The 922746-nt window shown below is 59.4% G+C and carries 814 protein-coding genes, 13 tRNA genes, 3 rRNA genes, 1 other RNA gene, 27 pseudogenes and 1 riboswitch (2 of these 859 only partly in view); of the genes and pseudogenes, 375 read left to right on the forward strand and 483 right to left on the reverse strand.

Annotated features, from left to right (window positions below; all coding sequences use genetic code 11):
- A protein-coding gene (gene sstT / locus ACA066_RS19525; RefSeq protein ID WP_497696251.1) for a serine/threonine transporter SstT crosses the window boundary here: on the forward strand, nucleotides 1-1143 show its 3' portion. Its footprint begins 90 nt before the window's first position; the window shows 1143 of its 1233 coding nt (coding positions 91-1233); the start codon falls outside the window, past its left edge; the stop codon is at nucleotides 1141-1143.
- 961 nt (nucleotides 1144-2104) lie between these two features.
- On the opposite strand, the gene ACA066_RS19530 is transcribed toward sstT, so the two are convergent.
- From ACA066_RS19530 to ACA066_RS19550, 5 genes are read right to left on the reverse strand one after another with little or no spacing between them, the layout of a single operon-like run.
- Nucleotides 2105-2614: a DUF1993 domain-containing protein gene (locus tag ACA066_RS19530; protein ID WP_497696252.1), complete on the reverse strand. Its 510-nt coding sequence runs from the start codon at nucleotides 2612-2614 to the stop codon at nucleotides 2105-2107.
- 40 nt (nucleotides 2615-2654) lie between these two features.
- Nucleotides 2655-4175, reverse strand: coding sequence for an ArnT family glycosyltransferase (locus tag ACA066_RS19535; RefSeq protein ID WP_497696253.1), 1521 nt, complete (start codon nucleotides 4173-4175; stop codon nucleotides 2655-2657).
- A gap of 3 nt (nucleotides 4176-4178) precedes the next feature.
- Nucleotides 4179-4457, reverse strand: coding sequence for a lipid-A-disaccharide synthase N-terminal domain-containing protein (locus ACA066_RS19540; protein ID WP_192419887.1), 279 nt, complete (start codon nucleotides 4455-4457; stop codon nucleotides 4179-4181).
- Nucleotides 4454-5194, reverse strand: coding sequence for a glycosyltransferase family 2 protein (locus ACA066_RS19545; protein ID WP_497696254.1), 741 nt, complete (start codon nucleotides 5192-5194; stop codon nucleotides 4454-4456). The genes ACA066_RS19540 and ACA066_RS19545 overlap by 4 nt, the downstream gene beginning before the upstream one ends.
- Nucleotides 5195-5240: 46 nt before the next feature.
- Nucleotides 5241-6218 carry an NAD-dependent epimerase gene (locus ACA066_RS19550; RefSeq protein ID WP_497696255.1) on the reverse strand — a complete coding sequence of 326 codons (978 nt, stop codon included), beginning with the start codon at nucleotides 6216-6218 and terminating at the stop codon, nucleotides 5241-5243.
- 311 nt (nucleotides 6219-6529) lie between these two features.
- Between ACA066_RS19550 and ACA066_RS19555 the strand changes: the two genes are divergently transcribed.
- Complete coding sequence (locus ACA066_RS19555; protein ID WP_497696256.1) at nucleotides 6530-7177, forward strand: YceH family protein; 648 nt, start codon at nucleotides 6530-6532, stop codon at nucleotides 7175-7177.
- A 116-nt stretch (nucleotides 7178-7293) separates the two neighbouring features.
- On the opposite strand, the gene ACA066_RS19560 is transcribed toward ACA066_RS19555, so the two are convergent.
- A complete protein-coding gene (locus tag ACA066_RS19560) occupies nucleotides 7294-7812 on the reverse strand; it encodes a cupin domain-containing protein (protein WP_497696257.1) in 519 nt (172 codons plus the stop codon).
- 210 nt (nucleotides 7813-8022) lie between these two features.
- Nucleotides 8023-8841, reverse strand: coding sequence for a shikimate 5-dehydrogenase (locus ACA066_RS19565; RefSeq protein ID WP_497696258.1), 819 nt, complete (start codon nucleotides 8839-8841; stop codon nucleotides 8023-8025).
- 246 nt (nucleotides 8842-9087) lie between these two features.
- Here ACA066_RS19565 and ACA066_RS19570 point away from each other — a divergent pair, with 246 nt between their 5' ends.
- From ACA066_RS19570 to ACA066_RS19580, 3 genes are all read left to right on the forward strand, one after another.
- Nucleotides 9088-9459 (forward strand): hypothetical protein, encoded by a 372-nt coding sequence (locus ACA066_RS19570; protein WP_497696259.1) that lies wholly within the window; start codon nucleotides 9088-9090, stop codon nucleotides 9457-9459.
- Nucleotides 9460-9692: 233 nt separating this feature from the next.
- Nucleotides 9693-9887 (forward strand): hypothetical protein, encoded by a 195-nt coding sequence (locus ACA066_RS19575; RefSeq protein WP_084319749.1) that lies wholly within the window; start codon nucleotides 9693-9695, stop codon nucleotides 9885-9887.
- Between the two features lie 112 nt (nucleotides 9888-9999).
- Complete coding sequence (locus tag ACA066_RS19580) at nucleotides 10000-10182, forward strand: hypothetical protein (protein ID WP_497696260.1); 183 nt, start codon at nucleotides 10000-10002, stop codon at nucleotides 10180-10182.
- Here ACA066_RS19580 and ACA066_RS19585 read toward each other — a convergent pair.
- A complete protein-coding gene (locus ACA066_RS19585; protein WP_497696261.1) occupies nucleotides 10179-11240 on the reverse strand; it encodes an AI-2E family transporter in 1062 nt (353 codons plus the stop codon). The two genes, ACA066_RS19580 and ACA066_RS19585, sit on opposite strands and share 4 nt — an antisense overlap.
- Nucleotides 11241-11403: 163 nt before the next feature.
- Between ACA066_RS19585 and trhP the strand changes: the two genes are divergently transcribed.
- A complete protein-coding gene (gene trhP, locus ACA066_RS19590) occupies nucleotides 11404-12729 on the forward strand; it encodes a prephenate-dependent tRNA uridine(34) hydroxylase TrhP (RefSeq protein WP_497696262.1) in 1326 nt (441 codons plus the stop codon).
- Between the two features lie 177 nt (nucleotides 12730-12906).
- Here trhP and ACA066_RS19595 read toward each other — a convergent pair.
- Nucleotides 12907-13272 (reverse strand): annotated as a pseudogene (locus ACA066_RS19595) (LysR substrate-binding domain-containing protein); the annotation flags it as partial.
- Between ACA066_RS19595 and ACA066_RS19600 the strand changes: the two are divergent.
- Nucleotides 13272-13619 (forward strand): annotated as a pseudogene (locus ACA066_RS19600) (EamA family transporter); the annotation flags it as partial. The pseudogenes ACA066_RS19595 and ACA066_RS19600 overlap by 1 nt on opposite strands.
- Nucleotides 13620-14068: 449 nt before the next feature.
- Here ACA066_RS19600 and ACA066_RS19605 read toward each other — a convergent pair.
- A pseudogene (locus ACA066_RS19605) lies at nucleotides 14069-14460 on the reverse strand (FadR/GntR family transcriptional regulator); the annotation flags it as partial.
- Between ACA066_RS19605 and ACA066_RS19610 the strand changes: the two are divergent.
- Both ACA066_RS19610 and gudD read left to right on the forward strand, forming a co-directional pair.
- The gene (locus ACA066_RS19610; protein ID WP_497699920.1) at nucleotides 14404-15660 is read left to right on the forward strand and encodes an MFS transporter; all 1257 of its coding nucleotides are present in this window, start codon (nucleotides 14404-14406) and stop codon (nucleotides 15658-15660) included. The pseudogene ACA066_RS19605 and the gene ACA066_RS19610 overlap by 57 nt on opposite strands.
- 24 nt (nucleotides 15661-15684) lie before the next feature.
- Entirely contained in the window at nucleotides 15685-17028 is a 1344-nt protein-coding gene (gene gudD, locus ACA066_RS19615; protein ID WP_497696263.1) for a glucarate dehydratase, read from the forward strand.
- A 133-nt stretch (nucleotides 17029-17161) separates the two neighbouring features.
- Here gudD and ACA066_RS19620 read toward each other — a convergent pair whose 3' ends face one another.
- Nucleotides 17162-18040: a LysR family transcriptional regulator gene (locus tag ACA066_RS19620; protein WP_497696264.1), complete on the reverse strand. Its 879-nt coding sequence runs from the start codon at nucleotides 18038-18040 to the stop codon at nucleotides 17162-17164.
- 159 nt (nucleotides 18041-18199) lie between these two features.
- Between ACA066_RS19620 and ampC the strand changes: the two genes are divergently transcribed.
- On the forward strand, nucleotides 18200-19366 hold the full coding sequence (gene ampC, locus ACA066_RS19625; RefSeq protein WP_497696265.1) for a class C beta-lactamase: 1167 nt from the start codon (nucleotides 18200-18202) through the stop codon (nucleotides 19364-19366).
- Nucleotides 19367-19483: 117 nt separating this feature from the next.
- Here ampC and ACA066_RS19630 read toward each other — a convergent pair whose 3' ends face one another.
- Nucleotides 19484-19846, reverse strand: a complete 363-nt coding sequence (locus tag ACA066_RS19630) for a DUF6124 family protein (protein WP_497696266.1) — start codon at nucleotides 19844-19846, stop codon at nucleotides 19484-19486.
- 574 nt (nucleotides 19847-20420) lie between these two features.
- A complete protein-coding gene (locus tag ACA066_RS19635; RefSeq protein WP_497696267.1) occupies nucleotides 20421-20960 on the reverse strand; it encodes a DUF4174 domain-containing protein in 540 nt (179 codons plus the stop codon).
- Between the two features lie 181 nt (nucleotides 20961-21141).
- On the opposite strand from ACA066_RS19635, the gene ACA066_RS19640 reads away from it, so the two are divergent.
- Nucleotides 21142-21510 carry a VOC family protein gene (locus ACA066_RS19640; RefSeq protein ID WP_497696268.1) on the forward strand — a complete coding sequence of 123 codons (369 nt, stop codon included), beginning with the start codon at nucleotides 21142-21144 and terminating at the stop codon, nucleotides 21508-21510.
- Between the two features lie 19 nt (nucleotides 21511-21529).
- Here ACA066_RS19640 and ACA066_RS19645 read toward each other — a convergent pair whose 3' ends face one another.
- Together ACA066_RS19645 and ACA066_RS19650 are read right to left on the reverse strand one after the other, a co-directional pair.
- Complete coding sequence (locus tag ACA066_RS19645) at nucleotides 21530-22315, reverse strand: sulfite exporter TauE/SafE family protein (RefSeq protein WP_497696269.1); 786 nt, start codon at nucleotides 22313-22315, stop codon at nucleotides 21530-21532.
- A 235-nt stretch (nucleotides 22316-22550) separates the two neighbouring features.
- Complete coding sequence (locus ACA066_RS19650) at nucleotides 22551-23300, reverse strand: hypothetical protein (protein WP_497696270.1); 750 nt, start codon at nucleotides 23298-23300, stop codon at nucleotides 22551-22553.
- Between the two features lie 223 nt (nucleotides 23301-23523).
- On the opposite strand from ACA066_RS19650, the gene ACA066_RS19655 reads away from it, so the two are divergent.
- The gene (locus tag ACA066_RS19655; RefSeq protein ID WP_497696271.1) at nucleotides 23524-24345 is read left to right on the forward strand and encodes an aldo/keto reductase; all 822 of its coding nucleotides are present in this window, start codon (nucleotides 23524-23526) and stop codon (nucleotides 24343-24345) included.
- A 29-nt stretch (nucleotides 24346-24374) separates the two neighbouring features.
- On the forward strand, nucleotides 24375-24845 hold the full coding sequence (locus ACA066_RS19660; RefSeq protein ID WP_497696272.1) for a DUF1810 domain-containing protein: 471 nt from the start codon (nucleotides 24375-24377) through the stop codon (nucleotides 24843-24845).
- Here the strand turns inward: ACA066_RS19660 and ACA066_RS19665 are convergent.
- Complete coding sequence (locus ACA066_RS19665; RefSeq protein ID WP_497696273.1) at nucleotides 24810-27170, reverse strand: DNA polymerase II; 2361 nt, start codon at nucleotides 27168-27170, stop codon at nucleotides 24810-24812. The two genes, ACA066_RS19660 and ACA066_RS19665, sit on opposite strands and share 36 nt — an antisense overlap.
- Before the next feature lie 243 nt (nucleotides 27171-27413).
- Between ACA066_RS19665 and ACA066_RS19670 the strand changes: the two genes are divergently transcribed.
- Nucleotides 27414-27854, forward strand: coding sequence for a CBS domain-containing protein (locus ACA066_RS19670; RefSeq protein WP_034149924.1), 441 nt, complete (start codon nucleotides 27414-27416; stop codon nucleotides 27852-27854).
- A 115-nt stretch (nucleotides 27855-27969) separates the two neighbouring features.
- Here ACA066_RS19670 and ACA066_RS19675 read toward each other — a convergent pair whose 3' ends face one another.
- Complete coding sequence (locus ACA066_RS19675; RefSeq protein ID WP_497696274.1) at nucleotides 27970-28593, reverse strand: glutathione S-transferase N-terminal domain-containing protein; 624 nt, start codon at nucleotides 28591-28593, stop codon at nucleotides 27970-27972.
- 157 nt (nucleotides 28594-28750) lie between these two features.
- Between ACA066_RS19675 and ACA066_RS19680 the strand changes: the two genes are divergently transcribed.
- The 4 genes and pseudogenes from ACA066_RS19680 to ACA066_RS19695 form a co-directional block, all read left to right on the forward strand.
- A complete protein-coding gene (locus tag ACA066_RS19680) occupies nucleotides 28751-29272 on the forward strand; it encodes a DUF3455 domain-containing protein (protein ID WP_497696275.1) in 522 nt (173 codons plus the stop codon).
- A gap of 169 nt (nucleotides 29273-29441) precedes the next feature.
- Nucleotides 29442-29963 (forward strand): sigma-70 family RNA polymerase sigma factor, encoded by a 522-nt coding sequence (locus ACA066_RS19685; protein ID WP_497696276.1) that lies wholly within the window; start codon nucleotides 29442-29444, stop codon nucleotides 29961-29963.
- Nucleotides 29960-30679: an anti-sigma factor gene (locus tag ACA066_RS19690; protein WP_497696277.1), complete on the forward strand. Its 720-nt coding sequence runs from the start codon at nucleotides 29960-29962 to the stop codon at nucleotides 30677-30679. The genes ACA066_RS19685 and ACA066_RS19690 overlap by 4 nt, the downstream gene beginning before the upstream one ends.
- A 149-nt stretch (nucleotides 30680-30828) precedes the next feature.
- Nucleotides 30829-31065, forward strand: a pseudogene (locus ACA066_RS19695) (phage infection protein); the annotation flags it as partial.
- Between the two features lie 254 nt (nucleotides 31066-31319).
- Here the strand turns inward: ACA066_RS19695 and ACA066_RS19700 are convergent.
- Nucleotides 31320-32414 (reverse strand): DUF1615 domain-containing protein, encoded by a 1095-nt coding sequence (locus ACA066_RS19700; RefSeq protein WP_497696278.1) that lies wholly within the window; start codon nucleotides 32412-32414, stop codon nucleotides 31320-31322.
- A 211-nt stretch (nucleotides 32415-32625) separates the two neighbouring features.
- On the opposite strand from ACA066_RS19700, the gene ACA066_RS19705 reads away from it, so the two are divergent.
- Nucleotides 32626-34161 (forward strand): FAD-dependent oxidoreductase, encoded by a 1536-nt coding sequence (locus tag ACA066_RS19705; protein ID WP_497696279.1) that lies wholly within the window; start codon nucleotides 32626-32628, stop codon nucleotides 34159-34161.
- Between the two features lie 120 nt (nucleotides 34162-34281).
- Here ACA066_RS19705 and hemB read toward each other — a convergent pair whose 3' ends face one another.
- The 3 genes from hemB to ACA066_RS19720 form a co-directional block, all read right to left on the reverse strand.
- Nucleotides 34282-35256 (reverse strand): porphobilinogen synthase, encoded by a 975-nt coding sequence (hemB, locus tag ACA066_RS19710; RefSeq protein WP_497696280.1) that lies wholly within the window; start codon nucleotides 35254-35256, stop codon nucleotides 34282-34284.
- Nucleotides 35257-35500: 244 nt separating this feature from the next.
- Nucleotides 35501-36343 (reverse strand): PhzF family phenazine biosynthesis protein, encoded by an 843-nt coding sequence (locus ACA066_RS19715; RefSeq protein ID WP_497696281.1) that lies wholly within the window; start codon nucleotides 36341-36343, stop codon nucleotides 35501-35503.
- A 33-nt stretch (nucleotides 36344-36376) separates the two neighbouring features.
- Nucleotides 36377-37075, reverse strand: coding sequence for a glutathione S-transferase family protein (locus ACA066_RS19720; RefSeq protein ID WP_497696282.1), 699 nt, complete (start codon nucleotides 37073-37075; stop codon nucleotides 36377-36379).
- Between the two features lie 366 nt (nucleotides 37076-37441).
- On the opposite strand from ACA066_RS19720, the gene ACA066_RS19725 reads away from it, so the two are divergent.
- Nucleotides 37442-38116 (forward strand): histidine phosphatase family protein, encoded by a 675-nt coding sequence (locus tag ACA066_RS19725; protein WP_497696283.1) that lies wholly within the window; start codon nucleotides 37442-37444, stop codon nucleotides 38114-38116.
- 156 nt (nucleotides 38117-38272) lie between these two features.
- Here ACA066_RS19725 and mnmH read toward each other — a convergent pair whose 3' ends face one another.
- The 5 genes from mnmH to ACA066_RS19750 form a co-directional block, all read right to left on the reverse strand.
- Nucleotides 38273-39370: a tRNA 2-selenouridine(34) synthase MnmH gene (gene mnmH / locus ACA066_RS19730; RefSeq protein WP_497696284.1), complete on the reverse strand. Its 1098-nt coding sequence runs from the start codon at nucleotides 39368-39370 to the stop codon at nucleotides 38273-38275.
- Nucleotides 39370-40404 (reverse strand): selenide, water dikinase SelD, encoded by a 1035-nt coding sequence (gene selD, locus ACA066_RS19735; RefSeq protein ID WP_497696285.1) that lies wholly within the window; start codon nucleotides 40402-40404, stop codon nucleotides 39370-39372. The genes mnmH and selD overlap by 1 nt, the downstream gene beginning before the upstream one ends.
- A gap of 172 nt (nucleotides 40405-40576) precedes the next feature.
- On the reverse strand, nucleotides 40577-41533 hold the full coding sequence (locus ACA066_RS19740) for a quinone oxidoreductase family protein (protein ID WP_497696286.1): 957 nt from the start codon (nucleotides 41531-41533) through the stop codon (nucleotides 40577-40579).
- A gap of 30 nt (nucleotides 41534-41563) precedes the next feature.
- On the reverse strand, nucleotides 41564-41737 hold the full coding sequence (locus ACA066_RS19745) for a DUF1427 family protein (RefSeq protein ID WP_008035179.1): 174 nt from the start codon (nucleotides 41735-41737) through the stop codon (nucleotides 41564-41566).
- Between the two features lie 197 nt (nucleotides 41738-41934).
- Nucleotides 41935-42705: an AraC family transcriptional regulator gene (locus tag ACA066_RS19750; protein ID WP_497696287.1), complete on the reverse strand. Its 771-nt coding sequence runs from the start codon at nucleotides 42703-42705 to the stop codon at nucleotides 41935-41937.
- A gap of 145 nt (nucleotides 42706-42850) precedes the next feature.
- On the opposite strand from ACA066_RS19750, the gene ACA066_RS19755 reads away from it, so the two are divergent.
- Nucleotides 42851-43078, forward strand: a complete 228-nt coding sequence (locus tag ACA066_RS19755) for a DUF6555 family protein (RefSeq protein ID WP_059405408.1) — start codon at nucleotides 42851-42853, stop codon at nucleotides 43076-43078.
- A gap of 211 nt (nucleotides 43079-43289) precedes the next feature.
- Here ACA066_RS19755 and ACA066_RS19760 read toward each other — a convergent pair whose 3' ends face one another.
- The 3 genes from ACA066_RS19760 to ACA066_RS19770 form a co-directional block, all read right to left on the reverse strand.
- On the reverse strand, nucleotides 43290-43454 hold the full coding sequence (locus tag ACA066_RS19760) for a metallothionein (protein WP_084323222.1): 165 nt from the start codon (nucleotides 43452-43454) through the stop codon (nucleotides 43290-43292).
- 72 nt (nucleotides 43455-43526) lie between these two features.
- The gene (locus ACA066_RS19765) at nucleotides 43527-43982 is read right to left on the reverse strand and encodes a DMT family transporter (protein ID WP_497696288.1); all 456 of its coding nucleotides are present in this window, start codon (nucleotides 43980-43982) and stop codon (nucleotides 43527-43529) included.
- Nucleotides 43982-44467: a DMT family transporter gene (locus tag ACA066_RS19770; protein WP_497696289.1), complete on the reverse strand. Its 486-nt coding sequence runs from the start codon at nucleotides 44465-44467 to the stop codon at nucleotides 43982-43984. The genes ACA066_RS19765 and ACA066_RS19770 overlap by 1 nt, the downstream gene beginning before the upstream one ends.
- Nucleotides 44468-44698: 231 nt before the next feature.
- Between ACA066_RS19770 and ACA066_RS19775 the strand changes: the two genes are divergently transcribed.
- Nucleotides 44699-45634: a LysR family transcriptional regulator gene (locus ACA066_RS19775; protein WP_497696290.1), complete on the forward strand. Its 936-nt coding sequence runs from the start codon at nucleotides 44699-44701 to the stop codon at nucleotides 45632-45634.
- A 159-nt stretch (nucleotides 45635-45793) separates the two neighbouring features.
- On the opposite strand, the gene ctpM is transcribed toward ACA066_RS19775, so the two are convergent.
- Together ctpM and ACA066_RS19785 are read right to left on the reverse strand one after the other, a co-directional pair.
- Nucleotides 45794-47476, reverse strand: a complete 1683-nt coding sequence (gene ctpM / locus ACA066_RS19780; protein ID WP_497696291.1) for a methyl-accepting chemotaxis protein CtpM — start codon at nucleotides 47474-47476, stop codon at nucleotides 45794-45796.
- A 142-nt stretch (nucleotides 47477-47618) separates the two neighbouring features.
- A complete protein-coding gene (locus ACA066_RS19785; RefSeq protein WP_497699921.1) occupies nucleotides 47619-48935 on the reverse strand; it encodes a Na+/H+ antiporter family protein in 1317 nt (438 codons plus the stop codon).
- A gap of 1535 nt (nucleotides 48936-50470) precedes the next feature.
- Here ACA066_RS19785 and ACA066_RS19790 point away from each other — a divergent pair.
- Nucleotides 50471-50617, forward strand: a pseudogene (locus ACA066_RS19790) (HAMP domain-containing protein); the annotation flags it as partial.
- Between the two features lie 102 nt (nucleotides 50618-50719).
- Nucleotides 50720-51475, forward strand: coding sequence for a methyl-accepting chemotaxis protein (locus tag ACA066_RS19795; protein ID WP_497699922.1), 756 nt, complete (start codon nucleotides 50720-50722; stop codon nucleotides 51473-51475).
- A gap of 165 nt (nucleotides 51476-51640) precedes the next feature.
- On the opposite strand, the gene ACA066_RS19800 is transcribed toward ACA066_RS19795, so the two are convergent.
- From ACA066_RS19800 to ACA066_RS19815, 4 genes are read right to left on the reverse strand one after another with little or no spacing between them, the layout of a single operon-like run.
- On the reverse strand, nucleotides 51641-52954 hold the full coding sequence (locus ACA066_RS19800) for a sensor histidine kinase (RefSeq protein WP_497696292.1): 1314 nt from the start codon (nucleotides 52952-52954) through the stop codon (nucleotides 51641-51643).
- A complete protein-coding gene (locus tag ACA066_RS19805; RefSeq protein WP_017339720.1) occupies nucleotides 52951-53619 on the reverse strand; it encodes a response regulator transcription factor in 669 nt (222 codons plus the stop codon). Before ACA066_RS19805 ends, ACA066_RS19800 begins: the two co-directional genes overlap by 4 nt.
- A gap of 3 nt (nucleotides 53620-53622) precedes the next feature.
- Nucleotides 53623-53928 (reverse strand): PepSY domain-containing protein, encoded by a 306-nt coding sequence (locus ACA066_RS19810; protein WP_414883232.1) that lies wholly within the window; start codon nucleotides 53926-53928, stop codon nucleotides 53623-53625.
- A complete protein-coding gene (locus ACA066_RS19815) occupies nucleotides 53928-54236 on the reverse strand; it encodes a PepSY domain-containing protein (RefSeq protein ID WP_150634248.1) in 309 nt (102 codons plus the stop codon). Before ACA066_RS19815 ends, ACA066_RS19810 begins: the two co-directional genes overlap by 1 nt.
- 280 nt (nucleotides 54237-54516) lie before the next feature.
- Here ACA066_RS19815 and ACA066_RS19820 point away from each other — a divergent pair, with 280 nt between their 5' ends.
- From ACA066_RS19820 to codA, 4 genes are all read left to right on the forward strand, one after another.
- Nucleotides 54517-55596: a patatin-like phospholipase family protein gene (locus tag ACA066_RS19820; protein ID WP_497696293.1), complete on the forward strand. Its 1080-nt coding sequence runs from the start codon at nucleotides 54517-54519 to the stop codon at nucleotides 55594-55596.
- Nucleotides 55597-55670: 74 nt separating this feature from the next.
- Nucleotides 55671-56027, forward strand: a complete 357-nt coding sequence (gene queD / locus ACA066_RS19825; protein ID WP_008056290.1) for a 6-carboxytetrahydropterin synthase QueD — start codon at nucleotides 55671-55673, stop codon at nucleotides 56025-56027.
- Between the two features lie 314 nt (nucleotides 56028-56341).
- Entirely contained in the window at nucleotides 56342-57166 is an 825-nt protein-coding gene (locus tag ACA066_RS19830; RefSeq protein ID WP_497696294.1) for an alpha/beta fold hydrolase, read from the forward strand.
- A 289-nt stretch (nucleotides 57167-57455) separates the two neighbouring features.
- Complete coding sequence (codA, locus tag ACA066_RS19835) at nucleotides 57456-58703, forward strand: cytosine deaminase (protein ID WP_497696295.1); 1248 nt, start codon at nucleotides 57456-57458, stop codon at nucleotides 58701-58703.
- 104 nt (nucleotides 58704-58807) lie between these two features.
- Here codA and ACA066_RS19840 read toward each other — a convergent pair whose 3' ends face one another.
- Complete coding sequence (locus ACA066_RS19840; RefSeq protein ID WP_497696296.1) at nucleotides 58808-59800, reverse strand: diaminopimelate epimerase; 993 nt, start codon at nucleotides 59798-59800, stop codon at nucleotides 58808-58810.
- Between the two features lie 165 nt (nucleotides 59801-59965).
- On the opposite strand from ACA066_RS19840, the gene ACA066_RS19845 reads away from it, so the two are divergent.
- Nucleotides 59966-61117, forward strand: a complete 1152-nt coding sequence (locus ACA066_RS19845) for an MFS transporter (RefSeq protein WP_214377432.1) — start codon at nucleotides 59966-59968, stop codon at nucleotides 61115-61117.
- Nucleotides 61118-61278: 161 nt separating this feature from the next.
- On the opposite strand, the gene ACA066_RS19850 is transcribed toward ACA066_RS19845, so the two are convergent.
- From ACA066_RS19850 to ACA066_RS19870, 5 genes are all read right to left on the reverse strand, one after another.
- Nucleotides 61279-63717 carry a TonB-dependent siderophore receptor gene (locus ACA066_RS19850; RefSeq protein WP_497696297.1) on the reverse strand — a complete coding sequence of 813 codons (2439 nt, stop codon included), beginning with the start codon at nucleotides 63715-63717 and terminating at the stop codon, nucleotides 61279-61281.
- A gap of 97 nt (nucleotides 63718-63814) precedes the next feature.
- The gene (locus ACA066_RS19855) at nucleotides 63815-64798 is read right to left on the reverse strand and encodes a FecR family protein (protein ID WP_497696298.1); all 984 of its coding nucleotides are present in this window, start codon (nucleotides 64796-64798) and stop codon (nucleotides 63815-63817) included.
- A gap of 40 nt (nucleotides 64799-64838) precedes the next feature.
- Nucleotides 64839-65339 carry a sigma-70 family RNA polymerase sigma factor gene (locus ACA066_RS19860; RefSeq protein ID WP_497696299.1) on the reverse strand — a complete coding sequence of 167 codons (501 nt, stop codon included), beginning with the start codon at nucleotides 65337-65339 and terminating at the stop codon, nucleotides 64839-64841.
- Nucleotides 65340-65423: 84 nt separating this feature from the next.
- Complete coding sequence (locus tag ACA066_RS19865; protein WP_462009555.1) at nucleotides 65424-65678, reverse strand: hypothetical protein; 255 nt, start codon at nucleotides 65676-65678, stop codon at nucleotides 65424-65426.
- A gap of 33 nt (nucleotides 65679-65711) precedes the next feature.
- A complete protein-coding gene (locus ACA066_RS19870; protein WP_497696300.1) occupies nucleotides 65712-66098 on the reverse strand; it encodes a DUF6124 family protein in 387 nt (128 codons plus the stop codon).
- Between the two features lie 450 nt (nucleotides 66099-66548).
- On the opposite strand from ACA066_RS19870, the gene ACA066_RS19875 reads away from it, so the two are divergent.
- From ACA066_RS19875 to ACA066_RS19890, 4 genes are all read left to right on the forward strand, one after another.
- The gene (locus ACA066_RS19875) at nucleotides 66549-67148 is read left to right on the forward strand and encodes a helix-turn-helix transcriptional regulator (protein ID WP_497696301.1); all 600 of its coding nucleotides are present in this window, start codon (nucleotides 66549-66551) and stop codon (nucleotides 67146-67148) included.
- Complete coding sequence (locus tag ACA066_RS19880; protein ID WP_497696302.1) at nucleotides 67138-68016, forward strand: queuosine precursor transporter; 879 nt, start codon at nucleotides 67138-67140, stop codon at nucleotides 68014-68016. The genes ACA066_RS19875 and ACA066_RS19880 overlap by 11 nt, the downstream gene beginning before the upstream one ends.
- A gap of 284 nt (nucleotides 68017-68300) precedes the next feature.
- The gene (locus ACA066_RS19885) at nucleotides 68301-69284 is read left to right on the forward strand and encodes a hypothetical protein (RefSeq protein WP_497696303.1); all 984 of its coding nucleotides are present in this window, start codon (nucleotides 68301-68303) and stop codon (nucleotides 69282-69284) included.
- A gap of 235 nt (nucleotides 69285-69519) precedes the next feature.
- Nucleotides 69520-70287, forward strand: a complete 768-nt coding sequence (locus ACA066_RS19890) for a sulfite exporter TauE/SafE family protein (RefSeq protein ID WP_497696304.1) — start codon at nucleotides 69520-69522, stop codon at nucleotides 70285-70287.
- 99 nt (nucleotides 70288-70386) lie between these two features.
- On the opposite strand, the pseudogene ACA066_RS19895 reads toward ACA066_RS19890, so the two are convergent.
- A pseudogene (locus ACA066_RS19895) lies at nucleotides 70387-70638 on the reverse strand (7-cyano-7-deazaguanine synthase); the annotation flags it as partial.
- A gap of 457 nt (nucleotides 70639-71095) precedes the next feature.
- Between ACA066_RS19895 and ACA066_RS19900 the strand changes: the two are divergent.
- A complete protein-coding gene (locus tag ACA066_RS19900; protein ID WP_497696305.1) occupies nucleotides 71096-72217 on the forward strand; it encodes an HlyD family secretion protein in 1122 nt (373 codons plus the stop codon).
- A complete protein-coding gene (locus ACA066_RS19905) occupies nucleotides 72214-73806 on the forward strand; it encodes a DHA2 family efflux MFS transporter permease subunit (protein ID WP_497696306.1) in 1593 nt (530 codons plus the stop codon). The genes ACA066_RS19900 and ACA066_RS19905 overlap by 4 nt, the downstream gene beginning before the upstream one ends.
- 953 nt (nucleotides 73807-74759) lie before the next feature.
- Here ACA066_RS19905 and ACA066_RS19910 read toward each other — a convergent pair.
- Nucleotides 74760-75206, reverse strand: a complete 447-nt coding sequence (locus tag ACA066_RS19910; RefSeq protein WP_497696307.1) for a carboxymuconolactone decarboxylase family protein — start codon at nucleotides 75204-75206, stop codon at nucleotides 74760-74762.
- Nucleotides 75207-75504: 298 nt separating this feature from the next.
- Between ACA066_RS19910 and ACA066_RS19915 the strand changes: the two are divergent.
- Nucleotides 75505-75924 (forward strand): annotated as a pseudogene (locus ACA066_RS19915) (TonB-dependent receptor domain-containing protein); the annotation flags it as partial.
- Between the two features lie 214 nt (nucleotides 75925-76138).
- Nucleotides 76139-76579: a hypothetical protein gene (locus ACA066_RS19920; RefSeq protein ID WP_497696308.1), complete on the forward strand. Its 441-nt coding sequence runs from the start codon at nucleotides 76139-76141 to the stop codon at nucleotides 76577-76579.
- A 20-nt stretch (nucleotides 76580-76599) separates the two neighbouring features.
- Here the strand turns inward: ACA066_RS19920 and ACA066_RS19925 are convergent, their stop codons facing one another.
- The 3 genes from ACA066_RS19925 to ACA066_RS19935 all read right to left on the reverse strand — a co-directional run bounded on the left by ACA066_RS19925 (nucleotide 76600) and on the right by ACA066_RS19935 (nucleotide 79792).
- Nucleotides 76600-78042, reverse strand: a complete 1443-nt coding sequence (locus ACA066_RS19925) for a mechanosensitive ion channel domain-containing protein (protein WP_497696309.1) — start codon at nucleotides 78040-78042, stop codon at nucleotides 76600-76602.
- A 130-nt stretch (nucleotides 78043-78172) separates the two neighbouring features.
- On the reverse strand, nucleotides 78173-78799 hold the full coding sequence (gene ycaC, locus ACA066_RS19930; protein ID WP_008011497.1) for an isochorismate family cysteine hydrolase YcaC: 627 nt from the start codon (nucleotides 78797-78799) through the stop codon (nucleotides 78173-78175).
- Nucleotides 78800-78925: 126 nt separating this feature from the next.
- Nucleotides 78926-79792, reverse strand: a complete 867-nt coding sequence (locus tag ACA066_RS19935) for a pirin family protein (protein ID WP_497696310.1) — start codon at nucleotides 79790-79792, stop codon at nucleotides 78926-78928.
- Between the two features lie 103 nt (nucleotides 79793-79895).
- On the opposite strand from ACA066_RS19935, the gene ACA066_RS19940 reads away from it, so the two are divergent.
- The 3 genes from ACA066_RS19940 (at nucleotide 79896) to dkgB (ending at nucleotide 82477) form a co-directional block, all read left to right on the forward strand.
- Nucleotides 79896-80804 carry a LysR substrate-binding domain-containing protein gene (locus tag ACA066_RS19940; RefSeq protein ID WP_497696311.1) on the forward strand — a complete coding sequence of 303 codons (909 nt, stop codon included), beginning with the start codon at nucleotides 79896-79898 and terminating at the stop codon, nucleotides 80802-80804.
- 96 nt (nucleotides 80805-80900) lie between these two features.
- The gene (locus ACA066_RS19945) at nucleotides 80901-81440 is read left to right on the forward strand and encodes a PaaI family thioesterase (RefSeq protein WP_497696312.1); all 540 of its coding nucleotides are present in this window, start codon (nucleotides 80901-80903) and stop codon (nucleotides 81438-81440) included.
- Nucleotides 81441-81673: 233 nt separating this feature from the next.
- Nucleotides 81674-82477: a 2,5-didehydrogluconate reductase DkgB gene (gene dkgB / locus ACA066_RS19950; protein ID WP_497696313.1), complete on the forward strand. Its 804-nt coding sequence runs from the start codon at nucleotides 81674-81676 to the stop codon at nucleotides 82475-82477.
- Between the two features lie 3 nt (nucleotides 82478-82480).
- Here dkgB and ACA066_RS19955 read toward each other — a convergent pair whose 3' ends face one another.
- The 7 genes from ACA066_RS19955 to ACA066_RS19985 form a co-directional block, all read right to left on the reverse strand.
- A complete protein-coding gene (locus ACA066_RS19955) occupies nucleotides 82481-85717 on the reverse strand; it encodes a transporter substrate-binding domain-containing protein (RefSeq protein WP_497696314.1) in 3237 nt (1078 codons plus the stop codon).
- Nucleotides 85718-86353 carry a response regulator gene (locus tag ACA066_RS19960; protein ID WP_497696315.1) on the reverse strand — a complete coding sequence of 212 codons (636 nt, stop codon included), beginning with the start codon at nucleotides 86351-86353 and terminating at the stop codon, nucleotides 85718-85720.
- A gap of 108 nt (nucleotides 86354-86461) precedes the next feature.
- Complete coding sequence (locus ACA066_RS19965; protein ID WP_497696316.1) at nucleotides 86462-86875, reverse strand: response regulator; 414 nt, start codon at nucleotides 86873-86875, stop codon at nucleotides 86462-86464.
- A 123-nt stretch (nucleotides 86876-86998) separates the two neighbouring features.
- Nucleotides 86999-87715, reverse strand: coding sequence for an MgtC/SapB family protein (locus tag ACA066_RS19970; protein WP_497696317.1), 717 nt, complete (start codon nucleotides 87713-87715; stop codon nucleotides 86999-87001).
- 135 nt (nucleotides 87716-87850) lie between these two features.
- A complete protein-coding gene (gene mgtA, locus ACA066_RS19975; protein ID WP_497696318.1) occupies nucleotides 87851-90553 on the reverse strand; it encodes a magnesium-translocating P-type ATPase in 2703 nt (900 codons plus the stop codon).
- A gap of 520 nt (nucleotides 90554-91073) precedes the next feature.
- Nucleotides 91074-92411 carry a lysine N(6)-hydroxylase/L-ornithine N(5)-oxygenase family protein gene (locus ACA066_RS19980; protein ID WP_497696319.1) on the reverse strand — a complete coding sequence of 446 codons (1338 nt, stop codon included), beginning with the start codon at nucleotides 92409-92411 and terminating at the stop codon, nucleotides 91074-91076.
- A gap of 130 nt (nucleotides 92412-92541) precedes the next feature.
- A complete protein-coding gene (locus ACA066_RS19985) occupies nucleotides 92542-93021 on the reverse strand; it encodes a sigma-70 family RNA polymerase sigma factor (RefSeq protein ID WP_497696320.1) in 480 nt (159 codons plus the stop codon).
- A gap of 426 nt (nucleotides 93022-93447) precedes the next feature.
- On the opposite strand from ACA066_RS19985, the gene ACA066_RS19990 reads away from it, so the two are divergent.
- Genes ACA066_RS19990 through ACA066_RS20000 form a run of 3 tightly spaced genes read left to right on the forward strand, consistent with a single transcriptional unit; the run spans nucleotide 93448 to nucleotide 97996 of the window.
- Nucleotides 93448-94620 (forward strand): efflux RND transporter periplasmic adaptor subunit, encoded by a 1173-nt coding sequence (locus ACA066_RS19990; protein WP_497696321.1) that lies wholly within the window; start codon nucleotides 93448-93450, stop codon nucleotides 94618-94620.
- A complete protein-coding gene (locus ACA066_RS19995; protein ID WP_497696322.1) occupies nucleotides 94621-96594 on the forward strand; it encodes a MacB family efflux pump subunit in 1974 nt (657 codons plus the stop codon).
- Nucleotides 96595-96601: 7 nt separating this feature from the next.
- Entirely contained in the window at nucleotides 96602-97996 is a 1395-nt protein-coding gene (locus ACA066_RS20000) for an efflux transporter outer membrane subunit (protein WP_497696323.1), read from the forward strand.
- 120 nt (nucleotides 97997-98116) lie between these two features.
- On the opposite strand, the gene pvdP is transcribed toward ACA066_RS20000, so the two are convergent.
- Complete coding sequence (pvdP, locus tag ACA066_RS20005; RefSeq protein ID WP_497696324.1) at nucleotides 98117-99745, reverse strand: pyoverdine maturation tyrosinase PvdP; 1629 nt, start codon at nucleotides 99743-99745, stop codon at nucleotides 98117-98119.
- Between the two features lie 280 nt (nucleotides 99746-100025).
- Here pvdP and pvdM point away from each other — a divergent pair, with 280 nt between their 5' ends.
- The 6 genes from pvdM (at nucleotide 100026) to ACA066_RS20035 (ending at nucleotide 109171) form a co-directional block, all read left to right on the forward strand.
- Complete coding sequence (pvdM, locus tag ACA066_RS20010; RefSeq protein WP_497696325.1) at nucleotides 100026-101375, forward strand: pyoverdine-tailoring dipeptidase-like protein PvdM; 1350 nt, start codon at nucleotides 100026-100028, stop codon at nucleotides 101373-101375.
- A gap of 28 nt (nucleotides 101376-101403) precedes the next feature.
- Entirely contained in the window at nucleotides 101404-102684 is a 1281-nt protein-coding gene (pvdN, locus tag ACA066_RS20015; RefSeq protein ID WP_497696326.1) for a pyoverdine-tailoring periplasmic protein PvdN, read from the forward strand.
- Nucleotides 102685-102713: 29 nt separating this feature from the next.
- Complete coding sequence (gene pvdO / locus ACA066_RS20020) at nucleotides 102714-103736, forward strand: dihydropyoverdine dehydrogenase (RefSeq protein ID WP_497696327.1); 1023 nt, start codon at nucleotides 102714-102716, stop codon at nucleotides 103734-103736.
- Between the two features lie 127 nt (nucleotides 103737-103863).
- Nucleotides 103864-105513 carry a cyclic peptide export ABC transporter gene (locus ACA066_RS20025; protein ID WP_497696328.1) on the forward strand — a complete coding sequence of 550 codons (1650 nt, stop codon included), beginning with the start codon at nucleotides 103864-103866 and terminating at the stop codon, nucleotides 105511-105513.
- 124 nt (nucleotides 105514-105637) lie between these two features.
- The gene (locus ACA066_RS20030; RefSeq protein ID WP_497696329.1) at nucleotides 105638-108052 is read left to right on the forward strand and encodes a TonB-dependent siderophore receptor; all 2415 of its coding nucleotides are present in this window, start codon (nucleotides 105638-105640) and stop codon (nucleotides 108050-108052) included.
- Nucleotides 108053-108400: 348 nt separating this feature from the next.
- Nucleotides 108401-109171 carry a hypothetical protein gene (locus tag ACA066_RS20035; RefSeq protein ID WP_497696330.1) on the forward strand — a complete coding sequence of 257 codons (771 nt, stop codon included), beginning with the start codon at nucleotides 108401-108403 and terminating at the stop codon, nucleotides 109169-109171.
- 41 nt (nucleotides 109172-109212) lie between these two features.
- On the opposite strand, the gene relB is transcribed toward ACA066_RS20035, so the two are convergent.
- The gene (gene relB / locus ACA066_RS20040; protein ID WP_497699923.1) at nucleotides 109213-109431 is read right to left on the reverse strand and encodes a type II toxin-antitoxin system RelB family antitoxin; all 219 of its coding nucleotides are present in this window, start codon (nucleotides 109429-109431) and stop codon (nucleotides 109213-109215) included.
- Between the two features lie 518 nt (nucleotides 109432-109949).
- Between relB and ACA066_RS20045 the strand changes: the two genes are divergently transcribed.
- Nucleotides 109950-110315, forward strand: a complete 366-nt coding sequence (locus tag ACA066_RS20045) for a DUF6124 family protein (protein WP_497696331.1) — start codon at nucleotides 109950-109952, stop codon at nucleotides 110313-110315.
- 36 nt (nucleotides 110316-110351) lie between these two features.
- Here ACA066_RS20045 and ACA066_RS20050 read toward each other — a convergent pair whose 3' ends face one another.
- From ACA066_RS20050 to ACA066_RS20080, 7 genes are all read right to left on the reverse strand, one after another.
- Nucleotides 110352-111317 (reverse strand): alpha/beta hydrolase, encoded by a 966-nt coding sequence (locus ACA066_RS20050; protein WP_497696332.1) that lies wholly within the window; start codon nucleotides 111315-111317, stop codon nucleotides 110352-110354.
- Nucleotides 111318-111592: 275 nt separating this feature from the next.
- The gene (locus tag ACA066_RS20055; RefSeq protein ID WP_497696333.1) at nucleotides 111593-123391 is read right to left on the reverse strand and encodes an amino acid adenylation domain-containing protein; all 11799 of its coding nucleotides are present in this window, start codon (nucleotides 123389-123391) and stop codon (nucleotides 111593-111595) included.
- Entirely contained in the window at nucleotides 123388-126486 is a 3099-nt protein-coding gene (locus ACA066_RS20060; RefSeq protein WP_497696334.1) for a non-ribosomal peptide synthetase, read from the reverse strand. The genes ACA066_RS20055 and ACA066_RS20060 overlap by 4 nt, the downstream gene beginning before the upstream one ends.
- Nucleotides 126487-126497: 11 nt before the next feature.
- Complete coding sequence (locus ACA066_RS20065) at nucleotides 126498-127556, reverse strand: TauD/TfdA family dioxygenase (protein WP_497696335.1); 1059 nt, start codon at nucleotides 127554-127556, stop codon at nucleotides 126498-126500.
- Nucleotides 127557-127610: 54 nt separating this feature from the next.
- The gene (locus ACA066_RS20070; protein WP_497696336.1) at nucleotides 127611-136859 is read right to left on the reverse strand and encodes an amino acid adenylation domain-containing protein; all 9249 of its coding nucleotides are present in this window, start codon (nucleotides 136857-136859) and stop codon (nucleotides 127611-127613) included.
- A gap of 231 nt (nucleotides 136860-137090) precedes the next feature.
- Entirely contained in the window at nucleotides 137091-137825 is a 735-nt protein-coding gene (locus ACA066_RS20075; RefSeq protein ID WP_497696337.1) for a thioesterase II family protein, read from the reverse strand.
- Nucleotides 137826-137996: 171 nt separating this feature from the next.
- Nucleotides 137997-139169, reverse strand: a complete 1173-nt coding sequence (locus tag ACA066_RS20080) for an MFS transporter (protein ID WP_497696338.1) — start codon at nucleotides 139167-139169, stop codon at nucleotides 137997-137999.
- A gap of 249 nt (nucleotides 139170-139418) precedes the next feature.
- On the opposite strand from ACA066_RS20080, the pseudogene ACA066_RS20085 reads away from it, so the two are divergent.
- The 4 genes and pseudogenes from ACA066_RS20085 to ACA066_RS20100 all read left to right on the forward strand — a co-directional run.
- A pseudogene (locus ACA066_RS20085) lies at nucleotides 139419-139568 on the forward strand (SDR family oxidoreductase); the annotation flags it as partial.
- Nucleotides 139561-141387: a glycoside hydrolase family 15 protein gene (locus ACA066_RS20090; protein ID WP_497696339.1), complete on the forward strand. Its 1827-nt coding sequence runs from the start codon at nucleotides 139561-139563 to the stop codon at nucleotides 141385-141387. The pseudogene ACA066_RS20085 and the gene ACA066_RS20090, both read left to right, overlap by 8 nt.
- A 325-nt stretch (nucleotides 141388-141712) precedes the next feature.
- Nucleotides 141713-142102 carry a hypothetical protein gene (locus ACA066_RS20095; RefSeq protein WP_497696340.1) on the forward strand — a complete coding sequence of 130 codons (390 nt, stop codon included), beginning with the start codon at nucleotides 141713-141715 and terminating at the stop codon, nucleotides 142100-142102.
- Nucleotides 142103-142114: 12 nt separating this feature from the next.
- On the forward strand, nucleotides 142115-142747 hold the full coding sequence (locus ACA066_RS20100; RefSeq protein ID WP_497696341.1) for a BRCT domain-containing protein: 633 nt from the start codon (nucleotides 142115-142117) through the stop codon (nucleotides 142745-142747).
- Nucleotides 142748-142759: 12 nt separating this feature from the next.
- On the opposite strand, the gene ACA066_RS20105 is transcribed toward ACA066_RS20100, so the two are convergent.
- Nucleotides 142760-143749 (reverse strand): GlxA family transcriptional regulator, encoded by a 990-nt coding sequence (locus ACA066_RS20105; protein WP_497696342.1) that lies wholly within the window; start codon nucleotides 143747-143749, stop codon nucleotides 142760-142762.
- Nucleotides 143750-143839: 90 nt separating this feature from the next.
- Between ACA066_RS20105 and inhA the strand changes: the two genes are divergently transcribed.
- Nucleotides 143840-144535: an isonitrile hydratase gene (inhA, locus tag ACA066_RS20110; protein ID WP_497696343.1), complete on the forward strand. Its 696-nt coding sequence runs from the start codon at nucleotides 143840-143842 to the stop codon at nucleotides 144533-144535.
- 677 nt (nucleotides 144536-145212) lie between these two features.
- Here inhA and ACA066_RS20115 read toward each other — a convergent pair.
- Nucleotides 145213-145701, reverse strand: a complete 489-nt coding sequence (locus ACA066_RS20115) for an SRPBCC family protein (protein WP_497696344.1) — start codon at nucleotides 145699-145701, stop codon at nucleotides 145213-145215.
- Nucleotides 145702-145968: 267 nt separating this feature from the next.
- Here ACA066_RS20115 and ACA066_RS20120 point away from each other — a divergent pair, with 267 nt between their 5' ends.
- Nucleotides 145969-146370: a lysozyme inhibitor LprI family protein gene (locus tag ACA066_RS20120; protein ID WP_497696345.1), complete on the forward strand. Its 402-nt coding sequence runs from the start codon at nucleotides 145969-145971 to the stop codon at nucleotides 146368-146370.
- A gap of 137 nt (nucleotides 146371-146507) precedes the next feature.
- On the opposite strand, the gene ACA066_RS20125 is transcribed toward ACA066_RS20120, so the two are convergent.
- From ACA066_RS20125 to ACA066_RS20135, 3 genes and pseudogenes are all read right to left on the reverse strand, one after another.
- Nucleotides 146508-147533: a histone deacetylase family protein gene (locus ACA066_RS20125; RefSeq protein WP_497696346.1), complete on the reverse strand. Its 1026-nt coding sequence runs from the start codon at nucleotides 147531-147533 to the stop codon at nucleotides 146508-146510.
- A 185-nt stretch (nucleotides 147534-147718) separates the two neighbouring features.
- A pseudogene (locus ACA066_RS20130) lies at nucleotides 147719-147925 on the reverse strand (M20/M25/M40 family metallo-hydrolase); the annotation flags it as partial.
- A gap of 131 nt (nucleotides 147926-148056) precedes the next feature.
- Nucleotides 148057-148164: pseudogene (locus tag ACA066_RS20135) on the reverse strand (2-hydroxyacid dehydrogenase); the annotation flags it as partial.
- Here ACA066_RS20135 and ACA066_RS20140 point away from each other — a divergent pair.
- On the forward strand, nucleotides 148150-149109 hold the full coding sequence (locus tag ACA066_RS20140) for a LysR family transcriptional regulator (protein ID WP_497696347.1): 960 nt from the start codon (nucleotides 148150-148152) through the stop codon (nucleotides 149107-149109). The pseudogene ACA066_RS20135 and the gene ACA066_RS20140 overlap by 15 nt on opposite strands.
- A gap of 12 nt (nucleotides 149110-149121) precedes the next feature.
- Here ACA066_RS20140 and mrdA read toward each other — a convergent pair whose 3' ends face one another.
- Nucleotides 149122-151014 (reverse strand): penicillin-binding protein 2, encoded by a 1893-nt coding sequence (gene mrdA / locus ACA066_RS20145; protein ID WP_497696348.1) that lies wholly within the window; start codon nucleotides 151012-151014, stop codon nucleotides 149122-149124.
- A 274-nt stretch (nucleotides 151015-151288) separates the two neighbouring features.
- On the opposite strand from mrdA, the gene ACA066_RS20150 reads away from it, so the two are divergent.
- Entirely contained in the window at nucleotides 151289-152212 is a 924-nt protein-coding gene (locus tag ACA066_RS20150; protein WP_497699924.1) for a TIGR03571 family LLM class oxidoreductase, read from the forward strand.
- Nucleotides 152213-152322: 110 nt separating this feature from the next.
- Here the strand turns inward: ACA066_RS20150 and rrf are convergent.
- The 5 genes from rrf to ACA066_RS20175 all read right to left on the reverse strand — a co-directional run bounded on the left by rrf (nucleotide 152323) and on the right by ACA066_RS20175 (nucleotide 157518).
- A 5S ribosomal RNA gene (rrf, locus tag ACA066_RS20155) occupies nucleotides 152323-152438 on the reverse strand.
- 152 nt (nucleotides 152439-152590) lie between these two features.
- A 23S ribosomal RNA gene (locus ACA066_RS20160) occupies nucleotides 152591-155482 on the reverse strand.
- Nucleotides 155483-155718: 236 nt separating this feature from the next.
- Nucleotides 155719-155794: transfer RNA gene (locus ACA066_RS20165), tRNA-Ala, on the reverse strand.
- 28 nt (nucleotides 155795-155822) lie between these two features.
- Nucleotides 155823-155899: transfer RNA gene (locus ACA066_RS20170), tRNA-Ile, on the reverse strand.
- 82 nt (nucleotides 155900-155981) lie between these two features.
- A 16S ribosomal RNA gene (locus ACA066_RS20175) occupies nucleotides 155982-157518 on the reverse strand.
- Together the 16S, 23S and 5S rRNA genes with 2 tRNA genes alongside form the textbook arrangement of a ribosomal RNA operon.
- 670 nt (nucleotides 157519-158188) lie before the next feature.
- Between ACA066_RS20175 and rhtA the strand changes: the two genes are divergently transcribed.
- Both rhtA and ACA066_RS20185 read left to right on the forward strand, forming a co-directional pair.
- Complete coding sequence (gene rhtA / locus ACA066_RS20180) at nucleotides 158189-159076, forward strand: threonine/homoserine exporter RhtA (protein ID WP_497696349.1); 888 nt, start codon at nucleotides 158189-158191, stop codon at nucleotides 159074-159076.
- Nucleotides 159077-159246: 170 nt separating this feature from the next.
- Entirely contained in the window at nucleotides 159247-159528 is a 282-nt protein-coding gene (locus tag ACA066_RS20185; protein WP_084323506.1) for a hypothetical protein, read from the forward strand.
- Between the two features lie 15 nt (nucleotides 159529-159543).
- Here ACA066_RS20185 and ACA066_RS20190 read toward each other — a convergent pair whose 3' ends face one another.
- A complete protein-coding gene (locus ACA066_RS20190) occupies nucleotides 159544-160104 on the reverse strand; it encodes a TetR/AcrR family transcriptional regulator (protein WP_497696350.1) in 561 nt (186 codons plus the stop codon).
- Between the two features lie 93 nt (nucleotides 160105-160197).
- Between ACA066_RS20190 and ACA066_RS20195 the strand changes: the two genes are divergently transcribed.
- The gene (locus ACA066_RS20195; protein WP_497696351.1) at nucleotides 160198-160926 is read left to right on the forward strand and encodes an SDR family oxidoreductase; all 729 of its coding nucleotides are present in this window, start codon (nucleotides 160198-160200) and stop codon (nucleotides 160924-160926) included.
- 36 nt (nucleotides 160927-160962) lie between these two features.
- The gene (locus ACA066_RS20200; protein WP_497696352.1) at nucleotides 160963-161553 is read left to right on the forward strand and encodes a 2-hydroxychromene-2-carboxylate isomerase; all 591 of its coding nucleotides are present in this window, start codon (nucleotides 160963-160965) and stop codon (nucleotides 161551-161553) included.
- Here ACA066_RS20200 and ACA066_RS20205 read toward each other — a convergent pair.
- On the reverse strand, nucleotides 161550-162548 hold the full coding sequence (locus ACA066_RS20205) for a zinc-dependent alcohol dehydrogenase family protein (RefSeq protein ID WP_497696353.1): 999 nt from the start codon (nucleotides 162546-162548) through the stop codon (nucleotides 161550-161552). The genes ACA066_RS20200 and ACA066_RS20205 overlap by 4 nt on opposite strands.
- Before the next feature lie 104 nt (nucleotides 162549-162652).
- Between ACA066_RS20205 and ACA066_RS20210 the strand changes: the two genes are divergently transcribed.
- Nucleotides 162653-163573 carry a LysR family transcriptional regulator gene (locus ACA066_RS20210; protein ID WP_497696354.1) on the forward strand — a complete coding sequence of 307 codons (921 nt, stop codon included), beginning with the start codon at nucleotides 162653-162655 and terminating at the stop codon, nucleotides 163571-163573.
- Here ACA066_RS20210 and ACA066_RS20215 read toward each other — a convergent pair.
- The 4 genes from ACA066_RS20215 to ACA066_RS20230 form a co-directional block, all read right to left on the reverse strand.
- Nucleotides 163566-165374: an aminopeptidase P family protein gene (locus ACA066_RS20215; protein ID WP_497696355.1), complete on the reverse strand. Its 1809-nt coding sequence runs from the start codon at nucleotides 165372-165374 to the stop codon at nucleotides 163566-163568. The genes ACA066_RS20210 and ACA066_RS20215 overlap by 8 nt on opposite strands.
- 64 nt (nucleotides 165375-165438) lie before the next feature.
- Nucleotides 165439-166596: a cysteine desulfurase family protein gene (locus ACA066_RS20220; protein WP_497696356.1), complete on the reverse strand. Its 1158-nt coding sequence runs from the start codon at nucleotides 166594-166596 to the stop codon at nucleotides 165439-165441.
- Between the two features lie 161 nt (nucleotides 166597-166757).
- Nucleotides 166758-167372, reverse strand: a complete 615-nt coding sequence (locus tag ACA066_RS20225) for a LysE family translocator (RefSeq protein WP_084323522.1) — start codon at nucleotides 167370-167372, stop codon at nucleotides 166758-166760.
- Between the two features lie 98 nt (nucleotides 167373-167470).
- On the reverse strand, nucleotides 167471-167740 hold the full coding sequence (locus ACA066_RS20230) for a hypothetical protein (protein WP_497696357.1): 270 nt from the start codon (nucleotides 167738-167740) through the stop codon (nucleotides 167471-167473).
- A gap of 482 nt (nucleotides 167741-168222) precedes the next feature.
- Between ACA066_RS20230 and msuE the strand changes: the two genes are divergently transcribed.
- The 4 genes from msuE (at nucleotide 168223) to ACA066_RS20250 (ending at nucleotide 172393) form a co-directional block, all read left to right on the forward strand.
- On the forward strand, nucleotides 168223-168786 hold the full coding sequence (gene msuE / locus ACA066_RS20235; protein ID WP_084323526.1) for an FMN reductase: 564 nt from the start codon (nucleotides 168223-168225) through the stop codon (nucleotides 168784-168786).
- Nucleotides 168787-168796: 10 nt separating this feature from the next.
- Nucleotides 168797-169942, forward strand: coding sequence for an FMNH2-dependent alkanesulfonate monooxygenase (gene ssuD / locus ACA066_RS20240; protein ID WP_497696358.1), 1146 nt, complete (start codon nucleotides 168797-168799; stop codon nucleotides 169940-169942).
- A gap of 138 nt (nucleotides 169943-170080) precedes the next feature.
- Nucleotides 170081-171268 carry an acyl-CoA dehydrogenase family protein gene (locus ACA066_RS20245; protein ID WP_497696359.1) on the forward strand — a complete coding sequence of 396 codons (1188 nt, stop codon included), beginning with the start codon at nucleotides 170081-170083 and terminating at the stop codon, nucleotides 171266-171268.
- 21 nt (nucleotides 171269-171289) lie between these two features.
- Nucleotides 171290-172393, forward strand: coding sequence for a sigma-54 interaction domain-containing protein (locus ACA066_RS20250; RefSeq protein ID WP_084323532.1), 1104 nt, complete (start codon nucleotides 171290-171292; stop codon nucleotides 172391-172393).
- Here the strand turns inward: ACA066_RS20250 and ACA066_RS20255 are convergent.
- Nucleotides 172390-172755, reverse strand: a complete 366-nt coding sequence (locus ACA066_RS20255; protein WP_497696360.1) for an antibiotic biosynthesis monooxygenase — start codon at nucleotides 172753-172755, stop codon at nucleotides 172390-172392. The two genes, ACA066_RS20250 and ACA066_RS20255, sit on opposite strands and share 4 nt — an antisense overlap.
- A gap of 95 nt (nucleotides 172756-172850) precedes the next feature.
- Between ACA066_RS20255 and soxR the strand changes: the two genes are divergently transcribed.
- Nucleotides 172851-173318 (forward strand): redox-sensitive transcriptional activator SoxR, encoded by a 468-nt coding sequence (gene soxR, locus ACA066_RS20260; RefSeq protein ID WP_497696361.1) that lies wholly within the window; start codon nucleotides 172851-172853, stop codon nucleotides 173316-173318.
- A gap of 98 nt (nucleotides 173319-173416) precedes the next feature.
- Here the strand turns inward: soxR and ACA066_RS20265 are convergent, their stop codons facing one another.
- From ACA066_RS20265 to ACA066_RS20275, 3 genes are all read right to left on the reverse strand, one after another.
- Nucleotides 173417-174187, reverse strand: coding sequence for a MetQ/NlpA family ABC transporter substrate-binding protein (locus tag ACA066_RS20265; protein ID WP_497696362.1), 771 nt, complete (start codon nucleotides 174185-174187; stop codon nucleotides 173417-173419).
- 75 nt (nucleotides 174188-174262) lie between these two features.
- On the reverse strand, nucleotides 174263-174928 hold the full coding sequence (locus ACA066_RS20270; RefSeq protein ID WP_497696363.1) for a methionine ABC transporter permease: 666 nt from the start codon (nucleotides 174926-174928) through the stop codon (nucleotides 174263-174265).
- A gap of 2 nt (nucleotides 174929-174930) precedes the next feature.
- Complete coding sequence (locus ACA066_RS20275) at nucleotides 174931-176145, reverse strand: SfnB family sulfur acquisition oxidoreductase (RefSeq protein WP_497696364.1); 1215 nt, start codon at nucleotides 176143-176145, stop codon at nucleotides 174931-174933.
- 267 nt (nucleotides 176146-176412) lie between these two features.
- Here ACA066_RS20275 and ACA066_RS20280 point away from each other — a divergent pair, with 267 nt between their 5' ends.
- The 10 genes from ACA066_RS20280 (at nucleotide 176413) to ACA066_RS20325 (ending at nucleotide 184534) form a co-directional block, all read left to right on the forward strand.
- Nucleotides 176413-176871, forward strand: a complete 459-nt coding sequence (locus ACA066_RS20280) for a VOC family protein (protein ID WP_497696365.1) — start codon at nucleotides 176413-176415, stop codon at nucleotides 176869-176871.
- 212 nt (nucleotides 176872-177083) lie between these two features.
- On the forward strand, nucleotides 177084-177959 hold the full coding sequence (locus ACA066_RS20285) for an alpha/beta fold hydrolase (RefSeq protein ID WP_497696366.1): 876 nt from the start codon (nucleotides 177084-177086) through the stop codon (nucleotides 177957-177959).
- A gap of 329 nt (nucleotides 177960-178288) precedes the next feature.
- Nucleotides 178289-179491, forward strand: a complete 1203-nt coding sequence (locus ACA066_RS20290) for a PepSY-associated TM helix domain-containing protein (RefSeq protein WP_497696367.1) — start codon at nucleotides 178289-178291, stop codon at nucleotides 179489-179491.
- Entirely contained in the window at nucleotides 179488-180030 is a 543-nt protein-coding gene (locus ACA066_RS20295; protein ID WP_497696368.1) for a PA2404 family protein, read from the forward strand. Before ACA066_RS20290 ends, ACA066_RS20295 begins: the two co-directional genes overlap by 4 nt.
- Nucleotides 180027-180356 (forward strand): hypothetical protein, encoded by a 330-nt coding sequence (locus ACA066_RS20300; RefSeq protein ID WP_497696369.1) that lies wholly within the window; start codon nucleotides 180027-180029, stop codon nucleotides 180354-180356. Before ACA066_RS20295 ends, ACA066_RS20300 begins: the two co-directional genes overlap by 4 nt.
- Entirely contained in the window at nucleotides 180353-180925 is a 573-nt protein-coding gene (locus ACA066_RS20305; RefSeq protein ID WP_497696370.1) for a DUF6162 family protein, read from the forward strand. The genes ACA066_RS20300 and ACA066_RS20305 overlap by 4 nt, the downstream gene beginning before the upstream one ends.
- A gap of 35 nt (nucleotides 180926-180960) precedes the next feature.
- Nucleotides 180961-181887 carry a metal ABC transporter substrate-binding protein gene (locus tag ACA066_RS20310; protein WP_497696371.1) on the forward strand — a complete coding sequence of 309 codons (927 nt, stop codon included), beginning with the start codon at nucleotides 180961-180963 and terminating at the stop codon, nucleotides 181885-181887.
- Nucleotides 181884-182732, forward strand: a complete 849-nt coding sequence (locus ACA066_RS20315) for a metal ABC transporter ATP-binding protein (RefSeq protein WP_497696372.1) — start codon at nucleotides 181884-181886, stop codon at nucleotides 182730-182732. The genes ACA066_RS20310 and ACA066_RS20315 overlap by 4 nt, the downstream gene beginning before the upstream one ends.
- Nucleotides 182732-183631 carry a metal ABC transporter permease gene (locus ACA066_RS20320; protein ID WP_497696373.1) on the forward strand — a complete coding sequence of 300 codons (900 nt, stop codon included), beginning with the start codon at nucleotides 182732-182734 and terminating at the stop codon, nucleotides 183629-183631. Before ACA066_RS20315 ends, ACA066_RS20320 begins: the two co-directional genes overlap by 1 nt.
- Nucleotides 183632-184534, forward strand: coding sequence for a metal ABC transporter substrate-binding protein (locus tag ACA066_RS20325; protein ID WP_497696374.1), 903 nt, complete (start codon nucleotides 183632-183634; stop codon nucleotides 184532-184534).
- Nucleotides 184535-185460: 926 nt separating this feature from the next.
- On the opposite strand, the gene ACA066_RS20330 is transcribed toward ACA066_RS20325, so the two are convergent.
- The 5 genes from ACA066_RS20330 to ACA066_RS20350 all read right to left on the reverse strand — a co-directional run bounded on the left by ACA066_RS20330 (nucleotide 185461) and on the right by ACA066_RS20350 (nucleotide 189967).
- Nucleotides 185461-185688: an MbtH family protein gene (locus ACA066_RS20330; RefSeq protein ID WP_008033724.1), complete on the reverse strand. Its 228-nt coding sequence runs from the start codon at nucleotides 185686-185688 to the stop codon at nucleotides 185461-185463.
- Nucleotides 185689-185769: 81 nt separating this feature from the next.
- Nucleotides 185770-187182 (reverse strand): aspartate aminotransferase family protein, encoded by a 1413-nt coding sequence (locus ACA066_RS20335; RefSeq protein WP_497696375.1) that lies wholly within the window; start codon nucleotides 187180-187182, stop codon nucleotides 185770-185772.
- Nucleotides 187183-187258: 76 nt separating this feature from the next.
- Nucleotides 187259-187744: a GNAT family N-acetyltransferase gene (locus tag ACA066_RS20340; RefSeq protein WP_497696376.1), complete on the reverse strand. Its 486-nt coding sequence runs from the start codon at nucleotides 187742-187744 to the stop codon at nucleotides 187259-187261.
- 217 nt (nucleotides 187745-187961) lie between these two features.
- Nucleotides 187962-189287 (reverse strand): ATP-binding protein, encoded by a 1326-nt coding sequence (locus ACA066_RS20345; protein ID WP_497696377.1) that lies wholly within the window; start codon nucleotides 189285-189287, stop codon nucleotides 187962-187964.
- Nucleotides 189284-189967 carry a response regulator gene (locus tag ACA066_RS20350; RefSeq protein ID WP_497696378.1) on the reverse strand — a complete coding sequence of 228 codons (684 nt, stop codon included), beginning with the start codon at nucleotides 189965-189967 and terminating at the stop codon, nucleotides 189284-189286. The genes ACA066_RS20345 and ACA066_RS20350 overlap by 4 nt, the downstream gene beginning before the upstream one ends.
- A gap of 153 nt (nucleotides 189968-190120) precedes the next feature.
- On the opposite strand from ACA066_RS20350, the gene dsbD reads away from it, so the two are divergent.
- From dsbD to dsbG, 3 genes are read left to right on the forward strand one after another with little or no spacing between them, the layout of a single operon-like run.
- Nucleotides 190121-191857: a protein-disulfide reductase DsbD gene (gene dsbD, locus ACA066_RS20355; protein ID WP_497696379.1), complete on the forward strand. Its 1737-nt coding sequence runs from the start codon at nucleotides 190121-190123 to the stop codon at nucleotides 191855-191857.
- On the forward strand, nucleotides 191857-192723 hold the full coding sequence (locus ACA066_RS20360; protein ID WP_497696380.1) for a prolipoprotein diacylglyceryl transferase family protein: 867 nt from the start codon (nucleotides 191857-191859) through the stop codon (nucleotides 192721-192723). The genes dsbD and ACA066_RS20360 overlap by 1 nt, the downstream gene beginning before the upstream one ends.
- The gene (gene dsbG, locus ACA066_RS20365) at nucleotides 192699-193469 is read left to right on the forward strand and encodes a thiol:disulfide interchange protein DsbG (protein ID WP_497696381.1); all 771 of its coding nucleotides are present in this window, start codon (nucleotides 192699-192701) and stop codon (nucleotides 193467-193469) included. The genes ACA066_RS20360 and dsbG overlap by 25 nt, the downstream gene beginning before the upstream one ends.
- A gap of 120 nt (nucleotides 193470-193589) precedes the next feature.
- Here dsbG and ACA066_RS20370 read toward each other — a convergent pair whose 3' ends face one another.
- Nucleotides 193590-194402: an alpha/beta fold hydrolase gene (locus ACA066_RS20370; RefSeq protein ID WP_497696382.1), complete on the reverse strand. Its 813-nt coding sequence runs from the start codon at nucleotides 194400-194402 to the stop codon at nucleotides 193590-193592.
- A gap of 181 nt (nucleotides 194403-194583) precedes the next feature.
- Nucleotides 194584-207582: a non-ribosomal peptide synthetase gene (locus ACA066_RS20375; protein WP_497696383.1), complete on the reverse strand. Its 12999-nt coding sequence runs from the start codon at nucleotides 207580-207582 to the stop codon at nucleotides 194584-194586.
- 392 nt (nucleotides 207583-207974) lie between these two features.
- On the opposite strand from ACA066_RS20375, the gene ACA066_RS20380 reads away from it, so the two are divergent.
- Complete coding sequence (locus tag ACA066_RS20380) at nucleotides 207975-208523, forward strand: RNA polymerase factor sigma-70 (RefSeq protein WP_497696384.1); 549 nt, start codon at nucleotides 207975-207977, stop codon at nucleotides 208521-208523.
- Between the two features lie 136 nt (nucleotides 208524-208659).
- Here the strand turns inward: ACA066_RS20380 and ACA066_RS20385 are convergent, their stop codons facing one another.
- The 3 genes from ACA066_RS20385 to ACA066_RS20395 all read right to left on the reverse strand — a co-directional run bounded on the left by ACA066_RS20385 (nucleotide 208660) and on the right by ACA066_RS20395 (nucleotide 211279).
- Complete coding sequence (locus tag ACA066_RS20385) at nucleotides 208660-209664, reverse strand: GNAT family N-acetyltransferase (RefSeq protein ID WP_497696385.1); 1005 nt, start codon at nucleotides 209662-209664, stop codon at nucleotides 208660-208662.
- 100 nt (nucleotides 209665-209764) lie between these two features.
- Nucleotides 209765-210559 (reverse strand): substrate-binding periplasmic protein, encoded by a 795-nt coding sequence (locus ACA066_RS20390; protein ID WP_497696386.1) that lies wholly within the window; start codon nucleotides 210557-210559, stop codon nucleotides 209765-209767.
- 93 nt (nucleotides 210560-210652) lie between these two features.
- Nucleotides 210653-211279, reverse strand: a complete 627-nt coding sequence (locus ACA066_RS20395) for a TetR/AcrR family transcriptional regulator (protein WP_497696387.1) — start codon at nucleotides 211277-211279, stop codon at nucleotides 210653-210655.
- 175 nt (nucleotides 211280-211454) lie between these two features.
- Here ACA066_RS20395 and ACA066_RS20400 point away from each other — a divergent pair, with 175 nt between their 5' ends.
- From ACA066_RS20400 to ppnP, 8 genes are all read left to right on the forward strand, one after another.
- Complete coding sequence (locus tag ACA066_RS20400) at nucleotides 211455-213245, forward strand: acyclic terpene utilization AtuA family protein (RefSeq protein ID WP_497696388.1); 1791 nt, start codon at nucleotides 211455-211457, stop codon at nucleotides 213243-213245.
- A 12-nt stretch (nucleotides 213246-213257) separates the two neighbouring features.
- Nucleotides 213258-214142 carry an SDR family oxidoreductase gene (locus tag ACA066_RS20405; RefSeq protein ID WP_497696389.1) on the forward strand — a complete coding sequence of 295 codons (885 nt, stop codon included), beginning with the start codon at nucleotides 213258-213260 and terminating at the stop codon, nucleotides 214140-214142.
- 3 nt (nucleotides 214143-214145) lie between these two features.
- The gene (atuC, locus tag ACA066_RS20410; protein ID WP_497696390.1) at nucleotides 214146-215762 is read left to right on the forward strand and encodes a geranyl-CoA carboxylase subunit beta; all 1617 of its coding nucleotides are present in this window, start codon (nucleotides 214146-214148) and stop codon (nucleotides 215760-215762) included.
- A gap of 24 nt (nucleotides 215763-215786) precedes the next feature.
- Nucleotides 215787-216944 (forward strand): citronellyl-CoA dehydrogenase, encoded by a 1158-nt coding sequence (atuD, locus tag ACA066_RS20415; protein ID WP_497696391.1) that lies wholly within the window; start codon nucleotides 215787-215789, stop codon nucleotides 216942-216944.
- On the forward strand, nucleotides 216941-217738 hold the full coding sequence (locus ACA066_RS20420) for an enoyl-CoA hydratase/isomerase family protein (RefSeq protein WP_497696392.1): 798 nt from the start codon (nucleotides 216941-216943) through the stop codon (nucleotides 217736-217738). The genes atuD and ACA066_RS20420 overlap by 4 nt, the downstream gene beginning before the upstream one ends.
- A gap of 119 nt (nucleotides 217739-217857) precedes the next feature.
- Entirely contained in the window at nucleotides 217858-219819 is a 1962-nt protein-coding gene (locus tag ACA066_RS20425; RefSeq protein WP_497696393.1) for an acetyl/propionyl/methylcrotonyl-CoA carboxylase subunit alpha, read from the forward strand.
- Between the two features lie 71 nt (nucleotides 219820-219890).
- Nucleotides 219891-220433, forward strand: coding sequence for a 3'-5' exonuclease (locus ACA066_RS20430; RefSeq protein ID WP_497696394.1), 543 nt, complete (start codon nucleotides 219891-219893; stop codon nucleotides 220431-220433).
- Between the two features lie 69 nt (nucleotides 220434-220502).
- A complete protein-coding gene (gene ppnP, locus ACA066_RS20435) occupies nucleotides 220503-220787 on the forward strand; it encodes a pyrimidine/purine nucleoside phosphorylase (protein ID WP_017339983.1) in 285 nt (94 codons plus the stop codon).
- A gap of 70 nt (nucleotides 220788-220857) precedes the next feature.
- On the opposite strand, the gene ACA066_RS20440 is transcribed toward ppnP, so the two are convergent.
- Together ACA066_RS20440 and ACA066_RS20445 are read right to left on the reverse strand one after the other, a co-directional pair.
- On the reverse strand, nucleotides 220858-221664 hold the full coding sequence (locus tag ACA066_RS20440) for an MOSC domain-containing protein (protein ID WP_497696395.1): 807 nt from the start codon (nucleotides 221662-221664) through the stop codon (nucleotides 220858-220860).
- Nucleotides 221665-221874: 210 nt separating this feature from the next.
- The gene (locus tag ACA066_RS20445) at nucleotides 221875-222810 is read right to left on the reverse strand and encodes a chemotaxis protein CheV (RefSeq protein WP_084321141.1); all 936 of its coding nucleotides are present in this window, start codon (nucleotides 222808-222810) and stop codon (nucleotides 221875-221877) included.
- A 462-nt stretch (nucleotides 222811-223272) separates the two neighbouring features.
- Here ACA066_RS20445 and ACA066_RS20450 point away from each other — a divergent pair, with 462 nt between their 5' ends.
- From ACA066_RS20450 to ACA066_RS20460, 3 genes are all read left to right on the forward strand, one after another.
- The gene (locus tag ACA066_RS20450) at nucleotides 223273-223740 is read left to right on the forward strand and encodes a hypothetical protein (protein ID WP_497696396.1); all 468 of its coding nucleotides are present in this window, start codon (nucleotides 223273-223275) and stop codon (nucleotides 223738-223740) included.
- A 340-nt stretch (nucleotides 223741-224080) separates the two neighbouring features.
- Nucleotides 224081-224974 (forward strand): sensor histidine kinase, encoded by an 894-nt coding sequence (locus ACA066_RS20455; protein ID WP_497699925.1) that lies wholly within the window; start codon nucleotides 224081-224083, stop codon nucleotides 224972-224974.
- Nucleotides 224971-225630 (forward strand): response regulator, encoded by a 660-nt coding sequence (locus ACA066_RS20460; protein ID WP_084321138.1) that lies wholly within the window; start codon nucleotides 224971-224973, stop codon nucleotides 225628-225630. Before ACA066_RS20455 ends, ACA066_RS20460 begins: the two co-directional genes overlap by 4 nt.
- On the opposite strand, the gene yegS is transcribed toward ACA066_RS20460, so the two are convergent.
- Nucleotides 225614-226531 (reverse strand): lipid kinase YegS, encoded by a 918-nt coding sequence (yegS, locus tag ACA066_RS20465; protein ID WP_497699926.1) that lies wholly within the window; start codon nucleotides 226529-226531, stop codon nucleotides 225614-225616. The genes ACA066_RS20460 and yegS overlap by 17 nt on opposite strands.
- Before the next feature lie 226 nt (nucleotides 226532-226757).
- Between yegS and ACA066_RS20470 the strand changes: the two genes are divergently transcribed.
- The gene (locus tag ACA066_RS20470) at nucleotides 226758-227063 is read left to right on the forward strand and encodes a hypothetical protein (RefSeq protein ID WP_497699927.1); all 306 of its coding nucleotides are present in this window, start codon (nucleotides 226758-226760) and stop codon (nucleotides 227061-227063) included.
- A 66-nt stretch (nucleotides 227064-227129) separates the two neighbouring features.
- Here ACA066_RS20470 and ACA066_RS20475 read toward each other — a convergent pair whose 3' ends face one another.
- Nucleotides 227130-228317, reverse strand: a complete 1188-nt coding sequence (locus ACA066_RS20475; protein WP_497699928.1) for a molybdopterin molybdotransferase MoeA — start codon at nucleotides 228315-228317, stop codon at nucleotides 227130-227132.
- Nucleotides 228318-228339: 22 nt separating this feature from the next.
- On the reverse strand, nucleotides 228340-228879 hold the full coding sequence (gene moaB, locus ACA066_RS20480) for a molybdenum cofactor biosynthesis protein B (protein ID WP_084321134.1): 540 nt from the start codon (nucleotides 228877-228879) through the stop codon (nucleotides 228340-228342).
- An 81-nt stretch (nucleotides 228880-228960) separates the two neighbouring features.
- Between moaB and mobA the strand changes: the two genes are divergently transcribed.
- A complete protein-coding gene (mobA, locus tag ACA066_RS20485) occupies nucleotides 228961-229563 on the forward strand; it encodes a molybdenum cofactor guanylyltransferase MobA (RefSeq protein WP_497696397.1) in 603 nt (200 codons plus the stop codon).
- A gap of 78 nt (nucleotides 229564-229641) precedes the next feature.
- The gene (locus ACA066_RS20490; RefSeq protein ID WP_497696398.1) at nucleotides 229642-229863 is read left to right on the forward strand and encodes a YgdI/YgdR family lipoprotein; all 222 of its coding nucleotides are present in this window, start codon (nucleotides 229642-229644) and stop codon (nucleotides 229861-229863) included.
- A 69-nt stretch (nucleotides 229864-229932) separates the two neighbouring features.
- Here ACA066_RS20490 and ACA066_RS20495 read toward each other — a convergent pair whose 3' ends face one another.
- The 3 genes from ACA066_RS20495 to ACA066_RS20505 form a co-directional block, all read right to left on the reverse strand.
- Nucleotides 229933-230823: a pseudouridine synthase gene (locus tag ACA066_RS20495; protein WP_497696399.1), complete on the reverse strand. Its 891-nt coding sequence runs from the start codon at nucleotides 230821-230823 to the stop codon at nucleotides 229933-229935.
- A gap of 71 nt (nucleotides 230824-230894) precedes the next feature.
- Complete coding sequence (locus tag ACA066_RS20500; RefSeq protein WP_017339996.1) at nucleotides 230895-231215, reverse strand: transcriptional regulator; 321 nt, start codon at nucleotides 231213-231215, stop codon at nucleotides 230895-230897.
- A gap of 164 nt (nucleotides 231216-231379) precedes the next feature.
- A complete protein-coding gene (locus ACA066_RS20505; protein ID WP_214377565.1) occupies nucleotides 231380-231616 on the reverse strand; it encodes a glutaredoxin family protein in 237 nt (78 codons plus the stop codon).
- 209 nt (nucleotides 231617-231825) lie between these two features.
- Here ACA066_RS20505 and ACA066_RS20510 point away from each other — a divergent pair, with 209 nt between their 5' ends.
- On the forward strand, nucleotides 231826-233538 hold the full coding sequence (locus tag ACA066_RS20510; protein ID WP_497696400.1) for a cation:proton antiporter: 1713 nt from the start codon (nucleotides 231826-231828) through the stop codon (nucleotides 233536-233538).
- 1 nt (nucleotide 233539) lies between these two features.
- Here ACA066_RS20510 and ACA066_RS20515 read toward each other — a convergent pair whose 3' ends face one another.
- Nucleotides 233540-234748 (reverse strand): ammonium transporter, encoded by a 1209-nt coding sequence (locus tag ACA066_RS20515; RefSeq protein WP_497696401.1) that lies wholly within the window; start codon nucleotides 234746-234748, stop codon nucleotides 233540-233542.
- 305 nt (nucleotides 234749-235053) lie between these two features.
- Here ACA066_RS20515 and ACA066_RS20520 point away from each other — a divergent pair, with 305 nt between their 5' ends.
- The 6 genes and pseudogenes from ACA066_RS20520 to ACA066_RS20545 form a co-directional block, all read left to right on the forward strand.
- On the forward strand, nucleotides 235054-235368 hold the full coding sequence (locus ACA066_RS20520; protein WP_017340000.1) for an ElaB/YgaM/YqjD family protein: 315 nt from the start codon (nucleotides 235054-235056) through the stop codon (nucleotides 235366-235368).
- Between the two features lie 2 nt (nucleotides 235369-235370).
- On the forward strand, nucleotides 235371-235760 hold the full coding sequence (locus ACA066_RS20525) for a phage holin family protein (RefSeq protein WP_214377568.1): 390 nt from the start codon (nucleotides 235371-235373) through the stop codon (nucleotides 235758-235760).
- Nucleotides 235757-236098: a hypothetical protein gene (locus ACA066_RS20530; protein WP_497696402.1), complete on the forward strand. Its 342-nt coding sequence runs from the start codon at nucleotides 235757-235759 to the stop codon at nucleotides 236096-236098. The genes ACA066_RS20525 and ACA066_RS20530 overlap by 4 nt, the downstream gene beginning before the upstream one ends.
- A 124-nt stretch (nucleotides 236099-236222) precedes the next feature.
- Nucleotides 236223-237386: an EAL domain-containing protein gene (locus ACA066_RS20535; RefSeq protein ID WP_497696403.1), complete on the forward strand. Its 1164-nt coding sequence runs from the start codon at nucleotides 236223-236225 to the stop codon at nucleotides 237384-237386.
- A gap of 168 nt (nucleotides 237387-237554) precedes the next feature.
- Entirely contained in the window at nucleotides 237555-238883 is a 1329-nt protein-coding gene (locus ACA066_RS20540) for a deoxyguanosinetriphosphate triphosphohydrolase (RefSeq protein ID WP_497696404.1), read from the forward strand.
- 117 nt (nucleotides 238884-239000) lie between these two features.
- Nucleotides 239001-239099 (forward strand): annotated as a pseudogene (locus tag ACA066_RS20545) (response regulator); the annotation flags it as partial.
- A 461-nt stretch (nucleotides 239100-239560) separates the two neighbouring features.
- On the opposite strand, the gene ACA066_RS20550 reads toward ACA066_RS20545, so the two are convergent.
- Nucleotides 239561-240172 (reverse strand): peptidase associated/transthyretin-like domain-containing protein, encoded by a 612-nt coding sequence (locus ACA066_RS20550; RefSeq protein ID WP_497696405.1) that lies wholly within the window; start codon nucleotides 240170-240172, stop codon nucleotides 239561-239563.
- Nucleotides 240173-240204: 32 nt separating this feature from the next.
- On the reverse strand, nucleotides 240205-241161 hold the full coding sequence (locus tag ACA066_RS20555) for a hypothetical protein (protein ID WP_497696406.1): 957 nt from the start codon (nucleotides 241159-241161) through the stop codon (nucleotides 240205-240207).
- Between the two features lie 287 nt (nucleotides 241162-241448).
- On the opposite strand from ACA066_RS20555, the gene ACA066_RS20560 reads away from it, so the two are divergent.
- The 4 genes and pseudogenes from ACA066_RS20560 to ACA066_RS20575 all read left to right on the forward strand — a co-directional run bounded on the left by ACA066_RS20560 (nucleotide 241449) and on the right by ACA066_RS20575 (nucleotide 244670).
- A complete protein-coding gene (locus ACA066_RS20560) occupies nucleotides 241449-241658 on the forward strand; it encodes a hypothetical protein (RefSeq protein ID WP_497696407.1) in 210 nt (69 codons plus the stop codon).
- Between the two features lie 1191 nt (nucleotides 241659-242849).
- A pseudogene (locus tag ACA066_RS20565) lies at nucleotides 242850-243608 on the forward strand (MCP four helix bundle domain-containing protein); the annotation flags it as partial.
- Nucleotides 243609-243737: 129 nt separating this feature from the next.
- Complete coding sequence (locus tag ACA066_RS20570; protein ID WP_497699929.1) at nucleotides 243738-244466, forward strand: methyl-accepting chemotaxis protein; 729 nt, start codon at nucleotides 243738-243740, stop codon at nucleotides 244464-244466.
- A 45-nt stretch (nucleotides 244467-244511) separates the two neighbouring features.
- Nucleotides 244512-244670: a PA2433 domain-containing protein gene (locus ACA066_RS20575; RefSeq protein WP_497699930.1), complete on the forward strand. Its 159-nt coding sequence runs from the start codon at nucleotides 244512-244514 to the stop codon at nucleotides 244668-244670.
- A gap of 906 nt (nucleotides 244671-245576) precedes the next feature.
- Here the strand turns inward: ACA066_RS20575 and ACA066_RS20580 are convergent.
- The 19 genes from ACA066_RS20580 to ACA066_RS20670 form a co-directional block, all read right to left on the reverse strand.
- Entirely contained in the window at nucleotides 245577-246713 is a 1137-nt protein-coding gene (locus tag ACA066_RS20580) for an ABC transporter substrate-binding protein (RefSeq protein ID WP_497696408.1), read from the reverse strand.
- A gap of 65 nt (nucleotides 246714-246778) precedes the next feature.
- Entirely contained in the window at nucleotides 246779-247543 is a 765-nt protein-coding gene (locus ACA066_RS20585; protein WP_497696409.1) for an ABC transporter ATP-binding protein, read from the reverse strand.
- Complete coding sequence (locus ACA066_RS20590; RefSeq protein ID WP_497696410.1) at nucleotides 247540-249306, reverse strand: branched-chain amino acid ABC transporter ATP-binding protein/permease; 1767 nt, start codon at nucleotides 249304-249306, stop codon at nucleotides 247540-247542. Before ACA066_RS20590 ends, ACA066_RS20585 begins: the two co-directional genes overlap by 4 nt.
- Entirely contained in the window at nucleotides 249306-250343 is a 1038-nt protein-coding gene (locus ACA066_RS20595) for a branched-chain amino acid ABC transporter permease (RefSeq protein WP_497696411.1), read from the reverse strand. Before ACA066_RS20595 ends, ACA066_RS20590 begins: the two co-directional genes overlap by 1 nt.
- A gap of 149 nt (nucleotides 250344-250492) precedes the next feature.
- The gene (locus ACA066_RS20600) at nucleotides 250493-251281 is read right to left on the reverse strand and encodes a sensor histidine kinase (RefSeq protein ID WP_497696412.1); all 789 of its coding nucleotides are present in this window, start codon (nucleotides 251279-251281) and stop codon (nucleotides 250493-250495) included.
- Between the two features lie 91 nt (nucleotides 251282-251372).
- On the reverse strand, nucleotides 251373-252656 hold the full coding sequence (locus ACA066_RS20605; RefSeq protein WP_497696413.1) for an OprD family porin: 1284 nt from the start codon (nucleotides 252654-252656) through the stop codon (nucleotides 251373-251375).
- Between the two features lie 142 nt (nucleotides 252657-252798).
- Nucleotides 252799-253803 (reverse strand): CDP-6-deoxy-delta-3,4-glucoseen reductase, encoded by a 1005-nt coding sequence (locus ACA066_RS20610; RefSeq protein ID WP_497696414.1) that lies wholly within the window; start codon nucleotides 253801-253803, stop codon nucleotides 252799-252801.
- Nucleotides 253804-253834: 31 nt separating this feature from the next.
- A complete protein-coding gene (gene dmpG / locus ACA066_RS20615; RefSeq protein WP_497696415.1) occupies nucleotides 253835-254863 on the reverse strand; it encodes a 4-hydroxy-2-oxovalerate aldolase in 1029 nt (342 codons plus the stop codon).
- A 10-nt stretch (nucleotides 254864-254873) separates the two neighbouring features.
- Entirely contained in the window at nucleotides 254874-255815 is a 942-nt protein-coding gene (locus ACA066_RS20620; RefSeq protein WP_497696416.1) for an acetaldehyde dehydrogenase (acetylating), read from the reverse strand.
- Entirely contained in the window at nucleotides 255812-257671 is a 1860-nt protein-coding gene (locus ACA066_RS20625) for a feruloyl-CoA synthase (RefSeq protein ID WP_497696417.1), read from the reverse strand. Before ACA066_RS20625 ends, ACA066_RS20620 begins: the two co-directional genes overlap by 4 nt.
- Before the next feature lie 124 nt (nucleotides 257672-257795).
- On the reverse strand, nucleotides 257796-258578 hold the full coding sequence (locus ACA066_RS20630) for a 2-keto-4-pentenoate hydratase (protein ID WP_497696418.1): 783 nt from the start codon (nucleotides 258576-258578) through the stop codon (nucleotides 257796-257798).
- A gap of 32 nt (nucleotides 258579-258610) precedes the next feature.
- Complete coding sequence (locus ACA066_RS20635) at nucleotides 258611-259588, reverse strand: NAD(P)H-dependent flavin oxidoreductase (RefSeq protein WP_497696419.1); 978 nt, start codon at nucleotides 259586-259588, stop codon at nucleotides 258611-258613.
- 41 nt (nucleotides 259589-259629) lie between these two features.
- Nucleotides 259630-260442: a 3-(cis-5,6-dihydroxycyclohexa-1,3-dien-1-yl)propanoate dehydrogenase gene (gene hcaB / locus ACA066_RS20640; protein WP_497696420.1), complete on the reverse strand. Its 813-nt coding sequence runs from the start codon at nucleotides 260440-260442 to the stop codon at nucleotides 259630-259632.
- Between the two features lie 10 nt (nucleotides 260443-260452).
- Nucleotides 260453-260983 (reverse strand): 3-phenylpropionate/cinnamic acid dioxygenase subunit beta, encoded by a 531-nt coding sequence (locus ACA066_RS20645; protein WP_497696421.1) that lies wholly within the window; start codon nucleotides 260981-260983, stop codon nucleotides 260453-260455.
- A gap of 11 nt (nucleotides 260984-260994) precedes the next feature.
- Entirely contained in the window at nucleotides 260995-262266 is a 1272-nt protein-coding gene (locus tag ACA066_RS20650; protein WP_497696422.1) for an aromatic ring-hydroxylating oxygenase subunit alpha, read from the reverse strand.
- 131 nt (nucleotides 262267-262397) lie between these two features.
- Nucleotides 262398-262739, reverse strand: coding sequence for a non-heme iron oxygenase ferredoxin subunit (locus ACA066_RS20655; RefSeq protein ID WP_497696423.1), 342 nt, complete (start codon nucleotides 262737-262739; stop codon nucleotides 262398-262400).
- A complete protein-coding gene (locus tag ACA066_RS20660; protein ID WP_497696424.1) occupies nucleotides 262736-263590 on the reverse strand; it encodes a DODA-type extradiol aromatic ring-opening family dioxygenase in 855 nt (284 codons plus the stop codon). Before ACA066_RS20660 ends, ACA066_RS20655 begins: the two co-directional genes overlap by 4 nt.
- A gap of 4 nt (nucleotides 263591-263594) precedes the next feature.
- On the reverse strand, nucleotides 263595-263891 hold the full coding sequence (locus tag ACA066_RS20665; protein WP_128607770.1) for an extradiol ring-cleavage dioxygenase: 297 nt from the start codon (nucleotides 263889-263891) through the stop codon (nucleotides 263595-263597).
- 6 nt (nucleotides 263892-263897) lie between these two features.
- A complete protein-coding gene (locus ACA066_RS20670; protein ID WP_497441006.1) occupies nucleotides 263898-264713 on the reverse strand; it encodes an alpha/beta fold hydrolase in 816 nt (271 codons plus the stop codon).
- 331 nt (nucleotides 264714-265044) lie between these two features.
- Between ACA066_RS20670 and ACA066_RS20675 the strand changes: the two genes are divergently transcribed.
- Together ACA066_RS20675 and ACA066_RS20680 are read left to right on the forward strand one after the other, a co-directional pair.
- The gene (locus ACA066_RS20675) at nucleotides 265045-265620 is read left to right on the forward strand and encodes a TetR/AcrR family transcriptional regulator (protein ID WP_497696425.1); all 576 of its coding nucleotides are present in this window, start codon (nucleotides 265045-265047) and stop codon (nucleotides 265618-265620) included.
- Between the two features lie 177 nt (nucleotides 265621-265797).
- Complete coding sequence (locus ACA066_RS20680; RefSeq protein WP_497696426.1) at nucleotides 265798-267303, forward strand: GGDEF domain-containing protein; 1506 nt, start codon at nucleotides 265798-265800, stop codon at nucleotides 267301-267303.
- Nucleotides 267304-267993: 690 nt separating this feature from the next.
- Here ACA066_RS20680 and ACA066_RS20685 read toward each other — a convergent pair.
- The 15 genes and pseudogenes from ACA066_RS20685 to ACA066_RS20755 all read right to left on the reverse strand — a co-directional run.
- Nucleotides 267994-268377: pseudogene (locus tag ACA066_RS20685) on the reverse strand (transposase); the annotation flags it as partial.
- Between the two features lie 272 nt (nucleotides 268378-268649).
- Entirely contained in the window at nucleotides 268650-269909 is a 1260-nt protein-coding gene (locus ACA066_RS20690; RefSeq protein ID WP_497696427.1) for an EAL domain-containing response regulator, read from the reverse strand.
- Nucleotides 269910-269926: 17 nt separating this feature from the next.
- Complete coding sequence (locus ACA066_RS20695) at nucleotides 269927-270994, reverse strand: protein-glutamate methylesterase/protein-glutamine glutaminase (RefSeq protein WP_497696428.1); 1068 nt, start codon at nucleotides 270992-270994, stop codon at nucleotides 269927-269929.
- On the reverse strand, nucleotides 270991-271488 hold the full coding sequence (locus tag ACA066_RS20700) for a chemotaxis protein CheD (protein ID WP_497696429.1): 498 nt from the start codon (nucleotides 271486-271488) through the stop codon (nucleotides 270991-270993). Before ACA066_RS20700 ends, ACA066_RS20695 begins: the two co-directional genes overlap by 4 nt.
- Entirely contained in the window at nucleotides 271485-272321 is an 837-nt protein-coding gene (locus ACA066_RS20705; RefSeq protein ID WP_497696430.1) for a CheR family methyltransferase, read from the reverse strand. The genes ACA066_RS20700 and ACA066_RS20705 overlap by 4 nt, the downstream gene beginning before the upstream one ends.
- A gap of 10 nt (nucleotides 272322-272331) precedes the next feature.
- Nucleotides 272332-272862: a chemotaxis protein CheW gene (locus tag ACA066_RS20710; RefSeq protein WP_497696431.1), complete on the reverse strand. Its 531-nt coding sequence runs from the start codon at nucleotides 272860-272862 to the stop codon at nucleotides 272332-272334.
- 12 nt (nucleotides 272863-272874) lie between these two features.
- Entirely contained in the window at nucleotides 272875-274503 is a 1629-nt protein-coding gene (locus ACA066_RS20715) for a methyl-accepting chemotaxis protein (protein WP_497696432.1), read from the reverse strand.
- Between the two features lie 29 nt (nucleotides 274504-274532).
- On the reverse strand, nucleotides 274533-276737 hold the full coding sequence (locus ACA066_RS20720) for a chemotaxis protein CheA (protein ID WP_497696433.1): 2205 nt from the start codon (nucleotides 276735-276737) through the stop codon (nucleotides 274533-274535).
- Entirely contained in the window at nucleotides 276734-277072 is a 339-nt protein-coding gene (locus ACA066_RS20725) for an STAS domain-containing protein (protein ID WP_497696434.1), read from the reverse strand. Before ACA066_RS20725 ends, ACA066_RS20720 begins: the two co-directional genes overlap by 4 nt.
- Before the next feature lie 12 nt (nucleotides 277073-277084).
- The gene (locus tag ACA066_RS20730) at nucleotides 277085-277453 is read right to left on the reverse strand and encodes a response regulator (protein ID WP_497696435.1); all 369 of its coding nucleotides are present in this window, start codon (nucleotides 277451-277453) and stop codon (nucleotides 277085-277087) included.
- Between the two features lie 32 nt (nucleotides 277454-277485).
- Nucleotides 277486-278613: a methyl-accepting chemotaxis protein gene (locus ACA066_RS20735; protein WP_497696436.1), complete on the reverse strand. Its 1128-nt coding sequence runs from the start codon at nucleotides 278611-278613 to the stop codon at nucleotides 277486-277488.
- A gap of 201 nt (nucleotides 278614-278814) precedes the next feature.
- Nucleotides 278815-279456 (reverse strand): response regulator, encoded by a 642-nt coding sequence (locus ACA066_RS20740; RefSeq protein WP_497696437.1) that lies wholly within the window; start codon nucleotides 279454-279456, stop codon nucleotides 278815-278817.
- Nucleotides 279353-282130 carry a sensor histidine kinase gene (locus tag ACA066_RS20745; RefSeq protein ID WP_497696438.1) on the reverse strand — a complete coding sequence of 926 codons (2778 nt, stop codon included), beginning with the start codon at nucleotides 282128-282130 and terminating at the stop codon, nucleotides 279353-279355. Before ACA066_RS20745 ends, ACA066_RS20740 begins: the two co-directional genes overlap by 104 nt.
- Nucleotides 282131-282526: 396 nt before the next feature.
- Entirely contained in the window at nucleotides 282527-282781 is a 255-nt protein-coding gene (locus ACA066_RS20750; protein ID WP_497696439.1) for a hypothetical protein, read from the reverse strand.
- A 331-nt stretch (nucleotides 282782-283112) separates the two neighbouring features.
- Nucleotides 283113-284012 carry a DUF8462 domain-containing protein gene (locus tag ACA066_RS20755; RefSeq protein ID WP_497696440.1) on the reverse strand — a complete coding sequence of 300 codons (900 nt, stop codon included), beginning with the start codon at nucleotides 284010-284012 and terminating at the stop codon, nucleotides 283113-283115.
- A gap of 666 nt (nucleotides 284013-284678) precedes the next feature.
- Here ACA066_RS20755 and ACA066_RS20760 point away from each other — a divergent pair.
- From ACA066_RS20760 to ACA066_RS20775, 4 genes and pseudogenes are all read left to right on the forward strand, one after another.
- Nucleotides 284679-284987 (forward strand): annotated as a pseudogene (locus ACA066_RS20760) (response regulator); the annotation flags it as partial.
- A gap of 245 nt (nucleotides 284988-285232) precedes the next feature.
- Nucleotides 285233-285859 carry a response regulator gene (locus ACA066_RS20765; RefSeq protein ID WP_462009452.1) on the forward strand — a complete coding sequence of 209 codons (627 nt, stop codon included), beginning with the start codon at nucleotides 285233-285235 and terminating at the stop codon, nucleotides 285857-285859.
- An 8-nt stretch (nucleotides 285860-285867) separates the two neighbouring features.
- On the forward strand, nucleotides 285868-289173 hold the full coding sequence (locus tag ACA066_RS20770) for a transporter substrate-binding domain-containing protein (RefSeq protein WP_497696441.1): 3306 nt from the start codon (nucleotides 285868-285870) through the stop codon (nucleotides 289171-289173).
- Between the two features lie 49 nt (nucleotides 289174-289222).
- Nucleotides 289223-292165 (forward strand): HD domain-containing phosphohydrolase, encoded by a 2943-nt coding sequence (locus ACA066_RS20775; protein WP_497696442.1) that lies wholly within the window; start codon nucleotides 289223-289225, stop codon nucleotides 292163-292165.
- Here ACA066_RS20775 and ACA066_RS20780 read toward each other — a convergent pair whose 3' ends face one another.
- Both ACA066_RS20780 and ACA066_RS20785 read right to left on the reverse strand, forming a co-directional pair.
- Nucleotides 292166-292648 (reverse strand): GAF domain-containing protein, encoded by a 483-nt coding sequence (locus ACA066_RS20780; RefSeq protein ID WP_497696443.1) that lies wholly within the window; start codon nucleotides 292646-292648, stop codon nucleotides 292166-292168.
- Complete coding sequence (locus ACA066_RS20785; protein WP_497696444.1) at nucleotides 292645-293535, reverse strand: ATP-binding protein; 891 nt, start codon at nucleotides 293533-293535, stop codon at nucleotides 292645-292647. The genes ACA066_RS20780 and ACA066_RS20785 overlap by 4 nt, the downstream gene beginning before the upstream one ends.
- A gap of 168 nt (nucleotides 293536-293703) precedes the next feature.
- Here ACA066_RS20785 and ACA066_RS20790 point away from each other — a divergent pair, with 168 nt between their 5' ends.
- Entirely contained in the window at nucleotides 293704-296025 is a 2322-nt protein-coding gene (locus ACA066_RS20790) for a hybrid sensor histidine kinase/response regulator (protein ID WP_497696445.1), read from the forward strand.
- Here the strand turns inward: ACA066_RS20790 and ACA066_RS20795 are convergent.
- From ACA066_RS20795 to msrB, 3 genes are all read right to left on the reverse strand, one after another.
- Entirely contained in the window at nucleotides 296009-296470 is a 462-nt protein-coding gene (locus ACA066_RS20795) for a MarR family winged helix-turn-helix transcriptional regulator (protein ID WP_497696446.1), read from the reverse strand. The two genes, ACA066_RS20790 and ACA066_RS20795, sit on opposite strands and share 17 nt — an antisense overlap.
- Nucleotides 296467-296952, reverse strand: a complete 486-nt coding sequence (locus ACA066_RS20800; protein WP_145314951.1) for a glutathione peroxidase — start codon at nucleotides 296950-296952, stop codon at nucleotides 296467-296469. The genes ACA066_RS20795 and ACA066_RS20800 overlap by 4 nt, the downstream gene beginning before the upstream one ends.
- A gap of 162 nt (nucleotides 296953-297114) precedes the next feature.
- Nucleotides 297115-297510 carry a peptide-methionine (R)-S-oxide reductase MsrB gene (msrB, locus tag ACA066_RS20805; RefSeq protein WP_497696447.1) on the reverse strand — a complete coding sequence of 132 codons (396 nt, stop codon included), beginning with the start codon at nucleotides 297508-297510 and terminating at the stop codon, nucleotides 297115-297117.
- Between the two features lie 225 nt (nucleotides 297511-297735).
- Here msrB and ACA066_RS20810 point away from each other — a divergent pair, with 225 nt between their 5' ends.
- Together ACA066_RS20810 and htpX are read left to right on the forward strand one after the other, a co-directional pair.
- A complete protein-coding gene (locus ACA066_RS20810; RefSeq protein ID WP_497699931.1) occupies nucleotides 297736-298947 on the forward strand; it encodes a pyridoxal phosphate-dependent aminotransferase in 1212 nt (403 codons plus the stop codon).
- A gap of 318 nt (nucleotides 298948-299265) precedes the next feature.
- Nucleotides 299266-300153 (forward strand): protease HtpX, encoded by an 888-nt coding sequence (gene htpX / locus ACA066_RS20815; RefSeq protein ID WP_084321112.1) that lies wholly within the window; start codon nucleotides 299266-299268, stop codon nucleotides 300151-300153.
- A 112-nt stretch (nucleotides 300154-300265) separates the two neighbouring features.
- Here the strand turns inward: htpX and ACA066_RS20820 are convergent, their stop codons facing one another.
- On the reverse strand, nucleotides 300266-300922 hold the full coding sequence (locus ACA066_RS20820; protein WP_497696448.1) for a thiopurine S-methyltransferase: 657 nt from the start codon (nucleotides 300920-300922) through the stop codon (nucleotides 300266-300268).
- 103 nt (nucleotides 300923-301025) lie between these two features.
- On the opposite strand from ACA066_RS20820, the gene ACA066_RS20825 reads away from it, so the two are divergent.
- Entirely contained in the window at nucleotides 301026-301793 is a 768-nt protein-coding gene (locus ACA066_RS20825; RefSeq protein WP_497696449.1) for a DODA-type extradiol aromatic ring-opening family dioxygenase, read from the forward strand.
- 22 nt (nucleotides 301794-301815) lie between these two features.
- On the opposite strand, the gene ACA066_RS20830 is transcribed toward ACA066_RS20825, so the two are convergent.
- The gene (locus ACA066_RS20830; protein ID WP_461953803.1) at nucleotides 301816-302529 is read right to left on the reverse strand and encodes a UTRA domain-containing protein; all 714 of its coding nucleotides are present in this window, start codon (nucleotides 302527-302529) and stop codon (nucleotides 301816-301818) included.
- Between the two features lie 350 nt (nucleotides 302530-302879).
- Between ACA066_RS20830 and ACA066_RS20835 the strand changes: the two genes are divergently transcribed.
- The 6 genes from ACA066_RS20835 to ACA066_RS20860 all read left to right on the forward strand — a co-directional run bounded on the left by ACA066_RS20835 (nucleotide 302880) and on the right by ACA066_RS20860 (nucleotide 308261).
- The gene (locus tag ACA066_RS20835) at nucleotides 302880-303944 is read left to right on the forward strand and encodes an ABC transporter substrate-binding protein (protein ID WP_497696450.1); all 1065 of its coding nucleotides are present in this window, start codon (nucleotides 302880-302882) and stop codon (nucleotides 303942-303944) included.
- A gap of 128 nt (nucleotides 303945-304072) precedes the next feature.
- A complete protein-coding gene (locus ACA066_RS20840; protein WP_497696451.1) occupies nucleotides 304073-304879 on the forward strand; it encodes an alkaline phosphatase family protein in 807 nt (268 codons plus the stop codon).
- 5 nt (nucleotides 304880-304884) lie between these two features.
- Nucleotides 304885-305721 (forward strand): ABC transporter permease, encoded by an 837-nt coding sequence (locus tag ACA066_RS20845; protein ID WP_497699932.1) that lies wholly within the window; start codon nucleotides 304885-304887, stop codon nucleotides 305719-305721.
- On the forward strand, nucleotides 305708-306508 hold the full coding sequence (locus ACA066_RS20850) for an ABC transporter permease (protein ID WP_497696452.1): 801 nt from the start codon (nucleotides 305708-305710) through the stop codon (nucleotides 306506-306508). The genes ACA066_RS20845 and ACA066_RS20850 overlap by 14 nt, the downstream gene beginning before the upstream one ends.
- Nucleotides 306505-307494 (forward strand): ABC transporter ATP-binding protein, encoded by a 990-nt coding sequence (locus ACA066_RS20855; protein WP_497696453.1) that lies wholly within the window; start codon nucleotides 306505-306507, stop codon nucleotides 307492-307494. The genes ACA066_RS20850 and ACA066_RS20855 overlap by 4 nt, the downstream gene beginning before the upstream one ends.
- A gap of 113 nt (nucleotides 307495-307607) precedes the next feature.
- Entirely contained in the window at nucleotides 307608-308261 is a 654-nt protein-coding gene (locus ACA066_RS20860; RefSeq protein ID WP_497696454.1) for an HAD family hydrolase, read from the forward strand.
- 114 nt (nucleotides 308262-308375) lie between these two features.
- On the opposite strand, the gene ACA066_RS20865 is transcribed toward ACA066_RS20860, so the two are convergent.
- Nucleotides 308376-309338, reverse strand: coding sequence for a zinc-binding dehydrogenase (locus tag ACA066_RS20865; protein WP_497696455.1), 963 nt, complete (start codon nucleotides 309336-309338; stop codon nucleotides 308376-308378).
- Nucleotides 309339-309476: 138 nt separating this feature from the next.
- On the opposite strand from ACA066_RS20865, the gene ACA066_RS20870 reads away from it, so the two are divergent.
- Complete coding sequence (locus tag ACA066_RS20870) at nucleotides 309477-311558, forward strand: carboxy terminal-processing peptidase (protein ID WP_497696456.1); 2082 nt, start codon at nucleotides 309477-309479, stop codon at nucleotides 311556-311558.
- Between the two features lie 145 nt (nucleotides 311559-311703).
- The gene (locus ACA066_RS20875; protein WP_497696457.1) at nucleotides 311704-313494 is read left to right on the forward strand and encodes a bifunctional diguanylate cyclase/phosphodiesterase; all 1791 of its coding nucleotides are present in this window, start codon (nucleotides 311704-311706) and stop codon (nucleotides 313492-313494) included.
- A 136-nt stretch (nucleotides 313495-313630) separates the two neighbouring features.
- Here ACA066_RS20875 and ACA066_RS20880 read toward each other — a convergent pair whose 3' ends face one another.
- From ACA066_RS20880 to bamJ, 5 genes are all read right to left on the reverse strand, one after another.
- Nucleotides 313631-314035, reverse strand: coding sequence for an SEL1-like repeat protein (locus ACA066_RS20880; RefSeq protein ID WP_497696458.1), 405 nt, complete (start codon nucleotides 314033-314035; stop codon nucleotides 313631-313633).
- The gene (locus tag ACA066_RS20885) at nucleotides 314036-314407 is read right to left on the reverse strand and encodes a hypothetical protein (protein ID WP_007898892.1); all 372 of its coding nucleotides are present in this window, start codon (nucleotides 314405-314407) and stop codon (nucleotides 314036-314038) included. It lies immediately after the preceding gene.
- The gene (locus ACA066_RS20890) at nucleotides 314404-314745 is read right to left on the reverse strand and encodes a helix-turn-helix domain-containing protein (RefSeq protein ID WP_461953791.1); all 342 of its coding nucleotides are present in this window, start codon (nucleotides 314743-314745) and stop codon (nucleotides 314404-314406) included. Before ACA066_RS20890 ends, ACA066_RS20885 begins: the two co-directional genes overlap by 4 nt.
- Before the next feature lie 113 nt (nucleotides 314746-314858).
- Nucleotides 314859-315314, reverse strand: a complete 456-nt coding sequence (locus ACA066_RS20895; RefSeq protein WP_497696459.1) for a YkvA family protein — start codon at nucleotides 315312-315314, stop codon at nucleotides 314859-314861.
- A 292-nt stretch (nucleotides 315315-315606) separates the two neighbouring features.
- Complete coding sequence (gene bamJ / locus ACA066_RS20900) at nucleotides 315607-316323, reverse strand: BamJ family beta-barrel-assembly machinery protein (RefSeq protein ID WP_497696460.1); 717 nt, start codon at nucleotides 316321-316323, stop codon at nucleotides 315607-315609.
- Nucleotides 316324-316592: 269 nt separating this feature from the next.
- Here bamJ and ACA066_RS20905 point away from each other — a divergent pair, with 269 nt between their 5' ends.
- Together ACA066_RS20905 and ACA066_RS20910 are read left to right on the forward strand one after the other, a co-directional pair.
- A complete protein-coding gene (locus tag ACA066_RS20905; protein WP_497696461.1) occupies nucleotides 316593-318401 on the forward strand; it encodes a di-heme-cytochrome C peroxidase in 1809 nt (602 codons plus the stop codon).
- Nucleotides 318402-318430: 29 nt separating this feature from the next.
- A complete protein-coding gene (locus ACA066_RS20910) occupies nucleotides 318431-319567 on the forward strand; it encodes a catalase family protein (RefSeq protein WP_497699933.1) in 1137 nt (378 codons plus the stop codon).
- 218 nt (nucleotides 319568-319785) lie between these two features.
- Here the strand turns inward: ACA066_RS20910 and ACA066_RS20915 are convergent.
- The 4 genes from ACA066_RS20915 to ACA066_RS20930 all read right to left on the reverse strand — a co-directional run bounded on the left by ACA066_RS20915 (nucleotide 319786) and on the right by ACA066_RS20930 (nucleotide 320317).
- Nucleotides 319786-319862, reverse strand: a tRNA-Asp gene (locus ACA066_RS20915).
- A 19-nt stretch (nucleotides 319863-319881) separates the two neighbouring features.
- Nucleotides 319882-319957: transfer RNA gene (locus ACA066_RS20920), tRNA-Val, on the reverse strand.
- Between the two features lie 188 nt (nucleotides 319958-320145).
- Nucleotides 320146-320222: transfer RNA gene (locus ACA066_RS20925), tRNA-Asp, on the reverse strand.
- Between the two features lie 19 nt (nucleotides 320223-320241).
- Nucleotides 320242-320317, reverse strand: a tRNA-Val gene (locus ACA066_RS20930).
- Nucleotides 320318-320477: 160 nt separating this feature from the next.
- Between ACA066_RS20930 and rdgC the strand changes: the two genes are divergently transcribed.
- The 3 genes and pseudogenes from rdgC to sugE all read left to right on the forward strand — a co-directional run bounded on the left by rdgC (nucleotide 320478) and on the right by sugE (nucleotide 322280).
- Entirely contained in the window at nucleotides 320478-321398 is a 921-nt protein-coding gene (gene rdgC / locus ACA066_RS20935) for a recombination-associated protein RdgC (RefSeq protein WP_497696462.1), read from the forward strand.
- 84 nt (nucleotides 321399-321482) lie between these two features.
- Nucleotides 321483-321833, forward strand: a pseudogene (locus ACA066_RS20940) (bile acid:sodium symporter family protein); the annotation flags it as partial.
- Nucleotides 321834-321965: 132 nt separating this feature from the next.
- On the forward strand, nucleotides 321966-322280 hold the full coding sequence (sugE, locus tag ACA066_RS20945) for a quaternary ammonium compound efflux SMR transporter SugE (protein ID WP_497696463.1): 315 nt from the start codon (nucleotides 321966-321968) through the stop codon (nucleotides 322278-322280).
- A gap of 80 nt (nucleotides 322281-322360) precedes the next feature.
- On the opposite strand, the gene ACA066_RS20950 is transcribed toward sugE, so the two are convergent.
- The gene (locus ACA066_RS20950) at nucleotides 322361-323122 is read right to left on the reverse strand and encodes an iron-containing redox enzyme family protein (protein ID WP_497696464.1); all 762 of its coding nucleotides are present in this window, start codon (nucleotides 323120-323122) and stop codon (nucleotides 322361-322363) included.
- A 78-nt stretch (nucleotides 323123-323200) separates the two neighbouring features.
- Nucleotides 323201-325660, reverse strand: a complete 2460-nt coding sequence (locus ACA066_RS20955; RefSeq protein WP_497696465.1) for an EAL domain-containing protein — start codon at nucleotides 325658-325660, stop codon at nucleotides 323201-323203.
- A gap of 219 nt (nucleotides 325661-325879) precedes the next feature.
- Between ACA066_RS20955 and ACA066_RS20960 the strand changes: the two genes are divergently transcribed.
- A complete protein-coding gene (locus tag ACA066_RS20960) occupies nucleotides 325880-330052 on the forward strand; it encodes a hypothetical protein (protein WP_497696466.1) in 4173 nt (1390 codons plus the stop codon).
- Nucleotide 330053: 1 nt separating this feature from the next.
- Here ACA066_RS20960 and ACA066_RS20965 read toward each other — a convergent pair whose 3' ends face one another.
- The 5 genes from ACA066_RS20965 to ACA066_RS20985 all read right to left on the reverse strand — a co-directional run bounded on the left by ACA066_RS20965 (nucleotide 330054) and on the right by ACA066_RS20985 (nucleotide 334465).
- Nucleotides 330054-331871, reverse strand: a complete 1818-nt coding sequence (locus ACA066_RS20965) for an ABC transporter ATP-binding protein (protein WP_497696467.1) — start codon at nucleotides 331869-331871, stop codon at nucleotides 330054-330056.
- Entirely contained in the window at nucleotides 331864-332502 is a 639-nt protein-coding gene (locus ACA066_RS20970; protein WP_214377598.1) for a DsbA family protein, read from the reverse strand. Before ACA066_RS20970 ends, ACA066_RS20965 begins: the two co-directional genes overlap by 8 nt.
- A 3-nt stretch (nucleotides 332503-332505) precedes the next feature.
- Nucleotides 332506-333447: an oxygen-dependent tRNA uridine(34) hydroxylase TrhO gene (trhO, locus tag ACA066_RS20975; protein ID WP_497696468.1), complete on the reverse strand. Its 942-nt coding sequence runs from the start codon at nucleotides 333445-333447 to the stop codon at nucleotides 332506-332508.
- Between the two features lie 163 nt (nucleotides 333448-333610).
- A complete protein-coding gene (locus ACA066_RS20980; protein ID WP_497696469.1) occupies nucleotides 333611-333922 on the reverse strand; it encodes a BolA family protein in 312 nt (103 codons plus the stop codon).
- A gap of 12 nt (nucleotides 333923-333934) precedes the next feature.
- Nucleotides 333935-334465, reverse strand: a complete 531-nt coding sequence (locus tag ACA066_RS20985; RefSeq protein WP_219095362.1) for a DUF2059 domain-containing protein — start codon at nucleotides 334463-334465, stop codon at nucleotides 333935-333937.
- Between the two features lie 192 nt (nucleotides 334466-334657).
- On the opposite strand from ACA066_RS20985, the gene ACA066_RS20990 reads away from it, so the two are divergent.
- The gene (locus tag ACA066_RS20990; RefSeq protein WP_497699934.1) at nucleotides 334658-336052 is read left to right on the forward strand and encodes a class II fumarate hydratase; all 1395 of its coding nucleotides are present in this window, start codon (nucleotides 334658-334660) and stop codon (nucleotides 336050-336052) included.
- A gap of 127 nt (nucleotides 336053-336179) precedes the next feature.
- Here the strand turns inward: ACA066_RS20990 and ACA066_RS20995 are convergent, their stop codons facing one another.
- A complete protein-coding gene (locus ACA066_RS20995; RefSeq protein WP_497696470.1) occupies nucleotides 336180-337139 on the reverse strand; it encodes a DMT family transporter in 960 nt (319 codons plus the stop codon).
- Between the two features lie 201 nt (nucleotides 337140-337340).
- On the opposite strand from ACA066_RS20995, the gene ACA066_RS21000 reads away from it, so the two are divergent.
- Nucleotides 337341-337535: a DUF6316 family protein gene (locus ACA066_RS21000; RefSeq protein ID WP_497696471.1), complete on the forward strand. Its 195-nt coding sequence runs from the start codon at nucleotides 337341-337343 to the stop codon at nucleotides 337533-337535.
- Nucleotides 337536-337602: 67 nt separating this feature from the next.
- Here the strand turns inward: ACA066_RS21000 and ACA066_RS21005 are convergent, their stop codons facing one another.
- The gene (locus ACA066_RS21005; protein WP_497696472.1) at nucleotides 337603-338787 is read right to left on the reverse strand and encodes a thiolase family protein; all 1185 of its coding nucleotides are present in this window, start codon (nucleotides 338785-338787) and stop codon (nucleotides 337603-337605) included.
- A 101-nt stretch (nucleotides 338788-338888) separates the two neighbouring features.
- Nucleotides 338889-340412, reverse strand: coding sequence for a polyphosphate:AMP phosphotransferase (gene pap / locus ACA066_RS21010; protein WP_497696473.1), 1524 nt, complete (start codon nucleotides 340410-340412; stop codon nucleotides 338889-338891).
- A gap of 240 nt (nucleotides 340413-340652) precedes the next feature.
- Between pap and mnmC the strand changes: the two genes are divergently transcribed.
- The 5 genes from mnmC to ACA066_RS21035 all read left to right on the forward strand — a co-directional run bounded on the left by mnmC (nucleotide 340653) and on the right by ACA066_RS21035 (nucleotide 348148).
- The gene (gene mnmC / locus ACA066_RS21015) at nucleotides 340653-342632 is read left to right on the forward strand and encodes a bifunctional tRNA (5-methylaminomethyl-2-thiouridine)(34)-methyltransferase MnmC2/FAD-dependent 5-carboxymethylaminomethyl-2-thiouridine(34) oxidoreductase MnmC1 (protein ID WP_497696474.1); all 1980 of its coding nucleotides are present in this window, start codon (nucleotides 340653-340655) and stop codon (nucleotides 342630-342632) included.
- Nucleotides 342633-342808: 176 nt separating this feature from the next.
- Entirely contained in the window at nucleotides 342809-344581 is a 1773-nt protein-coding gene (locus ACA066_RS21020; protein WP_497696475.1) for an N-acetylglutaminylglutamine amidotransferase, read from the forward strand.
- A 3-nt stretch (nucleotides 344582-344584) separates the two neighbouring features.
- A complete protein-coding gene (gene ngg / locus ACA066_RS21025; RefSeq protein ID WP_497696476.1) occupies nucleotides 344585-346333 on the forward strand; it encodes an N-acetylglutaminylglutamine synthetase in 1749 nt (582 codons plus the stop codon).
- Between the two features lie 186 nt (nucleotides 346334-346519).
- Complete coding sequence (locus tag ACA066_RS21030; protein WP_497696477.1) at nucleotides 346520-347710, forward strand: osmoprotectant NAGGN system M42 family peptidase; 1191 nt, start codon at nucleotides 346520-346522, stop codon at nucleotides 347708-347710.
- A gap of 210 nt (nucleotides 347711-347920) precedes the next feature.
- Nucleotides 347921-348148, forward strand: coding sequence for a YheU family protein (locus ACA066_RS21035; protein ID WP_003199186.1), 228 nt, complete (start codon nucleotides 347921-347923; stop codon nucleotides 348146-348148).
- Nucleotides 348149-348153: 5 nt separating this feature from the next.
- Here the strand turns inward: ACA066_RS21035 and csrA are convergent, their stop codons facing one another.
- The 3 genes from csrA to ACA066_RS21050 all read right to left on the reverse strand — a co-directional run bounded on the left by csrA (nucleotide 348154) and on the right by ACA066_RS21050 (nucleotide 349698).
- Complete coding sequence (gene csrA / locus ACA066_RS21040) at nucleotides 348154-348339, reverse strand: carbon storage regulator CsrA (protein ID WP_214377609.1); 186 nt, start codon at nucleotides 348337-348339, stop codon at nucleotides 348154-348156.
- A 145-nt stretch (nucleotides 348340-348484) separates the two neighbouring features.
- The gene (locus ACA066_RS21045; RefSeq protein WP_084323730.1) at nucleotides 348485-348817 is read right to left on the reverse strand and encodes a YnfA family protein; all 333 of its coding nucleotides are present in this window, start codon (nucleotides 348815-348817) and stop codon (nucleotides 348485-348487) included.
- 65 nt (nucleotides 348818-348882) lie between these two features.
- Nucleotides 348883-349698: an SDR family oxidoreductase gene (locus ACA066_RS21050; RefSeq protein ID WP_497696478.1), complete on the reverse strand. Its 816-nt coding sequence runs from the start codon at nucleotides 349696-349698 to the stop codon at nucleotides 348883-348885.
- Between the two features lie 280 nt (nucleotides 349699-349978).
- Here ACA066_RS21050 and ACA066_RS21055 point away from each other — a divergent pair, with 280 nt between their 5' ends.
- A complete protein-coding gene (locus ACA066_RS21055) occupies nucleotides 349979-350137 on the forward strand; it encodes a DUF3309 family protein (RefSeq protein WP_174602692.1) in 159 nt (52 codons plus the stop codon).
- Between the two features lie 58 nt (nucleotides 350138-350195).
- Here ACA066_RS21055 and ACA066_RS21060 read toward each other — a convergent pair whose 3' ends face one another.
- From ACA066_RS21060 to ACA066_RS21105, 10 genes are all read right to left on the reverse strand, one after another.
- The gene (locus ACA066_RS21060) at nucleotides 350196-352289 is read right to left on the reverse strand and encodes an LTA synthase family protein (protein ID WP_497696479.1); all 2094 of its coding nucleotides are present in this window, start codon (nucleotides 352287-352289) and stop codon (nucleotides 350196-350198) included.
- A 1055-nt stretch (nucleotides 352290-353344) separates the two neighbouring features.
- Nucleotides 353345-353950: an START domain-containing protein gene (locus ACA066_RS21065; protein WP_497696480.1), complete on the reverse strand. Its 606-nt coding sequence runs from the start codon at nucleotides 353948-353950 to the stop codon at nucleotides 353345-353347.
- 41 nt (nucleotides 353951-353991) lie between these two features.
- Entirely contained in the window at nucleotides 353992-354246 is a 255-nt protein-coding gene (locus tag ACA066_RS21070; RefSeq protein WP_017340073.1) for a YkgJ family cysteine cluster protein, read from the reverse strand.
- 165 nt (nucleotides 354247-354411) lie between these two features.
- A complete protein-coding gene (locus tag ACA066_RS21075) occupies nucleotides 354412-354885 on the reverse strand; it encodes a translation initiation factor 2 (RefSeq protein ID WP_497696481.1) in 474 nt (157 codons plus the stop codon).
- 98 nt (nucleotides 354886-354983) lie between these two features.
- The gene (locus ACA066_RS21080) at nucleotides 354984-356423 is read right to left on the reverse strand and encodes an aminotransferase-like domain-containing protein (RefSeq protein WP_017340075.1); all 1440 of its coding nucleotides are present in this window, start codon (nucleotides 356421-356423) and stop codon (nucleotides 354984-354986) included.
- Nucleotides 356424-356664: 241 nt separating this feature from the next.
- Complete coding sequence (locus tag ACA066_RS21085; protein ID WP_497696482.1) at nucleotides 356665-357477, reverse strand: OmpA family protein; 813 nt, start codon at nucleotides 357475-357477, stop codon at nucleotides 356665-356667.
- Nucleotides 357474-357830 carry a DUF4398 domain-containing protein gene (locus tag ACA066_RS21090; protein ID WP_084323007.1) on the reverse strand — a complete coding sequence of 119 codons (357 nt, stop codon included), beginning with the start codon at nucleotides 357828-357830 and terminating at the stop codon, nucleotides 357474-357476. The genes ACA066_RS21085 and ACA066_RS21090 overlap by 4 nt, the downstream gene beginning before the upstream one ends.
- Nucleotides 357831-357839: 9 nt before the next feature.
- Complete coding sequence (locus ACA066_RS21095; protein ID WP_497696483.1) at nucleotides 357840-358667, reverse strand: substrate-binding periplasmic protein; 828 nt, start codon at nucleotides 358665-358667, stop codon at nucleotides 357840-357842.
- Nucleotides 358668-358859: 192 nt separating this feature from the next.
- Nucleotides 358860-359789 (reverse strand): electron transfer flavoprotein subunit alpha/FixB family protein, encoded by a 930-nt coding sequence (locus ACA066_RS21100; RefSeq protein WP_497696484.1) that lies wholly within the window; start codon nucleotides 359787-359789, stop codon nucleotides 358860-358862.
- Between the two features lie 2 nt (nucleotides 359790-359791).
- Nucleotides 359792-360541, reverse strand: coding sequence for an electron transfer flavoprotein subunit beta/FixA family protein (locus ACA066_RS21105; protein WP_017340080.1), 750 nt, complete (start codon nucleotides 360539-360541; stop codon nucleotides 359792-359794).
- Nucleotides 360542-361088: 547 nt separating this feature from the next.
- On the opposite strand from ACA066_RS21105, the gene ACA066_RS21110 reads away from it, so the two are divergent.
- The gene (locus ACA066_RS21110; protein WP_497696485.1) at nucleotides 361089-362753 is read left to right on the forward strand and encodes an electron transfer flavoprotein-ubiquinone oxidoreductase; all 1665 of its coding nucleotides are present in this window, start codon (nucleotides 361089-361091) and stop codon (nucleotides 362751-362753) included.
- Nucleotides 362754-362938: 185 nt separating this feature from the next.
- Here the strand turns inward: ACA066_RS21110 and ACA066_RS21115 are convergent, their stop codons facing one another.
- On the reverse strand, nucleotides 362939-363829 hold the full coding sequence (locus ACA066_RS21115) for an AraC family transcriptional regulator (protein ID WP_497696486.1): 891 nt from the start codon (nucleotides 363827-363829) through the stop codon (nucleotides 362939-362941).
- Between the two features lie 190 nt (nucleotides 363830-364019).
- Between ACA066_RS21115 and ACA066_RS21120 the strand changes: the two genes are divergently transcribed.
- On the forward strand, nucleotides 364020-365072 hold the full coding sequence (locus ACA066_RS21120) for an NAD(P)-dependent alcohol dehydrogenase (protein ID WP_497696487.1): 1053 nt from the start codon (nucleotides 364020-364022) through the stop codon (nucleotides 365070-365072).
- Here the strand turns inward: ACA066_RS21120 and ACA066_RS21125 are convergent, their stop codons facing one another.
- The 6 genes from ACA066_RS21125 to ACA066_RS21150 all read right to left on the reverse strand — a co-directional run bounded on the left by ACA066_RS21125 (nucleotide 365073) and on the right by ACA066_RS21150 (nucleotide 370945).
- Nucleotides 365073-365876 (reverse strand): IclR family transcriptional regulator, encoded by an 804-nt coding sequence (locus ACA066_RS21125; protein ID WP_497696488.1) that lies wholly within the window; start codon nucleotides 365874-365876, stop codon nucleotides 365073-365075. It lies immediately after the preceding gene.
- Between the two features lie 60 nt (nucleotides 365877-365936).
- A complete protein-coding gene (locus ACA066_RS21130; protein ID WP_497696489.1) occupies nucleotides 365937-367247 on the reverse strand; it encodes an MFS transporter in 1311 nt (436 codons plus the stop codon).
- A 196-nt stretch (nucleotides 367248-367443) separates the two neighbouring features.
- Nucleotides 367444-368592 (reverse strand): galactonate dehydratase, encoded by a 1149-nt coding sequence (dgoD, locus tag ACA066_RS21135; protein WP_007903915.1) that lies wholly within the window; start codon nucleotides 368590-368592, stop codon nucleotides 367444-367446.
- A 47-nt stretch (nucleotides 368593-368639) separates the two neighbouring features.
- On the reverse strand, nucleotides 368640-369260 hold the full coding sequence (locus ACA066_RS21140) for a 2-dehydro-3-deoxy-6-phosphogalactonate aldolase (RefSeq protein WP_497696490.1): 621 nt from the start codon (nucleotides 369258-369260) through the stop codon (nucleotides 368640-368642).
- Nucleotides 369261-369279: 19 nt separating this feature from the next.
- Nucleotides 369280-370272 carry a 2-dehydro-3-deoxygalactonokinase gene (locus ACA066_RS21145; protein ID WP_497696491.1) on the reverse strand — a complete coding sequence of 331 codons (993 nt, stop codon included), beginning with the start codon at nucleotides 370270-370272 and terminating at the stop codon, nucleotides 369280-369282.
- A gap of 190 nt (nucleotides 370273-370462) precedes the next feature.
- The gene (locus ACA066_RS21150) at nucleotides 370463-370945 is read right to left on the reverse strand and encodes a GNAT family N-acetyltransferase (protein WP_497696492.1); all 483 of its coding nucleotides are present in this window, start codon (nucleotides 370943-370945) and stop codon (nucleotides 370463-370465) included.
- A gap of 325 nt (nucleotides 370946-371270) precedes the next feature.
- Between ACA066_RS21150 and ACA066_RS21155 the strand changes: the two genes are divergently transcribed.
- The 3 genes from ACA066_RS21155 to ACA066_RS21165 all read left to right on the forward strand — a co-directional run bounded on the left by ACA066_RS21155 (nucleotide 371271) and on the right by ACA066_RS21165 (nucleotide 373197).
- A complete protein-coding gene (locus ACA066_RS21155; protein WP_497696493.1) occupies nucleotides 371271-372473 on the forward strand; it encodes an MFS transporter in 1203 nt (400 codons plus the stop codon).
- Nucleotides 372474-372557: 84 nt separating this feature from the next.
- Complete coding sequence (locus tag ACA066_RS21160) at nucleotides 372558-372896, forward strand: hypothetical protein (RefSeq protein ID WP_497696494.1); 339 nt, start codon at nucleotides 372558-372560, stop codon at nucleotides 372894-372896.
- A gap of 46 nt (nucleotides 372897-372942) precedes the next feature.
- Nucleotides 372943-373197: a hypothetical protein gene (locus ACA066_RS21165; protein ID WP_497398531.1), complete on the forward strand. Its 255-nt coding sequence runs from the start codon at nucleotides 372943-372945 to the stop codon at nucleotides 373195-373197.
- Nucleotides 373198-373303: 106 nt separating this feature from the next.
- Here the strand turns inward: ACA066_RS21165 and ACA066_RS21170 are convergent, their stop codons facing one another.
- The 27 genes from ACA066_RS21170 to ACA066_RS21300 form a co-directional block, all read right to left on the reverse strand.
- Complete coding sequence (locus ACA066_RS21170) at nucleotides 373304-374242, reverse strand: PfkB family carbohydrate kinase (protein ID WP_497696495.1); 939 nt, start codon at nucleotides 374240-374242, stop codon at nucleotides 373304-373306.
- Nucleotides 374243-374385: 143 nt separating this feature from the next.
- The gene (locus ACA066_RS21175) at nucleotides 374386-375852 is read right to left on the reverse strand and encodes a purine-cytosine permease family protein (protein WP_497696496.1); all 1467 of its coding nucleotides are present in this window, start codon (nucleotides 375850-375852) and stop codon (nucleotides 374386-374388) included.
- A gap of 222 nt (nucleotides 375853-376074) precedes the next feature.
- Nucleotides 376075-377073, reverse strand: coding sequence for an ADP-ribosylglycohydrolase family protein (locus ACA066_RS21180; protein ID WP_497696497.1), 999 nt, complete (start codon nucleotides 377071-377073; stop codon nucleotides 376075-376077).
- Complete coding sequence (locus ACA066_RS21185) at nucleotides 377070-377783, reverse strand: GntR family transcriptional regulator (RefSeq protein WP_497696498.1); 714 nt, start codon at nucleotides 377781-377783, stop codon at nucleotides 377070-377072. The genes ACA066_RS21180 and ACA066_RS21185 overlap by 4 nt, the downstream gene beginning before the upstream one ends.
- 222 nt (nucleotides 377784-378005) lie before the next feature.
- The gene (gene araH, locus ACA066_RS21190) at nucleotides 378006-378974 is read right to left on the reverse strand and encodes an L-arabinose ABC transporter permease AraH (RefSeq protein ID WP_150636025.1); all 969 of its coding nucleotides are present in this window, start codon (nucleotides 378972-378974) and stop codon (nucleotides 378006-378008) included.
- A gap of 12 nt (nucleotides 378975-378986) precedes the next feature.
- Nucleotides 378987-380531 carry an L-arabinose ABC transporter ATP-binding protein AraG gene (gene araG / locus ACA066_RS21195; protein ID WP_497696499.1) on the reverse strand — a complete coding sequence of 515 codons (1545 nt, stop codon included), beginning with the start codon at nucleotides 380529-380531 and terminating at the stop codon, nucleotides 378987-378989.
- A gap of 64 nt (nucleotides 380532-380595) precedes the next feature.
- Nucleotides 380596-381600, reverse strand: a complete 1005-nt coding sequence (locus ACA066_RS21200) for a substrate-binding domain-containing protein (protein ID WP_497696500.1) — start codon at nucleotides 381598-381600, stop codon at nucleotides 380596-380598.
- A 115-nt stretch (nucleotides 381601-381715) separates the two neighbouring features.
- The gene (locus tag ACA066_RS21205; RefSeq protein ID WP_497696501.1) at nucleotides 381716-382534 is read right to left on the reverse strand and encodes an SDR family oxidoreductase; all 819 of its coding nucleotides are present in this window, start codon (nucleotides 382532-382534) and stop codon (nucleotides 381716-381718) included.
- Nucleotides 382535-382732: 198 nt separating this feature from the next.
- Nucleotides 382733-383608 (reverse strand): SMP-30/gluconolactonase/LRE family protein, encoded by an 876-nt coding sequence (locus ACA066_RS21210; RefSeq protein ID WP_497696502.1) that lies wholly within the window; start codon nucleotides 383606-383608, stop codon nucleotides 382733-382735.
- A gap of 141 nt (nucleotides 383609-383749) precedes the next feature.
- On the reverse strand, nucleotides 383750-384466 hold the full coding sequence (locus ACA066_RS21215; RefSeq protein ID WP_497696503.1) for a FadR/GntR family transcriptional regulator: 717 nt from the start codon (nucleotides 384464-384466) through the stop codon (nucleotides 383750-383752).
- Nucleotides 384467-384674: 208 nt separating this feature from the next.
- Entirely contained in the window at nucleotides 384675-385235 is a 561-nt protein-coding gene (locus ACA066_RS21220; protein ID WP_497696504.1) for a DUF1285 domain-containing protein, read from the reverse strand.
- A 16-nt stretch (nucleotides 385236-385251) separates the two neighbouring features.
- Nucleotides 385252-385860, reverse strand: coding sequence for a DUF4823 domain-containing protein (locus ACA066_RS21225; RefSeq protein WP_214377640.1), 609 nt, complete (start codon nucleotides 385858-385860; stop codon nucleotides 385252-385254).
- Between the two features lie 124 nt (nucleotides 385861-385984).
- Nucleotides 385985-386953, reverse strand: a complete 969-nt coding sequence (locus ACA066_RS21230) for a GTP 3',8-cyclase MoaA (RefSeq protein WP_150631722.1) — start codon at nucleotides 386951-386953, stop codon at nucleotides 385985-385987.
- 138 nt (nucleotides 386954-387091) lie between these two features.
- Nucleotides 387092-387736 carry a TetR/AcrR family transcriptional regulator gene (locus ACA066_RS21235; protein ID WP_497696505.1) on the reverse strand — a complete coding sequence of 215 codons (645 nt, stop codon included), beginning with the start codon at nucleotides 387734-387736 and terminating at the stop codon, nucleotides 387092-387094.
- 397 nt (nucleotides 387737-388133) lie between these two features.
- The gene (locus tag ACA066_RS21240) at nucleotides 388134-388925 is read right to left on the reverse strand and encodes a TatD family hydrolase (protein ID WP_145314913.1); all 792 of its coding nucleotides are present in this window, start codon (nucleotides 388923-388925) and stop codon (nucleotides 388134-388136) included.
- Between the two features lie 14 nt (nucleotides 388926-388939).
- A complete protein-coding gene (locus ACA066_RS21245) occupies nucleotides 388940-389296 on the reverse strand; it encodes a PilZ domain-containing protein (RefSeq protein ID WP_497696506.1) in 357 nt (118 codons plus the stop codon).
- Between the two features lie 42 nt (nucleotides 389297-389338).
- Nucleotides 389339-390325 (reverse strand): DNA polymerase III subunit delta', encoded by a 987-nt coding sequence (locus ACA066_RS21250; RefSeq protein WP_497696507.1) that lies wholly within the window; start codon nucleotides 390323-390325, stop codon nucleotides 389339-389341.
- The gene (gene tmk / locus ACA066_RS21255) at nucleotides 390318-390950 is read right to left on the reverse strand and encodes a dTMP kinase (RefSeq protein WP_497696508.1); all 633 of its coding nucleotides are present in this window, start codon (nucleotides 390948-390950) and stop codon (nucleotides 390318-390320) included. The genes ACA066_RS21250 and tmk overlap by 8 nt, the downstream gene beginning before the upstream one ends.
- A gap of 19 nt (nucleotides 390951-390969) precedes the next feature.
- Entirely contained in the window at nucleotides 390970-392250 is a 1281-nt protein-coding gene (gene mltG / locus ACA066_RS21260; protein ID WP_497696509.1) for an endolytic transglycosylase MltG, read from the reverse strand.
- Nucleotides 392251-392253: 3 nt separating this feature from the next.
- Nucleotides 392254-393069, reverse strand: coding sequence for an aminodeoxychorismate lyase (pabC, locus tag ACA066_RS21265; protein ID WP_497696510.1), 816 nt, complete (start codon nucleotides 393067-393069; stop codon nucleotides 392254-392256).
- Nucleotides 393069-394313 (reverse strand): beta-ketoacyl-ACP synthase II, encoded by a 1245-nt coding sequence (gene fabF, locus ACA066_RS21270; protein ID WP_497696511.1) that lies wholly within the window; start codon nucleotides 394311-394313, stop codon nucleotides 393069-393071. Before fabF ends, pabC begins: the two co-directional genes overlap by 1 nt.
- Before the next feature lie 108 nt (nucleotides 394314-394421).
- A complete protein-coding gene (acpP, locus tag ACA066_RS21275) occupies nucleotides 394422-394658 on the reverse strand; it encodes an acyl carrier protein (RefSeq protein WP_003175607.1) in 237 nt (78 codons plus the stop codon).
- Between the two features lie 191 nt (nucleotides 394659-394849).
- Complete coding sequence (fabG, locus tag ACA066_RS21280) at nucleotides 394850-395593, reverse strand: 3-oxoacyl-ACP reductase FabG (protein ID WP_150717479.1); 744 nt, start codon at nucleotides 395591-395593, stop codon at nucleotides 394850-394852.
- Nucleotides 395594-395609: 16 nt separating this feature from the next.
- Complete coding sequence (gene fabD, locus ACA066_RS21285) at nucleotides 395610-396548, reverse strand: ACP S-malonyltransferase (protein ID WP_497696512.1); 939 nt, start codon at nucleotides 396546-396548, stop codon at nucleotides 395610-395612.
- 126 nt (nucleotides 396549-396674) lie between these two features.
- Complete coding sequence (plsX, locus tag ACA066_RS21290; RefSeq protein ID WP_497696513.1) at nucleotides 396675-397685, reverse strand: phosphate acyltransferase PlsX; 1011 nt, start codon at nucleotides 397683-397685, stop codon at nucleotides 396675-396677.
- A 4-nt stretch (nucleotides 397686-397689) separates the two neighbouring features.
- On the reverse strand, nucleotides 397690-397872 hold the full coding sequence (gene rpmF / locus ACA066_RS21295) for a 50S ribosomal protein L32 (protein ID WP_003179396.1): 183 nt from the start codon (nucleotides 397870-397872) through the stop codon (nucleotides 397690-397692).
- Nucleotides 397873-397885: 13 nt separating this feature from the next.
- On the reverse strand, nucleotides 397886-398413 hold the full coding sequence (locus ACA066_RS21300; protein ID WP_462009364.1) for a YceD family protein: 528 nt from the start codon (nucleotides 398411-398413) through the stop codon (nucleotides 397886-397888).
- A 105-nt stretch (nucleotides 398414-398518) separates the two neighbouring features.
- Between ACA066_RS21300 and ACA066_RS21305 the strand changes: the two genes are divergently transcribed.
- Nucleotides 398519-399097, forward strand: a complete 579-nt coding sequence (locus tag ACA066_RS21305) for a Maf family protein (RefSeq protein ID WP_497696514.1) — start codon at nucleotides 398519-398521, stop codon at nucleotides 399095-399097.
- 215 nt (nucleotides 399098-399312) lie between these two features.
- On the opposite strand, the gene sppA is transcribed toward ACA066_RS21305, so the two are convergent.
- The 3 genes from sppA to rluC are packed head-to-tail and all read right to left on the reverse strand — an operon-like array spanning nucleotide 399313 to nucleotide 401938.
- Complete coding sequence (sppA, locus tag ACA066_RS21310; RefSeq protein WP_497696515.1) at nucleotides 399313-400302, reverse strand: signal peptide peptidase SppA; 990 nt, start codon at nucleotides 400300-400302, stop codon at nucleotides 399313-399315.
- Between the two features lie 24 nt (nucleotides 400303-400326).
- Nucleotides 400327-400989, reverse strand: coding sequence for an HAD-IA family hydrolase (locus ACA066_RS21315; RefSeq protein ID WP_497696516.1), 663 nt, complete (start codon nucleotides 400987-400989; stop codon nucleotides 400327-400329).
- Nucleotides 400976-401938, reverse strand: coding sequence for a 23S rRNA pseudouridine(955/2504/2580) synthase RluC (rluC, locus tag ACA066_RS21320; RefSeq protein WP_497398566.1), 963 nt, complete (start codon nucleotides 401936-401938; stop codon nucleotides 400976-400978). The genes ACA066_RS21315 and rluC overlap by 14 nt, the downstream gene beginning before the upstream one ends.
- Before the next feature lie 701 nt (nucleotides 401939-402639).
- Between rluC and rne the strand changes: the two genes are divergently transcribed.
- Nucleotides 402640-405888 carry a ribonuclease E gene (rne, locus tag ACA066_RS21325; RefSeq protein ID WP_497696517.1) on the forward strand — a complete coding sequence of 1083 codons (3249 nt, stop codon included), beginning with the start codon at nucleotides 402640-402642 and terminating at the stop codon, nucleotides 405886-405888.
- 189 nt (nucleotides 405889-406077) lie between these two features.
- Here rne and ACA066_RS21330 read toward each other — a convergent pair whose 3' ends face one another.
- From ACA066_RS21330 to ACA066_RS21385, 12 genes are all read right to left on the reverse strand, one after another.
- Nucleotides 406078-406668 (reverse strand): nucleotidyltransferase family protein, encoded by a 591-nt coding sequence (locus ACA066_RS21330; protein ID WP_497696518.1) that lies wholly within the window; start codon nucleotides 406666-406668, stop codon nucleotides 406078-406080.
- On the reverse strand, nucleotides 406665-407648 hold the full coding sequence (locus ACA066_RS21335; RefSeq protein ID WP_497696519.1) for an XdhC family protein: 984 nt from the start codon (nucleotides 407646-407648) through the stop codon (nucleotides 406665-406667). The genes ACA066_RS21330 and ACA066_RS21335 overlap by 4 nt, the downstream gene beginning before the upstream one ends.
- The gene (locus tag ACA066_RS21340) at nucleotides 407648-409969 is read right to left on the reverse strand and encodes a xanthine dehydrogenase family protein molybdopterin-binding subunit (protein WP_497696520.1); all 2322 of its coding nucleotides are present in this window, start codon (nucleotides 409967-409969) and stop codon (nucleotides 407648-407650) included. Before ACA066_RS21340 ends, ACA066_RS21335 begins: the two co-directional genes overlap by 1 nt.
- Complete coding sequence (locus ACA066_RS21345) at nucleotides 409966-410436, reverse strand: (2Fe-2S)-binding protein (RefSeq protein WP_497696521.1); 471 nt, start codon at nucleotides 410434-410436, stop codon at nucleotides 409966-409968. Before ACA066_RS21345 ends, ACA066_RS21340 begins: the two co-directional genes overlap by 4 nt.
- Nucleotides 410437-410684: 248 nt before the next feature.
- Complete coding sequence (gene murB, locus ACA066_RS21350; protein ID WP_497696522.1) at nucleotides 410685-411704, reverse strand: UDP-N-acetylmuramate dehydrogenase; 1020 nt, start codon at nucleotides 411702-411704, stop codon at nucleotides 410685-410687.
- Complete coding sequence (locus ACA066_RS21355) at nucleotides 411701-412165, reverse strand: low molecular weight protein-tyrosine-phosphatase (RefSeq protein ID WP_497696523.1); 465 nt, start codon at nucleotides 412163-412165, stop codon at nucleotides 411701-411703. Before ACA066_RS21355 ends, murB begins: the two co-directional genes overlap by 4 nt.
- Nucleotides 412165-412929 carry a 3-deoxy-manno-octulosonate cytidylyltransferase gene (gene kdsB, locus ACA066_RS21360; protein WP_497696524.1) on the reverse strand — a complete coding sequence of 255 codons (765 nt, stop codon included), beginning with the start codon at nucleotides 412927-412929 and terminating at the stop codon, nucleotides 412165-412167. Before kdsB ends, ACA066_RS21355 begins: the two co-directional genes overlap by 1 nt.
- Nucleotides 412926-413111, reverse strand: coding sequence for a Trm112 family protein (locus ACA066_RS21365; protein ID WP_007945752.1), 186 nt, complete (start codon nucleotides 413109-413111; stop codon nucleotides 412926-412928). The genes kdsB and ACA066_RS21365 overlap by 4 nt, the downstream gene beginning before the upstream one ends.
- Before the next feature lie 24 nt (nucleotides 413112-413135).
- Nucleotides 413136-414146 (reverse strand): tetraacyldisaccharide 4'-kinase, encoded by a 1011-nt coding sequence (gene lpxK, locus ACA066_RS21370; RefSeq protein WP_497696525.1) that lies wholly within the window; start codon nucleotides 414144-414146, stop codon nucleotides 413136-413138.
- Nucleotides 414146-414577 (reverse strand): flagellar polar localization protein PocB, encoded by a 432-nt coding sequence (gene pocB, locus ACA066_RS21375; protein ID WP_214377856.1) that lies wholly within the window; start codon nucleotides 414575-414577, stop codon nucleotides 414146-414148. The genes lpxK and pocB overlap by 1 nt, the downstream gene beginning before the upstream one ends.
- Nucleotides 414574-415212 (reverse strand): flagellar polar localization protein PocA, encoded by a 639-nt coding sequence (pocA, locus tag ACA066_RS21380; RefSeq protein WP_497696526.1) that lies wholly within the window; start codon nucleotides 415210-415212, stop codon nucleotides 414574-414576. Before pocA ends, pocB begins: the two co-directional genes overlap by 4 nt.
- A gap of 98 nt (nucleotides 415213-415310) precedes the next feature.
- Nucleotides 415311-417533, reverse strand: a complete 2223-nt coding sequence (locus ACA066_RS21385) for a DNA internalization-related competence protein ComEC/Rec2 (protein WP_497696527.1) — start codon at nucleotides 417531-417533, stop codon at nucleotides 415311-415313.
- A 135-nt stretch (nucleotides 417534-417668) separates the two neighbouring features.
- Between ACA066_RS21385 and ACA066_RS21390 the strand changes: the two genes are divergently transcribed.
- Nucleotides 417669-418187: a DUF2062 domain-containing protein gene (locus ACA066_RS21390; protein ID WP_214377862.1), complete on the forward strand. Its 519-nt coding sequence runs from the start codon at nucleotides 417669-417671 to the stop codon at nucleotides 418185-418187.
- 815 nt (nucleotides 418188-419002) lie between these two features.
- On the opposite strand, the gene ACA066_RS21395 is transcribed toward ACA066_RS21390, so the two are convergent.
- From ACA066_RS21395 to ACA066_RS21410, 4 genes are all read right to left on the reverse strand, one after another.
- Entirely contained in the window at nucleotides 419003-419782 is a 780-nt protein-coding gene (locus ACA066_RS21395; protein WP_008152390.1) for an ABC transporter permease, read from the reverse strand.
- A complete protein-coding gene (locus tag ACA066_RS21400; protein WP_497696528.1) occupies nucleotides 419779-420711 on the reverse strand; it encodes an ABC transporter ATP-binding protein in 933 nt (310 codons plus the stop codon). Before ACA066_RS21400 ends, ACA066_RS21395 begins: the two co-directional genes overlap by 4 nt.
- 133 nt (nucleotides 420712-420844) lie before the next feature.
- The gene (locus ACA066_RS21405; RefSeq protein WP_497696529.1) at nucleotides 420845-421468 is read right to left on the reverse strand and encodes a glutathione S-transferase family protein; all 624 of its coding nucleotides are present in this window, start codon (nucleotides 421466-421468) and stop codon (nucleotides 420845-420847) included.
- Nucleotides 421469-421511: 43 nt separating this feature from the next.
- Nucleotides 421512-422171 carry a transglutaminase-like domain-containing protein gene (locus tag ACA066_RS21410; RefSeq protein ID WP_497696530.1) on the reverse strand — a complete coding sequence of 220 codons (660 nt, stop codon included), beginning with the start codon at nucleotides 422169-422171 and terminating at the stop codon, nucleotides 421512-421514.
- Nucleotides 422172-422415: 244 nt separating this feature from the next.
- On the opposite strand from ACA066_RS21410, the gene ACA066_RS21415 reads away from it, so the two are divergent.
- Nucleotides 422416-424863: an acyl-CoA dehydrogenase gene (locus tag ACA066_RS21415; RefSeq protein ID WP_497696531.1), complete on the forward strand. Its 2448-nt coding sequence runs from the start codon at nucleotides 422416-422418 to the stop codon at nucleotides 424861-424863.
- A 74-nt stretch (nucleotides 424864-424937) separates the two neighbouring features.
- Complete coding sequence (locus ACA066_RS21420; protein ID WP_027924016.1) at nucleotides 424938-425345, forward strand: PA2817 family protein; 408 nt, start codon at nucleotides 424938-424940, stop codon at nucleotides 425343-425345.
- Nucleotides 425346-425472: 127 nt separating this feature from the next.
- On the opposite strand, the gene ACA066_RS21425 is transcribed toward ACA066_RS21420, so the two are convergent.
- A complete protein-coding gene (locus ACA066_RS21425; RefSeq protein WP_497696532.1) occupies nucleotides 425473-426471 on the reverse strand; it encodes a LysR family transcriptional regulator in 999 nt (332 codons plus the stop codon).
- Between the two features lie 91 nt (nucleotides 426472-426562).
- Here ACA066_RS21425 and ACA066_RS21430 point away from each other — a divergent pair, with 91 nt between their 5' ends.
- The 3 genes from ACA066_RS21430 (at nucleotide 426563) to ACA066_RS21440 (ending at nucleotide 428694) form a co-directional block, all read left to right on the forward strand.
- A complete protein-coding gene (locus tag ACA066_RS21430; RefSeq protein WP_497696533.1) occupies nucleotides 426563-427189 on the forward strand; it encodes an alanyl-tRNA editing protein in 627 nt (208 codons plus the stop codon).
- 91 nt (nucleotides 427190-427280) lie between these two features.
- Nucleotides 427281-428051, forward strand: coding sequence for a 2OG-Fe(II) oxygenase (locus ACA066_RS21435; protein ID WP_497696534.1), 771 nt, complete (start codon nucleotides 427281-427283; stop codon nucleotides 428049-428051).
- A 1-nt stretch (nucleotide 428052) separates the two neighbouring features.
- Nucleotides 428053-428694, forward strand: a complete 642-nt coding sequence (locus tag ACA066_RS21440; protein WP_497696535.1) for a LysE family translocator — start codon at nucleotides 428053-428055, stop codon at nucleotides 428692-428694.
- Between the two features lie 114 nt (nucleotides 428695-428808).
- Here ACA066_RS21440 and ACA066_RS21445 read toward each other — a convergent pair.
- From ACA066_RS21445 to ACA066_RS21460, 4 genes are all read right to left on the reverse strand, one after another.
- Nucleotides 428809-428884, reverse strand: a tRNA-Gly gene (locus ACA066_RS21445).
- A gap of 3 nt (nucleotides 428885-428887) precedes the next feature.
- Nucleotides 428888-428963 (reverse strand) — tRNA-Glu (locus tag ACA066_RS21450).
- A 104-nt stretch (nucleotides 428964-429067) separates the two neighbouring features.
- Nucleotides 429068-429143: transfer RNA gene (locus tag ACA066_RS21455), tRNA-Gly, on the reverse strand.
- A 4-nt stretch (nucleotides 429144-429147) separates the two neighbouring features.
- Nucleotides 429148-429223, reverse strand: a tRNA-Glu gene (locus ACA066_RS21460).
- A gap of 393 nt (nucleotides 429224-429616) precedes the next feature.
- On the opposite strand from ACA066_RS21460, the gene ACA066_RS21465 reads away from it, so the two are divergent.
- Complete coding sequence (locus ACA066_RS21465) at nucleotides 429617-430375, forward strand: hypothetical protein (RefSeq protein WP_497696536.1); 759 nt, start codon at nucleotides 429617-429619, stop codon at nucleotides 430373-430375.
- Between the two features lie 458 nt (nucleotides 430376-430833).
- Here the strand turns inward: ACA066_RS21465 and ACA066_RS21470 are convergent, their stop codons facing one another.
- From ACA066_RS21470 to cysK, 3 genes are all read right to left on the reverse strand, one after another.
- Nucleotides 430834-432141: an IS4 family transposase gene (locus ACA066_RS21470; protein ID WP_497699935.1), complete on the reverse strand. Its 1308-nt coding sequence runs from the start codon at nucleotides 432139-432141 to the stop codon at nucleotides 430834-430836.
- A gap of 674 nt (nucleotides 432142-432815) precedes the next feature.
- Entirely contained in the window at nucleotides 432816-433754 is a 939-nt protein-coding gene (locus ACA066_RS21475; protein ID WP_497696537.1) for an aspartyl/asparaginyl beta-hydroxylase domain-containing protein, read from the reverse strand.
- A gap of 208 nt (nucleotides 433755-433962) precedes the next feature.
- Complete coding sequence (cysK, locus tag ACA066_RS21480; RefSeq protein WP_497696538.1) at nucleotides 433963-434937, reverse strand: cysteine synthase A; 975 nt, start codon at nucleotides 434935-434937, stop codon at nucleotides 433963-433965.
- Between the two features lie 127 nt (nucleotides 434938-435064).
- On the opposite strand from cysK, the gene ACA066_RS21485 reads away from it, so the two are divergent.
- Complete coding sequence (locus ACA066_RS21485; RefSeq protein WP_497696539.1) at nucleotides 435065-436141, forward strand: AsmA family protein; 1077 nt, start codon at nucleotides 435065-435067, stop codon at nucleotides 436139-436141.
- On the opposite strand, the gene ACA066_RS21490 is transcribed toward ACA066_RS21485, so the two are convergent.
- From ACA066_RS21490 to ACA066_RS21500, 3 genes and pseudogenes are all read right to left on the reverse strand, one after another.
- Complete coding sequence (locus ACA066_RS21490) at nucleotides 436138-436641, reverse strand: DUF2442 domain-containing protein (protein ID WP_497696540.1); 504 nt, start codon at nucleotides 436639-436641, stop codon at nucleotides 436138-436140. The genes ACA066_RS21485 and ACA066_RS21490 overlap by 4 nt on opposite strands.
- Nucleotides 436629-436708, reverse strand: a pseudogene (locus ACA066_RS21495) (DUF4160 domain-containing protein); the annotation flags it as partial. The gene ACA066_RS21490 and the pseudogene ACA066_RS21495, both read right to left, overlap by 13 nt.
- Before the next feature lie 123 nt (nucleotides 436709-436831).
- Nucleotides 436832-436936: pseudogene (locus ACA066_RS21500) on the reverse strand (DUF4160 domain-containing protein); the annotation flags it as partial.
- 165 nt (nucleotides 436937-437101) lie between these two features.
- Here ACA066_RS21500 and ACA066_RS21505 point away from each other — a divergent pair.
- Both ACA066_RS21505 and ACA066_RS21510 read left to right on the forward strand, forming a co-directional pair.
- A complete protein-coding gene (locus ACA066_RS21505; protein WP_497696541.1) occupies nucleotides 437102-437947 on the forward strand; it encodes an AAA family ATPase in 846 nt (281 codons plus the stop codon).
- A 12-nt stretch (nucleotides 437948-437959) separates the two neighbouring features.
- The gene (locus ACA066_RS21510) at nucleotides 437960-439138 is read left to right on the forward strand and encodes a vWA domain-containing protein (protein WP_497696542.1); all 1179 of its coding nucleotides are present in this window, start codon (nucleotides 437960-437962) and stop codon (nucleotides 439136-439138) included.
- 160 nt (nucleotides 439139-439298) lie between these two features.
- On the opposite strand, the gene ACA066_RS21515 is transcribed toward ACA066_RS21510, so the two are convergent.
- From ACA066_RS21515 to ACA066_RS21530, 4 genes are all read right to left on the reverse strand, one after another.
- Nucleotides 439299-440216 carry a 5-oxoprolinase subunit C family protein gene (locus ACA066_RS21515; RefSeq protein ID WP_497696543.1) on the reverse strand — a complete coding sequence of 306 codons (918 nt, stop codon included), beginning with the start codon at nucleotides 440214-440216 and terminating at the stop codon, nucleotides 439299-439301.
- A complete protein-coding gene (locus ACA066_RS21520; protein ID WP_497696544.1) occupies nucleotides 440213-440917 on the reverse strand; it encodes a 5-oxoprolinase subunit B family protein in 705 nt (234 codons plus the stop codon). Before ACA066_RS21520 ends, ACA066_RS21515 begins: the two co-directional genes overlap by 4 nt.
- On the reverse strand, nucleotides 440914-441666 hold the full coding sequence (locus ACA066_RS21525) for a 5-oxoprolinase subunit PxpA (protein WP_497696545.1): 753 nt from the start codon (nucleotides 441664-441666) through the stop codon (nucleotides 440914-440916). Before ACA066_RS21525 ends, ACA066_RS21520 begins: the two co-directional genes overlap by 4 nt.
- 62 nt (nucleotides 441667-441728) lie before the next feature.
- Nucleotides 441729-443015: an MFS transporter gene (locus ACA066_RS21530; protein WP_497696546.1), complete on the reverse strand. Its 1287-nt coding sequence runs from the start codon at nucleotides 443013-443015 to the stop codon at nucleotides 441729-441731.
- Between the two features lie 147 nt (nucleotides 443016-443162).
- Between ACA066_RS21530 and ACA066_RS21535 the strand changes: the two genes are divergently transcribed.
- Nucleotides 443163-444077, forward strand: coding sequence for a LysR family transcriptional regulator (locus tag ACA066_RS21535; protein ID WP_497696547.1), 915 nt, complete (start codon nucleotides 443163-443165; stop codon nucleotides 444075-444077).
- A gap of 157 nt (nucleotides 444078-444234) precedes the next feature.
- Here ACA066_RS21535 and ACA066_RS21540 read toward each other — a convergent pair whose 3' ends face one another.
- Genes ACA066_RS21540 through ACA066_RS21550 form a run of 3 tightly spaced genes read right to left on the reverse strand, consistent with a single transcriptional unit; the run spans nucleotide 444235 to nucleotide 446093 of the window.
- Nucleotides 444235-444777, reverse strand: a complete 543-nt coding sequence (locus tag ACA066_RS21540; RefSeq protein ID WP_497696548.1) for a DUF2937 family protein — start codon at nucleotides 444775-444777, stop codon at nucleotides 444235-444237.
- 11 nt (nucleotides 444778-444788) lie between these two features.
- Complete coding sequence (locus ACA066_RS21545; RefSeq protein WP_214381327.1) at nucleotides 444789-445565, reverse strand: class II glutamine amidotransferase; 777 nt, start codon at nucleotides 445563-445565, stop codon at nucleotides 444789-444791.
- Between the two features lie 30 nt (nucleotides 445566-445595).
- Nucleotides 445596-446093 carry an MFS transporter gene (locus ACA066_RS21550; RefSeq protein WP_497696549.1) on the reverse strand — a complete coding sequence of 166 codons (498 nt, stop codon included), beginning with the start codon at nucleotides 446091-446093 and terminating at the stop codon, nucleotides 445596-445598.
- A gap of 225 nt (nucleotides 446094-446318) precedes the next feature.
- Here ACA066_RS21550 and ACA066_RS21555 point away from each other — a divergent pair, with 225 nt between their 5' ends.
- On the forward strand, nucleotides 446319-448373 hold the full coding sequence (locus ACA066_RS21555) for a S9 family peptidase (RefSeq protein ID WP_497696550.1): 2055 nt from the start codon (nucleotides 446319-446321) through the stop codon (nucleotides 448371-448373).
- Nucleotides 448374-448589: 216 nt separating this feature from the next.
- Entirely contained in the window at nucleotides 448590-449063 is a 474-nt protein-coding gene (locus tag ACA066_RS21560; RefSeq protein WP_497696551.1) for a cyclic nucleotide-binding domain-containing protein, read from the forward strand.
- Here the strand turns inward: ACA066_RS21560 and ACA066_RS21565 are convergent.
- The gene (locus tag ACA066_RS21565; RefSeq protein ID WP_497696552.1) at nucleotides 449060-449350 is read right to left on the reverse strand and encodes a hypothetical protein; all 291 of its coding nucleotides are present in this window, start codon (nucleotides 449348-449350) and stop codon (nucleotides 449060-449062) included. The genes ACA066_RS21560 and ACA066_RS21565 overlap by 4 nt on opposite strands.
- 92 nt (nucleotides 449351-449442) lie before the next feature.
- On the opposite strand from ACA066_RS21565, the gene ACA066_RS21570 reads away from it, so the two are divergent.
- The 4 genes from ACA066_RS21570 to ACA066_RS21585 all read left to right on the forward strand — a co-directional run bounded on the left by ACA066_RS21570 (nucleotide 449443) and on the right by ACA066_RS21585 (nucleotide 451703).
- Nucleotides 449443-450129, forward strand: a complete 687-nt coding sequence (locus tag ACA066_RS21570; protein ID WP_497696553.1) for a spermidine synthase — start codon at nucleotides 449443-449445, stop codon at nucleotides 450127-450129.
- Between the two features lie 48 nt (nucleotides 450130-450177).
- A complete protein-coding gene (locus tag ACA066_RS21575; RefSeq protein WP_017336997.1) occupies nucleotides 450178-450549 on the forward strand; it encodes a YajD family HNH nuclease in 372 nt (123 codons plus the stop codon).
- 213 nt (nucleotides 450550-450762) lie between these two features.
- Nucleotides 450763-451233, forward strand: coding sequence for an RNA methyltransferase (locus ACA066_RS21580; RefSeq protein ID WP_017336996.1), 471 nt, complete (start codon nucleotides 450763-450765; stop codon nucleotides 451231-451233).
- 92 nt (nucleotides 451234-451325) lie between these two features.
- Nucleotides 451326-451703 carry a YgaP family membrane protein gene (locus tag ACA066_RS21585; protein ID WP_497696554.1) on the forward strand — a complete coding sequence of 126 codons (378 nt, stop codon included), beginning with the start codon at nucleotides 451326-451328 and terminating at the stop codon, nucleotides 451701-451703.
- Between the two features lie 112 nt (nucleotides 451704-451815).
- On the opposite strand, the gene ACA066_RS21590 is transcribed toward ACA066_RS21585, so the two are convergent.
- Nucleotides 451816-453045 carry a hypothetical protein gene (locus ACA066_RS21590; RefSeq protein WP_497696555.1) on the reverse strand — a complete coding sequence of 410 codons (1230 nt, stop codon included), beginning with the start codon at nucleotides 453043-453045 and terminating at the stop codon, nucleotides 451816-451818.
- 18 nt (nucleotides 453046-453063) lie between these two features.
- A complete protein-coding gene (locus tag ACA066_RS21595) occupies nucleotides 453064-453513 on the reverse strand; it encodes a YcgN family cysteine cluster protein (protein WP_192302264.1) in 450 nt (149 codons plus the stop codon).
- A gap of 281 nt (nucleotides 453514-453794) precedes the next feature.
- Between ACA066_RS21595 and ACA066_RS21600 the strand changes: the two genes are divergently transcribed.
- Nucleotides 453795-454388: a nitroreductase family protein gene (locus ACA066_RS21600; protein WP_497696556.1), complete on the forward strand. Its 594-nt coding sequence runs from the start codon at nucleotides 453795-453797 to the stop codon at nucleotides 454386-454388.
- Between the two features lie 124 nt (nucleotides 454389-454512).
- Here ACA066_RS21600 and ACA066_RS21605 read toward each other — a convergent pair whose 3' ends face one another.
- The 6 genes from ACA066_RS21605 to ACA066_RS21630 all read right to left on the reverse strand — a co-directional run bounded on the left by ACA066_RS21605 (nucleotide 454513) and on the right by ACA066_RS21630 (nucleotide 461049).
- The gene (locus ACA066_RS21605; RefSeq protein WP_497696557.1) at nucleotides 454513-455445 is read right to left on the reverse strand and encodes a D-2-hydroxyacid dehydrogenase; all 933 of its coding nucleotides are present in this window, start codon (nucleotides 455443-455445) and stop codon (nucleotides 454513-454515) included.
- 120 nt (nucleotides 455446-455565) lie between these two features.
- A complete protein-coding gene (locus tag ACA066_RS21610) occupies nucleotides 455566-455859 on the reverse strand; it encodes a YcgL domain-containing protein (RefSeq protein WP_007898694.1) in 294 nt (97 codons plus the stop codon).
- A complete protein-coding gene (rnd, locus tag ACA066_RS21615) occupies nucleotides 455856-456989 on the reverse strand; it encodes a ribonuclease D (RefSeq protein ID WP_008034962.1) in 1134 nt (377 codons plus the stop codon). Before rnd ends, ACA066_RS21610 begins: the two co-directional genes overlap by 4 nt.
- 123 nt (nucleotides 456990-457112) lie before the next feature.
- Entirely contained in the window at nucleotides 457113-457775 is a 663-nt protein-coding gene (locus ACA066_RS21620) for a class I SAM-dependent methyltransferase (protein ID WP_497696558.1), read from the reverse strand.
- 73 nt (nucleotides 457776-457848) lie between these two features.
- Nucleotides 457849-459498, reverse strand: a complete 1650-nt coding sequence (locus ACA066_RS21625) for a phosphoethanolamine transferase (protein ID WP_497696559.1) — start codon at nucleotides 459496-459498, stop codon at nucleotides 457849-457851.
- Between the two features lie 168 nt (nucleotides 459499-459666).
- Nucleotides 459667-461049, reverse strand: a complete 1383-nt coding sequence (locus tag ACA066_RS21630) for a glutamine synthetase family protein (RefSeq protein WP_497696560.1) — start codon at nucleotides 461047-461049, stop codon at nucleotides 459667-459669.
- 517 nt (nucleotides 461050-461566) lie between these two features.
- Between ACA066_RS21630 and ACA066_RS21635 the strand changes: the two genes are divergently transcribed.
- The 3 genes from ACA066_RS21635 to ACA066_RS21645 all read left to right on the forward strand — a co-directional run bounded on the left by ACA066_RS21635 (nucleotide 461567) and on the right by ACA066_RS21645 (nucleotide 464751).
- Nucleotides 461567-462751: a cyanate transporter gene (locus ACA066_RS21635; protein ID WP_497696561.1), complete on the forward strand. Its 1185-nt coding sequence runs from the start codon at nucleotides 461567-461569 to the stop codon at nucleotides 462749-462751.
- Between the two features lie 15 nt (nucleotides 462752-462766).
- A complete protein-coding gene (locus ACA066_RS21640; protein WP_497696562.1) occupies nucleotides 462767-463684 on the forward strand; it encodes a DMT family transporter in 918 nt (305 codons plus the stop codon).
- 131 nt (nucleotides 463685-463815) lie between these two features.
- A complete protein-coding gene (locus ACA066_RS21645; RefSeq protein WP_497696563.1) occupies nucleotides 463816-464751 on the forward strand; it encodes a LysR family transcriptional regulator in 936 nt (311 codons plus the stop codon).
- Nucleotides 464752-464754: 3 nt separating this feature from the next.
- On the opposite strand, the gene ACA066_RS21650 is transcribed toward ACA066_RS21645, so the two are convergent.
- The 5 genes and pseudogenes from ACA066_RS21650 to ACA066_RS21670 all read right to left on the reverse strand — a co-directional run bounded on the left by ACA066_RS21650 (nucleotide 464755) and on the right by ACA066_RS21670 (nucleotide 467843).
- Nucleotides 464755-465120 (reverse strand): 5-carboxymethyl-2-hydroxymuconate Delta-isomerase, encoded by a 366-nt coding sequence (locus ACA066_RS21650; protein WP_497696564.1) that lies wholly within the window; start codon nucleotides 465118-465120, stop codon nucleotides 464755-464757.
- A 57-nt stretch (nucleotides 465121-465177) separates the two neighbouring features.
- Complete coding sequence (locus tag ACA066_RS21655) at nucleotides 465178-466104, reverse strand: LysR family transcriptional regulator (protein WP_497696565.1); 927 nt, start codon at nucleotides 466102-466104, stop codon at nucleotides 465178-465180.
- A gap of 147 nt (nucleotides 466105-466251) precedes the next feature.
- The gene (locus tag ACA066_RS21660) at nucleotides 466252-466443 is read right to left on the reverse strand and encodes a YegP family protein (protein ID WP_497696566.1); all 192 of its coding nucleotides are present in this window, start codon (nucleotides 466441-466443) and stop codon (nucleotides 466252-466254) included.
- A gap of 280 nt (nucleotides 466444-466723) precedes the next feature.
- Nucleotides 466724-467185 (reverse strand): annotated as a pseudogene (locus tag ACA066_RS21665) (extracellular solute-binding protein); the annotation flags it as partial.
- 34 nt (nucleotides 467186-467219) lie between these two features.
- Complete coding sequence (locus tag ACA066_RS21670; protein ID WP_497696567.1) at nucleotides 467220-467843, reverse strand: recombinase family protein; 624 nt, start codon at nucleotides 467841-467843, stop codon at nucleotides 467220-467222.
- Nucleotides 467844-468427: 584 nt separating this feature from the next.
- On the opposite strand from ACA066_RS21670, the gene ACA066_RS21675 reads away from it, so the two are divergent.
- Complete coding sequence (locus tag ACA066_RS21675) at nucleotides 468428-468775, forward strand: hypothetical protein (protein WP_497696568.1); 348 nt, start codon at nucleotides 468428-468430, stop codon at nucleotides 468773-468775.
- A 139-nt stretch (nucleotides 468776-468914) separates the two neighbouring features.
- Here the strand turns inward: ACA066_RS21675 and ACA066_RS21680 are convergent.
- From ACA066_RS21680 to dapA, 7 genes and pseudogenes are all read right to left on the reverse strand, one after another.
- Nucleotides 468915-469217 (reverse strand): annotated as a pseudogene (locus ACA066_RS21680) (cell envelope integrity TolA family protein); the annotation flags it as partial.
- Between the two features lie 1040 nt (nucleotides 469218-470257).
- Nucleotides 470258-470980, reverse strand: a complete 723-nt coding sequence (locus tag ACA066_RS21685) for a hypothetical protein (RefSeq protein ID WP_497696569.1) — start codon at nucleotides 470978-470980, stop codon at nucleotides 470258-470260.
- Between the two features lie 792 nt (nucleotides 470981-471772).
- Nucleotides 471773-471862 (reverse strand) — tRNA-Ser (locus tag ACA066_RS21690).
- Between the two features lie 83 nt (nucleotides 471863-471945).
- Nucleotides 471946-472659, reverse strand: a complete 714-nt coding sequence (purC, locus tag ACA066_RS21695) for a phosphoribosylaminoimidazolesuccinocarboxamide synthase (protein ID WP_497696570.1) — start codon at nucleotides 472657-472659, stop codon at nucleotides 471946-471948.
- A 28-nt stretch (nucleotides 472660-472687) separates the two neighbouring features.
- Nucleotides 472688-473446: an MBL fold metallo-hydrolase gene (locus ACA066_RS21700; RefSeq protein WP_008034928.1), complete on the reverse strand. Its 759-nt coding sequence runs from the start codon at nucleotides 473444-473446 to the stop codon at nucleotides 472688-472690.
- A 4-nt stretch (nucleotides 473447-473450) separates the two neighbouring features.
- Nucleotides 473451-474566: an NlpB/DapX family lipoprotein gene (gene bamC / locus ACA066_RS21705; RefSeq protein WP_497696571.1), complete on the reverse strand. Its 1116-nt coding sequence runs from the start codon at nucleotides 474564-474566 to the stop codon at nucleotides 473451-473453.
- 17 nt (nucleotides 474567-474583) lie between these two features.
- Complete coding sequence (gene dapA, locus ACA066_RS21710; RefSeq protein WP_497696572.1) at nucleotides 474584-475462, reverse strand: 4-hydroxy-tetrahydrodipicolinate synthase; 879 nt, start codon at nucleotides 475460-475462, stop codon at nucleotides 474584-474586.
- A 328-nt stretch (nucleotides 475463-475790) separates the two neighbouring features.
- Between dapA and ACA066_RS21715 the strand changes: the two genes are divergently transcribed.
- Complete coding sequence (locus tag ACA066_RS21715) at nucleotides 475791-476351, forward strand: glycine cleavage system transcriptional repressor (protein WP_008034925.1); 561 nt, start codon at nucleotides 475791-475793, stop codon at nucleotides 476349-476351.
- Nucleotides 476352-476361: 10 nt separating this feature from the next.
- Nucleotides 476362-476835 carry a peroxiredoxin gene (locus tag ACA066_RS21720; protein WP_497696573.1) on the forward strand — a complete coding sequence of 158 codons (474 nt, stop codon included), beginning with the start codon at nucleotides 476362-476364 and terminating at the stop codon, nucleotides 476833-476835.
- Nucleotides 476836-476940: 105 nt separating this feature from the next.
- Here the strand turns inward: ACA066_RS21720 and ACA066_RS21725 are convergent, their stop codons facing one another.
- Complete coding sequence (locus tag ACA066_RS21725) at nucleotides 476941-478011, reverse strand: AI-2E family transporter (RefSeq protein WP_017336972.1); 1071 nt, start codon at nucleotides 478009-478011, stop codon at nucleotides 476941-476943.
- Between the two features lie 32 nt (nucleotides 478012-478043).
- Complete coding sequence (locus ACA066_RS21730) at nucleotides 478044-478283, reverse strand: sulfurtransferase TusA family protein (protein ID WP_028621876.1); 240 nt, start codon at nucleotides 478281-478283, stop codon at nucleotides 478044-478046.
- Nucleotides 478284-478382: 99 nt separating this feature from the next.
- Here ACA066_RS21730 and ACA066_RS21735 point away from each other — a divergent pair, with 99 nt between their 5' ends.
- Entirely contained in the window at nucleotides 478383-479816 is a 1434-nt protein-coding gene (locus ACA066_RS21735; RefSeq protein WP_497696574.1) for a M48 family metalloprotease, read from the forward strand.
- 63 nt (nucleotides 479817-479879) lie between these two features.
- On the opposite strand, the gene ACA066_RS21740 is transcribed toward ACA066_RS21735, so the two are convergent.
- From ACA066_RS21740 to rpoE, 4 genes are all read right to left on the reverse strand, one after another.
- Nucleotides 479880-481304 carry a DegQ family serine endoprotease gene (locus tag ACA066_RS21740; protein ID WP_497696575.1) on the reverse strand — a complete coding sequence of 475 codons (1425 nt, stop codon included), beginning with the start codon at nucleotides 481302-481304 and terminating at the stop codon, nucleotides 479880-479882.
- A 181-nt stretch (nucleotides 481305-481485) separates the two neighbouring features.
- Complete coding sequence (locus ACA066_RS21745) at nucleotides 481486-482442, reverse strand: MucB/RseB C-terminal domain-containing protein (protein ID WP_497696576.1); 957 nt, start codon at nucleotides 482440-482442, stop codon at nucleotides 481486-481488.
- 8 nt (nucleotides 482443-482450) lie between these two features.
- Nucleotides 482451-483038, reverse strand: a complete 588-nt coding sequence (locus tag ACA066_RS21750) for a sigma-E factor negative regulatory protein (RefSeq protein WP_084322660.1) — start codon at nucleotides 483036-483038, stop codon at nucleotides 482451-482453.
- A gap of 30 nt (nucleotides 483039-483068) precedes the next feature.
- Nucleotides 483069-483650, reverse strand: coding sequence for an RNA polymerase sigma factor RpoE/AlgU (rpoE, locus tag ACA066_RS21755; RefSeq protein WP_003172477.1), 582 nt, complete (start codon nucleotides 483648-483650; stop codon nucleotides 483069-483071).
- Nucleotides 483651-484207: 557 nt separating this feature from the next.
- On the opposite strand from rpoE, the gene nadB reads away from it, so the two are divergent.
- A complete protein-coding gene (gene nadB, locus ACA066_RS21760; protein WP_497696577.1) occupies nucleotides 484208-485824 on the forward strand; it encodes an L-aspartate oxidase in 1617 nt (538 codons plus the stop codon).
- On the opposite strand, the gene ACA066_RS21765 is transcribed toward nadB, so the two are convergent.
- Entirely contained in the window at nucleotides 485793-486245 is a 453-nt protein-coding gene (locus ACA066_RS21765) for a protein YgfX (protein WP_497696578.1), read from the reverse strand. The two genes, nadB and ACA066_RS21765, sit on opposite strands and share 32 nt — an antisense overlap.
- Nucleotides 486229-486483, reverse strand: coding sequence for an FAD assembly factor SdhE (locus ACA066_RS21770; protein ID WP_007944081.1), 255 nt, complete (start codon nucleotides 486481-486483; stop codon nucleotides 486229-486231). The genes ACA066_RS21765 and ACA066_RS21770 overlap by 17 nt, the downstream gene beginning before the upstream one ends.
- 150 nt (nucleotides 486484-486633) lie before the next feature.
- Between ACA066_RS21770 and ygfZ the strand changes: the two genes are divergently transcribed.
- Nucleotides 486634-487575 carry a CAF17-like 4Fe-4S cluster assembly/insertion protein YgfZ gene (ygfZ, locus tag ACA066_RS21775; protein ID WP_497696579.1) on the forward strand — a complete coding sequence of 314 codons (942 nt, stop codon included), beginning with the start codon at nucleotides 486634-486636 and terminating at the stop codon, nucleotides 487573-487575.
- Between the two features lie 34 nt (nucleotides 487576-487609).
- Nucleotides 487610-488431: an HDOD domain-containing protein gene (locus ACA066_RS21780; protein ID WP_497696580.1), complete on the forward strand. Its 822-nt coding sequence runs from the start codon at nucleotides 487610-487612 to the stop codon at nucleotides 488429-488431.
- Between the two features lie 125 nt (nucleotides 488432-488556).
- Here the strand turns inward: ACA066_RS21780 and ACA066_RS21785 are convergent, their stop codons facing one another.
- The gene (locus ACA066_RS21785; protein WP_497696581.1) at nucleotides 488557-489942 is read right to left on the reverse strand and encodes a sensor histidine kinase; all 1386 of its coding nucleotides are present in this window, start codon (nucleotides 489940-489942) and stop codon (nucleotides 488557-488559) included.
- Nucleotides 489935-490606 (reverse strand): response regulator, encoded by a 672-nt coding sequence (locus ACA066_RS21790; protein ID WP_084322654.1) that lies wholly within the window; start codon nucleotides 490604-490606, stop codon nucleotides 489935-489937. The genes ACA066_RS21785 and ACA066_RS21790 overlap by 8 nt, the downstream gene beginning before the upstream one ends.
- A 390-nt stretch (nucleotides 490607-490996) precedes the next feature.
- Here ACA066_RS21790 and ACA066_RS21795 point away from each other — a divergent pair, with 390 nt between their 5' ends.
- Genes ACA066_RS21795 through ACA066_RS21810 form a run of 4 tightly spaced genes read left to right on the forward strand, consistent with a single transcriptional unit; the run spans nucleotide 490997 to nucleotide 495041 of the window.
- A complete protein-coding gene (locus ACA066_RS21795) occupies nucleotides 490997-491974 on the forward strand; it encodes a Bug family tripartite tricarboxylate transporter substrate binding protein (RefSeq protein WP_497696582.1) in 978 nt (325 codons plus the stop codon).
- A gap of 59 nt (nucleotides 491975-492033) precedes the next feature.
- Nucleotides 492034-492492 (forward strand): tripartite tricarboxylate transporter TctB family protein, encoded by a 459-nt coding sequence (locus ACA066_RS21800; protein WP_497696583.1) that lies wholly within the window; start codon nucleotides 492034-492036, stop codon nucleotides 492490-492492.
- A gap of 1 nt (nucleotide 492493) precedes the next feature.
- Entirely contained in the window at nucleotides 492494-494008 is a 1515-nt protein-coding gene (locus ACA066_RS21805; RefSeq protein WP_497696584.1) for a tripartite tricarboxylate transporter permease, read from the forward strand.
- The gene (locus tag ACA066_RS21810; RefSeq protein ID WP_497696585.1) at nucleotides 494001-495041 is read left to right on the forward strand and encodes an AbrB family transcriptional regulator; all 1041 of its coding nucleotides are present in this window, start codon (nucleotides 494001-494003) and stop codon (nucleotides 495039-495041) included. The genes ACA066_RS21805 and ACA066_RS21810 overlap by 8 nt, the downstream gene beginning before the upstream one ends.
- 160 nt (nucleotides 495042-495201) lie before the next feature.
- On the opposite strand, the gene ung is transcribed toward ACA066_RS21810, so the two are convergent.
- Nucleotides 495202-495894: a uracil-DNA glycosylase gene (ung, locus tag ACA066_RS21815; RefSeq protein ID WP_090453656.1), complete on the reverse strand. Its 693-nt coding sequence runs from the start codon at nucleotides 495892-495894 to the stop codon at nucleotides 495202-495204.
- 132 nt (nucleotides 495895-496026) lie between these two features.
- Here ung and dspII point away from each other — a divergent pair, with 132 nt between their 5' ends.
- On the forward strand, nucleotides 496027-497139 hold the full coding sequence (gene dspII, locus ACA066_RS21820; RefSeq protein ID WP_497696586.1) for an enoyl-CoA hydratase/isomerase DspII: 1113 nt from the start codon (nucleotides 496027-496029) through the stop codon (nucleotides 497137-497139).
- Nucleotides 497140-497252: 113 nt separating this feature from the next.
- Here the strand turns inward: dspII and ACA066_RS21825 are convergent, their stop codons facing one another.
- The 3 genes from ACA066_RS21825 to ACA066_RS21835 all read right to left on the reverse strand — a co-directional run bounded on the left by ACA066_RS21825 (nucleotide 497253) and on the right by ACA066_RS21835 (nucleotide 500225).
- The gene (locus ACA066_RS21825; protein WP_497696587.1) at nucleotides 497253-498890 is read right to left on the reverse strand and encodes a hypothetical protein; all 1638 of its coding nucleotides are present in this window, start codon (nucleotides 498888-498890) and stop codon (nucleotides 497253-497255) included.
- A gap of 466 nt (nucleotides 498891-499356) precedes the next feature.
- Nucleotides 499357-499815: a hypothetical protein gene (locus tag ACA066_RS21830; protein ID WP_497696588.1), complete on the reverse strand. Its 459-nt coding sequence runs from the start codon at nucleotides 499813-499815 to the stop codon at nucleotides 499357-499359.
- A gap of 167 nt (nucleotides 499816-499982) precedes the next feature.
- Nucleotides 499983-500225: a hypothetical protein gene (locus ACA066_RS21835; protein ID WP_497696589.1), complete on the reverse strand. Its 243-nt coding sequence runs from the start codon at nucleotides 500223-500225 to the stop codon at nucleotides 499983-499985.
- A 278-nt stretch (nucleotides 500226-500503) separates the two neighbouring features.
- Nucleotides 500504-500604, forward strand: a riboswitch (guanidine-I (ykkC/yxkD leader).
- Between the two features lie 64 nt (nucleotides 500605-500668).
- On the opposite strand from ACA066_RS21835, the gene ACA066_RS21840 reads away from it, so the two are divergent.
- The 13 genes from ACA066_RS21840 to ACA066_RS21900 all read left to right on the forward strand — a co-directional run bounded on the left by ACA066_RS21840 (nucleotide 500669) and on the right by ACA066_RS21900 (nucleotide 515067).
- A complete protein-coding gene (locus tag ACA066_RS21840) occupies nucleotides 500669-501736 on the forward strand; it encodes a putative urea ABC transporter substrate-binding protein (protein WP_497696590.1) in 1068 nt (355 codons plus the stop codon).
- A gap of 15 nt (nucleotides 501737-501751) precedes the next feature.
- Entirely contained in the window at nucleotides 501752-502567 is an 816-nt protein-coding gene (locus ACA066_RS21845) for an ABC transporter permease (protein ID WP_497696591.1), read from the forward strand.
- Entirely contained in the window at nucleotides 502564-503352 is a 789-nt protein-coding gene (locus ACA066_RS21850; RefSeq protein WP_497696592.1) for an ABC transporter ATP-binding protein, read from the forward strand. The genes ACA066_RS21845 and ACA066_RS21850 overlap by 4 nt, the downstream gene beginning before the upstream one ends.
- 12 nt (nucleotides 503353-503364) lie before the next feature.
- Nucleotides 503365-504090 (forward strand): urea amidolyase associated protein UAAP1, encoded by a 726-nt coding sequence (locus ACA066_RS21855; protein WP_497696593.1) that lies wholly within the window; start codon nucleotides 503365-503367, stop codon nucleotides 504088-504090.
- An 11-nt stretch (nucleotides 504091-504101) separates the two neighbouring features.
- Complete coding sequence (locus ACA066_RS21860) at nucleotides 504102-504743, forward strand: urea amidolyase associated protein UAAP2 (protein WP_497696594.1); 642 nt, start codon at nucleotides 504102-504104, stop codon at nucleotides 504741-504743.
- 306 nt (nucleotides 504744-505049) lie between these two features.
- Nucleotides 505050-508697 carry an urea carboxylase gene (gene uca / locus ACA066_RS21865; RefSeq protein WP_497696595.1) on the forward strand — a complete coding sequence of 1216 codons (3648 nt, stop codon included), beginning with the start codon at nucleotides 505050-505052 and terminating at the stop codon, nucleotides 508695-508697.
- A gap of 25 nt (nucleotides 508698-508722) precedes the next feature.
- Nucleotides 508723-510495 carry an allophanate hydrolase gene (gene atzF / locus ACA066_RS21870; protein ID WP_497696596.1) on the forward strand — a complete coding sequence of 591 codons (1773 nt, stop codon included), beginning with the start codon at nucleotides 508723-508725 and terminating at the stop codon, nucleotides 510493-510495.
- 207 nt (nucleotides 510496-510702) lie between these two features.
- Nucleotides 510703-512193, forward strand: coding sequence for a sensor domain-containing diguanylate cyclase (locus tag ACA066_RS21875; RefSeq protein ID WP_497696597.1), 1491 nt, complete (start codon nucleotides 510703-510705; stop codon nucleotides 512191-512193).
- Nucleotides 512194-512199: 6 nt separating this feature from the next.
- A complete protein-coding gene (locus ACA066_RS21880; protein WP_497696598.1) occupies nucleotides 512200-512394 on the forward strand; it encodes a cysteine-rich CWC family protein in 195 nt (64 codons plus the stop codon).
- Between the two features lie 57 nt (nucleotides 512395-512451).
- Entirely contained in the window at nucleotides 512452-513144 is a 693-nt protein-coding gene (locus ACA066_RS21885) for a pseudouridine synthase (protein WP_497696599.1), read from the forward strand.
- 314 nt (nucleotides 513145-513458) lie between these two features.
- Nucleotides 513459-514343 (forward strand): alpha/beta fold hydrolase, encoded by an 885-nt coding sequence (locus ACA066_RS21890; RefSeq protein ID WP_497696600.1) that lies wholly within the window; start codon nucleotides 513459-513461, stop codon nucleotides 514341-514343.
- A gap of 180 nt (nucleotides 514344-514523) precedes the next feature.
- Nucleotides 514524-514597 (forward strand) — tRNA-Gly (locus ACA066_RS21895).
- 89 nt (nucleotides 514598-514686) lie between these two features.
- Complete coding sequence (locus ACA066_RS21900; protein ID WP_497696601.1) at nucleotides 514687-515067, forward strand: hypothetical protein; 381 nt, start codon at nucleotides 514687-514689, stop codon at nucleotides 515065-515067.
- Here the strand turns inward: ACA066_RS21900 and ACA066_RS21905 are convergent.
- Complete coding sequence (locus ACA066_RS21905) at nucleotides 515054-515680, reverse strand: recombinase family protein (RefSeq protein ID WP_497696602.1); 627 nt, start codon at nucleotides 515678-515680, stop codon at nucleotides 515054-515056. The two genes, ACA066_RS21900 and ACA066_RS21905, sit on opposite strands and share 14 nt — an antisense overlap.
- A 474-nt stretch (nucleotides 515681-516154) precedes the next feature.
- On the opposite strand from ACA066_RS21905, the gene ACA066_RS21910 reads away from it, so the two are divergent.
- The 4 genes from ACA066_RS21910 to ACA066_RS21925 are packed head-to-tail and all read left to right on the forward strand — an operon-like array spanning nucleotide 516155 to nucleotide 521370.
- Complete coding sequence (locus ACA066_RS21910) at nucleotides 516155-517738, forward strand: OmpA family protein (RefSeq protein ID WP_497696603.1); 1584 nt, start codon at nucleotides 516155-516157, stop codon at nucleotides 517736-517738.
- An 18-nt stretch (nucleotides 517739-517756) separates the two neighbouring features.
- Nucleotides 517757-519454, forward strand: a complete 1698-nt coding sequence (locus ACA066_RS21915) for a hypothetical protein (RefSeq protein ID WP_497696604.1) — start codon at nucleotides 517757-517759, stop codon at nucleotides 519452-519454.
- 2 nt (nucleotides 519455-519456) lie between these two features.
- On the forward strand, nucleotides 519457-520287 hold the full coding sequence (locus ACA066_RS21920; protein WP_497696605.1) for a hypothetical protein: 831 nt from the start codon (nucleotides 519457-519459) through the stop codon (nucleotides 520285-520287).
- 57 nt (nucleotides 520288-520344) lie between these two features.
- Nucleotides 520345-521370 carry a hypothetical protein gene (locus ACA066_RS21925; protein ID WP_497696606.1) on the forward strand — a complete coding sequence of 342 codons (1026 nt, stop codon included), beginning with the start codon at nucleotides 520345-520347 and terminating at the stop codon, nucleotides 521368-521370.
- Between the two features lie 254 nt (nucleotides 521371-521624).
- Here ACA066_RS21925 and ACA066_RS21930 read toward each other — a convergent pair whose 3' ends face one another.
- Both ACA066_RS21930 and ACA066_RS21935 read right to left on the reverse strand, forming a co-directional pair.
- Nucleotides 521625-522056, reverse strand: coding sequence for a hypothetical protein (locus ACA066_RS21930; RefSeq protein ID WP_497696607.1), 432 nt, complete (start codon nucleotides 522054-522056; stop codon nucleotides 521625-521627).
- A 450-nt stretch (nucleotides 522057-522506) separates the two neighbouring features.
- Nucleotides 522507-522782 carry a hypothetical protein gene (locus tag ACA066_RS21935; RefSeq protein WP_497696608.1) on the reverse strand — a complete coding sequence of 92 codons (276 nt, stop codon included), beginning with the start codon at nucleotides 522780-522782 and terminating at the stop codon, nucleotides 522507-522509.
- A gap of 255 nt (nucleotides 522783-523037) precedes the next feature.
- Here ACA066_RS21935 and ACA066_RS21940 point away from each other — a divergent pair, with 255 nt between their 5' ends.
- From ACA066_RS21940 to ACA066_RS21980, 9 genes and pseudogenes are all read left to right on the forward strand, one after another.
- The gene (locus ACA066_RS21940; protein ID WP_497696609.1) at nucleotides 523038-523802 is read left to right on the forward strand and encodes a DUF3037 domain-containing protein; all 765 of its coding nucleotides are present in this window, start codon (nucleotides 523038-523040) and stop codon (nucleotides 523800-523802) included.
- 790 nt (nucleotides 523803-524592) lie between these two features.
- Nucleotides 524593-526137 (forward strand): Fic family protein, encoded by a 1545-nt coding sequence (locus ACA066_RS21945; RefSeq protein WP_497696610.1) that lies wholly within the window; start codon nucleotides 524593-524595, stop codon nucleotides 526135-526137.
- A gap of 254 nt (nucleotides 526138-526391) precedes the next feature.
- On the forward strand, nucleotides 526392-526571 hold the full coding sequence (locus tag ACA066_RS21950; RefSeq protein ID WP_497696611.1) for a type II toxin-antitoxin system HicA family toxin: 180 nt from the start codon (nucleotides 526392-526394) through the stop codon (nucleotides 526569-526571).
- 37 nt (nucleotides 526572-526608) lie between these two features.
- Nucleotides 526609-527016 carry a type II toxin-antitoxin system HicB family antitoxin gene (locus ACA066_RS21955; protein WP_031318476.1) on the forward strand — a complete coding sequence of 136 codons (408 nt, stop codon included), beginning with the start codon at nucleotides 526609-526611 and terminating at the stop codon, nucleotides 527014-527016.
- 232 nt (nucleotides 527017-527248) lie between these two features.
- Nucleotides 527249-527425: pseudogene (locus ACA066_RS21960) on the forward strand (short-chain dehydrogenase); the annotation flags it as partial.
- Between the two features lie 93 nt (nucleotides 527426-527518).
- Complete coding sequence (locus ACA066_RS21965) at nucleotides 527519-527830, forward strand: hypothetical protein (protein ID WP_497696612.1); 312 nt, start codon at nucleotides 527519-527521, stop codon at nucleotides 527828-527830.
- A gap of 428 nt (nucleotides 527831-528258) precedes the next feature.
- Entirely contained in the window at nucleotides 528259-528561 is a 303-nt protein-coding gene (locus ACA066_RS21970) for a type II toxin-antitoxin system HigB family toxin (protein WP_497696613.1), read from the forward strand.
- Nucleotides 528561-528920, forward strand: coding sequence for a helix-turn-helix domain-containing protein (locus tag ACA066_RS21975; protein ID WP_497696614.1), 360 nt, complete (start codon nucleotides 528561-528563; stop codon nucleotides 528918-528920). The genes ACA066_RS21970 and ACA066_RS21975 overlap by 1 nt, the downstream gene beginning before the upstream one ends.
- 527 nt (nucleotides 528921-529447) lie before the next feature.
- Nucleotides 529448-529714, forward strand: a complete 267-nt coding sequence (locus tag ACA066_RS21980; RefSeq protein ID WP_497696615.1) for a short-chain dehydrogenase — start codon at nucleotides 529448-529450, stop codon at nucleotides 529712-529714.
- A gap of 290 nt (nucleotides 529715-530004) precedes the next feature.
- Here the strand turns inward: ACA066_RS21980 and tam are convergent, their stop codons facing one another.
- Together tam and ACA066_RS21990 are read right to left on the reverse strand one after the other, a co-directional pair.
- Nucleotides 530005-530775, reverse strand: coding sequence for a trans-aconitate 2-methyltransferase (gene tam / locus ACA066_RS21985; protein ID WP_497696616.1), 771 nt, complete (start codon nucleotides 530773-530775; stop codon nucleotides 530005-530007).
- Nucleotides 530776-530943: 168 nt separating this feature from the next.
- Nucleotides 530944-532029 (reverse strand): type I restriction endonuclease, encoded by a 1086-nt coding sequence (locus ACA066_RS21990; protein WP_497696617.1) that lies wholly within the window; start codon nucleotides 532027-532029, stop codon nucleotides 530944-530946.
- A gap of 235 nt (nucleotides 532030-532264) precedes the next feature.
- Here ACA066_RS21990 and ACA066_RS21995 point away from each other — a divergent pair, with 235 nt between their 5' ends.
- On the forward strand, nucleotides 532265-532675 hold the full coding sequence (locus ACA066_RS21995; protein WP_497696618.1) for a low affinity iron permease family protein: 411 nt from the start codon (nucleotides 532265-532267) through the stop codon (nucleotides 532673-532675).
- 68 nt (nucleotides 532676-532743) lie between these two features.
- Here ACA066_RS21995 and ACA066_RS22000 read toward each other — a convergent pair whose 3' ends face one another.
- The 5 genes and pseudogenes from ACA066_RS22000 to fos form a co-directional block, all read right to left on the reverse strand.
- The gene (locus ACA066_RS22000) at nucleotides 532744-533247 is read right to left on the reverse strand and encodes a DUF4142 domain-containing protein (protein ID WP_497696619.1); all 504 of its coding nucleotides are present in this window, start codon (nucleotides 533245-533247) and stop codon (nucleotides 532744-532746) included.
- 73 nt (nucleotides 533248-533320) lie between these two features.
- The gene (locus ACA066_RS22005) at nucleotides 533321-533479 is read right to left on the reverse strand and encodes a stress protein (RefSeq protein WP_407012089.1); all 159 of its coding nucleotides are present in this window, start codon (nucleotides 533477-533479) and stop codon (nucleotides 533321-533323) included.
- A 116-nt stretch (nucleotides 533480-533595) separates the two neighbouring features.
- Nucleotides 533596-534945 carry a sensor domain-containing protein gene (locus ACA066_RS22010; protein ID WP_497696620.1) on the reverse strand — a complete coding sequence of 450 codons (1350 nt, stop codon included), beginning with the start codon at nucleotides 534943-534945 and terminating at the stop codon, nucleotides 533596-533598.
- Between the two features lie 88 nt (nucleotides 534946-535033).
- A complete protein-coding gene (locus ACA066_RS22015; RefSeq protein ID WP_497696621.1) occupies nucleotides 535034-535672 on the reverse strand; it encodes a LysE family translocator in 639 nt (212 codons plus the stop codon).
- A gap of 18 nt (nucleotides 535673-535690) precedes the next feature.
- Nucleotides 535691-536154 (reverse strand): annotated as a pseudogene (fos, locus tag ACA066_RS22020) (fosfomycin resistance glutathione transferase).
- Between the two features lie 183 nt (nucleotides 536155-536337).
- Here fos and ACA066_RS22025 point away from each other — a divergent pair.
- Nucleotides 536338-537565 (forward strand): annotated as a pseudogene (locus ACA066_RS22025) (aminotransferase class I/II-fold pyridoxal phosphate-dependent enzyme).
- Between the two features lie 18 nt (nucleotides 537566-537583).
- Nucleotides 537584-538750, forward strand: a complete 1167-nt coding sequence (locus tag ACA066_RS22030) for an MFS transporter (protein WP_497696622.1) — start codon at nucleotides 537584-537586, stop codon at nucleotides 538748-538750.
- Here ACA066_RS22030 and yiaY read toward each other — a convergent pair.
- Entirely contained in the window at nucleotides 538747-539895 is a 1149-nt protein-coding gene (gene yiaY / locus ACA066_RS22035) for an L-threonine dehydrogenase (protein ID WP_497696623.1), read from the reverse strand. The two genes, ACA066_RS22030 and yiaY, sit on opposite strands and share 4 nt — an antisense overlap.
- Before the next feature lie 158 nt (nucleotides 539896-540053).
- Here yiaY and ACA066_RS22040 point away from each other — a divergent pair, with 158 nt between their 5' ends.
- On the forward strand, nucleotides 540054-541073 hold the full coding sequence (locus ACA066_RS22040; RefSeq protein ID WP_497696624.1) for a DUF4917 family protein: 1020 nt from the start codon (nucleotides 540054-540056) through the stop codon (nucleotides 541071-541073).
- A gap of 150 nt (nucleotides 541074-541223) precedes the next feature.
- Here ACA066_RS22040 and ACA066_RS22045 read toward each other — a convergent pair whose 3' ends face one another.
- Nucleotides 541224-541766 (reverse strand): helix-turn-helix domain-containing protein, encoded by a 543-nt coding sequence (locus ACA066_RS22045; RefSeq protein ID WP_497696625.1) that lies wholly within the window; start codon nucleotides 541764-541766, stop codon nucleotides 541224-541226.
- 109 nt (nucleotides 541767-541875) lie between these two features.
- Here ACA066_RS22045 and ACA066_RS22050 point away from each other — a divergent pair, with 109 nt between their 5' ends.
- Both ACA066_RS22050 and ACA066_RS22055 read left to right on the forward strand, forming a co-directional pair.
- Nucleotides 541876-542658, forward strand: a complete 783-nt coding sequence (locus ACA066_RS22050; RefSeq protein ID WP_497696626.1) for an aldolase — start codon at nucleotides 541876-541878, stop codon at nucleotides 542656-542658.
- A 29-nt stretch (nucleotides 542659-542687) separates the two neighbouring features.
- Nucleotides 542688-543575 carry a dihydrodipicolinate synthase family protein gene (locus ACA066_RS22055; protein ID WP_497696627.1) on the forward strand — a complete coding sequence of 296 codons (888 nt, stop codon included), beginning with the start codon at nucleotides 542688-542690 and terminating at the stop codon, nucleotides 543573-543575.
- A gap of 143 nt (nucleotides 543576-543718) precedes the next feature.
- On the opposite strand, the gene ACA066_RS22060 is transcribed toward ACA066_RS22055, so the two are convergent.
- The 3 genes from ACA066_RS22060 to ACA066_RS22070 all read right to left on the reverse strand — a co-directional run bounded on the left by ACA066_RS22060 (nucleotide 543719) and on the right by ACA066_RS22070 (nucleotide 545086).
- Nucleotides 543719-544063, reverse strand: a complete 345-nt coding sequence (locus ACA066_RS22060; protein ID WP_497696628.1) for a YegP family protein — start codon at nucleotides 544061-544063, stop codon at nucleotides 543719-543721.
- A gap of 121 nt (nucleotides 544064-544184) precedes the next feature.
- Nucleotides 544185-544490 (reverse strand): ribbon-helix-helix domain-containing protein, encoded by a 306-nt coding sequence (locus tag ACA066_RS22065; protein WP_137804664.1) that lies wholly within the window; start codon nucleotides 544488-544490, stop codon nucleotides 544185-544187.
- A 14-nt stretch (nucleotides 544491-544504) separates the two neighbouring features.
- The gene (locus ACA066_RS22070; protein ID WP_497696629.1) at nucleotides 544505-545086 is read right to left on the reverse strand and encodes a DJ-1/PfpI family protein; all 582 of its coding nucleotides are present in this window, start codon (nucleotides 545084-545086) and stop codon (nucleotides 544505-544507) included.
- A 289-nt stretch (nucleotides 545087-545375) separates the two neighbouring features.
- On the opposite strand from ACA066_RS22070, the gene ACA066_RS22075 reads away from it, so the two are divergent.
- Nucleotides 545376-546266: a DMT family transporter gene (locus ACA066_RS22075; RefSeq protein ID WP_497696630.1), complete on the forward strand. Its 891-nt coding sequence runs from the start codon at nucleotides 545376-545378 to the stop codon at nucleotides 546264-546266.
- Between the two features lie 153 nt (nucleotides 546267-546419).
- On the opposite strand, the gene ACA066_RS22080 is transcribed toward ACA066_RS22075, so the two are convergent.
- From ACA066_RS22080 to ACA066_RS22095, 4 genes are all read right to left on the reverse strand, one after another.
- Nucleotides 546420-547634: a class I SAM-dependent methyltransferase gene (locus ACA066_RS22080; protein ID WP_497696631.1), complete on the reverse strand. Its 1215-nt coding sequence runs from the start codon at nucleotides 547632-547634 to the stop codon at nucleotides 546420-546422.
- Nucleotides 547635-547841: 207 nt separating this feature from the next.
- Nucleotides 547842-548459, reverse strand: a complete 618-nt coding sequence (locus tag ACA066_RS22085) for a TPM domain-containing protein (protein ID WP_497696632.1) — start codon at nucleotides 548457-548459, stop codon at nucleotides 547842-547844.
- Nucleotides 548460-548502: 43 nt separating this feature from the next.
- On the reverse strand, nucleotides 548503-549258 hold the full coding sequence (locus ACA066_RS22090; protein WP_447890074.1) for a TPM domain-containing protein: 756 nt from the start codon (nucleotides 549256-549258) through the stop codon (nucleotides 548503-548505).
- 34 nt (nucleotides 549259-549292) lie between these two features.
- On the reverse strand, nucleotides 549293-549901 hold the full coding sequence (locus tag ACA066_RS22095; RefSeq protein WP_497696633.1) for a LemA family protein: 609 nt from the start codon (nucleotides 549899-549901) through the stop codon (nucleotides 549293-549295).
- 238 nt (nucleotides 549902-550139) lie between these two features.
- Between ACA066_RS22095 and bglX the strand changes: the two genes are divergently transcribed.
- Nucleotides 550140-552431, forward strand: a complete 2292-nt coding sequence (gene bglX / locus ACA066_RS22100; protein ID WP_497696634.1) for a beta-glucosidase BglX — start codon at nucleotides 550140-550142, stop codon at nucleotides 552429-552431.
- 206 nt (nucleotides 552432-552637) lie between these two features.
- Here bglX and ACA066_RS22105 read toward each other — a convergent pair whose 3' ends face one another.
- From ACA066_RS22105 to ACA066_RS22125, 5 genes are all read right to left on the reverse strand, one after another.
- A complete protein-coding gene (locus ACA066_RS22105; protein ID WP_497696635.1) occupies nucleotides 552638-553795 on the reverse strand; it encodes a phospholipase D-like domain-containing protein in 1158 nt (385 codons plus the stop codon).
- A 1-nt stretch (nucleotide 553796) separates the two neighbouring features.
- Nucleotides 553797-554387 (reverse strand): YceI family protein, encoded by a 591-nt coding sequence (locus ACA066_RS22110; protein WP_497696636.1) that lies wholly within the window; start codon nucleotides 554385-554387, stop codon nucleotides 553797-553799.
- A 235-nt stretch (nucleotides 554388-554622) separates the two neighbouring features.
- The gene (locus ACA066_RS22115; protein WP_497696637.1) at nucleotides 554623-554952 is read right to left on the reverse strand and encodes an amidase; all 330 of its coding nucleotides are present in this window, start codon (nucleotides 554950-554952) and stop codon (nucleotides 554623-554625) included.
- Complete coding sequence (locus tag ACA066_RS22120) at nucleotides 554949-556043, reverse strand: serine hydrolase domain-containing protein (protein ID WP_497696638.1); 1095 nt, start codon at nucleotides 556041-556043, stop codon at nucleotides 554949-554951. Before ACA066_RS22120 ends, ACA066_RS22115 begins: the two co-directional genes overlap by 4 nt.
- A gap of 110 nt (nucleotides 556044-556153) precedes the next feature.
- Nucleotides 556154-557200, reverse strand: a complete 1047-nt coding sequence (locus ACA066_RS22125; RefSeq protein ID WP_497696639.1) for an MBL fold metallo-hydrolase — start codon at nucleotides 557198-557200, stop codon at nucleotides 556154-556156.
- 212 nt (nucleotides 557201-557412) lie between these two features.
- Between ACA066_RS22125 and ACA066_RS22130 the strand changes: the two genes are divergently transcribed.
- From ACA066_RS22130 to ACA066_RS22140, 3 genes are all read left to right on the forward strand, one after another.
- Nucleotides 557413-558021: a TetR/AcrR family transcriptional regulator gene (locus ACA066_RS22130; protein WP_497696640.1), complete on the forward strand. Its 609-nt coding sequence runs from the start codon at nucleotides 557413-557415 to the stop codon at nucleotides 558019-558021.
- 158 nt (nucleotides 558022-558179) lie between these two features.
- The gene (locus ACA066_RS22135; RefSeq protein WP_497699936.1) at nucleotides 558180-559256 is read left to right on the forward strand and encodes a diguanylate cyclase; all 1077 of its coding nucleotides are present in this window, start codon (nucleotides 558180-558182) and stop codon (nucleotides 559254-559256) included.
- Between the two features lie 71 nt (nucleotides 559257-559327).
- Nucleotides 559328-559846 carry a DUF1003 domain-containing protein gene (locus ACA066_RS22140; RefSeq protein WP_497696641.1) on the forward strand — a complete coding sequence of 173 codons (519 nt, stop codon included), beginning with the start codon at nucleotides 559328-559330 and terminating at the stop codon, nucleotides 559844-559846.
- Between the two features lie 6 nt (nucleotides 559847-559852).
- Here the strand turns inward: ACA066_RS22140 and ACA066_RS22145 are convergent, their stop codons facing one another.
- On the reverse strand, nucleotides 559853-560794 hold the full coding sequence (locus tag ACA066_RS22145; RefSeq protein WP_497696642.1) for a LysR family transcriptional regulator: 942 nt from the start codon (nucleotides 560792-560794) through the stop codon (nucleotides 559853-559855).
- A gap of 15 nt (nucleotides 560795-560809) precedes the next feature.
- Between ACA066_RS22145 and ACA066_RS22150 the strand changes: the two genes are divergently transcribed.
- Nucleotides 560810-561517 carry a CTP synthase C-terminal region-related (seleno)protein gene (locus ACA066_RS22150; protein ID WP_497696643.1) on the forward strand — a complete coding sequence of 236 codons (708 nt, stop codon included), beginning with the start codon at nucleotides 560810-560812 and terminating at the stop codon, nucleotides 561515-561517.
- The gene (locus ACA066_RS22155; protein ID WP_497696644.1) at nucleotides 561514-561837 is read left to right on the forward strand and encodes an antibiotic biosynthesis monooxygenase family protein; all 324 of its coding nucleotides are present in this window, start codon (nucleotides 561514-561516) and stop codon (nucleotides 561835-561837) included. The genes ACA066_RS22150 and ACA066_RS22155 overlap by 4 nt, the downstream gene beginning before the upstream one ends.
- Nucleotides 561838-561960: 123 nt before the next feature.
- Here ACA066_RS22155 and ACA066_RS22160 read toward each other — a convergent pair whose 3' ends face one another.
- Nucleotides 561961-562287: a DUF2025 family protein gene (locus tag ACA066_RS22160; protein ID WP_497696645.1), complete on the reverse strand. Its 327-nt coding sequence runs from the start codon at nucleotides 562285-562287 to the stop codon at nucleotides 561961-561963.
- A 221-nt stretch (nucleotides 562288-562508) separates the two neighbouring features.
- Here ACA066_RS22160 and ACA066_RS22165 point away from each other — a divergent pair, with 221 nt between their 5' ends.
- Nucleotides 562509-563636, forward strand: a complete 1128-nt coding sequence (locus ACA066_RS22165) for a glycerophosphodiester phosphodiesterase (protein ID WP_497696646.1) — start codon at nucleotides 562509-562511, stop codon at nucleotides 563634-563636.
- A 238-nt stretch (nucleotides 563637-563874) separates the two neighbouring features.
- Nucleotides 563875-564183: a PepSY domain-containing protein gene (locus ACA066_RS22170; RefSeq protein ID WP_314531824.1), complete on the forward strand. Its 309-nt coding sequence runs from the start codon at nucleotides 563875-563877 to the stop codon at nucleotides 564181-564183.
- Nucleotides 564184-564247: 64 nt separating this feature from the next.
- On the opposite strand, the gene ACA066_RS22175 is transcribed toward ACA066_RS22170, so the two are convergent.
- Nucleotides 564248-565873 (reverse strand): methyl-accepting chemotaxis protein, encoded by a 1626-nt coding sequence (locus tag ACA066_RS22175; protein ID WP_497696647.1) that lies wholly within the window; start codon nucleotides 565871-565873, stop codon nucleotides 564248-564250.
- A gap of 367 nt (nucleotides 565874-566240) precedes the next feature.
- Between ACA066_RS22175 and ACA066_RS22180 the strand changes: the two genes are divergently transcribed.
- Nucleotides 566241-567263: a transporter gene (locus ACA066_RS22180; RefSeq protein ID WP_497696648.1), complete on the forward strand. Its 1023-nt coding sequence runs from the start codon at nucleotides 566241-566243 to the stop codon at nucleotides 567261-567263.
- Between the two features lie 406 nt (nucleotides 567264-567669).
- On the opposite strand, the gene ACA066_RS22185 is transcribed toward ACA066_RS22180, so the two are convergent.
- Nucleotides 567670-568566, reverse strand: coding sequence for a LysR family transcriptional regulator (locus ACA066_RS22185; RefSeq protein ID WP_497696649.1), 897 nt, complete (start codon nucleotides 568564-568566; stop codon nucleotides 567670-567672).
- Nucleotides 568567-568687: 121 nt separating this feature from the next.
- Between ACA066_RS22185 and ACA066_RS22190 the strand changes: the two genes are divergently transcribed.
- Nucleotides 568688-569446: an SDR family NAD(P)-dependent oxidoreductase gene (locus tag ACA066_RS22190; protein WP_497696650.1), complete on the forward strand. Its 759-nt coding sequence runs from the start codon at nucleotides 568688-568690 to the stop codon at nucleotides 569444-569446.
- Between the two features lie 43 nt (nucleotides 569447-569489).
- Here the strand turns inward: ACA066_RS22190 and ACA066_RS22195 are convergent, their stop codons facing one another.
- The gene (locus ACA066_RS22195) at nucleotides 569490-569927 is read right to left on the reverse strand and encodes a multidrug/biocide efflux PACE transporter (RefSeq protein ID WP_497696651.1); all 438 of its coding nucleotides are present in this window, start codon (nucleotides 569925-569927) and stop codon (nucleotides 569490-569492) included.
- Nucleotides 569928-570016: 89 nt separating this feature from the next.
- Here ACA066_RS22195 and ACA066_RS22200 point away from each other — a divergent pair, with 89 nt between their 5' ends.
- Nucleotides 570017-570871: a LysR family transcriptional regulator gene (locus ACA066_RS22200; RefSeq protein WP_497696652.1), complete on the forward strand. Its 855-nt coding sequence runs from the start codon at nucleotides 570017-570019 to the stop codon at nucleotides 570869-570871.
- 101 nt (nucleotides 570872-570972) lie between these two features.
- On the opposite strand, the gene ACA066_RS22205 is transcribed toward ACA066_RS22200, so the two are convergent.
- The 3 genes from ACA066_RS22205 to ACA066_RS22215 all read right to left on the reverse strand — a co-directional run bounded on the left by ACA066_RS22205 (nucleotide 570973) and on the right by ACA066_RS22215 (nucleotide 573102).
- Nucleotides 570973-572208 carry an RNA polymerase sigma factor gene (locus tag ACA066_RS22205; RefSeq protein ID WP_497696653.1) on the reverse strand — a complete coding sequence of 412 codons (1236 nt, stop codon included), beginning with the start codon at nucleotides 572206-572208 and terminating at the stop codon, nucleotides 570973-570975.
- A gap of 57 nt (nucleotides 572209-572265) precedes the next feature.
- Nucleotides 572266-572610: a YciI family protein gene (locus ACA066_RS22210; protein WP_497696654.1), complete on the reverse strand. Its 345-nt coding sequence runs from the start codon at nucleotides 572608-572610 to the stop codon at nucleotides 572266-572268.
- A gap of 66 nt (nucleotides 572611-572676) precedes the next feature.
- Nucleotides 572677-573102, reverse strand: coding sequence for a YybH family protein (locus ACA066_RS22215; RefSeq protein WP_497696655.1), 426 nt, complete (start codon nucleotides 573100-573102; stop codon nucleotides 572677-572679).
- A 141-nt stretch (nucleotides 573103-573243) separates the two neighbouring features.
- On the opposite strand from ACA066_RS22215, the gene ACA066_RS22220 reads away from it, so the two are divergent.
- Nucleotides 573244-573729, forward strand: coding sequence for a GNAT family N-acetyltransferase (locus ACA066_RS22220; RefSeq protein ID WP_497696656.1), 486 nt, complete (start codon nucleotides 573244-573246; stop codon nucleotides 573727-573729).
- A gap of 238 nt (nucleotides 573730-573967) precedes the next feature.
- Here the strand turns inward: ACA066_RS22220 and ACA066_RS22225 are convergent, their stop codons facing one another.
- From ACA066_RS22225 to ACA066_RS22275, 11 genes are all read right to left on the reverse strand, one after another.
- Nucleotides 573968-574309: a type II toxin-antitoxin system RelE/ParE family toxin gene (locus tag ACA066_RS22225; RefSeq protein WP_497696657.1), complete on the reverse strand. Its 342-nt coding sequence runs from the start codon at nucleotides 574307-574309 to the stop codon at nucleotides 573968-573970.
- Nucleotides 574302-574568: a type II toxin-antitoxin system Phd/YefM family antitoxin gene (locus ACA066_RS22230; RefSeq protein WP_497699937.1), complete on the reverse strand. Its 267-nt coding sequence runs from the start codon at nucleotides 574566-574568 to the stop codon at nucleotides 574302-574304. Before ACA066_RS22230 ends, ACA066_RS22225 begins: the two co-directional genes overlap by 8 nt.
- Before the next feature lie 99 nt (nucleotides 574569-574667).
- The gene (locus ACA066_RS22235) at nucleotides 574668-575165 is read right to left on the reverse strand and encodes a GNAT family N-acetyltransferase (protein WP_497696658.1); all 498 of its coding nucleotides are present in this window, start codon (nucleotides 575163-575165) and stop codon (nucleotides 574668-574670) included.
- A 138-nt stretch (nucleotides 575166-575303) separates the two neighbouring features.
- A complete protein-coding gene (locus tag ACA066_RS22240; protein WP_497696659.1) occupies nucleotides 575304-575996 on the reverse strand; it encodes a response regulator in 693 nt (230 codons plus the stop codon).
- Complete coding sequence (locus tag ACA066_RS22245; RefSeq protein WP_497696660.1) at nucleotides 575993-578686, reverse strand: DUF4118 domain-containing protein; 2694 nt, start codon at nucleotides 578684-578686, stop codon at nucleotides 575993-575995. Before ACA066_RS22245 ends, ACA066_RS22240 begins: the two co-directional genes overlap by 4 nt.
- A gap of 54 nt (nucleotides 578687-578740) precedes the next feature.
- The gene (gene kdpB, locus ACA066_RS22250; RefSeq protein ID WP_497696661.1) at nucleotides 578741-580810 is read right to left on the reverse strand and encodes a potassium-transporting ATPase subunit KdpB; all 2070 of its coding nucleotides are present in this window, start codon (nucleotides 580808-580810) and stop codon (nucleotides 578741-578743) included.
- A complete protein-coding gene (gene kdpC, locus ACA066_RS22255; protein ID WP_497696662.1) occupies nucleotides 580807-581502 on the reverse strand; it encodes a K(+)-transporting ATPase subunit C in 696 nt (231 codons plus the stop codon). The genes kdpB and kdpC overlap by 4 nt, the downstream gene beginning before the upstream one ends.
- A gap of 10 nt (nucleotides 581503-581512) precedes the next feature.
- Nucleotides 581513-583219, reverse strand: a complete 1707-nt coding sequence (kdpA, locus tag ACA066_RS22260; RefSeq protein WP_497696663.1) for a potassium-transporting ATPase subunit KdpA — start codon at nucleotides 583217-583219, stop codon at nucleotides 581513-581515.
- Nucleotides 583220-583386: 167 nt separating this feature from the next.
- Nucleotides 583387-583485: a K(+)-transporting ATPase subunit F gene (kdpF, locus tag ACA066_RS22265; RefSeq protein WP_095130908.1), complete on the reverse strand. Its 99-nt coding sequence runs from the start codon at nucleotides 583483-583485 to the stop codon at nucleotides 583387-583389.
- Between the two features lie 261 nt (nucleotides 583486-583746).
- Complete coding sequence (locus tag ACA066_RS22270) at nucleotides 583747-584232, reverse strand: GyrI-like domain-containing protein (RefSeq protein ID WP_497696664.1); 486 nt, start codon at nucleotides 584230-584232, stop codon at nucleotides 583747-583749.
- A gap of 67 nt (nucleotides 584233-584299) precedes the next feature.
- Nucleotides 584300-584962 carry a LysE family translocator gene (locus tag ACA066_RS22275; RefSeq protein WP_497696665.1) on the reverse strand — a complete coding sequence of 221 codons (663 nt, stop codon included), beginning with the start codon at nucleotides 584960-584962 and terminating at the stop codon, nucleotides 584300-584302.
- Between the two features lie 139 nt (nucleotides 584963-585101).
- Between ACA066_RS22275 and alaC the strand changes: the two genes are divergently transcribed.
- Nucleotides 585102-586319 (forward strand): alanine transaminase, encoded by a 1218-nt coding sequence (gene alaC, locus ACA066_RS22280; protein WP_497696666.1) that lies wholly within the window; start codon nucleotides 585102-585104, stop codon nucleotides 586317-586319.
- Between the two features lie 119 nt (nucleotides 586320-586438).
- On the opposite strand, the gene ACA066_RS22285 is transcribed toward alaC, so the two are convergent.
- Together ACA066_RS22285 and ACA066_RS22290 are read right to left on the reverse strand one after the other, a co-directional pair.
- Nucleotides 586439-587791 carry a GntP family permease gene (locus ACA066_RS22285; protein WP_008038555.1) on the reverse strand — a complete coding sequence of 451 codons (1353 nt, stop codon included), beginning with the start codon at nucleotides 587789-587791 and terminating at the stop codon, nucleotides 586439-586441.
- A gap of 81 nt (nucleotides 587792-587872) precedes the next feature.
- On the reverse strand, nucleotides 587873-588406 hold the full coding sequence (locus ACA066_RS22290) for a gluconokinase (RefSeq protein ID WP_214378089.1): 534 nt from the start codon (nucleotides 588404-588406) through the stop codon (nucleotides 587873-587875).
- On the opposite strand from ACA066_RS22290, the gene ACA066_RS22295 reads away from it, so the two are divergent.
- From ACA066_RS22295 to ACA066_RS22310, 4 genes are all read left to right on the forward strand, one after another.
- Nucleotides 588398-588625 (forward strand): hypothetical protein, encoded by a 228-nt coding sequence (locus ACA066_RS22295; protein ID WP_139273093.1) that lies wholly within the window; start codon nucleotides 588398-588400, stop codon nucleotides 588623-588625. The genes ACA066_RS22290 and ACA066_RS22295 overlap by 9 nt on opposite strands.
- Nucleotides 588622-589653 (forward strand): HTH-type transcriptional regulator GntR, encoded by a 1032-nt coding sequence (gene gntR / locus ACA066_RS22300; protein WP_497398892.1) that lies wholly within the window; start codon nucleotides 588622-588624, stop codon nucleotides 589651-589653. The genes ACA066_RS22295 and gntR overlap by 4 nt, the downstream gene beginning before the upstream one ends.
- A 70-nt stretch (nucleotides 589654-589723) precedes the next feature.
- Nucleotides 589724-590356, forward strand: coding sequence for a glutathione S-transferase family protein (locus tag ACA066_RS22305; protein ID WP_497696667.1), 633 nt, complete (start codon nucleotides 589724-589726; stop codon nucleotides 590354-590356).
- Between the two features lie 178 nt (nucleotides 590357-590534).
- Nucleotides 590535-591086, forward strand: a complete 552-nt coding sequence (locus ACA066_RS22310) for a hypothetical protein (RefSeq protein ID WP_497699938.1) — start codon at nucleotides 590535-590537, stop codon at nucleotides 591084-591086.
- Nucleotides 591087-591185: 99 nt separating this feature from the next.
- On the opposite strand, the gene ACA066_RS22315 is transcribed toward ACA066_RS22310, so the two are convergent.
- The 3 genes from ACA066_RS22315 to ACA066_RS22325 all read right to left on the reverse strand — a co-directional run bounded on the left by ACA066_RS22315 (nucleotide 591186) and on the right by ACA066_RS22325 (nucleotide 593428).
- Nucleotides 591186-591815 (reverse strand): methyl-accepting chemotaxis protein, encoded by a 630-nt coding sequence (locus ACA066_RS22315; RefSeq protein WP_497696668.1) that lies wholly within the window; start codon nucleotides 591813-591815, stop codon nucleotides 591186-591188.
- Nucleotides 591784-592437: a peptidase inhibitor family I36 protein gene (locus ACA066_RS22320; protein ID WP_497696669.1), complete on the reverse strand. Its 654-nt coding sequence runs from the start codon at nucleotides 592435-592437 to the stop codon at nucleotides 591784-591786. The genes ACA066_RS22315 and ACA066_RS22320 overlap by 32 nt, the downstream gene beginning before the upstream one ends.
- A gap of 118 nt (nucleotides 592438-592555) precedes the next feature.
- Entirely contained in the window at nucleotides 592556-593428 is an 873-nt protein-coding gene (locus ACA066_RS22325) for a LysR family transcriptional regulator (RefSeq protein WP_497696670.1), read from the reverse strand.
- Nucleotides 593429-593527: 99 nt separating this feature from the next.
- Here ACA066_RS22325 and gstA point away from each other — a divergent pair, with 99 nt between their 5' ends.
- Nucleotides 593528-594130: a glutathione transferase GstA gene (gene gstA, locus ACA066_RS22330; protein ID WP_497696671.1), complete on the forward strand. Its 603-nt coding sequence runs from the start codon at nucleotides 593528-593530 to the stop codon at nucleotides 594128-594130.
- A gap of 117 nt (nucleotides 594131-594247) precedes the next feature.
- Here the strand turns inward: gstA and ACA066_RS22335 are convergent, their stop codons facing one another.
- The 4 genes from ACA066_RS22335 to ACA066_RS22350 all read right to left on the reverse strand — a co-directional run bounded on the left by ACA066_RS22335 (nucleotide 594248) and on the right by ACA066_RS22350 (nucleotide 597904).
- Entirely contained in the window at nucleotides 594248-595261 is a 1014-nt protein-coding gene (locus ACA066_RS22335) for an ABC transporter substrate-binding protein (RefSeq protein ID WP_497696672.1), read from the reverse strand.
- Nucleotides 595258-595791, reverse strand: coding sequence for a sigma-70 family RNA polymerase sigma factor (locus tag ACA066_RS22340; protein ID WP_497696673.1), 534 nt, complete (start codon nucleotides 595789-595791; stop codon nucleotides 595258-595260). Before ACA066_RS22340 ends, ACA066_RS22335 begins: the two co-directional genes overlap by 4 nt.
- A gap of 243 nt (nucleotides 595792-596034) precedes the next feature.
- A complete protein-coding gene (locus tag ACA066_RS22345; RefSeq protein WP_497696674.1) occupies nucleotides 596035-596826 on the reverse strand; it encodes a phosphate/phosphite/phosphonate ABC transporter substrate-binding protein in 792 nt (263 codons plus the stop codon).
- Nucleotides 596827-596962: 136 nt separating this feature from the next.
- Entirely contained in the window at nucleotides 596963-597904 is a 942-nt protein-coding gene (locus tag ACA066_RS22350; protein ID WP_497696675.1) for a fatty acid desaturase, read from the reverse strand.
- A gap of 327 nt (nucleotides 597905-598231) precedes the next feature.
- Here ACA066_RS22350 and ACA066_RS22355 point away from each other — a divergent pair, with 327 nt between their 5' ends.
- Entirely contained in the window at nucleotides 598232-598648 is a 417-nt protein-coding gene (locus ACA066_RS22355) for a GNAT family N-acetyltransferase (RefSeq protein ID WP_497696676.1), read from the forward strand.
- 118 nt (nucleotides 598649-598766) lie between these two features.
- On the opposite strand, the gene def is transcribed toward ACA066_RS22355, so the two are convergent.
- The 3 genes from def to ACA066_RS22370 form a co-directional block, all read right to left on the reverse strand.
- A complete protein-coding gene (def, locus tag ACA066_RS22360; RefSeq protein WP_214378113.1) occupies nucleotides 598767-599306 on the reverse strand; it encodes a peptide deformylase in 540 nt (179 codons plus the stop codon).
- Nucleotides 599303-600259, reverse strand: coding sequence for a YihY/virulence factor BrkB family protein (locus tag ACA066_RS22365; RefSeq protein ID WP_497696677.1), 957 nt, complete (start codon nucleotides 600257-600259; stop codon nucleotides 599303-599305). Before ACA066_RS22365 ends, def begins: the two co-directional genes overlap by 4 nt.
- 171 nt (nucleotides 600260-600430) lie before the next feature.
- Nucleotides 600431-600622 carry a CsbD family protein gene (locus ACA066_RS22370; protein WP_497696678.1) on the reverse strand — a complete coding sequence of 64 codons (192 nt, stop codon included), beginning with the start codon at nucleotides 600620-600622 and terminating at the stop codon, nucleotides 600431-600433.
- Between the two features lie 200 nt (nucleotides 600623-600822).
- On the opposite strand from ACA066_RS22370, the gene ACA066_RS22375 reads away from it, so the two are divergent.
- Nucleotides 600823-601200, forward strand: a complete 378-nt coding sequence (locus tag ACA066_RS22375; RefSeq protein WP_007990351.1) for a hypothetical protein — start codon at nucleotides 600823-600825, stop codon at nucleotides 601198-601200.
- A 202-nt stretch (nucleotides 601201-601402) separates the two neighbouring features.
- On the opposite strand, the gene fadD1 is transcribed toward ACA066_RS22375, so the two are convergent.
- Nucleotides 601403-603103 carry a long-chain-fatty-acid--CoA ligase FadD1 gene (fadD1, locus tag ACA066_RS22380; RefSeq protein ID WP_497696679.1) on the reverse strand — a complete coding sequence of 567 codons (1701 nt, stop codon included), beginning with the start codon at nucleotides 603101-603103 and terminating at the stop codon, nucleotides 601403-601405.
- 395 nt (nucleotides 603104-603498) lie between these two features.
- A complete protein-coding gene (gene fadD2 / locus ACA066_RS22385) occupies nucleotides 603499-605187 on the reverse strand; it encodes a long-chain-fatty-acid--CoA ligase FadD2 (protein ID WP_497696680.1) in 1689 nt (562 codons plus the stop codon).
- 227 nt (nucleotides 605188-605414) lie between these two features.
- Between fadD2 and ACA066_RS22390 the strand changes: the two genes are divergently transcribed.
- On the forward strand, nucleotides 605415-606359 hold the full coding sequence (locus ACA066_RS22390) for an alpha/beta hydrolase (protein ID WP_497696681.1): 945 nt from the start codon (nucleotides 605415-605417) through the stop codon (nucleotides 606357-606359).
- A 40-nt stretch (nucleotides 606360-606399) separates the two neighbouring features.
- The gene (locus tag ACA066_RS22395) at nucleotides 606400-606870 is read left to right on the forward strand and encodes a MaoC family dehydratase (protein ID WP_046049496.1); all 471 of its coding nucleotides are present in this window, start codon (nucleotides 606400-606402) and stop codon (nucleotides 606868-606870) included.
- 152 nt (nucleotides 606871-607022) lie between these two features.
- On the opposite strand, the gene ACA066_RS22400 is transcribed toward ACA066_RS22395, so the two are convergent.
- The 4 genes from ACA066_RS22400 to ACA066_RS22415 all read right to left on the reverse strand — a co-directional run bounded on the left by ACA066_RS22400 (nucleotide 607023) and on the right by ACA066_RS22415 (nucleotide 610709).
- Nucleotides 607023-607880 carry an efflux RND transporter periplasmic adaptor subunit gene (locus tag ACA066_RS22400; protein ID WP_497696682.1) on the reverse strand — a complete coding sequence of 286 codons (858 nt, stop codon included), beginning with the start codon at nucleotides 607878-607880 and terminating at the stop codon, nucleotides 607023-607025.
- Nucleotides 607881-607890: 10 nt separating this feature from the next.
- The gene (locus ACA066_RS22405) at nucleotides 607891-608097 is read right to left on the reverse strand and encodes a DUF1656 domain-containing protein (RefSeq protein ID WP_497696683.1); all 207 of its coding nucleotides are present in this window, start codon (nucleotides 608095-608097) and stop codon (nucleotides 607891-607893) included.
- Nucleotides 608084-610072, reverse strand: coding sequence for an FUSC family protein (locus ACA066_RS22410; protein ID WP_497696684.1), 1989 nt, complete (start codon nucleotides 610070-610072; stop codon nucleotides 608084-608086). Before ACA066_RS22410 ends, ACA066_RS22405 begins: the two co-directional genes overlap by 14 nt.
- A gap of 169 nt (nucleotides 610073-610241) precedes the next feature.
- The gene (locus tag ACA066_RS22415; RefSeq protein WP_497696685.1) at nucleotides 610242-610709 is read right to left on the reverse strand and encodes a ferritin-like domain-containing protein; all 468 of its coding nucleotides are present in this window, start codon (nucleotides 610707-610709) and stop codon (nucleotides 610242-610244) included.
- A 203-nt stretch (nucleotides 610710-610912) separates the two neighbouring features.
- Here ACA066_RS22415 and ACA066_RS22420 point away from each other — a divergent pair, with 203 nt between their 5' ends.
- Both ACA066_RS22420 and ACA066_RS22425 read left to right on the forward strand, forming a co-directional pair.
- On the forward strand, nucleotides 610913-611149 hold the full coding sequence (locus ACA066_RS22420; RefSeq protein WP_003213031.1) for a DUF3820 family protein: 237 nt from the start codon (nucleotides 610913-610915) through the stop codon (nucleotides 611147-611149).
- A 9-nt stretch (nucleotides 611150-611158) separates the two neighbouring features.
- Nucleotides 611159-612340 (forward strand): aminotransferase class V-fold PLP-dependent enzyme, encoded by a 1182-nt coding sequence (locus tag ACA066_RS22425; protein ID WP_497696686.1) that lies wholly within the window; start codon nucleotides 611159-611161, stop codon nucleotides 612338-612340.
- A gap of 2 nt (nucleotides 612341-612342) precedes the next feature.
- Here the strand turns inward: ACA066_RS22425 and ACA066_RS22430 are convergent, their stop codons facing one another.
- The 4 genes from ACA066_RS22430 to zwf all read right to left on the reverse strand — a co-directional run bounded on the left by ACA066_RS22430 (nucleotide 612343) and on the right by zwf (nucleotide 616198).
- Nucleotides 612343-613068, reverse strand: a complete 726-nt coding sequence (locus ACA066_RS22430) for an intradiol ring-cleavage dioxygenase (RefSeq protein ID WP_497696687.1) — start codon at nucleotides 613066-613068, stop codon at nucleotides 612343-612345.
- A gap of 277 nt (nucleotides 613069-613345) precedes the next feature.
- Complete coding sequence (locus tag ACA066_RS22435; RefSeq protein ID WP_017340425.1) at nucleotides 613346-614011, reverse strand: bifunctional 4-hydroxy-2-oxoglutarate aldolase/2-dehydro-3-deoxy-phosphogluconate aldolase; 666 nt, start codon at nucleotides 614009-614011, stop codon at nucleotides 613346-613348.
- A 17-nt stretch (nucleotides 614012-614028) separates the two neighbouring features.
- The gene (gene pgl, locus ACA066_RS22440) at nucleotides 614029-614742 is read right to left on the reverse strand and encodes a 6-phosphogluconolactonase (protein WP_497696688.1); all 714 of its coding nucleotides are present in this window, start codon (nucleotides 614740-614742) and stop codon (nucleotides 614029-614031) included.
- Nucleotides 614729-616198 (reverse strand): glucose-6-phosphate dehydrogenase, encoded by a 1470-nt coding sequence (gene zwf, locus ACA066_RS22445; RefSeq protein WP_017340427.1) that lies wholly within the window; start codon nucleotides 616196-616198, stop codon nucleotides 614729-614731. Before zwf ends, pgl begins: the two co-directional genes overlap by 14 nt.
- A gap of 226 nt (nucleotides 616199-616424) precedes the next feature.
- Here zwf and ACA066_RS22450 point away from each other — a divergent pair, with 226 nt between their 5' ends.
- Entirely contained in the window at nucleotides 616425-617285 is an 861-nt protein-coding gene (locus tag ACA066_RS22450) for a MurR/RpiR family transcriptional regulator (RefSeq protein ID WP_175649041.1), read from the forward strand.
- 130 nt (nucleotides 617286-617415) lie between these two features.
- On the opposite strand, the gene ACA066_RS22455 is transcribed toward ACA066_RS22450, so the two are convergent.
- The 11 genes from ACA066_RS22455 to edd form a co-directional block, all read right to left on the reverse strand.
- Nucleotides 617416-618270, reverse strand: coding sequence for a D-hexose-6-phosphate mutarotase (locus ACA066_RS22455; RefSeq protein WP_497696689.1), 855 nt, complete (start codon nucleotides 618268-618270; stop codon nucleotides 617416-617418).
- 297 nt (nucleotides 618271-618567) lie between these two features.
- The gene (locus ACA066_RS22460; protein WP_497696690.1) at nucleotides 618568-619914 is read right to left on the reverse strand and encodes a carbohydrate porin; all 1347 of its coding nucleotides are present in this window, start codon (nucleotides 619912-619914) and stop codon (nucleotides 618568-618570) included.
- Between the two features lie 205 nt (nucleotides 619915-620119).
- A complete protein-coding gene (locus tag ACA066_RS22465; RefSeq protein WP_497696691.1) occupies nucleotides 620120-621280 on the reverse strand; it encodes an ABC transporter ATP-binding protein in 1161 nt (386 codons plus the stop codon).
- Between the two features lie 4 nt (nucleotides 621281-621284).
- The gene (locus ACA066_RS22470; RefSeq protein WP_214378147.1) at nucleotides 621285-622130 is read right to left on the reverse strand and encodes a carbohydrate ABC transporter permease; all 846 of its coding nucleotides are present in this window, start codon (nucleotides 622128-622130) and stop codon (nucleotides 621285-621287) included.
- Nucleotides 622123-623031 carry a carbohydrate ABC transporter permease gene (locus tag ACA066_RS22475; RefSeq protein WP_007902369.1) on the reverse strand — a complete coding sequence of 303 codons (909 nt, stop codon included), beginning with the start codon at nucleotides 623029-623031 and terminating at the stop codon, nucleotides 622123-622125. The genes ACA066_RS22470 and ACA066_RS22475 overlap by 8 nt, the downstream gene beginning before the upstream one ends.
- 157 nt (nucleotides 623032-623188) lie before the next feature.
- Nucleotides 623189-624496 (reverse strand): ABC transporter substrate-binding protein, encoded by a 1308-nt coding sequence (locus ACA066_RS22480; RefSeq protein ID WP_497696692.1) that lies wholly within the window; start codon nucleotides 624494-624496, stop codon nucleotides 623189-623191.
- Between the two features lie 117 nt (nucleotides 624497-624613).
- Nucleotides 624614-625873 carry a D-mannose isomerase gene (locus ACA066_RS22485; RefSeq protein ID WP_497696693.1) on the reverse strand — a complete coding sequence of 420 codons (1260 nt, stop codon included), beginning with the start codon at nucleotides 625871-625873 and terminating at the stop codon, nucleotides 624614-624616.
- A 265-nt stretch (nucleotides 625874-626138) separates the two neighbouring features.
- Nucleotides 626139-627608, reverse strand: a complete 1470-nt coding sequence (locus ACA066_RS22490) for an ATP-binding protein (RefSeq protein WP_497696694.1) — start codon at nucleotides 627606-627608, stop codon at nucleotides 626139-626141.
- Complete coding sequence (locus ACA066_RS22495; RefSeq protein ID WP_123409256.1) at nucleotides 627598-628329, reverse strand: response regulator; 732 nt, start codon at nucleotides 628327-628329, stop codon at nucleotides 627598-627600. The genes ACA066_RS22490 and ACA066_RS22495 overlap by 11 nt, the downstream gene beginning before the upstream one ends.
- 174 nt (nucleotides 628330-628503) lie before the next feature.
- Nucleotides 628504-629454: a glucokinase gene (locus ACA066_RS22500; RefSeq protein WP_497696695.1), complete on the reverse strand. Its 951-nt coding sequence runs from the start codon at nucleotides 629452-629454 to the stop codon at nucleotides 628504-628506.
- Complete coding sequence (gene edd, locus ACA066_RS22505; protein WP_497696696.1) at nucleotides 629451-631277, reverse strand: phosphogluconate dehydratase; 1827 nt, start codon at nucleotides 631275-631277, stop codon at nucleotides 629451-629453. Before edd ends, ACA066_RS22500 begins: the two co-directional genes overlap by 4 nt.
- A 220-nt stretch (nucleotides 631278-631497) precedes the next feature.
- Here edd and gap point away from each other — a divergent pair, with 220 nt between their 5' ends.
- From gap to ACA066_RS22540, 7 genes and pseudogenes are all read left to right on the forward strand, one after another.
- Nucleotides 631498-632499: a type I glyceraldehyde-3-phosphate dehydrogenase gene (gene gap / locus ACA066_RS22510; protein WP_497696697.1), complete on the forward strand. Its 1002-nt coding sequence runs from the start codon at nucleotides 631498-631500 to the stop codon at nucleotides 632497-632499.
- Between the two features lie 135 nt (nucleotides 632500-632634).
- Nucleotides 632635-633099, forward strand: a complete 465-nt coding sequence (locus ACA066_RS22515) for a methylglyoxal synthase (protein WP_145315761.1) — start codon at nucleotides 632635-632637, stop codon at nucleotides 633097-633099.
- A 105-nt stretch (nucleotides 633100-633204) separates the two neighbouring features.
- A pseudogene (locus ACA066_RS22520) lies at nucleotides 633205-633438 on the forward strand (biliverdin-producing heme oxygenase); the annotation flags it as partial.
- Nucleotides 633439-633555: 117 nt separating this feature from the next.
- Complete coding sequence (locus ACA066_RS22525; protein WP_497696698.1) at nucleotides 633556-633948, forward strand: YbaN family protein; 393 nt, start codon at nucleotides 633556-633558, stop codon at nucleotides 633946-633948.
- Between the two features lie 475 nt (nucleotides 633949-634423).
- Nucleotides 634424-635431, forward strand: a pseudogene (locus ACA066_RS22530) (methyl-accepting chemotaxis protein); the annotation flags it as partial.
- 102 nt (nucleotides 635432-635533) lie between these two features.
- Nucleotides 635534-636289: a methyl-accepting chemotaxis protein gene (locus ACA066_RS22535; protein WP_497699939.1), complete on the forward strand. Its 756-nt coding sequence runs from the start codon at nucleotides 635534-635536 to the stop codon at nucleotides 636287-636289.
- Between the two features lie 174 nt (nucleotides 636290-636463).
- Nucleotides 636464-637795 (forward strand): CoA transferase, encoded by a 1332-nt coding sequence (locus tag ACA066_RS22540; RefSeq protein WP_497696699.1) that lies wholly within the window; start codon nucleotides 636464-636466, stop codon nucleotides 637793-637795.
- A gap of 179 nt (nucleotides 637796-637974) precedes the next feature.
- On the opposite strand, the gene ACA066_RS22545 is transcribed toward ACA066_RS22540, so the two are convergent.
- Entirely contained in the window at nucleotides 637975-638838 is an 864-nt protein-coding gene (locus ACA066_RS22545) for a DNA-3-methyladenine glycosylase family protein (RefSeq protein ID WP_497696700.1), read from the reverse strand.
- Nucleotides 638835-640262, reverse strand: a complete 1428-nt coding sequence (gene arcD / locus ACA066_RS22550; protein ID WP_497696701.1) for an arginine-ornithine antiporter — start codon at nucleotides 640260-640262, stop codon at nucleotides 638835-638837. The genes ACA066_RS22545 and arcD (ACA066_RS22550) overlap by 4 nt, the downstream gene beginning before the upstream one ends.
- Before the next feature lie 524 nt (nucleotides 640263-640786).
- Between arcD (ACA066_RS22550) and arcD (ACA066_RS22555) the strand changes: the two genes are divergently transcribed.
- From arcD (ACA066_RS22555) to ACA066_RS22610, 12 genes are all read left to right on the forward strand, one after another.
- The gene (arcD, locus tag ACA066_RS22555; RefSeq protein WP_497696702.1) at nucleotides 640787-642214 is read left to right on the forward strand and encodes an arginine-ornithine antiporter; all 1428 of its coding nucleotides are present in this window, start codon (nucleotides 640787-640789) and stop codon (nucleotides 642212-642214) included.
- Between the two features lie 35 nt (nucleotides 642215-642249).
- Entirely contained in the window at nucleotides 642250-643506 is a 1257-nt protein-coding gene (arcA, locus tag ACA066_RS22560; protein WP_497696703.1) for an arginine deiminase, read from the forward strand.
- A 70-nt stretch (nucleotides 643507-643576) separates the two neighbouring features.
- Nucleotides 643577-644587 carry an ornithine carbamoyltransferase gene (locus ACA066_RS22565; protein WP_497696704.1) on the forward strand — a complete coding sequence of 337 codons (1011 nt, stop codon included), beginning with the start codon at nucleotides 643577-643579 and terminating at the stop codon, nucleotides 644585-644587.
- A gap of 194 nt (nucleotides 644588-644781) precedes the next feature.
- Nucleotides 644782-645711 (forward strand): carbamate kinase, encoded by a 930-nt coding sequence (gene arcC, locus ACA066_RS22570; RefSeq protein WP_497696705.1) that lies wholly within the window; start codon nucleotides 644782-644784, stop codon nucleotides 645709-645711.
- A gap of 12 nt (nucleotides 645712-645723) precedes the next feature.
- Complete coding sequence (locus tag ACA066_RS22575; RefSeq protein ID WP_497696706.1) at nucleotides 645724-646086, forward strand: DUF5064 family protein; 363 nt, start codon at nucleotides 645724-645726, stop codon at nucleotides 646084-646086.
- Nucleotides 646087-646308: 222 nt separating this feature from the next.
- Nucleotides 646309-647817 (forward strand): transcriptional regulator GcsR, encoded by a 1509-nt coding sequence (gene gcsR, locus ACA066_RS22580; RefSeq protein ID WP_497696707.1) that lies wholly within the window; start codon nucleotides 646309-646311, stop codon nucleotides 647815-647817.
- A gap of 441 nt (nucleotides 647818-648258) precedes the next feature.
- Entirely contained in the window at nucleotides 648259-648642 is a 384-nt protein-coding gene (gene gcvH / locus ACA066_RS22585) for a glycine cleavage system protein GcvH (protein WP_084318989.1), read from the forward strand.
- An 11-nt stretch (nucleotides 648643-648653) separates the two neighbouring features.
- Entirely contained in the window at nucleotides 648654-651506 is a 2853-nt protein-coding gene (gene gcvP / locus ACA066_RS22590) for an aminomethyl-transferring glycine dehydrogenase (RefSeq protein WP_497696708.1), read from the forward strand.
- Between the two features lie 180 nt (nucleotides 651507-651686).
- A complete protein-coding gene (locus ACA066_RS22595) occupies nucleotides 651687-653063 on the forward strand; it encodes an L-serine ammonia-lyase (RefSeq protein ID WP_084318985.1) in 1377 nt (458 codons plus the stop codon).
- 41 nt (nucleotides 653064-653104) lie between these two features.
- The gene (gcvT, locus tag ACA066_RS22600; RefSeq protein WP_497696709.1) at nucleotides 653105-654229 is read left to right on the forward strand and encodes a glycine cleavage system aminomethyltransferase GcvT; all 1125 of its coding nucleotides are present in this window, start codon (nucleotides 653105-653107) and stop codon (nucleotides 654227-654229) included.
- Nucleotides 654230-654633: 404 nt separating this feature from the next.
- Nucleotides 654634-654846, forward strand: a complete 213-nt coding sequence (locus tag ACA066_RS22605) for a cold-shock protein (RefSeq protein ID WP_007977299.1) — start codon at nucleotides 654634-654636, stop codon at nucleotides 654844-654846.
- A gap of 97 nt (nucleotides 654847-654943) precedes the next feature.
- A complete protein-coding gene (locus tag ACA066_RS22610; RefSeq protein ID WP_084318981.1) occupies nucleotides 654944-655432 on the forward strand; it encodes an RDD family protein in 489 nt (162 codons plus the stop codon).
- Nucleotides 655433-655566: 134 nt separating this feature from the next.
- Here the strand turns inward: ACA066_RS22610 and nadA are convergent, their stop codons facing one another.
- The 19 genes from nadA to ACA066_RS22705 all read right to left on the reverse strand — a co-directional run bounded on the left by nadA (nucleotide 655567) and on the right by ACA066_RS22705 (nucleotide 670709).
- Nucleotides 655567-656625 carry a quinolinate synthase NadA gene (gene nadA, locus ACA066_RS22615; protein WP_497696710.1) on the reverse strand — a complete coding sequence of 353 codons (1059 nt, stop codon included), beginning with the start codon at nucleotides 656623-656625 and terminating at the stop codon, nucleotides 655567-655569.
- 273 nt (nucleotides 656626-656898) lie between these two features.
- Nucleotides 656899-656974: transfer RNA gene (locus tag ACA066_RS22620), tRNA-Lys, on the reverse strand.
- 63 nt (nucleotides 656975-657037) lie between these two features.
- A complete protein-coding gene (gene queC, locus ACA066_RS22625; RefSeq protein ID WP_497696711.1) occupies nucleotides 657038-657730 on the reverse strand; it encodes a 7-cyano-7-deazaguanine synthase QueC in 693 nt (230 codons plus the stop codon).
- A gap of 1 nt (nucleotide 657731) precedes the next feature.
- Nucleotides 657732-658379: a 7-carboxy-7-deazaguanine synthase QueE gene (queE, locus tag ACA066_RS22630; protein ID WP_084318975.1), complete on the reverse strand. Its 648-nt coding sequence runs from the start codon at nucleotides 658377-658379 to the stop codon at nucleotides 657732-657734.
- 166 nt (nucleotides 658380-658545) lie between these two features.
- Nucleotides 658546-659397 (reverse strand): tol-pal system protein YbgF, encoded by an 852-nt coding sequence (ybgF, locus tag ACA066_RS22635; protein ID WP_497696712.1) that lies wholly within the window; start codon nucleotides 659395-659397, stop codon nucleotides 658546-658548.
- A gap of 6 nt (nucleotides 659398-659403) precedes the next feature.
- Nucleotides 659404-659901, reverse strand: a complete 498-nt coding sequence (pal, locus tag ACA066_RS22640; protein WP_003178634.1) for a peptidoglycan-associated lipoprotein Pal — start codon at nucleotides 659899-659901, stop codon at nucleotides 659404-659406.
- Between the two features lie 52 nt (nucleotides 659902-659953).
- Nucleotides 659954-661255: a Tol-Pal system beta propeller repeat protein TolB gene (tolB, locus tag ACA066_RS22645; protein ID WP_497696713.1), complete on the reverse strand. Its 1302-nt coding sequence runs from the start codon at nucleotides 661253-661255 to the stop codon at nucleotides 659954-659956.
- Nucleotides 661252-662331 (reverse strand): cell envelope integrity protein TolA, encoded by a 1080-nt coding sequence (tolA, locus tag ACA066_RS22650; RefSeq protein WP_497696714.1) that lies wholly within the window; start codon nucleotides 662329-662331, stop codon nucleotides 661252-661254. The genes tolB and tolA overlap by 4 nt, the downstream gene beginning before the upstream one ends.
- Nucleotides 662331-662783 carry a protein TolR gene (gene tolR, locus ACA066_RS22655; protein WP_161807482.1) on the reverse strand — a complete coding sequence of 151 codons (453 nt, stop codon included), beginning with the start codon at nucleotides 662781-662783 and terminating at the stop codon, nucleotides 662331-662333. Before tolR ends, tolA begins: the two co-directional genes overlap by 1 nt.
- A 23-nt stretch (nucleotides 662784-662806) precedes the next feature.
- Nucleotides 662807-663502, reverse strand: coding sequence for a protein TolQ (tolQ, locus tag ACA066_RS22660; protein WP_017340467.1), 696 nt, complete (start codon nucleotides 663500-663502; stop codon nucleotides 662807-662809).
- Nucleotides 663492-663959 (reverse strand): tol-pal system-associated acyl-CoA thioesterase, encoded by a 468-nt coding sequence (gene ybgC / locus ACA066_RS22665; protein ID WP_008027788.1) that lies wholly within the window; start codon nucleotides 663957-663959, stop codon nucleotides 663492-663494. The genes tolQ and ybgC overlap by 11 nt, the downstream gene beginning before the upstream one ends.
- A 127-nt stretch (nucleotides 663960-664086) precedes the next feature.
- Nucleotides 664087-665148 (reverse strand): Holliday junction branch migration DNA helicase RuvB, encoded by a 1062-nt coding sequence (ruvB, locus tag ACA066_RS22670; protein ID WP_008027785.1) that lies wholly within the window; start codon nucleotides 665146-665148, stop codon nucleotides 664087-664089.
- Nucleotides 665149-665766: a Holliday junction branch migration protein RuvA gene (ruvA, locus tag ACA066_RS22675; RefSeq protein ID WP_017340470.1), complete on the reverse strand. Its 618-nt coding sequence runs from the start codon at nucleotides 665764-665766 to the stop codon at nucleotides 665149-665151.
- A gap of 115 nt (nucleotides 665767-665881) precedes the next feature.
- Complete coding sequence (gene ruvC / locus ACA066_RS22680; RefSeq protein ID WP_497696715.1) at nucleotides 665882-666406, reverse strand: crossover junction endodeoxyribonuclease RuvC; 525 nt, start codon at nucleotides 666404-666406, stop codon at nucleotides 665882-665884.
- A gap of 135 nt (nucleotides 666407-666541) precedes the next feature.
- The gene (locus ACA066_RS22685; protein WP_461991469.1) at nucleotides 666542-667288 is read right to left on the reverse strand and encodes a YebC/PmpR family DNA-binding transcriptional regulator; all 747 of its coding nucleotides are present in this window, start codon (nucleotides 667286-667288) and stop codon (nucleotides 666542-666544) included.
- Between the two features lie 120 nt (nucleotides 667289-667408).
- Complete coding sequence (gene aspS / locus ACA066_RS22690) at nucleotides 667409-669184, reverse strand: aspartate--tRNA ligase (RefSeq protein ID WP_214378233.1); 1776 nt, start codon at nucleotides 669182-669184, stop codon at nucleotides 667409-667411.
- A gap of 100 nt (nucleotides 669185-669284) precedes the next feature.
- A complete protein-coding gene (locus tag ACA066_RS22695) occupies nucleotides 669285-669506 on the reverse strand; it encodes an FmdB family zinc ribbon protein (protein WP_010457489.1) in 222 nt (73 codons plus the stop codon).
- Nucleotides 669507-669643: 137 nt separating this feature from the next.
- The gene (locus tag ACA066_RS22700; RefSeq protein WP_497696716.1) at nucleotides 669644-669982 is read right to left on the reverse strand and encodes a ribbon-helix-helix domain-containing protein; all 339 of its coding nucleotides are present in this window, start codon (nucleotides 669980-669982) and stop codon (nucleotides 669644-669646) included.
- Nucleotides 669983-670238: 256 nt separating this feature from the next.
- Nucleotides 670239-670709: a Dps family protein gene (locus ACA066_RS22705; protein ID WP_084318959.1), complete on the reverse strand. Its 471-nt coding sequence runs from the start codon at nucleotides 670707-670709 to the stop codon at nucleotides 670239-670241.
- Between the two features lie 310 nt (nucleotides 670710-671019).
- On the opposite strand from ACA066_RS22705, the gene ACA066_RS22710 reads away from it, so the two are divergent.
- A complete protein-coding gene (locus ACA066_RS22710) occupies nucleotides 671020-671622 on the forward strand; it encodes a cold-shock protein (RefSeq protein ID WP_017340476.1) in 603 nt (200 codons plus the stop codon).
- 84 nt (nucleotides 671623-671706) lie between these two features.
- On the opposite strand, the gene ACA066_RS22715 is transcribed toward ACA066_RS22710, so the two are convergent.
- Nucleotides 671707-671913: a SlyX family protein gene (locus ACA066_RS22715; protein WP_008029236.1), complete on the reverse strand. Its 207-nt coding sequence runs from the start codon at nucleotides 671911-671913 to the stop codon at nucleotides 671707-671709.
- Between the two features lie 3 nt (nucleotides 671914-671916).
- A complete protein-coding gene (locus ACA066_RS22720) occupies nucleotides 671917-672342 on the reverse strand; it encodes an HIT domain-containing protein (protein ID WP_497696717.1) in 426 nt (141 codons plus the stop codon).
- 904 nt (nucleotides 672343-673246) lie between these two features.
- Here ACA066_RS22720 and ACA066_RS22725 point away from each other — a divergent pair.
- Nucleotides 673247-674608, forward strand: coding sequence for an OprD family porin (locus ACA066_RS22725; protein ID WP_497696718.1), 1362 nt, complete (start codon nucleotides 673247-673249; stop codon nucleotides 674606-674608).
- A 130-nt stretch (nucleotides 674609-674738) separates the two neighbouring features.
- Here ACA066_RS22725 and ACA066_RS22730 read toward each other — a convergent pair whose 3' ends face one another.
- A complete protein-coding gene (locus ACA066_RS22730; RefSeq protein ID WP_497696719.1) occupies nucleotides 674739-675581 on the reverse strand; it encodes a mechanosensitive ion channel family protein in 843 nt (280 codons plus the stop codon).
- A 205-nt stretch (nucleotides 675582-675786) separates the two neighbouring features.
- Nucleotides 675787-676272 carry a YajQ family cyclic di-GMP-binding protein gene (locus ACA066_RS22735; protein ID WP_007906601.1) on the reverse strand — a complete coding sequence of 162 codons (486 nt, stop codon included), beginning with the start codon at nucleotides 676270-676272 and terminating at the stop codon, nucleotides 675787-675789.
- Between the two features lie 140 nt (nucleotides 676273-676412).
- Here ACA066_RS22735 and ACA066_RS22740 point away from each other — a divergent pair, with 140 nt between their 5' ends.
- From ACA066_RS22740 to ACA066_RS22750, 3 genes are read left to right on the forward strand one after another with little or no spacing between them, the layout of a single operon-like run.
- Nucleotides 676413-677330: a putative 2-dehydropantoate 2-reductase gene (locus ACA066_RS22740; RefSeq protein ID WP_497696720.1), complete on the forward strand. Its 918-nt coding sequence runs from the start codon at nucleotides 676413-676415 to the stop codon at nucleotides 677328-677330.
- A gap of 45 nt (nucleotides 677331-677375) precedes the next feature.
- Nucleotides 677376-679412 (forward strand): sensor histidine kinase, encoded by a 2037-nt coding sequence (locus ACA066_RS22745; RefSeq protein WP_497696721.1) that lies wholly within the window; start codon nucleotides 677376-677378, stop codon nucleotides 679410-679412.
- Between the two features lie 2 nt (nucleotides 679413-679414).
- The gene (locus tag ACA066_RS22750; protein WP_497696722.1) at nucleotides 679415-679996 is read left to right on the forward strand and encodes a cob(I)yrinic acid a,c-diamide adenosyltransferase; all 582 of its coding nucleotides are present in this window, start codon (nucleotides 679415-679417) and stop codon (nucleotides 679994-679996) included.
- A 126-nt stretch (nucleotides 679997-680122) separates the two neighbouring features.
- On the opposite strand, the gene ACA066_RS22755 is transcribed toward ACA066_RS22750, so the two are convergent.
- The 4 genes from ACA066_RS22755 to secA form a co-directional block, all read right to left on the reverse strand.
- Nucleotides 680123-681073: a Nudix family hydrolase gene (locus ACA066_RS22755; protein ID WP_497696723.1), complete on the reverse strand. Its 951-nt coding sequence runs from the start codon at nucleotides 681071-681073 to the stop codon at nucleotides 680123-680125.
- Nucleotides 681070-681702, reverse strand: a complete 633-nt coding sequence (locus ACA066_RS22760) for a glutathione S-transferase family protein (RefSeq protein WP_497699940.1) — start codon at nucleotides 681700-681702, stop codon at nucleotides 681070-681072. Before ACA066_RS22760 ends, ACA066_RS22755 begins: the two co-directional genes overlap by 4 nt.
- Nucleotides 681703-681836: 134 nt before the next feature.
- On the reverse strand, nucleotides 681837-683054 hold the full coding sequence (gene argJ / locus ACA066_RS22765) for a bifunctional glutamate N-acetyltransferase/amino-acid acetyltransferase ArgJ (protein ID WP_497696724.1): 1218 nt from the start codon (nucleotides 683052-683054) through the stop codon (nucleotides 681837-681839).
- Nucleotides 683055-683175: 121 nt separating this feature from the next.
- Nucleotides 683176-685911 carry a preprotein translocase subunit SecA gene (gene secA, locus ACA066_RS22770; protein ID WP_497696725.1) on the reverse strand — a complete coding sequence of 912 codons (2736 nt, stop codon included), beginning with the start codon at nucleotides 685909-685911 and terminating at the stop codon, nucleotides 683176-683178.
- Nucleotides 685912-686218: 307 nt separating this feature from the next.
- On the opposite strand from secA, the gene ACA066_RS22775 reads away from it, so the two are divergent.
- The gene (locus tag ACA066_RS22775; protein ID WP_497696726.1) at nucleotides 686219-686674 is read left to right on the forward strand and encodes a DUF721 domain-containing protein; all 456 of its coding nucleotides are present in this window, start codon (nucleotides 686219-686221) and stop codon (nucleotides 686672-686674) included.
- 120 nt (nucleotides 686675-686794) lie between these two features.
- On the opposite strand, the gene ACA066_RS22780 is transcribed toward ACA066_RS22775, so the two are convergent.
- Nucleotides 686795-688282: a helicase HerA-like domain-containing protein gene (locus tag ACA066_RS22780; RefSeq protein ID WP_497696727.1), complete on the reverse strand. Its 1488-nt coding sequence runs from the start codon at nucleotides 688280-688282 to the stop codon at nucleotides 686795-686797.
- A 174-nt stretch (nucleotides 688283-688456) separates the two neighbouring features.
- Here ACA066_RS22780 and ACA066_RS22785 point away from each other — a divergent pair.
- From ACA066_RS22785 to gpgF, 5 genes and pseudogenes are all read left to right on the forward strand, one after another.
- Nucleotides 688457-689488 (forward strand): annotated as a pseudogene (locus ACA066_RS22785) (HAMP domain-containing protein); the annotation flags it as partial.
- A 93-nt stretch (nucleotides 689489-689581) separates the two neighbouring features.
- Entirely contained in the window at nucleotides 689582-690346 is a 765-nt protein-coding gene (locus ACA066_RS22790; RefSeq protein WP_430955024.1) for a methyl-accepting chemotaxis protein, read from the forward strand.
- A gap of 189 nt (nucleotides 690347-690535) precedes the next feature.
- Nucleotides 690536-691657, forward strand: a complete 1122-nt coding sequence (gpgS, locus tag ACA066_RS22795; RefSeq protein WP_497696728.1) for an N-acetylglucosaminyl phosphatidylglycerol synthase — start codon at nucleotides 690536-690538, stop codon at nucleotides 691655-691657.
- Entirely contained in the window at nucleotides 691650-692426 is a 777-nt protein-coding gene (gene gpgD / locus ACA066_RS22800; protein ID WP_497696729.1) for an N-acetylglucosaminyl phosphatidylglycerol deacetylase, read from the forward strand. Before gpgS ends, gpgD begins: the two co-directional genes overlap by 8 nt.
- A complete protein-coding gene (gpgF, locus tag ACA066_RS22805) occupies nucleotides 692423-693418 on the forward strand; it encodes a glucosaminyl phosphatidylglycerol flippase (RefSeq protein WP_497696730.1) in 996 nt (331 codons plus the stop codon). Before gpgD ends, gpgF begins: the two co-directional genes overlap by 4 nt.
- Before the next feature lie 692 nt (nucleotides 693419-694110).
- On the opposite strand, the gene ACA066_RS22810 is transcribed toward gpgF, so the two are convergent.
- Nucleotides 694111-694293, reverse strand: coding sequence for a hypothetical protein (locus ACA066_RS22810; protein WP_497699941.1), 183 nt, complete (start codon nucleotides 694291-694293; stop codon nucleotides 694111-694113).
- A gap of 85 nt (nucleotides 694294-694378) precedes the next feature.
- Complete coding sequence (gene purU, locus ACA066_RS22815; protein ID WP_017340494.1) at nucleotides 694379-695227, reverse strand: formyltetrahydrofolate deformylase; 849 nt, start codon at nucleotides 695225-695227, stop codon at nucleotides 694379-694381.
- A 339-nt stretch (nucleotides 695228-695566) separates the two neighbouring features.
- Between purU and mvaT the strand changes: the two genes are divergently transcribed.
- The gene (gene mvaT / locus ACA066_RS22820) at nucleotides 695567-695944 is read left to right on the forward strand and encodes a histone-like nucleoid-structuring protein MvaT (RefSeq protein WP_007933316.1); all 378 of its coding nucleotides are present in this window, start codon (nucleotides 695567-695569) and stop codon (nucleotides 695942-695944) included.
- Nucleotides 695945-696031: 87 nt separating this feature from the next.
- Here the strand turns inward: mvaT and sbcB are convergent, their stop codons facing one another.
- Nucleotides 696032-697462: an exodeoxyribonuclease I gene (sbcB, locus tag ACA066_RS22825; protein WP_497696731.1), complete on the reverse strand. Its 1431-nt coding sequence runs from the start codon at nucleotides 697460-697462 to the stop codon at nucleotides 696032-696034.
- A gap of 184 nt (nucleotides 697463-697646) precedes the next feature.
- Here sbcB and ACA066_RS22830 point away from each other — a divergent pair, with 184 nt between their 5' ends.
- From ACA066_RS22830 to ACA066_RS22855, 6 genes are read left to right on the forward strand one after another with little or no spacing between them, the layout of a single operon-like run.
- Nucleotides 697647-698372: an RDD family protein gene (locus ACA066_RS22830; protein WP_497696732.1), complete on the forward strand. Its 726-nt coding sequence runs from the start codon at nucleotides 697647-697649 to the stop codon at nucleotides 698370-698372.
- On the forward strand, nucleotides 698369-699346 hold the full coding sequence (locus ACA066_RS22835; protein ID WP_497696733.1) for a stage II sporulation protein M: 978 nt from the start codon (nucleotides 698369-698371) through the stop codon (nucleotides 699344-699346). The genes ACA066_RS22830 and ACA066_RS22835 overlap by 4 nt, the downstream gene beginning before the upstream one ends.
- On the forward strand, nucleotides 699333-700877 hold the full coding sequence (locus ACA066_RS22840; protein WP_497696734.1) for a DUF4129 domain-containing protein: 1545 nt from the start codon (nucleotides 699333-699335) through the stop codon (nucleotides 700875-700877). The genes ACA066_RS22835 and ACA066_RS22840 overlap by 14 nt, the downstream gene beginning before the upstream one ends.
- Nucleotides 700874-702037 (forward strand): DUF4350 domain-containing protein, encoded by a 1164-nt coding sequence (locus tag ACA066_RS22845; protein ID WP_497696735.1) that lies wholly within the window; start codon nucleotides 700874-700876, stop codon nucleotides 702035-702037. The genes ACA066_RS22840 and ACA066_RS22845 overlap by 4 nt, the downstream gene beginning before the upstream one ends.
- Nucleotides 702037-703038: an AAA family ATPase gene (locus ACA066_RS22850; protein ID WP_497699942.1), complete on the forward strand. Its 1002-nt coding sequence runs from the start codon at nucleotides 702037-702039 to the stop codon at nucleotides 703036-703038. The genes ACA066_RS22845 and ACA066_RS22850 overlap by 1 nt, the downstream gene beginning before the upstream one ends.
- On the forward strand, nucleotides 703035-704366 hold the full coding sequence (locus tag ACA066_RS22855; RefSeq protein WP_497696736.1) for a DUF58 domain-containing protein: 1332 nt from the start codon (nucleotides 703035-703037) through the stop codon (nucleotides 704364-704366). Before ACA066_RS22850 ends, ACA066_RS22855 begins: the two co-directional genes overlap by 4 nt.
- 34 nt (nucleotides 704367-704400) lie before the next feature.
- On the opposite strand, the gene ACA066_RS22860 is transcribed toward ACA066_RS22855, so the two are convergent.
- Both ACA066_RS22860 and ACA066_RS22865 read right to left on the reverse strand, forming a co-directional pair.
- Nucleotides 704401-704760 (reverse strand): PilZ domain-containing protein, encoded by a 360-nt coding sequence (locus tag ACA066_RS22860; RefSeq protein ID WP_497696737.1) that lies wholly within the window; start codon nucleotides 704758-704760, stop codon nucleotides 704401-704403.
- Between the two features lie 245 nt (nucleotides 704761-705005).
- Nucleotides 705006-705383 (reverse strand): tetratricopeptide repeat protein, encoded by a 378-nt coding sequence (locus ACA066_RS22865; RefSeq protein ID WP_497696738.1) that lies wholly within the window; start codon nucleotides 705381-705383, stop codon nucleotides 705006-705008.
- Nucleotides 705384-705540: 157 nt separating this feature from the next.
- On the opposite strand from ACA066_RS22865, the gene pyk reads away from it, so the two are divergent.
- Both pyk and ACA066_RS22875 read left to right on the forward strand, forming a co-directional pair.
- Nucleotides 705541-706992 (forward strand): pyruvate kinase, encoded by a 1452-nt coding sequence (gene pyk / locus ACA066_RS22870; RefSeq protein WP_017340507.1) that lies wholly within the window; start codon nucleotides 705541-705543, stop codon nucleotides 706990-706992.
- A 245-nt stretch (nucleotides 706993-707237) separates the two neighbouring features.
- Entirely contained in the window at nucleotides 707238-708545 is a 1308-nt protein-coding gene (locus ACA066_RS22875) for an NHL repeat-containing protein (protein WP_497696739.1), read from the forward strand.
- Nucleotides 708546-708601: 56 nt separating this feature from the next.
- Here the strand turns inward: ACA066_RS22875 and ACA066_RS22880 are convergent, their stop codons facing one another.
- The 3 genes from ACA066_RS22880 to ACA066_RS22890 all read right to left on the reverse strand — a co-directional run bounded on the left by ACA066_RS22880 (nucleotide 708602) and on the right by ACA066_RS22890 (nucleotide 711514).
- On the reverse strand, nucleotides 708602-709348 hold the full coding sequence (locus tag ACA066_RS22880) for an enoyl-CoA hydratase-related protein (protein WP_497696740.1): 747 nt from the start codon (nucleotides 709346-709348) through the stop codon (nucleotides 708602-708604).
- Nucleotides 709349-709479: 131 nt separating this feature from the next.
- A complete protein-coding gene (locus ACA066_RS22885) occupies nucleotides 709480-710415 on the reverse strand; it encodes an iron-sulfur-binding ferredoxin reductase (protein WP_497696741.1) in 936 nt (311 codons plus the stop codon).
- Nucleotides 710408-711514 carry a GGDEF domain-containing protein gene (locus ACA066_RS22890; RefSeq protein WP_497696742.1) on the reverse strand — a complete coding sequence of 369 codons (1107 nt, stop codon included), beginning with the start codon at nucleotides 711512-711514 and terminating at the stop codon, nucleotides 710408-710410. The genes ACA066_RS22885 and ACA066_RS22890 overlap by 8 nt, the downstream gene beginning before the upstream one ends.
- A 549-nt stretch (nucleotides 711515-712063) precedes the next feature.
- On the opposite strand from ACA066_RS22890, the gene ACA066_RS22895 reads away from it, so the two are divergent.
- The 5 genes from ACA066_RS22895 (at nucleotide 712064) to ACA066_RS22915 (ending at nucleotide 719371) form a co-directional block, all read left to right on the forward strand.
- Nucleotides 712064-713587, forward strand: coding sequence for a fumarate hydratase (locus ACA066_RS22895; protein ID WP_438662558.1), 1524 nt, complete (start codon nucleotides 712064-712066; stop codon nucleotides 713585-713587).
- Nucleotides 713588-713815: 228 nt separating this feature from the next.
- Nucleotides 713816-715582 (forward strand): sensor histidine kinase, encoded by a 1767-nt coding sequence (locus ACA066_RS22900; RefSeq protein ID WP_497696743.1) that lies wholly within the window; start codon nucleotides 713816-713818, stop codon nucleotides 715580-715582.
- Nucleotides 715576-716901 (forward strand): sigma-54-dependent transcriptional regulator, encoded by a 1326-nt coding sequence (locus tag ACA066_RS22905; RefSeq protein ID WP_497696744.1) that lies wholly within the window; start codon nucleotides 715576-715578, stop codon nucleotides 716899-716901. Before ACA066_RS22900 ends, ACA066_RS22905 begins: the two co-directional genes overlap by 7 nt.
- A gap of 311 nt (nucleotides 716902-717212) precedes the next feature.
- Complete coding sequence (locus tag ACA066_RS22910) at nucleotides 717213-718532, forward strand: MFS transporter (RefSeq protein ID WP_497696745.1); 1320 nt, start codon at nucleotides 717213-717215, stop codon at nucleotides 718530-718532.
- Between the two features lie 209 nt (nucleotides 718533-718741).
- The gene (locus ACA066_RS22915; protein ID WP_497696746.1) at nucleotides 718742-719371 is read left to right on the forward strand and encodes a flavin reductase family protein; all 630 of its coding nucleotides are present in this window, start codon (nucleotides 718742-718744) and stop codon (nucleotides 719369-719371) included.
- On the opposite strand, the gene ACA066_RS22920 is transcribed toward ACA066_RS22915, so the two are convergent.
- Both ACA066_RS22920 and ACA066_RS22925 read right to left on the reverse strand, forming a co-directional pair.
- A complete protein-coding gene (locus ACA066_RS22920; protein WP_497696747.1) occupies nucleotides 719372-719602 on the reverse strand; it encodes a hypothetical protein in 231 nt (76 codons plus the stop codon).
- A gap of 41 nt (nucleotides 719603-719643) precedes the next feature.
- Nucleotides 719644-719997 carry an antibiotic biosynthesis monooxygenase family protein gene (locus ACA066_RS22925; protein ID WP_497696748.1) on the reverse strand — a complete coding sequence of 118 codons (354 nt, stop codon included), beginning with the start codon at nucleotides 719995-719997 and terminating at the stop codon, nucleotides 719644-719646.
- Nucleotides 719998-720331: 334 nt separating this feature from the next.
- Between ACA066_RS22925 and ACA066_RS22930 the strand changes: the two genes are divergently transcribed.
- The gene (locus ACA066_RS22930; protein ID WP_497696749.1) at nucleotides 720332-721261 is read left to right on the forward strand and encodes an AraC family transcriptional regulator; all 930 of its coding nucleotides are present in this window, start codon (nucleotides 720332-720334) and stop codon (nucleotides 721259-721261) included.
- 132 nt (nucleotides 721262-721393) lie between these two features.
- On the opposite strand, the gene ACA066_RS22935 is transcribed toward ACA066_RS22930, so the two are convergent.
- The 6 genes from ACA066_RS22935 to ACA066_RS22960 form a co-directional block, all read right to left on the reverse strand.
- The gene (locus tag ACA066_RS22935; protein ID WP_497696750.1) at nucleotides 721394-722449 is read right to left on the reverse strand and encodes an ABC transporter ATP-binding protein; all 1056 of its coding nucleotides are present in this window, start codon (nucleotides 722447-722449) and stop codon (nucleotides 721394-721396) included.
- 18 nt (nucleotides 722450-722467) lie between these two features.
- Nucleotides 722468-723316, reverse strand: a complete 849-nt coding sequence (locus ACA066_RS22940; protein ID WP_084318872.1) for an ABC transporter permease — start codon at nucleotides 723314-723316, stop codon at nucleotides 722468-722470.
- A complete protein-coding gene (locus ACA066_RS22945; protein WP_497696751.1) occupies nucleotides 723313-724221 on the reverse strand; it encodes an ABC transporter permease in 909 nt (302 codons plus the stop codon). The genes ACA066_RS22940 and ACA066_RS22945 overlap by 4 nt, the downstream gene beginning before the upstream one ends.
- A gap of 282 nt (nucleotides 724222-724503) precedes the next feature.
- Complete coding sequence (locus tag ACA066_RS22950; RefSeq protein WP_497696752.1) at nucleotides 724504-725607, reverse strand: extracellular solute-binding protein; 1104 nt, start codon at nucleotides 725605-725607, stop codon at nucleotides 724504-724506.
- A gap of 216 nt (nucleotides 725608-725823) precedes the next feature.
- Nucleotides 725824-727272 (reverse strand): aldehyde dehydrogenase family protein, encoded by a 1449-nt coding sequence (locus tag ACA066_RS22955; RefSeq protein WP_497696753.1) that lies wholly within the window; start codon nucleotides 727270-727272, stop codon nucleotides 725824-725826.
- Complete coding sequence (locus ACA066_RS22960; RefSeq protein ID WP_497696754.1) at nucleotides 727269-728906, reverse strand: 5-guanidino-2-oxopentanoate decarboxylase; 1638 nt, start codon at nucleotides 728904-728906, stop codon at nucleotides 727269-727271. Before ACA066_RS22960 ends, ACA066_RS22955 begins: the two co-directional genes overlap by 4 nt.
- Nucleotides 728907-729066: 160 nt before the next feature.
- On the opposite strand from ACA066_RS22960, the gene ACA066_RS22965 reads away from it, so the two are divergent.
- Nucleotides 729067-729948, forward strand: coding sequence for a LysR substrate-binding domain-containing protein (locus tag ACA066_RS22965; RefSeq protein ID WP_497696755.1), 882 nt, complete (start codon nucleotides 729067-729069; stop codon nucleotides 729946-729948).
- A 100-nt stretch (nucleotides 729949-730048) separates the two neighbouring features.
- Here the strand turns inward: ACA066_RS22965 and ACA066_RS22970 are convergent, their stop codons facing one another.
- Entirely contained in the window at nucleotides 730049-730663 is a 615-nt protein-coding gene (locus ACA066_RS22970) for an NAD(P)-dependent oxidoreductase (RefSeq protein ID WP_497696756.1), read from the reverse strand.
- A 214-nt stretch (nucleotides 730664-730877) separates the two neighbouring features.
- The gene (locus ACA066_RS22975) at nucleotides 730878-731756 is read right to left on the reverse strand and encodes an MBL fold metallo-hydrolase (protein WP_497696757.1); all 879 of its coding nucleotides are present in this window, start codon (nucleotides 731754-731756) and stop codon (nucleotides 730878-730880) included.
- A gap of 209 nt (nucleotides 731757-731965) precedes the next feature.
- Here ACA066_RS22975 and ACA066_RS22980 point away from each other — a divergent pair, with 209 nt between their 5' ends.
- Both ACA066_RS22980 and ACA066_RS22985 read left to right on the forward strand, forming a co-directional pair.
- Nucleotides 731966-732871 carry a LysR family transcriptional regulator gene (locus ACA066_RS22980; RefSeq protein ID WP_497696758.1) on the forward strand — a complete coding sequence of 302 codons (906 nt, stop codon included), beginning with the start codon at nucleotides 731966-731968 and terminating at the stop codon, nucleotides 732869-732871.
- A 243-nt stretch (nucleotides 732872-733114) separates the two neighbouring features.
- Nucleotides 733115-733291 (forward strand): hypothetical protein, encoded by a 177-nt coding sequence (locus ACA066_RS22985; protein WP_017340530.1) that lies wholly within the window; start codon nucleotides 733115-733117, stop codon nucleotides 733289-733291.
- Between the two features lie 9 nt (nucleotides 733292-733300).
- On the opposite strand, the gene ACA066_RS22990 is transcribed toward ACA066_RS22985, so the two are convergent.
- Nucleotides 733301-734197: a helix-turn-helix domain-containing protein gene (locus ACA066_RS22990; RefSeq protein ID WP_497696759.1), complete on the reverse strand. Its 897-nt coding sequence runs from the start codon at nucleotides 734195-734197 to the stop codon at nucleotides 733301-733303.
- Between the two features lie 189 nt (nucleotides 734198-734386).
- On the opposite strand from ACA066_RS22990, the gene pobA reads away from it, so the two are divergent.
- Together pobA and ACA066_RS23000 are read left to right on the forward strand one after the other, a co-directional pair.
- The gene (gene pobA, locus ACA066_RS22995) at nucleotides 734387-735571 is read left to right on the forward strand and encodes a 4-hydroxybenzoate 3-monooxygenase (RefSeq protein ID WP_497699943.1); all 1185 of its coding nucleotides are present in this window, start codon (nucleotides 734387-734389) and stop codon (nucleotides 735569-735571) included.
- Nucleotides 735572-735650: 79 nt separating this feature from the next.
- On the forward strand, nucleotides 735651-737168 hold the full coding sequence (locus tag ACA066_RS23000) for an MDR family MFS transporter (RefSeq protein WP_497696760.1): 1518 nt from the start codon (nucleotides 735651-735653) through the stop codon (nucleotides 737166-737168).
- A 121-nt stretch (nucleotides 737169-737289) separates the two neighbouring features.
- Here ACA066_RS23000 and ACA066_RS23005 read toward each other — a convergent pair whose 3' ends face one another.
- The 4 genes from ACA066_RS23005 to ACA066_RS23020 form a co-directional block, all read right to left on the reverse strand.
- Nucleotides 737290-738138 carry a cache domain-containing protein gene (locus ACA066_RS23005; protein WP_497696761.1) on the reverse strand — a complete coding sequence of 283 codons (849 nt, stop codon included), beginning with the start codon at nucleotides 738136-738138 and terminating at the stop codon, nucleotides 737290-737292.
- A 279-nt stretch (nucleotides 738139-738417) separates the two neighbouring features.
- Nucleotides 738418-739293: an ATPase gene (locus ACA066_RS23010; RefSeq protein ID WP_497696762.1), complete on the reverse strand. Its 876-nt coding sequence runs from the start codon at nucleotides 739291-739293 to the stop codon at nucleotides 738418-738420.
- Nucleotides 739294-739409: 116 nt separating this feature from the next.
- A complete protein-coding gene (locus ACA066_RS23015; RefSeq protein ID WP_497696763.1) occupies nucleotides 739410-740402 on the reverse strand; it encodes an NAD-dependent epimerase/dehydratase family protein in 993 nt (330 codons plus the stop codon).
- Between the two features lie 94 nt (nucleotides 740403-740496).
- Nucleotides 740497-741396 (reverse strand): LysR family transcriptional regulator ArgP, encoded by a 900-nt coding sequence (locus ACA066_RS23020; protein WP_497696764.1) that lies wholly within the window; start codon nucleotides 741394-741396, stop codon nucleotides 740497-740499.
- A gap of 96 nt (nucleotides 741397-741492) precedes the next feature.
- Between ACA066_RS23020 and ACA066_RS23025 the strand changes: the two genes are divergently transcribed.
- The 10 genes from ACA066_RS23025 (at nucleotide 741493) to ACA066_RS23070 (ending at nucleotide 756357) form a co-directional block, all read left to right on the forward strand.
- Nucleotides 741493-741894, forward strand: a complete 402-nt coding sequence (locus ACA066_RS23025) for an ACT domain-containing protein (protein WP_497696765.1) — start codon at nucleotides 741493-741495, stop codon at nucleotides 741892-741894.
- Between the two features lie 6 nt (nucleotides 741895-741900).
- A complete protein-coding gene (locus ACA066_RS23030) occupies nucleotides 741901-742503 on the forward strand; it encodes a LysE/ArgO family amino acid transporter (RefSeq protein ID WP_497696766.1) in 603 nt (200 codons plus the stop codon).
- 177 nt (nucleotides 742504-742680) lie between these two features.
- Nucleotides 742681-743277 carry a superoxide dismutase gene (locus ACA066_RS23035; RefSeq protein ID WP_149419098.1) on the forward strand — a complete coding sequence of 199 codons (597 nt, stop codon included), beginning with the start codon at nucleotides 742681-742683 and terminating at the stop codon, nucleotides 743275-743277.
- A gap of 1087 nt (nucleotides 743278-744364) precedes the next feature.
- Complete coding sequence (locus ACA066_RS23040) at nucleotides 744365-746416, forward strand: putative bifunctional diguanylate cyclase/phosphodiesterase (RefSeq protein ID WP_497696767.1); 2052 nt, start codon at nucleotides 744365-744367, stop codon at nucleotides 746414-746416.
- Between the two features lie 231 nt (nucleotides 746417-746647).
- Nucleotides 746648-747991, forward strand: coding sequence for an imelysin family protein (locus ACA066_RS23045; protein WP_497696768.1), 1344 nt, complete (start codon nucleotides 746648-746650; stop codon nucleotides 747989-747991).
- Nucleotides 747992-748318: 327 nt separating this feature from the next.
- Nucleotides 748319-749746 carry a di-heme oxidoreductase family protein gene (locus ACA066_RS23050; RefSeq protein ID WP_497696769.1) on the forward strand — a complete coding sequence of 476 codons (1428 nt, stop codon included), beginning with the start codon at nucleotides 748319-748321 and terminating at the stop codon, nucleotides 749744-749746.
- 27 nt (nucleotides 749747-749773) lie between these two features.
- Entirely contained in the window at nucleotides 749774-750838 is a 1065-nt protein-coding gene (locus ACA066_RS23055) for an imelysin family protein (RefSeq protein WP_497696770.1), read from the forward strand.
- Between the two features lie 14 nt (nucleotides 750839-750852).
- Nucleotides 750853-751950: a DUF1513 domain-containing protein gene (locus ACA066_RS23060; RefSeq protein WP_497696771.1), complete on the forward strand. Its 1098-nt coding sequence runs from the start codon at nucleotides 750853-750855 to the stop codon at nucleotides 751948-751950.
- Nucleotides 751951-752156: 206 nt separating this feature from the next.
- Nucleotides 752157-753305, forward strand: a complete 1149-nt coding sequence (locus ACA066_RS23065; protein ID WP_497696772.1) for an efflux RND transporter periplasmic adaptor subunit — start codon at nucleotides 752157-752159, stop codon at nucleotides 753303-753305.
- Nucleotides 753306-753318: 13 nt separating this feature from the next.
- On the forward strand, nucleotides 753319-756357 hold the full coding sequence (locus ACA066_RS23070; RefSeq protein ID WP_497696773.1) for a multidrug efflux RND transporter permease subunit: 3039 nt from the start codon (nucleotides 753319-753321) through the stop codon (nucleotides 756355-756357).
- A gap of 172 nt (nucleotides 756358-756529) precedes the next feature.
- On the opposite strand, the gene ACA066_RS23075 is transcribed toward ACA066_RS23070, so the two are convergent.
- The 5 genes from ACA066_RS23075 to colR all read right to left on the reverse strand — a co-directional run bounded on the left by ACA066_RS23075 (nucleotide 756530) and on the right by colR (nucleotide 760251).
- On the reverse strand, nucleotides 756530-756757 hold the full coding sequence (locus ACA066_RS23075; RefSeq protein ID WP_253431340.1) for a hypothetical protein: 228 nt from the start codon (nucleotides 756755-756757) through the stop codon (nucleotides 756530-756532).
- A 2-nt stretch (nucleotides 756758-756759) separates the two neighbouring features.
- On the reverse strand, nucleotides 756760-757473 hold the full coding sequence (locus ACA066_RS23080) for a lipopolysaccharide kinase InaA family protein (RefSeq protein ID WP_497696774.1): 714 nt from the start codon (nucleotides 757471-757473) through the stop codon (nucleotides 756760-756762).
- 3 nt (nucleotides 757474-757476) lie between these two features.
- Entirely contained in the window at nucleotides 757477-758145 is a 669-nt protein-coding gene (locus tag ACA066_RS23085; protein ID WP_497696775.1) for a class I SAM-dependent methyltransferase, read from the reverse strand.
- 152 nt (nucleotides 758146-758297) lie between these two features.
- Nucleotides 758298-759578, reverse strand: a complete 1281-nt coding sequence (locus ACA066_RS23090; RefSeq protein ID WP_497696776.1) for a sensor histidine kinase — start codon at nucleotides 759576-759578, stop codon at nucleotides 758298-758300.
- Nucleotides 759568-760251: a two-component system response regulator ColR gene (colR, locus tag ACA066_RS23095; RefSeq protein WP_008032118.1), complete on the reverse strand. Its 684-nt coding sequence runs from the start codon at nucleotides 760249-760251 to the stop codon at nucleotides 759568-759570. The genes ACA066_RS23090 and colR overlap by 11 nt, the downstream gene beginning before the upstream one ends.
- Before the next feature lie 219 nt (nucleotides 760252-760470).
- Between colR and ACA066_RS23100 the strand changes: the two genes are divergently transcribed.
- Nucleotides 760471-761214: a phosphatase PAP2 family protein gene (locus ACA066_RS23100; RefSeq protein ID WP_497696777.1), complete on the forward strand. Its 744-nt coding sequence runs from the start codon at nucleotides 760471-760473 to the stop codon at nucleotides 761212-761214.
- A 191-nt stretch (nucleotides 761215-761405) separates the two neighbouring features.
- Here the strand turns inward: ACA066_RS23100 and groL are convergent, their stop codons facing one another.
- From groL to ACA066_RS23120, 4 genes are all read right to left on the reverse strand, one after another.
- Nucleotides 761406-763049 (reverse strand): chaperonin GroEL, encoded by a 1644-nt coding sequence (groL, locus tag ACA066_RS23105; protein WP_008032122.1) that lies wholly within the window; start codon nucleotides 763047-763049, stop codon nucleotides 761406-761408.
- 49 nt (nucleotides 763050-763098) lie between these two features.
- Nucleotides 763099-763392: a co-chaperone GroES gene (locus tag ACA066_RS23110; RefSeq protein ID WP_008155545.1), complete on the reverse strand. Its 294-nt coding sequence runs from the start codon at nucleotides 763390-763392 to the stop codon at nucleotides 763099-763101.
- Nucleotides 763393-763639: 247 nt separating this feature from the next.
- Nucleotides 763640-764116 carry an FxsA family protein gene (locus tag ACA066_RS23115; RefSeq protein ID WP_497696778.1) on the reverse strand — a complete coding sequence of 159 codons (477 nt, stop codon included), beginning with the start codon at nucleotides 764114-764116 and terminating at the stop codon, nucleotides 763640-763642.
- Nucleotides 764117-764182: 66 nt separating this feature from the next.
- Entirely contained in the window at nucleotides 764183-764914 is a 732-nt protein-coding gene (locus ACA066_RS23120) for a HugZ family pyridoxamine 5'-phosphate oxidase (RefSeq protein ID WP_497696779.1), read from the reverse strand.
- 156 nt (nucleotides 764915-765070) lie between these two features.
- Between ACA066_RS23120 and ACA066_RS23125 the strand changes: the two genes are divergently transcribed.
- Nucleotides 765071-765829 (forward strand): SDR family oxidoreductase, encoded by a 759-nt coding sequence (locus ACA066_RS23125; protein WP_497696780.1) that lies wholly within the window; start codon nucleotides 765071-765073, stop codon nucleotides 765827-765829.
- A gap of 127 nt (nucleotides 765830-765956) precedes the next feature.
- Here ACA066_RS23125 and apbC read toward each other — a convergent pair whose 3' ends face one another.
- Nucleotides 765957-767051 (reverse strand): iron-sulfur cluster carrier protein ApbC, encoded by a 1095-nt coding sequence (apbC, locus tag ACA066_RS23130; protein WP_497696781.1) that lies wholly within the window; start codon nucleotides 767049-767051, stop codon nucleotides 765957-765959.
- 318 nt (nucleotides 767052-767369) lie between these two features.
- Here apbC and metG point away from each other — a divergent pair, with 318 nt between their 5' ends.
- The 8 genes from metG (at nucleotide 767370) to ACA066_RS23170 (ending at nucleotide 774381) form a co-directional block, all read left to right on the forward strand.
- On the forward strand, nucleotides 767370-769421 hold the full coding sequence (gene metG / locus ACA066_RS23135) for a methionine--tRNA ligase (protein ID WP_497696782.1): 2052 nt from the start codon (nucleotides 767370-767372) through the stop codon (nucleotides 769419-769421).
- Between the two features lie 142 nt (nucleotides 769422-769563).
- Entirely contained in the window at nucleotides 769564-770133 is a 570-nt protein-coding gene (locus ACA066_RS23140; protein WP_497696783.1) for an electron transport complex protein RnfA, read from the forward strand.
- Complete coding sequence (gene rsxB / locus ACA066_RS23145) at nucleotides 770130-771344, forward strand: electron transport complex subunit RsxB (protein WP_497696784.1); 1215 nt, start codon at nucleotides 770130-770132, stop codon at nucleotides 771342-771344. Before ACA066_RS23140 ends, rsxB begins: the two co-directional genes overlap by 4 nt.
- Entirely contained in the window at nucleotides 771331-772320 is a 990-nt protein-coding gene (locus ACA066_RS23150) for an RnfABCDGE type electron transport complex subunit D (RefSeq protein ID WP_497696785.1), read from the forward strand. The genes rsxB and ACA066_RS23150 overlap by 14 nt, the downstream gene beginning before the upstream one ends.
- On the forward strand, nucleotides 772317-772928 hold the full coding sequence (locus ACA066_RS23155) for an RnfABCDGE type electron transport complex subunit G (RefSeq protein WP_497696786.1): 612 nt from the start codon (nucleotides 772317-772319) through the stop codon (nucleotides 772926-772928). Before ACA066_RS23150 ends, ACA066_RS23155 begins: the two co-directional genes overlap by 4 nt.
- Complete coding sequence (locus ACA066_RS23160) at nucleotides 772921-773430, forward strand: Rnf-Nqr domain containing protein (RefSeq protein WP_497696787.1); 510 nt, start codon at nucleotides 772921-772923, stop codon at nucleotides 773428-773430. Before ACA066_RS23155 ends, ACA066_RS23160 begins: the two co-directional genes overlap by 8 nt.
- Before the next feature lie 25 nt (nucleotides 773431-773455).
- Nucleotides 773456-774094 carry an endonuclease III gene (nth, locus tag ACA066_RS23165; protein ID WP_008032146.1) on the forward strand — a complete coding sequence of 213 codons (639 nt, stop codon included), beginning with the start codon at nucleotides 773456-773458 and terminating at the stop codon, nucleotides 774092-774094.
- 107 nt (nucleotides 774095-774201) lie between these two features.
- Nucleotides 774202-774381 carry a PA3496 family putative envelope integrity protein gene (locus tag ACA066_RS23170; RefSeq protein WP_084322711.1) on the forward strand — a complete coding sequence of 60 codons (180 nt, stop codon included), beginning with the start codon at nucleotides 774202-774204 and terminating at the stop codon, nucleotides 774379-774381.
- Between the two features lie 89 nt (nucleotides 774382-774470).
- On the opposite strand, the gene ACA066_RS23175 is transcribed toward ACA066_RS23170, so the two are convergent.
- Nucleotides 774471-775097 (reverse strand): response regulator transcription factor, encoded by a 627-nt coding sequence (locus ACA066_RS23175; RefSeq protein WP_084322710.1) that lies wholly within the window; start codon nucleotides 775095-775097, stop codon nucleotides 774471-774473.
- Nucleotides 775098-775576: 479 nt separating this feature from the next.
- Here ACA066_RS23175 and ACA066_RS23180 point away from each other — a divergent pair, with 479 nt between their 5' ends.
- A complete protein-coding gene (locus tag ACA066_RS23180; protein ID WP_497696788.1) occupies nucleotides 775577-776185 on the forward strand; it encodes a hypothetical protein in 609 nt (202 codons plus the stop codon).
- A 170-nt stretch (nucleotides 776186-776355) separates the two neighbouring features.
- Here the strand turns inward: ACA066_RS23180 and ACA066_RS23185 are convergent, their stop codons facing one another.
- Together ACA066_RS23185 and ACA066_RS23190 are read right to left on the reverse strand one after the other, a co-directional pair.
- Nucleotides 776356-777573 (reverse strand): argininosuccinate synthase, encoded by a 1218-nt coding sequence (locus tag ACA066_RS23185; protein WP_008009296.1) that lies wholly within the window; start codon nucleotides 777571-777573, stop codon nucleotides 776356-776358.
- 129 nt (nucleotides 777574-777702) lie between these two features.
- Nucleotides 777703-778611 (reverse strand): flagellar protein MotY, encoded by a 909-nt coding sequence (locus tag ACA066_RS23190; RefSeq protein ID WP_497696789.1) that lies wholly within the window; start codon nucleotides 778609-778611, stop codon nucleotides 777703-777705.
- Between the two features lie 159 nt (nucleotides 778612-778770).
- Between ACA066_RS23190 and pyrC the strand changes: the two genes are divergently transcribed.
- Nucleotides 778771-779817 (forward strand): dihydroorotase, encoded by a 1047-nt coding sequence (gene pyrC, locus ACA066_RS23195; protein ID WP_084322707.1) that lies wholly within the window; start codon nucleotides 778771-778773, stop codon nucleotides 779815-779817.
- A complete protein-coding gene (gene rnt / locus ACA066_RS23200) occupies nucleotides 779814-780491 on the forward strand; it encodes a ribonuclease T (RefSeq protein WP_497696790.1) in 678 nt (225 codons plus the stop codon). The genes pyrC and rnt overlap by 4 nt, the downstream gene beginning before the upstream one ends.
- A 172-nt stretch (nucleotides 780492-780663) precedes the next feature.
- Here rnt and ACA066_RS23205 read toward each other — a convergent pair whose 3' ends face one another.
- On the reverse strand, nucleotides 780664-781266 hold the full coding sequence (locus ACA066_RS23205) for a peroxiredoxin (protein ID WP_017340570.1): 603 nt from the start codon (nucleotides 781264-781266) through the stop codon (nucleotides 780664-780666).
- A 314-nt stretch (nucleotides 781267-781580) separates the two neighbouring features.
- On the opposite strand from ACA066_RS23205, the gene ACA066_RS23210 reads away from it, so the two are divergent.
- Nucleotides 781581-781799, forward strand: coding sequence for a bacterioferritin-associated ferredoxin (locus ACA066_RS23210; RefSeq protein ID WP_008032160.1), 219 nt, complete (start codon nucleotides 781581-781583; stop codon nucleotides 781797-781799).
- 129 nt (nucleotides 781800-781928) lie between these two features.
- On the opposite strand, the pseudogene ACA066_RS23215 reads toward ACA066_RS23210, so the two are convergent.
- Nucleotides 781929-782105, reverse strand: a pseudogene (locus ACA066_RS23215) (helix-turn-helix transcriptional regulator); the annotation flags it as partial.
- 534 nt (nucleotides 782106-782639) lie between these two features.
- On the opposite strand from ACA066_RS23215, the gene ACA066_RS23220 reads away from it, so the two are divergent.
- From ACA066_RS23220 to bfr, 4 genes are all read left to right on the forward strand, one after another.
- The gene (locus ACA066_RS23220; RefSeq protein WP_497696791.1) at nucleotides 782640-783035 is read left to right on the forward strand and encodes an EamA family transporter; all 396 of its coding nucleotides are present in this window, start codon (nucleotides 782640-782642) and stop codon (nucleotides 783033-783035) included.
- Between the two features lie 4 nt (nucleotides 783036-783039).
- Nucleotides 783040-784497 (forward strand): UbiA family prenyltransferase, encoded by a 1458-nt coding sequence (locus tag ACA066_RS23225; protein WP_497696792.1) that lies wholly within the window; start codon nucleotides 783040-783042, stop codon nucleotides 784495-784497.
- Nucleotides 784491-785723, forward strand: a complete 1233-nt coding sequence (locus ACA066_RS23230) for an ArnT family glycosyltransferase (RefSeq protein ID WP_497696793.1) — start codon at nucleotides 784491-784493, stop codon at nucleotides 785721-785723. The genes ACA066_RS23225 and ACA066_RS23230 overlap by 7 nt, the downstream gene beginning before the upstream one ends.
- A 513-nt stretch (nucleotides 785724-786236) precedes the next feature.
- Nucleotides 786237-786710 carry a bacterioferritin gene (gene bfr / locus ACA066_RS23235; RefSeq protein ID WP_017340571.1) on the forward strand — a complete coding sequence of 158 codons (474 nt, stop codon included), beginning with the start codon at nucleotides 786237-786239 and terminating at the stop codon, nucleotides 786708-786710.
- Between the two features lie 178 nt (nucleotides 786711-786888).
- Here the strand turns inward: bfr and grxD are convergent, their stop codons facing one another.
- The 3 genes from grxD to plzR all read right to left on the reverse strand — a co-directional run bounded on the left by grxD (nucleotide 786889) and on the right by plzR (nucleotide 789858).
- Nucleotides 786889-787230 (reverse strand): Grx4 family monothiol glutaredoxin, encoded by a 342-nt coding sequence (gene grxD / locus ACA066_RS23240; protein ID WP_016773402.1) that lies wholly within the window; start codon nucleotides 787228-787230, stop codon nucleotides 786889-786891.
- 97 nt (nucleotides 787231-787327) lie between these two features.
- Entirely contained in the window at nucleotides 787328-789433 is a 2106-nt protein-coding gene (locus tag ACA066_RS23245; protein WP_497696794.1) for a molybdopterin oxidoreductase family protein, read from the reverse strand.
- Between the two features lie 134 nt (nucleotides 789434-789567).
- Entirely contained in the window at nucleotides 789568-789858 is a 291-nt protein-coding gene (gene plzR, locus ACA066_RS23250) for a PlzR type 4 pili assembly inhibitor (RefSeq protein WP_497696795.1), read from the reverse strand.
- Between the two features lie 405 nt (nucleotides 789859-790263).
- On the opposite strand from plzR, the gene argF reads away from it, so the two are divergent.
- Both argF and ACA066_RS23260 read left to right on the forward strand, forming a co-directional pair.
- A complete protein-coding gene (gene argF, locus ACA066_RS23255) occupies nucleotides 790264-791184 on the forward strand; it encodes an ornithine carbamoyltransferase (RefSeq protein ID WP_497696796.1) in 921 nt (306 codons plus the stop codon).
- Nucleotides 791181-792290, forward strand: coding sequence for an ABC transporter ATP-binding protein (locus ACA066_RS23260; protein WP_497696797.1), 1110 nt, complete (start codon nucleotides 791181-791183; stop codon nucleotides 792288-792290). The genes argF and ACA066_RS23260 overlap by 4 nt, the downstream gene beginning before the upstream one ends.
- A gap of 111 nt (nucleotides 792291-792401) precedes the next feature.
- Here the strand turns inward: ACA066_RS23260 and ACA066_RS23265 are convergent, their stop codons facing one another.
- Complete coding sequence (locus ACA066_RS23265) at nucleotides 792402-793184, reverse strand: PhzF family phenazine biosynthesis protein (protein ID WP_497696798.1); 783 nt, start codon at nucleotides 793182-793184, stop codon at nucleotides 792402-792404.
- 15 nt (nucleotides 793185-793199) lie between these two features.
- Complete coding sequence (ybaK, locus tag ACA066_RS23270) at nucleotides 793200-793670, reverse strand: Cys-tRNA(Pro) deacylase (protein ID WP_007971306.1); 471 nt, start codon at nucleotides 793668-793670, stop codon at nucleotides 793200-793202.
- 369 nt (nucleotides 793671-794039) lie between these two features.
- Between ybaK and ACA066_RS23275 the strand changes: the two genes are divergently transcribed.
- From ACA066_RS23275 to aauR, 10 genes are all read left to right on the forward strand, one after another.
- A complete protein-coding gene (locus ACA066_RS23275; RefSeq protein WP_497696799.1) occupies nucleotides 794040-794891 on the forward strand; it encodes an MIP/aquaporin family protein in 852 nt (283 codons plus the stop codon).
- Nucleotides 794892-794966: 75 nt separating this feature from the next.
- The gene (glpK, locus tag ACA066_RS23280) at nucleotides 794967-796472 is read left to right on the forward strand and encodes a glycerol kinase GlpK (RefSeq protein WP_214378404.1); all 1506 of its coding nucleotides are present in this window, start codon (nucleotides 794967-794969) and stop codon (nucleotides 796470-796472) included.
- A 95-nt stretch (nucleotides 796473-796567) separates the two neighbouring features.
- A complete protein-coding gene (locus tag ACA066_RS23285) occupies nucleotides 796568-797323 on the forward strand; it encodes a DeoR/GlpR family transcriptional regulator (protein WP_007916700.1) in 756 nt (251 codons plus the stop codon).
- Between the two features lie 275 nt (nucleotides 797324-797598).
- Entirely contained in the window at nucleotides 797599-799137 is a 1539-nt protein-coding gene (gene glpD, locus ACA066_RS23290) for a glycerol-3-phosphate dehydrogenase (RefSeq protein WP_497696800.1), read from the forward strand.
- A gap of 438 nt (nucleotides 799138-799575) precedes the next feature.
- A complete protein-coding gene (locus ACA066_RS23295) occupies nucleotides 799576-800490 on the forward strand; it encodes a glutamate/aspartate ABC transporter substrate-binding protein (RefSeq protein ID WP_497696801.1) in 915 nt (304 codons plus the stop codon).
- A 191-nt stretch (nucleotides 800491-800681) separates the two neighbouring features.
- The gene (locus ACA066_RS23300) at nucleotides 800682-801428 is read left to right on the forward strand and encodes an amino acid ABC transporter permease (protein WP_497696802.1); all 747 of its coding nucleotides are present in this window, start codon (nucleotides 800682-800684) and stop codon (nucleotides 801426-801428) included.
- On the forward strand, nucleotides 801428-802099 hold the full coding sequence (locus tag ACA066_RS23305) for an amino acid ABC transporter permease (RefSeq protein ID WP_214384920.1): 672 nt from the start codon (nucleotides 801428-801430) through the stop codon (nucleotides 802097-802099). The genes ACA066_RS23300 and ACA066_RS23305 overlap by 1 nt, the downstream gene beginning before the upstream one ends.
- Complete coding sequence (locus tag ACA066_RS23310; protein ID WP_497696803.1) at nucleotides 802096-802830, forward strand: amino acid ABC transporter ATP-binding protein; 735 nt, start codon at nucleotides 802096-802098, stop codon at nucleotides 802828-802830. The genes ACA066_RS23305 and ACA066_RS23310 overlap by 4 nt, the downstream gene beginning before the upstream one ends.
- Nucleotides 802831-803048: 218 nt before the next feature.
- Nucleotides 803049-804950 carry a two-component sensor histidine kinase AauS gene (aauS, locus tag ACA066_RS23315; RefSeq protein WP_497696804.1) on the forward strand — a complete coding sequence of 634 codons (1902 nt, stop codon included), beginning with the start codon at nucleotides 803049-803051 and terminating at the stop codon, nucleotides 804948-804950.
- Complete coding sequence (aauR, locus tag ACA066_RS23320) at nucleotides 804947-806275, forward strand: two-component response regulator AauR (RefSeq protein WP_301308728.1); 1329 nt, start codon at nucleotides 804947-804949, stop codon at nucleotides 806273-806275. Before aauS ends, aauR begins: the two co-directional genes overlap by 4 nt.
- A gap of 176 nt (nucleotides 806276-806451) precedes the next feature.
- On the opposite strand, the gene ACA066_RS23325 is transcribed toward aauR, so the two are convergent.
- The 5 genes from ACA066_RS23325 to metE form a co-directional block, all read right to left on the reverse strand.
- Nucleotides 806452-807357, reverse strand: coding sequence for a hypothetical protein (locus tag ACA066_RS23325; protein ID WP_497696805.1), 906 nt, complete (start codon nucleotides 807355-807357; stop codon nucleotides 806452-806454).
- The gene (locus ACA066_RS23330) at nucleotides 807354-808049 is read right to left on the reverse strand and encodes a hypothetical protein (protein WP_497696806.1); all 696 of its coding nucleotides are present in this window, start codon (nucleotides 808047-808049) and stop codon (nucleotides 807354-807356) included. The genes ACA066_RS23325 and ACA066_RS23330 overlap by 4 nt, the downstream gene beginning before the upstream one ends.
- A gap of 100 nt (nucleotides 808050-808149) precedes the next feature.
- A complete protein-coding gene (locus ACA066_RS23335; protein WP_497696807.1) occupies nucleotides 808150-808815 on the reverse strand; it encodes a DsbA family oxidoreductase in 666 nt (221 codons plus the stop codon).
- A 349-nt stretch (nucleotides 808816-809164) separates the two neighbouring features.
- Entirely contained in the window at nucleotides 809165-810199 is a 1035-nt protein-coding gene (locus ACA066_RS23340) for an alpha/beta fold hydrolase (protein ID WP_497696808.1), read from the reverse strand.
- Nucleotides 810200-810428: 229 nt separating this feature from the next.
- On the reverse strand, nucleotides 810429-812741 hold the full coding sequence (gene metE / locus ACA066_RS23345) for a 5-methyltetrahydropteroyltriglutamate--homocysteine S-methyltransferase (RefSeq protein ID WP_497696809.1): 2313 nt from the start codon (nucleotides 812739-812741) through the stop codon (nucleotides 810429-810431).
- A gap of 107 nt (nucleotides 812742-812848) precedes the next feature.
- Here metE and metR point away from each other — a divergent pair, with 107 nt between their 5' ends.
- A complete protein-coding gene (gene metR / locus ACA066_RS23350) occupies nucleotides 812849-813766 on the forward strand; it encodes a transcriptional regulator MetR (RefSeq protein WP_084323017.1) in 918 nt (305 codons plus the stop codon).
- A 143-nt stretch (nucleotides 813767-813909) separates the two neighbouring features.
- On the opposite strand, the gene ACA066_RS23355 is transcribed toward metR, so the two are convergent.
- The 4 genes from ACA066_RS23355 to nosR form a co-directional block, all read right to left on the reverse strand.
- Nucleotides 813910-814425, reverse strand: a complete 516-nt coding sequence (locus ACA066_RS23355) for a GNAT family N-acetyltransferase (protein ID WP_497699944.1) — start codon at nucleotides 814423-814425, stop codon at nucleotides 813910-813912.
- Nucleotides 814426-814427: 2 nt separating this feature from the next.
- Nucleotides 814428-815066, reverse strand: coding sequence for a LysE family translocator (locus ACA066_RS23360; protein ID WP_497696810.1), 639 nt, complete (start codon nucleotides 815064-815066; stop codon nucleotides 814428-814430).
- A 24-nt stretch (nucleotides 815067-815090) separates the two neighbouring features.
- The gene (locus tag ACA066_RS23365; protein ID WP_497696811.1) at nucleotides 815091-815525 is read right to left on the reverse strand and encodes an NUDIX hydrolase; all 435 of its coding nucleotides are present in this window, start codon (nucleotides 815523-815525) and stop codon (nucleotides 815091-815093) included.
- A gap of 201 nt (nucleotides 815526-815726) precedes the next feature.
- Nucleotides 815727-817106 carry a response regulator c-di-GMP phosphodiesterase, NosR family gene (gene nosR, locus ACA066_RS23370; RefSeq protein WP_497696812.1) on the reverse strand — a complete coding sequence of 460 codons (1380 nt, stop codon included), beginning with the start codon at nucleotides 817104-817106 and terminating at the stop codon, nucleotides 815727-815729.
- A gap of 258 nt (nucleotides 817107-817364) precedes the next feature.
- Between nosR and ACA066_RS23375 the strand changes: the two genes are divergently transcribed.
- Genes ACA066_RS23375 through ACA066_RS23395 form a run of 5 tightly spaced genes read left to right on the forward strand, consistent with a single transcriptional unit; the run spans nucleotide 817365 to nucleotide 825715 of the window.
- Nucleotides 817365-819629 carry an EAL domain-containing protein gene (locus tag ACA066_RS23375; protein WP_497696813.1) on the forward strand — a complete coding sequence of 755 codons (2265 nt, stop codon included), beginning with the start codon at nucleotides 817365-817367 and terminating at the stop codon, nucleotides 819627-819629.
- A complete protein-coding gene (locus ACA066_RS23380) occupies nucleotides 819626-821500 on the forward strand; it encodes a putative bifunctional diguanylate cyclase/phosphodiesterase (protein WP_497696814.1) in 1875 nt (624 codons plus the stop codon). Before ACA066_RS23375 ends, ACA066_RS23380 begins: the two co-directional genes overlap by 4 nt.
- Before the next feature lie 44 nt (nucleotides 821501-821544).
- Nucleotides 821545-822504 carry a cytochrome-c peroxidase gene (locus ACA066_RS23385; protein WP_497696815.1) on the forward strand — a complete coding sequence of 320 codons (960 nt, stop codon included), beginning with the start codon at nucleotides 821545-821547 and terminating at the stop codon, nucleotides 822502-822504.
- Nucleotides 822501-824312 carry a DAHL domain-containing sensor histidine kinase gene (locus ACA066_RS23390; protein WP_497696816.1) on the forward strand — a complete coding sequence of 604 codons (1812 nt, stop codon included), beginning with the start codon at nucleotides 822501-822503 and terminating at the stop codon, nucleotides 824310-824312. Before ACA066_RS23385 ends, ACA066_RS23390 begins: the two co-directional genes overlap by 4 nt.
- Nucleotides 824309-825715, forward strand: coding sequence for an ATP-binding protein (locus tag ACA066_RS23395; RefSeq protein ID WP_497696817.1), 1407 nt, complete (start codon nucleotides 824309-824311; stop codon nucleotides 825713-825715). The genes ACA066_RS23390 and ACA066_RS23395 overlap by 4 nt, the downstream gene beginning before the upstream one ends.
- 174 nt (nucleotides 825716-825889) lie before the next feature.
- Here the strand turns inward: ACA066_RS23395 and ACA066_RS23400 are convergent, their stop codons facing one another.
- Both ACA066_RS23400 and ACA066_RS23405 read right to left on the reverse strand, forming a co-directional pair.
- Entirely contained in the window at nucleotides 825890-827215 is a 1326-nt protein-coding gene (locus tag ACA066_RS23400) for an APC family permease (protein ID WP_497696818.1), read from the reverse strand.
- Between the two features lie 224 nt (nucleotides 827216-827439).
- Nucleotides 827440-828261 carry a carbon-nitrogen hydrolase family protein gene (locus ACA066_RS23405; RefSeq protein WP_497696819.1) on the reverse strand — a complete coding sequence of 274 codons (822 nt, stop codon included), beginning with the start codon at nucleotides 828259-828261 and terminating at the stop codon, nucleotides 827440-827442.
- Between the two features lie 126 nt (nucleotides 828262-828387).
- Here ACA066_RS23405 and ACA066_RS23410 point away from each other — a divergent pair, with 126 nt between their 5' ends.
- Both ACA066_RS23410 and ACA066_RS23415 read left to right on the forward strand, forming a co-directional pair.
- A complete protein-coding gene (locus ACA066_RS23410; RefSeq protein WP_497696820.1) occupies nucleotides 828388-829188 on the forward strand; it encodes a helix-turn-helix transcriptional regulator in 801 nt (266 codons plus the stop codon).
- A gap of 149 nt (nucleotides 829189-829337) precedes the next feature.
- Nucleotides 829338-830957 (forward strand): FMN-binding glutamate synthase family protein, encoded by a 1620-nt coding sequence (locus tag ACA066_RS23415; RefSeq protein ID WP_497696821.1) that lies wholly within the window; start codon nucleotides 829338-829340, stop codon nucleotides 830955-830957.
- 16 nt (nucleotides 830958-830973) lie between these two features.
- On the opposite strand, the gene ACA066_RS23420 is transcribed toward ACA066_RS23415, so the two are convergent.
- Nucleotides 830974-832482, reverse strand: a complete 1509-nt coding sequence (locus tag ACA066_RS23420) for a glucosyltransferase domain-containing protein (protein ID WP_497696822.1) — start codon at nucleotides 832480-832482, stop codon at nucleotides 830974-830976.
- Nucleotide 832483: 1 nt separating this feature from the next.
- Nucleotides 832484-833425: a glycosyltransferase family 2 protein gene (locus tag ACA066_RS23425; RefSeq protein WP_497696823.1), complete on the reverse strand. Its 942-nt coding sequence runs from the start codon at nucleotides 833423-833425 to the stop codon at nucleotides 832484-832486.
- A 248-nt stretch (nucleotides 833426-833673) separates the two neighbouring features.
- Here ACA066_RS23425 and ACA066_RS23430 point away from each other — a divergent pair, with 248 nt between their 5' ends.
- On the forward strand, nucleotides 833674-834798 hold the full coding sequence (locus ACA066_RS23430; RefSeq protein ID WP_497696824.1) for an OpgC family protein: 1125 nt from the start codon (nucleotides 833674-833676) through the stop codon (nucleotides 834796-834798).
- Between the two features lie 143 nt (nucleotides 834799-834941).
- On the opposite strand, the gene ACA066_RS23435 is transcribed toward ACA066_RS23430, so the two are convergent.
- Nucleotides 834942-836363, reverse strand: a complete 1422-nt coding sequence (locus tag ACA066_RS23435) for an amino acid permease (RefSeq protein WP_497696825.1) — start codon at nucleotides 836361-836363, stop codon at nucleotides 834942-834944.
- Nucleotides 836364-836981: 618 nt separating this feature from the next.
- Between ACA066_RS23435 and ACA066_RS23440 the strand changes: the two genes are divergently transcribed.
- Together ACA066_RS23440 and ACA066_RS23445 are read left to right on the forward strand one after the other, a co-directional pair.
- Nucleotides 836982-837440, forward strand: coding sequence for an REP-associated tyrosine transposase (locus ACA066_RS23440; RefSeq protein WP_497696826.1), 459 nt, complete (start codon nucleotides 836982-836984; stop codon nucleotides 837438-837440).
- A 252-nt stretch (nucleotides 837441-837692) separates the two neighbouring features.
- On the forward strand, nucleotides 837693-840809 hold the full coding sequence (locus tag ACA066_RS23445) for a transglycosylase domain-containing protein (protein WP_497696827.1): 3117 nt from the start codon (nucleotides 837693-837695) through the stop codon (nucleotides 840807-840809).
- A 201-nt stretch (nucleotides 840810-841010) separates the two neighbouring features.
- On the opposite strand, the gene ACA066_RS23450 is transcribed toward ACA066_RS23445, so the two are convergent.
- The 6 genes from ACA066_RS23450 to ACA066_RS23475 all read right to left on the reverse strand — a co-directional run bounded on the left by ACA066_RS23450 (nucleotide 841011) and on the right by ACA066_RS23475 (nucleotide 848006).
- Nucleotides 841011-842264, reverse strand: coding sequence for a hypothetical protein (locus tag ACA066_RS23450; RefSeq protein WP_497696828.1), 1254 nt, complete (start codon nucleotides 842262-842264; stop codon nucleotides 841011-841013).
- A gap of 54 nt (nucleotides 842265-842318) precedes the next feature.
- Nucleotides 842319-842819 carry a CS1 type fimbrial major subunit gene (locus tag ACA066_RS23455; protein WP_497696829.1) on the reverse strand — a complete coding sequence of 167 codons (501 nt, stop codon included), beginning with the start codon at nucleotides 842817-842819 and terminating at the stop codon, nucleotides 842319-842321.
- 4 nt (nucleotides 842820-842823) lie between these two features.
- Complete coding sequence (locus tag ACA066_RS23460) at nucleotides 842824-843564, reverse strand: molecular chaperone (protein WP_497696830.1); 741 nt, start codon at nucleotides 843562-843564, stop codon at nucleotides 842824-842826.
- Nucleotides 843565-843607: 43 nt separating this feature from the next.
- Nucleotides 843608-844876 (reverse strand): hypothetical protein, encoded by a 1269-nt coding sequence (locus tag ACA066_RS23465; protein WP_497696831.1) that lies wholly within the window; start codon nucleotides 844874-844876, stop codon nucleotides 843608-843610.
- Nucleotides 844876-847398 (reverse strand): TcfC E-set like domain-containing protein, encoded by a 2523-nt coding sequence (locus ACA066_RS23470; RefSeq protein ID WP_497696832.1) that lies wholly within the window; start codon nucleotides 847396-847398, stop codon nucleotides 844876-844878. The genes ACA066_RS23465 and ACA066_RS23470 overlap by 1 nt, the downstream gene beginning before the upstream one ends.
- Before the next feature lie 110 nt (nucleotides 847399-847508).
- On the reverse strand, nucleotides 847509-848006 hold the full coding sequence (locus tag ACA066_RS23475) for a CS1 type fimbrial major subunit (RefSeq protein ID WP_497696833.1): 498 nt from the start codon (nucleotides 848004-848006) through the stop codon (nucleotides 847509-847511).
- Between the two features lie 488 nt (nucleotides 848007-848494).
- Between ACA066_RS23475 and ACA066_RS23480 the strand changes: the two genes are divergently transcribed.
- Nucleotides 848495-849070 carry a PadR family transcriptional regulator gene (locus ACA066_RS23480; protein WP_497696834.1) on the forward strand — a complete coding sequence of 192 codons (576 nt, stop codon included), beginning with the start codon at nucleotides 848495-848497 and terminating at the stop codon, nucleotides 849068-849070.
- Nucleotides 849067-849849, forward strand: a complete 783-nt coding sequence (locus tag ACA066_RS23485) for a siderophore-interacting protein (RefSeq protein ID WP_497696835.1) — start codon at nucleotides 849067-849069, stop codon at nucleotides 849847-849849. Before ACA066_RS23480 ends, ACA066_RS23485 begins: the two co-directional genes overlap by 4 nt.
- A 177-nt stretch (nucleotides 849850-850026) precedes the next feature.
- Here ACA066_RS23485 and ACA066_RS23490 read toward each other — a convergent pair whose 3' ends face one another.
- Together ACA066_RS23490 and ACA066_RS23495 are read right to left on the reverse strand one after the other, a co-directional pair.
- The gene (locus ACA066_RS23490; RefSeq protein WP_497696836.1) at nucleotides 850027-850680 is read right to left on the reverse strand and encodes a Pr6Pr family membrane protein; all 654 of its coding nucleotides are present in this window, start codon (nucleotides 850678-850680) and stop codon (nucleotides 850027-850029) included.
- Between the two features lie 2 nt (nucleotides 850681-850682).
- Nucleotides 850683-850913, reverse strand: coding sequence for a VF530 family protein (locus ACA066_RS23495; RefSeq protein WP_007903672.1), 231 nt, complete (start codon nucleotides 850911-850913; stop codon nucleotides 850683-850685).
- Between the two features lie 389 nt (nucleotides 850914-851302).
- On the opposite strand from ACA066_RS23495, the gene ACA066_RS23500 reads away from it, so the two are divergent.
- Entirely contained in the window at nucleotides 851303-852685 is a 1383-nt protein-coding gene (locus tag ACA066_RS23500) for a carbohydrate porin (protein WP_497696837.1), read from the forward strand.
- Nucleotides 852686-852885: 200 nt separating this feature from the next.
- Complete coding sequence (locus ACA066_RS23505; RefSeq protein WP_497696838.1) at nucleotides 852886-855294, forward strand: glucose/quinate/shikimate family membrane-bound PQQ-dependent dehydrogenase; 2409 nt, start codon at nucleotides 852886-852888, stop codon at nucleotides 855292-855294.
- 247 nt (nucleotides 855295-855541) lie between these two features.
- Here ACA066_RS23505 and ACA066_RS23510 read toward each other — a convergent pair whose 3' ends face one another.
- Nucleotides 855542-855853 (reverse strand): NGG1p interacting factor NIF3, encoded by a 312-nt coding sequence (locus ACA066_RS23510; RefSeq protein WP_497696839.1) that lies wholly within the window; start codon nucleotides 855851-855853, stop codon nucleotides 855542-855544.
- Between the two features lie 5 nt (nucleotides 855854-855858).
- Nucleotides 855859-859755, reverse strand: a complete 3897-nt coding sequence (gene purL / locus ACA066_RS23515; protein WP_497696840.1) for a phosphoribosylformylglycinamidine synthase — start codon at nucleotides 859753-859755, stop codon at nucleotides 855859-855861.
- A gap of 274 nt (nucleotides 859756-860029) precedes the next feature.
- On the opposite strand from purL, the gene mltF reads away from it, so the two are divergent.
- Nucleotides 860030-861490 carry a membrane-bound lytic murein transglycosylase MltF gene (gene mltF, locus ACA066_RS23520; protein ID WP_497696841.1) on the forward strand — a complete coding sequence of 487 codons (1461 nt, stop codon included), beginning with the start codon at nucleotides 860030-860032 and terminating at the stop codon, nucleotides 861488-861490.
- A gap of 127 nt (nucleotides 861491-861617) precedes the next feature.
- Here mltF and pdxJ read toward each other — a convergent pair whose 3' ends face one another.
- The 8 genes from pdxJ to lptF all read right to left on the reverse strand — a co-directional run bounded on the left by pdxJ (nucleotide 861618) and on the right by lptF (nucleotide 870032).
- Entirely contained in the window at nucleotides 861618-862364 is a 747-nt protein-coding gene (gene pdxJ / locus ACA066_RS23525) for a pyridoxine 5'-phosphate synthase (RefSeq protein ID WP_008151581.1), read from the reverse strand.
- A gap of 49 nt (nucleotides 862365-862413) precedes the next feature.
- Nucleotides 862414-863097 carry a DNA repair protein RecO gene (recO, locus tag ACA066_RS23530; RefSeq protein WP_497696842.1) on the reverse strand — a complete coding sequence of 228 codons (684 nt, stop codon included), beginning with the start codon at nucleotides 863095-863097 and terminating at the stop codon, nucleotides 862414-862416.
- A gap of 162 nt (nucleotides 863098-863259) precedes the next feature.
- On the reverse strand, nucleotides 863260-864162 hold the full coding sequence (gene era, locus ACA066_RS23535; protein WP_008026691.1) for a GTPase Era: 903 nt from the start codon (nucleotides 864160-864162) through the stop codon (nucleotides 863260-863262).
- A complete protein-coding gene (gene rnc / locus ACA066_RS23540; protein ID WP_032828632.1) occupies nucleotides 864155-864844 on the reverse strand; it encodes a ribonuclease III in 690 nt (229 codons plus the stop codon). Before rnc ends, era begins: the two co-directional genes overlap by 8 nt.
- A 184-nt stretch (nucleotides 864845-865028) precedes the next feature.
- Nucleotides 865029-865883: a signal peptidase I gene (lepB, locus tag ACA066_RS23545; RefSeq protein ID WP_497696843.1), complete on the reverse strand. Its 855-nt coding sequence runs from the start codon at nucleotides 865881-865883 to the stop codon at nucleotides 865029-865031.
- Nucleotides 865884-865888: 5 nt separating this feature from the next.
- The gene (gene lepA, locus ACA066_RS23550) at nucleotides 865889-867688 is read right to left on the reverse strand and encodes a translation elongation factor 4 (protein ID WP_497696844.1); all 1800 of its coding nucleotides are present in this window, start codon (nucleotides 867686-867688) and stop codon (nucleotides 865889-865891) included.
- A gap of 171 nt (nucleotides 867689-867859) precedes the next feature.
- The gene (gene lptG, locus ACA066_RS23555; RefSeq protein WP_497696845.1) at nucleotides 867860-868921 is read right to left on the reverse strand and encodes an LPS export ABC transporter permease LptG; all 1062 of its coding nucleotides are present in this window, start codon (nucleotides 868919-868921) and stop codon (nucleotides 867860-867862) included.
- Entirely contained in the window at nucleotides 868914-870032 is a 1119-nt protein-coding gene (gene lptF, locus ACA066_RS23560; protein ID WP_497696846.1) for an LPS export ABC transporter permease LptF, read from the reverse strand. The genes lptG and lptF overlap by 8 nt, the downstream gene beginning before the upstream one ends.
- Nucleotides 870033-870486: 454 nt before the next feature.
- Between lptF and ACA066_RS23565 the strand changes: the two genes are divergently transcribed.
- The 6 genes from ACA066_RS23565 (at nucleotide 870487) to rlmF (ending at nucleotide 878603) form a co-directional block, all read left to right on the forward strand.
- Nucleotides 870487-871977, forward strand: a complete 1491-nt coding sequence (locus tag ACA066_RS23565) for a leucyl aminopeptidase (RefSeq protein WP_497696847.1) — start codon at nucleotides 870487-870489, stop codon at nucleotides 871975-871977.
- A 148-nt stretch (nucleotides 871978-872125) separates the two neighbouring features.
- The gene (locus ACA066_RS23570) at nucleotides 872126-872554 is read left to right on the forward strand and encodes a DNA polymerase III subunit chi (RefSeq protein ID WP_497696848.1); all 429 of its coding nucleotides are present in this window, start codon (nucleotides 872126-872128) and stop codon (nucleotides 872552-872554) included.
- A gap of 8 nt (nucleotides 872555-872562) precedes the next feature.
- Nucleotides 872563-872952 carry a DNA polymerase III subunit chi gene (locus ACA066_RS23575; protein ID WP_497696849.1) on the forward strand — a complete coding sequence of 130 codons (390 nt, stop codon included), beginning with the start codon at nucleotides 872563-872565 and terminating at the stop codon, nucleotides 872950-872952.
- A 462-nt stretch (nucleotides 872953-873414) separates the two neighbouring features.
- Nucleotides 873415-873820, forward strand: a transfer-messenger RNA (tmRNA) gene (gene ssrA, locus ACA066_RS23580).
- A gap of 498 nt (nucleotides 873821-874318) precedes the next feature.
- Nucleotides 874319-877165, forward strand: a complete 2847-nt coding sequence (locus ACA066_RS23585; protein ID WP_497696850.1) for a valine--tRNA ligase — start codon at nucleotides 874319-874321, stop codon at nucleotides 877163-877165.
- A gap of 415 nt (nucleotides 877166-877580) precedes the next feature.
- Nucleotides 877581-878603 (forward strand): 23S rRNA (adenine(1618)-N(6))-methyltransferase RlmF, encoded by a 1023-nt coding sequence (gene rlmF / locus ACA066_RS23590; RefSeq protein ID WP_497696851.1) that lies wholly within the window; start codon nucleotides 877581-877583, stop codon nucleotides 878601-878603.
- Between the two features lie 213 nt (nucleotides 878604-878816).
- On the opposite strand, the gene ACA066_RS23595 is transcribed toward rlmF, so the two are convergent.
- Complete coding sequence (locus ACA066_RS23595; protein ID WP_007905514.1) at nucleotides 878817-879098, reverse strand: HU family DNA-binding protein; 282 nt, start codon at nucleotides 879096-879098, stop codon at nucleotides 878817-878819.
- Between the two features lie 394 nt (nucleotides 879099-879492).
- Between ACA066_RS23595 and yejK the strand changes: the two genes are divergently transcribed.
- Together yejK and ACA066_RS23605 are read left to right on the forward strand one after the other, a co-directional pair.
- Complete coding sequence (yejK, locus tag ACA066_RS23600) at nucleotides 879493-880497, forward strand: nucleoid-associated protein YejK (RefSeq protein WP_497696852.1); 1005 nt, start codon at nucleotides 879493-879495, stop codon at nucleotides 880495-880497.
- Nucleotides 880497-880847, forward strand: a complete 351-nt coding sequence (locus tag ACA066_RS23605) for a glutaredoxin family protein (RefSeq protein WP_497696853.1) — start codon at nucleotides 880497-880499, stop codon at nucleotides 880845-880847. The genes yejK and ACA066_RS23605 overlap by 1 nt, the downstream gene beginning before the upstream one ends.
- Nucleotides 880848-880999: 152 nt before the next feature.
- On the opposite strand, the gene ACA066_RS23610 is transcribed toward ACA066_RS23605, so the two are convergent.
- From ACA066_RS23610 to ACA066_RS23625, 4 genes are all read right to left on the reverse strand, one after another.
- On the reverse strand, nucleotides 881000-881935 hold the full coding sequence (locus ACA066_RS23610; protein ID WP_497696854.1) for a glutathione S-transferase family protein: 936 nt from the start codon (nucleotides 881933-881935) through the stop codon (nucleotides 881000-881002).
- Between the two features lie 88 nt (nucleotides 881936-882023).
- Nucleotides 882024-882344 (reverse strand): GIY-YIG nuclease family protein, encoded by a 321-nt coding sequence (locus tag ACA066_RS23615; RefSeq protein ID WP_497696855.1) that lies wholly within the window; start codon nucleotides 882342-882344, stop codon nucleotides 882024-882026.
- A 39-nt stretch (nucleotides 882345-882383) separates the two neighbouring features.
- On the reverse strand, nucleotides 882384-882854 hold the full coding sequence (locus ACA066_RS23620; protein WP_497696856.1) for a nuclear transport factor 2 family protein: 471 nt from the start codon (nucleotides 882852-882854) through the stop codon (nucleotides 882384-882386).
- Nucleotides 882855-882973: 119 nt separating this feature from the next.
- Nucleotides 882974-883591 carry a response regulator gene (locus ACA066_RS23625; protein ID WP_497696857.1) on the reverse strand — a complete coding sequence of 206 codons (618 nt, stop codon included), beginning with the start codon at nucleotides 883589-883591 and terminating at the stop codon, nucleotides 882974-882976.
- Between the two features lie 352 nt (nucleotides 883592-883943).
- Here ACA066_RS23625 and ACA066_RS23630 point away from each other — a divergent pair, with 352 nt between their 5' ends.
- From ACA066_RS23630 to ACA066_RS23655, 6 genes are all read left to right on the forward strand, one after another.
- A complete protein-coding gene (locus ACA066_RS23630) occupies nucleotides 883944-884573 on the forward strand; it encodes a DUF1120 domain-containing protein (RefSeq protein ID WP_497696858.1) in 630 nt (209 codons plus the stop codon).
- 214 nt (nucleotides 884574-884787) lie between these two features.
- The gene (locus ACA066_RS23635; protein ID WP_497696859.1) at nucleotides 884788-885501 is read left to right on the forward strand and encodes a fimbria/pilus chaperone family protein; all 714 of its coding nucleotides are present in this window, start codon (nucleotides 884788-884790) and stop codon (nucleotides 885499-885501) included.
- 136 nt (nucleotides 885502-885637) lie between these two features.
- A complete protein-coding gene (locus ACA066_RS23640; RefSeq protein WP_497696860.1) occupies nucleotides 885638-888103 on the forward strand; it encodes a fimbria/pilus outer membrane usher protein in 2466 nt (821 codons plus the stop codon).
- Between the two features lie 10 nt (nucleotides 888104-888113).
- Nucleotides 888114-889250 (forward strand): DUF1120 domain-containing protein, encoded by a 1137-nt coding sequence (locus ACA066_RS23645; RefSeq protein ID WP_497696861.1) that lies wholly within the window; start codon nucleotides 888114-888116, stop codon nucleotides 889248-889250.
- Between the two features lie 85 nt (nucleotides 889251-889335).
- Entirely contained in the window at nucleotides 889336-889956 is a 621-nt protein-coding gene (locus ACA066_RS23650) for a DUF1120 domain-containing protein (RefSeq protein WP_497696862.1), read from the forward strand.
- Nucleotides 889957-890374: 418 nt separating this feature from the next.
- A complete protein-coding gene (locus ACA066_RS23655) occupies nucleotides 890375-891025 on the forward strand; it encodes a DUF1120 domain-containing protein (RefSeq protein WP_497696863.1) in 651 nt (216 codons plus the stop codon).
- Nucleotides 891026-891031: 6 nt separating this feature from the next.
- On the opposite strand, the gene ACA066_RS23660 is transcribed toward ACA066_RS23655, so the two are convergent.
- Both ACA066_RS23660 and ACA066_RS23665 read right to left on the reverse strand, forming a co-directional pair.
- A complete protein-coding gene (locus tag ACA066_RS23660; protein WP_497696864.1) occupies nucleotides 891032-892339 on the reverse strand; it encodes a CynX/NimT family MFS transporter in 1308 nt (435 codons plus the stop codon).
- Entirely contained in the window at nucleotides 892329-892988 is a 660-nt protein-coding gene (locus ACA066_RS23665; RefSeq protein WP_497696865.1) for a FadR/GntR family transcriptional regulator, read from the reverse strand. Before ACA066_RS23665 ends, ACA066_RS23660 begins: the two co-directional genes overlap by 11 nt.
- 167 nt (nucleotides 892989-893155) lie before the next feature.
- Between ACA066_RS23665 and ACA066_RS23670 the strand changes: the two genes are divergently transcribed.
- Entirely contained in the window at nucleotides 893156-893467 is a 312-nt protein-coding gene (locus ACA066_RS23670; RefSeq protein WP_497696866.1) for a type II toxin-antitoxin system MqsR family toxin, read from the forward strand.
- Nucleotides 893464-893952, forward strand: a complete 489-nt coding sequence (locus ACA066_RS23675) for a type II toxin-antitoxin system MqsA family antitoxin (RefSeq protein ID WP_497696867.1) — start codon at nucleotides 893464-893466, stop codon at nucleotides 893950-893952. Before ACA066_RS23670 ends, ACA066_RS23675 begins: the two co-directional genes overlap by 4 nt.
- A gap of 65 nt (nucleotides 893953-894017) precedes the next feature.
- On the opposite strand, the gene ACA066_RS23680 is transcribed toward ACA066_RS23675, so the two are convergent.
- The 4 genes from ACA066_RS23680 to ACA066_RS23695 form a co-directional block, all read right to left on the reverse strand.
- Complete coding sequence (locus tag ACA066_RS23680) at nucleotides 894018-894782, reverse strand: amino acid ABC transporter ATP-binding protein (RefSeq protein ID WP_008147575.1); 765 nt, start codon at nucleotides 894780-894782, stop codon at nucleotides 894018-894020.
- 10 nt (nucleotides 894783-894792) lie between these two features.
- A complete protein-coding gene (locus tag ACA066_RS23685; protein WP_497696868.1) occupies nucleotides 894793-895890 on the reverse strand; it encodes an amino acid ABC transporter permease in 1098 nt (365 codons plus the stop codon).
- A 10-nt stretch (nucleotides 895891-895900) separates the two neighbouring features.
- A complete protein-coding gene (locus ACA066_RS23690; RefSeq protein WP_403101369.1) occupies nucleotides 895901-897082 on the reverse strand; it encodes an amino acid ABC transporter permease in 1182 nt (393 codons plus the stop codon).
- 65 nt (nucleotides 897083-897147) lie between these two features.
- Nucleotides 897148-898176, reverse strand: coding sequence for an amino acid ABC transporter substrate-binding protein (locus ACA066_RS23695; RefSeq protein WP_462008972.1), 1029 nt, complete (start codon nucleotides 898174-898176; stop codon nucleotides 897148-897150).
- 468 nt (nucleotides 898177-898644) lie between these two features.
- Between ACA066_RS23695 and ACA066_RS23700 the strand changes: the two genes are divergently transcribed.
- From ACA066_RS23700 to ACA066_RS23720, 5 genes are all read left to right on the forward strand, one after another.
- Complete coding sequence (locus ACA066_RS23700; RefSeq protein ID WP_497696869.1) at nucleotides 898645-899301, forward strand: alpha/beta hydrolase; 657 nt, start codon at nucleotides 898645-898647, stop codon at nucleotides 899299-899301.
- A gap of 91 nt (nucleotides 899302-899392) precedes the next feature.
- Nucleotides 899393-900880, forward strand: coding sequence for an ATP-dependent RNA helicase RhlB (gene rhlB, locus ACA066_RS23705; RefSeq protein WP_497696870.1), 1488 nt, complete (start codon nucleotides 899393-899395; stop codon nucleotides 900878-900880).
- A gap of 239 nt (nucleotides 900881-901119) precedes the next feature.
- Nucleotides 901120-902067 (forward strand): ornithine cyclodeaminase family protein, encoded by a 948-nt coding sequence (locus ACA066_RS23710; RefSeq protein ID WP_497696871.1) that lies wholly within the window; start codon nucleotides 901120-901122, stop codon nucleotides 902065-902067.
- 144 nt (nucleotides 902068-902211) lie between these two features.
- Nucleotides 902212-903339 carry an NAD(P)/FAD-dependent oxidoreductase gene (locus ACA066_RS23715; protein WP_497696872.1) on the forward strand — a complete coding sequence of 376 codons (1128 nt, stop codon included), beginning with the start codon at nucleotides 902212-902214 and terminating at the stop codon, nucleotides 903337-903339.
- Between the two features lie 90 nt (nucleotides 903340-903429).
- Nucleotides 903430-904056, forward strand: a complete 627-nt coding sequence (locus ACA066_RS23720; RefSeq protein ID WP_008026625.1) for a helix-turn-helix transcriptional regulator — start codon at nucleotides 903430-903432, stop codon at nucleotides 904054-904056.
- A gap of 118 nt (nucleotides 904057-904174) precedes the next feature.
- Here the strand turns inward: ACA066_RS23720 and hmpA are convergent, their stop codons facing one another.
- Entirely contained in the window at nucleotides 904175-905356 is a 1182-nt protein-coding gene (gene hmpA / locus ACA066_RS23725; RefSeq protein ID WP_497696873.1) for an NO-inducible flavohemoprotein, read from the reverse strand.
- Between the two features lie 156 nt (nucleotides 905357-905512).
- On the opposite strand from hmpA, the gene norR reads away from it, so the two are divergent.
- The 5 genes from norR to ACA066_RS23750 all read left to right on the forward strand — a co-directional run bounded on the left by norR (nucleotide 905513) and on the right by ACA066_RS23750 (nucleotide 909973).
- A complete protein-coding gene (norR, locus tag ACA066_RS23730; protein ID WP_497696874.1) occupies nucleotides 905513-907063 on the forward strand; it encodes a nitric oxide reductase transcriptional regulator NorR in 1551 nt (516 codons plus the stop codon).
- A gap of 264 nt (nucleotides 907064-907327) precedes the next feature.
- A complete protein-coding gene (locus ACA066_RS23735) occupies nucleotides 907328-908230 on the forward strand; it encodes a chemotaxis protein CheV (RefSeq protein WP_145316602.1) in 903 nt (300 codons plus the stop codon).
- A gap of 26 nt (nucleotides 908231-908256) precedes the next feature.
- Nucleotides 908257-908715 carry a GNAT family N-acetyltransferase gene (locus tag ACA066_RS23740; RefSeq protein WP_497699945.1) on the forward strand — a complete coding sequence of 153 codons (459 nt, stop codon included), beginning with the start codon at nucleotides 908257-908259 and terminating at the stop codon, nucleotides 908713-908715.
- A 98-nt stretch (nucleotides 908716-908813) separates the two neighbouring features.
- Nucleotides 908814-909140, forward strand: a complete 327-nt coding sequence (locus ACA066_RS23745) for a hypothetical protein (protein ID WP_497696875.1) — start codon at nucleotides 908814-908816, stop codon at nucleotides 909138-909140.
- 83 nt (nucleotides 909141-909223) lie between these two features.
- Nucleotides 909224-909973 carry a YkgJ family cysteine cluster protein gene (locus tag ACA066_RS23750; protein WP_497696876.1) on the forward strand — a complete coding sequence of 250 codons (750 nt, stop codon included), beginning with the start codon at nucleotides 909224-909226 and terminating at the stop codon, nucleotides 909971-909973.
- Here ACA066_RS23750 and ACA066_RS23755 read toward each other — a convergent pair.
- The 5 genes and pseudogenes from ACA066_RS23755 to ACA066_RS23775 form a co-directional block, all read right to left on the reverse strand.
- Complete coding sequence (locus tag ACA066_RS23755) at nucleotides 909970-911016, reverse strand: methyl-accepting chemotaxis protein (protein WP_497699946.1); 1047 nt, start codon at nucleotides 911014-911016, stop codon at nucleotides 909970-909972. The two genes, ACA066_RS23750 and ACA066_RS23755, sit on opposite strands and share 4 nt — an antisense overlap.
- A gap of 255 nt (nucleotides 911017-911271) precedes the next feature.
- A pseudogene (locus ACA066_RS23760) lies at nucleotides 911272-911553 on the reverse strand (PAS domain-containing protein); the annotation flags it as partial.
- Between the two features lie 153 nt (nucleotides 911554-911706).
- On the reverse strand, nucleotides 911707-911964 hold the full coding sequence (locus tag ACA066_RS23765) for a hypothetical protein (RefSeq protein ID WP_150633444.1): 258 nt from the start codon (nucleotides 911962-911964) through the stop codon (nucleotides 911707-911709).
- Nucleotides 911965-912255: 291 nt separating this feature from the next.
- Entirely contained in the window at nucleotides 912256-912441 is a 186-nt protein-coding gene (locus ACA066_RS23770) for a hypothetical protein (RefSeq protein ID WP_497699981.1), read from the reverse strand.
- Nucleotides 912404-913033 carry a nucleotidyltransferase domain-containing protein gene (locus ACA066_RS23775; protein ID WP_497696877.1) on the reverse strand — a complete coding sequence of 210 codons (630 nt, stop codon included), beginning with the start codon at nucleotides 913031-913033 and terminating at the stop codon, nucleotides 912404-912406. Before ACA066_RS23775 ends, ACA066_RS23770 begins: the two co-directional genes overlap by 38 nt.
- Before the next feature lie 191 nt (nucleotides 913034-913224).
- Here ACA066_RS23775 and ACA066_RS23780 point away from each other — a divergent pair, with 191 nt between their 5' ends.
- The 6 genes from ACA066_RS23780 (at nucleotide 913225) to ACA066_RS23805 (ending at nucleotide 921869) form a co-directional block, all read left to right on the forward strand.
- Entirely contained in the window at nucleotides 913225-914385 is a 1161-nt protein-coding gene (locus ACA066_RS23780) for an efflux RND transporter periplasmic adaptor subunit (RefSeq protein ID WP_497696878.1), read from the forward strand.
- Complete coding sequence (locus ACA066_RS23785; protein ID WP_497696879.1) at nucleotides 914382-917483, forward strand: multidrug efflux RND transporter permease subunit; 3102 nt, start codon at nucleotides 914382-914384, stop codon at nucleotides 917481-917483. The genes ACA066_RS23780 and ACA066_RS23785 overlap by 4 nt, the downstream gene beginning before the upstream one ends.
- Before the next feature lie 9 nt (nucleotides 917484-917492).
- Complete coding sequence (locus ACA066_RS23790; protein WP_007916978.1) at nucleotides 917493-918170, forward strand: heavy metal response regulator transcription factor; 678 nt, start codon at nucleotides 917493-917495, stop codon at nucleotides 918168-918170.
- On the forward strand, nucleotides 918160-919524 hold the full coding sequence (locus ACA066_RS23795) for a heavy metal sensor histidine kinase (protein ID WP_497696880.1): 1365 nt from the start codon (nucleotides 918160-918162) through the stop codon (nucleotides 919522-919524). The genes ACA066_RS23790 and ACA066_RS23795 overlap by 11 nt, the downstream gene beginning before the upstream one ends.
- Before the next feature lie 314 nt (nucleotides 919525-919838).
- A complete protein-coding gene (locus tag ACA066_RS23800; protein ID WP_497699947.1) occupies nucleotides 919839-920063 on the forward strand; it encodes a hypothetical protein in 225 nt (74 codons plus the stop codon).
- 303 nt (nucleotides 920064-920366) lie between these two features.
- Nucleotides 920367-921869: a diguanylate cyclase gene (locus ACA066_RS23805; protein WP_497696881.1), complete on the forward strand. Its 1503-nt coding sequence runs from the start codon at nucleotides 920367-920369 to the stop codon at nucleotides 921867-921869.
- Between the two features lie 179 nt (nucleotides 921870-922048).
- On the opposite strand, the gene lpxC is transcribed toward ACA066_RS23805, so the two are convergent.
- Nucleotides 922049-922746: the 3' portion of a UDP-3-O-acyl-N-acetylglucosamine deacetylase gene (gene lpxC, locus ACA066_RS23810; RefSeq protein WP_017340679.1), read on the reverse strand. It continues 214 nt past the right edge of the window; only the last 698 of its 912 coding nucleotides appear in the window; its start codon lies off the right edge, out of view — the gene reads right to left on this strand; it ends in the stop codon at nucleotides 922049-922051.

Raw genomic sequence — 922746 nt, forward strand, 5'->3', positions numbered from 1 at the left:
TTGGCGCTGGTTGCGCCGGACGTGGCGAAGTCCACTGCGTTCATTGGCAAAGTGTTCGTCTCGGCGCTGAAAGCCGTCGCGCCGATTCTGGTGTTCGTGCTGGTCATGGCGTCGATCGCCAACCACAAGCACGGCCAGGAAACCCACATCCGGCCGATTCTGTTTCTGTACCTGCTGGGCACGTTTGCCGCGGCCGTGGTCGCAGTCGTGGCCAGCATGATGTTCCCGTCGAGCCTGGTGCTATCTACCCACGACGTCGCGGTGACGGCGCCGGGCGGTATCAGTGAAGTGCTGCAAAGTCTGCTGCTGAGCGTGGTGGATAACCCGGTCAGCGCGCTGATGAATGCCAACTTCATCGGCATTCTGGCGTGGGCCATTGGCATGGGCGTTGCCATTCGCCATGCCGGTGACACCACCCGTGAAGTACTTGGCGATTTGTCCAACGGCGTGACGCTGATTGTGCGTCTGGTGATTCGTTTTGCGCCGCTGGGGATTTTCGGCCTGGTGGCGTCGACCCTCGCCACCTCCGGTTTCGGTGCCTTGATCGGCTACGCGCATCTGCTGGCGGTGTTGCTGGGCTGCATGCTGTTTGTGGCGCTGGTTATGAACCCGGTGATCGTGTTCTGGAAGCTGCGTCGCAATCCGTATCCACTGGTGATCATGTGCTTGCGTGAAAGCGGCATCACGGCGTTCTTTACCCGCAGCTCGGCGGCGAACATTCCGGTCAATCTGGAGTTGAGCAAGCGTCTGGGTCTGCATGAAGACACTTACTCGGTTTCCATTCCGTTGGGCGCCACCATCAACATGGCGGGCGCGGCGATCACCATCACCGTGCTGACACTGGCGGCCGTGCATACGCTGGGTATCGCCGTGGACATTCCGACTGCCATTCTGTTGAGCGTCGTTGCGGCGATCTGTGCCTGCGGTGCTTCGGGCGTGGCGGGTGGTTCGTTGTTGCTGATTCCTCTGGCGTGCAGCCTGTTTGGCATTCCGAGTGAGATCGCCATGCAGGTGGTGGCGGTCGGGTTCATCATCGGGGTGTTGCAGGATTCGGCGGAGACTGCGTTGAATTCTTCTACTGATGTGTTGTTTACGGCGGCGGCTTGTTTGGGTGAGGACGAGAAGGTTCGGCGTTTGGCGTGACACGCTGTTTGGTCGTTGTTTGGGTTTGGTTTGGGGGCATATCCGTTGCTGCGGTAACGGCCGCTATTGGTTCCGCTCTTACAGCGGGTTACTTGGAAAAGCGCCAAGTAACCAAGCGCTTTTGCCCCTTTCGTTCGGTGGCTCGCTTAGGCTCGCCATGCCCTCCTTCCGGTCCTGCTCCGTGGGCCCGCCGCCATCGGCCATCCATGGCCGGGGGCGGCTAACCCGGCATCCATGCCGGGTTGCCCACTGCGCAGAACCGGAACGAAGCCTCTCGAGGGGGCGACTACCGCCACAGCACCGCGAGGCGGCCTGCGGGCCGACCTGGCTCTTCATGTGTATGCATTTCCCCTGTGGGAGCTAGCCTGCTAGCGATGGACGTTAACGATAACGCGTGCGGTCTGAATGAACGCGCTGTCTGGACGTCCATCGCTAGCAGGCTAGCTCCCACAAGTATGAGTTCGCTCTAGTTGTTGATCTGGCTTTTGCTTTTGCTTTGGCTTTTGATCTGGCTTTTGATCTTGATCTGCCCCGTCGGGAGGCCGAGCGCAGGTTCTGCGCAGTGGGCAACCCGGCATGGATGCCGGGTTAGCCGCCCCGGCCATGGATGGCCGATGGCGGCGGGCCCACGGAGCAGGACCGGAGCGAGGGCATGGCGAGCATTAGCGAGCCACCGTACGTCAGGGGCGCAGGCGCTTGGTTACTTGGCGCTCTTCCAAGTGACCCGCCGTAAGGGTGGAACCAATAGCGGCCGTTACCGCAGGAATGGATATGTACACCATCAAAACCTTCATTGCTCAACACATAGCCATCGCGGGCAAGCCCGCCCACAGGGTTCCGGGCGCATCCGCGAGAACAGGTTGGCTGTCAGGCCGCCATCGCGAATAACCTCACTCCCACAAGGCCAATAAAAAGCCCGCCAAGGCGCAAACCTTGGCGGGCTTTTTTGTACCCGGGTGGTTTAGAACGCGCCCATGTAATCGCGCTTGCCCACTTCCACGCCGTTGTGACGCAGCAGCGCATAAGCGGTAGTGACGTGGAAGAAGAACTGCGGCAAGCCGTAGCTCAGCAGGTAAGCCTGGCCGCTGAAGCGCTTCTCTTTCGGCGTGCCTGGACGGGTGATGATCTCGATGCCTTCCTTGCCGTTGATCTGCTCAGGCTTGATCTCGCCGATGTAAGCCAGAACCTTGGTCAGCAGCGCTTGCAGCTCGGCGAAGGTGGTTTCAGTGTCGTCGTACTTCGGCACTTCGATCTCGGCCAGACGCGAAGATACACCCTTGGCGAAATCCACGGCGATCTGCACCTGACGCACCAGCGGGAACATGTCCGGGTACAGACGGGCTTGCAGGAAAGCGTTCGGATCGATGTTCTTCGCGGTGGCGTGGGCTTCGGCCTTGTTCAGAACGTCGCTCAGGGCAGTGAGCAATTGTTTGAAAACCGGAACGGAAGCGTCATACAGGGAAATGGTCATGGCAGTCTCGTGTGGTGACAGGTGTGAAACGTGGGGTCGATTATAGCGATGCACGGTCCCAGGTGAAGCGATAGATATGGGCGGGCGGGCCAGGATGGCAATTGCCGTTATCGGCGTCGGCACCGACGATCGACCACTGCGCCCGGGAGGTTTCGCCCAACTCGCGGGCGGCCTGAGGATTGAAACACTGGCCGAGCTGTTCATCCGGCACCAACGCGTACGCCTGCGGATGTTCGCGCAGCCACTGCGCCGCCTGCTCGACCGTTGAACCGGTCATTCCGAAATGCACGATCGGTTGCCTTGCGAACAACCAATGGCCCTCGCGCCAGTTGACCAACACCAGGTCCGCGCCCTGGGTCATGGCCGCCGCCTGCGCCATCAACGCTTCGTGGGGATTGGCACCGTCCTTGACCGGCTCGATGAAACCGCGGGCGAACCACAGCGCAAACCAGGCCACGGCCACCCCCTGAAAGATCCGCCAGCCGAGCAGACGCCGACGGAACCAGCGCTTGAACAGCCACGGCATCAGCGGCGCGGCGACCAGCACCAGACCCGGCAATGCCGGATAGATGTACAACTTGCGCTTACCGCTGCTCAGACAGAAGAAAAGCACGACCAGCACCACCCAACCCAGCAGCACCAGCACTCGACCGTCGCGCTTGCGCAGTTGTCTGCGCCAGGCGGGAATCAGCCACGGCAACGCGAGCACCAGCGGCAACCAATATTGCGGAATCACGTTGACGAAGAAATACCAGAATGGCTCGCGATGATCCCACGCTGCGGCATAGCGCCCCGCCGTCTGGCGCAGCAGGATTTCCCGCGCATAGGCGATTTCGTCAGCGCCGCCATTGAGCGCGATGGACAGCGCCAAGGGCAACAACCAGATGCCAACGGCGCCCAGCACCACCACAAAACCCATACACCATTTGCGCGCCTCGCCCGGCATCGCCACCACGCCCGGCCAGCCTTTGCGCACCGCGTAGGCATACGGAATCAGCATCAACGCCGGCACGAAGCCAACCCCTTTGGTGATCACGCCAATCCCCATGGCGGCGCAACCGACGTAAAACCAACGCCAGGCAGGCCCGAGCAGCAGATGACGGGCCAGGCCGTACAGGCCCAGCGAGGTGAACAGAATCAGAAAACTGTCGATCTGGCCGGTCCGCAGAATGCTGTAGGTCTGATAGGTCGCCAGGTACAACAGTGCCGCCGTTCGACCGGCTCGCCGGTTCCACAGTTTGCGGCCCAAGTCGTAGAGCATGGCCGTGACCGAAGTGGCAGACAGCAGCCCCGGAATGTAAAGGGCAATGGCGGGCATCCCGGTGATCCAGGTGAAAAACGCCACGGTCCACATGAAAATCGGCGGTTTATCGCCGTAAATCTCCGCCGCACGGTGGGGAATCAGCCACGAACCGTTGTGCAACATCTCCAGCGCCACGCCGAGGAATCGTTCCTCGTCCACGTTCTGCGGTTGGCGCAGCCCGAGTCCGGCGCCGACCAACAACAAAGCAAGCAGCATCAGCCCCAGGCATTCGATGCCGGGGGAAAGGGTTCGGCGCATGGGTCAGTCCTTCAAGGTTTTGCTGCGGGCAATCAATTGCAGGTTGCGCAAGTAAACGATGGAGCCGAACGCCTGCCCGGCGATGAACACCGGGTCCTGTCGGTAAATCGCATAGGCGAACAACAGCGCGCTGCCGATGATGCTCAGGTACCAGAAACTCACCGGAATCACGCTGCGCTTTTTGTATTCGCTGTACAGCCACTGCAGGACAAAGCGGCCGGTAAAGGCGATCTGGCCACTGAAACCGACCACCAGCCACAGGGTTTCGCGGGACAGGTTCATCCTTCGATCTCCTGCGCATGAGTGTTCAAACGCGTGCGCCGGATCAGCCACCAGACACCGATCAGGTCGAGAATGCCGACCAGCGCACGGTCAATGTTGCCGTATTTGGAAACCCCGGCCGTACGGGATCGGTGGTTGACCGGATGGGTGATCATGCGGCCGTTGTGGCGCTGGATCAGCGCAGGAATGAAGCGGTGCATGTGGTCAAAGTACGGCAAGCGCAGAAACGCCGCGCGCTGGATCAGTTTCAGCCCGCAACCGGTGTCCGGCGTCTGATCCTTGAGCATGCGGCGGCGTATACCGTTGGCAAACCGCGAGGCCCAGCGCTTGCTCGCGGTGTCGCGGCGGTTGACCCGATGCCCGGCCACCAATTGCAGGTCGGCGCCTGCGCGTTCACTGCGCACTAGCGCCAGCATGCCGGGGATGTCCGCGGGGTCGTTTTGACCGTCACCATCGAGGGTGGCCAGCCATTGGCCCCGGGCGGCAAGCGCGGCATGGTAGAGCGAAGTGCTCTGCCCCAGCGAACGCTCATGCCGCAGGATGCGCAAGGTGCTCAGGCCGCTGTGCCGGGTGTTTCGCAATGCCTGCAAGGTGGCGTCAGTGCTGCCATCGTCGACAACGATAACTTCGTACGCTTCATCCGCCAGTGCGATGTGGATTTCTTCCAGCAGCGAGGTGAGATTGCTCGCTTCGTTCTTGGCCGGAATCAGCACGGATACAAATAGGTCTTGGCTCATAGAGGCCCCTGTTTCCCTGGATTTTTTATGATCGAGGGCCAACGTTTCAAATCTGATAAAAGTGGCGATACCACTTCACGAATTGCGCAACGCCGGCCTCGACCGTCACTTGCGGACGAAAATCGACCCATTGCGCCAATGCCGACACGTCCGCCCAGGTCTTGAGTACTTCGCCCGCCTGCATCGGCAGCAAATTGCGTTGGGCTTGCCGGTCCAGCGCCGACTCCAGGCAATCGACGAAATCCAGCAGCGCCATCGGCGTGCCGCGCCCGATATTGAAAATCCGGTTGACGCCCTCGCCTGCGTCCTCCGGCAATGGCGGACGTGGACGCAGACGTACGATGCTTTCGACGATGTCGTCGATGTAGGTGAAATCCCGCGACATCAGGCCCTGGTTGTAGAGGTCGATCGGTATGTCGGTGAGGATCGCTTCGGTGAATTTGAACAGCGCCATGTCGGGGCGGCCCCAAGGTCCATACACGGTAAAAAACCGCAGGCCGCTGGCCTTGATTCCATACAGATGGCAGTAGCTGTGGGCCATCAGCTCATTGGCGCGTTTGGTCGCGGCGTACAGCGAAACCGGATGATCCACGGCATCTTCGACGCAGAACGGCATTTTGCTGTTGGTGCCGTACACCGAGCTGCTCGAGGCATAGATCAGATGCTCGGGGCGATGGTGTCGGCAGGCCTCCAGCACATTCAGAAACCCCGTCAGGTTCGATTGCGCATACACGTCCGGGTTGTCCAGCGAGTAGCGAACGCCGGCCTGGGCGGCCAGGTGGATAACCTCGGTGAAGCGGTGTTCCTTGAACAACGCAAGCAGAGCAGGCTTGTCGACGATATCCAGCGTCTGGAAATGAAAGCCCGACAAGGCACGCAGCTCCTTGAGCCGGGCGTGTTTGAGTTCCACGCTGTAGTAGTCGTTGAGATTATCGATGCCGACCACTTCAAGACCTTGCTCACACAGGCGCTTGACCGTGTGAAAACCGATGAAACCGGCGGCGCCGGTGACCAGCACGGTCATGGCAGGTGCGCGCCGATCAGCGCATTATTGCGGGTCGTTCCCAACGTCAGCGTCATGCCTTGCTCCAGGTTGCAGTCATTAAGGCCAGTGACCTCGTCGATACGCTCTGACGCCGCGCCTGTCAGGTGCGGCCGTCATTTCGCGGCCCTGCATACGGTGCCCGCCGGAATGTAAAAATAGCGTTATGGATTGATGTAGCTTTTATGACCATTACCGGGGTGGCGCGACGAATTCAGTTGCCATTGGCGCACGCCAATCTAAAGTGCATGCCAGCAGGAGAAGAATATGAACCGGGGTAAGGACGCAGCATCATGAACACTGAGCAAGAAACGACCTTCGACGAGCCGCGCCTCAACAGCACGGAAATCCGCATTCTCGGTTCGTTGATCGAGAAACAGGCCACCAGCCCGGAAACCTATCCGCTGACCCTCAACGCCCTGGTGATTGCCTGCAACCAGAAAACCAGCCGCGAACCGGTGATGAACCTCACCCAGGGCCAGGTCGGCCAGAGCCTGCGCGCCCTCGAAGGTCGCGGATTTACCAAACTGGTGATGGGCAGCCGCGCCGACCGCTGGGAGCACAAGGTCGACAAGGCCCTGGAGCTGGTGCCGGCGCAGGTGATCCTGACGGGGCTGCTGTTTCTGCGAGGTCCGCAGACGGTCAACGAACTGCTGACCCGCAGCGGCCGCATGCATGAGTTCGAAGATGCCGAACAGGTCGTGCATCAACTTGAACGGTTGATTGCTCGCGGTCTCGCGTTGCTGATTCCCCGTCAGGCCGGGCAGCGTGAGGACCGCTATATGCATGCGCTGGGTGATCCGGCGGATATCGAAGCGATCCTCGCGGCGCGGCAGAATCCGGTGGAGCGTGGTGCCGGCAGCGGCGTTTCCGTGGAGCGGATCGAAGAGCTGGAGGCGCGAATCGCCGCGCTGGAAGAGAGACTGGCACGCCTCGAATAACCCCACGCGATCTCTGTAGGAGCGAGGCTTGCCCGCGAAGGCGATTCAACACCCAACGTTATCGCCGAATTGGAAATCGCCTTCGCGGGCAAGCCTTGCTCCTACAAGGGATCGAATTACTCACCATCCCAATAATCCACCCCGTCGGCCTGTCTGGCGATGGCGACAAACCCAGAAGCATTGCCCTCGGCATCGACCTTGAAATCGTCCATCACCGCGTATTTGCCGGAATCCGGGTACTCGCAAATTTCCGGCGATTGCTGGGTGCTGACCGCCAGGTAGCGCAGCTCACGGGTGCTGGTGTTGATGATTTGGTGCGCCGCTTCCGGACCGCCCGGCGGGCAGGCGATCACGTCACCCGCACGGATGGGAAAACGCTCGGCCCCGAGACGGATCTCCCCTTCCCCGGCCACCACGTAAAACATTTCCTCATTGACCCGATGGCTGTGAAACGGACTGCCACGCATCCCCGGTTCCAGCACATACAAGCGATAGCCAAGCTTTTGCGCACCCAGTTGCTGACCGACGCGGGCAATCCGCTGCTGATAGCGGCCAGCCGTTTCACCGGTCGGCGCCAGGGCTTCGGGCAGCGGTTCGAGTTCGACCTGATTGAGGTTGAGGATGGCGGGATGCATGGGAAACCTCGGGGCACGGTTTTATGGGGTAGCAAGTCTTTGCTTGCTGGCGAGCAGTATAGGCCCGGGTGCTCATTTATCCGGGAGACCGAGTCGCGCCCGCCGCGAGCAGGCTCGCTCCCACAAAGTTCTCGTGTGCGACGTCGATCCAATGTGGGAGCGAGCCTGCTCGCGAAGGGCCGGCACAGCCAACAAATAATGGAAGGAAGATCAGCTCCGGGCAAATTCCACCGCTTTCTGGAACTGCTCCTCCGTCGGACGCACCCCGGTGTAAAGCACAAACTGCTCCAGCGCCTGGATCGCGATCACTTCCAGCCCAGTGATCACTCGCTTGACTTCAACACGACCGCGCACGATCAGCGGCGTTTCCGAGGGGACCGCCACCACATCGAAGACAGTCTCGGCAGCAGCAATGACTTCGGCGTCAAAGGCCAGTTGATCGGCCTCAGGCCCGCCAGTCATGCCGATCGGCGTCACGTTGATCAGCATCTGCGGGCGCCAGGTGCCCAACTCGGCTTGCCATTCATAGCCCAGAGATTGCGCCAGGGCACGCCCGGCGCGTTCGTTACGGGCGACGATCAGGCCGTTTTTGTAACCACCGTCGCGCAATGCACTGGCCACAGCCTTGGCCATGCCGCCGCTGCCGCGCAGGGCAAAGGTCGATTCCTTGGGCACCTGATGGGTTTCCAGCAACTGAGCGATGGCGATGTAATCGGTGTTGTAAGCCTTGAGGTGACCGTCGGTGTTGACGATGGTGTTGATCGATTGAATGGCGGCGGCGGACGCGTCCAGCTCATCGACCAGCGCAATGCACGCTTCCTTGAACGGCATCGATACGCCACAACCGCGAATGCCCAGGGCGCGAATACCCGCGACGGCACCGGTCAGGTCCTGGCTGCGAAAGGCCTTGTAGTAGAAATTCAGCCCCAACTGTTCGTACAGATGATTGTGAAATCGCAGGCCAAAGTTCCCCGGGCGCCCCGACAGGGACATGCACAGCTGAGTGTCTTTGTTGGGGTTCATCTGCATGAAGAATCTCCTTCGGTAGCACTTTCAGATGGACGGGATTAGCCATTCCATCGAGATCTGATCGATCATATCGGCGTGCCTGCTGGTGGCAGCGCACGTGGGTAAGGAAGCCGGTACAGACCTTACACAAAATTTACCCAACGGCTGTGCTGATTTTCAAAAAAACGCTGTCTTAGAAGTATCCCCGCGACAATCCTTGGGTCTATCGCAGACGCAAGCGCCGGGTTGAAGAACCGAGGAATGATCATGATCCGTAAAATCCCCACAGTTGCCTTGCTGATCGGTGCTCTCGCTATCGCAGGGCAGGCAGAGGCTGGCGGCGGCGGTCACGGTTGGCAAGGTCCAGCGGTATTTGGCGCGATCGTTGGCTCGGCCATCGTCGGTTCGGCCATCATCAACAGCAACCGGCCCGTTTATGTCCAGCAACAACCGGTTTACTACCAGCCGCAACCGGTGTATGTGCAGCAACCGCCACCGGTTTACTACCAGCCGGCACCGGTCTACGTGCAACAACCGGTCTATTACGCCCCGCCACCGGTCTACTACGGTCCGCCCCGTGGCTATTACGGCCCGCCACGCGGTTACTACGGCCATCCCCATGGTTACGGCCGCTGGTAACAGGCTCAAAGGCCCCGCTTTATAGCGGGGCTTTTTTCTGCCCGTTCGTCGGTGAAGGTCTGAAAAAATCTCGCCAAGGTCGCTATCGGGACAGTCCCGCCGGTTCAAGCGGGCAAGATTGACTCAAGCGCCCTTCCCCCGCACCGGGGGAAACGGTCATGTTTATGTCATGTCAGGTCCGCAAGCTTGGATCTGTCCGCCAACAACAGGTTGATAACAACAAGGACGACCTCATGCCCACGCAAAACCCGCACCGCGATATCAGCTTGTGCACCTCCAGCAAGGTGTACAACGCCCTGACCGAACTCAAGCACCTGGAAGGCCATCGCAGCGCCAAGTTTCTTTCGCTGCTGGCCGAAAACCTGGTGCGCAAAGGCCTGCTCAACGAGCACGAAGTGGTCCACATGCTGGACCTGGTGGTCGACTGACAGACAGACGGTCGTTTGGGGCCGCTGGCGTCAATGACGACTATTGAAAGCGTTGATTTCTCGTTCAAGCACCGGGTCCGTAAGGTAGCTCCATAGATTGATGGAGGTACTTATGTCCCAGGTTCAGATCATGTCCGTTATTGGCAGCGCCGTTCCCGCACCGCTTAGAGAGCTGGGATTGCTCGCCTGTTGGTATCTGATGCAGGACGGCGAACCGATCAGCGGTCCGCTCATATCGCTTAACGCCGCCAAGGCATTGTCGCAACGCCTCGGCACCGGTCGAATCAGCGCTTAAGGCAACTGCACCCGCGGTTGGGTTTCGATGAAAATGGCCCAGCTCGACATGAACAGCGCCGCGATCAATGGCCCGATGACAAAGCCGTTGAGCCCGAAAATCGCCAGGCCGCCGAGGGTCGAGATGAGGATCAGGTAGTCCGGCATCTTCGTGTCCTTGCCCACCAGCATGGGTCGCAGCACATTGTCCACCAGGCCAATCACGAATATGCCGAACAACGTCAACACCACGCCCTGCCAGATCGCCCCGCTGAACAGGAAAAATGCCGCCGCCGGCGCCCACACAATCCCCGCGCCCACCGCTGGCAACAGCGACAAAACCGCCATCAGCACCGCCCAGAGTAACGCGCTCGGGATGTCCAGAAACCAGAAAACCAAACCACCCAACGCACCTTGCGTGATGGCCACCAGCAGGTTGCCCTTCACCGTGGCGCGCACCACTCGATTGAACTTGAGCTGCAAACGGCGTTTCTGGTGTTCCTCCAGCGGCACGGCGGCGCGTACCTTGCGCGCCAGTTCTGCACCGTCGCGCAAAAAGAAGAACAGCAGGTAGAGCATGATGAAAAATCCGATCACAAAATCAAAAGTGCCCTGCCCGAAACTGAACGCCTGCGTGGTAATAAACTCATTGCCCGACATCGCACTCTTGATGATTTTCTCGCGCAACCCCTCCAGCTCCCCAACCCCGGCCCGATCGAGCATCTGCTGAAAGTACGTCGGCAGGCTGTGCTTGAAATTCGTCACATACCCTGCGATGTCCAGTTCGCCGCTTTGGATGCTCTTGTACAGTGTGGCGCCCTCTTGAACGAGCAGGATACTGAGGATGATCACCGGCAGAATGGCGATGAACAGACAGATGCACAGTGTGAGCAGCGACGTCAGGTTGCGTGGCCAGCCAAACTTGAGTTGCAGACGACGCTGCAACGGCGCGAAGAGAATGCCGAGGATCACTGCCCAGAACACCGCGCCGTAGAACGGCAGCAGTATCCAGATGAACGCAGCGGTCACCAGCCCAAGCAGAATCACCAGCGATTTGTTTTTTACCGTCTCTTCGTTCATGTCCGATCCATGTCAGTCCGCAGGGACGCAATGTCGCGTCCTGATGCTTAGTCCGCCACAGTTCGCGCGAGTGCCATCCGCTTGTTCATCAAGCATAGATCCAGATCAATGAATCCGGCGGCCAAGCCGATTACCCTCGCGGGCTTTTGCGATCGACACGCCCATGAACCTCGCCACGCCTGAACTGCTCGCCCCCGCCGGCACCCTGAAAAACATGCGTTACGCCTTCGCCTACGGTGCCGATGCGGTATACGCCGGCCAGCCGCGCTACAGCCTGCGGGTGCGCAACAACGAATTCGATCACGCCAACCTCGCGCTGGGCATTCGCGAAGCCCAGGCCCAAGGCAAGCGCTTCTACGTGGTGGTAAACATCGCCCCGCACAACGCCAAGCTCAAAACCTTTCTCAAGGATCTGCAACCGGTGATCGCCATGGCGCCGGACGCGCTGATCATGTCCGACCCCGGCCTGATCATGCTGGTGCGCCGGCACTTCCCGCAGATGCCGATTCACCTGTCGGTGCAGGCCAACACGGTCAACTGGGCGAGCGTCGAGTTCTGGCAGCAACAAGGCTTGAGCCGGATCATCCTTTCACGTGAACTGTCCCTGGAAGAAATCGCCGAAATCCGCCAGCAAGTGCCCGCCATGGAGCTGGAAGTGTTCGTCCACGGCGCGCTGTGCATGGCCTATTCCGGCCGCTGCCTGTTGTCGGGTTACATGAACAGGCGCGATGCCAATCAGGGCAGCTGCACCAACGCCTGTCGCTGGAAGTACTCCGCGCAAGAAGCCACGGAAAATCAGCTCGGCGAGATCGTGCAGACCTTCCAGCCCGAACCGACCCTTGGCATTGGCGCCCCGACCGATCAGGTGTTCCTGTTGCAGGAAGCCAATCGACCGGACGAACTGATGCCGGCGTTCGAGGACGAACACGGTACTTACATCATGAACGCCAAGGACCTGCGCGCCGTGCAGCATGTCGAGCGTCTGACGCAGATGGGCGTGCACTCGCTGAAAATCGAAGGCCGGACCAAATCCCATTTCTATTGCGCGCGGACCACTCAGGTGTATCGCCGGGCGATCGACGATGCAGTGGCCGGTCGCGCGTTTGATCGCAGCCTGATGACGGATCTGGAATCCCTCGCCCAACGCGGTTACACCGAAGGCTTTCTGCGTCGGCATGTGCATGACGAATACCAGAACTATCAGAACGGCAGTTCGGTGTCGGAGCGGCAGCAGTTTGTCGGCGAGTTGACCGGCGAGCGGCGTGACCGCTTGGCGGAGGTCAAGGTGAAGAACCGTTTCGGCCTGGGCGATCACATGGAACTGATGACGCCCAAGGGCAATTTCCACTTTGATCTGCATCAGTTGCAGAACGTCAAAGGCCAGCCCATCGACGTGGCGCCGGGAGACGGGCACACGGTGTATCTGCCGATTCCGGATGCGGTGGATTTACGGTTCGGGTTGTTGATGCGGGATGTGGGTATGAAGTAGCCCGGTAGACCAGATAAAAAACTGTGGCGAGGGAGCTTGCTCCCGCTCGAGCGCGAAGCGATCGCAAATGGGTGATCACTGTTCAACCTGAAGAAACGCATGCTCAGGTTTTGGGGCGCTTCGCTCCCCAGCGGGAGCAAGCTCCCTCGCCACAAAGTCCAGTATCCATGAAGTCGTCTAAGCAAACTCCTCCCGCAACATCGCCACAAACGCCTCACGAGCCGGGTGCACCCCGGCGTTTTCGTGCCAGTAAAACAGGTTGTCGATGGCGGTCAGCTCGGGGAATTCGTACCCCGCGCAACCGGCGCCCTTGGCGTACTGATCGAACACACCTTTGGGCACCAGCGCCACGCCCGCCCCCGCGCTGACGCAACCCACAATCGCGCCATAACTGGCCAGGCTGACAATCGGCAGCGCCTGCCCCTGGCGCAATAACCAGTGCTCCAGCGCCGCGCGGTATGGGCAGCCTTGTGGCCACATGAACACGGTTTTGTCCTGCAAATCGGCGATATCACGCACCGGTCCCAGGGACGTGGAGGCGATTGATTCTGTTGGCGGCGGTGTCGTGGAGTTTCTACTTCGCGTTGCACAAACATCACTCCGGGCGTTACGACGGACTGACGCTGGTTTGCTACACGGTGTGGTCGGGGACGGCGTTGTTGCTGGTGTATCTGCCGGGGTTGGCCGCAAAAATTGTCAGCGCACCGATGCATGCACAACTGGCGGTGGTGGCGTTGGGCGTGTTTCCGAGTGCGCTCGCTTATCTGGCCTGGGCATTTGTGTTGGCTCACGTTGATTTGAGCCGGGCGACGATGACGCTGTATCTGGTGCCGCCGACGGCGATGGCGATTGCCTCGTTTGCGCTGGGGGAGCGGCGGCCGGTGGTGATTCGGGCGGCGGTTGTTTGATCGTTGAAAGGGTGGTGATGCATCTGGCGTCATAGTCGGAACGCCGCCCGGAGCCGGCTCGCTCCCACACTGACCTCATGAACACTGAAAATTCCTTGTAGGAGTGAGCCTGCTCGCGAAGAACGATGCCCCGGTCAACCTGCCCTGCACAAAAAACCCGGCACTCTGGCCGGGTTCTGTTTAGCGCCTGTCATCGGACAGCGGCGTGGGCTCATCCGGCGGAGGCACGTCCTCCTCCGCGGCGGGATCCATCCAGTCCTCAGGTCGATCAGGCTCTGTGCCGGCCGGGTCCCGGGTCGGGTCCATACCAGGTGGAGCATCGTGATCCATTGAGTTAGCCATGACGCACCTCATTAATGAGGTCCAGCAAATCTGGGCCGTATTCGTTGGAAACAGGTGCAGGAATCGCGTGCTATCGAGTAGACAGACGGTTAATCGCGATCCGCGAGAAACCGGTCCCGGCTGTTGGTCAGGTGCAGCCACATGGCCGCCCGCGCCGCATCCGCATCCTGACGTTTGATGGCGTTGAGAATCGCCTCATGCTCAAGGTTGGCAAGCTGCCCCAGCTTGCTCAAATCCGCCGCGCCGCGCTCGGCGGCATTGACCTCGTCCGTGGAGTCATGGCGCTGCCCAAGTGCTGCATGATTTCGGTAAAGCAGACATTGCCGGTGGCTTCAGCAATCAGCAGGTGAAAACGCTTGTCGGCTTCGACGCAGCTGTCGTTGTTGGCGAGCAGGCTTTGATAGTCGTCCAGAGCTTCGCGCATCTGCGCCAGTTGTTGATCCGTGCGACGAGTCGCTGCCAGCGCAGCGGCCTGGGTTTCGCCATCATGTTCATCGTCAACTACATCGACCGCGTGAACATCGGCCTCGGTGCCGGTCTGTTCTTCATCGGTTACGCGCTGTTCGAAGTCCCCTCCAACATCCTCCTGCAAAAAGTCGGCGCGCGAATCTGGCTGACCCGCATCATGCTGACCTGGGGCCTGGTAGCCGCGAGCATGGCCTTCATCCAGAACGAAACCCACTTCTACATCCTGCGATTCCTGCTGGGCGTGGCCGAAGCCGGGTTCTTCCCGGGGGTGATTTATTACTTCACTCGCTGGTTGCCGGGGGTGGAACGCGGCAAGACCATTGCAATTTTCCTCAGTGGTTCGGCCATTGCCTCACTGATCTCCGGCCCGTTGTCCGGGTTGCTCCTGCAGATCAGCGGTTTTGGCCTGCACGGCTGGCAATGGATGTATTTCATCGAAGGCATGTTCTCCGTCGGCCTGTGCGTATTCGTCTGGTTCTGGCTGGACTCCAAACCCCATGACGCCAAATGGCTCAGCCGCGAAGAACAGGACGCACTGGTCAAAGCCATCGACGACGAACAACTGGCCCGCGAAGCCGCGACGCCGATCAAACCGTCCCTGGGCAAGCTGCTCAAGGATCGCCAGATCATCCTGTTCGGCCTGATCTATTTCTTCATTCAACTGACCATCTACGCCGCGACCTTCTGGCTGCCGAGCATCATCAAGAAGATGGGCGACCTCAGCGATATTCAGGTCGGGCTGTTCAACTCGATCCCGTGGCTGCTGTCGATCGTCGGCATGTACGCCTTCGCGTCTCTGTCGGCGAAATGGAAACACCAGCAAGCCTGGGTCGCCACTGCCCTGCTGATCGCGGCGGCCGGGATGTTCATGTCCACCACCGGCGGGCCGGTCTTTGCCTTCGTTGCGATCTGCTTCGCGGCGCTGGGTTTCAAATCCGCTTCGTCACTGTTCTGGCCGATTCCCCAGGCGTACCTCGATGCACGGATCGCCGCAGGCGTCATCGCGCTGATCAATTCGGTGGGCAACCTCGGCGGCTTCGTTGCACCGACTACGTTCGGCCTGCTGGAAGAACACACCGGCTCGAATCAGGGCGGGCTGTATGGCCTGGCCGCGACCTCGATCATTGCCGCGATCATCGTCTTCGCCGCCCGTAATACCCCGAAAACAGCACCGGCCGTTGCGCTGGGCAAACCAACGCCAGAACACGCCTGAGCTCCGGTCTACAAGGATAAGAATATGAACGCACAAGACACCGCAAAAGCCCCGATCATCACCAGCATGCAGGTGGTTCCGGTGGCCGGTCACGACGGCATGTTGCTCAACCTGAGCGGCGCACACGGTCCGTTTTTCACCCGCAACATCGTGATCCTGAAGGACAACGCCGGCCACACTGGCGTCGGCGAAGTGCCCGGCGGCGAGCGTATTCGCCAGACGCTGGAAGATGCGCGCAGCCTGGTGGTCGGCAGCCCGATCGGCACGTACCAGAAGATCCTCAATCAGGTGCGCCAGACCTTCGCTGACCGCGATGCCGGCGGCCGCGGTTTGCAGACGTTCGACCTGCGCATCACCATCCATGCCGTCACCGGCCTGGAAGCGGCGTTGCTCGACTTGCTCGGTCAGCATCTGGACGTGCCGGTCGCCGCCCTGCTCGGCGAAGGCCAGCAGCGCGATGAAGTGAAGATGCTCGGTTATCTGTTTTATGTCGGTGATCGTCACCAGACTGACCTGGCCTATCGCAGCGAACCGGACGCCGATAACGACTGGTTCCGCGTACGTCACGAGAAAGCCATGACCGCCGACGCCGTGGTGCGCCTGGCGGAGGCCGCCCACGCCCAATACGGCTTCAAGGATTTCAAACTCAAGGGCGGCGTGCTCAGTGGCGACGAAGAAATCGAAGCGGTCACCGCGCTGGCCGAGCGCTTCCCTGATGCGCGCATCACCCTCGATCCGAATGGCGCCTGGTCGCTGAAAGAAGCGATTCGTTTGTGCCGGGATCAGCATCATGTTCTGGCCTACGCCGAGGACCCGTGCGGTGCGGAAAACGGTTATTCGGGCCGGGAAGTCATGGCTGAGTTCCGCCGCGCCACGGGCCTGAAAACCGCGACCAACATGATCGCCACCGACTGGCGGGAAATGGGCCACGCGATCCAGTTGCAATCAGTCGATATTCCGCTGGCCGACCCGCATTTCTGGACCCTGCAGGGCTCGGTTCGCGTGGCGCAGATGTGCCACGAATGGGGCCTGACCTGGGGCTCGCATTCCAACAACCACTTCGACATTTCCCTGGCGATGTTCACCCACGTCGCGGCTGCCGCACCGGGCGAAATCACGGCCATCGACACCCACTGGATCTGGCAGGACGGCCAGCGCCTGACCAAAGCCCCGCTGCAAATCGTCGACGGTTGCGTGCAGGTCCCGAAGAAGCCGGGACTGGGCGTCGAGCTGGATATGGATCAACTGGCCAAGGCCCATGAGCTGTACAAAGGCATGGGGCTGGGCGCGCGGGACGACAGCGTGGCGATGCAGTTTCTGATTCCGGGGTGGAAGTTTGATAACAAGCGGCCGTGTCTGGTGCGCTAACAATTAGATGAACGCCGCAAATCCCTGTAGGAGCAGAGCTTGCTCGCGAAGGCGGCGGCAAATCTTGCATCAACGTGACTGAGAGACCGCTTTCGCGAGCAAGCTCTGCTCCTACAGGGGTACGTGGAGTTCATCAATCCACCTGCGCCGCATTCAGCAACCACCCCTTGAACGCCGCCATCGCCGATGTCTCGGCACGCGACTGCAAGCGGGTCAGCCAGTAGCTGCCAGTGGTGATGCCGATGGCGAACGGTTGCTCGATGGCACCCGTTGCCAGTTGTCGGGCGAACATCAGCGGTGGTGCCAATGCCACGCCCATTCCTTGCAGCGCCGCCTCCATCATCGCCAGCGAGGAATCGAAGACGATGCTTCGGCGCGGCGCGGTATGGGCAGGAAAGCCGGTGGCCTGAAACCATTCGGGCCACTCATCCGTGCGATAGGAACGCAGCAGCGTTTGCTGCAACAGATCGTCCGGCGTGCGCAGTTGCCGGGCAATCTCCGGTACGCACAGCACCGACAATGGCGCCTCGATCAAGCGCACCGCTTCAATCCCGTGCCACGCACCCGCCCCAAAGCGAATCGCGTAATCCAGCCCTTCAGCCGCCACGTCCACCCGATTGTTGTGGGTCGACAGGCGCAAATCTATGAACGGATGTTTCGCCTGGAAGTCGGCCAATCGCGGCAACAACCAGCCCACCGCAAACGTTCCCACCGCGCCCACGGTCAGCACTTCACGAAAATGCCCGCCCTCGAAACGCTCGAGGGTTTCGGCGATGCGGTCGAAGGACTCTCGCAGCACCGGCAGCAAGGTTTCCCCTTCACTGGTCAGCATCAAGCCGCGGGGCAAGCGTTTGAACAGCGTGACGTTGAGCTGGGCTTCCAGGCTTTTGACCTGATGGCTCACCGCAGCCTGCGTGACGCACAACTCTACCGCTGCCCGTGTGAAACTCAGGTGGCGTGCAGAAGCCTCGAAGGCGCGCAGTGCGTTAAGCGGTAATTGCGGGCGGATCATGCCAACTCCCAAGTTTTTCTAATGGCTCATCCGAAATAACGTCGTTTGTCGATGGCCGGCAAAGTGACTAGATTTGGCACGCTCATCGGCGGACCGATGTGCAAACCGCTCGGAGTGTAGCGGGTTTAATCCTCAAATCTTATGGACAGCAGCTCAATCATGCATAACTCAAAACTCGGCAAGGTCTTATCCTGCAGCGCTTTCGGACTGCTCCTTGGTGCAGGTTACTGCGTTGCCGGAAGTCAGACTGACGCGCAGATCGAAGCGGTGGTGAATGCCGCGGTTGTCCCGATCATGCAGCAACAGAACATTCCCGGCATGGCCGTCGCGATCACGGTGGATGGCAAGCCGCATTACTTTAACTACGGCGTAGCCTCGAAGAAAACCGGAACCGCTGTCACCGAAGACACCCTGTTCGAGATCGGCTCGGTGAGCAAAACCTATACCGCCACCCTCGCCGCCTACGCCCAGGCCAGCGGCAAACTGTCCCTGTCCGACACGGCCAGCCACATCCTGCCGACGTTGCGGGGCAGTGCATTCGATCACGTCAGCGTGCTGCAACTGGGCACCTACACTGCCGGTGGCCTGCCGCTGCAATTCCCGAGCGATGCCGATGCGCCGGACAAGATGCTCGGCTATTTCAAACAGTGGAAACCGGTCTACGCCGCTGGCAGCCATCGGCAATATTCGAACCCGAGCCTGGGGCTGTTCGGTTATCTCGCGGCCCACAGCATGGGCCAGCCGTTTGATGCACTGATGGAAAAAACCTTGCTGCCGAAGCTCGGGCTGCAGCACACCTTCCTGAAGGTGCCGCCTGCCCAAATGGCGCTTTACGCTCAGGGTTACAGCAAGGATGACAAGCCTGTAAGGGTTGAACCGGGGGCACTGGATTCGCAGGCGTATGGCGTGAAAACCAGCGCCTCGGATCTGCTTCGCTACGTCGAAGCGAACATGAAGCCGTCGGGCCTTGAGGCGCCGATGCAGCAAGCCATCGCCACGACGCATACCGGCTATTACAAGGTTGGCGAGATGACCCAGGGCTTGGGTTGGGAGTTTTACAGCTACCCGATCAGCCTCGACAAACTGCTCGCCGGCAACTCATCACAGATGGCGATGGAGGCACATAAAGTCCAATGGCTGAACCCGCCGCAGGCTCAACCGGACAATGCGCTGCTCAACAAAACCGGTTCAACCGGTGGCTTCGGTGCTTACGTGGCGTATGTGCCGTCGAAGGATATCGGCATCGTGATCCTGGCCAACAAAAACTATCCGAACCCCGAGCGGGTCAAAATCGCCCACTCGATTCTGAGCGCGTTGGCTCCCTAACCGAAAACAACCCGATTGATGTGAACAAAAATGGGTGACCTCTTGAGGTCGCCCATTTTCGTTTGCGCGTCGGTATTGAACCCACGAATTCGAGCGTGTTTTAACTGCTGTTGCCGGCTACTCAATGGGGTCGAGTTGGTCCAGTGCGCGGTTCACTTTTATTTCCGCCAGCATGATGATTTCAGCAACGCCCAGCAGGGAGTTGCGACTAGTGCCCGTCTCCCGGTCTGCGACATCCATGATGATGACGCTGGCGGATGCCAGCGACTCGCTCGCAGAGCCAAGCAGGGTTTGCACATCAACTTCAGGGTTGACGATGTACATCGAGCAGGGCGTGCGCGGGATGGCTTTGATGTCGGCGCAGGAGAAGTGAGCGCCATCGACGTCACGGTCGGTGGCGGCGTCGGGCTTATCTTTATGGGGGCTTTGGTGCGGAGATTCGTTGTCCGCATTCGGGGGGTTAGGAGTTACTTTCGGCATAAACAACATTCCCTATTGGTGCCTACCCCTTCGCTGCTAAACGAAAAGGGTGGCAGCTGCACGCAGGTTAGCAGACCGGGGAACGTTGCAAAGCCGGCGCACCCGAAGGTGCCCTACGTACAGCCACCATCAAACCGCAGGCATAAAAACACCTGTTCGATGGATGCACGTGCAACGATAGCCGCAGGCTGCTAAACCCGACCACTGATGAGCAGTGGCCGGTCAACGATAAAACCCGTGGTCAGGCTGCACAAGCCGGCGGAGTCTGGCGTAACTGTAGGCAACGGCGCAAGGTCGTGTGGCTTACAAGAAGTAAAACCAAACGCGGTTAAACAGGTGTGGCAAGCCAGTAATACGTCTGACATAGGAGACTTCTGAAAGAGCCTTTCCAGCGTAAATTGCGGAAACGTCTGACGTTGTTTTCCGGTTTGGCGGCGGTGACGCAAAACCTGTGGGAGCGAGCCTGCTCGCGAAAGCGGTCTGTCAGTCGACATTGATATCGACTGACAGGTCCTCTTCGCGAGCAGGCTCGCTCCCACAGGGAAGTCGTAACGCCTAAAGAATTCTTTACAACTCAGTCATCCGGCATTTCCGGTGGCTTGGCGGGCTTCGCCGGTTTGGTCCCTTTCGCACCCTTGGCCGGTTCGGCTTCAGTGACCGGCGGCGGCGTGGGCACCGTGGCTTCTTTCTCGGTGGGCGGTAATTGGTCGACGGCACTGAAAATCGTCTTGAGATCAACCGCATCCGATTGCTCGAGTTTCTTTTCGCCGTCCTTGCCGACCAGAATCACCTTGGTCTTCGCGCCGGCCCCCAACTTGAGCGAACGGATCAGCGCCGCTGTGTCTTGTGGCCCCAGGTCTTTGCCTTCGCGCTGGCCCATCAAATTGAGCACGGTGTACAGGACCATGTTCCGGTCGGTGAATTCTTTGCGATTGGCCGGCTCATCCAGCGACTTTTTCAGGCTGACCCACGCAGGATCGACCGTGCTTGGAGCGATGACAATCAACGGCCGGGACCTGCCCTTGTCCATGTCCAGCGGTGAGTCGCCATCGGCGGCGAGCAAGGGGCCGGCAATCGCCAGCAGGGTTGTCAGGGTCAATGACCTGATGAGCATGCGCATCTCCTTTTGATATCCACGCTCTAATGATTGCGCATCGCGGCGTTCGTTCCGGGTGACGCACCGCAATTGTCTCTCGCCTTGACCCAAGCTTAGGTCAGGGCGGTCATTGCGCAACAGGCTGGACTAATCTCATAGCTCATACAGAAACCACCTGATCCGCCGTGAGGATTTCTCGATGAGCGCTCAGCTGAACCACACCATCGTCTGGTGTCGCGACAAGCAGACATCGGCCAACTACCTGGCAGACCTCCTCGGCCTGCCCGCCCCCGAGCCCTTCGGGCCGATGCTGATTGTCAGGTTCGACAACGGCGTGTCGCTGGATTACTACGACAATGACCCGCCGATAGCCTCCCAGCACTATGCGTTCCTGATCGGCGACGACGATTTCGATGCGGCCTTCGCGCGCCTGCAAGCCAGGAAGCAACCGTGGTGGGCTGATCCGGGCAAGCAGCGTCCCGAAGAGATCAATGACTATGGGGGTGGAAAGCGTGTGTATTTCGATGACCCGGACGGGCATCTGCTGGAGATTTTCACCCGTGAATGACTGACGCCAGAGGCAAACATCAGAACGCCAGTTTGTAGCCGATCAGCACCAGCATCGTGGCCAGGCAAGGACGCAATACTTCATCGGAGATACGGCCCGTCAGGTGACTGCCCAGGTAAATGCCCGGCAGCGAACCGATCAGCAAAAAGCCCAGCACATGCCAATCCATATTGCCCATGCTGGCATGGCCAAGACCGGCGACCAGGGTCAGCGGCACGGCGTGGGCGATTTCCGTGCCGACCAGACGGCGGGTCGGCAGCAGCGGATAGAGGATGAACAACGCCACGGTGCCCAGGGCGCCTGCACCAATGGAGGTCAGGGCCACCATGGTGCCGAGGATCAGGCCGGTGATCACGGTCAGCACATTCAAGCGCTGGCCGCTTGGGTTGTACTCGCCGCCCGCTCGTTTGTGGGCAAAGTCGAGCAAGCGTTTCTTGAAGAAAATCGCCAGTGCCGTGGCAAACAGCACAAAACCCAGCGCCTGTTTGATGATGGCGTTCATCGCGTCGGGGGAGGTTTGCAAACTGCTCAGGAACCACAGCGTCAGCGCCACCGCCGGCACACTGCCGAGGGTGAGCCAACCGGTAATCGCCCAGTCAATGTTCTTGTTCTTGCGATGCACCAGCACACCACTGGATTTGGTGATGGCGGCGTACAAAAGGTCCGTGCCCACCGCGGTGGCCGGATTGATCCCGAACCACAGCAGGATCGGCGTCATCAATGAGCCGCCGCCTACGCCGGTCATGCCGACGATGAAACCCACCACCAAACCTGCAACCACCAACCCGAAGTTAACGAAATCCATTAACACGCCCACTGAAAACGCATAAAAAATCTGGCCCGCAGCATAGCGATTTTTCTTATAACCACTTATATCGATAGGGTCTATCGTTATTCCCTAACACGCACTTTGTGGGAGCAAGCCTTTGTGGCGAGGGAGCTTGCTCCCGCTTGAGTGCGCAGCACTCACAAAAGGGGCCGCTACGCAGCCCAGCGGGAGCAAGCTCCCTCGCCACAAAGGTTCGCTCCAAAATTAGGGATCACTGCACAGGCAGGAAATTGAGGAACAGCAGACTCTGCGCGTAATTCAGGCCGATCCGTCGGTAGCGCTCGTCCAGCATCTGGGTCAGCAGGTCCAGGCGCGCGACGATCTTGCCGAACTCCACGGCGAAACTCAGGTTGCTGCCCTCCTCCGAGATCTCGTTGGAGAACAGCAAGGGTTCGCCGTTTTTGTTCTGCCGCTGGCTGAGGATCCAGGTGGCTTTCTCGATGTTACGCGCGGCGTTGTTGACGAAGGTCGGGTTGATCGCATCGGTCATGTAGAACTCGAGCCGGTTGCCGTGAGCGGTGACCAGCATGCTGCCGATGGCATAGATGAAGGCACCGACCCGGTCGCCGAGGAACTCCGGACTCATGGCGTAGCTCAGCGCCGCCAGATCCTTCTTGCCCCCCAGGGTCGGCAGCGGTTGTTGCTGTTCGATGGCCATGCGCACCTGTTTACCGGCGGTGCGGACGTCGAGGAAACCGGATTTACTCAGCTCCTGCGGGTTGCGCAGGTAGAGCTTGCTCATCAGCAGGTAGAGGCTGTCGAGGTTGTCGCGCATTGCCAGGGTGGCCATGCGGTCGACGCTGGTCTGGAGGAATTCCTGGGGCTGGCCTTCGCGAAACTGGCTGACGATTTCCCGGCCTTGCTGCTGGCTGCAACCGGTCGTGAACAGCATCGACAGGACGGCGAGCAGCAGGCAGTGGCGGCGGAGGTGCACAGCGGTGAGGGGTAAAACTCGGGCCATGGGGGCTTGGACTTGGGCATGGGCCGGCAGTGGGGATCGCCGCAGGCTGGCCAAGGATAGAGCCGTGGATTGCGAAAAAGTGCAGTGCCGGCAGTCCGTAAGTGCTGGCAAGGTGGTGTTTCAGGTGAATCGCGCTCGCAGGCAGCGGCTACAGATGGACGGAACCCATGGGCTATTCTGCTGCCAACCGAAGTATCGACTGAATGACATTAAGGAGGTTTTCATGCGGACCCTCGAACTGGCCGGCGTCAACGTACCGGTCATTGGCCAGGGCACCTGGCGCATGGGTGAAGATCACGCTCGACACGCTGAAGAAGTCGCCGCGCTGCGCCTGGGCATCGAGCTGGGCATGACCCTGATCGATACCGCGGAGATGTATGCCGAAGGTGGCGCCGAAGACGTGGTGGGCGAAGCGATCGCCGGCCTGCGCGACAAGGTGTTTCTCGTCAGCAAGGTCTATCCGCATAACGCCGGCCGCAAAGGCATACCCCAGGCCTGCGAGCGCAGCCTGCGCCGCTTGAACACCGACTACATCGACTTGTACCTGTTGCACTGGCGGGGCCAGTATCCGCTTGAAGAAACCGTCGACGCCTTCGAACGCTTGCGCGAAGACGGCAAGATCGGCCGTTGGGGCGTGTCCAATTTCGATGTGGATGACCTGCAGGAACTGGCCTCGCCGGCATGCGCCACCAATCAAGTGCTCTACAACCTGGAAGAACGCGGCATAGAATTTGATTTACTGCCGTGGAGCCAACAGCATCGGCAGCCATTGATGGCGTACTGTCCCATTGGCCAGGGCGGGACGTTGCTGGCCCACCCGACACTCAACCAGGTGGCCGCCCGTCACGGCGTGACACCGGCGCAGGTAGCGCTGGCATGGATTCTGCGACAGGATGGTGTAATCGCCATTCCCAAAGCGGTTCGGCCTGAACACGTGCATCTGAATGCGCAAGCCGCCCAATTACGGCTTGATGCCGGGGATCTGGAGGCGCTGGACCAAGCGTTTCGCGCGCCACAACGCAAACAGCGACTGGCCATGGTCTGAGCCATCGCGGTTTTGTCAGAGGGCTTCTCATGAGAAGCACCGATCAGCTCGACGCCTTCAACCTGCAGCGCTTTATCCAGGCGCAGGAGCCGGTGTTTGAGCGAGTGAAAAACGAACTCGGCACAGGACGAAAGCGCAGTCACTGGATGTGGTTCATCTTTCCGCAATTCATCGGCCTGGGCGGCAGCGAAATGTCGCAACGATATGCCATTCACTCGAGCGAAGAGGCCTCAGCCTATCTGGAACATGCATTGCTGGGGTCCCGACTGCGAACTTGCGCACAATTGGTGCTGAACATCCCGCAGCGCTCCATCGCGGAGATTTTTGGCCATCCGGACGACCTTAAATTCCATTCGTCGATGACCCTGTTCGCCCAGATCGCCCCGGATGACAGCCCGTTTCAACAAGCGCTGGACCAGTACTTCCACGGAATCCCGGACGCGTGGACATTAACGCTGCTGGACTCAAAACAGGCCCAGCTGCCCCCCAATCAGGGTTGAGAAATCGTCGTCCACGAACGGCAGGATCGCATCGGCCACCGGCTGCAGCTGCCGGGTGACGTAATGGTCGTAATCGATGGGCGCACTGCGGATCTCCAGCGGCTCGGGCCCGGCGACGGTGATCACGTAGCTGATCCAGCCGCCGTTCTGGTATTGCCGCGGCCGACCCTGCTGATCGTTGTAGTCGTCGGCGATCCGCGCCGCGCGAACATGCGGGGGTACGTTGCGCTCGTAGTCATCCAGGGTGCGGCGCAGGCGCTTGCGGTAGATCAGGCGATCGTCGAACTCGCCCGCCAGGGTTTTGCGCACGTACTCGCGCACATAATCCTGATACGGCTGGCGATGGAAGATCCGCGTGTACAGCTCTTGCTGGAATTGCCGGGCCAGCAGCGACCAGTCGGTGCGCACGGTTTCCAGCCCCTTGTAGACCATCTCGTCAGAGCCGTCGTCACGTGTGACCAGCCCGGCATAACGCTTCTTGCTGCCCTCTTCGGCGCCACGAATGGTCGGCATCAGAAACCGTTTGTAGTGGGTTTCGAACTGCAACTCCAGCGCGCTTTCCAGCCCGTATTCCTGCTGGACATGCTCGCGCCACCATTGATTGACGTGGTCCACCAGCGCGCGGCCGATCTGCGCCGCTTCCTGCTGACCGTGGGCGCGGCGCAGCCAGACGAATGTCGAGTCGGTGTCGCCGTAGATCACCGTGTGCCCCTGGGCTTCAATCAGTTGCCGGGTGCGCAACATGATTTCGTGCCCACGCAACGTGATCGACGAGGCCAGACGCGTATCGAAGAAGCGGCAGCCGCTGGAACCGAGCACGCCGTAGAAGGCGTTCATGATGATCTTCAGCGCCTGGGACAGCGGCGCATTGTGTTCGCGCTTGGCGGTTTCGCGGCCCTCGGCGACCCGAGCGACGATGGCCGGCAGGCAATGCCGGGTTCTGGAAAAACGCGCACCGCGAAAACCCGGCACGGACTCGCTGTCGTCAGGATGGCGCAAGCCTTCGATCAACCCGACCGGGTCGATGAGGAAGGTGCGAATGATCGACGGATAGAGGCTTTTGTAGTCGAGCACCAGCACCGATTCGTACAGACCCGGCTGCGAGTCCATGACAAATCCGCCGGGGCTGGCCTGCGCCGGCTTGGTCCCAAGGTTGGGCGCGACGAAACCCTGCCGATGCATCAATGGCATGTACAGGTGCGTGAACGCCGCTACCGAACCACCGCTGCGATCCGCCGGTAATCCGGTGACGCTGGCCCGCTCGAGCAGGAACGTGAGCAATTGGGTTTTGGCGAAAATCCGTGTGACCAGTTCGCAGTCCTTGAGGTTGTAGGTGGCCAGGGCCGGTTTGTCCTCGGCGAACATGCGGTTGATTTCGTCCATGCGCTGATACGGCGTACTGATCGCCTTGCCTTCGCCGAGCAGGGTTTGCGCGACGTTTTCCAGGCTGAACGAGGGAAAACTCCAGGTCGCCGAGCGCAGGGATTCAATGCCATCGATGATCAATCGCCCGGCGGCCGAGGCGAAGTAATGGTTGCGGCTGCCGTGTTCGCGCCACTGCATTTCTTCGCCGCCCCGCCCCAGTTTCAGCGGCACCGCCAGCCGTCGTGCGTGTTCGTGCAGCACGCGCAAATCGAACTGCACGACGTTCCAGCCGATGATCGCGTCCGGATCGTGGCGGGCGAACCATTCGTTGAGTTTTTTCAGCAGCAGGGTTCGGGAATCGCAGTATTCGAGCTGGAAATCCACCTCGCTGTCGACGCCATTCGGCGGGCCGAGCATGTAGACCTGGCGCTCGCCGCAGCCCTCCAGGGCAATGGAATACAGATCGCCTTGCGCGGTGGTTTCGATGTCCAGGGACACCAGCCTGAGCGTTGGCCGATAGTCGGGATCGGGTTTCATCTGCGCGTCGAGCAGCAGGCCTTCGGGATTCGGTGTGCCACCGAAGATCACCGGCGCCGTGATGAAGCGCTCCATCATGTAGCGTTCCGGTGGGCGCACGTCGGCTTCGAACGTCTCGACACCGGCCTTGCGCAGCGCGGTTTCCAGACGCATCAGTTGCCCGTGTTGCTGGCAATACAGGCCTAGCACCGGGCGATGCTCGAAATCCTGCAGAGCCAAGGGTTTGAGCTCGACGTTTTTTTCGCCGTGCAACACCGCCTCGGCCTGCTCGCGCTGTTCAGCCGGGATGAACGCCACCGACGGTTGATGCGGCAGGCGGATACGCCGGGGACCGGTCTCGGTCGCCAGCCAGAACTCGACTTCCGTACCGGCCGGGGTATCGCGCCAATGCCGGGTCAGGACGAAGCCCCGCTGTAAATCCACCACTGCAACCTCAAATCCGATTCAGGTGGCAATTCTACGCGTCATCGCAGGCGATAGCGCTCGTGATGTAGAGCCCCCCTGTGGGAGCCGGCTCGCTCCCACAGTGTTGCGCGCGTTTTGTGAGTTATTTGAAGAAAAACCGCTGAATGACGTTTTTTGCGCGTTATCTGCCGCTTTCTGCCTTGCCCTCAGCGCTTGCGTCTACGATTCTTCAAGAACAACGACAACACCCGAGAAGCCATCATGAAAACCGTCGCCCAACTGCTCAAGTTGAAAGATCAGAAAAATCAGGAAGTGCATCAGATCAAGCCCGATCACATGGTGCTGGAAGCACTGATGAAGATGGCCGAGAAGAACGTCGGTGCCTTGCTGGTGGTAGAGAATGAAGAAGTGCTGGGCATCATCAGTGAACGGGACTACGCGCGCAAACTGGTGCTGCACGGCCGTTCTTCGGTGGGCACGCCGGTGCGCGACATCATGGTGTCCCCGGTGATCACCGTGGACACCCATCAAACCGTCGATACGTGCCTGGGCATCATGTCCGACAGACGCCTGCGCCACCTGCCGGTGGTGGAGAACGGCAAGCTGATCGGGTTGTTGTCGATCGGCGACCTGGTCAAGGAAGCCATCGCTGAACAGGCTGAACTGATTCGTCAGTTGGAGCAGTACATTCGCGGCGAGTAATGCGAGCCCCTGTAGGAGCGAGCTTGCTCGCGATGGCGGTGGGTCAGTCAACACAAATGTTGGATGACCTGGCCTCATCGCGGGCAAGCCTCGCTCCTACAGGGGAATGCGGTGTTCAGGATGGCCAATGTCGCGCAAAGACCGGTGCCAGAGTCGGGTGCCGGTCGATTCGCTCCAGCCAGGCGAAAAAACCGGGGCGGGCGCTGCGCAAATGTTCCCGGCTGCCCGCCCAGCGCGTGATCACCGCCGCCAGCACATCCAGCGCGCCGGGCGGCTCATCGCCCAGATACAACTCGCCCGAGAACTGATCGGCGAACACCTCCCAACTCCAGTGCAGTCGTTCGCGAGCGCCGGCCATGAGGTTGTCTCTGGAGGGCTTGTCCGCCACGGCCAGCCAGCGCTCGGGATAGTCGATGATGCCGATCGCCGCATAACAATTGCTGACGATATACGCCATGCCACGGATGGCCTGATCGCGCTCGGCGGCGTCTTGCGGCAGCAGTTTCGACTTGGGAAACGTGAGCCCGAGATGGATCAGGATCGCCGCACTTTCGGTGAGAATGCTGCCGTCGGGCAGTTGCAAGGTCGGGATCTGCTTCAGCGGGTTGAGTTTCTCCAGGGCGTGGGCGGCCTCCGGCGTCGCCTCGACGTCGATGAAACGGTACGCAATTTCGCACAGTTCGAGCGCGGCTTCTATTGCGGCTGCGCCGGAGTTCTTGTGTCCGTAGAGCTGGTACATAAACACCTCCATTGCGATGCTCTCTTTTTAGCAGCTGACGCTGACGATGCTGGAAAATTTCTTTTTTTACCGCTGCATCCAAAGCGCTTTCCGACGGGTAGTACCTGTAGCAGCACCGTTGCTGCGCAGCGAACTACTCATTTTCGGAGAGATATTCATGAACGCCAGACAACTGATCTGCCTTGCCGGTGTGTTTGCCGCCATCCCGGCGGCGTTTGCCCAAACCAGTCTGCCGGACAGCATCAAGGTTCCGGACGGGCACAAGGTCGCCATGGAAACGACCGGGGTCGGCGAGATTACCTATGAGTGCCGCGACAAGGTCAACGCGGCCGGCCAGACCGAGTGGTTTTTTGTCGGACCCAAAGCGGTGCTCAATGATCGCAGTGGCAAACAGGTCGGCACTTACTTCGGCCCGCCGGCCACCTGGCAGGCGAAGGATGGCTCTAAGGTGACCGGCACCCAACTGGCCGTCGCACCGTCAAGTCCGGGCAACCTTCCCTATCAACTGGTCAAGGCCAATCCGGCCGAGGGCAAAGGCGCGATGAGCGGTGTGAGCTACATCCAGCGCGTGGCCCTCAAGGGTGGGGTCGCCCCCAGCGCCGAGTGCACGGCGGCCAACAAGGGCAAGCAGGAAGTGGTGAAGTATCAGGCGGACTATATTTTCTGGGCGGCCAGCTAAACCTCGGGCCCGACGCACTCCCTGTAGGAGCCGGCTTGCTGGCGATGGTGTGTCAGTCGACCTTGGGGTGGCTGACACACCATCGCCAGCAAGCCGGTTCCTACAGGGATCTGGATTGTTTGCTAGATTGCATGCGGTATGCCCCACATAACGGCTGAGATCTGTGTCCTTGCCCGAACCCATTTTCGACTACGAAGCCCATTTGGCCGCCTGCGCGCGCGGTGAGCGTCAGGCGCTGCGGGATTTGTACGTGCAGGAAAGTCCGCGGCTGCTCGGCGTCGCCAGTCGTCTGGTGCGTGACACCGCGCTGGCCGAAGACATCGTCCACGATGCGTTCCTCAAGATCTGGGCCGGCGCCGCCCGTTTCGATCCGGCGCGGGGTTCGGCCCGGGGCTGGATATTCAGCGTGACCCGACATCTGGCACTCAACTTCATCCGCGACAACCACCGCGAGATTCAGGGCGATATCGACGTGCACAATGACGCTGAAACCTTTGATGCCCAGGCCCACTCCTCACGCATCCATCTGTGCCTGGAGCAATTGGAACCGGCGCGGCGCACGTGCATCCTGCACGCCTACGTCGACGGTTACTCCCACGCTGAAATCTCTCACAAACTCGGCACCCCGCTGGGCACCGTCAAAGCCTGGATCAAAAGGAGCCTGACGGCATTACGGGAGTGCATGGGATGAGCAACCGACCTGCGGATGAAACCCCGGATCAACTCGACGAACTGGCCAGCGAGTATGTGCTCGGCACACTGTCGTCAGAGCGGCGCATCGAGGTTCAACAATGCCTGCACGACGATGCCGAACTGCGCACAGCGGTTGATACCTGGGAGCGTCGCTTGTTGGGCCTGACTGAGCTCGCCGAGCCCCGAACGCCATCGTCCCATCTGTGGCAACGCATCGAGCGCAGTGTCAACGCGTCGAGCCAGCAACCGGCGACGCCAGTGGTCGAGCAGCCATCGTGGTGGAACTTGCTACCCCTGTGGCGCGGGCTCGCCGGTGCAGGACTGGCGGCCACGTTGCTGCTCGGTGCGCTGATGCTGACGCAGACGACGGGCAAACCGACCTATCTGGTGGTGCTGGTCGCGCCTCAAGACAAGGCACCGGGCTGGGTGATTCAGGCCAGCAATCCCAGAGAAATCCAGTTGATCCCGCTGGGCGTCGCGCAGGTTCCGGCGGACAAGGCGCTGGAATTCTGGACCAAGGCCGAAGGCTGGCAGGGGCCGGTGTCGCTGGGGTTGGTAAAACCGGGGCAAACGCTGTCGATTCCGCTGGACAAACTGCCACCGCTGGAGCCTGACCAGCTATTCGAGCTGACCCTGGAGAACCCCAACGGCTCGCCGATCGGCAAGCCCACCGGGCCGATTCAGTTCATCGGTCGAGCGGTGAAGGTGTTCTGATCCCGACCGCCGATCACATCCACGCAAGGTCAGTCACCCGATTCATCATTGCCGTCGATGTTCACCATCACGTCAATGAAGTTCTCATAAAAATTCCGGGGCGTAACATTGCATCCATACCAACCAATAACACCCCGGAGCACACCCTCATGAAACGCCAACTCTTCCTCAGCATCGCTTTCTCGGTTTTTGCAGTTAACGCGTTTGCCGCTTCCTCTGCTCACCCGGTTGTCGCTGAAGGCGGCTCGGATCGTCTTATTGAAAGTCGTGTGGCTGAAGGTGGTTCCGATCGCTTGATCGAAAATCGCGTTGCCGAAGGTGGTTCGGATCGTCTGATCGAGAATCGCGTTGCCGAAGGTGGTTCCGATCGCCTGATCGAAAGCCGTGCAGTGTGAATCAATGGCTTTACCGCAGGACTCGACAAAAAACCCGGCCCAATCAGCCTAATGCCGGTCAGTTAAGCAGATTTGTAGGAGCGAGCTTGCTCGCGATGGACTTCAAGGCGACGCGTTTATCCAGAAAATACGCGTTATCGTTAACGTCCATCGCGAGCAAGCTCGCTCCTACAGGGGGCAGCTTTCGCCTAACTGATCGGCACTAGCCCATTCAGCCGGGTTTTTTTATGGGTTGTCGAGACCGGTCACTTCCCCGCTCGCGCCATGCAGCGCTGATAACGTTCACCAACCCGCTTGGCAAACCACGCCGTCGTGAGTTTGCGGGTGATTTTCGGACTCTGCAGCACGATCCCCGGTAGAACCGCACGCGGCAAAGAGCGGCCTTCAGCCTGTTCGGCCAGCTCAAAGACCCGTTGATACAACCGGGTGTCCTCGAACTCGAGGCTCTTGCCCTTCTCCAGGTGATCCCTGATGGTCGGATTGCGCATGCCCAAGCGCTTGCCGAGGGTACGCACGGCCAGCTCCGTGGCGCCGGGCATGATCGAGTCGTAGCGCACCAGATCGCCGTCCAGCGCCAGCGCAATACCCGAAGCACGGCTCACAGCGTTCTGAAACGCGGCATTGCGGCTCGCGTACCAACCGGCATTGAAATCGGCGAAACGGTACAGCGGCTGTTTGTAGCTCACCGGATAACCCAGCAAATGGGCGATGCCGAAATACATGCCGCCGCGACGACTGAACACTTCATGCCGAATCGTGCCGTCCACCGGATACGGATAATTGCGCGCCTGCTGTTCGGCGAAGTCGATACTGACCTGCATCGGGCCGCCGGTGTGCACCGGGTTGAAGCCGCCGAACAGCGTCCGCCCCATGGGCACCATACCGATGAAATTGTCGAAGATCGCGCTGAGCTCTTTTTCGCTGCGCGCAGCATTCAGCCGGTCGCTATAGCTTTTGCCATTGCTCGAACGCACCTGCAGCGCACCGCTCACCAGCAGAGCGGGAATGTGAACTTTGGCAGCACGCCGGTCGATTTCATCCCGGGCGATCTTGCCCAGGCCCGGCACCGGCGGGTCCACCTGAAAGGTCGACTCCTGCTCGGTGACCGCCAGTACGGAACACAGGTTTTGCGTAGATGGATAAATATTCTGCGCAGCAAAAGCCGCATAAATGTCCGTGGCCCAACCTTGGCGATCCACCGTTTTGGCCGGCAGCAGGCGCACGATCTCGGCCTTGACCTCCGCGGGTGGGCGAGGCGCAGTTTCCTGCGTGCGCGGAGTTGCGCAACCGGCCAGCACCAACAGTGCCGCGACACTCATGATCAATCGATTGGCTTGCATGGTGCTCCATCAAATCCGTTGAATCGGGTTAACCATACGATCAATGTCATGGCGCAGGCTATGACTCTAACGGCACGCCCCTGTTCCCGACATCGTGCGTAGCCGCTGCCGGACTTGCGAGGCTGCGGGGCTTTTTCCCGTCGGGCGGTCCGGCTGCCAGCCCTCTTTGTCTGGACCATACTGGGGTCGACGCATCGAAGAGGACAGGCGCATGAACCGTAGCGACGTACTGATCATCGGTGCCGGCCCCACCGGGCTGGTGCTCGCACTGTGGCTGAGCAAACTGGGGATCCGCGTGCGGATTCTCGACAAGACCTCGGCACCCGGCACCACTTCACGGGCGCTGGCGGTGCAGGCGCGGACGCTGGAGTTGTATCACCAGCTCGACCTCAGCGACGCCGTGATAAAGGGCGGTCATCGCGTGGCAGCGGCCAACTTCTGGGTCAAGGGCGAACCGGTGGCACGCTTGCCATTGAGCCGGGTTGGCGAGGGATTGACGCCTTATGCATTCCTCGAAATATTTCCTCAGGACGAGCACGAGCGGTTGCTGATCGAACGCCTGGAAGCCTTTGGCATACGTGTCGAACGCAACACCGAGCTGGAGAGTTTCGAGGAAACCGGCGACGGCATTACCGCACGTCTGCGCTTACCCGACGGTCAGCAGGAAACCTGTCAGGCCTGTTACCTCGCTGGATGCGACGGCGCCCGCTCGAGGGTGCGCAAAACCCTCGACACCGAATTTCCCGGCGGCACCTACCAGCAGATTTTCTACGTGGCCGACGTGCAGGCCAGCGGGCCGACGTTCAATGGCGAACTGCACGTGGATCTCGATGAGGCGGACTTTCTCGCGGTGTTTCCATTGGCCGGCGAAGGCCGCGCGCGGCTGATCGGAACGGTGCGCGACGAACGCGCCGAGCACGCGGAAACCCTGCAGTTTGAAGACGTCAGCAGCCGGGCCATCGAGCATCTGAAGGTGCAGATCGAACAGGTGAACTGGTTCTCGACCTACCGCGTGCATCATCGGGTGGCTGATCACTTTCGCAGCGGCCGCGCATTTCTATTAGGCGACGCGGCCCACGTCCACAGCCCCGCGGGCGGCCAGGGCATGAACACCGGGATTGGCGATGCCATCAACCTCGCGTGGAAACTCGCCGCCGTGTTGAGCGGCGGTGCCGCGCCGCATTTGCTCGACACCTATGAAACCGAACGCATCGCGTTTGCCCGCAAACTGGTCGCCACCACCGACCGAGTGTTCAGCTTCGTCACCGCCGAAGGCCGCGTTGCCGATTTGTTGCGCACCCGTCTGGCGCCGTTCCTGCTGCCGAAAATGGCCTCGTTCGAGACCTCCCGCGAATTCCTGTTCCGCACGGTGTCGCAGATCACCCTCAATTATCGCGGGATGCCATTGAGCACCGGCGTTGCCGGACACGTGCATGGCGGTGACCGACTGCCCTGGGCGCACGACGGTGAAGGGGATAATTTCGGGCCGCTGAAGCGCCTGAGCTGGCAGGTGCATGTGTACGGCGACACCAGCGACGAAATGATCGCCTGGTGCCACGAACATCACTTGCCGTTGCATGTGTTTGACTGGCGACCGGCGTTTGAAGCGGCGGGCCTGGGGCGCAACGGGTTTTATCTGTTGCGGCCGGATACCTATGTGGCGATTGCCGAGACGTGCTCGGACCCGAAAGTGATCGAGCGGTATTTTCGGGATCGCGGGATTCGGCCGTTTTTTGGTGCTCACTGAAAACACAGTTCAAATGTGGGCGAGCCTGCTCGCGATAGCAGTAGGTCAGACGACACTAGAGTTGACTGGACCACCGCTATCGCGAGCAGGCTCGCTCCCACAGGGGTTTTGTGTGTGTTTTTAGATCCCGGCCAGGGCCAGGTCCATCGCAAAGTAGGTAAAGATCAAATCCGCCCCCGCCCGCTTGATCGCCCCAAGGCTCTCGCGTACCACGCGGTCTTCATCGATCGCCCCCGCCTGTGCGCCGAACTTGATCATCGCGTACTCGCCGCTCACCTGATACGCCGACAGCGGCAGGCGCGAGACTTCGCGGATGTCGCGGATGATGTCCAGGTACGCGCCGGCCGGTTTGACCATCAGCGCGTCGGCGCCTTCCTGTTCGTCCATCAGCGACTCACGCACCGCTTCGCGGCGGTTCATCGGGTTCATCTGATAGCTTTTGCGGTCGCCCTTGAGCGCGCTGCCGCCGGCTTCACGGAACGGGCCGTAGAGCGCCGAGGCGAATTTGGTCGAGTAGGCCATGATCGCGGTCTGGGTGAAGCCGGCGTCATCCAGCGCCCGGCGAATCGCCTGGACCTGCCCGTCCATGGCCGCCGACGGCGCAATCACATCGGCACCGGCACGGGCCGCCGCGACGGCTTGCTTACCGAGGTTGATCAGGGTCTGGTCGTTGTCGACTTCGTGGTTGTGCAGCACGCCGCAGTGACCGTGATTGGTGTACTCACAGAAGCAGGTGTCGGACATCACGATCATGTCCGGCACTGCGTCCTTGGCGATGCGCGACATGCGCGAGACCAGGCCATTGTCGTTCCAGGTGTCGCTGCCGCTGCTGTCCAGGTGATGCGACACGCCGAAGGTCATCACCGACTTGATCCCGGCCCGGGCATAACGCTCGATCTCGCCGGCCAGTTTCGATTCCGGAATTCGCATCACGCCGGGCATGCTCTTGATCGGCACGAAGTCGTCGATTTCTTCCTCGACGAAAATCGGCAGCACCAGGTCGTTCAGGGTGAACTCGGTTTCCTGGAACAGGCTGCGCAGGCTCGCATTGCGGCGCAGACGGCGTGGACGTGCTTCGGGGAACTGGCTGGACATGGGGGTTCCTGAAATCGGAGGACGAGACGAAAGTCGTAAGGGGTCGAAAGCTTATGCCCTGTGAGCTGTCAGTTACAAACCGTGGAAGAGGAAAAACCCTTGCCTGTTTGGCAACAATTCCCGCATCCACCACAAAACACTGTGGGAGCGAGACCGGCTTGCCGGCGATGGCGGTGGGTCAGTCAACATAGATGCTGGATGATCCGGCCTCATCGCCGGCAAGCCGGTCTCGCTCCCACAGGTTTTACAGCGTCAGGGTTCCGGAGATACAGGTCACGACGGAACCACCAATCCAGATCTCATCGTCGATTTTCTCGACCTGAATACGCCCGGCGCGGCCCATCGTCAGGCCCTGGCTGACCACGTAGGACGCCGGCGCCAGCCCCTCGCCGAGCAACCACTGGGCGATCCCGGCATTCAGGCTGCCGGTGGCGGGGTCTTCCGGCATGCCGTCGCCGGAGATGAATGCGCGCACTTCGAACTGTGCATCATCGCCGTCGCGCTCCGGATGCCACGGCGCGATCACGCCGACCGCGAGACCGAGCATGTGCGCGTGATCCGGTTGCAGGTCCAGCACCTGCTGGCGATCCTCGACCATCACCGCCAGCCAGCCCGCGCCGTTATCAACCCACTGCGCCCGCACAATGGCGCCCGGTTCCAGCCTGAGCCCGCGCCGGACGCGCTCCATCACATCAGCCTCAACCGGCCCGGTCTTGAGCAGTGGCGGTGCGAGAAAAGCCAGCTCCGCCCCTTGTCGGCGCACCCGCACCAGGCCGACGCCGCACTCCTGAATGATCTCCTCGCCCTTGGGCACGCCACCGGCTTCGAGCCAGGCATGACAAGTGCCCAGCGTCGGGTGACCGGCGAACGGCAACTCGTTCAGGGTGGTGAAAATCCGGACCCGGTAATCGGCCCGGGGATCCTGCGGCTCAATGATGAACGTGGTTTCACTGAGGTTGGTCCACGTGGCGAATGCCGCCATGCGCTCATCGCTGAGCTTGTCCGCGCCGAACACCACGGCCAACGGATTGCCCTTGAGCGCGACGCGGCTGAAGACATCTACTTGTTTGAAATCGAATGAATGCATGGCCTGCCCTGGTCCTGATGAAATCGAAACATCCTATTTGGGAATTTCCAGCCCGCGCATCACCGCCGGCCGTGCGAGGAAGCGCTCCAGCACCCGCGTTACGTTCGGGAAATCCTTGATGCCCACCAGATCGCCCGCCTCATAGAAACCGATCAGGTTGCGCACCCACGGGAATGTCGCGATGTCGGCGATGGTGTAGCGCTCGCCCATGATCCAGTGGCGTCCTTGCAGGCGTCCATCGAGCACTTTCAACAGCCGTCGGCTTTCCTCGACGTAGCGTTCCCGGGGCCGTTTGTCTTCGTAATCCTTGCCGCCGAATTTGTTGAAAAAACCGACCTGGCCAAACATGGGTCCGATACCCCCCATCTGGAACATCAGCCACTGGATCGTCTCGTAACGTGCCGCCGATTCCTGGGCCAGCAATTGCCCGCTCTTGTCCGCGAGGTAGATCAGAATCGCCCCGGACTCGAACAGCGGCAGCGGCTTGTCGTCAGGACCGTGGGGGTCGAGGATGGCCGGGATCTTGTTGTTGGGGTTCAGCGAGAGAAACTCGGGAGACAGCTGGTCGTTGGTATCGAAGCCCACACGATGCGGTTCGTAGGGCAGCCCGATCTCTTCGAGCATGATCGACACCTTGACGCCGTTGGGGGTCGGCAAGGAGTAGAGCTGAATCCACTCGGGGTATTGGGCCGGCCATTTCCGGGTGATGGGGAACGCAGACAGATCGGTCATGAGAAGGATCCACGAAGAGATTGAGAGAGACGATCATAGTGTGAGCAGCCGAAGGGTGCGATGTCTGGCGTATCGATATTGATGATTAGCAAGATCAATGCATTGCAGCCTTCTGCGGGGCCGCCCCGTGTATCGTGTCCATAAATCCGCAACATCCCGCCGGTAACCTTTGCTTCAACCCGTTCAGGGTTATCGGTGGATTGCTGCGCACTCCGCCGGAATCGAACGAACGGGCTTCAGTGGACTCTGAGTGTTGCCCTTTCGGAAACGGACCGGTTCAACGACATGGAAAACACCCGACGCTGGGAGCGCGGGGTGTAAAGGTTTGTCAGCCTTAACCGAATGCGCTGAAGATTCCCTAATGCCATGATGAACCTTCTGAAATTCGTCCAACGCTTCAAGCATCGCGCGTATGTCGTGCTGCCTTCCCTGTTGGCGGCCAGTGCGCTCTTCCTGTCACTGGAATCCAGCGAAAGCCGCGCCCAACCGGTTGACGGCACCCAGACTCTGGTTTTCCTCCGTCACGCCGAGAAACCTGCCGGCGGCCTGGGCCAGCTCAATTGCCAGGGCCTGAACCGCGCTATCGATCTGGCGACCTTGCTCCCGGAAAAATTCGGCAAGGCCAATTACGTGTTTGCGGCCAACCCGACGCGCAATGTCGAGGAAGGCGAACTGGACAATTCCTACAGTTACATTCGTCCTCTGATGACCATCAGCCCCAGCGCGATCAAGCTCGGTTTGCCGGTGAACATCAACTTCTCGGCCAACGACACCAGCGACCTGGCCGCTGAGCTGCTCCACGACAAGTATCACAACGCGGTGATCTACACCGCCTGGTCCCACGGCTACCTGCCCGAACTGATCAACAAGGTCGCCGGCGAAGCCGTCGGCAAGAAACAGAAGATCACTGAAGACTGGGAGTCCAGCGACTACGACTCGCTGTTCGTGCTGACCCTGACGTGGCACAACGGCAAGGCCAGTCTGCAGAGCCACAGTTACAAGCAAGGGCTGGATAACGGTCAGCAAACCTGCCCGACTTGAGGGGTGATGGTTCAAATCTTGTAGCGGCTGTCAGGGCCTCTTCGCGGGCAAGCCTTGCTCCTACAGGTATTGCGTCGTTCGCCAGTTTTGTGAGCGACGCGAAACCTGTAGGAGCTGGGCTTGCCCGCGAAGGGGCCGGCAAAAACACCATCACCCTCACAGACTGCCCCGCTCCCGTAGATACTCGATAACCGCCCCCCGCTCCCCGGCAAACTCGATCCGCGCCCCCTTCTTCTCCCGCTGAAACGCATACATCGGGTCGTAATACTCACGCAGTAACCCTTCGATCCAGCCCCGGTGCAAATCCACCGCCCCGCTGCGCGCCTGCTCCGCCAGCGCATCCTCCATCAGGATCAACATCCGCCGGTGCCGTTCACCGCCCAGACGCTTCTGAACGTTGTTCAAGCTCTCCAGCAGACGCTCGGAAAACAATGCAAAACCTTCGTCGCCATGCACGCCGATGAACTCGGCAGACAAGTCCACCACGTAATCACGCAGGATGCGTTCAACCCGTCCTTCAAGGCTGTCTTCGAGCCAGACCATCGGAAATTGCTGCATGCCTTGATACAGCGGCAACGGCAGCGCGCAACTGCCGATCGCGCGGCTTTCGTCTTCCAGCACAAACTGCTCGATACCGCGACTGCGCTTCTTCAGCACGTCCACGGCCAGGCGGTTTTCAAAATCGATGTTGGACGGCTGGCCCGTGGCGCGCTTGCCGAAACTGGAGCCGCGATGGTTGGCGTGGCCTTCAAGGTCCAGGCCATTGCGCAGTTGCGTGAGCACTTCGGTCTTGCCGGTGCCGGTCATGCCGCCCAGCAGGACAAAATCACATTGAGCCATCGCCTGATCCATCGTCCCCAACAGGAAGCCACGCATGGCCTTGTAGCCGCCACCGACCCGCGGACAATCGATACCGGCCTCGCTCTTGAGCCATTGCTGGACGATCTGCGAACGCAAGCCACCGCGAAAACAATACAAAAGCCCCTCGGGATGATCCCGGGCAAAATCGGCCCAGGCTTGAATACGCCCAGCCTTGATCTCGCCAGACACCAACTGATGCCCCAACGTAATGGCCGCCTGCTGACCGTGTTGCTTGTAGCAGGTGCCGACCCGTTGCCGCTCGCTGTCGTTCATCAGCGGCAGACTGATCACACCGGGGAAGGAACCTTTGATGAATTCGACCGGCGCGCGGACATCCATCATCGGCCGGTCATTGAGGAAAATGTCGCGGTAATCGGTGAAGTCGCTGGCCATCAGAACACCTCGACCGCGTTCGTCTGTCGCTCGACCAGTTCACCGATCGGCGCAAGGGTCAGGCCCAGTTCGGCAGCGACGCTGAGGAATTGTTCGTTGCCTTCGGGGGTGACCGCCACCAGCAGACCACCACTGGTTTGCGGATCGCAGAGCACGCGTTTGTGCATCTCCTGCAGTCGCCCGAGTTTGCTCGCGTAGCTGTCGAAATTGCGCAGCGTCCCGCCCGGCACGCAACCCTGGTCGAGGTAATACTCGACGCCCGGCAGACGCGGCACGCGGTCGTATTCGATGCGCGCCGTCACGTGGCTGCCATCGGCCATTTCCACCAGGTGCCCGAGCAGGCCAAAACCGGTGACATCGGTCATCGCGGTGATGCCGTCGAGCTTGCCGAAACGGCTGCCGGGTTTGTTCAGGGTACACATCCAGTCGCGGGCCAGGCCGATGTCGGCGTGGCGTAACTTGCCCTTCTTCTCGGCAGTGGTGAGGATGCCGATGCCCAAGGGTTTGGTGAGGTAGAGCAGGCAACCGGCGGTGGCCGTGTCATTGCGCTTCATGTGGCGCTTTTCCACCAGCCCCGTGACGGCCAGGCCGAAGATCGGCTCCGGCGCATCGATGGAGTGCCCGCCCGCCAACGGGATCCCGGCTTCATCGCACACCGAACGCCCGCCGCGAATCACTTCCCGGGCAATCTCCGGCGCCAGCACATTCACCGGCCAGCCGAGGATTGCGATGGCCATCAACGGATCGCCGCCCATGGCGTAGATGTCGCTGATGGCATTGGTGGCGGCGATGCGGCCGAAATCGAACGGGTCGTCGACGATGGGCATAAAGAAATCGGTGGTCGAGACCACGCCGCGTTCTTCATCGATGGCATACACCGCCGCGTCATCGCGCGAGGCATTGCCGACCCAGAGTCTAGGGTCAAGGTTCTGCGCCCCGCTGCCGGCCAGAATCACTTCCAGCACCTGAGGGGAAATCTTGCAGCCACAGCCTGCGCCGTGGCTGTACTGGGTCAGACGGATCGGCTCGCTCATGGGGGGCATCTCGTGAAGTCGGTGCGGATGAGTCTACAGCAAGGTCATTTTGAGGGGCTTTAACGAACAACATAAAACCCTGTGGGAGCTAGCCTGCTAGCGATGGTGTATCAGCTACATTGATGTCGACTGACACCCCATCGCTAGCAGGCTAGCTCCCACAGGAACTGAGTTAAGGCAGCAAGATTACCTTGTCGCCACTGCCCTGATTCACTTCGGCATAGCGCTCCAGCCCTTCGGCCAACGGCGATTCAAACAACCCTTGCGGCAACGGCAACAGGTCCTGATCGAAGAACCGGCCGAACTGATCGAGCATCGCCGCGCACGCCTGCACCCCGTACAGCAGCGAGTTGATCCCCACCACCGATCCGCCCTTGCGATACAACGCCAGGGCCGGCAATTGCACCAGTCCATCCACCGGCGCGGCGATGATCGCGATGCGGCCGAACGGTGCCAACGCGGCGACCGAAGCCGGCAGCCAGAACCCGGTGGTGTCGAAAATCACGTCAGCGCCGCCGGCATAGACTGCATTCACCTGTGCGCCCAGCTCTTCGGGTTTATCCAGTTGCAGCGTCTGATAGCCCTGATCCTGCAAGTCCTTCACCTGCTCCGGCCGCCGCGCCGCCGCCAGCACCTGAGCGCCACGAACCTTGGCCAGCGCCAGCGCCGCACTGCCGACCGCGCCGCCGCCGATCACCAGCAACCGCGTCTGCGCCGTCACCAGGCTGCGCTCCAGTGCATCCCACGCCGTGGTGTAAGGCACGCCGAGGCTGGCGGCCTGCGCGAAGCTCAAGTGAGTCGGCTTGAGTGCCACGCCGTTGGCCGGCAGTTTGACGAATTGCGCATGGGAGCCGTCGGCGAAAAAGCCCAGTTCCCGGCCGGTGCCCCAGACCTCCTGCCCGATCAATGCCTGCGGACCTTCAACCACGATGCCTGCGAAATCACGACCAGGAATCCGCGGCAACGTGGTGTAGGGAAACCGCCCCAGCACGTTCTTCACATCGCTGGGATTGAGGCCGGCGGCCTTGATCTGCACCAGCACTTCATCGGCGCCGGGAACGGGGGTCGGCACCTCTACATAGCGCAGGGCCGAGAGGTCGCCGGTTTTATCGAACTGCAATGCTTTCATGGGAATGTCCATCGAACAGAGGGAAGAGATTCAGGAGATCCAGCCAGTGACCAGTTGTCGGCCCATCGGCCACAATTTTTCACCGGCGAGCATGCCCAGCAGGCCCACCAGCGCGATGGCCGGGGGTGCGGGGGAACGAAAATCCAGTGCGCCGTAGAGCAAACCGACGCCCAGACCGATGACCAGCGAGATGAGGTAGCTCATGGCAAGACTCCGTGGGCAATTGAGGTATGCCCAAAGTCTAATGGCCGGCAACGGCGAGCATCGGCCAAGTGCTTCTGAATTTCGGCCAAAACACCTAATACCCTGTAGGAGCGAGCTTGCTCGCGATGGGCTATGGAACGCCGCGTTCACCCAGGAACACGCGTTATCGTTAACGTCCATCGCGAGCAAGCTCACTCCTACAGGGTCGTGCAGAACTGCGACGGCGCGACACCCAGCTCCCGACGGAACATGTCGCTGAAGCTGCTCGGCGAATAGCCAAGCTCCCGGGCAATCGTGCTGACGGCCACGCCCTGAATCAACTCGGCCGCCGCCGTCGCCAGTTGCACTTGCCGTCGCCACTCAGCGAAGCCCATGCCCAGGCCGTCCTTGAACAGCCGCGCCAGAGTACGCACGCTGGCCCCGGCGTTTTCGGCGTGTTGTTCGAAGGAAATGTCCAGCGACGGCGCAGCCATGACCGCCTGACACAGGTTCATCAGGCGCCGGTCGGAATCGTCCGGCAAGGGGATTTTCAGCAGCGAGCGCCGGGCACGTTTGAGTTCCAGCAGCGCCAGCCCCACCAGCGCTTCGTAATACTCCGGCGCGCCGTCGTCACCCTGCTCCACCAGGCCGATTATCAACTCACGCAGCAACCCGCCCACTTCGATCACCTGAACCGTGGCGTCCAGCGTCGCTGCCAACAAGGGCCGCAGGTAGATGTTGCGCATCTGCAGGTCCGAAACCACACGGATTCCGTGGGGTACGCCCGGCGGCAGCCACACCGCCCGTTGCGGCGGCACCACCAGCGCTTCGTGAGGCGTTTCGACCCACATCACCCCGCTCATCGCATACAACAACTGGCCCCACACATGCTCGTGAGGCTCGATATACAACCCGCGCGGGTAGGTGCGCGCCAGCGGTTGCACGGGCACATCGGTGTCACTCAGGTCGGGGGGCGCGGCAAGGGCCATGGGCAGCAATCATTGGGGTTTTCGGAGAATGCATGGTAACCAGCCGCACGCCTTGTCGCCACTGGCGGCCGCCGTCTGACAATCCGACTGAATTTTCCGCAGCCCCGACGATCTTTCTATTACCACAGGGAGGAATACGGGCTTTATGAACAACGCAAAACTTTTCGTCATTGAATACACCCTTCATGGCGCCCCCAAGTCTTTCATTATCCGCCTGGACAAGATGGATAATGCGGAGGCCTGGCATTGGGCGAGCTGCGACGCCGGCGTGGGTCGGATCCCGCGCTTTGGCCGGGAAAAGGTGCAGAAGACGAGTAAGCCGATGGCGGAGAAATTCGGTGTGGAAAACGTCACGTGGCGGCCGGCGAACTGACTGAGGGGAGAAAGATTCAGCAGGGATAGCTGTGCGTCTGTATCTGTATCTGTATCTGTATCTGTATCTGTATCTGTATCTGTATCTGTATCTGTATCTGTATCTGTATCTGTAGGAGCGAGCTTGCTCGCGATGGCCCCACGGGCGGCGCGTTTAACCAGAAAACACGCGTTATCGTTAACGTCCATCGCGAGCAAGCTCGCTCCTACAGTCAGCCATGGGCGCACTTGCACCCTTTGCTTGCGCATTCTTCACCGTGTTCGTGGTGCTTGGCGCACGCTTCGCAACAGTAGTGTTTGCCGTGGCGGGCGATCGGATGCTGGCCCAGTTTGCACGAGCATTTCGGGCAGTCGCATTTACTTTCACTGTCGATCATAAGTCTGACTCCATGGGTGGTGGTCGTCCGGTCTCGCGAATACGATCCGTATCACCAGTGTAGGAGCTGGCGTCAGGCCTGCCGCGTACTGCTGCGATACATGAACACCAACGCCAACCCGAGCAACACCATCGCCAATACCCGGCTGCCCGACAGCTCGATCGCCGGGTTGGCCAGCCAGCCGAAGTTATCGATCAGCATCCCCATGCCCAGTTGCCCGACGATCACCGCTACCGTCGCGACCGCCGTGCCGACCCGCGGCACCGCACCCACCATGACCATCATGTACACCACGCCGAACAACGCACCGCTGAGTTGCCATTTCGGCACCTCCAGCAGGCTCACGGCATGGGCCGGTTCGAAAAACAGGATCAGCAACCCGGTGCTCACCGCGCCCACCACGAACGTCAGCAAACTGCTGCGCAGCACGCCAACCGTTTCGCCCAGACGTCCGTTGATCGCCGCCTGCACACTCAACACCGCACCGGCGGCCACGACTACTGCCAACAAAATAATCAGATTCATCATCAACCCCGAGCAATCAGAACAAGTGCCGCGACAATCAGCAGCAAGGCCAGCCAACGTTCACCGTTGACCTTTTTGCGGGTGGCGCCGAACCAGCCGAAGTGGTCGATCAGCACGCTTTTGCCGACCTGCCCGGACAGGATCGCGATCATCGTCATCGCAATGCCGATGTGCGGTGTGGCCAGGGTCAGCACCACCACGTACATCGGCCCGAGAAAACCGCCGATCAACTGCCAGCGCGGCAACGCGTTCAAGGCCGGCCCCTGTTGCGGGCCGCTGAACAACAGCAGCAGGAACAGAATCGCCGAGCCAACGCCGAAGATGCTCAGCGTCGCCCACAAGTGCCCGACCTGGACGCCGAGGGGGCCGAGCAGACCGGCCTCTACGGAAAGGCCCATGCCGGCGAGGATGACCAGCGGCAAGAGCAGCAGCCGCAGTCCAGGCTTGGTCGCCGACGTTACAGCGACGTCGATTGAAGAAGATTGCATAAGGAAAACCTACCCGTTATCAAATGAAAAACACGCCCCCCTGTAGGAGCAAAGCTTGCTCGCGAAGGCGTCGGGTCAGACGCCGAAGATGTCGAATGGCACGACGCCTTCGCGAGCAAGCTTCGCTCCTACAGGGGACGGTGATGGCGCGCATTATCGGTTGGTGCTGCTTTGCGATAAACGGGATCATACTGACAACACTTTTGCGCAACTCGCACAGCAGGAATCGTCATGCACGGCCTCAACGAATTGGGATTCAAGGCGCTTCGGCTGTTTGTCGCGGTGCTCGATCACGGCAGCTTTTCCGAAGTCGCCCGCCGCGAAGGCCTGGCGCCCTCCTCGATTTCCCGGCAGATCCAGTTGATGGAACAGGCCCTCAGCCAGCAATTGCTCTACCGCCACACCCGCGCCGTCTCGCCCACCGAAGCCGGACGAATGCTCGGCCACCATGCGCGATTGGTGCTGGTGCAACTGGAAGAAGCCGAGCAAGCCTTGCAGGAACAACAAAGCGAACCCAGCGGACTGGTGCGGATCAACGCCCCCGTGGTGTTCGGGCAGCGGCACCTGACGCCGTGGCTCGGGCGGTTGTGTGAGCGTTATCCGAAACTGCAACTGGACATCCAACAGACCGACAGCTACATCGACCCGCTGCAGGAAGGCGCCGACCTGTTGTTCCGCATCGGCCCGCTGCACGATTCGAGCATGCAGGCGCGCATTCTGGCGCCCCATCGCTTTCAGGTCGCGGCGAGCCCGGCCTACCTCAAACGCCATGGCACCCCGCAACATCCCCAAGACCTGGCGGCGCATCAATGCCTGGCCTACAAAGGTGTGACCGGTCAGCAGCGCTGGTTTTTCCGCCAGGGTCAGCAGGACTGGACGCCCTGGTCGGTGAAAGGCCCGATTACCGGCAACCACGCCGACACGCTCACCCAGGCCGCTGAACAAGGTCTGGGGCTGGTGATGTTTCCGTCATGGCTGATTGGTGAAGCGGTGCGCAACGGCACGCTGGTGCCGGTGTTGGGGGACTATCAGGTGTCCAACAGCCTTGAGCCGCAACAGATCGCCGTGCTCTGGCCCGGCAGCCGACGGTTGTCGGTGAAGGTGCGGACGGTGATTGATTTCTTTGTTGAATGCTTTGGGCCGGTGCCGTATTGGGACAGGCCGTAGCGACCAAGTCGAACACGGACTGTGGCGAGGGGGCTTGCCCCCGTTGGGCTGCGCAGCGGCCCCAAAATCTTGCGAGCGCTGCGCACTCGAACGGGGCGATGCGGCGTTCCGACAAGCCCCCTCGCCACACAAGCCCCCTCGCCACAAAGGCATCATCAATCAGATACGGAACTGTCCGACCAGACTGCCCAAACGCTGACCAAGATCCGCCAGGCTGCGGGACGTCTGGGCGCCGAGTTGGGTTTCGCCGGCCACGTTGTCCACGGCCACCGCGATCTGATGCACGCTGCGGTTGATCTCTTCGGCCACGGCGGTCTGCTCTTCGGCGGCGCTGGCGATCTGCGCGTTCATCGAGTTGATGGTGCCGATCAGTTGGGCCATGGTGTCGAGGGACGCGCCCGCTTCGTTCGCCTGTGCGGACGTGCCGTCGCCGGCCTCGCTGGAACGGCGCATCGCTTCCACCGCCGATTGAGTACCGGCCTGCAAGCGATCAATCATGCCCTGGATTTCCTGGGTGCTGATTTGCGTGCGGCTGGCTAGTGCGCGGACTTCGTCGGCCACCACCGCAAAACCGCGACCGGCTTCACCGGCACGGGCCGCTTCGATCGCGGCGTTGAGCGCCAACAGGTTGGTCTGATCGGCAATCGAACGGATCACCCCGAGCACACTGACAATCGACGACACGTCCTTTTGCAGGCTGTCGAGGGACACGCCGCTGCTGCGAATATCGTCCACCAACGCATGAATCTTCACGATGCTGCCGGCCACCACACGCTTGGCGGCCTGGCCTTCTTCGTCGGTTTGCTGAGCGGCGACGGCGGCGTTTTGCGCACTTTTGGCCACTTCCTGCGCGGCTGCCGACATCTGGTTGATCGCCGTGGCGACCTGATCGGTCTCGTGACGCTGACGCTCCATCGCCTGATCAGAGCGGTGGGCCTGATCGGACACCTGATTCACCAGCCCGGTCAGTTGCGAGGTCATTTCAGTGATCTGGCGCACCAGGCCGTGGATCTTGTCGACAAAACGGTTGAACGAACCGGCGAGCTGGCCGAGCTCGTCCTGGCTGGTGATGGTCAGGCGCCGCGTCAGATCGCCCTCGCCCGCCGCGATGTCATCAAGGTTGGATTTCATCAGGTTCAGCGGACGCAGGATGGTGTTGGCCAACAGCATTCCGGCGGCGGCGATCACCAACAGCACCACCACGGCGATGCCGATGATGCTCAGTAACACACCTTCCATGCGCTCCTGAACCTTGGCCTCGACCACCGCCACCTGCGCTTCGATACCGTCGAGGTTGACCGAGGTGCCGACGGCCATGTCCCACTTCGGCAGGTATTCGGTGTAACCGAGTTTCGGCACCAGCACCTTGGTATTGCCGGGCAATGGCGAGCTGTATTGCAGGTAATGAGTGCCGTCCTTGGCGACTTTCACCAGATCGCGGTTGACGTAGACGCCGTTCGGATCACGGTTGTCCTTGAAACTTTGGCCCACGCCTTCAGGGCTGTTGGCCTTGAACAGGCGCACGGTGTTGGAGTCGTAGCCGAAGAAGTAGCCATCCTTGCCGTAGCTGATGCTCGACAGCAATTTGATCACCTGGGCCCGCGCCGCGTCGTCACCCGGGGCGGCAGCGTCGTAGAGCGGTTTGATCGTAGTCATCGCCACGGCCACGTAGCTTTGCAGAGTGGCCTTGGCATCGCTGAGCAGGCGCTGGCGCGTCTCCTCGACTTCCTTGTGGGCCTGTTCCTGCAGAACGAACAACGTGGTCAAACTGATGACCAGCGCAAAGAGCAACACCGGGAGGATGGCAAGGGACAGGACTTTAGCCTTCAGGCTCATGCGCATGACGGTTCACTCTTTTTATTTTATTGGCGTGGTTAAAGGCTTTAACGGCACGCCAACAAAAAACTGTAGGAGCACGGCTTGCCGGCGATGGCGATCTCAGGTACGCCATCGCCGGCAAGCCGTGCTCCTACAGGTTTGCAGATCAGAGGACCATCGCGGCCACCCAGCCAAACGCCAGCAGCGGCAGGTTGTAATGCAGGAAGGTCGGCACCACGGTGTCCCAGATGTGGTGATGCTGGCCGTCGATGTTCAGACCGGAGGTCGGGCCCAGTGTCGAGTCCGAAGCCGGCGAACCGGCATCGCCCAAGGCACCGGCGGTGCCAACGATGCACACAATCGCGATCGGGCTGAAACCCAGCTGCACGCACAGCGGCACAAAAATCGCCGCCAGAATCGGCACGGTGGAAAACGACGAACCGATGCCCATGGTCACCAGCAGACCGACCAGCAACATCAACAGCGCGCCGATGCCTTTGCTGTGACCGATCCACGACGCAGACGCTTCAACCAGCGTCTGCACCTGGCCGGTGGCTTTCATCACTTCGGCAAACCCCGAGGCGGCGATCATGATGAAGCCGATCATCGCCATCATCTTCATGCCTTCGGTGAACAGGTCGTCGGTGTCGCGCCACTTGACGATGCCCGACACCGAGAAGATCAAGAAGCCTGCCAGTGCACCGATAATCATCGAATCCAGCAGCAGCTGAATGATGAACGCCGCCGCAATGGCCACACCCGCGACCATCAGGCTCAACGGGTTGTACTGCACCGCGACCTGCTCGACCTGCTCGATCTTTTCCAGGTCGTAGACGCGTTTCTTGCGATAACTGATAAACGCTGCTGCCAGCCCCACAACCATGCCCAGCGCCGGAATGCCCATGGCATGGGTAACGTTGATGCCGCTGATGTCCACGCCGCTGCGGGCCACGTTCGCCAGCAGGATTTCATTGAGGAAGATGTTGCCGAAGCCCACCGGCAGGAACATGTACGGCGTGATCAGGCCGAAGGTCATGACACAGGCGATCAAGCGGCGATCCAGCTGCAGTTTGGTCAGCACATACAACAGTGGCGGCACCAGCAACGGAATAAACGCGATATGTATCGGCAGAATGTTCTGTGAAGCGATGGCCACCACCCACAGCAAACCGATCAACAGCCACTTGACCGAACCACCACCGTTGGCGTGCTGGCGATCGACCATGGCCAGGGCCTTGTCCGCCAGCGCATGGGCCAGGCCGGACTTGGCAATCGCCACCGCGAAGGCACCGAGCAAGGCATAAGACAACGCCACCGTCGCCCCGCCGCCGAGGCCGCTGTTGAACGCTTTCAGGGTGGCGTCGATGCCCAGGCCACCGGTCAGGCCGCCCACCAGCGCGCCGATAATCAGCGCGATCACAACGTGCACGCGGGACAGGCTGAGCACCAGCATGACGCCGACCGCGGCAATTACAGCATTAATCATCGTTACCTCAAGGCAAGCGAAATGAGCCCGGCCGGCAGTCTGCGAAGAGACGCCAGCGGGATAAGGAATGGGTTTTATTAGAGGGCGCGCACTGTGCCGCAGAGTGGGTCCGGTGTCAAAGCGCATGAGCCTAGCGGATGTGTAACGGGTTGTGATGAACCTTGTGGCGAGGGGGCTTGCCCCCGTTCGGCTGCGAAGCAGTCGCAAAACCTGACTATGTGGTGCGACTGACAGAATGCAGGGGGTCGCTTCGCAACCCAACGGGGGCAAGCCCCCTCGCCACAGGTAAACACTCTCGCCACAAAAGCTTTGGTGTACCGCATAAAGAAAGCCGAATCACAGCCGTTACAGTGCAAAGTCTCAGATATTTATCGAATAAGGACGTCTCCATGTCGCTCAGACAACTTTCCATTCAATGGAAAATCACTCTGCTGGCCGGGCTTTGCCTGGCGGGTATCGTGACCTTGCTGGTAGGTCTTTCGCTGTATCGCATGGAGCACAGCTCCGAGCTGGTGAAAGCCTCGAGCATGGAGATGCTCACCGAAGCCGCCCAGGCCCGGATCGAGTCCCAGGGCGAAAACCAGGCGCTGGGGATTCGCCAGCAGTTCATGGATGCCTATCAATATGGCCACGGCTTTTCACGTCAGGTGTTGTTCCTGCGTGAGCAGGCCGAAAAGCGCTTTCTCGATGCCTTCGACCTGCGCGAAGACCTGACCCGTCAGGTCAAGTTGGCGCTGCAAGCCAACCCTGAACTGCTCGGCCTGTCCCTGGTGTTCGAGCCCAATGGGCTGGACGGCAAGGACGAACTGTTCGCTGGACAGGCGGAACTGGGCAGTAACGACAAGGGCCGTTTCGCGCTGTACTGGTCGCAGCCGACGCCCGGCAAGGTGACGTCGATGGCGCTGCCCGAAACGGACATGGCCGACACCAGCACAGGTCCCAGCGGCGAGCCCGCCAACGCCTGGTTCACGTGCCCGCGCACCTCGCTCAAACCTTGTGTGATCGAACCCTACTTCTATGTGATCGACGGGCAGAACGTGCTGATGACCAGCATCGTGTTCCCGCTGATGGTCAACGGCAAAGTCATCGCTTCGCTGTCGGTGGACATCAACCTCAACAGCCTGCAAGCGGTCAGCCAGGGCGCGAGCAAAAAGCTTTATGACGGCCAGACCAACGTCAGCATTATCAGCCCGGTCGGTTTGCTCGCCGGCTACAGCCCGGACGCCAGCAAACTCAGCCAGCGCCTGGATGCCGTAGACAAAACCAGCGGCGCCGAACTGATCCGCCTGCTCGCCACCAGCAGCAAAACCGCAAGCCTGCACAGCAACCGGCAGTTGAAAGTGCTGTCGCCGTTCCAGCCGATCCCCGGTGGCAAGTCGTGGGGCGTGTTGCTCGACGTGCCGGAAAAAGTCCTGATCGGCCCGGCCGAAGCGCTGAAGAAACAACTCGACGACAGCAACACCGCCGGCACTTTGGTCGAACTCGGCCTCGGTGTGCTGGCGGCGTTGATCGGCCTGTTGCTGGTGTGGCTGATGGCACGCAGCGTGACCAAACCGATCCTCGGCGTGGCGCACATGCTCGAAGACATCGCCAGCGGTGAAGGCGACCTGACCCGGCGCCTGGCTTACGACAAAAAGGATGAACTGGGCCAGTTGGCTGGCTGGTTCAACCGTTTCCTCGACAAACTGCAACCGATCATCGCCGAAGTGAAACGCTCGGTGCAGGACGCCCGCAGCACGGCGGATCAGTCCTCCGCCATCGCCACGCAAACCAGCGCCGGCATGGAGCAGCAGTACCGCCAGGTCGATCAGGTTGCCACCGCCTCCCACGAAATGAGTGCCACCGCCCAGGACGTTGCCCGCAGCGCCGCGCAAGCGGCACAGGCTGCCAAGGATGCGGATCAGGCCACTCGCCGCGGATTGACGGTGATCGACCAGACCACCAACAGCATCGACAACCTCGCCGCCGACATGAGCGCGGCCATGGTGCAGGTCGAAGGGTTGGCAGCAAACAGCGAGAAGATCGGTTCGGTGCTGGAAGTGATTCGCGCCATCGCCGAACAGACCAACCTGCTGGCCCTCAACGCCGCCATCGAAGCCGCCCGTGCCGGTGAAGCCGGCCGTGGTTTTGCCGTGGTGGCCGACGAGGTGCGCAACCTGGCGCGGCGTACCCAGGAGTCGGTTGAAGAAACCCGTCTGGTGATCGAGCAGCTGCAGAGCGGCACCCAGGATGTGGTGGGGTCGATGAACAACAGCCATCGTCAGGCCCAAGGCAGCGTCGAGCAGGTCAGCCAGGCGGTCACGGCGTTGCGGCAGATTGGCGACGCGGTGACGGTGATCAGCGACATGAACTTGCAGATTGCGTCGGCGGCGGAAGAACAAAGCGCCGTGGCGGAAGAGATCAACAACAACGTGGCGACGATTCGGGACGTGACCGAGTCGTTGTCGGGGCAGGCGAATGAGTCGGCGCGGGTGAGTCAGTCACTCAATAGCCTGGCGAATCAGCAGCAGAGTTTGATGGATCAATTCCGGGTTTAACGCCAATCCAATGTGGGAGCGAGCCTGTGTGGCGAGGGAGCTTGCTCCCGCTGGGTCGCGAAGCGGCTCTAAAAGTTTTGCGACTGCTTCGCAGCCGAGCGGGAGCAAGCTCCCTCGCCACACAAGCCCGCTCCCACAGGGTTATTGGTTGGCTTCGGATCGGTGTCAGCGTTTGGGGAGTTCTATTACCACCTTCAACCCGCCCCACTCGCTCTCCTGCAACCGCAACACCCCGCCCCACGTGTCAACGATGTCGCGCACGATCCCCAGCCCCAACCCATGCCCATCCGTCTGTTCATCCAGGCGCGTCCCCCGGCTGAACACCTGATCGCGCTGGTCCTCGGGAATCCCCGGCCCATCATCTTCCACGCTTAACTGAAATCCTTCAGCCGTCTCGACCACGCTCAACCGCGCCTCGGCATCCGCCCATTTGCAGGCGTTGTCCAGCAGGTTGCCCAGCAGTTCCAGCAAGTCTTCGCGATCCCACGGCAACTGCAAGCCGGCCGGTGCGCGATAGCTCAGTTCAAGGTGTTCGCCGTGGATCATGTTCAACGTGGCGAGCAATCCCGGCAGTTCCGCATCGCAATCAAACAACGCCCCCGGCAGCGCATCGCCGGACAGCCGGGCGCGATTGAGTTCGCGATTGAGTCGCTGCTGAACCTGTTCCAGCTGTGCCTTGAGGATCTTGCGCAGCTCGGGATGGGCATCGAGTTTTTCGCTGGACGCCAGGCTCAATAACACCGCCAGCGGGGTTTTCAAGGCATGCCCGAGGTTGCCCAGCGCGTTGCGCGAACGCTTGAGGCTATCTTCGGTGTGCGCCAGCAAATGGTTGATCTGCGCCACCAGCGGTTCAAGCTCCACCGGCGCCTGATCATCCAGTTGCGAACGCTGCCCCTGCTGCAACTGGGCAATCTGCTCGCGGGCCCTTTCCAGTGGGCGCAAGGCGCGGCGTACGGTGATCCGCTGCAACAGCAGAATCAGCAACAGCCCCGCCAACCCCAGGCCCAGACCCACTTGCTGCATGCGCTTGAAACTGTCGCGCACCGGTGTGTAGTCCTGGGCGACGCTGATGGAAATCGACTGGCCCAAACGGCGATAGTCCGAACGCAAGACCAGCAATTGCTGGCCTTCCGGCCCAAGTTGCAGGTTGCTGTGCAGGCCGGGATGGTCGAGGCGCGGCAATTCCTGATCCCACAACGAACGCGAGCGCCAATGGCTGTCGGCAAAATCGATGCGGAAGTAATGCCCGGAAAACGGGCGCTGATAGGCCGGCGACAGGTGCCGCTCATCCAGTTGCAAGCCCTGGGGTCCACGCACCAGCGCCACCAGCAAGTCTTCGCTGTCATTGCGCAGTCCCGCCTCGAGGTAGCGCTGCAAACCCACTTCGAACAGCCACAGACTGGTTTGCGCCAGCACCAGGCCGACGATCACCATCACGCTGATCAGCCCCAGGCTCAAGCGGCGCTGGATCGACCTCACTGCGCTTGACCGCCAAACAGATAACCCTGACCGCGACGGGTTTCGATCACGCTGCGCCCGAGCTTGCGTCGCAGGTGATTGACGTGGACTTCCAGCACGTTGGAATCGCGCTCGGTTTCACCGTCGTAGAGATGTTCGGCAAGGTGGCTTTTGGAGAGGATCTGCTCGGGGTGCAACATGAAATAACGCAGCAGGCGGAATTCTGCGGCGGTGAGCTGGATGTCGGCGCCGTCGCGGGTCACGCACTGGCGGCCTTCGTCCAGGTGTAATCCCGCCGACTGCAGCGTCGGCTGATTGACCTTGCCGTGGGAGCGGCGCAAGAGCGCCTGGATGCGCAAGTGGAGTTCTTCAGGATGGAAAGGTTTGGTCAGGTAATCATCGGCGCCAGCCTTGAGGCCTTCGATCCGTTCGGCCCAGGAGCCGCGCGCCGTCAGGATCAGCACCGGCGTGGCCAGCCCGCCCGCGCGCCATTGCGCCAGTACGTCGAGCCCCGGCAAACCCGGCAAACCCAGGTCGAGGATGATCAGGTCATAGGGTTCGCTGCTGCCCTGATACACCGCGTCACGGCCATCGGCCAGCCAGTCCACGGCGTAACCCTGGCGGTTGAGGCCGGCGATCAGTTCGTCGGCCAGGGGCACGTGGTCTTCCACCAGCAGCAATCGCATCGGTCAATCTTCCTTGTCTTTCAGTAACTGGCCAGTGATGGCGTCGACGTCCAGCTCACGCACCACGCCCTCGGTGGTCAGCAACTCGACTTCATAAATGTAGACGTCGTGTTTCTCTTCGAGCTCGGCTTCCAGCAGTTTCGACCCGGGATAGCGGTCCATTGCCTGCTTCAACAACTGCTCGAGCGGCATGATCACGCCCCGCTGACGCAGGCGCAGGGCTTCGTCCTGATCCAGGTCGCGGGCCATGACCACCGAGCAAAACGCCAGAAGCACCAGCGCCATGCGTGAAAATGAACACACCTTCATTACGTATCCTGATGATCCTTGAGAACCTGCCCGCTGACAGCGTCCAATTCCAGGTCCCACTCAATGCCTTGTGGGTCGCGCAGCTCCACCTGATAGATGTACTTGCCGTACTCTTCTTCCAGCTCGGTTTCGGTGACTGTCGAGCCCGGGTGTTTGGCCAATGCCGTGGCGTTGAGCTTCTCGAAAGACACAATGGTACCAGCGTCGCGCAGACGCAGGGCTTCGTCGGGGCCCAGGTCACGGGCGTGGGCGAGGCTGGCGGTCATGGCGATGATGGAGGCGGTGAACAGGGCAGTCAGGGTTTTCATGGGGTGTCTCCGTATTTTTTTATGTGTTGCGTACGGGGGGCACCTTAGCGATTCGAACTTAATTGAAACTGAATTGCCATCATCAAGGATGGCATCACGCTATCGCCGACATACGCAAAACCTGTAGGAGCACGGCTTGCCGGCGAAGGCGTCCTTGAAATCGCCTTCGCCGGCAAGCCGTGCTCCTACAAAGTCGTGGTGCGGCATCGAGTGCGAGGTATTGCCGCCCCCTGCAGCCACACTGTCTATAATCCCCCGCTTGCCAGACATCGAGACCGGTATGACCGCCATCCACATCAAATTCCCCTCCCTGACCCTCAAGGCCGGCCCTCGAGCCTTCGCGCGCATTCGTGAAAACGGTTTGAACGCCGCCGATGTCGGCACGCTACCCGGCGCCGCCGGCGGGCCAAAGGCGTTGGGAATTCAAGGTCTGGACCTGGCGCTGTTCGGCGAATGGCTGCCTGCCGCGCCGCGTGAACGGTCGCTGATCGGCGCATCGGTCGGCTCCTGGCGCTTTGCCAGTGCTTGTCTACCGGATGCAGCCGAAGGCCTGCGCCGTCTCGGTCACCTGTACACCGAGCAGAATTTCGCCAAGGGCGTGACCATGGCGCAGATCAGCCAAAGCTCCCAGCGCATGCTCAATGACCTGCTCGACGGCCGCGACGCCTCGATTCTGAGCAACGCCAATTACCGACTGAACATCATGGTGGTCAAAAGCCACGGCCTGCTCGCGGACGATCATCGCGGTCGCCTCGGGCTGGGCCTGTCGTCGGTGATTGCCGATAACCTGCGCGGTCGCGCGCGGCTGTCGCGGCATTTCGAGCGGCTGATCATCCACGACCCGCGCCTGGCGCCACCGGTTCATGCGCTGAACGACTTCCCGTCACGCTTCGTCGCGCTGAATGCCGGCAACCTGCGTCAGGCCTTGCTCGCCTCGGGTTCGATCCCGATGGTGATGGAAGGCGTGCGCGACCTGCCGGGCGCCGGCGCCGGAACGTTCCGCGATGGCGGTCTGCTGGACTATCACCTCGACTTGCCCTACAGCGGCAACGACATCGTGCTGTATCCGCACTTCACCGACCGGGTGATCCCCGGCTGGTTCGACAAAACCCTGCCGTGGCGCCGCGCCTGCCCTGCTCGATTGCAAGATGTCCTTTTGCTGGCACCGTCGAAGGAATACCTGGCGCGCCTGCCCTACGGCAAACTGCCGGACCGTAACGACTTCAAGCGCTTCATGGGCGATGCGCCGAGCCGGCAGAAATACTGGCGTGCGACGATGGATGAAAGTCGCAGGCTGGGCGATGAATTTCTCGAACTGGCCGCCAACGGTCGCCTTGGCGAGCGCTTGCTGACCCTTTAGTCAGGACAAACTGTTAAACTCGCCGCCTGCCCACATCGCCGCGGCGATCGCCACCTGACAGAGCTGAAAAAACTGTGGAAATCTTCAAAGAGTTTACCTTCGAATCCGCCCACCGCCTGCCCCACGTCCCGGACGGCCACAAGTGCGGCCGCCTGCACGGTCACTCGTTCAAAGTGGCGATTCATTTGAGTGGCGATCTTGATCCGCATACCGGCTGGATTCGTGACTTCTCGGAGATCAAGGCGATCTTCAAACCGTTGTATGAGCGGTTGGATCATAACTATTTGAATGATATTCCGGGGTTGGAGAATCCGACCAGTGAAGTGTTGGCCAAATTCATCTGGGCCGAACTCAAGCCATTGCTGCCGGAACTCAGCGCGATCCGTATTCACGAGACGTGCACCAGCGGTTGCATCTATCGCGGCGAGTAAACCAGACAACACAAATTCCTTGTGGGAGTGAGCCTGCTTGCTCCCACAAAGAACCTGCGTTTCGTCAGTGATGTAAAAAACAGCCTTCATCGGCTAATGCCGGTCAGTTAAGCAGATTTGTAGGAGCGAGCTTGCTCGCGATGGACTTCAAGGCGACGCGTTTATCCAGAAAATACGCGTTATCGTTAACGTCCATCGCGAGCAAGCTCGCTCCTACAGGGGGCAGCTTTCGCCTACCTGATCGGCATTAGCCTTCATCGGCTGTTTTTTTATGCCTATGCTTTTTGGCTTGCACCCGCCAAGAGGACGCACCCATGACTGACTGGCCGCTGGCTCAGACCTTTCGCTTCAACGGGCACTCCGTTCGCTACGCCGTACGGGGCGATGGCCCGCCACTGGTGTTTGTCCATGGCACGCCCTTCTCTTCCTATGTGTGGCACCGGATTGCGCCGCACTTCATCACGTCGCACCGGGTGCACTACTTCGACTTGCTGGGCTATGGGCTGTCCGAAAAGATCGAGGGCGATGTGTCCCTTGGCGTACAGAACGAGCTGTTGGCGCAACTGCTGGAACATTGGGGCCTGGAGTGTCCCGATGTGGTGGCCCACGATTTCGGCGGCGCCACGGTGCTGCGCACGCATCTGCTGAACGGTAAGAATTACCGCAGCCTGACACTGATCGACCCGGTGGCGCTGACGCCCTGGGGTTCGCCGTTTGTGCAGCATGTGCGCCAGCATGAGGCGGCGTTCAGCGGGCTGCCTGATTACATTCAGCAGGCGATCGTGCCGGCCTATATTCGCGGGGCGATCAAGCGGGAAATCCCCGACGAGGAACTCGCCCATTACGTCCAGCCGTGGCTGGGCGATCCGGGGCAAGCGGGGTTTTACCGGCAGATCGCGCAAATGGATGAGCGCTATACCCGCGAAGTTGAAGGGTTGTACCCGACGGTTCGTTGCCCGGTGCAGATTCTCTGGGGTGAAGATGACCAGTGGATTCCCATCGAGCGTGGCCGCGCACTACAGCAGATGATTCCGGGGGCGCAGTTTCACCCAATCCCCAATGCCGGGCATCTGGTTCAGGAAGATGCACCGGAGTCCATCATTGCGGCGCTGCTTCGGTTCCTGCCTGAATCCCCCTGAAAACACTCGATTCCTTGTAGGAGCCAGCTTGCTGGCGATGGCGGTGTGTCATTCGGCACACATGTTGCCTGTCATACCGCTATCGCCAGCAAGCCGGCTCCTACAAAGGATTGTGTTTCTTCAGCCGTTCCGCCGATCAATGGCGGGCTTTTTCTATCGCTGCCGTGGTCAATATTCACGTCCGGCGATGCTCGATTGCCGCGGCCGCGCTAACGTAGGGTACTGACGGGCGTATTCGGCGCACCTAGCGCCAACGCACTACTACAAGATCTTCTAAAGGATTCGCCTGATGCACATCATCAACGCCCGCCTGCGCAACCAAGAAGGCCTGCATGAATTGCACCTGGAAAACGGCCTGATCAGCAACATTGCCCGTCAGACCGAAGCGCCGACCCTGGGCCCCGATGATCTGGACGCCGGCGGCAACCTGGTGGTGCCGCCCTTCGTCGAACCGCACATCCACCTCGACGCCACGCTGACTGCCGGCGAACCGCGCTGGAACATGAGTGGCACGCTGTTCGAAGGCATCGAATGCTGGGGCGAGCGCAAGGTAACGATCACCGAAGAGGACACCAAGACCCGGGCAAAGAAAACCATCCAGACCCTGGCAGCCCACGGCATCCAGCATGTGCGCACCCACGTCGATGTCACCGACCCGCAGCTCACCGCGCTGAAGGCGATGCTCGAAGTGCGCGAGGAAAGCCGGCACTTGATCGACATGCAAATCGTCGCGTTCCCGCAGGAAGGCATCGAGTCATACCGCAACGGTCGCGAGCTGATGGAAGAAGCGATCCGCATGGGCGCGGACGTGGTCGGGGGGATTCCGCATTTCGAATACACCCGCGATCAGGGCGTGAGCTCGGTGAAATTCCTCATGGACCTGGCCGAACGCACCGGTTGCCTGGTGGACGTGCATTGCGATGAAACCGACGACCCCCATTCGCGCTTCCTCGAAGTGCTGGCAGAGGAAGCCCGCAGCCGCGACATGGGTTCGCGGGTCACGGCCAGCCACACCACGGCCATGGGTTCTTACGACAACGCTTACTGCGCCAAACTGTTTCGCCTGCTCGGGCATTCGGGGATCAGTTTTGTCTCCTGCCCGACCGAAAGCATTCACCTGCAAGGGCGCTTCGACAACTTCCCGAAACGCCGCGGCGTGACACGGGTGAATGAGTTGCTCGAGGCAGGCATGAACGTCTGTTTCGGCCAGGATTCGATCGTCGACCCGTGGTATCCGCTGGGCAACGGCAACATTTTACGGGTGCTCGAAGCGGGTCTGCACATTTGTCACATGCTGGGGTATCGCAACCTGCAAAGCGCGCTGGACCTGGTGACCGACAACAGCGCCAGGGCCATGGCGTTGGGTGAGGGTTATGGGCTTGAGCGCGGACGGCCGGCGAATTTGCTGATTTTGTCGGCGGACAGCGATTACGAGGTGATCCGCAGTCAGGGGTTGCCGCTGTATTCGGTGCGCGGTGGGAAGGTGTTGATGAAGCGGCAGATGCCGGTGGTGGAGTTTTTTGGCGATCAGGGCTGAATGTTGCGTCGACAGAGCTGACGCCTTCGCGGGCTAGCCTCGCTCCTACGGGTTCTGCGCTGACCTTGTAGGAGCGAGGCTTGCCCGCGAAGGCAATCTCGAATTCAACCCATCAACCGCGCCGTACCAAAAAGGCTGACCCGACTCAATTCACCCTGCTCTTCCTCCAGCAAAACCGGCGCTGTACCACCAGGCATCACCACGTTTACCTCACCCGCCGCCACCCAACCCACCCGCCACGCCGCACACGCCACCGCGCTGGCACTGGTGCCGGACGACGCGGTCGGGCCTTCTCCACGTTCAAACACTCGAGCGACAACTCGCCCTTCTGACTCGCGCATCGCCCATTGCAAATTGATACCCACCGGACACGGCCGCCCTGCTCCGATCGGCACGGCGTAGGCAATTTGCGTCAAGCCTTCGGACAATCTCGCTTCGCGCATCTGCTCATTGGCCGGCAAGGCTTCGGCATCGTTCACAAGCGTCACGCAGTGCGGATTGCCGACCCGCACGAACTGGCTGCGGGACCAGGCCGGTTCCAGTGCCGACAGCGGTTGTACATGGCTGAGTTCGCGACCGTTCATTGTCACCCCTTCAACCCCGTGAGCGCTGACCGCCTCCGGCCCGAACGCCGGTTTGCCCAGATCCAGCCAGAAACCCTGCACGCCCTCGATCTGCGCGGCGCTCACCGACGTTTCGCCCGGTGAAGGCGTATCGGCCTTGTCGTGATGAACCCTGAGCACACACGCCTCGTTATCCGGAAAAAGCCCCTGATCACTGAGCGCCCGGGAAAAAATCGTCAGCCCGTTGCCACTGCGCTCAGCCAAAGTCCCGTCGGTGTTGACGATCAACAGATCGAACGGCGGCGCTGATTGAAACGGCCCCACCAGCAGTCCATCGCAGCGATGATCCTTGCTGCCGGCCGGTTGCGTGCCCGGCGCCCAGGCGCAGAACGCCTCGATGGCCGACATGGCCCACGCCGCGCGGGTTTGCGCCGCCAGACCGGCCTGTTCCGGTAAATCGATCCCTTCGCGACGCACCGCGTCAGGCGCCACTACCGCATAGATATTGCCTCGAGCATCGTAGAACGGCGTCATGGCGCCTCCCGCATAACCTTCGCAGGCGTGCAACATATCGCGAAACCGCGACTGGCTGTGCAAGGATGTCACCCTGCCGGAACGCGAAACCGTCCGGACGCTGATCGAACCTCACCGGTGCGTCACTGTCCCTTGGGGACGCGACGTTTTTTGCCAAGGATCGATATGACCAACCTCAACACCCAGACCACCTTCGTGCCTGGACGCCTGGAACAGATGTCCACGCGCGTGGCTTTTTTCATCGCAGGGTTCGGGATTGCCGCGTGGGCGCCGCTGGTGCCTTACGCCAAGGCGCGGGCCGGGCTGGATGAAGGAACCCTCGGTTTGCTGTTGTTGTGCCTGGGGGTGGGCTCGATTCTGGCGATGCCGATGGCCGGGATTCTGGCCACGCGTTTCGGCTGCCGGCGGGTGGCGGTCGGCGGAACCTTGTTGATCTGTGCGGCGCTGCCGCTGTTGGCGACGGTGTCGTCGATTCCGGCGCTGATAGCCGCGTTGTTCATGTTCGGCGCGGGCCTGGGCACGGTGGATTCGACGGTGAACCTGCAAGCGGTGATCGTCGAACGGGCCAGCGGCAAGACCATGATGTCGGGTTTCCACGGGCTGTTCAGCCTTGGCGGAATTGTCGGTGCAGCGGGCGTCAGCGCCTTGCTCGGCTTTGGGGTTTCGCCGCTGGGGGCGATGCTGGTGGTCGTCGTGCTGCTGCTGATCGCGCTGTGCAAAGCCGCGCCGCACTTGTTGCCGTATGGCAGTGAAAGTTCGGGGCCGGCGTTTGCCGTTCCCCACGGCATCGTGCTGTTCATTGGCGGAATGTGCTTCATCGTGTTCCTCGCCGAAGGTGCGGCGCTCGACTGGAGTGCGGTATTCCTGGCGCAGGAGCGCGGGATCGACACGGCGTATGCAGGTTTGGGCTACGCCGCGTTTGCCTTGACCATGACCGTGGGCCGGTTGACTGGAGACGCGATTGTCCACCGCCTCGGGGCAACACGAGTGGTCGTGTTCGGTGGGCTGACGGCCGCCGGGGGGCTGTTTCTGGCGACATTCGCACCGAGCTGGGAGCTGGCGCTGGTGGGTTATGCGCTGCTGGGGGCTGGTTGTTCGAACATCGTACCGGTGCTGTACACCGCCGTGGGCAAACAGACGGTGATGCCGGAAAGCGTTGCCGTACCGGCCATTACGACGCTGGGTTATGCGGGGATTCTGGCAGGGCCTGCGGTGATAGGGTTCATCGCCCACGGCAGCAGTTTGAGTTTTGCTTTTGGATTGATGGCGGTGTTGCTGGTGGCCGTGGCCATTGGCGGGAAAGTGTTGAAAGTCTGAAAAGCATCGCGATTAATTGTGGCGAGGGAGCTTGCTCCCGCGGGGCCGGTCCGCGTTCGGGCGAAGCGGCCCCAAAAAATGGGACTGCTGCGCAGTCCAGCGGGAGCAAGCTCCCTCGCCACAGGTTAATCATCGCTCGTTCTATTTCTTACCTCAGGGCGTTAGAACCCGACACTGGCCTGCACAAAGAACGTGCGTGGCGCGCCGACGTACATGCCCGAGTTGTTGTCGCTGGAGCGGGTGAAGTACTGCTTGTCGAAGATGTTTTTCACCCCGGCACCGACTTTCAGGTTCGACAGTTGCGCGCCGAAGTCATAACCGCCTCGCACGTTCCAGGTGACGTAACCCGGAATGTCGCCGTACTGGCCGTCGGCGGTGCCTTCGGTGATGTAGTTGTTGGAGAAGCTGCCATCGGCATTGACCGCAACGCCCGGTGAGCGCTGTTTGGACTGGGCAAACGCATCGAGGTTGTAGGTCCAGCGGTCGATGTCGTAACGCAGGCCGGCGGTCGCCACCTGACGCGAGTAGAACGGCAGGTCGCGGCCCTTGAAGCCGGGAATCTCGCCTTCATAAACGGCGCGCGTATAGGTGATCCCCGCGTTGGCTGTCAGGCCGTCGAGCCGTGGGTCCAGTGCCGCCATGTCGTAGTGAACCGAAGCCTCGATGCCCTGGTGCGTGGTTGCGCCAAGGTTGGTCCAGCCCGCGTCGTTACTGATGTACTGCAACTCTTTATCGAAGTCGATGTAGAACAGCGTCACTTCGCCGCCCCACACGTCATCGTTGTAACGCGTGCCGACCTCATAGGTCTTGGCCTTCTCCGGCTCCAGGCCATTGGCGGGTTCGTCACCCGCGCCACCCTGGCCGAGCTGGAAATACTGCAGGCTGCCGAACGAGGTTTCGTAGTTGGCGAACAGCTTCCAGGCATCGGAGATGTGATACATCACGCTCAAGGCCGGCAGCGGCTCGTTGCTTTCGATGCTGCGGTTCTTTTCCAGCACGCGCTTGCCGGCGGTATCGAGCACGGGGCGATCGTGCCAGTCGGTGCTGATGTGTTCGAAACGGATGCCGGGCGTGATGGTCCAGTTGCCGACGTCGATTTTGTTATCGATGTACACCGAGTTGGCTTCAGTGCCGCCGGTGCGGTCCTGATAGGCATGGCCGTCCGAGGCCTTGGTCGCGACCGGCTCGTTGTTGACCAGTGCCAGACGGCTGGCCTCTTCGTGCATGGCTTCCTTGAGGTAGCGATAACCGACGCTGACTTCCTGGGTGGTCGAGCCGACGTCGAACACATGGGACACCCGCGGTTCGATGCCGAGGGTGTAGTAAGTGCGCGGGAACGAGCCGAGGGTCTTCTGATCGCGGGCGGCGATGTTGCTGCCACGGAAGCTGTCGGAGTAGTAGGTCAGCACTTCGGCCTGGGTGCGGTCATCGATCTGCCGCGCCCACTTGAAGGAAATGTCCTTGCGACGTCCGCTGAAGTTGTCGTTGTTGCGGTCGGACTGAAACGGATTGGCGTCGTATTGCGCCTGGGTCAGGCCACCGGGCATGTCGGCGCTGGCGTCGTAGTAATGCAGGTTGAGGCTGAAATCGTCGACATCGGTCGGTGCCCAATGGGTCTTGAGAATCACGTCGTCGATGTCGTTGCCATTGTTGCGCTCACGGTAACCGTTGCCGTTCACGCCCGAGTACAACAGCGCCACGCCGATGCCGTTGTCCGCCGTGCCGCCGGCAAACGCGGTATCGATGTGTTTCCAGCCACCGTGCTGGGAGGTTTCCAGGGTGGTGCCGATTTCGGCGGAGGCTTTTTCCGGGATGGCGCGGGTCACGAAGTTGATCACACCGCCGACGTTCTGCGGCCCGTAACGCACAGAGCCGGCACCGCGAACCACATCGATGCTGTCGAGGTTGCCCGAGGAGATCGGCGCCATCGACAGCTGTGGCTGGCCGTACGGCGCGAACGCGGCTGGCACGCCGTCGATCAGCACGGTGGAGCGTGGCGACAGGCGCGACGTCAGGCCACGTACGCCGACGTTCAGGGAAATGTCGCTGCCGCCGGTGCCGTTGGCTTCCTGCACTTGCACGCCGGGCACACGTTTGAGCACGTCGCCGACGTTCATCGCACCCTGCTCGACCATGGCTTCGCGGCGAATCACCGTACGCGCGCCGGGGTGGTTTTGCACCACGGCGGCATCGGCGTCACCGAGCCAGTCGCCGACCACTTTGATGTCGGTCACGCCCAGTTCCAGCGGGCCGTTTGCAGCCGAAGTCGGTGCAGGCATCAACGTGACCGAACCTTCGTCGATCTGGTATTGCAGACCGCTGCCTTGCAGCAGTTGGCGCAGCGCGTCTTCTGGCGAGAGGTTGCCGTCCACCGCCGGGGCTTGCTTGCCGGCCACCAGCTCAGGGCTGAAGAACACCTGAAGCGAGGTTTGCTGGCCCAGTTCACTCAGCGCCTGACCCAAGGGTTGCGCCGGGATGTGGATCGCGTCGGCAGCAAAGGCCTGAGGCAGCGCAACGTTGACCGCCAGCGCAAGGGCCAGCGGCAACCAAGGGCGTCTGTTGTTTCTAGCAGCGTTGTTTTTAGCGGTGGATTTTTTCACGTCGAACGTAGTCCTGTGGATCGCAAGAGTGTGCGCTTGTTAATGCAAACCAGTTGCAGTTGGACAGGAAGACGATCAACTCGAAAAAAACCTGAATCTATTTTGAAATTATTTCCTGACTGCCGTCATCGAGGGTGCGCACGGCCACCGGCAGGATGTTCGGCAAGGCCTTGAGCAGCGCGTCGGTGTTATCGGACTTGAACACGCTGGTCAGGCGCAAATTGCCGACCTTGTCGTTGCCGACGGTGAGGGGTTTCTCCCGATAGCGCGACACTTCCTCGGCCACTTCGGCCAGGCTGGCGTTGTTGAACACCAGTTTGCCGCTGCGCCAGGCGGTCAGTTCCGCCGGGTTGACGGCATATGCCGCCGCGACTGTGCCTTGGGCATCGACGCGGGTACCGAGGCCGGCGGTGAGGCTGATGAATTCGTTGTCGGTCGCACCGCGCCCCTGAACCTTGACCGTGCCCTGCTCCACCACGACCCGGGTTTCGCCGACGCTGCGACGCACATCGAAGCGGGTGCCGGTGACCGTGACCTTGCCGCTGCCCGCCTGGACCACGAACGGTCGATCACTGTCGTGCGCGACGCTGAACATCGCCTCGCCCTCCGTCAGCTCAATACCTCGATGGCCTTTTTCATAGCGCACCTGAAGGCGGCTGCGGCTGTTCAGATCAATCACCGAACCGTCCGGCAACGCCACTTGGCGACGTTCGCCCAGCGCCGTCGAAAACTCGGCGGTGTAAGGCGTGGGTTGATTCAAGCCGCTGAACAACCCCAGGCCGAGCGCCACGGCCAATACACTGGCGGCCACCGCATAACGCAGCAACGGACGGCGTTTGCTGCGGATCGGCGGGGTTTCACACAAGGCTTGCAGACGCGCGGCGGGCACAAGATCCGCCGCCGACCACAAGCCCTGAAGCAATTGAAATTCGTCACGATGCTGAGGGTGCTCATTCAGCCACAGCTCGAAGCGTCGATGTTCTTCGACGTCGACGGCCGGTTCCTGCAAACGCACAAACCACCGCGCCGCCTCATCGCGAACCGTTGTTTGCCCGCACGCGCAATCACGAGTATCCATCATGGAAGTTCCTGTTTGGCTGGGGGTGAGAAGGCGCGGCCGATCATGGTTGCAAACCGTCGAGGCGGTCGCGCAGATGCCGCAGGGTGCGGATCATATACTTTTCCACCATGTTCTTGGACAGTCCCAGGCGTTCGGCGATTTCGGCCTGGGTCAGGCCTTCGATCTTCTGCCAGACGAACACATTGCGACAATTGACCGGCAGCTCGGTGAGCGCCCGTTCGATGGAATCAGCCAACTGGATCGCCTGCATGAAATGCTCCGGGTCGCCGGACGACGACACACTGTGATCGATCGCCTCCGACTCCATGGCGCCCCGTCGATCCTCACGCCGATAACCATCCACCGCGATGTTGCGCGCGGTCTGGTGCAAATACGCCCGGGGTTGCGCCACTGCCGCCGAATCGGACTCAAGCACCCGCACGAAGGTGTCGTGGGCCAGATCCTCGGCCTGCTGACGATTTCTCAGGCGACGGGTCCAGGTGCCAACCAACTCTTCGTAATGCTCGAAAAAGCCTTGTCTGCGGGGCAGCTTGGGGGTCATTGCGGTGTGCTGTGAAGACGGGGCGTGAATAGTAATGCTTCCTATTAACTGGAAGCAATGGGGCGCCGAAAGGCGCCCGTTTTTCTACGCTGAAACCTGCCCCTGCAATCGTCGCCCCACAACATCCAGCAGATCACAGCCATCGCGCAGTGAAGTCACCAACACTCGCGCCAGCTCACTGTGGACACCTTCGCCGCACGCAAAACTTTCCAGCAGTTGCGTTGCGGTACGAATGCGGTAGGCCGCGGTTTCATGCAACACGTCCAGTGGCGCTTCAGTATCGATCAGTAATGACGGGACGCTGCAGTCGATGCCGGTAACAGGCATGTATCGATCCATGACGAAAAACCTCCAGTGGGAAAAGGCACACGATTATTCAGCGGTGGCAGTTGGACGACCTTCAGACGATCCCCGGGGCGGCTCCAGGTTATCCAGCGCTCGATTGACCAACAGCTCGCCAATTGCGGACAGTTGCTGGATGGTCAATATGATTTGGCGACGCGGCCCCTCGAGTTCCCGAGCGAGATCGGTGGCCATGACGCTCAGGGAAGCAAGCGTTTCCGAGGCGTGGCAGAGCATGGCTCCCGTATCGGCATCCGGTACTACGGTGAAGAAATGGCTGGCTGATTCGGGACGTTTGTGATTGCGCAGGGGCACGCTGACGAGTTGTTCGGAGACTTTAGAGGGCTTAGGTGAATGGACGGTGTCGCGGGCCGGAAGGCCTGACTGTTCGGTTGCAATTGGGGTGGCTTTTTTCATGTTGGAGCTCCTTTCAAGATTGAGAAAGCGTCAATCTCTTGCCAACCAAAATTGGTTGACGGTTATACATGGCGGACCGGTAGATTTATTACCAGAAAATTCCATTTTATTAATCAAACAAATTTACATCTGTGTAATTAAATGATTCGTAACCGGCCGATCATTTTTAAATTCAAACAGTTCCAGACCTTAATCGCCAATACTCCATCACCCCAACAAACTTCTGGCACTTCCTAATTACTGTAAGACAATTCGTCAGACTTGGTAGGTAGCTTCTTACATACAGTGACAGCGCCAAATTACACAATGAAAAACCATTTCATCGTTGCGCGACCCGCTTGAAAAAATTCATTTTTTGTTCGGGTGACAGGTGTGTAGGATGTTGCACTCAAAGAGAGTCATCCCCGTACGCATGACCTATTGCAACAACAAGCAAATGGCAGATATTGAATGCACAAGAAAGACAGAACAGAAAAATTAAAAAACAACATCAAGTACCTGATAAAAAGCCGGGGAGAGACTCGGCTTTCCTTGTGCAACTCCAGCGGCTTGACCCGAACAACTATCTACAACATCCTGGAAGGAAAGGTTGTCCATGTACAACAATCAACCATTCGAAAGATATCGGATTTTTTTGGCGTGTCTTATCAGGAGATAGAAACGGTAGACTTTGAAGAAAAAGAAACAATAGAGAGTAGCCTCTCCCCACTCGGAAACATGAATCCGGCAGCGGTGCCAATTATTAGAGAGAGTATGCTGCTTCAGAGCTTGGACAAAAGAATTGGTGAGTTGGCTATCACGCATCCGCTGACCTATTACTTCGGCACGGCCTGTAATTTGATAGGTGTGCTTCTCGAGAATGAAATCAGTGAAATGAACGAGGCGGGGGATATTTTGATAGTCAAAAGGGGTTTATCAAATGGCAGCGCAGACAAGTTAGGGTACGACAAAGTAACGAATAGACTAACCATAGCCAGCGGCAATTACTTTAACTCGGACACCACTTGTATTATTGGAGATATTTTAGAGGAAAGGTTTAATGGAAAATAGGAATGGACTCGAAAACAGCAAATACAAATTACTGGGATTTGAAAAAAGCAAAAACCTTGTCGTCATCATGGTTATCTCTACAGGAAAAATCGTAAAAGTAAAGCTAGGCGAAATATTGAGAAGCGAAATAATAGACAACCTAAACAAGGTAGAAATCAAGGACATTTATCGAAAATATTATTCTGGTGGTACTGCATTAACCACCTACGAAATGAATGATCGCCACGAAAGGTCGTGGATGACGTACGTTGCCCTCAACCTACTGCTTTTCGCACTTTACATCTTCACAAATGTTGCTGCGACGAAACTTGTATACATAGAATTATTTGACATAGTTGTGACTCCTGGCGTTTTTCTATACCCACTGACGTTTTTAGTAGTCGACATACTAAATGAATCTTACGGCCTTAGACTCGCAAGACGAGCCATACTGTTCGCTTTCGCAAGCAATGCGTTTATCATCATCTTACTAAGTGGAACTAGCTATCTTCCCGGCTTAGCCGGTTGGAAACTCGACGAACCCTACAGCGAGGTGATTACGCATGTGTCATCTGTGTTAATAGCCTCCTGTATATCTTTCCTTTCCTCTGAATACGTCAACTCTTATCTTTTGTGCAGGATAAAAGAACTAACAAATTCCAGATTTCTATTTTTACGAGTTTTCTGCAGTACTTTTTTTGCAGTGATAATAGATAGCTTTCTATTTTGTTTTATTGCGTTTTATGGAACCATGCAAAATAGCGACATACTCCATATCGTCTATGTTCAAATAGCTATAAAAATGTGCTTCGCAGTTTTCAACGTTTTGCCTGCCTACGGAGCAAGATCACTATTTAAAAAATATATAACTGGAGGCCAGCCTATATAAAGACTGCAGGAGGTAGTGTGATGTTCTCTAAATAACTTTTCTGTGGTCTTGGCTACACTTCCTCTGTCATTCAGCGCTCGGGGGAACGCAAGTGAACGCCCAAGAGATTGTCCTCAGCCCAGAAGTACAAGCCGAACTGAGCCGCCGAGTACGCTCGGCCACCATCAGCCAGCGCTACGGCCGTCGTGCGCTCGTTTGACCGGTTTCTCACTCCCCACGATCACCGCTTCATGCATGAAGTTTCAATTCCAGACCGATAAGCCCACAAGGATAAAGACAAAATCATGAGATCAGCATCACTGCAAAGCCGCTTCGAAAAAATTGCAACAAACAAATCTATGCAAGAGTTTGGCAAAATGTTCATTGAGGCATTACCCAGACATCTTGGAAATTTAAAGATACCAGGCCGGACTATAGTCGAGAGTCTCAGAAGAGAACCTCTGTTCGCGCAGGTCGAGCAAACAGCCGAAATTCAGAACGCAATGCATGAGGTGCTCGTCCACCCAATTACTCAAGAGGCTCAAACCCACGCCGAAAATGCGTTCAACGCATTCCTAGGAAAAAATGAGACCGATGCCGGTGTTTTGAAATTTTTCAATGGTTGGAATGAAACCCATAAAACAACTAGCTTGGTCTCCGCCAAAATCATTATGCGTTTATCAGCGGATGCTCTATCCATATCCATCGAAAACAGAGCCGGCTATAATAATGTTATGGCACATATGCATGAGGTCTCGAAAGACGACTTTGGCCTCGGACATAAAGACCATGATGGCATGTACGGCTATATGACGGCAGCCTTTGGCGCGCAAGGCTGGGTGAATAGTCAGTATGAGGTTTATGAGTGTGAAGAGTTTTCGGCATTCCTGTACGACACTGGCGTTGCGAAACATAAGTCACCTATGGACTCTATTGAGCATAAACAATCCATCATGGATGCTATGATGGTTTCCGTCGCTTCAGAGCTTTGGAACGGACGTGAATATAATTTCATCGCTCAACACATTGAAGAAAAGCTTCTTTCTTTCAATCCATTATTGAGTAGCAACGTTCAAAACCTGCGAAATGCAAAAGGTTATATATTTGGCCACGCTGGCGAGGTGGAAAACAAGCATGGATTACACGCTTTAGCTGCAGCACAAACTTATGGTCGAACGGTAGACCTAAAATTTGATATTGATCGCCTCAAAGAAATAATGCTTGATTACAACAAGCGTGTCGGAAAGGCGTTCAGCTCTTTGCATGTGGCATTGACCTCGACAAGCTAATACATCGCGGACGCTCACTTTGACTCCTCTTATACCCGAATTTTCCAATGCCTCATCATATGGCATCAATCAGGCTATTTGCTAGCTGGCAAATTAAAGGCAGGGAACCATGAGATACTCCGATCAATCTATTTCAACTGCACTGTAGGTTGATCGGAACGCCTAAGCAGTATAATACTTATTGATCTAATGTAATAATTCTTAGCAATTAACGAAAATGGCGACTGGATATTTAATGGACTTCGAGCACGTATTAATCGCGTTAGGTTTTTTTGCTTTTTGCGGCGGCTTGATTGACGCAGCAGTTGGCGGAGGTGGATTGGTACAGGTACCAGCACTTATACACAGCTTACCAGGTTATAGTCTTTCTACAGTTCTCGGAACAAATAAACTAGCTGTTTTAGCGGGCAATCTCTCGTCCATCTCTACTTATTTGAAAAGAATTAGAATTGTATGGAAGCTTATGCTTCCAACTATGATTTCAGCATTTATATTTGCATTCCTTGGTGCTCTATCAGTTTCTCTCATTCCAAAAAAATTTATGGAATATGTTGTTTTTATTATCTTGATTGCAATGGCGATTTATACCTTTATCAAAAAAGACTTAGGCCGATTCAGCTCTGACATCCAATGCGGCAGGAAAGAAATCCTGCTTGGAATTTTCTTCGGAGGTTTAATCGGCTTTTATGATGGAGTCTTCGGTCCGGGCAGCGGCAGCCTCCTTCTTTTTATTTTTGTGAAATACTTCGGATTCGATTTTCTGAATGCTTCAGCTTCAGCAAAACTTGTTAATTTGGGAACATTTAGCGCCGCACTGATGTTTTTCATCCCTTCCGGTAACATTTTATGGACTGTAGGTGGAGTCGTTGGCCTATGTAATATTGCAGGCTCTCTCACTGGGGTATTTCTAGCTCTGCGTTATGGAAGCGGTTTTATTCGAATATTTTTTCTGATTTTACTTCTGTTCCTCATCGGAAGGATGGGAGTGTCCATATTCCTTTAACCTTCATTCATCTTATTCCGCAGCGTTCCCTCCCTGCCTCCATCAATGGGACAGCTACAGGCCAACACATTCCAAGGTTGCTCTCCGCCCCTTCGCAAAGCTTGGATATTTCACCTGACGGTTCAGGAACTCACTAATGGCCAGCTCATTCAGCAATGAAGTGTCCAATACTTTGTGCACCTTCACGCCAAGCCGTTTTGAAAGCTGTTGCGCCACTTCAATTTCTGCACGTTGGCGCTGGCCATAATCAAACGTGATGCAATGATTTTCATCGTACATCGGCAACGCATGGATCAAGCAGGTGGTCGAGTCCTGTCCGCCGCTGAAAACGATAACGGCCTTTCTAGTCATGGTTCGTTCTTCCTTGGGAGTGTCCCGGCAGGGTGCCGGAGGCCATTGACCCTATCGGGAAGCTCAAACTCTGGCTGTGGGACGCTTCCGAAATCACCGTCTCCCATTTCCGTTTGTGTCATTTCTTTACTGGAAGAACGTGGCGAACACCCTGTGATGCAGCCCTTGATCTTTTCCTCTGCAGTCGCAGTAATCATTACCCCGATAAATCTCTGTCGTCTCTGAGTCCGCCTTCGCGAGCAAGCCCGCTCCCACAGTGACTGCATTCCTTCAGAAGGAACGCAGTCACTGTGGGAGCGGGCTTGCTCGCGAAGGCGCCAGATCAATCACCCCATCTTTGCCTGATTCACATCGACCGAACCACCTGACGACCGGCAACAAAAATAAATTGCCACCAAATATGACATGCGTCATATTACGCGCGTAATTAAATGCCGTTTCCTACAGGTAATCCTCCATGACCAGCATGTCCTCCGTTGAGCCCGACCTGGCTGTCCCGGTAACCACTCCAAAGCCTCCCCTGCTCAAACGCCTGCTCCTGTCGACACTGGGCATCGCTGCACTGGTGCTGGCCGGTGTGTACGCCGCGCACTGGTGGACCGCCGGCCGTTTCATTGAAGAAACCGACGATGCCTACATCGGTGGCGACGTGACGGTGATCGGGCCGAAGGTCGCGGGTTACATCGAAGAAGTGCTGGTCACCGACAACCAGAAAGTGAAAGCCGGTGATGTGCTGATCCGCCTCGACTCCCGCGACTACCGCGCCAACCTGGCCAAGGCCGAAGGTGCGGTCGCCGCAGAAGAAGCCTTGCTGGCCAATCTCGATGCCACGGAACAACTGCAACAGGCGGTGATCGGTCAGGCCCGTGCCGGGATCGATGCCGCCGGCGCCGAAACCGCCCGCTCGCGGGATGACAACGCGCGCTACAAAAAACTGGTGAGCAGCAATGCCGTCTCGGTGGAAAGCGCCCAGCGCGCGGACGCCACCTTCAAGACGGCCCAAGCGCTCAGTTCGAAAGCCCAGGCCGAACTGCTGGCCGCGCAACGCCAGTTGAACGTGATCGAAACCCAGAAACAGCAGGCTCGGGCCGCGCTGATGCAGGCCCGCGCCGAGCGTGATCTGGCGCAACTGAACGTCGGTTACACCGAACTTCGCGCGCCCATCGATGGCGTGATCGGCAATCGCCGGGCGCGGGTCGGCGCGTATGCGCAGGCCGGTTCGCAACAGTTGTCGGTGGTGCCGGCGAGCGGGCTGTGGGTCGATGCCAACTTCAAGGAAGACCAACTGGCGCACATGACACCGGGCCAACGCGTGGTCATTCATGCCGACGTGCTCTCGGGTCAGGCATTCCACGGTCATCTGGACAGTCTCGCACCAGCCAGTGGGTCGCAATTCAGTGTGTTGCCACCGGAAAACGCCACCGGCAACTTCACCAAGATCGTGCAACGGGTGCCGGTGCGGATCGTGCTCGATCCGGCCGATGGCGTGCTCGGTCATCTGCGTCCGGGCCTTTCAGTGACCGCTGAAGTGGATACGCGCAAGGAGCCAGAAACCCCAGTCGTGGCCCGCGCACCATGAGCCGCGCCCTCGCCGCCCCTGCGCAACCGTTCAACGCCGCCAGCATGGCAACGGCGACCAAGGTCTTCGCCTTCGCCACCATGTGCATCGGCATGTTCATTGCGCTGCTGGATATCCAGATCGTCTCCGCGTCATTGCGCGATATCGGCGGCGGGCTGTCGGCAGGCACTGACGAAACGGCGTGGGTGCAGACCAGTTACCTGATCGCCGAAATCATCGTGATTCCGCTGTCCGGCTGGCTCTCCCGAGTGTTCTCGACACGATGGCTGTTCTGCGCTTCCGCGGTGGGTTTCACCCTGGCCAGCCTGCTTTGCGGCGCGGCCTGGAACATTCAGAGCATGATCGCCTTCCGCGCATTGCAAGGGTTTCTCGGCGGCTCGATGATCCCGCTGGTGTTCACCACTGCTTTCATTTTCTTTTCTGGTAAGCAACGGGTAATCGCTGCCGCAACTATCGGCGCGGTCGCTTCGCTGGCACCCACCCTGGGCCCGGTGATCGGTGGCTGGATCACCGATATATCCTCCTGGCACTGGCTGTTCTACATCAATCTGGTGCCGGGGATTTTCGTTGCCGTGGCGGTGCCGATGCTGGTGAAGATCGACCAGCCTGAACTCTCGCTGCTCAAGGGCGCCGACTATATAAGCATGGTGTTTCTGGCGCTGTTTCTCGGCTGCCTGGAATACACCCTCGAAGAAGGCCCGCGCTGGAACTGGTTCAGTGACAGCACGATTCTGACCACTGCGTGGATCAGTGGCCTGGCTGGCCTGGCATTCATCGGCCGAACCCTGCACGTGGCCAACCCGATCGTCGATTTGCGCGCCCTCAAAGACCGCAACTTCGCCCTCGGCTGCTTCTTCTCATTCGTCACCGGGATCGGTCTGTTCGCCACGATTTACCTGACGCCGCTGTTTCTCGGCCGGGTGCGAGGCTACGGCGCGCTGGACATTGGTCTGGCGGTTTTTTCCACCGGGGTGTTCCAGATCATGGCGATTCCGCTGTACGCCTTTCTGGCCAACCGCATCGATCTGCGCTGGATCATGATGACCGGCCTCGGGCTGTTCGCGTTGTCGATGTGGGATTTCAGCCCGATCACCCATGACTGGGGCGGCAAGGAATTGATGCTGCCACAAGCGCTGCGCGGTATTGCCCAGCAACTGGCGGTGCCACCCGCCGTGACGTTGACCCTTGGCGGACTGGCGCCCGCCCGACTCAAACATGCTTCGGGATTGTTCAATCTGATGCGTAACCTCGGCGGCGCCATTGGCATCGCCGCGTGCGCAACGATCCTCAATGACCGGACCAACCTGCACTTCACCCGCTTGGCGGAAAACCTCAACAGCACCAACGAGGCCTTGAATCAGTGGCTGTCCCAGGTCGGCACCAACTTCGCCGCCCTCGGCCAGAGCGGTGACAGCGGCGTCACCGCCAGCCTGCATCAGTTATGGCTGCTGACTTACCGCGAAGCGCAGACGCAGACCTACGGCGACGCGTTTCTGATGATCATGGTCTGCTTCATCATCGCCACGGCGATGGTGCCCTTGATGCGCAAGGTGCAACCACCGGCCGCGCCGAGCGCGGATGGTCATTGAGCGGATTTAGATATAAATCATCAATTAACAATCGGCCATTCGAGTGTATTTTAGTAAACAGATTGGCCCACTAAAGTCAGAACACCATAAATTTAAACAAACAAATCACGCACAGCTACCACGAACAAACTGCTGACAAATATATTGATAGCGACGACAGGCATTAACAGTACTGCCTTAGCCGGCTTGGACAGTTTCAACTCAAGTAGTTTGTCCGCAAAATAAAACACCAGCAGAGTCAGCCCCCACACCGAGATCGTTAATAAGAAAGTAGATAGAAAATCCGACATAGGACCTCTTTTCAGGGGCAAAATAGCTTTGACTTTAGTCGACCCGACTCCACCGTTCCACGCCCAGTGGAGTTCGCGGATCTCAAATAAAAACGATTGATCCGATAGTTATGCCGCACCACTATCTGGACCGCTAGATCGCATCATATAGCCACCGCCAAGGCCTCCGTAGAAAGCACCCATTGCCGTGCCTGCTGCTTGAGCGGTCGTTGCCGGGGTGAAAAATCCGAGTATTCCGCCTGCGACGCCTGCGCCCGCAGCTCCAGTCCAGGTGGCTGTCTGCCCAGCTCCGGCTTGCGTTCCAATATACCCGGCGACTCCAACGACTGCGCCTGCCACTGCACCGGTAGGACCAACAGCGCCGCTGATTGCCTGGATTTCCATTTTAGTTAAATCACGCATTAGAATTGTCCTTTATGAAATGATTTTTTCTAAACACTTACCAACCTTGCTTCAATATATAGCGAAGCAGTTTAAGCTAATTAAGCTTCCATTTATAAAGTCACTAAAATCAGATCATTCCTACGCAACCCAGGTCAGATAATCCTACGCACACATCCTACTTTAAGCGTAACCGATGATTGGCCTACGCTTTAATATCGCCACGGCGATGGTGCCCTTGATGCGCAAGGTACAACCACCGGCCGCGCCGTCAGCAGATGCTCACTGATCGGCCTGAGGCATTTTGCGGAAACCTACCGCCAGGCGATTCCAGCTATTGATGGTGGAAATCGCCACAGTCAGGTCGACCAGTTCCTTGGGGGTGAACTGGGCAGCGGCCAGTTCGTAGTCTTCGTCCGGAGCGTGGGTCAGGCTCAGTTGGGTCAGGGATTCGGTCCAGAGCAGCGCAGCGCGTTCGCGATCGGTGAAGAACGGTGCCTCGCGCCAGGCTGTCACGGCAAACAGGCGACGCGGGGTTTCCCCGCCCTTGATGGCATCGGCAGTGTGCATGTCGATGCAGAAGGCGCAGCCGTTGATTTGCGACGCACGCAGCTTCACCAGTTCGATCAGGTTTTTTTCCAGTGGCAGCTTCGAGACGGCGGTTTCCAGCGCGATCATGGCTTTCAGGGCATCAGGGGAAGCGGTGTAGAAATCGGTACGAGGTGTCATGAGGACTCCAGTAGCAAGTGGGGGTGGAGCTAAGTTAATCCCGCAGGCCCGCTGCTTAAATAGCCAATATTCCAGAAGTCGAGGAGGCCACTGATAACCCCTTGTAGGAGCCGGCTTGCTGGCGATGCGGGCAACTCGGAGCAAATTGATGACCGAGGTGATGCTATCGCCAGCAAGCCGGCTCCTACAGGGTGCGAAAAATAGTCTGTCAGGCTGATTGCCAGCACTCGGTCCGCGCCACTAGAATGCGATCAATTCTTAATTGCAATCAGGCCTGGACGCCCGAAACGATCGAAGGCTAGCCAAGGGCCCGACGCCGCCGACCAGCGCGATCAACCGCGACGAAACCTTCGCCCCGGTGCGCAGCAAGCAAATCGAAGCCGGCGTGCGTCTGGACATGGACACTTATGGCGCGAGCCTGGGCGTGTACCGCATCGAACAGCCGTCAAGCTATACGCAGAGCGGGATCTTCCGGGTCGATGGCCAACAGCAGAACAAAGGCGTGGAGCTGAACATCTACGGCGAACCCCTCGATGGCCTGCGCCTGCTGAGCGGCGCGACACTGATGAAAATCGAGATCGAAGGCAGCACCAACGGCGTCAACGACGGCAACCGCGCCGTCGGCATGCCACGCTTTCAACTCAACGTGGGTGCAGATTGGGACGTGCCGGGTATTGAAGGCGCAGCGCTCAGTGCGCGGATGTTGCGCACGAGTGGCATTTGCCCTGATGAAAAATCAGAGCGAATACCAGTCAGCCTGAGAATTCTGGGTTGCCGGCCAACATAGAATCTCCCACTGTTGAATCGTGGCTACACACGCTGATCATGATGCGACCTGTCAACTCTGACAGTAGGCGGTTAACTCTTATTAAGGCTTACTTGAGTGGCAATGAGGGCTTAAACAAATCGACTCAATTACAAGGAGCAGGACGATGACCGAACGCACTGTGGAACTCATCGACAGGACCGATTTTGAAGATCTCAAATGGAACAACTGGAAAAAAACCGCGGCAAACCAGCCTGGCGAGATCATTAGCAGAAACGGTAACTACTGCGCGTCGTTCGCCCTTTCAGACATTCTGGACACGACCCTGACCAAGTCCTGGACATTGAAACCCGACACGTATTACCAGCTTCAATTCTCATTACAAACACCAAATGAAAATAACCATTACTCAGTCACATGGAACGATCGCGATTTGGAAGAGAGAACACTCATTCCCGCCAGCACCACCTGGAAAACCGTAGGCGTGCCCTTCAGAACAAGTCCTGTCGGATTTCCACCCGAAGACACAATTGAACTGAAGATCGAGCGGGGAACGGCTGATAATTTAGTGTTGCTTGATAACCTGGAACTTTACGACCTTACCTGATGCAACACCCATCAAGCCCTTTACGCCCGACTGCGCAACCACTGCAAAAAACCCTTCTTCTCCACCACCTTCGGCGCTTCCTGGGTCAACGTCTGCGCCTTGTGCAAGCGGAAATCCAGCAGCGCCTTCATCGCTTCACCAATGTCATGCCGCGCATCCAGACACGGTTTGAGGTAGTCCTTCTCGATCCGGTACAAACTGCAGACTGTCTTGGCGGTGAAGTCCGCCGGCAGCGCCGTGTCCGACAGGATCCCGCCCTCGCCGATCACCTCGCCCGGCCCCATGCGTCCGGACTCGAACTTGACCCCGGCGCGGCTCAGCGCCACCGACACCACACCGGATTCGATGATGAACAAATGATCGCTGACCTCCCCCGCCGGCAGGATCACCTCCCCGGGCCGGAAGGTTTGCAAAGTCATGTGCTGGCTGAAGGTTTCTTTCTCTTCCTGGCGCAGGGTCGAGAAGATGGCCGAGCTTTCCAGCAGCGCCCGCGGGCGTGACAGACCGGCCGGCGCATTCGATTCGACGCTGGACAACAGGCTCACGCCCGACGCCTGCAAGTGCCGGAACGCCAGGTCGAACAACAGATTGCGCACCATGCGTTTCTGATCCATCGAGACCACGAAGCCGCTGATTTCGTATTCCACGCCCGTGGCGCTCGATCCTTTGAGGGCGACGCACGGCGCCGGTTTTGCCAGCAGATAACGGCACCCCTCCATCGCCCGTTCCAGCGCATCGATCACCGTTTGCGGGCGCGCATGCGGGCTCAGCTGCAAGCTGATCGACACACCGAAAATGTCACTCGGTCGGCTGAAGTTGATGATCTTGGCTTTCGCCGCCAGCGAGTTGGGAATCACCGCCATGCTGCCCTGGGCGGTTTGCAGGCGCGTGGCGCGCCAGTCGATATCGGTGACCCGGCCTTCGGTGCCGTCGATGGAGATCCAGTCATCCAGTTGGTAGGGCTTGGTGGTGTTGAGGACGATCCCGGAGAACACGTCGCTGAGGGTGCTTTGCAACGCCAGGCCGACGATGATCGCCAATGCACCGGAGGTGGCCAGCACGCCTTTGACCGGCAGGTCGAGCACATAGGCCAGCGCTGCGATGATCGCGATCAGGAAAATCACCGCGCCGAGCAAATCCTGGAGCAAGCGCCCGGTATGCCCGACCCGCTGCATCATCACCGCGCCAATCAACACCGTCAGGGTTCGCGCACCGAACAGCCACCAACCGATCTGCAAACCGGTCGCCGCCAGGTGCAGCGGTACATTGTCGGCCCAGGGCGCGGGCTCCAGCGGATTCAAACCCTCGTTGAACAACAGCATGCTGAACAGCGCGAAAATCACCAGCCGCACCACCAGTTTCCAGTTGCTGCCGCCGGCACTGATCAGACGCCACAACCCCAGGTCGATCAGGATCAGGATCAGGGCGCAGATCAATGGATGATTGGTGAGCAGTGACAGCATCTGGCAACTCCAGCCATGTACGGATATGTAGGAGCGAGCTCGCTCGCGAAGGTGGGTCAGCCGACATCAATGTAGCTGATACACCATCGCGAGCAAGCTCGCTCCTACAAGGGCTCCATACTGCCTGTACTTATTTGCTGTTGGTCAGCGTGTTGTAGCTGGTCATCAGGTTGCGGTAGTCCGGGATGTGGTTGGAGAACAGGGTCGCCAGGCCTTCCACGTCGTTGCGCCAGTCGCGGTGCAGTTCACAGGCCAGGCCGAACCAGGTCATCAGTTGCGCGCCGGAGGACGACATGCGGTCCCAGGCCGATTGGCGGGTCAGCTCGTTGAACGTGCCGGAAGCATCGGTCACCACGAACACCTCAAAGCCTTCCGCCAGGGCCGACAGCGCCGGGAATGCCACGCACACCTCCGTCACCACGCCGGCGATGATCAGTTGCTTCTTGCCGGTGGCCTTGATCGCCTTCACGAAATCTTCGTTGTCCCAGGCATTGATCTGGCCAGGACGGGCAATGTACGGCGCGTCCGGGAACAGCGCTTTGAGTTCAGGCACCAGCGGACCGTTAGGGCCGGTTTCGAAACTGGTGGTGAGGATGGTCGGCAACTTGAAGTACTTGGCCAGGTCAGCCAGGGCCAGCACGTTGTTCTTGAAACGGTCCGGATCGATGTCCCGCACCAGAGACAGCAGGCCCGCCTGATGATCCACCAACAGAACGGCGGCGTTATCCTTGTCGAGACGTTTGTAAGAAGTAGTCATGGGGTAATCCTCGCTTTTAATCGATGCCGAACAGTTCGGCGAACAGGTGTTTTGATTGATCGTTCAGACGCGGCCAGACAAGCGTAGTCAGTCAAGCCTGGCGCGGTGTAACCGTATATCCGTGTTTCAACCGTGCATCTGGCCGAACCGGCCGGACTGGAAGTCAGCAAAAGCCTGGTGAATTTCTTGCTCGCTGTTCATCACAAACGGGCCATGGCCAACGATCGGTTCGTCGATCGGCTCGCCGCTGAGCAGCAACACCACTGCATCGTTATTGGCTTCCAGGCTGATCTGGTTGCCATTGCGTTCGAACAACGCCAACTGCCCTTCGCGCACCAGCTCCAGGCCGTTGACCTGAACCGTGCCGCGCAGCACGACCAACGCGGTGTTGCGGCCTTCATGCAGATCGAGGGTCAGCAACTTGCCGCCGTTGAGGCGCAGGTCCCAGACGTCGACCGGGGTGAATGTCCGCGCAGGGCCGGTGTGGCCGTCGAACTCGCCAGCGATCAGGCGCAGGCTGCCGGCCTTGTCCTTGAGCGGGATGCTCGGGATGTCGCCGTCGAGAATCGTCTGGTAACCGGCATCGGCCATTTTGTCCCTGGCGGGCAGGTTGACCCACAGCTGCACCATTTCCAGGGTGCCGCCGGTTTTGGCGAAGCCTTCGGAGTGGAATTCTTCGTGGAGAATTCCCGAGGCGGCGGTCATCCATTGCACATCGCCCGGGCCGATCTTGCCGCCGCTGCCGGTGGAGTCGCGGTGCTCCAGTTCGCCCTTGTAAACGATAGTCACGGTTTCGAAACCGCGGTGCGGATGCTGCCCAACGCCACGGCGTTCGGTGGTCGGGGTGAATTCAGCGGGACCGGCGTGATCCAGTAGCAAAAACGGGCTGATGTGTTTGCCCAGGTTGTCGTAGGAAAACAGCGTACGAACCGGGAAACCGTCGCCGACCCAATGGGTCCGTGGGCTGGTGTAGATGCCGATGATGTTTTTCATGCTGCCTCCAAACTGTGGTTTGACGCGATGAACAAAGCTTAAAACCGAACCCTTTGGTGCGCTAGACTGCAAAAATCAGCCTTAGCGTTCTATATGGAGAACGATGGTGGAAGACCTCAACACCCTCTACTACTTCACCCAAGTGGTGGAACATCAGGGTTTCGCCGCGGCCGGACGGGCGCTGGAGATGCCCAAATCGAAGCTCAGCCGGCGCATCGCCGAACTCGAAGAGCGCCTCGGCGTGCGCCTGTTGCATCGCACCAGCCGGCATTGTTCGCTGACGGAAATCGGCCAGGCCTATTACCAGCGCTGCCTGGCCATGCGCGTCGAGGCGGAAAGCGCCGCCGAACTGATCGAACGCAACCGTTCCGAGCCCCAGGGCCTGGTGCGCATCAGTTGCCCGACCGCGCTGCTCAATTCCTGGGTCGGACCAATGCTGACCCGCTACATGCTCAAATACCCGTTGGTGGAGTTGTTCATCGAGAGCACCAACCGCCGGGTCGACCTGATCCACGAGGGTTTCGACATTGCCCTGCGCGTACGTTTTCCGCCGCTGGAAAACACCGACATGGTGATGAAGGTGCTGGGCAACAGCACCCAATGCCTGGTGGGTAGCCCGGCGTTTGCCGAGCGCTTGTCGACGCCCGCCTCCCCGGCCGATCTCAGCGGTTTGCCCAGCGTGCACTGGGGCGCGGCACAGCGTGAATACCAGTGGGAGTTGTTCGGCGCGGACGGCGCCAGTGCGCTGATTCGGCACGCGCCGCGCATGGTCACCGATGACCTGCTGGCCTTGCGTCACGCGGTGCTCGCGGGCATTGGTGTCGCGCACCTGCCCAGCGTGGTGGTGCGCGATGACATCGCCGCCGGACACCTGGTGGAACTGGTGCCGGGTTGGGCGCCCAAGTGCGGAATTGTCCACGCGATCTTTCCGTCGCGCCGTGGATTGCTGCCGTCGGTGCGGGCGTTGATCGACTTTCTGGGGGAGGAATTCAGTCACAGCGATATTGCGTGAAGGACTCGACACACGGGGCTGGCGGAGTTTTTATTTCGAACATAATATAAGCGCAGATTACAACCATAATATCCGCACTCATCCGAGGACATGATCATGCAAAGCCCCAACCGAGAAGCCACCCTCGCCCGATGGATTGCACAGGAAGACGCCATGCGCGCACGTCTGGCCGGCCCCGGCAGTCTGTCGATGGCCGAGGTCAGCGCGCTGTCGCCCAGCGAATTCTTCGACGGCATCGGCAACGGTGAACTGCCCTCGCCGCCCATTGGCACGCTGATGGATTTCATCCCCATCGAATGGTCGGCCGGGCTGTTCATCTTTCAGGGCACACCGGATTCGCGGCATTACAACCCCCTGGGCAGCGTGCACGGCGGCTATGCGGCGACCTTGCTGGATTCATGCATGGGTTGCGCCATTCACACGCAGCTGAAAAAGGGCCAGGGGTATACGACGCTGGATCTGCGCATCAGCTATGTTCGTGCGTTGACCGGCGCCAGTGGGCCGGTGCGGGCCGAGGGCAAGATTGTCCATCTGGGACGCTCGACGGCGCTGGCCGAGGGGCGGATTTATGATGTGGATGGGCGGTTGTATGCGACGGGGTCGACGACTTGCATGATTCTTGAGGCTCGGGGGTAAAGATCCGAAACCGAGTCGCGGCCATCGCGAGCAGGCTCGCTCCCACAAGGACAGTGTGAACCCTGTGGGAGCGAGCCTGCTCGCGATGGGGCCAGAATAAACACCAGTAAACCCCCAGACTGCCCACGATTCATGACTTGCGGTAAACATTGCTTTGCCCCACCAGCGGTTTTTCTCAAGGATGCGGGCGCGGATACTCGTGCCCATTCCCACTGCAAACCCTGGAGTCATAGATGTCTATTCCCGCATTCGGTCTTGGTACGTTTCGCTTGCAGGGCCAGGTGGTCATCGATTCGGTGAGCACCGGCCTTGAGCTGGGCTATCGGGTCATCGATACCGCGCAGATCTACGAGAACGAAGCCGAGGTCGGCGAGGCCATCGCGGCCAGCGGCATCGCCCGTGAAGAGCTGTTCATCACCAGCAAGATCTGGGTCGCCAACTTTGCCAAGGATCGCTTGATCGACAGCCTCAAGGAGAGCCTGAAAAAACTGCAAACCGACTACCTGGACCTGACCCTGATTCACTGGCCATCGCCGGAAGACCAGGTGCCGGTCGAAGAATTCATGGGCGCCCTGCTCGAAGCCAAACAGCTCGGCCTGACCCGCCAGATCGGCGTTTCCAACTTCACCGTCGATCTGATGAAACAGACGATTGCCGCCATCGGTGCCGAGCACATTGCTACCAACCAGATCGAACTCCACCCGTACCTGCAAAACCGCAAGGTCGTCGAGTTCGCGCAGAGCCAGGGCATCCAGATCACTTCCTACATGACCCTGGCGTATGGCGAAGTATTGAAAGACCCGGTCATCCAGCAGATCGCCGATCGCCTGCAAGCAACGCCTGCGCAAGTGACGCTGGCCTGGGCGATGCAATCGGGTTACGCAGTGATTCCTTCATCCACCAAACGCGCCAACCTGCAAAGCAATCTGAAAGCCTGCGCCCTGACCCTGAGCGATGCCGACATGGCGCTGATCGCCGGTCTTGATCGCGGCCAGCGCCTGACCAGCCCCAAAGGCATCGCGCCGCACTGGGATTGAACGTCAACCCTGCGCCAGGCGTTGGTCCAGCCGCGTCATGGCCTGCTGCAACTGGTCGACCGCGACGTCGATCTGCGCAGCATGGCCCTCCCTGCAGGCACGCTCCAGTGCTTCGCAACATTCGATCAGGCTGACCGCCCGAATCATCAACGCCCCGCCCTTGATACGGTGCGCGAGCGCGCGAAGCACCTGCTGCTCGCCGCTCGCATGCGCCTCGAGCAGTTCATCCCGATCCGTGCGATTGGTCATGACCACGTCGCGTAGCAATTGCGTGATCAATTCATGGTCGCCGCCGACGTATTGCAGCAGGCCGCTCAGATCGATCTCGGCGTTTGAAGATGCTTCGGTGGGCGATACCTGCCCGCCCGTAAATTTCGAGGACAGCCAGGCACTCAGATCCGGCAGACCGATCGGTTTGAACAGGCAGTCGTCCATGCCCGCCTCCATGCAACGGGCCTTCTCATCGGGCTGCGCATTGGCGGTCAACCCCAGAATCAGTGTTGGCGGCAATCCCTGCCCCCGCTCTTCATCGCGTATAGCCCCCGTCAGTTCATAACCGTTGAGCACCGGCATGTTGCAATCGGTCATGACCACATCGAATTGAAATTCGCGCCACCTCTCGAATCCTTGCCGACCCTCCTCGGCGACCATCACGCTGTGACCCAGATAGCCCAACTGCCGGGACATCAACTGGCGGTTGGCCGGGTAGTCGTCGACCACCAGAATCGTCAGGGGTCGGGTCGGCGCCTGTTCCTCGCTTTCAGGTAACTCACTGGGCGATAACGATTGCAACTCGGGCAGCTCAAGGCTGACGTCGATCCGCGTCCCGCGCCCGAGAACGCTGTCGAGTTGTAATCGGCCGCCCATCATTTCGCACAGGGTACGGCTGATCACCAACCCCAACCCCGAACCCTGCCGGCCTGAATGCGGATTGTTACCGGCCTGCACGAACGAACTGAACAGGCGCTTCTGATCGAGTGCGCTGATGCCGATGCCGGTGTCTGCAATGCGCACGCTGACCGCCAGATGCCCCGCCACTCCAGGTTCGACCCGCAGTGTCAGGCTCACTTCGCCTTCACGGGTAAACTTGATTGCGTTGCTCAGCAAATTGGACAGCACCTGCTTGAAACGCGTGGGGTCGATCAACACGTCGCAATGGCTGCTGTCGTCCAGTACGACGCGCCATTCCAGATTTTTCTGCCGCGCCAACCCCTCGAACACCCGGCACACCGATTCGACCAGCGTGTGCAGATGGGCCCGTTCCGGTGTCAGGGACAAATGCCCGGACTCGATGCGGGCGATGTCCAGAATATCGCCAATCAACGCCAGCAATTGTTTCCCGGCACTGGACGCCACTTCAATGGCGGAACGGTCAGTGACGCCTTCATCCGCCTGTTTCAGCGCCAGCTCGAGCATGCCCAGCAACGCATTCATCGGCGTGCGTATTTCATGGCTCATGGTGGCCAGAAACGTGGTTTTCGCACGGTTGGCATCGTCCGCGGCGTCCTTGGCCTCCTGCAACTGACTGAGCAATTGCTGACGCAGACGAATCTGCCGACGCTGCCAGGCGATCCAGGCCAGCGCCAGCAACAACAAGGCGCCGGCGGCGGCAAAGGCCTGGAGAATGTCCTGACGATGGCCCAGCCAGAAGCTTGGCTCGACCATCAGGTCATTGCGCCAGTAGCCCGTCATTTCATCGATTTCTTCGGGTGGAATGCTGAGCAGCGCCTTGTCCAGAATCGAATGCAGCACCACCGCCTCGCGACCGGTCGCCAGGGTGCTGCGGGCCGGGTCGGTGCCGACGGTGCTGGTTACTTGCAGCTGGTCCCGATACTGCCGGGAAATCATGACCCTGGCACCGATCAGCGAGTTGATGCCGCCGTCCGCGTTGCCCTGGGCAACCATTTCCATCGCTTGCGCCGTCAAGGGCGCATTGACCAGTTTAATCTGCGGAAAGTGCTGACGAATGAACTCACCGGCACTGTTGCCCTGGGTGACGGCCAGTGTTTTACCGGCCATTTCATCCAGTGTTCGGGGACTGTCCGGCGCGATACGCGTCACCAGCACATTGGGACTGGTCAAAAACGGCCGGGTGAAGCGCAATTCGGTTTCACGTTCGACGCTGGGGCTGATCCCGGCGACCAGATCGACCTGTCCGGTCCTGATCCATTCCAGCATTTCAGCCACTGACCGGGTCGGTTGAATGTCGAACTTCAAGCCGGTGCGCAAGCTGATTTTCGCCAGCACATCAATGCTGATGCCCCGGTACTTGCCCTCACTGTCGATGAAGGAAATCGGCATGAGGTTTTCGTTGATCGCCACTCGCAGGCGCGGATGATCGTCGAGCCAGCGTTGCTCAAGCACGCTGAAGAGCGGGGCCTGAGTACCTGCGATGGAGGCCCCGCTGCCGCCCCATCGGCGCAGGATGTTCATCCGTTCATTGGTCGGGATCGCCGCCAGCGCCCGGTTGACGATGCGTTGCAGCTGATGATTGTCGCTGCTCATGGCGAACGCGAAACGCCCGGACTCCAGAAGCGCAAAATCGGCCAGTTGAACATTGTTGAGGTAGTTTTTGCTGATCAGGTAGTTGGCGCTGATGGCATCGCTGAGGACAGCGTCCACCTGACGGAACGCTACGGCCCCCACCGCCTCAAGCGTCGAGGGATACAGCTGGACATTCGCCTTGGGATAAAACGCCCGCACATGCTGCTCGGGCAAATAGTGGTAGAGCATCGCCAGTCGTTTACCGGCCAGATCGGGGTCAAGCGGCGCAGTCGAATCCGTGCGGGTCAGCACGACGGGTTGATCGTCCGCATAGGCAGCGGACATCCGCAACTGTGGATCCTCGACCTCGTAACGATTGGCTGTTCCCAGCAAATCAGCCTTGCCTTCCTTGATCGCCCGCACCGCCTCGTCCCGCGATGCATAGCGGTGAACATCGATCTCCACGTGCAACAGCTGCTTGAGCAGCCCGGCAAAATCAGCCGTCAATCCTTCGTAATCCGTGCCGGTGGTGGTGATGTCGAAGGGCGGGTAGTCCGGCGCCGAGATGGCCAGCACCAACCGGCCCTTTTGCCGCAGCAACCGCGAATCGGCATCCGACAATTTGACGTCGTAGCCGTCGACGGTGGAGCGTCCCAGCAATGTCAGGGCTTGCGGTTGTGCGTAGACGCTGGATATCCATAGACAGCCCAGCAGCGCCAGGAGTAGCAGGCAACGCGAACGCCGGAAAGTCTTCATTCAGATCAATTCATGGCGTTTGGCGAAATGACTCAGGTGTACATTGGATTCAACGTTGAGTTTTTCTTTCAGCCGGGTCTTGTAGGTGCTGGTGGTCTTGGGGCTCAGGTTCATGAGCTCGGCGATTTCCTTGTTGCCCAATCCCTTGGCCAGGTACAGCAAGATGGTCAGTTCGCGGTCGGAAAGCTTGTCGATCATCTCCTTCTCGCTGCGTTGCATTGTGCTCAGCGCCACCGAACTCGACGACAGCTTGGCGAAATAGGTGTAACCGGCCATCACTGCATGCACTGCCTCGTGCAAATGCTGCAAATCGTTGGATTTGGAAACATACGCCACAGCGCCGGCACGCATGCAGCGGTCTTGATAAAACCGGGGGTCCTGGCCGGTGAAAACCAGTACTCGGCATCGCTCATCACTGGCCTGGATGCGAGCCAGTACTTCCAATCCGCCGAGACGGGGCATCATCAGATCCAGCACCACCAGATCAGGTTGATGCTTGCAGATCGCCGAAAAGACCTCGTTGCCGCTGGATACCTCGTGAATCGGATCAAACCCTTCCTGTTTAAGCAGGATTTTGACGGCTGCGCAAACCACCGGATGGTCGTCCGCAACCACCGCTGATCTCGCTGGCTTCATGGCAACTCCTGTGCAAAGGCACGACAATTGAGCAATCAATACCCATGGGCCAGGCCCGGGTAGTACGTAGGGCTGCGCGAAGACTCTTGCATGGATATCCGCGCCAGACTACCTGACAGAAATGACAGTACCGACGAACGGTAATCGAGGATCAACCGTTGCCATCAACCGCTGGATGCACGCCAGATCAGGCAGCGCGGCGAGGCTCACCTGAACCTTCTGCTGCCCGCACGCAGGGATCGACGGCAACTTCAGCTGCTCGCCGCCATAGATCAATGCGTGGTGAACCTGTGGGTTTTCGAGGAAGAAACCAGGCAGGTCGAACGCCTCACCCGCCAGCGAGGCATTGATGACCACCAGATCAAAAGGCTCGCTCCCGTACTCGACCAGCGTCAGCAATTCCGCAAGGTCTTGCACCGGCGCCACGCGGTAGTAATCGAGCCGGTTGAACAGGCGCTCGATTCTCATCCGCTGGAAATGCTGCTCGTCGGCAATCAGGATTCGTAACGCTTTGTTAGGCAACCGGGGCCCCCAGAAGGGTTTCAGATTCGTGAGGCCGCAAGGCTACGGAAGACCCGCCGAGCTTTCTGTAGGACTATTCCTAAAAACCAGGGCGTCCCGTCCGTTGTCAGAGGGGAATCAACGCTACTCCGTCGTACTCGGACTCCAGAACGCCTGTACCACCAGCGTCGACGTCGAAATCCGCGCCACCAGTGCATCCAGTTCATCCCCGTCCACCGACGTCGTCGCGAGCGTCGCTTCCACCTCGATTTCCTCGGTGCCGAATGCGTGCACGTCCACATCGCTCGCCGGGTAATTGCTGCGCTCGAGTTCCGCCTCAAGCAGCGCCAGTACTGCTTTCTGTTGCGCGCGTCGGGCTATCACGTAAACGATGTTTGTGACTTCAGCCGAAATCACATCCAGCGGCTGACGGTTGATGTTATTGACGATCGGCCGCAGCAAGGTATTGGCCGCCAGCACGAACAGCGTACCGAGCAAGGCTTCGAGGACCAGGTCGGCACCGGCGCAAGCACCGACCGCCGCCGAGGCCCACAAGGTGGCGGCGGTGTTGAGGCCCCGTACGTTGCCCTCCTCGCGCATGATCACCCCGGCACCGAGAAAGCCGATGCCGGAGACCACGTAGGCGACCACCCGCACCGCCCCTTCGGCGCCGCCGAGGCGGTTGGCCATGTCGACGAAAATCGCCGCGCCCACCGCCACCAGCACATTGGTGCGCAGGCCGGCGGTGCGTTGACGGTATTGGCGTTCGAAGCCGATCAGGCCACCGAGGATGAAGGCCGCACTGAGGCTGACCAGGGTGTCGACCAGCGAGGTCAGGTTGATGTTGTTGAGTGCTTGCATGAGTGATTTCCTGAATCTTCAGCCTTAGTACGATTTCCTGTGAGCAAGGCTTGCCCGCGAAGGGGGCGCCTCGTTTCCAAAGCAAACCGCGTCATCGTTCTTCGCGGGCAACCCTTGCTCCTACAATTGGCAGCATTACTGCCAGCCAAACCGGCGGATATAGAACCCCTTCACCGCCTGGGTCAGCGCCATGTACGCCAGCAGAATCACCGGCAGGAACACGAAGTACAGCGACGGCAGCGCCTGCAATTTGAAGTAGTGCGCGAGCGGCCCCATCGGCAGGAAAATCCCCACGGCCATGATGATCCCGGTCATCACCATCAGCGGCATGGCCGCACGGCTTTGCAGGAACGGGATCTTCGGCGTGCGGATCATGTGCACGATCAACGTCTGGGTCAGCAGCCCGACCACGAACCAGCCGGACTGGAACAGGGTCTGGTGGTCCGGTGTGTTGGCGTCGAACACGTACCACATCAACGCAAACGTGCTGATGTCGAAGATCGAACTGATCGGCCCGAAAAACAGCATGAAACGTCCGACATCCGCCGGTTGCCAGCGCTGGGGTTGCTTGAGCATTTCTTCATCGACGTTATCGAACGGGATGGCGATCTGAGAAATGTCGTAGAGCAGGTTCTGCACCAGCAGGTGCATCGGCAGCATCGGCAGGAACGGGATGAACGCGCTGGCCACCAGCACCGAGAACACGTTGCCGAAGTTCGAGCTCGCGGTCATTTTGATGTACTTGAGCATGTTGGCGAAGGTGCGGCGCCCTTCCAGCACGCCCTCCTCCAGCACCATAAGGCTTTTCTCCAGCAGGATGATGTCGGCCGCTTCCTTGGCGATGTCCACGGCGCTGTCCACCGAAATTCCGATGTCGGCGGTACGCAGGGCCGGGGCGTCATTGATGCCGTCGCCCATGAACCCGACCACATGGCCGTTGCCTTTGAGCAGACGGACGATGCGTTCCTTATGCGTTGGCGTCAGTTTGGCGAAGACGTTAGTGGTCTCCACCGCCACGGCCAGTTCGGCGTCCGTCATGCGCTCGATGTCGTTGCCCATCAGCAGGCCTTGCTGCTCCAGACCGACTTCGCGGCAGATCTTCGCGGTCACCAGTTCGTTGTCGCCGGTCAGCACCTTTACCGCCACGCCGTGAGCGGCCAATGCTTTCAGGGCCGGCGCGGTGCTTTCCTTCGGAGGGTCGAGAAACGCCACGTAACCGATCAGCGTCAGCGCCTGCTCATCCGCCAGGCTGTAGGTGTCGCGCCCCTCGATCATTGGCCGCGCGGCGACCGCCACCACCCGCAGTCCTTCGGCGTTGAATGCCGCGTTGACCTGACGAATCCGCGCCAACAGGTCATCGGTCAGTGCTTCATCGACCACGCCGTGCCGCACCCGTGTGCACACCGCCAGCACCTCTTCCACCGCGCCTTTGCAGATCAGCAGGTGCGAGTGATCGCGCTCGGCGACCACCACCGACATGCGCCGACGGGTAAAGTCGAACGGGATCTCGTCGACCTTGCGAAACGCCGTGCCGACCTTCAATTCACGATGGACCTCGACGTGCTCGAGCACCGCCACGTCCAGCAGATTTTTCAGGCCGGTCTGGTAGTAGCTGTTGAGGTAGGCCATTTCCAGCACGTCATCGGAATCGTTGCCCCAGACATCGACGTTGCGCGCCAGAAAAATTTTGTCCTGGGTCAGGGTGCCGGTCTTGTCAGTGCACAACACATCCATGGCGCCGAAGTTCTGGATCGCGTCGAGGCGTTTGACGATAACTTTTTTGCGCGACAGGAATACCGCGCCTTTGGCCAGGGTCGAGGTGACAATCATCGGCAGCATTTCCGGGGTCAGGCCCACGGCAATCGACAGCGCGAACAGCAGCGCTTCGGTCCAGTCGCCTTTGGTGAAACCGTTGATGAACAGCACCAGTGGCGCCATGACGAACATGAAGCGGATCAGCAGCCAGCTGACTTTGTTGACCCCGGTCTGGAACGATGTCGGCGCACGGTCGGTGGCACCGACTCGCTGGGCCAGTGCACCGAAATAGGTGCTGTTGCCGGTGGTCAGAATCACCGCGATCGCGGTGCCGGACACCACGTTGGTGCCCATGAACAGGATGTTGTCGAGGTCCAGCGGGTTGCTCGTGTCGCTGTCCTGCTGGCGAGGGAATTTTTCCACCGGCATCGATTCGCCGGTCATGGCCGCCTGACTGACGAACAGGTCCTTGGCGTTGAGCACGCGGCAATCGGCGGGAATCATGTCGCCGGCCGAGAGCACGATCAGATCGCCCGGCACCAGCAGTTTGATCGGTACTTCGGTGCGCATTGCATCCCGACGCATCACCGTGGCCGTGTTGCTGACCATCGCCTTGAGCGCGTCGGCCGCCTGGTTGGATTTGGTTTCCTGCCAGAAGCGCAGCAAAGTCGAGAGCACCACCATCGAGAAAATCACGATGGCGGCTTTCATGTCCTCGGTCAGCCAGGAGATGACCGCGAGCAACGTCAGCAGCAGGTTGAACGGATTTTTGTAGCAATGCCACAGGTGAGTCCACCACGGCAGCGGTTGCTCGTGCTCGACTTCGTTGAGGCCGAATTGCACGCGCAGTGCATCGGCTTCGGCTTCGCTCAGGCCGTCGGTGTGGCTGTTAAGGTTGTCCAGCAGTTGGCCGGTGTCGCTGTTGGCAGCGCTCACCAGGGTTTGCGCCAGGGTCGGCGGCACCTCGCGGCTAACCGTGGTGTCGGTGAAGTTTTCCAGCAGCGCCAGGCGACGGAAGTGTCGAGCGATGTGGCGGGTGCGCAGGAATCCGGCGAAGAATTCTTTGAGCAGGGTCAGGTTCATGGCAGTTCCCCCAGGGTCAGCCGGGAAACCTTCCAGCAGGCGTGTCGGTGCGCCGCGATGACGACAACAAGTCGAACATCACGCACGGTTCAGCGTCGATGAGAGGACGTCGGGACACGGACCAGGACTGGCCGCGATCGGGATGCCGCTGCTCGCTATTGGGCGAGACAACGGCACAAAAAGTGGCGCGTTATCTTGCCGGGAAGTTGCCGGTTATTGGAACCGGCCGACTACTGTCACTCGAACAAGTACCCACTGTGGGTCTCCGCTATTGATGAAAACGCGCGCAGCTTACGCCCCGATTTGTGGAGAGTAAACGAAGGATTGGCAAGTCGTTGGGGAATTGCGGGGTTCTTCAGGGAGGGTTCAGGATTAAGGATTTGTGGCGCTAATGAGGGCCCCATCGCGAGCAGGCTCGCTCCCACAGTGGATCTTCAGTGAACACAAATTTTGTGTAAGACAAAGATCAAATGTGGGAGCGAGCCTGCTCGCGATAGCGGTTTTACAGACGCCGAAAATATTAGCTGGCTGTCGCTAGCAGCAAGTCCACCACCGAACGACCATGCCCCCGGCTTTTGCCATGCTCATACAACGACCCGGCAATCTCATCCGCGCGAATCGGCAGGATCGACAGCAGGGTATCGCTCAGCCCGTGGCTCGCCTGACAGAAGCCCTGCATGTAGATGCCGGCCTTGCAGCGCTCGTCGGTGATCAGTTTGTAGTTGCGATCGACTTCGAAATCACCCTGGTACTCCTCCAGCGGCGCCAGCAGTTTGCGGTGCATCTGACGTTCATACCCGGTGGCCAGAACCACAGCGTCGTAAAGACGGACCGTGACTTCGCCGGTCGCGTTGTTGCGCACGGCCAGTTCGATGCCGCGCTCGGTGGCGGTGGCTTTTGAGAGGGTGGTCAGGGTGCGGAAGGCATGACGGGCAATGCCCGAGACTTTCTGGCGATAGAAGATGCCGTAGATGCGTTCGATCAGGTCAATGTCCACCACCGAATAGTTGGTGTTGTGGTACTCGTTGACCAGGCGCTCACGCTCGCTGCTCGCCTGCTGGAACACCAGGTCGGTGAATTCCGGCGAGAACACTTCGTTGACGAACGGGCTGTCGTCCGCCGGTTTCAGCGCTGAGCCGCGCAGGATCATGTCCACCTGCACCGACGGGAAGCTGTCGTTCAAATCGATGAAGGCTTCCGCCGCGCTCTGCCCGCCGCCGATGATCGCGATGCTCATCGGCTGGTTGTTCACGCACGGTTGCTTGGCCATCTGCGCCAGGTACTGCGAGTGATGGAACACCCGACCGTCATCCTTCAGCGCCTTGAACGCTTCGGGAATACGCGGCGTGCCACCGGCGCTCACCACCACCGAACGGGCGGTGCGCACGTGTTGCTGACCTTGTGTATCGCGCGAGATCACACGCAGCGCTTCGACCTGTTGGTTGTGCAGCACCGGCTCGATGGTCAGCACTTCTTCGCCATAACGGCTCTGTTCGGCAAACTGCCCGGCAACCCAGCACAGGTAGTCGTTGTACTCCATGCGGCACGGATAGAAGGTGCCGAGGTTGATGAAGTCCACCAGACGGCCGTGGTGCTTGAGGTAGTTGACGAAGGAATACGGGCTGGTCGGATTGCGCAGGGTCACCAGGTCCTTGAGGAAGGAGATCTGCAATTCGCTCTGGGTCACCAGAGTGTTGCCGTGCCAGCGATAGTCCGCCTGCTTGTCGAGAAACAGAACATCCAGCTCGCCCTGACTCGGCCCGCGCTCTTGCAGAGCGATGGCCAGCGCCAGGTTCGAAGGGCCGAAACCGACGCCGATCAGGTCGTGAACGATGGGCGATGCAATTGCCTGTGTCATTTCCAGTGTCCTCTGGATGAACCCCTCAACAAGGGGAGGAAGCCTAAGTGACCTGGCTATTCTTGGGAGCACAGCAGGTCGTCTGTTGAGTAGGAACGAGGACAATGAAATAAAATTTAACAACAAACGCTCAGTGGGCGTCCCATTGCCGCATCCGCACCCGGCAATGCTTCATTGCATTGACGATGTGCTTTTCCACCAACGCGCGGGAAATGCCGAGGTGTTCGGCGATTGCCGGGTGCGACAGGCCATCGATCTTGCGCAGCAGGAAACTCTCTCGGCACAGCCGTGGCAGTTCCGCCAACGCACGCTGGAGCATCTCCAGGCGCTGGCCATGATCGAGGCAGGTGTGAGGGGACGGGGTGAAGTAGCGCTCTTCGTTGTCGAGCACCTCCAGCGACTCGACCTGACGCAAGGCATTGCGCCGATGGTCGTCGATCACCAGATTGAGCGCAATGCGATACAGGAATGCCCGGGGCTGCTCGATCGGCGTGTCGCTGGAACGTTCCAGAACCCGCACATAAGCGTCATGCACCACATCTTCGGCCACCTGACGGTTGCCCAGCTTGGCGTTCAGGAAACACACCAGCTCGCGATAGTAGTTTTCCAACCATGACTCCCGGCCGCACGGGTGCGGTTTCTATCCTTGAGCCACCGCAACGACCGCCGAAATGGGCAGTGGCACGATAGTGGCAGTTCGAGTGTGTAATTTATAGTAATTCTCATATAGATTTAAAGTGTTGCTTCATCTTGCCCGACAAATAGTGTTGAACATGTAGGAGCGAGCTTGCTCGCGAAGGACTTGAGAGCACCGCGATTATTCAGGAAGAAACGCGTTTTCGTTAACGTCCTTCGCGAGCAAGCTCGCTCCTACAGTGTGTTTGTGTCGGCTTGTGTCGAGGGCTAAATTCCCCGCCGCTCTTCTCGTATAAAGGACAGCTCCCCGTCTCTGTCGGCTTCCCGACAGCGTTCAACTGTTGCCATATTTCGTGCGCAGGCTGAGCGACGGGCCGATATCCATTGGCCGGAACCCTGCATGAAACGTCCCCGACACACCCGACGCGCCCTGCTTGTAGCACTGTGTCTGATCCCCGTTATCGCCGTGGCTGCCTGGCAGGTCATCCCGCCCGGCCGAGACAAATTCGCCACTGTGCAAGTCAGCCGCGGCGACATCGAAAGCAGCGTCACGGCCCTCGGCACCCTGCAACCTCGACGCTACGTGGACGTCGGTGCGCAGGCGTCCGGGCAGATCCAGAAGATCCACGTGGAAGTCGGTGATGTGATCAAGGAAGGCCAGTTGCTGGTGGAAATCGATCCGTCCACGCAACAGGCCAAACTCGACGCCGGGCGTTTCTCGATTGAAAACCTCAAGGCGCAACTCGAGGAACAACGGGCGCAACACGAACTGGCCCGGCAAAAGTTCCAGCGCCAGCAGAACCTCAAGGCCGGCGGGGCCACGCGCGAAGAAGACGTGCAAACCGCCCAGGCTGAACTGCGCGCCACTCAGGCGCGCATCGATATGTTCCAGGCGCAGATCCGCCAGGCCCAGGCCAGCTTGCGCAGTGATCAGGCCGAGCTCGGCTACACGCGCATTTACGCACCGATGTCCGGCACCGTGGTCGCACTCGATGCCCGTGAAGGCCAGACCCTCAACGCGCAACAGCAAACGCCGCTGATTCTGCGCATCGCCAAGTTGTCGCCGATGACTGTCTGGGCCGAGGTCTCGGAAGCCGACATCGGTCACGTCAAACCCGGCATGACCGCCTGGTTCACCACACTCAGCGGCGGCAAGCGTCGCTGGAGCAGCACCGTGCGGCAGATTCTGCCGGTGCCGCCCAAGCCTTTGGATCAGACCAGCCAGGGCGGCGGCAGCCCGGCCAGTTCGAGCAAAAGCGGCAGCGCCCGCGTGGTGCTGTACACCGTGCTGCTTGATGTCGACAACGCCGACAACGCGCTGATGGCGGAAATGACCACCCAGGTGTTCTTCGTTTCCAACCAGGCGAAAGACGTGCTCACCGCCCCCATCGCTGCGCTGCAAGGCGGCACGCAACCGCACATCCAGACCGCTCAGGTCGTCGCCAGGAACGGCCGCGTCGAGCAACGTGACGTGCGCACCGGCATCAGCGATCGCCTGCGGGTGCAGATTCTCGACGGCTTGCAGGAAGGCGATCACCTGTTGATCGGCCCGGTCGACGGGAGTGGCGGCTGAATGCTGACGCCCCTGATCGACCTGCAGGACATCCGCAAATCCTACGGCGGCGGCGATTCACCGCAGGTTCACGTGTTGCGCGGCATCGACCTGTCGATCCATGCCGGCGAATTCGTAGCGATTGTCGGCGCGTCCGGTTCCGGCAAGTCGACGCTGATGAACATCCTCGGTTGCCTCGACCGCCCGACCTCGGGCGAATACCGCTTCGCCGGGGAAAACGTCGACGCACTCGACAGCGACGAACTGGCCTGGCTGCGTCGCGAAGCCTTTGGCTTTGTGTTCCAGGGCTACCACCTGATCCCGTCCGGCTCGGCCCAGGAAAACGTCGAAATGCCGGCGATCTACGCAGGCTTGCCGGCCGCCGAACGCCACGCCCGCGCCGCCGCCCTGCTCGACCGCCTGGGCCTGGCCTCGCGCACCGGCAACCGCCCGCATCAACTCTCCGGTGGCCAACAGCAACGCGTCTCCATCGCCCGTGCCTTGATGAACGGCGGGCACATCATCCTCGCCGATGAACCCACCGGCGCCCTCGACAGCCACAGTGGCGCCGAGGTCATGACGCTGCTTGATGAACTGGCGAGCCAAGGCCACGTGGTCATCCTCATCACCCACGACCGCGAAGTCGCGGCCCGGGCCAAACGCATCATCGAAATCCGCGACGGGCTGATCATCAGCGACAGCGCGCACGACAACCCCGACGTGCAAACCTCGGCCAACCCCGGCGCACTGCAAGCTGTCGATCTGCGCAAGCGCCTGAGCGAAGGCGCTGGAGCCACCGGCGCCTGGAAAGGCGAACTGGTGGACGCGGTGCACGCCGCGTGGCGGGTGATGTGGATCAACAAGTTTCGCACCGCCCTGACGCTACTCGGAATCATCATCGGCGTCGCGTCGGTGGTGGTGATGCTGGCCGTAGGTGAAGGCAGTAAGCGTCAGGTGATGGCGCAAATGGGCGCGTTCGGCTCGAACATCATTTACCTCAGCGGCTCGTCCCCGAACCCGCGAACGCCGCTGGGCATTATCACCCTCGATGACGTCGCGGCGGTGGGCAGCCTGCCGCAGGTAACGCGCATCATGCCGGTCAACGGCGAGGAAGCCGGGGTGCGTTTCGGCAACCTCGACCACTTGAGCTACGTCGGCGGCAACGACACCCACTTCCCGGCGATCTTCAATTGGCCGGTGGTGGAAGGCAGCTATTTCACCCAGGAAGATGAACGCAACGCAGCGGCTGTCGCGGTGATCGGCCACAAGGTGCGGACCAAATTGCTCAAGGACGTGGCCAACCCGATCGGCCAATACATCCTGATCGAAAACGTACCGTTCCAGGTGGTCGGCGTGCTCGCGGAAAAAGGCGCCAGCTCCGGCGACACCGACAGCGACGACCGCATCGCCATCCCGTATTCCGCCGCCAGCGTCCGGCTGTTCGGCACTCACAATCCCGAGTACGTGGCCATCGCGGCAGCTGATGCACGCAAGGTCAAAGAAACAGAAATGGCCATCGAGCAGCTGATGTTGCGTCTGCACGACGGCAAGAAGGATTTCGAGCTGACCAACAACGCGGCGATGATCCAGGCCGAAGCACGCACGCAAAATACCCTGTCGCTGATGCTCGGTTCGATCGCCGCGATTTCGCTGTTGGTGGGCGGGATTGGCGTGATGAACATCATGCTCATGACCGTGCGCGAACGCACCCGCGAGATCGGCATCCGCATGGCCACCGGTGCCCGACAGCGCGACATCCTGCGGCAGTTCCTCACCGAAGCAGTGATGCTTTCGGTGGTCGGCGGCCTCGCCGGCATTGCCCTGGCGCTGATCGTCGGTGGCGTACTGATCCTCAGCGAAGTCGCGGTCGCGTTCTCTTTGATAGCGGTACTCGGCGCCTTCGGCTGCGCCCTGGTCACCGGTGTTGTCTTCGGCTTCATGCCGGCTCGCAAAGCTGCCCGGCTCGACCCGGTCACAGCCCTTACCAGTGAATGATCGATCTATGAAAGCGCCACTCAGCCTGTTGACCCTCTGCGTACTGCTCAGCGCGTGCGCCAGCCCGGATCCGCACCCGGAAAGTGGCCTGCAGCCGCCGCCCGTCTGGCAGTCGGCGCACAGTGAAAACGCCGTGTTGAGCAACGCCCAGTGGTGGACGCACTTTGGCAGCCCGCAGCTGGATCAACTGATTGAACAGGCCCGCGTCGGCAGCTATGACCTGGCGGCGGCACTGGCACGGGTTCGTCAGGCCCGGGCGACGACCGTGATTGCTGGCGGTTCGCTGTTGCCGGAAGTGAAAGCCGCCGCAAACGCCAATCGCCAGAAGCTGATGCGCGGCAACGGCTACAGCCAACTGGACGCCGACGACAGCAACAAGGCAGTGGATTACTTCGACGCCAGCCTCAGCGCCAGTTATGAAATCGATTTCTGGGGCGGCCAGCGCGCCTCCCGCGACAGTGCGCAATTCGGCCTGCGGGCCAGTGAGTTCGATCGCGACACGGTGGAATTGACGCTGCTCAGCGCGGTCGCCAGCACCTATGCACAAGCCCTGTCGCTGCAAGAACAGCACCGTATCGCGCAGCTCAATCTGGCGAATGCGCAAAAGGTTTTGAACCTGGTACAAACCCGCTTCGACGCAGGCTCGGCCACCGCCCTGGAGCTGGCTCAGCAAAAGAGCCTGGTGGCCGCGCAACAACGGCAGCTGCCGCTGGTGCAGCAACAAGCCGAAGAAGCGCGAATCAGCCTCGCCGCCCTCCTCGGCCGCCCCGTTCAAGCAATGAAGCTCGACGATCAGCGCTTCGATCAGCTCAGCTGGCCGGTCATCGGCGCGGGCGTGCCCAGCGACTTGCTCAACCGGCGCCCGGACATCGCTCGCGCCGAAGCGCAGTTAGCGGCGGCACGGGCCGACGTGACCGTGGCCCGGGCGAAAATGCTGCCCACGGTGACATTGAGCGCCCAGATCGGTTCTGGCGCCGACACCTTTAACGACGTACTGCGCAGCCCGTTCTACAACCTCACCGCCGGATTGGTCGCGCCTATTTTCAACAACGGACGCCTGAGCGCCGAACGCGACAAAGCTACGGCCCGCCAGGAAGAACTGCTGGAAACCTACCGTGGCGCGATCATCAACGGCTTTGCCGACGTGGAAAAAGCCCTGACCGGTATTCGCGGACTGGACGCTCAGCGGCAGTGGCAGAGTGAAGAATTGAATCAGGCGCAAACAGCGTTCGATATTGCGCAAAGCCGCTATCAGGCCGGGGCCGAGGATTTGCTGACGGTGCTGGAAACCCAACGCACGCTGTATGCCGCGCAGGATCTGAATGTGCAACTGCGGTTGTCGAGGTTGCAGGCGAGTATTGCGCTGTACAAGGCGCTTGGGGGTGGGTGGCAGGTTCTTTAGATTCGCGGTGCGAGTGAGTCCATCGCGAGCAGGCTCGCTCCCACATTGGATGTGTGAACAACATAAATCCCCTGTGGGAGCTGGCCTGCCAGCGATTGAACGGTAACGCGGTAAGCCTGATTAACTGGTAATCGGCTTAGCCTTCAAATTCCGCGCATACCAAGGCCGTTGCGGCACCTTGCGAAACAGATCCGCCAGTTTCTTCTCGTCTTCGCCAAAGGTAATCCGCAGCGCCAGCTTCATGGTTTCCGGGTCCATTTCCACCGACTTGCCCGCCTGCAACCCCGGCGTGACGTTGCAGCCATGGGTGCTCGGGCCGAGCCATGGGTCGTCGATCTCGACCCAGCGACCGGGCGCAAACCACTGCACGCCTTTGACCTCCAGCCGACTCACTTCCCCCGGATGAAAGCGTTCGTGTGCACGGAACCAGTCTTCGAGACGGTCGTCGATCCAGCCGTGAAAATGCCAGAACACCGGGTTCACATGGGAGGAAAACGGGTCGCCAAGGAAGTCGTTTTCCGCCGCGAACCAACGGGCGGAAAAGTCTGCGGTGTCCCGCGCGAACGGCACGGGCTGACCATTGGACGGGTCACGGGGCACCGATGCCCAGCGCATGTGCAGCCAGTCATGCAGGCCGAGTTCGACCTCGGAACCGAACTGCCCCAGGGTCATTTTCGACAAGTAACGCGGGTCACGGTAGCGCGATTCCCAGACCTGAAAATTGCTGTGGTAAGTCTCGGCGGTCTTGAGATCCGCGACCCACTGCGAGTATTCGTCATCGTCTTCGGCGCGCCAGGCCGGCGGCAGTGCGGTGCCGTCGTGGTTGTCGAAGTAACGGGCAAAACCCTGGCGATCACGCACCAGCTCTGGTTGCGGTAACGGAAATTGCTGCCAGGACGGCAAATCCTGCAGGGAACGTGCGGTGCCGAGCATATGCCGGTGCATGAAGAAAAAGTCGATGCCCGAGCCGTTGCGGTCCTTGCGCGGCCCGCGCGCATCGCGCTCCTTGTCCCGAAGCCCCGGCTGCCAGCCGATACCGCGCAAGGCATTGCGTTTGTCTTCGGACAAGGTGTGCCATTTGTCTCGCGAAGCGTGCCAGAGCTGATGGAACAGGCGGTGCTCGGGCGAAATCAGCCACGCCAGCAACGCCGGGCCCAGGCCCGTGCGCTCGCGCGCTTCAGGGAACACTTGTTTGACCGCGACGAAACGGTTGTTCTGAGCGGTCAAGGCCAGCGGACGATCCAGACGCAGCACGCGACCACTCAAGGTGCCGCTGCCGGCATTGCCGAACGCGGCCCAGACTTCGTCCAGTTTGAAGGTGAATTCGTAGTCCGGCGTCCCGGCCGGGGATCGGGTATCAATCAGGCGCCAGCTCAACTCGGTGGTGTTCGTGCCGGCCAGATCGCCGAGGACGCGATAGCGCGGTGTCGGTTCGCCGCGCAGCGCATCAAAGGTATCGAGAAAGCCATTGAGCCCACGACCCTTGTGGCCGATGTCGAGCAACACCTGCAGCCCCTCGCGAGGCAAACCGTCGAGCCCGGCGTCACGGCCTTCGAAACGAATGTTCCAGACACCCTGCAGCGAGTTGGCCAACCGCTGCCCGGTCACATCCGCGACGTCGAATGACGCTTCGCCGGGGGTAATCGTCGGGTCCGGTTTTGTCAGTTCGCGATGCCCGTAATACGCCACAGGCACGGCGGCGCCAGTCAGTGCCAGACCCGCCAGGAACCATCGTCGAGAAATCGTCATTGCCCTACCTGTGTCAGCCATGGAGCAGGCTTTATCCAAGCTAGAACGTTTGTTGCCCCCACAAATTTAAGAGCTTTCTGTAGGAGCGAGCTTGCTCGCGATGGGCTCAAAGGCGCCGCGTTCATCCAGAAAACTCGCGTAATCGTTTACGTCCATCGCGAGCAAGCTCGCTCCTACAGTGGATCGCCATCACTAAATTTCTCACCCGGCCACTCGTTCTTCCCAGATAGCAAAGGCCCCCGCGCCTGCACCCTCGACGGCGAACCTGACTGAGATGGCAATGACAAAACCTCGTTCGAAAAAGGCTCTTTTCATTGGCCTGCCCCTGGCGCTGGCCATCGCCGGCGCCGCAGGGTTTGCGGCCTGGGATTACTGGTTCAACGACAACCCCGGCTACCCGGTCGCGGTGATGAAACAGGCGGATGAACTGCAAGAGCGCATCCTCTCGTTCGACAGCCACATCACCGTGCCGATGGATTTCGGCACCGCCGAAAACGAGGCCGACAAAGACGGCAGCGGCCAGTTCGACCTGGTCAAGGCCGCGCGCGGTCGCCTGTCCGGCGCGGCGCTGACCATTTTCGGCTGGCCCGAAATCTGGAACGGCGACAACGCCCCGCACCGCCCGACCGCAGGGTTCATAGACGAAGCCCGTCACGAGCAGGAAACCCGCTACAAAATCATCAGCACCCTGGTGCGCGACTTCCCAAATCAGGTCGCCATTGCCTACACCCCGGACGACTTCCGGCGCCTGCACGGCGAGGGCAAGTTCGCCGTGTTCATCAGCATGCTCAACGCCTACCCGCTGGGTAACGACGTCAACGCCCTGGATAAGTGGGCCGCCCGGGGGATGCGCATGTTCGGCTTCAGTTACGTGGGCAACAACGCCTGGGCCGATTCGTCCCGGCCGCTGCCGTTTTTCAATGATTCCCGTGACGCCCTGGGCGGCTTGTCGGAGCTGGGCAAGCAAGCGGTGCATCGCCTGAACGACCTCGGCGTGATCATCGACGTGTCGCAAATGTCGACCAAGGCCCTGGAACAAGTCAGCCAGTTGAGCCGTGCGCCGATGGTCGCCTCGCACTCGGCACCACGGGCGCTGGTGGACATCCCGCGCAACCTCAGCGACCAGGAAATGCAACTGATCAAGAACAGCGGCGGCGTGGTGCAGATCGTCGGTTTCCCGACCTACATCAAGCCCCTGAGCCAGGCCACTCAAGACAAACTCAACGCCCTGCGCGCCCGTTTCGACCTGCAACCGCTGCAAGGCCTGGAGATGGCGCTGATGCCGGGTGACCCGGTGATCACCGTGTGGTCGGAACAGCGTTTCGGCGAATACGCCAGTCAGCTCTACGGCATCATCGATGAAGAACCGAAAGCCACCCTCAAGGATTACGGCGACGCCATCGACTATGCGGTGAAAAAAATCGGCATCGATCACGTCGGCATCAGCTCCGACTTCAACGACGGTGGCGGCCTGAACGGCTGGAAAGACGTCAGCGAGGCCCGCAACGTGACCGCCGAGCTGATCAGTCGCGGCTACAGCGAAGCTGACATTGCCAAGCTCTGGGGCGGCAATTTCCTGCGGGTCTGGGACCAGGTGCAGAAGTCCTCCCGGCCTGTCGTCAAACACTGATCGTCACTTTGCCAAGCGAACCGAATCCATGACCAACCGTCGTACCTTCCTCAAACAGGCTGGCGTTATCGCGGCCGGCATCCCCCTGAGTTCCGCGGTCAACCTGCCTGCGCTGGCCGCCATGCCGGCGCCGCTGCCCAAAGACAAATGGGCGCAGTTTCGCCAGCTGTTCAACCAGGACCCCGATTACCTGCACTTCGCCAATTTTCTGGTGACCTCGCACCCACGGCCCGTGCGCGAAGCCATCGAGATGCACCGCGCCAACCTCGATCGCAACCCTGGTCTGGCCATGGATTGGCATCGCGGCGAAACCGAACGCCGCGAAGAAGATGTCCGCGTGTGGGCCGGCCGTTACCTGAAAGCCAAGCCCTCGCAGATCGCCCTGACCGGCAGCACCACCGAAGGCCTGGCAATGATTTACGCCGGCATCCATGTGCGTCCGGATCAGGAAATCCTCACCAGCGAACATGAGCACTACGCCGCCAACAGCGTGTTTGAATTCCGCACGCAAAAGGACGGCACCCAGGTTCGCAAAATCAAATTGTTCGAAGACCCGTACAAGGTTTCGACCGATGAAATACTGGCCTCGATTGCCCGCAACATTCGCCCGGAAACCCGTGTGCTAGGCATGACCTGGGTGCACTCAGGCAGCGGCGTGAAATTGCCGATCGGCGAGATCGGCAAACTGGTCGCCGAGAAAAACCGCGACCGTGAGGAAAACGATCGCATCCTTTATGTGGTCGATGGCGTCCACGGTTTCGGCGTGGAAAACCTCGATTTCCCGGACATGCATTGCGACTACTTCATTGCCGGCACGCACAAATGGATGTTCGGCCCACGGGGCACCGGGATCATCTGCGCGCGCTCCGACGAGATGAAGGACATCACGCCGACCATTCCGACGTTCTCTGAAGCGACCACGTTTTCGACCGTGATGACCTACGGCGGCTATCACTCGTTTGAACACCGCTGGGCGCTGACCGAAGCGTTCAAATTGCATCTGGACCTGGGCAAGGCCGAGGTTCAGGCGCGCATTCACGAGATCAACAGTTACCTGAAAAAGCGCTTGCAGGAACATCCGTCGGTGGAGCTCGTCACGCCGCTGTCGCCCGAGTATTCCGCCGGTTTCACCTTCTTCCGCATCAAGAACCGGGACTGCGAGGAAGTCGCCAATTTCCTGATGGACCAGCGCGTGGTCTGCGATGCCGTCGACCGCGATGTCGGCCCGATCATTCGTCTGTCCCCGGGCCTGCTCAACACCGAGGCGCACATCGATCGCGTCATGGCGCTGTTGGCCAGCAAGCTCTGACACACCGATTCCCTTTAGCGAGAATGCTCATGAAAAACATCCTGCACCGATTCAATGCTGCTCAGTCCTGGGCATTGCTGAACCTGTGGCGAGGGAGCTTGCTCCCGCTGGGCGGCGCAGAAGACCCTGTTCTTCAGGCGAAGAGCGGGGGTCGCTTCGCGCCCCAACGGGAGCGAGCTCCCTCGCCACAGGTTTATGTTTACGCAGTATTGGCACTGCTGGCGTTGTTGCCTGCCGTTGCCCAGGCCTCCACCGCGCCGCTGCCGGGCAAGGTGTTCAAGGATTGCCGCAACTGCCCGGAAATGGTGGTGCTGCCCGCCGGCACCTTCACCATGGGCACGCCGGAAGGTGAAGTCGGTCGCGAGCCCGATGAAGGCCCGATGCACGAAGTGACGTTCGCCAAGCCGTTCGCCATGAGCCGGTACCAGATCACCGCCGGTGAATGGGAGCAATACCTGAAGGAAACCGAGATCACCATTCCCGATGGCGACACGCGCCCCGGTCGCGAGTGCATCAACAGCAAACCGCGTTATCCACAGGGCCCGCGTCAGCCGGCGGTGTGCATGAACTTTGCCGAGGTCAGCGCGTATGTCGCGTGGCTGTCGATCAAGACCGGCCAGCACTACCACATCGTCAGCGAGGCCCAGCGCGAATACGCCGCCCGTGCCGGTTCAACGGGGCCGTTCCCGTTCCCGTTCGATGAAGGCACCGAATACAGCATCGCCACCCACGCCAATACTTACGGGCCAACCGACGGCTACAGCTACACCTCCCCCGCCGGCAGCTTCCCACCCAACGCCTTCGGCATGTACGACATGCACGGCAACGTCTACGAGTGGATCGCCGACTGCGAGCACACCGATTACGTCGGCGCCCCCACCGATGGCGGCGCCTGGGTCGAACCCAACTGCGAAGCCCTGCAGATTCGCGGCAACGACTGGGGCGAAGCGCCTGTGTTCTCGCGTTCCGGCAACCGCAACAACATCTACCCGCAAACCCGTGGCGACTGGATCGGTTTCCGTGTGGTGCGCGATCTGCCGTCCAAAGGCTGAGTCCCCTCCCCTGCGGCCGCCACCAGTCGGCGGCCGTCTAAATTAAACGCCTGACCACACGTTCTACTGGGTATGTCTCACGACCCAAGGAACTCTTTTCCTCATGCAGCCCCTCACGCCTCCCCTCATGACCCAGCCTACGCGCGGTGCAATTCATGAATTGTTCACCCTCCTGAAACCGTTCCGGCTGGTGGTCAGCCTGTCGATCATTCTGGGCATGGTGGGCGGTCTGAGCGTGACGGTGCTGCTGGCCACGATCAACAATGCCCTGCATTCGGAAAGTGGCCTGACCCAAGGCGTGGTTGCGCTGTTCGGCGGTCTTTGTCTGTTGGCCCTGGCGAGTTCGATCTGCTCGGACATCGGCACCAACTATGTCGGCCAGCACATCATTGCCAAGCTACGCAAAGAGCTGGGGGAAAAGGTCCTTTCGGCCCCCATCGAACAGATCGAACGCTATCGCAGCCACCGCTTGATCCCGGTGCTGACCCATGACGTCGACACCATCAGCGACTTCGCATTCGCCTTCGCGCCGCTGGCCATTTCCCTGACCGTGACCCTCGGCTGCATGGGCTATCTGGCCCTGTTGTCGTGGCCGATGTTCCTGATGATGGTGCTGGCGATCGCCATCGGCACCGGCATCCAGTTCTACGCCCAGGGTAAAGGCATCAAAGGCTTCATGGCCGCCCGCGACGCCGAAGACGAATTGCAAAAGCACTACAACGCCATTGCCGGCGGCGCCAAGGAACTGCGCATTCACCGTCCGCGTCGCCAGCGCATGTTCACTTCGGGTATCCAGGGCACTGCCGACTTCATCTGCAACACCCAGGTGCGTTCGATCAATACCTTCGTGATCGCCAAGACGCTGGGGTCGATGCTGTTCTTCGTGGTCATCGGCCTGGCGCTGGCCCTGCAATCGTTCTGGCCGAGCGCCGACAAGTCGGTGATGAGCGGCTTCGTCCTGGTGCTGCTGTACATGAAAGGCCCCATCGAGCATCTGGTTGGCACCTTGCCGGTGGTCAGCCGGGCGCGGATTGCCTTCCGCCGCATCGCCGAACTGTCGAGCCAGTTCTCCTCTCCCGAACCGCATCTTTTGCTCAACGACACCGGCAAAAAACCGGCCGTGGTCAAAAGCCTGCAACTGGACAACGTCAGCTATGCCTTCCCCGCTGCACCGGGCAGCGAAGCGTTCCGTCTGGGGCCGGTGAACCTGACCATCGAACAGGGCGACATCATTTTCATCGTCGGCGAAAACGGCTGCGGCAAGACCACGCTGATCAAATTGTTGCTGGGCCTTTATGCGCCGCAACAGGGTGCAATCCTGCTCAACGGCGACAGCATCGATGCGCAGAACCGTGACGACTATCGCCAATTGTTCACCACTATTTTTGCCGACTACTACCTGTTCGATGACGTGGTGCAGGGCGATCAGCACATTCCAGAAGACGCCAACACATACCTGCAACGCCTGGAAATCGCGCACAAGGTCAGCGTCAAGGACGGCAGTTTCACCACCACCGACCTGTCCACCGGCCAGCGCAAGCGCCTGGCGCTGGTCAATGCCTGGCTGGAAGAACGGCCGGTGCTGGTGTTCGACGAATGGGCGGCCGACCAGGACCCGACCTTCCGCCGGATCTTCTACACCGAGCTGCTTCCGGACCTCAAGCGCCTGGGCAAAACCATCATCGTCATCTCCCACGACGATCGCTATTTCGACATGGCCGATCAGCTGGTGCGCATGGAATCGGGCCGCGTGGTGACGGAGCGAGCGACCGCCTGAAAACGGCAACACCCGTCATTCGACGATTTTTTCGGGGTTTGTTTTCCGGTTTCGTCGAAGTGACGCGTCTAATAATAATTATCATTAACTAAAAAAACTGCACACCTTAGGAGCGATTTGAGCAATGCAAAGCCCTACCCTGTCCCGCGCGCCGTTGGCCCTGGCCATCGCGCCGCAAAAGAAATTCCGAACAGTCGTACCGGGTGCGTTGCTGACCCTGTTGCTGCTGGGCACGTCTGAAGTCCAGGCAGCGCCGGTGAACGTCAACGTTCCTTCGCAGTCGCTGGCCAGCGCGCTGCAGCAACTGGGTCAACAGACCGACCTGCAGATTCTGTACAGCCAGGACATGGTCAACGGTCTCAAGTCCACGGCGGTTTCCGGCAATCTGGAACCAGAACAGGCACTGAACACGTTGCTGCTGGGGAGCGGCATTACGTTTCAACTGACTGGCAACACCGTATCGCTGGTTCCAATAGCGGGAAACTCCAGTGCGCTGCAACTGGGCGCGACCGCGATCTCCGGCGTGGCGCCGGGGCCGACTACCGAAGGCACGCATTCCTACACCTCCGATGAAGTCAGCATCGGCAAGGGCAACATCAAGCTCAAGGACATTCCGCAGTCGGTGTCCGTCGTCACGCGCCAGCGTATGGACGACCAGAACATGAACAGCCTGCAAGACGCGATGCGCCAGGTCACTGGCGTCACCATCAAGACATACAACTCCGGTTCCAGCCTGAACGACGTCTACATGCGCGGCTTCCTCGTCGACCAGGTGCAGGTTGACGGCGTGTCGCAACCGACCGGCCAGGGCGACATGGGCACCAGCTTCGACCTCGCCATGTACGACCGCGTCGAAGTGCTGCGTGGCCCGTCGGGCCTGTATCAAGGCGCTGGCGAACCCGGCGGCACCATCAACGTAGTCCGCAAGCGCGCCCTGAACAAATTCGCCCTCGGCGGCGAACTGGGCGCAGGTTCCTATGACCACTACCGCTCGATGGTGGACGTCACCGGCCCGTTGAACGATCAGGGCACCGTGCGCGGTCGCTTCATCACCGCTTACGAGAACAACAAATCCTTCGTCGACTCCGCCCAGAACGAACGCCCGATGGTGTACGGTCGCCTGGAATTCGACCTCGACCCGTCCACCACCCTGTCGGTCGGCGGTGCTTACCAGCAGAACCACTCCACACCGGCGTTCGGCTTGCCGGCCTTTGCCGACGGCAAATTGCTGGACGTGCCGCGCTCGACGTTTGTCGATGCCAAGTGGAACACCCTGAACGAGAAAGTCTGGGAATCCTTCGCTGAAGTCGATCACGCGCTGGACAATGGTGGTCAGTTCAAGACCACCGTGACTTACCGGGATGCAGAAACGCCACAGCGAAACTTCACCTGGGCCGACGGTGCGGTCGAGCCCAATGGCGACAGCTGGGCGGTGGCGTATGACTACTACACTCACATCAAGACCATCGGCGTCGACAGCTTCGTCACCACGCCGTTCGAGTTCGCTGATCGCCAACACGAGTTCACCGTCGGTGCCGAGTACCAGCACCTGGACAAAGATTTCGAATACGGTGGCGGCGAGTACTTCCCGATCAACGTCTACAACCCGGGCAGTATCGATGTTCCCAAGAACGACTATGAGCGTGTCAACGGCAATAGCTCAAAGTCCGACCAGTACGGCCTCTATACCCGCGCCAAGTTCAACGTCACCGACTGGCTCGACGTGATCGGCGGCAGCCGCGTGACCTGGTACGAAAGCGACGCCAAGAACTTCAACGCCTTCTTCAACAATTTCGGCGAAGCCCACACCAGCATCAACCGCAAGGTCGTGCCCTACGGCGCCATCATCGCCAAGCTGACCCCGGAACTGTCGGCCTACGCCAGCTACACCGGCGTGTTCAAGCCACAAAGCGAAGCCGGCGCTGACAACTCGCCCATCGGACCGCGCAAAGGCAAGCAGTATGAAGTCGGCCTCAAGCGTGAGTTCTACGACGGTCGCCTGAACGCCAGCATCGCGATGTTCCGCATCTACGACGAAAACCGTGCCGAATACAACTCCGACACCAATAGCTACGAAGCCCAGGGCAAGGCACGCAGCCAGGGCTGGGAAACCGAGCTGAGCGGTAACCTGACCGACAACTGGAGCATCGTCACCGGCTATGCCTTCACCAGCACCAAATTGGTGAAAGCCGCCGACGACACCGAAGGCAGCACCTTCAGCACCATCACGCCTAAACACAACTTCAACCTGTGGACCAAATACGACTTCACCGACGGCCCGCTCAAAGACTTCAGCGTCGGCGGCGGCGTGCGCGTGGTCAGCAAGACCTGGTACCAGCGTGAAGTGCGCTTCGAACAAAGCGGCTATGGCATCGCCACGGCGCAGGTGGGCTACAAGTTCAACGAGAACCTGTCGGCGACACTGACTGGCAACAATCTGTTTGATAAAAAGTACTACGATCGCGTGGATGCTTCGTGGGGGACTAACTTCTATGGGGATCCGCGCAATTTGACGTTGACGTTGCGGGCTCAGTACTGAGTTTCGGAATCGTCAGAAAGATACACACCACCGGGCCGCTTGCGGCCCGGTTTGGTTTTTGGGGTGGTGGTTTAGAGCGAGTAATTGGTTTTTGCTTGCGCTTGTTCCTTGAACGGCTTGGCGGGCGAAGTGTTGAGGTACGCTTTTCTTCGCTTTGCTGACAAGACAGGCGAAAAAATTACTTACCAGAGCTATTGATATGTCACTCTCATTGGCCTCTGGTACAACTTCAACCAACCTAATCCACTTTCTGGATTTGCGTTATGTGCCCATTGAAAAAGGATAGGGACTCTGGATAACTGATGAGTTGATGACAACAGCAGTTTGCTGGGAGATGGGAGATGGGAGATGGGAACAAACGTGTCGGTGAGTTTTGCGCGTACTGCTAGAGACTTTTTCTTTTTTTGTCCCGATCCTCAATGCCTTGCCGAAGTGAGACCAGCGAAGAAAGACAACGTCTTCTTCAAGGCCCCGGACTCCCATGTATCGGGCTGTGTAAACGAAAAGAAAAAAACATCGGCATCCTCAATCCCCGTCGTGCCCAAGCCAAGACATTCACCTTCATCACCGCAGATAATTCCAAGCCATTTGGGTGCGATCGTGAAAGCTAACAAGGTTCCAAAACCAACCCTAGCGCAAATGCATTCACTTGCCCTGCAGGTCCAGGCCGCCCCTGCGTTGCATCCAGGGACTTTGAGGGAAGTCGTTGATGCTTGGTGGTCAATGAGTAAATCAGATCGTCGGCAACACCCACTTCACATTGCGGCCCGGAAGCTGACTTACTTCGACGCATTTAGTGAGTTTGGCGTCGAAAACAAGGACATTGCATCGTTAGGGTGTGAGCGCACCATTACTTTTGGCAAAGCCTCAGTCACGCAATACAAAGACACCTTTACTGTCACTACCTGGCGCAAGTTCAATACGGACGGCAAGCCCGCACCGATTAAGGTCAGAGTAAAGCCTGGTGATCCAGATTTTGCACATCTGGCGCCGAGTCAACACGTTACGCTGTTTCTGCACGGCACCCCGCCCGCCTCCGACAGTCAACAAACATACTTCGGAATACTCACTTCCGGTGCTTACGATGGATTTGTTATCAAGCATGACGCTGCAACATAAAACACGCGAATCTCGCGATTCAAACTGGCATCAGCCCTGCATCACCAGGTGACCTGTTCGAACGCAGGCCAAATAGCGTCGCGCCTGTTGCGTTTTGATTCGATAAGGGCTCGCATGTCAGCCATCACCTGATCATGCGGAACATTCGGGCTCAGATCATCGAGCGAAGCTTGCACCTTGGCACGGAACCAACGGTTATAGTTGACGGCCTGCTCTTTGGTTTCGAACGCTGAAACGATGGGGGAAAGTTCGGCGCTAATAGTCACCTCCGGTGAGACGAAGTACACCTCTACCCGCGAATAGGGGAGCCAAGCTACACGCCGAACTTCCGAGCGCCAAGCCTAAAAACATGTCGGAAATTTCCCCGATATTTACGCGATTTACCTCGGGTGTAGGAACCGTGCAGCCGCTTATTAATGCTGTTCGGCATAGCTTGTTTAAGCGGCCTACAGGTTACTTCGTGAAAGCTACATCACCTTGCGTCGTTGCCTACAGGTACGCCAGAATCCGCCGGCTTGTGCGCCTTGAGCATGGTCTCTATCGTTTCTCCGCCACTGTATATCAGTGGTCGGGTTTGGTAGCCCGTTTCGCTTAGGCGCATAGAGTCACCCATGCAGTCGCTTTCTCAGGGCTCTGATTTATGGTGGCCATGCGCAGGGCTCCTTCGGGAGCGCCGGGGTCCTAATGCGACCGGTCTACCAACCCGCGTATGGCCGCCACCCTTCGTTTGGTAGCGAGGGTGATGGCTCCTTTACTTTTCGCGTTAGGAGTTCCATCTATGCCCAAGGTCACACCCAACCCGCCGCAAACCGATCCGGCCTCCCCCAAAGAAAACCCCGATACACCCACCGCCCCCACTCCTGATTTCCAACCCTCAATCGCCGACATCAAAGCCACCCCACGCACAATGAGCACGATGTTTATCGTCAATCCGGAATTCGATATCGAAACCCTGCTGGGTTATGCGTGTGAATCGCTGGCCTCGGCCGAGGTGATGGCCAATGATCTGGCTGATCATTTACAGGGGGCCTCACGCAATTCTCTGCTGGGTATTTCGCAGGTGATCATGCTGGCGGAGTTGGTGGTGAATCGGGCATTGGACCATCTGGATCCGATAGTGGACGCGCATAGTCCGGTGACATGATCGTTCCCACCAGAACGTGGGAACGATCCCCGTCCATCAACTCAAACTTTCGGTAATCAGCCCCGCCAGTTGCTCCAGCATACCCGGCACTTCCTGAACCATCTCCCCCATCCGCGCGAAGTCGTGGGTCATGCCCGCTTTCACGTCCAGCACCACAGGCTGCCCCGCCGCAAGCAATTTTTCAGCCCAGGCCAGGCCTTCGTCCAGTAGCGGGTCGTATTCGGCCAGCCACAACACCGTCGGCGTCAGGCCTTGCAAGGTTTCGGCGAACAGCGGGGAAAAGCGCCAGTCACGGCGATCATCGGCACTGCGTTGGTACTGCTGGTAGAACCATTCCAGCGTGGTCGCTTCCAGCAGATAGCCTTCGGCGAAACGAGCGAGGGACGGTCGTTTTTCCACGGCGTCGATCACCGGGTACAACAACACTTGCACCCGTGGCGTCAGCGGCCAGGCTTGCGGATTCTGCGCGACGGCGATCGACAACGAGGCCACCAGGCTGCCGCCGACGCTGTCGCCGGCCAATGCGATGCGCGTGGCGTCCAGGCCCAGAGCACCGGCGCCCGTGGTCGCGAGCCACTGCGTCACATCTTCAGCATCCTCGTAAGCGGTAGGGAAACGGTGTTCCGGGGCCAGTCGATAATCCGCCGACAGCACCGCAAAACCACCCGCCAGCGCCAGTCTCCGGCACAGGGTGTCATGGGAATCGAGGCTGCCGACCACGTAACCGCCGCCATGGAAGTACAGCAGCACCGGGCGCTCCTGAGTGCCCAGCGACGGGCGAGCGTAGAGGCGCGCATTAAGCAAGTGGCCGTCGCGGGCCGGAATGCCGACCGCGGTCACGGTCAGCGCGCCCATCGGTGCAGCATCGAGCAACTGCGAGGTTTGTTCGAACTGCTGGCGCGCTTCAGTCGGGCTTAGCTCGTGCATGGGCAGGCTTTTGCCGGTGAGGCGGCCGAACTCGGCCAGCTCTAGAAAACCTTCGATGTCCGGGTGCAGTGCCATGGGCGGTCGTCTCCAAAAAATAAAAAGCTCGACCTATAAACGAACCGTGAGGGCCGTTCATTAGGGCTAATGCTGTTCACTTAAGACCGCTATTGAGTCGTACATACCTTGTGGCGAGGGAGCTTGCTCCCGCTGGGCTGCGTAGCGGCCCCAAAAATCTGACAACCATTGCCGATTTTTGTGAGTGCTACGCACTCAAGCGGGAGCAAGCTCCCTCGCCACAGGTTTCTCTGATTCAAGACTTAAGGGCGAGCTTGTTTGGGTGCGATAAAAGCTTAGTCCTGCGCCACCACCTCTCGACCGAGTGCCGTCACCACGGCGCTCAGGCATTCATCCCGTTGCAGGATATCGAAGTGGCTGGCGGTGACGGTTTGCACTTTGCGCAGCCGCGGTTGTTGACGCTCCAGCGTCGCGCGCTCGGCCGTCGGATTGCCATCGGCCCACCAGCAACACAGTTCGGCGTGCGGCAGCGGCAAGGTCTCGACCTGCCGTGACAACGCCTTCAAGCGTGTGCTGACCATGAACGTCTGAGCCAACTCATCGGCACCGAGCAACGCATAGCCGCTGGCCTGTTCGCCTTCAGTGTCGATCACTGTGCGAATGATCCGCGCGACAGCGTCCTGATCGCCCGAAGTTTCGACACTCAACGCCTGGGCAACGACATCGCTGTCCATGCTCAACGTTGCACCGAGGAACTCGCGCAGGTCCGCGCGCCACTCATCAACACTGGCGACGGCATTGGCCTGGGTCGGCACAAAACTGTCCACCAGACCGACGAACGCCACACGCTGGCCCTGCTGTTCAAGCAAGTCGCCGACCATCAACGCCAGCGCCCCGCCCAACGACCAACCCAACAAATGGTACGGGCCTTGTGGTTGCTTGCGACGGATCGCCTCGACGTAGTCAGCGGCCATTTGTTGCAGCGAAGTGTCGTTCCACTGACGGTCCAGCAGCATGCGGCATTGCACGCCATACACCGTGCGCTGACCTTCCAGTCGACGGGCCAAAGGCTCGTAGTCGAACACCGTGCCGAACCCGGCGTGCAGGCAGAACAGCGCCGGTTGATCGTCCACTGGCTGGTTCAACAGCAACAGCGGTTCAGGGCTCTGTTTGACCGGTTGTTCATCGACACCGGACAACCCGGCAATGGTCGGTTTGGCCATCATGTCGCGCAGTTTCAGCTGGAAGTCCGGCTCATTCAGCGCCCGCACCTTCGAGATCACCTTGAGGGTGCGCAGCGAGTCGCCGCCCAACTCAAAGAAATTGTCGGTGATGCCGACTTTGTCGACGCCCAGCACTTGCTGCCAGATCTCGGCCAGTGCCCATTCCAGCGGCGTGCGCGGGGCCACGTAGTCGCGGCCTTCGAAGGTCGGGTCCGGCAAGGCCTTGCGGTCGAGTTTGCCATTGGGTGTCAGCGGGAAACGCGGCAGCACCACGATCTGCGTCGGCACCATGTAATCCGGCAGGCTTTCTCGCAAGGCCGCCTGGCAACGCAGGCCCAGACCGTCGTCTTCGGCCGCGACCACATAGCCCACCAGTTGCGGACCCTGGCCGCTGTCACGTACCACCACCAGCGCGTCATTGACCCCGACTTGCTCACGCAGACGGGCTTCGATTTCACCTAGCTCGATGCGGAAGCCGCGCACTTTGACCTGATGGTCGATACGTCCCACGTAATCGAACACGCCATCCTCGCGGCGGCGCACCAGGTCACCGGTGCGGTACAAACGACCACCGTCGCGGCTGAACGGGTCGGCGACGAAACGCTCGGCGGTTTGCCACGGGTGACGGTGGTAACCACGCGCCACGCCACGACCACCGATGTACAACTCGCCGACCATGCCCACCGGCAATGGATTGAGGTCCATGTCCAGCACATGCAGGCTGCGAGTGCCGACGCGACGGCCAATCGGCGCGTACATCGCCTCGCAGTGGCCCTCGGCAGCGATTTTCCACAGCAGCGGCGTGACGACGGTTTCCGTCGGGCCGTAACCGTTCACCAGGTATTGCGGCTTGAGCGTGTGCTTGACCCGCTCGAACGTGGCGTCCGGCACCGCATCGCCACCGAAACAGTAGATGCGCACCGGTGGTGGATCACCGCCCTGCAACTCGGCGTGTTCCGCCAGTTGCAGCAAGTACGCCGGCGGGAAGCAGGCGACCGTGATGCGCTGACGGTGCAACACCGCCAGGGTCTGCTCGGCGGTCCACAAGGTGTTGTCGCGCACCACCAGGGTCGAGCCGCTGATCAGCGCGGTGATCCAGCGTTCATGAGCACCGTCGAAGGCGAACGACATGAAATGCAGTTCGCGATTGCCCGGGTCCATTTCGTACAGCTCGGCAATCGCCTGCAGGTGCATGCTCAACGGCCCGTGGGCCACGGCGACGCTTTTCGGCTTGCCGGTCGAGCCCGAGGTGTAAATCAGGTAGGCCAGTTGCTCGGCGTGTACTGCGCGTTGCGGCGCCACGACTTCAACGTCGAGGTTCAAGCGATCCACCGCGACCATCGGCGTGCCTGGATTGAGTTGCGCCGTGTCACGCAAGCGCTCCTGGGTCAGCAGCAAACGCATGTCGCTGTCGGCCATCATGTAGCGCAGACGCTCCTGCGGATATTGCGGGTCCAGCGGCACGTAAGCGGCGCCGCATTTCATCACCGCCAACAGCGAAACCACCAGTTCCAGCGAGCGCTCCATGAACACGCCGATCACGTCTTCGGCCTGCACACCCTGCTCCAGCAAATGGACCGCCAAGGCATCGGAACGACGATCCAGCTCGGCATAACTCAAGCGCTCAGCGTCACGATCGGCGTAGCTGAGCACCAACGCGGTGTGCTCCGGTTGCAAGCGCGCCCGCTCGCGGATCAGTTCGTGCACCGGCCGTTCGTGATCGTCGGCTAGCGTCGGCAGTTCGCCGTCGAGTTGCCGGCCTTCGTCCAGGGTCAGCAAGCCCAACTCGCCCACCGCGCACTCGGCGTTGTCGCACAGACGCTGCATCAGGCTTTCCATGTGGCTGCGCAAAACTTCCACGGTGGCCAGGTCGAACTGATCGCGCTGGTGCATGTACTCGATGCGCAGCCCTTCATCGAGGCTGACCATCAAGTCCATGGCGAAGCTGGTCAGGCCGAAGTCGGAGACGTCTTCAAAGCGCAGCGAATCGCCGTTCCACTCACGCAACGTGCGGTCCACCGGCTGGTTTTCGAAGACGATGATGCTGTCGAACAGCGACTGCCCGCCCTGCCCGGCCCAGCGTTGAATATCGCTGAGTGGGGTTTGCTGGAAGTCGCGGATGTCGAGGTTGTAGGCCTGAATCTCGCGCAGCCAGTCACCGACGCTTGCTTCGGTCGGCACGCTGTTGACTACCGGCAGGGTGTTGATGAACAGCCCCAACATGTTCTCCGAACCGTTGAGGGTTTCCGGCCGGCCCGACACCGTGGCGCCGAACGTGACCGTGCGCTGACCGGTGTAGCGCTGCAACAGCAGCAGCCACGCGGCTTGCACCAGGGTGTTGAGCGTCACTTGCTGTTGCTGGGCAAACGCCTGCAAACGTGCAGTTTGCTGAGCATTCAGGTGCGTATAGATCGCGTGATAACCCGCTTGCGGCGCCTTCACCGACAACGCGCGGGCCAGGTGCGTGGCGCCTTCGAGGGTCTTGAGTTTGTCTTTCCAGAACGCTTCGCAGGCCTCGGCCACCTGCTGGCCGAGCCAGTCGATGTAGTCGCGATACGCGGCCACCGGTTCCTGCGCGTCACCACTGTAATGACGCAGCACTTCACCGATCAGGCGCGACACACTCCAGCCGTCCATGAGGATGTGGTGGTAAGTCCAGATCAGGCGATAGCGGTCGTCTTCCAGGCGTACCAGCAGCAGGCGCAACAACGGCGCGCAGTTCAATGAGAAGCCACGCTCGCGTTCATCGCTGGCCAACTGACGTACGCGCTCGGGTTGGTTATCCAGACCGCGCCAGTCCAGCTCGGTCAGCAGCGTCGGCGCATTGCGCAGCACCACTTGCAGCGGCTCCTTGTCGCCCTCCCACAGGAACGCGGTGCGCAGAATCGCGTGGCGCTGCGCGGCGTCGGCCCAGGCCTCGCGGAAACGCGGACCGTCAACGCCACGCACACCCACTTCGATCTGGTTGACGTAAAGGCCCGAGTCGCCGTCCTGCACCGAGTGGAACAGCATGCCCTGCTGCATGGGCGACAGTGGATAAACGTCGTCCACCTCGTCCGCCGTCAATTCCAGCGCCTGATACTGCGCTTCGCTCAGTTCGATTTTCAGCGCCGGCGCTGTAATCACCGGCGCCGCTTCCACGGCTTCCACAGCCTGGGCGACAGTCGCCAGTTCAGCGATGGTCGGGTGACTGAACACGTGTTTCGGTGAAATGCTCAGGCCGGCCTTGCGCGCCCGGCTGACCGCCTGGATCGACACGATGGAGTCGCCGCCCAGTTCGAAGAAGTTGTCCTGAATGCCGACCTGCACTTCGAACAACGCCTGCCACACGTCTTGCAGCGTCGCCTCCACGGCATTGCGCGGCGCGATGTATTCGCGCACCTGCTGATCAGGTTGCGGCAAGGCGCGGCGATCAAGCTTGCCGTTTGGCGTGACCGGCAATTGCTCAAGTACCAGCAGATGACTCGGCTGCATGTGCTCGGGCAGCGCGTTGCGCAGGTGCTGTTTGAGCTCGTCGAGTGCCAACGACTGGCCGACTACGTACGCCACCAGTTGTTTGGATTTACCGACATCCAGCGCAATCACCACGGCTTCGCGCACCTGCGGATGTTCGAGCAGGCAGGCTTCGATTTCGCCCAGCTCGATGCGCAAGCCACGGATCTTCACTTGATGGTCGATGCGGCCGACGTATTCGATCACGCCGTCCTCGCGGTAGCGCGCCAGGTCGCCGGTGCGGTACAGGCGCTCGCCCTGTACGCCGAACGGGCTGGCGACGAAACGCTCAGCCGTCAGGTCCGGACGACGGTGGTAACCCCGCGCCAGGCCGACGCCGCCCAGGTACAGTTCACCGACGCAACCCGCCACTTGCGGTTGCAGGCTGTCGTCGAGGATGTAGGTCACCAGGTTGGCGATCGGGTAACCAATCGGCACGCTGATCGAGCCGTCATCAACGCAGGTCCAGTGGGTCACGTCGATGGCGGCTTCGGTCGGCCCGTACAGGTTGTACAAACCAACGTCGGGCAGCACGCGGAACAGGCTGTTCTGCAAATCCGCCGACAGCGCTTCACCGCTGCACATGATCTGCCGCAGGCTGGCGCAACGCTCGAAGCCTTCGCCCTGAACAAACGCCTGCAACATCGACGGCACGAAATGCAGGGTGCTGACCTGATACTGCTCGATCAAACGCACCAATTGCGCCGGGTCGCGATGGGCGCCCGGTTCGGCGACCGCAAGGCGTGCACCGACCACCAGCGGCCAGAAGAACTCCCACACCGACACGTCAAAACTGAACGGCGTTTTTTGCAGCACGGTGTCGCGACCGTCCAGCGGGTACGCGCCCTGCATCCACTCGATGCGGTTGTACAACGCATCGTGACGGTTGGCCGCGCCCTTGGGTTTACCCGTAGAACCGGAGGTGTAAATCATGTAGGCCAGCGATTGCAGCTCGACTACGCACGGCAGGTTTTCGTCGCTCAAACCTTCGACCAGTCGAGCGCTGTCGTCCAGGCAGATCGCCGTGGTGCCGGGCGGAATCGGCAATTGCGCCAGCAGATGACGCTGGGTCAGCAGCACATGCACGCCGCTGTCCTCGAACATGTGCTCCAGGCGCTCGCGCGGGTAATCCGGGTCCAGCGGCACATAGGCGCCGCCGGCCTTCATGATCGCGAGCAAACCGATGACCAGTTCCAGCGAACGCTCGGCGGCAATGCCGACCAGCACTTCGGCGCCGACGCCCTGGGCGCGCAGGTAGTGCGCCAGTCGGTTGGCCTGTTGGTTGAGTTCGCAATACGTCAGGGTGTGACCGGCAAACACCAACGCCGGAGCGTCCGGAGTTTTCAGCACCTGGGCTTCAAAGCACTGATTGACCGGGCGCACGTCGGGCCAGGTCACGGTGGTGTCGTTGAAGCCTTGCACTTGCTGCTCGCTCTGCGCGGCGTCGAGCAGGCTCAGGCGGCCCAGGGCTTGTTGCGGCTCACGGACCATGGCCTCGAGCAACGCCACCAGACGATTGCTCAGGCCGTCGATGGCCTCGGCGGTAAACAGCGCCGTGTCGTAATTGAAGCGCAGGTCCAGGCACTCGCCCAGCTCCGCGGCGATGGACAACGGGAAACTGGTCTGATCGTGATTGCTGATACCGGAAAACTTCAGCGCGCTCGGATTACCGCCCTCCAGCGCCTCGGCGACCGGGTAGTTTTCGAACACCAGCAGCGTGTCGAACAGCGACTCGCCGGAATGCCCGGCCCAGCGCTGCACATCCGCCAGCGGCGTGTATTCGACATCGCGCAATTTGAGGTTGAGCGCCTGCACCTCGTCCACCCATTGGTTGACCGTGCGCTCGGGGTGCGGCGTGGCGATCACCGGCAAGGTGTTGATGAACAGGCCGACTTGCTGCTCGATCCCCTGCAACTCGCTCGGACGCCCCGACACCGTGGCGCCGAATGCCACCGTGCGCTGGCCGGTGTAGCGCTGCAACAGCAACAGCCACGCCGCTTGCAGCAAGGTGTTCGGCGTAACGCGGGCCTGACGGGCAAACCCGCTCAGGCGCTCGGTGGCCGCCCGGTCCAGGCTCAGGTGAACGGTGCGATGACCGCCGCCCTGCCCTGCGACTGGTCCCGGCATCGCGCCGGCCAAACGTGTCGGCTCGTTGAACGCTTGCAATTGCTCCAGCCAGAAAGCCTCGCACGCGGCACGATCACGCCCGCCGAGCCACGTCATGTAATCGCGATAACGACCGCCACCCGCCACCGGCATCACACCGGAGTAGCGCTGCAGCACTTCGCCGAACAACTGCGAGGTGCTCCAGCCGTCCAGCAGAATGTGGTGGTTGGTGAAGATCAGGTGATGCGCGTCGTTCGCGGTCTGCACCAGGGTCAGGCGCAGCAACGGCGCGGCCGTCAGGTCGAAACCGCGCAGGCGGTCGTCTTCGGCCAGACGTTCCAGAGCCATTGCCTGATCCGCTTCATTGCGCCAGTCGAGCACGGTCAACGGAACTGTGGCGTGGGCCATAATCATTTGCAGCGGCCGCGAGCCATGGCTCTCACTGAAGAACGCTGCGCGCAACACTTCATGGTTTTCCAGCGTCTGTTGCCAGGCGCTGCGGAACGCTTCGACCTCGATGCCCTGCACGTCCACACGCATTTGCGGAATGTAAGCGCCGGCATCCGGGGCGAACAGACTGTGGAACAGCATGCCTTCCTGCATCGGCGACAGCGGGAAGATGTTTTCGATTTCACGCGCCGCCAGCGGCAGTGCATCGAGCTGCGCCTGATCGACACTGACCAGCGGCACATCACTCGGCGTCAAACCGCCGGCACCGCTGAGGCAGTGCCCGATCAGCTGTTGCAGCTCGGTGGCATAGGCCTCGGCCAGACGCTGCACGGTGTGCTCGGCAAACACGTCGCGGCTGAAGGTCCAGCTCAGGCGCAGTTGCCCGGCGTAGACCTGACCGTTAATGCTCAGGCCACGATCCAGCGATGCCGAAGCACCTTGTTCGGCGCCACCGCTTTCACGGGCCGGACGCCACGGCGCCTGCTCGTCGAAGCTGGCATCGAACTGGCCCATGTAGTTGAACGTGATTTGCGGCTGCGGCAAATCCTCGAGACCGGCCTGCGCCAGATACCGCAGGATGCCGAAGCCAATGCCTTTGTCCGGCACCGCGCGCAGTTGCTCCTTGACCGCCTTGATGCTTCCCGCCAGATCGCTGGCCGGGGTCAATTTGACCGGGAAGATCGAGGTGAACCAGCCCACGGTGCGGGTCAGGTCGATGTCGTCGAACAGGTCTTCGCGGCCATGACCTTCCAGTTTGACCAGCGTCGAAGGCTGGCCGGTCCAGTCGCCCAGCACCCGCGCCAACGCCGTCAGCAACAGGTCATTGACCTGCGTGCGGTAAGCCGCCGGAGCGTCTTGCAGCAGTTGACGGGTGAAGGTGCTGTCGAGCACGGTTTCCACGCTCACGGCATGTTCGCTGGCCAGACTGCCTTGCGGATTGTCGGCGGGCAGGTCTACCAGCACGTCGTGGTACTGGCGCTGCCAGTAAGCGGCCTGACTCGCCAGTTCAGGACTTTGCGCATGCAGCTGAAAACGCGCCGCCCAGGCTTGATAGGCGCTGGATTTGGCCGGCAGACGCAGGGGTTGAGCCTGACGCGCCTGGTCGTAGGCCATTTGCAGATCTTCGAGCAACAGCCGCCAGGACACGCCGTCCACCGCCAAATGATGCACCACCAGCAGCAAGCGCTGACCGGCCGCGCCCATGTCCACCAGCAAGGCGCGCAGCAGCGGGCCGTCGTGCAAATTCAGGCTGGCTTGTGCGGCGTTGCAGTGCTCAAGCAATTCGTCGGCATTCGCGGCCTGACGCAGCCACAACAGTTCGGCGCTGTTCCAGTGCTCGGCCTGAGCCTGCTGCCACACGCCATCCACCTGACGCAATCGCAGGCGCAACGCGTCGTGATGTTCCAGCAGCGCGGCCAGTGCCTGTTGCAGGCAGGCGCTGTCGAGCGGCTCGCGAAGTTCCAGCAGTACCGACTGGTTCCAGTGGTCCCGGGCCTCGATGGCCTGCTCGAAAAACCAGTGCTGGATCGGTGTCAGCAGCACGTCGCCGCGCACCGGCCCTTGGTCGATGACCAGACCGGCGCTGCGCTGGGCGACCTTCGCCAGACTCTGCACGGTCTGGTGTTGGAACAGGTGACGCGGGGTGATGCGAATCCCGACCTGACGCGCACGGCTGACCACCTGAATCGAGATGATCGAGTCGCCGCCCAGTTCAAAGAAGTTGTCGTCGATCCCCACGCGCTCAAGCTTGAGCACGTCTTGCCAGATCGCCGCCAACGCGGCTTGCATCTCGTCCGCAGGCGCCGTGTAAACCTGCTGCGCCAGGGCGGCATCAGGCTTGGGCAACGCGTTGCGATCAAGCTTGCCGTTGCTGGTCAACGGCCAGTGATCGAGCTTGAGCAAATGCGCCGGCACCATGTAATCCGGCAGGCCGGCCTGAAGGTGTTCACGCAACGACTGGCGCAAATCGGCGATGTCCTGCGAGACGGTGAACCAGGCGACCAACTGTTGGCTGCCATTGATCTCGGGCGCCAGCACCAGCGCTTGTTCAATGGCCGGGTGACTTTGCAGGCGGTCCTGAATTTCCCCCAGCTCGATGCGAAAACCACGAATTTTCACTTGATGGTCGATGCGCCCGGCGTATTCGATGCTGCCGTCGGCGCAGTAGCGCGCGAGGTCGCCGGTGCGATAGAGGCGCGCACCCGTTTCGCGAGCGAACAGGTCCGGGACAAACCGCGTGGCGGTCAGATCGGGGCGCTGGTGATAACCACGCGCCAGCCCGGCGCCGCCCACGTACAGCTCACCGACGCAACCCTTGGCCACAGGGTTCAGACGCGGGTCAAGTACGTACCAACGCAGGTCGGCAATCGGCTCGCCCAACGGCGAACTGTTGGCACCGTCGAGGTCGGCGCGGGACAACGGCCGGTACGTCACGTGCACGGTGGTTTCGGTGATGCCATACATGTTGATTAGCAATGGCTGTTGGTCGTCGAACGCGTTGTACCAGGGACGCAGGCTCGCGACGTCCAGCGCCTCGCCGCCAAACACCACATAACGCAAGGCCATGCCCTGGGCATTGGCGCAGGCAAACGGCATCAGCTGGCGGAACGCCGACGGTGTCTGGTTGAGCACCGTGACCTGTTCATCGCACAGCAGGCGAGCGAACTCTTCCGGGGAACGGCTGATGGCGTGCGGCACCACCACCAGCTTGCCGCCGTAGAACAGCGCGCCAAAGATTTCCCACACGGAGAAGTCGAAGGCGTAGGAATGGAACAGGCTCCAGACATCGTCCGCGTTGAAACCGAACCAGTGTTCGGTGGCGCTGAACAGGCGGGTCAGGTTGCTGTGGGGCAGCAGCGTGCCTTTGGGCTTGCCGGTGGAACCGGAGGTGTAGATGACGTACGCGAGGTTTTCCGGGCAGGTCAGGTTCGGCAGATTTTCGGCAGACGCTTCGTTGAGCCAGTCACTGGCGTGGTCGAGGCAAATCACCTCGATGCCTTTGGACAACGGCAGTCGCGGCAACAACGCGGAGTCGGTCAGCAACAGGCGCGTGCCGCTGTCGGCCAGCATGTAGGCCAGACGGTCCTGCGGGTATTCCGGGTCCAGTGGCACATAAGCGCCGCCGGCCTTGAGGATCGCCAGCACGCTGACGATCATCTCCAGCGACCGCTCCAGCGCGACCCCCACCAACACGTCCGGGCCGACGCCGCGTTCGCGCAGACGATGGGCGATGCGGTTGGCCTGTTGGTTCAATTGCGCGTAGCTGAGGGTGGCACCGTCGCAGGTCACCGCGATGTTGTGCGGGTGCGCGGCAGCCTGGGCTTCGATCAGTTGATGCGCGCACAGCAAGTTCGTGGCCTGCGAAGCGGCGCTGCGGTTCCAGTCCAGCAACGTGGCTTGCTGCTCGGTTGCGGCGAGCATGCGCAGGTCCGCCAACGCGACCGAGCTGTCGGCGCAGATCGCCTGCAACAGATTCAGCCAATGCTGCCCCAGACGCTCGATGGTCGTGGCGTCGAACAATTCGGTGGCGTACACGAACGAAGCGTGGATGCCGTCGTCGCTCTCCACGGTGTCGAGCATCAGGTCGAACTTGGTGGTCTTTTCATCCCAGATCAGCGGCTCGACGCTCAGGCCCGGCAAGTCCCAGCGCTGTTTGCCACCGGTATCGCGCTGGTGGTTGAACATCACCTGGAACAGCGGCGTGTGGCTCAGGCTGCGTTCGACATCCAGCCCATCGACCAATTGCTCAAAGGGCAAATCCTGATGCGCCTGCGCGCCCAGTGCCGCGGCTTTGACCTCGGCCAGCAATTGCAGAAATGGCTGATCGGCATGGGGCTGGGTACGCAGCACCTGAGTGTTGACGAAAAAGCCCAGCAGGTTTTCCACGTCCTGACGGGTACGGTTGGCAATCGGCACGCCGACGCGAATGTCCCGTTCGCCGCTGTAGCGATGCAACAGGGTTTGCAACGAGGCCATCAGCACCATGAACAACGTGCAGCCTTCACGACGGGCAAGATCCTTCAGGCTGATCGCCAGCTCGGCCGGCACGTTCAGCTCGACGCTGGCGCCCTGCTGGCTCGGGATCGCCGGGCGACGACGGTCGGCAGGCAGGTGCAGCGGCGGGTGCTCGCGACCCAGTTGTTCACGCCAGTACCCAAGCTGACGCTCGGCCTCGCCGGCTTCCAGCCACAGGCGCTGCCAGCGGGCGAAATCGGCGTACTGAATGCCCAGCTCCGGCAGTTGTGGCGGTTGTCCGGCGCTCAGTTGCGCATAGAGCTGCGTGAATTCCTGCAACAGAATCGGCAGCGAACCGCCGTCAGTGACGATGTGGTGGAACGTCAGCACCAACACATGCTGCTGCGCGTCGAGACGGATCAACCGACAGCGCATCAGCGGGCCATTCTGCAAGTCGAACGGCTGCTCGGCGTTCAGGCCAACCTGACGCTGCAGCTCGGCTTCGTTAGCGACTTCAGCCTCGACCAGCGGCGCGTCCATCTGCGGGTGAATTTTTTGCAGCACCTGCTGCTCGTCGAAGACGAAGGTGGTGCGCAACACTTCGTGGCGTTGCACCAGTGCGGCGAGGGTTTGCGCCAGCGCTGCGCGGTTCAGCTCACCACTGAGGCGAAAGGCACCGGTCAGGTTGTACGCGGTCGCCTGCGGCTGCATCTGCCACAGAAACCACAAACGCTGCTGCGCGTACGACGCCGGCAACGTGTCGACCGCCGGGTCCCTGGGCGGGATCGGCAGCAGCTCAAGGGTCAGTCCCTGGGCGTGCATCTTTTCTTGCAAGGCACGCCGCGCGTCCAGGCTCAAGCCGCAGAAACGCTGGGCCAGGGTCATCATTCTGTCCGGTGCAGCACTCATCGCGTGTGTTCCTCATCCACTTCGTCGAACAACGCTTCCAGCGCGTCTACATCGTTTTCTTTGTGTTCACTGTGCTGACGGAACTGCTCGATTTCCGCCGCCAGACGCTCCAGCGTGTCGCCTTCGAAGAACAGCTTCAGCGGGATCGCCAGGTTCAGTTCTTCCTGAATCCGTGCGCGAATCCGCGTCGCCAGCAACGAGTGGCCGCCCAGCTCGAAGAAACTGTCGTGCACGCCGACACGCTCCACGTGCAGCGCTTCGGCCCAGATCGCCGCCAGGACTTTTTCCAGGTCGGTGCGCGGGGCGACGAAGGCACTGCGGCGGACGTCGAGGTCGAGCAAGGCCTGGCGGTTGAGTTTGCCGTTGGGCATCAGCGGGAAGCGTTCCAGCACCTGCAAGCGCGCCGGCTGCATGTGCTCGGGCAGCGCTTCGCCGAGGTGACTGCGCAATTCGTTGAGGCGGATGTCGGCGGTGTCGGCCGGCGAAATCACGAAGCCCAGCAGTTGCGGACCGGTCGGCGTTTCACGGGCGATGACCGCGGCGTCTTCGATGCCGGGTGCGCTGCGCATGGCGGATTCGATCTCGCCCAGCTCGATGCGGAAACCGCGGATTTTCACTTGATGATCGACCCGACCGAGGTATTCCAGCACACCATCGGCGCGATAGCGTGCAAGGTCACCTGTGCGGTACAGGCGTTGACCTGCCTGTTTTGCAAACAGATCGGGGATGAAGCGTTCGGCGGTCAGCGTGGCGCGTTTGAGATAGCCTCGGGCAACGCCGGCGCCGCCGACATACAGCTCACCTTCGACGCCCACGGCCACCGGCATCAGGTCCGGGCCGAGCACGTGAATGCGCATGCCCGGAATCGGCTGGCCAATCGGGATGGTGTCGTCATCCTGAGCGAGCGGCAGTTCCCATGCCGAACACCAGACCGTGCCTTCGGTCGGGCCGTATTCGTTGACCAGCGCCACCTGCGGCAAGGCCTCGCGATGTCGCGCGACCAGGGCGTTGCTGCACGCTTCGCCGGCAACGATCACGCACGCCAGGGCATGGCTGTCGAGGTGCTCCAGAATCTGCGCGTGGTAAGACGGCAAGGTCAGGTAGTGGGAAACCTCTTCACGTTGGATCAGCGCCGCCAGCAGCGCTGGGTCCTTGTAGCTGTCTTCGTCCGGCAGGCACAGGGTCGCGCCCTGCCCCAACGCCCAGAAAACCCCGGCCACCGAGCTATCGAACGAGAACGACGAGAGCATCAGGAACGCGCGCAACGGCTGACGATAGAACGCGCTACGTGCGAGGGTCGAGGCCACCGCGTTGGCGTGACTGATCATCACGCCCTTGGGTTTGCCGGTGGAACCGGAGGTGTAAATGACGTAGGCCAAATTAGCGCTGTCGCCCAGCGGCACCGGCTGCTCTTGTGACGCGGACCAGACTTCGGCCTCTGGCATCAGCGAAATCACCCGCTCGCTGTGCAACGCTTCCGGCAACGGCTGGCAGGCCAATACTTGGCGCGCAGCGGCGTCCTGCAACATGAACGCCAGACGATCAATCGGGTAGTTGGGATCGAGCGGCAGGTAACCGGCACCGGCCTTGAGCGTGCCGAGCAGCGCGATGACGATTTCCAGCGAGCGCTGACCGTAAACCGCAACGATTTCATCCGGTGCCACACCCTGCGCGCGCAAGGCATTGGCCACCTGGTTAGAGCGTGCGTCCAGTTCGGCATAGCTCAGGCGTTGGCCATTCACGCTGACGGCGATGCGTTGTGGATGCAGGCGTGCCTGTTCGGTGAACAGGTCTTGCAGGTAGCGATGCGGCAGTGCCTGCTCGGCGGCCAGCGGGTTGAAGTCTTCGATCAAACGGGTCAGTTGCACCGCGTTGACCTGAGTGGCCTGGCCCAAGGTCAGCTCAGGCGAAGTCAGCAACTGGCGGCTGAACTCGACAAACTGTTCCAGCCAGGCCGCCAGCATCGACTCGGGCACCGCGCCGGCCAGGCACGACAGCTGCAAGTGTTCGCCCTGAACACGCAGGCGCAGGACTTCCGGGTTGGCGTCGTCCACTTCGATGTTCGCCTCGGTGTCGGCCTGAAACACCAGGCAATAACGCATCGGCGTCGCGACTTCGGCGCTCAGTTCGAACTCGTTGAGGCAGTCGAGCCAGGACAGCGATTGCTCGACACTGGCAGCAAACGAGTCCAGCGCTTGCGCCAGGGTCTCGTTGCTGCGGTTGTCGAAAGCCACCGGCAAGCGACGGGCGAAACGCCCGAGGGTCGCTTCGGTCTGCTCGTTGCGCCCAGTCACTTCCCAGCCCATCAGCAACTTTTCCTGATTGCCGATGCGCGCCACGAACGCGCTCCACAGCAACAACACCACCCGCTGCGCTTCGACACCCTGAGCGGTGGCAACGCGTTGCACATCGGCCAGCCATGCCGCGTCGGCGAGCGTGGCCTGATGTCGAGCCAGGGTCACCTCAACGGCCTTTTCGAAGGGCAGACGATGGGCCAGCGCGAACTGCTGTTGCAGGTTGCGCCAGAACGCGGCGCCTTGATGGCCGATGTCTTCTTCGCGCAGTTCTTCCTGCCACGCGGTGTAATCCAGGTACTGCAAATCTTCCTGATTGTCGGCCAGCGTTTCGCCGCGCAACAGGCTCGCCAGCTCCGCCGACAGCACCCGCAGCGACACTTCATCGAGGCTGCTGGCCGGCGCCAGCAGCGTGACGAAATGCTGACCGTCTGCGGTTTGCACGGGCGTCACCACCAACACCCGCGCCGGATCGGCAGACAGGGTTTCACGACTTCGGCTCAGGGCCTCAGCCAGCGAAGACACGCTGCCCAAAAACGTCACCGGCAACTCGTCACACAGACTTTGCACAGGCCACTTCATGCCCGGAAAACGGCGATAGACCGTGCGCAGGGTTTCATGGCGCTGGCCCAGCTCATCCAGTGCAAGGAGCAATGTCTGCGCCTCCACAGCCTGGGCGACCGGCACGGTCAGGGCGGCGAACAAGGTCTGTCCGCTCAGCTCCTGAGCACGCAAATAGAAGGCTTGCTGAGCCGAAGTCTGGAAAACGTCTACCGAAGGTTCGAGGGCGGTGGTGTTCATGTCGAGTGTCCTTATTCCTGATCCAGGTCGGCGCTTTTCTGCGCGATGGCCATGGCCGTGAGGATTTTTCTGTAGCCAGTGAATTCGTTGCGCGCATGCACACTGAGGATGTTGTCCAGCAGGACCACGTCGCCCTTCTCCCAGGCGAACTCGACCATCACGTCGCGATAGATGCCTTGCAGGTGGCGGATGACGTCGTCGGGAATGGCCGTGCCGTCACCGAAGAAGGTGTTCTGCGGCAGGTCCAGCGGGCCGAACTCACGCAGCAGGTTGTCGCGGATGCTGTCCGGCAGGGTCAGCGCGTTGAAGAAGGTGCCGTGGTTGAACCAGATGCGCTCGCCGGTCAGCGGATGGCGCACGATCGCCGGGCCGTTTTGCCGGGTACGCAGACGATTGCCCGACTTCCACTCGGCCTGAATGCCGATCTTGGCGCAGTAGGCTTCGACTTCGCCGCGGTCTTCGCTCTGGAACACGGTCTGCCATGGCAGCCCCATGCCGTCGCCGTAGTTGCGCACGTACATGATGCGTTTACGCTGAAACTCCTCGCGCACGGCCGGGTCGATCCGCGCGAGGATTTCGCGGGTGTCGCCAAACGGGGTTTCACCGCCGGTGGCCGATGGCGTGTCGCAGTAGAAGTACAGGTGACGCGGGAACACCGGCGAATAGGAATGCTCGTTGTGCGGGAAGATCTTCTCCGCTGCCGGGTAGTCGGTGGAGCTGTAGATCTTGAACTGGCCGGTGATCTGCGTCCGTGGCGAAGCGCGGAACAGGTACTCCAGGGCACCGTCGGAAATCGCCGCCACGCAGCGGTTGAACTCGGCGATGTCGGCCACTTGAAATCCACGGAACAGAATCACTGCGTGCTCAAGCAGCTTGCTTTCGATCAGTGCGCGATTCTCCGTCGCCCACTCCACCAGGCTCACGCCGGGCACCGCCGGGCGGCACACCAAGGGTGTGCTGACGCCGTCGAACATCGGCGCAAAACTCACCAGCCGGGTCGGGTCGGTGGACAGGCTCTTGCGCGCACCGCGGCCGATTTTGGGAATGGACTTGGTGGTTGAAACAGTCATAAACCCCTCCAGAAAATGATGACGGCGGCGCCCGGTTGGCGCCGCCGCAATGAATCAGTCCGCCGCGGTTTGCGCTGCCGGCGTGCCACGAATCGCCGAGCGGCGCTTGATCGCCATGCGCCCGCCCAGCAACGCCTTGCGTTGTTCGTTCAGGCGCGCATCGGCGCGGCGCTGCACATCCGTGGCCAGGTCCAGCAATTGGCTGACCGTCAGCTCGTCGGCGCGCAACAACGCTTGCAGTACCGCCTCGATTTGTTCGAACAGGCTTTCCAGCGTGCTCGGCAAGTACTGCCCGGCGGGTGTTTCGAAACTCAGGTGAATGTGTTCAGCCTCGTTGTAGAACGCGGCGACCATGCCGATCTCGGCGGCTTGCCGGCCCGACGGGAAGTCCTCGACCAGCAAGCCATCCATGGACGGCAAACGACCGACGCCTTCCTGATAGATCAACTTGATGTCGAACAACGGCGAACGCCCGGCCCGGCGCGGCAGACGCAACGCTTCCACCAGTCGCTCGAACGGCAGGTCCTGATGGTCCGAAGCCTCCAGAACCGCGCGGCGACAGGCTTGCAGCAGTTGCCCGGCAGCCTCGTCAGCGTCCACATCCACTTGCAGCACTAATTGGTTAACGAAGAAGCCGACCATTTGTTCAAGCTCAACTTGATTTCGGTTGGCGATATCGGTGCCGATACGCACGCGACTGACCTCGGTGCGCTGGCGCAACACCAGGGTGAAGCCGGCCAATAGCACCATGAACAGCGAAAATCCACGCTGTTGGGCGAAGTCGCGCAACTGCTGACTCAAGGTCGCATTCAAGGTGAAATGCTGGCTGGCGCCTTCCTGCGACTGACGCTGATCGCCATCGCTCGGCAGCTCCAATACCGTTTGCGGCTGGCCAAGGCGCGTGACCCAGTAATCGAGCTGACGTTGCAGCTCGCAACCCTGATCCAGCCATTGGCGCTGCCACTTGGCGAAGTCGGCGTAGTGCACGACCTGTTCCGGCAACTGCGCGACGCCACCCTGGTTGAGGGTCGGATACAACGTCACGAACTCATTGATCAGAATCCGGAACGACCAGTCATCCGCAGCGATGTGGTGCACCGTCAGCAGCAACACGTGCTCCTGATCCGCGACCTGCAACACCCGCACCCGCAGCAACGGCCCATTGCGCAAATCGAATGGTCGGGCAACTTCCTCACGGGCCAGTTGCGCGGCTTCGACGTCCGGCGCCGGCAAATGCCGCAGGTCGCTGGTGACGAAGTTCAACGGCAGTTCGGCGTGTACTCGCTGCCAGGCCTGGCCGTCTTCATCAACGAACGTGGTGCGCAACACGGCGTGGCGTTGCACCAAAGTCTCGAAGGTCTGCTGCAGTGCAGAGAGGTTCAGATCCCCGCGCAACCGCAAGGCACCGGGCATGTTGTACATCGAGCTGTCCGGCTCCAGGTTCCACAGGAACCACAACCGCTGCTGGGCAAAGGACAATGGCTGGCGTTCGCCGGAGTGATCCGCCACCAAAGCCGGGCGTTCGCAGATGTTGGCGTCGTGCCGCAGGCCTTGCACCTGAGCGGCGAAATCCTCCAGGCGCGGGTGTTCGAACAAGCTGCGCAAACTCACCGACAGGCCCAGACGCTGACGAATCTGCGAGACGATCTGCGTGGCCAGCAGCGAATGACCGCCCAACTCGAAGAAGCTGTTTTCGCGATCGACACGGGCAACGTGCAACACCTGCCGCCAGATCTGCGCCAGTTCAATCTCCAGTTCACCTTGCGGCGCGGTGCCGGCCACGGCTTCCCAGACCTCTGGCGCTGGCAGCGCCGCGCGGTCGAGTTTGCCGTTGCGGTTGAGCGGTAGTGCACTCATCACCACCAGTTGCGCCGGGAGCATGTAGTCCGGCAGGCGCTCGCCCAAGGCCTGGCGCACGGTTTCGGTGAGTTGACGCGAGTCGGCGTTCGACAGCGTCGGCACGACATAGCCGATCAGTTGCTTGCCACCGACGCCTTCGTGCACCAGCACTGCGGCTTCGCTGATCATCGGCAAGCCCTGCAGGTGCGCTTCCAGTTCACCGAGTTCGACGCGGAAACCGCGAATTTTCACCTGGTGATCGATGCGTCCCAGGTATTCCAACGCACCGTCTTCGCGATACCGCGCCAGGTCGCCGCTGCGGTACAAGCGTGCGCCCGGTGTGGTGGAAAACGGATCGGCAATAAAGCGTTCGGCGCTCAGCCCCGGACGCTGGTGATAGTGCTGGGCAATGCCGGCGTCACCGCCGATGCACAACTCGCCCACGCAGCCGGTTGGCAGCAGATGGCCCTCGGCGTCCAGCACGTACAACGCCCGGCCGGGCAAGGCGCGACCAATCGGCACGCCGAGCAGGTTTTGAGTGTCGGCCAAGGTGCACAGGTGAGTGCTGGAGACCACGGTGGCCTCGGTCGGCCCATAGGTGTTGAGCAGGCGTACGTCGCCGAGACCGGCGGCATGCCAGAGTTTCAGGCCTTCCAGCGACATGGCTTCGCCGCCGACGTGGACCTGACGCAGCCGACCTTTGTCACGCTGAGGCTGCGCGGCCCATTCCTGGGCCAGCAAGTACCAATAGGCCGCCGGCAAGTCCGCCAGGGTCACGCCCTGTTCGATGATCTGCCGGTACAAGGTGTCGGTGTCCCACAGCTCATCGCCGCGCAAAACCAGCGCCGCACCCACGCATAGCGGCGGGTAGCACTGCTCGACAAAGCCGTCGAAGCTGAACGTGGCGAATTGCAGGACACGATCTTCGGCACTGAGCTGCGAATAGTCCGCCGCAATCACGCAAAACTCGCGCAGCGCGGCGTGGGCCAGGCACACGCCTTTCGGCCGGCCGGTGGAGCCGGAGGTGTAAATCAGATACGCGAGGTCTTCGGCACAGGCGAGGTTGACCGGGTTGGCCGTGGAATATCCGGCCAGCGACGCCGTCAGCGCCAGACGCGGCAAGCCTTCGGGCAACGCAACATCGGTCAGCAGTTCCGGTTGCGCCAGCAGCAGATCCATCCCGCTGTCTTCGATCATGTAGGCCAGGCGTTCGGCCGGGTAGTCCGGGTCCAGCGGCACATAACCGGCACCGGACTTGAGGATGGCCATGAGGCTGACGATCATCTGCGCATTGCGCCGCACCGACAGGCCGACCCGCTGCCCCGGCGCCACACCGTGCTCGCGCAGGCGATGGGCAAGCTGGTTGGCCTGGGCGTTGAGCTGTGCATAAGTCAGGTGTTCGTCGCCGACGATCACGGCCAACGCATCGGGCGTGCGTACGGCCTGTTGCTCGAAACGTTGATGCGCCAGCAACGGACTGTCCAGCAGAGGCGCGGCGGGACGCGAACCCAGCAATACCTGCGCTTTTTGCTTCGCGTCCAAGAGGCTGACGGCACCCAGAACCTGTTGCGGCTGCGCGACGAATCGCTCCAGCACATGCAACAAGTTCGCGCCCAGCCGCTCGATCTGCGCGGCGCTGAACAAGGCCTGATCGAAACTGAATTCCAGACGCAGACTGGCGCCGACTTCGATGCCGAGGGTCAACGGGTAACTGGTGATTTCGTGATTGCGCAGCGCGCCGAACGTCAAGCCCGCCGGTGCACCTTGCTTCAGCGCTTCGGCCACCGGGAAGTTTTCAAACACCAGCAAGCTGTCGAACAGCGCGTTGCCCTGCTGCCCCGCCCAGCCCTGGATGTCGTAGAGCGGCACATGCTCGAACTCACGCAGGCTCAGGTTCAGGGCTTGCAGCTCATTGAGCCATTGGCTGACCGGTTGCGCCGAGTGCGGCGTAGCAATGATCGGCAAGGTGTTGATGAACAGTCCCAACTGTTGCTCGATACCCGGCAACGGTGCGGAGCGTCCGGCAATTGTCGCGCCGAACGCCACGCACGATTGACCGGTGTAGCGCTGCAACAGCAGACCCCACGCGCCCTGCAACAAGGTGTTGAGGGTGATTTTCTGCTGCCGGGCAAAATCGGCCAGGCGCTGCATGGCGGCGCTTTCGAGCGTCAAGTGATGCTCGCCCATGCCGCGCCCCTCCACCGGCGTCGGCAAGGCTTGCGCCAGCAGCGTCGGCGTTTCGAGGGCGGCCAGCGCCTGTTTCCAGAACTGTTCGCCCGCCGCCAGTGGCTGCTGCTGAATCCAGCCCAGGTAGTCGCGGTATTGCCCCAGGGGTTTGGCCAGTGTCTGCCCGGCGTAATGCTGAATCACTTCGCCGAGCAACTGCGCGTTGCTCCAGCCGTCCATGAGGATGTGATGACTGGTGTAGATCAGGTGCCAGGCGTCGCTGCTTTGGCGCACCAGCATCAGGCGGAACAGCGGCGCGGCGCTCAGTTCGAAACCACGGCTGCGCTCTTCGCCGGCCAGCGCATCGAGGTCGATGTCGGCGGCCTCGATCACCTGCAATTGCAGATCGATCTGGCGATGAATTACCTGATGCGCAGATTCCAGCCCCAACCAATGGAAGCTGCTGCGCAGAATGTCGTGACGGTTGATCGCTGCTTGCCACGCCCGGCCGAATGCCGCCAGTTCCAGCCCCTGAATATCAAGACGCAGTTGATTGATGTAGGCCTCGGCCTGCGGCTCATACAAGGTGTGGAACAGCATGCCCTGCTGCATCGGCGTCAGCGGATAAATGTCCTCGATGGCCGGTGCCGCGACAGGCAACGCGTCCAGCTGCCCCTGATTGATCCGTGCCAGCGGGAAGTCCGACGGCGTGACCTGACCCGCCGGCGTGGCGCAGCAGTGTTCGATCAGTGCGGTGAGTTCTTCGGTGTAGGCGTCGGCCAGTTGCTGAACGGTGCTGTCGGCGAACATGTCGCGACTGAAACCCCATTGCAGAGAGAGTTGACCGCCATAGACCTGGCTTTCCAGCGTCAGCCAGTTGGCCAGCGGCGCATCGTCACCCTGGGCCTGACCGCCACTTTCCGCTGCCGGTACAAACAGCGCGTCGTCATCAAACTGACGGTCGAACTGGCCGAGGTAGTTGAAGGTGATGCGCGGTGCCGGCAACCCTTGCAAGGACTCACGCTGGGTCGGCTCGCCGAGGTAGCGCAGCAAGCCATAACCCAGACCTTTATCGGGGATGGCACGCAGTTGTTCCTTGATCGCCTTGATCGCGTTCGCCGTGTCGGCCTGAGGTCGCAGGCGCACCGGGAACAGGCTGGTGAACCAGCCCACGGTGCGCGTCAGGTCGAGGTCGTCGAACAGGTCTTCACGACCATGACCTTCGAGCTGGATCAGCGTCGAGTGATGCCCGGTCCCACGGCAAATCACCCGCGCCAGCGCCGTCAGCAGCAGGTCGTTGACCTGAGTGCGATAGGCCGCCGGGGCCGTTTGCAGCAGCTGCCGCGTCAACCCGGCGTCGAACTTCGATTCGATCTTGTGGCCGTGGCGATGCTGCAGGCTGCCCAGTGGGTTTTCACACGGCAGGTCGCGGGCATCGGCGTGTTGTGCCTGCCAAAACGGCAGTTGCTCATTCAGCGTGCGGGCATGTTCTTGCAGATGACTGGCCCAGCGTTGGTAGGCGCTGGTTTTGTCGGGCAACGTCGCGGCGCCGCCACTCGCCAATTGCGCATAAGCCTGCTGGAGGTCTTCGAGCAGCACCCGCCAGGACACGCCGTCCACCGCCAAATGGTGGACCGCCAGCAACAGGCGTTGCGTGCCATCGTCGAGGCTGACCAGCAACGCGCGCAGCAACGGCCCGTCGGCCAGATCAAGGCTGCGTTGCGCTTCGTCGCACAGGGCCGACAACGCCTCGGTCGACGCCACGTGCCGCTGCCACAACCCCGCCGTTTCGACCGGCGATCCGTGGCGCTGCTGCCAGCCATCCACACCCTGGGTGAAACGCAGACGCAAGGCATCGTGATGGTTGATCACCGCGACCAGCGCGGCTTCAAGTGCTTCAGGGTTCAGCGTCTCGCGCGGCGTCAGCAGCAAGGACTGGTTCCAGTGTTGCGACTGCGCGATGGCTTGTTCGAAAAAGTAGTGTTGCGCCGGGGTCAGCACCACCTCGCCGCTGACCGGCCCTTGGTCGATGGCACTGCGGTTGTCGAACGCCGCCACCAGCGCCAGGCTGCGCACCGTCTGGTACTGGAACAGGTCACGCGGGCTGAGGCGGATGCCGGCCTGACGGGCGCGGCTGACCACTTGAATGGAGATGATCGAGTCGCCGCCCAGCTCGAAGAAGTTGTCTTCGAGGCCCACGCGCTCCAGACCCAACACGTCCTGCCAGATCTGCGCCAGCGCCGTCTGCATGGCATCTTGCGGCGCGACGAACGCTTGTTGCGGCGCCGCGTCGGGTTGCGGCAGGGCCTTGCGGTCCAGTTTGCCGTTGGCGGTCACCGGCAAGGCATCCAGTGGCATCAGGTAGGTCGGCACCATGTATTCCGGCAAGCTACTCAGCAGCCAGGCCTTGAGGGTTTCTGGCCACTGCGCCTCGGCGTTATCCAGCACCAGGTAACCCACCAGATGCTTGCCGCCCTGCACCAGGACCACCGCCTCGCGCACCAGCGGATGCTGCATCAGGCGGGTTTCGATTTCCCCCAGCTCGATACGCAGGCCGCGCAGTTTCACTTGATGGTCGAGACGGCCGAGGTATTCGATCACCCCGTCGGCGCGCTGACGCACCCGGTCGCCGGTGCGGTACAAACGCGCGCCGTCATGGAACGGGCACGGCACAAACCGTTCCGCCGTCAGCCCCGGACGGCGGTGATAACTGCGCGCCAGACCGGCGCCGCCCAGGTACAACTCCCCCGCCACGCCCGCCGGAACCGGCAGCAACTGCGCGTCCAGCACATGGGTGCGCAAGTTGGCAATCGGCCGGCCGATGGGCACGCTGTCGGCGCCTTCATCGACGCAGGTCCAGTGGGTCACGTCGATGGCCGCTTCAGTCGGCCCGTACAAGTTGTACAACCCGGCGCCCGGCAGCTTGGCGAACACTTGAAGTTGGGCATCCAGCGGCAAGGCTTCACCGCTGCAGGCGATGCGTTTGAGGCTGGTGCAGGCTTCAACGCCCGGCTCGTGGATAAACGCCTGAAGCATCGACGGCACAAAGTGCAAGGTGCTGATGCCAAACTCGCCGATGAGGCGAATCAACCGCGCCGGTTCGCGATGCGCGCCCGGCGGCGCCACCACCAGACGGGCGCCGGTCATCAGCGGCCAGAAGAATTCCCAGACCGAGACGTCGAAACTGAACGGGGTTTTCTGCAACACCGAGTCGCTGCCATCCAGCCCATACGCCTGCTGCATCCAGCACAAACGGTTGACCAGCGCCGCATGGCTGTTGCCGGCGCCCTTGGGTTTGCCGGTGGAACCGGAGGTGTAAATCACGTAGGCCAGGTTCAGCGGATTCACCAACACCTGCGGGCAGGTTTCGCTGTAAGCGTCCAGCCAGTCCTCGTCCTGATCCAGCGCGATGACCTTGATGCCCCCGGTCGGCAGCGTGCCAACCAGGGCGCTCTGGGTCAGCAACACACCAATCGCACTGTCTTCGATCATGTAGGCCAGGCGCTCCGCCGGATACTCCGGATCGAGCGGCACATAAGCGCCGCCGGCCTTGAGAATCGCCAACAGGCCAATGACCATTTCCAGCGAACGCTCGACGGCGATCCCCACCAGCACATCGGGGCCGACACCCTGTTCGCGCAGGTAATGAGCCAATTGACTGGTGCGCGCATTGAGCTGTGCATAAGTCAGCTGGCGGTCGCCAAACACCAGCGCCGGCGCTTCGGGTGTGCGCAAGGCCTGGGCGTGGATCAGCTGATGAATGCATTGCTCGACAGGATAAATTTCGGCGGTGCGGTTCCAGTCGTGCACCAGCACCTGCTGCTCATCCGCCGCCAACATCGGCAGCTCGCCGACCCGCCGATTCGAATCGACCACCATCGCCTGCAACAGGCGCGTCCAGTGTTGCGCCATGCGCGCGATGGTCGGCGCATCGAACAGGTCGCTGGCGTAGGTCAGTGCGGCGTGCAGCTTGCCGCCCTTTTCGGAGGTGTCGAGGGTCAGGTCGAACTGCGTGGTGCGCCCTTCCCACTCGATCGCACCCAGCACCAGGCCGGAGGCGGTGCTGATGCTGGACATGTCCGCGACCTGCGGCTGGTGGTTGTACATCACCTGGAACAGCGGCGTGTGGCTGAGGCTGCGTTCCAGTTTCAGCGCTTCGACCAGACGCTCGAACGGCAGGTCCTGATGAGCCTGAGCACCGAGGGCGGTTTCCTTGATAGCGCTCAGCAAATCTTCGACGCGGGTGTGGCCATCAAGCCTGGTGCGCAGCACTTGGGTGTTGACGAAGAAGCCGATCAGGCCTTCGATTTCCGCACGGTTGCGGTTGGCAATCGGCACGCCGACACGGATGTCGGTTTGCCCGGTGTAGCGATGCAGCAGCGCATTGAACGCACCGAGCAACAGCATGAACAGGGTGATGTTGTGTTTCTGCGCGGTGGCGCGCAGTTGCTCGGCGAGTTGCGGGTCGACGGCAAATTCGTAGCGGGTGCCGCGATAGCTCGGCATCGCCGGGCGCGAGTGGTCGGTGGGCAACTCCAGCACCGGGTGTTCATCGCCGAGTTGCGCTTGCCAGTAATCCAGTTGACGCGCCTGTTCACCCGCCTCCAGCCAGCGGCGTTGCCACAACCCGTAGTCGCTGTACTGGATCGGCAATGGTGCAAGTTGCGGTTGTGCACCGGCCTCGAAGGCGTCGTAGCAGCGGATGAATTCATCGATCAGCACGTTCATCGACCAACCATCGGAAACGATGTGGTGCAGGGTCAGCAGCAGGACGTGTTCCTGTTCGGCGAGCTTGAGCAACGTCACGCGCAGCAACGGGCCGACAGATAAATCGAAGGGCAGTACCGATTGTTGCTCGGCCGCTTGGGCGACAGCCTGTTCGCGCTCAGTGGCCGGCAATGCGCTGAAATCCACCTGCTCGATGACCAGCGGCGCGCTGGCCGGCACTTGCCGCAAGGTGTCATCGGCCTGACGCTGGAACACCGTGCGCAGGGTTTCGTGACGTTCCACGAGGCTGGCAAAGACCTGCTCCAGCGCAGGCAGGTTCAACTGCCCGGTCAGACGCACCGCGCCCGGCAGGTTGTAGGCGCCACTTTGCGCGTCCAGTTGCCACAGAAACCACATGCGTTGCTGGGCGTACGACAACGCTTGACGATCCTCTGCCTCGACGCCGGCAGGAATCGGGAACCGGGCGAAATCAATGCCTTCCTTTTGCAAGGCCGCAAGGAACATCTGGCGCTTTTCCAGGGGCAACCCGATAAACCGGCGAGCAAGTTTCAAGGAGTCTTCAGCATTCATTTCTAAGCATCCGGATCAGTGGCGGGAAGCACAAAGGCACGTCGTCCCTATAAAACGAATGCAGACCGGAAAAATTAGCGAATGAGAACAACTATCAGAGGGGTGGTAAAACGGGGCTACACCTCGAACCTGTAGGAGCCGAGCTTGCTCGCGATGACGGATTGACATTCAACATTGATGTCGACAGGTACACCGCCATCGCGAGCAAGCTCGGCTCCTACAGGGACTGGGTCAGGCAGTGGCGGCCATGGCGTGCCGGCGATGGTGAACATCGAGCTGGTCCTTGATCACCTTCAACACCTTGGCTTCGTGCTCATTGATGAAGAAGTGACCGCCGGCCAGCATGTCCACGGAGAAGCTGCCGTGGGTTTCCTTGCTCCAGCCGATCAACTGTTCGGTGGTCGCGCGATCAGCCTTGCCGCCGAGCACGTGCACCGGGCATTTCAGCAGCGGACGCTGGATCGGCTCGAAACGGCCGCACAGCAGGAAGTCTGCGCGCAGGATCGGCAGCGTCAGGCTCATCAGCTCTTCATTGGCCAGCACTTCTTCGCTGGTGCCATTGAGGGTGCGCAGTTGCTCGATCAGCTCGGCATCGGTTTTCGGATCGGCAAAACCCTGGTCGTAATCAGCCCGCATCGTCGGCGCGGCCGTGCCTGAAGCGAACAGCGCCACCGGCTCCGGGCAACCCAGCGAGCGAAAGGCATGGGCCATTTCGCAGGCCAGCAAAGCGCCGAGACTGTGGCCGAACAGCGCGTACGGCGCCTTGAGCGTGGCTTTCTGTTCCTGCGCGAGTTGCAGCGCCAGGCGCCGCATGTCGGTGTGCAATGGCTCGCCGAACCGCGCGCCGCGCCCCGGCAGTTCCACCGGCTGCAGCTTGAGCCACTCCGGCAGTTTGCGCCGCCAGCGGCTGTAGACCATGGCGCTCGCGCCTGAATAGGGCAGGCACAGCAATGTCAGCTGGGTCACCGGGCTTACCTCGAAAAGTTGTCTGTAAAGAGAACGGATGAGCGCCCAAGGGAATTAGTCGACGGTGATGACGCCTTCGCGGGCAAGCCTCGCTCCTACAGAACGCACTGAAGCCTGTAGGAGCGAGGCTTGCCCGCGAAGAAAACGCCGCGAAAGGCACTGAAAAAATGCTTATTTGAGATGGCGATAGCTTTGGATTGCGGAACCAAGCACCACCGCCCCCGCCGCTATCGCCACCCAGAACCCGCTGCGCGCCCCGAACGCATCCACCAGCCAACCCGAACCGGCCGCGCCAATCGCCACGCCAATGCTCAACCCGGTGACCAGCCAGGTCAGGCCTTCGGTGAGTTTGGCCGGCGGCACGATGCGCTCCACCAGGGCCATCGCCACAATCAGTGTCGGCGCAAAAAACAGCCCGGCGACGAATACCGCCAGCGACAACCCGAGAATGTTGCTCGCCAGCAGCAACGGCAACGTAGTCACCGCCGTCGCCACCCCGCCGTACAGAAACAGTCGCGGCAACGGCACTTTCGAACGCAACGCCCCGAACGCCAGCCCGGCCAGACATGAGCCGATCGCGTATACCGACAGCACAATGCTCGCCGCCGCCGGTTGGCCCTGCTGCTGCGCAAACGCCACGCTGACCACATCCACCACGCCGACAATGGTGCCCAAGGCGACCATCAGCAGCACCAGCAACTGAATTTCGCCGGAACGAATGATCGAGCCCTGATGGTGTTCTTCATGGGGATGAATCGCCGGTTCCGTGTCCCGTTGCAGGACAAACGCCGTGACGCCAATCGCCAGCATCAGCAACGCCGCCAGCGGCCCGGCCTCGGGGAACGCCACCACACACAAGCCCACCGACAGCGGCGGCCCGACAATAAAACAGACTTCGTCGAGTACCGATTCCAGGGCATACGCAGTTTGCAATTGTGGTTGGCCGCGATAGACCTCGGTCCAGCGCGCCCGCACCATCGCCGACATGCTCGGCATGCAACCGGCCAGCGCGGCGAACACGAACAGCGTCCATTGCGGCGCCTGCAAGCGCGTGCACAGCAACACCAGCAACAACGCCCCGCCGCCGATCAACGCCGACACCGGCAAGATCCGGCGCTGCCCGAAACGATCCACCAGCCGCGAAACCTGCGGCGCGCAAAATGCCGTGGCCAAAGCAAATGTCGCCGCCACCGCGCCGGCCAGTCCGTAACCACCTTGCAGCTGGGAGAGCATGGTGATCAGGCCGATGCCGGTCATGGAAATCGGCATGCGCGCAATCATCCCGGCCAGCACAAAGGCTCGGCTGCCCGGGGCTTTGAACAGTTCGCGATAGGGGTTGGCCATGGTTCGGCTCTCGATAAGGGCCTGCAAGTTGCCATAAGGCTGGTTGTGGGGAAAGCGGCTAATTGTTGGTTGAATGTGAAGGCCCTTTCGCGAGCAGGCTCGCTCCCACAATGGACCTGCTGTGGACACGCTATTTGTAATCACCAGAGCTCAAATGTGGGAGCGAGACCGGCTTGCCGGCGAAGAGGCCTTTACAGTCACCACACCCTCCGCACAAATGAACTCTCGGCAGTCCAAACCAGTCAGCTGATTAGTACGGCGATCAACCGCGACGCCACCGAGGACATCGCCAACGCCGTGGTCTTTCTCGCCTCCGATGCCTCCGACTACATCGTCGGCACCACCCTGTTCATCGACGGCGGCATGAGCCTCTATCCGGAGTTTCGCGGCAATGGCTGATCATCATCCCGAACGACAAAGCGCCATCGACGCCCACGGCATCATTGGCGACATGCGCAGCGCGGCACTGGTCAACGACAAGGGCAGCGTGGATTTTTTCTGCTGGCCGGAATTCGACAGCCCGTCGATCTTCTGCTCGCTGCTGGACACACCCGAGGCCGGCATTTTCCAACTCTCCCCAGACCTGCCCGACGCCCGCCGCGAGCAGATCTACCTGCCCGACACCAACGTCCTGCAAACCCGCTGGCTCAGCGACAGCGCGGTGGTCGAGGTCACCGACCTGCTGCCGATCGGCGACAGCGAAGATAATCTGCCGGTGCTGATGCGCCGGGTTCGGGTGGTCAGCGGCCAGGCGACGTTTCACATGCGCTGCGCAGTACGGCACGACTATGCACGCGCCAAAACCCGTGCGCGACTGGACGAAAAGGACGTGGCATTCGAGGCAGACGATCAGCCGTCCATGCGCCTGTCTTCGGATCAGGTGTTGCGTGTCGAGGGTGACGCGGCGGTGGCCGAATTCACTCTGGAACAGGGCCAGGGTGCGCAATTCCTGCTGGGCGGCTTCGACGATCCCCGCTTCAAGGAAGGGGCCGCAGACTTGTGCATGGAGCGCACGTTGAAGTTCTGGCGGGACTGGACCGGCCAGTCCAACTACGGGGGGCGCTGGCGGGAAATGGTCAACCGTTCGGCCCTCGCGCTGAAGCTGCTGACCTCACGCAAACACGGCGCGATTCTCGCCGCCGCCACGTTCGGCCTGCCGGAAACGCCGGGCGGTGAACGCAACTGGGATTATCGCTACACCTGGATCCGCGACGCCTCGTTCACCGTCTATGCCTTCATGCGCCTGGGGTTTGTCCAGGAAGCCAACGATTACATGCGCTGGCTGCGCGGGCGGGTCAGCGACTGCCACGGCAAACCGATGAAACTCAACATTCTCTACGCCATCGATGGTCGCCAGGAACTGCCGGAAACCGAACTCTCGCACCTATCCGGCCATGGCGGCGCCACGCCGGTGCGCATCGGTAATGGTGCGTACGATCAGGTCCAGCTCGACATCTTTGGCGAGTTGATGGATGCAGTGTATCTGGTCAACAAGTACGGCGACGCCATCTCCCATGAAGGTTGGAAACACGCGGTGGAAGTGGTCGATCAGGTCTGCGAAACCTGGCAGCAAAAAGACGTCGGCATCTGGGAAATGCGTGGCGAGCAGCATCATTTCCTGCACTCTCGATTGATGTGCTGGGTGGCGCTGGACCGGGCGATCCGCCTCGCCTCCAAACGCTCCCTGCCCGCCCCGTTTGCCCGTTGGGACCAGACCCGTCAGGCGATCTACGCCGACATCTGGGAAAATTTCTGGAACGAAGAACGCGGGCATTTCATCCAGCACATCGGCGGTACTGCGCTGGATGGTTCGATGTTGCTGATGCCGCTGGTGCGCTTCGTCAGCGCCAAGGATCCGCGCTGGCTATCGACACTCGAAGCCATCGAGAAAAACCTGGTGCGCGACGGCATGGTTTACCGCTATCGCAACGAAGACAGCCAGATCGACGGCCTCACCGGCACCGAAGGCGCCTTCGCCGCGTGTTCGTTCTGGTATGTCGAATGTCTGGCCCGGGCCGGTCAGGTAGAAAAGGCGCATCTGGAGTTTGAACAACTGCTGCGGTACGCCAATCCGCTGGGGTTGTATGCCGAAGAGTTCGACAGCCATGCGCGGCATCTGGGCAACACACCGCAAGCGTTGACGCACCTGGCGCTGATCAGCGCGGCAAGTTTTCTGGATCGGAAATTGAGTGGGGAGAAGAATTACTGGCAGCCGTGAGACCGCGTCGTCCCCTTCGCGGGCAAGCCCTGCTCCTACAGGATTTGTGTCGAATTCAGTAACTATGAACGACACCAAATCTGTAGGAGCAAGGCTTGCCCGCGAAGAGGCCATCATCCACAACACAAGGCTCGAGAAATAACAGAAAAAAAGTTCGCCGCACCAAAGCGCCTACAACCACTAAACAAAACCCGAAAACCATCGCGCAGAAAATCATTCCCCCCTCCGGAAATCGTTTGTTGCCACCCGTTACATCCCCACCTACCATCGACCGTCAACGGGCACAGCGGAGCTGTCCAACAAAACCCGAATTCAAGGAACCCGAATGACCCAGCGCATCCACCGCAGCATCGACACCCCACTCCGCACAGGCCTGAACCGCGATGAACTGTGGGAAGGCCCCGACAAAGGCCTGATCAAATGCTGGGAAATCGGCCGCCAACGCGCCGCCCGCTTCCCCGAACTCGCCCAACAATGCCGCGCCGGCGAACTGCCGGTGCTGGGCTGGAAAGGTGGCGTCAGCCGTAGCCTGAAAAAACTCGAAAAGTACGGATCGCTCAAATACCTTGCTCAATGGCAGGGTTTGCGTGGGGAAGACCTGGAGGTTGATTTGGGCGAAGAACGGGCGTTGACCTGCTCGCGGACCAGGATGGTGGTGACGTTTACGCCGGATCGGGCGAAGTATTTTAATCAGGTAATGGAAACGGAAGCTTAAGGAGAAGGAAAGATGGTGGACCTGCATCAGGAGTTTCAGAACAGCGCTTTTTTCCATAAAGAACGGATAGACCGTCGCTCCGCCGATGCACTGGTGGGCATTGCCGCCGGGCTCGCCGCCGACGGCAAGATCAACCAGCAGGAAGCCGAGTTTCTCAAGGTCTGGATCGAATCCCATCTGACGCATCTCGGTGATCCGGTGGTAAACATCCTCTACCAACGCCTCGCCAGCATGCTGAGCGATGCCGTGCTGGATGCTGAGGAATCCATCGAGCTTCTGGAAATGCTGCACCAATTTACAGGCCTTTCGGTAGGTTCCGGGCAAACCTCAACTGCCCCCACGAGCCTTCCTCTTGATCATCCGGCCCCGCCATTAAACTGGACCGAACGAGTCTTCCTGTTTACTGGAGTCATGGCCTACGGACCTCGCAAGGAGTGTGAATCGCTGATTGTCGAGCGCGGCGGTTTGATTGGCGGCTCGGTTAGCAAGAAAGTTCACTATCTGGTAGTGGGCAGCATTGGTAACGATCAGTGGCTGCATAGCAGTTATGGAACCAAGATCAAAAGAGCCGTCGAACTTAGAGATAGCGGCGTGCCGATCGCCATTGTCAGTGAGGATCACTGGCAAAAGGTGATGTTCGGTTAACACCTTCGTTCTTCATATGAAGTGCATGACCGAGTCTGCCTCAGAACTCACCGAAAACCGCTCGCGATAGGCTTGCGGTGTCACGCCCATGGCGCGCAGAAAACTGCGGCGCAACGTCTCTTCGCTGCCGAACCCGCACTGTACCGCAACCCGTTTGATCGGCACGCCGGTGTCGCTGAGCAGGCGTCGCGCTGTTTCGACCCGAATCAGTTCGATGGCCCGCGCAGGTGTCTGGCCGGTGTCGGCGCGGTAGTGGCGGACGAAGCTGCGTTCACTCATGCCCGCCTGTAGCGCCAGGGTGGGAATACCCAGATCCATGGTGAGGTGTTCGCTGATCCAGGCATGAAGGTCATCGAATCGGCTACCTTCCTTTTGCAATGACAGGGTCACGCTGAACTGCGACTGACCGCCCGGTCGTTTGAGAAAAACCACCAACTGCTGCGCCACTTCCAGCGCCATGTTGCGCCCCAAGTCTTCTTCGACCATGGCCAGCGCGAGGTCGATGCCGGCAGTGACCCCGGCCGAGGTCCACACCGGGCCGTCATTGATGAAAATCGGATTGGGCTCGACCTGCAGCCGTGGGTGCCGCTGTGCCAACTGCTCGCAACGAGTCCAGTGCGTGACCACCCGTCGCCCATCGAGCCAGCCGCTGGCCGCCAGTAAAAACGCCCCGGTGCACACCGATGACACCCGCCGGCATCCCGCCCCATGCTCACGCACCCATGCCACCAGTGCCGCATCCTCCGCCGCCGCGTAAACGCCCCAGCCGCCGGCAATGATCAAGGTGTCGCTGCCTTGCACGGGCAACGGTTCGGCCAACAACGCCAGCCCCGCCGACGACATCACCACCCCGCCGCCGCAAGCGATCACCGTCGGCGCGTAAGGCGGCGGCAAACCCTTCTGGCGGGCAATGTCGTTGGCCGAGGCGAACACTTGCAAGGGCCCGGTGACGTCGAGCAGTTGCACATTGGCGAACGCGAGCACATGAATGGTCTTGGGCATGCTTGGCGTAATTCGTGGGGTAATTGGCGTATGCGCCAAATCCTACGAGCCTAGAGTGAAGCCGTCCACCCACTTCACGAGAAAAACACCATGACGTTGCAGATCGGTTTTCTGTTGTTCCCGCAGGTTCAGCAACTGGACCTGACCGGCCCTTACGACGTGCTGGCCTCGCTGCCAGACGTGAAGGTGCATCTGGTCTGGAAGGACCTGATGCCAGTCACCGCCAGCACCGGCCTGGTGCTGAAGCCCACCGTCACCTTCGACGATTGCCCGGCGCTGGATGTGATCTGCATTCCCGGCGGCAGCGGTGTCGGGCCGTTGATGGAAGATGAAGAAACGTTGGCGTTCATCAAGGCTCAGGCGGCCCATGCGCGGTATGTCACTTCGGTTTGCACGGGAGCGCTGGTGCTGGGCGCTGCGGGCCTGCTCAAGGGTAAACACGCGACCACTCACTGGGCGTATCACGAATTGCTCGCGCCATTGGGTGCGATTCCGGTGAAGGATCGGGTGGTGCGCGATGGCAATCTGTTGACCGGTGGCGGGATCACCGCGGGCATCGATTTTGCCCTGACCCTGGCCGCCGAATTGTTCGATAAGGACACGGCACAGCTGGTGCAGTTGCAGCTGGAATATGCTCCCGCGCCGCCGTTTGCTTCGGGCTGTCCCGAGACCGCGCCGATCAGTGTGCTGGAGGAAGCGCGGAAACGGGCTGCCGGGTCGTTGAAATTGCGCTCGGAAATCACCGAGCGTGTTGCGGCGAAGCTCGATCAGGTAGCAGTACGCTGATCCATTCCTCGGTGCAGCCAGTGTCCGGCTGCACCGAGGACTTTCCATCGCCCACAAAAAAACCCGCCTAAGCGGGTTTCTCAAGACCATTGCGACATCCTGTCAGCAGCCATCCAGGCCTATGGTCGATCATCCGTGATCCTGAGTGCATCCTGCGACTCAGTTGATAGATCCAGATTAACTACATTGTTGAAGCGTAAACAGACGACATACCCGCGCTCTGGTGTAAGCCATTGACGATCAAAGACCCAAATCTGCACGCCGACATGATGGAGGGAGCCTGCTCGCGAAGCAGGCACCGCGGTGTATCAGCAGGACCGTGTCATCGGTCCTCGCGAGCAGGCTCGCTCCCACATAGAAAATGGTCAGCTTTTCAGCAGACGAAAAAAAACCCGCCGAAGCGGGTTTTTCCCAAGACCATGTCGACTCCCTGTCGATAGCGTTCCTTGCTGATGGCCGATCATCCTTGATCCCGAAGCACTTCCTGTGCTCCGGTTGATGAGGCTAGATTACGCATCGGATCCAATCTGCAACAGGCGACATAGTAACCATCGCGTGTAGGACATTCGCTATACCACCCCTTCCGAAAACCCTTAGACGCGTCAGGTGTCTCGCCTCGAGGCCGCGAGTTTCGGGGCCTGCAGTCGCCTTTCAACCTGGGTTCGAACTTGCGGCCACTACTCGCCTTGCTGCAGGCGAGCCTTGGTGTTGATCTTCAGAAACTCTTCGATATTGCTCATCTGCTCATCCCAGCCCCGGCTGTCCATGCGGAACGCCTTGAGCCGCCGCGTCTGGGGAATGTGATCGAAACCGGACTCGACGACTGTCAGCAAAGTACCTTCCTCCAAGTCTTGAAGTTCGAACTTCACCAGCGTGGTGGGCTCCTGGGAGTAATCGACTTCCGGCTCTACGGCATACGGGTGCCAGCGAAACGAAAATACCCGCTCCGGCTCGACTCGCTCCACCAGGACGTTCCACAGCAAATGCTCATAACCCGGGTAAGTAATCTGCCCCTGAGTCCATTCGCCGGCGACAAAACGCTTGCCTTCCAGTGCCACGCCAAACCACTGCCCGAACGCTTCGGCGTTGGCCAGCACACGCCAGACCTGCGAGCGCGGCGCTTTAAGCAGGATCTTCCTTTCGATGCGATCTGATGCTGGGTTCATAAGTCACCTCCTGTACTGAACAGTAGGCCTGTAAGACCACAAGACCAACCTTAAAGTTGTATCAATCGGGCTGCTCAATCAACCCTGCCTGAAATATTCGGCCGCACATCCGCGCCAAAGTTCGCGGGTTGAGAACGAGAGACGTTGTACAGGCGCGAGGACATCCAAGCGTGCGCAGGTCACTTGCTCAAGGCTTCCAGAGCCACCGCAAGCGAATGAGGCTTCGCTACACTGCACCTCACTTTTCCAGTCACAGCGAGAATCCCCATGCACCCACGCTTGCTCCTGGCGCTGACGCCGTTGTTGTTCACCACCGTTGCCCATGCCGTCGATTGCGACAACGCCACCGACCAGGCCACGATGAATCAATGTGCGGCGCAGCAGAACAAGGCGGCGGACAAGGAGTTAAATGCGCTTTACCAACAGATCACCGCGCGTTTGAAGGGCAGTCCCGACAGCAAGAAGCTGTTGATTGGCGCGCAGCGGGCGTGGATCGGGTTTCGGGATGCCGAGTGCAAGTTCTCCGCGTCCGGGGTAGAGGGCGGGAGTGTTTATCCGTTGATTTACAGCAATTGCATCACGGATCTGACCAAGGCGCGGGTTGAGGCTTTCAAAATTTACTTGAAGTGTCAGGAGGGGGATTTGAGCTGCCCAGTGCCTGAGGTTTGATGCTTCGGTGTCTGTGAGGGCCTCATCGCGAGCAAGCCCGCCCACAGGTTCAGCGTCGTTCACAAATGTGCGGTTCCACTCGAACACTGTAGGAGCGAGGCTTGCCCGCGAAGGCGATCGAACAGGCGCCATCCAACTCAGAGCTTCCACACCTCGGGCCCCACAAAAAACGCCCGCGCATTATCCTCAAGACTCTCCAGGTGATACCCCCCTTCCTGCACAATCAGACACGGCAACCCAAGGCTGCGAATCCGCTCACCCAGCCGCTTGAACCCTTCGCGCGTCACCGCCACTTTGCTCTGTGGGTCCAGCTCGAAAATATCGAAACCCAACGACAGCACCAGCACCTCGGCATCAAAGTCTTTGACCGCTGCCAATGCCACTTCCAATTGACCAAGAAAATCCGCCTCGCTCGAACCATGCGCCATCGGCAAGTTGAGGTTGAACCCCTCACCCGCCCCGACACCGCGCTCATCCCCAAACCCGGCAACCCCAGGATAGAAGTTGGTCGGATCGCCATGCACCGAGACATACAGCACATCGTCGCGGTCGTAGAAAATCTCCTGAATCCCTTGTCCGTGGTGCATGTCGGTATCGAGCACCGCGACTCGATCAAACCCGCCGCGCAGCACCTGCGCCGCCACCGCCGCGTTGTTCACATAACAGAAACCACCCGCCGCTTGCGCTCGAGCGTGATGCCCCGGTGGACGGCACAAGGCGTAAGCCGCCGGCTCGCCATCGAGCAACGCCTGTGCCCCGGCCACTGCGCTTTGCGCCGACCAATACGCCGAACGCCAGGTCTGTTCGCCCACCGGGCAACTGCCGTCTGCGAGATACCGGGCAGCCTGAGCCAGAATCCCGCGCAGGGCGTTGGGCTCGCGGACGAAGATGTTCGACATCACTTCGTCGCCCCAATCTTCAGGGATTTCCTTCCAGCGCTGATGCGCTTCCTGCAGAAACGCCAGGTAAGGCGCACCGTGCGCCGCCAGTAGCGGATCAAGTCCGGCATCGGCCGGTTGCTCGACGTTGAAACCCAATGAGTGAGACGCCTGCACCAGTCGCTGCGCGCGCTCCGGCACTTCCTGCGGCGTACGCATCTGCCCACGGGAGTAGTAACTGCGTGGATGATGGAGCAATTGTTCGGGATGGAAAAAACTGCGCATGGGTTAATACCTGTCAGTTAACTTGGATCTTGAATCAGGACGAATTCCCTGTGGCGAGCGAGCTTGCTCGCGCTTGAGTGCGCGCACTCACATCAACTGCGAGGCCTGCCAGAGTCTTGGGACTCTACGCAGCCCAGCGCGAGCAAGCTCGCTCGCCACAGGTTTTGTGTTCGCAACACTGTTCCTTAATTGACAATGCCCGCGCGGGACAACACGGCGTTAAGCAACACATCGGTGCCTTGCCGCACATCTTCAGGCAACACATCTTCCGCTTCGTTATGACTCAAACCGCCAACACACGGAATAAATACCATAGCGGTCGGACAGAACCGCGCCAGATGAATCGCGTCATGCCCGGCGCCGCTGACAATCGATTGTTGAGCGTAGCCCAGCACGATAGATCGCTCATCACTGACTCCAGGACGTGAACTCGTTTATTTAATTGTTTTGACTGGCAGTAAATCGGTTGAGAGTGCGGGATTGTTGTTATGTATCGCCCAAATGAATGGGCGAGTTTGCGTGTTCAATAACCCAATAATCGGTCGGCGCTGTTCAATAACGGTTCATCGGCATTCAAGCGGCGAAAGTTCTCCGCCAATTGCTCGGCAATACAGTCGTGGGAGGCTGCCGAAACCCTTGGGTGGGCCGACGTTTTCTCAACGATCGCCTCGACTGGAACCTGTTGCGCACCTACCTGGTGATCGGCCAGGAAGGCAGCATGAGCCGCGCTGCAGCGCGGCTGCACATAACGCAGTCGGCGGTCAGCCAGGCGCTTAAACGGCTGGAAGAACAACTGGAATGTGTGTTGATTGCCCGCAGCGGGCGACGGTTCGATCTGACGGAAACCGGGGAAGAAGTCCTGCGCATTGCGGCGGATATCTACGGCGATATTTCGCGACTGGGCACGGTAGTGGAGAGTCGCCACGACGACGTGGTGGGCAAGATTCGCATCCTCACCGTCAGTGGCGTGCAGGCGCGACATTACGATGACTTCCTCGCTGACTTCCATGAAACCCACCCGAAAATCGAGCTGGAAGTCGAAGTGATGGGCAGCTCGAACATCATCAGTTCGTTACTGCAAAAGACCGCGACCATTGGCGTCGGGCTGTGTCGTTTACCGCAGCCGCGGCTGGAGCAGCGGATACTGTTTCGCGAGCGCTATGCGTACTTTTGTGGCCAGCGTCATCGACTTTTCGGACAAGAAAACCTGACGCTGGAACAGCTCGCGACGGAGAACTTCGTAAGCTTTACCAGCGACCAGCTCGGCGGCAACCTTTCGCCGCTGACACTGTTCCGCGACGAGCAAGGCTTTACCGGCAAGATCGTCGCCTCATCGACGAGTTTCGAAGAGATTTACCGCTTGATTTGCGCAGGCTACGGGATTGGCTGCTTGCCAACGCACCTTGTGCGAAGGGATGTCGAGCAAGGTTTGCTCTGGCGTTTGCCGCCGGAAGACGGGGTGGTGGATTTCGATATCCAACTGCTGTGGAATCGCGAGCAGAAGATGAGCCAAGCTGAAACCGTATTTCTCGAAAGCTTCCAGCACATGCTCAGCATTCGTGAGCCTGTGCTGTGAAGCCTTGATCATTTAAACGTGAGGATCGCCCGGCGCTTTACTCGGCGTGGCGTATTGCGGCTTCAGATGACCGTCCTGATCGAGTAACCAGGCGTCCATGATCTGTCGCACCACAGGGCCGGCAACGCGACCGCCGGCCTCGCCGTTCTCGATCATCACCGAAATCACAATCTTCGGATGCTCGGCCGGAGCGAAGCCGACAAACAAGGCGTTGTCGCGGTTACGCTCCAGGGTTTTCGCCCGGTTGTAGCGCTCGCCCTGTTTGATCGCGACCACTTGCGCCGTACCACTCTTGCCGGCGATCCGGTACTGAGCGCCCTGCGCCGCCGCTCGGGCAATCCCGCGTGCGTCGTGCATCACCATTTGCATGCCGTGGTTGACCTGCTCCCAGTCACGCGGGTCCTTCAACAGGATGTTTGGCATCGGATGCTCATCCACCGGCGCAACACCGTCCACGGTCTTGGCCAGGTGCGGTCGGTTCCACACACCTTTGTTGGCGATCAGCGCAGTGGCTTGAGCCAGCTGCAGCGGCGTGACCTGCATGTAACCCTGGCCGATGCCGAGGATCACAGTCTCGCCGGGGAACCATGCCTGACGGCGCGTGGCACGCTTCCAGGCCTGGGACGGCATCAGGCCGGCAGACTCTTCGAACATGTCCAGCGAGACCTTCTCACCGAGGCCGAACATCGCCATGTAGTCGTGCAGGCGATCGATACCGAGCTTGTGCGCCAGATCGTAGAAGTAGGTGTCGTTGGAGCGCATGATCGCCGCGTCCATGTCCACCCAGCCGTCGCCGCTGTGGTTCCAGTTACGGTATTTGTGATCAAAGTCGGGAAGTTGGTAGTAACCGGGGTCGAAGACGCGGGTCTGCGGGGTAACCACGCCGGCGTCGAGACCGGCGATGGCCACTTCTGGCTTGATAGTCGAGCCCGGAGCGTAGAGGCCGCGCAGCACACGGTTGAACAGCGGCCGGTCGATGGAATCGTGCAGTGCTGCATATTCCTTGAAGCTGATCCCGGTCACGAACAGGTTCGGGTCGAAGCTTGGCTTGCTGACCATGGCCAGGACTTCGCCGGTCGATGGATCGAGCGCGACCACTGAACCACGACGATCACCCAAGGCTTCTTCAGCGGCCTCCTGAAGTTTGACGTCGAGGCTCAGGACGATGTTTTTGCCGGGGATCGGATCGGTGTGTTTGAGCACCCGCAGAACGCGGCCCTGAGCGTTGGTTTCGACTTCTTCGTAACCGACCTGGCCGTGCAACTCTGACTCGTAGAACTTTTCAATCCCGGTCTTGCCGATGGATTGGGTGCCACGGTACTCGACCGTATCCAGGGCTTTGGATTCTTTCTCGTTGATGCGACCGACGTAGCCGATCGAATGCGCGAAGTGTGCGCCCATCGGGTAGTGACGAACGAATTGTGGCTCGACATCGATTCCGGGCAGACGGAATTCATTGACGGCGAGTACGGCGATTTGCTCTTCGCTGAGTTCATAGAACAGGGTGACGGGCACGAATGGATGATGCGCCTGCTTCATCGCCTTGTCGAACAGCGTCCGGTCCTCAGCGGGCAGGTGCAGAAGGTTGACCACCTCGTCCAGCTCGTCTTTGACGTCGGAGGCGCGTTCGCGGGTGATGGTCAGGTTGAAGCTGGGCCGGTTGTCCGCGAGAACCACACCGTTGCGGTCGTAGATCAATCCGCGCGTGGGGGTGATCGGCAATACGTGGACGCGATTGTTTTCGGAGATGGTCGAGTGATAGTCAAACTCGACCACTTGCAGCACGTACATGCGCACCACCAGTGCGCAGGTGATGCCGACGACGAACAGGGCGCAAGCCATCAGTCTTTTGTTGACCAGGCGTGTCTCTTTTTCGTGATCTTTGATCGGTATTGGTTCGGGCATTTCTGTAGCTGCTCTTTGACAAAAATGGGGCGCCGATCCGTAGGCTTGAAATCAGTCCGTTAAAAAACGAGCTGCACCATACCAAAAACCGTGCCGTCTCTTTAGTGCGATTTCCTCTAATGGTTGTCCTTGAGGGCCAAAACGACGGTTGGCTCTTTGTGTGGACTCGTGCGTTTTGCTCAAGATTGATATTCCCATTCGTGCATTTTTCTTGCCGATAGGTCTGTGGATACTGAGTGCATGTCATTCCATTTTGTTGTCTGGGAGTCTTTTCATGCATTCACGATTTAAACGATTACTGGGCTCCAACGGGTTTTCCATTGGCCTGGAGCTGCCACTGGATAACGATTGGTCCAGTGATGGTCAGCGGCGGCGGATTGCTGAGGAACGGCCTTTCGGTGTTCCGGATCTGAAGCAACATGCGGCGATGGTGCGGCTGGCGGACAAGGCTGGGGTCCGCGCGCTGTGGGTCCGCGATGTACCGGTTTACGATCCGAATTTCGGCGATGCCGCACAGGTGTTCGAAACCTTTTCCTACCTTGGATACCTGGCCGGAATCACCGACAACATCATGCTGGGTACGGCGGCGGTTGTACTGCCATTGCGTCAGCCTTGGCTCACCCTGAAGGCCGCAAACAGTGTTGATGAGTTGAGTGACGGACGCTTGCTGCTCGGCGTGGCCAGTGGCGACCGACCGATGGAATATCCGTTGTTCGGAGTGGATTACGATCAGCGCGGAGAGATCTTCCGCGATACGGTGGAATTGCTGCGCGACCAGGGGGTAGGCCGTTTGCCTGAAGGTGCGCAATTGCTTCCGCAGCGGGACCAAGCAGTGCCATTGTTGGTGGCAGGTCTTGGTCAGCAGTCACCCGCCTGGATTGGCGAACATATGGATGGCTGGCTCGCCTACCCCGGCACGCCGGATGAACATCGTCGTCGGGTGGGACTTTGGAGGGAAGTGGGTGGGGATAAGCCTTACATCAGCTTCGTCCACCTGGATCTGGCGGCCAATCCTCATGCTCCGATTCGACGTGTACGGTTCGGCGGTATTTGCGGGCGGTTGGCGTTGATTGATGAACTTCAGGCATTGCGTGACGCCGGTGTGCAGCATGTTGGCCTGCATGTGCGTCGTAGCGAACGCCCGGTTGCCGACGTTATTGAAGAGATCGCTGAATACGTTCTGCCGAAGTTTCACTAACCATGTCGCTGAGTTCAGGGGCAGCTGATGAGGCTGCCCATTTTCGTCACTTTCCTGCGGGCAAAACAAAACCCCTACCTGCATACGCAGATAGGGGTTTCGGAATTTAATCTTGACGATGACCTACTCTCACATGGGGAAACCCCACACTACCATCGGCGATGCATCGTTTCACTGCTGAGTTCGGGATGGGATCAGGTGGTTCCAATGCTCTATGGTCGTCAAGAAATTCGGGAGCCAGGTCGTTTACCTTTCGGTTCACGCTCCAGCGAATGGGTATGCGATAGTTTGTGCGTTGCTCTCGAACTTTCGGTTCGTCTCGTCTTCACACACCGCAATCTGATGCTCTTTCGAGTAGTCAAATTGCTTGGGTGTTATATGGTCAAGCCTCACGGGCAATTAGTATTGGTTAGCTCAACGCCTCACAGCGCTTACACACCCAACCTATCAACGTCGTAGTCTTCGACGGCCCTTCAGGGGACTCAAGGTCCCAGTGAGATCTCATCTTGAGGCTAGTTTCCCGCTTAGATGCTTTCAGCGGTTATCTATTCCGAACATAGCTACCCGGCAATGCCACTGGCGTGACAACCGGAACACCAGAGGTTCGTCCACTCCGGTCCTCTCGTACTAGGAGCAGCCCCTCTCAAATCTCAAACGTCCACGGCAGATAGGGACCGAACTGTCTCACGACGTTCTAAACCCAGCTCGCGTACCACTTTAAATGGCGAACAGCCATACCCTTGGGACCGGCTTCAGCCCCAGGATGTGATGAGCCGACATCGAGGTGCCAAACACCGCCGTCGATATGAACTCTTGGGCGGTATCAGCCTGTTATCCCCGGAGTACCTTTTATCCGTTGAGCGATGGCCCTTCCATACAGAACCACCGGATCACTAAGACCTACTTTCGTACCTGCTCGACGTGTCTGTCTCGCAGTCAAGCGCGCTTTTGCCTTTATACTCTACGACCGATTTCCGACCGGTCTGAGCGCACCTTCGTACTCCTCCGTTACTCTTTAGGAGGAGACCGCCCCAGTCAAACTACCCACCATACACTGTCCTCGATCCGGATAACGGACCTGAGTTAGAACCTCAAAGTTGCCAGGGTGGTATTTCAAGGTTGGCTCCACGCGAACTGGCGTCCACGCTTCAAAGCCTCCCACCTATCCTACACAAGCAAATTCAAAGTCCAGTGCAAAGCTATAGTAAAGGTTCACGGGGTCTTTCCGTCTAGCCGCGGATACACTGCATCTTCACAGCGATTTCAATTTCACTGAGTCTCGGGTGGAGACAGCGCCGCCATCGTTACGCCATTCGTGCAGGTCGGAACTTACCCGACAAGGAATTTCGCTACCTTAGGACCGTTATAGTTACGGCCGCCGTTTACCGGGGCTTCGATCAAGAGCTTCGCGTTAGCTAACCCCATCAATTAACCTTCCGGCACCGGGCAGGCGTCACACCCTATACGTCCACTTTCGTGTTTGCAGAGTGCTGTGTTTTTAATAAACAGTCGCAGCGGCCTGGTATCTTCGACCGGCATGGGCTTACGGAGCAAGTCCTTCACCCTCACCGGCGCACCTTCTCCCGAAGTTACGGTGCCATTTTGCCTAGTTCCTTCACCCGAGTTCTCTCAAGCGCCTTGGTATTCTCTACCCAACCACCTGTGTCGGTTTGGGGTACGGTTCCTGGTTACCTGAAGCTTAGAAGCTTTTCTTGGAAGCATGGCATCAACCACTTCGTGTTCTAAAAGAACACTCGTCATCAGCTCTCGGCCTTAAGATCCCGGATTTACCTAAGATCTCAGCCTACCACCTTAAACTTGGACAACCAACGCCAAGCTGGCCTAGCCTTCTCCGTCCCTCCATCGCAATAACCAGAAGTACAGGAATATTAACCTGTTTTCCATCGACTACGCTTTTCAGCCTCGCCTTAGGGACCGACTAACCCTGCGTCGATTAACGTTGCGCAGGAAACCTTGGTCTTTCGGCGTGGGTGTTTTTCACACCCATTGTCGTTACTCATGTCAGCATTCGCACTTCTGATACCTCCAGCAAGCTTCTCAACTCACCTTCACAGGCTTACAGAACGCTCCTCTACCGCATCACCTAAGTGATACCCGTAGCTTCGGTGTATGGTTTGAGCCCCGTTACATCTTCCGCGCAGGCCGACTCGACTAGTGAGCTATTACGCTTTCTTTAAAGGGTGGCTGCTTCTAAGCCAACCTCCTAGCTGTCTAAGCCTTCCCACATCGTTTCCCACTTAACCATAACTTTGGGACCTTAGCTGACGGTCTGGGTTGTTTCCCTTTTCACGACGGACGTTAGCACCCGCCGTGTGTCTCCCATGCTCGGCACTTGTAGGTATTCGGAGTTTGCATCGGTTTGGTAAGTCGGGATGACCCCCTAGCCGAAACAGTGCTCTACCCCCTACAGTGATACATGAGGCGCTACCTAAATAGCTTTCGAGGAGAACCAGCTATCTCCGAGCTTGATTAGCCTTTCACTCCGATCCACAGGTCATCCGCTAACTTTTCAACGGTAGTCGGTTCGGTCCTCCAGTTAGTGTTACCCAACCTTCAACCTGCCCATGGATAGATCGCCCGGTTTCGGGTCTATTCCCAGCGACTAGACGCCCTATTAAGACTCGCTTTCGCTACGCCTCCCCTATTCGGTTAAGCTCGCCACTGAAAATAAGTCGCTGACCCATTATACAAAAGGTACGCAGTCACCCAACAAAGTGGGCTCCCACTGCTTGTACGCATACGGTTTCAGGATCTATTTCACTCCCCTCTCCGGGGTTCTTTTCGCCTTTCCCTCACGGTACTAGTTCACTATCGGTCAGTCAGTAGTATTTAGCCTTGGAGGATGGTCCCCCCATATTCAGACAAAGTTTCTCGTGCTCCGTCCTACTCGATTTCATGACCAAGAGATTTTCGCGTACAGGGCTATCACCCACTATGGCCGCACTTTCCAGAGCGTTCCGCTAATCTCAAAGCCACTTAAGGGCTAGTCCCCGTTCGCTCGCCACTACTAAGGGAATCTCGGTTGATTTCTTTTCCTCAGGGTACTTAGATGTTTCAGTTCCCCTGGTTCGCTTCTTAAGCCTATGTATTCAGCTTAAGATACCTAACTTATGTTAGGTGGGTTCCCCCATTCAGACATCTCCGGATCACAGTCTGTTTGCCGACTCCCCGAAGCTTTTCGCAGGCTACCACGTCTTTCATCGCCTCTGACTGCCAAGGCATCCACCGTATGCGCTTCTTCACTTGACCATATAACCCCAAGCAATCTGGTTATACTGTGAAGACGACATTCGCCGAAAATTCGCGATTAAACTCACAAATTTTACCTTAGCCTGATCCGCTACCAGTGAAAGTAACGTCCAGTCTATCTTTCTATCACATACCCAAATTTTTAAAGAACGATCTAGCCAAAGACTAGAAATCAACATTCACCACCATCACGATGGAATGCTCATTTCTAAGCTTTATACAATCAGAAGCAGTAGTGGTGGAGCCAAACGGGATCGAACCGTTGACCTCCTGCGTGCAAGGCAGGCGCTCTCCCAGCTGAGCTATGGCCCCGTATTGCTACAGGATCCCACACAAAAATTGGTGGGTCTGGGCAGATTCGAACTGCCGACCTCACCCTTATCAGGGGTGCGCTCTAACCAACTGAGCTACAGACCCAATTTCGGGCTGCTTCTTATCGTCTTCTTCAATGAATCAAGCAATTCGTGTGGGAACTTATGGAGCAGCTGATGTCGTCGATTAAGGAGGTGATCCAGCCGCAGGTTCCCCTACGGCTACCTTGTTACGACTTCACCCCAGTCATGAATCACACCGTGGTAACCGTCCTCCCGAAGGTTAGACTAGCTACTTCTGGTGCAACCCACTCCCATGGTGTGACGGGCGGTGTGTACAAGGCCCGGGAACGTATTCACCGCGACATTCTGATTCGCGATTACTAGCGATTCCGACTTCACGCAGTCGAGTTGCAGACTGCGATCCGGACTACGATCGGTTTTATGGGATTAGCTCCACCTCGCGGCTTGGCAACCCTCTGTACCGACCATTGTAGCACGTGTGTAGCCCAGGCCGTAAGGGCCATGATGACTTGACGTCATCCCCACCTTCCTCCGGTTTGTCACCGGCAGTCTCCTTAGAGTGCCCACCATTACGTGCTGGTAACTAAGGACAAGGGTTGCGCTCGTTACGGGACTTAACCCAACATCTCACGACACGAGCTGACGACAGCCATGCAGCACCTGTCTCAATGTTCCCGAAGGCACCAATCCATCTCTGGAAAGTTCATTGGATGTCAAGGCCTGGTAAGGTTCTTCGCGTTGCTTCGAATTAAACCACATGCTCCACCGCTTGTGCGGGCCCCCGTCAATTCATTTGAGTTTTAACCTTGCGGCCGTACTCCCCAGGCGGTCAACTTAATGCGTTAGCTGCGCCACTAAGAGCTCAAGGCTCCCAACGGCTAGTTGACATCGTTTACGGCGTGGACTACCAGGGTATCTAATCCTGTTTGCTCCCCACGCTTTCGCACCTCAGTGTCAGTATCAGTCCAGGTGGTCGCCTTCGCCACTGGTGTTCCTTCCTATATCTACGCATTTCACCGCTACACAGGAAATTCCACCACCCTCTACCATACTCTAGCTTGTCAGTTTTGAATGCAGTTCCCAGGTTGAGCCCGGGGATTTCACATCCAACTTAACAAACCACCTACGCGCGCTTTACGCCCAGTAATTCCGATTAACGCTTGCACCCTCTGTATTACCGCGGCTGCTGGCACAGAGTTAGCCGGTGCTTATTCTGTCGGTAACGTCAAAACAGCAAAGTATTAATTTACTGCCCTTCCTCCCAACTTAAAGTGCTTTACAATCCGAAGACCTTCTTCACACACGCGGCATGGCTGGATCAGGCTTTCGCCCATTGTCCAATATTCCCCACTGCTGCCTCCCGTAGGAGTCTGGACCGTGTCTCAGTTCCAGTGTGACTGATCATCCTCTCAGACCAGTTACGGATCGTCGCCTTGGTGAGCCATTACCTCACCAACTAGCTAATCCGACCTAGGCTCATCTGATAGCGCAAGGCCCGAAGGTCCCCTGCTTTCTCCCGTAGGACGTATGCGGTATTAGCGTCCGTTTCCGAGCGTTATCCCCCACTACCAGGCAGATTCCTAGGCATTACTCACCCGTCCGCCGCTCTCAAGAGAAGCAAGCTTCTCTCTACCGCTCGACTTGCATGTGTTAGGCCTGCCGCCAGCGTTCAATCTGAGCCATGATCAAACTCTTCAGTTCAAACATCTTTGGGTTTTTAAGAAACCCTAAACTTGGCTCAGCAATCGTTGGTTACATCTTTGATTTCTCGCGGAGTAACTTGTGATGCTGATAATCTTGTTGACTATCAGTCTGACTCCACAAGCACCCACACGAATTGCTTGATTCAGTTGTTAAAGAGCGGTTGGTTAAGAGCTTTCGTCTCAACCGAGGCGCGCATTCTACAGCGTCCTCTGTATCTGTCAAGCGGTTATTTTCAGAAGTTTTCAAAGTTTCCTTTGCAACTTCAACCACTTGCGCTTCCGATCTCTCGTTAGCGGGAGGCGAATTCTACAGCGTTGTTCGCTGCTGTCAACACCTCTTTTTCTCCGCTTTCGACCGAGAAGATCGAATCGTCAATCAAGCGAAAACACACTGCCTGACCAACTCCTTCGGGGCTTCGATGAACTGAAGTAACTCGCTGCCGAAAACCGCGTAACTCTTTGTTTACCAAGGAGTTTTCCGTTTCGACTGCGCCGGAAGTGGGGCGAATTATAGACTTCCAGAATCTGCCGTCAACCCCTGATTTGGCTTTTCTATCACGATGTTCAAAATCACCGCTTATATATAGACGCGGCCGCCTTGAATGCGCAGTATATTGCCCAATACACGAAACAACTCTTTCGCTCCCTGCCTTGGACGATGCCACGCAATGAATGACCAGCCTCGCAGCCTTGCCTCGACCCTGTTCTCGGTGGGCCTGCTATTAATAGCCATGGCGTCGATCCAGTCCGGAGCTTCCCTGGCCAAAAGCATGTTCCCTGTTATCGGCGCTCAAGGAACGACTACCCTGCGATTGATCTTCGCGAGCCTGATCATGATCGTGCTCCTGCGCCCGTGGCGGGCGAAGCTCACCACAAAATCCCTGCGTACCGTCATCGTCTACGGAATGGCGCTGGGCGGCATGAACTTCCTCTTTTATATGTCCTTGCGCACCGTTCCTCTGGGCATCGCGGTAGCGCTGGAGTTCACCGGCCCCTTGGCGGTCGCCATCTATGCCTCGCGCCGCGCGATCGACTTTTTGTGGATCGCCCTGGCCGCCGTCGGATTGCTGCTGTTAATACCGACTGGAGCAACAAGTGCCAGTCTTGATCTGCTGGGCGCGGGCTACGCCTTGGGCGCTGGCGCCTGCTGGGCGTTATATATCCTTTTCGGCCAGAAGGCCGGCGCCGATAACGGCGTGCAGACTGCCGCACTCGGAGTGATGATCGCCGCGCTGTTCGTTGCACCTATCGGCATTGTTCATGCCGGCGCCGCGCTGCTGACGCCATCGTTGATCCCTGTGGCCATCGGCGTTGCCATCCTTTCCACTGCCCTGCCCTATACGCTGGAGATGGTCGCTCTTACCCGAATGCCGGCCCGCACGTTCGGTACGCTGATGAGTATTGAACCTGCGTTCGGCGCACTGTCAGGTTTGCTGTTCCTCCATGAATTCCTCTCACTGTCACAGTGGATGGCTATTCTGTGCATCATTCTGGCTTCCGTCGGCGCCACCATGACCATGGGAAGCGCCGCCAAGCCCGCCGTCGCGGCGGATTGATACAGGATTTGACGAAGCTCTGGTATTTACCGCGCATTTAGGCCATGTTTAGGCCCGCAATCCAATGTCAGACATGGACTTTTCAAGATAGGGATATCAGAGACGCTTCGAACGAAAGCGAGTGCAGCCAGACCCGGGCACAAAGATCCGGGGACGCTTTAAGGACAGCAATGAAACGAATTTTGATACTGATCGCCGTACTTGCAGTTGCGGGCTGCGCGGCGACATCGGAAACCCATACCAAACGTGGCAAGAAAGGGTTGCATGTCAACTGTTCCGGACTTTCGTCATCCTGGGACAAGTGCTACACCAGCGCCGCCAATTCGTGCGCGCCGAAGGGATACAAAGTCATCGCCAAGTCTGGGGATGGCGTGGAAGAACCGGGCGATTATCCGTTTGGTCTCAATCCCGCCGGCTATACAAGCCGTAGCATGATCGTGATCTGCAAATAGATTGATGCCGTCGCTTCAGGTTCGCGGGCCTACGATCTGACGGCCAATCTCATCGTAACTGGACTTCAACACCGTGCGCTGGATCTCTGGGGTAGCCAGCATCCGCGCTACAACCAACGCACCGATGCATTGCGACAGAATGGCCCATGCCAGGCTGTCACTCTCCAGAATCCGCGCCCAACTCTCCTGAAGCTGACAAATCCATTTCTCAGCCTGCTGGCGAATCAACAAGTCTGAACGGGCAATTTCCGCGCCCAATGCCGGCAACGCACAACCGGATTCCGGATGTTCGACATGGGACATGCTCAGGTAGTGCTTAAGGCAGCGTTCGAGCCTTTCACGGTCCTGCTCCGCCCCGAGACGTTCCAGACTTTGGCACAGCTCTCGCTCGACGATTGAAGCGAACAGTTCATCCTTCGACGAAAAATGGCTGTAGAACGCTCCGCCACTCAAGCCAATTGCCTTCATCAAGGCATCGACACCGACCGTAGAGAAACCGGACTTCTTCGCCGACACCGCACTGCTTTCCAGCAGCTTCTCCCTGGTTTCCAGTTTGTGACTGGCCGAGTAACGCATTGCCTTTCCCTCAGGATTGATCGTCTTGACGCCTGCCCAATCGTAGCATAACGTTCGTTTAGCTAACGATCGTTTACCAAAGGGATCTACTCCATGAATAACAAGAAGGTCGTACTGGTTGTCGGCGCAGGTGATGCCACGGGCGGCGCTATCGCCAAACGTTTTGCGCAAGAAGGTTTCGTCGCGTGCGTTACCCGGCGCAGCGCAGACAAACTCCAGCCGTTGGTGGACGCCATTAACGCTGTTGGCGGTGAAGCTCATGGCTTTGCCTGCGACGCGCGCAAGGAAGAGGACGTGATTGCGCTGATCGAGCAGATTGAAAGCCAGATCGGCCCCATCGAAGCGTTTGTGTTCAATATCGGCGCCAACGTGCCGTGCAGTATTCTCGAAGAAACCGCTCGTAAATATTTCAAGATCTGGGAAATGGCCTGCTTCTCAGGCTTTCTCAATGCCCGCGAAGTGGCCAAGCGCATGGCCACGCGCCAACGGGGCACGATCCTGTTTACCGGTGCCACCGCCGGCCTGCGTGGCGCTTCAGGTTTCGCGGCGTTCGCTGGCGCCAAGCATGGCATTCGTGCGCTGGCCCAGAGCATGGCCCGTGAACTGGGGCCGATGAATATTCACGTTGCTCACGTCGTCGTCGATGGCGCCATCGATACCGATTTCATTCGCGATACTTTCCCCGAGAAGTATGCGACCAAGGATCAGGACGGCATCCTCAATCCCGAGCACATAGCCGAGAATTATTGGTACCTGCACAGCCAGCCTCGCGACGCCTGGACCTTCGAGCTGGACCTGCGCCCCTGGAACGAACGCTGGTAAGCCCTCCCCTACAACAATAATCAGAGAGCATCGACCATGAGCAAAACCGTGGAGTTCTACTTCGACCTTGGCAGCCCCGCCACCTACCTGGCTTACACCCAACTGCCGAAAATCTGCGCGCAGACCGACAGTCAGCTGATCTACATACCGATCCTGCTGGGCGGCATCTTCAAGGCCACCGGCAATGCTTCACCAGCGACCATTCCGGCCAAGGGCGTCTATATGTTTCAGGACCTTGATCGTTACGCCAGACGCTATGGAGTGCCGCTGAAGTTCAATCCGAACTTCCCCATCAATACACTCATGCTGATGCGCGCGGTCACCGGCATGCAACTGCGCCATCCGGAACGCTTCCAGGCCTTTATCGACTGCCTGTTCCATGCGATTTGGGTTGAGGGTCGCAACCTCGATGACCTGGCGACCGTCGCCACCGTGCTGACGCAGAACGGCTTTGATCCCACAGAAGTGCTGGCTCTGACGGCTGATGAAGACGTCAAAGCCGCGCTCAAGAACAACACCGAGAAAGCCGTGCAACGCGGCGTGTTCGGCGCACCCAGCATGTTTGTCGATAACCAGCTGTACTTCGGCCAGGATCGACTGGACTTCGTCCTTGAAGCCCTGGCTTAAATCTCTATGACCAACCGCCCCTGAGCCGCTCCCGAAACGAGCAGCTCATGAGCGGCCCCGGCAGTTTCCAGTGTGAACGTCCGAGGATCCATCAAGGGCATCAGCTTGCCCGCCTCTATCAACCGCGCCGTCTCGCGAAGAATCTCCCCGTGATGCTCACGCCCAACACCGGTGAGCAACGGCAACAACGTGAACACGCCCGAATACGTTGCCCCGCGAAACGAAAGCGGCGCCAGACTATGCTGCCCCCAACCGAGGCAACTCAACACATGGCCGTGATACACCCGCACCGCCTTGAAGGAAGCATCCAGCGTTTCACCGCCCACCGTGTCATAGACGATATCGAAGCCCTCTCCATCCGTGTGCTGCGCTACATAGTCCTCAACCGAAGACTGACGGTAATCGATAAACGTCGCACCGAAACCTTCGATGATTGCCCGCTGCCCTACAGAACCTGTCGCAAATACCTGGGCACCGAAGGCACGGGCAAGTTGTACCGCAACATGACCTACACCACCCGCCCCGCCGTGAATCAGCACCTTCTGGCCCGCCCGCACCCGTGCCCGATCCACCAACCCTTCCCACGCGGTGATGAGCACCAGCGGCAACCCCGCCGCCTCACGCATGTTCAAATTGCCTGGCTTGCGCGCCAGCAACCGGGCATCGACCGCTGCGTATTCCGCCAAAGAGCCCTGCGCACCGCCAATTCCGGTTGCCATGGCATAAACCTCATCGCCCGGCAGCCATCCGGTTACGCCCTCCCCCACAACTTCAACGATTCCCGCCAGATCAATGCCCACTGTCGCCGGCAACGGCTGACGCGCATGGGCCGCCTGGCCGGCACGAATTTTCCCGTCCAGTGGATTTACCCCGCCGGCCTTGATCCGGACCAGCACCTGCCCCGCTTCGGGCACTGGCCGTTGAATGGAAGCCAAGCGTAGCGGCGCATTAGCCGAGTCGACAATCAGAGCGCGCATTTCAATCAAGTCAGTCATTTCGCATATTCCCGTCAGAGGTGCCTGTGGGATAAATCTTCCTCCCGCTCACTCATACCGATAAGACGCTATATAGCTATAGTGACCATGCCCATTCGGCATCAATGAGAAACCCCGTGGACAAACTCAATGCAATGGCGATCTTCGTCCGGGTCGTCGAACGCGGCAGTTTTTCTGCCGTTGCCCGAGAAATGCGGACCAGCCAGCCAACCATCAGCAAAGTCTTGAAAGCGCTGGAAACCGAACTGGGTGGAAAATTGATCGCCCGCAGTACCCGTCAGCTTTCCCTGACCGATGAAGGGCAGCGCTACTACGACGAATGTCGACAAATCCTCGCGGCCGTCGATGCGGCGGAGCACAGCTTCCAGTCCGGCAGGGAGCGCATCGCCGGTCACCTGCGCATCGGTTCCTCGGTGAGTTTCGGGCGTTTGCAAATTGCCCCGCGCCTGGCGGAATTCCTGAAACGCCATCCCGGCATCGACATTGACCTGCAACTGAGTGATCAAAACCAGGACCTGGTCCGCGAAGGGCTGGACGTCACGTTCAGAATCGGCGAGCTGGCCGACAGCGGCCTGATCGCCCGCCATATCGGCACCACTTATCGAGTGACCGTCGCAGCGCCGGACTACCTCAATCAACACGGCCAACCGCGATCACCGGAGGAACTGAGCAGGCACAACTGCTTGCAGTTCAACCTGCTGAACAGTCAGAACCTGTGGGTTTATGAGAAAGATGCCCAGCGCCACGAAGTGCGGATCAAGGGCAACGCACAAAGCAACAACTCGGAGGCGATCCGCTGGATGGTGCTGGGCGGACTGGGGATTGCGCTGTCGCCGGTATGGCTGTTCAGCAAAGACCTGAAGGCGGGGCGAGTGAGGGCGATTCTGCCGGACTACATTGCGCAGTCGCTGCCGATCCATGCCGTGTCCCCGGCGAATCGTCGCCAATCCGCCAGGGTCAAAGCCTTTGTCGACTACATGAGCCAGGCGCTGCAATCAGCGCCTGAACTCAGGCCGATCAGATAGCGGCCGTTCGAGTGTTCAACCACTCCAGCGCTGCGCCGTCGAGCAACGGGCTCAAACGTTCGCGCACGTCGGCGTGATACGCGTTGAACCATTGTTTTTCGTCCGACGTCAGCAGCGACGGCTCGAGGCAGCGGGTGTCGATCGGGCACAGGGTCAGGGTTTCGAATTTCAGGAACTCACCGAATTCGCTCTTGCCCGCTTCGCGGTTCAACACCAGGTTCTCGATCCGTACGCCCCAGCGGCCCGGACGGTAAGTGCCCGGTTCGATGGAGGTGATCATGCCCGGCTGCATCGCGGTTTGCGGTGCCGCAGCGGCTTGATAGGCAATGACTTGCGGGCCTTCGTGAACGTTGAGGAAGTAACCGACGCCATGACCGGTGCCATGACCGTAATCGACGCTTTCAGCCCAGATCGGCGCACGAGCGATGGAATCCAGCAACGGCGACAAAATACCCCGAGGGAATTGCGCACGGGACAAAGCAATCACACCTTTCAACACTCGGGTGCAATCGCGCTTCTGCTCATCCGTCGGCGTACCGACCGGCACCATCCGCGTGATGTCGGTGGTGCCGCCCAGGTATTGGCCGCCGGAGTCGATCAGCAACAGACCGTCGCCTTCGATCACCGCGTGTTCTTCTTCGGTGGCGTGGTAATGCGGCATCGCACCATTGGCGTTGAACGCGGCAATGGTGTTGAAACTCAGCGACACATAGTCCGGACGGCGGGTACGCGCCGCGGTCAGGTGTTCGTCGATGGTCAGTTCGGTGATGCGCTCGCGGCCCCACGCCGACTCCAGCCAGGCGAAGAATTCGCACAGCGCCGCGCCATCCTGCTCCATGGCCTTGCGAATATGCTCGGCATCGGCCAGGCTTTTTTGCGATTTGGCCAGTGTCGTCGGGTTCAAGCCTTCGACCAGTTTTACGCCGCTGTCCAGGTTGTCCAGCAAGCCAGCCGTGACACGCGCCGGATCGACCTGCAGGCTCGCGCCGCTCGGCACCGCGCGCAGGGCATCGGCCACTTCGCTGTAGTCGCGCAGGGTTACGCCATCCTGTTCGAGGATCGCGCGCAGCTCGGCGCTGACTTTGCTGAGGGAAACGAACAGGGTGGCCTGTTGCTGGCTGATCAGAGCGAAAGAGACGAACACCGGGTTGAACGACACATCGCCGCCGCGCAGGTTGAACAGCCAGGCGATGTCGTCAAGGGTGGCGATGAAATGCCAATCGGCACCCCGTTCTTTCAACACCTCGCGCAGGTTGGCGAGTTTTTCGCCACGGCTGACCGTCGCCTGAGGCGGCAAGTGCTGATAGATCGGCTCGTTCGGCAGCGTTGGGCGATCGCTCCAGACTGTGCTCAGCAGATCGATGTCGGTACGCAGACGGGCGCCGCGCTCTTCGAGTTTGCCACCCAGCGTACGCGCCGAGGCCACGGCCATCACCGCACCGTCTACCGCGACGACGCCGCCTTCAGGGGTTTGCTCGGCCAACCAGTCCAGCGGCCCGGGCTGACCCGGTTGCAGCTTGACCAGCTCGATGCCACTGCCCTTGAGTTCCTTGGTCGCTTGCTCCCAATAACGGCTGTCTGCCCAGACGCCGGCGAAATCCGGCGTCACGATCAGCGTGCCGACCGAGCCGTGGAAACCCGACAACCATTGCCGCCCTTGCCAGTAACCGGGCAGGTATTCCGACAGGTGCGGGTCGGCCGACGGCACCAGCAGGGCATGAATGCCCTCCCGGCTCATCAGCTCGCGGGTGTGCGCCAGGCGCTCGGGCACCGATCCATTGATCGAAGGCTGCGTACTCATCATGTCTCCTGCTAATCACTTCATCATTACTGTTGAGTGCCGATCTCGGTCGGCGCTAAAGGCGCTACTGCCAGAATGCCGGAGCACTGGCGCAGGCCGCTTTGATCAGGTGCACCGCCTGGTCGATATCCTGCTCGGTGGTAAACCGGCCCAGGCTCAAGCGAATGGTGCGACTCGCCGAACGGGCGTCATGCCCCAGGGCAAGCAGCACGTGGGATGGCGCATTGCTAGCGGAGTTGCAGGCCGAGGTCGCGGAAAAGGCGATCGAGGTGCTCAATGCCACCGAGTTGAACTCGCCTTCGTTGAAGGTCAGGCTCAGGGTATGGGGAATGCGCTGGGTGAGGCTGCCGTTGAGGCGAACGCCAGGAATGCTCAGCAGTTGCTCGAGCAAGCGTTCACGCAGACGCGCGATCCTGGTTTTCTCTTCATCGAACAGTTGCGCCGCCAACGCGAAGGCCACGCCCATGGCGGCAATCTGATGAGTCGCCAACGTACCGGAACGCAAACCGCCCTCGTGGCCGCCGCCGTGAATCTGCGCCTGCAAACGCTGCTGCGCGCGAGGCCCGACATATAACGCGCCGATGCCTTTGGGGCCGTAGATCTTGTGCGCCGAAAACGACATCAGGTCCACCGGCAACCGCGTCAGGTCGATCGACACTTTCCCCGTGCCCTGAGCGGCATCGACATGGAACAGCGCGTCGCGGGCACGCACTACCTCGCCGATGGCGGCGATGTCATTGACCGTACCCAACTCGTTGTTGACCAGCATCAGCGACACCAGAAAGGTGTCCTCGCGCATCGCCTCGCTCACGGCTTGCGCGGTAATCAGACCTTCCTCGTCCGGCACCAGATACGTCACTGCAACACCCGCGTCCTGCAATTGCTTCGCAGTGTCGAGAATCGCCTTGTGTTCGATCTGGCTGGTGATGACATGGCCACCGGATATTCCCCGGGCCTGGGCCACGCCCTTGAGGGCAAGGTTGTTTGATTCGGTGGCGCCGGAGGTCCAGACGATCTGGTCTGCTTTCGCGCCGACCAGTTCGGCCACCTGCTGCCGTGCCTGCTCGACCGTTTGCCGGGCCTGCTGGCCGAACGCATGGGAGCTGGACGCCGGGTTGCCGAAGTTGCCGGAGAAACCCAGGCATTCGACCATGACCCGGATGACCCGCTCATCCACCGGCGTGGTGGCGGCGTAATCAAAATACAACGGACGTTTATTCATAAAAGACTCGCAGAGCTTGTTCCGGGATCAGGTGCTGGGAACCAGTCAACCAGCAATACCTGATCGGATGCGTAATAGAAGTACGACTTCATTGAAAAGTGCGTAGGAACGCTCCTGAAGTCGAGCTTAACAGGCATCGGGCAACCGGATGAAGCAATGCGTCAGCTAAAGCTTTCGAGTAACAACGGATACAGCGAAACCACCAGCAGCGCGGCCATGCCCCAGTTGAACAGGCGCAACCAGCGACGGTCCTTGAGCACATTGCGCAACAGCGTGCCGCACGCCGCCCAGACACCGACGCTCGGCAGGTTGATCAGGGCGAAGACTGCCGCAATCACGACCACATTGGTGAAATAGCCCTGCATCGGCGTGTAGGTGCTGATCGCACCGATGGCCATGATCCACGCCTTGGGATTGACCCACTGGAACGCCGCCGCGCCGAGGTAGCTGATCGGTTTGCTCTCCCCCTGTTCACCGTCGGATACCGGCCCGGAATGCGCGATTTTCCACGCCAGGTACAGCAAATACGCCGCGCCGACATAACGCAGCACGGTGTAGAGCAACGGATAGGTTTGAAACACAGCGCCCAGGCCGAAACCGACTGCCACGACGAGCACAAAGAAGCCGCAGGTAATGCCAAGCATATGGGGGATCGTGCGGTTAAAGCCGAAGTTCACGCCCGATGCCAGCAACATGGTGTTGTTCGGGCCGGGAGTGATCGAGGTGACGAGGGCAAACAGGGCGAAGCCCAGCAGCAGATCGAGCGAGAGCGTCATCGGTGGCAGTCCATCAGGGTCAGTCAGGTATTGACCCTATCGCACACCCCGGGGGAAACCCATGGACAGTTGGGTGAAACTTCGAGCAGTACAGTCGCTCAGCTTGGACGGCCGTGAAGCTGGACAGCACGCTCGGCGTTCATCTCGCCCTGTTTGTCGAAACTGAAGGATTTCTGCGGTTCGCCGAGCAATTCGGCTTTTTTCGCGTGGTATTCGTCGAAGGACAAGCCACGACGATTCAATGCCTCCATCGCCAGTTCCCTGCTTTCTTCAGCGGTGTAAGGCCGCAGTTCCGGAGAAACATGGCTGGCACATCCGGCGAGAACGGAAACCGCGAGCAGCAAGAAAGTGGTGAGTAGGGTTTTCATGATGTGGCGTCCTGGCATCTGGGTTCGGGGCAATGAATACAGGCTACCCGCGCCTCTCGATGGGCAGAAATCAACGCTTTCGATAGTGGGTATTGAGGTTGGATCACTACACCCTTGCAGGAGCCGGCTTGCTAGCGACGACGGCCGTAAGAACACCGTATTACTCAAGGGCCCCTTCGCCAGCAAGCCGGCTCCTACAAGATCGTGCATATTTCCTAATGATCTATAAATATCATTCAATGATCTTTTGAGGAATAACAAAGAGCCTTTATAACAACCCCATCGCCTTTCACAACTGTTGCCCACGCAACTGTTTGCCAGGCAACAGCCATTCAACAAACAGTGCTGAAAATCAAACGGCGCACCGTCAACCCTGCGCCGCAAGCCCCGGAAAACATGGGGCCGATGGATTGGTACAGCTCTTGCTCAAGCCCTGTGACTACTCACTGCTCGCTGAGCAACTGTTTAAAAAGGAACTGATCATGTCGCGTCCATTGAAAGTCGTTGCCCTGTCCGGCGGTACCTGGCGGCCGTCCCGTACCTTAGTGCTGACCCAGGCGCTGTTGGCCGAACTGGCCGGGCAATTGCCGATCGAGAGCAAGCTGATCGAACTGGGCGACATTGCCCGTCCACTGGGCGCTGCACTCTCGCGCCAGGAACTGAGCGCAGACATCGAAGCCGAGCTGCAAGCCATCGAGAATGCCGATTTGCTGATCGTCGCCGCGCCGGTCTATCGCGGTTCCTATCCGGGCCTGCTCAAACACCTCTTCGACCTGATCGATCTGAACGCGCTGATCGATACGCCGGTGCTGCTTGCCGCCACCGGCGGCAGCGAACGGCATGCGCTGGTCCTCGATCATCAGCTGCGGCCTCTATTCAGTTTCTTCCAGGCGCTGACCCTGCCGATCGGCGTCTACGCCACCGAAGCCGATTTCGCCAATTACCAAATAACCAGTGAGCCCTTGAAGGCCCGCATTCGTCTTGCTGCAGAACGCGCTGCGCCGTTGTTCGGCGTGCACCCCAAAAATCTGCTGAAAATCGCTTAAGGATCTCTTCATGGATGTTTTCTGGTTTCTGCCTACCCACGGCGACGGCCATTATCTGGGCACCACTCAGGGCGCCCGTCCGGTGACCCTCAATTATCTGAAACAAGTGGCACAGGCCGCCGACAGCCTCGGCTACCACGGCGTGCTGATTCCCACCGGACGCTCCTGCGAGGATTCGTGGGTGATCGCTTCGGCGCTGGTGCCGTTGACCGAACGCCTGCGCTACCTGGTGGCGATTCGTCCGGGCATCATCTCGCCGACGGTCTCGGCGCGCATGGCGGCCACGCTGGACCGGCTGTCCAACGGCCGTTTGCTGATCAACGTGGTGACCGGCGGCGACCCGGACGAAAACCGTGGCGACGGCATTTTCCTCGATCACAGCGAACGCTACGAAGTCACCGACGAATTCCTGAAGATCTGGCGCCGGGTGCTGCAAGGCGAAGCGGTGGATTTCGAAGGTAAACACCTGCAAGTGCAAAACGCCAAAGCCCTTTATCCGCCGGTGCAGAAACCCTATCCGCCGCTGTACTTCGGTGGTTCTTCCGAAGCCGCCCATGAACTGGCCGCCGAACAGGTCGATGTCTACCTGACCTGGGGTGAACCGCCGGCCGCCGTGGCGGAAAAACTCGCCGATGTGCGCGAGCGCGCGGCACGTAACGGGCGCACGGTGAAGTTCGGGATTCGCCTCCACGTGATCGTGCGCGAGACCGCGGAAGAGGCCTGGAAAGCTGCTGACAAACTGATCGAACACATCAGCGACGAGACCATCGCCGCCGCGCAGAAGTCGTTCTCGCGTTTCGATTCCGAAGGCCAGCGGCGTATGGCGGCGTTGCATGACGGACGTCGCGACAACCTGGAGATTTCCCCCAACCTCTGGGCCGGTGTCGGCCTGGTGCGCGGTGGTGCAGGGACGGCGCTGGTGGGTGATCCGCAGCAAGTGGCGGCGCGAATCAAGGAATACGCGGACTTGGGGATCGAAAGTTTCATCTTCTCCGGCTACCCGCACCTTGAAGAGGCGTATCGCTTTGCCGAGCTGGTGTTCCCGTTGTTGCCTGAACCGTATGCCAGCCTGGCCGGACGCGGTGTCACCAACCTCACCGGGCCGTTTGGCGAAATGATCGCCAATGACGTGCTGCCCGCCAAAGCCACTGCCTGACACACATACTCTTGTAGGAGCAAAGCTTGCTCGCGATGCAGTCACCGCGGTTTGTTCAGATGGACCGCGTCATCGTTCATCGCGGGCAAGCCTTGCTCCTACAGGGGATCGGTGTTGAATTCACAGAGGAACCCCCGCGTGACTGCCAAGCCGCAAAGCGCCCTGTTATCCCCCCTGCAAACCGCCCGCCAGTTGGCCGCCGAGTTTGCGTTGACCGCTGTCGAGCGCGACGAGCGCGGTGGTACGCCGAAAGCCGAGCGTGACGCGTTGCGCCATAGCGGCCTGCTCGCCTTGAGCATACCGGTCCAGTACGGCGGCCTCGGCGCCAGTTGGAGTGAAACCCTCACCATCGTGCGCGAGCTCGCCAAGGTCGACAGCTCGATTGCCCACGTCTTCGGTTTTCATCACCTGATGCTCGCCACCGTGCGCCTGTTCGCCCGAGCCGAGCAGTGGCAGCCGTGGTTCGAACAAACGGCACGCAAGAACTGGTTCTGGGGCAATGCCCTAAACCCGCTGGACACCCGCACCGTGGTGAAAAAACTCAGTGGCTGGCGCGAGTTTTCCGGCAAGAAAAGTTTCTGCTCCGGCGCCAGCGATTCGGAAATGCTGATCGCCTCGGCGGTGGACGAAAGTGCCGGCGGCAAGCTGTTGATCGCCGCCATTCCCAGTGGCCGTAGCGGCATCACGCTGCACAACGACTGGAACAACATGGGCCAGCGCCAGACCGACAGTGGCAGCGCCACGTTCGAACGGGTGCGGGTCGAAGAATCGGAACTGCTGCTAGATCCTGGCCCGCTGAGCACACCGTTCGCCTGCCTGCGACCCTTGATCGCGCAGCTCACCTTCACGCACATGTTCCTCGGCATTGCCGAAGGCGCCTTCGAAGAGGCGCGGCAATACACCCTCACCGAAACCCGTCCATGGCACAAATCCAGCGCTCAGGATGTGCGTCAGGACCCCTACGTGCTCGGCCATTACGGCGAATTCTGGGTGGCGCTTGAAGGCGTTCGCCTGCTGGTGGAACGCGCGGCCGATCTGCTCGACAAGGCCTGGGCGAAAGGCCCGAACCTCAGCGCCGAAGAACGCGGACATCTGGCCACGGCCATCGCCACGGCCAAGGTCGCCGCCACCCGCAACGGCCTCGAACTCTGTAGCCGGCTGTTCGAAGTGACCGGCGCGCGTTCGACTCACGCCTCCCTGCGGCTGGACCGCCACTGGCGCAACCTGCGCACGCAAACTCTGCACGACCCGGTGGATTACAAACTTCATGAACTGGGCGATTGGGCACTGAACCAGTCCCTGCCGATTCCGACTTTCTATTCATAGCCCTCTCATGGAGCCTGCCCCATGCAACTGCTGACTTTACCGCCCTCGCCCGCCCTGGCGACCTCCATCCGCGCCACGGCCCAGGTGTTCGAAGACCCGAAATCCCAGGCCCTGCTCGCCCACATCCAACAAGTCGCGCCCAGCGAAGCCAGCGTGTTGATCATTGGCGAAACAGGCACTGGCAAGGAGTTGGTGGCGCGACATATCCACAACCTCAGCGCCCGGCGAAACCGACCGTTCGTGGCGGTGAACTGCGGTGCATTCTCCGAATCCCTGGTCGAGGCCGAGTTGTTCGGCCACGAAAAAGGCGCGTTCACCGGGGCCTTGAGCGCCAAGGCGGGCTGGTTCGAAGAGGCCGATGGCGGGACGTTGTTCCTCGATGAAATCGGCGATCTGCCGATGGCGATTCAGGTCAAGTTGCTGCGGGTGTTGCAGGAGCGCGAAGTGGTGCGACTGGGTTCGCGCAAGAGCATTCCGATCAACGTGCGCGTGCTGGCGGCGACCAACGTGCAACTGGAAAAAGCCATCAACGCCGGGCATTTTCGCGAGGATCTGTATTACCGCCTCGACGTGGTCAGCCTGGAACTGAGCCCGTTGCGTGATCGCCCCGACGACATCCTGCCGTTGACCCGACACTTCGTCGAAGCCTACAGCCAGCGCCTGGGCTACGGCACTGTCACCATCAGCAAAGAGGCCGAACTGAAACTGCGCAGCTACAGTTGGCCGGGCAACATTCGCGAACTGGAAAACGTCATTCACCACACCCTGCTGATCTGCCGTAACGGCGTGATCGAACGCGATGACTTGCGCCTGTCGAACATGCGCATCGAGCGTCAGGACGATCACCACGCGGGCGTCGACGACTCACCGGAAGCCTTGCTTGACCGGGCGTTTCAGAAGCTGTTCGAGGAACAGGCTGGCGCGCTGCACGAGAAGGTCGAAGACGCCCTGTTGCGCGCGGCCTACCGCTTCAGTCATTACAACCAGGTGCACACCGCTGCCCTGCTGGGCTTGAGCCGCAACGTGACGCGCACGCGACTGATCAAGATCGGCGAACTAGCGGTGAACAAGCGTCGGCCCACGGAAAACGTGCAGGGCGAGCGTCTGATGCAATTGTCGATCTAGCTCACCAGATTGCAGTGCAGCGCGTTGTCGTGGCTGCGCTCCAGGCTGTGCAACACCTGGAACGAGCCGAACGTCACGGTTTTCGCCTGATGGGCGCGGATCAGCTGCCAGAAATCCTGCTCGCCGCTTTCAAAGCTCTGAAACGCGGCTTCCCCCGCCTCGCGAGATTGCCATTGCAGGTAATTGAGCACCCGCCGGCCATCGTCGCTGGCCTGGATACTGGCACTCAGAAATCCGCTGTAGCCTTGGGCCAGACGTTCGGTCTGCTTCGATAACGCCGTCACCAATGCAGGTTGCTGATGGGGTTCGATCTCGAATTCGATCAACTGGGTGAAGCTGCGATTTTTCTCTGGCGCTTGCATGAAAAGTCCCCACTGACGTGTAAGACGGATCTTGCGATCCGAAGGCCTGCAGGGTAAAACCTCGAGTTAACTAGAGGTCAAGAGGCATTTTTCAAATGATTACCTCGGAAAACCTGCACAAGGAACTCACCGTCGGCCAATTGGCCGCCCGCAGCGGCGTGGCGGTCACGGCGCTGCATTTTTATGAAGCCAAGGGGCTGATCAAAAGCAATCGCAATCAGGGCAACCAGCGGCGTTATCCACGGGAAGTGTTGCGGCGGGTGGCGCTGATCAAGGTGGCGCAGCGCCTGGGGATTCCGTTGGCGGAGATTGGTGAGGCGCTGAAAACACTGCCGGATAACCGCGCACCGACGGCGGCGGACTGGAAGGTGTTGTCGGCGCAGTGGAGTCGGGAACTGGATGAGCGGATCAATCAGCTGACCTTGCTGCGGGACAAGCTCAACGGCTGTATCGGCTGTGGGTGTTTGTCGATGGAGGCGTGTCCGTTGCGCAATTTTGGGGATGTGCTTGGGGAGCAAGGGCCGGGGGCGCAGCTTCTTGAATCAGGGGCAGATCCGAAATAGCGGCACGGCCATCGCGAGCAGGCTCGCTCCCACATTGAAATGCATTCCCCTGTGGGAGCGAGCCTGCTCGCGATGGCGTCCTGTCAATCAACGAAAATTTAGAACCCCGGCGCAATCTGCCCTTTGTAGCGGGTCAGGATGAACTGCCGAACTTCATCGGAATTCAACGCCTTGGCCAGTTTCTGCAAACCCGGGTCATTGATGTTGTCCGGCCGGGCCACCAGAAACTCGATGTACAGGCTCTTGCCCTTCTCGACGATCAACGCGCTGTTGGTGTCGATCCCCGCTTCCAGGGCGTAGTTGGCGAAGACAAACGCCAGGTCCACCTGGCTCACCGAACGCGCCAGTAACGCACCTTCGAGTTCACGGATTTTCAGGTGTTTCGGGTTTTCGACGATGTCCCGCTGAGTGGCCAGTGTATTGCTTGGGTCCTTGAGCTTGATCAGCCCGGCTTCGTGCAACAGCACCAGCGCGCGGCCGGTGTTCACCGGATCATTGGGGATGGACACGGTGGCGCCATCCTTCAGCTCGGAAATGTTTTTGATCCTGGTCGAATAGGCCCCGAACGGTTCGATGTGCACGCCGACCACCGGCACCAGATCAGTGTGGCGGGTTTTGTTGTAGTCATCGAGAAACGGCCGGTACTGGTAGTAATTTGCGTCGAGATTCTTCAGCGCAAGCTGCTGGTTGGGCTGGATGAAGTCGGTGAAGACCTTGATGTCCAAATCCACGCCTTCCTTGGCCAGGGTTGGTTTGACGAACTCGAGGATCTCCGCGTGCGGCACCGGCGTGGCACCGACGGTGAGTTTTTCGTTGGCGTGAACGCTCAACGACACAAGGGCAGCCAGAATGGCCAGGGTCTTTTTCATGTTGTGCTCCTAGGCAGATTGAGTGGCCGTCGTGGGGTGGACGTGGGGCCTGAGTGTTTTTCTTGAATCGAATATTTATCGTCGGCTGTAACGCGCCACCAACCGGTCGCCGGTCATTTGCAGGACCTGGACCAGAATCAGCAGAAGCACCACGGTGACCACCATCACGTCGGTCTGAAAACGCTGGTAGCCGTAGCGGATCGCCAGGTCGCCCAGACCGCCGCCGCCGATAACCCCGGCCATCGCCGTGTAATCCACCAGCACGATTGCGGTGACGGTGACCGCCGCCAGCAACCCACCGCGAGCCTCCGGCAACAAGGTGTGACGGATGATCTGCCAGGTGGTGCCACCCATGGCCTGGGTCGCTTCGACGACGCCGCGATCGACTTCGCGCAAAGCGGTTTCCACCAGCCGCGCGAAGAACGGCGTGCAACCGACCACCAGCGGCGGAATGGTGCCCGGCACGCCGAGCGAGGTGCCGACCAGCAGCGTGGTCAGCGGAATCAACACAATCAGCAAAATGATGAATGGCAGCGAACGCAGCATGTTCACGATGACCGACAGCACCCGATAAACGCCGATGGCTTCGTGCAACTGGCGCTTGCCGGTGAGGAACAGCACCACACCCAACGGCAACCCCAGCAGCACGGTAAAACCGAGGGCGGCACCGAGCATGCTCAACGTATCGAGGCAGGCCTGGCCGATGTCGGCCCAGTAAATGTTTTTGAACAATTCGGCCATGATCAGGACCAGTCGTGGCGCGGCGGTTTGACGCCGTTGAGCAACCAGTTGCCGACCACGTGGTACTTCCAGCGCACCGGGTCATGCAGGGTGTGCACCCGTGCGTTACGCCAGTGCCGATCGAAGTTGTGCTTCTTCAGGGTCGAACGGGTGCCGCCGAGTTCGAACAGTTTGTTGCTGGCTTCGATGGCGATTTCGGTGGTCAGCACTTTGGCCTTCGCGACGGCGAGGGACGCTCGGGCGACGTTGTCTTCATCGGGTGCCGAACGCGCCGCATCCAATACCCAACCGGCGCGCTCCAGCAAGGCTTCGGCGGCTTCCAGGCGAATCTCCAGACCGCCAACCTGAATGATGGTCAGCGGATCTTCACTGGCCTTCTCCACGCCGGCATCGATCCATGGCCGAGCGAACTGCTGAACGAAGGCGATGGTGTCGCGCAGGGCTGCTCGGGCGATGCCAGCGTCGATGGCGGCGGTGGTCAATTGCGCGAACGGGCCGGCCAGGGTCGGGCTCTCATAGGATCGCCAGGTCGGGAACACGTTGAACGCCGGGACGTGCAGATCCTCGGCCAGCACAGTTCCGCTGGACGTGGTGCGCTGACCGATGCTGTCCCAGTCGTCGACGATCACCAGCCCTGGGGTGCCGCGTTCGACGAAGGACAACTGGCCCTTCTGCTCTTCATCCAGCGCCAGCACCGCCAGCCAGTGGGCGTAGAGCGAGCCGGTGCAGTAACCCTTGCGGCCGTTGATCACATGGCCGTCGCCATAGCGGCGGATAGTCGCCTGAATGTCCTGCACGTTCTTGCCGCCGGTTTCCGACAAGGCATTGGCAAACCGATGCCCTTGCAACGCCAGACCGAAGAAGTGCGCCTGCTGCTCGGGCGTGCCTTGCAGGCGGATATCTTCCAGCAGGCAATAGTGGTTTTGCGGGATCTGCCCCAGGGACGGGTCGGCCGCCGAGATGATCGCGATGACCTGCGCCAGCACCGCGTACGACACCTGCGCGCCGCCGAATTCCTTCGGCACGCTGATGCCCCACAAGCCACTGTTGGAATACAGGTCGGCGATCTCGGCAGGCACCCGGCGCGTGCGGTCGCGCTCGGCGTCCTGCTCCAGCAAAACCGCGGCGACGCGCTCGGCCACGCGCAAGGCTTCGGCTTCGTCGGCGATCCGATGGGCGGCCGGCGGGTTGATCGGATAAACGGCAGATTCAGGCATATATGTCTCTCGGCACCAGTGTTTACCGGAGGACATTGCAGCTTCTGTGCCTGACCGTCCGAGCCCGTGCTTTCGGGCAGTTCAGCGGTAATTTCGGGGTTTGAACAGACGCAACCCGAGCATTCTGTTGCTTCACTGTTGAAGGCTGAACAGTGGCGCTGCTGCTCGTCGGGCACTCGGTTGCCGGAAAGGGGGTGACCTATAGTTATCCGACCGGAAATCGGCGAAGGAACACCTTTCACTCAGACAAGAACAGGGAGACCGATCATGAGCGTCAAACCCATTCCAGAGGGTTATCACAGCATCACCCCGTATCTGGGCATCCAGAAAGCGGCGGAAGCCATCGAGTTCTACAAGAAAGCTTTCGGTGCCACTGAAGTCATGCGCCTGTCCATGCCCGACGGCGGCATCGGTCATGCCGAACTGCGCATCGGCGATTGCCCGATCATGCTCGGTACGCCGTGCGACCAGGGGCCGTTGAGCAATCCGGACACGTCACCGTCCGTGGGTTTGCATCTGTATGTGAACGATGTGGACAAGTCTTACAAACAGGCGATCGCGGCCGGCGGCACGGTGGTGTCCGAGGTCAAGGATCAGTTTTATGGTGACCGTTCGGGGACCTTGAAGGATCCCTATGGGCATTTATGGTTTCTGGCCACGCGCAAGGAGGATCTGACCCAGGAGCAGATTGAGCAGCGGGCTAAGGAGATGTTCAGCCAAGGTTGAGTTTTGTGGTGAATGTTCAGGCCCCATCGCGAGCAGGCTCGCTCCCACATTGGAATGCATTCACCTGTGGGAGCGAGCCTGCTCGCGATGGGGCCATCAGCAACACCACACATTCCTCGAACACACTTCATGAACAAGCCCACCACGCTTTGCGCCTTGCCCTCACCGCGCAACACTTTCAGGATGCTGGCAACTACAACAAGGAGACCTCCATGTTCGCCGGATTCCTGAAAGACCAGCTCCACGTAAACGGTGTCGACATTGCCTACCGCATCGGCGGCAGCGGCCCGGGCTTGCTGTTGCTGCACGGACACCCGCAGACCCACGTCATCTGGCACAAAGTCGCCGAACAACTGGCCGAGCACTTCACCGTGATCGCCGCCGACCTGCGCGGTTATGGCGACAGTGCCAAACCGCCGGCCAACGATCACCATACAAATTACTCCAAACGCGAGATGGCCAAGGATGCCGTGGCGCTGATGAACGCCATGGGCTTCGAGCGGTTCTCGGTGCTGGCCCACGACCGGGGCGCTCGCGTAGCCCATCGCCTGGCGCTGGATCATCCGGATGCCGTGCAACGCATGGTGCTGCTTGACATCGCTCCCACGCTGTCGATGTACGCGCAAACCAATGAAGCCTTTGCCCGCGCCTACTGGCACTGGTTCTTCCTGATCCGCCCGGCGCCGTTGCCGGAAACCCTGATCGAAGCTGACCCCGAAGCCTACTTGCGCAGCGTGATGGGCAGTCGCAGCGCCGGACTCAAACCCTTCACCACCGAAGCCTTTGGCGAATACCTGCGTTGCCTGAAACTACCGGGCACTGCGCGCGGGATCTGCGAGGATTACCGCGCCAGTGCCAGCATCGACCTGGAGCATGACCGCGCCGACATCGACGCCGGCCATCATCTGAACCTGCCGTTGCTGGTGTTGTGGGGCGCCGAAGGCACGGTCGGGCGCTGTTTCGAACCGCTCAAGGAATGGCAACTCGTCGCCACCGATGTGCGCGGCAAAGCGCTGCCCGCAGGACATTACATCGCCGAAGAAGCCCCCGAATTGCTGCTCGCCGAAGCGCTGGCTTTCCTGCGCTGACACCCGCAGCGCGCTCACTGAAATCTGTGCCTGATGAAGATCAACTGTGGGAGCGAGCCTGCTCGCGAAGGACGTCAACGATAACGCGTGCGGTCTGAATGAACGGGTTGTCCGGACGTTTTTCGCGAGCAGGCTCGCTCCCACAGGGTTTTGCATTTATAGAAACAGGAAACAATTACTTTCATATCCCGGTTCGGGATTTCTGATTCTCATTCGTCTTATATAGATGCAGTCGGTTCGCGTAGGCAAAAGCCACGACCGTACTTTTCATGGACCCCACGCTGGGAAGCCCGCAGCCAAGGCCCTCTCATCAATACAAGACCTTGATCATGTCAAAGAAATCCCGTTCAAAACTCTGGTTTCTGGTCCATAGCTGGCTGGCGCTGCCCATCTGGTTTTTTGTGCTGATCGTCTGTGTGACCGGCACGTTGGCGGTGATCAGCCAGGAAATCGTCTGGCTGGCCAACCCGCAGATGCGCGCCAGCCAACCCGCAGACGATGCGCCGCTGCTGAGCTACGACCAGATCATCGCGGCGATCAAGCAAGTTGAGCCGCAGATCCTGGTCGAGAGCATCAGTCGGCCCGACGAATCACATTTCGCCCTGGACGTGGAAGTCACTTACCCCGACGGCCGTTCGGTAGTGGTGTACGTCAACCCGTACAGCGGCGTGATCCAGGGCACGGCCCCGCAATTCAACTTCAGGGCGTTCACCCGCGCCTTGCATGGCTGGTGGCTGGTGCCGTTCACCAATGGCTACAGCTGGGGCTGGTATCTGGTGTCGTTTCTCAGCCTGCCGCTGCTGGCTTCGCTGATTACCGGGCTGGTGGTCTACAAGCGCTTCTGGAAAGGTTTCCTGCGACCAACCCTGCGTATTCGGCACGGCGCGCGGATTTTCTGGGGCGACTTTCACCGCCTCAGCGGCATCTGGTCGATCTGGTTCATCGCAGTGATTTCCGTGACCAGCACCTGGTTCCTGGTCGAAGCGTTCATGTTCGATAACCAGATCACGATTTCCACCGCCCCGGTGGCGCCCGTGGTTCCGCGAGAAAGCGTGCCCCTCACCGCCGATGGCTCGCCGGCACCGATGATCAGCCTGGAAACCGCGATCCGCGAAGCGAAGGAACGCATTCCTGGCCTCGAAGACAGCTTCGTCAGCCTGCCCGCCAATGCCTACAGTTACCTCTCGGTGGGCGGCCGCAGTTGGTATCCGCTGATGTTCCAGACCGCCGAGATCAACCCGTACACCGGCGATGTGGCCGTCACCCGCCTGCTCTCGGACCGCTCAGGCCTGGAGCTGGTGACCGAATCGATGCGTCCGCTGCACACCGGTGATTTCGGCGGGATCTGGATCAAGCTGATCTGGTTCTTCTTCGGCCTGCTCCTGAGCATGATGGTCCTCAGCGGCCTGCTGATCTGGACCAAGCGCACCGCCCTGGCCACCGCTAATGCCCTCAAGCGCAGCAACAAACGTCCGCGCACTGCCGATGCCGCTCAAGCCACCAGCCGCGACACCACGGAGGTCAGCCAATGAGCCTGTTCGCCGCCGAAAAACCGGGTTCAAAACTGAGCCGCTTCTGGCACAAATGGCGCTTCCACATCAACGTGCTGCTGTTGCTGGTGCCGCTGGGCTTCATGCCCAAATACTTTGCCGATGCCGCGCTGTTTCGCGGGGACACCGGCCTGGGTGAGCGGGAAATCGGGGAAGTTCAAGTCGGGCCGTGGAGCCTGCGCCTGGCGGAATTCCGCAACGAAGCACCGCGCCTCGACGGCCCGGCCGGCTACATGAAGAGCTTTAATGCGGCGTTGTGCGACAGCTGCCGCGAGCAGGTCAAGGCGACGTACCTGCGCATTGGCAAACCCCGCAGCCTGCGCGCCGCCGGGGTAATTTTCTTTGGCACGCCTTACCGCATGGGCGCCATGCTGCCGATTCCGGAAAAGACCAAGGCCGACGCCGAGCTGTGGATCACCATGGAAGGCTGGGACGGCGCGATGCATCAAGCGTCCATCCCGCTGAGCCAGGCATCCCCCGCCACCCTTGAGTGGCTGAACAAACAAGGAGGCAAACCATGAGCAACGCCTTTCGTCCTCTCCACGCTGTTTTGCTGGTGCTCTGCGCCGGCTTCAGCGCCAGCGCCCTGGCCCACAACCCGATGTGCGAGTGCAAGGCCATCGACGCCGAGCAGATTCAGTGCACCGGCGGTTTCTCCGACGGCAGCGGCGCACCGGGCGTGACCCTCGATGTGATCGGCTACGACGAAACTATCCTGGTGCCGGGCAAGCTCGGTGCCGATTCCAAATTGACCTTCAAGAAGCCCAGCGCCGAGTTCTACGTGCTGTTCGACGCCGGTCCCGGCCACGTCGTCGAGATCGACCAAGCGGACATCGAAGCCCCATGAGTACGCCCACTACGCACGTCGTCCGCCCGGCCGGTGCCGGCCATGAAACCCTCTATGTGCTGCTGTTGTGCCTGATGATCCTGGCGGTCGCCGGCTCGGTGGTCGCCTGGCGCCATGAGTCCCAGGAAACCAGCAACGTCAGCAGCCATCAACTGGATGCGCGCCGCGACCTGAGCGCTTCCGAGCAAGGCATCTACGCCGACCTGCGGGTGACGCTGGACGAGATTCACCTGCTGCGTCAGGAACAGCAAACCCTGCCGACACCTGCAACCCTCGCCGACGAGGGTTTTGCGCCGTTTGCCCAGGACGCCAGTTCCGTCAGCCGTGGCGCTCATGCCTGGCAATTGCTCGACGCCAAGGGTTACTTCGGCCAGAGCCAGACGCCCGCCGTGGCCGGTTCGTTTCTGATGCGCCTGACCGCTGAGGATGACGCGCCGGACATCTGGCTCAACCGTGCCGCCGACCTCAAGGCCCCGACCGACCTCACTGACGCTGCGCTGGAAAGCGCTGGCTGGCAGCAGATCGTCGCGCAATTCGATGCCGGCGTGACCCGCCAGCACCGGCACTGAACCCTCGCTTCCACCCGAGAGAAGACCGCTTTCCCATGCCTATTTCATCTCAACGCTCTTTCTTGCGCCTGCTGCTGGTCGGGCTGCTCGCCTGCCTGCTGACACCCCAGGCCAGTGCCGACGAAGCCAAGCGTCTGCGCATCGGCATCACCCTGCACCCTTATTACAGCTACGTGGCCAACATCGTCGGCGACAAGGCTGAAGTGGTGCCGCTGATTCCGGCCGGTTTCAACCCCCATGCCTACGAGCCCCGCGCCGAAGACATCAAGCGCATCAGCGGACTGGACGTGATCGTGCTCAACGGCGTCGGTCATGACGACTTCGCCGACCGCATGATCGCTGCCAGCGAAACGCCGAACGTGCCGGTGATCGAAGCCAACGAAAATGTGCCGTTATTGGCCGCCACCGGCACGGCCGCGCGCGGAGCCGGCAAAGTGGTGAACCCGCACACCTTCCTGTCGATCAGCGCCTCGATCGCTCAGGTCAACAACATCGCCCGGGAACTCGGCAAGCTCGACCCGGCCAACGCCAAGACCTACACCCAGAACGCTCGCGCCTACGGCAAGCGTCTGCGGCAGATGCGCGCCGACGCCCTGGCGAAACTGACCCAGGCGCCGAATGCCGAGTTGCGGGTGGCCACGGTTCACGCGGCCTACGACTACCTGCTGCGCGAATTCGGCCTCGAAGTCACCGCTGTGGTCGAACCGGCGCACGGCATCGAGCCGAGCCCGAGCCAGTTGAAAAAGACCATCGATCAACTGCGCGAACTGGATGTGAAAGTGATCTTCTCGGAGATGGATTTCCCGTCCACCTACGTCGACACCATCCAGCGTGAATCCGGGGTAAAGCTGTACCCGCTTTCGCACATTTCCTATGGCGAATACACCGCCGACAAATACGAAAAGGAAATGACCGGCAACCTCAACACCGTGGTCCGGGCGATTCAGGAGTCTGGCGCATGACTGCTAAAGAAACCATCGGTTCGACCAACCCCGAATCCCCTGTGGGAGCGAGCCTGCTCGCGAAGGCGTCCAGTCAGCCGACATCATCGTTAAATGACACACCGCAATCGCGAGCAGGCTCGCTCCCACAGGTTTCGGGACCGACGCTGGATTTTGCGGAGGTCAGCCTGACGCTGGGTCGCACGACGATCCTCGACAAGGTGACCTTCCAGGTTCAGCCCGGCAGCGTGCATGCGCTGGTCGGTCCCAACGGTGGCGGCAAGAGTTCCTTGATCAAGACCCTGCTCGGGCAGATGCCGCATCAGGGTCGCCTGAGCCTGCAATGGCCGGGCGAACCCGGCACCATCGGCTATGTGCCGCAAGCGCTGGAATTCGATCGCGGATTGCCAATGACCGTCGACGATTTCATGGCCGCGATGTGTCAGCGGCGCCCGGCGTTTCTCGGGTTGAGCAAGCATTACGCGGTGGCGATTGGTGAAGCGCTGGAGCGGGTTGGCATGCAGGACAAACGCAAGCGGCGCATGGGCGCGCTGTCCGGTGGTGAGCGTCAGCGCGTGTTGCTGGCGCAGGGGCTGATTCCGGCGCCGCAGTTGCTGGTGCTCGACGAGCCGATGTCGGCCCTCGATGAGGCAGGCATTCAAGTGTTTGAGCGGTTGCTCGGCGACTGGCGCAAGAGCGGGATTACCGTGCTGTGGATCGAGCACGATCTGGAAGCGGTCGGGCGTCTGGCGGATCGCGTCACCGGGCTCAATCGCCGGGTGTTGTTCGATACCACACCGAAGCAGGCACTGACGCCCGAAAGATTGTTGACGCTGTTTTCAACCCATCCACGGAGCGCTGCCTGATGAGTTACGAAGCCTTTCGCTTGATGGTTCAAGACTGGGCATCTTCAGGTTATCTGCCTGAAGCACTGGCCTATGGATTCGTGGTCAACGCCCTGCTCGCCGGTTTGCTGATCGGCCCGGTGCTGGGCGGTTTGGGCACGCTGGTGGTGGTCAAGCGCTTTGCGTTTTTCTCCGAAGCCGTGGGTCATGCCGCATTGACCGGCGTCGCCATCGGCATTCTGCTCGGCGAGCCCTACACCGGGCCGTATGGCAGCCTGTTCGGTTACTGCCTGTTGTTCGGCATTTTGCTCAACTACCTGCGCAACCGCACGGGACTGGCGCCGGATACGTTGATCGGTGTGTTCCTGTCGGTGTCGTTGGCGCTCGGCGCGAGTCTGCTGCTGATTCTGGCGGGCAAGATCAACGTGCACATTCTGGAAAACGTGCTGTTCGGCTCAGTGCTGACGGTCAACGGCAATGATTTGCTGGTGTTGGCCATTGTCGGTTCGCTGGTCATGGCGCTGGCGTTGCCACTGTACAACCGCATCATGCTCGCCAGTTTCAACCCGCAACTGGCGGCGGTGCGCGGCGTCGCGGTGAAGACCCTGGATTACCTGTTCGTGATTCTGGTGACGCTGATCACCGTGGCGGCGGTGAAAGTCATCGGTGCGATTCTGGTCGGTGCCCTGTTGGTCATTCCGGCAGCAGCGGCGCGCTTGCTCAGCCAGTCGCTCAAGGGTTTCTTCTGGTGCTCGGTGCTGATCGCCACGGTCAGCACGCTGTGCGGGATCCTCGCACCGATTGTATTCGACCTGCCTATCCCGTCCGGCGCCGCGATCATTCTGGTGGCCGGTATCGCCTTCGCCCTCGCCGCCATTGCGCGCGGCGTCGTCCCAAGTCTGAAAGGGAACCTCGGATAAATGTCATTTTCTCTGCGTCAACTGAGCCTGGCCGTCGCCCTCTGCGGTCTGGTCAACACCTCCTTCGCGGCGGACAGCGCCAAACCGCTGCATGTGCTGGCGTCCCTGCCGATCACTTACGGTCTGGGCGAAGTGCTGCTCAAGGGCACTAACGTCAATCTTGAACGTGCGGCGCCGGCGAATCTGCCTGGCAGCCGTCAGACGGCTTACTTCACCGGACGCGGCGCGCCGGCGCTGGCCAAACTGGCGACGGCCGCCGATGCGGTGATTGGTCTGCGCTCGCTGTGGGCGGATGATCCGCTGTACCCGATCTCCCGGCGCAGCAACATTCGTATTATCGAAGTCGACGCCGCGCGCCCGGTGGACGGCGCCCTGCCCGGTATCGCCGTGCAGCCGGGCAACAAGGTCGATGGCTTGAACAGTCAGCCGTGGTTTTCCAGCAACAACATGGGGCGCATGGCGGATGTGATGGCAGCGGATCTGGTGCGTCTGGCGCCGGAGGCCAAGCCGAAAATCGAGGCCAACCTGGCAGCGCTCAAGCAGCGCTTGCTCAAGTTCAGCGCCGACAGCGAAGCGCGGCTGGCCAGTGCCGACAACCTTAGCGTGATGAGTCTGAGCGATCACTTTGGCTATCTGATTGGCGGCCTCAACCTGGAGCTGATTGGCCTCGATGCGCGGCCGGATGCCGACTGGACGCCTGAAGCGCTGAAGCAATTGGGTGCGACGCTGAAGGACAATGATGTGGCGGTGGTGTTGCATCATCGGCAGCCTTCGGAGGCGGTGAAAGCGGTGATTAATGAGGCCGGTAGCCGGTTGGTGGTGTTGAGTGTGGATGCGGAGGATCCGGTGGGTGAGCTGGAGGGGAATGTGGATTTGGTGATTAAGGGGTTGAGTGGGGCGTAGCTGGGCATTTTCTTTCGGGTGTACATATCCGTTGCTGCGGTAACGGCGGCTTATGGTTCCGCCCTTACGGCGGGTCACTTGGAAAAGCCCCAAGTAACCAAGGGCTTTTGCCCCTTTCGTTCGGTGGCTCGCTTAGGCTCGCCATGCCCTCGCTCCGGTCCTGCTCCGTGGGCCCGCCGCCATCGGCCATCCATGGCCGGGGGCGGCTAACCCGGCATCCATGCCGGGTTGCCCACTATGCAGAACCTCCACTCGGCCTCTCGAGGGGGCGACTACCGCCACAGCACCGCGAGGCGGCCTGCGGGCCGACCTGGCTCTTCGTGTGTATGCATTTCCCCTGTGGGAGCTAGCCTGCTAGCGATGTACGTTAACGATAACGCGTGCGGTCTGAATGAACGCGGTGTCTAGACGTCCATCGCTAGCAGGCTAGCTCCCACAGTGGATTTTGGTGGCGGGCATGACATGGGTGTTCACCGCCGATGACCTTGACGCACATCAGGTCGGCTATCAGGGCGCCTCGCTTTGGCTTTTGATCTGGCTTTGGCTTTTGATCTGGCTTTTGATCTTGATCTGCCCCGTCGGAAGGCCGAGCGCAGGTTCTGCGCAGTGGCTACCGCGGCAAGGATGCCGCGGTAGCCGCCCCCGGCCATGGATGGCCGATGGCGGCGGGCCCACGGAGCAGGACCGGAGCGAGGACATGGCGAGCCTAGGCGAGCCACCGTACGTCAGGGGCGCAGGCGCTTGGTTACTTGGCGCTTTTCCAAGTAACCCGCCGTAAGGGCGGTGACGAATGGCAGGGTGAAGACAGTTGCTCCCACAGGGATCAATGTGTACTCACGAAACACACCTCCAGGCAACACAACGTCCAGAGCAAAAAAAGCCCGCTGACCTTACCGGTCCAACGGGCTTCTCTTTGCGCGAAAACCTTAGTGAGCCACAGCCGCCTGCTCTTCCATCTTCTTGCGCAAGCTCAACGGACGCATGTCCGTCCAGGTTTCTTCGATGTAAGCCAGGCATTCCTTTTTCAGCCCGCTCTTGCCCACGGTGCGCCAGCCTTCCGGCACGGCTTTGTAGTCGGGCCAGATCGAGTACTGCTCTTCGTGGTTGACCACGACCTGAAAGAGGATGTCCTCGCGGTCGAATACTGACGTCATGGTGTCTCTCCATCGCTGTTAGGTGGGCTGCACTGCGTGCGCAGCCGTTATGTAGAAAGAACGTTCCGGAGCCCGGAAAATTTAAAGGCTGGCGGTGGCAGCAGCCATGGCCCGGCCGAAAATCTCCGCGACCCGATCGACTTCCGCGGCGGTGATCACCAGTGGCGGCAGGAAACGCACCACGCCGCCATGACGGCCGCCCAGCTCAAGAATCAGCCCACGCTTGAGGCATTCACGCTGCACCAGCGGCGCCAGACGAGCAAAAATCGGCGGATGACCCTGACCATCCGGCGCGCCCGTCGGGTCAACCAGCTCGACACCCAGCATCAGGCCGCGACCGCGAATATCACCCAGTTGCGGGAAGTCCCGCTGCAGGATGCGCAGGTGCTCGCTCAAGCGTTCACCCATTGCAGCAGCGTGCTCGCACACCTTGTGCTCGACCAGATAACGCATCACCGCCGAGCCCGCGGCCATCGCCATTTGATTGCCACGGAACGTTCCGGCGTGGGCACCCGGCAGCCAGGTGTCGAGCCAGTCGCGATACACCACCACCGCCAGCGGCAGGCTGCCGCCGATGGCTTTGGACATCACCACCACGTCCGGAATGATCCCGGCGTGCTCGAAGGCAAACATCTTGCCGGTGCGGGCAAAACCGCTCTGAATTTCGTCGACGATCAACGCCACGCCCGCCTTCTCGGTGATGCGCCGCACGCCGCACAACCAGTCAAGGTCAGCCGGGATCACCCCACCCTCGCCCTGGACGACTTCCACAATCACGGCGGCTGGCAGTTGCACGCCGGCCTCGGGATCGTTCAGCAAATTATCGAGATAGTTGAGGTTGACCTGCACGCCCTGAGCGCCGCCGAGGCCGAACGGGCAACGGTAATCGTAGGGATACGGCATGAACTGCACGCCACTGCTGAGCAACGCGCCCAAGGGTTTTTTCGGCCCCAGGCTGCCCATCAGGCTCAACGCGCCCTGGCTCATGCCGTGATAACCGCCCTGGAACGACAGCACGGTGCTGCGTCCGGTGGCGGTGCGCACCAGTTTCAACGCGGCTTCCACGGCGTCGGTGCCGGTCGGGCCGCAGAACTGGATCTTTGCTTCAGCGGCGAGCGCCGGCGGCAGCAGACCGAACAGGTTCTGGACGAACTGGTCCTTGACCGGCGTGGTCAGGTCGAGGGTGTGCAGAGGCAGTTCATCGGTCAGCACTTGCTGGATCGCTTCGATCACCACCGGATGGTTATGCCCCAGGGCCAATGTCCCGGCGCCGGCCAGGCAGTCAATGAAACTGCGGCCTTCAACGTCTTCGACATAAATGCCCTTGGCACGTTTCAGGGCCAGGGGAATGCGTCGCGGGTAGCTGCGGGCATTCGATTCCTGCTGACTCTGGCGTGCCAGCAATGGCGATTCGTTGAACTGATACAGCGTCTCGGCCGGCGCCGGAGTGATCCGGGCCGACTGATCTTCCATAAGGCTGGTAGCGACTGACATCTCTCGACCCCTCAATAAGGTTTTCCTGTTCTGGAAACGCATCAGCGCGCCGAGGATTTAGACCCTTGATCAGCTTTTATGAAGGTGGCGTCAGTGCCTTGTGCATGGGGATGGCGTGGAGTCCGGCGACGGTGAAGGTTTGGGCGCAGGGCTGATAACCCAGATGACGGTAAAAGGCTTCGCTGGTTCGAGTGCTGTTGAGTCGGGCCTGCGCCAAACCGCGTTCAATCAGCCAGCTTTCAAGGTCGTGGACCAGCGCCAGCCCGGCACCGCGTCGAAACCATTCCGGCTGCACATAACAGAACGCAACCTTGCCGCTGATCGCCGCCATCGCAGCGCCCACCGGTTTGTCCTGCAACAGGGCGATGTTCAGGCACAACCGTGGGTCGGTCAGCCACGATTGAATGTGTTCAGTGGTTTTGCTGTGAGTCCAGGTGGCGACGGTTCGCGGGTCGTTGCGATGGTCGAGCGCACAGCCGACGCGGATCGAACGCTCGACGATCCGGCTGATGATGCCGGCGTCGGCGGGGGTTGCCTTGCAGATATGCAGGGGTGCATCCATGGCGCTGTGACCTCAATCCATTGAGAAAAAGCTGTCGGGGACGATAGCGCCGCAGGTGCCAGGAATGCCAATGGAGAGAGGTTACATTTGATGTGCAACACCGATCTCCTGTAGGAGCCGAGCTTGCTCGCGATGGCGCCCGTACAGTCAACATCAACGTTGAATATCAGGCCGCCATCGCGAGCAAGCTCGGCTCCTACTGGATGTATGTAGTTGGTCAGACCGGCTGCAACGGCATGCTCAATTCAACCCGCAAGCCATCCGGCCGGCTGTCGAAATGCAGCGTGCAGCCACAACGCTGAACGATCGCCTGGACAATCGCCAGCCCCAGACCGCAGCCGGTGCTCTGGCCGTTGCGCCAGAAGCGTTGGGTCAGGTGTTGCAGATCGTCTTCGGCAATGCCCGGGCCATGGTCGCGCACCACGAACTGCACGCGGCTGCCGGTGGTTACCAGGCTCAGTTCCACCGGACCGTCGTTCGGGGTATGGCGCAGGGCGTTATCCAGCAGATTGCGCAGCGCGGCAATCGACAGCACGGCGGGCATTTGCACCGGGGCATGGGAGAGTACCGGCGGCAACTTGAATTTGATCCGCTGACGATCACCACTGGCCGCATCCTGAATCGCCAGTTTCGCCACTTGCTCGGCGCTGCATTGCACACCATCGTCGAACGACAGGCTGCCCTCGACCCGAGCCAGCAGCAACAGTTGCTCAAGGGTCCGGTGCAGGCGGTCGGCGCCCTCCTCGGCCCGCGCCAGGGATTGATCCCGCGCCGCGCCGTCGGTCATGCGCGCCACTTGCAGGTGGGTCTTGATCGCCGTCAGCGGGCTGCGCAATTCATGGGCCGCGTCACCGGTCAGGCGGCGTTCGCGCTCGATGGTCTTGCCGATGCGCTGAAACAACTGGTTCTGGGTGTCCAGCAACGGTTGCAATTCGCTGGGCAGCGGCTGGATCTGCAAAGGTTCCAGCGAGTCGGCGCTGCGTCGCATCAAGGCATCGCGCATGCGGTTCAGCGGCGCCAGTCCCTGGCCGATCCCCAGCCAGAGCAGGCACAGGCAACCGAGCAATGCCACGCCGACCGGCACCGAGGCGGCCAGCAGGATCGACATGTTCAGCGCTTCACGCTCGATCTGCCGGTCAGCGGTGGTGATGCGCAGATCGCCACGGGCCAGGGTGAAGCTGCGCCACGGCGCGCCGTCGATCATCTGGTCGTGGAAGCCCATTTTCTCGGCTTCCAGGGTTTGTTGCGGATCGGTGTGACTGCGGGCGAGGATTTCCCCGCGCAGGGAGCTGACCTGACACGCCATGCCACCCGGAATGTTCAGTTGTTCGGCGCTGAAATGGGTGCCCTCGCCCTTGGTCGGCAAGGCCGGCAATTGCTCCATCAGGCCGGCGACCATGCGCGCCGACGCCACCAGCCGCTGGTCGAGGGAAAACATCATCTGGTTGCGCAGGTCGCTGAGCATCCAGGCTGCCGCCAGGGCCCAGATCAGCGCAAATGCAGCGCCGAGCGTCAGGCTCAGGCGCAAACGCAGGCTCATCACTTTTTCAATTCCTCTGCACCATCGGCCGGCCCCAGGCGATAGCCCAGGCCGCGCACGGTCTCAACAATGCCGTTACCCAGTTTACGCCGCAGGTGATGGATATGGACGTTGAGAGCGTTGCTTTCCAGCTCGTCGTTGAACCCGTAGACGCTGTCCTTCAACTGCTCGGTGGACAGCACCCGGCCTCGGTTGTGCAGCAAGGCGTGCAACAGCGATTGTTCGCGACGGGAAAGGTCCACCGGTTGTCCGGCGAGCGTGGTTTCGCGGCTGCTCGGGTCATAGGTCAGGGCGCCGTGCTCGATCAGGTTGACGCTGCGACCCGCGACCCGCCGCAACAACGTGTGCAGGCGTGCGGCGAGTTCACGCAGGTCGAACGGTTTGAGCAGGTAATCATCGGCACCCGCTTGCAGCCCGTCGACGCGATCGGTGACCGAATCCCGCGCGGTGAGAATCAGCACCGGGATTTCCAGACCGTTGTGGCGCAACTGCTGCAACAGCTTCAGACCGTCCTCGTCGGGCAGACCGAGGTCGAGCACCATCACGTCGAACTCGGCGACCTTGAGCATGGCGCGGGCCGCCGAAGCTGTAGCCACGTGCTCGACCGTCAGGCCTTGAGCGGTGAGACCGGCGACAATGCCGCTGGCGATCAGCTCGTCGTCTTCGCAAACCAGTACGTGCATGGTCAACCCTGTTGAAAAAAGCTGATTAGGCCGGTGGCCGATTAAGCGGACATTATGCCGCAAGCGCCACGTCCACAAGGTTATCGCGGTTAATCATCGGTTAATCGCCGCCTCCCATTGTGCACCTCACTTGCAAAGGGATAAGGCTTACCCATGCGTCGTCTGTTTTTGTTTTTTGTGCTTTTGATCTCGGGTGTGGCCCAGGCAGGGACCAATCCGTTCGAAACCAAACCTGAATTCCTGCCGGTGGAAAAGGCGTTTGTCTTCACCTCCGAGCGCCTCGAATCAGGTGAAACCCAGCTCTATTGGCAGATCACCGACGGTTACTACCTTTATCAGAAGCGCCTGAAATTCGATGGGTTGCCGGCCGAGCTGCATCCTGTGTTACCCGAAGGCGAGTCTCACAGTGATGAATTCTTCGGCGAACAGCCGGTTTATCGTCAGGGCCTGGAACTGAAGATTCCGGCCGGTGCGACGGGCACGATCAAGGTCGGCTTCCAGGGCTGTGCCGATGCCGGTTTGTGTTATCCACCGCAAACCCAGGTGGTGGATCTGGGCGGCAGCGCTGCCACTTCCGCGACGACCGAAGCCCCGGATCAAGCCCTGGCCAGCAGCCTGCAACAACGGGCGCTGGGCTGGAGTCTGCTGGTGTTCTTCGGTCTGGGCCTGCTGCTGGCCTTCACCCCTTGCTCGCTGCCGATGCTGCCGATTCTCGCTGGTTTGATCGTGGGCAGCGGCGCCACGCCCAAACGCGGGTTTGCGCTAGCCACCAGCTATGTCGTGAGCATGGCGCTGGTGTATGCGGCAATGGGCGTCCTCGCCGCGCTGCTTGGGGCGAATTTGCAGGCGCTGCTGCAAAACCCATGGTTGCTGGGCAGTTTCGCGGCAGTGTTTGTACTGCTGGCGCTGCCGATGTTCGGTTTCTTTGAACTGCAGCTGCCGGTGGCGGTGCGTGATCGACTGGAAAACGTGTCGCGCAATCAACGTGGCGGGAGTCTGATCGGCGCGGGTGTGCTGGGCGCGCTGTCCGGTCTGTTGGTCGGTCCGTGCATGACGGCGCCGCTGGCGGGCGCCCTGCTCTACATCGCGCAAAGCGGCAACGCGCTGCACGGCGGGTTGATTCTGTTCGCCATGGGCATCGGCATTGGTGTGCCGCTGCTGTTGCTGGTGACGGTCGGCAATCGCTTCCTGCCCAAACCCGGCGCCTGGATGAACCTGCTCAAAGGCGTGTTCGGCTTCCTGTTCCTCGCCACCGCGTTGCTGATGCTGCGGCCGGTGCTGGATGAATCGTTGTGGGTCGGTCTATGCGGTGCGCTGTTGCTGATTGCCGCCTACAGCGCCTGGAAACAGTCCGAAGGCTTCGGACGCGTCGTGCATCTGTTCGGTGCCAGCTCATTGCTGCTCGGCGTGTGGGGCAGTCTGTTGATGATCGGTGCGGCGGGCGGCAGTGATGACCTGTTGAAACCGCTGCAGGTCTATAGCACTGCCAATGCGAGCAATGTCGCCCGCCCGGTCGGCCACGACGCCTTCACCACGATCAAGGACCCGGCCGCGCTGCAACGGGAACTCGACGCGGCGCGGGCTCAGGGCCAATGGGTGCTGCTGGACTACTACGCCGACTGGTGCGTGTCGTGCAAGGTCATGGAAAAACAAGTGTTCGGCAAAGCCAAAGTGCTCGAAGCCCTCAGCGATGTGCGCTTGCTACGGCTGGACGTGACCGCCGACAATGCCGCCAGCCGCGAACTGCTCGGCCGTTATAAAGTGCCGGGGCCGCCGAGTTTTCTGTGGATCGGCGCCGACGGCATCGAGCGTCGCAGCCAGCGCATCACCGGCGAGGTCGATGCCGACACCTTCCTGCAACGCTGGACCATCACCCGAGACGCCCGTTAATGCTGACTTTTACCCTCGGCACGTTTGCCATCGCGCTTAACCACCTGCTGCTGATCAGTGCCTTGGCGCTGGCGACGTTTGTCGGTTGGCGGGCGGCCAAACGCGGTGGCGAGAATCCCGAGTCGGCGCTGTTCAGCCTGTTCCTGATCGGCATGCTGGCCGCCCGGATCAGCTTCGTGGCGCTCTACTGGACGCACTATCGCAATGATCCGTGGCAAGTCATCGACTTGCGAGACGGCGGTTTCCTCGCGTTGCCCGGCGTGATCGTGCTGTTGCTCGCCGCGTTATATCGCGGCTGGCGTCGCCCTGGCTTGCGCCGTCCGTTGGGCTTCGGCGTGGCCAGCGGCCTGGCGTTCTGGGTGCTGGCCACCTTCTCGCTGACGATTTACGAACAAGGCACGCGCCTGCCGGACATTGCCCTGCGTAATGCCGCCGGTGAAACCGTGCAACTGGCGGACTACAAGGGCGGGCCGCTGGTGATCAATCTCTGGGCCACCTGGTGCCCGCCGTGCCGCCGGGAAATGCCGGTCCTGGAAAACGCCCAGCAACACCGCCCGGACCTGACTTTCCTGTTCGTCAATCAGGCCGAAAGCATGCAAAGCGTCAGCACCTTCCTGGAAACCCAGGGCCTGAGCCTGTCCAACGTGCTGTTCGATGGCAGTGGCCGGTTGGGCCAGGCCGTCGGCTCGATGGCGTTGCCGACTACGCTGTTCTATAGCCCCGACGGTCGTCTGTTGGGCAGCCATCTGGGCGAGCTGTCGGAAGCCAGCCTGGCTCGCGCCCTGGAAAACTTCGACACCCCGAATCCTGCCGTACCGGCCACCTCTTCAAGGAAATTGCCATGCCCCGCCTCCGCCACCTGCTGACGCTGACCCTGGGCGCCGCCCTGCTGCACCTGCCGTCGGTACAGGCTGCTGAAGAACTGCCCGAAGCGATCAAGAAGATCGAAGCCAAGGGCGCCAAAATCGTTGGCCAGTTCGACGCTCCGGACGGCCTGCGCGGTTATGCCGCGCAGTACCAGAACCGCGGCATGGCCCTGTACCTGACGCCGGATGGCAAACATGTGTTGCTGGGCAGTTTGTACGACGCCGAGGGCAACGACCTGAGCAGCGCGCCCTTGCAGAAGCTGGTTTACGCGCCGATGGCCAAGGAAATCTGGGGCAAGATGGAAGCCAGCAACTGGATCGGTGACGGCAACAAGGACGCACCGCGCGTGGTGTACCTGTTCAGCGATCCGAACTGCCCTTACTGCAACATGTTCTGGGAACAGGCGCGGCCGTGGGTGAAGGCCGGCAAGGTGCAATTGCGTCACATCATGGTCGGCATCATTCGTGAGGACAGTCCGGGCAAATCCGCGGCGCTGCTGGCGGCCAAGGATCCGCAGAAAGCCCTGCAAGACCACGAAGGTGCCGGCAAGGCCAGTTCGCTCAAGGCCCTGAAAGACATACCGCCGGCGATAGAGGCGAAACTGGCGGCGAACATGCAGTTGATGGAAGACCTGGAGTTGCAGGCGACACCGGCGATTTTCTACATGGACGACAAGGGTGAGTTGCAACAGCAGCAAGGTGCGCCTTCGCCGGACAAGCTGGTGAAGATTCTCGGGCCGAAGTGAATTCACCGGCCTCTTCGCGGGCAAGCCTTGCTCCTACAGGATTTATGTCGATCACAATATTTGCAATCGACATAAACCCGTAGGAGCAAGGCTTGACCGCGATGGCGTCAGTACAATCGACTAATTTCTCTCAGCCAGAAACTTCAGCAAAGCCTCAGTCACAAACCGCGGATTCTCCAGATTGGAGATATGCCCCGCCTCCGGCACCAGCACACACCGGCAACCGATCAACTCGGCCATCTCCCGCGCCTCCGACGGCGGCCGCGGCTTGTCCTGATCGCCACACATCACCAGCGTGGTCTCAGCATCCAACTCGCCCAGACGCGGCAACAGATCATCCCGCCCAAACGTAATCCGGCCCATCGGCACGATGCTTTGACGCAGGCGCTCCGGCGGCAGCGCGGCCAGTTTCGTGCGGAAATCCTGATACAGCGCCGACTGCAGATCGATGCCCGGACGGAAGAAGATCGGCACGACGATGTCGAGCAGTTGCGGCGCAATCACCCCGCTGTCTTCGATCTGTTTGAACAGCGAGAAATAGTACTGGCGGGTCGGTTCCGGCTCGACACCGACGTAGGTGTCCATCAGCACCAGCCCATTCATTCGCTGCGGCGCCGACAAGGCCAGACGCACGCCCCACATGCCGCCAACCGACAGACCGACCAGCGTGACCCGGTCGATGTCCAGATGATCGAGCAACGCCAGTGCCTGACGTGAAATGTCATCCAGCGAATGCGTGCCTTCGGGTAGAGGGCCTGATTCACCATGGCCCCACAGGTCCAGGGCGATGACCCGGTATTGCTGCGACAGCGCGGCGATCTGCGGCGCCCACATGGTTTGGTCCCAGAGGTAGCTGCCGGCGAGCAGCACTGCCGGGCCGGTGCCTTGATCGATGTAGTGAAGGGGTTGTCCGTCAGTCGTAACGAGGGGCATTGACTGTTTCCTTTGTGAAAACTGGAGCAGGGAGACTGTGCTGCAGTGGTTCCACAGTCAACCTTGTGGTGCTTTAAGAGGCCCCATCGCCAGCAGGCTGGCTCCCACATTTGTCCTGCGAACACAGTTCAAATGTGGGAGCCAGCCTGCTGGCGAATAGGCCCTTACAGACGCTGGAGAATCAAAGTCCCTCCAACTCCGCCATCAGATCATTCAACCGATCCACCTTCTCCTCGGTAATATCGCTCGCCGCCAACCCGTCGATGTACTCGGCCAACTCCTCCACCGTGCTGCACTCGAACATCGCCCGCAGCGGCACATCCCGTTGCAGCGATTTCTGCACCCGCGAGGCAATCTGCGTCGCCAGCAGCGAATGCCCGCCCAACTCAAAGAAGTTGTCGCGCACACCGACCTTCTCGACCTTCAACACCTCGGCCCAGATATCCGCCAACGTCTGCTCAAGCTCATTGCGCGGCGCCTGGTAATCCTGGCTCTGCAACTGGCCGATTTCCAGCGCCGGCAACGCCTTGCGATCCAGTTTGCCGTTGGCGTTGAGCGGCATCCGCTCCAGCCACAACCAGTGCAGCGGCACCATGTATTCCGGCAGCTCGGCGCGCAGGCGTTGCTTGATGCGCTCCAGGCGCTCGGTCGGATTCAGTGCCGAATCGGCTGCGACCAGATAACCAACCAAGTGTTTGCCGTTCACGCCTTCCTGCACACCGACCGCCGCTTCGCGGACCTCGGGTTGCTCGTGCAGACGCGCTTCGATTTCACCCAGTTCGATGCGGTAACCGCGAATCTTCACCTGATGGTCAATCCGCCCGACATATTCCAGCACGCCGTCACTGCGCCGACGGGCCAGATCGCCGGTGCGATACAGACGATCCCCCGGCTCGCCAAACGGGTTTGGCACAAACACCTGCGCCGTGCGCAGCGGATCGCTGACATAACCACGCCCGACACCGGTGCCGGCCACGCACAACTCGCCCACCGCACCCAACGGCACCAGGTCCAGCGCGCCGTCGAGCAGGAACAAACGGTTGTTGTCGGTCGGCGCACCAATCGGCAAATAACTGCCGCGGGTCGAGGCCATGTCGACGCGGAAGAACGCCACGTCGTCCGAGCATTCCGCCGGACCGTAAGCATTCACCAGCCCGATGTCCGGGTAGCGCAGCAACCATTGGTGCGCCAGTTCCGGCGGCATCGCTTCACCCGTCGGCAGCATCCAGCACAGGCCGTCGAGGCTCATGCGTTCCTGGGCGAGCATGCCCTGAATCAGCGAAGGCACGCTTTCCAGCACCGTAATGCCCTGGGCCGACACATGCGCCAGCAAACCCTGCGGGTCGTGGGCGATGGTGTTCGGCACGATGTCCACCCGCGCGCCAAACAACGGCGCGGCGAGGAACTGCCAGACCGAGATGTCGAAGCTTTGCGAAGCGGTCTGGGCGATCACATCGGCGTCGCTGAGGTTCAGGTACGGGACCTTGCTCAACTGGTTATTGAGCATGCCGCGCTGTTCGACCATCACACCTTTGGGCAGTCCGGTCGAACCCGAGGTGTAGATCACGTAGGCGAGGTTATCCGGGCCGCTGTAGATGCCCGGATTCACCACCGACACACTGCTCGCCTGCACCTCTTCCCACACCAGCAACCGTGGCCGATTGGCGCAACCGAATTCCTCCAGCAGCGACACCGCCTGTTCGCGACAGGCCTGCGTGCACACCAGCAACGGCGTACGGCTCAGGTCGATGATCCGGCTCAGACGCTGAATCGGCAGCCCCGGGTCCAGCGGCAGATAACCCGCGCCGGCCTTGAAGCTACCGATGATCATCCCGAGCAAGTCGAGGTTACGTTCGGCCAGCAACGCCACCGGTTGATCCAGCCCGACACCCGCCGCGATCAACGCATGGCCGAGACGGTTGCTGCGCTGGTTCAGCTCCACGTAACTGTGTTGCTGATCGAGGCAACTGGCGGCGATCCGTTGTGGGTGCAGCGCGACCTGCGCTTCGAACAACGCAACGTAGCTCTGCTCCAGCGGGTAGTCGTGTTCGCTCTGGTTGCAGCCATGAATCAGGAAGTCCTGCTCCTCGCCGCCGAGCAATGGCAAGTCAGCCATGTCGCCATGGAAACCTTCGACCAGCGCCAGCAACAAACGCTTGAACTCACCCAGCATGCGTTCGACGGTCGACTCGTCGAAATAACGCTGGTCGTAAGACAGGTGCAAGCCCAGGTCATCGCCCGGATAACACACTGCCGTCAGTGGGAAGTTGGTGTGGGTGCGGCCCGAATCCGAGGTCGCGTTGAGGCTCTGCGCACGGTCCAGCACCGAGACTTCCACCGGGGCGTTTTCAAACACGAACAGGCTGTCGAACAGCGGCTGGCCTTTCGGCAATTCGCTGTTTTCCTGAATGCTCACCAGCGGCAGGTATTCGTACTCGCGCAGTTGCATATTGCTGTCGAGCAAACCGCTCAGCCACTGGCGAACGCTGCAACGCTGGTCGTCCTCGGGCATTTTCACCCGCAGCGCGATGCTGTTGATGAACAGCCCGACGGTGCGTTGCATTTCCGGCATTTCCACCGGACGCCCGGCCACCGTGACGCCGAACAGCACGTCGCGATCGCCGCTCAAACGCCGTAGCACCAGGGCCCACGCCGCTTGGGCGAAGGTGTTGATGGTCAGCTGATGGGCCTGCGCCAATTCACGCAGTTGTGCGCCGTCGCGGGCATCGAGACGGGTGTAGCGGTCGCCGACGATCATGCCGCCGCTGTCGCCGGCATGTTCACGCAGGAACGGTCGGTCACTCGGGATCGGCGTGGTGCGCTCGAAGCCTTGCAGGTTGGTTTTCCACCACTGCCGCGCTTCTGCCAGGCTCTGGCGTTGCAGCCAGCCGATGTAGTCGCGATAACGTGGCGGCACGGTCAATCGGGCCTCGCGACCGTCACCCAGCGCGGTGTAGATTTCAAAGAAATCCGCCATCAACAGCGACCGGCACCAGGCATCGATGAGGATGTGGTGGTTGCTCATCATGAACCAGTAACGCGCTTCGCCAACCTTGATCAGACGCAGGTGGAACGGTGCCTGGTTGAGCAGATCGAACCCGACTTCGCGTTCGCTTTTCAGCAGTGCCTGCAGTTTCGGTTCCTGCTCGGCGTCAGCAATCGCCGTCCAGTCCAGATACTCGATCGGCGTGCTGCCCGGCTTGTGGATAACTTGCAGCATGTCTTCGCCGACGTTCCAGCAGAACGACGCACGCAAGGCTTCGTGACGGGCGATCACCGCTTGCCAGGCTTCGGCGAAACGTTGCGGGTCGAGCGCGCTGTTGATGCGATAACGATCCTGCATGTAGTAGAGGCCGGTGCCCGGTTCCAGCAAGGTGTGCAGCAACATGCCTTCCTGCATCGGGGTCAGCGGGTAGACGTCTTCGATGGCGGCGGCCGGAATCGGCAGTGCGTCGAGTTGCGGCTGGGTCAGCTTCGCCAGCGGGAAGTCCGACGGCGTCAGGCCGCCCGCCTCGTCACGCAGGCAATGCTCGATCAGGCTCTGCAATTCGCCGAGGTAGGCGTCCGCCAGTTCGCGGATGGTTTGCACGTCGTGACGTTCGGCGCTGAAGGTCCAGCGCAGTACCAGTTCACCGCCGTAGACCTGACTGTCAACGCTCAGCTCGTTGGGCAGCGGCGCACGCGGATCGTGGGCGGCGCCAACGGCTTCATCCAGCGGACGGAACAACGCGTCCGCGCCGAAGCTCTGGTCGAACTGGCCGAGGTAGTTGAAGGTGATCGGTGCCACCGGCAACGCGGCCATGGCTTCACGGCACGGCTCATCGGCGAGGTAACGTAGCACGCCATAACCCAGCCCTTTGTGCGGCACGCCGCGCAGTTGTTCCTTGATCGCCTTGATCGATGCGCCCTGGCCGGCGGCCTCTTCGATGTTCAGCGGCGTCAGGCGCAACGGATAAGCGCTGGTGAACCAGCCGACGGTGCGGGTCAGGTCGATCTCGTCGAACAGCGTCTCGCGACCGTGGCCTTCGAGTTGGATCAACGCCGACTCATGACCGCTCCAGCGGCACAGCACGCGGGCCAGTGCCGTCAGCAACAGGTCGTTGACCTGGGTGCGATAGGCGCTCGGTGCCTGTTGCAACAGTTGCCGGGTGTACTCGGCATCGAGGCGCACGCTGACGGTTTCGGCGTGACGATTCTGCCGGCCGCCCTCAGGCCGGTCACACGGCAATTCGGCGCTCGGCCCGGCCAGCTGTGACTGCCACCAGCTCAGCTCTTCACGCAGGGATTCGCTGCCGGCATACGCCTGCAAGCGTGCGGCCCAGTCCTTGAAGGCGCTGGTTTTCGCCTGCAATTTGACCGACTGTTCAGCCGCCAGTTGGCGATACACCGTTTGCAGATCGTCGAGCAATACGCGCCAGGAAACGCCGTCCACCACCAAGTGATGGATCGCGAAGAACAGCCGTTGCTGGCCTTCAGGACCATCGACCAGCAGCGCACGCATCAACGGCCCTTGTTCGAGGTCGAGGCTGCGCTGGGCATCGGCGAACAGTGCGGCGCATTTATCCATCGCCGACACCCGCACTTGCCACAACACCGGCGCGCCTCCCACCTTCTGGTGCGCCGCCGTCCATTCGCCCGCCGCTTCAGTGAAACGCAGGCGCAAGGCGTCGTGCTGTTCGATCACCGCCAGCAGCGCTTGCTCCAGACGATGAGGTTCCAGTGCAACGGTCGGTTCCAGCAACAACGCCTGGTTCCAGTGCTGACGCTCGGGAATGTCGGTGTCGAAGAACCAGTGCTGGATCGGCGTCAGACGCGATTCGCCGGTGAGCAAGCCTTGTTCGGCCGTGACCTGTTCGGTGCGGCTCGCCACAGCGGCGAGTGTCTGTACGGTCTGGTGCTGGAACAGGTCTCGCGGGCTGAAGTGAATGCCCTTCTGCCGCGCACGGCTGACCACCTGGATCGACAGGATCGAATCGCCGCCCAGTTCGAAGAAGTTGTCGTTGAGACCGACCTGCGCAACGTTCAGCACTTCGCACCAGATCTGCGCCAACGTCAGTTCCAGCGCGTTGCTCGGCGCCACATAGTCCTGACGATTCAGCTCAGGGTCCGGTGCCGGCAACGCACGACGGTCGAGTTTGCCGTTGGCCGTCAGCGGCATGCTGGCCAGCAGGATCAGGTGCGTGGGCACCATGTAATCCGGCAGTTGCGATTTCAGGTGAGCCTTCAGGGCTTCGCGCAATTCGGTTTGTTGTGCTTCGTCCCGCTCGGCAACCTCAGTCACCAGATAGCCCACAAGCTGTTTGCCGCTCGGTGCGTCCAGTGCCAAAACCACGGCTTCACGGATCGATTCATGTTCCAGAAGACGGGTTTCAATCTCGCCCAGCTCAATACGGAAACCGCGAATTTTCACTTGATGGTCGATGCGCCCGAGGTATTCCACCAGACCGTCGGCTCGCTGACGCACCAGGTCGCCGGTGCGATAAATACGCCCGCCATAGGCCACGAACGGGTTGGCCACGAACCGCTCCGCCGTGATGCCCGGACGGTCGTGATAACCCTGCGCCAGACCGGCGCCGCCCACATATAACTCACCCGTCGCACCTTGCGGCACCAACGCCAGATCGGCGTCGAGAATGTACGCCACGCGAGCACCAATGACGCTGCCGATCGGCACGCTGCTCAATCCCTCTTCAAGTTGCTCGGGCGCGAGACTGGCCAATGGCATGACCACGGTTTCCGTCGGGCCGTAGGCGTTGAAGAACAGGCTCGGTTTGAACCCCGAGCGAATCCGCTGTAAATGTTCGCCCGTCAGCGCTTCACCACCGGTGATGCACATGCGCACCGGCAGGGTTTCGCCTTGAGTCGCTAGCCATTGCGCCAGCTGGCTGCCATAGCTCGGGGTGAAACCGAGGATGTTGATGTTGTGGCGGCGGATCAGCCCGCAGATTTCTTCCGCGTCCCACTGCCCCTGAGCGCGCAAGACTACTTGGGCTCCGCTCAATAACGGCACCAGCAAACGCTCGGTCGCGGCGTCGAAGTTGATCGAATAGAAGTGCAGCTCGCAGTCGTCCGGGCGCATGCCAAAGCGCTCGATCACCGCGCGGCAGTGCATGGCGATTTCACCGTGGGACACCACGACACCTTTCGGCTTGCCAGTGGAGCCCGAGGTGTAAATCAGGTACGCCAGATGCTGCGGCAGGCTGATGAACGGCAGCTCGGTGGCCGGGTAATTAGCCAGTTCGGCGGCATCATCTTCCAGGCACCAGCGACCTACGTTTGCCGGCAGATCACCGAGGGCTTTGAACATCGCCGCATCGCTGAGCAGCAAACCGACGCCGCTGTCTTCGATCATGTAATGCAGGCGATCAAGCGGGTATTCCGGATCGAGCGGCACGTAGGCGCCGCCCGCCTTGAGGATCGCCAGCAGGCCGATGACCATTTCCAGCGACCGTTCAAGCGCCAGACCGACGCGAACCTGCGGCCCGACACCCCGCTCGCGAAGCATCCAGGCCAGGCGATTGGCGCGGCTGTCGAGTTCGGCGTAACTCAGGGTTTCACCGGCGAACGTCAGCGCTGGCGCATCCTTGCGCGCCAGGGCCTGCTCGCTGAACAGGTGATGGATGCACTGATCCAGTCGATGTTCGCCCGGTTCGACGCCGAGGCTGTCCAGCAGGTTTCGTTGCTCAGTGGCTTCGAGCAACGGCAGTTCACTAAGTCGCTGTTGCGGATCGGCCAGCAGCGCTTCCAGCAGATTGCGCCAGTGCCCCGCCATGCGTGCAATGCGCGGCTCGTCGAACAAATCAGTGCTGTAAGTCAGGCAGCAACCGAGACGATGATCGAGGTCGGTGACTTCCAGATTGAGGTCGAACTTGGTCGCGCGCGCGTCGTTGGCCAGGTACTCGACGGTCATGCCAGCGAGCGTGCGGCTTTGCTGGAATTCCCAGCGCTGCACGTTGCACATCACCTGGAACAACGGGTTGTACGCAGCGCTGCGCGGTGGCTGCAAGGCCTCCACCAGATGATCGAACGGCAGGTCCTGATGGGACTGACCTTCGATCACGGTGTGACGCACCTGCTCGAACAATTCAGCGACCGACATCTGCCCGTCGAGCTGGCAACGCAGCACCTGGGTGTTGAGGAATGCACCGATCAACCCTTCGCTTTCCGGGCGAATACGGTTAGCCACCGGTGCGCCGATGCGCAGGTCGGTCTGGCCGCTGTAGCGGTAAAGCAGCACGGCCAGCGCGGCGGTCATGGTCATGAACAGGGTCAGACCGTTTTGCGCGTTGAAGGCGCGAACCCGTGCGGCGAGGTCGTCGCTCAGGACGAAACGGAACAGCTCGCCCTGATGGCTTTGCACCGGCGGACGCGGGCGGTCGGCGGGCAATTCCAGCAGCGGATGTTCGCGGCCCAGTTGCGTAGTCCAGTAGTCGAGCTGACGCTGACGCTCGCCGGATTCCAGCCACTGACGCTGCCAGACGCTGTAATCCAGATATTGCACCGGCAGCGGCGCCAGTGGCGATTCGCGGTCATCGACGAACGCCTCGTAGAGCGCGCCGAGTTCCCGGGCGAAAATGTCCATCGCCCAGCCTTCGGTGACGATGTGGTGCAGAGTCAGCACCAGGTAATGTTCCTGCTCGGCGGTCTTGACCAGACAGGCGCGCAACAGTGGTCCGGTTTCCAGATCAAAGGGTTTATGCGCCTCGTCGTCGGCCAGTTGCTGGACCGCCCATTCCCGGCCGTCGGCATCCAGCGCCGAGAAATCTTTCCAGTCCATGCGCATCCCGGTTTCCGGGTGAACCCGTTGCTGCGCCACGCCGTCGACGCTCGGGAACGTGGTGCGCAAGGTTTCGTGACGTATGATCAGCGCTTGCAACGCCGTCTCGAAGCGCCCGACATCCAGCACCCCACGCAGCCGTGCCATGCCGCCGACGTTGTAGGCCGGGCTGTCCGGCTCCATCTGCCAGAGGAACCACATGCGCTGCTGGGAATAGGACAGCGGCACCGGTTGGCTGCGGTCGACTTTCTCGATCGGTGGTTGCTGGTTGGTATTGCCGCTGGCCTGGATCTGTTGAACCTGCTCGGCGAACGCCCCCAGTTCACTGTTTTCGAACAAGGCCCGTAGCGGCAACTCGACGTCGCAAGCCTGACGGGTGCGGGAGATGATTTGCGTGGCCAGCAGCGAGTGACCGCCGAGGGCGAAGAAGTCGTCGCGCAGGCCGATCTGCTTCAAGCCCAGCACTTCACGCCAGATCGCGGCAATCTGCTGCTCAAGTTCAGTGACCGGCTCAACGTGTTCGCGCACTTGCCACTGGGGTTCCGGCAAGGCGCGACGGTCGAGTTTGCCGCTGGGGCTGAGGGGCATTTCTTCCAGGCGCATCAGTTGCGCCGGGACCATGTATTCCGGTAGCTCGGCCGCCAGTGCGGTTTTCAGGCGTGCGGTTTGCGCGTCTTCGGTTTCGTTGTTTTCAGTGGCGGTGTAGTAACCGATCAGTTGACCGCCGGCCGCCGTTTCGCGCACCAGCACCACCGCTTGAGCGACGCCGTTCTGAGCCAGCAGACGCGCTTCGATTTCTTCCGGTTCGACGCGGAAGCCGCGCAGTTTGACCTGCTGATCGAGACGGCCGAGGTATTCGATCACGCCCTCGGCGGTCCAGCGTGCACGGTCGCCCGTGCGGTACAAACGTGCACCCTGCTCGCTCAATGGATCGACGACAAAGCGTTCGGCGGTCAGACCCGGACGGCCCAGATAACCACGGGCCAGACCGAGGCCGCTGATGCACAGTTCACCCGGCAGACCGGCCGGCACCGGGTTTAGATCGTTGTCGAGCACCCGGCAGATAACGTTGCCCAACGGACGGCCAATCGGCGAGCGCTCGCCATCGGCCGCGCTGCACTGCCAATGAGTAACGTTGATCGCCGTTTCGGTCGGGCCATAGCGGTTGTGCAGTTGCACGGCCGGCAGTTGCTCCAGCACGCGGTTGCGCAGCTCCGCCGGCAAGGCTTCGCCGCCGGAGAATACGCGGCGCAGGCTGGTGCATTCGGCGGTGAGCGGTTCGTCGATGAACAACGAAAGCAGTAGCGGCACAAAGTGCAGCGTGGTCACGCCGTATTGCTGAACAAGTTGCGCAATACGATGCGGATCGCGATGTTCACCAGGGCCGGCAATCAGCAAGCGTGCACCGGTGATCAGCGGCCAGAAGCATTCCCACACCGAGACGTCGAAACTGATCGGCGCTTTTTGCATCAGCACATCGGTGTCGTTCAGGCGATAGGAGTTCTGCATCCATTGCAGGCGCTCGGCGAGGGCCGCGTGGGTGTTGCCGACGCCCTTCGGTTGGCCGGTGGAGCCGGAGGTGTAAATCACGTAAGCGAGGTTGTCGCCGTGCAGATGCAGACCCGGCGCCTGGCTCGGCCAGTTCTCTAGGTGCAGCGTATCCATGGCGATCACGCTGACGCCGTCTGTGGCCGGCAGTCGGTCGAGCAATCGGGTTTGGGTCAGCAGCAATTCCACGCCGCTGTCGCTGAGCATGTACGCCAGGCGCTCGGCCGGGTAATCCGGGTCCAGCGGCACGTAGGCACCGCCGGCCTTGAGGATCGCCAGCAAGCCGATCAGCAACTGCGGTGAACGCTCGGCAGCGATGGCCACGCAAACGTCCGGGCCGACGCCTTTGTCGCGCAGGTAATGGGCGAGGCGGTTGGCCTGGGTGTGCAGTTCGGCGAAATCCAGGCTACCGCCGTCCCACATCAGCGCGATGCGTTCCGGGGTCAGGCGGGCCTGTTCGTTGAGCAGTTCCGGCAGCCATTGGCTGGCTGGCGTGCACGGTGCGGCGCTCCAGTTTTCCTGCTGATCGTGCTCGCTCGGCGTCAGCAGTTGCAGGTTGCCGACGGCCGTTTTCGGTTGCTCGCAGACAGCGCGCAGCAGATTGCTGAAATGCTCGGCCAGTCGCTCGATGGTGGTGGCGTCGAACAGTTCGCTGGCGTAGTCGAAGGACAGGCTCAGGCGACCGTTACGGTCTTCTTCGCTGTGCAGTTGCAAGTCGAACTTGGCTTCGCGGCTGTGCCACGGCAGTTCTTCGGCGAGCAGGCCGGGCAAGCGACGCAGTGCGCTCAGGTCCCGTTGTTGATGGTTGAACATGACCTGGAACAAGCCCTGTTCGCGGCCCTGCGGGAAGGCTTCCAGCAGTTGTTCGAACGGCAGGTCCTGATGCGCTTGTGCGCCCAACGCGTTTTGGCGGGTTTGCGCCAGCAATTCAACAAACGGCAACCGCGAATCCACCTCGGCGCGCAGCACCTGGGTGTTAATGAAGAAGCCGATCAGACCCTGGGTTTCCAGGCGTGGACGGTTGGCGTTCGGCACGCCGATGCGAATGTCGGTTTGGCCACTGTAGCGGTGCAGCAGGCTCTGGAACGCCGTGAGCAACAGCATGAATGAAGTGGCGTCGTGGGCCTGTGCAGTCTGGCGAATGGCATCGCTGAGGGTCGCGCCCAACCGGACGGTGTGGCGTGCGGCGCTGTGCAGCTGTTGCGCCGAACGTGGGTGATCGATGGCCAGGCTCAGTGTCGGATGCTCATCGCCCAACTGCGCTTTCCAGTAGGCCAATTGCCGTTCGCCCTCGCCTTGCGCCAGCCATTGACGCTGCCAGCTGCCGTAGTCGGCGTACTGGGTCGGCAATGGTGCGAGCGTTGCCGTTTGCCCTTGGGACGCAGCGGCGTACAGGCGCGAGAACTCGTCGATCAGCACGTTCAACGACCAGCCGTCAGCGATGATGTGGTGCAGCGTCACCAGCAACTGGTGATCCTCATCATCGAGGCGCACCAGGGTCACCCACAGCAGCGGGCCTTTTTCCAGGTCGAACTGGGTGTGCGCTTCGTCCTCGCGGATTTGCTGCGCGCGGGCTTCGCGCTCGGCAACGGGCAAATCGCTGATGTCGATCCGTTGCAGGTTGAATTCGCTGGCGGCATCGACCTCTTGCAGCGCCACGCCGTCACGCTGGAAAAAGCGTGTGCGCAGGGATTCGTGGCGCTCGATCAGTTGCTGAAAGCTGGCGCGCAAGGCGTCTTCGTCCAGTTCGCCACGCAGGCGCAAGGCGCCAGGAATGTTGTAGGCGCTGCTGTGCGGGTCGAGCTGCCAGGTGATCCACAGACGATTTTGCGCCAGGGATTGTGGCAATGCTTCGCTGCGCGACAGCGTGCTGATCGCGCCTTGGGCCAAGCCGCCGTCCTGTTGTTGCTGGGCGACCGCGACGGTAAATGCGCCGAGGGTCGGTGCTTCGAACAGCAGGCGCAGGTTCAGCTCCAGACCGAGCTCTTCGCGCAAGCGCGCAACCACTTGAGTGGCGGCGATGGAGTTGCCGCCGAGCAGGAAGAAGTGGTCATCGGCGTTGACCTGTTTGACCTGCAACTGCTCGGACCAGATCTGGCCGATCAGGGTTTGCAGCTCGGACCCCGACTCGGTTTTCGCTTCGTTTTCAGGGGGCGCCGACGGGAACACCGCGTAGCTGTCGAGGCTGCCATCCGCCAGGCGATTGCGGCACGCCGAGCGTTGCAGTTTGCCACTGGAGGTCTTGGGTAATGCGCCCGGATTGAGCAACACCACCACGCTCGGCGCTTCCTGATACGCCTCGGCCACGGCCTGGCGAATGGCTTTGATCAGCGCTTCGGGCTGCAGGATTTTCTGCACGCTGCGGCTGATTTCCGCAGCGATGCCAATACCTTCCTGACCGTCGATGTTCACCGCGAACGCGGCGACGCGACCTTTGCGCACCACTTCCACTTCGCGCTCGATGGTCTGCTCGAGGTCTTGCGGGTACAGGTTATGACCGCGAACGATCAGCATGTCTTTCAGGCGCCCGGTGATGAACAGCTCACCGTCGCGCATGAAACCCAGGTCACCGGTGCGCAGCCAGGTTTTTCCGGCGTGTTGGACGAAGGTCTTGGCGCTGGCCTCGGGGTTGCGCCAATAGCCGTGGGCGATGCTCGGCCCGGTGGCCCAGACTTCGCCGACCGCGTTGTCGGCCAGTTCGTTGAGCGCCAATGGGTCGACAATCAGCACCGCGTGATTTGGCTGGCTGATGCCGCAACTCATGATCGCGCTGCCCTCGCCCGGTTCGGCGCGGTTTTTTGCCAGCGCCTGATCATCCACGCGCAGGTTGCCGATGCCTTTGCCACGGGCTGTGCCGGCGACGAACAACGTGGCCTCGGCCAAGCCGTAAGACGCCATGAAACTGTCCGGGGTGAAACCGCAGCTCGCGAACTTCTCGGCGAAACGGTCCAGAGTGTCGAGACGAATCGGTTCGGAACCGGAATACGCCACGCGCCAGCCGCTCAGGTCGAGGCGTTCCAGCGCCGATTCGCTGACCCGCTCGCTGCACAGTCGATAGGCAAAGTCCGGCCCGCCGCTGATGGTGCCGCCGTATTCGCTGATCGCTTCCAGCCAGCGCTTCGGCCGGCCGAGGAAGTACGCCGGTGACATCAACACGCACGGCACGCCACTGAAAATCGGTTGCAACAGACCGCCGATCAAACCCATGTCGTGGTACAGCGGCAGCCAACTGACGATCACGTCATCCGGGTTCAGGTCGATGCCGAAACCGTGGCGAATCAGCAACTCGTTAGCGACCAGGTTGCCGTGGCTGACTTGCACACCTTTAGGCAGCGCCGTGGAGCCGGAGGTGTATTGCAGGAAAGCGATGTGATCGCCTTCGAGGTTCGGCTCGACCCACTTAGCGGCCAGTGCACCGTCGAGGGTGTCGACGCACAGCAGCGGCGGCGCGCCTTCGATTTGCAGCAAGGCGTCGCGCAGGCCGGCGCTGGTCAATAGCAGACGCGGTTCAGCGTCGCTGATGATCGACAGCAGGCGCTCCTGATGATGACGCTTGGCCGACTCCGGCGGATAAGCCGGCACCGCAATCACGCCCGCATACAAGCAACCAAAAAACGCCGCGACGTAATCCGGACCGCTGGGAAACAACAGCACCGCGCGATCGCCGAAATCCGTCTCGGCCTGCAACGCACCGGCAATGGTGCGCGCCCGTTGATCCAGCTCGCGATAACTGAGCACCACTGCCTGATCCGGGGTTTCGGCGAGAAAACGCAAGGCCACCCGATCCGGCGTCAGGGCCGCGCGGCGCTGAAGGGCTTGGACCAGTGTGCCAGGTATTTCGAACGCGTCGGTCATGAGGTTTCCTGCCTGAATTCGGCTGTAGGAGCGAGCTTGCTCGCGAAAAAAAGGAGAACGCCGCGGAGTGTCAGGCGCCCATCGCCATCGTTGACGACCATCGCGAGCGATCGAGCGTCGACCGGCTGCTCCTACAGGGTTATGAGGATTGCGCTGTTCCATTCACCAATGAGAACGGATGACGTCTAGAAATAATTAGTCGGCAGGCTTGATCGTCAACGGGGGCGCGGCTGCGTCAGCGTGTCGCAGTTCTCACTGCGCGCCTTCGAAGAGCATTACTTCTCTTTCTCAATTGACAATCATTATCATTCAGAATAATTTGTCGCTCGATGTGTAGGACGGCTCCGACTCTCTTGTCGTCCCACGACCCTATTTGCAGCAAGGTGATTTCCATGACGGAACAAGTATCCACAAGCAGGTGCGATTCACCGCTACTTCAGGCATTCGTCGACAATCGACTGATTCTGGTCAAGATTGCTGCCCGTATAACCGGCTGCCGGTCACGTGCCGAAGATGTGGTTCAGGATGCGTTCTTCCGCCTGCAATCGGCGCCGCAGATCACATCCTCGATCAAGGCTCAGCTCAGTTACCTGTTCCAGATCGTGCGCAACCTGGCGATCGATCACTACCGCAAACAGGCGCTGGAACAGAAGTATTCGGGGCCTGAAGAGGAAGGGCTGAACGTGGTGATTCAAGGCGCTTCGCCGGAAACCTCGCACATCAATTTCTCGACCCTGGAAAACATCGCCGACGCGTTGACGGAGCTGCCGGGCCGCACCCGCTACGCCTTCGAGATGTACCGCCTGCACGGTGTGCCGCAAAAGGACATCGCCAAGGAGCTCGGCGTTTCGCCGACCCTGGTGAACTTCATGATTCGCGATGCATTGGTGCATTGCCGCAAGGTGTCGGGCAGTCGCGCGGATACGTTTGCCCGTCGTTAAAAGCTTCGCGGGCAAGTCGGATCGCCGCCCGCTCGCTCCTACAAGGTTTGCGCTGAACCTGTAGGAGCGAGCGGGCGGCGATCCGACTTGCCCGCGAAGACTGACTCAAGACCGAAAACGATCTGAGTCCCAAGCATCACGCCAACACACACCGCTCAAAAAACCGCTCCCGCCCCAACACCATCAACGCCGCGTGTTTATGCGGGAAGTCGAACTCTTTCTCGCAGTGAAAACGCTGACCCTGCATATACCCGATCATCTTCGCGTTATCGGCGCGCGGCTCGGCGACCACCCGCTGGGTGCGTGGATCGTCGAGAAACAGGTAATGCGTCAACGCCGATAACCAGCTCGCCACCTTGTGCGGACCGCGATGATTTTCTTCGCCGACCAGCATGTGAATGCCACGGTCGTAATCGCCTGCCTCGTAGAACGGCGCGATGCGGTCTTCCTTGGCCCAGTAGGCTTCGAAATAGGCAAACGGTTGATCATCAAAACAGCCGATCAGCGTCACGGTGTGCGGATCGGCTTCGAGTTTGCCCAGGTATTCGCGATGCTGTTCGAGGCTGCCCTCTTCCTGCCAGAAACTCGCCACCCGCGCACTGTTCTGCCAGCGGTTGAAGCGCACAAGGTCGAGGTCGATATCCACTGTTCGCAGGGAAATCCACGCGCCCAGTCGCGCATCAAAGCGCCGATAGACCTCACCGCGTGGTTTCACCGGGCGCAACGGGTGACGTTTGCCACCGCTGATCACCATTTGCTGCGGGTAGCTGCTGGTCAGCGACGTCCCCAGCCAGGGCTGCGGCAATTGCCAGAACAGCGTGCGCTCGCAGCGATATTGGCCGGCGAATTCGGTCGGGATCAGCAATCCACTGAGCAAGGCTTCGGCGGGGACTTCATCAAAGTGCCAGGTCAGGCGTTGGCAAGCCGGGTCACGGGCAAACAACCAATAACAGGCGGCCCACAATGCCTGAGTGTCGAGGCGTGCTTCGACCCGCACCTGCAACTCGGGCTCGCACGTCAGGCGAAGGGTAATCAGCGGGTGCGCGTCCAGGCTCAGATTCAGCCGGTTATCGCTTTCTTCAGCGACAAGACGACGCCCTGTCGGCAAGGCCAAGGCAGTCAGGTCATTCAGATTGGACATGGGTCGGGCTCACGGTAATCGTCGACAGTTCAACGATGTGACGTCAGCCAGCGCGGAAAATTTAAGCGACGCAGGCAAACACGCGACCTTTGGCGCGTGTTCAACTTCTCGGAACCGGCACCACCGCGATCTTGTACGGATCGAAGATCTTCAGCATCTGGCCGTTGTCACGCAATCCTTGCAGCAACTTGCCAAAGGCCTCGCCGCTGATTGGCGCAGAAGGACGAAGAATGGCGTAGTGGTGATAGACCTGATCGATGCGCTGGGACACCAGCAACTGATCAGCGACCTTCTCGTTGCGCAGCAGGTAATCGCTCAGGTAAGAGCGCGTCACCAGGGCAATGTCGGCGCGCCCGCGCAGCACCATCAACAGGTTGCTGTCGTGGGAATAGGTCAGTGTGGCGTTGTAGTTTTGGGCGAGGACTTTCGGGTCGGCATTGAAGTTGGCGAACTCGTAGTGATAACCGCTGAACAGCGCCAGACGCTTGCCGGCGAGGTCGAAAAAGTAGTTCTGCTGACGATTGGGTATTCGTTGCGCGACAAAAATCTCGGCGTCCTCCAGCCCCATGTCGACGCTGGTGTGGGGAATCTCCTCCCAGCCCCAGTTCGGGTTCTCGAAAATCGCCATGTCCACCCGGCCCTGCTTGAAGTCACCGAAGCGTCGCGGAATGGAAGTCGGCACCAGCTCGAACTTATAGTCGCTTTGTAACGCATTGAGCGCTTCGACCAACTGTGGCAACAGACCGGTGTCGGCGCCGGATTCCGGGCGCACGGTATAAGGCGGGAAATGCGCGGCACCGACCCGCACCAGCTGTGCAGCCGGGGATGGCAATACCCACAACGCCGCAAGTGCCGCCAGCAAAAGCCGCGAGGCCGTCCGAATTGGCGAAGACATCAAAACTTCCCACTCCCCAAAAAGATACGCATCAATCCATTCAAGCTAGGCGGTTTCGGCCACTTCGCCAGTTTCCTGCTGCCCTGCGCAAAATTATTGTTTTTCTTCCAGCACCAGAATCAACGCCTCATCGGCCAATTGATCGAGGTTAATGCTGCCATCCGCACGATACCAGGTCGTGGTCCAGGACAGCGCACCGGTCAGAAAACGGCGGGTGATGAACACATCCCCGCGGATGTATCCCGCGTCCTTGGCCTCCCCCAGCACCTGCAGCCAGAGGTCCTCATAGATGTCGCGCAGCGCCAGGACTTTCGCCTGGCCGTCTTCGGACAGCGAACGCCATTCATACACCAGCACCGCCATGGCCTCGCCGCTGCCGCCCATGATCGACTGCAATTCGCAGCGAATCAGCGCCAGCACCCGCTCGCGCACGTTGTCGGCGTCAGCGATCGCGGCACGCATCAACGCGGTGTTGTAGCGAATGGTTTCCTCCATCACTGCCCGCAGGATCTCGTCCTTGCTTTTGAAGTGATGAAAAATACTCCCCGACTGAATGCCCACGGCACCGGCCAGATCGCGCACCGTGGTGCGTTCAAAGCCTTTATTGCGGAACAGGTGAGCCGCGACTTGCAGCAGTTTGCCACGGGCGCTGTCCGGGTCGGTCAACTGGCCGCTGTCAACCAGTTCGCGCATGACCCTCAGGGCTTTTTGCTCGTCCACCCGTTCTCTCCTACAGTCGTATTCACCGCTAAAACAGCGGGGTTGCGCGGGCAATTTAAGCTGACAATGGCAACCAAGCAAGCGCTCGGGTCGAAGATATTTCAGCCGTTTACAAACCAAGCGCTTGCTTGGTAGTCTCGTTGTACTTCTGTTGGAGGTAGCTATGGAGAGCGTTGTGCCTAAAACCATTCGCATCGGTTGCGCCAGTGCCTTCTGGGGCGACACCTCGACCGCCGCCGCGCAACTGGTGGAAGGCGGGCGCCTGGACTATCTGGTGTTCGATTATCTGGCCGAGATCACGATGTCGATCATGGCCGGTGCGCGGATGAAAGATCCACAGGCCGGCTACGCCAGTGACTTCATCGAAGTCCTCAGCCCTCTGCTGGGGCCACTCGCCGAACAGAAAATCCGCGTCATCAGCAACGCCGGTGGCGTCAATCCACACGCCTGCGCCGCTGCGCTGCAAGCGGCCTGCGACAAGGCTGGCGTGCCGCTGAAGATCGCGGTGCTGCTGGGTGATGACCTGCAACCGCAGTTCAAACAGCTGAGCAGCCGCGGCCTCCATGAAATGTTCAGCGGCGCACCCTTGCCGCCGATGTGCGTTTCCACCAACGCCTACCTCGGCGCGCCGGGCATTGTCGAAGCCTTGCGTCTGGGCGCAGACATCGTCATCACCGGGCGCGTGGTCGACAGCGCCGTGGTCAGCGCTGCGCTGGTGCATGAATTCGACTGGTCCTGGCACGACTACGACAAACTCGCTCAAGCCGCCCTCGCCGGGCACATTATCGAATGCGGCGCCCAGTGCACCGGCGGCAACTTCACCGACTGGCGCGACGTACCCGACTACGAACACATCGGTTTCCCCATCGTCGAAGTCAGTGCCGACAGTCAGTTTATCGTCAGCAAACCCGAAGGCTCCGGCGGCCTGGTTACGCCCCTCACCGTCGGCGAACAAATGCTCTATGAAATCGGCAACCCGCAGGCTTATCTCTTGCCCGACGTGGTTTGCGATTTCTCTCAGGTCAAACTTCAGCAGCAAGGCAGGAATGCGGTTCAGGTGCATGGCGCCAGAGGTTTGCCGCCGACCGATCAGTACAAAGTCAGCGCGACGTATCCGGATGGTTTCCGCTGCACCGCCAGTTGCCTGATCGCCGGGATCGATGCCGTGGACAAGGCGCGGCGAGTCAGCAAAGCGATCATCAACAAGACCTCCGAAATCTTCAGTCAGCGCGGCTGGGCACCCTACAGCGAAGTGAACATCGAACTCCTGGGTAGCGAAGCGACTTACGGCCCCCATGGCCAGCGACAGGACAGCCGCGAAGTGGTGATCAAACTCGCCGTGCGCCACCCGAGCAAACAGGCCTTGATCGTGTTCTCCCGGGAAATCGCCCAGGCCGCCACCGGCATGGCGCCGGGGCTGACCGGGATCGTTGGCGGGCGGCCGACGGTGTATCCGCTGATCCGGCTGTTTTCGTTCCTCATCGACAAAACTGCCTGCACGCTGGACATTGATCTCAACGGTCAGCGTCACCCGTGCGCCCTGCCCGCCCTCGACGCGCTCGCCACCGCGGACCTGCCGGTGCCGTTCGAACCACCGAAACCCACCGGTCGCGCCGATGCCAGCGTGGCGCTGATCAAACTCGCGGTTGCACGCTCGGGTGACAAGGGCAATCACAGCAACATCGGCGTCATGGCGCGCGAGCCGGAGTACCTGCCGTGGATCGCCGAAGCCTTGACCCCGGCAGTGATCGTCGACTGGATGAGCCACGTGCTCGACCCGATTCACGGGCGCGTCGAGCGCTGGTATCTGCCCGCGACCCACAGCCTTAATTTTCTGCTGGAGAACGCCCTGGGCGGGGGCGGCGTGGCCAGCCTGCGGATCGATCCGCAAGGCAAAGCCTTCGCCCAACAACTGCTGGACATCCAGATCCCGGTGCCTCAGCGCATCGCCGACCAGGTCAACTAGAGGACTGCCGCCGTGGCCTACAACTCGATTTTCAAAGCTGATCTGTTTGCCGGCCAAAACATCATCGTCACCGGTGGCGGCAGCGGCATCGGCCGCTGCACCGCCCATGAACTGGCGGCGCTCGGTGCCCATGTGCTGTTGATCGGGCGCACTGCCGACAAACTGAAATCCGTGACCGCCGAAATTGTCGAGGATGGCGGCAAGGCCGATTGGCAGACCTGCGATATTCGCGACGAAGAAGCAGTCAAGCATCTGGTCAGCGAACTGATCCGCAAGCACGGGCCGATCCACGGACTGGTCAACAATGCCGGGGGCCAATTCCCGTCGGCGCTGGCCTCGATCAATCAGAAGGGATTCGAAACCGTGATGCGCACCAATCTGGTGGGCGGTTTCCTGATGGCCCGCGAAGTGTTCAATCAATCCATGAGCCAACACGGCGGCGCCATCGTCAACATGCTCGCCGACATGTGGGGCGGCATGCCCGGCATGGGCCACTCGGGCGCGGCGCGCTCGGGCATGGACAACCTGACCAAGACCGCTGCGTTCGAATGGGGTTACGCCGGTGTGCGGGTCAACGCGGTGGCGCCGGGCTGGATCGCCTCCAGCGGCATGGACACTTACGAAGGCGCGTTCAAAGCGGTGATTCCGACCCTGCGCGAACACGTGCCGCTGAAACGCATCGGCACCGAATCGGAAGTCAGTGCGGCGATCGTTTTCCTGCTCAGCCCGGCTGCGGCGTTTGTCAGCGGCAGCACCTTGCGCATCGACGGTGCCGCCAGCCTTGGCGGTCGGGCATGGCCGATCCACAAGGCGACGAACAGTGAGTCGTACAACGGTTTCCACCGCGCCTACTTACCAGAAGTGCTCAGACCCGACGTGCTCAAGGACAAGGAATAAGTCATGCCGGTCATTGAGTCGCAAGTCGACCCGTTCAGCGAACAGTTCGCCCAGAACCGTGCAGCGATGCTGGCCGGTATCGAGCAGGTCCGTCAGCTCGAACAGAACCTGCTGAACAAAGCGGCCGAAGCCAAACCGAAGTTCGACAAGCGCGGGCAATTGCTGCCTCGTGAACGCCTCAACCTGTTGCTCGACCCCGGTGCTCCGTTCCTCGAGCTGGCAAGCCTGGCCGGTTACAAATTGCATGACGACAAGGACGGCAGCTCGGCGGGCGGCGGCTTGATCGCCGGGATCGGCTACGTATCCGGCGTTCGTGCATTGGTGGTAGCGAACAACAGCGCGATCAAGGGAGGAACCATCTCCCCCAGCGGCTTGAAGAAATCCCTGCGCCTGCAACAGATCGCCATGGAAAACAAACTGCCGGTGATCACCCTCGCTGAAAGCGGTGGCGCCAACCTTAATTACGCAGCGGAGATTTTCGTCGAAGGCGCGCGCAGCTTTGCCAATCAGGCGCGGATGTCGGCCATGGGGTTGCCACAGATCACTGTGGTCCACGGCTCGGCCACGGCAGGCGGCGCGTATCAGCCGGGGCTGTCGGACTACGTGGTGGTGGTGCGTGGCAAAGCCAAGCTGTTTCTCGCAGGCCCGCCCCTGCTCAAGGCCGCCACCGGCGAAGTCGCCACCGATGAAGAACTGGGCGGCGCCGAGATGCATGCGCAAACCGCTGGCACCGCTGAATATCTGGCCGAAAACGATGCCGATGGCGTGCGTCAGGTGCGGGAGATTGTCAGCCTGTTGTCGTGGAATGATCAGTTGCAGTGGGTCCCCGAACGTCACCATCAAGAACCGCTCTACCCCATCGACGAACTGCTCGGGCTGATCCCGGATGACCCGAAAAAACCTTATGACGTGCGCGAAATCATCGCGCGAATCGCCGACGGTTCGAACTTCCTCGAGTTCAAGGGTGAGTTCGATCAACAGACCGTCTGTGGTCATCTGCAGATTCAGGGGCGCGCCTGCGGGTTCATCGGAAACAACGGCCCAATCACGCCCAAAGGCGCGAGCAAGGCTGCGCAGTTCATTCAGCTGTGCGATCAGAGCCGGACGCCGCTGCTGTTCTTCCACAACACCACCGGATTCATGGTCGGCACCGAGTCAGAGCAACAAGGCGTAATCAAGCACGGAGCCAAAATGATTCAGGCGGTAGCCAACGCCCGGGTGCCGAAACTGACGATCGTTGTCGGTGGCTCCTATGGCGCCGGCAACTATGCGATGTGCGGCCGCGGCCTCGACCCGCGCTTCATCTTCGCCTGGCCCAACAGCCGGACGGCGGTGATGGGCGGTGCTCAGGCCGGCAAGGTCCTGCGGATCGTCACTGAGGCCAAACAGCTCAAGGACGGTCTGGTGCCTGACCCGAAAATGCTCGACATGCTGGAACAGGTCACCGCGCAGAAACTCGACAGCCAGTCCACCGCGCTGTATGGCAGTGCCAATCTATGGGACGACGGGTTGATTGATCCCCGGGATACCCGGACGTTGCTCGGTTATTTGCTGGACATCTGTCATGAGGCCGACATGCGGCCGCTGCAAACCAACAGTTTTGGCGTGGCCCGGTTCTGAACCGGCCAGAGGAGAACAATAAAAATGATCTTCACCCAGGAACACGAAGCACTGCGCCGCACCGTTCGCCAATTCGTCGAGCACGAGATCAACCCGCACGTCGAGGAGTGGGAAAAGGCCGGGCGTTTTCCGATCCACGACATCTTTCGCAAGGCGGGTGAGCTCGGCTTGCTGGGGATTTCCAAACCGGAAAAATTCGGTGGCATGGGGCTCGACTACAGCTATTCGATCGTCGCCGCCGAAGAGTTCGGCACCATTCATTGCGGCGGGATCCCGATGTCCATCGGCGTGCAAACCGACATGTGCACGCCGGCGCTGGCACGCTTCGGCTCCGATGAACTGCGTGAAGAATTCCTGCGGCCGGCGATTACCGGCGAACAGGTCGGTTGCATCGGCGTGTCGGAAGTCGGTGCCGGTTCTGACGTGGCCGGCTTGAAAACCACCGCCCGCAAGGACGGCGACGACTACCTGATCAATGGCAGCAAGATGTGGATCACCAACTCGCCGAGCGCCGATTTCATCTGCCTGCTGGCCAACACTTCGGACGACAAGCCGCACATCAACAAGTCGCTGATCATGGTGCCGATGAACACCCCCGGCATCAGCCTCAGTTCGCACCTCGACAAGCTCGGCATGCGCAGTTCGGAAACGGCCCAGGTGTTTTTCGACAACGTGCGCGTGCCGCAACGCAACCGCATCGGTCATGAAGGCGCGGGGTTCATGATGCAGATGCTGCAATTCCAGGAGGAGCGCCTGTTTGGTGCCGCGAACATGATCAAGGGCCTGGAATACTGCATCGACAGCACCATCGAGTACTGCAAGGAACGCAAAACCTTCGGCAATGCACTGATCGACAATCAGGTCATTCACTTCCGCCTCGCCGAGTTGCAAACCGAAGTCGAATGCCTGCGGGCACTGGTCTATCAGGCCACCGAGCAATACATCAAAGGTCAGGACGTTACGCGTCTGGCGTCGATGGCCAAACTCAAGGCCGGGCGACTGGGCCGCGAAGTCAGCGACAGCTGCCTGCAATACTGGGGCGGCATGGGCTTCATGTGGGACAACCCGGTGGCCCGCGCCTACCGCGACGTGCGGCTGGTGTCGATTGGCGGCGGCGCCGACGAAATCATGCTGGGGATCATCTGCAAACTCATGGGCATCCTGCCGGGGAAAAGGAAATGAGCACCCTCCCGGTTTGCCAGACACTCCTGCTCGAGCCGCATAACGGCGTGCTGCACATCACCCTCAACCGCCCGGAAAGTCGCAATGCCATGAGCTTGCAGATGGTCGCCGAGTTGCGTTCGGTGCTGTCGGCAGTGCGCGATGACCGTGAGATTCGGGCCCTGGTGATCGGCGGTGCCGGCGGACATTTCTGCGCCGGTGGCGACATCAAGGACATGGCCAACGCCCGTGCTCAAGGCCCCTCGGCCTACCGCGATTTGAATCGGGCGTTTGGCGCGCTGTTGCAGGAGGTGCAACACGCGCCGCAAGTGGTGATCACGGTGCTACAAGGCGCGGTGCTCGGCGGTGGCTTGGGGCTGGCGTGCGTCAGCGATGTCGCCCTGGCGGATCACCAGGCGCAATTCGGTTTGCCGGAAACCAGCCTCGGCTTGCTGCCCGCGCAGATCGCGCCGTTCGTGGTTCAGCGTATCGGTTTGACCCAGGCTCGGCGGTTGGCTCTGACTGCAGCGCGATTTGATGGCACCCACGCCCGGCGCATGGGGCTGGTGCATTTTGTCGAGCATGATGCGCAAGCGCTGGCCGAGCGTCTCGATGAAGTCCTGGCCCATGTGCTGTGCTGCGCGCCGGGGGCGAATGCGACGACCAAAAAGCTGTTGCTGGCGAGTGCCGGACAGCCTTCGGATGCGCTGCTGGATGAAGCGGCTGATTGGTTCAGCGAAGCGGTGACCGGGGCCGAAGGGGTCGAAGGGACCATGGCTTTCGTGCAGAAGCGTAAACCGGGGTGGGCGCCTTAAAAGCTTCGCGGGCAAGCCATGCTCCTACAGGTCCTTTGTCGTTCACAAAATCCTGTAGGAGCATGGCTTGCCCGCGAAGAGGCCCTCAACTTCACCGAACAACTTGAGCGAAGACCCTCATGCCCGCCCTAAAAAAAATCCTGATCGCCAACCGCGGTGAAATCGCCTGCCGCATCCAGCGAACGGCCCAGGCCCTGGGCTATCGCACCGTCGCCGTGTTCAGCGACGCGGATGCAGACGCGCTGCACGTACAGATCGCCGACGAAGCCATCAACATCGGCCCGGCCCCGGTGCAGCAATCCTATCTGAACATCCCGGCCATTCTCAATGCCGCCCACCGCACCGGCGCCGACGCGATCCACCCCGGCTACGGCTTCCTCTCGGAAAACGCCGGGTTCGCCCACGCCTGCCGAGACGCCGGCATGACCTTTATCGGCCCCAGCCCCGAAGCCATCGAACTGATGGGCAGCAAGCGCCTGTCGAAACTCGCCATGCTCGACGCCGGTGTGCCGTGTATCAAAGGCTATCAGGGCGCCGAGCAGGATGAGGCAACGCTGAGCCGCGAAGCCGAACGCATCGGTTTTCCGCTGATGATCAAGGCCAGTGCCGGCGGTGGCGGGCGGGGCATGCGTCTGGTGCACGAGGCCAGTGAGTTGCTGGCGCAGATCCGTACCGCGCGCTCCGAAGCACTGCATGGGTTTGGCAGTGATGAGCTGATCCTCGAGCAAGCGTTGATCGACCCGCGTCACGTCGAGGTTCAACTGTTCGGCGACCAACAGGGCAACCTGATCTACCTCGGCGAACGCGACTGTTCGATTCAGCGCCGCCACCAGAAAGTCATCGAGGAAGCGCCCTGCCCGGTCATGACCGCCGAACTGCGTCAGGCCATGGGCGAAGCAGCGCTAAAGGCCGGTCGCGCGGTGAACTACGTCGGCGCTGGCACCGTGGAGTTTCTGCTGGATGCGCGCGGACAGTTTTACTTTCTGGAAATGAATACCCGGTTGCAGGTGGAGCATCCGGTAACAGAACTGATCACTGGCCTCGATCTGGTGGCCTGGCAACTGCACGTCGCCGAAGGGCTGCCGTTGCCGTTGCGCCAGGATCAAGTGCAACTCACCGGCCATGCCATGGAAGTGCGTTTGTACGCCGAAGACCCGACCCAAACGTTTCTGCCACAAACCGGGCGGATCGCCGCCTGGGAACCGGCGTCGCAGGGCGGCGTACGGATCGATCATGGCCTGATCGAGGGGCAGCAGGTCAGCCCGTTCTACGACCCGTTGCTGGGCAAGATCATTGCCCACGGCGCCACCCGTGAGGAAGCCCGGCGCAAGTTGCTGCGGGCGGTGCAGGACAGCGTGCTGCTCGGTCTCGCCAGTAATCAGCGCCTGATTGCCAGCCTGCTGGAACATTCGCAATTCATCAGTGGCGAGTTCAGCACCGGGTTTATCCCGACGTATTTTGCCGACCATCCCTGCCTGCATCCTTATGTACCCGGCGCCGAAGAACTGGCGATTGCTGCTGCGCTGTTCTATCAGGCTTCAGCCCAGGCTCATCCCGCCGTGCTGGCCGGTTGGCGCAATAACGCCAGTGTGCCGCTGCACTATCGCATCGGCCTGGAGGATCAGGATTGGCCGGTGCAATTGAACGCGGTGCCCGGCGAACCTTACCGGATTCAAGTCGCCGGGCAAGCCTTCGACCTGAGCGTCATCCAGTGCGACGGGCGCTGGGCCACCCTGGAAATCGATGGCATCCGCCGGCGTCATGCCTACCGTCTCGAAGCCGGGCAACTCTGGTTCTTCACCCGTCCCGGAAGTCTGCGGCTGATGGATTGCACACAGGCGCTGGTCAGCAGCGAGGCCAGCGCCAGCTCCGGCACACTCAAGGCGCCGATGGACGGCGCCATCGTCGATGTGCTGGTCACTGAAGGCAGCCCGGTCAGCAAAGGCCAGCTGCTGGTGGTGCTGGAAGCCATGAAAATGGAACATCCGCTGAAATCAGGCATCGACGGCGTGCTCAAACGCTTGCAGGTCAGGGTCGGCGACCAGGTGAAAAATCGTCAGATTTTGTTGGAGGTCGAGTAAGCAGCTAGGCGGATCCGCCGGGTTTGGCTACGCTCAAGCCCTATCAGGACGCGGATACCAGGAACCCTGCAATGCCTCACTGGCTGGTCATTGATCTGGAAGCCACCACCGATGAAGGGGGTTGGCCGGTTACGGAAATGGAAATCATCGAAATCGGTGCCACGCTGGTGGACCGACAGGGTCGGGAGCTGGATCATTTCCAGCGTTTCGTGCGCCCGTTGCGCCGGCCCCTGCTCACGCCGTTTTGCCGCGAGCTGACCCGCATCACCCAGGCCAGTATCGACAGCGCACAGCCGCTGACCGAGGTCTGGCCAGCCTTCGAGCGCTGGCTCGGCCAACATCATTCACGGCTGGAAGGCTGGGCGAGTTGGGGCGATTACGATCGCAAGCAACTGCTGCAGGAATGGCAGAAGCTGCAACTCGACAGCGAACTGAGCCGCGTGCCGCACATGAACCTCAAACAGCGCTTTGCCAAGGCCCGACGCCTGGAACGCCCGCTGGGGCTAAACGGCGCGCTGCAACTGGCGGGCATGCAGTTCACCGGCCAGCAGCACCGGGCGCTGGAGGATGCGCGCAATACAGCGCGTCTGTTACCGCTGATTCTGCCCCTCTAGAGAGGTGACGCCGCCAAAGGCCTTGTGCATACTGGCCGGCCCTTTTTAACCCTTTTCGAGGAATCGCCCATGTTTAAAGTCAACGAGTACTTCGACGGCACCGTCAAGTCGATCGCCTTTGGCACCGCTGAGGGTCCGGCGACCATCGGCGTCATGGCTCCGGGCGAGTACGAATTCGGCACCAGCCAGCGTGAAATCATGCACGTGGTGACCGGCGCCCTGACCGTCAAACTGCCGGACAGCACCGACTGGGAAACCTTCGAAGCCGGCAGCCAGTTCAACGTGCCAGCCAACAGCAAGTTCCAGCTGAAAGTGGCCGTCGACACCGCTTACCTGTGCGAATACCGCGGCTAAACCCCCGGGTTTTCACAGCGAAAAAAAATGCCCGTGTCCAAGGACACGGGCATTTTTCATTCAGTGTCGTTTATTCCAGCACCGTGACCGGCATGCCGACTTCGAGTTGGCCATTGCCATCGTTGACCAGATTCTGGCCAAACATGGCGCCCTCTTCCTGAGCACGGTATTTCTGCAAGGTTGCGAGCGGCTCACGATCATCGCTGCGCAATCCGGTTTGCGGGTCGATGGTGGTCAGAATGCAGCGTGAACACGGCTTGACCACGCGGAACTCGACATCACCGATGCGGATACGCTTCCAGCCATCCTCGGCGTACGCCTCACTGCCCTCGATGACCAGATTCGGTCGAAAGCGCAGCATTTCCAGCGACCGGCCGACTTTCTGCGACAAGTCCTCCAAAGAGGCCTGCCCGATCAGCAACAACGGGAAGCCATCGGCGAAGGCCACCTGGTCGTCGTCCTTGCCGTAGCCCGCCTGAGTAGTCCGCGCGCGATCAAGAGGGATTTGCACCAGTCGAGTCGGTTTGCCGATGAATTCGCTGACCCAGGCGCCCGCCTCATCACCGGCATCGGGCACACGCAAACTGTCTTTGAAAATGGTGACGCCGCGCAGTTCCGCGTCGCTGGCCGGCAAGGCAATATCGATCGCCGAACGCCCGGGGGCACTGAGTGTCAGTCCACCTTCTGCATTCCATAACGCCGACAACTGGCTCATCTGTCCGACGACACGCTGGGTCAGGAAGCGCCCGCTGGCCTCGTCCACCAGCATCCAGCGTCGATCCCCGTCCAGCCCCAGCTTGTCGAGGCTGACCTGTTGCAGGGACTCTGCCTTGCAGGATTTCAACGGAAAACGATAAAGCGCGCTCAGACGCAGCATGGCCAGCTCCCTGGTGGGCAAAAAATGCCACCCTATATGAGCTTTCTCATTGAATCAAAGGCTGAAAATCGATCTTTGAATACCTTGTGGGAGCGAGCTTGCTCGCGAAGGTGGTTGCACATTCAACATTTATGTCGACTGTCACACCGCCTTCGCCGGCAAGCCGGTCTAGCTCCCACAGTTTGACCGTGGGTAGCCTTTACATCGTTATCAGGCAGGCACTTCGTCGAGCATCAGGCGCTGGCGCACCACGTCGACCAGTTTGTCCGGCTGGAATTTGGAGAGGAAGTTGTCGCAGCCGACCTTCTTCACCATCGAGTCGTTGAAGCTGCCGGACAGCGACGTGTGCAGCACGACGTAAAGTCCACGCAGACGCGGATCGTTACGGATCTCGGTGGTCAGGCGATAGCCGTCCATTTCCGGCATTTCTGCGTCGGTGAAGACCATCAGCAGTTTGTCGGTCATGTTCACGCCGGTATCGGCCCAGCCCTTGAGCATGTTCAGCGCTTTCAAGCCGTCGCTGGCGATGTGCATCTTCACGCCCAACTGGCCGAGGGTGTCGCGCAATTGCGAGAGCGCCACGTTGGAGTCGTCCACCAGCAGCACTTCGCGACCACGGGCGCGTTCCAGGACCGGATCGTCGAGCTTGTCGCGGGACACCTTGGCGTTGTACGGGACGATTTCGGCGAGGACTTTCTCGACGTCAATGATTTCCACCAGTTGATCATCGACCTTGCTGATGGCAGTCAGGTAATGCTGGCGGCCGGCGCTGGTCGGTGGCGGCAGAATGGCTTCCCAGTTCATGTTGACGATGCGGTCCACGCCGCCAACGAGGAACGCCTGCACCGAGCGGTTGTACTCGGTGACGATGATCGTACTGGTCGGGCTTGGCACCAGCGGACGCATGCCAATGGCCTGAGACAGGTCAATCACCGGAAGCGTCTGGCCACGCAGGTTGACTACGCCGCAGACAAACGGATGGCGCTGGGGCATCAGGGTCAGCTTCGGTAGCTGCAACACTTCCTGCACCTTGAAAACGTTGATCGCGAACAATTGCCGCCCAGCCAGCCGGAACATGAGAATTTCCAGGCGATTCTCACCCACCAGTTGCGTGCGTTGGTCTACCGTGTCGAGAATGCCGGCCATCAATGACTCCTGAGCTTGTTCTGATGAATTCACTAAAGAAGGTTATCGGCTGTTTTTGCCGGACCTTGACCCCCATACAAAATGCCATGCCCAAGCATTGATGTCACATTAACATCATGTTTTACTGGCCACCTCAATTCATCTGCCTCAATCCCTGCGGCGCGACAACGGCTCGCACGTTAGGTTCCCCTGTGTAAGGGATTCCCCTAGTAACAATCAGGCCCAACCTGATATTCGCAATATCCAATAGCCATTAATGTGACGCCATTCTCATTGCATGAACGGAGTCAGGCTTTTGTGTGCGATCGCAGGTCAGTGGCCATCCACCCTCTCGAATTCTCCCGCCTGCATCTGCGCCGGCCGGAGCGCGATCTCACAACGGCACTGCAACGCCGGGTCCCTGATGGTCCTGGCCGACACACACGACATTCCCTCATTTGACATGACGTTGTGGAGATAAGCATGCCGAACCGTAAAGAGTGGGCCCAGCGGCTGCCAGTGTTTCTGGTTGAAGCTGAAACGCTCCTGGCCAAATCCGAGGAATGCCTGAGTCATTTGCAACTGATCAGCAATGACAAGGATGCCATCGACTGCATGATGAGCACCCTCCTCAAACTGGCCAGCAAGGCTGACGCCCTGGCTTTGGTCGCGGTTTCGGAGTTTTCGCTGCACATTCATGGCCTGCTCAATCATGCCCAGAATCATGTAGACCTGCATGATCAGGCGCTGAGCGCGCTGAAAGACTGTTTCACATTGATGGCGTGGCAGCTCGAACTGATCGATCAGAAAACCGGCCAGCTCAGCCTGGATGACAGCGAACAGACATCGCTGATCGAGGCCTTTGCCTTTCAGGTCGGACAAAGCCAGTTTCAGCCACCTGCTCATTCAAAACCGTTCAGGCTCGTTTCTTTTTCGGAACGCCAGGCTTAATTCTCCCGATAACTACGCGATCACTCGTATTCTTATTGTCATGCGGCCACTCTGTAACTTGCGCACGCTCATGTCGCAATTGAATACTTCATATCTGTCAACGACAGCTCATTACAAATAACCCTTCCCTGCCGGCATACTTTTTCCATTGTGGAACTAACGTCCGGACCCTTTATTTCCTGACTGTACGGACATATATACAAACGCGACCAACGGTATCTTAAGTGGTATTATGCCGACCATTAGTTGACGTCAATTAATGGCAGAGTGACTCAGACAGAGACCCGTCAGTCAACATGACCGGTCTGCCCGCAGCGAACATCCATTGGCTCCATCCGCTATGTACGCCAGCCTCAAGTCAATCACCACGTGGCCACCCTCCCGAGAAAACGCGCGCCGGTTCACGCTGTTGCTGTGTACCTGCTCGGCGCTCGGCAGTCTGGCGATCTATAGCCTGTCCACACGCCTGCCACTCAGTCTGCTGCTGCTCAATATTGCGGCACTGGCTTGCGTCCTGGTGCAGCACTGCCTCTCGCGCAAGTCTATAAAGTTCGAACCACAAGAGCTGGCCGACCGATTATTGAAGGTTCAGGAAAACGAACGTCACCGGCTCAGTCGGGAATTGCATGACGATATCGGCCAGTTACTGACCGCGGCAAAACTTCAAAGTGAATGGCTCAAACGCCGAATGCCCGAAGAGCTGCAAGATCAATGCTCGACGCTCTGCGACACGCTGGAAGAAACCCTGACCAAAGTTCGTGATGTATCGGCCATTCTCAATCCCAGGCAGCTGACCAGCCTTGGGCTGGAAGCCAGTCTGCGTGCGCATTTGCTCAAGACACTGGCTAATACGCAGGTGCACTGGAGCCTGGAGTGCCGCTCACGATTGACCGGCATACCGGAAGAAATGGCTGTCGCCGCCTTTCGAATCACCCAGGAAGCGGTGACCAATATATTGCGCCATGCCGAAGCGAAAAATCTGTTGGTTCGCCTGCAACGCCAGCCTCAAGGCCTGACGCTGTTGATCAGCGATGACGGCCTGGGTTTCGCGCCGGCGACAGATCCCGGCCGTGAGGGACAACGTGGAATGGCCGGGATGTCTGAACGGATCGACCAGTTGGGCGGCACCCTGCGCGTGACCAGCGAGCCGGGCAAAGGTACTCAAATCGAAGCTCTCTTCCCGTGGGCGCCACGTGCGCTGGAACGGGCCAGTACGAATAAGGTTATGCATTGACTTGTAACTTACTTTTGGTGGATGACCACTCGCTGATCAGAGCTGGCGTGCGCGCTCTGGTGCTGGATATTCCCGGCTACGCGGTAATCGGCGAGGCCAATGACGGCTCGCAGCTGCTCGAGATGGTCGAGCGACTGTCCCCGGACATCGTGCTGCTGGATATTTCCATGAAGGAAACCGGAGGCCTTGAAGCCTTGCAGCGACTCAAGCGAGTACGCCCGCAAAGCAAAGTGTTGATCCTGTCGATGCACACCGATCCGGCGCTCATCATGCAGGCACTGGAATCCGGTGCCCACGGCTACCTGCTCAAGGACACAACGGCCACCGAACTCGAACATGCGCTGGATGCCCTGCGCAACAACGAGCGCTACCTCAGCCCGGCCATTGCCCATACCGTCATCAACCAGGCGCTGACCCGAAACCAGAAGCACCAGCCGGAACCCGCCGACTCGCACAACCTGACGGCGCGCCAGCTGGAAATCCTGCGACTGATCGTTCGCGGAAAATCCACCCGGGAAATCGCTAACGGCCTGGGCCTGAGCATCAAGACGGTTGAAACCCATCGCTCGCAGATCATGAAGCGCTTGCAGATCTACGATGTGGCGGGCCTGGTCCTATTCGCCGTGCGTGAGCAAATCATCAGCCTGGACGATTGATCGCTGCAGGAACACTCAGCAGTGGCGAATGCTCGGGCAAATGCACCCGCAGTGCCGCCGGGCGCGCCGAAAATCGCAGGCTTTCGCCTTCCAGCGGTTCGCCATCAAGGTTGATGTAGAGGCCCTCCGAGACCTTGATCTCGACCCATGGCAAGCGAGCGCGCACAAACATATTGTCTATACCGAAACCATCGGTAAGCAAACTTTTCAACGTACCAACCACTTCCTGCGGTGCAGGCAGAATGCTGATATCCAGCAGACCGTCGTCTGCCAGTGCGTGCGGGCACAGCACATGACCACCGCCCGCCTGGCGGCCATTGCCGATGCCCAATGCCAGCAACTCGCCACTCCACTGAAAATCCGGGCCATGCAGCTCACCATAGGCCGCATGCAATTCACTGAAGCGTGATAAACCGGTGAACAGATAAGCCGCGCCGCCCAGCACTTTTTTCAAGTCTTCCGAGGTGTTCGCCGTGACCTGGCTACCGAAGCCGCCCGTGGCCATGTTCAGGAACACCTGTCCGCCGACCTCGCCCAAATCGATGGCATGCGGTTCAGCGTCCAGAAGTTTCAAGGCTTGAGCGGGTTCCAGAGGCACGCCAGCGGCGCGGGCGAAATCGTTGGCGGTTCCCAATGGCATCAGCACCAGACTGGCCTGCGTCGAATGCATTGCCATGGCCTCGGCAATATCGCGCAACGTCCCGTCACCACCGCCGGCGATGAGCTTCGTGTAGCCTGCCGCCAGCGCTTCGTCTACCAACCGCTGTGCGTCGCCGGCCTCCCAGGTCAGTCGGACAGCCAATTCCCACCCTTGTGCGCGCCGTTCTTCGACGGCTGCCCGGACGTCCTCGTTGAGCGCCTGCTTGCCGTGCAGAATCAACAGTGCCTTGCGTTCGCCCATTGTGGTCGCTCCCATGATTGAATTCCGTATGGGAAATGTGACCTCTCTGAGCCCCATAAAAGTCGCAAAAAAATGAATTATTTCAAGTCGAACCGTATTGAGGTCCTACAAGGCGGGATTTTTTCTTACAAAACGCGAGGAATCGGCTCAATTGACCCTCAACTCTGATTGGTACAAGTTGGCGGTACGGTTTATCCGTCATCAGCAGGAACTACAGGGACGTATCATGCAAAGCCATGACATCAGGTTGCCGGTTACTCCGGTCACACCGCTCGCAGAAAGGCGGGCCAGCTATCAAGCCGAATTCAAATGCGCAAAACCCACTGGAGAAGTTGAAATGGAACCTCGTGTCGTTGAACTGGAAACACATCTCGAATACATCCGCAGAGACATGGAAGAAGTCCGGGGTGACGTCAGGTCCATCAAACACAGGCTCGCCTACTCGGCCGGCGGAACCGCCGTGGTTCTCGGGCTTCTGGGGTGGATCGCCAACAGCCGTTTCGACCAGTTGGTAGCACTTCTCGCTCGATAAGAGGACGCCATGAACGCAAAACCCGGTTCGATGAACCGGGTTTGTGTGACAGGTGTGCGGCAGGGATCAGCCCAGGACTTCGCTCAGCGGGATGAAGCCTACGCTGTCTCCTTCCACCAAGGTGCGATCTTCCCGCACTTCGACCAGACCATCGGCCCACGCAGCGCTGCGCAGCACACCCGAACTCTGATTCTTGTAAATGATTGCCCGGCCGTTCTCCAGACGTCCTCGCAAATACTCGCGTCGATTGCCTGCCTTGGGCCAGACAAATCCTGCAGGCACCTGCACCTTCAAGGGTTCAACGTCTTTTACACCCTGACGGCGCAAGAGATAGGGCCTCGCCAACAAGGCAAAGGTCACCAGGGTCGACGCCGGGTTACCGGGTAGCCCGATTACCGGAACCCCACGAAAATGCCCGAACGTCAGCGGCTTGCCCGGTTTGATCGCGAGTTTCCACAACGTGAGCTCGCCCTCTTCCCGCAGGGCAATGCCCAGAAAATCGGCTTCACCTACCGATACGCCACCGGTCGACAGTATCAAGTCGACATCCTTCAACTCGCCGAGGCGAGCACGAGTCGTCTCAAGGTTATCCGGAAGAATACCGGCGTCGATCACTTCACAACCCAAACGCTGCAACCAGCTGCAGAGCAACACTCGGTTGCTGTTGTAGATCTGGCCCGGACCCAGCGCCTGACCCGGTTCAACCAGTTCATCGCCGGTGGAGAGTACCGCAACGCGCACCTTGCGAATCACATCCAGCTCGGCGCATCCCAGTGATGCAGCGAGCCCCTGCTCGATCGGGCCAAGGCGTGTGCCCGCAATCAGAATCAACTCACCGACGGTGGTTTCCTGGCCTTGGGGACGGATGTTTTGTCCTGACGTGAGGACCTCGAGGAAACGTACTCGCTCATCCGCCAGGACCTCGGCGTTTTCCTGCATCTCGACGCAGTCGGCACCCGCAGGAACAGGCGCACCGGTGAAGATTCGCGCGCAGGTGCCGGGCTTCAAAGGCCCCGGAGCGTTACCTGCAAAAATCTTCTGGCTGACGGACAACGGCTCTCCCGTCCAGTCGGCCATGCGCAAGGCGTATCCGTCCATCGCACTGTTGGGCCATGGTGGCAAATCAAGTGTCGAGACCAGGTCAGCGGCCAACACACGACCTTGAACCTGCGCCAACGGCAGGCGTTCACGCTCTGCAATCGGCGTGGCTTCGGCCATTTCCAGCAAGCGCGCCAGTGCCACCTCGACGGCCATCAGGCTGCCTGTCTTGCCTGGCTTACCCGCGGGATTCACAGGGTGCCGCCTGTTTCAGATGAGCAACGAAATTGCACGGGCGGTGCCGGGAATCCAGTTGTTCGGCAAGAATGCCATCCCAGCCGGTGCGCACGGCGTTGGTCGAGCCCGGCAAGCAGCACACCAGCGTGCCGTTGGCGAGGCCGGCCAGGGCACGGGATTGAACAGTGGAGGTGCCAATATCCGCCACCGAAATCTGGCGGAACAGCTCACCAAAGCCGTCGACCTGCTTGTCCAGCAGGCAGCTCACCGCTTCGGGGGTGCTGTCGCGCCCCGTGAAGCCGGTGCCGCCGGTGATCAACACCACCTGCACGACATCGTCGGCAATCCAGTTGGCAACTTGCGCGCGGATTTTGTAGAGGTCATCTTTTAGCAGAACCCGGAAGGCCAGGTTATGGCCGGCTGCACTCAAGCGATCAACAAAGAGCTGGCCTGACGTGTCGGTTTCCAGGGTACGGGTATCGCTGACCGTGAGCACCGCGATGTTGAGCGGCGCGAAAGGTACATCAGCCTTGGCTTTCATAGGCTCGTCCAGTTGTAGGAGAAACAGCCCGGTGTTATATCACAGCGCCCCCTTTTTTTACCGCCTCCATGGAGACCTGCCATGACCTTGAATACACAGTTGTCACCCTGCTCCATTCTGCTCCTGGCAGGTGGTCGCGGCCAACGTATGGGCGGTCAGGACAAAGGGTTGATCGAGTGGCAGGGCGAGCCACTGATTGCACATCTTCATCGCAAAACCCGTCCGCTGAGCGATGACCTGATCATCTCCTGCAACAGGAACCCGGAACAGTACGCGCCCTACGCCGACCGGCTGGTCCATGACGACGAAGGTGACTTTCCGGGGCCCTTGGCCGGTATTCGTGCAGGCCTGAAGGCCGCTCGCCATGAGTATCTGATGGTTTTGCCGTGCGATGTACCACGCATCGATGCCGCGCTGCTCCACAGCATGCGCGAAGCTGCCAGCCAGCACCCGGACAAACCCATGATGTTGCGTCATGGGGAGCACTGGGAACCGTTGCTCTGCATCATCCCCGTAGCCCTGAGCGAAGCGTTCGAAAAGGCCTGGCAGGAAGGCGAACGCAGCCCGGGCCGCCTCATGCGCAAACTGGGCGCGATTGCCCTGCAATGCCCTGACAACGATCCTCGCCTGGCCAACCTTAATACCCCGGAGTTGCTGAGCGCTCACATCAACGTGTCCGATTGACACTAGCTACGGAACTTGCACGCGTTGTATACGTCTCACGCTCAGTAACCAAAAGAATTCCTATTCGGAGACACACTCATGACACAACGGACCCTCGCCACTTTCATGCTCGCATTGGGCCTCGCGACCCTTGCCGGTTGCGCATCGCCTACTGTGATCACCTTGAATGACGGTCGCGAAATCCAGGCCGTCGACGCGCCAAAATACGATGAAGATTCGGGTTTTTACGAGTTCGAACAACTGGACGGCAAGCAAACCCGCGTGAACAAGGATCAGGTTCGTACCGTTAAAGAGTTGTAACCCTTTCGGCGATACCGGATACAGAAAAGCCCGCATTACGCGGGCTTTTTCATGACTCAAAAACGGCCATCACCATTCCAGGGTGATGGTGCTTTCAAAGTCTCTTTGCTCACCGGTAACCGGGTCCACAAACCGCAGCCCCTGTGCCAGAAGCTTCAACGGGTTGGCATAGTCGTCTTCGACATCCTTGAGCACGTGCGGATAGAACGGGTCATTGCAGATGCTGGCGCCCAGGGCCGTCATGTGTACCCGCAGCTGATGCTTCTTGCCCGTCACCGGGTAAAGCCCGTAGCGCCAGAGATCACCATTCTTCTCCCTGACTTCGACAGCCGTCTCGGTATTGCTGACGCCCGGTCCTTCCTGCATGCGGAAGAAAGGCTCGCCATCGATGAGCCGACTCTTGTGGATCAGGGGAAAGGCTCGTTCAGGTAATGCCCTGGCAATGGCCTCGTAGCGTTTTTCGATCTGTCGCGTGGGAAACAACGACTGGTAGGCGGAACGGCTCTGAGGGTTGGCTGAAAACAGCACCAGCCCCGCCGTATGCCGGTCAATGCGATGCAAAGGCACGAGATGTGGGTTATCGAGGCGGCGGATCAACCTTCGTAGCAGCGTCTGCTCTACGTATTCGCCCGCCGGTGTCACTGGCAGAAAATGCGGTTTGTCGGCCACCACCAGATGTTCATCCGCATACAGAATCGACTCGATCACAGGGATCGGCTTTTCGTCCGGTACTTCCCGAAAATAGTGAATCCGCAAACCTTCCTTGTAAGCAAGATCAAGGGCGATTGGCACGCCATCCCCGTCAAGGACGCGGCCACGAGCAATTCTGTCCAGCCATTGTTCACGACCGATGGCGCTGAAGTGTTCACACAGGCAATCGAGTACGGTCTGCCACGGCCCAGGCGGCAAGTAGAGTGTGCTGGCCTGGTTGTGTGCAGCAGAAAAAGATGAAGTGGGCATACGAACGCTCTGACTCTCAATACAGGGCGGCATTATCCAGCAGTGGCCGGAACGAACCTAGAAGAGAATCCTCAGGCCGGAATTGACTGCGAGCGCGCCGCCGCTTCGGTGAACTCCTTGAGCCAGCGCAATACATCGACCGCTTCCCAGCGCCCCGGATCATAAAGTGCGTACAACAACCCCTGATAGCCCACGACATCCAGCTGCCGGTGATAACCCGCCCGCTGGAAAAGTGCCTCGATTTCGGCGAAACAGGTATTGAAGTGCAGCTTGTTGAACGGAGTTTTCCCTTCCGTGACCAGACCATCCAGTTGCAACTCGAGGACGGCTTCACGCACCACGTCCACCGACATCCGGTTCACGCTGTTCTTCAATTGTTCGACATTGACCAAGATTCTTCCCTCTGACTTCCGGGATCACCTGCCCAATCCCCTACAGGGCAAACATGACAGGCAATCCGAGAAACTGTATGAACATACAGTAACCGAATAACCTGAATTCCGCCAATGACCGAAACGAAGACCGCGACGGATGGGGCTCGGAAAGTGTGTCGAGGTCAGCGCAGGAACGCCACGACCTGCTCGGAATCGAAGGGCCAGGCAAGTTCGGCGCCGTTATCGAGACGTCGCAGTACCGGAATGCGCAAACTGTAAGCTTCGAACCATGATTCGTCCTCAGCAATATCCACCAGCTCGACCATCAGACCGTGCTCGACAAATTCCATCAGCATGGCTTCGGCCACTTCACAAAGATGGCACCCAAGGGTGCCGAAAAGCTGACATTCAGGAGGCATGAGCACAGGACCCGGCAAAGTAGGCGTACATTCTAGGCCCGCGATCAGAAGCAGTCGAGCCACTGCCCCACCCGGCCGGAGAAGGTGGAATTCAAAGGATTTCGGCAAATTCCTGACTCAAATCAGTCGGACTGAACGTCAATTAGGCGACCCTCGCGTCTTTTTTTGCCTCTACGCTAGAGTAGCCAGCGCTTGTCATCGGAGTTTTCGTGTTCGCCAACCTGCTAATCATTCTCGCCTCCTCCCTGGTGGTGATTGCACTGTTCCAGCGCCTGCGCCTGCCACCGGTGCTGGGTTACCTGTGCGTGGGGCTGATGATCGGCCCCACGGCGTTCAACTGGATCAATGAAAGTGAAGAGTTGCCCGACCTCGCCGAGCTCGGGGTGGTGTTCCTGCTGTTCTCCCTCGGGCTCGAATTTTCCCTGTCGAAAATGCTCGCATTGCGCAAAGTGGTGTTCAGGCTCGGCAGCCAGCAAGTGCTGGTCACCACGATATTGCTGGGGAGTTTGCTGATGCTGTTCGGTATGTCGGCGACGCCTGCGCTGCTGCTCGGAGCCGGTCTGTCGTTATCTTCCACGGCCATTGTCAGCAAAGAACTGGGCAGTCTTGGCGAGATTTTCAGCAGCCACGGCCAGAATGCCATCGCCGTATTGCTGTTCCAGGACATCGTGGCGGTGTTGCTGTTGACCCTGGTGCCGGTGTTCGCCGGCAACAGCGATCAGGCCTGGTACTGGGCGTTACCGGTGACGCTCGGCAAGACCGTTGTGCTCTTCGTCGGTCTGCTGATGGCCAGTCGCTGGTTGCTGCCACGGTTGTTCCATGAAGTGGCGGCCGCCCGTTCCGCAGAACTGTTTGTACTGTTGGCACTGGTGATTGTTTTACTGACGGCCTGGCTCACTCACCTGCTCGGACTCTCCCCTGCCCTGGGTGCCTTTCTCGCCGGCATGTTGCTGGGAGAAAGCCACTACCGCCATCAGATCGAAGCCGACATCCGCCCGTTCCGCGACATTCTGCTCGGGGTGTTCTTCGTCAGCATTGGCATGCTCATCGATTTGCAGTTGTTCCTCAGCCACGGCTTGCTGATCCTCGGTCTGACCCTCGGGTTGCTGCTGATCAAGGGTTGCGTGGTCGCGCTGCTTGTCAAATGGCGCGGCAGTGATGTTGAGACTGCCTGGCGCAGCGGTCTGGCACTGGCCCAGGGCGGCGAGTTCTGCTTCGCGTTGATGGCCCTGATGCAACAGAACAAAATGATGCCCACCGACCTCGGCGGGCTGCTGCTGGCCGCGACCTTCTGCTCGATGCTGCTGACGCCGCTGTTGCTGCGTGCGGCGCCCCGCATCGCGACACGTCTGCACCGCAAGCCCAACGAAGAAGCCAAACTTGAGGAAATCAGCGCGCTTAACGCCGATTTGCACAGCCATGTGGTGATCTGTGGCTACGGTCGCGTCGGTCAGTCGATCGGGCGAGCGCTGCGCAATGCGCTGCAGCCCTATATCGCGCTGGACACCGATCCGGTGCGTGTCCAGGAAGCCGCCGTGGGTGAAACCTGTGTGCACTATGGCGACTCACGACGCGGTGAACTGCTGCTGGCGGTAGGACTGGCGCGCGCCAGGCTGCTGGTGGTTGCCGTGGACCAGGCCGATATCGCGTTACTGATTCTCAAGGAGGCGCGCCGATTAAACTCGACCGTTCCAATCCTGGTACGCACTCGGGACGATAGCCAACTGGCCGAGTTGAAAGCAGCCGGCGCCAGCGAAGTCGTGCCCGAATTGCTGGAGTCGAGCCTGATGCTCGCCTCCCACGCGTTGATCATGCTGGGTTTACCCGCGCATCAGGTCCAAGAGCGGGCCGACCAGATACGGCATGACCGCTATCGCCTGCTGCACGGCTTTTATCCCGGCGCCAACGATGAAGAGAACTGACTCAATCCTGGCTCACGGCGCCGATCTTGTGCACCGACAGGTCTGCGCCGTAATACTCTTCTTCCTGGCTCAGGCGCAGGCCATGAAGCGCCTTGATCACGCCATACACCGCGAAGCCACCGGCCAGCGCCACGACCACGCCCAGCGTGGTGCCGATCAACTGGCTGATCAGGCTCACGCCGCCCAGACCACCCAAAGCAGTTTGGCCGAAGATGCCGCAAGCGACTCCGCCCCAGACACCGCACAGACCGTGTAATGGCCAGACACCCAAGACGTCATCGATGTGCCATTTGCCTTGGGCAGCAGTAAAACACCAGACAAACAGCGCCCCGGCGATGGCGCCTGTCGCCAGCGCTCCTACCGGGTGCATCAGATCGGAACCGGCGCAGATTGCCACCAGCCCGGCCAGCGGGCCGTTATGCAGAAAGCCCGGGTCATTGCGCCCAACGATCAACGCCGCCACGGTGCCACCGACCATAGCCATCAGCGAGTTTACCGCCACCAGCCCGCTGACCCCTTGCAAGGTTTGCGCGCTCATCACGTTGAAACCGAACCAGCCAACGATCAGGATCCACGACCCCAACGCCAGAAACGGAATGCTCGAGGGTGCAAACGCCACCAGTCTTCCGTCGCGATAGCGACCTTGTCTTGGCCCGAGCAACAACACCGCCGCCAGCGCCAGCCAGCCGCCCATGGCGTGAACCACCACCGAGCCTGCGAAATCATGGAAACCGGCGCCAAAGCGCTCCAGCAACCAGGCTTGCAGGCCAAAGTTACCGTTCCAGATCATGCCCTCGAAAAACGGATAGATGAACGCCACGATCAGCGCCGTCGCACACAACTGTGGTACGAACCGCGCGCGCTCGGCGATGCCGCCGGAAATGATCGCGGGTATCGCTGCCGCGAACGTCAGCAGAAAGAAAAACTTCACCAGGCCATAACCATGATCGGCATTGATCACCGCCGCCGGCTGCAGGAAGGTCACTCCATAGGAAATCCAATAGCCTATAAAGAAGTAGGCCAGGGTCGAAATGGCGAAGTCGCTGAGGATCTTCGACAACGCGTTGACTTGGTTCTTTTGTCGAACCGTACCGACTTCGAGAAAGGCAAAACCGGCATGCATGGCCAAAACCATGACAGCACCAATCAAGATGAACAACGTGTTGGAGCTATGGACCAGACTGTCCACAGCGCTTTGCAGATTTTCCATGGTGTTGGCAGACCTGAAGGCGAAAAAAGCACCAAAGCAGTTCGCGCAGACAATTCGCGCACCAAGTTGCAACCTTTCAGGATCTACACATTGATCCTGATGTGCCGCTTTGGCGCACAAGGCGGCAACCTTTGCGCGGGTTTTCATTATTTGAGATAAGGTTTTACTCGATTCCTGCCCGGAAACAGCGCAGTCACGCGGGCCGGCGCACCACGACTTAGCAAAAGTTGTACCAATGATTTGCACTGAACCTTCACGCAAGGCTCATACTCGAACGCAACAGAAGCCACTTACGGAGATCACCAATGGCCAGCATCAAGGCAAAGACTGCTCAAGAAATCCTGATGAACGACTTTCAGACACTGGTCAGCGACACTGAACGGTTGCTGGAACACACCGCAACACTGGCTGGCGATCAGGCTGACGAGTTGCGCGAGCAAATCCACGACAGTCTGCTGCGTGCACGCGAAACCTTGAAACTGACTGAAGACTCCCTGCGCGAACGCAGTAAAGCCGCCGTTACCGCCACCGAAGACTATGTACAGGCCAACCCATGGCAATCGGTCGGGATCGCGGCCGGTGTGGGCTTCCTGATTGGTCTGCTGGCAACCCGGCGCTGATTATGGCGATCGGCGAATCCGGCTCGTCCGCGACGGGCCCAAGCTCTTCACCGCGGCGCCTGGGTGCCGCATTCCTTGGATTGCTGCACAGCCATGTCGAACTGTTCGGCATCGAATTGCAGGAACAAAAAGCCCGCACCGTCAGCCTGTTGCTGTTCGCAGGCCTGGCACTGGTGTTTGCCTTGCTGTTGCTGGTGGGGTTGTCGACGCTGGTGTTGATCCTGTTTTGGGACACTTATCGCCTGCCTGCCATCATCGGGCTCTGCGTGTTCTACACCCTTGCCTGCATCTTCTGCGGTATGCGTCTGAGGGCGGCGATCTTTGATGAGTCCTCGCCCTTCCACGGCACCCTGGAAGAATTGGCCAATGATCGGGAGCGCCTGCTGCCATGAACCTGCCTGAACTGCCTCACAACAGCTCGCGCACGGAAATGCGCAAGGCGCTGATTCGCCTGCGCATGGAAATGCATCGCCAGGAAATTCGCCACGAATCCGCGCAACTGCTGCAACCCTTGCAGCGGGTACGCGGGATGACGCAAAACCTGCATGACGGCTTCGGCATCAAGCATGCCCCGCTCTGGGGCATGGCGGCCGTGACCCTGCTGGGCTTTTTGACCGGCAAGGGCACCAGGAATGGCGGCGTGAGCAGCCTGACACGACTGGTTCGTCTGGGCACCACATTAGGGCCGCTGATCAAGCTGATCATGCAAGGCAATTCGCCCAAACACTGAAGCCCCTATCTGGCTGCATTCTTGCAACATCACCGGGATGAGCCTCTTTATCGAGAGGTTCAGACCTGCGTGCCTACCCGACCATCGGGTGTCATCCAAAAACAAGACCTACTAAGGAGGCCTCGTGATCGACGGGCAACCGCTTGCCTGCTTTCAACCGTTCATCGATACCGCCACCGGCCGTATCGCCGGCGTCGAGGCATTGGGTCGACTGCGTCAGGCCGACGGTCAACTGGCCTCCGTGGGACCGCTGTTTGCCGACCCGCGCACCCCGGCCATCGCCCTCCGCCGCCTGGATCGCCAGATCCGTGATAACGCCCTGAGCCGTTTGCACGAAGCGCCCGCCGACTGGTTCCTCAGCCTGAACATGTCGCCTCGCTGGATCAGTCGCTTGCGCGCGGACCAGGCGCTGCCCAGCCTCAAGCAATTGAATCGGCATGGCGTCGCCCCACAGCGAATCGTTTTCGAAATCACCGAACTGGACGGCGACATCCAGCGCCTGGCAGACGTGGTTGCGCGATATCGGCAAGCCGGTGCGCGGATCGCCATCGATGATTTCGGTGCCGGTTACTCACAACTCGATCGTGTGCTCGCTCTGCAACCGGACATCCTCAAGCTGGATATGCGGCTGTTCCAGGCCGCTGCGTTGGGCGGGCCCAGCAGTGACGTGGTCAAGGCCCTTGCGCAAATGGCGGAAAAAACCGGTTGCTGGATCATTGCAGAAGGAGTGGAAACCGAAGCGCAACTGAATTTTGCCCTGGAGTGTGGTTCGCGCTACGTGCAGGGTTTCCTGTTCGCCCGCGCGCAAGCCGACTTCTTTGCCACCGACGCTTTTGTCGAGCGCTTCGCCCAACTGCGTCAGCGCTATGTCCAACAGAAACTGGCTGAACGCGGCCGACTGATGATCATGCGTCAGCAACTCAGCGAGCTGATGGCGATCCTGCAAACGTGGGCCCAGGCATGCGCGCCGCTCAGTGCCTTGCCACAGCTGGACGCCTTTCCCTGGCTGTTGCGCTTCTATCAATGCGATCGTCACGGCACGCAACTGACGCCGAACCTTGAATGGCGCAACAATGGCTGGGAAGCCGACGATCGCTACCTGGGACACAACTGGTCATGGCGTCCGTACTTCTATCATTTGTTGGCAGAGGGTTGGGATGAGCGCCGGCTGACGCTTTCCAACACTTACCGTGACGCCACCAGCAACCAGTACTGCCTCACTGCCGGACAGTTTTTCAACAACGGCGAGCGACTGCTGCTCATCGATATCGACGCCGCCGGGCTGTAGGAGCCGAGCTTGCTCGCGATGAGGCCAGTTCACTCGATACTGCAGCGCCTGACGCGCCGTCATCGCGAGCAAGCTCAGCTCCTACAGGTGTATGCGTGTTTTTCCCTTGCAGGCCATGGCGCGAACCCGGAAGCTTAAGGCTCAGTCACCTGACGGAGAGAACCAGCCTTGGATTGGCAAACCCTGCTCACCCGCGAACGCCTCGGAAAGCCTCTGCACAGCCCGGAAGAACTCGGCCGCAGCCCTTTCCACAAAGACCACGACCGCATCATTTTCTCGGGCGCGTTTCGCCGCCTCGGGCGCAAGACCCAAGTCCATCCCGTCACGAGCAACGATCATATCCACACGCGCCTGACCCACTCACTGGAAGTCAGTTGCGTCGGCCGTTCGCTGGGTATGCGCGTCGGCGAAACCATCCGCAGCGCGCTGCCCGACTGGTGCGAACCCAGCGACCTGGGCATGGTGGTGCAATCGGCTTGCCTGGCCCACGACATTGGCAATCCACCCTTCGGTCACTCTGGTGAAGACGCTATCCGTCACTGGTTCCAGCAAGCCGCCGGCCGTGGATGGCTGGAGGCAATGAGCGAAGTCGAACGTAATGACTTCCTCAACTTCGAAGGCAATGCCCAGGGCTTCCGGGTGCTCACCCAGCTGGAATATCACCAGTTTGATGGCGGCACCCGGCTGACCTACGCCACGCTGGGTACCTACCTGAAATACCCATGGACGGCCAAGCACGCCGACTCACTGGGTTACAAGAAACACAAGTTCGGTTGTTATCAGAGCGAACTCCCGCTGCTGGAGCAGATCGCTCATAAACTCGGCCTGCCGCAACTTGAAGAACAACGCTGGGCACGCCATCCGCTGGTGTATTTGATGGAGGCCGCCGATGACATCTGCTATGCGCTGATCGACCTCGAAGATGGCCTGGAAATGGAGTTGCTGGAGTACGCCGAAGTCGAGTCCCTGTTGCTGGACCTGGTGGGCGACGATTTGCCGGAGACCTATCGTCAGCTCGGCCCGCGGGATTCACGTCGGCGCAAACTGGCCATCCTGCGGGGCAAAGCCATCGAGCATCTGACCAACGCCGCAGCCCGCGCCTTTGTCGAGCAACAGGACTCGTTACTGGCCGGCACGCTGCCTGGCGATCTGGTGGAACACATGCACGGTCCCGCCAAACGCTGCGTATTGAATGCCAAAGACATGGCGCGCAAAAAGATCTTCCAGGACAAGCGCAAGACCCTGCACGAGATCGGCGCCTATACCACGCTGGAAATCCTGCTCAACGCGTTCTGCGGCGCCGCGCTGGAACAGCACAACGGTCGGACGCCGTCCTTCAAGAGCCGTCGCATCCTTGATCTGTTGGGCAACAACGCGCCCGACCCTCACGGCCCGCTACACACTTCGTTCCTGCGCATGATTGATTTCATCGCCGGCATGACCGACAGCTATGCCAGCGAAATGGCGCTGGAGATGACTGGCCGTTCGAGCCACTGAAAGCCCAAGTGCGTTCAGCATTCGCCGAATTCCCCTACACCTCACACCGAGCAAACTGATCGATTGCTCGCCATTCTCGCGAAATAATGACAGGCCCCTCTGTATGAGAGTTAAAGCGTGAGTAATCCCAGGTTCGAAGACGAATTGCGCATCCTGCTGGTGGAAGATCATCCCTTTCAACTAAGGGCGACTCAGTACTTGCTTGAAAGTTACGGCGTCAAGCTTCAATAAAAATTGAACCAAAGTCATCTTCGATGGTGATTAGAAATTAAAATCAAATTATTAGATTTTAAACCAGCGAACATGTCTCCTGAGGCTTCGGTAAAGCTACGCGGGGACGACGACTTTGCAGGGTAAAAGGCAGGCCCCTTAATTAGGAGTCTTCAGTATCGGCGGTATGGCACGTTGAAAGGCAGCAATCGGGCCAGGAGCAGACGGTCGCAGCGTCTAGAAAGTCGTCAGAGGGGAGGAGTATTAGTGACTTAGACGAGATTGATATGGCCTAGGCGGCCAAGAGTACAGAAAACAAATCTGTCCCCTTTAGATCCGTTTTTGAGGGTAGAGGGAAAGGTGACAAAGAGCGGCTATGACGGCGTCGCCTCAGGCCAGCCCAGCATCGCCGGCCCGGTGAGGACGAGTGCACCAAATCCGCCCCAAGTCTACAAGCGGTCACCGACTTAATCGTTGTCAGTTTTGTAGCTGTATTGATTGGTGACTTCTTTAGTGTGATAGAAAGTGGTGACATTGTTTTCGATCAGATTTGCCTTGAACGTGGCATTGCATTCGGTCTGGTCATATCGTCGCCACGCTGGATGATTCACCGGGCCCACTTCACAGCGGCATGAGAACTCCCTTACGCCACGGATCTGAGCGTTCACTCGCTCTTCCAAATCGCTGCATGAGTAGTTTGGGTCAGCCGGCATCTGCCACCAATACGCTGTAGCTTTTTTCCAGGCTGCTAGGTATGCAACATTCGCAGCCTCCTTAGCCGCTGCCCGCTCGGCCACGCCGAACTCTACGTCCACGCGTTTGCTGGTACCTGCGACTATTCGTAAGGTTTTTTCGAACACACGCTTTTGCCCGTCGACCACCCGCACTTCGACCGTTCCAGAGCGCACTTGTACATCCAGTGAGCATTCGCCCTTGAATTTGCCGTTGATGAAAACTTCGGCGTTTTCGCCTTCCTCGTCGCAACTGATACGCAAAGTTGACATGTCATTCGCAGCCAAGGCGTTGCTCATACTGAAGAGGCACGCCCAGCTAAACAGCACGCTAATGATGTTTTTCATACTGATTTATTTCCTGAAAATACTGTGAGGGTTTAGCCAGGAATGCCCGACCAGAAACGGCGTATATCCCGGTTCCAGGTAGCATGGCCAGTGTCGCCCGGCTTCAGTTGTTTGCCGCAGCGATAAAGCCAGCCGGAGACGCTGCCACGTTTTTTTACCCGAGTGCTAGTCAATGTAATGCTAGTAGGCACCAACAAAGATGGCTTGGGACATCCGACCCCCGAAATCTGACCGGCCTGATCTTTCTCAGCGAGAGTGGTTTCGTCACCTGGGCCGTCACACAACCACCCGCCTCGTTTAGTCTGCCAGCAAAACGCCAGGGCTTCGTGTTGTGTTGATACCTCAGTCGTCTTAACTGGTTTGACAGACTTTGCGGCGGGTGGCGATGCTGGTGGTGATGAAACTGCAACTGGCTGCACCACCTGAGGTTTCGCCTGGTCATACACCACCGGTTTACGTACCGGCTCTGCGCGCTCAGCCCCTGGGGCGCGGCGTTGCTTTTCGGCCAAGCGTTCCCGCGCATACTGTTTTTCTGCAAGTTGGTTGGCTAGTTGCTGGTTCATTTGCGCGCCAGCGCTGCGGATTGCATCGGCGGCGCTAGGCTGGTTGGCCGCTTGGCTGGCGTCATCATCAATGCGAGCCTGGCGTACGGCTTGACGACGCTGTTCTTGCGCACGGATAACTGCTCGCTCGTTCGCAGCCTGTTGTTCACCATTATCTGTCGAGCTCGGCATTCCGGCGTTGCGAAGCTGCTCGACCAATGCCTTATCGCTACTGCTGCCGGCACGGCGCTTTGCAAGTGTCAGTTGCTCTTCAACACAAGTCGCGTCCTGTACCGTGATGCATTCCCGTGCTCTGGCGATTGCCTCGTTGAACTCGGCTTTATCGAGGTTATCTAGGTCAGAGGCGACGACCGCTTGAGACACCTGGAAAGTAATGAGCAGTAGCAGCAACAAAACGCTGCAATCAGATAGGCGCGCAAACACCATTGATGGTCGTCCTAGATCAATATTTGATCAGTATTTGATGAAAATGGTTTAGGTACACCCTATGTGCATTAGTGGCAACACACCTCTAGATCATAGCATTTGAGACAACGATGTGCGGTGTTTTGAGTTCGAGACCAAGGCTAAAATCAATGATGCCACAAAGGAGCGGCGGCAACTCTAGTGATTGCCTATGTAGGTTTTCGACAGAGCCCCTCAATCGCTCCAACTTCCATCTAAGTGGCAGGTCAATTCGGCTGCTATGCTGAACTCTTCATGGAGGAAACCCGATGCCGAACTCAGACCTGCTCCCTTCCCTGCTATTCAAGATCAACGAAAACCAGCTCGCCCTTGAGGCCGCCATCATGGAGCTCACAAACTGGGTCGAGCAGCGTGGTTCAGCGGCGGTTGCCGCTAACATCCGGGGCGCCCTGGTTGCGATTGATCGTAACGAGGAGTTCATCAAGATGACGCTAGCGGTACTGATGACGCCTGAATGATCGCAATTGGCCTGAAGCTTTAAAAATTCATCGCTAAAAGCCAAGACACATTACATAAATTCAGCCTTTGGAGTTGACATGATTAAATTTACGATGGCAACTGGCATCCTAACCATTTCTGTAGGATTACTCCTTGCTCTTCCTTCACTTGATGCTAATGCAGCAGAACGATGGAAACTTGTTAGTTATAACCATAAAGGAGATCCAAAACGAAACGTTGAATCTAGCTATCCCTCAGAGCAAGAATGCAGGGCTGCGAGAGCGCACTATAACGCCACCCATGGAGATCGCTTCTCTACTTGTGATAGGGCCTAAATGGGTACGATTGTGGCTCTTCGGGAGTGATTCAACCGGATATTTTTGCGGCGTGCAGGTGTTGGACTGACTCATGGCTACTTCAGGCGTTCCCTAAGGCAGGGGAGAGTCATTGGTAGCCTTGGACCCTTTACTTCATTCGCCGCCGTTTATCTCCGGCTTCCCAAGCTGATAACGAGGGTTCGATTCCCTTCACCCGCTCCACTATTTCCAAGGCCTCCAGCCTTCCTCGCTTCAACAAGGTGTCTGTTAAGGTGTCTGTTTCTGGTTTCTCAGATTCAGAACGGATAGAAACAGAAACCTACAATTCGAAGATGCACAGCCTTTCGGACCATTTCCGCACCGTGCCGCCCTATCCCCGCTCACAATCGATCAAGCCCGATAGCTCTACTCATCATCCGTCTTGTGCTGTAGTCGTTCACTGCGCTCACTGGAACCGGCTGAAGCGGGCATTTAATCAACGCAAAAGGCTGGCCGTACGCGGGGAAAATTTAGTCTTCTCGCCCTGTGTAAGTAGATTTACGTGTAGGAGACAGGAAAATACTTGCATACGGAAAATGCATATCTATGTATGGTTTTTACCTAGCTAAAGCTCTTTACAATGCTTGGATGCACAGCTTTTTTTGGTGGTTTTGAACTTTCTGTCGCATTTAGCAGTTGATCTTAGCGCGACGCCGACTTGGTCTCCTGGCCTGATTTCATAACGCGACCGTGCTGTGTATAGATACGTACGGCTCACAGTGAAACTCCTGCACTCCATAACTACGATGCGCAATCGTTAGCTTAGCCTCTTTAGTAGATACGCTCTAACCCCGAAACAAAAAAATTGCTTGCCAGCGCCCTTGATTGGCAAGTTTATAAAGCAGGAGTACATAAATGCTACAGGTAACTATTCGAACTCGGCTTCTTGTTCTCGTAGGCACTATGCTGCTTGGTTGCATAGTGATCGGTGTTGTGGGAGAGAGTGCCCTGCTCCGCAGCATCGCTGGCCTCAATACGGTTTATCTGGACAGGGTCGTTCCCCTGCGTGATCTGAAAGTCATCGCCGACCTGTACGCGGTGAAGATTGTCGATAGCAGTCACAAGGCACGAAGCGGTCAGCTTACCTTTTCCCAAGCTGAGCTTGACGTGAAAGAGGCGGATCGCGAAATCGACAGGCTTTGGTCAGCTTACCAAAAGACCAACATGATCGAGGTAGAGCAACAATCAGTAGAGGAACTCTCAACGTTCGTTGAAGCGGCTCAAGCTCCTATTGAACGCTTAAAAGATATGCTGGGTAAGAGCGACAAGGCTGCACTTGATCATTTTGTTGAAAATAAATTGTATCCAATGATTGATCCTCTTTCGGACAGATTCAGTAAACTGATCAATATTCAATTGGAAGAATCGAAGCGCGTCTATGACGAAGCCATCGAATTGTACGAATTCACCACGATCATGTTCGTGATATTGCTACTGGGTGTTCTGATTTGCGGTAGTCTTTTTGCCACACTGCTGATACGTAGTATTACTCGGCCTTTGGCGACGCTCAAAGACGCGGCTGCCCGAGTGGCGTCAGGTGATCTTAGTCAAAAGATTCTCGTGCATGGCAAGGATGAGGTCACTGAAGTACAGCAATCGGTGCAGACGATGCAAGCCACATTGCGCAATACGCTGCAAGATATCCAAGGTTCTGCGACTCAGTTGGCATCCGCCGCCGAGGAGCTTCAGGCTGTCACCGAAGGTACAGCGCAGGGCATCCATCAACAAAATGAAGAGATGCAGATGGCGGCGACGGCCGTGACCGAAATGTCAGCGGCGGCAGATGAAGTCGCTAACAGTGCCAGCCGCGCTTCCGACGCCTCGCGTGTGGCGATGGAGTTGACCGATGGCGGGCGCAAGCAGGTCGTGCTCACTCGTGAAACCATTGATCAGCTCAGCAACAAGCTCAACTTCACCACCGGCACGGTGGTCCGATTGGCTGAGGAAGCATCGAATATCGGTCGTGTGTTAGACGTGATTCGTGCTATTGCGGAACAGACCAACTTACTTGCCCTCAATGCGGCCATCGAAGCGGCACGAGCCGGTGAGGCGGGCCGTGGCTTCGCGGTAGTTGCAGATGAGGTTCGCAATCTGGCCCAGCGAACACAAACCTCCACCCAAGAAATTGAAAAAATGATTTCCGCGATCCAAAGCGTCACCCAAGAGGGTGTGCGCGATATGCAGCACAGTGGAGAGTACGCAGCACGCAGCCAGGCATTGGCCAGTGAAGCTGACGAGGCATTGACACTGATAGCCGAACGGATCACTGAAATCAGCGGGATGAATCTGGTCATTGCCAGCGCGGCCGAAGAACAGGCTCAAGTGGCACGTGAGGTCGATCGCAATTTGATCGCCATCCGTGACATTTCCGATCAGAGCAATGATGGCGCACAGCAGACTTCGGTAGCCAGTGGTGAGGTGGCACGGTTGGCCACAGGCCTGAACAACTTGACAAGCCGATTTCGGATGTAGTCAGTCACTAACTGACAAGACTCGGTTTTCGCGAGCCTGTGCGCCATTAATCTTCACAAACTGGGTGGCCATAAGACCACCGCCAGTACTCTGGGACAACCACTTTTTGACCAAAATCACATTGCGAAATTTGAAGCAGGAAAAGCACAGGCTGCGGGCGACACACGAAATGCATCAGTCTCACCAAGTAAGGTGCTGTTGTGAACTCGCGGAAAGGCAAATAGACCAAAGCTGGGCCAACCATTTAATTGGCCCAATCTCTTTCGCGGTTAGGGCAGGCGGAGGACTTAATTTTTTTACGAAATTTTAGGGGCAGATTCTTAAGACCGACGCACGTCACCTGCACGACGGTTTTTGGCGATCTTTACGACTTGCAGTGACCACAATTGCGATGGTTTCGAATAACGGCCAATCGGTACCAAAGGGCAGTCATACCGAGTTTTACAGGTAAATCAATACCAGCCCTTTTCTTTACTGTGTAGAAGATTTTACCTATAGATATACGGTATTTCGCGACACTGCCTTGCCCTATCTAGCCAATCAGTATTTCTACGGTCTTTTCTGTCCCGTAGTTTCTTAAGCGTACAGCCTCCAATGCATGTTCAAACGAGCGCCCACTTTATGCGGCAATCTTCACGTCTCGCGTCTTCACCCAACATCATATCGATGTGAGGTTGACCGCCGAATGAATCAAACTGCACAGAACTTTCAAACTTTGCTCGCATTGCGTATTGCGCTCTTGGACGACGCTATTGCCGCGTTCCATAAATGCCGACCATGCCTGAACGAGAGGAGATGTCGATTATTGAACCTTATCTTAGATGTCGCATTGCGCAAAAGGCGTATTTACAGAAAAAGAAGCCGACGACACATTGGCTCGATGTGTAAATTAAATGTTCCACACATTCGGAGAGCTGAATGCCTGTTTCGGCCAACACTGCCGAGCACTCGGTACGAGTCGGTGCACCGCGGTAACAACAGACTGATGCCGTAAGCTTTCGATCAAAAGCAACAACGCCGTTTTTCGGTGTCCAGACACAACGCCCGATGGGATGCATCGAGCGTTGTGATAGGCAGATGCATGCCTATTTCAGGGCTAGACGATTCTGTTTATTGAGGACCATTAAGCAGAACCCATTGCTGGTTTTGCACGCTGACAAGCGCACGGGCGCGTTGGTCGTGCCCGAAATGGTCAGTTGGGCTTAAGTTGTAAACCCCATGGGTACCAACGACGTTGTCGGTTTTTTCCAGCTGGTCACGCAAGATTTGACGGAATTCGGGGCTTCCGGGCTGGGCGGCTTGCAGTACGCCAGGTATTGCGGCTTCCACCAGGCGCATGGCGTCATACAAATAGGCTCCAAAAGGAGAAAGGCTATTGGCACCAAACTGTGCCTCATAGCTTTGCGCGTATTGGCTCGCGATTGCCTTTGAGGGATGGTTGTCGGGTAGCTTGTCCCACACCACTACCGGTCCGACGGGCAGGATGGCCCCGTCGAGGGCTTTGCCGCCGATCCGCAGAAAGGCGCCATTGGCCGCGCCATGAGTGTGGTAAATCGCGCCCTTGTAGCCGAGCCTGCGCAGTTCGGTATGGGGTAGCGCAGCGGGAGCTCCGGCAGCACCAATCAGCACTGCGTCAGGGCGTGCGCCGATCACTTTCAATGCCTGGCCACTGACAGAGGAATCGGTGCGGCTGAAGCGCTCATCGCGCACCAGCGTGATGCCGGCTGCGGGAGCCAATTCGCCGAGTGCCTTGAGCCAGTCCTCACCCCAGACGTCGTTGAAACCGATGTAACCCAGTGTTTTGACGCCGTTGTGCTGCATGTGCTCGATGAGCGCCTTGGCCATCAGGGTATTGGTTTGAGCGATAGTGAAGATCCAATGATTCTCGTTGTTTTGCGGGACGTAAGGAGCAAGGGCGATCTGCGCCGTACCGCTTTCCTTGGCGACTTGGGCGACCGCCGAAGAGGTTGGCACCGTGGTGGAGCCGATCAGCAGGTCAACAGCATTTTCGCTCACCAGTTTGCGAGCGTTCTTGGTGGCCGCGGTACTGTCGCTAGCGTCGTCAAGGACAATGTAATTAACGGTTTGCCCAGCGATCTGTTTGGGCAGTAGTTGCACGGTATTACGTTCTGGAATGCCCAGAGAGGCTCCAGGTCCGGTTGTCGAAAGGATGATGCCGATAGAGATGTCGGCATGAGCTGATGTTGTCATCACTGCAGCAAAAAACAAGGCGATGTGGCGTTTCATGGAAGCTCCAGGTGGTTTTGTTGTTCTAGGTGCGGGGGAACTCTGATCAGCAGGTTTTTACTTTCTCAGGCATCTACTGCCTCAGTTTTTGGGGGGCCGAATGTAGTGGGTTTACGGCCCAGGTAGGTCTCAATGACTTTTGGATTCTGCGCCAGGTCTTCAGCTCGACCTTCCAGAACCAATTCGCCTAGCTCCATGACATACCCGTAGTCCGAAATCTTGAGCGCAGCTCTTGCGTTTTGCTCCACCAAGAGAATCGAAACGCCGCTGCGTCGCAGGTTCTCGATAATCGAGAACGTCTCGTTGATCACCCTCGGAGCAAGACCCAGGCTGGGTTCGTCGAGCATCAGCAATCGGGGTTTGCCCATCAATGCGCGTCCAATGGCAAGCATCTGCCGCTCGCCGCCGGAGAGGGTGCAGGCTGCCTGCTGGCGACGCTCATACAGTCGCGCAAACAAACCGAACACCTCATCCAGGCCCTGGTCGTGATCCCGCAGACCGCGACGGTGGCGACTGAATGCGCCCAGCCGAAGGTTGTCCTCCACGCTCATCGGGCCGAACAGTTCGCGGCTTTCCGGCACCAGCGCCATGCCCATGCCAACACGTTGCGCAACGCCCTTGTGGGCCAACAGCGGTTGGCCCAAGTAGCGCACTTCTCCGGAAGCGGGCAGCAAACCCATGAGAGCTGCCATCAAGGTGGTTTTACCCGCCCCATTCGGACCGATCAGGCTGACGATCTGGCCTTCCTCGACATGCAGGTCGAGCTTGCGCACGGCTTCGACCTTGCCATGACTGACCGATAGGTTACGTACTTGCAATAGATGGCTCATTCCACCCCTCCGAGATAAGCGGCCAGCACCGCCGGGTTGTCCTGTATTTCTTCGGGGGTCCCGGCAGCAAGACGCTGGCCGAACTCCATCACAACGACGTGGTCAGCCAGGCGCATGACGAAGTCCATGTCATGCTCCACCAACAGCACGCCCAGGCCTTCGCTGCGCAATTGTTCGAGCAGACCGGCCAACGCTTGTTTTTCGCCATATCGCAAACCCGCCGCGGGTTCGTCGAGGAGCAACAGCAAGGGATCACTGCACAGCGCACGAGCGATCTCGACAATGCGCTGCTGTCCCAGAGCGAGGCTGCCGGCAGGCGTATGGACGAATTGACCGAGTCCGACGCGTTCGATTTGTCGCGCGGCTTCGGCGAGAATTCGTTTTTCTTCCTCGCGCTCTGCGTGCAGCAATGAACGCAAGAGTCCTGCGCTTGCCCGGCTATGGGCGCCAAGAGCGACATTCTCCAGAACACTCATTTCCGGCAGCAGCCGCACGTGTTGGAAGGTGCGGCTCACGCCCAGCCTGGCGATTTTGCGTGGTGGGAGGCCGTCGATGCGCTGGCCCAGAAACAGGATCTGTCCAGCAGTGGGAGGTAATACCCCGGACAACAGGTTGAACAATGTGGACTTGCCCGCGCCGTTCGGGCCGATCAGCGCTGTGATTTCGCCTGATTTGACCGATAGGCTCATATCATTATTTGCGACAAGCCCGCCGAAACGCTTCACCAGGCCTTCGGCTATCAGCAGCGGGGCGCCGTTCGTGGGTGGCTGGCGCCGAGGCAATGCAGTTGCATCGGCGAGGGGCAGGATGGAAGCGCGAAGTGTCGGCAGGCGATTGCGCAAAAGTGGAATCAGACCTTCCCGGGCATACTGCAGTACAAGAATCACCAGCAGACCGAAGAAAATCATTTCGAAGTTGTCGGCATGCCCGAACAACATCGGCAACACGTCTTGCAGCACCTGCTTGATCAAAGTCACCAGCGCCGCACCAACCAGCGCGCCCCATAGGCTCGCAGTGCCACCCAGGACGATCATGAACAGGTATTCGATACCCATGTTCACCGAGAAAGGTGTCGGGTTGACCACTCGTTGCATGTGCGCATATAGCCAGCCGGAAAGCGATGCGAGCAAGGCTGCCAGTACGAATGCGATCAATTTGCTGCGTGCCGTGTTCACACCCATGGCCTCAGCCATGCCGCCGGCTTCCTTGAGACTGCGGATCGCGCGACCCTGGCGACTGTGCAAGAGATTGTCGAGCAGCCAGATGCTGGCAATCAACAAGACTGCGATCAGTAGGCTGAAATCTGCCGCGCTGTCGATCCGCCAGCCAAACAACGTGATGGTTGGCAGGTCCTGAATGCCGCCAAAACCTCCCAGCCCCGGCAGATTGCCAAACAGGTAATAGATCGCCAATCCCCAAGCCAGGGTGCCGATGGGCAAGTAGTGACCCGCCAGGCGCAAGGTCAGTAGGCCGAGTACCAGGGCAACGACAAGGGTCATACTCAAGCCGGCCAGAAGCCCTAGCCAGGGTGATAACCCCAGCGTGGTACTGAGTACCGCAGTGGCATAAGCCCCGATGCCGACGAATGCTGCCTGGCCGAACGACGTCAGGCCACAGACCCCCGTCAATAACACCAGGCCCAACGCAACCAGACTGTACAAGCCGATGTAGTTAAACAGGCTGACGTAAAAGGACGGCAATATCTGAGGGGTGATACAGGCCGCCAAGAGCAGAAAAAGCAGCGGTATGAGACGACGGGCCATTAGTGTTGCTCCTCAATGTTGGGGTGTTTCAGCGAGAGCCAGAGCAACACGGGTATGACCAGTGTAAAAACGATGACCTCCTTGTAAGCCGATGCCCCGAAGGTCGCGAAACTTTCCAGCAGGCCTACCAGGAAGGCACCTGCCGCGGCCAATGGATAGCTGATCAGACCGCCCATGATTGCGGCAACGAAGCCCTTGAGGCTGATGAGGAAACCGGAGTCGTAATACAAAGTTGTCAGTGGACCGATGAGGATTCCGGAAATGGCCCCGATGAATGCTGCCAGCGCAAAAGCGCTCTTGCCGGCGAGTTGAGTGGGTATGCCCACCAGTTGCGCGCCAGTGCGGTTGAATGCAGTGGCTCGCAAGGCTTTGCCATACAAACTGCGGCCAAAGAAAACGTAAAGCAGGCCGATCAATAGCAATGCACAACCAACCACCAGCAGACTTTGCAGGCTGATCGACAGTTCACCGAGCATCAGACCGGCATCACTGTAAGCCTCGGTTCTCACGCCCTCAGCACCGAACATCCACAAGGCTGCCCCGATCAGCACGATGTGCACAGCGACCGAAATGATCAGCAGCAGTAACACCGAACTTTGAGCTACGCGCTGATAAACCAGCCGGTATAGCAGCGGTCCCAACGGTGTAACGATTGCCAGTGCAAAAATGATCTTTACCAGACCTGGAAGGCTTTGCAGGTCAAAGGTCTTGAGCATTACAAGCAATGCAAATGGCAGTGTCAGGTAGCTGAGCGCGATTCGTGGCAATTGCCATGGCTGGCGGTGTTTCAATGCGATTGCACTGTCGAGCAGGCATGCCGCGATTGAGCAGCCGATCAACAACCACAACGTGCCGGGTAAAAGGCCGGACTGGAGAGTGGCTAGCGTCAGGGCGCTGAAGGTAACGAACTCGCCCTGGAAAACCAGGATCGTGCGGGTCACCGAAAACACCAGAACCAGCGCCAGAGCCACCAACGCATAGATGGCGCCTGTGGTCAGCCCGTCCTGGGTGAGAAATGCCAAAATCGAAAAGTCCATGAGTGATCCTCAGTGGAATGCGAGCAGGACGGAGGTGGCTTCGAAGCGCGGAGCGCTGTAGGTGCAATAACCACATGAATGGCCAGGGAGAAGCGCCGATTTCATTCGATTTCGATGTGTCGGAACGGTGCATACACGCTGCTGCATGATCAGTAATCCAATGTTGTTGTTTTTGTTGTGGTAGTGGGAGCGCAGGCGTCAATTGCTTCAGCCTCTCCACCTCGCTTGTCCATGTTGGAATCAGGAATAACCACCGTTATTCGCGTACCTCTACCCAAGCCTGAGTCCAGCGTGAACTCTCCGGCTAAAAGCCGGGCCCTTTCGGCCATGTTCATCAAGCCCATACCCTTGCCGCTCTGCATCACGCCGGCCGTATCGAAACCGCTTCCGTTATCGTCGATCGTCAGGTGAATTCCGTCATTGCGCCGCCTGAGTCTTACTTCGACCAGGCTGGCACTGCCGTGCTTGAGCACGTTGTTCAAGGCCTCCTGGAATATTCGGAACAGCGTGACTTCAACGCAGACATCCGGACGCGGTTCCAACGCGGCACACTCCAACCGGACGCGCAGGCCCTCGGGCATATCAGACGGAATTCTCTCGACCATTCGCTGCATGGCTTCAATCAGGCCCACGCCGTCCAGATGCGCCGGTCGCAAAATGTTCGACAGATCTCGCACCTTGCCCAGCGCCTCGTCGACTACCCGAATCAACGCGGCCTGTCGCTGCTCCTGATCCCCGACAAGATGACGCAGGGCCGAGTTGGCGCTGATCTTGATCAGGGTTAACAATTGCCCCACATCGTCATGCAGTTCACGTGCGAGATGACACCGCTCGCGCTCCTGCAGTTCGATCATCCGCCTGAGCATTTGCGCACAGGCTTTGGGCTGGTCGAGGTCATGGCACAGCCCCTGCGACTCGACAGCATCAACAATAAACATCCGGGCAACCTCACACTCTAAATAGGCACTACCGAGGGACGGCAGTGAGGAACAGGCGCTGATGGCGCCTGCCCGGCCAGTCGCTGCTCGACTACCAAATTGCCAGGGTGTAATCAATGTTCACCCGTGTCTCGTTGTCATCGCGGAAGGTCGCCGCCGGGGCGAAATCGTTGCGATACCAGGCATGACGCAGACGTACGCTGACCCCTTTGAATGTGCCCGACTGCACGACATAGGACAGTTCGACATCTTTTTCGCTTTCACTGAGGTCGTCTCCACCCAAAGCTGTTGGCAGCTGGATATTGCTGCCATTGAGGTAGCGCACCATGCCTTTGAGACCCGGCACTGCGAGGCCCGCAAAGTCATAGTCGTAGCGCACTTGCCAACTACGTTCTTTCGGGTTGATGAACTCGGAGCTGAGCGAGCCCTCGGACACCACCAGGGGTTCAGTCCCTGTCAGATATGGCATCGCGGTGTCGCCATTGAGCTGCATATAGCCAGCGCCCAGGCTGTGGGCGCCCACCGTATAAGTGAACATCGCCCCCAGATTTCGGTTGTCGACATGCCCGGCCTTGGCTGCACCGTCTTCCCCGGTGATGAAGTAGCGGACATCCGTCTTCAACTTTCCAGGACCGATAGGTTGTATCTGCTCGAAGCCGAAGTAGTCCTTGCGATACATTTCGTCCAGCACGGCATGGTAGTACTTCAGTGTCAGGCTATCGGACCATTTGTAATCACCCCCCAGAAAGACAAACTTGTCCGATTCGGCCTTGGGGTTGAAACGGCCATTGGGCGATGCGACGGTCATTTTTTGGTAACTGGTGGAATCGCGCAGGTTGATGCGGTCCAAAAAGCCGACACTCAACGACAGCTTGTCCAGATCCTGCGAGCGCAAATAGGCACCACGAAAGGTCTGCGGCAACAAGCGTGTGGGGCTGGCGAAGGCGATAGGCAGGAATGTACTGATGGTCCCGGCTTGCAGTTCCGTCTTCGAGATTTTCATTTTGCCGGTCAGGCCAAGCTCCGAATAATCGTCGCGCGGCTCTCGGCTGGGCACGTCGTACGGCAGCAAACCTGTGCCCGTACGGTCCGGCGATGAATCGAGCTTGACGCCCAACAGCCCCACGGCATCCATACCGAAACCCACAGATCCCGGGGTGAAGCCCGAACTGTATTTGAGAATAAAGCCCTGGGCCCACTCGCGGGCTGCCGATTGCGCGGAAGTGCCTTTGTAGTCGCGATCGAAGTAGTAATTGCGCATCGTCAGACTGGCTTTACTGTCTTCGACAAAACCAGCGGCCCTTACTTGCCCAGCAAGAACGGAGAGAACAAAACAAACAGCGATACTCGAGGGAACGCGAATTTGAGCTTTCATGGTTTTCTCTATTTTTATTAGTATTGAACGGGGCTTTACTGCAGGCGTGTCCCTGCCGCCGAACCTGTTGAGCGACCACGCAGGCGTGCCCAATCAAGTTCGGGTGTTTCTCGTTCTAATCCGTTAGTTAACGTTGTTGCGTTTATACAAATGCATCAGCGTAGAAATTGGATTCGAGCAACTCTCGCTGCCCAATAAAGTCGCGACGGGCTGAATCCACAACGATCGGTGCACCACAGGCATACACCTCGAAGCGCTTCAACGAAGCAAAGTCGGACAGGACCTGTTGGTGGACAAATCCGCAAGCGCCTTGCCACTTACAGGCATCGTTCGGCTCCGAGAGCACCGGGATGTAGTTCAACCAGGGTGACTCGGCCTGCCACTCGAGCAACTGCTCGTGATGGTAGAGATCCTTGCGCTGCCGGCCACCCCAATAGAGATAAACCGGACGCGTGTTATTACCCTGTTCACGCAGTTGCTCAAGCAACGCCTTGATCGGCGCAAAACCGGTACCACTGGCGAGAAAGATCATCGGTTGATCGTTCTCACGCAGATAAAAAGAACCATAAGGCCCTTCTAGACGAAGCAGTTCGCGCGGTTTCAATGCATTGAATACATGCCCGCTAAAACTGCCCCCTGGCATATGACGGATATGCCACTCAAGTTGATTATCCACTGTCGAGCGCGTCGCCATCGAATAACTGCGACGGCTGCCGTCCTTGAGCAATACTTGCGCATATTGGCCGGGGTAATAATTGAACGTGACCGTAGGCGGCAACATCAGTCGCACGACCATGACATCGTCGGCGACCTTTTCGATGCTGGCCACGCGGGCGGCCGTCTGCTGAATGGAAATGCCGCGCAGTTCGGTGACTTCCGGAGCATCGATGACCAGGTCCGAGGTCGCTTTGGCACAACAGAACAAAGCGAGTCCGGCAGCACGTTCCTCTTCGCTTAGTACCTCCAGCGGGCTATTGGCATGATCGACACTGCCTCTCACCACCCTGCCCTTGCAACTGCCACACGTCCCTTCACGGCAGCTGTGCTTTAGCATCAGCCCGTCCGCCAACGCTCCATCCAGGATAGTCTTGCTCGCATCCAGATCGAATTGTTGCCCAGCTGGTTGAATATCTACGTGATAGGTCATGGCATTTGCTCATTCACTGTGTGATGAAAAATTAACGGCGCTGGGCCGTCAGCAAGTCGAGGGCGACGTCGACGATCATGTCTTCCTGACCGCCCACCATCCGGCGCTTGCCCAACTCAACGAGGATGTCGAGGGTCTTCAGGCCGTACTTCGCGGCGGCGATTTCAGCGTGGCGCAGGAAGCTCGAATAGACGCCGGCATAACCCAGCGCTAGGGTCTCGCGGTCGACCCGTACCGGACGGTCTTGCAACGGACGCACGATGTCGTCGGCCGCATCCATTAGCGTGTAAAGGTCGGTGCCGTGGTTCCAGCCCAGGCGCTCGGCGGCGGCGATGAACACTTCCAGCGGCGCGTTACCGGCCCCGGCTCCCATGCCGGCGAGGCTGGCGTCGATGCGGTCGCAACCTTCTTCGACAGCGGTGATCGAGTTGGCCACCCCAAGCGACAGGTTGTGGTGCGCATGCATGCCGGTTTCGGTTTCCGGTTTGAGCACCGCCTTGAAGGCACGGAAGCGGTCACGGATGTCCTGCATGTTCATCGCGCCGCCGGAGTCGGCCATGTACACGCAGGTGGCTCCGTAGCTTTCCATCAGCTTGGCCTGCGCGGCCAACTGCTCGGCCGGAATCATGTGGCTCATCATTAGGAAGCCGACGGTGTCCATGCCCAGTTCACGGGCGTACTCGATGTGCTGCTTCGAGACGTCCGCTTCGGTGCAGTGAGTGGCGATGCGCACCACTCGCGCTCCTACGTTGTACGCGGCTTTCAGGTCGTGCACCGTCCCGATACCTGGCAACAACAAGGTGGTGATTTTAGCGTGGCTGATGACGTCAGCGGCCGCTTCGATCCACTCAAGGTCGGTGTGAGCGGCGAAGCCGTAGTTGAAGCTCGACCCTTGCAGACCGTCACCGTGGGCGACTTCGATCGAGTCGACCTTGGCCTTGTCCAGGGCGCGGGCAATGTCCTGTACGTTCTGCAGCGAATACTGGTGACGCACCGCGTGGCTGCCGTCGCGCAGGGTCACGTCGGAGATGTAGAGTTTTTTGCCGGGGTTAAAAGTCATGTCGGTTTCCTCAGGCGTTCAGCATCGACTGCGCCATGCGCTCGGCGGTGGCCAAGGCAGCGGAGGTCATGATGTCGAGATTACCGGCGTAGGCCGGCAGATAATGGGCGGCGCCTTCAACCTCGAGGAACACCGAAGTCTTCAGCCCGGAGAACGTGCCCAGGCCCGGGATGTGGAGCGGAGCGTCTTCAGGAATGACGTCGAACTGCACGTGTTGTTTCAGGCGATAACCTGGCACATAAGCCTGTACAGCTACGGCCATCTCGAGAATGGACGCCTCGACCTCAGCCTGATCGGCTGCCTCGGACAACACAAACACCGTGTCGCGCATCATCAGCGGTGGCTCGGCCGGGTTCATCACGATGATCGCCTTGCCCTTGGCCGCGCCACCAATCACTTCGATGGCTTTGGAGGTGGTTTCGGTGAACTCGTCGATGTTGGCGCGGGTGCCGGGGCCGGCAGATTTGCTGGCAATCGAGGCGACGATTTCCGCGTAGTGCACCTTCGCCACACGCGACACCGCCGCGACTATCGGGATGGTTGCCTGGCCACCGCAAGTCACCATATTGACGTTGAGCTGAGCGATGTTCTGCTCCAGGTTGACCACCGGCACGCAGTACGGGCCGATGGCGGCAGGCGTCAGGTCAATCAGGCGGATGCCGGGTTTGATCGAGCGCAGGAACGCGTCGTTCTTCACATGGGCGCCAGCACTGGTGGCATCGAACACAAAGTCGATGTCCTTGAACATGTCCAGGCGGGTCAGGCCTTCAACGCCTTCATGGGTCACGGCCACGCCCATGCGTTGAGCGCGGGCCAGACCATCAGAGGCCGGGTCGATGCCGACCATGACCGCCATTTCCAGGTGCGATGCGTTACGCAGGATCTTGATCATCAGGTCGGTGCCGATGTTGCCGGAACCGATGATGGCGACTTTCAGTTTTCTGGAACTCATTTACTTTCTCCATACGCTTCGTCGAGAAGAATCACGGTCGGGTCCGGCGTCTCGGCATACAGACGCTTGACCGCATCAGCACGCAGTCCAAGTGCAGCACGTTGGTTGATGTAACCCTTGTCAGTAATTTCCCCATCATCGAGGCTCGGCGGCGAGTCGAGGATGACCATGCGCACGGCATGCTGCGAGGACGCAGGAAACTGCCGGGCCAGTGCTTGGATACCCGCACTAAGGGCCTGGCGAATGGCAGGTATTAGCGCCAGTTGTTCAGCGCTCATGCGCTTGCCGGCGGCTCCGGCCAAGGCGCGTAACGCCGGCGTCGGATAGATCAATGCGCCAATCACGTCTCGATCATGTCCGCAAATCACGGCGTCAGAAGCGTAAGGCGCCAAGACACTCACCAGCCGTGGGCGCAACGTGCCAACGGAAACCCATGTGCCCGTGGTCAACTTGAAGTCTTCGGTGACCCGCCCATCAAACACGATGCCTTTCTCCGGGCACTCGGGATCGAGCAGTCGACCGGCATCGCCAATCTGATAGAAGCCCTGTTCATCGAACGCCTCAAGGCTGCCTTTCGGGTCGTTGAGATACTGCTGAAACACTGAGGGTCCGCGTACACGCATTTCCAGCTTGTCGCCGCTGGGCACGAACTTGATCTCTACGCCCGGTACTGGCAGGCCGATGTTGCCTGGTTTGTCCAAACGGTAATGAACATTGGTGAGCACTGGAGAGGTCTCGGTCGCGCCCCATTCGCTGGTAAAGAACAGAGGCTTGTCCCGCACCTTTTCCGCACAGGCCATCAACCTGTCCCAGGTGTTCTGTGGCAAAGCCGCAGCAGCATAGAACAGCATGTCCAGGCGACCGAAAAGTGCTTGCGCCAACTCCTCGTCGCGCTCCAGATAAGGCAGTAGCGCTTCATAGCCACGAGGGACGTTGAAGAACACCGTTGGCTGGACGGATTTGATATTTTCCACGGTCCGCTCGATGCGCCCGGTCACCGGTAATCCATCATCGATATAGAGCGTGCCGCCGTTGCGCAGCACCATGTTGAAGTTGTGGTTCGCGGCGAAGGTATGACTCCACGGCAGCCAATCCACCACGACCATTTCACTGCCTTCGAGGAAGCGCCAGCATTGGGCGATCGATTGCTGGTTGGCGCACAGCATGCGATGGGTATTGATCACCACTTTGGGCGTGCCAGTGGAGCCGGAAGTCAGCATATAGCGGGCGGTGACATCGCCATCGAGGCGCAGAAAGGTCTCCATCACCTGCGCACTTTCGACCCGGTAAAGCAAAGGCAGTGGCAGCGCGCCAGGAACGGCCTGGGCGTTGCGCGCAACGACGACGGGACAGTCCGGTTGAATCAATTCGATGGTGCGGTGATAGGTGTCACCATCGTTGATGAAGATCAACGCCGGTTGCAGCTGCGCCACGATAGACTTGAGCTTGCTGCAGCCGCTCTGTGTATTGCGCGAATACGCGACCGAAACGGTAGCCACCGCAATACCGACATGCATGGCGGCTAGCGTAATCAATGCCTGATCGATGTCGTTTTCCGACAGCACCAGCACCGGTCGACCGGGCTCCGCGTCGAGTTCCAGCAAACCTTGAGCCAGAGCACCGACGCGTTGGCGAACCTCGCTGTAGTTCACGCTGAACCAGACGCCATTTCGACGCTCGGCCAAGTAAGGGCGCAGTGGAGCCTCGCGCGCCCATTGCTCCAGCCACTCGCCGATACAACGGGCATAGGGTTGCAGTTGTTCAGCGGATCGCAATATGAAACTGCCCGCCTCACCTGGCTCGACAATTACTCGAGCAGGTGCCAACTTGGCAGGATCGTCGAAAAAGTCGTACACGGCACGCCCTCACGAGATCAACAGACAGGTCTGCTGTCTCATCATCATTATTTTTGTTGTTACGGGTGCGGGTTCAACAAGCCGGACCCCTGTCGCATGACCCCAAACGGTCAGCGCATCACACTCATACGAATCGACAGCTCACTTCACCCAGCCGGGTCAGTTTCAGGCGCAGGCTGTCACCGGTGCTCACGGGTACCATGGGGCCCAAGGCACCGGATAACAGCACGTCGCCTGCGCGCAGTGGCCGGCCAAATTCGGCCATGGTCCGCGCCAGCCACAAGCAGGCGTCCAACGGGTTGCCGAGACAGGCTGCGCCCACACCGATCGACGCCTGAGCACCATTTTTTTCCAGTAGCATGCCTTCCAGCGCAAGGTCCAGATTGGCCAGGCGCACAGGGCTCTTGCCCAGGACGTAGAGCCCCGAAGAAGCATTGTCGGCCACCGTATCGACCAGGGTGATTTTCCAGTTCTCGATCGCCGAATCGACGATTTCCAGCGCCGGCACCAGGTACTCCACCGCGCTCATCAGCTCGCCCAGTGTGGCGTCCGGATTGGGCAAGTCACGTCCTAACACGAAAGCAATCTCACCCTCGGCTTTTGGCTGAATCAGGCGGGAGCTATCGATGGCCTCGCCATCGCCGTATTCCATATCGGCAAACAACATGCCGAAGTCTGGCTGATCGACGCCCAGCTGCTCTTGCACGGCCAGCGAGGTCAAGCCGATTTTACGCCCGCTGAGACGGCGCCCAGCGGCCAGCGCGGCCAGTGTATTGAGTTCCTGTACGGCATAAGCGTCAGCCAAAGTGGAAATCTGGAAGCGCTCGGAGATACGACCGCACGGGGTTCGCGTCATGCGCGCTTGCGCAAGAACCGAAGCGGCAGCCTGGATGGAATCGTAGTTCATGGAGTAGCTCCTCAACAATTGGTAGTCACCGCTCAATGCGAGCGTTGCTGACTGGTCAGGTAACCCTGATGCAACTCATCGACCAGCTCGGCGACGCTGTAGCTGCGCTTGATCTGCCCTACGCCCTGACCCGCTGACCACACGTGTTTCCACGCTTTGTTGGCGGAGGCAATGTCACCGGAAAAATCGATACGCGTGTTGTTCTCGGCGTCTGGGTCAATACCGGCCTTTTCCAGGGAAGGTTTCATCCAGGTCGCGAGTACGCCACTGACCGCTTTGGTGGTAGCCACGTCATCCATAGAGCAGTCCACCAGCATGTCCCGGTAGGCGTTTTCGACCAGGCTCTCGTGGGCCGCGACCAAACGAGTACCCACCAGGGCAAAATCGCAGCCCAGAACTTGCGCCGCATGGATGTCGCGCCCATTCGAAACAGCTCCGGCCAGACCGAGCGGCCCGTCCCAGAACTCGCGGATTTCCGCGACGAAGGCAAAGGGGTTGTAGCTGCCGGTATGGCCGCCGGCACCATTACAGACCAACACTAGGCCATCGACACCCGCATCGACTGCCTTGCGTGCCAAGGCCGGGGTGATGACGTCAGCGATCACTACACCGCCATAACCATGGACCGTTTCCAGCACACGCTTGGGGCTACCCAGGGCCGTGGACACGATCGGCGGTTGGTAGCGTTTGATCAGTTCCAACTCGGCTTCGAACCGATCGTAGGTGCTGTGCACGATCATGTTCAGCATCCAGGGTGCCCAAACCTGGCCTTGTGTTTTCGCGGCTTCCCGCTCGACAACGATCTGAGTCAGCCACAGATCAAGTTGCTCTACGGTACGCGCATTGGGTGCCGGCATGCTGCCGATAATACCTGCCTGACAACAGGCATTGAGCAGCTGCGGACCGGAAACCAGGAACATCGGAGCGGCCAGCACCGGCATCGGTAAACCAGCGAACAGGTCCAGCAGCTTCTGTTGGGGTGCACTCAAGGAACGGCTGTAGACACTCATGGGTCTTTTCTCTTGTTATGGGTACAACTACAAGGCTGACTTCAGGCCTTTCTGTGACTGGCCGCGCCCGGGCTGCGAACTTCCCAGCCACCATCGCTGTGGATGATGTTGGCGGTGGTCAACCCGGAGTTTTCACGGGAGGCCAACAGCACATAGTGGCCCGTGTGATCCTCCGGTTCCGCGATGCGCTGAAGCGGCACCGCCTGCGCAGCACCTTGCTCGAAACCCGGGATCTGGTTGAGCGGAACACTTCGCGAATTAAGCCCATCGAGACTCTTCATGGGCGTATTGGTCGCCCCTGGCGCCACACCGTTGACGCGAATGTCCGGTGCCAATTCGTAGGCCAGCTGACGGATCATGCCGACCAGAGCATGTTTGGCGGTGACGTAAAGAATGCCTCCACCGCCGGCATAGAAAGCACTGTTGGAGAGGGTGAAGATCATGCTGCCGCGACTGGCGCGCAAGGCATCAGTACTGCATCGTGCGCCCAGCATGTAGCCTTGGACATTGATGGCGAACAAGCGCTGAAATGCACTTTCAAAATCTTCAGGGGCAATGCGGTCCAGGCGAGTGAAGTAATCAAACACCGCCGCGTTGCCGACAAACGTGTCGAGCTTGCCGAACGCATTCAGAGTGGCCGCCACCGCGCGTTGATTGTCTTCATATTTCGAGACATCGCCCTGCACCGTGATGATGGCGTCGCCCAGTTCGCTGCGCAGTGCGCTCAGCTGTTCGTCGTCACGCGCCATGACGCACACCCGTGCGCCTTCGTTCACATAACGCCGAACGATGGCGCTACCGATGCCGCCCGTGCCGCCAGTGACCAATGCTGCTTGTCCTTCGAGCCAACCCATGTGCGTGTCCTCAGAGGAAAGTGTTGATGTTCTTGCACAACAACATCGCGTTTGGAATCAGGATCTTGCGCTTCAGCAACTTCAGTCCATCGGCTTCGCGGCGCAGCACATCCTCACGACGCCCGACCAATTGATGGGACTCGTCCAGACCACGGCTGCGGATGTTCATGAAGCAAGAGAACGCAATGAACTCGCCTTCCTGTTCACCGGCAAACACCTCGATATTGCTGATCAGGTGAACGTTGCGTGTCGGCGGATTTTCAGCCCAGGCAGACGGCTGCTTGAACCGCGCCACCCGACGCTGCAAATCGCGCATGCCGTCGTCGAAGAAGGCCATGTGTTCCAGCCTGTAGGGGCCAGACTTGTCTTCACGTCGGCGGTTCTCGATACCGGGCATCCAATAGTGGATTGTCTCGCTGAGCGACTGCAGCCACTCATCCCAGCACTCGTTGTCGAGCAGGCGGGCCTCACGCAACAAGAAGGCCTCGACGGCGCGTGTGTCTACGAATGCAACGGGTTGTTCCATTGGCAAAGCATTCATCTTCGGTCCCCTCAACGCATCTTGCCGTTACGATCTGGTACGTCCGCCCAGGTGGGCGATTGCAACAGGTCTTTCCAGCGCTGGTAAAACGCACGGGAGTTGCATTCGTTGAGTTGCCCCTTGAACACATTGCCAGGCAGTTCGCTGTTTTCGATGCGTGTGTTCATGCCAAGGCCGACGTACAAATCCTGGTAGCGCGTAACCATGCCGCGGCTGGTCTTGGTGCAGTATTCCCAGTTCTCGCCATCGTCCATTTCGAACACGCCGGTCGGGGAGAAGGTCATCATCGCGCCACGACGCCATTTATCTTTGATCTCCTGCGGTGCATTTTTGTTGACGATGACCCAGGTAAACAGCTCGATCTTGTGGGGCCCACGCGGTTGCCAGATGCGAACCGTGTTCTGCCCCGGCAAGAAAGAAAAGTTGGGAAACACAGTGAACGATGAAATTGAACCGATCAGCTTGGAGCGGAATTCACCTAGCCGCTCCGCCACTTTCGGGCGCAGTACGTGCAAGTATTTGTTGATGTCTTTCTCGCCCAGGGTGGCGGCATTGCCCACCACATCTGTGGCGAACTCGTAGCCGTGGCCATTCCAGTTCACTGAATACGATTCGGGAAGGTCGCCGACATTGGCCACTGGCCCGCCGAGCATGGCCTTGGCCGCGGAATCATGAGTCCAGCCGCCGTGGAGGATGTCGCCGACGAAGTTTTCAGCCGCGACTTTCCAGTTGCATTCGATGGTGGAACGGATGCATCCACCCAGAAATTCACTACCACCTTCGTCCATGTCGAGCATGACATCCAGGTACCAGGTCATCGGCCCCAGGTACTCTTCAAGTGTCGGTGCATCCTCGGCAAAAGTGGCAAACACCAGGCCCTTGTAAGTCGCAACACGCGCTTCGCGCAGTCCATGCTTGGACTTATCGAAGTTGCTTTCCTCATAGCATTTGGATTCGTGCATACCCAGCAACCGGCCGCCATCGGCGCCGAATGACCAGCCGTGGTAGTTGCAGATAAAGCCACGCGCATTGCCCGCCTCGGCGAAACAGATCTTGTTGCCGCGGTGTGGGCAGGCATTGAGGAACACCTTGAGTGATGCGTCCTTTTGACGTACCACCAGAACCTCGTCCTCGCCCATGCTGGTGGCGAGATAGTCACCCGACTTCGGCAACTGCGATTCGTGGGCGACGAACAGCCAGCAACGCGCGAAAATCTTCTCGAGTTCTTGTTCGTAGATGGCCTGGTCCCAGAACACCTTGCCGGACAAGCGGCCTTCCTCCATGTCGCACACCCGGTCAAGGTTGGGCAGGCTGGGTGTAGGCTCAATGGTTCTGAGTGGTATGTGTTTGCAGTTATCCATTGTTCTGGACTCACAAGGAATACGGGTGGAAAGACAGGCCTTCGTGCCGGGCGTCAGGCGTCGGCGAGTGCGGCATCGCTGGCATGTTCGAGGTCGGCGAAAACCTCTTTGTCGGTAACGATGATCCGGTACGTGCGAAGGTGCTTTTCACAGGGGAACGTCACTGCTTCGCCCGTCCGGATGTCAAACTGCCCCCAATGCACCGGGCAGGTGATCAGGTGGTCTTCCAGATCGCCTTCTGCCAGAGAGGCCGTGGCGTGTGTGCACATGTCCGAGGTGGCGTAGAACGTGCCGCCTAGGTTGTACACACAGATAGCTTCGGCAGCGCCATGGCTGACCTTTTTCAACTCGCCCGGCGACAGTTCATCGCGCTGACACAGCAATACACGGCTCATGACCTTTCCTCCGCGGAAAACAATTGCAAGAAACCCAATCCGGTAACCCAGGCAGGCACGGCTTCATAGGCAATGACTTCACCGGTCGGATGGGGGACGGCAGCCATGGCACAGGCGAAATTGCGGATTTCCATGGCGCCATTGCCGGCGCGACGCAAAATCTCTTCATCGGTATAGGCGCACAGCGCTTGCAGATCGCCTTTGACGCCGTGGGCAAGAATTTCCCGGTCGAAGTCTTCGGCAACCCGGCCCATTTCCGCCGTCCCTACCCAGTGACTGATGCCGCCGCTACCGATAATGACGACGCGCTCGTCAGCATCGAACGACTCCACCGCCGCACGGATCTGACGACCCAGGTCGGCAGCTCGCTTAAGTGAAATGTAAGGATCCACGCCACAGGCCAGGTACGCAGGAATGGTCGGCAACTCTCGACCGAGAATGTGCTCGGCCGGCTTGACCGTCAGTTGATGTGGAATCGAGAACGAGTGATCCACGGTGAAGCTGCGCGCCACTGTCCAGTCGATGCCCTGCCCTTCGCCGTGCGAGACGATATGACCGGCCAGTTGCTCCTGGTTGCGCACCACACCTCGTTCCAGCCCCGGCAACCGATCCAGTGGACCATCGACATCACCGGTACCGATGACATAGCGCGGCAGGCACTGGGTGCCGAACAGGATGTAATGATCGCAGCCCACGATGATCACCGAGGTCGGCGCCAACTGCGCCAGGCGCCGAGCACATTCCTCGTATGCATCCCAGATGGCATCGGCCTGGGCCTGCGGCGGGGCGTTGGGGGCGACGAACATGACCGGATCATGCGGCATCCAGAAACCACCTACTATCTTGCCCATCGGATCACCCCTTGAGTGCGGCGGAGAAAGCCGCGCGTTGTTCGTCGGTTGCACCCAGGCGCTGCTTGTACAGCGACATGCTTCGCTGAGGTGCCAACTCCTGCCAGAAGCCCATGGTCAGCATCGGATTGACCCCGACCGCTTGCAGAGCGGCGACATCGAAGCCCACGACCATTTCAACTTCTTCTTCACTCAATGCGAAACGCCCGAGAAAGCCTTTGGGGTCTTCGCGAAAACGCTCTTTGGAGGCGCGATCAACCGAGAGTTGCCACAGCGCTCGCTCCAGTAGATTTCGGCTCATGTCGGATCACTCGCTCAGGAAGTCGCGAACCAGCGCCACGAAACGACGCGGTTGCTCGCTTTGCACCCAGTGGCCGCAACGGCCGAACAGATGCAAATCGGCATTCGGTACGCTATTGGCGATCAGCATTCCGCAGGAGGGCGGCACCACGCGATCTTCACGGCCATGCACGACCAGGGTCGGCGCGATGATCTTGGCCAATGCCGCGGCAGGGAAACCCTTGACCAGCGTTTCGCCCTCGGCGGCTGGCTTGGGAATGAGCTTGCGCAAGGCTTCCTGGGAACCGGCGCGGGCACTGGCTTCGTAACGCGCCTTGACCAGCTCGGGTGTGATCAAGGCCTCGTCGTATGGGAACAGCGCCATCAGTCGCTGCATGTTTTCCAGGGATGGTTCGTACTCCCATGCACCGCGTAGCCCCGGCGTCTGCACGAATTCACCGGCAGGCGTTCCCAACAGGACCAGCTTGTCGACCCGCTCCGGGGCGAACACCGCCAGGCCAATGGCGACCGCGCCGCCAAAGGAATTGCCGACGAAAGAGGCCTTGGCAATATCCAGCGCATCCATGATGCCGACCAGGTGGTTGACCCACAATTTGATGTCGTACTTGGCCTCTTCCTGGAACTCGGTGAAACCGAAACCGGCAATGTCCGGCACGATGACCCGCCATTTGTCAGAGAAGGCCGACATGCTCCGGGACCAGTTGGTCCAGCCCGAAACGCCAGGACCGGAGCCATGGAGCAGAAACAGAGCATCGCCCTGACCTGCTTCGTGATAGTTGGTCTTGTGTCCTGCTGCCAGCAGGGTTTTTCCAATACCGTCCATAAGGCCTCCGGTTGTTTTTATTTATTAAGATACAGATGTGTATCTGTATGCTAGAGAGGAAAACCGGACACGTCAACACGCAAAATACAGACATGTATGTCAGTACCGGACGTAGAATCAGGCACTAGAGCGGAAAAATGATTTTCCTGATAGGATACATGTCTGTATCTTTATGATGAACGGTCAGCCGGGTATAAAAAAGAGCTGTTCAATACACCTGTGAATTGCGGCTGCCTGGGCAGCCGCCAAGGCGTTAAAATGTTTTTCCTTGCCCGAGGCGCCTTACCCGCCCCCGGCACTCATCCAGTTGGTTGGACAAGGCCCTAGCACAATGTCAACACGCACCAGTCTCACTCGAGAAGATTGGATTCATGCCGCACAGCATGTCCTGGTTACCAGCGGCGTAGACGCCGTTCGGGTCGACACTTTGGCCAAGGAGTTGAAGATCACCCGTGGCAGCTTTTACTACCACTTCAAAAGCCGTGGTGAATTACTCGAAGGCATTCTGGGCAACTGGCGCTCCCGTGCGACCGAGGATGTCATCCTACAACTGCGTACCGCACACACTTCACCGCTCCAGCAATTGCAACGCCTGCTGGAGCTGCCCTCCCATGGCCAGACCGCTCGCGAAGCCGCCGCCATTGAATTGGGGATACGCGCCTGGGCACGCCGGGACGATAAAGCCCGACAAGCCATCGACGAAGTCGACCGCTATCGCCTGAACTATATCGAGGGTCTGTTGATACAAGCTGAAGTGACGCAGAGCGAAGCCAGCGATCGCGCTTATCTGATCTATGCCTATCAAATCAGCTTGTCATTGCTGCACAGCGAAGACACTGCGCAGGATCGCAAGGATCGCAGCGCTCGCATGGCAAACATTCTGATTCCCGAACCCCTGCCTGTGTGACCTGCGGATCGGTATTTGTCCAGGAGGCACTTCCGATTTTCCTTATATACCGCTCAGAAAGGTGGCGGGATAATGCAGGCTCGCCCGGTGCTGCGGCTCTTTACCTCTGCATGGACTGCGAGGCCGTAGCGCTGGGCGAACTCATTACCAATTGACCTCTACGGTGGACCATCGTTGATGGGTGAGACTAAAAGACTACTCAAACACCCAGGGTCACGCTGGCTCGATACGTGCTCTCAACTTGTCATCGCCGTTGTAGTCCTGGTGGGTGCCGCCGTACTGCTGGGATGGATCTTCGATGTCGAACGACTGAAGTGCCTTGTTACTGGCAGGGTTTCGATGAAGGCCAACACCGCCCTCGTTCTGGTTGCCTCAGGCATAGCCCTTTGGGCTGGAGCATCTGCCTCAGTGTCTAAAGCTCGACAGCGGCTCAGGCAAATCCTCGCTAGCCTGGTGACGTTGATTGGTATCCTGACGCTTGCTGAATACGTCTTCAAGGTTGACTTCGAAATCGACCATTTGTTTTTCCTTGACAGTACGACCGCTGCGCTGACGGTGCATCCAGGACGAATGGCGCCGACAACGGCGCTGTGTGTCATCTTCTGTGGTGTGAGCCTCTTTGTGCTCGGTATCCACCAGCGACTTGCACAAAACTGTGCATACCTCACCTTACTCATCACCCTGACCGCCTTGGTCGGGTATGCCTTCAACGTTAGCTCGCTTTACGCCGCTGGCGCTTACACAGCGATGGCGATCCATACAGCCATGGCGTTCATGCTACTGAGCATCGGCATCCTGGCGGCAGAACCGACAAGTGGTTTTGTCAGTGTTTTGATTAGCGATACAGCGGGCGGACTCGTCTCCAGAAGCATGCTCGCAACCATCCCTTTTTTGGTGTTCTCAATTGGTAGCGCACTGATTGTCGGAGAGAACCGAAACTATTTCGACAGCCGATATACCCTGGCGCTCATGGCGATCGCGAGCATTGTGGTCGTGGTATTGGTAATCGCAGCAGTCTCGACCCGCCTGCACCACATTGACTTGTCTCGCGAGAGAGCAAGAACCGAGCTTGCCGATATCAAGATGGCACTTGAACGCAGGGTTACCGATCGGACGCAAGAGCTTGAGACAGTGAACGCTAGTCTGGTGACCGAGATCGCCGAGCGACAAAGGGTGGAAGAGGAAATGAGGCAACTTTCGCTGACCGACGAACTGACCGGCTTACACAACCGCCGCAGTTTTTTCCTCCTGGCGAATCAGCAGCTGAGAACGGCACGCCGCTCAAAAGCCACCAGTCTCCTGTTCTTCGCCGATGTCGACGGGTTGAAACAAACGAACGATACCTATGGACATGAAGCGGGTGACCTCGTCATTGCCGCTACCGCACAGGTCCTCAGGGAGTGCTTCAGGAACACGGATATCGTCGCTCGCATCGGTGGCGACGAGTTTGTCATCCTGGCGGTGGACAGCGGTGAATCGCCGGATGTCATCAACGCGCGCATGCAGACACTCATCAATGAGCTCAACACAAGTGGCCGATGTCGCTACCCGCTCTCTCTGAGCACGGGTGTTGTCAGTTGCCAATCTCATGAATTGATTTCACTAGAGAAATTGTTGGCGAGTGCCGATGCGATGATGTATAGCAATAAACAAAGTCGTCGCCGTATAACTTCTTCGTTATGACTGCGCAATTCAGAGCAATTTCAACAGACGACACAAAAGCCCACCGAATACAACGCCACCACTACAAACAACTTAAAAGTTTCAGGAATCAGCTTTCAATCTCCAAGATTTACTTGCAGAGCCTCTAGGCAAAACTCCGGGTCCTCACTCTAAATCGCTGATAAGTGTAATGGGAGTGCTTCCATTAGATTAAACTCTGAATAATGGCAACGCCTGCAACGCTTGCACTGCCTGTAACCCGCCTAGCCCATCACATCGCAAAAAATCTTCAAACGCTTAGGCGCGCGGTCAATCGCGCGCAGTAAAGACAGACTCACAAAAACACGCTCAGTGTTGCGGCTCAAGGATGGGTGTTGTCCATATGAGCAATCCCGAAAATCGCCATGACCAAATTGCTCAACAAGAATTTTCGGGAAACGCCGCATGACCGTATATGGACTCCTCCTCGTTGCAAGCCTCCTTTGCTTTGGCACCCGTGCCGACTGCACACGTATATTCGGCCTCTAAAAACGGCATCGTTTCGATGCAGGGCCATGATGGGCTATTCGCGCGCCGGCTCCCGATCGCTTTGCCGTGCTTTTCGCACTTGGACATTCGAGGGTTTTGCCGACGCCGGTTTGCCATCGTTCAGGTTGCTTCGCAATCGTGGTTAAGAGTTGTTTCTCTCGTAGAACACGTCGGGTAAATAGATCAGGCCGCTGCCTGATTCAGTTGGTAATCAGTGCCGTGACGCAGTATCGCCCAAAGCCATGCGTGCAGTTTTGTTGGCCAGCGCATTAGCGGCCACATTGGGATGCGATCGCTCGGCTAAGCGAACGTCCCACTGGCTGAGTCGATCCTCTTTGGATTTGGCTGTGCGTAGCGCCGAGCGTGCGCGATGCACCATCAATGTTCGCAGATACGCATCACCGCGCTTGCAGGCGAGCAGTCGATCCTTACCACCAGAACTGTGTTGCCTCAGTGTCAGCCCAGCGAGGCGGCAAACTGTCGGCCATTGGCAAACTGACGGGCATCACCGAGAGCGACGACGAGCAAGGTGGCGATTGGGCCGACACCGCGCAGCTGTTGAAGGCGAACGGCGGACGGCTCGTTTGTCATGGTGCGCCAACTGGAAAGTGCTGCACGGGCAACACACAAGGTCGAAGTCTGGCTACATAGTCGGGCCCGGCGCCTGATTCGTGAGCAAACGGGACGGGCGATTTGCATGAGCGCTGTTATTTTGGCGAAGCGCCGGCCGGCTCGAGGGCTGGCGACTTATTAGTTAAAGTTCAAATTATTAGTTCTGAGACTTACTCCCACAGGGTACCGGGATCACCCCGAACTATGCCGGCGAGGCGATCCTAAGGTCAAACATGGCCGAACATGCGCCGAAAGAAACCTTCTGGCTTCAACAGTTTCTGCAGTCGCTGTTCATTGGCGCTCCACCACAACAACAAGGCCTCGCCGGGCATCGGCTTGGCGATGAAGTAGCCTTGAACCTCGTCACACCCCAGCTCACGCAAGAGTACCCAGTCCTTGTGGGTTTCCACTCCTTCGGCAACCACCTTGAGCCGTAGCCGACGCGCAATATCAAGCGCACTTTCCAGCAGAATGCGCAGGTGCACGTTGTCGCTCGCGCCATTGACGAAAGCGCGGTCCACCTTCAACTCGGAGCACGGCACCCGCGACAACTGCAGCATGCAGGAAAAGCCGGTGCCGTAATCATCCACCGACAACCCGAAGCCTTTGAGACGCAAACGCGCCAACGTGCCCTGGGTAGTTGCCAGATCTGTCATCAGCGCGCTTTCGGTGATCTCCAGCATCAAATAGTGCGGAGCGATTCCGCAGGCCGCCACCCGTTCGATGATGGCGTCGGCCAGTTTCGAATCGGCCAGAGAACGCGCCGACAGGTTGATCGATACGCTGATCGGCAATCCCGCAGCGTGCCATTGCTGGCATTGGCGCAGCGCCAAGTCGAGCATCAGCATGGTGATGGCCGACATATGATCGGTGCGCTCGACCAGGTCGAGGAAATGCCCGGGCAGCAGCAAACCGTGCATTGGGTGCTGCCAGCGGATCAAGGCTTCGACACCGCTCAGGCACCCATCATGCAGGGAAATCTTCGGCTGGAAATACGCACAAAACTGCTGTTCGCGCACCGCCTCGATGACCTCTTGCTCGGTCAATTCCGGTCCCTGCTCCGCCAGCGCCTGAAACGCATCACGCTGTTGCGCTGAGGCGAAACGACCGAGGCTGGAAGCCAGCTGGCTCAGCGTCACCGGTTTCTGCAACACCCCCAGCAGTTTGACGCCCAGGCTTTTGCCCATACTTTCCACCACCGTTAACAGCACACTTTCGCGCGCGCTGGCGACTATCACGGCCGGGTCCATGCCCAGTCGAACCAGTTCATGCAGCACCTGCACGCCATCCATGCCCGGCATTTCCAGATCGAGTATCACCACTTCTATCAGCGGATGCTGCTGCAACAGGGAGATGGCCTGATAACCATCTTCCGCCTGGTAAATGTCTGTCGCGCCCAGCCGCACACACAGGTCCACGGCAAATTCGCGCTGCAACCGACTGTCGTCAACGACAAGGATGCGCTTTGGCGTAATGCTCGACTGCATACTTCAATCCCCTTCTGTCACCGCCAACCCATCAATAGCCCAGGAATGGCGTCGAGTGCGATGACCTGCTCGACCCCGCCCAGCTTCATGGCTTCTTTGGGCATACCGAACACCACGCAACTATCCTCGTCCTGCGCATAGGTGCGGGCGTTCATGTCGAACATTTCTTTAAGGCCTCGAGCCCCGTCGTCGCCCATGCCGGTCATGATCACCCCAAGTACATTGGCGCCGCCCTGCAATGCAGCGGAGCGGAACAGCACATCCACCGAAGGTCGATGCCGACTGACCAGCGGGCCGTCCTTGACCTCGACGTAATACTGCGCGCCGCTGCGCTTGATCAGCATGTGCCGTCCGCCGGGAGCAATAAGGGCCAGCCCGGGCAACAGCCGGTCTCCGTCGCAGGCTTCACGTACTTCAATGGTACAGAGTGTGTTCAGGCGCTCGGCGAAGCTGCGGGTAAAACGTTCTGGCATGTGCTGGACAATCGCGATCCCCGGACACGTGACGCCCAGCTCTCGCAGTACGACCTCCAGCGCCTGCGTGCCCCCGGTGGACGTCCCGAGCACGGCAATCTTTTGCGTCGTGCGCAAGGTCTGAAGCGTGGTGGGTGTCGGCACCATGCTATCGGCCGTCAGCTTCGCCGGAGACGGATTACCGCTGTCCGCGATGGGCTGGCACCGACGTGGGCGCGCCTGCGCAGCCGTGCGAATCGCCGTCACCAGTTCATGGGCGCTTTGCTGCAGGAAATCACGCAGGCCCATGGTCGGCTTGGCCATGACTTCTACCGCACCAGCCGCCAGCGCCTGGAGCGTGACATCGGCGCCCTTTTCGGTCAGCGTCGAGCAGATAACCACCGGCGTCGGGCGAGTCAGCATGATCTGCCGCAGGAAGGTAATGCCGTCCATGCGCGGCATCTCCACGTCCAGCAAAATCACGTCCGGCCAGTTGCTTTGCATTTTCTGCAAGGCCAGCAGCGGGTCCATGGCGGTGCCGATGACTTCGATATCCTTGTGCCCGGACAACAACTCTTGCATCACCTGACGCATGACAGCCGAGTCATCGACGATCATTACTTTAATGGTCATAACGCCTTTCTCCCCCAACTGACGGGTAAGGACAACGGTGCCCCGTGCCGCACCCAGACGTCGCCATTGGAGAGGTCGAATCTCAGGTAGCGATGACCCTGCCCGCCCAGATCACAACTGACGACCCTGACCCCTTCGGCACGCAGGCACTCCTCGGCAAAATGAATGTTCCGTCGGCCCACGCCATGGTGGCCGTTGGTACCGACCAGGGCCTGCGCGCCACCGAACAGCTTGGCTTCGCAGTCACGGATATCCAGGCCGTTGGCCCACGTCTGCCCCTTCAACCACAGAATGGCCTCTTCACCATAACGCCCATCCAGGGATTGCAACGTGTCGCGCAGCCGGGTGGGCAGCATGAAATGGCACAACCCGCCAAGCCTCTGTTCGGGGTGCCAGAGCGTAATCGTGACGCAAGAACCCAGCACGGTTTCAACCTGGCAATTACCGCCACCGAAGAACCACCCGCCGGGTTTAATGAACAGTTTTTCGCTCATGCGCAGACCTTGCGATACACCGAGGGTGTGATCAGTTCCAATGGCAAGCGTGTGTCATGCAGCGACTCAGAATGGCCAACCATCAGCCAGCCGCCGGGTTTCAAGCGGTCGACCACGTTGCGCAGCACCAGCAGCTTGGTCGGTGGGTCGAAATAAATCAGGACATTGCGCAGCAGAATCACGTCAAATAAACCCAGGTTGTTGTCTGGCTGGGTGAGATTGCCCGGCAGGAATTCGACCCGCGCACGCAGCGCCGACTCGACCATGAAATACCCCGCGTATCGGCCATTGCCGCGCAGGCAATAGCGCTTGAGATAGTGCGTGGGAATACGCTCACCGCGACTCATCGGGTACAGCCCGCGCTGAGCATTGATCAGCACCTGGCGGCTGATATCGGAGGCGATGATCGACCAAGGTTTGGGCGAGCGAAAGCTGTCCAGAACCATCGCCAGGGTGTACGCCTCCTCCCCCGTCGAGCTGGCAGCGCTCCACACCCGCAGCTCCGGACTGGTTTGGAGACCGGGAATCACTTTGCTTTGCAGCAGTTCGAAATGCTTGGGCTCACGAAAGAAATAGGTTTCATGGGTGGTAATCAGGTCGATGGCCGTTTCCCGCTCCTCGTCGCCGCCTTTCGAGACCAGCAAGTTGTAGTAATCGCGGTAACTGCCCAGGCCCAATACGGTCAATCGTTTCGACAGCCGTCCGCACAGCAACGGCTTTTTCACGGAGGTCAACTGGAGGCCAATCTGCTCATGGAAAAACCGCTGAAACAGACCGAATTCCTGATCGCTGATGGTCGAAATCAACGCTGTGCCCGCATTGTCGGCTGCCATGCGAATATCCTTATTTGTCGACTGAGGCCATACCGACCAATTCGCAGATTTCGTCTATCGACAAGACCTGGCGGATATCGAGCACGATCACGAACTGTTCGTTCTGGCTGAGGATGCCGGCAATGAAATCCGAGCGGATACGCGCGCCAAAGGTTGGACGCGTTTCCACCTGGTTGGCCTCCACAGCCAGCACTTCATTGACCGCATCGACAATGATGCCGAGCATCTGCGATTCGTCTTCCTGCACCACTTCGACAATCACAATGCAGGTGCGCCGGCCGATCGCGGTTCGCTCTCGACCGAAACGGACCGACAGATCAACCACCGGAACCACCGCTCCGCGCAGGTTGATCACCCCGCGCAGGAAGGCCGGCATCATCGGGATCTCGGTCAAACCACCGAACTCGATGATTTCGCGAATATGCTCGATCGGCAGCGCATACAGCTCTTCACGCAGTGTCAGGGTCAGGAACTGCTGAGTCAGCAGCGCATCTTGCAGAGCCGGCGTGCGGCTCTGACTTTGCAGATTTAGCGATGGCATGGCGACAGCCTCTTAGAATCGAGTGAACGCTGCTTCATCGACCACCTCTTCCTGCGACGGACGTCGCATCGGAATCACTTCCGTGCGCTGTGGCCGGCGCGGCGCGGCGAGGGTTTTCTTGGCGTTTTTTAAGTTTTCGTCGCCGATGCGGAAGAATTGAATCATCTCCTGCAACTGCACCGCCTGGGTGCTCATCTCTTCCGAGGTGGACGAGAGCTCTTCAGAGGCCGACGCGTTGACCTGAGTGGTCTGTGCCAGTTGGCCGACCGCCAAGTTGATTTGCTCAAGCCCGGTGTTTTGCTCGCGGGACGCCGAGGTGATTTCCTGCACCAGATCGGCGGTCTTGCGGATCGATGGCACCATCTGATCGAGCAACTGCCCTGCCCGCTCGGCCAGGGTCACACTGTCACTGGCCACCCCACCGATTTCCTGAGCAGCGACCTGGCTGCGTTCGGCCAGTTTGCGCACTTCAGCGGCCACCACCGCAAAGCCCTTGCCGTGATCGCCGGCACGCGCCGCTTCAATCGCCGCGTTGAGCGCCAGCAGGTTGGTCTGATAGGCGATGTCATCGATGATGCTGATCTTTTGCGCTATCTGGCGCATCGCATGGACCATCTGACCGACTGCTTCGCCGCCTTCGACCGCGTCCTTGGCCGATTGGCTGGCCATGCTGTCGGTGACCTTGGCGTTTTCGGTGTTCTGCGCCACGGTGGCGGAGATTTCCTCGACCGACGCGCTGGTTTCCTCGACGTTGGCAGCTTGTTCGGAAGCGTTCTGACTCAGCGCTTCGGAAGACGCGGCCACCTGTTCCGAGGCGGACGCCAGAGAGTCTGCTGTCATGCGCACATCGCTCATGATGCTGCGCAGACGAATCACCATCAATTGCAGGCTGTAGAGCATGCTCGACTTGTCGCCATCACGCAGTTGCACGTCGACTGTCAGGTCACCGCCCGCAACCCGTTGCAACGCATCCATGGCAACGGTGGGCTCGCCACCGACCTGACGCACGATCATGCGGGTAATAAACAAGCCAAGTGCCAAGGCCAGCAAGAAGCCGCCGATCATCAAAGCAATCATGAAGTTGTTGATGCCGGCAACGATCCCATCGGCTTCCTTGTTCACCACTTCAGCCGTTGCACTGTTGACTTCAACCAGCCCGGCGACGGTTTTGAGCACAGCGTCGAACGCCGGTTTGGTTTCACCGCGCAGGCGTTTGGTCGCGTCTTCGAGCTGATCGACCAGCAACAAATCATTCACGCCTTTCGCCGAAGCTACGTAGACCGGCATCTGCTGGTCGTATTGTTCAATCAGGCGTTTTTCCGCATCGACTAGCGTCGTCTGCCGATACGCGGCAAACAATTCCTCGATCTTGCGCAGCGAAACGGCATTCTCGGTTTGCAGAAGCGCGGTAGTAGCCGGATCGTTCATGGCCACAGAGACGTAGGCACGACGGTTGTGTTGAACCAGTTCGATCTCAAGTTTGTTCAGATCGCGAATCGGCACCAGTCGATCGACGTACATACTGGTCATCAGATCGTTGACCTTGCTGATGTTTACAACCGCGACCGCACCAATGATCAGCGAGACCATGGCAACCACCAGGAATGTGGAAATCAGCTTTACACCCAATTTCAGATTCATGAACCACTGCATATTCTTTCTCCGACGACTTAAATTGAATTCATCAAACTGCGATTGACGTCAGGTGCAACTTCCACAGGGCGCTCAGGTGTACCGGCTGACAACGCACTGGCACGCTGGAGCAGATTCGCCACATCAAGGATCAGGGCGACGCGGCCATCACCGAGAATGGTCGAACCGCTCAAGCCGCGACTTTTCTGAAACAGCATACCCAGCGGCTTAATCACCGCTTGAAACTCACCCACTAGTTGATCCACCACCAGACCCGCACGGTGCGCTCCGTGCTGCAGGACCACCAGGCTTTCACGGCCGGGTGGAGCGCCCGCGATACTGAACAGTTCGCGCAGGCGCAGGAACGGCAAGGGCTCGCCGCGCAGATTGATTAAATGATGCCTTCCTTCCTGCGGGGGCAGGTCGACGCACTCGATCACCTGATCCAGCGGCAGCACGAAATGCTCGTCTCCGACCATCACCTGGAAACCGTCGATAATCGCCAGCGTCAGCGGCAGGCGGATGCGCACCGTGGTGCCTCGTCCGAACTCGCTGAGCACTTCGACTTCGCCACGCAACAGTTCGATGTTGCGCCTCACCACGTCCATACCGACGCCACGCCCGGACAGGTTGGTGACATGTTCGGCCGTAGAAAAGCCCGGTTCGAAGATCAAGCGAAAAACTTCGGCGTCACTGAGCGCCTGCTCCGGCTGTACCAGGCCACGCTGCAAAGCCTTGGTCAGAATGCGCTCGCGATCCAAGCCACGGCCGTCGTCGCTGACTTCTATGACGATGCTGCCGGACTCATGGTATGCGTTCAGGCGCAGCGAACCGCTTTCCACCTTGCCCGTCTTCAAACGCTCTTCGGCGGTTTCGATGCCGTGGTCCATGGCGTTGCGCACAATGTGCATCAATGGGTCGGCGAGCCTTTCAACCATCGATTTGTCGAGCTCGGTATCGGCGCCGGTCACCAGCAACTGAATGTCCTTGCCGAGCTCTTTGGAGATGTCACGCACCACACGCGGAAAACGCTGGAACACTTCGCCGATTGCTACCATGCGCAAGCTCAGCGACGCATCGCGGATACTCTCCACCAGCACCGACATTGCCTGGGCCGCCTCCTCCATCATGTCCATGTCACGCCTGAGGGCATGCAGGTTGGTAGCAGCGCCGGCAATCACCAGTTCACCCACCAGGTTGATCAACTGGTCAAGCTTGCCGACCTCGACCTTGATGAACACCTGCTCGTGAGTGCGTTTGTCTTCGACCTGTTTTTGCTTGCCGAGCGCAGCGGCCATGACCGGTTGCGGCACCAGATGATCGTCCAGGAGCAGCGAGCCCAGCGGTGTTGCCGGTGGCGCCTCACCACGCTGGCGCGCCAACACACGATCCAGCTCGGCCTGAGTGAGCGCCCCACTTTGCAAGAGTATTTCGCCCAGACGCTGTGGTGATTCGGGGAGTTCCTTGATCAGCCGCAGGTATTCTTCGACGCGGCTGTTGGGTGGCAGGATGTGCAGATGGCAATCATCGCGCACAAACTCGAAAACGTCCTCGATCGCCTGGTTGGTGGCGGTCGAATCGAACTCCAGTTCAAACCCCAGATAACAGCTTTCCGCATCGAAATGCTGAGCCGATGGGAGTTGGTCAGTGACGGTGTGCAGATGAACGATGCGTCCGAGTTTTGCCAGATAACGCAGGAAGGACAACGGGTCCATGCCATTGCGCAGAACCTCCGCGGACAAGCGCAGGGAGATGTGCCAGAGGTTGCTGCCCACCGACTCGCCGTGGGCATCCTCCAACGCTGTTTCGCGCAGCGGCAGGGACTCGGTCTCCGGCTCGGATTCGCAGTACGTACGGTCAAGGTATTCCTGCAACTGCACCAGCAGGTGCGCGCGCAGAACCGCATTTGGCTCTTGTGCTTCGCTGCCCTCCTCTACGGCCGTGAGCATGCTGCCGATATAGTCGCCACAGGTCAGCAGCAGCGACAGCATGGCGCCTTCGACAAACAGCTCGCCCGTGCGGACCTGGTCAAGCAGGCTCTCCGCCACGTGGGTGAAACTGACCAGCGACTCCAGCCCGAACAGTCCGGCAGAGCCTTTGATGGTGTGGGCCGCGCGGAAAATCGCATTGATCCGCTCCTCCGTGAAGCCTTCGTCCTCAATCGCCAGCAAGGCCTCTTCCATGGCGGCAAGCAACTCACGTCCTTCTTGCACCAGAGCACCGCGGGCACTGTCCAGATTCATTGGAAAGCCTCCGCTTCAGTGGATGTGGCCAACGATGAATCACCCAGCTCGCCGACCAGATTGAGCAGTTCGAGCACTTCCCAGACGACGGCCGAGTGCTGAACGAAATTGACGGATTTGTTCTGGCGTGCTGCCTCGATCTTGAGCACCAGCAGCAGCTGAACGCCGGCAGTGTCGAAATCCTCGACGCCTTCCAGGTCGATATCCAGCTGCGGACGTGACTCCAGCGCTTGCAAGAGTTCCTGTCGCACCACGGCGGCGCTGTAAATATTCAGTTCGCCGACCAGACTGAGGCAGTGTTGTTCAGCGCGTTGGAACTGACGGATAGTCGCCATGGCAGTCGCCCCTCAAGGCAGGATGAGTTTGGACACAGCGTCCAGCAGGACGGGTGGCTGGAACGGCTTGACCACCCAGGCCCGCACGCCCGCGGCTTTACCCTCGTTCTTTTTGGCCTCGCCTGACTCAGTGGTGAGCATGATCACCGGCGTGAACTTGTAGGCAGGCAATTGCTTCGCCGCTTTGACAAAGGTGATGCCGTCCATGACCGGCATGTTCACGTCGGAGACGATCAGATTGATCTTTCGTCCGTCCAGTTTGCTCAGTGCATCCCGCCCGTCGAACGCCTCCACCACGCTGTAACCGGCATTCCTGAGCGCGATACCGACCACCTGGCGAAAGCTGCTGGAGTCATCGACGATCAACACTGTCTTTGCCATAAAGTTGTCCCTTGTTTTTATCTTTTCGAGAATTAGAAAAAGGTCACTGATGACTGTTCGACCGGTGCCTGCGTATCGCCGCCATGGATGCGGGTCTGTTCCAGCGTGGTGTAACTGGCCTCAAGCACTTGCAGCCAGGCCCGGGCGTCCAGCGGCGCGACGTCGTACAGACGCTCCAGCAGGCGGCGCATGTCCTGGGTGATGTGGGATGTGATCTGGCTGACGCGATCCTGAAATTGCAGGTCGACGAGCACTTCATTGACGGTGTGCTCAACCTCACGGCTGGAGCTCTGCAGCAAGGTGATGCGCTGTTCCAGTTGCGCAATGCCCTGGGCCAGCTCACCCAGCACCAGATTCACGATGCCCTCGGCTTCGCGGATCTTGTCCCGCTCGGTCTTGGCCACCTGGCCGGCATGTTCGATAAGTTCGTGCATGGAACCGCCCATGACACGGACCTTTTCCGTGATGCGCGCACCGGTGGCACCGGACAGGGTCGAGAGTTTGCGCACCTCATCGGCGACCACTGAAAAGCCGCGCCCGGATTCACCCGCGCGGGCGGCTTCGATGGCAGCGTTGAGGGCCAGGAGATTGGTTTGCGAAGCGATTTTGGCGACATCTTCGGCCATGTCGAACAGCTCATCGACGAAGTTGCCCAACTGGTGGATTTCCGTCAGAAAGTGCTCGCGCTCTGCCTGAGTGGCGTCCAGGGCTGTGACGGCTTTCGGCAATTCGACTTGCGCGCTTCGAATCACTTCGAAGACACCGTCGCGGCCATTATCGTCAGCGCTCAGGGCGATGGTCTGGCCCACTTGCTGGCTCATGGCGACGAACTTGCCTGTCAACCCGCCGGCAGCATTTTCAGTCTGCGCCCGTGCGAGCTCGACCTGTTTTTCCCATAGCGGCAAGACGCTCGACAGCAGTTTGCGCAGGGCCTTAAGGGCGACCGAATCGTCATGTTCAAGGGGGATTTCGGCACTTTCAATGCGTACAGCAGGCACTTGTCGCCAACACCACCACAAGCAGACACCCTGTATCAGCGCGGCGCCAACCGCCTTCCACCATGTGTCTGCCAATGCGATGCACAGCAGAACCGTCAGGAGCCATCCTGCAATCAAAACCCAAGGATTACCCACCTGACTACGTGTTGGGTTCAGCGCCATCGGACCACCCCATCGTTTTTGTTGTTTACGGGGTTTCTACTGCCAACTTTGCGACGTTCGCCGACCGCACAATGCTAGCAGAAGGCCACGCCTCTTGGGTAAAGTCTAGAGGGGCGGGTCGCAGGCGACTACGAGCCAATTACCGGGGGACGACTAGGTAGAATAACCTATACGATTTTGTGCACCCGGGCCGGGTGCTTCTTATTTATCCAGATCGAGAATGCCTTGGCGGATGGCATACACCACCAGACCGGCCAGGTCGCGAATGTTCAGGCGCACCATCAGTTGCGCACGATGCGCATCTACCGTTTTGACGCTGAGGTTGAGCTGATAGGCAATCTCCTTGTTGGTCTTGCCATTGACCAGCCAGTAGAGCACCTCACGTTGACGGGTTGTCAGGGTAACTTCTTCCGGCTCGGAACTCGTGGAATTCATCGCCTCAATGACGCGGCCGGAGATTTTCGGGCTCAAATAGCGATGCCCGCTCAATACCGCCTGAATAGCCATTCGCAGTTCGACCTCGGCGGCATCTTTGAGCAGATAGGCTGATGCGCCCTCCTGCATGGCCTTGAGCACAAAGTCGCGGGTATCGTGCATCGACAGCAGAATCACCGGCAGCGTGGGCCATCGAATGCGCAGTCTTTTCAGCGCATCCAGACCCGATAAGCGCTCCATGGTGATGTCCATCAGCAGCACGTCCGGCTGATGCAGTTGCAGCAGCCTTTCGACGTCGTCGCCGTCACAGCCTTCGGCAACCACCGAATAGCCCCAATCCTCCAGCAAGACCCGAATGCCTGCGCGCACCAGATTGTGGTCGTCCACCAGGACAATCCGAACATTCATGCCTCATTACCTCTATCATTATTATGGGTATCCGGAATGATGACTTCGATCCGCGTTCCTTGCCCGGTATAGACCTCAGCACAAACTCGCCGCCGAGCAATTTGGTCCGCTCGGCCATGCTCATCAGGCCCATGCCACTGCCATCGGACAACGCTGCGCCGTAGTCAAAGCCGCAGCCGTTGTCAGCGATTTCCAGGTGAATGTTGTCATCGATGCGCACCAGCCGGATCTCGACCGAGCGCGCCGCCGCGTGCTTGAGCACGTTGTTAAGCGCCTCCTGGAAAATCCGGAACAGTGTGATCTCGACACAGGCGGCCGAGCGCGGCTGCAACTCAACACAATCGAGGCGGCACCTGGCGCTTTCCGGTAAATCAGGCAGGTAGTTGTCGATCTGCCAACGCATGGCCGCCACCAACCCCAAGCTGTCCAGCTGCACCGGGCGCAACATCCGCGAGAGATCGCGAACCTTGCTCAAGGCCTCGTCGGCAATGCGCACCAACACCGACTGACGGTGCTCCATCTCGCCCTCCAGATGGCGCTGAATCCCGGACGCACTGATCTTGATACACGTTAGCAACTGGCCGATATCGTCGTGCAGCTCACGTGCGAGATGGCGGCGTTCACTTTCCTGTACCTCAATGATTTGACCGGACAGACGCTGAAGCCGTCCATTGGCGGTTTCCAGATCACCCTGCAATCGCCGGTGTTCGCTGACATCGCGCAACATCACCTGAATGCAGGTCCGGTCGTCCATCAGCAAGCGCCGGGCAGCCATTTCGACTTCAATCGGCGAGCCGTCCAGCCGTCGGTAATGCCGCGACGAAAAGGCCGGTACATGATCGCGAATCAAGACCCGCTCAAGATCATCCATGACCAGTGCATGGAAACAGGGGGCAACCAGAGTAAAGATGTTCACGCCGATGAACTGCTCAACCGACGCTGCCGCAAACAGCCTGGTCGCCGCCACGTTGGCAAAAATCACCCGGTAGTCGCGGAAGATCAGCAAACCTTCCGGCAGCAACTCCACCAGTTCGCGATAATGCCGCTCACCTTCACTCAGGCGTTGCTCCACCCGTTTCTGCTCGGTGATGTCGAGCAAGGCGCCCAGCAGCAGCGGTTTTTCGCCCTGGGGACGCAGTTCGCCGCAGAGCAAGACGTTGCGTAACTGGCCATCGAGCCGGCGAATTTGAACCTCGATGTCCAGTCGCTCGCCCTGAAGTGCCCGGTCAAACGCCTGTTTGGCCTGGCGGCGCTCGTCCATGACGACGCTGTCGAAAAAGTTCGCATAGGTGCATCCACGGGAGTTCGCTGGAAAACCGAATATTCGCGCGCACTCATCCGTCCACATGGCCTGCTCGGCGCCGACCTCCAAGGACCACACACCTAATCCGGCGATCAGTTGCGCCTCGAGCAACTTCTGCTGCGACACTTCTAGGGCATTTTCGGTTTGCTGACGGGCCGAAATATCGTGCAGACAAGCCAGGACATAAACCTTTTTACCAAGCTGAATGGGCGACAGATGCACCTCACAGAGAAACGCACCTTCGTTGTCCAGACGCCTGAATTTGAGAGTCGTGCACAACTCTGCTCCACCGGCGGCGCAAAACAGCAACTGGGCAATGGTCGGCGCCTCGTTACTCAATTGCTCGGGATAACAGAGGTCGACAAACTTGTAGGTGCGTAGACATTCAGCAGCGTCAACACCGAACAATCTGGCGGCTCGTTCATTGGCCTCTTGAACCCCCGACTCGCTCAGCAACAGCACGCCATCGTGGATCGATTGGAACAACAGACGATAGCGCTGCTCACTGCGACCGATACGCCGCCAAGCCGAAGCCAGGCCTACCGACGCCGCGAGGATCACCATACCTGTCAGGAACAGGGCGATCAGCGTGAAATGCTTTTGCTCGTTCCACAGCGCCAGGTACTCCTGCGACCATCGGGCGACGACCACTTGCAATGGGTAATTCGGCACTGCATTGCGCACCAGCAGGACGTCCCCTCCCCGGCCTTCGGCCAGCCATTGCACGCCCACCTCCCCTGGCACCCGTGATTGCGGCGGCAATCGGCCTTGCTCTCGATAGATGTTGCCGCGCAGATCCAGCAACACCAGTGAGACATCGAATTTGTAGCCAAGGCTGGAGAAGTAGTCACGCTGACTGGTCAGTGGCACGAGCGCGCCAACCGTCAGCCATTTGCCGTTGGCACACTTATATCGGCGAAACACCGGCAACCAGAGCTTGCCGCCCTGTTCCAGACTGGCCTCGAACCAGACCTCACGGCCGACATCCTGTGGCGGCTGGCGATCAATACCCTGGAACGCCGCCTCGGGTAGCGACCAGTGCCGGTCTTCGGCGCCGACAAACAGCGGTCCGTTCAACGGGCCCGAATCGACAAACCGTGACAGCTCGTCGTTGATCTGGGCATCTGTCATCGGCCATTGCAGACCGAGCAAATGATTGGCCAGCGCATCCATGGCAAACCGGCGCTGCTCCAGCACATTACTGGCATACCCGGCAATCGACGCCGCCAGCACCTGCGTACGAAAACTCACCGCACGCTGGCGATCCTGATAATCGCGCCACAAGGTAAAGATGCCCAGGCCGATTATCAGGATCAGCAGCGCCGCGCAGCAGCTCCAGATCAACAGGTACGGGCGCAAGTCCGGACTCATACGGGGTTTCGGGCGCGATACTCGCATAACAATCAGGGGCTCAGCTTCGACAAGGGGAATGAGGATGTAGTAACTGACGCCCTGCACCAGACAACCTGACAATCGGCCCGCACCCGATCTCAGCCGGACCATCAGAAATGGCGGTTTTTCAAAGTCGGAGATTACCTATGGAAATTCGGGCGCACACGTTACTACGGATTTTGAAGGGGGTATGTTCAGGCCGACGTACGTTGCTCGAGTGGCGTTTTTGCCCCATCTGATACCGGTTTCAGTGATTAATACCTCGAAACCAATCGAAACCAATGGTGATTCGATTAACCATCCCTCTCACCATCATACTGAATCTTGCAAGCAATCCAGCACGAGTCATTTCCTCGGGGTTCTAGAAGGTATTACCTATAGACAGTGGCACTGCCCTCGAACTTTCAAGCCAGGGCCAGCCACTTCAATCTCTGCCGACCGCCTGAATACCAACAACTTCCCGGTCGCACGCTGCACCACCTTGTCATTCTGATGTGGCGAAAGCTTGTCGCGAAAATACATCCACTTCGTGCCGTTCAGATCGTTGGCACCGCTATAAAACTTGTGCAGGGTTGAATGACCACGCGAGACGATCACTCGGTTCGCGTATTGGTAGTAGTTGAAAAACATTGATCGCACGATCTTCACCTTGCGTACCGATGGCCTAAACGGCCACTGGTTACCCTTACATCCACTGCCGCTAGACTTAACGCAGGGCAGCTACAGGAGGCATTTGACCTCCCCCCGCTAACCAGTAAGCGAATCCATCGGCTGCACAGCCTTAGCGAAGTTACTGGTTCGTGCATGACGAGTTGACAGCGACCTGCCCCATCGCCAACAAGCGCGCACGGCGATGGCTGAGGCTGCTCCGCTGAGTTGAGGGGAGAGGTCGTCTCACGGATGTCCCACGTTGATCCGATTTCAAGCACCTTCGGAAATAACGCCAGTAGTCGATTCCATGCTAGTCGTCGTTCGGCATGATGCGCTTCATGAACTCGTCAAAAAACGGCACCGTGAATGCGGTGTCCCCATGATTGGGACTCCAGATCATCCCTTTAGCGATCAGGCTATTTCTGAGCGGCGCGACGGCTTGGACTCGACGGCCTTGACGATCGGCAATCTCGCCCGAGCGGTGCGGCCCCGGGCCAAGCTCAGCCATTGCTCGCAGATATTGCTTTTCCATCGGAGTAAGACAGTCAAAGCGCGCCCGAAAAAAGTGCTCATCGAGTGTCTTGGTAGATGCAGTCAAAGCCCGCTCCACGTCGGCCAGCTTAATCGAGTTGGCTACGACTACGTCCCAAGCGTGGCTGGCCAACGCCTGAAGAAAAAACGAAGTGCCTCGTGTCTTCTCGACAATCAGATCGACCGCCTCCGCGTCGAAGGCCCCCCCCTCTGCAGCCGGCTGTACAATAGCCTGGGCAGCATCCATCTGAGACAGTGGGCCTATGGCCGGATAGTCAAACAGCCGCTCGGCGTACGCCTTGGCGTTGCCCACTCGAGTCCGAAGCTGGGGCAGGCCAGCCCCCATCACGATTATTGGCAGACGGGATTGCGCGCAGCGATGCAAGACTACGATCAAGCCGGAGAACTGGGCAGCTTCGATACAGTGAAACTCATCGACAAACAGCACCACCGCGGAGCCGGCCTGCTTAGCCGCCAAACCGGCGTTTTCCAGCAGTGTGGTGAAACCGCCCTCCAGGTGGCCGTGGTCAGCCAAGCCCGCCGCTTCTGTGTCAAAATCCAGGTCAATCAGCCTGTCGTTGAATGGGCCCTCCAGCGCCTTGGTGAAAACCGCTAGTGCGCTTAATGCATGTCGGGCGGTGTCATTCGCTGCCTCGATTTGACTGAGGTGCAGCAGCACCAGTCGAACTGGGGCGCAGTAAGGCAGGCAGTGACCTCTGTTCAGGGTCTTCAATACAGAGGGTATGCACGCCCTCGCCTTCTGCATCGAGGCGCATTTGCTCGAGCAGTACGGTTTTACCGACGCAGTGCAGGCCTACCATCAGCACGCTTTTGGCCGACCGGCCCACCCGCAGTCGTGCAATGGCAACCCGTACCCGCTCACGCAAGGCCTCACGCCCCGCCAGTACCGGGGGTGGTAGCCCTGCGTTTGGCATGTAGGGATTGTTAATGGGGTTCATAAGCAGACCAAAGTTAGTGAAATATGCTGACAACATAAACTAACTAACATCTTTATAAATTCGTCATTTCCGAACATCAAACGCGCAGGCAGGCCCTATAAAACCCCTCCGGCCACGGCTTGAGTTTATTCCGGGCAGGCATCAGAAATCGGTGGATCTGACGCCAAGGTTACGGGCAAGGTTACAGGGGTAACCATGGTGCCCGCTCTACCTGGTGACAGGTACGAAAGGCGCCCGTACGAGCGGCGGTACGACGCCAAACCGCGCCTTTGAGGCTCGTACTGATCGAGCGCGCCAAGCATTCCGCGCACGGCTCAGGGAAGCTGCGCACCATCCTGTGCAAGAACCTGCGCAAATCGGTCTGCAACTACTACGCTATGGCGTAAGGGTTCACCCAACTGACGACCTCCGACAGTGCCCAAGATGCCTTGCAGCAAATGCTGGCGGCGGTGCAACCATTTGACATTCTGTTGTGCGATCAATGTCTACCCGATCTTCCCGGGCTGGATCTGGTCAAATTCGCCAGTCATCGAGGGATGATCAGACAGGCAATACTACTAAGCAGCCTGACGTGTACAGAACTTGAAGGACTTGAAAAAACCGCGAACGCACACGGACTGCCCCTACTTGGTTACTTGATAAAACCATTGAAACAATTCGAATTCAGAAAATTATTGAGCTCAATCCAATTATAGAAAAATAAATTTCGACACACTCCACCCAAGCACTTCTTGAAACTTACGAAATAACACTTTGAAATATCGACTGACCACCAACAACTCTACCCGTCCTCATGCAAAACCTAGTTGATTCGTAGCCCTATTCCTTTTCGTTTGTAGGACTATTCCTATATTGCTGCTTGAGGTCCGTCGGTTCATGCGTCCCATCAACTATCTGAGCTAAGGTGCGCGCTTTATTTGAGCTCGTATGGGATTTGATTATGAACTCCGTTTTTATTGTCGACGATCACCCTGTCATCCGCCTTGCCGTCCGAATGTTACTGGAGCATGAAGGTTACAAAGTTGTCGGCGAATCCGACAATGGGGTCGACGCCATGCAGATGGTGCGTGAATGCATGCCTGACCTGGTCATTCTCGATATCAGCATTCCAAAACTGGATGGCCTTGAAGTTCTCGCGCGCTTCAACGCAATGAGTACACCGCTGAAAACACTGGTATTGACTGCGCAGTGCCCGACACTGTTCGGTATTCGCTGCATGCAATCCGGCGCGTCAGGTTATGTCTGCAAACAGGAAGACCTGAGTGAACTGGTCAGCGCCATAAAAGCGGTATTGTCAGGTTACAACTACTTCCCCAGTCAGGCCTTGAATCCTGTCCGTGGAGATGACGTGCGTTGCGCCGAGCTGGAACTGTTCAAGTCGGTCAACGACAGGGAATTGATGGTATTGCAACTTTTTGCACAAGGCCGTACCAACAAGGAAATTGCCAAAGGCATGTTTCTAAGCAACAAGACTGTCAGCACCTATAAAAAACGACTTATGCAGAAACTCAAAGCCAAATCCCTGGTTGAACTCATCGAAATGGCAAAACGCAACGCATTAGTGTGAGACACAGGATGCCCCGTCGCATAAAGGATTATCTGATTCTCGTGGCTGCAGGTTTATGCCTGAGCACTTCAGTGCCTGCTTCGCAGACTGCCAGCGAACACTTCACCCTGCTCAGTCGCTCGACGATCAGGCAGCTGGATGTCCAACTGGATCCATCGCAACGACAATGGATAACGAGTAAGCGCGAACTGATCCTGGGCACGTCGGCCCCGGACTATCCTCCTTTCGACATGACCGTCAGCAGCAGGGACTACGAAGGCTTCACCGCCGATTACGCAGGCATCCTCGGCAAGACCCTGGGTTTGCCGGTCAAGGTCCAGCGCTTTGCGTCCCGCGGGGCTGCCATCAAGGCACTGGAAAAAGGCGAGGTCGATCTGCTCGGCACGGCCAATGGATTTGAAGCTCACAATGCCGATATCGTGCTTTCTACGCCCTACGCCGTGGACCAGCCGGTTCTGGTGACCCGGGAGGGAGAAACCCGATCCCTGACCGATGGCCTCGCCGGCTTGCGGCTGAGCATGGTGTATCACTACTTGCCACTGGAAGAAGTCAGGGTCCTGTACCCCAAAGCGATCATTACGTCCTATCCGTCCTACCAGAATGCGATCAATGCGGTGGCCTTCGATCAGGCCGACGTCTTCCTGGGCGACACCATCTCGACCCATTACATGATCAACAAGGGTTACCTGAACAACATCCGCATGGCCAACTTCGGCAAACACGAAGCCCACGGTTTCAGCTTTGCCGTGCACAGGCACAACCCGGAATTGCTCGGGATCATCAATGCCATGCTCATGGCCATCCCCGCCAGCGAACGACAGAACATCGCCGAGCGCTGGAGCGCCGGCAGCGACATTCTGCTCACCGACCAGAAGCTACAACTCACCGCCCCCGAGGAACAGTGGCTGGCGCAACATCCGGTCGTGCGCGTGGTGGTCAATGAGGCCCTTGCGCCGCTGTCGTTTTTCGACAGCAATGGCAATTTTCGCGGTGTCACCGCAGACCTGCTCGAACTGATCAGATTGCGTACCGGCCTGCGCTTCGACATACGGCGCAGCCGAAACGATGACGAGATGATCGAACAGATCAAGGACAATAAAGCCGACGTGATCGCCGCCCTGCTCCCCAGCGCCGAACGTGATACAGCGCTGAACTTCACCCGTCCCTATCTGCAAAACTCCTTTGTCCTTCTGACTCGCAAAGCCGCCGACAGCCCGGCAAACCTTGAGCAGTTGGCGGGCAAGCGCCTGACCATCGCCCAGGGCAACCCACTGGTGGACTACCTGCGCCGCGAGTTCCCGCGGATCAGGTTGATTGAAACACCGGACACGTTCAGCGCGGTGGAGTTGCTCGCCGAAGGCAAGGCAGAAGGTGCGGTGAATTCACTGGTAATCGCCAACTACTTCATTTCATCACGGCTTTTCGAGCACACACTTCAGATCCGGACCACCATCGGCACCCGGCAGGCTGCATTTTCCCTGGCGACCGGGCGAGAGTCCAAAGAGTTGAACGCCATCCTCAACAAGGCACTCCTGAGCATCGCACCGGAAGAACTGGGCATCATCAACAGCCGCTGGCGTGGCTATTCGGCGTCCTCGCAAAGCACCTGGCGCAATTACCAGCGATTGTTCTATCAGATCGTGATCGGGGCTGGCGTGCTGCTACTGCTTTCCGCTGCCTGGAATGCCTACATGCGTCGCCAGATCAAACAGCGTCACGCGGCCGAGCGCGCGCTGAACAATCAATTGATCGAGCGGCGCCAACTGTTCGAGGAGCTGCGCTGCGCGAAGGAGCGCGCCGATGAAGCCAACCGCGCCAAAAGCACGTTTCTGGCAACCATGAGCCATGAGATCCGCACGCCGATGAATGCGGTCATCGGCATGCTCGAACTGACGCTGAAGCGCATCGAGAGCAACCATCCAGACCGTCCGGCCATTGACGTGGCCTACAGTTCGGCCAAGGACCTGCTGGAACTGATCGGCGACATTCTCGACATTGCCCGGATCGAATCCGGGCGTCTGAGCCTGAGCCCGGAACGGGTGAATCCGAGTGAAATCGTGGGGTCGGTCGTGCGGATCTTCGAAGGCCTGGCTCGTCAGAAAAACCTTGAACTGATGCTGGAACTCAACCCGGCCAATCCGGCGATCGATGTCCTGCTGGACCCGATGCGTTTCAAACAGGTGTTGTCGAACCTCGTCAGCAACGCCATCAAATTCACGGAACACGGCCAGGTCAGGATCACCGTCGAATTGCTTTCGACGGCTGAACCCGAGCAAGTCCGGATGCTGTTGCAGGTTGAGGACAGCGGCATCGGGATCAGCGAACAGGATCAACGACGACTGTTCGAACCCTTCGCCCAAGCCAATGGCACCGGGCAGTCAGGCAGAGGCGGCGCCGGCCTGGGTCTGGTGATCAGCCGAAGTCTGTGCGAAATGATGGGCGGCAACCTGCAATTGGGCAGCCAGCCGGGAGTCGGCACGCAGGTCCAAGTTTCGCTGCTTCTGCCCACCCTGCCAGTCGAGCAGGTGCCGCAAACCACCGAAACACCGATCCACACGTCCACGGTACCCTTGAACGTGCTGGTGATTGACGATCACCCGGCCAATCGCTTGCTGATGTGTCAACAACTGGAGTTTCTTGGGCATAGATTCAGCGTTGCCGAGGATGGCGAGGCAGGCTTCGAAGCGTGGAAAACAGGGCTGTTCGATCTGGTGATCGTCGACTGCAACATGCCCGTCATGAATGGATACGAACTCGCTCGCGCTATCCGCGACCATGAACAGCAATCCGAACGTTCCCCCTGCACCGTTCTGGGCTTTACCGCCAACGCACAACCGGAAGAACGACAGCGCTGCAAACAGGCCGGGATGGACGACTGCCTGTTCAAGCCGCTGACGCTGACCGCCTTGAGTCAATGGGTTGCAGGCATCGTGCCGACCGACCGCCGTCCCGCCTTCAGCCTGAAAGGGCTGCACTTGTTGACGGGGGGCAACCCGGCATTGGACTTGCGATTGTTGACCGAGCTGCTCACCAGCAACCGCCTGGACCGACAAGCTCTGCAGGCGTTATCCCGGTCAAACGACCCGCAGTTGTTTCTCGATATCGCCCACAAAATCAAGGGCGCAGCCCGGATTGTCCAGGCCACCCGTTTGATCGATAGCTGCGAAGCGCTCGAACAGGCCTGCGATCAAGTTTTTCATCATGACGAAGTGGCCGAATGCAGGATGGCCGTAGAACGCGCAATGCTCGAGCTGGAGCAGGCATTGCAGCAACAAATTGGTCAAAACGACAAAAGCAGAATGATGGAGCCTTAACTATGCTTGGTCGCTGAGCAGTGTGTTAAACCTCATGGAGTGACCCGCAATGCCCAGCCCACTGCGCCCGGATCAACGGCGGTTTCCGCTGCACGTGCATATCAGTGTGATGTTTACCCTGCTGTTGCTCCTGACCGGCGTGGTGCTGGGCATTTTCAACTATCGGCAAACCACGCAGATCATTCTTTCCAGTAGTGAAAAGCTCTTCGAGCGCATCGAGCAGGACGTCCGGCTGGACCTGCACGCCACCTATGAGCCCATCCACCATCTGCTGAGCCTGCTGGTATACAACCCGGCGGCGCAGGCTACGAACCTGGAACAACGGCTGGCGCTGCTCGGCCCTTTCAGTCAGTCGCTCAAGGACAACCCTGATCTGGCCTCGCTGTACCTGGGCTACGACAACGGTGATTTCTTCATGGTTCGCCCCTTGCGAACCGCCGCCCTGAAAACCCTGCTCAACGCCCCGAGCAATGCGGTGTATCAAGTGTGGAGCATCGAGCGAAACGACGGCCCGGCGCATTCCCAGTCTCTGTTTTTCGATCAGGACCTGAACCCGATCAGCCGTCAGGACAATCCCGACGACACCTACGATCCGCGAACACGTGCCTGGTTTTCCAATGCACGCCGCGACAGCGATCAGATCACCACCGAACCCTACCTCTTTTTCTCCACCCACAACGTCGGCACCACCCTGGCCCGCCGCAGCGGTGCTCACGCAATCCTGGGCGCCGACCTGACGCTGGCGGAACTGTCCGCGACCCTGGCCAAACATGTCGTCACCCCCAGTACCGAAATCGTGCTGTTCGATGCCGAAGGCAATGCCGTCGCTTACCCCGACAGCAGCAAGCTGTTCGTCGACGACCAGACCGCCCGCCTGAGCAAGGCCGCCGACCTGAGCCCCGGCCTTGGCGCATTACTGAACAATCCGCCAACAGGCAATCGGCTGAAAGCCGCCGGCCGCCAATGGATCGTTGCCCGCAGCCGCATGCAGGAGGGTGGTCCCCAGGGATTGCAACTGGCGCTGCTGGTGCCGGAAGACGAATTGCTCGCCGATGCCTATCGCATGCGCTGGCAAGGCGCGTTGATCACGTTGGCCACGTTGCTGTTGTGCCTGCCGCTGGGCTGGCTGACCTCGAGAATTCTGGTCAAGCCCCTGCGCGCACTGGTGCAGGAAGCCGATGCCATTCGCAGTTTCAATTTCAAATTCCCGGTCTCCCGTCGCTCGCCGGTGCTCGAAGTCGACCAACTGAGTGTGTCGATGACCCGCATGAAAGATACCCTGGCAAGTTTTTTCCAGATCACCGACAGCCTGAGCGCCGAGACCCGGTTTGCGCCCTTGCTGGAACGGGTATTGTTCGAAACCGTGAAAATCGGCCAGGCCCAGGCCGGTCTGATCTACCTGCGGGAAAATGACGGTGATCGCATGGAGCCTCACGGCCTGGTCATCGACGACATCTCACAGGCATTGCCAGCGTTCGACATTCGCGGCCACGAGCCCGGCGGCCCACAAAGCCCGGAATGGCTACTGCAGCTGTCGAAGGCCGACAATGTGGTCATCAATCTCGGTTTCGAACAGGCGGGAGATTTGCAGAAAGTGTTGCTGGCGATGGAGTGTCCGCGGGTGCATCTGATCGGTATCCGCCTGCACAATCGTCATAACGAAACCGTGGGCCTGCTGATCCTGTTGCTGGAGGACAGCGGGGACCAGAGCGATCTCGAGAAACTTCGTCCGGACCGCATTGCGTTCCTTCAGGCCGTGTCCGGTGCGGCCGCCGTGAGTATCGAAAGTCAACGCCTGCAAGCCAAACAGAAACAGTTGCTGGACGCCTTCATTCAACTGCTGGCCGGCGCTATTGATGCCAAAAGTCCCTATACCGGCGGTCACTGCCAGCGCGTGCCGGCGCTGACCTTGATGCTCGCCCAGGCTGCCGCAGCCAGTCAGGACCCCGCCTTCAGCGGTTATCAACCCACTGAAGACGAGTGGGAGGCGCTGCACATCGCTGCGTGGCTGCATGACTGCGGCAAGGTCACGACGCCGGAATACGTCGTCGATAAAGCCACGAAGCTGGAAACCCTGAACGACCGCATTCACGAAATCCGCACCCGCTTCGAAGTGCTCAAGCGCGATGCCTGGATCAGCTACTGGCAGGCCATTGCCCTGGGCGGTAACGAGCAGCACCTGGCGGAACTGCGCAATGCCACGCTGGCGGGGCTCGACGATGATTTTGCGTTTGTTGCCCGTTGCAATCTGGGCGGCGAGGCGATGGCCGATGCCGATCTGCAACGCCTGCGCAGCCTGGCTCAACGAACCTGGACCCGAACCCTGGATGACCGATTGGGCGTTTCCTGGGAAGAGAACCGGCGCCAGGCGCGAACACCGGCGCCGACGCTGCCGGTCAACGAGCCGTTGCTGGCGGACAAATCCGAGCACCTGTTCGAACGCGCCGAGGGTGAACTGATTCCGGAAGACAATCCGTGGGGCTTCAAACTCGACGTGCCACGCTACAAGTACAACCGGGGCGAACTCTACAACCTGAGCATTGCCCGGGGCACTTTGACTCGCGAGGAGCGTTACATCATCAACCACCACATGGTGCAGACGATCCTGATGCTCAGCCACCTGCCCTTCCCCGGCCACCTCAACAACGTCGCGGAAATCGCCGGCGGCCACCACGAAAAAATGGACGGCACCGGTTATCCCAAACAGTTGAAGCGCGAAGAAATGAGCCTGCCGGCGCGGATGATGGCGATTGCCGATATTTTCGAAGCGCTGACCGCCGCTGATCGCCCCTACAAGAAAGCCAAATCCTTGAGCGAGGCGCTGGGCATCATGGCCACCATGTGCCGGGATGCCCACATCGACCCCGAATTGTTCGGGCTGTTCATCAACGCCGAAATCTACCGGCAGTACGCCGATCGATTCCTCGATCCACAGCAGATCGACGCGGTGGATCCGTCAGGCCTGCTGGCCAAGGCAGGCCTCAGGGCATGATCAGCAATCGGTCAGGCGCAGGAAAATGGCCACCAGTTTTTCAATGCCGGCTTGATCGTCAGCGGTAAACCGCGCGAGCTTCGGGCTGTCGAGGTCCAGCACGCCGATCAGGCGGCCGTCCTTGACCAGCGGCACGACCAGCTCGCTGTTCGACGCACTGTCGCAGGCAATATGTCCGGGGAAAGCGTGCACGTCTTCGACCAACTGCGTCTGCAACGTCGCCGCCGCCGTGCCGCATACGCCGCGACCGAAGGGGATTCGCACGCAGGCGATTTGCCCCTGGAACGGGCCGAGCACCAGTTCTTCACTACGATTGAGGTAGAAACCGGCCCAGTTCAGGTCATCGAGCTGGTTGTACAGAAACGCTGAAAACTGCGCGGCATTGGCGATGAAGTCCCGCTCGTCCGCCAGCAAGGATTCCAGCTGTGCGTGCAGCATGCCGTAGCCTTCGAGGCCCTGGCCGCTTTGTTGTAAATCGATCATGCCTTGTGCTCCAACAGCTTGAGCCCGACCCAATAGCGGGCAAATTGATAGGCGCAACGTCCGTTGCGATTGCCCCGTCCGGTGGCCCAGCGCACCGCGAGGATGTCCAGTTCTTCGTCACGCTGCCATGTCAGACCGGCCTTGTCGGCCAGTTGACCGATCCAGTGCTCGACCACATTGAGGAAGTGTTCCTGAGTAAACGGATAGAACGACAGCCACAGGCCAAAACGGTCCGAGAGCGCGATCTTGTCTTCCACGGCCTCGCTGGGATGCAGTTCGCCGTCGACCCGTTTCCAGTTTTCATTGTCGCTTTCCTTTTCCGGCACCAGATGGCGACGGTTGGAAGTGGCGTACAGCAAAACGTTGTCCGGTGCCTGTTCGAGGGAACCGTCGAGCACACTCTTGAGCACGCGATAATCACCCTCGCCCGATTCGAACGACAGGTCATCGCAGAACAGCACGAAGCGTTGGGGCAACCTGGCGATCTGTTCGACCACCCGCGGCAAGTCCGCCAGGTGATCACGCTCGATTTCGATCAGCCGCAGACCGGCCTTGGCATGTTCGGCCAGCAAGGCTCGCACCAGCGACGATTTACCAGTGCCACGCGAGCCCCAGAGCAACGCGTGGTTGGCCGGCATGCCGTCGATGAACTGTTGGGTATTGCGCCCCAGTTGCTCCAGTTGCCGATCGACACCGATCAGGTCGGACAGGCGCATGTCGAGGCTGACTTCCAGCGGCAACAGAAAACCGCTGCGTCCCTCGCGCTGCCAGCGTGCAGCCAGGCATTGCGTCCAGTCGATGGATTGCCGAGGTGCGGGCAGCAACGGTTCGATACGGGCCAGAACGGCATCGGCGCGTTCAAGAAAAGCATTCAATCGGGAATCCACGTCTTCTCCTCGGGCACGTTCACAGTAATGATGGCGCTGCAGCGACGAAACACGGCGTTCGGTGCCCGGGTCATCCCTTGTTGCACAAGGGCTCGCGAGAACATCGGTATCCATGCATGATCGACTATGCTTGAGCAGCGAAGGGAAACGGAAGTGGTTCGACACCCCATGGATATCAAGTTCACCAACCGGCTGTCCTACAAACAAGCCCGGCTTACCGTGCTGGTCGGTTTCATTCTGGGCACGCTGCTAAGCCTGCTGCAAATAGGCATCGATTATGCCAGCGAAGACGCCTCCATCAACCGGGAAATACTGTCTTTACTGGAAATCAGCCATAACCCCGCCTCACGCATTGCCTACAACATCGACGCCGAACTCGCCCAGGAACTGACCCTGGGCCTGCTGCGCTCACCGGCGATCATCGGCGCGCAACTGACCGACAACAACGGCACTGTGCTGGCCAGTGTCAAGCGGCCTGGCGTGCAGAGCGGCTATCGGGTGATCAGTGACTTCCTGTTCGGAGCCGACCGCGCGTTCGAAGACCGTCTGTATCTGGATCACTTGCCGAGCGAATCCCTCGGCACACTGCGTCTGGACGTTGATACCTATTCATTCGGCAACCGGTTCCTGCGCCGGGCCGAAATCACCCTGCTCAACGGGTTCGCCCGCAGCCTGCTTCTGACCGGCATCCTGCTGGCGTTGTTCTACGTGATGCTGACCAAACCGCTGGTGCGAGTCATCCGCGAACTCAGCAGCCGCGATCCGCGCAGCGTCGAACCCACTTGGCTGGAGTACCCGGCGGGCCATGAAAACGATGAGATCGGTGTGCTCGTCAAAGTTGCGAACCAGCAGTTTGAAAACATCGCCACCGAAATCCAGCAGCGACGCAACGCCGAAAACCGTCTGACCGACTACCTCAGTCAACTGGAAAACATCGTGTCGGCGCGCACCGCAGAGCTCAAGGCAATCAACAGCCGGCTCAGCCAGTCCAATCAGGAACTGGAAGTCGCGCGCAGCACGGCCCTGGATATGGCCGAGGCGCGCTCGGCATTCCTCGCCAACATGAGCCACGAGATCCGCACGCCTCTCAATGGCTTGCTGGGGATGATCGCGCTGTCCCTCGACGGCCCGCTCAATGCCGAGCAACAGCAACAGCTGTCCATCGCCCATGACTCGGGCAAAGTGCTGGTGGAATTGCTCAACGATATTCTCGACCTGTCGAAATTCGATGCCGGCCAACTCGAACTCGAACACATTCCGTTCGACCTCGGCTCACTGATCGAGGACACCGCCAACCTGCTGTCGCAGAACGCGGCGCCCAGCGTCGAGTTGACGTGCCTGATCGATCCGGCATTTCCGGCACTGGTGCTCGGCGACCCGACTCGCGTGCGGCAGATCGTCAGCAACCTCTTGTCCAACGCGCTCAAGTTCACCCGATTCGGTCGGGTCGATGTGCGCCTGTCGACGTTCGAAGACGGCGTCAGAATCGAAGTCTGCGACACCGGCATCGGTATCGCCCAGGACGCCCAGGTCAAGATCTTCCAGCCTTTTACCCAGGCCGGCGCCGGCATTACCCGACAATTCGGCGGTACCGGGCTGGGGCTGGCGCTGACCTACAACCTCTGCGAAGCCATGCAGGGGCGCCTCACCATCAGCTCGGAAGCGGGTTTCGGCAGCCAGTTCTGCGCCGATCTGCCACTGCCCTGCCACACCCGCGCCCTGCCACCGGCGACGTTGCGCGGCAAGGTCATCGCGATTACCGCCGCCAGCAGCGGCCTGGCTGAACTGTTAAAAAGCCTGTTGCCGGGTTGGGGCCTCGATTACCAGCAGCGTTCGATCGATGACTCAATGATCGGTCTGAAGCCCGACATGGTGATCACCGACTGCCCGGAATGCCTGTTTGGCCTGCGCCCCAACTGTACCGCGCCAATTTTGCTGGTGACCGCCTACGGCAGTTTCATGCCCAGCGAACAAGCCAGCGCCCTGGCGCCTCTGCAACAACAGGCGCGCCCGCTGGCGCGCAATGCGCTGTACCAGACACTGCGGCGAATCCTGCAGCCGGAAATCAACATCCTCAACGATGCACGCCTGGAAGCCCTCTCACCTCAGCGACGCGGTCGGGTGCTGCTGGTGGAGGACAATCCGGTGAATCAGTTGGTGGCCAAGGGCATGCTCGGAAAACTCGGCTGCGAGGTGATTGTCGCGGCTCACGGCGGTGAAGCGCTGGATCAACTGGAACACAGTGAATTCGATCTGGTGCTGATGGACTGCAACATGCCGGTGATGGACGGCTACGAAGCCAGTCGGCAAATCCGTCGCAGCGGGCGTTGGCCACAGTTGCCCATCGTCGCCCTGACCGCCAACGCCATGTCCGAAGAGCGTGAACGCTGCCGTGCGGCGGGCATGAGCGATTACCTGGCCAAACCGTTCCGGCGGGAAGAACTGGCCGCGCTGCTGGATTTATGGATGCCGACTACGACAGTGATCTGATCTGCCCCAACAGGTGATCGAGGCCATCGCGCAAGTCATTGAGCCGGTCCAGATCGACACCGCTGTCACACAGCAGACGGGCCTTGAGCGGCCCGACCTGATCACGCAACGCCTTGCCGGTCGGCGACAGGCTCAGGTGCACCTCGCGCTCATCCCGCGCCGAACGTTGGCGTTGAACCAGTTGCAACTGCTCAAGTCGCTTGAGCAGCGGCGTCAACGTGCCGGAGTCCAGCGCCAAACGCTCGCCCAGAGCCTTGACCGTAGGCTGATCCGGCGCTGCCTCCTGCCATTCCCACAACACCAGCATCGCCAGGTATTGCGGATAGGTCAGACCGAGCTGATCAAGCATCGGCTTGTAGGCACGGATCACCGCCCGCGAGGCGGCGTACAGCTTGAAGCAGAGCTGGCTGTCGAGCTTCAGGGAATCGATGGACAAGGTGTTCATTTGAGCAGGGCTTCAATCTCGCGGCTCAGGTCCTGCGGCTTGGTCGCCGGAGCGAAACGCTTGACCAGCTGGCCGTCCTTGCCGATCAGGAACTTGGTGAAGTTCCACTTGATGCCCTGGGAACCCAGCACACCCGGCGCACGTTTTTTCAACTGCACGAACAGTGGATGGGCGCCGGTGCCGTTAACGTCGATCTTTTTGAACAACGGAAAGCTGACACCGTAGTTCAGCTCGCAGAACTCGGAAATCGCCCCTTCGTTACCCGGCTCCTGTTTGCCGAACTGGTTGCAGGGAAAACCGAGGACCACCAGGCCCTGGTCCTTGTAGGTCTGCCACAGTTCCTCGAGGCCTTTGTATTGCGGAGTAAAGCCGCATTTGCTCGCGGTGTTGACCACCAGCACGGCTTTGCCGGCGAAGTCAGCCAGAGTCTTTTGCTCGCCCTTGATGGTGGTGCACGGGATGCTCAGCAGGTTGTCGCTCATGATGTGCGCTCTATGTGGAGGGATATGAGGTAAAAATAGCGAGCAATTGAATTGCGTGCAATTTAAATTGTCGGACGCCGGTCCTCTGTAGGAGCACGGCTTGCCGGCGATAGCGATTTCAAGGACGCCATCGCCGGCAAGCCGTGCTCCTACAGGGCTCGGTTATTCGCGCGGCACCAGGTCCAGGCACACCGAGTTGATGCAATACCGCAGGCCTGTCGGCGGCGGACCGTCCGGGAACACGTGCCCCAGGTGCGCATCGCATTTGGCGCAGACCACTTCGGTGCGGATCATGCCGTGGCTGACGTCACGGATCTCGACCATGGCGCTGTCGCCGATCGGTGCATAGAAGCTCGGCCAGCCGCAGCCGGAATCAAATTTGGTTTTGGAGTCGAAAAGCGGCTCGTTGCAGCAGATGCAGTGGTAAACGCCGTCGACCTTGCTGTCATTGTATTTGCCGGAGAACGGGCGTTCGGTGCCCTTGAGGCGGCAAACGTTGTACTGCTCCGGATCGAGCATCGCCCGCCATTCTTCCAGGGTTTTTTCCAACTTTTCCATCATCACACCTCGGCAGCTGAAAAAGCCCGATCTGTACCTTTTCCACGGATCGGGCGGCACGTATGATTGCGCCTCGTCAAACGCCAGTCTGGCAGCCAGACCACGCGCATTCAAACGGATTTATGGGTGCGGCCTCTCAAGGCGTCAGCCTGTGTGAATACGCAGGATTCCCAGTACGGTCGTTCAAACGCCGCCTGGATCGTTCATTTTCGGGAACACATCGCCATGCAGGTCAGCAAATCGAACAAGCTCGCCAACGTCTGCTACGACATTCGCGGCCCAGTGCTCAAGCACGCCAAACGCCTGGAAGAGGAAGGCCATCGCATCCTCAAGCTGAACATCGGCAACCCGGCGCCTTTTGGTTTCGAAGCGCCGGACGAAATCCTCCAGGACGTGATCCGCAACCTGCCGACGGCCCAGGGCTACAGCGACTCCAAGGGCCTGTTCAGCGCGCGTAAAGCCGTGATGCAGTACTACCAGCAGAAGCAGGTAGAAGGCGTCGGCATTGAAGACATCTACCTGGGCAACGGCGTTTCCGAGCTGATCGTGATGTCGATGCAGGCCCTGCTCAACAACGGCGACGAAGTGCTGGTGCCGGCTCCCGACTATCCGCTGTGGACCGCCGCAGTGAGCCTGTCCGGCGGCAAACCGGTGCATTACCTGTGCGACGAGCAGGCCAACTGGTGGCCGGACCTGGCTGACATCAAGGCCAAGATCACCCCGAACACCAAGGCGCTGGTGATCATCAACCCGAACAACCCGACCGGCGCGGTGTATTCCAAGGAAGTCCTGCTGGGCATGCTGGAGCTGGCCCGTCAGCACAATCTGGTGGTGTTCTCCGATGAGATCTACGACAAGATTCTGTACGACGATGCCGTGCACATCTGCACCGCCTCGCTGGCGCCGGACCTGCTGTGCCTGACCTTCAACGGCCTGTCCAAGTCCTATCGCGTCGCCGGTTTCCGTTCCGGCTGGATTGCCATCTCCGGGCCGAAACACCACGCGCAAAGCTACATCGAAGGCATCGACATGCTGGCGAACATGCGCCTGTGTGCCAACGTGCCGAGCCAGCATGCGATCCAGACCGCCCTCGGCGGCTACCAGAGCATCAATGACCTGGTGCTGCCGCAAGGGCGCCTGCTTGAACAGCGCAACCGTACCTGGGAACTGCTCAACGACATTCCCGGCGTGAGCTGCGTCAAGCCGATGGGCGCACTGTATGCGTTCCCGCGCATTGACCCGAAAGTCTGCCCGATCCACAACGACGAGAAATTCGTGCTCGACCTGCTGCTGTCGGAAAAGCTGCTCGTGGTGCAAGGCACCGCCTTCAACTGGCCATGGCCGGACCACTTCCGCGTCGTGACCCTGCCGCGCGTCGATGACCTGGACATGGCCATCGGACGGATTGGCAACTTCCTCAAATCCTATCGCCAGTAATCGGTCTGGCCGCGTGCGACTTTTTTACGAAAGTCGCACGCGGATCAATTCAGCAACATATCTTTATCCCTCGCCGGGCATCCCCGCTTCAATTGTCCACCGACTCCCTGTTTCGTGACCGCGTCCAACACTGACGGGGCTTTCGATGCGAATCGGCTGACAATCGCTTCCCATATCCACGTCGGAAATGCCCTGCAAGCGGCTAGACTCTTGCTGTAGGACACAGTTTGAAATAGTCACCCGGTTGAATAGCCCGGTGCAGCACCTTATATACCCCGCAGTACGCTACATCTTTAGCAAAAGGAGATTTCTACAACCATGATGCGCATCCTGCTGTTTTTGGCCACTAACCTGGCGGTCGTGCTGATTGCCAGCATCACCCTGAGCCTTTTCGGCTTCAACGGGTTCATGGCGGCCAATGGGGTTGACCTCAACCTCAATCAGCTGCTGATTTTCTGTGCGGTCTTTGGTTTCGCCGGTTCCCTGTTCTCGCTGTTCATCTCCAAGTGGATGGCGAAGATGAGCACCAGCACCCAGATCATCACCCAGCCACGTACACGTCATGAGCAATGGCTGCTGCAAACGGTCGAGCAACTGTCCCGCGAAGCCGGGATCAAGATGCCGGAAGTCGGGATTTTCCCGGCCTACGAGGCGAACGCCTTCGCCACCGGCTGGAACAAGAACGACGCACTGGTCGCTGTCAGCCAGGGCCTGCTCGAACGATTCTCGCCGGATGAAGTGAAAGCCGTTCTGGCCCACGAAATCGGCCACGTGGCCAACGGTGACATGGTCACCCTGGCGCTGATCCAGGGCGTGGTGAACACCTTCGTCATGTTCTTTGCACGGATCATCGGCAACTTTGTCGACAAGGTGATCTTCAAGAATGAGGAAGGCCAGGGCATCGCCTACTACGTGGCGACCATCTTCGCCGAACTCGTCCTGGGCATTCTGGCTAGCGCCATCGTCATGTGGTTCTCGCGTAAACGCGAATTCCGTGCGGATGAAGCCGGTGCACGCCTGGCGGGCACCAACGCGATGATCGGCGCCCTGCAACGCCTGCGCGCGGAACAAGGCCTGCCGGTGCACATGCCGGACACCCTGAATGCGTTCGGTATCAACGGTGGCATCAAACAAGGGTTCGCCCGCATGTTCATGAGCCACCCGCCGCTGGAAGAGCGCATCGACGCGTTGCGCCGTCGGGGCTGATCAGACTCGGCACCAAAGGAAAAGGCCCGCAGTGATGCGGGCCTTTTTTTGTCTGCTTGATTAATGCGGTGTTTATCAGGGCTTCTTCGCGGGCAAGTACAATCAACACAACTTACCGGCTGGAAACCCGATAAACCCGCTCCTCAAGCCGCGTCACGCCGCTCTCGATAAACTTCCAGCTCTCCCCCAGAACATCCTGGTCTTCCAGAATCTTCAGTGACCACACCGCGCCGAACAACCGTTGCACCTCGTCATCGAGCACGGCAAACGGCGGTCCGTCCTTTTGCGTCTGGTCGTAATCCAGCGTAATCAAAAGCCCCAAAGAGTCTTTAGGCAGAATCCGGTTCAGATGAGCCGCGTATTGCTCTCGCATCTTCGGTGGCAAGGCAATCAACGCAGCGCGGTCGTACAGAGCGCTGCAGTCGGCAACATCCCCGGCCGTCAAGGCGAAGAAATCCCCACACCAGATCTCGATCGAACCCGCCCGATATACCGTGAAAGGCCCTTGATCGCTGACGTCCGGGTCAAATTGGTGCTCGTGGAAAAAGTCTTCCACTGCTTTTTCCGACAACTCGACACCCAACACTTCGTGACCGCATTTCGCCAGCCATAGCAAGTCCAGGCTTTTCCCGCATAACGGCACCAGTACGCGCGCCCCGTCCTCCAGGCCCAACTGAGGCCAGTACCGTTGCAGATATGGATTCACTTCCGGCAGATGAAAGCCGATCTGATTCGACGTCCACCGCTTGTGCCAAAACTCCGGCTGCATAAATATCTCCGAAAATTCGATCAAAACACCCTAAAACTTATATTAGATTTAGATCAATGATCTGACTGAAGATGACGCCATCTTAACTCTCAGGAGCTCATTCATGTTGCCCAGCCTGTATATATCCCATGGCTCACCAATGCTGGCCCTGGAACCCGGCGCCAGCGGGCCGGCCCTCGCGCGCCTGGCTGGTGAATTGCCAAAACCCAGGGCCATCGTGATTGTTTCCGCACACTGGGAAAGCAATGAGCTGCTGGTCAGCGGCAATCCGCAACCTGAAACCTGGCATGACTTCGGTGGCTTCCCCAAGGCATTGTTCGAGGTGCAATACCCGGCGCCCGGCGATCCACAGTTGGCCGCAGAGGTTGTCGAGTTGCTGAAGCGCAGTGACTTGCCCGCACGCATCGACACCAAACGGCCCTTCGACCATGGCGTATGGGTGCCTTTGTCGTTGATGTATCCGCAGGCGGATATCCCGGTGGTGCAAGTCTCGCTGCCTACACGCGGCGGCCCTGCCCTGCAGACCCGCGTCGGGCACGCACTGGGCAGCCTGCGCGAACAGGGCGTTCTGTTGATCGGTTCCGGCAGCATCACCCACAACCTGCGCGAACTGGACTGGCATGCCGGCCCGGAAAGCGTTGAACCGTGGGCCAGGGTATTCCGCGACTGGATGATCGAGAAACTTCAGGCCAACGACGAAGCCGCGTTGCACGATTACCGTCAGTTGGCACCGAACGCCGTGCGTAACCATCCAAGTGATGAACACTTGCTGCCGTTGTACTTTGCCCGCGGTGCCGGAGGCACATTCAGCGTGAGCCACCAGGGATTCACCATGGGCGCCCTGGGCATGGACATTTACCGCTTCGGATAATGAAAGAACCCGGACCTGCGGCTCAGACCACATCAACGCCGACATGAATCGCATCGTGCCGCCAGAACTCCAGGTCACAATCGATCAGCCGCTCATGCTGGTCGTAATTGACCCGGGCGATGCGCAATCCCGGGCTCCCGACCGACACCCGTAACGCCGCAGCGGCATCCACCGACAGCGCCGTCGGCACAATCTCGAAACGCACCCGCCCGTAATGCAAGTCGTAGTGCCGCGCGTACAACTCGGTAATCGACTGATTCAAATCAAACTCCAGAATCCCCGGAAAATACTGCGGATTGAGGTAGTGCTCCACGTACAGCACCAGCCGCTCATCAATTCGCCGCGCGCGGCAAACCTGAATCACGCTCGACAACGCCGGCAACTGCAGCCAGGCACAGACCGCTGCGGACGCCGGTTGCAACCGCGCCGAAATCACTTCGGTGGACGGCACCCGCCCCTGAGCGCTGACCATCGCGTGAAAGTGACTGCGCTGCATCAGGTTGTAAGCCAGGCGCGGCGGCGACACGAACCAGCCGCGACGCTCCTCGCGATAAATCTGCCCTTGGGCCTCCAACTGCAACAACGCTTCGCGCACGGTAATTCGTGTGGTGCCGAACAACTCACTGAGCTTGCGCTCCGCCGGTAACTTGCTGCCGGGCGCCAGCAGCCCGTGATCGAGCTGTTCCTGAAGAACCTGCCCGATGGCTGTCACCGCTTTGGTTGTCTCGATGCGCATTAACTTTTACCTATCTGGACTAGACCAGCACTGTTTCAGGGCGAAACCGTTATTTGAAACGGCTTCGTCAACTCTCAGCTAGCCTAGGCACTGCACATGACTGACAGATGACAAAGGCGCTGAACGGTTCGGCCAGACGCCTGCAATTTCACAGCCAAGTCCTTTCATATCAGCTCTTTAACCATGGTCTACGCTTATCCGGAGGCCTGAGCGCTATTGTGCAAAAAATAGAGGAGGACCGCTGGTCGACATCAAAATGTCATCAGAGGCGCCTAGATTGGCTCAGGTATTGCTGACCTAGACCAACACCACCGCAATCGCAGCGTTGAAAACGCCCAAAGGAGCTTCGGATGAAAAAGCTTTTCCTGGCATCACTGTTAGGCTCGACCATTGCCATGTGCACTGCCGCCATGGCGGCTGATGATTTGAAAACCCTGGAAGCCGCGGCGAAAGCGGAAGGTGAGGTCAACAGTGTCGGCATGCCCGACAACTGGGCCAACTGGAAAGGCACCTGGGACGACCTGGCCAAGAACTACGGCCTGAAACATATCGACACCGACATGAGCTCGGCTCAGGAAATCGCCAAGTTCGCCGCTGAAAAAGACAACGCCACCGCCGACATCGGCGACGTAGGTGCAGCGTTCGGTCCGATTTCGGTCAAGCAAGGCGTAGTTCAACCTTACAAACCAAGTACCTGGGCTCAAATTCCGGACTGGGCAAAGGATAAAGACGGTAACTGGGCGCTGGCCTACACCGGCACCATCGCCTTCATCATCAACAACAAGCTGCTGCATGGTTCGGATGCCCCGACCAAATGGGCTGATCTGAAGACCGGTAAATACAAGGTTTCCATCGGTGACGTCAGCACCGCCGCACAAGCGGCCAACGGTGTCCTGGCGGCAGCCCTTGCCAACGGTGGCGATGAGAAGAACCTTCAGCCGGCACTGTTGCTGTTCGCCGACATCGCCAAGCAAGGCCGCCTGTCCATGGCCAACCCGACGATTGCCACCATGGAAAAGGGTGAAATCGAAGTCGGTGTGGTCTGGGACTTCAACGGCCTGAGCTACAAGGCCAAGATGGCGAATCCGGATGACTACACCGTGCTGATTCCATCCGACGGCTCGGTGATTTCCGGTTACACCACCATCATCAACAAATACGCCAAGCACCCGAACGCCGCCAAACTGGCCCGCGAATACATCTTCAGCGACGCCGGCCAGATCAATCTGGCGCGCGGCAACGCTCGTCCGATCCGTGCCGAACACCTGACATTGCCAGCCGATGTTCAGGCTCAGTTGCTGCCGAACGAGCAGTACAAAAAAGTGACTCCGATCAAGGACGCGGACGCGTGGGAGAAGACCTCCAAGGCCCTTCCTCAGAAGTGGAACGAAGAAGTCATCGTCGAGATGAAATAAAGCTGTAGGAGCCGGCTTGCTGGCGATCGCATCACTGCGGTGCTCAGACAGACCGCGGCGTATGGATCGCCAGCAAGCCGGTTCCTACAAATTTTATCGATCCACCTGTTTCGCGGAGTTCCGCCCCTATGAAGCACAACGTCATCCTTGTCGTGCTCGACGGCCTCAATTACGAGGTTGCGCGCCACGCCATGGGGCACCTGCAGGCTTACGTTGGCGCAGGACGCGCGGCGCTCTACAAACTGGAGTGCGAACTGCCGGCCCTGTCCCGCCCGCTGTATGAATGCATCCTGACCGGCGTCACGCCGATCGACAGTGGCATTGTCCACAACAACGTCTCGCGCCTGTCCAACCAGCGCAGCATCTATCACTACGCTACTGACGCCGGACTGAAAACCGCCGCTGCGGCCTATCACTGGGTCAGCGAGCTGTATAACCGTTCGCCGTTCGTGCCCGCTCGGGACCGTCACACCGACAACCCCGAATTGCCGATTCAGCACGGACATTTCTACTGGAGCGACCATTACCCGGATTCGCACCTGTTCGCCGACGCGGAAAACCTGCGCCTGCGCCATGCGCCGAACTTCCTGCTGGTGCACCCCATGAATATCGACGACGCCGGGCACAAGCACGGCCTCGACACCCCGCAATACCGCAACAGCGCCCGTTCGGCGGACATCATCCTCGCCGACTACCTGCAAGGCTGGCTCGACGCCGGTTACCAGGTGCTGGTGACCGCCGACCACGGCATGAACAACGACCGCTCCCACAACGGCCTGCTGCCAGAGGAGCGCGAAGTTCCATTGTTCGTGCTCGGCAACGCCTTCAGTTTCAACGCCAGCGCCGCACCAAAACAAACCGAGATCTGCGGCACCGTCTGCGAACTGCTGGGCGTGGCCCACGACAAACCTGTGTGCCGGGAGCTGCTCAAGTGAACGCCATGACTCGCGGAAAATGGCTGGCGGCCCTATGCCTGGTGCCCTTCACCCTGTTCTTTATCGTCTTCGAAATCGCGCCACTCGTCTGGGTGATGATCAACAGCCTGCAATCGGAGGAGTTCGGCTGGGGCCTGGCCAACTTCACCAAGATTTTCAATTCGAAGTTCTATCTGCAGGCGATCCAGTACAGCCTCGAGATCAGTTTCTGGTCCAGTGTGTTCGGGATCATCATCGCCGTACTCGGCGCCTACTCCCTGCGCCGGGTCGACTCGAAGCTGCGCAACTTCGTCAACGCCTTCGCCAACATGACCAGCAACTTCTCCGGCGTGCCCCTGGCTTTCGCGTTCATCATCCTGCTGGGTTTCAACGGCAGCATCACCATCATGCTCAAGCAGGCCGGGATCATTGAGGACTTCAACCTGTACTCGAAAACCGGGCTGATCATTCTCTACACCTACTTCCAGATCCCCCTCGGCGTGCTGCTGCTCTACCCGGCCTTCGACGCCCTGCGCGAAGACTGGCGTGAGTCCGCCGAACTGCTCGGCGCCAACGGCTGGCAGTTCTGGCGGCACATTGGTTTGCCGGTGCTGACGCCTGCGCTGCTCGGCACGTTCGTGATCCTGCTGGCCAACGCCCTCGGCGCCTACGCCACGGTGTACGCCCTGACCACCGGCAACTTCAACGTGCTGACGATCCGCATTGCGGCGATGGTCTCCGGCGACATTTCCCTGGACCCGAACCTGGCCAGTGCCCTGGCCGTGGTGCTGGTGGCGTTGATGACCCTCGTGACCGTCGTGCATCAGCTGCTGTTGAAGAGGAGCTACCATGTCTCGCGCTGAATTGGGCCCCGTCGGTGTGTATCACCGCGTTGTGGTGTACCTGCTGTTTGCCATTCTGTTGCTGCCGCTGGTCGGCACCTTTATCTACTCGATTTCCAGCAGTTGGTCGGCAACCATTCTGCCCAGCGGTTTCAGCATCAAATGGTACGTGCAGCTGTGGAGCGATCCGCGTTTCTTGAGTGCTTTCGGCCAATCGCTGCTGGTCTGCGTCGGCTCGCTGATCCTGGCGGTGGTGCTGGTTCTGCCACTGCTGTTCGTGGTGCATTACCACTTCCCGAAACTCGACGCGTGGATGAACATCCTGATCCTGCTGCCCTTCGCGGTGCCGCCGGTGGTGTCGTCGGTGGGGTTGTTGCAGCTCTACGGGTCGGGGCCGTTGGCGATGGTCGGCACGCCCTGGATTCTGATCGGCTGCTATTTCACTGTGGCGCTGCCATTCATGTACCGGGCAATCACCAACAACCTGCAAGCCATCAACCTGCACGACCTGATGGACGCCGCTCAACTGCTCGGTGCCAGCACCTGGCAAGCAGCATTTCTGGTCGTGTTGCCGAACCTGCGCAAGGGTTTGATGGTGGCGTTGCTGCTGTCGTTCTCGTTCCTGTTCGGTGAGTTCGTGTTCGCCAATATCCTTGTCGGCACCCGCTACGAAACCCTGCAGGTCTACCTCAACAACATGCGTAACAGCAGCGGCCACTTCACCAGTGCGGTAGTGATTTCCTACTTCTTCTTTGTGCTGGTTCTGACCTGGGCGGCCAATATCTTGAACAAGGACAAAAGCGAATGAGCTATGTCAGCGTCCAACACCTGCAGAAAAACTATGCAGGCACCACCGTATTCAGCGACATCAACTGCGAAATCCGGAAGGGTGAATTCGTCACCCTCCTCGGCCCGTCCGGTTGCGGTAAATCCACGCTTCTGCGCTGCATCGCCGGGCTGACCTCGGTAGATGGCGGCAAGATTTTGCTGGATGGCGTCGATATCGTGCCGTTAAGTCCGCAAAAGCGCGGCATCGGCATGGTGTTCCAGAGTTATGCGCTGTTCCCCAACATGACCGTGGAGCAGAACGTCGCCTTCGGTTTGCGCATGCAGAAGGTCAACAGCGACGACAGCCAGAAGCGCGTCGCCGAAGTGTTGCAACTGGTGGAACTCAACGATTTCGCTGCGCGCTATCCGCATCAATTGTCCGGCGGTCAATGTCAGCGTGTCGCCCTCGCCCGCTCATTGGTGACTCGTCCACGTCTGTTGTTGCTGGACGAACCGCTGTCGGCCCTCGATGCGCGGATTCGCAAGCACTTGCGCGAACAGATCCGTCAGATCCAGCGCGAACTCGGCCTGACCACGATCTTCGTCACACACGATCAGGAAGAAGCACTGACCATGTCTGACCGGATTTTCCTGATGAATCAGGGAAAGATCGTACAGAGCGGCGACGCCGAAACCCTGTACACCGCGCCCGTGGATGTTTTTGCCGCCGGCTTCATCGGCAACTACAACCTGCTGGATGCCGACAGCGCCACGAAACTGCTGCAACGACCGATCACCCATCGCATCGCGATTCGCCCGGAAGCCATCGAACTGAGCCTGAATGGCGAACTCGATGCACAAGTGCGCAGCCACAGCCTGCTGGGTAACGTGATCCGCTACCGGGTCGAGGCCCGGGGCGTGGAACTGGTGGTGGATGTGCTCAACCGCTCGGCGGCCGATTTGCATCCCGATGGTCAGCGTCTGGCGCTTTCCATCGATCCGACGGCCCTGTGTGAGGTGGCTTGAAAGCAGCTCTAAGCTGCAAGCTGCAAGCTGCAAGTTGTAAACTGCTGAGCACCTCAACCCACTTCTTGAAGCTTGAAGCTCGAAGCTTGAAGCTGTTCTCGGAGAGAACCCCAATGTCCCTGGCAATTTTTGATCTGGACGAAACCCTGATCCACGGCGACTGCGCCACCCTCTGGAGCGAGCAAATGGGCCGCTTGGGCTGGGTCGATCCCGAGTCGTTCATGCGGCAGAACAACGAATTGATGGACGCTTACAGCCACGGCAAGCTGCGCATGGAGGATTACATGACCTTCAGCCTCGAGCCGATGATCGGACGCACGCCGGAAGAGGTCGACCATCTGGTGGGGCCGTGGGTGGAAGACTTCATCGAACCGATCATCTTCAGCGACGCCACCAAAGCCATCGCCGCGCACCGCAAGGCGGGTGACCGGATTCTGGTGATTTCGGCGTCGGGTACGCACCTGGTCAGGCCGATTGCCGATCGTTTGGGCATCGACGAGATTCTGGGCATCGAGCTGGAAGTGCTGCATGGGGTTTACAGCGGCCACACCGTTGGCACGCTGACCTACCGCGAAGGCAAGATCACGCGCTTGCTGGAATGGCTGGATGCGGAAGAGGAAAACCTGGAAGGCGCGAGTTTCTACTCGGATTCACGCAACGATTTACCGCTGTTGCTGAAGGTAGATTTCCCACACGTGGTGAACCCTGATCCGGTATTGCTCGAACACGCCGAAAAAGCCGGCTGGCCGATCCACATCTGGAAATAACGCAAATCCCTGTAGGAGCGAGCTTGCTCGCGATGGACGTTAACGATAACGCGGCAAACCTGACACACCACGGCGTTCTCAGGTTCATCGCGAGCAAGCTCGCTCCTACAAAGGTCAGGTCAGGCTTTCGTCAATCACCAGCACCAACTTTCCCGCCACCTTATTGGTCGCCAACTCGGCAAACGCCGCTTCCGCATCCTTGATCGGAAAAGTCTTCGCCAACTGCGGACTCAACCGCCCTTCGGCAAACAGCGGCCAGACATGCTGGCTCAAATCAGTGAACAAATCCGCCTTGAACTGATCGTCACGACTACGCAAAGTCGAACCCAGCAGTTGCACACGCTTGGCCAGCACCTGCGCCAGATCCAGCTTCGCTTCACGGCCGCCCATCAGGCCGATCAGCACCCAACGGCCATCTCGGGCCAGCAGTTTCAGGTTCAGTGCGGCGTAGTTGCCGCCGACCGGGTCGAGAATCACATCGAACGGCCCCAAGTCGCTCAGACTTTCAAGATCGTCGGTGCGCACCACGCCACCCTGAGCACCCAGCGCTTCGCAGTAAGCCAGCCGCTCTGCAGAACCGACGCTGACCCAGCACGGGTTGCCGAATGCCTTGCACAGCTGAATGGCAGCTGAACCGATTCCACTTGCTCCGGCGTGCAAAAGAACTTTCTCACCCGGTTGGAGCGCAGCCAACTGAAACAAATTCAGCCAGACGGTCGCATAGACTTCGGGTAGCGCTGCCGCCTCGGTCAAGGACATTCCTTCTGGCACCGCCAGCACATGCCGTCCGTCGACAACCACCTCTTCGGCCATCCCACCCCCGGCCAGCAAGGCGCAGACCCGATCACCGACCTGCCACGACGAGCCCGGGCCGACCTCGCTGATCACCCCGGAACACTCTAGACCCAGTACCTGACTGGCCCCCGGCGGTGGCGGATAAAGTCCCGCCTTCTGTAACAAATCGGCGCGATTGAGGCCCGCTGCCGCCACCCGAATGCGAACTTGCCCTACATCACATGTAGGACTGGGCTCTTCAAGCCACTCCACTTGACCTTCCACGCCTTGCAATGCTTTCACAGTGCCTCCATAGTGAGTCTGGACTGAGCCCGAAGTTGTATCGCCGGGCTTTTTGCATTATGCGACCGGCCCTTGTGGAACCGGCGACTTCAAAGACGGCCTAATATGCGTTATCAATTGTCCCCGCGTCGAATCAGCATGAAGCATTTGTTCCCCAGCACCGCCCTCGCCCTATTTATTGGTATCGGCCTGATGCCGATGTCGAGCAATACGTTCGCAGCCAATAGTTGGGACAAGCTTCAGCCTGATCGTGACGAAGTGATCGCCAGCCTGAATGTCGTCGAGTTACTCAAGCGCCACCACTACAGCAAGCCGCCGCTCGATGACGCGCGCTCCGTGATCATTTATGACAGCTACCTCAAGCTGCTGGATCCGTCGCGCAGCTACTTCATGTCCAGCGACATTGCCGAATTCGACAAGTGGAAAACCCAGTTCGACGACTTCCTCAAAAGCGGCGACCTCAACGCCGGTTTCACCATCTACAAGCGCTACCTGGACCGCGTAAAAGCGCGTCTGGACTTTGCCCTTGCGGAGCTGAACAAGGGCGTCGACAAGATCGACTTCACCGCCAAGGAAACCTTGCTGATCGACCGCAAGGACGCCCCTTGGCTCAAGTCCACCGCAGAGCTCGACGACCTGTGGCGCAAACGCGTCAAGGACGAAGTGCTGCGGATGAAAATTGCCGGCAAGGATTCCAAGCAGATTCAGGAAACCCTGACCAAGCGTTACAAGAATCAGCTTGCGCGTCTGGACCAGACCCGTCCGGAAGACATCTTCCAGGCCTACATCAACACCTTCGCCATGTCCTACGACCCGCACACCAATTATCTGTCGCCGGATAACGCGGAGAACTTCGACATCAACATGAGCCTGTCCCTCGAGGGCATCGGCGCCGTGTTGCAGAGCGACAACGATCAGGTGAAAGTCGTGCGTCTGGTGCCTGCCGGCCCGGCCGACAAAACCAAGCAGGTCGCACCGGCCGACAAGATTATCGGCGTTGCGCAGGGCAACAAAGAGATGGTCGACGTGGTTGGCTGGCGCCTGGACGAAGTGGTCAAGCTGATCCGTGGCCCGAAAGGCACCGTGGTGCGCCTGGAAGTCATCCCGGCCAGCAATGCGCCAAACGACCAGACCACCAAGATCGTGCCGATCACCCGCGAAGCGGTGAAGCTTGAAGACCAGGCGGTGAAGAAGTCGGTCCTCAACCTGAAACAGGACGGCAAGGACTACAAGCTCGGCGTCATCGAGATCCCGGCCTTCTACCTGGACTTCAAGGCCTTCCGTGCCGGCGATCCTGACTACAAGAGCACCACGCGCGACGTCAAGAAACTGCTGACCGAGCTGCAGAAGGACAAAGTCGACGGTGTGGTTATCGACCTTCGCAACAACGGCGGCGGCTCCCTGCAGGAAGCCACCGAGCTGACCAGCCTGTTCATCGACAAAGGTCCGACTGTTCTCGTGCGTAACGCCGATGGCCGGGTCGATGTGCTGGAAGATGAAAACCCGGGCGCGTTCTACAAAGGCCCGATGGCGTTGCTGGTCAACCGCTTGTCCGCCTCGGCTTCGGAGATTTTTGCCGGCGCCATGCAGGACTACCATCGCGCGTTGATCATTGGCGGCCAGACCTTCGGCAAAGGCACCGTGCAGACCATTCAGCCGCTGAACCATGGCGAACTGAAACTGACCCTGGCCAAGTTCTATCGGGTTTCCGGTCAGAGCACGCAGCATCAAGGCGTTCTGCCGGACATCGATTACCCGTCGATCATCGACACCAAGGAGATCGGCGAAAGCGCCCTGCCGGAAGCCATGCCGTGGGACACCATCCGCGCGGCGATCAAACCGGCGACCGACCCGTTCAAACCGTACATCACCCAGCTCAAATCCGAGCATGACGTGCGCACGGGCAAGGACGCGGAGTTCGTGTTCATCCGCGACAAACTGGCCCTGGCGCAAAAACTGATGGCGGAAAAAACCGTCAGCCTCAATGAAGCCGATCGTCGTGCACAACACGCCGATATCGAAGCCAAGCAGCTTGCCATGGAAAATATCCGTCGCAAGGCCAAAGGCGAAGAACCGCTCAAAGAGCTGAAGAAAGAAGACGAAGACGCCCTCGCGGCCGAGCCGGACAAGACCAAACCAGAAGACGATGCCTACCTGAGCGAGACCGGTCGGATTCTGTTGGACTACCTGAAACTCAACACCGCGGTCGCCAAGCACTGAGTTGTGACAAGCAAGATGATGGCAATTTAATTCTGACGCCCCGTAGCGTCATCAAACAGTCATCATTCTGTCGTGAAATAAAGGACTGGGAGCCTCTTTTTATCCAAGAGCGCTCCCAGTCCTTTTTTTATCGCCAGAGATCGCCATGACCACTACCGAACAGCTGAGTGCGTTGAGTTCAATACTGACTCAAAGCGGTTTGCACAGCCTGTTCCAGCCAATCATTTCGCTCTCTGAACGCCGAATTATCGGCTACGAAGCCCTCAGTCGCGGCCCCTCCAACAGCCCGCTGCACTCGCCCATCGCCTTGTTCGCCGTCGCCCGCCAGGCCGGCCGCTTGAACGAGCTGGAAATTGCCTGTCGTGAGAGTGCTTGCCGACGCTTCAATGAACAGCAACTGCCAGGCAAACTCTTTCTCAACGTGTCACCGGAATCCCTGCTGGAAGCGGCCCACCAACCGGGTCGAACCCTGCAACTGCTGCAGGATTTCGGCATACCGCCCAGTCAGGTGGTCATCGAACTCACCGAACAGACCCCGACCGACGATTTCCAGCTGCTGCAAAACGCGCTGCATCACTATCGGGCGATGGGTTTTTCCATTGCACTGGATGATTTGGGAGCGGGTTATTCGAGCTTGCGCCTGTGGTCCGAGCTGCGACCTGACTATGTGAAGATCGACCGGCACTTCATCGACGGCATTCATCAGGATGCCCTCAAACGTGAATTTGTCGGATCAATCATGCAAATCGCCAAAGCCTCGCGGGCGCAAGTGATTGCTGAAGGTATCGAACTGCCGGAGGAGCTTGCGGTGTTGACCGATATGGGCGTCGATCTGGTCCAGGGCTATTTGCTCTGTCGACCCCAGGAACATCCGCCGAGGGATGCTCGAAGCCTGATGCCCAAGCAGGACAGCTCCGCTGTGGCGCTGAACGACGAAGGCAGCGACCTCAGCGCCCTCTTGAACGATCAGCCAGCGGTCGCGCGGGATACGCCGACAGCGACGGTACTGGAAGCCTTCCGCCGCCAGGCCAACCTGAACTCGCTGGCGGTGCTCGACGACTACGGCCATCCCTGTGGCATCGTTCACAGGCATTCGCTCTCGGACGCCCTGCTCAAACCTTTTGCCACCGACTTGTTCGCCCGCAAGCCCATCAGCCGTTTGATGAACGATGACTTTCTCGCCGTCGAGATGAGCCAGTCGCTGCAACAGGTCAGCCGCCTGATCACCAGCCGCGCCCGACAACGCATTGAAGAAGACTTCATCATTACCCTGAACGGCGGGTATCTGGGGCTGGGTCGGGTGATCGACGTACTGAAGCTGATTACCGAACTGAAGATCCAGCAGGCCCGCTACGCCAACCCGCTGACCCTTCTGCCGGGCAACGTACCGATCCAGCAATGCCTGACGCGCCTGCTGCAACAGCAACGGGAGTCGGTGATCTGCTACGTGGACATCGACAGTTTCAAACCCTTCAACGACATCTACGGCTACGGCCGCGGGGACGAAGTCCTGCTGTGCCTGGCGCAATGCCTGAATGATCGCGTCGACCCTTCCCGCGACTTTGTCGGCCATATCGGCGGCGACGATTTCCTGCTGGTGCTCGGGCCGGAAGACTGGCGCAAACGTTTGAACCAGTTGCTCGACGATTTCCAGAGCCAGTGCCGGCGCTTCTACCGCAGCGAACACCTGGAGGCCGGCTGCTTCATCGCCCCGAACCGCCAGGGTGTGCGGCAGGAATTTCCGCTGCTGTCACTGTCGATCGGCGTGGTGCATTTACATCCACAGGCCTGTGGACAACTCGATGCGAGCCAGTTGGCGGAAATGGCGTCGCAGGCCAAGCATCACGCGAAGAATGTGCCGGGGTATAGCGTGCATGTGATTGATAGCCTGGCGGTGCCGGGGCGAAAGGATGAATTGCTGATGGGGCAGCGGTGATTGGCCTGACGTCTTCGCGGGCAAACCTCGCTCCTACAGGTTTTGTTTTTTCGCAACATTTCCATACGACACCAGACCTGTAGGAGCGAGGCTTGCCCGCGAAGGCGTCAGACCGGCCGACACAGATCAAAGAGGTTCACCCTGAACCGCGAGACGCCAACTCTTTGAGTTTGACCTCAGCCAACGGATGCCCGGCCTTGGCAGCGATAGTCCAGAACCTGGCGGCCTCATCCGGATCCGGCGCCTTGCTCGCCGTCCCGGCCAGGCAGATCACGCCCACCTGATACGCCGCCTTGCCATCACCCGCCAACGCCGCCAGACGCAGCAATCGGACACCTTCCTCACGAGCCCCCAGGCCAACGCCGCGAAAGGCCAGAATGTGGCCATAGAAGCTTTGAGCGCCGACGTCACCCAAGTTGGCCATGCGTGCGAACTGGCCTTCGAGCCAGCTCCAGCCACGGGGCTGGTGCACGAACCATGACCAATGAAACAACCGGCGGGCCAACCAGTAACCGGCCCGCGCCTTGAGTCGCAAAAACACTCAGGCCTCGGCCGATTCGGGGTATTCGTACTCGAAAACCCGCACCACTTCCGAAGCATGCCAGGACGCGGCAGCGACACCATCGGACGGCCCTGAGAAACGCCCCAGACGCTCGACGCATTCAAAAAACCCGGTGCGCGGCAGGCGACTGGCGCCCTGGCTGATCACCAGCGAACTGCGCAAGGGTTGTTCGGCCCTGGCGTCCAGCGCGGCCAGATGTTCAAGGGCTGCAGTCAAGGTTTGCATGGCCGGCGTCGGGAGTTGCAGACGCTCCAGCAACGCGCGATAAGTCAGCAGATGTCGCTGGCGGCGTGCCTGATCCAGTTCGCCCAGCAACCCGTCCCAATGTTGACGACTGATGCGTACGCTCACGATTCATCCCTCCACCCTGGCACCGTCAATTCCCAGGCCAGACTGCGGCGAATCGCAGCGTCGGGTTGACGCTCGCCACTTTCGATCAAGGCCAGATAAGACGGGCTTATGCCTACCGTGCGGGCGAGCGCCTCGATGGCGATGCCCTTCCCTTCGCGCAAACTGCGTAGTTGATCCAGACCCGGAAGAATCTGGTCGGGTGTTGCCGCGTGACGCACTGTTGCCTCGCGCGGCGGTTGCTCATTGATGCCTGCTGCTTTCAGTAGAGCCTGATACTGAGCCCACGGCAGAACCGCATACTCGGGCTCGCCTTCGCGTGTGATTATCTGAATATCCATGACTTCCCCGTAGGACAACGACACTTAGCGAGTCGGCGCTTTTTCCTAGAAGTGTAATCCTAACAGCGGCCAAGGTCGCGGGGCCATGAATATAGGGATGATCCTGAATCGGCTCAGTTTTTTTTCGGCCCCTGAAGCTGAAGTTGCTCCAGGGTATCGGGCAGTCGCTCGACCACCGCGAGCTTCTCCGGCACCTGCCGTTTGCGCCAGGCGCGAAACGCATTGAGTTCGTCATCGAGGACTTTCATCAGCCAGGCGAGCACGGCGATGTCATCGAGCATGCCGAACACTGGAATGAAATCCGGAATCGCATCCACCGGACTCAGGAAGTACATCAGGCCCGCCACCACCGAGATCAGCGCTTTCGGACTGATGGCGCGGTACTCGCCACGCCAGTACGCCAGGCACAAAGCCTGCAACAGGCGCAGGTCGTCTTTGAGCTTGCCCAATCGGTTGCCTTGGCTCGCGCCTTTGCTGGCCACCGCGAACAACAGCGCTGGCAATCGTCCACGGGCGAGCAGGCGTCCGGCCAAAGGCAGGAAATGAGCGAAATTCCAGGGTGCTTTCATTATTCCTCCCACTGAAATGTTATCCACACAAATTGTGGATAACCTTGTGAACAGACCTGCATTTCACGGCTGAAAGCCCCGTTTCATAAGGGCTTTGCTCAGATCGGGCGTTTTTTACTCACATAAAAAAACCCAAGATTTCATTGACTTGGCGCTCTGCCGCGGTTAGCGCAGGCGCCTCAATGGCTATGACTCCAGCCTACTGCATCCGTTCGCTTTGTTTACCCTCACCAACCGCCAGATGCAACAACGCCCCGCATAAGCGAGGCGTTGTTGTCAGAACGGACGCTGATTACTTCGCGGCGTCGTCTTGCTTGGATGGATCCTTGATCGCCAGCAGCTCGAGGTCGAATACCAGCACCGAGTTGGCTGGAATCGCCGGGCTTGGGCTTTGGGCGCCGTAAGCCAGTTCGCTAGGGATGTACAGTTTGTACTTCTCGCCAACGTGCATCAGTTGCAGGCCTTCGACCCAACCCGGGATCACACCGCTGACCGGCAGATCGATCGGGCTGCCGCGCTCGACGGAGCTGTCGAAGACGGTGCCGTTGGTCAGGGTTCCGGTGTAGTGAACAGTGACTACGTCAGTCGGCTTTGGCTGTTCGCCGTCGGCTTTCTTGACCACTTCAAATTGCAGGCCCGAAGCAGTGGTGGTGACACCGGCTTTCTTGGCGTTGTCTTCGAGGAACTTCTTGCCGGCGGCTGCCGACTCTTCGCTCATTTTGGCCATGCGTTCTTCAGCACGCTTTTGCAGCGCGGCGAAGGCTTCGACCAGTTCTTCGTCCTTCAGCTTCTGTTCTTTCTTGCCGACGGCATCTTCGATGCCCTGGGCTACGGCTTTGGAGTCCAGGTCATCCATGCCTTCCTGAGCCAGGCTCTTGCCCATGTTCAGGCCAATCCCGTAGGAAGCTTTTTGCGCCGGGGTTTTCAGCTCTACGCTGGTCTGCGAGTCACAACCCGCGAGTACCAGGCTAACCAGGGCCACCGCCGCCGCCAACCGATGCTGTTTCATGCTATTTCCTTGTTCATGCGCCTAAAGGGCAATCGAATAAAGTCGCGAGCTTATCAGGCGGCCACGACCAATGGCTACCGGCATGAGAGCAGGAAACTTCTGATAAGTTCAGGTGTTTTAACGCATTTCCGGAATCGGATGATGAAGCTTCTGTCATCTTCGCCTCACAGACACAACTGACCTGTCCGATAATACTTGGCGTAATGGCCACTTGCCGCACGCCTGCAGCTGAGGCATAAGAGAGCGACAAATCGACAAGGATGTTTATCTTGCGCCTCTTTTATCGCTTGCTGGTTCTGATCGTTGCGTTGCTGGGCGTGTGCCTGGCCGTGATTCTGTATTACGTCGCCAACCCGAAACTGCCGACCTGGACGCCTGCGCAGCAGGTGCATTATCTGGAGCAGTGGAGCGCGACTGACCGCCAGACCTACTACTTCACGCCCCAGGGCACTCAAGTCAAAGGCTTGCGCTACGACTGGTTCAACGCGCTCGAACTGCCTTTTTCGCAACAGCGGTTTGCCGCTCCGGAATACCTCGCACGCTTCGGTTTTCTAGTCGATCCCGGGCAGAAAGCCACGCCGAACAACCCCGGCAACCTGCCCGTGGGCTTTGCCCGTCATCAAAACCCCGGCAACCCGGACCAGTTTCTGGACATCACCTGTGCCGCCTGCCACACCGGCGAATTGCGCTTCAACGGCCAGGCCATCCGCATCGATGGCGGTTCGGCGCAGCATGTCTTGCCGTCCAGCGTTCCTACACTGCGCGGTGGCAGTTTCGGACAGGCATTGGTCGCCAGTCTCGCTTCGACTTACTACAACCCATGGAAATTCGAACGTTTCGCTCGCAACGTGCTGGGCCAGGACTACGACGCCCGGCATCAACAACTGCGTAAAGACTTCAAGACCTCTCTCGACACCTTCCTGAAAGTGGCCTGGAACGACACTCACCGCGGGCTCTACCCGACAGAGGAAGGCCCTGGCCGTACCGACGCGTTCGGGCGCATTGCCAACGCCAGTTTCGGTGATGCGATTTCCCCGGCCAACTACCGCGTGGCCAACGCTCCTGTCGACTATCCACAACTGTGGGACATGTGGACCTTCAATTGGGTGCAGTGGAACGGCTCGGCACAGCAGCCGATGGCTCGCAATATCGGTGAGGCCCTGGGGGTAGGCGCCACGCTGAACTTCTTCGACAGCAACGGGCAGCCACTCAAGGGCGACAATCGCTATCCGTCCAGCGTCCGGGTGCGCGATTTACACCAGATCGAGGAAACCCTGCAGCGACTCAAACCGCCGGCCTGGCCGGAAGACCTGCTGGGTGCCATCGACAAACCGCTGGCAACCAAGGGGCATGCGCTGTTTGCGGAAAACTGCGCCGGTTGCCACGTTCCGCGGGCTGCTCAGGAAGGCGAACGCTGGGTACAGCATTTGCAAATGCTGCCCGTCGATGTCATCGGCACCGATCCGACTGCCGCGAACAACATCGCCAACCACCGTTTCGATCTGACCGCCCTGCAATGGGACCCGGCGGAGCTTGCGCAGATGGACGTGAGGTTGCACCCAGAACCCAAGGAACCGCTGGACTTGAGCCAACTATCGGTGGCCAAGGGCCTGGCCTACGTCACTGCGTTCGTAGAGAACCGCGCTTACCGTGAGGCCAAGGTCACAGCAGCGGAGAAGCCGCGGCTCGACGGCTTCGGCCTGCCGATCGGCGTTCGAGAAAAAGCGGCCTACAAGGCCCGTCCTCTGGCGGGCGTGTGGGCAACGGCGCCGTTTCTGCACAACGGTTCGGTGCCGAGCATTTATCAACTGCTCTCGCCTCAGGATGAACGCGCGACCACCTTCTACAAAGGCACGTTCGACTACGACCCGCGACACCTGGGCTATCGCACCGAAGCCTTCACCAACGGATTCCTGTTCGATACGCGCATGACCGGCAACCACAACAGCGGCCATGAATTCCGCGCCGGTGAGCGCGGCAATGGGGTCATCGGCCGGTTGTTGCAACCCGAGGAGCGCTGGGCGCTGCTGGAGTACCTGAAAGTGCTGGGCGGCCCGATAGAGACGCAACTGCCATGATCATGACCACCTTCAAGAAGGATTTGCCGATGCTTGCCCGGTTCTGGTTGTGGCTGGGTCGCCTGTTCGGCAAAACCCTGCTGACTCTGCTGTGCATCGGCTTGCTCGGCTGGGCGCTGGTCACTGCATGGTATGCCTGGCAGCACCGCGGCCCGGTTTCGACACTGGAGCAGATCCCGGATGGCGAAGCAGCCATGACCCGGGATGTGATTCAGACCGCCGTGCGCATTGTCGATCAACACCGTGAAAGCACCCGCTACCTGCGCGACGCCCATGCCAAGGCCCATGGCTGCGTGAAGGCCGAGGTGCAGGTGTTGCCGGAACTGGCGCAGGATCTGCGCCGCGGTGTCTTCAGCGAACCGGGCAAGCGCTGGCAGGCGACCATGCGCCTGTCCAACGGCAACGCTTATCCGCAATTCGACAGCATTCGGGATGCCCGGGGCATGGCGATCAAATTGTTGGATGTGCCGGGCAAGCCGCTGCTCGGCGACCGCCAAGGGCAACACGAGCAGGACTTTGTGATGTTCAGCCATCCGAACTTCTTTGTCAGCGATGTCGCCGAGTACCGTCAGAATGTCGCGGCTCAGGCTGACGGAAAAAAGGTCATGGCGTTTTTTCCTGGCTGGGATCCGCGTACCTGGCAGGTCCGTCATTTGTTCATCGCCCTGGCGACGCTGTCCCCGCCACCGGAAAGCCCGACACGTACCACCTATTTTTCGGTATCGCCGTATAAATTCGGTGAGGCCAATGCCAAGTTCCGGGTGATGCCGGATTCGGACAACTGCCCGGCCTACACCTTGCCCAAGCAGAACCACGATCTGCCGAACTTCCTGCGTAACGCCCTGACTCAACAGTTATCCACGGATCGGGTGCCGGCGTGTTTTGTCCTGCAGATCCAGCGCCAGGATGCGAACAGGTTCATGCCGATCGAAGACACCAGCATCGAGTGGCGCGAGCAGGATGCGCCGTTCGAAACCGTAGCCCGGATCACCCTGCCCCCTCAGGACTTCGACACCCCGGCGCAGAATCTGCAATGCGACAACCTGTCGTTCAACCCGTGGTTCGGTCTGGAGGCTCATCGCCCGATTGGCGGTATCAACCGGTTGCGCAAAGCCGTGTACGAAGCGGTCAGTGACTACCGGCACAGTCGAAACGCCGACCTGTAGGAGCAGCCGGTCGACGCTCGATTGCTCGCGATGGACGTTAACGATAACGCGTGCTGTCTGGATCAACGCGTTGCCTGAGCGTTTTTCGTCGGAACGCCGCCCGGAGCAAGCTCGCTCCTTGGTTTCGCGCATTGGCCAAACCCCAGACAGCAAAAAGCCCGCATAAAGCGGGCTTTTTCCGTGGTGACCTGGCGTTCAGCGTTCCAGGTGACCGAATATGGCGCAGCGGACGGGACTCGAACCCGCGACCCCCGGCGTGACAGGCCGGTATTCTAACCGACTGAACTACCGCTGCGCGTAGCGTTGAAAGTAAGTGGTGGGTGATGACGGGATCGAACCGCCGACATTCTGCTTGTAAGGCAGACGCTCTCCCAGCTGAGCTAATCACCCTTTACCTTCGTTGCGGGGCGCATTGTGCCACAGATTTTCATAACATGTTGATTTAATTGAAAAATATTTCAAATAAATCTGAAAACCGGTGAAACGATGCATCCAGCAGGAACTTCAGGCAGAAAAAAACCCGCGTTAGCGGGCTTTTCCGTGGCGACCTGGCGTTCAGCGTTCCAGGTAACCGAATATGGCGCAGCGGACGGGACTCGAACCCGCGACCCCCGGCGTGACAGGCCGGTATTCTAACCGACTGAACTACCGCTGCGCGTAACACTTGAAGCGAATGGTGGGTGATGACGGGATCGAACCGCCGACATTCTGCTTGTAAGGCAGACGCTCTCCCAGCTGAGCTAATCACCCTTCACTTTCGGTGTGGCGCGCATTCTACGGAGCGACCTCACCTCTGGCAAGCACTTTTTTAAATAATTTTTTCAGGCCTTCCAAAGGCTTAGAGAAGGGTTGGCCTATGGCGCCACGAAGAGAATAATGCCCCACTTTGTATAAAGGAGAGACTCGCCCCATGTGGTTCAAAAACCTGCTTATCTATCGCCTGACCCAAGATCTGCCTTTTGATGCCGAGGCGCTGGAAGCTGCACTGGCCACCAAATTGGCGCGTTCATGTGCAAGTCAGGAGTTGACCACCTACGGTTTCGTCGCGCCATTCGGCAAGGGCGAAGATGCACCGCTGGTGCACGTCAGCGGCGACTTCCTGCTGATCTCCGCGCGCAAAGAAGAACGCATCCTGCCGGGCAGCGTCGTGCGTGACGCTGTGAAGGAAAAGGTCGAAGAGATCGAAGCCGAACAAATGCGCAAGGTCTACAAAAAGGAACGCGACCAGATCAAGGATGAAATCATCCAGGCCTTCCTGCCTCGCGCCTTTATCCGTCGCTCGTCGACCTTCGCAGCGATCGCGCCGAAACAAGGCCTGATCCTGGTCAACTCGGCCAGCCCGAAACGCGCCGAAGACCTGCTCTCTACTCTGCGTGAAGTGATCGGCACGCTGCCGGTGCGTCCACTGACCGTGAAAATGTCCCCGACCGCCACCATGACTGAATGGGTCACTACCCAGAAAGCCGCGGACGATTTCTTCGTGCTGGACGAATGCGAACTGCGTGACACCCACGAAGACGGCGGCATCGTGCGCTGCAAGCGTCAGGACCTGACCAGCGAAGAAATCCAGTTGCACTTGAGCACTGGCAAAGTGGTCACTCAGCTGTCGCTGGCGTGGCAAGACAAACTGTCTTTCGTCCTCGACGACAAGATGGTGGTCAAGCGCCTGAAGTTCGAAGACCTGCTGCAGGATCAGGCGGAACAGGACGGTGGCGAAGAGGCCCTGGGCCAGCTGGATGCCAGTTTCACCCTGATGATGCTGACCTTCGGTGACTTCCTCCCGGCGCTGGTTGAAGCGTTGGGCGGTGAAGAGATGCCGCAAGGTATCTAAAGACAAACTGTTACCCTTGTGGGAGCGACCCCGCTCGCGATGGCGGACTGTCAGACGGTGAGCCCCTCTTCGCGAGCAGGCTCGCTCGTCACCGCTGTCGTCGCTGCCAGCCAGGCGAAAATCACCGAGTCCGGCCTGCTGATCATGGCCGTGGTGATGCTGCACAACAGCTTCGGTTACCTGCTGGGTTACTTCACCGGGCGCCTGTTCAAATTGCCACTGGCCCAGCGTAAATCCCTGGCGCTGGAGGTCGGCATTCAGAACTCCGGTTTGGGCGCTGCGCTGGCCAGTGCACACTTCTCGCCACTGGCGGCGGTGCCGAGCGCTTTGTTCAGCGTATGGCACAACATTTCCGGGGCCTTGCTCTCGACGTATTTCCGCCGGATGAGCGAGAAAGAAGATCGGCAAACAGCGGCGCAACAGGCCACTGACTGATCCGCGAACTTGTTCCACGAACTTGATCCCCGGTTTAATGATGGGCACTATACTGCGCAACGCGAGGACGACCTCGCGGCTCGATCGAGTCATTAATCTGGGGACGACCCCGTCAATTGATGGAGGTCTCTCATGTCCTGGGTCATTCTGTTTTTCGCCGGCCTGTTCGAAGTGGGCTGGGCTGTTGGCCTGAAATACACCGATGGTTTCAGCCGCCCTCTTCCCACCGCACTGACCGTCGTCGCCATGGCCATCAGCCTTGGCCTGCTCGGCCTTGCCATGAAGGAACTGCCGCTGGGCACCGCCTATGCGATCTGGACCGGCGTGGGTGCAGTCGGCACGGTCATCGCAGGGATCATTCTGTTTGGTGAGTCCATGGCGCTGTTCAGGCTCGCCAGTGTGGCATTGATCATTGCCGGGTTGATTGGACTGAAAGTCAGCACCTAGTCATTGCCGGTCCATACAAAATGCCCGCTCCCCTGGCGATGCCGGGGGAGCGGGCTTTTTCACTGGCATGAAAAAATGGATCAGCTTTCAGCCAGCGCCATGCGCTCACGCACGAGCGGAGCCTTCTCCACATGTTCAAGCTGCATGCAGCGTTCCAGGAACAGGAACATGTAGTCGTAGCTTTTGCACACCGCCTGACGCAGTTCGGCCTGCAAGGACTTGCTCGGGTTCAATCCTGCCAGCGTGCAGATGATTTCCAGCGCTTCCCATGGATGGGCATCGTCGTACTGGGCATGCATCTTCAGCCACTTCATGGCCCGCTTGCGATCTTCTTCGGGGAACGCGGCCGCGTAGACACCACTGGAGCAGACCAGCGCCGACCACTCACCTGTCGCGCCTTCAATGGCGTAGTTGGTGGCAGCAATGGCAACGATCAGCGAATCCGCCGAACTGGTGTGCCAGCACCAGTGACTCAAGGCATGAAGTTCAGGAGCCACCTGTTGCGCCTGCAGATCTTCCAGGCTGACACCGTGGGCGCGGCTCCAGTGCACCCAGTAATCGGCGTGGTTCAATTCCACCCGGATGTTGCGCATCAACCAGCGGCGCGCCATGTCCTCGCCCGGATGGCGGGCAAAACGGGTCTTGGTCAGGTTCTGGGCCATATACAACGCGAACTGTTCGACCACGGGCCAACCACCAATCAGGTAGTGACGCATGGTTTTGGCGCTGAGTTTGTTGTCTCGCATGCGCCTGTACAGTTCGTGTTCGACAACCCGGCGTTTACTCTCGCTGCAATCCTGGATCAGTTGCTGAGCCCAGGCGGGGTAACTTGCAGCTTCCATGAGGGGTCCGGTTCTGTTGAATGTGTCGATCACTGTCGGGTTCCTTTTGATTGTGATTGTAAGGATCAGCAAGAGATTTCAACGGAACGTGCCAGGCGCCTTGAATAACAACGGCTGTGGCCTGGCAGGACGACTTTGCAAACTATCGCAGGTAAACAGATGCGGGCGTTCAATCACATACCCTTGAGCGTAATCCACCCCGATCTCAAGCAATGCCTGCTCGATCTGGGGTGTTTCAACAAACTCGGCAATCGTACGCTTACCCATGACATGCCCGATGTGATTGATCACTTCGACCATGGCGCGGTTAATCGGGTCGTCCAGCATATCCTTTACGAAACTCCCGTCGATCTTCAGGAAGTCTACAGGCAAATGTTTCAAGTAGGCGAATGAGGACATACCGGCGCAAAAGTCGTCCAACGAAAAGTGACAACCTAAGCCTTTGAGTTCATTAATAAATCTAATTGCACTTCCAAGATTGGAAATAGCGCTGGTTTCAGTAATTTCAAAACAAATCATTTCAGGCGGTATGGAATAAGTAATGAACTGTTGACGCAGGAAGTCCAGGAACGCCTCATCTCCGATAGTTGTGCCTGACAGATTAATCGCACACATCGCCAACGGCCCTTTATGTTTCTCCGCTATACATTGGGCAATGATCTTGAATACATTCTGCACAACCCAACGATCAAGCGAAGTCATCAGGCCATAACGTTCCGCCGCCGGAATAAAGCTGTCGGGCAATATCATGCGCCCGGCTTCGTCATGCAGGCGCAACAGGATTTCGATATGCCCGCCACCCTGTTCGACATGACCAAGGGCCGCAATTTCCTGGGCATAAAGACAGAAACGGTCCTCCTCCAGCGCCATGTGCAGGCGCTGCACCCAAGCCATCTCACCAAAGCGCAGGGACAGTTCCGAGTCGTCGGCGTGATAGACCTGAACCCGGTTGCGGCCCTTTTCCTTGGCCATGTAACACGCCATGTCGGCGGCGCGCAGCGATGTTTCGAGGGTGGTGGGCTGCTGAGTGACATGCACCAGCCCGATACTCACGGTGGTCACGAACGGCCGGCCCTTCCAGACGAAGTGCAGGTTCTGCACGGTCTGGCGCAGGCCTTCGGCGATTTTCTCTGCCGCTTCCGGCGAACAGTTCTCCAGCAGAATGCCAAACTCGTCGCCACCCAGTCGGGCCAGGGTATCGCCTTCGCGCAAGCCCGATTGCAACAGCGCACAGATATGCCGCAGCAATTCGTCTCCCGCCGCGTGGCCGCAGGTATCGTTGACCAGCTTGAACTGATCCAGATCGAGAAACATCAGCGCATGACGCCCCGCCTGCCGCGTCAGGTTATGCAGCACCTGTTCCAGCCGATACTCGAATTCGCGGCGGTTGGCGAGGCCGGTCAAGGCATCATGGGTCGCCTGCCAGGACAAATTGGCAATGTACTGCCGCTCCTGGGTCATGTCGTGCAAGACCAGCACGGTGCCGCTGATCTTGCCGGCATTACGGATCGGCGCACCGACCAGCGTGACCGACACCGTGCTGCCATCCAGGCGTTGAATCAGCTTGGAGTGTTCGCTGCCGCCGCTGAGCTGTCCGCTCAGGATGTGCTCGATCAGCGTAAAGCCGTCGGCCTGAGCGTTTTCGTCCAGCAGATTGAACAGCGCTGCCAAGGGCAAACCTGTGGCCTGTTCGGCTTTCCAGTGCGTCAACGCCTCGGCGGCCGGGTTCATGTAGGCAATTGCGCCGTCGACATTGGTGGTGATCACGCCATCGCCAATCGATTGCAGGGTGATCTGCGCGCGTTCTTTTTCCAGCTGCAGCGCGTCGGCGAACGCATGGCGCTGTTTGAGCAATTTGTGCGTGCGCATCAGGGCCAGGATGATCAAACCCAGGGCCGTGGCGAGGTTGGTCACCAGCAACAGCCGCAGGATCATCCGCGAGCCTTCGCCCAAGGCATCGCTGAAGGCCTTCGCCGCCGGTGTCACACTTTCGTTGATGACGAATATCTGATCCTTCCAGCGCTTGATATCGGCATCGGTGGCCTGGCCGGTGGTGATGCGCTGATGCATCTCCCGCGCAATGTCATCGAGTTGCACCAGATAAGCGTCGCCCACCCTCCAGAGGTCAATGGCTTTCTCGTGGTAACTGAAGTGCCGGAAATTCAGGTACAGCCAGATCACACTATTGATGTCATCCGGGTGGTTGCCGCCCTTGAGGATCGCCACCCGCGCGGCTTCGATATTCGGCGGCTGATGATCCAGCGCCACACGCAACTCATGGTCCCCCTGAGGCACGGCAATCGCGTTCTGGTATTTGTTGAATATCGTCTCGTCGTGACTGTCGGCGTAGAGATTAAGGTAATAGATGGCGTCTTTCTGGCCCTTGGACCAGAGACTTTCACCGGCAACATAGCCGCGCACTGCCGACAGAACATACAGGCTGACACCGCCCAGCAGCGCCTGAAATAGCACGACGGCGATAAATGGCCAGACGATGCCCAACAACCGTGGCGTTCCGAAAGTCCGCGCTTGATTCATGAGGTCCCTTGTTTTAGCACTGCCAGATCATCATCCAACGTGATCGCTACAGCTAGACTAGGGTGCGTTGTCGATCCCGGCAAGCAGAGGATCGGCCTCAATGCCGTACACGTACGCCCCCATATAGATATATACCGCCAAAGCCGGTTTGGAGATCTGTTTACTGGGCACTTCGGGCTCCCCCTATCCGTTGCGGGAACCCTTTCAAAGGAGTGCAACATGACAGAGACGTCTTTACCTTCACCTGATCAACGCCCCCTGTCACCGGCGGACGAAGAATTTCGCGCCAGACAGGCTCTGGGGCTGGACGACGGCCCGAGTATCGAAGACTTGGGCCTGCGCCCCACTGCCAAGGATCGAAGAGGGTTCAAGGCTATTCAGCGCGCGGACCCCGACCTCGCGCAACACATGACCATCGACACTTACACAGCAAAACGCATCAATATTCAAATCACCGACATCGTGAAGGCTTTCCTGAACGGCAAGCGTTCGTTAATCGGTCATCTCGGCGCCTCTGTACTGGCTTCCGCCTCCATGGATCAACTGCGCGCGACGCCATCCGTACTTCTCCAGCGAATGCTGAACACGGTCGAAGCAAATGAGCTGGGCGACAGGCTGCTCAGGGCGCTCAAGTGGTATGGCGCAGGTCCTGGCGAACAAACTTCGGCGTCCGTGCGCCATCAACTGGTTTGCAAAGCCATATGCCTTTACTTGCACGCCCCGTCGGCAGATGAGCCGCAGGAAGTCGCCGGATTCCGCTGGCAAGACACGGCTCACTGGGGCAAAAGCTACCAGACCCTGCGCAGCGATTTTGAACAGCACTTGCTGCGCACCAAACGGGTCACTGATGCAAAAGAGGCGGCCCTTCTCGCGCGGGTGTTCGAGACCCGCCTCTCAAAGGACTTCGCTGTGCGCGATATCCCGTCCGACCTTCCTTACAAAAGTTCGGTGGTGTGGGTGAACTTCATGCACGGCGTACTGCTGGCAGATGAACTCGGCCTTGATCGATTGCAAGCGCTGTCCTTTCAACAACTTGTCGACTTGCCCCTGACCCGGAGCGCTGACGCCTCGCCCGAACAACTTGAACAGATTGCGCAATTGAGGATGGGTCCGGCACTGGAATGGGCGGTCTGCTGCGGCATCGTTCAATGGCGAAGAAAATCCGATTACGACGAGGACGATATGAAACAGGCGATGGCGGTTCTGGAAAGTCACAGCGAGAGCCTGAACAACGCCGTTATGACACTGGATTTGCCGCCCCCTGAAAGACTGAAGATGGCCAAACGGGTAAAGGATGATCTGTTTGGCGATGCAATGTTCGAATCAGACGGGCGCAAGTTGCTGCGCGATGACCCACCGAGCGGCGGATCCAGAGACACTCCCTCATTGAAGCTGCCAGGCTATGCATTCCTGGATGTCTATGCCGACGGCCAATTCGATGACAAGAGAAAATGGTTTGTAACCCAGTCCGACGGGAAAACACGAACCCGTCACTGGATCAAGATCGACGACAAGCGAACCCTGCGTCATGAGGATAAATTTCGCAAGGATCATGAGGGGATCGAAAGGCGTGTGACTACCAGATACGAAGGCAAGACGTTGCCTGATATCAGCACGCAGTTTGAAACAGACTTCACAAATTACCTCTCGAAAATCAGGCCGGCCTATCAGACCCTGATCACCAGCCTACTGACCTCACTGCCACTGGCCGACCGCCAAGCCCTTGAAGGGGGTGACGTCCGCTTGCTGAGCCTGCACCTGGAAGAAAAACTCATCAAGGTCAGGGGAGACATCCGGCCAAGAAAAGGTTTCGTACTACAGGTGACCCACAATCATGAAATCACCTATTACGAACTGATCCCGAGTGCTGGCGTCATTCGTTGCCGACCCCACCTGAGAGTTTCAACAGTCAACGGGGTTCGCACCTTGTTTCCGTTGCACGCTTCGATCCCCGGACAAACATATACGGCTGAAATCAGCACTACGCTGCTTCTCGATTGGGACGCTCACTTAAATGGCACACAGCCTGCTGACAGGGCGTACTGCATAGCGATCCTCGGCGTGGTAGGTGACATGCCCGCAGCTGTATCGCCAATCGCAGCCAGCCCTGGCGAAACAACAGCGCTGGCATCCTCCCGTTTGAATGAAGTGGCCCACTACATTGCAACGAATTTCCTGTTCGTCGATGAACAGCAGTTGCGTACCCAGGCCCGCGGCGTGACGGCATTCGACACCATCAGGGCCAGAAGCGAACAACGGGTCAATACGGCCATAGAAGTAGCCAAAGGGTTTGTGCCCTTCTGGGGCAGCATTGAGGATATTTTGTCGGGCAAAATTGACCGGATACTCATGGGCGTGGCCGGACTCGTGATAGACCTGGCTTCATTCCTCACCCCTGTCGGGAAATTCATTTCGGGTTCGGTGCGGTTGCTCAGGGCCGGCGCCAAAGCCTCGCAAATGACCGTCAAAGCAAGTCTGCCTTCCTTTTCAACGTTGACCCGAAAACTCCTGACCGCCACGCTGAGTAACCTCAATCCGCTGGACGGGGTACCGACACTACTCAAGTCAATGGGAAGCGGTGCGTGGAAAGGACTGCACACGGCGGGACGCGTTGGTGTTAGCGGGTTCAAGAAACTCACAGGACACGCCGACAGCTACCGACTGGTGCACAACCTGCCCCAGACAACCGATCCGGGGCGCTGGAAGCCGCTGACAAACAATGATCGACTGACAACGGTCAACGGTGTCGATGATGTACTTGTGCGCACTACCAGCCCGTCGGACCTGACCCGATTCCACCCCGTCGACCCGGTGACGTCCTTGCCCTATGGCCCCCGCCTGCACAATCACAGCGACAACCTCATACAGGGCCGATCAACCTTTAAAACGTTATCTCCTACCGAATCCCATGTCCTGGTAGAGCTCCCGAAAGACGTCCATGTCCGTGAAGTACTTGAGGTCGATGGTCGAACCACACTTTTCGTTGATGACATTCCCTATCGTCTGGACGGCAACCAACTGCGCCGTGCCGACTTGATTGATGATCAGGCGATGTTCAGATCCTTGCCTTGCCGGGTACGACGTATGCCGGGTGCCGAGGTATGCACGACCAAATTCGTCACCCGTGATCCGGCACCGACGCCGGCCGTTGGCAGTTTCGACGAAAGCAAAGGCTGGGCGCCGTGGTTCGGAGACAGTATCTATACGCCGGTCACTGCGGACCGGGAGATGTTGCTTAAAACCCTGAAGAAAAAAAATCGGCTCCCGGGTACGGTAGAGTTCCAAAAAGGGATTTATGGCAGGATCAAGGTGAGTATTCCCTACGGGACTCAGAATCAATTTGATACCTTCGAAGCCGGTGCCATCATCATCCCGGCGATAGACGATTCGAAGCGCTATGTGTTCACCCGACTGGATGCAGGAAATTTTTACGTCGCCGAACTGGCACAAGGTCAAAGCCTAAGAGACCCGCTGAATTTCAAGAAAGCTTCCACATTACCGGAAGATCTCAAAGCAGAATTGTTGACGGTCTACACCGGATCGTTGAATGCCAACAATATGGCAAGGATTCACGGTACGGAAGCGGTGGAACGTGCGTTGAAAACAATGGACGAAATTGCCATTCCGATTGGCGGCCACATGAACCCGCCCGATACGCTGAAGCTGCTCAAGGTCGATACCAGTCCAGGCGAAGCGGTGCTGTTCGATCACTCGACCCGAATGATTGTCACCCAGCTGCCGAAAGGTGCGACAAGCTGGTCGCGCAGCAAGGTCGCACCAGAAGCCTTCCGTCAAAGAACAGTGGAAATTTTCGATGCATTGTTCCTTGAGCCGAGCATCGTGCTGAAGGAGGCCGACAGCGCATTGAGGATCGACAGCACGATGAAAAAGCTTCACAACCTTATCCCTCGTCACGAGCGCCCGTTCAATGTTAGAAACATCGCCTATGCCGAAGTAGTCACCGCCACCGGGAAGCGGGAGGTCTATGTAAGTGTTTCGGGAGCGCAGGGGGCGACCGGACATCTGCCTTTGTTCAGACATAATCTGGGCGCAGATCAAGTCAAGGTAGGCGAAACGAACTACTTCAATGTTGATATGAACGAAGTTTTTCCCAGCACATCACTCCGCTTGTCTGATGAAGGCAAACTACTCGCTGTGCCAGCGACAATAAAAGATATTGATAGCTATCGTCCGGCACTGACTCTCAAGCCCACGTCACTGGACAGCGAAAGCAAGTTGGTCAGCGTGATTCGCGAAAAATACCCCGATCCCGGATCGATCGAAACGGTTAACGTCGCCACCACCATGCCACCCTGCGAATCCTGTTCGGTCGTTATCAAGGAATTCGGTTTCGACGGCGGTGAAAATGCGCTGAACGTCCTGTGGCACTGATCTAATGTTGCTGCAAATGCCCATACAGCTTGGCGTACAAACCACCATCAGCAATCAACTGCTGATGGTCGCCATCCTCTGCAATCTGCCCGCCATCGAACACCAGCACCCGGTCGGCCTGCTTCACCGCAGACAAGCGGTGCGCAATGATCAGCGTGGTGCGGTGGCTCAGGAACCGCGCCAACGCCTGGTGCAGGTTGTATTCGGTGGCGGCATCCAGCGCTGAGGTGGCTTCGTCGAGGATCACCACCTTCGGTTCGGCCAGCACCATCCGTGCAATCGCCAGGCGTTGGCGCTGACCACCGGACAGGCGCACGCCGGAACGCCCGACAATACTGTCCAGGCCGTTGGGCAGGTCTCGAACGGTCTGGTGCAGCTGCGCAATTTCCAGCGCTTGCCAGCAGGCTTCATCGCTGCGCTCGCGGCCCATGGTCAGGTTGGCGCGGATGGTGTCGTTGAACAGCGCCGGATGTTGCAGGACCACGGCGACATTTTCGCGAACCGTTTCCAGACCGATTTCCTGCTGGGTCGAACCACCGAAGCGGATCGTCCCGGCGAGTGGCGTGTACAGGCCCAGCAGCAACTGCACCAAGGTACTTTTTCCGCCACCGCTGGCGCCGACAATCGCGACTTTTTCACCGGGAGCGATGGACAGGTTCATCTGGTTCAGCACCAGCTCGTCGCCGTAACCGAAACTCAATCCCTGGACTTCGATACCGACGGTTTCGCGACCGTTGAACGGGTCGACCCCGACCGGGTATTCCGGCTCATCGGCACGGGCCAACAGTTCGTTGATCCGCGACAGCGCGCCACCCGCCGCGTAGTAGGCGTATTGCAGATTCAGCAGCTGTTCCACCGGACCGATCATGAACCACAGGTAGCTGAACACCGCGAGCATCTGGCCGATGGACAGGTCGGAGAACAACACCGTGAGCATGGCGGCGGCGCGGAAAATATCGATGCCGAACTGGAACAGCAAACCGCTGGCACGGTTAGAGGCATCGGTTTTCCACTGGGAGTTCACCGCGTAATCGCGCACCTCCCGCGCACGCTGGCCGAGGCGCCCGAGGAAAAAGCCCTGACGGTTGCCGGCGCGCACTTCCTGGATGGAATCGAGGGTTTCGGTTAACGCTTGAGTGAAGCGCGAGGTGCTGTCGTTCTCGAGTTTCTTCAGGTGTTTGACCCGCTTGCCCAGCAGCACCGTGGCGTAGATCACCAACGGGTTGAACAGCATGATCAGCAACGCCAGCTTCCAGTGCATCCAGATCAGAATGCTCGCCGTACCGACCAGCGTCAGCATGGCTACGAGGAAACGGCTGAGGGTTTCGCCGACGAATTTGTCCACGGTATCCAGGTCAGTGACTAGGTGCGTGGTCACCGTGCCGCTGCCCAGGCTTTCGTATTCGCCCAGCGAGATGCGCTTGAGCCGTTCGATCAGCCGTATGCGGATGCGGTAGACGATGTCTTTCGCCAACGCCGCGAACAACCGCGCCTGCACCACGTTGAACAGCAAGGCGCCACAGCGCAGCAACAAGGTCACCAGCAGCATCAGGCCGATGTAGCCCGCCGCTTTCTGCCAACCTTCGGGCAGCGCGTGGTTCATGATTTTCAGTGCAGAGTCGCCATGCCCCAGCAGCACTTCGTCCACCAGCAACGGCAAGAGCAAGGGAATCGGCACGCTGCACAACGTTGCCAGCACGGCCACGCCGTTGGCGATCCACAGGGCTTTCTTGTGATGCAAGGCCAGGCGACGGATTTCCGCCCAGCTCAGACGGTCGACACGTGTAGCGGTTGCGGTGTCGTCAGGCTGGTCATGCACAGGCAGCGCGCTCCAGCCAGCGGCCGAGCAGCGGTGACAGGACGCTCAGAGGCTGATAGCCATTGGTCAACAACGCCAATTGACCATCACGCTCAGCCAGTAAGGTGGGGAAACCGGCGATGCCGAGGTCCTGCACCCAAGTGAAATCGGCCGCTGTCGCGGCATGTTGATCGGCGCGGTCGAACGCGGCCGCGAACTCGATGCGCGGCAAACCGGCCTGCTCCGCCAACTCCACCAGCACACTGGCGTGGGTGACATCGCGGCCTTCTGCGTAAAACGCATGCTGGATCAGACCGAGCAGTTTCCACGCGCAATCCGGTGCCAGGCTGCGCGCCGTCACCAACGCCCGACAGGCGGGCTCGGTGTCGTACACAAAGCCTTCGGGCAATGCGCCTTCGGTCTTGAACGGCTGGCCCGTGGCCTCGGTGACCGCTTGCCAATGTTCAAGAATGTAGCGCCGGGTGGTCGGCTCCAGCGCCGAACCACTGCCGGTGCGCAAGCCGCCCACCACCAGATGCACGTCCACACCCGCCGCCTGCGCCTGTTCGACCAGCGCATTGGCCACCGGTGCAAAGCCCCAGCACCAGGAACACATCGGGTCCATCACATAGAGCAGGCGGCGAGCAGACATGGTTCAAGCCTCGGAGGGGGTTTGCTTGTAGTTGTAGCCGATCGGGTGAGGCATGTTGCGCGCCTTGGCCAGTTCGATCTGCTTTTGCCGATCGATGGCGCTGCGACGGGTCTTCTCGCTCAGCTTATCCCAGCAATGCGGGCAACTGATGCCAGCCACATAGTGCTCGGACGCGCGGTCTTCGACGCTCACCGGCGTACGACAGGCGTGACACTGATCGTAGTCGCCTTCGCTCAGGTCATGGCGCACGGTCACGCGGTTGTCGAAGACGAAGCAGTCGCCCTGCCACTTGGTTTCTTCCTTCGGCACCTCTTCGAGGTACTTCAGAATGCCACCCTTGAGGTGATAGACCTCGTCGAAACCCTGGCTGAGCATGTAGCTCGAGGCCTTTTCGCAACGAATGCCGCCGGTGCAGAACATCGCGACTTTCTTGTGCACGGCCGGGTCGAAATTGGCTTTGATGTAGTCGGGGAATTCGCGAAAACTGGTAGTTTTCGGGTCGATGGCGCCTTCGAAGGTGCCGATCGAAACCTCGTAGTCGTTGCGCGTGTCGATCAACAGCACTTCCGGATCGCTGATCAGCGCGTTCCAGTTCTCTGGATCAACGTAGGTGCCGACCTTTTTGTTCGGGTCCACGCCTTCGACACCGAGGGTGACGATTTCTTTCTTCAGTTTGACTTTGGTGCGATAGAACGGCTGCTCGTCGCAGTACGACTCTTTGTGGTCGATGTCGTCCATGCGCGGGTCGTTCTTGAGCCAGGCCATCAGCCCGTCGATGCCTTCGCGGCTGCCGGAGACGGTGCCGTTGATGCCTTCTTCGGCGATCAGCAGCGTGCCTTTGATGCCGTTGTCGACCATCGCCTGCAGCAGGGGCTCGCGCAGGTCGACGTAGTTTTCCAGAGTGACGAACTTATACAGTGCCGCCACGACAATCTGTTGTGTCATGGGTGATTCTCCAGGTGGCTACCCTCGTAAGGGGTGAACCGGATGCGAAAAAAAACGCGCCGGGTAAGCGGCGCGTTGCGGATTGTAGCAAAGGAGCAGCGGTTAGCGGCAAGCTTCAAGCGGCAAGCCAGAAGCGCGATGCCTTGAACTTGCAGCTTGCAGCTTAAAGCTGTTGTTGCTGCTTCTCTCCGCCGGCGCAGGTCGGTGAAGCCGGGGCCGCGTCGATCTGTGCCCACTCTTCAGGCGTGTAGGTATGCAGCGCCAACGCATGGAACTCGCCCATCAGCTCGCCGAGCGTGCCGTAGACTTTCTGGTGACGCTTGACGCGATTGAGCCCTTCGAACTGCTGGCTGACCACCACGGCCTTGTAATGGGTTTGCAACCCACGACTGTGCATATGGCTTTCATCCAGCACTTGCAGGTGCTCGGGCTGTAACAGGCCCAGCGTCGATTCGATGCGTTGTTGCATGGTCATACCCGGCTCCGCTTAAGGCTTTTTCTTGGCAGCAGGAGCAGCAGCGCCGGCTTTAGGATCCAGCTCGTTGGTCATGTCAGCCAGCAGTTTGTTGACCACAGGCACCGCGCTTTCCAGCTTGGCTTGGGTCATCTGGGCCGATTGCTGAGTCAGCTGCGGCATTTTTTCCAGGACTTTCTTGCCCAGTGGCGACTGGTAGAACGCCACCAGGTCCTTGAGCTCGGATTCGCTGAAGTTGGTGGTGTAGAGCTTGACCATGTCCGGCTTCAGCTTGTTCCAGCCAATGGCTTGGTCCAGAGCGGCGTTAGCTTTGGCCTGATAGGTTTCCAGCAGCGCCTTTTTCGATTCAGGGGCTTTGGTCTGTTCAAAGCGCTGAGCGAACATTTGCTGCACTTGCATGTACACCGGAGTGCCCAATTTGTCAGCGTGCGCCAGGGTCAGGAAAGCCTCGGCACTGGCGTTGTGGCTGGCGGTATCGGCAAAAACAGGGCCGCTGGCGCAAACCAGTGCAACCGCGGTACAGATGGCACGAAGACGAGTCATCGAGTTTCCTTTTCTAGCAGGCGAGGTCAAACCCCAAGGGCGTCCATTCTGCGCCTAAAAAACTGTGTCACTCAACCCCAAGCCTTGTCGGGCCTGATTTAGAGGGGTTGAATGGTCAAAATGCAGACCGATGGAACCACGGCCGGCGGTCACGGCCTAAACTGCGCTATCAGACTGACAGGAGTGTGCATGATGAGCCGTATCGAGACCGACAGCCTTGGCGAGGTGGAAGTGCCGGATGAGGCCTACTGGGGTGCTCAGACGCAACGCTCGCTGATTAACTTCGCCATCGGCAACGAACGTATGCCGCTGGCGGTGCTACACGGGCTGGCGTTGATCAAGAAGGCCGCGGCGCGGGTCAATGATCGCAATGGCGACCTGCCGGCCGACATCGCCCGGCTGATCGAACAGGCCGCCGACGAAGTGCTCGACGGCAACCATGACGACCAGTTCCCGCTGGTGGTCTGGCAGACCGGCAGCGGCACCCAGAGCAACATGAACGTCAACGAAGTGATCGCCGGGCGCGCCAACGAACTGGCCGGCAACCCGCGCGGCGGCAAGTCGCCGGTGCACCCCAACGATCACGTCAACCGCTCGCAGAGCTCCAACGACTGCTTCCCCACCGCGATGCACATCGCCGCCGCGCAGGCGGTGCAGCAACATTTGCTGCCAGCGATCAGCGAACTGTCCGGCGGGTTGGCGGAGTTGTCCGCGCGCCATATGAAACTGGTCAAAACCGGTCGGACGCACATGATGGACGCCACGCCGATCACCTTCGGCCAGGAACTCTCGGCGTTCATCGCACAACTGGACTACGCCGAACGGGCGATCCGCAGCGCCCTGCCCGCCGTGTGTGAACTGGCCCAGGGCGGCACCGCGGTCGGCACCGGGCTGAACTCACCACACGGTTTTGGCGAAGCGATCGCCTCCGAGCTGGCCGCGCTCTCCGGTCTGCCGTTTGTCACCGCACCCAACAAGTTCGCCGCACTGGCGGGCCACGAGCCGCTGACCACGTTGTCCGGCGCGCTGAAAACCCTGGCCGTGACCCTGATGAAAATCGCCAACGACCTGCGTCTGCTGGGTTCCGGGCCGCGTGCCGGTTTTGCCGAAGTTAAATTGCCGGCCAACGAACCCGGCAGCTCGATCATGCCCGGCAAGGTCAACCCGACCCAGTGCGAAGCGCTGTCGATGCTGGCGTGTCAGGTGCTGGGCAACGACGTGGCAATCGGTTTCGCCGCCAGTCAGGGGCACTTGCAGCTGAACGTGTTCAAACCGGTGATCATCCACAACCTGCTGCAATCGATCCGTTTGCTGGGCGATGGATGCAGCAATTTCCAGCAGCATTGCATCGCCGGACTGGAGCCGGATGCCGAGAAAATGGCTGAACACCTGGAGCGTGGTTTGATGCTGGTGACGGCGCTGAACCCGCATATCGGGTATGACAAATCGGCGGAGATTGCCAAGAAAGCGTACGCCGAAGGGCTGACGTTGCGCGAGGCGGCGTTGCAGTTGGGATATCTGACGGATGAACAGTTTGATGCGTGGGTAAGGCCGGAGAATATGCTTGAGGCTGGGGCCAAGAGCTGAGTTTTACGGTGACTGTTAGTCAGTCTTCGCGGGCAAGCCTTGCTCCTACAGGTTTTGTGTCGGTCACAGACATCGTGAACGACTCAATACCTGTAGCAGGCTTGCCCGCGATGAACGATAACGCGGTCTAACCTGCCGCCATCCGCACCTTCCGGGCCTTGAGCCCCGCAATCAACGACGGCCCCAACGCCACCAGCGCCGACCCCAGCACCACCAGCACCGCCCCGCCATACCCCAGACCATTGATCGTCTCGGCATGCACATACTCCGGCCACAACCAGGCCGCTATGGCGACGGCCGCAAACGTCACCAACGGCGTGATCGCCAGCGTCGCACTCACCCGCGAGGCTTCCCAGTGCGCCAGCGCTTCGGCAAACGCGCCATACGCAATCAGCGTGTTCATGCAGCACGCCAGCAATAGCCAGCCCTGCAGCGGAGTCAGTTGCAGCGCTTCCAGCGGATGCACCCACGGCGTCAGCAACAGCCCGCAGAACAGATAGATCACCATCATCACCTGCAACGAATTCCACACCGTCAGCAATTGCTTCTGCCCAAGGGCGTAAAAGGTCCAGACCGTGGACGCCAACAACACCAGCAGCACACCCGCCGTGTAGTCAGTCAGCGAGGTGAGCAACTCGGCCAGGCGCTGATTGAAAAACAGCCCGAAGCCAATCAGCAGCACCAGCAGGCCAATGCCCTGCCCCACGCTGAAACGTTCCTTGAACACAAACAGGCTGGCGATCAGCAACATGATCGGGCCCATCTGCACCACCAACTGCGCCGTGCCGGGGCTGAGCAGATTCAGGCCCATCAAATACAACACGTAGTTGCCCACCAGGCCGAGCACCGCCATCAGCACCAGCCAGCCACCGCGCGGCCCGAGCACTTTGCGGCTCGGCAGGCGTCTGGTGGCTGCCAGGTAAATGAACAGGCAGCCGCCGGACATCATCAGCCGAAACCAGGTCACCGTGACCGGGTCCATCACCAGCAGCACTTGCTTGAGTTTGATCGGCAGGATTCCCCACAACAACGCGGTCAACAAGGCCAGGAACAGGCCGTAAACCCAGCGACCGGATGAAATGTGCATGCGTACCCCGAGGCCAGATGGCAAGAATCGTCATTCTAGGCGCAGCAGCGCCTGGCACACAGGGACAGTTGGCAAGCGGACGCAAATGAAACTGTGCGGGTCGCAGCAATAAATTGGCGATATGCCGTCGATCGGTTGGTCAGGCGCTGTAAGCGGTTCATGCATAAGCTCATTGGATCTACCCACCTTCAGGAGACCGCCATGTATGGCATGCGCGCCCAGGACAACGCCCCCGCCACGCACTTTCGCAGTGACCGGATGTGTCGGGTAAACGGGGAGTTGTATTTCAGTACCCGGGAAAACACGTTGGAGGGGCCGTTTGAAAACCCGGAGGCGGCTGCGCGGGAGATCGAGGCTTATGTTGCGCGGATGCAGCTTTTGGGCACCAGTCGTTAGACCGAGGCGCTGCCATCGCCGGCTTGCCGGCGATGGCGATGTAACAATCACCATAAACGCTTAAGGCTTAACGCACCGCTTCAAACAACCCGGTCGCTCCCATCCCGCCCCCAACGCACATGGTCACAACGCCGTAACGCAAATTCCGCCGCTGCAATTCCCGCACAAGATGCCCGACCTGACGCGACCCGGTCATGCCGAACGGGTGACCGATGGAAATCGAGCCGCCATTGACGTTGTACTTCTCGTTATCGATCCCCAGCCGGTTGCGGCTGTACAGGCATTGCGAAGCGAACGCTTCGTTGAGCTCCCACAGGTCAATGTCGGCAACCTGCAAACCCTTGGCCTTGAGCAACTTCGGCACCGAGAACACCGGGCCGATGCCCATTTCGTCCGGTTCGCAACCTGCCACGGTGAAACCGCGAAAGAACGCCTTCGGCTTCAACCCCAGTTCCAGCGCTTTTTCCAGGCTCATCACCAGCGTCATCGACGCGCCATCGGACAGCTGCGACGAGTTGCCAGCCGTGACCGAACCGTCTTCGGCAAACACCGGTTTCAATCCCGCCAGACTCTCCAGCGTAGTGTCCGGACGATTGCAGTCGTCGCGATCGACGACACCGTCAAGGATCTGCACCTGACCGGTGGCCTTGTCTTCAACGCGATACTTCACCGCCATCGGCACGATTTCATCGTCGAACAGCCCGGTGACCTGCGCCTGAGCTGTACGTTGCTGACTTTGCAAGGCGTACAGGTCCTGTTCTTCACGGCTGACATTGTAACGATGGGCGACGATTTCAGCGGTCTGGCCCATGGGGAAGTAGATGCCCGGCACCTGCTCTTTCAACAGCGGGTTGATCAGGTTGTCGGTGTTGACGCTTTTCATGGTCAAGCTGATGGACTCGACGCCACCGGCGACGATGATGTCGCTGCAACCCGAAGCGATCTGGTTGGCGGCGATGGCAATCGCCTGCAAGCCCGACGAGCAGAACCGGTTGAGGGTCATGCCGGCGGTGCCGGTGCCCAGGCGTGACAGCACCGCCACGTTGCGACCGATGTTGTAGCCTTGGGCGCCTTCGTTGGACCCGGCGCCGACGATGCAATCCTCGACGCTGGCCGGGTCGATGCCCGAGCGTGTCAGCAGTGCATTGACGCAGTGAGCCGCCATGTCGTCCGGACGGGTCTGGTTGAACTTGCCGCGAAAGGACTTGGCCAGGCCGGTCCGCACGCTGTCGACGATCACCACTTCACGCATGGCATACCTCATTGTTGTTATGGGTTGAGAGTGGATCGAGCATAAGTCCACCCGTTACCGGTCGCGACAATCATTCACCCCGCGTATGCGTAGCCATCGGCTCACACCTTGAGTTTTTTCAGCTTCTTCTCGTGCTTGTCGGACTTTTCGAACGCCTCTTCCAGCGCCTGGTTGAGCGTGCGCAAGACCTTGACCCGAGCCCAGCGCTTGTCGTTGGCTTCCACCAGTGTCCAGGGCGAAATTTCGGTACTGGTGCGGTCAACCATGTCGCCGACTGCGGCTCGGTAGGCATCCCACTTTTCCCGATTGCGCCAGTCGTCTTCGGTGATCTTGAAGCGTTTGAAGGGGATCTGTTCGCGCTCTTCGAAGCGCTCCATTTGCGTTTCTTTGTCGATGGCCAGCCAGAACTTGACCACGATCACCCCGGCATCGGCGATCTGCTCTTCGAAGTCGTTGATTTCACTGTAGGCGCGTAGCCAATCCGCCGGGCTGCAAAAGCCTTCGATACGCTCCACCAGCACCCGGCCATACCAGGAGCGGTCAAACACGGTGAACTTTCCTCGCGCCGGAATATGTCGCCAGAACCGCCACATATACGGGTGCGCCCGCTCCTCCTCGGTGGGTGCAGCAATCGGCACGATGCTGTACTGGCGCGGGTCAAGCGCTGCCGCAACCCGCCGGATCGCCCCGCCCTTGCCTGCCGCGTCGTTGCCTTCGTATACCGCGATCAAGGCGTGGCGGCGCATGCGTTTATCGCGCATCAACCCCGAGAACCGTGCTTGCTCGGTGATCAGTTGCTCTTCGTAATCGTCCTTGTCCAGATGCAGGGTCAGGTCGAGGCTGTCGAGCAGGTTGACCTGATCGACGCTGCTGCCCAAGGGCGCGGCGCTGACTTTAACCGGGTGAATCTTCGATCGTTTCAAGGCGCCTTGCAGGCCTTCGAGCAGAATCTTGCCGACCGCCAGGCTCCGATAGCGCGGGTCCAACCCGGCGATCACATGCCAGGGTGCGTAGTCGCGGCTGGTGCGGCGCAAAATGCGTTCGCCGTATTTCACGAACTTGTCGTAAGTCTGCGATTGCTGCCAGTCCAGCGGGCTGATGCGCCAGCTGTGCAGCGGGTCGTCGGCCAGCGCCTTGAGGCGCGCCTTCATTTGTTTCTTGGAGAGGTGGAACCAGAACTTGAAGATCAGCGCGCCTTCGTCGCACAACATTTTCTCCAGGCGCTCGGCCGCATTGATGCCCTGATCGAGCCGCGGGTCCTTGAACACGCCATGCACCCTGGCCTGCAACATCTGGCTGTACCAGTTACCGAAAAAAATCCCCATGCGCCCCTTGGCCGGGAGCATCCGCCAGTAACGCCAGGCCGGTGGCCGCGCCAGTTCTTCGTCGGTCTGCTGATCGAAGGTGCGGACCTCGATCAGCCGCGGGTCCATCCATTCGTTGAGCAACTTCACCGTCTCGCCCTTGCCGGCGCCTTCAATGCCGTTGATCAAAATGATCACCGGAAAACGCTTTTGCTGCTGAAGTTCGAACTGCGCCTCGAGCAGTGCCTCACGCAGCGCCGGCACTTCGGCCTCATAGGTTTCTTTGTCGATGACGTGACCGATTTCAGCAGATTCGAACATGGAGGGCTCCCTTTCCAGATTGAGGCAAGACTAGCGGATTGGGCAGCTGGACGACGGGGAAATTCCTCGTGATGTTGCACCGTTCTTTGTAGGAGCATGGCTTGCCAGCGAAGGCGTACTTGAGGACGCCTTCGCTGGCAAGCCATGCTCCTACGAAAAGCGGTTCGAGTCCGCACCATCATCACCGCCCGATTATCGGCGATCGGCTAGAATGGCCGCCTTGCCGTTGCCGAGCCTGCCATGAAACCTGTATTGCCCCACGCCCAGCTCGACTGGGACGACCAAGGCCTCCCGCGTTCGCGGGTGTTCGATGATGTGTATTTTTCCGACCTGTCCGGGCTGGATGAAACCCGTTACGTCTTCCTCGAACAGAACGCACTGCGTGAACGATTTGCGGCGTTGCCGGTGGGCGGGAAGCTGGTGATTGGCGAGACCGGTTTTGGTACCGGGCTGAATTTTCTGTGCGCCTGGCAGTTGTTCGAACAACACGCGGTGGCCGGTGCGCGTTTGCACTTTATCAGTGTCGAAAAGTACCCGTTGAGTGCGCCTGATCTGCAACGGGCGCTGGCGTTATGGCCAGAGCTCAAGCGGTTTGCCGATCAGTTGCTCGCGCAGTACGTGGCGATCCATCAAGGCTTCCAGCGGCTGGTACTGGATAACGGTCGCGTGACGTTGACCCTGTTGATCGGCGATGCGCTGGAACAGTTGCCGCAACTGGACGCACAGATCGATGCCTGGTTTCTCGACGGTTTCGCCCCGGCGAAAAACCCCGATATGTGGACCGCCGAATTGTTTGCTGAACTTGCCCGGCTTGCGGCACCCGGCTCGACCATCAGCACCTTCACCAGCACCGGTTGGGTGCGCCGCTTGCTGAACGCGGCGGGCTTCAAGATGAAGCGCACGCCAGGCATCGGCCACAAATGGGAAATCCTGCGCGGCACGTTCCTCGGCTGGCCTGAAGAAGTCCTGGCGCCCGCTGCGTCCAAACCATGGTTTACACGTCCGACGCCGCTGACCGGCGAACGTCGGGCACTGGTGATCGGTGCCGGCCTGGCCGGCTGCGCGACGGCCGCCAGCCTCGCGGCGCGGGGTTGGCAAGTCAGTTTGCTGGAGCGTCACGATGCGCTGGCGCAGGAAGCCTCGGGCAATCCTCAGGGCGTGCTTTACCTCAAGCTATCGGCCCATGGCACGGCGTTGTCGCAACTGATTGTCAGTGGATTCGGTTACACCCGCCGCTTGCTGGAGCAGTTGCAACGAGGCGTCGACTGGGACGGATGCGGCGTGCTGCAACTGGCCTTCAACGCCAAGGAGGCCGAGCGTCAGGCGCAGCTGGCGCAGGCGTTTCCCGAAGACTTGCTGTACACACTCGATAGAGAACAGGCAGAGGCGCGTGCGGGTATCGGCCTGCAATGGGGCGGGTTGTATTACCCCGAAGGCGGATGGGTGCATCCGCCGGCCTTGTGCCAATGGCAAGCGAAGCACCCCAATATCCGGATTCTGACGCATCACGATGTACTCGAGCTGCGTCGAACGGAAGGACACTGGCAAGCCTGGGATGGCGACACGTTGCTGGCCGATGCGCCGGTGGTGGTATTGGCCGGCGCCGCCGAGATCAAGCGTTTCCCTTACAGCAGCGAGTTGCCGCTCAAGCGCATTCGCGGGCAGATCACCCGCCTGCCCCAGACGCCTGAGAGCCAAAGCCTGAGCACCGTGGTCTGCGCCGAAGGTTATGTCGCCCCGGCACGATTGGGTGAACATACGCTGGGCGCCAGTTTCGATTTCAACAACGACGACCTGACACCGACCGCCGCCGAGCATGCCGGTAATCTGCAGATGCTCGAAGAAATCTCCGCAGACCTGCTCACCCGGCTCGGCGCGGACACATTACAGCCCCAAGCTCTCGAGGGTCGTGCAGCGTTTCGCTGCACCAGCCCGGATTACCTGCCGATTGTCGGGCCGCTGGCCGATGCTCAGGCGTTCGCCGACGCCTACAGCGCCCTGAGCAAGGATGCCCGGCAAATCCCGGACATCCCTTGCCCCTGGCTGGATGGCTTGTACGTCAACAGCGGCCACGGTTCGCGCGGCCTGATCACCGCACCGTTATCAGGCGAATTGCTTGCTGCGTGGCTGGATAACGAACCGCTGCCATTGCCCAGAGCCGTGGCCGAGGCGTGTCATCCGAATCGCTTTGCCTTGCGGCGTTTGATTCGCGGCAAATGAGGCACTTGGTTGCCAGGTTTGCGACGTTTTGTACCCAAAGCCTTTGGGCGCACCCAGCCCCCTTATTACTTATCGATCTAAAACTCCCACGATCCCACCGGGTCAGTTTCTGAGTACCCGCCGTTTCGGCGCGGTATCGATTGACCCTCCCCAACGGAAAAACCGGTAAGGACTTTATGTGTGGATTAGCTGGCGAGTTACGCTTTGATCATCAACCTGCGGACCTTGCAGCCGTTGAACGAATCACCCATCACCTGGCACCTCGCGGACCTGACGCGTGGGGCTTTTTCAGCCAGGGGCCGATTGCCCTTGGCCATCGTCGCCTGAAAATCATGGACCTGTCGGACGGCTCGGCGCAGCCGATGGTCGACAATCAATTGGGCCATTCCCTGGCCTTCAACGGCGCGATCTATAACTTCCCGGAGCTGCGTGCCGAATTGGAAAACCTCGGTTACGCCTTCTATTCCGGCGGCGACACCGAAGTGCTGCTCAAGGGTTATCACGCCTGGGGCGAGGCGCTGCTGCCGAAACTCAACGGCATGTTCGCCTTTGCCATTTGGGAGCGCGACGCCAAGCGCCTGTTCATCGCCCGCGACCGTCTCGGCGTGAAGCCGCTGTACCTGTCGCGCACCGGCCAGCGCCTGCGCTTTGCTTCTGCTCTGCCGGCGCTGCTCAAGGGCGGTGACATCAACCCGATCCTCGATCCGGTGGCGCTCAATCACTATTTGAACTTCCACGCGGTGGTCCCGGCGCCCCGCACCCTGCTGGCCGGCATTGAAAAACTGCCTCCCGCGACCTGGATGCGCATCGAAGCCGACGGCAGCACCGAGCAGAAAACCTGGTGGACCCTGCCCTACGGCCCCCACGCGGACGAGATGAACCTGACACTCGAAGACTGGCGCGATCGCGTACTCGACAGCACCCGCGATGCCGTGGCGATCCGTCAACGGGCGGCGGTGGATGTCGGCGTGCTGCTGTCGGGCGGTGTCGACTCGAGCATGCTGGTCGGTCTGTTGCGTGAAGTCGGCGTGGAAAACCTGTCGACCTTCTCCATCGGTTTCCAGGATGCCGGCGGCGAGCGTGGCGACGAGTTTCAGTATTCGGACCTGATTGCCAAGCATTACGGCACTCAGCACCACCAACTGCGCATCGATGAAAAAGAGATCATCGAGCAACTGCCGGCGGCGTTCCGAGCGATGAGTGAGCCGATGGTCAGTCATGACTGCATCGCTTTCTATCTGTTGTCCCGCGAAGTGGCCAAGCATTGCAAAGTGGTGCAGAGCGGCCAGGGTGCGGACGAGTTGTTTGCCGGTTATCACTGGTATCCGCAGGTCGATGGCGCGGCCGATCCCTACGCGGCTTATCGCGATGCGTTCTTCGACCGCAGCTACGAGGACTACGCCGCCACTGTTCAGCCGAAATGGCTGACCGCAAATGATGCTGCCGGCGACTTCGTGAAGGAACATTTCGCACAACCCGGCGCCGATGCGGCGGTAGACAAAGCCTTGCGTCTGGACAGCACCGTGATGCTGGTGGACGACCCGGTCAAACGCGTCGACAACATGACCATGGCCTGGGGCCTGGAAGCGCGTACACCGTTTCTCGACTATCGCCTGGTGGAGTTGTCGGCGCGGGTGCCGGGTAAATTCAAACTGCCGGACGGCGGCAAGCAAGTGTTGAAAGAGGCGGCGCGGCTGGTGATTCCGAGCGAAGTCATCGACCGCAAGAAAGGTTACTTCCCGGTGCCGGGTCTCAAGCATTTGCAAGGCGATACGTTGAACTGGGTACGCGAACTGCTGCTGGATCCGAGTCAGGATCGCGGCCTGTTCAACCCGGCGATGCTCGACCGTCTGCTGACCGATCCACAAGGCCAGTTGACCCCGTTGCGCGGCTCCAAGCTGTGGCAATTGGCGGCCCTGAACCTGTGGCTCAGCGAACAAGGAATCTGACCGATGAAACCTCACGCCACGGCGTATAGCCAGCGCCTGTTGCGCGGTCAGGCGCCCTCTTACGAACGCTTGCAGGCGCGTCTGGCCGAAGACGGCAGCGAATTGGGCGTCGCACCGATTGCCGTGCATTGCGGTTGGGGCCGGCTGCTGATCGGCCACACGTTCCCCGATCCGGCAAGCCTCGCCCAGGAGTTACTCAACGAGCAGCCGGGTGAGCGCGACATTGCCCTGTACGTCGCCGCGCCCCAGCAAGTGTTGGGGCTGGAGCCCGCACAGTTGTTTCTTGATCCGTCTGACACCTTGCGGTTGTGGTTCAGCGATTACCGGCAGGCGACCCGCGTGTTCCGCGGTTTTCGCATTCGTCGCGCACAAAGCGATGCGGACTGGCAGGCGATCAATCAGCTGTATCAGGCGCGTGGCATGTTGCCGATCGACGCGAATCTGCTGACCCCTCGTCATCTGGGCGGCCCGGTGTATTGGCTGGCCGAAGACGAGGACAGCGGCGCGATCATCGGCAGCGTCATGGGCCTCAATCACCACAAGGCGTTCAACGATCCGGAAAACGGCAGCAGCCTCTGGTGCCTGGCCGTCGACCCGCACTGTTCGCGTCCCGGTGTCGGTGAAGTGCTGGTGCGGCATTTGATCGAGCACTTCATGAGCCGTGGGCTGAGTTACCTCGATCTGTCAGTGCTGCATGACAACCGCCAGGCGAAAAGTCTTTACTCCAAACTCGGTTTTCGCAACCTGTCGACCTTTGCGATCAAGCGCAAGAACGGGATCAATCAGCCGTTGTTTCTGGGCCCAGGCCCGGAAGCCGAGTTCAATCCGTATGCGCGAATCATCGTTGATGAAGCCCATCGGCGCGGCATCGAAGTACAGGTCGATGATGCCGAAGCGGGCCTGTTCACCTTGATCCATGGCAGTCGGCGGGTCCGTTGCCGTGAGTCACTAAGCGACCTGACCAGTGCCATCAGCATGACGTTGTGCCAGGACAAGAGCCTGACCCACAAGGTCCTGAAAAATGCCGGCCTGAACCTGCCCGCGCAACAGCGCGCGGGGAATGCCGATGACAATCTGGCATTTCTCGACGAGCACGAACGGGTGGTGGTCAAACCGCTGGATGGCGAACAGGCCCAAGGGGTGGCGGTGGATTTGCGGACGATTGAAGAGGTACAGCAAGCCATCGAATCCGCCCGCCGCTTCGACACTCGTGTGTTGCTGGAAAGTTTCCACGAAGGCCTCGACCTGCGGATTCTGGTCATCGGTTTTGAAGTGGTCGCCGCTGCGATTCGCCGGCCGGCGGAAGTGGTGGGTGATGGGCAGCATTCCATCGGCGCGCTGATCGAAGCCCAGAGTCGGCGACGGCAGGCCGCCACCAGCGGCGAAAGCAAAATCCCGCTGGACTCTGAAACCCAGCGAACCTTGCAGGCGGCCGGGTACGACTACAGCAGCATTCTGCCGGCGGGCGAGCATCTGTTCGTACGGCGTACGGCGAATCTGCATACCGGCGGTGTGCTTGAAGATGTCACGGCGATCCTGCATCCGACCCTGGTGGATGCCGCCGTGCGCGCGGCGCGGGCGCTGGATATTCCGATGGTCGGGCTGGACCTGATGGTGCCGGCGGCGGATCAACCGGAGTATGTGTTTATCGAAGCCAATGAGCGCGCCGGGTTGGCCAACCATGAGCCGCAGCCGACGGCCGAGCGGTTTGTGGATTTGTTGTTTGCGCATAGTCAGACGGCAGTCTCTTAGTGATGTAGTGCCTGTGAGGCCGTCTTCGCGGGCAAGCCTTGCTCCTACAGGTTTTGCGTCGCCAGAAATATCGCGCACGACGCTATCCCTGTAGGAGCGAGGCTTGCCCGCGATGGCGGCCTCATAGGCGCCAAAAAACTCTTCCTCATCGAAACCATCGATGCGCTTACCTCATCAGGAGTTTCAATGACCAGTAAAATCCCCGAACCAGACCTGAGCTACCTGCAAAAAGTCCTGCTGGAAATGCTCGCCATTCCCAGCCCCACCGGGTTCACCGATACCATCGTGCGCTACGTCGCCGAGCGGCTTGAAGAATTGGGCATTCCTTTCGAGATGACCCGCCGCGGCACGATCCGCGCCACGCTCAAGGGCAAGAAAAACAGCCCGGACCGCGCCGTTTCCGCTCACCTCGACACCATCGGCGCCGCCGTTCGCGCCGTCAAAGACAATGGCCGCCTGACGCTGGCGCCGGTCGGGTGCTGGTCCAGCCGTTTCGCCGAAGGCAGCCGCGTCAGCCTGTTTACCGACAACGGCGTCATCCGGGGCAGCGTATTGCCGTTGATGGCGTCCGGGCATGCGTTCAATACCGCCGTGGATGAGATGCCGATCAGTTGGGATCACATCGAACTGCGCCTGGACGCCTATTGCGCCACCCGCGCCGATTGCGATTCTCTGGGGATCAGCGTCGGCGATTTCGTGGCCTTCGATCCCTTACCGGAGTTCACCGAAAGCGGCCACATCAGCGCCCGACACCTCGACGACAAGGCCGGCGTTGCTGCATTGTTGGCGGCGTTGAAAGCCATCGTCGACAGCGGCGAAGAACTGATGATCGACTGCCATCCGCTGTTCACCATCACCGAGGAAACCGGCAGCGGCGCGGCGGCGGCGTTACCTTGGGACGTCAGCGAATTCGTCGGCATCGACATCGCGCCGGTCGCGCCCGGCCAGCATTCCAGCGAACACGCGGTCAGCGTGGCAATGCAGGATTCCGGCGGGCCTTATGACTATCACTTGTCCCGGCACTTGCTGCGGCTGGCCAGCGACAACGAGTTGCCGGTGCGCCGCGACCTGTTCCGCTATTACTTCAGCGACGCGCATTCGGCGGTCACCGCCGGCCATGACATCCGCACCGCCCTGCTCGCCTTCGGTTGCGACGCAACTCACGGCTACGAACGCACGCACATCGACAGCCTCGCCGCCCTTAGCCGCCTGCTCGGCGTCTACATTCTCAGCCCGCCGGTATTCGCCAGCGATGCACAGCCTGCCAAGGGTTCGCTGGACCGGTTCAGTCATCAGATCGAACATGACACGCAGATGGAAAGCGATACGCGGGTGCCGTCGGTGGATAGCCTGGTGGGGCAGCGGTCCGAGAGCTGATCCTGGATTTTCGTCGTCTGACCTGACTCCTTCGCGGGCAAGCCTTGCTCCTACAGGTTTTGCGTCGATCCAGAATATTGTGATCAACAAGAAACCTGTAGGAGCAAGGCTTGCCCGCGAAGACGTCAGATCAGGCAACCCATGAGCCCAAGGCTAGCCGCAACCCTCCATTCGCCGTAGCATCGCGCCCATTGTTTAGCCGAGGTGCCTATGCTGATTCCCCACGACCAACTTGAAGTCGACACCCTGACACGCCTGATCGAAGATTTCGTGACCCGTGACGGCACCGACAACGGCGATGACACGCCGCTGGAAACCCGCGTATTGCGGGTTCGCCAGGCGTTGACCAAGGGCCAGGCGCTGATTGTCTTCGATCCGGAAAGCGAGCAGTGCCAGTTGATGCTCAAACACGACGTGCCCAAGCACCTGTTTGACTGACGCCTTCAACGTGCCTTGGTTTTCGCCAGTTTGACCTGGATGCGCTCGTAGACCTCTGCCCGGTGCACGTTGACGTTCTGCGGCGCCTCGACGCCGAAGCGCACGCTGTTTCCATTGACGGCCAGAATGCGCACGGAAATGGTGTCACCGATGGAGATCATTTCACCCACAACGCGGCTGAGTACAAGCATGGCATTCGTCCTTCAGGGTTATCGAACCCTGAAGATGCCCGGTGCGCGGCGGACCTTCAATGCAGCGGGAGCAAATCAGTCCCGCCCTACAGTTCCAACCGAACGCCTCCTTAGGAAACGTCCGACAAACCCTGGGAACGAAGCGTCAGGAAGCGGAAAAACGCGGGCCGAACAGGATAACGCTCGCACCGATCACACACAGCGCCACGCCGATCCAGTCCGAACCCAGCGGACGAATCCGTTCGACCACCGCCAGCCAGCCAATCGACGCAATGATGTAGATGCCACCGTAGGCGGCATAGGCGCGTCCGGCGTAGGTCGCCTCGACACGGGTCAGCAGCAGCGCGAACAACGTCAGGCTGAGCAACGCCGGCACGACCCACCAGACGCTTTTACCCTGGCGCAACCACATCCAGAAGGCAAAGCAGCCAGCGATTTCAAGCAGCGCGGCGAGGAAAAACCACAGGTAATTGAGCATACAAAGCGTCTCGCAAGGATGACCGATGGCCGCCACCCTAACGACGACGTTGTCGACGGGCAAGTTCAGCCTGCGGTCTGTTTGGCCTTGGCGCGCATTTTATCGGCCATGACGGCCATCTCATCGTAGAGCAGTTGCGGATTCTTCTGCTTCAGCGCCCACGCCATGCGCCCCTGTTCGTGGGGCAGGATCATGAATTCGCCGGCGGCCACGTGCTGATAGATGTAGTCGGCGATGTCGGTCGCGGTGATCGGCGAGCTTTCCAGCAATTTGCCGACCTGGGCTTTCATTGCCGGCGTCGGGCCGCGGAAGGAATTCAGCAGGTTGGTCTGGAAGAACGAAGGGCACACCACGTGCACGCCAATTTCCTGCTGCGCCAGTTCGATCAGCAGGCTTTCGGACAACGCCACCACGCCGGCCTTGGCCACGTTGTAGTTGCTCATGGCCGGGCCTTGCATCAACGCAGCCATCGACGCGATATTGATGATCTTGCCTTTGCTTTTTTCCAGCAGCGGCAGGAACGCCTTGCAGCCTTTGACCACGCCCATCAGGTTGATCGCGATCTGCCAGTCCCAGTCCTCAAGGGACAGTTCGCTGAAGAACCCGCCCGAGGCAACGCCGGCGTTGTTGACGATGACATCGATGCCGCCGAGTTTCACTTCACAAGCCTGGGCGAAAGCGGTGAGCTGACTGTAATCACGCACATCGCAGCGCTGGATAAAACCGTCGCCGCCAGCTTCGCGAACCAGCTTCAGGGTTTCCTGCAGACCGGGCTCGCTGACATCCGACAAGGCCAGTTGCCAGCCTTCCCGCGCCCAGCGCAGCGCGATTTCGCGACCCAGGCCCGAGCCCGCGCCAGTGATCATCATGCGATTTTGCATAGCAAACAGCCTTGTTGTTCCGGGGAAGATGCGTCGAGTGTAACGAAGGACATCGCCCAACCCACGCTCCATCAGATTGCTGAATGGCCTGAGCAAACCGCGCTCGCGTACGGATCAACTTCTCCCCTCAAAAAAGAAATAAACCTATCTTCGAAAAACATTAAAAAAACTTGGAATTTTCTGTCACTCGCGACAGTCGGATTTTGTAAGCAGCTCGGGTTTATTGCATTCCAGCTGACAATTAAACGCCAGGTAACTCCAGAACACTTCCAACAAGGAAATAGACATGGGCACAATCCTAATCATTATTCTGATCCTCCTGCTGGTAGGTGGCCTGCCGGTCTTCCCTCACTCCAGAAGTTGGGGTTATGGTCCGTCGGGTATCATCGGCGTGGTGTTGGTGGTGCTGTTGATCCTGCTGTTACTCGGCAAGATATAAAGCATTAGCAAAAAAAGAGGCCCTTGAAAAAGAGCCTCTTTTTTATTGCGCCGAAAACTCAGTCCGGCTTGCCGTCAACCACACCGGCGGTGTTGTCGATCAGGCTTTTGGTCGCCGTCTGGATGAACGACTCGAGTTTCTGTTTAAGGGCCGCTTCGTCAGCCGACGCCGGGATCACTTGACCTTTCGGATTGGCGCCCAGTTCGTATTGATACAGCTTCGCCGGCATATCTTTGGGCAATACCAACACGCGGTCTGCGGTCAGCAACGCGACGGTCTGATCGCTACCCGACGGTTTGATCACGCCGAAACCCTTGTCGCCTTCCGGCAGGTTCAGCAAGTCACGACCCCAGCACTGGTGGACCACGTCGCCACCGATACGGCCCATGATGGTCGGCACGATGTCGATCTGGGTGCCTACGGTGTGGTCGACCTGGCCGAATTTGTCCTGGACGCCCGGTCCGATCAGCAGCATCGGTACGTTGAAACGGCCCAGGTCCATTTCAGTGATCTGCTGTTCGTTGCCGAAGCCGTGGTCGCCGACGACCACGAACAGGGTTTCCTTGAAGTACGGCTCCTTGCGCGCCTTCTCGAAGAACTGACCCAGCGCCCAGTCGGCGTAACGCATGGCGGTCAAGTGTTCGTTGAGGCTGCCACGGTCGGTCACGCGCTCGACCGGCAACGGTGTCGGCAATGCGTATGGCGTGTGGTTGGACAAGGTCTGCAGCAAGGCATAGAACGGTTTTTTGTCCTTGCCGTCGCGGGCCTTCAACTCTTCCAGACCCCGGTTGAACATGTCCTGGTCGGACACGCCCCAGGTCGGGTCGGAGAACACCGGGTTCACGAAGTCGTTACGCCCGATGAAGTTGGTCATGCCCTGGTTGCTGAAGAAGCCCGACTGATTGTCCCAGGCGAAGTCGCCGTTGTAGACATACACGTCGTCGTAGTCACGGGCGCTGAGCAGTTGCGGCAGGCCAGACAGTTTGTGGCTGCCTTCCGGCGTCTGCATCAGGTATTCGAAACCCGGCAGGTTCGGGAAGCAGGCCATGGTGGCGAACATACCCTGGTGGGTGTGCGTGCCGTTGGAGAAGAAGCGGTCGAACAACAGGCCTTCTTTCGACAGTTTGTCGAGGTACGGCGTGATGTTGCCCGGCGCACCCAGGGCGCCGACCGAATGACCGGCCATGCTTTCCATCAGGATGACGACAACGTTCTTGATCGGCAGTGTCTTGTCAGCCGGCGGCGTGTAGTCGCGACGTACCGCTGCGATATCGGCATCCACCAGTTTGTCGTTCGGCATTACCAGCATGTCGCGCACGATTTGCTGCGCTTGCGGCTGCGGCAGCGTGGCCTTCCAGATGTTGTCGCGTTCTTCGGACATCCGGCTCTTGGCCGCCGCGATCAGCGACAAAGTGCCGTTGAGGCCCAACTGGTTGGCGAAGTTCGAGTCAGTGGTGTAGACGTCACCCCAGCGCAGCGGCGGCCCTTGGCGCAAGGTGCCGCGAGCCGCGACCACGCAGACCAGCAAACACACCACAAACACTGCGATGCGCGAATACCACGGGGCGATCTGGCGAGTGCCGATGCTGCCGCCGCTGAACGGACCGCGAGGACGGGTTGCACGGTCGGCGCCCTTGAACGCCAGGGTCAGGATCAAGGTGCCCACGGCCCAGGCCAGCAGGTAGCGAACCACCGGGAAACCGTACCAGAGCATGCTCATCACGGTTTTCGGGTCTTCCTTCACATACTGGAAGACCAGGCCGTTGAGGCGCTGGTGGAATTCGCGGTAGAAGTCCATCTCCATCAGGCCGAGGAACAGCGCGATGCTCGACGCGATGGTCAGCCAGAATCGGAAGAACCCGCGGGCGGCCATGGCCCGGGCGCTGAACAGGGCCAACAACAGCGGAATGCTGAGGTAGACGACCAGGCGCAGGTCGAAGCGCAGGCCGTTGGCGAACGCTTCAAAAAAGGTCGAGGCCGGGGTGTCGAGGATCATCTCGCGGTTGTAGACCAGCAGCGCCACGCGCAGCAGGCTGAACATGACCATCATGACCAAGGCACACAGCAGCGTGTAGGCCAGATGCGATTTGACGGTCGGTTGCAGCAGGCGACTAGAAGCTCGCTGCTGACTCAGGGCGTCCGGGATTGCCATGTCGTTTTAGGACCCATTGGAAGTTGAAGTTTCAAAAATACAGCTGCGCCCTGCCCTCTGTCGGCCAGTTCTCGGCCCCGGGGTTTGCGCGGTGCGCAAATGTTGCACGATCAATCGCGGCATTGCCATTGATTACTGACCTGCACGGCTGGTGCGGGCGAATTGTCTTGGAGGCTTTGTGAAAATTTTGTGCAACGCATATTCGGAAACATAAAAAAGCTCAGCGATTTGCTGGGTCTTTGGGATGGTGGCGCTTTCGACTGGGGGCATATCCATTTTTTTGGTGATGGCTGATTATGGTTCCGCCCTTACGGCGGGTTACTTGGAAGAGCGCCAAGTAACCAAGCGCTTTTGCCCCTTTCGTTCGGTGCCTCGCCTAGGCTCGGCATGCCCTCCTTCCGGTCCTGCTCCGTGGGCCCGCCGCCATCGGTCATCCATGGCCGGGGGCGGCTAACCCGGCATCCATGCCGGGTTGCCCACTGCGCAGAACCGGAACGAAGCCTCTCGAGGGGGCGACTACCGCAACAGCACCGCGAGGCGGCCTGCGGGCCGACCTGGCTCTTCGGATGTATGCATTCCCCCTGTGGGAGCTAGCCTGCTAGCGATGGACGTCAACGATTACGCGTGCTGTCTGAATGAACGCGGTGTCTGGACGTCCATCGCTAGCAGGCTAGCTCCCACAGGGGATTTTTGGCGGGCATGATATGGGTGTTCACCACCGATGGCCTTGACGGAAAACAGGCCGGCTACCAGGCCGCCTCGCGGTGCTTTTGATTTTGATCTTGATCTGCCCCGTCGGAAGGCCGAGCGCAGGTTCTGCGCAGTGGGCAACCCGGCAGGGATGCCGGGTTAGCCGCCCCCGGCCATGGATGGCCGATGGCGGCGGGCCCACGGAGCAGGACCGGAGCGAGGGAACCCTGAGCCTAAGCGAAGGGCCGTACGTCAGGGGCGAAAGCGCTTGGTTACTTGGCGCTCTTCCAAGTGACCCGCCGTAAGGGCGGAACCAATAGTCGCCGTTACTGCAGCAATGGATATGCACACCACCCCCAAAGCAATTACTTCTCAGCCCGCTCCTTCAACGCCTTCAAAGTATTAAACGGCGCATCAACCACGAACTTGTTGGCCACCATCGACGGAATGCTCCCACCCGGCTCAGTGTGAACCTGATAAGTCACTTCGACCTGGTCACCCTTGGGCACCAACTTCCAGAACCCCTCAACCTTGGTAACCCGCACGAAACCTTTCTCTTCGGGAATGTACTTCGGCACCCCTTCGAGCTTGCGCGTCAGGCTGCCATCCGCGCCTTCGGTGGTCGTGATATGCAGCACCGAATCACGCGCAGTCACCGGCCATGGAGTATTGAACTGGGTGTAGGTCCAGCTCTGGTCGCCTTCGTGCTTGAGCAGCTTCTGCATTTTGCACTCGTGAATCCAGGTGCAGGCGCCTGCCACGTCTTCCTGGAGTGCGCGCAGTTTGGCCATGGTGGTTTTCATCAGGGTAACGCCCTGATAAGCCTTGTAGTCAGAACCGGTCACTTCGCTCAAGGACACCTTGATGCCGTCTTCATTCTTGGCCACCTTCCAGTCTTCGGCCTGTGCGGCGGAAGTCGCCAACACAACCGTCAAACCACACAGCACAGCCATACGATGCAGCGAACTCATAGTCTTACTCCTTGTTTTTGAAGTTCCGTTCGTAGAACACATCACGCAGCCGTCATTTGCTCCCACCAGCCCAGCAATCTGATCGCTTCGTCACTGCTGCTTCCGCAGACTTCGACGTCGGCTTCGAACGCCGAACACACAGCAGGACGTTCTGGTTGGCCGAAAATACTGCACAGGTTTTCGACAGAGAGTTGTACGCAACGTTCTCCGGCGGCTTTGCCATTGGGCATGCCGGGAATCGGCGAACTGATGGAAGGGGCAATGCAACAGGCGCCACAGCCTTCACGGCATTTCATGACGACGAGCTCCTCGCGAAGGGCGATGTGTTAAAGGACGGGGCACAGAATAACCGCTAAAACAGTTGTTTTAAATTACCGAAGGCCGGGTTTTTACGCTCAAACGAACGTGACTGACCAGTCTCCGACAAAGCGTCTAGCAAACGGGTCACAGAGGGGAAGGAATTATCGCTTGAACTCGAATTCCAGCGCGGCGCCTTCAACATCACGGCGTTCTTCGTTACGCAGTTGCAACTTCATTTCGTTGCTGATCAGTCGCCCGTTGAGCTGAAAGGGAGAGCTACCGGCCTTGTCACCGAACATTTGCGGCAACACGGCGTCGTGCCGGGGCAACGGGACTGTACCGATCGGTTTTAACTCTTCGGCCATCTCCTCGGGCAGACTCAAATCCAGGTCAACCGGAGGCAGTTGGGTTTTCACGACCTCGCTGGCAGCTTTGGACTTGGACGCAATGGGCGGACGTTTCTTCACCTTGGCCACTTTCTTTTTGGCCGGTGCGTCTTTCTTGACCGGTGCTGTTTTTTTCGAGGACGTGCTATCGGCGGGTTTTTCCGGAACGGAAGCCGCCATGATGCTTTCCGCTTGGAAGGTCATCAACAGGCAGATCGACAGCCAGACGGCGGAAAAAATCGGTTTCATGGACCCAACGCAGCTAACGAAACTATCGGCAGAGGGCCATATGCTCGCTTGTTGGACGCGACATGACAAGCTCGGGCGGGATTTACCCGCCCGCCCCGTCAAATGCCGCCGGCCATCTCCTGGCAAAGTTGCGTGGCGAGCATGCCCAGGGTCATCAGGGCACGCTCGGCTTCACGGTTCCAGGGCGTTCCGCAGTTAAGCCGGATGCAGTGATTGAACTGCTCGGTGTTACTGAAAATCAGCCCCGGCGCAATGCTGATGCCTTGTTGCAGCGCACGCACGTGCAATTCTTGCGTGTTGACCCGGCCTGGCAGACTCACCCACAGAATGAAACCGCCGGTCGGACGGGTCATCTGCGTGCCTTCCGGGAAATACTGCTGCACCGCGAGCTGGAAAGCGCTGAGGTTCTTGCGGTATTCCTGACGGATGTAGCGCAGATGCCGGTCGTAACCGCCATTTTCCAGATACGCCGCAATGCCCATCTGCGTGACGCTGCAGGCGGAATGCGTGCTGAAGGTCTGCAGGCGCTGGATTTCCTGCTGGTACTTGCCCGCGATCATCCAGCCGATCCGCACGCCCGGTGACAGGGTCTTGGAGAAGCTTGAGCAATAGATCACCCGATCCAGCCGGTCGTAGGCCTTGAGCGACTTGGTGCGGCCCTGCTCGAACATCAGTTCGCCGTAGATATCGTCTTCGACCACCTGGATATCGAAATCCGAGGCCAGACGCAGCAGTTGTTTCTGCCGCTCTTCGGGCATGGTGCCGCCAAGCGGATTGCTCAGGCGCGTGGTCAGCACCAGCGCCTTGATCGACCATTGATTGGCCGCCAGTTGCAGGGCTTCAAGGCTCATGCCTGTGGCCGGATCGCTAGGGATCTCGATGACTTTGAGGCCCAGCAGGTCGGCCAGTTGCAACAAACCGTAATAGGTCGGCGATTCGGCGGCGATCAAGTCGCCCGGCCGGGTCAGCACGCGCAGGGACATCTGCAAGGCATCGACACAGCCGTGAGTGATCACCACTTCGGACGGATCGACCACTACGCCGGCGTCGCGCATGCGAATGGCCACCTGGCGGCGCAGCGGCTCGAAACCGGGGCTGAACATGTAGCTAAAAGCGCGCGGACTATGGAAACGGGTGACCTTGGCCAATTGCTGATGCAGCGCCCGCACCGGCAGGTAATCGACGCTCGGCACCGCCGCGCCCAAAGGGAACACACCCTCGCGGCGGGATTCGACCAACACCTGTTGAATGATGCTGCTGCGGGTGACCAGGCCGGGACGCTCGACCCGGGCGATGTCCGGGGTCGGCGCAGTCAGGGCCGGTGTCTGGTGCACGTAGTAACCCGACTGCGGCCGGGCGCGGATCAGCCCCTGATCTTCGAGATTGGCGTAGGCCTGCAACACCGTGGCATGGCTGACGTTGAGCTGCGAGCTCATCTTGCGCACCGAAGGCACGCGCTCCCCCGGTTGATAGACACCACGACGGATGTCTTCGGCCAGTTGCTGAGCAATACGTTGGTAGAGCAAGAGATTGGTCATGACGCAGCACTCGATTTCACGGGCATTTTATTCTTGTGTGAAACAATACCGGAACAGTTTAGAAGTGTACGGGGACAGTTGCCACAATAGTCGACGGTACAGTGCAGTGTCAGCAAAAACTGTACTGTTTTGTGTGGTGGTTAGCAGGCGTAAAAAAACCCGGCGCTGACGGGCAGGCCGGGTTTGTAGGAGCCAGCAAGCCGGCTCCTACGGAGTGCGTGGTTTCACCAGGAGGCGCCCATTAGCGGGCGGCGCCCATCTGGCCTTTTTCGTCGGAGAACACAATTTCCACCCGCCGGTTCTGCGCGCGGCCCCGTTCTGAGGCGTTCACGTCCACCGGGTATTCGTCGCCATACCCTTCGACCTGGATGCGTTTATCGTCGATGCCCAGGTCCATCAGCACATCGGCCACCGATTGCGCACGGTCACGGGACAGCTTGAGGTTTTCCTGCTTGCCGCCGGTACTGTCGGCGTAGCCTTCGATGCGTACGACGCGCTTGGGGTTGAGCTGCAGGAACTGCACGATTTTCAACACCACGCGGTTCGCCGAGTTTTTCAACTCCGCTTCGCCAGTATCGAACAGCACGTCGCCCAAGGTCATCACCAGGCCACGGTCGGTCTGGGTGGTGGCGAGCGCGACAATCTGTTCTTCGAGCCACTTGCCCTGCTGCTGCACGCTGAGCAACTTGGACTCGCGCAAGGCCAGTTGCAGGCGTTGACGCTCCAGTTCGAGCTTCGCCGCGCGCTCTTCATTGAGCACCTGATTGGTGTGTTCCCGGGAGATTTCGCTGTAGCGCCGGCTCAGGTAGGCGTAATGGACCACGTCCGAACCGCTGCCCCAGTAACTGGACAGGCGATCGGCGCGGGCCAGGGACTCACCGGCGCGAATCACGTCTTTCGGCGCGATACGCAGCACGTTGGAATCTTCCTTGACCTTCTGGAAGTCGGCACTGGCGTCTTGCAACGCGGTTTCGCTGTGCTGACCGGCGCAGCCATACAGGCTGACGCAACCTGCGAGGATCACTCCGCCGATGGCGCTGGACTTGAGGCTCATTGGGCATCTCCCACTTGCTTGCGCAGACGGGTGATGCGGGTATTGAGCACGTTCAACTGCTCCTCGCTTTTAAGGGTCAGGACCTTCGCTTCGGCCAGGCGCGCATCCAGCTCGGCCTGTTCGGCCCGCATCCGCGCATGCTTGTAGGACTGGTCCGCCATATCGCCCTGGGCACGGCTGAACTTGTCTTCGGCCAGTTTCAGTTCCGGCACCTCGTCGGCGGTGGCGCCCACGGCTTTGGCTTGTATCAGTGCCTGATCGGTCAGGCGTATTTGTTCATTCGGCGCCGGATCGGCTGCACAACCCGCCAGAGCCAGAACGGCCAGGGCAGCGAAAAGAGGTCGAATACTCACTAAAAATCCCTACTGTTTTGGGGTACTGGCGGGTTGTTGCTGTTGCTGCGCTTTCCAACGCTCAACGTTGCGTTGCAGCACGGCTTCCGTCAGTCCGGACGCGGGCAATTCTGTCATCTTTTTGGCCAGCTGTCCGCGCAACCACGGATCGTTGCAGGCGGAGTTATGGGAAACCGCGAGGAACAGGCCGGGTTTGTCGACCGGTTGTGGACGCGCCACCAGATCATTGGCCATGCTCAGTGCCTGCGCGGTCGCCATGCCTGAATAACGTCCCGCGAGAACAAATTCCACCTCGCCCAACAGCAGTTTCTGAAGGGCCTGGGTCAGGTTTGATGTACGCACGAGGGTCAATTGCTGCTCGGCGAACGTACCAAATGCCGGGGTTATTCGAGACTTTTCCGACAACGCGCCGGGGTGACCGTGGAGATCTTGTGCTTCGTTGTAGACCAGAGGCGAATCTTTTCGGGTCCAGACCAGGTAATCGTTTTCCAGCAACGGCGGATGGATGTAATCCAGGGTTTCCAGTTCGCTGACCGTCAGCGGTGCATCCGCCAGCATGTCCATGCGCCCGCTGCGCACTTCATCGAGGGCCTTGGAGCGTTTACCGGCGTACAGCAACTCGACCTTGATGCCCAATTCCCCTGCCACTTGCTGCAACAAATCGGCACTGGCGCCGATCAGATGCTTAGGATTTTGCGGGTCTTGCCACAGGTACGGCGGCGCATCCGGGCTGCCGGTGACCACCAGGCGTTCGCACTTGCCCGCGGCAACAGACAGTGTCGGCAACACCGTCAGGCCCAGCAGCAATGACCAACCGAACACTCGGCGCAAATCCATGGGAATACACTCCACTCAAAATCGGTATTTACCTGTAGGAGCGAGCTTGCTCGCGATGATCTCCAATGCGCCGCGTTTATCCAGAACTCGCGCGTCATCGTTAACGTCCATCGCGAGCAAGCTCGCTCCTACAGAAGAACAAAAAAAAAGCCCGACCAAAAGGTCGGGCTCTTTATAGGTCAAGCCGCTGGATTAGACCAGCTTCTCGAACTCAGGGATGGCTTCGAACAGGTCCGCCACCAGGCCGTAATCGGCCACCTGGAAGATCGGCGCTTCTTCGTCCTTGTTGATCGCAACGATCACCTTGGAGTCTTTCATGCCGGCCAGGTGCTGGATCGCGCCGGAGATACCGACCGCGATGTACAGCTGTGGAGCAACGATCTTGCCGGTCTGACCGACCTGCATGTCGTTGGGTACGAAACCTGCGTCGACCGCGGCGCGGGAAGCACCGACGGCAGCGCCCAGCTTGTCGGCCAGGGCGTACAGGTGTTTGAAGTTGTCGCCGTTCTGCATGCCGCGACCGCCGGAAACGACGATTTTGGCAGCGGTCAGTTCCGGACGATCGGACTTGGCCAGTTCTTCGCCAACGAAGCTCGACGTGCCAGCGTTGTGCGCAGCGGCAACGGCTTCAACCGATGCCGAACCACCTTCCGCAGCAACCGGGTCGAAACCGGTGGCACGTACGGTGATCACTTTGACCGCAGCGTTCGACTGAACGGTAGCGATGGCGTTACCGGCGTAGATCGGGCGCTTGAAGGTGTCAGCGCTTTCGACCGAGATGATCTCGGAGATCTGGTCAACGTCCAGCTGAGCGGCAACGCGCGGCAGGATGTTTTTGCCGTTGGAAGTCGCGGCAGCCAGGATGTGGCTGTAGCCAGCGCCCAATTCGGCTACCAGCGGCGCGACGTTTTCCGGCAGTTGGTGAGCATAGGCGGCGTTGTCGGCCACCAGCACTTTCGCCACGCCAGCGATTTTCGCAGCGGCTTCAGCCACGGCGCCAGCGCCCTGACCTGCAACCAGGACGTGGATGTCGCCGCCGATTTTGGCAGCAGCGGCCACGGTGTTCAGCGTGGCTGGGGCCAGCACTTTGTTGTCGTGTTCAGCGATTACCAAGATAGTCATGATTAGATTACCTTCGCTTCGTTTTTCAGTTTCTCGACCAGTTCAGCCACCGACTTGACCTTGATACCCGCGCTGCGTGCAGCTGGCGCTTCGACTTTCACGGTCTTGTTGGTGGAGGCGGTGGAAACGCCCAAAGCGTCCGGAGTCAGCACTTCGAGAGGCTTCTTCTTGGCTTTCATGATGTTTGGCAGGGACGCATAACGCGGCTCGTTCAAACGCAGGTCGGTGGTGACGATGGCCGGCAGTTTCAGGGAAACCGTCTGCGCGCCACCGTCGATTTCGCGGGTCACGGCAACGCTGTCGCCGGACACTTCAACTTTCGAAGCGAAGGTGCCCTGACCGTAACCGCTCAATGCAGCGAGCATCTGGCCAGTCTGGTTGTTGTCGCTGTCGATGGCTTGTTTGCCAAGGATCACCAGCTGAGGCTGTTCCTTGTCGACAACCGCTTTCAACAGTTTGGCAACGGCCAGGGAAGTCAGATCTTCAGCGGATTCGACGAGGATGGCGCGGTCGGCACCCAGAGCCAGCGCGGTGCGCAGTTGCTCTTGAGCGGTGGACGGGCCGACGGAAACGACGACGATTTCAGTCGCAACACCTTTCTCTTTCAGGCGTACGGCTTCTTCCACGGCGATTTCGCAGAATGGGTTCATCGACATCTTCACGTTAGCGAGGTCGACGCCGGAATTGTCCGCCTTGACGCGAACCTTGACGTTGTAATCCACAACGCGTTTGACAGCTACAAGAACCTTCATGGATTCCTCGTTACTCTCCGGTGAAAAGAAAGTCGCCTAGGCGAACCTGGCGGTTGATGCTCATCGGGCGCAAGGGCACCTCTAAAAACGCCGGCATACGTATCAAGTGACCATCGCTTATGAAGTTGATGACCGTTCGTCAGTGGTAACCAACAAGTCATTCAATATCGTGGCGTGTAAACTGCGCGCCAACACTGCGCCGCGCATCACCTTGTACTGCCATCGCCCTGTCTTTAGAGGTGCTCTTGAAACCAACAGTCAGCCTACGGCGAGCGCAAAACCGACCGTATCTTGACCGGAACGCCTATTCCGGTCAATACGGCAAAATAGCCGTTCATAAGCCGCGTGACTTTGATTTCTCTGGCTTTGAGCCAATTCAAACAAACGTTTGTATTGGACGCTAGGAGTGGTGTAGATATAATGCGCCACCCAGAGAGAAAGGTGGTTCATCGATTGTCCTCTTCCCCGCTTGCGCAGGGATTCATGGATGCGACACCAAACCTCCAATTAGAAAAAAAACTGTTGAGCCTTGAGTAGGAGATAACCTGTGGAACGCGAATACATGGAATTCGACGTGGTCATCGTCGGTGCCGGCCCCGCTGGTCTTTCCGCCGCCTGCCGCTTGAAGCAGAAGGCTGCTGAAGCCGGTAAGGAAATCAGCGTCTGCGTGGTCGAAAAAGGCTCCGAAGTCGGTGCTCACATCCTGTCCGGTGCCGTGTTCGAACCACGCGCCCTGAACGAATTGTTCCCGGACTGGAAAGAACTCGGCGCCCCGCTGAACACGCCGGTGACTCGCGACGACATCTTCGTTCTCAAGAACGCCGACAGCGCGCAGAAAATTCCTGACCTCTTTGTGCCCAAGACCATGCACAACGAAGGCAACTACATCATCTCCCTGGGCAACCTGTGCCGCTGGCTGGCTCAGCAGGCCGAAAACCTGGGTGTGGAAATCTACCCGGGCTTCGCCGCCCAGGAAGCACTGTTCGACGAGAACGGCGTGGTTCGCGGGATCATCACCGGTGACCTCGGCGTTGACCGCGAAGGCCACCCGAAAGAAGGCCTGTACACCCCGGGCATGGAACTGCGTGGCAAATACACGCTGTTCGCCGAAGGCTGCCGTGGCCACATCGGCAAGCAGCTGATCAAGCGCTTCAACCTCGACAGCGAAGCCGACGCCCAGCACTACGGCATCGGCCTGAAAGAAATCTGGGAAATCGACCCGGCCAAGCATCAGCCAGGCCTGGTGGTGCACACCGCCGGCTGGCCGCTGGACATCATGGGCACCGAGAACACCGGCGGCTCCTTCCTCTATCACCTGGAAAACAACCAGGTGGTGGTCGGTCTGATCGTCGACCTTTCCTACAGCAACACCTACCTGTCGCCGTTCGACGAGTTCCAGCGCCTCAAGCATCACCCGGTGCTCAAGCAGTACCTGGAAGGCGGCAAACGCATCAGCTACGGCGCCCGCGCCATCTGCAAAGGCGGCCTGAACTCGTTGCCGAAAATGGTCTTCAAGGGCGGCGCGCTGATCGGTTGCGACCTTGGCACCCTGAACTTCGCCAAGATCAAAGGCAGCCACACCGCGATGAAGTCCGGCATGCTCGCCGCTGAATCCGTGGCCGAGGCGCTGTTCGCCGAAAAAGACAGCACCGAAGAGCTGACCACTTACGTCGACGCATTCAAGAAGAGCTGGCTCTACGACGAACTGTTCGCCAGCCGCAACTTCGGCCCGGCGATCCACAAGTTCGGCGCTATCGTCGGCGGCGGTTTCAACTGGCTGGACCAGAACATCTTCGGCGGCAAACTGCCGTTCACCTTGCACGACACCAAGCCGGATTACGCTTGCCTGAAGCTCGCAGCCGACTGCAAGAAGATCGACTACCCGAAACCGGACGGCAAGATCAGTTTCGACAAGCTCAGCTCGGTGTTCATCTCCGGTACCAACCATGAAGAAGAGCAGCCTTGCCACCTGAAGCTGACCGATCCAAGCATCCCTATCGCCAAGAACCTGCCGATGTACGATGAACCTGCCCAGCGCTACTGCCCGGCCGGCGTGTACGAAGTGGTGACAAACGAAGACGGCGAGAAGCGCTTCCAGATCAACGCCCAGAACTGCGTTCACTGCAAGACCTGCGACATCAAGGACCCTGCACAGAACATCACCTGGGTGGCGCCGGAAGGTGCTGGCGGCCCGACTTACCCGAACATGTAAGTTGAATCGCTGAACAACAAGGCTCCCTTGATGGGGGCCTTTTTGTTGCCTGAGATTGATGCAACACCACCGCCACCTGTAGGAGCCGAGCTTGCTCGCGAAGGCGGCGTGTCATCCAGCATTGATCTCGCCTGACACACCGCCTTCACGAGCAAGCTCGGCTCCTACAAGGGATTCGCGGTGCCTTAGGCGGCGCGTTCGTCTCCGGGGCTGCGCTCAAAGTACCGCTTGTACTCGCGACTGAACTGCGACGTGCTCTGATACCCGACCCGATGCGCCACCTGCGCCACGCCCAACCCTTCCGCCACCAGCAACGTCTGCGCCTTGAGCAACCGAAAGCGCTTCAGATACTGCACCGGCGACAACAACGTGCTGCGCTTGAAATGCTCATGAAAGGTCGACGGACTCATGTTCGCGCAACTGGCCAGCGTCTCGACGTTCAACGGCTCGGTGTAGTGCGCATGCAAATGACTGATCGCCGCCGCGACACGGGCAAACTGCCCCTGCTGTTCCACCAACGCACGCAACACATCGGACTGCGGCCCACGCAAGGCGACGAACAGCAACTCGCGCACGCGTGACGGCCCCATGATCCGGGCGTCCAGCGAATCGTGCAGGCAACGCAACAGTCGCTCCACGCAACCGCGCATGCCGTCGTCGAGCACCACCGAGGTCATCGACTCCGGCGTCTGCGCCGTAATGTGCCGATTCGGCGCAAGTCCCATGGCCAGCACCAGCTCCCCCAGCAATACCCGGTCGATGGCCACCGAAATCCCGAGCAGCGGCGCATTTGGCAAGGCAAAGGTTTCGCACTCGAATGGCACCGGCAACGCTTGAATCAGGTAATGCCCGGCGCCGTATTCAAGGGTCCGCGGCCCCAAATACGCCAGCTTGCTGCCCTGGGCGATGATCATCAGGCTCGGCTCGTAAATATGCGGGCCACGGGCGACATCGCAACTCGCCCGCAGAACTTGCACGCCAGGCAATGCGGTTTGGCTGAAACCGTCGCGGGTCGCCAGTGGTTCAATCAGCGAAACCAGCGTGGTATTGGCATCCAGATGACGGGTCAACAACATGAGAGATCTTCACAAAAAAGTCGCGGAAAAAGGGATGAAAGCATCATCGCAGGTCTGATCGTCCATTTGACCAAACTAACGCCGATACCGGAGGAATAGGCATGACACCCGGAGGAATCACCATGGCCGGTGACCGGCGCGGCGCCCAGAATGCGCCACCTCACCTGTCACTGCTTTTGCGAGGTTCACCATGTACACCGCCATCGGATACGCCGCCCAGTCGGCCACCACTCCCCTCGCCCCCATGAAATTCGAGCGCCGCAGCCCTCGGGCCGACGACGTGGCGATCGAGATTCTCTACTGCGGCGTTTGCCATTCCGACATCCACCAGGCACGCAACGAGTGGGGCATTGCCGTTTATCCGCTGATGCCCGGCCACGAGATAGTAGGCAAAGTGACCGCCGTCGGTGCGAATGTTACCCAGCATAAAGTCGGCGATCTGGTCGGCGTCGGTTGCATGGTCGATTCCTGCCGCAGCTGCGAAGCTTGCCAGGCCAACCTCGAGCAATATTGTCTCGAAGGTCCGACCATGACTTATGCCACACCCGACCGCGTGGATGGCAGCAACACCATGGGCGGTTACTCCGACAGCATCGTGGTCAGTGAACACTTCGTCGTGCGCATCCCGGAAAAACTCGACCTCGCCAGCGCTGCGCCGATCCTCTGCGCCGGCATCACCACCTACTCGCCGCTCAAGCACTACGGCGTGAAGGCGGGCGACAAGGTCGGGATTCTCGGCATGGGCGGCCTCGGCCACATGGGCATCAAGTTTGCCAAGGCGATGGGTGCGGAAGTGACGCTGTTCACCCGCTCGGCGAGCAAGGCTGAAGAAGGACGTCGTCAGGGCGCGGACCATGTGATTGTGTCCACCGATGCCGAGCAGATGAAGGCAGCAGCGGGCCATTTCGACTTCCTGCTGGACACCATTCCGGTGCAGCACGACCTCAATCCCTACCTCGATACGCTGCGTTTCGACGGCGTGCACATTCTGGTGGGTTTGATTGAACCGATTGATCCACCGGTCCACGCGGCCAAATTGGTACTGGGCCGCCGTGTACTCGCCGGCTCGCTGATCGGCGGCATCGCCGAAACCCAGGAAGTGCTGGATTTCTGCGCCGAGCACAACATCACCTGCGACATCGAAATGCTCGACATTCGCCAGATCAACGAGGCTTACGCCCGCATGATCGCCGGTGACGTGAAGTACCGTTTCGTCATCGACATGGCGACGCTGAAAGTCTGATCAGACCTTAGCGCCAAGCTCTGCCGAGAGCCGGGCTGTGACCCCTTTGATCAGGGGAATCAGCTCGGCCATTTTTTCCAGCGGCATGTACGGTACGGTGCTCGCGATGCTGATGCCGGCAACGATGCGTTTGCTGGCATCCCGGATCGGCGCCGCCACACAGCGGATCGACGGCTCGTTGTCTTCCAGATCGAAGGCGTAACCGCCCGCTACATAGTCAATCATGCGCTGCTGAAACTGCTCCCAGGATTGCTCCGGGTGCTGCGGCCAGAACTGATTTTTCCCACCCGCCGGCAAGCTGACTTCGTACAGTCGTTGCCATTCTTCCTGCGTGTCATCCAGCATCAGCGCCTTGCCGATCCCAGTCCGCGCCAACGGCATGCGGTGGCCGACCCGCGAGCGCATTTCCGGACCATTGCGCCCCGGATTCTTGTGCAGATACAGCACCTCGTCGCCCTCGCGAATCGCCAGGTGGATGGTGTCGCCGGTCAACGCCGACAACTCGTCCAGATACGGCCCGGCCAGGGTCACCAGCGGCAGTTCCTCGCGCGCCTGAAAACCCAGCTCGATCAGCTTCGGCCCCAACAGATACCCGACTTGCGGCACCACGCGCAGATAACGCTCGTCCACCAGGCAACTGGCCAGACGATGGGTGGTACTGCGTGTGGTGCCGATCAGCCGGGCGATTTCCTTGAGATCGCGGGCGCCACTGGCCACGGCCTGAACCACACCCAGACCGCGAAGCAGTGTCTGGGTGCCGGTCGGCGCGGCGTCCTTGGCGATTTTTGGGGCGTCTTCCTGCATATCCAGCCTTTACCGTTGAGCGAGGGAACGGGCGGCATTATGGTCGCCCGACGGCTACGACTACAACTTGATACGCTCGACCTTCCCGACCAGCAGAATGTAGGAAAGCGCACCAATCAGCGCCAGAACCGAGATGTAGGTAATTGCCGGGGCAAACGAATCACCGCTGGCGAGGAAACCGATGACGATTGGCGTGGTGATCGCCGACAGGTTGCCGATGAAATTGAATACCCCACCGGTCAGCCCCAACAACCGTGCCGGCGCCAACGTGGAAACCAGTGACCAGGTGATCGAGGCGAGCCCGTTACCGAAAAAGGCCAGCGCGAGGAAAGCAATCACCAGCGGCGTCGACTCGACGAAGTTGGCGCCGATGATCGAGGTGGAAATCAGCAAGCCGCCAATGATCGGCAGCTTGCGGGCGAAACCCACCGTGTAACCGCGGCGGATCAGGAAGTCGGAGAAGAACCCGGAGCAGAGCACACCGACGAAGGCGGCGAGAAACGGCAGCGATGCCAGCAGGCCCGACTTGATGAAGTCCATGCCGCGATATTTCACCAGGTAGGTCGGAAACCACGTCAGGAAAAACCACAGCGTCGAGTTGAGGCAGAACTGGCCGAGGTAGATGCCCCAGAGTTTGCGTTTGGTCAGGACGATGCCGAGGTCGGTCCAGCTGAACTTCGCCTTGACCTTTGCTTGCTCAGCCTGGATATCCACCAGCCCACCGCCTTCGCGGATCAGGTCGATTTCGGCGTCATTGGCGCCTTTGAAATCCCGTGGTTCGCGATACACCGCGTACCAGATTACCGCCCAGAGAATGCCCACCGCACCGGTGCTGACAAACACCATGTGCCAGCCAAATTCATGCTGCAACCAGGCAAGTACCGGCGTCAGGAACGCCAGACCAACGAACTGGCCGGAGGTGTAGAAACCAATGGCCGTGGCGCGTTCGCGCTCCGGAAACCAAGTGGTCACTACACGGCTGTTGATCGGATACGCCGGTGCTTCCAGGGCACCGACCGCCATGCGCAAGACGAACAGCGCGATGAAACTGGCGGCGAAGCCGAGCATCACCGTGGCGATTGACCACAGCAACAACGCGACGCTGTAGAGAATGCGCGGCGGCACTCGGTCCACCAGCCAGCCGCCGGGGATTTGCATGGCGGCATAGGTCCAGCCGAATGCGGAAAAGATCAGCCCGACATGAATCGGGTCGATCCCCAGTTCACTGGTCAGCGCCGGGGCGGCAATGGAAAGGTTGCTGCGATCCAGGTAGTTGATCACCACGGTGATGAACAGCAGCACCATGATGAAAAAACGCTTGCGACTGGGCGTCACCAACGACGCCTGTCCGGTGAGGGTTTGCGGTTGCATGGGGATTGCCTCTTCTTATGTTTATTGAGGTCGATGTAAAACTGGAATGATGCAGATCTCCCTGTCCATGGAGATCAAACTGTGGGAGTCAGCCTGCTGGCGATCGCGGTGGGTCAGTCACCATAAATGCTGGATGTGCCGACCAAATCGCCAGCAGGCTGGCTCCCACAGGGATTTGCGGTGGGTCAGGGAGAACTCACCACTCGGCAAAACTGCCATCGGCATGGCGCCAGATCGGGTTGCGCCAGCGATGCCCGACCGCCGCGCGTTCGATCACGTACTCCTCGTTGATCTCGATGCCCAGGCCCGGGCCATTTGGAATCTTCACGAAGCCTTTGTCGTAATCGAACACCCGCGGATCCTTGACGTAATCCAGCAGGTCATTGCTCTCGTTATAGTGAATGCCCAGGCTCTGCTCCTGGATGAACGCGTTGTAGCAAACCGCGTCCAGTTGCAGGCACGCCGCCAAGGCAATCGGGCCCAGCGGGCAATGCAACGCCAGCGCGACGTCGTAGGCTTCGGCCATGTTGGCGATCTTGCGGGTTTCGGTGATGCCGCCAGCGTGAGAAGCATCGGGCTGGATGATGTCGACGTAACCTTCACTGAGCACGCGCTTGAAATCCCAGCGCGAGAACAGGCGCTCACCAAGGGCAATCGGCGTGCTGGTCAACGGTGCCAGTTCTTTCAGCGCTTCGTAGTTTTCGCTGAGCACCGGTTCTTCGATGAACATCAGTTTGTACGGATCGAGCTCCTTCATCAGCACCTTGGCCATGGGCTTGTGCACCCGGCCATGGAAGTCCACACCAATGCCGACATTCGGCCCGACCGCGTCACGCACGGCAGCGACGTTGGCCAGGGCCAGGTCGACTTTCTCGAAGGAGTCGAGGAATTGCAGCTCTTCGGTGCCGTTCATTTTCACCGCAGTGAAACCACGGCTGACCGCTTCTTTCGCCGCCCGCGCGGTGTCCGCCGGCCGGTCGCCGCCAATCCACGAATACACGCGAATCTTGTCGCGCACCTGACCACCCAGCAGATCGCTGACCGACACACCCAAAGCCTTGCCCTTGATGTCCCACAATGCCTGATCGATACCGGCCAGGGCACTCATATGGATCGCGCCGCCCCGGTAGAAGCCGCCGCGGTAAAGCACGGTCCAGATGTCTTCGATGTTGCGTGGGTCTTTGCCGATCAGGTAGTCGGACAATTCTTCAACGGCGGCCGCCACAGTGTGGGCGCGGCCTTCGACCACGGGCTCGCCCCAACCGGTCACGCCCTCGTCGGTTTCGACCTTGAGGAAGCACCAGCGCGGCGGAACGATGAAGGTGGTCAGTTTGGTGATTTTCATCTCTTCTCTCTCTTGTTAGATGCAGCGCGCTCGGCGCCAGAAAAGTCTTAGCGCAGAGCGTTCCATGCAGCGACATACGCCTTGGCGTTCACTGCCACTTCTTGCGCCGTCATACCGGGTTTGAACAACCCGGACCCGAGGCCGAAGCCTTTGACGCCGGCGTCGATAAACACCTGCATGTTGTCCGGTGTGATCCCGCCCACCGGCGCCAGAATGGTTCCGGCCGGCAACACCGCGAGCCAGGCCTTGACGACGGCCGGGCCCATTTGCTCGGCCGGGAACATCTTCAGCACGTCCGCACCTTCGGCCAATGCGGCGAAGGCTTCGGTCGGTGTCGCAACACCCGGCGACAGGAACAGCCCCGCCGCTTTCGCTGCGCGCAGCACTTTGGGATCGCTGTGGGGCATGACGATCACCTGCCCGCCTGCGGCTTTCACCTGCTCGACCTGCTCCAGCGTCAGCACCGTGCCGGCACCGATCAGGCAATCGGTAGGCAGGGTACTGCGCAGGATGCGGATGCTTTCGTACGGCTCGGGGGAATTGAGCGGCACTTCGATGACGCGAAATCCGGCTGCGTAAAGGACTTCTCCAATAGCCGCCGCTTCCTGCGGGCGCAGACCACGCAGGATCGCGATCAGGCCGTTTTGCGCCAGGGCTTGCTTGAGCATGTCAGACCTCCAGTCAGGTTTAACGGGATGGATGTGGGGTGACGAGTCCGGCAGCGAGCGCCAACTGCCACAACCCGCGTTCGGTGGCGTGTTCGGCCAGCGTCACGCGAGCAAAACCGCAGGCGTCGAGGGCCCGGCTGTAGCGGGTACAAAGTTGGGAATTACCGATGAGGATGATCGACGGCAGATGAACGCTGTTGCGCCGACGCCGCTGAACAGTGGCCAGCGCCGACAACTCATGGCCGATCAGCAGGCCGGACAAATAGTCCGGTTGCGCGCTGCCGCTCAGCTCACCGGTCAGCCCGAGGCTGCGGGCACTGAACAACGTCGACAACGGACCGATCTCGCCATCCGTCGACAACGCTACTTGCACACCACGGTCAAACGCGTCGCCATCAAAGGATGCGCCGCGTTGCTGAGTGCGCCCCAGAATGCTGTATTCGCTGAGCACGGCGAAGACTTCGCCGGTCATGAAGGTATCGAAATGCACGATGCAGCCGTCGGCCACTTCCACCCATTTCGAATGACTGCCCGGCAGGCCGATCAACAGATCACCGCCCGCCCCGGCCGGCAGATTTTGCAGCACGCCGAGGACCTGGGTTTCTTCGCCGCGCATCACGTTCGGCAGATGCGAACGCTGAATCACGCCCGGCACGATGTGCACATCAACACCGCGAAGACTGCGAATGGTTTGTAGGGAAGTTCCGAGATTGGCGACGTTCGCCGGTGTATCGCGGTAGGCCGCTTCGCGCCAACCCTGAGCGCTGCCGACCATGCCACAGGCAATCACTGGCAAGTCGGGTTGCGCGTCCAGCCAGTCGCCACAGGCGTCGTCGAAGGCCAGTTCAAAACCACCGGTGCATTCCTGGCCATTAATGATTCGCGGCGTCCGGGGCAGCTGCATGATCCCCGATGACAGCGAACGCTGTTCGAGCACCTGGCCACCCGCGGCGAGTTTGTAAGCACGTAATGAGGTTGTCCCCCAATCGAGCGCGATCAATTGCGCCAGCATCGCTTCACCTGTTTTGTTTATTGGCAGTGAGTGAGCTGGACTATAAACCCGGACGCGGAAAAATCTCAATATATAAATATCACTCCCATATATTGGGATAAAACCAAAAAAAGATCGCAGCCTTCGGCAGCTCCTACATTGGGTGGCGTACACCTGTAGGAGCTGCCGAAGGCTGCGATCTTTTAAGGATTCAATCGCCCTCGGCAAAATCCCTTAACACCGCACCATCCATCCGATACCGCACCCACTCTTCCTGGGGTTGCGCGCCCAATGATTTGTAAAAGTCGATAGCCGGTTTGTTCCAGTCCAGCACGCTCCACTCGAATCGTCCGCAATCATTGGCGCAGGCGATTTTCGCCAAGTGGCGCAGCAAGGTTTTCCCCGCGCCGCCGCCGCGCTGTTCGGGGGTGATATAGAGGTCTTCGAGGTACAGGCAGTTACTGCCGAGCCAGGTGGAGTAGCTGAAGAAAAACACTGCAAAGCCAATCGGCAAACCGTCCCGCAGGCAGATCAGGCCGTGGGCGGTGGCGCCTTCGCTGAACAGGCTGCGCTCGATGTCGGCAACGCTGGCGATGACTTCGTGGCGGGCACGTTCGTAATCGGCCAGTTCAGTGATGAACCCGAGGATTTGCGGTGCATCGCTGGGGGTCGCCGGGCGGATTTCGATCGTCATGGACGTGCCTTCGTCAAAAGTGGAAAACGCCATACTAAGTCGACTCGCAGTCTGTGGCGAGGGAGCTTGCTCCCGCTGGGTTGCGCAGCAACCCCAAAACAAGCGACGCGACGCGCTCTTTCAGGCAAACAGAGTCGATCTGTTGCAAGGGCTGCTGCGCAGCCCAGCGGGAGCAAGCTCCCTCGCCACAAAAGCTACAGGGCGATCATGTATAGGCATTACTCCGGCCACCACTAACCCTGGAATCGATAACCTCGGACCTAACATCCGCGCCTCGCATGATAGATAGATGACACTCACCGTTATCGGGTCAAGGAACCGCGTCATGTCCATCGCACCGCCTCAAGTCTCCAGCAAGCTGTTCGGCCTGTTTTGTCTCGCCAGCTATTTGCTGTCGCTGTCCTACGGCTCGACGTTTTTGCTCTCGTTGTTGATCGGTTCCCGTGGCGGCAACGAACACGATGCCGGCAGCGTGATTTCGGCGGCGATGCTCAGCACGTTTGCAGCGGTGATTGTCTCCGGGCACTTGTCTGATCTACTGGGAGCGGCGCGTTCGATTGCGCGGTTCGGCGTGCTGCTGGTAGCGGCCAGCCTGGGCTTCGCGCTGACGCCGGGCTTCGGCCCTCTGCTGCTGATTTTCGGGTTGCTCCTGGGGTTGGGCTGGGGCGTTTTCTACACGCTCGGGCCGATCATCGTCGCGAGTCTGGTGACGCCCGCTCAGCGCGCCAAATACTTTGCGCTGCTGTCGGGCAGCATGATGACCGGGATCGGCAGCGGCCCGTTGCTGGGCCGCGCGGCCAGTGCGCTCGGCTATCCGGTGACGGCGGCGTTTTACCTCGCAGCGCTCGCCAGTCTGATCGGCGTTGTGCTGTTCTGGCGTCTGGATGCGCAACTGAAAAAGGCGCCCTCGCCCACCGCCTCGGTCGCACGCATTTCCTGGCGTGCAACGGTTCAGGTGCTGTCGTCCAGAGCAGTCTTCCCGATTCTCATGGTCGGCCTCGGCGGATGCGTGTTCGGCGGCCTGTCGAGTTTTCAAACCAGTTACGCGGCGTCTCGCTCGCTGGATTACTCGCTGTTCTTTTTCGGCTTCATGGGCGCGGCGATCAGCAGCCGGATGTTGATTGCCGGGTTTGTGGTCAAGCGCGATCCGTTCCGCGCATCCTGCCTGTTGTCGGGGCTGATGACGGGCTCGATCGTGATGTTCGGTTTCGTGGTCGACAGCGGCTTCAGCTACGTGCTGGCCGCGATGATGCTGGGCGTCGGTTACGGGCTGACGTATTCGGTGATCAACGGCCTGGCCGCGAACGAAGCGCCGAGCGGCACCACTGCGCAATCGTTGCTGTTGTTCAGCCTGTCGTACTTCATCGGCGTGTTCGGTTTTCCGTTGCTGGCCGGGAAGATCATCGTTGAACACGGGATGACCACACTGTTGCTCACCGTTCTCTGCGTCGCGCTGCTGAACTGGCTGATCACCGTGGGCCGCTTGCTCTGGCGCCGCTTCAGGGTCAAGACGCTGCAGCAGGCCTGAACCGTTCGTCGTTCATCAGGCACCAAACCAAATCGGGGGCGGACCAATATCTGGTAAGGACTCTAATTAAATGGAGACGACACCATGATCATGTCCCGACTGACCGCCCTCGTTCTCGCTACCCTGCTGTCCTCTGCTGCCTTCGCCGCGAACACCACCTCCGGTACCGGCCCGACCGACCCGGTCGAAAAACCCAAATCCCCCGCCATTCAAAGCGCACCCGGCATCAACACCAATGGCACCGGCGTCGACAGCAGCCTGCCTCCGTCCACGGGCACCGACCCGCGGATCCAGGGAAACGACGCGGGCCGTCAAGGTGGAATGAACATGCCCGACACCCAGACACCCGATAACGCCGGCCCCGGCATCGGCTCGAAAACCACCACCGGTGGCTCGGGTTCCGAGGGCGGCGCCAGCCAATAAATCGCCCACGCGAGCTGTACCTGTCCACATCCATGAAGAGGTAACCATGAACGTCGATAAAAACCTTGAGAAAGAAGTCCTGACCCGTCTGCTGCACGCCCATCCGAGTGGGCTGGGCAAGGAGGTCCTGGACAACTACCGGGGGGAGAAAGTCGTGGCCAGCACCCTCGCCACGCTGCAGGATCGCGGGTTGATCCAGCATGGTCATGTGACCTGCAACGAGGCCGGTGAGCACTCGCTGAACTTGCCGATCAAACTCAGCGCGGCCGGGGTTGAGGCGGCGCGCAAGCTGGATATTTAAACGGCTGAAGACCCCTTCGCGGGCAAGCCTCGCTCCTACAGGGGACAGCATGATTCCTGTAGGAGCGAGCGATGCGGCGATCCGACTTGCCCGCGAAGACGTCAGATCAGTCGCCGAAAGTGTTGCGGATCAACGCATCCACTTCAGCCACCCCCGGCGAAGTCGCCGGCCCCCACCGAGTCACCGCCAACGCTGCAGCCGCATTCGCCCGCCGCGCCGCCTCACCCGCCGACAGCCCCTGCGCCAATCCGGCCACAAACACGCCGGAGTGAGCATCTCCGGCGCCATTGCTGTCCACCGCCTCAACCTCGAAGCCCGGCACATGCTGACGCTCGCCACGCTGACTGATCCAGCACCCCTGCGGCCCATCGCGAACCACCATCAACACATCGGCGGGCAGATGATCGGTCAACCGATCCAGCGCCTCGGCGATGTCCGACGCCCCGGTAAACCGCAGTGCCTCGACGCTGTTGCTGGTCCATAGATCGATGCGCGGCAACAAGGCCCGCATCAACGGCGCATCCGGTGACTCCACCAACGGGCCCGGATCGAACACCACGTTAATCCCGGCCGGCAACGCCAGCACCCAATCCACCAGCGCCTGAGCCTTGCCGACATGCAGCAGGCTGTAGCCGCTGACGTAGACATAATCGCCCGCCTCGGCCGGCACGCTCGCCAGGTCCTCGGCAGTCACTTCGCCTTCGGCACCAATGTAGGAAACGAAACTACGCTCAGCCGAGGCGTCCGTGATCGCCACGCACAATCCGGTATCCCGTTCGGCGCTGTGGGCAATGCCGATGCGAATGCCTTCAGCCTTCATCGCCTCCCGCGCCAGATCACCAAAACGACCGGTGCCATGACGGCCGAGGTAAACCACCGGCAAGCCATTACGCTGGGCTGCGGCCATCACATTGAAGCCGCCGCCCGCTTCGAAACTGGCGGACTGCGCCAGTACGTCGCCGCCGGACCGCGGCAGTTTATCCACGGCCATGACCAGGTCGATGATGACTTGGCCGGTGTGCAACAGCTTGGTGCCCTGTCTCACAAATCGTTCCTCTTTTGGCGAGTGATTGTTGTCGTCAGGCAAGGCGCCACGACGAGTCATAGCTCGCTATGGCGAGGAGGGGCAACGCAGCATGGCGGCAACAAACACCGTCAAAAAGGAACAGTATTTGTGAGACAGGGCGCCTATGCATGAGCATTCTCGAGCGATGCGGCGCGGCGATCCTTGGCGCCACCGAGTACAAAGTAAATCCCGCCAGCGACCAGGAACGTCACGATCCAGCCGAGGCCGTTATGACCCAGCCACGAGTCGGAGAGGAATCCGCGGAACCAGACGGTTTGTTCGGTGGTGCCGATGGTGGTGAAGCTGAACCCCAGCACAATCGCCAGCGCCCACGCACCGAAGGCGCGCCACTCGACGCCGCCGCGATACCAGTAGGCGCTGCTCGGGCTGACGTCCAGCAGGTCTTTGGGGCTGTAGTAATGACGGTGAATCAGATCGACGACGAAGATCCCGACCCACGCCGTGATCGGCACTGCCAGCAAGGAAATGAAGGTAATGAATGGGCCGTAAAAACTGTCGGCGATCAGCATGAAGTAAATCGAACCGACGAAGATCGCAACGATGTCGACCACCACGGCGTAGACGCGCTTGACCTTGAGGCCCAGGGTCAACGTGGTCAAACCGGCGGAATACACCGACAGGTTGTTCGACAGCAGCAAGCCGCCGAAGGCGGTGATCAGGTACGGCACGGCCATCCAGGTCGGCAGCATGTCGCGGATCGCGATGATCGGGTCAGTGGCCGACGCCAGGTCGTTGTTGCCCACCGACAGCAGGCCGCCGAGGGTGATCAGCAACACCAGCGGAATACCCGCACCGAATGCAGCCGAGGCCACCAGACGCGCAGCCTTGACGCTGCGGTGCTGGTAACGCGACATGTCGGCACCGGCATTCGCCCAACCGATCCCGGTGCCGGCGGCCATGGTGCCGACGCCGATGATCATCGCGCTCAACGGCGCAGGTGTGGCGTTGAACACGGCGCTCCAGTCGATGGTGGCGCAAAGGAAACCGCCGACCAGAATGTTCAACGCGCCGAACACATAGGTCGCCCACTTCTGAATCACCAGCAACGTCGCGTGACCGAGGCCGGACACCGACAAGGTCAGCAGCACGAAAATCGCGATGAAGATCAGGGTCAACACCGGCGCACTTTTGGCCTCCACCGGTGAACCGAACAGGATCGAACACAGCGACAACAACACGAACGCGGCGGTGGTGGTGTTGACGGTTTCCCAACCCAGCCGCGACATCAGCGAAACCAGTGTCGGGCCGATATTGCCGCGCACCCCGAAGATCGCCCGCGACAGCGTCAGGCTCGGTGCGCGACCACGGCGACCGGCGATGGAGATGATCCCGACCACCGCGAAGGAACCGGCAGCGCCGAGGATCGCGACGATGATCGCCTGCCAGATCGCCAACCCGCGAAACGCCACCAGCGTGGCGCCCAGCGGCAGGCCGAGAATGGAAATGTTGGCGGCGAACCAGACCCAGAACAGTTGCAGCGGATGACCGTTGCACTCCGCTTCCGGCACCGGTTCGATGCCACGGGTTTCCAGTTGCCCGGCGCTTTGCCCGGCGTTCGATGAACTCATGTGAAATGCTCCTGTTGCCTTTGTTGTGGTTATGGGCAATGACGGAAGACGAAAACAACAGCCCGGCTGTCCTGGCCAAGTCAGTGCGATCCATTGCGGGTTAAAAATTCAAGTAAGCGGCGCGGCCATCGCCGGCAAGCCGGTCTCGCTCCCACGGTGATCTGCGGCGTTCACAAATCCTGTGGGAGCGAGACCGGCTTGCCGGCGATGGCGTCAGCCCAGTCAACGCAAAGCCAACAGCCCTTGCACCAATGGCTCCAGCTCCAACGAGTTAACGGCTTTGACCTGGTCGATCATTGCAACAGGCCAGCTCTCAAGCCCCAGACAGGCCCCAAGCATGGCCCCGAGAATCGCCGCGATGGTGTCAGTGTCACCGCCTAAACCTGCGGCCATGCAAACCGCTTCGAAGGCATTCATCTCACCGATGGCCACTTGTTGCGCCAGGGCAAACGAAACCACCACCGACTCCTGTGACGCCACTGAAGTGCCGATCACGTCGTACATCAAGTCCGCCAGCAACGCCTTGTCACTGTCGACGCTGATCGTCCGCGCCCAACTGATGCGCGAGGCAATCCGTCCGCCCGCGACCCAGTGGCCGTGGCTTTCCGCTTGCAGAGCGATCTGCTGGCCGAGGTTCAACGCTTCGCCCAGGTCCATGCCGTTGATGCCCGCCGACACCACCGCCGCCACCGCCGCTGCGCTGGAAATGCCCAGCGTGGTGTTGTGAGTGACCTGGCAGGCCTGCACCACGGCGTTGATGAAACGCTCGGGATCGCTGACATCCGCCGAAATCCCGACCGGCGTGATACGCATCGCCGCGCCGTTGGTGGTGCCATAACGCCCCGCTTCTTCCGGCGACTGGCCGGCGAGAATCATCTCGATCGCACGTTTGGTCGACGGACCGAGCAAATCCTGCGAGTCCTTGGCCTGCATCGCGGCTTCCCATTCGATCAGCCGCTGGGCCAGCACCGAAGGTTCGATCTTGCCATCGCCGTCGATCAACAACTGACCGACCAGAATCGCCTGTTCGGTGTCGTCGGTGATCGAGCCTTTGGGCATGTTGGCCGCGATGGGTTGATCCGGGCCAGCGTCTTGCAGATCGGTGATTTCACCAAAGCGCGCCTTGATTTCAGCGCGGCTCAGGGATTGGGTCGGCATGCCCAGCGCATCGCCCAGGGCCAGTCCGTAAAACGCGCCCAGGGCACGATTGAGCGCGGTCATTGCTGGTTTCCAAATTGCAGGTGCAGGCGAAAGTGCACGGGATCGAGCAGGCTTTCGACTTGTTCCATGAAGCGGTTTTGCCGGTCGTACGTGGTGCGCAAGGCTTTGAGGAATACCGTGCCGACCGGGCGGCCGAGCAGCTCGGCGTCTTCGGCGTTCAAGGGTTCGGCGCCGATCCATTGATCGCCGCGCTCGCCGATGTAGCCGTAGGCGGCCAGGGTAATGGTCAGTGAATTATCGATCAGGCCGACACGCGGCAGGCTTTCCAGGTCTCCGGTGGCGGGCATCAATGAGCGTTCGAGGGAAACCAGCTTGCCGTCGGTGGAACGGCGGCGCCGGTCGAGGGTGATGAACTGGTCGGTGCCGAAACGCGACAGCAGGTCAGGCCGAGTCACCGCCTCCAGCCGCAGCACTTCGGTATTGATCAGCGACCCGCTGTCGGCCAGGGCCTGCGCCCAACCGCTGCGCTGATCGAGCACCACACCGTCGAAAGTGACGATGGAACCGACACCGCTTTGCGTCGCGATGTAGTTGCGCCGTTTCAATTCGGCCAGGGCTTCACGCAGCGTACCGCGGCTGACTTTGAATTCTTGAGCCAACTGATGCTCGCCCGGCAGCAGAAAGCCGTCCTCCATGAGGCCGCTTTCGATGCGCCGGATGAGTTCGTCGACCACCCGTTGTTTCTTGTCAAATCGTACCTGTCTAATCATGTACAACGTGATAACCGAAACGCGTTGTAACGAGCAAGAAATATTTAGTGAAAGTGACGGAAAGGTGAATCAGATACATCGCTTTCGCGGGCTCGGATCGCCGCACCGCTCGCTCAGGTTACGTGTCAGTCGCATAATCCGTGCACGACACATGACCTGTAGGAGCGAGCGGTGCGGCGATCCGACTTGCCCGCGAAGGGGTCAGCACAAACAGCAAAAATCTCAGCGTTGCTTGAGGCGGTCGATGACCACGGCCAGCAACAGGATCGAACCGCGAATCACATACTGATAAAACGTATCGATGTTCTTCAGGTTCATCGCATTCTCGATAATCGCCAGAATCAACACCCCGGCAATCACATGCCGGATCATGCCGATCCCGCCGCTCAGCGACACCCCGCCCAGCACGCAAGCCGAGATCACCGTCAGTTCAAAACCCTGGCCGATCATCGGCTGTCCCGAGGTCATCCGCGAAGCCAGGATCACCCCGGCCAACGCCCCGATCACGCCATGCACGGCGAAGATGATGATCTTGGTCCGGTCAACGTTGACCCCGGCCAACAGCGCCGCTTCCTGGTTGCCACCGATGGCCATGGTGTTGCGCCCGTAGGTGGTGTAATTCAGCAGCCAGCCGAAAAACAGGAAGCAGACGATGGTGATCAGAATCGGCACCGGCACGCCAAACAACTGGCCGTTACCGAAGACGAAGAACGACTCTTGCGACACGCCCACCGCTTTGCCATTGGCAAAGATGTAAGCCAGACCACGAACGATCTGCATGGTCGCCAGCGTGGTGATCAACGCATTGACCCGCAGCTTGGCAATCACAATCCCGTTGATCAGCCCGACAATCAGCCCCATGAACAGCGCCGCAGCGACACCGAGGAACACACTGTCGGTGTCCCGCATCACCACCGCCGCCACCACACCGGCACAGGCAATCACCGACCCCACCGACAAGTCGAAATGCCCCGACGCCAGGCAATACAACATGGTGCACGCCGCTATCCCGGTGGTCGAAATCGCCAGCCCCAGACCGCGCATGTTCAGCGGCGAAAGGAAGTTGTCGATCAGCAAGGTGCAGAGCACAAAGATCCCGACCGCCGCGAGCAGCATCACCCAGTCATCGAGAAAGCGCCGCAGGTCCAGAGGTTTGCGCTGGGTGGGCAGAGCGTTGTTTTGGGTTGTCATCATCGTCACCTCTCAGTTCGCCACGCCGTCAGCGCGTTGGCGCGGCAAAGCCAGTTGCAGCAGGTTGGATTCGTTGGCCTCGTCACGGGACAGTTCGCCGCGCATCGCCCCTTCGCAGAGCACCAGGATGCGGTCGGAAATGCCCATGACTTCCATCAGGTCGCTGGACACCACGATCACCGCGATGCCGCTTTCAGCGAGGTTATGGATGATCTGGTAGATCTCGGCTTTGGCGCCGATGTCGATGCCGCGAGTCGGTTCATCGAGCAGCAGGACTTTCATCGGCATCGACAGCCAGCGTCCGAGAATCGCCTTCTGCTGATTGCCGCCGGACAGGTACATGATTTTCTGCGCCGCGTTGGGTGTCTTCACTTTCAGCGCCTTGATCTGCTTGTCGGCGTTACCCTTCTCCCACAGGCCGCGCAACAGGCAACCGAAGGTGGAGTGGGCGCCGCGTGCGCTGATGTTGATGTTCTCGGCGACGCTGGAGAGCGGCATGATGCCCTCCTTCTTGCGGTCTTCGGGGCACAGCAGAATCCCCGCCGCAATCGCATCCCGGGGGGAGCGCAGTTTCAGTTCATGCCCGCGCAATTCCAGGCGCCCGGCGGTGTTGCGCTCAAGGCCGCTGAGCATGCGGAACAGCTCGGTACGACCGGCACCGACCAGACCGAACAACCCCAGAATCTCGCCTTTGTGCGCGTCGAAACTCACCGGCTCACGCAAGCCCGGCCCGAGCAGACCGTCGACCCTTAACGCCACTGCACCGCGCTTGCGCGGGCGGTAATCGTAGATGTCCTGAATGTCGCGACCGACCATGCACGTGACCAACTGATCGTGGGTCAACTCGCTCATGTCCTCGAAGGTGCGCACGTAACGGCCGTCCTTGAACACCGTCACCGCGTTGCAGATGCGGAATACTTCTTCCATGCGGTGGGAGACGTAGAGCACCACTTTGCCCTCGTCGCGCAGGCGTCCGATGATCGTCATCAAGCGATCGATCTCCCGTGCCGAGAGGCTGCTGGTCGGCTCGTCGAATGCGATCACATGCGCGCCACGGGACAACGCCTTGGCGATTTCCACCAATTGCCGTTGCCCCAGGGACAGGCGCCCGACTTTCTCCTGCGGATCGATTTCATCGGCCAAGCCCTTGAGGCAGGCCAGCGCTTGTTGTCGCAATGCGCCGCGATTGATCAGGCCGAAACTGGCGGGTAGATGACCGAGGAACAGGTTTTCCGCCACGGTCATTTCCGGGACCAGGTGCAACTCCTGATGGATCACCGCCACCTTGTTGCCGATGCTGTCGGCGGTGGATTTGAAGACCATCGTTCGCTCGCCGATCTGCAGGTCGCCACTGCTCGGCGTGTAGGCGCCACCGAGGATTTTCAGCAACGTCGATTTGCCGGCACCGTTCTCCCCCATCAAGGCGTGAACCTGGCCCGGATGGGCGACGAAGCTGATGCCGTCCAGCGCCTTCACCCCGGGAAAGGTCTTGCCGATCCCGGTGAAGCGCAGGCTGCCGCCAACGCTGTCGTGTTGTGTCTGTACTTGCGCGCGCATAAGCCACCTCATCAACAGATCAGGCAGCCCCGTCGCCAGGGCCGCCGATGAAATCAACCGCGCCTCAGTTCCAGAGGCCGATCTTTTCCAGTTCCTGCTTGAAGTTGTCGCGCGTGATCAGGGTCACGTCGTCCATGGCGGTGTATTTCGCCGGTTCTTTGCCGGTGGTGACCCACTCGTACATCATGCTGGCGGTGTTGTAGCCCTCGATGTGCGGGCTCGGCAACATCGAGCCGAAGAAGCCGCTGTTGGGTTTTTTCAGTTCGCCGATGGCGTCGGTGCCGTTGATGCCGATGCCGATCACGTTGGCCGCGGCAAAACCGGCGCTTTCGGTGGCGCGCACGCCGCCCAGCACGGTGTTGTCGTTCATGCCGCCGATGATCAGGTTTTTCGCTGCACTCGGCAGCTTCACCAGCGCCGAGTTGGTGGCGTCCATGCTGCCCGGCACGTCGAGGGTTTTCAGTGCCGAGAACAGGATGTGGTCTTTCGGCATGCCGGCGTCTTCCAGCGCTTTGACCGAACCGTCGGTGCGCTTCTTGCCGGTGTCGAGTTCGTTGTAGGTGTTGATGACCGCGTAGGTGTCTTTCCAGTCCCAGCCGCGTTTTTTCGCTTCGGTCGCCATCGCCGCACCCTGCTTCTGGCCGACTTCAAATGCCGCCATGCCGAGGTACGGAACGTCTTCCATGAACTTGCCGCCGGCATCGACAAAGCGGTCATCCACGGCAATCACTTTCAAACCGTTGAGCTTGGCTTTGGCCATGATCGCCGGGCCGAGGGACACGTCCGGCGGGCAGATTACGAAACCCTTGGCGCCGTTGGCGGCCAGGCTGTCGATGGCGGAAAGGGTCTTCTCGCCGTCCGGTACGGCGATCTTGATGACTGTGAAGCCTTTCTCTTTGCCGGCCTTTTCGGCGAAGGCCCATTCGGTCTGGAACCAGGGCTCTTCCGCCTGCTTGACCAGAAAACCGATCTTCACTTCCTCGGCCGCCAGCAGCGTACTGCTCAGGCTGACCGCGGTGACCGCCAAAGCGGCACAGCACAGGGAACGGATCCCACGACGACGATTCATAAGCTGACTCCTTATTATTTTTTTTGAGCGTTATTTTGAAAGTCGGTGCAGCAAATAGTCATATCGTATGATGATTGGATTTCAGGCGGAGTTCCGCGCCTGAAATGCGTTTTGCTTAGTCGTGATACATCACCGAGCGACCACCATCGATGGTGATGCACGATGCGTTGATGAACGGCGCTTCGTCGCTGGCCAGGAAAACGGCAGTCATCGCCACTTCAATCGGCTGACCGATGCGCCGCGATGGATGCAGATCGAAAGCCCGCTGGCGTTCAGCGTGCGGGTCGGCAAAACCGTTCCAGTAATCGACGCTCAGTTGGGTTTCGATGTAGCCCGGTGCGATGGCTTTGACGCGAATACCCTTGGGCGCATATTCGATGCCCAGCGCACGGGTCAGGCCCAGTAGACCGTGCTTGGCCACCGGGTACGGGAAACAGCCCGGAATGATGTGAGTGGAATGGGTCGAGGCGATGTTGATGATGCTGCCGATACCCTGCTCGATCATTTGCGGCAGCACCGCTTTACAGCCGAACCAGGCGCCATCGAGGTCAATGGCGAAGCAACGGCGCCAATCTTCTTCGGTCATTTCCAGCGGATCGCGGAACACGTTGACCCCGGCGCAGTTGACCAGCACGTCGATGCGGCCGTGACGTTCCATCGCCAGATTGGCCATAGCGTCGAGATCCTGCTGCCGGGACACGTCAGCCGTGATCGCATGAACGTTGAAGCCTTGATCACGCCACCGCGCCGCGACTTTTTCGACTTTCTCGCCCTGGATATCACTGATGATCAATTTGGCCTGTTGATGGGCGAAGGCCGCGACGATCGCCTCGCCGATTCCCTGGGCGGCGCCGGTCAGCAGCACGACCTTATCTTTCAGGCGCTTGCCCTTGGGGGGTTCGGGCAGTGGCGGCAAGGACAGACGTTCAGCCATGAATTAGAACCCCCTTTTCCAGGCACGACAAAAACCGGGCATCTGTCGATGTCCGGCCAAAAAGCTTTTTGGAAAATCGCTGCATCACTTCACCTGTTTTGTTTTTTTAAGTGTGAGTGCGTGTAACTGATGGAGCCGACTATAAACCCGACTGTCAAATAATCTCAATATATAATTTTACATCCCATATTTTGGGATTTATCCGGCGAATCTCGTACAGGGTTTTCCGGGCACATCGACCTGAAGGGACAACACCGCCCCGTCGAGCGGATGGTTGAGCGGGCTCGCGGCGCTGGTGATGTAGAGGGTTTTCAGGTCTTTTCCGCCGAACACGCAACTGGTGGGGCGGCTGACCGGCAGTTCGATTACGCGATCAACCTGACCGTGGGGCGTCAGTCTGAGCAGGCAACTGCCGTTCCAGCGTGCGTTCCAGAGATAGCCCTCGGCATCCATTGCCGAGCCATCGGGGCCGCTACGTTCATGGGGGCCGAACCAGACTTGCGCGGGCTCGAGGCCGCCGTCGGTGCGGATGAAATGCTGGTAGAGCGTGCCATCCAGGCTGTCGGCGAAATAAAGCGTGGTGGCGTCGTCACTCCACAGCAACGTGTTGGGAATGCCCAATCCGCGCAGCAGCGGCGTGACCCGGGCATCGCGGTCGATACGAAACAAGCCGCCGGAACGCCGCTCGATGGGCAGGTCTTCAGCGTTTTCGCCGATGTTGTTCTGCATGGTGCCGAGCCAGAGCCGGCCCTGGGCATCGCAACGGGCTTCGTTGGCGCGATTGCCGGGTTGCGGGTCGGCGACGCAGAACAAGGTCAATCGTGGCTCAAGTCCCGGTGAATCGAGATCGAGCCGGTACACGCCGCTACTCAACGTCACCAGCGCATCGCCGCTTTCGCAGGGAATGAAGGCTGACACGTGCTCCGGCATCTGCCAGATCTGCACGTTGGCGCCGATCAGGCGCAGCGCTTGTTTGCCGGCGATATCCACCCAGTACAGCGCCTGCATCGGCGCATCCCAGAACGGGCCTTCGCCCAAGTACGCACGGTGCTGGGTAACTGCGGTCCACTCCATGAAAAAACCTCCTGTATTGATTTTTTGTGTAGGAGCGAGCTTGCTCGCGATGGACGTCAACGATAACGCGCGCCTGCTGCATAAACGCGTTGCCTTGAAGTTTTTCGCGAGCAAGCTCGCTCCTACAAAGGTTCTTTACTGTCAGCCGGCTTTTTTGTCGGCCATGACTTGTGGGTAGAACCGCTTGATGGCCAGGTCGGCGTTGTCGATGAGCGTCATGCAGGCCCACACACCGCGCGCGGCATCCCGGGCGGCGATGGCGTCAGCCATGTCTTTGTGAATCGGTAATGTGCGGCGCAGCTCGTCAGGGTCAGCAGCGGAGACTTCGAAAGACACCGCCAGCAACGCGCCGAGGGCCGGGACCATTTGTTCGATGAATTGATTGTGGCTGGCCGCCAGAATGCACTCGTGGAAAAACTGGTCGGCGCGGTTGTAATCGATGCCGCTGTCTACCGCTCGCTCCAGCGCGTTATAGGCCTGAAGCACCGAGTGCACCTGCTCGACGGTCGCTCGCTCGCAGGCCCAGCGCACGGCCATCGGCTCGATGGTGCGACGCAGGTCGAGCAGGTCGTCGACGAAATTTTCCGGTAAACCGCTGCGGGAAAGCCAGCCAACGACTTGCGGATCAAAGAGGTTCCAGCGCCGCACCGGCAACACACGCGTGCCAACCTTGGGCCCGACTTCGAGCATGCCTTTGGCGACCAGGGTTTTGATGGCTTCGCGGATGACGGTGCGACTGACGCCGAGTTGCTCGCCCAGATCGGCTTCAACCTTGAGGGTTTCTCCCGGTTTTACCTGGCCCGCGGCAATCCAGCAACCCAGCCAATCGACCGTCGATGCGTGAAAACTGCTGGACATGGGCACCTCGAGGCAGGGACGGCACAAAGCCGTTCGCGATGGTTGCCCACGCTAATCATCATATGATTGGGTGTCAATTTGATTTTCAGGAATGTTGCAGAGATCAAATGTGGGAGCGAGCCTGCTCGCGGTGGCGGCGTAACTGGCAACATTGATATTGAATGTTATGCCCCCATCGCGAGCAGGCTCGCTCCCACAGGGTTATGTGTTAAGGCTCGAGTCCGATGGGGAAGAACTTGCCGCCGCTCCATACGCCCAGCCAGCGCTGCCCATCGATCTCGCGGGTCACCGCCAGCTCCACCAATTGGTAAAACACATTGCGGTGAATCAGCGCTTCGAGATTGGTGCGCACATGCACGTAAGGCGCAGGCTCTTGTGTCACCGGATCAATCACCACGCGGATCGCATGTTCGGCACCCGCCTCGGCGGTTTCATCGACGTTGGTGGTGAAGCGCAGGACCTGGGCTTCACCCTCGCCTTCGACATCCACAGCAATCGCCACAAACGGTGCATCGTCGACGGTGATGCCGACTTTCTCGACAGGGGTGATGAGGAAATAATCATCGCCGTCGCGGCGAATGATGGTGGAGAACAGTTTGACCATCGGCTTGCGCCCGATCGGCGTGCCCAGGTAATACCAGGTGCCGTCGCGGGCGATGCGCATGTCGATGTCGCCGCAGAAGTCGGGGTTCCACAAGTGGACCGGTGGCAAGCCTTTGGTCTTGGGGATCTGCCCCAATAGGTCGTTGGCTTTTTGCGGGCCACTCATGGCGTTCTCCTTGGAATTACTGGTCGCTGAGCCCCAGCAGGCTACGCGCATACTGTTCCAGCGGCGGGCCCATCAGGTCTTCTGGCTTTTTGTCGTGGAACGTCAGTAAACCGCCACGACTCTTGATGCGTGCAGTATCGATCAAATACTGGGTGCTGGTCTCGATCAACATGATCTGAATCACGCCGGTGTCGATACCGAGGCGATCCACGGCTTCCTGATCAAGCCATTCGTCCGAGTTGCCGATGCGGTCATCAGACTTGGCGAAACGGGTATAAAGCAGGTAATGCGCACCGGCCGCACGGGCTTCGCCCATGGCCTGGTCGAGGCCTTCCGGCGCACGCGCACGGCGGACCATCGGGAAGTATTCGATAAAGCCATCGAAGGCGACTTCGGCGATCACGTTAGGTCGCGGATATACCGCGCTGCCCGGCGGTGCAAAGGCGCCTTGGGCGATATAGACGAACGAGTCCGGCTGAATGCGCAGGTTGTTCACCCGGCGGCTATCGCTGTGGTCGAGCAGACCTGCGTCGCTCATGTGGTAGCGAGTCCCTTCAGCCAGATCGCTGACATTCATGCAGCCACCAAGTGCCAAAACGGCCAGCAGCAAAACCAGGCTACGCATCCTACCCTCCAGAGGCCGGTGACGGAAAACCGGCGAATGGCCATGGGATGCAGCTTCCGCGCCAGCTCATGTTCATCGTCGCCCTGCAGATAGCTTTCGCGGGCAAGCCCGCGAAGAGGCCCGATCAGCCGCCGATAATCTTCATGACAGTCGCACCACCAGAGAACGCCACTTCCTGCTTGTCACCCAAGGCCTTCACCAACAGTCTCTGCAAGGCCGGCAACGCCTGATGGCGAGGTTTGTCCAGCAGATCACCGACATAGTGCCGGTTGCTCGACGACAGGCAGCCATGCAACCAGCCCGTCGACGACAAGCGCAGTCGCGAACAGGTGCGGCAGAACGGAACGCTTTCGTTGGCGATCACACCGAAGTAGCCCTGACCTGGAATTTCATAGCGCACCGCCGTCGCGTCGACGGGAGCATCGGCCTGGAGATATTCATAGCGATCGCCGATCAGGCTCAGCAACTGCTGAAGGCTGACGAACTGTTGCAGAAAAGCATTGTTGTCACTGGCCAGGTGACCCATGCGCATCAGCTCGATGAAGCGCAGCTCATAACCACGCTCCAGGCAGTAATCGAGCAGCGGCATCACCTGATCGAGGTTCTGCCCACGCAACGGCACCATGTTGACCTTGATCTTCATGCCGGCGGCACTGGCCTGGTCCATGCCGTCGAGTACCGTTGCCAGATCACCGCCACGGGCAATGCTGCGGAATGCACCGGCATCCAGGGTATCGAGGGAAACGTTGATGCGCCGGATGCCAGCGTCGACCAGCAGGGGCAGTTTTTTCGCCAGCAGTTGACCATTGGTGGTCAGGCTGATGTCTTGCAGGCCCATCTGCCCAACCGCAGTCATGAAGGCTTCGAGTTTGGGACTGACCAGCGGCTCACCGCCGGTGATGCGCAGTCGCTCGATCCCCGCCGCTTCGATCAAGTAGGCAACGCCGCGTGCCATGGCTTCGGCTGACAGCTCATCCTGCGCAGCGACCAGCCGCTTGCCGTTGGGCACGCAGTAGGTACACGCGTAATTGCAGGCTGAGGTCAGGCTGATTCGCAGATTGCGGAAACGCCTGCCTTGACGGTCAACGATCATGGTCACTCCGGCACAAGGAAATCGGACGGCGTAAAACTTGACTTACAAATCAAGTTTTAGCAAGTCCCATGCCTGAGTATATTCCTGAGGTACTGCGCCATGTAGCGAAATAATGGCGCAATAAGGCTACTGAATGGCTCAGTTGCTCGGGGTGTCGGCGTCGGTGTCGCGCTTGCGCTTGTTTCCCATGCGCACGCCGATGTCCATCAGGAACTGGAAGAAACCTTCCTGATCTTCCAGCACATTGCTCCAGAACGGCGAGTGATACAGCGCCACGGCACCGTGCACCAGCGCCCAGGACGCGCAGTAATGGAAGTAAGGCGGCACGTCTTCGAGCTTGCCTTCGCTGATTCGCCCCTTGATCAGCAGGGTCAGGCGTTCGAAGTTCGAGGCGCGGATCTTGTGCAGCTCCTCGATCATCTCCGGCACCTGGTTGCCCTTGACCACCTTTTCTTCGAGGCGATCGAACAAGCGGTAGCGTTGCGGATCGCGCATGCGGAATTCGAAGTAGGCCCGGGACAGGGCTTCCTTGTCCTTGTCGACGTCTGCCGAATGCAACAGCTCGTTCAAATCGCGCTCGTAATCGAGCATCAGGCGCAGATAGATCTCCGCTTTCGATTTGAAGTGCTTGTAAATCGTGCCTTTGCCGATACCGACGGCATCAGCAATCATCTCGACGGTGACACTGTCTTCACCTTGGTCGAGGAACAGCTTGAGCGCGGTATCGAGAATTTCTTGCTCACGGCGACGAAATTCACGGACCTTACGAGGTTCTTTATGCATAAGAAAAGGTCTGTCGGGGTCAAAATTCGAAGCCGCGTATTATGCCTAACTTGCGGCAAAATGCACGGATCATCCATCCATATCTGTGTTTCTTGATGAATTCTGGCAGCGCCGCCATTTAATGAGAACGCTTCCGAAGCGCACGTATTCCAAAATTGTTTAAAAACCTCGACCGGTAAACTGGACTCGGCGCAATACTGATCAATACTTCAACTGTCGGCGGGGCATCTCCCCCAAGTGCCGCGTCGATATTGGTACCAACGGACCGCGTACCATTGTTTTACTCCTAATGGTCTTAACCCGGATTCACCCCCCAGAACCCGGGTTTTTTTTGCCTGCGATTCAGGGGCCAAAGCCCCGTAGGAGCTGCCGAAGGCTGCGATCTTTTGTCCCTACGTTACGCCGACGTCCTGACGTGCGCCAACGGAAACAGCCGCTTGAAATTCTCAGTGGTCTGCTCGGCAAACCGCTCATAGGACTCACCGCGCAACATCGCCAGAAACTCTGCCACTTCCCGCACATACTGCGGCAGGTTCGGCTTGCCGCGATAGGGGATCGGCGCCAGGTACGGCGAGTCGGTTTCCACCAGCAAGCGGTCAGCGGGCACTTTGCTGGCCACGTCACGCAGTGCGTCGGCATTGCGGAAAGTGACGATGCCGGACAAGGAGATGTAATAACCCATGTCCAGTGCCGCTTTGGCCATGTCCCAATCTTCAGTGAAGCAGTGCAGGACGCCGGCCTGGGGCAGCGCGGCTTCGCGCAACAGGTTCAAGGTGTCGGCCCGGGCGCCACGGGTGTGAATGATCACTGGCTTGCCGGTTTGCTGCGCGGCTTGCAGGTGCAGGCGAAACGACTCCTGCTGCAACTCCGCAGCTTCAGGTTCGTAGTGATAATCCAGGCCGGTTTCACCGATCGCAACCACACGCGGGTGGTTGAGCTCCTGCAACAGCCAGTCCAGCGCTGGGGCAGCGCCCGGCTGCACGTCCAGCGGGTGCACGCCGACGGAACAGTCGACATCGTCGTAACGTTCGGCCAGGGCTTTGACATCGGCCGCGTTGTCGACGCTGACACCGATACACAGAAAGTGCCCTACCCCGCGCTGCCGGGCCGCATCGAGTGCGGCATCCAGAGAGCCGTCGTGGGCGGCGAGGTCGAGGCGATCAAGGTGGCAATGGGAATCTACGAGCATAAAAGGGCTGCAACTTACATCGTATGGGTGGGACGGTCGGACTTCAGGGCTCCGGCCAGATGGGTTTCGATTCGACTGCGGGCGGTGTCGTCGCCGTCATTGAACTGCACGCCGACGCCGGCGGCGCGGTTGCCTTGTGCGCCTTTGGGCGTGATCCAGGCGACCTTGCCGGCTACCGGAATCTTCTCCGGCTCGTCCATCAGGTTCAACAGCATGAATACCTCATCGCCCAACTTGTAGCTTTTGTTGGTCGGGATAAACAGGCCACCATTCTTGATGAATGACATATAGGCCGCGTATAGCACGGACTTGTCCTTGATGGTCAGGGACAAAATGCCGTTGCGCGGCCCCGGATTGACGGCTTCATTCATGCTGACCTCCACTGCTGATGTTCAGAGGATAGGCCTAGTCGGTCACTTCTGGGTAGGCAATGACGCCCATTGCACCAGCAACGCTTCCAGCAACAGCACCCGATTGAGGTTGGCCTTGCTCATGACTTTCTGGCGCTGGGCGAGGATCCAGTCCTGAATGTTCAGGACTTTGTCCTGAGCGGATTTCTGCGCCAGGTATTGAATCACCTTGCGCATATCGGCCAGTCCGAGCCCTTCTTCATCCTGCGTCAGCTGATAACGCAGGATCAGGCTCGACCAATCGCAGAACCAGTCGAACAGCAACAACAGCGGAATCGCGTTCCAGCCTTCGGCCAGTTGCGTCGGCGATTGCTGTTGCTTGAGCAACTTCTTCACACCGTCGACCACCAGCGCCCGCTGCTCGCGAACGCCCTGGGCCTGCAAGTTGACGGCGGCCAGCGGCGAACCGGCGGCGAGGGTCAGCAACTCGATGCGCTCTTCTTCGGAACAGTCCGGCAGCGCCTTCGCCAGCCACGCCAGGCTCATGGCCTCGCTCGGCAGCGGGCATGCCTGCTGCACGCAACGGCTCTTGATGGTCGGCAACAGACGGCTGGTCTGGTGGCTGACCAGCAACAAAACCGTATCGCCGGACGGCTCTTCAAGGCTTTTGAGCAAGGCGTTGGCCGCGTTGATGTTCATCGACTCGACCGGCTCGATCAGCACCACTTTACGGCCGCCCATCTGCGAGGTCTGCACCACGAAGCTGACCAGATCACGCACCTGATCGACCTTGATCGCCTTGTCGGCTTCTTCCGGTTCCAGGATGTAGTTGTCGGGATGGCTACCGGCCTTCAGCAACAGGCAGGATTTGCATTCACCGCAGGCGTCCTGGGCTGTCGGGCGCTGGCACAGCAAGCTGGCCATCAAGCGTTCGGCCAACGCGCGTTTACCGATCCCGGCCGGACCATGCAGCAGATAGGCGTGAGCATGTTGCTTGCGACCCGCCAGCTGCTGCCAGAGGTTGTCCTGCCACGGATAGGCTTCAGCCACGGGTCAGCTCCAGCAAACGTGGGAGCAAGGCGTCCAGCGAGTGCTGAACCTGCGCCAGCGGCTGGGCGGCATCGACCAACACATAACGCGCCGGATCGGCTTCAGCACGCTTGAGGAACGCACTGCGCACCGCATCGAAAAACGTCCGACCTTCCAGCTCGAAGCGATCCAGGCGACCGCGAGCACTGGCGCGTGCCAGACCCACTTCCACAGGAAGATCGAAAATCAGTGTCAGGTCCGGGCGCAGATCGCCCTGGACAAACGTTTCCAGCGTCGCGATGCGCTCCAGCGACAAGCCGCGACCGCCGCCCTGATAGGCATAGGTCGAATCGGTAAAGCGATCACACAACACCACCGCACCACGGGCCAGCGCCGGGCGGATCACGCCAGCCAGGTGCTGGGCGCGCGCGGCAAACACCAGCAACAACTCGGTGTCCGGGTCCATGGCTTCATCGACCGGCGCCAACAGCACCTCGCGAATTTTCTCGGCCAAAGGCGTGCCGCCCGGCTCGCGGGTCAGCACCACCTCGATACCGGCGGCGCGCAGGCGCTCGGCCAGGTATTCACGGTTGGTGCTCTTGCCAGCGCCTTCGGGGCCTTCCAGGGTAATAAACAAGCCAGTCACAGGCAGTCCTTAGTCAGAATCATTGCGGGCTTTGTGGCGCGGTTGCGTCTGGTTCGGGCACAGGCGCAGCAGCGGGCTCTTGGGCAGGTTCTTGAGCCGGTTCTTGGGTTGCCTCTTGAGCCGGTTCTTGAGCCGCTTCTTGGGTTGCCTCTTGAGCCGGTGGCTGAACCGACTCTTCTGGCGTCACCGGTGGCAAAGCCTCAGGGGCCGGGTCGGGCGAAGCCGTGGGGATCGGCGCCTGTTGATCTGTCGCCTCTGGTGCGGTGACCGGCGCCGGGCTGGAGCGATAATCGGCGCGGCGCTTGAGCTGGAATTCGCGCACCGCGTTGTTATGGGCGTCCAGATCATCGGAGAACACATGGCTGCCATCGCCGCGTGCGACAAAATACAGGCTGTTGCCAGCCACCGGATTCAAGGCAGCGTGGATCGCCTCGCGGCCGACCATCGCAATCGGCGTCGGCGGCAGGCCGGCGATCACGTAGGTATTGTAAGGGGTCGGTTCCTTGAGATGCGCGCGGGTCAACTTGCCGTTGTAACGATCACCCAGGCCGTAGATCACGGTCGGATCCGTCTGCAACAGCATGCCCATTTCCATGCGCCGCACGAACACGCCGGCGATCTGCCCACGCTCCTGCGGTACGCCGGTTTCCTTTTCCACCAGCGAGGCCATGATCAGCGCTTGATAAGGTTCGGTATACGGCACGTCCGCCGCGCGCTGCCCCCACTCCTTGGCGAGGACTTCGTCGAGGCGGTCGTAAGCTTTTTTCAGCAGCTCGACATCCGTCATGCCTCGCACGAAACGGTAAGTGTCCGGGAAGAATCGCCCTTCCGGAAAAATACCGGTGTGACCGAGCTTGTCCATCACTTCGCTGTCGCTCAAGCCGTTCAACGTCTGCTCGAGCTTTTCATCCTTGGCCAGTGCCGCACGGACCTGATGGAAATTCCAGCCTTCGACCAGCGTCAGGCTGTACTGAACCATTTCCCCGCGCTTCCACAGGTCGATCAGGCTTTCAACGGTCATGCCGGGCTGCATGCGGTACTCACCTTTGTGCAGCGGTTGCCCAGCCAGATTGAAGCGCCAATACACGCGCAACCAGAAAGCGTCCTTGATGACGCCATTGGCTTCGAGTCGATAGAAAGTGCGGGTGGGTGTCGTGCCTTTGGGCACGTCCAGCAGTTCTTCCTGGGTAATGTTCAGCGGCTGTTCCAGCGCCGAATGGATTTTCCAGGCCGAAGCGCCCAGACATAGCCCTGCCAGAACCAGGCCGGTTTCCAGCAACAGCAAGAATTTACGTCTCACGTATCAAGCATCCAGTAGCGCGCGGGCAATGGTTTGGAGTTTACGGGTGAGCGGCCCAACCGACCAGCTCAGTGCTGCATAGGCGCGCACCGGCCAAACGCCATACACGCTATTGCAGACAAAGACTTCGTCAGCCCATTGCAGCTGTTCGAGAGTGATGTCGGTGATTTGCGTGGGTATCCCCAGCGACTCGGCTTGAAACAATAATTCGGCACGCATCACGCCGGCGACACCGCAGCGTTTGAGATCGGCGGTGATCAACACGCCATCGCGGACCAGGAACAGATTACTGAACACGCCTTCGATCACGCGACCGGCCAGATCAAGCATCAAGCCTTCGGCATGCTCGGTGTCTTGCCATTCGGAGCGGGCGATGACTTGCTCCAGACGGTTCAGATGTTTGAGCCCGGCGAGCAAGGGTTGTCTGGCCAATCGTGTGGTGCAGGGAAAGAGGCGAACGCCCTGCTCTCCATGAACCGCAGGATAAGCAGCAGGAGGATTGCCTTGCAGAATACGTCGGGCCTGGGCCGCAGGATCAGGGGCGTAACCGCGCAAGCTGTCGCCGCGAGTGAGGATGAGTTTAAGCACACCCTCACCCAGAGCTGCGGCGTAGGCCTGCAGTTCGCTGCGGATCAGCGCGTGATCGGCCGAGATCGCCAGGCGCGAACAGCCATCGGCCAGACGCGACAAATGCCGGTCCAGCAACAGCGGCTGGCCGCCGCGCACGGCGATGGTTTCGAATAGACCATCACCGTAGGCCAGGCCGCGATCCTTCAGCGACAGAGCGCCAGCCGGCTGACCGTCGACCCAGCTGTCCATCAGCCAGCGAACCGGCGGAACACCAGCGAGCCGTTGGTACCGCCAAAACCGAAGGAGTTGGACAGCACCACGTCGATATTCATGTTGCGCGCAGTGTGCGGCACGAAATCGAGGTCGCAGCCTTCGTCCGGTTCATCGAGGTTGATGGTCGGCGGCGCCACCTGGCTGTTGATCGCCAGCACACTGAAGATCGCTTCGACCGCGCCTGCCGCACCCAGCAGGTGACCGGTCATGGACTTGGTCGAACTGACGGCCAGCTTGTAGGCGTGATCGCCGAACACCGACTTGATCGCACAGGCTTCGGCGAGGTCGCCAGCCGAAGTCGAGGTGCCGTGAGCGTTGATGTACTGGACTTGATCGCTATTGATCTTCGCGTCGCGCAAGGCGTTGGTAATGCAACGCGCAGCGCCGGCACCGTCCGCTGGCGGCGAAGTCATGTGGTAAGCGTCGCCACTGGTGCCGAAGCCGATCAGCTCGGCGTAGATGGTCGCGCCGCGAGCCTTCGCGTGCTCCAGCTCTTCAAGCACCAGCGCACCGGCACCGTCGGACAGGACGAAGCCATCACGGCCCTTGTCCCACGGACGGCTGGCGCGGGTCGGCTCGTCGTTGCGGGTCGACAGTGCGCGGGAGGCACCGAAGCCGCCCATGCCCAGACCGCAGGCGGCCATCTCGGCGCCGCCGGCAATCATCACGTCGGCTTCGTCGTACATGATGTTGCGAGCCGCCATGCCGATGCAGTGCGTACCAGTGGTACACGCGGTGGCGATGGCGTAGTTAGGTCCCTGTGCACCCAAATGGATCGACAGGAAACCGGAAATCATATTGATGATCGAGCCAGGCACGAAAAACGGAGAGATCCGTCGTGGGCCGGAATCATGCAGCGTGCGGCTGGTTTCTTCGATATTGGTCAGACCGCCAATACCCGAACCCATAGCCACGCCGATGCGTTCACGGTTGGCGTCGGTAACTTCAAGCCCTGCGTTACGCACAGCCTGGAAACCGGCGGCCAGACCGTACTGAATGAACAGGTCGAGCTTGCGAGCTTCCTTGACCGACAGGTATTCCTCGACATTGAAGCCCTTTACCGAGCCGCCAAAACGGGTGGAATAGGCAGAAAGGTCGGTGTGTTCGATCAGACCAATGCCACTGCGGCCAGCCAGAATGCCCTGCCAACTGCTCGGCACATCCGTGCCCAGTGGCGACAACATACCCATACCGGTGACTACGACGCGTCTACGCGACACAGCACTCTCCTTTTTCAAATGACGACTTTGCATCAGGCCTAAAGAAAAAACCGCACGCCATGATGGCAGTGCGGTTTTTCCATGACAGCAAGCAACGATTACAAACTATTACGCCTGGTGGCTAGTAACGTAGTCGATTGCAGCTTGTACAGTAGTGATCTTCTCAGCTTCTTCGTCAGGGATTTCGGTCTCGAATTCCTCTTCCAGAGCCATCACCAGCTCAACGGTGTCAAGGGAGTCGGCACCCAGGTCTTCAACGAAGGAAGCAGTGTTGACCACTTCTTCTTCTTTAACGCCCAGTTGCTCGGCAACGATTTTCTTGACGCGCTCTTCGATGGTGCTCATACCTTGTTTTCACTCCTAATGGACAAATTCAGGCAGCTGGCCAGTGGGTAAGTGTATAGAAAGACTTTTCAGTTTTTCAACTGAAAGCTTCACTCCTCAAACCCTGCAGCCCTCTGCCTATAAATAGATTGCAGCTTTATAACGGATTTTAGACAGCTCGTATGACATTTTTTTGAAGCAATCCGTCACATTTAACTCATGTACATCCCGCCGTTCACCGGGATTGTAGCCCCAGTAACGTAAGCCGCACCGTCGGACGCAAGAAAAGCGACCACAGACGCGATCTCTTGAGCTTGCCCCAGACGGCCCAGCGGAATTTGCGACTGCAAGGCTTCACGCTGTGCCTCGGGCAGTTCGCGGGTCATATCGGTGTCGATGAACCCAGGGGCCACCGAGTTTACCGTAATCGAACGCGAACCGACTTCACGCGCCAGGGCACGACTGAAACCTTCCAGGCCTGCCTTGGCGGCAGCGTAGTTTACTTGGCCTGCGTTGCCCATGGCACCCACTACCGAGCCAATACTGATAATTCGTCCCCAACGGGCTTTGGTCATGCCGCGCAAAACGCCCTTGGACAGGCGGAACAGACTGTTCAGGTTGGTATCGACGACGTCATGCCATTCGTCATCTTTCATGCGCATCATCAGGTTATCGCGGGTGATACCGGCATTGTTGACCAGGATCGCCGGCGCACCGAACTGCTCCTGGATGCTCGCCAGCACCGCCGCAACGGATTCGTCGCTGGTGACATTGAGTTCCAGGCCCGTGCCTTGAATACCGTTTTCCTTCAGGGTTGCGGCGATGCGTTCGGCACCCGAAGCGGATGTCGCAGTGCCCACAACGATGGCACCCTGACGACCCAGTTCCAGGGCGATGGCCTGGCCGATACCGCGGCTCGCACCGGTGACCAGTGCAACTTTACCTTGCAGACTCATGCAAGCTTCTCCTGATTCAGGCCAGCGCTGCGCGGGCGGCAGCGAAGGCGTCTGGGGTATTGAGGTTGGATGTCGACACGCCTTCGGCGCAGCGTTTGTTCAAGCCGGCCAGCACTTTGCCAGGACCGCATTCGACCAGTTGGGTCGCGCCCTTGGCAGCCAATGCCTGGACCGATTCGACCCAGCGCACAGGCTTGTAGAGCTGTTCAAGCAGATCGCGCTTGAGGGTTTCGAGATCGGCCGGCACGTTCGCGCTGACGTTTTGTACCACAGGAATCTGTGGTTCTTGCCAGTTGATCGCAGCGATCGACTCCGCAAAACGTTCGGCCGCTGGACGCATCAGCTCGCAGTGGGAGGGCACGCTGACCGGCAACGGCATGGCGCGCTTGGCACCACGCGCCTTGCAGCCTTCGATGGCGCGTTCGACCGCAGCCTTGGCGCCGGCGATGACCACCTGGCCTGGCGAATTGAAATTCACCGCGCTGACCACTTCGCCTTGCGCCGCTTCGGCACAGGCTACCAGTACGTCAGCGTCGTCCAGGCCGAGGATGGCAGCCATGCCGCCCTGCCCGGCTGGAACGGCTTCCTGCATCAACTGACCACGACGCTCAACCAGTTTGACGGCGTCGCCCAGACTCAGGCTGCCCGCAGCGACCAAGGCGCTGTATTCGCCCAGGCTGTGACCGGCAACGTAAGCCGGACGCGCGCCGCCTTCAGCCAGCCACAGACGCCACAAGGCGATCGAGGCGGTCAGAATGGCCGGCTGGGTTTTATCGGTTTGATTGAGTTGTTCTTCCGGCCCCTGCTGGGTCAGTGCCCACAGGTCGTAACCCAGAGCATCGGAAGCTTCTTTGAATGTTTCAAGGACAACCGGATGTTGCGCGCCCAACTCGGCCAGCATGCCGAGGGACTGCGAACCCTGTCCCGGAAAGACGAATGCGAGGGAAGCAGACATGTAACAAGCCCCTAATGATCTTGTCGTCGGAGAATTGACGTCCCGCCTGGGAGACGCAAGAAACTGACAGTTTGGATGGCCAATTGAACTGAGCGGTCACATTTAAGCATTGTCCGACGAAAATGCCTAAAGCAACAAATCCTCGAGTCGACCGTGAATCCGTTCCGGCAGGTTTTCCTGAATCTCGATCAGGGCTCGGGAGATAGCACTCTGAAAACCCTGAACCCCTGCAGAACCGTGACTTTTCACCACAATTCCCTGCAAACCCAGGAAGCTTGCACCGTTATGCCGCGCGGGCGCCAGGTCCGCTTGCAGGCGCTTCATCAGTGGCAGCGCCATTGCACCGATTACTTTTGATGCAAAGTTTTTTTTGAACAGGGCTTCGATGCGACCCGAGATCATGGTCGCCAACCCTTCGCTGGACTTGAGCAGGATATTGCCGACAAAGCCGTCGCACACCACCACATCCGCCTCGCCCCGGTACAAGCCGTCACCTTCGACAAAACCGATGTAGTTGATGCCGCGAGCACTTTGCAACAAAGTCGCAGCCAGCTTGACCTGCTGATTGCCCTTGATGTCTTCGGTGCCGATGTTAAGTAACGCAACACGCGGCCGAACGATACCGAGGGTTTCTGCAGCGACCGAGCCCATCACCGCAAACTGCAGCAGATGCTCGGCACTGCAATCGACGTTGGCGCCCAGATCGAGCAACTGGCAATAGCCCTTCTGCGTCGGAATCGCCGCGACCATGGCCGGCCGATCAATGCCCGGCAAGGTCTTGAGCACAAACCGCGACAAAGCCATCAGCGCGCCGGTATTGCCGGCGCTGACGCAGGCCTGAACCTTGCCGTCACGCAGCAACTCGAGCGCCACACGCATTGACGAATCGGGCTTGCCGCGCAAGGCCTGGGCAGGCTTTTCGTCCATGGTAATGACTTCGGATGCCGGTGCAATCGACAGGCGCGAGCGATCCACAGCCGATTGGCCAGCGATCAATTCTTCAAGAAGGGAGGGTTGACCGACAAGGGTCAGGTGCAGCGAGGGCGTAGCATTCAGACAAGCAAGGCTGGCCTGAACAATGCTGCGGGGACCGAAGTCCCCGCCCATTGCGTCAATCGCGATGACTTGAGCGGACAAGTGATTACTCGTCAGCGCCCTTGTCGATCACTTTACGGCCACGGTATACGCCTTCTGGCGATACGTGGTGACGCAGGTGAACTTCACCGGTGGTTTTTTCTACAGACAGGGTGCTAGCCTCGAGAGCGTCGTGCGAACGACGCATGTCACGGGCAGAGCGGGATTTTTTGTTCTGCTGAACAGCCATAATTGATTAACTCCTAAACGTTTGGGTCACGCTTTAACTGCGCCAATACACTGAACGGGTTGGACCGCGTTACCTCGTCCTCGCTCGGTTCGGCCTCTTCGAGACCCCCCGGCTGCTGGCATTCTTCCGGATGATGAGCAGGCACAATGGGCAAGGCGAGCAGAAGCTCCTCCTCGATCAGTGACTGCAGATCCAATGGATCTTCGCCCAGTTCCAGCACGTCATAACCTTTCGGCAACGACTGGGTATTCGCACCCTCCTTCACCACAGCATAACTGCATTCGCTGTGGATCGGCAGGGTGACCAGCTCAAGACAACGCTGGCAAACCATTTTGACTTCGGTGTCGATAAAGCTGTGGATTACCACAGACTTACGTTCATCTCGTTCAAAAACGAATTTAGCCTGCACCGTACCGACAGTGTCGGAAAGCGGGTCGCAGAGTCTCTCCAAATTGGCCAGCAGCAGTTCACCTTGAAGGGTGGTGCCACGGTCAGCCAATTTGCGCGGGTCAACGTGAGGTGGAATCGGGTCATTCAACATAGGCGCAGCATTATAGGGATGCACCCGGCCATGTCAAAGGAAATTCAGCCCTGTCCGTCACCTGGAAGCCTCGCTAGAATTCGCGCCTGTCTTCTGGAGATGCGCATGCTGCCTTTATTACTCGCTTCAAGCTCGGTGTATCGCCGGGAATTGCTGGCCCGCTTGCAGCTGCCATTCACTTGCAGCTCGCCGGATATCGATGAAAGCCATCGACCGGGAGAGCCCGCCATCGAGCTGGTAAAGCGCCTCGCCAAAGAAAAGGCCCAGGCCCTTGCCGGCAGCCATTCCGCTCATCTGATTATCGGCTCCGATCAGGTAGCAGTACTCGGCGACAGGATAATCGGCAAGCCCCACACCTTCGAAAAGGCCCGTGAACAGTTGCAGGCTTCGAGCGGCGCCAGCGTGACCTTCCTGACCGGCCTCGCCCTGCTCAATAGCCAGACCGGACACTGCCAGGTCGACTGCGTGCCATTCACCGTACACATGCGCACACTCGACACCGCACGCATCGAACGCTACCTGCGCGCCGAACAGCCCTACGATTGCGCTGGCAGCTTCAAGGCCGAAGGTTTGGGGGTGAGCCTGTTTCAAAGCACCGAAGGCCCTGACGCCACCAGCCTGATCGGGCTGCCGCTGATTCGCCTGATCGATATGCTGCTGAATGAAGGCGTGCAAATCCCCTGAACACAAAAAACCGGCCACGAAGGCTAATGCCGGTCAGTTAGGCAGATTTGTAGGAGCGAGCTTGCTCGCGATGGACTTCAAGGCGACGCGTTTATCCAGAAAATACGCGTTATCGTTAACGTCCATCGCGAGCAAGCTCGCTCCTACAGGGGCAGCTTTCGCCTAACTGATCGGCATTAGCCACGAAGGCCGGTTTTTTTTATGCAGGCAGAAGATCAGCGCAGCGACGGACCGTGAAAGCCCATCCACATCGCCAACTGTTCAGCCACGCTAGCGCCAAGTTTCTTCGAGAAGCGATCGAACGGCGACTCCTGAACGGTGAAGTCCACGAGCTCCTTCTCGCCAATCACGTCACGCGCCACCGAACTGGCATTACCCAGACCATCGATCAGCCCCAGAGGCAGCGCCTGCTCACCGGACCAGACCAACCCGGAGAATAGCTCCGGATGCTCCTTGTCCTTGAGGCGATCGCCACGCCCCTTCTTGACGCTGCTGATGAACTGCTGGTGCGTCGTATCGAGCACGCCCTGCCAGAACCGAGTCTCCTCAGGCTTTTGCGGCTGGAACGGATCAAGGAACGACTTGTGCTCGCCAGACGTGTAGGTCCGACGCTCGACTCCCAGTTTCTCCATGGTGCCGACGAAGCCATAACCCGCTGCCGTCACGCCAATGGAGCCCACCAGACTCGCCTTGTCGGCGTAGATCTGATCCGCCGCACTGGCAATGTAATAAGCGCCGGAAGCTCCCAGATCGGAGATTACCGCGTAAACCTTGGTGTCCGGGTGCAAGCCACGCAACCGGCGGATCTCGTCATAAACGTAACCCGACTGCACCGGACTGCCACCTGGACTATTGATGCGCAGAATGACGCCCTTGACCTTTTCATCTTCGAAGGCTGCACGCAGGCTGCCGACGATGTTGTCAGCGCTGGCGGGCTCCTTGTCGGCGATCATGCCCGTCACCTCGATCAGCGCGGTGTAATTGGCGCTGCGGGTGGCGGCTTTTTCCATGTCCATCAGCGGCGTGAACAGGACCAGCGCGCCAAACAGATACACAAAGGTCAGCAGCTTGAAGAAAATCCCCCAGCGCCGCGACCGGCGCTGCTCCTGCACGCTGGCCAGCAGGGTCTTCTCCAGCAGCTTCCAGCTCTTCTCGTCACCGCTCTCTGCGCTCGCCTTGGCGGGTGCTTTCCATTCGTCGGTCATGGCATCTACCCCAGCAAAAATCTATTAGGCCCGCTGATTCAGCCAGGCATGCAATTCTGAAAAACGATCGATGGCCAGCGCCGGCTCGAACAGCTTCAGCGCGTCGATCGATTGCGCGCCGTAGCTGACCGCCACCGAATCCATGCCGGCGTTCCGCGCCATCTGCAGGTCGAAGGACGAATCGCCGACCATCAACGCTTGCTCCGGACGAACCTCGCAATGGGCGAGGATCTGCTCAAGCATCAGCGGATGGGGCTTGCTGGCTGTTTCATCGGCCGCGCGGGTGATGTCGAAATAATCGTCCCAACCGTGCGCCTGCAGCACGCGATCCAGCCCACGACGCGCCTTGCCGGTCGCAACCGCCAAGTGATATCCCTCGGCGCGAAACGCCTCCATCGACTCGACCACCCCTTCAAACAACGGCGAAGGCACGGCTTCCGAGGCGATGTAGTGGTCGGCATAGTGCTGACGGAAAGCCACCAGTTCGTTGTCGCCGATTTCCGGATACAACGTACGAATGGCCTCCGGAAGGCCCAGACCGATGATGCCTTTGACAGCAAAATCATCGCGCAACTGGAAGCCGGAGCGTTCGGACGCGACGTGCATCGCCTCGACAATCCGACCAATGGAGTCGGCGAGAGTGCCGTCCCAATCGAAAATCAACAGCTTGTAATCAGAGGGGTGCACTCAGGCGCTCCACGGTTTTGGCCCACATTTCGTCAACGGGCGCCTGCAACTTCAGCTCGCCACCGTCCGGCAGCGGCACGGTCAGCATGTAGGCGTGCAGGAACAGGCGCTTGCCGCCCAGATCGCGGATTTCCTTGCTGAAATCGTCGTCGCCGTACTTGGTGTCGCCGGCAATGCAGTGCCCGGCGTGCAAAGTGTGGACGCGGATCTGGTGAGTCCGGCCGGTGATCGGCTTGGCTTCGATTAGGGTGGCAAAGTCGCCGAATCGACGCAGGACCTTGAACACGGTCACAGACTCCTTGCCCTCCTCCTCGTCGACCTCGACCATGCGCTCGCCGGAGCGCAGATTGCTCTTGCCGAGCGACGCACGAACTTGCTTGATCGAGGCCGCCCAGTTACCGCGGACCAGCGCCATATAGCGCTTATCGACGCCATCGCCGCGCAATGCCGTGTGCAAGTGACGCAGCATGCTGCGCTTCTTGGCGATCATCAACAGGCCGGAGGTGTCACGATCAAGGCGGTGAACCAGTTCGAGCTCCTTGCAATCGGGACGCAACTGACGAAAGGCTTCGATCACGCCGTAAGTCAAGCCGCTGCCACCGTGAACCGCGATGCCGCAAGGCTTGTTGATCACGATCAGCGCCTTGTCCTCAAAGACAATCGAGGCTTCGAGGCGTTGCAGCAGGCCCTGGGCCAGTGGCACCGGTTCGTCGCGCTCCGGCACGCGAACCGGCGGCACGCGCACGATATCGCCCGCCTGCAGCTTGTATTCGGGCTTGATCCGACCTTTGTTCACCCGCACTTCGCCCTTGCGCAAAATGCGGTAAATCAAGGTCTTGGGCACGCCTTTGAGCCGAGCGAGAAGGAAGTTATCAATACGTTGGCCGGCATATTCCGGCGAAACCTCAAGCAGTTGTACGCCTGGGGTCGAGGGGGCAGTAGTCGTCATGCCGCGGATGATATCAATTTTTTATGGAATTGAAGCACTTAATCATTACTGCTATAGTCGCGAACGCCGCCAAAAGCGGCCTGGACAGCGGACCAACGGTCAAAAACCGGCCCTGACCAATGCAATTCACCAGGATGCGAGGCCGTCCTACGGGGCTTTCGCTACGTAACGGTGGAGTTTGCAGGTGTAACGAGCGCAGGTGACATAAGGCCTGAATCACGCCGCAAAGCAGAGTTTTCACTCGCTTCGCGAGCCAATATTCACGGCCAGTTCACAAAGTGCAGTCAGCTGCGAATGACCCCGAGCGAACGCTTCGGAAACACCGCCTAAATTAGCCATGATGCGTGACCTCCCCTTTCGGAGCTCACGGTAAATGCCAACCCGCTGCGGATTCTGCGCGCGGCAGCACCCGAATTATCAGGGATACGTGTAGGGTGGAGATGCACAACCGCTGGACTGTGTAGCAATAGGCTTTATCAAGACGCTTCATCTCGTCCACAGCCGCTGGTTGATTCCTCCTCCTGACTGAGTGCTTAAGTAGCCACAGCAAGCAGGACGCGTACGTCGCGACGAAGGCCCACATTGGCCGGACTTCGCTGGACACGGGAATGGCCAACCACTCCCGACGCACCTGACACCGACCGTGAGAAGTCGTGTGTGCCGAACGCCGTTTCCGGCAGCCCGGAAACCGACGGTACTACATGAAAAGAATGCTGATTAACGCAACTCAACCCGAAGAGTTGCGTGTTGCACTGGTAGATGGCCAACGCCTCTACGACCTGGACATCGAATCCGGTGCACGCGAGCAGAAGAAGGCCAACATCTATAAAGGCCGGATTACTCGCATCGAACCAAGCCTTGAGGCTGCCTTTGTCGATTTCGGCTCCGAGCGCCACGGCTTCCTGCCCCTCAAAGAAATCTCCCGCGAATACTTCAAGAAAGCTCCTGAAGGCCGCGTCAACATCAAGGACGTCCTGAGCGAAGGCCAGGAAGTCATCGTTCAGGTCGAAAAAGAAGAACGTGGCAACAAGGGCGCCGCCCTGACCACCTTCATCAGCCTGGCCGGTCGTTACCTGGTACTGATGCCGAACAACCCGCGTGCCGGCGGTATCTCCCGTCGCATCGAAGGTGAAGAGCGCAACGAACTGCGTGAAGCCCTGAACGGTCTGGTTGCCCCGGCCGACATGGGTCTGATCGTGCGCACTGCCGGCCTTGGCCGCAGCAGCGAAGAAATGCAGTGGGACCTCGATTACCTGCTGCAACTCTGGACCGCCATCAAAGAAGCCTCGCTGGATCGTTCCGCGCCATTCCTGATCTACCAGGAAAGCAACGTGATCATCCGCGCCATCCGTGATTACCTGCGCCAGGACATCGGCGAAGTGCTGATCGACAGCGTTGAAGCCCAGGACGAAGCCCTGACGTTCATCCGCCAGGTGATGCCGCAGTACGCCAGCAAGATCAAGCTGTACGAAGACAGCGTTCCGCTGTTCAACCGTTTCCAGATCGAAAGCCAGATCGAGACCGCTTTCCAGCGCGTCGTTGAACTGCCTTCCGGCGGCTCCATCGTTATCGATCCGACCGAAGCCCTGGTGTCCATCGACATCAACTCGGCGCGCGCCACCAAAGGCAGCGACATCGAAGAAACCGCCCTGCAGACCAACCTTGAAGCCGCCGAAGAAATCGCCCGTCAGTTGCGCCTGCGCGACATCGGCGGCCTGATCGTCATCGACTTCATCGACATGACCCCTGCCAAGAACCAGCGCGCCGTGGAAGAGAAAGTCCGCGAATGCCTGGAAGCCGACCGCGCTCGCGTGCAAGTCGGTCGCATCTCGCGCTTCGGCCTGCTGGAAATGTCCCGTCAACGCCTGCGTCCATCCCTGGGTGAAAGCAGCGGCATCGTTTGCCCGCGTTGCAACGGCACCGGCATCATCCGCGACGTTGAATCGCTGTCGCTGGCGATCCTGCGCCTGATCGAAGAAGAAGCCCTGAAAGACCGCACCGCCGAAGTTCGCGCACAAGTGCCGATTCCGGTTGCAGCCTTCCTGCTCAACGAAAAACGCAACTCGATCACCAAGATCGAACTGCGCACCCGTGCCCGCATCGTCATTCTGCCGAACGATCACCTCGAAACGCCGCACTTCGAAGTTCAGCGTCTGCGTGATGACAGCCCGGAGGCCAGCATCAACCAGTCCAGCTACGAAATCGCTGCTGCCGCTGCCGAAGTCGAAGAAGTCCAGCCAGCCGCTGCGACCCGCACCCTGGTTCGCCAGGAAGCCGCGGTCAAGACCGCTCCGGCCCGCGCCAACGCTCCGGTTCCGACCGAAGTCGTCGCCGCGCCGGTTGCTGCACCGGCCGTCGTGCCAGAGCCAAGCCTGTTCAAAGGCCTGGTGAAGTCGCTGGTCGGTCTGTTTGCAACCAAGGAAGAGCCTGCTGCTCCGGTTGCGGTTGAAAAACCGGCGACCACCGAGCGTCCGGCCCGCAACGAAGAGCGTCGCAACGGTCGCCAGCAGAGCCGCAACCGTAACGGTCGCCGCGATGAAGAGCGCAAGCCCCGCGAGGAACGTGCACCGCGTGAAGAACGCGCACCACGTGAGCCACGCGAAGCCCGCGAAGAAACCCCGGCAGTCGCTCGCGAAGAACGCGCTCCTCGTGAAGAACGCGCTCCTCGTGAAGAACGCGCACCACGCGCCCCTCGTGAAGAACGTGCACCGCGCGCGCCTCGCGAAGATCGCAAGCCACGTGGCGAGCGTGAAGAACGGGTTCGTGAACTGCGTGAGCCTCTGGATGCCACCGCTCCGGCTGCTGCTGCGACCGCTGAAGAGCGTCCAGCCCGTCAGCCACGCGAAGAGCGTGCTCCACGTCCACCGCGTGAAGAGCGTCAACCACGTGCAGAGCAAGCCGCTGCCGCTGTTGCCGAAGAAGAACTGACCGGCAACGAAGAGCAACTGCAGGAAGACGGTCAGGAAGGCGCCGAAGGCGATCGTCCACGCCGCCGCTCCCGTGGCCAGCGTCGTCGCAGCAACCGTCGCGAGCGTCAACGCGATGCCAACGGCAATGTGATCGAAGGTTCGGAAGAATCGGAATCCGCCGAAGGTAGCGAAGCGGGCGAAAGTCGCGAAGCGCCAAGCGCTGCCGATCTGGCCGCCGGCCTGGCTGTAACCGCAGCCGTTGCCAGCAGCGTGATCAGCGCTCCGGCCGAAGCACAAGCCAACGAGCAAGCCGAACGCGCCACTGCTGCCACACTGGAAACTGCTCCAGAAGCGCCAGTCGTTGAAGCAACCACGCCCGCAGAAGTGACTGCCGCTCCGGAAATCGAAGTGGCACCCGCTCAAGAAGCACAGCCTCAGGTTGAAGCTGCCGCTGAACCGGCCTTCGTTGCTGAAGCGCCTGCCGAGGTTGCAGAGCCGGTTGCTGAAACCGTCGCTGAAACCGTAACCGAAACCGTTCGTGAAGTTCGCGAAGAGCAAACCGCGTTCAACTGGGTTGCCGAGCCAGCTGTTGCCGAAACGCCAACTCCAGCGCCAGTCGCTGAGAGCGAGACGACTGAAGCCATGGTTTCCGAGCCAGTAGTGGCTGCTGCCGAACCCGCTCCAGTGGTTGAAGCGCCGGTTGTCGCTGAAGTGGCTGCACCCGCCGTTGAAGCTGCTCCTGTCAGCGCCCTGACGCCAAGTGGCCGCGCGCCGAACGACCCGCGTGAAGTGCGTCGTCGCAAGCGTGAAGAAGAGCGCCTGCAGAAGGAAGCCGAACTGGCTGCCGCTGCTGCTCCGGTCGCTGTCGAAGTGGCACCGGTTGTGGCTGAAGTCGTCGAGGCTGCTCCTGCCCCGGCTGCTGAAGTCACTGCCGAGCCAGCTGGATCCGTGATCGAAGAAGCACCGCGCTCCGTTCAGGAAGCGGTAGAGCAACACGAGCAAGCCCTGGAAAAAGAGCACGAGCCTAAACCCCTCGTCTGATTCCATCGGCCACTAAAAAGCCCCGCCTGGTGATCCAGGCGGGGCTTTTTTTATGTCGACTTTTAAACAGGTAGACCGCGTTATCGTTCTTCGCGGGCAAGCCTTGCTCCTACAAGTTTGGGGTCGTTTACATAACAGTCGTACGACACGAATCCTGTAGGAGCGAGGCTTGCCCGCGAAGGCGATCTATCAGGCAAAGACCAACGCAGCAGGCACATCCACATCCCACAACACCCCGGGATCGTCCACCGCGACCTCGACCACCCTTGCCGACGCAAACAACGGCTTGGCTCCACGATCCCCGGACAACACCATCAACCCCGGTCCAAACGAACGACCAAAACCCACCGGATGTCCGTATTCGCCATTGATCACCGGAACACTGATCCCGTCATCAGCAATCCCCGCCGCCACTTGCTCAATACTGGAAGGCAAAATAAACGGCATATCCCCCAACACAATCAACCAGCCACCGAGCTGCGAGCACGCCGCCACCCCGGCCGCAATACTGTCGCCCATCCCGGTCGATTCGATCAGCACAACCTCGAAACCATACGCCTGGGCCATACGAGCCACTTGCGGGCGATCTTCGGTCGTCACCAGCACGCGCTTCGCCAGAGTACTCGGCAAACTCACCAGCACCTGCTCGATCACCGAACGAACGGCGCCATCGCGTCCCGTACAGTCCGCCAACAACTTATCCTTATCGGCCCCCGCCACTTGCCGAAACCGGTTGCCCTGCCCCGCCGCCAACACGATGACGCCGATTGGCTCACTCATACCTCCTCCCGCAACGGCTTCTTCTGTTTCAGCTCGACACCGTTCTTGATCGCCACGATTTCGGCCAGCAGCGACAAGGCGATTTCCGCCGGGGAATGGCTGCCGATGTGCAGGCCGATCGGCCCGTGCAAGCGCTCGATCGCCTCTTGTGACAAGCCTAGCTGAGCCAGGTTATCCCGGCGCTTCAGGCTGTTGACCCGCGAGCCCAGCGCGCCGACATAAAAGGCCCGGGAGTCGAGGGCCGTGAGCAACGCCATGTCATCCAGGCGCGGATCGTGGGTCAGCGCGACGATGGCCGTGCGTTCGTCGGTCTGGATGTTCATCACCGCTTCGTCCGGCATGCCAGGGACAAAGCGACCGTGCTGTTCTTCCCAGCCGTAGACGAATTCGGTGCGTGGGTCGCAGATCAGCACTTCGAAATCCAGCAGCCGCGCCATCTCGGCGACATACCGGGACAGTTGCCCCGCACCGATCAGCAACAACCGCCAGCGCGGACCGTAGATCGCACGCAACGTGTGACCGTCGAAACTCAGCACATCGCTCTTGTTCGCCGGCTGCAACACCACCTCGCCGGTCGCAATATCCAGCGAGCGCGCGACGATTTCATGGCCTTCGCAACGTGCCAGCAATTCGGCGACCCAGGCCGGGTCACCGACGCGCTCCTCGGTCAGACGCAAGGTGCCGCCGCACGGCAAACCAAAGCGTGCGGCCTCCTCGCGGGTAACGCCGTAGGTGATCAACTGCACCGGCGGCCCGTCAGCCGGAATTCGGCCATCGTGCAGTCGGGCAATCAAGTCATCTTCGACACAACCGCCGGACACCGAACCGATCACTACACCATCTTCACGCAAGGCCAGCATGGCGCCAGGTGCCCGGGGCGCGGTGCCCCAGGTCTGGACCACGCTGTACAACACCACCCGCTGACCGGCGCGGCGCCATTCCAGCACGCTGCGCAGGACGTTCAGATCGACACTGTCCATCAAGCCTCAGCCTTCTGCCAACCCTGCAACTGAAAGCGAACCGGCAGGTTGCGGATACGTTTGCCGGTGGCGGCAAAGATGGCATTGCACAGCGCTGGCGCTATCGGCGGCACGCCCGGTTCACCGACACCGCCCAGCGGCACGTTGCCCGCTGGAGACACCAGATGCACGGCGACTTCCTTCGGCGCCAGGGACATGCGCGCCACTTCGTACATGTGGAAGTTGTCCTGCTGGACCTTGCCGTCCTTGAAGCTGATTTCCCCCAGCACCGCGTTGCCCAGGCCCATCACGCATGCGCCTTCGAACTGCGAGCGAATCCGCTCCGGGTTGATCTGCGGGCCGCAATCCACTGCAATATCAGCCTTGTGCACGATCAATGTGCCATCGTCTTTGACTTCGACCTCGATCACCGCCGCCACATAGGTGACGAAGCTGTAGTGCACCGCCAGCCCCAGGCCTCGGCCCTTGGGCAACTCACGTCCCCAACCCGCCGCTTTGGCAGCGGTTTCCAGCACCGTGCGCATCCGTCCGGTGTCGATCGGATAGCGTTCGGGCGACTCGCCGTAGTTCCACTCTTCACTCAAGGTGCGCGGATCGATCTGACGATCCGGGCCGAGCAACTTGATCTGGTACTTCAGCGGATCTTCGCCGGCCTTGTGCGCCAGCTCATCGACAAAGCTCTGAATCGCAAAGCCGTGGGGGATGTTCGACACCGAGCGATACCAGCCGACCCGCGTATGAATCGCCGCTTCCGGGTTCTCCAGGCGCACGTTGGGAATCGCGTAAGCCATGTTGGTGAAACCCATGCCCAACTCAAAGGCCGCCTCGTGGTTTTTGCCCGGCGCAAACAACGCGGAAATACTCGGTGCCACGGTGCGGTGCAGCCAGCCGGATGGCAGGCCGTCCTGGTTCAAACCGGCCTTCAGGTATTCAGCCGACACGGTGTGGAAATAGGAGCAATGGATGTCGTCTTCACGGGACCACTGCACGCGCACCGCCTTGCCGGGGAATTCCTTGGCAAGGATCGCCGCTTCGATGATGAAGTCCGGCTTGGACTTACGACCGAAACCGCCGCCGAGCAGGGTGACGTTAAAGGTGACCTTATCGAGCGGAATGCCCAGGCGTTCGCGGATCCGTTCACGGGTGACTTGCGGCGCCTGGCTCGGGCCCCAGGCTTCGCACACACCATCCTTGAAACGGGCGACGGCGACCATCGGTTCCATCGGTGCTTGCGTAAGGTGCGGCAGATAGTAGGAGGCTTCGAGGGTGCTGTTGGCGCTGCTCATGGCCTCGTCAATATTGCCGGTATTGCGCACGACTTTACCGGGTTTGAGCGACGCGGTTTCAATTTCCTTACGGTAGGCGATCGAGTCGTAACTGGCGTTGGGGCCTTCGTCCCATTCGATTTTCAGCGCGTCGCGGCCCTTGATTGCCGCCCAGGTGTTGCTGGCTACCACGGCCACGCCGCCCAACGGCTGGAATTCCGAGGGCAGCGGACGGCCTTCGATCCGGATGACTTTGATCACCCCCGGGACTTTCAGCGCAGCGCTGTCATCCACGGATTTGACCTTGCCGCCATAGACCGCCGGGCGCGCGATGGTGGCGTAAAGCATGCCGTCGAAATGCACGTCGGCGCCGTAGATTGCGCGACCGTTGACGATGTCTGTACCGTCGATGGCTTTGGTGCCTTCCTTGCCGATGTAACGGAACTCCGAAGGCTCCTTGAGCCGCACACTGTCGCGCGCCGGCACCGCCAACGCACCGGCAGCTGCGGCCAGCGCGCCGTAGCCCAGCTCACGCCCGCTCGGTTTATGGATGACTTTGTGCAGTTGCGCATGGCATTCGCCGACCGGGACTTTCCACTGCTCGGCGGCGGCTTGTTCGAGCATGGTCCGCGCGGCAGCGCCGCAACGGCGCATCGGTTCGTACCAGTGGCGCATGCTGCGCGAACCATCAGTGTCCTGGTTGCCGAAACGCACTTCGTCACCCGGCGCCTGTTGTACTTTGACGTGAGTCCAGTCGGCTTCCAGTTCATCGGCGACCACCATGGTCAGGCTGGTACGTATGCCCTGCCCCATCTCCGAACGGTTACACACCACGGTCACGGTGCCATCGGCAGCGATGCTGATGTAGACCTTTGGATCGTCGATCCAGCCGTTGGGCATGCCGTCGGCACCGAATTTCTTCGGCTTGTCCTCGGCCAACGCATCCTGCCAGCCCCAACTCGCGGCCAACACCAACGCACCCGTGGCGCCGACGCCTTTGAGGAACCCCCGACGACTCAGATTGCTCAGGGCGAAATCATTCGGTAACTGGCTCATGCCTTGGCCTCCTTCAGGTGCGTGGATGCCTGGCGGATGGCGGTCTTGATACGGTTGTAAGTGCCGCAACGGCAGATATTGCCGACCATTGCCTCTTCGATCTGTTCGTCGCTCGGGTTCGGGTTGGTCTTGAGCAGTGCAGTGGCGGACATGATTTGCCCGCCCTGGCAGTAACCGCACTGGGCGACGGCAGTGTCGAGCCAGGCTTGCTGAACGATTTGCCCGACCGGATCGGCATGCAGGTTGTCGATGGTGGTGACGTTCTGGCCGATCACCGAACCGATCGGCGTGATGCAGCTGCGCGCTGGCGAGCCTTCGATATGAATGGTGCAGGCGCCGCACAGGCCCATGCCGCAGCCGAATTTAGTGCCGTTGTAACCGGCCACGTCGCGGATGGCCCAGAGCAGCGGCATGTCCTCGGTGACATCAAGTTGATGGTCTTGACCATTGAGCTTCAGGGTAATCATGGGCACGCCCGCATATGTCTGGAGGTTATGGGGTCGAGCAATCTGCCGCCTGGGAATGAACGGTTGGCATCACGCAGATCGACTCAGGCTAATGAGGCTCTCTTATGCGAACGGGGACGTCTGCATTGGGCCTTTGGTGAAGCAAATGCTTGCATCGTTAGGTAGCTAAGTTAACCCAGCATTAACAAAAAAAACCCTGCACAGTTGAAGCTGTGCAGGGCTTTGAGATCAGTCTTGAAAGCGTTGCTTCAATACCGATTGGGCTCCATTTCCAGGTCGACGTGAAAACGTTCGGAAATGTCTTTTTGAATGCGCTGCGCCAGGTTCAACAACTGCAGGCCAGTCGCGGCCCCGTAGTTGACCAGCACCAGCGCCTGCAATTTATGCACGCCAGCGTCGGCCTCGCGGAAACCTTTCCACCCTGCCCGCTCGATCAGCCAGCCCGCGGCCAGTTTCATCTGCCCATCGGGTTGCGCGTAAGCCACCAGGTCCGGGTACTCGCCTTTGAGCTGAGCGACAAGCGCGGCCGACACCAACGGATTCTTGAAGAAGCTGCCGGCATTACCGAGCACCGCCGGGTCCGGTAGTTTTTCGTTGCGGATGCTGCAAATCGCCTGGCTGACGTCGGTGGCGGTCGGGTGATCGATGCCTTGCTCGGTCAGGCGCTGACGCACCGGGCCGTACTCCAGATGCAGGTGCGCGGCGCGGTCCAGGGCAAACCGAACCCGCAGGATCAACCAGCGCCCCGGCTCCTGTTTGAACAGACTGTCGCGGTAAGCGAAGTTGCACTCGGCCAGCGTGAAGTCCCGCAGTTCGCCGGTCTGGCGATCCAGAGCGGTCAGGCCGGCAAACACGTCCTTGATCTCCACGCCGTAGGCACCAATGTTCTGCATCGGTGCCGCGCCGACGGTGCCGGGGATCAGGCTGAGGTTTTCCAGCCCCGACAACCCCTTTGCCAGCGTGTGTTGCACGAACGGATGCCAAGGCTCGCCGGCTTCGGCTTCGATCACGACCTTGTTGCCGTCGTCGCTCAGGATACGAATCCCGCGTGTCGCCATGCGTAGCACCAGCGACTGGATATCAGCGGTCAGCAGCAGATTGCTGCCACCGCCAATCACCAGCAGCGGCACGTCATGCTCCGCCGCATAGGCCAGCGCCTCACGCACGTCGGCATCGCTGTGAGCCTCGGCAAACAAACGCGCCTGAACGTCCACGCCAAAGGTATTGAACGGCTTGAGCGAAACCCGGGGTTGAACCTGCAAACTCATAACCGGCCCTTCAATTCGATCACCAGCAGGTCGGTCGCGCGCTCGATCAGATCCAGCACGTGCTCGAAGCCTTGATCACCGTCGTGGTACGGGTCCGGCACTTCATCGACGTCCGACTGGTAGCGACGCAGGAACAGGTCCAGCTCAGCCTTGCCCTTGGCGGGTTGCAGGGCCTCGAGGTTGCGCAGGTTGCTGTGGTCCATCACCAGGATCAGGTCGTAGGTGGCGAAATCGGCGCGGGTCACTTGCTGGGCGCGCTGGGTGGACAGGTCGTAACCGCGCAGCCTGGCCGCAGCCTGGCTGCGTTTGTCCGGCGCCCTGCCGACGTGCCAGTCACCAGTGCCGGCGGAGGCGACTTCGATTTGATCGGCCAGCCCCGCTTCACGCAGTTTGTGTCGCAACACGCCTTCGGCCGTGGGTGAACGGCAGATGTTGCCCAGGCAGACGAACAAAACCCGCATCAGGCCTCCAGCAGGCGACGAACGCGCTCGAGGTCTTCGACGGTGTCGACGCCGGTGGGCGGTGCGATCAGCGCGTCGGCGACATGAATTCGCACGCCGTGCCACAGGGCACGCAGCTGTTCCAGGGATTCGGTGTTTTCCAGCCAGCATGGGCCCCAGCTGACGAAGTCATGCAGGAAACCGGCGCGGTAGGCATAGATGCCGATGTGGCGGCGGTACGGCACGCCTTCCGGCAGCGCATCGCGATTTTTCGCGAACGCGTCCCGGGCCCACGGCAACGTCGCGCGACTGAACGTCAGCGCCAGGCCGTTGAGGTCGCTGACGACCTTGACCACGTTGGGGTTGAACAGGGTTTCAACGTCTTCGATCGGCTCGGCCAATGTGGCCATGCGCGCTTCGGTGTGGGCGGCCAGGTTGGCAGCAACCTGATCGATCACGCTCGGCGGGATTAGCGGTTCGTCACCCTGAACGTTAACCACGATGGCGTCAGGCGCCAAGCCGAGTTTTGCGGCGACTTCAGCCAGGCGATCAGTGCCGGAGTTGTGATCTTCGCGGGTCAGCACCACTTCGGCGCCAAACGCGTTGCACGCCTCGACAATGCGCACATCGTCGGTGGCAACCACCACGCGCTCGGCGCTGCTTTTGCTCGCCTGTTCCCAGACGAGCTGGATCATCGGTTTGCCGGCGATCAGCAACAGCGGTTTACCCGGCAAGCGGGTGGAGGCATAACGCGATGGAATGACAACAGTGAAGGCTGTGGTCATTTATCCAGACGCTCGTCAGTGGTCAGGGTGCGGGCTTCGGTTTCGAGCATCACCGGGATGCCATCGCGAATCGGGTACGCCAGGCCGGCGCCCTTGCTGATCAGCTCGGTTTTGTCGGCGCTGAGCTTGAGCGGGCCTTTGCAGACCGGGCAAGCGAGGATATCGAGCAATTTGGTGTCCATGAGCATTCCCTGAAGAAAAACGGTTTAAGGCAAAAGACGAGCCGGCAACAGGCGCATCAGCTGCGTATCGAACCAGGCCACGAAAGCCGGCGATGGCGCAGCATCGACCGCCAGGTACCACCAATCGGCGGCGGCGAAGGCGCGGCACTTCACCGCGTCCTTTTCGGTCATCACCAACGGCAATGACGGTGTGAAATTCAAGGCCTGCACGCTGTACTCAGCGTGGTCGGCAAATGCATGCGGGACTGGCTGCCAGTGTAGCGTTTCGAGGGTCGTGAAGAAACGCTGCGGATTGCCGATCCCGGCCACGGCGTGCAGCGCCTGACCGGCGGGGAAGTGATCGAGGGGGCGCCGTTCACCGCTGTGCAGATTGACCAGTTCGGTGGGTTGCAGCTGGAAGGCAAAACCGCTGTCGCGATCCTCGGCGGCGCCGTTGTACAGCACCGCGTCGACGCTTTGCAGGCGCTCGACCGGCTCGCGCAACGGTCCGGCAGGCAGGCAACGCTGGTTGCCCAGGCCACGGGCGGCGTCGATCAATACCAGTTCAAGGTCCCGCGCCAATCGGTAATGCTGCATGCCGTCGTCGGACAGAATCAGGTCCAGCGGCTCGCTCGCCAGCAGCGCTTTGACGGCGCTGCTGCGGTCGGGGTCGATCATCAACGGAACGCCAGTGCGCTGGACGATCAACAGCGGTTCATCGCCCGCCTCATCGGCGATTTGCTCGGCCTCGACGCGCCACGGCAGGTGTGGCGGTCTGGCGCCATAGCCGCGGCTGACCACGCCGACCCGCAAACCGCTGCGCTGGCAATGCTGGATCATCCACAGAATCAGCGGTGTCTTGCCCGTACCGCCCACGGTGATGTTGCCGACGACGATCAGCGGCACCGGCGGCTGATAAATCTCGCCCTCACCCGCCAGAAAGCGTTTGCGCTTGTTCATGACCACGCGGCGATACAGCCACTCCAGTGGCTGCAACAGCTTCAGGGCCGGATGACCGTCGTACCACGCGGCGAGCAAGCGATCGGACATGGCCATCAGGGCGCGGGCGGCGCCGCCTCGACTGTGGTCATGCGCAAGTGACTGAAGCCGAGTTTGCCGGCGGCGTCCATGGCGGTGATCACCGACTGATGCTGGGTCTTGCCATCGGCACTGATGGACAACGGCAGGTTGGTGTCGCCGCTGGATTCTTTCTGCAACGCTTCCATGAGCGTGGTCAGGTCGTTCTTCTGCAAGACCTGATTGTTCACCGAGAACACGCCTTCGGCACTGATGGCGACGTCCAGGTGTTTGACCTGCTGGTCTTCGGCAGGCGAACCACTGACCGCTTCCGGCAGATCGACGCGCAACTGGGTTTCACGGGTGAAGGTGGTGGTCACGACGAAAAACAGCAGCAGGATAAACACCACGTCGATCAGCGACGCGAGGTTGATGTCCACATTCTCCCGTTGCTTGCGGCGGAATTTCACGCTTTTTTACCCTCGGACAGGTCCACGTCACGGTCACCCTGCACAACCTCGACCAGCTTGATCGCTTCCTGCTCCATGCCCACCACCAGCTCATCGATCCGGCGTTGCAGGAAACGGTGAAAGAAGACCGCCGGAATACCGACCATCAGGCCCGCCGCCGTGGTGATCAGCGCTTTGGAGATGCCGCCGGCCAGCACTGCGGCGTTGGTGGTCATGCCCGAGCCCATGAACGCGCTGAAAATATCGATCATGCCCAGCACCGTGCCCAACAAGCCCAGCAACGGGGCCATGGCGGCGATAGTGCCGAGGGCGTTGATGTAGCGTTCGAGCTCGTGAATCACGCGCGCGGCGGCCTCTTCGATGCACTCCTTCATGATCTCGCGACCATGCCTGGAGTTGGCCAGGCCCGCCGCCAGGATCTCGCCCAACGGCGAGTTGGCACGCAGTTCCTTGAGTTTGTCTTTATTGAGTTGCTTGTCCTTGATCCACACCCAGACCTGCCCGAGCAAGTGCTCCGGGGTCACACGGCTGGCTCGCAGGGTCCAGAGACGCTCGGCGGTGATCGCCATGGCCGCGATGGAACTCAGAATGATCGGCAGCATCATCCAGCCGCCGGATTTGACCAATTCCCACACAGTGACAGTCCCCTCGAAAAAGTGCGCCACTCTAACATAGGGGGTCGGCGCACCGAAGACCGTGATGTCGCATCCGGTCGGGCTTTAATAACGCTCGGTTATGGCATGGAACGCCAGAAACGCCGTTCCTGACGCATCGTCGACGCTGGCTTGAAGCGTCCGAGGTGCAGACGAATGGCACCCTGCTCAGCGCTGTCATGGATCGCCATGCCGCGTTTTATGTAGCGGGCCATGACCGTGGGATGCGGGTGACCGAAGGAATTGCCGTTGCCCCGTGAGATCAGCACCGCTTTGGGCTGCATCGCGGCGAGCAGCGCCATTGACGACGAACTGCGGCTGCCGTGGTGCGGCGCCTGCAGCCAGTCGGTGGGCACGGCCAGCGGACTGTCGAGCAGGGCTCGTTCGGCGGCGCTGTCGATATCACCCGTCAGCAGCAAGCGCTCGCCATTGGCTTCGATCTGCAGGACACAGGATTTTTGATTGCTGTCCGCGGCGGAAGGCCATTGCCAGAGCTGAAATCTCACGTCGTCCCAAGTCCAATGCCGGCCACTCTCGCAGGCCTCGGCGTGCAATTCGACGGGCAGCGCTTCGGGGTCGCCGCTGACCACTCGCGTCACCGACAAGCCCTGGGCAACTGCTCGCGCACCACCGGCGTGATCGGCGTCGGCATGGCTGAGCAACATCAGGTCGAGTCCGTTCACGCCCAGTTTGCGCAAGGTGGGCAGCACCACTCGCTCGCCGAGGTCGAAGTCGCCGAAGCGCGGGCCGGTGTCATACAACAGCGTGTGATGGCGGGTTCGCACCAGAATCGCCAACCCCTGACCGACATCCAGTTGCCAGACTTCGGCGATCCCCTCGGGCAACAGTGGCCGAGGAGGAAAAACCAGCAACAGCAACAGCGGCCAACCCAACGGGCGCAGCGGTACACCGCGCGGCATCAATAGCAGAACCGCGCCGAGGGTGCCCAGCGCCCATGTCCACAATGGAATCGCCACGGGCACCCACGCGGGCAATTGACCGGCCATCAACCCTAGGCCCTTGAACAGCCAGTCGATCAGCCCGCCCGCCAGCCACAGCAACCCCTCGCCCACATAAGGCAGCGGTAACAACAGGGTTCCCAGCAAGGCCGGCGGCAATACCAGCAAACTGATCCAGGGCACTGCAAGCAGATTGGCGACCGGCCCGCTGAGACTGATCGGCAATCCCAGCACCAGCAGCAACGGGCCCAGGCCGATTGCGATCAGCCATTGAGCGCGGGTCCAGGTTTGCCACCATCGCCAAGGGCCGAGACGACCGCCGAAGATGAAGATCAACACCGCCACCGCCGCGAAGGACAACCAGAAACCAGGCTGCAGACTCGCCAGCGGATCCAGCAACAACACCGCGTTGAGCGCCAGCAACAACGGCCACCAGGCACCGAGGTGGCGAAATCGCAGGCGCCATAACAGCACCAGCCCGATCATCACGCAGGCTCGCCGCACCGGCACTTCGAATCCCGCCAGCAGTCCGTAGCCGAGGGCAGCGGCGAACGCCAGTCCGCACGCCCATGGCAGCCACGGCAAGCGGTTCGGCCACATACCGTAGCGCGCCAGCCCGGCGATCAGCAGATACACCACGCCTGCCAGCAGACCGACGTGCTGCCCGGAAATCACCAGCAGGTGCAAGGTGCCGGTGTCTTGCAACACCTGCCAGTCCTCGCGACTCAGCCCGGCGCCATCCCCCAGCACCAGCGCCGTCAGTGCACCGGTCCGCCCGTGAGCGTCCACGGTTTGCAAGCGTTGGCGGATGCCATCGCGCCAGGCCCACCTGGCTTCGACAAGACGCTGGCCGTCCTTGACGGTCCCGGTTGCACCAATGCGTTGAGCCAGCAGCCAGGCGTCGTAATCGAAGGCATGGGGATTGAGCAGCCCGGCAGGACGCTTCAATTTCACCGCCAGCCGCCAGCGTTCGCCACTGTTGACCGGTGGTCCGTCGTACCAGGCCAGGCGCATCAGTGACGGCACCTTTGCCTGTCGCGACCGAGCGTCCGTCAGTTCGAAACGGACAACGCCTTCATTATTCTGCGGCAATCCCGTCACCCTGCCTTCGACCCAACGGGTTTCGCCATCGAGATTCGCCGACAGTCGATCATCCAGCGCCCACTGCGCATTCGCGCCAGCCCAACTGAAGCCGAACAGGAAAAACGCCAATGGATACGTCCGGAACGGAAGCACCATCAATCCCATTACGGGCAACACCAGCCATAACCAGACCGGCGGTAATACCGGCAAAAAACGCAGGGCCAGCAGACCCAACGCCAGCGCCATCATCCCTGTGCGCATACGCCCGTCCTTGAGAGTCCCCTCCTAGGCATAGCCGGCTCACGGCACGTGCATCGTTATTAATTGTCACAAAGTCTGAATGGGCGGCTCATAGAATCCAGACATACTTGCCGCCTTAACCGACCGAGAAGCCCTATGCCCCGGCGCTTATTCAAACGTTACATGCCAGACCCGACCAGCATCAGGGAACACAAATCCTTACGCTTTCTAGGCACTCTGCTGCATGACCCGAACCTCTGGCACCTCAACCGTCACTCGGTTGCGCGGGCCATGGCTGTTGGTTTGTTTGCGGCGTTCCTGCCGATTCCGTTGCAGATGCTGGTGGCAGCCATCCTCGCCATCGTCGTGCGGGGCAACATGCCCATTGCTGTCAGTCTGGTCTGGTTGACCAACCCGATCACCATGCCGGCCGTGTTCTTTTGTACCTATCAGACTGGGGCGTGGCTGATGGACGTGCCGGCTCGTCATCTGCCGGATGAGTTGACCTGGGAATGGATTAGCGGCGAGCTCTCTACGCTTTGGCAGCCGTTTTTGCTGGGTTCGGTGGTGGTGGGGCTAGTGTTGGGTGCGCTCGCCTATTGTTTGGTGATGATGTATTGGCGGTGGTGGGTGAGTCGGCAGTGGGCTCGGCGGAAGAAAAAACGGATGTTGTGAATGTTAAAAGGCCTCCGTGTTGGGAGGCCTTTTTTTTGGTGGACTGGTTTGGGGTACATATCCGTTTCTTCGGTAACGGCTGCTATTGGTTCCGCCCTTACGGCGGGTTACTTGGAAAAGCGCCAAGTAACCAAGCGCCTGCGCCCCTGACGTACGGTGCCTCGCTATGGCTCGGCATTCCCTCGCTCCGGTCCTGCTCCGTGGGCCCGCCGCCATCCATGCCGGGTTGCCCACTGCGCAGAACCTGCGCTCGGCCTTCCGACGGGGCAGATCAAGATCAAAAGCCAGATCAACAGCCAAAGCGAGGCGGCCTGATAGCCGACCTGATATTCGTCAAGGTCATCGGCGGTGAACACCAATGTCATGCCCGCCAAACATCCCCTGTGGGAGCTAGCCTGCTAGCGAAAAACGTCCAGACACCGCGTTCATTCAGACCGCACGCGTAATCGTTGACGTCCATCGCTAGCAGGCTAGCTCCCACAGGGGAATGCGCACAATCAAAGAGAAGGGCCGACCGGTAGGCCGCCTCGCGGTGCTGTGGCGGTAGTCGCCCCCTCGAGAGGCTTCGTTCCGGTTCTGCGCAGTGGGCAACCCGGCAAGGATGCCGGGTTAGCCGCCCCCGGCCATGGATGGCCGATGGCGGCGGGCCCACGGAGCAGGACCGGAACGAGGGCATGCCGAGCCTTAGCGAGGCACCGAACGAAAGGGGCAAAAGCGCTTGGTTACTTGGCGCTCTTCCAAGTAACCCGCCGTAAGGGCGGAACCATAAGCGGCCGTTACCGCAGAACCGGATATGTACTCAGCCCCAAGAGAGCTTAAGTACGCATCCCCCGCCCACTCACCAACAACCGCGCACAACCGATATACAACACCACCGTCGCCACCAGCATGAACGTAATCGCCACACTGATCCGGATATCCGAAACCCCAAGAATCCCGTACCGGAACGCATTGACCATATGCAGCACCGGATTCGCCAACGACACAGTCTGCCAAAACGGCGGCAACAACGAGATCGAGTAAAACACCCCGCCCAGGTAAGTCAGCGGCGTCAGCACAAACGTCGGAATGATCGAAATATCATCAAAGTTGCGCGCAAACACCGCATTGATGAACCCTAGGAGAGAGAAGATCGTCGCCGTCAGCACCACCACCAGAATGGTCACGCCCAGGTGATGCACCTGCAACTGAGTGAAGAACAGCGACAACAGCGTCACAATGAGCCCGACCATCAACCCGCGCAGCACGCCGCCCAGGGTGTAGCCGATCAGAATCGTGTGCGGCGACACTGGCGACACCATCAACTCTTCGATGGAACGCTGGAACTTGCTGCCGAAGAAACTCGACACCACGTTCCCATAAGAGTTGGTGATCACCGACATCATGATCAGCCCCGGCACGATGTATTCCATGTAGGTGAAACCACCCATGTCACCGATCTGCCGGCCGATCAGGTTACCGAAAATCACAAAGTACAAAACCATCGTGATCGCCGGCGGCAGCAGCGTCTGCGGCCAGATCCGGGTGAAGCGTTTGACCTCACGGTAAACGATGGTATTGAGGGCGACGAGGTTGGGTTGCAGCTCGGAACTCATACCGCCACCTTCGACAGATTTTTCTCCACCAGGGACACGAACAACTCCTCGAGGCGATTGGTTTTGTTACGCAGGCTCAGCACTTCGATGTTCTGTTGCGCAAGTTGAGTGAACAGCGCGGTGATGCCCATGGCCTTGTCGACCTGGACCTCCAGGGTATGACCGTCGAGCAACCGGGTCGGGTAACCCAGCAACTGCGGCGCAGCGCTCAGCGTGTTTTTCGTGTCGAGCAGGAAGGTTTCCACATGCAGCTGGCCGAGCAGCTGTTTCATGCTGGTGTTCTCGACGATGGTGCCGTGATCGATGATGCCGATATTGCGGCACAACTGCTCAGCCTCTTCCAGATAGTGCGTGGTGAGGATGATGGTGATGCCTTTCTGGTTCAGCTCTGTCAGGAACGTCCACATCGAACGACGCAGTTCGATGTCCACCCCGGCCGTCGGTTCGTCGAGGATCAGCAGGCGCGGTTCGTGAACCAGTGCGCGGGCGATCATCAGTCGACGCTTCATGCCGCCGGACAGCGAACGCGAAGGCACATCGCGCTTGTCCCACAGACCGAGCTGAGTCAGGTATTGCTCGGCGCGTTCCTTGGCGATTTTCGGCGGGATGCCGTAGTAACCCGCCTGAGTCACGACGATGTCGAAGGTTTTTTCGAACTGGTTGAAGTTGAATTCCTGGGGCACCACGCCGATGGAGCGCTTGAGCTGCGCAGGATTCTTGTCCAGGTCGTTGCCGAAGATGTTCACCGTGCCGCTGGTCTTATTCACCAGGGTCGAGAGAATGCCGATGGTCGTGGATTTGCCGGCGCCGTTCGGGCCGAGCAAAGCGAAAAAGTCACCTTCGGCGACGTCCAGATCGATACCACTCAGGGCCTGGAAACCGTTGCCGTAGGTTTTGGTTAGCTGCCGGATGGACAGAGCGGAACTCATATCGGATTTACGCACCAAGAAGGGAAGAAAGGGATCAATAAGGGCGGGCGGCGAACACTGCAACCGCGGCGCATGAGCGCAATGGTGCTTGTCGCCGCCACACAAGTACAGTCAAGTGTGTCGATAGTGAGTATTAAGTCAACGCGGTCATGACGGCTTTCTTGTACGCCGGACGCTGCTTCAGTCGCGCATACCAGGCTTGCAGATGAGGCTGCGGCGCACGCTCGATCGGCATCTCGAACCAGGCATAAATGAAGCTGCCGAGGGGAATGTCGCCCATACCGATTTCATCGCCGGACAAGTACGGTTTGGCCGCCAGTGCCTGATCGGCCATCGCCAGCAGATCGTTGCATTCCTTGATCGCGGCGTGAATGGCCGGCCAGTCCTGCTTGTCTTCCGGCGTGCGCAAGACACCCCAGAACACCGTGCGGAATGGGCCGGCAAAACTTGAAGTCGTCCAGTCCATCCATTTGTCAGCAGCGGCGCGCAATTTCAGATCCGCCGGATACCAATGGGTATCGCTGGCGTGAAGGGCCATCAGGTAACGCACGATGGCGTTGGATTCCCACAGCACGAAGCCGTCGTCCTCGATGACCGGCACACGGCCGTTGGGGTTCATCGCGCGGTACTCCGGCGTGTCGACGACACCAAAGGCACCGCCCGCATCGATGGCCTCATAGGCCAGGTCCAGTTCCTCGGCGGCCCACAAAGGTTTTCTGACATTCGACGAATTTTTCCGACCCCAGATCTTCAGCATGACCGCCTCTTTATGGATGAATGCGCAGGCAGCATACGCCGGATCAGGAGCGACTCAAATCGCTCTGCATGTCACCCAGCAGCGGCGGCAGCTGTTCGCTGAACAGATGCGGGTAGCACTTTTCCAGGTGCTCGAAAAAGAACGTTTCCGGCACGTCGGTGAACTGGCCGTGGTCGATCAGGTATTCCATCAATTGCTCGCCGTCGCGATTGAAGGGGTGGAAAACACTGTCATTGATCCCGTCGAACTCCAGCGGTGCAACGTTGAACAGTTCGCAGAGTTTCTGGTTGAACGCCGGCGTGGCTTTGACCCAGCGATCGTTCAGGTACAACTCTGTATAACCATGCATGGCGAACACGTCGCTCTTGAGCAATTCCAGCAAACGCGGGGTCGACAAATGATTGCGCACATCCGCCAGACCGATCCGCGCGGGAATCCCGCAATGCCGGGCCGCACCTGCCAGCAGCGTGGCTTTGGGCACGCAATAACTTTCCCCGGCCGCCAGCGCATAACTGCCACGCAAGGTGTCTGGGTCGCGGCTGAACGTATAAGGGTTGTAACGTACGGCCTCGCGCACCGCGTAATAAAGATTGATCGCCTGCTCGAGCGGTTCGCGACTATTGCCACGATGTTTTTCGGCGAACTCCACCACCGACGGGTGGTCACTATCGATGAAGCGGCCGGGACGCAGATACTCGTGCATGAAGACAATCTCCTGGGGAAGCCACGAGTCTAGCGACAGGTTCAGCACAGAGATAACGACGTTTCGGCCAAACATGGACGCTTTGTCGCCCGCCCAGCGAACGATCTGGCCCGGTACCAACCGGTCCTGCAAAACTCATCGAAGTTTCCCACGATTTCAATCACATCGCTCTGACCACCCTGTTTTGCGGATGCCGTCTAAGCTCTGAAGGTTGTTTTTGCCCTTGTTTCACGGAGGATTAAATATGCTGCTGTTGTGGATACTGGTTCTGGTTGTCGGGATTGCGTATTTAGCCCACCGCCGTATCGCCCCGCTGCCCGCCCTGTGCATCGTTGCCGTTTATGTGGTGGCAATGGGCGCCTTCAGCCGCTCCCCAGGCTGGTTGCTGCTGGTGCTGTGGGTGTTGATCGCGGCTGTCGCGGCGCCTTTGTTGCTGCCCGACCTGCGCCGTAAATACTTCAGCGCGCCGCTGTTCAGCTGGTTCCAGAAAACCCTGCCGCCGATGTCGGAAACCGAGCGCGATGCGATCGACGCCGGCACGGTGTGGTGGGACGGCGAACTGTTCAGCGGCCGGCCGGACTGGGACAAACTGCTGTCCTACCCAAAAGCTCAATTAACCGAAGAGGAACAGGCCTTCATCGACGGCCCGACCGACGAACTCTGCGCGATGGTCAGCGACTGGCAGATCGGGCAAGACATGGACCTGCCGCCAGAGGCCTGGGCCCACATCAAGCAGAACGGTTTCTTCGCCCTGATCATTCCCAAGGAGTACGGTGGCAAGGGTTTTTCCGCCTATGCCCACTCCCAGGTGGCCATGAAACTGGCGACCCGCAGCGGTGACCTCGCGTCCACCGTGATGGTCCCCAACTCCCTCGGCCCGGCCGAGCTGTTACTGCATTACGGCACCGACGAACAACGCAACCATTACCTGCCACGTCTGGCACGCGGCGATGACATTCCGTGTTTCGCATTGACCGGGCCACTGGCCGGCTCCGATGCCGGCTCGATGCCCGACACCGGGGTGATCTGCAGAGGTGAATGGGAAGGCAAGGAAACCCTCGGCCTGCGCCTGAACTGGGAAAAGCGTTACATCACGCTAGGGCCGGTCGCCACCCTCCTCGGCCTGGCGTTCAAGGCGTATGACCCGGATCACCTGTTGGGTGATGAAGAAGACTTGGGCATCAGCCTGGCGCTGATCCCGACCGACACCGCCGGTGTTGAAATCGGCCGTCGTCATCTGCCATTGGGCGCTGCGTTCATGAACGGCCCGAACTCCGGCAAGGACGTGTTCATTCCACTGGACTTCCTCATCGGCGGCCAGGACATGCTCGGCAAAGGCTGGATGATGCTGATGAACTGCCTGTCGGTCGGGCGCTCGATTTCGTTGCCTGCGGTGGGTACCGGCGCGGCGAAGTTCACCAGCCTGGTGACCGGTCAGTACGCGCAGATTCGTGAGCAGTTCAACGTGCCGTTGTCGGCGTTCGAGGGTATTCAGGAAGCCATGGCGCGCATCGGCGGCAATGCCTGGATGATGGACGCGGCGCGGATGCTCACCGCCAACGCGGTGGACCTGGGCGAGAAACCGTCGGTGCTGTCGGCGATTCTCAAGTATCACCTCACCGAGCGCGGCCGCGAGTGCATCAGCCACGCCATGGACGTTCATGGCGGCAAGGCGATCATCATGGGGCCGAACAATTACCTCGGTCGCAGCTGGAATGGCGCGCCGATCTTCATCACCGTGGAAGGCGCGAACATCCTCTCGCGCAACCTGATGATCTTCGGCCAGGGCGCGATTCGCTGCCATCCCTTCGTCCTGAAAGAAATGGCCCTTGCCGGTCGTGAGGACAAGGATCAGGCCCTCACCGAATTCGACGGCCTGCTGCTCAGGCACATCGGTTTTGCCGTGAGCAATGCTGCCAGCACGTTGGTGCTGAACCTGGGTTTCGGCCACTTCGAACATGCACCGGGAGACAAGCTCAGCCAGGGTTACTTCCGTGCGCTTAACCGTCAGGCTGCTGCGTTCGCCATGCTCGCCGACTTGAGCATGATGCTGCTCGGCGGTGAACTGAAACGTCGCGAACGCCTGTCGGCGCGTCTGGGGGATGTGCTCAGCAACCTGTACCTCGCTTCCGCCGCGCTCAAGCGTTATCACGACCTTGATTCACCCGGGCACATGGCGCCGCTGTTCACCTGGGCCATGGAAGAAAGCCTTGGTCAGTCGGAACGTGCACTGGATGAATTGCTGACCAACTTCCCGAACAAGGTGCTGGGTTGCCTGCTGCGTGTGATCGTGTTCCCGTTCGGTCGCCGGCACAAAGGGCCATCGGACAAACTCGGTGCCGAAGTGGCCGCAGTGATTGGCCGGGCCAAAGGCGATCCGACCCTGGAGGAATTGCTCGGTGGTTGCTTCCGTCCGCAATCGGCCGATGACGCCGTGGGTGCCCTGCAACACGCCTGCGACTTGTTGAACGCGGCGCAGGCCGTGCAGAAAAAACTGCATGTGGCGCTCAAAAGCGGTCAGGTCAAACCGGTTGCCGGGGAAAACGTCATCGATGCCGCACTGGAAGCTGGGGTGTTGCAGCCGGTGGAAGCGCAGAAACTGCGTGATGCCGAAGTGGCGCGGCGCAAGGTGATCGATGTCGATGATTTCGACAAAGAGGAGCTGGTGCTGGCGGCAGGAAAAGTCCGCTGATCCAGCCAGCCATGTAAAAAGGTGCGCGGGAGCTTTATACTCCCGCGCCCGTTTTGCTCTTGAGGACTTATCTCGTGTCCAACGTCGTTGCCGATCATCTCGTCTTGCTTGACCACTTGCGCAGCATCCTGGTCGCCGTGGGTGAGGCCGAACAGGTTCCCGAAGAAAGCCATGCCTTGTTCCTGGAGCGCTTCGATGAACTGCGTGCGTTGCTGCCGGTCGACCCGATCGAAAGCCAATACCTGGGCCAGGACATTCTGTGCCAGGTGATCACCCGTTACCCGCAAATCGCCCACCTGGTCCCCCGCGACCTGTTGTGGTACTTCGCCGGTGACTGCCTGCATTACATGCCCGATGATGAAATCGACTTGTACCAGGCGCTGGAAGAACGTCGCTTCGAAGCTGAACAGAACGACGAACCGTTTGACTGGAATCAGGAAAAACAGCTGCTGGCGATGTCGAACGATGACAGCAAGCACTGATTGCGGATCAGAAATACAGAAGGCCCGCATGGTTAAACATGCGGGCCTTTTTTTGTGGCATTGACGAGTGATGTGGTGTCTGGGCGGACGCCTTCGCGGGCAAGTCGGATCGCCGCGATGGCGTCCCTCAAAGCAACCCATCACTTTCAGGTAACTCATACTCCGCCGCAACCTTGCCCGACGCCCCGGGCTTCCCCGGCTTGCTCAACGTCGGCTCCTTCTCCAGACACTCCACCAGATAATCGATCAACACCCGCAGCTTCGGCGGCAGGTAACGGGTCGGCGAATGCAGCAGCCAAGCACCGCCGTGGTACGACGCCAGAAACGTCCAGTCCGGCAGCACCTGCACAATCAAGCCCTGCTCCAGCGCATAACGCGCTGTGAAGTACGGCAAACTGCCAATCCCGATGTGCTGCAACACCGCACCCAATCGCACGCCGGTGTGATTGGCGGCATAACGCCCGCGCACACCGACGGTGACAGCCTTGGTGCCTTTCTTGAATTTCCATCGCGCATCACTCGGCGTTTCGCCCAGGTAAATGCAGCTGTGGTTGAGCAAGTCGTGGGGATGAGTCGGCGTGCCGTGCTCGGCCAGATACTGCGGCGTTGCGCAGAGCAAATGGTCAATGGTCAACAATTGCCGTCCCACAAGCCCGGCCGGGGGGCGGTCGGTAATACGAATCGCCAGATCGACGTTGTCATCGATCAAATCCACCTGACGGTCTTCGAGTAACAGCTCCACATCCACTTTGGGATAACGCCGCAGAAATTCCGGCATATGCGGATGAATCACGAATCGCCCTACGGCTTTGGGCACGCTGACTCGAACAAGTCCTTCCGCTTCATGGGTGAACTGGCCACTGATTTCCATCACCGATTTGGCCGCGCTCACCATCTCCTGGCAACGCTTGAATACTTCCTCGCCACCGTCGCTCAGCCGCAGCTTGCGCGTGGTGCGTTGCAGCAGACGGGTGGCGAGCGCCTTCTCCAGACGCGAAATGCTGCGGCTGACCGCCGAAGGTGAAGAGCCCAACTGACGCGCCGCTTCGGAGAAGCTTCCGGTCTCGACAACCTTGACGAAAATCGCCATTTCACCCAGCAACGGCAGTGGAAGATTTATGCTCACGGTGCAACAGTCCTTTGATGTTTGAACGGATTATCACGCAATTCCACGCTTCATATAATAAAAAACAGAATCTTTAATGAGGGCATGGAATATGACGCTTCGCCTCTTTTTCCATAGTGATGACCTCAAGGCCAACGTGGAAGTACTGGAATGCACGCCTCACGAGAACGAGTTCGCCGTGGAGTTGCGCGCAACACTGTTTCACCCTCAGGGCGGCGGACAGCCGTTTGACACCGGCTGGATAGGCGAAAGCCAGGTCTTGCGCGTGGCACAGGATCCGGACCGGATCATCCATTTCGTCGACCGCCCGGTAAATCCCGGCATGACCCAGATTCGCGTCGATGAGGCACGTCGTCAGTTCAATACGCGGATGCATTCCGCCGGCCATCTGATCGGCCATTTCGTACAGGCCATGGGCTGGATGCCGATCAAGGCTCATCACTGGCCGGGCGAAGGACGTGTGCAGTTCAAACCGGCGGACTCCGCACAGGAAGTTGATGCCCAAACCGTCGGGTTCGGTATTGAACAGTGGATCGCCCATGACCTGCCGCGTCTGACATCGCTGCGCGAAGGCGCCCGGGAAATCGGTTTCGGTGAACTGCCTGCCTACGGCTGTGGCGGCACCCATGTACGTAGCCTGAAGGATTTGGGCACGGTCACGATCGCTTCTGTTTCGCAGAAGAAAGGAACGCTGTCAGTCCACTACAGCGTGGATTGAGCAAGTGGGCGATGCCGAACCCGGCCTCGCCTGGCGCCGGGGAGCCTGCATTCGCAGGTTCCGTTGACTATCCGATAGATGGACCTGAACCATGATGCTTGACGTCGAGCGTCTCGATGAGACGTGCATAAAAAAACTGGCCAACGAAGAAGTCCTCGCCATCCGGGTCAAAGGCTTCCTGCCCCCGCCTCTGGCGATTCAGATCGGCGACAAGATTCTCGCGCCCGGCTTTGAAGGCTATATCAACGCGCCGAGCATCGGTCGAATCGGCATGGCGTTTTATGAAGCAGAAAACCAGCCACTGCTGATCGAGGATTATTTCGAACGCGCCACACGCAACATCGCGGAATTACGCAATCGTTGCGCGCCCTATTCGTCCCCGGTCGACACTTTGCGTTGCATGCTCGATGAGTCCTGGCCGGCGGGCGCGCATCTGGAAAACCTCTACGGTCGCAAGATGTACGTCGGGCTGTCCCGGGTGGTGAAACCGGGCGTGTGTTTTCTGGCCCACCACGACATTTTCGCCAAGGACGCCCCGGACAGTTTTCAGGCCAAAAGCCTCGACGCGCAGTTCGCCTGCAATGTGTACCTGAATATGCCCACCGAGGGCGGCGCACTGCAGATGTGGGACCACGACATTTCCCCGGACCAGTTCGACGAAATGCGCGGCGACAGTTACGGCATCGATCCGGCGCTGCTCGGCACTCCGGTCCTGGAGGTCTGCCCCAAGCCGGGTGATTTCATCATGTTCAATTCGCGCTGCATGCACTCGGTGACACCGGGTGTGGCCGATCCGCGCTTGAGCCTTTCATTCTTTGTCGGCTATCGCGGCAATGCTTCACCCCTTACGTTCTGGAGTTGAGATGCAGTATTCGAATTACCTGGGCGAGTTTCTGGCGCTGGCGACTATCCACTTTCTGGCCGTGGTCGCACCTGGGCCGGACTTTGCGGTCACCATCCGCCAGAGCGTGCGTTTCGGTCGAGGGGTGGGGATCTGTACGGCGCTCGGCATCGGCGCGGGCATTTCCGTGCATGTGCTTTACACCCTGCTCGGCGTCGGCGCATTGATGCACACCACACCCTGGCTGTTGACGGTGGCCAAGGTCGTGGGCGGCGCCTACATCCTGTACCTCGGCGTCAGTCTGTTGCGCAGCCAACCCAAATCGGTGCTGGAGGGTGAAAAGGAAGCAGACGAACCGATGGTCGAGCAAACGCTGCTGAAGGCGTTCACCACCGGGTTCCTGACGAATGCCACCAATCCCAAGGCCACGCTGTTTTTCCTGGCGATCTTCACCACCCTCATCAGCGCCACGACACCGCTTAACATTCAGGCGCTCTACGGCATCTGGATGTGTTTCGTGAACGCGTTGTGGTTTGTGATCGTCGCGCTGTTTTTTTCCAGCGTCCGGGTGCGCGTGCTGTTCATGCGCATGGGGCACTGGTTTGAACGCACCATGGGGGTGATTCTGATTCTGTTCGCGGGGCGCCTGATCCTGTCGATGTAAAAAAGCGCCCATGAAAAAGGCCCGCTCAGTCTGACTGGCGGGCCTTTTGGCTGGCTCGGATACAAATCACGCGCAAACAAAAACGCCGCTCAATGAGCGGCGTTTTTGTGAATTTGGAGCGGGAAACGAGACTCGAACTCGCGACCCCGACCTTGGCAAGGTCGTGCTCTACCAACTGAGCTATTCCCGCAAATGGCGTCCCCTAGGGGACTCGAACCCCTGTTACCGCCGTGAAAGGGCGGTGTCCTAGGCCACTAGACGAAGGGGACACGCTGCCCGGAACACATGGTGTGTGTTTCGGTGCCCAGACCCGCATCCGAAGACTTGGTTCTGGTTTCACTCAGCCCTGCCCGAAAGCAACGCTGTTTAAAATTGGAGCGGGAAACGAGACTCGAACTCGCGACCCCGACCTTGGCAAGGTCGTGCTCTACCAACTGAGCTATTCCCGCATATTGGCGTCCCCTAGGGGACTCGAACCCCTGTTACCGCCGTGAAAGGGCGGTGTCCTAGGCCACTAGACGAAGGGGACACACGTACAACATTCACTCCCTACCGCGTTTCGCTGTGTGCTTTACGCTGTAAGTGGCGCGCATTCTATGGATGGATTGAGGGGTCGTCAACCCCCAGATATAAATTTATTTAAATCAATGACTTCGCCCTGCTTTGGGCGGTGAATACGGCTTTTTGGTCGTCCGGAGTTTGACGCCTATATTCTGACACCCGCCAAGACGTTATAGTCCACCCACGTAGCAGATGATGGCAATGTGCACCTCACACGCTATTACTTATATAAGCAGCGTTGCGGTCGATACAGACTGAAGGATGTTCGATCCAACCCGTCGAGCGGCCCTATGCGCTCCCATGCCAAGCCACTACACTCGCACGCGAATCCCATAAAGAGGTCTTACCGGTGACACCACTCATGATCACCCTGCTAGTCGTAGCCGGGATCGCACTATTGATCGCCATTGGGTACATGAACCATGTGGTGGAAAACAATAAACTGGAAAGGGCCCGCACCAAGGTTGAACTCAACGACCGCCTGCGCCGCTGCGGCGAAATCACCGAGACCTTTCCTGGCCAACTGATGACACCGGCTCTCAAGCTGCTGTTGACCCGCCTGGAGCTGAACGTTTGCCAGCGCCTGTTGAACCTCGAAAAGTCCAGCGCCAACCTCAAGGTGCGCATCAGTGAACTGAACACCCTGGTCGCCCAAGGTGAATCGATCCCGGTCAACAACCCGCCGGCACCGATCCAGACCGAAGCCAAAGCCAAGGACGTACGCTTCCTGCTCGAAGCCCTGCACGGCCAGATCACCCGCGCGGCACAGGACGGCTTCCTGCCGCCCAACGAAGCCAAACGCTGGATCCGCGAAGTTCGCCACATCCTGGTCCTGCTGCACATCGAGTTCTTCAACAACCTCGGCCAGCACTCCCTGCAACAGAACCAGCCTGGCCAGGCTCGCCTGGCATTCGAACGCGGCGTGCAGTACCTGCGTAAACAGCAGGAACCTCAGGTCTACGCCGAACAGCTCGAATACCTGGAAAAGCTCCTGGCCCGTGCAAACGCACAAGTCATGGACAACATTGCGCCGGTTGAAGGTGAAGTGAACCAGTTGACCGAAGGCCTCAAGGACGTCGAGGCGGATGCGGACTGGAAGAAGAAAGTGATTTACGACTGATCGGAACTGTTGAGAAGAAACCACCTGAAGAGGTGGTTTTTTTTGCGCTGAGTTTGACGGGCAATTACATCCGAAAAAATGGTCGTCTGTCAGACCGCCATCGCTGGCAGGCCAGCTCCCACAGGGATTCCGGTACATCCACGAGAACAGGTCGGCTGTCAGGCCGCCTTCGCGAGCAAGCTCAGCTCCTACAATAGCGGATCGGCGTACACCAACCAAACCACGAGGCCGAGCGTTAGCTCGCCTCGCCAGCTTTTGATCTGCCCGCCCCTTCGGGAGGCTGAGTGGAGGTTCTGCGCAGTGGGCAACCCGGCATGGATGGCCGATGGCGGCGGGCCGACGGAGCAGGACCGGAGCGAAGGAACGCCGAGCCTAAGCGAGGGGCCGGACGCTGGGGCGAAGCCTTTTGCTTACTTTTCTGCGTTTGGAAAAGTGACTCGCCGTAAGGGCCAGCCCTTTCAAGGTGTTTTCTTTTTAGAAGCCTTAAGCACGCGATCCGTCGACACATGAGCATGTGCAGACTTGCCCTCCAGCCATTCCCTGGGCTTGGCGATCTTCGGACCGCGTACGCTTTTGGCGACCTGTTTGGGTTTGATCATTCTGGCCAGCGCCAACAGGCGTTGAGGCAGAGTTTCTGAGCTCGATTGAAGTAATAGGACATCCGAGGGCAGCGCGATCTGCATACCCTCAAATCCACTGCGTACTTGTACCGCCAAGTGGAACGTCGAGGCTTCCCAGCCTTCGGCCTGAGTCTCGCGATGGGCTTGCTCCACACTGCGTTTGAGAACGGCCAAAACGTTATAGGCCAACACCGCCGAAGCAAAGCCCAGTAAGGCCGCGCGGGGAGAACCGAGGCTTTCTATCTCGCTGTCCAGCACCGATTCGAGACGCTGAAACATTCCCTCGATACTCCAGCGGCGACGGTACAAATCGGCGATCTGCTCGGCGCTGATGCTCTCGGGCAGATTGCTCCAGAACCACATCACAGAGTCGCCTGATTCGGTCGGTGCTTGCAGGTTCAGCTCAACTCGGCGCCAGCGGTGGCCACCTTTGAGCTCGATCGTTTGTTCGCGCACTGTTCCGGCCTCGACTGGCACCGGTTCTTGCCAGTCGCTTTCCTGAATCAGGCGTGGATGTTTGCTGGGCTGGCGAATAATGAACGAGGCGCGCGCTTCCTCGCAGGCTTGCATGACGGGCAGCGTGCAATAAAGCCGATTAGCCATCCACAGCTGTCCTTCACTGGCGCGAGCCAACAAGGGCAGCACGCTGACGCGCTCACTCGCGTAGGCGTCCTCGCAAGGCTGCAAATCGACAATCTGATCCAGGTCCGGGTCATAGACCACTACCGAAAAACCCGGCCGAGCTGCACCTCGCTCACGCCGTAGTGCCCCCAAGCGCTTTTCGGTAGAAGGCAGGTGATTACCGTCAACAATGCGCAATTGCCAGCCAGGCAAAATCGCTGAACAGCCCAGCTCTTTTATCGTCGGCGCCAAACGCTCTGCGCTGCCGGTGACCAAGGCCCGCAGCAATGCGGGCTCTGTGCGACTGACCTTGTCATAAAGCGCCGCCAAGGTGACCGGTAGATCCTCCATCTGACGTGCAGCGGCATGCAAGGAAGAACGCAAACCTAATGAAACCAGGGACATCAGCTCAACGATGGTCGAAAACAATAGCTCGCGCGGGTATTGGCGTTGACGGTGTTCTTCGAACACCTGATCGACCCATTCGGCAGGAACAGCCTGCTCCAGTATCGGCCCAACGGACATTGATCTATCGCGAGTACGGTTTGACGCCATCAATGCGCAGGCGCTGGATGCTTGCGAGCGCTGGGAGGATCCACACTTTTTATGGGATGAGGTCACAGGATGGTAAGCAAAGGAGCCTTTGTCTCTGGATGTCGCCATCTGGTTCGAAGAGGAACTGTGCGGACTATGCTTCGCGAATCCGAACAACAGTCGGCAACGAATCCGCATCGTGCGATTGGAAGGGCGACCGCGGGAAGCACATCCTTTAAAAAACCGCATTGCCGCCCTGGCTGTTTCGGCCATCGAACATTACGCCCTGATTATCGGTAGTAGATTCATCGAAGTACAGGAACCGCTGGAAGGTGCAATTCCTATTTATAAACGTCTCGACTTCAACGAAGACGCTGAAGGTCGACTTGTCAAAACAGTGGAGAGCCTAGTATCGTGAAAACTGTTCAATTAATGACCGATAACGGAGGAAATATGCACGGAGTCATCAGAAATCCCCGTATAAGAAAACGTTCCTCCGCTCAGGAAAACAAGCCTGTTAAAGTAGAACTGACGGCCAGTCAGCGGCGCCTTTTACAGGTCCTTGCGACGGGGGTCGAAGGTGAACCTGACGTGCTCGCCGGGCGACCATAACTTCGGCGAAAAAAAACCGCTTCAATGAGCGGTTTTTCATTTCTTGCCCGGAATCACCCAAACAACCAATACCCCAACAACATCAACACCACCACCGCCAGCACCGGTCGCAACACGCGGTAAGCCTTGGGGTTGCGACGCTTCCACTGCTTGACCACACCACTGACCTTGTCGCTGGAATTCTTGCTCCAGGCATAGGCCTTGTTGATCCCGCCAACCCGCTCATCGTCGAGGTTTTGCGACGCTGTGGCGCGACCGAGCAAGCCGCTGATCCAGCGGTTGAGGCGAGTCATCAGTCGGTTGCTCAGCGGACGTTCGATGTCGCAGAACAAAATGACCCGAGTCTTCTCGGTTTCGTTCTTGACCCAGTGCACGTAGGTTTCATCGAACATCACATCTTCACCGTCACGCCAGGCGTAAACCTGACCGTCGACGAAAATGCGGCAATCATCGGAGTTCGGAGTCGACAGCCCCAAGTGATAGCGTAGGGAACCGGCAAACGGATCGCGGTGCGGGTTGAGATGACTGCCACCGGGCAGCAACGCGAACATGGCGCCTTTGACGTTGGGAATGCTGCTGACGAGCGCCACGGTTTTCGGGCACAGCGCTTCGGCGGATGGCAGGGGTTTGTCGTACCACTTGAGGTAGAAACGCTTCCAGCCCTTCTTGAAGAATGAGCCAAACCCGGCGTCGTTGTTCTTTTCGGCAGCGCGAATGTAGCCCTCGTCGAACAGGTGCATCGCTTCGTCGCGGATGACTTCCCAGTTGTCCTTGAGCACGTCCAGTTCGGGGAATTTGCTGCGGTCCAGATAAGGCCTGGAGGGCACGCTGGAGAACAGGTACATCAAGGCGTTATAAGGCGCGAACAGCGCGGAGTGGTTGACGAACTGACGCAGGACCGGCAAACGCGCCTTGCCGCGCAAATGCACATAAAGAGTACTGCCCACGAACAGCAGCAACAGCGACGCCTTCGCGGCAAAGGAAAAGGTCATCAACAACTCCTTGAGAAAAAACAACTCTGCACAACGCCATTTACCCGACGTGGCCGCCGGCCATGATAAACATTACCGGCTTCGGGAAAAACCCGCATAACTCAACATTCAGTGTTAAGAATTGTGCAATAAAGCACTTCTTAACATACCTCTCCTGAACAGGGGCTGACCCGAATCAACCCCCACTCCACGATCAAAAAATCGTCGTCTACTGCTGATTCTCCTGTTCGGTAAACAGATCACTGAACAGCATGCTCGACAGGTAGCGTTCGCCAGAATCGGGCAGGATCACCACGATCGTCTTGCCCTGCATTTCCGGGGTTTCCGCCAGGCGTACAGCCACAGCCATGGCAGCACCACAAGAGATACCGCACAAAATGCCTTCTTCCTGCATCAAGCGCAGGGCCATGGCCTTGGATTCATCGTCGGTCACCAGTTCGACACGGTCCACAATCGACAGGTCCAGGTTCTTCGGTACAAAACCGGCGCCGATCCCCTGAATCTTGTGCGGGCTCGGTTTGATTTCTTCACCGGCCAGCTTCTGTGTAATCACCGGCGAAACCAGCGGTTCAACCGCCACGGAAAGAATCGGTTTGCCCTGGGTATTCTTGATATACCGCGAAACTCCGGTAATGGTTCCACCCGTTCCAACCCCTGCCACCAGCACATCGACCGCGCCGTCGGTGTCGTTCCAGATTTCCGGACCGGTGGTTTTCTCGTGGATGGCCGGGTTGGCCGGGTTCTCGAACTGCGCCGGCATGAAGTAGAGGGACGGGGCGCTGGCGACGATCTCCGCAGCCTTTTCGATCGCGCCCTTCATGCCTTTGGCCGGCTCGGTCAGCACCAGTTCGGCGCCCAGCGCCTTGAGCACTTTGCGACGCTCAATGCTCATGGACGCCGGCATGGTCAACATCAGCTTGTAGCCCCGTGCAGCGGCAACGAACGCCAGACCAATGCCGGTATTGCCGGAAGTGGGCTCGACGATGGTCATGCCAGGCTTGAGTTTGCCGGTGCTTTCGGCGTCCCAGATCATGTTCGCTCCGATCCGGCACTTGACCGAATAACCGGGATTGCGCCCCTCGATCTTGGCCAGGATGGTCACGCCGCGCGGAGCGATGCGGTTGATCTGCACCAGCGGCGTATTGCCGATGGAATGGGCGTTGTCAGCAAAAATACGGCTCATGGCTGGGTCCTTATGCAGCGTTGAATTAGCCCTTCACGGTATGCCTGTTGCCCGTGGTCGTCCAGTCGGGTCGAACGTCCGCTGACCACCGCAGTCAATGGTCTTACATCGCCAGAGATTTTCCATCATGAAACGTCGATACAGCTGGCCCCTGTGGACCCTCGTCGGCCTCGTTGTGCTACTGATTACCTTGCATGTTGCCCTGCCCTACATGGTGCGTGACTACCTGAACGACAAGCTCGCCGACATGGGCGACTACCGTGGACAGATCACCGACGTAGACCTGGCTCTGTGGCGAGGTGCCTACAAAATCAACGGGCTGAAAATCGTCAAGGTCGATGGCAAGGTCCCGGTGCCCTTCGTCAATGCGCCGTTGATCGACCTTTCTGTCAGCTGGCATTCGCTCTTGTACGACCACGCGGTGGTGGCCAAGGTGCAGTTCTTCAACCCTGAGGTGAACTTCGTCGACGGCGGCGCCAACAAGCAAAACTCGCAAACCGGTCAGGGTACCGACTGGCGTGCGCAATTGAGCAAACTGGCGCCGATCACCTTCGACGAAATACGAATCTTCGACGGCAAGATCAGCTTTCGAAACTTCAATTCCAAGCCCCCCGTCAACATGAATGCGACCCAGGTCAACGCCAGCATTTACAACCTGACCAACGTCGCCGACAAAGACGGCAAGCGCGACGCACGCTTCGAAGGTAAAGCGCTGTTGCTGGACCACGCGCCACTGGAAACCACCGCAACTTTCGACCCGCTGAGTAACTTTGAGGACTTCGAGTTCCGCCTGCGGGCCAGGAACATCCAGCTCAAGCGCATGAACGACTTCGCCTCGGCCTATGGCAAGTTCGATTTCAATGCCGGTCACGGCGATGTGGTGATTGAAGCGCAAGCGAAAAAGGCCAAATTGACCGGCTACATCAAACCGCTGTTAAAGGACGTCGACGTGTTTAATTGGCAGCAGGATGTGGAAAACAAGGATAAAGGGATTTTCCGCTCCATTTGGGAAGCCATCGTCGGTGGAACCGAAAACGTGCTGAAAAACCAGGGCAAGAATCAGTTTGCGACGCGCGTGGAACTGAGCGGAAATGTGCATCGACAAGATATCAGCGCGTTCCAGGCGTTTTTGCAGATATTGCGTAACGGTTTCGTTCAAGCCTTCAATGCCCGATATGAGCGGTCGAAGCCAGATAACAGTTAAGGTCTGCGCGTAACGGTATAGCGGCCGGTTTCTTCGGCCGCACGCGTCGGGTTTGATTGCTGCTGCAAAGAATCCCAGCCCAGACAGGCCAGGGCCAATGATCGGGGCACGGCTTCACGACCACTGCTGTAGCGGGTGATGCTGCGAGCGCTGACCCCCAACGCTTCGGCCGCCTGATTGAGCGGCAATCCGGTACGCGCACGCCAGTCGATGAAGATCCGGGTGTTTTCATCCGCTGCGTTCTGCGCGAGCGCGTCCAGATACACAGTGTCTGCGCCGATCTGGATATCCTGCTCAGACCACTCGACACTCCAGCCATCATCGCCCAGGGTTGCACCGTCGAAAGCACCCGCCTCCAGCAATGGTTGCAATCCTGGATAGGTACGCAGGTCACGGCTCAAATCGAGCGTCAGTTGCTGACCGTCGATAAATGTCAGCGCCAAACGGTAATCCGGCAAGGCCTGCACGGCAGACAACCGTGGTCGTTTCATGGGTAACATCGTTTCCAGTCCTCCAGCAATTGCACCTGATGGGCCCTGACCCAATTTCAGCTTCTTTGATGAGAGACTGTGGGAGCTCGCTCGCGATGGTGGCAAAGATAACGCGGGGTGTCTGAATCAACGAGGCGCCCGATCGTTCATCGCGAGCAAGCTCGCTCCTACAGTCACATCCAGCCCGCCACCGGTCAGGTGGCGGTGGGTGATCCTTCTCGCGCAACTGAATACGGTACGTATCGCGAAATCGATATTTAGTAGACATGCTCCGCAAGCTATCGCCAAAATGGCGATAGCTCAATACTGGCCAGCAGCCGAAACCGAGTCAAGATGTGACGCCCCATTCAGAGACTGAATAAGCCGTCTGCGTTCACAGTCGACCGGGCAGCGCGTTATAGTCGGGTACTACAATTATTGCGCCCCGCCCTGCCCCGTCAGGTCGGCGTTACCGTTCGAGGATTAGCAGATGAAGTTCGAAGGCACCCAGGCCTACGTCGCCACCGATGACCTGAAGCTGGCGGTCAACGCCGCCATCACCCTGGAGCGTCCGCTGCTGGTCAAGGGCGAGCCAGGCACCGGCAAGACCATGCTGGCCGAGCAGCTGGCGGGGTCCTTCGGCGCCAAGCTGATCACCTGGCACATCAAGTCCACCACCAAGGCGCATCAGGGCCTGTACGAGTACGACGCGGTCAGCCGCCTGCGCGATTCGCAGCTGGGCACGGAAAAGGTCCACGACGTTCGTAATTACCTGAAAAAGGGCAAGCTCTGGGAGGCTTTCGAGTCTGAAGAGCGGGTGATTCTGCTGATCGATGAAATCGACAAGGCCGACATCGAGTTCCCGAACGACCTGCTGCAAGAACTCGACAAGATGGAGTTCTACGTTTACGAGATCGACGAGACCATCAAGGCCAAAAAGCGCCCGATCATCATCATTACCTCCAACAACGAAAAAGAACTGCCGGACGCCTTCCTGCGCCGTTGCTTCTTCCACTACATCGCCTTCCCGGATCGCGTCACGATGCAGCGGATCGTCGACGTGCACTACCCGGACATCAAGAAGGACCTGGTCAGCGAAGCGCTGGACGTGTTCTTCGACGTGCGCAAGGTGCCGGGCCTGAAGAAAAAGCCATCGACCTCCGAACTGGTGGACTGGCTGAAGCTGCTGATGGCCGACAACATCGGCGAGGCCGTGCTGCGCGAACGCGATCCGACCAAGGCGATTCCGCCGCTGGCCGGTGCTTTGGTCAAGAACGAACAGGACGTGCAATTGCTTGAACGTCTGGCGTTCATGAGCCGTCGCGGCACCCGCTAAGAGGCTGATGCCATGCTGCTCAACCTGTTCAATGAAATGCGCGCAGCCAAGGTGCCGGTCTCGGTGCGCGAGCTGCTGGACCTGATCAACGCGCTGAAACAGCGCGTGACCTTCGCCGACATGGACGAGTTCTATTACCTGTCCCGGACGATCCTGGTGAAGGACGAAAAGCATTTCGACAAGTTCGACCGGGCCTTCGGTGCTTACTTCAATGGCCTGGAAAAACTCGACGATCACCTTCAGGCCTTGATTCCCGAAGACTGGTTGCGCAAGGAGTTCGAGCGCTCGCTGACCGATGAAGAGCGCGCAGCGATCCAGTCCCTTGGCGGCCTGGACAAGTTGATCGAGGAGTTCAAGAAACGCCTCGAAGAACAGAAAGAACGCCACGCCGGCGGCAACAAGTGGATCGGCACCGGCGGCACCAGCCCGTTCGGCTCCGGCGGCTTCAACCCGGAAGGCATTCGGGTCGGAGATGCCGGCAAGCGGCAGGGCAAGGCGGCCAAGGTCTGGGATCAGCGCGAGTACAAAAACCTCGACGATTCAGTGGAACTGGGCACGCGCAACATCAAGATTGCCCTGCGCCGGCTGCGTAAATTTGCTCGTCAGGGTGCGGCGGAAGAGCTCGACATCGATGGCACCATCGATCACACAGCTAAAGATGCCGGGTTGCTGAACATCCAGATGCGGCCGGAGCGGCGCAACACCGTCAAGCTGTTGCTGCTGTTCGACATCGGCGGCTCGATGGATGCCCACGTGAAGATCTGTGAAGAGTTGTTCTCGGCCTGCAAGACCGAGTTCAAGCATCTTGAGTACTTCTACTTCCACAACTTCATTTACGAGTCAGTGTGGAAAAACAACATGCGCCGCACCTCCGAGCGCACCTCGACCCAGGACTTGCTGCACAAGTACGGCGCCGACTACAAAGTGATCTTCATCGGTGACGCCGCCATGGCGCCCTATGAAATCACCCAGGCCGGCGGCAGTGTCGAGCACTGGAACGAAGAAGCCGGGTACGTGTGGATGCAGCGGTTCAAGGAGAAGTACAAGAAGCTCATCTGGATTAACCCGTATCCGAAAGATACCTGGGGTTATACGTCTTCGACCAATATCGTTCGGGATTTGATTGATGATCAGATGTACCCGCTGACACTGCGGGGGTTGGAGGAAGGGATGAGGTTTCTTTCCAAGTAGAGCGCGGACCTTGTGGCGAGGGGGCTTGCCCCCGTTGGGTTGCGAAGCAGCCCCAAAATCTGCAACCGCAGTGTTTCAGAAATACCGCATGCACTGGTTTTGCGACTGCTGCGCAGTCGAACGGGGCGATGCGGCGTTCCGACAAGCCCCCTCGCCACAATTAAAAGCGCTTTAAATATTCGACCTGTTGCCAATGCGCAACCTCCTGCACCACCGGCCGCAACCGCACCGTCGCCCCCGGCAGACACTGCGCCAGCCGCGCCAGCGCCAACGGCGTCAACGCCCCCAATCGCGGATACCCGCCAATGGTCTGCCGATCATTGAGCAGCACAATCGGCTGCCCGTCCGGCGGAACCTGAACCGCGCCCAGCGGAATACCTTCGGAAATCATCGGTTTGCCCTGGTACTGCAACGCCGTGCCCAACAGGCGAATGCCCATCCGGTCGGCGCGGCTGTCGAGGGTCCATACACTATTGAACGCATCGAACAGACTCTGGCCGCTGAACTCACCGATCTGCGCGCCGATCACCAGGTCCAATGGTGAGTCGAGCTTGAAATCCGGCACCTGCTCAAACGGCAACTCACGCACCAGCAGCGGCGCATCAGCGGAGTAACTCAACGATCCGCCTTTGGCCAACGCCCGGCCCATGCCGTCCAGCCCCCCCAGTTCCTCACGCACCACCGTCGCGCTGCTGCCCAGCACCTTTGGCGCATCGAACCCGCCCGGTGCCGCGAGATAAGCCCGCGCCCCCTGCAGCGGCTGAGTGAACTGCAAACGCTGACCTTTGCGTAGTTTGAAACTGCGCCACGGCGCCAGTGCCTGACCGTCCAGTTGCGCGCCAACGTCCGCCCCGGCCAGTGCCAACAGGCAATCGTCCTCGGCCACCACGGTAAATCCGCCGAGGGTGATTTCAATCACCGGCGCATCCAGCCCATTGCCCAGCAGCCAGTTGGCCCATGACATCGATCGCCAATCCAGTGCGCCACCCTGAGTGACCCCCAGATGCCGCACGCCAAACCGGCCAGCGTCCTGCAACAGGCACAGCGGTGTACTCGCTTCAATCAATAGACGGCTCATGCCTGCGCCTCCAATGGCGTGTCGTCGCCGCCCAGGTTGATGAACTCGGCATGGCTGACCGCTTCAAAACGCACGGTGTCGCCCGGTTGCATCAGGCTGTAGCCGTCGCGTTCGCGATCGAACAGTTTGGCCGGGGTGCGGCCGATCAGGTTCCAGCCACCGGGGGACACCACCGGATAAGCAGCGGTTTGCCGTTCAGCGATCCCCACACTGCCGGCCGCGACTTTTTTGCGCGGCGTATTCAGGCGCGGCGCGGCGAGGACTTCTTCCACCAACCCCATAAAGGCAAAACCCGGCGCGAAGCCCAAGGCGAACACCTGATACTCACGCTCACTGTGGCGGCGGATCACCTCCTCCACTGCCAACCCGCTGCGCTGAGACAACAGGCTCAACTCCGGACCAACGCTCAAGTCATACCAGACCGGTAGCACGTGACATTTGCCGCCGGTGCGGGTGTTGGGCGACAGATCGACCAGTGCTTCGCCGATCAATTCCCGCGCTTGCGCCGGGCTCAACGCACTCAGTTCGTAATGCACCATCAACGTCGTATACGACGGCACCAGATCGATCAAATTCGCCCCAAACGCAGCACGCAGATTTTCGCTGGCCGCGAGCATCCACGGCATGTTGGCTTCGGCAATCTCATCGAACAGCCGCACCATCAGGCAATCCAGCGCCACCACTTCCACCCGCGGTTTCATGGTGCGCTCTGCTGATCAAGGGCTTCGCGAATCCGCCGTACCGCGGCCACCGAACTGGCGTTGTCGCCGTGTACGCACAGGGTGTTGGCCTGCAAGTGCAAGGCGCTGCCGTCGCTGGCGGTGAGGGTGTCGCCACGGGCGATGGTCAGCGCCTGTTCGATGATTTTTTCCGGGTCGTGATGCACCGCGCCCGGCAGTTGTCGCGAGACCAGCATGCCGGCGCTGTCGTAGGCGCGATCGGCGAAGGCTTCGAACCACAGCGTCACGCCGTACTCATCACCCAATCGCTGCGCGGCGCTGTTGTCGCGGGTCGCCATCAGCATCAACGGCAAGGTCTTGTCATAAGAGGCCACGGCTTGCAGGACGGCGCGCAATTGCGCCGGGTTGGCCATCATGTCGTTGTACATCGCGCCGTGAGGTTTGACGTAGCTGACACGCCCGCCCTGCGCCCGGCAAAGACCGTCGAGAGCGCCGATCTGGTAATGCAGAATGTCTTGAAGTTCCTGGGCGGTATAGGCCATGGAACGACGGCCGAACCCTACCAGATCCTGATAGGCCGGGTGCGCGCCGATCTGCACGCCATTGCTCAGCGCCAGGCTGACGGTCTTGCGCATGATGCTCGGGTCGCCGGCGTGAAAGCCGCAGGCGATGTTGGCGCAGTCGATGAAGGGCATGACCTCGGCATCCAGACCCATGGTCCAGTTGCCAAAACTCTCGCCGATGTCGCAGTTCAATAGCAGGCGGCTCACGGTGAACACTCCTGTAGTTTTATTCTTTTTTACCTGTCGGGCTTATGTCCGCAGATTATCAGTTACTCGGCTTCGAGTTGCTTGCCACGGGTTTCCGGCAAACTCAACGCCGCAAGAATCACCACCCCGTAGGACACCGCCGCAAACGCCCCAATGCCTACACTCAAAGGCACCTTCTGGCTCATCAAGCCGATCAACAGCGGGAACAACGCCGCCAGCGCCCGGCCGATGTTGTAGCAAAAGCCCTGGCCCGAGCCGCGAATCCGCGTGGGAAACAGCTCGGTCAAAAATGCACCCATGCCGCTGAAGATCCCGGAGGCGAAGAAGCCCAAAGGAAAGCCCAGCCACAGCATCACGCCATTACTGACCGGCAGTTGGGTGTAAAGCAGCACGATGGTGAACGAGCCGACCGCGAACAGGATGAAATTCTTCTTGCGCCCGAGGATGTCAGTCAAATACGCGCTGATGACGTAACCGACGTAGGAACCGACGATCACCATCGCAAGATAACCGCCCGTGCCGAGTACGCTCAAACCGCGCTCGTTGTTCAGAAAAGTCGGTAGCCAGGACGTGATTGCGTAGTAACCGCCCAGTGCGCCGGTGGTCAGCACCGAAGCGCGAAGCGTGGTGAAGAGGATGCCGGGCGCGAAAATCTCGTAGAACTTCGCCGGGTTGCTTGGCTCCTGTTTGGCTTTGGCTTCGCGGTAGATTTCCGGGTCCTTGACCAGGCGGCGGACAAAAATCACGAAAATCGCCGGCACGATGCCCAGGATGAACAGTGCCCGCCACGCGTCTTCCGGCGGCAGTACAGAGAACAGCAGCGCATACAGAATCGCCGTCAGCCCCCAACCCAGCGCCCAACCCGATTGCACCATGCCCACCGCTTTGCCGCGGTCCTTGGCGCGAATCACTTCACCCATCAGCACCGCGCCGGCGGTCCATTCACCGCCGAAACCGAAGCCCATCAAGGTGCGGCTGATCAGCAGTTGTTCGTAGTTTTGCGCGAAGCCGCAAAGGAAGGTGAAGAAGGCGAACCATAGCACCGTCAGTTGCAAGGTGCGCACGCGACCGATACGGTCGGACAGAATCCCCGCCACCCAACCGCCGATGGCCGAGGCGATCAAGGTGCTGGTGTGAATCAGCCCGGCTTCACCGGTGGTGATGCCCCACATCGCAATCAGGGTCGGCACCACGAAGCTGAGCATCTGGGTGTCCATGCCGTCCAGGCCGTAGCCGATCTTGCAACTCCAGAACGTGCGGCGTTCCTGCTGATTGATGTTGCGGTACCAGTCGAAAGGTCCCGGACGAGCCGTAGGTTTCGGGATGGCGGTTGTGTCGGGTGCACTCATGGCAAATCTCCGTGCAAATTTTATTGGTATTGTTCTGAGCCCCGACGACGCCTATCGTGGGAACCGGATGGCCTGATTTTTGGGCGCCCGGCCCTGTTGCGTCCAACTAATAAAAACCCGCCTTAGGCATAAGAAAAACTTAACGCCATGAACCTGAAGTTTCTCGAGACCTTCGTCTGGGTCGCCCGACTCAAGAGTTTTCGCCTGACCGCGGACAAGCTGTTCACCACCCAGGCGTCGATTTCCAGCCGCATCGCCGTGCTCGAAGGCGAGCTCGGGGTGAAGCTGTTCCTGCGTGATTCGCGCGGCGTGAGCCTGACGCCCGAAGGCTTGAAAGTGCTCGAATACGCCGAGCAAATGATGGACACCATGCAGTCGCTCAAACAGTCGATCGAGACCCGCTCAAGCAAGGTGGGACGGGTGCGGATCGGCGTCATGGACACGGTGATTCATACCTGGCTGAGCCCGTTGGTAGCGCAGATGACGGATCACTATCCGCTGGTGGAAATCGAGCTGGTGGCCGATACCTCGCTCAACCTCTGCGATCAGCTGCAAAAAGGCTTCCTCGACCTGATCCTGCAAACCGATCTGCTACGCCAGGAAAGCGTGCGCAGCCTGGAGCTGGCCAGTCACCCGATGGGCTGGATCGCGGCCAGCAACTCGATCTACAACCGCGAGTATTCCGGCGTGGCCGATCTGGCGCGGGAGCGGATCATTACCTACTCGAAAAACTCACATCCGCACCAGGAAGTGCTCGCGCTGATGCAGGCCAATGGCGTCATGACGCCGCGGCTGAACTGCGTGAACTCGGTGTCGGCGATTACCCGATTGCTGCGGGACGGTTTCGGCATTGGCGCGTTGCCACCGGTGCTGGTAGCCGAGGAACTGGCGCGGGGGGAACTGACCTTGCTGGCCATCGATCAGCGCCCGCCTGATTTGCAGGTGGTGGTGTCGTGGCGAACCGGGGTGGAATGGGTCGAGGAGATTGTGGCGTTGTGTCAGCAAGTGCTGGTGGGGTATGCGCGTAAGGTGGGTGAGCGCTACATCGTTCTGGCTGACTGACCAGATCCTGTGGCGAGGGAGCTTGCTCCCGCTGGGCTGCAAAGCAGCCCCAAAACGGAACTCTCAGTGCGTCAGGAAAATCGCGGCTACCGGATTTACGACTGCTTCGCAGCCGAGCGGGAGCAAGCTCCCTCGCCACAAAGGCTCATCGCCACAGTTACAGCCCGCGCAAATCCCGCTCTTCAATCGGCCGGCTCTGGCGCAGGCGCTTGCCACCCAGCACCACCCAGTCGATCAGCCGGAACAGGCATTCAATCCCGAACGACAACAGCAACGCGCCACTCATGCCCCAGATCATCGCCTCGGGCGTCAGCAGGATCTGGTAGCTGTAGCCGTTCCAGGTTTCCTTGCGGATATCCGGGTCGGCGGCCAGTACAACCTGCAGGAAGCGGATGTACCACGGGCCTTGCATGGCCTGGAATTGTTTATCGAGCGCCAACTGACGGGTGAGCAGGTTGCTCAGGCTGTCGGCATCGCTGCGAAAGATCGGGTCTTCGCTGGCGCGGTAATGGGCGACCAGGGCCTGCATGTCACCCTTGAAAAATTGATTGGCGGTGCCCTGAAAACCGCTCAGGCTGGTCTGCGCCTCGATCAGGTGGGCTTCGACCCGCTTGGCGTAATCGTTGATGAACCCCGGCACCTGGACACCGATCAACAGGCCCGCCGCGAACAACACCAGCCGTAGATAACTGAGCAACATGGGAGCGTCCTTTATTCGGTCTTGCCCTGGCTGACGCATTCACCGCGTCGCCACAGGCTCCATTGGCCCGGTTCGTAGCGGGTCCAGGTTTCGTTTTCGGTCAGGGGTTCGGTGGCGATCACCGTGACCACATCGTTGGGCGTGGTTTCGGCCTGGAAGTCGACGATCACATCGACATCTTTCAAGCGCGCGGGGCCGAACGGTGCACGACGGGTAATCTGCGCCAGTTTGGTCGAGCAATAACAGAACAGCCAATCGCCATCGCTGAGCAGGCAATTGAACACACCTTTGCTGCGGTATTCGGCGCAGGCGGCCACCAGATCGGGCAAAAGCGCTTCGATCTCTACCGGTTCCGGAAACGCTGCGCGCACACGATTGAGCAAATCGCAAAAGGCCGCTTCACTGTCGGTATCGCCGACCGGGCGGTAAAAACTTGTGATCGGTTGAAAATCCGCGAGCTGGCCGTTGTGGGCGAAACACCAGTTGCGACCCCACAGTTCGCGCACAAACGGATGGGTGTTGGACAGGCAGACCTTGCCGACATTGGCCTGGCGGATGTGCCCGATCACCACTTCGCTTTTGATCGGGTAGCGCTGCACCAAGTTCGCGACTTCCGACTCGCTGCTGGCCGCCGGGTCCTGGAACAGCCGAAGGCCACGACCTTCATAGAACGCGATGCCCCAACCGTCACGGTGCGGACCGGTACGGCCGCCACGCTGCATCAACCCGGTGAAGCTGAACACGATATCGGTCGGCACATTGGCGCTCATGCCCAATAACTCACACATGCTCGGACTCTCTGTAAGGCAGGGGCAAGGTTACAAGCGCGGTTCTACGCGCATACGCTGAGGGTTGCTCGGGACCGGCGGGCGACCATAACGGTCATCACCGGCACCGCCGAAAGGATGATCGTCTTCAGGATCGTCGGCCTTGGCCGCAGCCTTGGCTGCCGCCGTCCGTTCCTTGCGAGCATTGGCGGCGCGTTCGATCGGGAAACGGATCGCGACGAACACCAGATAAATGCCGAAGGCGATCATGCCGTACATGAGCAGGTCGGAGACTGCCCGCCAGGCGTTGTTGCCAACCTTGAACGCGAGGTCCAGGGCGGTAATGGCGATGGCCGGGGCGACCTTTTCCTTCACCGGATCGATGATCGTCGGACTGAACAGCAACACGGCGACCAGCAGCCGCAACGGTTCGCGCAGCCAGCGCCACATCCAGCGGGTCATGCGCATCCACACCAACAGGCAGCCTAAAGCGGCGAAGGCGTAGAGGCCCCAGGCGATCAGATAGTCGTTCTCGGTCATGGTGTCCATGGCAAGGCAGGCAAAGAGGCGCTTATAGTAACGACTTTTCGCACGTCAGGCTTGCCCCAACTGTAGGAGCGAGCTTGCTCGCGATGGCGGACTGCCAGACAACGTTGATGTTGAATGTTCCGGCCTCATCGCGAGCAAGCTTGCTCCTACAGGTTCTGCAGTGGCATCAAGATTTGCATATCGCCTGCGAAACCCTCTATTCCGTACATCGTCCGAGAGCCCTTCATGCCCGTATCCGCCAACATCACCAGCGCCCCGATTGCCCACAAGGCTGAAGGTTCTGACCCGTATGCCTGGCTGCAGGAACGCGACACCGACGCGGTGCTCGATTACCTCAAGGCAGAAAACCGCTATCAAGAGGCGCAAACCGCCGATCAGGCCGGGCTGCGCGAAACCCTGTTCGAAGAGATCAAGGGCCGGATTCTCGAAACCGACCTGTCGCTGCCCTCCCCGTGGGGCCCGTATCTGTATTACACGCGCACCACCGCCGGTGACGAATACGCCCGACACTACCGCTGCCCACGCCCGACCGACGACAGCCTGCAGCTCGATGAAGCCCAGGAACAACTGCTGCTGGACCCGAACGAACTGGCCAACGGCGGCTTCTTTTCTCTCGGTGCGTTCAGCATCAGCCCGGACCACCAGCGTCTCGCCTACAGCATCGACTCCACGGGCGATGAGATTTACACCCTGTTCGTGAAGGAAATATCCAGCGGCCGCGTCAGCGAACTGGAATTCGCGGACTGCGACGGCAGCATGACCTGGGCCAACGACAGCCTGACGCTGTTCTTCGGCGAACTGGACGACACCCATCGCCCGCACAAACTGTTCCGCTATCGACTGGACGGCACGGCGGCCGAAGAAGTGTTCCATGAGCCGGACGGCCGCTTTTTCATGCATTGCTATCGCTCGAGTTCGGAGCAGCAATTGCTGCTGGCGCTGGGCAGCAAGACCACCAGCGAAGTCTGGGTACTCGACGCGTTCCAGCCGCAACAGGCGTTTACCTGCATCGCGCCAAGGGTTGAAGATCATGAGTACGACGTTGATCACGGCGCCCTCGATGGCCAATGGACCTGGTTCATTCGCACCAACCGCGACGGCATCAACTTTGCCTTGTACACGGCTGTCGATACCGGCGTGACGCCGACCGAAGCCGACTGGCAGAACCTGATTCCCCACAGCGACACAACGATGATCGACGGCATGAGCCTCAACGCCAGGGCCATGAGCCTCAGCCTGCGTGAAGGTGGCTTGCCGATCATCGAAGTCCACCCGCAAGACCTGCCGAGCTACCGCGTGCAATTGCCGGATGCGGCCTACAGCCTGCACGTGCAAAACAGCCTGGAATTCGTCAGCGACCGCATCCGTTTGCGTTACGAAGCGCTGAACCGTCCGGCGCAGATCCGCCAACTGGAACTGGTCAGCGGCGAACAGAAAGTGTTGAAGGAAACCCCGGTGCTCGGCCCGTTCGATGCCGACGCCTACGTCAGCCAGCGCCTTTGGGCGACAGCGCCGGACGGTACGCAAGTGCCGATCAGCCTGGTCGTCAAACGCGAAGCCCTCGGTAAGCCGACGCCGCTTTATCTGTACGGCTACGGCGCCTACGGCGAAAGCCTCGACCCGTGGTTCTCCCATGCGCGCCTGAGTCTGCTGGATCGCGGCGTGGCGTTTGCCATTGCCCACGTGCGTGGTGGCGGCGAACTGGGTGAAGCCTGGTATCGCGCCGGCAAACAGGAACACAAGCACAACACCTTCAGCGACTTCATCGCCTGCGCCGAGCACCTGATCGCCAACGGCTTCACCACATCAAAGCAACTGGCGATCAGCGGTGGCAGTGCTGGCGGCTTGCTGATTGGCGCGGTGCTCAACATGCGTCCGGAGCTGTTCGGCGCGGCAATTGCCGAAGTGCCGTTCGTCGACGTGCTGAACACCATGCTCGACCCTGATCTGCCGCTCACCGTTACCGAATACGACGAGTGGGGCAATCCTGAAGAGCCGGACGTCTATGATCGGATCAAGGCCTACGCCCCGTACGAAAACGTCACTGCACAGGCTTATCCGGCGACGCTGGTGATCGCCGGCTACAACGACAGTCGCGTGCAGTATTGGGAAGCGGCCAAGTGGGTGGCCAGGTTGCGCGCGACCAAAACCGACAACAACCCGCTGCTACTCAAGACCGAACTGGGGGCCGGGCATGGCGGGATGAGCGGTCGTTATCAGGGATTACGTGACGTAGCGCTCGAATACGCATTTGTTTTCACGGTTTTGGGGATTGCCTGAGGAACTTGGCCCGGTGTGCAGGTCTTAAACCCAGTACGCCGAGCCTGCTCTTGTAGGAGCGAGCGGGCGGCGTTCCGACTTGCCCGCGTAGAGGTCGCAACATTCAACATCTATGTTGGCTGACACACCGCCTTCGCGGGCAAGTCGGAACGCCGCCCGCTCCCTCCTACAAAGGGCGCTGCATCCCGCACAGACACAAGAAAAAGACCGCACGACATGTCAGAACCGACTCTACTGAACAACGAAATCCGTGACTGGCTGATGGACTGCGGCCTGTTCGACCAACTGCTGCCGGCAGACTTCGCTGCCGCTTCGGGCTACTTCAGCATCAGCACGGTGGCTGAAGGCGAAGAGATTTTTCAAGAAGGCGACGCCGGCAGCTTCATGTGCATCATCCACACCGGCCAGGTGGCGGTGCAGAAATCCGGCAGCGACGGACAATTGGTGACCATGGCCACCTTGCGCAGCGGTCGGGCGTTTGGCGAAATGGCCGTGCTCGATGGCGAGCGACGTTCCGCCAGTTGTGTGGCGGCGAGCAATTGCCAGCTGCTGAACCTGGGCAAGGACTCGCTGGAAAAAATGCTCAACGACGCGCCGAAAATCGCCGCCAAGATCATCCGCGCCCTTGCCGTTTCCCTGTCCAGGCGCCTGCGCATGGCCGATGGGCAACTGCTCTCGCAGCAGGTTTAACCGCCGGGTGATTTGATCTTTGTGCTGTTTTGCTCAAGACCCGGTAAGGGTTGATCCTTGGACGGTGGACTGGGCATCTGGATCGGCACCAGCGGTGGCCCGCCACTACCCGCCCCGGCCTTGGGCACGCTGGTCGGGGAGATTTGCGGATATGGCGTCGGTGTCGCGGTGCCGGGTGAACCGGGCAGCGGCGCCGGGCTGGTCGGAATCGTTTGCAGCTGCTGGGCCTGTGCTGCAGTTATCGAGAGCGCGGCCAAGGCAATGACCGTTAGAATGGTGCGCTTCATCAATGGCTCCGTTGGCCTTGTTGTCTGGTTGCAGGCTACTCCCAACTGCGTTCGTTTGCCTCCCCCCTGCCCCTCCTTCTCAAGAGAGCCCCATGAAACGTTTCGTTCTGATCGACACCGCCCCCATTCCTGAAAACGGCGGCGCCCTGTGCCTGTTCGAATACGGCGAGGATTTCGTCATCAAGATCCAGGGCGGCGACGGCGGACAGCTGATGAACACCCGCATGCATGGCTCCGAAGATGCGTTGGCCGAGATCCCTTGCCGTAAAGTCGCAGGCCGGCCGAATTCGCGGGTGTTGATCGGTGGCCTGGGCATGGGTTTCACCCTCGCCTCGGCCCTCAAGCATTTGGGCAAGACCGCAGAAGTCGTGGTCGCTGAACTGGTGCCCGGCGTGGTCGAGTGGAATCGCGGGCCATTGGGCGAGAAAGCCGGCAACCCGTTGCTCGATCAGCGCACGGTGATCCGCATGGAAGACGTGGCCAAAGTGCTGCAGGCCGAACCACAAGGTTTTGACGCGATCATGCTCGACGTCGACAACGGCCCCGAAGGGCTGACTCAACGAGCCAACAGCTGGCTCTACTCCGCCGGCGGCCTGAGCGCCTGCGCCAAAGCCCTGCGGCCAAAAGGGGTGCTGGCCGTCTGGTCGGCCAGCGCAGACAAGCAATTTTCCGACAAACTGAAAAAAGCCGGCTTCAAGGCCGAGGAAGTCCAGGTCTTCGCCCACGGCAACAAGGGCACCCGCCACACCATCTGGATTGCCGAGAAGCTCAAGGGCTGAGCTAAACTTCGTTCATAACCGTCATTAGTCTTTTACAAAGGTGAACCTATGAGTTCGTCAACGCCGACCAACACTTCGAAGCTGGACCGCATCCTCGCCGACAACCAGCGCGACAAGGAAATGGGTTACCGCGACAAAGCCCTGAAAATGTACCCGCACGTGTGCGGCCGCTGCGCCCGCGAGTTCTCCGGCAAGCGCCTGAGCGAACTGACCGTGCACCACCGCGACCACAACCACGACAACAACCCTCAGGATGGTTCGAACTGGGAACTGTTGTGCCTGTATTGCCACGACAATGAACACTCGCGGTACACCGATCAGCAGTATTTCGATGAGGGCTCGTTGAGTACGCCGAAGATTGCCAAGGCGACGCATAACCCGTTTGCGGCGTTGGCCGGTCTGATGAAGAAAGACGACTGAATATCTTCGTTGCCTGACCCGGCCCCATCGCTAGCAGGCTAGCTCCCACAGGGGGATCTTCTGTGCACATAAGTATTTGTGAACGCCCTAGATCCAATGTGGGAGCTAGCCTGCTAGCGATAGCAATTGTTCAGACACCACCAATCTCAAACCAGACACCCCCTCCCCCAATCCCCGTATAATCGCCGTTTTTTCCCCGAAGGCACCCCGCTCGTGGCAGACAAACGGTACAGCTGCATTGGTTTGTTCAACCCCAAATCACCGGAAAACGTCGGCTCGGTCATGCGCGCCGCCGGCTGCTACAACGTGGCGTCCGTGTTCTACACCGGCAAGCGTTATGACCGCGCCGCCGACTTCGTCACCGACACCAAGCGTGTCCACTACGACATTCCGCTGATCGGCATCGACGACCTGAAAAAGATCCTGCCCCTGGGCTGCGTACCGGTCGCCGTGGAGTTGGTCGAGGGAGCCCGTTCGCTGCCGGAATACACCCACCCGGATCGCGCGCTGTACATCTTCGGCCCGGAAGACGGCTCGCTGGATAAAGAGATTCGCGACTGGTGCGAAGACGTCGTCTACATCCCGACCACCGGTTGCATGAACCTCGCGGCCACGGTCAACGTCGTGCTCTACGACCGCATGGCCAAGGGCCTCAACACCCGCTCCGGTCCGAAATTCCGCTGAATCGACACACATCCGATGGAACAAGCCGCCCGCCTCGGCAGTCAGCTTAATTATCTATTCTTGAAGCAGTCATTCCCGCCAGGAGACAGATCATGAGCGAACTCAAACGCGTAGAGCGCATCGAATCCACCCCGTTCCAGACCCATTCCGATCAGAACGTTCAGGGTTGGGAGCGCATCGGCTCCCTGGCCGGTGGCGTGGTGATGGTCGGCAAAGGCCTGCGTCGCGGCGGGATATTCGGTTTAATCCAGGTGGCCATCGGCGGCGTGGCGCTGGCCCGTGGCATTACCGGCCACAGCTCGGCCAAGAGCCTGCTGGAGAAAAGCCGTCAGGACATGAACAACGTGCGGGCGAAGATCGAGCGTGCGGGGGAAGAGTTGGGTCGGCTGAAAGCGAATGCCGAGGCGGCGACCAAAACTGCGACCGTCACCGGGAATGATTCGTTGAAGTCACCTAAAGCCGGGGTTTGATCCGGGTTGTTCGTTGAGGCTTATGGCCTCTTCGCTAGCAGGCTAGCTCCCACATTGGTCCCGTGTACGACGAAGCTCCAGTGTGGGAGCTAGCCTGCTAGCGATAGCGGTGTCACTGAATCAAATCGTTATCGAGAACTTTCGAGGACTCGCCAATAACACTCTCGGCCAATTGAACAAATTCCTTGGTATCCACACTCTCCAGATGCATCGCCCCACGCAACACATCATCCAACGATCGTTTGTTACGGGTTTTGATACGAATTTCCTGATCCAGCTCTCTCAGCAACAAGACCGCTTTACCAATCTGCGCCGGGTTGACCTGCTCACCACGCAAGGTCGTGACCTTCTGGCCCTCTTTGGCCAACTTCTTCTGCAGACTTTCATACCGCTCATCACTCATCCCCCCGGCGCGACGCACCAGTTCGATGGCGTAATACTCGGCAAAACCTTCGCTGATCCAGTCACTGCGCTGCTTGTCATTGACGCGCCCGAACAGCTGGGCCAGTTCACGCACCAGCGCACTGGTGCCGCTTTCGCTGACCAGTGGCAAACGCGTATTCAAATAGATCGACTCTCGCGCCGCCAGGCTGCCCCGCCACATCGGGTCGTTAGCGCCGACGATCAGCAATTTGGCGGGATGCCGCGGGAACACGTCCTGCACTTGCGGCCAGACAAACGTCAGCAGCGTCAGCACGTCCATGCGGCGCATACCCTGGCCTTGGGGCGAGGCGACGGTGACTTCGGTTTCCCCCAATCGGGTGCGACGTGTGCCGAGGTGGCCGGCAAGCATCCACCCCGTGGGTCTGTCGAACAGACGGGAGACGTTATCGATGCGGAACTTGTTCTTGCCGATCCGCGGCCAGGCGGTCTCGACGCTTTTCCACCCGCTGGGCAATTCGAATTCCAGGCGTGAAACCAGCTCGATGCCGTCCTGCTGATCGAGTTTCGCGGCGGGCACCAGATCGTCGCCACGCATCAACGCCCAACCTGGCGTCATGCGCGTGTCGAAGCTGCCGCTCTTGCGGCCATGGCTGATGCGCACGCGGTAGGTCAGGCTGGCCTTGTCGGCGGCCGGGTGCCAGACACCACGGGCCGGTTTGCCCGGCGTGAGCTGCCATTGGCCGTCGGCCTTGAAGTCGCTGTAGTGGCTGCCGTCGCCGAGGTCGAAATCCAGGCTACGCACCGCCGAACCCTGAGCCAGGGTCAGCCGCACTTCAGCCTGATCGCTTTGCGGCAACAGGCGGACGTGGTAATCCAGATCGACCTTCTTCGCCGCCCACACGGGCGAACTCAGGGCCAACAGCCCGACGGCCAGCGCCAGCCGCAATCCCACAGCCATACACACTCCTTTGTAAAACTAACCTGCCCGGAAAATCAGATGGTCTTCCCAATCCTCTTCGGCCACGCTGCCTTCGGCGAGCATGCGCCCGGACTGGGAAATGCGTTCGTGATGCACGGCATCGCGATCACCGCACACCAGGTGGTGCCAAAGTGGCAGGTCCTTACCCTCGCTGACCAGGCGATAACCGCAGGTCGGCGGCAGCCATTTGAACTCATCGGCCTTGCCCGGCGTGAGCTGGATGCAGTCCGGCACGAATTCACGACGGTTGGGGTAATCGCTGCACTGACAGGTTTTCAGGTCCAGCAGTTTGCAGGCGATGCGCGTGTAATAGACGGAATTGTCGTCTTCATCCTCGAGCTTTTGCAGGCAGCACAGGCCACAACCGTCGCACAGCGATTCCCATTCCTCTTGATCGAGTTGATCGAGGGTTTTTCGTATCCAGAACGGTTCGACTTTGGCGGCCATGGCTCAAGCATCAACATCAGGTGGTGAAAAGGCCGCCAGTCTAGTGCGCAGAGCTTCGCGGGCCAAGCATTGGCGACTGCCGGTAGAATGGGACTTGTCAGTTTTCGCGCCGCCAAGTAGCTTTGCCAGTCGCAAGGAGCCAGACCTGCGTGCCATTAACGCCCAACTGCGTTGCATTCAGATGAAGTGCCAGGCTCACGAAAAACCTCATCGCCCAGCCCAACTGCGCCCGCCGGTTTTTTACTCGACCCTCTGACCCACATGTCGCAAGGAATCTCTGCATGAGTGCCAATCCACGCGTTGCCGACTACGCCATCCACCCTCAATTCACCGATCGCTGGTCGCCTCGCGCCTTCACCGGCGAAGCCATTCCCGAAGAAACCTTGCTGAGCTTTTTCGAAGCAGCACGCTGGGCGCCATCCGCCTACAATTCGCAGCCTTGGCGGTTTCTCTACGCGCGCCGCGATACGCCGAACTGGGAGCGTTACCTGGGCTTGCTGAATGAATTCAACCGCAGCTGGGCGCAACATGCCTCGGCGCTGGTGATCGTGATCTCGAAAACCACCTTCGCGGTGCCTGGCGCCACCGAAGAAACTCCAGCCCTGTGGCACACCTTCGACACCGGTTCGGCCTGGGGCCATCTGGCTTTGCAGGCGAGCATCAGCGGCTGGCACACCCACGGCATGGCCGGTTTCGATCAGGAGTTGACCCGCAAGGAGCTGAACATTCCTGAAGGTTACGCCCTGCACGCGGCGGTGGCGGTGGGCAAACTGGGGGATAAGGCGACGCTGGCGGATTACCTGCAAGCACGTGAAGAGCCGAGCCCGCGTCGTCCGTTGAGCGAGTTGGCGGCTGAAGGCGACTTCACCCTCTAAGTAACACTGAAGATCTACTGTAGGAGCCGAGCTTGCTCGCGATGGCGGCCTCACAGTCAACGATGATGTTGAATGTGATGGCCTCATCACGAGCAAGCTCGGCTCCTACAGGTTCATCATGGTTTCAATACCCGCGATTGAAATCCACTTCCCCGCGCAACGCCTCGCCCGCCTGATACGCCCGCACATTCTCGACGAACAGCTTCACCATCATCGCAGGCGAAGTCGGTGCCGAACTGTGTCCGGTCAGCAGCAGGCCCCAGGCCGTCCAGAACGGGTGACGTTGCGGCAGCGGCTCCTGACGGCAGACGTCGATCACCGCGCCTGCCAGATGCCCTTCCTTCAAGGCTTCCACCAGATCCGCATCGACCACCGCCACGCCGCGCCCGACGTTGATGAACAACCCGGTCGGCTTGAACTGCTTGAACAGCGCCGCATCGTACAGATCGTGGGTCGTCGGGGTGTTCGGCAGCAGATTGATCACGTAATCCACTTCACCGACCAGGCGCGGCAAGTCCGCCAATGCTCCCACTTCGACAAACGGTGCCTGCTCGCGAGCTTCGCTGGCAATGCCATACAACTCAACGCCAAACGGCAGCAGAAATTGTGCGACGGTCTGACCGATGTCACCGGTGCCGACGATCAGCACCTTGCGCCCCGCCAGGCTTTGGCCCTGGCGACTGTCCCATTTACGCTCGACCTGACTGACCAGGCGCGGCAGCACTTCGCGCTCGTGGCCGAGCATGTAGGTCAGCACGTATTCGGCCATGACCTGACCGAAAATCCCCACCGCGCGGGTCAGGCGATAGTGGCGTGGCAGGCCGTCGGCCAGCAGCGGCGTGATGCCGGCCCAGGTCGATTGCAGCCATTGCGGCTGGTGACCCTGACGCAACAGGGTCGCCAGGAGGTCCGGCTGCCCCAGCCAGATCGGGCAATCGGCGGCCTGACTGGCCAGTTCGGCCGAGTCGCCGCTGGTCAGCACTTCCAGATCGGGCGCTGCCTGGCGCAACAGTTGGGCATATACAGGGTGGTCGTGTTCAGCAATCAGAACGCGCATGGTTCAAACCTTTCAAAAGCAGTGCAGACGGCCGCCGACGGAGTATCGCTCCCTCATCGCGGCCATCGCCAAAATCATTCCAGTGTTTCATGCAGACTCTGAACAGAGCCTGTCTGCCGATTACATCGGATCATTGCGTCGCAACAGTTCTTCCGGCAAATGTTCGATGTATTCGTCTTCGGCCGGCGGCATTTGCAGGTGGTAACCCTGCTTCTCGAGGTTTTCCAGCACTACGGTGATGTCCTCGCGCGACAGCTTGCGCTCGGGGGTCAGCACCAGGTCGAACGCGTGGTGCGGTTTGCCGAAAGCGGCCATCAGACTTTCCGGGACGCGCTCCAGTGCATCGCTTTTGAGCACATAGAGGTACATCTCGTTTTTCTTGAGGCTTCGATAGATGGAGCAAATACGTTTCAAGGCTGTTCTCCGGCGGTGGCCAGGCTGTCGAGCAGCGCCTGGCCCATCAATTCGCGGCGCCAGCCACGCAGCGAATCAGGCAATTGGTATGGACCGTTGGGGAAGCCGCTCTTGAGCAGTGCTTCCAGGGTTTTCTTGCGCAGCATAAGCTCTGGCGCAACGTTCAGACGTTCGGCTTCGGCCTGACCGAGTGCACGCAACTGTTTGATCAGCGCCGCAGCATCCACCGGCAACGGCTCGGGCACGGCAGGCGGCCATTGATCAGGCGACACACTGCCAGAGCGCTTGATCAGATCAAGCAGAAATTCGCCGTCCTGACGCACGGTACGCGGGTGCATGTCTTCGATTTTCGCCAGCGCGCCGAGGTTGTCCGGTTGCGTCCGCGCCAGCGGCCACAGGGAGTGTTCACGGATGATGCGATTGCGCGGCAAGTCACGGGCGCGGGCTTCGCGTTCGCGCCAGGCGCAGAGTTCACGCAGCACGGCGAGTTGGGCGCGGGAGAGTTTCCAGGCCAGTTTGGCTTCGCGATAGACCTCGTACGGATCAACTTCACGACGCAGGTTGGCCACCAGCTCGGCGCCGTCCTCCAGAACCCAGGCGTATTTGTCGTCAGACAGCTTCGGACGAAGCTGTACGAAAACTTCCGCGAGGTGCAGGGCGTCTTCAGCGGCGTAGCTGATCTGAGTGTCGGACAGCGGACGTTGCAGCCAGTCGGAACGGGTCTCGCCCTTGGGCAGGTCGATGCCGAGCACTTCCTGCACCAGCCGCGAATACCCCATGGAGAAACCGAGGTTCAGGTACGCAGCGGCGAGTTGGGTGTCGAACAGCGGCGCCGGCAGGCTGCCGGTCAGACGCAGCAACACTTCGAGGTCTTCGCTGCACGCGTGCACGACTTTGACCACGGCCGGGTTTTCCAGCAGTGCGGCCAGGGGCTGCCAGTTGTCGATGGTCAGCGGGTCAATCAGGTAAGCGCGTACGCCATCGCCAATCTGCAGCAGGCCAGCGATCGGATAAAAAGTGTCGACCCGCATGAATTCGGTGTCGAGGGCAACGTAGGGCAACTGCTGCCACTCGGCGCAGAACCGGCCGAGGCTATCGTTGTCGCGAATCCAGTGAATATCGATGGCCACACGGCTCTCCCTTGAAGAATGGCGCGCAGTATATATCGCCCCCGGCGATTTCCGCGCCTCCACTGAACAAGAGCTTTAGCGAAAACACCTGCCTGATGGCAAGAATTGTCTGACGGAGGGAGGTTATCTGGCCTTTCGCAACGCATAGACGCGCATTCGCACGCAACCGGGCAGGAAGTCTTGATGGCTGAGCAAGCGAAAACCCGCCTGTTTGAACTCGGCTTCCACTTCGGCCTTACTGGCCAGCGGCCGGGCCTGAACGCCTTGTGTATCCGGCCGCCGGCGCTTGAAACCGGTATCGATCCGCACCGCCACAATCACCGTATCGCGGCTGACCCGGTGGAACTCCCCCAGCATGGCCGAGCGATGCTCGGGACTGGCGATGTGCTGAAACAGTTGCATGCAAAAAATGCAGTCCACCGCATTCGCCGACAAGCCGATGGCGAATGCCGAGCTTTGAAAGGTCTTGACCCGTTTCAGCAGGTGTTGCGGGTGATGGATCGGCGCGTGATCGAGCATGTCCTGCGACGGGTCGGACGCCAGAATCACCCGGTTTGCATGTTCGGCCAGCACCGGCCAGAAGCGCCCGGCCCCGCAGGTGACGTCGAGAATCAGCCCTGGCTCACCGGCCACCTTGAGCGCGTTGCGCACCAGTTGCTCGTCACGCCAGAACGCCAGGCGCCCGGCAAGGCCACGCGAGTGCGGCTGCAGGCAGACGCGGGCGTGTTCCTGATCGTGACGCCGGGCGAACTCGAGCTCGATGGCGGAAGGGGGCTGAGCGGACATGTAAGGGGCTCTGTAGGAAAAATCTGCCGGGGAGCAGGTTAACGGCCGGTACGTGAAAAAAAGGTCGCGGCCCTCACTCTTTGGCCAGGACACCGTCAATCACCGCACCGCGGCAGCCGGCAAACATGTCCAGGTCCTGGTTGTAGACCTTGCTGTTGACCTCCAGCAAACCGAGCATCGAATGGAACAGGTTGTCCTGACTCAACGGCTTATCACGACTCAATTGCAGGCAATGGGTGTCTACCGAGAACGACTTCTGATAGCTGTCGGAGAACCAGGCCAGCATGGCGACATGCTTTTGTTGATCGGGCGCCAACATGTAAGGCGTACCGTGAAGGAACAGGTTGTATTCGCCCAGGGACTCGCCGTGGTCCGACAGATACAGCATCGCGGTATCGACTTTGTCCTGATTGCTGCGCAACAGATCGATCAGGGTCGACAGCACATGGTCGGTGTACACCAGCGTGTTGTCGTAACCGTTTACGATACTTTCGCGACTGCAATTGTTCAGCGCATTGCTTTCGCAAACCGGGGTAAATCGCTCGTACTCTTTCGGGTAACGCTTGAAGTACTCCGGACCGTGACTGCCCATCTGGTGCAAGACCAGCACGGTGTCTTTATCCAGGGTGTCGATGAAGTGCTGCAAACCCTGCAGAAGGATTTCATCGCGGCATTCGCTGTTGGCGCAGAGCGCCGGGTCCTTCAGGTTGCTGACATCATCAAGGGTGACGCGGTCGCAAGTGCCTTTGCAGCCCGACTGGTTATCGCGCCAGATGACGTCCAGCCCCGCCCGCTTGAGCACATCCAGCAGGCCTTCTTCATTCTTTGCCTTGCTCGCGTTGTAGTCTTTGCGGCCCATGTTGGAGAACATGCACGGCACCGAGACGGCAGTTTCCGTGCCGCAGGAATGCACATCGGTGAAGGCAATCAGGCCTGCTTCCTTGTCCAGTTTTGGCGTGGTGTCACGGTCGTAGCCCAGCACACCAAAGTTCTCGGCCCGGGCACTCTCACCCACCACCAGCACGGTCAGGGATTTGCGGCTGTGAGCTTGCCAGGCCGGGTTTCTCTGTGCGTCTTCACCAATCTTGACGAAGGGTTGCCGAGCCGAAGCGACTTGTTCGCGCAGGTAGCCGAAGGAGGCACCGATATAGTTGCTGGGCACTACCATCAAACGCAACTCGTGGTGATTGCGAAACAACGACGCGAGACCCTGATAGTTAACTAGCGCCACACCACCGATTACCACTACCGACGCAACACCTACTAAAGCCTTACTTAACAATTCGCGATGCCAGCGGCGGTAACCAACCGGTATTCTCCACAACAACCACGAAGGCAACACACCGAGCAAAACAATATAAACAAGTAACTTTATCGAGAGTAAGTCGCGCACTTCCGTTGCATTGGTTTGCGCAAAATTACGCAACATGCCGGTGTCCATCAGCACACCGTATTGGCTCATGAAGTACGCAACACCCGCGCTGATCATAAAGACAAGCGTGAGCACAGGTTTCATTAAGGCCCGGAACGCCAGCAGCGTCAGCACCAGGTTGAAGGTGGCCAGAATCATCAAGCCGAAAGCCACACGAATGACGATGCCTTTGCCGTCGGACGCGGTGATTTCAAACAGGTGTTGCCAGAGTACTAAATTGAAGCCAGCCAACAAAAAGGCACTGGCAAACAACGTCACCCACTCCGGGCGCACGGCTTTAATCTTCAACATGATAATCGGCTGTTCCTGAAAAGAAGTGCCGTCGGTAAATGTGAAAATTTCATTTACCGCGACAGCACTAACTTTAGGCAGCCAACCATCAATTTTTTGTGAAAAAGAAGCCAACGATTAGTTGGCTTCTAGTGTTTGGTCAAAACTTAAGTTGTATTTGAGAACGGTTCAGGCCTGGTTCAGGTACCAACGCCAATCCTGCTCACCGACTTCACCCATGAACTGCCGATACTCGGCACGTTTGACGGCGAGGTAAACGCCGAGAAACTCTCTACCGAAGGCCTCCCGCGCCCAAGTCGAACCTTCCAGTGCGCGCAAGGTGGTCAGCCAGTCGGTGGGCAACAGTTCCATGGCCTGGGCGTAACCATTGCCTTCAACCGGCGCCCCCGGGTCCAGTTGCTCGCGAATACCCCGATGGATACCGGCCAGGATCGCCGCAGCCGCCAGGTACGGATTGGCGTCGGCGCCGCAAATGCGATGTTCGATGTGCCGCGAGAACGCCGGCCCGCCTGGCACGCGCAAACTCACGGTGCGATTGTCCACGCCCCAGGTGGCGGCCAGCGGCGCGTAGCTGTTGGTCTGGAAACGGCGATAGGAGTTGGCGTTCGGACAGAACAACAGCAACGAATCGAGCAAGGTGCTGAGCATGCCGCCAACCGCCTGTTTCAGCAGCGGCGTACCGTCCTTGGCTTCGCTGGCGAACAGGTTGTTGCCGTCCTTGTCCGCGAGGCTGACGTGCATATGCATGCCAGTGCCGGCCAGGTCGTCGAAAGGCTTGGCCATGAAGCACGCCGTCATCCCGTGTTTGTGCGCCACGCCCTTGACCAGACGTTTGTAGCGCACGGCTTCATCCATTGCCTGCAAGGCGTCGGTGCGATGTTCGAGGGTGATTTCCACTTGCCCCGGCGCGTATTCGGAAATTGCCGTGCGCGCCGGAATGCCCTGGAGTTTGCAGGCACTGTACAGGTCGGCCAGGAATGGCTCGATCTGCTCCAGTTCGCGCAAACCGTAGACCTGAGTTCCGCGCGGGCGTCCGCCGTCAACGTCTCGCGCCGGTTGCGGCCGACCGTTGCTGTCGCGTTGCTGATCCAGCAGGTAAAACTCAAGCTCCGCCGCCATCACCGGGTAATAACCGTCCGCCTGCAAGCCTTCGATTACCTTTGCCAACAGGTGGCGCGGGTCAGCGATGGTCGCCGGCATGCCCTCCTTCGGGTGCATGCTGACCTGCACCGCCGCCGTCGGAATCAATCGCCACGGCATGCGCGTCAAACTGCCGCTGATCGGGTAGGCCCGGCAATCGATATCGCCCACGTCCCACACCAGCCCGGAGTTTTCCACGTCATCGCCGTTGATGGTCAGGCCCAGAATGGTGCTCGGCAGGGGCCGGCCACTTTCATACACCGCCAGCAGTTCATCGCGATGCAACAACTTGCCCCTTGGCACGCCGTTGTTGTCGAGGATGAACAACTCGAACATCTCGATATCCGGATTCTGTTCAAGAAAGGTCAGGGCTTCTTGCTTCGTGGCGAAGGATGTCGTGGCACAACTCATAGGAATTCTCTTGTTTGCGCGTCAGGCAAACGCGCAGGCGCTGCCGATTTGATCCCGGCGCACAGCGCGGGACCTGTAAGAACAATCAACGGGAAAGGCGGGAATCCGGCGGGCGCGCGTGACGGCAATGCCACAACGCCCAGAAGGCGAGTTCGGAAGGAAGTGCGACCGGACAACCGTCCATAGAGAAGACCGCAGTAAACAGATGAGCAGCAGCGTCACATGGCTGGATAAGTCGTTAAATCGGGATTTGAAGAACTTTGGTTGCAGGATGACTAAACATTTACCGACCGACGCTAGATACCCTGTGGGAGCGAGACCGGCTTGCCGGCGATGGCGGTGTGACAGTCGATATTGATAGTGACTGACACAACGTCATCGCGAGCAGGCTCGCTCCCACATTTGCTCTGTGTTGCAGCAGAGGTATTTGATTTTTAAATACTGTCCCGGACTTTCTGATTTGCGGCCTCCAGGCCTCACGCGCCTAATCGGGCCCTTGTCATTCAAGGTCCAATCGATGGAAAACGTCCGCGCCACTTCCCGCCCTGCCCTCTGGTTGATGGTCAGCATCATTTTCGTCGCCCTGAACCTGCGCCCCTCCATGGCGGCGGTCGGTCCTTTGCTGTCGGCGATTCGCGGGGATATCCCGCTGAGTTTCAGCCTGGCCTCGCTGCTGACCATGCTGCCGGTGATGGCCATGGGACTGGCAATGTTCTTCGGCCTCAGCGTCAGCCAATGGCTCGGCGAACAACGCACGGTGGTGGTGTCGTTGCTGATCATCGGCCTGGCGACGGTGTCGCGCCTGTTCCTCGACTCCGCCGTAGAATTGATCCTCAGTGCCGTGCTGGCAGGCGTCGGTATTGCGCTGATCCAGGCGCTGATGCCCGCACTGATCAAGTCCCGTTTCAGCGACAACGTCTCTGTGTGCATGGGCCTATACGTCACGTCGATCATGGGCGGCGCAGCGATTGCCGCGTCCTTCGCGCCGCTGGTAATGACGCGTACCGGTAGCTGGCGAATGGGCTTGGCGATCTGGGCGGTGTTGGCGCTGCTGGCGTTGCTGTTCTGGCTAGGCCAACGTTCGGGGATACCGACACTGGCCGCTCAAGCGCAACGAAACGGGTCGTTCTTCGCCAATTCCCGCGCCTGGTTACTCGCGATCTTCTTTGGCTTGGGCACGGCGTCCTACACCTGTGTGCTGGCCTGGCTGGCGCCGTACTACGTGGAAAAAGGCTGGAGCGAACAAAACGCCGGGTTGTTGCTGGGTTTTCTGACGGCCATGGAGGTGTTGTCGGGTCTGCTGACGCCCGCGATCGCCAACCGCAGCCGTGACCGACGCCTGGTGCTGGTGGTGTTGCTGGCACTGATCATGGCCGGTTTCTGCGGGCTGATTCTCAGCCCGCAACACCTGAGTCTGTTGTGGCCGTGCCTGCTGGGGCTGGGCATCGGCGGACTGTTCCCGATGAGCCTGATCGTGTCGCTGGATCACCTGCACAACCCCCAACGTGCGGGTGCACTGACCGCCTTCGTTCAAGGCATCGGCTACCTGATCGCCGGTCTCTCGCCTCTGATTGCCGGGATGATCCGCGATCAACTCGGCAGTTTCGAATGGGCCTGGTGGTCGCTTACGGGCGTCATGGCGCTGATGCTGCTGATGGTCCTGCGCTTTAACCCACGGCACTACGCCCGTCACATTCACTGACCCGGAACGGCCATCATGAAACACACCGGTTTCGCCACCGCTCACCTTGGCATGCTGCTCTGGGCCCTGTTGATCGCCGCTTCGTTTTCCGCAGCGGCGCAGGTCAGCCAGGCCATCGACCCGGTCCTGCTGACCGGTTTGCGCCTGCTGTTTTGCGCCCTGGTGTTTTTGCCGCTGCTGCTGTTCAAGGGCGACGCCGCCATGACCCGCAACGGACTGCTCGGCCATGCGGTACTCGGCTTGTTGCTGGCGGTGTATTTCGGCTCATTGTTCGAGGCGCTGCGCTACACCTCCGCCATCAACACCGGGACCCTGTTCACCCTGGTGCCACTGCTGACCCTGTTTTTCGAAGCCGTGTTGATGCCCGACAGCAGCCTAGGACAACGCATCGTTCCAATGCTGACGGCGGCTGCCGGCGCCGTATTGCTGGTGCTCAAAGGTGCGGGGCCAGGCGAGTTGCCTTCGCTCTATGCGGTGTCGGTGTATGGGATCGGTTGCCTGGCGATGGCGCTCTACTCTCCCTTGAGCCAGCGGCTCAAGGCTGGCAGCCTCAAAGGTCGCGGCCCGGTGGGCATGACCTTCTGGAACATGCTGTTCGGCGCTCTGTTCCTGCTGGCGTTCTGTGGGTTCAGCGGTGGCTGGCGATCGGCGTCCTTGCTGACCCTGAACGACTTCGGTTGGCTGATCTACCTGGCGCTGTTCGCCACACTGGCGACCTTCTGGCTGTTGCATCGGGCCATCGGCGTCATCGCCCCGTCGTCGGTCATTTCCTACATTTACCTGAGCACACTGTTCATCACGCTGTTTCATTGGCTCCGGTTACGTCAGTCGCCGCTGCCGCTGGAGATCATCGGTGCAGTGCTCGTCGGCATCGGCATGCTGGCGCTGTTGATGTCCAGCCGCCGCGCCATGCCTGCAACTGTTCGGAGCTGAAGGTCATCGGCACTGCCTCACAACTATTAGTGAAACTTCCTACAGGGCATTCTCCTGGCACCATCGTTCCGTTAGGATCATTCGCACGAGTTTGCGCTCAATCAGCGCAAGGATCACAGCGAGACGAATGGATGCTGAACAGTAACTTGCTTAGAAAACTCGACATGCAGGACCTCATGGTGTTTGTGGCCGTGTATGAACAAAGCAGCGTCACCAGCGTGTCCGAAACACTCTGTGTCAGCCAGTCCACCGTGAGTTACTGCCTGAAAAAGCTGCGCACCGGTTTCGAGGACGAGTTGTTCATCAACACCCGCGCCGGTATGCGGCCCACCTACAAAGCCAGCACCATGTACGCCCACGTGCTGAAAATTCTGGAAAGCATCAACCTGTGTCACGCCGGTGCACCGACGTTCGACCCCAGCTTGCAACCGGTCACCTTCAACATTTGCGCACCGGAATACTTCGAGCAGCTGATCCTGCCGCGTCTGTTGAAACGTTTCGATTTCGCCGACTGGCCGGTGATGGTCAACATGCACAAGTTCGAAACCGACATCCCGGCCGAGGAACTGCGCGACGGCAGTCTCGACCTGGTGATTTGCTTCGGCCCGAACTTTCATCGCAATCACACCGACTTCAAATCCCGGATGTTGCTGGAAGATGATCTGGTCTGTGTCTTCGATAAACGCGCCACACCGCTGGAGCCACGTTTAAGCCTGCAAGCCTTTACCGAACACAGGCATGTATTTCCGACATCCTGGACGTCCACCACCAACATGGTCGACGGCTGGCTGGCGCAGCAGGCACGAAAACGGCAGATCGTCGCGCGATCCAACAGCTACAGCGCGGCGCTGAAAATGATCACCGGCACCGACTTCATCGTCACCCTGCCCCGACGCATCCGGCAGTTGCTGGCCAGCGAGGCCATCTTCAATCACTGCGAAGCGCCCAACGGTCTGCCGGGGTTCACCCTCGACATGCAGTGGAGTCAAAGTGCCGATGAAGACTGCGCCAATTCCTGGTTGCGTGAGCAGGTGGTGCAGGCCTGCACCGAGCAGGAAATGACCTGAGACTTAGTTGTTGATGGCGACTTTGCTGTAGGACTCTCGATCAATGTCGAGGATTTCCACGGCCAGCTGGACTTCCACGTCCGTTGGCCACTCACACAGTTCCTGCACCACGGCCAGCAGACTTTCGGACAACTGTTTTTTGATCGCCGGCGAGCGACCACTCAACAACGCCAGCTTCACATGCACGAACGCCCGCTCAGCCAATGCCGTGCCGACCTTGAACGTCTCGACCTTTACCGCGCGACTCTTGATGTCGAATTCGGCAGCAAACTGACCGGAAGCCACCAGCGTATTGTTCAGCCGGATCAGCGCCACATCGGCATTCAGCTCGGGCAGGTTGGCGGTGTATTCCATGTGCAGGTGGGGCATGACGTGGCTCCTTGAGGTTGGCGGAAAGGTCGTACATATATCACAGAGCTGTCCTGCTCACCGGGACGGCGGCGACTCGAAGCGCTCACTCATGAACGCCTCCAGTCGCGAGCGCAACCAGCGTTCGGCAGGGTCGGTGTCGACGTGGCTGAGCCAGACCATAGACAGGTCCAGGGTCGGGGTCTTGAACGGAAAAGGCTCCGTGAACAGCTGACCGGACGCCGCCATCGCCTCGGCGGCGTAATCCGGCAGGCTGGCGATGAGATCGGTTCCGGCAAGCAAGGCTGGCAACGAACTGTATTGCGGCACGGATAAAACCACCTGACGCGTACGACCAATCTCCGCCAGCCACTCGTCTGCGTAACCACTGACATTGGCAGTGTGGGACACCAGCACGTGAGGGCGCGAACAATATTCATCGAGGGTCAGCGGCGTGTCGGACGCATCGGCACGCAAGATGCTGGGCTGGATGTGCCGCAGCAATTTGCGCTTGGCATTGGCCGGGAGACCGCGGGTCTGGCTGATGCCAACGGTGATATCGCCGGACGCCAGCAAATCGGGAATCCGCCAGTAATCGACATGCTGCACCACAAACACCACCTTCGGCGCTTCCTGGCGCAGGGCACGCAACAACGGCGGCAGAAGACCAAACTCGACATCGTCCGACAGCCCGATACGGAAGGTCATGGTGCTGCTGGCAGGATCGAAATCATGGGTCAGGCTCAAAGCCACCGACAGCGAATCCAGCGCTGGCGACAGGTATTGAATCAACTCCTCGGCCCTGGCGGTCGGCTCCATGCGATGACCGACGCGAATGAACAGTGGATCGTTGAACATCGTGCGCAAGCGGTTGAGCGCCGAACTGATGGTTGGCTGCCCGAGAAACAACTTCTCCGCCACCCGGGTGACGTTGCGTTCGAGCATCAAGGTTTCGAACACCACCATCAGGTTGATATCCGCCTTGCGTAGTTCGTTGCGATTCATCCACTACCCCCCAGTCCTCAAATCTGCTGACAGTTTAGGTAGCTGTCGCAAGCGGCGTCTATGCGACTCAAGCAGTCTGCATTTGATCCGAGCGCAAGGTCGCTTGCAAAGAAGCTGCTCTCACTGAGCAGCTTCACCACCAGGGGTTCAGATTTCCTTCACCGGGGTGTGATCGTGAGTCCCCTTGATCAAGCTGATGGCATGCGCGCAATCCGCCCTGTTGACGTACGCCTCGCCGCTGGCAATCGTTTCATTGTTCCCCGCCCTCAAGCGCCACCGCCATTGACCTTTGCCAGTCTGCGGGGTGCCACGGGTTTGCCTGTAAATCTCAAAATACATTGATCGCTCCTTGCGATGGCTGATGACGGCAGATCAGTGACCTGCGAAACCAGAGTAGATGAGGATTTTTGGCGGCGAAGTCTTTCAGTGTCAGGGGATATTTCGAAGAGAAAACCTTGAATACCGGAGCGGCCAATGGATACGGGGGACGGTAATTCGAGCTACCCGGCTGCGTAAGTTTTCCTGTGAACAGACTTATTTTTCTTACGCCGAAACGCTGCCGGTTCCCACAAAAAACCCACGGCAGGCTGGACGCCTTACAACGTCCAGCCGATTGCAATTATTTGCTGGCCCAGGCGTTGAAGCGCTCCTCGAGCTCTTCGCCGTGATCGACCCAGAACGCTACGTCCATGGACAACGCACCCTTGAGATTTTGCGGTGCAGTGGGCACCCATTGCGCCAGTTTGCTATCCAGCCGTGCGGCGGCCTCGGTATTGGTGGGGCCATAGGGGATCTGCTCGACATACTTGACCTGGGCATCCGGCTGGTTGGCGAAGGCAATGAAGCGCTTGGCCTGATCGACATGTTTCGAGCCTTTGATGATCGCCCAGTAATCCATGCCATACAGGCTGCCGGGCCAGACCAATCCGAGGTGGCTACCATTTTGTGCGGCAGCGGCCACTCGCCCGCTGTAAGTGGACGTCATCACCACGTCCCCGGCCGTCAGCCATTGCGCCGGTTGCGCGCCGGCCTCCCACCACTGGATGTAGGGTTTGAGTTCGGTGAGTTTGGCGAAGGCCCGGCGGGCCTGTGAGACGTTGCAGAAGGCGATTCAATCAGGCTTTCTGTTCGCGCTTGATCCTGTAGACAGTGGCAACACCACACTCAGCCAGCTTAGCCACCTCATCAGCCGACATCTTCGGATGCTTGGCCATCAGGCGTACAACCTTATCCCACAGCGCTTGGTTCTTTTCCTTCCCTGCTGGCTTCCACTCAGGATCAGCGAGCCTCTTGTTCTTCAATCCTTCATTGATACGTTCCACGCGCTTCTCTTGGTCCAATCTTGCCATCGTGGCCATTAGATCGAGCAACATGTTGTTGATCACTTCCATGATCTGGCCGGTTATGCCCTTGTCCTCAACCATCATGTGACTGGTGGGCAGATCGGCAATCACCAGACGTAACCCCTTGGCCTTGATCGTGGCTTTTAGAGTCTCCCAATCAGCCTGTGAAAGACGACTGAGGCGGTCTACAGATTCGCACAGGAAGACATCACCCTTCTCCGCAGTGTCCAGCAGGCGCATCAACTCAGGACGGTTGAGCTTGGTGCCGCTGATGTTCTCGCTGTAAGTGCCAATGACAGACAAACCTTTATCAGCAGCGAACGCCTCAAGCGATGCCTTGGCACGGAGAGCATCTTGATCCTTGGTGCTGGCACGGAGGTAAAGGTGGGCGTTCATGGCTGGCTATCCTTTAGTATCTGTTTCGATAGACCAATGATAATACGATCATAAAGCTATCAGTAATAGATAGCTGATAGCTGATAGCTGATAGCTGAGCGTTATCGCACTACCAGACAAGTAGAGTCCATTGATAGGCGGATCATCAGATTTATTCCGTAGCGAGGAATCATTCACCGCAAGATCACCACATTAGCCGTCTTGTGAGAACAGCCGTAAACTTGGGAAGACCCAGAAGGGCGCTGGCGTAGCTGTGTCATTTTCTGATGAGTAACGGTGGCGTCACTATGCCGAGAGGTCAGAAATGATCCATGGCAATTTTGTTGCATGTTACGGCACGGTATTTCTGGGTATCGTGTATCGGTCGATTTTGATGCCTGTCTATGGTTGCTGCTGGATTGGGTGCGCCGGAACTGCGGTCACGGTACAAAAGATGGGAAGTCCAAAGCAGATACTGTTCTCTGCTGTTGACTTTCAATTTTGACCAGATGCACGATTGATTTGGGCCATGCCTGGCGCTAGCAGTGGGTACATGGTTTTATAAAGACTTTGATTTTTTACAACAACCGGAAGTTTAAGAGAATATGAAAGATTTCGTTATCAGGGTTGTGGAAGTTTTCGCATGGTTAATGATCATTTTTTCCACAGTGGGTGGATATTACATGGCGTACATGGCGCATAGAGTGTCCGCGATAGTGCCTGGTATCACGTCTGGAAATGATGTATTGGCAGGTGTATTAGGTGGCTTGGTTGGATTTGGTTGTGGTTGCGTTTTTTCAGGAACTTGGTTTGTTCTTTCGGCCATTCACAAGGATATCCGGACTCTTCGTGAGATTGCTGTCTGGGATTATAGAAATCGTAACAATCCTAATCATCGAAACAATCGCAAGGATAGCTCCACTGAGAAATATGAGTCTTTGTCGGTACAATAGCCCACGCAATGTAGGAGTTTTTTGCACGTGACGTGAGCCGATGGGGATGCCCTACGTGATGTTATTGGTACGGGCATCCAGATTGAAAACAACTTTTCAATATCCAGTCATTCGATGTGTGATGATTCGTTTTATATCATCACAAGGTTAGATCCTCAGGCGTGAATACCATCGTGAATGAACGGTAGGGTTGGAAATCACTTGTCCTCATTCCCTGCATTTCTGGCAGTTGACCGACGTTTTTGACCGCAGCCACCGCTGAGTTATCGAATGGCTTATCTCCACTGGACCTGGCGACACTGACTGACTTCACTGTGCCATCCGGTAACATATTGATCTGTAGTACGACCTTCATGCCTTTCTTTGCTGACGGTGGGCGAGCCCAGCCTTCTGATGCCCGAGCAAGAATCAGATCTTCGAAAGTGCCCGTAACTTCTTGACCACCACCACCACCACCACCATCAAGTAGTTGTTGTAGAGCTTTTACCGTATTTGCCTGTTGTGTAGCTTGCTTTTGCAATTGTTCCTCACGTGTAGCTTGCTTTTGCAATTGCTCCTCATGTGTAGCTTGCTTTGGCAATTCTTCCTCATGTGTGGCTTGGCGTGATTTCTTCGAGGGTTTATCAATTGTGGTTAATCTAGTTACCACAATGTTCCCTAACCGGTCCGTGCCAATAACACGAACAAACTGCCCTTGCAGTTGTCGACCGTTGAAGTCTCCATTTTCTTGGGTTATACCAAGAGATGAAAGCCCATTAAATGCAAAAATGTAGCATATGCCTGGATCACATGCGGTGATGGCAGAGGCCTTGTCCAGCTTGAAAAGCTTGTTTTTGAACCAGTCCAACCCCTTATCTTTGTTATTTTGTAGCGCTTCTGATAGCCCACCCGAATACTTCAAATTATTGGCATTTTCTATCGCCTTTAGCTGAATAGCAGCAGCCACCTTGGCCTTGGCATCTTCTGCAGCCAGGACCTTGGCATATTCTTCGGCCTTAGCCTTGGCAGCTTCTGCTGCCTTAGCCTTGGCATCATGTTCGGCCAGTAGCCTCGCTTCAGCTTCTGATGTACCTAGCTGTGATTGGGCGAGATAGAGTCGGCTAGGGGATGCATCGAAATGGGCAGGCTTATTGGCGATGTCAGCAAATGAATTTGTCGCCAAGATCATTCCAATGACGCACCCAGAAAATATTTTTTTTGCTTTCATGTCGCTACCGCAGCATTGATGAGTTGATGATGCGGCTAGCATATGATGACGGCATAATAACAGTAAAGAATGTTTTGCGGTTGCAGGCGATAATTTCTTGTCAATCTGCCCAAAAACATTCCAGTGATATTTGTTACTAGTCAGTGGTTATCCCAGCATGACAACATAAAAGCAACACAGATATAAGTTGCGTTAATTCAAGGCACACCCAGAAGATCCTATAAGAACCTCAGAGAGGCCGCAATACAACATCAGTAACCCTGCAGGGTGGTCGCTCAAATCACCCCACACAGCACACTAAGGGCTGTACGCGGCAACATAACTACGGGTGACAAATCAACCAATTGCATTAGTTCAAAAACATCAACAGTCGCGATGCTATCTTTCGGATGCCGGTCGAATAGTTGTTTTCGTAAATCAGGCTTGCCAGCGAGCCTCCATTCTTTTAACGCACGACTGACAACGCGACACGGACTCCAAACTTGGCCAGTATCGGCCTTGGTTGCGGTTTTCGCTAGATAGATCATCCATTTATAATAGCTATCTTTTTCTTCTATCGTCCGAAGATGGTGCCCATAAGCATCAATATCAGGGCAGACAAACTCGTAGTTCGCTAAAAACCCGCCAGCAAATAGCCGAGCCATGAAGCGCTCAAGGCTTGATCTCCGATCTAGCCTGTCGTTCAATATTATAGCAATGTGATGATGTAAGCCGTCTTTGTCTTCATCGCATTCCACAACCGTTAATCGCAGTGGTACGTAGTCGGATTTTCTTTTGAAAAAAGTTGAAAGACGGGCGCTGAATTTGCGACTATCCATTTTCTCTGTAAACCTAAGTCTAACATGATATCCACGCTGCCTAGTGTAGACCTTGGCGCACCCATACACCATCACATACAACGCTTCTATAATCTTGATGAATGACGGGTAATCCGTATCGCATTTGACTGAAACTCCCATAAAGCTATTTTGGGAGTGATGACTTTCTTTTTTCGACATGACTGTTTTTGATTAAACATACTTCCTAGTTGGATGGACAAAAGAACACCTTTAATATTAGTAACCACCAAGCCGAACAACCCTATACCACACTAGTGACTATAGAGCCCTATAGAGAAGTAAAGATCCCGCCCACAGAATACCGCCATTGCCCGATAATACGTGGACCTGGAGGATATTTAAGTGTTTGCAAGTCAAACTTGAATGGACCGAAGGCCGGGCACGAAAAATTCGTGCTTTTGAATTTTATAAAATTAGTTTCCGGGAATGCGACCACCCCAACGGAAAGCTAGGGATTACGTATTTTGGGCGGCGGCATACGATCTATTATACGGCCTGCCGCATCTCAATCTAAACACATTCACAAAATAATGTTTAAACGTGGCGTTGCGATCTTCAAGCCAAAACGCCGCTGACATCTACAGATACCACCCCAATCAGCCTAAACCCAGAACGCAGTAGCAAGCACCGAAGACTACCTGCCACCCAACGTGCGCCTAGTGAACGTATAAAGGAAAGCCCACCATTAGCCGCCGACCAGTCCATCTCAGGCTTATAGACACCCACAACAAGCTGTACGAACGTGACAACATGTTATACGAACATCTGGGTGAGCTTTAGCAGCACCGTCGCTTGCGAGGCCGGAAACGCGGTTTTTGGGGACAGCTAGACTGATGCAGAGACGACCCGCTTTTAGATCTAGTACAGACCGACGACAGTGATACAAATGAGTAGTACAACCGGAAAGCAAAAAGCCCCGTAACTCATTGAATTACGGGGCTTTTCTATGTATGGCGGAGAGATAGGGATTCGAACCCTAGGTACCGGTGAAGGTACAACGGATTTCGAATCCGTCCCATTCGGCCACTCTGGCATCTCTCCAACGGCGCGCATCATAACAACACTTTTGCCGGAAGCGAACCCCCTGAGCGAAATATTTCTGTGCTATCAGATGCTTGCGTCGATTAAAGCGGTACGCCCAGACGATTGGCGACTTCTTCGTAGGCTTCGATGACGTCACCGAGGCCCTGACGGAAGCGGTCCTTGTCCATTTTTTTGCCGGTGGCCTTGTCCCACAGGCGGCAGCCGTCCGGGCTGAATTCGTCGCCCAGGACGATGGAGCCGTCGGAGAACACACCGAATTCAAGTTTGAAGTCGACCAGCAGCAGGCCGGCGTCGTCGAACAGTTTGCTCAGGACTTCGTTGACCTTGAGCGACAGTTCTTTCATGCGAACCAGTTGCTCGGCGGTGCCCCAACCGAAGGCTACGACGTGGGATTCGTTGATGAACGGGTCGCCCTTGGCGTCGTCCTTCAGGAACAGTTCGAAGGTGTAAGGGTTGAGCCTCATGCCTTCTTCGACGCCCAGGCGCTTGACCAGGCTGCCGGCCGCGTAGTTACGCACGACGCACTCGACCGGGATCATGTCGAGTTTTTTCACCAGGCATTCGTTGTCGCCCAGCAGTTTGTCGAATTGGGTCGGCACGCCGGCGGCTTCGAGTTTCTGCATGATGAAGGCGTTGAACTTGTTGTTCACCATGCCTTTGCGGTCGAGCTGCTCGATGCGCTTGCCGTCGAACGCCGAGGTGTCGTTGCGAAACAGCAGGATCAAGCGGTCAGCGTCGTCGGTCTTGAAAACCGATTTGGCTTTGCCGCGGTAGAGTTCTTCACGTTTTTCCATGATGGGCTCCGCTTGCTAAGTAGGTGGGCTAGGCGATGTGTCGCCAGTCGAGCCCTGAATCTTGATCGGCCAGTTGCAGCCAGTCCGGGTCGCACCCGAGGGTGTCGACAAAACATTGCCGGGCCAGCTGCGGCAGGTTGTTCTTGCTGCTGAGATGGGCCAGGACCAGGTGTTGCAGGCCTTGCCAGCCCAACTCGGACACCAGGAATGCCGCCTGGTGGTTGTTCAAATGTCCCAGTTCACCGCCCACCCGCTGCTTGAGAAAGTACGGGTAGTGACCGCGAGCCAGCATGTCACGGCAATGGTTGGCCTCGATCATCAACGCATCGAGGTCCCGATAGCCGTCCAGCACCTTGTTGCAGTATGAGCCCAGGTCGGTCAACAGGCCGAAGCGTCGCTCACCGTCACTGAACACATATTGCGTCGGTTCCTGTGCATCGTGGGCCACGGCAATGACGCCGATGCTCAGAGCGCCGATCTGCAGTTGCTCGCCGCCCGCCAGAAGGCCGGCCGGTTCAATCGGTTTGCGCATCCCGCGCAGGGTACCGCGACTGAGGTAGACAGGCAGATTGTAGCGCCGAGACAGCAAACCCACGCCATGCACGTGGTCGGCATGTTCGTGGGTCACGAGTATCGCGCTCAGTTGCGCCGGGTTCACACCCAGGCGCAACAGGCGTTTTTCGGTTTCCCGCAGGGAGAAACCACAATCCACCAGCACGTACGTATCAGCGCTGGCTATCAGCGTGCCGTTCCCTTGGCTACCGCTGCCGAGAACGGCAAAACGCATGTGATCAGCCCAGGTTGTCCTGAATCTTGCTCAACACTTTGCGCGCCACGTCAGCCGGCGCCACGGTGTTGATGTTCTTCTCGACGGTGACCTGAACGGTATCACCCACCTTGCTCAGGCGAACCTGATAACGCTCGGCACGGGCTTCAACTTCTTCCTTGCTCGGACCACTGCCGAGCAGACTGCCGAAGAAGCCAGGCTTGTCGTCTTTCTTCTCGGCTTTTTCAGACAGGTTGATGTAGTACAGACCCAGGCTGCGGTTGATGTCTTCAACGCGCCATTCGCCCTGTTCCAGTGCACGACCGACGCTCGACCAGGCACGGTCCAGGTCGTTACCGACGTTCAGAACCGGGTTGCCGCTGCCGTCTTCGCTCAGGCTGACACGGCTTGGCGTATCGAAATCACGCGAAGCCAGCATGGAGACCGAACCGCCTTTCTCCGAAGTTCGGCTCATGCTCGCGAGCATGTCGTCGACCAGTGCCGCGTCCAGGCCAGTGTTGACCGAACGGTTGGTGAAGGCCACATCGGCGGTGCTGCCGGCAGGACGTTCGGCGCTGACCACATAGACTTCACTGGTATTGCGCTGCACGCCTGGCTCGATACGGACCCGCACGCGGGTTTCGCTGTCAGCGCCGACACCAGCTGCGCTCAGGCGCTTGGCCATCGCTGCGGACAGTTCGTCGGAATGCTGCCAGGTGGTGGTGAATTCGCCGGTTTGCGGACGCTGTTCATCCAGACGGAAACCGTTGTCCTGGAAGAACTGCACAGCCACTGGCCAGACTTCGGCCGGCGGGTTCTGGGCGACGATCCAGCGCGAGTCGCCGGTCTTCTGCAGCGAGTAGGCACTGGCGTCGGCAGCAGCGGACAGCGGCTGCGGGCGAGGCACGATGTATTCGCCCTTGGCGGTGTCGTCGGCCACGTTGCGCGGGATCGGCAGCAGCGGATCCAGGTGTTTGGCGGTGCTGACGTCCGGTGGCAATTGCATCGGTGCAGTCTGTTGCGCTTCCAGGTAATCGCTACCACGGTCACGGAAATAACCTTCCGGGCCCCAGACCCATCCACAGCCACTGGTGCTGGAGATAATCAAGGCAAGTGCGGAAAGTCCGGCCAATCGCTTCATGCGTAGTGCTTCCTCAATTAAACCAGGACGCCGGACTGGCGCATGGCCTGCCGCAGCGGTTCGTGACAGGCAGCGCTGAGCCAGGTGAGCGGCAGACGGATACCGTCCGGCATCAAGCCCATTTCATGCAGTGCCCATTTCACGGGGATAGGGTTGGATTCGATAAACAGGGTTTTATTGAGCGGCATCAGCTTTTCATGGATCGCACGGGCCGTGACGGCATCGCCTTTCAGGGCAGCGTTGCACAGGTCGGCCATGTCGCGCGGAGCAACGTTGGCAGTCACCGAGATGTTGCCTTTGCCGCCGAGCAGGATCAGCTCGACTGCGGTGGCGTCGTCACCGGAGATCACCAGGAAGTCTTTGCTGACGCCGTCGAGGATGGCTTTGGCACGATCGAGGTCGCCGGTGGCTTCCTTGATGCCGATGATGTTTTTCACGGTCGACAGACGGATAACGGTCTCGGCCTGCATGTCGCATGCCGTGCGGCCAGGCACGTTATAAAGGATCTGCGGGATGTCGACAGCTTCGGCGATGGCCTTGAAGTGCTGGTACAAGCCTTCCTGGGTCGGCTTGTTGTAATACGGCGTCACCAGCAGGCAGGCATCGGCGCCGGCGGTCTTCGCATTGGTGGTCAGCTCGATGGCTTCGCGCGTCGAGTTGGCGCCGGTACCGGCGATCACCGGAATGCGCCCTGCCACCTGCTTTACCACGTAACGAATCACTTCGATGTGCTCGTTCACGTCAAGGGTGGCCGATTCGCCTGTAGTACCGACCGCCACGATCGCGTGGGTGCCGTTCTGCAGGTGAAAGTCCACCAGTTTGCTCAGGCTGTCCCAGTCGAGACGACCTTGTGCATCCATGGGTGTGACCAGTGCCACCATACTGCCCGCAATCATGCAACCGCTCCTGCCGGAAAAAGAGAGCCGTAATGGTACTGGCGCCAAGATGCTTGTACAAGCGAAGTACTGCGCTGCTGCCATTCCCCTTGGCGCTGCTTTTCGCTACCCTTCAGACTTTGATCGGTACTGACATGCTCGTACGCCGGGTTTCAGCCTCCATTTTCGGCATCACAAGCCCCGATCCAGCGTTGCCACCCTTCGCTCTTGCCTTAATGGAGCACGTTGCAACCTTCGGCCCGGGTTTTCTGAATTCGCATCCGCAGGCTCGCCCCCGGTAAAAAAAGCCCGTAGAAGTATCGACCGCTCATCGCTTTAGGAATGCTGCATGTCCACCCCCACAGTTCGCGAACAATTCCTTGTCATCAGTGCCCTCGGCGCCAACCCCATGGAGCTGACTAACGTCCTGTGCCGCGCCAGCCATGAAAACCGCTGCGCCGTGGTCACTTCTCGCCTGACCCGTCATGGCGAGTGCAGTGCGTTGATCCTCGAGATCTCCGGCAGCTGGGACGCCCTGGCGCGCCTCGAAGGCAGCCTGCCGAGCCTCGCCAAGAAGCACGCCTTCACGGTCAACGTGGTGCGCAGCGCGGCGCTGGAGAACCGTCCTCAGGCCCTGCCGTACGTCGCCTACGTCAGCTCGGCGTATCGCTCGGACATCATCAACGAGCTGTGCCAGTTCTTCATGGACCACAACGTCGAGCTGGAAAACCTGACCTGCGACACGTATCAGGCTCCGCAAACCGGCGGCACCATGCTCAACGCCACGTTTACCGTGACCTTGCCAGCCGGCGTGCAGATCAGCTGGTTGCGCGATCAGTTCCTGGATTTTGCCGACGCGCTGAACCTGGATGCCCTGATCGAACCGTGGCGCCCACAAAACCCAATGTAAGGAAGCTTTCATGGCCGTTGCCATCGACCAACCGGTTGCCGACTTCGAAGCCCCCGCCACCAGCGGGCAGACCATCAGTCTCGCGGGCCTCAAAGGCAAGCAAGTGGTGATCTACTTCTATCCGAAGGACAGTACGCCGGGGTGCACGACCCAGGGCCAGGGCTTTCGCGATCAGCTCGACGCCTTTAAAGCGGCTGACACTGAAGTTTTCGGCGTTTCCCGCGACACCCTGAAATCTCACGAGAACTTCAAGGCCAAACAAGCGTTCACCTTCGAGCTGATCAGCGACAAGGAAGAAGCGCTGTGCCAGCTGTTTGATGTGATCAAGCTGAAGAAGCTTTATGGCAAGGAATACATGGGTGTTGATCGCAGCACGTTCCTGATTGATAAGGATGGTGTGCTGCGTCAGGAATGGCGTGGCGTGAAGGTGCCGGGGCATGTGGATGCTGTTTTGGCGGCTGCACAGGCGCTGAACAAGGCCTGATATTTGGCGTTCTTTCAGACGCCTTCGCGGGCAAGCCTCGCTCAAGGTTGATGCAGTCCCTGTAGGAGCGAGGCTTGCCCGCGAAGAGGCCTTCAAGGCTGACCATTAAAGCAGCGGAGCCACCACCGGCTCCTTCCGTGGCCAAGCATCCAGCACCGCCTTGAACAGCGTCGCCAGCGGAATTGCGAAGAACACACCCCAGAACCCCCACAACCCGCCAAACAACAGTACCGCGCAAATGATCGCCACCGGGTGCAGGTTGACCGCTTCCGAAAACAGCAGCGGCACCAGCACGTTGCCATCCAGCACCTGGATGATTCCGTAAACCGCCATCAAATAGATGAACTGATCGCTCCAGCCCCACTGGAACAACGCAATCAGCAGTACCGGCACCGTCACAACTACCGCGCCGACGTAAGGCACCACCACCGACACACCCACCAACAGCGCCAGCAGCGCCGCGTAGTTGAGCCCCAGCACGACAAACCCGATGTAGGTCGCGCCACCGCAGATGAAGATTTCGATGACCTTGCCGCGAATGTAGTTGGCGATCTGCCTGTTCATCTCATGGGCGACGCGAGTAATCAACGCGCGCTCGCGGGGCAGGTAACCGCGTACCCATTGGCCGATCATCTCGCGGTCCTTGAGGAAGAAGAACACCAGGATCGGCACCAACACCAGGTAGATCATGATGTTCACCAGCAGCGGCAGACTCGACAGCGAAAACGTCAGCGCCCACTGGCCGAACTTGCCGATCTCGCCCCGTGCCACTTCGATGGCCTGCAGCACCTGTTCGTCAGACACCAGGTGGGGGTAGCGCTCGGGCAGCAGCAGTAACAGCGATTGCCACTTGGCGAGCATGCCCGGCAGTTCGTTGAACAGCGTGATCAACTGATGCCAGAGCAACGGCACTACGATCACGATGAACACCAGCAAAACGCCCATGAACAACGCAAAGACCAGCCCCACGGCCACCCCACCCGGCATGCGCAAGCGTTCAAGGGTCACCACCAGTCCTTGCATCAGATACGCCAGCACCATACCGGCGAGCACCGGCGCGAGCATGCCGCCCAGCGTCAGGACGGCGGTAAACGCCAGAAACAGCAAAACCGCGAGCACCACGGCTTCTTCGTCGGAAAAATAGCGCTGAATCCAGTCGCGTAACACCTTGAACATCAATAATCCCTTAGAAACGAATGCGGCAGGTTTCAGGCTTTTTTCAACCAGTAGCGGTAAACACCCGCTTCATCTTCTTCACGAAGCAGCGTATGACCCGCCAATCGGGCAAACGTGCGGAAGTCACGCTGCGAACCCGCATCGGTGGCGATCACCTTGAGCACCGCGCCGCTGGCCATGCGATTGAGTTCCAGCTTGGCCTTGAGCAACGGCAACGGGCAATTCAGGCCGCTGGCGTCCAGTTCGGCGTCATGGGCTACAGCGTCGGTCATTGCGTTACTCCGGGTCAGGTGGTCGAACGGCTTAGAATATCTGGTCCGAAGCGTACTGTCCGGCTACAGTAAGGTCTTTGTCGACTCAAGGCTTTGTGCATGACTTTTTTGCGCCCTACCCTGCTGACGCTCGCTTGCCTGCTCGCCTCACCGGGCTTCGCTGACGACCTGCCGTCACTCGGTGACGCCAGCTCTGCCATTGTCTCGCCGCAACAGGAGTACCAGTTGGGTCGTGCCTGGCTGGCGCTGCTGCGCAGCCAGGTTTCACAGCTCAATGACCCGCAGCTCAAGGATTACGTCGAATCCAGCGTCTACCGCCTGGTGGAGACCAGCCAGGTCAACGACCGGCGCCTGGAATTCATCCTGATCAACAGCCCGCAACTCAACGCTTTTGCGGCGCCGGGCGGGATTGTCGGGGTCAACGGCGGCTTGTTCCTCAATGCCCAGACCGAGGGCGAATACGCCTCGGTACTCGCTCACGAACTGGCTCACTTGTCGCAGCGCCACTTTGCTCGTGGCGTCGAAGCGCAACAGCGCATGCAGGTGCCGATGATGGCCGCGCTGCTGGCCGGGATCGTGATTGCCGCTGCCGGTGCTGGCGATGCCGGGATCGCGGCCATTGCGGGCACCCAGGCGGCGGCGATTCAGGAACAGCGACGCTTTTCGCGCCAGAACGAGCAGGAGGCCGACCGCATCGGCATCCTCAACCTGGAAAAAGCCGGTTACGATCCACGCTCGATGCCAACCATGTTCGAGCGGCTGGCTCGCCAATACCGTTTTGACGCCAAGCCACCGGAATTCCTGCTGACTCACCCGGTGACCGAATCGCGGATCGCCGACACCCGCAACCGCGCCGAGCAGGCCAGGCCGGGTGGTATTGAAGACACCATGCGTTATCAGCTGATTCGTGCGCGAGTCCAGCTGATCTACGAAGAAACCCCAGGCCTGGGCGCCAAACGCTTTCGCGCGCAGCTGGATGAGAACCCGAAAAACGATGTCGCACGCTATGGTCTGGCGATCGCCCAGATCAAGGGCGGTCAGCTGAACGAAGCACGGGAAAACCTCAAGTTGCTGCTGGCCAAGTCGCCGAACGAGATCATCTACAACCTGGCGCAGATCGATCTGGACATCACCAACAATCGCCTGCCGGACGCTCAGACTCGGGTTGACCGGATGCTGACTCAGTATCCGGGCAACTATCCGCTGAATCAGGTGCGCGTCGATTTATTGCTCAAGCAGAACCGTGCGCCCGAAGCGGAAAAAGCACTGGAAGCCCTGCTCAAGAGCCGCCCGGATGATCCGGACGTCTGGTACATGGTGGCTGAAACCCGTGGCCTGTCCGGCAACATCATCGGCCTGCATCAGGCCCGCGCCGAGTACTTTGCACTGGTCGGCGACTACCGCCAGGCCATCCAGCAACTGGACTTCGCCAAGCGCAAGGCCGGAACCAACTTCCCACTGTCTTCGCGGATCGACGCCCGGCAACGGGAGCTGATGGAACAGGAGCGCATGATCAAGGACCTGATGGGCTAATTTGTTTCAGGCACAAAAAAACCGCCTCTTTCGAGGCGGTTTTTTACTCAGCCGACAACCGGTTTATTCAGCCAGTTTGAAGGTGATGAAGCTGGCGCGATTTTGACGCAGAACCCGCATCGACACCGAGCGGTTCTTCGGAAGCGCCTTGGCGATATCGGTGAACTCCTTGGTGGAACCAATCGCCTGATTGTTCAGGTGAGTGATAACGTCGCCTGGCTGCAAGCCAATCATAGAAGCAGGACCGTCCTGGACTTCCTTGATGACCACACCACCTTTGAGGTCGTAGGTTTTCTTCTGCTCGTCGGTCAGCTCGGCCACGGAAACACCCAGGCGATTGCTGCTGCGCTCGATGCTGGATTTCGGCAATGCGTCCAGCTCTTTGCCTTCTTCCGGGATAGCGCCGACCGTCAGCTCGACATTCTTGCGCTTGCCTTCACGGATCACTTCCAGGTTGGCTTTCGAGCCAGCTTTCAGTGCGCCCACCAAGTGCGGCAGATCTGCTGACATGACGATCGGTTGATTGTTCATGGTCAGGATCACGTCGCCCACTTGCAGACCACCCTTGGCAGCCGGGCCATCGTCCTGGATCTGAGCCACCAGCGCACCGGCCGGTTTTTCAAGACCGAACGACTCGGCCAGATCCTTGTTCACTTCCTGAATGACGACGCCCAACCAGCCACGGCTGACCTTGCCGCCGCTTTTCAGCTGATTGGAAACGTCCATGGCCACGTCGATAGGGATCGCGAACGACACGCCCATGAAGCCGCCGGAACGGGTGTAGATCTGCGAGTTGATCCCGACTACTTCGCCCGCCAGGTTGAACAGCGGACCACCGGAGTTACCCGGGTTGATCGGCACGTCGGTCTGGATGAACGGCACATAATTTTCGTTCGGCAGGCTGCGACCGACAGCGCTGACGATGCCCTGAGTCACGGTATGGTCGAAACCGAATGGCGAGCCGATTGCGACCACCCACTGGCCGGCCTTCAGGTCCTGGGATTTGCCAAGTTTGAGAACTGGCAGATCCTTGCCTTCGATTTTCAGCAAGGCCACGTCAGAACGTGGATCGGTGCCGACTAGCTTGGCTTTCAGCTCACTGCGGTCAGCCAGGCGAACGAGAATTTCGTCGGCATCGGCGATCACATGATTGTTGGTGAGGATGTAGCCGTCAGACGAGATGATGAAACCCGAACCCAGCGACTGGGCTTCACGCTGACGATCACCCCGCGGTGAACGAGGCTGCGGCATGCCGCGCTCGAAGAACTCGCGCAACATAGGCGGCAAGCCTTCTAGGTCAGGCATCTGCTCGCTCACTTTGCGATCCGGCAGTTTCTGCGTGGTGCTGATGTTCACCACAGCAGGCGAGGCCTGTTCGACCAGTTGCGTAAAGTCAGGCAATTCGACCGCTTGAGCAGCGGCCGCCTGACCGAGCACCAGTACAGTGGCAAAAATGGAGAGGTAAGACTTCAAGCGTGGTATCGACATACGGCTCCCGTTACGACAAGCATGGTTAAGCGATATGGAGCAAGGAACACCGGGAACGATACGCCGGTATTTTTGTTCCGGGAACAACAAACAAGGCCAGAGCCGAGGGGCTCTGACCTATAAAAAATTTTGGGGATATTTGCAAACTGAAATGCTCACCAAACATTTCGATATCAGCTCACTACTGGGTTGCAGCGGCATCGGTGCGCATGGACAGCGCGATCCGTTCAGCAGTACCTACTGGGATTTCACCGACCACGGTAACCATCATGTCGCCTTGAGGCGTGGTCAGGCGTCGGGATACAGCAACGGTCGGACCGAGCTGAGTGCGAGTATCGGTGAGAGTTGCGCCATTAAGCGGTTCAAGGAACACCGAGAAACGGGCCAGACCATCGTCATACATCAGGCTGTTGACCTGGATTTTGGTCTCTGGATCCTTGCGCGAAGTGCTGCTGGTCAGCTCGAAGCCTGCAGGCAACCAGTCCGAATGCCAGGTCTGGGCAACCTTGACCGCTGAAGCCTTGTCGCTGTCGAGGGCGATGGTTTTGCAATCACTGCCCGGCTGCAGATCACTGTCGGAAGGTACATCGGAGGTATCCAGCTGCGTGAACTGGAAGCGCTCCAGCAACTGCCCCTTATCATTCAGGAGCAATGACTTGAGCGGCAAACCGGTTTCTTTGTCCAGATGCAGTTCAAAACCGTAACGGTGCTGATCGCGCGGCTTCAAGGAAACGATTACCGCGGCACGCCCGGCAACACGCGACCTGCCGATGACGGAAAGGTCGTACCAATTCTTGAGTTTCTGTGGATCGAGTGCACGAGCAGCGGAATTGGGGGAGTCCCCAAGTCCTGCGATCAAGGTGCCGCTGACGCATTGAGTACGCCCATCAATGCGCACGACTTCCTGAGCAGAGCCATCAAGCTGGAGTAAACGCTCGCGGACCTTGCCATCCTGGACGCGGTGCCAGATGTTGTGGGTAGAAAAACTACCGTTTCGCTCGTAAACAAAAGTACCGTGAAAGCTTTGCTGTTGCTCGGCCTGACCAAGACGGGTCAACCAGTCCTGGGCTTCATCGGCGTGGGCTGGAACAATGAACCAGCCACCGAGCAGAAGCGAAAGTAGAGGTATGGCGCGCATGATCCTCCTTAACGGTTTTCCATGCTTGCTGCACGAGCGTAAGGCAGAGCGCTCTCAGTACCTTTCAGTGCAGCCTGTTGAGCATGTTGGCGCAAGTAGCCTGGCAAACGTTGATCGTGCCAGCCCGGCTGACCTTGCAAAACGCCGTTGGCCATAGGACCAGTGGCTTCCGAACTCTCATTATAGCCTGCCAACACAGCTGGACCCTTGACCTGAGGAACGGCCAGACCCGGTTGGCTGGAATGTTGAGCCAGCTCGACACCAGCGATCTCGTCCTGGTTGTACAGACGAACACCCGCCAGTACGGCAACGGTGACCGAAGCTGCGACTGCCAGACGACCCAGGCTGCGCCATGGACCACGGGATGCTTTTGCCGGTACGGCTTCGTCAGCCAGCGCAGCGGAAACGGCCGCGGCGATATCCAGACGTGGAAGCAGCAGATCCTTATGCATCACTGCCCGAGCGATCTGATAACGAGCCCATGTTTCACGGGTTTCAACATCGTCAAAGGCATTCAACACCCGACGCAATTCCAATTCGTCCGCTTCGTTATCCATCACTGCGGACAGCGATTCCTGCAGGGCTTCACGACTCATGGCGTTCCTCTCTTGGCTGTCGCCGCTGTCTCAGTTTTCCTGCAACAACGGCTGCAGGGCTTTATCGATGGCCTCCCGAGCGCGGAAAATCCGGGAGCGCACGGTACCCACCGGACATTGCATGACGCTCGCAATGTCCTCGTAACTCAGACCATCGAATTCACGTAAAGTTAAAGCCGTACGCAAATCTTCTGGCAGTTGCTGAATGGTTCGATGGACGGTGCCTTCGATCTCATCCCGCAGCAATGCACGTTCTGGCGACTCGAGATCCTTGAGGCCATGATCGCCATCGTAGAACTCTGCATCCTCGGAACTGACATCGCTATCCGGCGGCCGGCGGCCGCGTGAAACCAGATAGTTTTTCGCCGTGTTGATGGCGATGCGGTAAAGCCACGTATAAAACGCGCTGTCTCCGCGAAAATTTCCAAGCGCACGGTATGCCTTGATAAAGGCTTCCTGTGCCACATCCTGGGCTTCATGGGTGTCGTGCACGAAACGCACGATCAACCCGAGAATTTTGTGCTGGTATTTCAGCACTAGCAGATCGAAAGCTCGCTTGTCGCCGCGCTGGACGCGTTCGACGAGCTGCTGATCCTCTTCCTGGGTTAGCATGAACTCTCCTCGATAAGCTCGGAGGAAGCTTGCATAACTAAACGACCAGACTTGCAAACATAGACTCGGGCTTTTCGCAAAAGTTCTCCCCCTCCAAGCAAGTTTCCTGCGGGCTCTGATTGGCACGCACGAAAAGCGCAGCTCGAGCTAACCCGGCTGCGCGAATAATCTTGTCATCGGATCCGACAGCAAGGATCAAACCGCAATCCCGCGCTGAAGCCGACACTGTCCCTTGATTCAGGCAACGGTCTATTGATCTTGGGCCTTTGGCAAAAGTTCCAAATATTTATAGCTGTGCCAGACCGACATTGTGCAACCCTGGACGGAAAAAGACTGTTAAATCCACGATACAGTCGTCTTGTCGCCGAACGGTTCGAAAAACCATCCGACGAAGCGTCAGGTCTTTTCTGTCACTGTAGTTTCACAATGCCATGTCAGCCCGGCTATTGTGCCGCTCCCCCCCTCTATATACTAGTGGGCTGTGTGGCCGCCCCGACTCGTCGTTCCAGTAGTCTGGCGCCAACCCCGACCCGGGTCGCTTTGAGCGGAATCCTGAAATGAGCCAACAGTTTCAACATGATGTTCTGGTCATTGGCAGCGGTGCAGCCGGTTTGAGTCTTGCGCTGACCTTGCCCGATCATTTGCGTATCGCCGTACTGAGCAAAGGCGACCTCGCCAATGGCTCGACATTCTGGGCCCAGGGCGGTGTCGCTGCTGTTCTGGACGACACCGATACCGTTGAGTCCCACGTCGATGACACCCTCAACGCTGGCGGCGGCCTGTGCCACGAAGACGCTGTGCGCTTCACAGTCGAACACAGTAAAGAGGCAATTCAATGGCTGATCGATCAGGGCGTACCGTTTACCCGCGATGAGCAGTCCGGTACCGAGGACGGCGGGTTCGAGTTCCATCTGACCCGCGAAGGCGGTCACAGCCATCGGCGCATCATTCACGCCGCCGACGCCACAGGCGCAGCGATTTTCAGAACCCTGCTCGACAAAGCCAGGCAACGACCCAACATCGAACTGCTGGAACAGCGCGTCGCGATCGATCTGATCACCGAGAAACGCCTGGGCCTGGACGGCGACCGCTGCCTCGGCGCCTACGTGCTCAACCGCGGCACAGGCGAAGTCGACACCTACGGCGCACGCTTCGTGATCCTCGCGTCCGGAGGTGCCGCCAAGGTCTACCTCTATACCAGCAACCCTGACGGCGCCTGCGGTGACGGCATCGCCATGGCCTGGCGTTCGGGCTGCCGGGTGGCGAATCTGGAGTTCAACCAGTTCCACCCGACCTGCCTGTATCACCCGCAGGCCAAGAGCTTCCTGATCACCGAAGCTTTGCGTGGCGAAGGCGCACACCTGAAGCTGCCCAACGGTGAACGCTTCATGCAGCGTTTCGACCCGCGCGCAGAGCTTGCGCCACGGGACATCGTCGCCCGGGCGATCGACCATGAGATGAAGCGGCTCGGAATCGACTGCGTCTATCTGGACATCAGTCACAAACCAGAAACCTTCATCAAGACGCACTTCCCGACGGTGTACGAGCGTTGCCTCGAGTTTTCCATCGATATCACCAAGCAACCGATCCCGGTGGTTCCCGCGGCGCACTACACCTGCGGCGGCGTGATGGTCGATCAGCAAGGTCGCACCGACGTGCCGGGGCTGTATGCGATTGGCGAAACCAGTTTCACCGGCCTGCACGGCGCCAACCGCATGGCCAGCAACTCGCTGCTGGAATGCTTCGTTTACGCGCGCTCGGCGGCTGCAGACATTCTTGAACAGTTGCCGCAGGTTTCGATTCCCGTCGCCCTGCCCGTCTGGGACGCCAGCCAGGTCACCGACTCGGATGAAGACGTGATCATTGCGCACAACTGGGATGAACTGCGGCGGTTCATGTGGGACTACGTTGGCATCGTGCGCACCAACAAGCGCCTGCAACGAGCGCAGCACCGCGTGCAGTTGTTGCTGGATGAAATCGACGAGTTCTACAGCAACTACAAGGTCAGCCGGGATTTGATCGAACTGCGTAACCTGGCCCAGGTCGCCGAGTTGATGATTCTGTCAGCCATGGAGCGCAAGGAAAGTCGCGGCCTGCATTACACCCTCGACTACCCGAACATGCTACCGGTTGCGCTGGACACTATTCTGGTGCCGCCCACCTACGCCGACTGAACGTGAGCCGGACTCGCAGGCGTCGGTGCAGATCCGCCGCCTGCGAATCCCGTGGCACGCAAATCGATCGGATCCGCCGCTCGCCCCGCAAACGAAAACGCAACACCACGACCAACGGCAACACCAGGCTGTCCCGCCGCAGTTGAATCGCCTGCCAACCGGCCACCTGATTCCACAACTGCCAGCCATCTGCATCGCGACGCAAGCCGCGAAACGCCTGCGGATGTGTCAGCAAAATCTGTCTTGGCAATGCCCAAATGCCGTGCGCCAGGCAGCAAAAAGCGCCGAGCAAACTGCCCCAGACCGGTATGAAAAGAAAAAACAACGAACCCAGCGCGAACAGCTGAGCCAACAGATACGCCGCCAGCAACTGCCGTGAGGCATGCCAGCGGCATTCGAACGCATTACTTGGGCTGGACACGATCCAGGATCATGCGAACCATGCGCTGAAGCTCCGGGTCTTCCGATTCGGCGCGTTCCATGAACCAGCCGAACATGTCCTGATCTTCGCATTCGAGCAGCTTGCGGTAGCAATCGCGGTCGACATCATTGAGGTGCGGGTAGACCTCTTTCACGAACGGCACCAGCAACACGTCAAGTTCAAGCATGCCGCGGCGGCTGTGCCAGTAGAGGCGATTCAGTTCTACATCTTCGACCATGGAGCGCTCCTCAAATAGGCGGCAAGTATACAGCCCCCGACACCATCGAACAGTCGGCTTTGGTCGGGCACTGCCGACCTTTTGTGAACTACCCATTTCATGGGCGCACCCTTATGATGTCCTCCAGACTCTTCTTCTCTGCGATGACCCATGGCCGATTCTGCTTTTTTCTGCACCCTGTCTCACGAAGGCGTTCTCGCGGTCCGCGGCGCGGATGCCGGTAAATTCCTGCAAGGCCAACTGACCTGCAACCTCAATTACCTGAGCGACACCCAGGCCAGCCTCGGCGCACGCTGCACCCAGAAAGGCCGGATGCAATCGAGTTTCCGCATCCTGCTGCAAGGCGACGGCGTGCTCATGGCCATGGCCAGCGAGCTGCTGGAACCGCAACTGGCGGATCTGAAAAAGTACGCGGTGTTCTCCAAATCCAAACTGACTGATGAAAGCGCCGCGTGGGTCCGCTTCGGCGTCGACCATGGCGATGCCGCATTGATCAGTCTGGGCCTGGAACTGCCGGCAGACACCGACAGCGTTGCGCGCAATGATGGGTTGATCGCCGTCCGCGTTTCGCCGGACCGTGCTGAACTCTGGGTTGCCGCCGATCAGGCCGATGCCATCAAATGCCGGTTATCCGCCCTGTTGACCGAAGGCGATCTCAACGAGTGGCTGCTGGGCCAGATCCGCGCAGGGATCGGCCAGGTCATGCCGAGCACCCGCGAGCTGTTCATTCCGCAGATGCTCAATCTGCAAGCCATCGGTGGCGTGAGTTTCAAAAAGGGTTGCTATACCGGCCAGGAAATCGTCGCGCGGATGCAGTATCTGGGCAAACTCAAGCGTCGCTTGTATCGCCTGAAGCTCGACGCCAGTGATTTGCCTGAGCCCGGCACTCAACTGTTCTCCCCGACCCACGGCAGTTCCATCGGCGAAGTGGTGATCGCCGCACACACCGGACAAAACATTGAACTGCTGGCCGTGCTGCAAGCCGAAGCAGCCGAAGGTGGTGATGTCCATCTGGGCGCACTCGAAGGGCCAGCCCTGCACCTGCTCGACCTGCCTTATGAACTGGATCGCGATCGCGAAATCCAGCGTTAACGGCAGCACTTGTCGCAACACCTAGAGAAAAGAAATGAGTGAGCTGGCGGATAAGGTCCAACAGGATTTGGTTGAGGCCATCGATAACGATGACCTGGTTCTGCCAACATTGCCGGAAGTGGCCCTGCAGATTCGCAAGGCCGCTGAAGACCCGGAAATCAGTGTCAGCACCCTGAGTAAAGTGATCGGCCGTGACACCGCGTTATCGGCGCGCCTGATCAAAGTGGTCAATAGCCCGCTCCTTCGCGCGACTCAGGAAGTGACGGACTTGCACACGGCCATTACGCGCCTGGGCGTCAACTACAGCAGCAACCTGGCCATTGGCCTGGTGATGGAGCAGATCTTCCACGCGCGCTCCGACGTGGTGGAAAAGAAGATGCGCGATGTCTGGCGCAAAAGCCTGGAAATCGCCGGCGTCAGTTACGCGCTGTGCCGCAGTTACACGCAACTCAAACCTGATCAGGCGGCTCTCGGCGGGCTGGTGCATCAGATTGGCGTACTGCCGATCCTGACCTACGCCGAAGACCATTACGAGCTGCTGTCGGACCCGGTCAGCCTGAACCATGTCATCGACCAGATTCACCCGCTGCTCGGCGACAAACTGCTGCGGGTCTGGGAGTTTCCGGAAATGCTGGTACAGGTGCCGGGGCTGTATCTGGACTTCAAGCGTGAGTCCGGGCGCGTCGACTATGTGGATCTGGTGCAGGTGGCCAGTTTGTATTGCCACAAGGACACAGACCATCCCATCGCCCGTATCGACCCGCTCAACGTGCCGGCCTTCAAGAAGCTCGGGATCGATCCGGAGAACGAGGCGATGTGCAGGGATCTGGAAGAATCGCGGTCGATGTTTTACTGATAATTGTGGCGAGGGAGCTTGCTCCCGCTGGGTTGCGAAGCGACCCCACTTTCCAATAAAAAGAATGGGACTGCTGCGCAGTCCAGCGGGAGCAAGCTCCCTCGCCACACTATGTATTCAGCAGCTTACCCCGCAATAAAACTCACCCGCACCTTCAACCCCGCCTTTTCACCGTCATGCAGGCTGATCTGCGCCAAATGCGCACGGCAAATCTCACCGACAATCGCCAGCCCCAACCCCGAGCCCGCGACTTGCTGGTTGCGTCGATAGAAGCGCTCGAACACCCGGTCGCGTTCTTCCAGTGGAATCCCCGGCCCATCATCCTCGACCTCCAGCACCGCCGGCGCCGAGACCCGCAGGATCACATTGCCGCCGGAAGGCGTATGGGCCAGTGCGTTATCCACCAGATTGCTCAATAGCTCATTCAACAGCGTCGGCTCACCGCGCAGCCATACCGGCTCGTCCGCCTCCAGTGCCAGCGCCACGCCGCGGGCATGGGCCAGCGGCGCCATGGCCATGCCGAGTTCGCGGGCCAGCTGACTCAAGTCCAGCAACTGCGCGCCACCCTCGGCGATCGCCCGGGCACCGTTCTCGACCCGCGCCAACGAGAGCAATTGATTGGCCAGATGGGTCAAGCGGTCCGTGCCCTGGGCGGCCGTTTCCAATGTGTTGCGCCAGGTCTCGGGTTCGGTCGAGCGCAGGCCCAGTTCAAGCCGCGCCTTGAGCGCCGCCAGTGGCGTGCGCAGTTCATGGGCCGCATCGGCGATAAATTGCGCCTGGCGCTCGAACTGCTCGCGCAGACGCTCGGTAAAGTGATTGAGCGCGCGCACCAGCGGCCACAATTCGTGCTGCACTTCCACCAACGGCAGCGGCCGCAGATCGTCGGACTGGCGCTCTTCCACCGCCGTGCGCAAGCGCTCCAATGGACGCAACGCCGCACTCACCGCAAACCACACCATCAGCAAGGCACCGACCGCCAGCATGCCCAATCGCAGCAACGTGTCCGCTGCCAGGCTACGAGCCATGCTGACCCGCGCTTCATCGGTTTCCGCCACGCGGATTTCCGCCATGCCGTTCATGTTCGGCTCGCTCACGGGTTTAAGCAGGCTCACCACCCGCACGTTCTGCCCCTGATAGGTTGCGTTGTAGAAACGTGCGAGCGCCGGATAGTCATCGGTGCGCGGCGTGCCCGGCGGCGGAGGCGGCAGGTTTTCGTAACCGGAAATCAACTTCTGATTGATGTCATTGACCAGATAGAAAATCCGCCCGGCGCTGTCGTAGGCGAAGGTATCGAGGGCCACGTAGGGCACGTCGGCGCTCAGGCTGCCATCACGCTGGGACACCCCGGCGGCGATGGTTCGTGCCGAAGCCAGCAAGGTCCGGTCGTACGCGGTGTCGGCGGCCTCGCGCCCGTTCCAGTACGCACTCAAGCCACTGGCCAGCATCAACACCACCAACAACAGCGCGAGGTTCCACAGCAACCGCCAGCGCAGGCTGCTGGGCTTATGCATCACGGCTTTCCAGCAAATAGCCGAGACCACGGAAGGTCACGATGGCAACCGGTTGGCCGTCGAGCTTCTTGCGCAAGCGGTGGACATAGATTTCGATGGCGTCGGGGCTAGCTTCTTCGTCCAGACCGAACACCTGGGCAGCCAGTTGTTCCTTGCTCATCACCCGACCGGGACGGGCGATCAGGGCTTCGAGCACCGCCTGTTCGCGGGAGGTCAGGGTCAGCAATTCTTCGCCAAGGGTGAAGCGCCGGGTGTCCAGATCGTAAGCCAGTACGCCGCAGGTCTGCTGGCGCTCGCCGCCGAGCACGCTGCGGCGCAGCAAGGCTTTGACCCGGGCTTCGAGTTCGGTCAGTTCGAAAGGCTTGGCCAGGTAATCGTCAGCGCCAAGGTTCAAGCCATGGACCCGGTCCTTGACGTCGCTGCGCGCGGTCAACATCAGCACCGGCAGGTTCTTGCCCCGGGCCCGCAGGCGCGCCAGCACTTCGAAACCATCCATGCGCGGCAGGCCGACGTCGAGGATCGCCATGGCGTATTCCTCGCTGCTCAACGCCAGGTCGGCGGCCACACCGTCGTGCAGCACATCCACGGTCAGCCCGGTGCTCTTGAGCGCTTGGGCAACACTGTCGGCGAGTTGCAGATGGTCTTCGACGAGCAGAACACGCATGGATCTTTACCTCATTCAGGGATGTTCGACGCCATTCTTTGGCGCGGAGTTTACAGCCGCATCCGCCGCTGTGAAGCCCGAAAACCGTGAAAGTCCGCTGAAAGGTTAGTGAAAGGTTCGACCGTTAGAGTCGGCCCACGGATGGTTTCGACTGTAAGCCACCGATCGTGCTTTGAAATGTAGCTCCCGAAAAACGCCTTGATGCGTTTTCGCCAATAAGAACAATAACGAGGTACTTCGCCATGCTGTCCACACAGCTCCAGATTTGCCCGCCCCACCCCTTTTCTCGCTCCCCATCGTATACGCTCGTCAGCGCCGTTGCTGGCTGCGCAACGCGAAACCGCCGCATCTGAAACACCCCCAAAAACAACAACTCCCGTGGAGACACCAATGAATCGATCACTGCGCCGTTTCGCCCTCGCCGCCAGCTGCATGCTGTTTGCCGGCCAACTGATAGCCGAGCCGAAACGCCCGGAATGCATCGCCCCGGCCTCGCCTGGCGGCGGTTTCGACCTGACCTGCAAACTGGCGCAGAGCGCGCTGGTCAACGAAAAGTTGCTGACCAAACCGATGCGCGTGACCTACATGCCCGGCGGTGTCGGCGCGGTGGCGTACAACGCGGTGGTCGCTCAACGTCCGGCCGATGCCGGCACGCTCGTGGCGTGGTCCAGCGGTTCGTTGCTGAACCTGGCCCAGGGCAAATTCGGTCGCTTCGATGAGACCAACGTACGTTGGTTGGCAGCGGTCGGCACCAGCTACGGCGCCATCGCGGTGAAAAGCGATTCGCCTTACAAGAATCTCGACGACCTCGTTCAGGCGCTGAAGAAAGATCCGAGCAAAGTGGTGATCGGTTCCGGCGGCACCGTCGGTAGCCAGGACTGGATGCAAACCGCACTGATCGCCAAGGCCGCCGGGATCAACCCGCGCGATCTGCGTTACGTCGCCCTCGAAGGCGGCGGTGAAATCGCCACCGCCCTGCTCGGCGGTCATATCCAGGTCGGCAGCACCGACATCTCCGACTCCATGCCGCACATCCAGAGCGGCGACATGCGCCTGCTGGCGGTGTTCTCCGAGAAACGCTTGGACGAGCCGGAAATGAAAGACATTCCGACCGCCAAGGAACAAGGCTACGACATCGTCTGGCCAGTGGTTCGCGGCTTCTACCTCGGGCCAAAAGTCAGCGATGAAGACTACGCCTGGTGGAAAGACTCCTTCGACAAACTGCTGGCCTCACCCGAATTCGCCAAGCTGCGCGATCAGCGTGAACTGTTCCCGTTCGCCATGACCGGCCCGGAGCTGGACACCTACGTGAAGAAGCAGGTCGCGGACTACAAAGTGCTGGCCAAAGAGTTCGGCCTGATTCAGTGATCGCCTCTGTCTAGCGGCTGCGGCCCCCGTTCTGCGGGGCCGCGGCACAGGAGTTTTCCATGCTCTTACAACGCATTTTTGCTTCGGTGCTGTTGCTGGCCTGTCTCAGCCTGGTGCTGATGGCCTGGCCCTATCAGGCGCCATTTTCCTACGAACCGATCGGACCACGGGCCTTTCCCCTGTTGATGCTGGGCCTGATGGGCCTGGGACTGGTTTACATGGTGTATCGCCCCTCGCCGATCAAACACACCGATGAAGATCCGCCGATGGATCGCGAAACCCTGACCAAGATTGGCATCTGCGTGTTGCTGCTTCTGGTCTTCGCCGGGTTGTTCGAACCCCTGGGCTTCATCCTCAGCAGCATGCTGATCGGCATTCCGATGGCGCGCCTGTACGGCGGACGCTGGTTGCCGGGCGCGGTGATCATCAGCCTGATGAGTATCGGTCTGTACCTGCTGTTCGACAAAGTCATGGACGTGCCACTGCCTCTGGGCCTGCTCGACGTTCTGGAGAACTGATATGGATACGCTTGGTTATTTGAGTCATGGCTTCGGCGTCGCGTTGACCCCTTACAACCTGGTCACCGCACTCAGCGGCACGCTGATCGGCACCGTCGTCGGCCTGCTCCCCGGCCTCGGTCCGATCAACGGCGTGGCGTTGCTGATCCCGATCGCGTTCGCCCTCGGCCTGCCGCCGGAATCAGCGTTGATCCTGCTGGCCGCGGTGTATCTGGGTTGCGAGTACGGCGGCCGGATCAGTTCGATCCTGCTGAACATTCCGGGCGAAGCCTCCACCGTGATGACCACCCTCGACGGCTACCCGATGGCCCGACAAGGCATGGCGGGTGTTGCGCTGTCACTGTCGGCGTGGAGTTCGTTCATCGGCGCCTTTATTGCGACCTGCGGGATGGTGGTGTTCGCGCCGATTCTGGCGAAGTGGGCGATTGCCTTCGGCCCGGCGGAGTACTTCGTCCTGATGGTGTTCGCGATTGTCTGTCTCGGCGGCATGGCCGGCGACCGACCACTGAAGACCTTCATTGCGGCGCTGATTGGGTTGTTCCTGTCGACTGTCGGCATCGACGCCAACAGTGGTGTCTACCGCTTCACCGGCGACAATATCCACCTCACCGACGGCATTCAGTTCGTGGTGCTGGTGCTGGGCCTTTTCTCCATCAGCGAAATCCTGTTGCTGCTGGAAAAAACCCACCGCGGTCAGGAGGCGTTCAAAGCCACCGGCCGCATGATGTTCAACTTCAAGGAAGCCGCTTCGGTGTTCTGGGTGAACATGCGTTGCGGTGTGCTCGGGTTCATCATGGGCGTGCTGCCCGGTGCCGGCGCGACACTTGCCAGCGCCGTGGCCTACATGACCGAGAAACGTATCGCCGGCCCAAGTGGAAAATTCGGACAGGGCGACAAGCGTGGCCTGGCCGCTCCGGAAACCGCCATCGGTGCGGAAGCCTGCGGCGCGCTGGTGCCGATGTTGACGCTCGGCGTTCCCGGTTCGGGCACCACGGCGGTGATGATCGGTGCCTTGTCGCTGTACAACATCACGCCAGGCCCGCTGCTGTTTCAACAGCAGCCGGACATCGTCTGGGGCCTGATCGCTTCGTTGTTTGTCGCCAACATCATGCTGGTGATCCTCAACATTCCGATGATCCGCATCTTTACCCGCATCCTCGCCGTGCCGAACTGGGCGCTGGTGCCGATGATCGCGATTATTACCGCCATCGGTGTGTTCGCGGTGCATGCCACCACCTTCGATCTGTTCCTGATGATTGGCATCGGCATCTTCGGCTACATTCTGCGCAAGCTGGATTTCCCGTTGTCGCCGGTTCTGCTGGGCTTCATTCTCGGAGGTTTGATGGAACAGAATCTGCGCCGGGCCCTGTCGATCTCCAACGGTTCGCTGGAGATTCTCTGGTCGAGCGGGATCACCATGGGAGTCTGGGCGTTGATCGCTGTGATGCTGCTGGTGCCGATCCTTCGGATCTGGCGCAAACGTTCGGTCGCTCGGCGCGTTATCGCCGATGTCTGATCGAACACCCTTCAAAGCCTGGTGGGGTACGCCGCTGGTCGGCGCGCTGGGCGGTTACCTGGCCAGCCTGGTCGGCTGGCCGCTGCCGTGGATGGTCGGCTCGTTGCTGGCGATCATCCTGGTGCGCTGCCTGACACCCTGGCAACTGGCGGAAATCCCTGGCGGCCGCAAGTGCGGCCAGTGGGTGGTCGGCATCGGCATCGGCCTGCACTTCACCCCGGTGGTGATGGCGCAGGTGCTAAGCCACTTCGGTCTGATTTTCTTCGGCGCGTTGGTCACCAGCCTCTCGGCCATCGTCGGGGTCTGGCTGATGCGGCGCACCGGTGAGGATCGCGCCACCGCGTTCTTTTCCAGCATGCCCGGCGGTTCCGGTGAGATGGTCAACCTCGGCGCGCGCAATGGCGCGGTGCTCAGTCGCGTAGCGGCCGGGCAAAGTCTGCGGGTGCTGGTGGTGGTGCTGTGTGTGCCGGCGGCGTTCAAGTATTTGCTGGGCGACGGCGCGCCAATCGTTCATCCGACGGCCGTCAACTGGTGGTGGCTGGCCCTTCTATTCCCGGCAGGCGCGTTGGCAGCCTGGCTTTGGGAACGTCTTCGTCAACCCAACCCATGGCTGTTCGGACCGTTGCTGGTGAGTGCGGCGGTGAGCATTAGCTGGGATTTGCATATTGGCTTGCCCCATGGCGGCAGCCAGATTGGCCAATGGCTGATCGGCAGCGGCCTGGGCTGTCACTTCAATCGGCAGTTTTTCCGGCGGGCGCCTTCGTTTATGGGACGGACCTTGATTGGCACGGTGTTGACCATGTTGATTGCCACGGCGGCAGCACTGGGATTGAGTGCGCTGACGCATCTGGATTTACGTTCGCTGACATTGGGCATGATGCCCGGCGGGATTGCGGAGATGAGCCTGACGGCGGAGACCCTGCAATTGTCGGTGCCGCTGGTGACGGCGATGCAGGTGATGCGGTTGTTGTTTGTGTTGTTTCTGGCGGAGCCGTTGTTCAAGTATTGGAATCGGGTGCCGGAGCAGCCCTGACACTATCCACTGTGGCGAGGGAGCTTGCTCCCGCTCGGCTGCGTAGCAGTCGTAAACCGGGTGCATGTTGTGGATCAGAAAGAACCAGCTTGCATGTTTTGGGGCTGCTTCGCAGCCCAACGGGAGCAAGCTCCCTCGCCACAAAAGCCCTCTGTCGCGCCTAAACCGGCGGCAACCGCCACTCAATCGGCGTCTCGCCATTCTGCTCAAGAAACTTGTTGGTCCGACTGAAGTGCCCGCACCCGAGAAAACCGCGATAAGCGGACAGCGGCGACGGATGCACCGACGTCAGCACCAGATGCTTGGTCGCATCGATCAGTTTCTGCTTGCTCTGGGCATGCGCGCCCCACAGCATGAACACCAGATGCGGTTGCTGCTGGCTGACCACTTCAATGATCCGATCCGTGAAAAACTGCCAGCCCTTGTCCTTGTGCGCATTGGCATTGGCGCGCTCAACGGTCATGGTGGTATTGAGCATCAACACGCCCTGTTCGGCCCAGCTCTGCAGGTAACCGTGATTGGGAATGTCAATGTTCAGGTCGCGCTTCAGCTCTTTATAGATGTTCACCAGCGACGGCGGCGCCGGCACGCCCGGTTGCACCGAGAAGCACAAGCCATGGGCCTGGCCCGGGCCGTGATACGGGTCCTGACCGAGTATCACCACTTTGACCTTGTCCAGCGGCGTCGAGTTGAGCGCGTTGAAAATCATCGGTCCCGGAGGATAGATTTCCTTGCCCGCCGCGCGCTCCTGTTGCAGGAAATTGCGCAACTCTGCCATGTAGGGCTGGTCGAACTCAGCACGCAGTGCCTCCTTCCAGCCCGGTTCGAGTTTGATACGGTCGTCAGCAGTCATGGTTACATCCGGCAAAAACAATGGGGCGAACCCTAGGAAAGCCCATCACGCTTGTCAATTGGTCTGACGCAGAACCGGCACTTTCCTGCATTGCGATCATACTGAACGCTCAAATTCCCGATCGAGGTCACGATGAATCTGCACTTCGAAGAACTCACCGGCACCGACGGCGCCCGCATCGGCGTTGCCAGCCTGGATGCCGAAAAGTCCCTGAACGCCCTGTCCTTGCCGATGATCAACGCCTTGCGCGATCAATTGGACGCTTGGGCCAAGGAGCCGCAAATCGTCTGCGTCTTATTACGCGGTAAAGGTGCCAAGGCCTTTTGCGCCGGCGGTGAAGTGCGCAGCCTGGTGGAAGCCTGTCGCGCGCATCCGGGTGAAGTACCGCCGCTGGCCGCGAATTTCTTTGCGGCGGAATACCGACTGGACTTCAGCCTGCACACCTACCCGAAACCGCTGATCTGCTGGGGCCATGGCTACGTTCTGGGCGGAGGCATGGGCCTCTTGCAAGGCGCGAGCATCCGTATCGTCACGCCGAGCACCCGATTGGCGATGCCGGAAATCAGCATTGGTTTGTATCCGGATGTCGGCGCCAGTTGGTTTCTGTCGCGCCTGCCCGGGAAGCTAGGTCTATTCCTCGGCCTGACCGGTGCGCACATGAACGGTCGGGATGCGATCGATCTGGACTTGGCCGACCGTTTCCTGCTCGATGAACAGCAAGAAGAGCTGATCGGAGGCTTGCTGCAGTTGAACTGGCAGGAACAGACACCGATGCAGCTCAACAGCCTGCTCAAGGCCTTGCAGCAGGAAGCGCTCGCGCAAATGCCCGAAGCCCAGTGGCTGCCGCGTCGTCAGCAGATCGATGAACTGTTGGACGTCAGTAACGTGCAATGCGCCTGGAAGGCCATCAGCCAACAGCGCGATAGCACCGACCTGCTACTCAGCCGTGCTGCGCGGACAATGAGTGAAGGTTCGCCGCTGACCGCTCATCTGGTGTGGGAGCAGATCATCCGCGCCCGACACCTCTCGCTGGCGCAGGTTTTTCAGATGGAATACACCTTGAGCCTCAACTGCTGCCGTCATCCGGAGTTCAGCGAAGGCGTGCGGGCGCGGTTGATCGACAAGGATCAAAAGCCGCACTGGCATTGGCCGGACATTAACAACGTGCCGGATGCGGTGGTGGAGGCGCATTTTCATAAGGTTTGGGAAGGTCGGCATCCGCTGGCGGACCTTTCCGAGTACTAAAATCCGGGCGCTACCCGCGATAGGCCGTATCAATAGGTCTATCGCGGGCGAGCCATCCTGTACGTTCCTAAGGACGATTAGTAGTCACCGCCCGTTTACCATCGACGTCATAACTAACTCTGAAGCCCATAAAATTCATTTATTTCCTTAATTGCCTCAGCCACACCCTCGTCATCACGTAAAAATATATCTTCCATATCTCTTAACGGGGGCAGAGGATGTAAAAGTTCGATCAGCTGGTTCGCAGTGTAGTCTTGAGGAGTCCTGTCTACGGCTTGTACTCTTATAAAACTTATCGCGGCATCACCCCCTGAAAAATGATTGGCCACTCGTATTTTTGGAGAAGCGCCATAATTCACCACTACGACGAGATCATTATTATCACGGTGAAACTTCAGCTGATGGATGGAGGCATCGAAATCCGTAAAATCGATTCCATCTATACCGCCAGATGCATTAACAATCAAATCCCTTCCCAGACCGTCATATTTGTAAATATCATTGCCCGCGCCGCCGCTTAAAGTATCGTTACCAGGCCCTCCCCATAGCGTATCGTCCCCTGCACCACCCGAGATCAAGTCATCGCCCTGCATGCCTCGTATCTCACCTGAGCCGCTCAAAGTGTCATTGCCTTGACCACCAACAAGAGGGAGCTTTCTACCATCCCGAAAAGAGATAGCCTCATCCGCATCATTGATCAGGACACCATGGTGGTAAGTATCAGGCGCGGGATCTAATTTACTATTAACTATAAGGTACTCCAAGCTAACGCTTGATCCATCTGCAAATTTTACAACCTCAATACCAGAACCACCAAGATCACTCGCATTCGGCAATACAATACGAACCTGCTGATCTTGCCCCCAAGAGATATCAAGTGTCGAATAAAGCATCTGCCCACGGGGCGGATTGCGATAGGTGCCGCGCTGTGGTTTTGGCGCCAACTCTATATTGACGACTTCGACTAATATGGCACCCCAACTTAACTGCAACTGCTCAAGGTTTATCCCTTCCGGAAGTCTAACGGTATCCGTATCGTCTAACCCGAACTCTGCTTTCCATCCGGCAACCCCAACTTCTGGACGAATAAATACAGGGCTTAACATATCCGCAATAATAGTAGTCGCTCCAGCATGCGCGCCTATTATATAAGTATCTGGACCGTTCTCACCGTAAAGCCAATCCTGCCCTGGGCCACTGACTAAATAATCCGCACCTTCTGATCCGAGCAGTGTATCGTTCCCTGCCCCGCCTAGAAGAAAAGCGCCGGGAGTCCTATCCCCATGCTCACCATAATTAACATTGGGGTCCTCATAAGCAACTATTAAGTCATCACCCATCCCGCCATGAAAAATATTTCCAACTTCGATATTTACCCTTCCGCCTGTATCGTCGCCCTGAACAACTTGATGCCTAATGGTTTCAGTCGTCACGTCCAGACTGAACTGCTTATAACTTAACTCGCCACCCCCGAAACTCTTACCAGAGTAAAAATACCAACCTTGAATGCCACCTATGGCACTTTTATTTTCAATAACAATCTCGCCAGCATTTACAGCGAACTCACCGTAGTTTAAACCAGACTTCTTAATGCATTTTTTCGATAATTCTCGGTTACGACCCTGTTCCTCTGTCATGTGCTCCGAGCCAACATAACAACTCATCGACAAGATGTAAAAAACCACAACCAAACCGAAAGCCAGTATCGCCTTACACCACCAATATTGGCCGCAACGAATTATCTTACGCACTTCAAACTCCATTTTAAAATGATAAATCCACCTATTTAATAAATCTAAAAATCGCCCCCCCCTAAAATAACTATTGCAATACCTCGCCCTATTGCGGTGACTGCAAAGCCTGGCCGAATCACGCCACCATTGCGACATACCGGAATTGCCCAGGAAATTTTTTATAGATAATAAACACACTCATGATTTAGTTGACTTTCTGCTCGTACACCCTCGTCTCATTGAAGTTTTTTTCAACATCAATACGAATGCACAAACGCTAACAAACGCGCAGAAATAAAAATGTAGGAGGGTTCCGAGAACGCCCGAGGAGATGGAGCAAGGAGGGTGAATTTCGAATCGAGCAGGCCACCGCGGTTCCTTGAGGCCGTCACCTAAACCCCAGTCATGACCTGCGAACCCTATCTCTGGCGCATAAAAAAAGCGGCGCTTGATGCGCCGCTTTATCGAGGATGTTCGGTGGAGACTACCGGTGACTGCCGCGACCATCATGACTGCCCCGTCCGCCCCGGTTATCGCGTCCGCCGTGGCCGCCGCGATTATCGTTGCTCCAGTTGCCACGGTTACGACCGTCCCAACCGCCGCGGCTATGACCGTCCCAGCCGCGACTCTGATGAGCCCGGTAGTCGCCTCGTGGCGACGGCTGGTAATAACGCGGTGCCGGTTGATAAACCCGCGGCTGGTGGTAATACCGCGGTGTTGGCTGGTAATAGCGTGCCGGAGGTGCGTAATACCGGCGCGGTGACGTGTAATAACCGCCATTGGAGTAGTAAGGCCCGCCACCGGAGTAATACGGCGCTGGGGACGTGTAGACCTCGGAACTGTAGTAGCTGCCTCCTCCATCGGCATAGGGTACGCACGCAACAACAGACACACCCAACACGGCAATCAGAAGAATTCGGCGGAGCTGTTTTCGACAGAGCATGGCGGCCTCCTGGACCGCGAGTGAGCCACACCAGCGACGCTGGCGAGCGACAGTCAATTATTCGGTGACTGTCGAAAGATCAGACATCGATTTCGAAATCCGGTGCGGTCTTGCAACAAGTTGAAACATCTCGCCGATGAAAGGTTTTTCATCTATTCACGTGCTGATTAGTGGTGGCCACCGCGATATCCACCGCCGTAATAACGTGGCGCATGCCCGCCCCAATAGTAGTAGCGATAGCCGCCATAAAAGCGCGGGCCATAGTAATAGCGCGGGCCGTAATAGTAGGAATACGGCGCATAGCCGGGATAGTAATAAGGTGTGGAATACACGTCGTAGGAGCCGGCGTAGTAGTAGCAACCGGACAGCCCGACACCAAGCACAACACCCAGCAACAGTCGACGCAACATGGCGGCCTCCTGAAAGACCCGCAGCCGATACAGGCCGGCTGACACCTGTTTTGACTGGCAATGCGATGGCGAGTGCCGGACTACTCCGACCTTCGGATCAGCGGCCAGCCACGCTGCATCTCAGTGCACGGACGCACCATCACAAAGCAACGAACCTGCCCTTCCACCCTGCCTGCTAATGGCAATCCCTCGGTCCAGAGCGCTTCGGGCGACTTGGCACGGCTCTCGCTTTAACAAACCCGTGCAGGAGTCATCACAGGTTCGCGGCACCACAATTTGCAATGGCTGACTAGGGTTCCGGCTCGCTGACGCGAGTGACTGGTCCGAGAGTTGGCGACCTCCAGTTGAGGTTACACGGCGGGACAAAAGCCCGGGAGACAAGCCACCGTTCACGGTGTGCCGCGTTGACTCCTGCCCGCCCTTGATCAACTGGAGAACCACCCATGCTCAAGCTTCGTTTACCCGCCCTCCTCGCCGCTGCGTTCGCAGCCTTCGTGAGCGTCTCGTCCCAGGCTGCGCAAAAAGACCACTTCAGCGTCTGCTGGACCATTTACGCCGGTTGGATGCCGTGGGAATACGCCGGCAGCCAAGGCATCGTCGACAAATGGGCGAAGAAGTACGGCATCAAGATTGATGTGGTGCAGCTCAATGACTACGTCGAATCCATCAACCAATACACCGCCGGCCAGTTCGACGGCTGCACCATGACCAACATGGATGCGCTGACCATTCCGGCCGCCGGTGGCGTCGACAGCACCGCGCTGATCGTCAGCGACTTTTCCAACGGCAACGACGGCATCGTGCTCAAGGGCGACGGCAAGAAAGTCAGCGACCTCAAGGGCATGAACGTCAATCTGGTCGAGCTGTCGGTTTCCCACTATTTGCTGGCACGGGCACTGGATTCGGTGGACCTCACCGAGAAAGACCTGAAAGTGGTCAACACCTCCGACGCCGACATCTCCGCCGCTTTCAATACCGATCAGGTCAACGCCGTCACCACCTGGAACCCGATGCTTTCGGACATCAAGGCCAAGCCGGGCGTGACCGAAGTCTTCAACTCCAGCCAGATCCCCGGCGAAATCATGGACATGATGGTGGTCAACAGCGCCACCCTCAAAGACAACCCGGCCCTGGGTAAAGCGTTGACCGGCGCGTGGTTCGAAGTGGTCGAGTTGATGAACGCGAAAAACGCCGCCAGCAAAGCCGCGCTTGAACACATGGCCAAAGCCTCTGGCACCGACCTCGCGGGTTTCCAGGCGCAACTCGACACCACCAAATTGTTCGCCACACCGAAAGAAGCCCTGGCGTTCTCCACCAGCAAGCAACTGCCGGACACCATGCGCAAGGTCGCCGAGTTTTCCTTTCAGCACGGCTTGCTCGGTGAAGGCGCCAAGGACACCAGCGCCGTCGGCATGGCCTTCGCCAATGGTGTGACCAGCGGCGACAAGACCAACCTCAAGCTGCGCTTCGACCCGAGTTACGTGCAGATGGCCGCCGACGCCAAGCTGTAAGAAGAGGACCTGGCCATGCGCCTGATCAATCGCCACCCGGATCGTCCGAGTCGCCTGTTGTTGGTGATCCTGCCGTTCGCCCTGGTGCTGTTCGCCTACTTCATGGGCTCGGTCGAGCGACTGACGGACAACCCCAACGACAAACTGTTGCCGAGCGCCGTGCAGATGACCGACGCGGTGAAGCGCCTGGCGTTCACCGCCGACAGTCGCACCGGCGAATACGTGCTGTGGCAAGACACCGCGTCCAGCTTGCGTCGGCTCGCGATCGGCCTCGGCATCAGCGCACTGGCCGGGCTGTGCCTGGGCATCTCCGCCGGGACGTTGCCGCTGTTTGGCGCGCCGTTGTCGCCGCTGCTGACGGTGCTGTCGATGGTGCCGCCGCTGGCGATTCTGCCGATTCTGTTCATCGTGTTCGGTCTTGGGGAGTTGTCGAAAGTGATGCTGATCGTGATCGGCATCACCCCGTGCCTGGCGCGGGACATGGAACAGCGCGCCCGGGAAATTCCGGTGGAGTTGCTGATCAAGGCCCAGACCCTCGGCGCTTCAACCTGGACTCTGATGCTGCGTGTGGTGCTGCCGCAATTGCTGCCGCGCCTGCTGATCTCGCTGCGGCTGATGCTCGGTTCAGCGTGGTTGTTCCTGATCGCCGCCGAAGCCATCGCTTCCACCGACGGCCTCGGTTACCGGATTTTCCTCGTGCGTCGCTACCTCGCGATGGATGTGATTCTGCCGTACGTGGTGTGGATCACCCTGCTCGCCTGGCTGATGGACTGGGGCCTTAAACGCCTGACTCAGCGTGCGTTTCCCTGGTATGAAGGAGCCCGCGCATGAGCTTCATCACCGTAAAAAACGTCTGGCAGCAATACGCCGATCAGGTGGTGCTTGAAGGCTTGAACCTGAACGTCAACGAAGGTGAGTTCTGCACTTTGGTCGGCGCGTCAGGTTGCGGCAAATCGACCTTCCTGCGGCTGTTGCTCGGCCAGGAACGCGCCAGTCGCGGCGAGATTCTGCTGGATGGCCAGGCCCTGGCCGGCGAGCCGGATGCGAGCCGTGGCGTGGTGTTCCAGCGCTACTCGGTGTTCCCGCACCTGACCGTGCTGGACAACGTCGCCCTCGGCCTCGAACTGCCGCGCTCGCCGCTGCTTGGGCGGTTGTTCGGCAGCGCTAAAAAAGATGCGCGGGAGCAGGCCTCGGTGCTGCTGCACAAAGTGGGTCTCGGTCACTCGCTGGACAAGTACCCGGCGCAGCTCTCCGGCGGCATGCAACAACGGTTGGCCATCGCCCAGGCGCTGATCATGAAACCCCGCGTGTTGCTGCTCGACGAACCGTTCGGCGCCCTCGATCCGGGCATCCGCAAAGACATGCACACCTTACTCCTGGAGCTGTGGCGCGAGACGCAACTGACGGTGTTCATGGTCACCCACGACCTGTCCGAAGGTTTCAGCCTCGGCACCCGTTTGCTGGTGTTCGACAAGGTCCGCGTCGACCCGCACGCCCCCGGCGCCTATGGCGCGCGCATCACCTACGACATCCCTTTGAACAGCGACCGCCGCGCCCATCGCGCCGCCGTCGATGCCTTGCCGGCTGAGCTGGCAGGCACGCTTCGTATCGCTTAGAGGAATCTGAACATGACTGATTCGACCCAACTGTTCCCGCCCTTCGCCGAAGAAATGCTCCCCGGTGGCGGCCATCGTTCCTTCGTCCTGAAACGCGGCCAACTGCTGCGCCTGACCGACCTGCGCGGTGGCGCCAACGTCAGCCTGACGCTGCTCAACGCCAATGAAAAAACCGAACGTCTGAACCTGCCCGACAGCCTCAAATGCCAACACACCGCCAAGCTCACCACTGGCCATTGCCTCTACTCGGACATGGGCCGGGTGCTGGCGGCAATAACCGCCGACACCTGCGGTTGGAGCGACAGCCTCGGCGGCGTGCTCTGCGCTGAGGAAGTCTCGGAAAAGTACGGTGCGGGCCGCTATCAGGAACTGCGCAACGGCTTCTTCCGCAACGGCACCGACAACCTCTTGGTGGAACTCGGCAAGTGGGGTTTGGGCCTGTCGGATCTGCTGATGACCCTTAACTTCTTCAGCCGCGTGAACGTCGATGAAGCCGGGCGTTTCCACTTCGTCGAAGGCAACTCCAAGGCCGGTGATTACATCGAGTTGTACGCACCGATGGACACGCTGGTGGTGCTCACCGCCCTGCAACATCCGATGGACCCGTCGCCGGAATACGCACCGAAACCACTGAAGTTGAGCTGGATGAACGCCGACGCCAGCGTTGCCGAACACTGCCGCACCTCGCGCCCGGAAAACGAGCGCGGCTTCATCAACACCGACCGTTTGTTTGCCTGAGGATCGCTGCCATGTCACTCGCAATCGCTACTACTCAAAAGCATCCAGAGACAGCGGTCTACCGCGCCACCATCCCGGCCGGCGAACCGTGGCTGATGGAAGTCAAGGCTGGCCAGACCCTGCGCATCCTCGACCTGGAAGGCAATCAGGCGGTCGATACCTTGTTCTACAGCGTCGCCAATCCGAAAGAACGCTACGACGTGCAACGCACCTTGCGCCGGCAAAACAGCGTCTACCTGAGCACCGGCACTGTGCTGTATTCCAACCTCGGCAAACCGATGCTGACCATCGTCGCCGACACCTGCGGCCGCCACGACACCCTCGGCGGTGCCTGTGCGCAAGAGAGCAACACCGTGCGTTACGCACTGGAAAAACGCTACATGCACAGCTGCCGCGACAACTACCTGCGCGCCTGCGTCCACGATGGGCGACTGGGCAAGGGCGACATCGGGCCGAACATCAATTTCTTCATGAACGTGCCGGTCACGGCGGATGGCGGGCTGACGTTTGAAGACGGGATTTCGGCGCCGGGCAAGTACGTGGACCTGCGGGCGGAGATGGATGTGATCGTGCTGATTTCCAATTGCCCGCAACTGAATAATCCGTGCAATGCCTACAACCCTACGCCTGCGGAGTTACTGGTATGGAACTGAAATTAGTGCAGTTGCGCAAATGGTTGTTTGCACTGTGCCAGGCCCGTTCAGGGCAGTGCCTCAAATCTCCAGAGCACCACTAAACCCTGTGGGAGCGAGCCTGCTCGCGATGACGGTTCAACATTCAACACCTATGTTGCCTGACACGCCGCCATCGCGAGCAGGCTCGCTCCCACATGAGGTCGGTGGTGTTTGGGAGTGAAGTGATTCTTCCGCCGGGGACGACCCCGGCGCCTATCGAAAAACTGCGGGACGGCCCGCATCCCAGGTCGAGGCTGATGCGCTATCGCCTCCGGGGGTTATGCCATGTTCGAAAAAGTCCTGATTGCCAACCGTGGCGCCATCGCCTGCCGCATCCTGCGCACCTTGCGTGAATTGCACGTCAACGGCGTCGCCGTGTACTCCGAAGCCGATGCCGCAAGCCTGCACATTCTGCAAGCCGATGAAGCCCACAGCCTCGGTGAAGGTGCAGCGGCCGGCACCTACCTGGCGGTCGACAAAATCCTCGCCATCGCCAAAGCCACCGGCGCCACGGCGATTCATCCCGGCTACGGTTTCCTCTCGGAAAACGCCGCGTTCGCCGAAGCCTGCGAAGCCGCCGACATCGCCTTCATCGGTCCGACGCCAGAACAGCTGCGCGTGTTCGGCCTCAAACACACTGCACGCGCATTGGCCAAGCAACACGGCGTGCCGATGCTCGAAGGCACCGAGTTGCTCGACAGCCTCGACGCGGCGCTGATCGCCGGTGAACAGGTCGGTTACCCGGTGATGCTCAAAAGCACCGCCGGCGGTGGCGGCATCGGCATGCGCGTGTGCCGCAGTGCGGCCGAGTTGAGCGAATCCTTCGAAGCGGTGAAACGCCTCGGCCAGAACAATTTCAGCGACGCTGGGGTGTTCATCGAGAAGTACATCCAGCGCGCGCGGCACCTGGAAGTTCAGGTGTTCGGCGACGGTCGCGGTGAAGTGATCGCCCTCGGCGTACGCGATTGCTCGGTACAGCGCCGCAACCAGAAAGTCCTCGAAGAAACCCCGGCGCCCAACCTGCCTGAAGGTATGGCCGAGGCGCTTTGCGCCGCTGCGATCAAACTGGCCAAGGCCGTGAATTACCGCAGTGCCGGCACCGTGGAATTCGTCTTCGACAGCGAAGACCAGCGTTTCTACTTTCTGGAAGTGAACACCCGTTTGCAGGTAGAGCACGGCGTCACCGAACAGGTGTGGGGCGTGGACCTGGTGCGCTGGATGGTGGAACTGGCGGCCGGGGATTTGCCGCCGTTGAGCGTGTTGAGCCAGGGCTTGAAAGCCGACGGCCATGCGATTCAGGCACGGCTGTATGCGGAAGACCCGGGGCGTGATTTTCAGCCAAGCCCCGGTTTGCTGACCGCTGTCAATTTCCCCGTCGCCGACGGCAAGCAGCTGCGCATCGACACCTGGGTCGAAGCCGGTTGCGAAATTCCGCCGTACTTCGATCCGATGATCGCCAAGGTCATTTGCTGGGCGCCGACCCGTGAAGAAGCGCGTGCCGATCTGCATCAAGCATTGGGCGACAGTCTGCTCTACGGTGTGGAAACCAACCGCGATTATCTGCGGCAGATTTTGCTCGATGCGCCGTTCGCCAGCGGTCAGCCGTGGACCCGCTGCCTCGAACACCTGGTCTATCAGGCCAACACTTTTGAAGTACTCAGCGCCGGTACACAAACCAGTGTTCAGGACTATCCCGGACGACTTGGATACTGGGCCGTGGGCGTGCCGCCGTCGGGGCCGATGGACAGTCGCGCGCTGCGCTTGGGCAACCTATTGCTGGGTAACGAAGAAGGTGCCGCCGCGCTGGAAATCACCATGAGCGGGCCGTTGCTGCGCTTCAATTGCGACGCGGTGGTGGCGGTCACTGGGGCAGTGATTCCGCTGACGTTGAACGGTGAAACCGTCGCGATGAACACAGTGCTGCTGATTCCAGCCGGTGCCACGCTGAGCCTCGGGACGATTGCCGGTGCGGGCGCTCGCAGCTATCTGTGCCTGCGCGGCGGTCTGCAGGTGCCGGATTATCTGGGCAGTAAAAGTACCTTCACCCTTGGCCAATTTGGCGGGCATGGTGGTCGGGCGTTGCGGGCGGGCGACGTGTTGCATGTACCTGTTTTGAGCGACCGCAGCAACGGCGATCAACTACCTGAAGAACAGGTCACCGAGTTGCCTGTCGTTCGACAAATCCGAGTGATTTATGGCCCGCATGGCGCACCGGAATATTTCACCGAGAACTACATCGGCACCTTCTTCGCGACTCAGTGGGAAGTGCATTTCAACTCCAGCCGCACCGGTGTGCGGTTGATCGGCCCGAAGCCTGAATGGGTACGTGCGGACGGTGGCGAGGCGGGGCTGCATCCGTCGAATATTCATGACAATCCGTATGCCATTGGCGCGGTGGACTTCACCGGGGACATGCCGGTGATTCTCGGGCCGGATGGTCCGAGTCTGGGTGGGTTTGTGTGCCCGGTGACAGTGATTGAAGCGGACCTTTGGCAGCTGGGGCAATTGAAGGCTGGCGACAAAGTCCAGTTCCTCCCGGTCGATCTCAAGACCGCCCGCACTCTCGCCCTGAAATGGAATACCCCCTGTGGGAGCGAGCCTGCTCGCGATGAGGGCAGCACATTCAGCATTGATGAGACTGACACACCGCTATCGCGAGCAGGCTCGCTCCCACAGGGGATTGTGTCGCCAGTGGTGCTGGATTTGGGCCAAGGAGATACGCGGTTGGTTGCACGTCTTTCGGGGGATACGCATCTTCTGCTGGAAATCGGCGCGCCGGAACTGGACCTTGTTCTGCGCTTCCGCGCCCACGCCCTCATGCAAGCCCTGGAAAGCAAACACCTGCACGGCGTTATCGACCTGACCCCGGGCATCCGCTCACTGCAAGTGCACTACCAACCCGAACAACTCCCGCTGACCGATCTGCTCGGCATCGTCGCCGGTGAATGGGACGCGGTGTGCGCCGCCAAGGACCTGCAAGTCCCCTCGCGTATCGTCCATCTGCCACTGTCCTGGGACGACCCGGCTTGCCAGTTGGCAATCGAGAAATACATGACCACCGTGCGCAAGGACGCGCCGTGGTGCCCGAGCAATCTGGAGTTCATCCGTCGCATCAACGACCTGCCGAACCTCGACGAAGTACAGCGCACGGTGTTCGACGCCAGTTACCTGGTGATGGGCCTGGGTGACGTGTACCTCGGCGCGCCGGTCGCCACCCCGCTCGACCCGCGTCACCGTCTGGTGACCACCAAGTACAACCCGGCCCGCACCTGGACCGCGGAAAACTCGGTGGGCATCGGTGGCGCCTACATGTGCGTTTACGGCATGGAAGGCCCCGGCGGTTATCAGTTCGTCGGTCGTACGTTGCAGATGTGGAACCGCTACCGCGAAGTCGCCGCGTTCGATGGCAAACCGTGGCTGCTGCGCTTCTTCGATCAGATTCGCTTCTACCCGGTGAGCGCTGATGAACTGCTGCGCATCCGCCGGGATTTCCCGCTCGGGCGCTTCGATCTGAACATCGAACACAGCCAGTTGAACCTCGCGGATTACCAGGCGTTCCTGGCGAATGAAGCCGAGACCATTGCTGCGTTTCGCGAGCAGCAACAAGGCGCGTTCAATGCCGAGCGCGAGCGCTGGATCGCCAGCGGCCAGGCGCATTTCGACAGTGAAGAACCGGCCCCGGAAACCACCGAAGACGCACCGCTTGCCAGTGGTGAAATGAGCGTCGACAGCCACATCGCCGGCAACCTCTGGCAGGTTCAGGTGCAGACCGGCAGCCGCGTGGCCGCCGGTGATGTGCTGGTAATTCTGGAGTCGATGAAGATGGAAATTCCGCTGCTCGCACCCATGGCCGGCGTGGTGCGCGAGATCCGCGTGCAACCGGGTTCGGCGGTGCGCACCGGACAGCGCGTCGTGGTGCTGGAACTCGACTGAACCCATTTGAAAAAGGAATAACGCCATGACGATCAATCTGCAACTCGACGCCCTGCGCAGTGCTTACCGCGTCGGCAACATCACGCCACGTCAATTACTGCTGAGTCTGCGCGATAGAGCCGCGGCACTGAACCCGGACTATCACCTGTTCATCCACTTGCTCAGTGTTGAAGAACTGGAACCGTACCTCGCCGCACTCGACGGTCGGGACATCGACAGCCTGCCGCTGTACGGCGTGCCATTCGCGATCAAGGACAACATCGATCTGGCGGGCATTCCGACCACCGCTGCATGCCCGGCGTTTGCCTATGTGCCGGAGCAGTCGGCAACCATCGTCGAGCAGTTGCTGGCGCTGGGCGCGATTCCGCTGGGCAAGACCAATCTTGATCAGTTCGCCACCGGGCTCAACGGCAGTCGCTCGCCGTATGGCGCCTGCCCGAACAGCGTGTTGCCGGAGTATCCGTCGGGCGGTTCCAGCGCCGGGTCTTCGCTGGCGGTGGCGCTAGGGGTGGCGAGTTTTTCGTTGGGCACGGACACCGCAGGTTCCGGGCGCGTGCCGGCGGCGCTGAACAATCTGGTGGGGATGAAAGCCACCAAAGGTTTGATCTCCACGGCGGGTGTGGTGCCGGCGTGTCGCACGCTCGATTGCGTGACGACGTTTACCGCGACGGCGCGGGAGGCGAGCCAGTTGCTGGCGCTCACCGCACACCTTGATCCGCGGGACGAATACAGCCGCAGCAATCCGCTGTGGAATGACGGCTCGGCGTTTGGCACTCCGCGTCCCTTCCGCTTTGGCGTGCCGCGTGCGCAGGACCTGGAGTTCTTCGGTTGCCCGGAAGGGCCGTTGTTGTTTGGTGATGCCATCGATCAGCTCAAGGCGTTGGGTGGTGAAGCGGTGGAACTCGATATGTCGCCGTTCCTCCAAGCCGCGCGTTTGCTTTACGAAGGCCCATGGGTGGCGGAGCGCTACAGCGTCGCCGGTGAGTTGATGGAGCAAAATCCTCAAGCTGTGTTACCGGTGATTCGCGCCGTATTGGCCAAGGCGCCAGCGGTGAGCGGCGTGCAAACGTTCCGCGCGCAGTATCGGTTGCAAGCGTTGAAAACCCTTTGCGACAAGGCGCTGGAAGGACTCGATTGCGTGGTCACGCCGACCATCGGCCGTCCCGTGACGTTGGCGGAACTTGAGGCTGAACCGGTGCTGCGTAATTCGGAACTGGGTTACTACACCAACTTCATGAACCTGCTCGATTACGCTGCCGTCGCGGTGCCGAGCGGGTTCATGGGCAATGGTTTGCCGTGGGGTGTGACGGTGTTTGGTCGGGCGTTTACCGATCAGTATTTGTTGAGCGTGGCGGATGCGTTTCAACGTCGTTCGGATGCGCCTGCATCTTCGGCAGTCGCCCGCAATGACCGCGCTCGGTTGGTGGTGTGCGGTGCGCATCTGGATGGATTGGCGCTGAACTGGCAACTGAAGCGACGCGGCGCGACGTTGGTCGAGTCAACGTTCAGCTCACCGGACTATCAACTGTATGCACTGGCCGGTGGTCCGCCGTTCCGTCCGGGGATGGTTCGGGTGAAGGAAGGCGGCGTGGCGATTGCGGTGGAAGTGTGGGAATTGCCGAGCAGTGAACTGGGTTCGTTCCTGACCGGGATTCCGGCGCCACTGGGGTTGGGCAAGGTGCAACTGGCGGATGGGCGTTGGGAGAGCGGGTTTATTTGTGAGCAGTATGGGTTGGAGGGTGCGGTGGATATCAGTCATCTCGGTGGATGGCGTGCGTATCTGACAGATCGGCGTTGATCTCACGATTCGCGGGCAAGTCGGAACGCCACCCGCTCGCTCCTACAGGGGATTGCGTAAACCTGTAGGAGCGAGGCTTGCCCGCGAAGGCGTCAGCCCAAGCGCCACTGAACCTGATCCCTGCCGATTCACCCCACAAATCCCGCAGTTATTTCCCTGCAGTCCCACTAGAATGCTCCCCATCGGGTCACTGCCAACGGAATCGCCATGCCGCTTCGCTCGCCGCTGTATTCGCAACGTTCGCTGGTTCTCACGCTGATCGCACTGCTGGGCGCAGGCTTCCTCGCCACGTCATTCCTCAGCTACTACGCCTCGCGCGCCTCGATCCGCGACAACATCGTCAACACCGAGCTGCCGCTGACATCGGACACGGTCTATTCGGAAATCCAGAAAGACCTTGTCAGACCGATCCTGATTTCCTCGATGATGTCCCGCGACACCTTCATGCGCGACTGGGTCGTCAACGGTGAGCAGAATCCCGAGCAAATGACCCGCTACCTCAATGAGGTCATGACCCACTACGACGCCTACACCGCGTTTTTCATCTCCAACAACAACCTGACCTACTATCAGGCCAAGGGCGTGCTGAAGAAAATCCGCAGTGACGACCCCAACGACTTCTGGTATTTCCGCGTGCGGGACATGCAGGCGCCCTACGAGATCAACGTCGACCCGGACACCGCCAACAATAACCGTCTGACGTTCTTCATCAATTACAAGGTTTTCGACTACAACGAGAACTTCATCGGCGCGGCCGGTGTCGGCTTGACCGTGGACGCGGTGATCAACTTGATCGACAAATACCAGCAGCGCTATCAACGCAGCGTGTACTTCGTCGACAGCTTCGGCCAACTGGTGCTCACTGGCGCCGACGGCGGCCCCGACGACGCCCGGGCGGGACAGTCGCTAACCAACCTGGCGAGCATGAAGAACCTGCTAGCCCAACTGCCCAAGCCCCGCGATGGCACCTACGAATACGCGGAGCCGGATGGCCAGGGACATTTCCTCAACGTGCGGTTCATTCCGGAACTGAACTGGTACCTGTTCGTCGACAAACGCGAAGACGGCGCCCTGAGTGAAATCCGTCAGTCGCTGTACCTCAATCTGCTGATCTGCCTGCTTGTCACACTGATCGTGCTGGCCCTGCTCAACCGGGTGATCAAGCGCTATCAGGGCAAGATCCAGGCGCAGGCGACGCTGGACAGCCTCACTGAACTGCCGAACCGTCGCGGCTTCGACCTGCTGGCCGCGCAAGCCATGCACGAGGCTCAGCGCGAGCCGAAACCGCTGACCGCGTTGCTGCTGGACCTGGACCACTTCAAAGCCTTGAACGACACCTACGGTCACCTCGCCGGCGATCAGGTGCTGATCGGTTTCGCACGGGACCTTGAGAGCTGCCTGCGTCATTCCGACATCGTTTGTCGCTGGGGTGGTGAAGAATTCATCGTGCTGCTCAAGGACACGGACGGTGAGACCGGACTGATGATCGCCGAGAAAATTCGCCAGCATGTCGAGCACCAGCGTTATGCCTACAACGATCACGCCTTGCAACTGACGGTCAGCATTGGCTTGACCACACTGCAACCGGCTGACACCTTGCACACCCTGCTCTCCCGGGCCGATCATGCAATGTATCGGGCCAAACAATCCGGCCGTAACCGTACCTGCGCGGAAATGCCTCACACCAGTTATGCATAGTCCTACATGAACAAGCCTGAATTCTGCCCGGCCTGCGGCGCCTCCAATGACTGCACACTGGCCGATCCGCGAACCGCCGATCGGCCATGCTGGTGCTACGGCGTCAGCATCGAACCGGCGGTACTCGAAGCGCTGCCCGCCGAGCTACGTGACAAATCCTGCCTGTGCCCACGCTGCGCGCAGGTCGAAGCGCAGTTGTAAGCATCATCGCAACCGATCACGTAAGATGCGCGGCCCTTTTCCTGCCGATGTTTTGTCATGCGCGTTGACCGCTTCCTCAGCAACCTGCCCCGCTTCAACCGTAAGCAGGTTCGCCTGCTGCTGGTGGAAAAGCGCGTGCGGATCGACGGAAAAGTCGTCAGCGACCCGCACACCGAGGTGCTGGAGTTCAGCCGCGTCGAGGTCGATGAGGAAGTCTTGCAAGTCGGCAAACCCGCCCGCTATTTCATGTTGCACAAGCCGCCCGGTTGCGTCAGCGCCACCCGTGACCCAGAGCACTCCACCGTCCTCGATCTGATCCACGAGCCGGACAAGGAAGACCTGCACATCGCCGGCCGCCTCGACTTCAACACCACCGGTCTGATGCTGATCACCAACGACGGCAGTTGGTCGCGACGCCTGACCCAACCGCAGACCAAACTGCCCAAGGTCTATTACGTCGAGACTGAACAGGAGATCGGCCCGGAATACGCGCTGAAATTCACCGAAGGCCTGTACTTCGCCTTCGAAGACCTCACCACCCAACCTGCCGAGCTGGTGGTGATCGGGCCAAAATCAGCCCGACTGAGCATCGTCGAAGGCCGTTATCACCAGGTGAAGCGGATGTTCGGCCACTTCGACAACAAAGTGCTGCGCCTGCATCGCGAACGCATGGGTCCGCTCGTGCTCGACAACGCGCTAAAACCGGGCGAATACCGCGCGTTGTGCACCGAAGAGATCCAATTGATCTAAGCAGCCTACCGCTCAGCAGAAGTTGTCGAACAATTTACGATTGGCACTTGCGCGATGCCGACTCGCCTGCTTGAATCAGGTCGTCAGCCGAAATGTGACTGAGGAGTCACAACATACTTCTAAGAAACTTTTTGTCGGTTAGAGAACCCTCAGGTTCCGCCTCAGACCGGCAGACTGCCCGCCAATAATAAAACCCGTCGACCGGACTGCAATGGATCGACATGGGCCTGCAAAATTCCAGGCATATGCCTACCTGTCACAAAGCTCGTGCAATCTCATTTGCGCGCATACCCGCTTGCCAGGAGTCTTATGACATGAGGCCAGAAATCGCTGTGCTGGATATACAGGGTCAGTATCGGGTTTACACGGAGTTCTATCGCGCAGACGCCGCAGAGAAGACCATTATCTTGGTCAACGGCTCGATGGCCACGACTGCGTCGTTTGCACAAACCGTGAAAAACCTCCACCCGCAGTTCAATGTGGTCTGCTACGACCAGCCCTACGCGGGCAAGTCAAAAGCCCACAACCTGCATGAGAAATTGCTGACCAAGGAAGTCGAAGGGCAGATCCTCCTGGAGCTGATCGACCACTTCGCCGCCGAACACGTGCTGTCGTTTTCCTGGGGTGGCGCCGCGACCCTGGTCGCCCTCGCCCAACAACCGCGACGGATCGAAAAAGCCGTGATCAGCTCGTTCTCTCCGGAGATCAACGCGCACATGCTCGACTACCTCGAGCGCGGTGTGGACTACCTCGGCAGCCGTGACGGCGACCGGGTCGGCAACCTGGTGAACAGCACCATCGGCAAACACCTGCCAACCCTGTTCAAGCGCTTCAACTATCGGCACGTCAGCAGCCTGGCCGATCATGAATACGGGCAGATGCACTTCCATATCAGCGACTTGCTGCACAGCGATCGCCAGTGCTTCTTCAACGCCGCTGAGAAAATCATCGTGCCGGTGCTGTTCATGAACGGCGAATGGGACGAATACACCGCCGCCGATGGCGCCCGGTTATTCGCCGACCACGTGAAACACGCCACCTTCAAGACACTGGATGCGACCGGCCACTTTCTCGACATGGAACACAAAGCCGCCTGCCGAGACAGCCGCAACGCATTGCTCGGTTTCCTGAAACCTGAGCAGCAGGCAACCCGACCGCGTTACCACTACGTCCAGGACCACCATGCATTGGCAATCTGAAACAGCGTCATCGCGAGCAAGCTTCGCCCTACAACGCTAACGCAAATCCGTAGGAGCAAGGCTTGCCCGCGAACGACCGTCACCCGGTCTGTTGTCTCGTGTCACCCGCGCTAAAGCCATCCCGAGCAAAGAAAAACTTCATTTCCACGCGCACATCTGGTACAAAGTCAGCCGCTCTGAGCGGGTGTCGTATAATGGCATTACTCCAGCTTCCCAAGCTGATAACGAGGGTTCGATTCCCTTCACCCGCTCCACTTCCTTGTTTCAGCATGTTCCCGCATATCCCGGCGAGCAGCTAACCCCTAGAGAAACCGGCCTTCTTAGCCGGTTTTTTTGTGTCCGCATGCTTTTCGCGCACGAATACAGGAAGTCTGTAACCGTTGGCGAGCACAAAGCTCAAGCAGAAGGGGCAGTTAATTGGTTCTGTGAGGAACTGGCTCAGCTAGCACCGTTGTATAAAAATGACGGTTTTCATGAAGAGGCCGAATGGAGGATTGTGGTTAAACATCCTCACACGCCCCTGAAGTATCGGGCGGGGCTCTCGTGCTTAATTCCTTATGTAGAGCTCAACATTTTGCAGAGCAAGACCACTCTTCGAGAAATTGTCGTGGGCCCTAACCCCGATCAGTCACGCTGCCTGAAATCCGCTGAAATGGCGCTTGAAACGTTTGGCTACCAGAACATCGATCTTCGCTGGTCGTTTACCCCATTCAACAACTGGTAGCAGGGCTTTGATCCCGAATTCTTAGCACTGTGGTGGTTGAGCAGTTTGCATGACGCGCAGTCGCTCGGATGCCTAATCCCGCGGTTAGTAACTCGGTCACTCTTTTGTGTAGATCGGTGTCCACCGGCCGACCCTGATATTTACCCGCTGCCTTGGCTTTCTCGATGCCCTGAGCCTGACGCTCGCGGCGCTGCTCGTAATCCTTTCGTGCGATCGCAGCCATCATTTCCACCAGCATGGAGTTGATCGCGCCCAGCATCCGGCCGGTGAACTCGTCCCCCTTGGTGTCCTGCATTCCTTGATGACTGGTCGGCAGGTCGAGCGCAACGATGCGCAAGCCTTTGGAGTCGATCGCAGCCTTGAGCTTCTGCCAATCCTCTACAGGAAGACGTGAGAGGCGGTCTATTGACTCCACCAGCAGCACGTCGCCCTTGCGTGCGTCCTTCAGCAGGCGCAGCAACTCAGGCCGATCTGCCGAGGCGCCGCTGGCATTTTCCAGGTACACGCACGCGATCACTTTGTTGTGGTCGGTGGCGAATTGCTCGAGTGACGCCCGGGCGCGGCCGGTGTCCTGCTCTTCGGTCGATGCTCGGAGGTATGCGCGGATGAACATGATGTGCTGTCCGTATCAGTTAAGGTGTTCTACTAATACTGTTGCACTATGAGTGTCACTTATCAAGCTGAAAGCGCAAATGAACACGAATTTGCCCGTATCAGCTCAGGCATACCCTAGATGCACGCCCGACGGTACTGATGGTGTTCAGAGCGGCCCACGGTCGAGTCGATGGAATTCTTTAAGCACCCAAGCCCCTCAAACAAGCTTCCACGCAAGTTCCGACGGCCATTGTTTACGTGCACCCCATGTGAATGAGGGGCGAGGCGACGCTTCAGACAAATTCAAAGAAAGAAAATGAATCTAAACATTTCGATTTTCCGTTGATGCCAATATGATATCGCCCGTAGTTCCCAGCAGACGTCGTCCAAAACGCGTGATGAACAATCAATGGGATGCCTACCGGGCAAGCTGATGACCAACAAAAATGTTGGCTGGCCAATGCCTGACCTAATTGCGAAGGAACGATTGAATATGACTTTGAAACAGGGGTTTCTCAGGCCAACGGCTCTCGCCGTAGCGATTTCGATGGGGGTCGCGGGCTGCGCCACTATTGATCATCAGTTGGGTCAGTCATCAGGGGCAACAGCCTGCGCAGTGGGCGGCGCTGTTGGAGCGGTAGCAGGTGCGTTGGTTGCCGTTGCCACTAACGGTAAACCGGAAGTCGGCGCTCTTGCCGGCGCCGGTATTGGTTGCGGCATAACAATGCTCTACCAAAGTCGAGTCAAACGTCTCCAGGCTGTTGCTCAGGCTGAGCACATAGATATGGATGTCAAAGAGATTGTTACCAATACCGCCGCCATTGGTGTTTCTGAAGGGGCCCCGGTGGGTATTGAGGCGCAGGCACGTGATTCGACGATGTTTGCCCCGGCCTCTGCCGAGTTGACCCCGGAAGGTGTACGTCAACTGCGTAAAATCGCCGAAACCATGGCAGAAGCTCAAAAAGCCCAGGCGGCAAAGCCCGCGCAATCTAATCAGCAAGCACCTGCGGGTGACATGAAAATCCTGGTCGTGGGCCACACAGACTCCACCGGTGAAGCACAATTCAACCAAAGCCTGTCTGAAAAGCGTGCGCGCGCTGTCGGCAATATTCTGGCCGAAGCTGGCATCAAGGCCACTGATATCTATTACCAGGGCGCCGGCTCTTCGCGTCCTGTCGCGGATAACAGCACGGTAGCGGGGCGAGCAAAAAACCGTCGCGTCGAGATGTTGCAGATCGATAGCCAGAAGTTGTTGGTCGAACGGGTTCGCAGTGAACGCAACAACACCAAGTACCTTGAATACGGTACTCGCACGCAGACTGCTGCGGCGCCTGCCGTCGCCGTGAAATCCTCCAAAATTGCGACCTCACCTGTTGTCGCTCAAGTGCCAATGGCAGCTGTAAAGGCGAAAGCCCAAAAACCGGTTTCCCCATCCATTTCGCAAGAAACTGCCTCTTCGCAAGAGACTTCGTCTGCGCCTTCGCCGTTGGCAATTGTCGGCAAGGGTGGCATCGACTTTGGCGGCCACGCGGTAACCAATGGCAACTCGACCCTGGCGCAGTCCATCGTGCCCAAGAAGTCGATGTTCTCGCTGATTTCCAGCGCATATGCATCCGTTCCTGTCGGATCGTGCATCGCCGATATGCCACGTACCGAAGGCGAAGTCATGAACCTGGGCACTGGCAAGACGATCGATGACGTCGATACCAGCGACTTCCTGCCGGGCATGAACGGGCGCCCGTGGGCTCAGACGGTCAATGGTCACCTGGCGAGTATTGGTCCGGTGTCGATCCTGAAAGCGGATTCGACCCTGGCCCAGCAACCGTTCATGTCTTTCAAGTCCAACTACAAAACCGTTAAAGAGAAGCAGATCAGTCGCGTTCTGGCCTCTGCAAATACTTATGACGGTGAAACTCAGGTTCTTTATCGAGTCTTCTCGATCGACGCGAAAAGTTCGCCGGTATCGTGCATGGACATCGTATTCGACAAGCGCACGGGTCAAGCATCGGGTGGCGAAATCTACTACCCGAAAGGTGGCACCGCTTTCGTTGCTGCATTCGATCCACGCCGTCAGTAATTCTCCAAGGAAGACAACATGCTCGAGACCATAAAAACAATCATGACGGCCTATTGGTACATCGTGGTTCCCATTATCACGACCCTGATAATGATGATTCCCGTAGTCATATACTGGGAAAAGGTTCGTTATGGATTGATGATCACCCGCCATCGCTTTCCTCTCATCGGGACAATCAGCTATTGGGTAAAAAACCCTGGCAAGCAGGACAGTCAGACTCACTTCCTGAAATCGGAAACGGAGCTCTGCGGTGCCTATCATCACTACTACCTAAAGCATTCCAAAGACGGCACGTTCTACAAAAAAGCTGAAGACTACCTTCTCAAGGTCAATGAGGATGGTCGTAAGGAAAAAGGCCTGATGCTTTGGGCATTGATCCTGACCTTGATGGTGGTTGAGGCCTCGGCTTTCGGTTACGCGCTGGCTCCGTACGTGTTGGCCATGGCTACTCCAAACACCGCGATGATTACGGCCTGGGGTATTGGTCTGGTGATTTCGGTTGTTGGTTTGTACCTGTCCGAGAAAAGTGGTCACCAGCTATATACCAACCACAAGATCAATCAGGTAATGGCCTACAGCTCGATGCGCGAAAACGGATCGGCCGGTGACTTCATCCGCAAGGATCGCCTGAATATCGACAAAACATTTGAAGATGACGACCGCCCGGCCTACCAGCAGATGCTCAATCGCATCAAGGTAGGAGGGGACACAGCCAAGCCGAGCAAGTCCTTCAACTACTTGATCATCTACTCGGTGTTCATTGTGGGTCTTGCGATAGCTGCTTTTGCCGTGCGGGCCGAGACGCTGAAGGCGACCGAAGCCGAACTGGTCGCGAACCCGATGACCTCTATGTCCATGGAGCAGGCATCGCCAGATTCAGAAAGTTTTGATTTGGGCGATGACATGAAGGCAGTAAAACAAGCCTCCGTATCGAAAAGTGCACAAGACCAAATCGACTCGATGCACCGCGCTTCGATGATCACCTTCGCCGTATTGAGCGCCTTGTTCTGCTTCATTCAGTTCACATCTACGATCATGGCCTATTCCCGCGGTTTTGCCGGTAGCCATTCGAGCGAAGCCTGGAAAGCCACTAAAGGCTTTGCAAACGCCGATGAGTTTGTCACTCATCACGAAACAATTGCTCGCTCCATCGCTGTGGATGCTCAGCGCGCCCTTGGCAACCTGCAAGCGCTGCTGAGTGCGCAATTCCATATTTCTGGAGACGATAACAACCAGAAAGAGACGAATAAGCATGAGCGCACCTTTGAACGTTTCCTCGCGATCAAACATGCCGAGAAGATGGCTAAAGACCAGCGGAATGTATTGAGCGGCATTCTGGATAATCTCAACAAGCAGTCTGCGGATTTCGCCAGAAAGGGTGATCAGGCTGGTTCTGACCTCGCAATGGCCAAAGCTGCCGAAATTCGCGCTCGAATCAACAGCCTCAACGGCACCGAAACGGTTGTTGCCGCTGCACAGGCCGTAGTGCCTGCCAGGACTGAATCGACCCAGGAAGTGCTGGCTGCCACGGTTGTTGTCGCTCCTGTCGAGCCGGTTGCTGCCGTTGTGCAAGCTGGTTTCGATCCGCATGCGTGGGGCAACCTGATGGGGTTTGAAGAAGACGACCTAGATTACGTAGCGGGGAAGAAAGGTGTTGATATCGCCCTCATCCGTCGCGCGTACAAGCTCCAGAAGCTGGATGCGGAGCTCAGTTGATCATGATCAAGTCCCTTATCGCGGCGCTCGCCTTCGCCCCTGCGGTCCTGCTGGCTGCCGAACGCAATGACGTGCCGAGTTGTTACGAGATCACCAAGCTGACCGAGTTCAAGTCGCCCTCTTCAGGGCGCTTGTTGGCGGTCATTGTCGATCAAACAACCCCACTGACCGGTGACCTGCAACAAACCGCCTGGAACCACATCAAGCGGTTCATGGGGCCTGGCGACAAGCTTCGCCTCTACAGCTTTAGTGCTTACTTGAACGGGCGTTACACCAAGCTTGAGTTTGCGGGTGAGTTGGAAAGCCCGATTGATCCCGCGGCGATCCCGAACGTGCCGATTATGGCGGCGAAGAAGTTCGAAGGCTGCCTGACGCAACAGCGTCAGGTGCTCTTCCAGCGCTTTGGCAAGGCTTTCGCCGGCACGATAAAGGCGTCCACTACCGATATTCCACGCAGCGAAATCCTCTTCAGCCTGCGTGAAATCGCAAACGACATCAGTAAGGCCAAAGACACAAACGACCAGGTCGTCCTGCTGATGTCCGACATGCTGGAATACAGCGACTTTGGCAGCTTCTATGCCTCGAACCGCATTCGGGACATCAGCCCCCCGGCTGAACTTGAAAAGGTTAAGAAGCAGAACCTGTTGGCAGATTTCGGGGGCGCGCGAATCTATGTTCATGGTGCGGCCTTCGTGCCTCAGTCCAACAAGGACGGCTACCGTTCTGGGAAGATGATCAGCAATCTCAAGACTTTCTGGAATGGCTACTTTGAGCAATCAAATGCCGAACTCAAAGGGTTCGGCACTCCTGAACTCACCAGCGCCGTCGAATAAAAAATAATTCGCTTGCAGCCCGGCGAATCCATGATTTAAAGGATATTGGAGTGCAACATGTTTGAAAACATTGTAATGATAGCGGCACTTACTGCCGCGGGTTTTTATGCAGGGAAAAAGTTCAATCAAAATGTCGTATTGATCATAACGACTCTGGTTGCACTTTTTCTGTTGAGGCCGGATTACCTTTTCTATGACTTTAACCTTCCAGATTTAATATTTTGCGTTTTTCTTGCATTGCTTCCGGCCATTGCAATAAAGCTGATGAGTGGGGGGAAGTTGACCGACTTTAATTTGGGTGGCTCACAGCAATTTGATAATTCGGACGGTGTCGGGTCCGCGACATTTATGATCGGCAAGATTTTGTCTGCCAATGACACTTCTTACACTACGACAAGTGTAGGCATCTCAAAAAATGTCTTTGGGAACGATCAGGCCACCGCATACAACACACTTCACAGCTCGCATCGAACCTGGCTCTATGACCATCAGCGCCAGCAAGAAGTGGAATATCGTAGCTCCGGTGAGTCACCTGGCCGCCCTGGCCACAACATCGGTGTGGCGATGATCGAGGGCCAAGTAAAGCTCGAAGTCAACTTCGACACTCATATGGAGTACACCTACAAGTCAGTCACTGAGCACGTTGGGGTGGCGGGCGTCATTCTGTCAGTGGGCATGTTGTTCCTTGGCTGGGCATTGCTACCGTTATCTTTGCTTAAACTAGTGTTTTCTCTTCTGGCCAAGAAGCCTGTCTGTTTTTACACCAATAGTGCATGCACCGGATTTCCTGGCAGTGAAGCACCGCAAATAAAATCCTTGCTCATCCAAACTGTTATGGTTGGAGCAATTTACCTCCTGTTGTTGGCTGCCATCCTTACGAAAAACACGGGCTTGGCCTTTGTAGCTGTTGGCGTGTTCGCCGGGCTGATTTGGTGCAATGTTCATTTCATGAAAGTCACAGGCACGGCGTATCAGCAATTCATTTCCAAATGCCGGAACGAATTATCTCTGCGTTATAAGACGCATTTGCAAAAAGTTAGCGATGTGGAGCAGGCGAATTCAAAAGCCTCCGTAGAAATTTGACCTATGAACTAAAAAACATTTCCGCAAATTATTGAATGCTACAAAGCAGATAATACGTAAAAAGGCCTTAAATGAGGCCTTTTTACGTACTAATGTCCCGCGGCTCGCGATGGGTTTGCATCACCTCGCGACCTCGTTTTTTGATCGCAACCCGCTGCCAAATCGTACGGAGCCGATAAATCAGCCGCGGGCCATGCACGAGCCTGTCACAACCTAGCGCCGGGCTTTTAATGCCTAGAATTAATCAAGTGTTCTTACCGATAATTCACTGCACTTTTCCAAGCTATCAAATCTTGAGTTTCACCACAGTCAGCTAGCGAAAAATTTCTGTATAAATCAAACTCTTTGTCGACAATCGAAAACATCAACATGCATCTTTCGGTTTTCTCTCCAGCAACTTTATCAATTTGATGAAATTCCGCTTTAACCACCACAACTTGAAGTTTCCTGCCCTTGAACTCTCCTATCCCATGCTCTGCAACGGTAAATTTCGGTGAGTCTGTCGAAGTCGCTATGCCCCTGTCGGCCAAAGTCTTTTCTACAGCTGTCTCGAACTCTTTTCGATCCCCCCATTTCTCCGCTACTGGGTATTTAATCAAAACAACAAGCATAATAGCGGCGATAACACACCCTATCCCTAGAGCTTGAAGCGCGCTAATCCCGCTCGACTTTACCAGTATTTGCATAGCGTTGTACGCTTACATTTATAAAGATGGCAGATAAGCCAACTATTGATCCGAAGACGCATGACGGAGCGTTTCAACAACTAGGGAGCTACATAGGACGTTATACGGCGCAGTAAACATGTTACCGCCTCTTGGAGTATCCAGAGCGTCTTCCCAACTCAGAGTATCGGAGCCCTTCATAAGTTTTCCTCCAACATAAATGCTATTATATTTACCTTTTTTAGTTACGCAGTCAGCTGTAAAATTCATCAAGGTTTGGCCACCAGTTATGACGATACTGATGGTCTCATTAGGGTTGAGTGTTATGGTATCCAGATGCAGTAGCTGGTTACCGACTACCACGGCTCTCTCTTTATCATATGTTACGGCATTTAAATTTTCTGGAAGAGATGCCAGTGCCGACCCACAAAAAAATGAAAGGACGGAAACTACTACATGTATCCTTTTCATTTATTCATCCTCCAGTTTCAGGTTACAAATTTTGCGCACCGCCGTTGCAAGCACTTCGCCTGTTGCGGGTTCAAAATATTTTCCCGGCATACCATTTGATATCTCGAAATTTCCATCTACGCGGTCTATGCCTGTCCTTTCTATCCGAAGCGTATTAGTTTCGCATTCGACGCGTATTGCTGAAACAATGGCCCCGTCAGACAGTTCCGCCACGCGCTGTCCTCTGACTGATTCTACAGAATCAAGGTGCAAAACAGTCCGGCTATCAAGCGACATTGCTTGGTCTTGCTCATAAGCGAAAGCTGCATTCGTACAAAGCATAAGTACGAAGATCCCCCTGAGTCGAATCACTTTCTTAACCCCTATCCTAGAATTTTTCGATCAAATCACTTTAGCTGTCCATGAAGAAAGACCTTCTCCAAATGCAGGCAAAATGCCACCATTGGGATATCGGCCCCCTCGAAACATACTTGAGTATCCATGCGCGTTTTCTAGCGATATGGGCCGAATGTTTGGGATTGCGAACTGAACGTGAAGGCGAGTCCTATAAATGTCGGCATTGTTCTCTCGGCTCCGGCGATCGGGCGCATGGAGTACAGGCTCGCCCGTAAGAATCTGAAACGGGTCAATCATGTCTTCGAGTGTGCCCCTCTATTCGCCAAAGCCATGGAAATTGCCCAATTGGATGCTGTGCGCCTGATGACGGCAGAAGCCCAAGAGATCCAGATCGTTAATCACTTCCGTTTCCTGACCGAGCCCAAGGAATCTTTGATTCGCTTTAGCCCCATGCGCTCGATTCTGGTAGAAAACTTCGACGCGACCCTTGAAGACCTGTTCGGCCGCTATATCGAGCGCCAAGGCATGGGTCGTGATCGTCGTGATCGTCGTGAAGAAGTAATGGTTCGGGAAATCCGCACGCTGTTCGCGCAAGCGTCCATTCGCAGCTTCCGCGATGAAACCTTGACCGGCGATCTGAGCAAACTGCACCTGCCCCTGGTTCACCGCAATGAAGTTGTGGCCGCAATCAAACCCTTGGCTTTCGATCAAGCCGAGCCAAGTGCGATCCTCGACCACTGCGATCAGTGGCTGATGAAGTTCGTTCGCGCCGAGAGCGAGGGGATTATTGAACTGAAAAATGTCCTGATCCCTGTAAGCGCACCGGCCGAGGGCGAGTCACCCCGCCACCGCAGATCGGTGAAAAAAGCTAAAGAAAGCATTCTGGAGCACGGCCTGCAGCTGGTCGAGTTCCAGGCCAGCCAGGCAATTGCCGCCTTCGCGCAGAACTACGCTCAGTAGACTCATGCCATACCCACGTTATCTCAAAGTCCGAAGTACTCTGGGCCTTGGGGATAGCGTCCCACACATTTAGTTGCGGGCCACTGCGACTGCAGTAATTGCTGTTTCGTCGACGACAGCAACAAACCGAAGAGTCCCCAAAAGGGACTCTTCGGCCCTTTTTGGGGACTTTGTCAATCCAGATAGACAGCCCAGTGAAGCTTCATATTCATCGCCTTACCAAGTCAGTGGCTTGCAGTAGCTTGACAACAGGAACTCACTCCAAAAAAAGGCACTCTAGCTGTACAGTGCCTAGCTTCTATCCGTTTCGCCAAAATACGCTCCACACCAGAAACCAGCATCGACCATGTGCCGAAGAGAGAAAGCAGCGTCACCTCGAACGAGGTGACAAGCGTAGCTCGCGACTATTGGAAAATACTTTTTGTACACCCACCTGTACACCAGCATTTAAAAACATCCCAGACTCCCCGTATTTTATGAATACTTCTGCTCCCTTCACCCGCTCCAATCGAATTTTTGTCTCACGTTGAGTTTTTTGACGGGGGATGCAGGGAAAGAAAAAAACCGGTCTTGATGGCCGGTTTTTTTGTGTCTGGGATTTGGTGGAATTGCCTTTTGCCCTCAGGGCAGTTACGACTAAGCTGAGATACGTTAACGTTTTTTTTTGAAATCACGGTTTTAGTATCAAAATTCACACAGGATTAGTATTTTCGCATCGCAAGAAATTAACGTTTTCGCGTCACATACGCGTTTTGTTAGCATTTTCATTGCCCTGTTAAGGAATTCGTCAATGCCTGTCGGTTTCAAGGCCCTCGCCGATCGCTACGACATCGCACTTGCACAGCCTCTGCGTGTCGAGTCCGAGATCGGCACTGCACGTGTCAGCCGCGAAAGTGACGGGAATGTGGAGAACAGGTATCCGCCAAGTTACCGGCCCGCAGACGATTTCGCAGGGCATTTCGAATTCGGGCTCAAGTACGAAGAGATTCATCTTGAGTTCTTCGCTCGCCTGTTTGCAGCGATAGGCCCGCAGCCTATCGAAGACTGGTGTCGACGAGAGCCTTTCGGCCAGTACGCACGACGCACCGGGTTTCTTTATGAATGGTTGACAGGGGAACGTCTGGATGTGCCAGACGTGACCAATGGCGCCTATGTCGATGCGCTTTCACCCCAAAAATACCTGACTCGTCGCGAGCCACTGCGAACGCGACGCTGGCGAATCAATAACAACCTGCCGGGGACGCCTGAGTTCTGCCCCCTGGTTCGTCGAACGGCGTCAGTGCAAGAAGCTTTGCAGTTCGATCTGCGCGCCGCATTGGCTGAGTTGGATCAAGCCTTTGGCCCCGACATCCTGATGCGTACGGCCAGTTGGCTGACGTTCAAGGAATCGCGCGCTAGCTTTCTCATCGAAAAGGAAGCCGACCAGGCCGATCGCATCCAGCGGTTCGCTCATGTCATTGCCCAGCACTGCGGCCATATCGAAAACCCGTTGAGCAACGCCAGCCTTCAATCCCTGCAAGCCGGCATTCTCGGACGTGATGCCATCGGACTGGGCTTGCGCCGATCTCCTGTGTTTGTGGGTCAGGCCACGATGCGCGAGGACATCGTGCATTACATCGCCCCCCATTCCGCGGATCTTGCGCAGCTATTGGCAGGTGTCAACGAGTTTGAGGTCGCAACCCGTGGCGCGGAGTCACTGGCACGTGCCGCTGTGTTGGCATTTGGCTTCGTGTACATCCATCCCATGCGCGATGGCAACGGCCGGATTCATCGCTTCCTGATCAACGACACTTTGATTCGGGATAAGGCCGTGCCTGACGGCGTGATCCTGCCGGTGTCAGCCACAATCACCAGTTCTATCGACTTCAGGGCCGGCTACGATCGAACGCTCGAAGTGTTCTCGAGACCGTTCATGCGGCGTTACGCAACGGCATATCGATTCGGCGAACTCGTGATCTACGAGGATGGCACTCCCAGCAATTTCATCTTCGATGAATACAAGGACGCACTCTTTGCCTGGCGGTATCCCGATCTGACTGAACACGTTCTGTATACCGCACGCGTCGTCGAGCACACCATTCGAACGGAAATGGCGGATGAAGCGAGAGTACTGGTGATCTTTCAGCGAGCTCAGGAACAGCTGAAAGAGGTACTTGAGATGCCGGACCAGGATGCGAACCGCATCATTCGGTCCATCAAGGAGAACGGTTGGATGGTGTCGGGCAAGCTGAAAAAAGGGTATCCGCAGCTTGAAGATGAGGGCATGGCGGAACGCGTCGTGGAGTCGGTGCGGTCCGCATTTGAGGATCGAGAGATGGGGGCAGGCGAAAAGTGAAGAAACCGGTCCGAATGGCCGGTTTTTTATGTCTGAAGATTTAGCTATGCAAGCACTTCGGTAGGGCTGGCAAAACCCTGAAATACAGAAAACGCCTCATTTGCGGCCATCTCCGAACTCTATCCTCACGCCCTCCTAGGCTCGTTTTTCACACCACCTTTCCATCGGTGCCCGAGAAGGCTCAGTGGTTATAGTGTTGATCATACGAATTCAGTAGGTATAGTAACCACCTAAGCACACCACACGGAGGTGATGTGAATAGCCGATTTTTGATAAGCCAAATTGTTGCGGATGGCTGGTATCTGGTTCGTATCAGGGGCAGTCATCATCACTTCAAGCACCCGACCAAACCGGGGCTGGTGACAGTTCCTCATCCGAAAAAGGACCTGCTCACAAAAACGGCCGTGAGTATTTTGAAACAGGCGCTGCTCTGATGATTTCGACGCGCGGCGTCTCAAGAGGACAATGAACATGCTTTACCCAATTGCGATTTCAATGGGCGACAACGAACACGCTTGGGGCGTGGAGGTACCGGATATTCCGGGGTGTTTCTCTGCTGGTGAGGATCTGGATGATGCGATGGCCATGGCTCGGGAAGCCATTGAGGGCCATTTCGAAATTCTTGCCGAAGACGGTTCACCGATTCCACCTGCGAACAAAGTCACTTTGCATGCGGCCAATCCGCAGTACGCAGGTTGCACATGGGCGGTAGTGGACATCGATGTTACCAAGTACCTGGGCAAAGCCCAGAAGCTGAACATCACCCTGCCGGGGTACCTGCTCAACCGCATTGACGAATACGTATTGCATCACCCGGAAGAGAAAAGCCGTTCAGGCTTTCTGGCATCGGCAGCACTGAAGGTGTTGCAGCAGAGCTGATGACCTTGTTTCTAAAATGCAAAACCGGCCCCAGTGGCTAATACCGATCAGTTAGGCGAAAGCTGCCCCCTGTGGGAGCGAGCTTGCTCGCGATGGACGTTAACGATAACGCGTATTTTCTGGATAAACGCGTCGCCTTGAAGTCCATCGCGAGCAAGCTCGCTCCTACAAATCTGCTTAACTGACCGGCATTACCCCAGTGGCCGGTTTTTTATAGGTCGGATTTAGTGACAGGTTGCATTCACTGCTCAGCTCCGCCCGTTACAGAATTGGCGCGGTATTGCAGATCCTGGAAAACCGCGCGATGCGTGGCGACATCACCATGGACTCGATGATTCTCAGCGACTTTGCATTGCTCTGCTGCATACCCTTGCGTGATGGATGCGATGTGCTGGGTGGCGGAACGTAGGGCTTTTTCATTCCTGCCGCTCGTCAGCTGTCCAGCACGCTCCCTCTACCCTGCCTTCCAATGAGTACATCCCCTCGCACAGAAGGCTTAAGCATGAACACCAAAATCGTTGCCGTGACGCTTGCGGGCCTACTGTCTTCCTGCTCGTTTTACGCGCTAGCGGCCGAGAAGACGACGACAGGAACTGCCGTTCCTCCTGCAGCTCTTCCAGGTCTTAACCAGGGGCAAGGAGCTGAATCAAACCAGGACAAGGCCAGCAAAAAGGGTGAGGAGTCTTCGGGTGCAAATTCCGGAGCCGATTCGAAAACGCTGGAGAAAGACTCAGGTTCTTCGCACAAGGCGGAGGAGTACCAGAAAAAACAACGTGAAAGCCACCCTGGAGGCGTGAAGCAACCGGCCTCGTGAGCATTCTTCAGTAATGCCATCCGCAGAGGTGCATTCATTTACAACAGAGCAGAAAACATTGATCGTTTCCTGCGGTACGACGAGGTGTTTCAAATAACCGGCCTTGATGGCTAATGCCGGTCAGTTAAGCAGATTTGTAGGAGCGAGCTTGCTCGCGATGGACTTCAAGGCGACGCGTTTATCCAGAAAATACGCGTTATCGTTAACGTCCATCGCGAGCAAGCTCGCTCCTACAGGGGGCAGCTTTCGCCTAACTGATCGGCATTAGCCTTGATGGCCGTTTTTTTTGTGTCTGGGATTTGTTGAATTGGGTATTTGGCCAATTCAAGTGGGTTTCAAGACCTTTGCGAAGGGTTACGGCATTCCGCTGAAGCGGTTGCAACTATTCAAAGCGAAGACTACCATCTCCCAAAACGGGAGGATGTGCGGTGCGAGTGATTGCAAAAGGAACCTCGCGGGAATTCTGGGAAAGTACTCCGGCTTACACCGACGCCGAAACACCGCTTGTTGAATGGTATCGACACATGGAAAAAGCCATTTATCGCACGCCACAAGAGGTCAAGGCGGAGCTGAGAACGGCGAGCATCCTTAAGGGCGGCAGGGTTGTATTCAACATCGGCGGCAACAAATATCGAGTGATTCTGGCAATCGACTATCTGCGACAGCTTGGTTTCATACGATTCGTCGGCACCCACGCCCAGTATGATCAGATCAACGCGGAGACCGTGTAATGAACATTAAACCTATTCGCACCGATGAAGACCTGACTGCTGCATTTGCTCGTGTGGAGCAGTTGTGGGGGGCAGACATTGGTTCGCCTGAAGGCGATGAGCTGGAAATTCTGGCGCTGCTCATCGAAAAATACGAAGACGAGCATTACCCAATGCCGCCGTCCGATCCGATTGAGGCCATCAAATTCCGCATGGATCAGCAAGGCCTGACTCCTCGTGACCTGGAACCTTTCATCGGCACGAGCGGGCGCGTATCCGAAGTGCTAAACCGCAAACGCAAGTTGAGCCTGTCGATGATCAAGCGTCTGCACGATGGGTTGCGAATTCCTTACGAGAGTTTGCTTGCGGGTGTGGCCTGAGGGCCTCTCCAACATTTTCAGCCTCATCTCAGGATGAGATTTGACGGGAGTTACCGAAAACAAAAAAAAACCGATCCGACGTGATCGGTTTTTTTATGAACAAGATGTGGTGGAACGCTAACGCTTCATCCTGAACGGCCAGTCAACACCTTGCAAATCAGGTATCCAACGCCCGTTTACTGGTGGCACGAAAGTGGCCAATTTTCGAAAAGGCAAGGTCCTACACGACTCTGGGAATTGTCCGTACACTTGCGCATTGCTGTGCCTTTGTCATGAGACCTATAGTCCGAGCGCGCCCAAATGGCGTATTGGGTTTGGCGACTCGATGACTGGTACAGAAGCCTCCGAGAATTTCTCGGAGCGCTTTTGAACGCACTTGGCTGCCTCTTTTTTGGTGGCTGTGCGTGGGAGACCCCTAGGGTCTGCCGGTTTTACCATGTCCCGGTTCGCCAACCCACGTACAGCTACCACCCTATTGTTTGGCGACGATTGAGTGGTAGGTCTTCCCTCCGATATGGTAATCACTCATGAATGACTACATGGCTTTAACCAGCAACGCCGACGACCTCCCCACGTTCTACGTCAACACCACTCAACCGCTGCATTCACTGCTCAGTTCCGCTCGCTACAGAATCGGCGCGGTGACGCAGGTCCTGGAAAACCTCGCGATGCGCGGCGAAATCTCCACCGATTCGGTGATTCTCAGCGACTTCGCAATGCTCTGCTGCATACCCTTGCGCGATGGCTGCGATGTGCTGGATGTCATTGCTCGACGTATGGACGCGGAGAAGTAGTGTCGTGACTTGGGGCGCCTTTCGAGGCGCCTCTCTGCGTTTTGCCGCCCCACGTATATTTTCCGTATAGATCCCCGCAACCCAGTAAAGAATCAGTAGCGCAGCATCAACCCCAACCAAAAACCCCCTACTCTGCCCTCTCACCTTTCACGCAGAGATCAGCATGGACAATTCAGAGTTGGGGATCATGATCATTTCAATGATTGGGTTGTTCGGCTTTGCTTCGTTTCTTTTCGACTACTTGAGTGCCAAACGACGGGACAGATAACGTTATCCGTCCCTTCTTGGCATCAGCGGGTCGCAACGATGAACAATCGCGGGAACGGCAGCAGCACCGAACCATCACTTAGCGCCGGATACGCTTGCTCGATAGCGGCGTGATATTGCTTGAGGTACTGCGCCTTTTCCGCGTCATCCAGCGGTTCGAGAAACGGCCGCAACCCGCTGCCCTTGAACCACTCGACCACGCCCGACGCACCGCCCACCAGCGGATGATGGTAGGTGGTGCGCCACACATCGACGCGCGCGCAGTGTGGTCGCAGCATCGAATAGTAATCGCTGGCACTGGCCATCTCCGTGCGTTGCCCGGCGGCGTCCGCCAACTTGCTTGCCCACGGGCCATCGGCAGCCACTTCGCGCATCAGGCGATGGGACGGTTCGTTGAGGTTGTCGGGCATCTGAATGGCCAGGCTGCCGCCCTGGGTCAGTCGGGCGGCCAGCGAAGGCAGTAACGATTCGTGATCCGGCAGCCACTGCAACACCGCGTTGGCGAATATCACGTCGAACGGACCGCTCTCGTTCCAGGTGCCGATATCAACGGTGTCGAACTGCACCTGCGGCAAGCGCTTGCGGGCGGCGTCGATCATGTCGGTTGAACTGTCGACTCCACGCACCGTGGCGCTGGTAAAGCGTTCAACCAGCAACTCGGTCGAATTGCCGGGGCCGCATCCGATGTCGATGGCCGAACGCGCTTCCACAGCCGGGATCGCCGCGAGCAGGTCGCGTGCGGGGCGGGTGCGTTCTTCTTCAAAAGCGACGTATTGTTTGGCGGACCAACTCATTGCGTTCTCCTGTCGAATCGTTGTCCGCGCTGAGGCCGACAACCAGTTCGCTACGATACATCGACTTACAGGCTCTGCTCTATTCCACCTTTGGCGAGAAACGTCAGTTAGCGCCTCAGCAAAAAAACCGGCTCTATCAGCCGGCTTTTTCGTCGCGAGATAAAGGTCTTAATCGTAATAGCCGACCGTCTTCTTCAAATGATCCGAGTACTCGTAGATGTCATCGACAGAATTGATTGCATGCCGGGTTTCGTTCTTCTCTTCGTCAAATATACCGATGTATTTTTGCGAACGATTGAAGTGCAGACGACAGATCGGCTTGCGGTTGTTGTCGTCGAGCAGGATACCGAAGTAACTCTGGGTGTCGCGCTGAACAATTCGTTTGGCATCCACGACTGAGCGGACCACGGCACGGACGATGTGATAACCCTCCAGTTCTTCCAATGTCGTCAGAACCTTGTCCTCTGACTCATCTCGTACATCTGGCTGTTCAGCTCCGCCTGAGGAAACCGGCAACGAGGCGAGCGCTGGCGGGATGGCTCCGCTCATTGCCGACTTGAGCCGGTCATTGATCTGATCATTGAGAAATTGCACAACAGCCTTTCTCGTCAGTTCATGGAACTGCTCACGGACTTTTTGAGTAATCACGCCGTCGTAGACACGCGAAGCGAACACTTTTACAAAATCGTCGTCAGGCTTGCTGACCTGTGAAGCGATGACCTTTTTGATTTGGCTGACGTACTTCAATTCACCCGCGGCGCTGATAATCGAATCCACATCAAACGCAGATTTGGTGAGCTTAATTAATTCGGGGACGGAATATTCGTCGATATCCAGAAGGTCGAGTTCAAGAAATGGCTTCTCGTCCATTTTGTTGGGCGCGTCCAGGTCAGTGAAAAACTTGTAGACCTGGCCGTTGGTGAGAATGGAGATGCGTGCGCTGGTGACATGGAAATAACGAAATAGCTGAGAGGCATGATTGATGTGCAGCGGCTCACCGATTTTTTTGCACTCGATCAGGATCTGAACCTCGCCAGCCTTCATGATTGCGTAGTCAATTTTCTCTCCCTTCTTCGTTCCAATATCGCAAACGAATTCAGGCGTTACTTCCGTCGGATCGAAGACATCGTAGCCCAGCACCGTGCTGATAAAGGGCATGACAAACGCGTTCTTGGTCGCTTCTTCCGTTTGAATTGCAGCGCTCTGCAAACGAACTTTGGCGGCTAAACTTGCTAACTTCTCGAAAAATTCCATGCGTGGCCTCTTCCTGGTTTCGATCCGTGTCTTTACATGCTGGCAAATTGACTGCCTTTGATACTAGACACAAACCGGCACAAAGAAAGATTCCATCCAAGAATTGCAGACAGCCACCTCCCGCAACCGGATCCGCCCCCCTCCGCTTTTTCATGCAATCGGAAAATGTAATCAGAATTTTCATCACGCCCGCGCTGTCACAAATTCAGGCGCATCCCTAGAAAGGAACACGGCAATGAAATTCGCAAAAATCTCGCAGAAACTCGCCTTGTGGGCCGGCAGTCCCAAGACGTTCATGGGGGCGTTGATTCTCATTGGTCTGTGGGGGTTGAGCGGGCCGTTTTTTGATTACAACGACACCTGGCAACTGGTCATCAACACCTCGACAACGATCATCACCTTCCTGATGGTGTTCCTGATCCAGAACACGCAGAACCGCGACACCGACATTCTGCATTTGAAAATCGATGAGTTGCTGCGGGTGAACAAGGAAGCGCAGAACGCGATGCTGGGGCTGGAGTCACTCGACCTGAAGCAGCTGGAAGCGCTGCGTAAACACTACCGCGCCATGGGCGAAAATGAGGTGCATGATCTAGCGGGTCTGGCGCTCAAGGGCAAGCACAAACAAAATTTGAATGACTGTTGAGCACCCACAAATAACGGCGCGTGATGTGAATCACGCGCCGTTTGTTTTAAACGCCGTCAACCGCGGTCTTATCGACCTGCTTGCAGCGCCTTGGCCATTTGCAGATGGTTCTGCAGTTTGGGCAGGGTTTCTTCGGCGAAGGCTTTGATTTCCGGCACGTCGGTGGTCTGCGCTTCCTGCTGCAATTGTTCGATGGCCTCCTGCGTGGTCTTCACCTGACTGGCGGCGTACGCCTGGTCGAAGGTCGCCCCCTCCTTCACTTGCGGCATCAAGGCTTTGGCCTTGTCGACCACCTCTTCCCGTGGCGCCACCGGCAGGTCCAGTTGCTTGGCGATTTTCGCCAGGTGCTGGTTGGCGGTGGTGCGGTCGTTGATGACGACGATGGTGTAGTCCTTGACCTCTTTGGATTCGGACTTCAGGTGCGCCAGGCGGCTGGCTTCGATGTCGGCCATGCCTTTGGCCGAAGCATCGTTAATGAATTCGGCGGGTGACTGGGCAAAGGCACTGCTGGCACACAGGCCCAGTAACGTGGCAAAACTCGCGTTGCGTATTCGGGTGGCCATCCGGCTCATGGTCGCGCCCTCCTCTCTATAAATTCAAACGGGAGCTTTCGCTCCCGCCTCTCAATCAAAACTACTTTCACCACTACTTGGATTTCTGGCCACCTTTGCGGCCCATATCGGGTTTCGCAGGCTCTTTATCTACGGTCGTGGTGGTAGTTTTCCCACCTTTGCGACCGGCTTCAGATGCCTTCGTTCGATCGGTGGCAGTATGTCCCGTGTTCGAGTTTCGTGAGTTAGGCATGACTCTCTACCTCTTGGTAATGATCGCAGCGAGCAGGAGCCCGCATAGAATCTGAATTTCGATCACTGCAAAGGTTTAGAAAAGCTGGGATCGATGCGACGAACGGTGACGGCTATTCAGGCACCGTACTGCAGGTGATTCTGGCGTTTGGCGCTGTACATGGCCTCGTCGGCGTGGCGGAACAATTGCTTTTCTTCCGTACCGTGCTCGGGGTAATGGGCGACGCCGATGCTCGGCTGGATATTGAGGTTGTGCCCGTCCAGTCGTAATGGCTGGGCCAGGATCTGACGGATTTTTCCGGCGACGCCGTCAGCATCTTCCGCAGCCTGGATGCTGTGCAACAACACCACAAACTCATCACCGCCGATACGCGCCACGGTGTCGGTTTCGCGCACGCAGCCTTTCAGACGATTGGCGACCGCTTGCAGCAGCATGTCGCCGACGGCATGGCCGTGGGTGTCGTTGACTTCCTTGAAGCGGTCGAGATCGACGTACAGCAGCGCCATGCGCCCGCACTCCGACTTGGCCAGTGTCAGCGAGGCTTTCAGCCGGTCACGGAGCAACTCGCGATTGGGCAGTTGGGTCAGTTGATCGTACTGGGCCATGCGCTGCAGCCGGGCATGCAACTGCTTGCGCTCGATGGCGGTCGCGACCTGGGCGCACACGAACTGCAACAGTTCCTTGTCTTGCTCGGTATAGCGCTCGCCACCGGCCACGCTTTTAACGATCAACGCGCCGATGGTCCCGTTCTGCGAGTTCAACGGCACGCCCAGCCAGCAGGGCGAATGCTGGTCGGCAACCAGCAATTCGAATCCTTCCGGGGCATTGTCCTGATCCGGGGTCAGCAGGATGGGCTGGCCGCTGCGGATCACTTCGGCGCATAGCCGTCCGGTGACCGTTCCGGGCTGTTCGGGTTGTTGCTCATTGTCATCGACGTGATACGGGAAATTGAGCTGCGCGCAGTGCTCGTCATACAGCGCGACGGAGAAATTCAGCGCCGGCAGCCATTCACCGATGATCAAGTGAATGCGTTTGAACAACGCCAGCAAATCTTCCGCAGCGTGGGCCGCTTCAGAGATTGCATACAGCGCCGCTTGCCGGGACTCGGCCTGCTTGCGCTCGGTGATGTCGCGGGCCACGGCGATGCGCAGTTGATCGACTTCCGACCAGCGCGCGGACCACAGGATGTGCACCACGCCGCCATCCTTGCGCAGGTAGCGGTTTTCGAAGTTGAGTTTGGGTTCGCCACCCATGATCTCCCGCGCAGCGTCGAGGGTGCGCTGGCGATCGGCGGGATGCACCAGATCGATCATCGGCTGGCCGATCAGCTCATCAGGCGTGTAACCAAAAATGCGCTCGCAGGCCGCGCTGACAAAAACAAAGCGACCCTGTTTATCAACCGCGCAAACGGCGTCCAGCAGTAGATCGATGTAACTCGCCAACGGCGCGGAATTTCTGGTTGCCATGATGCAGAGAGCATGTCCGAACAATGCAGCAATAAAAAAAACATCCTTGACCGGTAGTAATGCCGCTGACGCGTCCCTGCGATCAGTGTCAAGCCTTGTTCGGCATCAGCCCCGGCAATGCGTGCACCAGGGCGTTGATGGCGAAACCGATAAACATCACCCCGCACAGCCGGGTGATCGCCAGTTCATGCCGTTGATACAGGCTGCGCACCTGCCGTGCACCGACGATGCCAATGAGGATAGCGTAGGCGATCAGACCACCGACGAAGCTCAGAACGATCAGCCAGGGCAGCATCGACCAATGCAACAACTCCGCACGGCTGGACAGCAGCGCCGTAAAAGTCGCCACCGCCACCGGATACGCCTTGGGATTGGTCAGACCGAACAGAATGCCGTGCCAGAACGGTTGCCGCGCCGGGCCCTGCGGCGCTTCGGCACTGCTGCGTTTGGCCCGCACCGCACGCAAACCGAGCCAGAACAGATAGAGCCCGCTGAGCACACCCAGCACGTCAAACGCCATACTGCCGATCTCCCGCGCACAGACAATCGCGATCAGCGCGGTGCTGCACCAGACCACGTCCCCGAGCAAATGCCCGCACAAAAAACCCGCCCCTGCCCGCCGCCCACGCGCCGCGCCGATGCCAAACACCGCCAATACGCCTGGCCCCGGGGTGATCCCGTAAATGAAGCCCGAGGCGAGAACGGCCATTAGCAGCGATGGGGTCATCGGGGAAATCCTTTTGAACTATTTGGTGAATGGGCGCAAGTCTATATCAGCTCCCGAGGGATCGACCGACTGATCGTCGAAGAACTTCAGTCCCGCATAGGGTCGTTGTCGACAGGCCGCTATTCGTGACGCCAGATCGCCGACATGGGCTTCGAGCTTATGACTGTCCGGGTCGAGGAAGTAGAACGACGCGCCTTCGCTGCGGTTGTCGCGCCATTCCTGGACGTTGGCGGCTCGCAGGCGTTCGACGAATGACGGGAAGTCTGGTGCGCTGATGCTGAAGGCGTAATGGGTGTAATCGGCGGCGTGCTCGGATTTGCGCAGGGGATCGAGGGAAAGGCAAGCCACAGGCCGGGCAGCGAGAGGTAGGCGCCCGTGTCCCACGTGGCTTCGAGCTGAAGCTGCAGGAGGTCGTGATAGAACGCCACGCTGCGGTTCAGGTCGGTGACGGCGAGGGTCAGGTGGTTGAGGCCGGTTAGCAATTCGGGCAAAGCAATGACCCACAACCTCACGAGGCATCGCCCTACACATTTATCTCTTGTAACACTCAGCTGTACCGGAAACGGCTGATTCAAAGGTCCGGATCGCACGCTGTACAGTCTGGAACGTACACCGTTTGCTTCAAACCAATGGATCGCTTCGCACTCAAGGAAAGACACGTTCACATGGACCAGACAGCGCACGCGGCAAACACCTTCACCAACTATCGAAAACTCATCTCGCTAGCCGATCACGACTGGGAGACTGCTGAAACCGGGAAGACTGCAGGGTTTAATGTTGAGGTCAAAAGCCCAAACCAGATGGTTGATCAGTTCGGGCGTTCGTTTCACCACTTCTGTACTACGTCCTATTTAGGACTGGATCATCATCCCGCCCTGCTCGATGGCGCCATGACCGCCTTGCGGGAAATTGGCACGCTGCGTATCGCCAATTCAAAGAATCGCTGCAAGCTGGCGGTTTTGGAGCAATACGAAATCGAACTGTCGGAATTGTTCGGCGCCAGATGCCTGAGTACTTTGTCGTGCAGCGCCGCGAGTGCAGGCATTCTGCCGATGCTCGCCAGCGGCGTATTTACGCAAACCAGCCTCCTCTAATGGCTTTCGACCGGCAGGCCCATTACTCGATGAACCACTTGAAATCGGCATGCGCAGACGAAACCCGAGTGGTGACGTGTCCGCACAATGACATGGATTTCCTCGAGGACCTGTGTAAACAGCACACCAGAGTCGCTTACATCGCCGACGGCGCGTACAGCATGGGTGGCGTCGCGGACATGGACAGTCTTTTGTACCTGAAGGAACGCTATGGGTTGTTTCTCTACCTGGATGATTCCCACGCACTGTCTGCAGTCGGAACATTCGGTGCCGGACTCGTTCGCCCCGGAATTCGGGCGTTTGATGATGATTGCCTGATCGTCGCGTCCCTGGCCAAATCGTTTGGCGCCAGTGGAGGGCTGGTGATGCTTGGCAGCGAGCGGCAGAAAAACTCATTCAACGTTACGGCGGCCCCAGTAACTGGTCGCAAAGCCTGAACAGTGCAGCCATTGGTGCCGGCAGGGCGTCCATCCAGTTGCATCACACCCTGGAGTTCGCCGTATTGCAGGAAAAACTTCAGGCTAATATCCAGCTCTTCGACAGCCTGATTCGAACCGGACAACACGGCAGCAACATGGCGATTCGACTGATTCGCTGCGGCGAAGCGGCGTTTGCAAACAGGGTCGCCATCGAACTGGCCAATTCCGGATTCTTTACTTCTGCTGTGTTTTTCCCGGTGGTTGCACAAGGTCAGGCCGCCCTCCGTATCACCCTGCGGGCAGACATGGAGCAGACACTGATCCGCCAGTTATGTGAGCTCGTGACCGAACTCTTACACACTCGCAACATCGTTGATTGAAACCCCAAGGAAGACTCGATGAAGAGCACCACCACCCTCCTCGTCACCTGCAGCACCGTTTTTCTCGCGCAGCTGGGCATGAGCATTTACCTGCCGGCGCTGCCGGAAATGGCTCGACATCTGTCTGCCGATGCCTCGCAGGTGTCATGGGGATTGGCGGTGTATCTGATCGGCATGGCGTTGCCGATGCTGTTCTGGGGCAGCCTTGGCCAGCGCATTGGCCGAAAACCGGTATTACTCGCGGCGCTCGGCATCTATGGAGTGGGCAACCTTGCGCTGCCCTGGGGCCAGACACTCGAATCCTTTCTGTTTTTCAGACTGGTTCAGGGCATTGGCGCCAGCGGGATTTCAGTCATGGCCCGGGTACTGATTCGCGACAGTTTTCGGGGGGACTTGCTGGCCAAGGCGCTATCCTGGCTTTCCATTTCTTTCGTGGTGGCGCTGGGCATCGGTCAGTACCTGGGGTCGATCATCCAGGTCGCGTTGGGCTGGCCGGCGGTTTTCTACCTGCTGGGCAGTGTGAGTCTGTTGTTGGCGATGGTCGTGGCAAGGGTCACGTTCCCGATGCGGGTGGAAGACAATGTTCAGTCGGCCGCGTGGCCGAGCTACTGGCGCATTCTGCGTGATCGAGCCTTCCTGCTTCCGGCGCTCACCGGCGGGCTGGGTTATGGGGTGATCATCGCGTTCAACACCGCGGCACCACTGATTCTGCAAGGACCGTTCAACTGGTCGGCTGTGGAGTACGGATTATTGGGTTGGCCAATCAGCGCGGCGTATTTCCTGGGGGCATTGGGGGTCAATGGTTTGGTGCTACGCACCGGTCAGCGTCGGTTGATGACGGCGGGTGTGGGACTGGTGCTGGCTGGTAGCGCGGTAATGTTGCTGGGGAGCATGGCTGGCACTTCGATTGCGCTGCTGTTCTGGTTGCCCTACTGCGTTGCGGTGTTAGGCCAGTCGTTGAATTACCCGATCAGCCTGTCGCTGGCCAACGACGGTTCGCCGGTCGGCGGTGCTTATGCGATGGCGTTGAGCGGGTTCATTCATCAACTGATGGCGGCTGTCATTGGTGGGATTGCCAGTCTGATCGCCAGTCAGCAGGCATGGCCGCTCTCGCTGTTATGTACGTTACTGGCCTTGGGCGCGATGCTCTGCGTGAAGTTCGCGCCCGGCCGCAAAACCGCTTAGAACGCGTTACGGAAAATCTCCTCTATCTGCCGCTGATCCGCTGCCCGTGGATTGGTCACGCCGCACGCGTCTTTCAGGGCGTTGGTGGCGAGGGTCGGGATGTCGTTGAGCCGGACGCCGAGTTCACGCAGACCGGCGGGAATCTCAACGTCTTTGGCCAGGCTACGAATCGCCGCGATGGCCGCCCGGGCGCCCTCTTCCGGGCTGAAACCGCGGATGTCGGCACCCATCGCATGGGCTACCTCCGACAGACGATCGGCGCAGACCATCGCGTTGAAGCTTTGCACATGCGGCAGCAGCACGGCGTTACACACGCCATGGGGCAGGTCATAGAAACCGCCCAATTGGTGAGCCATGGCATGGACATAGCCCAGGGACGCATTGTTGAACGCCATGCCCGCGAGGAATTGCGCGTACGCCATGTTCTCCCGTGCGGCCATGTCGCTGCCGTCGCGCACGACCAGGCGCAGGTTTTGGCTGATCAAGGTGATGGCCTTGAGCGCGCAGGCATCGGTAATCGGGTTGGCGGCGGTGGACACGTAGGCTTCGATGGCGTGGGTCAGCGCGTCCATGCCGGTGGCGGCGGTCAGACTTTTGGGCATGGCAACCATCAGCGCCGGGTCGTTGACCGACAGCAGCGGCGTGACGTTGCGGTCGACGATGGCCATTTTCACGTGGCGCGATTCGTCGGTGATGATGCAGAAACGCGTCATCTCGCTGGCCGTGCCGGCGGTGGTGTTGATGGCGATCAGCGGCAATTGCGGCTTCTCCGATTGATCGACGCCTTCGTAATCGCGGATCTGCCCGCCGTTGGTCGCGCACAACGCGATGCCTTTGGCGCAGTCGTGGGGCGAGCCACCGCCCAGCGACACCACGAAATCACAGCGGCTTTCCTTGAGCAGCCCCAGGCCGCTCTCGACGTTGGCAATGCTCGGGTTGGGCCTGGCGCCATCGAAGATCACCGAGTCGATGTCCTGCATTGCCAGTTTCTCGGCAATCATGCTTGCTACGCCGGCCTTGGCCAGCCCCATGTCGGTGACGATCAGCGCCTTGCGAAAACCGTACTTGCCAATCGCGTCCATGGCTTCGTCGAGGCAACCGATGCCCATGATATTTACCGAGGGGATGAAAAATGTGCTGCTCATGGGCGAATCTCCTGGCGGGGGCCGAACCGGTAGTACCGATCCAGCGGATACCCACAGGATCGACCCATCGATCACACCGGATGTTGATCTGGCTCAAGTCCCGGTCGTGATAAAGTCACCGTCCATCCGACCATTTGCTTTTTGAGACGACCACCGCAATGACCGATTTCCAGGATGTCGATGCCCAACTTGAAGACTGGAACGTCTTGCACGCCACCGCCTGGTTCAGCGGCCTGCTGGTGGGCAACGGCGCCAGCCGCGCCGTGTGGGACGATTTCGGCTACGACTCGCTGTTCGAAAACGCCCGCACCGTCGAAGAAAAACCCCTGAGCCAGTCCGAGCTGAGCGTGTTCGACGCGATGCAGACGCGCAGTTTCGAGCAGGTGCTGGGCGCGCTGAAAACCACCAGCCGCGTGAACAAGGCCCTGGCCGTCAGCTCCGCCGCGCCGCGCAATCGCTACTACGCGATCAAGGAAGCGCTGATCAACACCGTGCACGCGGTGCATATCCCGTGGCGGCTGGTGGTGCCTTCGTCCCTGACGACGATCAGTCAGGAACTGCGGCGTTATCGGACGGTGTTTACCACCAACTACGACTTGCTCAACTACTGGGCGATTCAACACCAGCCGGATGCCATCACCGACCTGTTCCAGGGTGCCGAGCCGGGGTTTGATCTGAGCGCCACGGCGACCGATAAAACCCGCTTGCTGTACCTGCACGGCGGTTTGCATCTGGTGCGCAATCAGGACGGCACGGCGCGCAAACTGATGTCGACCGAGGGCACCTTGCTGGGCAGTTTTGCGATCAACAACACGATCAAGACGCTGGATGACGTGCCGCTGTTTGTGAACGAAGGGCCGAGCGCAGACAAGCTCAAGACCATTCGCAGTTCGGATTATTTGTCGTTTTGCTACGACCAGCTTTTGGGGCATGGCGAGGGGTTGTGTGTCTTTGGGCATGCGTTGGGTGAGCAGGACAGCCACATCGTTCATGCGTTGCGCCAGGCGCAACCGAAGGTGGTGGCGATCTCGATTTATCCGCGCAGCAAGGCGTTTATCCAGCATCAGAAGCGGCATTACGCGAAGGTTTTTGAGGGGACCGGATCAGAATTGCGGTTTTTTGATTCGAAGACGCATGCGTTGGGGAGTCCGAAGCTCACAGTTCCCGTCGAGGTCTAAAGCAAACGCATGACCTGTGGCGAGGGGGCTTGCCCCCGTTCGGCTGCGCAGCAGTCGTAAAACCTGCCAGCCTGATTTCCCTGAAAGAATGCTGGGGCCGCTTCGCAGCCCAACGGGGGCAAGTCCCCTCGCCACAAAATCCCAGTGACCTCATTCCTCGCTGCTATGCACCACCACCAGCAACTGCGCCTTAACCTCGCCCACAGAGCGAATCCGGTGCGGTTTCTGCGCATTGAAGTGCAGCGCATCACCGCGATCGAGCAGCACGCGCTCGTTCATGAAATCCACTTCCACCTGTCCTTCGTGGACGAACAGAAACTCTTCCCCCAAGTGTTCCTTGAAGGTTTTGTCCGCGAACTCGAACGGCGGATAGATGATGAACGGCAATAAGCTGCGCTCACTGACCTGATGCGCCAGCACCGCATAGCCGGGACTTTCATCGTTGGCCGCCAGCGACTGGCGTTCATGGCTGCGCACCAGGCTGTAGCTGTCGAGGCTGACGTTGTCTTCGGAGAACAACTCCTCGACCTTCACGTTCAGCGCCTTGGCCAGTTTCAGCGCAGCGGCAATCGACGGTGTGTTCAGCCCGCGTTCGACTTTCGACAGATAGCTCTTGGTCATGCCGGATTTTTCGGCCAGGGCCTCAAGCGTCACGCCAAGTTTTTTTCTCAGTAATTTCAAACGGATAGACATGTAGAACGATTAATCCATCAAGGAGGCGACGATTTGTCCTTGCCAATGACACAAAGTGTCATATAGCCTCTGCTGTGTCATTTGCATGAAACCACCCAAGGACACCGATATGGCCAAGACCTTAGCACTACCCAAAGAGCAACTGGTCAAGCAAGCGTTGACCCAGATGCAAAACACGCTGGCGGATAATACGTGGACCGACCGGCAAAAGCTGGCCCTGACCTGTCGGATTCTGTTCGAGAATGGTCACGACTCCGGCCTGGCCGGGCAAATCACCGCCCGCGGCCCGACGCCTGGCACTTACTACACTCAACAACTGGGCCTGGGTTTCGACGAAATCACTGCTAGCAACCTGCTGCTGGTCAACGAAGACCTGGAAGTGCTTGAAGGCCACGGCATGCCCAACCCGGCCAATCGTTTCCACAGTTGGGTGTACCGCGCCCGGCCGGACGTGAACTGCATCATTCACACGCACCCGACCCACGTCGCGGCGCTGTCGATGCTCGAAGTGCCGCTGCAGATATCCCACATGGACCTCTGCCCGCTCTACGACGATTGCGCGTTTCTCGAAGGCTGGCCGGGTGTGCCGGTCGGTAATGAAGAAGGCGAACTGATTGCCGGTGCACTCGGCGACAAACGGGCGATCCTGCTTTCACACCACGGCCAGTTGTCGACGGGCACGACCATTGAGGAAGCCTGTGTCATCGCGCAACTGATCGAACGCGCCGCCAGGCTGCAACTGCTGGCGATGAGCGCCGGGACCATCAAGCCGATCATTCCGGAGCTGGGTCGTGAAGCCCATGACTGGATCTCGAAACCCAAGCGCCATGGCGCCGCCTTCAACTACTACGCTCGGCAGAACCTGCGTCAACACGCCGATTGCCTGAACTGAACCCACACACTTTCAAGAGGAGCGTCGCCATGTCGACCCCAACGATTCACGGCATCATCGGCTACACCATCACCCCGTTCACCGCCAATGGCGAAGGCGTTGATCTCGACGCGCTGGGGCGTTCCATCGACCGCCTGATCGACGGCGGCGTCCACTCGATCGCACCGCTCGGCAGCACCGGCGAAGGCGCGTACCTGAGCGACGCGGAGTGGGATCAGGTCGCCGAATTCAGCATCAATCACGTGGCCAAGCGCGTGCCGACCGTTGTCAGCGTGTCCGACCTGACCACCGCCAAAGCCGTGCGCCGCGCACGGTTTGCCGAAGCCCATGGCGCCGATGTGGTGATGGTGCTGCCGACCTCCTACTGGAAACTCAGCGAAGCGGAAATCCTCGCCCACTACCACGCCATCGGCGACAGCATCGGCGTACCGATCATGCTCTACAACAACCCGGCCACCAGCGGCACCGACATGTCGGTGGACCTGATCCTGCGCATCGTCAATACCGTGGAGAACGTGACCATGGTCAAGGAGAGCACCGGCGACATCCAGCGCATGCACCAACTGCAACGGCTCGGCGAAGGTCAGGTGCCGTTCTACAACGGCTGCAATCCGTTGGCACTGGAAGCCTTCGCGGCAGGTGCAAAGGGCTGGTGCACGGCGGCGCCGAACCTGATTCCGCAGCTCAACCTTGACCTGTATGAAGCGGTGTTGGCCAACGATTTGAGCAAGGGGCGTGACCTGTTCTATCGCCAGTTGCCGCTGCTGGATTTCATTTTGAAGGGCGGGTTGCCGGCGACCATCAAGGCTGGCTTGCGCGCGACCGGGCTGGAAGTGGGCGATCCGCGGTTGCCGGTGTTTCCGCTGGGTGAGGCTGGGCTTGCTCAGCTTCAAAGCCTGTTGAAAGCATTGCGCTGATCTCGAAGTTCACAAAAAACCAATGTGGGAGCTAGCCTGCTAGCGATAGCGGCCTGACATTCAACATCTTCGTCGAATGTTAAGCAGCCATCGCTAGCAGGCTAGCTCCCACAGTGGATCTGTATTGGGTTTGAAAGGTGTGGTCAGAGCACAGGCAACGTCTTGTCCTTGATCACCGTCGTCGGGCCGTTGGCCTTCACACTCGCGATGCCTTTGTCCCGCGCAGCATCAGAGGAATAGGTTTCGCTGCTGCCGATAATCTCGTGGTTACCGGCCTTGAGGTTGAAGTAAGGATGGCCATCCTTGGTAGCTTTTTTCTCGTAGCGTTCATCCAGCGGGCTGTTGCTTTGAATCGACGCGATGCCTTTGTCGGCAGCGCCGCGAGTGGTGTACAGCTCGCTGGTCAGAATGGTTTCGGCGTTGGCCGCTTTCAGCACAAACTTGAACTGACCATTGCTACTTTTACTCACTTCGTACCATCCGGACATGCTCTTTCTCCTTTGGCGTTTGAATAGTTCCGCGCTTCAGAGTAAAGACCAGCCTGGGATATCTGTCGCCTGCACCGGCCTCATCGCGGGCTTGCTCGCGAAAGGGTCGACTCGGTCCGGGCTACTTCACCACCGCCCGAACCACCGACAATTCCGGAGCAGCCACCCGCCGCTGCGACAAATACCGCGTACAACTCACCCGCAAAAACGAAGCAAAATTCACCACCTCACCGCGGTAATCCATCACCTCTTCATACAGTTTGGCGATCAACTGGTTGGTGGTCATGCCATCGACCTCGGCGATTTCGCTGAGGATGTCCCAGAACTGATTCTCCAGCCGCAGGGTGGTGACCACCCCGCAGATGCGCAGCGAGCGGGAGCGCGATTCGTAGAGAATCGGATCGGCTTTGACGTAGAGCTCGCACATGGAATCGTCCCTCGTTACAGCGTGATTTTGGTGCCCAGCAAGCCGAGGAAACCGGCGAGCCAGCTCGGGTGGGCCGGCCAGGCCGGAGCAGTGGCCAGATTGCCTTGAACGTGACCTTCCGTCACCGGGATATCGATGAACGTGCCGCCCGCCAAGCGCACTTCCGGCGCGCAGGCCGGGTAAGCGCTGCACTCGCGACCTTCAAGAACGCCTGCCGCTGCCAGCAATTGCGCACCGTGACACACGGCGGCGATCGGTTTGTCGGCCTTGTCGAAGGCGCGCACCAGGTCCAGGACTTTCTCGTTCAGACGCAGGTATTCCGGCGCCCGACCACCGGGGATCAACAGCGCGTCGTAGTCGGCTTCGGCGACCTTGGCGAAATCGAAGTTCAGGGCAAACAGGTGGCCGGGTTTTTCGCTGTAGGTCTGGTCGCCTTCGAAGTCATGGATCGCCGTGCGCACGGTCTGGCCGGCGGATTTGTCCGGGCAGACGGCATGCACCGTGTGACCGACCATCAGCAATGCCTGGAACGGCACCATCACTTCATAGTCTTCGACGTAATCGCCGACCAGCATCAGGATTTTCTTGGCAGCCATGGGGAGGACTCCTCTGGGAAATGCGTGGGCCTGCAGGAGTATTCAAGGTAGTCCTTATCTGCGGGGGTGGGTAATAACCAGCTACTACCTGATGGACCGCGTTATCGCTCATCGCGAGCAGGCTCGCTCCCACATTGAAATGCGGTCCCCTGTGGGAGCGAGACCGGCTTGTCGGCGAAGGCGTCCTCAAACTGTACGGATAACTCTGCGCCTAGCTGTAACACCGCAGCCTGCACGGTTTATGGCTAGATGAAGACACTTTCCATCACCCTCGATTCCGGTCCCCATCATGTCCTCGCGCGAAAACACCGGCATGGCCCTCGGCCTGCTCGGCGTCGTCATCTTCAGCCTCACCCTGCCCTTCACACGAATTGTCGTGCAGGAACTCCATCCGCTGCTGAACGGCTTGGGTCGTGCGCTGTTCGCGGCGATTCCCGCGGCGATATTGTTGCTTTGGCGCCATGAGAAACGGCCGACCTGGAAACAGGTCAAAGGCCTGACGCTGGTGATCGCCGGGGTGATCCTCGGCTTCCCGGTTTTATCTGCTTGGGCGATGCAAACGTTGCCCGCGTCCCACGGCGCTTTGGTCAACGGCCTGCAACCGCTGTGCGTGGCGTTGTACGCCGCGTGGTTGTCCCACGAGCGACCGTCGAAAGCCTTCTGGGCCTGCGCCGCGCTGGGCAGTGCGCTGGTACTGGGTTACGCGCTGATCAGCGGCGCCGGCAGCATTCAGGCCGGTGATTTGCTGATGCTCGGCGCGATTGCCGTGGGCGGTCTGGGTTATGCCGAAGGTGGCCGCTTGGCCAAGGAGATGGGCGGCTGGCAGGTGATCTGCTGGGCGCTGGTGCTGTCGACGCCGCTGTTGATCGGGCCGGTGGTGTACCTGGCGCTGCAACATCAGGGCGAGATTTCGGCCAAGACCTGGTGGGCGTTTGGTTATGTTTCGCTGTTCTCGCAGTTCATTGGTTTCTTTGCCTGGTACGCCGGACTGGCGATGGGCGGCATTGCCCGGGTCAGTCAGATTCAGTTGTTGCAGATCTTCTTCACCATCGCATTTTCGGCGTTGTTCTTTGGTGAACACATCGAGCCGATCACCTGGCTGTTTGCTGCCGGGGTGATCGTGACGGTGATGCTGGGCCGCAAGACCGCGGTCAAACCCGCCCGCATTGCCACCGCATGACCCTGGCCAAACACGAACGCATTGCCACCGCCTAACCCTGGTCAATCCCGAACGCATTGCCACCGCCTAACCCTGTAGGAGCACAGCTTGCTGGCGATGGCGTCCTCAAGATCGCCATCGCCAGCAAGCTGTGCTCCTACGGGATTGTGGTGTTCAGAGGTAGCCGTCGGCTCGGAGCAAGGTTTCGAGGCAGTGCTCGGTGATCTGATAGAAATCCTTCAACTCCTGAATCTTCACCAACAGCTGGGCCGGGTCCACCGGCTCGGCGCGTTTGACCGCCAGGATCATCTTGTTCTTGTTGGTGTGGTCCAGTGAGATGAACTCGAACACCTTGGTTTCATAACCGCACGCCTCGAGAAACAACGCACGCAAACTGTCGGTGACCATTTCCGCTTGCTGCCCCAGATGCAAACCGTATTGCAGCATCGGCTTGAGCAGTGCCGGGCTCTGGATTTGCAGGCGGATCTGCTTGTGGCAGCACGGCGAGCACATGATGATCGACGCGCCGGAGCGAATGCCGGTGTGGATCGCATAGTCAGTGGCGATGTCGCAGGCGTGCAGCGCGATCATTACGTCCAGCTCGCTCGGCGCCACGCTGCGCACGTCACCGCACTTGAACACCAAGCCCGGATGTTCCAGTTTCGCGGCAGCGGCGTTGCACAGGGTGACCATGTCTTCACGCAGCTCGACGCCGGTCACCTCGCCTTTGGCGTTCAAGGTGTTGCGCAGGTAATCGTGAATTGCGAACGTCAGGTAGCCCTTGCCCGAACCGAAATCCGCGACCCGCACCGGTTTGTCCAGCGCCAGCGGCGAGGTGTTCAGCGCATGGCTGAAGACTTCGATGAACTTGTTGATCTGCTTCCACTTGCGCGACATCGCCGGGATCAGCTCGTGCTTGCTGTTCGTCACACCAAGGTCGGCGAGGAACGGCCGACTCAGGTCGAGAAAGCGATTCTTCTCGCGGTTGTGCTCGGCGGACGGCACTTCACGCAATTGCTGAGGTTTGCTCTTGAACAGCGAAGACTTGCCCTTTTTGCTGTATTCGAGCTGGGCTTCATCAGTCAGCGACAACAAATGCGCATTTTTAAACGAAGCCGGCAACAACGCGGCGATGGTCGCCACGCCCTCGGCCAGCGGCAGGTTCTTGGTGATGTCGCGGGTCTTGTAGCGGTACACGAAAGACAGGCAAGGCTGATCCTTGACGGTCAGTTGCTTGATGATCAGCCGCTGCAGATCCGCTTCGGTGCCGACGTACTTGGCCAGCACCAGTTTGATGAAGGCGTTGGCGTCGAGGCTGGTTTGCAGCAGGTCGATGAACTGGGCATGGTGATCCGGCGCGAGGCTGGCGGGAGTGGCGGTGACGGACATGGAAAAAACGGCCTCGGGCGGAGCGAATCGGGAATGGCGGGTATTTTAGGGGGGATGGCCGTTCGGGACACGCAGTTATTTACCGAACGGCGCTTTCTGTAGGAGCGAGCTTGCTCGCGAAGGATACCGAAACGCCGCGGTTATCCAGCCAGCCCACGTCATCGTTGGCGACCATCGCGAGCAAGCTCGCTCCTACAGGGAATGAGTTCAGCCTAAAACTACCAACCGGTTCGGCAACTCATTCCTCACATGCGTCACCGGCACGTGCACCTTGAGCAACTCGCCGCACGCCTCGACGCACGTCACAAACCCCTGCAACGTCTGCCCCTGCTTCACCTGCTGGGTGAACGCCGCAACAATCGCGTCCCAGTTCTTGTTATCCAGCCGCCTGGAAATCCCTTCGTCCACCAGAATTTCCACATAACGCTCAGCCTCGCAGACGAAAATCAGCATGCCGGTGCTGCCCACGGTGTGGTGCAGGTTCTGCTCGAGGAACTGCCGACGCGCCAGGTTCGAGGCGCGCCAGTGACGCACGGAGCGCGGGATCAGGTGCGTGGTGACTTTGGGAATGCGGAACACCAGGCACAACACGATAAAGGTGACCCATTGCACCAGCAGCAGGCTGTGCATGGTCAACCAGCCGGTCAGGTAATGCACGACACCCGGCACCACCAGCGCCAGCAAACTGGCCCACAGCAGCGGGATGTACGCATAGTCGTCGGCGCGGGCCGCGAGCACGGTCACCAGTTCGGCGTCGGTGTCGCGCTCGACCCGGGCGATTGCCTCGGCGACTTTGCGTTGTTCGTGTTCAGTCAGTAATGCCATGTTTAACTGTGCTCGCTCGCCATTGTTATTATCTGAAGGGTTATCACCAGCCGCCCGACGAACCGCCGCCTCCGAAACTGCCCCCGCCGCCACTGAATCCCCCGCCTCCACCGCCGCCACCAAAACCACCGCCGCCAAAACCGCCACTGGAACCACCCGAGCCACCTCGGCCGGCGGGCAGAATCCCGAACATCTGCAAGACGAATATCGTCAGGATGAACAGCAACACCAGGAACACAAACACCCCGGGGTGCCGCGAAACGAAGTCACTCTCCTGATTGCCGCCGGAGTCGTACACCGTCGACGGCTCATCCAGCGGACTGCCGCCCAACACCACCAGCATCGCCGCGACCCCGTCGCTGATGCCCTTGCTGAAGTTGCCGGTCTTGAACGCCGGGGTGATCACCTGGTTGATGATCACCGAACTCTGCGCATCGGTCAGGCGATCTTCCAGGCCATAACCGACTTCGATCCGCAACCTGCGCTCATCGCGCGCGACGATCAGCAGCGCGCCGTTGTTCTTGTCCTTCTGCCCGATGCCCCAGTGGCGACCGAGCTGATAACCGAAGTCTGCAATGTCAGTGCCCTGCAGGTCCGGCAATGTCACCACCACCAATTGTTCACCGGTGGCTTTTTCATGGGCGTTGAGCTGTTGTGTCAACTGCTCGCGCACCGAGGGTTCGATCAACTGGGCGTTATCCACCACCCGCCCGGTCAGCTCCGGAAATTTCAGCTCTGCCCGGGCCGTCAGGGCAAACACCCAGAGCAACAGCACCAGGCCCACTTTCAACACGCGCATTGGCAACCTCATCCGTGGTAATGCTTCAAGCCGGTCAGAACTTCACTTCAGGCGCTTTCTCGGCGTCGGGGCTGGTGGCCTCGAAGGTTTCACGAATCGGCAGATCGCTGTACATCACGGTGTGCCACAAGCGCCCCGGGAAGGTACGGATTTCGGTGTTGTACTTCTGCACCGCGAGGATGAAATCACGACGCGCCACGGCGATGCGATTCTCGGTGCCTTCCAGCTGCGATTGCAACGCCAGGAAATTCTGGTTGGCCTTGAGGTCCGGATAGCGCTCGGAGACCACCATCAAACGGCTCAAGGCCCCGGTCAGCTGATCCTGCGCTTGCTGGAACTGCTTGAGTTTCTCGGGATTGTCGAGGGTGCTGGCATCCACCTGGATCGAAGTGGCCTTGGCCCGGGCTTCGATCACCGCGGTCAGGGTTTCTTCTTCGTGCCTGGCGTAGCCCTTGACGGTTTCCACCAGGTTGGGGATCAGGTCGGCGCGACGCTGGTACTGGTTCTGCACCTGACTCCAGGCCGCCTTGGCCTGTTCGTCGAGGGTCGGAATGTTGTTGATGCCGCAACCTGCCAGCAACGTGGCCAGCAACATCAAGGCTGCAACGCGCAGGCTCGACCGAGTGTGGTGTCTTGCATTCATCTGGTTGACGCTCCCTTGCACATTCCGTTGAAAAAACAACCAGCGACCTTCTGACTGGCCTCTTGGGGCATAATCTGCCGCCGCCACTGGATTGCATCGAGCCAATAGGCTAAAAGATGCACCAGCGCAAAAACACTGCAGAAGTGTGCTGCATTTACCTGAACAACAATAGTCGCTCCCTAATTTTTGGCTGACCGGCGCGTATTTCCTGCCGTTTAGGCCCTTGAGAAAACCATTCATGAAGAAGCTGTGTTTGCTGGGCCTGTTCGTCAGCCTGGCCAGTCATACCGTATTGGCCGCCACGACGCCCGCACCTCTGGAGAACAAGGACGCTTTCATCAGCAACCTGATGAAGCAGATGACCCTCGATGAAAAGATCGGCCAGTTGCGCCTGATCAGCATCGGCCCGGAAATGCCTCGGGAGCTGATCCGCAAGGAAATCGCCGCCGGCAACATCGGCGGTACGTTCAACTCCATCACCCGCCCGGAAAACCGTCCGATGCAGGACGCGGCCATGCGCAGCCGGTTGAAGATCCCGATGTTCTTCGCCTATGACGTGATCCACGGCCATCGCACGATTTTCCCGATCCCGATTGCGCTGGCGTCGAGCTGGGACATGGACGCCATCGGCCTGTCCGGGCGCATCGCCGCCAAGGAAGCCGCGTCGGATGGCCTCGACATCACCTTCGCGCCGATGGTCGACGTCTCCCGCGACCCGCGTTGGGGCCGGACTTCCGAAGGCTTCGGCGAAGACACGTATCTGGTGTCGCGCATCGCCGGCGTCATGGTCAGAGCGTTCCAGGGCACTGGCGCGAACGCAGCCGACAGCATCATGGCCAGCGTCAAGCACTTTGCCTTGTACGGCGCGGTCGAAGGCGGTCGCGACTACAACGTCGTCGACATGAGCCCGGTCAAGATGTACCAGGACTACCTGCCGCCATACCGCGCCGCGATTGACGCCGGTGCCGGCGGGGTGATGGTTGCACTGAACTCAATCAACGGCGTGCCGGCCACCGCCAACACCTGGCTGATGAACGACCTGTTGCGCAAGGAATGGGGCTTCAAGGGCTTGGCGGTCAGCGACCACGGGGCGATTTTCGAGCTGATCAAGCACGGAGTTGCCGCTGACGGTCGCGAAGCCGCGAAGCTGGCGATCAAGGCCGGCATCGACATGAGCATGAACGACACCCTGTACGGCAAAGAGCTGCCGGGGCTGTTGAAGGCCGGCGAGATCGAACAGAAAGACATCGATAATGCCGTGCGTGAAGTGCTCGCCGCCAAGTACGACATGGGCCTGTTCAAAGACCCGTACCTGCGCATCGGCAAGGCTGAAGATGATCCGGCCGACACGAACGCCGACAGTCGCCTTCACCGCGCCGAGGCTCGCGATGTTGCGCGCCGCAGCCTGGTGTTGCTGAAGAATCAGGGCGAAACCCTGCCGCTGAAGAAAACTGCGAAAATCGCCCTGATCGGTCCGTTGGCCAAGGCACCGATCGACATGATGGGCAGTTGGGCCGCCAACGGTCGCCCTGCGCAGTCGGTGACGCTGTTCGACGGCATGACCACCGCACTCGGCGCGCAATCGACACTGATCTACGCCCGTGGCGCCAACATCACCAGTGACAAGAAGGTGCTGGATTACCTGAACTTCCTTAACTTCGACGCCCCGGAAGTGGTGGACGATCCGCGTTCGGCGCAAGTGCTGATCGACGAAGCGGTGAAAGCCGCCAAGGATGCCGATGTGGTGGTGGCAGCGGTGGGCGAGTCCCGTGGCATGTCCCACGAATCGTCGAGCCGCACCGACCTGAACATCCCGGAAAACCAGCGTGAGCTGATCCGCGCCTTGAAAGCCACCGGCAAACCGCTGGTGCTGGTGTTGATGAACGGCCGGCCGCTGTCGATTCTCCAGGAGAAGGAACAGGCTGACGCGATTCTGGAAACCTGGTTCAGCGGCACCGAAGGCGGCAACGCCATCGCCGACGTGCTGTTCGGCGACTACAACCCATCGGGCAAACTGCCGATCACTTTCCCGCGTTCGGTGGGCCAGATTCCGACCTACTACAACCACCTGAGCATTGGCCGGCCGTTCACGCCGGGCAAACCGGGCAACTACACCTCGCAGTACTTCGATGACACCACCGGGCCGCTGTTCCCGTTCGGCTTCGGTCTGAGCTACACCGATTTCAGCCTGACCGACATGGCGTTGTCATCGACCACGCTGAACAAGACCGGCAAGCTCGACGCCAGTGTCATGGTGAAAAACACCGGCAAGCGTGACGGCGAAACCGTGGTGCAGTTGTACATCCAGGACGTGACCGGTTCGATGATCCGGCCGCTGAAGGAATTGAAGAACTTCCAGAAAATCACGCTCAAGGCCGGCGAGCAGAAAGTCGTGCACTTCACCATCACCGAGGATGACCTGAAGTTCTTCAATGCTCAGCTCAAGTACGTGGCAGAACCGGGCAGGTTCAACGTGCAGATCGGCCTGGATTCCCAGGACGTGACGCAGCAGAGCTTTGAACTGCTGTAATCCTCATACGCCACTGAACCTGTGGGAGCGAGCCTGCTCGCTCCCACAATGTTTCGGGTCGCCATCAAATTTTGTGCTCGACACTGATCCCCTGTAGGAACAAAGCTTGCTCGCGATGAGGCCATAACATTCAGCATCTTCATTGAATGTAACGCCGCTATCGCGAGCAAGCTTTGCTCCTACAGGAGTATGCGGTGTGGGTGACTCTACCCCCGTCGATCCAGCAGATTCACCACCAGCCGATCCACCCATCCCCAAACCCTTTGCTTCACCCGTCGCCACAGCGGCCGGCGTTGCCATGCCTCCAGGCTCACCTCCTGGCTCAAGGCAAAGTCCCGCTCGAAACTCGCCGCCACGTCCCGCGTCAGCACAGGGTCCAATGCTTCAAGGTTGGCTTCCAGGTTGAAACGCAAATTCCAGTGATCGAAGTTGCAGGAACCAATGCTCACCCAGTCATCGACCAGCACCATTTTCAGGTGCAGGAAACACGGTTGGTATTCGAAAATCTGCACCCCGGCCTTGAGCAGTCGCGGGTAGTAGCGATGCCCGGCGTAGCGCACCGATGGGTGATCGGTGCGCGGGCCGGTCAACAACAGACGCACATCAACGCCTCGACCGGCCGCCCGGCGCAACGAGCGGCGGACTTTCCAGGTCGGCAGAAAGTACGGCGTCGCCAGCCAGATCCGGCGCTGGCCACTGTTCAACGCGCGAACCAGTGACTGCAGAATGTCGCGGTGCTGGCGGGCGTCGGCATACGCCACCCGGCCCATGCCTTCACCTGTGGACGGCACGCGCGGCAATCGCGGCAGGCCGAAATGCGAGGCAGGTTTCCAGGCGCGCCGATGACGGTTGGCGATCCATTGGCGGTCGAACAGCAACTGCCAGTCGATGACCAGCGGGCCGGTGATTTCCACCATCACTTCATGCCATTCGCTGGTGTCTTCGCCCGGCGTCCAGAACTCATCGGTGACACCGGTGCCACCCACCACTGCCATGCTCTGATCGACCAGCAACAGCTTGCGATGATCTCGATAGAAATTGCCGACCCAGCGCCGCCAGCTCAGGCGATTGTAGAAACGCAGTTCCACGCCTGCCGCCATCAGTCGCTGACGCAAGGTCAGGGTAAACGCGAGGCTGCCGTAATCATCGAACAGGCAGCGCACCCGCACGCCGCGCTCGGCGGCCTGGACCAACGCCTGCACCATGGCTTCGGCGCAGGCGCCCGCCTCCACCAGGTACAACTCCAGTTCAACCTGCTCTTCGGCACGGGCAATCGCGACCAGCATTCGCGGGAAGAACTGCGGACCGTCGATCAACAGTTCAAAGCTGTTGCCTTCACGCCACGGAAAAATCGCGCCGGCCATGTCAGCGCGCCGTGAAAATCAGTACCGCACCCACCGGCACCGACAGACTGATCGCTGACAAACCGGCGACCTTGCGCAAACTGTCCAGCCCCGGCGCCAGGTCGAAATCCGCCGCGTTGATCACCAGCGGTTCGAGGGTCACCACCTGAAAGCGCCGGTCATCGAGACGGGTCGCCAACAGCTCGGCGTTGTAGTCGTGTTGTTTACCGTGGAGGTTGACGGTCACCGGCAGGCGCAATTCGAGTTGCGCGCCGGGCGCGAGGTCGTTGATCGGACGCAAATCAATCTGCGCGGTGATCAGGGCTTCGGGGAAGGTCTGGATCTCGAACAACTCCTTGCGCATGCGTTCGTCACGCAGGGGGATGCCGCTGTTCACCGATTCCAGCTCAACTTCCACCTCAGCCAGGCCTTGGGGGCTGACCTTGCCGTGCAGCACCAAAAAGCGCTGCACCTCGGAAATGTTGGCGTTTTTGGTGCTGACAAACGACAGCCGCGAAGACTCGCCGTCCAGGTACCAATTGGCCTGGGCCGATAATGTGGCGCCGGCCAGCAACACAAAGGCCAGGGTTTTGGTAAGGGACCGCTTGAACATAAAGACCCGTGCTGAAAATAAACCTGCACGAACCTTAACCGCCCGCGAGCCAGATGCAAACTGTCCATCACTGACACCCTACCTTTGTGGCGAGGAGGCTTGCCCCCGTTCGGCTGCGAAGCAGTCGTAAAACCTGCAATCACGGGTGCAACGGGTAGAACTCATTGTCTGTTTTGGGGAGCGCTTCGCACTCCAACGGGGGCAAGCCCCCTCGCCACAAAGAGCTTCACCGCAATCAAGGTTGCAGGCGGCAGCCCTGGCGTTCACCGACCCACACCGCACTGTTGCTGCGTCCCATGCCGCTCACCGTGACACGCTTGTTCGCGACATCATCGTTAAATCCGCTGGTGGGCAGCCACTGCTTCACATAGCCACGGCAATACTCGACGTCGTTACTCATCACATACCGGCAAGAGCAATATTCCTTGGCGGTGTAGGCGCTGATGATGTCCGGGAACGCCCACAACGCCACCCGCTCCTGCCAGATCCAGCCGAGCAAGGCGATCAGCAGGATCAACCACAGTGTGCTGAACGGTCGGCGGCGGACAAAACTGCGGCGATTCATGGCTGCACCTTCCCGGCGAATGCCATGCGCGCGCGTTTGAGCAGTTCGTTGTGTCGATAGCTGCCGTCGCGATCATCGCCGTAGCGCACGATCACCAGGTGTTCGCTGGGGATCACGTACATCGCCTGGCCCCAATGGCCGAGTGCGGCGAAGGTGTCGGCGGGGGCATCGGGCCAGGGTTGTGCGGCGCCATCCGCTGCACGATTGAGCCACCAATGACCGCCCGGCACCGCCTCGTCCTGATGGGCTCGATAGCGGTCGAAAGGTTGTCGGTTGAAGGCGACCCAATCCTTGGGCAGCAATTGCCGGTCGCCCCAACGACCGTCGCGGGCCATCAGCAGGCCGACTCGCGCCAGGTCGCGCGCGGTGAGGTAGGCATACGAAGAGGCGACGAAGGTGCCCGTGGCGTCGGTTTCCCAAACGGCGTGGCGAATGCCCAAGGGCTCGAACAGCGCGGTCCATGGATAGTCGGGATACCGTGCCGGGCGGACGATGTTTTTCAGCGCGGCGGCCAGCAGATTGCTGTCGCCACTGGAATACCGAAAGGCCTGACCGGGCTGCGCATACTCGGCGTGATCGGTAGTGAATGCGGCCATGTCGTGATGACCGCGGGTGTAAAGCATCGCCACCACCGACGACTTCAACGGGGCGTATTCGTAGTCTTCCTGCCAGTCCAGGCCGGAGGCCCAGTGCAGCAGATCGGCCATGGTGATCGCCGGGTGTTTTTCCAGCGGTGGATAGAATTGCCGCACCGGGTCCTGGAGCTTGAACAGGCCTTCGCCATAGGCCACACCGAGGACCGCGGCCATGAGGCTTTTGCTGATCGACCAGGTCAGGTGCGGCGTGTCGGCAGTGGTCGGGCCGGCGTAGCGTTCGTAAATCAACTGGCCATCGCGGATCACCAGCAGGGCATCGGTGCGGATGCCTTTTCGGGTGCTGTCGTCGCGGGGTGGGAAGGCGTAGGTTTCCAGGGCTTGAATGGCCGGGCCGCTGAGGGTCGGGCCGGTGGACCATTGCTCGGCGGGCCAGTTTTCGGCGTGGGCCGTGAGGCTGAGCAGCAGCATGAACAGCAGGGGCAAGCCTTTGAACATGGTGGGGGCTCGGAGATTTGAACCTGCTGAGACTAGTCGAGATTGATGACAGTTTCGGAATTTGGGTCGTTCTTCAGGCAGACCCGATGGTTCGGCCTAGCAGCACAACATCACGCGTTTTGAACCGTCACCTGATCAACCTCACCCTCCATCCCCAACCACCAAACACTCCCCCGCTGCGGATACATCACATTAAACGCCTCACCCATCTGCGGCGTAGTAATCGAAACACTGCGCTCCCAGGCCAAAGCCAGAATCCGGTCAAACGGTTCGAACCAGGCGTGCATCGACAGATCGAACGTGCCGTTGTGAATCGGCAGTAACCAGCGGCCTTTAAGGTCGATGTGCGCTTGCAGGGTTTGCTCGGGCTGCATGTGCACATGCGGCCACTCGACGTTGTAGGCGCCGGTTTCCATCAGGGTCAGGTCGAACGGGCCGTATTGTTCGCCGATGCGTTTGAAGCCGTCGAAGTAGCCGCTGTCGCCGCTGAAGAAGATCCGAGTGTCGCCGTCGATGATCACCCACGAGGCCCACAGTGTGCTGTTGCCATCGAACAGACCGCGGCCGGAAAAGTGTTGCGACGGTGTGGCGATGAATTGGATGCCGTCGACTTCGGTTCCCTGCCACCAGTCGAGCTGGCGCACCTTGCTGGCGTCGATGCCCCACTTGATCAGGGTGTCGCCGACGCCCAGCGGGGTGAGGAAGTATTTGGCCTTGTCCCCCAGTTTGAGCACAGCTTGATAATCGAGGTGGTCGTAGTGATCGTGGGACAGGATCACCGCTTCAATTGGCGGTAATTCTTCGAGGCTGATGGGCGGCTGGTGAAAGCGCTTCGGGCCGGCCCATTGCACGGGCGAGGCGCGCTCGGCGAAAACCGGGTCGGTGATCCAGAATTTGTCCCGCAGTTTCAGCAGTACGGTGGAATGGCCGAGACGATAGACGCTGTGGTTGGGTGCGGCGATCAGCGCATCATGGGTGAGGCGTTGCACCGGGACGGCCTCGGTCGGGCGAGTGTTGCGCGGTTTGTGGAAGATCATGTTCCACATGATGCGCACCATTTTGCGAAAGCCTTCTCGTTGCACGGGTGCATGGTTTTGGAAGTGCCCTTCTGCCTGACGGGAAGCTTCAGGCGCGGAGGCGTTTGTGGAATTGGCCATGACTGAATGACTCCAGGAAACCGCACGATTGCGGTTTCAGCGGTGGGACGATAAATGGCCAAGGCACGCACGCATCAGCCGAACACTCTATTTTTGGCTGTGCAGGATTAACAAAACATTACACTGCACAGTGTAGTTTCTAGGTTGCATCAAAGCCGATCACAAGTAAACTGCTGAGTGTAATTCCTGAATTCTTCTGCCGAAGCGTACTTATGACAGCTCCACAGCGCCTGACCGACCGAAAACGCGAAGCGATCATCCAAGCGGCGATTGCCGAATTCCGTGCCAACGGTTTCGACATCACCAGCATGGACAAGATCGCCGCCACCGCTGGCGTGTCGAAGCGCACGGTGTACAACCATTTCCCCAGCAAGGAAGAGTTGTTCGCCGAAATCCTCAATCAGTTATGGGCGCGGGTGACGGCCGAACAGGAAACGGACTACCGCCCTGACCTGCCGCTGCGCGATCAGATGCACCGGATGCTGATGGCGAAAATGCAGATGTTGGCCGACGACAATTTTCTCGACCTGGCACGCGTTGCGATTGCCGCCACCATCCATTCCCCGGAGCGCGCGCAGAACATGGTCGCGCGAATGGGCGAGCGTGAAGAAGGTTTGACCGTGTGGATTCGCGCCGCTCAGGCCGATGGACGATTGAAGCCGGTCGACCCGGAGTTTGCCGCGCAACAGATCCAGGGAATGCTCAAGTCCTTTGCCTTCTGGCCACAGATTTCCATGGGGCTGCCCGGCCTTTCGCCCGAGATGCAGAGCACTGTCGTGGCGTCGGCGCTGGACATGTTCCTGGCCTGCTATCAGCTCTAGATATCAAGCACTCGCTGCGCCCTGCCACCGTTAAATGGCTTCGAAGGACACTGATTATTCCTGCTGGAATAAATGACAATGTCCGCGATTGACCGATGAACGGTAGCTCTGAATAAAACACGGCAATGTGTTTCAGAATGAATCTGGCGCAGGACATTATGGAAAACCAACGCGGCAAGGGCTTGTCATTTGCCAGACGCATTTACTTGCCCCGAACCATTGGCCTTGGCGTCGGTTGCATCAGCGTGGCCGCTGCGCTGTCTCCATTGCACATGCCGTCTTGGGTTTGGGCGTTGATGCTGGTCAACGCCTTTGTCTGGCCCCACATTGCCTATCAACTGTCGACCCGCGCGAACTTTCCGTACAAGACCGAACGCCGCAACCTGCTTTGCGATTCGCTGTGTGGCGGTTTCTGGGCGGCGACGGTTCAGTTCAACCCGCTCACCGCAGTGACCATCCTGGCGATGATGGCGATGAACAATGTCGCCACGGGCGGTCTGCGGCTGTTCATGTTGGGCACTCTGGCCCAAGCGGCGGGTGTGATGATTGCGTGGCTGTTGTTCGGCGCAACGTTCAACCCAACGACCACCCCAATACAGATTTGGGCGTGCCTGCCGATCCTCACGCTCTACCCCTGGGCGGTGGGCATGGTCTGTTATCGGCTGGCGATCAAACTGTCTGAACACAAACGCGCCTTGAGTGCCCTGAGCCGCACTGACAGTCTGACCGGCCTGCTCAACCACGGCGCCTGGAAAGACCTGCTGCAACTGCAATTCCACCACTGTCGCGAACACCAACTACCCGCCGCGATTGCCTTGATCGACATCGATCATTTCAAACCCATCAACGACACTTACGGGCACATCGTCGGTGACTCGGTGCTGCGCCAGTTGAGCGCCGAGCTCAAGCGCAACCTGCGCGAATGCGATCTGACCGGGCGCTATGGCGGTGATGAATTCTGCGTGATCCTGCCCGGCATGCCATTGCATCAGGCGCGGGATGTAATGGAACGCATACGTGAAGTGCTGCATGACTACCGGCATCAGGAAATTCCCGAACTGCGGGTCAGCCTGAGCATCGGCCTCGCCGCTTATCACCCGTCCTTCACCGATGCCATCGCCTGGCTCGATGACGCAGACAAAGCCCTCTACACCGCCAAAAACACCGGTCGCAACAAAATCTGTGTCGCCACCCGCGATACCGAGCGCAACACGGCTGTCACGCTGGCGATTTAGCCAAAGCTGCGCGGCTTGCCGGACGGTGGCGCTATAGTGGGTCTCAGTCCCAGCGCCCTGCAGAGAGCATCATGACCACCGAAACCAAAACCACCGCGCCCGTCGATCACTTGCGTTTCCACCGTCCTCACGCTCACCTGGCGCCGACCTTCGGCACTGACAAGTTTGCCCTGCGCGCCGAGGCCTTTGCGCGGTTCTTCGGTACGCCGACTTTTCTCGGTGCGCAGACGCTGATCGTGGTGCTGTGGGTGTGCCTCAACGTGTTCGGTGTGGCGCACTTTGACCTGTACCCGTTCATCCTCCTTAACCTTGCGTTCAGCCTGCAATCGGCCTACGCCGCGCCGCTGATTCTGCTGGCCCAGACTCGGCAGGCGGCGCGGGACAAAGCGCAATCCGAGGCCGACGCGCAGCACCGCGAAGCGCTGGCCGTGGCCAACAGTGAACGTCAGGCACAAGCGGCGCAGAACTCCGCGCAACTGCTCGAACTGCTCGAGCAAAACACCCGCCTCACCGAGATGACCAAAGCCCTCACTGAACGCATCGAAAGCCTGACGTCGGAAATGCACCAGCATTTCGTGCGCAAGGTCTGACATTGCTCAAGGCAATTTCAACGCCCGCCCCAACTCATCAAACAACGTCACCACCGAACGCAAGGCACGACAGTCGGGCCGGGTCAGCAACCACAGCGCGGTGTCGTAACCGTGCAGCGGCTCGCTCAACGGCTGCAGCCCGTCACCGATCAGAAAGTCCGGCAGTGCCGCGACACCGAGCCCCGCCCGCGTCAGTTCAGTCACCGACAACATGCTGTTGCAGCGATAACCCGGTGTGACGCCGGGCAACTGCTGGCGGCGCCATGCGACGGTGGGGTGATCGGGGAGGAAGTCGTCCGGGGCGATCCAGGTGAGCGAGGCCAGGTCTTCGGCATTGACCGATTTCAGATACGCCGTGCTCGCACAGACTCGGTATGAAACCTGCGCCAGACACCGGCCAACCAAATGCTCGGGCGGCGTTCGAGTCATGCGCAAGGCGATGTCCGCATCCCGGCGGCTGAGGTTGGCGAAGTCGTTGGACGTGCTCAACTCGATCGTCAGCGCTGGATAACCGGGCATGAATTGCGCGAGCGCCGGCACCAACAAACCTTGCAGGACCGAATCGGTGCAGGTCAGGCGCACGGTGCCGCTGATGACTTCACCGCCCTGCTCCACGCCGATGCGCGCGGCCTCCAGCGCTTGTTCGGCGCGCTCGGCCTGTTCGACCAAGGTCTGCGCCAGGCTGGTCGGCAAATAGCCGGCGCGGCTCTTTTCGAACAGTTGCTGACCCAGTGCGGCTTCCAGTCGGCGCACGGCGCGAAACACGGTCGAGACGTCAACTTTCAACAACGCCGAAGCCCGGGCCAACGAGCCGCCGCGCACCAGAGCGAGGATCAGGGACAGGTCGGGGTAATCCAGTCTATAGTGCGCGGTTGCATTGATCACTTGGGATAACGCCAATATTGAGTGCGTGAACGCCGATCTATAGTGGGCTCCAGGAATCAACAAGCGTCGAGAGCACTCATGGAAAACACCGTCATCCGCATCGCCCTGATCGGCGATTACGACCCGCAAGTCACCGCCCACCAGGCGATTCCCATCGCCCTCGGCATGGCAGCCGAACATGCAGGCCTGGACGTACAGTTCCAGTGGTTGGCCACCGATCGCATCGACAACGACACACCGCTGAAAGACTTCGATGGCTTCTGGTGTGTGCCAGCCAGTCCCTACCGCAATGAGGACGGTGCGTTGCGAGCGATCCGCTTTGCCCGCGAACAACAGCGACCTTTCCTCGGCACGTGTGGCGGTTTTCAGCACGCGGTACTCGAATACGCCCGTAACGTTCTGGGGTGGGGAGATGCCGAGCACGGCGAGACCTCACCCGATGCAACGCGAGCGCTGCTCACGCCATTGACCTGTTCGCTGGTGGAAGCCGTCGACAGCATTCATCTGGTTGAAGGTTCGTTGATCGCCAAGGCGTACGAAAGCGCCGAGATTCGCGAAGGCTATCGCTGCCGTTACGGTGTGAATCCCGACTTTGAACGGGATCTGCTGAGCCAGGAATTACTCGCTGTGGGGCACGATTCGACGGGGGAACTGCGGGCAGTGGAATTGCGTGGGCATCCGTTTTTTGTTGCCACGCTGTTTCAACCGGAACGTGCTGCGCTCCAAGGTCTGTTGCCGCCGCTGGTCAGTGCGTTGATCGAAGCGTGTGTGAGGCAGAAATCATGATGGCCCAGACGCCGGAACCGCCTTACTACGCGGTGATCTTTACTTCGCTGCGCACCGACGGTGATCAGGGTTACGCCGAAGCCGCCGAGCGCATGGTTGAACTGGCGCGCGAGCAGCCGGGGTTTCTGGGCGTGGAATCGGCGCGGGGTGAGGATGGGCTCGGGATCACGGTGTCCTATTGGGCCAGTGAGGCAGCGATTCTGGCGTGGAAACATCATCCCGAGCACAGCGCGATTCGTGAGCGTGGGCGCTCGACCTGGTATGCGGCGTGTCATACGCGGGTGTGCAGGGTTGAGCGAGCCTATGGGTTTAAGCAGTAACAGTTGCGGTGTCCTTTAGGCCGCCATCGCGAGCAGGCTCTCTCCCACAGGGAATATGAGTCGTTCACAAAACCTGTGGGAGCGAGCCTGCTCGCGATGAGGCCAGAACAAACACCGCAAAACTCAACTCTGCACTAGACTGCGCACCGCCGAAATCTCCGGCACTTCCCGCCGATTCATATACACCCGCAACGGCTCGGTAATGTTGATCCGGTCATCAATGTTCTGATCCAGCAACAACTGAATCAACTCGCGCTTAAGCGTCATGCCCTGCTCCGGCCCCGGCGCCCAGACAAATTCACTCGCCGGAATAATGCCGTCATCGGCTACGTCCATGCCGAAGGAATCTTCGCTGAAACGCACGATGTACTGGCCGGTCTTGCGATTGAGACCGACGAAGCCTTTGAGTTGGTCGGCGGCCTGGCAGATGAGTTCGGAAGTGATGCGCATATAAACCTCACAAATGTGATCGATGGTTTACACGCCGGGCAAGATGAAGGGCGTTCCCTCTGCCGGGGAAACTGCCGGAGCCAAGAGTACTGCAAAGAACCGCACAAAAGCGCTGAAAAAATCTGCTTTAAACACGTTTATGTCGGTCTCGCGATAGCGCAAGCGGCGCTCAGTTGTTAAAAGAGACGTCTTTGAAAACTCTCTGCGAAAGGATCTCGACCATGCCTGTTACTTTCACCAAGAGCTCCCTGCTGCTGAGCGTGTTGCTCGGTCTCGGCCAGGCGCAGGCCGCCAGCGAGCCAAGCCCTACCTCACTGGCAACCCGTTCGGGTATCCCGCACCCGGCAGTGATCGCCCACCGTGGTGCGTCTTTCGATGCACCGGAATCCACCGCCGCCGCTTACAAACTGGCGCGCGACCTGGGCGCCGACTACCTCGAACTGGACCTGCAACGCAGCAAGGACGGCGTGCTGTTTGCCCTGCACGACAACAACCTGCAACGCACCACCGACGTCGCCAGCAAATTCCCTGAGCGCAAGGACAGCCCGGCCAACGCGTTCACGATCGCCGAACTGAAAACCCTCGATGCCGGCAGCTGGTTCAACAGCGCTTACCCGGATCGCGCACGTCCTGCTTACGCGGGTCTGAAAATCCTGACCCTCGACGAGATCATCGACATTGCCCAGGGTAATCCGCTGCACAAGCCCGGCTTGTACATCGAAACCAAAGAACCCAAGCAATTCCCCGGCATCGAAAGCGACCTCAAGGATAAATTGCAGGATCGCGGCTGGCTGAGTCCGGCCGGCTCCAAACTGGCGAAAAGCAATCTGGCGGTCGGCCAGGGCAAAGGCAAGGTGGTGCTGCAAACGTTCGAGAAGAGCAGCCTCGAACTGCTGGAAAAAGAAATGCCGCAGGTGCCGAAGATTCTGTTGCTGTGGGTCGGCGAAGGCAGCATCGAGCCCAAGTCCAAGGTGACGTTCGCCGAGTCCGGCGACAAGGACAAAGCCACGTACTACGCCAAGCAGGAACCGAAGGACAAAGCCGAATTCCAGCAATGGGTCGAGTACGCCAAGGCCCAGGGCGCCATCGGCACCGGGCCTTCTGCCGCGCTGACCAAGGGCGGCGATCAGAGCTATTCGGACCTGGTGAAACCGTGGATGAACCAGTACACCCACGATCAGGGTTTGTTGGTGCACGTCTACACCGTCGATGATGCGGTGGATTACCAGAAAGTCATGGACGCCGGGGTCGACGGTATTTTCACCAACCGTGCCAGCGAACTGTTGAAGTTCTACAAACGCCCGGCGGCGGGCACGGTTGCGCAGTTGCTGACAAACAACGGTTATTGATCCAAGACCGAGGCGACGCCATCGCGGGCAAGTCGGATCGCCGCACCGCTCGCTCCTACAGGATTACGTCGATCACAAATTGTGTGATCAACCCAGAACTTGTAGGAGCGAGCGGTGCGGCGATCCGACTTGCCCGCGAAGCTTTTTACAAACAACGCGTTTATAGGAATTAAGCGTGAATTAAGTTGCCACAGTTAATCTGGCCCCACTTAAACGGCTCACCCAAGGAAAGAACCTCATGAAGACTTTGACTGCCCTGTTCACCGCTGCCGCCCTGACCCTCACCGCTGGCCTGGCTCAGGCGGATGATGTTCCCGTCGATCAGATCCCGCAGTTGGTCAAAGATAAAAAGATCAAGCCACTGGAAGAACTGAACCAGATCGTACTGAAGTTGCACCCGGGTGCCACGATCACCGACAGCGACCTGGACAACCACTTCAACGGCTACGAGTACGAGGTTGAACTCAAAGACGCCAAAGGCGTTGAATGGGACGTTGACCTGAACGCCGCCACCGGCGAAGTCCTGAAGAACAAACAAGACGACTGATGCCCACACAAAAAAGCCGCACGATTTTCGGATCGTGCGGCTTTTTTTGCGTTCCGGTGACGCCTTACGCGCTCAAACGCGCTGTCACTTCATTCAACTGCCCCGACAATCCATGCAGGTTGTGACTGGCCGCTTCGGTGCGTTGCACGTTGTCCAGGTTGGTGCTGGCGATGCTGGTGATCTCGGTGAGGTTGCGCGAGATGTCTTCGGCGACCGAGGTCTGCTCTTCGGCCGCGGTGGCGATCTGGCGGTTCATGTCGCGGATGGCTTCCACGGCGTAGGTGATGCGCTCCAGCATCGCACCGGCCTCGGTCACTTGCTGAACGCTTTCTTCACTGCGCGACTGACCGCTTTCTATCGCCTGGGCCGCGTCCACTGCACCGGTTTGCACAGTCTGGATGATCTGATTGATCTCGATGATCGACGCCGCCGTGCGCTGGGCCAGGCTGCGCACTTCGTCGGCCACCACCGCGAAACCGCGCCCGGCTTCACCGGCACGGGCGGCTTCGATGGCGGCGTTGAGCGCCAGCAAATTGGTCTGTTCGGCGATGCCGCGAATCACTTCCAGCACCTTGCCGATGCGGCCGCTGTCGGTTTCCAGCTGTCGAATGACCGTCGCGGTGTTGGCAATTTCACCGCGCATGCGGGTGATGGTGTGGATAGTGCCCTGCATGACTTTTTCGCCTTGCTGGGCGGACTGGTCGGCGTCATCCGCCGCACGCGCGGCATCGGCGGCGTGGCGCGCGACTTCCTGCGCGGTGGCGGACATTTCGTTCATCGCCGTGGCGACCTGATCGGTGCGGTTGAACTGCTCGTTGGTGCCGCTGGCCATGAGGCCGGCGATCGCTTTCAGCTCACCGCTGGCGCCGTCCAGATCCTTGGCACTGACCTGCAAGCGGCTGAAGGTGTCGGCGAGGAAATCGCGCAGCGTGTTGGCCGCGATCGCCAGTTTGCCCAGCTCATCCTGTCGGGTGCTGGTCACGCGTTCGGCAAACTTGCCCTGACTGAGTTGCGCCACGTAGTCGATCAGCTTGCGAATCGGCTCGACCAGGTTGCGGTTGACCAGCCACAAGCTCAACAGGCCGATCAACAGACCCGAAGCGAGCATCACAATGATGCCCAGCAACACCGTGCGATCGGCGCTGGCGCTGATCAGCTTCGATTGTTCGGTACCCTGCTTGCGCAATTCACTGACCAGTTCGCTCATCTGATCACTGGTCGCCCGGTCTACGCCCTTCACCGCGGTGTCGCCCGCGGTTGGATCGGCGCCGGCCGCCACGTAGGCATCGCGGCCCTTCTGGTACGCCGCGCCCAACAAGCGGTGTTCGTCACGCAGGCGTTCGATGCGGGTCTTGAGTTGCGGTTCGATGCCTTTCTGCCCGGCCAGTTCGCCGAGGATGCCCTGCACCTCGCGCTGACGGTCTTCGAACTGCTTCCAGTACTTTTCCAGGTCCGCCGGTTGCTTGCCGCGCAGCAGGACGTTTTTCCATTCCTGGACCTGCACCTTGAATTGCAGGTTGGCTTCATCGATCAATTGCGAGGTGTGCAGCGGCCCTTCGATCAGATTCGCGTAGCTTTGAACGCCGCTGGAGAGAAAGTGAAAGCAGGCCAGAGCGATCAACAGCATCGCAAACAGGCTGCCGCTCAGCAGGGCGAGAATTTGCGCTCTCAAGGACTTTTGCAAAAACATCGGAAGGTACTCGTGACAGGAATGAGGCACGCCCGGGGTGAGGCGTGAAAGTAGTCCGAACATCCCTGTCTGCGGCGTTGGCCGGTGGCCGAAGGCGCGCAACGTAACCTAAGCGTGATCGGCGTGCCAGAGCGCTTCTTGAAGAGAATCCGACCACCGGCAAAGCAAACGTTTGCGTTACTCAACCGTCACAAAAATGTCATCACGCCTTGCAATGATGCGGCCTGTAGGAGCGAGCTTGCTCCGGGCGGCGTTCCGACGATGGTCGTTAACGAAAACGCGGCGTAGCAGGATGAACGCGGTGCCCTTGCGTTCATCGCGAGCAAGCTCGCTCCTACGAGAGACAAAGCCCCCCTTGCGAGACCTCATGAACCACAGCATCGACCAAAGCCATCGCGACCCGGACCTGTTCGGTCTGCTGTACGGTTTCAGTTTTCGCCCCGGCGAACGCGGCCGCGAGATCGATTCCGCCATGGCGCTGCGGTGTCTGCAGCAACCGGGCGACAGCGATGAGTTTCTCTGGCTGCACCTGAACCTCGCCCACGCCGCGTGCGAGCGCTGGATGAAAAATCATCTGGAATTGCCCGACGAATTTTTCGAAGCCTTGCATGAAGGTTCGCGTTCCACGCGCATCGAGCATGTCGATTCGGCACTGCTGGCGGTGGTCAACGACGTGGTGTTCAACCTCAGCAGCATGGTCTCCTCGGATGTGTCGACGCTGTGGGTGTGCGCCCGCAGCCGCCTGATCATCAGCGCGCGCCTGCAACCGCTGCACTCGGTGGACAAGTTGCGTTCGTCGGTGAAGGCCGGTGAATGCTTTCGCTCGCCGCTGGAGTTGCTGGTGCATTTGCTGCGCGACCAGGGCGAGGTGCTGACGCAGATCGTGCGCAAGACCAGCCTCAGTGTCGATCAGATCGAAGATGAGTTGCTGTCCTCGCGACTGTCGACCAACCGCGCAGAACTGGGTGCCAATCGCCGGGTGCTGGTGCGTCTGCAACGGCTGCTGGCGCTGGAGCCGGGCTCGTTGCTGCGCCTGCTCAATCGTCCGCCGCAATGGTTGCAGAAAGAGGACGTGAAGGAGCTGCGCAAATCCACCGAGGAGTTTGCGCTGATCATCAACGACCTGACGGCGTTGGGTGAGCGGATCAAGCTGTTGCAGGAAGAGATTGCCGCCAACCTCAACGAGCAGAGCAACCGCACGCTGTTTACCCTGACGGTGGTGACGGTGCTGGCGTTGCCGATCAACATCATTGCCGGTTTCTTTGGCATGAACGTGGGTGGCGTGCCGCTATCCCAGGATCCGGAGGGGTTCTGGATTCTGGTGGCGCTGGTTGCGACGTTTACCGTGATTGCGGGGCGGTGGGCGTTCCGTAAGCGGCAGGATTATTGAGCGCGACTGAAGACCTGCGCGAATCCCTGTGGCGAGGGGGTTTAGCGAAACGTCGCACCGCCCCGTTGGGTTGCGAAGCGACCCAAATCCTGCCAATCAGTTTTCTTCTGACACACCGCGAGTACCGGTTTTACGACTGCTTCGCAGCCGAACGGGGCGGTGCGACGTTTCGCTAACCCCCTCGCCACAAGGTATTGCGTAGCCCTCGCACTTCGGCACCTGGTGGCTGGGCTTGCCGGCGGCGATTCTGTTGTCGGGGCGTTTGTACTGGCTCTTCACTAAGCTCTTCTGACACCGCATAACCCTGTAGGAGCAAGGCTTGCCCGCGAAGGCGGTCTCAAGATTTGCATCGACCTTGAGACCGCCTTCGCGGGCAAGCCTTGCTCCTACAGGGTTGCGATGTTGTTTAGATAGTGGACTGGATGATTTGCGCCAACCAATCCATAAACGCCCTGACCCGCAACGGCAAATGCCGTTGCGGGGCATAGAGCAGCGCCACGTCCATCGACGGCGCATTGAACTGCGGCAACACCGCCACCAGCTCACCGCTGAGCAAGCGCGACTGCATGCCCTTCAGCGGCGCCTGAATCAACCCGAATCCCCCCAGGCACGCCGCTTCATAAGCGTCGGTGCTGTTCACCGTGACGCTGCCCGCCATCGGCAATCGATGCAGCTTGCCATCGACCTCATACAAAAAACCTTCCGACCGCGAACCCAGTACGCCGACGTAATGGACCAGCCGATGCTGCGCCAGATCTTCGAGTTTTTCGGGAATGCCATAGCGCTGCAAGTAAGCGGGACTCGCGCAATTGACCATCGCAAAATCGCACACGTGACGCGCGACCACCGATTGATCCGGCTGTGCGCCAACCCGCACGACGCAATCAAAACCCTCCCTTTGCACATCAACCCGGCGATCGGTGGTGCTGATTTCCAGTTCCAGATTGGGGTGCAGCGCGATGAATTCCGGCAACCGCGGCAACACCACCTGGCGCGCCAGAAAGTTCGGCATGTCGAAGCGAATCCGCCCGGTGAGCGACGCCGCATCCTGGCGAAACAGCCCCTCGATTTCGTCCATGTGCGACAGCAAGTCCTTGCTGCGTTCGTACAACACCAGGCCGTCCTGAGTCGCCTGAACCCTGCGTGTGGTGCGTTGCAGCAAACGCGTTCCCAACAAAGCTTCCAACGCCTGAATGTGTTCCGACACGGTGGACCGGGGCAAGCCCAGGCTTTCGCCGGCAAGGGTAAAACTCGACATCTCGCTGACGCGGACGAAGGTGCGCAGCAGTTCCAGTTTGTTCATGGGCCGACCTTCGATTGTCCGGGTTAACCGATCAGTGATTCCAGTTTCAGTCTGTTTATCACCCTGGGGCGGATAAATAAACTTCCTCCACACCGTCACTCACCACCCTTGAGGAAGTCCCATGAATCGCAAAATCGCACTGATCACCGGAGCCAGCCGCGGCCTCGGCAAAAACGCAGCGCTGCATCTGGCCGCCCAAGGCGTCGACGTCATCGGCACCTACAACAGCAAAGCCGATGAGGCGCAGGCACTGGTCGCGGAAATCGAAAGCCTCGGCGGTCGCGCCATCATGCTGCAACTGGACGTAGGCCAGAGCGAGGGCTTCGCAGATTTCGCCACCGAGGTCGCCGAGGTATTGCACAGCCGTTTTGATCGCCAGCACTTCGACTTTTTGCTCAACAACGCCGGTATTGGTGTGTATGCGAACTTCGTCGACACCACCGTCGAGCAGTTCGATTTGCTGATGAATATTCATCTGAAAGGGCCGTTTTTCCTGACCCAAAACCTGCTGCCGTTGATGGCTGATGGCGGCCGGATTCTCAACGTGTCCAGCGGTCTGACCCGCTTCAGCCTGTCGGGTTACGGCACTTACGCGGCGATGAAAGGTGCGATGGAAGTGTTGACGCGCTACCAGGCCAAGGAACTCGGTGCGCGGGGTATTTCGGTGAATACGTTGGCGCCTGGCGCGATCGAAACCGATTTCGGCGGCGGCACCGTCCGTGACAACGCGCAGGTGAATCAAATGGTCGCCGACAACACCGCCCTGGGTCGCGTCGGTCTTCCGGACGACATCGGCGCCGCGATTGCCCTGCTGCTGGCACCGGGCAGCCAGTGGATCAACGGGCAGCGCGTCGAGGCGTCGGGCGGGATGTTTTTGTAAACAGCACTCCTGCGAGCGGGCTGAATATCAGCCCGCTCAACGATTATCCTTCGCAAGAAGTGCGCATCACCAAGCGCTCCCGCACCACGTCATACGCCCAGTGGTAAACGTAGGTGTACGGCAGGAAAAACAGCAACACACCGATGTCCAGCAGGAACGCCTGCCACAGGCTGACCTTCAGCCACCAGGCAATCAGCGGCACGCCAACCGCGACCAGTCCCCCTTCAAACAGCAGAGCATGGACGACTCGCGCCCAAGCGTTGTGCGCGATTTCGAAACGCTGCAGCACACGATCAAAAATCCCGTTGAACACCACGTTCCACGCCAACGCCAGCGCCGCGATCACGACGGTGACGACACCCATGTCGAGCATCGGTTTGTCCATGATCCACGCCAGCAACGGGGTGCAGATCACGATGGCCAGCAGCTCGAAGCCGATGGCCTGAAAAATACGTTCGGTGATGGATTTTTGCATGTTCATGAGCAGAGCTCCTGAGTGACTGTGGTTGCCATGATCCACTCTCACACCGATACTTCATAACCAATAACCATCGATCAAGGCGGTAGTTCATGGCCTCCCAGGAAGTGCTGCAGGCGTTTGTTCAGGCGGCGACCCAAGGCTCGTTTTCCGCAGCGGCGCGCAAGCTGGGCCGCAGTCAGTCGACCATCAGCGCGGCGGTGGCGAGCCTGGAGATTGATCTGGATCTGATCCTGTTCGATCGCAGCAGCCGCAAGCCGACCCTGACACCGGCCGGGCATGTGATGTTGCAGCGGGCCGAGGAAATCCTCGCGGCGACCAGCCGTCTGGAAATGACCGCCAGCCAGTTGGCGCAAGGGGTTGAACCGAAACTGACCGTGGCGATTTCCGACACCTATCAATCCGACCGTTTCGAAGCGGCGCTCAGTGCGTTCGAGCAGCGCTACCCGGACCTGGAGCTCGAATGCCTGATCGCCGAATGCGATGACCTGGTGGCGCTGGTGCAAAGCGGTCGGGCGCATGTGGCGTTCGCCGAGCAACAGGAAAGTTACCCGCCGGACCTGGTCAGCTCGACGGTGCAGGAGCGTACCGAAATCGCCTTGTTCGTGTCCCGCGAGCATCCGTTGGCAACGCTGGCGAGCATCGATCAGGACATCTTGCAACAGCACCGGGAGTTGCGTCTGGCGACGATCGTCAATCCGTATGAAAGCCGCGCCAAGGGGCGCGTCTGGTCGGCACCGAGTTATTTGATGCTGCTGGAAATGGCTCAGGGTGGATTCGGTTGGGCGCCGTTGCCGCGATGGCTGGTGGGACGGTTTGGCGCCGGGACGTTGCAGGAGTTGAAGGTGCGCGGGTGGCCGAAACCGCTGTTCGTCGATGCGCTGTGGTCACGGCTGCATCCGCCGGGGCCGGCGGGGAGTTGGTTGTTGGGCAAGATGTTGGAATAGCGGTGCGGCCATTCGCGAGCAGGCTCGCTCCCACATTGGTCCGGTATACACAGATCAAATGTGGGAGCGAGCCTGCTCGCGATGAGGCCGGCAAATTCACCTTATTTTAAAGCCTTGATCCGAGCCTCGATAAACCGCCGCTCCGGCACCTGCTGCGTCAATTCCATCGCCCGCTCATACGCCGCCCGCGCTTCCTCCACCCGCCCCAACTGCCGACAAAACTCCGCCCGCGCCGAATGCGCCAGGTGGTAATCCAGCAAATCCCCGCGATCCAGAATTCCCTCAACCAGCGTCAACCCCGCCAACGGTCCATCCCGTTTGGAGATCGCCGCTGCACGGTTCAACTCGATCACCGGTGAAGGCACGGCCGCCAACAGCACGTCATACAGCCCCACGATCTGCAGCCAGTCGGTCTCCCCCGCTGTCGGCGCTTCGGCATGTACCGCCGCGATGGCCGCTTGCAAACAGTAAGGACCGAATCGCCGCGTGCCCAGCGCCCGCTCGATCAACGCGCAACCTTCGACAATCAACCCGGCATCCCACAGCGAACGGTCCTGCTCATCCAGCAGGATCAGCTCACCACTCGACGATGTCCGCGCCGGGCGCCGAGACTCATGCAACAGCATTAGCGCCAGCAGGCCCATCACCTCGGGCTCGGGCAGCAGTTCCATCAGCAAACGCCCGAGCCGGATCGCCTCGCGGGTCAGGTCTTCCCGGGTGAGCTCGGTGCCGACGGACGCCGAGTAACCTTCGTTGAACACCAGGTAAATCACCCGCAGCACGCTGTCGAGTCGTTCGGGCAATTCCGCCAGGGTCGGCACTTGATAGGGAATTTTCGCGTCGCGGATTTTCGCTTTGGCCCGCACGATGCGCTGGGCAATGGTGGCCGGTGCGGAGAGGAACGCCCGGGCGATTTCTTCGGTGGTCAGGTCGCAGACTTCGCGCAAGGTCAGCGGCACTTGAGCATCCGCCGCCAGTGCCGGGTGACAGCAGGTGAAGATCAGGCGCAAACGATCGTCTTCCACGTCTTCGTCACTCCAGTCGGCCTGCTCCAGCGCCTCCAGTTGAGCGATCAGCATCGGCCGGGACGCGGCAAACCGCGCACGGCGACGCAACACATCGATGGCCTTGAAGCGTCCGGTGGAGACCAGCCACGCCCGCGGGTTATCCGGCACACCGTCACGCTGCCAGCGCTCGACCGCGATAAAGAACGCCTCGTGCAAGGCCTCTTCGGCGAGGTCGAAATCGCCGAGCAAACGGATCAGGGTCGCCAGGATCCGCCGCGACTCTTCGCGGTAGACCTGCTCGACCCGAGCCTTGACCGACACCCCGGGCATCAGTCCTGCATGCCTTCGGTCACCAGCGTTACCATGGAATCTCCTTGCTTGTGATAGTTAGGGATTCAACTCGCGAACGGGTCGCACCTCGACACAGCCCACCCGGGCAGCCGGAATATTGCCCGCGACCTGGAGCGCTTCATTGAGGTCTTTGGCGTCGATCAGGTAGAAGCCGGCCAACTGCTCCTTGGTTTCGGCGAACGGGCCGTCGGTCATCGACATTTTGCCGTTGCGCATGCGCACGGTGGTGGCGGTCTGCACCGACTCCAGCGCCTCGGCGGCGATCATGCGGCCGCTGCCCTGGATCGACTCCGCGTAGGCCATGCACTCGGCGTCGTGGGGGCTTTCGGGCAGTGAGTGCAACTCCTGTTCGTTGCTGTAGACCAGGCATAAATACTTCATGGGGCTCTCCGATCGAACTGATCAACTATGGCTGCAGTTTGGCGTTTTGGCGCTGCTTCCCGACGATCAGGGTTCCAGGTTGAACAGCGCGGTGCCGCTCATCATGTCGAACGGGGCCGACCAGTGTTCGTGGACGATGCGCCATTGACCGGCCTCGCGCCGATAGCAGGCGGTCACACGCATCCAGCAAGCCTGGGTTTCGCCCTTGTCGTTGGTGCCGCCGCAGTGGGCCAGCCAATGGGCGAAAGCGATGTGCTCGTCCGCCACGATGTTCATGTGATCGAAGTCGAACTTATGCGCGCCCTGGCACATTTCCATGCATTCCAGCCAATGCGCGCGGTAGACGGCCTTGCCGCGAAATTGCAGGGCCTTGACCGCGTCGTAGGAGACGATGTCGTCGGCGTACAGGGCCATGATTTTCTCGACATCCTTGGCGATGACCGCCTGGCGATAGGTGTCGATCAGGGTCTCGATTTCGTGAGTAGCGTTCATGGTGGTTCTCCGTGGTTTTTGTTGTGAAGACACCCTTAGTCGTTCGGCAAAATGCCGAATCGACAGTCGAAATAAAAATAATCCATGGACGCAAACTCGCTAGAATCCGAGGCTCATTTCTGTTGGAAAAAGGAATCTCCAGTGACAACCCGACTCGTGCCTTACGAAACCCTGAACGCGCGCCAGCGCCAGCAGGTCGAGGCCATCGAAGTTCACCAGGAACAAATCAGATTCTCCGGCGACATCCACGGTGCGTTGCACACCTTGTTGTCCAAACCCGGGCCCGGCGTCAAAGGATTTGCTCTGTTGGCCGATGACATCCCCGTTGCCTTCTTGCTGCTCAAACGCCCGCCGGTGCTGCCTGACTGGGCCGATGAACACAGCGCCACGCTGCATGCACTGCAAGTCGATCAGCACCATCAGGGCAAAGGGTATGGCAAGGCCTGCCTGCAAGCCCTGCCCGACGTGGCGCGCCAGGCATTTCCCGAAATCAGGGCGCTTGAGTTGTCGGTGGATGCGGACAACGAGGCAGCCATTGCGCTGTATGCCAAATTCGGCTGGGTCGACAGCGGCGAAGCCTACAAGGGCCGGATCGGTTACGAACGGCGCATGGGACTGATTTTCTGAAACGATTGTCTCTACTGATCGAACACAAAAAAAGGTTGCCGTGGGGCTAATGCCGGTCAGTTAAGCAGATTTGTAGGAGCGAGCTTGCTCGCGATGGACTTCAAGGCGACGCGTTTATCCAGAAAATACGCGTTATCGTTAACGTCCATCGCGAGCAAGCTCGCTCCTACAGGGGGCAGCTTTCGCCTAACTGATCGGCATTAGCCGTGGGGCAACCCTTTTTTAGATTTGCTGGCTGTCAGAGCAGTAGACAGTAATCGAGCAACTGCTTTTCCATGCTTTGACGCTGGCCGATAACCAATGCGACCACGACAAGGTTTTCACTCGGGAAAACCTCATACAAAACCCGTTGCCCCATGGGCAGGTACTCACGAAAGTGAGTGACCCCAAGGGTCGCCGCTTCCTGACAAACACCGTAAACAAGGGCCTGATTGCTCAGTGCCGTAACAATCTGCATTACAAGTTGATCGACCATCTCTGCCGCTTTTTTGCGACCGCATTGCTGCGTCAGATAGTGCTCCAGTGAAATAACCCCATGCTCCGCAGCGGTCGCAAACTCTACCCTGAAGACCTCAGGCATCGTTATCGTCTTGCTGCGATTGACGCCGTTGCGCCAGTCTGGTCAGCAAAGTGTCGCCAGAAATCAGCTTCCCCTGCTCCTTGTCGCGGGAAGAGAACGAAAGAAGCTTGATCAGCGCAATCGCCTCGTCTCGCCGCTTACGCTCCTCGTAGGACTCGATCACGTAGGCAGGGACGCCATTTTGAGTGACGAGCATCGGCTCGGAAAGGTCCAGGGCCGCCGCGTTCTTTTTAACAAAACTGATAGTTTCAACTCGCATCATTCATTCCTCTGCTCGCCACCCGAACAGGATGACCAAGGCAATAAGGTCTGAATTTAGGCCATTAAAAAACTTATCTCAAGTGCTCATTTGCCCGTGTCACAGATCTAACACCATCTCATGCCAAGCCATCCCGCCATGATCCGACGCGGAAGGCTTGATATAGGCGAAGCCAAACCCGGCATACAGCGGAATATGCCGCTCCTTGCACATCAGGTTGATGCTGGTCTTACCCAAAGCACGCATCCGCTCGATGAACTCGCCCATCAACCGTTTCGCCAGGCCCTGCCCCTGATAATCCGGATGCACCACCACCGACATGATCACCACATGCGGGCCGGCCGGGTCGTGGCCGATCAATTCCTTGAACGCTTCGTCCGACATCTCGACCTGAAACGCCGCCCCGGAGTTGATGAAACCGGCTACAACACCGTCCACTTCGGCGACGATAAATCCTTCAGGCCAGGTGGCGATGCGGGTGGCGATTTTTTCTCGGGTGGCGGCTTCGTCGCCTTCGTAGGCAACGGTTTCGATGGCGTAGCAGCGGTCCAGGTCGGTGGGGAGGACGTTTCGAATGACAGGGTTTGACGAGTTCATGGCAGAACAGCAACCTTGGGGCAAGTGAGATGACAGAGTATCGCTCGCCGATTCTAACAATACTTGCCGGCCCTCGAACGCCCGATACCCGGCACTCGTATGACAAGGCCTGACGCTGCAACCTGCACCTGCCCTTCTCTACAGCCCCACCAAACGATAACCCACCTGCAATTCAGTGATGAAATGCAGCGGCTGGGCGGCATCGGCCTCGAGCTTTTGCCGCAAGTGCGCCATGTGCACCCGCAGGTAGTGAGCACGATCGACGTAATCCAGCCCCCACACTTCCAGCAGCAACTGGCGATGGGTCATGACCCGGCCTTGTCCGCGAATCAGCGCGCAAAGCAGGCGATACTCGATGGGCGTCAGATGGACCGATTGGTCCTCGCGCCGGACCTCGTGCGTGGCCAGGTCCACTTCGATCAGGCCGAAGGTTACCTTGCTGGTGACGGCGGCGGTCCCGTTCTGCACATGTCGACGCAACTGGGCGCGGATTCGCGCCAGCAACTCGGGCACGCCGAAGGGTTTGACCAGGTAATCGTCGGCGCCCGCATCCAGTGCCGCCACTTTTTCCTCTTCACGATCACGGGCCGACAGCACCAGAATCGGCACCGTCATCCAGCCCCGCAGCTCGCTGATCAATTGTTTTCCGTCACCGTCGGGCAAGCCCAGATCGACAATCACCAGGTCCGGTTGACGGCTGGCGGCGTGGATCAGGGCGCGCTTGACGTTGTCGGCTTCGAACACCTGAAAACCTTCATCCTGCAGCGCGATACCGATGAAACGGCGGATGTTGGCCTCGTCCTCGACAATGAGGATGCGTGCACTGGTCATAGCGATTCCATGGAAGGCGGGTGACCCGCCGGTAGTGTGATGACAAAGCGGATACCCGAGGTGGCCTGGGGTTGGGCCTCGATCGTTGCGCCATGGGCCTGGACAATGCGTTTTGCCAGCGCCAGCCCAAGGCCGATGCCGGCCACGGCCGACTCCTGCTGACCGCGGGTGAACGGTTCGAACAAGCTCTGAGGTGTGCTGCCCTGAGGACAACCGGGACCGGCGTCGATCACCTCCAGCACAATGCTGTCCTCCTCTTGCCGGGCGACAACCTGCACCAGCGTTCCGGCCGGGGTGTACTTGGCGGCGTTGTCCAGCAGGTTGACCAGCACGCGCTCGATCAACAGCGCATCGACTTCCACCAACGGCAACTGCGGCGACAGTGCGGTGCGCACGACATGCCGCGCCAACGGCTCGCGCAATTGACGCAATGCGCTTCCGACGATTTCCTCCAGCGAGTGCCATTGCCGGTTCAGGCGCACACCGCGTTCCTGCATCCGGGCCATGTCCAACAGGTTTTCGATCAACCGCTGCATGGAGCTGGCCTGATCGCGGATACCGCCCAGCAACTGCGTCAGCGGTCCGGGCGGCGCATGAGGTGCCGCCGCATCTGCCGCGCCGATAATGGTGGTCAGCGGCGTGCGCAGGTCATGAGAGATCGCGGCCAGCAGCGTATTGCGCATGCGCTCGCCCTCCATCTGCACCAGGGTGCTCTGCGCCACTTCGACGAAATGCACCCGCTCCAGCGCGATCGCCAGTTGGCTCATGCACGCTTCGAGCAAACGCTGTTCTTCAGGCTCGTTCAATCGCTCGGGTTCAGCCAGTTCGAGCACCAACACGCCGCGCACGCGCATGGGCGCCTTCAACGGCAAATAGCGGCCTTGAGCGGCCGCCAGCGTATCGGTGCCCTGACCCGCGGGTTGGCCGTGGTCGTAAACCCATTGGGCAATGCTTTCATCGATCGGGAATGCCCCGGCGCCACTGGAATGGACACTGTCTATGGCGTCCGGCAGCGCCAACCCGACCCGCGCTTCAAACACGCCGCTGAAGGTGCGTAGCGCCACCTCGGTAATCTGCTCCACCGTCAGCGCCGCCGACAGGTCGCGAGCCAGCCTCGCCAATGACGTCGCGCGCCGCTCACGGCCGGCAGCGGTGCGCGCCTCATGCCGCAAGCGGGCCGTGAGCTGACCGGTGATCAACGCAATCCCCAGCATCAGGGCGAAGGTAAAGAAATATTGGGTGTCATTGACCGTGAACGACCAGCGTGGCTGGACGAAGAAGAAATCAAAACACAGCACCGCCAGCATCGCCGCCCAGACACCCGGCCCGCGCCCGTAACGCAGGGCGACCAACACCACCGTGAGCAGAAACAGCATGACCACGTTGGCCAGATCAAACACCTGCAACAACAAGGCGGCCACCGCCGTGGCGGCAAAACAGGCCAGGCTCGCCCACAGATACGCCGGCGCCCTGCTCGGCGGCAGCGCGGCATCCGTGTTCACCGTAACCGCCACCACCACGGGCAACGGGCCATGGGCGATGACAATCTGATCAATCTCGGGGTGACGACGGCTAATGCGGTCACTGAGCGACTGATGCCAGAACTGCCAGACCTTGCGCGGGTAATGCCCGAGCACCAGGCGGTTGGCGTTATGTTCACGAGCAAACGCCACCAGGGTCTCGGCCACGTCCATGCCTGACGGCGTGGCCGTGTCGGCGCCGAATTCAGCGGCCAGCGCCAGGGTTTTCATGGCGGCGGCATAGCGGTTCGTCCCCGCTTCACGGCGCTGAGCCGAAGGCACATGGACGACAATCCAGTCCGCCTCAAGTTTTTGTGCCAGACGCGCCGCTTCCCGCACCAGACGTTCATCCGAAGGGTGCCCTGCCACGCCAACCAGTAAACGCTCGCGCGCGGGCCAAACAGTGTTGATGGACCGCTCGCGGCGATAGTCGCGCATCTGGGCATCGACGCGATCGGCAGTACGCCGCAGCGCCAGTTCGCGCAAGGCCAGCAAGTTGCCTTTGCGAAAGAAATGCCGCGACGCGCGCTCGGCCTGGGGCGGCAGGTAGACCTTGCCTTCCTTGAGACGGCGCAGCAGGTCATCGGGTGGCAGGTCGATCACCACCACTTCATGGGCATCGTCGAACAGATGATCGGGCACGGTCTCGCGCACCCGGATGCCGATGATCCCGCTGACGATATCGTTGAGACTTTCCAGGTGCTGGACATTGAGGGTGGTCCAGACGTCAATGCCGGCGCGCAGCAGTTCTTCGACATCCTGCCAGCGTTTGGGGTGACGCGAACCGGGAACGTTGCTGTGAGCCAGTTCATCCACCAGCAGCACCGCCGGACGTCGCGCCAGCGCGGCATCCAGATCGAACTCGGTGAGGGCACACTCGCGGTGTATCACGTTGTAGCGCGGCAGCAGTTCCAGACCGTTGAGCAGTTCAGCGGTTTCCCGGCGCCCATGGGTTTCGACCACGCCCGCCACCAGGTCACGGCCCTGGGCCACTTCGCGTTGGGCCGCGGTGAGCATGGCACAGGTTTTCCCCACCCCGGCATTGGAGCCGAAATAGATGCGCAATTTGCCGCGCAAGGCGGCCTGTTCATCTTGTTGCAGCTTCTCCAGCAGCGCGTCGGGATCAGGGCGGCCGTCACGCGAAGCGGTGAACGTATCAGTTACGAGCATGGCAATCCTTTTGAACGGCACGGCGCCACAGAGGGCGCCGTGCAGTCAGTCCTTTCAAACCAGGCCAAGCCCGGCCAACAGCATGTCGATCACCTTGATGCCCGCGAACGGCACCAGCACGCCACCCAGCCCATAGATCAGCAGGTTGCGATTGAGCAACGCCGCCGCGCCAATGGCTCGGTAGGTCACACCCTTGAGCGCCAGCGGGATCAGAAACACGATGATCAGGGCATTGAAGATCACCGCGCTGAGAATCGCCGAGTTCGGGCTGCTCAGGTGCATCACGTTCAGGGCACCCAGTTGCGGATAGGTCGCGACGAATGCGGCCGGTACGATAGCAAAATACTTGGCTACATCGTTGGCCACGCTGAAGGTGGTCAACGCGCCGCGCGTCATGAGCATCTGTTTGCCGACTTCAACCACCTCGATCAGCTTGGTCGGGTTGCTGTCCAGATCGACCATGTTGCCCGCTTCCTTGGCGGCCTGAGTCCCACTGTTCATGGCCACGGCCACATCCGCCTGGGCCAGTGCCGGCGCATCGTTGGTGCCGTCGCCGGTCATCGCCACCAGCTTGCCCTGCGCCTGGTAGTCGCGGATCAGCTGCAGCTTGTCTTCCGGCCGGGCCTCGGCGAGAAAGTCGTCGACCCCGGCTTCCACGGCAATCGCTGCCGCCGTCAGGCGGTTGTCGCCGGTGATCATGACCGTCTTGATGCCCATGCGCCGCAGTTCGGCAAAGCGCTCCTTGATGCCACCCTTGACCACGTCCTTGAGCTCGACCACCCCCAATGCCTTTTCACCCTCGCACACGACCAGCGGCGTACTGCCACGGCGCGAGACTTCATCGACCTTGCTTTGCAATGCCGACGGGAAGCTGCCGCCCAGCGCCTCGATGTGCTGGCGAATGGCATCTGCCGCCCCCTTGCGGATGCGCCGGCCACCGGCCAGATCGACGCCGCTCATGCGGGTTTGCGCGGTGAAATGCACGAAGCTCGCCCCCAAGGCATTGAGGTCCCGCGCCCGCAGGTCGAACTTCTGCTTGGCGAGCACCACGATACTGCGTCCTTCCGGCGTTTCGTCGGCCATCGAGGCCAGTTGCGCAGCGTCCGCCAGATCCGATTCCTTGACGCCGGGCGCCGGCAGAAAAGCGCTGGCCTGGCGATTACCCAAGGTAATGGTGCCTGTCTTGTCCAGCAGCAGGACATCAACGTCACCCGCCGCTTCCACGGCTCGCCCGGAGGTGGCAATGACGTTGGCCGACATCATCCGGCTCATGCCCGCCACACCAATCGCCGACAGCAGACCACCAATGGTCGTAGGGATCAGACAGACCAGCAGCGCCACCAGCACCGTTGCACTGACCACATCGCCGCCGCTCATACCCACCGCGAACAACGAATACGGACCCAGCGTCACGATCACCAGCAGAAACAGAAACGTCAGGCCCACCAGCAGAATGGTCAGCGCCACTTCGTTGGGCGTCTTCTGACGCTTCGCGGATTCGACCATGGAAATCATGCGATCCAGAAACGACTCGCCGGGATTGACGCTGATACGCACCACCAGCCAATCCGAAAGCACTTTGGTGCCGCCGGTGACCGATGAAAAGTCACCGCCCGCCTCGCGAATCACCGGTGCCGATTCCCCGGTAATCGCGCTTTCATCCACCGACGCCACGCCTTCGATCACCACCCCATCGAGGGGCACCAGATCGCCCGCCTCGATCAACACCACGGCGTCCTTGAGCAGTTCGCTGGAAGGCACTGGCCGCCAGGCGGAACCGTGCCGGGGTTGCTGCAACAGCTTGGCCAGGGTCTGGCGCTTCATCCCGCGCAGGCTGGCCGCCTGGGCCCGACTGCGGCCCTCGGCCAGGGCTTCGGCGAAATTGGCAAACAACACGGTGAACCACAGCCACAAGGTGATGCTGAGAATGAAACCACTGGGGGCTTCTCCCTTGCCGACCAGTGATTGCACCCACAACAGCGTGGTCAGGATGCTGCCCAGGTACACCACAAACATCACCGGGTTCTTCCACTGCGCCTGGGGCAACAATTTCTTGAAAGCATCCAGGCACGCCGTGAGCAACAACCCACGGTCAAACAAAGGCAAACGAGCTTGCTTACTCATGGTTGTTTCTCTTGTTCACTGGCCGCAAGGGGTGGCTGATGCGCAGGCGTCAAGGCATCCAGCGCGAGGTTGAGTTGCAGCACATTGACCCGGGGCTCGCCGAGCAAGCCAAAGGTGCGTTGCTCGGTGTGGGCGTTCACCAGTTTCAACAGATCGGCTTCCGGCAGATGACGCAGGCGTGCGACACGCGACGCCTGAATCTGTGCGTTGGCCACCGAGATGTGCGGGTCCAGGCCGGACGCCGACGAGGTGACCGCGTCCACCGGCACCTGCGCATCGGCTGCCAGGCCGTTCTGCTGGCGGTAGGTTTCGACGCGCAGGGCCACAGTGTCGATCAACTTCTGGCTGGTAGGGCCAAGGTTGCTGGCGCCACTGGAACCGGCGTTGTACGGCTGTGCCACGCTCTTGCTCGGGTCCAGCGGGTCAGCGCCGAGGGTCATGCTCGGACGCCCCTGGAAATACTCGGGGCGAGTGAAATGCTGGCCGATCACCGCCGAACCGATCACCAACCCGTCCCGCTCAACCAGACTGCCCCGGGCCTGAAACGGGAACAGCACGTTGGCCACCAGGGTGGTGAACAACGGATACGCCAGCCCGGTCAGCAACATGAAGAACGCCGCCGAAATCAGCACCGGGCGCAACAGGCCGACAAACAGAAATTGCATCTTGGTTTGGGTTTGTACTTGAGTCATCACAGCCCCCTCACTTGTAGGTCTGGCCGGTCAGCAACTGCAGTTGCTCAACCAGCGGGCCGAGCGCGAGCGCCGGCAGGAAAGTCAGGCCGCCCACCACCAACACCACGAACACCACCAGAAACATGAACAGCGGTGTGGCGGTCGGGATGGTGCCGGCACCGGCCGGGATGTTCTTTTTCATCGCCAGGGAACCGGCGACCGCGAGCATCGGCAGCATCGTGAAGAAACGTCCGAGCAACATGGCAAGACCGATGGTGGTGTTGAAGAACGGTGTATTGGCATTCAATCCGGCGAACGCCGAACCGTTGTTGGCCGTGCCCGAGGTGTAGGCATACAGCACCTCGCTGAAGCCATGGGGCCCCTGGTTGTTGAGGCTGTTGAGGGTGTCGGGCCAGAGCGCCGCCAGGGCGGTGAAGCCAAGAATGCAGACCGGGTGTGCCAACACCGAGAGCATGACCAGCTTGATCTCCCGTGCCTCGATCTTCTTGCCGAGGAATTCCGGGCTGCGACCGATCATCATGCCCACCAGAAACACTGTCAGCAGCGCGTACTGGATCAGGTTGATAAAGCCCACGCCGTCGCCACCGAACACGCAGTTGAGCATCATCTGCGCCAGCGGTACGAAGCCGCCCATGGGCGTCAGCGAGTCATGCATGGCGTTCACCGAGCCGGTGGTGGCGCCGGTGGTGGTGGTCACGAACAGGCTGGTGTCGGCAATCCCGAAGCGCAGCTCCTTGCCTTCCATGTTGCCGCCACTCTGGGTGGCCGACAGCACTTGGTCCGCGCCCACTCGGGTCAGCAGCGGGTTGCCACTTTGTTCAGCGGTGTAAACGATGCTCAGAAAGCCGACGAACATCACCAGGAACGTGCCGAAGAACACCCAGCCCTGACGCCGACGCATCAGCATGCTGCCGAAGGTGTACGTCAGCGCTGACGGGATCAGCAGCATGCTGAGGATATGCAGCATGTTCGTCAGCGGGGTCGGGTTTTCGAACGGGTGCGCGGCGTTCATGCTGAAGAAGCCACCGCCGTTGGTGCCGATGTGCTTGATTGACTCAAAGCTCGCCACCGCGCCGACGATCAATTGCTGCTGCGCGCCTTCCAGCGTGGTGGCCAGGGCCTGGGAGCTCAGGGTTTGGGGCATGCCTTGCCAGACATACACCAGCGCCATGCCGAAACACAGCGGCAGCATCACCCGGTAGAGCGTGCGGGTGAAGTCCACCCAGTAGTTTCCGATGTCAGCGGAATTCGACCGACTGAGGCCGCGAATAAAACCCGCCGCCGCCACAACGCCCGCTGTTGCGCCGACGAACATCAGGAAGGTAATGACCGCCATCTGGCTGAAGTTGGACAGGCTGGTTTCACCTGAATACGCCTGCCAGTTGGTGTTGGTGATAAACGACGCCGCGGTATTGAACGCCAGATCCGGTGTTTGCGCGCTCAGCCCCAAGGGATTGAGCGGCATGAAACCTTGCAGGCGCAACACGATGTAACCCAGCAACATCATTGCCGCGTTCGACAGCAACAGGGCCGAGCCGTAACGCGCCCAGCCCATGGTTTCGGTCGAATCGATCCCCAGCAAACGATAAGTGGCGCGCTCCGCCAAGGCATGCTTTCGCCCGGTGAATACCAGCGTCAGCCACTTCCCCATCAAGACGGCGAGCCCGGTCATCAACCCGAGAATCACCGCAAATTCCAGCATAGTGCTCAACATGTCGATGCTCCGTTCAAATCTTGCCCATGGCGACGATGACCATGGCTGTCGCAGCAAAAAACACCACGCTAACCCCCATGAAAATCAGGTCGTACATTGCCGGTTTCCTTTCTCAAGACCGCCCTGGCGGGCGAATAAAAACGCCTGTGCCGCAATGACTGCGGCCATCAGAACTTCTCTGCACGGATAAGGGCGTAACCCAGGTAGGCGAACAACAGGGCGGCACACAGGCCGCTGGCGATGTAGATGAACTCGAGTGTTAACAAGACAGCTCCCCCTGACTAAACGAAGGCACCCGCAATCGGGTCCCGGTAGAGCGCGCCAGCGCAAAAAACGCACTGAATACGCGCTCTTATCTGCGCCGTGCAGGTTAAGTGAGGGGGTATCAAGGACGGACACTGATTGGGGGCAGCGGTATTAAGACGGCGTATAGATGGAGCGAAACGGGTGGTACGCGGGAGGTGATGCGAGGGGCCAACGACAGTCACGAACGGGCACTGTGAAGTGCCCGTTCCAGGCTCGGTTCCTTACGATTTGAGCGGCAGCCAGATTTCCAGCACGCCGGTGTTGAGCTTCGGGTTGAAGTCTTCGCTGTAGCGTTCGAATTCCGGGGCATCCGCCGCCTCTTTACCGGACTGCGGCAACCAGGTTTTCCAGATGTACTGGAAGGTCGCGGGCAACTGTTCCAGCGAGCCTTTGTGCTCGAACACCGCGTAATACTGGGGTTGAACCTCGACCCAGCGGTACTTCTCAGGCAGGTCATCGAGCTTGTCGATCTCGACGCCGGCAATGTATTCGAAGCCGCCCTTGCCATCCGGATTGCAGCAGATGCCGTAGGTCACTTCGCTTTTTTGACCGGGAATCTTGCCAATCTCGGGAATGAATTTCTCCCAAAGGTCGGGAATTGCCTTGGTTGTGTCTGCGGTAAATCGACCACCAAGCCCCGCAATAAGCAGAAAGTGCCCGTGTTCAAAACGTGGCTCGGACGGTTTTACACCTGATTGCTCATCCATGACTCGACTCCTGGATCAAAAAAGTGGGTTCGGCTGGGAGTATAGAAGCCAAACCCGATTCACCCAATCACAGTGTATGCAACGCTTCGACGGCGCCCGTGCCCACAAACTCTTTATAACCCGATAGGATCACGTACACCGCGAAATAGCAGAAGATCGCTGCCGATGCCATGTAGGAGTAACGCAGCAGTTTGTCGCCCAGCAACTTGCCGCCGTGGCTCGCCGCGAAGCACAAACCGACGCACCAGAGCACGCCGGCGCAGAGGAAACCGCCAAGAAACAGCGCCGAACTGAGGGCGCCACCGCCACCGGAACGTGCGATCAGTGTACCGCCCACCGCCGCAAACCAGAGAATCGCGCTGGGAGACGACATGGCGAGGAAAATGCCACGGAAAAATTCTTTGCGGTGAGAGTTGTGACCGACTTCAGCGGTCTGCGCCAACACGGCTTCGTGGTGAATCGCCGAATAGATCATCTTCGCCGCGAAGTACACCAGCAACGCCGAACCGCCGATCCACAGCACCCAACGCACGGTTTCGTATTGCAGCAGGACGGTCATGCCGGCCAGCGCCAGCACCGCGTATATCAGGTCGCCGACGCAGGTGCCCAACCCCAGCGCAAAGCCTTGAAAATAGCCGCGCTGCATGGCCAGGGTGATCATCGCGATATTGGCCACGCCGATGTCCAGGCATAGAGAAAGGCTCAGCAAGAAGCCGCTGCTAAATTCCATCGACCGATTTCCTTCGGAAAAATTTGTTTACACACTTGCTGGACAGTGTGCCATGCCACCCCTTATCTTCCGCAACAGGTCACCGCAGTGACCAGCGTCGCTCGGACGGTTCCGGGCGCTCACGTTATCCGAGGCAACAATGGCTAACCCAGGTTCGCCGCGCCGCTTTGCGCGCATAGATCGACTCCCCCCTTACGTTTTCAACATCACTGCCGAGCTGAAGATGGCCGCCCGTCGTCGTGGCGAAGACATCATCGACTTCAGCATGGGCAACCCCGATGGCCCGACACCGCCACACATCGTCGAAAAACTCGTCACCGTCGCCCAGCGCGAAGACACCCACGGTTACTCCACGTCCAAGGGTATTCCGCGCCTGCGCCGGGCGATTTCCAACTGGTACAAGCAACGCTACGAGGTCGATATCGACCCGGAAAGCGAAGCCATCGTGACCATCGGTTCCAAGGAAGGCCTGGCGCATTTGATGCTGGCCACCCTGGACCAGGGCGACACGGTGCTGGTGCCGAACCCGAGCTACCCGATTCACATCTACGGTGCCGTGATTGCCGGCGCCCAGGTGCGTTCGGTGCCGCTGATTCCGGGCGTGGACTTCTTCGCCGAACTGGAACGGGCGATTCGCGGCTCGATCCCGAAACCGAAAATGATGATCCTCGGCTTCCCGTCCAACCCGACCGCGCAGTGCGTGGAACTGGATTTCTTTGAGCGGGTGATCGCCCTCGCCAAACAGTACGACGTACTGGTGGTGCATGACCTGGCCTACGCCGACATCGTCTACGACGGCTGGAAAGCCCCGTCGATCATGCAAGTGCCGGGCGCCAAGGACATCGCGGTGGAGTTTTTCACCCTGTCCAAAAGCTACAACATGGCGGGTTGGCGGATCGGCTTCATGGTTGGCAACCCGGAACTGGTCAATGCCCTGGCGCGGATCAAGAGTTACCACGACTACGGCACCTTCACCCCGCTGCAAGTCGCGGCCATTGCGGCGCTGGAAGGCGATCAGCAATGCGTCAAGGACATCGCCGAGCAGTACCGGCAGCGACGCAATGTGCTGGTCAAAGGCCTGCATGAACTGGGCTGGATGGTGGAAAACCCGAAGGCGTCGATGTACGTCTGGGCGAAGATCCCCGAGGCTTATGCGCACCTGGGTTCGCTGGAGTTCGCCAAGAAACTGCTGGCCGAAGCCAAGGTGTGCGTGTCACCGGGCGTGGGGTTTGGTGAGTATGGGGATGATCATGTGCGCTTTGCGCTGATCGAAAACCAGGACCGGATTCGTCAGGCCGTGCGCGGGATTCGCGGGATGTTCAGGGCGGATGGGCTTGTCAGCAAAACCAGCGCCTGACACATAACACTGTGGGAGCGAGCCTGCTCGCGAAGAGGGCTTAACATTCAATGAAGATGTTGAATGTAAGTCCGCTTTCGCGAGCAGGCTCGCTCCCACAGTTGGTTTTGCGGTGTTGCTTAAACGAACAACGACAACAGCAGGATGAAGCCCAGGCCCACGACGGACAGGATGGTTTCCATCGCCGTCCAGGTCTTGAAGGTTTCCGCCACGGTCATGTTGAAGTACTGCTTCACCAGCCAGAAACCGGCGTCGTTGACGTGAGACAGGATCAACGAACCGGCACCGGTGGCCAGCACCAGCAGCTCACGGTTCACACCCGGAATCATCCCCACCACCGGCACTACGATGCCTGCGCCGGTAATGGTCGCCACGGTCGCCGAACCGGTCGCGATACGGATCACCGCCGCCACCAGCCACGCCAGAAGGATTGGCGAGATCTGCGCGGCCACCGCCATGTTGCCGATGACATTACCAACGCCGCTGGTTACCAGCATTTGCTTGAAGCCACCGCCGGCGCCAATGATCAGGATGATCGCGGCTGTCGGCGCGAGGCTCGCGTCCAGCCATTTGAGCATCTGGTTGGAGCCAATGCCTTGCTTGTAGCCGAAGGTATACAGCGACAACAGCAACGCCAGCAGGAGGGCCGAGATCGGGTGACCGATCAGGTCCATGAAGGTGCGGAAGAAGTTGCCGTCCGGCAGCACCACATCGGCAAAGGTCTTGAGCAACATCAGGAACACCGGCGACAGCACGGTGATCAGAGTGATGGAGAAGCTCGGGAGATCGGCAGAATCGTTCTCGCGCGCCAGTTGATCCACCAGTTCCTGGTTAGGATGACCGGGAATGTACTTGGCAATGAAGGTGCCGTAGATCGGGCCGGCGATGATGGCCGTCGGCAGCGCAACGATCAGGCCGTAGAGAATGGTTTTACCGATGTCGGCACCGAACACGCCAATGGCCAGCAACGGACCCGGGTGCGGCGGCACCAGGCCGTGCACGGCGGACAGGCCGGCCAGCAGCGGGATACCGATCTTGATGATCGACACGCCGGTACGCCGGGCGACGATGAACACCAGCGGGATCAGCAGCACGAAGCCGATTTCGAAGAACAGCGGAATGCCGACCAGGAACGCGGCGAACATCATCGCCCATTGCACCTTGTCCTTGCCGAACGCGCGAATCAGGGTCTGGGCAATCTGATCCGCCCCGCCCGACTCGGCCATCATTTTGCCAAGCATCGTGCCCAGCGCGAGGATGATCCCGACGAAACCGAGCACCCCACCGAAGCCGTCCTGGAACGCTTTGATGATGGTGCCGATCGGCATGCCGGAGGTCAGCCCGAGAAAGGCTGCGGCGATGATCAGGGCAATGAACGGGTGGAACTTGAACTTGGTGATCAGGACGATAAGCCCGATCACCGTGACCACTGCATCGAGCAGCAGGAACGTCTCGTGGGACATGCCAAACATTAGGGGTGTCTCCTGGTTGTTGTTGTTATTAAAGCGGGTAATTCGATAGCCATAAGGACAGCGCTATCTCTTCGAGCAAAATCAACCGGCGCGTTTCAAGCCGTGTTCCAGCCACCAGGCATGCGCCTGTTTCGCCAATTGGTCGACGCTGTGGTTCGAGGCATCGAGGGCCAGGGTCAGCGGTTCGCCAACGGGGGATTCAAGGGTGGCGAACTGGCTGTCGATCAACGTCGACGGCATGAAGTGGCCCGGCCGATGGGAGACACGATCGGCAGCCACTTCAGGCGTGAGTTCAAGGAACACGAAGCCCAGGCCCGGCAAGGCGCTGCGCAGACGTTCGCGGTAAATATGCTTGAGGGCCGAGCAGGTCAGCACCGGGCGTTCGCCCGTGGCATCGACGCGGCGCAGTTCGTCGCACAGGCTGTCGAGCCAGCCTGCACGGTCGTCGTCGTTCAGGGGAATGCCTGCGCTCATCTTTTCGATATTGGCGGCAGGGTGAAAAGTGTCGCCTTCAATGGCAGTAGCGCCGCTGAGCTCGCACAGGGCTTCGCTGACGCAGGTCTTGCCGCAACCGGCAACGCCCATGATGACCAGGGCGGTGATGGGATGATTCATGTAACACCTCAGCGCGCAGACAGCGCTACCTTTGAAAGCTATGACACTCGTTCAAAAGCAGAAGTTGCCGACGCCTTCTTGTCATTTTTGTGGGTTGCAGCGTGTTCGTTCCCGACGCCGAAAAGCGAGGTTCAGGCAAAACTCGCTTACGCATTTGCAGCTGCTTCGGGACAGCGCTACCTTAGTGCCTTGAATTTTGTTTGGCAAGCCGCCCGATGACCTCCCCTAAAAACGATAAAAATACTCGAACCACTGGCCGTCCTACTCTGAATGAAGTCGCCCGACTGGCCGGCGTCAGCCCGATTACCGCGTCCCGCGCCTTGCGTGGCGTCAGCACGGTGGCCACAGAACTGGTGGAAAAAGTCCAGAAAGCGGCGCTTGAACTCAACTACGTGGTCAATCCCGCCGCACGCGCGTTAGCCTCGGCCCAGAGCCATTCCGTCGTGGTGTTGGTGCCGTCGCTGTCCAACTTGCTGTTCATCGACACGCTGGAAGCCATTCATCAGGTTTTGCGTCCCAAGGGCTTCGAAGTGCTGATCGGCAACTTCCATTATTCGCGTGATGAAGAAGAAAACCTGCTGCGTAATTACATGGCCTATCAGCCGCGCGGCTTGCTGTTGACCGGGTTTGATCGCACCGAAAGTTCGCGGCGGATGATCGAGGCGAGCAACATTCCCTGCGTGTACATGATGGAACTGGACAGTGCCGCCGGGCTCAATTGTGTCGGTTTCTCGCAGCTCGCCGCCGGCGAAACGGCGGCGGAGCATTTGCTGTCACGCGGTCGCAAACGCCTGTCTTACATCGGCGCGCAATTGGATCAACGCACGTTGCTGCGCGGCGAAGGGTTCCGCAAAGCCCTGCAAAAGGCCGGTCGGTATGACCCGGACCTGGAAGTGCTGACCCCGCGCGCCTCCTCCGTCGGTCTGGGTGGCGAGCTGTTCCTGCAACTGATCGCCAGTCACCCCGATGTCGATGCAATCTTCTTCGGCAACGATGACCTGGCGCAGGGCGCACTGCTGGAAGCGATGCGCTGTGGGATCAAAATCCCCGAACAAGTGGCGATCCTCGGCTTCAACGACCTCCCGGCCTCGGCCCACATGGTCCCGCGCCTGAGCAGCATCAGCACCCCACGCGAGGCCATCGGCCGACGTGCCGCAGAGCAGATGCTGACCTTGATGGCGGGCAATACGGTGGCGAAACCGGTGCAGGACATGGGTTTTGAGTTGAAGGTGCGCGAGAGTACGTAACGAAAGATCGTTCCCACGCTCCGCGTGAGAACGATCAGAGACTAACCTTAGTTGTGTAAGGAGTGGCTCAATGGAACATACACTGAAAATCCTGGGTAAAGCGTCGTCCATCAACGTCAGAAAAGTTCTGTGGACGTGCGACGAGCTGAACATTTCCTACGAACGCGAGGACTGGGGCAGCGGGTTTGCATCGACCCACAGCCCGGAATTTACCCGGCTCAACCCCAACGCGCAGGTGCCGGTGATCATCGATGAGGCCGGCGTGCTGTGGGAATCCAACACCATCTGCCGCTATCTGGCCGGCAAACACCCGCATAACGATCTGCTGCCGCACGAACCGGCGGCACGGGCGCGGGTTGAGCAATGGATGGATTGGCAAGCCACCGACCTCAACGCCTCCTGGAGCTACGCGTTTACGGCGCTGGTACGCAAGGATCCAGAGTTCCAGGACGCGCATCGCATTGCCAACGGCCTGCGCGACTGGAATCAGAAGATGAGCATTCTCGAGCATCAACTCGCGACCACCAAAGCCTATATCGCCGGTCCTCGGTTCACCCTGGCCGACATTGTCATCGGGCTGTCGGTCAACCGCTGGCTGATGACCCCGATGGACCGTCCCGATTTCCCTGCCATCGATGAGTATTTCCAAAAACTGGCTCAACGCCCCGGCTTCCTCAAACACGGCTGCAACGGCCTGCCTTGAAGCCATGCCGGCTTCGCGGCGGTCGACGACTGCCGCCCGGCGGCAAAAGTCAACCGCAACATCCGCGACATTCGCCTGACAAATAAAACTTAACTGATTGATATATAAGTAATTTTTAATGCAGGCATAGTATTTGCTGAAGGCACTGCACCGCAAACACCTACAAGGTCTACTCATCATGTTGGTCAGTGCTAATAAACAATCGTTAATGACACCCATCCCCAAGAAGCCCGGCGAAGATCCGACCGCCGAAGCCGCTGCCGGCCTTCAGGGTGCGATGCTGCAAACGTTGCAAGGCAACGTTCAGCCGCTATCCGCGCAGGTGCAGAAGTCCGCCACCCAAAACGCCACGCAGCAAGTCAGTGAGGCGACCAAAATCAGCGACAACGTTGATGAAGCGTTCGCGAAAACACGCGTGGGACTGCAATTGACTTATGCCCCGCTTCCAACCGATGCGCAAGGCAAGTTCAGTGGCGGCACGGCCACGGACGCCTTCAAGGAATACATGAGCAAAACCCCGGAAGAGCGCATGCAGGAAGCCATTCTGGAAGAGATGGGCCTGACGAAAGAAGAAGTGGAACAAATGCCGCCGGAACAACAACAGGCGGTCGCTAAAGAAATGGCCGAACGCATGCAGGACAAGATAAAACTCGCGCAGGCCGAGAAAGAAAACGGTGGTAGCGAGAAAGGCAGCCCCCAAGTGGTCGACAAATTCCTCGCCTCGCTGTAACCGCGCTAATGCTTTTGTAGGAGCACGGCTTGCCGGCGATGGCGATGGCGATCTGACGGACGCCATCGCCGGCAAGCCGTGCTCCTACAAGTCTGTTATTCAATTCAACTGCAGCGTTGAATTGAACTGGCTGATCGCATCCACGACATGCCGCGACCCCTGCTGAATCTCCAGAATCACCTCCCCCGCCTCGTTCGCCAATTCCACCCCAAGACCGGTCCGGCTCAAACTCGACTGCATGCTCGACACGGCGCTCAATGACAAATCATGGTTCTTGCGCACCACGTCGACGATCTCCAGTGTCGCCTGGCTGCTGCGTGCGGCGAGGCTGCGAACCTCATCGGCGACGACTGCGAACCCCCGCCCGTGCTCCCCGGCCCGGGCCGCTTCGATCGCCGCGTTAAGCGCCAGCAGGTTGGTCTGATCGGCAATGCCGCGAATGGTCTGGACGATGGTGCCGATGATGTCGGACTGCTTGCTGAGCGCGTCGATGCTCAACGCCGCCTCGTTCAAGTCTTTGGAAATGTCCTGGATGATCTGCACCGTTTGCTGCACCACCTGCGACCCCTTTTGCGCGCAGGCGTCGTTCTGGACCGAAGTGCTGTGGGCCGATTCGGCAGCGGTTTGCAGGGTGGTCACCTGATTCGTGATGTCGCTGGCGAACTTGACCACTTTGAAAATCGGTTCAGCTTCGAGTTTATTTGCTAAACATCGGGCGAAAAACCACACTGATCATCGTGTCGTTTTTCGGGATAAGGCGGGACTCGGAATAGATCTCTACCCACCCACCGGCAGGTTCGGTTTTAACGGGAATGCCGAATGGACAGCACTCATTCTCATATTGGAAATCTTTGAGGGTGCACGTCATGACTTTCCCTTGCCCGTCAGGTCCTTCCACACCGTAAACGATCACTGAGTACCGCTGGTTGTTGTACTTCCAGGAAGATACTTGCTGGCTCATGTTGTAGTCGGAGAGATTAACCGGACTATTTGAAGGTGTACTCTGCAGCGCTAATTTAGTGCCGCCAAAATCCCAAGCCGTCCAGACGCAAAAATAACCGTAGGCGCAGTTGGTATCTTTTTGCTCGGCATCACCTGAAACTGGAAACGTGATCACAACGGCACCTTGTTCGTAAGCCACCTGAGTGGAGCTGACTTGTTGTCCTCCCGTTTTTCTCCTGAGCTGTTGATCAATCTGCTGTTGAACATCAGCCTTCTGTTCGGCCGTCATCTCGGGATTGAACAATGCATATTTACCAGGCTCACCAGCGTCTGGTTTTGCATAGAAAAAAAATGCCAAACCGACACAGGCACACAGTGCTGCGCAAACTCCCAGCCACTTGATGTTCATATTGAACCCCACACGTTAAGCGCCGAGAAAATCCCGGCGACCTGAAGCGCAGAATCCGAACATCACAGGCAGCCGTCTACTGTCAGAACTGACAGTTACGACAATCGGCGCAAATTAATCATTGCTCAGAGAGCATGCCCAACAGCGCCTGCACCGCTGCCGAGGGTGGCTTGCTCGCCGCGACCACCAAGGCGAATTCACGATCGATTTGCGGTTTCAGCGGCACCACACGCAAGCCCTGAAGCTGGCTCGGCAGGGTCATTTCCGGCACCAGGGTCACACCGATGTTTTCCCGCACCAGGGTGAACGCACTGCTCCACTCGCGAACCTCGACCCGAACATCATGCAACTTCAAACCGGCATCGATGGCCAGGCTGCGGGCATTGGTTGAACAGCCGCCCGTGGCCAGCACAAAGGGTTGCTCCGCCAACTCGGCGAGGGTGACACCCTCTTCGACCGAGCGCCGCGCCAAAGGATGGCCACCCGGCAGAACCGCCACCCAGGCATCGCGCCCCAAACGGCCGGCATTGCGCTCCGGCGCCGGGTTCAACACCACACCGACATCCACCAGACCGGCGCCGAGTAGCGTTTCCACTTCATCGTCGCTGACTTCCAGGGCAACCACCTGAATGCCGGGATAAAGCCGATTGAACTGGCGCAGCAGCGGCGGCAGAAAGGTCGCCAGTACCATGGGGAAACTCGCCAGGCGAATCGTCCCGCGCTGGATGCCTTTGGCGGCATCGACGGTACTGCGGATGTTTTCCAGGGCGCCGAGCATGCTGCGCGCCTGCTCGATGACCGGCAGACCAATGGCGGTCGGCAGGGTCTGGCGGTTTTCCCGGCTGAACAGTTGAACGCCGAGGGTTTCCTCGATCAGCGCCAGCGCCTGGCTGGCGCCGGACTGGGTCATGCCGACCCGCTCGGCCGCGCGGGTGATGTTGCCTGTGTCCGCAACCGCCACCACCATTCGCCAGTGCATCAGATTCATCATGGCAGTAGCTTTCCTTATGGCAGTTTTCTGAAAGATTAATTTTACTGAGGGCGCCGCGCACTATGACACTGGCGAAAACCCCGAACCAGAGGCCTGCCGATGAAGTTGTATTACGCCCCACACGCTTGCTCACTCGCACCGCACATTGTGCTGCGCGAGCTGGACCTGCCCTTCGCGTTGATCCGCGTCGATAACCGCACCAAACAGACCGCGAGCGGTGCCGATTTCCTCGCCATCAACCCGAAGGGTTACGTCGCGGCGCTGCAACTGGACAACGGTGAAGTGCTGACCGAAGGTCCGGCGATCCTGCAGTACCTGGCGGACCTGCGACCCGAGGCGAAACTGGCGCCAGCCCATGGGACATTCAAGCGGGTGCGGTTGCAGGAGTGGCTGAACTTTGTTTCCACGGAGATTCATGGCGGGCTGGGATGGTTGTTCAACGCGCAGGTACCGGAGGAGGTGAAGGCGCTGATCAAGGAGAAGCTGTTCAAGCGGTTTGCGGTGGTGTGCCAGACGCTGGAGCGGCAGGATTATTTGCTGGTAGACGGGTTCAGCATTGCGGACGCTTACTTGTTTACGGTGTTGCGGTGGACGCCGTTGTTTTCGATTGATTTGAATGAGTGGCCAGCGTTGGTGCGGTTTCAGGCCAGAATTGATCAGCGGCCGGCCGTGAAAGCGGCGTTGACTGCGGAGTTGGTGTAAGGTTTCAGTTCGCTTCGCGGGCAAGTCGGATCGCCGCACCGCTCGCTCCTACAGGTTTAGCGGCGTACCCGTAGGAGCGAGGCTTGCCCGCGAAGGCGATTTTTCGGACACCGCTGATTACAAACTCGCACTCACCTTGGTAGCCACCTCCCCCGGCACCCACCCCTTCCAGATCTGCGGCTGATCGCGCAAAAACGCTTCCGCCACCTGACGCGGTTGCTGGCGCTTTTCGCTCATCTGCGCCAGCGTCTGGTTCAGCAGATCGATCGGGAAATCGACTTTCTCGAAGAACGCCACCAAATCCGGATACTGCGTCTTGAACGGTGCGGACACGCCGATGGCCAGGCTCGCCGGCATCGAGCGCGTGCCTTTGGGGTTCGGGTTGTTGGCATCGGCCAGGGTCTTCCAGGCTTCGGCGTCGAATGGCGGTTCTTCGAGCTTCACCAGTTTGAAGCGACCCAACAGCGGCGTTGGCGACCAGTAGTAGAACAACACCGGCTTGCCACGGCGGATCGACGATGCGACCTCGGCATCCAGCGCCGCGCCGGAGCCGGTGCGGAAGTTGACGAAGCTGGTGGTCAGGTCATAGGCCTTGAGTTTCTGACTGTTGACGATTTCCGAGGTCCAACCGGTCGGGCTGTTGAGGAAGCGTCCGCGGCTCGGGTCTTCGGGGTCGCGGAACACGTCCTTGTAGCGCGCCAGGTCGGCGACGGATTTCAACTCAGGCGCGAGCGGTTTGATCCCGCGCTCCGGGTCACCCTTGATCACGTACTCCGGCACCCACCAGCCTTCGGTGGCGCCTTTGACCGTGTCGCCCAGACCAAACACTTTGCCTTCCGATGCTGCCTTGACCCACGCGGGACTGCGCCCCGCCCATTCTTCGCCGATGACTTGAATGTCGTTCTTGGCCAATGCCGCTTCGAGGCTGACGGTACTGCCCGGCAACGTGTCGGTCGGGTAGCCGTAACCTTTTTCGACGATCAACCGCAGGATCTCGGTGATCAGGCTGCCGCTTTCCCAGGTGATGTCGCCGAAGTGGATCGGCGCGTTTTTTTCGGCGGCCGGGACGTGGGTCGCCACAAGGCTCAGGGCCAGCAGCGAACTGCCGAGCAGGGTTTTGATCGATTTCATGCGGACCTCTGGTGCAAGGGTTCATTGGCGCTGTGCTGGGCGCACAACGCTTGGGAGCGGGTCATGTAGATGCTGACTGAGCGCTGGGAAATGCCCAGTTCGGCGGCGATTTGCGGGTAGGTCAGGCCATCGATTCGCGACAACAGGAACGTCGCCCGGACCTTGCCCGGCAAGCGCTGAAGCGTTCGGTCGAGGCCGTGCAACGCCTGGGCCAGTTGCAGCAATTCCTCGGGCGAACTCGCTTGCGGCTGATCGAAGTGTTGCAGTTGATCGAGGTGCTGGCGTTCCAGATCACGGCGACGCCAGAGCTGGTAAATCAGCCGGTGGGCGATGGTGGTGAGCAGCGCGCGAGGCTCGTGAATCGGGGTCAGCCCCGGGGATTCGAGCAGTTGCGCGAAGGTTTCGGCGGCGATGTCTTCGACGCTGGAACAGGCCCCCAAATGTCGTCGCAACCGAGCGCACAGCCAAGGGTAATGGGCGCGGAACAATCCGCCCACGTCGTTGCGATGGGATAAGTCGGTGCCGGACATAGAGGCTCCAAAGGTTAGGGGTCGCTGAATGTCCGGTGGTCCGGTGACTCGAATCCTAGCAAGGAGCCTTATTCATTAATAATATTTAAAAAGCATTTTTATATTCGATTATGGAATTTAAAATTGAGGGTGGTCATGCGATCGCCCTCGCGGGCAAGCCTTGCTCCTACAGGTTTTGTGTCGATCATCGATCCAGAGATCGACACAAAACCTGAGCAAGGCTTGCCCACGAATGGTCTTCAGTCAACGCAGGCGCCCAAACCCCAACGCCTCGGCTTCTTGTTGATAGTCGAGAACGATTTGATAGTCGCCCTCTCTCGCCGGTAAAACCTCGCGCAAACCAAGGACTTCAGCCACATCAGGCAGCTCCCGCAACGCCTCGTTCATCACCTGCCGCAGCGCCTCTACCTGTTTACCAGTCACCGTCGCAGCGGTGATGTAAGGCAAGGTCGGGCTGAACGCACTGCGCCCCACCACTCGCAATCCCGCCACTTCCTCTTCGGCGTGGCGTGCGAGGTAGGCGAAGGTCACGCTGTCGATGGCCGCCAAATCAGCTTTGTTTTCACGCAACCAGCGCAGGCTTTCGCGATGGCTGCCGCTGATACCGACACTGGCGAAGAACTGCCCGTCGCGATGCAGCGGTGCCAGTCGTTGACGCAGCAAGTTCATACCACTGTTGGAGTCTTCGCCGTTGATCACGCAACGGCTGCCAAAAAACGCGGGCAATGTCCGGCGTGAATCATCGGCGCGACTCAGCAACAGGCTGTAATGGTTGCCGCCGGTGCTGTCCGGCAGTTCGTAGCGAGGCCGGCCGATGATCTGGACCTGGCCGCGCAATGCGGTCATCAACGGATAGCCGCAGGTTTGGGTCAGCAGCAAATGCGGGGACAGCCAAAGGTCCATCAGCGACAGCGCTTCGGCGTTGCGGCGGGTGGTGCCCAGACGTTCGAGGATTCGCGTCAGCCAGCGCTCGTTGGCCTGGCGGATCGGCTCAGGGGCGACGTACATGAGTAGCTCAGCGATGTCTTGAGTCATCAAATTCTTCCCATACAACAAAAATCAACTGTAGGAGCCGGCTTGCTGGCGATAGCGGTCTTTTTGCCAACATTGATGTCGATTGACACGCCCTCATCGCCAGCAAGCCGGCTCCTACAAGGGAATGCATTCGCAATCAGTGGAATGGGTGTTTGGGGCTGTCGATCGCCTTTATCCCATTCTCACGCCACAACTGGCCATAACCCTGCACCAGAAACCCGCCGCTGCGCGCCACCCATTGCTCGCGGCGCGCGTGATAGGCGCGGGGCAAGTCGTACCAGGGCAGGCTTGGCAGGTCGTGATGCACCAGATGAAAATTCAGGTTCAGGAACAGCCAACGCCATGGCCAGCCGGCTTCGTTGAGCACGGTGCGTTGCTCGGGTTGCGTATGGGGTCGGTGTTCGTAGTAAGAGCGGATCATCGCAATCGACAGCGCCGGCACACTGATCAGCAACAGGTAATGCCACACCGGCAACGCGCTGTAGCGGGCGATGAACAGCAACATCAACAGAGTCAGTGTGCCGTGGGTCAGCCACATCAACCAGGCCTGCCGTTCACCCGCTTTCAAACGTTGCAGCTCTTCCCGCGCCAGCGCCAGCAAGGCCAGCGGTGCACCGAGGATGAAGCGCCCGAGCACGGTTTTGTTCAGCCAGTGCAGGCTCTGTTCGAACACTGAGCTGCCCTGCCACCGCTCGGCGCTCAGATAGCGGCTTTCCGGGTCGATACCCGGCAGGGTCAGGTCTTCGTCGCGGTGATGCAGCAAGTGGCTGTCGCGATACAAGGTGTAGGGAAACCAGACGGCGAATGGTGCGTAGCCGAGGATTTTGTTCAGCGTGGTCCAGCGGGTGGGATGACCGTGCAGCAATTCGTGCTGCACCGACAACCAGAGCACCACCAATGGAATCAGCAATAGCGTGCTCCACCACACACCCAGTAGGGCACTGCCCAGCACAAGGCTGAACCAGCCGGCGTACACGCCGATCAGCAGCAACCAGGTCGGCCACTCGGTGCGAGGGGTCAGGCGTTGGCGCAGGGTTTCGATTTCTGCTCGGTGGGCGCTATCGAAGTAATGGGGCATGGCGTTGCTCAGATCGGGGACCAGTCCCTTTCTGTGCAATAGCGCAGGGAAATCTTGCAGATTATTTAGTTAGAGCAGCAGGAGCCCGAGGACCGGGCTCCCTTGTCGCAGGATCAATGGCCGAACACATCCACCTTCTTGGCCTTCTTGTCCGCGCGTTTTTCATCGGCGGTTTTCGCCGGTTTCTTCTTTGCCGCTTTTTTTGAATCCATGCCTTTGGCCATGATACGTACTCCACTCATACGGGATGTGAGATCAGGTATACACCTATCGCCGGGCGCGCGTTCTTTTATAATCGCCCGCTTTGCGCACCGACAGATCACATCCATGCCCGACACCCAGTACACCTTGCTCGCCGAGCCGCTATGGCCCTTGATGAACAAGTTTTATCGTGCCCACCAATCGTCGATGAAAGCGGTGCGTGACGCTCAGTTGTGGGTCGCCAGGCGCGACGAGATCATTGGCGCGCTGTGTTTGCGCCCGGTCTCGGGCGGGCATTGGCTGACGGGTTTGTTCGTCGACCCGGCGTGCCGCGAACAAGGGATTGCAGCGGCGTTGATCGCCGAAGCGGTGAAAGGTCTCGAGCAACCGGTGTGGCTGTTCTGCCATCCGGATTTGCGCGGATTTTATGAACGACGCGGTTTTACCTTCGATCCGGCCATGCCTTACGCCATGGTCGAACGCTTGAGCCGCTATGCGCGCAGCAAGCCGATGATCGCGATGGGGTTGGGACCGGTCGGGTAGACATAAAGACCAAATGTGGGAGCGAGCCTGCTCGCGATTGCGGTGTGTCAGTCAACCGATGTGTTGAATGTAAAACCGCTATCGCGAGCAGGCGCTCCCACAGGGTTTTGCGGTGAAATCAATCGTCAGCGTTGGGATCAAGATCCGGAAACATGACTTCGGTGAACCCGAACTTGCTGAAGTCGGTAATACGCGACGGATATAACCGGCCGATCAGGTGATCGCATTCGTGCTGCACCACACGGGCATGAAAGCCCTCGGCAATGCGCACGACCGGCTCGCCCTTCGGGTCGAAACCTTCGTAACGAATCTGCTGATAACGATCCACCGCGCCGCGCAGGCCGGGCACCGACAGGCAACCTTCGAAGCCCTCTTCCATCACCGGGCTCAACGGCGTGATCAGCGGATTGATCAGAATGGTCTGCGGCACCGCTTCGGCATCCGGGTAGCGCTCGCTGTGCTCGAAGCCGAAGATCACCAGTTGCAGGTCGACCCCGATCTGCGGCGCCGCCAGACCAACGCCACCGACGCTTTCCATGGTCTGGAACATATCGTCGATCAGTTGCCACAACTCCGGGCTGTCGAACATTTCGGCGGGGACCGGCGGCGCAACACGCAGCAGGCGCTCGTCGCCCATTTTCAGGATTTCACGGATCATTTGATGACTTCGTCAGTGCTCGGCTTGATCGAGTGATCCCGACCCAGTCCCGAAACGTGGTGTTTGTGTGCATGGTCGAGCTCGCCGGGGACCTTTTCGCCAGGGTCCTTGCCTTCGGTCGACATGTGTTCGATCACCGCATTCATCTCCGCACCGAGCAATAGCACCGCCGCGGAAATATAGAAGTACAACAACAGCACGATGATCGCGCCGATACTGCCATACATGGCGTTGTAGTTGGCGAACTCCTTGACGTACAGACCGAAACCCACGGACGCGAGGATCCACACCACGACGGCCAGCACCGAACCCGGCGTGATAAAGCGGAACTCCTGTTTGACGTCGGGCATGACGTAATAAATCAGCGCCACGGCCACCATCAGCAGAATCACCACCGCCGGCCAACGGGCGATGGTCCACAGCGTGACGATGAAGTATTCGAGGCCGACTTGCGCTGCGATCCAGGTCATCACCTGCGGCCCGAGCACCATCAGTGCAGCGGCGATCAGCAACATGCCGGCGATGCCGACGGTGTAGATGATCGACAGCGGAAAACGCTTCCACGCCGGGCGGCCTTCCACCACGTCATAAGCAGCGTTCATCGCGCTCATCATCAGCCGCACACCGGCAGACGCCGTCCACAGGGCGATCACGATACCGACCGACAGCAAGCCACCCTTGGCTTGCTGGAGCTGGTCAATCACCGGGTTGACCTGCTCCAGCGCCTGGGGCGGCAGGACCAGTTCCGATTGCAGGCGCAGCCAGGAGAAGAAGTCTGGCAGGTGCAGGAAACCGATCAGGGCGATCAGGAACAGGATGAAGGGAAACAGGGAAAACAGCATTTGATAGGCCAGCGCCGAGGCATAGGTCGACATCTCGTCGTCGACGAACTCGGTGACCGTGCGCACCATCACACGGTGGATGGGCAAACCTTTCATGTCCGGGAAAATCATGAGCGTCTCCTTTTCGCCGCAAATCGGTTGAAGTCGTGGCGACTCAGGGGCCGTTTTCTACATCAAAGTAGCCTACTTGGCGACTTTGAAACAATTTCCGTGCGCAAGTTCAGGCTGACACAAAAACGGCCATCCGTGGATGGCCGTTTCTGATATTCACCAAAGGCCGAATCAAGCCTTGTCGACACCTTTTTTGATCGCGTCCTTGGCTTTACCCACTGCTTGCTGAGCTTCGCCTTTCCTTTCCTGCACCTTGCCTTCGGCGCGCATTTTGTCGTTACCGGTGGCCTTGCCGACGCCTTGCTTGACGTTGCCGGCGGCTTCGTTGGCCATGCCTTTTACTTTATCGCCAGTGCTGCTCATGGTGTTTCTCCTGTGAACAATTGAACGAGAAAAGTCGTTACACAAGGATTGACCGGAGCCGTTTGCGCGGAGTTTCATTTATTTTCACAGCGCCATTTCATCGTTCAGTGCAGGTTGGGCTTTATGTTTGCCGACCAACCCCCGAGAATGCGCAACGTATTCAGGCCGTGGCGCTGAAGATCCAACCCCGTAGGAATGTTATGAAACTCGATAAAAAGCAGGCCATTGCCCGCAGAAACCAGGAACTCGGCGGTGCTGTGCTTGGCGTCAACAACTGCCATTTCACCGAATTGAACCGTAACCGCAACATCTGGTGGTTCGATATCCCGGTGGCACGCCTGGCCGTTGGTCAGTACGAATGGATTCACCTGCTGATGCACACACCGGACACCGATGAACTGCTGCACCTGAAGGTGCCGACGGTGTTCCTGCGCGAGAAGCTCGAAGGGCTGGTGGTGCGCAACCAGGGCAAGCGCAAGGCGGCATTGAGCCTGGAATTGAGTGCGGACAAGGATTCGTACTTACAGGACATGCGCCCGGCGGGCACCAACGTCAATTTCGCGCCGTTCCGCCAGTAACACCGATCCCCTGTGGCGAGGGGGCTTGCCCCCGTTGGGCTGCGAAGCGGCCCTGAAATCTGAAACCGCAGTCCATCAGACTCACCGAGCCCACAGGTTCTGCGACTGCTGCGCAGTCGAACGGGGGCAAGCCCCCTCGCCACAAAAGCACTTCTGATATCGCTATAAAAAAAGCCCCGCATCTGCGGGGCTTTTTTGTTTGTTACGCGCCTACTTTCTTCGCGTTGATCTTCTTCAGCTCTTCATCACGCAATTCCCGACGCAGGATCTTGCCGACGTTGGTGGTCGGCAGCGCATCGCGGAACTCCACGGCTTTCGGCACCTTGTAGCCGGTGACGTTGGCGCGCATATGCTCCATCACCTGTTCCTTGGTCAGCGTCACACCCGGTTTGGCGACGATGAAAATCTTGATCGCCTCGCCCGACTTCTCGTCCGGCACGCCAATGGCCGCGCACTGCAGTACGCCCGGCAGGGTCACGAGCACGTCTTCGAGCTCATTCGGGTACACGTTGAAACCGGACACCAGGATCATGTCTTTCTTGCGATCGACGATGCGCATGTAGCCGTCAGGCTGGATCAGCGCGATGTCACCGGTCTTCAACCAGCCTTCGCTGTCGAGGATTTCATCGGTGGCTTCCTGGCGCTGCCAGTAGCCTTTCATCACCTGCGGCCCCTTCACACACAATTCGCCGATTTCGCCCATCGGCTGTTCAACGCCGGCATCGTCGATGATTTTGCATAGGGTCGACGGAACCGGGATACCGATGGTGCCGATCTGGATGTGCTGGATCGGGTTCACAGTCGCCACCGGGCTGGTTTCGGTCATGCCGTAACCTTCGCAGATGGCGCAACCGGTGACCGCTTTCCAGCGCTCGGCCGCAGCCAATTGCAGGGCCATGCCTCCGGACAGGGTGACTTTCAGCGCCGAGAAATCCAGTTTGCGGAAACCTTCGTTGTTGCACAGGGCAACGAACAGCGTGTTCAAACCCACGAAACCGCTGAACTTCCACTTCGACAGTTCCTTGACCATCGCCGGCAGGTCGCGCGGGTTGCTGATCAGAATGTTGTGGTTGCCGATCAGCATCATCGCCATGCAATGAAAGGTGAACGCGTAGATGTGGTACAGCGGCAGCGGCGTGATCAGGATCTCGCAGCCTTCGTTGAGGTTGGAACCCATCAGCGCCTTGCACTGCAGCATGTTGGCGACGAGGTTGCGATGGGTCAGCATTGCGCCCTTCGCCACGCCGGTGGTGCCGCCGGTGTATTGCAGCACCGCCACGTCGCTGCTGGCCGGGTTGGCTTCAGCCACTGGCTGGCCATGACCCTTGCTCAACACGTCGTTGAACTTGACGGCCTTGGGCAAGTGATACGCCGGGACCATCTTCTTCACGTACTTGATGACGCTGTTGATCAGCAGGCGCTTGAGCGGCGGCAACAGATCAGCCACTTCGGTGACGATGACATGCTTGACGCCGGTTTTCGGCACGACGGTCTCGGCCAGGTGCGCCATGTTGGCCAGGCACACCAGGGCTTTGGCACCGGAATCGTTGAACTGATGTTCCATTTCCCGCGCGGTGTACAGCGGGTTGGTATTGACCACGATCAACCCGGCGCGAATGGCACCGAACACAGCGACCGGGTACTGCAAGACGTTGGGCAGCTGCACGGCGATTCGATCGCCCGGCTGCAAGTCGGTATGCTGTTGCAGGTAAGCGGCAAAGGCACCGGACAATTCGTACAGTTCACCGTAGGTAATTGTCTTGCCCAGGTTGCTAAATGCCGGTTTGTCGGCGAAGCGTTGGCAGGACTGTTTCAGCACTGCCTGAATATTCGGATACTCGTCCGGATTGATGTCGGCAGCAATCCCGGCAGGGTACTTATCCTTCCAGAAGTCTTCGATCATGGAAGCCCACTCCTCAGCAACGCGAATTCAAATACCGCATTTTGATGCGGTTATTATTGGTGTTTGATTGTTGGTGAGTCTGGCTTTTACAGAAGGCCTAGATGTCACAAAACGCGCCGAGAGTAGCAGCTTTGCATAGGGCCTACTAGAGCCAAAAGTGTCCTACAAAGTCACATTTGTGACTCAAGAATTACAAGCGGTCATTTTAGAGCAAAGATTCTATAAAGCTCTGAAACCCCCTGAAACCGGGGCTTAAGGCGACAGTGTAGGAGCGAGCTTGCTCGCGAAAAACCAGAGGCCGCCGCGTGACATCAGGTTTCTCGCGTTATCGTTGACGACCTTCGCGAGCAAGCTCGCTCCTACAGCGATTCGCGCGAAGCGCGGCCATTCACCGATCAGGCAATATCCCGCAACTCCCGCCGCAGAATCTTGCCCACCGGCGTCATCGGCAACGACTCACGCAACACAATGTGCTTGGGCACTTTGTACGCCGTGAAGTTTTCCTTGCAGTAGGCCTTCAGCTCTTCAAGGCTGACCCCCGACTCACGCGCCACCACAAACAACTTCACCGCCTCGCCCGAACGTTCGTCCGGCACACCAATGACCGCGCAGTTGGCGACTTTCGGGTGAGCCATCACCACGTCCTCGATCTCGTTCGGGTACACGTTGAAACCCGAGACAATGATCATGTCTTTCTTGCGATCGACGATGCGCACAAAACCGTCCGGGTCGATCACTGCGATGTCACCGGACTTGAACCAGCCTTCGGCATCCAGCACTTCGGCGGTGGCTTCGGGTTTCTGCCAATAGCCCTTCATGATCTGCGGACCCTTGATGCACAGTTCGCCGCGCTCGCCCATCGGCTGCTCGACGCCTTCATCGTTGATGACTTTCAGCGTGGTGCCCGGCACCGGCAGGCCGACCGTGCCGATTCGCGACTTGTTGCCGTACGGGTTGGTGCACGCCACCGGCGAGGTTTCGGTCAGGCCGTAGCCTTCGGTGATGCGACACCCGGTCAGTTGCTCCCAGCGCTCGGCGGTGGCCTTGACCAGCGCCGTGCCACCGGAGTTGGTCAGTTTGAGGCTGGAGAAATCCAGGGTCTTGAAATCCGGATGGTCCATCAACGCGACGAACAGCGTGTTAAGCCCCAGCAGTGCCGAGAACCGCCAGTTCTTCAGTTCCTTGATGAAACCGCCAATGTCCCGTGGATTGGTGATCAGCACGTTGTGGTTGCCGGTCACCATCATGCACATGCAATTCGCGGTGAAGGCATAGATGTGATACAGCGGCAGCGGCGCAATCATCACCTCCTGGCCTTCGCGCAGCAGCGGCTGGCCATCGTTGCCGAACTGGCCCAGGCACGCCCGCGCCTGCTGCATGTTCGCCACCAGGTTGCCGTGGGTCAGCATCGCGCCCTTCGCCAGGCCGGTGGTGCCGCCGGTGTATTGCAACACGGCGATATCGTTGAGACCGGCGTTCAGCGGCTTGATGCCCAGGCCCCGGCCCAGGCGCAACGCGCTCTTGAAGGAAATGGCCTGCGGCAAGGAATAGTCCGGGACCATTTTCTTGACCTTGCGCACCAGGGTGTTGACCAGCCAGCCTTTGGCGGTGGGCATCATGTCGCCCATCTTCGCTTCGATCAGGTACTGGAGGTCGGTGTCGGGCAGCACTTCCTGGACCTTCTGCCCGAACATGTTCAGATAGACCAGCGCCCGGGCACCGGAATCCTTGAACTGATGACGCATCTCCCGCGCGGTGTACAGCGGGTTGGTGTTGACCACGATCAGCCCGGCGCGCAACGCACCAAACACGGCAATCGGGTACTGCAGGACGTTGGGCATCTGCACCGCGATGCGATCCCCCGGCACCAGGTCGGTGTGGGCTTGCAGGTAACCGGCGAACGCGGCGCTGTAGCGTTCCAGCTCGGCGTAGGTCAGGGTCACGCCCATGTTGCTGAAGGCCGGGCGGTCCGCAAATTTTTTGCAGGAACGCTCGAACACCTCGATCACCGACTTGTAAGCCCCTCGATCGATGTCCAGGGGTACGCCGGCCGGGCGTTTGTCATTCCAGAAATCAGGTTGCATTGTTCTTGTCCTCTTTACCTGAACCTATCCGGGGCCGCTTGCTGCTCTGTCTGAAAAACAAAAAGCAAAAAGCGGAGCTTCACGGACACTAGCAGCTATGACGAAACAGGCAAATATGCCAACGTCCGTCATTGATCGTGTGAATCTTGGTGCCGTGGCATGGCCTGATCAGACGCCCGGCGAAGGATGCGCTATACAATGCACCGAGCCCATGCAAAGGAATCGCCATGATCCACGACACCTTCTGGTTGACCGCGAGTGACCGCAGCCGCCTCTTCGTCAACCAGTGGCTGCCCGCCGCGCCGTTGAAAGCGGTGATCCTGCTGGCCCACGGCATGGCCGAGCACAGTGATCGCTATGCCCGTCTGGCCGAAAAATGCTGTGAACAGGGCTACGGCGTGTACGCGCCAGACCTGCGTGGACATGGCAAAACTGCCGAAAACGGGACACTCGGTCATTTCGCCGACGACGATGGCTGGTGCAAGGTGGTCGGTGACCTGGCCAGCCTCAATCAGCACATCGGCCAGCAGCATCCCGGCGTACCGATCGTGCTGCTCGGCCACAGCATGGGCAGTTACATCGCTCAGGCTTATCTGCTGCATCACAGCGCCAGCCTGTATGGCGCGGTGCTCAGTGGTTCGAACTTTCAACCTGTCGCGCTTTATCGCGCAGCCCGGCAAATCGCCCGCCTCGAACGCTTGCGCCAGGGGCCGAAGGGGCGCAGCGCGCTGATCGAATGGCTGTCATTCGGCTCGTTCAACAAGAAGTTCAAACCGGTGCGCACCTCGTTCGACTGGCTCAGCCGCGACCCGGCCGAAGTCGACAAATACGCCAACGATCCGCTCTGCGGCTTTCGCTGCACCAATCAGTTCTGGATCGATTTGCTCGGCGGCTTGCAGCAAATCAGCAAAGCGTCCAATCTCGCCCAGATCGATCCGGGCCTGCCGCTGCTGGTGATTGGCGGCGAATGTGATCCGGTGAGTGAAGGCAAGCGTCTGAAAGATCTGGCCGATGCGCTACGTGCCGCTGGCAGCCAGAGCCTGCAACTGACGATTTACCCGCAGGCACGGCACGAACTGTTCAACGAGAGCAATCGCGATGAAGTGACGGCCGACGTGCTGAGCTGGATCGCGCAAGCCCTGAGCCACCGCCGCCCACCCAGATCCGAATAGTTTTTTGTGGTTTTTTTATTTGTCACAGGAATTGAAACCGATGACCCAGGTTACCAACACCCCTTACGAAGCCCTTGAAGTCGGGCAGACCGCCAGCTACAGCAAGACGGTCGAAGAGCGCGACATTCAACTGTTCGCCGCGATGTCCGGTGACCACAACCCGGTGCACCTGGACGCTGAATTCGCCGCCGGCACCATGTTCAAGGAGCGTATCGCTCATGGCATGTTCAGCGGTGCACTGATCAGCGCAGCCGTTGCCTGCGAGTTGCCTGGGCCGGGCACCATTTATATCGGTCAGCAGATGAGCTTTCAGAAGCCGGTGAAGATTGGCGACACGCTGACGGTGCGTCTGGAGATTCTGGAGAAGTTGCCGAAGTTTCGCGTGCGCATTGCCACTCGCGTGTTCAACCAGCGTGATGAGTTGGTGGTGGATGGCGAGGCGGAAATTCTCGCGCCGCGCAAGCAGCAGACCGTGACATTGCCTAAGCTGCCGGCAATCAGCATCGGCTGAAGCACCGCTCCCTGTGGCGAGGGAGCTTGCTCCCGCTGGGGTGCGCAGCGCCCCCAAAATCCGACTCCGCGGTTAATCTGACTAACCGCGGTGGCAGAGTTTACGACTGCTTCGCAGCCGAGCGGGAGCAAGCTCCCTCGCCACAGTGACCTCTACCGCTCCTGCACCTGCACACTCGCCGTCATCCCCGAACTCAAATTGATCCCCTCGGGCACCTTGTCCAGTTTGATCCGCACCGGAATCCGCTGCGCCAGCCTCACCCAGTTGAACGTCGGCTCCACCTCCGCCAGCAACTGCCCATCCGGCGTGGTGTTGCGATCGGTAATCCCGCGGCTGACGCTTTCCACATGCCCTTGCAACGCCTCGCCCGCACTCATCAACCAGACCTTCACCGGATCGCCGACACGAATCCGCGGCAGTTTGGTTTCTTCGAAATACGCCTGCACATAGAACGTCGAATCGTCGATCAGCGCCATCACCGCTTGCCCGGCATTCACGTAATTGCCTTGGGCCAGACGCAAGTTAGTGATGTGGCCGCTACGTGGCGCATGAACCTGGCTTCGGGCGAGGTTGAGTTCAGCCACCTTGGCTTCGGCCTGGGCTTCGCGCAGCTCACCACGGGCGATGCCGGCGTTGATCTGCGCGTTCTCACGCAGCTCGGCACTGATCGCTTGCGGGCCGAGGGCAGCGCGGCGACTGGCTTCGCGCTCACGCAGATTGAGTTGCTGCTGACGGGTTTGCACCACCGCTTGCGCCTTCTCCAGCGCGGCTTCGAACCGGTCGCGGTCAATGCTCAGCAACAGATCGCCCGCCTTTACCGGCTGATTATCAAACGCCTTGAGTTCACGTACCCAGCCCGACACGTCCGGGGCGATCACCACCACGTCGGCGCGAATCCGCGCATCCCGCGTCCACGGCGTGAGCATGTAGTACTGCCACAAATGGAAACCGGCAAAAATCGCCACCGCCACCAGGCACAGGGTTACCGCGACACGTACGGAGGTACGCATGTTCAACTCCTTATAAAGGTCCGAGGACGACGGTGATCAGGGTCAATACACAGACGTACAGGGCGCAATCGAATAACGCTTCGTGCCAGATCCAGCGGCCGGCCGGGGTCAGGCGCAATAGCAGGCGCAAGGCCCCGGTGACGAACAGCGCCAGCAGCACATAAATCAGAAACGGGCTGAGCAGCACACCGCCTACCGACCATTCACGCAAGCCCATGGCTTTGCTCCTGTTGACGGCACCACGCGCGCCAGCTGTTCTGCAACTGCAGCACGGCGCCCTGGGCCAGTTTCACAGCATCGCTGGGCGGTAACGCGTACAAGGTGTTCAAGAATTCTTCGCTGGGCTGTTCCAGGGCATCGGCACAACGACCGCTCGGGCCTTGTTCGAGGACTTTTTCCAGCGCCTCAAGATAGCGTCGCTGCGGCGCACTGACTGGCACCTGCGCCACCGCCAGGCTCAAGCGCAAATGCAGCAGTTCGTCGCCGATGTCCAGACCGAGCAAGCCGTCATCCCAGCGACTGCGCGCCGGCTCCGGTAGCTCCGGATAGTGCCGCGCCAGTTGCAGCAAACGGTCGGCCATGCGTCCGCCGAACCAGCTTTCAGCGCCAGGTAAATTGCGCCGGGTCAGGCGCACCAGATCGTCGAGGGTCGCCGCCAGCAAACGCCGACCGTGCCAGGCCGGGTTGCGCAGGATCAGCAAGTGAAACGCCAACACCGCCGCGCCAACGCCCATCACCATGGCTTGAGCGCTGTTGAAGAATGTTGCGACGTCGAACTTCATCGCATTGAGCGGCGAGACCAGCACAATGAAGTGCAGGCAGAACGAAGTGGCCGTGGCGCCGATCTGCGGCTTGGCCATGCCCAACGCACCGAGAAACAACGGCACGCCCATGCCCATGCAGAGCAACTCGAAACCGCTCCATTGCGGCAGCAGAATCTGCCCGACGATAAACGCCGACGGGATCGCCAGTAAAATCCCGCGCATGAAACTCATGCCGATCTGCGCGCCGTTCTCGCGACTGGCGAACAGGCTGCACACCACGCAGGTCAGCACCAATGCGCCTGAGGCGGCGGGCCAGGCAGTCGCCAGCCAGAAACACGACACCACCAGAAACGCCAGGGCACTACGCGCCCCGAAGACCAGCGCCAATGACAGGTCGCGGTGCGGCGTCAGGGTGCGCGGCGGGTCGACGGTTTCCTTGCCCTCCTCCACCGCACTCAATGCCGCGTTCGCCGCCATCGCGGTATCCATCAGCAACGTGAAACGGACCAGGCAATAACTCTGCGCGGAGCTGATCTGCGGGTCATGGGACGCATCGAGCAAACGCGGTCGCAAGGCTTGCAACGTCGCGGTATCCGGGCTGGCGAGCGCTTCCTGAACTTCGGTCATCCACGGCGTCAACTGTTCGGCTTCCTGCGGTTCCAACTGCTTCCACTGACGGTGCACTGAACGAGCGATGCGCAGCAGCATCAACAGTTTCTGACTCAGTCCGCTGATGGCCCGCGCACGTTGCCGGCCCAGCCCGCCTTCGAACCAGGCGTGCTCGCGCTGGGCATTCACCGCGACGATTCGGCCGAGGATTTCCAGCAGCCCTTTGCGCGCCTGACCTTCGCCGGCCAATGTTGCGCGTGCGGCATTCATCCCGCTCTGCCACGCCGCTCGCGCCTGATCCGCCAGTTGTCGCTCGACCCGCATCGGCCACAACAACGCACTGGCGGCGGTGGCGCAGAGAATGCCCAGACAGATTTCCGTGCAGCGCGCCACGGCTTGATCGAACACCGTCAGCGGGTGGGTAATGGCCGGCAACGCGATGATTGCGACCGTGTAACCGGCCAGCACAAACGAATAGGACCAGGCACTGCGCAGCAAGGTCGAACTCGCCGTACACAGCCCGAGCCACAACGCCAATGCCAGAAGAAACAACCACGGTGTCTGTGCGAACAGGCTCATGAACACCACCGACATGATCGTTCCGATCAGCGTCCCCAACAGGCGCGCCAAGCCCTTTTGCACCACCATCCCGGACAGTGGCTGAGCGACGATGAACGCCGTCATCAACGCCCAGGCCGGTTGCTCCAGCCCCCAGCGCAATGCCAGCCACAGCGCGAGGCCGCCGCCGAGCAGGGTCTTGATCGCGAACTGCAGGGCACGGCGGTCGGGCGCAAACAAAGCCTGCAAAGTGATAGGCACGTAAAGCACTCTTCAAAGGACGATTTAACGATAGCCGGGTTCGTCCAAGTCATTTGAATGAGCCACTTGAATATCAAATTATTAGCTGGCTATCTATCTCCCGTCCAGCGCTAAATCCAGGCATAAAAAAACGCCAGACTGGCTGGCGTTTCTGACAGGCTTTGCGCGCTTACGAGCGTGCGCGAGCCTGGTTACGCAGGGCTTTCACCTGATCGTGATTGCGTTGCACACCGTGGTACTGACGCTCAACCAGGTCACGAATGCCCACCAGGTTGTGCTTGTTGATTTTTTCCATGGCTTCCTTGTAAGCCTTCAGCGCATGGTCTTCACCGCGTTCGGCTTCGTTCAGCACGGCTTCTTCATCCTTGCCGGTGAACATGGCTTTCACGTCGACCCAGCGACGGTGCAGATCACCGCTGACGCTGGTGGAAGTTTCCGGATCGCCACCCATCGAACGCACGGCAGCTTGCAGTTCCGAAGCCGCAGTGGCGCAGTCGGCGGAACGGGCGATAAAGAGCGTTTTCAGCTCTGGGTGCTTGATGTCTTCAGCGCAAGTCTTGAACCCTTCCTGACCGTCTTTGCTGGTTTCGATCAGGTCATTGAGTACAGAGATCGCTTCTTTCTTCATGTCGGTCATTTTCAATTCCTCACGGGTTGATGAAAGATGCAATAGCTGTTGCACCCCGCATGCCAGCTTTGAATTGATAACTTATTTCTTATATTTCAATTACTTAACTTTTATTCAGAAATCTGTATCCGCGTTATTTGCATGATCTGTCAATTGGCCTGCATGCAGAATGCCTGTATTTTCCAGACTGACTGATTCAAGACGACTGATTGATGAACCCTGAAAAGCTCGAACTGCTGATTACCCGTGAAATGCCCTTCGGCAAATACAAGGGCCGCATCATTGCCGACCTGCCCGGTCCTTACCTTAACTGGTTCGCCCGGGAAGGTTTCCCCCATGGCGAATTGGGCGGATTGCTGGCCCTGATGCAGGAAATCGATCACAACGGCCTGTCGGAGTTGCTTGAGCCGCTACGCGCCAAACATGGCAAACCCGCCCCTCGCCACTGAGCCGTCCCCATGCCCGATAACCTCCGCCGCGCCCGTGATGAAATGTTTTGGCAGACCTTTGCCGACCGCTATGCCGTCGAACCCGGCCCGATAAACCTCGAGAACGGTTACTTCGGCCGCATGTCGCGCACGGTGGTCGAGGAATACCAACGCAACATCGAACTCATCAACCGCAGCAACTCGGTGCATGTGCGCCAGCGCTTCGAACAGGGCGAAAGCCTTGCGATCGCTGGACAGCTCGCGGAACTGATAGGCGTGACGGCCGAATCCGTGGCCTTCACACGCAACGCGTCGGACGGTCTGCAATCGCTGATCCGCAATTACAATCGCCTTCAACCGGGCGATCAGGTGTTGATCTGTGATCTGGAGTACGACACGGTCAAAGGCGCCATGCGCTGGCTCGCGCGTCATCGCGGCGCTGAAGTGATCGAGATCGATCACGCGCACCCCGCCAGTTTCGACAGTTTGCTGGCCACTTATCGAGATACCTTCGCGCGTTATCCAAAGCTCAAGCTGATGGCGCTGACCCACGTCACTCACCGCACCGGGCTGGTGATGCCGGTGAAGGCCATTGTCGCTGCCGCCAGGGAACACGGTATCGACGTGATCCTCGATGGCGCTCATGCACTGGGCCAGATCGAATTCAACCTCGATGACCTCGGCGTCGCGTTCGCCGGTTTCAACCTGCACAAATGGATCGGTGCACCGCTGACCCTGGGCTTCATGTATATCGCTCCGGAGCGCCTGGCCGACATCGATCCGGACATGGGCGAGATGCATTTCCCGGTCACCGACATTCGCGCCCGCACGCCATACAGCACCCCCAACATCCCGGCGTTGCTGACCTTGCCGCTGGTGTTCGAGGAGCATCGGGCCATGGGCGGTTCCGCCGCCAAGGGTGCACGGCTCAATTACCTGCGCAACCGTTGGGTCAGCGCAGTGCGTGATTTGCCAGGCATCGAAGTCATGACCCCGGATGACCCTCGACTGTATTGCGGCATCACGTCGATGCGCTTTACCCGGCATGTCGATCAGCAGGCAATGGCCGAGCGACTGCTCAAGGACTACAACCTGTTTACCGTGACGCGCAGCGGTGCAGCGTCTGGCCCGTGCATCCGCATCACACCGGGGCTGACCAACACTGCGGCGGAGATGGATAGGCTGAGCAACGCATTGAACGAGCTGCGCTGACGTCACACGGTGTACTTGTCGAAGTCCTCCGGCTTGATCTGCGATGACGCCGCAAACGTGTCGATGCCGATGGTCATGTGCCCGAAAAATCCGTCTTCTTTCGAGTCTCGACTGAGGGTGTGAACGGTCAGGGTCGAGGCTTCGCCGCCCATGGTTTCATAGAGAACGTCCTGATCGTTGGTCAATGGTGCGACGGTTCGGCCGCTGTATTGCCGGGTGTTGAGCACCGAGCGCGAGGCCACTTCGGGGAAGTACAGCTGGCCAACCCAGGCGACATGCCGCTCTTCGAGATAGTTGTTGCCAGCGGTGACTCGGACAGCGACGTGGATGTGCAGCGCGCGTCCGGCATAGAAACCCGGATAGATCGTGGTAAAGCGCACGATGCCTTTCTGATCCGTAAACTGTCCGCCGCGCAGGTACGTATCGTCGTCGGTACGCGGGATCGCGCCGATATCGCCGTCGTCGACTTCCTTGTCCGGATCGATCCTGCTCCAGCCCGAATACGCACCACGCGCATTGCAATGCCAGATATCGACGATGGCGCCGGTGACCGGCTGACCGGTCATCGCATCGACGATCGTCAGTTTCAGCACCAGAGGAATGCCGTCCATGCCTTCACTGATGTTTCGTCTGATCAGTTTCGGGTTTCGAAAATACGGGCCGGCGATCTGTTCGGGTGACAGCAGGCAAGCCGGTTGTGCGGATGTCACCGAGGTGTTGTCGTCCATGACGTTCTCTCTTCCATAAGATGAACGCAGGTTAACGCCGGACGAGCGGCGAGATGCGGTAACTATGTATCGCATGATTTCTATTGTAGGAGCGAAGCTTGCTCGCGATGGACGTCAACGATTAAGAGTGCTAACTGATTAAACGCGTTGCCATGACGTTTTTCGCGAGCAAGCTCGCTCCTACAGGAGGTTTTGTGCGGGCAAAAAAAAACGGTGCACCGACCAAGCGCACCGTTAAAGCCGTAGAACACACAACGAAGTGTCAGGTAAAAACAGATCAGTCCAGCAGCGCCAAGGCCTCGGCAGTGCATTCCTGAATGCGGGCCCAGTCGCCGTTCTTGATCCACTCCGGATCAAGCATCCAGCTACCGCCCACGCACATCACGTTTTTCAACGCCATGTAGCTCTTGATGTTGGCCGGGCTGACGCCACCGGTAGGGCAGAATTTCACTTCGCCGAACGGGCCGCCCAGGGCTTTGATCGCCGCGACGCCGCCGCTGACTTCCGCCGGGAACAGTTTGAAGCGGCGATAGCCCAGACCGTAGCCTTCCATGATGCCCGAGGCGTTGCTGATGCCCGGCAACAGCGGGATCGGACTGTCGACGCTGGCTTCGAGCAAATCACGGGTGATGCCCGGCGTGACGATGAACTGCGAACCGGCAGCTTCCGCGGCGGCCAGCATGTGGCGATCGAGCACGGTGCCGGCGCCGGTCACCAGTTCCGGACGCTGCTCGCGCAGGATCTGGATGGCCTTGAGGCCGAACTGCGAACGCAGGGTCACTTCCAGGGCTGTCAGGCCACCGGCCGCGAGGGCGTCGGCCAGCGGCAGCACGTCCTGTTCGCGAGCGATGGTGATCACCGGCAGAATCCGCGCCTTGGCGCAGAGGCTGTCGATCAGGGCAACTTTGTCCGCCATGGAAACGGTCGGGGATGGGGTTGTCATAGCGGCTGTTCCTTGGCTCATGGGCACCAGTAAATCTCTAACGTAGGTTGCAGAAACGCGCGAATCGGCATGGCGGCGACATCGTCACCGGCCAATGCGGCACTCAGGGTGGTCAGCTTTGACTGACCGGAAATCGATAGAACGGTGTGTTTGGCCGAGGCCAGCAGCGCGCGACTCATGGTCAGGCGCTGATGCGGCACGGTCGGTGCCAGCATCGGGTAGCAACGACGTTTGCCGTCGACCTTCAAGGCGTCGGCCAGGTTCGGGCTGTTCGGGAACAGCGACGCGGTGTGGCCGTCGTCGCCCATGCCCAGTACCAGCACGTCGATAGCAGGCAACTCGGCGAGCAAACGGTCGGCTTGCTCGGCCGCTTGTTCAAGGTTGGCGCTGGCGCTATAGAGGCTCAGAAATTGAGCCTTGGCCGCCAGACCTTGCAACAGGTAACGCTTGAGCAGACCGGCGTTGCTGTCGGCGTGTTCCACCGGCACCCAACGCTCATCAGCCAGGGTCACGACGACCTTGGACCAATCCAGCTTCTGCTTCGCCAGGATCTGGAAGAACGCCACCGGGCTGCGTCCACCGGACACCACCAGCGTCGCGGTCCCGCGAGCGTCGATAGCGTCACTCAGTTGCTTGGCCACATTCAGCGCCAAACCATCGGCCAGCAACACCGGGCTCTTGAACTCATGGGCGCTGACGCCCTGAGGCAGTTTCAAATTAGATATCGCCATACCACGACCTCCCGTCCCGCGTGATCAGAGCAATGGAGCTCATCGGTCCCCAGGACCCGGCCGCGTACGGCTTGGGCGCATCACCGGATTTTTTCCACCCGGCGATCAACTGGTCACACCACTTCCACGCGGCTTCGATTTCATCTTTACGGACAAACAGGTTCTGATTGCCGCGCATCACTTCCAGCAACAACCGCTCGTAGGCATCGGGAATCCGTGCGCTGCGCCAGGTGTCGGAAAAATTCAGCTGCAACGGACCGCTGCGCAGCTGCATGCCCTTGTCCAGGCCTTGCTCTTTGGTCATCACACGCAAGGAAATGCCTTCGTCCGGTTGCAGGCGGATAATCAGCTTGTTGCTGATCTGCAGGCGCTGCTCCGGGGCGAAGATGTAGTGCGACGGTTCCTTGAAGTGGATGACGATCTGCGACAATTTCTGCGGCATGCGTTTGCCGGTGCGCAGGTAAAACGGCACGCCGGCCCAACGCCAGTTGCGGATGTCGGCACGCAGGGCGACGAAGGTTTCGGTGTCGCTCTGGGTGTTGGAATTCGGTTCTTCCAGGTAGCCCGGCACCGGTTTGCCTTCGCTGTAACCGGCGATGTACTGGCCGCGCACCACTTGTGTGGTCAGGCCTTCCGGGCTGATCGGCGCCAGTGCCTTGAGCACTTTGACTTTCTCGTCGCGGATGCTGTCGGCTGACAGGTCGGCCGGCGGGTCCATGGCGATCAGGCAGAGCAGTTGCAGCAGGTGATTCTGGATCATGTCCCGCAGCTGACCGGCCTTGTCGAAGTAACCCCAGCGGCCTTCGATCCCGACCTTCTCGGCCACGGTGATTTCCACGTGGGAGATGTAATTCTGGTTCCACTGGGTTTCGAACAGGCTGTTGGCAAAACGCAGGGCGATGAGGTTTTGAACGGTCTCTTTGCCCAGGTAGTGGTCGATGCGGTACGTGCGGTTCTCCGGGAAGAACTGCGCCACGGCGTCGTTGACCTTGCGCGAGGATTCGAGGTCCGAACCGATGGGTTTTTCCAGCACCACACGGGTGTTTTCGGCCAGACCGACCTTCGCCAGGTTCTCGCAGATCGCACCGTAAACAGCGGCCGGCGTGGCGAAGTAGGCAATCACTCGCTGGGCGCTGCCAGCCATTTCGGCCAGGGCCACATAGTCTTCGGACTTGAGGAAGTCGACATGCAGGTAGGTCAGGCGGGCCAGAAAGCGTTCGACCACCGCTTCGTCCAGCTCTTTGGCGCCGACGTAGCGGCGCAGCTCTGAAGCGATGAACGCCAGATGCTCCTGCTCGCTGCCGGGCTCACGGGCCAGCGCGATGATGCGCGTGTCCTCGTGCAACAGGCCTGCGCCATCGAGTTGATAGAGGGCAGGAAACAGCTTGCGCAAGGCCAGATCGCCAAGCGCGCCGAACAAGGCAAAGGTGCACGGTTCAACCGTAATCGAAGGCATGATGTTTGTTCTTTTATCAAGTTAAGCTACAAATACCTTTTTTCAAGGCATCGCTCAAGAGAAAATGTAGTAATAACCACAACATTTTCGCAAAATACAGATTCCGAGTGGTGGTCGGTCGGAGCCATCAGTAGGATAGGCCACCGCTTGGGGCCGCATCAAAGGCCCAATTTGCATAGCCGAGCCCTTATTTGCATTGCAGAACCTAGGAAATCATATGGACCGCGTGCGAAATTTACTGGAACAGATCCAGAATCGCCTTGAAGACCTGAACAAGGCGGAACGCAAAGTCGCCGAAGTGATCCTGCTCAACCCACAGCAGGCCACCCGGTTCAGCATCGCCGCCCTCGCCCAGGCCTCCAAGGTCAGCGAGCCGACAGTGAACCGTTTCTGCCGCTCGTTCGGCGTCAGCGGCTACCCGGAACTCAAGCTGCAACTGGCCCAGAGCCTGGCCAGCGGCGCGGCGTATGTCAGCCGTGCGGTCGAGGCCGACGACAATCCGGAAGCGTATACCAAGAAGATTTTCGGCAGCGCCATCGCGTCGTTGGACAGTGCCTTGCAAGCCCTGGACCCGAACCTGATCAGCCGCGCCGTCGACCTGTTGATTCAGGCCCGGCAGATCCACTTCTTCGGCCTCGGCGCCTCGGCCCCGGTGGCACTGGATGCGCAGCACAAATTCTTCCGCTTCAACCTTGCCGTCACCGCCCATGCGGATGTGTTGATGCAACGGATGATTGCTTCGGTGGCCCACACCGGCGAGTTGTTCGTGATCATTTCCTACACCGGCCGCACCCGCGAACTGGTGGAAGTGGCGCGTATCGCCCGGGAAAACGGCGCTTCGGTGCTTGGGCTGACAGCCGAAGGTTCGCCGCTGGCCAAGGCCAGTACGCTGAGCCTGAACATTCCGCTGCCAGAAGACACCGACATCTATATGCCGATGACGTCGCGGATCATTCAGTTGACGGTGCTGGATGTGCTGGCGACCGGCATGACGTTGCGCCGCGGTGTGGATTTCCAGCCGCATTTGCGCAAGATCAAAGAGAGTCTGAATGCGAGTCGGTATCCGGTGGGGGATGAGTTCAACTAGCTCCTCTATTGCCTGCCAGGACCTCTTCGCGGGCAAGCCTCGCTCCTACAGATTATCGGCGCTCTCGCGACTGGCGTAATCCTGTAGGAGCGAGGCTTGCCCACGAATGCGTCGGATGCAACACCGCGAATTACGCCCCGACCCTTGCCTGCAAACTCAAATGCGCCTTCTGGCCCGGCGCCAGGCTCAGACTGTCCGTCCCGCCACTCGCGGCCTCCACACAGACAAACTCCGAAATCTCATTCCAGCTCACCCCCAGCAACGGTCGTGAACCCGGGTGCCAGACCACCGTATCCGCATCATCCCCGGTATCAATGCACAATTCCCGCTGCCAGGCGTGATCCTTGAGCTGCAATTCGCCGTCATGCTGGAACACCCGCTGACAGCCGCCCTCCACCCGTAACTCGCCTTCCTGCTGACAAACCTGGCGGTTCAACTGGTCATAACCTTGCGCACCATCGAGCCCAGACAGCGCTATCTCACCAACGTCACCGATACGCCAATAGGCATGCAACGCCTGGCTCAATTGGCACGGCAGGCTGTCCTGATGCTCGGTGCTCAGGCGCAAATCCATGCGTTCGCCAAGGTGGGCATGCAGGTCCACTTGCCAGTCGCACAACTGCAACTGCCAGTGCAGGCGCACGCCATCGTCGTCATGGCTGCTGTCGAGCAGTTTCCAGTCCAGCAACCGCGCCCAGCCATGGGATGGCCACGCGTTTTCGCTCGGATGACGGCCGTACCACGGCCAACACACCGGAACGCCGCCACGAATCGCGCCAACATGCGGCCACTTCGCTGCGCACCAAAGCCAGGGTTTCTGCCCTTTGGGCTGGAAGTGCAGCAATTGCGCGCCCTGCCGACTGAACACCGCCTGACACAGCGGATGATCGATCACCAGCACATCGCGCATCTGATAGCGCTCCCACGCAAACACCGGACGTTCGCGCAAGGATTTGAAGAAGCGTTGTAGCGGATGCTCATGCATGTGCCACGGTCCTGAAAATCATGGGTGTACTCATACTTTTGTGCCCAGTGAACCACTGTGGCGAGGGGGCTTGCCCCCGTTCGGCTGCGAAGCAGTCGTCAAACCATAGTTTGCGGTGTACCTGATACACCGCGCGGTTGCTAATTCTGGGGCCGCTTCGCGACCCAACGGGGGCAAGCCCCCTCGCCACAGCAAGCCCCCTCTCCACAGGTCTTCATAGACCCTACACAAAAAAAAGCGGACAGCCTGGGCTGTCCGCAAAAATGCGCACATAGAGAGGAGCTTATCGCAACAGCGTTAGAACACCGACTGAATTTTCAAGCCAGCCACCAGCGCATTGTCGACTTCATCCACACCGCCCGGGTGAGTGATGTATTGCAGGTTAGGACGCACGGTCAGCCAGTTGGTAACGTGGAAGCCGTAGTTGATCTCGTAGTTGTATTCAGTGTCACGCAATGGCGCAAACCGCGGATCTTCGTACTGGGTGACACCATTGGAGGCATTGACCAACTCGGCGTTTTTCTTCACGTCATCGTTGACATGGATACGGGCGAAACCGATACCGACGTCATCTTTTGGACGCGCATCGAACGGGCCCTTGTACACAAGCATCAGCGACTGGTAGTTGTCGACGATGTTGGTGTCCTTGTCGTGGAACGTGGCGTTCGCCGAAACGGTCAGGCCGCGGCTCTTGTCGCCGTTGTGGTCGGTCAGCTGTTGCTGTGCCACAAACCAGTAGCCGGATTTACTGTCGTGGCTGCGGTAAGCATTGCCGCTGGTGGCCGCGTCATTACCGTTGGCGTCTTCACGAACGTCATCGGCGTTGGCCGTGCTTTTGTAGTAACCGACACGGTATTCGCCCGGCAGGTTGTTCGGGTTAGGCAACCAGACCAGTTCGACCGGCAACACGGTGCCTTTGGTACCACTGCCGCTGAGCTTGAAGCCGTTACCGTGCTCCAGTTGCGACGGGTTCTGGTTGTAGGCGCCGATCTGCGCATAGAACTCAGGCGAGATGTTGTACTTCACGCGGATCGCGGCCTGGCTGACCGGCCAGTTGTACCAGATGTTGGTCGCCCAGTTACCCACTTGGGAACCGCAGAACGCCAGGTTCTGGAACTCGCAAGGGAAGGTGTTGAAGTCTTCGCCTTCGCCGAAGTAACCAGCCTTGACGTCCAGTTTACCGTCGAGGAACTGGTGCTTGATCCACAACTGGGTCAGACGGACCATATGGCCGCGACCGTAGACTTCCTGGGAAGAACTCAAGGTGCCGGCACGCGGGTCGCCGACACGGTCATTGGAGATGTTCTCACCGTTACGGTTGGTCAGCTGGATCTTCGCTTGAGTGTTATCCCAGCCCCACAGCTTTTGCAGATCCAGCGCCACGCCCAGGCCAAACTGGTCGGAGTAACGCGCCGTCTTGTCGTTGTTGTAGCCGCCGTGGAGGTTGCCGCCCACTTCACCGACGTAGTCCATCTTGATGTCGATACCCTGCTCGATAAGCCTGGTCCGTTCGCCACCCCAATCACCGGTCATCCATTCGGAATCGGCGCTGAACGCGTCAGCCGCGTGCACACTGCCGGCCAGCGTCATTGCCGCAATCGCTGACAACTGGCAGATAAGCTGAGCGTTGTTGTTCTTCTTCATCCCTACATCCTCGTTTTATTGTTATTAACTGTTTTTATCTAACGCGGTTACATCGGTTGCGAAGAGCGACAGGCCGCTCACCGCATATCCCCCCCGTAGGAGCGAGCTTGCTCGCGAAAAACCTGAGGACAACGCGTTGATTCAGGCAGCCCACGTCATCGTTAACGTCCATCGCGAGCGAGCTCGCTCCTACAGTTTCTGATCTTCAGCGGCCTTTGAATTGGGCTACATTGGCACTGTGAGCCTCGGCTTTCGGAACACCGGCCACCCCCAGGCGCTCCCCGGTCTTGGCATCAAAAAGCAGCACTTTCGATGGATCGAATTGCAGCGTCAGGGTCTCGCCCACGGCCGGCGCAACGTCCGGCGCCAGGCGGCAGCAGACCTTGGTTTCATTGAGATTGACGAACACCAGCGTGTCGGGACCGGTCGGCTCGGTGACCTGGACTTCAGCGCGAATGGTCGGCAAGCCGTTCGGCTCGCTGCCCGCCAGCACGATCTGTTCCGGGCGCATGCCGAGGATCACTTCGCGGTCTTCCAAACCCGCATCCTGCATGCCCAACGGCAATTCGCAGCGCGCCTGACCGCTGTCGAGCAGCGCCACCAGACGACCGTCCTTGCGCTGCAAGCGCAGGGGAATGAAGTTCATCGGCGGCGAACCGATGAAGCTCGCCACGAACAGGTTGGCCGGGTTGTTGTAGATGTCTTTCGGCGTGCCGAACTGCTGAATGATCCCGTCCTTCATCACCGCCACCTTGTCGCCCAGGGTCATCGCTTCGATCTGGTCGTGGGTCACGTAGACCGTGGTGGTTTTCAGGCGCTGGTGCATCAGTTTCATTTCGGTGCGCATCTCGACGCGCAGCTTGGCGTCGAGGTTGGACAGCGGTTCGTCGAACAGATAAATCTTCGGCCGCCGCGCCAGGGCACGGCCCATCGCCACGCGCTGTTGCTGACCACCGGAGAGCTGACCGGGTTTGCGGCTGAGCAGGTGTTCGATCTGCAACAGCTTGGCGACGCGGGCGACTTCTTCGTCGATTTCGGCGGCCGGCATTTTGCGAATTTTCAGGCCGAAGGCAATGTTGTCGCGCACGCTCATGGTCGGGTACAGCGCATAGGACTGGAACACCATGGCGATGTCGCGATCTTTCGGGCTCATGCCGCTGATGTCAGCGTCATCCACCAGGATCGCGCCGCCGCTGATGTTTTCAAGTCCCGCGATGCAGTTCATCAGTGTGGATTTACCGCAGCCCGACGGACCGACCAGGATCAGGAACTCACCGTCATCGATCTTCAGTTCGATGTTTTTCAGGGTGTCCGGCAAACCGGCGCCGTAGGTCTTGTTGACGTTGCGTAATTCGAGAGTTGCCATGTTTCTACCCCTTGACCGCGCCGGACGTCAGCCCACGCAGGAAATACTTGCCAGCGAATATGTAGACCAGCAGTGTCGGCAGCCCGGCGATCATCGCGGCGGCCATATCAACGTTGTATTCCTTGGCCCCGGTGCTGGTGTTGACCAGGTTGTTCAGGGCCACGGTAATTGGCTGGGCATCGCCACTGGCGAAGACCACGCCGAACAGGAAGTCATTCCAGATCTGGGTGAACTGCCAGATCAGGCAGACCATCACGATCGGGATCGACATCGGCAGCAGGATCTTCCAGAAAATCGTGAAGAAGCCTGCGCCATCCAGGCGTGCAGCCTTGACCAGCGCATCCGGAATGCTCACGTAGTAGTTGCGGAAGAACAGCGTGGTGAACGCCAGGCCATAAACCACGTGCACCAGCACCAGACCGGTGGTGGTGTTGGCCAGGCCGAACTTGCCGAGGGTGAACGAGGCTGGCAGCAGCACGGTCTGGAACGGCAGGAAGCAACCGAACAGCAGCAGGCCGAAGAACAGTTGCGAACCGCGGAAGCGCCACATCGACAGCACGTAGCCGTTCATGGCACCAATGAAGGTGGAGATCAGAACGGCTGGCACGGTGATTTTCACCGAGTTCCAGAAGTAGCCGCCAACGACGTCCCAGGCCTTGATCCAGCCGATGCCGTCAATCACTTGCGGCCAGCTCAGCAGGTTGCCGGTGCGGATGTCTTCCGGGGATTTGAAACTGGTCAGCAGCATCACCACCAGCGGGATCAGGTAGATCGCCGCGGCCAGCAACAACGTTGCGTAAATGGCGATGCGGCTGAAGCTGATACCCGGTTTGCCAAGTTGATTACTCATGGCGCTTGCCTCGCAATTCGGAGTACAGGTACGGCACCAGAATCGCCAGGATCGCGCCGAGCATCATCATGGCGCTGGCCGAACCAATGCCCATCTGGCCACGGCTGAAGGTGAAGGAATACATGAACATCGCCGGCAGGTCGGACGAGTAGCCGGGACCGCCAGCCGTCATCGCCGCCACCAGGTCGAAACTCTTGATCGCGATGTGCGCGAGGATCATGAAGGCGCTGAAAAACACCGGGCGCAGGCTCGGCAGAACGATCTTCAAGTAGATGGTCGGCAGGCTTGCACCGTCGACTTGCGCGGCACGGATGATCGATTGATCGACACCGCGCAGGCCCGCCAGGAACATCGCCATCACAAACCCCGAGGCTTGCCACACGGCGGCGATCACCAGGCAGTAAACCACGCGGTCCTGATCCACCAGCCAGTCGAGACGGAAGCCTTCCCAGCCCCAGTCACGCAGCATTTTGTCCAGGCCCAGGCCCGGGTTGAGCAGCCACTTCCACGCCGTACCGGTGACGATCATCGAGAGCGCCATCGGGTACAGGTAAACGGTGCGGATAAAACCTTCCTTGCGAATGCGCTGGTCCAGCAGCACCGCGAGGAACACGCCCAAGACAAGGCTGATGCCGATGAACATGCCGCCGAACACCGCGAGGTTCTTGCTCGCGACCCACCAGCGATCGTTGTCCATCAGGCGGATGTATTGCTGCAGACCGACCCATTTGTAGCTCGGCATGAAGCTCGAATTGGTAAAGGACAGTACGAATGTCCAGATGATGTAACCGTAGAAACCAACCAACACGATGAGCATGCTTGGCGCGAGTACCAACTTGGGTAACCAGCGTTGCAGCGCATCGAACGGTGAGGCTTTGCTGAAAACCGCCACAGAGCTCATCGGGATAATCCAGGTGAAGAGAAATAAAATCGGCACGGATCTTTGTAGGAGCCGAGCTTGCTCGCGATAGCGGTGTAACAGCCGACATCTGTTTTGAATGTCAGTCCGTCATCGCGAGCAAGCTCGGCTCCTACAAGGGGTCACTCGGTGCCGGGGATTACTGGGCAGCTTTCACAGCCGATGCCAGTTGGGCGCTGGCCTTGGCCGGGTCAGCATCCTTGTCGTTCATGAAGTTGGTGACCACGTCGAAGATCGCGCCCTGCACGGCCAGGGAAGTGGCCATGTTGTGCGCCATGCTCGGTTGCAGGCCGCCGGTCTTCTCGTCCGCCAGGAAGTCTTTGGCGGCCGCTTGAGCGCAGGAATCGAAGCCCAAAGCGCTCATGTCGTTGAGCATGTCGGTGCGCACCGGGATCGAGCCTTTGTTGATGCTGAAGACTTTCTGGAAGTCTTTACCCAGAGCGACCTTGGCCAGGTCCTGCTGAGCGGCGATGTCGCCCTTGCGATCAGCTTTCAACTTGAATACAGCCATCGAGTCGATGTTGTAGGTGAAGGCTTTTTCGGTGCCCGGGAATGGCACGCACTGGTAATCCTTGCCGGCGACTTTCTTGGCCGCGGTCCATTCGCTTTTCGCCCAGTCGCCCATCATCTGCATGCCCGCCTTGCCGTTGATGACGTCGGCGGCAGCGATGTTCCAGTCACGACCGGCGCGGTTCGGGTCCATGTAGCCAGTGAGTTTTTTCAGCTCGGTGAACGACTTGGTCATCTCAGGCCCGGAGAGGGTTTTCTGATCCAGGTCCACCAGGGCTTTTTTGTAACCGTCGGCGCCCATGACCGAGAGCACCACGTCTTCAAACACGGTGCTGTCCTGCCAAGGCTGGCCACCGTGGGCGAGCGCGATGAAGCCGGCGGCCTTGAGCTTGTCGCCAGCGGCGTAGAATTCTTCGAGGGTGGTCGGGGCTTTGTCGATGCCGGCTTTCTTGAACACTTCCGGGTTGATCCACAGCCAGTTCACGCGGTGAATGTTCACCGGAACGGCAACGTAGTCACCTTCGTACTTGACGGTGTCGGAGACTTTCTTGATCAGCAGGTTATCCCAGCCTTCGGACTTGGAAACGTCTTTCAGTGCATCGGTGCTGAGCAGGCCAGTGCTGCCCCACTCCTGGATGTCCGGCCCCTTGATCTGGGCAACGCCCGGCGGGTTACCGGCGACGGCGCGGCTTTTCAGTACGGTCATGGCCGTGGAACCGCCACCCCCGGCGACTGCGCCGTCCTTCCAGGTGAAGCCGTCTTTTTCGACTTGAGCCTTGAGGACGTCGACCGCTGCTTTTTCACCACCCGACGTCCACCAGTGAACGACTTCCACAGAACCTTTGGAGTCGGCGGCAAGGGCACTGAGGGGAAATGCACTGAGGGGAAGCAGCGACGCGAGAGAAATGACAGTAGCGAGGCGAGAAATCGCATTCATCTGGAAGTACCTTTCTTGTTGTTATGCATGCAAGTCTGGTGCTTGCGCTGCATAGGATTTTAAACAGGATTCATCCCTCCACAGGTAACGAAGGGACGCGTGAATGTCACCGCATGGTTACATAGAACCGCTCTGGGACAACCTCGCCAAGGCACTGGCCATGCTCGGCGCCAGCGGCAGGCGCGGTATCAACACGGCTTGCCAGGCATGGTAGAGATCGGGTTTGCCAGCCCAGATATCGGCGCTCGGGCGGTTCTGCGGATCGAGTTCATGGTGCCAACTGCCACCTTCGCGATCGATGAAATGACTGTCACAAAATTCCCAGAACAGCCGGTACCAGGTTTCGTATTGCGCCTCGCCCGTGCATTTGAGCAGCGCGCTGGCGGCGGCGCTGGCTTCGCAATGGGTCCAGTGCAAACGATGGCGAACCACTGCGCGGTTGTCCCAATCGAGGGTGTAGACAATCCCGGGCAGCCCGTCGACATCCCAGCCGTGACGGCAGTTGTGCTCGAAGAGTTTTTGCGCGTCGGTGACGAGCCAGCCCGGTGTCAGCATCCCCGCCTGCACCCGCGCCGCTTCGAGGTGCAGCAATAGCCGCGCCCATTCGAAACCGTGGCCCGGCGTGGTGCCGTAAGGACGAAAACCGTCGGCCGGGTTGTCGTGGTTGTACTCGCGCAACGGCTGCCAGTCGCGGTCGAAATGCTCGACCACCAGATAATCGTTAGCGGCGGCGTGACCATGGATCACGCGCTCGACGATCCGTTGCGCGCGGCACAACCAACGGTTGTCTTCAGTGACATCGGCCAGGGCGAGGAAGGCTTCGGTGGCGTGCATGTTGCTGTTGGCGCCGCGATAGCGTTCTTCTTCACTCCAGTCGCGGTTGAAGGATTCGCGCATCGCGCCCTCCTCCTCGCTCCAGAAATGCGTGTCGATGATACTGATCGCGTCATCGAGCAAGGCTTGCGCGCCGGGACTTTGCGCGACCACCGCAGAGCTGGCCGCCAAGGCGACAAACGCGTGCAGGTACGCCGCTTTGCCGGTGTTGCCGTCGCGGTGTTCGGGGGCGGCGAACCAGCCACCGTATTCGGCATCCTTTAATGGGCCGCTGAGGGCCTGGACGCCGTGATCCACCAGCTCGGCGAAACCCGGCAGGCCCTGGATGTGCGCCATGGCAAAGCTGTGGGTCATGCGCGCGGTGTTCATGGTTTCGGCGTGGGCGTTGGCTGGGAGCCGGCCTTTTTCATCGAGATTGCCGAAGCCTTCGGGGAGCTTCGACGCCTTGGCAAACGCCAGCAGGCGCAGGCCTTCGGCGACGAGCCATTGCTGATGGGCCGGTGCGTTCAGCCAACTGCTGAAGGCGGCTTGGAAGGTGTCCATGGGGTGCCTTTTTTGTTGTTATGACTGCGGGCAGTCTAAACAACGGGCGGGGGTGGGCTTGTAACGAAGGGGGCGAGTTATGTCACCGGTTTGTGACAGTCAAATTTTGTGGTCAGTGAGTACGTGTGGCGAGGGGGCTTGCCCCCGTTGGACCGCGAAGCGGTCCCAAAACAGTCACCACGGTTTACCTGAAGAAATGAGTTTTCAGGTTTGGCGACTGCTTCGCAGCCGAACGGGGGCAAGCCCCCTCGCCACAGGGTCAGTGTCAATCAACCGAACGAGGCAACTGCAACGTCACCCTTAACCCACCTTCACGCAAATTCTGCAAGCTGACTTCCCCGCCATGGCTATGGGCAATATTGCGCGCAATCCCCAGCCCCAACCCATAACCCTGCTGCTGCCCGGCCAGGCGAAAGTGTGGATCGAACACCTGCTCCAGCCGCTGCTCCGGCACACCCGGCCCTTCGTCGTCGACATGCAGGACAAACGCGTTCTCGTCGTCATCGATATGCAAGTGCGCGTTCTGCCCGTACTTCAGGGCATTGTCGATCAGGTTGCCGATGCAGCGCTTGAGCGCCAGCGGTTTGCCCGGATACGCCGCCAGTGCGCGGCCCTGCTGGGTCACGCGACCATTGCCGTTGGGCGCCAGATACGGCTCCACCAGGCAATCGAGCACATGGTTAAGATCCACCGGCTCGATGTTTTCGTGGATGTCGGTGTCTTTCACGCATTGCAACGCGCCTTTGACCAGCAGCTCCAGTTCATCCAGATCACGGCCGAACTTGGCTTGCAGCTTTTCGTCTTCGAGCAACTCCACCCGCAGTCGCAGCCGGGTAATCGGCGTGCGCAAATCATGGGAAATCGCGCTGAACAACTGGCTGCGTTCAGTCAGGTAACGGCTGATGCGTTCGCGCATGGCATTGAAGGCGCGGCCCACTTCAACCACTTCACTGCCGCCGCCCTCCGCCACCGGCTCGACTTCGGCGCCAAGGGACATGTCCCGCGCAGCACGCGCCAGGCGCTTGAGCGGCCGGCTCTGCCAGTGCACCAACAGGCCGATGAACAACAGCAAAAAGCCGCTGGTGAGGACGATGAACCAGACTTGCTGTGCCGGCAGACCCTGCTCTTCAAGGCTGGTGTAGGGCTCGGGCAACAGCGAGGCGATGTACAGCCACTCGCCCGGCGCCATCTGGATTTGCGTGACCAGCACCGGCGGATTCACCGGTTCCAGGGTCAATGCGTAATGCGCCCAGGAGCGCGGTAATTCATCGAGTTTCAGGCCGCCGTTGAAAATCCGCAAATCCTCGGGGCTGACGAACGTCACCGAAATATCCGTGTCCTGCCCCAGCGACTGGCGCAGCACTTCATCCACCGCTTTGAGCACCGCTTCTTTGCGCGGGGTGATCGGCAGCACTTCCATGCCCAGGGGTTTGTCGTTTAGGGTCACGACAAAACGGGTGCCGCCCATGCTGCGCAATTGGTCGAGCACCAGCGGTCTGAATGCGACCGGTAAAGAGCGAAAGTAACTGACGCTGGCGGTCATCGAATGGGCGAGGCTGCGGGCGCTGGTGACCAGGCCTTCAAGCTGTGTGGCGCGCAGTTGCGAGACCCAGATCACGCTCGACAGCGCTTGGGCGAACAGCACCGCCAGCAGGGTCAGCAACAACATCCGCCCGAGCAGCGAACGTGGCACTGGCACCTTTGCCGCGAGCTTGCGGAAAAACTCAGTGACCATTGCTGGCAACCACATTGGCTGCCAGTTGGTAACCACTGCCGCGCACGGTGCGGATCAGCCGTGGCGGTTTTTCCGTATCGCGCAGACGTTGGCGCAAACGGCTGACCGCCATGTCGACGATCCGGTCCAGCGGCATCAGATCACGGCCACGGGTAGCGTTGCCGATGGTGTCGCGGTCGAGGATTTCCTGCGGGTGATCGAGGAACAGTTTCAGCAGGGCGAAATCGGCGCCGGAGAGAATCACTTCCTCGCCGTCGATGTGGAACAGCCGATGGCTGACCATGTCCAGCCGCCAGTCATCGAAGGCCAGCACTTCGCTGCCGGAACGCTCCTGACCGAACTGCGCGCGGCGCAACAAGGCTTTGATCCGCGCCTGCAATTCACGGGGGCTGAAGGGTTTGCCGAGGTAGTCGTCGGCGCCCAGCTCCAGACCGATGACGCGGTCGGCTTCGTCGGAGCTGGCAGTAAGCATGATGATCGGCACCTGCGCCTGACGCGGGTGCTGGCGAATCCAGCGGCAGAGGCTGAAGCCGTCTTCGTCGGGCAGCATCACGTCGAGGATCACCAGATCGCTCGGCGCGTCGTTCATGGCCTGGCGGAAACCGGCGCCGTCGGGCGTGGTACGCACCTGAAAACCCGCGCGAGTCAGGTAGGTGTCCAGCAACTCGCGTATCTCTTGATCGTCATCGACCAACAAAATCGACTTGTTGACTGAGCTCACGGGGCGGCGTCCTTGTTGTTTGAATTGGGCGGATTATGCCTGATCGTTCAGAGATCTATGTTGTCTGTGCGGGCCCCATCGCGAGCAAGCTCGGCTCCTACAGGGTGGCAGCGGTCACATGAACACCGAAAACCTGTAGGAGCAAAGCTTGCTCGCGATGAAGGCGGCGCGGTTTCAGGCCTGGTCGAGCGCCACACCCGCACCCACCAACCCGGAATACGGCGCCGTCACCAGCCACACCGGTATCCCCTTGAAGTAATCGCTCATGCAGCCCTTGTCGGCAAAGCACCGGGCGAAACCGCTTTCAACAAAGAAATCGGCAAACCGCGGAATCACCCCACCGACGATAAACACACCACCACGTGCACCGGTGGTCAACACGTTGTTACCCGCCACGCGCCCGAGCCAGCAGCAGAACTGCTCCAGCACTTCCAGCGCAATCGGATCACCCGCCAGACCGGCCGCGGTGATCGCTTCCGGCGTTTCGAGCACCGGCTCATGCCCGTCCACCGCACAAATCGCCCGATAGACTCGCGGCAAGCCGCTGCCACTCAACGCTGTTTCAGCGCTGACATGCCCGATTTCGTTGAAGATGTGCTGCCACAGTTGAGTTTCACGCGGGCTGCTCAACGGCAAATCGACGTGACCGCCCTCGCCCGGCAACGCAGCAAAGCGGCCCTCGCCCAGGTCGAGCAAGGTGCCGACGCCCAGGCCCGTGCCCGGACCAATCACCACCGCCGGCCGCAACGGTTCCGGCGTGCCTTCGCAAACCACGCGGAATTCGCCCGGCTGCAAGCGCGTCATGCCCAGCGCCATCGCCGAGAAGTCGTTAACCAGCAGCAGTTGATCGACCTGCAAGGTCTGGCAAAACGCCTTGCGGCTGAGGCGCCAGTGATTGTTGGTGAACTTGAATTCATCGCCGCTCACGGGGCCGGCCACCGACAGGCACACAGAACCGATCGAACCCAACGCCAGACCGAGCCCGCTCAGGTAGAGCGCAATCGCCTCTTCCGGGCTGGCGTGGTCGGCCGTCGCCAGCACCTGGACAGATTCCAGCTGCTGGTTTTTCCACAACGCGAAACGTGCGTTGGTCCCACCGATGTCACCGACCAAAGCCAGTTTCAATTAAGCGTCTCCAGGGCAGAAGTAAAGGCGCTGGCGCCCTGCTCTGCGGAGCTGAAAGCCATGCGCATGAAACCAAACAGCTCGCGACCGCTGCCAATGTTGTTACCCAACAGGCCCTTGGCAGGTTCGCGCGCGGCGAATTCGTCGGCGTCCACCTTAAGCTCCAGGGTGCCTTTGACGCCATCGACGCGGATGATATCGCCCTCTTGCACGCGCGCCAAAGCGCCGCCCACATACGCTTCAGGGCTGACGTGAATCGCCGCCGGGATTTTCCCCGAGGCGCCGGACATGCGCCCGTCGGTGACCAGCGCGACTTTGAAGCCGCGATCCTGCAGCACACCGAGGAACGGCGTCATTTTGTGAAGTTCCGGCATGCCGTTGGAGCGCGGGCCCTGGAAGCGCATCACCGCGACAAAATCTTTCTCCAGCAAACCGGCCTTGAACGCATCGGCCAGATCCTGTTGATCCTGGAACACCATCGCTGGCGCTTCGACGACCTGGTTTTCCAACGCGACCGCCGAAACTTTCATCACGCCACGACCGAGGTTGCCTTCCATCACGCGCAAACCGCCTTCCGGCGAGAACGCACGCGCCACCGGACGCAGGATGTTTTCGTCGAGGCTTTCAATCGGGCCTTCGCGCCAGACCAGTTCGCCGTTATCGAGGAACGGTTCTTTGGTATAGCGGCTCAGGCCGTGGCCGAGCACGGTGTTGACGTTTTCGTGGAGCAACCCGGCTTCCAGCAGTTCGCGAATCAGGAACGACATGCCGCCCGCGGCCTGGAAGTGGTTGATGTCGGCTTTACCGTTCGGGTAGACGTGGCTCAGGGTCGGCACGACTTCGGAGAGGTCGGCCATGTCCTGCCAGGTCAGTTGAATACCCGCTGCCATGGCGATGGCCGGCATGTGCAGCGTGTGGTTGGTCGAGCCGCCGGTGGCGTGCAGCGCCACGATCGAGTTGACCAGCGAGCGCTCGTCGACGATTTCGCCGATGGGCATGAAGTCGCCGTTCTGCTTGGTCAGGCGCGTGACCTGGTGCGCCGCTTCGCGAGTCAGGGCATCGCGCAACGGCGTGTTCGGGTTGACGAAAGAGGCGCCCGGCAAGTGCAGGCCCATGACTTCCATCAGCAACTGGTTGGTATTGGCGGTGCCGTAAAACGTGCAGGTGCCAGGGCTGTGGTAGGACTTCATCTCCGATTCCAGCAGCTCTTCGCGCGAGGCCTTGCCTTCGGCGTAACGCTGACGCACATCGGCTTTCTGCTTGTTGGAAATGCCCGAGACCATCGGCCCGCCCGGCACGAAAATCGTCGGCAGATGACCGAACCGCAGCGCGCCCATCATCAGGCCCGGCACGATCTTGTCGCAGATGCCGAGCATCAGCGCGCCATCGAACATGTTGTGGGAAAGGGCCACAGCGGTGGACATCGCGATCACTTCCCGGCTCGGCAGGCTCAGTTCCATGCCCGGCTCGCCTTGGGTCACGCCATCGCACATGGCCGGGGTGCCACCGGCGAACTGGCCGACGGAGCCAATCTCGCGCAGGGCTTTTTTGATCTGTTCAGGGAAGACTTCGTACGGCTGGTGCGCCGAGAGCATGTCGTTATATGACGAAACAATCGCGATGTTGGCGGAGTTCATCATCCGCAGGCTGTTCTTGTCTTCGGTGCCGCAACCGGCCACGCCATGGGCGAAGTTGGCGCATTGCAGCTTGCCGCGCATCGGACCGTCGCTGGCCGCACCGCGAATGAGCGCAAGGTAAGCCTCGCGGGTTGCGCGGCTGCGGGCGATAAGCCGTTCGGTGACCTCAAGGACGCGGGGATGCATGTGTAGAACTCCAGGCTAACGGATGTGGCGACCTGATTGTCTATGCTGAACAAGAGCCGTTGTTGTTGGGATGACAGACGGTTTTCTTGATCGGTCGGACCAGTTGATTCAGGTCACTCGTTGTAGATTGAACAAAATATTGCCATTAAAAAGGCTTGTTTTCTATTTTTATGCGAATAATCTTGTAATTCCAACAACAAAACGACGGCGGCCCTGTTAAATGACTCTTCGAATCGCAATCAATGGTTTTGGCCGAATTGGCCGCAACGTCCTGCGCGCACTGTATACCCAAGGCTATCGTCAAGATTTGCAGATCGTTGCCATCAACGATCTGGGCGACAGCGCGATGAACGCTCATCTGCTCAAGTACGACACCGTTCACGGCACGTTCGATGCCGATGTCCAGCACGATCAGGAAAGCCTGACCGTCAACGGCGACCGTATTTCCGTCAGCGCGATTCGTAACCCGGCCGACCTGCCCTGGGCCGCTGAAAAGATCGATGTCGTGTTCGAATGCACCGGTTTGTTCACCGACCGGGCCAAAGCCGCTGCGCATATTACGGCCGGCGCACGCAAAGTGATCATCTCGGCCCCGGCCAAAGGCGCCGACGCCACTGTGGTTTATGGGGTGAACCACGACATTCTGCGCCAATCCCATCAGATTATTTCAAACGCGTCGTGCACCACCAACTGCCTGGCCCCTGTGGCTCAGGTGCTGCACCGCGAGCTGGGCATCGAAAGCGGCCTGATGACCACGATTCACGCCTACACCAACGATCAGCACCTGACTGACGTCTACCACGTCGATCCGTACCGCGCCCGCTCCGCCACTCAGAACATGATCCCGAGCAAGACCGGCGCCGCTGAAGCGGTCGGCCTGGTGCTGCCGGAACTGGCAGGCAAACTGACCGGCATGGCCGTGCGTGTTCCGGTGATCAACGTCTCGCTGGTGGACCTGACCGTGCAGCTGAAACGCGAAGCGTCGGCCGATGAAGTGAACGCGCTGCTCAAGGAAGCCAGCCAGCATTCGAAAATTCTGGGCTACAACACCCTGCCGCTGGTCTCCAGCGACTTCAACCACAACCCGCTGTCGTCGATTTTCGACGCCAACCACACCAAATCCAGCGGCAAGCTGCTCAAGGTCCTGGCCTGGTACGACAACGAATGGGGCTTCTCCAACCGCATGCTCGATAACTGCCTGGCGCTGTGCAACGCGGAGTAACTCTGCGCCTGGGCCACCGCTATCGCCAGCAAGCCGGCTCCTACAAGGTTGCGTCATACACGATTCCTGTAGGAGCCGGCTTGCTGGCGATAGCGTCCTCAGGATCACCCACGCAAATCGCCTGTGGAACATCCCATGATCGGAATCAGCTTTACACAGAAGACCGTGGCGGCGCGCAAGCGTATCGCCCTGGTCGCCCATGATCACTGCAAGGTGTTTTTGCTGGACTGGGCCGAGCGGCACAAAGACAAGCTCGCGCAACATGAGCTGGTTGCCACTGGCACCACGGGGTTGTTGTTGCAACAACGCCTCGACCTGCCGGTGGAAAGCATGATCAGCGGCCCATTGGGTGGCGACCAGCAACTCGGCGCGCGAATCGCCGAGCAGCGGGTCGACATGCTGGTGTTCTTCTGGGACCCGTTCGAACCGCAGCCCCACGACCCGGACATCAAGGCGTTGCTGCGGGTCGCGGCGGTCTGGAACATTCCGGTGGCCTGCAACGAATGCAGCGCCGACTACCTGCTCAGCAGCCCGTTGATGGATCAGGCGCACTCACAGCGCATCCCCGATTACGCGACGTATCTGCTGGGCCGGGCATAAACCTTCACAAATCAATACTTGACCACTCGAGCGGATGATAAGCATTATCATTCGCTCGAAATGGATCAGGTCTTCCCGTGAGTCAATCGCCCCGCCTCGCAGCCGTTCCTGATCAAGCGTGCGGTTGGCCTGGGCCTGAGCGAAACCTTCGGCGCCCGTCACCTCGGCGAACCGGCCGGTGGCCGCGCTGAAGGCTGGAAAAGCTTCGTCAAGACCCTGGATGGTCTGGAGCTCACTGCCCAGGAAGAAGCGGAACTGGATAAAGGCGCCATTGCTGCGTTCAACCGCTTTACTGTTCTGCTGGAACAGGCCTACGCCACCACCCCCGAACTCGCCTGAAAACACCGTACCAAGGAGCAAGGCTTGCCCGCGAAGAACGATAACGCGGTCTGCCTGAAAAACCGCGGCGCATTCTTCGCGGGCAAGCCTTGCTCCTACAGGGTAAGCGTCGACCTTATGACTAGCTCCTCCTCAAATCTCGCCCGTATCCTGTTCGGCCTTCTGGCCTACATCAGCCTCGCCATCGGCCTGATCGCCATCGTCGTGCCCGGCCTGCCCACCACCGAGTTCATCCTGCTGGCCGCCTGGGCCGCGACCAAGAGTTCGCCGCGCCTGAGTGCCTGGCTGGAAAACCATCTATTGTTCGGTCCGATCCTCAGCAACTGGCGCAATGGCAAGATCGTCGCGCGTCGCGCCAAGGTCAGCGCCACCGTCAGCATGCTGCTGTGCGCCGGACTGATGTGGGTCATGCTCGATCATGACTGGCCGGTTTACCTCGCCATCGCCGGCATGAGCCTGGGTAATCTGTGGATCTGGTCGCGACCGGAATCAGCGCCGCAACCCGCCTGAAGCACACCGCGATTTTTCCCGTTTTACGCCGCTTTTCGGCACATTTTTCCGCGCAAACGTTCAACCATGACCGTTCGTCGGAGCCACCATCATGCATCCCCGCCCCTCGCCGATTGCAGTGAATGGCGCTGAATGGACTTGGCGAACCGAAGGGTCGACCTCGACCCAAAGCCAACACCTCATTCATTCGCGAGTTCGTCCTATGTTCGACTCTCTGTCCATCCGCCTGAAAATCGTTCTGCTCTCCGGTCTCTGCCTGCTGGGCGTGGTCGTCCTGATCGTCAGCATGAACTTCTACCAGACCAACCAGAACGATGAACTGGTCAGCGCCTCCAGCAGCAAAATGCTCACCGACAGTGTGCAGGACCTGCTTCAGGCCAAGGCCGCCGAGCAGGCGGTGCGGGTGCAGAAGACGTTCGGCGAAAGCCAGCTGGTGGTGACTGCCCTGGCGGACCAGATCAAGGACATGCGCAACATGGCCGCCAAGCGTTCGCTTGAGGCCGGTGCCCTGCGTGAAGAGTTGAACCAGAGCCTGAAAACCGCGTTCGAGCGCAACAGCAAGGTGCTGGGGATCTGGCTGGCGTTCGAGCCCAACGGCCTGGACGGCAAGGACAGCGAGTTCGCCAATGACGCTGCCCGCCAGTCCAACGAAGCCGGTCGTTTCGCCAGTTACTGGAGCCGCGCCGGCGGTACCGCGCTCAACACGATCATGGTCGAAGACGACATGACCAAAACCACCTTGAGCCTCAGCGGCACCCCTTACAACAGCTGGTACACCTGCCCTCGCGACAGCAAGCGCACCTGCCTGCTGGACCCGTATGCCGACACCGTCGGCGGCAAGGAAATGCTGATGACCACCATTTCCGTTCCGCTGCTGGTGGACGGCAAATCCATCGGCGTGGTCGGCGTGGACATTGCCCTCGACGCCCTGCAGGCCGCGGCGGTCGATTCCCAGCGCGATCTGTTCAACAGCGCCGGACACATGCTGATTGTCTCCGGCAGCGGCGTGCTCGCCGGTTACAGCGTGGACGCGAGCAAGGTCGGCAAAAGTATCGGCGACACCCTGGGTGCAGAGGGCAAGGATGTCCTGCAATTGCTCAGCGGTGGCGCACCGAAAATCCTCGAACAAGGCGACTTGATTCGTGCGGTGTACCCGGTCAGCCCGATCAGCGATTCCAAAGCCTGGGGCGTGGTGATCGACCTGCCGAAACACGTGCTGCTGGCCGATTCGGTGAAGCTGCAAGCAGTACTAGATGACGCCCAGCAAAGCGGCACGATCAAAGCAGTGCTGGTGGCCGTCGCTGCCGGCCTCGTCGGTCTGTTGCTGATCTGGCTGACGGCATCGGGCGTGACCCGTCCGATTAACAGCGTGGCCGAGATGCTCAAGGCGATTGCCAGTGGCGACGGCGACCTGACGCAGCGTCTGCACTACAGCAAGAAAGATGAACTGGGCGAACTGGTCAGCTGGTTCAACCGCTTCCTCGACAAGCTGCAACCGACCATCGCCCAGATCAAACAGAGCATCACCGACGCCCGTGGCACCGCCGACCAGTCTTCTGAAATCGCCCGCCAGACCAGCGAAGGCATGCAGGTGCAGTTCCGCGAAATCGACCAGGTGGCCACTGCCTCCAACGAAATGAGCGCCACCGCCCACGACGTCGCCAACAGCGCCTCGAGCGCGGCCAACGCGGCCAAAGGTGCGGATCAATCGGCCCGCGATGGCATGTCGATCATCGAACGCAGCACTCGCGACATCAATCAACTGGCCGACGAAGTCAGCAAGGCTGTCACCGAAGTCGAAGCGTTGGCGGTCAACAGCGAGCAGATCGGTTCGGTGCTGGAAGTCATCCGCAGCATCGCCGAACAGACCAACTTGCTGGCGCTCAACGCCGCCATCGAAGCGGCCCGTGCCGGGGAAAGCGGTCGCGGCTTTGCGGTGGTGGCCGACGAAGTGCGCAATCTCGCCAAACGCACCCAGGATTCGGTGGAAGAAATCCGCCTCGTCATCGAACGTATCCAGACGGGCACCCGCGGCGTGGTCGCCACCATGCATTCGAGCCAGACCCAGGCCCACAGCAACGCCGGGCAGATCCAGCAAGCAGTGCAAGCCTTGAGCAAAATCAGCGACGCAGTCACCGTGATCAGCGACATGAACCTGCAAATCGCCAGCGCCGCCGAACAGCAAAGCGCCGTGGCCGAAGAGGTCAACCGCAACGTCTCGGCGATCCGCACCGTCACCGAAACCTTGACCGGCCAGGCCACCGAATCGGCGCAGATCAGCAGCCACCTCAACGCCTTGACCAACCACCAGATGAAATTGATGGATCAGTTCCGGGTTTAAAGTTGCACCACTGCCCCCTGTGGGAGCGAGCCTGCTCGCGAAAGCGATGTCACATCCAACAGAGATGTTGCCTGACACACCGCCATCGCGAGCAGGCTCGCTCCCACAAGGGGATTTTCATCCGGGCGGGCAGTTTTTTGATCTATGATCAGGCCCTCTTCCGGAGGGCCTTCGATGACTGATTTACTCACGTCCATTCAAGCCGCACTCGGCTTGCCCCGCATCCCGATTCCGTTCACCTCGAGTGGCGCCCTGCCCTCGGCGTTTGCCGTCACCGACCTCGCCTGCGCCAGCATCGCCGCCGCCGGCCAGGCTGCCAGCGAATTACTGCAGCAACAAACCGGTCGCTTGCCCAACCTTGAAGTCGACCGGCGTCTGGCCTCTTTCTGGTTCGCAACGTCGATCCGCCCCGTCGGCTGGAGCGTTCCACCGCTGTGGAACCCGGTTGCCGGCGACTATGCGACCAAGGATGGCTGGATCCGCCTGCACACCAACGCACCTCATCATCGTGCCGCCGCCGAAAGCGTGCTCGGCGCGTGTGCCGACCGCGGAGACGTGGCGAGCAAGGTTGCGCAATGGGCGAAAAGTGATCTGGAGCAGGCCGTGGTCGACGCCGGTGGCTGCGCCGCCGAAATGCGCACCTGGGAACAATGGCAAACCCATCCCCAAGGCCAGGCCGTGAACGCCGAGCCGTTGATTCAGTTCAGCGCCGGTAACCCGCAACAGCCGAAACTGTGGAAAGGTTCGGTGGCGCAACCGCTGGCCGGGATCAAGGTGCTGGACCTCACTCGCGTGCTCGCGGGGCCCATCGCCAGTCGTTTTCTCGCAGGCCTGGGCGCCGATGTCTTGCGTATCGACCCACCGACCTGGAACGAACCGGGCGTGGTGCCGGAAGTCACGTTGGGCAAGCGCTGCGCAAGGCTGGACCTGCACAACCATGACGATCGGGCCGTGTTCGACAGGCTGCTCAAGGACGCCGACATTTTGCTCCACGGCTACCGCGCCGACGCATTGGAAAGGTTGGGTTACGGTGTCGCCGAGCGTCAAAAACTGGCGCCAGGCCTGATTGATGTGTGCCTCAACGCCTACGGCTGGAGCGGGCCATGGCAGAACCGTCGCGGCTTCGACAGCCTGGTGCAGATGAGCAGCGGGATCGCCGAGGCGGGGATGCAGTGGAAGAAAACGGATAAGCCGACGCCCTTGCCGGTGCAGGCGCTGGATCATGCCACGGGGTATTTGATGGCGGCTGCGGCGATCACGTTGTTGGGACGGGGAGGATCGGCGCGATTGTCGTTGGCGCGGACGGCGAAGTTGTTGATTGAAAATGGCGCAGGAACAACCGAGGCCTTGCGGGCAGAGGATGAAAACGATCAGGGCCTGTTGGTAGAGCAGACGCCATGGGGTCCGGCGCATCGGTTGCAAGTGCCGCTGAAGATCACCGGAACGCCATTGCAGTGGGCAATTCCGGCTTCCGAATTGGGTTCCCATCGCGCGCAGTGGTGGTGACCGTTCTGGCCCCATCGCCAGCAGGCTGGCTCCCACAGTGAATCTGCATCGTTCACAAAACCTGTGGAAGCCAGCCAAACCAAATCATCAAAATCAAGACAGTTGCCCCACAGCGGATTTATGTCGATCACAAAACCTGTGGGAGCCAGCCTGCTGGCGATGAGGCCGGAACAAACAACTCAATCCATCCGGCTCAGCGATGTCCAAAGAAGCTGCGCCGCATACCCTCGAAAAGGTCGCCAGTCCTGAGCCCGCGCCGACAACTCCCGAGCCGTCACCCGCTCACCTTCAAGCGCCGCCAGTGCATTGATTAACCCCACATCCCCCGACGGAAACGCATCCATCTCCCGCAACTGCCGCAACGCAATGTACTGCGCCGTCCAGTCGCCAATCCCGTGCAACGCCAGCAACCGCGCCACACCGCCCTCACGCCCCGGTTCAAACAGCAACGGATCATCGAGCAACGCCCGGGCCACACCCGACAACGTCCGGCCACGACTTTTCGGCATGCCCAGCGTCGCCAGATCCGCCTTCACCAAAACGGCCGTCTCAGGAAACACAGACGTGACACCGGGCAAAACAGACGTCAAAGGCTGCCCATACTGCGCTACCAGTTTCCCCGCCAACCGGATCGCCGCGCTCACCGTAATCTGCTGGCCCAACACCGCACGGATCGCCAGTTCCAGACCGTCCCATGCCCCCGGAACCCGCAACCCCGGCCGCTCGGCAATCAACCGCGCCATCAACGGATCAGTCTTCAACGGCCGATGGATCGTCGGCAGGTCCGCATCCAGATCAAACATCCGCCGCAGCCGCACAACGATCTCCGGCACTGCCGCCGCGTCAGGAAAACCCAGCATCACCTCCAGTGCATCACCCGCCACGGGCCCGATCGAAAACGTGCCGTGAACACCGTTCAACCCGATGCTGCGCGAATACACGCCATCGACCACCGTCTCCATCCCGACCACGGCCCGCGCCGACAAAAAACCCAGCATCGCCGGCCAGTCATAGGGCGGCTGGTACTCCAGCAACAACCTCACAGCGACAGCAAGCCGCTGTACAAACCGTACGCCGCCAGCCCCGCACCGGTGATCACGCAGGTAAAAATCCCTTTCTCGATATGAGTGAACAACGGTTCACCCTGCTCATGTTTGGCCTTGACGAACAAAATCACCCCCGGTGCGTACAGCAACGCCGACAGCAGCAAATACTTCACCCCGCCGGCGTACAACAGCCACACCGCATAACTCAGCGCGATGCCGCCAATCAGCAAGTCTTTGGTGCGCTCCGCCGACGCGTGTTCGTAGGTTTCACCCCGCCCGCTCAACAGCACCGCATACGCCGCCGACCACAGATACGGCACCAGAATCATCGACGACGCGAGGTAGATCAGGCTGGTGTAAGTGCCAGCGGAAAACAGCGTGATCAGCAGGAAGATCTGGATCATCACGTTGGTCAGCCACAGCGCATTGACCGGCACATGATTGGCGTTTTCCTTTTTCAGGAAGGCCGGCATGGTTTTGTCTTTCGCCGTGGCGAAGAGAATCTCGGCGCACAGCAACGCCCAGGACAACAGTGCACCAAGCAGCGAAATCGCCAGGCCAATGCTGATCAACAAAGCGCCCCAAGGCCCGACGATGTGTTCCAGCACCGCCGCCAGCGACGGGTTCTGCAGGTTGGCCAGTTCCGGCTGACTCATGATCCCCAGCGACAACACATTCACCAGCACCAACAGTGCCAGCACGCCGAGAAAACCGATGACCGTCGCCCGTCCGACATCCGAACGTTTCTCCGCCCGCGCTGAATAGACGCTGGCGCCTTCGATGCCGATAAACACGAACACGGTCACCAGCATCATGTTGCGCACCTGATCCATGACGCCGCCGAAATTCGGATTGCTGCGGCCCCAGATGTCACGGGTGAAGATGTCGGCCTTGAACGCCACGGCGGCGATGACGATGAACATGATCAGCGGCACGATCTTGGCCACGGTGGTCAGCTGATTGATGAACGTCGCTTCCTTGATTCCGCGCATCACCAGGAAATGCACGGCCCATAACAGCACCGACGCGCAGCCAATGGCGATGGGCGTGTTGCCCTGGCCAAACACGGGAAAGAAATAGCCGAGGGTGCTGAACAGCAAAACAAAATAGCCAACGTTGCCCAGCCAGGCGCTGATCCAGTAACCCCACGCGGACGAGAAACCCATGTAGTCACCGAACCCTGCCTTGGCGTAGGCGTACACCCCGGAATCCAGTTCGGGTTTGCGATTGGCCAGCGTCTGGAACACGAAGGCCAGGGTCAGCATGCCCACCGCAGTGATCGCCCAACCGATCAATATCGCGCCGGCATCGGCTCGGGCGGCCATGTTCTGCGGCAAGGAAAAAATCCCGCCGCCAATCATCGATCCCACCACCAGCGCGATCAGCGCACTCAGGCGAAGTTTTTGCGTCGGTTGCGACATCCCAGCGTCTCCTTTTTCCATTGCGCTGACCCCTGTGGCGAGGGAGCTTGCTCCCGCTGGGTTGCGAAGCGACCCCAAAAAAGGGACTGCTGCGCAGTCCAGCGGGAGCAAGCTCCCTCGCCAAAAAGGGATAACTGTAACTAAATAGGTAAACAGAAATAACGTTTATTAATTGATGGCAATTTGCGTCTTTTATTTATAGCCGATGCTTCTAAAGCCGCAGCCGGTAACAGCAGTTTTGTGTGTTGATCCTAATAAATCAATTCAGTACTGAAACAGCCGTCAAAAATTTGCGGAAACCGGAAAACGAACTAGCTTAAAAACTCCAAGTAATACGCTCTATTCCTGAATGATCTGGCCGAGGCCTCTGGACAGGGCTTTTCCGGCAATACCGTTATGCCCGGGAAAGATTCATAAGTCTTTCATTAACAATGGAATGTGCCCATGCACTGATCTATGTCAGCTGATTGAATGGCTAACAGAATTAATCTGTCGTCTCTTTTCTCCTGCATTGGAGTCATGCAATGTCTGAATCCCCCGGAAAACTGAAACTCGGTGCACTGGTTGCGTTGGTTGTCGGCTCAATGATTGGTGGCGGGATCTTCTCTTTGCCCCAGAACATGGCCGCCAGTGCCGACGTCGGCGCCGTGCTGATCGGCTGGGCCATCACCGCCGTCGGCATGCTGACGCTGGCCTTCGTCTTTCAAACCCTTGCCAATCGAAAGCCTGATCTGGACGGCGGTGTCTACGCCTACGCCAAGGCCGGTTTCGGCGACTACATGGGTTTCTCATCCGCCTGGGGATACTGGATCAGTGCCTGGCTGGGCAACGTCGGTTACTTCGTTCTGCTCTTCAGCACCCTCGGTTACTTTTTTCCGATCTTCGGCGAAGGCAACACAGTGGCCGCCGTCATAGGCGCGTCGGTACTGCTCTGGGCCGTGCATTTCCTGGTGCTGCGCGGGATCAAGGAAGCGGCGTTCATCAACCTGGTGACCACCGTCGCCAAGGTCGTGCCGCTGCTGCTGTTTGTGTTGATCGCTGTTTTCGCCTTCAAACTGGACATCTTCACGGCCGACATCTGGGGCGTAAAAAACCCGGATCTGGGCAGCGTGATGAACCAGGTGCGCAACATGATGCTGGTCACCGTGTGGGTGTTCATCGGCATCGAAGGGGCGAGCATCTTCTCGGCCCGCGCAGAAAAACGCAGCGACGTGGGTAAAGCCACCGTGATCGGTTTCATCACCGTGCTGCTGTTTCTGGTGCTGGTGAACGTGCTGTCGCTGGGCATCATGACCCAACCGGAACTGGCCAAACTGCAGAACCCGTCGATGGCCGCCGTGCTGGAGCACGTGGTCGGTCAGTGGGGCGCGGTGCTGATCAGCGTCGGTCTGATCATTTCCCTGCTCGGTGCGTTGCTGTCGTGGGTGCTGCTGTGCGCGGAGATCATGTTTGCCGCCGCCAAGGACCACACCATGCCGGCCTTCCTGCGCAAGGAAAACGCCAATCAGGTGCCGGTCAACGCCTTGTGGCTGACCAACGCCATGGTGCAGCTGTTCCTGATCATCACGCTGTTTTCGGCCAGCACTTACCTGTCGCTGATCTACCTCGCTACCTCGATGATTCTGGTGCCTTACCTGTGGTCGGCGGCTTACGCGCTGCTGCTGGCGGTGCGCGGCGAAAGTTATGAAAACGCCGGTGCCGAACGCAGGAAAGACCTGTTCATCGGTGCCGTCGCATTGATCTACGCGATCTGGCTGATCTATGCGGGCGGCGTCAAATACCTGCTGCTCTCCGCCCTGCTCTATGCCCCCGGCGCGATCCTGTTCGCCAAGGCCAAGCTTGAACTCAACAAACCGGTTTTCACCAACGTCGAGAAGCTGATTTTCGCCGCAGTCGTCGTGGGCGCCCTGGTGGCGGCCTATGGACTGTATGACGGCTTCCTGACCCTGTAATACCTGATTGATTTGTCATCTGGAGGATCACTGTAATGACCACGGAAAAAGTTAAGTACGGCGTACATTCCGAAGCCGGCAAACTGCGCAAAGTCATGGTTTGCTCCCCCGGCCTGGCCCACCAGCGGCTGACCCCGAACAACTGCGACGAACTGCTTTTCGATGATGTGCTGTGGGTCGCCCAGGCCAAGCGTGACCATTTCGACTTCGTCACCAAAATGCGCGAACGCAACATCGACGTGCTGGAAATGCACAACCTGCTGACCGACATCGTCGCGATCCCCGAAGCCCTGGACTGGATTCTGGAACGCAAGGTCACCGCCAATTCGGTCGGCCTCGGTCTGATCCATGAAGTCGGTTCGTGGCTGCGCAGCCTGGAGCCACGCAAGATCGCCGAATTCCTGATTGGCGGCGTGTCCGCCGATGACCTGCCGGACAGCTTCGGCGGCAAGACCATTCAGATGTTCCGCGATTTCCTCGGCCACTCCAGCTTCATTCTGCCGCCGCTGCCCAACACCCAGTTCACCCGCGACACCACCTGCTGGATCTACGGTGGCGTGACCCTGAACCCGATGTACTGGCCGGCGCGCCGTCAGGAAACCTTGCTGGCCACCGCCATCTACAAATTCCACCCGCAGTTCACCAACGCCGACTTCGAAATCTGGTACGGCGACCCGGACAAGGAACATGGCAGCTCCACCCTTGAGGGCGGCGACGTGATGCCGATCGGCAACGGCGTGGTGTTGATCGGCATGGGCGAACGCTCGTCCCGTCAGGCCATCGGCCAACTCGCGGTGAACCTGTTCAAGAACAAAGCCGTCGAGAAAATAATCGTCGCCGGCCTGCCGAAGTCCCGCGCAGCAATGCACCTGGACACTGTGTTCAGCTTCTGCGACCGCGACCTGGTCACGATCTTCCCGGAAGTGGTGAACCAGATCGTCGCCTTCACCCTGCGCCCTGACGAAGGCAAACCGGGTGGCATCGACATTCGCCGCGAAGAAACCAACTTCCTCGACACCGTGGCCAAGGCCCTCAACCTCAAAGCATTGCGCGTGGTGGAAACCGGCGGCAACAGCTTCGCCGCCGAACGCGAGCAATGGGACGACGGCAACAACGTGGTGGCCGTGGAGCCCGGCGTGGTGATCGGTTATGACCGCAACACCTACACCAACACCCTGCTGCGCAAGGCCGGTATCGAAGTCATCACCATCAGCGCCGGCGAACTGGGACGCGGGCGTGGCGGCGGCCACTGCATGACCTGCCCGATCATTCGCGACCCTATCGACTACTAAATCTTGAGCCCTGCTTCACGCTTATAACGCCTGAAGCAGGCGGATAACCGAAACCCAAGGAGATCCAATCATGGCTTTCAATATGCGCAACCGCAGCCTGCTCTCGCTGATGCACCATACGACTCGCGAGCTGAACTATTTGCTGGACCTGTCCCGCGACCTCAAGCGCGCCAAGTACACCGGCACCGAGCAACAGCACCTCAAAGGCAGGAACATCGCGCTGATCTTCGAAAAAACCTCGACCCGCACCCGCTGCGCCTTCGAAGTCGCGGCCCATGACCAAGGCGCCCACGTCACCTACATCGACCCGGTGTCGTCGCAGATCGGCCACAAGGAAAGCATGAAAGACACCGCCCGTGTGCTGGGGCGGATGTTCGATGCCATCGAGTACCGTGGCTTCGAACAGGAAATCGTCGAAGAGCTGGCCAAGTTCGCCGGCGTGCCGGTGTTCAACGGTCTGACCGCTGAGTTCCACCCGACGCAGATGATCGCCGACACCCTGACCATGCGCGAACACAGCGACAAACCACTGCATGACATCAGCTACGCCTACCTCGGCGACGCCCGCTACAACATGGGCAATTCGTTGCTGATGATCGGCGCCAAACTGGGCATGGACGTGCGCATCGCCGCGCCGAAAGCGCTGTGGCCACACGCTGATTTCATCGCCCAGTGCAAAGCCTTCGCCGAAGACAGCGGCGCACGCATCACCATCACCGAAGACCCGAAAGAAGCGGTCAAGGGCGTGGACTTCATCCACACCGACATCTGGGTGTCGATGGGTGAGCCGGTGGAAGCGTGGGACGAACGCATCGAGCAGCTGCTGCCGTACCAGGTCAACGCGAAAATGATGAAGGCTTCGGGCAACCCGCGCGTGAAGTTCATGCACTGTTTGCCGGCGTTCCATAACAGCGAAACCAAGGTCGGCAAGGACATCGCCGCGCGATATCCGCACCTGGCCAATGGCGTCGAGGTGACTGAAGAGGTCTTCGAGTCCCCGGCCAACATCGCCTTTGAGCAAGCGGAAAACCGCATGCACACCATCAAGGCGATCCTGGTGTCGGCGTTGGCGGATATCTAAAGGCTCGCTCGGCTCCTCCTGCAGGCACACAACCCCCTGTGGGAGCGAGCCTGCTCGCGATAGCGGAGTTACAGTCAACATCATTGTTGAATGTGAAATGGTCATCGCCGGCAAGCCGGTCTCGCTCCCACATTGACCGGGTTTCGACAGGGGAACCGAGTCGCTCGTAACCTCTTTATTGAAAGGACTGCATTATGCGTATCGTCGTTGCTCTGGGCGGTAACGCCCTACTCCGCCGTGGTGAACCCATGACCGCGGACAATCAACGCGCCAACATCCGGATCGCCACCGAGCAAATCGCCAAGATTTACGCCGGCAATGAACTGGTCATCGCCCACGGCAATGGTCCGCAGGTTGGCCTGCTGTCACTGCAAGCGGCGGCCTACACCTCGGTTTCGCCGTACCCGCTGGACGTGCTCGGTGCTGAAACCGAAGGCATGATCGGCTACATCATCGAACAGGAACTGGGCAACCTGCTGGACTTCGAAGTGCCCTTCGCCACGCTCCTGACCCAGGTCGAAGTCGATGCCAACGACCCGGCCTTCCAGACCCCCACCAAACCCATCGGCCCGGTGTACGCCAAGGCCGAAGCGGAAAAACTCGCCGCAGAAAAAGGCTGGGCGATTGCCCCGGACGGTGACAAATTCCGTCGCGTGGTGGCCAGCCCGAGACCGAAACGCATCTTCGAAATCCGCCCGATCAAATGGCTGCTGGAAAAAGGCAGCATCGTGATCTGCGCCGGCGGTGGCGGCATCCCGACGATGTACGGCGCCCACGGCAAACTGCAAGGCGTGGAAGCGGTGATCGACAAGGACCTGTGCTCGGCGTTGTTGGCCGAACAGCTCGACAGTGATCTGCTGGTGATCGCCACCGACGTCAACGCGGCCTTCATCGATTTCGGCAAACCGACCCAGAAAGCCATCGCCCAGGCGCACCCGGACGAAATGGAAAAACTCGGCTTCGCCGCCGGTTCCATGGGTCCGAAGGTCCAGGCTGCCTGTGAGTTCGCGCGCCATACTGGAAAAGTCGCGGTGATCGGTTCACTCTCGGACATCGAGGCGATCGTCCAGGGCAAGGCCGGTACGCGGATCAGCACGGCGAAACCTGGCATAACTTATTTATAAGGAGAAACGTCAATGGCAACGTTCGAGCCCGGTCACTTGCACATCGAGCGCCACGCGCTGACCCCTGATGATGTCAATTACAACGTGCACCTCGACTATGAGGTCACGCAGGATCCCCAGAAAGGCAAAGGGATGCTGTTCACCCTGCACGGCAGCATGCAGGGGAAGGACATGACGGAGACCTTCTTTCTGGCCAAGGAGGAGGCTTACAACTTCGCCAACAACGTGACGAAAATCGCCGAGAAGTACGGAATCCCGAAGACACACAGCCAGATCGGCTCGGTTCACAAGCATTACGATTTAATGTTTGAAGACATCCGGAAGCAGTTGGATATGAAGTCCGGCGACCCGGTAAACCTTGAGAACTTCGAATAACCCTATTCCTCTGGATGAACGCTGTACCTGTGGGAGCGAGACCGGCTTGCCGGCGAAGGCGGCCTGACAGTCAACATAGGTAGTGACTGACACACCGCATTCGCGAGCAGGCTCGCTCCCACATTGGTTTTGCGTTGCATTGAAGTCCTGCGCAGGATTTCACCATTCGCCCGCCCCAAGGCATACTTGCCACCTCCCGCACTCCAGAACCAAAATCGCCCCATGCGTATCCACGTCAGCTTCATCGACCGCGTCGGCATCACCCAGGAAGTCCTGGCCCTGCTCGGTGGGCGCAATCTCAATCTGGATGCGGTGGAAATGGTTCCGCCCAACGTTTACATCGACGCCCCGACCCTCAGTCCGCAAGTGCTCGAAGAACTGCACGATGCGTTGCTCAGCGTGCGCGGTGTGCAAGCGATGACCGTAGTCGACATCCTTCCCGGCCAACGTCGGCACTTGCAACTCGATGCATTGCTCGCCGCCATGACCGACCCGGTACTGGCCCTGGACAGCAACGGCAACGTGCTGCTGGCCAACCCGGCACTGATTGCCTTGTACGGGCGTGAACCGGCCGGTGAAAGCATCGCGGATCTGTTTGCCGACCCCGCCCTGCTCGACACCCTGCTGGAACAAGGCTTTCGCTTGCCGCTGCGCGAGATCACCGTCAACGGCCAGACCCTGTTGCTGGACGCCACGCCGATCACAGACGCCGGCGCGCTGCTGACGCTGTATCAACCGAACCGCATCGGCGAACGCCTCTCGGCGCTGCACCACGACCATGCCGAAGGGTTCGACGCGCTGCTGGGCGAATCCCCGGCGATTCGCACGCTCAAGGCCCGTGCCCAACGTGTAGCGGCCCTCGATGCGCCGTTGTTGATCCAGGGCGAAACCGGCACCGGCAAAGAACTCGTCGCCCGCGCCTGTCACGCCATCAGTGCCCGGCACAGTTCACCCTTCCTGGCGCTGAACTGCGCGGCATTGCCGGAGAACCTCGCCGAAAGCGAACTGTTCGGCTACGCCCCGGGCGCTTTCACCGGTGCGCAACGGGGCGGTAAACCGGGGCTGATGGAACTGGCGAACCAAGGCACGGTGTTTCTCGATGAAATCGGCGAAATGTCGCCGTACTTGCAGGCGAAACTCCTGCGGTTTTTGAACGATGGCAGCTTCCGCCGCGTGGGCGGCGATCGTGAGGTGAAAGTCAACGTGCGGATCCTTAGCGCCACGCACCGCGATCTGGAAAAAATGGTCAGCGAAGGCACGTTCCGTGAAGACCTGTTCTACCGCCTCAACGTCCTGAACGTCGAAGTCCCGCCGCTGCGTGAACGTGGCCAGGACATTTTGCTGCTGGCCCGTTATTTCATGCAGCAGGCCTGTGCGCAGATTCAGCGACCGGTGTGTCGCCTGGCGCCCGGGACCTACCCGGCGCTGTTGGGCAACCGTTGGCCAGGCAACGTGCGGCAATTGCAGAACGTGATCTTCCGCGCTGCCGCGATTTGTGAAAGCAGCCTGGTGGACATCGGCGACCTCGACATTGCCGGCACCTCCGTGGCGCGCCAGAGCGACAGCGAAGTCGACAGCCTGGAGCAGGCGATGGAAGAGTTCGAAAAGACCCTGCTGGAAAAGCTTTACGTCAGCTACCCCTCGACCCGGCAACTGGCCAGCCGTCTGCAAACTTCCCACACCGCGATCGCTCATCGGTTGCGTAAGTACGGCATTCCAAACAAACCGTGAAATCGCCCAAACACACCTAAGCCCCCTGTGGGAGCCAGCCTGCTGGCGATTGCGGTGTGGCAGGCAAAAAAGATGTCGACTGACATAGCCTCATCGCCAGCAGGCTGGCTCCCACAGGTTTTGTGTTCAGCCGAAATCCTGTTTAAAAACGACCTCCACCTGTACTGAAAGCGCTACAGCGGAACGATATCGATACATCCTCTCCCGATCACCGCTGTGCAAGGCTTTGATCCCATTACGCTTTTTTCTTCGCTTCAGGCTGTAGCGATTTCGCTACAGTCATTCAATTCGCTCGCGCCTCACAAACGCTCAAGCTACTGATTTATAAGGACTTATTAACATTGGCCGCGATCTTGCTTAGTAGCCACTTATAAAGCAGGGCTTTTGCCCAAGCATTCAATCGCGTCCACCAGACGAGTCTGGCCCCCCCTAGGAGTTTCCATGAGCGAGTTGCGTTTTACTGAAGATCACGAATGGCTGCGCACCGAAGCTGACGGCACTGTTACTGTCGGCATCACCGCTTTCGCGCAGAACGCCTTGGGCGACGTGGTTTTCGTACAACTGCCTGAGCTGCAGTCCTACGACAAAGGCGCAGAAGCCGCCACCGTGGAATCGGTAAAAGCCGCCAGCGGCGTGTACATGCCTCTGGACGGCGAAGTATTGGAAGTGAACCCGGCGCTGGACAGCAGCCCGGAACTGGTCAACGAAGATCCGCTGGGCGAAGGCTGGTTCTTCCGCTTCCAGCCGGCCGACGCCTCGGCTGTTGCCAAACTGCTGGATCAGGACGCCTACGACCGTCTGATCAAAGCCAACGCCGAAGCCTGAGGAGCGCTGACATGACTCAAGTAAACCTGACCACCGCCAACGAATTCATCGCGCGCCACATCGGCCCGCGTTCCGGCGATGAGCAAGCGATGCTCAACAGCCTCGGTTTCGACTCACTGGAAGCCCTGAGCGCCAGCGTCATTCCGGAAAGCATCAAAGGCACCAGCGTGCTGGGCATGGACGATGGCCTGAGCGAAGCCGACGCCCTGGCGTTGATCAAAGGCATCGCGGCCAAGAACCAGCTGTTCAAGACTTACATCGGCCAGGGCTACTACGGCACTCACACGCCGTCGCCAATCCTGCGCAACCTGCTGGAAAACCCGGCCTGGTACACCGCGTACACCCCGTACCAGCCAGAAATTTCCCAGGGTCGTCTCGAAGCGCTGCTGAACTTCCAGACCCTGATCAGCGACCTCACCGGCCTGCCGATCGCCAACGCCTCACTGCTGGATGAAGCCACCGCCGCTGCCGAAGCCATGACCTTCTGCAAACGCCTGAGCAAGAACAAAGGCAGCCATGCGTTCTTCGCGTCGGTTCATTGCCACCCGCAAACCCTCGACGTGCTGCGCACCCGTGCCGAGCCATTGGGCATCGACGTCGTCGTCGGCGACGAGCTTGAACTGACTGACGTGACGCCGTTCTTCGGCGCCCTGCTGCAATACCCGGCGAGCAACGGTGACCTGTTCGATTACCGCGCACTGACCGAACGCTTCCACGCCGCCAACGCACTGGTGGCGGTTGCCGCTGACCTGCTGGCCCTGACCGTGCTGACCCCGCCGGGCGAATTCGGCGCCGACGTGGCTATCGGCAGCGCGCAACGCTTCGGCGTGCCGCTGGGCTTCGGTGGCCCGCACGCCGCTTACTTCTCCACCAAAGATGCGTTCAAGCGCGACATGCCGGGCCGTCTGGTCGGCGTCTCCGTGGACCGTTTCGGCAAGCCGGCCCTGCGCCTGGCCATGCAGACCCGCGAGCAACATATCCGCCGCGAGAAGGCCACCAGCAACATCTGCACCGCGCAGGTTCTGTTGGCCAACATCGCCAGCATGTACGCCGTTTACCACGGCCCGAAAGGCCTGACGCAGATTGCCAACCGCATTCATCACCTGACCGCGATCCTCGCCAAAGGCTTGAGCGCACTGGGCCTGACCGTCGAACAAGCCAGCTTTTTCGACACCCTGACCCTGAAAACCGGCGCTGACACCGCCAAACTGCACGACAAGGCGCGTGCGCAGCAGATCAACCTGCGCGTAGTTGATGGCGAGCGTCTGGGCCTGTCCCTGGACGAGACCACTTCGCAAGCTGACGTCGAAACGCTGTGGGCTCTGCTGGCCGACGGCAAAACACTGCCAGACTTCGCCGCCATCGCCGCTTCAGTCGTTAGCGCAATCCCGGCCGCTCTGGTTCGCCAATCGCCGATCCTCAGCCACCCGGTGTTCAACCGTTACCACTCGGAAACCGAGCTGATGCGCTACCTGCGCAAGCTCGCCGACAAGGACCTGGCCCTGGATCGCACCATGATCCCGCTGGGTTCGTGCACCATGAAACTCAACGCCGCCAGCGAAATGATCCCGGTGACCTGGGCTGAATTCGGTGCCTTGCACCCGTTCGCCCCGGCCGAGCAAAGCGCCGGTTATCAGCAACTGACCGATGAACTGGAAGCGATGCTGTGCGCCGCCACCGGTTACGACTCGATCTCCCTGCAACCGAACGCCGGTTCGCAAGGTGAATACGCCGGTCTGCTGGCGATTCGTGCCTATCACCAGAGCCGTGGCGAAGACCGTCGCGACATCTGCCTGATCCCGTCGTCCGCCCACGGCACCAACCCGGCCACCGCCAACATGGCTGGCATGCGTGTGGTCGTGACGGCTTGCGATGCACGCGGCAACGTTGACATCGAAGACCTGCGCGCCAAGGCCATCGAGCACCGCGAACACCTCGCCGCGCTGATGATCACTTACCCGTCGACCCACGGCGTGTTCGAAGAAGGCATCCGCGAAATCTGCGGCATCATTCATGACAACGGCGGCCAGGTTTACATCGACGGCGCCAACATGAACGCGATGGTCGGTCTTTGCGCACCGGGCAAGTTCGGCGGCGACGTGTCCCACCTGAACCTGCACAAAACCTTCTGCATCCCTCACGGCGGTGGCGGCCCGGGCGTCGGCCCGATTGGCGTCAAGTCGCACCTGACCCCGTTCCTGCCGGGCCACGCCCAGATGGAACGCAAGGAAGGCGCGGTTTGCGCGGCACCGTTCGGCAGCGCGAGCATTCTGCCGATCACCTGGATGTACATTCGGATGATGGGTGGCGCGGGTCTCAAGCGCGCTTCGCAACTGGCGATCCTGAATGCCAACTACATTTCCCGTCGCCTCGAAGAGCACTATCCAGTCCTCTATACCGGCAGCAACGGCCTGGTGGCGCACGAATGCATCCTCGACCTGCGTCCATTGAAAGACAGCAGCGGCATCAGCGTCGATGACGTCGCCAAGCGCCTGATCGACTTCGGTTTCCACGCCCCGACCATGTCGTTCCCGGTGGCTGGAACCTTGATGATCGAGCCGACCGAAAGCGAATCCAAGGAAGAACTGGACCGCTTCTGCGACGCCATGATCCGCATCCGCGAAGAAATCCGCGCGGTGGAAAACGGCACGCTGGACAAGGACGACAACCCACTGAAAAACGCTCCGCACACCGCCCAGGAAATCGTTGGCGAGTGGACGCACCCGTACAGCCGCGAACAAGCGGTGTATCCGGTCGCGTCGCTGATCGAAGGCAAGTACTGGCCGCCGGTCGGTCGCGTCGACAACGTCTTCGGCGATCGCAACCTGGTTTGCGCCTGCCCGTCGATCGAAAGCTACGCTTAAACCAATGAGGGGGCGGTTAATCCGCCCCACTCAAGAACACCGTAAATCCCTGTAGGAGCAAAGCTTGCTCGCGATAGCCGTTACACGGTGTATCTGATGAACCGTGTCATCGTTCATCGCGAGCAAGCTTTGCTCCTACAGGTTCGCGCTTCACCTATAACAAGAAACCGGAGAACAACCATGTCGTTAAGCGTGTTCGACCTGTTCAAGATTGGCATCGGCCCCTCCAGCTCCCACACCGTTGGCCCGATGCGCGCCGCTGCGCGCTTCGCCGAAGGCCTGCGCCGTGAAGGGCTGCTGGCCGCCACCACCTGCGTCAAAGTCGAGCTCTACGGCTCACTCGGCGCCACCGGCAAAGGACACGGCAGCGACAAGGCTGTGTTGCTCGGCCTGGAAGGCGAACACCCGGACACCGTGAACACCGAAACCGTCGCCGCCCGTCTGCAAGACATACGCGGCAACGGTCGCTTGAACCTGCTCGGCGAACACAGCATTGCGTTCAACGAGAAAGAACACCTGGCGATGATCCGCAAACCGTTGGCCTATCACCCCAACGGCATGATCTTTCGCGCGTTCGACGCAGCGGGTCTGCAGATCCGCAGCCGCGAGTACTACTCGGTCGGCGGCGGTTTCGTCGTCGATGAAGACGCCGCCGGCGCCGACCGCATCGTCGAAGACGCCACGCCGCTGACCTTCCCATTCAAAAGCGCCAAGGACCTGCTCGGGCATTGCACCACCTATGGTTTGTCGATCAGCCAGGTGATGCTGACCAACGAAAGTGCCTGGCGCCCGGAAGCGGAAACCCGCGCCGGACTGCTGAAAATCTGGCAAGTGATGCAGGATTGCGTCGACGCCGGTTGCAGGAACGAAGGCATCCTGCCGGGCGGCTTGAAGGTCAAACGGCGGGCGGCAGCGCTGCATCGGCAACTGTGCAAGAACCCTGAATCGTCGCTGCGCGATCCGCTGTCGGTGCTGGACTGGGTCAACCTGTACGCCCTGGCGGTCAACGAGGAAAACGCCAACGGCGGACGCGTGGTTACCGCGCCCACCAACGGTGCAGCGGGCATCGTCCCGGCGGTTTTGCATTACTACATGCGCTTCATCCCCGGCGCCAACGAAGACGGTGTCGTACGTTTTCTGCTGACGGCCGCCGCCATCGGCATTCTCTACAAAGAAAACGCCTCGATCTCCGGTGCCGAAGTCGGCTGCCAGGGTGAGGTCGGCGTGGCCTGCTCGATGGCGGCAGGTGCCCTGTGCGAAGTACTGGGCGGCACCGTACAGCAAGTGGAAAACGCCGCCGAAATCGGCATGGAACACAACCTCGGCCTGACCTGCGACCCGATTGGCGGGCTGGTGCAGGTGCCATGCATCGAACGCAACGCCATGGGTTCGGTGAAAGCCATCAATGCGGTGCGCATGGCCCTGCGCGGCGACGGTCAACATTTCGTCTCCCTCGACAAAGTCATCCGCACCATGCGCCAGACCGGCGCCGACATGAAAAGCAAATACAAGGAAACCGCCCGAGGCGGTTTGGCGGTCAACATTATCGAGTGCTGATGCGCGCTCACTGCATCTGCACACTTTTTCAGGAGCTGGATATGTCCACCGAACAACTGTTGAAAACCCCGTTGCACGCACTGCACATCGAACTCGGCGCCCGCATGGTGCCGTTTGCCGGCTACGACATGCCGGTGCAATACCCGCTGGGCGTGATGAAAGAGCACCAGCACACCCGTGATCAGGCCGGGCTGTTCGACGTTTCGCACATGGGCCAGATCCGCCTGACCGGCGCCAATGCCGCCAAGGCTCTGGAAACCCTCGTCCCGGTGGATATCGTCGACCTGCCGGTGGGCATGCAGCGCTACGCCATGTTCACCAACGAGACTGGCGGTATCCTCGACGACCTTATGGTCGCCAACCTCGGCAACGACGAACTGTTCCTGGTGGTCAACGCCGCCTGCAAGGATCAGGACCTGGCGCATCTGCGTCAGCACATCGGTGATCAGTGCACCATCGAGCCGCTGTTTGAAGAGCGCGCGTTGCTGGCGTTGCAAGGCCCAGCTGCAGTCACCGTGCTCGCGCGCCTGGCGCCTGAAGTGGCGAAGATGACCTTCATGCAGTTCGCCCGTGTGAAACTGCTGGGTGTGGACTGCTTTGTCAGCCGTTCGGGCTACACCGGTGAAGACGGTTTCGAAATCTCCGTGCCGGCCGCCAACGCTGAAGCCCTGGCTCGCGCGCTGCTGGCTGAGCCTGAAGTCGCGGCCATTGGCCTTGGCGCTCGCGACTCGCTGCGCCTGGAAGCCGGCCTGTGCCTCTACGGCCACGACATGAACACCGAGACCACCCCGATCGAAGCCAGCCTGTTGTGGGCCATCTCCAAGCCTCGTCGTGCCGATGGCGCACGGGCTGGCGGCTTCCCTGGCGCTGAAACCGTGTTCACCCAGCAACAAGCCGGTGTCAGCCGCAAGCGCGTAGGCCTGTTGCCGCAGGAACGCACTCCGGTGCGCGAGGGTGCAGAAATCGTCAATGAAGCGGGCGACATCATCGGCACCGTTTGCAGCGGCGGGTTTGGCCCGACCCTGGGCGGTCCCTTGGCCATGGGTTACCTCGACAGCGCCTACATCGCCATCGATACACCGGTGTTCGCGATCGTTCGTGGGAAAAAGGTGCCTCTGCTTGTAAGCAAAATGCCATTTGTTCCACAACGCTACTATCGTGGCTGACTGACTGTTTCTATAAGTAACGCGGTTGCGTTAACAGTGCACTAATGTGTAACGCAACCGCCATAAAACAGTGCATGACTTTGACTGTAAGCTTCGTTTATGAACTTTGCTTATAACGATCGAAAACAATTGAACACCTCTATCGCATAAGCCAGCACTAGTTGGCGCGCGAATGCCACCAACGCGAGCAAAACCGGGCCTCTCACAGGGCTTGTTTTTTCTCCCGTAGTTGGCGTAGAGTTTGTTCACTGTGTTTGCATGGGTCGCTTGGAATCGTGACCTGGGCAGTAGCCTACAAGTTAGCTACATCCCGTTCGACGTCTTCTTACTCTCCTGCAACCAGCCCCAGTACTCTTTCATGAGAAGGAGACTGTCATTAATTTTTGCGTCAAAGGAAATAAGAAATGTCCCAACGTCAGAGCGGTACCGTCAAGTGGTTTAACGACGAGAAAGGTTTTGGTTTTATCACTCCAGAAAGCGGTCCGGATCTGTTCGTGCATTTCCGCGCTATTCAGGGCAACGGCTTCAAGAGCCTGAAAGAAGGCCAGAAAGTGACCTTCATCGCCGTGCAAGGCCAGAAAGGCATGCAGGCTGACGAAGTACAAGCAGAAGCCTAACCTTCTGTTACGAAAAAGCCCCTGATGCTGACATCAGGGGCTTTTTTGTGCGCGTAAATCCGTAAAATGGCTTCTTTTTTCTGCCGGGAACCCAGCCATGTCGAAACACCTGCTCAAACCACAGGGCGACTTTCCCGCCGCGACCCTCGGTCGTCGCCTGGCAGCGATGTTCTATGACTTCCTGTTATGCACTGCCCTGCTGATCGTCACCAGCGGCGTTTACAAGATGATCCAGATGGCGATCATCGGCGAAGACAAAATGCGTACCCTGACCGAAGCCGGCGCGCTGGACGGTGATCCGTTGCTGTCGACGGTGTTGTTGTTCGTGCTGTTCGGCTTCTTCGCCAAGTTCTGGACCTGGTCCGGCCAGACCCTGGGCATGCAGGTATGGTGCATCCGCGTGCAGAACGCCGACGGCTCGTCCATCAGCCTGTGGCAGGCGTTGCTGCGCTTTGTGGTGTCGATCGCGTCCTTGCTGTGCGTCGGCCTTGGATTCATCTGGTCGCTGTTTGATAAACAGAAACGCAGCTGGCATGACATGTATTCCAACACCCAGCTTGTGCGGATTCCGAAGAAGACCAAGTAGTTCAGCCATACAAAAACCACTGTGGGAGCGAGCCTGCTCGCGATGGCGGTGTACCCGTCAACATTAATATGACTGACAGATCGCTATCGCGAGCAGGCTCGCTCCCACAGGTTTTGTGACTTGCTTGAAAGATCTCAGGCGTTACCGGCCAGCTTCATCCGCGCAGCCTGAGTGAAGTCGAGCATGCGCTTCAGCGGGCGAATCGCCTGAGGAATCAACGCCGGATCAACAAAGATCTCGTTCGTCCCCTCCTTCAAGGCCTTCAGCGTACGCTCAAGCGTATTCATCGCCATCCACGGGCAGTGTGCGCAACTACGGCACGCCGCGCCGTTACCCGCCGTTGGCGCCTCGATGAAGACCTTGTCCGGGCACAACTGCTGCATCTTGTAGAAGATGCCGCGGTCGGTGGCGACGATCAGCGTCTTGTTCGGCAGGCTTTGTGCCGCCGCAATCAGCTGACTGGTGGAACCGACGGCGTCCGCCAGCTCGATCACCGAGGTCGGCGATTCCGGATGCACCAGAATCGCCGCATCCGGATACAGCGCCTTCATGTCTTCAAGCTGCTTGGACTTGAACTCTTCGTGAACGATGCAGGCACCGTCCCATAGCAGCATGTCCGCGCCAGTCTTGCGCTGGATGTAGGTGCCGAGGTGTTTGTCCGGCCCCCAGATAATCGTTTCGCCGTTATCCATCAGGCTTTCGACGATTTCCAGCGCACAGCTCGAAGTCACGACCCAGTCAGCCCGGGCTTTGACTGCTGCCGAGGTATTGGCATACACCACGACGGTACGTTCCGGGTGCTGATCGCAGAACGCCGAAAACTCGTCTACCGGGCAACCCAGATCCAGCGAACAGGTCGCTTCCAGCGTCGGCATCAGCACGCGTTTTTCAGGATTGAGGATTTTGGCGGTTTCGCCCATGAACTTCACGCCAGCGACCACCACGGTCTTGGCCGGGTGAGCATTGCCGAAGCGGGCCATCTCCAGCGAGTCGGAGACACAGCCACCGGTTTCTTCAGCCAGGGCTTGAATGACCGGATCACAATAAAAGTGGGCAACCAGCACCGCGTCCTGAGCCTTGAGCTCGGCGGCGATGGCAGCACGGTAATAGGCCTCCTCCTCGACCGTCAGCGGTTTAGGCTGCTTGGCGTCGAGGTGGGCTTGAACCAGAAGGCGTTCGGAAATCTGCGTCATGTTCGCAAGACCTGCAGGCGCATTCGCGCGAAAGTCGAGTATACACCCGGCTCCGGACCCTTCAGGGTACCGCCGGGAAAGTGGGTATTCATCAGGCATGGATAGCGTTGAAGCTGCGCAAGGCTACAGAATATCCCTTGGATGCAAAAGATGATTCTGACCTGTGTCGCGCAGTGCGACCCCGAACGGGGTCGACCTTAAATCGCGGGCAAAAAAAAATCCGGAAATCCTCACTTGCGTGGGCCTTCCAGACTTTTAAAACTGCTACAAAAATGGTGGGTCGTGTGGGATTCGAACCTACGACCAATTGGTTAAAAGCCAACTGCTCTACCAACTGAGCTAACGACCCGCTATGTGGTGGCGCGTATAATACTGATTTTTAAAGGTTATTCAACACCTTATTTGAAATAAATCAGAAATAAGGTGTTGGATCGCTGATTCCGGCCGCTGTGAAGCCTTCCGCACGCAGTCTGCAGCTGTCGCATTTGCCGCATGCACGGCCATTATCGTCGGCTTGATAGCAGGAAACGGTCAGCCCGTAATTGACGCCCAGCTTCACGCCCGCCTGGACGATCTGCGCCTTGCTCAGGTTTTGCAGTGGCGCCTGGATACGGAAGCCATTGCCTTCTACGCCAGCCTTGGTCGCCAGATTGGCCATACGCTCGAAGGACTCGATGAACTCCGGACGGCAGTCCGGGTAGCCGGAGTAATCCACTGCGTTGACACCGATAAAGATGTCACGCGCGCCGAGCACTTCAGCCCAACCCAACGCCAGCGACAGGAACACCGTGTTGCGCGCCGGCACGTAAGTGACTGGAATACCCTCCCCCAGCTCCTCCGGGATGTCGATGCTACTGTCGGTGAGTGCCGAGCCACCGATGCCGTTCAGGTTCAGACCGATCACCTTGTGTTCAACTACACCCAGATCCCGGGCAACACGCTCAGCGGCATGCAATTCGGCATGTGACCGCTGACCGTAGTCGAAACTCATGGTGTAGCAGCTGTAGCCTTCAGCACGGGCCATGGCCACGACGGTCGCCGAGTCGAGACCACCGGACAGCAAAATGACCGCACGTTTTTCAGCAGTGTTCAGTTGTTCCGTCATATCAGCGCCCCGGCTCGTCATTCCAAAGATATTTATGCAGCTGCAATTGCAGACGCACTGGCAGGTTATCCGCCACCACCCAATCCGCCAGGTCCCGTGCATTCAGGTCATGGTGGCTTGGCGAGAACAGCACTTCGCCGGCACGCTGGTCCAGACCGTACTGAATCAATTTCGATACGGCCCAGTCATAGTCTTCCCGCGAACAGATGACAAATTTCACCTGATCGTTGGGCGTGAGCAGCTCGATGTTCTCGTAGCGGTTGCGATGCGCTTCCTTCGAACCCGGGGTTTTCAGGTCGACAACGCGACTGACCCGTGAATCTACCGCCGAGATATCAAGTGCACCACTGGTTTCCAGTGACACCTCGTAACCGGCGTCGCACAACTGCTTGAGCAATGGGATCGCATTAGGTTGCGCCAGGGGCTCGCCGCCGGTGACACACACATAACGCGGGCGGAAACCGGCCACTTGCTCGAGGATATCGTCGAGCGTGCGGACAGTGCCGCCAGAGAACGCATAGGCGCTGTCGCAGTATTGGCAACGCAATGGGCAACCGGTCAGGCGCACAAAAACAGTGGGCAGCCCGGCAGTCCGCGTTTCACCCTGCAACGAGTAGAAAACTTCGGTGATTCTCAATGTGTCTTGCATAGTCGCCACGGGCGTAACAGCTAAACAGGCTGTCCGCCTCCGTCAGGCACTTCAAGGAACCCCGCCAATGCGCAGATCCCAAAAAGCGTGTTTCATAAAAAGGGCGTGAATTCTAACGAAAAAACCCGCGACAAGCGCGGGTTTCTTCGAAACGGGTCTGGCAGGCCTACATGCGCTGCAGATCGCGCTGGGCCAGCTGAGCGGCGGAAGTGCCCGGATATTGGGACACGACCTGCTGCAGAATGCCTTTGACCTTGTCGGGATGACCGAGGCGGCGCTCTACATCAGCCAGCTTATACAGCGAGTCAGGCACTTTGTTGTGCTTCGGGTACAGCTGCGACACCTTGGCAAATGCCTGACCTGCACCTTGCAGATCGCCTTTGGCCAGGTTCACTTCGCCCAACCAGTACTGGGCGTTGCCCGCGTACTGGCTGTTCGGGTATTTGCGCAGGAAAGCGGCAAAAGCCTGGCTGGCCTTGTCGAAATCCTTGGCCTTGATCAAGTCGAAGGCTGCATCGTAATACAGTTTTTCCTTCGCCGGATCCGCCGGTTCGCTACCCGCGGCAGGCGCTTGATTGGAAGTGGCAGCGGCAGCCGCCCCCGCACCTGCGCCAGCTGCTGCACCGGGGGCGTTCAAATCGCCACCGGAGGAAGAATTCTCAGGAGTCGCGGCTGGTGCAACGCCGGTTCCTATGCGCCGATCAAGATCCTGATATCGCTCCAGGTTCTCCTGCTTCATGCGCGCTACATCATTTTGCAGAACTTCGATGATGCCTTGTTGGCGCGAGATCTGCTCCTGCATCGATTGCAGTTGGTTGAACAGCTCGCCCTGTGCCGAGACAGGGGCCGAAACCCCTCCCCCGGCATAGGCGCCGTTCGTACCGTAACCCGCAGGCGGATAACTACTCCCGCTATTGTTATAGCCGGAGTTGTCCTCGACCACAGGAACCGCAGCCCACACCGCAAGCGGTGCGAGGCTGAGAGCCAAAACAGTTACAGCACGACGGCACGTTCGCATGACGAATTACTTACGCAGTTCTACGCGACGGTTTTGAGCCCAGGACTGCTCGTCGTTGCCGGTAGCAACTGGACGCTCTTCGCCGTAGGAAACCAGTTCCAGCTGAGCTGGGGAAACACCTTGCAGTACCAGGTAGCGTTGAACGGCTTTCGCACGACGCTCGCCCAGTGCCATGTTGTACTCACGAGTACCACGTTCGTCGGTGTTGCCTTCCAGAACAACGCGAGCGCCGTTTGCTTTCAGGTCTTTGGCGTGAACGTCCAGAGCGCGCATGGCTTCTGGCTTCAGGTCCGAGCTGTCGTATTCGAAGTAGAAGGTGGTGATTGCGCGCAGAGCAGCTTCTTCGCTCAGGGAGCCATCAACAGCACCAGTGTTAGCGCCGTAACCAGCGTTTGGATCAACAGCGCCTTCACCGGCATTGTCGCCGCCTTTGGACGAGCAACCTACAGCTACAGCCATGGCCAGAGCCAGCGCAGCAAATTTACCAAACTTCAGCATTTCCATCGTGAAACTCCTAATGAACCCCAGTGTGTTAAGTAAAACGTGTAGCGCCGCGTCAGTTCAGGTAAGGGGACCAGGAAGGTTCTCTGACTTCGCCTTGTGCGGTAGGAAGCGGGAGCCTTACGCGTCCATTAATGGACACGAGCATCAAGACTCCCCGGCCCTGCTGGCGGGTGGCGTAGATTACCATGGTGCCGTTGGGCGCAACAGTAGGCGACTCGTCCAGAGTGCTATCAGTGAGGATTTTTACGCTTCCGCGCTGCAAATCCTGGGCCGCCACCTTGAAATTAGTGAAACCATCCTGGCGATGGATCATCACCAGGGTCTTTTCATCAGCCGAAAGCTTCGGGTTGGCGTTGTAGTTACCGATAAAGGTCACACGCTCCGCACCGCCGCCGCTGACGCTGGATTTGTAGATCTGTGGCTTGCCGCCACGGTCCGAGGTGAAGTAGAGGGTCGAACCATCCTTACCCCAGAACGGTTCGGTGTTGATGCCGGGACCGTTGGTGACGCGCGTGATCTGACGCGAACCCAGGTTCATCACATAGATGTCCGGGTTACCGTCTTTCGACAGCACGAACGCCAGGCGATTGCCATCCGGCGACCAGGCTGGTGCGCCATTCAGGCCTTCGAAGTTGGTGATCTGCTCACGGCGACCGGTGTCGATGTTCTGCATGAAAATACGCGGACGCTTCTGCTCGAACGACACATAAGCGATGCGCTTGCCATCCGGTGCGAAACGCGGCGACAGGATCGGCTCGCGCGATTGCAGCAGGGTTACAGCGCGGGCACCGTCATAATCCGAACGTTGCAGCGTGTAGCGCGTGTTCTTCTCGGAGAAACGCTCTGCAGTCACGTACAGCAGACGAGTCGAGAACGCACCTTTGATACCGGTGAGTTTTTCGAACGACTGGTCCGCAATGTAGTGCGACATGTCGCGCAGTTGATCAACGCTGCCCGACACGCTGCCGGTCAGCACTTGCTGTTCGGTGGCGACGTTGAACAAAGCGTATTGAACCTGCAGGCGGCCGCCCGCCGGAGCAATACTGCCGACCATGACGTACTGGGCGCCCAGCGCCTTGAAGTCACGGTAGATGATTTCGCTGGCCTGACTCGGCTGGCTGATCATGTTCTGCTTTGGAATCGGCGAGTAGTAACCCGAGTTGCGCAGGTCGTTGCCGATGATTTCGGCCATGTCGTCCGGCAACACGCTGCCGCCCTGGTTGCCGAACGGAACGACCGCAATCGGGGTGGCCCGATCACTGCCGCTGGTGACCAGAATGTTTTTTTCATCGGCTGCCGCTATCCCTGCCAGGCAGCAGATAACGACAAGCATTCCTCGAAGAAGGTTTCTCACAAGGCTAGATCCTCAGGTGTGAATGTCACTTTGAATGACCGATAGGGCGCAAATTCAGCCGGTTTCATTTTCTGTACTTCAATCAATCGTCCAATGTTCTTGACCGCCGCGACCGCCGAAGCATCGAACGGACCGTCACCGCTGGACTTAAGCACGCTGGCCGACGTGATTGTACCGTCAGGCAACATGCCGATTTGCACCACGACCGACATGCCTTTGCGTGCCGATGGAGGACGAGCCCAGCCTTCTGAAGCGCGGATGCGAATCAAGTCATCGATACTACCGGCGACGCTATCGCCCTGCTCGTCGGCTACGGTTGCCTCACGTTCCGTCGTGTCGGAAAGCAAATCTGCCAAGGCCTGAGCCTTTTTATCTTCGACGGATTTACGTGCCGCTTCCTGCGATTTTTTCTTCGCAGCATCGGCAGCAGCTTTCTTCTTCGCGTCTTCGGCGACTTTCTTCTTCGCCTCTTCAGCTTCAGATTTCTTCTTGGCGTCTTCCGCGGCTTTCTTCTTCGCGTCTTCGACGATCTTTTTCTTCGCTTCTTCAGCGGCCGCTTTCTTGGCCTCTTCTTCAGCCGCTTTCTTGGCTTCTTCTTCAGACTTCTTCTTGGCTATATCAGCCAATTGTTTCTCTTCGGCCTTTTTGGCTTCGGCGGTCTTCTTCGCTTCATCGGCTTTCTTGGCTTCATCAGCCTTTTTTGCCTCTTCCGCTTTCTTCGTCTCATCGGCCTTCTTGGATTCTTCGGCTTTTTGAGCCGCATCTTCCTTCTTTTGTTCCGCGGCCTTGATCGCTTCCTGTTCGATCTTTTTCTGTTCCAACTGCTCGGCTTCGGTCTGGCGCGCAGCGTTTTTCTTCGCTTCACCCGCAATCTTCTGATTGGTCTGGGTAGTCGCCGGGCTTCTGGACTTGAGCTGATACAGGGTCGCCTGGACAATCGGCTTGGCCGGCGGCAGCTCCGGTGTGAAGGCAAAACTGACGAACAGCATGCCGAACACCAGCACGTGCAAGACAATCGCCAGGACACTAGGCCAGAAGTAGCTTTCCGAGGCGGACGGCTCTCGCATTTGCTGCATCAGGGTGCCTCGGTAATCAAGCCAACATTACCGACCCCGGCTTTCTGCAACCCGCCCATGGCACCCATCACGGAACCGTAATCGACGGTCTTGTCGCCGCGAATGAACACCTGGGTACGCTTGCCGCCTTCAGTACCGGCGCGAATGATCTTGGTCACGGCGTCAGTCATCTGCGGCAAGGTCATGGCCTTGTCCTGCTGCTTTTCGGTGTCGACTTCGCTGCCAAGGTTCCAGTAGTAGGTCTTGTCAGCCTTGATCGAAATGGTCAGGACCTGAGTGTTGTTGTCCTGCGGCAAGGCTTCGCTGGAAACCTTGGGCAGATCAACTTTCACGCCCTGATTGAGCATCGGCGCGGTCACCATGAAGATGACCAGCAGTACCAGCATCACGTCGATGTAAGGCACCACGTTCATCTCGGCGACCGGCTTGCGCTTTTTGCGAGCTCGAGCGATTAAAGCCATTGGAAATTACCTGCTTATTCTTCGCTGGTGTGCACTTTGCGGTGCAGGATCGCCTGGAATTCATCGGCGAAGGTGTAGTAACGGCTGATCAGCGTTTCGCTGCGAGCGGCAAAACGGTTGTAAGCGATAACGGCCGGGATGGCTGCGAACAGACCGATCGCGGTGGCAATCAGTGCCTCGGCAATACCTGGAGCCACGGTGGCCAGGGTCGCTTGCTGGGCAGTCGCCAGACCACGGAAGGAGTTCATGATGCCCCAGACCGTACCGAACAGACCGATGTACGGGCTGACGGAACCGACGGTGGCGAGGAACGGCAGGCTCTGCTCGAGCTTTTCTTCTTCGCGGGAAATGGCTACGCGCATGGCACGGGCAACGCCTTCCATGACCGCTTCCGGGTCAACGCCTGGCTGCTGGCGCAGACGGGAGAATTCCTTGAAACCGGCACGGAAGATCTGCTCTACGCCCGAATCCGGATCAGGATTGCTGCCGGCCTGACGGTAGAGTTTGGATAGGTCGATGCCCGACCAGAAGCGCTCTTCAAAGCTCTCCAGGGCACGTCGACCCGCGCGCAGCAAGTTGCTGCGCTGAAAGATCATGATCCATGAGGTCACCGATGCGGCTACCAGGATCAGCATTACCAGTTGCACCACGATACTGGCATTGCTGACCAGGCTCCACATGGAGGAATGGTCGACGACGTTAGCTTCCACGCTTTATCTCCTGCTTTGAGTGTGTACCCGCGCCGCTCACGTCGGCAAAGGCCGCACGTAGAGCTTCGGGAATGGCCCGGGGTTTTAAACTTTCAGTGCGCACACAGGCCACCAAAAACTGCCCTTCGCAGAGCAGCGCATTATCCGTGGCTCGCCTGACCTGCTGCTTGAAGCGCAGGCTGACACGGTTCAATTCGATTACTTCAGCGCTTACCAGCAGTTCGTCGTCCAGTCGCGCCGGCGCGTGATAACGCGCTTCGCTGGAATGCACGACAAACAACAGGTCCTCTCCTGCCAGCTGGGATTGGGCAAAGCCCAGCTCCCGGAGCCGCTCGGTTCGAGCCCGTTCCATAAACTTGAGGTAATTAACGTAATACACGATGCCGCCCGCATCGGTGTCCTCGTAATAAACGCGACAACGATGTGCGAAAGGCTCAAGCCCGTTTTGCGCGCGCATACTCTAGTGCTTACTCCTCAGGTTGCCAATCCGGCGAGGCAACTGTTTTTCATTGATTCACGGCTTTCTGGCAAAACCACGGTCCTAGGACAGCACAATGCCCGAAAATTCTGCCCGCAAATGTTAATTAATCGTCCACGGCATCGAGGAACTCGTCTACCACGGGCATCTCACCCAATCGTGACGGGATATTTAAACCAAAATGCAGATAGGCATGCCGAGTGACCACCCGCCCCCGCGGTGTGCGCATGATGTAGCCCTGCTGGATCAGGTACGGCTCCAGCACGTCTTCGATGGTGTGGCGCTCTTCGCTGATCGCGGCGGCCAGGCTGTCGACGCCGACCGGCCCACCGTCGAACTTCTCGATCATGGTCAACAGCAGACGTCGATCCTGGTGGTCGAAGCCACGCTCATCGACATCCAGCAGATTCAAGGCAAGATCGGCAATCGGTTTGGTGATGTGGCCCTTGGCGCGAACTTCAGCGAAATCGCGCACGCGACGCAACAAACGGTTGGCAATCCGCGGCGTACCACGGGCACGGCGAGCGATTTCAAAGGCGCCTTCCGGGTCCAGCGGCAAGCCAAGGATGTTCGCCGAACGGCTGACAATCGTTGCCAGGTCGGCCGTGCTATAGAACTCAAGACGCTGAACGATGCCGAAGCGGTCGCGTAACGGATTGGTCAGCATGCCGGCGCGAGTCGTCGCCCCCACCAGCGTGAACGGCGGCAAATCCAGTTTGATCGAACGCGCAGCCGGCCCTTCACCAATCATGATGTCGAGCTGGAAATCTTCCATGGCCGGGTACAGCACTTCTTCGACAATCGGCGACAGCCGGTGGATTTCGTCGATGAACAGCACGTCGTGAGGCTCAAGGTTGGTCAGCAGCGCGGCCAGGTCACCGGGACGCTCAAGGACCGGGCCCGAGGTGCTTTTAATCGACACGCCCATTTCCTGGGCGATGATGTTGGCCAGGGTGGTTTTACCCAGGCCAGGCGGGCCGAAGATCAGCGTGTGGTCCAGGGATTCGTTACGTCCACGGGCAGCCTGGATGAACAACTCCATTTGCTCGCGAACGGTCGGCTGGCCAATGTATTCGGCCAGACTGACAGGACGAATCGCCCGATCCTGGACTTCCTCGCGGTCGCGCGGGCCCGGCGTGGCGGCTATCAGACGATCAGCTTCAATCACTTAGATCATTCCCTTCAGGGCACGACGAATCATGTCTTCACTGCTCAAACCTTTCTCCTTGATCGCGGAAATCGCCTTGCTGGCTTCCTGCGGCTTGTAGCCCAGGGAGATCAACGCGCTGACCGCGTCATTTTCGGCAGTCGCGACCGGATGCGGCGCATCTGGCCCACCCGGCTGGTTTGGCACCAGGGCAAACATCGCCGGCACGGTTTCCCAGGCCTTGAAGCGATCCTTGAGTTCAACCAGCAAACGCTCGGCCGTCTTCTTGCCCACGCCCGGCACCTTGGTCAGCGCCGAGGTGTCCTGGGATTGCACGCAACGTACCAGTTCATCGACTTCCAGGCTCGACATCAAGGCCAGCGCCAGTTTCGGCCCCACACCATTGAGACGGATCAACTCACGAAAAAAGTCTCGCTCACGCTTGCTGGCAAAGCCATAGAGTAACTGCGCGTCTTCGCGTACGACCAAATGGGTGTGCAGCGTCAGCGGTTCACCGACCGACGGCAAGCGATACAGCGTGGTCATGGGCACTTCAAGCTCATACCCCAGACCGTTTACATCCAGAATCAGGTGCGGCGGCTGCTTCTCAGCCAGTGTGCCGCGCAAGCGTCCAATCACGTTTCAGATCCTTGAGCGTTGGCCAGACCGGTGCTGGCGACTGACAGAACAAGGGTTTTGCGCCGACAACACAGGCGCAAAACCCTCATTCCGTAAAAAATGACTGCTGATGCTATCAGAGACGCAGGCGCCCGCCACGACTGCGTGCCGTGCCCAAGCCATGAGGCAACAGGCTGGAACGGGTGTGAGCATGGCATATGGCAATCGCCAGGGCGTCCGAGGCATCGATTTGCGGCTTGCTGGTCAGTTTCAGCATGTGCATGACCATCATCTGCACCTGCTGTTTATTGGCCGCGCCGGTCCCGGTCACGGCCTGCTTGACCTGGGTCGCGGTGTATTCGGCGATTTCGAGGTTTTCTTCGGCGCCGGCAACGATTGCCGCACCGCGCGCCTGGCCGAGTTTCAACGCAGAGTCGGCATTACGCGCCATGAAGACCTTTTCGATGCCCATGGTCACCGGGCCGTAGGTCTGGATGACTTCTCGCACGCCGCGATAGACGATTTGCAAACGCTCATGCAGTTCGCCTGAACCGGTGCGAATGCAACCCGACGCCACGTACACGCAGCCTCGCCCGGTATCGCGTACCACGCCGTAACCGGTGATGCGCGAACCGGGGTCGATACCAAGAATTAAAGTCATAACGCCTGCGGGCTATATAGGTAGGAGCGAGCTTGCTCGCGATGAACGTTAACGATAACGCGGGCAACCAGAATTATCGCGCCGCTCTCGGGTTCATCGCGAGCAAGCTCGCTCCTACAGGGAAGGCGTGAGCCCTTAACCGAGCTGTGCAGCCACCGATTCAGGGATATCCGCATTGGAATAGACGTTTTGCACATCATCCAGGTCTTCGAGCATGTCGATCAGCTTGAGGACTTTCTCGGCGCCTTCCAGGTCCAGTTCGGCGCTGGTGGTCGGCAGCATGACGATTTCCGCATCATCACCTTTGAAACCGGCCGCTTCCAGCGCGTTGCGCACGGAGTAGAAACCGGCGAACGAGGTGAACACGTCGATGGAACCGTCTTCGTTGGTAACCACGTCATCGGCGTCCGCTTCCATGGCGGCTTCGATCAAGGCGTCCTCATCAACCCCCGGCGCGAAGGAAATCTGCCCCTTGCGCTCGAACAGATAGGCCACTGAACCGTCGGTACCCAGGTTGCCGCCGCACTTGCTGAACGCATGGCGAACAGCTGCTGCGGTGCGGTTACGGTTGTCGGTCATGCACTCGACCATCACCGCCACGCCACCCGGGCCGTAGCCTTCGTAGCTCAGTTCGACCATGTCGTCGGTGTCGGCAGCACCGGCACCGCGGGCCACCGCGCGATCGATAATATCGCGGCTCATGTTCGCACCCAGCGCCTTGTCCAGGGCCAGACGCAGACGCGGGTTGGAGCCCGGATCACCGCCGCCCTGACGGGCCGCAACGGTCAGTTCACGAATCCACTTGGTGAAAATCTTGCCCTTCTTGGCATCCTGACGTTCTTTGCGGTGCTTGATGTTCGCCCACTTGGAATGACCCGCCATAACTCGCTCCGAATTCTCTTTGAAACGTTGCCCGCTGCGCACGATGCGCCAGCCAGCAATACAAAAATCCTGACCTAAAGAAAAGGCGCATCCGGAAAGGATGCGCCTTTGCGGCCAGCCTTACTCAGCCTTTGGCGTTTCGCGCAGACGAATGTGCAGTTCGCGCAATGCCTTGGCATCTACAGCACCCGGAGCCTGAGTCATGACGTCAGCCGCGCTCTGGGTTTTCGGGAAGGCGATCACTTCACGGATCGACTGTGCGCCCGTCATCAGCATCACCAGACGGTCCAGACCGAAGGCCAGGCCACCGTGAGGCGGCGCACCGTACTTCAGTGCATCAAGCAGGAAGCCGAATTTCTCTTCCTGTTCCGCCTCATTGATACCCAACAGGCGGAACACTGTCTGCTGCATTTCCTTGCGGTGGATACGGATCGAACCGCCACCCAGCTCGGTACCGTTCAGAACCATGTCATAGGCGCGGGACAGCGCGGTCGCCGGGTTGGCTTCCAGTTCTTCCGGAGTGCATTTCGGCGCGGTGAACGGGTGGTGCAAGGCAGTGAAGCTGCCGTCGTCGTTTTCTTCGAACATCGGGAAGTCGACGACCCACATTGGCGCCCACTTGCAGGTCAGCAGGTCCAGGTCGTTGCCGACCTTGATCCGCAACGCGCCCAGGGCTTCGCTGACGATCTTGGCCTTATCGGCGCCGAAGAACACGATGTCGCCATCGACCGCACCCACGCGATCGAGGATCACGTTGAGGTTGGCTTCAGGGATGTTCTTGACGATCGGCGACTGCAGGCCTTCAACACCTTTGGCGCGCTCGTTGACCTTGATGTACGCCAGGCCCTTGGCACCGTAGATGCCGACGAACTTGGTGTAGTCGTCGATCTGCTTGCGCGGCATGCTCGCCGCGCCTGGAACGCGCAAGGCGGCAACACGGCATTTCGGATCGTTGGCAGGACCGCTGAAGACCTTGAAGTCGACTTCTTTCAGTTGGTCGGCAACGTCCACCAGTTCCAGCGGGTTACGCAGGTCCGGCTTGTCGGAACCGTAACGGCGCATGGCTTCTTCGAAGGTCATGTGCGGGAAGTCGCCGAATTCCAGATCCAGCACTTCCTTGAACAGGTTGCGGATCATGCCTTCGGTGAGGCCCATGATGTCTTTTTCATCGAGGAAGCTGGTTTCGATGTCGATCTGGGTGAATTCAGGCTGACGGTCGGCACGCAGGTCTTCGTCGCGGAAGCATTTGGCGATCTGGTAGTAACGGTCGAAGCCGGCCACCATCAGCAATTGCTTGAACAGCTGCGGCGATTGCGGCAGGGCGAAGAACGAACCGGCGTGAGTACGGCTCGGCACCAGGTAGTCACGTGCGCCTTCAGGCGTGGCACGGGTCAGGATCGGCGTCTCGACGTCGAGGAAGCCGTTTTCGTCCAGGTAGCGGCGGATGCTGGTGGTCATGCGCGAACGCAGACGCAGCTTCTCGGCCATTTCCGGGCGACGCAGATCAAGGAAGCGATAACGCAGGCGGGTTTCTTCACCGACGTCGGAGAACTCGTTCAGTGGGAACGGCGGGGTTTCCGACTCGTTCAGCACTTCCAGCTCGTAGCCCAGGACTTCGATCATGCCCGAGGCCATGTTGGCGTTCGTGGCACCGGCCGGACGCAGGCGAACCTTGCCGGTGATCTTCACGACGTACTCGCTGCGCACGCGATCGGCGGCGGCGAAGCTCTCGGCGCGGTCCGGGTCGAACACCACCTGGGCCAGACCGTCACGATCACGGATATCGAGGAAAATCACCCCACCGTGATCACGGCGACGGTGAACCCATCCGCAAAGGGTAATTTCCTGGCCTTCCAGGCTTTCGTTCAGTTGGCCGCAATAATGGCTGCGCATCATGGTAGTGGTTTCACTTCTCGTAATTCGAAATTCGGTTGGAGGCCTTGCATTCAGGATGATGCAAGAGCTCACACGTGTCGTTCAACTCAGGTTCCAGACCCTAGTCGGCTTTGTCGCCGCCGGCCAGATTCTTCTTGGAACCGGTCTTGAAATCGGTTTCGTACCAGCCGGTGCCACTGAGGCGGAAGCCCGGCATGGACAGCATCTTCTTGAGCTCTGGCGCCTGGCAGGCAGGGCAGTCGACCAGCGGTGCTGCGCTGATCTTTTGAATGGCTTCCAACTGATGACCACAGGAAGCACATTGATAGTCGTACATCGGCATGGGGGTTGTCTCGGCGATCAGATTGCTACCGCGCACGCTGGGTTTTGCGGCAAAGAGCGGGATTATATCCATTAAATGCAGCCTGTGCAGCCGTAAGACTGCACAGACCGACACTCGACGCATTCCGCTGCCACGGGCTATGCCATGACGACGCAACTCCCCTCCTTCAGGCTGTGCACAACGCAGACAACCCGTACCAGCCCGCTGAAGTTCTTCACCCCGCCGTGCCGCAGATGCACTTCGCGATCCACGTGGGACAGCAGGGCACTGACCGAGCAGCAATTGATCCTGGCCATTTCTCCCAAAATATCCCAATAAACCTGCTCGAGTCGCAAGCAGGTGGCAAAGCCATTCAAACGTACCGAGCGGGATAATGGCCGAGCCAGACCCATGTCGAATTCACTGACAAACGGATCGATCCTTACTTCCTTGAACGGACCCGACCTCCCCTCGTTTAACCTGCTTTCATAAACCATCCGTTGACACTCCTTTGCCATCCCTGGTTTCTATAAGAGCCATGTTGCAGGCCTTATAAAAACGCAGGCGCAAAGTTATATCCAGATGACTTTATGACCATCGACGTAGGATAAGCCAACAACTGAAGGCAGATCATGGAGACCGTCCTAGTCGGGACAATGTCCTACACAATCGGGTGCAAGATCCTTCAACGAACAAGCTCCGAAGGACAGGGCGCGAACAACACCGGGCAGCGTCATCCGCGCACTCACAGTGTTACTGGTCCAGCAATGAACGCAACATCCACGCGGTTTTCTCGTGAACCTGCATGCGCTGGGTCAGCAAGTCCGCCGTTGGCTCGTCGCTGACTTTGTCGAGCAAGGGAAAGATCCCGCGCGCAGTCCGCGTGACAGCTTCCTGCCCTTCGACAAGTTGCTTGATCATGTCTTCTGCGCTTGGCACGCCCGACTCCTCCTTAATAGAAGAAAGGCGCGCATAAATCGAATAGGCGCCCGGAGCAGGAAAGCCGAGCGCACGAATTCGTTCGGCAATCGAATCGACCGCCAGGGCCAACTCGTTGTATTGCTCCTCGAACATCAGGTGCAGGGTCCGAAACATGGGACCGGTGACATTCCAGTGGAAGTTATGGGTTTTCAAATAAAGTACATAAGTGTCCGACAGCAGACGCGAAAGTCCGTCGACGATGGACTTGCGGTCCTCTTCACTGATTCCGATATCGATTGCCATGTTTTTTCCCCTAAAGGTGATGAATTTCATCCGACAGGTGCAGGACCACTCTAGCAAGCCTGTCGCGCAACCGCAGCGCGGATTGCTCCCGTGACCTGCGACAAATCGCCCCCGATGCACCGCTGGACTCCCTGATTTGAGTAGCTGCAAGCTTTGCTGTTAAATAGACAGTGTGTCGCTGGCGCCTATTTTTTCGGGGCGCTGCGCATAGGCTGATACCGGGTGCGTGCCCAACGCCTCTTATAGTTCTGAAGCGAACCGCGCCCCATCAGCTCTTCCTTGCGATCCGTCTTAACGTGAGTTAATCAAAATGTTGAAAATCGTCCACCTGCTAATGGGCGCAGCAGCCCTGCTGCTGTCCTTCATCCCTAGCCTGCGATCCGAAGCTGTTCCTTACCTGCAACAACCCGATGCGCTGTACCTGGCCTTTTTCGGCCTGCTCAACCTCACCCTCGCACCTGTCATTCCGTACTGGAACAAAGGCCCGCGTCATCAACTGCAAAACCTGGTCAGCGCCCTGCTGGTTCTGACTGTTGTTCTGCAAACGCTGACGCTGCTCGCGCCGATGCCTGTCATCGCCGGTCAACCTGCCGTTCTGTTCAGCCTGGTGGCTGCCCTGATCGCCGTTCTTCTGCACCTGGCCATCAGCTTCTACAAATCCTCACCGGCCACCGCTTCGCCAAGCTATGACATGAGCAACCGCGATACCGGCACCGTCAAGTGGTTCAACACCTCCAAAGGCTTCGGCTTCATTTCCCGTGATTCCGGCGATGATATTTTCGTGCATTTCCGGGCCATCCGTGGCGAAGGCCATCGCGTTCTGGTCGAAGGCCAGCGCGTGGAATTCTCCGTCATGAATCGTGACAAGGGCCTGCAAGCCGAAGACGTGATCGCCGCGCTGCCGCGACGCTGATTCAAGGCTAAAAAAAACCGCGAGCAGCCTGGCTGTTCGCGGTTTTTATTGCCTTTTGTTTAACAAAAAGCTTTGAAACAAAAGCTAGTAATGCGGCGGTGGCGCTTCTTCTTCAAAGGTTTCGAACTGACCGGCCATTTCCTCCTGCCGCTTGAGCAGGGCGGCCATTTGCAATTGCAGACGTTCCACTGCGCGCTGCTGCGTCGCCAGCACATCGCTCAATGCCTGGATGGTGTCATCCTGAAACGCCAGCTGGCTCTCCAGATCGGTAACGCGTTCTTCCAGGCTCATGATTCAACCCTCCAGAAACGTGAAATCTTCGGTCAACACCCGACGCAACCGCTCGCGAATGACCGCGATCTGCTCCGCCGTGTACGGTTTGGCCGGGTGTTTGCCCCATACCGGCGCAGGCCAGGCGCCATCCTCGCGTTTGCGCACAATCACATGCATGTGCAACTGACTGACAACGTTACCCAGGGCCGCGACATTCAGCTTGTCCGCGTCGAACGAATCCTTGAGCATTTCCGCCAGCGCGGTCGTTTCCTGCCACAGCTGCCGCTGATCGGCGACGTCCAACTGAAATATCTCACTGATATCCTCGCGGCGTGGCACCAGGATGAACCAGGGGTAATTCGAATCATTGGACAACAGCAACCGGCTGAGCGGGAAATCCCCGATCGGTAACGTGTCTTGTTGAAGTCGTGGATCTAAAGCGAACACTGCGCGCACTCCCGGTAGCTCATCATTTTCAGCTTAGCGCCCATCCCGAGAGGCGGCGCACCAAGCGACAGAACGGCAGCATACCTGCGAACGTCGCTGGCTTCACGACGTACGAATGTCGAAGCGCAGCCATCACCCATGAGAGCGCTCCGACATGAGACATTTTTTGCGCGAGCGCACCATTACAGAACCGCCAGCCACGCAAAAAACACTGAAGTGACCAATAAACCAAGGCCTGTTCACGTTTCACAACAGGCACCACTGTATGAATTCAGTACAGCGATTAAGATTTTTTGCACCAAAACCGCACAGTGCGTCTACGCTCAGTGCGTCGGGCATCCGCCAAGTACTCACTGACGGGGTGAACCGGTAACGTTTTTGGTTGTCGCGCAGTCGGCCAGGGAGGTGCAACACGATGCAAACCATGGCGTCAAGCCCCATCAAAAGGTGCTTGTAACCCCCGGTTTTATGAGATTTTTACGGTAACAGGCTGGCGTTCAGAAAAAAAAACAGCGAATTGCTGATTTGTGCACGCTTGTTGCATTCACACTCACATCGCCTTCAAAGCGTCCGCTGGAAGTGGAAGCCTTCAAGGCAATAAAAACAGTGGCAGGGTTGCCCGATGGAGATTCACACGTTTCACCAAGGACTCTTTTTACCGATGCTCACCCCCCGGAAAACAGCGCTGAAGTTGTCATTTCTATTGCATTGGGGCTGTAAATTTGCGACATCTACCAAGCCGTTTGCGACAGGGTCGTAAAGAAGCTGAAAGGTTAGGTACGCAAGTATCGCCAACATGGTCTGCGTGATATAACTTTGCGCCGACTCAAAAAAGAAAGAGCCGCCCAGATAATAAAACAGGTGGGACGGCAGTACTCTTCTAAAACCAAAGGAGCAAATCACGATGCGCGTGATGAAGTGGAGCATGATCGCACTGGCAGTTGCAGCAGCAGCCAGTACTCAAGTGGCAACAGCCGCACCTTTCGTAAGTGACCAGGCTGAAGCCAAAGGTTTTGTTGAAGACAGCTCGCTGAACTTGCTGCTCCGCAACTACTACTTCAACCGTGACCGGAAAGACGGCGCAACCGATCAGAAAGACTGGACTCAGGGCATCTGGGGTAACTTCAGCTCCGGTTACACCCAAGGTCTCGTAGGCGTCGGCGTTGATGCGTTCGGTTACCTGGCAATCAAACTGGACGGTGGCGACGGCACTGGCGGCACTGGCAACATGAGCCGCGACGCCGATGGCGAAGTCAACGACAGCCAGGGCAAAGCCGGTGGCGCCGTCAAGTTCCGCGTCTCCAAAACCGAGCTGAAAGCCGGCGACATGCAGCCAAGCACTGCTCCAGTGTTCGCTGTTGGCGGTTCCCGTGTCCTGCCTCAAACTGCCAGCGGTTTCCAACTGCAGAGCAGCGAGATCAAAGACCTTGACCTCGAAGCCGGTCACTTCTACTCGGCGACCAGCCAGGACCGCAACGCCCGTAACGGCGGCCTGTACGCAACCTACGCTGGCGTTGAAGCCAACACCATCGACTATTTCGGTGGCAAGTACGGCATCACCGATAACCTTTCCGCATCGCTGTATGGCGCCAAGCTGGAAGACATCTGGAACCAGTACTACGCCAACGTGAACCTCACCACCCCGTTTGGTGGTGACACGTCGCTGAACACCGACTTCAACATCTACCGCACCACCGATACCGGTGACGCGAAAGCCGGCGACATCAGCAACACAGCGTTCTCGCTGGCAACTGCTCTGTCGTTCCTGAAAGCACACACCATCACCCTGGCCTTCCAAAAGGTTAACGGCGATACCCCGTTCGACTACATCGGTGTGGGCAAGAACAACCGTGGCGGCGACTCGATCTTCCTCGCCAACTCCATCCAGTACTCTGACTTCAACGGTCCTAACGAGAAATCTGCTCAGATTCGTTATGACTTGAAAATGGCTGAGTACGGCGTTCCTGGCTTGAGCTTCATGACCCGTTACGTGAAAGGTTGGGATATCGACGGCACTGGTACCCCCGCCAACAGTGCGTACCGTTTCAGTGATCCAACGGAGTCAAACTTCGGCCAACCATTTTACGGTGCTGACGGCAAACACAACGAAACCAACTTCGAAGCCAAGTACGTTGTTCAGTCTGGCCCGGCAAAAGACCTTTCCTTCCGTATTCGTCAAGCATGGCACTTCGCTAACGCTGACGAAGGCGAAGGCGATATCAAAGAGTTCCGCCTGATCGTCGACTACCCGCTGTCGGTTTTGTAATCGCATCCAGCTAGTTTGCGGTAACAAACAAAAGGCCCATCTTCGGATGGGCCTTTTTTGTTGGCTTCTGCATTACGTCTTGCAGAACATGTCTGACCGAAAGGTCAGACATTAATTGAAAAACCGATCATTACACCGTTGCCGATTCCTGAACCACTCGAATCACCCGCTGTGGAAACGGAATATTGATACCCGCTGCTTTCAAACGATCACGGGCTTGTTCGTTAAACATGAACATCACATTCCAGTAGTCAGCGGTCTTGACCCAGACCCGTAGCGAAACAGTGATCGAGCTTTCGCCCAGCATAGAAATGACCGCTTCCGGTGCCGGCTCAGTCAACACCCGCTCATCCCCTGCCAGTTCCAGCAACACTTCACGGGCCTGTTGCAGATCCGCGTGGCAATCCACGCCTACATCAAACACTACTTTGCGTGTCGACTGGCGGTTGGTATTGGTGATGATGCCGTTCGACAAATTGCCGTTAGGGACGATGATGGTTTTGTTATCGCCCGTACGCAGCACGGTATGGAAGATCTGAATGCTGTCGACAGTACCCGCAACACCCTGAGCTTCAATCCAGTCACCGATGCGGAACGGACGGAACAACAGAATCAGCACGCCACCGGCAAAGTTCGCCAGGCTGCCCTGCAACGCCAGACCAATGGCCAGACCCGCCGCACCGATCGCCGCGACGAAGGAAGTCGTTTCCACGCCGATCATCGAGGCCACGCTAACGATCAGCAAAACCTTGAGAATAATGTTCGCCAGGCTGCTGATGAACCCTTGAAGCGCCAGGTCGGCGTTACGCAGCGCGATCAGACCCCCCAGTTTCTGCGTCACTTTGTTGATCAGCCACCAGCCGATGGCCAGTGTGAGTATCGCCAGCAGCACACGGCTGCCGTATTCCATGATCATTGGAATCCAGGCTTGGGACGCCTTGACCAGGTTGTCCACTTCAGCATTCAAGTCCATCTACGTTCTCCTGATTTCCCGGCCATCCGGCACGCGAAAAAAATAAGCGGCAGGAAATTGCCACCGGGTTAAACACAATCCGGGTGGGAGCGACGGTGCGACGATTCGACCTGCTCGCGATAGCGGGCTGTCATTCAGCGGTGATGTCGACTGATACGCCCTCATCGCGAGCAGGCTCGCTCCCACAGGGTTCCCGCCTGAACAATCAGTCGCGGAAGTTGTTGAACTGCAGCGGCATGTCGAACGTCTTGGCGCGCAGGGCCGCGATGGCTTCCTGCAAATCGTCACGCTTCTTGCCGGTGATGCGCACTTGCTCGCCCTGAATGGCCGCTTGAACCTTCAACTTGGCGTCCTTGACGTGAGCGACGATTTTCTTCGCCAGCTCTTTGTCGATGCCTTCCTTGAGGACGGCTTCCTGCTTCATCAGCTTGCCCGACGCGTAGGCATCCTTGACTTCAAGGCACTGCACGTCGATTTTGCGCTTGACCAGCGCCAGCTTGAGGATCTCAATCATCGCTTCGAGCTGGAAATCGGCTTCAGCGGTCAGGTTGACGGTCAGGTCCTTTTCCTTGAACTCGAAGGTGCCTTTGCCTTTCAGGTCATAACGACGATCGAGTTCCTTGACGGCGTTCTCGACCGCGTTGGTGACTTCGTGTTTGTCCAGTTCGGATACCACGTCGAACGACGGCATGTAATCTCTCCAATAAAGGGCGCGCTCGATCAAGATGGAGCACGCCTGGCTTGCGGTTAAAATCCGCGCTGATTATAACGGGTCTTTCCCATCATTCACTGCGAGCCTCCGATGAGCGCCTTAAACAGAGCAAAAAGCTGATGTCCACGACCTGGCATGTTTTGGGCGCCGGCAGCCTCGGCACCTTATGGGCCACGCGTCTGGCGCGGGCCGGGGTGCCGGTCAGGCTGATTGTGCGGGATGCGGCGCGTTTACAGTCCTATCAGTCGGCGGGCGGTCTGACGCTGGTGGAGCATGGCGAAGCAAAAACCTGGGACATACCCGGCGAGACAGCCGACAGCGACGAGCCGATCAATCGCCTGCTGGTAGCCTGCAAAGCCTACGATGCCGAGCAGGCCGTGGCCCGACTGGCACCGCGACTGGCGCCTGGCGCCGAGCTGATCCTGTTGCAGAACGGTCTCGGCAGTCAGGACGCCGTCGCCGCGCAGATTCCGCAGGCGCGCTGCATTTTTGCGTCGAGCACCGAAGGCGCGTTTCGCGATGGCGACTGGCGCGTAGTGTTCGCCGGCCACGGTTACACCTGGCTGGGGGATGCCGGACATCCCGTGGCGCCAATCTGGCTGGATGACGTGAGTGCCGCCTGCATCCCCCACGAATGGAGCACCGACATTCTCACGAGGCTGTGGCGCAAACTGGCGCTCAACTGTGCGATCAATCCGCTGACGGTGCTGCACGATTGCCGCAACGGCGGCTTGCAAGACCATCACTGCGAAGTCGCCACCCTCTGCGGTGAATTGACCGAGTTGCTTGAACGCTGCGGCCAGCCGGCAGCGGCCGAGGACCTCCAGCAGGAAGTCGAGCGGGTGATTCACGCCACAGCAGCCAATTTTTCCTCGATGTATCAGGACGTCGCGAATCGGCGCCGAACCGAAATCAGCTACCTGTTGGGCTACGTCTGCAAAATTGCCTCGCGACATCAGCTGAACCTTCCGCACCTCAACCAGTTGCAACAGCGGCTGATCACCCATCTGCACAGCCTTGGATTGCCCAGCGACTGAGCAGCGGCTACGCTGGCCACTTGTTCCTTTTCAGCGATAAAACTGATGCCATTGCGCCAGCGCCTCGAAAACCTTCCGGTCGGCCAGAAACTGCTGGCCGCCCTGCTGGTGCTGTTGACCACCGTTTTGCTGGTCGCCAACCTGACCTTCATCAGCGCCGCGTACTACATTTCTCAGGAAAGCATGGCGCCCCAGGCCTTGCAGACCATCGGCCGGCTGGTGTCCAACCCGAGCCTGGTGTCCGAGGCGTTGCAGTCGCCGCAAAGCGCCGAACGGCTGCTCAATGAACTCAACAGTTACTCACCGTTGCGCGCAGCGGCGCTGTATAACGGCAAGGGTGAACGACTGGCGCAGTTGCAACAAGGCGATCACTTGAATCTGCCAGCGCGCTTCCGCCACATCGAATCCTGGCAAGCCACCGAATTTCGCAGCAATCAGCTGATCACCCTGCCCCGCCCCGGCACCGCGCCCGGCCACTTGTTACTGGTCGCCAGCAGCGAGTTGCCGATGGCCTTCTACACCGGGACGTTGACCGCCAGCCTCGGCATCCTGATCTTCAGTGTGCTGTTGTGGCTGGTGATCGCCCGGCAGATCAAACGCCTGATTACCCGGCCGATCCATCAGCTGGAAGAGCTGTCCCGGCAAGTGACCCGGGAAGAGAACTACGCCCTGCGCGCTTCCCGCGGCAACCACGACGAAATCGGCAGTCTGGCCGAGGCCTTCAACACCATGCTCTCGCGTATCGAGGCGCGGGAGCAGCAACTCAAACGCGCGCGTGACGACTCCCAGGCCGCTTACGACCAGGCCCAGGGGCTGGCCGAAGAAACCCGTCACACCAACCGAAAACTGGAACTCGAAGTCCAGGTGCGCAGCAAGATCGAGAAGAAACTCACCGGGTTCCAGAACTACCTCAACAGCATCATCGACTCCATGCCATCTGCGCTGATCGCCCTCGACGAGCAGCTCTACGTGACGCAGTGGAATCAGGAGGCCAGCGCCCTCTCCGGCACGCGGCTGGACGAAGCGCTGAACCAGCCGATTTTCCTCGCCTTCGAACCGCTCAAGCCCTTTCTGCCGCAACTCAAACAAACCGTCGAGCAACACACAGTGGCGAAGATCGAGCGCGTGACTTGGTTCAAGGACGAAGAACCCAGGCAATACGCCTTGACCTTTTACCCGCTGATGGGCGGCGCCGGGCGAGGTGTGGTAATCCGGATCGACGACATCACCCAGCGCCTGTCCCTGGAAGAAATGATGGTGCAGTCGGAAAAAATGCTCTCGGTCGGTGGCCTCGCCGCTGGCATGGCCCACGAGATCAACAACCCGCTGGGCGCGATCCTGCATAACGTGCAGAACATTCGCCGACGCCTGTCCCCCGAGTTGCCGAAAAACCTCGAACAGGCCGAACAGATCGGCATCGAGCTGGACACGGTCAACGAGTACCTGAAAGCACGAGAAGTGCCGCAACTGCTCGATGGCATTCAGCAGGCCGGCGCCCGGGCGGCGAAGATCGTTACGCACATGCTCAGTTTCAGCCGCCGCAGCACCCGGCAAATGGCCCCGTGCGATCTGCCGGCGCTGATCGATCAGGCCGTGGAAATCGCCGGCAACGATTTCGACCTGGCGATCGGCTTCGACTTCAAGGGCCAGGCAATCATTCGCCAGTTCGATCCGGCGCTGGGCCCGGTGCCCGGCACCGCCAACGAACTCGAACAAGTGCTGCTCAACCTGCTGAAAAACGCCGCACAAGCCATTCATCAGCGCGAAGATGACCGTGAGCCCGGGCGAATCATCCTGCGCACCAAACTCAATCCGCCGTGGGCGGAAATCCAGGTCGAGGACAACGGCATCGGCATGAGCGAGAGCGTGCGTAAACGCACCTTCGAGCCGTTTTTCACCACCAAGGAAATCGGTCAGGGCACCGGACTTGGGCTGTCGGTCTCGTATTTCATCATCACCAACAACCACAAGGGGCAGATGGAAGTGCAATCGACGCTGGGCCAAGGTACCTGTTTCACTTTGCGCCTGCCGTTGGCGAGCACCCCGCTCGTCTCTCAAGAACTCAATCAGCTATCGAGGTAACCATGGGCTTTCGCTTGTCGAAGATTTACACCCGCACCGGCGACAAAGGCGAAACCGGACTGGGCGACGGCCGCCGCGTGCCCAAGGACCATCCCCGGATCGAGGCCATTGGTGAAGTCGATACGCTGAACAGTCAGGTCGGTGTGCTGCTGGCAGGGCTGGAAGCGAAAAGTGGCGAGTTTCCAGGATTGAACGAAGTGATCGAGGTGTTGGCGCCTTGTCAGCATCGGCTGTTCGATCTGGGCGGAGAGCTGGCGATGCCGGTGTATCAGGCGCTGAACGCGGCAGAAATTGAACGCCTGGAAGCGGCGATCGATGCGTGGAATGAAGAACTGGGGCCGCTGGAGAACTTCATTCTGCCGGGGGGTTCCGCGTTGATTGCCCAGGCGCATGTATGCCGGAGTCTGGCGCGCAGTGCCGAGCGGCGGTGTCAGCATTTGAATGCGATTGAACCGTTGGCCGGGGTTGGGTTGGCGTACATCAATCGGATGTCGGATTTGTTGTTTGTGGTGGCGCGGTTGATTGCCAAGCGCCAGGGGATTGCGGAGATTTTGTGGCAGCCGGCGGTGAAGCCTCAGGTTTAGCTGATTTCCTCAAGGACGCCTTCGCGAGCAAGTCGGACCGCCGCACCGCTCGCTCCTACAGGTTCACCTGAATCCTGTAGGAGCGAGCGGTGCGGCGGTCCGACTTGCTCGCGAAGAGGCCGGCAGCTACGCCAAAGAATCAGGCCAGAACGCCCGAATCCCCGCCACACCTTGGGCGCCTGCTGCCCAAGCTTTATCAACCTGTGCCGGGCTAACACCCCCCAGCAAGAACACCGGCTTGCTGAACCCCTCGATCAATGCCGAAGCCTGCTCCCAACCCAACGGCTGAGCCCCCGGGTGCGTCAAGGTCGGCTGCACCGGCGACAGGGTCACAAAGTCCACGCCCATCTGCTCAGCCAACGTCAACTCTTCAGCGTTATGGCAGGACGCCGCCAACCAGCGCGACGCCGCCAGCGGACGGCCGGCAGCCGCGTATTTGCGCAGTTGTGCCGAGGTGATGTGCCAACCGGCCGACGGGAAATCGCCCAGCCACTCGAACGGCCCCTTGATCATCAACTGCGCCTTGCCGGCGCACAGCCCCGCCGCGTCCACCGCCAGATCGCGGTATTTCGGGTCGTAGCCGTTGGGCGCCCGCAGCTGGATCAACTTGATCCCGCCTGCGATAGCTTTCTGAATACCGCGCAGCAAGGCCGGGGTTTCCAGGTCGTCGGGGGTAATCAAATACTGCGCAGGCAACCGTGCGGCTGCAACGATCGGCTGGTTGGCGGCCGGAAATTCATAGCCCGGCAGATCACGCGGCGCTACCCACTCCAAAGGCTGGCCTTCGGCACCGTGAGGTTCACCGGTGAAATTCGAGACTTCCCAGACATCCAGCAACACTTGCTTGTCCGGGTAGTCATGGCGGACCTTGATCAACGGACGCGCCGCGCTGACCACAATGCCCAACTCTTCGTGAAGCTCGCGGGCCAAGGCGGTTTCGACGGATTCGTCGGTCTCGACCTTGCCACCGGGGAACTCCCACAAACCGCCCTGATGCTGAGTGTCGGCACGGCGGGCGATGAGGATCTTGCCGCTGTTATCGCGTATGACGGCGGCCGCTACGTGTACTCGTTTCACTGCCCGATCTCCTCCAGACCTGCCTTTTGCCACGCCTTGAAGGCTGGCCATTGGTAGATCGTTTCGACGTAGGCCTCATCCGCGGCCGGCAATTTCACCTGATAGGTGCGCAGGCGTACGGCAATAGGTGCGAAGAAGGCATCGGCCAAGGTCGCACCGCCAAACAGGAACGGACCGGTTTCAGTCGCCGCGGCGCGACACTCGGCCCACAACTCAAGCATGCGCTCGATGTCTGCCTGGACGTCAGCCGGGGTCGGCGACAGCGGTGCGTCGCGACTCAGGTTGAACGGCATGTTGCCGCGTATGGCGAAGAACCCGGCGTGCATCTGCGCGCACGCCGAACGTGCCTGGGCGCGGGCGGCGACATCTTTGGGCCAGAGGCCGGCGTCAGGGAATTGTTCGGCCAGGTACTCGGCAATCGCCAGGGAATCGGCGATGGTGCCATGTGCGGTTTTCAGCAGCGGGACTTTACCGGTTGGCGAATGCTTGAGCAGACGCTCACGGGTGTCCGGCTGGTTCAGCTTGATGAGCTCTTCGGTGTAAGGGGCGCCGGCCAGATCGAGGGCCAGTGCGCCGCGCAGGGACCAGGAGGAAAGCAGTTTGTCGCCGATGATCAGGTGGAGGCTCATGTTCGGGACCTTTTGATGAGGGAAACCGGCCAGAATCTTTAGTGTCTGGTCGGCCGTCATCGCGGGCAAGCCTTGCTCCTACAGGTGTTGCGCGGCTCTGTAGGAGCGAGGCTTTCCCGCGAAAGCGATCTAACTCAAGTACGGTACTCAGCGTTGATCTTCACGTATTCGTGGGACAGGTCGGTGGTCCAGATGGTTTCGCTGCAATCGCCGCGACCCAGTTCGATACGGATGGTGATCTCTTCCTGCTGCATCACCGCCGCGCCTTGGGCTTCGGTGTAGGTCGATGCGCGGGCGCCACGGCTGGCAATGCACACGTCGCCGAGGAACACGTCGATCTTACTCACGTCCAGGTCCGGCACGCCGGCACGGCCGACGGCGGCGAGGATGCGGCCCCAGTTCGGGTCGGACGCGAACAGTGCAGTCTTGATCAACGGCGAGTGCGCCACGGTGTAACCGACGTCCAGGCATTCCTGGTGATTGCCGCCGCCGTTGACTTCAACGGTGACGAATTTGGTCGCGCCTTCGCCGTCACGAACGATGGCCTGGGCCACGTCCATGCACACTTCGAACACAGCCTGTTTCAGCTTGGCGAACAACTCACCACTCGCGGAGGTGATTTCCGGCAGCGCAGCCTGACCGGTGGCGATCAACATGCAACAGTCGTTGGTCGAGGTGTCGCCGTCGATGGTGATGCGGTTGAACGACTTGTTGGCGCCGTCCAGCAACAGGTTTTGCAATACATCGCGGGAGACTTTGGCGTCGGTAGCGATGTAGCCGAGCATGGTGGCCATGTTCGGACGGATCATGCCCGCGCCTTTGCTGATGCCGGTGACGGTGATGGTCACGCCGTCATGCTGGAACTGGCGGCTGGCGCCCTTCGGCAGCGTGTCGGTGGTCATGATGCCGGTGGCGGCCGCTTCCCAATTGTTCACCGACAGGTCGTCGAGGGCGGCTTGCAATGCGCCTTCAATCTTCTCGACTGGCAGCGGCTCGCCGATCACGCCGGTGGAGTACGGCAGCACCAGGCTGGCATCGACGCCGGCCAATTCAGCCAGTTTCGCGCAGGTGCGCTCGGCGGCGGCCAGGCCGGGTTCGCCCGTGCCGGCGTTGGCATTGCCGGTGTTGGTCAGCAGGTAACGCACCGGACCTTGCACGCGCCGCTTGGCCAGAATCACCGGAGCTGCGCAAAAAGCGTTCAGGGTGAACACACCAGCCACCGTGGAACCTTCGGCGCAGCGCATGACCACGACATCCTTGCGTCCAGGGCGCTTGATGCCGGCCGAGGCGATACCGAGTTCAAAACCGGCAACCGGGTGCAACGTTGGCAAAGGACCAAGACCAACAGCCATGAATGCGCTCCTTAATAAATGATGTTTGCACCGCTTTCAGGAAGAACGGTAGTGTAAATGGCAAAACGCCGCGACGGCTGATGCCGGTCGCGGCGCGGGTATTTCAGCGTATGAAACGGGTTTACTGGATCTGCCCGTGGCAATGCTTGAATTTCTTGCCCGAACCGCAGTAGCACAGTTCGTTACGGCCCAGCTTCTGTTCGTTGCGAACCGGTGCGGTGGCGAGGGCTACATCGACCTCTTCACCCAGCAGTTCCGGTTGCTCGAGACCAGGCGCTTCGTCGTGCTGGAACTGCATGCGCGCCGCCAGTGCTTCGGCTTCCTGGCGCAGGCGTTGTTCTTCTTCGATCGGGTCTTCGCGGCGAACCTGAACGTGCGACAACACACGGATCGAGTCGCGCTTGATCGAATCCAGCAGCTCGGAGAACAGCGTGAACGACTCGCGCTTGTACTCTTGCTTAGGGTTCTTCTGGGCGTAGCCACGCAAGTGGATGCCATGACGCAGGTGGTCCATGGTCGACAGGTGGTCTTTCCACAGGTCGTCCAGCACGCGCAGAACGATTTGTTTCTCGAAGGTGCGCAGCGCATCGGCGCCCGCTTGATCTTCTTTCTCGTTGTACGCCGCGATGAGCTCCTGCATCAGCTTCTCGCGCAGGGTTTCTTCGTACAGGTGATCGTCTTCGTCGAGCCATTGCTGGATCGGCAGTGCCACACCGAAGTCGCTCTGCAACGCGGCTTCCAGACCGGCCACGTCCCACTGTTCAGGCAGCGATTGCGGTGGAATGTGTGCACTGACAGTAGCGTCGAGTACGTCCTGACGGAAGTCGGCGATGGTTTCACCGATGTTGTCGGCGGCCAGCAACGTGTTACGCATGTGATAGATCACTTTACGCTGTTCGTTGTTGACGTCGTCGAACTCGAGCAGTTGCTTGCGGATGTCGAAGTTGCGGCCTTCAACCTTGCGCTGCGCCTTTTCGATGGCGTTGGTCACCATGCGATGCTCGATCGCTTCACCGGACTGCATGCCCAATGCTTTCATGAAGTTCTTCACCCGGTCAGAGGCGAAGATGCGCATCAGGCTGTCTTCCAGCGACAGGTAGAAACGGCTGGAACCGGCGTCACCCTGACGACCGGCACGACCACGCAGCTGGTTGTCGATACGGCGAGATTCGTGACGCTCGGACGCGATCACCTGCAAGCCACCCGACTCGAGCACTTGCTGGTGGCGTTTCTGCCAGTCGGCCTTGATCTGGGCAATCTGCTCCGGCGTTGGATTTTCCAGCGACGCAACTTCCACTTCCCAGTTGCCGCCCAACAGGATGTCGGTACCACGACCGGCCATGTTGGTAGCGATGGTCAGTGCACCCGGGCGACCGGCCTGGGCAATGATTTCGGCTTCTTTTTCGTGGAACTTGGCGTTCAGAACCTTGTGCTCGATGCCTTCCTTCTGCAGCAGCGCAGACATGTGTTCGGAAGTTTCGATGGTTGCAGTACCCACCAGCACCGGACGGCCGTGAGTCATGCACTCCTTGATGTCGTTGATGATCGCCGCGTATTTCTCTTCGGCGGTCAGGAACACCAGGTCGTTGTAGTCTTTACGCGCCAAAGGCTTGTTCGGCGGGATGACCATGACCTGCAGGCCGTAGATCTGGTGGAATTCGAACGCTTCGGTGTCCGCGGTACCGGTCATACCGGACAGCTTGTTGTACAGACGGAAGTAGTTCTGGAACGTGGTCGATGCCAGTGTCTGGCTTTCGGCCTGGATGTTCAGGTTTTCCTTGGCTTCGATGGCCTGGTGCAGGCCTTCGGACAAACGGCGACCCGGCATGGTACGACCGGTGTGTTCGTCGACCAGGACGACCTGACCGTCCTGCACGATGTATTCGACGTTGCGATTGAACAGCTTGTGAGCGCGCAGACCGGCATAAACGTGGGTCAGCAGACCCAGGTTGTGCGACGAATACAGGCTCTCGCCTTCAGCCAGCAGGCCGACGCGGGTCAGCATGTCTTCGATGAACTGGTGACCGGCTTCGTTGAGTTCGACCTGACGGGTCTTCTCGTCGACGGTGTAATGGCCGGCCTTGGTGACTTCGCCCTCGACTTCTTCGACGTGCAATTGCAGCTGCGGGATCAGTTTGTTGATCTCGATGTACAGCTTCGAGCTGTCCTCGGCCTGACCGGAAATGATCAGCGGGGTACGGGCTTCGTCGATGAGGATGGAGTCGACTTCGTCGATCACGGCAAAGTTGAGTTCGCGCTGGAATTTTTCTTCCATGCTGAACGCCATGTTGTCGCGCAGGTAATCGAAACCGAATTCGTTGTTGGTGCCGTAGGTGATGTCGGCGGCGTAGGCCTGACGTTTCTCTTCCGGCGGCTGGAATGGCGTGACCACACCGACCGACATGCCGAGGAATTCGTAGAGCGGACGCATCCAGTTGGCGTCACGGCGGGCCAGGTAGTCGTTCACGGTCACAACGTGCACGCCTTTGCCGGACAGCGCGTTGAGGTAAACGCCCAGTGTGGCCACCAGGGTCTTGCCTTCACCGGTACGCATTTCCGCGATCATGCCTTCATGCAAGGTCATGCCGCCGATCAGCTGGACATCGAAGTGGCGCATTCCCATGACGCGCTTGCCGGCTTCGCGGGCGACCGCAAAGGCTTCCGGCAGCAGCTTGTCGAGGGTTTCCCCTTTGGCGATGCGGGCCTTGAACTCATCTGTCTTGGCACGCAATTGATCGTCCGAAAGGGCCACCATTTGCTCTTCGAAGGCATTGACGAGTTGCACCGTCTTGAGCATGCGTTTGACTTCACGCTCGTTCTTGCTTCCAAAAAGTTTCTTTAACAAAGGCGCAAACATATCGGCAGGATCTTCCACACTAAAGGGATGGAGGGCGGCCCCGTGAGTCGCCCGTGCAGCCCTCATGGCCGCATGCGAACGAGCATTCTACCCGGAAACGAAGGTGAGGAAAGTGGCGTTATTCCACGATGCATGCACTGCGCTGTTATGGGGCTCACTTAAAATAAGGGCTTTTTGCTGAACTTCAAGCCAGTTACAGCAGAAGTTACTTGTTGATTTAATGGGTAAAGCGCGCGCAAAGCAATGGGTCGGGCGCATCCAGTGCTTTCTGCTACCATGGCGGCTCTGTTACTTCAGGTGTCTGATCATGGCATTTCGCCCTCTTACGGCCAGAGCACCCGCCGTTCTGCTTCGCGAAGCCAAACCGCTGAAAGCCATTTTTGGCCATGCTCAACGCCTGGGTCATTTACAACGTCTGCTCGAAAGCCAATTGCAGCCCGCCGCCCGCGAGCACTGCCATGTGGCATCGTGGCGCGAAGGCAGTTTGTTGCTGATTGTCACCGACGGTCATTGGGCAACCCGTCTGCGTTATCAGCAGAAGCGTCTGCAACGGCAGTTACAGATGTTTGATGAATTCGCCAGCCTGACCCGGATTCTGTTCAAGGTGCAGCCACCGACCGTGCAGCAAGGGGCGGCGGGGCATACCATCAGTTTGTCCAGCGATGCGGGCGCGACCATTCAGGCGACGGCTGAGGGGATCAGTGATCCGAATCTGCGGGCGGCGCTGAAGCGGTTGGCGGCGCACGCAAAACCCAAGGACTGACATAGAACCCCAGTGGGAGCGAGCCTGCTCGCGATAGCAGTGTGTCAGTCAACCAATGCGTTGAATGTCAGACCGCTATCGCGAGCAGGCTCGCTCCCACATTTTGACCGTGCCCGCTTGCTATCGGCGTTTACTGCCTCCGAGCAGCGAACCCATCAACCCGCGTACCAACTGCCGCCCCAACTGATTGGCCGCCTGTCGCATCGCCGATTTCAGTGCCTGCCCTGCCGCCGTGCCGAGGAACTCCCCAGCCTTGTCGGTGAAGCTCGGTTCCTCCGCTGCAGGTTTGCCCGGCGCCGCTTCGGGCTCTGGCGCCAACCCTTTACGACCCATCAACACTTCATAGGCCGATTCACGATCAACCGGTTTGTCGTACCGCCCCTTGAACGGCGAGCCGGCGATCAGCATCGTGCGCTCGGTTTCGGTCAACGGCCCGATCCGCGATTGCGGCGGCGCGACCAATACGCGCTGGACCATCTCCGGCGTGCCCTTGTCCTGCAACGTGCCGACCAGCGCTTCGCCAATTCCCAGTTCAGTCAACACCGACAAGGCGTCGAATGCGGGGTTCGGGCGAAAGCCTTCGGCCACGGCCCGAAGGGATTTCTGCTCCTTGGCAGTGAACGCGCGCAAGCCATGCTGGACGCGCAGGCCAAGTTGAGCCAGCACGTCATCCGGCAAGTCGCCCGGCGACTGGGTGACGAAATACACGCCCACGCCTTTCGAGCGAATCAGCCGCACCACTTGCTCCAGACGTTCCTGCAGTGCCTTGGGTGTATCGGCAAACAATAAATGTGCTTCATCGAAAAACAGTGCCAGCAGCGGTTTGTCGGCATCGCCGCGCTCCGGCAGTTGTTCGAACAGTTCGGCCAGTAGCCACAAGAGGAACGTCGCGTAGACCTTGGGCGCCTCGTGCACCAGACGACTGGCATCCAGCAAATGAATACGTCCGCGCCCCTCGGCGGTTGGCTGCAAAATGTCTTCGAGTTGCAGCGCCGGCTCGCCGAACAGCGCTTCGGCGCCCTGTTGTTCCAGAATCGCCAGGCGCCGCAACAGCGCCTGACTCGATCCAGTGGTCATCAGCGCCGCGTCGTCCCCCAGCAATTCGGGGTGGTCACGCAGGTGATTGAGCAGTGCCTTGAGGTCTTTCAAATCCAGCAGCAACAAGCCTTCGCGGTCCGCGACCTTGAACGCCGCGTACAACGCCGACTGCTGACTGTCGGTCAGCTCCAGCAAGGCGCCAATCAATAACGGTCCCATCTCGCTCAAGGTTGTGCGCAATGGATGACCGGACTGACCGTGAATGTCCCACAGGGTGACCGGATATGCCTGAGGCGTGTGGTTCAGCCAGGGCAGTCCGGCAATGCGCTCGGCAATCTTGCCTTGAGGGTTGCCGGCCGCGCCGAGACCGCACAGGTCACCCTTGATATCCGCGGCAAACACGGCTACGCCAGCATCGCTGAACGCTTCAGCCAGTTTTTGCAGGGTGACGGTCTTGCCGGTCCCGGTAGCGCCCGCGACCAGACCGTGACGGTTCGCCAGGCGCATGGCCTGGGCGATCGGTTGCCCCGCGAGATCGGCACCGATAACGAGTTGCGATGAATCAGGCATTTGGTCACCTTTGGTTAATCTTTGATCCTGCGCGGCCGATATAAAAGACTGAAAAGCATCGGTTATCCCCCTAAGGAGAGGACGGAAATATCAGCTTGTTTTCATGACCGCCCACTGTGCGTTTCTTCATAAAAGCACGCCTTGGGCATTAAGACCTTAGCGGAACCCCAAGCCATGAACAAAAACCTGCGCTTCAGCCATAAAATCCTGCTTGCCGCGGCCCTCATCGTCATTGCCGCGTTCGCCTCGTTCACGCTGTACAACGACTATCTACAGCGCAACGCCATCAGCAAGGACCTGGACAACTATCTGCAAGAAATGGGCAGTGTGACTGCCAACAATATCCAGACCTGGCTGACCGGCCGCAGTCTGCTGATCGAAAACCTCTCACAAAACGTCGCGCTGAACGCTGACATCGGCAACGTCGCCAAGTTGCTGGAGCAGAAGGCGGTAACGTCGACCTTCATGGGCGCCTATCTGGGCAACAAGGATGGCACCTTCCTCATTCGCCCGGACAGCAAAATGCCGGATGGCTATGACCCTCGCGCCCGTCCCTGGTACAAAAGTGCCCAAAGCACCAGCGGCTCGGCACTGACCGAACCCTACATCGATCTGGCCTCCGGCCAACTGGTCATCTCCATCGTCAACAGCGTCCTCAAGGACGGTCAGAACATCGGCGTGGTCGGCGGCGACCTGAGCCTGCAAGTGATCGCTGACAGCCTGAATGCGCTGGACTTCGGCGGTATGGGTTATGCGTTTCTGATCAGCGCCGACGGCAAGATTCTGGTCCACCCGGACAAAGCGCTGGTGATGAAACCCCTGGCCGAGGCGTACCCGAAAAATACACCGCGCATCAGCAGCGATTTCAGTGAAATAGAAGTCGATGGCAAAACCCGCATCGTCACTTTCACCCCGATCAAAGGCCTGTCTTCCGTCAACTGGTACATCGGTCTGTCGGTGGACAAGGACAAAGCCTTCGCGAAGCTCAGCGAATTCCGCGCTTCCGCGGTGGTTGCGACCATCATCGCGGTCGCGATCATCATCGCCCTGCTGGGCATGTTGATCCGCCTCCTGATCCAGCCGCTGCACGTCATGACGCGCGCCATGGCCGACATCGCCGACGGCGAAGGCGACCTGACCAAACGCCTGACTATCCAGAACAACGATGAATTCGGCGTGCTCGGCACCGCGTTCAACCGTTTCGTGGAGCGCGTTCACGGTTCGATCCGCGAAGTGTCCTCGGCGACCGGGCAGGTCAACGAAGTCGCCTTGCGCGTGGTCGCGGCCTCCAATTCGTCGATGTACAACTCCGACCAGCAAGCTTCGCGCACCAGCAGCGTCGCCGCCGCCATCAACCAGCTCGGTGCCGCGGCCCAGGAAATTGCGCGCAACGCCGCCCAGGCCTCGAGTCAGGCCAGCGATGCCCGCAGCCTGGCCGAAGATGGCCAGCAAGTGGTGGATCGCAGCATTGTCGCGATGAACCAACTGTCGAGCATGCTCAGCGCCTCCAGCACCAACATCGAATCGCTGAACAGCAAAACCGTGAACATCGGGCAGATTCTCGAAGTGATCACCAGCATTTCCCAGCAAACCAACCTGCTGGCACTCAACGCCGCTATCGAAGCCGCCCGCGCCGGTGAAGCCGGGCGTGGTTTTGCCGTGGTGGCCGATGAGGTACGCAACCTTGCGCACCGCACACAGGAATCGGCGCAACAGGTGCAGACCATGATCGAGGAGCTGCAAGTCGGCGCCCGCGAATCCGTCAGCACCATGAGCGACAGTCAGCGTCACAGCCAGGACAGCGTGGAAATCGCCAACCTGGCGGGCGAACGCCTGAACAGCGTGACCTTGCGTATCGGTGAGATTGACGGGATGAACCAGTCGGTGGCCACGGCGACCGAGGAACAGACGGCGGTGGTCGAGTCGATCAATGTCGACATCACCGAGATCAACACGCTGAACCAGGAAGGCGTGGAAAACCTGCAATCGACGTTGCGGGCGTGCTCGGACCTGGAGCAGCAGGCGGCGCGCTTAAAACAGTTGGTAGGCAGTTTCCGTATTTAGTGCCTGATAGGGCCTCTTCGCGGGCAAGCCTCGCTCCTACAGGTTGACGCTAATCCCTGTAGGAGCGAGGCTTGCCCGCGAAAGCAATCGCACAAACACCACATTCCTTACTGACACCCCGCCACAAAACCCCAACCGAACATCTATCCTTCATTAAGGTCAACCAAGGGAGAACAACGGACCGGAGGGATGCTCATCGTGCATATCGCTGACATAACCATGTTCTACGCCCCTGCCAGCGGTGGCGTGCGCACGTATCTGGATGCTAAACACCGTCGCCTGGGGAGTAAGCCGGGCATTCGCCACAGTCTGCTGATTCCTGGTTCACACCTGAGTGAACAGGATGGCGTTTACACAGTACCGGCCCCCGCCCTGCCCTTCGGCAAGGGTTACCGTTTCCCTCTCCGTCTCGCGCCCTGGCGCAATGTCCTGCAGGATTTGCAGCCCGATCTGATTGAAGTCGGCGACCCGTACCTCACGGCCTGGGCGGCGCTCGACGCCCGGCGGCAACTCGATGTGCCAGTGATCGGCTTTTATCACTCGGACCTGCCACTGCTGGTCAGTAACCGCATGGGCAACTGGGTCACCACCAATGTCGAGGCCTATGTCAGAAAGCTCTACGGTAATTTCGACCGGGTGCTGGCGCCGAGCCGGATCATGGCCGACAAATTGATCAGCCTCGGGGTGAAGAACGTTTTCGTACAACCCCTGGGTGTCGACCTGCACACCTTCCATCCCGATGCCCGAGACCCAGGCCTGCGCGCAGAATTGGGCATCGATGAAAATACCCATCTGCTGATTTTTGCCGGGCGCGGCTCCAAGGAAAAAAACCTTCCGGTGTTGCTCGACTGCATGAAACGCCTGGGCCGCCGCTATCACTTGCTGCTGGTGGGTTCGTCGATGCCGGCGGTGGTGCCGGATAACGTGACGGTGGTCGATGAGTTCTGCCCGGCGACACAAGTCGCAAGACTGATGGCCAGTGCCGATGCGCTGCTGCATGCCGGCGATCAGGAAACCTTCGGCCTGGTGATTCTCGAAGCCATGGCTTGCGGCATTCCGGTGGTAGCCGTGGCAGCCGGGGCCTTTCAGGAAATCATCAACGCAGAATGCGGCCTGCTTTGCGCGCCGAACAACTCAATGGCGATGGCCAACGCCGTTCGGGAGCTGTTCGGTTCGGGCAGTGCCGTTTTGGGCCAACAGGCCCGCAGTCATGTCGAGGGACATTATTCCTGGGACACGGTGGTCAACAGCCTGCTGGGCCATTATCGCGCCGTCCTCGGCAGCCAATGGCCGCGGATCGCCAATGGCTGAGCCCATGAACGCGCCCAGCCTGCTATTGGTGTTGCACGACGTCGCGCCGCAAACCTGGGCCGACTACCAACCCTTTGTCGAAGCCGTCGACGCCTTGGGCGAAGTGCCGATGACCTGGCTGGTGGTGCCGGATTTTCACAAGCACAACGATCTTGAGGCCCATCCGGGATTTCGGCGGATGCTCACCAGCCGTGTCGCCCGAGGTGACGAACTGGCGTTGCACGGCTATTTTCATTGCGATGAAAGCCCGACACCCCACACACCGCGAGACTGGTTTATGCGCCGCATCTACACCCACGAGGGCGAGTTTTACAGCCTGTCTCAGGAAGCCGCCCTCGCACGTCTGCGTGCCGGCATTGAAGTGTTCCATCGCTACCACTGGCCGCTGGAGGGTTTTGTCGCCCCGGCCTGGCTGATGAGCGGAGGGACGCGCCAGGCCTTGCGCCAGTTACCCTTGAGTTACACCAGCGATCCGCAGTACCTGTATCGCCTGCCGGATCTCACCCCGGTCGATGCGCCGGGTCTGGTCTGGAGTGCGCGCAGTGCCTGGCGTCGGGGTTTGTCGAAGCTGGTCAGCGATCAGCGCGAACAACGCTGGCGTCAAGCGCCGGTGATTCGCCTGGGGTTGCACCCGGTGGACATGCGTCACCCCTTCTCACGCAATTATTGGCTGAAAACCCTCAAGCGCCTGCTCGCCGAGGGCCGCGTGCCGATGACCAAGGCGCGGTGGCTGGCACTGCACAACGACCATGTCGGTCGCGCCGCATGAGCCGCGCAATTGTGCTGTTTGTCGCGCTGCTCGCTGCGGTGCTGATTCCCCTGTTGCTGGGCGGTAACCAGACCTGGTCGCGACTGCAGAGTTTTCCTTTGAACTGGCTGTTGATCATGTTCGGCATGATCCTGCTGTGCTGGGTGGTGAACACGATGCGCTTGCGCCTGTTGCTGGGTGATCAGCGCGACAAGGTCAGCCCGGTCAAAAGCCTTGGCGTGGTGATGGCGGCCGAGTTCGCCTACTGCGCCACACCGGGTGGCAGCGGCGGACCGCTGACGATCATGGCGCTGCTGGCACGCAACGGCGTGCGCCCGGCACGGGGTAGCGCCGTTTTCGCCATGGATCAACTGAGCGATCTGCTGTTTTTTCTCTGCGCGTTAAGCGGGATTCTGATTTATGCGTTGTTCCAGCACCTCAGCGAACGCATGGAATGGCTGCTGACGGTCAGCGCCATTTCGATGTTCGGCGGGCTGCTCAGTTGCGTGGTGATCGCGCGCTACCATCGGCTGCTGATTCGCCTGAGTGGACGCCTGCTCGTGCGCCTGAATGTCAAAGGCAGCACGCGAATGCGTTGGGCGCGAAAACTCCTGCATTTTCTGGCGGCGTTTACTGACACGCTGAAGTTGCCCGTTCAGACATTGATCAAGGTGTTTGCCCTGACCTGCGTGCATTGGCTCCTGCGCTATAGCGTGTTGTATCTGGCGTTGCGCGGGCTGGGTGCGGATTTGCAGTGGGCCTGGAGTTTTCTGATTCAGATGCTTTCGCTGAGCGCGGGGCAATTCAGCCTGTTGCCGGGTGGCGCAGGGGCTGCGGAATTGACCTCGGCCGCGTTGCTGGCGCCCATGGTGGGGAAATCCACGGCGGCGGCGGCGATTCTGATTTGGCGGGCGGTTACTTATTACTTTTATCTGGTGGTTGGGGGGCCGGTGTTTTTGCTGATGCTTGGGCGGCCGTTGTTGAAGAAGTTGATGAGGTTTAGGCAGGCTTAGGGCTTGGGCGGCTGGGCTTGAGCGGTTTTTTTGGTGGTGTACATATCCGTTGTTGCGGTAACGGCGGGTATTGGTTCCGCCCTTACGGCGGGTTACTTGGAAAAGCGCCAAGTAACCAAGCGCCTGCGCCCCTGACGTACGGTGGCTCGCTTAGGCTCATGCCCTCGCTCCGGTCCTGCTCCGTGGGCCCGCCGCCATCGGCGGTGAACACCCATGTCATGCTCGCCAAACATCCCCTGTGGGAGCTAGCCTGCTAGCGAAAAACGTCCAGACACCGCGTTCATTCAGACAGCACGCGTAATCGTTAACGCCCCTCGCTAGCAGGCTAGCTCCCACAAGGGAACGCGGACGATCAAAGATCCAGGCCCGCCGGTAGGCCGCCTCGCGGTGCTGTGGCGGTGCACGCCCCCTCGAGAGGCCGAGTGGAGGTTCTGCGCAGTGGGCAACCCGGCATGGATGCCGGGTTAGCCGCGCACGGCCATGGATGGCCGATCGCGGCGGGCCCACGGAGCAGAACCGGAGCGAGGGCACCCTGAGCCTAAGCGAAGGGCCGAACGAAAGGGGAAAGAGCCCTTGGTTACTTGGGGATTTTCCAAGTGACTCGCCGTAAGGGTGAAACCGTAAGTGGCCGTTACCGAAAAAACGGATATGTACACAATCAAAGCGTCCTCGCGCCAAACCTCACGGCCGCTTCACCGGCAACCCAACTCCCCTTCACGGTCAGAATCCGGATTCAACTCCTCCCACAACTCCTCCGCCCCCGGGAACTCCGTCCCATCTTCAGGGCCCAGGTCATCCGGGTCATAGCGGCTCAAACACCCCTCCCCCAAAGTGGCGGGGGCTTTGGAGGTGGCTTTATCCAGTGGATCGGCCATGGTCATGTCCTCAGTGCAGAAACGGCGAAGGGCCTGAGCGATTGAACGCCCAGGCCCTTCGAATTTCAACCGTACCGTGCGGGTATCAGAACACCACGGTCTTGTTACCATGCACCAGCACCCGGTCTTCCAGGTGATAACGCAGACCACGGGCCAGCACCATCTTCTCGACATCACGGCCGAAACGCACCATGTCTTCGATGCTGTCACTGTGGCTGACACGAACTACGTCCTGCTCGATGATCGGGCCGGCATCCAGCTCTTCAGTGACATAGTGGCAAGTCGCACCGATCAGCTTCACCCCACGCAGGGAAGCCTGGTGATAGGGCTTGGCGCCGACGAACGACGGCAGGAAGCTGTGGTGAATGTTGATGACCTTGTGCGCATATTCACTGCACAACTCGGGCGGCAGGATTTGCATGTAACGGGCAAGTACCACCACTTCGGCTTCGTGCTGTTTGACCAGCCGCGAGACTTCGGCGAACGCCGGCTCTTTATCCTGTGGATTGACCGGCACGTGGTAGTAAGGAATACCGTGCCACTCGACCATGCTGCGCAAATCGTCATGGTTGGAAATCACGCAGGAGATTTCGCAGTCCAGTTCATCGCTGTGCCAGCGGTGCAGCAAGTCGGCCAGGCAATGAGACTCGCGGCTGGCCATCAACACCACGCGCTTTTTTTGCGCGGTATCGGTAATGCGCCAGTTCATCGAGAACTCTTCGGCAATCGGCGCGAACGCTTCGCGGAAGGCCTCGATACCAAAAGGCAGCGAATCGGCCCGAATTTCGTGACGCATGAAGAACCAGCCACTGAGATTATCCGAGTGATGGCTCGCTTCAGTGATCCAGCCGTTATGTGACGCCAGAAAGTTACTGACTTTAGCAACGATGCCGACGCGGTCCGGGCAAGCAATCACTAGCCGAAAAGTGCGCATGAGGGGGAAACTCCAGAACTTCGCAAAGGCCGCCATTCTAGCGACTGCGCGGCAAAACTGCAGTAAAGATGACACCTTGCATTGTGCGAGGGCGCCTGGCACAAGCATTGAAACCGCCCGCCCACCCGCGCAATGGTGCTCTTGTTGCCAATCTTCAAGTGCTCAATTGTGAATATCTGTGGTACCTGCGTCACACTATTTAACTGCACGTCCAGCTTGCGCCCTATTCACGACAACTAATTTAAATAAACTCCGGTTTAATGTTTACTTGATGAAACACCCTGACTATTATTGGCGCACTGTCCCCTGCCATCCAGCGCCTAACATAAGGTAGTCCCCATGTCCTTGATCAACGAATATCGTGCCACCGAAGAAGCTATCAAAGAGCTGCAAGCCCGTTTAAAGAACCTGTCCCAAGACGACAAACTGCAAACCGAGCTGGAATTCGAAGGCAAACTGCGCACCCTGATGGGCGAATACTCCAAGTCCCTGCGTGACATCATCGCGTTGCTGGATCCAGAATCCAAAACCAAGGCACCCCGCGGCGGCGCAGTAAAAACTACTGGCACCAAGCGTGCTCGCAAAGTTAAACAATACAAAAACCCGCACAACGGTGAAGTCATCGAAACCAAAGGTGGCAACCACAAAACTCTGAAAGAGTGGAAAGCCAAGTGGGGCGGTGACGTGGTTGAAGGCTGGGCTACCCTGCTGGGCTAAGCCACACGCTTTTCGCTGCAAAAAAAAGAACGCCAGCAAACGCTGGCGTTTTTTTATGCCCGGCATTCAGTGCCGGGCATTTCAGTTTCAAAGATTCAAACGTTTGCGCAATGCCTGGACATAATTGCTCCACTCGTTGAGCACCTCTTGCTGGAGCGGCGTCGCCGTAATGTTCAAGTGGGCCGCGGCTTCTGCAAAAGTTTCCAGCGTATTGGGCGCTCCCCACTCAGGATCTGACAAACGTTGCTGACAGAATATTCGCCAACGTTCTTGCTCTTCGAAATTCAACGTATCGGGAAAGTTGCGTGCTCGATATCGAAACAATAATTCAGGTAACCGTTCATCATCGAAAGGCCATTGTTCCTTTGCTAATTGCGCCGGGTCAGCCGCTCGGACTTGCTCACAAAGGCGCCGATCCCGATCACCAATAAAACCATCGTATAACTGTTGCTCGGGGTCCTTGCTCTGGGTGAAATCCTCGCTGGCATAAATGGCCTGAACTTTATCTCGCCAAACTTGCTGTGCGTCACTTAGCCGCAGTGTGCGCTCCTGATATAACGCCATGTCCAGCCCCAGGCGTTGCTGATCAACGGGACGAAGTACCGACAGGGGCGCGACCACCGGGCATTTGTTGATGTGGATAAGCTTGAGCGGCACCGGCAACTCGCCCTCGGCCAGATCATCGCGACGGGTATACAGGCGCTGGCGCAAGGCGTCGGCGTCCAGATCAAGCAAGCCCTGTGGGTCCAGGTGCAGGTCGCAGACAATCAACGCATTCTTGTTGCGCGGGTGCCAGGCCAGCGGCAGCACCACGCCGACATAACTGCGCGCCGCCGAAAAGCGCCCGGAAATGTGCACCATCGGCTGCAACAGCCGAACCTGATCCATTACCTTTTGTTTACCGCGCAACTGAAACAGCCAGTCGTACAGCTTCGGCTGCTTCTCACGAATCAAACGGGCCAGCGCGATAGTCGCGCGAACGTCCGAAAGCGCTTCGTGAGCATTGCCGTGATCGATGCCATTGGCGGCGGTCAGGCGTTCGAGTTTGAGCGTTACCCGCCCCTCGTCATCCTTGGGCCAGGCGATGCCGTCCGGTCGCAAGGCATACGCCGCTCGCACCACATCGATCAGGTCCCAACGGCTGTTACCGCCCTGCCATTCGCGGGCATAGGGGTCGAAAAAATTGCGGTACAGGCTGTAGCGGGTCATCTCGTCGTCGAAACGTAAGGTGTTGTACCCCGCGCCACAGGTGCCCGGCGCTGCCAGTTGGGCGTGCACCCGGGTCATGAAATCGGCTTCGCTCAAACCGTGCCCGATCAATTGGCCTGGTGTGATGCCCGTGATCGCGCAAGCTGCCGGATGCGGCAGGATGTCCTCACTGGGCTGGCAGTAAAGATTGACCGGCTCGTCTATGACATTGAGATCGAAGTCAGTGCGAAGCCCCGCCACTTGCAGCGGACGGTCGCAACGGGGGTTGATGCCGGTGGTTTCATAGTCGTACCAGAAGATCGAGGTCACGGGCTATTCCTGAACTGAAGATCGGCGAAGTCTAGGCGTTTGCATCCCGCCCCGGCCAGTGATCTTGCATTCAATCATCTCTGGCCACGCACCGTGCAATACATAGTTATGTCGTTTTCCCCCAAGAGACTGCTAGCATCGGCCGGACAGAGAATCCCGACCAGGCCTCATCATCAGGTTGCCCATGCTCGAGACCACAGCACTGCCAAGGAAAGCGACGCTGGCCCCGCCACTGGATACGCGGTATCAGGTTGAAACGCCGGAAGGCATCGACTTGCCACTGCGCCCGGCTGGGTTGATGGTCCGTGCGCTGGCGTTCTCCATCGACCTCGGACTGCGCGGTTTGATTCTGGGCCTGCTGTTTATTGTCCTCGCGTTTCTGGGAAAACTCGGCGCCGGGCTGGGCTCGATCCTGCTGTTCGGGGTGAACTGGTGGTACATGGTGCTGTTTGAGGTGCTCAATCAGGGACGCTCGCCGGGCAAGCAATGGATGGGCCTGCGTGTGGTGCAGGACGACGGTACGCCGATCGGCTGGTCCGCATCGTTGTTGCGCAACCTGCTGCGCTTTGTCGACCTGTTGCCGTTCGGCTATTTCCTCGGCGTCGTCAGTTGCCTGCAACACCCCAGCTTCAAGCGCCTCGGCGACCTGGCCGCCGGTACGCTGGTGATCTACCGCGAACAGCCGCTCACCCGACCGCAACTGCCTGACGCCGAGCCACGGCGTCCGTCGTTTGCCCTGACGCTGCCCGAGCAACGCGCCATCCTCGGGTTTGCCGAACGCCAGGGCGAACTCTCCGAAGCGCGGGTCACGGAACTCGCTACCATCCTCGCGCAACCGTTGAAGGTTTCAGCGCCACGCGCCGTGGCAGAACTCAACGGCATCGCCCGCGGCTTGTTGGGCCCCGCATGAAGCAAAGTCTTTTCGAGAATCGCCACAAGGCTGAATGGGCGCAATTTTCCCTTTTGCTCGACAGGCTGGAACGGAACAAGGACACCTCGCGGATCGCCAGTTTTCCGAAAGACTATCGAAGGCTCTGCCAACACCTGGCCCTGGCTCGGGAACGCGGCTACAGCAGTTTTCTGATCGACTCGCTGCAGCAACAGGTGCTGCGCGGGCATCAACAGCTGTATCAGCATCGCAGCCGACTGGGTGCCAACGTGCTGGGTTTCATCCTGGCGGATTTCCCGCGACTGGTACGTGAGCAGTGGCGTTTCGTGCTCGCCGCCAGCCTGATGTTTTTTGGCAGCCTGATCGGCTTTGCGTTGCTGGTGTATCTGTTCCCGGACCTGGTCTACAACCTGATCCCGGCAGAGCAGGTCAACGAAATGCAAGGCATGTACGACCCTGTCGCCGGTCACCTTGGGCGCTCGGCGGAACGGGCGGCCAGTGAAGACTGGGTGATGTTCGGTTTCTACATCATGCACAACATCGGCATTGCCTTTCAGACCTTTGCCAGCGGTTTGCTGTTTGGCCTGGGCAGCGCGTTTTTCCTGTTCTTCAACGGTTTGATGATCGGCGCGGTGGCCGGGCACCTGACTCAGATCGGCTACGGACAAACCTTCTGGTCGTTCGTGATCGGCCACGGCGCCTTTGAACTCAGCGCCATTGCCCTGGCGGGTGCGGCTGGCCTGCAACTGGGCTGGGCCTTGATTGCACCGGGACGACTGCCCCGCGCCGAAGCCCTGCGCGTGGCGGCGCGCAAAAGTGTGCTGCTGATTTGCGGGGTCATGCTGTTTCTATTGATCGCGGCATTTATCGAAGCCTACTGGTCATCCATGACCGGCCCTGCGCCGATGACCAAGTACCTGGTCGGCGCGACGCTGTGGTTTTTGGTAGCGATGTATCTGCTGTTTGCCGGACGGACCCGCCATGCGCCTGAGTGACGCGACCGTGGTGATCCGCCCTCGAACCACCTGGGAAGCCATGGACCTGGGCGTGCTGCTGAGCCAGCGGCACCGATGCCTGCTGATAACCAGTTGGGCCATCGTGACCTTGCCGGTTTTCGCCCTGCTCACCTTGCTGCTGTGGGATTCCCCCTTCCTCGCCGCGTTTATCTTCTGGTGGCTGAAACCGGCGTTTGAACGCCTGCCGCTGTACATCCTGTCCAAAGCAATGTTCGGTGAAACGCCCACGCTGAAACAAGCGCTGCGCCAGTGGCCACGCCTGCTCAAGCCTCAACTGCTGGCCAGCCTGACCTGGCGACGCTTGAGCCTGAGTCGCAGTTTCCTGTTGCCGGTGGTGCAACTCGAAGGCTTGAGTGGTCTGGCACGACAACAGCGCTTGCAGGTGCTGTTGCAACGCGGCGGCGGTGCAGCGCGCTGGCTGACAATCATCGGCGTGCATCTGGAAAGTGCGTTGTGGATCGGCCTGATGGTGCTGTTCTACCTGCTCCTGCCGCCACAAGTCGAACTCGACTGGAGCTGGCAGACATTGCTGTCCGCCGCCACACAGGACTGGCGCTGGCTGGAGCACCTGACCAACGGGTTTTACGTGTTGGTGCTGGTGGTGTGGGAACCGATCTACGTGGCCTGCGGCTTCAGTCTTTACCTGAACCGGCGCACGGTGCTGGAGGCCTGGGACATCGAACTGGTGTTCCGCCGCCTGCGCCAACGCTTGAGCGGCGCCGCCCTCACCCTGCTGCTGGTGGCCTTTCTACTGGTGCCAACCGGGCAAAGCGTCTGGGCCGCCGAACCAGCCGTTTCCCCCGACAATCCGCGCCTGCTGGACCAGCCACTGACCAGCCAGGCGTCCCGGGACAGCATCAAGGCGATCCTCGATCAGCCCCCGTTCAAGAACAAGGAAACCGTCACGCGCTATCGTTTTGGCGAGGACAAGCCCGCCGCCGAAACCTCCGACGATGGCAAAGCCCCCGAATGGCTGAAGGTCCTGCTCAAGTTGCTGGATAACCAGCGCTTCGGCGCATTGGCGACCTTGATTGAAGTGGTGCTGTGGGGTGCCGTCATCGGCGCGATCGGTTTATTGATCTGGCGTTACCGGGCGTGGTTGCAGGCCTTCGTCAGTCGTCGGCCGGCGCTGAAGGGTAAAGTCGCGCGACCGTTACCGCAGCAGGCATTCGGCCTGGACCTGAACCGCGAAACCCTGCCAGCAGACATTGCCGCCAGCGCCGAAAGCCTCTGGCAATCCAACCCTCGCGAGGCGCTCGGCTTGCTCTATCGCGCGCTGCTCAGTCACTTGCTGCACGATTACAACATGGCGCTGAAACCCGCCGACACCGAAGGCCAGGTGCTGGAGCGTGTCGAGCAACTGCAACAACCCGCCCTGTTGGCCTTCAGCAAAAACCTGACCGGGCACTGGCAGAACATGGCTTATGGGCACCGCCTGCCACCGGCGCATTTGCAACAGGAACTGTGTGACGGCTGGCGGACCTTGTTCGGTCCGGGGGCTACGCATTGAATCGGCGATTGTGGCTGGTCGCCGGGGTGCTTATCGCCGTGCTGTTGGGCGCGTTGAGTCTTTATCTGTACGCCAGGGCGACGCCCTATCAGGCAGACATCGATCACGGCCCGTCACCCGAAGCCCAGGCCAACCCTTATCTGGCCGCCGAACATTTCCTGCGCAAACAGGGCCTGACCGTCAGCCATGCCAACAGCCTCGACATCCTGCCCACGCTGGAGCCTCGGCAACGCAGCCTGTTGTTGCTCGGCGACCGCTCCGGCATGACCCCGCGCCAGATCGATCAAGTGCTGAACTGGACCCGCGCCGGCGGGCGTCTTTTATTCATTGCCGAGTCGTTGTGGGATGAAAAACTGGGCCAGAGCAATGACCTGTTGCTCGACCGGGTCCAGGTGCATCAGTCATTGAGCAAAGACCTCAAGGACCCTCCGCCCGACATCGACAAGGATCCCTACCCCAAACTGACCAAGCTGTACCTTGAGGACGAAGGCGCGCCGGCCTATGCCACCTTCGATACCGCGTTCCACCTCGAAGACCCGAAAAATCTCGCGCAAGCCTGGGCCAACAGCGGCAAGGCCACGCACATGATGCAGCTCAACCACGGGCTCGGTTCGATCATCGTGGTCACCGACGCCGACCTGTGGAAAACCCCGGCCATCGACCGGTACGACAACGCCTGGCTGCTCTGGTACCTGACCGCAGACACGAACGTGACCCTGCTGTTCAACACCGACCACGACAGCCTGCTGACCTTGTTGCTGCGCAATTTTCCACAGGCGCTGGTTGCCCTCATGGCCCTGATCGGCCTGGTTCTCTGGCATGTCGGCGTGCGCCATGGCCCGTTGATCGAACCTGCCCCGAAAGCCCGTCGACAACTCCACGAGCACCTGCGCGCCAGCGCCGATTTCATGTGGCGCCGCACCGGTCAAGCCAGCCTGTTGCAAGCCTTGCAGCACGACATCCTGCGCCGGGTTCGGCGCCGCCATCCCGGTTTCGAACAACTCGGCGTCGCCGAACAATGGCTGGTGCTCGCACGCCTGACGGGCCAACCCACACGCGCTATCAGCCAGGCCATGAGCCCGCGACCGAAGCAACGGCTGTCCAGCGTTGAATTCAGTCGTCAGGTCGCCCACCTGCAAACCTTGAGGAACGCCTTATGATGAGTGAACAGATCGAGCCCGGCGCACCGAGCCACGCCGCGCAGCAACGCCAGCGCGCCAGTCAGTTGGCCCAAGCGGTAAGAGCTGAATTGCAAAAAGCCGTCATCGGCCAGAACACGGTGATCGACGATGTACTTACCGCGCTGATTGCCGGCGGCCACGTGCTGCTCGAAGGTGTACCGGGGCTGGGCAAAACCTTGTTGGTCCGCGCCCTAGCCCGTTGCTTCGGCGGCGAATTCGCGCGTATCCAGTTCACCCCGGACCTGATGCCCAGCGATGTCACCGGGCACGCGGTGTACGACCTGCAGACCGAGCAATTCAAACTGCGCAAAGGTCCGTTGTTCACCAACTTGCTGCTCGCCGATGAAATCAACCGCGCTCCGGCGAAAACCCAGGCGGCGTTGCTCGAAGCCATGCAGGAACGGCAAGTCACCCTCGAAGGCCGCGCCCTGCCCATTGCGCAGCCGTTCATGGTGCTCGCCACGCAAAACCCCATCGAGCAGGAAGGTACGTATCCCCTGCCGGAAGCCGAGCTGGACCGCTTCATGCTCAAGGTGCGCATGGACTACCCCGACGCCGATCAGGAGTTGGACATGGTGCGCCAGGTCAGTCGTTCGACCCGGGCCGACATGCTCGACGTGCAACCGCTGCGCACCGTGCTGCAAGCCAAGGACGTGCTGGCATTGCAACGCATCGCCAGCGATCTGCCGCTGGACGACCAGGTCCTCGATTACGCCGTACGCCTGGCGCGCACCACCCGTAGCTGGCCGGGCCTGACCCTCGGCGCCGGGCCTCGGGCCTCCATTGCGCTGGTGCGCTGCGCTCGGGCGCGGGCCTTGCTGCGCGGCGGCGAATTCGTGATTCCGGATGACATCAAGGGCTGCGCCCTGGCGGTGTTGCGCCACCGCGTACGCATCGCGCCGGAGCTGGATATCGAAGGGCTGGAGGTCGACCACGTGCTGCAGCAATTGCTCGATCAAGTACCGGCGCCGCGTCTGTGAAACCCTCGCGCCTGCTACTGATCTGGATGGCACTGCTGCTGGCCATTGGCATCGTGCTCGGCACATTGCGGGCGTTAGAGATCGCCGTTCCATCAACCCTGTTGTCGATCAACTGGGGGTTGCTGCTGGCGCTGCTGGCTCTGGCAATACTCGATGCGGTCCGCCTTAAACGCCTGCCCTTACCCCGGATAATCAGACAAATGCCCGGCAGCCTGGCGCTCGGCCGTTGGAGTGAAGTACGACTGGAGGTTGAACACGACTTTCCCCAGCCACTGACTATCCGGATTTTTGACCACGTACCCGACGGCCTGAGCTTCGAAAACCTGCCCCTGTCGCTCGAACTTCAACCCGGCCAGCACAGCCAGGTCGGCTATCGCCTGCGTCCACTCAAGCGCGGCCACTTCACCTTCGAACACTGCGAAATCAACCTGCCGAGTCCGTTGGGCCTGTGGTCCGACAAACGCCTGCCAAGCATCTCCGACCACACCCGCGTCTACCCCGACTTCGCCCGCCTTTACGGCGGCCAACTGCTGGCCGTGGACAACTGGCTCAGCCAGCTCGGCGTGCGCCAGCGGCAACGACGCGGCCTGGGTTTGGAGTTTCACCAGCTACGGGAATTTCGCGAAGGCGACAGCTTGCGCCAGATCGACTGGAAAGCCACCGCCCGCCAACGCACACCGATTGCCCGGGAGTACCAGGACGAACGCGACCAGCAAATCATTTTCATGCTCGACTGCGGTCGACGCATGCGCAGCCAGGACGGTGAACTGGCGCACTTCGATCATGCGCTTAATGCCTGTCTGTTACTGAGCTACATCGCCCTGCGCCAGGGTGATGCGGTGGGGCTCAGCACCTTTGCGGTCGAGCAACCGCGCTATCTCGCCCCCGTGAAAGGTGCCGGGCAACTCAACGTATTGCTCAATACGGTCTACGACCTGAACAGCACCCAGCGCAGCGCCGACTATCAAGCCGCGGCGACTCAACTGCTGGCCCGGCAAAAACGCCGCGCGCTGGTGGTGCTGGTGACCAACCTGCGGGACGAAGACGATGAAGAATTGCTCACAGCCGTCAAACGCCTGAGCAAGCAACATCGGGTGCTGGTCGCGAGCCTGCGCGAAGACGTACTCGACAGCCTGCGTCAGACAACCGTGCAAACCTTGTCCGAAGCGCTGGTCTATTGCGGGACGGTGGACTTCTTGAACGCACGGGCCGAACTTCATGAACGGCTGAATGCCCATGGCGTGCCGGTGCTGGATTCAAGTACTCATGAACTGGGCGCCGCGCTGGTGACGCGGTACCTGGAATGGAAGAAGGCCGGGGTGTTTTAGTGACGGTGACGCGGAGTGCGCCATTGCCTAAAGATCAGGCAGAGGCAGGCAACGGCTGAAAACTGAAGTACTGCTTCAGCGCCTCCACCAATTGCCCATATTCCGGCGGTACCCGTTGCAGGCTGAACCCGGCGTCGTAATGGTGGGGGGTTGCGTCTTCATGGCACCACAGGCAGCAGGCGTTGAGGTCGATCACCTGCTGGCAACCATCGGCCATGGGAATTTTCAGGCGCAAATCGAAATCGGCGCCGATCATGATTGGCAACTGACTGATGAGCATCAGCCCGTCTTCAGAGACATTGCCCAGGAAGCCAATCGGTTTGTCGGTGACGCTGTTGAACACTTTCAGAAAATACGGCAGTTGATGCCGCTCGATCCGGCGGTCAGTGAACATGCGCAATTCGCCCAGCAAGGCCCTTAAGCAGGGCCGCACTAATGCTTCGGAACGGGCCTGCCTGCCTTTATCAAACAAGAGCCAGGCAATGGGCACGCTCTCCCCGATCCCGGTGCGACAGTCCATGGACCCGCTGTCGCTTACTCCTGCCGATCACAGGTGTTACGTCGGTTTAGAAACAAGGCTCTAAACCGGTTTATTCGACTATAGCTCACCACCGTCAGTGAGCCAGCCGTTAAATGCAATCAGAACCGGGTCGGGCGAACCACGGCGGCTGCGCTGCGCAGCGGGTAATGACCCAGAGACTGCAAGGTTTCCAACCGGGCGCGGGCGCGGTAGGCGTACTCGCTCTGCGGGTAGGAAGCGATGATGAACTGGTAGGTCTGCGCCGCATCGACAAACAGTTTCTGCCGCTCCAGACACAACCCGCGCAGCATCGACACTTCCGGCCACACATAAGACCGCGCGCGGCTGGCGCGTTCGACTTTGGACAGCTCGAGCGTCACTTGCTCACAATTGCCACGGTCATAAGCCTTGTAGGCATTATTCAAATGATGGTTCATCGAAAAACGGGTGCAGCCCACAACACTGAGGGCAAGAATGGCTATTAGCACGAATCGCATGGGGGTTCTCCTGTCTTGAGCTCTGTATCGACCCGTTGGCGAAAATCTTCAAGATTGTTCGTTTAAAGAAACAAACGAATAAGTAGTGCACATGAACAATGACTACACCCGAAGACCATAGTAGCCTCACTCAGCGCTTGAACTCAGGAGTCTATGCATGTCCGTCCGTCGCACCAAAATCGTCGCTACCCTTGGCCCGGCCAGTAACTCGCCGGAAGTTCTCGAACAGCTGATTCTGGCTGGCCTGGACGTCGCCCGCCTGAACTTCTCCCACGGCACCCCCGACGAGCACAAGGCTCGCGCGAAGCTGGTGCGTGACCTCGCTGCCAAGCACGGCCGCTTCGTTGCCCTGCTGGGTGACCTGCAAGGCCCGAAAATCCGTATCGCCAAATTCGCCAACAAGAAGATCGAGCTGAAGATCGGTGATCAATTCACCTTCTCCACCAGCCATCCTCTGACCGAAGGCAACCAGCAAGTGGTCGGCATCGACTACCCGGACCTGGTCAAGGACTGCGGCGTCGGCGACGAGCTGCTGCTCGACGACGGCCGTGTGGTGATGCGCGTCGATACCGCCACCGCTACCGAACTCAACTGCACGGTGACCATCGGCGGCCCGCTGTCGGACCACAAAGGCATCAACCGCCGCGGCGGTGGCCTGACCGCTCCAGCCTTGACCGAGAAAGACAAGGCCGACATCAAGCTCGCCGCAGAAATGCAGGTCGACTACCTGGCCGTGTCCTTCCCGCGTGATGCGGCCGACATGAACTACGCCCGTCAACTGCGCGACGAGGCCGGCGGTACTGCCTGGCTGGTGGCGAAGATCGAACGCGCCGAAGCCGTGGCCGACGACGAAACCCTCGACGGTCTGATCCAGGCTTCCGACGCGGTGATGGTTGCCCGTGGCGACCTGGGCGTGGAAATCGGCGACGCCGAGCTGGTGGGCATTCAGAAGAAAATCATTCTGCACGCACGCCGCCACAACAAGGCTGTGATCGTGGCGACCCAGATGATGGAGTCGATGATCCAGAACCCGATGCCGACCCGTGCCGAAGTGTCCGACGTGGCCAACGCCGTGCTCGACTACACCGACGCCGTGATGCTGTCCGCCGAATCCGCTGCCGGTCTGTATCCGCTGGAAGCCGTGCAAGCAATGGCGCGCATCTGCGTCGGCGCTGAAAAGCACCCGACCGGCAAGACCTCCAGCCACCGCATCGGCAAGGAATTCACCCGCTGCGACGAGAGCATTGCGCTGGCGACCATGTACACCGCCAACCACTTCCCGGGCGTGAAAGCGATCATCGCATTGACCGAAAGCGGCTACACCCCGCTGATCATGTCGCGCATCCGTTCTTCGGTGCCGATTTATGCGTATTCGCCGCACCGCGAAACCCAGGCGCGCGCAGCGATGTTCCGTGGCGTGTACACCATCCCGTTCGACCCGGCCTCGCTGGAGCCACACGAAGTCAGCCAGAAGGCGATCGACGAGCTGGTCAAGCGCGGCGTCGTGGAAAAAGGCGACTGGGTCATCCTGACCAAGGGCGACAGCTACCACACCACCGGCGGCACCAACGGGATGAAAATCCTGCACGTTGGCGATCCGCAGGTCTGAGTGATCGGTTGCGAAAAAACAAAGCCCCGCCATGTGAATGGCGGGGTTTTTTTTGTTATGAAATCAGGCAATTACACTTTTATAACATCATCACCTGTCAGATATGACAGTAGACAGCTTTCTGCACGCCTCGCTAAATACGGTTGAGCTTGGCGATTAAGGATGATCGATAGCCGGAATTGAATGTTGTCGTCATTTATTAACCACGCCGAAGTTAAATCAATATTCATTCAAGGATCAGAAAAATGACTGCATCACAGCTTAGTCCAGGTGAACTCGATCCGAGTTTCGGGAAAGACGGAATTCTGGTGCTGAAGTACCCCGATTTCACGACCACTAACGGCCAGGTTATTTCTGAAGCACCCAACGGCAAAATTTATATCGGGGGAAGCAGTTGGTCACCTGAAACGATCCTGGCTGAACACTTTAGCCTTACTTGCACTTTGAGCAACGGCACGCCGGATCATGATTTCGGCCTCGATGGCACCATACATGTCAGGCTCCCACGGCCTGGCAGCGAAGGCTTAGGCACAACGCCCTTTCAAATCTTCTATCTGGACAGTGGCGCAGAAGGCAAAATTCTTGTAGCAGTAGGTCGCCACGTTGCGGGAGACGGCGCGTCGACGCAGGCGAGTTACCTGGTTCGCTTGACCGATAAAGGAGAGTTGGACAAAAGCTTCGGTATCGACGGCATTTTGCTCATCAACCCATCTATTGAAATCGATTCTGATCAGTCGTCGAGCTCAGAAGTCATGCAGTCCGGTAGCACCTCGTCAAGCCGCAGCGTCCATGTGGCAGACGGCAAGATTTATGTTATTTCCGCAGCGTTTGAACCACCAATAGGGCTTATCGCACGGGTGATGCGTTTTGATTACGACGGTAAGCCAGACCTGTCATTTAACGGAACAGGTTACGCATCCCTGTCTGAAGTACTCAACGTGCGCAGCTCGTTTAATGACATCGTCGTGCAGGATGGAAAAATCACAGTATGCGGATGGGCCGGCTCTGGTGCCCTTCTGGCTCGCCTCAATATCGATGGAAGTTTTGACAAAAGCTTTGCGGGCGCCGGATACAAGCTTTTGGAAGGGCCAAGTTTTCAATTTACTGCCCTTGCAGTACTGCCTGATGGGCGGACTGTCGCTACAGGTTATGGTTTCTCCGACCGTCGTGGCTTGCTGGCGGCTTATACATCCGGGGGGCAGATCGACAGGACGTTTAATCAAGGCGCTCACGTAGAGGAAAAGTTTGGCAGTTCTGATGCTGTCATGTTTTTGGGCATGGGGTTCAACGACGGAAAAATTATTACCTCGGGAAGGCACATTGATGGCGCTCGGACTGTGAATTTTGTCACCGCGCGGTACCTGGCTAATGGTCGCCGCGACACAACCTTTGGGAAAGGCAAGGGCTGGGTTATTCCCGACCTTAGCGGCTACCGCCCTCTCGCTCACGGAATGAGTTTGCAATCCGACGGAAAAATACTGGTGGTAGGAAATGACTATGATGGCTTTTATGGCAAAGCTGTCATCGTGACCCGGCTTTTAAACGGCGCCTGAATAGTAGTGGTATTTTCGGAAGGCAACGCGCGACCTACTGAGCCGTTGCCTTTTGTCTACCTGTTGATAAACCCCGACAACGCCGCAACCGCCTCTGGCGAACGCAGTCGTTGGGTGAACAACGCGCCCTCTTCTTCTATCACCTTGCGCAACTGCTCACGATCCGAGGCTTTCATCAACTGCTTGCTGATGCGCACCGCTTCCGGTGGCAGCGATTCGAAACGCAGCGCCATCTCCCGCGCCTTGGCCAATGTGGCTTCGCCACTGCCCAGGGCTTCGGTCGCGATGCCCCACTCGGCCGCTTGCTCACCGCTAAAACCTTCGCCGAGCAGCAACAGTTCCGCCGCTTTAGCATGCCCGAGCAATCGAGGCAGGAGCAGGCTGGAACCGAACTCCGGGCATAAGCCGAGATTGACGAAGGGCATCCGCAACCGCGCATCACGGCTGACATACACCAGATCACAATGCAGCAGCATCGTCGTGCCAATCCCCACCGCCGCACCGGCCACGGCGGCGATCACCGGCTTGCGGCATTCAAGCAGGGTGAGCATGAACTGGAACACCGGACTGTCCAGGTTGCTCGGTGGTTGCTGCAGGAAGTCGGCGATATCGTTGCCGGCGGTGAAGCACTCGGCGGAACCGGTGATCAGCACGGTATTGATTTCGGGGTCGGTGTCAGCCTGTTTCAGCGCTTCGGCCAGATGGCTGTACATGGCGCGGGTCAGGGCGTTTTTCTTGTCGGGGCGGTTCAGACGCAGGGTCAGCAGGCCGCGTTCGCGTTCAATCTGGATGGCATCGGTCATGGCGTGTCCTGATCTGAGAGTATCCAGTGTGGCGAGCGAGCTTGCTCGCGCTGGGCTGCGCAGCGGCCCCAAAAGCTTGTGAGCGCTTCGCACTCAAGCGGGAGCAAGCTCCCTCGCCACAAAATCAGTGCTCAACCGCGAGGCAGGAAGACGTCGGCCAGCAGTTGATTGCGCGGCAGTCCCGCCAGGTACAGGCGCCGGGCGAAGGCGTCGACGCTGTCGGGGGACCCGCAGAGTAAGGCTTGGGTTTGCCGGGAAACAAGCCGCAGTTGCGCCAAAGCCGCGGGCAACTCGGTCGGCGTCCACAGTTCGATGCTGAGGTTCGGGCGGCTGGCGGCCATGGCCAGCAAGGGTTTGGCCAGATAATGCTCATCGGCATCATGGGCGAGGTGAATCACGCGGATGGCGCCTTGGTGATCCTGGCGCAGGGCTTCGCGCAAGACGCCGAACAACGGGCCCAGCCCGGTGCCGGCGGCCATCAGCCAGAGTGGCCGGGTGTGCCAGTCCGGATCGTAATGCAAGGCCCCGCCGCGCAATTCGCCGAGACGCAGCGGATCGCCGATTTTCAACCGACGCGCGGCATCACTGAATTCGCCGGGTTGGCGACAGTCGAGATGGAACTCCAGAAAGCGGTCTTCTTCCGGCAGGCTGGCCAAGGAATAAGGCCGCGCCACGTTGCCGGCCCACAACACCAGATGCTGTCCGGCGCTATAGCGCAGCGGGCGTTGTGGCGTCAGGCGCAGTCGCAAAACGCTGCTGCTCAACCAATCGACGGCGGCGACCTCGGCCGGACGGCCGTCCTGTTGCGGATCGAAGGCATGCACCTGCAAATCCTCGACCACCTGGCACTGGCACGCCAGGCGCCAGCCTTGCTGACGCTGCTCTGCGCTCAGGGCATCGGGCCGGCTGTCGCTCGGCAATCCTTGCGTACATTGCACCAGACACGCATGGCAACTGCCGGCGCGGCAGCTGTAAGGAACGGACACACCGTTTTGATTCAACGCATCAAGCAGGTTGCTACCAGGCGCCACCGACCATTGACGATCGCCAACCCGCAACTCAGGCATCGACGTTCTCCCACGCCGCCGCGCAACGATTTCGGCCGTCGCGCTTGGCGCGATAGAGCGCCTGATCGGCGCGCTGCAAGGCGTCGTCGAGATCATCGCCCAGCTCCAGCAGGGTCATGCCCGCCGACAGGCTGAGGTTGCCGACCTTCAGGCCGATCAACTCGACGTCGGTGAAGGCAATGCGCAGCCGCTCGCAGCAGGACGTCAGGCGTTCAGGGCCACAATCGGGCAACAGCACCACGAACTCTTCGCCGCCATAACGGGCCAGCACGTCCCCCTCACGCAAACAGGCGCTGGCCACACCGGCGAAAGCTTGCAGCACCTGATCGCCGGCAGCGTGGCCGTGCACATCGTTGATGCGTTTGAAATGGTCGAGGTCGATCAGCGCCAGGCCATGCACCACGCCAAGCTCCATGGCGTTGAGTTCGCGTGAGGCCAGGCGCAGGAAATGCCGACGGTTGAACAGCCCGGTCAACTCGTCGGTGGCGACCAGGTCTTCGAGCTGGCGCATCATTCCGCGCAGGGTGTCCTGATGCGCCTGCAAGGCGAAGCGGCGCTGCCGCATCCGCTGGCGGGAGGTCTGGACGTAGCGGGCGTAAAGCTCCAGCCAGACCAACACGATAAACAGCACGCACACCTGCAACGCGGCCAGCGCCGGGTCGGCCAACTGGAAGTGGTAGCCCTCCCACAGCGTGATCGCGCTGAAACTGAAAAACACCAACAGCGCGCACCGCACAAAGGCCCGGCGCGACAGATGAAACAGTCCGAACAACAGAATCAGCACGTAGAACACCAGAAACGTACCGCGTGCCTCATCCAGATTGGCGATCAGCCAGGTTTGCCAACCCAGCCCCAGAAACACTTGCGCTTCGGTCAGGCTGGGGTCGGAAAACCGCAGGTTCCAGCCGCTGTAAAACACCGCGAACAACGTCGCCTGGCTGATGACCACCAGCGCGCTGCCGACGGCAACACTGGCCAGGGGTTCATCGTAATGGCCGGTGAAAAACGCCAGCCACAGCAGCAGCAGGGCCAGGGCGTAGGTGCCGGCTGCGAGGGCAAAACGTTTGAGCAACAGGCGCTGGATGGCGTTATGGGTCAATCGTTGACTCACCGTGCGAAAGGAGGCTGACCGAGTGTCCTACTCTACAGACCGAATGCCACTTTAGTGGCGTGTCTGACAAATGACCATTCAATTTTCAAAGCGTAAAACTGGCGTCAATGCGATGACCCCGTGTTGCAAGAATCCTGTGGCGAGGGAGCTTGCTCCCGCTGGGCTGCGAAGCGGCCCCCTGCATTCATTCAGTCATAACTCACAGGCAGACTTTGCGACTGCTTCGCAGCCGAGCGGGAGCAAGCTCCCTCGCCACAAAGGCCTTCTCCAACATTCAGGTGTGGGCGGTATGCGACCAACGATTGACTGCCGGCGCGTGTGCCCGCCTGCGAGGCGCGTTATACTGCCGCGCCTTTTTAGCGTCGCGCCAGCATGCCCGGCGGGCCTTGGGACCTTGAGGTCAGCTTCAAGTCTCAAGCTTCAAGCGGCAAGTACAGAGCAGTCCGCGTACTGCTTTCAGCTTGCCGCTTGAAGCTTATAGCTTGAAGCTGCCCCTCGAACTATTGAATGTTCCCGTCTTTTAGAGGAGCGCGACTCATGACCGTGATCAAGCAAGACGACCTGATTCAGAGCGTTGCCGACGCCCTGCAGTTCATTTCCTATTACCACCCCGTTGACTTCATCCAGGCGATGCACGAAGCCTACCTGCGCGAAGAATCGCCAGCGGCCCGTGACTCGATGGCGCAAATCCTGATCAACTCGCGGATGTGCGCCACCGGCCACCGCCCGATCTGCCAGGACACCGGCATCGTTACCGTCTTCGTTCGCGTGGGCATGGACGTACGTTGGGATGGCGCCACCATGGGCCTGGACGACATGATCAACGAAGGCGTGCGCCGGGCTTACAACCTGCCGGAAAACGTCCTGCGTGCCTCGATCCTCGCCGACCCGGCGGGCGCTCGTAAAAACACCAAGGACAACACCCCGGCCGTTATCCACTACTCCATCGTTCCGGGTAACACCGTGGAAGTGGACGTGGCGGCCAAGGGCGGCGGTTCCGAGAACAAGTCGAAAATGGCCATGCTCAACCCGTCCGACTCGATCGTCGACTGGGTGTTGAAGACCGTTCCGACCATGGGCGCCGGCTGGTGCCCACCGGGCATGCTCGGCATCGGCATCGGCGGCACCGCCGAGAAAGCCGCGGTGATGGCCAAGGAAGTGTTGATGGAATCCATCGACATTCACGAGCTGAAAAAGCGCGGCCCGTCCAACCGTATCGAAGAGATGCGCCTGGAGCTGTTCGAGAAGGTCAACCAGCTGGGTATCGGCGCCCAGGGCCTCGGTGGCCTGACCACCGTGCTCGACGTAAAGATCATGGATTACCCGACCCACGCCGCTTCGTTGCCGGTGTGCATGATCCCGAACTGCGCCGCCACCCGTCACGCACACTTCGTGCTCGACGGTTCCGGCCCGGCGTCGCTGGAAGCGCCACCGCTGGACGCCTACCCGGAAATCGTCTGGGAAGCCGGCCCGTCGGCTCGTCGCGTCAATCTCGACACCCTGACCCCGGAAGACGTGCAGAGCTGGAAGCCGGGCGAAACCGTCCTGCTCAACGGCAAGATGCTCACCGGTCGCGACGCCGCGCATAAGCGCATGGTCGAGATGCTGAACAAGGGTGAAACCCTGCCGGTGGACCTGAAAGGTCGCTTCATCTACTACGTCGGCCCGGTTGATCCGGTGCGCGAAGAAGTGGTGGGCCCTGCCGGTCCGACCACTGCCACGCGGATGGACAAGTTCACCCGTCAGATCCTCGAGCAAACCGGCCTGCTGGGCATGATCGGCAAATCCGAACGCGGCCCGACCGCGATCGACGCGATCAAGGACCACAAGGCCGTTTACCTGATGGCGGTTGGCGGCGCGGCTTACCTGGTGGCGCAAGCCATCAAGAAATCCCGCGTCGTGGCGTTCGCCGAACTGGGGATGGAAGCCATCTACGAGTTCGACGTGAAAGACATGCCGGTGACCGTTGCGGTGGATAGCAAGGGTGAATCGGTACACATCACCGGTCCTGCCATCTGGCAGCAAAAGATCAGTGAAAGCCTGGCGGTAGAAGTGCAGTAAGCGCTTCGACTGACAAAACGAAGGTGACAGGAGCAATCCTGTCACCTTTTTTGTTGCTCACGCGGAACATTGTAGGAGCGAGCTTGCTCGCGAAAAACGTCCGGACAACACGTTTATCCAGACAATCCGCGTCATCGTTGACGACCATCGCGAGCAAGCTCGCTCCTACAAGGGCAGGTTGCCCATGTTATGGTGCGGCCCCTCCGTAAACATTGTGTAATGCCCGGCATGTCTGAGTCTTCTCGCACCCTGCGCCTGACGCTGTACACCTTTCTTATTCTCGCCGGTGCAGCCCTCGCCGCCACACTGGCCATGCGTCACGCCGAGCGTCAGGCCCTGGTGGAAGACGCGGCCCGCGCCAATCTGCAACTGGGCTTGTACGCCACGTCCCTGCACACCCTGATCGAACGTTATCGCGCCCTGCCCGCTGTGCTGGCGCTGGATCCGGAGTTGCGTTCGGCGCTTAAGGGCCCGGTGACGCCTGAACAACAGGACGTACTGAACCGCAAACTGGAAAAGATCAACGGTGCCGCGCAATCCTCGACCCTGGAACTGCTCGATCACACCGGCCTCGCCGTGGCGGCGAGCAACTGGCGTTTGCCCAGCAGTTACGTCGGCCACAACTACGGTTTTCGTCCCTACTTCAGTCAGACCCGCACCCAGGGCACCGGGCGCTTTTATGCAGTGGGCGTGACCAGCGGAATTCCCGGTTACTTCCTGTCCAGCGCCGTGACCGATGACGATGGCCGGTTTCTCGGGGCGATGGTGGTGAAGCTCGAGTTTCCGGAACTGGAACGCGAATGGCGTCAGGGCAGCGACACGTTGCTGGTCAGCGATGCACGCGGAATCATCTTCATCGCCAATCAGCCGGGCTGGCGCTATCGCCAATTGAAACCGCTGAGCGACAGCGATCACGTTGAGCTCAAGGCCACCCGCCAGTACGACAAGCAACCGCTGACGTTGTTGGATTATCAATCGCTGCGCCGCTTCGACGACAACAGTGAGCTGACGCGGGTCGATGGCCCGGACGGCAAAACAGATTACCTGTGGGAATCCCTGCCGCTGACCACCGAAGGCTGGACACTGCACCTGCTGCGCCGCCCGCAGGTGGCGTTCGAAGACAGTCGCAACGCCGCACTCGCCGCTGCCGGCCTGTGGCTGACGCTGGTGTTCCTGTTGCTGTTCCTCAACCAGCGCTGGCGTCTGGCGAAAATGCGCCAGCGCAGTCGCGAAGAACTCGAACAGCTTGTACTAGAGCGTACCCGCGACCTGCGCACGGCTCAGGACGGTCTGGTGCAATCGGCCAAACTCGCGGCCCTCGGGCAGATGTCGGCGGCCCTGGCCCATGAAATCAACCAGCCGCTGACCGCCCAGCGCATGCAACTCGCGACACTGCGACTGTTGCTCGATCACGGCCGGGTCGACGACGCCTACAAGGCACTGAAACCGGTGGACGACATGCTGACGCGCATGGCCGCCCTCACCGGCCACCTGAAAACCTTCGCCCGCAAAAGCCCCAGCGGCTTGCGCGAGCGTCTGGACCTGGCGGCGGTGGTGGACCAATCGCTTGAGCTGCTCGACACTCGCCTGCGCGATGAACAGGTCAGCACCGTGCTGCACCTGACGCGCCCGGCGTGGGTGCGCGGCGATGCAATTCGTCTGGAACAGGTGCTGATCAATTTGCTGCGCAATGCGCTGGATGCGATGCAGGATAAACCCTGCAAACGCCTGGAAATCCGCCTCGAAGCCGACGAACAGCTCTGGCGCCTGAGCGTCATCGACAACGGCAGTGGCATCGCCGAGGAAAATCTACCGAAGGTGTTCGATCCGTTTTTCACCACCAAACCGGTGGGCGATGGTTTGGGCATTGGTCTGGCCGTATCCTTCGCCATCGTGCACGAATCGGGCGGACGCCTGAGCGCCGATAATCACGACAACGGCGCGGTGTTCACACTCACCCTGCCCATCGATCCGGAGGCGCCTGACGCATGCTGAATTCAGTGATGGTGGTCGACGACGAAAGCAGCATCCGCAGCGCCGTCGAACAGTGGCTGAGCCTGTCGGGTTTCGAGGTGCAACTGTTCAGCCGCGCCGATGAATGCCTGGCGCAGTTGCCGAAGCATTTTCCTGGCGTAATCCTCAGCGACGTGCGCATGCCCGGCATGACAGGGTTGGAGCTGCTGGCCGAAGTTCAGCGCCGCGATGCCGACTTGCCGGTGATTTTGCTGACCGGCCACGGCGATGTGCCGATGGCGGTCGATGCGATGCGCGATGGCGCTTACGACTTTCTGGAAAAACCCTTCAGCCCGGAAACCCTGCTTGGCAGCCTGCGCCGTGCGCTGGACAAGCGCCGGCTGGTGCTGGAAAACCGCGCCTTGCATGAGCAGGCCGACAACCGCGCCAAACTCGACGCGACGCTGCTCGGTGTGTCCCGTGGCTTGCAGACACTGCGCCGGCAAGTGCTGGACCTGGCGGCGTTGCCGGTCAATGTATTGATCCGTGGTGAAACCGGTAGCGGCAAGGAGCTGGTTGCCCGTTGCCTGCACGATTTCGGGCCGCGCGCCGACAAGCCATTTGTCGCGCTCAACTGCGCGGCTATCCCTGAGCAGTTGTTCGAGGCCGAGCTGTTTGGTCACGAGAGCGGCGCGTTCACCGGCGCTCAGGGCAAACGCATCGGCAAGCTCGAATACGCCGATGGCGGCACGCTGTTTCTTGATGAAATCGAAAGCATGCCGCTGGCCCAGCAGGTGAAATTGTTGCGGGTATTGCAGGAGCAGAAGCTGGAGCGGTTGGGTTCCAATCAGAGCATTCGCGTGGACTTGCGGATCATCGCTGCGACCAAACCCGATCTGCTGGATGAGGCGCGGGCCGGGCGGTTTCGCGAGGATCTGGCCTATCGGCTGAACGTCGCCGAATTGCGCTTGCCGCCGTTGCGTGAGCGCCGCGAAGACATTCCGCTGTTGTTCGAGTCGTTTGCGCAAAGCGCTGCCGAACGATTGGGGCGCACATTCCCCCCCCTGAGCGGTCCGCAGTTGAGCCATTTGCTCAGCCATGACTGGCCGGGCAATGTGCGCGAACTGGCGAACGTGGCCGAGCGGCAGGTGTTGGGGCTGGGTGAGCCGGAACCTGCGGGCATCGATCCGGGGCAGTCGCTGGCGGCGCAGCAGGAAGCGTTTGAAGCGCATTGCCTGCGCGCCGCATTGAGCCGGCACAAGGGCGATGTGAAAGCGGTGCTTGAAGAGCTGCAACTGCCGCGTCGGACCTTTAATGAAAAGATGCAGCGGCATGGGCTGACGCGGGAGATGTTTTTGTAGTGTTTTGACGGGCCCCTTCGCGGGCAAGCCTCGCTCCTACAGGTTTCGCGTCGCTCGGAATTTTTGCAAACGACACAAATCCCGTAGGAGCAAGGCTTGCCCGCGAAGGGGTCCGTCCAAACAATACAAACCCACAAGCCAGATAAGCGATTATCCGCTCACCCTCAATTTCCAATAAGCGGATTTCCGCTCACCCAAGCGTCAACACCCCTCTAGACCGGCCCTCCCTCGATTGGCACACCTCCTGCTATAGCCCACGCAGGCTGCGTTTTAACGCGCTCCACAAAAACAATTAAACGAAGGATCCTTCAATGGATAACTCCAACGCCCTGCCCCTTGGGTCGGCTGCCGTGCCGGCCAAAGAAAGAACCACCGCCAGTCGCATCAAATCGATTTTCAGCGGCTCGGTCGGCAACATGGTCGAGTGGTACGACTGGTACGTCTACGCCGCCTTCTCCCTGTACTTCGCCAAGGCCTTTTTCCCTAAAGGCGACACCACCGCACAACTGTTGAACACCGCTGCGATCTTCGCCGTGGGCTTCCTGATGCGCCCGATCGGTGGCTGGCTGATGGGCCTCTACGCCGACAAGGCCGGTCGCAAGAAAGCGCTGATGGCTTCGGTGTACCTGATGTGTTTCGGCTCGCTGGTGATCGCCCTGAGCCCGGGTTATGAAACCATTGGCATCGGCGCACCGATCCTGCTGATTTTCGCCCGTCTGCTGCAAGGCCTGTCGGTCGGTGGCGAGTACGGCACCTCGGCAACCTACCTCAGCGAGATGGCGACCAAGGACCGTCGCGGTTTCTTCTCCAGCTTCCAGTACGTGACCCTGATCTCCGGCCAGCTCATCGCTTTGGGCGTGCTGATCGTGCTGCAAAACATCCTGACCACGGAAGAGCTGTATGCCTGGGGCTGGCGTATCCCGTTCGCCATCGGCGCGCTGTGTGCAGTGGTCGCGCTGTACCTGCGTCGCGGCATGGAAGAAACCGAGTCGTTCACCAAGAAAGAGAAGGCCAAGGAAAGCGCGATGCGCACCTTGATGCGCCACCCCAAGGAACTGATGACCGTGGTCGGCCTGACCATGGGCGGCACCCTGGCGTTCTACACCTACACCACGTACATGCAGAAATACCTGGTGAACACCGTCGGCATGAGCATCTCCGACTCCACCACCATTTCCGCTGCCACGCTGTTCCTGTTCATGTGCCTGCAACCGGTTATCGGCGGCTTGTCGGACAAGATCGGTCGTCGACCGATCCTGATTGCCTTCGGCATCCTCGGCACGCTGTTCACCGTGCCGATCCTGACCACCCTGCACACCATCCAGAGCTGGTGGGGCGCGTTCTTCCTGATCATGGCGGCGCTGATCATCGTCAGCGGCTACACCTCGATCAACGCGGTGGTGAAAGCCGAGCTGTTCCCGACTGAAATCCGCGCACTGGGCGTTGGCTTGCCATATGCGCTGACCGTGTCGATCTTCGGCGGTACCGCTGAATACATCGCGCTGTGGTTCAAGAGCATCGGCATGGAAACCGGTTACTACTGGTATGTCACCGCGTGCATTGCCGTGTCGTTGCTGGTGTACATCACCATGAAAGACACCCGCAAGCATTCGCGGATCGAGACGGACTGAGTTCGCCAGCGCAACAAAAAATGGGGCAGACCTTAGCGGGTCTGCCCCTTTTTCGTTGAAACGACACAGCCCCCCCTGTAGGAGCGAGCTTGCTCGCGATGGACGACAACGATAACGTGGGCCGCCTGAAGGAACGCGTTGTCCAAACGTTTTTCGCGAGCAAGCTCGCTCCTACAGTCCCCCCCAAATAATGCCCAGGCCCCTCCTTCATGCCCGACGACATCCACTTCTACGAACCCGCCAACGGCCACGGCCTGCCGCATGACCCGTTCAACGCCATCGTCGGCCCTCGCCCCATCGGCTGGATTTCTTCGCAGGATGCCAACGGCCGCCTGAACCTGGCGCCGTACAGTTTCTTCAACGCGTTCAACTACATTCCGCCGATCATCGGGTTTTCCAGCGTCGGGCGCAAAGACAGCCTGAACAATATCGAGCAGACCGGCGAGTTCGCCTGGAACCTGGCGACCCGGCCACTGGCCGAGCAGATGAACCAGAGCTGCGCGATGGTCGGGCCGGAAGTCAACGAGTTCGAGTTGTCCGGGCTGACGCCTGTGGCGTCGAAAGTCATTCAGGTGCCACGGGTTGCCGAAAGCCCTGTGTCCTTCGAGTGCAAGGTCACGCAGATCATCCAGTTGCAGCGGGCCGACGGCAATGTGGTGCCGAGCTGGCTGATTCTCGGCGAAGTGGTGGCCGTGCACATTGCCAAGTGGTTGCTGAAGGACGGCGTGTACGACACCGCCGCGGCAGAACCGATTCTGCGCGGCGGCGGGCCAGCGGACTACTTCCAGCTGGGGCCTGAGGCATTGTTCAAGATGTTCCGCCCGGGGGCGGTCAAGTAATTACCAGAGCAGGTCGGCGTCTTCTTTGACGTCTTTAAGGCGGGTCAGCTCTTTGGCGGCAGCCAGATCGGCCTCATTTGCGGTCTTGAAGATTTGCCCCGCAAGAACTTTGTGAAAGCGTGGCGCCCCTGAACCACCCAGGGCTTTGACGGCAATCGCGGCGTGGTAACCGCCCTCGCCCGGTACTACAGCGGAAACAGCTTCGAAATGTTCAAAGGCTTTGCGTGCCATGTCGCGGATCCTGGCTGATGGAAAGTCGAGCCATTAAACCCTCAACCTGCCATTTTGTGTACCCAGGACTGGGTCTGGCCCAGCGCCTGAACGGCCGACACCTCTTTGAAGGTATGAAAATCGAGGCTGTTGACCACCAGTTCCTGCACCAGCTCGGCGAAAACCTCCATCGCTGGCGTGCTGAAATAGGCGGTCATGGCTTGCTGATGGATCCAGAAACCGGACACCAGCCACAACTCGGGATCGCATTGCGAATGCTGCAGGGAAAAACTCAGGCAGCCAGGCGCAGTGCGCGACGGTTCGATCAAGGCGCTGAGGCGCGCACCGAGTTCCGCCGAACGCCCGGCGCGGGCGCGGACAAAGGCCATATGACTGACGGGGATCTGCGTAGACATGTTCAACCCTCCCAGGTACTCGAGTGGCAGCCGTGGGACGGGCTGCGACAGGATCCAAGGTTAAGCGCCCGCACGCTGCCCCGTTAGTCGATTCCTGCCGGCTTGTTGCACAATCCTGCGAAGCTGCCTTCAGCACCTGTAACAATGTGTAAAACCTGTTACGGGGCTGAAACACGAGGTTCGAGCAAGTTTTCCCTGCGCTAAACAGACATAGCCACCCGCCTCTGCAACCCCGTGCAGAATCAGGCAAGCTTTTCGCAGGATGTGTCTACCGCTGTGCCTTGCACAAATTTAAGCTCAGCTCATTCCCACTGCTTCGCCGAGGATGCCCTGCATGTCGTCGCTCGATCACTTTCAAGCCCCGCTGGACGCCGACATGGAGAAACAGCGCGCGGAACTGGCGGCCATCATCCGTCGCAACACCACGGAGGATGGCAATTATGCGACCGCCGTAGGCTCGCTGTTCCTGGGCAAACACAGCAAGTCCCATGACTTCGCCCCGGTGCTGGCGCAACCGGCGTTGTGCATCATGGCGCAGGGGCGCAAAGAGGTCAGGCTGGCCGACGAATACTTCAATTACGATCCGCTGAACTACCTGGTGGTGTCGGTCTCCATGCCCCTGAGCGGGCGGATCGTGAACGTCACGTCTGAAGAACCGATCCTCTCGGTACGCCTGGACATCGACCCGGCGGAAATCACCGCGCTGATTGCCGACGCCGGCCCGCTCGGGGTACCGACCCGCCCCACCGGTCGCGGTTTGTATGTCGAACGGATCGACACGGCGATGCTCGACGCGGTGCTGCGCCTGGCGCGATTGCTGAACACACCGAAAGACATCGCCATGCTCGCGCCGTTGATTCGTCGGGAGATTCTCTATCGGTTGTTGCGCAGTCAGCAGGGCTATCGGTTGTACGAAATTGCCATCGCCAACAGCCAGAGCCACCGCATCAGCCAGGCGATCAAATGGCTCAACGGCAATTACGAGCAGCCGCTGCGCATCGATGATTTGGCTAAAGAAGTGAATTTGAGTGTGTCGACGCTGCATCACCGGTTCAAAGCCATGACGGCGATGAGTCCGTTGCAGTATCAGAAGCAGTTGCGCTTGCAGGAAGCGCGACGGTTGATGCTCGCGGAAGGGCTGGAAGCGTCGGCGGCGGGGTATCGAGTGGGGTATGAAAGCCCGTCGCAGTTCAGTCGGGAGTACAGCCGGTTGTTCGGGGCGCCGCCGTTGCGGGATTTGGCGCGGTTGCGTTTGACGGTTTGATCCAATTTTTGCGCTGGTTGTACCGCCCCCATCGCGAGCAGGCTCGCTCCCACATTGGTCTGGTGTACACAGAACTACTGTGGGAGCGAGCCTGCTCGCGATGAGGCCGGCACAATCACCCAACCTCTAAAATCAGGCGCCGAGAACCCGGCATGCCTCCGCCGGCAACGTCACCGACACCGGGTTGCCAATGCTCAACCCAAACCCCTGACACGGCGTGCTCAACGCCGTAAACGACACGCCCGAACACTCCACGGTCGTCTCGATCGTCGCACCGATATCACGCACGAACGTCACCTTGCCCAGCAACCGATTCCCCGTCGTCGCCTGTGGGTGCGACAGTTGCAGGTCTTCAGGGCGGATCAGCATTTTCACCTTCTCGCCGACCACGATGCTGCTGCAGATCGGCACTTCCAGCGAATCGCCACCGGGCAAGCCCACCTTGCCGTTGCCCAGCGCCGTGGCCGGGAAGATGTTGCCCGAGCCGATGAAGTCCGCGACGAATTCGTTCGCCGGATGACGATAAATCTCGATCGGCGTGCCGACCTGCTGCACGCGATGCTCACCCAGCACGACAACGATATCGGCCATGGTCATGGCTTCACGCTGGTCGTGGGTCACCATGATGGTGGTGATGTTCAGGCGCTGTTGCAGTTGACGGATTTCCACTTGCATCGACTCGCGCAGCTTGGCGTCCAGCGCCGACAGCGGTTCATCCAGCAGAAGGATTTTCGGGTGGTTGGCAATCGCCCGGGCGATCGCCACACGCTGACGTTGGCCGCCCGACAGTTTCGCCACCGGGCGATCAATCATTTCCTTTAACTGAATCAGTTCCAGCAACTCCACGACCCGCGCCTGCTGATCAGCCTTGCTGACCCCGCGCAGTTTCAGCGGATAGGCGATGTTCTCCCCCACGGTCATGTGCGGGAACAGCGCCAGGGATTGAAACACCATGCCGAAATTGCGCTGATGCGCCGGCGTGTGGCCGATGTCTTCACCGTCCAGGCGAATCTCGCCGCCGGTCAGGGTTTCGAGCCCGGCAATCATCCGCAGCAGCGTGGTTTTGCCGCAACCCGACGGGCCGAGAAAACACACCAGTTTGCCCTCGGGCAAATGCAGGTTTACATCTTTTACCGCGCAGGCCGAGCCGTAGTGTTTCTCGACGTTTTCCAGAATCAGACCAGACATGTGAATCACCTCAAGAAATCAGAACGAAACGCCACCTTCACCGACCAGCTTCTCCAGCGCCCAGATCAGGACGAAGTCGATCAGCACGATCAGCACGGCAAACGAAAATACGGTGGGGTCGAGCGACGACACGGTGCGGCTGTACATCCAGATCGGCACGGTCATGACGTCGATGGTGTAGAGGAAGTAGGTCACGGTGAATTCGTTGAACGAGACGATGAACGCCAGCAGCATCCCTGCCAGAATCCCCGACTTCATCAACGGCACCACCACATCGACAATCGCCCGCAGTGGTGAGGCGCCGAGCATTTGCGCGGCCTCTTCGACTTCGCTGCCGATGGAAAGCATCGCCGCGGTGCAGTTTTTCACCACAAAGGGCAGCGCCAGAATCACGTGGGCAATCACCAGCCGCGAGGTGGTCATCTGGAACGGCAGGCTGTCGAACACCAGCAGCAACGCCAGGCCCAACACCACCATCGGAAACACCAGCGGCAGCGACATCAGTTGCAACGCCACGGCTTTGCCGCGGAACTCGCATCGGGTCAGCGCATAAGCCGCCGGCACCGCGATGATCGTGGCGAAGACCATGGTCAGGCACGCGACCATCAGGCTGGTGGTCATGGCTTTGCCGAGGCTCAGCACATCGCTGGAATCCGGGGATACAAAGGTGTGCCAGGCGGCCTTGTACCATTGCAGGCTGTAGCTGCTCGGCGGGAAGTCGAGGTTCGACGCACCGCTGAACGACATGACGATCATGGTCAGGATCGGCAGCACCGCCAGCAGCAGAATGAAGCCCGAGAGGATGCCGGCGAACTTGCCGGTATCGCCCGGCAACAGCGAATGACGCTTCTTGATCACAGCGCTCATTGCGAAGCCTCCAGCATGCGGCGACGACGGCCGGTGATGTATTCGGACAAGGTCATGATCGCGAGCGTGGTGACGATCAGCACCACACCGGCGGCGGACGCGGCGGGCCAGTTCATCAGCGGGGCAATCTGGTCATGGACCATCACCGCCAGCATCGGCACGCGCCGGCCACCGAGCAGCAATGGCACCACGAAACTGCTGGCGTTGTAGGCGAATACCAACGTCGCGCCGGTAATGATCCCCGGAAAACTCATCGGCAACACCACCTGACGGAACACCTGAAAACGACTGGCGCCCAGCGTGGCAGCGGCCTCTTCGTACGTACGGGCGACGCCGCGCATGGCGCTGGCAATCGGCAACACGGCCAACGGAAACGCGGTTTGCACCAGGCCCATCAACACGCCGTTCTGGTTGTACAGCAGCATGATCGGTCGCTTGATAAGACCCAGGCCCATCAGCGCTTGGTTGAGCATCCCGCCCGGGCCGAGAATCACCAGCCAGCCGTAGCTTTGCAGCAGCAGGTTGACCAGCAATGGCAGCAGCACGGCGGCAAGGAAGATCCGGCGCACGAACGGTGAAGTCAGGCGCGACATGGTGTAGGCCACCGGGATCGCCAGCATCACGGCGATCACCGCGCTGATCAGCGCCAGGCGCAAGGTCAGCAACAAGGATTTGAGGTAATACGGTTCCAGCAACTGGGCGTAGCTGGCCAGGCTGAACCCGGTCCATTCCGCGCCCTTGGTGCCCACGCTCATGCGCAGCACCAGCAGGCTGGCGGCAATCAGCACGCCCAGAAACAGCATCGACGGCGAGAGGAAAAACCAGGCGCGGGTCGTCGGCGAAACACCGAGGCGTGGGCGCGATGCAGCGGCGCTGACCGGATGGGTCAAAGGTTGGTGTTCCATAGCAAGGGTCTCGTCAATGGAAAGCAGCTGGCAAACACAGGCTTTGAATCCACATCAGCCCTCTGTGGGAGCGAGCTTTTGTGGCGAGGGGGCTTGCCCCCGTTCGGCTGCGAAGCAGTCGTAAACCATCTCGTGCGGTGCACCTGATGCACCGCGATGACAGGATTTAGGGCCGCTTCGCGTCCCAACGGGGCGGTGCGGCGTTCCGACAAGCCCCCTCGCCACAAAGATCGCTCCCACAGGGGATCTTCAGTGATTGAAGATCCTGTGTTCGCCACTCGATCAGGAAGAAAAGATTTCCGTGTAACGACGAATCCATTGGTCATGCACGGTGGCCAGGAAGGCGTTGTCGTGCATGATTGCTTTCTCGGAGATCTGCTCCGGCGTGAGGATGTACGGGCTCTTGCGCGCTTCGGCGGAGATGATCGCCTTGGCGTTGACCGGGCCGTTGTAAATGTCTTCAGCCATCTTGCCCTGCACCAGCGGGTCCAGAGAGTGGTTGATGAAGGCGTAGGTCAGGTCGGTATCGCCCGGACGATTCTTCGGCATCACCGAGAGCATCAGGTCGGTATAAAAACCTTCTTTCATGCCGAACGTGGCGCCCAGACCGTAGGCCGGATCGCGGATCTGTTTCGGGAAGAAGGCCGGCGCGTACAGGCCGCCCATGTCCAGGGAACCGGTGCGGAACAGCTCGGCGATCTGGTTCGGGTTTTCACCCAGGGTCACGACACGATCCTTCAGCTCGGCGAGTTTCTTGAAGCCAGGCTCGATGTTGTGCTCGTCACCACCAGCCAGTTTGGCGGCGATGATGATCAGGTCCATGGCCTCGGTCCAGTTCGGCGGCGGCAGGAAGATGTTCGGCGACAGGTCCGCGTCCCACAGGGCGGCGTAACTGTCCGGCGCTTCCTTGATGGAGCGGGTGCTGTAGACCAGGCTGTTGCACCAGAGCAGGTAACCGATCCCGTGGCCATTGGCGCCGGTGCGGTATTTCTCCGGTACATCGACCAGGTTTGGAATGCGGTTGAGGTCGGGTTTTTCCAGCAGGTTGGCGGCGGCCAGACCTTCGGCGCCGACGCCGGCCAGGGTGATGATGTCGTACTGTGGACGATCACCGGCGGCCTTGAGTTTGGCGACCATTTCCGAGGTACTGCCGGTGCGGTCAGCGATGACCTTGCAGCCGTACTTGTCTTCGAAAGTTGCCGCGATGTTGCGCAACGCTGCCAGGCCGGTGTCATCGGACCAGGTCAGCAAACGCAGGGTTTTGCCCTGGAAACGGGTGTCGCTGGCATTAGCCTTGACGAAGGGCAAGCTCATGGCCGCCGCTGCCACCGAGGCCACGCCCACGGTTTTGATGAATTGACGTCTGTTCAGATCGTGCTCGCCCATTACGGACTCCCTTTGTTTTTTTAAGTATGAGGTTGGTCGCAACCGTTGTATCCGCGCGGCCAGATCTGCGTAAGCCCCCGTATTCAAAGGGCTTTAGCTGAGCCGGCGGTTCATCCTGAGGTCGTGCAAAACACCTGACTATCGATAAATATTCATTGAAGCCATGACGCCAGCGCATGCCTCATCGCGAGGCACACGCTCACCTTTTTCGTGCCGTCAGACGGCGCGAATCACGTGTTTGATTTCCTGGAAAGCCTGCAAGCCCCATGGCCCCAATTCACGGCCGATGCTGCTCTGCTTGTAGCCGCCCCAGGCGGTCTGCGGGAAGATCACTTGCGGCGCATTGATCCACACAAGCCCCGCCTGCAAAGCGTTGGCGACCCGATCCGCCGCCTCGGCGTCGCGCGTCACCACGCTGGCCACCAGACCGAACTGGCTGTCGTTGGCCAGGGCAATCGCCTCGGCTTCGGAGGTGAAACTGCGCACGCAGATTACCGGGCCAAAAATCTCTTCACACCACAACGCACTGTCGAGGGGCACTTCGGTGAAAATCGTCGGCTGCAAAAAATATCCGCGGGGCAGGTCTGCAGGGCGATTGCCGCCGCAAATCAGCTTGGCGCCGGCACTCAAGCCGCGATCGATATGACCGAGCACGCGTTGGTATTGCGCCTGATTGACCAGCGCGCCCATTTCCACATTCGGGTCGAACGGGTCGGCCACGCGAATGGCTTCGGCGCGCGCCTTCAGGCGCAGGAGGAATTCGTCGGCCAGTTCATCGGCGACCAGCAAGCGGCTGGTGGCGGAACACATTTGCCCGGCGTTGAAGAAACCACCGCCACAGGCCACTTCCACGGCCAGTTCGATGTCGGCATCGGCGAGCACTAGCAGCGAGGATTTGCCACCCAGTTCGAGGCTCACGCCCTTCACGGTTTCGGCGGCACGTTGCATCACTTGCACGCCGACTGCGTTGCTGCCGGTGAAGGAAATCTTGGCGATGCGCGGGTCGACTGACATCGGCGCACCGACGGCCAGGCCAGTGCCGCAGACCAGGTTGAACACGCCTTTGGGCAAACCGGCCTCGGCGATGATCGCCGCCAGTTCCAGCTCCGGCATTGGCGTCACTTCGGAAGGTTTGAGCACCACGCAGCAACCGGCGGCCAGGGCCGGGGCGAGTTTCCAGGCGGTGGTGACCATCGGGAAATTCCACGGCACGATCAGGCCGACCACACCGCACGGCTCACGGCGCACGCGGGCGCTGAAGTCGTCGGTGGGCAGCTCGACCGCGCTGTCCTGTTTCGCGTCGAGACCCTCGGCCAGACCGGCGTAGTACTCGAAGGTAGCGATCACGTCATCGACGTCGATGGCCGCTTCGAATAGCGGTTTACCATTGTTGCTCGACTGCAACTGCATCAACTGCTCGCGACCGGCCTGCACGCCTGCGGCGATTTTGCGCAGGATCGCACCACGCTCGGCGCCGGTGGTTTGCGACCAGGCCTTGAAGGCTTCGGTCGCTGCGTTAACGGCTTGATCGACGGCGTTTGCATCGCCGCCATTCACGGTGGTCAGCAGCGCTTCGGTGGCCGGGTTGATCACCCGCAGATGTTCGCTGCCGGCCGACCATTTACCGTCAATGAACAGACCATCGAGGGTGGTAGGGAACGTCATTTCGACACCGCCTTCATCCACTGGGTCTGATCGATTTCAATCAGGGTCGGGCCCTGGCGATCGGTGGCGCAGCGCAGTGCACTGCGCAATTGATCCACACCGTCGACCGCTTCTGCCGCGCAGCCCAGCGCCTTGGCGACACCGATGAAGTCTGGGGTGTAGATGTCCACGCCGACCGGTTCAATGGCGCGGTTGACCATGTATTTCTTGATCTCTTCGTAGCCCTGGTTATTCCACAGCAGGACGATCACCGGCGTGCGCGCTTCGACCGCGCTGGCCAGTTCCGGCAGAGTGAATTGCAGGCCGCCGTCACCGATCAGACACACCACCGGAGGACGCGCGCCGCTTTCAACGCTGCCGCCGAGCCAGGCGCCAATCGCTGCCGGCAAGGCGTAGCCGAGGGTGCCGTAACCAGTGGACGAGTTGAACCAGCGGCGCGGGCGTTCCGGGTTGAAGGTCAGGTTGCCGGTGTACACCGGTTGGGTCGAATCGCCGACGAACACGGCGTCCGGCAATTCGTGCAGGACGGTTTCGAGGAAGCGGGTCTGGGCCAGGGTCGGCGCGTCCCAGGTGGCGGCGAGGTCTTCGCGCAGACGTGCGGCACGGACCTGGCCCCAATCGTTGCGGCGCTCGGCCAGCGACTTGTGCGACAACGCGCTGAGCAAGGCTTGGGCAGCGTTGCGCGAGTCGGCCACCAAGGCGATTTTCGGCGGGTAGTTGCGCACGGTCTGGTCCGGGTCGATGTCCACGCGCAGCAGCACGCCGGGAATCTCGAAACCGCCGGCGAAAGTGACGTCGTAATCGGTCTCGGCCAGTTCGGTGCCGATCGCCAGCACCACGTCGGCCTCCGCCACCAGGGCGCGGGTCGCGACCAGGCTTTGGGTCGAGCCGATCAGCAGCGGATGGTTGGATTCGAGCATGCCTTTGGCGTTGATGGTCAGGGCCACCGGCGCGTCGAGCAGTTCAGCCAGTTCAGTCAATTCAGGGGCGGCATCGATGGCACCGCCACCAGCGAGAATCAGCGGACGCTTGGCGCCAGCGAGCAGGTCGGTCATGCGACTGATCGCGCTTGGCGAAGCACCGGCACGGTCGATGTTGACCGGCAGGCTGGTCAGCAGGTCATCGGCTTCTTCGACCAGCACGTCCAGCGGAATTTCGATGTGCACAGGACGCGGGCGGCCGGCCTGGAACAGGGCGAAGGCGCGGGCCAATACGCCCGGCAACTCGGACGCCGACATCAGGGTGTGGGAGAACGCTGCCACGCCGCCGACCAATGCGCTCTGGTTCGGCAGTTCGTGGAGCTTGCCGCGACCGCCGCCCAACTGGCTGCGCGATTGCACACTGGAGATCACCAGCATCGGGATCGAATCGGCGTAGGCCTGGCCCATGGCGGTGGTGATGTTGGTCATGCCCGGGCCGGTGATGATGAAGCACACACCCGGTTTGCCGCTGGTGCGTGCATAACCGTCGGCCATGAAACCGGCACCCTGTTCGTGACGCGGAGTAACGTGGTTGATGCTCGAACGGGCCAGCCCGCGATACAGCTCCACGGTGTGAACCCCGGGAATGCCGAACACCTGCTCAACCCCGTAATCTTCGAGTAACTTGACCAATACTTCGCCGCACGTCGCCATGTCTTTTGCCCTTTTTGTTCGTTTGAGACGCCGGGCCTGCGCAGTGTTTATGATGAGTGGGCAGGTCCAAGGATGGCCTCATTGGAACGGGCGACACGTAGCCGCAACAATGGATAAAAAGTCATACTAGCCATGTCCTCACGTCATACCTTGGATCCCAATGAAACGATTGCCTCCTCTGCCGGCGCTGCACACTTTTCTGATCACCGCGCAGTGCTGCAACTTCACCCGCGCGGCCGAACAGCTGTTCATCACCCAGGGCGCGGTGAGTCGGCAGATCGCCGGGCTGGAAGAACATCTGGGTTATGAGCTGTTCATTCGCCAGGCCCGAGGCCTGGACCTGACGGCCGAAGGACGGGAGTGGCTGCCACGGGTGCAGCAGATTTTCGGCTTGATCGACGAGGCGGTGGAGCAGATCGGCGAGAAGCGCGAAACCCTGCAACTCAAGGCTCCGACCTGTGTGATGCGCTGGTTGTTGCCGCGTCTTTTGCAGTGGCAACGGGAGCGTCCGGACGTGCCGGTGGAATTGACCACCACGGTCAAGCATGGTGTGGATTTCCATCGTGAGCAGTTCGATGCGGCGGTGATGTACGGCGCGCCGCCGGACGGTGCGCTGACGTCTTATCTGCTGTTCGATGAGCAACTGACGCCAGTGTGTTCACGACCGATGCTGGAAGGCCCGACGGCACTGCAGACACCGGCGGATCTGCAACAGCACTTGCTGCTGCACCCGACAAGGGATGAGCGCGACTGGAATGCCTGGTTGAAAGCGGCGAATCTTCAATTGAGCAACGTCAGCAAAGGTCAGCATTTCGAGACCCTGGACCTGGCGATGTCGATGGCGTCCCAAGGGACCGGTGTAGCGATCGGCGATTGGTCATTGATTGGCGATGACCTGAGTGCCGGGCGACTGGTCATGCCGTTTGAATTGAAGGTGAAGACGGGGTTGGCGTATTACCTGGTGTTCCCGCAGAAACCGGCGCCTTCGCCGAAGTTGCGCGAGTTGATGGGGTGGTTGGTGGAGCAGGCCCAGAGTCGGTGAAGACCCAAAAGCATCGCCGGCAAGCCGGCTCCTACAAGGTTCACGTCGCACACAAATCCCTGTAGGAGCTGGCTTGCCAGCGAAGGTATAAGCCGCGCCATCAATACCCGACAGCAAACCGCTGACGGGAGTGCTTCGGCGTCTCGACTTCATCCAACATCGCAATCGCAAAATCGGCGAACGAAATCCAGCTCCGCCCTGCACTGCTCACCAGCAAATCATCCTTGCCGATCCTAAACGAACCCGTGCGCTCACCTTCAACAAACTCCGCCGAGGGTGACACAAAGGTCCAGTCCAGATCCTTTTCCTGACGCAGGTTTTCCAGGAATTGAGCACCGGCACCGGCCTCGGTTTTGTACTCTTCAGGGAAACCTTTGCTGTCGATAACGCGAGTACCGTCCGGCAGCAACAGCGAACCCGCACCGCCGACCACCAACAGACGTTTCACCCCGGCCCGTTTCACCGGCCCGATGACGGCGCTGGCAGGAAGGGTCGCGAAGTGCGCGGCGCTGATCACCACGTCATGACCCGCGATTGCCGCTTGCAACGTTTCGGCATCGAGGGCGTCAACGTTCTTGCTGACGACTCCGGCACGCTGGCCGATCTTCGATGTATCGCGGGCAATGGCCGTAACGCTGTGACCGCGGCGCAGGGCATCTTCCAACAATTGGCTGCCGGCGCGGCCGGTGGCACCGATGATTGCGATGTTGCTCATGACGTTCTCCAGTTGGCTTGGGTGTATCTGAGGTAATCGGGTTTATGTGGCAAAGGTGCTTTTTGTGGCGAGGGAGCTCGCTCCCGCTGGAGTGCGAAGCGCTCCCCTGCAGTGTGTCAGCCACATCGCATTCTCAGGTTTTACGACTGCTTCGCAGCCGAGCGGGAGCAAGCTCCCTCGCCACAAAAGCTGCTTCAGTTTCAGGTTCGGCGGGTTACCACTTCATTTCGTCCTTGGCGACTTTCGCACTCAACTCCAGCGAGCTTTCCTCGCCCAGTGCCGGATAGCGTTTTTTCATGGCGACGATCAGCGCAGCCGCGTCTTTGGCCTTGGCGGTTTCTTCGTCGAAAGCTTTGATGTATTCAGCGGTGAACTGCACAGCCGCGAGGGATCGCGCGCTCTTGCCGAGGTAATGACCCGGCACGAGGGTGTTCGGTTTCAGGGTTTCAATGCTGTGCAACGTAGCCAGCCAGTCGGTGTGGGACTGCGCGGTTTGAGTGTCGGCCATCCACACGTGAATGTTTTCCGCGACGACCACGCCACCGACCACTGCCTTGATCGACGGGATCCACACAAAGGTGCGATCCGGTTGCTTGCCCTCAAGCCCCACCACCTGCAACTTCTGCCCTTCGAGCATCAGGCTGTCGCCCTGAAGCACGCCCGGCACAATGGTTCTGGCCGGTACATCGGCGCCCATTTTCGGCCCCCAGAACGCCAGTTTGCCGTCGACGGTTTTCTTGATGTGATCCACCGTCGGTTGCGAGGCGAGCACTTTGGCGTGGGGGAACGCCGCAGTCAGGGTGTCGAGGCCGAAGTAGTAATCCGGGTCACCGTGGCTGATGTAGATGGTGGTCAGTTGCTTGCCACTGGCGCGGATTTTTTCCACCACCTGCTCGGCCTGGGATTTGCCGAACTGCGCGTCCACCAGGATCGCGTCTTTCTCGCCGCTGACCAAAACCGAGGTCACCGGGAAGATCGCCTTGTCGCCCGGGTTGTAGACATCCAGCGTCAACGTCGAGGCCGCCGCATGGGCCGCGAAACCGAGGGTGGCCGTGGCCAGCAAAATGCGCTTGAGGGAAGTGAAACCGATCATCTGTTGCTCCGTTGGTTGTCGACGCCTTTTGTAGGAGCGAGCTTGCTCGCGATGGTCGTTAACGATGACGCGTGCTTACCGGGTAAACACGGTGCCTTTGCGTTCATCGCGAGCAAGCTCGCTCCTACAGTTGGACAGAGCTTAGTTGCCTTATTCATTACAAAAAATGCGATGCTGGAACATAGTTTGTTTCTGAAAGCGGGCAAATCATGGATCGTCTACAAGCAATGCGGGTGTTCGTCACGGTGGTCGACCTCGGCAGCCAGTCGGCCGCCGCCGATCACCTGGAGCTGTCACGGCCGGTGGTTTCGCGGTATCTGGCAGAGCTGGAAGACTGGGTCGGCGCACGCCTGATGCACCGCACCACGCGCAAGTTGAGCCTGACTGCCGCCGGCAGCGAGATCCTGCCACGGTGTCGGCAGATGCTCGACCTGTCTTCGGACATGCAGGCTGCCGTCAGCGAGCCGGACGATGCGCCGCGCGGCCTGCTGCGGATCAGCGTCAGCACCTCGTTCGGCCAGGCGCAACTGGCTGATGCCATGGCGGCCTACGTCAAGCGTTACCCCGGCGTCAGCATCGACCTGCAGATGCTCGACCGTACGGTAAACCTGGTGGATGAGCGCATCGATCTGGCGATTCGCACCAGCAATGACCTGGACCCGAACCTGATTGCGCGGCGGCTGACGGTCTGCCGCTCGGTGATCTGCGCCGCCCCCGCCTACCTGGACGAGCATCCGGCACCGACGCAGGTCGAAGACCTGAGCCAGCACAACTGCTTGACGCACTCCTATTTCGGCAAAAGCCTGTGGCATTTCGAGCAGGACGGCGAACCGGTCTCGGTGCCGGTGCAGGGCAACATCAGCGCCAATGAAGCCAGTACGCTGCTGCGCGCGACGATCGCCGGCGCCGGGGTGGCGATGCTGCCGAGTTATCAGGCCGGTGTGCATATCCACAGCGGTGAACTGATCCGCCTGTTGCCCCAGGCCGAACCGCGCCGGATGAACATCTACGCGGTGTATGCCTCCCGCAAGCACATGCCTGCGGCGCTGCGCAGCCTGCTGGATTTTCTGGTGCTCAGATTTCCTGAAGAACCGGCGTGGGATGCAGGATTGTGAATACGCTCCCCTGTAGGAGCCGGCTTGCTGCGGGCGGCGTTCCGACGATGGACGCACAGGCACCGCGTTTATCCAGTAAGCACGCGTTATCGTTAACGACCATCGCCAGCAAGCCGGCTCCTACAAGAGTTCATCAGTGTTCTGAATATCGGGTTACATGCGCAAGCGGCGTGACTGGCAACTCACTGCCGCTGACCTATGCTCAAAGTAGTACCGAAGGGTATTCGTTCAGAGGTCAACGCCATGAACATCAAAACAAGAAGATACCTCGCGATTTTCATCACCTGCGCGGCCACGCTGGCGCTGTATGGCACGGCGGCCTGGCGCGTCGAGCAGTTGCGGCAACTGCCCCGTGAATACGCGAGCTGTAACTTCGAGCGTTGCATCCCCCACAACGCGACCCTCAACGCCCTTCGGTAACGAAGCGGATCAGGCCTCGTTGTCCTGATCGGCCTTCAAGCGGTCGCGAAAAGCCTTGGGCGAGATCCCCACCCGGCGCCGGAACAGGCGCGTGAAGTTGGTCGGATCGGAAAACCCCAACACGTCAGACATTTCGTAAATGGTCATGCTGGTGTAGGTCAGCAAACGCTTGGCCTCCAGCAATTGCCGCTCGTGCATGATCTGCAACGCCGGTTGCCCCGCCAGTTCTCGGCACGTGCCGTTGAGGTGCGACACGGAAATCCCCAGCCGATGCGCCAGGTCCTCGACCTTGACGTGTTGGCGATACGTCTCTTCTACCAGCTGGATAAACCCGTTGAGGTATTCCCGCGCGCGCTGCGGACGCTGACTGGCGGAGCGCCGCTGAAGCGCCTGACGGCTGACCCACACCATGATCACGCTGACCAGCGAATGCATGAGCATTTCCCGGGCCGGTTGATGGCCGGTGTATTCGTTTTGCAACGCAGAAAACAAACTGTTGAGGTACTCACCGTCATTGCTGGCCGGATAACTTTCGGCCTGGGCCAGGGCATTCACCGAGTTGCCCAGTTGTGCCTGAAGATGGGCGACCAGCGGCGCGGCCAGGGTCACGACAAATCCTTCGACATCCTCGGAAAAACGATAACCGTGCACCGATAACGGCGGCAGAACCAGAATGGCCGGCTCGTTCAGCTGCGTGCGTTTGCCTTCGATTTCAAGCTCTGCCTGACCTTTGAACACGAAGAGCAACTGGCACAAATCGGCGTGGCGATGGGGTTTGATTTCCCACTGATGTTCGCGGCTGCGTTTGGAGATGGTTTCGCAGTGCAACAAGTCCGGGGTCGGCCAGTCCAGGCTTTCACCGTAGAGCTTGAACACCGGTATCGAAGGCAGGTCAGGCTTGTTCATAACGTCAATCCAGGCCTCGGGAAGGTGGCGGGCGATAATCGCACCGATTGGCAGAATGTACAGCTATCGGCTCAGTTTTCACCTTCAATTGACAGACCCGCAAGTGAAAAATGCAAGCACTCGATCCATAAAAATAATTCACCGACTCTGGTCGCGTGGAGCTTGCGAGTCATAAAAACAATGAAAACGCTGAAAACTCAAATCGCCATCATCGGTGCCGGCCCCTCCGGATTGCTGCTCGGCCAATTGCTGCACAACGCCGGTATCGACACCCTTATCCTCGAACGCCAGACCCCGGACTATGTGCTCGGCCGAATCCGTGCCGGTGTGCTCGAACAAGGCATGGTAGAGCTGCTGCGTCAGGCCGGCGTCGGCCGGCGCATGGACGCCGAAGGCCTGGTCCACGGCGGTTTCGAACTGGCCCTCGACGGGCGTCGGGTGCACATTGATCTGCAGGCCCTGACCGGGGGCAAAACCGTGATGATCTACGGGCAGACCGAGGTCACCCGTGACTTGATGGCCGCTCGTCGGGAGGCCGGCGCGCAGACGATTTACGCAGTCGGCAACGTCGTACCCCACGGCATAAAAACCGATGAAGCCTTCGTGACGTTCGAAAAGGATGGCGAAACCTGGCGGCTCGACTGCGACTACATCGCCGGCTGCGACGGTTTCCATGGCGTGGCGCGGCAATCGATTCCCGCCGAGAGCCTGAAGGTGTTCGAGCGGGTTTATCCGTTCGGCTGGCTGGGGATTCTCGCCGACACGCCGCCTGTTCACGATGAGCTGGTCTACGCCCGCCACGAGCGCGGTTTTGCCCTGTGCAGCATGCGCTCGGCGACGCGCACCCGTTATTACCTGCAAGTCCCGGCCTCGGATCAGGTCGGGGACTGGTCCGATCAGCGTTTCTGGGAGGAGCTCAAATCCCGTTTGCCGGCTGCGCTGGCCGAGTCGCTGGTGCCCGGGCCGTCCATCGAAAAAAGCATCGCGCCGCTGCGCAGTTTCGTGGTCGAACCCATGCAGTACGGGCGGATGTTTCTGGTCGGCGACGCCGCGCACATCGTGCCGCCCACCGGCGCCAAAGGCCTGAACCTGGCAGCCAGCGACGTCAGTACGCTGTTCAACATCCTGCTGAAGGTTTACCGCGAAGGCCGGGGCGACTTGCTGGAGAAGTATTCCGAGGTCTGCCTGCGCCGGGTCTGGAAAGCCGAGCGGTTTTCCTGGTGGATGACCTCGATGTTGCATCGCTTTGACGATCACGATGGGTTCAGCCAGCGCATCAGTGAGTCGGAGCTGGACTACTTCGTCAGCTCTGAGGCGGGTCGAAAAACCATTGCAGAAAATTACGTCGGACTTCCTTATGAGGCTATCGAATAGCTTCCTACCGATTTACACTGGCGAGCATCCCCGCTCGCCCTTGCCTCTTGCGGGACCCTCACTGCCCGCAGGTTCTCCCGTGACCAATCTCAACCAGCCTGACACGCCCAAACCGGCCATTCGCAGCGTGCTGATCGCCCTGATGCTGGCGATCTTTCTCGGCGCGCTGGACCAGACCATCGTCGCCGTATCCATGCCGGCCATTTCCGCGCAGTTCAAGGATGTCAGCCTGTTGGCCTGGGTGATTTCCGGCTACATGGTGGCGATGACCGTGGCGGTGCCGATCTACGGCAAACTCGGCGACCTGTACGGTCGGCGCAAGTTGATGCTGTTCGGCATGGGGTTGTTCACGATTGCCTCGCTTTTCTGCGGCATGGCTCAGAGCATGGAGCAATTGGTACTGGCGCGGATCCTTCAGGGCATTGGCGCGGGCGGGATGATTTCGGTCAGCCAGGCAATCATCGGCGACATCGTGCCGCCCCGCGAACGCGGTCGTTATCAAGGTTATTTCAGCAGCATGTACGCGGTGGCCAGCGTCGCCGGCCCAGTGCTCGGCGGGTACATGACCGAATACCTGTCCTGGCGCTGGGTGTTTCTGATCAACCTGCCACTGGGTCTGGGCGCGTGGCTGGTGGCCAATCGCACGCTGGTGGGGCTGCCCGTACCGCAGCGCAAGCCGATCATCGATTACCTCGGCACGTTGCTGATGATCATCGGTCTGACGGCCTTGTTGCTCGGCATCACCCAGGTCGGCCAGGGCCACTCGTGGCGTAGCACTGAAGTGCTGGGATTGCTGGGCTGTGCGGTGGTCGTCCTTGCAGTGTTCGTCCGGCATGAGCGCCGCGCGCGGGAGCCGTTGCTGCCCATGCACCTGTTCACCAACCGCAATGCGATCCTGTGCTGGTGCACGATTTTCTTCACCAGTTTCCAGGCGATCTCGCTGATTGTGCTGATGCCGTTGCGCTTCCAGAGCGTGACGGGCGCCGGGGCTGACAGTGCCGCGCTGCACCTGTTGCCACTGGCCATGGGTTTGCCGATCGGCGCCTATTTCGCCGGACGCCGAACCTCGGTAACCGGGCGCTACAAACCGATGATCCTGGCGGGCGCTATCCTGATGCCGATCTCGATCATCGGGATGGCGTTCAGTCCTCCCCAGGCGGTGGTGCTCAGCAGTTTGTTCATGGTGCTCAGCGGTATCGCCTCTGGCATGCAATTCCCGACGTCATTGGTCGGGACACAGAATTCAGTGGAACAACGGGACATCGGCGTCGCGACCAGCACCACCAACCTGTTCCGCTCCCTGGGCGGTGCGGTGGGGGTGGCGTTGATGTCGGCGCTGTTGCTGGCGTTGCTGCAAGACTCGAGTTTCGTCCACCTGGCCGGCTCGACGCTGATTGCCGAGGGCAGTTCGGGGAATGTCTTGCTGGACGGCCTGAACGCCGCAGCGGGGGATGCGCAGAACGCCTTGCGCGCAGAATTGCAGCTGACCTTCCGGCATTTGTTGATGGTTAGCGCGGCGGTGTCGTTGCTGGGGTTGGCAGCGGCGATTGCCATGCCGAACCGGGTGTTGCGGGGGCGGGAGGACAAGGTCCGATAGGAAGACCGCATAACGGCCTTCGCGGGCAAGCCTCGCTCCTACAAGTACAGTGCAATCCTGTAGGAGCGAGCGGTGCGACGATTCGACTTGCCCGCGAAGGCGTCATCTCATGTACCACCCTTCAAGGGCTGTAATACCCGACCGCCACCAGAAAATGCCCGACCTTTTTCAGGTACGCATGCTTGTCCTCGACCTTGCCGGTCACCGGGTTTTTCCACCGATATTCATATTCGCCGTAGTCCTGTTTAGCCATCAACGCCAGGATCGGCTCGCCCACCGGCTTGCCTTCAGGGTCCTTGATCTTGCCGAAATCGGTATTGATCAGCCGCAGGTTGGTGCCATGGGCGGCATATTGCTGGGTGTCCAGGTCGACGACGAACACATACAGGTCATCCTGCAAATAACCGCCCTTGAGCGAGTTGATTGCCGTGAGCGTGCCCTTCTCGTCCCTGGCCAGCTCGGTTGCCGCTTTGTTCAGCAACGCCATCGCCTGCTCCGCCGACGCCCGTGGCAGGTAGTAACCCACCGCCAAAATCCGCTGGCCGATCCGTTGGTAGAACACATGCTTGCGTTCAACCTTGCCGTCTGACCAGTTCTGCCAGCGATATTCCGCCTGCTGGATGCCATTGCCCTCCGGCACTTTCAACGCGTCCTTGAAGGCTTTCTGCAAATCCGGCCCGAGCACGTCAGATACATCACGCCCGATCAACGCCGAAGACGGCCCGCCGCTGGCGAGCATCACGCCTTTGGTATCGACCACGAACACGTAGCGGTCCTTGTCGACAAACTCGCCCTGTCGGCTGAAGGCCGCGAACGCCTTGTCACCGTTGTCGTGGTAGTAGGCCAGGGCTTTTTCCAGCAAGGCGATGGCGGCGTGGCTGTCATCCTTCTCGGTCCCGGCAGCTTGAGCCTGGCCCAGACACAGCAACAGCATCCCGCCCAGCAGGGCCAACCTGTGCAAAAACCCCATTGCGCATCCCTCGTTCTTGTCGGTGTTTCAAGAGCGTAGACGGCTTGGGGATATGTACGAATATTCATGAATCAATGGTGAAGATGATGTGATTTTTCAGGTGCTTCTGTGGCGAGGGAGCTTGCTCCCGCTCGGCTGCGGAGCAGTCGCAAACCAGGCACCGCGGATTATCTGGTACATCGCGGTGATTGGCTCTGGGGCGGCTTCGCCACCCAACGGGAGCAAGCTCCCTCTCGCCACGAAGAGCCGGCTCGCCGCAGGTACGCTTTCAAAAGACGCTTACGGCCTGGTACGCAACTGCTGCTGCAAATTCTGAATCTGCGCCTGCAGGGTGTTGATGTTGCGGGTGACCTGACTACGGAAAGCGTCGAATTCGGCGGTGTTGGACGAGGCTGGCCCGGTGGTCGGGCGGTTGTCCTGCTCGCTTTTGAGCACGATCATGTCTTGTTCCAGACGCTCGATGGCGGCGCTCGGGTTGCCTTGTCTCTTCAGCGCGGCGATGTCGGCGCCGAGGCTTTTGAGCTGTGCGTCGATCTTGCTGGTGTCGTCCGGAGCACTTTTCAGCGCAGCCAATTCGCTATTCAAGGCTTTGACTTGCGCCTGCAATTGCGTGTTGGCGGTTTGCTGTTCAGTGTTTTGGGTGCTCATTAGCGCCAGACGTTTATCCAGATCGGTGGTTTGCGCGGTCATTTGCGCAAGGCGCTTGTCCAGGTCCGAAGTCTGGACGACAACGCCTTGCTGCTGCTTGCTCTGATCCTGGAGCTTGCTTTCAAGCTGCTTGATCTGCAGTTTCAGCGCTTCGCTGTCGCTGGTGACGTTGGTCTGGCTGGCGACGACCTTGCCGGAAATGTCCTGCAAACGCCCCGCCGCGTCTTCACTGATGCGCGCGAAACTTTCCTGGGTTGCCACCAGTTGCTGTTCCATCAGCGATATCTGCTGAAAGCTCCACCAGGCAAGGCCAGCGAACGCAAAAAACAAGGCGCCGACCAGTGCCCACAACGGGCCGGTGCTGGCAGCCTTGACCTTGACCACCGGCGGGGTGCGCGAATGTACCGTGGTGCGCGCAGTGGTCGGAAAATCATCGTCGTCGAGGATGTCGGCACGCAGGCTCGGTACATCGTCGAAGTCGTCGTTGGCATCGTTACGCATGGACATTGAGTCAACCTTTGTGGAACGCGGTGATGGCTTGATGCGGCGAAGTATAAACCCGTCAGCCCCATCGATTGACCCTGGATTCCCGGACTCGGTTCAGTATCGGGACTGGCTGTGTGTCAGCGAATGTCCTGAGCCTTCCACCAACCGCAGAATTCATCGAGGGCGGTCCAGAGACTGACTTTGGGATCGTAGTCCAGATAATGCCGCGCGCGGCTGATGTCCAGGGTGAAATTTTTGTTCATTACCTGCATGCCCAGGCGCGACAGGGTTGGCTCGGGACGACCCGGCCACAGCTTGCACACGCCCTCGTTGAGCGCCGCCACGGTGTAGGCCAGGCCGTAGGAACGGTAGCGGGTCACCTGTGGGACATCCATCTTGCGCATGACGTAATTGACCACGTCCCACAACGGAATCGGCGTTCCGTTGCTGATGTTGTAGGCCTTGCCCAACGCCGATCCGCCGGTCAGCAAACTGCTGAGCAACGCTTCGTTGAGGTTTTGTACGCTGGTGAAATCGACTTTGTTCAAACCGTTGCCGACGATGGCCAGCCGACCCTTGCGTTGCATCTTCAGCAGACGCGGGAAGATGCTCATGTCGCCCGCACCGGTCACGAAGCGCGGGCGCAGGGCCAGGGTTTCGAGGCCGAATTCCTGGGCACCGAAGACCTTTTGCTCGGCCAGGTATTTGGTCGCGGCATAGGGATGCTTGAAGCGCTTGGGGACCTGTTCTTCGGTCAACCCGAGGTGATCGCGACCATCGAAGTAGATCGACGGCGAGGACAAGTGCACCAGCCGCCGGACACGCTGCTTCAGGCAGGCTTCGACGACGTTTTCGGTGACCTGCACGTTGCCCTGATGAAAGTCCTGATAACGTCCCCACACGCCTACAGCCCCGGCGCAATGCACCACGGCTTCGACGTCGGAACACAGGTTGCGCGCCAGTTCCGGGTCGCTCAAGTCGCCCTGAATGAACTCGGCGCCTCGGCGCACCAGGTGTTCGACGCTTTCGGCCCGGCGACCGTTGACCCGCACGTCCAGGCCCTGCTCCAGGGCGAAACGCGCAAAGCGCCCACCGATGAAGCCGCTTGCGCCGGTGACCAGAATTTTCATGAGGTTTCCTTCGAAAACAGCTTCAAGCTGCAAGCTTCAAGCTGAAAGTTAAAACGGTACGCAAGCGCTTCACTTGCCGCTTGCAGCTTGACGCTTAAAGCTGCCCGAAGGGCACGAGGCATTGCTTCGACGAGCGCACCAATTGATCGGTCAGCAACCCCAGCAACTGACCGCCATTGCGCCAATGATGCCAGTACAGCGGCACATCGATGGGCTTATCTGGCAAAAGCTCGCGCAAAACCCCGCGTTCCAGCTGATCGCGCACCTGCAATTCAGGCACCAGCCCCCAGCCGAGACCGGCTTCGGTCAGGCGAATGAAGCCTTCGGATGACGGGCACAAATGGTGTTCGAAACCGCCGTCTACGCCGAGGGATGCGAGGTAGCGATGCTGTAGGAAATCGTCCGGGCCAAAGACCAGCGCCGGCGTTTTCGACAACTGATCGGCGCGAACACCTTGCGGAAAATGCCGGGCGATGAACGCCGGGCTGGCCAACGCGCGATAACGCATCGCGCCCAACAGGACGCTGCGCGCCCCGGCCACCGGACGTTCGCTGGCACAGACACACGCCGCCACTTCGCCTGCGCGCATGCGTTTGAGGCCGACGGTCTGGTCTTCGACCACCAGATCCAGCAACAGATGTTGTTCGGCGCAAAAGTCACCGACCGCTTCAGCCCACCACGTGGCGAGGCTGTCGGCGTTCAGGGCAATGCGCAGACGTTCCGGCAGGCCCTCTTCATCCAGCGCCGGAACCAGGGTTTGCAGGTCCCGCTCCAGCAAGCGCACCTGCTGCACATGGTTGAGCAAACGCCGGCCGATTTCCGTCGGCGCTGGCGGCGTGACCCGCACCAGCACCGGTTGGCCGACCCGCGCTTCCAGCAATTTGATGCGTTGGGAGATCGCCGATTGTGACAAGCCGAGCACTTGGGCGGCACGTTCAAAACCGGCCTGCTCGACCACCGCGGCCAACGCAGAAAGCAATTTATAGTCGAACATCAGTTTTCCTAATGAGCGATCAGCATGATTGGTTTTTCTTATACCGCTTGTGGGCAGAGAATGGCCAGCAAGAACTCTTGAACAAGGAACACCGACATGGCTGGCGAAACTTCATTGGCAACGCTTCTACGAAGCATGAGCCCGCAACTCAACGCCGGCGAGTATGTGTTCTGCACGTTGCGCGACGGCCAGTTGCCGCCGGGTCTTGAGATCGTCGGCAGTTTTCGCGAGCAGGAAGGTCTGACGGTGATTCTGGAACGTTCCCGCGCTGAACGAGCAGGTTTCAGCTTCGACTACGTTGCCGCCTGGATCACCCTGAACGTGCACTCCGCGCTGGAAGCCGTCGGCCTGACCGCCGCATTCGCCACGGCATTGGGCCAGGCCGGTATCAGCTGCAATGTGATCGCCGGCTATTACCACGACCATTTATTCGTCGGCCAGGCCGATGCCGAACGCGCCCTGCAAGTGCTGCGGGATCTGGCAGCGAACGCGGAGTAAAAACCTATGTGGCAAAGCTATGTAAACGGCCTGTTGGTGGCCGCGGGGCTGATCATGGCGATCGGCACTCAGAACGCGTTTGTGCTGGCCCAGAGCCTGCGGCGTGAACATCACCTGCCGGTGGCGGCGCTCTGCGTGACGTGCGATGCGTTGCTGGTGGCCGCCGGCGTTTTCGGCCTGGCAACCGTGCTGGCGCAAAATCCGACATTGCTGGCGGTGGCCCGTTGGGGCGGCGCGGTGTTTCTGATCTGGTACGGCAGCCTCGCGTTGCGCCGGGCCTTCTCGAAACAGAGCTTGCAACAGGGTGAAAACCAGACCGTACGTTCACTGCGCGCCGTGCTGCTCAGCGCCTTGGCGGTCACCCTGCTCAACCCGCACGTTTATCTGGATACTGTATTGCTGATTGGCTCCCTTGGCGCGCAACAAGCCGAGCCTGGTGCTTATGTCGTGGGCGCGGCCAGTGCGTCTTTACTGTGGTTTTTCACCCTGGCGCTGGGCGCCGCATGGCTGGCGCCGTGGCTGGCTCGGCCAAGCACATGGCGGATTCTGGATCTGTTGGTGGCCGTAATGATGTTCACCGTGGCAGCTCAACTAATCACCAGCGCCTGATATATTCCAAAAGGCTCTGGAACCTCTATTCCACACAGTTGTTGCGTGGTTATGCCGCACCCCCGGTGCTATGATCCGGTTCGATGCGCCGCAAAGAGTACAAACTCCACGGCGTTTGTCTGGCCGCCCGTGATCGGCCTTGCGACCACCGCAACTGACCTGATTAGGAGAATCATCATGGCTTTCGAACTGCCGCCGCTGCCTTACGCACACGATGCCCTGCAGCCGCACATTTCCAAGGAAACTCTGGAATACCACCACGACAAGCACCACAACACCTACGTCGTGAACCTGAACAACCTGGTGCCAGGCACCGAGTTCGAAGGCAAGACCCTGGAAGAAATCGTCAAGTCTTCCTCGGGTGGCATCTTCAACAACGCCGCTCAGGTCTGGAACCACACTTTCTACTGGAACTGCCTGGCGCCAAACGCCGGCGGTCAACCAACCGGCGCACTGGCTGAAGCCATCAACGCTTCCTTCGGTTCGTTCGACAAGTTCAAAGAAGAATTCAGCAAAACCTCCATCGGCACCTTCGGTTCCGGTTGGGGCTGGCTGGTGAAAAAGGCTGACGGTTCCCTGGCCCTGGCCAGCACCATTGGCGCCGGCAACCCGCTGACCAGCGGCGACACCCCGCTGCTGACCTGCGACGTCTGGGAACACGCTTACTACATCGACTACCGCAACCTGCGTCCGAAGTACGTAGAAGCGTTCTGGAACCTGGTCAACTGGAAATTCGTGGCTGAGCAGTTCGAAGGCAAAACCTTCACTGCTTAAGATCGACGCCAGATAAAAAACCCGGCTTTTGCCGGGTTTTTTTTGCCTTCAAAAATCCCTACAGAATTAGCGTACAACCGCAGGAGATTTGTCGGCTGTCAGGCCGCCTTCGCGAGCAAGCTCGGCTCCTACAAGAGCGGATCGGCGTACACCAACCAAACCACGAGGCCGAGCGTTAGCTCGCCTTTCGCTTTTGATCTTGATCTACCCGCCCCTTCGGGAGGCCGAGTTCGAAGGCAAAACCTTCACCGCTTAAGATCGACGCCAGATAAAAAACCCGGCTTTTGCCGGGTTTTTTTGCCTTCAAAAATCCCTACAGAATTAGCGTACAACCGCAGGAGATTTGTCGGCTGTCAGGCCGCCTTCGCGAGCAAGCTCGGCTCCTACAAGAGCGGATCGGCGTACACCAACCAAACCACGAGGCCGAGCGTTAGCTCGCCTTGCGCTTTTGATCTTGATCTACCCGCCCCTTCGGGAGGCCGAGTGGAGGTTCTGCGCAGTGGGCAGCCCGGCATGGATGCCGGGCTAGCCGCCCCCGGCCATGGATGGCCGATGGCGGCGGCCCCACGGAGCAGGACCGGTGCGAGGGAACGCCGAGCTTTAGCGAGGGGCCGGACGCTGGGGCAAGACCTTTTGGTTACTTTTGAGGCGTTTGTCAAAAGTGACTCGCCGTAAGGGCGAAACCCTAAGTGGCCGTTACCGCAGGAATGGATATGTACTCGGTCAAACAAAAGACAGGTCGGCTACCAGGCCGCCTTCGCCGGCAAGCCGGTCTCCCTCCCTCAATTAGACGGCGTACACCTGAAGAAACCAGGCCAATTTCCCACAATGAAACCAGCCTCCACCCCCTTGCCCCAACGCCATACCCGTCTAACATCAACCAAATGGAAAATATGTCCAAATCCCCCTCAAGTTGAAGGACTCGACTACCGACACAGTACTAATAGGGCAAATACTCCAGGCAACAGCATTTCGGCCAACCCACAGGCAAATTCCCCTGTGTTTGATTGTCCCTTTGACTGCCATCACGGGATTGCCAATACTCATGGCAACTTGATGCTACCTGCACGGAACAAGGAATGACTCTTTGAAGCTGGAACTCAAGAACAGCTTGTCGGTAAAGTTGCTCCGGGTCGTGCTCCTGTCGGCATTGATCGTCGGCGTGGTCTTGAGCTGCGCGCAGATCGTTTTCGATGCCTATAAAACACACCAGGCCGTGGCCAGCGATGCCCAGCGCATTCTCGACATGTTCCGCGACCCCTCGACCCAGGCCGTCTACAGCCTGGACCGGGAGATGGGCATGCAGGTGATCGAAGGCCTGTTTCAGGACGACGCCGTGCGCCAGGCCTCCATCGGCCATCCCAATGAAGCCATGCTCGCGCAAAAATCCCGCGACCTGCAGCAATCCAGCAGTCGCTGGCTGACCGACCTGATCCTGGGCAAGGAGCGCACCTTCACCACTCAACTGGTGGGTCGCGGTCCGTACAGCGAGTATTACGGCGACCTGAGCATCACCCTCGACACCGCCACTTACGGCCAGGGATTTATCGTCAGTTCGGTGATCATCTTCATTTCCGGTGTATTGCGGGCCCTGGCCATGGGGCTGGTGCTGTATCTGGTCTATCACTGGCTGCTGACCAAACCGTTGTCGCGGATCATCGAGCACCTCACCGAAATCAACCCGGACCGCCCGAGCGAGCACAAGATTCCGCAGCTCAGGGGCCACGAAAAAAACGAACTGGGCATCTGGATCAACACCGCCAACCAGTTGCTCGAATCCATCGAACGCAACACGCACCTGCGCCACGAAGCGGAAAACAGCCTGCTGCGCATGGCCCAATACGACTTCCTCACCGGTCTGCCGAACCGCCAGCAATTGCAGCAACAACTGGACAAGATTCTCGTCGACGCCGGCAAGTTGCAGCGGCGGGTCGCGGTGCTGTGTGTCGGCCTCGATGACTTCAAGGGCATCAACGAACAGTTCAGCTATCAGACCGGCGACCAGTTGCTGCTCGCCCTGGCCGATCGTCTGCGAGCCCACAGTGGTCGCCTCGGTGCCCTCGCCCGTCTTGGCGGCGACCAGTTCGCCCTGGTTCAGGCCGATATCGAGCAACCCTACGAAGCGGCCGAATTGGCCCAGAGCATCCTCGATGACCTCGAAGCGGCGTTCGCCCTCGATCATCAGGAGATTCGCCTGCGCGCCACCATCGGCATCACCCTGTTCCCCGAAGACGGTGACAGCACCGAGAAGCTGCTGCAAAAGGCCGAGCAGACCATGACCCTGGCCAAGACTCGCTCGCGCAACCGTTATCAGTTCTATATCGCCAGCGTCGACACTGAAATGCGCCGCCGTCGCGAGCTGGAAAAAGACCTGCGCGAGGCCCTGGCCCGCGACCAGTTCTACCTTGTCTACCAACCGCAGATCAGCTACCGCGATCATCGGGTAGTGGGCGTCGAAGCATTGATTCGCTGGCAGCATCCCGAACATGGGCTGGTGCCGCCGGACCTGTTCATCCCGCTGGCCGAGCAGAACGGCACCATCATCGCCATCGGCGAATGGGTGCTGGATCAGGCCTGCAAACAATTGCGCGACTGGCATGACCAGGGTTTCACCGACCTGCGCATGGCCGTGAACCTGTCCACCGTCCAGCTGCACCACGCCGAACTGCCGCGAGTGGTCAACAACCTGCTGCAGATGTACCGCCTGCCACCCCGCAGCCTGGAACTGGAAGTCACCGAAACCGGCCTGATGGAAGACATCAGCACCGCCGCCCAGCACCTGCTGAGCCTGCGTCGCTCCGGCGCGCTGATCGCCATCGACGACTTCGGCACCGGATACTCATCGCTCAGTTATCTGAAAAGCCTGCCGCTGGACAAGATTAAGATCGACAAGAGCTTCGTTCAGGACCTGCTCGATGACGACGACGATGCGACCATCGTTCGGGCCATCATTCAGCTGGGCAAGAGCCTGGGCATGCAGGTCATTGCCGAAGGCGTGGAAACCATCGAGCAAGAGGCCTACATCATCTCTGAAGGCTGCCATGAAGGTCAGGGCTACTTCTACAGTAAACCGCTGCCGGCGCGAGAACTGGGCGCCTACCTGAAACAGGCCCAGCGCAGTAATGCGGCGATCCTGTAGGAGCGAGCTTGCTCGCGAATAACGCACAAACGCCGCGTTAATCCAGACAGCCCGCATTATCGTTCACGATCTTCGCGAGCAAGCTCGCTCCTACAAAGTGCAACATCCGCTGTCTGAATAAGAAATATTTCCAGCTACAACCCTTTACACATAATGCGAAAGATTTGCATTATGTCGCAGTTTTGCGCCTTGCTGCGCCATTCCACCCCCTCTCGAAGCAGGATGTTCGCCATGATTCGTATGCCTCTGGCTACCGCCAGTCTGTTGGCCATCGCTATTTCTCTCGCCGGTTGTGGCGAAGGCAAAGACAAAGCTGCCGCTCCAGCGCCTACTCCAGCCGCTACGACCACAGCCCCGGCTGTGGCGCCTGCCGCCGCCAGTAAAGTCGACGAAGCCGCCGCCAAAGCCGTTGTCGCGCACTACGCCGACATCGTCTTCGCCGTTTACAGCGATGCCGAATCCACCGCGAAGACCCTGCAAACCGCTATCGACGCCTTCCTCGCCAAGCCGAACGCCGACACCCTGAAAGCCGCCAAGGCTGCCTGGATCGCTGCTCGCGTTCCTTACCTGCAGAGCGAAGTGTTCCGCTTCGGCAACACCATCATCGACGACTGGGAAGGTCAGGTGAATGCCTGGCCACTGGACGAAGGCCTGATCGACTACGTCGACAAATCCTACGAGCACGCACTGGGTAACCCGGGCGCCACCGCCAACATCATCGCCAACACTCAGGTTCAGGTCGGCGAAGACAAGATTGATGTCAAAGACATCACCCCGGCAAAACTCGCCAGCCTGAACGAGCTGGGCGGTTCCGAGGCCAACGTTGCCACCGGCTACCACGCCATCGAATTCCTGCTCTGGGGCCAGGACCTGAACGGCACCGGCCCTGGCGCCGGCAACCGTCCAGCTTCCGACTACCTGGAAGGCAAAAGCGCCACCGGCGGTCACAACGATCGTCGTCGCGCTTACCTGAAATCCGTGACCCAGCTGCTGGTCAGCGACCTGGAAGAAATGGTCGGTAACTGGAAGCCGAACGTGGCCGACAACTACCGCGCCACCCTGGAAGCGGAACCGGCTGAATCCGGCCTGCGCAAAATGCTGTTCGGCATGGGCAGCCTGTCCCTGGGCGAACTGGCGGGCGAGCGCATGAAGGTTTCCCTGGAAGCCAACTCCCCGGAAGACGAACACGACTGCTTCAGCGACAACACCCACAACTCGCAGTTCTACGATGCCAAAGGCGTTCGTAACGTGTACCTGGGCGAATACACCCGCGTCGACGGCACCAAAATGACCGGCGCCAGCCTGTCGTCCCTGGTGGCTAAAGCCGACCCGGCTGCCGACACCGCGCTGAAGGCCGACCTGGCTGCGACCGAAGCCAAGATGCAGGTCATCGTCGATCACGCCAACAAGGGTGAGCACTACGACCAGCTGATCGCCGCCGGCAACACTGCCGGCAACCAGATCGTCCGTGACGCCATCGCTTCGCTGGTCAAACAGACCGGTTCGATCGAAGCCGCCGCTGGCAAACTGGGCATCAGCGACCTGAACCCGGACAACGCTGATCACGAGTTCTGATCAACGCTGTCTGAGTGACTGAAGAGGCGACCTGCGGGTCGCCTTTTTTATGCCCACCACACACCGCCTTTGTAGGAGCAAGGCTTGCCCGCGATGAGGCCGTGTCAGCCAACATAGATGCTGAATGTAAGACCGCTATCGCGAGCAAGCTCGGCTCCTACAGGGTCTTGCGCTGAACCTGTGGGAGCGTGGTTTGCCCGCGATGGCCACAACTCGGTTTCCAGTGAAACCCTGCCCCACATCAACCAAACGATAATTCCTCTTATTCAATCCCCACTGCCCTGTTAGACTTTGCGCCCTTGTTTTGCTCGTCTTGCAGGATGTCTGATGCCCTCGCTGCTTCTTCGCTTGTCCGCACTGTTTCTGGCCCTGGGGCTGAGTGCCTGCGATGACGCCCCGCGCTTTACCGAAGCCGAACCCGGTGAAGCCCGGTCCGGTGGCGCCGCGACCGTACGCAAGACTGATCAGAACGCCTTCTCCCTGCCCTCCGCCAACCTGCCGCCCTCCCGGCGCGTGGACTTCAGCGTCGGCAACAGTTTCTTCCGCAACCCTTGGGTGATCGCCCCGTCGACCACCACCGCCCGGGACGGCCTCGGGCCGCTGTTCAACACCAACGCCTGCCAGAACTGCCACATCAAGGACGGCCGCGGTCACCCGCCCACGCCTGATGCGCAGAACGCCGTGTCGATGCTGGTGCGTCTGTCGATACCCGATGCCCCGGCCTACGCCAAAATCATCGAACAGCTCGGTGTCGTCCCGGAACCGGTCTACGGTGGGCAATTCCAGGACATGGCCATCCCCGGTGTCATCCCGGAAGGCAAGGTGCGGGTCGACTACACGCCAGTGCCGGTCCGCTTCAAGGACGGCACCGAGATCGAATTGCGCAAACCCAGCCTGAACATCACCCAGCTGGGCTACGGTCCGATGCACCCTGACACCCGTTTCTCGGCCAGGGTCGCCCCGCCGATGATTGGCCTGGGCTTGCTCGAAGCCATCCCCGATGAGGCGATCCTGGCCAATGCCGAGGCCCAAGCAAAAGAAAAAAGCGGCATCGCCGGACGCCCGAACCGGGTCTGGGATGACGCCCAACAGACAACCGTCCTCGGACGATTTGGCTGGAAGGCCGGGCAGCCGAACCTCAATCAACAAAACGTGCACGCGTTTTCAGGTGATATGGGCCTCACAACCAGCCTGCGACCGATAGATGACTGCACCGAAGCGCAAACCGCCTGCAAGCAGGCCCCAAACGGCAACGGTCCGGAGGGCGAACCGGAAGTCAGCGACAACATCCTGCGTCTGGTGCTGTTCTACAGCCGCAACCTGGCCGTACCCGCCCGCCGCGATGTCGGCACGCCTGAAGTGCTGGCCGGCAAGACTCTGTTTTTCCAGGCTGGCTGCCAGTCCTGTCACACGCCGAAATACACCACCGCCGCCAACGCGGCAGAACCTGAACTGGCCAATCAAGTGATTCGCCCCTACAGCGATCTGCTGCTGCACGACATGGGCGACGGACTGGCCGACAACCGCAGCGAATTCCAGGCCAGTGGCCGCGACTGGCGCACCCCGCCGTTGTGGGGCATCGGCCTGACGCAGGCGGTCAGTGGCCACACTCAGTTTTTGCATGACGGCCGCGCCCGCAATCTGCTCGAAGCCGTGCTCTGGCATGGCGGCGAAGCGCAGGCCGCGCAGCAACAGGTTTTGTCTTTCAACGCCGAGCAGCGCGCCGCGTTGCTGGCGTTTTTGAATTCTCTTTAAACACTTATAAAGAATCGGGAGCCCGACATGTTCCGTCCCAAGTTGTTATTCACCAGCCTTGCCGCACTCGCCCTCGGCGCCTGCTCACCGCAGGATCCGCAGGCTGTCACGTCGGCGGCCATCGCCAAGTCGGTGATCCTGCCGACCTACACGCGCTGGGTTGAAGCCGACCGCCAACTGGCTGTCAGCGCGCTGGCCTACTGCGAAGGCAAGGAAAACCTCGACACCGCCCGCGCCGACTTCCTGCACGCGCAGAAAGCCTGGGCCGAGCTGCAACCGCTGCTGATCGGTCCGCTGGCTGAAGGCAATCGCGCCTGGCAGGTGCAGTTCTGGCCGGACAAGAAAAACCTTGTCGGCCGTCAGGTCGAGCAACTGGTCGACGCCCAACCGCAGATCGATGCCGCAGCGTTGGCCAAATCCAGCGTTGTGGTTCAAGGCCTCTCCGCCTACGAGTACATCCTGTTCGACAGCAAGCCGGACGTGGCCAACGACGCGCAAAAAGCCAAGTACTGCCCACTGCTGAAAGCGATTGGCGAGCGCCAGAAACTGTTGGCCGAAGACATTCTGAAAAGCTGGAACAACACCGACGGCATGCTCGCGCAGATGAGCAAGTTTCCGAACCAGCGCTACGCCGATTCCCACGAAGCCATCGCCGATCTGCTGCGCGTGCAAGTCACCGCCCTGGACAGTCTGAAGAAAAAACTCGGCACGCCGATGGGCCGTCAGAGCAAGGGCGTGCCGCAACCGTTCCAGGCCGATGCATGGCGCAGCCAGTCTTCCCTGACCGGCCTCGAAGCCAGCCTCGCCGCCGCCAAAACGGTCTGGGAAGGTGTCGACAACAAAGGCCTGCGAGGCTTGTTGCCGAGCGAGCAGAAGCCGTTGGCCGACAAGATTGACGCCGCCTACGCCGCGTCCCTGAAACTGTTCGCCAGCAACCAGCGCTCGCTGACCGAGATGCTCAACGACGACGCCGGTCGCCAGCAGCTCAACGACATCTACGACAGCCTCAACGTCGTCCATCGCCTGCACGAAGGCGAACTGGCCAAGGCGCTGGGCATCCAACTGGGCTTCAACGCCAACGACGGTGACTGATGAGGGCGAGTGCCATGCTGCGACGACAGGCTCTGACGTTAGGTAGTTTGCTGCTGGGAGCAGTGACACTGGGCGGCTGGACGCTGTTCAAGCAAAAGGACAAGAGCCCGCTGCTGCTCTCGGCGCGGGACGATACGGACGGCAAGCATTACGCCGTCGGTTATCGGCTGGACGGTACACGGGTGTTCGCCACCCGGGTCAGCCAGCGGTGCCACGACATCATCAATCACCCGACGCTGCCGATTGCGCTATTTGTCGCCCGTCGCCCCGGCACCGAGAGCTACCTGATCGACCTGCGCGACGGCACGCTGTTGCAAACCGTGACCTCGCAGCCGAACCGGCATTTCTACGGTCACGCGGTGATTCACCACAGCGGCGACTGGTTGTACGCCACCGAGAACGACACGTCCGATCCGGGTCGCGGTTTGCTCGGTGTGTATAAATTTGAAGGCGAGCGCCTCGTGCACAGCGGCGAAATTTCCACCCACGGCATCGGCCCGCATCAGGTGTCGTGGATGCCCGATGGCGAAACCCTGGTGGTGGCCAACGGCGGGATTCGCACCGAGGCGGAAAGCCGGGTCGAGATGAACCTCAACGCCATGGAGCCGAGCCTGGTGCTGATGCAACGCGACGGTACTTTGCTGAGCAAGGAAACCCTCGCCCAGCAGATGAACAGCGTGCGGCACCTGGGGATCGCCAGCGACGGCACCATCGTCGCCGGTCAGCAATTCATGGGCCCCTCCCACGAATCTTCGGAACTGTTGGCCATCAAGCGGCCCGGCCAACCGTTCGTGGCGTTCCCTGTGCCCGAGCATCAGTTGCAGGCGATGGGGCATTACACCGCCAGCGTCGCGGTACACAGTGACTTGCGGCTGGTCGCGTTGACCGCGCCACGGGGCAATCGCTTTTTCATCTGGGACCTGGACAGCGGTGAAGTGCGCCTGGATGCGCCACTTCCCGATTGCGCCGGGGTCGGTGCGGTGGCTGACGGTTTTGTCGTGACGTCGGGTCAAGGGCGCTGCCGTTACTACGATTGCCGCCAGACAAACCTTGTTGCAAAACCGCTGGAGCTGCCTGCAGGGCTCTGGGACAACCACCTTCATTTGATCTGACATCACCCTGCTTTTGTAGGAGCCGAGCTTGCTCGCGAAGGCGGCTGCACATCCAGCATCGCGATGACTGACATACCGCTATCGCGAGCAAGCTCGGCTCCTACAGGTTTTGCGCCTGCCTGTGAAAAGTGGCAGTTGGATTCACTGCCGCTCTCGGAGTAATGTGCCCGCCTGTCTCACCTGATTTTCTCCAAGGAACTGGAAATATGCTGCGTCGCCGCATGCTGATCATGTTGGGTGTTGTTCTGCTGATCGTGCTGGTCCTGGCCGGTTACAAAGCCTTCTCCATCTACACGATGATGCAAGGCTTCTCCGCGCCGAAACCGCCGATAAGCGTTGCCGTGGCCACCGCCATCGAACGGCCCTGGCAAGCCCGCCTGCCTACCGTCGGCACGCTCACGGCGCTGCAAGGCGTGGACCTGAGCCTGGAGACCGACGGCACCGTCATCGATTTGCAGTTCGAGTCAGGGCAGAAGGTCAAGGCCGGTCAACCACTCCTGCGCCTCGACAGCGCCGTGGAAAGTGCCTTGTTGGAAACCGCCCTGGCCGACCTAGGGCTGGCCCAGCTCGATTACGGTCGCGGTAGCCAACTGGTGGGCAGCCAGGCCATTTCCAAAGGCGAATTCGACCGACTTTCGGCGGTGCTGAAAAAAAGCAAAGCCACAGTCAATCAACTCAAGGCTGCGCTCGGCAAAAAAAGCATCGTTGCGCCCTTCAGCGGGACCATCGGCATTCGTCAGGTCGACGTTGGCGACTATCTTGCCAGCGGCACCATGATTGCCACCCTGCAAGACATCAGCAGTCTCTACGTCGACTTTTTCGTGCCCGAGCAGTCGGTGCCGAAGATCGCCATCGGCCAGCCAGTCGAAATCATCGTCGCGGCCTACCCGGCGCAGACTTTCCCCGGCACCATCAGCGCGATCAATCCGAAACTCGAGAACAGCACGCGCAACATGCAGGTCCGCGCGACCCTGGCCAACCCCGACGGCAAACTGTTGCCGGGGATGTTCGCCAGCCTGCAGGTGATGCTGCCCGACCCGCAGCCGCGCATCGTCGTGCCGGAAAGCGCGATCACGTACACGCTGTACGGCAATTCGCTGTACGTCGTCGCAGAGAAAAAAACCGAAGACGGCAAAGTGGAAAAAGACGCCAAGGGTGAACCGATCCTGATCGCCGAACGCCGTTTCATCGAAACCGGAGAACGCCGCGACGGTGTGGTGATGATTACCAAAGGTGTGCAGAACGGTGAAAAAGTGGTCACCGCCGGCCAGATCAAACTGGACAACGGCGCACACATTGCCATCAGCGACGACAAGACTTTAGCCGAGCAGAACAGCCCGCCGCGCGCGGACTGATCAAGGAATCCCCATGGCTTTTACCGACCCGTTCATCCGCCGCCCGGTGCTCGCCTCCGTGGTCAGCCTGCTGATTGTGCTGCTGGGTTTCCAGGCCTGGAGCAAGCTGCCGCTGCGCCAGTATCCGCAAATGGAAAACGCCCTGATCACGGTGACCACCGCGTACCCCGGCGCCAACGCCGAAACCATCCAGGGCTACATCACCCAGCCGATGCAACAGAGCCTGGCGAGCGCCGAGGGCATCGACTACATGACCTCGGTCAGTCGCCAGAATTTCTCGGTGATCTCGATCTACGCGCGCATCGGTTCCAATAGCGACCGCTTGTTCACCGAGCTGCTGGCCAAGGCCAACGAGGTGAAAAACCAGCTGCCTCAGGATGCCGAAGACCCGGTGCTGAGCAAGGAAGCCGCCGACGCCTCGGCGCTGATGTACATCAGTTTCTTCAGCAAGGAACTGAGCAACCCGCAGATCACCGACTACCTGTCGCGGGTCATCCAGCCCAAACTCGCGACCCTGCCGGGCATGGCCGAGGCCGAGATTCTCGGCAACCAAGTGTTCGCCATGCGCCTGTGGCTGGACCCGGTGAAACTGGCCGGTTTCGGCCTGAGCGCCAGCGATGTGACCGATGCCGTGCGCAAGTACAACTTCCTCTCCGCTGCCGGCGAAGTGAAAGGCGAGTACGTAGTCACCAGTATCAACGCCAACACCGAGCTCAAATCCGCTGAAGCCTTCGCCGCGATTCCACTCAAAGTCGATGGCGACAGCCGCGTGCTGCTCAGCGATGTCGCGCGGGTTGAAATGGGCGCGGAAAACTACGACACCATCAGTTCCTTTGGTGGCACGCCCTCGGTGTACATCGGCATCAAGGCCACGCCCGGCGCCAACCCGCTGGACGTGATCAAGGAAGTGCGCAAGATCATGCCGGACCTGGAAGCCCAGCTGCCGCCGAACCTCAAGGGTGAAATCGCCTACGACGCCACGCTGTTCATCCAGGCCTCGATCGACGAAGTGGTGAAAACCCTGTTCGAAGCGGTGCTGATCGTGATCGTCGTGGTGTTCCTGTTCCTCGGGGCGTTGCGCTCGGTAGTGATCCCGGTGGTGACGATTCCGCTGTCGATGATCGGCGTGATGTTCTTCATGCAGATGATGGGCTACTCGATCAACCTGCTGACCCTGCTGGCGATGGTGTTGGCCATCGGCCTGGTGGTGGACGACGCCATCGTGGTGGTGGAAAACATTCACCGCCACATCGAGGAAGGCAAGACCCCGCTGGACGCGGCCATCGAGGGTGCACGGGAAATCGCCATGCCGGTGGTCTCGATGACCATCACCCTGGCGGCGGTCTATGCGCCGATCGGATTCCTCACCGGCCTCACGGGGGCGCTGTTCAAGGAGTTCGCCCTGACCCTGGCCGGGGCGGTGGTGATCTCCGGCATCGTCGCCCTGACCCTGTCGCCAATGATGTGCGCCTTTTTGCTGCGCCACGACGAAAACCCCAGCGGCCTGGCCCATCGCCTCGACCTGATTTTCGAAGGCCTCAAACACCGCTACCAGCGCATGCTGCACGGCACGCTCAACACGCGCCCGGTGGTGCTGGTGTTTGCGGTGATCGTGCTGTGCCTGATTCCGGTACTGCTCACCTTCACCAAATCGGAACTGGCACCGGACGAGGATCAGGGCATCATTTTCATGCTAGCGAACGCCCCGCAGCCGACCAACCTTGATTACCTGAATACGTATACCGACGAGTTCATCACCATCTTCAAGGCGTTTCCCGAGTACTACTCCTCGTTCCAGATCAACGGTTTCAACGGTGTGCAATCGGGGATCGGCGGCTTTCTGCTGAAACCGTGGAACGACCGCAACCGCACGCAAATGCAGATCCTGCCCGAGGTGCAGAGCAAACTGGAAAGCATTCCGGGGTTGCAGATTTTCGGTTTCAACCTGCCCTCTCTGCCGGGTACCGGTGAAGGGCTGCCGTTTCAGTTCGTCATCAACACGGCCAAAGACTACGAGTCCCTGCTGCAAGTGATGGACCGGGTCAAGAAACGCGCGATGGAATCCGGCAAGTTCGCCTTCGTCGACGTTGACCTGGCGTTCGATAAGCCCGAGGTCGTGGTCGATATCGATCGCGCGAAAGCCGCACAGATGGGCGTGTCCATGCAGGACCTGGGGGGAACACTGGCGACCTTGCTGGGTGAAGCGGAAATCAACCGCTTCACCATTGAAGGCCGCAGCTACAAGGTGATTGCGCAGGTTGAACGCCCTTTCCGGGACAACCCCGACTGGCTGAACAACTATTACGTGAAGAACACCAAGGGCGAACTGCTGGCCCTGTCGACCCTGATCACCGTGACCGACCGCGCCCGCCCGCGGCAGTTGAATCAGTTCCAGCAGCTCAACTCGGCAATTCTCTCCGGGGTTCCGCTGGTGAGCATGGGTGAAGCCCTCGACGCGGTGCGTCAAATTGCCCAAGAAGAGGCGCCTGTGGGTTATGCCGTCGACTATGCCGGAGCATCGCGGCAGTACGTTCAGGAAGGCAGCGCGCTGTGGGTGACGTTTGCCCTGGCTCTGGCGATCATTTTCCTGGTGCTGGCGGCTCAGTTCGAAAGTTTCCGCGATCCGTTGGTGATTCTGGTGACGGTGCCGCTGTCGATCTGTGGCGCGTTGATCCCGCTGTTCCTCGGCTGGTCGAGCATGAACATCTACACCCAGGTCGGGCTGGTGACGCTGATCGGGCTGATCAGCAAGCACGGGATCCTGATCGTCGAATTCGCCAACCAGCTGCGCAAGGAAAAGGGCCTGACGCCGCGCGAGGCGGTTGAGGAGGCAGCGGCCATACGCCTGCGCCCGGTGTTGATGACCACCGCGGCGATGGTGTTCGGCATGGTGCCGTTGATCATCGCCACAGGCGCGGGCGCTGTCAGCCGGTTCGACATCGGCACAGTGATCGCTACGGGGATGTCGATCGGGACGTTGTTTACGTTGTTTGTGTTGCCGTGTGTTTACACGTTATTGGCTAAACCCGACCTACCCAAAGAACACGCATAACCCTGTGGGAGCGAGCCTGCTCGCGAAAGCGGTGTGTCAGTCACATCAAAGCTGAATGACAAACCGCATTCGCGAGCAGGCTCGCTCCCACAAGGATTAGTGCAGCATCTTTGTTAGTGGGAATAAAAAAGGCCTCGCATATGCGAGGCCTTTTATTTGGGCTTCAATCTGGTCAACTCTGCGGCCTCAGTCCTTGAGAAAGTCCGAACATGAACAGCAATAAATCATGATCGGGTTGGGTTGCAACGGTTGCCTTCGCAACCCGCGGCATCGGACAACGCGCGTCCCCGTTCACTGAACTGAGGACTTGCGTGCGGGGCTGCTCCCAAGCCGCCACCGCCAGTGAAGCAACTGCCAAGGCTCCTATCAAGAACAAACCTCTAGCAATTTCGAGTTTCATTGCTATAAACCTTTGATAGCGCTGCCAAACGCCGTCTCATAAAAATAGACGAGTTTCTTCCAGTCCGTCGTGCTGAACGACGAGTGGCGACGCAGTTGCTTCAGGTCATGGGACGCGGCGCGACGGGCGGTCAAACGCCGCCGGGCCTTCTCCAGATCGATCATCGCAACGTCGACTTTCGCCGCCTCGCCCTCACCGGTAACCCGCACGAAGACGTGCTTGATGTAGAGGCAACTGTGCTGCCACCGCCCCTTGTGCATGCGCACCAGGTTATCGGCCAGCTCCTTCAGCACGCGATCATGCACCGCCTCCCCATGACGCTCGCGACCACCGCCTGCGTACCAGTGCTCGATTTCCTCGAAACCGTCCAGTGCCTTGGTCACCAGCAATGCGCGCCACTTGTGAACAGGATCGCGTTGCGCACCGCAGAAAACGATTTCCGGAACACCCACGCCGATCAGACTCAACCCGATGAGCGCGTCCCGTTCGCGCAGCACCGTCGGCCGACCGAACGGGTGCAGCCAGCTGCGATAGACATGCCCGGTCTGACGCTTGGCGTAAAACAGCTGTCCATCATTGTTCTTGACTCGCTGCACGCCACTTTCGCCACCGCGACGAACGTTGGGCTCTTCAACCCATTCGCCGCGCTGGTTCCAGAAATGGTCGAAACGATCCTGGGAAGCGACGTCCTTATCTGCTGCACATTGCACTGCCATCTGTTACCTCTTGCGTAACACATAAACCCGCCACATGGCATAGAGCGGGATAAAATCGAGTTGTTCCTGAATACGGAACCCCGCCTGCTCGAATTCCTTTTCGACCGTAGCAGCCGGTAACACAAAACGATTTTGGTAACCTTCCTGCTCACGCCTTTTCTCCAGGCGCTTGCGTCTCCAGGCCTTGAAATTGCCGTCAACCCATAACGAAAGGATCACACTGTCGCGGGTGACGCGCTCGAATTCACGCAGAATGGCCAGTCGATGCTCGGCTTCACCAATGTGGTGCAGCAAACGCATGCAAAAAATGCTGTCGACGGCGTTATCAGGCAGGGCGATGTCGAATGCAGAAGTGTGCAACGGTTGTACCCTTTTCACGACTTCGGCAGGTTGCGCCTGCAGAGCGATCTTGAGCATCGACTCGGAGTTGTCGGCTCCGATGATCACACGGTTGGATTTTTCCGCCAGCAACGGCCAGAAACGCCCGGCACCGCAGGGTAGATCGAGGACCAGACCGGGTTCACCCACCAACGCCAGCGCTTGTCGCGCCAGCTGCTCGTCACGCCAGTGGGACAGTCGGCGGCCAAGGCCATCCTGATGTTTGCGCAGATATTCCTGAGCGTGTTGATCGTCGTATTTTTCGGAAAAATCAAGTTTGATCTGGCCAGCCATCACGAAGGACTCCTGCGTTTCTGATGACCACTACCCTAGGGAATGGCATGTCAGCGTCAGGTCATGCCTTCGTGAAAAAATCGTGGTGTAAAACCCCGATTTATTTCGAGGTTTTACAGGTTGACGACAGTGGCCTAGGGCCACCAACGAAATCAACTATCGCGCTGACTCAACTCCACCTGAAAACGACAGCCATTGGGTTCCATGTTCGTCAGGCTGACATTCCACCCCTGGTTCTCGCAGATCCGCTGCACCAGCGACAGACCCAGCCCCAGACCTTCACCGCGTTTTTCGTTGCCACGCACGAACGGCTCGAACATCGCCTCGCGTTTTTCCTCGGGAATGCCCACACCGCTGTCCTCGACCATGAAACCGGTGGTCGTCAACGTCAAACGGATGAAGCCCCGTTCGGTGTAATGCAGCGCATTGCGCAACAGGTTGCCCATGACCGCGTGCAGAAGCGTGGCGTTGTAGCAAGTGCTGGCCGGATTGCCCGGTTCGAACATCAGCGACAGCCCTTTGGCCTCGATCGGTTCACGCCATAGATTGAGCAGCCCGTCGGCGACCTGGGCCAGCGACTGTTGCGGCGCCATGCCGGCGTCTTCACGTTGGGCGCGGGCCAGCATCAGGAAGGTCTGCACCAGCTCGCGCATCTCTTCGCAGGCACGGGCGATTCGCTCCACCTGAGCGCGACCGCGCTGGTCGATACCGGGGTTTTCCAGCAGCAGTTCACAGGAACTGGCCAGTACCATCAACGGGGTGCGCAATTCGTGACTGACGTCACTGGTGAACAAGCGCTCCCGGGTCAATGCCTGCCGCAAGCGGCCGAGGGTAGCGTCGAAGGCTACCGCGAGTTCGCCGACTTCATCAGCGGCGTAGTCCGGTGCCAAAGGGGGCGCCAGGCCCAGGAGCTGATCGCGGTGACGTACCTGGCGCGCGAGCCGCACCACCGGCGCCATCACCCTGCGCGCGAGGATCCAGCCCAGGAACACGGCCAAGGCCAGACTCAGTACGAAGCCCACCAGCACCACCGCGAACAACACCCGCTCACGTTCTTCGAAATCACTCTGGTCCTGCAGCAGCACATAACGCCGGCCATCGACGACTTCGACCATCGCGTGATAGGACAACTGCTCGCGGAACACTTCGTGGAAACCCGGGTCGAGATGGCGCAAATCCTTGGGCAACTCGAAATCGCCCGGCCCACCGCTGAAATAAAACAGCTGGTCTGGCTCGGGGCGATGGCTCCAGTCCGAGACACTGTCCATCAACAGCAGGCGTTGCAAATCACCGCCGAGGCCTGCCGAAATCAGTTTTTCTTCCACCAGGTGCACGGTCGCGACAATGCCCATGGCGAAGGCCCCCGCGACCAGTGCGCTCATCAGCGCAAAGGCAATGATGATCCGTTGAGCAAGGCTCTGTTTAAACTCCATCTCGGCCCTCGGCCAAGCGATATCCCACACCGTGCACGGTTTGCAGCAATGGCTTGGCGAACGGTTTGTCGATCACCTGACGCAATTGGTGGACGTGACTGCGCAGGCTGTCGCTGTCCGGACAGTCATCGCCCCACAGGGCCTCTTCGAGAATTTCTCGGCGCAGGACGTGCGGGCTTTTCTGCATCAGCACGGCGAGCAACTTCAGGCCCACCGGGTTGAGTTTCAGCAAGCGCCCTTCGCGGGTGACTTCCAGGGTATCGAGGTCGTAGCTCAGATCACCGACCTGCAAGGTACGACGGCCGCCACCCTGTGCCCGACGCATCACGGCTTCGATCCGCGCGGCCAGTTCAGACAGGGCAAAGGGTTTGATCAGGTAATCATCGGCGCCGGACTTGAAGCCTTGCAGGCGGTCGTCCAGTTGATCGCGGGCCGTGAGCATGATCACCGGCGTGTCGCGACGAGCGTCTTCGCGCAAGCGTTTGCACAGGGTGTAGCCGTCGATGCCGGGCAACATGATGTCGAGCACGATCAAATCGTAGTGCTCGGTGGCCGCCAGGTGCAGGCCTGACAAACCGTCCTGCGCGCAATCCACAGTGTAGCCCTTGAGCCCCAGGTAATCGGCCAGATTGGCCAGGATATCGCGGTTGTCTTCAACCAACAGAATGCGCATGGGCACCTCCTCCGTACACAGTAACGGCCGTCTTGGCCCGCGCAGCTTAAGGCCTGGCGTAGCTCAGGGCTAGGACTGTGTGCAGTTGAAAATCCTGCCAACAAACCTGTCGAGTCCTTAACGACTTTTTCACTATCGATTCACACAGAGGCGACACCACCGGGTTCAAACTCCGCGCGGCTGCGCTCTCAAGAACATTCAACCGACCAAGGAACTGCCATGGTTTCGACCCTTGCCCGCCCCGCCTCTCGCCCGCTCAATTTCTGGGTGTGCCTGGGTGTTCCCGCCGTTGCGGCGATCATTTTGGTGCTGCTCGAACTGACGTCCCTGGACATGGACCTGGCCCAGCTGTTCTATGACCCGGCGGCCGGAGGCTTCATCGGGCGCCACAGTTACTTCCTCGAAAACATCCTGCATGACCGCGCCAAGCAAGTGGTCATCGCCTTCTCGGTGTTCGCCATCCTCGGTTTCATCGGCGCCTTTTTCATCGACAGGCTCAAACCGTTCAAACGGGAACTGGGCTGTCTGGTGCTGTCCCTGGGACTGGCGACATCCTTTGTCACGCCGGTCAAAGCGGTGACGGCGGTTCAATGCCCGTGGAGTCTGGAGCAATTCGGCGGACACGAGACGTACAGCGAACTGCTCAGCCCGCGCCCACCCACCGACAAACCCGGTCGTTGCTGGCCCGGCGGACATGCCGCGACCGGGTTCACGTTGTTTGCGTTGTTCTTTGTGCTGCGGGATCGACGTCCGCGTCTGGCACGTAAAGCCTTTATCCTTGCCTTCGCGCTGGGCACGGTGTTTTCCGTGAGCCGGATGATGCAGGGCGCGCACTTTTTCTCGCACAACGTGTGGACGGCGATTTTTTGCTGGCTGATTTGTCTGGGGTCGTATTACTACATCCTTTATCGACCGGCTTCCAAGGCTGAGAAGGTCGTCAGAGCAGAACCTATCGGCGCCTGAGCTGACGCCTTCGCGGGCAAGCCTTGCTCTACAGGTTCATGGCGTGCGCGGATATTGCGTCCGACTCAATATCTGTAGGAGCAAGGCTTGCCCGCGAAGGGGCCCTCATGAACAACACACCTTTTATGACGGGCAATAAAAAACCCCGCCTGCTTTCGCAGGCGGGGTTTTTCGTACGGGGTAAGGCTGGCTTACATCATGCCGCCCATGCCGCCCATACCGCCCATGTCTGGCATGCCGCCGCCAGCTGGTGCGTCTTCCTTGATCTCGGCGATCATGGCTTCGGTGGTGATCATCAGGCTGGCAATCGACGAAGCCGCTTGCAGAGCCGAACGAGTCACTTTGGCCGGGTCCAGGATACCCATTTCGATCATGTCGCCGTATTCGCCGGTGGCAGCGTTGTAACCGTAGTTACCCGAACCCTGCTTGACCTTGTCGACGACTACGCTTGGCTCGTCGCCGGAGTTGGCAACGATCTGGCGCAGTGGCGCTTCAACAGCGCGACGCAGCAACTGGATGCCAACGTTCTGGTCATCGTTGTCGCCTTTGAGCTCGGAGATTGCCTGCAGAGCGCGAACCAGTGCCACGCCGCCGCCAGGTACCACGCCTTCTTCAACGGCTGCACGGGTAGCGTGCAGGGCGTCTTCAACGCGGGCTTTCTTCTCTTTCATTTCAACTTCGGAACCAGCGCCAACCTTGATCACTGCAACGCCGCCGGACAGCTTGGCCAGACGCTCTTGCAGTTTTTCACGGTCGTAGTCGGACGAAGTGTCGGCCACTTGCTGACGGATCTGCAGAACGCGAGCCTGGATGTCAGCCTCAACGCCGGCACCGTCGATCACGGTGGTGTTTTCTTTCGACAGGATCACGCGCTTGGCATTACCCAGGTGTTCCAGGGTAGTGCTTTCCAGGCTCAGACCGATCTCTTCGGAGATAACGGTACCGCCAGTCAGAACAGCGATGTCCTGCAGCATGGCCTTGCGACGGTCGCCGAAGCCTGGAGCCTTGACGGCTGCGACTTTGACGATGCCACGCATGTTGTTCACAACCAGAGTCGCCAGGGCTTCGCCTTCAACGTCTTCGGCCACGATCAGCAGTGGACGGCCGGCTTTGGCAACGGCTTCCAGTACTGGCAGCATTTCGCGGATGTTCGAGATCTTTTTGTCGACCAGCAGGATCAGCGGACCGTCCAGCTCGGCAGTCATGGTCTCTGGCTTGTTGACGAAGTACGGGGACAGGTAGCCACGGTCGAACTGCATGCCTTCAACAACCGACAGTTCGTTTTCCAGACCCGAGCCTTCTTCAACGGTGATCACGCCTTCTTTACCGACTTTTTCCATGGCTTCGGCAATGATGTCGCCGATGGAGTTGTCGGAGTTGGCCGAGATGGTGCCGACCTGAGCGATGGCCTTGGTGTCAGCGCATGGCTTGGACAGGGCTTTCAGCTCTTTGACGATCGCGATGGTCGCTTTGTCGATACCGCGCTTCAGGTCCATCGGGTTCATGCCGGCAGCGACGGCTTTCAGGCCTTCGTTGACGATCGATTGAGCCAGAACGGTAGCGGTGGTGGTGCCGTCGCCTGCGTCATCGTTGGCACGGGAGGCAACGTCTTTGACCAGCTGCGCGCCCATGTTTTCGAAGCGGTCTTTCAGCTCGATTTCTTTGGCAACGGACACGCCGTCCTTGGTGATGGTCGGAGCGCCGAAGCTCTTCTCGATGATCACGTTACGGCCTTTAGGGCCCAGGGTCGCTTTTACCGCGTCAGCCAGGACGTTGACACCGGCGAGCATTTTCTTGCGGGCGGAATCGCCGAATTTAACTTCTTTAGCAGCCATGATCGATATTCCTTAAATACTTTGTAGTAGCGGGAAAATGAGCGGGGAATCAGCCTTCGATAACAGCGAGGATTTCGCTCTCGCCGATGACCAGCAGGTCTTCGCCGTCAACTTTCACGGTGTTGCTGCCGGAGTAAGGGCCGAACACAACCTTGTCACCCACTTTCACGGCCAGCGCGCGCACTTCACCGTTTTCCAGTGCTTTGCCCGGGCCTACAGCCAGGACTTCACCCTGGTTTGGCTTTTCAGCAGCCGAACCTGGCAGGACGATACCGCCAGCGGTTTTCTTTTCTTCTTCGCTGCGACGGACGACGACGCGGTCATGCAGAGGACGAAGCTTCATTGTCGATCTCTCCTAATTGTGGTTTTCATCGGCCGGTGTATTCCCGGCAGGTTTAACAAATCCGGCGGTGCCGGGTGCGGTTCGTCAAGCGAACCGCGGAAGTCTGTCTGGCGTGATCGCCAGAAACCTTGCGGTGACCGTTACATAAGGGCGCATAAGCTTATTACAAGGGCGCGGATCGAAATTTTTTACATCCATGCCCCGAAAACGAACACGGCACCCGAAGGTGCCGTGCAGGTGAAACGTTTTACTTGGATTCGCGGTGTTCGAACTCGCCTTCAATCACGTTGGGCTCGCGACCCAGAGGCTCGCGTGGCACAGGACCGCCGCGTGGTTGAAGGTCATCGGCGAACGCGCGCTGACGAATCGCTGCCTCTTCTGCGCGCTGGCGCATTTTATTGGCCAGCAGACGACGGGAGATCGGCAGCAACATGATCAGACCCAGCACGTCGGTGACGAAGCCCGGCAGGATCAACAGACCACCCGCCAGTGCCAGCATCAGGCCTTCGAGCATGGTCTGTGCCGGCAGCTCGCCGCGGTTCAGGCTTTCACGCGCACGCAGTGCGGTTGCCAGACCAGCGATGCGCAGCACGAACACGCCGAGCATCGAGCCGAGAATGACCAGCAGCAGGGCCGGGAAAAACCCGATCGCCCCGCTGACCTTGACGAATACGAACAGCTCCAACACCGGAAACAGTACAAAGAGCAATAAAAAAGGGCGCATCAAATGGTTCCTCAACGCAAGAATGCCTTGCCAGTGTCCCCTAGATGACGTCGCCATTGCGTGAATTCAAGCGTCGGCCACTTCATTTTTCGGCCAATGCTCGGCGTGAGCCAGAAAAACCAAGGCTTCGCGGACTTGTGTCGGCGTATTACATGGGGCTTGAAACGGTAGCCAGTAGAGTCCCTGACCGATGCGCAGGTGCATGCCTTCCGTGTCGATCCCGGCCAATTGCGCCGGCTCGGTTTTCGGCAGGCCCGCGAGCTCGACATAGTGGGCGATGGCTTTGGCGTGATCGGCATTCATGTGCTTGACCATGCTCACTTCCGCCTTGCCCGCGAAAGGATTGGCCAGTGTCAGCTGATCGACCCAGTGAATCGCGCCGAAACCGCCGATGTAGCGGTGACGCACGGGGTTGAGCACCCAGAAATCGAAATCGTGGGCCTTGTGGTAGCTCTGCGAATCCGGGAAATAGCGGTAGTAACGCTCGGCCGCCGCATCGATGGCGGCCTCGTCCACAAGCTTTTCCGCTTCGGCGAGGTAGGTCAGGCGACCAACGGCTTGCACGTCTTCGGCCTCACGCTCGCCCACGAACAGTGAGCATTTCGGGTCTTTTTGCAGGTTATGCGTGTGCTGGGCGATGCGGCTGATCAGGATCAGCGGCCGCCCCTGCCCGTCCAGGCAGTACGGAACCACCGAGCCAAACGGGAAGCCGGGCATCGCCTTGGAGTGCGTCGAGAGCACTCCACGGTATTCCTTGAGAAGCAATTCTCGGGCATTCTTGGCCGCTTCAACGCTCAATTTATGACTCCTTATATAGAATCCGTCGAAAAAAACGGACAGGCGACTGGTGAAAGTTACAGTCCGCCATCGGGGCAGTTCTCATGTGCACGTCCGGTGCAGATCGAGAGGCTCTCTTGCAGGAAGACAACTCCAACCTGTTACCGGGGCATGCGAATGCAACTCACTGACAAAGTAATCATTATCACTGGCAGTTGCCAGGGTTTAGGCCGTTCCATGGCCGAGTATTTCGCCGGCAAAGGCGCGAAGCTGGCGCTGGTTGACCTGAACCAGGAAAAGCTCGATGACGCCGTTGCCGCGTGCAAGGCCAAGGGTGTCGAGGCCCGCGCCTACCTGTGCAACGTCGCCAATGAAGAGCAAGTGACGCACATGGTTGCCCAGGTGGCCGAGGATTTCGGCGCGATTCATGGCCTGATCAACAACGCCGGGATCCTGCGCGATGGCCTGCTGCTGAAGGTCAAGGACGGCGAGATGACCAAGATGAGCCTGGCTCAATGGCAGGCGGTCATCGATGTCAACCTGACCGGCGTGTTCCTGTGCACCCGTGAAGTCGCGGCGAAAATGGTCGAGCTGAACAACAGCGGCGCGATCATCAATATCTCGTCGATCTCCCGTGCCGGCAATGTCGGCCAGACCAACTACTCCGCTGCCAAGGCCGGTGTCGCGGCAGCGACCGTGACCTGGGCGAAGGAACTTGCGCGCTACGGCATTCGTGTGGCAGGTATTGCGCCGGGCTTTATCGAAACCGAGATGACACTGGGCATGAAGCCTGAAGCGCTGGAGAAAATGACGTCCGGGATTCCGCTCAAGCGTATGGGCAAGCCGGAAGAGATCGCTCATTCGGCGGCGTACATTTTCGAGAATGACTACTACACCGGCCGGATCCTGGAAATGGATGGCGGGTTGCGGATCTGAAGCCCCCATAGATCAATGTGGGAGCTAGCCTGCTAGCGATTGCGGTGGTTTCAGCCAACATATTTGTTGCATGTGAATCCGCTATCGCTAGCAGGCTAGCTCCCACAGTTGATTGTGTTTGAGATCATCAATCGTCGCTGATGGTGATATTCGGCATCGCCGGCGATACCGCTTCCTGCAACACAATCCGCGCGCCGACATGGCGGGCGAGTTCCTGGTAGACCAGCGCAATCGGGCTGTCGGGCTCGGCGATCACCGTTGGCTTGCCGCCGTCGGCCTGTTCGCGAATGGCCATTGCCAGCGGCAACGAAGCCAGCAGCTCGACGCCATACTGGTTGGCCAGTTTCACACCACCGCCCTCACCGAACAGATGCTCGGCATGCCCGCAGTTCGAGCAGATGTGCACGGCCATGTTTTCCACCACGCCCAGCACCGGGATGTTGACCTTGCGGAACATCTCCACGCCTTTGCGTGCGTCAAGCAACGCCAGGTCTTGCGGGGTGGTGACGATGACTGCGCCAGCCACCGGGACTTTTTGCGCCAGGGTCAGCTGGATGTCGCCGGTGCCTGGCGGCATGTCGATGACCAGGTAATCCAGATCGCCCCAGGCGGTTTGTGTCACCAGTTGCAACAGCGCGCCGGAAACCATCGGCCCACGCCAGACCATCGGCGTGTTGTCGTCAGTCAGGAACGCCATGGACATCACTTCGACGCCATGGGACTCGATCGGCACGAACCACTTCTGATCCTTGACCTTTGGTCGGGTGCCTTCGGGAATGCCGAACATGATGCCCTGGCTCGGACCGTAAATGTCCGCGTCGAGGATCCCGACCTTGGCGCCTTCGCGGGCCAGGGCCAACGCGAGGTTGGCGGCGGTGGTGGATTTGCCCACGCCCCCTTTGCCGGACGCCACGGCGACGACATTCTTGACGTTGGCCAGCCCCGGAATCTGCGCCTGAGCCTTGTGCGCGGCTATCACAGTGGTGATATCAACGCGGGCACTGGTGACGCCGTCGAGGCCTTCGATGGCCATCTGCAGCATCTGCGCCCAGCCACTTTTGAACAGCCCGGCGGCGTAGCCCAACTCCAGCTGGACGCTGACGCGATCACCCTGGATGTCGATGTTGCGCACGCACCCGGCGCTGACCGGGTCCTGGTTCAGGTAAGGGTCGGTGTACTGGCGAAGGACGGCTTCCACCGCTGCGCGATTGACGGCGCTCATGGGCAACTCCGATAGCAAGACTGGAAAATCAGGCGGGTATCCTACGCCGGACATACATTTGTGGCGACCAGATTACTCTGGCTGGAAAGCTTACCTGTGGCGAGGGGGCTTGCCCCCGTTCGGCTGCGCAGCAGTCGTGAATGTAGACTACTCGGTCTGTCTGACAGATTGCAGGGGGCCGCTGCGCGACCCAACGGGGGCAAGCCCCCTCGCCACAAAAAGCGCAACTGCAACACAACTCCCCTGAGTCACGGGGTGAAAAATATGCGCCGGCGCTTTATAGTGGCCGACCTCCGTTTCATCAAGTAGCCGAGCCCCATGTCCGAGCCACGCAAGATCCTCGTCACCAGCGCCCTGCCCTATGCCAATGGTTCGATCCATCTTGGCCACATGCTGGAATACATCCAGACCGATATGTGGGTGCGCTTCCAGAAGCACCGCGGCAATCAATGCATTTATGTCTGCGCCGACGACGCCCACGGTTCGGCCATCATGCTGCGCGCGGAAAAGGAAGGCATCACCCCGGAACAACTGATCGCCAACGTCCAGGCTGAACACAGCGCCGACTTTGCCGAGTTCCTGGTGGACTTCGACAACTTCCACTCCACTCACGCCGAAGAAAACCGTGAGCTGTCAAGCCAGATCTACCTGAAGCTGCGCGACGCCGGGCACATCGCCACGCGCTCGATCACGCAATACTTCGACCCGGAAAAGAAAATGTTCCTGGCCGACCGCTTCATCAAGGGCACCTGCCCGAAATGCGGCACTGAAGACCAATACGGCGACAACTGCGAAAAATGCGGTGCGACCTACGCGCCGACCGATTTGAAGGATCCGAAGTCGGCGATCTCCGGCGCCACCCCGGTGCTCAAGGATTCCCAGCACTTCTTCTTCAAGCTGCCGGATTTCCAGGAGATGCTGCAAACCTGGACCCGCAGCGGCACGTTGCAAGATGCGGTCGCCAACAAAATCGCCGAATGGCTGGATGCCGGCCTGCAACAGTGGGACATCTCCCGCGATGCGCCGTACTTCGGTTTCGAAATTCCCGGCGAGCCAGGCAAATACTTCTACGTCTGGCTGGACGCGCCGATCGGCTACATGGCCAGCTTCAAGAACCTGTGCAACCGCACGCCGGAGCTGGATTTCGATGCGTTCTGGGGCAAGGACTCCACGGCCGAGCTGTATCACTTCATCGGCAAGGACATCGTCAACTTCCACGCCCTGTTCTGGCCAGCGATGCTCGAAGGCGCCGGTTTCCGTAAACCGACCGGCATCAACGTGCACGGCTACCTGACCGTCAACGGTCAGAAAATGTCCAAGTCCCGCGGCACCTTCATCAAGGCCCGGACCTACCTGGATCACCTGTCGCCGGAATACCTGCGTTATTACTACGCGGCCAAGCTGAGCCGTGGCGTCGACGACCTCGACCTGAACCTCGAAGACTTCGTGCAGAAGGTCAACTCCGACCTGGTCGGCAAAGTCGTCAACATCGCCAGCCGCTGCGCCGGTTTCATCCAAAAAGGCAACGCTGGCGTGCTGGTGGCGGGTAACGCCGCACCGGAACTGACCGAAGCGTTCCTCGCCGCAGCGCCAAGCATTGCCGAAGCTTACGAGGCTCGCGACTTTGCCCGTGCCATGCGCGAGATCATGGGCCTGGCGGACCGCGCCAACGCCTGGATCGCCGACAAGGCACCGTGGTCGCTGAACAAACAGGAAGGCAAGCACGACGAAGTCCAGGCCATCTGCGCCCTGGGCATCAACCTGTTCCGCCAACTGGTGATCTTCCTCAAACCGGTGCTGCCATTGCTGGCCGCCGATGCCGAGGCATTCCTGAACGTCGCGCCGCTGACCTGGAACGACCACGCGACCTTGCTCAGCAACCATCAGCTGAACGAGTTCAAACCGCTGATGACCCGGATCGACCCGGTGAAAGTGCAAGCCATGACCGATGCTTCGAAAGAAGACCTGACCGCCAGCCAGACCGACACCGGCGAAGCGGCACCTGCCGGCAACGGCGAACTGGCCAAGGATCCACTGTCGCCGGAGATCGAGTTCGACGCCTTTGCCGCGATTGACCTGCGCGTCGCCCTGATCGTCAAGGCCGAACATGTAGAAGGTGCCGACAAGCTGTTGCGCCTGACCCTGGACATCGGTGACGAGCAACGTAACGTGTTTTCCGGAATCAAGAGTGCTTACCCGGACCCGTCCAAGCTCGATGGTCGCCTGACCATGATGATCGCCAACCTCAAGCCACGGAAAATGAAATTCGGGATCTCCGAAGGCATGGTGATGGCGGCCGGCCCTGGCGGTGAAGAAATCTACCTGCTCAGCCCCGACAGCGGCGCCAAGCCGGGTCAGCGCATCAAGTAAGATTCTGCGGTAAACCGATCCCACAGTCGTGCCCGGCGCGACTGTGGGATTTTCATGTCTGGCCCACCCTCCTTCCTTGCCGGATAATGCCTAAGCTTTTTAGACCACCCCGTTAAAGAGCCTTCTTTCTTCCGGCACGATCATGACCGAGATTGTTCTTACGCTTATCAGCGCTGCCCTGATCAACAACTTCGTGTTGCACTGGCCGCTGGGCGTCGATCCGCTGCTTGGCACAGAGCGCCGCCAGGTGCATGCGCTGGGCATCGCGACGACATGCCTGATGCTGATCGCCGGCATGCTCGGTCATGCCCTCTACCACTGGCTGCTGGTGCCGCTGGGGTTGAGTTCGCTGGGCCTGTTCGTGTTTTTACCACTTAGCGTCTTGCTGATCGCGCCGCTGCTGACGCTGCTGCCGAAGCTGTTTTCCACGCTTTCGTTCGAAGGTCTCTGGCCATTGCTTCTCGGCAATGCCGGCGTCCTCGGGCTGGCGCTGATCAACGTGCGGGACGACAAGGGATTTTTCCACGCCACGGCCCTGAGTCTCGGTGCCGGGTTGGGTTTCTGGCTGGTGCTGAGTCTGTTCTGCGACTTGCGCCAGCGCACCCTCGATAACGATGTTCCCCTGCCCTTTCGCGGCCTGCCGATCGACCTGATCGGCGCCGGTTTGATCGCAGTGGCTTTTCTCGGATTCAGCGGACTGATCAAAATATGAGTCTGATTCAACGCATCGACGCGCTTTTGCCGCAGACCCAGTGCGGCAAGTGTGGCCACCCCGGGTGCAAGCCGTACGCCGAGGGCATTGCCAGCGGCGAGCCGATCAACAAGTGTCCGCCGGGGGGCAGCGAAACCATCTCGGCATTGGCCGAATTGCTGAAAGTACCGGTGCTGGAACTGGACGTCAGTCGCGGTTCGGCCCCGGCGCAAATTGCCTACATCCGTGAGGCCGAGTGCATTGGCTGCACCAAATGCATTCAGGCCTGTCCGGTAGATGCCATCGTCGGCGCGGCGAAATTGATGCACACGGTGATCATCGACGAATGCACCGGTTGCGACCTCTGTGTGGCGCCTTGCCCGGTGGACTGCATCGAGATGCGGCCGTTGCCGCTGGCCACGGTGTTGCCGATTGTCGGTGGCCTGGCGTTCAGTCTGGAAGAACAACAGGCGCGCACCGCCAAACGCAATCACGCACGGCGCCGTTTTGAACAGCGCAATGCGCGTTTGCGTCGTGAAGAAGAACAGAAACTCGCCGAGCGTCAGGCACGGGCACATCGCGCTGCGCAGCACACTGAAGTGACAACGCTCGACCCGGTTCAGGCCGCGCTGGAAAGGGTCCGGGCGCAGAAAGCGGCGAATGCCGATGCTGCGCTGAAGAAAGCTAAGATCGATCTGGCAATGAGCCGCGCGCAACTGAACAAATCGCTCAAGGCGTTCGGCCATCCGCCAACCTTCGAACAGCAATCGCAACTGATTGTCCTGCAACAGCAGTTCGAAGCGTCCGAACAAGCCCTGGCGCAGTTGGAAAGCAGTGCACCGCCAGCCGCTGCGCCCACTGCGCCAGTGAAGGACGCCGAGCTGAAACGGGCGAAAATCCAGCTGGCCATGCGCCGCGCCGAACTCAAGAAAGCTCAAACCAGCGAAGCGCCGGCCGAGCAGATCGAAAGCCTGGAACGCGCACTCGGCGACGCCGAAAAAGCCCTCCACACCGCCGAGGCTTCGAGCGAACAACCCTTACCTGACCTGGCGCGTGTTGAAAAACGCCCCATCGACAACCAGCTTCGCCAACTGAAAACCGAATTGGCCTACGCTCGCGCCGACGTCAGCAAACTCGAACGACGCACCGACACACCCACCGAGCAGATGAACAAGGCACGCGCCCGTCTGCAGGAAGCCGAGCGTCAGGTGGATGCCTATGTCGCCCCTTGAATCGGTCGACGAGCGCCTGCAGCAGGCCATGAAGCTGGTGTTGCTGGCCACCGTGCCGGGCATGCTCGTGTTGTTCTGGTTGTATGGCTGGGGTGTATTGATCAACCTGATTCTGGCCGGTGTGACGGCGCTGGCCGTTGAAGCGGCGGTGTTGCAGCTGCGCAAGCGGGAGCTCAAACCCACCTTGAGCGACGGCAGCGCGCTGGTCAGTGCGACGTTGCTGGCCCTGGCCTTGCCACCGTATTGCCCGTGGTGGCTGACGGTCTGTGCCGCGGCGTTCGCGCTGTTTGGCAAACAGCTGTATGGCGGAGTCGGAAAAAATCCGTTCAACCCGGCGATGCTCGGTTTTGCCCTGGTGCTGGTGACGTTTCCCCAGCAGATGACCCATTGGCCGTCGTCCCATGGCATGGACCTGCTCGGTGGTTTGCAACAAGTGTTCGGTTTCAGCCTAAGCCAGACGCCGGATGCCTGGGTCCAGGCCACGGCGCTGGACAGCCTGCGAATCAACAAAAGCCTGACCATGGACGAACTCTTCGCTGGCAATCCAGCCTTCGGCCACTTCGGTGCGCGCGGCGTGGAATGGGTCAACCTCGCCTTTCTGGCGGGCGGCGCGTTTCTGCTGCAACGCCGGGTGTTCAGCTGGCATGCGCCGGTCGGCATGCTTGCCAGCCTGTTCGTCATCAGCCTGCTGTGCTGGAACGGCTCGGGCTCCGATTCCCATGGCTCGCCACTGTTTCATCTGCTCACCGGCGCGAGCATGCTGGGGGCATTCTTTATCGTCACGGAACCGGTGTCTGGCGCCAAAAACCCAGGCGGGCGACTGTTGTTCGGCGCGGGTGTGGGACTGCTGACTTACCTGATTCGTACCTGGGGCGGTTATCCGGACGGCGTGGCGTTTGCGGTGCTGCTGATGAACCTCTGCGTGCCGGCGCTGGACCGGTTTGTCGCATCGAGACAGGAGCGAACTGCACCATGAACCGAGCGTCGAGCGTGGTGATTCTGGTCGTGCTGGCAGGCCTGGGGATTGGCGCAACTTACCTTGTGCAGCAGAGCAGCGCGCCACGCATTGCGACCGAACAGCGCCTGATCGACAGCCGCAATCTGCTGGACCTGCTGCCCGCTGACAGTTACGACAATCAACCGCTGGAACAACCGTTGCGCCTCGACGATACGGGATTGACCAACAGCACATTGCAAGGCGGCTACCTGGCGACCAAGGCCAGCCAACCCAGTATCGTTTTGTTGCGCAGCCAGGTATTGGGTTATGCGGGCAGCATCGACTTGTTGATCGCCATTGGCGCAAACGGCACGTTGGTGGGGGTCAAAACCCTCAAGCAATCCGAGACTCCGGGGCTGGGCGCGCGTATCGCCGACTGGCCGAATGCCTGGCTCAATGACTTTGCCGGCAAGTCGCGAAGCGAACCGGTCGACAATGGCTGGGCGTTGAAAAAGGATCAGGGCCAGTTCGATCAGATTGCAGGGGCAACTATCACTTCAAGAGCCGTGATCAACGCCATCCACGATGCCTTGCGCTACTTCGACGAACATCGGCAACAGTTGATCGGGAACAGTCCCCATGAATAAGTCATCGACGCTGCAGAACTCGCTGATGCTCGCACCGCTGATCGGCGCCACCGACTCATGGATGACCGCGCTGGGCCTGTGGTTGATGTTCATTGTGGTGATCAGTGCTTATGGCGTCGGCATGGCGGCCCTGCGACCCCGACTTGTTCCGTCTGCCCGACTGTTTGCCGGCATTTTGCTGGCCGCCACGCTGACCAGTTGCGCGGAAATCGCCGCACAAGTCTGGTCACTCAAATGGCATCAGCAGGTGGGAATCTATGCCGGACTCATCGCCTTGCAATGTGTCGTTCTTGACCACACGGGCTTCTTCCAGAACGCATTGCGTGAGCGTCTTCGCCTCTGTGGCCTGTTCGGCGCGCTGATGGTGGGCTTGGGCCTGCTGCGCGAACTCATCGGTAATGGAGGCCTGCACCTGGCCACTCTGGTCCCTGGTGGATTCATTCTGTTGGGGCTGGTGATCGCCGCCTGGCAGGCCTGGTCCCGCCCGAATCCCTCACACTGACCGCTTTCGAGGAAACGCACTGCCCATGAATGCTGCAAAACGTCTGGAAATTTTCCGCAGGCTGCATGAAGACAACCCGGAACCGAAGACCGAACTGGCCTACTCCTCGCCCTTCGAATTGCTGATCTCCGTGATTCTCTCAGCGCAATCAACCGATGTCGGCGTTAACAAGGCCACCGCTAAACTCTACCCGGTGGCCAACACGCCGCAGGCGATTTATGCGCTGGGCGTCGAGGGGTTATCGGAATACATCAAGACCATCGGCCTGTTCAACAGCAAGGCAAAAAACGTCATCGAGACCTGTCGCTTGCTGGTGGAACGCCATGGTGGCGAAGTACCACAGACCCGCGAGGAGCTGGAAGCGCTACCCGGCGTTGGCCGTAAAACCGCCAACGTGGTGCTCAACACAGCCTTTCGCCAGCTGACGATGGCCGTGGATACCCACATTTTTCGGGTCAGTAACCGTACCGGCATTGCGCCGGGTAAAAACGTGGTCGAGGTCGAGAAAAAACTGATGAAGTTTGTGCCCAAGGAATACCTGCTCGATTCCCATCACTGGCTGATTCTTCACGGACGTTACGTCTGCCTGGCCCGCAAGCCCCGTTGCGGCAGTTGCCGGATCGAAGACCTGTGCGAATACAAGCACAAGACTTCGGACGATTGAGGCGCTATTAGGTTTCTTGATTTATCGATTGAAAAAATCTTTTTTACCCGCGCAGAGATTGTCGCTATAAGGGGCGCCAAAGGCAGTCTTAGCCTGGAGTTAACCTTATGAGCACTGGCAAAGAGCAATTGGACGTAGAAGAGGACTTCACACCCGTTGAGGCCGATGACGCGGAACCGGTGGTTGAAGTGGCAAAGACCAACCTGAGCAAACGCCGCACTATCGACAACCTGCTGGAGGAGCGCCGACTGCAAAAACAGTTGGCCGATTACGATTTTGACCTATGACACCTGAAAGCCTCCCGAAACGGAGGCTTTTTTTAAGTGCAAAACCTCGAAAACGCCCATTTACCAAGCCCCGTGAAGCGCTGGTGCAGTCACACCAACCCATTGCGTTGAGCCAGTTCGATCAAGTCCACCAAGGACCGCGCATTGAGCTTTAACAACAGGCGAGTCTTGTAAGTACTGACGGTTTTATTGCTGAGGAACATTCCATCGGCAATTTCCTTATTGGTCTTGCCCCGGGCCAACTGTTGCAAAACCATCATTTCCCGCCCCGACAAACGATCCACCATATCGGCTTCACTGGCGTTCCCCAGACTGGAACGCACTGTATGCAGGGCTTGATTGGGAAAATAACTGTAGCCTGACAATACCGCCTTTATTGCACTGAGCAACTCAGTGAGATCCTGTTGTTTGCAAACATATCCGGCAGCACCAGACTGCATGCAACGCATCGAAAAATGTCCGGGCGCCTGGGAAGTCAGTATCAGCACTTTCATTGGCATTGCTGCCGAGACCAGGCGCGCAATGACTTCCAGTCCATCCAGCTTCGGTATTCCTATATCCAGGATGACAATATCCGGCATATGTTCACGAGCCAGTTGTAATGCATCCACGCCATTATCTGTTTCTGCAATGACTTCGTAGCCATGACGCTCCATCAGCATACGTACCGCAAGACGAATGACGGGGTGATCATCCACGATCAGCACTTTATTCATGGGCAAGTCCAATTTTCGCTGTTCGAATTTTTAGAGCCCGCACAATAGCCTAGTCGTTTCACCCATGGCACGCTGCCCCTCCCGGCGACCCACACCGAGAGACATTCCCTACAAACAATGCAGAATATTCTTACAAGAAATCTTCTAGACCAACGCGTCGGAAACTTTATTTGCTTTATGACACTCCACTTATCAACAATTTTTTTGTATCAATTTAAAAAGAAAACCAAAACAATAAATCGATATCTGTGGTCGGACGCGCCCCTAAAGTTGAGCTACTCTTCACGAGCACCTGCATTTCAGGGCTAACGCGACACCTTGAAAACAACACACACAAAACCTTATACCCCCCCCAACAACTTAATCGGAATAAAACAGATATAGGCCAATTATAAATTCACAGCTAATATAAAAACTACAAACCCTAACTATCACCCATCAACCTAAAGAGAAAAGACAAACTTATATGAGTACAAAACATGATAAAACTCAAACAGAGAATCACCAACCCCATGACAGTCATCGCCATATTCGCAACACTGTCTGAAACATCGGCAGCAGTCTCCCTGCCGTTCCTCGACAATAAGGACAGAGAACTCTATATCTGGTTTTTGATCAGCTTTCCGTTTTATTTGCTTCTTCTGTTCTTCGCCACACTCAACTTCAATTATCGATCGCTCTATGCGCCGTCCGATTTTGAGAAGGGAAAGCATTTCATAAAAGTCATGGACAATGCCGAGCGTCCGGACGTTGCTCAAGGCACGCCTGGCGAGAACGGTGGACGGGAAAACCTATCGGTCCAGCACCACATCGAGTTGCCCGAGCGAGCGAAGGACCTGCACATCATTGATGCGCGATGGATGAACAGAAAAATCGAATTCCGCGAGCTTCTGGAAAGGATTCGGTTACCCAAGGGAGATTCGACGCACGTTGTCGTGTTTCTCACCAGTGCCGAATCAGAGAACTTACTGAAAGAAAGCGCGATCAAATTTTTCAGACACGTAAAGAAACGCAGCGGCGCACCGTTTTGCATTGCTTACAATGTGAACTCACAGGGCATGACGGTCATTGATCAACTCGCCAAATGACCCACAGCGGTCAGTAGCGTTTTACGATCGACAGGAGAGCAGCAGGCAGGAATGGCGTTTACGAAACAAGAAGAAAGATGAATCGCAATGTCAGAAAGAAAAACCCCTATTTCCAAATTTGTGGCCTTGTCGAAAACAAGGCCACAAATTCCATCAGAGCGTCAGAAACTTCAGAAAAGCTTCCGGCCCTTGTTCGCCGCAATACGCATGCGCAGGGCGTTCAGCTTGATGAAGCCGGCCGCATCCGCCTGGTTGTAGGCGCCGCCATCTTCTTCAAATGTCGCAATGTTGGCGTCGAACAACGATTCGTCGGACTTGCGACCAGTGACGATCACGTTGCCCTTGTACAGCTTCAGGCGCACAACGCCGTTCACGTGTGCCTGGGAAGCATCGATCATCTGTTGCAGCATCAGACGCTCAGGACTCCACCAGTAACCGGTGTAGATCAGGCTGGCGTACTTAGGCATCAACTCGTCTTTGAGGTGAGCCACTTCGCGGTCCAGGGTGATCGATTCGATCGCACGGTGGGCGCGCAGCATGATGGTGCCGCCTGGGGTTTCGTAGCAGCCACGGGACTTCATGCCCACGTAACGGTTCTCGACGATGTCGAGGCGGCCGATACCGTGTTCGCCACCGATACGGTTCAGGGTCGCCAGCACCGTAGCCGGAGTCATTTCGACGCCGTCCAGTGCAACGATGTCGCCGTTGCGGTAGGTCAGTTCCAGGTACTGGGCCTTGTCGGGAGCCTTCTCCGGGGAGACGGTCCAGCGCCACATGTCTTCTTCGTGCTCGGTCCAGGTGTCTTCCAGCACGCCGCCTTCATAGGAGATGTGCAGCAGGTTGGCATCCATCGAGTACGGGGATTTTTTCTTGCCGTGACGCTCTATCGGGATGTTGTGCTTTTCAGCGTAATCCATCAGCTTTTCACGGGACAGCAGGTCCCATTCGCGCCACGGTGCGATCACTTTCACACCTGGCTTCAAGGCGTAGGCGCCCAGTTCGAAACGAACCTGGTCGTTACCCTTGCCGGTGGCGCCGTGGGAAATGGCGTCAGCGCCGGTTTCGTTGGCGATTTCGATCAGGCGCTTGGCGATCAGCGGACGAGCGATGGAAGTACCCAGCAGGTACTCGCCTTCGTAAACGGTGTTGGCGCGGAACATCGGGAAAACGAAATCGCGCACGAATTCTTCGCGCAGATCGTCGATGTAGATCTCTTTCACGCCCATGGCCTGAGCCTTGGCACGTGCAGGTTCGACCTCTTCGCCCTGACCCAGGTCAGCGGTGAAGGTCACGACTTCACAGTTATAAGTATCCTGCAGCCACTTGAGGATCACCGAAGTGTCCAGGCCGCCGGAATACGCCAGAACGACCTTGTTTACGTCCGCCATGCCATCACTCCACGGGGTTCTACGGAAAGCCGAGAAGTCTACCGCTCATACGGAATAATTTACAGTGGCGCGACAGCTTATGACGACGAAGCGACAGATTATGTCGAACGCGCGACGATGACCGAGGAGTCAGGAAGTCTTCGCCGCGCTCGCCGATGCTGTTGATTGGGGCGCCGGTTGCTCGGTGGGCGCGACCCGTGCGAGGTGCACGTTGACCCGACGGTTCTTCGCCCGATTGGCCGCATTGGTGTTAGGTGCCAACGGATAACGCTCGCCGTGAAAGCGCACGGTAATCTGCGATTCCTGAACACCGTTGGCCTTGAAGAACTCCATGATCGCCAGGGCCCGACGCCGCGACAGGTCTCGGTTGGTCAGGCGGTTGCCGCTATTGTCGGAGTGGCCGTCGAGCTCGATGTGATTGACCGTCGGGTCGGCCTTCATGAACTCCAGCATCACCTGCAACTGAGACTTGGCCTGCGCGTCGAGATCCAGGCCGTCGCCGGGAAAGCCGATCTGCGTTTGTTTGACCTGCTCGAAATTCTTCGGCAGCAGTTTCGCCACGCAGCCCTGATATTCGTTAAACGCCTTGCTGAACTTGACCGGTAACAGCCGCACTTCCGAGACCCGGCCATCACCCGAATAATGTCGGACGACCGGACTGCGCCCAACCATCAGGCCACTGATCAAGCGCCCGGCCTGAACTTGTGAGCTGTTGAACAGCACATTGCCGCTGCCGATCTGCACGGAACCGAGATTGATGTCGCCACGCCCCGGCTGCCAGGGTGCAGCGGCCGCCAACAAGGTCGCCGAGCCGCCGCCGACCATAGAGTTGTAGGCTTTCAGACGAAACGTTGCCTGCTCGCCAGCGCGGCGTACGAACTCACCCGAACCGAAATCGGTGATCGGTTGAGTCAGGCGGCACTCGAACTTGTCCCCTTCGACCGTCCACTCGATGCTCTCCAGACGGGTCTGGAAAGTGAGCGCCATCGCGGGAAGGCTGGCAAACACACTGAGCAAGGCTAAATAACGCTGGCGCACGGGAGGCTCCACTGGCTTCTACAACAAAAAGACCGACACACACATGTTTACGGCGTACCTGTTGGATATCGGAAGCTTCCTGCAAAACTTGATAGCGAGTGCCTGAGAGAGTCTTTTCCGGTAGCATTCCCCTGAGTTTGACCCGCCTGGAATCCCCTCATGTCCGACCGCCTGACCCTGCTGCGTCCCGACGACTGGCACATTCATCTTCGCGATGGTGCCGTGTTGACCAATACCGTTGCGGATGTCGCGCGCACCTTTGGTCGCGCCATCATCATGCCCAACCTGGTACCTCCGGTGCGCAACGCCGCTGAAGCCGACGGCTATCGCCAGCGGATTCTCGCTGCACGCCCGGCCGGCAGTCGTTTCGAACCGTTGATGGTGCTTTACCTGACCGACCGCACCCAGCCCGAAGAGATTCGTGAAGCCAAGGCCAGCGGTTTCGTGCACGCCGCCAAGTTGTACCCGGCCGGCGCGACCACCAACTCGGACTCTGGCGTTACCAGCATCGACAAGATTTTCCCTGCGCTGGAGGCCATGGCCGAAGTCGGGATGCCTTTGTTGGTTCACGGTGAAGTCACCCGTGGCGATGTCGACGTGTTCGACCGCGAAAAACGCTTCATCGATGAGCACATGCGTCGTGTGGTCGAGCGTTTCCCGACGCTCAAAGTGGTGTTCGAACACATCACTACCGCGGACGCCGTGCAGTTCGTCAACGAGGCTTCGGCCAACGTTGGCGCGACCATCACCGCGCATCACCTCTTGTACAACCGCAACCACATGCTGGTCGGCGGAATTCGGCCGCATTTCTACTGCTTGCCGATTCTCAAGCGCAATACGCACCAGGAAGCCTTGCTCGACGCCGCCACCAGTGGCAGCGACAAGTTCTTCCTTGGCACCGACTCGGCGCCGCACGCACAGCACGCCAAGGAAGCCGCTTGCGGTTGTGCCGGTTGCTACACCGCTTATGCGGCGATCGAGATGTACGCCGAAGCGTTCGAACAGCGCAATGCGCTGGACAAGCTCGAAGCCTTCGCCAGCCTTAACGGTCCGCGCTTCTATGGCCTGCCGGTGAACACCGATCGCATCACCCTGGTCCGCGACGAGTGGACCGCCCCAACCAGCCTGCCATTTGGCGAGCTGACCGTTATCCCGCTGCGCGCCGGTGAAAAACTGCGCTGGCGCCTGCTGGAGGAACACGCGTGAGTGAAGACCATTTCGACGACGAACAGGACGGTCAAGGCGGCGGAGGTGGTCCACGCCACCCGATGGCAGCTCGATTCCGTGGATACCTGCCAGTCGTTGTCGACGTTGAAACCGGTGGTTTCAACTCTGCCACTGACGCCTTGCTGGAAATAGCCGCTACCACCATTGCCATGGATGAGAAGGGTTTTGTATACCCGGATCACACCTACTTTTTCCGCGTCGAACCTTTTGAAGGCGCAAACATCGAAGCGGCCGCCCTGGAGTTCACCGGGATCAAACTCGATCACCCGCTGCGCATGGCGGTGAGTGAAGAAGCGGCGCTGACCGATATCTTCCGCGGCATCCGCAAGGCGTTGAAAGCCAACAGCTGCAAGCGGGCGATCCTGGTCGGGCACAACAGCAGTTTCGACCTGGGCTTCCTGAACGCGGCGGTTGCGCGTCTGGACATGAAGCGCAACCCGTTCCATCCGTTCTCCAGCTTCGACACGGCAACCCTCGCCGGTTTGGCATACGGTCAAACCGTGCTGGCGAAAGCCTGTCAGGCCGCCGACATCGACTTCGACGGTCGCGAGGCCCACTCGGCTCGCTACGACACCGAGAAGACGGCGGAGCTGTTCTGCGGCATCGTCAATCGCTGGAAGCAAATGGGCGGCTGGGAAGACTACAACGACTGATTGTAGGAGCGAGCTTGCTCGCGATGCGCTACAGAGCACCGCGGGGTGTCAGGATTGAAGCGTTATCTTTGACGCCCATCGCGAGCAAGCTCGCTCCTACAGGGACCTGCGTTTATGCCACCCATAAAAAAACCGGCCTCAACGGCCGGTTTTTTTATGCCTCGAACGCGCCTTACAGGGCAGCAGCGTTCTCGGTCAGGTAAGCCGCGACGCCTTCGGTCGAAGCGGTCATGCCTTTGTCGCCTTTTTTCCAGTTGGCAGGGCAGACTTCGCCGTGCTCTTCGTGGAATTGCAGAGCGTCGACCAGACGGATCAGCTCTTCCATGTTACGGCCCAGCGGCAGGTCGTTGATGATCTGCGAACGGACAACGCCTTTGTCGTCGATCAGGAACGCGCCACGGAAAGCCACGCCGCCTTCGGACTCAACGTCGTAGGCCTTGGCAATTTCGTGCTTCATGTCGGCAGCCATGGTGTAGCGAACCTGGCCGATACCGCCATTGTTCACCGGGGTGTTGCGCCATGCGTTGTGAGTGAAGTGCGAGTCGATCGAAACGGCGATCACTTCAACATTGCGAGCCTTGAAGTCGGACATGCGGTTGTCCAGAGCGATCAGCTCGGATGGGCAAACGAAGGTGAAGTCCAGTGGGTAGAAGAACACCAGGCCGTATTTGCCTTTGATGGCCGACGACAGGGTGAAGCTGTCGACGATTTCGCCATTGCCGAGTACGGCCGGTACGGTGAAGTCAGGGGCTTGCTTGCCTACGAGTACGCTCATTGAATATCTCCTGGTGTAAAAACGTGAAGTTCCGGGTTTGCGCCAGCCTGCCACCCTCAGGCGACAGCCCTGTGACACCCACCCGCTTCATAAGGACCGGCCATCATACACTGCGTTTTTGAGCTGTCCTCAACGGTTTTTCGCTGGAGGGTTAATTTGCCGTTGCCGCGGTTACTGGCAGTTTGCCCGGAAGAAAGCCGTTCGTCGGTCGCGCTCGCTTATAGCGCAAAGCTTTCAGAAACCACTTTGACAATCATTCTCGTTAACATTAAGATCCTTCGCAATTGAGTCACAACCAGCGACGGTTCTCACTTATGTATGTCTGCCTCTGCACTGGCGTCACCGACGGACAAATCCGCGAAGCAATCTATGAAGGATGCTGCAGCTACAAGGAAGTCCGTCAGGCTACCGGCGTAGCCAGCCAATGCGGCAAATGCGCCTGCCTTGCCAAGGAAGTGGTGCGTGAAACCCTGACCAAATTGCAAACAGCCCAGGCTGCGATTCCTTTCCCTGTAGAATTTACTGCGGCGTAAATACTACATTCCAAAGAACCGGACTTCATGTCCGCCTATATTTAGCTTTATATTTTCAATAATTTTATATAAAACAAGGGCTTGCAGCGATGCAGGCCCTTGTCGTTTCTGGTCGGGGTTACTCATGGGTTACGCTGGCACTTCATGCAAACGTACGATATTCGGCTGCCCCCGGTATTCGGCCTGCCACAAGTCATAGGTTGCCTGCATGGCCAGCCACTGGCGGCCGGTGCTTATACCGGCGAGTTCCAAGCGCAGCGCCAGGTCAGCAGAGATCGCTGCATGACCGTTGAGCACGGTCGATAGGTGGCCACGCGAATAGCGTCCCCGCTTTCGACTTTGCTGACATTTCTCCTTTCTCCTTCTCCTTCTCCTTCTCCTTCTCCTTCTCCTTGCTCAAGGGCCGACCCAAGTTATGCCAACGCTCAGGATTTTTTCTTTGCTGTTGTAGTTCCTCCGTTTCGATAGGCGTGCGTTGCCCTTGGGCGTAAAACAGGCGTATTAACACCAGAAGGGATTTTCTATGAGTTCGGTCAAGGAAATAGGCGAATGGGCTTCGAACGATCTTTCCGATTGGGATGCTTCGTTGCGGATCAACAATTTTCGCAACGTGGGAACGAGTTTGTCGGGGTTACGGCAATCCATGTTCAGCTTTACGCATTCTACTTCTGCCAAGGGCGTGGTCTTGTCGCCTGGCTTGAGTCGTAATTCTTCCTGGTTGTCGTAGATAATCCTGCTTTACTGCTTCCTCACTGGCCGAGAGAGTTTCCTGCCGAATTGACGCAATCAAATGCCACTGCTACAAAAATAGAATGCGACACATACTCGGGGGAGGGCGCTTTGTTAAAGCTCAGTCTAGTAAAAAACGTTTATGGGCTCATCCTGATTAGCGTCACGATATCCGCCTTTGCGCAGATCGCCCTCAAGGCCGGCATGGACTCCCCTTCCGTCCAGAGGGTGATCGCAGAAGGAGGGGCGCGAGTATCAGCATTGCTCGATATTGCCCTCAACCCCCTAATATTGCTCGGCCTTTTCCTGTATTTCAGCAGTGCGGCGGTCTGGCTGATGGTGCTATCCAAGGTGCAGGTCAGTTTCGCCTATCCGTTCGTGGCACTGGGCTTTGTGCTAACGGCCGTGCTCGGCCGCCTCGTCTTCAATGACACCTTCTCCGCGGCCAAGGTCATCGGCACATTGCTGATCATGAGCGGGGTTGTCGTGATGGCGAGGGGGGCGTGACGTCATGACGAACATGAACGAAACCGATGGCGCGCCGATTCCGCTTTGCGTGGATCTGGATGGCACACTGGTGCGCACCGACATGCTGCTCGAAACATTTCTGTTGCTTGCAAAGACCTCGCCTCTCTCGCTCGCCTCCCTGCCGGGCTGGCTCATGAAGGGCAAGGCGAGCCTCAAGCACCGCATCGCCGAGCGAGTAACGATCGATGCAGCTAGCCTCCCCTATCGCACCGATGTGCTGGCCCTGATCGAAACCGCCCGCGCAGCGCAGCGCCCTATCATTCTTGCCACGGCATCTTGCGCCAGCGTCGCCAATGGTATTACGGACCATCTGGGCCTCTTCGACGAGGTGCTGTGCAGCGACGAAGGCACCAATTTTTCCTCCGACGCCAAGGCTAGTATGCTCGTCGAACGCTTTGGCGAACGAGGCTTCGACTATATCGGCAACGACAAGGCGGACTTGCCCGTATTCGCACGGGCGCGCCGGGCGTTTCTGGTTTCCTCACAGGACGGTCTGAGGCAAGCGGCGCGGGATCGCAATCACGACATTGGTTTTATAGAGGATCCAAGCGGCGGTTTTCGTGTCTGGTGGAGAGCCCTGCGCATTCAGCAGTGGCTGAAGAATCTCCTTGTCTTCGTCCCCCTGCTAGCGGCGCATCAGGTGACGAATCCGCAACTATTGTTCTGGGCGATCCTTGCCTTCATCTCGTTCAGCCTGTGCGCCTCGTCCGTCTATCTGCTGAATGATCTGCTCGACCTGCCCGCAGATCGCAAGCATCGCCGCAAGAAGAACCGGCCTTTTGCCGCTGGGACCTTGCCCGTGAAATCGGGCATCGCCGCCATCCCCTTGCTGCTTGGTTCATCCCTGATACTTGCGCTGCAATTGCCGCCACGCTTTCTCGTTGTGCTCGGTGTCTACTATTTTCTGACCGTTGCCTATTCCTTCCTGCTGAAGAAGCAGGTGATCGTCGATGTGATGATACTGGCCAGCCTTTATTCGATTCGTGTCATAGCGGGCGCCGCCGCGACGGATATCAAACCGTCCTTTTGGTTACTCGCTTTTTCCATGTTCATCTTCCTCAGTCTTGCCCTGGTGAAGCGTTACTCGGAGCTGCGGGATACTGCCTTGTCGGCCAAGTCGGTGCCTGGTCGCGGTTATCGTGCTGAAGACCTGCCGCTGGTGCTGGCGCTTGGCTCATCCAGCGGCATGATCAGCGTTCTGATCCTCGCCATGTACACGCAGGCCGAGATTGTGCCCGTCATGTATCCTTCGCACGAATGGTTGTGGCTTGCGCCTTCGCTCATGCTCTATTGGACTGCACGCCTATGGATGAAGACTGTGCGAGGCGAAGTGGACGAAGACCCCGTGCTCTTCGCGGCGCGGGACTGGCAGAGCATCGTCGTGGTAGCACTGATGGGCTGCACCTTCTTCATGGCGATAAGTGGTCCTTCCTTATGGTGAACACAACATGGCTACACGCACAGGCCAGCTTCAAGTCAGGTGTCTTGCCCATTCTGATGCTGACTTTTGCGATCCGGTTGATATGGGGACTATTGGTTCCGGTAAGCCCTGTATCGGACGCGGGCATGTATCACAGCTTCGCGCAGGAAATCGCCGCAGGCCGAGGCTATGTCTATCCTGGTGGTGAAGCCACGGCTTACTGGCCTGTGGGCCCGTCCGCCCTTTACGGCTCCTTTTATGCGTTGTTGGGCGTGCATGGCTGGGTAGTCATTCTTGTGAACCTGATTCTCAGCTCTATATTGGTAGCTGGAATCTATCAACTCGGCCTTTTGTATTTTGACAGGACGATCGCACGCATCGCGGCGCTGCTATTCGCCTTCTGGCCCGCATGGATCGCCTTCACCACCGTTCCAAACAGCGAATTGCCTCTCATGACGCTGGTGGTCTGGGCTTTTGTGGCTCGTGGCACGGGGAAGTTGCCGCACTGGGCTCGCACCGTTCTATCGACTGCTCTTCTGGTCGCCGCCGCATTCATGCGGCCGACGGTTCTGCCGCTTATTGCTTTGCTACCGCTTCTGGATCAGCCCTTCCGTAAACCGGCGCAAACTGTTCTGCACGTCATTCTGGCGCTGGTCGTCGCGGCAATATTGCTGACTCCTTGGGCAGAGCGTAATCGCGCTTTATTTGGCGAGCCGGTACTTATTTCTACGAATTTCGGTATCAATCTGTGGATGGGCAATAACCCCCAGGCGAATGGGGCCTTTATGTCGGTGCCCGAGATAAATCTCAATACAAAAAACGAAGTAGTCCGCGATAACCATTACAAAGGTCTCGCGCTCGAATTCATTCGCGAAAATCCAGGTCTCTATCTTCGGTTATGCCTGAACCGGGTCGCCCACAGCTTTGATCGCGAAAGCATCGGCATAGCGTGGAACCAGAACTCGCTAGCTCCTGCATTGCAACCGATACTCAAGGCTGGCTCTGCCGCCTATTGGTTAGCAATTTTCTCCCTCTCTCTCATTGGCGTCGGAGTATTTCTCCGGGAAAAGCCTTTGCGTATTTTCGATCCGCTGGTGGTAACGCCCGCCTTGTTTGCAGCCGTGGCTCTGCTGATCGTCGGCCAGGATCGCTATCATATGCCGATGATGCCGTTCATCGCCTTGTTTGCTGCCTTTGTCATCAATCACATCCTGCACCGTCGATCATCTCGATCAGTGCAGAGCTAGAAGTTTCCTGACGGTACAGCGGCGCTTCTTCAAAATATATCAGTCCTAATGACGGAGCGATCTTACTAAACATGTTTTGCGAAGGCATGCTCAAGTACCCAAGCGAGCGCACTACTTGATCGGCACTTGGAGTGGGAGTAGGCCAAGCATAGGCCGGGGATGTCTACTGTTTCGAGGGGGGGGGGTAGTCCATCCTAGAGTGCGCAGTCAACGCAGGGCATCCGGGGAGGCGTTCCCACGCAGAGCAGGAACGATCAAATACCCCCATTCCAGGCGTCCCTCATGAGCAATTTCGGCCCGTCCGCCCAGCAGTTCAATGCTCCCACCCCCATCGCAGGCGCCCGGCCTGGCGCCTCAAACACAATGCGACAGGTAATGTCGCACCCACCCGGATACTGCTGCTGAGTCATGATCCGTATGTTCACTTAAGTTTCAATAAGTTAGGTTTGACACTCTTAGTTGTGCGGCTCAAACTCTGCTTTATAGACAGCTAATACAGGGCAGGACCCCATCATGAAAGGCGACATTACAGTCATCCAGCATCTCAACAAGATCCTTGCCAATGAGCTGGTCGCGATCAATCAATATTTTCTGCATGCGCGCATGTATGAAGATTGGGGTCTGAACAAGCTCGGCAAGCACGAATACCACGAGTCCATCGACGAGATGAAACACGCGGACAAGCTGATCAAGCGCATCCTGTTTCTGGAAGGCCTGCCGAACGTGCAGGACCTGGGCAAGCTGCAGATCGGCGAACACACCCAGGAAATGCTTGAGTGCGACCTGCGCATCGAACGTACCGGGCACGCTGACCTGAAAGTCGCGATTGCTCATTGCGAGACTGTTGGCGATTTCGGTAGCCGTGAACTGCTCGAAGACATTCTCGAATCCGAAGAAGAACATATCGACTGGCTGGAAACCCAACTGGGCCTGATCGATAAAGTCGGTCTTGAGAACTATCTGCAATCGCAGATGGGCGAAGAATAATTAGCGCCCGCTAAACTCGAGACAATAAAAAGCCCCGCTCTCTTTTCAAGAGGCGGGGCTTTTTTATGCCTTCGCTCTTGTAGGAGCATGGCTTGCCCGCGATGAACGATGACGCGGTGTTCTTGATAAACCGCGTTATCGTTCATCGCGAGCAAGCCTCGCTCCTACAGGAACCGGATCAGGCTTCGGACTTGTTGGCAGCAGCCGCTTCAACAGCCGCCTTGATGGTGCTTTGCAGCGAACCGTCTGCAGCCATCTCGGTCATGATGTCGCTACCGCCGACCAGTTCACCACCAACCCACAGTTGCGGGAAAGTTGGCCAGTTGGCGTATTTTGGCAGGTTGGCGCGGATTTCCGGGTTCTGCAGGATGTCCACGTACGCAAACTTTTCACCACATGCCATCACGGCCTGCGCGGCTTTCGCGGAGAAGCCACACTGCGGGGCATTCGGCGAACCTTTCATGTAAAGCAGAATGGTGTTGTTAGCAATCTGCTCTTTAATCGTTTCGATGATATCCATGGAGCACCTCGGCTGAACTTTCCGACTCAGGGGTCGGCACGGTGGCGCATTGTAACGGAAACCCGAGCGCCATGCTCGGTCTCCCCGACAGACTCAGTCACGCTGCCGCCACGGTCACCGGCACACCGTTCAACGCCGCATTCCCCGACAACTCATCGAGCTGACACTCGTCTGTCAGGTCATTGGCGCTGGAACCCGGCTGGCCGCTGGCAATCGTCATCTGCACGCCGGGCCGCGCATGCCCCCAACCGTGCGGCAGGCTGACCACGCCTTTCATCATGTCCAGACTGCCCTGCACTTCCACTTCGATCATGCCGACCCGGGAACTGACCCGCACCCGCTGCCCATCGCTGAGCCCGCGGCTGGCCAGGTCGTCCGGATGCATCAGCAATTGATGACGCGGCTTGCCTTTCACCAGCCGGTGGTAGTTGTGCATCCACGAGTTATTGCTGCGCACGTGACGACGGCCAATCATCAGCAATTCATCGGCGGCCGGCGCTTGCAGCGCGGCGAAGCGAGCCAGGTCGGCAAGAATGGCCGCGGGGGCTGCCTGGATGCGCTGGTCAGCGGTTTTAAGGCGCGGAGCCAGGTTGGATTTCAACGCTCCAAGATCAACACCATGCGGATGATCGAACAACGTCGCCAGCGACAGCTGATGCTCCGAGGCATCGCCATACAAGCCCATCCGCAAACCACGATCAATCATCTGTGCGGGTGGGATCGTCGGCTTAAGTTCTTTGCCGGTCTTCGCGGCAAAGGCCTTGGCCAGCCCGACAAAAATTTCCCAGTCGTGCAGCGCACCTTCCGGTTTGGCCAGGATTGCGCGGTTGAACCGGGTGACGTTACGCACTGCGAACATGTTGAAGGTGGTGTCGTAGTGATCGTTTTCCAGGGCCGATGTCGACGGCAGGATCAGGTCGGCATAGCGCGTGGTTTCGTTGATGTACAGGTCGACACTGACCATGAACTCCAACCCGTCCAGCGCCTGTTCGAGTTGTCGCCCATTGGGCGTCGACAGCACCGGATTGCCGGCCACGGTGATCAGCGCACGGACTTGCCCTTCCCCTTCGGTGAGCATCTCTTCGGCCAGCGCCGACACCGGCAACTCGCCGCCATATTCCGGACGCCCGGACACGCGGCTCTGCCACAAGTTGAAATGCCCGCCCGAGGTGGACGCTACCAGGTCCACCGCCGGCTCGGTGCACAACGCGCCGCCCACGCGATCGAGGTTGCCGGTGACCAGATTGATCAGCTGCACCACCCAATGGCACAACGTACCGAACGCCTGGGTCGAGACCCCCATGCGGCCATAGCAGACCGATGTCGGCGCCGCCGCGAAGTCCCGCGCCAGTTGGCGAATCTGCTCGGCCGGCACAGCACACAGCGGGCTCATGGCCTCGGCAGTGAAACCCGCGACGGCTTCACGCACCTCATCCAGACCGTCCACCGGCAGATGGCTGTCGCGGGTCAGGTCTTCGGCGAACAAGGTGTTGAGCAGCCCGAACAACAGTGCCGCATCGCCTCCGGGACGCACGAACAGATGCTGGTCGGCCATCGCCGCCGTCTCGCTGCGGCGCGGGTCGACCACCACCACTTTGCCGCCCCGGGCCTGAATCGCCTTCAGGCGCTTTTCCACATCCGGCACGGTCATGATGCTGCCGTTGGAGGCCAGCGGATTACCGCCCAGGATCAACATGAAATCGGTGTGATCGATGTCCGGAATAGGCAACAGCAGACCGTGGCCGTACATCAAATGGCTGGCCAGGTGATGGGGCAACTGATCGACCGACGTCGCGGAAAACCGGTTGCGGGTTTTCAGCAGGCCGAGGAAGTAATTGCTGTGGGTCATCAGCCCGTAGTTGTGCACGCTGGGGTTGCCTTGATAAACCGCCACCGCGTTCTGCCCGTGCCGCGCCTGAATCCCGGCCAGGCGCTCGGCGACCAGGTTGAAGGCGTCGTCCCATTCGATAGGCTGCCATTCGCTGCCGACCCGCAGCATCGGCTGACGCAGACGGTCCGGATCGTTTTGTATGTCTTGCAGGGCGACAGCCTTGGGGCAGATGTGCCCGCGACTGAACGTATCCTGGGCGTCGCCCTTGATCGAGGTGATCTGCACATCGCCATCGGCCTCGGTGGTCTCGATGGTCAGGCCGCAGATGGCTTCACACAGGTGGCAGGCACGGTGATGGAGAGTCTTGGTCATGGCCAGTCTCTGTTTTGTTCTGGGCGGGTAATATCGGCCGCGGGATCAAAACTATGGCCTGCGCTCCGCCGCTGCGCCAGCGACGTTCGTCTTGTGAATTGGTGACCATCAGGCCAGCCGATGGCCGCTCGCGATCAGTTCGACGGCAGCCTCGGCGGCGCCTGCAACTGGATCTCCTGAACGGTTTCGATCTGCTCCTGGGCGACATGCACCCCGGTCAGTTCGCCGATCAGTCGCCAGTGCTCGTCGAGACCTGCGCTGATGGTGGCCATGCGATCGATCATCCGCCGGCCGGCGGCTTTGGTCACCTCGTCGTTGCTTCGCAAAAGCTCGAAGGACATCGAGGTCATGGAAGCCGTGAGATGCGTCAGTGAGCGGGCCGTGAGGCCGAGCAGTTCCATGAGTTGCTGTTCTTTCGATTCCATTCCGAAGGCTTCCTGCATCAATCGTGACTTAGTTATAACCCAGCACATTGCATTAGCAAGTGTTTCAGACGAGGCACATTGCCATCTGACACCAAGAATACCGCGTCAGAAACCGACCACCAGTAAACCATGCCCGCCCCGCTTGATTGCAAAGCCCCGCGAGCCCGGTGTACAAATGACGGGCTGCTGTCAGGAAACCGGCTTCAAACGCGCTACTGCAATCATCCCGTAGCCCTTCTGAAATCCCCTAAACTCCGTAGCCTATTGGAAAAACGCGACATTTAATGTCAAGATCGCGCCTTCCCTATTTCGTCGCCCCGTGCGGCTTACGCCGCAGGTCTCGCCCGTTTTTCAATTAAACAAGGCTTTGAGTATCTGCGGTCTGTTGCAAAAAGGTAGTCAATGATGAGCGCAAGGCACTTTCTCTCCCTGATGGATTGCACGCCCGAAGAGCTGGTCAGCGTGATCCGTCGAGGCGTTGAGCTCAAAGACCTGCGTAACCGCGGCGTACTGTTCGAGCCTCTGAAAAACCGCGTACTCGGGATGATTTTCGAGAAATCCTCGACCCGCACCCGTATCTCGTTCGAGGCCGGCATGATCCAGCTCGGCGGCCAGGCCATCTTCCTGTCGCCGCGCGACACCCAGCTGGGCCGTGGCGAGCCGATCGGCGACGCCGCCATTGTCATGTCGAGCATGCTCGATGCGGTGATGATCCGCACTTTTTCCCACAGCACACTGACCGAATTCGCCGCCAATTCGCGCGTCCCGCTGATCAACGGCCTGTCCGACGATTTGCACCCCTGCCAGCTGCTGGCGGACATGCAGACCTTCCTCGAACATCGCGGCTCGATCCAGGGCAAAACCGTGGCCTGGATCGGCGATGGCAACAACATGTGCAACAGCTATATAGAAGCGGCGATCCAGTTCGACTTCCAGCTGCGCATCGCTTGCCCTGAAGGCTATGAACCCAACCCTGAATTCGTGGCCAAGGCCGGCGATCGGGTAACCATCGTCCGCGATCCGAAGGATGCCGTGCGCGGCGCGCATCTGGTCAGCACCGACGTCTGGACCTCCATGGGCCAGGAAGAAGAAACCGCCAAGCGCCTGAAGCTGTTCTCGCCGTTCCAGGTCAGTCGCGCGTTGCTGGATCTGGCCGCCGAGGACGTGCTGTTCATGCATTGCCTGCCCGCCCACCGTGGCGAGGAAATCAGCCTCGACCTGCTCGATGACCCGCGCTCCGTCGCCTGGGATCAAGCGGAAAACCGCCTCCACGCACAAAAGGCCCTGCTCGAGTTTCTCGTCCCGCCTTCGTATCACCACGCATGAGTCAGCCACTCCTGCTAAACCTGCGCAACCTCGCTTGCGGCTATCAAGACCAGCGCGTTGTGCAGAACCTGAACCTGCATTTGAATGCCGGCGACATCGGTTGCCTGCTTGGCTCTTCAGGCTGCGGCAAAACCACGACCCTGCGGGCGATTGCCGGTTTTGAACCGGTGCACGAAGGTGAAATTACCCTGGCGGGCGAAACAATCTCCAGCGCCGGCTTCACCCTCGCCCCGGAGAAACGCCGGATCGGCATGGTGTTCCAGGATTACGCTCTGTTTCCGCATTTGAGCGTGGCCGAGAACATCGCGTTCGGGATTCGCAAGCACCCGCAAAAAGACCGCGTTACCGAAGAGCTGCTGGAACTGGTCAACCTGAAAAACCTCGGAAAACGCTTTCCGCACGAGCTTTCCGGTGGTCAGCAACAGCGTGTCGCATTGGCCCGCGCCTTGGCGCCGGAACCGCAATTGCTGCTGCTGGATGAACCGTTTTCCAACCTCGATGGCGAACTGCGGCGCAAGCTCAGCCACGAAGTGCGCGACATCCTCAAGGCCCGTGGCACCAGCGCGATTCTGGTGACCCACGACCAGGAAGAAGCCTTTGCGGTCAGCGATCATGTGGGAGTTTTCAAGGAAGGTCGCCTGGAACAGTGGGACACGCCCTACAACCTGTATCACGAACCGCTGACGCCTTATGTGGCCAGTTTCATTGGTCAGGGCTACTTCATTCGCGGTCAGTTGAGCAGCCCGGAATCGGTGCAGACCGAACTGGGTGAGTTGCGCGGCAATCGTGCCTACACCTGGCCGGTTGGCGGTGCGGTGGATGTGCTGCTGCGCCCGGATGATATCGTTTATGCGCCGGACAGCGATTTGAAGGCGCGGATTATCGGCAAGTCGTTCCAGGGTGCGTCGACGTTGTATCGGTTGCAGTTGCCGACAGGCGCGCAGCTTGAATCGATCTTCCCGAGCCATGTTGATCATCTGGTGGGAGCAGAGGTTGGCATTCGCGTGGCGGCTGAACATCTGGTGTTGTTCCAGGCGTCCGGCAGCACTGCCGCGCAGATTCCGGCGGTGGACTCCGGCGTCCGACGCTACAGCACTGCCAACTGATACACGCGGACTGTAGGAGCAAGGCTTGCCCGTGAAGGCGTAGTGTCAGTCGATATCATCACTGCTGACACTACGCCTTCGCGGGCAAGCCTTGCTCCTACAGGGATTGAGTCAACTCAGCATCAGCGTTCCGCTCGCCACCAGCGTCGCGCTCCCGCCAATCTTCACCCGATCCCCTTCCAATCGGCAGAACAACTCCCCGCCGCGTTTCGAACACTGATACGCCGTCAGACTCGACTTGCCCAAACGTTTCGACCAGTACGGAATCAGGCTGCAATGGGTCGACCCAGTCACCGGATCTTCGTTGATGCCAATCGCCGGCGCGAAGTACCGCGACACAAAATCATGCTTGCTGCCCTTGGCAGTGACGATAGCGCCCGGCCACGGCAGTTTGGCCAATGCGACCAAGTCAGGCTGACAATCGAGCACGGCCTGCTCCGATTCCAGCACCACGAACAATTCATTTGAACCCAGCACATCGACCACTTCGACGCCCAAGGCGCGTTCGACATCCAGTGTCACGCCCACTTCAGACGGTACGATTGCCGGGAAATCCAGCCATAGCCGCTCACCTTCGCGACGCACGCTCAACGGGCCGGATTTGCAGATGAAGTCCAGGCGCTCGACCGGTTCTTGATAGATTTCAAATAAAACATACGCGCTGGCCAGGGTGGCATGCCCACACAAAGGCACTTCGGTCGTCGGGGTAAACCAGCGAATGTGCCAGCCCTGCCCTTCACGCACCACAAAAGCAGTTTCAGCGAGGTTGTGCTCGGCCGCGATCTTCTGCATCAACTCGTCGGCGAGCCAGGCATCGAGCCGATAGACCATCGCCGGGTTGCCACTGAACGGCCGATCACTGAACGCATCGACCTGATGAAACTCAAGCTGCATAACCTTCTCCCTGATTCAGGCGCGGCCGATATCGGCGAACTTGGCCTGGGTGTGTTCGGCCAGTACCGCGGGGGCCAGTTCCACTTCCAGACCACGCCGACCGGCACTGACAAAAATGCTGGCGAAGGGCTGGGCCGAATTGTCGATAAAAGTGCGCAGGCGCTTTTTCTGCCCCAGCGGGCTGATGCCGCCCAACAGATAACCCGTCGAACGTTGCGCGGCGGCCGGGTCGGCCATTTCGACTTTTTTAACGCCGGCCGCATGCGCCAGGCCCTTCAAGTCCAGACTTCCGACGACCGGCACCACGGCCACCAGCAATTCCCCTTTCTCGCTGGCCGCCAGCAATGTCTTGAACACCTGCGCCGGGTCGAGACCCAGTTTCTCCGCGGCCTCCAGCCCGTAGGACGCCGCCTTCGGATCATGTTCGTAACTGTGCACGCGATGTTCGGCGCGAACCTTTTTCAACAAATCCAATGCGGGGGTCATGACAGCTCCAGACTGGGCGGCAGAGAAAAAATACTGCGCTGGATTCTAGGACATTGCTCCACAAAAGGCTCTATCACGGCAGCGTTTCCACAGCTTGGCGCTGGTTTTTACCGTTCGTCAGAGATCGTCTCGCCTGCCAAACAAAACGATCATTCATGTGACTAATAGTTTCAATGTGACTGGTAGTTCACTTTCGACCTTTGACAGCAGTGTTTCTTGTCTATATTTTTTCGAATCTGAATACCGTACAACGTGACAACGCAGCAACCAGCAGTAAGCCGGGAACAGGATGGGGATTCTGCCTCGGTGAAAATCGCGCTTTGGCCATGACGAAAAGAGCGCCAGACAACAAAAACAAAGAGGTTTTCGATGACAACTGCTTTACAACAACCGTCGCTCTCCAGCCAATGCATGGCCGAGTTTCTGGGTACTGCTCTGCTGATCTTTTTTGGTACCGGTTGCGTTGCCGCGCTCAAAGTCGCGGGTGCCAGCTTTGGTTTGTGGGAAATCAGCATCATCTGGGGCGTCGGCGTCAGCATGGCGATCTACCTGACCGCCGGAGTTTCCGGGGCTCACCTCAATCCTGCCGTCAGCATCGCGCTGAGTATTTTCGCCGACTTCGAAAAGCGTAAACTGCCGTTCTATATTCTTTCCCAAGTCGCTGGCGCCTTTTGCGGCGCGCTGTTGGTTTACACGCTGTACAGCAACCTCTTCTTCGATTACGAACAAACTCACCATATGGTTCGTGGCACTCAAGCCAGCCTCGAACTGGCATCGGTGTTCTCCACATTCCCCAATCCGGCCTTGTCCACCGCCCAGGCCTTCCTGGTTGAAGTGATCATCACCGCCGTCCTGATGGGCGTGATCATGTCCCTGACCGACGACAACAACGGTTTGCCGAACGGACCGATGGCACCGTTGCTGATCGGCCTGCTGATTGCGGTGATTGGCAGTTCGATGGGCCCGCTGACCGGTTTTGCGATGAACCCGGCACGGGATTTCGGGCCGAAACTGATGACTTTCTTCGCTGGCTGGGGTGAAATTTCCTTCACCGGCGGGCGTGTTATCCCGTATTTCCTGATTCCAATTTTTGCACCGATCGTCGGTGCCTGCCTCGGTGCTGCCGCTTATCGCGGGCTGATTGCCCGTCATCTGCCCGGCGCCATACCTGCTACAAAGGACGCAACACCGGCCATTGACGGCAAACCAAGAACTTCTTGATACCGTTGGCGCGCGATCCTGCCCATTTGAGCGCGCGCCTGACCTCACTCCCTTTTTTCGTCCAAGGCAATCGACATGACCGACACTCAGAATAAGAACTACATCATTGCCCTCGATCAGGGTACGACCAGCTCCCGCGCGATCATTTTCGACCGCGACGCGAACGTGGTCTGCACCGCCCAGCGCGAATTCGCCCAGCATTACCCGCAAGCCGGTTGGGTCGAACACGATCCGATGGAAATTTTCGCCACCCAAAGCGCCGTGATGGTCGAGGCCCTGGCGCAAGCCGGCCTGCATCACGACCAGGTGGCAGCCATCGGCATCACCAACCAACGTGAAACCACCGTCGTCTGGGACAAGACCACCGGCCGCCCGATCTACAACGCGATCGTCTGGCAGTGCCGCCGCAGCACCGAGATCTGCCAGCAACTCAAGCGCGACGGCCACGAGCAATACATCAGCGACACCACCGGCCTGGTCACCGACCCGTACTTCTCCGGCACCAAGCTCAAGTGGATCCTCGACAACGTCGAAGGCAGCCGTGAGCGTGCGCGCAAAGGCGAGCTGCTGTTCGGCACCGTCGACAGCTGGCTGATCTGGAAATTTACCGGCGGCAAGGTTCACGTCACCGACTACACCAACGCCTCGCGCACCATGCTCTTCAACATCCACACCTTGCAGTGGGACGCGAAGATGCTGGAGGTGCTGGATATTCCGCGCGAAATGCTGCCGGAAGTTAAGTCCTCGTCGGAAATCTACGGCCACACCAAAAGCGGCATCGCCATTGGCGGTATCGCCGGCGACCAGCAGGCCGCCCTCTTCGGCCAGATGTGCGTCGAGCCAGGCCAGGCGAAAAACACCTACGGCACCGGCTGCTTCCTGCTGATGAACACCGGCGACAAAGCCGTGAAGTCCAAGCACGGCATGTTGACCACCATCGCCTGCGGCCCGCGTGGCGAAGTGGCCTACGCACTGGAAGGCGCGGTGTTCAACGGCGGTTCAACCGTTCAGTGGTTGCGTGACGAATTGAAGATCATCAATGACGCCCACGACACCGAATACTTCGCCAACAAGGTCAAGGACAGCAACGGCGTGTACCTGGTACCGGCCTTCACCGGCCTGGGCGCACCGTACTGGGACCCGTATGCCCGTGGCGCACTGTTCGGCCTGACCCGCGGCGTACGCGTGGATCACATCATTCGTGCAGCGCTGGAGTCGATTGCCTACCAGACCCGCGACGTGCTCGACGCCATGCAACAGGATTCCGGCGAACGCCTGAAAGCCCTGCGCGTGGATGGCGGTGCAGTGGCGAACAACTTCCTGATGCAGTTCCAGGCCGACATCCTCGGCACTCAGGTCGAGCGTCCGCAAATGCGCGAAACCACAGCATTGGGCGCCGCTTACCTCGCCGGTCTGGCGTGTGGCTTCTGGGGTAGCCTGGAAGAGCTGCGCGGCAAGGCCGTTATCGAACGCGAGTTCGAACCGACGCTGGACGAAACCGCGAAGGAAAAACTCTACGCCGGCTGGAAAAAAGCGGTCAGCCGCACCCGTGATTGGGAACCTCATGAAGGCGCTGAATAAGCCAACGTAAGTACTCGTATCTGCATGTAACTGGTAGGGAGCAGATTCCTGCGGCATCATGGGCAAATTTTGCACGGCAGCCCAAAGGAAGCCCCATGAATCTGCCTCCCCGTCAGCAGCAAATCCTCGAACTGGTTCGCGAACGCGGCTACGTCAGCATCGAGGAAATGGCCACGCTGTTCGTCGTTACACCGCAGACCATCCGCCGCGACATCAATCAGCTCGCGGAAGCCAACTTGTTGCGGCGCTATCATGGCGGCGCGGCCTACGATTCCAGTGTCGAAAACACCGCCTACGCCATGCGCGCTGATCAGATGCGCGATGAAAAGCAGCGTATCGGCGAAGCCATTGCGGCACAGATCCCCGATCACGCCTCGCTATTCATCAACATCGGTACGACCACCGAATCGATTGCCCGGGCGTTGCTCAACCACAATCACCTGAAGATCATCACCAACAACCTGCACGTGGCTTCGATGCTCAGCGCCAAGGACGACTTCGATGTCCTGCTGACCGGCGGCAATGTGCGGCGTGATGGCGGCGTGGTCGGCCAGGCGAGTGTCGACTTCATTAACCAGTTCAAGGTCGATTTCGCGCTGGTCGGCATCAGCGGTATCGATGAAGACGGCAGCCTGCTGGACTTCGATTATCAGGAAGTGCGGGTGTCGCAAGCGATCATTGCCAATGCCCGGCAGGTCATTCTGGCGGCGGACTCCAGCAAATTCGGGCGCAACGCAATGATTCGTTTGGGACCGATCAGTTTGATCGATTGCCTGGTGACGGATCAGCAGCCAGTGCCGGCGTTGGCGCAGTTGTTGAGTCAGCACAAGATTCGGTTGGAGGTTGTTTAACACCGAAGGTAGTTAAACAACCTGTAGGAGCACGACTTGCCGGCGATGGCGACCCTGAGTACGCCATCGCCGGCAAGCCGTGCTCCTACAAAAAAGCGCAGCAAATCCCTTCCCCATTCTTTTTATGTTCGAAAATTTTCCTTTAGCCACCCTTCGATCAGTATTTTCAATCGAAGTTGACTGGCTGTGCGCGGCTTTATGGGCTACCATTTTCGCAAATGAACATTTATGTTCGAAATCCAATACCGAAAATCAAAAGAGCCCGAGGCCAGCCGATGCCCACTTCTACCTTGCCTACGCCCCCTCTCGCTGAGGTCTACGACATTGCCGTCATCGGTGGCGGGATCAATGGCGTGGGGATCGCAGCGGATGCCGCCGGCCGCGGTCTCTCGGTGTTCCTTTGTGAAAAGGATGATCTGGCCAGCCATACCTCGTCGGCCAGCAGCAAGCTGATCCACGGTGGCCTGCGCTACCTCGAACATTACGAATTCCGCCTGGTGCGCGAAGCCCTCGCGGAGCGCGAAGTGTTGCTGGCCAAGGCGCCGCACATCGTCAAGCAAATGCGTTTCGTGCTGCCACACCGTCCGCACCTGCGTCCGGCGTGGATGATCCGCGCCGGCTTGTTCCTTTATGACAACCTGGGCAAACGGGAAAAACTGGAAGGTTCGAAAAGCCTGAAGTTCGGCCCGGACAGCCCGCTGAAAAGCGAAATCACCAAAGGCTTCGAATACTCCGATTGCTGGGTCGACGATGCACGCCTGGTGGTCCTGAACGCCATGGCCGCCCGCGAGAAAGGCGCCCACGTTCACACCCAGACCCGTTGCGTCAGCGCTCGTCGCACCAAAGGCCTGTGGCATCTGCACCTGGAACGCGCCGACGGCAGCCTGTTTTCGATTCGCGCCAAGGCACTGGTGAACGCGGCCGGTCCGTGGGTCGCCAAGTTCATTCGTGACGACCTGAAGATGGAATCGCCTTACGGCATCCGCCTGATCCAGGGCAGCCACCTGATCGTGCCGAAACTGTACGAAGGCGAGCATGCGCACATTCTGCAAAACGAAGATCAGCGCATCGTGTTCACCATTCCGTACCTGAACCACTTCACCCTGATCGGCACCACCGACCGCGAATACACCGGCGATCCGGCGAAGGTGGCGATCACTGAAGGTGAAACCGATTACCTGTTGAAAGTGGTCAACGCCCACTTCAAAAAGCAGGTCAGCCGCGACGACATCCTGCACAGCTATTCCGGTGTTCGTCCGCTGTGCAACGACGAATCCGACAATCCGTCGGCCGTCACCCGCGACTACACCCTGGCCTTGTCGGGCACGGGAGAAGAAGCGCCATTGCTGTCGGTATTCGGTGGCAAGCTGACCACCTACCGCAAACTGGCCGAATCGGCGCTGGCACAACTGGCGCCGTACTTCACGCACATCAAGCCGAGCTGGACCGCCACGGCGACCCTGCCGGGCGGCGAAGACATGACCACCCCGCAGGCGCTGAGCTCACGGATTCGTGACCAGTTCGACTGGGTGCCGACTGAGATCGCCCGCCGCTGGGCAACGACCTATGGCAGTCGCACCTGGCGCATGCTCGAAGGCGTGCAGAACCTCAGCGATCTGGGTGAGCACATTGGCGGCGGTCTCTACACCCGCGAAGTCGATTACCTGTGTAGCGAAGAGTGGGCGACCACGGCGCATGACATTCTGTGGCGCCGCAGCAAGCTCGGCTTGTTCACCACTGAGGCCGAGCAGCAGAAACTCGCGGATTACCTGAGCAAGGTCGAGCAGAACCGCAGCAAGATCGAAGCGGCCTGATCGGGAATCCGGTTAAAGCAAAGCCCCTGAATCTCACGATTCAGGGGCTTTTTGCATTCCACGACACACCGAAGATCCACTGTAGGAGCGAGCTTGCTCGCGAAGGTGTGTCAGTTAAGTCAATGTGGCTGATACACCATCGCGAGCAAGCTCGCTCCTACAGGGGTCTGTACACACCAAAGTGCATTCGGTTTTCCGAACGCGACCTGTCGGTCGATTCGGTTAACCGGATTATCCCACCTCGACATTCAGAGTTATAAATATTTAATTTCCTTATAAATCAATATGTTGGTCTGTATAACCTGGTCTGGCACGAGTCATGCTCTACACTCTAGGACGAATGCTTGCCGCGCCACCCCGTGAGGCGCCAACAGACATTCGAAGCACAAAAGGGCCGATGAACTGGCTCCATATAAAAACAATGTCGAGGAAAATTTGATGCGCATCGTTCCCCATATCCTGGGCGCAGCCATTGCTGCCGCTCTGATTACCACTCCAGTTTTCGCTGCCGAGCTCACCGGCACACTGAAGAAGATCAAAGAGTCCGGTGTCATCACCCTCGGGCATCGTGACGCTTCCATTCCGTTTTCCTACATCGCGGACGCTTCCGGCAAACCGGTTGGCTACTCCCACGATATCCAGCTGAAAATCGTTGAAGCCATCAAGAAAGACCTGGACATGCCGAACCTCCAGGTCAAATACAACCTGGTGACCTCGCAAACCCGTATCCCGCTGGTGCAGAACGGCACCGTGGACGTCGAGTGCGGCTCCACCACCAACAACGTGGAACGTCAGCAGCAAGTTGACTTCTCCGTCGGCATCTTCGAAATCGGCACCAAGCTGCTGGCCAAGAAAGATTCGCCGTACAAAGACTTCGCCGATCTGAAAGGCAAGAACGTCGTGACCACCGCCGGCACCACGTCCGAGCGCATCCTCAAATCGATGAACGCCGACAAGCAGATGGGCATGAACGTTATCTCTGCCAAAGACCATGGCGAGTCTTTCAACATGCTGGAATCGGGTCGCGCCGTGGCCTTCATGATGGACGATGCCTTGCTGGCCGGTGAAATGGCCAAGGCCAAGAAGCCGACCGAATGGGCTGTAACCGGCACTGCACAGTCCTACGAAATCTACGGCTGCATGGTCCGCAAGGGTGACGAGCCGTTCAAGAAGGTTGTGGATGACGCGATCGTCGCCACCTACAAATCCGGCGAGATCAACAAGATCTACGACAAGTGGTTCAACCAGCCAATTCCGCCAAAAGGCCTGAACCTGATGTTCCCGATGAGCGACGAGCTCAAGGCCCTGATCGCCAATCCGACCGATAAAGCGGCTGACGACAAAAAATCCTGATTCTGACTAACCTGATCTCCTGAGAGGGCCACTGCTCTTTCAGGAGATTGTCACTCCCTGCTGGCATTTTTGGAAACACTCGAACCGGTGGCTGTCGAGCCGCTCGTGTGTGCCTGACCTTCAAGATCAGGCGGGAACGGAGCTTCCCCAGGCGGGCACTTGTACATGATCGAATCCGAGGGGAGACCCTAATGAATTACAACTGGGACTGGGGCGTGTTCTTCAAGTCCACCGGGGTGGGCAGCGAGATTTATTTCGACTGGTACCTCACCGGTTTGGGCTGGACCATCGCCATCGCCATCGTGGCCTGGATCATTGCCCTGACGCTGGGCTCGATTCTGGGCGTCATGCGCACCGTACCGAATCGCATCGTGTCGGGCATCGCGACCTGCTACGTCGAACTCTTCCGTAACGTGCCGCTGCTGGTGCAGCTGTTCATCTGGTACTTCCTGGTGCCCGATCTGCTGCCGCAAAACCTGCAGGACTGGTACAAACAGGACCTGAACCCGACCACCTCGGCCTTCCTCAGCGTCGTCGTGTGCCTGGGCCTGTTCACCACCGCTCGCGTTTGCGAACAGGTGCGCACCGGCATTCAGGCGTTGCCACGCGGTCAGGAATCCGCCGCTCGCGCCATGGGCTTCAAGCTGCCGCAGATCTACTGGAACGTGCTGCTGCCCCAGGCCTATCGGATCATCATTCCGCCGCTCACCTCGGAATTCTTGAACGTGTTCAAGAACACCTCCGTCGCCTCGCTGATTGGTTTGATGGAGCTACTCGCACAGACCAAGCAAACCGCCGAGTTCTCCGCGAACCTGTTCGAAGCCTTTACCCTGGCGACGCTGATCTACTTCACCCTGAACATGAGCCTGATGCTGCTGATGCGTCTGGTCGAGAAGAAAGTCGCCGTACCGGGCCTGATCTCCGTAGGGGGTAAATGATGGAATTCGATTTCTCGGGCATCATCCCGTCCCTGCCAGGACTGTGGAACGGCATGGTGATGACCCTGCAACTGATGGCGCTGGGCGTCGTCGGCGGGATCATCCTCGGCACGATCCTCGCGCTGATGCGCCTGTCCCACAGCAAACTGCTGTCGAACATTGCCGGCGCCTACGTCAACTACTTCCGCTCGATCCCGCTGCTGCTGGTCATCACCTGGTTCTATCTGGCGGTGCCGTTCGTGCTGCGCTGGATCACTGGCGAAGACACCCCGATCGGCGCGTTCGCTTCGTGCATCGTGGCGTTCATGATGTTTGAAGCGGCGTACTTCTGCGAAATCGTCCGCGCCGGTGTTCAGTCCATTCCCAAGGGTCAGATGGGCGCTGCCCAGGCTCTGGGCATGAATTACGGCCAGATGATGCGTTTGATCATCCTGCCGCAAGCGTTCCGCAAGATGACTCCGTTGCTGCTGCAACAGAGCATCATCCTGTTTCAGGACACCTCGCTGGTGTATGCGGTCGGTCTGGTGGACTTCCTCAATGCCTCGCGCGCCAGTGGCGACATCATCGGTCGCTCCAATGAGTTCCTGATCTTCGCAGGTCTCGTGTACTTCACAATCAGCTTTGCCGCCTCGCTGCTGGTCAAGCGTCTGCAAAAAAGGTTTGCCGTATGATCTCTATCAAGAATGTCAACAAGTGGTATGGCGACTTCCAGGTACTGACTGACTGCAGCACCGAGGTCAAAAAAGGTGAAGTGATTGTGGTGTGCGGGCCGTCCGGCTCCGGCAAATCCACCCTGATCAAATGCGTCAACGCGCTGGAACCGTTCCAGAAAGGCGACGTGGTGGTCGATGGTACGTCCATCGCCGACCCGAAGACCAACCTGCCGAAACTGCGTTCGCGCGTCGGCATGGTGTTCCAGCATTTCGAATTGTTCCCGCACCTGACCATCACCGAAAACCTGACCATCGCGCAGATCAAGGTGTTGGGTCGCAGCAAGGAAGAAGCCACCAAGAAAGGCCTGCAACTGCTGGAGCGCGTCGGTCTTTCGGCGCACGCCCACAAGCATCCGGGCCAGCTCTCCGGTGGTCAGCAACAGCGTGTGGCGATTGCCCGTGCGCTGGCGATGGACCCGATCGTCATGCTGTTCGACGAACCGACCTCGGCGCTGGACCCTGAAATGGTCAACGAAGTGCTCGACGTGATGGTGCAACTGGCCCACGAAGGCATGACCATGATGTGCGTAACCCACGAAATGGGCTTCGCCCGTAAAGTGGCGGACCGGGTGATCTTCATGGACCAGGGCAAAATCATCGAAGACTGCCAGAAAGAGGACTTCTTCGGCGACATCAGCCACCGCGCCGAGCGTACACAGCACTTCCTCGCCAAGATTCTGCAGCACTAAAACGATACTGGTTTTCCCTTGTGGCGAGGGAGCTTGCTCCCGCTCGGCTGCGAAGCAGTCGTAAAACCGGCAAATGCGCTGTGTCAGTTGCATGCATTTTCAGGTTTTGGGGCCGCTGCGCGACCCAGCGGGAGCAAGCTCCCTCGCCACAGGGTTTCGTGTTCGACTGGAAACCAGAGCAAGCCCGTTGCCAAGCTGGTTGACCCAAGGCATCTGTGATGAAATGCGACCCCACTCTCTATCGCGCAGCAATGCCATCACTCGCCGTGAAACCCCGTCTGATTCGTCATCTGTTCCTGCCGCCGCTGGTCATCGCCCTGATGATCGGGTTGGGTTACGTCGGCTTCTGGGTCAGTGAGCACTACGGCATCCGCAGCCTCAGCGAAAACGGCCAGCGTCAACTCGAACTGCACGCCCGCGCCGTCGAGAGCGAAATCAGCAAATACACCTACCTGCCCAGCCTGCTGGAACTCGAATCCAGTGTGTCGAAGCTGTTGGCCGATCCGTCGCCGGAATACCGGCAAACGGTCAATGAATACCTCGAAGGCCTGAACCGGCGCAGCCGCAGTCGGGCCATCTACGTGATGGACACTACCGGCCGCGTCATGGCCACCAGCAACTGGCGCGACGTCGACAGCTACCTCGGTGAAGACCTGTCCTTCCGCGCCTATTTCCAGAACGCCGTTCGCGGCCAGCCGGGGCGCTTCTATGGCATCGGCAGCACCACCGGCGAACCCGGTTATTACCTGGCCCATGGGCTGGAAGAACACGGCAAGATCATCGGCGTCGCCGTGGTCAAGGTCCGCCTCGAAGCCCTGGAAGAACGCTGGCAACGGGCGCGCCTGGAAGCCTTCGTCAGCGACGAAAACGGCATCATCATTCTGTCCAGCGATCCGGCGCGACGGCTCAAATCAGTGGTTCCGTTGAGCGACGAGACCAAAGAAAAACTCGCCCGCAGCCTTCAGTACTACTGGTTCCCCCTGAACGAACTGCAACCGCTGGCCCGGGAAAAACTGGCCGAAGGCGAGGAAAAGCTGACCTTCCCGGCCAACAGCGAAGTGGAGTCCGACCAAGAGGACATCAGCTACCTCTCGCAAACCCGCCCCTTGAGCGACACGCCGTGGAATTTCACCCTGCTTACGCCATTGCAGGATTTGCGCCGCGAAGCGATCAATCAGGGGATTCTGGTCGCCGTGGCGTTTGCCCTCGTGGCGTTCCTGCTGATCGCCTGGAACGAGCGGCGCAAGGTGATCGCCACCCGCCTCGCCGCCCGGGAAGCCTTGCAGGAAGCCAACAATCAACTGGAGCGTCGGATTACCGAACGCACCACTGACCTGCGCGCCAGCAACGAACGGCTCAAGGGCCAGATCCGCGAACGGCGGCACGCTGAAGAGACGCTGCGCCGTGCTCAGGATGAACTGGTGCAGGCCGGCAAACTCGCGGCCATCGGCCAGATGTCCACCAGCATCGCCCACGAATTGAACCAGCCACTGGCCGCGCTGCGCACCTTGTCCGGCAACACCGTGCGCTTTCTCGAGCGTGGTCAGCTGGACGTTGCCAGCACCAACCTCAAGACCATCAACGAACTGATCGACCGCATGGGCCGGATCACCGCCAGCCTGCGTTCCTTCGCCCGACGGGGTGACGACAAGGGTCAAGCCTGCCTCGGCAAAGCGGTCGACGCCGCGCTGCAACTGCTTGGCGGGCGAGTCGAAAGTGTTCATCTGCAACTGCATCGCGAATTCGCCGATGTGCAGGTGCAGATCGACCAGACCCGCTTGGAGCAGATTTTGGTCAACCTGATCGGCAACGCGCTCGATGCCATGCAGGCACAACCCTTGCCGGTGTTGTGGCTTGAAGGCGAAGAGTTCGATGGCAAATATCGCCTGCGGGTACGCGACAACGGTCACGGCATCGACGCCGAAGCGCGCAAGCATCTGTTCGAACCGTTCTTCACCACCAAACCCGGCGAACAGGGCCTGGGCCTCGGCCTGACCCTTTCCGCCAGCCTGGCCGCCGCGACGGGCGGACATTTGGGTGTCGAGCACCCGGCCAGCGGTGGTACCACCTTCGTCCTCAGTTTACCGTTGGTAAGCCCTACTCCTGCCGAGCCAATATGAACAACGACCTTAGTGTGCTGATCGTCGAAGACGACCCCCATGTGCTACTTGGCTGCCAACAGGCGCTGACCCTGGAAGACATTCCCTGCGTCGGCGTGGGCAGTGCCGAAGAAGCGCTGGAGCGGGTCGGCGACAATTTTGCCGGCATCGTCATCAGCGATATTCGCCTGCCGGGCATCGATGGCCTCGAACTCCTGACCCGGCTCAAGGCTCGCGATCGCAGCCTGCCGGTGGTGCTGATTACCGGCCATGGCGACATCTCCATGGCCGTCGGCGCGATGCAGAAAGGCGCCTATGACTTCATGGAGAAACCCTTCTCCCCCGAACGGCTGGTGGATGTGGCACGTCGCGCGTTGGAGCAACGCAGCCTGGCGCGGGAGGTGTCTTCGCTGCGTCGGCAACTGGCGGAGCGGGATTCTCTGGAAGGCCGGATCATCGGCCGCTCGCCAGCGATGCAGAACCTGCGGGAACTGATCGCCAATGTCGCCGACACCTCGGCCAATGTGCTGATCGAAGGCGAGACCGGCACCGGCAAGGAACTGGTTGCGCGTTGCCTGCACGATTTCAGTCGGCGGCACACCAAGCAGTTCGTCGCGCTGAACTGCGGCGGCCTGCCGGAGAACCTGTTCGAAAGCGAAATCTTCGGCCATGAAGCCAACGCTTTCACCGGTGCCGGCAAACGGCGGATCGGCAAGATCGAACACGCCGACGGCGGTACGCTGTTCCTCGACGAAGTGGAAAGCATGCCGCTGCCGTTGCAGATCAAACTGCTGCGGGTGTTGCAGGAACGCACCCTCGAACGCCTCGGCTCGAACCAGAGTGTGGCTGTGGATTGCCGGGTGATCGCGGCGACCAAATCCGACCTCGACGAGTCGAGCAAGGCCGGCGAATTCCGCAGCGACCTGTATTACCGCCTGAATGTGGTGACCCTGGAATTGCCGCCGTTGCGCGAACGCCGTGAAGACATCCTGCAACTGTTCGAACACTTCCTGCAGCAGTCGTCATTGCGCTTCGACCGCGCGGTGCCGGAGCTGGACAACCAGACCCTGTCGAACCTGATGAGCCACGACTGGCCGGGCAACGTCCGTGAACTGCGCAACGTCGCCGAGCGTTTTGCCCTCGGTCTGCCGGCCTTCAAGAAATCCGGTGCCAGCGGCAGCAATCAGGGCCTGGCCTTCGCCGAAGCGGTGGAAGCCTTCGAACGCAACCTGCTCAGCGACGCCTTGCAACGCAGCGGCGGCAACCTGACCCAGGCCAGCCTGGAACTGGGGATGGCCAAAACCACCCTGTTCGACAAAGTGAAGAAGTACGGGCTGAGCCACTGATGCTCAAGGCTGGCGTTGTGAATGGCGGCGACGGTTTTGGTCGGTGTGTGGATGCGCTTTCACGGTTAACGAAAATCCCCTGTGGGAGCGAGACCGGCTTGCCGGCGATGGTGTGTCAGTCGCCATCAATGTGGCTGACACACCATCGCCGGCAAGCCGGTCTCGCTCCCACAGGTTTACTGCCCGTAAACCTTCTGCAACTGCGCTTGCGTCAGCGCATCCTCGAACGGCACCGGCACTGATTTCACTGCGCCATAGAGGTTGCGATAACGCCAATAGCTGCCGTTATTAGCCAACTGATAACCGCGTTCGACCACACGCTGGCCATCGAGCACATACCGCAAGGTTTCCTGGGCCGCCTCCGGCGGTGCCGGCAGCATCAGGTCGGTGGCTAAAACACGCATGGACTCGTCGATGCACTCGTCGAGCACGGCCGTGACCTTCGCCAGATCCAGAGTGCCGTCGTCGATGCATTGCTTGCCGCAACGCCGAATCGGCTGGCTCGCCACTTCGATGCGCATGCGATACAGCGCCGAACCGGCAATGTCCTGGACCTGCACCTGATTGACCAGCACAAAGCTGCCGCGATCGGGGGTGAGCATCAGCTTCGGTTCGATCACCAGACGCGCGGTGACTTGCCCCTCTCCTTGTTTCAGCCCGGCCACTTGCGACGCCTGTTGATAGCGCTGTTGCAGACGCTCCTGCAATGGCACGCCGGCGAGCAGGTCGGCCATCGGACGCGAATCCTTAAGCGCAGACTTTTCCGCATCGCGCTGCAAGCTGCCGCTGCCCATCTGAGTGTTGATCAGGCTCGCCACCAGCAAACCTGCCAACCCTGCCGCATTGGCACCCGCCACCAGGTTATGACTCGACGAAGCCGCCTTCTGCGCCGCCTCGGCGCCAATCACCGTGCTGGCACCGACAAACGCCTGCGGCAGCTGCATGTCCACTTTCAGTCCATGAGCCTGGACGTAGGACGCGGCACTCTGCGACTTGAAACCGGCCTCGGGCGCCGGTTTCTGCGCGCAACCGGCGAGCATCAGCAGGGCCAGCGCACTGGCCCCCATGATCGAGCGCTTCATTGTTCGAACGGTGTGATCATTTGCTGACGGCTCGTGTCCATGGCCTGATAGAAGGCATTGGACAGGTTGGTGTAGGTCGGCTCATCCCACTCGCCCTGAGCCGCTTGCACCGCAGTGAAGGGTTTGAACCACAGCAATTTATTGTCGGCCAGATCGACCACCAGGCCCTGCCCGCTCACCTGCGCCATCGGCACGCTGGTCGGCACGAATCCGTAGTAGCTGCGGGTAGCGCCGGTGGCGAAGACATTCACCAGCAACAGGCGATCGACGCCGTAAGCGCCCTTGATCGGAGTCAGGTCACGGCCCATGTAGCCTTCACGGAAACTGGTTTGCTTATAGACATTCAGGTCAACCGGCTCATTGATCCGCTTGACCTTGTAGCCCTTAGCCTGCAGCTTGGCGACGATGACATCCGGCAACGTGTTCAGGTCGCGCACTTGCCATTTTTCGACGTTGTCGCTGAGTTTGCTGTTCACGCCCCGATTGATCGCGTAATCGAGCATCCCCTGTTGACCGGTCAGCGCCAGCACCGGCGCCGGCACCACAGTGATGGCCACGCCGATGGTCGGCTCCTTGGCATCCCAGAATTGTTTATCCAGCGGAACAGGCGGTTGGATGTGGGCGCAGCCAGTAAGGGTCAGGCAAGCGAGCAACGTGAGCGCTGCCCACGTGCGAAAGGCGTGAAGAGTCATGGATCAAATCCCTATGATTGAAATCGTTGCTGCCTATGTCGGTAGGAACGGCTTAAACCATAGTGGCACATTGATATATTTCTATTCAACTGCGATCCGATCAACTGACCGTGCCGCCCTTCGCTTCGCTCATGATCTGTCGAATCGCCCCGACAAAGGTTTCCACCGGTTGCCCGCCGCTGACTGCGTACTGCCCGTTGAAGACAACGGTCGGCACCGAACTGACGCCACGGGACAGCCACAACTGCTCTTCCTCCCGCACCTCCCTGGCGAACTCGTCCGACGCCAGAATCGCCTCGGCCCGCTGCCGGTCCAGACCAACGCTTTGCGCGACCTGCGCCAACTGACCGTGGTCGGAAGGATTGCCGCCGTCGGTGAAATACGCCTTGAACAGCGCCTCCTTCAGATTGAACTGCAACCCTTCCAGCCCCGCCCAGTACAACAGGCGGTGGGCGTCGAAGGTGTTGTAGATGCGGCTGTTACCGTCCGTGCGAAAGGCAAAGCCGACTTCGGCGCCGCGTACGCGAATCATCTCGCGGTTCTTTTGCGATTGCTCCGGGGTCGAACCGTATTTCTCGGTGATATGTTCGGTGATGTTCTGCCCTTCAGGGCTCATCTTCGGATTCAGCTCGAACGGCTGGAAACGGATTTCGGCCTGGACCTCATCGCCCAACACATCCAGGGCCCGGGTCAGGCCGTACAGGCCAACGACGCACCACGGGCAGGACACGTCGCTGACGAAATCGATCTTCAGGGGAGCACTCATCACACACCTCGCAGGCTGAACACAGGCCGGAAAAGGATGAACGATACACCTGTGGAAGCGGGATTGTGTGAGTCCGCTGTGTATGTCGGCAAGAGATACGTCGGCTATCAGGCCGCCTTCGCGAGCAAGCTCGGCTCCTACAGAAAAACAAAGCAAATCTCGTACACCCCCCGCCCACCACCACTCATCAGGCCGAGCGTTAGCTCGCCTGCAGCTCTTGATCTACCCGCCCCTTCGGGAGGCTGAGTGGAGGTGTTCATCCGGGGAGTGGCGCGCAGCGCCGTTCGACGCAGTCGAACACGCTGCCTGTAGGTCGTCGCGAAGCCGAACTGCGGGCTGTGTCCCCGTGTTACAGAAGGTTGTGTTCGACCACAGGATCGATCTGCGCCCAATGCGAAGTGTCTTCACGGTGAGCCTGCAAATAAGGCAACACAGCCCCGAGCAACGGCGCTTTGAACGCCTCCTGAAAACGATGGGCCAACCCGGGAATCAGCTTCAACTGACTACCGTGAATATGCGCCGCCAAATGCACCCCATGCATCACCGGCAACAGCGGATCGGCAGTGCCATGAACCACCAGCGTCGGCACCCGCAACTGATTGAGCAACGCCACCCGACTCGGCTCCGCGAGGATCGCCATGATCTGGCGCTTCACGCCCTCGGGGTTGAACGCCCGGTCATAGGACTGCGCCGCCTGATGCAACAGTGCCTGCCGATCATCGCTCACCGTCGGGCTGCCCAGCGCCGCGAGCAAATCAGCCTGCTGCTCCAGCGCCACTTCACGATTCGGTGCGCCCCGGCGCGACAGCAACTGCACCAGCGCCGCGCTCGGCGCCGGCAAGCCTTCCGCGCCGGAAGTGGTCATGATCAACGTCAGACTCTCGATCCGCTGCGGCGCCATGGCTGCCATATGCTGGGCGATCATCCCGCCCATGCTCGCGCCCAGCACATGGAATTGATCGACATGCAACGCATCCATCAAACCCAGCGCATCGTCGGCCATGTCCGTGAGGGAATACGGCGCCGAAACCGGCAAACCGAGTTTGTAGCGCAGCACTTCGAAGGTCAGATTGGCGTCGACAGGCGCCTGTCGCCAGGTGGACAGGCCGACATCGCGATTGTCATATCGAATCACCCGAAAGCCCTGCTGACACAGCGCGACCACCACCTCGTCCGGCCAGTGAATCAACTGCCCGCCGAGGCCCATCACCAGCAGCAGTGCCGGATCCGAGGCACGGCCGATGCTCTGGTACGCCAGGCTCACCTGCGCCAGATCGACGTGTTCGGTCGGAACATTGACATCACATCGAGAAGCCGCAAAGGACGGCAGGCTGAACAACAACGCGGCCAGGAAAGCCGCTGTTGATAAAAATCGTGCACGCATGAAAAACACCGAAACGCAGAACCCCAGTAGAGCGCGAGTCTGATGAAGTTTGATCAAGCGCGCTGCCACAGTTACGTGACAGTTTGATGAAGAGTGCTGAACGGTCATATCCGAGACCGCGTTATCGTTCATCGCGAGCAGGCTCGCTCCCACAGGATTTGTGTCGATTACAAATTTTGTGCACGACACAAATCACAATGTGGGAGCGAGCCTGCTCGCGATGGCGTCCTTAAGCCAACTGACTACGCAACTGCCGCGCCGCCGCCACCATGTTCACCAACGCCGATTCGGTTTCCGGCCACGCCCTGGTTTTCAAACCGCAATCCGGGTTCACCCACAACCGTTCCGCCGGAATCCGCTGCACGGCTTTGCTCATCAACTTGACCATCTCCGCCGTGTCCGGCACCCGTGGAGAGTGAATGTCATACACACCCGGGCCGATATCGTTCGGGTAGTCGAACGCTTCGAAGGCCTCCAGCAATTCCATGTCCGAACGCGAGGTTTCGATGGTGATCACGTCCGCATCCATCGCCGCGATGGCCTCGATCACATCGTTGAATTCGCTGTAGCACATGTGGGTGTGGATCTGGGTTTCGTCGCGCACACCGGATGCGCTCAAGCGGAACGCTTCCACCGCCCAGTTCAGGTATTCCTGCCATTGCGCCCGACGCAGCGGCAAACCTTCGCGGAACGCGGCTTCGTCGATCTGCACGATCTTGATGCCGGCGTTTTCCAGGTCCACCACCTCGTCACGCAGGGCCAACGCCAACTGCTGCGCCTGGATTTTGCGCGAAACGTCTTCCCGCGGGAACGACCACATCAGCATGGTCACCGGACCGGTCAGCATGCCTTTCATGACCTTGTCGGTCAGGCTTTGCGCATAGGTGATCCAGTCGACGGTCATGGCGTGCGGACGGCTCAGGTCGCCGTAGATGATCGCCGGCTTCACGCAACGGGAACCGTAGCTCTGCACCCAGCCGAATCGGGTGAACAGGTAGCCGTCCAGCTGCTCGGCGAAGTACTCGACCATGTCGTTGCGTTCGGCTTCACCATGCACCAGCACGTCCAGGCCGAGGCGTTCCTGGACTTGCACCGCGTGGCGGATTTCGCTGTGCATGGCGTCGGTGTAATCGTTGGCCGACAGCTTGCCTTGCTTGAACGCCTGACGCGCCAGACGGATCGAACCGGTCTGCGGGAACGAACCGATGGTGGTGGTAGGGAACGCTGGCAGCTTCAGCCGCGCGCGTTGTTGCTCGATGCGTTTGGCAAACGGCGATTGGCGCTGGCTGTCGGCTGCACCGATGGCATTGATGCGGGCTTGCACTTCAGCTTTATGGATACGCGGAGACTCGGCACGGCTGGTCTGAATCGCCCGACTCTCCGCCAGTGCGGCTTGCACCTTGGGCGATTGCGGATCGTTAAGCGCATCACGCAGCACAGCGATTTCGCCACACTTCTGCACGGCAAACGCCAGCCAGCTTTTCAGTTCCGGATCGAGTTTGTCTTCACGCTCCAGGTCCACCGGGCTGTGCAGCAGCGAGCAGGAACTGCTGACCCACAGGTTGTCGCCAAAGCGTTCCTGAGCCCGTTGCAGTTGGGCAAGCACTTGCTCAAGTTCGCAGCGCCAGACGTTGCGACCGTTAACCAGGCCAACTGACAGAATCTTGTAGGTCGGCAGTCTGTCGAGCACTTGGCCGAGCTGGTCCGGCGCGCGCACCGCGTCGATGTGCAAGCCTTGCACGGGCAGGCTGACCGCCAGACCGAGGTTGTCTTCAAGACCGCTGAAGTAGGTCGCCACCAGTTTTTTCAGCGGCGAATATTGAAGGATGTGGTAAGCGCGTTCGAACGCATTTTTCCATTCTTGCGGCAGGTCGAGGGTCAGGATCGGCTCGTCGATTTGCACCCACTCCACGCCTTGGGCGGCGAGACGACCGAGGATTTCGCCGTAGATCGGCAGCAGGCGCTCCAGCAGCTCGAGCTTGTCGAAGTCATTGCCTTTGGCCTTGCCCAGCCACAGGTAAGTCAGCGGGCCGATGATCACCGGTTTGATGTTGTGGCCCAAGGCCCTGGCTTCGTCGACTTCGTCGAACAGCTGTTCCCAGCTCAGTTTGAACTGCTGGTCAGCGGTGAATTCCGGGACCAGGTAGTGGTAGTTGGTATCGAACCACTTGGTCAATTCCTGTGCATATTGCGCGCTGGTGTGTTCGCCGCCGCAGCAGGCTGCGGTAGCACCACGAGCCATGGCGAACAACGTGTCCAGCGTCGGCAGGCCGTTGGCGTTTTTGGTGCTGTCGAAACGCTCCGGGATCACACCAAAGGTCAGGGAATGGGTCAGCACCTGGTCGTACCAGGCGAAGTCGCCGACCGGCAGCAGGTCGATGCCGGCGTCTTTCTGCAATTGCCAGTGGGTGGCGCGCAGTTGGCGACCGACGCTTGTCAGCGCGTCCTGATCGAGATCGCCCTTCCAGTAGGATTCGAGGGCTTTTTTCAATTCACGGTCAGCGCCGATGCGCGGAAAACCAAGTGTGTGGGCCAGAGCCATGGTGAGTTTCTCCTTGTAAAAGATGGCCCTATTGTCGACAGCCAACCCAACATGAGACAAACTCAACCTTTTCTTGTTGATCACAAGTTTTCCTCATGGAGGCGCCAGTGCTTGAAATCCGTCATCTGAAGACCCTGCACGCCTTGCGCGAAGCCGATAGCCTGGTCGATGCCGCCGACCGTCTACACCTGACCCAGTCGGCGCTGTCCCACCAGTTCAAGGAGCTGGAAGAGCGCATGGGCATGCCGCTGTTCGTGCGCAAAACCAAACCGGTGCGTTTCACCAGCGCCGGTTTGCGCCTGCTGCAACTGGCCGACGCCACCCTGCCGTTGCTGCGCGGTGCCGAGCGCGATATCGCGCGGCTGGCGGGTGGCACTGCCGGGCGCTTGCACATGGCAATCGAGTGTCACAGTTGCTTCCAGTGGCTGATGCCGACCATCGACCAGTTCCGCGATGCCTGGCCGGAAGTTGAACTGGACCTGGCGTCGGGTTTCTCCTTCGCACCGTTGCCAGCCCTGGCCCGTGGCGATCTGGATCTGGTGGTGACCTCCGATCCGCTGGAAATCGCCGGCATCACGTATGTGCCGCTGTTCACTTATGAAGCGATGCTCGCGGTGGCCAATCAGCACCGTTTGGCGAGCAAGGCGTATATCGTGCCGGAAGATTTGCTGACCGAGACCTTGATCACTTACCCGGTGGAGCGTGATCGGCTGGACATCTTCACCCGCTTCCTCGAACCGGCCGACATCGAACCGGCCCAGGTCCGCACCTCGGAACTGACGGTGATGATGATGCAACTGGTGGCCAGCGGCCGCGGCGTGTGCGGCATGCCGCACTGGGCACTGCATGAATACAGCTCACGGGGCTATGTGAAGGCCAAGCGGCTGGGTGAGAAAGGGTTGTTTGCGACGTTGTACGCGGGGATTCGCGCGGACATGCTGGATGCGCCGTACATGCGTGATTTTCTGCTGACGGCGAAAGACACGTCGTTTTCTACTCTGGATGGGGTCAGCGCGGTTCGATAGCCGATACGGTCCCTGTGGCGAGGGGACTTGTCCCCGTTGGGCTGCGAAGCGGCCCTAAAACCTGCGAGCGCGATTTGCCTGAAAGAATGCCGGGGAGCGCTTCGCACTCCAACGGGGACAAGTCCCCTCGCCACAAAAAGCCGTCATCCCTCAGAGTCGGAGGAGATCTCGCGCCACATGTGGATCTTGTCGAAGTAGTCTTCGCCCACCCGCACCGCCATCGGTTCCAGGCCGAACTGGATGAAGCCGCACCGCTGGTACAGGTTCAACGCCGCTTCATTGCCCGCGGTGACGGTCAGCTGAATCAGCCTCAGGCCCTTGTGGGTTTGCGCCTCGGCCAACACCGCCTGCACCAGTTGATAACCGAGCCCGCGCTGACGGACCTTACCGGACACGTACATGCCAAACAGCGTCGCCTTGTGCCGGGCCTTTTCACGAGGTTCGAAGGCAAGGCCGACGATGCCCGCCAATTGCCCTTCCTCAAATGCGCCGAACACCACATCCAGCTTGCTGGTCAGGCGCGACTCCCACCAGCTCAGCGGCATCGTCGCGCGCTCGCGCACGCTGGAGGTGAACGCCTGGGGATGCAAGTCGTAGGCTTCGAGCATCAGTGCCCGATAGTCCAGGGCATGGCTGGCATCAAGCTGCTCAATCCACATGTTCACGCCGCCCTTCGTTGCTCAAGCATCAGCCGCACCGCCAGCGCCGACAGCACGAACCCCATGAAATAGCGTTGCACCGCCAGCCAGGTCGGATTGTTGACGAACCAGGACGCGATGCCTGCCGCAAACACCGCGATCAACAGGTTGACGCAGAAACTGACGCTGATCTGGGTCAAACCGAGAACCACGCTCTGGGTGAACACAGAGCCATGCTCAGGCGTGATGAACTGTGGAAACACCGACAGGTAAAACACTGCGATTTTCGGGTTCAGGGCACTGGTCAGAAAACCCATGGTGATCAGTTTGCGCGACGAATCCGGTGGCAACTGCTGCGCTTCGAACGGCGATCGCGCCCCCGGTTTGACCGCCTGCCAGGCCAGCCATATCAGGTACAGCGCACCGGCCCACTTCAACACTTCATAGGCCATCGGCACCGCCAGGAACACCGCCGTCAGACCCGCCGCTGCGGCGAACAGATGCACGAAGAATCCCGCGACCACACCGAGCAACGAGGTCACCCCGGCCCTGCGGCCCTGGCAGATCGAACGGGAGATCAGGTAGATCATGTTCGGCCCCGGTGTCAGTACCATCAGCAACGCGGCAGCGGCGAAGATCAGCAAGTCTTGAAGCGGAATCATGGGCAATCCTTGGTCCGTGAATAATCAGGCGATCGCGGTCAGCGAGGCTCGATAAAACGGCAGGATCAGGTCCCGTGTCAATGGCGCCAGGGTGACATTTCCGTCAGTCGCCGGGTCGATCCAGCGCACTTCTTCGATCTCCGCAGCCGGGGATACGTCTGAATCGATCGTAAGTTGGAAGAGTTCGGCCTGTACGATAAATCCCGGCTCGTTGGCGGCCGGTGCCGAGAATTGCCCTAGATAGATCGCGTGCGCCGGATCAATGACCAATCCCAGCTCTTCATCCAGTTCACGGACCAGCGCACAGGCCGGTTGTTCATGGGCCTCGATCTTGCCACCCGGTTGCATGAAGGCCTCGGTGCCGCGCTTGCGAACCAGCAGGGTACGACCGTCGGGACCGATCAACAGGGCGGCGGCGATGCGGATGATGCGGGGTGAAGCGGCGGATGAAGGGGTCATGAATAAGGATTGGCCTTGGCTAAAAGGCGCAAGGATCACATGTGTATCGGTGCGTCGTCACGCCGAAAAATCTCTGGCAGAGCAGTGCCCGCCCCTTGTAGGAGCGAGCTTGCTCGCGATGATCGTCAACGATAACGCTGTAGGCCTGGCAGCCCGCAGCATTCTCTGGTTTATCGCGAGCAAGCTCGCTCCTACAGGGGATCAGTGCAACGCCGGGGAAGCCTGACCTGCCTCCAGGAGAGCGACCTCCACATCCTCCGGCACCTTCACAAAAATGCTGTATTTCGCCCCCTCCATGGCTTCGAATGCGATCAGTTTTTCCACCAGCGGTCCGTTCAACACCTTGCCGGCATTGAGCAGCAGCATGCCGTTGTCGGCATTGAGGTTGCGCGCCAGGATCATCCCCGCTGCCAATTCCCGGGTGGTCATGACCTTGACCGTCGGATCGGCCAGTGAAACATCGCTCAGGTAGGCGGCACACACCTGAATGAAATCCTCCACCATCCCGGGGTCGTAGAGTTTTCCGGCATAGCTGCGGATATACACCAGCGCCTCATCACTGTTCATTTGCCGTTCCAGGATCAACCCGCGCTGCAACTCGATGAAATCCACTGCCAGTTTCAACAGCCGAGAACCGACCGGTATCGCCTCGCCCTTGAGCCGGTCGGGGAAACCGCTGCCGTCCCAACGCTCCTGATGGTGAAGAATCAGACGGGCGGCATCCTTCATCGGGTCGAGCGTCATCAACAGCGATTCGCTTTGTTTCGGGTAATTGCGATAACGCTCACGATCATTGTGATGCAACAGGTCCGCGGGGGCGGTCATCATGCTGTCGGTCCAGCTCAGCTTGCCGATGTTGTAGAGCGCCGCCGCCATGGTCAGGTCGCGACTGGTGCCTTCATCCAGGCCATGGAGCTTGCAGTACACCCGCACCAGCTCGATGATCTGGCGGTTGGTCTGTTTGGCCGGCGGCATGCGCAGGTTGGCCAGCAGCGAGAACATCTCGGTGCCGGTGACGTAGCTGTGCTTGAGCTCTTCGTAGGCCAGGTCGAGCATGTCGGCGGTCTGCTGCAGTTCTGCGGTGCGGGAGGCGACACGTTTGTCCAGGGTGATATTGAGCTGCTTCAATTTCTCGTTCTGATCCCACGTTTCCTGCACCAGACGCAACCGTTCACGCTCGGAATGCTGATACGCGAGTGATTGTCGCAATATCAGCAGCATTTCCTCATCGTGCCAGGGTTTGCTGATGTAACGGTGAATCTGCCCGTCATTGATGGCCTTGATAATGGCCGAGGGGTCGGCATAACCGGTCAGCATGATCCGGACGGCATCGGGATAACGCTGGTGGATGTGGGCCAGCAGCGTGGCACCGTCCATGTTGGGCATTCGAGCATCGCTCATCACCAGGTCGATCGGCTGTTGCGCCATGATTTCCAGGGCCTGGGCGCCGCTGGTGGCCAGCAGCACCTCATAGGGCTGGCTGCGTAACAGGCGACGCAGGCTGTTGAGGATGGATTCCTCATCATCGACCAGCAGCACCTTGGGTTTATAGGTGGACTTCGTGGGGAGTTGCTCTTCCATGGCATTACCTCAGGCTAAAACGGTACAGCGTCATGTCGGGAACCGGGCAAACATCCCCTATTGCCGGATCCTGAGCTACAGGCTAGATGATTTTCGCCCCGTCACCGCAATGATTCGTTTCAGTCAGTTGCGCGAAGTCGCTTCCGGGCGACTATGCTCAGTTCACTCGGATCCATAATCTGTACGTTCGGCCAGGTGGTCAGGGAAAAGGATGACCCTTATGAACACTGTGCATCAAACTGCTGCCGGTCCAGGGAAATGGCGATGAATACGCTGCTGGCGCGGACCAACCGGCGGATTCTCATCGTCGACGACACGGCTTCGATCCATGAGGACTTCATCAAGATCCTCAGCCCGCCCTCATCCGATGACGACAGCCTGACCAGTGCTGAACAAGCCCTGTTCGGCACAGCGGTGACGGCCACACTCCAGCGTTTCGTACTCGATTCGGCATTCCAGGGCCTCGAAGCACTGAACAAGGTCGAAACGGCCCTGGCCAACGACATGCCCTACGCGATGGCGTTCATCGACATGCGCATGCCACCGGGCTGGGACGGCCTGGAAACCATCGAACGCCTGTGGCAAGTCGATCCCAAGCTGCAAGTGGCGCTGTGCACGGCCTACTCCGACTATTCCTGGGAAGACATCGACGAACGCCTGGAGCTGGGCGACCGTCTGCTGATTCTCAAGAAACCGTTCGATGCCATCGAAATCCGCCAGATGGCCAGCGCGCTGACCGCCAAGTGGCAAATGACCGAAGATGCGGCGCTGAAGATGTCGCTGCTCGAGCAAGCGGTGGAGGAGCGCACCCGGGAACTGTCCGATGCCAACATCATTGTGCAGAACAGCCCGACCATCCTGTATCGACTGCGGGGCGAGCCGTCGTTTCCGTTGATGTACATCTCGCACAACATCACCAAATACGGTCATGTCGCGGCGAAACTGGTCGCCTCGGCCAATTGGGCCCGCGAGTTGATCCATCCCGAGGATCAACCGAAGGTCGACACCGCCATGGCCCGGGTGCTGGACCGCCATGCTGCAGGCGCCTCCATCGAATTCCGGATGCGCACAGGCAACGGTGACTGGCGCTGGGTGGAAAACCGCTACATTCCGGTACGCGACGACGAAGGCCGCCTGCTGGAAGTCGAAGGCATCATCATCGACGTCACCGAACGCAAGGTAGCCGAGGAGAAAATCTTCCTGCTGGCACGCACCGACGGACTGACCGGGCTGGCCAACCGCGCCACGCTGATCGAGCGGCTGCACCAGGCCTTCGCCGCCGCACGTCGCGGCGCGACACCGTTCGCCATGTTTTATCTGGACCTGGACCACTTCAAACGCATCAACGACACCCTCGGCCACCCGGTGGGCGACCTGTTGCTGCAAGAAGTGGCCCGGCGCATCAAGGCCTGCGTGCGGGAAAACGATGTGGTCGCCCGCCTCGGCGGCGACGAGTTCGCGATCCTGCAACTGGACGTCAGCGACCCGACCCACTCTGCCGCCCTCGCCACCAAGGTCCGCGATGCGCTGGTGCTGCCCTACTCCCTGGCCGGCAACGATATACGGGTATCGGTCAGCATTGGCATCAGCAGTTACAGCCCGACCATCACCAGTGCCGACGGCATGTTGACCCAGGCTGACATGGCGCTTTATCGCTCCAAGGAAAAGGGCCGCAACCAGTACCACTTCCACTCCGAGGAGATCAATCAGGAGGTGGTCGAGCGCATGACCATCGCCAGCGAATTGAGAGAGGCCATCGAACACAGTGAACTCGAACTGCGTTACTGGCCGGAAGTGGACCTGAGCAGCGGCAAGATCCTCGGGATGGAAGCGCAGGTCACCTGGAATCACCGCGATCGTGGTTTGCTGGAAGCTCCGGCGTTCCTGCCCGCCGCCGAAAAGACCGGCACGATCATCGCCCTCGGTCATTGGGTGCTGGATCGAGCCTGCCGGCAGATGCGCCAGTGGCGTGACGAGGGTGTCGCGCCACCGGTGATTGCGATCAAGCTGTCCCTGGCCCAGCTCAAGAGTGGCCCCGAACTGATCTATGACGTGCTGCGCACCACCGCGCGCTGGGAACTCTGCGCCGGGGACCTGCGGTTTGACGTCACCGAAGCGACGCTGGCCCAGACCAAGTGGACCCACAACGACGTGTTGCCACGCTTGCGTGATCTGGGGGTGAAGATCGCCATCGACGACTTCGGCACCGAGTATTCCTCGTTCGATTACCTCAAGACCTACCAGGTCAATCACCTGAAACTCGCCCAGGCCTTCATCGACACAGCCGCTCGCGATCCGTCCAGCGCCAACACCTTGCGCGCCATCATCAACTTCGCTCGGGACGTCGGGATCGGCATCATCGCCGAAGGCGTCGAAACCCAGGAACAGCGCAGTTCACTGATGGCCACCGGGTCTCCGATGAACGCCCAGGGTTATTACTTCAGCAAGGCCGTCAGCAGCCAGCAGGCCGCCGAGTTGCTGAAAGCCGGAAGAATCATGCCATCCACGGAGGACAAAGGATGAAAGCGCCTTTCGTGCGGACCAACCGGCGCATCCTGATCGTCGACGACACGCCTTCGATTCATGAGGATTTCCGCAAGATCCTCGGCCCCGAAACCGAAGACGAACAGAGCCTGGCTGGCACTGAAGCAGCACTGTTCGGCACGCCGCAGAATGATCGGCAGACGTTCCAGCTCGACTCGGCCTATCAGGGTCAGGAAGCCCTCGAGCTGGTAAAACGCGCATTGGCCGAAGGTCACCCTTACGCCCTGGTGTTCACCGACATGCGCATGCCGCCCGGCTGGGACGGGCTGGAAACCATCGAACAACTGTGGAAGGCCGATCCGCACCTGCAAATCGCCTTGTGCACGGCGTATTCGGATTACACCTGGGAAGCCATGGCCGAACGGCTGGAGTTTGGCGATCAGATGCTGGTGCTGAAAAAACCTTTCGACAGCCTGGAAATCCGCCAGATGGCCAGCGCCCTGACTTGGAAATGGCAGATGGCTCAGGACGCGGCGATGAAGGTGCTTAGCCTGGAGCAAACCATCGAAGCGCGGGTTCACGAATTGCTCAAGGTGTCTCATTTGTTGCAGTACGACGTGTTGACCGAGTTGCCCAACAGCACGTTGCTGGGTGACCGGCTGAACCAGTCGCTGGCGTTGTCCCGACGCCATGACAAGCAACTGGCGGTGATGTTTCTGGGGCTTGATCGCTTCAAGCGCATCAACAATGCACTCGGCCATCCGGCCGGTGACGAAATGTTGAAACAGGTCAGCCGCAATCTGGTGGCCACCGTGCGCGAGTCCGATTCGGTGTTTCGCTACGGCTCCGACGAATTCGTGGTGATCCTCGCCGATATCCGCCACCCCCAGCAGACAAAGGGCATCGCCGACAAACTCTTGAACGCTATCCGCGCCCCCCTGCACATCGCCGGGCATGACCTGAGCGTGACCGCGAGCCTGGGCATCAGCATTTATCCCGATGACGGTTTCGACGCCATCGAGCTGATCAAGAAAGCCGAAACCGCGATGCGCAACATCAAGGAAAGCGGTCCGAACGATTTCAGTTTTTTCATCGACGAAATGAACCAGCGTGCACGGGATCAGCAAAGTATCGAGACCGGCATTCGCCTGGCGCTGGAGCGCAATGAGTTTGTCCTGCATTACCAACCCAAACTGGATCTGGGCAGTGGCCAGGTGGTCGGTGCCGAGGCCTTGATCCGCTGGCAAAAGCCGGGGCACGGCCTGGTCTATCCATCGGCGTTCATCGGGGTCGCCGAGGACAGCGGCCTGATCGTCCCGCTGAGCAAATGGGTGTTGGCCCAGGCCTGCCGACAAGCGTGTGCCTGGCAGGCCCGAGGGCTGCCAAAAATCTGCATGTCGGTGAACATGTCAGCCATCGATTTCCGTCAGCAGGATTTTGTCGATGGCATCGAACAGATCCTCGAACAGACGGGCCTGGAGCCGTCCTTGCTGGAGCTGGAAATCACCGAAGGCGTGTTGATGCAAAACATCGAGACCACCGTCAATTCCCTGAACCGGCTCAAGGCGCTGGGTGTGCGTCTGGCCATCGATGACTTTGGCACCGGCTACTCCAGCCTGAGTTACTTGCAGCGCTTTCCGATCGATGTGCTGAAAATCGACCAGTCGTTCATTCGCGGCTTGAGCAACGACAGCAACGACGCCGCGCTGGTCAGCGCCATCATCAGCCTGGGGCGCAGCCTCAAGCTGACCATCATCGCCGAGGGCGTGGAAACCCTCGAACAACTGAATTTCCTCAGAGCCCATCAATGCGAGGAAGGTCAGGGCTACTACTTCAGCAAAGCCGTGGAACCGGACAGCTTCGTCCAGTATCTGTGGTCCGTGAAGCCTGCTCCATTTACCGCCACGTGAACGATGCGTAACGACACATGGGCTATTAGCCAAGGAATCATCAGATGTCGCCATCCATTCACCACCTGCTCCTGGTGCCGCTGTTCGGATTTTGTCTGAGCGCGGGCGCCGCGCCACTGGATGAACCGCTTAAACCGCTGCCCCCGGCGCCACAACAAAACCCGCTGCGGGTCGAACTCGGTCGCCAGTTGTTCAATGAACCGCGCCTGTCGGTCAACAACACGCTGTCCTGCGCCAGTTGCCATCGTCTGGAAAAAGGTGGTGCCGATACCCAGGCGTTTTCCATGGGCTTCAACGGTGTGCCAGTGACGATCAACACTCCCAGCGTGTTCAACGCCACCCTGAATTTCAGGCAGTTCTGGAACGGCCGCGCCGACACTCTGGAAACCCAGGTCCATGCAGTGGTGCAGAGCCCCAGCGAAATGGGCAGCAACTGGGAACATGTGGTGCAAGTGCTGTCCGCCGACCCGGCGTACCACAGCGCATTCGGCAACGCCTACCCGGACGGCGTGACCATGCACAATGTGCAAAACGCCCTGGCCACGTACGAACGTACGCTGCTCAGTAGCAACTCGCGGTTTGATCAATACCTGCTGGGCGACACCGACATCCTCACGCTCGAGGAAAAGTACGGTTACCAGCGTTTCAAGGACTACGGCTGCATCGCCTGCCACCAGGGCGTGAACATCGGCGGCAACATGTTCCAGAAGTTCGGCGTCATGGGCGATTACTTCAAGGTTCGCGGCAACCCGACCGAGACCGATCTGGGTCGCTATCTGGTGACCAAGGATGAAGACGACCGCAACGTGTTCAAGGTACCGAGCCTGCGCAATGTCGCGGTGACCGCTCCGTATTTTCACGACGGTTCGGCCAAGACCCTCGAAGAGGCGGTGGACGTGATGTTCAAGTTCCAGCTCGGGCGCATTCCTTCCGCCGAGGACAAGTTCCTGATCATCCAATTCCTCAAGACGTTGACGGGTGAATGGGGAGGCAAGCCTTTATGAAAATGTCTAACCGTCGCAACCTGGCATTGCTGGGCATCGTCGCCGTGATGCTGGCCTCGACGCTGGCGTTCCTGTACCTGAAATCGAACTCGAACGAGACGTCGACCTACGCTGAATCCCGTGACCTGATCGGGCGGATCAAACAGCTGAACGCGCAATGGGAAACCGAGATCCTCAAGGCCAGGATCGCCACCAACCACAACTACGATCCGCTGGTCACGCCGCTGACCGAGATAACGCAGTTGTGGGAGCGGTTTGACACCATGGAATCGAACCACGGGCGCAACGACTCGCCGATCTGGCGCGCCAGCCATGATGCGTACCTGACCGCCATCCAGGAAAAGACCCGGTTGGTGGAGCAGTTCAAGTCCCACAACGCCGTGCTGCGCAACTCACTGGCGTTCCTGCCCACCGCCGAGGACGACATTCAGGAGCAACTGGCCCGGTTGGTCGATGGCGATAAACTGCAACTGCAGAACATCGCCAACGACACTTACGATCTGCTGCTCAGCAGCCTGGCGTTCGCCCAGGTCACCTCCGACGACAGGGCCGCCGACATTCTGGTCGGACTGAACAAACTGGCGGTGAACAAGTTGCGACTGCCCGAACAGTTTCACAACCCGATCGATATTTTAAGCAACCACATTTCGCTGATTCTGCGCGAACAGCCGGTGGTCAACCGCTTGCTGGAAAACATCGAAGCGATTCCCGTCGCCGAGCGCCTGGACGATATCACCAGCCTGTTGAACACGGACCAGCAACAGGCCGATGTGGTCGAGCAGCGCTATCACTTTTACATGCTGGTGTTCTCTGTGCTGCTGGTCCTGTTGCTGGTGTACCTGGCGATTCACCTGATGCGCAGTTTCACCACCATCAATCGCGTCAACAAGGCCCTGAAAACCGCCAATGACGAACTGGAACTGCGCGTGGAAGAACGCACCCGCGAACTCAAGGACACCCAGAGCGAACTGCTCGACACCGCACGCCAGGCCGGCATGGCCGAGATCGCCACCAATGTGCTGCACAACGTCGGCAACGTGCTTAACAGCGTCAACATCTCGGCCGATCTGGTCAGCCGCAAACTGCGCGCCAGCAAGGCCCAGGGATTGGGCAAGGCGATGCAACTGATCAACGAACACCCCGGCGACCTCGGCACCTTCCTGACCCAGGACGACAAAGGCAAATTGCTGCCGGGCTACCTCAATCAACTGGTGGAAGCCATCGCCCTCGAGCAACAAAGCATGACCGACGAACTCGCGCAGTTGAGCAAAAGTGTCGACCACATCAAGGACATCGTCTCCACCCAGCAATCCTACGCGGGCGCCAACAGCCTGATGGAGCCGCTGCACATCAGCGAATTGCTCGAGGACGCCCTGCGCATGAACGCCGGCGCGCTGACCCGGCATCACGTCACGGTGGTCAAGGAGTACGGCGAGGTGCCGCAGGTCATGGGCGATAAACACCGCTTGCTGCTGATCCTGATCAACCTGATCAGCAACGCCAAATACGCCATGTCCGACCTCAGCAACCGCCCGCGGCAAATGACCCTGGGGGTCAAAATCGTCGACGACGCGACGCTGCAAGTCAGCGTCAAGGATGACGGTGAAGGCATCGCTGCGGAAAACATGACGCGCATCTTTGCCCACGGTTTTACCACGCGCAAGGAAGGTCATGGCTTCGGCCTGCACAGCTGTGCACTGGCCGCCATCGAAATGAACGGCCACCTCACCGCCCACAGCGACGGGCCGGGCAAGGGTGCGCAGTTCACCCTGCAGATCCCGCTGAAACCTGTCACGGAGGTAGCATGAGCGAACAGTCGAACCGGCGCATTCTGCTGATCGACGACACACCGTCCATTCATGAGGATTTCCGCAAGATCCTTACGCCGACGCCGGTGCCGACTGTCGAGCTGGACGCGATGGAAGCGGCGCTGTTTGGCAGTGAAGTGAAATCCACCCGGGCCCTGTTCGAGCTGGATTCGGCGTATGGCGGGCAAGAGGGCCTGGGCAAACTCAAGGACGCCTTGCAGGCAAACCATCCCTACGCGCTGGCCTTCGTCGACATGCGCATGCCGGAGGGCTGGGACGGCGCGCAAACCATCGAGCATTTGTGGCAGGAAGACCCGCGTCTGCAAGTGGTGGTGTGCACCGCGTATTCCGACTATTCGTGGGATGAACTGCTGGACCGGTTACAGGCCCATGACCGGCTGCTGATTCTGAAAAAACCGTTCGACAACATTGAAGTCCAGCAGATGGCCAACACGCTGCTGACCAAATGGGACATGACCGAACGGGCCTTGGTGCAGATGAGCCACCTGGAGCATCTGGTGGACCAGCGCACGACCCAATTCAAACAGGCCAGCGAGGCGTTGCAGCGGGAAATCGACGAGCGCAAACAGCTTGAAACGCAACTGGTGCAATCGGAAAAACTCGCGTCACTGGGGCAACTGGCGGCGGGTGTCGCCCATGAAATCAATAACCCCATCGGCTTCATTTCCTCCAACCTCGGCACCCTCGATGGCTATTTCAAACAGCTGCAGGAAATGCTCGATGCCTATCGAGACGCGGAAGAGGCGATTGGTTCCAGCGAGCTGGTCGAGCGTTTGAAACAGCTTCGTGACCGGGTCGAGCTGGAGTTCCTGCGCGACGACATTCCGCTGCTGATCAAGGAGTCCAAGGACGGCATCAGCCGCGTCGGGCAGATCGTCAAGGACCTGAAGGACTTCTCGCGGGTGGACTCCAACCAGGAGTGGCAGTGGGCAAACCTGCAGCAAGGCATCGAATCGACACTGAACATCGTGGCCAATGAACTGAAGTACAAGGCCGATGTGGTGAAGGACTATCAGGCCCTGCCCGACATCGAATGCCTGCCGTCGCAAATCAACCAGGTGATCATGAACCTGATCGTCAATGCGTCGCAGGCCATCGGCCCGGAACGCGGCATCCTCACCCTGCGCACCGGGTCTGAGGGGGAAACCGTATGGATCGAAGTCGCCGACACCGGCGCCGGCAACCCGCCGGACAGCCTGCAGAAAATTTTCGATCCGTTCTTCACCACCAAGCCGGTGGGCCAGGGGACAGGGCTGGGGTTGTCCCTGTCCTATGGCATCGTGAAGAAACATGGGGGGGATATTTCGGTGGTGAGTGAAGTCGGGGTGGGCAGCACTTTCCGTGTTGAATTGCCGATCCACCAATCAAAACCGGCAGCCTGAACACCAATCAAAATGTGGGAGCGAGCCCTTGTGGCGAGGGAGCTTGCTCCCGCCGGCCGATCCGCGTCCGGGCGAAGCAGTCGCAAAGCTTTTGGGGCCGCTTCGCGACCCAGCGGGAGCAAGCTCCCTCGCCACAAGGGCTCGCTCCCACAGGGTTCTTCACCAGTCCGGTGGTTATGTAGCCTCCTGAAAATCCATCTCCGGTGGCTGACGACGGAATCCGCCCGTCAGCACCGCCAGGTACACCACGCCAATCGCCAGCCAGCTCAGCCCCAGATAGATCGCAAGGTGATCGAGGCTGACCATCAGCCACAAGTCCGCCACCAGACCGATGAACGGGAAGATCAGGAACAGCACCCACTCACGCAACCCCTTTTTCTCGCCGCCGATCCAGTAGTGAAAGATCACCGACAGGTTCACCAGGCTGAACGCCAGGAACGCGCCGAAGTTGATGAACGAGGTCGAGGTGGTGACGTCCAGTTTCAGCGCCAGCAACGCCACGACTGCGCACAACAGGATGCTGTTGATCGGCGTGCCGAAGCGTTCGTGCAAGGTGCCGAAAAACGATTTCGGCAGCACACCGTCGCGGCCCATGGCATACAGCAGCCGCGAGCCACTGGCCTGAGCCGACAGACCCGACGCGAACTGACCAACGATCAGGCCGATCAAAAAGATCGACACGAACAGGTCGCCACCGATATTGCGGGCAATTTCATAGGCCGCCGAGTCGACGCTGTCGAACTGGAACGACGGATGCGCGATCTGCACGAAGTACGACACGCCGACGAAGATCAGCCCGCCGATCAGGGTAATCAGCATGATCGCCCGCGGGATGGTGCGGCGCGGGTCGCGGGTTTCTTCGGTCAGGGTGCTGACCGCGTCGAAACCGAGGAACGAGTAACAGGCGATGGCGGCACCGCTCATGATCAGCGGCATCTGCATGTCGCCGTTGAAGAACGGCTTGATCGACCACAACGGCGTGCTCGCATCGCCGCCGACGTAGTGCACACACAGCGCAACGAAGGCGATCAGCACCAGGAACTGCACCAGCATCAGCAAGGCGTTGATGCCATTGGCCAGTTTCAGGCCGACGATGTTGATCGCGCTGGTGATGCCGATGAACGCCAGTACCCAGACCCACTGCGGCACTGCCGGGAACGCGGAGTTGAGGTACGCCGCGCCGATCAGCCAGATCGCCATCGGCAGGAACAGGTAATCGAGCAGCACTGCCCAACCGGCGATGAAACCGAGTTTCGGGCTGATCGCCTTGCGCACATAACTGTAAGCCGAGCCGGCCACGGGGAATGCCGAGGCCATTCGGCCGTAACTCATGGCGGTGAAGAACATCGCCACCAGCGCCGCGAGGTACGCGGCCGGCACCATGCCGGCGGTGGATTGAGCGAGGATGCCGAACGTGCCGAGCACAATGATCGGCGTCATGTAGGCGATGCCAAACAGCACCACCGACCCTAATGAGAGGGTGCGTTGCAAACGAGCCATGAGCGACTACTCCGAATTTTATTGGATTTATGGCAGAGCCGAGTTCGGCGCAAATTACGGGTGTTGCGTTGTTATTCTTGGGTCAACGGTCAAACAGGTGTGTCGTCTGTAAGGGCCCTATCGCGAGCAGGCTCGCTCCCACATTTGATCTCGGGCGTTCACAAAACCAATGTGGGAGCGAGCCTGCTCGCGATAGGGCCAGTCAGAGCAATGCAACATCCGGATCAGCGCGCAGGAATCAGCAACTCCCGAAGCCCACTGGCATGTTCGACGAGCTCCCCCGGCAACTTCAGCCGCTGATCATCCAGATACCGATAATCCTGCCGCGCCGCCGTCAGCTGATTCAGGTCCAGTTCAACCGCAAACCGCCCTTCCTCCCGCCCGGCCTCAAACAACAACGTGCCCAGCGGATTCACCAGCGCACTGCCGCCGGCAAACAACAACCCGCCATCACCCTCTTCCACCCGGTTGACCATCAGCGCAAACGCCTGGTTTTCCTGGGCGCGGGCCATGATGGCGGTGCGGTGAGTCGGGCCGTACGGGTCCATGTTGCCGTTGGTGACGATCAGCAGTTCGGCGCCGAGTTGCGCCAGGGCGCGGGCGGTTTCCGGGAATTCGATGTCATAGCAAATCAGCAGGCCGACCCGCACGCCGTTCCACAGGCACGTGGCGTAGCGGTCACCCGGCTCGTACACACCGCGGTCCGACGCCCACAGGTGCGTCTTGCGATATTTCAGCGCGATGCCTTCAGGGGTGATCAGCAGCGTGGTGTTGAAAAAGCGACCGTTGTCGTTCTCGGCCGTACCGATTACCACGGCGATGTTGCGCTCGCGGGCAGCGGCGACGATCGCGCTGACGGTGGGGCCGTTCAGCGACTCGGCAACCGCCGCCACCGTCTCGGCCGACGGGAAGCCCATCAAATGGCTTTCCGGAAACATGATCAACTGCGTGTCGGCCGCGCAGGCAGCAATCGCCGCCAGCGCACGTTCGAGGTTGTAAGCCGTGTCGTTGTCACGGCCCGCCAATTGGGCGAGTTCGACCTTCATGGGTAGTCCTTGTTCTAGTGGCCGGGCGGCAGAAAGATTGCCCGGCCGGTGTCTGTGCGCCAGTATGCGCAGCAAGCAACCGGCCAGGGAATCACGCGGCCGGGGTAACCCGATAGGGGTAGACCCATGACACTCTCGTTAGACGACATCACCTGGCACCGTTCGGTCGGGCAACTGATCGACGCCCTGGACAAGCCCAATTTCTGGACGCAGCTGGTGCGCCTGCTGGATCAGTACGTGACCTTCGACAGTTGGGTGGCGCTGCTTTTCAGCACCGATCAGCACCCGCAAGTGTTCGCCGAATGCCCGGGCGAGGACGGCAGCCCCGATCAGTTGTTCCAGGATTACCTGCGCGGTTTGTACCTGCTCGACCCGTTCTACATCGCCTGCCGCGAGCAGTCGCGCACCGGGCTCTATCGCCTGTCGGAAGTGGCGCCGGAGCATTTCGAGCTGACCGAGTATTACCAGCGCTACTTTCGTCTGAATGTGGTGGCCGACGAAATCCAGTTCAATTGCCAGCTCGAAGGCGACCGTACGCTGTGCCTGTCGCTGGGCAGCAAGCAGCGTTTCAGCGGTCAGCAGATCGCCTTGCTGTCGTTGATCCAGCCGTGGGTGCTCGGCCTGTTGCGCCAGCGCCTGCCTTACGAAATCAACGAAGTCGTGGCCCTCGCGCCGGCGCCGGTCCAGGGTGACTGGCGGGTTCAGCTGGAAGCCTCGGTGCAGCAACTCAAAGGCGCGCAACTGACCGCTCGCGAGCTGGACGTCGGGCGTTTGATGCTCAGCGGTTGCTCCAGTAAAGAAATCGCCCGTAAGCTGGAAATCTCTGTTGAAACCGTGAAAGTCCATAAGAAACACATGTACAGCAAGCTGGGAATCAAGTCCCAGTCCGAGCTGTTTTCGATTTTTCTCCAGGCCCAAAATGCCTGACACAGTGCATTTCTGTAGGAGCCGAGCTTGCTCGCGAAGGGGCCATCACACTCAACATTGATGTTGGCTGACAGACCGCCATCGCGAGCAAGCTCGGCTCCTACAAGGATCTCTGTGGTCACAAACGAGTCCGAACCCAAGGAAACCGTATGAGCCTGTCACTCCTGAGCCGCTACGCCTTCTTTGCCGCTTGCGTGATCTTCACCCTCGCCAGCCTGCCCTTGCTGGAACACGACTGGCTCTGGCCGATCACCGCCGTCACCGGCGTGCTCAGCCTGATCGGCCTGTTCGATCTGCTGCAAAGCCCCCACGCCGTGCGCCGCAACTACCCGATCCTCGGCAACATCCGCTATCTGGTGGAAGGCATTCGTCCGGAAATCCGCCAGTACCTGCTCGAATCCGACAGCGACGCCCTGCCCTTTTCCCGGGCCCAGCGTTCACTGGTCTACTCGCGCGCCAAGAATGAAAGCGCCGACAAACCCTTCGGCACGTTGATCGACGTGTATCAGTCGGGTTTCGAATTCATCGGCCACTCCATGCGCCCGGCACCGTTGAGTGATCCGAGCAGTTTCCGCACCCTCGTCGGTGGCCCGCAGTGCACTCAGCCGTATTCGGCATCGGTGTTCAACATCTCGGCCATGAGTTTCGGCTCCCTCAGCGCCAACGCCATTCGCGCGTTGAACCAGGGCGCCAAGCTCGGCAACTTTGCCCACGACACCGGTGAAGGCAGCATCAGCGCCTATCACCGGGAAAACGGCGGCGACCTGACCTGGGAACTCGGCAGCGGCTACTTCGGCTGCCGCACCGCAGACGGGCGCTTCGATCCGGAACGCTTCGCCGCACAAGCGCAGACGCCGCAGGTGCGGATGATCGAAATCAAGATGTCCCAGGGCGCCAAGCCCGGCCATGGCGGCATCCTGCCCAAGCACAAAGTCACCAAGGAAATCGCCGAAACCCGCGGCATCCTGATGGGCGAAGACTGCATCTCGCCGTCGCGGCACAGTGCGTTTTCCACGCCGATCGAACTGATGCATTTCATCCAGCAATTGCGTGAACTGTCCGGCGGCAAACCGGTGGGCTTCAAGTTCTGTCTCGGCCATCCATGGGAATTCATGGGCATCGCCAAGGCCATGCTGGAAACCGGCATCCTCCCGGACTTCATCGTCGTCGATGGCAAGGAAGGTGGCACCGGTGCGGCGCCTGTGGAATTTACCGACCACATCGGCGTGCCGATGCGCGAAGGTTTGCTGTTCGTGCACAACACGCTGGTGGGCCTGAACCTGCGGGACAAAATCAAACTCGGTGCCAGCGGCAAGATCGTCAGCGCCTTCGACATCGCCAGCGTGCTGGCCATCGGCGCCGACTGGGCCAACTCGGCGCGCGGCTTCATGTTCGCCATCGGTTGCATCCAGTCGCAGTCGTGCCACACCAACAAATGCCCGACCGGCGTCGCCACCCAGGACACCTTGCGCCAGCGCGCTCTGGTCGTCCCGGACAAGGCCCAGCGCGTGTTCAACTTCCACCGCAACACCCTCAAGGCATTGGCCGAAATGCTCGCCGCCGCCGGCCTCGAACATCCGTCGCAGTTGTCGGCCAAGCACCTGGTGCGGCGCATGTCGGCGACCGAGATCAAGCTGTTCTCGCAGCTGCATGTGTTCTTGAAACCGGGAGAATTGCTCACCGGTGAGGTGAATGGCGAGTTCTATTCGCGCATGTGGCAGATGGCGCGGGCGGACAGTTTTGAGCCGAATGAAATGGCAGCGGCTTGAGTCCAACGGGGGCGCTTCACCAGCGAAGCGCCTTGATCGGGGCCGGTTCCTTCATGACGATAAAACCGTAATCACCCAGCAGATAAATCCGGTAGTACTGGCGCTCCAGCAGCGCCGGATACCCCTGATACCCCACCCGCGTCGCATTGCGACGCTCCTGCTCCGCGACCACGTTAGTGATGCCCACTTTCGGCAGGTTCTCGGCCAGCATGAAAAAGTCGATGTTGAGCAGGTAGTGCAACACCGGCATCTGCTTGAACGAACCCGCGGCACCCAGCAACCAGTGATCGGAGTACGTCACCGACATGTAAATCCGCTTGGCCTCGCGCAGTTGCCGATGAGTCGCAATGTCGTGCTCAAGGCTCAACAGCGCACTGGTCGTGAAAGCTTTCTGCACCGTCAGCACCCGGCCGTAAGCGAACGACAACGACAGCATCGCCAGCAATGGCACCACCAGCAACAGCGGCAGCCGTTCATGGATCTGCGCCAGCGCCAGGTGGCTCAAGTAGAACAACAGCACCAGCAGCACGGCGAAGCCCATCAGGGTCCGGGCGCCCTCGTTAAAGTCGCGGAAAAACAGCGCGGCACCCGACACCAACAGCATCACGACCGGCAAGGTCAGCAGACACAACAGACCGATCAGGCTTTTCTTCAGTCCGCTGTCCGGACGCGCTCGCACCTGCAGTCCCACTTGAACAGCACCGGCAATGGCGCACAGCAACAGCGCGGCGAACACCCAGGCGAATCCGCCGTGAAACAGCAGCACGACTTTTTCCAGCACTCTGCCGATGTTGACGTGCAGTTGCAGCAGCGGCGCGGCGGCCCAGTTCAACAACAACGCGCGATCCTGACTCATGAACGCCACGGCACTGACGCAATACATCAGCCAGCCCATGGTGACCTGCGCCAGTTTCCAGCCGATCAACCCGCACAGCTGCGGCCAGGCTAATCGGTCATTCGCGCCTCTGAGCAGTTCCAGGCAACACAAGCCCAGAAACACATTCAGGCTGATCTGATACAGCCCCAGCGCCAGTGCAATCAGCAACGCCGGCACCAGCCATTGCCAACTGCGCGAGGGGTGACGAAAAGTGATCGCATAGATCACCGCCACCAGGCTCAACGCCATGGCGGGACCGTCATATTGATAAGACAGGTTTTGCAGAAAAAACGGGTTGTACCAAAGTGGCAGCGGCACCAGGCAACACGCAATCGTCGGCTGTGGAGAGTAATGAAACGTCAGCCGGGTCAACGCCGAGGCCATGGCCAGCGTGGCGATCAACAGGGGCAACGGAAAGATGTTCGGCGCGGCGTTGCCAAACGTCAGCAGGTTGTAGAACAGCTGGGTAAACAAGCGTCCCTGTTCCGCCCAGGCCATGCCGGCCGACAGCGAACGCCAGTTGTCATCGATGTACGGGAAGTCCGCGAGTATCAGCGGCACGACATACAGCAACGTCGCGAGCAGAAAAAACAGCCAGACCTGGCGTGGCCCGAGTTCTTTGCCGAGAAAATCGCTGAACCGGCCCATGCTAAAGCCCGAGCCGGTCTTTGCCGCCGACGATGTCTCTCACCACATAGCGCGGCCGATGCTTGGCTTCGATGTAGATCCGCCCGACGTACTCGCCGAGGATGCCGATGCCGATCAACTGCACACCGCCGAGAAACAGAATGGCGGTCATCAACGACGGGTAACCGGGGACGCTGTTGCCGAAGAAAATCTTGTCCAGGACCATGTACACCGCGTAAAGCACCGCGAAGATCGAAATGCTGCCGCCGATGTACGTCCACAAGCGCAACGGCACGGTGCTGAACGACGTCACGCCTTCGAGGGCCAGGTTCCAGAGTTTCCAGCCATTGAACTTGCTGGCACCGGCCACCCGCCCGGCTCGCTCGTATTCGACCACCGCCGTGTTGAACCCGGCCCACGACAGCACGCCCTTCATGAACAACTGGTGCTCGGGCAGTGCGCGGATCACGTTGACCACCTTGCGATCCATCAGCCGGAAATCGCCAACGTTTTCCTCTATCCGGGTGTACGAAATACGGTTCAGCACATGGTAGAACAGCGATGCGGTGTGGCGTTTCAGGTAACCATCGGCGGCACGATTGCGGCGCTTGGCGAGCACCACGTCCGCGCCTTTCTGCCATTCATCAATCAACAGGGGAATGACGCTGATCGGGTCCTGCAGATCGACATCCATGGGAATCACCGCGTCGCCGGTCGCATATTCCAGACCGGCGAACAGAGCCGGCTCCTTGCCGAAGTTGCGCGAAAAGTTGATCAGCAGCACAAGATCATCGACCTGCGCCAGCGCTTTGGCCTGCTCTGCCGTGCCATCGGAACTGCCATCGTTGATGAACACGATCTCGACCTCGCTGCCGCCAAGCCTCAACTCGCGGCGCACCGCCTGATAGAACAGGACGATCGCCTGCTCTTCGTTGAACACCGGAACGATCAGCGAAACCTTCACGTTTCACGCTCCTGAACAATGTCGTGTAACCGTTCGACAGAGGCCGTCTGCCGTCGTTCTTGCGCGCCATCGGTCTGCCGGACCAGTGGGCAGATTCCTGTTGTCCGGGGCACTTGAGACATTCAGTAATATCGGGGTTTTGCAATTGCCCACGAATCACGCCACCCTGCGCGCCGCCAATGTGCGGCGCGCAACCTGTGGCGCCTCCGTCCACTCTTAATTCAACACCCGTTCACGAGCCCGCTGTCATGACGTTTGAACGCGATCACCGAATCGACTTTTTTCGAGGCCTGGCGCTGATCTTCATCTTCTGGGATCACGTGCCCCACAACCCCCTCGGTCAAATCACCCCGCGCAACTTCGGTTTCAGCGACGCCGCCGAAATTTTCGTGTTTCTGGCCGGTTATGCAGCCGTCCTGGCCTACGGCAAAATCCTTCAGCGCGATGGTTATCTGATCGCCTGCGTGAAGATCCTGCGCCGCGCCTGGGTGCTCTACGTGGTGCATATTTTCCTGCTGGCGATGTTGATGGGCATCGTGTTCTTCGCCAACAGCCACGTGGAAACCCGGGATCTGGTGGAGGAAATGGGCATGCACCATTTCATCACCAACCCGCAGCAAGCCTTGGTGGATGAACTGCTGCTGCGCTTCAAACCGAACCTCATGGACCCGCTGCCGTTGTACATCGTGCTGCTGGCCGGATTGCCGCTGGTGTTGCCGATGCTGGTGCGCAAGGCCCGGGCGGTGGTGGCGGTGTCGTTGACGGTGTACCTGCTGGCGCCGTGGTTCGGCTGGAACCTGGCGGCTATCAAGGACGGCGTGTGGTACTTCAACCCGGTCGTCTGGCAACTGTTGTTTGTACTCGGCGGTGCCGCTGCGACTCACGGGCAGCGGCCACGGTTACCCGAGACTCGTCCGCTGCGGCGTCAGCCATTGTTCATCAGTGCGTTGATGTACGTGGTCATCACCGGCGTGATTACCGTCTCGTGGAGATGGCCGGAAATTCACGACGCGGTGATGCCGGGCTGGCTGAGCAACCTGTTGTACCCGATCAGCAAGACTGACCTGTCGCCGGTGCGGTTGCTGCACTTCCTGGCGCTGGCGTACGTCACGGCGAAACTGTTGCCGGATACCGGCTGGACGCAAAACTGGCTGGCGCAGCAATGCTGTCGCATGGGTCGTTACTCGCTGGAAATTTTCTGCCTCGGCGTGTTGTTGGCGCCCTTGGCCGATATGGTCAATGCCATGACCGACGATGCCTTTGCCATGCAGGTATTCACCGCACTGGTGGGTGCCGGGTTGATGGCGTTGCTGGGGGCGTGGCTGGAGTTCAACAAGCGATTGACCCAATCACCACAGATCGCTGCAACCTGAAATGAAAAACGGCCCCGGCCAAGTGTTGTAGGAGCGAGCTTGCTCGCGATGGTCGATAACGATAACGCGTGTTTACTGGGTAACCGCGGCGTCTATGAGTCCATCGCGAGCAAGCTCGCTCCTACAATTTCAAGCGTTACAACTTACGCAACTGAGCGCACCGCACCTTGCGACACATTGGTCGGTTGCAGCTTGAACACGTAGAACAACACCGTCAGCAACACCAGGAACGCCGGGCCTACATACAGCGCCACGCGGGTGTCCGGGAAGTACGCCATCAGGCCGACCACCAACACCAGGAACGCCAGCGCCAGGTACGAGCTGACCGGGTACAGCCACATCCTGTATTTCAGGCCGGCCCGTTCGCTGGCGCTCAGGCCTTTGCGGAATTTGAGCTGGGCCAGCAGGATCATCACCCAGGTCCAGATAGCACCGAAGGTGGCAATCGCCGTCACCCAGACGAAAACTTTCTCAGGCACCAGGTAGTTGAGCAGCACGCCCAGCAGCAAGGCGAAAATCGACAGCAGCAGCGCGCGACGCGGCACGCCGTTGTTCGAAGTCCTGGCGAAACCGGCCGGGGCCTGGCCATTCTGCGCCAGGCTGTAGAGCATGCGCCCGGTGCTGAAAATGCCACCGTTGCAAGACGACAGCGCCGCGGTGATCACCACAAAGTTGATGATGCCGGCGGCGGTCTTGATGCCCAGACGCTCGAACGTCATCACGAACGGGCTGCCCTGGGTGCCGATTTCGTTCCACGGGTAGATCGACAGAATCACGAACAACGCGCCGACGTAGAACAGCAGAATCCGCCAGAACACCGAACCAATCGCGTTGGGGATGGTTTTCTGCGGATTCTTCGCCTCACCGGCGGTCAGGCCGATCATCTCGACGCCGAGGTAGGCGAACATCACCATTTGCAGGGACATCAACACGCCTTGCACGCCGTTGGGCATGAAGCCGCCGTGGGCCCAGAGGTTGGAAATCCCCAGCGCCACACCGTCGTTACCGAAACCGAACGCGATTACACCGACGCCGCCAACCACCATCGCGATGATGGTGACAATCTTGATCAGGGCGAACCAGAATTCGAATTCACCGAAGGCTTTCACCGCGATCAGGTTGATCGAGCCCATGCTGACCAGCGCGGCCAGCGCCCAGATCCAGCGCGGTACTTCGGGGAACCAGACGCCCATGTACACCGCCACCGCGGTGATTTCCGCGACGCAAGTCACCAGCCACAGGAACCAGTAATTCCAGCCAGTCAGGAAGCCCGCCAAAGGACCGAGATAATCCTGGGCGTAACGGCTGAAGGAGCCGGCGACCGGGTTGTGCACCGCCATCTCGCCGAGGGCACGCATGATCACCAGGATCGCCAGACCGCCGATGATGTAGGACAGCATGATGGCCGGGCCGGCCATTTCGATGGCTTTGGCCGAACCGAGGAACAGGCCGACGCCGATACAGGCACCGAGCGCCATCAAGCGAATATGCCGTTCGCCGAGTTCGCGTTTAAGCGGGCCGCCTTGAGCGGTCTCGCCGTGGGGCAGGTGATTGCCGACTGGCATAGGGGTACAACCTCGTCTTGTTATTGGATATGACCACCGAGTGTCGAAGCGCTGACCGATAAGCCAATGCTTGCCTGAAACCGGCCCTGCTTCGTGGGCAGAACCGTCCTGCAGGACAAAACCTCCAGGATCAGCGGGGCGTGCAGTATAAAAAGCCGGCGGCAGAGATTTTCACTCTATAAATCACAAAATTCAGGCGTACATCTCGATAAAAATGCGACTTCAGGAGATGGATTATCTGAATTTTGTAGGATTTTCGCCATTTAGAACGGCGCCGAGTATTGCACGGTATTGGTGCAGCGTCATGCCCCTGCCTGGGCAGCATTTACCCGCCGAGATGTCTAACTCAACCATTTCAGACCAAAACTGTCCTTTGTGGCGAGGGAGCTTGCTCCCGCTCGACTGCGCAGCAGGCGCAAACCTGCAGACCGAATCATTCAGACTTCAGGGATTAGGTCTGCTTCGCAGCCCAGCGGGAGCAAGCTCCCTCGCCACAGGAATTGTGCTCCTGACTGGATCTGTCAGGACTTTCGGAATATTCACTCAGTATTTGCGGCGTCGTGTAGGTCGAGGTGTGGCTAGCGTGAATGGAAATCACTATTTCCAGGAAGCAAAGGAATGCATCCACGACCAAACTCGCACTTGCTACACCATGGACGCGTTTCAGAACAAGGCCGGGCCTATCTCATAACGGCGGTTGTGCATCAGCGCCGCCAGATCTTCACCGATTGGCAATTGGGTCGTTTGCTCGTTGCGGAACTCAAACGCGCCCATGAACAAGAATGGGTCAACTCGATAGCCTGGGTCGTCATGCCGGACCACTTTCATTGGTTGGTGCAACTTGAGCAGTGCACTTTGGCGCAACTCATGCCGGCAACCAAGTCACGCAGCACGCTCACAATCAACCGTGCGTTAAACCGCGAAGACGCTTTCTGGCAAACCGGCTATCACGACCGGGCAATCCGTGATGGCGAAGATCTTCGTCCGATCGCTCGCTACATAATTGCCAATCCTCTTCGGGCAGGACTGGTCGAGAAAATCGGCGATTACCCCCTCTGGGATGCTTGTTGGCTCTAATCAACAGACTCCACTCGTCCCTGTGGCGAGGGAGCTTGCTCCCGCTCGGCTGCGCAGCAGTCGCAAAATCCGTAGACCGAATCAATCAGACGAACCGCAGGTACAGGGTTCGGGCCTGCTTCGCAGCCCAGCGGGAGCAAGCTCCCTCGCCACAGTACTGACATTCGGTTCTCCACAATTTTTTCACCATCGCCAACCACCGACTAAGCTTCAAACAAGTCCGATCAATCTGCGTGAATGGATCAGTCGACTATGGGTGCTTTGTGGCAAACCGATTCGAGTAAAACTGTGGTTCCGACTGAACGTGTGGATGAAGCGCCTTTACCTGAAAAACCTCGCCGTAGTCGCACGAAACACGGCTGGGGCGCCTTCTGGTTGTTACTGTTGATTATCGCGATTGTGGTGGGTCTGGCTGCCGCCAAGGAAATGCGCACCTCGAAGCTACAATCCCGTGAAGCCAGCAAATTTGCCGCGACCCTGAAATATGATTTGCAACCCGGCCCCAGCGACGCCATTCACTACCCCGGCGCCGGGCCGTTCGATCTGCGATTGGGCTACAGCTCGCTGGGTGAATTCCTGCCGCGGTTGCTCAAGCGTGATTACGTCATCTCGGCCCAGACCCGATTTTCCAAGGCGCTGATGGACTACAGCGACAACGGTCTTTTCGTGCCCTATCCGGAGAAGATCCAGGCCGGCTTGCTGATCACCGATTGCCGGGCGGCACCGTTGTATCAGTACAAATATCCGCAACAACTCTATTCAAGCTTTGATGCGATCCCGCCCGTGGTCGTCAACAGTTTGCTGTTCATCGAAAACCGCTTCCTGCTCGACCCTCGTCAACCCCGGGCCAACCCCGCCGTGGATTGGCCACGGTTCGGCATGGCCGCGTGGTCGCAGGTTGCCAAGTTGCTGCACGTGCCCGGCCAGTCGGCGGGCGGCAGTACCCTGGCGACGCAACTCGAAAAGTACCGTCACTCACCGGATGGCTTGACGGTGTCGGGTGGGGAAAAAATCCGCCAGATGATTTCCGCCACCGTGCGCGCCTATCAGGCCGGCCCGGAAACCCTTGAGGCTCGCAAAAACGTAGTGCGCGATTACCTCAACAGCGTGCCGCTGTCGGCCGTGCCGGGACACGGCGAAGTACATGGCATGGCCGAAGGTTTGCGCGTCTGGTACGGCGCCGATTTCAAAAAGGCCAATGAACGGCTGGCCAGCACCGACACGGATCCAAAGAGCATGGCGGAAAAAGGTCTGGCCTTGCGTGAAATGCTGTCGCTGATGATCGCCCAGCGTCGCCCTTCCCACTACCTGACCAAGGGCCGTGACGAACTGGCCGACCTCACCGACAGTCACATTCGTCTGCTGGCACAGAACAACGTGATCGATGCGCCGTTTGCGGCGGCCGCACTGGCCAGCAAAGTGACCTACCGCGACTGGCAGACCCAGCCGACCATTCAACCGATCGAAACCAACAAAGGCATCAGCGTGGCGCGCAGTCGACTGGGCGGCTTGCTCAATCGGCCGCTGTACGACCTCGATCGCCTCGACCTGTCGGCTACCACCACCCTGCAAGGCGACCTGCAAACCCAGGCCACCGAATACCTCAAGCATTTGGCCGACCCGGCCTTTGCCGCGCAAATCGGCCTGATGGGCGAACGCCTGCTCACGCCCACCAGCACCACACAAGTGCGTTACAGCTTCACGCTGTTCGAACTGACCCCGGACGGCTCCCGGGTACGAGTGCAGACCGACAGCACCGATCAGCCGTTCGACATCAACGAAGGCAGCAAGCTGGAATTGGGCTCCACCGCGAAAATGCGCGTGTTGACGACTTACCTGCAAATCATCGCCGAGCTGCACGACAAGTACGCCGAGATGACCGTACCGGAATTGAAGAAAGTCGACGTCCCGGATCAGGACCGCCTGAGCCGTTGGGCCGTCGATTACCTGATCGAGAACAAGGACCGCAACCTGCCGGCCATGCTCGGCGCCGCGCTGGACCGCAAGTATTCGGCCAGCCCCGGCGAAGCCTTTTTCACCGGTGGCGGGCTGCACACCTTCGTCAACTTCCGCAAGGAAGACAACGGCCGCATACCGACCCTGCGCGATGCCTTGCGCGAATCGATCAACCTGCCGTTCATTCGGCTGATGCGTGATCTGGTGCGCTATACCACCTACTCCGGTCCGAACAACAGCGCCGCACTGCTCGTGGACGACCGCGATCCCCGGCGCCAGGAATACCTGGCCGAGTTCGCCGACCGCGAGGGCACTTCGTTCCTGCTCAAGTTCTGGAAAAAATACAAGAACAAGGACACCCAGGCACGGCTCGAAACGTTCCTCGACAGCATGCGCCCGACGCCGATTCGCATCGCCGCCGTGCATCGTTATCTGCTGCCGCAGGCCAGCCAGGAAAGCTTCAACGCCTTTGTGCGCGCGCACCTCACAGGCGTCAAGCTGACCGAAAAACTCACGGATGAACGCCTCCAACGGCTCTACGAAAATTACAGCCCCGGCATCTATGACTTGCCGGATCAAGGCTTCATCGCCAAGGTTCACCCGCTGGACTTGTGGCTGATGGGCTACCTGCTGAACAACCCGGATGCCAAGTGGAGCCAGATCGTCAAAGCCAGTCAGTTCGAGCGTCAGGAAGTCTACAGCTGGCTGTTCAAGAGTCGTCACAAGGGCGCCCGCGACAGCCGTATCCGCACCATGCTGGAGATCGAGGCGTTTCTCGACATTCACGCGCGCTGGCAGAAAGTCGGCTACCCGTTCGATCACCTGGTGCCATCGCTGGCCACCGCCATCGGCAGTTCCGGCGACCGTCCGGCGGCGCTGGGCGAGCTGATCGGCACCATCCTCAACGACGGCGTGCGCATGCCGACACTGCGCATCGACACCCTGCACTTCGCAGCGAATACGCCGTACGAAACCAAACTGATCAATAACCCGGACGCCGGCAAACGGGTGATGCCGTCCGAGGTCGCCACGGCCATGCGCGAGGCCTTGTCGCAGGTGGTGGACGCGGGGACGGCGAAACGGGTTTCCGGCAGTTTCATCACGCCAGATGGCAAACCGTTGGCCATGGGCGGCAAGACCGGGACCGGGGATAACCGCATTGAAGCGATCGGTTCGGGTGGACGGATTCTGAGCTCGAAATCGATCAACCGCACGGCCACGTTCGTGTTCTACATTGGCGATAACCATTTCGGGACGTTGACCGCATTCGTGCCCGGGCGGTCTGCCGAAACCTTCAAGTTCACCTCGGCATTGCCGGTGCAAGTGCTCAAGGGCATGGCGCCGATACTCACGCCGTATCTGCAACCGGGGAGCAACACGCAGTGTCTGCCGCCTGCCATTGCAAGACGCTGAAGGACGGGATACGAGGTGCATTCAGGGCGTAATGCTGTTCAGTCAAGCGAATGAGGTCCGTTGTAGGAGCGAGCTTGCTCGCGATGGTCGTTAACGATAACGCTTGTTTACTGGGTAAACGCGGCGCTCTTGAGTCCATCGCGAGCAAGCTCGCTCCTACAGTTGCCTTAACTGAACGGCATTACCTTCAGGGGCGCATATTCACAGATCCGAATCCCAGATCACCGTGACCCTGGCCCAGTATTGTCGGGACTGCCCTGGTTGGATCATGTGGGCCATGGCGTCCGGTGGCACTTCAAAGTGCAACGTTCCGGGTTTGCGGTCTACATAGAAACCCGGCTGAAAACTCGGGTTCTCTTTCCAACTTAACAACCGACGGTTAACGGGTTGCCCGTCAGCGTCGGTCAAACCATGGGGCAGGCTTACGCTGACGCGCAATGGCGCGTTAAACCCATTGACGTCATCTTTCAATCCACAGCCGTCACCAGAGTAAAGAGAACATATCAGCGACATTTTGAAACGCGAACTGGCGGAAATATTGAACGTTTGATCCCGGAACAATCGCGTCGGTTTTCGGCCATTTTGCAACCAGGATTGCCAACCTCCTTGGGGGACCAGTTCAACGCGATTGCCACCGGGTGGCACGTCGACTTTAAGTGTGTGCTGAACATCCAGTTCAAAGTTCAAGGTCAGGGTCGAAGTGTCGGGCAGCATGACGTCGCCCATATCGAAATCCAGTCCGGGGCCGATGGTGTAGGACAGCGGCCCATTGTACTTGCCCGAAGACATGTCCAACGGGTTGGGTGTTATCAACTCATACGCGAAATCGACATACTCGTAGAGCATCCACGGCACATTGAATTTCGCCTGTTTCTCGCATGCGCCGTCAGTCGGTGTTTTCCAGAAAAAGTTATACCTTTGAGGAGCAACAAAACCTACACCACTGTACAAGCATGGAGACGGAGCGTTAACCCAACTGGCCCCCCACAACTTATTATGAGCAGCCGTATAGGTGTCCGCTCCTCCCACGAGGCCAATCACATCATCGGTGACGTAAGCGGAACCAATCCCGGCTATCCGGACTTTTACGATCTGCGGTTCATGGGTTGTTTCATGGTAAACCGTCAACTCCCGCCATTGCGTAGGCACCTTGATCATTGCCCCCTGACGAGGGTTGTCATGATTGGCCAGGATAGGGCCAGTTGAATTGAATCGTATCGGTACCCGAAGACTGAACACCCCGTTATCCAGACATTGCTGAGGCTGAGCGGCACAGTAGCCACTGGGGATCGTGTCGTTCTTGAATTGATTGCGTTGCGGGTTGCCGGAATCAGGTTTGAACGAGGCTTGAATCGACACCTCCACAGCCCCAACCGAAGTGCAGCACGTCATGAGTAAAAGCCCTGCTCCGATGCTGCGACGCATCTGTCGGTTGAACGCCTGTAAACGTTTCATTCCTTATAGCCCCATGAAATCAGTAAGTACCGGATTTGCATATCAGGTCCGGCATCAATCAACCGGCATGACCGCATTGAAAATCATATTGACGCTGCCAAAGTAGTTGCCGGGTTTGTAAACACCGTCCGCGGGCGGCACGGGCAGGATCTCCAGCAACACGCGTTTGCCTGTTGCCGCATCGTTCATCGAAACGACTTCGCTGTATTGCGCCTCACTTAATGACCGCTCGTTGAACAACACGCGCAAGCCAATGTCATGGGCATCGGTGCCGTTGGACAGATAAGGTCGGCCTTCAAGTTTTGCTTCAATGGGGCCGAATTCATTTTTGACATCGAAGCGTTTACGCAAGCCGCCCAATGTCGAAGTCACCAGGTTCCACGGCAACTGCTGCTCGCGATGAATCCAGCCGGGGTCAGCGGGAATGACATAAAACGCCGGGGTCGGAATGGTGACGAACACCTCGAACTCATGCACTTCCCGTGCTGCGAACGCCGAAGTGCTGGCCCACACGACAGCGGCCGACAACAGCACACGCGTCGGTTTCTTCAACATAACGTTACCCCTTCACATCAAGTTTTTTGCTGCGCTCGCCTTCCACCAGGGTGAAGTGATACTCGCGACCGGCCTGTTTCTCGAACTGGAACGTGCGGCCCGCGAGAATGTGATGTTTGGTGGTCGGCTGGCAGTCCTGTTCGTTCTTCACCGAACAGTCGCGGAACTCATCGATCACCACCACGGTGTTGCCGTTGTTGCGGATCCGGTAACTGCCAGCGCCATTGTCGATCACGCTGTCGAAGCGGGTGTCCTTGGGCCGCACAAAGAACACCGCGCCATAACCGGCCAGCACGGTGACGCCAGCCGACAGCCCTTTCTTGTAGTCCTCGCGCTCCTCGCTGGAGACGGCGAATTCGTCTTCTTTCTCCGGCACCACCGGCACAAAACGCACCCGGAAATACCGCTCCCTGTCACGCTCGCCCATGTACAACAGACGCGTGCCCTGCATGCCATTGGCCGGCACGATCAGCCGCGCGGGGCTCGCCATCAACCCATCGCGGGACTTGCCGTCGGCATGGGTCTGGAGCGGCACTTCCTGCGACTTGCCATCGGCGTCGTAAAGAATTTCGAGGATGTTGACCTTGACGAAAGCGGTGCTGTCGCCACCATTGAATACACGTTTCAGGTACGTACTTTTGTCGCCGTCCAGGTAGTCATACACCGTGCCGATATTGATACTCGGTGCGGCGTGAACGGTGTGGGTAAACAAACAAAAACCAACTAATGCCAACAGGTGTTTCATAGCCCTGTACCTCATTGAATGAACGCAGTAATGCCGTGACGAACTAAAGGTCTGAATCCCAGATAACCGTGACCCTGGCCCAGTATTGTCGGGACTGCTCCGGTTGGATCATGTGGGCCATGGCGTCCGGTGGCACTTCAAAGTGCAACGTTCCGGGTTTGCGGTCCACATAGATCCCCGGCTGAAAACTCGGGTTCTCTTTCCAACTTAACAAACGGCGGTTGACGGGTTGCCCGCCAGCGTCGGTCAAACCGTGGGGCAGGCTTACACTGACGCGCAATGGCGCGTTAAACCCATTGACGTCATCTTTCAATCCACAGCCATCACCAGAGTAAAGAGAACATATCAGCGACATTTTGAAACGCGTACTCGCTGAAATATTGAACGTTTGATCCCTGAACAACCGCGTCGGTCTCCGCCCATTTTGCAACCAAGACTGCCAACCGCCCTGGGGAACCAGTTCAACGCGATTACCACCCGGCGGAACATCGACTTTGAGTGTGTGCTTGACGTCCAGAATAAAGTTCAGATTCAACTCCGAAGCGTCCGGCAACATGACATCGCCCATATCGAAATCCCCGCCAGGGCCAATGGTGTAAGTCAACGGCCCCACATATTGTCCGGAGGACATGGTCAATGGATTGGGGGTTTTAAGTTGATAGGAGAACTGAAAGTTTGAATACCTGAAGGTGGAAATCGTAAACAGTGGCTGTTTAACGCACACCCCACCCTCCGGCACCTTCCAGAAAGAAGCGAAAACGATGGAGCTCCCACGCCCCGGACCTGTCCCGACACAGGGTGCTGTGGGATAAGTCCAACTGCCCCCCTTCCACAAGTAATTGTGATTACCCCCTCCGGTCAAATCCTCGACAGGTACCGGCAGGTGATACGAACTTCCGACGCCCACTACTCGTATCTCAACGAACTCAGTCTCTCTGGTCGCAACGTTTGTTACCGGGACTCTCCGCCAGTTGAACGGCACGATGAACATCGGGTTTTTCCGTGGATTCTCTTCATCGGGCACAAGTGCAGTCTGTGAATAAAAGTTGACCGGCACACTCAAGCTGAAGATACCCAGGCCTTCACAATCCGCGTTGACCCCGTCACAGTAACCACTGTTTTCAGTCTTGTTCACAAACTCGTTATGTTGCGGATTAGCCGAGTCAGGATTGAACTCCGCTTTGATGTCCATCGAAACAGCAACGGCTGTCATCGAGTATAAAAAGCACAATGCCCCCAACAGCGCTACCGGCGTTGTCACTTGGGTTAACCCCTTCACGTTGATCATCTTTGGTTCTCTGATATTGGCCATCAAGTTGCCGGCGCTGCTTTGTTCGCGACATCCGCCAACGTATCCGGCGTGCACCGCAGATCCCCGATCATCAACACGTTGTTTTCGGTGCGCCCAAGGCTCGTATCGAGGCGGAACTGGCACAGCAACTGGTTGCCGTGCCGCACTTCCAGGGTCGGCGAACCGGCGTTCATTTCCATGGAGAAGAACCCGTCCACTTCACTCACCCCGCGGCTGGCGTGGTTGATGATGTGGTGGCCCATGAGCGGATTGCCCTGCGGGTCGATCAGACGACCGAGCACGGTGAGGGTTCTCATCACGCGCACCTGGCGATAGTCCACGCCACCTTTGTTCAGGTGATAGCTGGAGCGAGCCGGCTGAATGGTCGCGGCGGGCACGTGATTGCCTTCGAAATCGAAGCTGACGGAGCTGCTTTTGTAGGCGGTGATCGGCACGAAATTGCGCCCTGGTCGCAGCACTGCGCTGCCGCCGCTCAAGTCGTCGGCGCGCAGGGCGATGCCCTCGATGTCCGACTCCACGTCGATGATCATGCCCGCCCCGTCGCGGTGATACTGGCTGGTCATGAGCATTTTTTTCGCGCCGGCAACCACCGTACTGTCGAGGTTGAGGCCACCGGTGAGGTCATTGTTATAGGACGAACGCTGGATAAAGCCGTCGCCGTTGACCAGGTCGGAACTCATGGTCGCCATCGCGCTCATCCCGATGCCGTAGGTGTCGGTGATGGCCGTGGCCGAGACGCTTTGCAGCACGTGATCCTGCAGGTCTTTGCGGTAGCTGATCGAGGCGTTGTTATCGCGGCCGCCCTCGCGGGCGGTGCGTGTGCCGATGCTGCCGGAGATCTGTTCTCCCGGGCCGCCCAGGGCAATGTTGACGCTCAAGTCGACACCCCGATTGCGGTCGTCTCCGGAACTGAAACTGCCCGGTCGATCGAACAATGACAGCCGCCAGTTGGTGTCGCTGCCGAACAGCCGGGTGCGCTGGGTCCAGCCCAGGTCCACGCCCATGCCTTCGGTGTTGCCTTCGCTGTGAGAAACCCGGGCATTGACCGAGCTTTTGCTGGTCAGCCGATGATTGACCGACAACGACGAGTTGCTGGTCTGCCCGACAAAGACATTGCGCTGCCGCACTCGTGTGCCATCGGGCAGGGTGTCGTAGAGCCGGGTGGTGTCGAGCCAGCTACGGTTGTGGCTGGCAACAATGCTGCCGCTGCCGTAGGAATAGAGCCCCTGCACATCGAGGCCGGTGCCGTAGTCCTGAGTCTGATAGACGTTGGCATAGACACTGGTGTTGTTGACGATGGCCCAGTCGACCGAGGTGCCGTATTGCAGGGAATCACGTACTTGCCGCCCGCTCAGCCCCAGAATCACTCGTGGGTGCAGCAGGAAGTTGAACGCCGCGCCGGCGGTCATGTCGCCATCGGCCTGCTCTTGCCAGTTGCTGAGCAGTTTGGATTCACGCCCGGCAAACAGGTTGTAGCGCCAGCGCTCGTCATGGTTGCGCCAGTTGTTCGGTTTATAGACCAGTTCCTGGGTGCTGGAAGTGATTTGGCCGTCTTCGATCAAGCGCACTTCCACTTCATAAATACCGCCCGGCAGCGGACGTGTATCGAGGGTCTGCAACCCGGCGGGTACTGCTTGCGTGTTGATCAGCAGGCCGTCGCGGTAGATCTCCACCGAACCCTGGCGATTGGCCGTGACGTAGATCGGATAGACCGCCGGTTTCGGGTTGTTGATCGCCAGGCTGTCAGAGCTGCCATACATGATGCCCAATGCTGTATCGGGGCTCGCACCGAACGTGCGCGGCTGGCGCGTCAGCCCTTCCGAGGTCGGTGTGAAATAGCCGAGGCGCAGAAAATTGCCTTCCAGTTCGCGTTGGGTATAGAGCTCGTGTACGGCGTGGTAGAGCTGATTGTCCATGCCGCCCAGTCGGGACAGTTGCATATTGACCGCCTGGGTCCAGTTGCCCAGGCTGCTGCTGGCTTCCAGACCATAGCGACCGCCGAGATCCTGGTTCTGACCGCCATTGAGGTTCAACTGATTGCGCACGATCAACCCGGTACTGCCGCCTTCGGGTTGCGCGTAGTAACGCGGTTGCTGATCGTCACGCTCGGCATTTTCCGTAAGGATCGACACCAGCGAGTTTTCAAGGCTGTAGTGCACGGCCAGCAGTTGCTCCGGGCATCTGGCCTGGCAGCCGCCGAGGGCCACACCTTGCTTGAGATAGGTCGACCAGATGTCACGTTGACTGGGTTTGATCTGGCTGTCGCTGATATCGGTGAAGTCAACGAGGGTGATGCGATCGTCACGGGTCAGAACGACCATCGCCTCACCGAGAAACTGTTGGTCAAGTTCCACGCGCACGGCCAGCGGCACATCAAAGAAGTGCTCTTCGAATTCGGTCGGCAAGCCTTTGGCCTGTGCCAGTAAACTTCGAGGGGTATGGCCGTTTTCTGTAGGCGCGGCCATGGCCGATGCACAGAAACACAGGGCAAGCGCCGTCGCGATGGGCGTCATCGGGAACATGAACTTAATACTCTGAAGATGAATGCGTTTGAAACCCGATCGACAGGCAGAAGCTGCCCGCCGATCGGTAAGCGTTATCTGTTAAGGACGGGCCTTAGTTGACAACTGTATTACTGGGTGATGCGCGGGATCGCATCGAAGATCACCACCGGGTTGGCGGTGTACAAGCCGACCTGACCCGCAGTGGGTTTTGCCGCGACGATCCGCAGCTCGGCACGCATGCCGCCATTGGACTCGGTGTCGCCGACTACTTCATCAGAAACGCCAGTCAGTTCCTTGCCGTTGAAGGTGTAAGTCAGAGGAATACTCTGCGCCGGATTACCATTGAACAACGGCTGCGGGCCGCCTTCGACGTAAGCGCCCACCGAGCCGTTGGTGTGCTGGATGTCGAACATGCCAGCCACTTCGGTCAGGGTGCCGGTGCCGATGGTGTAGTGCATTTTTTCGTCTTTACCGAAGTCTTTATCCACCGGTTGGGCATGGAAAACCGTGCTCGGAATGTCCGCGGTGATGTTGATGGAAGTACGCGCCTCTTCCGCAGCGAACGCCACCGAAGTGCTGAGTGCCAGAAGGGTCATCGGAACGGCGATTGCAAACTTCTTGAACATTGTTAAGTACCTGTCTTTTTCAAAGGATCGGACCGTGGAAAGTCTGATAAGCAAACGTCATCTGTTGAAATGATGGCGTTTTGGCTTAACTTTCGACGCCGGAGAATGATCGGCCAATCTCTTGAGAAAGTAAGTACGAAGATTCCGAAGCGCATGTAGTTAAAACGGCCCGCGACCATGGCGAAAAAAGTCAGGCAAACATAAATCCGATAGTCCAACCTTCAGACATATACTACATACAGTATTAGCCAAAAAAAACACACAGATAGATACAACTAGATCTTCTGTAAGACTGATACTACTTATTACTAGTTAATGACTAGCAATAGCATTGAAACACAATAATTAGTTAAATTACTCTAAAACAAAAGCACTGTCGTTTCCTCTCCAAACCGGCTAACGGGTTGATAGACCGTTGGTCAAGCGGACTTGCGCTCCACTTAAGATATATCTTAAGTTGTATCTAAACACGACAGAGAGAAGGAAAAATGAGAGACCATCATTCCCCCCACCGCGAACACGGAGACGGCCGCGACGGCTTCGAAAAACGCCCCGGCCGCGAACGCGGCGGTCGCGGGCCACGGGTGTTCGCCCCCGGCGACCTGAAACTGCTGCTGCTGGCATTGATTGCCGAACAGCCCTGTCACGGCTACGACCTGATCCGCCAGATCGAAGGCCTGTTCGACGGTGCCTACAGCCCCAGTCCCGGCGTGATCTACCCGACCCTGACCTTTCTGGAAGAAAGCGAAATGATCCAGGGCGATGCCGAAGGTGGAAAAAAAAGCTACAGCGTGACCGATGCCGGACGTTTGTCTTTAAGCGAGCAAGCGATTGCCCTGGACGGCGTGCGCATGCGCATCGATGTCAGCAAGCGCTCGTTGCGCGGCCATGACCGGCCGGCAGAGATCCACGAAGCAGTGCATAACCTGCGTCATGCGTTGCAACTGCACCACGGTCGCTGGAGCCCCGAAGAAATCCTGCGGGTTGCCTCGTTGCTCAATGACACCGCCAAAGCCATCGTCGACGGCCCCGCCGTACCAACCGCATCGGAGAAAGCCGAATGACTGAAGTGATCCAAACCATTCACCGTGTGATGCACGAGATCAAACGCCGTCGCCTGCAAGTGCTGCGCGTGGTCGACCTGACGCCGCGCATGCGCCGGATTACCTTGGGCGGGCCAGAGCTGGCTGGCTTCGTCAGCCTCGGCACCGACGACCACGTCAAACTGTTGTTCCCGCAGAACGCGGCGGAACAAGCCGCGCTGGAAACCCTGGTACTTGGCGCCGGGAAGGACAACGGGCCGATGCCGGCGATGCGTGACTACACGCCGCGTCGCTACGACCTGGACACGCTGGAACTGGACATCGACTTCGTGCTGCACGGCGACGGCCCTGCCTCGACCTGGGCCGAACAGGCCAAGCCGGGGCAATTCCTGCACATCGGCGGGCCACGGGGTTCGATGATCGTGCCGGACATGTTCGACAGCTATTTGCTGATCGGCGACGAAACCGCCCTGCCCGCGATAGCTCGGCGGCTGGAAGGCCTGGCGGCCAATCGCCGGGCACTGGTGATCGTCGAAGTGGAAAACGGCGCCGAGCAGCAGAAGCTCGAAAGCCCGGCGCAGGTCGATGTGATCTGGGTGTTGCGCGAGGGAGGCCGGAACAACCTGCTGACCACCGTAAAGCAACTGCAAGTGCCCAGCGGCAATCTATACGCCTGGGTGGCGACCGAGACCAAGGTGTCGCGGCAGATTCGTCGGGTGTTGCTGGATGAGCACGGGTTGAACGAACAATTCGTCAAAGCCGTTGGCTACTGGCGGCTGGATAACAGTGACGAGGAGTGATCAAGGTGACGAGTTTTCTGTGGCGAGGGGGCTTGCCCCCGTCGCGCTGCGAAGCGGCGCTAAAACCTGTAACCGATGTCTTTCTGGCACACCGCGTTTACTGATTTTACGACTGCTACGCAGCCGAACGGGGGCAAGCCCCCTCGCCACAAAAGCACTCAATACCACCCTCAAAGTTCACTTTCGAGCACGCCAGCGATCCAGCCCGATCACCAACATCGAAATCACCAAAAACCCCACCAATAATCCGCCCGCATTCACAAACACCTGTGGATAACCCAGCTTCTCGACATCAATGAACGGATACGGATAAGCCGCCAGCAGATGCCCGCGCAACAATGCATAGGCGAAGTACACCAGCGGGTAAATCACCCACAGTGCGATGTGCCAAAGACGCAACGTGCCCTTTGGCACACAGCAAAACCACCAGGCCAGAAACAGCAGCGGCATGACGTCATGCATCAGCTCATCGGCCAGCCATTGCCAGCCTTCGGGATGCCATAGGTGACGCAGTAACACGCTGTACGCCAGACCGACCACGGCGATGCTCACCGCAATCGCGCTGCTCACCCACGGTTGCAAAAACCAGCGCCGCGCCGCCGACTCGCGGGACGTCCATTCGCAGGTCAGCACGGTCGCCACCAGCGTATTGGTCAGCACGGTGAAGTAGCTGAAAAAGCTGACCAGCCCACCCAGCAGACTGGCCTCAAGACTCCAGCGCGAGTAGAGAATCAGGTACAGCTGAATGGCCAGCCCTGCCCATCCCAGCACCGCGGCCACCGCGACAAAACGACGCCTCGCAGCAGAACCTGGCGTCGACAGATTGACCATGTTCAGAGCGGACGCTTGGTGCGCATCAACTTCACATACAGGCGTTCAACCTTCTCCCGCGCCCACGGGGTCTTGCGCAGAAACGTCAGGCTCGACTTGATGCTCGGGTCACTCTTGAAGCAACGGATATCGATGCGCTCGGCCAGCCCCGACCATTCGTAGTGCTCAACCAGAGCGTTGAGGATCTGTTCCAGCGTCACGCCGTGCAGCGGGTTGTTGTTCTGTTCGGTCATGCCGGGCCTTCGAGCGATGAATGAAATGGAAGGCGCGCACCTTAGCCGAGGGGGTGGTCCGGTGGAAGGGCTGTGCGCTATCTGTTGAATGTAGGCGAATCCGTAAGCCTGCACACGTCAACTGTAGGAGCGAGCTTGCTCGCGAAAAACTCAGGGAGAACGCAGTCATTCAGAAGACACGCGTTATCGTTGTCGTCCGTCGCGAGCAAGCTCACTCCTACACAGACCGACTGTTACCGAATTCGAAAGAATTCATGTCGGTAAAAGGTCTTTCTCTATTTGTAACAGAACATTATCCTTGCGCCCGTTGAGCTGAAACGCTTCCGCTACCTGCTTCTCCTCTGCTGCATCCGTTCATTCCTCAGAAAAAGACCCAGAATTTCTTCTTTATGCCTTATTTTAAAACTCCGCGAGACAGCGCTGTCTGCACCGCTATTGCCAACCGAAAGGCCTTGAATCTGATCGGCGGGTTCACCGCCTTGGGCCTTGCCACTTGCACCCAGGCGGCTCCCGCTTTCGATAGCGAATCACCCTGGATGCTCGGCGACTGGAATGGCACGCGCACCGAACTTTCGGAAAAAGGCTACGACTTCAAAGTCGATTACACCGGCGAAATGGGCAGCAACCTGCACGGCGGCTACGACCACGATCGCACCGCACGCTACAGCGATCAGTTCGGCCTCGGTACTCACCTGGACTTGCAGAAGATTTTGGGCTGGGACGACGCTGAATTTCAGCTGACCATCACCGAGCGCAACGGCAACAACATCAGCAACGACCGCATCAATGATCCGCGGGTCGGTGGCTTCACTTCCGCTCAGGAAGTCTGGGGTCGCGGGCAAACCTGGCGCCTGACGCAGATGTGGTACCAGCAGAAATTCTTCGACCAGAAGCTCGACATCAAGGTCGGCCGTTTCGGCGAAGGCGAAGACTTCAACAGCTTCCCGTGTGATTTCCAGAACCTGGCGTTCTGCGGCTCGCAGGTGGGTAACTGGGTCGGTGGCATCTGGTACAACTGGCCTGTCAGCCAGTGGGCGATGCGCGTCAAATATCACCTGACGCCGGAGCTGTACGCGCAAGTCGGCGCCTATGAGCAGAACCCGTCGAACCTCGATCGCGACAATGGTTTCAAGCTCAGCGGCAGCGGCACCCAGGGCGCGATCTTGCCGGTGGAACTGGTGTGGACGCCGAAGTTCAACGGCCTGCCGGGCGAATACCGCGCCGGTTATTACTACAGCAACGCCAACGCTACCGACGCCTACAAGGACAGCAATGGCCAGCCCGCCGCCCTGAGTGGCGAGGCCTACCGCAGCGCGTCGAGCAAGCACGGCGTGTGGCTCGGTGTGCAGCAGCAGATCACCAGCCGCGCCAGCGACAACTCCCGCGGCCTGAGCGTGTTCGCCAACGGCACGATGCACGACAAGAAGACCAACGCCATCGACAACTATGTGCAGGCGGGCGTCGTCTACAAAGGCTTGTTCGATGCACGGACCAAGGATGACATCGGTTTCGCGATGGCCCGTGTTCATGTCAATCCGGCGTACCACAAGAACGCCGAGGCGAGCAATCAGGCGCGCGCGGTCTACGACTTCGACGACCCGTCCTTCCTGCCACCGCAAGACACCGAATACAGCGCCGAACTCTATTACGGCGTGCACGTCACGAACTGGCTGACCGTGCGCCCGAACCTGCAATACATCCGCCACCCCGGCGGCGTGGACAAGGTCGATGACGCGCTGATTGGCGGGATCAAGGTCCAGTCCTCCTTCTAACCAACACCACAAAAAACCCAGTAGGAGCGAGCTTGCTCGCGATGGTCGTCAACGATAACGCTGCAAATCTGACACCCCGCAGCGTTCTCAGGTTTTTCGCGAGCAAGCTCGCCCCTACAAAACTGAACCATGCCCGCGCCGGATCGTCATCTACAGTGAACCTGCGCGGGACTACTTGAAACGTCACGGAGAACCACACTATGAGCACTGACGGTGCTTTGAGTCGAAGCCGTCTATTGCCGACCCTGCTCGGCATTCTGCTTCTGCTAATGGGCCTGGCCATGCTGGCCGGGGGGATCAAGCTGAGCATGCTCGGCGGCTCGCTGTATTACCTGCTGGCCGGTATCGGCCTGGCACTGACCGGCGTGCTGCTGATTCTGGCCCGCCGCGCAGCCCTGGGGCTTTACGCATTGGTGCTGTTCGCCAGCACCGTATGGGCCTTGTGGGAAGTCGGCCTGGACTGGTGGCAACTGGTGCCGCGCCTGGCCATGTTGTTCGCCCTCGGCATCGTCATGTTGCTGCCATGGTTCCGTCGTCCGCTGCTGCGTGAAGGCGCTGCACCGAAAGGCACCGGCGCGCTGAGCGTAGCCGTGGTGCTCGCGGGTGTTGCCGCACTGGCCAGCCAGTTCACCAACCCCGGTGAAATCAAGGGCCAACTGGACCGCGACAGCGTCCCGGGCATGACCAACACCGCGCCAGCCATGCCGGATGGCGACTGGAACTCCTACGGCCGCAGCGCTCACGGTGATCGTTACTCGCCCCTGGCGCAGATCACTCCGCAGAACGTGAACAAGCTCGTTCCGGCCTGGACCTACCGCACCGGCGACCTGCCGGGGCCGAACGATCCGGGTGAAACCACCGCCGAAAACACCCCGCTGAAAGTCAACGGCATGCTCTACGTGTGCACGCCGCACAGCCAGGTGATTGCACTGGACCCGGACACCGGCAAGGAAATCTGGCGTTTCGATCCGAAGCTCTCCACGCAGAACGCGGCGAACTTCAAGGGTTGGGCGCACATGACCTGCCGTGGCGTGTCGTATCACGATGACGCCGTTTATGCTTCCGAGCAGAGCCCGACCGGCAGCGCCAGCGCTCCCGTCGCCAGCGTCTGCCCGCGCCGTATCTTCCTGCCGACCGCCGACACCCGTCTGATCGCCCTGAACGCCGACACCGGCAAGATGTGCGAAGACTTCGGCAATAAAGGCCAGGTTGATCTCTCCGCCAACATCGGCGGCTTTAACGCCGGCGGTTACTACTCCACCTCGCCACCTGCGGTCACCAAAGACCTGGTGGTGATTGGTGGTCACGTCACCGATAACGTTTCCACCGACGAGCCAAGCGGCGTGATCCGCGCGTTCGACGTGCACACCGGCAAACTGGTGTGGAACTGGGACAGCGGCAACCCGGACGACACCACGCCGATTGCCGAAGGCAAGGTCTACACCCGCAACTCGCCGAACATGTGGTCCATGTTCGCTGTCGACGAAAAACTCGGCATGCTCTACCTGCCGATGGGCAACCAGACCCCGGACCAGTTCGGTGGTGCGCGCACCCCTGAATCGGAACTGCACGCCGCCGGCCTGACCGCGCTGGACATCGCCACCGGGCACGTGCGCTGGCACATGCAGTTCACCCACCATGACCTGTGGGACATGGACGTCGGTGGCCAGCCAACCCTGATGGACCTGAAAACCGCTGACGGCGTGAAGCCGGCGGTACTGGCGTCCACCAAGCAAGGCAGCATCTACGTGCTGGACCGCAGCACCGGCCAACCGATCGTGCCGATCAACGAAGTGCCGGTACCACAAGGCGCTGTCGAAGGTGATCGCACCTCGCCAACCCAACCGAAATCGGACCTCAACCTCATGCCGCCGCCGCTGCAAGAACGCGACATGTGGGGCGTCACTCCGTTCGACCAACTGATCTGCCGGATCGACTTCAAATCCATGCGCTACGACGGCCCGTTCACCCCGCCGTCGCTGCAGGGTTCGATCGTTTACCCAGGCAACTTCGGTGTGTTCGACTGGGGCGGTTTCTCGGTTGACCCGGTGCGTCAGATCGCTTTCGTGAACCCGAGCTACATGGCGTTCAAATCGAAAATGATTCCGGCCGCCGAAATCGCTGCCCAAGGCCCGCGTAAAAGCGAAACCGAAGGCGTGCAGCCGAACAAAGGCGCGCCGTATGGCGTGGTCCTCGAAGCACTGCTGTCGCCAATGGGCCTGCCGTGCCAGGCGCCGGCGTGGGGCTATGTGGCGGCGATCGATCTGACCAACGCCAAGGTCCTGTGGAAACACAAGAACGGCACCGTGCGCGACAGCTCGCCGGTTCCGATCCCGCTGAGCATGGGCGTGCCTAGCCTGGGTGGCACCATCACCACTGGCGGTGGTGTTGGTTTCCTGAGCGGCACCCTCGACCAGTACCTGCGTGCCTACGACGTGAAAAACGGCAAGCAATTGTGGGAAGGCCGCCTGCCAGCAGGCGCGCAAACCACGCCGATGACCTACACCGGCAAGGACGGCAAGCAATACGTGCTGGTCGTTGCGGGTGGTCACGGTTCGCTGGGCACCAGGCAAGGTGACTATGTGATTGCGTACAAACTGTCGGAGTAAGTTTTAGCGGCGGTAAAAGGAAAGGCGACTCCCGCGAGGGGTCGCCTTTTTTTGTGGATGAATGAACGCAATCCCTTGTAGGAGCCGGCTTGCTGGCGATTGCGGTTTAACATTCAACGTTGATGGTGGCTGTAAGGCAGCCATCGCCAGCAAGCCGGCTCCTACAAGGGGTTGCGGTGTAGGTCCGTCAAATTGCGGGCAATAAAAAACCCGCCTTGGCGGGTTTCTCATTACAGCGGTAAGCGGATCAGAAATCCTCCAACCGCCACACTTCGTAAGCCGGTGTCTCGTAGGGATGGCTGAGTTTCAACGCGGTCACTACGGCCACGATCAACTCATCCGCTACCACCAGCTCAACTTTCCATTCCTCAACCTGTTCGACCTGCCCTGCCTCGCCAATGAACGGCTGACTGCCGTCCAATGGACGAAACTGGCCCTGGCCCAACACCTGCCACGCGCAGTGATCGTAAGCCCCGATCCGCCCGCCACCAGCAGCGAATACGGCGCTTTTGACCATGTCGACATGGCTGTCAGGAACAAAAAAGCTGAGCTTGTACACGACGCTTAGTTCACCCAAACGCGAGCATTACGGAACATACGCATCCACGGTGCGTCTTCGTTCCAGTCTTCCGAACGCCACGAGTTCTGCACGGCGCGGAACACACGCTCCGGGTGCGGCATCATGATCGTTACGCGACCGTCGCGGCTGGTCAAACCGGTGATCCCGCGCGGCGAACCGTTCGGGTTGGCCGGGTAGTTTTCGGTGACCTTGCCGTGGTTGTCGACGAAACGCATCGCCACGCAACCGGACAGATCGGCTTCCAGCAACGCCTCTTCGCTTTCGAACTCGGCATGACCTTCACCGTGTGCGATGGCGATCGGCATGCGCGAACCGGCCATGCCCTGCAGGAAGATCGAGTTCGACTCCTGGACCTGAACCATCGCCACGCGGGCTTCGAACTGCTCGGAACGGTTACGCACAAAGTGCGGCCAGAACTCGCTGCCCGGGATCAGCTCGTGCAGGTTGGACATCATCTGGCAACCGTTGCACACGCCAAGGGTGAAGCTGTCGTTACGTTCGAAGAAGCCCTGGAACGCATCGCGAGCACGGCTGTTGAACAGCGCGGACTTGGCCCAGCCTTCACCGGCACCCAGTACGTCGCCGTAAGAGAAACCGCCGCAAGCGACCAGACCTTTGAACTCGTTCAGGTCGACACGGCCGGCCAGAATGTCGCTCATGTGCACGTCGATCGCGTTGAAACCGGCGCGGTCGAACGCGGCCGCCATTTCCACCTGACCGTTGACGCCCTGCTCACGCAGCACGGCAACCTGTGGGCGGATGCCTTTCTTGATGTAAGGCGCGGCGACGTCCTGGTTGACGTCGTAGCTCAGCTTGACGCTCAGGCCCGGGTTGTCTTCTTCCAGCAGCACGTCGAACTCTTGTTCGGCGCAGTCGGCGTTATCGCGCAGACGCTGGATCTGGTAGCTGGTCTCGGCCCACTGACGTTGCAGCAGACGACGCTGACCTTCGAACACAGTGTCGCCATTGAAGGTGATGTTGATCTCGCCGTTGTTCATCGGCTGACCGATCACCGACACGCAGTCGCCCAGGCCAGCAGCGCTGAACTGCGCGAGGATGTCCGGGGTGGCGTCCTGACGAACCTGAATCACGGCGCCCAGTTCTTCGTTGAACAGGATCGCAGCGATGTCGGCGGAGGTTTCTGCCAGACCGTCGAGGTTCAGGCTCAGACCGCAGTGGCCGGCGAAGGCCATTTCCACAACGCTGGTCAGCAAACCACCGTCGGAACGGTCGTGGTAAGCCAGCAGGTGACCGTCGGCGTTGAGGCCCTGGATCACGGCAAAGAAAGCTTTCAGGTCTTCGGCATCATCGACGTCCGGCGCATGCGAGCCGAGCTTGCCGTGAACCTGGGCCAGGATCGAGGCGCCCATGCGGTTCTGGCCACGGCCCAGATCGATCAGGATCAGGTCGGTGGTGCCCTTGTCCATGCGCAGTTCCGGAGTCATGGTCTGACGGATGTCAGCCACTGGCGCGAAACCGGTCACGATCAGGGACATCGGCGAGGTGACAGTCTTGTCTTCGCCGTTGTCGTTCCAGCGCGTGGCCATTGACATGGAGTCCTTGCCCACCGGAATGGTAATGCCCAGATCAGGGCACAGTTCCATGCCGACTGCTTTCACGGTGTCGTACAGACGCGCGTCTTCACCCGGGTGACCGGCAGCGGACATCCAGTTGGCGGACAGTTTGATGTCGGAGATTTTGTTGATGCGCGAAGCCGCGATGTTGGTCAGGGTTTCGCCGATGGCCATGCGGCCCGACGCCGGAGCGTCCAGCAGTGCCAGCGGAGTACGCTCGCCCATGGCCATGGCTTCACCGGTGTAGACGTCGAAGCTGGTGGCGGTGACGGCAACGTCGGCCACCGGAACCTGCCACGGGCCGACCATCTGGTCACGGGCCACGAGGCCGGTGATGGTGCGGTCGCCGATGGTGATCAGGAAGCTTTTGCTCGCCACGGCCGGGTGATGCAGAACGCGTTCGACGCAGTCTGCAATCTCGAGCGTCGACGGATCGAAATCGTCACCCAGTTCGTTTTCACGAACGGCCGAACGGTGCATGCGCGGGGCTTTGCCCAGCAGCACTTCCAGCGGCATGTCCACCGGGCTGTTGCCGAAGTGGCTGTCGGTGACCGTCAGTTGCGGCTCGGCAGTGGCTTCACCGACGACGGCGAACGGGCAACGCTCACGTTCGCAGATCGCCTGGAAGCGTTCGAAGTCTGCCGGGCCAACCGCCAGAACGTAACGTTCCTGGGATTCGTTACTCCAGATTTCGTGCGGGGCCATGCCCGGCTCGTCGTTTGGAATGTTGCGCAATTCGAAGCGACCGCCACGGTTGCCGTCGTTCACCAGTTCCGGGAAGGCGTTGGACAGACCGCCCGCGCCGACGTCGTGGATGAAGCTGATCGGGTTCTTGTCGCCCAGTTGCCAGCAACGGTCGATGACTTCCTGGCAGCGACGTTCCATCTCAGGGTTTTCGCGCTGTACCGAAGCGAAGTCCAGGTCAGCCGAGCTGGTGCCGGTGGCCATGGAAGAAGCGGCGCCGCCGCCCAGTCCGATCAACATCGCCGGGCCGCCGAGCACGATCAACTTGGAGCCGACGGTGATCTCGCCTTTCTGTACGTGTTCGGCACGGATGTTACCCATACCGCCGGCCAGCATGATCGGCTTGTGGTAACCACGAACTTCGTCGCCACGCGGGGTGGTGATCGACTGTTCGAAGGTACGGAAATAACCGGTCAGGGCCGGACGACCGAATTCGTTGTTGAACGCGGCGCCACCCAGTGGGCCTTCGATCATGATGTCCAGCGCGGTGACGATGCGCTCAGGCTTGCCGTACGGCACTTCCCACGGCTGTTCGAAGCCAGGGATCTGCAGGTTCGATACGGTGAAACCAGTCAGGCCAGCCTTTGGCTTGGCGCCACGACCGGTCGCGCCTTCGTCGCGAATCTCACCACCGGAACCGGTGGACGCACCCGGGAACGGGGCAATCGCGGTCGGGTGGTTGTGGGTCTCGACTTTCATCAGGATGTGCACCGGTTCCTGCACCGCGCCGTACTGGCGGGTTTCAGGATCCGGGAAGAAACGGCCGGCAACGTTACCGACGATCACCGAAGCGTTGTCCTTATAAGCGGACAGAACGCCTTCGCTGTGCATCTGGTACGTATTCTTGATCATGCCGAACAGGCTTTTTTCCTGGCTCTGACCGTCGATGTCCCAACTGGCGTTGAAGATCTTGTGGCGGCAGTGCTCGGAGTTCGCCTGGGCGAACATCATCAGTTCGATGTCGTGCGGGTTGCGCTTCAAGCCGACGAAGGCGTTGACCAGGTAGTCGATCTCGTCTTCCGCCAGGGCCAGGCCCAGCTCGGTGTTGGCTTTTTCCAGCGCGGCACGGCCGCCGCCCAACACGTCGATTGCGGTCAGCGGCTTCGGCTCGGCGTGACTGAACAGGCCGGCGGCTTGCTCAAGGTTGCCGAGGACGATCTGGGTCATGCGGTCGTGCAGCGCGTCAGAGATCAGCTGCGCATCGGCGTCGCTGAACTGGCCGGCCACGTAGAACGCGATGCCGCGCTCCAGGCGCTGGATCTTGCTCAGCCCGCAATTGCGAGCGATGTCGCTGGCTTTACTGGACCACGGCGAGATGGTGCCGAACCGCGGCAACACCAGGAACAGGCGACCGGTCGGTTCTTGAACCGGAACGCTTGGACCGTACTTCAGAAGGCGCGCGAGCACCTGCTGTTCGTCGCCGGTCAGGACGCCGGTAACTTCGGCGAAGTGAGCGAATTCAGCATACAAGCCACTGACAGCCGAAACCTTCTGGCTCAGTTGCTCAAGGAGTTTGCTGTGGCGAAAGGCAGAAAGGGCAGGAGCGCCGCGCAGGATCAACATCTTCGGGACAGCCTCGGGAAGGGGTGTGCTTTGAGGCCGTGCATTCTAGCCTAAACCGCCCGCGACATCACCCGAAACGGTACGCACGGCCGTACCCGAACGTCGGGCCGGGTATTCGGGCCTGCAACAGCAGTCCCTCGGGTGTTATTTTTTGTGTCCAAAAATGGGGTTCGAGCCCATTCCTGCGGGCTCCAGAGCGGTTTTCCGCTCCCTAGCAGACAAGGCCTTCGCTGTCGAGATATGGCGCTCGTGGTCCTTTGCGTATACTGCGCAGATGTTTTCCCCAACGGCTTTGCGTCCGCGGTACGCCAAATGGCTGATCGCAACCGGACTCTTCCTGGTGCTCAGTGGCTGTGTTGATAAACCCAACACGCTGGAGCGCGTAAAGGAGGATGGCGTGCTGCGGGTGGTTACCCGAAACAGCCCCGCCACCTACTTTCAGGATCGCAACGGTGAAACCGGCTTCGAATACGAGCTGGTGAAGCGCTTCGCCGACGATCTGGGGGTCGAACTCAAGATCGAAACCGCCGACAACCTCGACGACTTGTTCAACCAGGTGGGCAAGCCCAACGGCCCGGTGATCGCGGCGGCCGGCCTGGTCAGCAGCGAAGCGCGCAAGAAGCAGGTGCGGTTTTCCCACCCCTACCTGGAAGTCACCCCGCAGATCATCTATCGCAACGGCCAGTCGCGGCCGACCGATGCAAAGGATCTGGTCGGCAAGAAGATCATGGTGCTCAAGGGCAGCACGCACGCCGGGCAACTGGCGGAGCTGAAACAGAAATTTCCCGGCATTGAATACGAAGAGTCCGACGCGGTTGAAGTCGTCGACCTGCTGCGCATGGTGGATGAAGGCCAGATCGATCTGACCCTGGTCGACTCCAACGAAGTGGCGATGAACCAGGTCTACTTCACCAACATCCGGGTCGCCTTTGACCTCGGTGACGCCAGCAACCAGAGCTGGGCCGTAGCGGCCGGTGACGACAACAGCCTGCTCAACGAGATCAACGACTACCTCGACAAGGTGAAGAAGAACGGCACCCTGCAACGCCTGAAAGACCGCTACTACGGGCACGTCGATGTACTCGGCTACATGGGCGCCACCACCTTTGCCCAACACTTGCAACAACGACTGCCCAAGTACGAGCAACACTTCAAGGCCTACGCCAAGAAAGAGAAAGTCGACTGGCGCCTGCTGGCGGCCATCGGCTATCAGGAATCTCTTTGGCAACCGGCTGTCACGTCGAAGACCGGCGTACGAGGCTTGATGATGCTGACCCAAAACACTGCGCAGGCCATGGGCGTGTCCAATCGACTGGACCCCAAACAAAGCATCATGGGCGGCGCCAAGTACCTGGCGTACATAAAGGATCAACTGGACGAATCGATCCAGGAACCGGATCGCACCTGGTTTGCACTGGCGGCCTACAACGTCGGCGGCGGTCACCTGGATGACGCGCGCAAACTGGCGGCGAAGGAAGGACTGAACCCGGACAAGTGGCTGGACGTGAAGAAAATCCTGCCGCGCCTGTCGCAGAAACAGTGGTACAGCAAAACGCGCTACGGCTACGCCCGGGGCGGCGAGCCGGTGCATTTTGTGGCGAACATCCGTCGCTACTACGACATCCTGACGTGGGTGACGCAGCCGCAGCTGGAAGGCAATCAGGTCGCCGAGGGCAATCTGCATGTGCCTGGGGTCGACAAGACCAAGCCGAATCAGGAAACCCCGCAGCTTTAAATCTTCGCCGCCTTCAAAGACGCCATCGCGGGCAAGCCTTGCTCCTACAGGTCCGTGTCGAACACACAACTCTCGTACACCCGGAACTGTAGGAGCAAGGCTTGCCCGCGATGGCCGCGCCGCCGATCTAGCCTTTCAACGCTGCAGCCAGGATAAGCGCTTTCATTTCAGACACAGCAGACTTGAACCCCACAAACAACGCATGCGCCACCAGCGCATGGCCGATGTTCAGTTCGTTGATGCCCTTGATCGCCGCGACCGCCTCTACGTTGTGATAGTGCAAACCGTGGCCGGCATTGACGATCAGCCCTTGGGCCAGGCCAAACGCCACGCCATCGGCCACGCGCTTCAGCTCTTCAGCCACGTCCGTCGGCGTCTCGGCATCGGCATAACGACCGGTGTGCAACTCAATCGCCGGAGCACCCACGCGGCGGGACGCTTCGATCTGCCGCTCGTCTGCATCGATGAACAGCGACACTTCGCAACCGATCTTCGCCAGGCGATCCACTGCGGCCTTGATCCGCGCTTCCTGCCCTGCCACGTCCAGGCCGCCTTCAGTGGTCAGCTCCTGACGGGTTTCCGGGACCAGGCAAATGTGTGCCGGACGGATGCGCTCGGCGAACGCCATCATTTCTTCGGTGACGCCCATTTCGAAGTTCATGCGGGTTTGCAGCACATCCTTGAGCAGCAGCACGTCACGTTCCTGGATGTGCCGACGGTCTTCACGCAGGTGCACAGTGATGCCGTCAGCGCCCGCCTCTTCCGCGTCCAGTGCGGCCTTGACCGGATCGGGATAGCGAGTGCCCCGGGCCTGACGCAGGGTGGCAACGTGGTCGATGTTCACGCCAAGAAGAATGCGATTGCTGGTGGTCACGGAAGCGCTCCAGAAGAAGAGAAAGTTCGGTGCACAGCATACGGGGTGATCAGGGCTTGCGAAACAACTCGCGACTGACCAAGGGACGACCGCCCAAGTGAACGGCCAATGCCTGGCGCATCAAACGCTTGGCGGCGGACAACGCGCCGGGGGCTGACCAGTCGGCGTCGGCCATGGCGAGCAACTCGGTGCCGTTGAACAGACCGGGTTGCAGCAGGTAGACCTGTTCCAGGCCGGCGTCCACTTGCAAACGATAGAGACCATTTGGGGCGATGGGTTCGCCGTGGATGTCGGTGGTCAGGGCAAAGCCGTAACCGAGATCGTCGAGCAAGCGCCATTCGAAGGAGCGCAACAACGGCTCCAGCGGACGACCTTCGGCCAGCGCAAGCAACGTCGCGGCGTAGTGATCGAAGACAGCGGGATGGGGGTCTTCGGAGGGCAACAGGCGAATCAGCAGCTCATTGAGGTAAAGACCGCTGAACAGCGCCTCACCATTGAGCCAGGTGGAAACGCCAGCACTTTCCATGCGGCCGACGTTCTTCAACTCCCCACGGCCACGAAACTCCACTTCCAGCGGCACGAACGGCCGCGCCAACGTCCCCGCCTTGCCCCGCGCACTGCGCAACACGGCCCGCAGCCGACCTTGCGGCGTGAGGAAGTCCACCAGGGCGCTGCTTTCGCGGTAGGCGCGACTGTGGAGCACGAAGGCGGGTTGGCCGATGGGTTGGGACATGGAAATCGCAGATCTCAATGAAGGAACGCAGTTTTACAAACAGCCCAAAACCAATGTGGGAGCGAGCCTGCTCGCGATAGCGGACTGTCAGTCAACATTGATGTTGAATACCAGGCCCTCATCGCGAGCAGGCTCGCTCCCACAGTGGATCTTTATGCAGTATTACAGGTCGCCGTAACCCAGCGAACGTAACGCGCGCTCGTCGTCGGACCAGCCGCCTTTAACCTTGACCCAGAGGTTGAGCATGATCTTGGAGTCGAACAGCAGCTCCATATCCTTGCGCGCCTCGGTGCCGATGCGCTTGATGCGCTCGCCCTTGTCGCCAATGATGATTTTCTTCTGGCCGTCGCGCTCGACGAGGATCAAGGCATGGATGTGCAGGGTTTTGCCTTGCTGCTTGAACTCTTCGATTTCCACGGTGATCTGGTACGGCAGCTCGGCGCCCAGCTGACGCATGATTTTCTCACGCACCAGTTCGGCGGCGAGGAAGCGACTGCTGCGGTCGGTGATCTGGTCTTCCGGGAAGAAGTGATCGTTTTCCGGCAAGTGCTCGGCGATCACGCGCTCCAGCGTGTCGAGGTTGTGCCCGTGCTGCGCCGAGATCGGCATGATCTGCGCGTTCGGCAGCTGTTCCTGCAACCAGGTCAGGTGCGGCATAAGCTCGGCTTTGTCTTCGATACGGTCGGTCTTGTTCAGCGCCACGATCAGCGGGCCGGTCACGTACTGGACGCGCTCGAGGACCATCTGGTCTTCGTCGGTCCACTTGGTGCGGTCAACCACGAAGATCACCACGTCGACGTCTTTCAACGCCGCCGAAGCGGTCTTGTTCATGTAGCGGTTCAAGGCCTTTTCGCCGCCCTTGTGCATGCCCGGGGTGTCGACGTAGATCGCCTGGACGGCGCCTTCGGTCTTGATACCCAGCATGTTGTGGCGGGTGGTTTGCGGCTTGCGCGAAGTGATCGCCAGCTTCTGGCCGAGGATGTGGTTCAGCAGCGTGGACTTGCCCACGTTGGGACGGCCGACGATGGCAACATAGCCACAGCGTGTTGCGGTTGAATCAGTCATTGCCATTCTCCACACCCAGGGCAATCAGTGCTGCGGCGGCCGCTACCTGTTCGGCAATACGACGACTCACACCCTGACCTCGGCTTTTTTCATTCAGTAAGGTGATTTCACATTCGACGAAGAACGTCCGGCAATGCGGCTCACCCTGGATATCCACCACTTCGTAACGCGGCAGCTCACAACCACGCGATTGCAGGAATTCCTGCAAGCGGGTTTTTGGATCTTTGTTGGTGTCGACCAGCGTCAGGCCTTCGAACTCTCCGGCCAGCCAGGCCAGCACGCGCTCGCGCGCCACGTCCATGCCGGCGTCCAGGTAGATCGCACCGATCAGCGCTTCCAGGGCATCGGCCAGAATCGACTCGCGACGGAAACCACCGCTTTTCAGCTCGCCGGAACCCAGACGCAAGTAATCGCCCAGATCGAAACCGCGGGCCAGTACCGCCAGCGTCTCACCTTTCACCAGGCGTGCGCGCAAACGCGACAACTGGCCTTCGCGGGCCAGCGGGAAGCGATCGAACAAGGCCTCGCCAGCAACGAAGTTGAGGATGGCATCACCGAGGAATTCCAGGCGTTCGTTGTTGCGCCCGGCAAAGCTGCGGTGAGTCAGGGCCAGGACCATCAGTTCCTGATCCTTGAAGGTGTAGCCGAGCTGACGCTCTAGACGGCTTAAGGAGACGCTCACGGTGTACCCACGCTGAGTTCGTGGCTGGATTCCACCGCCATGGCCGTGGTGCGGCGCAGGCTTGGGACAATTAACGCTGTGTTCAAAAATTACGTCCTGAATATCATTGTTTTCATGCATCTGGTGCCGATTGTGGCGGTTCCAGAAATGCATTCGGCGCTGTGTTCAACAGCGCCGTGTTTGATTACTTGATCAGGCCAACCCGCGAGAAATTCGGCAGGTGACTGAGTTTGGGCTCCGGCCAGCTCATCCAGACCGCGAAGGCCTTGCCGACGATATTCTTGTCGGGAACCATGCCCAGCAGATCCTTGGGAATGCTCGGATCATCCCAGTAGCGACTGTCGTTCGAGTTGTCGCGGTTGTCGCCCATCATGAAGTAGTGCCCGGCAGGTACGGTCCACGTATGGTCCGGCGATGCGCGATAGCGGCTCATTTCCTTGCGGATCAGGTGTTCGGTGGCACCGAGTTTTTCCTTGTAGAGCTCGGCGCTGCCCAACGTGCCCGGCTCGGAGCCGACCAGTTGCTCGGCAATCGACTCGCCGTTGACGAACAGACGCTTGTCGGCGGTGTAGCGAACCTGGTCACCCGGCAGGCCGACCACACGCTTGATGTAGTTGACGTTCGGATCGCTCGGGTAGCGGAACACCATCACGTCGCCGCGCTGCGGATCACCGACTTCGATGACTTTCCTGTCGATCACCGGCAGGCGGATCCCGTAGGAAAACTTGTTCACCAGAATGAAGTCGCCGACGTCCAGGGTCGGCTTCATCGAGCCGGAAGGAATCTGGAACGGCTCCACCAGGAACGAACGCAGCACCAGTACGATGAACAACACCGGGAAGAACGACTTGCCGTATTCGACCAGCAACGGCTCTTTGTTCAGTTTTTCGACCACCACCCCATCAGGCTGGCTGACGCTGCCCTGATAGGAGGCAATGGCCGCACGCCGACGCGGCGCCAGGAAAACCAGATCGAGCAACGCCAACAGGCCGCAGACGAACACGGCGATGACCAGCAACAGCGGGAAATTTAGTGACATAGGACCTAACTATCCAACCTGAGCACTGCAAGGAAGGCTTCTTGTGGAATTTCCACGTTGCCGACTTGCTTCATGCGTTTCTTACCGGCCTTTTGCTTTTCCAGCAGTTTTTTCTTACGGCTAACGTCACCGCCGTAGCATTTGGCCAATACGTTCTTTCTGAGTGCCTTGACGGTTGTCCGCGCCACAATCTGACCGCCAATGGCGGCCTGGATTGCCACGTCGAACATCTGCCGTGGAATCAGTTCTTTCATCTTCTCGGTCAACTGGCGACCTTTGTAGTTCGCATTGTCGCGGTGCACGATCAACGCCAGGGCGTCGACCTTGTCACCGTTGATCAGCACATCCAGTTTCACCAGACTAGCCGATTGATAACGATCGAAATGGTAATCCAGCGAAGCATAGCCGCGGCTGGTGGATTTCAGTCGGTCGAAGAAGTCGAGGACCACTTCGTTCATCGGCAAATCGTAGGTCACCTGGACCTGAGTACCGAGGAACAGCATGTCGTGCTGCACGCCACGCTTCTCGATGCACAGGGTAATGACGTTGCCCAGGTGCTCTTGCGGCACAAGGATATTGGCCCGCACGATCGGTTCACGCATGTCTTCGATCGAGGACAGGTCTGGAAGCTTCGACGGGTTATCGACGTAAATCGTTTCACCGGTTTTCAGCAACAGTTCGAAAATTACCGTCGGCGCCGTGGTGATCAGGTCCAGGTCGTACTCGCGCTCCAGGCGCTCCTGGATGATTTCCATGTGCAGCATGCCGAGGAACCCGCAACGGAAGCCGAAGCCCAGGGCGTCGGAGCTTTCCGGGGTGTACTGCAGGGACGAATCGTTGAGCGTGAGCTTTTGCAGGGCTTCACGGAAATCTTCGAAGTCGTCGGAGCTGACCGGGAACAGACCGGCGTAGACCTGCGGTTGAATGCGTTTGAAGCCGGGCAGCACGTCAACGTCCGGCGTGGAGCTCAAGGTCAGGGTGTCACCGACCGGTGCACCGTGAATGTCCTTGATACCGGCGATGATGAAGCCCACTTCACCGGCCTTCAGGTCAGTGGTCGCGGTGTGTTTCGGGTTGAACACGCCGACGCTGTCCACCAGGTGGATCTTGCCGGTGGACTTGACCAGGATCTTGTCGCCCTTCTTCACACGGCCGTGGCGCACGCGTACCAGGGAAACAACGCCCAGGTAGTTGTCGAACCAGGAATCGATGATCAACGCTTGCAGCGGATCTTCGATGTTGCCGGTCGGCGCAGGGATGGTGTGAACCAGACGCTCGAGCACTTCATCGACGCCCAGGCCGGTCTTGGCCGAGCACTCGACTGCGTCGGTGGCATCGATGCCGATGATTTTTTCGATTTCTTCTTTGACGCGCTCCGGATCGGCCTGTGGCAGGTCGATCTTGTTCAGGACCGGCATCACTTCCAGGCCCTGCTCGATGGCCGTGTAGCAGTTGGCAACCGATTGCGCTTCAACACCCTGACCGGCATCGACCACCAGCAACGCACCTTCACAGGCCGCCAGCGATCGGCTGACTTCGTAGGTGAAGTCAACGTGGCCCGGGGTGTCAATGAAGTTGAGCTGGTACTTGATGCCGTCGCGAGCGGTGTAATACAGAGTGACGCTGTGGGCCTTGATGGTGATCCCGCGTTCACGTTCCAGGTCCATGGAGTCCAGCACTTGGGCTTCCATTTCGCGCTCGGCAAGGCCGCCGCACATCTGGATGAAGCGATCGGCCAGCGTCGACTTGCCATGGTCAATGTGGGCGATGATGGAGAAATTGCGGATATGACTCAAATCACTCACGGATCAACACTCAAAAAGGCTGCAGGCATAGCCCGCCGAAAAATAGCCGGGAATTGTACCTGATCCACGGCGCAAGCGTCACGTTCGCAGGTCAGACGGCACCTACAAAAAACGCCCCGATCTTGCGACAGGGGCGTTTTTATCGGCGTCGAGGACGGGAAATGCCCGTTATCAACCGGCCCGGCGCAGCAACCAGACCCCGGCCAGGGCGCACACACCCGCCGGCACCAGCACCGCAAACAGCGGCGAGAAACCGAACACCAGGCTCGAAGGCCCGAGCAGATCCTGGACGATGCGGAAGGTGAAGCCCACCAGCACGCCGGTGAAGACCCGCTGACCGAGGGTCACCGAGCGCAGAGGCCCGAAGATGAAGGAAATCGCCATCAGTACCAGGGCGGCAGTGACCAGCGGTTGCAACACCTTGACCCAAAATGCCAGCCAGTACCGCCCATTGTTCAGGCCCTGATCCGCCAGGTAGTGGATGTAACCCCACAAACCGGTGATCGACAGCGAATCCGGCGACATCACCACAGTGCTGAGCAATTGCGGGCTCAGCGCCACGTTCCAGCGCTCGACCGGCGCCGTCACCACCTCGGTGCTCTTGTCATGGAACAGCGTGGTCGTGACATCGCTCAACTGCCAGTGATCCTTGTCGAACTCCGCACGCTTGGCGAAGCTCGAGGACAGCATGTGGCGCTGATCGTCGAAGCGATAACGGGTCACGCCGTACAGCAGACCGTTGGGCTGCACCGAGTTGACGTGGATGAACTCTTCACCCTGACGGTGCCACAGGCCATGCTTGGCGCTTTGCGCATCGCCACTGCCCTGAGCCAGCGAGCGGTTGGCCTGCGCCGTGCTTTCGGTTGCCGGCGCGATGTACTCGCCGATCAACAGACCGACCAGCATCAGGATCAGCATCGGCTTCATCACCGCCCAGACGATCCGCCCAACCGACACACCCGCAGCGCGCATGATGGTCAGTTCGCTGTGGCTGGCCAGACTGCCGAGGCCGATCAGGCAGCCGATCAGCGCCGCCATCGGCAACATGTCGTAGAGACGGCGCGGCGCGGTCAGCAGGACGTAGCTCAACACATCGACCAGGGTGTAGGTGTCGCTGACATCACCCATTTCGTCGATGAAGGCAAACAGTGTCGCCAGGCCGAGAATGATCCCCAATACCGCCAGGATCGCGATGAAAACGCTGCTGCCGATGTAGCGATCGAGCTTAACCACGGGCCACCTCCAGCGCGCTGCGGCGACTTGCCCGCTTCAACTGCAAGGGTTCCCAATAGAGCAGGCCCAGGCCGATGGCCAGGAAAATCCCATGAACCCACCACAGGCCCAGCGCGGGCGGGATCTTGCCCTTTTCGAGGGCGCCGCGAGCGGCAATCAGGATGCTCAGGTAAGCCATATAAAGAAGAATCGCCGGCAGCAGCTTGAGGAAACGGCCCTGGCGCGGATTGACCCGCGACAGCGGCACCGCCATCAAGGTCACGATGAAGACCAGCAATGGCAACGACAGACGCCATTGCAGTTCAGTGCGGGAACGCAGGTCGTCGCTGCCGAGCAAGGAGCTGGTGGGCATTGCATCACGGTCGGTGACTTCGTCGCTGACGTCAGGCTTGGGCAGCAACACGCCGTACTCTTCGTACTTGATCGCACGGTAATCGGCCTGACCCGGATTGCCGTCGTAGCGATAGCCGTTGTCGAGAATCAGGTAGCGGTTACCGTCGGGGCGGATTTCCTGACGGCCCTTCTCGGCCACCAGCACGGAAATCCCGCGATCCTTGTTGCCAGATGACACGTTCTTTTGCGAAATAAACACGCCGCCGAGGTGAATGCGGTCATCCGACAGCGTTTCGGTGTAGGTCACCCGGGTTCCGTCGCGCAGAGCCTGGAAGCGACCCGGCTCAAGGGTATCGAACTCGGTCAGGGCGTCCTGCTTGTTCAGCAGCAACTGGAACTGATTGGCCCCTTGTGGCGCCAGGCTCAGGCTCAGCCAGGCCACAACCAGCGCAACCAGCGTGGCCGGAAACAGCGTCATGGTGAACAGACGTTGCTGACTCATGCCCGTGGCCGACAGCACCGTCATTTCGCTTTCGAGGTACAGGCGACCGTAGGCCAGCAGAATCCCGAGAAACAGGCCCAGCGGCAGGATCAGCTGCAGGAAGCCCGGCAGACGAAAGCCCATGATCAGGAACAGCGAGCCCGGATCCAGAAGGCCGGCAGCCGCCTGGGCGAGGTATTTGATGAAGCGCCCGCTCATGATGATGACCAGCAGCACGGCGCTGACGGCGCTCAAGGTCAACAGGACTTCGCGGGACAGATAACGGAAGACAATCAAACCAGACACTCCAGGGTTGTCAGGCTAAGGCGGCCAAACAAGCAAACATATCAGGCAGCCCGCAGGGCAGAGCCGCCGAAAAAAGTTGGCGCATTATCCTGTGATTGGGTGCGCCTGTCACTGCGCAATGCGGTGCGCACCCTCGCCCTCAACGATAACGAACAATGTTGCGGCGTACCCTTTGTAGGAGCGAGCTTGCTCGCGATGGTCGTCAACGATCACGCGGGAAGCCTGACACCCCACGGTGTTCTCGGGTTCCTCGCGAGCGAGCTCGCTCCTACAGAGTCCGTCGGCACGACATTGTAGAGCCGAGGGTTGTCAGGCGCCGGTAGCGAGGTTCAAACTGCGGCCTTTGTCGCAGGCCGTGACTTGCGTCTTACTACTTATTTATAAGCAGGCTCGAGCGAATGCCATCGAGCCCTTGCGTGTTGACCATCAATTCAGGGATCCGGACATGGAACTGGTTGTAAAAAGCGTTAACCCAGAAACGTTGAAAACCGCCACCCTGGTAGTCGCCGTCGGCGAAGGCCGCAAGCTCGGGGCCGCTGCCAGACAACTCGACGAACTGAGCGGCGGCGCGATCAGCGCTGTGCTCAAGCGCGGCGACCTGGCTGGCAAGGTCGGCCAGAGCCTGCTGCTGCACAGCCTGCCGAACCTGAAAGCCGAGCGCGTGCTGCTCGTGGGCGTGGGCAAGGACGAAGAGCTGGGCGACCGTCCGTTCCGCAAAATCATCGCCGGCGTCCTCAACACCCTGAAAGGCCTGGGCGGCAGCGATGCCGTGCTGGCGCTGGACGAAGTCGTGGTCAAAGGTCGCGACAGCTATGGCAAGACCCGTCTGTTGGCCGAAACCCTGGTGGACGGCGAATACTCTTTCGAGCAGTTCAAGAGCCAGAAAGCCGAACCTCGTGCCCTGAAGAAAGTCACCCTGGTGACCATCAAGGCGGCCCAGGCTGAAGTCGAGCGCGCCGTGGCCCACGCCACTGCGATCGCCAACGGCATGGCGTTTACCCGCGACCTGGGTAACCTGCCGCCGAACATCTGCCACCCGACGTTCCTCGGCGAACAAGCGAAGAACCTCGGTAAAGAATTCAAAACCCTGAAAGTCGAAGTCCTTGATGAGAAGAAGATCAAGGAACTGGGCATGGGCTCGTTCTACGCCGTCGGCCAGGGCAGCGCCCAGCCGCCGCGCCTGATCGTCATGCAATACAACGGCGGCAAGAAATCCGAGAAGCCGTACGCACTGGTCGGCAAGGGCATCACCTTCGACACCGGCGGCATCAGCCTGAAGCCGGGCGCCGGCATGGATGAAATGAAGTACGACATGGGCGGCGCCGCCAGCGTCTTCGGCACCCTGCGTGCCGTGCTTGAACTGAAGCTGCCGATCAACCTGGTGTGCATCCTTGCCTGCGCCGAGAACATGCCGAGCGGCAACGCTTCGCGTCCGGGCGACATTGTCACCACCATGAGCGGCCAGACCGTGGAAATCCTCAACACCGACGCCGAAGGCCGTCTGGTGCTGTGCGACGCCCTGACCTACTCCGAGCGCTTCAAGCCACAAGCCGTGATCGACATCGCGACCCTGACCGGCGCTTGCGTCGTTGCACTGGGTTCCCACACTTCGGGCCTGCTGGGCAACAACGACGAACTGATCGGCCAACTGCTGAGCGCCGGCAAGGCTGCCGACGACCGCGCCTGGCAACTGCCGCTGTTCGATGAGTATCAAGAGCAGCTGGACAGCCCGTTCGCCGACATCGCCAACATTGGCGGCCCGAAAGCCGGCACCATCACAGCCGCTTGCTTCCTGTCGCGCTTCACCAAGAACCTGAACTGGGCGCACCTGGACATCGCCGGCACGGCCTGGACCAGCGGCGGAAAGGACAAGGGCGCCACTGGCCGTCCGGTTCCCCTGCTGACCCAGTACCTGCTGGACCGCGCCAAAGCTTAACCCTGTAGGAGCGAGCTTGCTCGCGAAGGTGGTCAACGATGACGCGGGGAACCAGCATAAAACGCGGCGTCTTTGAGTTTCTCGCGAGCAAGCTCGCTCCTACAATTCCCAGGGTAGTTCTATAGCCGCCCCGGGCTCAGGAACCGCAATGACCAAAGTCGACTTCTATATCCTGCCCAGTGCCGATCCTTCGGCGCGACTGGATTTCGCCTGCAAGCTCACCGAAAAAGCCTGGCGCATGGGACACCGCATCTACCTGCATTGCAGCGATGCCGCCCAGCGCGACGATCTCGATGCGCGCCTGTGGGCCTTCAAGGGCGAAAGTTTCGTGCCCCACGGCCCCGCTGAAAGCGAGCCTGACGGTTTGATTGTGCTGGGGCTTGGCGATGACTGCGGTCAGCATCAGGACCTGCTGGTCAACCTTGACCTGAAAGTCCCGGCCTTCGCCAAACAGTTCGCCCGCGTGGCGGAAGTGGTGGTAGAAGATCCGACGATTCGTGCGGCGGCGCGGGAGAGTTTCCGTTTCTACCGCGAACAGGGCTATCCTCTGCAAGATCACCGTTTACAGCGACTCTGAGCATTCCGATGGACACTCCAAAACCGCTGCAAAAGTCCGCGCACCTGCTGGACGACCTCGAGTCGATCCGCCAACTGCTCGGCGATGACAACCTGCAACCGCCCCTGCTGACCGACACGGTCGAAGACGGAGACCAGGAACAGATTCCGATGTTGTTCGACACGGTCAGCGCTTCCCAGCCAACCGTCGAACCGACTCCTCCCGCCGCTGCTACCCCGCCGGCAGCCCCCCCCGGCAAGAATCCCGACGAACTGCTGCACCTGGACAGCGAACTGCGCGCCGCCGCGCAATTGATCATGCAAGACGTGATCGACGACTTCGCCCCGCACATCGAAACCGAAATCAAACGCCGCCTCAGTGCGCGTCTGGAACGGTTGCTCAGCCAGTACAACGACTGAACTACTTGCGGCAGATTCTATATTTGCCCCCCCAAATATAGAATCTGGTTACAGGTATTGGCATTCCTGATCGCGCACGATTGGGGGGATCTGCAAAATTCCTCTCGCCAATCCGCCTTTTTCCAATAGGCGACAGGAGTTGAGTATCGCCACCTCATCGAAAATCCCGATCCAGATGCCCCTAAAAAACCAGTGCAGAATCGTGGTCTCGTTAAGTGCATCTTCCACCACCGGATCGCTGCAGCCCGTATTGAGGCAGGCACTTCACCAAATCTGAAAGTTTCTTTCAGAGCCCCCTTGGAAAATACCCCCATACACAACAATTCGAATTAATAGTTTATTTCTCCAACCAATTACCGCACTCACCAACTAAATACTTTCAAAAAACGCTCAACAACGAATAAATAAATCTGTTGATTATTTAACTAAGCCTTCTTATATTTGCCCTGCCTTAGCGCACTTGGGGCCGATCAGGATTCGACGCCGGTAACAAAACTCTAGGGGCATGCCGAGTGGGTAACAGCACTCGTAAATCCACTGTTGCATACTTAATAGTTGCCAAATTTGCCAACTACGGTGCTCCTGCAATGAACGCTTCCTCCTTCGAGGAAAAGATCTACGCTTAAGCACTTCTGGCTGCCTCGGCGCCAGCAATCACCAGGGGATTTCTGTAAACCCGACCTGATTGTCATACAGAACAGAATCGCCGCGTAGTGTGTTGTGGACGTAACGGCTAAATATTACACAGCTCGCCCTTAGCACCCTGCCCCTCGGGTGGCGACGGGTTAACTTAATTGAACGGGCTAAGCATGTAGAACCGACAGCGGAGTACTGGCGGACGGGGGTTCAAATCCCCCCGGCTCCACCAAATGAAGTAAGTACTTCACCAGTTTGCTGACAAAACGTCATTGGCAGCAAAACAGGTCACCTGGAGAGGTGACCGCCAGGTCATCAGAAGTGATGACCGATTTAAAGCCATCCCCAGGGATGGCTTTTTTTTTGGTTTTTTACCGCACTCAAGAGACAACAGAAACACGTAAACCTATTTGATTGATGTCTGTGCACGAGAGAACACATTAATCAACAGACATACTTACGCCCGATACAACTAACTATTTTTTGGGGAGGGTTGGTCTACCGTCTCGATCAAGCCTGATGGCGAACTCTATAATCCCATCTGACGCCCGAAGCAATCTGCCTCCTTTCCAGTTGTTGACGTCAAAAGGACGGTCCGACAAATCCCCTCGCCCCAAAAGCTGGTTCGCACATTCGCTCTGCGCCTGTCCGCCCCCGCTCGCCCTGTGCCCCATGCCCCGCTATACTCGTCGGCTTTTCCTGAATTAATGCCAATAGGGTCCCGCCGCGCATGGATAAGACCTACCAGCCGCACGCCATTGAAACTTCCTGGTACAACACCTGGGAGTCAGAGAATTACTTCGCCCCGCAAGGCGCGGGCGAGTCCTACACCATCATGATCCCGCCGCCGAACGTCACCGGCAGCCTGCACATGGGTCACGGCTTCAACAACGCGATCATGGACGCCCTGATCCGTTTCCGCCGCATGCAGGGTCGCAACACCCTGTGGCAGCCGGGCACCGACCACGCCGGTATCGCCACGCAAATGCTGGTGGAACGCCAACTCGAAGCCCAAGGCCAGAATCGTCACGACCTGGGCCGTGAGAAGTTCCTCGAGAAAGTCTGGGAATGGAAGGATCAGTCCGGCGGCAACATCAGCCGTCAGATCCGCCGTCTCGGCTCGTCCGTGGACTGGGGCCGTGAGCGTTTCACCATGGACGACGGCCTCTCCGAAGCCGTTAAAGAAGCCTTCGTACGTCTGCACGAAGACGGTCTGATCTATCGCGGCAAGCGCCTGGTCAACTGGGACACCAAGTTGCACACGGCGATTTCCGACCTCGAAGTGGAAAACCACGACGAGAAAGGTTTCCTGTGGAACCTGAAGTACCCGCTGGCCGACGGCGCCAGGACCGCTGAAGGCAATGATTACCTGATCGTCGCGACCACTCGCCCGGAAACCATGCTCGGCGACGCCGCCGTAGCCGTTAACCCGAACGATGAACGCTACCAGGCCCTGATCGGCAAATTTGTCGAGCTGCCGCTGGTCGGCCGCCGCATTCCGATCATCGCCGACGACTACTGCGACCCTGAATTCGGCACCGGCTGCGTGAAAATCACCCCGGCCCACGATTTCAACGACTACGAAGTCGGCAAGCGCCACAACCTGCCGCTGCTGAACATCTTCGACAAGAACGCTGCCGTACTGCCGGCCTGTCAGGTGTTCAACCTAGACGGCACACTGAACGAAAGCATCGACGGCAAGATCCCGGCCGAATACGTCGGCCTCGACCGCTTCGAAGCGCGCAAGCAAATCGTGGCTGCGTTCGATGCTGCCGGCCTCTTGGTCAGCGTCAACGATCACGCGCTGAAAGTGCCGAAAGGCGACCGTTCCGGCACCATCATCGAGCCTTGGCTGACCGACCAGTGGTACGTGTCCACCAAGCCGTTGGCCGAGCCTGCGATTGCCGCCGTTGAAGACGGCCGCATCCAGTTCGTGCCCAAGCAATACGAAAACATGTACTTCTCGTGGATGCGCGACATCCAGGACTGGTGCATCAGCCGTCAGCTGTGGTGGGGCCACCGAATTCCGGCCTGGTACGACGAGTCGGGCAAAGTCTACGTCGGTCGCGACGAAGCCGAAGTGCGTGCCAAGCACAACCTCGGCCCGGACGTTGCGCTGCAACAGGACAACGACGTTCTCGACACCTGGTTTAGTTCGGGCTTGTGGACATTCTCGACGCTCGGCTGGCCTGAGCAGACCGAGTTCCTGAAGAAATTCCACTCCACCGACGTGCTGGTGACTGGCTTCGACATCATTTTCTTCTGGGTTGCCCGGATGATCATGCTCACCATGCACCTGGTGAAAAACGAAGACGGCACGCCGCAGGTTCCGTTCAAGACCGTTTACGTGCACGGTCTGGTGCGAGATGGCCAGGGCCAGAAGATGTCCAAGTCCAAGGGCAACGTCCTTGACCCGCTGGACATCATCGACGGTATCGAGCTGGAAGATCTGGTGCAGAAGCGCACCTCCGGCATGATGCAGCCGAAACTGGCGAAGAAGATCGAGAAGCAGACCCGCGACGAGTTCGCCGACGGCATCGCCAGCTACGGCACCGACGCCCTGCGCTTCACCTTCTGCTCGCTGGCGTCCACCGGTCGCGACATCAAGTTCGACATGGGCCGCGTCGAAGGCTATCGCAACTTCTGCAACAAGATCTGGAACGCCGCGCGTTATGTGCTGGACAAGGGCGAAGACTGCGGTCAGAACGGCGAAGCCTACGAGCTGTCCCTGGCGGATCGCTGGATCATCTCGCAGCTGCAACGCACCGAAGCCGAAGTGACCCGTCAACTCGACCAGTTCCGCTTCGACCTGGCGGCACAAGCCTTGTACGAGTTCATCTGGAACCAGTATTGCGATTGGTACCTGGAACTGTCCAAGCCTGTGCTGTGGGACGAAAACGCGCCGGTTGAACGTCAGCGCGGTACACGTCGCACGCTGGTTCGGGTACTGGAAGTCGCGCTGCGTCTGGCGCACCCGTTCATGCCGTTCATCACCGAAGAAATCTGGCAGCGCATCGCGCCGCTGGCCGGTATCGAAGGCAAGACGATCATGCTGCAGCCTTGGCCAGTGGCCAATGAAGAGCGCATCGATCCGGCGGCCGAGAACGATATCGAGTGGCTCAAGGAACTGATGCTCGGCACGCGCAATATCCGTGGCGAAATGAACATCGGTCCGGGCAAGCCGCTGAACCTGTTCCTGAAAAACGTCAGCGCCGAAGATCAGCGTCGCCTCACCGAGAACGAAGCCCTGTTGAAGAAACTGGCTCGCCTCGAATCCATCACCGTTCTGGCTGCTGGCGAAGAAGCACCGCTGTCCGCCACCGCGCTGGTGGGTGAGATGGAAGTGCTGGTGCCGATGGCCGGTCTGATCGACAAGGACGCCGAACTGGCGCGCCTGGACAAGGAAATCCTGCGTCTGCAGGGCGAAGTCCAGCGCGTGGGCGGCAAGCTGTCCAACGCCGGTTTCGTTGACAAGGCCCCGGCCGAAGTCATCGAGAAAGAACGCGCCAAACTGGCTGAAGCTGAACAGGCTTTGGGCAAGCTGGCCGAGCAGCATGCGCGGATTGCCAGTTTGTAACGGCAGATCGCAATGAAAGAGGGAGGCCCGAGTGGCTAATGCCGGTCAGTTAAGCAGATTTGTAGGAGCGAGCTTGCTCGCGATGGACTTCAAGGCGACGCGTTTATCCAGAAAATACGCGTTATCGTTAACGTCCATCGCGAGCAAGCTCGCTCCTACAGGGGGCAGCTTTCGCCTAACTGATCGGCATTAGGCCCGAGTGGCCTCCCTTTTTTGTGCCCACCACAATCGCCCAAACACCGAAATCCGCTTTTTGTAGGAGCAAGGCTTGCCCGCGAAGAACGATAACGCGGTGTAACTGGTTGACCGTGTCATTGTTCTTCGCGGGCAAGCCATGCTCCTACAGGTCCCCGCCTGGCCGTCGTCTGTGGGACAATACCCGCCACTTTTAGCCATACCCGAATCGACAACGCCCATGACCGCCCCCCGCACCCCCAAACCTGCGCGCAAGAAGCCCGACTCCGCCACCCCGGCCAAAGCCGTGGAATCGCGTGAAAAGGCCAGCCTGCACCCGCGCAATCGCCATCAGGGTCGTTACGACTTCCCGGCGCTGATCAAAACCACGCCGGAACTGGCGAAGTTCGTGATCATCAATCCGTACGGCAAGGAAAGCATCGACTTCGCCAGCCCGGACGCGGTGCGAGTGTTCAACCGGGCGCTGCTCAAGTCGTTCTATGGCATTGCTCACTGGGACATTCCGGCGGATTACCTCTGCCCGCCGGTGCCGGGCCGTGCCGATTACGTGCACTTCCTGGCCGACCTGCTGGCCAGCGTCAACGACGGCGAAATCCCGCGCGGTGCGCCGGTCAAGGTGCTCGATATCGGCATGGGCGCCAACTGCGTCTATCCGTTGATCGGTTACAGCGACTACCGCTGGCACTTCCTCGGCTCGGAAATCGACCCGACGGCGGTGGCGGCAGCCAAAGCCATCGTTCAGTCCAACGGTCTGAACAAAGCCATTCAGTTGCGCCAGCAGACTAATCCCAAGCACATTCTGCTGGGCCTGCTCGAACCGGGCGAACGCTTTGACCTGACCATGTGCAACCCGCCATTCCACGCCTCGATGGACGAAGCGACCAAGGGCAGCGAGCGCAAATGGCGTGCACTGGGCCGCGCCGACCCGAAACGCAAACTGCCGGTGCTGAACTTCGGCGGGCAGTCGGCTGAACTGTGGTGTGAAGGTGGCGAAGCGCGTTTTGTGACGCAACTGATCGCCGAGAGCGCGCATTTTCAACATAAAGTGCTGTGGTTCAGCACCCTGGTCTCGAAAGCCTCGAACCTGCCAGCGATCCAGACCGCGCTGAAAAAGGCCGGCGTGCTGGAAAGCCAGGTCGTGGAAATGTCTCAGGGCCAGAAGCAAAGCCGCTTCGTCGCCTGGACCTTCCAGACCAAATCCGAACAGCAGGTGTGGCGTGAGCGTTGGGCGCGTAAAAGCTGAGTAAAGCTATCTCTGAGCTGTGAAAATCAAATGTGCGAGCGAGCCTGCTCGCGATAGCGGTATGTCAGTCGACTTCAACGGTGACTGACATACCGCTATCGTGAGCAGGCTCGCTCCCACATGGGTTTAGGTGTTTGCAGGTCAATCGCCAAATCGCAGGCACAAAAAAGCCGTGTCCGGATCACTCCGGAGCACGGCTTTTTTTACTGCGTCTTACTTGTTAACAGCGTCGGTCAGGCCTTTGGCCACAACCAGCTTGATAACTTTCTTGGCAGCGATTTCGATGGCAGCGCCAGTCGAAGGGTTACGGCCGGTACGGGCAGGACGCTCAGTCACTTTCAGTTTGCCGATACCTGGCAGAGTGATTTCGCCGCCGTTTTCCAGCTGATCGGCAACGATTTGGCCCAGTTGGTCCAGAGCGTTACGCGCGGTGGTTTTTGGCGCGTCGATAGCTTCAGCGATGTCGGCGATCAGTTGGTCTTTAGTAAGAGCCATGTAGTGTTCCTTCCCTATCAAATTCATATGGATTGCAGAGTGCAGTGTCAGCCATCGAGCCCGATCTTCTGGATCTGGCACCCTCGGCCAATAACCACGGGATCGGGGTTATAGATACCGAAATCAGGGTTTGGTTCGACCTGACAAATGCTGAATGCACGCTTAACGCAGTGACTTCGCGTAAGACCGGGCAAAACTAGCACAGAGGCGGGGAAATATCCGCCTCTAGCTACCCATTTGGTCAGCTTTATTGCTCTAAAACAGGAAAAAACTGCATAAGCGCTGCCGCACGCCTGCGAATTGCCCTTCGCACCGCGCCAAAACCAGTGGTTGCGGTACACTTGGCACTTTTTGGGGGAGCACGCCCTCCTCTCTTCAATCAGCCGAGAAGCCCATGCCGATCCGTCATTGCATCGTCCACCTGATCGACAAAAAACCCGACGGCACGCCCGCAGTTCTCCACGCTCGTGACTCGGAACTGGCCGAGTCCAGCGCCATCGAGAACATGCTTGCCGACCTCAACGAGAGCTACAACGCCAAACAAGGCAAGGCGTGGGGTTTCTTCCATGCCGAGTCCGGCGCGCATCCGTTCAGCGGCTGGCTGAAGGAATACCTCGACGGCGGCAAGGATTTCACCGCGTTCAGCCGCGTGGCGGTGGAACACCTGCAAAAACTGATGGAAGAGTCGAACCTCTCTGTGGGCGGCCACGTGCTGTTTGCCCATTATCAGCAGGGTATGACCGATTACCTGGCCATCGCGCTGCTGCACCACAGTGAAGGCGTTGCAGTGACCGATCAGCTGGACGTGACACCGTCCCGCCACCTCGACTTGGGTCAATTGCACCTGGCGGCGCGAATCAACGTCTCTGAGTGGCAGAACAACAAACAGTCCAGGCAGTACATTTCGTTCATCAAAGGCAAGAACGGGAAAAAGGTTTCGGAGTATTTCCGCGACTTCATCGGCTGCCAGGAAGGGGTCGACGGCCCCGGCGAAACCCGCACCCTGCTCAAGGCTTTCAGTGACTTCGTCGAAAGCGAAGACCTGCCGGAAGAGTCCGCCCGCGAGAAAACCAAAACCCTGGTGGATTACGCCAGCAGTCAGGCAAAGATGGGCGAGCCCATGGGCCTGGAAGAGCTGTCGGAGCTGATCGACGAAGAACGCCCGAAGGCTTTCTACGATCACATTCGCAACAAGGATTACGGCCTGTCGCCCGAAATCCCGGCGGACAAACGTACCCTGAACCAGTTCCGCCGCTTCACTGGCCGCGCTGAAGGCTTGTCGATCAGCTTCGAAGCGCACCTGCTGGGCTCGAAGATCGAATACGACGAAGAAGCCGGCACGCTGATCATCAAAGGCCTGCCCACTCAGCTGACTGACCAGCTCAAGCGACGCAACTGATGCTCGGCAGCGTACTGAAGAAATTCCTGCTGATCCTGCTGGTGGTCGTGGTCTATCAGAACTGGGGCAAGATCGAGCGGGTGTTCAACCCTTCGCAAGTGGTGTCGGAGCAGACTCAGGCCAAGGCCAGCGTCGTGCTTTACGCCACCGAGTGGTGTGGCTACTGCAAACTGACTCGGCGCTTTCTTGATCAGAAAGGCATTCCGTACAAGGAGTTTGATATCGAGAAGGACGTCGAAGCGCGCAAGGCCTATGAGGCGTTGGGTGGCGGCGGGATTCCGATCATCGATGTGAACGGCACGTTGATTCGCGGGTATGACCCCGACAGCATTCTCGCCGCACTGAAATAACCGATTAGCCTCACTCAATCCCTGTGGCGAGGGGGCTTGCCCCCGTTCGGCTGCGCAGCAGTCGTAAACCCTGTGGATGCGGTGCACCGTCGAAATGCCGGGGTCGCTTCGCGACCCAACGGGGGCAAGCCCCCTCGCCACAGGAGTGAGTGTCAGCATTTTTCGATGCGAAACCCAAACCGCGGAAAGTGCACATGCACCACGCCGCCACGTTCGTCTTCACGACGCAGAATCAATTCTTCCCTGCCCGCAAACAACAACTCCCCGGCCACCGGATCAACCCCGTAATCGGTCGCGGCGATGACCACCTGCTGACCCGCCTCAAAACCATTCGGTTCATCAAACTGCTCATCCGGCAACGCGGCCGGTGTCGCATTGCGCGCCACTTCCAGCGCTTCTTCGGACGTCATCTCGCTGGACGCGCCATGACCGAAGCCCATCACCCGCCCTAACCACGCAGAAACCGCCGGATAAGCATCGACCAACGGTGCAGTCACCGGCGTAGCCTTGAGGAACCACAGACAATGAGCCAGGGCAAAGTCGGCAATCGACGGTTCGCCGAACAGGAAATCACCCTGCTCGCGCTGAAGCTGCTGCTCCAGGCGCCCCATGATCGTCGGCCATTGATGCCGGGCTTGCTCAGCGGACAACCTGGTAGCGCTGCCACCACTAAATAGTCCGGCGCGATCGGCGATGAACGCCTTGATCGCTTCCGGCGGCATATTGCCGAAACGCACGGCGATGGATTCCGGCTGAAACACCAGGCTGACCGCATGCTGGAACACCACCGAATCCGCCCAGGCGGCGAAGGTCGCCGCGATCATTTCCTGACCTTCCGGAAAAAACGCCGGCAAGGCCTTTTCCTGCTCCAGACGACGGGCGATCAGCGCGGTGTCGCAATAAATATCGGCACCGATTTGCAACACCGGCGTCTTGCGATAGCCACCAGTCAGAGCCGTCAGATCAGGCTTTGGCATCACCGGCGAAATTTTCACCGAGCGCCAGGACAGCCCCTTGAAGCCCAGCAACAGGCGGGCCTTTTCGGCGAAAAGGGACGTCGGGTAATGATGAAGAATCAACTCTGACATGCTCGGCTCCGCCGCACGGATAATGAATCCGCAGCTTAGCGCGCATTCCGCGAGCATCCCACCCATCCGCCTGATGGGAACTTATCAGTCAGATTGATAAGCCCGCTGCAAAGGTTGCTACCAGACATTCCTTGGCGCTTTTCTTGAGTTTTTTGATCAGTCGCTCCTGACGCAGCGCTTCGCCTTTGTCGCGGCAGACTTCGGTGTAGACCAGTGCCACAGCAGGGCTGGAGAGGAAGAAGCGCGCGCCTTTGCCGCTCTGGTGAGTGGCGAAGCGGCGGACGGGATCGTTGCTGATCCCGCAGTAGAGCGAACCATTGGCCGCACGAACGAGGTACACGAACCACGGTTTGCTGACGGGCAGCGTCGGTTCGGCGGCAATGACGGAAGATTCGCTCGGCGTGTTCACGTGACGATCAAGGCTTGTAGGAAACAAGCCGCGATCTTATCAGCGACCGGCCTGAAATGCCTTTAGCCCCTTCAAGGCTTGTGCGCGGACGGCGTTACTCACCAGCGGCGTCCAGCCCAACAACAAGCCCTTGAAACCCAGCGCCTGTCGCGACCAGGTCCACAGATCAAAGCTGTCGTGATGTTCGCAGATCTTGCCGTCGCGAAACACGAACCGGGCCTGAATGTCGTTGACCACGGTGTTACCGGTCTGGCTGAACAGGTACGTCGCCACCCAATGCGCGCCGCCGCTGCGCTCATCGCTGCGCACGTTATCGAACGTCAGGGAAAAATCCTTGGCGCGGGTGGTGAGCATGCGCCACATGTCGCCGGCATCCCGGCCGCGCAACTCGCCGAACGCCGGATCACTGAACACCACGTCGTCGGTGTAGCAGGCGCTCATGGCCTCGGCATCCAGCCGCTGGAAGGCTTGGTAGAACTGGGTGATCAATGCGTTGTGGGCATCACTCATGGACAGGCTCCCCGGGTTTACAAAATGGTTTCGCAAGATTGCCTGCACGATAGTCCGCAAATGCGCTGAAGACTATCGGCATCAATACCGAGAATACCGGCACTGCTCGGATTGACGGCCTAGAGCGACATGCCGCTGTCACGGGCGTAGGAGAAGAGGTCCACATCCGTGGAGATGCCCAGCCTGAGCATGGCCATGTTTTTTTGTTTACTGATGGTCGATACGCTTCGCTTGAAGTGGGTCGCGATTTCGCTGACGGTCATGCCACTGGCGAGCATTCTGACGACTTCATGCTCTTTGGCTGAGAGCTGTTCACTTGTGGCGACCTGAGTCATCGCTGCACGCAAGGACTCGGTGATGAAGCGCCGTCCTTCTGCCACAGTCTTGATTGCAACGGGCAACTCTGTCGCCGATGCGCCTTTGGCAACGACCGCCATCACCCCTTGAGCGAACGCCGCTCTGAGGGTGGCGACATTGGCAAACATCGTGACCAGGATGACGGGCATGCCCGGGTAGTGGCGTCGCAGGGTGCTCAACATTTTCAGGCCATCGGCCTGCTCGTTGCCGGGCATGGAAAAGTCCGTGATCAACAGATCACAGGGTGTGTTTGAAAGTAGCTTCAACAGGCTGTCCGGACCGTCGACTTCACCCACGACTCTGTCCGTTTTGCTGGAGTCGACGAGCATCCGCAAGCCGATGCGTACGACAGGATGGTCGTCAGCAATAATTACGCGCATTGTCGGATTAATCCTGTTTGGGGTTGGAATGGGCGAAAAATAGCGCCGTCCCGTGCTCACCACAACGGCCCCATCAAGACCGTCCCACAGCCTCGTCCAACACACACGGGACTTCGACCTTTCTCTTACAAAACAAATAGAACAACCCTACGTTACTTGGCTATTCAGCCCACACCGAAAGACTACAGACAGTGCTCCAAAGCGCCGATGTGTACCCCGCAGCACCCTTTCATACACCAGCCAGTCCGCTTTCGTATTAGTTGCATTCCACCTGACGACTCCGGCCGCTAGATTGCGCCTCCCTGCATAGGGGATTGGCAATAACCATTTTTCATCAAGGACGAATCAAAACATGAACAAGAATTTTTCTATCCTGACCGCTGCATTGTTGCTCGGTGGAGCATCGTCAGCGTTCGCGGCATCCAGCACCGATCTGACGGTAAAGGGTCTGATCACGCCGAGGGCATGCACGCCTAGTCTGTCCAGTGACGGCACCGCCGACCACGGGAAGATTTCCGTGCAAGATCTTTTACCCGACAGACACACCCAGTTGCCCCCAATCACCCTGCAAATGGCAGTGAGCTGCGATGCGGCGACTGCCTTTGCGCTCTCTCCGACCGATCACCAGGCGGGTAGCGCAACGCATGCAACCTACTTCGGTCTGGGGCTGATCAATGGCAGTGAGAAACTGGGGCACTTCCGTGTTACTCCGCGCAATGTGCAGGCCGATAACGTCGCCGCACAAACCATTCTGTCTTATGACAATGGCCTGACTTGGCTCGCTGCAGGCTCAAGGGATTTCTGGGGGGTGAATAACATCTGGGGGTTTGCGGCCGTTGGCAATTCCAGCATTCCCATTGCGATAAAGGATTTGACTCTGGATCTTCAGGTGCGCACTGCCATCGCTGCTACCGACGGCCTGACCCTGACCGACGACGTATCAATCAACGGTTCCGCAACCCTGCAGATCAAGTACCTGTAACTCGGCATCAGTGGCCGGGCAACGCCCGATTGAGAGCGTTGCCCGGTCACCGTCACAACCGGATGTTCCCTCGTCGTCGTGGCATTGCCCCGGTCAGCACCGGTCCATCAACCTTCACGCGCGGACCGAAGACTGACTCCCCGCCGGACCTTATCAACCTGTAAATCCATACCACCGCCAACCTTTTTTACTCGAAACCTTCAACGAGACATCCATGACGATGCTTTCTTCTTTCGCACGCCCGCTCCTCCACACCGGCATCGGTGCGCTTGCCCTGTTACTGGCCTCACACGCCCAGGCCGACGGCATGATCCCGGACACTTCGGTAGTGATCGTCAACGAAGCCGATGGCGAGGCGTCCGTTTCCGTGACCAACTCCGATGCCAGCCTGGCGTTGCTGCATGTGACCCTCGAAGACATCCCCGAAGACAGCGAATCGCTGGTGTTCGTGACGCCACCGCTGGCGCGCGTCGAAGCCTCCAAAACCCAACTGGTGCGCTTCATTCTTCAGACGGAGAAACCCTTGCTCACTCAGCGTTTGAAGCGAGTGATCTTCGAAGGCATTCCCCAGGGGAAACCGGCCGCGGAAGCCGGGCATGCCCGAGTGGGCGTGACGGTACGGCAGAATCTGCCACTGATCATTCACCCCAAGGGCCTCGCGCCCAACCGCACCCCATGGACCGACCTGAAATGGACGCTGAAGGACGATCAACTGACCGTGCGCAACGACACACCTTACGTCGTCCGTCTGGCGCAAGAGGTGCAACTGATTCCGTCGGGCCGAGCGATGCTGCCGAAAACCTACGTGCTGCCCGGTGAGCACATCAGCGTGGCGGCAACGCCTGGAGCCGCCACCCATGTGCGCTTTCAACCGGCCACCGTTTATGGCTTTGCGGTGCCGCACTACGACGCGTCGATCACCCCCTAGAGAACAACCTCCACCGACGTCGCTCCAAGGAACAGTGAGCGCCGAAGTTTCAAGGTGACGGTCGTTTAACCGTCGCCACACGTGTGCCTGAAGCCACAGCGAAATCGGTCAGCACACAGATAACCAAGTGAACCCCATGAACACAGTATCGATTTACCGTGACGGCGAAGCCATGCCTGCGATTCGGGCAGCCGCTCGTACACGCGGGCCACGGCCCGGGACCAAAACGGCGTTTTTGCTGAGCAATTTGCTGATATTGCTCGACGCCCACGCTGATGTTTCGTTGCCAACGTCGTTCGATAGAGACATGTTGCAACAACGCGGCATCGATCCGGACCTGGCCACGTTGCTGCTCGCCGCACCGAGCTTTACGGCCGGAAGGCATCCCGTCACGCTGATCGTCAACGGTCAGCGTCGGGGCCGGGCGGATGTCACGTTCAAGCCTCAGGGCGAACTGTGTTTTGACTCGGCGCTGCTCGACGCGGCCAACCTGATCATTCCCCCCCGAACGCTCGAAGATGCGCGCTGCCACGATGTGCTCGGCACCTGGCCGCAAACCCTGATCGAGCCGGACCCGGCAAACCTGAGCCTCGCATTGGTGGTACCCACCGATGCGATAAGACCGACGGCCCGGGATTTCTCGGGCTATCAAACCGGCGGCATCGCCGGTCTGCTCAATTACGACGTCACCGGCCTGCAAAGCCGTTATGGCGACCAGTCCAGCCGCTACGCTTCGGCCAACACCGAACTCGGTTTCAACGCCGGCGACTGGATCGTGCGCAGTCGTCAGGTGCAGACCTGGCAGGACGACGTTTCCCGCACCACCCATCTGGCGGCATACGCCCAGCGTACGTTTGCCAGTCAACAAGCGGTTGTGCAGGCGGGCCAGATCAATCTCTACAACCCGGTGCTTGCCGGTGCGCAGATCACCGGCGTGCAAATCCTCACGGAGCAAGCGCTGCAGGTCGAGGGACAAAGCGCACTGATCGAAGGCATCGCCCACAGCCAGGCGCAAGTCGAGGTTCGGCAGAACGGTTCACTGATTCACTCCACGGTGGTGCCCGCCGGCCCGTTCGCCCTGAACAACGTGCGACGGCTCAACAGTCGCTCCGACGTTGAGGTCACGATCAAGGAGGCGGATGGCAGCGAGCGCGGTTTTACCGTTCCGGCCGCCCTGCTGGGCATCGGTTTGCCGGCGCCCGGCTATTCATTGGCGGCGGGCCAGGTGCGCAATATCGGTGATGCCGCGGGTGGCGACCCCTGGGTAATCAGCGGCGGCTGGAGCGGTGCGCTCAAGCCGCAGGTCTTGCTCAGCGCCGGCCTGACCGGCGCCGCCGACTATCGCGCGGCGGGCGCAAGCCTGGGCCTGTTGCCATTCCCCGCGACACAAATCCAAGCCAGCCTTCAGAGTTCTGACGCCAGCCGCGAATCCACCCGAGGATTTCAGGCCGACCTGAACTTCTCGCAACGCTTGGGTGAACAGTGGGCGATCAATGCGGGAAGCGCCTACCGGACGTTCGGTTATCGCGAGCTGGAAGAGTCCGTGTTCGACACCCCGTCGGACAGCAACAAGTCCCGTTACCGCGACCAACAAAGCGCAGCGCTGTCGTGGTCGCACCCATGGTTGGGCGCGTACAGCAGCGGGCTCTCCCGCTCGACCTCATTTGACGGGCAAAGCAGCAGCCGCGCGCTCGCTTCCTGGGGCACCAGTATCGGCAGCGTGTCCGTCTCGGCCACCGCCGAATGGCAAGTCAGCGGCACGCAACGCAGCGACGACAGCCTGTACTTGAACGTCAGCATTCCATTGGGCGAGAACCGCCGAGCCCGCACCTGGGTGCGTAATGCCGGTGGCGAATATCGCAGCGGTGTGGGCCTGAGTGAAAACATCAACGATCAACTGGGCTACCGGATCGGCGTTGAACACGACACGCGTGACAAGCAGGTGCAATCGTCTGTCGGCGTTTCACTCCTGCCGCGCTACAGCCAGTTGAACCTCAACTACACCCGCGCTGATGCCGAACGCTCCAGCTATCAAGCCGGCGCCCGCGGTGGCGCGGTGCTGCACGGCGGTGGCCTGACGCTGTCGCCTTACCCGGTCAGCGACACCTTTGCGCTGCTCTCGGTGGGCGACATGGGCGCCATCAAGGTCAGCACGCCAAGCGGTCCGGTCTGGACCGACTGGCAAGGTCAGGCCGTGGTCTCCCAGGTCAGCGCTTATGGCCGCAGCCCGGTGGAAGTCGACACCCGCTCGCTGCCGCGCAATGCCGATATCAACAACGGCTTGGCGGTGATTTCTGCCGGTCGTGGTGCCGTCGACAAGGTCGAGTTCGGGATCACGATGACCCGCCGCGCCTTGCTCAGGGTCACCACCGTCAACGGCGCGCCAATACCCCGCGGCGCGACCGTGAATACCGAGGATGGCGAGTTCGTCACCCTGGTGCAGGACGGCGGCCAGCTATTTCTGCCCAACGTGCTCGACCCGCGTGCCCTGTGGATAACCGCGCCAGGGCTGGACCGCTGCGAACTGCGTTTCGAACTGCCGGCCAACGCCGACTCCGAGGCGTACTACGAGACCGCCCCCGCCCTGTGCCGAGCCCTTTGAGGATGACTTCATGAACCTGTCCCGCTATTCCCTGTTGCTCCTTGCTCCGCTGGCGCTGAGTGGTTTCACACCACTCGCCTGGGCAGACGACTGTCAGTTCAACCTGAGCCAGCCCTTACTCGATTACGGCCTGATGAACCGGGCGATACGCCCCGATGCGGCGCCAGAGCGCAACCTGGGCGAACGTCGCCTGAGTTTGAACCTGAGTTGTTCACAGGCCATCGACCTGTCCCTGTTTTATCGGGCCATGGCGGCGACTGCCGAGCGCTTTTACTTCGCCGAGCGCGGCAGCTATCAAATGCGCATTCGCGATGCCGTGGTGGACGGTCAATCGGTAGATCTGGGGTTGATTGCGGCCATGGGTCAGGCGCCGGTAGAAACGGCGTCCAGCCTGATTTGGCGACCGGAACACGGGGTTGTTCCGGTGCAGGCGGGCGTCCCCGTGAAAGGGCACAGTTTTTCCGCACAACTTGAACTGACGGCCTGGGTTCAGGAGCAGGGAATGCACGTGCGCGACTCGGTGACGTGGGAGAGCACCGGGTTATTCGACGCTGTCGCGGCAGGGCGTACTCGCGAAACCACACTGCGGGCCAGTTTCGCGCCGGGGGCCTGCGAACCGACACTGTCCAATCTTGGCCTGGTCCATTTCGGCACGCTGTCCAGTAGCGACTTGAACGCCGACAAGAGCACCCGCCTGCCGCCCAAGACGCTGACGCTGCGCGTGAGCTGCGACGCGCCAACGGTATTTTCGCTGAGCATGAAAGACAACCGCGAAGGCTCGGCGACGGTCAACAGCGAAATTTACTACGGGCTGAATGTCGATCAGCGCAACAACAAGATCGGCTTGTACTCGCTGAACTTCGACCCGGCCGACGCCATGGCCGACAGCTTCGCTCGCCTCTATCGAACCGACTCCACCACCAACGGCGCGGCCTGGAGCACGTCCAGCTCAAACCCGATCCCGATCGGCAGCAGGAGCTACCTGGGTTTCACCGACAGCGCCGGCAGTACCGCAGGCCCGGTCGCGATCCAGAACCTTACAACACTGGTGACCGTCGACGCCGTCATCGCCCCCACCTCAAGCCTGGACCTGAGCACGGCCATCGACCTCGATGGTTCGGGGACGATCGAAATTAATTACCCGTAACAACCAACCCATCCTGTCGAACCCGCGGCGCACTCAAGCGCCTCGGACTGGCCAGGACATCAACCATGAAAGTGAGTAAACAACGATGAAAAAGTACTTCGCAGCACTCTCGACCACTGCGCTGATTTGCGTCGCGCCTTATGCCCTTGCGGCGTCGAGCACTGACCTGACGGTCAAAGGCACCATCACCCCGGCGGCGTGTATGCCGACGCTGTCGGACGGCGGCGACATCGACCACGGCAAAATCTCGGCAAGCGATCTCAACCGGGATCGATTCACTGTAATAGGCGTCCATCAACTGCAATTGACCGTCGCCTGTGATGCAGCGAACAAGTTCGCGCTGAACGCTATCGATAGAAAGCCGGGGACATCTGACAGACCTGACCAGTTCGGCTTGGGGCTGACTAACGCGGGCGAAAAGCTTGGCCGCGTCGAGATCGAAATCAAAGGCGCCGTGGCAGACGGAAAGCGGGGATACGCGATCTACTCCGACAACGATGGTGCAACCTGGAGACAGGCGCAGCACATCGATCCCGGAAACCTGGTATCGGTCAGTGATGCCCTTTACGGGTTCATCCCATCTGCGGTGAAGGACGTGACGATGGACCTGCAAATCAAATCCATAATCACCCGCGCTGACCGTCTGACCTTGACCGACGAAGTCAAAATCGACGGCCTCGCAACCTTTGAAATGAAGTACTTCTAAGTCGTGATGCTGAACCGTTTGCACATCGATATGAGCAGGCGGTTCAGCCCGACAAGGGCGAAAAAATCGGCGCCTTCCGACCGTTGATTCACAGTGCTCAGGCAGACGGAAAGGATGTAAACACAATCTGCCCGGTTGATGGCGGAGCCAATGGGAGGCGCACCAGCGTTATCAATGAAGGTGTACTGCTCTCGGTGGGCGGTATCACTCCACTTGCCGCCAAGGATGTCATGGACTTGACTATCGGTACCTGCATTGCCCTACTGACAGCCTGACCCTGACCGACAACGTCATTCTGGATGGCTTCGCCACCTTTGAAATGAAGTACTTCCAAGGTCATGGCGCTGAACCATGGGCAGCGTTAACAACCGCGAAGGGTTTAGCGCCGACCGCCTCCACCCAAAAAAGGAATTTATAGGTGAAACATACGCTTACAGCCCTTGTGGCTGCATTGTTGATCGGCCCGACAGCTTGCACGTTTGCCGCGTCAAGTATTGGCCTGTCCGTCTCAGGCACCATCACCCCGGTGGCTTGCACCCCGAGCCTGTCCAACAACGGTCAGGTCGATTTTGGCAAAATCTCCCGACAGGATTTGAACATCGATAAACGAACGCGTCTTCGCGACGAAACCTTCGAACTCACTATCCGCTGCAATGTGCCTGCGCGTTTCGCTTTGCGCATGCAGGACCATCGCGACGGCTCGGCGATCGTCAACAGCGAGATCTATTACGGCCTGAACGTCGATCGCAGCAGCAACAAAATCGGCCTGTATTCGCTGCACTTCGAGCCGGCCAGCACCGTGGTGGACGCGTTGCCGCAGGTTTATCGAACCGATTCCACCACCGATGGCCGGGCCTGGAGCACATCGAGCACCAGCACCATACCGATTGCCGCCAAAAGTTATCTGGGGTTCACCGACATTGCCGGCAGCACCGCAGGCCCCATTGCGATTCAGAGCCTGAGCAGTCGCGTCACCCTGCAAACCGTCATCGCGCCCACCTCTGAACTGGACTTGAGCGGCGATATCGTCCTTGACGGTACAGCGACGCTGGAGGTGTTTTACCTGTAGCGCCGCCTAGACCTTTTCGCTGGTGACCTGAACGTATAACGAACGCCCGGCCCCGAGGCCGGCGAGGATTGCACCGAGGCCGATCACGCCGAAAATCCAGCCCACGGCGTTCCAGCCGCCGGTCCAGTCATGCACGATGCCGACCGCGAACGGCCCCATGGACGCCAGGGTATAACCGAAACCCTGGGCCATGCTCGACAGATTCGCCGCCACATGGGAGTCCCGCGAGCGCAGCACGATCAGGGTCAACGCCAGGCTGAACGTACCGCCCTGTCCCAGGCCGAGCAGAATCGCCCAGCCCCACAGGCCTTCGATCGGTGCATACAGGCAACCGAACAAACCACCGAGGGTCAGCGCCATGACGATCACAATCGCCAGGCGCTGATCCTTGCCGCGCGTGGCCAGCCACGGGGCGGCCAGTGAGCTGGCCAACTGAACGATCACCGAACCCGACAGCACCAGCCCGGCCTGAGTCGGAGTCAGGCCGCGGCCGATCAGGATAGACGGCAGCCAGCCGAACACGATGTACGCCAGCGATGATTGCAGACCCATGTACAAGGTCACTTGCCAGGCCAGCGGGTCACTCAACAAACCGCGAACCCGGTAGGCAACGTTGTGCGCGCCGTGTTTCTGACCGACTTGCGGCAACCAGAAAATCGCTGCCACCAAGGCTGGAATCACCCAGAAACCGAGACCCAACGCCCAGCTCTTGTCGAAATGTTCGCTCAACGGCACGGTCGCGCCCGCCGCCATCGCCGCGCCCAGACACAGCGCCATGGTGTAGACGCCGGTCATGGTGCCGGCGTGTTTGGCGAAGTCGCGCTTGACGATGCCCGGCAACAACACACCGATGACACCAATGCTCGCGCCGGCCAGTACGCTGCCGGCAAACAGGCCGATTTCGCCGAACGAGCTGCGCAGAATGATCCCGCCGGCCAGCGTCAGCAGAATGCCCAGCACCACCCGTTCAGCACCGAAACGTCGGGCCAGGATCGGCGCCAGCGGTGCGAACAAACCGAGGCACAGCACTGGCAGCGTCGTCAGCAAACCGGCCTGCGCTGCCGACAAGCCGAGGGTTTTCGAGACCTCGCTGAGCATCGGCGCCATGCTCGACAGTGCCGGGCGCAGGTTCAGTGCGACCAGAATCAAACCCAGCAATAACAACCATGGCCGCCGCAGGATCGGGTGACTTTGCTGGACCGCTTCGTCGTCGGCCTCGGCGTCGATCAGCAGTTCTTCGAGCTCCGCCTTGCGTTTGGCTTCGTTGATGTGGCTGTTGCGGCTGGACATGGCGTTCTCGGTTTCAAGGTTCATTGATCAACTGCCTCGACAGGGCTTTGGCCCGTTCCGGGTCGCGTTGCTCGACGGCGTCGAGCAGGTCGACATGCAGGTCGAACACTTCCTGGCGGCGAGGCGTGATGCTCAGGGTCTGGCGCAGTTGTGCGCCGACGACGCTGGAGAAGTAGCGATACAACTCGCTGAGGGTCGGGTTGTGCGCGGCGTCCACCAGACGGCGATGGAACACCAGATCGCAGGCGATGTAGCTGTCGAGATCGCCGTGATAGTGATCGCCGCTGACATTGAGCGCTTTGCGTAATTCGATGAGGTCTTCGTCGGTCCTGCGGATGGCGGCAAGGCCGATGGCCTCGACTTCAAGGATGTGCCGTGTTTCCCGCGCCTGTTCGAGGGAGCAGCGCGACAACGCTTTCAGGGTGTCCAGCGGATCGATCACCGCCCGCAGATAACTGCCGTCGCCCTGGCGGATTTCAATCAACCCGGAAAACGCCAACACGCGCATGGCTTCGCGCACGGTGTTGCGGCTGATGCCCAGTTCTGCCGACAGCTCAGGCTCGGTGGGCAAGCGTTGGCCGACAGTCCAGACGCCTTCGGTGATGCGCAGGCGCAACTGGTCCAGGGCCTGATCGACCAGGGATCGCTTAATTAATGGAGACATTTCTGACATTGGATTCGCCCTTTCATCCAATCATAGGATGAATTTTCTGACATGTTAGTCAGCTTCATGTAGGACGGCAACCGCCTAAGGTCAATGAGAGAGAAAAGGAGCGGGATTTTCGATTAGTCAAAATTACCCTCTCAGGGTAATTTCAGGGACAGGGTATACGGTTTCTTATGGACAAGAACACACCCCACTACGCCTTGTCGGTCATCAAGGATGAGGTCAGGAGGCAAGGAGCCAAAGCGTTTACTCATGTCGCATTGAGTTCCGGCAAGCGAATGGGATTGGCCCTGCGAGATATGGAGTCAGTCATTTGTTCGCTGGAACGCCGGATGCTCTACAAGTCAATGACGTGTTACTCCGATCACCGAAACTGGCAGGACGTTTACCACACTACATTTCATGACATAGAGCTCTACATCAAAGTGACCTACTGCTCCAACGGTGGGCCCCTGGTGATCTCTTTCAAGGAGAAGAACGTATGAATACGCGGCAATGCATGAGTTGTGGCGCTCACGACGCAATGCAACATTTCGAAGGTCGCAGTCTCAGTGTTGACTACAAGAACGTTTCACGATGGGTGCACGATATTGCCGGCTGGGAGTGCAAGGACTGCGGTGAAATCATTTTTGATAATGATACCGACAGCGCCGTGCGCTACTCCGACGCTGGCGACAAATTGCTCGAGGATTGCTTTCAGATCATGGGCACCGAGATGAAACGCATCCGCCGCAAACTGCACCTCACGCAAAAGGAAGCGGTGAAACTGCTTTCCGGCGCCGGCCACAACGCGTTTTCACGATACGAGCGCGGCGAACTGCAACCGCCGCAAGCGTTATTCACACTGATGCGCCTGCTGGATCGTCATCCTCACTTACTGGCTGAAATACAAGCGATGAACGAAGGCACTGACTTGAAACGGCTACTGGCTGCACGCTTTCCGGAACAGGAAACGGTGCTGGCGTCCTGATCCCGAACATCAGACAAAAATAAACCCGGAACTCAGTCCGGGTTTATTTCACAGCCTGGCTTCGATCAATGCAGGATCTGGCTCAAGAACAACTTGGTCCGCTCATTCTGCGGATTATCAAAGAAGTCGTTCGGCGCAGCCTGTTCAACGATTTCACCCTTGTCCATGAAGATCACGCGGTTGGCCACGGTGCGGGCGAAGCCCATTTCGTGGGTCACGCAGAGCATGGTCATGCCGTCTTCGGCCAGGCCGATCATGGTGTCCAGAACCTCTTTCACCATCTCCGGGTCGAGTGCTGAAGTCGGTTCGTCGAACAGCATGATTTTCGGTTTCATGCACAGGGCACGGGCAATCGCCACACGCTGCTGCTGACCGCCGGACAGTTGCCCCGGGAATTTATGCGCCTGCTCCGGAATGCGTACGCGCTCCAGGTAATGCATGGCGATTTCTTCGGCCTTGCGCTTGGGCATCTTGCGCACCCACATCGGCGCCAGGGTGCAGTTCTGCAGGATGGTCAGGTGCGGGAACAGGTTGAAGTGCTGGAACACCATGCCGACTTCACGGCGGACCGATTCGATCTGCTTGAGGTCGTTGGTCAGTTCCACGCCATCGACCACGATGCGGCCCTGCTGGTGTTCTTCCAGACGGTTAAGGCAACGAATGGTGGTGGATTTGCCGGAACCCGACGGGCCGCACAGGACGATACGCTCGCCCTGCTTGACGTTCAGGTTGATGTCTTTCAACACGTGGAACTGGCCGTACCACTTGTTCACGCCCTGCATCTGAATAATGCCTTCAGGGCTCACAGGCTTTTTGATCGCTTCGCTCATCAGAGAACTCCTAACGCTTGTGGCCAGTGTCGAGCTTGCGTTCCAAATGCATGGAATAGCGCGACATACCAAAACAGAAAATCCAGAACACCAGGGCCGCGAACACATAGCCTTCAGTGGCCATGCCCAACCATTTCGGGTCGGCGGCGGCTTGTTTGACGCTGTTGAGCAAGTCGAACAGGCCGATGATGATCACCAGGCTCGTGTCCTTGAACAGCGCAATGAAGGTGTTGACGATGCCAGGGATTACCAGCTTCAGGGCTTGCGGCAGAATCACCAGGCCCATACTGCGCCAGTAACCGAGGCCCATCGCTGCAGCCGCTTCGTACTGACCTTTGGGAATCGCCTGCAGACCGCCCCGCACCACTTCGGCGACGTAGGCCGACTGGAACAGGATCACGCCGATCAGTGCCCGCAGCAGTTTGTCGAAGTTCATGCCTTCAGGCAGGAACAACGGCAGCATTACCGAGGACATGAACAGCACCGTGATCAACGGCACGCCGCGCCAGAACTCGATGAAGGTCACGCAGACCACCCGAATCGCCGGCATGTTCGAACGACGACCCAGGGCCAGGACAATCCCCAGCGGCAGAGCGCCGGCAATGCCGACGGTGGCGATCACCAGGGTCAGCATCAGGCCGCCCCATTGGCTGGTCGCCACGGTGGTCAGGCCAAAAATGCCGCCATGCAGCAGGAAGTAGGCAATGATCGGATACAGCACCAGGAAGCTCAGCCCGTACACCGCTTTACGGTGAAAGCGCGAGATGAACAGCGGTGCCACGCCGATGACCGCCAGCCACACGGTCAGGTCCACGCGCCAGCGCAGGTCCACCGGGTAGTAGCCGTACATGAACTGGCCGAAGCGCTGCTGGATGAACACCCAGCAGGCGCCCTCCTTGGTGCAGTCAGCCTGGGTGGTGCCGACCCAGTTGGCGTCGAGGATCGCCCACTCCAGGATCGGCGGGACCACCAGGTAAATCAGATAGAACGCGAACAGGGTCAGCAGGGTGTTGAGCCAGCTGGAGAACATGTTGGCGCGCATCCACGCCACGACACCGATGCTGCGGCTCGGAGGTGGCATGTCAGGTTTGAAAGTATGAGTACTCATGCGCTTTTCCTTACCGCTCGATCAGCGCAATGCGCTTGTTGTACCAGTTCATCAGCAGGGAAATGCTGATACTGATCGCCAGGTACACGCTCATGGTGATCGCAATCACCTCGATCGCCTGCCCGGTCTGGTTCAGCACCGTACCGGCAAACAACGAGACCATTTCCGGATAACCGATACCGGCCGCCAGCGAAGAGTTTTTCGCCAGGTTCAGGTATTGGCTGGTGAGCGGTGGAATGATCACGCGCAGGGCTTGCGGGATGATCACCTTGCGCAGGGTCGGACCGTTGCGCAGGCCCAGCGAGTGTGCCGCTTCGGTCTGGCCGTGGCTGACCGACTTGATGCCCGAACGCACGATCTCGGCGATGAACGCCGCGGTGTACACGGTCAGGGCCAGGGTCAGCGCCAGCAGTTCCGGGATCAGCACCCAGCCACCGACGAAGTTGAAGCCCTTGAGTTCCGGCATTTCCCAGTGCACAGGTGCGCCGAAGATCAGCGCGCACAGTGCCGGGATCACCAGGAACAGCGCCAGGCCGGTCCAGAATTTGTGAAACGGTACGCCGGTTGCTTCGAAGCGCTTGTTGGCCCAGCGAGTCATCAGCACGATGGCGACAATGGCCACGACGATGCTGACCATAAACGGCCAGAAACCGTCGGCCGCCAGCGCTGCGGGCATGTTCAAACCGCGGCTGCTGACGAAGAAGGTGTCGCCGAAGTTATGGCTGTTGCGTGGCCCCGGCATGGTCAGGAACACCGCGAAGTACCAGAACAGAATTTGCAGCAGCGGCGGAATGTTACGGAAAACCTCGACATACACCGTCGCCAGCTTGGCGATGATCCAGTTCTTCGACAGCCGTGACACGCCGACGATGAACCCGAGGATCGTCGCCAGGATCACGCCGATGAAGGTCACCAGCAGCGTGTTGAGCAGGCCGATGACAAACACCCGGGCATAGCTGTCCGATTCGGTGTAGTCGATCAGGTGTTGAGCGATACCGAAACCGGCACTGCGCTCCAGAAAGCTGAAACCGGAGGTAATGCCCCGGTGTTGAAGGTTGGTCTGCGTGTTGTCGAACAGGTACCAGCCCATCGAGACCACCGCCACAATGGTGATGATCTGAAATAGCCACGCACGCACTTTTGGATCGCTGAGGCTGAGCCTCTGCTTTGGTGCGCCGATTGAATTTTGCATGAAGTGCCCCGGAAATAATGGAACAGAACATCACCCGGCGGTTGGCCCACCGGGTGATAGAACCATCAGCGCACTGGTGGTGCGTATTGAATGCCGCCGTTGTTCCACAGAGCGTTCAGCCCGCGGTCGATGGCCAGCGGAGTGCTCTTGCCGAGGTTTTTCTCGAACACTTCACCGTAGTTGCCCACTTGCTTGACGATCTGCACGACCCAGTCTTTCTTCACTTTCAGGTCTTTGCCGTATTCACCGTCAGCGCCCAGCAGACGAGCAACGTCCGGGTTCTTGGTGGCTTTGGCTTCAGCTTCAACGTTCTTCTGGGTGATACCCATTTCTTCAGCGTTGACCATTGCAAACAAGGTCCACTTCACAATGCTGAACCACTCTTCGTCGCCTTTACGCACGACCGGGCCCAGAGGCTCCTTGGAGATGGTTTCCGGCAGAACGACGTAGTCGGTCGGGGTCGCCAGCTTGCTGCGTTGTGCGTACAGCTGGGATTTGTCGGAGGTCAGCACGTCGCAACGACCGGATTCCAGCGACTTGGCGCTTTCATCGGAGGTGTCGAAGGTGATCGGGGTGTATTTCAGACCGTTGCCACGGAAGTAGTCGGAAACGTTCAGCTCGGTGGTGGTACCGGCTTGAATGCAGATGGTAGCGCCGTCGAGCTCTTTAGCGCTTTTCACGCCCAGCTTGTTGTTCACCAGGAAGCCGATGCCGTCGTAGTAAGTCACGCCGGCAAACACCAGGCCCATGCCCGAATCGCGGGAGCTGGTCCAGGTGGTGTTACGCGACAGCACGTCGATTTCGCCGGACTGCAGCGCGGTGAAGCGCTCCTTGGCGTTCAACTGGCTGAATTTGACCTTGGTCGCATCGCCGAATACGGCAGCGGCCACAGCGCGGCACACGTCAGCATCGATACCGATGATCTTGCCAGTGGAGTCCGGAACCGAGAAACCCGGCAGGCCATCACTGACGCCGCACTGTACGAAACCTTTCTTCTGCACTGCATCCAGGGTTGCACCCGCCTGAGCGAACCCGCTGACACCGAGCACTGCGGCTGCAGTCACGATGGCCAGGGTGGATTTCAACATCTTCATTCAAACCTCCAGTTTTGCTTTTGTTGTGTCGGAGCTTGAGTCCAGTCGCACCCTTATGAGGCGTAGTCGACCCGTGTTGGCTTTTTTTAGGGTCAACCGACGTAGGACCTGCGCTATGAGTCTAGTAGGAGAAAATCCACATCATGGACCACTCACTTCTAACCAATCGGCCGAACGGGCTGTAGCCCTTTCACGTTCGCGAAGCCCGTAGCGGCCACTGGCGAACATCCATCACCGGATTTTTTTGCTATCCCACCACGAACAATGGCCTGATAGTGTTACCGACAGGCGTGGGATTTTCGTACAGGCATTCCTATAGCAAAGCCCGTACCAGACCGCTCGCCAAAGCGTTTCGGCGACAGGTCAATAGCAAAACTTGTAGCCTTGCGACATCTTCGTAACTGATCAACCTGACGCGCACTCACATCACGCACTCAATGAGAGCGTACGCACACATTTGGAGCAGCCATGACCGAGCCCCTTATTCTTGAACCCGTCAAGCCTGCAGACGCCTGCGTTATCTGGCTGCACGGCCTGGGCGCCGACCGTTACGACTTCCTGCCGGTGGCCGAAGCGTTACAGGAAAGCCTGCTGACCACTCGCTTCGTTCTCCCTCAGGCACCGACCTGTGCCGTCACCATCAATGGTGGCTACGAGATGCCGAGCTGGTACGACATATTGGCCATGAGCCCCGCACGCGCGATCAACCGCGAGCAGCTTGAAGCGTCGTCGGACAGGATCATTAAATTGATCGAAGTGCAGCGAGCTGCCGGAATAGACGCCTCGCGGATTTTCCTGGCAGGTTTTTCCCAGGGCGGCGCCGTGGTGTTACACACCGCGTTTCTGAAATGGCAGGGGCCGTTGGGTGGCGTACTTGCCCTCTCTGCTTATGCACCGACTTTCAGTGACGAACTGGAGCTTTCCGCCAGCCAGCAACGCATTCCGGTGCTGTCGCTGCACGGTCAGTACGATGACGTGGTGCAAAACTCGATGGGTCGCACCGCCTACGAGTATTTAAAGACGCATGGTGTCACCGTGACATGGCAGGAATACCCAATGGGTCACGAAGTGTTACCCGAGGAAATTCGCGACATCGGCGTCTGGCTCGCTGAACGCTTGCGTTAATGGTTCAGGCGAAAAACAGCCCATTGATCCCTCCCACTACGCCGCGCCCGTTTCTTGCATTACACTGGCCGGCACTTAACCAATTGATGAGATGACCGTGCTCAAAGCACTCAAGAAAATGTTCGGTAAAAGCGAGACTGAGCAGCTCGCGCCAGCCTCCAGCGCTCCGTCTCACACCCCCAGCCACCGCACCGACGGTAATCAGCCTGGCCGGACCGCCCCCGTAGCGGCACCGAAACACGCGCCGAAGCCCGCACCGGCCACCCCCGCTGTCGAAGCCATTGCCGCTGAAGCGCCGCCCAGCGAAGTCGCGAAACCTGCCAAACCGCGTCGCGAGCCCAAGCCAAAAGCGCCGGTCATCCCCTGGAAGCTCGAAGATTTCGTCGTCGAACCCCAGGAAGGCAAAACCCGTTTCCACGATTTCAAACTTGCCCCGGAACTGATGCACGCCATCCAGGACCTCGGCTTCCCGTATTGCACGCCGATTCAGGCCCAGGTGCTGGGCTTTACCCTCGCGGGCAAAGACGCCATCGGTCGCGCCCAGACCGGCACCGGTAAAACCGCTGCATTCCTGATTTCGATCATCACCCAGCTGCTGCAAACCCCGCCGCCGAAAGAGCGCTACATGGGCGAGCCGCGGGCGCTGATCATCGCGCCGACCCGCGAACTGGTGGTGCAGATTGCCAAGGACGCCGCCGACCTGACCAAGTACACCGGCCTCAACGTCATGACGTTTGTCGGCGGCATGGACTTCGACAAGCAGCTCAAGCACCTCGAAGCGCGTCATTGCGACATCCTCGTCGCGACTCCGGGCCGCCTGCTCGACTTCAACCAGCGCGGCGACGTGCACCTGGACATGGTCGAAGTCATGGTCCTGGACGAAGCCGACCGCATGCTCGACATGGGCTTCATCCCGCAAGTGCGTCAGATCATTCGCCAGACGCCGCCAAAGAACGAGCGCCAGACGCTGCTGTTCTCCGCAACCTTCACCGAAGACGTGATGAACCTCGCCAAGCAATGGACCACCGACCCGTCGATCGTCGAGATCGAGTCGCAGAACGTGGCCAGCGAAAACGTCGAGCAGCACATCTACGCGGTGGCCGGTGCCGACAAATACAAACTGCTCTACAACCTGGTCAACGACAACGGTTGGGAGCGGGTGATGGTCTTTGCCAACCGCAAGGATGAAGTGCGGCGCATCGAAGAACGCCTGGTGCGCGATGGCGTCAACGCCGCGCAACTGTCCGGCGACGTTCCGCAGCACAAGCGCATCAAGACGCTTGAAGGTTTCCGCGAAGGCAAGATCCGCGTGTTGGTGGCCACCGATGTCGCCGGTCGCGGCATTCACATCGACGGCATCAGCCACGTGATCAACTTCACCCTGCCGGAAGTCCCGGACGATTACGTGCACCGTATCGGCCGTACCGGTCGTGCCGGCGCCGACGGTGTGTCCATCAGTTTTGCCGGGGAAGACGACTCCTACCAGCTACCGTCCATCGAGGCGCTGCTGGGTCGCAAGATCAGCTGTGAAACGCCACCGACGCATCTGTTGCGGGCGGTTGAGCGCAAGCGTCCGTAACAGCGGGTCGCAATAAAAGAGGCGCAGCCGGCAACGGACTGCGCTTTTTTTTCGTGTCGAAAACACTGTAGGAGCGAGCTTGCTCGCGATGGTCGTGAACGATAACGCGTAAAACCAGATGCCCCTCCGCGTCCTTGAGTTTTTCGCGAGCAGGCTCGCTCCTACAAAAGGTGCTTGCGAGAGATAACTAAAAGTCCATAATGGACAAATTAGTTTACTTCCAGCTCCCGGAGCCGCCCATGTCCAGCACGCCTTACGTGATCACCCAACCCCAGGCCCGTGAATTGTTGGCGCAGGTCGACGTGCCGCAGATCCTGCGCAAGCTGTTCCGCGACCTGGCCGCCGGGCAAGCGGTGCAACCGGCGCAGCAACTGGTGGAATTTCCCAAGGGTGCCGGCGACTTCATCAACTACCTGGGCGTGCTGGCCGAAGACGGGGTTTACGGGGTCAAGACGTCGCCCTACATCGTGCGCGAACAAGGCCCGCTGGTGACCGCATGGACCTTGCTGATGTCGATGCAGACCGGCCAGCCGCTGTTGCTCTGCGATGCTGGCGAACTGACCACTGCGCGTACCGCCGCGACCACCGCCGTCGCTGTCGATGCCCTTGCCCCGTTGAACGCTCAACGTCTGGCGATCATCGGCAGTGGCAAGGTTGCCCTGGCGCACCTGCATTACGTCAAGGGTTTGCGCGACTGGCAAAGCATCCACCTTTTCTCGCCGAACCTGAGCGACCTCAGCCCTGAAGCCCTGGCCGAGATCAAAAGCCTCGATCCACGCCTGACCCTCGTCGACAGTCGCGAAGCGGCCGTTGAGGACGCCGACGTGATCATGCTCTGCACTTCGTCCGCGGGACCTGTGATCGACCCGTCCAGCCTGAGTAAACCGGCGTTGATCACTTCCATCAGCACCAACGCGTCACGGGCCCACGAAGTGCCGCCGCAGAGCCTCAATGACATGCAGGTGTTCTGCGACTATCGTCTGACCACTCCCGGGTCGGCGGGCGAAATGCTGATTGCCGGTGAGCAACATGGCTGGGACAAAAACGCGATTGTCGGCGACCTGCCCGATCTGCTCAGCGAGAAAGTCCAGCGCCCCGGTTACGACCGCCATGTGTTCTTCCGCTCCATCGGCCTGGGCCTGGAAGACATCGCGCTGGCCAATGCCATCTACTGCCTACACCCCTGACACCCCAATCCTGTAGGAGCAAAGCTTGCTCGCGACCGCATCACCGCGGTTGTTCAGAGAGACCGCGGTGTCTGCATCGCGAGCAAGCTTTGCTCCTACAGGGATGGCCACAATTTCGGCATTTGCGCTCGACAGGAGACGTTCATGAGCCAGGCAGATTTCATCATCATCGGCGGCGGGATTGCCGGCGCTTCCACCGGTTTCTGGCTGTCGCAGCACGCCCGGGTGATTGTGCTCGAACGCGAATCCCATCCGGCCTATCACTCCACCGGACGTTCGGCCGCGCTGTTCACCGCTGCTTATGGAACACCGCAAGTCCGGGCACTGACCCAGGCCAGCCGCGATTTCTTTGACGCCCCGCCCGCCGGTTTCTGCGAACACCCGCTGCTGACCCCGCGCGGCGAGATGACCGTGGACTTCACCGGCGACCCGACCGAACTGAACAATCAATACCTCAGCGCCAAAGCCACGGTGCCCGAGATGCAACTGCTCAGCGCCGACGAAGCCTGCGCACGCCTGCCGATCCTGCGCCGGGAAAAAGTCCATGGCGCGATCTACGACCCGACCGCCAGCGACATCGACACCGACGCCCTGCACCAGGGTTACCTGCGCGGCATCCGGCGCAATAAAGGTGAAGTGCACACCGACAGCGAAGTCCTGAGCCTGACCCGCGATGCCGAGGGAGTGTGGCAGGTGCAAACCAACGGCCAGACCTTCAGCGCCCCGGTCATCATCAACGCCGCCGGTGCCTGGGCCGACAAGATCGGCGAACTGGCCGGCTCCCGACCGCTGGGTCTGCAACCGAAGCGCCGTGCGGCGTTCATCTTCGCCGGGCCAGAAGGCGTGGACATCCACCATTGGCCGATGCTGGTCAGCCTCGACGAGTCGTTCTACATGAAGCCCGACGCCGGCATGTTCCTCGGCTCACCGGCCAACGCCGACCCGGTGGAACCGCACGACGTGCAGCCCGAAGAACTGGACATCGCCATGGGCATCTACCAGATCGAAGAAGCCACGACCCTGACCATCCGCCGCCCGACCCGCACCTGGGCCGGCCTGCGCAGTTTCGTGGCCGATGGCGACTTGCTGTCCGGTTTCGATCTGCAGGTACCCGGCTTGTTCTGGGTGGCAGCGCAAGGCGGTTACGGCATCCAGACCTCGCCCGCCATGGGCCAGGCCAGCGCCGCACTGGTGCGCGGCGAACCCTTGCCCGAACAACTCACGCGCTTCGGCCTGGATGCCGGGATGCTCTCCCCCGCTCGCCTGAGCTGATCCGCGTCCTCAGGTGACGTGTCGACACGATTGCGGCAAACTTCCAGCGCCCTTTTTGCAGGGCGCTGACGCTGCCTGGAGCTCCACTGTATGAACGCACCTGTAAAAGACCCGGCCCTGGACAACTTCCGCGCGATTGCCGATGCCATCGCCACGTTGTTCTTTCCCCACGCCGAGGTGGTGCTGCACGATCTGCGCACACAGAAAGTCGATTACATCGCCAATAACCTGTCGAAGCGGGAAGTCGGTGACGACTCCGCGCTGGAAGACATGCTCAGCGATGACATCAGCGAACGAAACATCGGCCCGTACGAAAAACTCAATTGGGATGGTCAGAAGATTCGCAGCCTGAGCAGCGTCCTGCGCGACAGCGACGGTCATCCACTGGCCGTGCTGTGCATCAATCTGAATATTTCGCTGTTCGAAAATGCCAAGGCAGCGCTGGATCTGTTCCTGTCGCCGAGCAAGTTGATCCCGCAACCGGATTCACTGTTTCGCGATGACTGGCAGGAGAGGATCAACACCTTCCTCCACGGCTGGCTGCGCGAGCGTCAACTGAGCCTGAACCTGCTGACCCGCGACCACAAACGCGAACTGGTGCTGGCCTTGCACGCCGAAGGCGCCTTCAAGGGCAAAAGCGCCTCCAACTATGTGGCAAACGTCCTGAACATGGGACGGGCGACGGTGTACAAGCATTTGAAGGAATTGAAGGGCTGAAAAACACGCCCCCCGGATTGACGGCGAAACACGCACCTGTAGGAGCACGGCTTGCCGGCGAAGGCGTCCTCAAGATCGCCTTCGCCGGCAAGCCGTGCTCCTACAAAAAAAGCGGCGGTTATTCCAGCGCCGATGCCGGGCCAAAGAACTCGTAACGACTTTGCTTCTCCGGTACACCCAAGGCTTTCAGGTGACGCTTCACCGCCGCCATGAAGCCTTTAGGCCCCAGAAAGTAAGCGTCCAGATCGCGCTGTTGCGGCAGCCACTCGCCCAGTTGTTCCTGACTCAACAACCCGACCTTGTGCGCCGCCGGGCTGACGCCGTCATCTTCGTCGTAGCAATAGAAGCGCTTGAGTTGCGGGTGACGCTCGGCCAATCCATCAACCCAGTCACGGAAGGCGTGGACGCTGCCGTTGCGTGCGCAGTGGATAAAGTGCACCGGCCGCTTGGTTTCCAGCGCCGCTTCGAGCATGGCCAGGGTCGGGGTGATGCCGACGCCGCCGCTGATCAGCACCAACGGTTTGTCGCTGTCGGTCAGGGTGAATTCGCCCGATGGCGGGAACAACTGAATGCTGGAACCGACGTGCAGTTGATCGTGCAGATGGTTCGAGGCGCGGCCACCGTTTTCACGCTTGACGCTGATGCGGTACTGGCCTTTGTTCGCCAGGGCTGACAGTGAATAGTTACGACGAATCTCTTCGCCATCGAGGATCAGTTTCATGCCGATGTACTGGCCGGGTTCTGCCGCGAGGATCGGGCCTTTGTCCGCCGGCTCGAAGTAGAACGAGGTGATTTCCGCGCTTTCCTCGACCTTGGCCGCGACGATGAATGCCCGCGCACCGCGCCAGCCGCCCGGTGCCTGTTCTTTCTGGTCGTAGATGCTGGTTTCAGCACCGATCAGGATGTCGGCCAGTTGACCGTACGCTGCGCCCCAGGCGCTCATCACTTCCGGCGTGGCGATCTCGTCGCCCAGCACTTCGGAAATCGCCCGCAACAGGCAGGAGCCGACAATCGGGTAGTGTTCCGGGAGAATTTGCAGGGCCACGTGCTTGTTGATGATCTTGGCTACCAGGTCGCCCAACTGGTCGAGCTGATCGATGTGGCGCGCATACATCAACACGCCGTTGGCCAGGGCGCGGGGTTGATCACCGCTGGCCTGGTGAGCCTGGTTGAACAGCGGGCGGACTTCCGGGTATTCGGAGAGCATCATGCGGTAGAAATGCGTGATCAATGCTTCGCCACCGCTTTCCAGCAACGGCACAGTGGATTTGACGATTGCACGGTCTTGAACGCTAAGCATAAGGTGACTCCTGAGCTACTTGGGTTTCTAACTGATTGCACTCTCCTTATCAGATTCCGTGCCAGCTATTTAATTGTTAAAAATCAACAACTTAAAAACATTCTAGTCATAACGACACAGCCTGACTTATAGTCATCTCGACTACATGGAGTCAATATGACTGCAAAATCCCTGCTCACCACGCTGCTTCCCCTGGTCTCGGACCTGTCCCGCGAACTCCCCGAGGGCGAGCGCTATCGGCGCCTGCTCGAAGCCATGCGCGCCCTTCTGCCTTGCGATGCCGCTGCGCTGCTGCGCCTGGATGGTGAATGGCTGGTGCCGCTGGCCGTTGACGGCTTGAGCACCGACACCCTCGGCCGGCGCTTCAAGGTCAGCGAACACCCGCGCTTCGAAACACTGCTCAGCAGCCCCGGCCCGACGCGTTTTGCCGCCGACAGCGACCTGCCCGACCCTTATGACGGGCTGGTCGATGGTCTCCATGAACATCTGGAAGTCCACGACTGCATGGGGTGCCCGCTGTTTATCGACGAGCGCCCGTGGGGTTTGCTGACCCTCGATGCGCTCGACCCGGAGCGTTTCGAACCGATCGAACTGGACGCCCTGCAAGCCTTCGCCAGCCTCGCCGCCGCCACGGTCAATGCCGCCGAGCGTATCGAACGGCTGGCCAATCGTGTCGAAGACGAACATCAGCGCGCCGAGGTTTACCGTCAGGCCAGCGGTCAGCAGAACCGCGAGATGATCGGCCAGAGCAAGGCCCACAAACGGCTGGTGGAAGAAATCAGCCTGGTGGGCGGCAGCGATCTGACCGTGTTGATCACAGGAGAAACCGGGGTCGGCAAGGAGCTGGTGGCCCAGGCGATTCACGCCGCCTCGCCCCGGGCCGACAAGCCGATCATCAGCCTCAACTGCGCCGCGCTGCCGGATACGCTGGTGGAAAGCGAACTGTTCGGCCACGTGCGCGGCGCCTTTACCGGGGCGACCAGCGACCGCCGAGGCAAGTTCGAACTGGCCAATGGCGGCACGCTGTTTCTCGATGAGGTCGGCGAGCTGTCGCTGACCGTGCAGGCCAAGTTGCTGCGTGTGCTGCAAAGCGGTCAGCTGCAGCGGCTGGGTTCGGACAAGGAACATCAGGTCGACGTGCGACTCATCGCAGCGACCAATCGCGACCTCGCCGAAGAAGTGCGCAGTGGCCGTTACCGTGCCGATTTCTATCACCGTTTAAGCGTTTACCCGCTGCTGGTGCCGGCCCTGCGGGATCGCGGTCGGGATGTGCTGCTGCTCAGCGGTTTCTTCCTGGAGCAGAACCGCTCGCGCATGGGCCTCAACAGCCTGCGCCTGAACAGCGACGCCCAGGCCGCGTTGCTTGCGTATGACTGGCCGGGTAATGTGCGGGAGCTGGAGCACTTGATTGGTCGTAGCGCGCTGAAAGCCTTGGGGCATTGCAAGGAGCGGCCGAAGATTCTTAGCTTGAGTGCGGCGGATCTGGAGTTACCGAGCGGCAGCGTTGAGATAGCGTTAGAGCAACCGACTACGACTCCGGCGGCATTGGTGTCGGGGGACTTGCGTGAGGCGACTGAAAGTTATCAGCGGCAATTGATCAGCGCTTGCCTGGAAAGGCACCACAATAACTGGGCGAGCGCGGCACGTGAGCTGGGCCTGGATCGGGCGAATCTCGGGCGGATGGCGAAGCGCCTAGGCATGAAGTAGCGAGTTCTTTGTGGCGAGGGAGCTTGCTCCCGCTGGAGTGCGAAGCGCTCCCAAAATCTGGCACCTCCCTCCCTCTGCCAGGCAGTGCCATTTTGCGGCTGCTTCGCAACCGAGCGGGAGCAAGCTCCCTCGCCACAGGGGTACACCGTTTGACCGCCGAAATGTATTTGGCCTAAAGCCTGCCCCCATCAAGTCGATAACCCGGCATCGATAGCTTTTGGCGACTTTCCATTCGCCCATCACCTTTTTCCACAGAAGGTTTTTATGTCCTCCACCAAAGCCCGCGCAGACTCACTTTCGCTTCTGCTGTTTACCTTGCGCAGCGGCAAGCTGATGGCGATCAACCTGCTCAAAGTCAGTGAAATCATCCCCTGCCCGCCACTGACCAAGCTGCCGGAGTCGCACCCCCACGTCAAAGGCATCGCCACCCTGCGCGGCGCGTCGTTATCAGTGATCGATCTCAGCCGCGCCATCGGCGAGCGGCCGCTGGAAGACCCGAACGGTGGCTGCCTGATCGTCACCGACGTCAGCCGCTCCAAACAGGGCCTGCACGTTCAAGCGGTGAGCAAGATCGTCCATTGCCTGACCACCGACATCCGTCCGCCGCCCTTCGGCTCCGGCGGTGTGCGCTCGTACATCACCGGTGTGACTTCGGTGGACGGCACGCTGGTGCAGGTGCTGGACATCGAAAAGGTCATCCACGGGATCGCCCCGGCGCAGATCGAAATGGCCCCGACCGAACTGAGCATGGAAGACGCCGAAGTACTCGGCAACGCGCGCATTCTGGTGGTCGATGACAGCCAGGTGGCCCTGCAGCAGTCGGTGCACACCCTGCGCAACCTCGGCCTGCAATGCCACACCGCGCGCAGCGCCAAGGAAGCCATTGATTGCCTGCTGGACCTGCAAGGCACCGCCCAGCAGATCAACCTGATTGTTTCGGACATCGAAATGTCGGAGATGGACGGCTACGCGTTCACCCGCACCCTGCGCGAAACCCCGGACTTCTCGCACCTGTATGTGCTGCTGCACACCTCGCTGGACAGCGCGATGAACAGCGAAAAGGCACGTCTGGCCGGCGCCAACGCGGTCTTGACCAAGTTCTCCTCGCCGGAGCTGACCAAGTGCCTGATCGAAGCGGCCAAGGCGGTCGCCGAACAGGGTCATTGAGTTTGAACGACGCCTTTTGTTTTCTGATGCGGCGCAACCTGGCTGAGGTTGCGCCCGCAATCACCTGGCCTCAGGGAATCGTCCTGCACGATTACCGCCCCGAACTGGCAGAAGCCGTTCATCGCCTGATGGCGCTGGGTTACCTGGAAGGTGGCGGTCGCGTACCGGCGCTGGATACCTGGCAACAGCGATTCGAGACCGATCCCGAGTACGATCCATCACTGTGTTTCATCGCTCTGGATTCCGACGGTATCGTTGGCGTGTGCCAGTGCTGGACCAGCGCCTACATCAAGAATCTGGTGGTGCATCCGCGCGCTCAGGGTCGGGGGTTGGGTCGGGCATTGCTGCTGAATGCATTCAACGTGTTTCAGCAGCGTCATGAAGGATTTGTGGATTTGAAGGTGCTGGAAGACAACGTTCGGGCGCAGCGGTTGTATGAAAGTTGCGGGATGTATGTGGTCCGCCGGGAAGCGGTTCCGGCCTGACACACCGACTTGCCCGCGAAGAGGCCGACACATTCAAACTAAAACCCTCAGGCATACTCCAAACCTTGGCCAACCCAACGCCCAAGGATGCCTGAACAATGAAAGCCACCACCCTCACCTTCCTCTGCCTCACCGCCCTCGCCACCCAAACCCAAGCCTCCACCCCTGAAGCCTGGGCCGCCTTCGACAAAGCCATGCTCGCCAGTTGCATCAAGACCAGCGGCCTGACAGACGCCTTCCCCGTCGGCAAAGCCGCACAGTTCGATGACCGGGTCGACTACACCGCCGTGCTCCTGCAAGGCCGGTACCCGCAAAAACACATGAAAGGCCAGCAAGGCACCGAGCTGTGCCTCTACAACAAAAAAAGCAAAACCGCCTACGTGACCGAATGGGACTCCATCCGCCTACCGGCCAAATCCAAGTGAATGGCGCATAACTTGCTTCGAAGCAGACCTTCGCGGTGGCATTCTGTCGCCATTTCGGGCCCAGACAGGCGACTGATCCTTCGATGAATACAACGTTTTCCTGCGTAGGTTGTGGCAAATGCTGCAATGACCACCACGTGCCCCTGACCCTGACAGAAGCCCGGATGTGGGCGGCCGACGGCGGTCAGGTGATCGTGCTGGTGGAAGGGTTCCTGGGTAATGGCCTGGGCCTGCCAGTGCAGCAACGCGAACATGCCGAACGCCGTTCGGTGATGGTGCAAAGCGGCGCGTCCGAAGCGTTCGTGGCAATCACGTTTGCGGCCTACAACGTCGGTCCCTGCCGGAATCTTGACGAAGACAACCTCTGCCGCATCTACGATCGCCGGCCGCTGGTGTGCCGTATCTATCCGATGGAAATCAATCCGCACATTCCCCTCAACACGACGATCAAGTCATGCCCGCCCGAATCGTGGGAGAAAGGACCGGATCTGATCGTCGGTGGTGAACTGGTCGATCAGGAACTCGCAGGACTTATCCAGCGCTCCCGTCAGGCGGATCGCGATGACATCCGCACCAAGGATGCGATTTGCGCGTTGCTGGGCATTCGGACTACAGCGCTCAAGGGCGACGGATTCACCGCGTACCTGCCGGACATGAGCGCATTTGCCACGGTCATCGACCAAGTGGCGCAACAACCGCTGACGGGCTCGAGCAGTGACTGGCAGTTCCACGTGTCCGGCGACGACATCGCCGGGCAAGTGTTGGCGGCCGGCGCAGAAGTGACCACCGAAACACCGCTCAACTACGCGTTCATTTCGTTGCGCGCGGCTTAACGGCGTTCTCGCCAGAACTCCTGCGCCAACTGCCGCAAGTCCCCCGCCAGCCCCGCCACGTCTTCGGAGTTGGCCTGGCTTTGCCGGCCCTCGCTCACCGTGACTTCGCAGGCGGAGCGAATGCTGCTGATGTTGCGGTTGATGTCTTCGCTGACCGTGCTCTGCTCTTCCACCGCTGAGGCGATTTGCAGGCTCATTTCGGTGATCTGATTGACCCGCCGACTGATCGCGTCCAGTGCGTCGGCGGCGCGCCGGGCCTGTTCGACGCTGTTTTCCACCTGCTCACTGCTTTGCTGCATCACCGCCACCGCGTCCCGCGTGCCGTTTTGCAGGGTGCTGATCATGCGCTGAATCTCGTTGGTCGATTGCTGGGTGCGTTGCGCCAGGCCCCGCACTTCGTCGGCCACCACCGCAAAACCGCGCCCGGCATCCCCAGCGCGCGCCGCCTCAATGGCCGCGTTGAGGGCCAGCAGATTGGTTTGCTCGGCGATGCTGCGAATGACTTCCAGCACCCCGGTGATCTCGCTGCTGTGCCCTTCCAGCTGATGAATCACCTCGGTGGCGTGCGCCAGCTCCTCGGCCAGACGCAAGACGGCGTGGCGACTCTCACTCACCAGTTGATGACCTTCGCGGGTTTCGCTGCCGGCCAGATCGGCCGCCTGGGAGGCTTGCTGTGCATGGCTGGCAACCTGAGCCACGCTGGCGGACATCTGATGAATCGCCGCCGCCACCTGATCGGTTTCAGCCTGCTGATCCAGCGTGCTGCTGTGACTGCTTTGCAAGTGCTCGACCAGTTCCGCCGCATGCCCGGCCAGGCGCTGCGACGCATCACCGATGCGCCCCACCACCGCGCCGATCTGCGCTTCGAGCATTTGGAAGGCAAACTCGATCTGGCCGAACTGATCCCGGCGGCCGGTGTAAATGCCCTGGCTCAACGGGTTGTCGGCAATCTGTCGGGCGCGCTCGGTGAGCGCTGTCAGCGGGCGCAACATCAGCCCGGTTCCGACCGCTGCCAACCCGCTGCCCACGACAAACGCCAGCATCCCGAACACGGCTGATGACGGGTTGAGCCACACCTCGACGCCCACCACACACGCCAGCGTCACACTGAACAGCGCCGCCACTTTGAGACCCGGCGCGAGCACAGGCAGGCGTTGCAACAGCGGCACCCGACCGTCGCGAAGGTTTGCGTAGGTTTTTTCGGCGGCGTCGATCTGCCGCGCCGAAGGCCGGGTCCGGACTGACTGATATTCCACGGTCTGACCGTTCTGCGTCACCGGTGTGGCGTAGGCGCTCACCCAATAGTGATCGCCATTTTTGCAGCGATTCTTCACCAGCCCCATCCACGAACGGCCACTTTTGAGGGTCTGCCACATATGCGCGAAAGCCGCTGCCGGCATGTCCGGGTGACGCAGCAGGTTGTGCGTCGAACCCAGCAATTCCTCACGGCTGTAGCCGCAGATTTTGATGAAGTCGTCGTTGGCGTAGGTAATCGCGCTGGTCAGATCAGTGGTCGAGAGGATGTTCGCATCAGCCGCAACGTCGACATTACGGCCGGTCACCGGGAGGTTGATCTTCATGGAAAGCGCGCTCGTTGTAGGGAAAGAGTCGGCAGGGCTGCTGACTCTAAGCGCACTGATTCCACAAACGTTGATCTGGCTCAGGATATGAGCACTTAGCCATCACCGCGATTGAAAACCGCGGCGGATGGCCAATGGCGGGGGGGTGGAAACTCAGCGCTTGCCCATCGAACGACGGGTGCCGGGAGGCGCTGCGCCGGGAGTCTTGGTGTGGCCGTTCTTGGCGCCGTTCTTGTACCACGGCTGGCTGGCGGATTTCGCGGCGGCCAGTTCACCCGGCTTGAACGGGAACTTGAATGCCGGGATCGCGGCTTTGGTTTCGCTGTCTGCGCTGGAGTCGACGCTGTCTGGCAGGTCTGCCTGGTCGTCGCTCAAGGCGTCGGCAACCGGCGGTTGTGTCGGGGAAGTCATGAAAGCTCCGGGTGATGCAATAGAGTCGGGCCCGGTCAGCGAGCCGCGAAAGGCGGCAGTATACCTCCCCACGCCCCTGTAGGAGCGAGCTTGCTCGCGAAAAACGTCCAGGCACCGCGTTCATCCAGGCAGCCTGCGGTATCGGTAACGTCCATCGCCGGCAAGCCGGTCTCGCACACAGTTGAATTGTGTCCTACATCAAATTTTCATTCGGTCATGATCCAGTGTGGGAGCGAGCCTGCTCCGGCGGCGTTCCGACGAAGGGGCCTGGGGGTAAAGTCAGACACGCTATCAGAGTCCGGTAAGCCGCTGTTTCACGCAGTTCAACAATTGCGATGCGCTGTCCAGCAACTGCGCCAACAACGCTTCATCCTCATCCATGTAACCTTCGTACTCCGCCAAATTGCGCCGCTCATGGCACAAGGCGAACAGTCCCCCACTACGTACCAGATTCTCCAGATTGTCGTTGCTGCCCATCCATGGACTCCAGAGGGTTTTCCCCCATCAAGTTGATTTTGTCCTGCTGCGCCACCCGCACGACAAAGCTGTTTTCAGCCGCCAGTTTTGCGCTCCAGTCGTTGGGGGTGTAAAGCGTTGGATTGAGGGTGCGACCCAATTGCTCTTCCATAGGCATGAGCCGCTCCATCACTTCACTGTAGTGCAGCCCCTCGCCGATCAACATCAGATCAATGTCACTGGATGCGTTTGCCTGATCCTTGGCAATGGAACCGTACACAAATGCCCAAATGATCTGCTCGGCAAATGGCTGCAGCGCCTGGCGCAGAGGCTCGGCGATGCCGAAGGTCTTGCGAGTGATGCCCAATAGTTCGGCATAAATCGGGCAATCGGGGTTGGTTTGATAATGGGTTTGGTTGCCCTGCCGGGTCATGGTCAACACGCCCGAGCGCTGTAACCGATCCAGCTCACGCATGAGACTGCCTTTTCCTACTTGAGCCCAGCGAGCAATTTCGTTGGCGTAGAAACTTTGGTCAGGTTTGCCAAACAACAGTCCCAGTACTTTTTGCTGAGTGCCTGTAAATAAAGCTTCGCTGAGGGAAAGGTTTTTCACAGTGACGACCAGAGAGTCCCAAAAAGGGAACGATAAGTCCCTTTTTGGGACTTATCAAGTCGGGAGAGCCACAAAGCCCAAACTGACAGCGCCGTCAGTTAGCAGTCACCTTCCTGACCGGCGAACAGGTTTATAAAGGGAGGTATAACTCTGACATAACTCCGTCCACCCAGCCCCGGCGCCCCACTCGCATGCGAATTCAGAAAAAACCCGCCTTGATCGCCGCTCTTCTGATTGTCCTGGCAGCGCTGGGCGCGTGGTATGCCACCAAACCCGTGACGGCCAAACTTGCCGCGCCCACGGCGATTCCGGTTCGGGTGGTGAACGTCGCCGAAAAAGACGTCCCTCGATACGTCAGCGGCATCGGCTCGGTGCTGTCACTGCACAGCGTGGTCGTGCGCCCGCAGATCGACGGCATCCTCACTAAAATCCTGGTCAAGGAAGGTCAGTTGGTGAATAAGGGGGACCTGCTGGCCACCATCGATGACCGCTCGATCCGCGCCAGCCTCGACCAGGCCCGCGCCCAACTCGGCGAAAGCCAGGCGCAGCTGCAAGTGGCGCTGGTGAACCTCAAGCGCTACAAACTGCTCAGCGTCGACGATGGCGTCTCCAAGCAGACCTACGACCAGCAACAAGCGCTGGTCAACCAGCTCAAGGCCACCGCCCAAGGCAATCAGGCTTCGATTGATGCCGCGCAGGTGCAGCTTTCCTACACGCAGATTCGCTCCCCGGTCAGCGGTCGCGTCGGTATTCGCACGGTGGACGAAGGCAACTTCCTGCGCATGACCGACACCCAGGGCTTGTTCACGGTGACCCAGATTGACCCGATCGCCGTGGAGTTTTCCCTGCCGCAGCAAATGCTGCCGACCTTGCAAGGCCTGATCAACGATCCGGAGCACGCTCAGGTAAAGGCCTACATCGGTGCCGACACCGACGGCGAAACCGGCAACCTGCTGGGCGAGGGTCACCTGACCCTGATCGACAACCAGATCAATGCCAACACCGGGACCATCCGCGCCAAGGCCGAATTCAACAACCCCGGGCAGAAACTCTGGCCGGGCCTGCTGGTGACGGTAAAGATTCAGACAGCATTGGATAAAGATGCGCTGGTGGTGCCGCCCACGGTCGTACAACGCGGGCTCGATCAACACTTCGTGTACCGGGTCAAGGGAGACAAGGTTGAAACCGTCCAGGTACAGATGGTCCATCAAGGCAGCGGCCAGGACATCATCAAAGGCGTGAAACCGGGCGACGTGCTGGTCAGCGACGGCCAATCACGGCTCAAACCGGGCTCGACCGTGCAGGTACTGACCGAGCCACCGCAAGTGGTCCAGTCGGAGTCGAAGCCATGAAGGGCCACGGCTCGGTTTCGGCGTGGTGCATCGATCATCCGGTGGCGACGATCCTGCTGACGTTTGCCCTGGTGTTGCTTGGTGTCATCGCCTTCCCACGTCTGCCGATTGCACCGCTGCCTGAAGCCGAATTCCCGACCATCCAGGTCGCCGCGCAACTCCCCGGCGCCAGCCCGGAAACCATGGCGTCGTCGGTGGCCACGCCGCTTGAAGTGCAATTCAGTGCCATCCCCGGCGTGACCCAGATGACCTCGAGCAGCGCCCTCGGCTCGACCAACCTGACCCTGCAATTCACCCTCGACAAAAGCATCGACACCGCCGCGCAGGAAGTTCAGGCCGCGATCAACACCGCCGCCGGCAAACTGCCCAAGGACATGCCGAACCTGCCGACGTGGCGCAAGGTCAACCCGGCCGATAGCCCGGTGCTGATTCTCAGCATCAACTCAACCTTGATGCCCGGTCCCGAACTCAGCGATCTGGTGGAAACCCTGCTGTCCCGTCAGATCAGTCAGATCGACGGCGTAGGCCAGATCAACATCACCGGCCAGCAACGTCCGGCGATTCGCGTTCAAGCCTCGGCGGACAAACTCGCGGCCATCGGCCTGACGCTGGCGGACATTCGCCTGGCCATTCAGCAAACCAGCCTCAACCTGGCCAAAGGCGCGCTGTACGGCGAGTCAAGTATCTCGACGCTGTCCACCAACGACCAATTATTCCACCCGGACGAATACAGCCAACTCATCGTTTCCTACAAGGACGGTGCGCCGGTTCACCTGAAGGATGTGGCGAAAGTCGTCAACGGTTCGGAAGATGCCTACGTGCAAGCCTGGGCCGGAGACAAGCCCGGGGTGAACCTGGTGATTTCCCGGCAGCCGGGCGCCAACATCGTTGAGACCGTGGACCGCATCCAGGCTGCCCTGCCTGGCCTCGAAGCCATGCTGCCGGCCTCGGTGCAGGTCAAGGTGCTGGTCGACCGGACCCAGACCATCCGCGCCTCGTTGCATGAAGTGGAAATCACCCTGCTGATCGCGATCATGCTGGTGGTCGCGGTGATGGCGCTGTTCCTGCGCCAATGGTCGGCGACGCTGATCGTGTCGGCGGTACTGGGTGTTTCGCTGGTCGCCAGTTTTGCCCTGATGTACATCATGGGGTTCAGCCTGAACAACCTGACGCTGGTGGCGATCGTGGTGGCCGTGGGGTTTGTGGTCGACGATGCGATTGTGGTGGTGGAGAACATTCACCGTCACCTTGAGGCCGGCGACGGCATGCGCGAGGCGGCGATCAAGGGCGCCGGCGAGATTGGTTTCACCGTGGTCTCGATCAGTTTTTCGCTGGTGGCGGCGTTCATCCCGTTGCTGTTCATGGGCGGCGTGGTCGGGCGGTTGTTCAAGGAATTCGCCCTGACGGCCACATCTACGATCATGATTTCAGTGGTGGTGTCGCTCACCCTGGCGCCGACGCTTGCGGCGCTGTTCATGCGAGTACCGGTGCATCACGCCCACAGCAAACCCACGTTCGGCGAACGCTTGCTGGCAGGCTACGAAAAACTGCTGCGTCGCGCCCTCGCCCATCAGAAATTGATGATCGGTGTGTTTGGGTTGTCTCTCGGTCTGGCCATTGCCGGTTACATCTTCATTCCGAAAGGTTTCTTCCCGGTCCAGGACACCGGTTTTGTCCTCGGCACCACCGAAGCAGCCGCCGACATTTCCTACCCCGACATGGTGAAAAAACACCTGGCGATGGCAGAAATCGTCGCGGCAGATCCGGCGGTCGCGGCGTTTTCCCACTCCGTCGGTGTCTCGGGCAGCAACCAGACCATCGCCAACGGCCGCTTCTGGATCTCCCTGAAAAAACGCGGTGACCGCGATGTTTCAGCCAGCCAGTTCATCGACCGGATTCGCCCACAACTGATGAAAGTGCCCGGCATCGTGCTCTATCTGCGCGCCGGTCAGGACATCAACCTCAGCTCCGGCCCGAGTCGGGCGCAATACCAATACGTGCTCAAGAGCAATGACGGCGCGACCCTCAGCACCTGGACCCAGCGCCTGACGGAAAAACTGCGCGCCAACCCGGCGTTCCGCGACATATCCAACGACCTGCAACTGGGCGGCAGCATCACGCACATCAGCATCGACCGCAGCGCCGCAGCGCGTTTCGGCCTGACCGCCAGTGATGTCGACGAAGCGCTGTACGACGCGTTCGGTCAGCGGCAGATCAACGAATTCCAGACCCAGATCAACCAGTACAACGTGATTCTGGAGCTGGACACCAAGCAACGCGGCAAGGCCGAAAGCCTCAATTATTTCTACCTGCGCTCGCCATTGAGCGGGGAAATGGTGCCACTGTCGGCGTTGGCGAAATTCGATGCACCGACCGTGGGTCCGCTATCCATCGCCCATGACGGCATGTTCCCGGCCGCCAACCTGTCGTTCAACCTGGCGCCCGGTGTGGCGTTGGGCGATGCGGTGATCATGCTCAATCAAGCCAAGGCTGAAATCGGCATGCCGGCGGCCATGAGCGGCAACTTCCAGGGCGCGGCCCAGGCGTTCCAGAGCTCGCTGGCCAGCCAGCCGTGGCTGATTCTGGCGGCGCTGGTGGCGGTGTACATCATTCTCGGCGTGCTCTATGAGAGCTTCGTGCATCCGCTGACCATCATCTCGACCCTGCCCTCGGCGGGGCTCGGGGCGGTGATCATGCTGTGGATTTGCGGCCAGGACTTTTCGATCATGGCGCTGATCGGGCTGGTGCTGCTGATCGGGATCGTGAAGAAAAACGGCATTCTGATGATCGACTTCGCCCTCGAAGCCCAGCGTAAAGGTGGCCTGCCACCGGAAGAAGCGATTTACCAGGCCTGTATCACCCGGTTCCGGCCGATCATCATGACCACCCTCGCCGCCCTGCTCGGCGCGCTGCCACTGATGCTCGGTTACGGCACCGGCGCCGAGTTGCGCCAGCCATTGGGGATTGCGGTGGTCGGCGGCTTGCTGGTGAGCCAGGCGCTGACGCTGTTCACCACTCCGGTCATATACTTGTGGCTTGAGCGGCTATTCCATCGGCCCAAACCAGCGCCCGTACTGGCGCTGGCGACCACAGACTGAGGCGGGGTCATGCGCGTTCTGATTATCGAAGACGAAGAAAAAACCGCGGACTATTTGCACCGCGGCCTGACGGAACAGGGTTACACCGTGGACCTGGCGCGGGACGGCGTTGAAGGCCTGCACCTGGCGCTGGAAAGCGACTACGCGGTGATCGTCCTCGACGTCATGCTGCCGGGCCTCGACGGCTTCGGCGTACTGCGCGCGTTGCGTGCGCGCAAACAAACCCCGGTGATCATGCTCACCGCCCGCGAGCGTGTCGAAGACCGCATCAAAGGCCTGCGCGACGGTGCCGACGATTACCTCGGCAAACCGTTTTCCTTCCTTGAACTGGTGGCGCGCCTGCAAGCGCTGACGCGGCGCAGCGGCGGTCATGAACCGGTGCAAGTGAGCATCGCCGACCTGTGGATAGATTTGATCAGCCGCAAGGCGACCCGCGCCGGCACTCGCCTGGACCTGACCGCCAAGGAGTTCTCGCTGCTCAGCGTGCTGGCCCGCCGGCAAGGGGAAATCCTCTCGAAAACAGCGATTGCGGAAATGGTCTGGGACATCAATTTCGACAGCGACGCCAACGTCGTCGAAGTCGCGATCAAACGCCTGCGCGCCAAGCTCGACGGGCCGTTCGACGAGAAACTGCTGCACACGATCCGTGGCATGGGTTATGTGCTGGAGAGCCGTGGTGTCCAGTAATTCGATTGCGCTGCGTCTCAGTGGAATGTTCACGCTGGTGGCGCTACTGGTGTTTCTGTTGATTGGCTGGGCGCTGTATCAACAGGTCGACAAGGGCCTGGGCTTGCTGCCCGAGGCCGAACTGGATGCGCGCTATAGCGTGCTTGAATCCTCAATCGGACGTTTTGGCACGCAGGAGCATTGGGTAAAGATCAACAACAAGCTCAAACTGCTTAGCGAAGAAGACAAGCGCATCAGTTTCTGGATTACCAGCAGCGATCCTCACTACGAATACGGCAACCTTACGCCGCAGATCCGCGCCTTCGCCGAAGGGCCGCTGGGCATGCGGGACTTGAAGCTATCGGATCAGCCCTCTCCCCTGAAAGTGCTGGTCACCCAGTTCCCGGCCAAGGATCAGCGGCCACCCCTGCGTTTCATGATCGGTATCGACACCGAGACGTTTCTTCAGACCCAGCATCATCTGCTGATTGCCCTGATCAGCCTGGCGATCATCGGTGTGTTACTGGCCTCGGCCCTCGGCTACTGGGTGGCGCGAATCGGTCTCAAGCCGCTGATCAAGTTGTCGCAGGAAGCCCAGCGACTGGCGCCGCCGTTGCGTTCCGGGCGCTTGCGTCTGTCGTCGCTGCCACCGGAACTCAATCAGTTCGTCAACTCGTTCAACTCCACGCTGGAGCGAGTCGAACAGGCCTACTCGCGGCTTGAGTCGTTCAATGCCGATGTCGCCCACGAATTGCGCTCGCCGCTGACCAACCTGATCGGCCAGACCCAGGTGGCGCTGACGCGTGGGCGCTCGGCCGAACACTACTTCGAAGTGCTGCAATCGAACCTCGAAGAGCTGGAGCGGCTGCGCTCGATCATCAACGACATGCTGTTCCTCGCCAGTGCCGATCAGGGCAGCAAGGCGACCAAACTGACGTCCACCTCGTTGGCCGATGAAGTGGCGACGACGCTGGAGTATCTGGATTTCATTCTTGAAGATGCGCAGGTTCAGGTGCAGGTCAGTGGTGATGCGCAGGTGCGGATCGAGATTGCGCATCTGCGTCGGGCGCTGATCAATTTGCTCAGCAACGCGGTGCAACACACCGAGCCCGGTCAGGTGATCCAGGTGCGGATCGAGGTCGAGGAGCATCAGGTCAGCATCGGCGTCGCCAACCCCGGCTCGCCGATTGCCAGCGAGCATTTGCCGCGGTTGTTTGAGCGCTTTTATCGGGTCGATGCGTCGCGCAGCAACAGTGGCAATAACCACGGTCTGGGGTTGGCGATCGTCAAGGCGATTGCGCTGATGCATGGCGGCGATGTGTTTGTGCGCAGTGACCACGGCATGAATACCTTCGGCATTCACCTTCCCGTTTAACCCAGACCGGTCCCCTGTGGTGAGAGGACTCTGTGGCGAAGGGACTCTGTGGCGAGGGGACTTGTCCCCGTTGGGCTGCGAAGCGGCCCCAAAAATCTACAGTGTTACCGAAATCTTGCCAGTGCCACGCACTGGAACGGGGACAAGTCCCCTCGCCACAGAAGCCCCCCTCGCCACAGGATTTTGTTCGCTCCGGGCACCTACTGTTGCTTTCACCGCAACAGTCCTTTCTTGAATTGGCTCTGTTTCTCATCGGCCAAGATCCTTATCTTTGCCGCACCAAACAGCACTTGCCAAGCAAGAAGGTTTTAAAGATGTCCAACACCATGGGTATTGCCAGCGCTTTCGTTTTGTCCTCTTTGTTCCTCTCCCCGTTCGCCGTCGCTGAAGAGTCGCAGACTTTCGTCGCGCACAATGCCGCGCGTGCTGTAGCGTTGGAAGAGTATCAGAGCGAAATGACGGCCAAGGCTCAAGACGCTGCGCAAACCCCTCAAGCGTCTGCCACTCAGGCCCAGCCGCGGGTCGAGAAAGATAGCTGATCGAAATATCACTCTGTTTCCCTCGACACTTTTCATCGGCTCTTCCTGTTGAAAAGTTGTCTTCAAAGCCGCTGCTGTCAGCGGCTTTTTTTGTTTCCATGTCCATTGATCATTACATCGACTGCAACGATGCTCAGGCAGTCGAGAATACCGGGCACCGTTTATTTTCGGCGCGCTGGTTCAGGACTCCGAGGAATACCGGGTGATCGTCGACTACCCGCTCAATGTCTTCTAAGCTTGGGTAAGTAAAGGCCAGCGCGTTTTGCTGGCCTTTTTTTTGCTCCTCAAGCAGACATCCTCCCCATGCCCGCGAGCCGCCCCAGACACGCTTCAGGCAAGACCGGTCGCCCGGAGCTCATGGTGATCCTCGGCAGCTCCCTGACCGTTATCGCGATCATCAGCATCGTCACTTTCCTGTTGATCCGCGAACACGCCAACGCCCAGCAGGCCGCTACCCGCAGCGCCACCACGATTGCGCAACTGATCGACGCCGACGTGCTGCGCACGGTCGAACTCTACGACCTGACCCTGCAAGGCCTGATTGCCGCTTCGCAGCGGGACGACTTGAAACAGGTTTCGGCGCAGATCCGCCATCTGGTGCTGTTCGACCGCTCTACCACGGCGCGCTTCAAGGGCGACATTCTGCTGCTGGACAAGCATGGCGAGGTGATTGCAGACTCCTCGCTGATCGAACCCAAGCCCGGCAACTTTGCCGATCGCGATTATTTCCTCGCACATGCCTTCAACCGCGACACCGGCATGTTCATCAGCCGACCGTTCAAACCCCGTTGCGATTGCGAGGACAGCGATGAATGGCGAATCAGCTTCAGCCGCCGCATCTCATCGGCTACGGGTGAGTTCCTCGGGGTTGCCGTCGCTTCGATGCGCCTGGGCTACTTCGATCAATTGTTCAACAGCCTGAACATCGGGGCCGGCAGCGCGCTGTCCATCATCAACGACGACGGCATATTGCTGGCGCAGAAGCCTCATCTGGTCAATGACTCGATCGGCAAAAGCTTCGCCAATCGCCCTAATGTCCAGCGCATCCTGCGCGAACACAGCGGCAGCTTTGACAGCGTGTCGAGCGTCGACCGTGAGCAACGCCTGTATACCTTTACCAGGGTCGGAAACCTGCCATTGACGGTGATCGTCGCGCTCTCGGGCAACGACGTGTTTGCCGCCTGGGAACGCACGGCGATTGTGATCAGCGGCGCTACCGGCGTGTTGTGCATCGGCCTGCTGTGGCTGACCTGGCTGCTGTGCCGGGAGTTACGTCTGCGCCACAACGCCGAGCAGGAACTGGCACAGCTGGCCGCCACCGATGCCTTGACCGGCGTGGCCAACCGCAGAACGCTCGATCAAACCCTGCGCCATGAGTGGTTTCGCGCCCAACGGTCGGGTAAACCGCTGTCGGTGCTGATGATCGATGCCGACCACTTCAAGGCTTTCAATGATCAACATGGCCACCAGGCCGGCGACGATGCGCTACGCGCACTGGCCAAGGTGATCGCCGAGAACGTAAGGCGACCGGCGGATCTGGTCGCCCGGTACGGTGGGGAGGAGTTTTCGGTGATCCTGGCGGAAACGGACAGCGCGGGGGCGCAGCAGATTGCCGAACACATCCGCGTTGCCGTGGAGCAACTGCCGTTTGTGGCGGGCGTTGAATCGCCGATTACTGTCAGTATAGGCATCAGCACCTGGACCTCGACCACCGATGGCAGCCTTGAGCAGTTGCTGTTTGCGGCGGACAAGGCGCTGTATCAGGCGAAGGAAGGCGGACGGAATCGGGTGGTGGCTACGCAGTGAGATCTTCGGTGTGGCGGCCGGCCTCTTCGCGGGCAAGCCTCGCTCCTACAGGATTTCGATAATCCTTGTAGGAGCGAGGCTTGCCCGCGAAGGCGTCAGAACAAACACCGCATCACTTTCCCACAGACATAAAAAAAGGCCACCCGAAGGCAGCCTTTAAAAACTAGAGAGGTTTTTACTTACACCGCCGCAACCGGACGCATGTAAGAGATCGGTGCAGTGCTGGCGTCTTCGAAAGTCACGACTTCCCAAGCATCTGTCTGCTCAATCAACTTGCGCAGCAGCTGGTTGTTCAATGCATGTCCGGACTTGAAGCCCTTGAACTCACCAATCAGGCTATTGCCCAGCAGGTAGAGGTCACCAATTGCATCGAGGATCTTGTGCTTCACGAATTCGTCTTCATAGCGAAGGCCGTCTTCGTTCAGTACACCATCCGCGTCGACCACAATAGCGTTTTCAACGCTGCCGCCGAGTGCGAGGTTGTGCTTGCGCAGGTACTCGATGTCACTCATGAAACCAAAGGTACGGGCGCGGCTGACTTCTTTTACGAACGAAGTGCTGGAAAAATCCACGCTTGCACTTTGTGTGCGGTTACGGAAAACCGGGTGATCGAAATCGATCTCGAAACTCACCTTGAAGCCTTCGAAAGGGACGAAAGTGGCGCGCTTGTCGCCGTCTTCCACTGTCACTTCCCGCAGGATCCGGATGAACTTCTTCGGTGCGTCCTGTTCTTCCAGGCCGGCCGATTGAATCAGGAATACGAAAGGTCCAGCGCTGCCATCCATGATCGGGACTTCGGACGCGGAGAGCTCGACGTAGGCGTTATCGATGCCCAGGCCAGCCATGGCCGAGAGCAAGTGCTCCACCGTATCCACTT

This window comes from Pseudomonas sp. LBUM1651 (assembly GCF_059716135.1).

Bases quoted from the DNA above. Each gene is read 5' to 3' on its own strand.
- ACA066_RS19645 (WP_497696269.1), bottom strand. From the start codon at position 22,315: ATGGATTTCGTTAACTTCGGGTTGGTGGTTGCAGGTTTGGTGGTGGGT.
- ACA066_RS22540 (WP_497696699.1), top strand. From the start codon at position 636,464: ATGACTGATTTACTCACGTCCATTCAAGCCGCACTCGGCTTGCCCCGC.
- ACA066_RS20330 (WP_008033724.1), bottom strand. From the start codon at position 185,688: ATGACGTCAGTATTCGACCGCGAGGACATCCTCTTTCAGGTCGTGGTC.
- ACA066_RS21520 (WP_497696544.1), bottom strand. From the start codon at position 440,917: ATGAAACCGCGGGTGGAAGTGGTGGCGCTGGATTGCCTGATGGTGCGG.
- ACA066_RS21945 (WP_497696610.1), top strand. From the start codon at position 524,593: ATGCCTGTCGGTTTCAAGGCCCTCGCCGATCGCTACGACATCGCACTT.
- ACA066_RS22880 (WP_497696740.1), bottom strand. From the start codon at position 709,348: ATGACCGATGCCATCCAGATTGAACGCGAACGCGGCCTGCTGACCCTG.
- ACA066_RS22905 (WP_497696744.1), top strand. From the start codon at position 715,576: ATGCTGAATTCAGTGATGGTGGTCGACGACGAAAGCAGCATCCGCAGC.
- ACA066_RS23720 (WP_008026625.1), top strand. From the start codon at position 903,430: ATGAACGCACCTGTAAAAGACCCGGCCCTGGACAACTTCCGCGCGATT.
- ACA066_RS20070 (WP_497696336.1), bottom strand. From the start codon at position 136,859: ATGAATGCTGAAGACTCCTTGAAACTTGCTCGCCGGTTTATCGGGTTG.
- dgoD (WP_007903915.1), bottom strand. From the start codon at position 368,592: ATGAAAATCACCAAACTGACCACCTTCATCGTTCCGCCGCGCTGGTGC.
- ACA066_RS20660 (WP_497696424.1), bottom strand. From the start codon at position 263,590: ATGGGCAAGATAGTAGGTGGTTTCTGGATGCCGCATGATCCGGTCATG.
- ACA066_RS20270 (WP_497696363.1), bottom strand. From the start codon at position 174,928: ATGGCCGAATTGTTCAAAAACATTTACTGGGCCGACATCGGCCAGGCC.
- ACA066_RS22245 (WP_497696660.1), bottom strand. From the start codon at position 578,686: ATGCTCGTAACTGATACGTTCACCGCTTCGCGTGACGGCCGCCCTGAT.
- gpgF (WP_497696730.1), top strand. From the start codon at position 692,423: ATGAGCCGCGCAATTGTGCTGTTTGTCGCGCTGCTCGCTGCGGTGCTG.
- ACA066_RS20630 (WP_497696418.1), bottom strand. From the start codon at position 258,578: ATGAACTACGATTCCATCCAGGCTGCCGCTTCGGTTCTTGCGCAAGCG.
- ACA066_RS20705 (WP_497696430.1), bottom strand. From the start codon at position 272,321: ATGGCAGCCGACAATGCGGGCACAGCGTTGATTTCGACCATCAGCGAT.
- ACA066_RS23155 (WP_497696786.1), top strand. From the start codon at position 772,317: ATGAACCGAGCGTCGAGCGTGGTGATTCTGGTCGTGCTGGCAGGCCTG.
- ACA066_RS19805 (WP_017339720.1), bottom strand. From the start codon at position 53,619: ATGCGATTGCTGCTGGTGGAAGACCACGTGCCCCTGGCCGACGAACTG.
- ACA066_RS23070 (WP_497696773.1), top strand. From the start codon at position 753,319: ATGGCTTTTACCGACCCGTTCATCCGCCGCCCGGTGCTCGCCTCCGTG.
- ACA066_RS21140 (WP_497696490.1), bottom strand. From the start codon at position 369,260: ATGCTCAAGCAAGCCCTGGCGCAAAACGGCCTGATCGCGATCCTGCGT.
- ACA066_RS22915 (WP_497696746.1), top strand. From the start codon at position 718,742: ATGCCCGACGACATCCACTTCTACGAACCCGCCAACGGCCACGGCCTG.
- ACA066_RS21535 (WP_497696547.1), top strand. From the start codon at position 443,163: ATGAACCTGAAGTTTCTCGAGACCTTCGTCTGGGTCGCCCGACTCAAG.
- ACA066_RS20115 (WP_497696344.1), bottom strand. From the start codon at position 145,701: ATGAACCCAGCATCAGATCGCATCGAAAGGAAGATCCTGCTTAAAGCG.
- ACA066_RS23650 (WP_497696862.1), top strand. From the start codon at position 889,336: ATGAAAAAGTACTTCGCAGCACTCTCGACCACTGCGCTGATTTGCGTC.
- ACA066_RS20315 (WP_497696372.1), top strand. From the start codon at position 181,884: ATGACTGCTAAAGAAACCATCGGTTCGACCAACCCCGAATCCCCTGTG.
- ACA066_RS19705 (WP_497696279.1), top strand. From the start codon at position 32,626: ATGAACCGTAGCGACGTACTGATCATCGGTGCCGGCCCCACCGGGCTG.
- ACA066_RS21395 (WP_008152390.1), bottom strand. From the start codon at position 419,782: ATGAGTTCCGAGCTGCAACCCAACCTCGTCGCCCTCAATACCATCGTT.
- ACA066_RS19830 (WP_497696294.1), top strand. From the start codon at position 56,342: ATGACTGACTGGCCGCTGGCTCAGACCTTTCGCTTCAACGGGCACTCC.
- ACA066_RS20490 (WP_497696398.1), top strand. From the start codon at position 229,642: ATGACACAACGGACCCTCGCCACTTTCATGCTCGCATTGGGCCTCGCG.
- ACA066_RS22350 (WP_497696675.1), bottom strand. From the start codon at position 597,904: ATGCCCCATTACTTCGATAGCGCCCACCGAGCAGAAATCGAAACCCTG.
- ACA066_RS22375 (WP_007990351.1), top strand. From the start codon at position 600,823: ATGAAACTCGATAAAAAGCAGGCCATTGCCCGCAGAAACCAGGAACTC.
- tam (WP_497696616.1), bottom strand. From the start codon at position 530,775: ATGAGTTGGTCCGCCAAACAATACGTCGCTTTTGAAGAAGAACGCACC.
- ACA066_RS20875 (WP_497696457.1), top strand. From the start codon at position 311,704: ATGACCACTACCGAACAGCTGAGTGCGTTGAGTTCAATACTGACTCAA.
- ACA066_RS22395 (WP_046049496.1), top strand. From the start codon at position 606,400: ATGACCCAGGTTACCAACACCCCTTACGAAGCCCTTGAAGTCGGGCAG.
- ACA066_RS22435 (WP_017340425.1), bottom strand. From the start codon at position 614,011: ATGACAACCCCATCCCCGACCGTTTCCATGGCGGACAAAGTTGCCCTG.
- ACA066_RS23630 (WP_497696858.1), top strand. From the start codon at position 883,944: ATGAACAAGAATTTTTCTATCCTGACCGCTGCATTGTTGCTCGGTGGA.
- ACA066_RS19650 (WP_497696270.1), bottom strand. From the start codon at position 23,300: ATGGCCCGAGTTTTACCCCTCACCGCTGTGCACCTCCGCCGCCACTGC.
- ACA066_RS23125 (WP_497696780.1), top strand. From the start codon at position 765,071: ATGCAACTCACTGACAAAGTAATCATTATCACTGGCAGTTGCCAGGGT.
- ACA066_RS23185 (WP_008009296.1), bottom strand. From the start codon at position 777,573: ATGGCGGACGTAAACAAGGTCGTTCTGGCGTATTCCGGCGGCCTGGAC.
- ACA066_RS19855 (WP_497696298.1), bottom strand. From the start codon at position 64,798: ATGATGGATACTCGTGATTGCGCGTGCGGGCAAACAACGGTTCGCGAT.
- ACA066_RS21510 (WP_497696542.1), top strand. From the start codon at position 437,960: ATGCTGCTCAACCTGTTCAATGAAATGCGCGCAGCCAAGGTGCCGGTC.
- gcvP (WP_497696708.1), top strand. From the start codon at position 648,654: ATGACTCAAGTAAACCTGACCACCGCCAACGAATTCATCGCGCGCCAC.
- ACA066_RS20335 (WP_497696375.1), bottom strand. From the start codon at position 187,182: ATGTCAGTCGCTACCAGCCTTATGGAAGATCAGTCGGCCCGGATCACT.
- ACA066_RS21620 (WP_497696558.1), bottom strand. From the start codon at position 457,775: ATGTCCGCTCAGCCCCCTTCCGCCATCGAGCTCGAGTTCGCCCGGCGT.
- ACA066_RS23260 (WP_497696797.1), top strand. From the start codon at position 791,181: ATGAGTCAGCCACTCCTGCTAAACCTGCGCAACCTCGCTTGCGGCTAT.
- ACA066_RS20060 (WP_497696334.1), bottom strand. From the start codon at position 126,486: ATGAACACCACCGCCCTCGAACCTTCGGTAGACGTTTTCCAGACTTCG.
- ACA066_RS20470 (WP_497699927.1), top strand. From the start codon at position 226,758: ATGCAAAGCCATGACATCAGGTTGCCGGTTACTCCGGTCACACCGCTC.
- yegS (WP_497699926.1), bottom strand. From the start codon at position 226,531: ATGGGCGAACGCAAGGCACTGTTGATTCTGCACGGCAAGCAGGCGCTC.
- ACA066_RS22045 (WP_497696625.1), bottom strand. From the start codon at position 541,766: ATGTCTATCCGTTTGAAATTACTGAGAAAAAAACTTGGCGTGACGCTT.
- ACA066_RS22095 (WP_497696633.1), bottom strand. From the start codon at position 549,901: ATGAATGCAAGACACCACACTCGGTCGAGCCTGCGCGTTGCAGCCTTG.
- ACA066_RS21560 (WP_497696551.1), top strand. From the start codon at position 448,590: ATGTCAGAACCGACTCTACTGAACAACGAAATCCGTGACTGGCTGATG.
- ACA066_RS21545 (WP_214381327.1), bottom strand. From the start codon at position 445,565: ATGTGTGAGTTATTGGGCATGAGCGCCAATGTGCCGACCGATATCGTG.
- bfr (WP_017340571.1), top strand. From the start codon at position 786,237: ATGAAAGGCGACATTACAGTCATCCAGCATCTCAACAAGATCCTTGCC.
- ACA066_RS22975 (WP_497696757.1), bottom strand. From the start codon at position 731,756: ATGATCGGTTTCACTTCCCTCAAGCGCATTTTGCTGGCCACGGCCACC.
- ACA066_RS22160 (WP_497696645.1), bottom strand. From the start codon at position 562,287: ATGCGCATCACTTCCGAACTCATCTGCCAGGCCGCCGACCAACTCAAA.
- ACA066_RS20440 (WP_497696395.1), bottom strand. From the start codon at position 221,664: ATGCTGCGTCTGAGCGCGCTTTATCGTTTTCCGTTGAAATCCTGCAAG.
- ACA066_RS23030 (WP_497696766.1), top strand. From the start codon at position 741,901: ATGTGGCAAAGCTATGTAAACGGCCTGTTGGTGGCCGCGGGGCTGATC.
- ACA066_RS21590 (WP_497696555.1), bottom strand. From the start codon at position 453,045: ATGGCTGTGGGATTGCGGCTGGCGCTGGCCGTCGGGCTGTTGGCCCTG.
- ACA066_RS21465 (WP_497696536.1), top strand. From the start codon at position 429,617: ATGATCACCCTGCTAGTCGTAGCCGGGATCGCACTATTGATCGCCATT.
- ACA066_RS22040 (WP_497696624.1), top strand. From the start codon at position 540,054: ATGACCGATTTCCAGGATGTCGATGCCCAACTTGAAGACTGGAACGTC.
- ACA066_RS21745 (WP_497696576.1), bottom strand. From the start codon at position 482,442: ATGCGCGCCATACCTCTACTTTCGCTTCTGCTCGGTGGCTGGTTCATT.
- ACA066_RS21485 (WP_497696539.1), top strand. From the start codon at position 435,065: ATGAAACGTCGATACAGCTGGCCCCTGTGGACCCTCGTCGGCCTCGTT.
- ACA066_RS20310 (WP_497696371.1), top strand. From the start codon at position 180,961: ATGCCTATTTCATCTCAACGCTCTTTCTTGCGCCTGCTGCTGGTCGGG.
- ACA066_RS22730 (WP_497696719.1), bottom strand. From the start codon at position 675,581: ATGGACTTGAATGCTGAAGTGGACAACCTGGTCAAGGCGTCCCAAGCC.
- ACA066_RS23395 (WP_497696817.1), top strand. From the start codon at position 824,309: ATGAGCGAACAGTCGAACCGGCGCATTCTGCTGATCGACGACACACCG.
- ACA066_RS21410 (WP_497696530.1), bottom strand. From the start codon at position 422,171: ATGCACGAGTATCTGCGTCCCGGCCGCTTCATCGATAGTGACCACCCG.
- ACA066_RS21725 (WP_017336972.1), bottom strand. From the start codon at position 478,011: ATGTTCAAGGTGTTACGCGACTGGATTCAGCGCTATTTTTCCGACGAA.
- ACA066_RS19955 (WP_497696314.1), bottom strand. From the start codon at position 85,717: ATGAAGACTTTCCGGCGTTCGCGTTGCCTGCTACTCCTGGCGCTGCTG.
- ACA066_RS19545 (WP_497696254.1), bottom strand. From the start codon at position 5,194: ATGAGCCAAGACCTATTTGTATCCGTGCTGATTCCGGCCAAGAACGAA.
- ACA066_RS23685 (WP_497696868.1), bottom strand. From the start codon at position 895,890: ATGAGTACTCATACTTTCAAACCTGACATGCCACCTCCGAGCCGCAGC.
- gstA (WP_497696671.1), top strand. From the start codon at position 593,528: ATGAAGTTGTATTACGCCCCACACGCTTGCTCACTCGCACCGCACATT.
- ACA066_RS23585 (WP_497696850.1), top strand. From the start codon at position 874,319: ATGGATAAGACCTACCAGCCGCACGCCATTGAAACTTCCTGGTACAAC.
- ACA066_RS21065 (WP_497696480.1), bottom strand. From the start codon at position 353,950: ATGAGTTCGCTGCATCGTATGGCTGTGCTGTGTGGTTTGACGGTTGTG.
- ACA066_RS23230 (WP_497696793.1), top strand. From the start codon at position 784,491: ATGGTGAACACAACATGGCTACACGCACAGGCCAGCTTCAAGTCAGGT.
- ACA066_RS20300 (WP_497696369.1), top strand. From the start codon at position 180,027: ATGAGCAACGCCTTTCGTCCTCTCCACGCTGTTTTGCTGGTGCTCTGC.
- ACA066_RS21305 (WP_497696514.1), top strand. From the start codon at position 398,519: ATGCTGCCTTTATTACTCGCTTCAAGCTCGGTGTATCGCCGGGAATTG.
- ACA066_RS21060 (WP_497696479.1), bottom strand. From the start codon at position 352,289: ATGGCAATCCCGGACGCCCTGAGTCAGCAGCGAGCTTCTAGTCGCCTG.
- ACA066_RS20870 (WP_497696456.1), top strand. From the start codon at position 309,477: ATGAAGCATTTGTTCCCCAGCACCGCCCTCGCCCTATTTATTGGTATC.
- ACA066_RS23780 (WP_497696878.1), top strand. From the start codon at position 913,225: ATGCGAATTCAGAAAAAACCCGCCTTGATCGCCGCTCTTCTGATTGTC.
- ACA066_RS22725 (WP_497696718.1), top strand. From the start codon at position 673,247: ATGCGCGTGATGAAGTGGAGCATGATCGCACTGGCAGTTGCAGCAGCA.
- ACA066_RS21200 (WP_497696500.1), bottom strand. From the start codon at position 381,600: ATGAATCGTCGTCGTGGGATCCGTTCCCTGTGCTGTGCCGCTTTGGCG.
- ACA066_RS21550 (WP_497696549.1), bottom strand. From the start codon at position 446,093: ATGGACACCATGACCGAGAACGACTATCTGATCGCCTGGGGCCTCTAC.
- ACA066_RS20360 (WP_497696380.1), top strand. From the start codon at position 191,857: ATGCTGACTTTTACCCTCGGCACGTTTGCCATCGCGCTTAACCACCTG.
- ACA066_RS23175 (WP_084322710.1), bottom strand. From the start codon at position 775,097: ATGAATAAAGTGCTGATCGTGGATGATCACCCCGTCATTCGTCTTGCG.
- ACA066_RS21795 (WP_497696582.1), top strand. From the start codon at position 490,997: ATGAATCGATCACTGCGCCGTTTCGCCCTCGCCGCCAGCTGCATGCTG.
- ACA066_RS20035 (WP_497696330.1), top strand. From the start codon at position 108,401: ATGGGAACAAACGTGTCGGTGAGTTTTGCGCGTACTGCTAGAGACTTT.
- ACA066_RS22105 (WP_497696635.1), bottom strand. From the start codon at position 553,795: ATGGCCGGCGCGATTTTTCCGTGGCGTGAAGGCAACAGCTTTGAACTG.
- ACA066_RS21175 (WP_497696496.1), bottom strand. From the start codon at position 375,852: ATGAGTTCATCGAACGCCGGGCAAAGCGCCGGGCAACTGGAAACCCGT.
- ACA066_RS23420 (WP_497696822.1), bottom strand. From the start codon at position 832,482: ATGGGCCGGTTCAGCGATTTTCTCGGCAAAGAACTCGGGCCACGCCAG.
- ACA066_RS21145 (WP_497696491.1), bottom strand. From the start codon at position 370,272: ATGCTGGCGCAATTGATCGCGCTCGATTGGGGGACAACCTCATTACGT.
- rne (WP_497696517.1), top strand. From the start codon at position 402,640: ATGAAAAGAATGCTGATTAACGCAACTCAACCCGAAGAGTTGCGTGTT.
- ACA066_RS19570 (WP_497696259.1), top strand. From the start codon at position 9,088: ATGATCCGTAAAATCCCCACAGTTGCCTTGCTGATCGGTGCTCTCGCT.
- ACA066_RS20655 (WP_497696423.1), bottom strand. From the start codon at position 262,739: ATGAGCCGTGTATTGCTGTGTCAGCGCGATGAACTGTCGCCGGGCGAG.
- bamC (WP_497696571.1), bottom strand. From the start codon at position 474,566: ATGAAGCGATTGGCCGGACTTTCCGCACTTGCCTTGATTATCTCCAGC.
- ACA066_RS19750 (WP_497696287.1), bottom strand. From the start codon at position 42,705: ATGGCCCTTGCCGCGCCCCCCGACCTGAGTGACACCGATGTGCCCGTG.
- ACA066_RS22575 (WP_497696706.1), top strand. From the start codon at position 645,724: ATGGCAACGTTCGAGCCCGGTCACTTGCACATCGAGCGCCACGCGCTG.
- rdgC (WP_497696462.1), top strand. From the start codon at position 320,478: ATGTGGTTCAAAAACCTGCTTATCTATCGCCTGACCCAAGATCTGCCT.
- ACA066_RS21330 (WP_497696518.1), bottom strand. From the start codon at position 406,668: ATGAGTGAGCCAATCGGCGTCATCGTGTTGGCGGCGGGGCAGGGCAAC.
- ACA066_RS21835 (WP_497696589.1), bottom strand. From the start codon at position 500,225: ATGTTGCGTCGACTGTTGCTGGGTGTTGTGCTTGGTGTCGGGCTGTCC.
- ACA066_RS21645 (WP_497696563.1), top strand. From the start codon at position 463,816: ATGCTGAACAGTAACTTGCTTAGAAAACTCGACATGCAGGACCTCATG.
- ACA066_RS23430 (WP_497696824.1), top strand. From the start codon at position 833,674: ATGACGTTTGAACGCGATCACCGAATCGACTTTTTTCGAGGCCTGGCG.
- ACA066_RS21840 (WP_497696590.1), top strand. From the start codon at position 500,669: ATGCTCAAGCTTCGTTTACCCGCCCTCCTCGCCGCTGCGTTCGCAGCC.
- ACA066_RS22080 (WP_497696631.1), bottom strand. From the start codon at position 547,634: ATGTCCGTCACCGCCACTCCCGCCAGCCTCGCGCCGGATCACCATGCC.
- ACA066_RS22750 (WP_497696722.1), top strand. From the start codon at position 679,415: ATGGGCTTTCGCTTGTCGAAGATTTACACCCGCACCGGCGACAAAGGC.
- pvdP (WP_497696324.1), bottom strand. From the start codon at position 99,745: ATGACGATTTCTCGACGATGGTTCCTGGCGGGTCTGGCACTGACTGGC.
- ACA066_RS21340 (WP_497696520.1), bottom strand. From the start codon at position 409,969: ATGAGCCAGTTACCGAATGATTTCGCCCTGAGCAATCTGAGTCGTCGG.
- ACA066_RS22565 (WP_497696704.1), top strand. From the start codon at position 643,577: ATGGCTTTCAATATGCGCAACCGCAGCCTGCTCTCGCTGATGCACCAT.
- ACA066_RS20600 (WP_497696412.1), bottom strand. From the start codon at position 251,281: ATGTTTATTGTTGATGCTGTCGAGTCGCAGGGGCTGTGCCATGACCTC.
- ACA066_RS20450 (WP_497696396.1), top strand. From the start codon at position 223,273: ATGCCGAACCGTAAAGAGTGGGCCCAGCGGCTGCCAGTGTTTCTGGTT.
- uca (WP_497696595.1), top strand. From the start codon at position 505,050: ATGTTCGAAAAAGTCCTGATTGCCAACCGTGGCGCCATCGCCTGCCGC.
- dmpG (WP_497696415.1), bottom strand. From the start codon at position 254,863: ATGACTTTTAACCCCGGCAAAAAACTCTACATCTCCGACGTGACCCTG.
- ACA066_RS19670 (WP_034149924.1), top strand. From the start codon at position 27,414: ATGAAAACCGTCGCCCAACTGCTCAAGTTGAAAGATCAGAAAAATCAG.
- ACA066_RS21570 (WP_497696553.1), top strand. From the start codon at position 449,443: ATGAAACGTTTCGTTCTGATCGACACCGCCCCCATTCCTGAAAACGGC.
- glpK (WP_214378404.1), top strand. From the start codon at position 794,967: ATGACCGACACTCAGAATAAGAACTACATCATTGCCCTCGATCAGGGT.
- ACA066_RS23060 (WP_497696771.1), top strand. From the start codon at position 750,853: ATGCTGCGACGACAGGCTCTGACGTTAGGTAGTTTGCTGCTGGGAGCA.
- ACA066_RS23440 (WP_497696826.1), top strand. From the start codon at position 836,982: ATGCATCCACGACCAAACTCGCACTTGCTACACCATGGACGCGTTTCA.
- ACA066_RS23140 (WP_497696783.1), top strand. From the start codon at position 769,564: ATGACCGAGATTGTTCTTACGCTTATCAGCGCTGCCCTGATCAACAAC.
- ACA066_RS22700 (WP_497696716.1), bottom strand. From the start codon at position 669,982: ATGGTTTATGAAAGCAGGTTAAACGAGGGGAGGTCGGGTCCGTTCAAG.
- lepB (WP_497696843.1), bottom strand. From the start codon at position 865,883: ATGTCACTAAATTTCCCGCTGTTGCTGGTCATCGCCGTGTTCGTCTGC.
- ACA066_RS23205 (WP_017340570.1), bottom strand. From the start codon at position 781,266: ATGAGCGTACTCGTAGGCAAGCAAGCCCCTGACTTCACCGTACCGGCC.
- ycaC (WP_008011497.1), bottom strand. From the start codon at position 78,799: ATGACTACTTCTTACAAACGTCTCGACAAGGATAACGCCGCCGTTCTG.
- ACA066_RS23690 (WP_403101369.1), bottom strand. From the start codon at position 897,082: ATGCAAAATTCAATCGGCGCACCAAAGCAGAGGCTCAGCCTCAGCGAT.
- ACA066_RS21230 (WP_150631722.1), bottom strand. From the start codon at position 386,953: ATGATCGTTGACCGTCAAGGCAGGCGTTTCCGCAATCTGCGAATCAGC.
- ACA066_RS22335 (WP_497696672.1), bottom strand. From the start codon at position 595,261: ATGAAATCGATCAAAACCCTGCTCGGCAGTTCGCTGCTGGCCCTGAGC.
- ACA066_RS20830 (WP_461953803.1), bottom strand. From the start codon at position 302,529: ATGCGCATCGAGACAACCAAAGCGGTGACAGCCATCGGGCAGGTTCTT.
- gudD (WP_497696263.1), top strand. From the start codon at position 15,685: ATGAACGCACAAGACACCGCAAAAGCCCCGATCATCACCAGCATGCAG.
- ACA066_RS19980 (WP_497696319.1), bottom strand. From the start codon at position 92,411: ATGACACAGGCAATTGCATCGCCCATCGTTCACGACCTGATCGGCGTC.
- inhA (WP_497696343.1), top strand. From the start codon at position 143,840: ATGACGTTGCAGATCGGTTTTCTGTTGTTCCCGCAGGTTCAGCAACTG.
- ACA066_RS21470 (WP_497699935.1), bottom strand. From the start codon at position 432,141: ATGTCCGTTGGGCCGATACTGGAGCAGGCTGTTCCTGCCGAATGGGTC.
- ACA066_RS23500 (WP_497696837.1), top strand. From the start codon at position 851,303: ATGCCTTATTTTAAAACTCCGCGAGACAGCGCTGTCTGCACCGCTATT.
- ACA066_RS20560 (WP_497696407.1), top strand. From the start codon at position 241,449: ATGCCGAACTCAGACCTGCTCCCTTCCCTGCTATTCAAGATCAACGAA.
- ACA066_RS23295 (WP_497696801.1), top strand. From the start codon at position 799,576: ATGCGCATCGTTCCCCATATCCTGGGCGCAGCCATTGCTGCCGCTCTG.
- ACA066_RS21635 (WP_497696561.1), top strand. From the start codon at position 461,567: ATGGAAAACGTCCGCGCCACTTCCCGCCCTGCCCTCTGGTTGATGGTC.
- ACA066_RS20570 (WP_497699929.1), top strand. From the start codon at position 243,738: ATGGCGGCGACGGCCGTGACCGAAATGTCAGCGGCGGCAGATGAAGTC.
- ACA066_RS20955 (WP_497696465.1), bottom strand. From the start codon at position 325,660: ATGAATCAAGCGCGGACTTTCGGAACGCCACGGTTGTTGGGCATCGTC.
- ACA066_RS23695 (WP_462008972.1), bottom strand. From the start codon at position 898,176: ATGAAGATGTTGAAATCCACCCTGGCCATCGTGACTGCAGCCGCAGTG.
- ACA066_RS19535 (WP_497696253.1), bottom strand. From the start codon at position 4,175: ATGCGCCGAACCCTTTCCCCCGGCATCGAATGCCTGGGGCTGATGCTG.
- ACA066_RS20295 (WP_497696368.1), top strand. From the start codon at position 179,488: ATGAGCCTGTTCGCCGCCGAAAAACCGGGTTCAAAACTGAGCCGCTTC.
- ACA066_RS21575 (WP_017336997.1), top strand. From the start codon at position 450,178: ATGAGTTCGTCAACGCCGACCAACACTTCGAAGCTGGACCGCATCCTC.
- ACA066_RS23055 (WP_497696770.1), top strand. From the start codon at position 749,774: ATGTTCCGTCCCAAGTTGTTATTCACCAGCCTTGCCGCACTCGCCCTC.
- ACA066_RS23065 (WP_497696772.1), top strand. From the start codon at position 752,157: ATGCTGCGTCGCCGCATGCTGATCATGTTGGGTGTTGTTCTGCTGATC.
- ACA066_RS20590 (WP_497696410.1), bottom strand. From the start codon at position 249,306: ATGGCCCGTCGTCTCATACCGCTGCTTTTTCTGCTCTTGGCGGCCTGT.
- ACA066_RS23750 (WP_497696876.1), top strand. From the start codon at position 909,224: ATGAATACAACGTTTTCCTGCGTAGGTTGTGGCAAATGCTGCAATGAC.
- ACA066_RS20390 (WP_497696386.1), bottom strand. From the start codon at position 210,559: ATGTCTTCGCCAATTCGGACGGCCTCGCGGCTTTTGCTGGCGGCACTT.
- ACA066_RS21085 (WP_497696482.1), bottom strand. From the start codon at position 357,477: ATGAGCCTCAAGTCCAGCGCCATCGGCGGAGTGATCCTCGCAGGTTGC.
- ACA066_RS21880 (WP_497696598.1), top strand. From the start codon at position 512,200: ATGAACAAGCCTGAATTCTGCCCGGCCTGCGGCGCCTCCAATGACTGC.
- ACA066_RS22185 (WP_497696649.1), bottom strand. From the start codon at position 568,566: ATGAACAAACTGGAACTGCTGCGCACCTTCGTCCGCGTCAGCGAGATG.
- ACA066_RS22210 (WP_497696654.1), bottom strand. From the start codon at position 572,610: ATGAAGTATTTATGCCTGGTCTACAGCAACGAACAGGAGTTGCACTCA.
- mnmH (WP_497696284.1), bottom strand. From the start codon at position 39,370: ATGGCCAGCGACTTCACCGATTACCGCGACATTTTCCTCAATGACCGG.
- ybgF (WP_497696712.1), bottom strand. From the start codon at position 659,397: ATGCGAACGTGCCGTCGTGCTGTAACTGTTTTGGCTCTCAGCCTCGCA.
- ACA066_RS22850 (WP_497699942.1), top strand. From the start codon at position 702,037: ATGAGTGAACAGATCGAGCCCGGCGCACCGAGCCACGCCGCGCAGCAA.
- pgl (WP_497696688.1), bottom strand. From the start codon at position 614,742: ATGGCGATATCTAATTTGAAACTGCCTCAGGGCGTCAGCGCCCATGAG.
- pvdN (WP_497696326.1), top strand. From the start codon at position 101,404: ATGACCAACCGTCGTACCTTCCTCAAACAGGCTGGCGTTATCGCGGCC.
- ACA066_RS23755 (WP_497699946.1), bottom strand. From the start codon at position 911,016: ATGCTGGCGTTTGTCGTGGGCAGCGGGTTGGCAGCGGTCGGAACCGGG.
- ACA066_RS22920 (WP_497696747.1), bottom strand. From the start codon at position 719,602: ATGGCACGCAAAGCCTTTGAACATTTCGAAGCTGTTTCCGCTGTAGTA.
- ACA066_RS22910 (WP_497696745.1), top strand. From the start codon at position 717,213: ATGGATAACTCCAACGCCCTGCCCCTTGGGTCGGCTGCCGTGCCGGCC.
- ACA066_RS20220 (WP_497696356.1), bottom strand. From the start codon at position 166,596: ATGAATAAACGTCCGTTGTATTTTGATTACGCCGCCACCACGCCGGTG.
- ACA066_RS22465 (WP_497696691.1), bottom strand. From the start codon at position 621,280: ATGGCAACTCTCGAATTACGCAACGTCAACAAGACCTACGGCGCCGGT.
- ACA066_RS20990 (WP_497699934.1), top strand. From the start codon at position 334,658: ATGAGCCGTATCGAGACCGACAGCCTTGGCGAGGTGGAAGTGCCGGAT.
- mvaT (WP_007933316.1), top strand. From the start codon at position 695,567: ATGTCCTTGATCAACGAATATCGTGCCACCGAAGAAGCTATCAAAGAG.
- ACA066_RS19765 (WP_497696288.1), bottom strand. From the start codon at position 43,982: ATGATGAATCTGATTATTTTGTTGGCAGTAGTCGTGGCCGCCGGTGCG.
- ACA066_RS21855 (WP_497696593.1), top strand. From the start codon at position 503,365: ATGACTGATTCGACCCAACTGTTCCCGCCCTTCGCCGAAGAAATGCTC.
- ACA066_RS20960 (WP_497696466.1), top strand. From the start codon at position 325,880: ATGACAGAGACGTCTTTACCTTCACCTGATCAACGCCCCCTGTCACCG.
- ACA066_RS20645 (WP_497696421.1), bottom strand. From the start codon at position 260,983: ATGAATGCTTTGCCAATGGAACAACCCGTTGCATTCGTAGACACACGC.
- ACA066_RS22775 (WP_497696726.1), top strand. From the start codon at position 686,219: ATGGCATTTCGCCCTCTTACGGCCAGAGCACCCGCCGTTCTGCTTCGC.
- ACA066_RS20775 (WP_497696442.1), top strand. From the start codon at position 289,223: ATGCCCAGCCCACTGCGCCCGGATCAACGGCGGTTTCCGCTGCACGTG.
- ACA066_RS21675 (WP_497696568.1), top strand. From the start codon at position 468,428: ATGAAAGATTTCGTTATCAGGGTTGTGGAAGTTTTCGCATGGTTAATG.
- bglX (WP_497696634.1), top strand. From the start codon at position 550,140: ATGAAGAAGCTGTGTTTGCTGGGCCTGTTCGTCAGCCTGGCCAGTCAT.
- ACA066_RS19725 (WP_497696283.1), top strand. From the start codon at position 37,442: ATGATGAACCTTCTGAAATTCGTCCAACGCTTCAAGCATCGCGCGTAT.
- ngg (WP_497696476.1), top strand. From the start codon at position 344,585: ATGAAACCTCACGCCACGGCGTATAGCCAGCGCCTGTTGCGCGGTCAG.
- ACA066_RS20425 (WP_497696393.1), top strand. From the start codon at position 217,858: ATGCCCGCCCTAAAAAAAATCCTGATCGCCAACCGCGGTGAAATCGCC.
- ACA066_RS23115 (WP_497696778.1), bottom strand. From the start codon at position 764,116: ATGCGCCCTTTTTTATTGCTCTTTGTACTGTTTCCGGTGTTGGAGCTG.
- ACA066_RS23210 (WP_008032160.1), top strand. From the start codon at position 781,581: ATGTATGTCTGCCTCTGCACTGGCGTCACCGACGGACAAATCCGCGAA.
- recO (WP_497696842.1), bottom strand. From the start codon at position 863,097: ATGTCCCAACCCATCGGCCAACCCGCCTTCGTGCTCCACAGTCGCGCC.
- arcA (WP_497696703.1), top strand. From the start codon at position 642,250: ATGACCACGGAAAAAGTTAAGTACGGCGTACATTCCGAAGCCGGCAAA.
- ACA066_RS21980 (WP_497696615.1), top strand. From the start codon at position 529,448: ATGAATGACTACATGGCTTTAACCAGCAACGCCGACGACCTCCCCACG.
- ACA066_RS22005 (WP_407012089.1), bottom strand. From the start codon at position 533,479: ATGCCTAACTCACGAAACTCGAACACGGGACATACTGCCACCGATCGA.
- ACA066_RS22955 (WP_497696753.1), bottom strand. From the start codon at position 727,272: ATGACGTTCCCTACCACCCTCGATGGTCTGTTCATTGACGGTAAATGG.
- ACA066_RS20680 (WP_497696426.1), top strand. From the start codon at position 265,798: ATGGGTGAGACTAAAAGACTACTCAAACACCCAGGGTCACGCTGGCTC.
- ACA066_RS19815 (WP_150634248.1), bottom strand. From the start codon at position 54,236: ATGAAAACCCTGACTGCCCTGTTCACCGCCTCCATCATCGCCATGACC.
- ACA066_RS22200 (WP_497696652.1), top strand. From the start codon at position 570,017: ATGGCCTCCCAGGAAGTGCTGCAGGCGTTTGTTCAGGCGGCGACCCAA.
- ACA066_RS21830 (WP_497696588.1), bottom strand. From the start codon at position 499,815: ATGCTCTGTCGAAAACAGCTCCGCCGAATTCTTCTGATTGCCGTGTTG.
- groL (WP_008032122.1), bottom strand. From the start codon at position 763,049: ATGGCTGCTAAAGAAGTTAAATTCGGCGATTCCGCCCGCAAGAAAATG.
- ACA066_RS22865 (WP_497696738.1), bottom strand. From the start codon at position 705,383: ATGCGATTCGTGCTAATAGCCATTCTTGCCCTCAGTGTTGTGGGCTGC.
- ACA066_RS20980 (WP_497696469.1), bottom strand. From the start codon at position 333,922: ATGACCATGCAACAACGCATCGAATCGACGCTGGGCCTGTTACAGCCC.
- ACA066_RS19755 (WP_059405408.1), top strand. From the start codon at position 42,851: ATGAACAACGCAAAACTTTTCGTCATTGAATACACCCTTCATGGCGCC.
- ACA066_RS21925 (WP_497696606.1), top strand. From the start codon at position 520,345: ATGTTTGAAAACATTGTAATGATAGCGGCACTTACTGCCGCGGGTTTT.
- ACA066_RS20080 (WP_497696338.1), bottom strand. From the start codon at position 139,169: ATGGCCAACCCCTATCGCGAACTGTTCAAAGCCCCGGGCAGCCGAGCC.
- ACA066_RS21475 (WP_497696537.1), bottom strand. From the start codon at position 433,754: ATGACCTTTTCCTTTGCCGCGAAGGCGTCGCTGTTGCTGCTGTTCGTG.
- ACA066_RS22985 (WP_017340530.1), top strand. From the start codon at position 733,115: ATGAACATCAAAACAAGAAGATACCTCGCGATTTTCATCACCTGCGCG.
- ACA066_RS23570 (WP_497696848.1), top strand. From the start codon at position 872,126: ATGACCAAAGTCGACTTCTATATCCTGCCCAGTGCCGATCCTTCGGCG.
- queE (WP_084318975.1), bottom strand. From the start codon at position 658,379: ATGCAAGACACATTGAGAATCACCGAAGTTTTCTACTCGTTGCAGGGT.
- ppnP (WP_017339983.1), top strand. From the start codon at position 220,503: ATGTTTAAAGTCAACGAGTACTTCGACGGCACCGTCAAGTCGATCGCC.
- ACA066_RS20150 (WP_497699924.1), top strand. From the start codon at position 151,289: ATGCATTCACGATTTAAACGATTACTGGGCTCCAACGGGTTTTCCATT.
- mnmC (WP_497696474.1), top strand. From the start codon at position 340,653: ATGAAACCTGTATTGCCCCACGCCCAGCTCGACTGGGACGACCAAGGC.
- ACA066_RS19720 (WP_497696282.1), bottom strand. From the start codon at position 37,075: ATGACCGATCTGTCTGCGTTCCCCATCACCCGGAAATGGCCGGCCCAA.
- rpmF (WP_003179396.1), bottom strand. From the start codon at position 397,872: ATGGCTGTTCAGCAGAACAAAAAATCCCGCTCTGCCCGTGACATGCGT.
- ACA066_RS22235 (WP_497696658.1), bottom strand. From the start codon at position 575,165: ATGAACTCGTCAAACCCTGTCATTCGAAACGTCCTCCCCACCGACCTG.
- ACA066_RS22205 (WP_497696653.1), bottom strand. From the start codon at position 572,208: ATGCCCGGGGTGTCGGTCAAGGCTCGGGTCGAGCAGGTCTACCGCGAA.
- nosR (WP_497696812.1), bottom strand. From the start codon at position 817,106: ATGGAAGAGCAACTCCCCACGAAGTCCACCTATAAACCCAAGGTGCTG.
- era (WP_008026691.1), bottom strand. From the start codon at position 864,162: ATGACTGATTCAACCGCAACACGCTGTGGCTATGTTGCCATCGTCGGC.
- ACA066_RS22240 (WP_497696659.1), bottom strand. From the start codon at position 575,996: ATGACCAGTGCACGCATCCTCATTGTCGAGGACGAGGCCAACATCCGC.
- ACA066_RS20850 (WP_497696452.1), top strand. From the start codon at position 305,708: ATGTCTCGCGCTGAATTGGGCCCCGTCGGTGTGTATCACCGCGTTGTG.
- murB (WP_497696522.1), bottom strand. From the start codon at position 411,704: ATGAGTTTGCAGGTTCAACCCCGGGTTTCGCTCAAGCCGTTCAATACC.
- ruvC (WP_497696715.1), bottom strand. From the start codon at position 666,406: ATGACTTTAATTCTTGGTATCGACCCCGGTTCGCGCATCACCGGTTAC.
- ACA066_RS22605 (WP_007977299.1), top strand. From the start codon at position 654,634: ATGTCCCAACGTCAGAGCGGTACCGTCAAGTGGTTTAACGACGAGAAA.
- ACA066_RS22070 (WP_497696629.1), bottom strand. From the start codon at position 545,086: ATGGCTGCCAAGAAAATCCTGATGCTGGTCGGCGATTACGTCGAAGAC.
- ACA066_RS22970 (WP_497696756.1), bottom strand. From the start codon at position 730,663: ATGAGCAACATCGCAATCATCGGTGCCACCGGCCGCGCCGGCAGCCAA.
- ACA066_RS23360 (WP_497696810.1), bottom strand. From the start codon at position 815,066: ATGATTCCGCTTCAAGACTTGCTGATCTTCGCCGCTGCCGCGTTGCTG.
- ACA066_RS23390 (WP_497696816.1), top strand. From the start codon at position 822,501: ATGAAAATGTCTAACCGTCGCAACCTGGCATTGCTGGGCATCGTCGCC.
- ACA066_RS20305 (WP_497696370.1), top strand. From the start codon at position 180,353: ATGAGTACGCCCACTACGCACGTCGTCCGCCCGGCCGGTGCCGGCCAT.
- trhO (WP_497696468.1), bottom strand. From the start codon at position 333,447: ATGACACAACAGATTGTCGTGGCGGCACTGTATAAGTTCGTCACTCTG.
- ACA066_RS22705 (WP_084318959.1), bottom strand. From the start codon at position 670,709: ATGGCAATCGATATCGGAATCAGTGAAGAGGACCGCAAGTCCATCGTC.
- ACA066_RS21300 (WP_462009364.1), bottom strand. From the start codon at position 398,413: ATGTTGAATGACCCGATTCCACCTCACGTTGACCCGCGCAAATTGGCT.
- ACA066_RS19655 (WP_497696271.1), top strand. From the start codon at position 23,524: ATGCGGACCCTCGAACTGGCCGGCGTCAACGTACCGGTCATTGGCCAG.
- ACA066_RS22460 (WP_497696690.1), bottom strand. From the start codon at position 619,914: ATGAAGAAGAACAACAACGCTCAGCTTATCTGCCAGTTGTCAGCGATT.
- ACA066_RS23605 (WP_497696853.1), top strand. From the start codon at position 880,497: ATGCTCGGCAGCGTACTGAAGAAATTCCTGCTGATCCTGCTGGTGGTC.
- ACA066_RS23680 (WP_008147575.1), bottom strand. From the start codon at position 894,782: ATGAGCGAAGCGATCAAAAAGCCTGTGAGCCCTGAAGGCATTATTCAG.
- ACA066_RS19715 (WP_497696281.1), bottom strand. From the start codon at position 36,343: ATGCATTCATTCGATTTCAAACAAGTAGATGTCTTCAGCCGCGTCGCG.
- ACA066_RS21130 (WP_497696489.1), bottom strand. From the start codon at position 367,247: ATGCAACCGCAAACCCTCACCGGACAGGCGTCGTTGGTGACGCCCAGT.
- atuD (WP_497696391.1), top strand. From the start codon at position 215,787: ATGATCTTCACCCAGGAACACGAAGCACTGCGCCGCACCGTTCGCCAA.
- ACA066_RS23470 (WP_497696832.1), bottom strand. From the start codon at position 847,398: ATGTTCCCGATGACGCCCATCGCGACGGCGCTTGCCCTGTGTTTCTGT.
- pvdO (WP_497696327.1), top strand. From the start codon at position 102,714: ATGAAAAACATCCTGCACCGATTCAATGCTGCTCAGTCCTGGGCATTG.
- ACA066_RS19990 (WP_497696321.1), top strand. From the start codon at position 93,448: ATGAAACGTCCCCGACACACCCGACGCGCCCTGCTTGTAGCACTGTGT.
- ACA066_RS20215 (WP_497696355.1), bottom strand. From the start codon at position 165,374: ATGAGTACGCAGCCTTCGATCAATGGATCGGTGCCCGAGCGCCTGGCG.
- ACA066_RS21630 (WP_497696560.1), bottom strand. From the start codon at position 461,049: ATGAGTTGTGCCACGACATCCTTCGCCACGAAGCAAGAAGCCCTGACC.
- ACA066_RS23265 (WP_497696798.1), bottom strand. From the start codon at position 793,184: ATGCAGCTTGAGTTTCATCAGGTCGATGCGTTCAGTGATCGGCCGTTC.
- ACA066_RS21095 (WP_497696483.1), bottom strand. From the start codon at position 358,667: ATGGATTTGCGCCGAGTGTTCGGTTGGTCATTGCTGCTGGGCCTGACG.
- ACA066_RS20585 (WP_497696409.1), bottom strand. From the start codon at position 247,543: ATGAGCCATCTATTGCAAGTACGTAACCTATCGGTCAGTCATGGCAAG.
- selD (WP_497696285.1), bottom strand. From the start codon at position 40,404: ATGAGCGAGCCGATCCGTCTGACCCAGTACAGCCACGGCGCAGGCTGT.
- ACA066_RS21000 (WP_497696471.1), top strand. From the start codon at position 337,341: ATGTATGGCATGCGCGCCCAGGACAACGCCCCCGCCACGCACTTTCGC.
- aspS (WP_214378233.1), bottom strand. From the start codon at position 669,184: ATGATGCGCAGCCATTATTGCGGCCAACTGAACGAAAGCCTGGAAGGC.
- ACA066_RS23715 (WP_497696872.1), top strand. From the start codon at position 902,212: ATGAGCCAGGCAGATTTCATCATCATCGGCGGCGGGATTGCCGGCGCT.
- ACA066_RS20800 (WP_145314951.1), bottom strand. From the start codon at position 296,952: ATGAGCGACAACCTGCTGAGCATCCCGTGCACCACCATCAAGGGCGAG.
- ACA066_RS21035 (WP_003199186.1), top strand. From the start codon at position 347,921: ATGCTGATTCCCCACGACCAACTTGAAGTCGACACCCTGACACGCCTG.
- colR (WP_008032118.1), bottom strand. From the start codon at position 760,251: ATGCGCATTCTGTTGGTTGAAGACAACCGCGATATCCTGGCCAATCTG.
- arcD (WP_497696702.1), top strand. From the start codon at position 640,787: ATGTCTGAATCCCCCGGAAAACTGAAACTCGGTGCACTGGTTGCGTTG.
- ACA066_RS23505 (WP_497696838.1), top strand. From the start codon at position 852,886: ATGAGCACTGACGGTGCTTTGAGTCGAAGCCGTCTATTGCCGACCCTG.
- ACA066_RS21080 (WP_017340075.1), bottom strand. From the start codon at position 356,423: ATGACCAATCTCTTGCTCTACCAACGTATTGCTCAGCAACTGGCCGAA.
- ACA066_RS22885 (WP_497696741.1), bottom strand. From the start codon at position 710,415: ATGCCTGAGTTGCGGGTTGGCGATCGTCAATGGTCGGTGGCGCCTGGT.
- ACA066_RS21105 (WP_017340080.1), bottom strand. From the start codon at position 360,541: ATGAAGGTTCTTGTAGCTGTCAAACGCGTTGTGGATTACAACGTCAAG.
- ACA066_RS20720 (WP_497696433.1), bottom strand. From the start codon at position 276,737: ATGAATCTGGACAGTGCCCGCGGTGCTCTGGTGCAAGAAGGACGTGAG.
- ACA066_RS20970 (WP_214377598.1), bottom strand. From the start codon at position 332,502: ATGTCTGCTCGCCGCCTGCTCTATGTGATGGACCCGATGTGTTCCTGG.
- ACA066_RS22695 (WP_010457489.1), bottom strand. From the start codon at position 669,506: ATGCCGATGTACGACTATCAATGTGCTTCCTGTGGTCATCAGTTGGAA.
- ACA066_RS19970 (WP_497696317.1), bottom strand. From the start codon at position 87,715: ATGCAAGCACTCAACAACATCAACCTGACCTCGCTGGTCGACACCCTG.
- ACA066_RS22595 (WP_084318985.1), top strand. From the start codon at position 651,687: ATGTCGTTAAGCGTGTTCGACCTGTTCAAGATTGGCATCGGCCCCTCC.
- kdpB (WP_497696661.1), bottom strand. From the start codon at position 580,810: ATGAGTAAGCAAGCTCGTTTGCCTTTGTTTGACCGTGGGTTGTTGCTC.
- ACA066_RS20200 (WP_497696352.1), top strand. From the start codon at position 160,963: ATGAGCAAAACCGTGGAGTTCTACTTCGACCTTGGCAGCCCCGCCACC.
- ACA066_RS23670 (WP_497696866.1), top strand. From the start codon at position 893,156: ATGGACAAGAACACACCCCACTACGCCTTGTCGGTCATCAAGGATGAG.
- ACA066_RS19690 (WP_497696277.1), top strand. From the start codon at position 29,960: ATGAGCAACCGACCTGCGGATGAAACCCCGGATCAACTCGACGAACTG.
- ACA066_RS23805 (WP_497696881.1), top strand. From the start codon at position 920,367: ATGCCCGCGAGCCGCCCCAGACACGCTTCAGGCAAGACCGGTCGCCCG.
- ACA066_RS21030 (WP_497696477.1), top strand. From the start codon at position 346,520: ATGACCAGTAAAATCCCCGAACCAGACCTGAGCTACCTGCAAAAAGTC.
- ACA066_RS21785 (WP_497696581.1), bottom strand. From the start codon at position 489,942: ATGCATAAGCCCAGCAGCCTGCGCTGGCGGTTGCTGTGGAACCTCGCG.
- ACA066_RS21790 (WP_084322654.1), bottom strand. From the start codon at position 490,606: ATGCGTGTTCTGCTCGTCGAAGACCATCTGCAACTCGCCGACAGTGTT.
- ACA066_RS23645 (WP_497696861.1), top strand. From the start codon at position 888,114: ATGAACCTGTCCCGCTATTCCCTGTTGCTCCTTGCTCCGCTGGCGCTG.
- ACA066_RS21920 (WP_497696605.1), top strand. From the start codon at position 519,457: ATGATCAAGTCCCTTATCGCGGCGCTCGCCTTCGCCCCTGCGGTCCTG.
- ACA066_RS22930 (WP_497696749.1), top strand. From the start codon at position 720,332: ATGTCGTCGCTCGATCACTTTCAAGCCCCGCTGGACGCCGACATGGAG.
- ACA066_RS20605 (WP_497696413.1), bottom strand. From the start codon at position 252,656: ATGAAAGCTCAAATTCGCGTTCCCTCGAGTATCGCTGTTTGTTTTGTT.
- ACA066_RS22455 (WP_497696689.1), bottom strand. From the start codon at position 618,270: ATGCATGAGCATCCGCTACAACGCTTCTTCAAATCCTTGCGCGAACGT.
- ACA066_RS22310 (WP_497699938.1), top strand. From the start codon at position 590,535: ATGTTGGTCAGTGCTAATAAACAATCGTTAATGACACCCATCCCCAAG.
- ampC (WP_497696265.1), top strand. From the start codon at position 18,200: ATGCATAACTCAAAACTCGGCAAGGTCTTATCCTGCAGCGCTTTCGGA.
- sppA (WP_497696515.1), bottom strand. From the start codon at position 400,302: ATGACCGACGAATGGAAAGCACCCGCCAAGGCGAGCGCAGAGAGCGGT.
- ACA066_RS21405 (WP_497696529.1), bottom strand. From the start codon at position 421,468: ATGCTGAAGATCTGGGGTCGGAAAAATTCGTCGAATGTCAGAAAACCT.
- ACA066_RS22365 (WP_497696677.1), bottom strand. From the start codon at position 600,259: ATGATTTTCCCGGACATGAAAGGTTTGCCCATCCACCGTGTGATGGTG.
- ACA066_RS20370 (WP_497696382.1), bottom strand. From the start codon at position 194,402: ATGCCCCTCGTTACGACTGACGGACAACCCCTTCACTACATCGATCAA.
- ACA066_RS20580 (WP_497696408.1), bottom strand. From the start codon at position 246,713: ATGAAACGCCACATCGCCTTGTTTTTTGCTGCAGTGATGACAACATCA.
- ACA066_RS22355 (WP_497696676.1), top strand. From the start codon at position 598,232: ATGCCCGACACCCAGTACACCTTGCTCGCCGAGCCGCTATGGCCCTTG.
- ACA066_RS23010 (WP_497696762.1), bottom strand. From the start codon at position 739,293: ATGTCCATGCGTAACGATGCCAACGACGACTTCGACGATGTACCGAGC.
- ctpM (WP_497696291.1), bottom strand. From the start codon at position 47,476: ATGCGCATGAGCCTGAAGGCTAAAGTCCTGTCCCTTGCCATCCTCCCG.
- nth (WP_008032146.1), top strand. From the start codon at position 773,456: ATGAATGCTGCAAAACGTCTGGAAATTTTCCGCAGGCTGCATGAAGAC.
- ACA066_RS19675 (WP_497696274.1), bottom strand. From the start codon at position 28,593: ATGTACCAGCTCTACGGACACAAGAACTCCGGCGCAGCCGCAATAGAA.
- ACA066_RS21005 (WP_497696472.1), bottom strand. From the start codon at position 338,787: ATGCGTGAAGTGGTGATCGTCGACAGCGTGCGGACCGGCCTGGCCAAG.
- ACA066_RS23635 (WP_497696859.1), top strand. From the start codon at position 884,788: ATGACGATGCTTTCTTCTTTCGCACGCCCGCTCCTCCACACCGGCATC.
- ACA066_RS20495 (WP_497696399.1), bottom strand. From the start codon at position 230,823: ATGCCCACTTCATCTTTTTCTGCTGCACACAACCAGGCCAGCACACTC.
- ACA066_RS23415 (WP_497696821.1), top strand. From the start codon at position 829,338: ATGAGCCTGTCACTCCTGAGCCGCTACGCCTTCTTTGCCGCTTGCGTG.
- gcsR (WP_497696707.1), top strand. From the start codon at position 646,309: ATGCGTATCCACGTCAGCTTCATCGACCGCGTCGGCATCACCCAGGAA.
- ACA066_RS23495 (WP_007903672.1), bottom strand. From the start codon at position 850,913: ATGACCGAACAGAACAACAACCCGCTGCACGGCGTGACGCTGGAACAG.
- kdsB (WP_497696524.1), bottom strand. From the start codon at position 412,929: ATGACCACAGCCTTCACTGTTGTCATTCCATCGCGTTATGCCTCCACC.
- ACA066_RS22275 (WP_497696665.1), bottom strand. From the start codon at position 584,962: ATGGAATTTAGCAGCGGCTTCTTGCTGAGCCTTTCTCTATGCCTGGAC.
- ACA066_RS21660 (WP_497696566.1), bottom strand. From the start codon at position 466,443: ATGTATTTTGAGATTTACAGGCAAACCCGTGGCACCCCGCAGACTGGC.
- ACA066_RS21965 (WP_497696612.1), top strand. From the start codon at position 527,519: ATGAACACCAAAATCGTTGCCGTGACGCTTGCGGGCCTACTGTCTTCC.
- ACA066_RS23160 (WP_497696787.1), top strand. From the start codon at position 772,921: ATGAATAAGTCATCGACGCTGCAGAACTCGCTGATGCTCGCACCGCTG.
- fadD2 (WP_497696680.1), bottom strand. From the start codon at position 605,187: ATGCAACCTGATTTCTGGAATGACAAACGCCCGGCCGGCGTACCCCTG.
- ACA066_RS21915 (WP_497696604.1), top strand. From the start codon at position 517,757: ATGCTCGAGACCATAAAAACAATCATGACGGCCTATTGGTACATCGTG.
- ACA066_RS21640 (WP_497696562.1), top strand. From the start codon at position 462,767: ATGAAACACACCGGTTTCGCCACCGCTCACCTTGGCATGCTGCTCTGG.
- ACA066_RS19940 (WP_497696311.1), top strand. From the start codon at position 79,896: ATGGTGGAAGACCTCAACACCCTCTACTACTTCACCCAAGTGGTGGAA.
- ACA066_RS20710 (WP_497696431.1), bottom strand. From the start codon at position 272,862: ATGCCATCGCTAAATCTGCAAAGTCAGAGCCGCACGCCGGCTCTGCAA.
- ACA066_RS20595 (WP_497696411.1), bottom strand. From the start codon at position 250,343: ATGGACTTTTCGATTTTGGCATTTCTCACCCAGGACGGGCTGACCACA.
- ACA066_RS23480 (WP_497696834.1), top strand. From the start codon at position 848,495: ATGAGAGACCATCATTCCCCCCACCGCGAACACGGAGACGGCCGCGAC.
- ACA066_RS21700 (WP_008034928.1), bottom strand. From the start codon at position 473,446: ATGCGTTTTGCCGTTCTCGGCAGCGGTAGCCAAGGGAACGGCACGCTG.
- ACA066_RS20120 (WP_497696345.1), top strand. From the start codon at position 145,969: ATGCACCCACGCTTGCTCCTGGCGCTGACGCCGTTGTTGTTCACCACC.
- ACA066_RS22370 (WP_497696678.1), bottom strand. From the start codon at position 600,622: ATGAGCAGCACTGGCGATAAAGTAAAAGGCATGGCCAACGAAGCCGCC.
- ACA066_RS22015 (WP_497696621.1), bottom strand. From the start codon at position 535,672: ATGACCCCATCGCTGCTAATGGCCGTTCTCGCCTCGGGCTTCATTTAC.
- ACA066_RS20855 (WP_497696453.1), top strand. From the start codon at position 306,505: ATGAGCTATGTCAGCGTCCAACACCTGCAGAAAAACTATGCAGGCACC.
- ACA066_RS22740 (WP_497696720.1), top strand. From the start codon at position 676,413: ATGTCCACGACCTGGCATGTTTTGGGCGCCGGCAGCCTCGGCACCTTA.
- ACA066_RS23300 (WP_497696802.1), top strand. From the start codon at position 800,682: ATGAATTACAACTGGGACTGGGGCGTGTTCTTCAAGTCCACCGGGGTG.
- grxD (WP_016773402.1), bottom strand. From the start codon at position 787,230: ATGGATATCATCGAAACGATTAAAGAGCAGATTGCTAACAACACCATT.
- ACA066_RS23365 (WP_497696811.1), bottom strand. From the start codon at position 815,525: ATGACCCCTTCATCCGCCGCTTCACCCCGCATCATCCGCATCGCCGCC.
- ACA066_RS21205 (WP_497696501.1), bottom strand. From the start codon at position 382,534: ATGGCTGAACGTCTGTCCTTGCCGCCACTGCCCGAACCCCCCAAGGGC.
- purL (WP_497696840.1), bottom strand. From the start codon at position 859,755: ATGTTGATCCTGCGCGGCGCTCCTGCCCTTTCTGCCTTTCGCCACAGC.
- edd (WP_497696696.1), bottom strand. From the start codon at position 631,277: ATGCATCCCCGCGTCCTTGAGGTCACCGAACGGCTTATCGCCCGCAGC.
- hemB (WP_497696280.1), bottom strand. From the start codon at position 35,256: ATGTCCAGCCAGTTCCCCGAAGCACGTCCACGCCGTCTGCGCCGCAAT.
- ACA066_RS21075 (WP_497696481.1), bottom strand. From the start codon at position 354,885: ATGAAACCGATTTTTTCCGCCGTCTGGCTGTCGATCTGCCTGTTGATG.
- ACA066_RS21890 (WP_497696600.1), top strand. From the start codon at position 513,459: ATGAGGCCAGAAATCGCTGTGCTGGATATACAGGGTCAGTATCGGGTT.
- ACA066_RS19575 (WP_084319749.1), top strand. From the start codon at position 9,693: ATGCCCACGCAAAACCCGCACCGCGATATCAGCTTGTGCACCTCCAGC.
- ACA066_RS23785 (WP_497696879.1), top strand. From the start codon at position 914,382: ATGAAGGGCCACGGCTCGGTTTCGGCGTGGTGCATCGATCATCCGGTG.
- ACA066_RS22965 (WP_497696755.1), top strand. From the start codon at position 729,067: ATGAAACGATTGCCTCCTCTGCCGGCGCTGCACACTTTTCTGATCACC.
- ACA066_RS22895 (WP_438662558.1), top strand. From the start codon at position 712,064: ATGACCGTGATCAAGCAAGACGACCTGATTCAGAGCGTTGCCGACGCC.
- ACA066_RS20475 (WP_497699928.1), bottom strand. From the start codon at position 228,317: ATGGCCGTCGAGGTGGCACTGGCGCGCTTGCTGGAAATGGCCGAAGCC.
- rhlB (WP_497696870.1), top strand. From the start codon at position 899,393: ATGACCGTGCTCAAAGCACTCAAGAAAATGTTCGGTAAAAGCGAGACT.
- ACA066_RS23075 (WP_253431340.1), bottom strand. From the start codon at position 756,757: ATGAAACTCGAAATTGCTAGAGGTTTGTTCTTGATAGGAGCCTTGGCA.
- ACA066_RS19865 (WP_462009555.1), bottom strand. From the start codon at position 65,678: ATGGATCGATACATGCCTGTTACCGGCATCGACTGCAGCGTCCCGTCA.
- ACA066_RS23005 (WP_497696761.1), bottom strand. From the start codon at position 738,138: ATGGGGTTTTTGCACAGGTTGGCCCTGCTGGGCGGGATGCTGTTGCTG.
- ACA066_RS21585 (WP_497696554.1), top strand. From the start codon at position 451,326: ATGAGCGAACTCAAACGCGTAGAGCGCATCGAATCCACCCCGTTCCAG.
- ACA066_RS20055 (WP_497696333.1), bottom strand. From the start codon at position 123,391: ATGAGTGCTGCACCGGACAGAATGATGACCCTGGCCCAGCGTTTCTGC.
- ACA066_RS23100 (WP_497696777.1), top strand. From the start codon at position 760,471: ATGGTTTCGACCCTTGCCCGCCCCGCCTCTCGCCCGCTCAATTTCTGG.
- moaB (WP_084321134.1), bottom strand. From the start codon at position 228,879: ATGAAAGCCAAGGCTGATGTACCTTTCGCGCCGCTCAACATCGCGGTG.
- ACA066_RS23285 (WP_007916700.1), top strand. From the start codon at position 796,568: ATGAATCTGCCTCCCCGTCAGCAGCAAATCCTCGAACTGGTTCGCGAA.
- ACA066_RS20635 (WP_497696419.1), bottom strand. From the start codon at position 259,588: ATGAGTGTCTACAGCCGTTCCTTGAGTGCACCCCAACAGAAGCTGCTG.
- ACA066_RS22060 (WP_497696628.1), bottom strand. From the start codon at position 544,063: ATGTCCGGATGGTACGAAGTGAGTAAAAGTAGCAATGGTCAGTTCAAG.
- ACA066_RS21990 (WP_497696617.1), bottom strand. From the start codon at position 532,029: ATGGAATTTTTCGAGAAGTTAGCAAGTTTAGCCGCCAAAGTTCGTTTG.
- ACA066_RS22030 (WP_497696622.1), top strand. From the start codon at position 537,584: ATGAAGAGCACCACCACCCTCCTCGTCACCTGCAGCACCGTTTTTCTC.
- ACA066_RS21160 (WP_497696494.1), top strand. From the start codon at position 372,558: ATGATCATGTCCCGACTGACCGCCCTCGTTCTCGCTACCCTGCTGTCC.
- ACA066_RS21185 (WP_497696498.1), bottom strand. From the start codon at position 377,783: ATGATTAGACAGGTACGATTTGACAAGAAACAACGGGTGGTCGACGAA.
- ACA066_RS20190 (WP_497696350.1), bottom strand. From the start codon at position 160,104: ATGCGTTACTCGGCCAGTCACAAACTGGAAACCAGGGAGAAGCTGCTG.
- ACA066_RS19660 (WP_497696272.1), top strand. From the start codon at position 24,375: ATGAGAAGCACCGATCAGCTCGACGCCTTCAACCTGCAGCGCTTTATC.
- ACA066_RS20770 (WP_497696441.1), top strand. From the start codon at position 285,868: ATGCCCCGTCGCATAAAGGATTATCTGATTCTCGTGGCTGCAGGTTTA.
- ACA066_RS21435 (WP_497696534.1), top strand. From the start codon at position 427,281: ATGATGCTTGACGTCGAGCGTCTCGATGAGACGTGCATAAAAAAACTG.
- ACA066_RS22195 (WP_497696651.1), bottom strand. From the start codon at position 569,927: ATGAACATGCAAAAATCCATCACCGAACGTATTTTTCAGGCCATCGGC.
- ACA066_RS21150 (WP_497696492.1), bottom strand. From the start codon at position 370,945: ATGACGATCGAAATCCGCCCGGCGACCCCCAGCGATGCACCGCAAATC.
- ACA066_RS21235 (WP_497696505.1), bottom strand. From the start codon at position 387,736: ATGCATAAAGAACCTCGTAAGGTCCGTGAATTTCGTCGCCGTGAGCAA.
- ACA066_RS19580 (WP_497696260.1), top strand. From the start codon at position 10,000: ATGTCCCAGGTTCAGATCATGTCCGTTATTGGCAGCGCCGTTCCCGCA.
- ACA066_RS21565 (WP_497696552.1), bottom strand. From the start codon at position 449,350: ATGAAGCGCACCATTCTAACGGTCATTGCCTTGGCCGCGCTCTCGATA.
- ACA066_RS20840 (WP_497696451.1), top strand. From the start codon at position 304,073: ATGAAGCACAACGTCATCCTTGTCGTGCTCGACGGCCTCAATTACGAG.
- ACA066_RS22470 (WP_214378147.1), bottom strand. From the start codon at position 622,130: ATGAGTAATCAACTTGGCAAACCGGGTATCAGCTTCAGCCGCATCGCC.
- ACA066_RS21430 (WP_497696533.1), top strand. From the start codon at position 426,563: ATGACGCTTCGCCTCTTTTTCCATAGTGATGACCTCAAGGCCAACGTG.
- ACA066_RS23490 (WP_497696836.1), bottom strand. From the start codon at position 850,680: ATGGTCAATCTGTCGACGCCAGGTTCTGCTGCGAGGCGTCGTTTTGTC.
- ACA066_RS21650 (WP_497696564.1), bottom strand. From the start codon at position 465,120: ATGCCCCACCTGCACATGGAATACACCGCCAACCTGCCCGAGCTGAAT.
- ACA066_RS23310 (WP_497696803.1), top strand. From the start codon at position 802,096: ATGATCTCTATCAAGAATGTCAACAAGTGGTATGGCGACTTCCAGGTA.
- ACA066_RS22980 (WP_497696758.1), top strand. From the start codon at position 731,966: ATGGATCGTCTACAAGCAATGCGGGTGTTCGTCACGGTGGTCGACCTC.
- ACA066_RS20665 (WP_128607770.1), bottom strand. From the start codon at position 263,891: ATGAGCCGAAATCTACTGGAGCGAGCGCTGTGGCAACTCTCGGTTGAT.
- ACA066_RS22940 (WP_084318872.1), bottom strand. From the start codon at position 723,316: ATGAGCGCTGTGATCAAGAAGCGTCATTCGCTGTTGCCGGGCGATACC.
- ACA066_RS20030 (WP_497696329.1), top strand. From the start codon at position 105,638: ATGCAAAGCCCTACCCTGTCCCGCGCGCCGTTGGCCCTGGCCATCGCG.
- ACA066_RS21740 (WP_497696575.1), bottom strand. From the start codon at position 481,304: ATGTCGATACCACGCTTGAAGTCTTACCTCTCCATTTTTGCCACTGTA.
- fabD (WP_497696512.1), bottom strand. From the start codon at position 396,548: ATGTCTGCTTCCCTCGCATTCGTCTTTCCGGGACAGGGTTCGCAGTCC.
- ACA066_RS23575 (WP_497696849.1), top strand. From the start codon at position 872,563: ATGGACACTCCAAAACCGCTGCAAAAGTCCGCGCACCTGCTGGACGAC.
- queC (WP_497696711.1), bottom strand. From the start codon at position 657,730: ATGACGGAACAACTGAACACTGCTGAAAAACGTGCGGTCATTTTGCTG.
- ACA066_RS20650 (WP_497696422.1), bottom strand. From the start codon at position 262,266: ATGGAGGAAGGCCGCTTGTCCGGCAAGGTGTTCTGGGACCAGGCCATC.
- ACA066_RS21900 (WP_497696601.1), top strand. From the start codon at position 514,687: ATGCTTTTCGCGCACGAATACAGGAAGTCTGTAACCGTTGGCGAGCAC.
- ACA066_RS20825 (WP_497696449.1), top strand. From the start codon at position 301,026: ATGTTGCCCAGCCTGTATATATCCCATGGCTCACCAATGCTGGCCCTG.
- ACA066_RS20380 (WP_497696384.1), top strand. From the start codon at position 207,975: ATGACGGAACAAGTATCCACAAGCAGGTGCGATTCACCGCTACTTCAG.
- ACA066_RS22340 (WP_497696673.1), bottom strand. From the start codon at position 595,791: ATGTCCGGCACCGACTTATCCCATCGCAACGACGTGGGCGGATTGTTC.
- ACA066_RS20555 (WP_497696406.1), bottom strand. From the start codon at position 241,161: ATGGTGTTTGCGCGCCTATCTGATTGCAGCGTTTTGTTGCTGCTACTG.
- ACA066_RS23455 (WP_497696829.1), bottom strand. From the start codon at position 842,819: ATGTTGAAGAAACCGACGCGTGTGCTGTTGTCGGCCGCTGTCGTGTGG.
- ACA066_RS21335 (WP_497696519.1), bottom strand. From the start codon at position 407,648: ATGGACAGTGTCGATCTGAACGTCCTGCGCAGCGTGCTGGAATGGCGC.
- ACA066_RS19910 (WP_497696307.1), bottom strand. From the start codon at position 75,206: ATGACACCTCGTACCGATTTCTACACCGCTTCCCCTGATGCCCTGAAA.
- ACA066_RS22390 (WP_497696681.1), top strand. From the start codon at position 605,415: ATGATCCACGACACCTTCTGGTTGACCGCGAGTGACCGCAGCCGCCTC.
- ACA066_RS23405 (WP_497696819.1), bottom strand. From the start codon at position 828,261: ATGAAGGTCGAACTCGCCCAATTGGCGGGCCGTGACAACGACACGGCT.
- ACA066_RS23045 (WP_497696768.1), top strand. From the start codon at position 746,648: ATGATTCGTATGCCTCTGGCTACCGCCAGTCTGTTGGCCATCGCTATT.
- ACA066_RS19845 (WP_214377432.1), top strand. From the start codon at position 59,966: ATGACCAACCTCAACACCCAGACCACCTTCGTGCCTGGACGCCTGGAA.
- ACA066_RS20195 (WP_497696351.1), top strand. From the start codon at position 160,198: ATGAATAACAAGAAGGTCGTACTGGTTGTCGGCGCAGGTGATGCCACG.
- ybaK (WP_007971306.1), bottom strand. From the start codon at position 793,670: ATGACCCCCGCATTGGATTTGTTGAAAAAGGTTCGCGCCGAACATCGC.
- ACA066_RS22780 (WP_497696727.1), bottom strand. From the start codon at position 688,282: ATGCCTGATTCATCGCAACTCGTTATCGGTGCCGATCTCGCGGGGCAA.
- ACA066_RS19945 (WP_497696312.1), top strand. From the start codon at position 80,901: ATGCAAAGCCCCAACCGAGAAGCCACCCTCGCCCGATGGATTGCACAG.
- ACA066_RS22515 (WP_145315761.1), top strand. From the start codon at position 632,635: ATGATCGGAATCAGCTTTACACAGAAGACCGTGGCGGCGCGCAAGCGT.
- ACA066_RS19555 (WP_497696256.1), top strand. From the start codon at position 6,530: ATGAACACTGAGCAAGAAACGACCTTCGACGAGCCGCGCCTCAACAGC.
- araG (WP_497696499.1), bottom strand. From the start codon at position 380,531: ATGCGCGCGCAAGTACAGACACAACACGACAGCGTTGGCGGCAGCCTG.
- yejK (WP_497696852.1), top strand. From the start codon at position 879,493: ATGCCGATCCGTCATTGCATCGTCCACCTGATCGACAAAAAACCCGAC.
- csrA (WP_214377609.1), bottom strand. From the start codon at position 348,339: ATGCTTGTACTCAGCCGCGTTGTGGGTGAAATGATCTCCATCGGTGAC.
- ACA066_RS21995 (WP_497696618.1), top strand. From the start codon at position 532,265: ATGAAATTCGCAAAAATCTCGCAGAAACTCGCCTTGTGGGCCGGCAGT.
- ACA066_RS20505 (WP_214377565.1), bottom strand. From the start codon at position 231,616: ATGCCTCCTGAATGTCAGCTTTTCGGCACCCTTGGGTGCCATCTTTGT.
- ACA066_RS19550 (WP_497696255.1), bottom strand. From the start codon at position 6,218: ATGACCGTGCTGGTCACCGGCGCCGCCGGTTTCATCGGTTTTCACACG.
- ACA066_RS20695 (WP_497696428.1), bottom strand. From the start codon at position 270,994: ATGACCATTAAAGTAATGATCGTCGATGACTCGGCTGTCATGCGTCAG.
- ACA066_RS20515 (WP_497696401.1), bottom strand. From the start codon at position 234,748: ATGGAAAATCTGCAAAGCGCTGTGGACAGTCTGGTCCATAGCTCCAAC.
- ACA066_RS19890 (WP_497696304.1), top strand. From the start codon at position 69,520: ATGGACTTCGAGCACGTATTAATCGCGTTAGGTTTTTTTGCTTTTTGC.
- atuC (WP_497696390.1), top strand. From the start codon at position 214,146: ATGCCGGTCATTGAGTCGCAAGTCGACCCGTTCAGCGAACAGTTCGCC.
- ACA066_RS22190 (WP_497696650.1), top strand. From the start codon at position 568,688: ATGAATCGCAAAATCGCACTGATCACCGGAGCCAGCCGCGGCCTCGGC.
- ACA066_RS21930 (WP_497696607.1), bottom strand. From the start codon at position 522,056: ATGCAAATACTGGTAAAGTCGAGCGGGATTAGCGCGCTTCAAGCTCTA.
- ACA066_RS22325 (WP_497696670.1), bottom strand. From the start codon at position 593,428: ATGATGAATCTGATGCACTGGCGAATGGTGGTGGCGGTTGCGGACACA.
- ACA066_RS20045 (WP_497696331.1), top strand. From the start codon at position 109,950: ATGCCCAAGGTCACACCCAACCCGCCGCAAACCGATCCGGCCTCCCCC.
- ACA066_RS23625 (WP_497696857.1), bottom strand. From the start codon at position 883,591: ATGCGCGTAATTATTGCTGACGACCATCCTGTCGTACGCATCGGCTTG.
- ACA066_RS20890 (WP_461953791.1), bottom strand. From the start codon at position 314,745: ATGGATATTCAGATAATCACACGCGAAGGCGAGCCCGAGTATGCGGTT.
- ACA066_RS22685 (WP_461991469.1), bottom strand. From the start codon at position 667,288: ATGGCGGGTCATTCCAAGTGGGCGAACATCAAGCACCGCAAAGAACGT.
- ACA066_RS23675 (WP_497696867.1), top strand. From the start codon at position 893,464: ATGAATACGCGGCAATGCATGAGTTGTGGCGCTCACGACGCAATGCAA.
- rluC (WP_497398566.1), bottom strand. From the start codon at position 401,938: ATGACGACTACTGCCCCCTCGACCCCAGGCGTACAACTGCTTGAGGTT.
- ACA066_RS23080 (WP_497696774.1), bottom strand. From the start codon at position 757,473: ATGGCAGTGCAATGTGCAGCAGATAAGGACGTCGCTTCCCAGGATCGT.
- sugE (WP_497696463.1), top strand. From the start codon at position 321,966: ATGTCCTGGGTCATTCTGTTTTTCGCCGGCCTGTTCGAAGTGGGCTGG.
- ACA066_RS23325 (WP_497696805.1), bottom strand. From the start codon at position 807,357: ATGAAGCGCTCGATCATGGGGGCCAGTGCGCTGGCCCTGCTGATGCTC.
- hcaB (WP_497696420.1), bottom strand. From the start codon at position 260,442: ATGGGTTGGCTCGAAGGACAAGCAGCATTGGTCACTGGCGGCACGGGC.
- ACA066_RS23025 (WP_497696765.1), top strand. From the start codon at position 741,493: ATGGCTGGCGAAACTTCATTGGCAACGCTTCTACGAAGCATGAGCCCG.
- ACA066_RS22760 (WP_497699940.1), bottom strand. From the start codon at position 681,702: ATGAGCCTCCACCTGATCATCGGCGACAAACTGCTTTCCTCCTGGTCC.
- ACA066_RS22480 (WP_497696692.1), bottom strand. From the start codon at position 624,496: ATGAATGCGATTTCTCGCCTCGCTACTGTCATTTCTCTCGCGTCGCTG.
- ACA066_RS21875 (WP_497696597.1), top strand. From the start codon at position 510,703: ATGCCGCTTCGCTCGCCGCTGTATTCGCAACGTTCGCTGGTTCTCACG.
- ACA066_RS19995 (WP_497696322.1), top strand. From the start codon at position 94,621: ATGCTGACGCCCCTGATCGACCTGCAGGACATCCGCAAATCCTACGGC.
- trhP (WP_497696262.1), top strand. From the start codon at position 11,404: ATGAACCTCGCCACGCCTGAACTGCTCGCCCCCGCCGGCACCCTGAAA.
- ACA066_RS20740 (WP_497696437.1), bottom strand. From the start codon at position 279,456: ATGAATGTTCGGATTGTCCTGGTGGACGACCACAATCTGGTGCGCGCA.
- ACA066_RS22230 (WP_497699937.1), bottom strand. From the start codon at position 574,568: ATGCGAGTTGAAACTATCAGTTTTGTTAAAAAGAACGCGGCGGCCCTG.
- ACA066_RS21810 (WP_497696585.1), top strand. From the start codon at position 494,001: ATGTCTGATCGAACACCCTTCAAAGCCTGGTGGGGTACGCCGCTGGTC.
- ACA066_RS22715 (WP_008029236.1), bottom strand. From the start codon at position 671,913: ATGAGCCTGGAAGAACGCGTTACCGATCTGGAGAGCCAGCTGGCGTTT.
- ACA066_RS21045 (WP_084323730.1), bottom strand. From the start codon at position 348,817: ATGCTCAATTACCTGTGGTTTTTCCTCGCCGCGCTGCTTGAAATCGCT.
- ACA066_RS23740 (WP_497699945.1), top strand. From the start codon at position 908,257: ATGCGGCGCAACCTGGCTGAGGTTGCGCCCGCAATCACCTGGCCTCAG.
- ACA066_RS23275 (WP_497696799.1), top strand. From the start codon at position 794,040: ATGACAACTGCTTTACAACAACCGTCGCTCTCCAGCCAATGCATGGCC.
- ACA066_RS22485 (WP_497696693.1), bottom strand. From the start codon at position 625,873: ATGGACACCTTCCAAGCCGCCTTCAGCAGTTGGCTGAACGCACCGGCC.
- htpX (WP_084321112.1), top strand. From the start codon at position 299,266: ATGATGCGCATCCTGCTGTTTTTGGCCACTAACCTGGCGGTCGTGCTG.
- ACA066_RS19680 (WP_497696275.1), top strand. From the start codon at position 28,751: ATGAACGCCAGACAACTGATCTGCCTTGCCGGTGTGTTTGCCGCCATC.
- metG (WP_497696782.1), top strand. From the start codon at position 767,370: ATGTCCGAGCCACGCAAGATCCTCGTCACCAGCGCCCTGCCCTATGCC.
- ACA066_RS19905 (WP_497696306.1), top strand. From the start codon at position 72,214: ATGAGCCGCGCCCTCGCCGCCCCTGCGCAACCGTTCAACGCCGCCAGC.
- ACA066_RS23485 (WP_497696835.1), top strand. From the start codon at position 849,067: ATGACTGAAGTGATCCAAACCATTCACCGTGTGATGCACGAGATCAAA.
- mrdA (WP_497696348.1), bottom strand. From the start codon at position 151,014: ATGCCCGAACCAATACCGATCAAAGATCACGAAAAAGAGACACGCCTG.
- codA (WP_497696295.1), top strand. From the start codon at position 57,456: ATGCACATCATCAACGCCCGCCTGCGCAACCAAGAAGGCCTGCATGAA.
- ACA066_RS23770 (WP_497699981.1), bottom strand. From the start codon at position 912,441: ATGGGCAGCAACGACAATCTGGAGAATCTGGTACGTAGTGGGGGACTG.
- ACA066_RS21515 (WP_497696543.1), bottom strand. From the start codon at position 440,216: ATGAGCCGTCTATTGATTGAAGCGAGTACACCGCTGTGCCTGTTGCAG.
- ACA066_RS20730 (WP_497696435.1), bottom strand. From the start codon at position 277,453: ATGGCAAAGACAGTGTTGATCGTCGATGACTCCAGCAGCTTTCGCCAG.
- ACA066_RS22270 (WP_497696664.1), bottom strand. From the start codon at position 584,232: ATGGATGAGCAATCAGGTGTAAAACCGTCCGAGCCACGTTTTGAACAC.
- ACA066_RS23445 (WP_497696827.1), top strand. From the start codon at position 837,693: ATGGGTGCTTTGTGGCAAACCGATTCGAGTAAAACTGTGGTTCCGACT.
- ACA066_RS20285 (WP_497696366.1), top strand. From the start codon at position 177,084: ATGTTCGCCGGATTCCTGAAAGACCAGCTCCACGTAAACGGTGTCGAC.
- ACA066_RS19880 (WP_497696302.1), top strand. From the start codon at position 67,138: ATGGAAAATAGGAATGGACTCGAAAACAGCAAATACAAATTACTGGGA.
- ACA066_RS21100 (WP_497696484.1), bottom strand. From the start codon at position 359,789: ATGACTATCTTGGTAATCGCTGAACACGACAACAAAGTGCTGGCCCCA.
- ung (WP_090453656.1), bottom strand. From the start codon at position 495,894: ATGACTGCTGACGACCGTATCAAACTCGAACCGGGCTGGAAGGAGGCA.
- lpxK (WP_497696525.1), bottom strand. From the start codon at position 414,146: ATGGCCATGTCCGATCGCTTGCTCGCCGCGTGGTACGACGGTCATCCG.
- ACA066_RS23385 (WP_497696815.1), top strand. From the start codon at position 821,545: ATGTCGCCATCCATTCACCACCTGCTCCTGGTGCCGCTGTTCGGATTT.
- nadB (WP_497696577.1), top strand. From the start codon at position 484,208: ATGAGCCAACAGTTTCAACATGATGTTCTGGTCATTGGCAGCGGTGCA.
- tolA (WP_497696714.1), bottom strand. From the start codon at position 662,331: ATGCAGCAAATGCGAGAGCCGTCCGCCTCGGAAAGCTACTTCTGGCCT.
- ACA066_RS21935 (WP_497696608.1), bottom strand. From the start codon at position 522,782: ATGTCGCTTGATAGCCGGACTGTTTTGCACCTTGATTCTGTAGAATCA.
- ybgC (WP_008027788.1), bottom strand. From the start codon at position 663,959: ATGCGCGCGCAAAACGGGCTTGAGCCTTTCGCACATCGTTGTCGCGTT.
- ACA066_RS19560 (WP_497696257.1), bottom strand. From the start codon at position 7,812: ATGCATCCCGCCATCCTCAACCTCAATCAGGTCGAACTCGAACCGCTG.
- gpgD (WP_497696729.1), top strand. From the start codon at position 691,650: ATGGCTGAGCCCATGAACGCGCCCAGCCTGCTATTGGTGTTGCACGAC.
- ACA066_RS20250 (WP_084323532.1), top strand. From the start codon at position 171,290: ATGCAACTGCTGACTTTACCGCCCTCGCCCGCCCTGGCGACCTCCATC.
- ACA066_RS22130 (WP_497696640.1), top strand. From the start codon at position 557,413: ATGACAGCTCCACAGCGCCTGACCGACCGAAAACGCGAAGCGATCATC.
- ACA066_RS21905 (WP_497696602.1), bottom strand. From the start codon at position 515,680: ATGTTCATCCGCGCATACCTCCGAGCATCGACCGAAGAGCAGGACACC.
- arcC (WP_497696705.1), top strand. From the start codon at position 644,782: ATGCGTATCGTCGTTGCTCTGGGCGGTAACGCCCTACTCCGCCGTGGT.
- dkgB (WP_497696313.1), top strand. From the start codon at position 81,674: ATGTCTATTCCCGCATTCGGTCTTGGTACGTTTCGCTTGCAGGGCCAG.
- ACA066_RS20375 (WP_497696383.1), bottom strand. From the start codon at position 207,582: ATGACCGACGCGTTCGAAATACCTGGCACACTGGTCCAAGCCCTTCAG.
- ACA066_RS23460 (WP_497696830.1), bottom strand. From the start codon at position 843,564: ATGAAACACCTGTTGGCATTAGTTGGTTTTTGTTTGTTTACCCACACC.
- ACA066_RS21955 (WP_031318476.1), top strand. From the start codon at position 526,609: ATGCTTTACCCAATTGCGATTTCAATGGGCGACAACGAACACGCTTGG.
- ACA066_RS21625 (WP_497696559.1), bottom strand. From the start codon at position 459,498: ATGTTGAAGATTAAAGCCGTGCGCCCGGAGTGGGTGACGTTGTTTGCC.
- ACA066_RS23450 (WP_497696828.1), bottom strand. From the start codon at position 842,264: ATGAAACGTTTACAGGCGTTCAACCGACAGATGCGTCGCAGCATCGGA.
- ACA066_RS22475 (WP_007902369.1), bottom strand. From the start codon at position 623,031: ATGAGCTCTGTGGCGGTTTTCAGCAAAGCCTCACCGTTCGATGCGCTG.
- ACA066_RS21415 (WP_497696531.1), top strand. From the start codon at position 422,416: ATGCTGCTGTTGTGGATACTGGTTCTGGTTGTCGGGATTGCGTATTTA.
- hmpA (WP_497696873.1), bottom strand. From the start codon at position 905,356: ATGCTTAGCGTTCAAGACCGTGCAATCGTCAAATCCACTGTGCCGTTG.
- gntR (WP_497398892.1), top strand. From the start codon at position 588,622: ATGACCTCCCCTAAAAACGATAAAAATACTCGAACCACTGGCCGTCCT.
- ygfZ (WP_497696579.1), top strand. From the start codon at position 486,634: ATGGCCGATTCTGCTTTTTTCTGCACCCTGTCTCACGAAGGCGTTCTC.
- ACA066_RS21180 (WP_497696497.1), bottom strand. From the start codon at position 377,073: ATGACCGCGCTCAATCGTGCCCTGGGCGCGTTTTACGGACTGGCCCTG.
- ACA066_RS22610 (WP_084318981.1), top strand. From the start codon at position 654,944: ATGTCGAAACACCTGCTCAAACCACAGGGCGACTTTCCCGCCGCGACC.
- ACA066_RS23150 (WP_497696785.1), top strand. From the start codon at position 771,331: ATGTCGCCCCTTGAATCGGTCGACGAGCGCCTGCAGCAGGCCATGAAG.
- ACA066_RS23305 (WP_214384920.1), top strand. From the start codon at position 801,428: ATGGAATTCGATTTCTCGGGCATCATCCCGTCCCTGCCAGGACTGTGG.
- ACA066_RS20895 (WP_497696459.1), bottom strand. From the start codon at position 315,314: ATGAAAGCACCCTGGAATTTCGCTCATTTCCTGCCTTTGGCCGGACGC.
- pap (WP_497696473.1), bottom strand. From the start codon at position 340,412: ATGTTCGAATCTGCTGAAATCGGTCACGTCATCGACAAAGAAACCTAT.
- alaC (WP_497696666.1), top strand. From the start codon at position 585,102: ATGGCTAACCCAGGTTCGCCGCGCCGCTTTGCGCGCATAGATCGACTC.
- ACA066_RS21975 (WP_497696614.1), top strand. From the start codon at position 528,561: ATGAACATTAAACCTATTCGCACCGATGAAGACCTGACTGCTGCATTT.
- ACA066_RS20765 (WP_462009452.1), top strand. From the start codon at position 285,233: ATGAACTCCGTTTTTATTGTCGACGATCACCCTGTCATCCGCCTTGCC.
- norR (WP_497696874.1), top strand. From the start codon at position 905,513: ATGACTGCAAAATCCCTGCTCACCACGCTGCTTCCCCTGGTCTCGGAC.
- ACA066_RS19935 (WP_497696310.1), bottom strand. From the start codon at position 79,792: ATGAAAAACATCATCGGCATCTACACCAGCCCACGGACCCATTGGGTC.
- argJ (WP_497696724.1), bottom strand. From the start codon at position 683,054: ATGGCTGTTGGTCTTGGTCCTTTGCCAACGTTGCACCCGGTTGCCGGT.
- ACA066_RS20950 (WP_497696464.1), bottom strand. From the start codon at position 323,122: ATGGAAGCTGCAAGTTACCCCGCCTGGGCTCAGCAACTGATCCAGGAT.
- ACA066_RS20610 (WP_497696414.1), bottom strand. From the start codon at position 253,803: ATGACCTATCACGTAGATATTCAACCAGCTGGGCAACAATTCGATCTG.
- ACA066_RS22840 (WP_497696734.1), top strand. From the start codon at position 699,333: ATGCGCCTGAGTGACGCGACCGTGGTGATCCGCCCTCGAACCACCTGG.
- soxR (WP_497696361.1), top strand. From the start codon at position 172,851: ATGATTACCTCGGAAAACCTGCACAAGGAACTCACCGTCGGCCAATTG.
- ACA066_RS20100 (WP_497696341.1), top strand. From the start codon at position 142,115: ATGGTGGACCTGCATCAGGAGTTTCAGAACAGCGCTTTTTTCCATAAA.
- ACA066_RS21780 (WP_497696580.1), top strand. From the start codon at position 487,610: ATGAGTGAGCTGGCGGATAAGGTCCAACAGGATTTGGTTGAGGCCATC.
- dapA (WP_497696572.1), bottom strand. From the start codon at position 475,462: ATGATTGCGGGCAGTATGGTGGCACTGGTCACACCCATGGATGCACAA.
- ACA066_RS20290 (WP_497696367.1), top strand. From the start codon at position 178,289: ATGTCAAAGAAATCCCGTTCAAAACTCTGGTTTCTGGTCCATAGCTGG.
- ACA066_RS21355 (WP_497696523.1), bottom strand. From the start codon at position 412,165: ATGCGGGTTTTGTTCGTCTGCCTGGGCAACATCTGCCGTTCACCCACG.
- ACA066_RS19530 (WP_497696252.1), bottom strand. From the start codon at position 2,614: ATGACCATTTCCCTGTATGACGCTTCCGTTCCGGTTTTCAAACAATTG.
- ACA066_RS22420 (WP_003213031.1), top strand. From the start codon at position 610,913: ATGAACCCTGAAAAGCTCGAACTGCTGATTACCCGTGAAATGCCCTTC.
- ACA066_RS23620 (WP_497696856.1), bottom strand. From the start codon at position 882,854: ATGAGTGATGCCCACAACGCATTGATCACCCAGTTCTACCAAGCCTTC.
- ACA066_RS19960 (WP_497696315.1), bottom strand. From the start codon at position 86,353: ATGAAGCCAGCGAGATCAGCGGTGGTTGCGGACGACCATCCGGTGGTT.
- ACA066_RS20420 (WP_497696392.1), top strand. From the start codon at position 216,941: ATGAGCACCCTCCCGGTTTGCCAGACACTCCTGCTCGAGCCGCATAAC.
- ACA066_RS22490 (WP_497696694.1), bottom strand. From the start codon at position 627,608: ATGGTCACTGAGTTTTTCCGCAAGCTCGCGGCAAAGGTGCCAGTGCCA.
- ACA066_RS22535 (WP_497699939.1), top strand. From the start codon at position 635,534: ATGCAGGTGCAGTTCCGCGAAATCGACCAGGTGGCCACTGCCTCCAAC.
- ACA066_RS20790 (WP_497696445.1), top strand. From the start codon at position 293,704: ATGGATATCAAGTTCACCAACCGGCTGTCCTACAAACAAGCCCGGCTT.
- ACA066_RS19775 (WP_497696290.1), top strand. From the start codon at position 44,699: ATGCACGGCCTCAACGAATTGGGATTCAAGGCGCTTCGGCTGTTTGTC.
- ACA066_RS23800 (WP_497699947.1), top strand. From the start codon at position 919,839: ATGTCCAACACCATGGGTATTGCCAGCGCTTTCGTTTTGTCCTCTTTG.
- ACA066_RS21245 (WP_497696506.1), bottom strand. From the start codon at position 389,296: ATGAATGAAGCCGTCAATCCGGGGCCGCGCAACGGCATTTTGTCCCTG.
- ACA066_RS23015 (WP_497696763.1), bottom strand. From the start codon at position 740,402: ATGAAAATTCTGGTCACCGGCGCAAGCGGCTTCATCGGTGGGCGCTTT.
- fadD1 (WP_497696679.1), bottom strand. From the start codon at position 603,103: ATGATCGAAGACTTCTGGAAGGATAAGTACCCTGCCGGGATTGCTGCC.
- ACA066_RS21210 (WP_497696502.1), bottom strand. From the start codon at position 383,608: ATGGAGTGGACCGCAGTTACCCAGCACCGTGCGTACTTGGGCGAAGGC.
- ACA066_RS22925 (WP_497696748.1), bottom strand. From the start codon at position 719,997: ATGTCTACGCAGATCCCCGTCAGTCATATGGCCTTTGTCCGCGCCCGC.
- ACA066_RS19870 (WP_497696300.1), bottom strand. From the start codon at position 66,098: ATGAAAAAAGCCACCCCAATTGCAACCGAACAGTCAGGCCTTCCGGCC.
- ACA066_RS20525 (WP_214377568.1), top strand. From the start codon at position 235,371: ATGGCGATCGGCGAATCCGGCTCGTCCGCGACGGGCCCAAGCTCTTCA.
- ACA066_RS21655 (WP_497696565.1), bottom strand. From the start codon at position 466,104: ATGAATCGCAACGAACTACGCAAGGCGGATATCAACCTGATGGTGGTG.
- mgtA (WP_497696318.1), bottom strand. From the start codon at position 90,553: ATGAACCTGACCCTGCTCAAAGAATTCTTCGCCGGATTCCTGCGCACC.
- dsbD (WP_497696379.1), top strand. From the start codon at position 190,121: ATGCGTCGTCTGTTTTTGTTTTTTGTGCTTTTGATCTCGGGTGTGGCC.
- purU (WP_017340494.1), bottom strand. From the start codon at position 695,227: ATGCGCACTTTTCGGCTAGTGATTGCTTGCCCGGACCGCGTCGGCATC.
- ACA066_RS20385 (WP_497696385.1), bottom strand. From the start codon at position 209,664: ATGTCCAATCTGAATGACCTGACTGCCTTGGCCTTGCCGACAGGGCGT.
- ACA066_RS20230 (WP_497696357.1), bottom strand. From the start codon at position 167,740: ATGAAAACCCTACTCACCACTTTCTTGCTGCTCGCGGTTTCCGTTCTC.
- ACA066_RS21600 (WP_497696556.1), top strand. From the start codon at position 453,795: ATGAGTGCCAATCCACGCGTTGCCGACTACGCCATCCACCCTCAATTC.
- ACA066_RS22860 (WP_497696737.1), bottom strand. From the start codon at position 704,760: ATGTTCACTGACCGCCGGATCGAGCGGCATCAACTGCCGTATTTTCTG.
- ACA066_RS22285 (WP_008038555.1), bottom strand. From the start codon at position 587,791: ATGTTTGGCATGTCCCACGAGACGTTCCTGCTGCTCGATGCAGTGGTC.
- mltF (WP_497696841.1), top strand. From the start codon at position 860,030: ATGTTTTCCCCAACGGCTTTGCGTCCGCGGTACGCCAAATGGCTGATC.
- dspII (WP_497696586.1), top strand. From the start codon at position 496,027: ATGAATCTGCACTTCGAAGAACTCACCGGCACCGACGGCGCCCGCATC.
- ACA066_RS22950 (WP_497696752.1), bottom strand. From the start codon at position 725,607: ATGGGCGAGCACGATCTGAACAGACGTCAATTCATCAAAACCGTGGGC.
- ACA066_RS21385 (WP_497696527.1), bottom strand. From the start codon at position 417,533: ATGCGCACAGGGATGATGGCGCTGGCGTTGGGTCTGCTGGCCCTGCGT.
- ACA066_RS21400 (WP_497696528.1), bottom strand. From the start codon at position 420,711: ATGAGTTCCGCTCTGTCCATCCGGCAGCTAACCAAAACCTACGGCAAC.
- ACA066_RS21120 (WP_497696487.1), top strand. From the start codon at position 364,020: ATGTACACCGCCATCGGATACGCCGCCCAGTCGGCCACCACTCCCCTC.
- ACA066_RS21605 (WP_497696557.1), bottom strand. From the start codon at position 455,445: ATGCGCGTTCTGATTGCTGAACACGACCACCCTGTATATGCCCAACTG.
- ACA066_RS22835 (WP_497696733.1), top strand. From the start codon at position 698,369: ATGAAGCAAAGTCTTTTCGAGAATCGCCACAAGGCTGAATGGGCGCAA.
- ACA066_RS19565 (WP_497696258.1), bottom strand. From the start codon at position 8,841: ATGCAGATGAACCCCAACAAAGACACTCAGCTGTGCATGTCCCTGTCG.
- ACA066_RS21115 (WP_497696486.1), bottom strand. From the start codon at position 363,829: ATGTTGTTGACCCGTCATCTGGATGCCAATACCACGCTGGTTTCGCTG.
- ACA066_RS22170 (WP_314531824.1), top strand. From the start codon at position 563,875: ATGAAGACTTTGACTGCCCTGTTCACCGCTGCCGCCCTGACCCTCACC.
- ACA066_RS20520 (WP_017340000.1), top strand. From the start codon at position 235,054: ATGGCCAGCATCAAGGCAAAGACTGCTCAAGAAATCCTGATGAACGAC.
- ACA066_RS22790 (WP_430955024.1), top strand. From the start codon at position 689,582: ATGTACAACTCCGACCAGCAAGCTTCGCGCACCAGCAGCGTCGCCGCC.
- ACA066_RS23665 (WP_497696865.1), bottom strand. From the start codon at position 892,988: ATGTCAGAAATGTCTCCATTAATTAAGCGATCCCTGGTCGATCAGGCC.
- ACA066_RS23710 (WP_497696871.1), top strand. From the start codon at position 901,120: ATGTCCAGCACGCCTTACGTGATCACCCAACCCCAGGCCCGTGAATTG.
- ACA066_RS19700 (WP_497696278.1), bottom strand. From the start codon at position 32,414: ATGCAAGCCAATCGATTGATCATGAGTGTCGCGGCACTGTTGGTGCTG.
- ACA066_RS20725 (WP_497696434.1), bottom strand. From the start codon at position 277,072: ATGGCGACTATCCGTCAGTTCCAACGCGCTGAACAACACTGCCTCAGT.
- ACA066_RS20820 (WP_497696448.1), bottom strand. From the start codon at position 300,922: ATGCAGCCGGAGTTTTGGCACAAGCGGTGGACGTCGAATCAGATCGGC.
- ACA066_RS21155 (WP_497696493.1), top strand. From the start codon at position 371,271: ATGTCCATCGCACCGCCTCAAGTCTCCAGCAAGCTGTTCGGCCTGTTT.
- ACA066_RS23610 (WP_497696854.1), bottom strand. From the start codon at position 881,935: ATGTCAGAGTTGATTCTTCATCATTACCCGACGTCCCTTTTCGCCGAA.
- aauR (WP_301308728.1), top strand. From the start codon at position 804,947: ATGAACAACGACCTTAGTGTGCTGATCGTCGAAGACGACCCCCATGTG.
- ACA066_RS19540 (WP_192419887.1), bottom strand. From the start codon at position 4,457: ATGAACCTGTCCCGCGAAACCCTGTGGCTGGTGGTCGGTTTCAGTGGC.
- def (WP_214378113.1), bottom strand. From the start codon at position 599,306: ATGATCCGTGAAATCCTGAAAATGGGCGACGAGCGCCTGCTGCGTGTT.
- ACA066_RS20620 (WP_497696416.1), bottom strand. From the start codon at position 255,815: ATGAGTTCCAGAAAACTGAAAGTCGCCATCATCGGTTCCGGCAACATC.
- ACA066_RS19860 (WP_497696299.1), bottom strand. From the start codon at position 65,339: ATGACCCCCAAGCTGCCCCGCAGACAAGGCTTTTTCGAGCATTACGAA.
- ACA066_RS23435 (WP_497696825.1), bottom strand. From the start codon at position 836,363: ATGCCAGTCGGCAATCACCTGCCCCACGGCGAGACCGCTCAAGGCGGC.
- ACA066_RS21595 (WP_192302264.1), bottom strand. From the start codon at position 453,513: ATGGCCGCCAAAGTCGAACCGTTCTGGATACGAAAAACCCTCGATCAA.
- ACA066_RS23170 (WP_084322711.1), top strand. From the start codon at position 774,202: ATGAGCACTGGCAAAGAGCAATTGGACGTAGAAGAGGACTTCACACCC.
- ACA066_RS22875 (WP_497696739.1), top strand. From the start codon at position 707,238: ATGACTGCATCACAGCTTAGTCCAGGTGAACTCGATCCGAGTTTCGGG.
- ACA066_RS22150 (WP_497696643.1), top strand. From the start codon at position 560,810: ATGGAAAACACCGTCATCCGCATCGCCCTGATCGGCGATTACGACCCG.
- ACA066_RS19920 (WP_497696308.1), top strand. From the start codon at position 76,139: ATGACCGAACGCACTGTGGAACTCATCGACAGGACCGATTTTGAAGAT.
- ACA066_RS20860 (WP_497696454.1), top strand. From the start codon at position 307,608: ATGTCCCTGGCAATTTTTGATCTGGACGAAACCCTGATCCACGGCGAC.
- ACA066_RS20985 (WP_219095362.1), bottom strand. From the start codon at position 334,465: ATGACTCGTCTTCGTGCCATCTGTACCGCGGTTGCACTGGTTTGCGCC.
- ACA066_RS19620 (WP_497696264.1), bottom strand. From the start codon at position 18,040: ATGATCCGCCCGCAATTACCGCTTAACGCACTGCGCGCCTTCGAGGCT.
- ACA066_RS21215 (WP_497696503.1), bottom strand. From the start codon at position 384,466: ATGTCCAGCAGTTTTCACGCATCGACGGTCGATTGGCTGGGTTGCTGG.
- ACA066_RS22140 (WP_497696641.1), top strand. From the start codon at position 559,328: ATGACCACCGAAACCAAAACCACCGCGCCCGTCGATCACTTGCGTTTC.
- ACA066_RS19770 (WP_497696289.1), bottom strand. From the start codon at position 44,467: ATGCAATCTTCTTCAATCGACGTCGCTGTAACGTCGGCGACCAAGCCT.
- ACA066_RS21050 (WP_497696478.1), bottom strand. From the start codon at position 349,698: ATGCAAAATCGCATGATGATCACTGGCGCGGGCTCGGGCCTGGGTCGC.
- ACA066_RS21440 (WP_497696535.1), top strand. From the start codon at position 428,053: ATGCAGTATTCGAATTACCTGGGCGAGTTTCTGGCGCTGGCGACTATC.
- bamJ (WP_497696460.1), bottom strand. From the start codon at position 316,323: ATGAAACAGCATCGGTTGGCGGCGGCGGTGGCCCTGGTTAGCCTGGTA.
- ACA066_RS22180 (WP_497696648.1), top strand. From the start codon at position 566,241: ATGAACCACAGCATCGACCAAAGCCATCGCGACCCGGACCTGTTCGGT.
- ACA066_RS21685 (WP_497696569.1), bottom strand. From the start codon at position 470,980: ATGTCGAAAAAAGAAAGTCATCACTCCCAAAATAGCTTTATGGGAGTT.
- ACA066_RS21910 (WP_497696603.1), top strand. From the start codon at position 516,155: ATGACTTTGAAACAGGGGTTTCTCAGGCCAACGGCTCTCGCCGTAGCG.
- ACA066_RS20340 (WP_497696376.1), bottom strand. From the start codon at position 187,744: ATGGATGCACCCCTGCATATCTGCAAGGCAACCCCCGCCGACGCCGGC.
- ACA066_RS22990 (WP_497696759.1), bottom strand. From the start codon at position 734,197: ATGAACAAGCCTGACCTGCCTTCGATACCGGTGTTCAAGCTCTACGGT.
- ACA066_RS20125 (WP_497696346.1), bottom strand. From the start codon at position 147,533: ATGCGCAGTTTTTTCCATCCCGAACAATTGCTCCATCATCCACGCAGT.
- ACA066_RS20350 (WP_497696378.1), bottom strand. From the start codon at position 189,967: ATGCACGTACTGGTTTGCGAAGACGACGAGCTGATCGCCAGCGGCATT.
- apbC (WP_497696781.1), bottom strand. From the start codon at position 767,051: ATGAGCGCCGTCAATCGCGCAGCGGTGGAAGCCGTCCTTCGCCAGTAC.
- ACA066_RS20280 (WP_497696365.1), top strand. From the start codon at position 176,413: ATGAGCGTCAAACCCATTCCAGAGGGTTATCACAGCATCACCCCGTAT.
- ACA066_RS19760 (WP_084323222.1), bottom strand. From the start codon at position 43,454: ATGATCGACAGTGAAAGTAAATGCGACTGCCCGAAATGCTCGTGCAAA.
- ACA066_RS20835 (WP_497696450.1), top strand. From the start codon at position 302,880: ATGAAAAAGCTTTTCCTGGCATCACTGTTAGGCTCGACCATTGCCATG.
- ACA066_RS19810 (WP_414883232.1), bottom strand. From the start codon at position 53,928: ATGAAGGTGTGTTCATTTTCACGCATGGCGCTGGTGCTTCTGGCGTTT.
- ACA066_RS23035 (WP_149419098.1), top strand. From the start codon at position 742,681: ATGGCTTTCGAACTGCCGCCGCTGCCTTACGCACACGATGCCCTGCAG.
- gap (WP_497696697.1), top strand. From the start codon at position 631,498: ATGACTCTTCGAATCGCAATCAATGGTTTTGGCCGAATTGGCCGCAAC.
- ACA066_RS22405 (WP_497696683.1), bottom strand. From the start codon at position 608,097: ATGGGCTTGCGTGAATGGTCGGTAGGCGGTGTGCTGCTCAGCCCGTTT.
- ACA066_RS22000 (WP_497696619.1), bottom strand. From the start codon at position 533,247: ATGAGCCGGATGGCCACCCGAATACGCAACGCGAGTTTTGCCACGTTA.
- ACA066_RS23110 (WP_008155545.1), bottom strand. From the start codon at position 763,392: ATGAAGCTTCGTCCTCTGCATGACCGCGTCGTCGTCCGTCGCAGCGAA.
- ACA066_RS21770 (WP_007944081.1), bottom strand. From the start codon at position 486,483: ATGGTCGAAGATGTAGAACTGAATCGCCTCTACTGGCACAGCCGCCGC.
- ACA066_RS20445 (WP_084321141.1), bottom strand. From the start codon at position 222,810: ATGGCCGGCATTCTCGACACGGTAGACCAACGCACGCAACTGGTGGGT.
- aauS (WP_497696804.1), top strand. From the start codon at position 803,049: ATGAAATGCGACCCCACTCTCTATCGCGCAGCAATGCCATCACTCGCC.
- ACA066_RS21555 (WP_497696550.1), top strand. From the start codon at position 446,319: ATGCCCGTATCCGCCAACATCACCAGCGCCCCGATTGCCCACAAGGCT.
- ACA066_RS23595 (WP_007905514.1), bottom strand. From the start codon at position 879,098: ATGGCTCTTACTAAAGACCAACTGATCGCCGACATCGCTGAAGCTATC.
- secA (WP_497696725.1), bottom strand. From the start codon at position 685,911: ATGTTTGCGCCTTTGTTAAAGAAACTTTTTGGAAGCAAGAACGAGCGT.
- ACA066_RS21720 (WP_497696573.1), top strand. From the start codon at position 476,362: ATGGCCGTTGCCATCGACCAACCGGTTGCCGACTTCGAAGCCCCCGCC.
- ACA066_RS21490 (WP_497696540.1), bottom strand. From the start codon at position 436,641: ATGTTACCCATGAAACGACCACGGTTGTCTGCCGTGCAGGCCTTGCCG.
- atzF (WP_497696596.1), top strand. From the start codon at position 508,723: ATGACGATCAATCTGCAACTCGACGCCCTGCGCAGTGCTTACCGCGTC.
- ACA066_RS23745 (WP_497696875.1), top strand. From the start codon at position 908,814: ATGAAAGCCACCACCCTCACCTTCCTCTGCCTCACCGCCCTCGCCACC.
- ACA066_RS22125 (WP_497696639.1), bottom strand. From the start codon at position 557,200: ATGGCCAATTCCACAAACGCCTCCGCGCCTGAAGCTTCCCGTCAGGCA.
- ACA066_RS22110 (WP_497696636.1), bottom strand. From the start codon at position 554,387: ATGTTCAAGCGGTCCCTTACCAAAACCCTGGCCTTTGTGTTGCTGGCC.
- ACA066_RS19900 (WP_497696305.1), top strand. From the start codon at position 71,096: ATGACCAGCATGTCCTCCGTTGAGCCCGACCTGGCTGTCCCGGTAACC.
- ACA066_RS22735 (WP_007906601.1), bottom strand. From the start codon at position 676,272: ATGCCGTCGTTCGACGTGGTATCCGAACTGGACAAACACGAAGTCACC.
- ACA066_RS20550 (WP_497696405.1), bottom strand. From the start codon at position 240,172: ATGAAAAACATCATTAGCGTGCTGTTTAGCTGGGCGTGCCTCTTCAGT.
- ACA066_RS20095 (WP_497696340.1), top strand. From the start codon at position 141,713: ATGACCCAGCGCATCCACCGCAGCATCGACACCCCACTCCGCACAGGC.
- ACA066_RS23380 (WP_497696814.1), top strand. From the start codon at position 819,626: ATGAAAGCGCCTTTCGTGCGGACCAACCGGCGCATCCTGATCGTCGAC.
- ACA066_RS22415 (WP_497696685.1), bottom strand. From the start codon at position 610,709: ATGACCGACATGAAGAAAGAAGCGATCTCTGTACTCAATGACCTGATC.
- ACA066_RS20065 (WP_497696335.1), bottom strand. From the start codon at position 127,556: ATGACTGTTTCAACCACCAAGTCCATTCCCAAAATCGGCCGCGGTGCG.
- ACA066_RS20185 (WP_084323506.1), top strand. From the start codon at position 159,247: ATGAAACGAATTTTGATACTGATCGCCGTACTTGCAGTTGCGGGCTGC.
- ACA066_RS22010 (WP_497696620.1), bottom strand. From the start codon at position 534,945: ATGGCAACCAGAAATTCCGCGCCGTTGGCGAGTTACATCGATCTACTG.
- purC (WP_497696570.1), bottom strand. From the start codon at position 472,659: ATGGAAAAACGTGAAGAACTCTACCGCGGCAAAGCCAAATCGGTTTTC.
- arcD (WP_497696701.1), bottom strand. From the start codon at position 640,262: ATGTCGCAACCGACGCAAAAACTTCGCCTGAGTGCGCTGATCGCGCTG.
- ACA066_RS23245 (WP_497696794.1), bottom strand. From the start codon at position 789,433: ATGACCAAGACTCTCCATCACCGTGCCTGCCACCTGTGTGAAGCCATC.
- ACA066_RS23180 (WP_497696788.1), top strand. From the start codon at position 775,577: ATGATAAAACTCAAACAGAGAATCACCAACCCCATGACAGTCATCGCC.
- ACA066_RS21730 (WP_028621876.1), bottom strand. From the start codon at position 478,283: ATGACCGACGCTGTAGCCCATGACGCCGAACTGGACGCCAGCGGCCTG.
- ACA066_RS23330 (WP_497696806.1), bottom strand. From the start codon at position 808,049: ATGACTCTTCACGCCTTTCGCACGTGGGCAGCGCTCACGTTGCTCGCT.
- ACA066_RS21020 (WP_497696475.1), top strand. From the start codon at position 342,809: ATGTGTGGATTAGCTGGCGAGTTACGCTTTGATCATCAACCTGCGGAC.
- acpP (WP_003175607.1), bottom strand. From the start codon at position 394,658: ATGAGCACCATCGAAGAGCGCGTCAAGAAAATCGTTGCCGAGCAACTG.
- ACA066_RS20690 (WP_497696427.1), bottom strand. From the start codon at position 269,909: ATGCAGTCGAGCATTACGCCAAAGCGCATCCTTGTCGTTGACGACAGT.
- ACA066_RS21885 (WP_497696599.1), top strand. From the start codon at position 512,452: ATGCGCGTTGACCGCTTCCTCAGCAACCTGCCCCGCTTCAACCGTAAG.
- ACA066_RS22425 (WP_497696686.1), top strand. From the start codon at position 611,159: ATGCCCGATAACCTCCGCCGCGCCCGTGATGAAATGTTTTGGCAGACC.
- ACA066_RS22710 (WP_017340476.1), top strand. From the start codon at position 671,020: ATGTTGAAAATCGTCCACCTGCTAATGGGCGCAGCAGCCCTGCTGCTG.
- pabC (WP_497696510.1), bottom strand. From the start codon at position 393,069: ATGGACAGCTGGGTCGACGGTCAGCCGGCTGGCGCTCTGTCGCTGAAG.
- fabG (WP_150717479.1), bottom strand. From the start codon at position 395,593: ATGAGTCTGCAAGGTAAAGTTGCACTGGTCACCGGTGCGAGCCGCGGT.
- ACA066_RS23335 (WP_497696807.1), bottom strand. From the start codon at position 808,815: ATGAGTGCTCCCCTGAAGATCGATTTCGTCAGCGACGTGTCCTGCCCG.
- ACA066_RS20780 (WP_497696443.1), bottom strand. From the start codon at position 292,648: ATGATCGATTTACAACAAAGCGGCCAGGGCCTCGAAGGCTACGGCATG.
- ACA066_RS20700 (WP_497696429.1), bottom strand. From the start codon at position 271,488: ATGAGCGAAAAACTGTTCATTAAACCCGGCGGGTGGTTCTTCGGTGGC.
- ACA066_RS22320 (WP_497696669.1), bottom strand. From the start codon at position 592,437: ATGAACATCAAGTGGCTGGGAGTTTGCGCAGCACTGTGTGCCTGTGTC.
- ACA066_RS23660 (WP_497696864.1), bottom strand. From the start codon at position 892,339: ATGAACCTTGAAACCGAGAACGCCATGTCCAGCCGCAACAGCCACATC.
- ACA066_RS22155 (WP_497696644.1), top strand. From the start codon at position 561,514: ATGATGGCCCAGACGCCGGAACCGCCTTACTACGCGGTGATCTTTACT.
- ACA066_RS19740 (WP_497696286.1), bottom strand. From the start codon at position 41,533: ATGAAAGCATTGCAGTTCGATAAAACCGGCGACCTCTCGGCCCTGCGC.
- pal (WP_003178634.1), bottom strand. From the start codon at position 659,901: ATGGAAATGCTGAAGTTTGGTAAATTTGCTGCGCTGGCTCTGGCCATG.
- rlmF (WP_497696851.1), top strand. From the start codon at position 877,581: ATGACCGCCCCCCGCACCCCCAAACCTGCGCGCAAGAAGCCCGACTCC.
- ACA066_RS20715 (WP_497696432.1), bottom strand. From the start codon at position 274,503: ATGAATCTGAAATTGGGTGTAAAGCTGATTTCCACATTCCTGGTGGTT.
- ACA066_RS22810 (WP_497699941.1), bottom strand. From the start codon at position 694,293: ATGGCCGATCCACTGGATAAAGCCACCTCCAAAGCCCCCGCCACTTTG.
- ACA066_RS22120 (WP_497696638.1), bottom strand. From the start codon at position 556,043: ATGTTCAAAGGCTTGCCCCTGCTGTTCATGCTGCTGCTCAGCCTCACG.
- metE (WP_497696809.1), bottom strand. From the start codon at position 812,741: ATGGCTCTGGCCCACACACTTGGTTTTCCGCGCATCGGCGCTGACCGT.
- cysK (WP_497696538.1), bottom strand. From the start codon at position 434,937: ATGAGCCGTATTTTTGCTGACAACGCCCATTCCATCGGCAATACGCCG.
- ACA066_RS19745 (WP_008035179.1), bottom strand. From the start codon at position 41,737: ATGAGCTACCTCATCTCGCTGGTCATCGGTCTGGGCGTCGGTTTGCTC.
- ACA066_RS20105 (WP_497696342.1), bottom strand. From the start codon at position 143,749: ATGCCCAAGACCATTCATGTGCTCGCGTTCGCCAATGTGCAACTGCTC.
- ACA066_RS22225 (WP_497696657.1), bottom strand. From the start codon at position 574,309: ATGCCTGAGGTCTTCAGGGTAGAGTTTGCGACCGCTGCGGAGCATGGG.
- ACA066_RS20025 (WP_497696328.1), top strand. From the start codon at position 103,864: ATGACCCAGCCTACGCGCGGTGCAATTCATGAATTGTTCACCCTCCTG.
- ACA066_RS23700 (WP_497696869.1), top strand. From the start codon at position 898,645: ATGACCGAGCCCCTTATTCTTGAACCCGTCAAGCCTGCAGACGCCTGC.
- ACA066_RS20845 (WP_497699932.1), top strand. From the start codon at position 304,885: ATGACTCGCGGAAAATGGCTGGCGGCCCTATGCCTGGTGCCCTTCACC.
- ACA066_RS22900 (WP_497696743.1), top strand. From the start codon at position 713,816: ATGTCTGAGTCTTCTCGCACCCTGCGCCTGACGCTGTACACCTTTCTT.
- ACA066_RS20995 (WP_497696470.1), bottom strand. From the start codon at position 337,139: ATGCACATTTCATCCGGTCGCTGGGTTTACGGCCTGTTCCTGGCCTTG.
- gcvT (WP_497696709.1), top strand. From the start codon at position 653,105: ATGTCCACCGAACAACTGTTGAAAACCCCGTTGCACGCACTGCACATC.
- ACA066_RS22135 (WP_497699936.1), top strand. From the start codon at position 558,180: ATGGAAAACCAACGCGGCAAGGGCTTGTCATTTGCCAGACGCATTTAC.
- ACA066_RS19925 (WP_497696309.1), bottom strand. From the start codon at position 78,042: ATGCTGTCACTGCTCACCAATCATCCATTGATCTGCGCCCTGATCCTG.
- ACA066_RS22525 (WP_497696698.1), top strand. From the start codon at position 633,556: ATGACTAGCTCCTCCTCAAATCTCGCCCGTATCCTGTTCGGCCTTCTG.
- ACA066_RS23765 (WP_150633444.1), bottom strand. From the start codon at position 911,964: ATGACTTCCCCGACACAACCGCCGGTTGCCGACGCCTTGAGCGACGAC.
- ACA066_RS21345 (WP_497696521.1), bottom strand. From the start codon at position 410,436: ATGATTACCCTGAAGCTCAATGGTCAAGACCATCAACTTGATGTCACC.
- ACA066_RS21540 (WP_497696548.1), bottom strand. From the start codon at position 444,777: ATGTTGCTCAGTTATCTACGGCTGGTGTTGTTCGCGGCGGGCCTGTTG.
- ACA066_RS23400 (WP_497696818.1), bottom strand. From the start codon at position 827,215: ATGGCTCGTTTGCAACGCACCCTCTCATTAGGGTCGGTGGTGCTGTTT.
- ACA066_RS19635 (WP_497696267.1), bottom strand. From the start codon at position 20,960: ATGCTCATCAGGTCATTGACCCTGACAACCCTGCTGGCGATTGCCGGC.
- ACA066_RS22935 (WP_497696750.1), bottom strand. From the start codon at position 722,449: ATGTCTGGTCTGATTCTGGAAAACGTCGAGAAACACTACGGCTCGGCC.
- rsxB (WP_497696784.1), top strand. From the start codon at position 770,130: ATGAGTCTGATTCAACGCATCGACGCGCTTTTGCCGCAGACCCAGTGC.
- ACA066_RS19585 (WP_497696261.1), bottom strand. From the start codon at position 11,240: ATGAACGAAGAGACGGTAAAAAACAAATCGCTGGTGATTCTGCTTGGG.
- gpgS (WP_497696728.1), top strand. From the start codon at position 690,536: ATGCTCATCGTGCATATCGCTGACATAACCATGTTCTACGCCCCTGCC.
- zwf (WP_017340427.1), bottom strand. From the start codon at position 616,198: ATGCCTTCGATTACGGTTGAACCGTGCACCTTTGCCTTGTTCGGCGCG.
- ACA066_RS19630 (WP_497696266.1), bottom strand. From the start codon at position 19,846: ATGCCGAAAGTAACTCCTAACCCCCCGAATGCGGACAACGAATCTCCG.
- ACA066_RS22290 (WP_214378089.1), bottom strand. From the start codon at position 588,406: ATGAATCATCCCATCACCGCCCTGGTCATCATGGGCGTTGCCGGTTGC.
- ACA066_RS20000 (WP_497696323.1), top strand. From the start codon at position 96,602: ATGAAAGCGCCACTCAGCCTGTTGACCCTCTGCGTACTGCTCAGCGCG.
- ACA066_RS22430 (WP_497696687.1), bottom strand. From the start codon at position 613,068: ATGGACGACAACACCTCGGTGACATCCGCACAACCGGCTTGCCTGCTG.
- ACA066_RS21800 (WP_497696583.1), top strand. From the start codon at position 492,034: ATGCTCTTACAACGCATTTTTGCTTCGGTGCTGTTGCTGGCCTGTCTC.
- ACA066_RS22165 (WP_497696646.1), top strand. From the start codon at position 562,509: ATGCCTGTTACTTTCACCAAGAGCTCCCTGCTGCTGAGCGTGTTGCTC.
- ACA066_RS22055 (WP_497696627.1), top strand. From the start codon at position 542,688: ATGTCGACCCCAACGATTCACGGCATCATCGGCTACACCATCACCCCG.
- msuE (WP_084323526.1), top strand. From the start codon at position 168,223: ATGTCGCGTCCATTGAAAGTCGTTGCCCTGTCCGGCGGTACCTGGCGG.
- ACA066_RS20320 (WP_497696373.1), top strand. From the start codon at position 182,732: ATGAGTTACGAAGCCTTTCGCTTGATGGTTCAAGACTGGGCATCTTCA.
- ACA066_RS22215 (WP_497696655.1), bottom strand. From the start codon at position 573,102: ATGAACGCTACTCACGAAATCGAGACCCTGATCGACACCTATCGCCAG.
- ACA066_RS23565 (WP_497696847.1), top strand. From the start codon at position 870,487: ATGGAACTGGTTGTAAAAAGCGTTAACCCAGAAACGTTGAAAACCGCC.
- ACA066_RS20225 (WP_084323522.1), bottom strand. From the start codon at position 167,372: ATGACGCTCTCGCTCGATCTGCTGCTGGGCTTCGCCCTGTTTGCCCTC.
- ssuD (WP_497696358.1), top strand. From the start codon at position 168,797: ATGGATGTTTTCTGGTTTCTGCCTACCCACGGCGACGGCCATTATCTG.
- ACA066_RS23640 (WP_497696860.1), top strand. From the start codon at position 885,638: ATGAACACAGTATCGATTTACCGTGACGGCGAAGCCATGCCTGCGATT.
- ACA066_RS21805 (WP_497696584.1), top strand. From the start codon at position 492,494: ATGGATACGCTTGGTTATTTGAGTCATGGCTTCGGCGTCGCGTTGACC.
- plzR (WP_497696795.1), bottom strand. From the start codon at position 789,858: ATGGAATCGAAAGAACAGCAACTCATGGAACTGCTCGGCCTCACGGCC.
- ACA066_RS21530 (WP_497696546.1), bottom strand. From the start codon at position 443,015: ATGAGTGCACCCGACACAACCGCCATCCCGAAACCTACGGCTCGTCCG.
- ACA066_RS22960 (WP_497696754.1), bottom strand. From the start codon at position 728,906: ATGGCGACGTGCGGCGAAGTATTGGTCAAGTTACTCGAAGATTACGGG.
- ACA066_RS20670 (WP_497441006.1), bottom strand. From the start codon at position 264,713: ATGGACGGTATTGGAAAAACCCTGCTGGCAGCAGGACACAAGACCAAC.
- ACA066_RS21225 (WP_214377640.1), bottom strand. From the start codon at position 385,860: ATGCGTAGCCTGGTTTTGCTGCTGGCCGTTTTGGCACTTGGTGGCTGC.
- rpoE (WP_003172477.1), bottom strand. From the start codon at position 483,650: ATGCTAACCCAGGAAGAGGATCAGCAGCTCGTCGAACGCGTCCAGCGC.
- kdpC (WP_497696662.1), bottom strand. From the start codon at position 581,502: ATGACTCAAGTACAAACCCAAACCAAGATGCAATTTCTGTTTGTCGGC.
- ACA066_RS21220 (WP_497696504.1), bottom strand. From the start codon at position 385,235: ATGAGTGGCCCGCAAAAAGCCAACGACCTATTGGGGCAGATCCCCAAG.
- pyrC (WP_084322707.1), top strand. From the start codon at position 778,771: ATGTCCGACCGCCTGACCCTGCTGCGTCCCGACGACTGGCACATTCAT.
- ACA066_RS19885 (WP_497696303.1), top strand. From the start codon at position 68,301: ATGAGATCAGCATCACTGCAAAGCCGCTTCGAAAAAATTGCAACAAAC.
- ACA066_RS22305 (WP_497696667.1), top strand. From the start codon at position 589,724: ATGGAACATACACTGAAAATCCTGGGTAAAGCGTCGTCCATCAACGTC.
- ACA066_RS19795 (WP_497699922.1), top strand. From the start codon at position 50,720: ATGGAGCAGCAGTACCGCCAGGTCGATCAGGTTGCCACCGCCTCCCAC.
- ACA066_RS21670 (WP_497696567.1), bottom strand. From the start codon at position 467,843: ATGAACGCCCACCTTTACCTCCGTGCCAGCACCAAGGATCAAGATGCT.
- ACA066_RS21715 (WP_008034925.1), top strand. From the start codon at position 475,791: ATGTCCACCCCCACAGTTCGCGAACAATTCCTTGTCATCAGTGCCCTC.
- ACA066_RS23475 (WP_497696833.1), bottom strand. From the start codon at position 848,006: ATGTTCAAGAAGTTTGCAATCGCCGTTCCGATGACCCTTCTGGCACTC.
- ACA066_RS20810 (WP_497699931.1), top strand. From the start codon at position 297,736: ATGCAGGTCAGCAAATCGAACAAGCTCGCCAACGTCTGCTACGACATT.
- ACA066_RS23375 (WP_497696813.1), top strand. From the start codon at position 817,365: ATGGCGATGAATACGCTGCTGGCGCGGACCAACCGGCGGATTCTCATC.
- ACA066_RS20090 (WP_497696339.1), top strand. From the start codon at position 139,561: ATGGCTGATCATCATCCCGAACGACAAAGCGCCATCGACGCCCACGGC.
- ACA066_RS21505 (WP_497696541.1), top strand. From the start codon at position 437,102: ATGAAGTTCGAAGGCACCCAGGCCTACGTCGCCACCGATGACCTGAAG.
- ACA066_RS23050 (WP_497696769.1), top strand. From the start codon at position 748,319: ATGCCCTCGCTGCTTCTTCGCTTGTCCGCACTGTTTCTGGCCCTGGGG.
- mobA (WP_497696397.1), top strand. From the start codon at position 228,961: ATGACCTTGAATACACAGTTGTCACCCTGCTCCATTCTGCTCCTGGCA.
- ACA066_RS22085 (WP_497696632.1), bottom strand. From the start codon at position 548,459: ATGGCATTACTGACTGAACACGAACAACGCAAAGTCGCCGAGGCAATC.
- ACA066_RS21850 (WP_497696592.1), top strand. From the start codon at position 502,564: ATGAGCTTCATCACCGTAAAAAACGTCTGGCAGCAATACGCCGATCAG.
- araH (WP_150636025.1), bottom strand. From the start codon at position 378,974: ATGACAACCCAAAACAACGCTCTGCCCACCCAGCGCAAACCTCTGGAC.
- ACA066_RS22295 (WP_139273093.1), top strand. From the start codon at position 588,398: ATGATTCATGTAACACCTCAGCGCGCAGACAGCGCTACCTTTGAAAGC.
- nadA (WP_497696710.1), bottom strand. From the start codon at position 656,625: ATGACGCAGATTTCCGAACGCCTTCTGGTTCAAGCCCACCTCGACGCC.
- ACA066_RS20325 (WP_497696374.1), top strand. From the start codon at position 183,632: ATGTCATTTTCTCTGCGTCAACTGAGCCTGGCCGTCGCCCTCTGCGGT.
- ACA066_RS22090 (WP_447890074.1), bottom strand. From the start codon at position 549,258: ATGCGCGTGTTGAAAGTGGGCCTGGTGCTGTTGCTCTGGGTGTTTGCC.
- ACA066_RS22745 (WP_497696721.1), top strand. From the start codon at position 677,376: ATGCCATTGCGCCAGCGCCTCGAAAACCTTCCGGTCGGCCAGAAACTG.
- ACA066_RS19640 (WP_497696268.1), top strand. From the start codon at position 21,142: ATGAGCGCTCAGCTGAACCACACCATCGTCTGGTGTCGCGACAAGCAG.
- ACA066_RS21125 (WP_497696488.1), bottom strand. From the start codon at position 365,876: ATGCAGGAAGACGCCCCAAAAATCGCCAAGGACGCCGCGCCGACCGGC.
- ACA066_RS22050 (WP_497696626.1), top strand. From the start codon at position 541,876: ATGGCCAAGACCTTAGCACTACCCAAAGAGCAACTGGTCAAGCAAGCG.
- msrB (WP_497696447.1), bottom strand. From the start codon at position 297,510: ATGGAAAAGTTGGAAAAAACCCTGGAAGAATGGCGGGCGATGCTCGAT.
- ACA066_RS23090 (WP_497696776.1), bottom strand. From the start codon at position 759,578: ATGGAGTTTAAACAGAGCCTTGCTCAACGGATCATCATTGCCTTTGCG.
- ACA066_RS20530 (WP_497696402.1), top strand. From the start codon at position 235,757: ATGAACCTGCCTGAACTGCCTCACAACAGCTCGCGCACGGAAATGCGC.
- pvdM (WP_497696325.1), top strand. From the start codon at position 100,026: ATGACAAAACCTCGTTCGAAAAAGGCTCTTTTCATTGGCCTGCCCCTG.
- argF (WP_497696796.1), top strand. From the start codon at position 790,264: ATGAGCGCAAGGCACTTTCTCTCCCTGATGGATTGCACGCCCGAAGAG.
- ACA066_RS23020 (WP_497696764.1), bottom strand. From the start codon at position 741,396: ATGTTCGACTATAAATTGCTTTCTGCGTTGGCCGCGGTGGTCGAGCAG.
- pyk (WP_017340507.1), top strand. From the start codon at position 705,541: ATGTCCGTCCGTCGCACCAAAATCGTCGCTACCCTTGGCCCGGCCAGT.
- ACA066_RS19820 (WP_497696293.1), top strand. From the start codon at position 54,517: ATGACCGCCATCCACATCAAATTCCCCTCCCTGACCCTCAAGGCCGGC.
- yiaY (WP_497696623.1), bottom strand. From the start codon at position 539,895: ATGAGCAGCACATTTTTCATCCCCTCGGTAAATATCATGGGCATCGGT.
- glpD (WP_497696800.1), top strand. From the start codon at position 797,599: ATGCCCACTTCTACCTTGCCTACGCCCCCTCTCGCTGAGGTCTACGAC.
- ACA066_RS21240 (WP_145314913.1), bottom strand. From the start codon at position 388,925: ATGCTCGTAGATTCCCATTGCCACCTTGATCGCCTCGACCTCGCCGCC.
- ACA066_RS20745 (WP_497696438.1), bottom strand. From the start codon at position 282,130: ATGAGTCCGGACTTGCGCCCGTACCTGTTGATCTGGAGCTGCTGCGCG.
- ACA066_RS22945 (WP_497696751.1), bottom strand. From the start codon at position 724,221: ATGGAACACCAACCTTTGACCCATCCGGTCAGCGCCGCTGCATCGCGC.
- ACA066_RS21860 (WP_497696594.1), top strand. From the start codon at position 504,102: ATGTCACTCGCAATCGCTACTACTCAAAAGCATCCAGAGACAGCGGTC.
- ACA066_RS19840 (WP_497696296.1), bottom strand. From the start codon at position 59,800: ATGACGCCGTTCTACGATGCTCGAGGCAATATCTATGCGGTAGTGGCG.
- ACA066_RS19875 (WP_497696301.1), top strand. From the start codon at position 66,549: ATGCACAAGAAAGACAGAACAGAAAAATTAAAAAACAACATCAAGTAC.
- ACA066_RS21845 (WP_497696591.1), top strand. From the start codon at position 501,752: ATGCGCCTGATCAATCGCCACCCGGATCGTCCGAGTCGCCTGTTGTTG.
- ACA066_RS23225 (WP_497696792.1), top strand. From the start codon at position 783,040: ATGACGAACATGAACGAAACCGATGGCGCGCCGATTCCGCTTTGCGTG.
- ACA066_RS20210 (WP_497696354.1), top strand. From the start codon at position 162,653: ATGAGAAACCCCGTGGACAAACTCAATGCAATGGCGATCTTCGTCCGG.
- ACA066_RS20675 (WP_497696425.1), top strand. From the start codon at position 265,045: ATGTCAACACGCACCAGTCTCACTCGAGAAGATTGGATTCATGCCGCA.
- ACA066_RS22075 (WP_497696630.1), top strand. From the start codon at position 545,376: ATGTCCTCGCGCGAAAACACCGGCATGGCCCTCGGCCTGCTCGGCGTC.
- ACA066_RS20430 (WP_497696394.1), top strand. From the start codon at position 219,891: ATGCCTCACTGGCTGGTCATTGATCTGGAAGCCACCACCGATGAAGGG.
- ACA066_RS22345 (WP_497696674.1), bottom strand. From the start codon at position 596,826: ATGACTCAAGACATCGCTGAGCTACTCATGTACGTCGCCCCTGAGCCG.
- ACA066_RS23790 (WP_007916978.1), top strand. From the start codon at position 917,493: ATGCGCGTTCTGATTATCGAAGACGAAGAAAAAACCGCGGACTATTTG.
- ACA066_RS21365 (WP_007945752.1), bottom strand. From the start codon at position 413,111: ATGGACACCAAATTGCTCGATATCCTCGCTTGCCCGGTCTGCAAAGGC.
- ACA066_RS20910 (WP_497699933.1), top strand. From the start codon at position 318,431: ATGCTTGCCCGGTTCTGGTTGTGGCTGGGTCGCCTGTTCGGCAAAACC.
- ACA066_RS22400 (WP_497696682.1), bottom strand. From the start codon at position 607,880: ATGCGTACCTCCGTACGTGTCGCGGTAACCCTGTGCCTGGTGGCGGTG.
- ACA066_RS20455 (WP_497699925.1), top strand. From the start codon at position 224,081: ATGTACGCCAGCCTCAAGTCAATCACCACGTGGCCACCCTCCCGAGAA.
- ACA066_RS20795 (WP_497696446.1), bottom strand. From the start codon at position 296,470: ATGAACACCTTGTCCATCGATTCCCTGAAGCTCGACAGCCAGCTCTGC.
- ACA066_RS22830 (WP_497696732.1), top strand. From the start codon at position 697,647: ATGCTCGAGACCACAGCACTGCCAAGGAAAGCGACGCTGGCCCCGCCA.
- ACA066_RS20750 (WP_497696439.1), bottom strand. From the start codon at position 282,781: ATGTTTTTCAACTACTACCAATACGCGAACCGAGTGATCGTCTCGCGT.
- ACA066_RS22115 (WP_497696637.1), bottom strand. From the start codon at position 554,952: ATGAATCGCCGCAGTTTTGTCCGCCGCCGACCGTTCAGCACACTGTGG.
- gcvH (WP_084318989.1), top strand. From the start codon at position 648,259: ATGAGCGAGTTGCGTTTTACTGAAGATCACGAATGGCTGCGCACCGAA.
- ACA066_RS22175 (WP_497696647.1), bottom strand. From the start codon at position 565,873: ATGTTTTTGCAAAAGTCCTTGAGAGCGCAAATTCTCGCCCTGCTGAGC.
- ACA066_RS23735 (WP_145316602.1), top strand. From the start codon at position 907,328: ATGTCCTCCACCAAAGCCCGCGCAGACTCACTTTCGCTTCTGCTGTTT.
- ACA066_RS21750 (WP_084322660.1), bottom strand. From the start codon at position 483,038: ATGAGTCGTGAAGCCCTGCAGGAATCGCTGTCCGCAGTGATGGATAAC.
- ACA066_RS20275 (WP_497696364.1), bottom strand. From the start codon at position 176,145: ATGCCTGAATCTGCCGTTTATCCGATCAACCCGCCGGCCGCCCATCGG.
- ACA066_RS23465 (WP_497696831.1), bottom strand. From the start codon at position 844,876: ATGGCCAATATCAGAGAACCAAAGATGATCAACGTGAAGGGGTTAACC.
- ACA066_RS23085 (WP_497696775.1), bottom strand. From the start codon at position 758,145: ATGGCTGGCCAGATCAAACTTGATTTTTCCGAAAAATACGACGATCAA.
- ACA066_RS20205 (WP_497696353.1), bottom strand. From the start codon at position 162,548: ATGACTGACTTGATTGAAATGCGCGCTCTGATTGTCGACTCGGCTAAT.
- ACA066_RS21390 (WP_214377862.1), top strand. From the start codon at position 417,669: ATGCCCCGGCGCTTATTCAAACGTTACATGCCAGACCCGACCAGCATC.
- ACA066_RS21735 (WP_497696574.1), top strand. From the start codon at position 478,383: ATGACTTTTTTGCGCCCTACCCTGCTGACGCTCGCTTGCCTGCTCGCC.
- ACA066_RS23355 (WP_497699944.1), bottom strand. From the start codon at position 814,425: ATGTGGATTGAGCAGCTTGATGCCAGCCATGCCCTGGACTATCGGGCA.
- ACA066_RS21070 (WP_017340073.1), bottom strand. From the start codon at position 354,246: ATGAAATGCCGTGAAGGCTGTGGCGCCTGTTGCATTGCCCCTTCCATC.
- ACA066_RS20265 (WP_497696362.1), bottom strand. From the start codon at position 174,187: ATGAAAAAGACCCTGGCCATTCTGGCTGCCCTTGTGTCGTTGAGCGTT.
- ACA066_RS20050 (WP_497696332.1), bottom strand. From the start codon at position 111,317: ATGGCACTGCACCCGGACATCGAAGGTTTTCTAGAGCTGGCCGAGTTC.
- ACA066_RS20255 (WP_497696360.1), bottom strand. From the start codon at position 172,755: ATGCAAGCGCCAGAGAAAAATCGCAGCTTCACCCAGTTGATCGAATTC.
- ACA066_RS23410 (WP_497696820.1), top strand. From the start codon at position 828,388: ATGACACTCTCGTTAGACGACATCACCTGGCACCGTTCGGTCGGGCAA.
- kdpA (WP_497696663.1), bottom strand. From the start codon at position 583,219: ATGTTGAGCACTATGCTGGAATTTGCGGTGATTCTCGGGTTGATGACC.
- dsbG (WP_497696381.1), top strand. From the start codon at position 192,699: ATGCCCCGCCTCCGCCACCTGCTGACGCTGACCCTGGGCGCCGCCCTG.
- ACA066_RS21165 (WP_497398531.1), top strand. From the start codon at position 372,943: ATGAACGTCGATAAAAACCTTGAGAAAGAAGTCCTGACCCGTCTGCTG.
- ACA066_RS20735 (WP_497696436.1), bottom strand. From the start codon at position 278,613: ATGGCGCTGAACCCAACACGTAGTCAGGTGGGTAATCCTTGGGTTTTG.
- rhtA (WP_497696349.1), top strand. From the start codon at position 158,189: ATGAATGACCAGCCTCGCAGCCTTGCCTCGACCCTGTTCTCGGTGGGC.
- ACA066_RS23340 (WP_497696808.1), bottom strand. From the start codon at position 810,199: ATGCGTGCACGATTTTTATCAACAGCGGCTTTCCTGGCCGCGTTGTTG.
- ACA066_RS22065 (WP_137804664.1), bottom strand. From the start codon at position 544,490: ATGTGCGAGCTCTACGTCAAAGCCGATCCGATTCTCTACGAATCGCGC.